Source organism: Streptomyces sp. NPDC006516 (assembly GCF_040611875.1).
In the GTDB taxonomy this organism is placed as follows: domain Bacteria; phylum Actinomycetota; class Actinomycetes; order Streptomycetales; family Streptomycetaceae; genus Streptomyces.
This window is the reverse complement of sequence record NZ_JBEXPD010000002.1, coordinates 221,926-1,124,856: the sequence shown is the minus strand read 5'-3', so window position 1 is coordinate 1,124,856 and position 902,931 is coordinate 221,926. Positions and strand designations below refer to the sequence as shown.

General features: G+C 71.0%; 832 protein-coding genes, 8 tRNA genes, 3 pseudogenes and 2 riboswitches (2 of these 845 cut by a window edge). Of the genes and pseudogenes, 330 read left to right on the top strand and 513 right to left on the bottom strand.

Annotated elements, in window-relative coordinates; all coding sequences use genetic code 11:
• From ABZY45_RS11320 to ABZY45_RS11290, 7 genes are all read left to right on the top strand, one after another.
• On the top strand, nt 1-56 hold the final stretch of the coding sequence (locus tag ABZY45_RS11320) for a membrane dipeptidase (RefSeq protein ID WP_356738443.1). The gene continues 955 nt to the left of window position 1, outside the view; only the last 56 of its 1,011 coding nucleotides appear in the window; the start codon falls outside the window, past its left edge; it ends in the stop codon at nt 54-56.
• A gap of 155 nt (nt 57-211) precedes the next feature.
• Complete coding sequence (locus tag ABZY45_RS11315) at nt 212-1,840, top strand: ABC transporter substrate-binding protein (protein ID WP_356738441.1); 1,629 nt, start codon at nt 212-214, stop codon at nt 1,838-1,840.
• 4 nt (nt 1,841-1,844) lie between these two features.
• A complete protein-coding gene (locus tag ABZY45_RS11310; RefSeq protein ID WP_356738439.1) occupies nt 1,845-2,966 on the top strand; it encodes an ABC transporter permease in 1,122 nt (373 codons plus the stop codon).
• A complete protein-coding gene (locus tag ABZY45_RS11305; protein WP_356738437.1) occupies nt 2,963-3,850 on the top strand; it encodes an ABC transporter permease in 888 nt (295 codons plus the stop codon). Before ABZY45_RS11310 ends, ABZY45_RS11305 begins: the two co-directional genes overlap by 4 nt.
• A complete protein-coding gene (locus ABZY45_RS11300) occupies nt 3,850-5,124 on the top strand; it encodes an ABC transporter ATP-binding protein (protein ID WP_356738435.1) in 1,275 nt (424 codons plus the stop codon). Before ABZY45_RS11305 ends, ABZY45_RS11300 begins: the two co-directional genes overlap by 1 nt.
• Nucleotides 5,121-6,155: an ABC transporter ATP-binding protein gene (locus tag ABZY45_RS11295; protein WP_356738433.1), complete on the top strand. Its 1,035-nt coding sequence runs from the start codon at nt 5,121-5,123 to the stop codon at nt 6,153-6,155. The genes ABZY45_RS11300 and ABZY45_RS11295 overlap by 4 nt, the downstream gene beginning before the upstream one ends.
• Before the next feature lie 120 nt (nt 6,156-6,275).
• Nucleotides 6,276-7,280 carry a BtrH N-terminal domain-containing protein gene (locus ABZY45_RS11290; RefSeq protein ID WP_356738431.1) on the top strand — a complete coding sequence of 335 codons (1,005 nt, stop codon included), beginning with the start codon at nt 6,276-6,278 and terminating at the stop codon, nt 7,278-7,280.
• Nucleotides 7,281-7,303: 23 nt separating this feature from the next.
• On the opposite strand, the gene trxA is transcribed toward ABZY45_RS11290, so the two are convergent.
• The gene (gene trxA / locus ABZY45_RS11285; protein ID WP_356738429.1) at nt 7,304-7,648 is read right to left on the bottom strand and encodes a thioredoxin; all 345 of its coding nucleotides are present in this window, start codon (nt 7,646-7,648) and stop codon (nt 7,304-7,306) included.
• Nucleotides 7,645-8,061, bottom strand: coding sequence for a MerR family transcriptional regulator (locus ABZY45_RS11280; protein ID WP_356738427.1), 417 nt, complete (start codon nt 8,059-8,061; stop codon nt 7,645-7,647). The genes trxA and ABZY45_RS11280 overlap by 4 nt, the downstream gene beginning before the upstream one ends.
• A gap of 179 nt (nt 8,062-8,240) precedes the next feature.
• On the opposite strand from ABZY45_RS11280, the gene ABZY45_RS11275 reads away from it, so the two are divergent.
• The gene (locus ABZY45_RS11275) at nt 8,241-9,701 is read left to right on the top strand and encodes a glycoside hydrolase family 16 protein (protein WP_356738425.1); all 1,461 of its coding nucleotides are present in this window, start codon (nt 8,241-8,243) and stop codon (nt 9,699-9,701) included.
• Between the two features lie 17 nt (nt 9,702-9,718).
• Here the strand turns inward: ABZY45_RS11275 and ABZY45_RS11270 are convergent, their stop codons facing one another.
• Both ABZY45_RS11270 and ABZY45_RS11265 read right to left on the bottom strand, forming a co-directional pair.
• Nucleotides 9,719-10,960 (bottom strand): hypothetical protein, encoded by a 1,242-nt coding sequence (locus ABZY45_RS11270; RefSeq protein WP_356738423.1) that lies wholly within the window; start codon nt 10,958-10,960, stop codon nt 9,719-9,721.
• Between the two features lie 208 nt (nt 10,961-11,168).
• Nucleotides 11,169-12,536 carry a cation:dicarboxylase symporter family transporter gene (locus ABZY45_RS11265; RefSeq protein ID WP_356738421.1) on the bottom strand — a complete coding sequence of 456 codons (1,368 nt, stop codon included), beginning with the start codon at nt 12,534-12,536 and terminating at the stop codon, nt 11,169-11,171.
• A gap of 154 nt (nt 12,537-12,690) precedes the next feature.
• On the opposite strand from ABZY45_RS11265, the gene ABZY45_RS11260 reads away from it, so the two are divergent.
• The 3 genes from ABZY45_RS11260 (at nt 12,691) to ABZY45_RS11250 (ending at nt 15,806) form a co-directional block, all read left to right on the top strand.
• Nucleotides 12,691-14,346: a sensor histidine kinase gene (locus ABZY45_RS11260; RefSeq protein ID WP_356738419.1), complete on the top strand. Its 1,656-nt coding sequence runs from the start codon at nt 12,691-12,693 to the stop codon at nt 14,344-14,346.
• The gene (locus ABZY45_RS11255) at nt 14,343-15,017 is read left to right on the top strand and encodes a response regulator (RefSeq protein WP_356738417.1); all 675 of its coding nucleotides are present in this window, start codon (nt 14,343-14,345) and stop codon (nt 15,015-15,017) included. The genes ABZY45_RS11260 and ABZY45_RS11255 overlap by 4 nt, the downstream gene beginning before the upstream one ends.
• 165 nt (nt 15,018-15,182) lie before the next feature.
• Nucleotides 15,183-15,806 carry a helix-turn-helix transcriptional regulator gene (locus ABZY45_RS11250; protein ID WP_356738785.1) on the top strand — a complete coding sequence of 208 codons (624 nt, stop codon included), beginning with the start codon at nt 15,183-15,185 and terminating at the stop codon, nt 15,804-15,806.
• Between the two features lie 207 nt (nt 15,807-16,013).
• Here the strand turns inward: ABZY45_RS11250 and ABZY45_RS11245 are convergent, their stop codons facing one another.
• Nucleotides 16,014-17,039: an ATP-dependent 6-phosphofructokinase gene (locus tag ABZY45_RS11245; RefSeq protein WP_356738415.1), complete on the bottom strand. Its 1,026-nt coding sequence runs from the start codon at nt 17,037-17,039 to the stop codon at nt 16,014-16,016.
• A 244-nt stretch (nt 17,040-17,283) separates the two neighbouring features.
• Here ABZY45_RS11245 and pta point away from each other — a divergent pair, with 244 nt between their 5' ends.
• The 3 genes from pta to pyk all read left to right on the top strand — a co-directional run bounded on the left by pta (nt 17,284) and on the right by pyk (nt 22,108).
• Nucleotides 17,284-19,356, top strand: coding sequence for a phosphate acetyltransferase (gene pta, locus ABZY45_RS11240; protein WP_356738413.1), 2,073 nt, complete (start codon nt 17,284-17,286; stop codon nt 19,354-19,356).
• Between the two features lie 5 nt (nt 19,357-19,361).
• Nucleotides 19,362-20,606, top strand: coding sequence for an acetate kinase (locus ABZY45_RS11235; RefSeq protein ID WP_356738411.1), 1,245 nt, complete (start codon nt 19,362-19,364; stop codon nt 20,604-20,606).
• Nucleotides 20,607-20,680: 74 nt separating this feature from the next.
• A complete protein-coding gene (gene pyk / locus ABZY45_RS11230; RefSeq protein WP_356738409.1) occupies nt 20,681-22,108 on the top strand; it encodes a pyruvate kinase in 1,428 nt (475 codons plus the stop codon).
• 93 nt (nt 22,109-22,201) lie between these two features.
• On the opposite strand, the gene ABZY45_RS11225 is transcribed toward pyk, so the two are convergent.
• The 4 genes from ABZY45_RS11225 to ABZY45_RS11210 form a co-directional block, all read right to left on the bottom strand.
• Nucleotides 22,202-23,524, bottom strand: coding sequence for a hypothetical protein (locus tag ABZY45_RS11225; protein WP_356738407.1), 1,323 nt, complete (start codon nt 23,522-23,524; stop codon nt 22,202-22,204).
• The gene (locus tag ABZY45_RS11220) at nt 23,514-24,065 is read right to left on the bottom strand and encodes a DUF6114 domain-containing protein (protein ID WP_356738405.1); all 552 of its coding nucleotides are present in this window, start codon (nt 24,063-24,065) and stop codon (nt 23,514-23,516) included. Before ABZY45_RS11220 ends, ABZY45_RS11225 begins: the two co-directional genes overlap by 11 nt.
• A gap of 95 nt (nt 24,066-24,160) precedes the next feature.
• Nucleotides 24,161-24,805, bottom strand: coding sequence for a DUF6230 family protein (locus tag ABZY45_RS11215; protein ID WP_356738403.1), 645 nt, complete (start codon nt 24,803-24,805; stop codon nt 24,161-24,163).
• Between the two features lie 598 nt (nt 24,806-25,403).
• A complete protein-coding gene (locus ABZY45_RS11210) occupies nt 25,404-26,381 on the bottom strand; it encodes a tetratricopeptide repeat protein (RefSeq protein WP_356738401.1) in 978 nt (325 codons plus the stop codon).
• Between the two features lie 317 nt (nt 26,382-26,698).
• On the opposite strand from ABZY45_RS11210, the gene ABZY45_RS11205 reads away from it, so the two are divergent.
• Entirely contained in the window at nt 26,699-27,334 is a 636-nt protein-coding gene (locus ABZY45_RS11205; RefSeq protein ID WP_356738399.1) for a TetR/AcrR family transcriptional regulator, read from the top strand.
• A gap of 12 nt (nt 27,335-27,346) precedes the next feature.
• On the opposite strand, the gene ABZY45_RS11200 is transcribed toward ABZY45_RS11205, so the two are convergent.
• The 4 genes from ABZY45_RS11200 to ABZY45_RS11185 form a co-directional block, all read right to left on the bottom strand.
• Nucleotides 27,347-29,047: a methylmalonyl-CoA mutase family protein gene (locus tag ABZY45_RS11200; protein WP_356738397.1), complete on the bottom strand. Its 1,701-nt coding sequence runs from the start codon at nt 29,045-29,047 to the stop codon at nt 27,347-27,349.
• 160 nt (nt 29,048-29,207) lie between these two features.
• Nucleotides 29,208-29,540 carry a DUF3817 domain-containing protein gene (locus ABZY45_RS11195; protein WP_356738395.1) on the bottom strand — a complete coding sequence of 111 codons (333 nt, stop codon included), beginning with the start codon at nt 29,538-29,540 and terminating at the stop codon, nt 29,208-29,210.
• A gap of 71 nt (nt 29,541-29,611) precedes the next feature.
• Nucleotides 29,612-30,124, bottom strand: a complete 513-nt coding sequence (locus ABZY45_RS11190) for a MarR family transcriptional regulator (protein WP_356738393.1) — start codon at nt 30,122-30,124, stop codon at nt 29,612-29,614.
• Nucleotides 30,125-30,155: 31 nt separating this feature from the next.
• Complete coding sequence (locus ABZY45_RS11185; RefSeq protein ID WP_356738391.1) at nt 30,156-31,508, bottom strand: MFS transporter; 1,353 nt, start codon at nt 31,506-31,508, stop codon at nt 30,156-30,158.
• A gap of 70 nt (nt 31,509-31,578) precedes the next feature.
• On the opposite strand from ABZY45_RS11185, the gene ABZY45_RS11180 reads away from it, so the two are divergent.
• Nucleotides 31,579-32,565 (top strand): DUF5937 family protein, encoded by a 987-nt coding sequence (locus ABZY45_RS11180; RefSeq protein WP_356738389.1) that lies wholly within the window; start codon nt 31,579-31,581, stop codon nt 32,563-32,565.
• Nucleotides 32,566-32,584: 19 nt separating this feature from the next.
• Here the strand turns inward: ABZY45_RS11180 and ABZY45_RS11175 are convergent, their stop codons facing one another.
• From ABZY45_RS11175 to ABZY45_RS11165, 3 genes are all read right to left on the bottom strand, one after another.
• Complete coding sequence (locus tag ABZY45_RS11175) at nt 32,585-33,964, bottom strand: glycosyl transferase (RefSeq protein ID WP_356738387.1); 1,380 nt, start codon at nt 33,962-33,964, stop codon at nt 32,585-32,587.
• A 242-nt stretch (nt 33,965-34,206) separates the two neighbouring features.
• Nucleotides 34,207-34,500: an MTH1187 family thiamine-binding protein gene (locus ABZY45_RS11170; RefSeq protein ID WP_145803078.1), complete on the bottom strand. Its 294-nt coding sequence runs from the start codon at nt 34,498-34,500 to the stop codon at nt 34,207-34,209.
• Nucleotides 34,497-34,847 (bottom strand): DUF3817 domain-containing protein, encoded by a 351-nt coding sequence (locus tag ABZY45_RS11165; protein ID WP_145803080.1) that lies wholly within the window; start codon nt 34,845-34,847, stop codon nt 34,497-34,499. The genes ABZY45_RS11170 and ABZY45_RS11165 overlap by 4 nt, the downstream gene beginning before the upstream one ends.
• A 210-nt stretch (nt 34,848-35,057) precedes the next feature.
• Between ABZY45_RS11165 and ABZY45_RS11160 the strand changes: the two genes are divergently transcribed.
• From ABZY45_RS11160 to ABZY45_RS11145, 4 genes are all read left to right on the top strand, one after another.
• Complete coding sequence (locus ABZY45_RS11160) at nt 35,058-35,690, top strand: AIM24 family protein (RefSeq protein WP_356738783.1); 633 nt, start codon at nt 35,058-35,060, stop codon at nt 35,688-35,690.
• The gene (locus ABZY45_RS11155; RefSeq protein ID WP_356738384.1) at nt 35,690-36,340 is read left to right on the top strand and encodes an AIM24 family protein; all 651 of its coding nucleotides are present in this window, start codon (nt 35,690-35,692) and stop codon (nt 36,338-36,340) included. The genes ABZY45_RS11160 and ABZY45_RS11155 overlap by 1 nt, the downstream gene beginning before the upstream one ends.
• Complete coding sequence (locus ABZY45_RS11150; RefSeq protein ID WP_356738382.1) at nt 36,337-37,113, top strand: AIM24 family protein; 777 nt, start codon at nt 36,337-36,339, stop codon at nt 37,111-37,113. Before ABZY45_RS11155 ends, ABZY45_RS11150 begins: the two co-directional genes overlap by 4 nt.
• Nucleotides 37,114-37,209: 96 nt before the next feature.
• Nucleotides 37,210-37,686: a MarR family transcriptional regulator gene (locus tag ABZY45_RS11145; RefSeq protein ID WP_356738380.1), complete on the top strand. Its 477-nt coding sequence runs from the start codon at nt 37,210-37,212 to the stop codon at nt 37,684-37,686.
• Between the two features lie 119 nt (nt 37,687-37,805).
• On the opposite strand, the gene ABZY45_RS11140 is transcribed toward ABZY45_RS11145, so the two are convergent.
• On the bottom strand, nt 37,806-39,236 hold the full coding sequence (locus tag ABZY45_RS11140) for a HAMP domain-containing sensor histidine kinase (RefSeq protein WP_356738378.1): 1,431 nt from the start codon (nt 39,234-39,236) through the stop codon (nt 37,806-37,808).
• Complete coding sequence (locus ABZY45_RS11135; protein WP_356738376.1) at nt 39,233-39,892, bottom strand: response regulator transcription factor; 660 nt, start codon at nt 39,890-39,892, stop codon at nt 39,233-39,235. Before ABZY45_RS11135 ends, ABZY45_RS11140 begins: the two co-directional genes overlap by 4 nt.
• 120 nt (nt 39,893-40,012) lie before the next feature.
• On the opposite strand from ABZY45_RS11135, the gene ABZY45_RS11130 reads away from it, so the two are divergent.
• Nucleotides 40,013-40,657 (top strand): PepSY domain-containing protein, encoded by a 645-nt coding sequence (locus ABZY45_RS11130; protein ID WP_356738374.1) that lies wholly within the window; start codon nt 40,013-40,015, stop codon nt 40,655-40,657.
• A 36-nt stretch (nt 40,658-40,693) separates the two neighbouring features.
• On the opposite strand, the gene ABZY45_RS11125 is transcribed toward ABZY45_RS11130, so the two are convergent.
• From ABZY45_RS11125 to ABZY45_RS11110, 4 genes are all read right to left on the bottom strand, one after another.
• Complete coding sequence (locus ABZY45_RS11125; RefSeq protein WP_356738372.1) at nt 40,694-42,919, bottom strand: protein kinase; 2,226 nt, start codon at nt 42,917-42,919, stop codon at nt 40,694-40,696.
• The gene (locus tag ABZY45_RS11120; protein ID WP_356738370.1) at nt 42,916-45,246 is read right to left on the bottom strand and encodes a protein kinase; all 2,331 of its coding nucleotides are present in this window, start codon (nt 45,244-45,246) and stop codon (nt 42,916-42,918) included. Before ABZY45_RS11120 ends, ABZY45_RS11125 begins: the two co-directional genes overlap by 4 nt.
• Before the next feature lie 212 nt (nt 45,247-45,458).
• Entirely contained in the window at nt 45,459-46,442 is a 984-nt protein-coding gene (meaB, locus tag ABZY45_RS11115) for a methylmalonyl Co-A mutase-associated GTPase MeaB (protein ID WP_356738368.1), read from the bottom strand.
• A 28-nt stretch (nt 46,443-46,470) separates the two neighbouring features.
• A complete protein-coding gene (locus ABZY45_RS11110) occupies nt 46,471-47,673 on the bottom strand; it encodes an acetyl-CoA C-acetyltransferase (protein ID WP_356738366.1) in 1,203 nt (400 codons plus the stop codon).
• Between the two features lie 135 nt (nt 47,674-47,808).
• Between ABZY45_RS11110 and mce the strand changes: the two genes are divergently transcribed.
• From mce to ABZY45_RS11075, 7 genes are all read left to right on the top strand, one after another.
• On the top strand, nt 47,809-48,237 hold the full coding sequence (mce, locus tag ABZY45_RS11105; RefSeq protein WP_356738364.1) for a methylmalonyl-CoA epimerase: 429 nt from the start codon (nt 47,809-47,811) through the stop codon (nt 48,235-48,237).
• Nucleotides 48,238-48,441: 204 nt separating this feature from the next.
• Nucleotides 48,442-52,236, top strand: coding sequence for a polarized growth protein Scy (gene scy / locus ABZY45_RS11100; protein WP_356738362.1), 3,795 nt, complete (start codon nt 48,442-48,444; stop codon nt 52,234-52,236).
• A 175-nt stretch (nt 52,237-52,411) separates the two neighbouring features.
• A complete protein-coding gene (locus tag ABZY45_RS11095; protein WP_356738360.1) occupies nt 52,412-53,350 on the top strand; it encodes a cellulose-binding protein in 939 nt (312 codons plus the stop codon).
• Nucleotides 53,351-53,434: 84 nt separating this feature from the next.
• Nucleotides 53,435-54,565 (top strand): ATP-binding cassette domain-containing protein, encoded by a 1,131-nt coding sequence (locus ABZY45_RS11090; protein ID WP_356738358.1) that lies wholly within the window; start codon nt 53,435-53,437, stop codon nt 54,563-54,565.
• Nucleotides 54,566-54,570: 5 nt separating this feature from the next.
• Nucleotides 54,571-55,350 carry an ABC transporter permease gene (locus tag ABZY45_RS11085; protein ID WP_356738356.1) on the top strand — a complete coding sequence of 260 codons (780 nt, stop codon included), beginning with the start codon at nt 54,571-54,573 and terminating at the stop codon, nt 55,348-55,350.
• Between the two features lie 156 nt (nt 55,351-55,506).
• On the top strand, nt 55,507-56,652 hold the full coding sequence (locus tag ABZY45_RS11080) for an ABC transporter ATP-binding protein (protein ID WP_356738354.1): 1,146 nt from the start codon (nt 55,507-55,509) through the stop codon (nt 56,650-56,652).
• Nucleotides 56,649-57,542: an ABC transporter permease subunit gene (locus tag ABZY45_RS11075; RefSeq protein WP_356738352.1), complete on the top strand. Its 894-nt coding sequence runs from the start codon at nt 56,649-56,651 to the stop codon at nt 57,540-57,542. Before ABZY45_RS11080 ends, ABZY45_RS11075 begins: the two co-directional genes overlap by 4 nt.
• Before the next feature lies 1 nt (nt 57,543).
• Here the strand turns inward: ABZY45_RS11075 and ABZY45_RS11070 are convergent, their stop codons facing one another.
• On the bottom strand, nt 57,544-57,873 hold the full coding sequence (locus ABZY45_RS11070; RefSeq protein ID WP_356738350.1) for an ATP/GTP-binding protein: 330 nt from the start codon (nt 57,871-57,873) through the stop codon (nt 57,544-57,546).
• 213 nt (nt 57,874-58,086) lie between these two features.
• On the opposite strand from ABZY45_RS11070, the gene ABZY45_RS11065 reads away from it, so the two are divergent.
• Entirely contained in the window at nt 58,087-59,118 is a 1,032-nt protein-coding gene (locus ABZY45_RS11065; RefSeq protein WP_356738348.1) for an LLM class flavin-dependent oxidoreductase, read from the top strand.
• Nucleotides 59,119-59,219: 101 nt separating this feature from the next.
• Here ABZY45_RS11065 and ABZY45_RS11060 read toward each other — a convergent pair whose 3' ends face one another.
• Nucleotides 59,220-59,612 carry an SCO5389 family protein gene (locus ABZY45_RS11060; RefSeq protein WP_014154035.1) on the bottom strand — a complete coding sequence of 131 codons (393 nt, stop codon included), beginning with the start codon at nt 59,610-59,612 and terminating at the stop codon, nt 59,220-59,222.
• A 260-nt stretch (nt 59,613-59,872) separates the two neighbouring features.
• On the opposite strand from ABZY45_RS11060, the gene nucS reads away from it, so the two are divergent.
• Nucleotides 59,873-60,544, top strand: coding sequence for an endonuclease NucS (gene nucS, locus ABZY45_RS11055; protein ID WP_356738346.1), 672 nt, complete (start codon nt 59,873-59,875; stop codon nt 60,542-60,544).
• Between the two features lie 69 nt (nt 60,545-60,613).
• On the opposite strand, the gene ABZY45_RS11050 is transcribed toward nucS, so the two are convergent.
• The 4 genes from ABZY45_RS11050 to ABZY45_RS11035 all read right to left on the bottom strand — a co-directional run bounded on the left by ABZY45_RS11050 (nt 60,614) and on the right by ABZY45_RS11035 (nt 65,508).
• Complete coding sequence (locus tag ABZY45_RS11050) at nt 60,614-63,082, bottom strand: ATP-binding protein (protein ID WP_356738344.1); 2,469 nt, start codon at nt 63,080-63,082, stop codon at nt 60,614-60,616.
• 239 nt (nt 63,083-63,321) lie between these two features.
• Nucleotides 63,322-63,645 carry an STAS domain-containing protein gene (locus tag ABZY45_RS11045; RefSeq protein ID WP_145803121.1) on the bottom strand — a complete coding sequence of 108 codons (324 nt, stop codon included), beginning with the start codon at nt 63,643-63,645 and terminating at the stop codon, nt 63,322-63,324.
• A gap of 244 nt (nt 63,646-63,889) precedes the next feature.
• A complete protein-coding gene (locus tag ABZY45_RS11040; RefSeq protein WP_356738341.1) occupies nt 63,890-64,738 on the bottom strand; it encodes a 3-hydroxyacyl-CoA dehydrogenase family protein in 849 nt (282 codons plus the stop codon).
• Between the two features lie 128 nt (nt 64,739-64,866).
• Complete coding sequence (locus ABZY45_RS11035; RefSeq protein WP_356738339.1) at nt 64,867-65,508, bottom strand: TetR/AcrR family transcriptional regulator; 642 nt, start codon at nt 65,506-65,508, stop codon at nt 64,867-64,869.
• 82 nt (nt 65,509-65,590) lie between these two features.
• Between ABZY45_RS11035 and ABZY45_RS11030 the strand changes: the two genes are divergently transcribed.
• The 3 genes from ABZY45_RS11030 to ABZY45_RS11020 are packed head-to-tail and all read left to right on the top strand — an operon-like array spanning nt 65,591 to nt 67,729.
• A complete protein-coding gene (locus ABZY45_RS11030; RefSeq protein ID WP_356738337.1) occupies nt 65,591-66,373 on the top strand; it encodes an ATP-binding cassette domain-containing protein in 783 nt (260 codons plus the stop codon).
• Nucleotides 66,374-66,383: 10 nt separating this feature from the next.
• Nucleotides 66,384-67,133 (top strand): ABC transporter permease, encoded by a 750-nt coding sequence (locus ABZY45_RS11025; protein WP_356738335.1) that lies wholly within the window; start codon nt 66,384-66,386, stop codon nt 67,131-67,133.
• Nucleotides 67,134-67,156: 23 nt separating this feature from the next.
• The gene (locus ABZY45_RS11020) at nt 67,157-67,729 is read left to right on the top strand and encodes a cob(I)yrinic acid a,c-diamide adenosyltransferase (RefSeq protein WP_356738333.1); all 573 of its coding nucleotides are present in this window, start codon (nt 67,157-67,159) and stop codon (nt 67,727-67,729) included.
• On the opposite strand, the gene ABZY45_RS11015 is transcribed toward ABZY45_RS11020, so the two are convergent.
• Nucleotides 67,730-68,287: a hypothetical protein gene (locus tag ABZY45_RS11015; protein WP_356738331.1), complete on the bottom strand. Its 558-nt coding sequence runs from the start codon at nt 68,285-68,287 to the stop codon at nt 67,730-67,732.
• Between the two features lie 151 nt (nt 68,288-68,438).
• Between ABZY45_RS11015 and ABZY45_RS11010 the strand changes: the two genes are divergently transcribed.
• The 3 genes from ABZY45_RS11010 to ABZY45_RS11000 all read left to right on the top strand — a co-directional run bounded on the left by ABZY45_RS11010 (nt 68,439) and on the right by ABZY45_RS11000 (nt 72,333).
• Nucleotides 68,439-69,626 (top strand): histidine kinase, encoded by a 1,188-nt coding sequence (locus tag ABZY45_RS11010; RefSeq protein ID WP_356738329.1) that lies wholly within the window; start codon nt 68,439-68,441, stop codon nt 69,624-69,626.
• A gap of 5 nt (nt 69,627-69,631) precedes the next feature.
• Nucleotides 69,632-70,282 carry a response regulator transcription factor gene (locus ABZY45_RS11005; RefSeq protein WP_356738327.1) on the top strand — a complete coding sequence of 217 codons (651 nt, stop codon included), beginning with the start codon at nt 69,632-69,634 and terminating at the stop codon, nt 70,280-70,282.
• A 167-nt stretch (nt 70,283-70,449) separates the two neighbouring features.
• Nucleotides 70,450-72,333, top strand: a complete 1,884-nt coding sequence (locus ABZY45_RS11000; protein WP_356738325.1) for a glycoside hydrolase family 18 chitinase — start codon at nt 70,450-70,452, stop codon at nt 72,331-72,333.
• A gap of 304 nt (nt 72,334-72,637) precedes the next feature.
• Here ABZY45_RS11000 and ABZY45_RS10995 read toward each other — a convergent pair whose 3' ends face one another.
• From ABZY45_RS10995 to ABZY45_RS10945, 11 genes are all read right to left on the bottom strand, one after another.
• Nucleotides 72,638-73,084 carry a DUF2550 domain-containing protein gene (locus tag ABZY45_RS10995; protein WP_356738323.1) on the bottom strand — a complete coding sequence of 149 codons (447 nt, stop codon included), beginning with the start codon at nt 73,082-73,084 and terminating at the stop codon, nt 72,638-72,640.
• Nucleotides 73,085-73,226: 142 nt separating this feature from the next.
• Complete coding sequence (locus ABZY45_RS10990; protein WP_069170672.1) at nt 73,227-73,601, bottom strand: F0F1 ATP synthase subunit epsilon; 375 nt, start codon at nt 73,599-73,601, stop codon at nt 73,227-73,229.
• A 109-nt stretch (nt 73,602-73,710) separates the two neighbouring features.
• Nucleotides 73,711-75,153, bottom strand: a complete 1,443-nt coding sequence (atpD, locus tag ABZY45_RS10985; protein ID WP_356738321.1) for a F0F1 ATP synthase subunit beta — start codon at nt 75,151-75,153, stop codon at nt 73,711-73,713.
• Complete coding sequence (locus ABZY45_RS10980) at nt 75,153-76,070, bottom strand: F0F1 ATP synthase subunit gamma (protein ID WP_356738319.1); 918 nt, start codon at nt 76,068-76,070, stop codon at nt 75,153-75,155. Before ABZY45_RS10980 ends, atpD begins: the two co-directional genes overlap by 1 nt.
• Nucleotides 76,071-76,073: 3 nt before the next feature.
• Complete coding sequence (gene atpA / locus ABZY45_RS10975; protein ID WP_145803146.1) at nt 76,074-77,645, bottom strand: F0F1 ATP synthase subunit alpha; 1,572 nt, start codon at nt 77,643-77,645, stop codon at nt 76,074-76,076.
• A gap of 147 nt (nt 77,646-77,792) precedes the next feature.
• A complete protein-coding gene (locus ABZY45_RS10970) occupies nt 77,793-78,608 on the bottom strand; it encodes a F0F1 ATP synthase subunit delta (RefSeq protein WP_356738316.1) in 816 nt (271 codons plus the stop codon).
• Complete coding sequence (locus ABZY45_RS10965) at nt 78,605-79,150, bottom strand: F0F1 ATP synthase subunit B (RefSeq protein WP_356738314.1); 546 nt, start codon at nt 79,148-79,150, stop codon at nt 78,605-78,607. The genes ABZY45_RS10970 and ABZY45_RS10965 overlap by 4 nt, the downstream gene beginning before the upstream one ends.
• Nucleotides 79,151-79,192: 42 nt before the next feature.
• Entirely contained in the window at nt 79,193-79,438 is a 246-nt protein-coding gene (gene atpE, locus ABZY45_RS10960; RefSeq protein WP_014048348.1) for an ATP synthase F0 subunit C, read from the bottom strand.
• 74 nt (nt 79,439-79,512) lie between these two features.
• Nucleotides 79,513-80,328, bottom strand: a complete 816-nt coding sequence (gene atpB, locus ABZY45_RS10955) for a F0F1 ATP synthase subunit A (RefSeq protein ID WP_356738312.1) — start codon at nt 80,326-80,328, stop codon at nt 79,513-79,515.
• Between the two features lie 222 nt (nt 80,329-80,550).
• Nucleotides 80,551-80,988 carry a hypothetical protein gene (locus tag ABZY45_RS10950; RefSeq protein ID WP_356738310.1) on the bottom strand — a complete coding sequence of 146 codons (438 nt, stop codon included), beginning with the start codon at nt 80,986-80,988 and terminating at the stop codon, nt 80,551-80,553.
• A 262-nt stretch (nt 80,989-81,250) separates the two neighbouring features.
• Nucleotides 81,251-82,615: an MraY family glycosyltransferase gene (locus tag ABZY45_RS10945; protein WP_356738781.1), complete on the bottom strand. Its 1,365-nt coding sequence runs from the start codon at nt 82,613-82,615 to the stop codon at nt 81,251-81,253.
• A gap of 11 nt (nt 82,616-82,626) precedes the next feature.
• Here ABZY45_RS10945 and ABZY45_RS10940 point away from each other — a divergent pair, with 11 nt between their 5' ends.
• Nucleotides 82,627-82,806 carry a hypothetical protein gene (locus ABZY45_RS10940; RefSeq protein ID WP_356738801.1) on the top strand — a complete coding sequence of 60 codons (180 nt, stop codon included), beginning with the start codon at nt 82,627-82,629 and terminating at the stop codon, nt 82,804-82,806.
• 98 nt (nt 82,807-82,904) lie between these two features.
• Here ABZY45_RS10940 and glyA (ABZY45_RS10935) read toward each other — a convergent pair whose 3' ends face one another.
• The 15 genes from glyA (ABZY45_RS10935) to ABZY45_RS10865 all read right to left on the bottom strand — a co-directional run bounded on the left by glyA (ABZY45_RS10935) (nt 82,905) and on the right by ABZY45_RS10865 (nt 100,599).
• Nucleotides 82,905-84,215 carry a serine hydroxymethyltransferase gene (gene glyA / locus ABZY45_RS10935; RefSeq protein ID WP_356738308.1) on the bottom strand — a complete coding sequence of 437 codons (1,311 nt, stop codon included), beginning with the start codon at nt 84,213-84,215 and terminating at the stop codon, nt 82,905-82,907.
• A gap of 110 nt (nt 84,216-84,325) precedes the next feature.
• Entirely contained in the window at nt 84,326-84,967 is a 642-nt protein-coding gene (locus ABZY45_RS10930; protein ID WP_356738306.1) for a protein-tyrosine-phosphatase, read from the bottom strand.
• The gene (locus ABZY45_RS10925) at nt 84,964-85,611 is read right to left on the bottom strand and encodes an L-threonylcarbamoyladenylate synthase (protein WP_356738304.1); all 648 of its coding nucleotides are present in this window, start codon (nt 85,609-85,611) and stop codon (nt 84,964-84,966) included. The genes ABZY45_RS10930 and ABZY45_RS10925 overlap by 4 nt, the downstream gene beginning before the upstream one ends.
• A 67-nt stretch (nt 85,612-85,678) precedes the next feature.
• Nucleotides 85,679-86,524, bottom strand: coding sequence for a peptide chain release factor N(5)-glutamine methyltransferase (prmC, locus tag ABZY45_RS10920; protein ID WP_356738302.1), 846 nt, complete (start codon nt 86,522-86,524; stop codon nt 85,679-85,681).
• A gap of 45 nt (nt 86,525-86,569) precedes the next feature.
• Complete coding sequence (prfA, locus tag ABZY45_RS10915) at nt 86,570-87,646, bottom strand: peptide chain release factor 1 (protein WP_356738300.1); 1,077 nt, start codon at nt 87,644-87,646, stop codon at nt 86,570-86,572.
• Between the two features lie 156 nt (nt 87,647-87,802).
• Nucleotides 87,803-88,027, bottom strand: coding sequence for a 50S ribosomal protein L31 (gene rpmE, locus ABZY45_RS10910; RefSeq protein WP_145803162.1), 225 nt, complete (start codon nt 88,025-88,027; stop codon nt 87,803-87,805).
• Nucleotides 88,028-88,204: 177 nt separating this feature from the next.
• Nucleotides 88,205-89,308, bottom strand: a complete 1,104-nt coding sequence (locus ABZY45_RS10905; protein WP_356738298.1) for an LCP family protein — start codon at nt 89,306-89,308, stop codon at nt 88,205-88,207.
• A gap of 186 nt (nt 89,309-89,494) precedes the next feature.
• Nucleotides 89,495-91,156, bottom strand: coding sequence for a trypsin-like serine protease (locus tag ABZY45_RS10900; protein WP_356738296.1), 1,662 nt, complete (start codon nt 91,154-91,156; stop codon nt 89,495-89,497).
• A 216-nt stretch (nt 91,157-91,372) separates the two neighbouring features.
• On the bottom strand, nt 91,373-93,454 hold the full coding sequence (gene rho / locus ABZY45_RS10895; protein WP_356738294.1) for a transcription termination factor Rho: 2,082 nt from the start codon (nt 93,452-93,454) through the stop codon (nt 91,373-91,375).
• 388 nt (nt 93,455-93,842) lie between these two features.
• On the bottom strand, nt 93,843-94,760 hold the full coding sequence (thrB, locus tag ABZY45_RS10890; RefSeq protein WP_356738292.1) for a homoserine kinase: 918 nt from the start codon (nt 94,758-94,760) through the stop codon (nt 93,843-93,845).
• Nucleotides 94,761-95,055: 295 nt separating this feature from the next.
• Nucleotides 95,056-96,126: a threonine synthase gene (gene thrC / locus ABZY45_RS10885; protein ID WP_356738290.1), complete on the bottom strand. Its 1,071-nt coding sequence runs from the start codon at nt 96,124-96,126 to the stop codon at nt 95,056-95,058.
• 6 nt (nt 96,127-96,132) lie between these two features.
• Entirely contained in the window at nt 96,133-97,443 is a 1,311-nt protein-coding gene (locus tag ABZY45_RS10880; protein WP_356738288.1) for a homoserine dehydrogenase, read from the bottom strand.
• 95 nt (nt 97,444-97,538) lie between these two features.
• Complete coding sequence (gene lysA, locus ABZY45_RS10875; RefSeq protein WP_356738286.1) at nt 97,539-98,930, bottom strand: diaminopimelate decarboxylase; 1,392 nt, start codon at nt 98,928-98,930, stop codon at nt 97,539-97,541.
• Between the two features lie 24 nt (nt 98,931-98,954).
• Nucleotides 98,955-100,025, bottom strand: coding sequence for an ArgS-related anticodon-binding protein NrtL (nrtL, locus tag ABZY45_RS10870; protein WP_356738284.1), 1,071 nt, complete (start codon nt 100,023-100,025; stop codon nt 98,955-98,957).
• 91 nt (nt 100,026-100,116) lie between these two features.
• Nucleotides 100,117-100,599 carry a response regulator gene (locus ABZY45_RS10865; RefSeq protein WP_356738282.1) on the bottom strand — a complete coding sequence of 161 codons (483 nt, stop codon included), beginning with the start codon at nt 100,597-100,599 and terminating at the stop codon, nt 100,117-100,119.
• 137 nt (nt 100,600-100,736) lie between these two features.
• Between ABZY45_RS10865 and ABZY45_RS10860 the strand changes: the two genes are divergently transcribed.
• Nucleotides 100,737-100,808: transfer RNA gene (locus ABZY45_RS10860), tRNA-Arg, on the top strand.
• A 363-nt stretch (nt 100,809-101,171) separates the two neighbouring features.
• On the opposite strand, the gene ABZY45_RS10855 is transcribed toward ABZY45_RS10860, so the two are convergent.
• The 3 genes and pseudogenes from ABZY45_RS10855 to ABZY45_RS10845 form a co-directional block, all read right to left on the bottom strand.
• Nucleotides 101,172-103,028, bottom strand: a complete 1,857-nt coding sequence (locus ABZY45_RS10855) for a DUF262 domain-containing protein (protein WP_356738280.1) — start codon at nt 103,026-103,028, stop codon at nt 101,172-101,174.
• A gap of 272 nt (nt 103,029-103,300) precedes the next feature.
• Nucleotides 103,301-103,453 (bottom strand): annotated as a pseudogene (locus tag ABZY45_RS10850) (ATP-binding protein); the annotation flags it as partial.
• A 146-nt stretch (nt 103,454-103,599) separates the two neighbouring features.
• The gene (locus ABZY45_RS10845) at nt 103,600-104,457 is read right to left on the bottom strand and encodes a hypothetical protein (RefSeq protein WP_356738278.1); all 858 of its coding nucleotides are present in this window, start codon (nt 104,455-104,457) and stop codon (nt 103,600-103,602) included.
• 140 nt (nt 104,458-104,597) lie between these two features.
• Between ABZY45_RS10845 and ABZY45_RS10840 the strand changes: the two are divergent.
• A pseudogene (locus ABZY45_RS10840) lies at nt 104,598-104,834 on the top strand (helix-turn-helix transcriptional regulator); the annotation flags it as partial.
• A gap of 533 nt (nt 104,835-105,367) precedes the next feature.
• On the opposite strand, the gene ABZY45_RS10835 reads toward ABZY45_RS10840, so the two are convergent.
• From ABZY45_RS10835 to glyA (ABZY45_RS10810), 6 genes are all read right to left on the bottom strand, one after another.
• The gene (locus ABZY45_RS10835; RefSeq protein ID WP_356738276.1) at nt 105,368-106,099 is read right to left on the bottom strand and encodes a hypothetical protein; all 732 of its coding nucleotides are present in this window, start codon (nt 106,097-106,099) and stop codon (nt 105,368-105,370) included.
• Nucleotides 106,100-106,173: 74 nt separating this feature from the next.
• Nucleotides 106,174-106,710: a DUF488 domain-containing protein gene (locus ABZY45_RS10830; RefSeq protein ID WP_356738274.1), complete on the bottom strand. Its 537-nt coding sequence runs from the start codon at nt 106,708-106,710 to the stop codon at nt 106,174-106,176.
• Nucleotides 106,711-106,776: 66 nt separating this feature from the next.
• Entirely contained in the window at nt 106,777-107,457 is a 681-nt protein-coding gene (locus ABZY45_RS10825) for an SUMF1/EgtB/PvdO family nonheme iron enzyme (protein WP_356738272.1), read from the bottom strand.
• A gap of 126 nt (nt 107,458-107,583) precedes the next feature.
• Nucleotides 107,584-108,543 (bottom strand): D-2-hydroxyacid dehydrogenase family protein, encoded by a 960-nt coding sequence (locus ABZY45_RS10820; RefSeq protein ID WP_356738270.1) that lies wholly within the window; start codon nt 108,541-108,543, stop codon nt 107,584-107,586.
• Nucleotides 108,544-108,652: 109 nt separating this feature from the next.
• Nucleotides 108,653-109,837, bottom strand: a complete 1,185-nt coding sequence (locus ABZY45_RS10815) for an NERD domain-containing protein (RefSeq protein ID WP_356738268.1) — start codon at nt 109,835-109,837, stop codon at nt 108,653-108,655.
• Between the two features lie 163 nt (nt 109,838-110,000).
• The gene (glyA, locus tag ABZY45_RS10810) at nt 110,001-111,317 is read right to left on the bottom strand and encodes a serine hydroxymethyltransferase (protein WP_356738266.1); all 1,317 of its coding nucleotides are present in this window, start codon (nt 111,315-111,317) and stop codon (nt 110,001-110,003) included.
• A gap of 577 nt (nt 111,318-111,894) precedes the next feature.
• Between glyA (ABZY45_RS10810) and ABZY45_RS10805 the strand changes: the two genes are divergently transcribed.
• Nucleotides 111,895-113,331, top strand: coding sequence for a hypothetical protein (locus ABZY45_RS10805; RefSeq protein WP_356738264.1), 1,437 nt, complete (start codon nt 111,895-111,897; stop codon nt 113,329-113,331).
• Nucleotides 113,332-113,400: 69 nt separating this feature from the next.
• Here ABZY45_RS10805 and ABZY45_RS10800 read toward each other — a convergent pair whose 3' ends face one another.
• Complete coding sequence (locus tag ABZY45_RS10800; protein WP_356738262.1) at nt 113,401-114,576, bottom strand: Ku protein; 1,176 nt, start codon at nt 114,574-114,576, stop codon at nt 113,401-113,403.
• 59 nt (nt 114,577-114,635) lie between these two features.
• Between ABZY45_RS10800 and ligD the strand changes: the two genes are divergently transcribed.
• The 6 genes from ligD (at nt 114,636) to ABZY45_RS10770 (ending at nt 122,298) form a co-directional block, all read left to right on the top strand.
• Nucleotides 114,636-115,529: a non-homologous end-joining DNA ligase gene (gene ligD / locus ABZY45_RS10795; RefSeq protein WP_356738260.1), complete on the top strand. Its 894-nt coding sequence runs from the start codon at nt 114,636-114,638 to the stop codon at nt 115,527-115,529.
• A gap of 219 nt (nt 115,530-115,748) precedes the next feature.
• The gene (locus ABZY45_RS10790; RefSeq protein ID WP_356738258.1) at nt 115,749-117,878 is read left to right on the top strand and encodes a PBS lyase; all 2,130 of its coding nucleotides are present in this window, start codon (nt 115,749-115,751) and stop codon (nt 117,876-117,878) included.
• Nucleotides 117,875-118,195, top strand: coding sequence for a zinc-ribbon domain-containing protein (locus ABZY45_RS10785; protein ID WP_356738256.1), 321 nt, complete (start codon nt 117,875-117,877; stop codon nt 118,193-118,195). The genes ABZY45_RS10790 and ABZY45_RS10785 overlap by 4 nt, the downstream gene beginning before the upstream one ends.
• A gap of 82 nt (nt 118,196-118,277) precedes the next feature.
• Complete coding sequence (locus ABZY45_RS10780) at nt 118,278-119,726, top strand: FtsW/RodA/SpoVE family cell cycle protein (protein WP_356738254.1); 1,449 nt, start codon at nt 118,278-118,280, stop codon at nt 119,724-119,726.
• Nucleotides 119,723-121,180 (top strand): penicillin-binding transpeptidase domain-containing protein, encoded by a 1,458-nt coding sequence (locus tag ABZY45_RS10775; RefSeq protein ID WP_356738252.1) that lies wholly within the window; start codon nt 119,723-119,725, stop codon nt 121,178-121,180. Before ABZY45_RS10780 ends, ABZY45_RS10775 begins: the two co-directional genes overlap by 4 nt.
• 44 nt (nt 121,181-121,224) lie before the next feature.
• On the top strand, nt 121,225-122,298 hold the full coding sequence (locus tag ABZY45_RS10770; RefSeq protein ID WP_356738250.1) for an amidase: 1,074 nt from the start codon (nt 121,225-121,227) through the stop codon (nt 122,296-122,298).
• Here ABZY45_RS10770 and ABZY45_RS10765 read toward each other — a convergent pair.
• From ABZY45_RS10765 to ABZY45_RS10755, 3 genes are all read right to left on the bottom strand, one after another.
• On the bottom strand, nt 122,291-123,145 hold the full coding sequence (locus ABZY45_RS10765; protein ID WP_356738248.1) for a hypothetical protein: 855 nt from the start codon (nt 123,143-123,145) through the stop codon (nt 122,291-122,293). The genes ABZY45_RS10770 and ABZY45_RS10765 overlap by 8 nt on opposite strands.
• A 129-nt stretch (nt 123,146-123,274) precedes the next feature.
• Nucleotides 123,275-124,165: an ADP-ribosylglycohydrolase family protein gene (locus tag ABZY45_RS10760; protein WP_356738246.1), complete on the bottom strand. Its 891-nt coding sequence runs from the start codon at nt 124,163-124,165 to the stop codon at nt 123,275-123,277.
• 64 nt (nt 124,166-124,229) lie between these two features.
• On the bottom strand, nt 124,230-125,339 hold the full coding sequence (locus ABZY45_RS10755) for a ferritin-like domain-containing protein (RefSeq protein ID WP_356738244.1): 1,110 nt from the start codon (nt 125,337-125,339) through the stop codon (nt 124,230-124,232).
• A gap of 191 nt (nt 125,340-125,530) precedes the next feature.
• On the opposite strand from ABZY45_RS10755, the gene ABZY45_RS10750 reads away from it, so the two are divergent.
• The 5 genes from ABZY45_RS10750 (at nt 125,531) to ABZY45_RS10730 (ending at nt 131,635) form a co-directional block, all read left to right on the top strand.
• Entirely contained in the window at nt 125,531-126,466 is a 936-nt protein-coding gene (locus tag ABZY45_RS10750; RefSeq protein ID WP_356738242.1) for a diiron oxygenase, read from the top strand.
• 35 nt (nt 126,467-126,501) lie between these two features.
• A complete protein-coding gene (locus tag ABZY45_RS10745; protein ID WP_356738240.1) occupies nt 126,502-127,263 on the top strand; it encodes a TetR/AcrR family transcriptional regulator in 762 nt (253 codons plus the stop codon).
• Nucleotides 127,264-127,287: 24 nt separating this feature from the next.
• Entirely contained in the window at nt 127,288-127,563 is a 276-nt protein-coding gene (locus ABZY45_RS10740; RefSeq protein ID WP_356738238.1) for a hypothetical protein, read from the top strand.
• Nucleotides 127,564-127,634: 71 nt separating this feature from the next.
• Nucleotides 127,635-130,295: a PQQ-binding-like beta-propeller repeat protein gene (locus ABZY45_RS10735; RefSeq protein WP_356738236.1), complete on the top strand. Its 2,661-nt coding sequence runs from the start codon at nt 127,635-127,637 to the stop codon at nt 130,293-130,295.
• A gap of 197 nt (nt 130,296-130,492) precedes the next feature.
• A complete protein-coding gene (locus tag ABZY45_RS10730; RefSeq protein WP_356738234.1) occupies nt 130,493-131,635 on the top strand; it encodes an NlpC/P60 family protein in 1,143 nt (380 codons plus the stop codon).
• 140 nt (nt 131,636-131,775) lie between these two features.
• On the opposite strand, the gene ABZY45_RS10725 is transcribed toward ABZY45_RS10730, so the two are convergent.
• Genes ABZY45_RS10725 through ABZY45_RS10705 form a run of 5 tightly spaced genes read right to left on the bottom strand, consistent with a single transcriptional unit; the run spans nt 131,776 to nt 137,580 of the window.
• Nucleotides 131,776-133,011 carry a styrene monooxygenase/indole monooxygenase family protein gene (locus tag ABZY45_RS10725; protein WP_356738232.1) on the bottom strand — a complete coding sequence of 412 codons (1,236 nt, stop codon included), beginning with the start codon at nt 133,009-133,011 and terminating at the stop codon, nt 131,776-131,778.
• 37 nt (nt 133,012-133,048) lie between these two features.
• Complete coding sequence (locus tag ABZY45_RS10720; protein ID WP_356738230.1) at nt 133,049-133,699, bottom strand: ATP/GTP-binding protein; 651 nt, start codon at nt 133,697-133,699, stop codon at nt 133,049-133,051.
• Nucleotides 133,680-134,093: a DUF742 domain-containing protein gene (locus ABZY45_RS10715; RefSeq protein ID WP_145803226.1), complete on the bottom strand. Its 414-nt coding sequence runs from the start codon at nt 134,091-134,093 to the stop codon at nt 133,680-133,682. The genes ABZY45_RS10720 and ABZY45_RS10715 overlap by 20 nt, the downstream gene beginning before the upstream one ends.
• Entirely contained in the window at nt 134,090-134,569 is a 480-nt protein-coding gene (locus tag ABZY45_RS10710; protein ID WP_356738228.1) for a roadblock/LC7 domain-containing protein, read from the bottom strand. Before ABZY45_RS10710 ends, ABZY45_RS10715 begins: the two co-directional genes overlap by 4 nt.
• On the bottom strand, nt 134,566-137,580 hold the full coding sequence (locus ABZY45_RS10705; protein ID WP_356738226.1) for a nitrate- and nitrite sensing domain-containing protein: 3,015 nt from the start codon (nt 137,578-137,580) through the stop codon (nt 134,566-134,568). The genes ABZY45_RS10710 and ABZY45_RS10705 overlap by 4 nt, the downstream gene beginning before the upstream one ends.
• A gap of 367 nt (nt 137,581-137,947) precedes the next feature.
• Between ABZY45_RS10705 and ABZY45_RS10700 the strand changes: the two genes are divergently transcribed.
• Entirely contained in the window at nt 137,948-138,733 is a 786-nt protein-coding gene (locus ABZY45_RS10700) for a hypothetical protein (RefSeq protein WP_356738224.1), read from the top strand.
• A gap of 81 nt (nt 138,734-138,814) precedes the next feature.
• Here the strand turns inward: ABZY45_RS10700 and ABZY45_RS10695 are convergent, their stop codons facing one another.
• Nucleotides 138,815-139,297, bottom strand: coding sequence for a MarR family transcriptional regulator (locus tag ABZY45_RS10695; RefSeq protein ID WP_356738222.1), 483 nt, complete (start codon nt 139,295-139,297; stop codon nt 138,815-138,817).
• A gap of 250 nt (nt 139,298-139,547) precedes the next feature.
• Here ABZY45_RS10695 and ABZY45_RS10690 point away from each other — a divergent pair, with 250 nt between their 5' ends.
• Together ABZY45_RS10690 and ABZY45_RS10685 are read left to right on the top strand one after the other, a co-directional pair.
• Nucleotides 139,548-140,390, top strand: coding sequence for a lysozyme (locus tag ABZY45_RS10690; RefSeq protein ID WP_356738220.1), 843 nt, complete (start codon nt 139,548-139,550; stop codon nt 140,388-140,390).
• Nucleotides 140,391-140,619: 229 nt separating this feature from the next.
• Entirely contained in the window at nt 140,620-141,372 is a 753-nt protein-coding gene (locus ABZY45_RS10685; protein WP_356738779.1) for a polysaccharide deacetylase family protein, read from the top strand.
• Between the two features lie 172 nt (nt 141,373-141,544).
• On the opposite strand, the gene lon is transcribed toward ABZY45_RS10685, so the two are convergent.
• Nucleotides 141,545-143,974 carry an endopeptidase La gene (lon, locus tag ABZY45_RS10680; RefSeq protein ID WP_356738218.1) on the bottom strand — a complete coding sequence of 810 codons (2,430 nt, stop codon included), beginning with the start codon at nt 143,972-143,974 and terminating at the stop codon, nt 141,545-141,547.
• Nucleotides 143,975-144,367: 393 nt separating this feature from the next.
• On the opposite strand from lon, the gene ABZY45_RS10675 reads away from it, so the two are divergent.
• The 5 genes from ABZY45_RS10675 (at nt 144,368) to ABZY45_RS10655 (ending at nt 151,423) form a co-directional block, all read left to right on the top strand.
• Entirely contained in the window at nt 144,368-145,051 is a 684-nt protein-coding gene (locus ABZY45_RS10675) for a spermidine synthase (protein ID WP_356738216.1), read from the top strand.
• Between the two features lie 232 nt (nt 145,052-145,283).
• Entirely contained in the window at nt 145,284-146,021 is a 738-nt protein-coding gene (locus tag ABZY45_RS10670; RefSeq protein WP_014154105.1) for a response regulator transcription factor, read from the top strand.
• On the top strand, nt 146,018-147,094 hold the full coding sequence (locus tag ABZY45_RS10665) for an ATP-binding protein (RefSeq protein ID WP_356738214.1): 1,077 nt from the start codon (nt 146,018-146,020) through the stop codon (nt 147,092-147,094). The genes ABZY45_RS10670 and ABZY45_RS10665 overlap by 4 nt, the downstream gene beginning before the upstream one ends.
• Nucleotides 147,095-147,352: 258 nt before the next feature.
• Nucleotides 147,353-151,153, top strand: coding sequence for a multifunctional oxoglutarate decarboxylase/oxoglutarate dehydrogenase thiamine pyrophosphate-binding subunit/dihydrolipoyllysine-residue succinyltransferase subunit (locus ABZY45_RS10660; RefSeq protein ID WP_356738212.1), 3,801 nt, complete (start codon nt 147,353-147,355; stop codon nt 151,151-151,153).
• A gap of 90 nt (nt 151,154-151,243) precedes the next feature.
• Nucleotides 151,244-151,423, top strand: a complete 180-nt coding sequence (locus tag ABZY45_RS10655) for a DUF6104 family protein (protein ID WP_014048295.1) — start codon at nt 151,244-151,246, stop codon at nt 151,421-151,423.
• Here the strand turns inward: ABZY45_RS10655 and ABZY45_RS10650 are convergent, their stop codons facing one another.
• On the bottom strand, nt 151,424-152,305 hold the full coding sequence (locus ABZY45_RS10650; RefSeq protein WP_356738210.1) for a hypothetical protein: 882 nt from the start codon (nt 152,303-152,305) through the stop codon (nt 151,424-151,426). It lies immediately after the preceding gene.
• Between the two features lie 174 nt (nt 152,306-152,479).
• Between ABZY45_RS10650 and ABZY45_RS10645 the strand changes: the two genes are divergently transcribed.
• Both ABZY45_RS10645 and ABZY45_RS10640 read left to right on the top strand, forming a co-directional pair.
• Nucleotides 152,480-153,337, top strand: coding sequence for a DUF4097 family beta strand repeat-containing protein (locus ABZY45_RS10645; protein WP_356738208.1), 858 nt, complete (start codon nt 152,480-152,482; stop codon nt 153,335-153,337).
• Between the two features lies 1 nt (nt 153,338).
• Nucleotides 153,339-154,316 (top strand): helix-turn-helix transcriptional regulator, encoded by a 978-nt coding sequence (locus tag ABZY45_RS10640; protein ID WP_356738206.1) that lies wholly within the window; start codon nt 153,339-153,341, stop codon nt 154,314-154,316.
• A 289-nt stretch (nt 154,317-154,605) separates the two neighbouring features.
• On the opposite strand, the gene ABZY45_RS10635 is transcribed toward ABZY45_RS10640, so the two are convergent.
• The 5 genes from ABZY45_RS10635 to ABZY45_RS10615 form a co-directional block, all read right to left on the bottom strand.
• Complete coding sequence (locus tag ABZY45_RS10635) at nt 154,606-155,184, bottom strand: Clp protease N-terminal domain-containing protein (protein ID WP_356738204.1); 579 nt, start codon at nt 155,182-155,184, stop codon at nt 154,606-154,608.
• Nucleotides 155,184-155,393, bottom strand: a complete 210-nt coding sequence (locus ABZY45_RS10630; RefSeq protein ID WP_356738202.1) for a helix-turn-helix domain-containing protein — start codon at nt 155,391-155,393, stop codon at nt 155,184-155,186. Before ABZY45_RS10630 ends, ABZY45_RS10635 begins: the two co-directional genes overlap by 1 nt.
• A gap of 32 nt (nt 155,394-155,425) precedes the next feature.
• Entirely contained in the window at nt 155,426-155,971 is a 546-nt protein-coding gene (locus ABZY45_RS10625) for a GNAT family N-acetyltransferase (RefSeq protein ID WP_356738201.1), read from the bottom strand.
• Entirely contained in the window at nt 155,968-156,933 is a 966-nt protein-coding gene (locus ABZY45_RS10620) for a zinc-binding dehydrogenase (RefSeq protein WP_356738199.1), read from the bottom strand. Before ABZY45_RS10620 ends, ABZY45_RS10625 begins: the two co-directional genes overlap by 4 nt.
• A gap of 197 nt (nt 156,934-157,130) precedes the next feature.
• Nucleotides 157,131-158,366 (bottom strand): NADP-dependent malic enzyme, encoded by a 1,236-nt coding sequence (locus ABZY45_RS10615; protein ID WP_356738197.1) that lies wholly within the window; start codon nt 158,364-158,366, stop codon nt 157,131-157,133.
• 522 nt (nt 158,367-158,888) lie between these two features.
• On the opposite strand from ABZY45_RS10615, the gene ABZY45_RS10610 reads away from it, so the two are divergent.
• The 3 genes from ABZY45_RS10610 to ABZY45_RS10600 are packed head-to-tail and all read left to right on the top strand — an operon-like array spanning nt 158,889 to nt 161,577.
• On the top strand, nt 158,889-159,848 hold the full coding sequence (locus tag ABZY45_RS10610; RefSeq protein ID WP_356738195.1) for an ABC transporter substrate-binding protein: 960 nt from the start codon (nt 158,889-158,891) through the stop codon (nt 159,846-159,848).
• Between the two features lie 29 nt (nt 159,849-159,877).
• On the top strand, nt 159,878-160,819 hold the full coding sequence (locus tag ABZY45_RS10605; RefSeq protein WP_356738193.1) for an amino acid ABC transporter permease: 942 nt from the start codon (nt 159,878-159,880) through the stop codon (nt 160,817-160,819).
• Complete coding sequence (locus tag ABZY45_RS10600; protein WP_356738191.1) at nt 160,816-161,577, top strand: amino acid ABC transporter ATP-binding protein; 762 nt, start codon at nt 160,816-160,818, stop codon at nt 161,575-161,577. Before ABZY45_RS10605 ends, ABZY45_RS10600 begins: the two co-directional genes overlap by 4 nt.
• Before the next feature lie 74 nt (nt 161,578-161,651).
• On the opposite strand, the gene ABZY45_RS10595 is transcribed toward ABZY45_RS10600, so the two are convergent.
• The 3 genes from ABZY45_RS10595 to ABZY45_RS10585 form a co-directional block, all read right to left on the bottom strand.
• Nucleotides 161,652-162,443: a hypothetical protein gene (locus ABZY45_RS10595; protein WP_356738189.1), complete on the bottom strand. Its 792-nt coding sequence runs from the start codon at nt 162,441-162,443 to the stop codon at nt 161,652-161,654.
• Nucleotides 162,440-162,943: a SigE family RNA polymerase sigma factor gene (locus ABZY45_RS10590; protein ID WP_356738187.1), complete on the bottom strand. Its 504-nt coding sequence runs from the start codon at nt 162,941-162,943 to the stop codon at nt 162,440-162,442. The genes ABZY45_RS10595 and ABZY45_RS10590 overlap by 4 nt, the downstream gene beginning before the upstream one ends.
• 148 nt (nt 162,944-163,091) lie before the next feature.
• Nucleotides 163,092-163,847, bottom strand: a complete 756-nt coding sequence (locus tag ABZY45_RS10585; protein WP_356738185.1) for a class I SAM-dependent methyltransferase — start codon at nt 163,845-163,847, stop codon at nt 163,092-163,094.
• Between the two features lie 102 nt (nt 163,848-163,949).
• Between ABZY45_RS10585 and ABZY45_RS10580 the strand changes: the two genes are divergently transcribed.
• Nucleotides 163,950-164,579, top strand: coding sequence for a CGNR zinc finger domain-containing protein (locus tag ABZY45_RS10580; RefSeq protein WP_356738183.1), 630 nt, complete (start codon nt 163,950-163,952; stop codon nt 164,577-164,579).
• On the opposite strand, the gene sodX is transcribed toward ABZY45_RS10580, so the two are convergent.
• Nucleotides 164,483-164,920, bottom strand: a complete 438-nt coding sequence (gene sodX, locus ABZY45_RS10575) for a nickel-type superoxide dismutase maturation protease (protein WP_356738181.1) — start codon at nt 164,918-164,920, stop codon at nt 164,483-164,485. The two genes, ABZY45_RS10580 and sodX, sit on opposite strands and share 97 nt — an antisense overlap.
• A 179-nt stretch (nt 164,921-165,099) precedes the next feature.
• On the opposite strand from sodX, the gene sodN reads away from it, so the two are divergent.
• Entirely contained in the window at nt 165,100-165,495 is a 396-nt protein-coding gene (gene sodN, locus ABZY45_RS10570) for a superoxide dismutase, Ni (protein WP_145803274.1), read from the top strand.
• Nucleotides 165,496-165,630: 135 nt separating this feature from the next.
• Here sodN and ABZY45_RS10565 read toward each other — a convergent pair whose 3' ends face one another.
• The 6 genes from ABZY45_RS10565 to ABZY45_RS10540 form a co-directional block, all read right to left on the bottom strand.
• Nucleotides 165,631-166,512, bottom strand: coding sequence for an SDR family oxidoreductase (locus tag ABZY45_RS10565; protein ID WP_356738179.1), 882 nt, complete (start codon nt 166,510-166,512; stop codon nt 165,631-165,633).
• A complete protein-coding gene (locus ABZY45_RS10560; protein ID WP_356738177.1) occupies nt 166,509-166,862 on the bottom strand; it encodes a DUF952 domain-containing protein in 354 nt (117 codons plus the stop codon). The genes ABZY45_RS10565 and ABZY45_RS10560 overlap by 4 nt, the downstream gene beginning before the upstream one ends.
• A 9-nt stretch (nt 166,863-166,871) precedes the next feature.
• Complete coding sequence (locus ABZY45_RS10555) at nt 166,872-167,876, bottom strand: NAD-dependent epimerase/dehydratase family protein (RefSeq protein ID WP_356738175.1); 1,005 nt, start codon at nt 167,874-167,876, stop codon at nt 166,872-166,874.
• A 135-nt stretch (nt 167,877-168,011) separates the two neighbouring features.
• Nucleotides 168,012-168,680 carry a DUF6304 family protein gene (locus tag ABZY45_RS10550; RefSeq protein WP_356738173.1) on the bottom strand — a complete coding sequence of 223 codons (669 nt, stop codon included), beginning with the start codon at nt 168,678-168,680 and terminating at the stop codon, nt 168,012-168,014.
• A 280-nt stretch (nt 168,681-168,960) separates the two neighbouring features.
• A complete protein-coding gene (locus tag ABZY45_RS10545) occupies nt 168,961-170,004 on the bottom strand; it encodes a family 2 encapsulin nanocompartment cargo protein polyprenyl transferase (RefSeq protein ID WP_356738171.1) in 1,044 nt (347 codons plus the stop codon).
• A 95-nt stretch (nt 170,005-170,099) separates the two neighbouring features.
• Nucleotides 170,100-171,506 carry a family 2B encapsulin nanocompartment shell protein gene (locus ABZY45_RS10540; protein WP_356738169.1) on the bottom strand — a complete coding sequence of 469 codons (1,407 nt, stop codon included), beginning with the start codon at nt 171,504-171,506 and terminating at the stop codon, nt 170,100-170,102.
• A gap of 305 nt (nt 171,507-171,811) precedes the next feature.
• Between ABZY45_RS10540 and ABZY45_RS10535 the strand changes: the two genes are divergently transcribed.
• Nucleotides 171,812-172,822 (top strand): questin oxidase family protein, encoded by a 1,011-nt coding sequence (locus ABZY45_RS10535; protein ID WP_356738167.1) that lies wholly within the window; start codon nt 171,812-171,814, stop codon nt 172,820-172,822.
• Nucleotides 172,823-172,894: 72 nt separating this feature from the next.
• Here the strand turns inward: ABZY45_RS10535 and ABZY45_RS10530 are convergent, their stop codons facing one another.
• Nucleotides 172,895-174,283, bottom strand: coding sequence for an FAD-linked oxidase C-terminal domain-containing protein (locus ABZY45_RS10530; RefSeq protein WP_356738165.1), 1,389 nt, complete (start codon nt 174,281-174,283; stop codon nt 172,895-172,897).
• Between the two features lie 138 nt (nt 174,284-174,421).
• On the opposite strand from ABZY45_RS10530, the gene ABZY45_RS10525 reads away from it, so the two are divergent.
• The 4 genes from ABZY45_RS10525 (at nt 174,422) to ABZY45_RS10510 (ending at nt 177,991) form a co-directional block, all read left to right on the top strand.
• On the top strand, nt 174,422-174,874 hold the full coding sequence (locus tag ABZY45_RS10525; protein WP_356738163.1) for an Rrf2 family transcriptional regulator: 453 nt from the start codon (nt 174,422-174,424) through the stop codon (nt 174,872-174,874).
• Nucleotides 174,875-175,004: 130 nt separating this feature from the next.
• Nucleotides 175,005-176,201 (top strand): globin domain-containing protein, encoded by a 1,197-nt coding sequence (locus ABZY45_RS10520; RefSeq protein WP_356738161.1) that lies wholly within the window; start codon nt 175,005-175,007, stop codon nt 176,199-176,201.
• A gap of 187 nt (nt 176,202-176,388) precedes the next feature.
• Nucleotides 176,389-176,979, top strand: coding sequence for an N-acetylmuramoyl-L-alanine amidase (locus tag ABZY45_RS10515; RefSeq protein WP_356738159.1), 591 nt, complete (start codon nt 176,389-176,391; stop codon nt 176,977-176,979).
• Between the two features lie 76 nt (nt 176,980-177,055).
• A complete protein-coding gene (locus tag ABZY45_RS10510) occupies nt 177,056-177,991 on the top strand; it encodes a pyridoxal-phosphate dependent enzyme (protein WP_356738157.1) in 936 nt (311 codons plus the stop codon).
• Here the strand turns inward: ABZY45_RS10510 and ABZY45_RS10505 are convergent.
• Complete coding sequence (locus ABZY45_RS10505) at nt 177,967-179,568, bottom strand: Na+/H+ antiporter (protein WP_356738155.1); 1,602 nt, start codon at nt 179,566-179,568, stop codon at nt 177,967-177,969. The genes ABZY45_RS10510 and ABZY45_RS10505 overlap by 25 nt on opposite strands.
• Before the next feature lie 35 nt (nt 179,569-179,603).
• On the opposite strand from ABZY45_RS10505, the gene ABZY45_RS10500 reads away from it, so the two are divergent.
• From ABZY45_RS10500 to ABZY45_RS10490, 3 genes are all read left to right on the top strand, one after another.
• Nucleotides 179,604-179,864 carry a UBP-type zinc finger domain-containing protein gene (locus ABZY45_RS10500; protein ID WP_356738153.1) on the top strand — a complete coding sequence of 87 codons (261 nt, stop codon included), beginning with the start codon at nt 179,604-179,606 and terminating at the stop codon, nt 179,862-179,864.
• Between the two features lie 230 nt (nt 179,865-180,094).
• Entirely contained in the window at nt 180,095-180,508 is a 414-nt protein-coding gene (locus ABZY45_RS10495) for an anti-sigma regulatory factor (protein ID WP_014154139.1), read from the top strand.
• A gap of 23 nt (nt 180,509-180,531) precedes the next feature.
• Nucleotides 180,532-181,467 (top strand): RNA polymerase sigma factor SigF, encoded by a 936-nt coding sequence (locus ABZY45_RS10490; protein WP_356738777.1) that lies wholly within the window; start codon nt 180,532-180,534, stop codon nt 181,465-181,467.
• A 26-nt stretch (nt 181,468-181,493) separates the two neighbouring features.
• Here the strand turns inward: ABZY45_RS10490 and ABZY45_RS10485 are convergent, their stop codons facing one another.
• Entirely contained in the window at nt 181,494-181,943 is a 450-nt protein-coding gene (locus ABZY45_RS10485; protein ID WP_356738150.1) for a hypothetical protein, read from the bottom strand.
• A gap of 167 nt (nt 181,944-182,110) precedes the next feature.
• Between ABZY45_RS10485 and ABZY45_RS10480 the strand changes: the two genes are divergently transcribed.
• Nucleotides 182,111-183,079 (top strand): diacylglycerol kinase family protein, encoded by a 969-nt coding sequence (locus ABZY45_RS10480; protein WP_356738148.1) that lies wholly within the window; start codon nt 182,111-182,113, stop codon nt 183,077-183,079.
• Between the two features lie 320 nt (nt 183,080-183,399).
• Nucleotides 183,400-183,657: a WhiB family transcriptional regulator gene (locus tag ABZY45_RS10475; RefSeq protein ID WP_003953983.1), complete on the top strand. Its 258-nt coding sequence runs from the start codon at nt 183,400-183,402 to the stop codon at nt 183,655-183,657.
• Nucleotides 183,658-183,831: 174 nt separating this feature from the next.
• Here the strand turns inward: ABZY45_RS10475 and ABZY45_RS10470 are convergent, their stop codons facing one another.
• Nucleotides 183,832-185,313 (bottom strand): PAS domain-containing sensor histidine kinase, encoded by a 1,482-nt coding sequence (locus tag ABZY45_RS10470; RefSeq protein WP_356738775.1) that lies wholly within the window; start codon nt 185,311-185,313, stop codon nt 183,832-183,834.
• A gap of 635 nt (nt 185,314-185,948) precedes the next feature.
• On the opposite strand from ABZY45_RS10470, the gene nagB reads away from it, so the two are divergent.
• On the top strand, nt 185,949-186,734 hold the full coding sequence (nagB, locus tag ABZY45_RS10465) for a glucosamine-6-phosphate deaminase (RefSeq protein ID WP_356738146.1): 786 nt from the start codon (nt 185,949-185,951) through the stop codon (nt 186,732-186,734).
• Nucleotides 186,735-186,807: 73 nt separating this feature from the next.
• Here nagB and ABZY45_RS10460 read toward each other — a convergent pair whose 3' ends face one another.
• The 4 genes from ABZY45_RS10460 to ABZY45_RS10445 form a co-directional block, all read right to left on the bottom strand.
• Entirely contained in the window at nt 186,808-188,331 is a 1,524-nt protein-coding gene (locus ABZY45_RS10460; protein ID WP_356738144.1) for a glycoside hydrolase family 3 protein, read from the bottom strand.
• Between the two features lie 9 nt (nt 188,332-188,340).
• Nucleotides 188,341-189,213: a carbohydrate ABC transporter permease gene (locus ABZY45_RS10455; RefSeq protein WP_356738142.1), complete on the bottom strand. Its 873-nt coding sequence runs from the start codon at nt 189,211-189,213 to the stop codon at nt 188,341-188,343.
• On the bottom strand, nt 189,210-190,226 hold the full coding sequence (locus ABZY45_RS10450; RefSeq protein ID WP_356738140.1) for a sugar ABC transporter permease: 1,017 nt from the start codon (nt 190,224-190,226) through the stop codon (nt 189,210-189,212). The genes ABZY45_RS10455 and ABZY45_RS10450 overlap by 4 nt, the downstream gene beginning before the upstream one ends.
• A 126-nt stretch (nt 190,227-190,352) precedes the next feature.
• Nucleotides 190,353-191,651 (bottom strand): sugar ABC transporter substrate-binding protein, encoded by a 1,299-nt coding sequence (locus ABZY45_RS10445; protein ID WP_356738138.1) that lies wholly within the window; start codon nt 191,649-191,651, stop codon nt 190,353-190,355.
• Nucleotides 191,652-191,937: 286 nt separating this feature from the next.
• Here ABZY45_RS10445 and ABZY45_RS10440 point away from each other — a divergent pair, with 286 nt between their 5' ends.
• The 6 genes from ABZY45_RS10440 (at nt 191,938) to ABZY45_RS10415 (ending at nt 199,207) form a co-directional block, all read left to right on the top strand.
• Entirely contained in the window at nt 191,938-192,702 is a 765-nt protein-coding gene (locus ABZY45_RS10440; protein ID WP_356738773.1) for a GntR family transcriptional regulator, read from the top strand.
• A 181-nt stretch (nt 192,703-192,883) separates the two neighbouring features.
• Entirely contained in the window at nt 192,884-193,138 is a 255-nt protein-coding gene (locus ABZY45_RS10435) for a DUF3311 domain-containing protein (protein WP_356738136.1), read from the top strand.
• On the top strand, nt 193,135-194,772 hold the full coding sequence (mctP, locus tag ABZY45_RS10430; RefSeq protein WP_356738134.1) for a monocarboxylate uptake permease MctP: 1,638 nt from the start codon (nt 193,135-193,137) through the stop codon (nt 194,770-194,772). The genes ABZY45_RS10435 and mctP overlap by 4 nt, the downstream gene beginning before the upstream one ends.
• A gap of 217 nt (nt 194,773-194,989) precedes the next feature.
• Complete coding sequence (locus tag ABZY45_RS10425; protein ID WP_356738132.1) at nt 194,990-195,490, top strand: N-acetyltransferase; 501 nt, start codon at nt 194,990-194,992, stop codon at nt 195,488-195,490.
• 40 nt (nt 195,491-195,530) lie between these two features.
• Nucleotides 195,531-195,668: riboswitch (cobalamin riboswitch) on the top strand.
• Nucleotides 195,669-195,806: 138 nt separating this feature from the next.
• Entirely contained in the window at nt 195,807-198,191 is a 2,385-nt protein-coding gene (locus tag ABZY45_RS10420) for a ribonucleoside-diphosphate reductase subunit alpha (protein WP_356738130.1), read from the top strand.
• Nucleotides 198,191-199,207 (top strand): ribonucleotide-diphosphate reductase subunit beta, encoded by a 1,017-nt coding sequence (locus tag ABZY45_RS10415; protein ID WP_356738128.1) that lies wholly within the window; start codon nt 198,191-198,193, stop codon nt 199,205-199,207. The genes ABZY45_RS10420 and ABZY45_RS10415 overlap by 1 nt, the downstream gene beginning before the upstream one ends.
• Here ABZY45_RS10415 and ABZY45_RS10410 read toward each other — a convergent pair.
• Nucleotides 199,204-199,416 (bottom strand): hypothetical protein, encoded by a 213-nt coding sequence (locus ABZY45_RS10410; RefSeq protein WP_356738126.1) that lies wholly within the window; start codon nt 199,414-199,416, stop codon nt 199,204-199,206. The two genes, ABZY45_RS10415 and ABZY45_RS10410, sit on opposite strands and share 4 nt — an antisense overlap.
• An 81-nt stretch (nt 199,417-199,497) precedes the next feature.
• Here ABZY45_RS10410 and ABZY45_RS10405 point away from each other — a divergent pair, with 81 nt between their 5' ends.
• Complete coding sequence (locus ABZY45_RS10405) at nt 199,498-200,472, top strand: helix-turn-helix domain-containing protein (protein WP_356738124.1); 975 nt, start codon at nt 199,498-199,500, stop codon at nt 200,470-200,472.
• Nucleotides 200,473-200,535: 63 nt separating this feature from the next.
• Here the strand turns inward: ABZY45_RS10405 and ABZY45_RS10400 are convergent, their stop codons facing one another.
• The 9 genes from ABZY45_RS10400 to ABZY45_RS10360 form a co-directional block, all read right to left on the bottom strand.
• On the bottom strand, nt 200,536-201,273 hold the full coding sequence (locus ABZY45_RS10400; protein WP_356738122.1) for a D-Ala-D-Ala carboxypeptidase family metallohydrolase: 738 nt from the start codon (nt 201,271-201,273) through the stop codon (nt 200,536-200,538).
• 210 nt (nt 201,274-201,483) lie between these two features.
• Complete coding sequence (gene def, locus ABZY45_RS10395) at nt 201,484-202,122, bottom strand: peptide deformylase (RefSeq protein WP_356738120.1); 639 nt, start codon at nt 202,120-202,122, stop codon at nt 201,484-201,486.
• Between the two features lie 81 nt (nt 202,123-202,203).
• Entirely contained in the window at nt 202,204-203,196 is a 993-nt protein-coding gene (locus ABZY45_RS10390; RefSeq protein ID WP_145803332.1) for a hypothetical protein, read from the bottom strand.
• 91 nt (nt 203,197-203,287) lie between these two features.
• On the bottom strand, nt 203,288-204,535 hold the full coding sequence (locus ABZY45_RS10385) for a metal-dependent phosphohydrolase (RefSeq protein ID WP_356738118.1): 1,248 nt from the start codon (nt 204,533-204,535) through the stop codon (nt 203,288-203,290).
• On the bottom strand, nt 204,532-205,911 hold the full coding sequence (locus ABZY45_RS10380) for an HD-GYP domain-containing protein (protein WP_356738116.1): 1,380 nt from the start codon (nt 205,909-205,911) through the stop codon (nt 204,532-204,534). The genes ABZY45_RS10385 and ABZY45_RS10380 overlap by 4 nt, the downstream gene beginning before the upstream one ends.
• Nucleotides 205,912-206,125: 214 nt before the next feature.
• The gene (gene rsrA, locus ABZY45_RS10375; RefSeq protein WP_145803338.1) at nt 206,126-206,446 is read right to left on the bottom strand and encodes a mycothiol system anti-sigma-R factor; all 321 of its coding nucleotides are present in this window, start codon (nt 206,444-206,446) and stop codon (nt 206,126-206,128) included.
• On the bottom strand, nt 206,443-207,099 hold the full coding sequence (locus ABZY45_RS10370; RefSeq protein WP_187281824.1) for a sigma-70 family RNA polymerase sigma factor: 657 nt from the start codon (nt 207,097-207,099) through the stop codon (nt 206,443-206,445). Before ABZY45_RS10370 ends, rsrA begins: the two co-directional genes overlap by 4 nt.
• Nucleotides 207,100-207,499: 400 nt before the next feature.
• Nucleotides 207,500-208,153 carry an alpha/beta family hydrolase gene (locus tag ABZY45_RS10365; protein WP_356738113.1) on the bottom strand — a complete coding sequence of 218 codons (654 nt, stop codon included), beginning with the start codon at nt 208,151-208,153 and terminating at the stop codon, nt 207,500-207,502.
• 16 nt (nt 208,154-208,169) lie between these two features.
• Nucleotides 208,170-208,985: an SOS response-associated peptidase gene (locus tag ABZY45_RS10360; protein WP_356738111.1), complete on the bottom strand. Its 816-nt coding sequence runs from the start codon at nt 208,983-208,985 to the stop codon at nt 208,170-208,172.
• 74 nt (nt 208,986-209,059) lie between these two features.
• Between ABZY45_RS10360 and ABZY45_RS10355 the strand changes: the two genes are divergently transcribed.
• From ABZY45_RS10355 to ABZY45_RS10340, 4 genes are all read left to right on the top strand, one after another.
• On the top strand, nt 209,060-209,773 hold the full coding sequence (locus tag ABZY45_RS10355) for a M50 family metallopeptidase (protein ID WP_356738109.1): 714 nt from the start codon (nt 209,060-209,062) through the stop codon (nt 209,771-209,773).
• Between the two features lie 115 nt (nt 209,774-209,888).
• Nucleotides 209,889-211,268 (top strand): 3-phosphoshikimate 1-carboxyvinyltransferase, encoded by a 1,380-nt coding sequence (aroA, locus tag ABZY45_RS10350; protein WP_356738107.1) that lies wholly within the window; start codon nt 209,889-209,891, stop codon nt 211,266-211,268.
• A 4-nt stretch (nt 211,269-211,272) separates the two neighbouring features.
• A complete protein-coding gene (rsgA, locus tag ABZY45_RS10345; RefSeq protein ID WP_356738105.1) occupies nt 211,273-212,289 on the top strand; it encodes a ribosome small subunit-dependent GTPase A in 1,017 nt (338 codons plus the stop codon).
• A 151-nt stretch (nt 212,290-212,440) separates the two neighbouring features.
• Nucleotides 212,441-212,764, top strand: a complete 324-nt coding sequence (locus tag ABZY45_RS10340; protein WP_356738103.1) for a multidrug efflux SMR transporter — start codon at nt 212,441-212,443, stop codon at nt 212,762-212,764.
• Here the strand turns inward: ABZY45_RS10340 and ABZY45_RS10335 are convergent.
• Entirely contained in the window at nt 212,656-213,318 is a 663-nt protein-coding gene (locus ABZY45_RS10335; protein WP_356738101.1) for a TetR/AcrR family transcriptional regulator, read from the bottom strand. The two genes, ABZY45_RS10340 and ABZY45_RS10335, sit on opposite strands and share 109 nt — an antisense overlap.
• 149 nt (nt 213,319-213,467) lie before the next feature.
• On the opposite strand from ABZY45_RS10335, the gene hisN reads away from it, so the two are divergent.
• Nucleotides 213,468-214,268, top strand: coding sequence for a histidinol-phosphatase (gene hisN, locus ABZY45_RS10330; protein ID WP_356738099.1), 801 nt, complete (start codon nt 213,468-213,470; stop codon nt 214,266-214,268).
• Between the two features lie 190 nt (nt 214,269-214,458).
• Entirely contained in the window at nt 214,459-214,860 is a 402-nt protein-coding gene (locus ABZY45_RS10325; protein ID WP_356738770.1) for a CBS domain-containing protein, read from the top strand.
• A gap of 119 nt (nt 214,861-214,979) precedes the next feature.
• Here ABZY45_RS10325 and ABZY45_RS10320 read toward each other — a convergent pair whose 3' ends face one another.
• Nucleotides 214,980-216,431: a catalase gene (locus ABZY45_RS10320; protein WP_356738097.1), complete on the bottom strand. Its 1,452-nt coding sequence runs from the start codon at nt 216,429-216,431 to the stop codon at nt 214,980-214,982.
• A 176-nt stretch (nt 216,432-216,607) separates the two neighbouring features.
• Here ABZY45_RS10320 and ABZY45_RS10315 point away from each other — a divergent pair, with 176 nt between their 5' ends.
• Nucleotides 216,608-217,027, top strand: coding sequence for a Fur family transcriptional regulator (locus ABZY45_RS10315; RefSeq protein ID WP_356738095.1), 420 nt, complete (start codon nt 216,608-216,610; stop codon nt 217,025-217,027).
• A 226-nt stretch (nt 217,028-217,253) separates the two neighbouring features.
• Here the strand turns inward: ABZY45_RS10315 and ABZY45_RS10310 are convergent.
• From ABZY45_RS10310 to ABZY45_RS10295, 4 genes are all read right to left on the bottom strand, one after another.
• Nucleotides 217,254-217,327 (bottom strand) — tRNA-Met (locus ABZY45_RS10310).
• 150 nt (nt 217,328-217,477) lie between these two features.
• Entirely contained in the window at nt 217,478-219,517 is a 2,040-nt protein-coding gene (locus ABZY45_RS10305; protein ID WP_356738093.1) for a sel1 repeat family protein, read from the bottom strand.
• A 212-nt stretch (nt 219,518-219,729) separates the two neighbouring features.
• A tRNA-Met gene (locus ABZY45_RS10300) sits at nt 219,730-219,803 on the bottom strand.
• A gap of 42 nt (nt 219,804-219,845) precedes the next feature.
• Nucleotides 219,846-222,767, bottom strand: coding sequence for a UPF0182 family protein (locus ABZY45_RS10295; protein WP_356738768.1), 2,922 nt, complete (start codon nt 222,765-222,767; stop codon nt 219,846-219,848).
• 136 nt (nt 222,768-222,903) lie between these two features.
• Here ABZY45_RS10295 and ABZY45_RS10290 point away from each other — a divergent pair, with 136 nt between their 5' ends.
• A complete protein-coding gene (locus tag ABZY45_RS10290; RefSeq protein WP_356738091.1) occupies nt 222,904-223,464 on the top strand; it encodes a PPA1309 family protein in 561 nt (186 codons plus the stop codon).
• Nucleotides 223,465-223,485: 21 nt separating this feature from the next.
• Here the strand turns inward: ABZY45_RS10290 and ABZY45_RS10285 are convergent, their stop codons facing one another.
• The 4 genes from ABZY45_RS10285 to ABZY45_RS10270 all read right to left on the bottom strand — a co-directional run bounded on the left by ABZY45_RS10285 (nt 223,486) and on the right by ABZY45_RS10270 (nt 226,800).
• Complete coding sequence (locus ABZY45_RS10285) at nt 223,486-224,592, bottom strand: PDZ domain-containing protein (RefSeq protein WP_356738089.1); 1,107 nt, start codon at nt 224,590-224,592, stop codon at nt 223,486-223,488.
• Between the two features lie 194 nt (nt 224,593-224,786).
• Nucleotides 224,787-224,957 carry a hypothetical protein gene (locus ABZY45_RS10280; RefSeq protein WP_014048224.1) on the bottom strand — a complete coding sequence of 57 codons (171 nt, stop codon included), beginning with the start codon at nt 224,955-224,957 and terminating at the stop codon, nt 224,787-224,789.
• Between the two features lie 127 nt (nt 224,958-225,084).
• Nucleotides 225,085-225,546, bottom strand: coding sequence for a molybdenum cofactor biosynthesis protein MoaE (locus ABZY45_RS10275; RefSeq protein ID WP_356738086.1), 462 nt, complete (start codon nt 225,544-225,546; stop codon nt 225,085-225,087).
• A gap of 111 nt (nt 225,547-225,657) precedes the next feature.
• A complete protein-coding gene (locus tag ABZY45_RS10270; protein ID WP_356738084.1) occupies nt 225,658-226,800 on the bottom strand; it encodes an SDR family oxidoreductase in 1,143 nt (380 codons plus the stop codon).
• A 191-nt stretch (nt 226,801-226,991) separates the two neighbouring features.
• Between ABZY45_RS10270 and ABZY45_RS10265 the strand changes: the two genes are divergently transcribed.
• On the top strand, nt 226,992-228,452 hold the full coding sequence (locus ABZY45_RS10265) for a zinc-dependent metalloprotease (RefSeq protein WP_356738082.1): 1,461 nt from the start codon (nt 226,992-226,994) through the stop codon (nt 228,450-228,452).
• Nucleotides 228,449-229,000, top strand: a complete 552-nt coding sequence (locus ABZY45_RS10260) for an NUDIX hydrolase (RefSeq protein ID WP_356738080.1) — start codon at nt 228,449-228,451, stop codon at nt 228,998-229,000. The genes ABZY45_RS10265 and ABZY45_RS10260 overlap by 4 nt, the downstream gene beginning before the upstream one ends.
• Before the next feature lie 86 nt (nt 229,001-229,086).
• Here the strand turns inward: ABZY45_RS10260 and ABZY45_RS10255 are convergent, their stop codons facing one another.
• From ABZY45_RS10255 to ABZY45_RS10240, 4 genes are all read right to left on the bottom strand, one after another.
• On the bottom strand, nt 229,087-229,842 hold the full coding sequence (locus ABZY45_RS10255; RefSeq protein WP_356738078.1) for an AIM24 family protein: 756 nt from the start codon (nt 229,840-229,842) through the stop codon (nt 229,087-229,089).
• Nucleotides 229,843-229,859: 17 nt separating this feature from the next.
• Complete coding sequence (locus ABZY45_RS10250; protein ID WP_356738076.1) at nt 229,860-230,540, bottom strand: AIM24 family protein; 681 nt, start codon at nt 230,538-230,540, stop codon at nt 229,860-229,862.
• Between the two features lie 11 nt (nt 230,541-230,551).
• The gene (locus tag ABZY45_RS10245; protein ID WP_356738074.1) at nt 230,552-232,168 is read right to left on the bottom strand and encodes a TerD family protein; all 1,617 of its coding nucleotides are present in this window, start codon (nt 232,166-232,168) and stop codon (nt 230,552-230,554) included.
• Between the two features lie 106 nt (nt 232,169-232,274).
• Nucleotides 232,275-232,898: a M48 family metallopeptidase gene (locus ABZY45_RS10240; protein WP_356738072.1), complete on the bottom strand. Its 624-nt coding sequence runs from the start codon at nt 232,896-232,898 to the stop codon at nt 232,275-232,277.
• Between the two features lie 181 nt (nt 232,899-233,079).
• Between ABZY45_RS10240 and ABZY45_RS10235 the strand changes: the two genes are divergently transcribed.
• Both ABZY45_RS10235 and ABZY45_RS10230 read left to right on the top strand, forming a co-directional pair.
• Complete coding sequence (locus ABZY45_RS10235) at nt 233,080-234,225, top strand: ThiF family adenylyltransferase (protein WP_356738070.1); 1,146 nt, start codon at nt 233,080-233,082, stop codon at nt 234,223-234,225.
• 63 nt (nt 234,226-234,288) lie between these two features.
• Nucleotides 234,289-235,776: an AarF/ABC1/UbiB kinase family protein gene (locus ABZY45_RS10230; protein ID WP_356738068.1), complete on the top strand. Its 1,488-nt coding sequence runs from the start codon at nt 234,289-234,291 to the stop codon at nt 235,774-235,776.
• Between the two features lie 231 nt (nt 235,777-236,007).
• Here the strand turns inward: ABZY45_RS10230 and ABZY45_RS10225 are convergent, their stop codons facing one another.
• From ABZY45_RS10225 to ABZY45_RS10205, 5 genes are all read right to left on the bottom strand, one after another.
• Complete coding sequence (locus tag ABZY45_RS10225; protein ID WP_356738066.1) at nt 236,008-236,211, bottom strand: hypothetical protein; 204 nt, start codon at nt 236,209-236,211, stop codon at nt 236,008-236,010.
• 152 nt (nt 236,212-236,363) lie between these two features.
• A complete protein-coding gene (locus ABZY45_RS10220; RefSeq protein WP_145803387.1) occupies nt 236,364-236,723 on the bottom strand; it encodes a hypothetical protein in 360 nt (119 codons plus the stop codon).
• Nucleotides 236,720-237,088 carry a WhiB family transcriptional regulator gene (locus tag ABZY45_RS10215; protein ID WP_033298139.1) on the bottom strand — a complete coding sequence of 123 codons (369 nt, stop codon included), beginning with the start codon at nt 237,086-237,088 and terminating at the stop codon, nt 236,720-236,722. The genes ABZY45_RS10220 and ABZY45_RS10215 overlap by 4 nt, the downstream gene beginning before the upstream one ends.
• 170 nt (nt 237,089-237,258) lie before the next feature.
• The gene (locus tag ABZY45_RS10210) at nt 237,259-237,582 is read right to left on the bottom strand and encodes a hypothetical protein (protein WP_356738063.1); all 324 of its coding nucleotides are present in this window, start codon (nt 237,580-237,582) and stop codon (nt 237,259-237,261) included.
• 167 nt (nt 237,583-237,749) lie between these two features.
• Nucleotides 237,750-239,978, bottom strand: coding sequence for an ATP-dependent DNA helicase UvrD2 (locus ABZY45_RS10205; RefSeq protein WP_356738061.1), 2,229 nt, complete (start codon nt 239,976-239,978; stop codon nt 237,750-237,752).
• Between the two features lie 184 nt (nt 239,979-240,162).
• Between ABZY45_RS10205 and ABZY45_RS10200 the strand changes: the two genes are divergently transcribed.
• Together ABZY45_RS10200 and ABZY45_RS10195 are read left to right on the top strand one after the other, a co-directional pair.
• A complete protein-coding gene (locus tag ABZY45_RS10200; protein ID WP_356738059.1) occupies nt 240,163-240,420 on the top strand; it encodes a mycoredoxin in 258 nt (85 codons plus the stop codon).
• A 255-nt stretch (nt 240,421-240,675) separates the two neighbouring features.
• Nucleotides 240,676-241,227: a GNAT family N-acetyltransferase gene (locus tag ABZY45_RS10195; RefSeq protein ID WP_356738057.1), complete on the top strand. Its 552-nt coding sequence runs from the start codon at nt 240,676-240,678 to the stop codon at nt 241,225-241,227.
• A 117-nt stretch (nt 241,228-241,344) separates the two neighbouring features.
• Here ABZY45_RS10195 and nudC read toward each other — a convergent pair whose 3' ends face one another.
• From nudC to ABZY45_RS10170, 5 genes are all read right to left on the bottom strand, one after another.
• Entirely contained in the window at nt 241,345-242,292 is a 948-nt protein-coding gene (gene nudC / locus ABZY45_RS10190; protein ID WP_356738055.1) for an NAD(+) diphosphatase, read from the bottom strand.
• Nucleotides 242,293-242,336: 44 nt separating this feature from the next.
• A complete protein-coding gene (locus tag ABZY45_RS10185; RefSeq protein ID WP_356738053.1) occupies nt 242,337-243,731 on the bottom strand; it encodes a dipeptidase in 1,395 nt (464 codons plus the stop codon).
• Between the two features lie 19 nt (nt 243,732-243,750).
• Nucleotides 243,751-247,314 (bottom strand): UvrD-helicase domain-containing protein, encoded by a 3,564-nt coding sequence (locus ABZY45_RS10180; RefSeq protein ID WP_356738051.1) that lies wholly within the window; start codon nt 247,312-247,314, stop codon nt 243,751-243,753.
• Between the two features lie 60 nt (nt 247,315-247,374).
• Nucleotides 247,375-250,797, bottom strand: coding sequence for an ATP-dependent DNA helicase (locus ABZY45_RS10175; protein WP_356738049.1), 3,423 nt, complete (start codon nt 250,795-250,797; stop codon nt 247,375-247,377).
• A gap of 265 nt (nt 250,798-251,062) precedes the next feature.
• Nucleotides 251,063-251,479 carry an MGMT family protein gene (locus ABZY45_RS10170; RefSeq protein ID WP_356738047.1) on the bottom strand — a complete coding sequence of 139 codons (417 nt, stop codon included), beginning with the start codon at nt 251,477-251,479 and terminating at the stop codon, nt 251,063-251,065.
• Nucleotides 251,480-251,695: 216 nt separating this feature from the next.
• On the opposite strand from ABZY45_RS10170, the gene ABZY45_RS10165 reads away from it, so the two are divergent.
• The 3 genes from ABZY45_RS10165 (at nt 251,696) to ABZY45_RS10155 (ending at nt 257,750) form a co-directional block, all read left to right on the top strand.
• Nucleotides 251,696-254,419, top strand: coding sequence for a lysylphosphatidylglycerol synthase transmembrane domain-containing protein (locus ABZY45_RS10165; RefSeq protein WP_356738045.1), 2,724 nt, complete (start codon nt 251,696-251,698; stop codon nt 254,417-254,419).
• A gap of 77 nt (nt 254,420-254,496) precedes the next feature.
• The gene (locus ABZY45_RS10160; RefSeq protein WP_356738043.1) at nt 254,497-256,092 is read left to right on the top strand and encodes an alpha/beta hydrolase; all 1,596 of its coding nucleotides are present in this window, start codon (nt 254,497-254,499) and stop codon (nt 256,090-256,092) included.
• A gap of 83 nt (nt 256,093-256,175) precedes the next feature.
• Nucleotides 256,176-257,750, top strand: a complete 1,575-nt coding sequence (locus ABZY45_RS10155; RefSeq protein ID WP_356738041.1) for an alpha/beta hydrolase — start codon at nt 256,176-256,178, stop codon at nt 257,748-257,750.
• 63 nt (nt 257,751-257,813) lie between these two features.
• Here the strand turns inward: ABZY45_RS10155 and moeZ are convergent, their stop codons facing one another.
• The 12 genes from moeZ to ABZY45_RS10095 all read right to left on the bottom strand — a co-directional run bounded on the left by moeZ (nt 257,814) and on the right by ABZY45_RS10095 (nt 272,285).
• Nucleotides 257,814-258,992: an adenylyltransferase/sulfurtransferase MoeZ gene (gene moeZ, locus ABZY45_RS10150; protein ID WP_145803412.1), complete on the bottom strand. Its 1,179-nt coding sequence runs from the start codon at nt 258,990-258,992 to the stop codon at nt 257,814-257,816.
• A gap of 84 nt (nt 258,993-259,076) precedes the next feature.
• Nucleotides 259,077-259,904, bottom strand: a complete 828-nt coding sequence (locus tag ABZY45_RS10145) for a spherulation-specific family 4 protein (protein ID WP_356738038.1) — start codon at nt 259,902-259,904, stop codon at nt 259,077-259,079.
• Nucleotides 259,892-260,857 carry an NAD-dependent epimerase/dehydratase family protein gene (locus tag ABZY45_RS10140; RefSeq protein ID WP_356738036.1) on the bottom strand — a complete coding sequence of 322 codons (966 nt, stop codon included), beginning with the start codon at nt 260,855-260,857 and terminating at the stop codon, nt 259,892-259,894. The genes ABZY45_RS10145 and ABZY45_RS10140 overlap by 13 nt, the downstream gene beginning before the upstream one ends.
• A 133-nt stretch (nt 260,858-260,990) precedes the next feature.
• A complete protein-coding gene (locus ABZY45_RS10135) occupies nt 260,991-262,202 on the bottom strand; it encodes a hypothetical protein (RefSeq protein ID WP_356738034.1) in 1,212 nt (403 codons plus the stop codon).
• 34 nt (nt 262,203-262,236) lie between these two features.
• Nucleotides 262,237-264,015, bottom strand: a complete 1,779-nt coding sequence (locus ABZY45_RS10130) for a DUF3492 domain-containing protein (protein ID WP_356738032.1) — start codon at nt 264,013-264,015, stop codon at nt 262,237-262,239.
• Between the two features lie 189 nt (nt 264,016-264,204).
• A complete protein-coding gene (locus tag ABZY45_RS10125) occupies nt 264,205-265,848 on the bottom strand; it encodes an ABC transporter ATP-binding protein (RefSeq protein WP_356738030.1) in 1,644 nt (547 codons plus the stop codon).
• A complete protein-coding gene (locus ABZY45_RS10120; RefSeq protein WP_356738028.1) occupies nt 265,845-266,834 on the bottom strand; it encodes an ABC transporter permease in 990 nt (329 codons plus the stop codon). The genes ABZY45_RS10125 and ABZY45_RS10120 overlap by 4 nt, the downstream gene beginning before the upstream one ends.
• Nucleotides 266,831-267,838 carry an ABC transporter permease gene (locus tag ABZY45_RS10115; protein ID WP_356738026.1) on the bottom strand — a complete coding sequence of 336 codons (1,008 nt, stop codon included), beginning with the start codon at nt 267,836-267,838 and terminating at the stop codon, nt 266,831-266,833. The genes ABZY45_RS10120 and ABZY45_RS10115 overlap by 4 nt, the downstream gene beginning before the upstream one ends.
• A 2-nt stretch (nt 267,839-267,840) precedes the next feature.
• Nucleotides 267,841-269,571, bottom strand: coding sequence for an ABC transporter substrate-binding protein (locus ABZY45_RS10110; protein ID WP_356738024.1), 1,731 nt, complete (start codon nt 269,569-269,571; stop codon nt 267,841-267,843).
• Nucleotides 269,572-269,782: 211 nt separating this feature from the next.
• Nucleotides 269,783-269,878, bottom strand: coding sequence for an Ms4533A family Cys-rich leader peptide (locus tag ABZY45_RS10105; protein WP_356738022.1), 96 nt, complete (start codon nt 269,876-269,878; stop codon nt 269,783-269,785).
• Between the two features lie 89 nt (nt 269,879-269,967).
• Nucleotides 269,968-271,311 (bottom strand): DUF3152 domain-containing protein, encoded by a 1,344-nt coding sequence (locus ABZY45_RS10100; RefSeq protein WP_356738020.1) that lies wholly within the window; start codon nt 271,309-271,311, stop codon nt 269,968-269,970.
• Nucleotides 271,312-271,319: 8 nt separating this feature from the next.
• Complete coding sequence (locus ABZY45_RS10095; protein WP_356738018.1) at nt 271,320-272,285, bottom strand: alpha/beta hydrolase; 966 nt, start codon at nt 272,283-272,285, stop codon at nt 271,320-271,322.
• Between the two features lie 110 nt (nt 272,286-272,395).
• Between ABZY45_RS10095 and ABZY45_RS10090 the strand changes: the two genes are divergently transcribed.
• The 4 genes from ABZY45_RS10090 (at nt 272,396) to ABZY45_RS10075 (ending at nt 274,266) form a co-directional block, all read left to right on the top strand.
• Nucleotides 272,396-272,611, top strand: coding sequence for a hypothetical protein (locus ABZY45_RS10090; protein WP_356738016.1), 216 nt, complete (start codon nt 272,396-272,398; stop codon nt 272,609-272,611).
• Nucleotides 272,612-272,782: 171 nt separating this feature from the next.
• Nucleotides 272,783-273,424 carry a TetR/AcrR family transcriptional regulator gene (locus ABZY45_RS10085; RefSeq protein WP_356738014.1) on the top strand — a complete coding sequence of 214 codons (642 nt, stop codon included), beginning with the start codon at nt 272,783-272,785 and terminating at the stop codon, nt 273,422-273,424.
• A gap of 135 nt (nt 273,425-273,559) precedes the next feature.
• Nucleotides 273,560-273,787, top strand: coding sequence for a DUF3107 domain-containing protein (locus ABZY45_RS10080; RefSeq protein ID WP_167526138.1), 228 nt, complete (start codon nt 273,560-273,562; stop codon nt 273,785-273,787).
• 209 nt (nt 273,788-273,996) lie between these two features.
• A complete protein-coding gene (locus ABZY45_RS10075) occupies nt 273,997-274,266 on the top strand; it encodes a hypothetical protein (RefSeq protein ID WP_356738012.1) in 270 nt (89 codons plus the stop codon).
• Between the two features lie 9 nt (nt 274,267-274,275).
• Here the strand turns inward: ABZY45_RS10075 and ABZY45_RS10070 are convergent, their stop codons facing one another.
• Nucleotides 274,276-275,022 carry a ferritin-like fold-containing protein gene (locus ABZY45_RS10070; RefSeq protein WP_356738010.1) on the bottom strand — a complete coding sequence of 249 codons (747 nt, stop codon included), beginning with the start codon at nt 275,020-275,022 and terminating at the stop codon, nt 274,276-274,278.
• 450 nt (nt 275,023-275,472) lie between these two features.
• Between ABZY45_RS10070 and ABZY45_RS10065 the strand changes: the two genes are divergently transcribed.
• Both ABZY45_RS10065 and ABZY45_RS10060 read left to right on the top strand, forming a co-directional pair.
• A complete protein-coding gene (locus tag ABZY45_RS10065; protein WP_356738008.1) occupies nt 275,473-277,461 on the top strand; it encodes a DEAD/DEAH box helicase in 1,989 nt (662 codons plus the stop codon).
• Nucleotides 277,462-277,611: 150 nt separating this feature from the next.
• Nucleotides 277,612-278,478, top strand: a complete 867-nt coding sequence (locus ABZY45_RS10060) for an alpha/beta fold hydrolase (RefSeq protein ID WP_356738006.1) — start codon at nt 277,612-277,614, stop codon at nt 278,476-278,478.
• 29 nt (nt 278,479-278,507) lie between these two features.
• Here ABZY45_RS10060 and ABZY45_RS10055 read toward each other — a convergent pair whose 3' ends face one another.
• A complete protein-coding gene (locus tag ABZY45_RS10055; RefSeq protein ID WP_356738004.1) occupies nt 278,508-279,419 on the bottom strand; it encodes an NYN domain-containing protein in 912 nt (303 codons plus the stop codon).
• Between the two features lie 210 nt (nt 279,420-279,629).
• Between ABZY45_RS10055 and ABZY45_RS10050 the strand changes: the two genes are divergently transcribed.
• A complete protein-coding gene (locus tag ABZY45_RS10050) occupies nt 279,630-279,782 on the top strand; it encodes a hypothetical protein (protein WP_175420788.1) in 153 nt (50 codons plus the stop codon).
• Nucleotides 279,783-279,914: 132 nt separating this feature from the next.
• Here ABZY45_RS10050 and ABZY45_RS10045 read toward each other — a convergent pair whose 3' ends face one another.
• The 3 genes from ABZY45_RS10045 to ABZY45_RS10035 all read right to left on the bottom strand — a co-directional run bounded on the left by ABZY45_RS10045 (nt 279,915) and on the right by ABZY45_RS10035 (nt 282,345).
• Complete coding sequence (locus tag ABZY45_RS10045; protein WP_356738001.1) at nt 279,915-280,520, bottom strand: MarC family protein; 606 nt, start codon at nt 280,518-280,520, stop codon at nt 279,915-279,917.
• A 160-nt stretch (nt 280,521-280,680) separates the two neighbouring features.
• Nucleotides 280,681-281,547 carry a PHP domain-containing protein gene (locus ABZY45_RS10040; RefSeq protein WP_356737999.1) on the bottom strand — a complete coding sequence of 289 codons (867 nt, stop codon included), beginning with the start codon at nt 281,545-281,547 and terminating at the stop codon, nt 280,681-280,683.
• A 153-nt stretch (nt 281,548-281,700) separates the two neighbouring features.
• Complete coding sequence (locus ABZY45_RS10035) at nt 281,701-282,345, bottom strand: DUF6758 family protein (protein WP_356737997.1); 645 nt, start codon at nt 282,343-282,345, stop codon at nt 281,701-281,703.
• 156 nt (nt 282,346-282,501) lie between these two features.
• Here ABZY45_RS10035 and ABZY45_RS10030 point away from each other — a divergent pair, with 156 nt between their 5' ends.
• Nucleotides 282,502-283,734 carry an MFS transporter gene (locus tag ABZY45_RS10030; protein ID WP_356737995.1) on the top strand — a complete coding sequence of 411 codons (1,233 nt, stop codon included), beginning with the start codon at nt 282,502-282,504 and terminating at the stop codon, nt 283,732-283,734.
• A 167-nt stretch (nt 283,735-283,901) separates the two neighbouring features.
• Here ABZY45_RS10030 and ABZY45_RS10025 read toward each other — a convergent pair whose 3' ends face one another.
• The gene (locus ABZY45_RS10025; RefSeq protein WP_356737993.1) at nt 283,902-284,486 is read right to left on the bottom strand and encodes a suppressor of fused domain protein; all 585 of its coding nucleotides are present in this window, start codon (nt 284,484-284,486) and stop codon (nt 283,902-283,904) included.
• Nucleotides 284,487-284,897: 411 nt separating this feature from the next.
• On the opposite strand from ABZY45_RS10025, the gene ABZY45_RS10020 reads away from it, so the two are divergent.
• Both ABZY45_RS10020 and ABZY45_RS10015 read left to right on the top strand, forming a co-directional pair.
• Nucleotides 284,898-286,013 carry a magnesium and cobalt transport protein CorA gene (locus ABZY45_RS10020; RefSeq protein WP_356737991.1) on the top strand — a complete coding sequence of 372 codons (1,116 nt, stop codon included), beginning with the start codon at nt 284,898-284,900 and terminating at the stop codon, nt 286,011-286,013.
• Nucleotides 286,014-286,079: 66 nt separating this feature from the next.
• Nucleotides 286,080-286,598, top strand: coding sequence for a hypothetical protein (locus ABZY45_RS10015; protein ID WP_356737989.1), 519 nt, complete (start codon nt 286,080-286,082; stop codon nt 286,596-286,598).
• Nucleotides 286,599-286,608: 10 nt separating this feature from the next.
• On the opposite strand, the gene ABZY45_RS10010 is transcribed toward ABZY45_RS10015, so the two are convergent.
• Entirely contained in the window at nt 286,609-287,364 is a 756-nt protein-coding gene (locus ABZY45_RS10010) for a hypothetical protein (RefSeq protein ID WP_356737987.1), read from the bottom strand.
• Between the two features lie 171 nt (nt 287,365-287,535).
• On the opposite strand from ABZY45_RS10010, the gene ABZY45_RS10005 reads away from it, so the two are divergent.
• Genes ABZY45_RS10005 through ABZY45_RS09995 form a run of 3 tightly spaced genes read left to right on the top strand, consistent with a single transcriptional unit; the run spans nt 287,536 to nt 290,537 of the window.
• A complete protein-coding gene (locus ABZY45_RS10005) occupies nt 287,536-288,810 on the top strand; it encodes a CBS domain-containing protein (RefSeq protein WP_356737985.1) in 1,275 nt (424 codons plus the stop codon).
• Complete coding sequence (locus ABZY45_RS10000; RefSeq protein ID WP_356737983.1) at nt 288,800-289,378, top strand: DUF1003 domain-containing protein; 579 nt, start codon at nt 288,800-288,802, stop codon at nt 289,376-289,378. Before ABZY45_RS10005 ends, ABZY45_RS10000 begins: the two co-directional genes overlap by 11 nt.
• Nucleotides 289,379-289,403: 25 nt before the next feature.
• Nucleotides 289,404-290,537, top strand: coding sequence for an Mrp/NBP35 family ATP-binding protein (locus tag ABZY45_RS09995; RefSeq protein ID WP_356737981.1), 1,134 nt, complete (start codon nt 289,404-289,406; stop codon nt 290,535-290,537).
• Between the two features lie 96 nt (nt 290,538-290,633).
• On the opposite strand, the gene ABZY45_RS09990 is transcribed toward ABZY45_RS09995, so the two are convergent.
• The 5 genes from ABZY45_RS09990 to sigE form a co-directional block, all read right to left on the bottom strand.
• Complete coding sequence (locus ABZY45_RS09990) at nt 290,634-291,296, bottom strand: hypothetical protein (protein WP_356737979.1); 663 nt, start codon at nt 291,294-291,296, stop codon at nt 290,634-290,636.
• A gap of 126 nt (nt 291,297-291,422) precedes the next feature.
• Nucleotides 291,423-291,869 (bottom strand): sec-independent translocase, encoded by a 447-nt coding sequence (locus ABZY45_RS09985; protein WP_356737977.1) that lies wholly within the window; start codon nt 291,867-291,869, stop codon nt 291,423-291,425.
• Between the two features lie 108 nt (nt 291,870-291,977).
• Nucleotides 291,978-293,948, bottom strand: a complete 1,971-nt coding sequence (locus ABZY45_RS09980) for a trypsin-like peptidase domain-containing protein (RefSeq protein WP_356737975.1) — start codon at nt 293,946-293,948, stop codon at nt 291,978-291,980.
• Between the two features lie 88 nt (nt 293,949-294,036).
• Entirely contained in the window at nt 294,037-294,999 is a 963-nt protein-coding gene (locus tag ABZY45_RS09975; RefSeq protein ID WP_356737973.1) for a zf-HC2 domain-containing protein, read from the bottom strand.
• Complete coding sequence (gene sigE / locus ABZY45_RS09970) at nt 294,996-295,757, bottom strand: RNA polymerase sigma factor SigE (RefSeq protein WP_356737971.1); 762 nt, start codon at nt 295,755-295,757, stop codon at nt 294,996-294,998. Before sigE ends, ABZY45_RS09975 begins: the two co-directional genes overlap by 4 nt.
• Nucleotides 295,758-295,935: 178 nt before the next feature.
• On the opposite strand from sigE, the gene ABZY45_RS09965 reads away from it, so the two are divergent.
• Nucleotides 295,936-296,601: an O-methyltransferase gene (locus tag ABZY45_RS09965; protein WP_145803469.1), complete on the top strand. Its 666-nt coding sequence runs from the start codon at nt 295,936-295,938 to the stop codon at nt 296,599-296,601.
• Nucleotides 296,602-296,729: 128 nt separating this feature from the next.
• On the opposite strand, the gene ABZY45_RS09960 is transcribed toward ABZY45_RS09965, so the two are convergent.
• Complete coding sequence (locus ABZY45_RS09960; protein ID WP_018105485.1) at nt 296,730-296,897, bottom strand: DUF3117 domain-containing protein; 168 nt, start codon at nt 296,895-296,897, stop codon at nt 296,730-296,732.
• Nucleotides 296,898-297,211: 314 nt separating this feature from the next.
• On the opposite strand from ABZY45_RS09960, the gene ABZY45_RS09955 reads away from it, so the two are divergent.
• Nucleotides 297,212-298,021 carry an enoyl-CoA hydratase-related protein gene (locus ABZY45_RS09955; RefSeq protein ID WP_356737968.1) on the top strand — a complete coding sequence of 270 codons (810 nt, stop codon included), beginning with the start codon at nt 297,212-297,214 and terminating at the stop codon, nt 298,019-298,021.
• A gap of 16 nt (nt 298,022-298,037) precedes the next feature.
• Here ABZY45_RS09955 and ABZY45_RS09950 read toward each other — a convergent pair whose 3' ends face one another.
• Nucleotides 298,038-298,619, bottom strand: coding sequence for a DNA-3-methyladenine glycosylase I (locus ABZY45_RS09950; protein ID WP_356737966.1), 582 nt, complete (start codon nt 298,617-298,619; stop codon nt 298,038-298,040).
• Entirely contained in the window at nt 298,616-299,011 is a 396-nt protein-coding gene (locus tag ABZY45_RS09945) for a DivIVA domain-containing protein (protein WP_356738766.1), read from the bottom strand. The genes ABZY45_RS09950 and ABZY45_RS09945 overlap by 4 nt, the downstream gene beginning before the upstream one ends.
• A gap of 96 nt (nt 299,012-299,107) precedes the next feature.
• On the opposite strand from ABZY45_RS09945, the gene folP reads away from it, so the two are divergent.
• A complete protein-coding gene (gene folP, locus ABZY45_RS09940; RefSeq protein WP_356737964.1) occupies nt 299,108-299,980 on the top strand; it encodes a dihydropteroate synthase in 873 nt (290 codons plus the stop codon).
• 101 nt (nt 299,981-300,081) lie between these two features.
• Here the strand turns inward: folP and ABZY45_RS09935 are convergent, their stop codons facing one another.
• Nucleotides 300,082-300,867, bottom strand: coding sequence for a TIGR00730 family Rossman fold protein (locus ABZY45_RS09935; RefSeq protein WP_356737962.1), 786 nt, complete (start codon nt 300,865-300,867; stop codon nt 300,082-300,084).
• An 84-nt stretch (nt 300,868-300,951) separates the two neighbouring features.
• A complete protein-coding gene (dapE, locus tag ABZY45_RS09930) occupies nt 300,952-302,031 on the bottom strand; it encodes a succinyl-diaminopimelate desuccinylase (protein WP_356737960.1) in 1,080 nt (359 codons plus the stop codon).
• A 62-nt stretch (nt 302,032-302,093) separates the two neighbouring features.
• Between dapE and ABZY45_RS09925 the strand changes: the two genes are divergently transcribed.
• Both ABZY45_RS09925 and ABZY45_RS09920 read left to right on the top strand, forming a co-directional pair.
• Complete coding sequence (locus ABZY45_RS09925; RefSeq protein WP_356737958.1) at nt 302,094-302,990, top strand: hypothetical protein; 897 nt, start codon at nt 302,094-302,096, stop codon at nt 302,988-302,990.
• A gap of 309 nt (nt 302,991-303,299) precedes the next feature.
• Entirely contained in the window at nt 303,300-303,632 is a 333-nt protein-coding gene (locus ABZY45_RS09920; RefSeq protein ID WP_356737956.1) for an ATP-binding protein, read from the top strand.
• Nucleotides 303,633-303,741: 109 nt separating this feature from the next.
• On the opposite strand, the gene ABZY45_RS09915 is transcribed toward ABZY45_RS09920, so the two are convergent.
• Together ABZY45_RS09915 and fdxA are read right to left on the bottom strand one after the other, a co-directional pair.
• On the bottom strand, nt 303,742-304,845 hold the full coding sequence (locus ABZY45_RS09915; RefSeq protein WP_356737954.1) for a bifunctional succinyldiaminopimelate transaminase/glutamate-prephenate aminotransferase: 1,104 nt from the start codon (nt 304,843-304,845) through the stop codon (nt 303,742-303,744).
• A 100-nt stretch (nt 304,846-304,945) separates the two neighbouring features.
• The gene (gene fdxA, locus ABZY45_RS09910) at nt 304,946-305,266 is read right to left on the bottom strand and encodes a ferredoxin (RefSeq protein WP_014154250.1); all 321 of its coding nucleotides are present in this window, start codon (nt 305,264-305,266) and stop codon (nt 304,946-304,948) included.
• 118 nt (nt 305,267-305,384) lie between these two features.
• Here fdxA and ABZY45_RS09905 point away from each other — a divergent pair, with 118 nt between their 5' ends.
• The 3 genes from ABZY45_RS09905 (at nt 305,385) to ABZY45_RS09895 (ending at nt 307,860) form a co-directional block, all read left to right on the top strand.
• Nucleotides 305,385-306,386 carry a GNAT family N-acetyltransferase gene (locus ABZY45_RS09905; protein ID WP_356737952.1) on the top strand — a complete coding sequence of 334 codons (1,002 nt, stop codon included), beginning with the start codon at nt 305,385-305,387 and terminating at the stop codon, nt 306,384-306,386.
• A gap of 30 nt (nt 306,387-306,416) precedes the next feature.
• Nucleotides 306,417-307,268 (top strand): transglutaminase-like domain-containing protein, encoded by an 852-nt coding sequence (locus ABZY45_RS09900; RefSeq protein WP_356737950.1) that lies wholly within the window; start codon nt 306,417-306,419, stop codon nt 307,266-307,268.
• A gap of 127 nt (nt 307,269-307,395) precedes the next feature.
• Nucleotides 307,396-307,860, top strand: coding sequence for a MarR family transcriptional regulator (locus tag ABZY45_RS09895; RefSeq protein ID WP_356738764.1), 465 nt, complete (start codon nt 307,396-307,398; stop codon nt 307,858-307,860).
• 243 nt (nt 307,861-308,103) lie between these two features.
• Here ABZY45_RS09895 and ABZY45_RS09890 read toward each other — a convergent pair whose 3' ends face one another.
• The 6 genes from ABZY45_RS09890 to ABZY45_RS09865 form a co-directional block, all read right to left on the bottom strand.
• Nucleotides 308,104-308,415: an FAD-dependent oxidoreductase gene (locus ABZY45_RS09890; RefSeq protein WP_356737948.1), complete on the bottom strand. Its 312-nt coding sequence runs from the start codon at nt 308,413-308,415 to the stop codon at nt 308,104-308,106.
• Nucleotides 308,416-308,528: 113 nt separating this feature from the next.
• Nucleotides 308,529-308,966 (bottom strand): VOC family protein, encoded by a 438-nt coding sequence (locus ABZY45_RS09885; RefSeq protein ID WP_356737946.1) that lies wholly within the window; start codon nt 308,964-308,966, stop codon nt 308,529-308,531.
• 141 nt (nt 308,967-309,107) lie between these two features.
• Entirely contained in the window at nt 309,108-310,958 is a 1,851-nt protein-coding gene (locus ABZY45_RS09880) for a hypothetical protein (RefSeq protein ID WP_356737944.1), read from the bottom strand.
• 429 nt (nt 310,959-311,387) lie between these two features.
• Entirely contained in the window at nt 311,388-311,849 is a 462-nt protein-coding gene (locus ABZY45_RS09875; RefSeq protein ID WP_356737942.1) for a DUF6113 family protein, read from the bottom strand.
• The gene (mshB, locus tag ABZY45_RS09870; RefSeq protein ID WP_356737940.1) at nt 311,846-312,760 is read right to left on the bottom strand and encodes an N-acetyl-1-D-myo-inositol-2-amino-2-deoxy-alpha-D-glucopyranoside deacetylase; all 915 of its coding nucleotides are present in this window, start codon (nt 312,758-312,760) and stop codon (nt 311,846-311,848) included. The genes ABZY45_RS09875 and mshB overlap by 4 nt, the downstream gene beginning before the upstream one ends.
• Before the next feature lie 71 nt (nt 312,761-312,831).
• The gene (locus tag ABZY45_RS09865; RefSeq protein ID WP_014154257.1) at nt 312,832-313,026 is read right to left on the bottom strand and encodes a hypothetical protein; all 195 of its coding nucleotides are present in this window, start codon (nt 313,024-313,026) and stop codon (nt 312,832-312,834) included.
• Nucleotides 313,027-313,192: 166 nt separating this feature from the next.
• Here ABZY45_RS09865 and ABZY45_RS09860 point away from each other — a divergent pair, with 166 nt between their 5' ends.
• On the top strand, nt 313,193-315,319 hold the full coding sequence (locus ABZY45_RS09860; protein WP_356737937.1) for a prolyl oligopeptidase family serine peptidase: 2,127 nt from the start codon (nt 313,193-313,195) through the stop codon (nt 315,317-315,319).
• 9 nt (nt 315,320-315,328) lie between these two features.
• Here the strand turns inward: ABZY45_RS09860 and ABZY45_RS09855 are convergent, their stop codons facing one another.
• The 14 genes from ABZY45_RS09855 to ABZY45_RS09790 all read right to left on the bottom strand — a co-directional run bounded on the left by ABZY45_RS09855 (nt 315,329) and on the right by ABZY45_RS09790 (nt 334,175).
• Nucleotides 315,329-316,453: a hypothetical protein gene (locus ABZY45_RS09855; protein ID WP_356737935.1), complete on the bottom strand. Its 1,125-nt coding sequence runs from the start codon at nt 316,451-316,453 to the stop codon at nt 315,329-315,331.
• 203 nt (nt 316,454-316,656) lie between these two features.
• Nucleotides 316,657-317,919 carry a dipeptide ABC transporter ATP-binding protein gene (locus tag ABZY45_RS09850; protein WP_356737934.1) on the bottom strand — a complete coding sequence of 421 codons (1,263 nt, stop codon included), beginning with the start codon at nt 317,917-317,919 and terminating at the stop codon, nt 316,657-316,659.
• Entirely contained in the window at nt 317,909-318,886 is a 978-nt protein-coding gene (locus ABZY45_RS09845; RefSeq protein WP_356737932.1) for an ABC transporter ATP-binding protein, read from the bottom strand. The genes ABZY45_RS09850 and ABZY45_RS09845 overlap by 11 nt, the downstream gene beginning before the upstream one ends.
• Before the next feature lie 13 nt (nt 318,887-318,899).
• Complete coding sequence (locus ABZY45_RS09840; protein ID WP_356737930.1) at nt 318,900-319,892, bottom strand: ABC transporter permease; 993 nt, start codon at nt 319,890-319,892, stop codon at nt 318,900-318,902.
• On the bottom strand, nt 319,885-320,808 hold the full coding sequence (locus tag ABZY45_RS09835; protein WP_356737928.1) for an ABC transporter permease: 924 nt from the start codon (nt 320,806-320,808) through the stop codon (nt 319,885-319,887). Before ABZY45_RS09835 ends, ABZY45_RS09840 begins: the two co-directional genes overlap by 8 nt.
• 149 nt (nt 320,809-320,957) lie before the next feature.
• Nucleotides 320,958-322,586 (bottom strand): ABC transporter substrate-binding protein, encoded by a 1,629-nt coding sequence (locus ABZY45_RS09830; RefSeq protein WP_356737926.1) that lies wholly within the window; start codon nt 322,584-322,586, stop codon nt 320,958-320,960.
• 162 nt (nt 322,587-322,748) lie between these two features.
• Nucleotides 322,749-323,891, bottom strand: coding sequence for a dipeptide ABC transporter ATP-binding protein (locus ABZY45_RS09825; RefSeq protein ID WP_356737924.1), 1,143 nt, complete (start codon nt 323,889-323,891; stop codon nt 322,749-322,751).
• On the bottom strand, nt 323,884-324,942 hold the full coding sequence (locus tag ABZY45_RS09820) for an ABC transporter ATP-binding protein (protein ID WP_356737922.1): 1,059 nt from the start codon (nt 324,940-324,942) through the stop codon (nt 323,884-323,886). The genes ABZY45_RS09825 and ABZY45_RS09820 overlap by 8 nt, the downstream gene beginning before the upstream one ends.
• A gap of 11 nt (nt 324,943-324,953) precedes the next feature.
• Nucleotides 324,954-325,895, bottom strand: coding sequence for an ABC transporter permease (locus ABZY45_RS09815; RefSeq protein WP_356737920.1), 942 nt, complete (start codon nt 325,893-325,895; stop codon nt 324,954-324,956).
• Entirely contained in the window at nt 325,888-326,817 is a 930-nt protein-coding gene (locus ABZY45_RS09810) for an ABC transporter permease (RefSeq protein WP_356737918.1), read from the bottom strand. Before ABZY45_RS09810 ends, ABZY45_RS09815 begins: the two co-directional genes overlap by 8 nt.
• A 120-nt stretch (nt 326,818-326,937) precedes the next feature.
• Nucleotides 326,938-328,566 carry an ABC transporter substrate-binding protein gene (locus ABZY45_RS09805; RefSeq protein ID WP_356737916.1) on the bottom strand — a complete coding sequence of 543 codons (1,629 nt, stop codon included), beginning with the start codon at nt 328,564-328,566 and terminating at the stop codon, nt 326,938-326,940.
• 441 nt (nt 328,567-329,007) lie between these two features.
• Nucleotides 329,008-330,882 carry a translational GTPase TypA gene (typA, locus tag ABZY45_RS09800; protein WP_356737914.1) on the bottom strand — a complete coding sequence of 625 codons (1,875 nt, stop codon included), beginning with the start codon at nt 330,880-330,882 and terminating at the stop codon, nt 329,008-329,010.
• Between the two features lie 335 nt (nt 330,883-331,217).
• A complete protein-coding gene (locus ABZY45_RS09795; RefSeq protein WP_356737912.1) occupies nt 331,218-333,473 on the bottom strand; it encodes an ABC transporter family substrate-binding protein in 2,256 nt (751 codons plus the stop codon).
• Nucleotides 333,474-333,683: 210 nt separating this feature from the next.
• Nucleotides 333,684-334,175, bottom strand: coding sequence for an isochorismatase family protein (locus ABZY45_RS09790; RefSeq protein WP_356737910.1), 492 nt, complete (start codon nt 334,173-334,175; stop codon nt 333,684-333,686).
• Nucleotides 334,176-334,182: 7 nt separating this feature from the next.
• Between ABZY45_RS09790 and ABZY45_RS09785 the strand changes: the two genes are divergently transcribed.
• Together ABZY45_RS09785 and ABZY45_RS09780 are read left to right on the top strand one after the other, a co-directional pair.
• Nucleotides 334,183-336,147, top strand: coding sequence for a TPM domain-containing protein (locus tag ABZY45_RS09785; protein ID WP_356737909.1), 1,965 nt, complete (start codon nt 334,183-334,185; stop codon nt 336,145-336,147).
• 86 nt (nt 336,148-336,233) lie between these two features.
• Entirely contained in the window at nt 336,234-336,947 is a 714-nt protein-coding gene (locus ABZY45_RS09780) for a PspA/IM30 family protein (protein ID WP_356737908.1), read from the top strand.
• Between the two features lie 27 nt (nt 336,948-336,974).
• Here the strand turns inward: ABZY45_RS09780 and ABZY45_RS09775 are convergent, their stop codons facing one another.
• The 6 genes from ABZY45_RS09775 to ABZY45_RS09750 all read right to left on the bottom strand — a co-directional run bounded on the left by ABZY45_RS09775 (nt 336,975) and on the right by ABZY45_RS09750 (nt 344,131).
• Nucleotides 336,975-339,554 (bottom strand): SpoIIE family protein phosphatase, encoded by a 2,580-nt coding sequence (locus tag ABZY45_RS09775; RefSeq protein ID WP_356738762.1) that lies wholly within the window; start codon nt 339,552-339,554, stop codon nt 336,975-336,977.
• Nucleotides 339,555-339,747: 193 nt separating this feature from the next.
• Nucleotides 339,748-340,185, bottom strand: a complete 438-nt coding sequence (locus ABZY45_RS09770; protein ID WP_356737906.1) for an ATP-binding protein — start codon at nt 340,183-340,185, stop codon at nt 339,748-339,750.
• A gap of 419 nt (nt 340,186-340,604) precedes the next feature.
• Nucleotides 340,605-341,009, bottom strand: coding sequence for a (deoxy)nucleoside triphosphate pyrophosphohydrolase (locus tag ABZY45_RS09765; protein WP_356737904.1), 405 nt, complete (start codon nt 341,007-341,009; stop codon nt 340,605-340,607).
• 30 nt (nt 341,010-341,039) lie between these two features.
• Nucleotides 341,040-341,240: an SPOR domain-containing protein gene (locus ABZY45_RS09760; protein WP_356737902.1), complete on the bottom strand. Its 201-nt coding sequence runs from the start codon at nt 341,238-341,240 to the stop codon at nt 341,040-341,042.
• 185 nt (nt 341,241-341,425) lie between these two features.
• On the bottom strand, nt 341,426-343,165 hold the full coding sequence (locus ABZY45_RS09755) for a hypothetical protein (RefSeq protein ID WP_356737900.1): 1,740 nt from the start codon (nt 343,163-343,165) through the stop codon (nt 341,426-341,428).
• Between the two features lie 213 nt (nt 343,166-343,378).
• Nucleotides 343,379-344,131 carry a GntR family transcriptional regulator gene (locus ABZY45_RS09750; protein ID WP_356737898.1) on the bottom strand — a complete coding sequence of 251 codons (753 nt, stop codon included), beginning with the start codon at nt 344,129-344,131 and terminating at the stop codon, nt 343,379-343,381.
• 277 nt (nt 344,132-344,408) lie between these two features.
• On the opposite strand from ABZY45_RS09750, the gene ABZY45_RS09745 reads away from it, so the two are divergent.
• Nucleotides 344,409-345,752, top strand: a complete 1,344-nt coding sequence (locus tag ABZY45_RS09745; RefSeq protein WP_356737896.1) for a glycoside hydrolase family 18 protein — start codon at nt 344,409-344,411, stop codon at nt 345,750-345,752.
• Between the two features lie 113 nt (nt 345,753-345,865).
• Here the strand turns inward: ABZY45_RS09745 and ABZY45_RS09740 are convergent, their stop codons facing one another.
• Nucleotides 345,866-347,452: a S8 family serine peptidase gene (locus tag ABZY45_RS09740; RefSeq protein WP_356737894.1), complete on the bottom strand. Its 1,587-nt coding sequence runs from the start codon at nt 347,450-347,452 to the stop codon at nt 345,866-345,868.
• Between the two features lie 249 nt (nt 347,453-347,701).
• Here ABZY45_RS09740 and ABZY45_RS09735 point away from each other — a divergent pair, with 249 nt between their 5' ends.
• On the top strand, nt 347,702-348,817 hold the full coding sequence (locus ABZY45_RS09735) for a threonine synthase (RefSeq protein WP_356737892.1): 1,116 nt from the start codon (nt 347,702-347,704) through the stop codon (nt 348,815-348,817).
• A gap of 37 nt (nt 348,818-348,854) precedes the next feature.
• Here ABZY45_RS09735 and ABZY45_RS09730 read toward each other — a convergent pair whose 3' ends face one another.
• Entirely contained in the window at nt 348,855-349,337 is a 483-nt protein-coding gene (locus tag ABZY45_RS09730) for a cupin domain-containing protein (protein ID WP_356737890.1), read from the bottom strand.
• Nucleotides 349,338-349,425: 88 nt separating this feature from the next.
• On the opposite strand from ABZY45_RS09730, the gene ABZY45_RS09725 reads away from it, so the two are divergent.
• The 5 genes from ABZY45_RS09725 (at nt 349,426) to ABZY45_RS09705 (ending at nt 356,536) form a co-directional block, all read left to right on the top strand.
• Nucleotides 349,426-352,047, top strand: coding sequence for a glycosyl hydrolase family 65 protein (locus ABZY45_RS09725; RefSeq protein ID WP_356737888.1), 2,622 nt, complete (start codon nt 349,426-349,428; stop codon nt 352,045-352,047).
• A 744-nt stretch (nt 352,048-352,791) separates the two neighbouring features.
• Nucleotides 352,792-352,986, top strand: a complete 195-nt coding sequence (locus ABZY45_RS09720; RefSeq protein WP_356737886.1) for a hypothetical protein — start codon at nt 352,792-352,794, stop codon at nt 352,984-352,986.
• A 184-nt stretch (nt 352,987-353,170) separates the two neighbouring features.
• Nucleotides 353,171-354,232, top strand: a complete 1,062-nt coding sequence (locus ABZY45_RS09715) for a sigma-70 family RNA polymerase sigma factor (protein ID WP_356737884.1) — start codon at nt 353,171-353,173, stop codon at nt 354,230-354,232.
• Between the two features lie 150 nt (nt 354,233-354,382).
• Nucleotides 354,383-355,138: an IclR family transcriptional regulator gene (locus ABZY45_RS09710; protein WP_356737882.1), complete on the top strand. Its 756-nt coding sequence runs from the start codon at nt 354,383-354,385 to the stop codon at nt 355,136-355,138.
• 213 nt (nt 355,139-355,351) lie between these two features.
• On the top strand, nt 355,352-356,536 hold the full coding sequence (locus tag ABZY45_RS09705) for a 4-hydroxybenzoate 3-monooxygenase (RefSeq protein WP_356737880.1): 1,185 nt from the start codon (nt 355,352-355,354) through the stop codon (nt 356,534-356,536).
• 299 nt (nt 356,537-356,835) lie between these two features.
• On the opposite strand, the gene ABZY45_RS09700 is transcribed toward ABZY45_RS09705, so the two are convergent.
• Nucleotides 356,836-357,729 (bottom strand): alpha/beta hydrolase, encoded by an 894-nt coding sequence (locus tag ABZY45_RS09700; RefSeq protein ID WP_356737878.1) that lies wholly within the window; start codon nt 357,727-357,729, stop codon nt 356,836-356,838.
• 84 nt (nt 357,730-357,813) lie between these two features.
• Here ABZY45_RS09700 and ABZY45_RS09695 point away from each other — a divergent pair, with 84 nt between their 5' ends.
• Together ABZY45_RS09695 and ABZY45_RS09690 are read left to right on the top strand one after the other, a co-directional pair.
• The gene (locus ABZY45_RS09695; RefSeq protein WP_356737876.1) at nt 357,814-358,401 is read left to right on the top strand and encodes a CGNR zinc finger domain-containing protein; all 588 of its coding nucleotides are present in this window, start codon (nt 357,814-357,816) and stop codon (nt 358,399-358,401) included.
• A 414-nt stretch (nt 358,402-358,815) separates the two neighbouring features.
• A complete protein-coding gene (locus tag ABZY45_RS09690) occupies nt 358,816-359,397 on the top strand; it encodes a Uma2 family endonuclease (protein ID WP_356737874.1) in 582 nt (193 codons plus the stop codon).
• A gap of 396 nt (nt 359,398-359,793) precedes the next feature.
• Here the strand turns inward: ABZY45_RS09690 and ABZY45_RS09685 are convergent, their stop codons facing one another.
• Both ABZY45_RS09685 and ABZY45_RS09680 read right to left on the bottom strand, forming a co-directional pair.
• Complete coding sequence (locus ABZY45_RS09685) at nt 359,794-360,210, bottom strand: PIN domain nuclease (protein ID WP_356737872.1); 417 nt, start codon at nt 360,208-360,210, stop codon at nt 359,794-359,796.
• Nucleotides 360,207-360,458: a type II toxin-antitoxin system VapB family antitoxin gene (locus tag ABZY45_RS09680; protein ID WP_032790114.1), complete on the bottom strand. Its 252-nt coding sequence runs from the start codon at nt 360,456-360,458 to the stop codon at nt 360,207-360,209. Before ABZY45_RS09680 ends, ABZY45_RS09685 begins: the two co-directional genes overlap by 4 nt.
• Nucleotides 360,459-361,303: 845 nt before the next feature.
• On the opposite strand from ABZY45_RS09680, the gene ABZY45_RS09675 reads away from it, so the two are divergent.
• A tRNA-Arg gene (locus ABZY45_RS09675) sits at nt 361,304-361,377 on the top strand.
• A gap of 131 nt (nt 361,378-361,508) precedes the next feature.
• On the opposite strand, the gene ABZY45_RS09670 is transcribed toward ABZY45_RS09675, so the two are convergent.
• From ABZY45_RS09670 to ABZY45_RS09640, 7 genes are all read right to left on the bottom strand, one after another.
• Nucleotides 361,509-361,736, bottom strand: a complete 228-nt coding sequence (locus tag ABZY45_RS09670; RefSeq protein WP_356737869.1) for a hypothetical protein — start codon at nt 361,734-361,736, stop codon at nt 361,509-361,511.
• Between the two features lie 946 nt (nt 361,737-362,682).
• Nucleotides 362,683-364,104 carry an N-6 DNA methylase gene (locus ABZY45_RS09665; RefSeq protein ID WP_356737867.1) on the bottom strand — a complete coding sequence of 474 codons (1,422 nt, stop codon included), beginning with the start codon at nt 364,102-364,104 and terminating at the stop codon, nt 362,683-362,685.
• A complete protein-coding gene (locus ABZY45_RS09660; RefSeq protein WP_356737865.1) occupies nt 364,086-364,271 on the bottom strand; it encodes a hypothetical protein in 186 nt (61 codons plus the stop codon). Before ABZY45_RS09660 ends, ABZY45_RS09665 begins: the two co-directional genes overlap by 19 nt.
• Before the next feature lie 220 nt (nt 364,272-364,491).
• A complete protein-coding gene (locus tag ABZY45_RS09655; RefSeq protein ID WP_356737863.1) occupies nt 364,492-367,806 on the bottom strand; it encodes a type I restriction endonuclease subunit R in 3,315 nt (1,104 codons plus the stop codon).
• Complete coding sequence (locus tag ABZY45_RS09650) at nt 367,803-369,011, bottom strand: restriction endonuclease subunit S (protein ID WP_356737861.1); 1,209 nt, start codon at nt 369,009-369,011, stop codon at nt 367,803-367,805. Before ABZY45_RS09650 ends, ABZY45_RS09655 begins: the two co-directional genes overlap by 4 nt.
• Nucleotides 369,004-370,638 carry a class I SAM-dependent DNA methyltransferase gene (locus ABZY45_RS09645; RefSeq protein WP_356737859.1) on the bottom strand — a complete coding sequence of 545 codons (1,635 nt, stop codon included), beginning with the start codon at nt 370,636-370,638 and terminating at the stop codon, nt 369,004-369,006. Before ABZY45_RS09645 ends, ABZY45_RS09650 begins: the two co-directional genes overlap by 8 nt.
• A gap of 36 nt (nt 370,639-370,674) precedes the next feature.
• Complete coding sequence (locus ABZY45_RS09640) at nt 370,675-372,822, bottom strand: hypothetical protein (RefSeq protein ID WP_356737857.1); 2,148 nt, start codon at nt 372,820-372,822, stop codon at nt 370,675-370,677.
• Between the two features lie 351 nt (nt 372,823-373,173).
• On the opposite strand from ABZY45_RS09640, the gene ABZY45_RS09635 reads away from it, so the two are divergent.
• The gene (locus ABZY45_RS09635; RefSeq protein WP_356737855.1) at nt 373,174-374,922 is read left to right on the top strand and encodes a DUF6119 family protein; all 1,749 of its coding nucleotides are present in this window, start codon (nt 373,174-373,176) and stop codon (nt 374,920-374,922) included.
• A gap of 139 nt (nt 374,923-375,061) precedes the next feature.
• A complete protein-coding gene (locus tag ABZY45_RS09630) occupies nt 375,062-376,453 on the top strand; it encodes a hypothetical protein (protein WP_356737853.1) in 1,392 nt (463 codons plus the stop codon).
• Between the two features lie 16 nt (nt 376,454-376,469).
• Here ABZY45_RS09630 and ABZY45_RS09625 read toward each other — a convergent pair whose 3' ends face one another.
• The 3 genes from ABZY45_RS09625 to ychF all read right to left on the bottom strand — a co-directional run bounded on the left by ABZY45_RS09625 (nt 376,470) and on the right by ychF (nt 378,517).
• A complete protein-coding gene (locus ABZY45_RS09625; RefSeq protein ID WP_037661709.1) occupies nt 376,470-376,883 on the bottom strand; it encodes a PIN domain-containing protein in 414 nt (137 codons plus the stop codon).
• Nucleotides 376,865-377,149: a hypothetical protein gene (locus ABZY45_RS09620; RefSeq protein ID WP_028438980.1), complete on the bottom strand. Its 285-nt coding sequence runs from the start codon at nt 377,147-377,149 to the stop codon at nt 376,865-376,867. Before ABZY45_RS09620 ends, ABZY45_RS09625 begins: the two co-directional genes overlap by 19 nt.
• 279 nt (nt 377,150-377,428) lie before the next feature.
• The gene (gene ychF / locus ABZY45_RS09615; protein ID WP_145803583.1) at nt 377,429-378,517 is read right to left on the bottom strand and encodes a redox-regulated ATPase YchF; all 1,089 of its coding nucleotides are present in this window, start codon (nt 378,515-378,517) and stop codon (nt 377,429-377,431) included.
• Nucleotides 378,518-378,748: 231 nt separating this feature from the next.
• On the opposite strand from ychF, the gene ABZY45_RS09610 reads away from it, so the two are divergent.
• Complete coding sequence (locus ABZY45_RS09610) at nt 378,749-379,369, top strand: DUF6542 domain-containing protein (RefSeq protein WP_356737850.1); 621 nt, start codon at nt 378,749-378,751, stop codon at nt 379,367-379,369.
• 26 nt (nt 379,370-379,395) lie between these two features.
• On the opposite strand, the gene ppgK is transcribed toward ABZY45_RS09610, so the two are convergent.
• Together ppgK and ABZY45_RS09600 are read right to left on the bottom strand one after the other, a co-directional pair.
• On the bottom strand, nt 379,396-380,133 hold the full coding sequence (gene ppgK, locus ABZY45_RS09605; protein WP_356737848.1) for a polyphosphate--glucose phosphotransferase: 738 nt from the start codon (nt 380,131-380,133) through the stop codon (nt 379,396-379,398).
• Nucleotides 380,134-380,222: 89 nt separating this feature from the next.
• Nucleotides 380,223-381,254: a 4-hydroxy-3-methylbut-2-enyl diphosphate reductase gene (locus ABZY45_RS09600; RefSeq protein WP_356737846.1), complete on the bottom strand. Its 1,032-nt coding sequence runs from the start codon at nt 381,252-381,254 to the stop codon at nt 380,223-380,225.
• A gap of 87 nt (nt 381,255-381,341) precedes the next feature.
• Here ABZY45_RS09600 and ABZY45_RS09595 point away from each other — a divergent pair, with 87 nt between their 5' ends.
• The 4 genes from ABZY45_RS09595 (at nt 381,342) to ABZY45_RS09580 (ending at nt 385,274) form a co-directional block, all read left to right on the top strand.
• On the top strand, nt 381,342-382,685 hold the full coding sequence (locus ABZY45_RS09595) for an APC family permease (RefSeq protein ID WP_356737844.1): 1,344 nt from the start codon (nt 381,342-381,344) through the stop codon (nt 382,683-382,685).
• 143 nt (nt 382,686-382,828) lie between these two features.
• Complete coding sequence (gene xseA, locus ABZY45_RS09590) at nt 382,829-384,040, top strand: exodeoxyribonuclease VII large subunit (protein WP_356737842.1); 1,212 nt, start codon at nt 382,829-382,831, stop codon at nt 384,038-384,040.
• Between the two features lie 40 nt (nt 384,041-384,080).
• Complete coding sequence (locus ABZY45_RS09585) at nt 384,081-384,335, top strand: exodeoxyribonuclease VII small subunit (protein ID WP_356737840.1); 255 nt, start codon at nt 384,081-384,083, stop codon at nt 384,333-384,335.
• Nucleotides 384,336-384,683: 348 nt separating this feature from the next.
• The gene (locus ABZY45_RS09580) at nt 384,684-385,274 is read left to right on the top strand and encodes a malonic semialdehyde reductase (protein WP_356737838.1); all 591 of its coding nucleotides are present in this window, start codon (nt 384,684-384,686) and stop codon (nt 385,272-385,274) included.
• 73 nt (nt 385,275-385,347) lie between these two features.
• Here ABZY45_RS09580 and ABZY45_RS09575 read toward each other — a convergent pair whose 3' ends face one another.
• Nucleotides 385,348-385,869 (bottom strand): DUF4245 domain-containing protein, encoded by a 522-nt coding sequence (locus ABZY45_RS09575; protein WP_356737836.1) that lies wholly within the window; start codon nt 385,867-385,869, stop codon nt 385,348-385,350.
• A 144-nt stretch (nt 385,870-386,013) separates the two neighbouring features.
• On the opposite strand from ABZY45_RS09575, the gene glpX reads away from it, so the two are divergent.
• Entirely contained in the window at nt 386,014-387,045 is a 1,032-nt protein-coding gene (gene glpX, locus ABZY45_RS09570; RefSeq protein ID WP_145803600.1) for a class II fructose-bisphosphatase, read from the top strand.
• Between the two features lie 230 nt (nt 387,046-387,275).
• On the opposite strand, the gene ABZY45_RS09565 is transcribed toward glpX, so the two are convergent.
• A complete protein-coding gene (locus tag ABZY45_RS09565; protein WP_356737834.1) occupies nt 387,276-387,647 on the bottom strand; it encodes a WhiB family transcriptional regulator in 372 nt (123 codons plus the stop codon).
• 163 nt (nt 387,648-387,810) lie between these two features.
• Nucleotides 387,811-388,482 (bottom strand): DUF1707 domain-containing protein, encoded by a 672-nt coding sequence (locus ABZY45_RS09560; protein WP_356737832.1) that lies wholly within the window; start codon nt 388,480-388,482, stop codon nt 387,811-387,813.
• 192 nt (nt 388,483-388,674) lie between these two features.
• Here ABZY45_RS09560 and ABZY45_RS09555 point away from each other — a divergent pair, with 192 nt between their 5' ends.
• The 4 genes from ABZY45_RS09555 (at nt 388,675) to ABZY45_RS09540 (ending at nt 395,074) form a co-directional block, all read left to right on the top strand.
• On the top strand, nt 388,675-390,342 hold the full coding sequence (locus ABZY45_RS09555) for a fumarate hydratase (RefSeq protein ID WP_356737830.1): 1,668 nt from the start codon (nt 388,675-388,677) through the stop codon (nt 390,340-390,342).
• Between the two features lie 219 nt (nt 390,343-390,561).
• On the top strand, nt 390,562-391,965 hold the full coding sequence (locus ABZY45_RS09550; RefSeq protein ID WP_356737828.1) for a class II fumarate hydratase: 1,404 nt from the start codon (nt 390,562-390,564) through the stop codon (nt 391,963-391,965).
• A gap of 44 nt (nt 391,966-392,009) precedes the next feature.
• Nucleotides 392,010-392,726, top strand: a complete 717-nt coding sequence (locus ABZY45_RS09545) for a DUF402 domain-containing protein (RefSeq protein WP_356737826.1) — start codon at nt 392,010-392,012, stop codon at nt 392,724-392,726.
• Between the two features lie 380 nt (nt 392,727-393,106).
• Nucleotides 393,107-395,074 carry an ATP-binding SpoIIE family protein phosphatase gene (locus ABZY45_RS09540; RefSeq protein WP_356737824.1) on the top strand — a complete coding sequence of 656 codons (1,968 nt, stop codon included), beginning with the start codon at nt 393,107-393,109 and terminating at the stop codon, nt 395,072-395,074.
• Between the two features lie 118 nt (nt 395,075-395,192).
• Here ABZY45_RS09540 and ABZY45_RS09535 read toward each other — a convergent pair whose 3' ends face one another.
• Entirely contained in the window at nt 395,193-397,400 is a 2,208-nt protein-coding gene (locus ABZY45_RS09535; protein ID WP_356737822.1) for a transglycosylase domain-containing protein, read from the bottom strand.
• 222 nt (nt 397,401-397,622) lie between these two features.
• Between ABZY45_RS09535 and ABZY45_RS09530 the strand changes: the two genes are divergently transcribed.
• From ABZY45_RS09530 to ABZY45_RS09510, 5 genes are all read left to right on the top strand, one after another.
• The gene (locus ABZY45_RS09530; RefSeq protein WP_356737820.1) at nt 397,623-398,594 is read left to right on the top strand and encodes an SPFH domain-containing protein; all 972 of its coding nucleotides are present in this window, start codon (nt 397,623-397,625) and stop codon (nt 398,592-398,594) included.
• Between the two features lie 68 nt (nt 398,595-398,662).
• A complete protein-coding gene (locus tag ABZY45_RS09525; protein WP_356738760.1) occupies nt 398,663-398,869 on the top strand; it encodes a hypothetical protein in 207 nt (68 codons plus the stop codon).
• Between the two features lie 97 nt (nt 398,870-398,966).
• Nucleotides 398,967-399,491, top strand: a complete 525-nt coding sequence (locus tag ABZY45_RS09520) for a PadR family transcriptional regulator (RefSeq protein ID WP_356737818.1) — start codon at nt 398,967-398,969, stop codon at nt 399,489-399,491.
• Nucleotides 399,488-400,174, top strand: a complete 687-nt coding sequence (locus ABZY45_RS09515; protein ID WP_356737816.1) for an ABC transporter ATP-binding protein — start codon at nt 399,488-399,490, stop codon at nt 400,172-400,174. Before ABZY45_RS09520 ends, ABZY45_RS09515 begins: the two co-directional genes overlap by 4 nt.
• Nucleotides 400,171-402,510, top strand: a complete 2,340-nt coding sequence (locus ABZY45_RS09510; RefSeq protein ID WP_356737814.1) for an FtsX-like permease family protein — start codon at nt 400,171-400,173, stop codon at nt 402,508-402,510. The genes ABZY45_RS09515 and ABZY45_RS09510 overlap by 4 nt, the downstream gene beginning before the upstream one ends.
• 82 nt (nt 402,511-402,592) lie before the next feature.
• On the opposite strand, the gene ABZY45_RS09505 is transcribed toward ABZY45_RS09510, so the two are convergent.
• Complete coding sequence (locus tag ABZY45_RS09505) at nt 402,593-403,552, bottom strand: LysR substrate-binding domain-containing protein (RefSeq protein WP_356737812.1); 960 nt, start codon at nt 403,550-403,552, stop codon at nt 402,593-402,595.
• Between the two features lie 132 nt (nt 403,553-403,684).
• Here ABZY45_RS09505 and ABZY45_RS09500 point away from each other — a divergent pair, with 132 nt between their 5' ends.
• Both ABZY45_RS09500 and ABZY45_RS09495 read left to right on the top strand, forming a co-directional pair.
• Nucleotides 403,685-404,239, top strand: a complete 555-nt coding sequence (locus ABZY45_RS09500) for a peroxiredoxin (protein WP_018100933.1) — start codon at nt 403,685-403,687, stop codon at nt 404,237-404,239.
• Nucleotides 404,240-404,250: 11 nt separating this feature from the next.
• On the top strand, nt 404,251-404,787 hold the full coding sequence (locus ABZY45_RS09495) for an alkyl hydroperoxide reductase (protein WP_356737809.1): 537 nt from the start codon (nt 404,251-404,253) through the stop codon (nt 404,785-404,787).
• 172 nt (nt 404,788-404,959) lie between these two features.
• Here ABZY45_RS09495 and ABZY45_RS09490 read toward each other — a convergent pair whose 3' ends face one another.
• The 4 genes from ABZY45_RS09490 to ABZY45_RS09475 all read right to left on the bottom strand — a co-directional run bounded on the left by ABZY45_RS09490 (nt 404,960) and on the right by ABZY45_RS09475 (nt 410,038).
• Nucleotides 404,960-406,381, bottom strand: a complete 1,422-nt coding sequence (locus tag ABZY45_RS09490; RefSeq protein ID WP_356737807.1) for an AI-2E family transporter — start codon at nt 406,379-406,381, stop codon at nt 404,960-404,962.
• A 131-nt stretch (nt 406,382-406,512) separates the two neighbouring features.
• Complete coding sequence (locus ABZY45_RS09485) at nt 406,513-407,217, bottom strand: transglycosylase SLT domain-containing protein (protein ID WP_356737805.1); 705 nt, start codon at nt 407,215-407,217, stop codon at nt 406,513-406,515.
• A gap of 389 nt (nt 407,218-407,606) precedes the next feature.
• The gene (locus ABZY45_RS09480) at nt 407,607-408,929 is read right to left on the bottom strand and encodes a PhoH family protein (RefSeq protein ID WP_356737803.1); all 1,323 of its coding nucleotides are present in this window, start codon (nt 408,927-408,929) and stop codon (nt 407,607-407,609) included.
• Between the two features lie 347 nt (nt 408,930-409,276).
• Nucleotides 409,277-410,038 (bottom strand): isoprenyl transferase, encoded by a 762-nt coding sequence (locus ABZY45_RS09475; protein WP_356738758.1) that lies wholly within the window; start codon nt 410,036-410,038, stop codon nt 409,277-409,279.
• A gap of 207 nt (nt 410,039-410,245) precedes the next feature.
• Between ABZY45_RS09475 and mgrA the strand changes: the two genes are divergently transcribed.
• Complete coding sequence (gene mgrA, locus ABZY45_RS09470; protein ID WP_356737801.1) at nt 410,246-411,283, top strand: L-glyceraldehyde 3-phosphate reductase; 1,038 nt, start codon at nt 410,246-410,248, stop codon at nt 411,281-411,283.
• A 407-nt stretch (nt 411,284-411,690) separates the two neighbouring features.
• On the opposite strand, the gene ABZY45_RS09465 is transcribed toward mgrA, so the two are convergent.
• From ABZY45_RS09465 to ABZY45_RS09455, 3 genes are all read right to left on the bottom strand, one after another.
• Complete coding sequence (locus ABZY45_RS09465; protein WP_356737799.1) at nt 411,691-412,146, bottom strand: hypothetical protein; 456 nt, start codon at nt 412,144-412,146, stop codon at nt 411,691-411,693.
• A gap of 103 nt (nt 412,147-412,249) precedes the next feature.
• Nucleotides 412,250-413,098 (bottom strand): class I SAM-dependent methyltransferase, encoded by an 849-nt coding sequence (locus ABZY45_RS09460; RefSeq protein WP_356737797.1) that lies wholly within the window; start codon nt 413,096-413,098, stop codon nt 412,250-412,252.
• Between the two features lie 71 nt (nt 413,099-413,169).
• Nucleotides 413,170-413,985 (bottom strand): A24 family peptidase, encoded by an 816-nt coding sequence (locus ABZY45_RS09455; RefSeq protein ID WP_356737795.1) that lies wholly within the window; start codon nt 413,983-413,985, stop codon nt 413,170-413,172.
• A gap of 105 nt (nt 413,986-414,090) precedes the next feature.
• On the opposite strand from ABZY45_RS09455, the gene ABZY45_RS09450 reads away from it, so the two are divergent.
• Nucleotides 414,091-414,480, top strand: coding sequence for a DUF192 domain-containing protein (locus ABZY45_RS09450; RefSeq protein ID WP_356737793.1), 390 nt, complete (start codon nt 414,091-414,093; stop codon nt 414,478-414,480).
• Here the strand turns inward: ABZY45_RS09450 and ABZY45_RS09445 are convergent.
• From ABZY45_RS09445 to ABZY45_RS09435, 3 genes are all read right to left on the bottom strand, one after another.
• The gene (locus ABZY45_RS09445; protein WP_356737791.1) at nt 414,452-415,228 is read right to left on the bottom strand and encodes a hypothetical protein; all 777 of its coding nucleotides are present in this window, start codon (nt 415,226-415,228) and stop codon (nt 414,452-414,454) included. The two genes, ABZY45_RS09450 and ABZY45_RS09445, sit on opposite strands and share 29 nt — an antisense overlap.
• A gap of 89 nt (nt 415,229-415,317) precedes the next feature.
• Nucleotides 415,318-416,502 (bottom strand): hypothetical protein, encoded by a 1,185-nt coding sequence (locus tag ABZY45_RS09440; RefSeq protein ID WP_356737789.1) that lies wholly within the window; start codon nt 416,500-416,502, stop codon nt 415,318-415,320.
• Nucleotides 416,503-416,533: 31 nt separating this feature from the next.
• The gene (locus ABZY45_RS09435) at nt 416,534-416,977 is read right to left on the bottom strand and encodes a hypothetical protein (protein ID WP_356737787.1); all 444 of its coding nucleotides are present in this window, start codon (nt 416,975-416,977) and stop codon (nt 416,534-416,536) included.
• Between the two features lie 336 nt (nt 416,978-417,313).
• Between ABZY45_RS09435 and ABZY45_RS09430 the strand changes: the two genes are divergently transcribed.
• Nucleotides 417,314-418,594 (top strand): benzoate/H(+) symporter BenE family transporter, encoded by a 1,281-nt coding sequence (locus ABZY45_RS09430; RefSeq protein ID WP_356737785.1) that lies wholly within the window; start codon nt 417,314-417,316, stop codon nt 418,592-418,594.
• Between the two features lie 38 nt (nt 418,595-418,632).
• Here ABZY45_RS09430 and ABZY45_RS09425 read toward each other — a convergent pair whose 3' ends face one another.
• Nucleotides 418,633-419,514, bottom strand: coding sequence for a hypothetical protein (locus ABZY45_RS09425; RefSeq protein ID WP_356737783.1), 882 nt, complete (start codon nt 419,512-419,514; stop codon nt 418,633-418,635).
• Nucleotides 419,511-421,103: a polymorphic toxin-type HINT domain-containing protein gene (locus ABZY45_RS09420; RefSeq protein ID WP_356737781.1), complete on the bottom strand. Its 1,593-nt coding sequence runs from the start codon at nt 421,101-421,103 to the stop codon at nt 419,511-419,513. The genes ABZY45_RS09425 and ABZY45_RS09420 overlap by 4 nt, the downstream gene beginning before the upstream one ends.
• A 384-nt stretch (nt 421,104-421,487) precedes the next feature.
• Here ABZY45_RS09420 and ABZY45_RS09415 point away from each other — a divergent pair, with 384 nt between their 5' ends.
• Genes ABZY45_RS09415 through ABZY45_RS09405 form a run of 3 tightly spaced genes read left to right on the top strand, consistent with a single transcriptional unit; the run spans nt 421,488 to nt 424,554 of the window.
• Complete coding sequence (locus ABZY45_RS09415) at nt 421,488-423,482, top strand: hypothetical protein (RefSeq protein ID WP_356737779.1); 1,995 nt, start codon at nt 421,488-421,490, stop codon at nt 423,480-423,482.
• A 20-nt stretch (nt 423,483-423,502) separates the two neighbouring features.
• On the top strand, nt 423,503-424,084 hold the full coding sequence (locus ABZY45_RS09410; RefSeq protein WP_356737777.1) for a hypothetical protein: 582 nt from the start codon (nt 423,503-423,505) through the stop codon (nt 424,082-424,084).
• Between the two features lie 20 nt (nt 424,085-424,104).
• On the top strand, nt 424,105-424,554 hold the full coding sequence (locus tag ABZY45_RS09405; protein WP_356737775.1) for a DUF3592 domain-containing protein: 450 nt from the start codon (nt 424,105-424,107) through the stop codon (nt 424,552-424,554).
• Between the two features lie 85 nt (nt 424,555-424,639).
• On the opposite strand, the gene ABZY45_RS09400 is transcribed toward ABZY45_RS09405, so the two are convergent.
• The 4 genes from ABZY45_RS09400 to ABZY45_RS09385 are packed head-to-tail and all read right to left on the bottom strand — an operon-like array spanning nt 424,640 to nt 428,482.
• Nucleotides 424,640-425,122 (bottom strand): hypothetical protein, encoded by a 483-nt coding sequence (locus ABZY45_RS09400; RefSeq protein ID WP_356737773.1) that lies wholly within the window; start codon nt 425,120-425,122, stop codon nt 424,640-424,642.
• Nucleotides 425,119-425,874, bottom strand: a complete 756-nt coding sequence (locus ABZY45_RS09395; RefSeq protein WP_356737771.1) for a hypothetical protein — start codon at nt 425,872-425,874, stop codon at nt 425,119-425,121. Before ABZY45_RS09395 ends, ABZY45_RS09400 begins: the two co-directional genes overlap by 4 nt.
• Before the next feature lie 2 nt (nt 425,875-425,876).
• Nucleotides 425,877-426,056, bottom strand: coding sequence for a hypothetical protein (locus ABZY45_RS09390; protein ID WP_356737769.1), 180 nt, complete (start codon nt 426,054-426,056; stop codon nt 425,877-425,879).
• Between the two features lie 5 nt (nt 426,057-426,061).
• Nucleotides 426,062-428,482, bottom strand: coding sequence for a Tox-REase-5 domain-containing protein (locus ABZY45_RS09385; protein WP_356737767.1), 2,421 nt, complete (start codon nt 428,480-428,482; stop codon nt 426,062-426,064).
• A gap of 259 nt (nt 428,483-428,741) precedes the next feature.
• Here ABZY45_RS09385 and ABZY45_RS09380 point away from each other — a divergent pair, with 259 nt between their 5' ends.
• On the top strand, nt 428,742-429,662 hold the full coding sequence (locus tag ABZY45_RS09380; RefSeq protein WP_356737765.1) for a hypothetical protein: 921 nt from the start codon (nt 428,742-428,744) through the stop codon (nt 429,660-429,662).
• Nucleotides 429,663-429,815: 153 nt separating this feature from the next.
• Here the strand turns inward: ABZY45_RS09380 and ABZY45_RS09375 are convergent, their stop codons facing one another.
• The 14 genes from ABZY45_RS09375 to ABZY45_RS09310 all read right to left on the bottom strand — a co-directional run bounded on the left by ABZY45_RS09375 (nt 429,816) and on the right by ABZY45_RS09310 (nt 441,880).
• Nucleotides 429,816-430,376 (bottom strand): OmpA family protein, encoded by a 561-nt coding sequence (locus tag ABZY45_RS09375; protein ID WP_356738756.1) that lies wholly within the window; start codon nt 430,374-430,376, stop codon nt 429,816-429,818.
• Nucleotides 430,377-430,468: 92 nt separating this feature from the next.
• Complete coding sequence (locus tag ABZY45_RS09370; protein ID WP_356737763.1) at nt 430,469-431,068, bottom strand: hypothetical protein; 600 nt, start codon at nt 431,066-431,068, stop codon at nt 430,469-430,471.
• A 31-nt stretch (nt 431,069-431,099) separates the two neighbouring features.
• Nucleotides 431,100-431,765, bottom strand: a complete 666-nt coding sequence (locus ABZY45_RS09365; protein WP_356737761.1) for a pilus assembly protein TadG-related protein — start codon at nt 431,763-431,765, stop codon at nt 431,100-431,102.
• Entirely contained in the window at nt 431,762-431,995 is a 234-nt protein-coding gene (locus ABZY45_RS09360) for a hypothetical protein (protein ID WP_356737759.1), read from the bottom strand. Before ABZY45_RS09360 ends, ABZY45_RS09365 begins: the two co-directional genes overlap by 4 nt.
• A 267-nt stretch (nt 431,996-432,262) precedes the next feature.
• The gene (locus ABZY45_RS09355; protein ID WP_356737756.1) at nt 432,263-433,297 is read right to left on the bottom strand and encodes a response regulator transcription factor; all 1,035 of its coding nucleotides are present in this window, start codon (nt 433,295-433,297) and stop codon (nt 432,263-432,265) included.
• Nucleotides 433,298-433,394: 97 nt separating this feature from the next.
• Nucleotides 433,395-434,687, bottom strand: coding sequence for a histidine kinase (locus tag ABZY45_RS09350; protein WP_356738754.1), 1,293 nt, complete (start codon nt 434,685-434,687; stop codon nt 433,395-433,397).
• Nucleotides 434,688-434,810: 123 nt separating this feature from the next.
• Complete coding sequence (locus ABZY45_RS09345; RefSeq protein WP_356737754.1) at nt 434,811-435,695, bottom strand: DUF5936 domain-containing protein; 885 nt, start codon at nt 435,693-435,695, stop codon at nt 434,811-434,813.
• A 13-nt stretch (nt 435,696-435,708) separates the two neighbouring features.
• Nucleotides 435,709-436,647: a type II secretion system F family protein gene (locus tag ABZY45_RS09340; protein ID WP_356737752.1), complete on the bottom strand. Its 939-nt coding sequence runs from the start codon at nt 436,645-436,647 to the stop codon at nt 435,709-435,711.
• 10 nt (nt 436,648-436,657) lie between these two features.
• Entirely contained in the window at nt 436,658-437,995 is a 1,338-nt protein-coding gene (locus ABZY45_RS09335) for a CpaF family protein (protein ID WP_356737750.1), read from the bottom strand.
• Between the two features lie 131 nt (nt 437,996-438,126).
• Nucleotides 438,127-438,501, bottom strand: a complete 375-nt coding sequence (locus tag ABZY45_RS09330; protein WP_356737748.1) for a TadE/TadG family type IV pilus assembly protein — start codon at nt 438,499-438,501, stop codon at nt 438,127-438,129.
• A gap of 3 nt (nt 438,502-438,504) precedes the next feature.
• Entirely contained in the window at nt 438,505-438,927 is a 423-nt protein-coding gene (locus tag ABZY45_RS09325) for a TadE family protein (RefSeq protein WP_356737746.1), read from the bottom strand.
• The gene (locus ABZY45_RS09320; RefSeq protein ID WP_356737744.1) at nt 438,924-440,216 is read right to left on the bottom strand and encodes an AAA family ATPase; all 1,293 of its coding nucleotides are present in this window, start codon (nt 440,214-440,216) and stop codon (nt 438,924-438,926) included. Before ABZY45_RS09320 ends, ABZY45_RS09325 begins: the two co-directional genes overlap by 4 nt.
• A gap of 7 nt (nt 440,217-440,223) precedes the next feature.
• Nucleotides 440,224-440,931 carry a Flp pilus assembly protein CpaB gene (cpaB, locus tag ABZY45_RS09315; protein WP_356737742.1) on the bottom strand — a complete coding sequence of 236 codons (708 nt, stop codon included), beginning with the start codon at nt 440,929-440,931 and terminating at the stop codon, nt 440,224-440,226.
• Between the two features lie 82 nt (nt 440,932-441,013).
• Entirely contained in the window at nt 441,014-441,880 is an 867-nt protein-coding gene (locus tag ABZY45_RS09310) for a hypothetical protein (protein WP_356737740.1), read from the bottom strand.
• A 560-nt stretch (nt 441,881-442,440) separates the two neighbouring features.
• Between ABZY45_RS09310 and ABZY45_RS09305 the strand changes: the two genes are divergently transcribed.
• Nucleotides 442,441-444,174, top strand: coding sequence for a glycoside hydrolase family 18 protein (locus tag ABZY45_RS09305; RefSeq protein WP_356737738.1), 1,734 nt, complete (start codon nt 442,441-442,443; stop codon nt 444,172-444,174).
• A gap of 79 nt (nt 444,175-444,253) precedes the next feature.
• On the opposite strand, the gene ABZY45_RS09300 is transcribed toward ABZY45_RS09305, so the two are convergent.
• Nucleotides 444,254-445,558: an Nramp family divalent metal transporter gene (locus ABZY45_RS09300; protein ID WP_356737736.1), complete on the bottom strand. Its 1,305-nt coding sequence runs from the start codon at nt 445,556-445,558 to the stop codon at nt 444,254-444,256.
• A 206-nt stretch (nt 445,559-445,764) separates the two neighbouring features.
• On the opposite strand from ABZY45_RS09300, the gene ABZY45_RS09295 reads away from it, so the two are divergent.
• Nucleotides 445,765-447,828: a protein kinase gene (locus tag ABZY45_RS09295; protein WP_356737734.1), complete on the top strand. Its 2,064-nt coding sequence runs from the start codon at nt 445,765-445,767 to the stop codon at nt 447,826-447,828.
• Between the two features lie 113 nt (nt 447,829-447,941).
• On the opposite strand, the gene ABZY45_RS09290 is transcribed toward ABZY45_RS09295, so the two are convergent.
• The 4 genes from ABZY45_RS09290 to ABZY45_RS09275 all read right to left on the bottom strand — a co-directional run bounded on the left by ABZY45_RS09290 (nt 447,942) and on the right by ABZY45_RS09275 (nt 451,770).
• Complete coding sequence (locus tag ABZY45_RS09290; protein WP_356737732.1) at nt 447,942-449,414, bottom strand: gluconate:H+ symporter; 1,473 nt, start codon at nt 449,412-449,414, stop codon at nt 447,942-447,944.
• Nucleotides 449,415-449,542: 128 nt separating this feature from the next.
• Entirely contained in the window at nt 449,543-449,953 is a 411-nt protein-coding gene (locus ABZY45_RS09285) for a RidA family protein (protein WP_033297919.1), read from the bottom strand.
• 6 nt (nt 449,954-449,959) lie between these two features.
• Complete coding sequence (locus ABZY45_RS09280) at nt 449,960-450,718, bottom strand: IclR family transcriptional regulator (RefSeq protein ID WP_356737729.1); 759 nt, start codon at nt 450,716-450,718, stop codon at nt 449,960-449,962.
• Nucleotides 450,715-451,770 (bottom strand): sugar kinase, encoded by a 1,056-nt coding sequence (locus ABZY45_RS09275; protein ID WP_356737727.1) that lies wholly within the window; start codon nt 451,768-451,770, stop codon nt 450,715-450,717. Before ABZY45_RS09275 ends, ABZY45_RS09280 begins: the two co-directional genes overlap by 4 nt.
• A gap of 137 nt (nt 451,771-451,907) precedes the next feature.
• Between ABZY45_RS09275 and ABZY45_RS09270 the strand changes: the two genes are divergently transcribed.
• The 5 genes from ABZY45_RS09270 (at nt 451,908) to ABZY45_RS09250 (ending at nt 458,012) form a co-directional block, all read left to right on the top strand.
• Nucleotides 451,908-453,209, top strand: a complete 1,302-nt coding sequence (locus ABZY45_RS09270; protein WP_356737725.1) for an alanine racemase — start codon at nt 451,908-451,910, stop codon at nt 453,207-453,209.
• Nucleotides 453,210-453,247: 38 nt separating this feature from the next.
• On the top strand, nt 453,248-454,873 hold the full coding sequence (locus ABZY45_RS09265) for a D-aminoacylase (RefSeq protein WP_356737723.1): 1,626 nt from the start codon (nt 453,248-453,250) through the stop codon (nt 454,871-454,873).
• Nucleotides 454,874-455,269: 396 nt separating this feature from the next.
• Nucleotides 455,270-456,100: an arylamine N-acetyltransferase gene (locus ABZY45_RS09260; protein WP_356737721.1), complete on the top strand. Its 831-nt coding sequence runs from the start codon at nt 455,270-455,272 to the stop codon at nt 456,098-456,100.
• A gap of 200 nt (nt 456,101-456,300) precedes the next feature.
• Nucleotides 456,301-457,512: a pyridoxal phosphate-dependent aminotransferase gene (locus tag ABZY45_RS09255; protein WP_145803703.1), complete on the top strand. Its 1,212-nt coding sequence runs from the start codon at nt 456,301-456,303 to the stop codon at nt 457,510-457,512.
• A gap of 101 nt (nt 457,513-457,613) precedes the next feature.
• Nucleotides 457,614-458,012: a hypothetical protein gene (locus ABZY45_RS09250; protein ID WP_356737719.1), complete on the top strand. Its 399-nt coding sequence runs from the start codon at nt 457,614-457,616 to the stop codon at nt 458,010-458,012.
• Between the two features lie 143 nt (nt 458,013-458,155).
• Here ABZY45_RS09250 and ABZY45_RS09245 read toward each other — a convergent pair whose 3' ends face one another.
• Together ABZY45_RS09245 and ABZY45_RS09240 are read right to left on the bottom strand one after the other, a co-directional pair.
• The gene (locus tag ABZY45_RS09245; RefSeq protein WP_356737717.1) at nt 458,156-459,892 is read right to left on the bottom strand and encodes an Ig-like domain repeat protein; all 1,737 of its coding nucleotides are present in this window, start codon (nt 459,890-459,892) and stop codon (nt 458,156-458,158) included.
• A gap of 269 nt (nt 459,893-460,161) precedes the next feature.
• A complete protein-coding gene (locus tag ABZY45_RS09240; protein WP_356737715.1) occupies nt 460,162-461,988 on the bottom strand; it encodes a phosphoenolpyruvate carboxykinase (GTP) in 1,827 nt (608 codons plus the stop codon).
• 208 nt (nt 461,989-462,196) lie between these two features.
• Here ABZY45_RS09240 and ABZY45_RS09235 point away from each other — a divergent pair, with 208 nt between their 5' ends.
• A complete protein-coding gene (locus ABZY45_RS09235; RefSeq protein ID WP_356737713.1) occupies nt 462,197-462,880 on the top strand; it encodes a hemolysin III family protein in 684 nt (227 codons plus the stop codon).
• A 68-nt stretch (nt 462,881-462,948) separates the two neighbouring features.
• Here the strand turns inward: ABZY45_RS09235 and ABZY45_RS09230 are convergent, their stop codons facing one another.
• Nucleotides 462,949-464,976, bottom strand: coding sequence for a thioredoxin domain-containing protein (locus ABZY45_RS09230; RefSeq protein ID WP_356737711.1), 2,028 nt, complete (start codon nt 464,974-464,976; stop codon nt 462,949-462,951).
• Nucleotides 464,977-465,164: 188 nt separating this feature from the next.
• On the opposite strand from ABZY45_RS09230, the gene ABZY45_RS09225 reads away from it, so the two are divergent.
• The 3 genes from ABZY45_RS09225 (at nt 465,165) to ABZY45_RS09215 (ending at nt 470,288) form a co-directional block, all read left to right on the top strand.
• Nucleotides 465,165-465,731 (top strand): Uma2 family endonuclease, encoded by a 567-nt coding sequence (locus tag ABZY45_RS09225; protein ID WP_356737709.1) that lies wholly within the window; start codon nt 465,165-465,167, stop codon nt 465,729-465,731.
• Between the two features lie 468 nt (nt 465,732-466,199).
• The gene (locus ABZY45_RS09220; protein WP_356737707.1) at nt 466,200-466,619 is read left to right on the top strand and encodes a hypothetical protein; all 420 of its coding nucleotides are present in this window, start codon (nt 466,200-466,202) and stop codon (nt 466,617-466,619) included.
• A gap of 441 nt (nt 466,620-467,060) precedes the next feature.
• Nucleotides 467,061-470,288 (top strand): ATP-binding protein, encoded by a 3,228-nt coding sequence (locus tag ABZY45_RS09215; RefSeq protein WP_356737705.1) that lies wholly within the window; start codon nt 467,061-467,063, stop codon nt 470,286-470,288.
• A 92-nt stretch (nt 470,289-470,380) separates the two neighbouring features.
• Here the strand turns inward: ABZY45_RS09215 and ABZY45_RS09210 are convergent, their stop codons facing one another.
• Entirely contained in the window at nt 470,381-470,650 is a 270-nt protein-coding gene (locus ABZY45_RS09210) for a hypothetical protein (RefSeq protein WP_356737703.1), read from the bottom strand.
• Between the two features lies 1 nt (nt 470,651).
• Entirely contained in the window at nt 470,652-471,533 is an 882-nt protein-coding gene (mca, locus tag ABZY45_RS09205) for a mycothiol conjugate amidase Mca (protein WP_356737701.1), read from the bottom strand.
• Between the two features lie 97 nt (nt 471,534-471,630).
• On the opposite strand from mca, the gene ABZY45_RS09200 reads away from it, so the two are divergent.
• Entirely contained in the window at nt 471,631-472,035 is a 405-nt protein-coding gene (locus ABZY45_RS09200) for a DUF4307 domain-containing protein (protein WP_356737699.1), read from the top strand.
• Between the two features lie 192 nt (nt 472,036-472,227).
• Complete coding sequence (greA, locus tag ABZY45_RS09195; protein WP_145803723.1) at nt 472,228-472,725, top strand: transcription elongation factor GreA; 498 nt, start codon at nt 472,228-472,230, stop codon at nt 472,723-472,725.
• A gap of 128 nt (nt 472,726-472,853) precedes the next feature.
• Here greA and ABZY45_RS09190 read toward each other — a convergent pair whose 3' ends face one another.
• The 8 genes from ABZY45_RS09190 to ilvA all read right to left on the bottom strand — a co-directional run bounded on the left by ABZY45_RS09190 (nt 472,854) and on the right by ilvA (nt 479,303).
• Nucleotides 472,854-473,639, bottom strand: a complete 786-nt coding sequence (locus tag ABZY45_RS09190) for a protein kinase (RefSeq protein ID WP_356738752.1) — start codon at nt 473,637-473,639, stop codon at nt 472,854-472,856.
• A gap of 249 nt (nt 473,640-473,888) precedes the next feature.
• Nucleotides 473,889-474,146, bottom strand: coding sequence for a hypothetical protein (locus ABZY45_RS09185; protein ID WP_356737697.1), 258 nt, complete (start codon nt 474,144-474,146; stop codon nt 473,889-473,891).
• Nucleotides 474,143-474,379, bottom strand: a complete 237-nt coding sequence (locus ABZY45_RS09180; RefSeq protein WP_356737695.1) for a hypothetical protein — start codon at nt 474,377-474,379, stop codon at nt 474,143-474,145. Before ABZY45_RS09180 ends, ABZY45_RS09185 begins: the two co-directional genes overlap by 4 nt.
• Nucleotides 474,380-474,473: 94 nt before the next feature.
• Entirely contained in the window at nt 474,474-475,709 is a 1,236-nt protein-coding gene (locus tag ABZY45_RS09175) for a helix-turn-helix transcriptional regulator (protein WP_356737693.1), read from the bottom strand.
• Nucleotides 475,710-475,894: 185 nt separating this feature from the next.
• Entirely contained in the window at nt 475,895-476,689 is a 795-nt protein-coding gene (locus ABZY45_RS09170; RefSeq protein ID WP_356737691.1) for an ABC transporter permease, read from the bottom strand.
• Nucleotides 476,686-476,871, bottom strand: a complete 186-nt coding sequence (locus ABZY45_RS09165) for a hypothetical protein (RefSeq protein ID WP_356737689.1) — start codon at nt 476,869-476,871, stop codon at nt 476,686-476,688. Before ABZY45_RS09165 ends, ABZY45_RS09170 begins: the two co-directional genes overlap by 4 nt.
• The gene (locus ABZY45_RS09160) at nt 476,868-477,872 is read right to left on the bottom strand and encodes an ATP-binding cassette domain-containing protein (protein ID WP_356737687.1); all 1,005 of its coding nucleotides are present in this window, start codon (nt 477,870-477,872) and stop codon (nt 476,868-476,870) included. Before ABZY45_RS09160 ends, ABZY45_RS09165 begins: the two co-directional genes overlap by 4 nt.
• A gap of 201 nt (nt 477,873-478,073) precedes the next feature.
• Entirely contained in the window at nt 478,074-479,303 is a 1,230-nt protein-coding gene (ilvA, locus tag ABZY45_RS09155) for a threonine ammonia-lyase (protein WP_356737685.1), read from the bottom strand.
• A 157-nt stretch (nt 479,304-479,460) separates the two neighbouring features.
• Between ilvA and ABZY45_RS09150 the strand changes: the two genes are divergently transcribed.
• Together ABZY45_RS09150 and ABZY45_RS09145 are read left to right on the top strand one after the other, a co-directional pair.
• Nucleotides 479,461-479,991: a MarR family transcriptional regulator gene (locus tag ABZY45_RS09150; RefSeq protein WP_356737683.1), complete on the top strand. Its 531-nt coding sequence runs from the start codon at nt 479,461-479,463 to the stop codon at nt 479,989-479,991.
• 79 nt (nt 479,992-480,070) lie between these two features.
• Nucleotides 480,071-480,262 (top strand): DUF1059 domain-containing protein, encoded by a 192-nt coding sequence (locus tag ABZY45_RS09145; RefSeq protein WP_356737681.1) that lies wholly within the window; start codon nt 480,071-480,073, stop codon nt 480,260-480,262.
• A 49-nt stretch (nt 480,263-480,311) separates the two neighbouring features.
• On the opposite strand, the gene ABZY45_RS09140 is transcribed toward ABZY45_RS09145, so the two are convergent.
• Nucleotides 480,312-481,457, bottom strand: coding sequence for a cystathionine gamma-synthase (locus tag ABZY45_RS09140; RefSeq protein WP_356737679.1), 1,146 nt, complete (start codon nt 481,455-481,457; stop codon nt 480,312-480,314).
• Nucleotides 481,458-481,536: 79 nt separating this feature from the next.
• Between ABZY45_RS09140 and ABZY45_RS09135 the strand changes: the two genes are divergently transcribed.
• The 3 genes from ABZY45_RS09135 (at nt 481,537) to msrA (ending at nt 483,658) form a co-directional block, all read left to right on the top strand.
• Nucleotides 481,537-482,640 (top strand): hypothetical protein, encoded by a 1,104-nt coding sequence (locus ABZY45_RS09135; RefSeq protein ID WP_356737677.1) that lies wholly within the window; start codon nt 481,537-481,539, stop codon nt 482,638-482,640.
• 40 nt (nt 482,641-482,680) lie between these two features.
• On the top strand, nt 482,681-482,878 hold the full coding sequence (locus tag ABZY45_RS09130; protein ID WP_356737675.1) for a hypothetical protein: 198 nt from the start codon (nt 482,681-482,683) through the stop codon (nt 482,876-482,878).
• Nucleotides 482,879-482,947: 69 nt separating this feature from the next.
• Nucleotides 482,948-483,658, top strand: a complete 711-nt coding sequence (gene msrA / locus ABZY45_RS09125) for a peptide-methionine (S)-S-oxide reductase MsrA (RefSeq protein WP_356737673.1) — start codon at nt 482,948-482,950, stop codon at nt 483,656-483,658.
• 91 nt (nt 483,659-483,749) lie between these two features.
• On the opposite strand, the gene ABZY45_RS09120 is transcribed toward msrA, so the two are convergent.
• Both ABZY45_RS09120 and ABZY45_RS09115 read right to left on the bottom strand, forming a co-directional pair.
• Nucleotides 483,750-484,127, bottom strand: coding sequence for a helix-turn-helix transcriptional regulator (locus ABZY45_RS09120; RefSeq protein WP_356737671.1), 378 nt, complete (start codon nt 484,125-484,127; stop codon nt 483,750-483,752).
• 106 nt (nt 484,128-484,233) lie between these two features.
• On the bottom strand, nt 484,234-485,163 hold the full coding sequence (locus tag ABZY45_RS09115) for an NAD(P)-binding domain-containing protein (RefSeq protein WP_356737669.1): 930 nt from the start codon (nt 485,161-485,163) through the stop codon (nt 484,234-484,236).
• 83 nt (nt 485,164-485,246) lie between these two features.
• Between ABZY45_RS09115 and ABZY45_RS09110 the strand changes: the two genes are divergently transcribed.
• A complete protein-coding gene (locus ABZY45_RS09110; protein ID WP_356737667.1) occupies nt 485,247-485,618 on the top strand; it encodes a helix-turn-helix domain-containing protein in 372 nt (123 codons plus the stop codon).
• 161 nt (nt 485,619-485,779) lie between these two features.
• On the opposite strand, the gene ABZY45_RS09105 is transcribed toward ABZY45_RS09110, so the two are convergent.
• A complete protein-coding gene (locus ABZY45_RS09105; RefSeq protein WP_356737665.1) occupies nt 485,780-487,237 on the bottom strand; it encodes an RICIN domain-containing protein in 1,458 nt (485 codons plus the stop codon).
• Between the two features lie 46 nt (nt 487,238-487,283).
• Nucleotides 487,284-488,717 carry a pectinesterase family protein gene (locus tag ABZY45_RS09100; protein ID WP_356737663.1) on the bottom strand — a complete coding sequence of 478 codons (1,434 nt, stop codon included), beginning with the start codon at nt 488,715-488,717 and terminating at the stop codon, nt 487,284-487,286.
• A 290-nt stretch (nt 488,718-489,007) separates the two neighbouring features.
• Here ABZY45_RS09100 and ABZY45_RS09095 point away from each other — a divergent pair, with 290 nt between their 5' ends.
• Entirely contained in the window at nt 489,008-491,167 is a 2,160-nt protein-coding gene (locus tag ABZY45_RS09095) for a sigma-70 family RNA polymerase sigma factor (protein ID WP_356737661.1), read from the top strand.
• An 87-nt stretch (nt 491,168-491,254) separates the two neighbouring features.
• Here ABZY45_RS09095 and gdhA read toward each other — a convergent pair whose 3' ends face one another.
• From gdhA to ABZY45_RS09070, 5 genes are all read right to left on the bottom strand, one after another.
• Nucleotides 491,255-492,640 carry an NADP-specific glutamate dehydrogenase gene (gene gdhA, locus ABZY45_RS09090; RefSeq protein WP_356737659.1) on the bottom strand — a complete coding sequence of 462 codons (1,386 nt, stop codon included), beginning with the start codon at nt 492,638-492,640 and terminating at the stop codon, nt 491,255-491,257.
• Nucleotides 492,641-492,934: 294 nt separating this feature from the next.
• Nucleotides 492,935-493,618, bottom strand: a complete 684-nt coding sequence (locus tag ABZY45_RS09085) for an ABC transporter ATP-binding protein (protein WP_356737657.1) — start codon at nt 493,616-493,618, stop codon at nt 492,935-492,937.
• Nucleotides 493,619-493,665: 47 nt separating this feature from the next.
• A complete protein-coding gene (locus ABZY45_RS09080) occupies nt 493,666-495,117 on the bottom strand; it encodes an ABC transporter permease (RefSeq protein WP_356737655.1) in 1,452 nt (483 codons plus the stop codon).
• Nucleotides 495,118-495,257: 140 nt separating this feature from the next.
• A complete protein-coding gene (locus ABZY45_RS09075; protein WP_356737653.1) occupies nt 495,258-496,523 on the bottom strand; it encodes an Ig-like domain-containing protein in 1,266 nt (421 codons plus the stop codon).
• A gap of 181 nt (nt 496,524-496,704) precedes the next feature.
• Nucleotides 496,705-497,106, bottom strand: a complete 402-nt coding sequence (locus tag ABZY45_RS09070; protein WP_356737651.1) for a hypothetical protein — start codon at nt 497,104-497,106, stop codon at nt 496,705-496,707.
• 108 nt (nt 497,107-497,214) lie between these two features.
• Between ABZY45_RS09070 and ABZY45_RS09065 the strand changes: the two genes are divergently transcribed.
• The gene (locus ABZY45_RS09065) at nt 497,215-497,535 is read left to right on the top strand and encodes a hypothetical protein (protein ID WP_356737649.1); all 321 of its coding nucleotides are present in this window, start codon (nt 497,215-497,217) and stop codon (nt 497,533-497,535) included.
• Between the two features lie 59 nt (nt 497,536-497,594).
• On the opposite strand, the gene hutH is transcribed toward ABZY45_RS09065, so the two are convergent.
• The 5 genes from hutH to ABZY45_RS09040 all read right to left on the bottom strand — a co-directional run bounded on the left by hutH (nt 497,595) and on the right by ABZY45_RS09040 (nt 503,588).
• Nucleotides 497,595-499,145, bottom strand: coding sequence for a histidine ammonia-lyase (hutH, locus tag ABZY45_RS09060; RefSeq protein ID WP_356737647.1), 1,551 nt, complete (start codon nt 499,143-499,145; stop codon nt 497,595-497,597).
• Between the two features lie 58 nt (nt 499,146-499,203).
• Nucleotides 499,204-500,370: a GGDEF domain-containing protein gene (locus ABZY45_RS09055; protein WP_356737645.1), complete on the bottom strand. Its 1,167-nt coding sequence runs from the start codon at nt 500,368-500,370 to the stop codon at nt 499,204-499,206.
• A 64-nt stretch (nt 500,371-500,434) separates the two neighbouring features.
• The gene (locus tag ABZY45_RS09050; protein WP_356737643.1) at nt 500,435-501,247 is read right to left on the bottom strand and encodes an enoyl-CoA hydratase-related protein; all 813 of its coding nucleotides are present in this window, start codon (nt 501,245-501,247) and stop codon (nt 500,435-500,437) included.
• Nucleotides 501,248-501,364: 117 nt separating this feature from the next.
• Nucleotides 501,365-502,564, bottom strand: coding sequence for an adenylate/guanylate cyclase domain-containing protein (locus ABZY45_RS09045; RefSeq protein ID WP_356737641.1), 1,200 nt, complete (start codon nt 502,562-502,564; stop codon nt 501,365-501,367).
• A 154-nt stretch (nt 502,565-502,718) separates the two neighbouring features.
• On the bottom strand, nt 502,719-503,588 hold the full coding sequence (locus ABZY45_RS09040; RefSeq protein ID WP_356737639.1) for a biotin--[acetyl-CoA-carboxylase] ligase: 870 nt from the start codon (nt 503,586-503,588) through the stop codon (nt 502,719-502,721).
• Between the two features lie 180 nt (nt 503,589-503,768).
• Here ABZY45_RS09040 and ABZY45_RS09035 point away from each other — a divergent pair, with 180 nt between their 5' ends.
• The 4 genes from ABZY45_RS09035 (at nt 503,769) to ABZY45_RS09020 (ending at nt 506,405) form a co-directional block, all read left to right on the top strand.
• The gene (locus ABZY45_RS09035) at nt 503,769-505,349 is read left to right on the top strand and encodes an acyl-CoA carboxylase subunit beta (RefSeq protein WP_356737637.1); all 1,581 of its coding nucleotides are present in this window, start codon (nt 503,769-503,771) and stop codon (nt 505,347-505,349) included.
• A gap of 15 nt (nt 505,350-505,364) precedes the next feature.
• Nucleotides 505,365-505,571, top strand: coding sequence for an acyl-CoA carboxylase epsilon subunit (locus ABZY45_RS09030; RefSeq protein WP_356737635.1), 207 nt, complete (start codon nt 505,365-505,367; stop codon nt 505,569-505,571).
• Between the two features lie 73 nt (nt 505,572-505,644).
• Entirely contained in the window at nt 505,645-505,773 is a 129-nt protein-coding gene (locus tag ABZY45_RS09025) for a hypothetical protein (protein WP_356737633.1), read from the top strand.
• Nucleotides 505,774-505,793: 20 nt separating this feature from the next.
• Nucleotides 505,794-506,405 (top strand): nucleoside triphosphate pyrophosphatase, encoded by a 612-nt coding sequence (locus ABZY45_RS09020; protein WP_356737631.1) that lies wholly within the window; start codon nt 505,794-505,796, stop codon nt 506,403-506,405.
• A 45-nt stretch (nt 506,406-506,450) separates the two neighbouring features.
• Here the strand turns inward: ABZY45_RS09020 and ABZY45_RS09015 are convergent, their stop codons facing one another.
• Entirely contained in the window at nt 506,451-506,900 is a 450-nt protein-coding gene (locus ABZY45_RS09015) for a hypothetical protein (protein WP_356737629.1), read from the bottom strand.
• A gap of 397 nt (nt 506,901-507,297) precedes the next feature.
• On the opposite strand from ABZY45_RS09015, the gene ABZY45_RS09010 reads away from it, so the two are divergent.
• Together ABZY45_RS09010 and ABZY45_RS09005 are read left to right on the top strand one after the other, a co-directional pair.
• On the top strand, nt 507,298-509,052 hold the full coding sequence (locus ABZY45_RS09010) for a biotin carboxylase N-terminal domain-containing protein (RefSeq protein WP_356737627.1): 1,755 nt from the start codon (nt 507,298-507,300) through the stop codon (nt 509,050-509,052).
• A 95-nt stretch (nt 509,053-509,147) separates the two neighbouring features.
• Nucleotides 509,148-509,747, top strand: coding sequence for a helix-turn-helix domain-containing protein (locus tag ABZY45_RS09005; protein WP_356738750.1), 600 nt, complete (start codon nt 509,148-509,150; stop codon nt 509,745-509,747).
• Nucleotides 509,748-509,817: 70 nt separating this feature from the next.
• Here the strand turns inward: ABZY45_RS09005 and ABZY45_RS09000 are convergent, their stop codons facing one another.
• On the bottom strand, nt 509,818-510,786 hold the full coding sequence (locus ABZY45_RS09000; RefSeq protein ID WP_356737625.1) for a DeoR/GlpR family DNA-binding transcription regulator: 969 nt from the start codon (nt 510,784-510,786) through the stop codon (nt 509,818-509,820).
• Nucleotides 510,787-510,908: 122 nt separating this feature from the next.
• Nucleotides 510,909-512,348 carry an NAD(P)H-quinone dehydrogenase gene (locus tag ABZY45_RS08995; RefSeq protein ID WP_356737623.1) on the bottom strand — a complete coding sequence of 480 codons (1,440 nt, stop codon included), beginning with the start codon at nt 512,346-512,348 and terminating at the stop codon, nt 510,909-510,911.
• 254 nt (nt 512,349-512,602) lie between these two features.
• On the opposite strand from ABZY45_RS08995, the gene ABZY45_RS08990 reads away from it, so the two are divergent.
• The 3 genes from ABZY45_RS08990 (at nt 512,603) to ABZY45_RS08980 (ending at nt 515,724) form a co-directional block, all read left to right on the top strand.
• Nucleotides 512,603-513,040: a gamma-glutamylcyclotransferase gene (locus tag ABZY45_RS08990; protein WP_073746014.1), complete on the top strand. Its 438-nt coding sequence runs from the start codon at nt 512,603-512,605 to the stop codon at nt 513,038-513,040.
• Between the two features lie 104 nt (nt 513,041-513,144).
• Nucleotides 513,145-513,969: a purine-nucleoside phosphorylase gene (locus ABZY45_RS08985; protein WP_356737621.1), complete on the top strand. Its 825-nt coding sequence runs from the start codon at nt 513,145-513,147 to the stop codon at nt 513,967-513,969.
• A 114-nt stretch (nt 513,970-514,083) separates the two neighbouring features.
• Nucleotides 514,084-515,724: a phospho-sugar mutase gene (locus ABZY45_RS08980; protein WP_356737619.1), complete on the top strand. Its 1,641-nt coding sequence runs from the start codon at nt 514,084-514,086 to the stop codon at nt 515,722-515,724.
• A 272-nt stretch (nt 515,725-515,996) separates the two neighbouring features.
• On the opposite strand, the gene ABZY45_RS08975 is transcribed toward ABZY45_RS08980, so the two are convergent.
• The gene (locus ABZY45_RS08975) at nt 515,997-516,635 is read right to left on the bottom strand and encodes a PH domain-containing protein (protein ID WP_356737617.1); all 639 of its coding nucleotides are present in this window, start codon (nt 516,633-516,635) and stop codon (nt 515,997-515,999) included.
• A gap of 124 nt (nt 516,636-516,759) precedes the next feature.
• Here ABZY45_RS08975 and deoC point away from each other — a divergent pair, with 124 nt between their 5' ends.
• Genes deoC through ABZY45_RS08960 form a run of 3 tightly spaced genes read left to right on the top strand, consistent with a single transcriptional unit; the run spans nt 516,760 to nt 520,038 of the window.
• Nucleotides 516,760-517,707 (top strand): deoxyribose-phosphate aldolase, encoded by a 948-nt coding sequence (gene deoC / locus ABZY45_RS08970; RefSeq protein WP_356738748.1) that lies wholly within the window; start codon nt 516,760-516,762, stop codon nt 517,705-517,707.
• A 5-nt stretch (nt 517,708-517,712) separates the two neighbouring features.
• On the top strand, nt 517,713-519,149 hold the full coding sequence (locus ABZY45_RS08965) for an aldehyde dehydrogenase family protein (RefSeq protein WP_356737615.1): 1,437 nt from the start codon (nt 517,713-517,715) through the stop codon (nt 519,147-519,149).
• On the top strand, nt 519,142-520,038 hold the full coding sequence (locus ABZY45_RS08960) for an aldehyde dehydrogenase family protein (RefSeq protein WP_356737613.1): 897 nt from the start codon (nt 519,142-519,144) through the stop codon (nt 520,036-520,038). Before ABZY45_RS08965 ends, ABZY45_RS08960 begins: the two co-directional genes overlap by 8 nt.
• A gap of 58 nt (nt 520,039-520,096) precedes the next feature.
• Here the strand turns inward: ABZY45_RS08960 and ABZY45_RS08955 are convergent, their stop codons facing one another.
• Nucleotides 520,097-520,522, bottom strand: a complete 426-nt coding sequence (locus ABZY45_RS08955; protein ID WP_356737611.1) for a hypothetical protein — start codon at nt 520,520-520,522, stop codon at nt 520,097-520,099.
• An 85-nt stretch (nt 520,523-520,607) separates the two neighbouring features.
• Between ABZY45_RS08955 and ABZY45_RS08950 the strand changes: the two genes are divergently transcribed.
• On the top strand, nt 520,608-521,312 hold the full coding sequence (locus ABZY45_RS08950; RefSeq protein ID WP_356737609.1) for a uridine kinase: 705 nt from the start codon (nt 520,608-520,610) through the stop codon (nt 521,310-521,312).
• Nucleotides 521,313-521,464: 152 nt separating this feature from the next.
• Here the strand turns inward: ABZY45_RS08950 and ABZY45_RS08945 are convergent, their stop codons facing one another.
• On the bottom strand, nt 521,465-522,211 hold the full coding sequence (locus ABZY45_RS08945) for a SigE family RNA polymerase sigma factor (RefSeq protein WP_356737607.1): 747 nt from the start codon (nt 522,209-522,211) through the stop codon (nt 521,465-521,467).
• Nucleotides 522,212-522,393: 182 nt separating this feature from the next.
• On the opposite strand from ABZY45_RS08945, the gene afsQ1 reads away from it, so the two are divergent.
• The 5 genes from afsQ1 to ABZY45_RS08920 all read left to right on the top strand — a co-directional run bounded on the left by afsQ1 (nt 522,394) and on the right by ABZY45_RS08920 (nt 526,228).
• A complete protein-coding gene (afsQ1, locus tag ABZY45_RS08940) occupies nt 522,394-523,071 on the top strand; it encodes a two-component system response regulator AfsQ1 (protein WP_015578482.1) in 678 nt (225 codons plus the stop codon).
• Nucleotides 523,068-524,600, top strand: a complete 1,533-nt coding sequence (locus ABZY45_RS08935) for a HAMP domain-containing sensor histidine kinase (RefSeq protein ID WP_356737605.1) — start codon at nt 523,068-523,070, stop codon at nt 524,598-524,600. The genes afsQ1 and ABZY45_RS08935 overlap by 4 nt, the downstream gene beginning before the upstream one ends.
• Nucleotides 524,600-525,253, top strand: coding sequence for a hypothetical protein (locus tag ABZY45_RS08930; RefSeq protein WP_356737603.1), 654 nt, complete (start codon nt 524,600-524,602; stop codon nt 525,251-525,253). Before ABZY45_RS08935 ends, ABZY45_RS08930 begins: the two co-directional genes overlap by 1 nt.
• Before the next feature lie 104 nt (nt 525,254-525,357).
• Nucleotides 525,358-525,933 carry a VanZ family protein gene (locus ABZY45_RS08925; protein ID WP_356737602.1) on the top strand — a complete coding sequence of 192 codons (576 nt, stop codon included), beginning with the start codon at nt 525,358-525,360 and terminating at the stop codon, nt 525,931-525,933.
• Nucleotides 525,934-526,024: 91 nt separating this feature from the next.
• Nucleotides 526,025-526,228 carry a PspC domain-containing protein gene (locus tag ABZY45_RS08920; RefSeq protein ID WP_356737600.1) on the top strand — a complete coding sequence of 68 codons (204 nt, stop codon included), beginning with the start codon at nt 526,025-526,027 and terminating at the stop codon, nt 526,226-526,228.
• Between the two features lie 77 nt (nt 526,229-526,305).
• On the opposite strand, the gene ABZY45_RS08915 is transcribed toward ABZY45_RS08920, so the two are convergent.
• The gene (locus tag ABZY45_RS08915) at nt 526,306-526,602 is read right to left on the bottom strand and encodes a hypothetical protein (protein ID WP_356737598.1); all 297 of its coding nucleotides are present in this window, start codon (nt 526,600-526,602) and stop codon (nt 526,306-526,308) included.
• Nucleotides 526,603-526,736: 134 nt separating this feature from the next.
• Complete coding sequence (locus ABZY45_RS08910) at nt 526,737-527,891, bottom strand: adenosine deaminase (RefSeq protein WP_356737596.1); 1,155 nt, start codon at nt 527,889-527,891, stop codon at nt 526,737-526,739.
• Between the two features lie 103 nt (nt 527,892-527,994).
• Between ABZY45_RS08910 and ABZY45_RS08905 the strand changes: the two genes are divergently transcribed.
• Nucleotides 527,995-528,747, top strand: coding sequence for an alpha/beta hydrolase (locus tag ABZY45_RS08905; RefSeq protein WP_356737594.1), 753 nt, complete (start codon nt 527,995-527,997; stop codon nt 528,745-528,747).
• 126 nt (nt 528,748-528,873) lie between these two features.
• Here the strand turns inward: ABZY45_RS08905 and ABZY45_RS08900 are convergent, their stop codons facing one another.
• Nucleotides 528,874-529,827, bottom strand: a complete 954-nt coding sequence (locus ABZY45_RS08900) for a LysR family transcriptional regulator (RefSeq protein WP_356737592.1) — start codon at nt 529,825-529,827, stop codon at nt 528,874-528,876.
• Nucleotides 529,828-529,889: 62 nt separating this feature from the next.
• On the opposite strand from ABZY45_RS08900, the gene ABZY45_RS08895 reads away from it, so the two are divergent.
• The 4 genes from ABZY45_RS08895 to ABZY45_RS08880 all read left to right on the top strand — a co-directional run bounded on the left by ABZY45_RS08895 (nt 529,890) and on the right by ABZY45_RS08880 (nt 533,392).
• Nucleotides 529,890-531,197, top strand: a complete 1,308-nt coding sequence (locus ABZY45_RS08895) for an MFS transporter (RefSeq protein ID WP_356737590.1) — start codon at nt 529,890-529,892, stop codon at nt 531,195-531,197.
• An 89-nt stretch (nt 531,198-531,286) separates the two neighbouring features.
• A complete protein-coding gene (locus tag ABZY45_RS08890; protein WP_356737588.1) occupies nt 531,287-532,003 on the top strand; it encodes a L,D-transpeptidase in 717 nt (238 codons plus the stop codon).
• Between the two features lie 97 nt (nt 532,004-532,100).
• On the top strand, nt 532,101-533,087 hold the full coding sequence (locus tag ABZY45_RS08885; RefSeq protein ID WP_356737586.1) for a sigma-70 family RNA polymerase sigma factor: 987 nt from the start codon (nt 532,101-532,103) through the stop codon (nt 533,085-533,087).
• The gene (locus ABZY45_RS08880) at nt 533,084-533,392 is read left to right on the top strand and encodes a hypothetical protein (protein ID WP_356737584.1); all 309 of its coding nucleotides are present in this window, start codon (nt 533,084-533,086) and stop codon (nt 533,390-533,392) included. The genes ABZY45_RS08885 and ABZY45_RS08880 overlap by 4 nt, the downstream gene beginning before the upstream one ends.
• Nucleotides 533,393-533,399: 7 nt before the next feature.
• Here the strand turns inward: ABZY45_RS08880 and ABZY45_RS08875 are convergent, their stop codons facing one another.
• From ABZY45_RS08875 to ABZY45_RS08825, 11 genes are all read right to left on the bottom strand, one after another.
• Nucleotides 533,400-533,744: an STAS domain-containing protein gene (locus ABZY45_RS08875; protein ID WP_356737582.1), complete on the bottom strand. Its 345-nt coding sequence runs from the start codon at nt 533,742-533,744 to the stop codon at nt 533,400-533,402.
• Nucleotides 533,745-533,766: 22 nt separating this feature from the next.
• Nucleotides 533,767-534,357, bottom strand: a complete 591-nt coding sequence (locus tag ABZY45_RS08870) for a Uma2 family endonuclease (RefSeq protein WP_356737580.1) — start codon at nt 534,355-534,357, stop codon at nt 533,767-533,769.
• Between the two features lie 98 nt (nt 534,358-534,455).
• Nucleotides 534,456-535,733, bottom strand: a complete 1,278-nt coding sequence (locus tag ABZY45_RS08865) for a thymidine phosphorylase (protein WP_145803804.1) — start codon at nt 535,731-535,733, stop codon at nt 534,456-534,458.
• Nucleotides 535,734-535,856: 123 nt separating this feature from the next.
• Nucleotides 535,857-536,255: a cytidine deaminase gene (locus tag ABZY45_RS08860; RefSeq protein WP_356737577.1), complete on the bottom strand. Its 399-nt coding sequence runs from the start codon at nt 536,253-536,255 to the stop codon at nt 535,857-535,859.
• A complete protein-coding gene (locus ABZY45_RS08855; protein WP_356737575.1) occupies nt 536,252-537,517 on the bottom strand; it encodes an ABC transporter permease in 1,266 nt (421 codons plus the stop codon). The genes ABZY45_RS08860 and ABZY45_RS08855 overlap by 4 nt, the downstream gene beginning before the upstream one ends.
• Nucleotides 537,514-538,632: an ABC transporter permease gene (locus ABZY45_RS08850; protein WP_356737573.1), complete on the bottom strand. Its 1,119-nt coding sequence runs from the start codon at nt 538,630-538,632 to the stop codon at nt 537,514-537,516. Before ABZY45_RS08850 ends, ABZY45_RS08855 begins: the two co-directional genes overlap by 4 nt.
• Nucleotides 538,632-540,215: an ABC transporter ATP-binding protein gene (locus tag ABZY45_RS08845; RefSeq protein WP_356738745.1), complete on the bottom strand. Its 1,584-nt coding sequence runs from the start codon at nt 540,213-540,215 to the stop codon at nt 538,632-538,634. Before ABZY45_RS08845 ends, ABZY45_RS08850 begins: the two co-directional genes overlap by 1 nt.
• A gap of 241 nt (nt 540,216-540,456) precedes the next feature.
• The gene (locus ABZY45_RS08840) at nt 540,457-541,509 is read right to left on the bottom strand and encodes a BMP family ABC transporter substrate-binding protein (protein ID WP_356737571.1); all 1,053 of its coding nucleotides are present in this window, start codon (nt 541,507-541,509) and stop codon (nt 540,457-540,459) included.
• A gap of 311 nt (nt 541,510-541,820) precedes the next feature.
• Nucleotides 541,821-543,026 (bottom strand): amidohydrolase, encoded by a 1,206-nt coding sequence (locus tag ABZY45_RS08835; RefSeq protein ID WP_356738743.1) that lies wholly within the window; start codon nt 543,024-543,026, stop codon nt 541,821-541,823.
• A gap of 159 nt (nt 543,027-543,185) precedes the next feature.
• Nucleotides 543,186-543,866 (bottom strand): hypothetical protein, encoded by a 681-nt coding sequence (locus tag ABZY45_RS08830; RefSeq protein ID WP_356737569.1) that lies wholly within the window; start codon nt 543,864-543,866, stop codon nt 543,186-543,188.
• Between the two features lie 258 nt (nt 543,867-544,124).
• Complete coding sequence (locus ABZY45_RS08825) at nt 544,125-545,741, bottom strand: ADP-ribosyltransferase domain-containing protein (protein WP_356737567.1); 1,617 nt, start codon at nt 545,739-545,741, stop codon at nt 544,125-544,127.
• 264 nt (nt 545,742-546,005) lie between these two features.
• Here ABZY45_RS08825 and ABZY45_RS08820 point away from each other — a divergent pair, with 264 nt between their 5' ends.
• On the top strand, nt 546,006-546,686 hold the full coding sequence (locus tag ABZY45_RS08820; protein ID WP_356737565.1) for a macro domain-containing protein: 681 nt from the start codon (nt 546,006-546,008) through the stop codon (nt 546,684-546,686).
• A 33-nt stretch (nt 546,687-546,719) separates the two neighbouring features.
• Here ABZY45_RS08820 and ABZY45_RS08815 read toward each other — a convergent pair whose 3' ends face one another.
• Nucleotides 546,720-547,322: a hypothetical protein gene (locus ABZY45_RS08815; protein WP_356737563.1), complete on the bottom strand. Its 603-nt coding sequence runs from the start codon at nt 547,320-547,322 to the stop codon at nt 546,720-546,722.
• Nucleotides 547,323-547,605: 283 nt separating this feature from the next.
• Between ABZY45_RS08815 and ABZY45_RS08810 the strand changes: the two genes are divergently transcribed.
• On the top strand, nt 547,606-548,586 hold the full coding sequence (locus ABZY45_RS08810) for a LysR family transcriptional regulator (RefSeq protein WP_356737561.1): 981 nt from the start codon (nt 547,606-547,608) through the stop codon (nt 548,584-548,586).
• On the opposite strand, the gene ABZY45_RS08805 is transcribed toward ABZY45_RS08810, so the two are convergent.
• Genes ABZY45_RS08805 through ABZY45_RS08790 form a run of 4 tightly spaced genes read right to left on the bottom strand, consistent with a single transcriptional unit; the run spans nt 548,519 to nt 553,163 of the window.
• Complete coding sequence (locus ABZY45_RS08805) at nt 548,519-549,559, bottom strand: hypothetical protein (protein ID WP_356737559.1); 1,041 nt, start codon at nt 549,557-549,559, stop codon at nt 548,519-548,521. The two genes, ABZY45_RS08810 and ABZY45_RS08805, sit on opposite strands and share 68 nt — an antisense overlap.
• A gap of 11 nt (nt 549,560-549,570) precedes the next feature.
• On the bottom strand, nt 549,571-550,506 hold the full coding sequence (locus ABZY45_RS08800; protein WP_356737557.1) for an N-acetylneuraminate synthase family protein: 936 nt from the start codon (nt 550,504-550,506) through the stop codon (nt 549,571-549,573).
• A gap of 12 nt (nt 550,507-550,518) precedes the next feature.
• Complete coding sequence (locus ABZY45_RS08795; protein WP_356737555.1) at nt 550,519-551,757, bottom strand: acylneuraminate cytidylyltransferase; 1,239 nt, start codon at nt 551,755-551,757, stop codon at nt 550,519-550,521.
• Nucleotides 551,758-551,777: 20 nt separating this feature from the next.
• Nucleotides 551,778-553,163, bottom strand: a complete 1,386-nt coding sequence (locus ABZY45_RS08790) for a DUF6716 putative glycosyltransferase (RefSeq protein ID WP_356737553.1) — start codon at nt 553,161-553,163, stop codon at nt 551,778-551,780.
• A 208-nt stretch (nt 553,164-553,371) separates the two neighbouring features.
• Here ABZY45_RS08790 and ABZY45_RS08785 point away from each other — a divergent pair, with 208 nt between their 5' ends.
• The gene (locus tag ABZY45_RS08785) at nt 553,372-554,355 is read left to right on the top strand and encodes a glycosyltransferase family 2 protein (RefSeq protein ID WP_356737551.1); all 984 of its coding nucleotides are present in this window, start codon (nt 553,372-553,374) and stop codon (nt 554,353-554,355) included.
• On the top strand, nt 554,352-555,692 hold the full coding sequence (locus tag ABZY45_RS08780) for a polysialyltransferase family glycosyltransferase (RefSeq protein ID WP_356737549.1): 1,341 nt from the start codon (nt 554,352-554,354) through the stop codon (nt 555,690-555,692). The genes ABZY45_RS08785 and ABZY45_RS08780 overlap by 4 nt, the downstream gene beginning before the upstream one ends.
• 29 nt (nt 555,693-555,721) lie before the next feature.
• On the opposite strand, the gene ABZY45_RS08775 is transcribed toward ABZY45_RS08780, so the two are convergent.
• Genes ABZY45_RS08775 through ABZY45_RS08755 form a run of 5 tightly spaced genes read right to left on the bottom strand, consistent with a single transcriptional unit; the run spans nt 555,722 to nt 562,998 of the window.
• On the bottom strand, nt 555,722-556,828 hold the full coding sequence (locus ABZY45_RS08775) for an acyltransferase (RefSeq protein WP_356737547.1): 1,107 nt from the start codon (nt 556,826-556,828) through the stop codon (nt 555,722-555,724).
• Between the two features lie 50 nt (nt 556,829-556,878).
• Complete coding sequence (locus ABZY45_RS08770) at nt 556,879-559,338, bottom strand: polysaccharide pyruvyl transferase family protein (protein ID WP_356737545.1); 2,460 nt, start codon at nt 559,336-559,338, stop codon at nt 556,879-556,881.
• The gene (locus ABZY45_RS08765) at nt 559,335-560,621 is read right to left on the bottom strand and encodes a tetratricopeptide repeat protein (protein WP_356737543.1); all 1,287 of its coding nucleotides are present in this window, start codon (nt 560,619-560,621) and stop codon (nt 559,335-559,337) included. The genes ABZY45_RS08770 and ABZY45_RS08765 overlap by 4 nt, the downstream gene beginning before the upstream one ends.
• A gap of 58 nt (nt 560,622-560,679) precedes the next feature.
• On the bottom strand, nt 560,680-562,029 hold the full coding sequence (locus ABZY45_RS08760) for a polysialyltransferase family glycosyltransferase (protein ID WP_356737541.1): 1,350 nt from the start codon (nt 562,027-562,029) through the stop codon (nt 560,680-560,682).
• 3 nt (nt 562,030-562,032) lie between these two features.
• Nucleotides 562,033-562,998 (bottom strand): glycosyltransferase family 2 protein, encoded by a 966-nt coding sequence (locus ABZY45_RS08755; protein WP_356737539.1) that lies wholly within the window; start codon nt 562,996-562,998, stop codon nt 562,033-562,035.
• Nucleotides 562,999-563,202: 204 nt separating this feature from the next.
• Here ABZY45_RS08755 and ABZY45_RS08750 point away from each other — a divergent pair, with 204 nt between their 5' ends.
• On the top strand, nt 563,203-563,661 hold the full coding sequence (locus ABZY45_RS08750; RefSeq protein WP_356737537.1) for a MarR family winged helix-turn-helix transcriptional regulator: 459 nt from the start codon (nt 563,203-563,205) through the stop codon (nt 563,659-563,661).
• Between the two features lie 118 nt (nt 563,662-563,779).
• On the opposite strand, the gene leuE is transcribed toward ABZY45_RS08750, so the two are convergent.
• Both leuE and ABZY45_RS08740 read right to left on the bottom strand, forming a co-directional pair.
• Complete coding sequence (gene leuE, locus ABZY45_RS08745; RefSeq protein WP_356737535.1) at nt 563,780-564,439, bottom strand: leucine efflux protein LeuE; 660 nt, start codon at nt 564,437-564,439, stop codon at nt 563,780-563,782.
• A gap of 190 nt (nt 564,440-564,629) precedes the next feature.
• Nucleotides 564,630-566,219, bottom strand: a complete 1,590-nt coding sequence (locus ABZY45_RS08740; protein ID WP_356737533.1) for a methylmalonyl-CoA mutase family protein — start codon at nt 566,217-566,219, stop codon at nt 564,630-564,632.
• A 252-nt stretch (nt 566,220-566,471) separates the two neighbouring features.
• Between ABZY45_RS08740 and ABZY45_RS08735 the strand changes: the two genes are divergently transcribed.
• The gene (locus tag ABZY45_RS08735) at nt 566,472-567,344 is read left to right on the top strand and encodes a L,D-transpeptidase family protein (protein ID WP_356737531.1); all 873 of its coding nucleotides are present in this window, start codon (nt 566,472-566,474) and stop codon (nt 567,342-567,344) included.
• Nucleotides 567,345-567,534: 190 nt separating this feature from the next.
• Here the strand turns inward: ABZY45_RS08735 and ABZY45_RS08730 are convergent, their stop codons facing one another.
• The 5 genes from ABZY45_RS08730 to ABZY45_RS08710 form a co-directional block, all read right to left on the bottom strand.
• Nucleotides 567,535-568,692: a hypothetical protein gene (locus ABZY45_RS08730; protein WP_356737529.1), complete on the bottom strand. Its 1,158-nt coding sequence runs from the start codon at nt 568,690-568,692 to the stop codon at nt 567,535-567,537.
• Nucleotides 568,692-569,375, bottom strand: coding sequence for an RNA polymerase sigma factor (locus tag ABZY45_RS08725; protein ID WP_356737527.1), 684 nt, complete (start codon nt 569,373-569,375; stop codon nt 568,692-568,694). The genes ABZY45_RS08730 and ABZY45_RS08725 overlap by 1 nt, the downstream gene beginning before the upstream one ends.
• 270 nt (nt 569,376-569,645) lie before the next feature.
• A complete protein-coding gene (locus ABZY45_RS08720; protein WP_356737525.1) occupies nt 569,646-570,254 on the bottom strand; it encodes a hypothetical protein in 609 nt (202 codons plus the stop codon).
• 117 nt (nt 570,255-570,371) lie between these two features.
• Complete coding sequence (locus ABZY45_RS08715; RefSeq protein ID WP_356737523.1) at nt 570,372-570,878, bottom strand: hypothetical protein; 507 nt, start codon at nt 570,876-570,878, stop codon at nt 570,372-570,374.
• An 88-nt stretch (nt 570,879-570,966) separates the two neighbouring features.
• Nucleotides 570,967-572,553, bottom strand: a complete 1,587-nt coding sequence (locus ABZY45_RS08710; protein ID WP_356737521.1) for a family 20 glycosylhydrolase — start codon at nt 572,551-572,553, stop codon at nt 570,967-570,969.
• Nucleotides 572,554-572,957: 404 nt separating this feature from the next.
• On the opposite strand from ABZY45_RS08710, the gene ABZY45_RS08705 reads away from it, so the two are divergent.
• From ABZY45_RS08705 to ABZY45_RS08680, 6 genes are all read left to right on the top strand, one after another.
• A complete protein-coding gene (locus ABZY45_RS08705) occupies nt 572,958-573,488 on the top strand; it encodes a 2-oxo-4-hydroxy-4-carboxy-5-ureidoimidazoline decarboxylase (RefSeq protein WP_356737519.1) in 531 nt (176 codons plus the stop codon).
• 167 nt (nt 573,489-573,655) lie between these two features.
• Nucleotides 573,656-574,036: a succinate dehydrogenase, cytochrome b556 subunit gene (gene sdhC, locus ABZY45_RS08700; RefSeq protein WP_014154475.1), complete on the top strand. Its 381-nt coding sequence runs from the start codon at nt 573,656-573,658 to the stop codon at nt 574,034-574,036.
• 5 nt (nt 574,037-574,041) lie between these two features.
• On the top strand, nt 574,042-574,524 hold the full coding sequence (locus tag ABZY45_RS08695; RefSeq protein WP_356737517.1) for a succinate dehydrogenase hydrophobic membrane anchor subunit: 483 nt from the start codon (nt 574,042-574,044) through the stop codon (nt 574,522-574,524).
• 30 nt (nt 574,525-574,554) lie between these two features.
• On the top strand, nt 574,555-576,309 hold the full coding sequence (gene sdhA / locus ABZY45_RS08690; RefSeq protein ID WP_356737515.1) for a succinate dehydrogenase flavoprotein subunit: 1,755 nt from the start codon (nt 574,555-574,557) through the stop codon (nt 576,307-576,309).
• Entirely contained in the window at nt 576,309-577,076 is a 768-nt protein-coding gene (locus ABZY45_RS08685) for a succinate dehydrogenase iron-sulfur subunit (protein ID WP_356737513.1), read from the top strand. Before sdhA ends, ABZY45_RS08685 begins: the two co-directional genes overlap by 1 nt.
• Before the next feature lie 161 nt (nt 577,077-577,237).
• Nucleotides 577,238-577,981: a TetR family transcriptional regulator gene (locus ABZY45_RS08680; protein WP_356737511.1), complete on the top strand. Its 744-nt coding sequence runs from the start codon at nt 577,238-577,240 to the stop codon at nt 577,979-577,981.
• 446 nt (nt 577,982-578,427) lie between these two features.
• Here the strand turns inward: ABZY45_RS08680 and ABZY45_RS08675 are convergent, their stop codons facing one another.
• Both ABZY45_RS08675 and ABZY45_RS08670 read right to left on the bottom strand, forming a co-directional pair.
• Nucleotides 578,428-579,714 (bottom strand): metallophosphoesterase, encoded by a 1,287-nt coding sequence (locus tag ABZY45_RS08675; RefSeq protein ID WP_356738741.1) that lies wholly within the window; start codon nt 579,712-579,714, stop codon nt 578,428-578,430.
• 121 nt (nt 579,715-579,835) lie between these two features.
• Nucleotides 579,836-580,093, bottom strand: coding sequence for a hypothetical protein (locus ABZY45_RS08670; protein WP_356737509.1), 258 nt, complete (start codon nt 580,091-580,093; stop codon nt 579,836-579,838).
• Nucleotides 580,094-580,214: 121 nt separating this feature from the next.
• On the opposite strand from ABZY45_RS08670, the gene ABZY45_RS08665 reads away from it, so the two are divergent.
• On the top strand, nt 580,215-581,468 hold the full coding sequence (locus tag ABZY45_RS08665; protein WP_356737507.1) for a D-alanyl-D-alanine carboxypeptidase: 1,254 nt from the start codon (nt 580,215-580,217) through the stop codon (nt 581,466-581,468).
• On the opposite strand, the gene ABZY45_RS08660 is transcribed toward ABZY45_RS08665, so the two are convergent.
• On the bottom strand, nt 581,416-582,378 hold the full coding sequence (locus ABZY45_RS08660) for a YihY/virulence factor BrkB family protein (RefSeq protein ID WP_356737505.1): 963 nt from the start codon (nt 582,376-582,378) through the stop codon (nt 581,416-581,418). The two genes, ABZY45_RS08665 and ABZY45_RS08660, sit on opposite strands and share 53 nt — an antisense overlap.
• Before the next feature lie 247 nt (nt 582,379-582,625).
• On the opposite strand from ABZY45_RS08660, the gene ABZY45_RS08655 reads away from it, so the two are divergent.
• Nucleotides 582,626-583,384 (top strand): decaprenylphospho-beta-D-erythro-pentofuranosid-2-ulose 2-reductase, encoded by a 759-nt coding sequence (locus tag ABZY45_RS08655; protein WP_356737503.1) that lies wholly within the window; start codon nt 582,626-582,628, stop codon nt 583,382-583,384.
• 78 nt (nt 583,385-583,462) lie between these two features.
• On the opposite strand, the gene ABZY45_RS08650 is transcribed toward ABZY45_RS08655, so the two are convergent.
• Together ABZY45_RS08650 and trpS are read right to left on the bottom strand one after the other, a co-directional pair.
• A complete protein-coding gene (locus tag ABZY45_RS08650) occupies nt 583,463-584,053 on the bottom strand; it encodes a 2'-5' RNA ligase family protein (protein ID WP_356737501.1) in 591 nt (196 codons plus the stop codon).
• 90 nt (nt 584,054-584,143) lie between these two features.
• Nucleotides 584,144-585,157, bottom strand: coding sequence for a tryptophan--tRNA ligase (gene trpS / locus ABZY45_RS08645; RefSeq protein ID WP_356737499.1), 1,014 nt, complete (start codon nt 585,155-585,157; stop codon nt 584,144-584,146).
• 283 nt (nt 585,158-585,440) lie between these two features.
• Here trpS and rocD point away from each other — a divergent pair, with 283 nt between their 5' ends.
• On the top strand, nt 585,441-586,649 hold the full coding sequence (gene rocD, locus ABZY45_RS08640) for an ornithine--oxo-acid transaminase (protein ID WP_356737497.1): 1,209 nt from the start codon (nt 585,441-585,443) through the stop codon (nt 586,647-586,649).
• A gap of 70 nt (nt 586,650-586,719) precedes the next feature.
• Here the strand turns inward: rocD and ABZY45_RS08635 are convergent, their stop codons facing one another.
• Together ABZY45_RS08635 and ABZY45_RS08630 are read right to left on the bottom strand one after the other, a co-directional pair.
• Entirely contained in the window at nt 586,720-587,907 is a 1,188-nt protein-coding gene (locus ABZY45_RS08635; protein WP_356737495.1) for a glutathionylspermidine synthase family protein, read from the bottom strand.
• A gap of 6 nt (nt 587,908-587,913) precedes the next feature.
• The gene (locus ABZY45_RS08630) at nt 587,914-588,189 is read right to left on the bottom strand and encodes a hypothetical protein (RefSeq protein ID WP_356737493.1); all 276 of its coding nucleotides are present in this window, start codon (nt 588,187-588,189) and stop codon (nt 587,914-587,916) included.
• Nucleotides 588,190-588,394: 205 nt separating this feature from the next.
• On the opposite strand from ABZY45_RS08630, the gene ABZY45_RS08625 reads away from it, so the two are divergent.
• Both ABZY45_RS08625 and ABZY45_RS08620 read left to right on the top strand, forming a co-directional pair.
• On the top strand, nt 588,395-589,849 hold the full coding sequence (locus ABZY45_RS08625; protein WP_356738739.1) for a histidine kinase: 1,455 nt from the start codon (nt 588,395-588,397) through the stop codon (nt 589,847-589,849).
• Between the two features lie 7 nt (nt 589,850-589,856).
• Nucleotides 589,857-590,537 carry a response regulator transcription factor gene (locus ABZY45_RS08620; RefSeq protein WP_356737491.1) on the top strand — a complete coding sequence of 227 codons (681 nt, stop codon included), beginning with the start codon at nt 589,857-589,859 and terminating at the stop codon, nt 590,535-590,537.
• Nucleotides 590,538-590,579: 42 nt separating this feature from the next.
• Here ABZY45_RS08620 and ABZY45_RS08615 read toward each other — a convergent pair.
• Together ABZY45_RS08615 and ABZY45_RS08610 are read right to left on the bottom strand one after the other, a co-directional pair.
• Nucleotides 590,580-590,969 (bottom strand): annotated as a pseudogene (locus ABZY45_RS08615) (phosphatase PAP2 family protein); the annotation flags it as partial.
• A 403-nt stretch (nt 590,970-591,372) separates the two neighbouring features.
• Entirely contained in the window at nt 591,373-592,770 is a 1,398-nt protein-coding gene (locus ABZY45_RS08610) for a PLP-dependent aminotransferase family protein (RefSeq protein WP_356737489.1), read from the bottom strand.
• A gap of 47 nt (nt 592,771-592,817) precedes the next feature.
• Here ABZY45_RS08610 and ABZY45_RS08605 point away from each other — a divergent pair, with 47 nt between their 5' ends.
• Both ABZY45_RS08605 and ABZY45_RS08600 read left to right on the top strand, forming a co-directional pair.
• On the top strand, nt 592,818-593,333 hold the full coding sequence (locus ABZY45_RS08605; protein WP_356737487.1) for a carboxymuconolactone decarboxylase family protein: 516 nt from the start codon (nt 592,818-592,820) through the stop codon (nt 593,331-593,333).
• Between the two features lie 46 nt (nt 593,334-593,379).
• Nucleotides 593,380-594,117 carry an isocitrate lyase/phosphoenolpyruvate mutase family protein gene (locus tag ABZY45_RS08600; protein WP_356737485.1) on the top strand — a complete coding sequence of 246 codons (738 nt, stop codon included), beginning with the start codon at nt 593,380-593,382 and terminating at the stop codon, nt 594,115-594,117.
• 99 nt (nt 594,118-594,216) lie between these two features.
• Here the strand turns inward: ABZY45_RS08600 and ABZY45_RS08595 are convergent, their stop codons facing one another.
• Together ABZY45_RS08595 and ABZY45_RS08590 are read right to left on the bottom strand one after the other, a co-directional pair.
• Complete coding sequence (locus ABZY45_RS08595; RefSeq protein WP_356737483.1) at nt 594,217-595,206, bottom strand: malate dehydrogenase; 990 nt, start codon at nt 595,204-595,206, stop codon at nt 594,217-594,219.
• Nucleotides 595,207-595,389: 183 nt separating this feature from the next.
• The gene (locus ABZY45_RS08590; RefSeq protein ID WP_356737481.1) at nt 595,390-596,379 is read right to left on the bottom strand and encodes a DUF2690 domain-containing protein; all 990 of its coding nucleotides are present in this window, start codon (nt 596,377-596,379) and stop codon (nt 595,390-595,392) included.
• Nucleotides 596,380-596,883: 504 nt separating this feature from the next.
• Here ABZY45_RS08590 and ABZY45_RS08585 point away from each other — a divergent pair.
• Nucleotides 596,884-597,426: a DUF1707 domain-containing protein gene (locus ABZY45_RS08585; RefSeq protein WP_356737479.1), complete on the top strand. Its 543-nt coding sequence runs from the start codon at nt 596,884-596,886 to the stop codon at nt 597,424-597,426.
• A 112-nt stretch (nt 597,427-597,538) separates the two neighbouring features.
• On the opposite strand, the gene ABZY45_RS08580 is transcribed toward ABZY45_RS08585, so the two are convergent.
• Both ABZY45_RS08580 and ABZY45_RS08575 read right to left on the bottom strand, forming a co-directional pair.
• The gene (locus ABZY45_RS08580) at nt 597,539-598,291 is read right to left on the bottom strand and encodes a DUF3017 domain-containing protein (protein ID WP_356737477.1); all 753 of its coding nucleotides are present in this window, start codon (nt 598,289-598,291) and stop codon (nt 597,539-597,541) included.
• A 20-nt stretch (nt 598,292-598,311) separates the two neighbouring features.
• Nucleotides 598,312-599,190 carry a bifunctional methylenetetrahydrofolate dehydrogenase/methenyltetrahydrofolate cyclohydrolase gene (locus ABZY45_RS08575; protein ID WP_356737475.1) on the bottom strand — a complete coding sequence of 293 codons (879 nt, stop codon included), beginning with the start codon at nt 599,188-599,190 and terminating at the stop codon, nt 598,312-598,314.
• A gap of 227 nt (nt 599,191-599,417) precedes the next feature.
• On the opposite strand from ABZY45_RS08575, the gene ABZY45_RS08570 reads away from it, so the two are divergent.
• Nucleotides 599,418-600,167: an RDD family protein gene (locus ABZY45_RS08570; RefSeq protein ID WP_356737473.1), complete on the top strand. Its 750-nt coding sequence runs from the start codon at nt 599,418-599,420 to the stop codon at nt 600,165-600,167.
• Between the two features lie 80 nt (nt 600,168-600,247).
• Here the strand turns inward: ABZY45_RS08570 and ABZY45_RS08565 are convergent, their stop codons facing one another.
• The 3 genes from ABZY45_RS08565 to purN all read right to left on the bottom strand — a co-directional run bounded on the left by ABZY45_RS08565 (nt 600,248) and on the right by purN (nt 604,089).
• A complete protein-coding gene (locus tag ABZY45_RS08565) occupies nt 600,248-601,684 on the bottom strand; it encodes a DUF2079 domain-containing protein (RefSeq protein ID WP_356738736.1) in 1,437 nt (478 codons plus the stop codon).
• Nucleotides 601,685-601,892: 208 nt separating this feature from the next.
• Complete coding sequence (purH, locus tag ABZY45_RS08560; protein WP_356737471.1) at nt 601,893-603,446, bottom strand: bifunctional phosphoribosylaminoimidazolecarboxamide formyltransferase/IMP cyclohydrolase; 1,554 nt, start codon at nt 603,444-603,446, stop codon at nt 601,893-601,895.
• Complete coding sequence (purN, locus tag ABZY45_RS08555) at nt 603,433-604,089, bottom strand: phosphoribosylglycinamide formyltransferase (RefSeq protein ID WP_356737469.1); 657 nt, start codon at nt 604,087-604,089, stop codon at nt 603,433-603,435. Before purN ends, purH begins: the two co-directional genes overlap by 14 nt.
• Before the next feature lie 239 nt (nt 604,090-604,328).
• Between purN and ABZY45_RS08550 the strand changes: the two genes are divergently transcribed.
• Nucleotides 604,329-605,300, top strand: a complete 972-nt coding sequence (locus ABZY45_RS08550) for a hypothetical protein (RefSeq protein ID WP_356737467.1) — start codon at nt 604,329-604,331, stop codon at nt 605,298-605,300.
• 18 nt (nt 605,301-605,318) lie between these two features.
• Here the strand turns inward: ABZY45_RS08550 and ABZY45_RS08545 are convergent, their stop codons facing one another.
• On the bottom strand, nt 605,319-607,262 hold the full coding sequence (locus ABZY45_RS08545; protein WP_356738733.1) for a DUF6350 family protein: 1,944 nt from the start codon (nt 607,260-607,262) through the stop codon (nt 605,319-605,321).
• Nucleotides 607,263-607,393: 131 nt separating this feature from the next.
• Between ABZY45_RS08545 and ABZY45_RS08540 the strand changes: the two genes are divergently transcribed.
• A complete protein-coding gene (locus ABZY45_RS08540) occupies nt 607,394-608,818 on the top strand; it encodes a helix-turn-helix domain-containing protein (RefSeq protein WP_356737465.1) in 1,425 nt (474 codons plus the stop codon).
• A 130-nt stretch (nt 608,819-608,948) separates the two neighbouring features.
• On the opposite strand, the gene sucD is transcribed toward ABZY45_RS08540, so the two are convergent.
• The 6 genes from sucD to ABZY45_RS08510 form a co-directional block, all read right to left on the bottom strand.
• On the bottom strand, nt 608,949-609,833 hold the full coding sequence (gene sucD, locus ABZY45_RS08535) for a succinate--CoA ligase subunit alpha (RefSeq protein WP_356737463.1): 885 nt from the start codon (nt 609,831-609,833) through the stop codon (nt 608,949-608,951).
• A gap of 21 nt (nt 609,834-609,854) precedes the next feature.
• Nucleotides 609,855-611,036 carry an ADP-forming succinate--CoA ligase subunit beta gene (sucC, locus tag ABZY45_RS08530; protein ID WP_356737461.1) on the bottom strand — a complete coding sequence of 394 codons (1,182 nt, stop codon included), beginning with the start codon at nt 611,034-611,036 and terminating at the stop codon, nt 609,855-609,857.
• A 290-nt stretch (nt 611,037-611,326) separates the two neighbouring features.
• Nucleotides 611,327-612,550, bottom strand: coding sequence for a VWA domain-containing protein (locus tag ABZY45_RS08525; RefSeq protein WP_356737459.1), 1,224 nt, complete (start codon nt 612,548-612,550; stop codon nt 611,327-611,329).
• Between the two features lie 73 nt (nt 612,551-612,623).
• On the bottom strand, nt 612,624-614,927 hold the full coding sequence (locus ABZY45_RS08520; protein ID WP_356737457.1) for a DUF5682 family protein: 2,304 nt from the start codon (nt 614,925-614,927) through the stop codon (nt 612,624-612,626).
• A complete protein-coding gene (locus ABZY45_RS08515; protein ID WP_356737455.1) occupies nt 614,924-616,045 on the bottom strand; it encodes an AAA family ATPase in 1,122 nt (373 codons plus the stop codon). The genes ABZY45_RS08520 and ABZY45_RS08515 overlap by 4 nt, the downstream gene beginning before the upstream one ends.
• 119 nt (nt 616,046-616,164) lie before the next feature.
• Entirely contained in the window at nt 616,165-616,617 is a 453-nt protein-coding gene (locus ABZY45_RS08510; RefSeq protein ID WP_356737453.1) for an MmpS family transport accessory protein, read from the bottom strand.
• A gap of 4 nt (nt 616,618-616,621) precedes the next feature.
• Between ABZY45_RS08510 and ABZY45_RS08505 the strand changes: the two genes are divergently transcribed.
• Both ABZY45_RS08505 and ABZY45_RS08500 read left to right on the top strand, forming a co-directional pair.
• Complete coding sequence (locus ABZY45_RS08505) at nt 616,622-617,800, top strand: hypothetical protein (RefSeq protein WP_356738731.1); 1,179 nt, start codon at nt 616,622-616,624, stop codon at nt 617,798-617,800.
• A 49-nt stretch (nt 617,801-617,849) separates the two neighbouring features.
• Nucleotides 617,850-619,541, top strand: coding sequence for a DUF5691 domain-containing protein (locus ABZY45_RS08500; protein WP_356737451.1), 1,692 nt, complete (start codon nt 617,850-617,852; stop codon nt 619,539-619,541).
• A gap of 312 nt (nt 619,542-619,853) precedes the next feature.
• On the opposite strand, the gene ABZY45_RS08495 is transcribed toward ABZY45_RS08500, so the two are convergent.
• On the bottom strand, nt 619,854-620,267 hold the full coding sequence (locus ABZY45_RS08495) for a cobalamin B12-binding domain-containing protein (protein WP_356737449.1): 414 nt from the start codon (nt 620,265-620,267) through the stop codon (nt 619,854-619,856).
• A 348-nt stretch (nt 620,268-620,615) separates the two neighbouring features.
• Between ABZY45_RS08495 and ABZY45_RS08490 the strand changes: the two genes are divergently transcribed.
• A complete protein-coding gene (locus tag ABZY45_RS08490) occupies nt 620,616-621,620 on the top strand; it encodes an alpha/beta fold hydrolase (RefSeq protein ID WP_356737447.1) in 1,005 nt (334 codons plus the stop codon).
• Between the two features lie 239 nt (nt 621,621-621,859).
• Complete coding sequence (locus ABZY45_RS08485) at nt 621,860-623,503, top strand: M23 family metallopeptidase (RefSeq protein WP_356737445.1); 1,644 nt, start codon at nt 621,860-621,862, stop codon at nt 623,501-623,503.
• A 95-nt stretch (nt 623,504-623,598) separates the two neighbouring features.
• On the opposite strand, the gene pcrA is transcribed toward ABZY45_RS08485, so the two are convergent.
• Nucleotides 623,599-626,037, bottom strand: a complete 2,439-nt coding sequence (gene pcrA, locus ABZY45_RS08480) for a DNA helicase PcrA (protein WP_356737443.1) — start codon at nt 626,035-626,037, stop codon at nt 623,599-623,601.
• 273 nt (nt 626,038-626,310) lie between these two features.
• Nucleotides 626,311-626,451, top strand: a riboswitch (cyclic di-AMP (ydaO/yuaA leader).
• Between pcrA and ABZY45_RS08475 the strand changes: the two genes are divergently transcribed.
• Complete coding sequence (locus ABZY45_RS08475; protein WP_356737441.1) at nt 626,450-627,604, top strand: NlpC/P60 family protein; 1,155 nt, start codon at nt 626,450-626,452, stop codon at nt 627,602-627,604. Its footprint overlaps the riboswitch before it by 2 nt.
• A gap of 55 nt (nt 627,605-627,659) precedes the next feature.
• On the opposite strand, the gene ABZY45_RS08470 is transcribed toward ABZY45_RS08475, so the two are convergent.
• Entirely contained in the window at nt 627,660-628,013 is a 354-nt protein-coding gene (locus ABZY45_RS08470) for a hypothetical protein (RefSeq protein WP_356737439.1), read from the bottom strand.
• A 357-nt stretch (nt 628,014-628,370) separates the two neighbouring features.
• Here ABZY45_RS08470 and ABZY45_RS08465 point away from each other — a divergent pair, with 357 nt between their 5' ends.
• Both ABZY45_RS08465 and ABZY45_RS08460 read left to right on the top strand, forming a co-directional pair.
• Nucleotides 628,371-629,441, top strand: a complete 1,071-nt coding sequence (locus ABZY45_RS08465) for a C40 family peptidase (protein ID WP_356737437.1) — start codon at nt 628,371-628,373, stop codon at nt 629,439-629,441.
• A 24-nt stretch (nt 629,442-629,465) separates the two neighbouring features.
• Nucleotides 629,466-630,221: a GNAT family N-acetyltransferase gene (locus tag ABZY45_RS08460; protein WP_356737435.1), complete on the top strand. Its 756-nt coding sequence runs from the start codon at nt 629,466-629,468 to the stop codon at nt 630,219-630,221.
• Between the two features lie 102 nt (nt 630,222-630,323).
• On the opposite strand, the gene ABZY45_RS08455 is transcribed toward ABZY45_RS08460, so the two are convergent.
• Entirely contained in the window at nt 630,324-631,019 is a 696-nt protein-coding gene (locus ABZY45_RS08455; protein WP_103516958.1) for a response regulator transcription factor, read from the bottom strand.
• Entirely contained in the window at nt 631,016-632,302 is a 1,287-nt protein-coding gene (locus tag ABZY45_RS08450; RefSeq protein ID WP_356737432.1) for a PspC domain-containing protein, read from the bottom strand. Before ABZY45_RS08450 ends, ABZY45_RS08455 begins: the two co-directional genes overlap by 4 nt.
• 173 nt (nt 632,303-632,475) lie before the next feature.
• On the opposite strand from ABZY45_RS08450, the gene ABZY45_RS08445 reads away from it, so the two are divergent.
• On the top strand, nt 632,476-633,810 hold the full coding sequence (locus ABZY45_RS08445) for a PspC domain-containing protein (protein WP_356737430.1): 1,335 nt from the start codon (nt 632,476-632,478) through the stop codon (nt 633,808-633,810).
• Nucleotides 633,797-634,060, top strand: coding sequence for a hypothetical protein (locus tag ABZY45_RS08440; RefSeq protein WP_356737428.1), 264 nt, complete (start codon nt 633,797-633,799; stop codon nt 634,058-634,060). The genes ABZY45_RS08445 and ABZY45_RS08440 overlap by 14 nt, the downstream gene beginning before the upstream one ends.
• Here the strand turns inward: ABZY45_RS08440 and ABZY45_RS08435 are convergent.
• The 4 genes from ABZY45_RS08435 to guaA all read right to left on the bottom strand — a co-directional run bounded on the left by ABZY45_RS08435 (nt 633,967) and on the right by guaA (nt 638,491).
• Complete coding sequence (locus tag ABZY45_RS08435) at nt 633,967-634,476, bottom strand: DoxX family protein (protein WP_356737426.1); 510 nt, start codon at nt 634,474-634,476, stop codon at nt 633,967-633,969. The genes ABZY45_RS08440 and ABZY45_RS08435 overlap by 94 nt on opposite strands.
• 75 nt (nt 634,477-634,551) lie before the next feature.
• A complete protein-coding gene (locus ABZY45_RS08430) occupies nt 634,552-635,820 on the bottom strand; it encodes a hypothetical protein (protein ID WP_356737424.1) in 1,269 nt (422 codons plus the stop codon).
• A 151-nt stretch (nt 635,821-635,971) separates the two neighbouring features.
• Nucleotides 635,972-636,727 carry a class I SAM-dependent methyltransferase gene (locus ABZY45_RS08425; protein WP_356737422.1) on the bottom strand — a complete coding sequence of 252 codons (756 nt, stop codon included), beginning with the start codon at nt 636,725-636,727 and terminating at the stop codon, nt 635,972-635,974.
• A 177-nt stretch (nt 636,728-636,904) separates the two neighbouring features.
• Entirely contained in the window at nt 636,905-638,491 is a 1,587-nt protein-coding gene (gene guaA / locus ABZY45_RS08420) for a glutamine-hydrolyzing GMP synthase (RefSeq protein ID WP_356737420.1), read from the bottom strand.
• A gap of 312 nt (nt 638,492-638,803) precedes the next feature.
• On the opposite strand from guaA, the gene ABZY45_RS08415 reads away from it, so the two are divergent.
• Nucleotides 638,804-639,106 (top strand): chorismate mutase, encoded by a 303-nt coding sequence (locus ABZY45_RS08415; RefSeq protein ID WP_356737418.1) that lies wholly within the window; start codon nt 638,804-638,806, stop codon nt 639,104-639,106.
• Between the two features lie 677 nt (nt 639,107-639,783).
• On the opposite strand, the gene ABZY45_RS08410 is transcribed toward ABZY45_RS08415, so the two are convergent.
• From ABZY45_RS08410 to ABZY45_RS08385, 6 genes are all read right to left on the bottom strand, one after another.
• Nucleotides 639,784-641,622: a GMC family oxidoreductase gene (locus tag ABZY45_RS08410; protein ID WP_356737416.1), complete on the bottom strand. Its 1,839-nt coding sequence runs from the start codon at nt 641,620-641,622 to the stop codon at nt 639,784-639,786.
• A 48-nt stretch (nt 641,623-641,670) separates the two neighbouring features.
• Nucleotides 641,671-643,308 carry a succinic semialdehyde dehydrogenase gene (locus ABZY45_RS08405; protein WP_356737414.1) on the bottom strand — a complete coding sequence of 546 codons (1,638 nt, stop codon included), beginning with the start codon at nt 643,306-643,308 and terminating at the stop codon, nt 641,671-641,673.
• A gap of 227 nt (nt 643,309-643,535) precedes the next feature.
• Nucleotides 643,536-645,215 (bottom strand): serine/threonine-protein kinase, encoded by a 1,680-nt coding sequence (locus tag ABZY45_RS08400; protein WP_356737412.1) that lies wholly within the window; start codon nt 645,213-645,215, stop codon nt 643,536-643,538.
• Between the two features lie 117 nt (nt 645,216-645,332).
• A complete protein-coding gene (locus ABZY45_RS08395; protein ID WP_356738729.1) occupies nt 645,333-648,194 on the bottom strand; it encodes a protein kinase in 2,862 nt (953 codons plus the stop codon).
• Between the two features lie 189 nt (nt 648,195-648,383).
• On the bottom strand, nt 648,384-650,450 hold the full coding sequence (locus ABZY45_RS08390; protein WP_356737410.1) for a protein kinase: 2,067 nt from the start codon (nt 650,448-650,450) through the stop codon (nt 648,384-648,386).
• A 334-nt stretch (nt 650,451-650,784) separates the two neighbouring features.
• Complete coding sequence (locus tag ABZY45_RS08385) at nt 650,785-652,491, bottom strand: glycerol-3-phosphate dehydrogenase/oxidase (protein ID WP_356737408.1); 1,707 nt, start codon at nt 652,489-652,491, stop codon at nt 650,785-650,787.
• 259 nt (nt 652,492-652,750) lie between these two features.
• On the opposite strand from ABZY45_RS08385, the gene ABZY45_RS08380 reads away from it, so the two are divergent.
• Nucleotides 652,751-654,013, top strand: a complete 1,263-nt coding sequence (locus ABZY45_RS08380; protein ID WP_356737406.1) for a nucleotide sugar dehydrogenase — start codon at nt 652,751-652,753, stop codon at nt 654,011-654,013.
• A 129-nt stretch (nt 654,014-654,142) separates the two neighbouring features.
• On the top strand, nt 654,143-654,760 hold the full coding sequence (locus ABZY45_RS08375) for a hypothetical protein (RefSeq protein WP_356737404.1): 618 nt from the start codon (nt 654,143-654,145) through the stop codon (nt 654,758-654,760).
• Nucleotides 654,761-654,829: 69 nt separating this feature from the next.
• Here ABZY45_RS08375 and ABZY45_RS08370 read toward each other — a convergent pair whose 3' ends face one another.
• From ABZY45_RS08370 to ABZY45_RS08355, 4 genes are all read right to left on the bottom strand, one after another.
• Nucleotides 654,830-655,954: a GuaB3 family IMP dehydrogenase-related protein gene (locus ABZY45_RS08370; RefSeq protein WP_356737402.1), complete on the bottom strand. Its 1,125-nt coding sequence runs from the start codon at nt 655,952-655,954 to the stop codon at nt 654,830-654,832.
• Between the two features lie 104 nt (nt 655,955-656,058).
• The gene (gene guaB, locus ABZY45_RS08365) at nt 656,059-657,561 is read right to left on the bottom strand and encodes an IMP dehydrogenase (RefSeq protein WP_356737400.1); all 1,503 of its coding nucleotides are present in this window, start codon (nt 657,559-657,561) and stop codon (nt 656,059-656,061) included.
• A gap of 161 nt (nt 657,562-657,722) precedes the next feature.
• Nucleotides 657,723-658,298: a sigma-70 family RNA polymerase sigma factor gene (locus ABZY45_RS08360; RefSeq protein ID WP_030123887.1), complete on the bottom strand. Its 576-nt coding sequence runs from the start codon at nt 658,296-658,298 to the stop codon at nt 657,723-657,725.
• A gap of 526 nt (nt 658,299-658,824) precedes the next feature.
• Nucleotides 658,825-659,436: a response regulator transcription factor gene (locus ABZY45_RS08355; protein WP_003948568.1), complete on the bottom strand. Its 612-nt coding sequence runs from the start codon at nt 659,434-659,436 to the stop codon at nt 658,825-658,827.
• A 416-nt stretch (nt 659,437-659,852) separates the two neighbouring features.
• Between ABZY45_RS08355 and ABZY45_RS08350 the strand changes: the two genes are divergently transcribed.
• The gene (locus ABZY45_RS08350; protein WP_356737398.1) at nt 659,853-660,182 is read left to right on the top strand and encodes a WhiB family transcriptional regulator; all 330 of its coding nucleotides are present in this window, start codon (nt 659,853-659,855) and stop codon (nt 660,180-660,182) included.
• Between the two features lie 94 nt (nt 660,183-660,276).
• Here ABZY45_RS08350 and ABZY45_RS08345 read toward each other — a convergent pair whose 3' ends face one another.
• Nucleotides 660,277-661,167 carry a LysR family transcriptional regulator gene (locus tag ABZY45_RS08345; RefSeq protein WP_356737396.1) on the bottom strand — a complete coding sequence of 297 codons (891 nt, stop codon included), beginning with the start codon at nt 661,165-661,167 and terminating at the stop codon, nt 660,277-660,279.
• Between the two features lie 82 nt (nt 661,168-661,249).
• Here ABZY45_RS08345 and ABZY45_RS08340 point away from each other — a divergent pair, with 82 nt between their 5' ends.
• Both ABZY45_RS08340 and ABZY45_RS08335 read left to right on the top strand, forming a co-directional pair.
• Entirely contained in the window at nt 661,250-661,930 is a 681-nt protein-coding gene (locus ABZY45_RS08340; protein WP_356737394.1) for an MOSC domain-containing protein, read from the top strand.
• Nucleotides 661,931-662,161: 231 nt separating this feature from the next.
• Nucleotides 662,162-662,935 (top strand): SDR family oxidoreductase, encoded by a 774-nt coding sequence (locus tag ABZY45_RS08335; protein ID WP_356737392.1) that lies wholly within the window; start codon nt 662,162-662,164, stop codon nt 662,933-662,935.
• Between the two features lie 106 nt (nt 662,936-663,041).
• Here the strand turns inward: ABZY45_RS08335 and groL are convergent, their stop codons facing one another.
• The 3 genes from groL to ABZY45_RS08320 all read right to left on the bottom strand — a co-directional run bounded on the left by groL (nt 663,042) and on the right by ABZY45_RS08320 (nt 666,358).
• Nucleotides 663,042-664,667, bottom strand: coding sequence for a chaperonin GroEL (gene groL / locus ABZY45_RS08330; RefSeq protein ID WP_356737390.1), 1,626 nt, complete (start codon nt 664,665-664,667; stop codon nt 663,042-663,044).
• Between the two features lie 98 nt (nt 664,668-664,765).
• Nucleotides 664,766-665,074 carry a co-chaperone GroES gene (gene groES, locus ABZY45_RS08325; protein ID WP_003966899.1) on the bottom strand — a complete coding sequence of 103 codons (309 nt, stop codon included), beginning with the start codon at nt 665,072-665,074 and terminating at the stop codon, nt 664,766-664,768.
• A gap of 336 nt (nt 665,075-665,410) precedes the next feature.
• Nucleotides 665,411-666,358 carry a polysaccharide deacetylase family protein gene (locus tag ABZY45_RS08320; RefSeq protein WP_356737388.1) on the bottom strand — a complete coding sequence of 316 codons (948 nt, stop codon included), beginning with the start codon at nt 666,356-666,358 and terminating at the stop codon, nt 665,411-665,413.
• Between the two features lie 90 nt (nt 666,359-666,448).
• Between ABZY45_RS08320 and ABZY45_RS08315 the strand changes: the two genes are divergently transcribed.
• Nucleotides 666,449-667,663 (top strand): methyltransferase domain-containing protein, encoded by a 1,215-nt coding sequence (locus ABZY45_RS08315; RefSeq protein ID WP_356737386.1) that lies wholly within the window; start codon nt 666,449-666,451, stop codon nt 667,661-667,663.
• Here the strand turns inward: ABZY45_RS08315 and ABZY45_RS08310 are convergent, their stop codons facing one another.
• From ABZY45_RS08310 to tsaB, 9 genes are all read right to left on the bottom strand, one after another.
• The gene (locus ABZY45_RS08310) at nt 667,664-668,317 is read right to left on the bottom strand and encodes a hypothetical protein (protein ID WP_356737384.1); all 654 of its coding nucleotides are present in this window, start codon (nt 668,315-668,317) and stop codon (nt 667,664-667,666) included.
• 63 nt (nt 668,318-668,380) lie between these two features.
• On the bottom strand, nt 668,381-668,653 hold the full coding sequence (locus ABZY45_RS08305; protein ID WP_356737382.1) for a DUF1876 domain-containing protein: 273 nt from the start codon (nt 668,651-668,653) through the stop codon (nt 668,381-668,383).
• 80 nt (nt 668,654-668,733) lie between these two features.
• Nucleotides 668,734-669,198 (bottom strand): VOC family protein, encoded by a 465-nt coding sequence (locus ABZY45_RS08300; RefSeq protein ID WP_356737380.1) that lies wholly within the window; start codon nt 669,196-669,198, stop codon nt 668,734-668,736.
• A 72-nt stretch (nt 669,199-669,270) separates the two neighbouring features.
• Entirely contained in the window at nt 669,271-670,512 is a 1,242-nt protein-coding gene (locus ABZY45_RS08295) for a DUF6596 domain-containing protein (protein ID WP_356737378.1), read from the bottom strand.
• A 78-nt stretch (nt 670,513-670,590) separates the two neighbouring features.
• The gene (locus ABZY45_RS08290) at nt 670,591-670,947 is read right to left on the bottom strand and encodes a YciI family protein (protein WP_356737376.1); all 357 of its coding nucleotides are present in this window, start codon (nt 670,945-670,947) and stop codon (nt 670,591-670,593) included.
• A 144-nt stretch (nt 670,948-671,091) separates the two neighbouring features.
• Nucleotides 671,092-671,361 (bottom strand): hypothetical protein, encoded by a 270-nt coding sequence (locus tag ABZY45_RS08285; protein ID WP_356737374.1) that lies wholly within the window; start codon nt 671,359-671,361, stop codon nt 671,092-671,094.
• Nucleotides 671,358-672,458: a tRNA (adenosine(37)-N6)-threonylcarbamoyltransferase complex transferase subunit TsaD gene (gene tsaD / locus ABZY45_RS08280; RefSeq protein ID WP_356737372.1), complete on the bottom strand. Its 1,101-nt coding sequence runs from the start codon at nt 672,456-672,458 to the stop codon at nt 671,358-671,360. Before tsaD ends, ABZY45_RS08285 begins: the two co-directional genes overlap by 4 nt.
• Nucleotides 672,458-672,949 (bottom strand): ribosomal protein S18-alanine N-acetyltransferase, encoded by a 492-nt coding sequence (gene rimI / locus ABZY45_RS08275; RefSeq protein WP_356737370.1) that lies wholly within the window; start codon nt 672,947-672,949, stop codon nt 672,458-672,460. Before rimI ends, tsaD begins: the two co-directional genes overlap by 1 nt.
• Nucleotides 672,946-673,593, bottom strand: a complete 648-nt coding sequence (gene tsaB, locus ABZY45_RS08270) for a tRNA (adenosine(37)-N6)-threonylcarbamoyltransferase complex dimerization subunit type 1 TsaB (protein ID WP_356738727.1) — start codon at nt 673,591-673,593, stop codon at nt 672,946-672,948. The genes rimI and tsaB overlap by 4 nt, the downstream gene beginning before the upstream one ends.
• A gap of 170 nt (nt 673,594-673,763) precedes the next feature.
• Here tsaB and ABZY45_RS08265 point away from each other — a divergent pair, with 170 nt between their 5' ends.
• Nucleotides 673,764-674,321 (top strand): hypothetical protein, encoded by a 558-nt coding sequence (locus tag ABZY45_RS08265; RefSeq protein WP_356737368.1) that lies wholly within the window; start codon nt 673,764-673,766, stop codon nt 674,319-674,321.
• Nucleotides 674,322-674,379: 58 nt separating this feature from the next.
• On the opposite strand, the gene ABZY45_RS08260 is transcribed toward ABZY45_RS08265, so the two are convergent.
• The 8 genes from ABZY45_RS08260 to glmS all read right to left on the bottom strand — a co-directional run bounded on the left by ABZY45_RS08260 (nt 674,380) and on the right by glmS (nt 681,919).
• A complete protein-coding gene (locus ABZY45_RS08260) occupies nt 674,380-674,577 on the bottom strand; it encodes a hypothetical protein (RefSeq protein ID WP_356737366.1) in 198 nt (65 codons plus the stop codon).
• A 170-nt stretch (nt 674,578-674,747) separates the two neighbouring features.
• Nucleotides 674,748-675,281: a tRNA (adenosine(37)-N6)-threonylcarbamoyltransferase complex ATPase subunit type 1 TsaE gene (tsaE, locus tag ABZY45_RS08255; protein ID WP_356737364.1), complete on the bottom strand. Its 534-nt coding sequence runs from the start codon at nt 675,279-675,281 to the stop codon at nt 674,748-674,750.
• A gap of 19 nt (nt 675,282-675,300) precedes the next feature.
• A complete protein-coding gene (locus ABZY45_RS08250; RefSeq protein ID WP_356737362.1) occupies nt 675,301-676,527 on the bottom strand; it encodes an alpha/beta hydrolase in 1,227 nt (408 codons plus the stop codon).
• A 69-nt stretch (nt 676,528-676,596) separates the two neighbouring features.
• Nucleotides 676,597-677,751: an alanine racemase gene (gene alr, locus ABZY45_RS08245; protein ID WP_356737360.1), complete on the bottom strand. Its 1,155-nt coding sequence runs from the start codon at nt 677,749-677,751 to the stop codon at nt 676,597-676,599.
• A 61-nt stretch (nt 677,752-677,812) separates the two neighbouring features.
• Entirely contained in the window at nt 677,813-678,199 is a 387-nt protein-coding gene (locus tag ABZY45_RS08240; RefSeq protein ID WP_356738725.1) for a DUF488 family protein, read from the bottom strand.
• A 35-nt stretch (nt 678,200-678,234) separates the two neighbouring features.
• A complete protein-coding gene (locus ABZY45_RS08235; RefSeq protein ID WP_356737358.1) occupies nt 678,235-679,686 on the bottom strand; it encodes an NAD(P)H-hydrate dehydratase in 1,452 nt (483 codons plus the stop codon).
• A 4-nt stretch (nt 679,687-679,690) separates the two neighbouring features.
• The gene (locus ABZY45_RS08230; protein WP_356737356.1) at nt 679,691-680,059 is read right to left on the bottom strand and encodes a holo-ACP synthase; all 369 of its coding nucleotides are present in this window, start codon (nt 680,057-680,059) and stop codon (nt 679,691-679,693) included.
• Nucleotides 680,060-680,071: 12 nt separating this feature from the next.
• The gene (glmS, locus tag ABZY45_RS08225) at nt 680,072-681,919 is read right to left on the bottom strand and encodes a glutamine--fructose-6-phosphate transaminase (isomerizing) (RefSeq protein WP_356737354.1); all 1,848 of its coding nucleotides are present in this window, start codon (nt 681,917-681,919) and stop codon (nt 680,072-680,074) included.
• 163 nt (nt 681,920-682,082) lie between these two features.
• On the opposite strand from glmS, the gene ABZY45_RS08220 reads away from it, so the two are divergent.
• From ABZY45_RS08220 to ABZY45_RS08210, 3 genes are all read left to right on the top strand, one after another.
• On the top strand, nt 682,083-682,538 hold the full coding sequence (locus ABZY45_RS08220; protein ID WP_356737352.1) for an HIT family protein: 456 nt from the start codon (nt 682,083-682,085) through the stop codon (nt 682,536-682,538).
• Nucleotides 682,539-682,630: 92 nt separating this feature from the next.
• Entirely contained in the window at nt 682,631-683,623 is a 993-nt protein-coding gene (gene coaA, locus ABZY45_RS08215) for a type I pantothenate kinase (protein ID WP_356737350.1), read from the top strand.
• Nucleotides 683,624-683,641: 18 nt separating this feature from the next.
• Nucleotides 683,642-684,601 carry a DUF389 domain-containing protein gene (locus tag ABZY45_RS08210; protein ID WP_356737348.1) on the top strand — a complete coding sequence of 320 codons (960 nt, stop codon included), beginning with the start codon at nt 683,642-683,644 and terminating at the stop codon, nt 684,599-684,601.
• An 8-nt stretch (nt 684,602-684,609) separates the two neighbouring features.
• Here the strand turns inward: ABZY45_RS08210 and glmM are convergent, their stop codons facing one another.
• The 4 genes from glmM to ABZY45_RS08190 all read right to left on the bottom strand — a co-directional run bounded on the left by glmM (nt 684,610) and on the right by ABZY45_RS08190 (nt 689,058).
• The gene (gene glmM, locus ABZY45_RS08205) at nt 684,610-685,968 is read right to left on the bottom strand and encodes a phosphoglucosamine mutase (RefSeq protein WP_356737346.1); all 1,359 of its coding nucleotides are present in this window, start codon (nt 685,966-685,968) and stop codon (nt 684,610-684,612) included.
• Nucleotides 685,969-686,185: 217 nt separating this feature from the next.
• A complete protein-coding gene (gene rpsI, locus ABZY45_RS08200) occupies nt 686,186-686,650 on the bottom strand; it encodes a 30S ribosomal protein S9 (RefSeq protein ID WP_167526154.1) in 465 nt (154 codons plus the stop codon).
• Nucleotides 686,651-686,767: 117 nt separating this feature from the next.
• On the bottom strand, nt 686,768-687,211 hold the full coding sequence (gene rplM, locus ABZY45_RS08195; RefSeq protein WP_030914195.1) for a 50S ribosomal protein L13: 444 nt from the start codon (nt 687,209-687,211) through the stop codon (nt 686,768-686,770).
• Nucleotides 687,212-687,438: 227 nt separating this feature from the next.
• The gene (locus ABZY45_RS08190) at nt 687,439-689,058 is read right to left on the bottom strand and encodes an ATP-binding cassette domain-containing protein (protein WP_356737344.1); all 1,620 of its coding nucleotides are present in this window, start codon (nt 689,056-689,058) and stop codon (nt 687,439-687,441) included.
• Nucleotides 689,059-689,124: 66 nt separating this feature from the next.
• Between ABZY45_RS08190 and ABZY45_RS08185 the strand changes: the two genes are divergently transcribed.
• Nucleotides 689,125-689,976 carry a hypothetical protein gene (locus ABZY45_RS08185; protein WP_356737342.1) on the top strand — a complete coding sequence of 284 codons (852 nt, stop codon included), beginning with the start codon at nt 689,125-689,127 and terminating at the stop codon, nt 689,974-689,976.
• 65 nt (nt 689,977-690,041) lie between these two features.
• A complete protein-coding gene (locus tag ABZY45_RS08180) occupies nt 690,042-691,931 on the top strand; it encodes a hypothetical protein (RefSeq protein WP_356737340.1) in 1,890 nt (629 codons plus the stop codon).
• Here ABZY45_RS08180 and truA read toward each other — a convergent pair.
• The 31 genes from truA to rpsJ form a co-directional block, all read right to left on the bottom strand.
• Nucleotides 691,900-692,754 carry a tRNA pseudouridine(38-40) synthase TruA gene (gene truA / locus ABZY45_RS08175; protein WP_356737338.1) on the bottom strand — a complete coding sequence of 285 codons (855 nt, stop codon included), beginning with the start codon at nt 692,752-692,754 and terminating at the stop codon, nt 691,900-691,902. The two genes, ABZY45_RS08180 and truA, sit on opposite strands and share 32 nt — an antisense overlap.
• 78 nt (nt 692,755-692,832) lie before the next feature.
• Nucleotides 692,833-693,339 carry a 50S ribosomal protein L17 gene (gene rplQ / locus ABZY45_RS08170; RefSeq protein ID WP_014154578.1) on the bottom strand — a complete coding sequence of 169 codons (507 nt, stop codon included), beginning with the start codon at nt 693,337-693,339 and terminating at the stop codon, nt 692,833-692,835.
• A gap of 252 nt (nt 693,340-693,591) precedes the next feature.
• Entirely contained in the window at nt 693,592-694,614 is a 1,023-nt protein-coding gene (locus ABZY45_RS08165; protein WP_003966937.1) for a DNA-directed RNA polymerase subunit alpha, read from the bottom strand.
• Nucleotides 694,615-694,751: 137 nt separating this feature from the next.
• Nucleotides 694,752-695,156, bottom strand: a complete 405-nt coding sequence (gene rpsK, locus ABZY45_RS08160; protein WP_003956432.1) for a 30S ribosomal protein S11 — start codon at nt 695,154-695,156, stop codon at nt 694,752-694,754.
• Between the two features lie 104 nt (nt 695,157-695,260).
• Nucleotides 695,261-695,641 (bottom strand): 30S ribosomal protein S13, encoded by a 381-nt coding sequence (gene rpsM, locus ABZY45_RS08155; protein WP_145804037.1) that lies wholly within the window; start codon nt 695,639-695,641, stop codon nt 695,261-695,263.
• A gap of 197 nt (nt 695,642-695,838) precedes the next feature.
• Entirely contained in the window at nt 695,839-695,952 is a 114-nt protein-coding gene (gene rpmJ, locus ABZY45_RS08150; protein WP_003956441.1) for a 50S ribosomal protein L36, read from the bottom strand.
• 60 nt (nt 695,953-696,012) lie between these two features.
• Nucleotides 696,013-696,234: a translation initiation factor IF-1 gene (infA, locus tag ABZY45_RS08145; RefSeq protein WP_003956442.1), complete on the bottom strand. Its 222-nt coding sequence runs from the start codon at nt 696,232-696,234 to the stop codon at nt 696,013-696,015.
• Between the two features lie 176 nt (nt 696,235-696,410).
• Nucleotides 696,411-697,247 carry a type I methionyl aminopeptidase gene (map, locus tag ABZY45_RS08140; protein ID WP_356737335.1) on the bottom strand — a complete coding sequence of 279 codons (837 nt, stop codon included), beginning with the start codon at nt 697,245-697,247 and terminating at the stop codon, nt 696,411-696,413.
• Between the two features lie 124 nt (nt 697,248-697,371).
• Nucleotides 697,372-698,028: an adenylate kinase gene (locus ABZY45_RS08135; protein ID WP_356737333.1), complete on the bottom strand. Its 657-nt coding sequence runs from the start codon at nt 698,026-698,028 to the stop codon at nt 697,372-697,374.
• Nucleotides 698,028-699,347 (bottom strand): preprotein translocase subunit SecY, encoded by a 1,320-nt coding sequence (secY, locus tag ABZY45_RS08130; protein WP_145804043.1) that lies wholly within the window; start codon nt 699,345-699,347, stop codon nt 698,028-698,030. The genes ABZY45_RS08135 and secY overlap by 1 nt, the downstream gene beginning before the upstream one ends.
• Nucleotides 699,348-699,571: 224 nt before the next feature.
• Nucleotides 699,572-700,027, bottom strand: coding sequence for a 50S ribosomal protein L15 (gene rplO / locus ABZY45_RS08125; RefSeq protein WP_014047794.1), 456 nt, complete (start codon nt 700,025-700,027; stop codon nt 699,572-699,574).
• 1 nt (nt 700,028) lies between these two features.
• On the bottom strand, nt 700,029-700,211 hold the full coding sequence (rpmD, locus tag ABZY45_RS08120; protein ID WP_053682614.1) for a 50S ribosomal protein L30: 183 nt from the start codon (nt 700,209-700,211) through the stop codon (nt 700,029-700,031).
• Entirely contained in the window at nt 700,211-700,813 is a 603-nt protein-coding gene (gene rpsE / locus ABZY45_RS08115; RefSeq protein WP_014047793.1) for a 30S ribosomal protein S5, read from the bottom strand. The genes rpmD and rpsE overlap by 1 nt, the downstream gene beginning before the upstream one ends.
• A 47-nt stretch (nt 700,814-700,860) precedes the next feature.
• Complete coding sequence (rplR, locus tag ABZY45_RS08110) at nt 700,861-701,244, bottom strand: 50S ribosomal protein L18 (RefSeq protein WP_033297607.1); 384 nt, start codon at nt 701,242-701,244, stop codon at nt 700,861-700,863.
• 2 nt (nt 701,245-701,246) lie between these two features.
• Entirely contained in the window at nt 701,247-701,786 is a 540-nt protein-coding gene (gene rplF / locus ABZY45_RS08105; protein ID WP_069171154.1) for a 50S ribosomal protein L6, read from the bottom strand.
• A 21-nt stretch (nt 701,787-701,807) separates the two neighbouring features.
• Entirely contained in the window at nt 701,808-702,206 is a 399-nt protein-coding gene (rpsH, locus tag ABZY45_RS08100; RefSeq protein ID WP_014154584.1) for a 30S ribosomal protein S8, read from the bottom strand.
• A gap of 222 nt (nt 702,207-702,428) precedes the next feature.
• Complete coding sequence (locus ABZY45_RS08095) at nt 702,429-702,614, bottom strand: type Z 30S ribosomal protein S14 (RefSeq protein WP_003948630.1); 186 nt, start codon at nt 702,612-702,614, stop codon at nt 702,429-702,431.
• A 2-nt stretch (nt 702,615-702,616) separates the two neighbouring features.
• Nucleotides 702,617-703,174: a 50S ribosomal protein L5 gene (gene rplE, locus ABZY45_RS08090; protein WP_145804045.1), complete on the bottom strand. Its 558-nt coding sequence runs from the start codon at nt 703,172-703,174 to the stop codon at nt 702,617-702,619.
• Nucleotides 703,174-703,497: a 50S ribosomal protein L24 gene (gene rplX, locus ABZY45_RS08085; RefSeq protein WP_014047788.1), complete on the bottom strand. Its 324-nt coding sequence runs from the start codon at nt 703,495-703,497 to the stop codon at nt 703,174-703,176. The genes rplE and rplX overlap by 1 nt, the downstream gene beginning before the upstream one ends.
• A 2-nt stretch (nt 703,498-703,499) precedes the next feature.
• A complete protein-coding gene (gene rplN / locus ABZY45_RS08080; protein WP_003966950.1) occupies nt 703,500-703,868 on the bottom strand; it encodes a 50S ribosomal protein L14 in 369 nt (122 codons plus the stop codon).
• Between the two features lie 100 nt (nt 703,869-703,968).
• Nucleotides 703,969-704,253: a 30S ribosomal protein S17 gene (gene rpsQ / locus ABZY45_RS08075; RefSeq protein ID WP_069171155.1), complete on the bottom strand. Its 285-nt coding sequence runs from the start codon at nt 704,251-704,253 to the stop codon at nt 703,969-703,971.
• The gene (gene rpmC, locus ABZY45_RS08070; RefSeq protein WP_014047786.1) at nt 704,253-704,477 is read right to left on the bottom strand and encodes a 50S ribosomal protein L29; all 225 of its coding nucleotides are present in this window, start codon (nt 704,475-704,477) and stop codon (nt 704,253-704,255) included. The genes rpsQ and rpmC overlap by 1 nt, the downstream gene beginning before the upstream one ends.
• Nucleotides 704,477-704,896, bottom strand: coding sequence for a 50S ribosomal protein L16 (gene rplP / locus ABZY45_RS08065; RefSeq protein WP_014154587.1), 420 nt, complete (start codon nt 704,894-704,896; stop codon nt 704,477-704,479). Before rplP ends, rpmC begins: the two co-directional genes overlap by 1 nt.
• 5 nt (nt 704,897-704,901) lie before the next feature.
• Nucleotides 704,902-705,738: a 30S ribosomal protein S3 gene (rpsC, locus tag ABZY45_RS08060; protein ID WP_014047784.1), complete on the bottom strand. Its 837-nt coding sequence runs from the start codon at nt 705,736-705,738 to the stop codon at nt 704,902-704,904.
• Nucleotides 705,738-706,085, bottom strand: coding sequence for a 50S ribosomal protein L22 (gene rplV, locus ABZY45_RS08055; protein ID WP_004571827.1), 348 nt, complete (start codon nt 706,083-706,085; stop codon nt 705,738-705,740). The genes rpsC and rplV overlap by 1 nt, the downstream gene beginning before the upstream one ends.
• A gap of 43 nt (nt 706,086-706,128) precedes the next feature.
• Entirely contained in the window at nt 706,129-706,410 is a 282-nt protein-coding gene (gene rpsS, locus ABZY45_RS08050) for a 30S ribosomal protein S19 (protein WP_003966956.1), read from the bottom strand.
• Between the two features lie 12 nt (nt 706,411-706,422).
• Nucleotides 706,423-707,259, bottom strand: a complete 837-nt coding sequence (rplB, locus tag ABZY45_RS08045) for a 50S ribosomal protein L2 (RefSeq protein WP_056796589.1) — start codon at nt 707,257-707,259, stop codon at nt 706,423-706,425.
• A 38-nt stretch (nt 707,260-707,297) separates the two neighbouring features.
• Nucleotides 707,298-707,621, bottom strand: coding sequence for a 50S ribosomal protein L23 (gene rplW, locus ABZY45_RS08040; protein ID WP_014154589.1), 324 nt, complete (start codon nt 707,619-707,621; stop codon nt 707,298-707,300).
• Nucleotides 707,621-708,271, bottom strand: a complete 651-nt coding sequence (rplD, locus tag ABZY45_RS08035; protein WP_014154590.1) for a 50S ribosomal protein L4 — start codon at nt 708,269-708,271, stop codon at nt 707,621-707,623. The genes rplW and rplD overlap by 1 nt, the downstream gene beginning before the upstream one ends.
• A gap of 4 nt (nt 708,272-708,275) precedes the next feature.
• Nucleotides 708,276-708,920 (bottom strand): 50S ribosomal protein L3, encoded by a 645-nt coding sequence (rplC, locus tag ABZY45_RS08030; RefSeq protein WP_014047781.1) that lies wholly within the window; start codon nt 708,918-708,920, stop codon nt 708,276-708,278.
• Between the two features lie 13 nt (nt 708,921-708,933).
• A complete protein-coding gene (gene rpsJ, locus ABZY45_RS08025; RefSeq protein ID WP_003948644.1) occupies nt 708,934-709,242 on the bottom strand; it encodes a 30S ribosomal protein S10 in 309 nt (102 codons plus the stop codon).
• 518 nt (nt 709,243-709,760) lie between these two features.
• Between rpsJ and ABZY45_RS08020 the strand changes: the two genes are divergently transcribed.
• Together ABZY45_RS08020 and ABZY45_RS08015 are read left to right on the top strand one after the other, a co-directional pair.
• Entirely contained in the window at nt 709,761-710,675 is a 915-nt protein-coding gene (locus ABZY45_RS08020; RefSeq protein WP_356737326.1) for a hypothetical protein, read from the top strand.
• Nucleotides 710,676-710,722: 47 nt separating this feature from the next.
• Nucleotides 710,723-711,187 carry a GNAT family N-acetyltransferase gene (locus ABZY45_RS08015; RefSeq protein ID WP_356737324.1) on the top strand — a complete coding sequence of 155 codons (465 nt, stop codon included), beginning with the start codon at nt 710,723-710,725 and terminating at the stop codon, nt 711,185-711,187.
• A gap of 15 nt (nt 711,188-711,202) precedes the next feature.
• Here the strand turns inward: ABZY45_RS08015 and ABZY45_RS08010 are convergent, their stop codons facing one another.
• Both ABZY45_RS08010 and ABZY45_RS08005 read right to left on the bottom strand, forming a co-directional pair.
• Complete coding sequence (locus tag ABZY45_RS08010) at nt 711,203-711,406, bottom strand: DUF397 domain-containing protein (protein WP_356737322.1); 204 nt, start codon at nt 711,404-711,406, stop codon at nt 711,203-711,205.
• Nucleotides 711,403-712,278 carry a helix-turn-helix transcriptional regulator gene (locus tag ABZY45_RS08005; RefSeq protein WP_356737320.1) on the bottom strand — a complete coding sequence of 292 codons (876 nt, stop codon included), beginning with the start codon at nt 712,276-712,278 and terminating at the stop codon, nt 711,403-711,405. The genes ABZY45_RS08010 and ABZY45_RS08005 overlap by 4 nt, the downstream gene beginning before the upstream one ends.
• A 156-nt stretch (nt 712,279-712,434) precedes the next feature.
• Here ABZY45_RS08005 and ABZY45_RS08000 point away from each other — a divergent pair, with 156 nt between their 5' ends.
• The 4 genes from ABZY45_RS08000 (at nt 712,435) to ABZY45_RS07985 (ending at nt 715,451) form a co-directional block, all read left to right on the top strand.
• On the top strand, nt 712,435-712,860 hold the full coding sequence (locus ABZY45_RS08000; RefSeq protein WP_356737318.1) for an ATP-binding protein: 426 nt from the start codon (nt 712,435-712,437) through the stop codon (nt 712,858-712,860).
• A 266-nt stretch (nt 712,861-713,126) separates the two neighbouring features.
• On the top strand, nt 713,127-714,119 hold the full coding sequence (locus tag ABZY45_RS07995; protein ID WP_356737316.1) for a helix-turn-helix domain-containing protein: 993 nt from the start codon (nt 713,127-713,129) through the stop codon (nt 714,117-714,119).
• 33 nt (nt 714,120-714,152) lie between these two features.
• Nucleotides 714,153-715,061: a hypothetical protein gene (locus tag ABZY45_RS07990; RefSeq protein WP_356737314.1), complete on the top strand. Its 909-nt coding sequence runs from the start codon at nt 714,153-714,155 to the stop codon at nt 715,059-715,061.
• Between the two features lie 138 nt (nt 715,062-715,199).
• Nucleotides 715,200-715,451, top strand: coding sequence for a hypothetical protein (locus ABZY45_RS07985; RefSeq protein WP_356737312.1), 252 nt, complete (start codon nt 715,200-715,202; stop codon nt 715,449-715,451).
• Nucleotides 715,452-715,472: 21 nt separating this feature from the next.
• Here the strand turns inward: ABZY45_RS07985 and ABZY45_RS07980 are convergent, their stop codons facing one another.
• Nucleotides 715,473-716,654 carry a hypothetical protein gene (locus ABZY45_RS07980; RefSeq protein WP_356737310.1) on the bottom strand — a complete coding sequence of 394 codons (1,182 nt, stop codon included), beginning with the start codon at nt 716,652-716,654 and terminating at the stop codon, nt 715,473-715,475.
• Between the two features lie 375 nt (nt 716,655-717,029).
• On the opposite strand from ABZY45_RS07980, the gene ABZY45_RS07975 reads away from it, so the two are divergent.
• The gene (locus tag ABZY45_RS07975) at nt 717,030-717,500 is read left to right on the top strand and encodes a peptidoglycan-binding domain-containing protein (protein WP_356737308.1); all 471 of its coding nucleotides are present in this window, start codon (nt 717,030-717,032) and stop codon (nt 717,498-717,500) included.
• Between the two features lie 149 nt (nt 717,501-717,649).
• On the opposite strand, the gene tuf is transcribed toward ABZY45_RS07975, so the two are convergent.
• The 4 genes from tuf to rpsL form a co-directional block, all read right to left on the bottom strand.
• Complete coding sequence (tuf, locus tag ABZY45_RS07970; protein WP_069171166.1) at nt 717,650-718,843, bottom strand: elongation factor Tu; 1,194 nt, start codon at nt 718,841-718,843, stop codon at nt 717,650-717,652.
• Nucleotides 718,844-719,001: 158 nt separating this feature from the next.
• On the bottom strand, nt 719,002-721,131 hold the full coding sequence (gene fusA / locus ABZY45_RS07965) for an elongation factor G (RefSeq protein WP_356737306.1): 2,130 nt from the start codon (nt 721,129-721,131) through the stop codon (nt 719,002-719,004).
• 38 nt (nt 721,132-721,169) lie between these two features.
• Nucleotides 721,170-721,640: a 30S ribosomal protein S7 gene (gene rpsG / locus ABZY45_RS07960; protein WP_018101248.1), complete on the bottom strand. Its 471-nt coding sequence runs from the start codon at nt 721,638-721,640 to the stop codon at nt 721,170-721,172.
• Between the two features lie 2 nt (nt 721,641-721,642).
• Entirely contained in the window at nt 721,643-722,014 is a 372-nt protein-coding gene (rpsL, locus tag ABZY45_RS07955; RefSeq protein WP_003948652.1) for a 30S ribosomal protein S12, read from the bottom strand.
• Nucleotides 722,015-722,389: 375 nt separating this feature from the next.
• On the opposite strand from rpsL, the gene ABZY45_RS07950 reads away from it, so the two are divergent.
• The 6 genes from ABZY45_RS07950 to ABZY45_RS07925 all read left to right on the top strand — a co-directional run bounded on the left by ABZY45_RS07950 (nt 722,390) and on the right by ABZY45_RS07925 (nt 729,188).
• Nucleotides 722,390-723,163 (top strand): Crp/Fnr family transcriptional regulator, encoded by a 774-nt coding sequence (locus ABZY45_RS07950; RefSeq protein WP_356737304.1) that lies wholly within the window; start codon nt 722,390-722,392, stop codon nt 723,161-723,163.
• A gap of 105 nt (nt 723,164-723,268) precedes the next feature.
• Nucleotides 723,269-724,051, top strand: a complete 783-nt coding sequence (locus ABZY45_RS07945; protein ID WP_356737302.1) for a hypothetical protein — start codon at nt 723,269-723,271, stop codon at nt 724,049-724,051.
• A 185-nt stretch (nt 724,052-724,236) separates the two neighbouring features.
• Nucleotides 724,237-726,288: a hypothetical protein gene (locus ABZY45_RS07940; RefSeq protein WP_356737300.1), complete on the top strand. Its 2,052-nt coding sequence runs from the start codon at nt 724,237-724,239 to the stop codon at nt 726,286-726,288.
• A gap of 14 nt (nt 726,289-726,302) precedes the next feature.
• Entirely contained in the window at nt 726,303-727,580 is a 1,278-nt protein-coding gene (locus tag ABZY45_RS07935) for a hypothetical protein (RefSeq protein WP_356737298.1), read from the top strand.
• On the top strand, nt 727,577-728,116 hold the full coding sequence (locus ABZY45_RS07930; protein WP_356737296.1) for a Pycsar system effector family protein: 540 nt from the start codon (nt 727,577-727,579) through the stop codon (nt 728,114-728,116). Before ABZY45_RS07935 ends, ABZY45_RS07930 begins: the two co-directional genes overlap by 4 nt.
• A gap of 25 nt (nt 728,117-728,141) precedes the next feature.
• Nucleotides 728,142-729,188, top strand: coding sequence for a M48 family metalloprotease (locus ABZY45_RS07925; protein WP_356737294.1), 1,047 nt, complete (start codon nt 728,142-728,144; stop codon nt 729,186-729,188).
• Between the two features lie 78 nt (nt 729,189-729,266).
• Here the strand turns inward: ABZY45_RS07925 and ABZY45_RS07920 are convergent, their stop codons facing one another.
• From ABZY45_RS07920 to ABZY45_RS07880, 9 genes are all read right to left on the bottom strand, one after another.
• On the bottom strand, nt 729,267-733,166 hold the full coding sequence (locus ABZY45_RS07920) for a DNA-directed RNA polymerase subunit beta' (protein ID WP_356737292.1): 3,900 nt from the start codon (nt 733,164-733,166) through the stop codon (nt 729,267-729,269).
• 129 nt (nt 733,167-733,295) lie between these two features.
• Nucleotides 733,296-736,781: a DNA-directed RNA polymerase subunit beta gene (rpoB, locus tag ABZY45_RS07915; protein ID WP_145804069.1), complete on the bottom strand. Its 3,486-nt coding sequence runs from the start codon at nt 736,779-736,781 to the stop codon at nt 733,296-733,298.
• 611 nt (nt 736,782-737,392) lie between these two features.
• Nucleotides 737,393-737,779 carry a 50S ribosomal protein L7/L12 gene (gene rplL, locus ABZY45_RS07910; protein ID WP_356737290.1) on the bottom strand — a complete coding sequence of 129 codons (387 nt, stop codon included), beginning with the start codon at nt 737,777-737,779 and terminating at the stop codon, nt 737,393-737,395.
• An 85-nt stretch (nt 737,780-737,864) separates the two neighbouring features.
• Entirely contained in the window at nt 737,865-738,428 is a 564-nt protein-coding gene (gene rplJ / locus ABZY45_RS07905; RefSeq protein WP_356737288.1) for a 50S ribosomal protein L10, read from the bottom strand.
• A 394-nt stretch (nt 738,429-738,822) separates the two neighbouring features.
• Nucleotides 738,823-739,545, bottom strand: a complete 723-nt coding sequence (rplA, locus tag ABZY45_RS07900) for a 50S ribosomal protein L1 (protein WP_356737286.1) — start codon at nt 739,543-739,545, stop codon at nt 738,823-738,825.
• Between the two features lie 82 nt (nt 739,546-739,627).
• Entirely contained in the window at nt 739,628-740,062 is a 435-nt protein-coding gene (gene rplK, locus ABZY45_RS07895; protein ID WP_003967000.1) for a 50S ribosomal protein L11, read from the bottom strand.
• Between the two features lie 177 nt (nt 740,063-740,239).
• A complete protein-coding gene (nusG, locus tag ABZY45_RS07890; RefSeq protein WP_356737284.1) occupies nt 740,240-741,142 on the bottom strand; it encodes a transcription termination/antitermination protein NusG in 903 nt (300 codons plus the stop codon).
• A gap of 74 nt (nt 741,143-741,216) precedes the next feature.
• Entirely contained in the window at nt 741,217-741,504 is a 288-nt protein-coding gene (gene secE / locus ABZY45_RS07885; RefSeq protein ID WP_031096325.1) for a preprotein translocase subunit SecE, read from the bottom strand.
• Between the two features lie 106 nt (nt 741,505-741,610).
• A tRNA-Trp gene (locus ABZY45_RS07880) sits at nt 741,611-741,683 on the bottom strand.
• 214 nt (nt 741,684-741,897) lie between these two features.
• Here ABZY45_RS07880 and ABZY45_RS07875 point away from each other — a divergent pair.
• Both ABZY45_RS07875 and ABZY45_RS07870 read left to right on the top strand, forming a co-directional pair.
• Complete coding sequence (locus ABZY45_RS07875) at nt 741,898-743,124, top strand: pyridoxal phosphate-dependent aminotransferase (protein WP_356737281.1); 1,227 nt, start codon at nt 741,898-741,900, stop codon at nt 743,122-743,124.
• A 119-nt stretch (nt 743,125-743,243) separates the two neighbouring features.
• A complete protein-coding gene (locus ABZY45_RS07870; RefSeq protein ID WP_356737279.1) occupies nt 743,244-744,257 on the top strand; it encodes an adenosine deaminase in 1,014 nt (337 codons plus the stop codon).
• Nucleotides 744,258-744,275: 18 nt separating this feature from the next.
• Here ABZY45_RS07870 and ABZY45_RS07865 read toward each other — a convergent pair whose 3' ends face one another.
• Nucleotides 744,276-744,857 (bottom strand): TetR/AcrR family transcriptional regulator, encoded by a 582-nt coding sequence (locus tag ABZY45_RS07865; RefSeq protein WP_356737277.1) that lies wholly within the window; start codon nt 744,855-744,857, stop codon nt 744,276-744,278.
• Between the two features lie 89 nt (nt 744,858-744,946).
• Between ABZY45_RS07865 and ABZY45_RS07860 the strand changes: the two genes are divergently transcribed.
• Complete coding sequence (locus tag ABZY45_RS07860; protein ID WP_356737275.1) at nt 744,947-745,582, top strand: NAD(P)H-binding protein; 636 nt, start codon at nt 744,947-744,949, stop codon at nt 745,580-745,582.
• Nucleotides 745,583-745,692: 110 nt separating this feature from the next.
• On the opposite strand, the gene ABZY45_RS07855 is transcribed toward ABZY45_RS07860, so the two are convergent.
• The 6 genes from ABZY45_RS07855 to ABZY45_RS07830 form a co-directional block, all read right to left on the bottom strand.
• Nucleotides 745,693-746,748 (bottom strand): UDP-N-acetylmuramate dehydrogenase, encoded by a 1,056-nt coding sequence (locus ABZY45_RS07855; RefSeq protein ID WP_356737273.1) that lies wholly within the window; start codon nt 746,746-746,748, stop codon nt 745,693-745,695.
• Between the two features lie 110 nt (nt 746,749-746,858).
• Complete coding sequence (locus tag ABZY45_RS07850; RefSeq protein WP_356737271.1) at nt 746,859-747,287, bottom strand: MaoC family dehydratase; 429 nt, start codon at nt 747,285-747,287, stop codon at nt 746,859-746,861.
• A complete protein-coding gene (locus tag ABZY45_RS07845; protein ID WP_356737269.1) occupies nt 747,287-747,739 on the bottom strand; it encodes a MaoC family dehydratase N-terminal domain-containing protein in 453 nt (150 codons plus the stop codon). The genes ABZY45_RS07850 and ABZY45_RS07845 overlap by 1 nt, the downstream gene beginning before the upstream one ends.
• 111 nt (nt 747,740-747,850) lie before the next feature.
• Nucleotides 747,851-748,015, bottom strand: coding sequence for a 50S ribosomal protein L33 (gene rpmG / locus ABZY45_RS07840; RefSeq protein WP_003956487.1), 165 nt, complete (start codon nt 748,013-748,015; stop codon nt 747,851-747,853).
• Between the two features lie 89 nt (nt 748,016-748,104).
• Nucleotides 748,105-748,177, bottom strand: a tRNA-Met gene (locus tag ABZY45_RS07835).
• Nucleotides 748,178-748,222: 45 nt separating this feature from the next.
• A tRNA-Thr gene (locus tag ABZY45_RS07830) sits at nt 748,223-748,295 on the bottom strand.
• Between the two features lie 298 nt (nt 748,296-748,593).
• Here ABZY45_RS07830 and ABZY45_RS07825 point away from each other — a divergent pair.
• The 4 genes from ABZY45_RS07825 (at nt 748,594) to ABZY45_RS07810 (ending at nt 752,758) form a co-directional block, all read left to right on the top strand.
• Nucleotides 748,594-749,832: an amidohydrolase family protein gene (locus tag ABZY45_RS07825; protein ID WP_356737267.1), complete on the top strand. Its 1,239-nt coding sequence runs from the start codon at nt 748,594-748,596 to the stop codon at nt 749,830-749,832.
• Nucleotides 749,833-749,887: 55 nt separating this feature from the next.
• Complete coding sequence (locus ABZY45_RS07820) at nt 749,888-750,544, top strand: SDR family oxidoreductase (protein ID WP_356737265.1); 657 nt, start codon at nt 749,888-749,890, stop codon at nt 750,542-750,544.
• Between the two features lie 217 nt (nt 750,545-750,761).
• The gene (locus ABZY45_RS07815) at nt 750,762-751,421 is read left to right on the top strand and encodes a DedA family protein (protein ID WP_356737263.1); all 660 of its coding nucleotides are present in this window, start codon (nt 750,762-750,764) and stop codon (nt 751,419-751,421) included.
• A 140-nt stretch (nt 751,422-751,561) separates the two neighbouring features.
• The gene (locus ABZY45_RS07810) at nt 751,562-752,758 is read left to right on the top strand and encodes an MFS transporter (RefSeq protein ID WP_356737261.1); all 1,197 of its coding nucleotides are present in this window, start codon (nt 751,562-751,564) and stop codon (nt 752,756-752,758) included.
• A 33-nt stretch (nt 752,759-752,791) separates the two neighbouring features.
• Here the strand turns inward: ABZY45_RS07810 and ABZY45_RS07805 are convergent, their stop codons facing one another.
• The gene (locus ABZY45_RS07805) at nt 752,792-753,010 is read right to left on the bottom strand and encodes a hypothetical protein (RefSeq protein WP_356737259.1); all 219 of its coding nucleotides are present in this window, start codon (nt 753,008-753,010) and stop codon (nt 752,792-752,794) included.
• 235 nt (nt 753,011-753,245) lie between these two features.
• On the opposite strand from ABZY45_RS07805, the gene ABZY45_RS07800 reads away from it, so the two are divergent.
• Nucleotides 753,246-753,857 carry a hypothetical protein gene (locus ABZY45_RS07800; RefSeq protein WP_356737257.1) on the top strand — a complete coding sequence of 204 codons (612 nt, stop codon included), beginning with the start codon at nt 753,246-753,248 and terminating at the stop codon, nt 753,855-753,857.
• A gap of 473 nt (nt 753,858-754,330) precedes the next feature.
• Here the strand turns inward: ABZY45_RS07800 and ABZY45_RS07795 are convergent, their stop codons facing one another.
• Together ABZY45_RS07795 and ABZY45_RS07790 are read right to left on the bottom strand one after the other, a co-directional pair.
• Nucleotides 754,331-754,627 carry a hypothetical protein gene (locus tag ABZY45_RS07795; protein WP_356737255.1) on the bottom strand — a complete coding sequence of 99 codons (297 nt, stop codon included), beginning with the start codon at nt 754,625-754,627 and terminating at the stop codon, nt 754,331-754,333.
• A gap of 910 nt (nt 754,628-755,537) precedes the next feature.
• A tRNA-Tyr gene (locus tag ABZY45_RS07790) sits at nt 755,538-755,619 on the bottom strand.
• A gap of 165 nt (nt 755,620-755,784) precedes the next feature.
• On the opposite strand from ABZY45_RS07790, the gene ABZY45_RS07785 reads away from it, so the two are divergent.
• Nucleotides 755,785-756,273: a YajQ family cyclic di-GMP-binding protein gene (locus ABZY45_RS07785; RefSeq protein ID WP_073744205.1), complete on the top strand. Its 489-nt coding sequence runs from the start codon at nt 755,785-755,787 to the stop codon at nt 756,271-756,273.
• Nucleotides 756,274-756,452: 179 nt separating this feature from the next.
• On the opposite strand, the gene ABZY45_RS07780 is transcribed toward ABZY45_RS07785, so the two are convergent.
• From ABZY45_RS07780 to ABZY45_RS07715, 14 genes are all read right to left on the bottom strand, one after another.
• Nucleotides 756,453-756,725: a GlsB/YeaQ/YmgE family stress response membrane protein gene (locus ABZY45_RS07780; RefSeq protein ID WP_145804105.1), complete on the bottom strand. Its 273-nt coding sequence runs from the start codon at nt 756,723-756,725 to the stop codon at nt 756,453-756,455.
• A gap of 81 nt (nt 756,726-756,806) precedes the next feature.
• Entirely contained in the window at nt 756,807-757,199 is a 393-nt protein-coding gene (locus ABZY45_RS07775) for a YccF domain-containing protein (RefSeq protein WP_356737252.1), read from the bottom strand.
• Nucleotides 757,196-758,059 (bottom strand): zinc metalloprotease HtpX, encoded by an 864-nt coding sequence (htpX, locus tag ABZY45_RS07770; protein WP_356737250.1) that lies wholly within the window; start codon nt 758,057-758,059, stop codon nt 757,196-757,198. Before htpX (ABZY45_RS07770) ends, ABZY45_RS07775 begins: the two co-directional genes overlap by 4 nt.
• 219 nt (nt 758,060-758,278) lie before the next feature.
• Complete coding sequence (gene mscL / locus ABZY45_RS07765; protein WP_356737248.1) at nt 758,279-758,743, bottom strand: large conductance mechanosensitive channel protein MscL; 465 nt, start codon at nt 758,741-758,743, stop codon at nt 758,279-758,281.
• Between the two features lie 224 nt (nt 758,744-758,967).
• The gene (locus ABZY45_RS07760; protein ID WP_356737246.1) at nt 758,968-760,503 is read right to left on the bottom strand and encodes an NADH-quinone oxidoreductase subunit N; all 1,536 of its coding nucleotides are present in this window, start codon (nt 760,501-760,503) and stop codon (nt 758,968-758,970) included.
• Nucleotides 760,500-762,050: an NADH-quinone oxidoreductase subunit M gene (locus tag ABZY45_RS07755; protein WP_356738722.1), complete on the bottom strand. Its 1,551-nt coding sequence runs from the start codon at nt 762,048-762,050 to the stop codon at nt 760,500-760,502. The genes ABZY45_RS07760 and ABZY45_RS07755 overlap by 4 nt, the downstream gene beginning before the upstream one ends.
• 27 nt (nt 762,051-762,077) lie before the next feature.
• On the bottom strand, nt 762,078-764,078 hold the full coding sequence (locus tag ABZY45_RS07750) for an NADH-quinone oxidoreductase subunit L (protein WP_356737244.1): 2,001 nt from the start codon (nt 764,076-764,078) through the stop codon (nt 762,078-762,080).
• Nucleotides 764,075-764,488 carry an NADH-quinone oxidoreductase subunit NuoK gene (gene nuoK, locus ABZY45_RS07745; protein ID WP_356737242.1) on the bottom strand — a complete coding sequence of 138 codons (414 nt, stop codon included), beginning with the start codon at nt 764,486-764,488 and terminating at the stop codon, nt 764,075-764,077. Before nuoK (ABZY45_RS07745) ends, ABZY45_RS07750 begins: the two co-directional genes overlap by 4 nt.
• Complete coding sequence (locus ABZY45_RS07740; protein ID WP_356737240.1) at nt 764,488-765,207, bottom strand: NADH-quinone oxidoreductase subunit J; 720 nt, start codon at nt 765,205-765,207, stop codon at nt 764,488-764,490. Before ABZY45_RS07740 ends, nuoK (ABZY45_RS07745) begins: the two co-directional genes overlap by 1 nt.
• Nucleotides 765,204-765,854 (bottom strand): 4Fe-4S binding protein, encoded by a 651-nt coding sequence (locus ABZY45_RS07735; RefSeq protein ID WP_356737238.1) that lies wholly within the window; start codon nt 765,852-765,854, stop codon nt 765,204-765,206. The genes ABZY45_RS07740 and ABZY45_RS07735 overlap by 4 nt, the downstream gene beginning before the upstream one ends.
• Nucleotides 765,854-766,822 (bottom strand): complex I subunit 1 family protein, encoded by a 969-nt coding sequence (locus tag ABZY45_RS07730; RefSeq protein ID WP_356737236.1) that lies wholly within the window; start codon nt 766,820-766,822, stop codon nt 765,854-765,856. The genes ABZY45_RS07735 and ABZY45_RS07730 overlap by 1 nt, the downstream gene beginning before the upstream one ends.
• The gene (locus tag ABZY45_RS07725; RefSeq protein ID WP_356737234.1) at nt 766,819-768,270 is read right to left on the bottom strand and encodes an NADH-quinone oxidoreductase subunit C; all 1,452 of its coding nucleotides are present in this window, start codon (nt 768,268-768,270) and stop codon (nt 766,819-766,821) included. The genes ABZY45_RS07730 and ABZY45_RS07725 overlap by 4 nt, the downstream gene beginning before the upstream one ends.
• Nucleotides 768,267-768,902, bottom strand: coding sequence for an NADH-quinone oxidoreductase subunit B family protein (locus tag ABZY45_RS07720; protein WP_356737232.1), 636 nt, complete (start codon nt 768,900-768,902; stop codon nt 768,267-768,269). The genes ABZY45_RS07725 and ABZY45_RS07720 overlap by 4 nt, the downstream gene beginning before the upstream one ends.
• A complete protein-coding gene (locus ABZY45_RS07715; RefSeq protein WP_033297557.1) occupies nt 768,893-769,294 on the bottom strand; it encodes an NADH-quinone oxidoreductase subunit A in 402 nt (133 codons plus the stop codon). The genes ABZY45_RS07720 and ABZY45_RS07715 overlap by 10 nt, the downstream gene beginning before the upstream one ends.
• A gap of 202 nt (nt 769,295-769,496) precedes the next feature.
• On the opposite strand from ABZY45_RS07715, the gene ABZY45_RS07710 reads away from it, so the two are divergent.
• The 5 genes from ABZY45_RS07710 (at nt 769,497) to ABZY45_RS07690 (ending at nt 776,520) form a co-directional block, all read left to right on the top strand.
• Nucleotides 769,497-770,696 (top strand): sensor domain-containing protein, encoded by a 1,200-nt coding sequence (locus tag ABZY45_RS07710; RefSeq protein WP_356737230.1) that lies wholly within the window; start codon nt 769,497-769,499, stop codon nt 770,694-770,696.
• A 170-nt stretch (nt 770,697-770,866) separates the two neighbouring features.
• Nucleotides 770,867-772,222 (top strand): sensor domain-containing protein, encoded by a 1,356-nt coding sequence (locus ABZY45_RS07705; RefSeq protein WP_356737228.1) that lies wholly within the window; start codon nt 770,867-770,869, stop codon nt 772,220-772,222.
• A gap of 350 nt (nt 772,223-772,572) precedes the next feature.
• Entirely contained in the window at nt 772,573-773,232 is a 660-nt protein-coding gene (locus ABZY45_RS07700; protein WP_356738720.1) for a response regulator transcription factor, read from the top strand.
• Between the two features lie 275 nt (nt 773,233-773,507).
• Nucleotides 773,508-775,463 carry a 2-oxoacid:acceptor oxidoreductase subunit alpha gene (locus ABZY45_RS07695; protein ID WP_356737226.1) on the top strand — a complete coding sequence of 652 codons (1,956 nt, stop codon included), beginning with the start codon at nt 773,508-773,510 and terminating at the stop codon, nt 775,461-775,463.
• Nucleotides 775,456-776,520, top strand: a complete 1,065-nt coding sequence (locus tag ABZY45_RS07690) for a 2-oxoacid:ferredoxin oxidoreductase subunit beta (protein ID WP_356737224.1) — start codon at nt 775,456-775,458, stop codon at nt 776,518-776,520. The genes ABZY45_RS07695 and ABZY45_RS07690 overlap by 8 nt, the downstream gene beginning before the upstream one ends.
• Before the next feature lie 7 nt (nt 776,521-776,527).
• Here ABZY45_RS07690 and ABZY45_RS07685 read toward each other — a convergent pair whose 3' ends face one another.
• Nucleotides 776,528-776,923 carry a helix-turn-helix domain-containing protein gene (locus ABZY45_RS07685; protein WP_356737222.1) on the bottom strand — a complete coding sequence of 132 codons (396 nt, stop codon included), beginning with the start codon at nt 776,921-776,923 and terminating at the stop codon, nt 776,528-776,530.
• 121 nt (nt 776,924-777,044) lie between these two features.
• Here ABZY45_RS07685 and ABZY45_RS07680 point away from each other — a divergent pair, with 121 nt between their 5' ends.
• The 7 genes from ABZY45_RS07680 (at nt 777,045) to ABZY45_RS07650 (ending at nt 783,331) form a co-directional block, all read left to right on the top strand.
• The gene (locus ABZY45_RS07680; protein WP_356737220.1) at nt 777,045-777,905 is read left to right on the top strand and encodes an SDR family oxidoreductase; all 861 of its coding nucleotides are present in this window, start codon (nt 777,045-777,047) and stop codon (nt 777,903-777,905) included.
• 175 nt (nt 777,906-778,080) lie between these two features.
• Nucleotides 778,081-779,070 carry an EamA family transporter RarD gene (rarD, locus tag ABZY45_RS07675; RefSeq protein WP_356737218.1) on the top strand — a complete coding sequence of 330 codons (990 nt, stop codon included), beginning with the start codon at nt 778,081-778,083 and terminating at the stop codon, nt 779,068-779,070.
• A gap of 71 nt (nt 779,071-779,141) precedes the next feature.
• A complete protein-coding gene (locus ABZY45_RS07670) occupies nt 779,142-780,713 on the top strand; it encodes an FAD-dependent monooxygenase (protein ID WP_356737216.1) in 1,572 nt (523 codons plus the stop codon).
• A gap of 56 nt (nt 780,714-780,769) precedes the next feature.
• Nucleotides 780,770-781,219 carry a hypothetical protein gene (locus tag ABZY45_RS07665; protein WP_356737214.1) on the top strand — a complete coding sequence of 150 codons (450 nt, stop codon included), beginning with the start codon at nt 780,770-780,772 and terminating at the stop codon, nt 781,217-781,219.
• A gap of 127 nt (nt 781,220-781,346) precedes the next feature.
• On the top strand, nt 781,347-781,796 hold the full coding sequence (locus ABZY45_RS07660; protein WP_356737212.1) for a VOC family protein: 450 nt from the start codon (nt 781,347-781,349) through the stop codon (nt 781,794-781,796).
• 66 nt (nt 781,797-781,862) lie between these two features.
• Nucleotides 781,863-782,672: an HAD family hydrolase gene (locus ABZY45_RS07655; protein WP_356737210.1), complete on the top strand. Its 810-nt coding sequence runs from the start codon at nt 781,863-781,865 to the stop codon at nt 782,670-782,672.
• Between the two features lie 113 nt (nt 782,673-782,785).
• Nucleotides 782,786-783,331, top strand: a complete 546-nt coding sequence (locus tag ABZY45_RS07650) for an NAD(P)H-dependent oxidoreductase (RefSeq protein ID WP_356737208.1) — start codon at nt 782,786-782,788, stop codon at nt 783,329-783,331.
• Between the two features lie 110 nt (nt 783,332-783,441).
• On the opposite strand, the gene ABZY45_RS07645 is transcribed toward ABZY45_RS07650, so the two are convergent.
• The 5 genes from ABZY45_RS07645 to ABZY45_RS07625 all read right to left on the bottom strand — a co-directional run bounded on the left by ABZY45_RS07645 (nt 783,442) and on the right by ABZY45_RS07625 (nt 788,740).
• Complete coding sequence (locus tag ABZY45_RS07645) at nt 783,442-784,068, bottom strand: TetR/AcrR family transcriptional regulator (protein ID WP_356737206.1); 627 nt, start codon at nt 784,066-784,068, stop codon at nt 783,442-783,444.
• A gap of 195 nt (nt 784,069-784,263) precedes the next feature.
• Nucleotides 784,264-785,154, bottom strand: coding sequence for an ABC transporter permease (locus ABZY45_RS07640; protein WP_356737204.1), 891 nt, complete (start codon nt 785,152-785,154; stop codon nt 784,264-784,266).
• Entirely contained in the window at nt 785,141-786,127 is a 987-nt protein-coding gene (locus ABZY45_RS07635) for an ABC transporter ATP-binding protein (RefSeq protein WP_356737202.1), read from the bottom strand. The genes ABZY45_RS07640 and ABZY45_RS07635 overlap by 14 nt, the downstream gene beginning before the upstream one ends.
• Nucleotides 786,128-786,302: 175 nt before the next feature.
• A complete protein-coding gene (locus ABZY45_RS07630) occupies nt 786,303-787,529 on the bottom strand; it encodes a DUF2092 domain-containing protein (protein WP_356737200.1) in 1,227 nt (408 codons plus the stop codon).
• A 200-nt stretch (nt 787,530-787,729) separates the two neighbouring features.
• On the bottom strand, nt 787,730-788,740 hold the full coding sequence (locus ABZY45_RS07625; protein WP_356737198.1) for a polyprenyl synthetase family protein: 1,011 nt from the start codon (nt 788,738-788,740) through the stop codon (nt 787,730-787,732).
• Between the two features lie 156 nt (nt 788,741-788,896).
• Here ABZY45_RS07625 and ABZY45_RS07620 point away from each other — a divergent pair, with 156 nt between their 5' ends.
• The 11 genes from ABZY45_RS07620 to ABZY45_RS07570 all read left to right on the top strand — a co-directional run bounded on the left by ABZY45_RS07620 (nt 788,897) and on the right by ABZY45_RS07570 (nt 802,011).
• On the top strand, nt 788,897-790,396 hold the full coding sequence (locus tag ABZY45_RS07620; protein WP_356737195.1) for a peptide MFS transporter: 1,500 nt from the start codon (nt 788,897-788,899) through the stop codon (nt 790,394-790,396).
• 8 nt (nt 790,397-790,404) lie between these two features.
• The gene (locus tag ABZY45_RS07615; RefSeq protein ID WP_356737193.1) at nt 790,405-792,399 is read left to right on the top strand and encodes a CocE/NonD family hydrolase; all 1,995 of its coding nucleotides are present in this window, start codon (nt 790,405-790,407) and stop codon (nt 792,397-792,399) included.
• 110 nt (nt 792,400-792,509) lie between these two features.
• Complete coding sequence (fahA, locus tag ABZY45_RS07610) at nt 792,510-793,739, top strand: fumarylacetoacetase (RefSeq protein WP_356737191.1); 1,230 nt, start codon at nt 792,510-792,512, stop codon at nt 793,737-793,739.
• On the top strand, nt 793,736-794,413 hold the full coding sequence (locus tag ABZY45_RS07605; RefSeq protein WP_356737189.1) for a GPP34 family phosphoprotein: 678 nt from the start codon (nt 793,736-793,738) through the stop codon (nt 794,411-794,413). The genes fahA and ABZY45_RS07605 overlap by 4 nt, the downstream gene beginning before the upstream one ends.
• Nucleotides 794,414-794,566: 153 nt before the next feature.
• A complete protein-coding gene (locus ABZY45_RS07600; protein ID WP_356737187.1) occupies nt 794,567-795,337 on the top strand; it encodes a GntR family transcriptional regulator in 771 nt (256 codons plus the stop codon).
• Between the two features lie 32 nt (nt 795,338-795,369).
• Entirely contained in the window at nt 795,370-795,597 is a 228-nt protein-coding gene (locus ABZY45_RS07595) for a ferredoxin family protein (protein WP_033297536.1), read from the top strand.
• Nucleotides 795,598-795,613: 16 nt separating this feature from the next.
• Nucleotides 795,614-796,984 (top strand): ABC transporter substrate-binding protein, encoded by a 1,371-nt coding sequence (locus ABZY45_RS07590; RefSeq protein ID WP_356737185.1) that lies wholly within the window; start codon nt 795,614-795,616, stop codon nt 796,982-796,984.
• Complete coding sequence (locus tag ABZY45_RS07585) at nt 796,981-797,841, top strand: ABC transporter permease (protein ID WP_356737183.1); 861 nt, start codon at nt 796,981-796,983, stop codon at nt 797,839-797,841. The genes ABZY45_RS07590 and ABZY45_RS07585 overlap by 4 nt, the downstream gene beginning before the upstream one ends.
• Nucleotides 797,838-798,584, top strand: a complete 747-nt coding sequence (locus ABZY45_RS07580; RefSeq protein WP_356737181.1) for an ABC transporter ATP-binding protein — start codon at nt 797,838-797,840, stop codon at nt 798,582-798,584. Before ABZY45_RS07585 ends, ABZY45_RS07580 begins: the two co-directional genes overlap by 4 nt.
• Before the next feature lie 5 nt (nt 798,585-798,589).
• Nucleotides 798,590-801,316 carry a fumarate reductase/succinate dehydrogenase flavoprotein subunit gene (locus ABZY45_RS07575; RefSeq protein ID WP_356737179.1) on the top strand — a complete coding sequence of 909 codons (2,727 nt, stop codon included), beginning with the start codon at nt 798,590-798,592 and terminating at the stop codon, nt 801,314-801,316.
• An 86-nt stretch (nt 801,317-801,402) separates the two neighbouring features.
• Nucleotides 801,403-802,011 carry a Uma2 family endonuclease gene (locus ABZY45_RS07570; RefSeq protein ID WP_356737177.1) on the top strand — a complete coding sequence of 203 codons (609 nt, stop codon included), beginning with the start codon at nt 801,403-801,405 and terminating at the stop codon, nt 802,009-802,011.
• Between the two features lie 26 nt (nt 802,012-802,037).
• Here the strand turns inward: ABZY45_RS07570 and recQ are convergent, their stop codons facing one another.
• From recQ to ABZY45_RS07495, 15 genes are all read right to left on the bottom strand, one after another.
• Entirely contained in the window at nt 802,038-804,047 is a 2,010-nt protein-coding gene (gene recQ / locus ABZY45_RS07565) for a DNA helicase RecQ (protein ID WP_356737175.1), read from the bottom strand.
• Between the two features lie 122 nt (nt 804,048-804,169).
• Complete coding sequence (gene nuoN / locus ABZY45_RS07560; RefSeq protein ID WP_356737173.1) at nt 804,170-805,834, bottom strand: NADH-quinone oxidoreductase subunit NuoN; 1,665 nt, start codon at nt 805,832-805,834, stop codon at nt 804,170-804,172.
• A complete protein-coding gene (locus tag ABZY45_RS07555) occupies nt 805,831-807,402 on the bottom strand; it encodes an NADH-quinone oxidoreductase subunit M (RefSeq protein ID WP_356737171.1) in 1,572 nt (523 codons plus the stop codon). Before ABZY45_RS07555 ends, nuoN begins: the two co-directional genes overlap by 4 nt.
• Nucleotides 807,403-807,406: 4 nt before the next feature.
• Complete coding sequence (nuoL, locus tag ABZY45_RS07550; RefSeq protein ID WP_356737169.1) at nt 807,407-809,302, bottom strand: NADH-quinone oxidoreductase subunit L; 1,896 nt, start codon at nt 809,300-809,302, stop codon at nt 807,407-807,409.
• 12 nt (nt 809,303-809,314) lie between these two features.
• Entirely contained in the window at nt 809,315-809,614 is a 300-nt protein-coding gene (gene nuoK / locus ABZY45_RS07545) for an NADH-quinone oxidoreductase subunit NuoK (RefSeq protein ID WP_033297526.1), read from the bottom strand.
• Nucleotides 809,611-810,444 (bottom strand): NADH-quinone oxidoreductase subunit J, encoded by an 834-nt coding sequence (locus ABZY45_RS07540; protein ID WP_356737167.1) that lies wholly within the window; start codon nt 810,442-810,444, stop codon nt 809,611-809,613. The genes nuoK (ABZY45_RS07545) and ABZY45_RS07540 overlap by 4 nt, the downstream gene beginning before the upstream one ends.
• Nucleotides 810,441-811,037 (bottom strand): NADH-quinone oxidoreductase subunit NuoI, encoded by a 597-nt coding sequence (gene nuoI / locus ABZY45_RS07535; protein ID WP_356737165.1) that lies wholly within the window; start codon nt 811,035-811,037, stop codon nt 810,441-810,443. Before nuoI ends, ABZY45_RS07540 begins: the two co-directional genes overlap by 4 nt.
• Complete coding sequence (gene nuoH, locus ABZY45_RS07530) at nt 811,030-812,448, bottom strand: NADH-quinone oxidoreductase subunit NuoH (RefSeq protein WP_356737163.1); 1,419 nt, start codon at nt 812,446-812,448, stop codon at nt 811,030-811,032. Before nuoH ends, nuoI begins: the two co-directional genes overlap by 8 nt.
• The gene (locus ABZY45_RS07525; RefSeq protein WP_356737161.1) at nt 812,445-814,952 is read right to left on the bottom strand and encodes an NADH-quinone oxidoreductase subunit G; all 2,508 of its coding nucleotides are present in this window, start codon (nt 814,950-814,952) and stop codon (nt 812,445-812,447) included. Before ABZY45_RS07525 ends, nuoH begins: the two co-directional genes overlap by 4 nt.
• Nucleotides 814,949-816,322: an NADH-quinone oxidoreductase subunit NuoF gene (gene nuoF, locus ABZY45_RS07520; protein ID WP_356737159.1), complete on the bottom strand. Its 1,374-nt coding sequence runs from the start codon at nt 816,320-816,322 to the stop codon at nt 814,949-814,951. Before nuoF ends, ABZY45_RS07525 begins: the two co-directional genes overlap by 4 nt.
• Nucleotides 816,322-817,161: an NADH-quinone oxidoreductase subunit NuoE gene (gene nuoE, locus ABZY45_RS07515; protein ID WP_356738717.1), complete on the bottom strand. Its 840-nt coding sequence runs from the start codon at nt 817,159-817,161 to the stop codon at nt 816,322-816,324. The genes nuoF and nuoE overlap by 1 nt, the downstream gene beginning before the upstream one ends.
• A 29-nt stretch (nt 817,162-817,190) precedes the next feature.
• Nucleotides 817,191-818,513: an NADH-quinone oxidoreductase subunit D gene (locus ABZY45_RS07510; protein WP_356737157.1), complete on the bottom strand. Its 1,323-nt coding sequence runs from the start codon at nt 818,511-818,513 to the stop codon at nt 817,191-817,193.
• Nucleotides 818,513-819,229, bottom strand: coding sequence for an NADH-quinone oxidoreductase subunit C (locus tag ABZY45_RS07505; RefSeq protein ID WP_356737155.1), 717 nt, complete (start codon nt 819,227-819,229; stop codon nt 818,513-818,515). The genes ABZY45_RS07510 and ABZY45_RS07505 overlap by 1 nt, the downstream gene beginning before the upstream one ends.
• Nucleotides 819,226-819,780 carry an NADH-quinone oxidoreductase subunit B gene (locus tag ABZY45_RS07500; RefSeq protein ID WP_145804190.1) on the bottom strand — a complete coding sequence of 185 codons (555 nt, stop codon included), beginning with the start codon at nt 819,778-819,780 and terminating at the stop codon, nt 819,226-819,228. The genes ABZY45_RS07505 and ABZY45_RS07500 overlap by 4 nt, the downstream gene beginning before the upstream one ends.
• 17 nt (nt 819,781-819,797) lie before the next feature.
• On the bottom strand, nt 819,798-820,157 hold the full coding sequence (locus ABZY45_RS07495; RefSeq protein WP_003992243.1) for an NADH-quinone oxidoreductase subunit A: 360 nt from the start codon (nt 820,155-820,157) through the stop codon (nt 819,798-819,800).
• A gap of 870 nt (nt 820,158-821,027) precedes the next feature.
• Here ABZY45_RS07495 and ABZY45_RS07490 point away from each other — a divergent pair.
• Complete coding sequence (locus ABZY45_RS07490; RefSeq protein WP_356737153.1) at nt 821,028-821,843, top strand: C40 family peptidase; 816 nt, start codon at nt 821,028-821,030, stop codon at nt 821,841-821,843.
• Nucleotides 821,844-821,954: 111 nt separating this feature from the next.
• Here ABZY45_RS07490 and mptB read toward each other — a convergent pair whose 3' ends face one another.
• Entirely contained in the window at nt 821,955-823,463 is a 1,509-nt protein-coding gene (gene mptB, locus ABZY45_RS07485; protein WP_356737151.1) for a polyprenol phosphomannose-dependent alpha 1,6 mannosyltransferase MptB, read from the bottom strand.
• A 115-nt stretch (nt 823,464-823,578) separates the two neighbouring features.
• Nucleotides 823,579-824,862, bottom strand: a complete 1,284-nt coding sequence (locus tag ABZY45_RS07480; protein WP_145804196.1) for a geranylgeranyl reductase family protein — start codon at nt 824,860-824,862, stop codon at nt 823,579-823,581.
• Between the two features lie 97 nt (nt 824,863-824,959).
• On the opposite strand from ABZY45_RS07480, the gene ABZY45_RS07475 reads away from it, so the two are divergent.
• Nucleotides 824,960-825,478, top strand: coding sequence for a GNAT family N-acetyltransferase (locus ABZY45_RS07475; RefSeq protein WP_356738714.1), 519 nt, complete (start codon nt 824,960-824,962; stop codon nt 825,476-825,478).
• A gap of 139 nt (nt 825,479-825,617) precedes the next feature.
• Here ABZY45_RS07475 and ABZY45_RS07470 read toward each other — a convergent pair whose 3' ends face one another.
• Nucleotides 825,618-826,310, bottom strand: coding sequence for a demethylmenaquinone methyltransferase (locus tag ABZY45_RS07470; RefSeq protein WP_356737149.1), 693 nt, complete (start codon nt 826,308-826,310; stop codon nt 825,618-825,620).
• A gap of 426 nt (nt 826,311-826,736) precedes the next feature.
• On the opposite strand from ABZY45_RS07470, the gene ABZY45_RS07465 reads away from it, so the two are divergent.
• Nucleotides 826,737-827,690, top strand: a complete 954-nt coding sequence (locus ABZY45_RS07465; protein WP_356737147.1) for a DUF3152 domain-containing protein — start codon at nt 826,737-826,739, stop codon at nt 827,688-827,690.
• A gap of 129 nt (nt 827,691-827,819) precedes the next feature.
• On the opposite strand, the gene ABZY45_RS07460 is transcribed toward ABZY45_RS07465, so the two are convergent.
• The 4 genes from ABZY45_RS07460 to ABZY45_RS07445 form a co-directional block, all read right to left on the bottom strand.
• The gene (locus ABZY45_RS07460) at nt 827,820-828,464 is read right to left on the bottom strand and encodes a hypothetical protein (protein WP_356737145.1); all 645 of its coding nucleotides are present in this window, start codon (nt 828,462-828,464) and stop codon (nt 827,820-827,822) included.
• A 7-nt stretch (nt 828,465-828,471) separates the two neighbouring features.
• The gene (mqnC, locus tag ABZY45_RS07455; RefSeq protein WP_356737143.1) at nt 828,472-829,671 is read right to left on the bottom strand and encodes a cyclic dehypoxanthinyl futalosine synthase; all 1,200 of its coding nucleotides are present in this window, start codon (nt 829,669-829,671) and stop codon (nt 828,472-828,474) included.
• A gap of 72 nt (nt 829,672-829,743) precedes the next feature.
• Nucleotides 829,744-831,402 (bottom strand): serine/threonine-protein kinase, encoded by a 1,659-nt coding sequence (locus ABZY45_RS07450; RefSeq protein WP_356737141.1) that lies wholly within the window; start codon nt 831,400-831,402, stop codon nt 829,744-829,746.
• Nucleotides 831,403-831,815: 413 nt separating this feature from the next.
• Nucleotides 831,816-832,694: a menaquinone biosynthesis protein gene (locus ABZY45_RS07445; protein WP_356737139.1), complete on the bottom strand. Its 879-nt coding sequence runs from the start codon at nt 832,692-832,694 to the stop codon at nt 831,816-831,818.
• A 286-nt stretch (nt 832,695-832,980) separates the two neighbouring features.
• Here ABZY45_RS07445 and ABZY45_RS07440 point away from each other — a divergent pair, with 286 nt between their 5' ends.
• The 3 genes from ABZY45_RS07440 (at nt 832,981) to ABZY45_RS07430 (ending at nt 836,778) form a co-directional block, all read left to right on the top strand.
• Nucleotides 832,981-833,184, top strand: coding sequence for a cold-shock protein (locus ABZY45_RS07440; protein ID WP_003967102.1), 204 nt, complete (start codon nt 832,981-832,983; stop codon nt 833,182-833,184).
• A gap of 286 nt (nt 833,185-833,470) precedes the next feature.
• Entirely contained in the window at nt 833,471-836,422 is a 2,952-nt protein-coding gene (locus ABZY45_RS07435; protein ID WP_356737137.1) for a BTAD domain-containing putative transcriptional regulator, read from the top strand.
• A 200-nt stretch (nt 836,423-836,622) separates the two neighbouring features.
• Entirely contained in the window at nt 836,623-836,778 is a 156-nt protein-coding gene (locus tag ABZY45_RS07430) for a hypothetical protein (RefSeq protein ID WP_356737135.1), read from the top strand.
• 128 nt (nt 836,779-836,906) lie between these two features.
• On the opposite strand, the gene ABZY45_RS07425 is transcribed toward ABZY45_RS07430, so the two are convergent.
• Nucleotides 836,907-837,440, bottom strand: coding sequence for a hypothetical protein (locus ABZY45_RS07425; protein ID WP_356737133.1), 534 nt, complete (start codon nt 837,438-837,440; stop codon nt 836,907-836,909).
• 302 nt (nt 837,441-837,742) lie between these two features.
• Between ABZY45_RS07425 and ABZY45_RS07420 the strand changes: the two genes are divergently transcribed.
• The gene (locus ABZY45_RS07420) at nt 837,743-838,411 is read left to right on the top strand and encodes a hypothetical protein (RefSeq protein WP_356737131.1); all 669 of its coding nucleotides are present in this window, start codon (nt 837,743-837,745) and stop codon (nt 838,409-838,411) included.
• Nucleotides 838,412-838,422: 11 nt separating this feature from the next.
• Here ABZY45_RS07420 and ABZY45_RS07415 read toward each other — a convergent pair whose 3' ends face one another.
• The gene (locus ABZY45_RS07415; protein WP_356737129.1) at nt 838,423-840,783 is read right to left on the bottom strand and encodes a serine/threonine-protein kinase; all 2,361 of its coding nucleotides are present in this window, start codon (nt 840,781-840,783) and stop codon (nt 838,423-838,425) included.
• A gap of 250 nt (nt 840,784-841,033) precedes the next feature.
• On the bottom strand, nt 841,034-841,837 hold the full coding sequence (locus ABZY45_RS07410) for a VOC family protein (protein ID WP_356737127.1): 804 nt from the start codon (nt 841,835-841,837) through the stop codon (nt 841,034-841,036).
• 422 nt (nt 841,838-842,259) lie between these two features.
• Between ABZY45_RS07410 and ABZY45_RS07405 the strand changes: the two genes are divergently transcribed.
• The 5 genes from ABZY45_RS07405 (at nt 842,260) to ABZY45_RS07385 (ending at nt 846,576) form a co-directional block, all read left to right on the top strand.
• Nucleotides 842,260-842,907 (top strand): TetR family transcriptional regulator, encoded by a 648-nt coding sequence (locus ABZY45_RS07405; protein WP_356737125.1) that lies wholly within the window; start codon nt 842,260-842,262, stop codon nt 842,905-842,907.
• A 146-nt stretch (nt 842,908-843,053) separates the two neighbouring features.
• Entirely contained in the window at nt 843,054-843,719 is a 666-nt protein-coding gene (locus ABZY45_RS07400) for a pyridoxal 5'-phosphate synthase (RefSeq protein ID WP_356737123.1), read from the top strand.
• A gap of 69 nt (nt 843,720-843,788) precedes the next feature.
• Nucleotides 843,789-844,700 (top strand): zinc metalloprotease HtpX, encoded by a 912-nt coding sequence (gene htpX / locus ABZY45_RS07395; protein WP_356737121.1) that lies wholly within the window; start codon nt 843,789-843,791, stop codon nt 844,698-844,700.
• Between the two features lie 10 nt (nt 844,701-844,710).
• Nucleotides 844,711-845,295 (top strand): hypothetical protein, encoded by a 585-nt coding sequence (locus ABZY45_RS07390; RefSeq protein WP_356737119.1) that lies wholly within the window; start codon nt 844,711-844,713, stop codon nt 845,293-845,295.
• A gap of 96 nt (nt 845,296-845,391) precedes the next feature.
• Nucleotides 845,392-846,576, top strand: a complete 1,185-nt coding sequence (locus tag ABZY45_RS07385) for an NAD(P)/FAD-dependent oxidoreductase (RefSeq protein ID WP_356737117.1) — start codon at nt 845,392-845,394, stop codon at nt 846,574-846,576.
• A gap of 24 nt (nt 846,577-846,600) precedes the next feature.
• On the opposite strand, the gene ABZY45_RS07380 is transcribed toward ABZY45_RS07385, so the two are convergent.
• From ABZY45_RS07380 to ABZY45_RS07370, 3 genes are all read right to left on the bottom strand, one after another.
• Nucleotides 846,601-847,512, bottom strand: a complete 912-nt coding sequence (locus ABZY45_RS07380; RefSeq protein WP_356737115.1) for a hypothetical protein — start codon at nt 847,510-847,512, stop codon at nt 846,601-846,603.
• 66 nt (nt 847,513-847,578) lie between these two features.
• Entirely contained in the window at nt 847,579-848,937 is a 1,359-nt protein-coding gene (locus tag ABZY45_RS07375; protein ID WP_356737113.1) for an MFS transporter, read from the bottom strand.
• Nucleotides 848,938-848,998: 61 nt separating this feature from the next.
• Nucleotides 848,999-849,421, bottom strand: coding sequence for a DUF2809 domain-containing protein (locus ABZY45_RS07370; protein WP_356738712.1), 423 nt, complete (start codon nt 849,419-849,421; stop codon nt 848,999-849,001).
• 70 nt (nt 849,422-849,491) lie between these two features.
• Here ABZY45_RS07370 and ABZY45_RS07365 point away from each other — a divergent pair, with 70 nt between their 5' ends.
• A complete protein-coding gene (locus tag ABZY45_RS07365) occupies nt 849,492-850,481 on the top strand; it encodes a helix-turn-helix domain-containing protein (protein WP_356737111.1) in 990 nt (329 codons plus the stop codon).
• Between the two features lie 35 nt (nt 850,482-850,516).
• On the opposite strand, the gene ABZY45_RS07360 is transcribed toward ABZY45_RS07365, so the two are convergent.
• From ABZY45_RS07360 to ABZY45_RS07350, 3 genes are all read right to left on the bottom strand, one after another.
• A complete protein-coding gene (locus tag ABZY45_RS07360; protein ID WP_356737109.1) occupies nt 850,517-850,969 on the bottom strand; it encodes an ATP-binding protein in 453 nt (150 codons plus the stop codon).
• 545 nt (nt 850,970-851,514) lie between these two features.
• Nucleotides 851,515-852,051, bottom strand: coding sequence for an EF-hand domain-containing protein (locus tag ABZY45_RS07355; protein WP_356737107.1), 537 nt, complete (start codon nt 852,049-852,051; stop codon nt 851,515-851,517).
• 82 nt (nt 852,052-852,133) lie between these two features.
• On the bottom strand, nt 852,134-852,508 hold the full coding sequence (locus ABZY45_RS07350) for an STAS domain-containing protein (RefSeq protein ID WP_356737105.1): 375 nt from the start codon (nt 852,506-852,508) through the stop codon (nt 852,134-852,136).
• A 285-nt stretch (nt 852,509-852,793) separates the two neighbouring features.
• On the opposite strand from ABZY45_RS07350, the gene ABZY45_RS07345 reads away from it, so the two are divergent.
• Nucleotides 852,794-853,375 carry a sigma-70 family RNA polymerase sigma factor gene (locus ABZY45_RS07345; protein ID WP_356737103.1) on the top strand — a complete coding sequence of 194 codons (582 nt, stop codon included), beginning with the start codon at nt 852,794-852,796 and terminating at the stop codon, nt 853,373-853,375.
• Complete coding sequence (locus tag ABZY45_RS07340) at nt 853,372-854,613, top strand: maleylpyruvate isomerase N-terminal domain-containing protein (RefSeq protein ID WP_356737101.1); 1,242 nt, start codon at nt 853,372-853,374, stop codon at nt 854,611-854,613. The genes ABZY45_RS07345 and ABZY45_RS07340 overlap by 4 nt, the downstream gene beginning before the upstream one ends.
• Nucleotides 854,614-854,745: 132 nt before the next feature.
• Here ABZY45_RS07340 and purU read toward each other — a convergent pair whose 3' ends face one another.
• Nucleotides 854,746-855,645: a formyltetrahydrofolate deformylase gene (gene purU / locus ABZY45_RS07335; RefSeq protein ID WP_356737099.1), complete on the bottom strand. Its 900-nt coding sequence runs from the start codon at nt 855,643-855,645 to the stop codon at nt 854,746-854,748.
• A 28-nt stretch (nt 855,646-855,673) separates the two neighbouring features.
• Nucleotides 855,674-856,120, bottom strand: a complete 447-nt coding sequence (locus ABZY45_RS07330; protein ID WP_356738710.1) for a hypothetical protein — start codon at nt 856,118-856,120, stop codon at nt 855,674-855,676.
• Between the two features lie 174 nt (nt 856,121-856,294).
• Between ABZY45_RS07330 and ABZY45_RS07325 the strand changes: the two genes are divergently transcribed.
• A complete protein-coding gene (locus ABZY45_RS07325) occupies nt 856,295-857,563 on the top strand; it encodes an ABC transporter substrate-binding protein (RefSeq protein WP_356738708.1) in 1,269 nt (422 codons plus the stop codon).
• A gap of 92 nt (nt 857,564-857,655) precedes the next feature.
• On the opposite strand, the gene ABZY45_RS07320 is transcribed toward ABZY45_RS07325, so the two are convergent.
• Together ABZY45_RS07320 and ABZY45_RS07315 are read right to left on the bottom strand one after the other, a co-directional pair.
• Complete coding sequence (locus ABZY45_RS07320) at nt 857,656-859,107, bottom strand: hypothetical protein (protein ID WP_356737097.1); 1,452 nt, start codon at nt 859,105-859,107, stop codon at nt 857,656-857,658.
• Between the two features lie 158 nt (nt 859,108-859,265).
• Nucleotides 859,266-860,648 carry a transcriptional regulator gene (locus ABZY45_RS07315; RefSeq protein WP_356737095.1) on the bottom strand — a complete coding sequence of 461 codons (1,383 nt, stop codon included), beginning with the start codon at nt 860,646-860,648 and terminating at the stop codon, nt 859,266-859,268.
• A 246-nt stretch (nt 860,649-860,894) separates the two neighbouring features.
• Between ABZY45_RS07315 and ABZY45_RS07310 the strand changes: the two genes are divergently transcribed.
• The 3 genes from ABZY45_RS07310 to ABZY45_RS07300 are packed head-to-tail and all read left to right on the top strand — an operon-like array spanning nt 860,895 to nt 864,150.
• Nucleotides 860,895-861,581: a bifunctional DNA primase/polymerase gene (locus ABZY45_RS07310; RefSeq protein ID WP_356738707.1), complete on the top strand. Its 687-nt coding sequence runs from the start codon at nt 860,895-860,897 to the stop codon at nt 861,579-861,581.
• Between the two features lie 38 nt (nt 861,582-861,619).
• A complete protein-coding gene (locus ABZY45_RS07305; protein ID WP_356737093.1) occupies nt 861,620-862,507 on the top strand; it encodes an ABC transporter ATP-binding protein in 888 nt (295 codons plus the stop codon).
• On the top strand, nt 862,504-864,150 hold the full coding sequence (locus ABZY45_RS07300; RefSeq protein ID WP_356737091.1) for a transporter: 1,647 nt from the start codon (nt 862,504-862,506) through the stop codon (nt 864,148-864,150). The genes ABZY45_RS07305 and ABZY45_RS07300 overlap by 4 nt, the downstream gene beginning before the upstream one ends.
• 51 nt (nt 864,151-864,201) lie before the next feature.
• Here ABZY45_RS07300 and ABZY45_RS07295 read toward each other — a convergent pair whose 3' ends face one another.
• Nucleotides 864,202-865,095: an alpha/beta hydrolase gene (locus ABZY45_RS07295; protein WP_356737089.1), complete on the bottom strand. Its 894-nt coding sequence runs from the start codon at nt 865,093-865,095 to the stop codon at nt 864,202-864,204.
• A 701-nt stretch (nt 865,096-865,796) separates the two neighbouring features.
• Entirely contained in the window at nt 865,797-866,489 is a 693-nt protein-coding gene (locus tag ABZY45_RS07290) for a metal-dependent transcriptional regulator (protein ID WP_356737087.1), read from the bottom strand.
• A 208-nt stretch (nt 866,490-866,697) separates the two neighbouring features.
• Here ABZY45_RS07290 and ABZY45_RS07285 point away from each other — a divergent pair, with 208 nt between their 5' ends.
• Nucleotides 866,698-867,453, top strand: coding sequence for an SIS domain-containing protein (locus ABZY45_RS07285; protein WP_356737085.1), 756 nt, complete (start codon nt 866,698-866,700; stop codon nt 867,451-867,453).
• A 57-nt stretch (nt 867,454-867,510) separates the two neighbouring features.
• Here ABZY45_RS07285 and ABZY45_RS07280 read toward each other — a convergent pair whose 3' ends face one another.
• Together ABZY45_RS07280 and pdxH are read right to left on the bottom strand one after the other, a co-directional pair.
• Complete coding sequence (locus ABZY45_RS07280; RefSeq protein ID WP_356737083.1) at nt 867,511-868,899, bottom strand: PAS domain-containing protein; 1,389 nt, start codon at nt 868,897-868,899, stop codon at nt 867,511-867,513.
• A gap of 445 nt (nt 868,900-869,344) precedes the next feature.
• Entirely contained in the window at nt 869,345-869,977 is a 633-nt protein-coding gene (gene pdxH / locus ABZY45_RS07275; RefSeq protein ID WP_356738705.1) for a pyridoxamine 5'-phosphate oxidase, read from the bottom strand.
• A gap of 257 nt (nt 869,978-870,234) precedes the next feature.
• Between pdxH and ABZY45_RS07270 the strand changes: the two genes are divergently transcribed.
• Complete coding sequence (locus ABZY45_RS07270) at nt 870,235-871,344, top strand: citrate synthase 2 (RefSeq protein ID WP_356737081.1); 1,110 nt, start codon at nt 870,235-870,237, stop codon at nt 871,342-871,344.
• Nucleotides 871,345-871,440: 96 nt separating this feature from the next.
• Here ABZY45_RS07270 and ABZY45_RS07265 read toward each other — a convergent pair whose 3' ends face one another.
• The 8 genes from ABZY45_RS07265 to ABZY45_RS07230 form a co-directional block, all read right to left on the bottom strand.
• The gene (locus tag ABZY45_RS07265) at nt 871,441-872,019 is read right to left on the bottom strand and encodes a TetR/AcrR family transcriptional regulator (RefSeq protein ID WP_356737078.1); all 579 of its coding nucleotides are present in this window, start codon (nt 872,017-872,019) and stop codon (nt 871,441-871,443) included.
• Nucleotides 872,007-872,741, bottom strand: a complete 735-nt coding sequence (locus ABZY45_RS07260) for an enoyl-CoA hydratase family protein (protein ID WP_356737076.1) — start codon at nt 872,739-872,741, stop codon at nt 872,007-872,009. Before ABZY45_RS07260 ends, ABZY45_RS07265 begins: the two co-directional genes overlap by 13 nt.
• The gene (locus tag ABZY45_RS07255) at nt 872,738-874,315 is read right to left on the bottom strand and encodes a 4-coumarate--CoA ligase family protein (RefSeq protein ID WP_356737074.1); all 1,578 of its coding nucleotides are present in this window, start codon (nt 874,313-874,315) and stop codon (nt 872,738-872,740) included. The genes ABZY45_RS07260 and ABZY45_RS07255 overlap by 4 nt, the downstream gene beginning before the upstream one ends.
• A gap of 82 nt (nt 874,316-874,397) precedes the next feature.
• Nucleotides 874,398-875,570, bottom strand: a complete 1,173-nt coding sequence (locus tag ABZY45_RS07250) for an acyl-CoA dehydrogenase family protein (RefSeq protein WP_356737072.1) — start codon at nt 875,568-875,570, stop codon at nt 874,398-874,400.
• Nucleotides 875,567-877,555, bottom strand: coding sequence for a biotin carboxylase N-terminal domain-containing protein (locus tag ABZY45_RS07245; RefSeq protein WP_356737070.1), 1,989 nt, complete (start codon nt 877,553-877,555; stop codon nt 875,567-875,569). The genes ABZY45_RS07250 and ABZY45_RS07245 overlap by 4 nt, the downstream gene beginning before the upstream one ends.
• Nucleotides 877,556-877,563: 8 nt before the next feature.
• Nucleotides 877,564-879,159, bottom strand: coding sequence for a carboxyl transferase domain-containing protein (locus ABZY45_RS07240; RefSeq protein ID WP_356737068.1), 1,596 nt, complete (start codon nt 879,157-879,159; stop codon nt 877,564-877,566).
• Nucleotides 879,156-880,859: an acyclic terpene utilization AtuA family protein gene (locus ABZY45_RS07235; RefSeq protein ID WP_356737066.1), complete on the bottom strand. Its 1,704-nt coding sequence runs from the start codon at nt 880,857-880,859 to the stop codon at nt 879,156-879,158. The genes ABZY45_RS07240 and ABZY45_RS07235 overlap by 4 nt, the downstream gene beginning before the upstream one ends.
• Nucleotides 880,856-881,662, bottom strand: a complete 807-nt coding sequence (locus tag ABZY45_RS07230) for a TIGR03084 family metal-binding protein (protein ID WP_356737064.1) — start codon at nt 881,660-881,662, stop codon at nt 880,856-880,858. Before ABZY45_RS07230 ends, ABZY45_RS07235 begins: the two co-directional genes overlap by 4 nt.
• 75 nt (nt 881,663-881,737) lie before the next feature.
• Between ABZY45_RS07230 and ABZY45_RS07225 the strand changes: the two genes are divergently transcribed.
• From ABZY45_RS07225 to ABZY45_RS07215, 3 genes are read left to right on the top strand one after another with little or no spacing between them, the layout of a single operon-like run.
• Nucleotides 881,738-881,914: a hypothetical protein gene (locus tag ABZY45_RS07225; RefSeq protein ID WP_356737062.1), complete on the top strand. Its 177-nt coding sequence runs from the start codon at nt 881,738-881,740 to the stop codon at nt 881,912-881,914.
• A 23-nt stretch (nt 881,915-881,937) separates the two neighbouring features.
• Nucleotides 881,938-882,177, top strand: a complete 240-nt coding sequence (locus tag ABZY45_RS07220; RefSeq protein ID WP_356737060.1) for a hypothetical protein — start codon at nt 881,938-881,940, stop codon at nt 882,175-882,177.
• On the top strand, nt 882,174-882,608 hold the full coding sequence (locus tag ABZY45_RS07215; RefSeq protein WP_356737058.1) for a PIN domain-containing protein: 435 nt from the start codon (nt 882,174-882,176) through the stop codon (nt 882,606-882,608). The genes ABZY45_RS07220 and ABZY45_RS07215 overlap by 4 nt, the downstream gene beginning before the upstream one ends.
• Before the next feature lie 14 nt (nt 882,609-882,622).
• Here ABZY45_RS07215 and ABZY45_RS07210 read toward each other — a convergent pair whose 3' ends face one another.
• The 3 genes from ABZY45_RS07210 to ABZY45_RS07200 form a co-directional block, all read right to left on the bottom strand.
• The gene (locus ABZY45_RS07210; protein WP_356737056.1) at nt 882,623-882,790 is read right to left on the bottom strand and encodes a hypothetical protein; all 168 of its coding nucleotides are present in this window, start codon (nt 882,788-882,790) and stop codon (nt 882,623-882,625) included.
• Between the two features lie 113 nt (nt 882,791-882,903).
• The gene (locus ABZY45_RS07205; RefSeq protein ID WP_356737054.1) at nt 882,904-883,422 is read right to left on the bottom strand and encodes a DinB family protein; all 519 of its coding nucleotides are present in this window, start codon (nt 883,420-883,422) and stop codon (nt 882,904-882,906) included.
• A 90-nt stretch (nt 883,423-883,512) separates the two neighbouring features.
• A complete protein-coding gene (locus ABZY45_RS07200; RefSeq protein WP_356737051.1) occupies nt 883,513-884,493 on the bottom strand; it encodes an EamA family transporter in 981 nt (326 codons plus the stop codon).
• A gap of 154 nt (nt 884,494-884,647) precedes the next feature.
• On the opposite strand from ABZY45_RS07200, the gene ABZY45_RS07195 reads away from it, so the two are divergent.
• Nucleotides 884,648-885,592 (top strand): LysR family transcriptional regulator, encoded by a 945-nt coding sequence (locus tag ABZY45_RS07195; protein WP_356737049.1) that lies wholly within the window; start codon nt 884,648-884,650, stop codon nt 885,590-885,592.
• Between the two features lie 51 nt (nt 885,593-885,643).
• Nucleotides 885,644-886,798 carry a serine hydrolase domain-containing protein gene (locus ABZY45_RS07190; protein ID WP_356737047.1) on the top strand — a complete coding sequence of 385 codons (1,155 nt, stop codon included), beginning with the start codon at nt 885,644-885,646 and terminating at the stop codon, nt 886,796-886,798.
• Between the two features lie 40 nt (nt 886,799-886,838).
• On the opposite strand, the gene ABZY45_RS07185 is transcribed toward ABZY45_RS07190, so the two are convergent.
• Nucleotides 886,839-889,673: an FAD-binding and (Fe-S)-binding domain-containing protein gene (locus ABZY45_RS07185; protein ID WP_356737045.1), complete on the bottom strand. Its 2,835-nt coding sequence runs from the start codon at nt 889,671-889,673 to the stop codon at nt 886,839-886,841.
• A gap of 101 nt (nt 889,674-889,774) precedes the next feature.
• Here ABZY45_RS07185 and ABZY45_RS07180 point away from each other — a divergent pair, with 101 nt between their 5' ends.
• Nucleotides 889,775-890,419 carry a dihydrofolate reductase family protein gene (locus ABZY45_RS07180; protein WP_356737043.1) on the top strand — a complete coding sequence of 215 codons (645 nt, stop codon included), beginning with the start codon at nt 889,775-889,777 and terminating at the stop codon, nt 890,417-890,419.
• A 137-nt stretch (nt 890,420-890,556) separates the two neighbouring features.
• Here the strand turns inward: ABZY45_RS07180 and ABZY45_RS07175 are convergent, their stop codons facing one another.
• Complete coding sequence (locus ABZY45_RS07175) at nt 890,557-892,353, bottom strand: LCP family protein (RefSeq protein WP_356738703.1); 1,797 nt, start codon at nt 892,351-892,353, stop codon at nt 890,557-890,559.
• A gap of 451 nt (nt 892,354-892,804) precedes the next feature.
• Between ABZY45_RS07175 and ABZY45_RS07170 the strand changes: the two genes are divergently transcribed.
• The 7 genes from ABZY45_RS07170 (at nt 892,805) to serC (ending at nt 899,567) form a co-directional block, all read left to right on the top strand.
• Nucleotides 892,805-894,328, top strand: coding sequence for an ATP-binding protein (locus ABZY45_RS07170; protein ID WP_356737041.1), 1,524 nt, complete (start codon nt 892,805-892,807; stop codon nt 894,326-894,328).
• Nucleotides 894,325-894,756 (top strand): roadblock/LC7 domain-containing protein, encoded by a 432-nt coding sequence (locus tag ABZY45_RS07165; RefSeq protein WP_356737039.1) that lies wholly within the window; start codon nt 894,325-894,327, stop codon nt 894,754-894,756. The genes ABZY45_RS07170 and ABZY45_RS07165 overlap by 4 nt, the downstream gene beginning before the upstream one ends.
• Nucleotides 894,753-895,127, top strand: a complete 375-nt coding sequence (locus tag ABZY45_RS07160) for a DUF742 domain-containing protein (RefSeq protein WP_356737037.1) — start codon at nt 894,753-894,755, stop codon at nt 895,125-895,127. The genes ABZY45_RS07165 and ABZY45_RS07160 overlap by 4 nt, the downstream gene beginning before the upstream one ends.
• A complete protein-coding gene (locus ABZY45_RS07155) occupies nt 895,108-895,764 on the top strand; it encodes an ATP/GTP-binding protein (protein ID WP_356737035.1) in 657 nt (218 codons plus the stop codon). Before ABZY45_RS07160 ends, ABZY45_RS07155 begins: the two co-directional genes overlap by 20 nt.
• 49 nt (nt 895,765-895,813) lie before the next feature.
• Entirely contained in the window at nt 895,814-897,034 is a 1,221-nt protein-coding gene (locus ABZY45_RS07150) for a cytochrome P450 (RefSeq protein ID WP_356737033.1), read from the top strand.
• Nucleotides 897,031-898,239: a cytochrome P450 gene (locus ABZY45_RS07145; protein ID WP_356737031.1), complete on the top strand. Its 1,209-nt coding sequence runs from the start codon at nt 897,031-897,033 to the stop codon at nt 898,237-898,239. Before ABZY45_RS07150 ends, ABZY45_RS07145 begins: the two co-directional genes overlap by 4 nt.
• A gap of 209 nt (nt 898,240-898,448) precedes the next feature.
• On the top strand, nt 898,449-899,567 hold the full coding sequence (serC, locus tag ABZY45_RS07140; RefSeq protein WP_356737029.1) for a phosphoserine transaminase: 1,119 nt from the start codon (nt 898,449-898,451) through the stop codon (nt 899,565-899,567).
• A gap of 161 nt (nt 899,568-899,728) precedes the next feature.
• Here serC and ABZY45_RS07135 read toward each other — a convergent pair whose 3' ends face one another.
• Genes ABZY45_RS07135 through ABZY45_RS07125 form a run of 3 tightly spaced genes read right to left on the bottom strand, consistent with a single transcriptional unit; the run spans nt 899,729 to nt 901,439 of the window.
• The gene (locus ABZY45_RS07135; RefSeq protein WP_356737027.1) at nt 899,729-900,154 is read right to left on the bottom strand and encodes a DUF4259 domain-containing protein; all 426 of its coding nucleotides are present in this window, start codon (nt 900,152-900,154) and stop codon (nt 899,729-899,731) included.
• A 12-nt stretch (nt 900,155-900,166) separates the two neighbouring features.
• Entirely contained in the window at nt 900,167-900,859 is a 693-nt protein-coding gene (locus ABZY45_RS07130) for a class I SAM-dependent methyltransferase (protein WP_356737025.1), read from the bottom strand.
• A 43-nt stretch (nt 900,860-900,902) separates the two neighbouring features.
• The gene (locus tag ABZY45_RS07125; RefSeq protein WP_356737023.1) at nt 900,903-901,439 is read right to left on the bottom strand and encodes a GNAT family N-acetyltransferase; all 537 of its coding nucleotides are present in this window, start codon (nt 901,437-901,439) and stop codon (nt 900,903-900,905) included.
• 187 nt (nt 901,440-901,626) lie between these two features.
• On the opposite strand from ABZY45_RS07125, the gene ABZY45_RS07120 reads away from it, so the two are divergent.
• Entirely contained in the window at nt 901,627-902,028 is a 402-nt protein-coding gene (locus ABZY45_RS07120; RefSeq protein ID WP_356737021.1) for a PPOX class F420-dependent oxidoreductase, read from the top strand.
• A gap of 60 nt (nt 902,029-902,088) precedes the next feature.
• On the opposite strand, the gene ABZY45_RS07115 is transcribed toward ABZY45_RS07120, so the two are convergent.
• Together ABZY45_RS07115 and ABZY45_RS07110 are read right to left on the bottom strand one after the other, a co-directional pair.
• Nucleotides 902,089-902,760, bottom strand: coding sequence for a histidine phosphatase family protein (locus tag ABZY45_RS07115; RefSeq protein ID WP_356737019.1), 672 nt, complete (start codon nt 902,758-902,760; stop codon nt 902,089-902,091).
• A gap of 160 nt (nt 902,761-902,920) precedes the next feature.
• Nucleotides 902,921-902,931 carry the 3' portion of a WD40 repeat domain-containing protein gene (locus tag ABZY45_RS07110; RefSeq protein ID WP_356737017.1) on the bottom strand. It continues 973 nt past the right edge of the window, so only the last 11 of its 984 coding nucleotides appear in the window; the start codon falls outside the window, past its right edge; the stop codon is at nt 902,921-902,923.

Genomic DNA, 902,931 nt, shown 5'->3' with positions numbered 1-902,931 from the left:
TCGACGTGAACCTCCAGGACTGCCCGCCGGCCGTACCCGCGACCGCCTCGGCCTGACCACCCGGCCCGGCGGACCGGCCCACCCCACCGGGCCGCCGGGCCCGTATGCCGAGGCCGCAGCCGGACGCACCCTGCGCCGGCCACGCCCCGGTACGCCACCAGGAGTGACTTCCCCGCCTCCTCCCCTACCGTCTCTCCGAGCGGAGACCCCGATGACCCATCGCCCCCTGCCGCCCCGGCCCCGGCTGCGTACCTTCGCCGCACTCGCTCTGGCCGCCGCCCTGACCGCCTCGCTCACCTCCTGCGCGACCGCGGGTGTCTCCGTGGAGGCAGCGCGTCACACCCTCGTCGTCGACACCGCGTTCAACGCCAAGTCCATCGATCCCGCACGCGTCTACCAGCCCACCGACTACCTCGTCGACCACGCCCTGTACGAGACGCTGACCACCTACCGCGGCGAGGATCTGCGTACGCCCGTGTCCGGCCTGGCCACGTCGTGGTCCAACTCGGAGGACGGGCAGTCCTGGACGTTCGCACTCCGGGAGGACGCCCGCTTCTCCGACGGCAGCCCCGTGGAGGCGAGTGACGTCGTCTTCTCCTTCGACCGGCTGCGTCACGTCGAGGCCAGCCCGGCCTATCTGATGGCGGGGATCTCCGTGAAGGCCGAGGGCACACGGACCGTCGTCCTCACCACGGAGTCGCCCCGCGCCGATGTGCCCGCCATGCTCGCCACTCCGCAGTTCGGGGTGCTCAACGCCGATGCGGTACGTGCGCACGGCGGCACCGACGCGAAGAACGCGGTCACCGCGGACAAGGCGGAGACCTGGCTCAACACGGAGTCCGCGGGCTCAGGGCCTTACCGGCTGAAGAGTTACAGCAACTCCTCGCAGATCGTGCTGGAGGCCAACCCGGAGTACGCCGGTGACGCGCCGGTCTACCCCAGGGTGATCATCAGGAACGTGCCGTCCGCCCAGCAGCAGCTGCTCGGGGTGCAGTCGGGTGACTCGCAGATCGCCCTCGACATCTCGGCGCTCCAGACCAAGGGCCTGCACGGTGACAACCTCGCGATCGACAACAGCCGGGCGGCCGAGGTGCTCTACCTCGCGGTCAGCCGCGCGAGGAACCTCCCCACCGCCTCCGCCGACGTGCAGAAGGCGATCAGGCTCGGCATCGACTACGAAGGGCTCGTCGAGATCGCCGGCCCCGGGTCCACGCAGGCGACCGGCATCCTGCCGACCGTCTTCACCGGGGGCCTCGGCAAGAAGGACGCCGCCGCGTACGACCCCGGGGCGGCCCGCGCCCTCGTCGAGAAGGCCAAGAAGGAACAGGGCCTGGGGAAGATCGAGCTGACCCTCGACTACGCCAGTGACTACCACCGGCTGGCGGGCCTCGACTACGGCGTGCTGGCCCAGCGCATCCAGAGCGACCTGGGGAAGATCGGCATCACGGTCACGCTCCGGCCCTCCCCGACCTCGACCTCCCTCCAGCGGTACGTCGACGGCGCGACGCAGCTCGCCCTGTGGTCCTACCCGCCGGACTACCTCGACCCGCAGAACATCCTCGGCTTCGCGCCCGGCGACTTCCTCTCCAAGCGGGTGCACTGGCCCGCGAAGGCCGCCCCCGGGCTCGCCGCCCTCACGAAGAAGGCGTACGGCTCGGTCGACGAGCAGGACCGGCTCACCGCCTACACCGCGTGGAACCGGGCGATGAACGAGGAGGGCCCCTTCGTCCCGCTCCTGGAGCCGAACTTCGTCACCGTCGCCTCCTCCGAGGTCACCGGACTGGTCCGCAACCCGCTCTACTACCTCGATCTGGCCGCGCTCGGCCGCTCGGAGGGGTGAACACATGACCGACACCGCCCCCGGCACGGTCCTCGCCGGACCGGCCCCCGCACCGGCGGGCCCACCGGACCCCGCGAAGGTCACTCCCCGTGCCCGCCGACGGATGCCGCCCCTGCTGACGTACGCCCTGCGCCGCGTCGCCTCCTCGGTGCTGATCGTCTTCGGCGTCACCCTGGTGACCTTCCTGCTCAGCTCCGTCGTCCCGGCGGACCCGGCCACCGCCAACCTCGGCCAGCGAGCTCTGGACGACCCCGAGATCGTCGCCCGCTACCGCGCCGATCAGGGCCTCGACCGGCCCCTGCCGATGCAGTACCTCTCCTACCTCGGCAATCTCGTCACCGGGGACCTCGGCACCTCGCAGCAGACCCAGCGCCCGGTCCTCGACGATCTCGCCGAGAAGCTGCCCGCCACCCTCGAACTGGTCGTCGTCGCCACCGTGATGGCCCTCGTCGTCGGTGTGCTGTTCGGCGTACTCGCCGCGAAGGGGCGCGGCGGCCGGCTCGACCGGATCGCCCGCACCCTGTCCCTCACCGGGGTGTCCCTGCCGACCTTCTGGATCGGCATGGTCGCCGCCGTGCTCTTCGTCAAGAACCTCGGCATCCTGCCCGGCTCCGGGCGGCTCGCCCCCGCCCTCGACCCACCGGACCAGATCACCGGCTTCTACACGGTCGACGCACTGCTCGGAGGCGACCTGGACGCCTTCGCCTCGGCCGCCGCCCATCTCGTCCTGCCCGCCTCGGTCCTCGCCCTGTCCGTCATCGGCATGGTGCTGCGCTTCACCCGCAGCGCCGTGCTGGAAGCGCTGTCGTCCGACTTCGTCAAGGCAGGGCGCGCCAAGGGACTTCGCGGCCGTGGTGTCCTGTGGGGCTACGCGGTGCGCTCGGCCTCCGGCCAGCTGATCACCGCCACCACCCTCTCGTTCAGCCTGCTGCTCGCCGCGACCGTCTACATCGAGCAGCAGTTCTCCTGGAACGGCATCGGCCAGTACGCCTTCCGCAGCTCGACCAACCTCGACCTGCCCGCGGTGATGGGTGTCTCCATCCTCATCGCCCTGGTCTTCGTCGTGGTCAACCTGGTCGCCGACCTGCTGTACGCCGCCTTCGACCCGAGGATCCGCCTGTCATGACCGCCACTCTCGCCCCGGTCACCGCACCGGGCCGCCGTAGGGGACGGGTGGCCGGCGCCTGGCGCTGGGCGCGCCGCAACCCCGCACAGGGCGTCGCCGCAGGCGTGCTGCTCCTGTGGCTGATCGTCATCGCGCTCGCCCCGCTGCTCGCCCCGTACGACCCGCTCGACCAGAGCGCGGCGCCGCTGGAGGGTGCCTCGTCCGCGCACTGGCTGGGCACCGACCCCGCCGGGCGCGACGTGCTTTCCCGCGTCCTGTACGGTGCCCGGCTCTCCGTGCCCGTCGGCCTGCTGCTCATCACGGCGACCGCCGTGATCGGCACGGTGGTCGGTCTCGTCGCGGGCTTCTTCGGCGGCTGGGTCGACGAGGTCCTGATGCGGATCACCGATGTCGTGTTCGCCTTCCCGGTCATCATCCTGGCGATGGCCGTGGCCGCCTCGCTCGGCCCCTCCCTGCCCAACTCCGTACTCGCGGGTGCCCTGGTCTGGTGGCCCGGTTACGCGCGCACGGTGCGCTCGACCGTGCTCTCGCTGCGCGAATCGGACTTCGTGCACGCCAACCGGCTCGCCGGGGTCGGCTCGGTCCGCTCGATCCTCGTGGACCTGGTGCCCGGGGTCGCCGGCTCACTGCTCGTGCTCGCCATGCTCGACGTCGGCGGCGCGATCCTGCTGCTCGCGGGCCTGTCCTTCCTCGGGCTCGGCGCGAGGCCCCCGGCCGCCGAGTGGGGATCGATGATCTCCGAGGCCTCGCAGTACTTCAACCAGTGGTGGCTCGCGGTCGTCCCCGGCCTCGCCATCGTCTCGGTCGTGGTCGCCTTCAACGTCCTGGGCGACGCCCTGCGCGACCGGCTCGACCCCAAACTCTCGACGGCTGGAGAACGGTGATGAGTGGGGACAACCTCCTCGGCACGCACGACGACGGCAGCACCGGCGGCCCCGGCCCGGTCATCGACGGTGGCGCCACGGGCCTGCCGCTGGAATCCCGCGCGGGTACGGGCACCGCCCGCACCGGGACCGCCGGATCCGTCACGGCCCGCACGGGGACCGCCGTCGCGGACGCGGCCGAACCTCTGCTGCGCGTACGCGGGTTGACCGTGACGCTGCCCCGGGCCGGACACGAGATCAGGCTCGTGGACGGCGTGGACCTCGAAGTCCGCCCCGGGGAGGTGCTCGGTGTCGCCGGGGAGTCCGGCAGCGGCAAGACGGTGACCGGCATGACCCTGGTCGGCCTCGGACCCGACCGGGCCTCCGTCACCGGATCGGTCCGCTTCGACGGCCGGGAACTGGTCGGTCTGCCCGACAGGGAGTGGGCGCGGGTACGCGGCCGGGACATCGCGGTCGTCTTCCAGGACCCCTCGTCCGCCCTGCACCCGATGCTCACCGTCGGCCGGCAGATCACCGACCACGTCCGCCGGCACCAGGGCATCAGCCGCAAGCAGGCGGCGGCCCGCGCGACCGAACTCCTGGACCTGGTGCGCATCCCCGGCGGGGCCTCGGCCGCCGCCCGCTACCCTCACCAGTTCTCCGGCGGCATGCGCCAGCGCATCGCCATCGCCTCAGCCCTGGCCTGCGGCCCGCGCCTGCTCATCGCCGACGAACCGACCACCGCCCTCGACGTCACCGTCCAGGCCGGGATCGTCGAACTCCTGGACGAGCTACGGCGCGAGACGGGCATGGCCGTCGTCATGGTCACCCACGACCTCGGTGTCCTGTCCTCGGTCGCCGACCGGATCGCCGTCTTCTACTCCGGCCGCGTCATCGAGACCGGCACCGTCGGCGAGGTCATCGGCGCGCCCCAGCATCCGTACACACGCGGTCTGTTGCACGCGTTGCCGCACGCCTCACTCGGGGAGCGCTCCGCCGTCGGGCACGCCGTGCCGCTGCGGCCCATACCCGGCTCCGCGCCCGCCGCCGGAGCCCTGGGACCCGGCTGCCCGTTCCAGCCGCGCTGCTCCTCGGCCGTCGACGGCTGCGACCGGGGACGTCCGGTACCGGTCCACGTGGGCCCGGCCCGTACGGTCTCCTGCGTGCTGGCGGAGCCCGGTGCCGTACGCCCTGCTGAGGCCCCTTCGGAGCCCGGCTCCGCCGGCCCCACTGACGCCCCGTCGAACCCCGGCCCCGGCCTCACGGCCGGTGCCCCCGTAAGGAGGAAGGCATGAGCGTCAACGCGAGCGCGAGCCGTCCGGCCGCGCCTCTGCTCCGCGTCGAGGACGTGGTCGTGGAGTACCCGCGCAAGGGACTGCCCCCGATGCGCGCCCTGGCCGGCGTCCGCCTGGAGATCGCGCCCGGTGAAGTGGTCGGCATCGTCGGGGAGTCGGGCTGCGGGAAGTCCACCCTGGCCCGCGCCGTCACCGGGCTCGCCCCGGCGCACACGGGGTCGGTCACCTTCGACGGCACGCCGGTCGGTGCCATGGGCCGGCGCCGCCGTGTCTCCGGTCTGCTGCCGTTGCAGATGGTCTTCCAGGATCCGAACGCCTCGCTCAACCCGCGGCGCACCATAGGCGCGCAGATCGAGGAGGTCGTGGTCGCGCGCGAGCGGGCGCGGGGCGCCGGGCGGCGCCGCCGCGACCCGGAGAACACCCGCGAGGCCGTCGAGGCGCTGCGCCGGGTCGGCCTCCCCGACGAGGCGGCGGAGAAGTACCCGCACGAGTTCTCGGGCGGCCAGCGGCAGCGGGCGGCGATCGCCCGGGCACTCGCCTCACGCCCGAAGATGATCGTCGCGGACGAACCCGTTTCGGCTCTGGACGCCTCCGCGCAGGCCGCGGTGGCGAATCTGCTGCGGGACCTGGCGCGCGAGGAGGGCATAGCCCTCGCGTTCATCTCCCACGACCTGGCGGTGGTCGGCGCGCTCGCCGACCGGGTGGTGGTCATGTACCTGGGCCGCGTCGTCGAGACGGGCACCGTCGACCAGATCTTCAACGCGCCGCGACACCCCTACACCCAGGCCCTGCTGGCGGCCGTGCCGGTGCCCGACGGCTCCGGAACCCGTCCTCGGGCGCTGACCGGCGAGGTCCCGGACCCAGGCAGCCCGCCGCCCGGCTGCCGCTTTCACCCCCGCTGCCCGCTCGCCGTCGACCGCTGCCGGAGCGACGAACCCGCCTTGTCACGGGCGCCGGGAGCGGCGGCGGAGTCGGAGGTGGCCTGCTGGGTCGCGCAGGCCGGGGAACCGGTGGCCGCCGCAGGGGTGTGAGGGACGCCGGCTCGCGCGGTCCTCGCACGGCCGGGGCCGTACGACGAGTTCCGGCCGCCCGCGCCGGACGCCGCGAGTAGGGTCGGGTCGTGTGGGTCGGGTCGACCGGAAGGGCAGGGCATGGCCACGGTGAAGGGCATCGACACCCGCGGTACGCAGCACTGCGAGACGACCGCTCTGGGGGTGCTGCTGCGGCACGAGGGACTCGATCTGTCCGAACCGATGCTCTTCGGCCTCGGCTCCGGCCTGTCCTTCGTCTACTGGGACGGCAAGAACCTGGACTTCCCGTTCCTCGGAGGACGGGTCCGCCCCTTCGAACTCACCAGGAATCTGGCCGGCCGGCTCGGGCTGGACCTCCAGGTTCAGGAGACCACGTCTCCTCGCAGGGCATGGGCGAACGTGACGGCCCACATCGACGCGGGCCGCCCCGTCGGACTTCAGCTCGACAGCGCGCACCTGGACTACTTCGGGTCGAAGGTGCACTTCGGCGGTCATGTCGTCGCCCTGTACGGCTACGACGGCCACAGGGCCCACCTGGTGGACACCGCCCCGCACGGCGGAGCCGTGTCCACCGACCTGGCCGGCCTGGCCCGGGCCAGAGCCGCGCGGGGTCCGATGACGGCGAGGCACCGGTCCTTCACCCTCACGGCTCCGGGGACCATGCCGCCCCCGGAGAGCCGGATCGTTCCCGCCGTCACCGCCTGCGCCGCGGCCTTCCTCGCCCCGCCCATCGCCAACCTGGGTCACCGTGGCATCGAGAAGGCGGGCAAACTGGTGCCCACATGGCTCCGGCGGACGGACGACCCGCGGCGGGACCTGCCGCAGGCCGCCTTCCTGATGGAGGAGGCCGGCACCGGCGGCGCGCTGTTCCGCAACCTCTACCGGGACTTCCTCGCCGAGTGCACGCAGCTGGTCGACGACGAGCATCTGCGCACCGGGCACGCGCTGTACACCGAGGCGGCCACCTTGTGGACACAAGCCGCGGCCCTGATCGCCGCAGCCGGTGAGTCGGGCGACGAGCAGGACCTCGTACGGGCAGGCGCCGTGCTGCGTGACGTGTCACGCGTCGAGCGCGACGCCATGCGGGCGCTGGTCCGGCTGGAAGACGGGAGGGCGCCCGCGTAGGGCTCCGTCCCGCGCCTGCCGGCTCAGACCGCCGCGGGCAGTACGTCCTCCAGCTCCTGGAGCAGCCGGCGCTTGGGCCGGGCGCCGACCATGGACTTCACCGGTTCACCGTCCTGGAAGACCATCAGCGTCGGCATCGACAGCACCGCGTAGCGGCTCGTGACGGCCGGGTTGTGGTCCACGTCGATCTGGACGATCTTGAGGCGGCCCGCCTCCTCCCTTGCGATCGCGCCGAGCACGGGGGCGAGCTGGCGGCAGGGCCCGCACCAGTCGGCCGTGAATTCGACCAGGACAGGCAGGCCGGCTCCCAGCACCTCCGTGTCGAACGTCGTGTCGGTGACCTCTGCGACACCTTCCACATGGATCATCTGTCGTCCTCCCAGTTCAGTTCGCATCGTGGTTCGGGGCCGCCCGGCAGCTCGGCGGAGGCCTCCAGCTCGGCGCGCGCGAGCTGTGCGCCGACCTCCGTACGCACCGACCGCAGTTGGCCGATGAGCGCGTCCAGCTCGCCGAGCTTGCGCCGGTAGACGGCGAGCGAGGCGGGGCAGGAGTCGCCGGCCGGGTGGCCGGCGCGCAGGCAGTCGACGAAGGGACGTGTCTCCTCCAGGTCGAACCCGAAATCCTGGAGGGTCCGGATCTGCTGGATCAGCCGCAGGTCGCTCTCGTCGTACGTGCGGTAGCCGTTCTCCGCCCGGCGGGCGTGCAGCAGGCCCCGTGACTCGTAGTACCGAAGCGTCCGTGCCGTCGTCCCGGCGCGTTCGGCCAGTTCCCCGATTCGCATACCGCGACCGTAATCCTTGACGCCGACGTCAAGGCAAGCCGTGCAGCAGGGGCCGAAGTGCCCGCGTTTTCCGGAAGTTGAACGGCCGGGGCCATTGACGGGCGCCCCGAGTGCAACTAAATAACTCTGAGAGCGCTCTCAAAAGTACCTTCCCGGCACCGTCCCCACCGGAGGTCCCCTTGCGTACGAGCCGCACCATCCCTCACAGACGAACGACGGTCCTCGCCGTCCTCACCGCCCTGGCCCTCGTCCTCGCCGGAGTTCTCACCGTCGCCGGTTCCGGGTCCGCCCGGGGTGACGTACCGAGCACGCCCGGCTGGAACCTCCAGTGGAGCGACGACTTCAACGGCGCGAACGGCAGCCTGCCGTCCTCCACGAACTGGCAGATAGACACGGGCCACGGCTACCCCGGAGGCCCGGGCAACTGGGGCACCGGAGAGATCCAGAACTACACCTCCAGCCCCGACAACGTCAGCCTCGACGGCAGCGGCAACCTCCGCATCACCCCGCTCCGCGACGGTGCGGGCAACTGGACCTCCGGCCGCATCGAGACCAAGCGGGCCGACTTCAAGGCCCCGGCCGGCGGCACCCTGCGCATCGAGGGCCGCGTCCAGATGCCGAACGTGACCGGCAACGCGGCCCTGGGCTACTGGCCGGCGTTCTGGGCGCTCGGCTCCCCGTACCGGGGCAACTACTGGAACTGGCCGGGCATCGGCGAGTTCGACATCATGGAGAACGTCAACGGGATCAACTCCGTCTGGGGCGTGCTCCACTGCGGGGTCAACCCGGGCGGCCCCTGCAACGAGACCACCGGACTCGGCAACAGCCGCACCTGCCCGGGCTCCAGCTGCCAGTCCGCGTTCCACACCTACCGCTTCGAGTGGGACCGCGCCGTCACCCCCAACGCCCTGCGCTGGTACGTCGACGGGGAGCTCTTCCACAGCATCACCCAGAGCCAGCTGGACGCCACGACGTGGGCGAACATGACCGACCACGCCGGCTACTTCCTCCTGCTGAACCTCGCCATCGGCGGGGCGTTCCCGAACGCCCTCGGCGGCTCCACCCCGACAGCCGAGACCGTGCCCGGCCGGCCCATGCTCGTCGACTACGTGGGTGTCTGGACCAAGGGCGGCAGCGGGACGACCGACCCGCCCACGAACCCGCCCACCGGCTCCTCCACCCTCGTCCTGCGCAGCGGCGGAGGCCTCGGGGCAGCCCAGTCCGCCGCCTCCTCGGTGACGGTCGCCTCGGCCGGCGGGGGCAACTACGACGGCACCCCGCACAGCCCGCAGACCTTCACCGCCACGGGCCTGACCCGGACGTACGACGGCGGCTCGACCCAATTCGACCTGTTCACGGACTCGGGCACCACCATCGCCAACGGCCAGCAGGTCAGGGTGAGTTACGACCGTACGGGCGACGGGACCTGGGACCGCACGGAGACCTGGAACTACTTCGCCACCGATCCCGTCAACGGGTACGAGCACTACACGCAGGCCAAGGGGCTCAAGGCCTCCACCGGGAGCCACGGCAACCTCGTGAACGGCACGGTGAAGGTGGAGGTCTGGAACGCCATCGGCAACGGACCGAGCACCGTGGGGGTCGGCAACCAGTCGGCCATCCACATCCCGTTCGGCTGACGGGGCGTGACGGGGCGTCAGGACGTCGTGAGGTAACAGGTGTAATCGCCTGTCACCGTCGTCTTCGCCCCGCCTCGACCCATGCTGAATCTGCTGCCCACCTGGGAGGAACCGACGAGACCGAAGCCCTGAGCGTACGCGCCGCCGCGCTGCCAGTCCTCCGGCGCGGCGGCCAGCGCCCGCGCGCACTCCACCCTGGCGTACGAGTCACCGTTCGCGATGTCCTGCCTGCCGGGGAGCACCCGGTCCACCTTGACCTGGGCCAGCACCCGCAGGTCGTGCCGGTCCGCGCACTCCACGGGCCGGACGACCGTCGTGGAACCGAGTCCCGTATCGCCGGTGGTGGCGCACCGGCCGTCGTCGAGCGCACCGATCGGGGCCAGCACCTTGCCCGCGTCCTCGACGGGACGCCCGCCGGCGTCCGGCCCCTTGCCCTTCACCGGTTCACCGAACGCGCTGAGCGCGTACGAGGCGCGCAGCTGCTTCACCTCGGGGAGGACCCTCTGCTCATGGAGCCTGGCCAGGACGGGGCCGAGGTCGGCGGTCGCCGATGCCAGCCTCCCCTCCGCGTCCAGGCGCACGGTGAGCTGGACGGGCTTTGTGCCCCAGTCCCGCTGGAGGCTCTGCAGGTCCCGGGGGAGCAGCTCGGCGGCGACCTCGGGGAGCGCGGTCACCCGGTAGACGCGGCTGCCGTCCTCCCGGCGCTCTGGCTTCTCCCGTGGGATCACCCGCGGCACCAGGTCGGCGAGGGTCCCGCTGTACGGGGCCGTGTCACCGGCGGCGTGCGCGGCGATCACACCGGTGGTCTCGCCGAGCTCGTTGACCGCTTCGGGGGTGTAGCGCAGCCAGGCGGCGTCGCCGTTCCGGACGTAGACGTCGTCCGCGGCGGTGGCCACGGTCTGCCTCCCTTCCGGGGCGGATCTCCGCAGGAACTCCAGGTCCTGCGCCGGGAAGTGGCGTCCCGCAGTCAGGCCCAGCGTCGCGAGGGACGTGCCTCGCCCGTAGTCCTGGCTCCCCTTCGCCTCGTGGACGGCGTCGCCACCGGCCGCCCCGTAGACCAGCGTCGACACGAACGCGGCGGTGCCCGCGTCGCGCGTGGCGTCCGTCGCGGCCTGGAACTGCTCGGCGAGCGGCAGCCCGTAGACAGCCTCCCCCGGCTCGGGCCGGTCCTCGGCGGCGCACCCGGCGGCGCCGACGACGGCCGGCAGCAGCAGTGCGACCGTGGCTCTCCAGTGTCGTCCGGTCCTCAGCGTCCCCACCCCTTGTCTCTGGTCAGGACACCCGTCGCGCCTGGTCAGGACAGTGATACTGCGCGGGACGGCGGCCGGGCGCCAGCACGGAATGATCACGTCCTCGGACCGGCGCGTCCGGGTGTCCGGAGAGGCGGGCACGGGGTCCGTGCGGTCACACGCGGGCGGCCGGTACGGGGATCCCGTACCGGCCGCCCGGTCATGCGTCAGGCCCTCGTCACACCTTCACGAGCGAGGGCTGCTCCTCGCCGCCGTCCCTGGCGTCGGGGACGTGCGGCTCGCCGCCGTGGACGTCGTCCGTCATCGTCTTCTCGTCGAACGGGAGCGCGCCGGAGAGGACCTGGTCCACCCGCTCGCGGTCGATCTCCTTGGTCCAGGTGCCGACCAGCACGGTGGCCACCGCGTTGCCCGCGAAGTTCGTCAGGGCGCGGGCCTCGCTCATGAACCGGTCGATGCCGACGATCAGGCCGACGCCGTCGACCAGTTCGGGGCGGTGCGACTGGAGGCCGCCGGCGAGGGTGGCCAGACCGGCGCCGGTGACGCCCGCCGCGCCCTTCGAGGCGATGACCATGAAGACCAGCAGGGAGATCTGCTCGCCGACGGTCAGCGGGTCACCGGTGGCGTTGGCGATGAACAGCGAGGCCATCGTGAGGTAGATCGCGGTGCCGTCGAGGTTGAAGGAGTAGCCGGTCGGCACGGTGATGCCGACGACGGGCTTGCTGACGCCCATGTGCTCCATCTTCGCGATCAGCCGCGGCAGGGCCGACTCGGACGACGAGGTGGAGAGGATCAGCAGGAACTCACGGCCCAGGTACTTCAGCAGCGTGAAGATGTTGACCCCGGCCACCAGGCGCAGGATCGCGCCCAGGATCAGGAACACGAAGAGCGCGCAGGTGACGTAGAAGCCGATCATGATGATCGCGAGGGACTTCAGCGCGTCCACGCCCGTCTCGCCGACCACCGCGGCCATCGCGCCGAAGGCTCCGACCGGCGCGGCCCACATGATCATGGCGAGGATGCGGAAGACGAGGCGCTGGATGTGGCCGATGCCCCGGATGACCGGCTCGCCGGCCGAGCCCATGGCCTGGAGCGCGAAGCCCGCGAGCAGGGCGATCAGCAGGGTCTGGAGGACCTCGCCCTCGGTGAACGCCGAGACCATGGTGGTGGGGATGATGCCGAGCAGGAAGTCCACGGTGGACTCACTGGCGCCCGAGGCCTGCTCCTCACCGGCGGCGCGGGCCGCCTCGGTGAGGTGGAGGCTGGAGCCGGGCTCCAGGAGGTTGCCGACGACGAGGCCGATGGCCAGGGCGACGGTCGACATGACCAGGAAGTAGCCGAGGGCCAGACCACCGACGGCGCCGACCTTGGCGGCCTTCCGTACGGAGCCGACGCCCAGCACGATCGTGCAGAAGATGATGGGCGAGATCATCATCTTGATGAGGTTGACGAAGCCGGTGCCGATCGGCTTGAGCTCCACGGCGAAGTCGGGAGCCACGAGGCCCACCGTGATGCCCAGCACCACGGCGGCGATCACGGCCAGGTAGAGATAGTGGGTGCGGTCCCGTCGTGCGGCTTTCTCTGCCACGGGGGTCTCCTCGGGTGTGCGGCGGCTCCCCGTCCCTGGGGGCTTCGGTGACTATCCACTTCCCTGTGACGGCCGTCACCCTTGCGTTCATATCGTTCACGGACGCTTATCGGCCACCTTGGGCCGGTGGTCGCCGACAGGCAGACTGGGTGCCATGCGTCTGCCCCGTACCGTCCCCCGCAGCCTGGCCGGCCAGCTGTTCGCGATGCAGGCCCTGCTCGTGGCCGCGGTCGTCGCGGGGTGCGCGCTCTTCACCTACGCCTCCGGCCGGTCCCAGGCGGAGGAGACCGCGGCGCGCCAGGTGCGGGCGGCCGCCCTCGCCATGGCCGGATCGCCGTCGGTGCGGGAGGCGATCCGTACCCCCGACCCCTCCGCCGTACTCCAGCCGTACGCGGAGCGGGTGCGCGAGGACACCGGGATCGCCTTCGTCACGATCATGGATCCGCAGGGGGTCCGCTGGACCCACCCGGACCGCGCCGAGATCGGCAGGAGCTTCATCGGGCACACGGAGCGCGCGTTGCTCGGCGAGACCTTCGAGGAGACCTACACCGGCACGCTGGGCCCCTCGATACGCGTGGTGACACCGGTCCACGACGGCGGCAGGATCGTCGGCATGGTCAGCGCGGGAATCACCGTGGAGCGGGTGTCCACACAGGTACGGGAACAGCTCGGCGCGCTGGGGACGGCGGCGGGCGCCGCGCTGCTGATCGGCGCGTTCGGGACGTACGTGATCAACGCCAGGCTGCGGCGGCACACCCACGGGATGAACGCCCGGGAGCTGAGCCGGATGCACACCTACCACGAGGCCACACTGCACGCGGTGCGCGAGGGGCTGCTGATGCTGGACGGGCAGCGCCGGGTCGCCCTGATCAACGACGCGGGCCGGGACCTGCTGGGGCTGGCGCCCGGATCGGTCGGGCGCCGGATCGACGAGCTCGCGCTTCCGGCACCGCTGACCGGGGCGCTCCTCGCGTCCGAGCCGCGGGTGGACGAGGTCCATCTGACGGCGGACCGGGTGATCGTCGTCAACACCAGCCCGGTGGTCGGCGGTGAGCGGCGCGGCACGGTGGTGACCCTGCGGGACCACACGGAGCTCCAGGCGCTGTCGGGGGAGCTGGACTCGGAGCGCGGCTTCACCCAGGCACTGCGCTCTCAGGCGCACGAGGCGGCGAACCGGCTGCACACCGTGGTCTCGCTGATCGAGCTGGGCCGGGTCGACGAGGCCGTGGAGTTCGCGACGGCCGAGCTGGAACTGGCACAGGTGCTCACCGACCGGGTGGTGGGGGCGGTGGCCGAACCGGTGCTGGCCGCGCTGCTGCTCGGCAAGGCGGCGCAGGCCAACGAGCGCGGTGTGGAGCTGGTGCTCGCGCGGGACAGCATGATCGACGACGGGGCCCTGCCGCGGTCGCTGGCCGCCCGGGACCTGGTCACGATTCTCGGGAACCTGATCGACAACGCGGTGGACGCCGCGTCCGAGGCGGGTCAGGGCGACGGCGGGGCCGTCCCGGCGCAGCGCACGGCGACACGGGCCCTGGTCACCGTGACGGCGCGGACGGACGAGGGCGAGCTGCTGCTGCGGGTGGCGGACACGGGCGGGGGGATCGGCCCCGACGACGCGGACGAGGTGTTCGGCCGGGGCTGGACAACCCGCGGGGCGGGCCGCGGCCTGGGCCTGGCGCTCGTGCGGCAGGCCGTCCACCGCAACGGCGGCACGGTGACGCTCGGCCGGGCGGCGGACGGGGGCGCGGAGTTCACGGTGCGAATCCCCGTGGACACCCGGGCGGCGAGAGCCGAGGTGGTGACGCCATGATCCGCGTCCTGGTAGTGGAGGACGATCCGGTGGCCGCCGACGCCCATCAGCTGTACGTGGACCGGGTGCCGGGCTTCGAGGTGGCAGCCGTGGCTCACTCCCGGGCCGAGGCCGTGCGGGCCCTGGACCGGACGGCGGTGGACCTGCTGCTCCTCGACCTCTATCTGCCCGACGGCCACGGCCTGCAACTGCTCCGGTCGCTGCGGGCGGCCGGCCACGGCGCCGACGTCATCGCCGTGACGTCGGCGCGGGACCTGGCGGTGGTACGGGAGGGCGTGTCGCTCGGGGTCGTGCAGTACGTGCTGAAGCCGTTCACCTACCCCACCCTCCGGGACCGGCTCGTGCGCTATGCCGAGTTCCGGGCGGCGGCCGGTGAGGCGAGCGGCCAGGAGGAGGTGGACCGGGCGCTGGGCGCCCTGCGGGTCGCGGACCCGGCCACGCTGCCCAAGGGCCTGAGCGGACCGACGCTGGAGGCGGTGACCGGGGCGTTGCGGGAGGCACGCGAGGGGCTGACCGCGACGGCCGCCGGGCAGGAGCTGGGGATGTCGCGGATCACGGCACGCCGCTATCTGGAGCATCTGGTGACGGCGGGCCGGGCGGAACGGCGGCCCAGCTACGGTCAGGTCGGCCGGCCCGAGCTGCACTACCGCTGGGTGGCCGAAACCCGATGATCGAGCGGGCTCGGCCTGAAGGGCCCCGCTAGGAGGATCGTACGAAGGGTGAACTGATAGGAACAGCCTGTAGCCAGGGTGTTCCCCGCCTTCTACGGTGGGGCCGTGCACCCCACCCCGCCCTTCAACGCCCCCGCCGCGCGCCGCTTGCGCGAGGCGCTGGGAATGGCTCCCGGACATGTTGCGTACGGGCTCGGCGCCCAGTACGGACTCCAGATCACGGCAGAGACCGTGATGGCCTGGGAGCGTGGTACGGCCCTGCCCGGCGAACGCGAACTGATGGCTCTGGCCGGGGTGCTGTGGTGCGCTCCTGGTGAACTCCTTTCCTCCGCGGGCACGTTGCGCGAGCACCGGCTCGCGCAGGACATCGCCGTGGACGAACTGGCCCGGAAGCTGGGGATGTCGGCCGCGGCGTACCAGCGGATCGAGGAGTCGGGCCGCTGGCGGGGCAACGAGCGGCAGGCCGTGGCGCTCTGCGACGCGCTGGGCATGTCCGCGGCGCAGTTCCTGACGGCCACCGGCCGGAACGAGGAGTTGAAGGACCTGCTGACGCGGGCGGTGACGACCCGCTGGCAGGCGTACGTACGGCCGGTGGACAAGCTCGTACCGCTGGACCGCATCCTCCTCCAGAACGTGCTGGAGCAACTGCACGCCGACTACCAGGCCCTGATGGTGTCGACGCTGAGCTGGAACACCGCGGGCCGGGACCGTGACGGGACGGCGGGCGACGCGGGGCGGGAGTACCTGGGCCGGGTCGTCGAGGAGTTCTGGCGGACGGCCGGCATCTGAGGCCGTCTCCCTGACAGGTCCGGCCCGGCGCGTCCGGCGTGCTCCAGGGCACTGGGACATGTCCCGGACAGGGTCGAGCCCTGTTCGACAGGGCCGCACGCTCAGGAGTGGATTGCGGCAACACCTCGGGGGGACGCCGGCGGCCCCGGCCGTCCCCGGGGGGACGGCGGGGCCGCTGTGCCGTCGGACAGGGTTGCGGCGGCGGGATCAGAAGACCGACTCGGCCTCGTACATCCGGTCGCTGGGGACGGTCTTCAGACGGGTCACGGCGTCCGCGAGCGGGGCCATCACGATGTCGGTCCCGCGCAGCGCCGTCATGCGGCCGAAGTCGCCGCGGTGGACGGCCTCCACCGCGTTCCACCCGAACCGGGTGGCGAGCACCCGGTCGTACGCCGTCGGGGTGCCCCCGCGCTGCACATGGCCGAGAATGACCGGCCGGGCTTCCTTGCCCAGGCGGAGTTCGAGCTCCGCGGCCAGACGGTTGCCGATGCCCTTGAAGCGCTCGTGTCCGAACTGGTCGATCTCGCCCTTGGCGTACGGCATCGAGCCCTCGGCCGGGTGCGCGCCCTCGGCGACGCAGATGACGGCGAACTTCTTGCCGCGCGCGAAGCGTTCCTCGACCATCTTGACCAGGTCGTCGACCTGGAAGGGCCGCTCGGGCAGACAGATCCCGTGGGCGCCGCCGGCCATGCCGGACTCCAGGGCGATCCAGCCCGCGTGGCGGCCCATGACCTCGACGACCATGACCCGCTGGTGCGACTCGGCCGTGGTCTTGAGGCGGTCTATGGCCTCGGTCGCGACGCCCACGGCGGTGTCGAAGCCGAAGGTCCGGTCGGTGGCCGAGATGTCGTTGTCGATCGTCTTCGGGACGCCCACGACGGGCATCCCGGCGTCGGAGAGCATGCGGGCCGCGGTGAGCGTGCCCTCGCCGCCGATCGGGATCAGCGCGTCGATGCCGTAACGGAGGGACAGCTCCGCGCAGTTCTCGGCGGCCTCGCGCAGCCGGTCGCGCTCCAGCCGTGCCGAGCCGAGGATCGTGCCGCCGCGGGCCAGGATGCCGCTGACGGCGTTCAGGTCGAGAGGCCGGAAATGGCCGTCGAGCAGCCCCTTGAAGCCGTCCTCGAAGCCGATGACCTCATCGCCGTGGCCCACCACGGCGCGGTGCACGACCGACCGGATCACGGCGTTCAGGCCTGGGCAGTCGCCGCCTGCGGTGAGAATTCCGATGCGCATCCTGCTCTGTCTCCTGCTCGCTAGTGCCATGCATTCCGGGGACCCGTCGAGAAACCCCCGTACCGTGAGCCACGACGATTGTCCCACGCCGGGCCCCGCCCCCGCGCTTCCGGCCTCGCCCGCACAGGGCCGTCAGGGGTTCGGGGGCGGCCCGTACCGGGCATACGGTCCGGCGGGCGGCATACCTGCCCCGGTAGGTATCGTCAAGAGGACAATGCCAGCCAAACAGGACGGGAGACCACGCGTGACGCGCAGTGTGTACGTGACCGGGATCGACCGGGGAGACGGCCGCCAGGTCGTCGACCTGGGAGTCATGGAGCTACTGACGCGTCAGGTGGACCGGGTCGGCGTCTTCCGGCCGCTCGTCCATGACGGGCCCGACCGGCTGTTCGAACTGCTGCGGGCGCGCTACCGCCTCTCGCAGAGCCCGGAGACCGTGTTCGGCGTGGACTACCAGGAGGCGTCCGCGGTCCAGGCGGAGAAGGGCACCGACGAGCTGGTGTCCCTGCTCGTCGAGCGCTTCCACCGGGTGGCCCGCGACTACGAGGTCGTCCTGGTCCTCGGAAGCGACTTCGCCGCCACCCAGCTCCCCGACGAGCTGGCACTGAACGCCCGGCTCGCCAACGAGTTCGGCGCCTCGGTCATCGCGGTGGTCGGCGGCAAGGACCAGGACGCCGAGTCCGTGCGCGCCGAGACGCGCAACGCCTACCGGGCGTACGCCGGCCTCGGCTGCGACGTCCTGGCGATGATCGTGAACCGGGTGGCTTCCGACGACCGGGAGGCCATCGCCGAACGGCTGCGGAACCAGCTGCCGGTCCCCTGCTCGGTGCTGCCGGACGACCCGGCGCTCTCCGCGCCCACCGTCGCCCAGATCACGGCAGCACTGGGCGGAACGGTTCTCCTGGGCGACGACTCGGGTCTCGCCAGGGACGCCCTGGACTTCGTCTTCGGCGGCGCGATGCTGCCGAACCTCCTCAAGGCCCTTACCCCGGGCTGCATGGTCGTCACCCCCGGCGACCGCGCGGACCTGGTCATCGGTTCGCTCGCGGCGCACAGCGCCGGCACGCCGCCCATCGCCGGCCTCCTGCTCACCCTGAACGAGCGCCCCGGCGAGGAGATACTCCGGCTGGCGGCCCGCCTCGCACCGGGCACACCGGTCATCGCCGTGGCCGGCGGATCCTTCCCCACAGCGGGTGAACTCTTCGCCCTCGAAGGCAAGTTGAATGCCGCGACCCCCCGTAAGGCGGAGACCGCCCTCGGTCTCTTCGAGCGCCACGTGGACACCGGCGCGCTGCTGGAGCGGATCTCGGTGGCCCGCAGCGGCCGGGTCACCCCGATGATGTTCGAGCACGAACTGCTGGAGCAGGCCCGCTCCGACCGGCGCCGGGTCGTGCTGCCCGAGGGCACGGAGGAGCGCGTCCTGCGCGCCGCGGACGTCCTGCTGCGCCGCGACGTCTGCGACCTGACCCTGCTCGGGGACACCGACGTCATCCGCAAGAAGGCCGCCGACCTGGGCATCGACCTCGGAGAGACCCTGATCGTCGACCCGCAGACCTCGGAGCTGCGCCAGAGCTTCGCCGAGCGGTACGCCGAGTTGCGCGCGCACCGCGGAGTGACGGTGGAGCTGGCCTACGACGTCGTCTCGGACGTCAACTACTTCGGCACCCTGATGGTCCAGGAGGGCCACGCGGACGGCATGGTCTCCGGCTCGGTGCATTCCACCGCCGCGACGATCCGCCCGGCGTTCGAGATCATCAAGACGAAGCCGGACGCCTCGATCGTCTCCTCCGTCTTCTTCATGTGCCTCGCCGACAAGGTCCTGGTCTACGGCGACTGCGCGGTCAACCCGGATCCGGACGCGGAACAGCTCGCGGACATCGCGGTGCAGTCGGCGGCCACCGCTTCCCGCTTCGGCGTGGAGCCCCGGATCGCGATGCTCTCGTACTCGACGGGCACCTCCGGCACCGGCGCCGACGTCGACAAGGTGCGGGAGGCCACGGAGCGGGTACGCGCCGCGCGTCCGGACCTGATGATCGAGGGCCCGATCCAGTACGACGCGGCGGTCGAGCCGTCCGTCGCGGCGACCAAGCTGCCGGCGTCGGAGGTGGCGGGCCGGGCGACCGTGCTGATCTTCCCCGACCTCAACACCGGCAACAACACATACAAGGCGGTCCAGCGCTCGGCCGGCGCGGTCGCGGTCGGCCCGGTCATGCAGGGACTCCGCAAGCCGGTCAACGACCTGTCGCGCGGCGCCCTGGTCCAGGACATCGTCACCACGGTGGCCATCACGGCGATCCAGGCGCAGGGCGAGGAATGACCGCGATGACCACCGATCCCACCACTGAAGGTTCCCGCTCCATGAACGACGCCCACCGCGTACTCGTGCTCAACTCCGGATCCTCGTCCGTGAAGTACCAGCTGCTGGACATGCGGGACCGGTCCCGTCTGGCCACCGGCCTGGTCGAGCGGATCGGGGAGTCCTCCTCCCGGCTGGTGCACACCCCGCTGACGGGCGGCGGTGAGCCCCGCGAGCGCACCGGGCGGATCGCCGACCACGAGGAGGCGCTGAAGGCCGCGGCCGGCGAGCTGGCGGCCGACGGGCTCGGCCTCGACTCCCCCGAGCTTGCGGCGATCGGCCACCGGGTGGTGCACGGCGGGCTGAGGTTCAGCGAGCCCACGGTGATCACGGACGCGGTGCTGAAGGAGATCGAGCGGCTCGTCCCGGTGGCCCCGCTGCACAACCCGGCGAACATCACCGGGATCCGCACGGCGCAGGCGCTGCGGCCGGACCTGCCGCAGGTCGCGGTCTTCGACACGGCGTTCCACACGACGATGCCGGAGCACGCGGCGCGGTACGCGATCGACGTCGAGACCGCCGACGCGCACCGCATCCGCCGTTACGGCTTCCACGGCACCTCGCACGCGTACGTCTCGCGCCGCACCGCCGAACTCCTGGGCCGGCCGGTGTCCGAAGTGAACGTGATCGTGCTGCACCTGGGCAACGGCGCCTCGGCCTCCGCCGTGGCGGGCGGCCGGTGCGTGGAGACGTCCATGGGCCTGACCCCCTTGGAAGGGCTGGTCATGGGTACGCGTTCGGGTGACGTCGACCCGGCGGTCACCTTCCACCTGAAGCGGGTAGCCGGGATGTCGACGGACGAGATCGACGTCCTGCTGAACAAGAGGAGCGGGCTGGTCGGCCTCTGCGGCGACAACGACATGCGGGAGATCCGGCGCCGCGTGGACGAGGGCGACGAGCGCGCCACGCTCGCGTTCGACATCTACATCCACCGGCTGAAGAAGTACATCGGCGCCTATTCGGCGGTCCTCGGCCGGGTGGACGCCGTGGTCTTCACGGCGGGGGTCGGGGAGAACTCGGCTCCAGTACGGGAGGCTGCGCTCGCGGGACTGGAGGGATTCGGCCTGGCCGTGGACGCGGACCGCAACGCCGTGCGGTCCGGCGAACCGCGGCTGATCTCGCCCGACGGCGCGGCCGTGGCGGTCGCCGTCGTACCTACCGACGAGGAGCTGGAGATCGCCGGTCAGACCTTCGACCTGGTCCACAACTGAGCGGGCCCGCGCCCCTTTGTATCTTCCACCAGACGGAATATTCCGCAGTGAAACAAACCGATAGGATCCGCCTCATGCGCCGTTCCAAAATCGTCTGCACCCTCGGTCCCGCCGTCGACTCCCATGAGCAGCTCGTCGCTCTGATCGAGGCCGGCATGAGCGTGGCCCGTTTCAACTTCAGTCACGGTACCCACGAGGAGCACCAAGGCCGTTACGACCGGGTCCGCAAGGCCGCCGCCGAGACCGGCCGCGCGGTCGGCGTACTCGCCGACCTCCAGGGCCCGAAGATCCGCCTCGCGAAGTTCGCCGAGGGTCCCGTCGAGCTGGTCCGCGGGGACGAGTTCGTCATCACGTCCGAGGACGTCCCCGGCGACAAGTCGATCTGCGGTACCACCTACAAGGGCCTGCCCGGCGATGTCGCCAAGGGTGACCCGATCCTGATCAACGACGGCAACGTCGAGCTGAAGGTCGTCTCCGTGGACGGCCCCCGGGTCACCACCATCGTGATCGAGGGCGGTGTCATCTCCGACCACAAGGGGATCAACCTCCCGGGCGCGGCGGTCAACGTCCCCGCGCTGTCCGAGAAGGACGTCGACGACCTGCGGTTCGCCCTGCGGATGGGCTGCGACCTGGTCGCGCTGTCCTTCGTCCGCGACGCCGAGGACGTCAAGGACGTGCACAAGGTGATGGACGAGGAGGGCCGCCGGGTCCCCGTCATCGCCAAGGTCGAGAAGCCGCAGGCCGTCGAGCACATGGAGGGCGTCGTCGCCGCCTTCGACGGTGTGATGGTCGCCCGCGGTGACCTGGCCGTCGAGTATCCGCTCGAGAAGGTCCCGATGGTGCAGAAGCGCCTCATCGAGCTGTGCCGCCGCAACGCCAAGCCGGTGATCGTGGCGACCCAGATGATGGAGTCGATGATCACCAACTCGCGGCCGACCCGCGCCGAGGCGTCCGACGTCGCCAACGCGATCCTGGACGGCGCGGACGCGGTCATGCTGTCGGCGGAGTCCTCCGTCGGCGCGTACCCGATCGAGACGGTCAAGACGATGTCGAAGATCGTCGTCGCCGCCGAGGAGGAGCTCCTCTCCAAGGGCCTCCAGCCGCTGGTGCCGGGCAAGAAGCCCCGTACGCAGGGTGGTTCGGTGGCACGCGCGGCCTGCGAGATCGCGGACTTCCTCGACGGCAAGGCGCTGGTGGCCTTCACCAAGTCCGGTGACACCGCCCGCCGTCTGTCCCGCTACCGCGTGGCGCAGCCGATCCTGGCCTTCACCACGGAGGAGTCCACCCGCAACCAGCTCGCGCTGAGCTGGGGCGTCGAGTCGTACGTCGTCCCGCACGTGGACAACACCGACGCCATGGTCGACCTGGTGGACGCCGAGCTGCTGAAGCTGAACCGCTACAGCGACGGCGACACGATGGTCATCACGGCCGGTTCGCCCCCCGGTGTCCCCGGCACCACCAACATGGTCCGGGTCCACCACCTGAGCGGCGAGAACGCCTGACGCGTCACGCAGCGGTGAACGGCCGTGGCCCGCATCCCGTGAACACGGGGTGCGGGCCACGGCCGTTGTGCGGCTCCCGAACGGGTCATGGGGTCAGCTGTTGCCGCCGGTGAAGTAGTTCTGCAGGCCGGGGACCTTGAGCGAGCCGCCGAACTGGCCGGCCTGGGTCACCTTGGCGTCGGTGAAGAAGGCGAAGGGCACGTTCAGCGGCGGAGGGGTCTCCGGGCTGAAGGTGACGGGGATGATGCCGAAGAGGTTGCCCTTCAGGCTCTCCGTGTACATGGTCACCGTGCCGTTGCGGATGGTGGAGGTCGAGCCCTCCTCGGCCTTGACGTGACCGGTCGTACCGGCCGGGCCCTCCGTCAGCTGGTGCAGGTCCCTGATGTCGATGGTGTCCGCGGTGAACTTCAGCACCTTCTTGATGCTGCCGTTGTACGTCTTCACCTCGACGATGCCCTTGTAGTCGAGCCCGGTGAGCGTGAGCTTGGAGGTCTCCAGGATCCACGGTGCGTCCGGGAGCAGCGGGATGCCCTGCTCCAGGTCGGCCGCGGCGAGCGCCTCGGGGTCGGCGGTCGGGCACGGGAAGCGCTCCTTGGCGCCGTCCGGGATGTCCTCGTCCTTCACCGGGTCGAGGCCCTTGACGTCCTCGTCCAGCTCCTCGACGTCCTCACCGGCCTTCTCCGCGGCGTCACGGATGGCGTCGGTGGTCTCGTCGGCCGCCTCGTCGGCAGCGTCCTTCACCTCGTCGGCCGCGTCCTTCACCTCGTCGGCGGCCTCCTTCGCCGGCTCGGTCGCGGCGGTGGACTCCGACGGCGCCGGGGTCTCCTCGGTGGCGGAGGCGGACGGCTCGGCCGTCGCCTCGTCCTTGCCGTCGAAGAGGTCCTTGAGCGCGTCACCGAGACCCAGCGGGTCGAGCGGGTTCGTCGACTTCGTGGGCGTGGGAGTGGCCGTCGGGGCGGTCTTCTCCTCGGAGGTGTCCTCGGGCTCGTCCTGTGCGGACGCGCTCGCGGAGGGCTTCGGCGCCGTGGCCCCGTCGTCCGTGCCGGCCTCGTCGGACTTGTCCTCGCCGGCCTTGTCCTCGTCGGCGTCGTCCTTGCCCGCGTCCGCGGACGGGGTGGCGCTCGGCGTCGGCTCCGCCTCCGGTTCCTGCGATTCGGACGGCTCGTCCGAGCGGGTCACACAGGGGCCGGGCGCGAAGGGGATGTCCGTGCTGTCGTCGGCCATGGCCAGCCTGGGAGTGAGACCCATGCCGACGAAGACCGCCGTCGGCATCGCGGCGAGCGCGAACGCCTTCTTTCCCGCGGGCATGTGCAGCTTCGTCAGCAGCGACTTCCTGGGCGCCGCGTGGCGGGGCCCTCTTCGCTCCGGAAGGTCCTCCGGCCCGAAGTCGTTCATCCGCGTCTCGTCACCCCGCACGATGACTCCCGCCGTCGCCCTCGGCCGCCACGTCGAACAGCAGCGGCTTCCGCGGAGCCTCCGCGGTGTCGTGGAACCCCTGGTCCTGCTCCGGCATCCGGGGCGCCTCGCCCTGGGCCCCTTCGGACGCGGGGCCGCTCTTGGCCTCGCCCGGTACCCAGGAGATGGACAGGGCTCCGCCGAGGAGGGAGAACAGGAAGCCGATGATGAAGCCGCCGATGTTGGCGACGGGTATGGAGATCAGTGCGAGCAGGATCGCGGCGACACCGGCGAACACCCGCACGATGTGGTGGAACCACATCGTCAGGCCCAGCGTGACGAGCAGGACCCCGATGATCAGCGACCCCGCACCCGCAGTGGTGGACATCGCGATCGTCATGTTGCCGAGGTGCATGTTGGCGTACGGGAAGTACGCGATGGGTAGACCACCCAGGATGGTGAACAGGCCCGCCCAGAACGGCCGGTTACCCCGCCAGGTGCGGAATCCCCGCCGGAAGACGGTGAGGTAGTGCTCGTTCTGCCCTGTGGACTCGGGGCTCATGGAAAACAGCTCCCTGGAACCGGTACTGCTGTGAGAAGAGAAGGGGTGGGCAGCCGGAGGTCCTCACGGAACCCTCCGGCCACCCGGGCGAGTGCTTAGAAGCACTCCTTGACGCCCTTGTGCAGCTTCAGGCTCAGGTTGCTGAGCTTGAAGGTACCGGCGGTGGTCGCCCACGCCGTCTGCTCGACGTCGGTCAGCGTCGCCTTCTTGGCGCGCTGCGCGAAGCCGCCCGCCTTGACAGCCTTCTCCGTACCGGGCTGGATGCCGGGCTTGCCCACCGAACCGGCGCCGACGCCGATGTCGATCTGCTCGAAGTACGCGTCCGCGTCGAGCTGAGCGACGTCGAGGTACAGGTTGGTCGCCTCGACGGGCTTCTTCGGGTCGGTGCCCGCGCTCAGCTGCAGGCTGACGCTGCCGAGACCGAAGGGCAGGTCCGGCGTCACGACCGACTGGCACATGTTCGTGATCGTGGCCTTGCTGAAGCCCGACACGGCCACGGGGTGCGCCTGCTGCTTGCCACCCTCGATGTCCGTGCCGACAGCGACGCTGCCGTACTGGACGAAGTCCTCACCGACGAGCTTGTCGGTGGAGACCTTGAAGCTCTGGCCGGAGACGCTGAACGACGCGGCGAGCGCGCCCTGCGCCAGGCCGACGCCGACCGCTGCGGTCGCGACGACGCTCGGCACCATGACCAGAGCGAAACGCTTCCATCTGGTACCACCGCGAACCTGCGAACTCATAAATTTCCTCCTTCTCGGACGTACATCTCCGGTACGGGCATGTGCCCGCCCTGGGATGGGAGAAGTGCTACGTCCTCGGGAAGGAGAGCGCCCGGACCGGAGGCGCGTACCGCATCCGAATCACCGGCGATCACCCCCGAGCGACAACCACTGGCGGCGCGTCTGCGCAGCCGGTTCGGACAGGCCCTGCCCAGGGGCAGGAACCCCCCTGTCCGCGATCGGCGCCACTGCCGCCGACCACCCGGTGGGGACCCAACAGACCCGTCTGCGCCGACTGGCCGTCGAGCTGGCGGGTATTGGACCGAGCGTGGCCGATCGTGGTGCATTCGCGGCCGGGACACAAGGGGGGTCGTTACTCGCTAGTAACGGCCCGATAACCCGGACGCGACAGGGGGGTACCGTCCGGCCACACAGGGTGGCACCAAAGGGACGTCGAAACAGGAGGATTGCAGCCCTAAACCGGACAGATCCCGGAGGGCGATTTACTGCGAGTAACAGGGCTTACTTTTATCAAGTTTTGGTAAAGCAGAAGGGTTTTTGTCGTTCACCCGCGAAAACGGCCGCGGTGCCCGGAGGGCTCCACGGCCGTGTTGTCACATCAGAACAAGACGCGCGCCAGGGCGGTCCGGGCCGCGACCACTCGGGGGTCGTCGGGGCCGATCACCTCGAAGAGCTCGAGGAGGCGCACCCGCACGGCGTCGCGGTCGTCGCCGAAGTTACGGCGCACCGTCTCCACGAGCCGGCCGAAGGCGTCCTCGACGTGACCGCCCACGAGGTCCAGGTCGGCCGCGGCCATCTGCGCCGCCGGCTGGGCCGGATTCTCGGCGGCCTCCTTGCGGACCTGCTGCGGGTCCACGCCCGCGACCCGGCCCAGCAGTTCGGCCTGGGCGAGGCCCAGCTTGGCCTCGGTGTTGACCGGGTCGTCGGCCAGGATGCCCTTGTACGCCGCGACCGCACCGGCGAAGTCGTTGGCGTCCAGCGCCTGCGCGGCCGTTTCCAGCTGCGCGTCGTACGGTCCGGCGGGAATCTCGGCGGGGGCGCTCCCCGCACCCTCGGCGCCCGCGTCCGGGTCGACGACGATGCCGGTGAGCCCGAAGCGCTCCTCGCCGACCTGGATCAGCTGGTCCAGCGTCTGGCGGATCTGGCTCTCGGGGGCCGCGCCCTGGAAGAGCGGAAGGGCCTGCCCGGCCACCACGGCGAAGACCGCCGGGATGCCCTGGATCCCGAACTGCTGCATCAGCATCTGGTTGGCGTCGACATCGACCTTGGCCAGCACGAAGCGGCCGTTGTACTCGGTGGCGAGGCGCTCCAGGAGCGGGCCGAGCTGCTTGCACGGCTCGCACCACTCGGCCCAGAAGTCGATGACGACCGGGACTTCGGTGGAGCGCTGGAGGACGTCGGTCTCGAAGCCCGCCTCGTCGACGTCGATCACCAGGGAGGCCGGGGACACGCCCCCGCCACCCCCCTGCCGGGCCGACTCCGCGCGGGCCTGCTCCGCCTTCGCCTTGGCCTCGCCGGCCGCCTTCACAGCGGCGAGGTCGACGACGCCGCTCATGGACATGTTCCTAGGCTGCATACGTACATCCTCCCCCCTGAGCCCACTGTTCCGGAAAGCGATCCGTGAACCGCTCCCGCCCACAGCCGCACCGGTGTGCGCGGCGCATGGGCGGAAACGGCTCCGAGGCCCTGAATTACCCCGTGTTCGGCGCCGGGTCCCCACCCGACGCCAGTGGCTGTCGATCGTTCGTGGCGTCACGACGGCGGACCGTCGCTTCTTACGCTACGACCCGTAGCGTAACTGGCCGCACCCCCCGCAGTGCAAGAGCGCGCGGTGATCTGTCTCACGGGCTCCAGGCCCGGTCAGCGGTACTTACCGGCCGGTATGGTCACCGCATGCTGAGCCGCAGTCCCACAGAACCAGCCCGATCCGGACGTCCCCGCAGTGCCGAGGCCGACGCCGCGATCCTGGAGGCGACCCGTGCGTCGCTGGTCGATCTGGGCTGGTCGAAGCTGACCATGGGAGACGTGGCCACGCGGGCGGGGGTCGCCAAGACGACCCTCTACCGCCGCTGGGCGGGCAAGAACGAGCTGGTCGTCGACGCGGTCGCCGTGCTCTTCGACGAGCTGGAACTGCCGGACCTGGGCAGTCTGGCGGCCGATGTGGAGGCCGTGGTGCTGCAGTTCGCCGCGCTGCTGGAGCGGCCGGAGACCAAGACGTCGCTGATGGCCGTCGTCGCGGAGTCCACCCGCGACGAGGCGCTGCGGGACCGGATACGGAATTCGATCGTGGCCCGGCAGAAGCACCTCGTCCTGCAGGGCCGCCGGCGGGCGCAGGAGCGCGGGGAACTGCCCGTCGAGCCGGACCCCGGGGTGGCCGCCCGCACCGTCGACCTGATCTTCGACGTGATAGCCGGGGCGGTGGTCCACCGCGCACTGGTGAGCGCCGAGCCCGTCGATGCCGACTGGGCCCGGCGCTTCACCCTGCTGCTGCTCTCGGGACTGGGAGCGGCGTCCTCGCGGGAGGACTGACCGCGAGGCGCGTCAGAAGCCCGGCGGCTCCGTGTAGACGCCCCACTCGTCGCGCAGGACACCGCAGATCTCGCCGAGGGTCGCCTCGGCCCGTACGGCGTCCAGCATCGGCGCGATCATGTTCGACCCGTCCCGCGCCGCGGCCAGCATCGCGTCGAGCGCGCCCCGCACCCGGGCGTCGTCACGGCCCTCCTTGCGTGCGGCGAGCTCGCGCACCTGCTCCCGCTCGACCTCGTGGCTGACCCGCAGGATCTCCAGGTCCCCGGTGACGGAGCCGTGGTGGACGTTGACGCCGACGACCCGCTTCTCGCCCTTCTCCAGCGACTGCTGGTAACGGAAGGCGGACTCGGCGATCTCGCCCGTGAACCAGCCGTCCTCGATGCCGCGCAGGATGCCGGAGGTCATCGGCCCGATGGGGTGCGTGCCGTCCGGGTGGGCCCGGGTGCCGCGCTCCTTGATCTGCTCGAAGATCTTCTCGGCGTCGGCCTCGATGCGGTCGGTGAGCTGCTCGACGTACCACGAACCGCCGAGCGGGTCGGCGACGTTGGCGACGCCTGTCTCCTCCATGAGGACCTGCTGGGTGCGCAGCGCGATCTCGGCGGCCTGCTCGGACGGGAGGGCGAGCGTCTCGTCGAGGGCGTTGGTGTGCAGGGAGTTGGTGCCGCCGAGTACGGCGGACAGCGCCTCCACCGCGGTGCGGACGACGTTGTTGTACGGCTGCTGGGCGGTGAGCGAGACGCCGGCCGTCTGGGTGTGGAAGCGGAGCCACTGCGCCTTGTCGGTCTTCGCGCCGTAGGTCTCCTTCATCCAGCGGGCCCAGATGCGCCGTGCCGCGCGGAACTTGGCGATCTCCTCGAAGAAGTCGAGGTGCGCGTCGAAGAAGAAGGACAGCCCGGGCGCGAACGTGTCGACGTCCAGGCCCCGGGAGAGACCGAGCTCCACGTAGCCGAAGCCGTCGGCGAGGGTGTAGGCGAGCTCCTGCGCGGCCGTGGCCCCTGCCTCGCGGATGTGGTAGCCGGAGACCGAGAGCGGCTTGTACGCCGGGATGACGCGGGCGCAGTGCTCCATCAGGTCACCGATGAGGCGCAGATGGGGCTCGGGCTGGAAGAGCCACTCCTTCTGCGCGATGTACTCCTTGAAGATGTCGGTCTGGAGCGTGCCGTTGAGCACGGCGGGATCGACCCCCTGGCGCTCGGCTGCGACCAGGTACATGCAGAAGACGGGGACGGCGGGACCGCTGATCGTCATCGAGGTGGTGACGTCGCCGAGCGGGATGTCCCGGAAGAGGACCTCCATGTCGGCGGCGGAGTCGATGGCGACCCCGCAGTGTCCGACCTCGCCGAGAGCGCGGGCGTCGTCGGAGTCGCGTCCCATCAGGGTCGGCATGTCGAAGGCGACACTGAGCCCGCCGCCGCCGTTGGCCAGGATGGTCTTGTACCGCTCGTTGGTCTGCTCGGCGTTGCCGAAGCCGGCGAACTGGCGGATGGTCCAGGTGCGGCCCCGGTAGCCGGTGGGGTGGAGCCCTCTGGTGAAGGGGTACTCGCCGGGCCAGCCGATCCGTTCGAAACCCTCGTACGTATCGCCGGGGCGCGGCCCGTACGCGGGCTCCACCGGGTCCCCGGAGAGGGTGGTGAAGTCGGCGTCGCGCTTGCGGGCCTTGTCGTAACGGGCCTGCCAGCGACGGCGGCCTTCCTCGATCGCGTCAGCGTCCATGGCACAAATTTACTAGGACGTCCTAGTAAATGTCGATGGCAAACCGCCCGGCGCATCGCGCGGGGCGGTCAGGGTCTCCCGTTCGGATCAGGCTGGAGCAGGCCGGACATGGCCACGCGGTCCCGGCCGATCCGGAACGAGAGGTGCCAGAAGGCGCGGATCAGACCTTGACGGCCTGCGGCGACCCGTCGGTGATCAGCGGCTGTACCTCGCGGACCACCTTGCGCTCGACGAAGAACGCGGCGGTCGGGATCGTGCCGGAGATGAGCACCCACAGCAGCTTGCCGACCGGCCACTTCGCCTTGGAGCCGAGGTCGAAGGCGAAGATCAGGTAGATGATGAACAGGACACCATGGAGCTGCGAGACCACGAGGGTCAGGCCCGCACCGGTGTCGAATCCGTACTTGAAGACCATGCACACGCACAGGATCATCAACATGACGGCGGTGACATAGGCCATCACCCGATAGCGGGTCAGCACGCTGGATTTCATGGCATCGAGCGTAACCGGAAGGCCGGGGCGATCTTGCAGCGCCCCGGCCCCCGCTGAGTGGCGGGCGCCCGCTACCCCTTGTCCTCGAAGTCCTGGGCGGCCACCCGCAACGGCCGGAGCATCGCGAAGATCTCGGCGCACTCCTCGTCGTCGTACACCCCGAGCCCGAAGTCCATCGCCATCAGGTCCTGGCTGGCCGCCTCGACGACCTCGCGGCCCTTGTCCGTGATGGAGGCCAGGGTCCCGCGTCCGTCGTTGGGGTTGGGGCGCTTGGCGACCAGCCCCGACCGCACCAGCCGGTCCACCGTGTTCGTCACGGAGGTGGGGTGCACCATGAGGCGCTCGCCGATCTTGGACATCGGCAGCTCACCGGCCTGCGAGAAGGTGAGGAGGACCAGCGCCTCGTAGCGGGCGAAGGTCAGCCCGTACGGTTTGACCACCGCGTCCACCTCGGCGAGCAGGATCTGCTGCGCACGCATGATCGAGGTGATCGCCCCCATGGAGGGCACCGGCCCCCAGCGCCGGTGCCAGAGTTCCTCGGCGCGGGCGATGGGATCGAAGGGGAGGCTGAGCGGCTTCGGCACGGGACGACCTTACCCACTGGTCACATGGCGGTCAGCCCTGTCTCGCCTTTCGGTACCGGACGTGTGTTCTACGGACCTCCAGGGCGAGCAGCAGGGTGCAGGCGCCGCCTGCCGCCCCCGAGACCGCTACCACCTGGTGCACCGGGAAGAACTCCGCCGCGAGCCCCGCCAGCGCCATGCCGAGCCCCTGGACCGTCATCAGCCCGGCGGTGAGCAGGGTCATGGCCCGGCCTCGCAGCGGCTCGGGCACCGCCTCGACGAACCACTGGTCGAGCCCGATGACGTACGCCGCCCCGGCCCCGGCCAGCACGAGCGCGCCCACGGCCAGGGCCAGGCCCGGGCGGAAGGCGTACAGCACCAGGGGCAGCAGTCCCAGGACCGCCACCGGCAGCACGATCCGGGAACGGGCCCGGGGGCCGAGCGCGGTCCCCACGCAGAGTTCCGCGCCGATGTGCCCGACGGCCATCGCCCCCATGAGCAGCCCGAGGGCGGCGGGGCCCGCCCCGATCGCGTCCGCGTACGGCGCGGCGAGGGCCTCCGGGGCCACCACGAAGAAGGCGGGCACCCAGAAGAGGAGCAGCAGCCCCCGCACCCTGCGGTCGCCGAGGACGGCGCGGGCCCCGGCGAGCGACTCCGCGAGCAGCGGGCCGCTCCCCTCCCCGGTCGTACGGGCGGGCCGGTCCCGGGTGCCCAGCCGCAGCAGCGCCGCGGAACAGAGGAAGGTGAGCACGGTGACGGTGATCGCCCCGCGCGGGGACAGGGCCGCGAGCAGGACGCCGCCTGCGCCGAAGCCGACGAGCAGGGCGCTCTGCGAGACGAGCCGCAGCAGCGAACGCCCGAGGACGTAGAGGTCGCCCTCCCCGAGGATGTCGGTGAGCGCGGCCGTACGCGTGCCGGTGAAGACGGGCGCCACCGCGGCCACCACGCAGCGCAGCGCCAGAAGCCCCCAGACCGGCGTGCCGGGGAGCACCATCACCGCGACGCAGCCGGCGCAGATCAGGTCGCAGGTGACCAGGACCCGGCGGGCGGGGTACCGGTCGGCGACCCCGGCGAAGAGCGTGCCGCCGACCACGTACGGGAGGAACCCCAGCGCGAAGGTGAGGGCGGACAGCAGGGGTGAGCCGGTGAGGTCGTAGACCAGCACCGTGAGCGCCAGCTCGCTGACGACGACGCCGAGGAGGGAGAGCAGGTGCGCGGCGAAGACCGGCCGGAACTCCCGTACGGCGAACACGGCGCGGTAGCCCCCGGGACCGGGGTCCGCCCCCGGGGCGTGGCCCGGGTCGGTCGAGGAGACGCGCTCCGGGGGCGGGGCCGGGGACGGCGCCTCGGCGGCGGGCGGGATGTCGCGGGGTGAACCCGCCGGAATGGTGTCGTCGCTCGGCATGCACGCAGCTTGGGGGCACGGCCCCGCACCGGCGTAGACTTTCGGCTGACGCCGAAACTTGGGTGCTTCCATGCCGTTCCATCTGCACTTCGACGAGAGCGATCTCCTCCGCTGCCGCTTCGCGCTCTCCCCGCTATGGGAGACGCAGGAGGCGGTGCGGACGCTGCACCGGCCGGGCCGTCACGGCTACCACCTGCCCTGGCTCCGGCGGATCGAGCGGGACGCGGCGGCGCTGGACCTCACCCCCCTGTGGGCCCTGATGCCGGACGGCGGGCACAACCCGGACTTCGTCTGCCCGCCGCCCCTCGGACCGCTCGCCACCTTCGCCGAGGAGATCGCGGTGGTGCGTGCGACCGATCCGCCGACCGCCCGCGACGACATGGCGCGCGCCCTCGCCGACGTACCGGGCGGGGCACACTCCCCCGTCGGCCGGCGCCTGCTGGCCGACCCCGCGCGGGCGGTCCAGGAGCTGGCGGATCTGCTGGAGCGGGCCTGGCAGGTGATGGTGGAGCCGCACTGGCCCCGGCTGCGCGCGCTGCTGGAGGCGGACATCGCGTACCACTCGCGGCGCATGGCCGAGGTGGGCTTCGAGCGCCTGCTCGGCGAGATCAGCCCCCGGCTGCGCTGGACGGACTCGACGCTGACCGTGGCCGGCACCCGGGGTAACCACAGCAGGGTGCTGGGCGGGCAGGGGCTGGTCCTGATGCCGAGTGCCTTCGTGTGGCCGGACGTGGTCGGCGGCTACGAGCCTCCCTGGCAGCCCGCCGTGATCTACCCCGCACGCGGCATCGGCGGGCTGTGGGCGCGGTCCGCGGACCGTACGCCGGACGCCCTCGCCCGCCTGCTGGGGCGGGTCCGCGCCGACGTGCTGTGCGCCCTCGCCGAACCGGCCGGGACGAGCACGCTGGCCCACCTGCTCTCGCTCGCCCCGTCCTCCGTGTCGGCGCATCTGTCGGTGCTGCGCGCGGCGGGGCTGCTCACCTCGCGGAGGTACGGGCACCAGGTGCTCTACGAGCGCACGCCGCTCGGCATCGCGCTGGCGGCCCAGGAGGCCTGAGAAGGCGCGGGGTGCCCGTTCAGCTGCCTCCGGCAGGGGCGCCCGCGACCGTGGCCAGCGCGGGTTCCGCCTCCTGGGCCGGACCCGCCGCCCGGGGCCGGTCCCCGGCACCGCCGCGCGTACCGCGCTCGCGCAGCAGGGTGAGGGAGCGCACCGCGGCCGGAGCTAGGGCGATCAGCAGGGCGGGCAGCGCCCCGGGCAGGAACTCGGGATGGAGGGTGGCCGCGAGGCAGCTCAGCACACCGAGCGGCCAGGCGAGGGCCGCCACGGGCCGGTGGGCGAGCAGCAGCGTGTAGCCGATGACCCGGCCGGGCGGCAGCCGGAACAGCGCCGTCCCGTACTGCCGCGACAGCGTCGCCCACGGGCGGCGGGGCCCTCGGGCGGAGTGGCCGTCCCGGGCGGACCCCGCTTCCACGGCCGGCACGTCCGGCGTGCGGACGGAGCGCCAGTGGCGCCCGGTCAGCGGGTTGCGGCGGCGGTGCAGCTCGAAACCGGTGGCCAGGTCCTCGGCGGGCGAGGCCCGGAAGCCGCCCGCCCCGCGCAGCGCGGCGATGCGGACGACACTGCCGGCGCCGGCCAGGAGGGGAGCCCCGTAGCGGTTGCCCGCACGCTGGACGAGGGCGCCGAAGCCCTGGTCGCCGTCGAGCCGCGCGCCCACGGCGAAAGCGGTGTCCGGGTCGCCGAAGCAGCCCGTCATCCGGTCCAGGAAGCCCGGCAGGGGCACGTGCCCGGTGTCCGCCGATGCGAGCAGGTCGTAGGCGTCACCGTGCTTGGCGAGCCAGGCGTTGTGGTTACCGTGCTCCGTCCCGGCCTGGTGCGGCCCGTCCTCCCGGTTCCACTCGGGCACCCCGAGCCGGGTGAAGTGGTGCACGCCCAGTTCGGCGCAGAGCATCCTGGCCTCCGGGTCGTCGCCCTCGTCGAGCAGCCAGACGTCCAGCGGTCCGGGGCACCGCATCCGTACGGCGCCCTCCAGGACGGTCCGCACCGCCGAGAGCGGACGGCGGCCCGGGACGTACGTGGTGAGGAAGGCGACCCGGGTGCCGGGCTCCGGCGTCACCGGGACCGGGTCCCGGGCCACCGCCACGGCGTGGAGGGTCAGGACGACGACCGCCGAGGCGTACAGCGTGATCAGACCGAGGCACACCAGGGTCAGGGAGTCCGCGACGACGAGCCACCCCTGCCCCTTCGCACGCCCGGCCCGGTAGGCGGGCAGGAGCGCGACGAGCAGCAGGAGCCCGGCGAGCGCGGGGGCGAGCGCCGGCAGGAGGACGGCTCGTATTCGGGAGCGTCCGGTGCGCCTGTGGCCGCGGTAACTCACGCGGTACCCGGTCGCGGGCGGCTCGGTGAGCGGTCCGGCGGGCCGCCCGCAGCGGTCGTGGTCGTGTCTTTCCGACGGCATCGCGCCTCCAACGGTCGGATATGCCGGTATCCCCACAGAAGGGGAGACGGCGCGAGGTGTCGACCCGGCACGTCCGAGTGAGCGGATTTCTTCGCCCGAACGCGACAGGCCCCCCGGCGCCGAGGGGCGCGGGGGGTCTGTCGCGGGGTGGCCCGCGCGGTGCGCGCGGGTGCCCGTAGCGGCGCGGTGTCGCGGATGCGATTCCGCGCGTCGCGGGTGGGCGTTCCGGCCGTGGAGGGGCGTCAGCCCGCCAGGTGGCGTTCCACCGTCTCGACCTTGGAGGTCAGGCCGTCGGTGACGCCCTGCCGGATGTCGGCCTTCAGCACCAGGGAGACCCGGCCGGCGCGGGCCTCGACGGCGGCCACGGCGCGCTTGACGACGTCCATGACCTCGTCCCACTCACCTTCGATCGACGTGAACATCGCGTCGGTGCGGTTGGGCAGCCCGGATTCGCGGACGACCCTGACGGCGTCGGCGACGTACTCCCCGACGTCCTCACCGACGCCCAGCGGACTGACGGAGAAGGCGACGATCATGCGTTCACCGTGCCTTCGGCGCGGGCGCGGGCGGCGATGACGCCGTCGGCCTCGTACTTCTTGAGCAGCTTCTCGCCGTAGAGCCCGCCGAAGGGGACGACCGCGAGGAGGAAGAAGAGGGCCACACGCTTGAGCGGCCACTTCGCCTTGACCCACACGTCCAGGAGGAACACCACGTAGATGGTGAAGAGGAGGCCGTGCAGCGCGCCGAGGGGCGGCATCAGGAAGTCGATGTCCGAGATTCGCATGAGCAGCGAGCCGAAGATCAGCAGCGCCGGGAAGGACAGCGCCTCGGGAAGCGAGATGAGGCGCAGCCGGTGCAGGGCGGAAGCGGTCTTGATGTCCACGAGGGCACCTTCGGTGGGAGTGGGCGTGTCGGCTTGTGAACGCAGGCACAAGCACAGCCATTGTGGCATCGGCCTCTGCCCCCTGGAGCGGGGGGTCCGGGTCCGGCTCCTGCGGCACGTATCGGCGCATATCAGGGTCGTCCCGGGGTGCGTATCGGTCACCGGGCTCTGTCCGCCGGACTTCCGGGCGGTTACCGTCGCACCGTGGCGATGTTCCGACTCCAAGGCAGCAAGACGCTCGCCGTCGACCTGACAGGCGACGCCGTCAAGGCGAAGAACGGCTCGATGGTCGCGTACGACGGCCGGATGGCGTTCAAGAAGATGTCCGGTGGCGGTGAGGGCCTCCGCGGGATGGTGACCCGCCGGCTGACCGGCGAGCAGATGGAGATGATGGAGGTGAAGGGGCAGGGCACCTGCTATTTCGCCGACCGTGCGAGCGAGATCAACCTCGTCTCGCTGCACGGCGAGACGCTGTACGTCGAGGCGAGCAATCTGCTGGCCACCGACGCCGCGCTGCGCACCGGCACCAGCTTCACGGGCCTGCGCGGCGGGGCGAGCGGCAACGGCCTGTTCACCACAACCGTCGAGGGCACCGGGCAGGCGGCGATCATGTCGGACGGCTCGGCGGTGGTGCTGCGGGTGACACCCCAGTACCCGCTGAACGTCGACCCCGGGGCCTACATAGCTCACCAGGGCAGGCTCCAGCAGCACTTCCAGTCCGGGGTGAACTTCCGGACGCTCATGGGCGAGGGTTCGGGCGAGTCGTTCCAGATCCGCTTCGAGGGTGACGGACTCGTCTATGTGCAGCCCAGCGAGCGGAACACCGTCGGGGGCGATGTCTGATGCCGTTCCGCGAGATCAACTCGAAGATGGTCGAGGCCCAGGTGGTGCCCGGCCAGAAGATGTACAGCCAGCGCGGCGCGATGCTCGCCTACCGCGGCGACGTCTCGTTCACCCCGAACATCCAGGGCGGCCAGGGCGGCCTGGCGTCGATGATCGGCAGGCGGGTGGCCAACGAGGCGGCCCCCCTGATGACGGTCGAGGGCAGCGGCACCGTGATGTTCGGGCACGGCGGCCACCACATCCAGGTGATCAGCCTGGCCGGCGACACCCTCTACGTGGAGGCCGACCGGCTGCTCGCCTTCGACGGGACGCTCCAGCAGGGCACGATGTTCATGGGCTCGCAGGGCGGGGTGATGGGCATGGTGCGCGGCCAGGTGACCGGGCAGGGCCTGTTCACCACGACGCTCAAGGGCCATGGCGCGGTCGCCGTGATGGCGCACGGCGGGGTGATCGAGCTGCCGATCACCCCGGGCCGCCCGGTCCACGTGGACCCGCAGGCGTACGTCGCCCACCACGGGGACGTGACCAACAAGCTGTCCACCGCACTGGGCTGGCGCGACATGGTGGGGCGCGGCTCGGGTGAGGCGTTCCAGCTGGAGCTCGACGGCAACGGAGCGGTGTACGTCCAGGCGTCGGAGGAGAAGCTGTGAGCACGCCGGTGATTTTCGACCCGATGACGCTGCCGTCGGACGACAACGTCAACGCGTACACCTTCTGTGTGGAGCTCAAGGGGAGCCAGTGGTTCCTGCAGAAGGGTAAGATGATCGCCTATTACGGGCAGATCGACTTCAACGGCATCGGGCACGGCCGGTTCGAGCGGCTGATCCGTACGAGCTTCCACTCGCCGCTGCACGCGAGCGACTGGGTGGTCGCCGAGGGCAGCGGGAAGATGCTGCTCGCCGACCGGGCCTTCGACGTGAACTCCTTCGACCTGGAGGACGGCAACCTCACGATCCGTTCCGGCAACCTGCTGGCGTACCAGCCGACGCTGGCGCTGAAACAGTCCATCGTGCCGGGCTTCCTCACCCTGATCGGTACGGGGAAGTTCGTCGCCGCCTCCAACGGCCCCGTCGTCTTCATGGAGCCGCCGCTGCGTGTGGACCCGCAGGCGCTCGTGGGCTGGGCGGACTGCCCCTCGCCGTGCCACCACTACGACCACGGCTACATGAAGGGCGTCATGGGCGGGCTGCGCTCGCTGACGGGGATCGGCGGCACCTCGGGCGAGGAGCACCAGTTCGAGTTCGTCGGGGCCGGCACGGTGCTGCTCCAGTCGACCGAGGTGCTGATGCCCGAGCAGGCGACGGGCGCGGTGCCGCACCAGCCGGGTGTGCCCGGCGGTGGTCCCGGGGCCGGGGGTCAACACGGCTCCACACCCCGCATACCCGGTCAGCTGGGGGACCTCCAGCGGCGCTTCGGATTGTGAACGGTAGTCTGCGGAGTGTGACGCCCTGCCCTCACGTGCGTGGCGTCACACACCCCCACTTCGTCCGTCTTTCAACTTCTTAGGTAGAATCCATACATGGAGACCGAGACGGCCACCCGCTGGCTTACCGACGCGGAGCAGTGCGCCTGGCGCACGCACCTGGACGTCAGCAGGCTGCTGACGCATCAGCTGGAGAAGGACCTCCAGCCTTTCGGCCTGACCATGAACGACTACGAGATCCTGGTCAATCTCTCCGAGTCCGAGGACCAGCGGATGAGGATGAGTGATCTCGCCGCTGCCACCTTGCAGTCCAAGAGCAGGCTCTCGCACCAGATCACCCGCATGGAGAACGCCCAGCTGGTACGGCGCGAGCACTGCGAGTCCGACCGGCGCGGGCTGTTCGCCGTCCTCACCGACCTGGGCTCGGAGACGATGCGCAAGGTCGCGCCGCACCATGTCGAGTCGGTACGCAGGCACTTCATGGACCTGCTCTCCCCCGAGCAGCTCACCGCACTGCACTCGGCACTGACCCCGATCGCGGACCACCTGCACGGGCGGCGCGGCAAGCCGTGACGCGGCCCGGGCCTCGGCCCGGCGCCTGCCCTGCTCGAGCCCGTCCGCGGGCAGGCCCCACCACCCGGGGCAGGCTCCCGCTCGGGCTCGCCACCGCTCGGGCCCCCACCGTCCCCGTCTCAGCCCGGCCCCGGCCGGGTGACGGGCGCCGCCGGGAGCCGCAGGGTGAATCTCGCCCCGCCCCCGGGTGCCGTGCCCACCGTGAGCGTGCCGCCGTGGCGGGTGGCCACGTCCCGGGCGATGGCCAGGCCGAGGCCGGCTCCGCCGTCGTCACGGCTGCGCGCGTCGTCCAGCCGTACGAAGCGTTCGAAGATGCGGTCCTGCTCGGCCGGGGCCACCCCGGCGCCGTCGTCGGTGACCTCCACCAGCACCTCGCTCCCGTCCGGCCTCACCGTGACGGTGACGGAACCCTCCGCGTGGCGCTGGGCGTTGTCCAGCAGATTACCGACGACGCGGGCCAACTGCCCGCGGGACCCGACGACTTCGTACGACCCTCGGTCCGCGACAGCCACCTCGGGCGGAATCCGGTCCGCCGGGCGCTGGGAGACCTCCTCGCGCACCAGCGCCCCGAGCTCGACCACCGCCTTCCCCGGCCGCTCCCCCGCGTCCAGCCGGGCGAGCAGCAGCAGATCGGCGGCCAGCACCTGGAGCCGCACGGTGTCGGCGACCGCGCCGGGCACGTCCAGCAGCTCCGGATGGGCCTCCCCGACCTCCAGCTGGGTCCTCAACGAGGCGATGGGGCTGCGCAGTTCGTGCGAGGCGTCGGCGACGAAGCGCCGCTGCCGGTCCACCGAGGCCTCCAGCACCGTCAGTGTCTCGTTGGTCGTCCGGGCCAGCCGGGCGATCTCGTCACGCGAGCCCGGTTCGGGGACCCGGCGGCCGAGGTCCTCGGACGCGGTGATCGCGGCCAGCTCCCGCCGGATGCCCTCCACCGGGCGCAGCGCCCGCCGGGTGACCATCCAGGTCACCACGGCGACGACGAGCAGCATCAGCGGCAGCCCGGTCAGCATGGCGTTGCGTACGGTGTCCACGGCCTCCTGCTCGGCCGCGAGCGGGGCGCCCGCGTGGACGGTGAGGGTGACGTCGCGCTCGGTGGTGACCTCGACCGCGGCGAAGCGGTAGTCCGCTCTCTCCCCGTCGACGGTGGCGGTGCCGCTGACGAAGTCGGGTGTCCCGGAGGAGACCTCACTGCGGGCGGGGTCGTCGTCATCGTCGTCGTCATCCCGTGCCGGAGCCGAGGACGTCGGCGCGACCTCGTCCGTCCCCGTACCCGAGACCGCCTCCAGGTCCTTGGAGACGGCCACCACGCGCCCGGCCTCGTCGGTCACCTGGACGGGGTGGGTCTCCTCGTCGTCCAGCTCCAGATCCGTGTAGGGCACCCCCAGGGCGATCTGCCCGGCGACCTCGCGCGCGGCCACCTCCGCCTCCAGGCCCGCCCGGTCGGTCAGATTGCCCCGCAGCACCGTCAGCACGGCGAGCCCCGCGACGACCAGGGCGACGGCGACGACCAGAGTGGCGCCCAGCGCGGCCCTGGCGCGTACGGACCTCACGGTGTCTCCAGCCGGTAGCCCGCGCCCCGCACCGTACGGATCGAGGCGGCGCCGAGCTTGCGCCGCAGGGTGCTGATGTAGACCTCGACGATGTTCGGGTCCCCTTCGTACGCGAAGTCCCAGACGTGCTCCAGGATGTCCGCCTTGCTGACCACCTCACCGGCCCGCGTCACGAGCTGTTCCAGGACGGCGAACTCCTTGGCCGTGAGCGTGATCTCGTCCTCACCCCGGTGGACCCGGCGCGCGGCGGTGTCCATCCGCAGCGTGCCGGCGCTGAGCACGGGCGAGGCGGAGCCGCCGCGCCGGCGCAGCAGCGCCCTGATCCGGGCGACGAGCACGACGTACGAGAACGGCTTGGTCAGATAGTCGTCGGCGCCGGTGTCGAGCCCCTCGGCCTCGTCGTACTCGCCGTCCTTCGCGGTCAGCATCAGGATCGGCATCTCGTGCCCGGCGGCGCGCAGGGCGGCGCAGATCCGGTAGCCGTTCATCCCGGGCAGCATGATGTCGAGCACCACCAGGTCGTGCACGCCCTGGCCGGCGAGGTGGAGTCCCTCCAGGCCGTCGTGCACGACGTCCACGGCGAAGCCCTCGGCGGTGAGTCCTCGTGCCAGGGACGTCGCCAGACGCTTCTCGTCCTCCACGATCAACAGGCGCATGGGGACAGCTTCCCGCACCGGACCTGAAGAAGGCTTCAGGTGGCTTCAGCCTGCGTTCAGCATCGCCGGGCCAGTGTGGTTCCCGTCGCACCGCACATCCCATCGGGGAGGAACACACCCATGAAGCGCAACATCGCCATCGCCACCCTCACCGCGGCCGTACTCGTCGGCGGCGGGCTCGTCACGACCGCCGCGTTCGCGGACTCCGACAACGGCGTGAAGGACGGCCGGACGGCGGCCCCCGCCCGCGCCGCCGACGACTCCGCGCCCGCCGGGAAGGCGGGGACGAGCGGGAGCACCGGGATCGACGAGGCCGTCGGCGCCGCGCTGAAGGCCGTCCCCGGCACGGTCACCGGGGCCGAGCGGGACGATGACGACGACGACAGCGCCCGTACCGTCTGGGAGCTCGACGTGTACGGCGCGGACAAGGTCTGGCACGACGTGACGGTGGACGCTTCGAGCGGCAAGGTGCTGTCCGACCGTGAGGACGACGACAACGACGACCGCGACCGGCACGCACCCCGCTCCGCGACCGTCTCCCTGGACGCGGCCGTCAAGGCGGCGCTCGGCTCGCAGCCCGGCACGGTGACATCCGTGGACCTCGACGACGACGGCGACGACGGCGGGCGCGGTGCGCTCCGCTGGGACGTCGATGTCGCGGGCAAGGGCGGCGAGCAGCACGAGCTGCACGTGGACGCGAAGACCGGCAAGGTCACCGTCGACCGGGACGACCGGGACGACGACAACGACGGTGACGACGACTGATCCGACCCCGGACCGGCGGTCCTGGCCGGCCGCGCCTCACGGGGCGAAGCCGGACAGGACCGTGCCGTCGTCGGGCGAGGAGAGGAACAGGGCGTCGCTGACCGCGATCAGGGAGGGCGGGGTTCCGCGCACGGGCAGGTCGAAGATTTTGCCCGCGTCGGAAGGGTTCTCGCCCGTGCGGTCCAGCTCGAAGGCGTCCACCGTGAGGTCCGCGTGGACGAGGGCGTGGTCGCCCAGGATCGAGACGTTCCCGACCGCCTCGTCCAGAAGGGTGTCGACGTGGTACCAGACTTGCCGGCCGTCGCGGAGCCGGAAGGCCCGCACCTCGCCGGGCACGGAGACCACCACCGTGCCGTCCGCCGTCACGGCCGGCTTCATCGCACCCTCCATCCCGTCGGCCAGGACCCGACGCCTGGCTGGGGCGGAGAGGTCCGTCACCGTGAGGCTGTCCCCGTCGACACAGATCAGCTCCCGGCCCTTGAGCACGGGGTGGCCGCACCGCGCCTCCGCCTGTCCGTCGCCCGGCAGTCGCTCACCCGTCCCGGCGTCGAAGACCCGGACGTCGCTTCCCACGGCCACCACCCGGCCGTCACCGGCGAGGAGCGTGAACTCGAACTCGTCGTAGTCCACCTCCCACTTCTGCGGCTTCTTCCCGCCGGTGATCTGCTGGGCGACCAGGGTGCCGGCCGATCCGCCCTTCACCTGGGCGACGTAGTAGATCACCCCGTCCGCGTACACCGCGCCCATCCCCAGGCGCCCCTTCGGCAGGGGCTGCCGCCACACCTGCTTGCCGTCGGTGAGGCGCAGCCCGACCAACTCGTCCCGTACGAAGGCGTAGACCGTGCCGCCCTCCACCGCGACGACGGACCGGCCGGCCGTCCCGTCCCCGGTCCCGGCCTCCTCCGGAAGGTTCCAGCGCTCACGGCCGGCCGCGGCGTCCAGGGCGGTGACGCCGTGTTCACCCGAGCAGACGAGGGTGCCGGCCGACAGCACACAGCCGTGTTCGCCGATGCCCTCCGCGGACTTCCAGGGCTTCCAGCCGGCCGGCCGCGCGGGGAGCTTCCGGTCGCCGGACCCGAAGTCGTCGGTGCGGCCGGCATCCGCACCGGGCACGACCGTGGGGCCGGAGACGGCCCCCGGCGCGGACGCCGACGCCGACGCACCTGGCCGTCCCGCGGCGGGGCCGTCCCCGCCGCCACCGTCGAGCAGACCGGGCAGGTACACCGCACCCAGCACGGCGCAGACCACCGAGACCGCGGCCAGGGCGACCAGCGGCCCCCGTCGCCGGGAGCGCGCGGGCGGGGCCTGCGGCGGGGCGGCCGGCCTCGGCGGAGCCGCCCGCACCGATGCCGCGCACCGCAGGGCCTGTTCGGTGTGGGCGGCGAACTGCTCCCGGAGCGCGTCGTGCCACGGGAAGGGGCCGGGCACACCGCCCGGCAGGAGCAGATCGGCAAGCTCGTGCGGGGTGGGCCGGTCCTCGGGACGGGGGGCGAGACAGCGTTCGACCACCGCACGCAACCCGGCCGGTACGCGGTCGAGTTCCGGCTCGCCGTGCGCGATGCGGAAGATGACCGCGGCCATGTCCGGGTCGTCGAACGGACCGCGACCGCACGCGGCGAAGGCGAGCACCGCTCCGAGGCAGAACACGTCCGAGGCCGGCACCAGGGCACGTGAGCCGTTGACGTGCTCGGGCGAGATGTAGCCGGGGCTGCCGACCACCACCCCGGTCCGCGTCAGCTGCGTGGCCTCGAAGGCCTGGGCGATCCCGAAGTCGATCACCTTGGGCCCGTCCGCACCCAGCAGGACGTTGCCGGGCTTCAGATCGCGGTGGAGCACCCGGACGGCGTGCATGTCCGCGAGCGCCAGCGCGAGGTGCGAACCGGCCGCCCGGACCACGGCCTCGGGCAGCGGACCGGTGCGGGTGACCGCCTCGGCGAGCGACGGGCCCGGCACGTACTCCGTGGCGAGCCACGGCGTCGCACCGCTGGCGTCCCCCGCGACGAGCGCGGCCGTACGAGGGCTGCGCACCGCACCGGCTGCCGCGATCTCGCGGCGGAAGCGGATCCGGAATCCGTCGTCGAGGTCGAGCCCCGGCAGCACGGTCTTCAGCGCGACCAGCCCGGCGAGCGGTGCGCCGGCAACCGGCGTGGCGCCCTCCTCCCGCGCCAGGTACACCTCGCCCATACCCCCGGCGCCGAGCAGCCCCAGGAGCCTGTAGGAGCCGACGCGGGTACGGCTGCCAGGAGGCAGGGGGCCGATCATGAGGCGTCCGGGCCGGGAATCGCGACGGAGACGGCGATGCCGTGGCGGTAGACGATGTGCACGACCCGGCCCACCGGGAAGATCTCGGGCGGCCGGTTCTCCTTGCCCAGCGCGATGCCGTAGGCGGGGTCGTACGGATCTTCGATCTCGGGTACCGGCACGTCCTCGATCGGGGTCCGCCTCAGAGGTCCCGGGGTCCCCCCGTCGCCGAGCGCGATGCTGTGGAGCGCGCCGGTGTCCGCCCAGACGAGCGTTCCGTCGACGAGTGCCGGGGCGGAGGCCGGGTTCTTCCTGCGTGCCTCCGCGTCCTTGCCCAGACCGTAGCGGCCCAGGATCTTGCCGTCGGCCCGCCGGGCCAGGACGATCTCCGGTTCCTCGCTGTCCTCCGCCGCCTCCTCCTCGCCCGCCGGCGCCGTCGCACCCGTCCGGTAGACGGTCACCTGGTCGGTCTCCGCCACCACCGCCGCGTACGCACCGATTCCGGCGGGCGGGGCCTCCTGGCCGCCGTCCTGGTTCTCCGGGCAGTGGACGGCGAAGTCGGACGGCGTCTTCTCCGGGCAACCGGTGTCCCGCTCCGCACCGTCCTTGGTGCCGAAAGCCTGGAGACCCTTCTCGTTGTTGACATACAGCACCCCGTCCTGGGCGCCCAGCGGCCAGAAGTCCCCGCGCTCGGCCTGGGCGAGGTCTTGCCCGACGAGCGGCTTCCGCCACTTCTCCGTGCCGTCCCGCACGTCGAAGGCGGCGATCTCTGAACCGTCGGGCAGGTCACCGATGTCCGCGAAGACCATGCCGTCGGCCACCCGCGGTGAGCTCCACGCCATGTGGGCCCCGCCGGCCCTGGCCTCCCAGCGGGAGGTGCCGGTCTTGGCGCCGACCGCGAGGAGACGGTTACCGGTGGCGAAGTACACCGAGTCCGCGTCCACCACGGGCTGGGTGGATCCCCCCGGCAGGAAGAACTGCCCGGTGGGGCTGATCCGGGCGTCCCCGCCGCCCTGTTCCTCCACAGCCGCGTACGTCCAGAGGCTCTTGCCGTCGGACGCGGAGAGCGCCTCGTACGACCCGTCCGCCATGCGGCAGACCACCACTGCCTTGCCGGCGTCGCAGCCGAGCGGGGTTCCTTCGAAGGTCGCGTGCCATGCCTTCCAGCCGGCGGGACCGGACGGCGCGGCGCTGCTCCCGCCCTTGGCGCCCCCGCCCTCGCCTCCGTCGCCGTCCCGCAGCGCGAGCAGACCTCCCGTGGCCGCCCCCGCCAGCACGATGCCGGCCAGTGCCGCGCCGAGGATGCGACGGCGGCGGGCGGGGCGGGCGGGGGCGTCGGCGGGCGGCAATCCGGGCCCCTGGGTGGGCAGTTGGCCGACCGGCGTCCGGCTGCCGGTCGCCGCCTCGGTCGGGGTGTACCCCGGCAGCAGCGGCCCGCCGAGCGACCGTACGGAGGCCAGCTCCCGCTCGTACTCGGCGATGTGGGCGGCCACCGGCGCCGGCCAGCGCACGGAATCCTCCGGCGCGAGGCGGGCGGCGAGTTCAGCGGGGGTGGGCCGGGCGGCCGGATCGGCCACCAGGCAGTCCTGGAGCACCGCGCGCAGGGCGCCCGGCACCCCGTCGAGGTCGGCCTCCACGTACTTGACCCGGTAGAGCACCGCGGCCACCGGGCCGTCGCCGAACGGGTCGCGGCCGGTCGCCGCGAAGCAGAGGACGGACGCCAGGCAGAAGACGTCGGACGCGGGCACCACGCGACCGCTGCCCGCCACGTGCTCGGGGGACATGAAGGCGGGGCTGCCGATCATGCGGCTGGTGGTCGTGAGCGGGGTGGCTCCCGCGCCACGGGCGATCCCGAAGTCGATCAGACGGGGCCCGTCGGCGGCGAGCAGGACGTTGCCGGGCTTCACGTCCCTATGCACCACACCGGCGGCGTGGACGGTCTCCAGGGCGCGGGCGAGCTCCGCCCCGAGCTTCCGGACCTCTTCCTCGTCCAGGGCGCCCGAACGGCGTACAGCGGCCGAGAGCGTGGGGCCCGCGACGTAGGCGGTGGCCAGCCAGGGCACCTCCGTACCGGCGTCACCGTCCACGACGGGGGCCAGAGCGGGGCCGGTCACCGAGCGGGCGACCTCGATCTCGCGGCGGAAGCGCTGCCTGAAGCCGGGGTCCTGGGCGACGTCACGGCGGACGGTCTTGACGGCGACCGGCGCCGCGCCGTCCCCGGCGTCGCCGGAGCCACCGCCGTCGCGCAGCCCGAGGAAGACCTCCCCCATGCCGCCCGCACCGAGCCTGGCCAGGACGGCGTACGGCCCGATCCGTCTCGGTGAGTCCTCGCGCAACGGCTCCAGCATGCGTCCCCCCGAGTGCATGGCAGGAACGCGCACCGCACGCGTTCCACGCGCGGAATACTTTCACGCCCCACCGGACGGGGAGCGCGGTCTCCCGGAACACCGTCTTGAGGAACACCGTCTCCCTCGGCGCCGTGTCCTTGAGCACTGTCTCCCTGAGCGCGGAGGTTGAGCCGAGGCGGTCCCCGGGCGGCCCGCACGCCGCCCGGGGGGCCTCAGCTTTCGTCGGTGGGCCCCGGGCTCCCGTCCGTGAGTCCGGCGACCAGCTCGTCCGCCGCCGCGTACGGGTCGAGGCCTCCGGCCACGATCCGTCCGGCCAGGGCGTCCAGCCTGCGGTCGCCGTGCAGATCGGCGATGCGCTCGCGGAGCGCGGTGACGGCGATCGTCTCGACCTCGCGGGCCGCGCGCGCCGTGCGCCGCTCGGCCAGGACCCCGTGCTCCTCCATCCACGCCCGGTGCTTCTCCAGGGCCTCGACGACCTCGTCGATGCCCTCGCCCCGGGCGGCGACCGTCTTCACGATCGGCGGACGCCAGTCGCCGGGCCCCCGGGACTCCCCGAGGCCCAGCATGTGGTTGAGCTCGCGGGCGGTGGCGTCCGCGCCGTCCCGGTCGGCCTTGTTGACGACGTAGACGTCGCCGATCTCCAGGATTCCGGCCTTCGCCGCCTGGATGCCGTCGCCCATGCCGGGTGCGAGGAGGACGACGGAGGTGTCGGCCTGGGAGGCGATCTCCACCTCCGACTGGCCCACTCCCACCGTCTCCACGAGGATCACGTCGCAGCCCGCCGCGTCCAGCACCCGGATCGCCTGCGGCGCCGACCACGCGAGGCCGCCCAGATGGCCCCGCGTGGCCATCGAGCGGATGTAGACACCCGGGTCGGAAGCGTGCTCCGACATCCGGACCCGGTCCCCGAGGAGCGCGCCCCCGGAGAACGGCGACGAGGGGTCGACGGCCAGCACCCCGACCCGCTTGCCCGCCCTCCGGTAGGCGGAGACCAGCGCCGAGGTGGAGGTGGACTTCCCGACCCCCGGCGATCCGGTCAGGCCGACCACGTAGGCGCGGCCCGCCAGCGGCGCCAGCGCCGCCATGACCTCGCGCAGCTGCGGTGAGGCACCCTCCACCAGGGAGATGAGCCGGGCCACCGCACGCGGCCTGCCCTCACGTGCCTGCTCGACCAGGGTGGGGACGTCCACCTTCACGCTCGGCCTCCTCGCTCGCTCGTACCGACTACTTGCCCGGTACGCGGATGATCAACGCGTCGCCCTGACCGCCGCCGCCGCACAGCGCCGCCGCTCCGGTACCGCCGCCGCGCCGCTTCAGCTCCAGCGCCAGGTGCAGCACCACACGGGCGCCGGACATGCCGATGGGGTGACCGAGAGCGATCGCGCCGCCGTTGACGTTGACCTTGTCGGAGGTGACGCCGAGATCCTTCATCGACTGGACCGCGACGGCCGCGAAGGCCTCGTTGATCTCGATGAGGTCGAGGTCCTCGACGCCGATGCCCTCCTTCTTCAGGGCGTGCCGGATGGCGTTGGACGGCTGCGACTGCAGCGAGTTGTCCGGGCCCGCCACGTTGCCGTGGGCCCCGATCTCGGCGATCCAGTCGAGGCCCAGTTCCTCGGCCTTCGCCTTGCTCATCACGACGACGGCCGCGGCGCCGTCGGAGATCTGCGAGGAGGTGCCCGCGGTGATCGTGCCGTCCTTGGTGAAGGCGGGACGCAGCTTCCCGAGCGACTCGGCGGTGGTCTCGGGGCGGATGCCCTCGTCCTTGGAGAAGAGGACCGGGTCGCCCTTGCGCTGCGGGATCTCGACCGGGGTGATCTCGGCCTCGAAGATGCCGTTCTTCTGCGCCGCGGCGGCGCGCTGGTGGGACAGGGCGCCGATCTCGTCCTGGTCGGCACGGGCCAGGCCGAGGCGGCTGTTGTGCTTCTCGGTGGACTCACCCATCGGGATGTTCTCGTAGGCGTCGGTCAGGCCGTCGTACGCCATGGAGTCGAGCATCTCGATCGCACCGTACTTGTATCCCTCACGGGACTTCGGCAGCAGGTGCGGGGCGTTGGTCATGGACTCCTGGCCGCCGGCCACCACGACGTCGAACTCACCGGCGCGGATCAGCTGGTCCGCGAGGGCGATCGCGTCGAGCCCCGAGAGGCACACCTTGTTGACGGTGAGCGCCGGGACGTTGAGCGGGATCCCGGCCTTGACGGCTGCCTGGCGTGCCGGGATCTGCCCTGCCCCGGCCTGGAGCACCTGGCCCATGATCACGTACTCGACCTGGTCCCCGCCGATGCCCGCCCGGTCCAGCGCCGCCTTGATGGCGACGCCTCCGAGGTCGGCTCCGGAGAAGCTCTTCAGCGAGCCGAGCAGACGGCCCATGGGCGTCCGCGCGCCCGCGACGATCACTGAGGTGGTTCCGGTCGTTCCTGACATGAGGCGCAGCCCCTTGGGATCGGTTGTGAACGAGGGTTTACCTGAATGTACTGAGCGGTACGGCGCCCGTCATCCGGCTGTCGGTGTGATCGCGCGCACGTTGCGTAACCATCCCGGGGGCGCTGCACTGGTTCCATGCTGACGCGAATCGACCACATCGGAATCGCCTGTTTCGACCTCGACGAGACAGTGAAGTTCTACCGCGACACCTACGGCTTCGAGGTGTTCCACTCCGAGGTCAACGAGGAGCAGGGCGTCCGGGAAGCCATGCTGAAGATCAACGACACCTCGGACGGCGGTGCTTCCTACCTCCAGCTGCTCGAACCGACCCGTGAGGACTCGGCCGTGGGCAAGTGGCTGGCGAAGAACGGGGAAGGTGTGCACCACATCGCCTTCGGGACGGCGGACGTCGACGCGGACGCCGCGGACATCCGAGGGAAGGGCGTCCGGGTGCTGTACGACGAGCCCAGGAAGGGGTCGATGGGCTCCAGGATCACCTTCCTGCACCCCAAGGACTGCCACGGTGTGCTGACCGAACTGGTCACCTCGGCCAAGGAGCACTGACCCGACCGATACCCGGCCCGGTAGAGTGGGCGGTTCCGGGCCGGGGCCGGGTCGGGGCCGTGCCGCGTCCTCGCCGTAGATCTGTCACCATTCCCCGGGGGACCGTTCGCCGGCGAGCGGTACTCGCATGGAGAATTGCGACCAGGGTTGGGGTCTCCCCTGCTCGAACGATGTTGAGAGCTCGGGGAAGGATGGGACCGCGCAGTGCGGGGCTACGAGAGCCAGCAGAGCCACCGAGCTGACGACGACCATCTCTCGCGGTTCGAAGCCGAGATGGACCGGCTGAAGACCGACCGGGAGAAGGCCGTCCAGCACGCCGAGGACCTCGGTTACCAGGTCGAGGTCTTGCGCGCCAAGCTGCACGAAGCGCGGCGCAATCTGGCGGCCCGTCCCGCACACGACAGCGCGGACATCGGCTACCAGGCCGAACAGATGCTCCGTAACGCCCAGATCCAGGCCGATCAGCTGCGTACGGACGCCGAGCGCGAGCTGCGTGAGGCCAGGGCTCAGACGCAGCGGATCCTCCAGGAGCACGCGGAACACCAGGCCCGGCTCCAGGCCGAGTTGCACGCCGAGGCGGTGCAGCGGCGCCAGCGGCTCGACCAGGAACTGGCGGAGCGCCGGCAGACCGTCGAGTCCCACGTCAACGAGAACGTCGCCTGGGCCGAGCAGTTGCGGGCCAGGACCGAGTCCCAGGCGCGCCGTCTGCTGGAAGAGTCGCGCGCCGAGGCCGAGCAGTCGCTGGCCGCAGCCCGCGCCGAGGCGGCCCGGCTGGCCGACGAGACCCGCAGACGTCTCAACTCCGAGGCCGAGTCGGCCCGTGCCGAGGCCGAAGCCACGCTGCTGCGGGCCCGCCGGGACGCCGAGCGGCTGCTGGAGGCCGCCTCCTCGCAGGCGCAGGAGGCCACCAGCCACGCAGAGCAGCTGCGTTCGACGGCCACCGCCGAGACGGAGCAGACCAGGCAGCAGACCGCGGAGCTCAACCGCGCCGCCGAACAGCACATGCAGGAGGCGGAGACCCGCCTGCGTGAGGCGCGGCTGGAGTCCGAGAAGGTGCTCGCCGAGGCGAAGGAGGCCGCGGTCAAGCGGCTGGCCGGCGCCGAGTCGCAGAACGAGCAGCGCACGCGTACGGCCAAGTCGGAGATCGCCCGGCTGGTCGGCGAGGCCACGAAGCAGGCCGAGACCCTCAAGGAGGAGGCCGAGCAGGCGCTCGTCGACGCCCGGGCCGAGGCCGAGCGGCTCGTCGCCGAGGCGGCCGAGAAGGCCCGCACGCTGGCCGCCGAGGACGCCGCGGCCCAGCTCGCGAAGGCGGCGCGCAGCGCCGAGGAGGTCCTGACCAAGGCCTCCGAGGACGCCAGGTCCACCACCCGGGCCGCCGGCGAGGAGGCGGACCGGATCCGCCGTGAGGCCGAGGCCGAGGCGGACCGGCTGCGCGGCGAGGCCGCGGAGCAGGCCGATCAGCTCAAGGGCGCGGCCAAGGACGACACCAAGGAGTACCGGGCCAAGACGGTCGAGCTCCAGGAGGAGGCCCGCCGTCTCCGGGGTGAGGCCGAGCAGCTGCGGTCGGAGGCCGTCGCCGAGGGCGAACGGATCCGCGGCGAGGCCCGCCGGGAAGCGGTCCAGCAGCTGGAGGAGGGCGCTCGTACCGCCGAGGAGCTCCTCACGAAGGCGAAGGCCGACGCGGAGGAGCTGCGGGCGTCCGCGAGCACCGAGAGCGAGCGGGTCAGGGCCGAGGCGGCCGAGCGTGCCGCCACCCTGCGCAAGCAGGCCGAGGAGGCTCTGGAACGCAGCCGCGCCGAGGCGGAGAAGCTGCGCGCCGAGGCCGAGGAGCAGGCGACCGCCCTGACCGCCGCGGCCGAGACGGCGGCCGAGGCCCTGCGCGAGGAGACCGAGCGCGGGATAGAGGCCCGCAGGGCCGAGGCGGCCGAGGAGCTCAGGCGGCTGCACGCCGAGGCCGAGTCCCGGGTCGCCGCCGCGGAGGAGACGCTCGGCGAGGCGCGTACGGAGGCGGAGCGGATCCGCCGCGAGACGGGCGAGGAGTCCGAGCGGCTCCGCGCCGAGGCCGCGGAACGGCTGCGTACGCTCCAGGAGCAGGCCACGGCGGAGGCCGACCGGCTGCGCACGGAGGCCGCGGCCGACGCCGCGCAGTCCCGCGCCGAGGGCGAGAGTGTGGCCGTACGGCTGCGCACCGAGGCCGCCACCGAGGCGGAGCGGCTCAAGACGGAGGCGCAGGAGACCGCCGACCGGGTGCGCTCCGAGGCCGCCGCCGCGGCCGAGCGGGTCGGCGCGGAGGCCGCGGAAGCGCTGGCAGCCGCGCAGGAGGAGGCCAACCGCCGCCGCCGCGCCGCCGAGGAGGCGCTGGGTTCCGCGCGTGCCGAGGCCGAGCAGGAGCGCGAGCGCGCCCGCGAGCAGAGCGAGGAGCTCCTGGCCTCCGCCCGCAAGCGGGTCGAGGAGGCACAGGCCGAGGCGCAGCGCCTGGTCGAGGAGGCGGAGAGCCGGGCCTCCGAGCTGGTCTCGGCCGCCGAGCAGACCGCGCAGCAGGTGCGGGACTCCGTGGCCGGGCTGCAGGAGCAGGCCGAGGAGGAGATCACCGGGCTGCGCTCCGCGGCCGAGCACGCGGCGGAGCGTACGCGGACCGAGGCGCAGGAGGAGGCGGACCGGGTCAGGTCCGACGCCTACGCCGAGCGGGAGCGGGCCACCGAGGACGCCAACCGCATCCGTTCGGTCGCGCACGAGGAGGCGGAGGCGGCCAAGTCCCTGGCCGAGCGGACCGTCTCGGAGGCGATCGCCGAGGCGGAGAAGTTGCGCTCGGACACCTCGGAGTACAGCCAGCGCGTCCGTACGGAGGCCTCCGACGCCCTCGCGTCGGCGGAGCAGGACGCCTCGCGTGCCCGTGCGGAAGCCCGTGAGGACGCCAACCGCATCCGTTCCGAGGCGGCGGCCCAGGCCGACCGGCTGATGGCCGAGGCGACCGGCGAGAGCGAGCGGATCCGCGCCGAGGCCACCGAGCAGTCGGAGCGGTTCATCGGCGAGGCGACCGACGAGGCCGAGCGGCTGCGCGCGGAGGCGGCGCAGACCGTCGGGTCCGCCCAGGAACACGCGGCCCGCACCCGCGAGGAGGCGGAGCGGCTGCGCGCCGACGCCGAGGCCGCGGCGGAGCAACTGCGCGCGGAGGCCCGCCAGGAGGCGGACCGGATGCTGGACGAGGCGCGCGAATCGGCGGCCAAGCGCCGTGCGGACGCCGCCGAGCAGGCCGACCAGCTCGTCGAGAAGGCCCAGGAGGAGGCGCTGCGCGCCGCGACCGAGGCCGAGGAGCAGGCCGACAGGATGGTGGGCGCCGCGCGCAACGAGGCGGTCCGGATCACCTCGGAGGCGACGGTCGAGGGCAACTCCCTGGTGGAGCGGGCCCGCACGGACGCGGACGAGCTGCTCGTCGGCGCCCGCCGGGACGCCACCGCCACCCGGGAGCGGGCGGAGGAGCTCAGGGCCCGGATCGAGAGCGAGGTCGAGGAACTGCACGAGCGCGCCCGGCGCGAGACCTCCGAGCAGATGAAGACGGCGGGCGAGCGCGTCGACAAGCTGATGAAGGCGGCGACCGAGCAGAGGGCGGAGGCGGAGGCCAAGGCCAAGGAGCTGCTGGCGGACGCCAACTCGGAGGCGAGCAAGGTCCGCATCGCCGCCGTCAAGCGCGCCGAGTCGCTGCTCAAGGAGGCCGAGGCGAAGAAGACGGAGCTGACCCGCGCGGCCGAGAAGCTGCGGGCCGACGCCGAGGCCGAGGCGAAGCAGATGGTCGACGAGGGACGCCGGGAGCTGGACCTGCTGGTCCGCAGGCGCGAGGACATCAATACGGAGATCTCCCGTGTCCAGGACGTGCTGGAGGCGTTGGAATCTTTCGAGGCTCCGGGCGGGGCGAGCAAGGCGGCAGGCGGTGGCGCGGGGGGCGTCAAGGCAGGAGCGACGGCGGGCACCCGGTCGGGTGGCAAGGCGTCGGACGGGTAGCCACGCACGCAATTCGCCATGAACATTCAAGCCCTGGGGTCGCAAGCACTCCCGGGGTCAGCCACTCAAAAGGGGTGTCATTCTCCATACCAAAGCGGCATCTTCACGTTGACACGCCGCCCAGGCCCCTAGGATTCCCTCTAACACCTCACCGGTCTCATTCGACAGGAACCCCATGAGCGACCCTTCCTCCCCCTTCGGCTTCGAGCTCGTGCGACGTGGATACGACCGCGGTCAGGTGGACGACCGCATTGCCAAACTCGTCGCCGACCGTGACAGCGCGCTCGCCCGAATCACCTCTCTGGAAAAGCGCATCGAGGAGCTCCACCTCGAGACGCAGAACGCCCAGGCCCAGGTCAACGACGCCGAGCCGTCGTACGCCGGGCTCGGTGCCCGCGTCGAGAAGATCCTCCGCCTCGCCGAGGAGGAGGCGAAGGACCTGCGTGAGGAGGCCCGCCGCGCAGCGGAGCAGCACCGTGAGCTGGCCGAGTCGGCCGCCCAGCAGGTGCGCAACGACGCGGAGACCTTCGCCGCGGAGCGCAAGGCTAAGGCCGAGGACGAGGGCGTCCGTATCGTCGAGAAGGCCAAGGGCGAGGCGGGCACGCTGCGCACCGACGCCCAGAAGGACGCCCAGCAGAAGCGCGAGGAGGCGGACGCCCTCTTCGAGGAGACCCGCGCCAAGGCCGCCCAGGCCGCCGCGGACTTCGAGACGAACCTCGCCAAGCGCCGTGACCAGTCGGAGCGCGACCTCGCGTCGCGTCAGGCCAAGGCCGAGAAGCGCCTCGCGGAGATCGAGCACCGCGCGGAGCAGCTGCGCCTGGAGGCCGAGAAGCTCCGTACGGACGCCGAGCGCCGGGCGCGCCAGACGGTCGAGACGGCACAGCGCCAGGCCGAGGACATCGTGGCCGACGCGAACGCCAAGGCCGACCGGATCCGCAGCGAGTCCGAGCGCGAGCTGGCTGCGCTCACCAACCGCCGCGACTCGATCAACGCCCAGCTGACCAACGTCCGCGAGATGCTGGCCACGCTGACCGGTGCCGCCGTCGCGGCGGCCGGCTCCCCGGCGGAGGACGAGTCCGCGGGCCGCGGTGTCCCGGCCCAGCAGACCCGCTGAGACACGTACATCAGCTGTACCCCTTGCGCGCCCGGTTCCGCCCTTGTGGTGGCGCCGGGCGTGCGGCCGTTCTAGCGTGAACGCATGATCGAGCTCGACGGTCTCACCAAACGCTTCGGCAACAAGCTTGCCGTCGACCGTCTGTCATGCCGGATCAAGCCGGGCATGGTGACGGGGTTCCTCGGCCCGAACGGGGCGGGCAAGTCCACGACGATGCGGATGATGCTCGACCTCGACAACCCGACCAGCGGCACGGTGCGCATCGACGGCCGGCACTACCGCGAGCTCGACGAGCCGCTCAAGCACATCGGGGCGCTCCTGGACGCCAAGTCGATGCACGGCGGGCGCAGCGCGTACAACAACCTCCTGTGCCTGGCCCAGAGCAACCGCATCCCGGCGAGCCGGGTCTCCCACGTACTCGACACGGTCGGTCTGAGTGCCGTGGCCAAGAAGAAGTCCAAGGGCTTCTCCCTCGGCATGGGCCAGCGCCTGGGCATCGCGGCTGCCCTGCTCGGCGACCCCGAGATCCTCATGTTCGACGAACCCGTCAACGGTCTGGACCCGGAGGGGATCCACTGGATCCGGAACCTCATGAAGACCCTCGCATCGGAGGGCCGGACGATCTTCGTCTCCTCGCACCTGATGAGCGAGATGGCGCTGACCGCCGATCACCTGATCGTCATCGGGCAGGGCAGACTGCTCGCCGACACCTCCATGGCCGACTTCATCCACGAGAACTCCCGCAGCTTCGTGCGGATGCGTTCCCCGGAACAGGAGCGGCTGCGCGACCTGCTGCACGCCGAGGGCGTGGTCGCGGTCGAGTCGGGCAACGGCACGCTGGAGATCGACGACGAGGCACCGGAGCGGCTCGGTGAACTCGCCGCCCGGCACGGGATCGTGCTCCACGAGCTGAGTTCCCAGCGCGCGTCCCTGGAGGAGGCCTTCATGCAGATGACGGCGGGTTCGGTGGAGTACCACGCGCACTCGGACGCTGAGACCGGCGGGCCACCGCCCGCAGGCCCGCAGTGGGGCGAGCAGTGGAACCGGAAGCCCGGAAACGGTGGTACTCCAGGTGTGCCTGGTACTGCTGGTGCTCCTGGTGCGCCCGGCACTGCTGGTGCGCCCGGCACTTCCGGTGCCCCCGACGCTCCTGGTGCTTCAGGCGCGGCCGGTCCCGGCGTCGGTGCTCCCGGCGACGGCACGAAGGGGGTGTGACGGCGATGGCATCGGTACCCGCTGTCCTGAACTCCGAGTGGACCAAGATCCGTACGGTCTCCTCGACCACCTGGACCCTGATCTCCGCGTTCGCCGTCACCGTCGCCATGGGCGCGGCGCTCAGCGCCCTGCTGAAGAGCCAGTTCGACGACCTCTCCGCCGCCGAGCAGGCCACCTTCGACCCGACGTTCGTGGGCTTCTCCGGGATGATCCTGGGACAGCTGGCGATGGTCGTCTTCGGCGTCCTGGTGGTGGGCACGGAGTACAGCTCCGGCATGATCCGCACCTCGCTCGCAGCAGTGCCGCAGCGCGGGTCGTTCCTCTTCAGCAAGATCGCCGTGGCGGGTGTGCTGGCCCTGCTGGTCGGCCTTGCCACCAGCTTCGTGACCTTCTTCCTCAGCCAGGCCCTGCTGGGTGAGCACCGCACCGACATCGGCGCGGAGAACGTGCTGCGCGCGGTCTTCGGCGGGGGCGTCTACATGGGCCTGATCGCGATCTTCTCCATGGGCGTGGCCACGATGCTGCGCAGCTCCATGCTCTCGCTCGGCATCCTGATGCCCTTCTTCTTCCTCGTCTCGCAGATCCTCTCCGCGGTCCCCGGCGCCAAGAGCGTGGCCCGGTACTTCCCCGACCAGGCCGGTTCCAAGATCATGCAGGTGGTGCCGGACGCCATGAACAGCGACCCCGCGCCGTACGGTCCATGGGCCGGGCTCGGGATCATGGCCCTGTGGGTGGTGGCGGCGCTCGTGGGCGGCTACCTCGTGCTGAAGAAGCGCGACGCCTGACGCTCGGGGCGTCCCCGGGGTCGTCCGTACCCGGCCGACGCTCCCGGCAGCGGCTTGGCCGGAACCACCGGCGGCTGGTTATCCTCCTAACTCTTACGGGGGGCGTGCGGCCGACGGCCTGGGCCCCGACGACAGATAAGTCGATGGGGCTGGAGAATGATCGAGGCAGTCGGCCTGACCAAGCGCTACGGCGCGAAGACGGCCGTGCACAACCTTTCCTTCCAGGTGCGGCCCGGTGCGGTCACCGGGTTCCTCGGTCCCAACGGGTCGGGCAAGTCCACCACCATGCGCATGATGCTCGGCCTCGACCGGCCGACGTCCGGACACGTGACGATCGGCGGCCACGCCTTCCGCAGTCTCCCCAACGCGCCTCGCCAGGTGGGGGCGCTGCTCGACGCCAAAGCCGTGCACGGCGGGCGCAGCGCCCGTAACCACCTGCTCTCGCTCGCCCAGCTGGCCGGCATCCCGGCGGCCCGGGTGGACGAGGTGCTCGGTGTCGTCGGGCTCCAGGACGTGGCGAAGAGGCGTTCCAAGGGCTTCTCCCTCGGCATGGGGCAGCGGCTCGGGATCGCGGCGGCCCTGCTCGGCGACCCGCAGGTGCTTCTCTTCGACGAGCCCGTGAACGGGCTCGACCCGGAGGGCATCCTCTGGGTCCGCAACCTGATGAAGCAGCTGGCGTCGGAGGGGCGCACGGTCTTCGTCTCCAGCCACCTCATGAGCGAGATGGCGCTCACGGCGGACCATCTGATCGTGATCGGCCGCGGCCAGCTGCTCTCGGACATGAGTGTCACCGACTTCATCTCCGCCAACTCCGCCGACTTCGCCCGGGTACGCCTCCCGGCGGACCGGCCCGAGTTCCGGGAGAAGCTGACGGCCACGCTGACGGAGGCGGGCGGCCAGGTGATGCCCGAACCGGACGGCGCCCTCCGGGTGACCGGGCTCGCCCTGCCCCGCATCAGCGATCTGGCCCACGAGTCCGACGTACGGCTGTGGGAGCTCTCGCCGCACCAGGCGTCCCTGGAGGAGGCGTACATGCGGATGACGCAGGGCGCCGTGGACTACCGCTCGACGGCGGACGCCAAGGCGGGCCTCCAGGTGCCGCCGCCCGGCTACGGACAGCAGGGTTACGGACAGGCCGGTCACGGACAGACCGGGTTCGAGGGCCACGCACAGCCCGGCTACGCCCCGCCGCCCGAGGTGCCGCAGCAGGGCTGGTACGCCCCGCCGCCGCCAGGACAGAACCCGTACGCCGCGCCGGCCCCGGAACCGGCCGAGCGCAAGACCAGCGAGGACTCCCGATGACGATGCCGGCGACTCCGCCGCCCGCGCAGGCGCCCCAGCCGCCGCAGGCACCTCAGCCGTCGTACCAGCAGCCACAGCAGGGCTGGGGCGCCCCGGCCGGCCCCTACGCCTCGCCGATTCCCGTGCGCACGCCCGGCCTGGGCGACGCCATCGCGTCCGAGTGGACGAAGATCCGCTCCGTGCGCTCCACGATGTGGACGCTCGGGGTGATGATCGTGCTGCTGGTCGGCATCGGGCTGCTCGTGGCGCTCGTCGTGAGCATGTCCGACGCCCCCATGGAGGACGCCCCCGTCCTGACCCTCGGGTTCTTCGGCGTGCTGCTCGGATCGATCTGTGTGATCACGCTGGGAGTGCTGACCATCGCGTCGGAGTACACCACCGGGATGATCCGCACGACGCTGACCGCGTGCCCGAGCCGGGCGCGGATCCTGATCGCCAAGTCGGTCGTCTTCTTCCTGCTCTCCTTCACGATCACCACCGTGACCACCGGCGTCGTGGGCGTCCTGCAGACGGCCATGCTCGACGGCGCCACACCCGACACGGGCTTCTGGCTGCGCTCCACCGTGGGGATCGGCCTCTACGTCGCGACGCTCGGGCTGCTCTCCCTCGCCGTCGGCGCGATCGTGCGGCACTCCGCCGGGGCCATCACGATCATGATCGCCGTGGTGCTGCTCCCGCTCGTGCTCGCGATGTTCATGTTCTCCGCGTCGCTGGCCTCCGTGCAGAAGGCGCTCTTCGAGTACTCCATCCCCAACCAGATCGGCGCGATGTACGACGCGACGGTCACCTCGTCGGGGCCCACGGGCTGGGAGCCGCTCTGGGTGATTCTCGGCGTGACCGCCGTGGCCATGGCCGGCGCCTTCTTCGCGCTGGAACGACGGGACGTCTGACTCAGTAGCGCGGAGCGTTCCTGGACCGCTGCACCCGTGTGGTGCGGCGGTCCTTCGCGTTCCAGCAGGCTTTGTGCCAGTGCCTGCGGTCGTCGACCCCGCCGAACTCGGGCCAGGCGACCAGATGCGGGACCCCGGCCGGGATCTCCTGGTCGCAGCCGGGGCAGCGGTAGCGCTTGCCCGCGGCGCTCGCGCCGCTCACCGGGCGCACCGACCACTCCTCGCCCTGCCAGCTCTCCGTGGCCCCTCCCCCGCCGTACCGGCCCGCCGCGTCGGGGGCTTTGCCGGCAGGACTCTCGCCGCCTCGGGGGCGGTTGCGGCGCGGGGACACGGAACACCTCACGGGGTGTGTACGGGCAGTTCGTCCCGTCAAGCGTAGAGGCATCGGCTGTTGACCCGTGTCGTGTGGGGCACTAGAGGGCTGATGAGGCGGGTGGGTTAGCGGAAAATCGCAACAACTTCTTCATGGACCGTGCCTTTGGCACGTGTCAGGCGTTGTTGCCAGTGGGGGATGGCCGCGTCGGCCGCAAGGAGGCAATTGGCGATGCGCGTAGGAACGTTCGTACTGGCAGCCCAGTTCCCGGGTCAGGGGCAGGGTGAGGCCCTGCACCGGGCCGTCCGCTCCGCGGAGGTCGCGGAGGAGTCCGGGCTCGATTCCGTCTGGCTGGCCGAACATCATTTCGTGCCGTACGGGGTGTGCCCGTCCGCGGTGACCCTGGCGGGGCTGCTGCTCGGCCGCACCCGCAGAATCCGCGTGGGCACGGCGGTGAGCGTCCTGCCGACCCAGCACCCCGTCACGCTCGGCGAGCAGGCCGCGCTCCTGCATCTGACCAGCGGCGGGCGCTTCACGCTCGGGGTGGGGCGTGGCGGCCCGTGGGTCGACCTGGAGGTGTTCGGAGGCGGGCTCGAGGCCTACGAGCACGGCTTCCCCGAGTCCCTGGAGCTGCTGCTCGACTGGCTCGGCGAGCCCCGGGTGGCGGGCCGCGGGGAGCGGTACCGCTTCCGCGAGGTGGCCGTGGTGCCCCGGGCGGACGAACTCCTCGGGGACGGCCCGCCGGGGCCCGAGGTGATCGTCGCGTGCACGTCCCCGAAAAGCGTGGAACTCGCCGCTGAAAAGGGTTTGCCGATGCTCCTCGGGATGCATTGTGGTGACGAGGAGAAGGCCGACATGGTCGCGCTGTGGCGTTCCGCGGCCCGGGAGGCCGGACAGCCCGCGGAGGTCGTGGAGCGGGTAGCACATGTGTCCGCAGGGGTGGCCCAGATCGCGGACCGGTCCGCGGACGCCGTGGAGACGCTCGTGAAGGCCATGCCGGGCTGGCTGCGCCAAGGGCTCGATGCCCATGTGACGGTCGACGGCAGGCACCGCGTGATGCGCGATCCCGTCGCGTACACGGAGTTCCTCTGCGATCTGCATCCGGTGGGTCCGCCGCGTCTCGCCGCCGACCGGCTCGCGGCCACGGCGGAGCGCACGGGCATCACCCGCTTCGCCCTGATGGTGGAGGGCTCGGGCGATCTCGCGGCGACGGAGACGAATGTGCAGCGCCTGGGCACGGAAGTGCTGCCCATGCTGGAGTGAGGCGTTCACGCTGGTCGTCCTGGTGGTGCGAACGGTGGTGCGGGAGCTGCCGCCCCGGAGCCAGTTGCACCTCCCGCGGCCCGGAGCGGCAGCAGAAGCGTTCAGCAGTCCCGGAGTTCGGGCGATTGGTTGAGCAACTGACCCCTCACCGAGGTGAATCGGGCCAGTCGCTCGTCGACCGACGCGTCCAGCGGGAACACCGCGACGCGGTGGCAGTTCTGGAATGCGAGGCGCACCCCGAAGTGCCGCTGGAGCGCGCCGCGTATCGCATCACTCGCGAGCGCGCGCAGCAGCTGACCACGTGCCTGCTCGTCCGGCGGAGGCGTCTGGTTGTCGGCGAACTGTCCGCCGTCGACCTTCAGCTGGGCCACCAGGGAGCTGATCATCTCCCATGCGTAGGGCAGGGAGGTCCGGACGCAGTCGACGAAGTCGGCTTCGTCGACCTCGCCTCGCTCGGCCTGTTCCAACAGCGCCGGTGAGACGTCGAGCGACATGGGTTCTCCTCTCGCGACCCCGACGGGTGGCCGGGGCCTTACGGGCAGGGCAGGACGGCGACGCTGCGTACACAGGCGGCGACCTCCTGCTTCCACCGTAAGGGCGCAGTCCGGGCCGCACCAGGAGATTGGGAACACAACCGGCCAACGACGAACGGTCGCAAAGAGGGGCAAGCCCGTGTGGCATACGTCAAGAGGTGTACGGGGTGCGTGGGGCGGGAATCGCGTGGACCCGTCGTCGTCGAGTAGCGTTGCGGACCATGCGTCTCGTCATCGCCCGTTGCTCCGTCGACTACGCGGGCCGGCTCACTGCCCACCTGCCCTCCGCCCCCCGTCTGATCCTGGTGAAGGCGGACGGCAGCGTCTCGATCCACGCCGACGACCGGGCGTACAAACCGCTCAACTGGATGTCCCCGCCGTGCACCCTGAAGGAGGGTGCCGACGACAGCGAGGGCATCTGGACCGTGGTCAACAAAGCGGGCGAGAAACTGATCATCACGATGGAGGAGATCCTCCACGACTCGTCCCACGAACTGGGTGTGGACCCGGGGCTGATCAAGGACGGCGTCGAGGCGCATCTCCAGGAGCTGCTGGCCGACCGCATCGAGACGATGGGCGAGGGCTACACCCTGATCCGCCGCGAGTACCCGACCGCGATCGGTCCGGTCGACATCCTGTGCCGGGACGCGGACGGCGCGACGGTGGCCGTGGAGCTGAAGCGGCGGGGTGACATCGACGGCGTGGAGCAGCTGACCCGCTATCTGGAGCTGCTCAACCGCGATCCGCATCTGGCGCCGGTGCGGGGCGTGTTCGCCGCGCAGGAGATCAAGCCGCAGGCCCGGGTGCTGGCGACCGACCGCGGGATCGGCTGCCTGGTGCTGGACTACGACGCGATGCGCGGCATCGAGGACGACAAGCTGCGGCTCTTCTGAACCCGGGGCCAGTGCCCCTCATCGCCGTACGGGCGGCCCGGAGACGGGGCCCGTACGGCGATCTCGCGTTCAGGCGACGGTCGGTGACGCGGCGCCGCTCTCCGTCGCCGACGCGGTGACGGTCTCCGCCGGTCCGCTCGCCGAGTTGGAGGAGTCCGGTTCCGTCGTCACGGTCTCCGTCGGGGTCGGGGCCGTGGTCGGCGTCTCGGTCGGCGTCTCGGTCGGGGTCTCGGTGTCGCTGGCGCTGGGACTCGGCGTCTTCGTCGGCTTCTTCGTCGGTGAAGGGTCGCCGGACGTCGGGCGCCCGCTGGGACTGCCGCTCGACGGGGTGCCCGTGCCCGGGCCGGCCGAGGACTCCGAGGCGCCGGGCGATGGGGAGCCGCTCGCGGACGGCGTGGCGGACCCCGAAGGGCCCGGGGACTCGGAGGTGCCGGGTGCCGGGCCGTCGTCGGACGCCGTGTCGTCGGCCGGCTCGTCCGCGGAGAGACCACTCTCGCCGTCGTCCTCGCTCGCCGACTGTTCGGTGGTGACGTTCTGCCCTTCAGGCTCCTCGCTCCCGGACGTGGCGCCCAGGGTGACCACCGTGCCGAGGACGGCCGCCAGCAGGGCACCCGCGCCGACCGCGACCACGTTGCGCCGCGCGCCCCGGAGGATGCCCATGGGCCCGCCGGCCTTGCTCGCCCGGTCCGGCTCCTGACGGGTGATCAGGGTGGCGGACGTCTCGATCGCCCGGGGGAAGAGGGGCTTGGCCGCCGGTACGCCGCCGGGCGGTGACGCCGACTCGTCGTGCCGCGGCGCGGGCACCTCCTCGCCCGCGGGGGTGCTCAGGACCGGCTCGCCGGATCGGTCGGCGACGAGCGCGAGGGCCCTGCGGCCCGCCACCGCGCCGGGCTTGTCGGCGAGCGCGCCGCGCATGCTGATGGACGTCTCCAGTTCGGCCCTGGCCCGGTCCAGATGACCGGTGCAGAGCGCCAGGACGCCCAGCTCGTGGTGGAAGTAGGCCTCCTCCGCCACCTCACCGGCGATCCGGGCAGCCTCCTGGCCCGCCCTGAGCGCCTTTTCCCATGCGCCCCACTGCAGGCCGGCCGCGAAGGCGGGAGCGGCGCTACGGGCCAGCAGCACGGCCGCGCTGGCCTGGCCCGCCTGGTCACCGGGGACGAGGCGGGTCATCGCCGCGAGAAGGGCGTCCGCCTCGGCGACCGCCCGCTCGGGGGTGACGGAGGGATGCCCGGCCCACCAGGCGTAGTGCTGTGCGGCGCTGCGCGCGTGCGCGTCCGCGTCCTCGCCGTATCCGCTCGCCTCCAGCTGGGCCAGGGCGCCCGCGGCCAGCCGGTAACGGGGGCCCGCGGGCGAGAGCAGGCCGCTGCGGGACAGCTCGCCCAGCGCGGCGTCGGCGTGGGTGTCGCCCACGAGGGCCGGCAGATGCGCCTGGTGCGGCACCTCGCCGCCCAGGGCCACGGCGAAGCGCAGGGTCTCGCGGGCGGCCTCGCTCAGCCGGGAGGCGAGCAGCGGGGCGGGCGCCGCGCCGTCACCGAGGCTGGGCAGGGGCAGCTCCGCCGGCCGGGCGGTGCCGAAGGGCGCGTCGTCCGGATCGTCGTCGTAGCCGTCGGAGCCGTCCTGGACGGTGTGCAGTTCGTCCCGCTGGCGCAGCAGGGCGCCGGCCTGGACGAAGCGCAGGGGCAGCCCTTGAGACTCGAACCAGAGGTCTCCCGCCCAGTTCGCCTCCTCGTCCGTGAGCGGGCGTTCCACGACGTGTTCCAGGAGCTCGATCGAGGCGCTGCGCCCGAGCCCGGTGAGGAAGACCTCTTCCAGGGCCGAGTCGGCGGGGGGCGCGGGCACGTCGGCGGTCGCCCCGAAGAGGAACGCGCACTCCGGGGTCGCGTCGAGCAGCTCCTGGAGCGCGGCGCCGCCGAGCTCCAGGTCGTCGACGACGACGACGGCGCCGATGCCGTGGACCAGGGCGAGGAGCCCTTCACGGTCGGGGCGGTGCGACGGGGAGCGGTGGACGGCCTCGAAGAGGCCGTACAGCAGGTCCGTGGCGGTCCGCTTGTAGCCGGACAGGCGGACGACCCCGTCGGGCGCGAGGTCCGCGCAGTCACCGGCGACGGCGTCGAGCAGTGCTGTGCGGCCGGAGCCGGCCGGGCCCGTAAGGCACACCGAGCGCCCGCGGGCGAGCAGCCGCACGAGGCGCTCGCGCTCCTCCTGGCGCTCCAGGAGGGGCAGCTGGGCCGGCGGCGGTCCCGGGGGCACCGGCGGTGCGGCGGCACGCTCGCGGTCGACGCGCTGGGCGGGGGTGTGCCGCACGGGCGGCTCCGGCCGCTCCCCCGGCCGGCAGGGCTCGATCTCGCTGCCGTCGACCGGATTGACGGTGAGCAGGAAGTCACCCGATATCAGCTGCACCGTGCGGGACTGCTGCGGTGTCTGGTGCCCGAAGTCGGGCGTCAGAGGGTCACGGGACTGCCGTCGGCGGCCGGCGTCGTCACCGGACCGGTCGTTGCCCTGGCCGTACTCTTCCGGTCCCCGGCTGATCGGGTCCATCGTCAAAGCCCCCCAGACGCGCAGCGCGCGGTTGCCCCCTCCGGCCTCGCACGCCCGTCGTCGTTCACGGTCCGGTGTCCGCCAGCGGGTCCTTGTCTATCGGCAGACGGCCGAACCCTAAACCTTCGCACAGTATCTACGAACCAGTGGGGGGCCGCGCCGCCCACGACGTCACATTCTCGTGAGGATTGTGCGTGTATCGCCCTCGGACGCACGGCCACGGCCCTTTTCGGAGGCCGTCAGACGCGGGGCAGGGAGTCCGCGGCGATGCCCCCCTCGATGGCCAGGATCCTGTGGAGTCTCGTCGCCACGAGCAGGCGCTGCATCTGCGGAGGCACTCCGCGCAGCACCAGCCTCCGGCCGGCCCGGCCGGCTCTGCGGTGCGCCCCCATGATGACGCCGAGTCCGGTGGCGTCCCAGGAGTCCAGCTCGGTCAGGTTCAGCACGAGGTCGCCTGACCCGTCGTCGACCGCGGAATGCAGAACCGTACGGGCGTCCGCCGCGCTTCGGACATCGAGGCGGCCCCCGACGACCAGCTCGGCGTGGTCGCCCCTGATGTGCATATGCGCTCCCCGGAAGTACTCCGTAGCAAGGTCGGTCTGTCTGGTTTCGCTTTCTGTCTCTGCCACAACTGACTGCCGCAGCGACAGGGAAGTTGCCGTCTGTAAGCGAACCGATACCGAATTCACCCCGAGGGGTGAAGCAGGTCCGGCGGTACGTGTGGATCCGTGCCCGGCGCGGCGTACGGATCCCGGTCCCCCGGGTCTGATTGACGGCACATCAGACAGCCCGGGGGGCCGGTCGCGATCAGTAGGTGTAGAAGCCCTGCCCGCTCTTGCGCCCGATGTCACCTGCGTCGACCATCCGGCGCATCAGCTCGGGAGCGGCGAACTTCTCGTCCTGGGACTCGGTGTAGATGTTGCCCGTGGCGTGCAGGAGGATGTCGACGCCGGTCATGTCGGCCGTGGCGAGGGGCCCCATGGCGTGGCCGAAGCCCAGCTTGCACGCGGTGTCGATGTCCTCGGCGGAGGCGACGCCCGACTCGTACAGCTTGGCGGCCTCGACGACCAGCGCCGAGATCAGCCGGGTGGTCACGAAGCCGGCGACGTCGCGGTTGACGACGATGCACGTCTTGCCGACGGACTCGGCGAACTCCCTCGCGGTGGCGAGGGTTTCGTCGCTGGTCTTGTAGCCGCGCACCAGCTCGCACAGCTGCATCATCGGGACGGGCGAGAAGAAGTGCACGCCGACGACCCGCTCCGGGCGCTCCGTCACGGCCGCGATCTTGGTGATCGGGATGGCGGAGGTGTTGGAGGCGAGGACGGCGTCCTCCCGCACGATCCCGTCGAGCGTACGGAAGATCTCGTGCTTGATCTCCAGCTTCTCGAAGACGGCCTCGACGACGATGTCGGCGTCCGCCACCGCGTCCAGGTCGGTGGTCGTGGCGATCCTGCCGAGCGCCGCCTCGGCGTCGGCGGCCTCCAGCTTGCCCTTGGCGACGAACTTGCCGTAGCTGGCCTCGATACCGCCACGCCCGCGGGCCAGCGCCTCGTCGGTGACATCACGCAGCACCACGTCCCAGCCCGCCTGCGCGGAGACCTGCGCGATACCGGACCCCATGAGTCCGGCGCCGATGACGGCGAGCTTCCTGGCCACGTTTCGCACCCCTATGCATTCTCGGTCGTTCGCATGCTCTCCGGCGGAGATTAGTACCCGTGAGGGGCCTTGAGGCCGCGAAGAGATGCGCGTCACGTCTCACATGACGGACATCACACCGGCCCCCGTCACACGGCGGCGCGCCGCGCGTAGTCGATCACCTTCGCGCCGAGCAGGTCCTCCATGTCGTCGAGCAGGACGAGCGCGTCGCGCGAGACCTCCTCGGGTGCACGCCCGGCGACCATCTCGTGCCCGATGTACGCCATGAGTGTGCTGTGCACCCAGGAGAGCTGACCGGCCACCAGGACGGGGGTGAGGTCCCCCTGATCCGCGCCGGCCTCCTCGCGCAGCGTCTCCTCCAGGCGGAGCTGGACCTCCTGCTGGATGTGCCACAGGCGGGCCTTGAGGCCGTCGGCACCTTCGATGACCTGCATGAAGCGCTCGTACCCGCGCATGAGGCCGACCGCCGGCGAGACGCCCTCCACCTGGATGCGCAGTTCACGCAGGACGGCGTCGGCCGCGGACTCGCCCTCGCCGCGGCCCCGGACGTAGCGCGCGAGCCGGTCGACGATGCCGCTGCTCCGGTCGAGGAAGAGGTCTTCCTTGGCCGGGAAGTAGTTGTACACCGTGTTCACCGATACGTCGGCGGCCAGGGCGATCTCGGCGATGGTGACCGCGTCGAAGCCGCGCTCCAGGAAGAGCCCGGTGGCGACATCCGAGAGCTGCTGCCGCGTCTGACGCTTCTTCCGCTCCCTGAGTCCCTCAGCCATGGACCCATCCTAAGGCGTCCCTGGGGCTCCTGAAAATTTGGGGGCATTGCAATTTTCGAGTCTCTCTGTTTTTGTGGTCGCTATGCCAATCATCAGCACGTCCGGGCTCGCCCGGACCTTCAGGACCAAGGCGGGACCGGTCCACGCCGTGAGGTCGGTCGACATGGCCGTCATGCCCGGGGAGATCGTCGGTCTTCTGGGGCCCAACGGCGCGGGCAAGACCACCACGCTGCGGATGCTCACCACGTTGCTCGCCCCCACCGGTGGGGCGGCCACCGTCGCAGGCTTCGACCTGGCCGGCGATCCGTCCGGCGTCCGCGGGGCGTGCGGGTACGTCGCCCAGTCCGGCGGGGTCGATCCGCACGTCAGCGTGCGCGAGGAACTGGTGACCCAGGGGCGCCTGTACCGGCTGAGCAAGGCAGAGGCGATCGGGCGCGCGGCCGAACTCGCCTCGGCACTCGGTCTCTCCGGCCTGCTCGACCGCAGGACCGCCGCGCTCTCCGGCGGGCAGCGCCGCCGTCTCGACATCGCGATGGGCCTCACCCACCGCCCGGCCGTGCTCTTCCTCGACGAGCCGACCACAGGGCTCGATCCGCAGAGCCGCCAGGACCTGTGGGACCTCGTCCGGGGGCTGCGCGACGACTTCGGCACGACCGTCGTGCTCACCACCCATTACCTCGACGAGGCGGACGCGCTCGCGGACCGGCTCGTGGTCATCGACGGAGGCCTGGTCGTCGCCGAGGGCGCGCCGGCCGCGCTCAAGGCCGAGCACGCCGGCTCACCGGGCGCCTCGCTCCACGACACCTTCCTCGCGATCACCGGGCGGTCACCGGTCACCGCCGAGGCCGCCCCCGTCGCCGTATAGGAACCCCTCGATGCTTCTCCACGACACCTCACTGGTCTTCGGCCGGTACGTCCGCCAGACCCTGCGCTCCCGGTTCCAGATCTTCTTCGGGATCCTGATGCCGCTGCTCCACCTGCTCCTGTTCGGCCCGCTGCTGACCGGTCTCCCCCTCGGCTCCCCGGGTGACTCCTGGCAGGTCCTGGTCCCCGGGCTGCTGCTGCAACTGGGCCTCTTCGGTGCCTCGTTCGCGGGTTTCTCGGTCATCATCGAGAAGTCGGCGGGCGTGGTCGAGCGCATGCGCGTCACCCCCGTCAGCCGCTTCGCCCTCCTGCTGGGGCGGGTGCTGCGAGATGCCCTGCTGTTCATGTTCCAGGCGGTGCTGCTGGTGCTCGCGGCCCTGGTCATGGGGTTGCGAGCACCGCTGCCCGGGGTGCTCATCGGCTTCGTGTTCGTCGGGCTGCTCACGGTCTCGCTGGCTTCGCTCTCCTACGCCCTCGCCATGAAGGTGCGTACGCCCCAGGAGTTCGGGCCGGTGATCAACGCGCTCACCATGCCGGCCATGCTGCTCTCCGGCCTGATGCTCCCGATGACGCTCGGTCCCACGTGGCTCGACGTCCTGTCGCACTTCACGCCGTTCCGCTACCTCGTGGACGCGGTACGGGACGCGTACATCGGGGAGTACGCGACGGCGCACATGCTGTACGGAGTGCTCGTCGCGCTCGGTTTCGCCCTCCTGGCTGTGACGGTCGGCACGCGTGTCTTCCACAGGGCCGGGGCATGACCGGAGGCCCTTAGGCTGGCTCCATGGTCAATCTGACGCGCATCTACACCCGTACAGGCGACAAGGGCACCACAGCCCTCGGTGACATGAGCCGGACCGCCAAGACCGATCTGCGGATCTCGGCCTACGCCGACGCCAACGAGGCCAACGCCGTCATCGGTACGGCCATCGCGCTCGGGAACCTCCCCGAGGCCGTCGTGAAGGTCCTCGTCCGTGTGCAGAACGACCTGTTCGACGTGGGCGCGGACCTGTCCACACCGGTGGTGGAGGACCCGAAGTACCCGCCGCTGCGCGTGGAGCAGTCCTACGTCGACAAGCTGGAGGCGGACTGCGACACCTTCCTGGAGGAGCTGGAGAAGCTCCGCAGCTTCATCCTTCCGGGTGGCACGCCCGGGGCGGCGCTGCTGCATCAGGCCTGCACCGTCGTCCGCCGTGCGGAGCGCTCCACGTGGGCGGCGCTCGAGGTGCACGGGGACGAGATGAACGCTCTGACGGCGACGTACCTCAACCGCCTCTCCGACCTCCTGTTCATCCTCGCGAGGACGGCGAACAAGGAGGTCGGCGACGTGCTGTGGGTGCCGGGCGGCGAGCGCTGATCAGCGCTCCGCCCCCACCGGGTCCTTGGGCTCCTGCTTGGGGAACACCGTGTAGCCGCCGGCGATGAGCAGGTTGATCCCGATCACCCAGAGCATCTTCTGCTGCCACATCCGCAGCGATCCGGTGTCCCCGTCCGCGCCGACGTACCAGATCGCCGCCTGGAGCAGGGCCGTGGCCGTCCCCGCCGCCACGATCCAGCGGGCGGCGGTGCGCCACTCGTGGGCGGCCCGCGCCATCCCGTACTTCGGTGGCTTCACCGGAGGCGGGCCGCCCGCGAAGCGGTGGGCGATCCTGGCGTCGGCCCACTTGACGGTGGAGTGGCCGAGTCCCACCGTGAAGCCGATGTAGACGGCGGCCAGGCCGTGCTTCCAGTCGGGCTCGGCGCCGTTCTTCAGGTCGACGGCCGTCACCACCAGCAGGACGACCTCCAGCAGCGGCTCGCACAGCAGCACCGCCGCGCCCAGCCGGGGCTTCCTCGCGACGTACCGCAGCGCGAGTCCGGCTGCCAGCAGGACCCAGAAGCCGACCTCGCAGAGCACGATCAGTGTGACGATCACGGCACTTCTCCTTCCGGTCCCCTCCAGACTCCCTGTCATGCGGCGCCGGATCGTCGTCAGCAGTGACGAAACGTGACTGCATCCTTCGATGTAGCCGCGCCTCCCTCCCCGTACGGACGTGCCGCGCCCCGGCGCCGTGTTGGATGAGAGCGTGATCTCCCTTGCGCGCCCGCACCGCGACGACGTCCTGCTCGCGGTCACCGGGCTGTCCGGCGGTGTGATCCTGTGGCTGATCGGGATCCACATCCAGAACGGCCGCCTCTTCGACGCGCCCTGGGTGTCCCTGCTGCCGCTGGTGGTGATGTCGGCTCTCGAACTGCTACGGCGCAGCGCCCCGCTCACCGCTCTGGCGGTCGGCACACTCGCACTGGTGGCCGACCAGTTCACGGTGGGGAGTCTCGCGACCCTGCTGCTGTTCACCGACCTCGTGTACGCGGCGGTGCTGTACGGCTCCCCCTCCGCCTCACGCCGGATCCCGGTGATCACCCTGCTCGTCACCGTCGCCACGACGGTCGGCTTCATCGCCTGGGCCCCGTCGGCGGACGCCGTACTCATCGGGATCGTCGTCGGCATGGTCTCCTTCGGCCCCGCTCTCACCGGTGCCGCCGTGCGCAATCACCGCGACGCCGCCGAGGCCGCCCGGCTGCGGGCGGACCAGACCGCGCTGCTGGCCGAGATGGACCGGGCCCAGGCGGTGACGGCCGAACGGGCGCGCATGGCCCGCGAGCTGCACGACATGGTCGCCAACCACCTCTCCGCGATCGCCATCCACTCCACCGCGGCGCTCTCCATCGACGACCCGGGGACCTCCCGTGACGCCCTCGGGGTGATCCGGCAGAACAGTGTCGACGGGCTGGCCGAGATGCGGCGGCTCATCGGGCTGCTGCGGGAGAACGGCGCGGCCGGCCCGCCGAGCGCGGCGCCGACCCTCGCCTCCCTGGACGCGCTCGTGGAGCAGGCCGGCGCGAACTCCGCCTCCAGTGGTCTCACCGTCACCCTGGACGACGCCCGCGAGGGTTCCGGCCCGCTGCCCGCCCCCGTGGAGCTGGCGGCGTACCGGATCGTCCAGGAGTCGCTGACGAACGCGCTGAAGCATGCGGCGCCCGGTCCGGTGACCGTACGGCTCACACGGTCGCCCGAGCTTCTGGCCGTGCAGGTGAGCAGCGTGTCCGGTGACCGGCCGGGGCCGCGAGCGCCGGGTTCGGGGGCCGGCCTGGTGGGGATGCGGGAACGGGTGGCCCTGCTGGGCGGGACGTTCCGGGCGGGGCCGTGCCCCCGCGACGACGGTACGGAGATCTGGCTGGTCCGGGCTGAACTGCCCGTCGAGGAAGGGACGTAGTGCACATGACGATCCGGGTTCTGGTCGCGGAGGACCAGGCGGCCGTGCGCGCCGGGCTGGTGCTGATCCTGGGCAGTGCCCCGGACGTCGAGGTGGTGGGCGAGGCGGCGGACGGTGAGACGGCCGTGCGCCTGGCCCGTGAACTCCGGCCGGATCTGGTGCTGATGGACGTACAGATGCCCCGGCTCGACGGGGTGTCGGCGACGCGGCAAGTGGTGACGGAGCGGCTGGCGGACGTCCTGGTGCTGACGACCTTCGACCTGGACGAGTACGTCTTCGGCGCGTTGCGCGCGGGCGCTTCGGGCTTCCTGCTGAAGAACACCGACGCCGGGGACCTGCTCGACGCGGTCCGCACCGTGGCGCGTGGCGAGGGCATGATCGCCCCGGCCGTGACGCGCCGGCTGATCGAGGAGTTCGCCGGAACCCCGTCCGCGCGCAGGCCGGCGCCGCACGCCCCCGCGGCGCTCGGCACGCTGACGCGCCGGGAGCGCGAGGTGCTGGTCTGCCTGGGCGAGGGGCTGAGCAACGCGGAGATCGCGGACCGGCTCTCGATGGCCGAGGCGACGGTGAAGACGCACGTCAGCAGGCTGCTCGGGAAGCTGGAACTGCGCAGCCGGGTGCAAGCGGCGGTGCTCGCACAGGAGTTGGGACTCTGATTTCCGCAGGGAACTTTGGTCTGGACCTCTTGACGATTGGTCCAGACCTTCCTAATCTCACCGAACACGCTGCGGTGAGTACGCCATGACAAAGCGGGCTCAGGGCGACGCAGGGTCTGCAGGTTACGGATCATCCCCCTTTGCCGGACCTCACCCGAGGAGCACCGTTGAGCACTGACAACCCCGTACGCCGGTCCCGACTCAGATGGAGACGTGAAGCCGGCACAGCCACCAGGTCCAAGGCCGTCGCGGGTCTCACCGCGCTGCTGCTGCCGCTCGCCGCCATGGTCGGCCTGGCCTCCCCCGCCGAGGCCGCCACCTCCGCGACCGCCACGTACGTCAAGAAGTCCGACTGGGGCACCGGCTTCGAGGGCCAGTGGACCGTCAAGAACACCGGCACCACCGCTCTCTCCTCCTGGACGATCGAGTGGGACTTCCCCTCCGGCACCGCGGTCGGCTCCGCCTGGGACGCCTCCGTGTCGAGCTCCGGTACCCACTGGACCGCCAAGAACCTCAGCTGGAACGGCACGGTCGCCCCGGGCGCCAGCGTCTCCTTCGGCTTCAACGGCACCGGCACCGGCTCCCCCACCGGCTGCAAGCTGAACGGCGCCTCCTGCGACGGTGGCAGCGTGCCCGGCGACAACGCCCCGTCCAAGCCCGGCACCCCGACCGTGAGCAACGTGACGGACACCTCGGCGAAGCTCACCTGGGCCGCCGCCACGGACGACAAGGGCATCAAGAACTACGACGTCCTGCGTGACGGCGCCAAGGTCGCGACCGTCACTACGACGACGTACACCGACACCGGCCTCACCAAGGGCACCGACTACTCCTACACGGTGCAGGCCCGTGACACGGCTGACCAGACCGGTCCGGTCAGCGCCTCGGTCGCGGTCCGCACCACCGGCACCACGGACCCGGGCAACCCGGGCACCGGCGACAAGATCAACCTGGGTTACTTCACCGAGTGGGGCGTCTACGGGCGCAACTACCACGTGAAGAACCTCGTGACCTCCGGCTCCGCGTCGAAGATCACGCACATCAACTACGCGTTCGGCAACGTCCAGAACGGCAAGTGCACCATCGGCGACAGCTACGCCGACTACGACAAGGCGTACACGGCCGACCAGTCCGTCGACGGAGTAGCGGACACCTGGGACCAGCCGCTGCGCGGCAACTTCAACCAGCTGCGCAAGCTGAAGGCCAAGTACCCGCACATCAAGGTCCTCTGGTCCTTCGGCGGCTGGACCTGGTCCGGTGGCTTCCCGCAGGCCGCCCAGAACCCGGCCGCCTTCGCGCAGTCCTGCTACGACCTGGTCGAGGACCCCCGCTGGGCCGATGTCTTCGACGGCATCGACATCGACTGGGAGTACCCCAACGCCTGCGGTCTCACCTGTGACACCAGCGGACCTGCGGCACTGAAGAACGTCGCCTCCGCGCTGCGGAGCAAGTTCGGCACCGGCAACCTGGTCACCGCGGCGATCACCGCGGACGGCTCGACGGGCGGCAAGATCGACGCGGCCGACTACGCCGGCGCCGCACAGTCCATGAACTGGTACAACGTGATGACGTACGACTTCTTCGGCGCCTTCGCACCGAAGGGCCCGACGGCCCCTCACTCGCCGCTGACCTCGTACTCCGGCATCCCGCAGGAGGGCTTCAACTCCGCCGCCGCCATCGCCAAGCTGAAGGCGCAGGGCGTCCCCGCCTCGAAGCTGCTCCTCGGCATCGGCTTCTACGGCCGAGGCTGGACCGGTGTCACCCAGTCCGCCCCCGGCGGCACGGCGACCGGTGCGGCTCCCGGAACCTACGAGGCCGGCAACGAGGACTACAAGGTCCTCAAGAACACCTGCCCCGCCACCGGCACCATCGCGGGCACCGCGTACGCCCACTGCGGCACCAACTGGTGGAGCTACGACACCCCGGCGACGATCACGTCCAAGATGGCCTGGGCGAACAGCCAGGGTCTGGGCGGCGCGTTCTTCTGGGAGTTCAGCGGTGACACCGCGAACGGTGAGCTCGTGACCGCGATGGACAACGGTCTGAACTAGGGGCTCCCGTCCGGATCGGGCGCGAGCCAGGCACGATCCGGACAGGGGTCACCCCCCACGTACGAGAGCCGCACCCGGAAAAGCGCCGGGGAGACAGGTCCGCCCCCTGTCTCCCCGGTTTTCGCATGCCTCGCGCCCCCGGCCCTCGCGTCTGCGTACCCCGGCCCACGCACACTCCGCACCCCCCGCTGGCGCGCGCTCTGCCTCTGCCCCGGGTTCGCACGTTCCCCGGTCCTCGTACACCTCGCGCGACCGGAAAAGGGTCTCCCCCCGGACGGAATCCGTCCGGGGGGAGACCTTTCGTCTAAGCCACGTTGACCCTCTGGCCCGGCGGTGCCGCCTCCAGCCAGGCGAGAAAGCCGGTCAGGGCGTCCTCGCTCATCGCCAGCTCCAGGCGTGTCCCCCGGTGGGTACAGCCGAGCACGACGGAGTCGGACAGGAGCGCGAGCTCCTCCTCACCCTCGGGCAGCCGGCGCGCGACCACCTCGATGGCGGAGCGCTCCAGGCCACGGCGGGGACGGGGCGAGTAGGAGAAGACCCGGAACCAGTCGACGCGGTCACCGCTGTAGCGGGCCACCCCGTACACCCAGCCCTTGCCGGACTGATCCGGTTCCTCGGACACGTCCCAGCGCAGGCTGCAGTCGAAGGTACCGCCCGAACGCTGGATCAGCCGCCTGCGGAGGCCGAAGACGAACAGACCCACCGCGACCAGTACGACGACCAGGCCGCCCACCCACAAAGCGAGGACCATCTCCACCGACCTCCTCGCATCGTCGAGTAACGGATACCGAACCGAGCCGAAACGCACTGCACCTGCATCGCCTCAGCCGCGACACGGTCTGGATCTCTCCAGCTCGGGCCGCGGCTGAGTCAAAAACTCCTCGTGAGGGCGCTCAGTGCGCCGCCACCGCACGCAGTCGCACATCGGCGCGCCGCTCGGCGGCGGCGTCCGTGTCCGACTTCGCGCGCTCCAGCGCACGCTCGGCGCGCTGGACGTCGATCTCGTCGGCAAGCTCGGCGATCTCCGCCAGCAACGAGAGCTTGTTGTCCGCGAACGAGATGAAACCGCCGTGCACAGCGGCGACAACAGTCCCGCCGTCGCTCGTACGGATCGTCACGGGGCCCGATTCCAGCACACCCAGAAGCGGCTGGTGACCGGGCATGACGCCGATGTCGCCGGACGTGGTACGTGCGACAACGAGGGTGGCCTCGCCGGACCAGACACTGCGGTCCGCGGCGACCAGCTCGACATGCAGCTCAGCAGCCAAGGGTGGCTCCTCGGGTCACCACCCGGCGGTCGTGCCGGGTGTCGGTTCAATTCTACGGGGCGTGGTGAGGGGGGCGGGACACACCCACCCCCCTCGGTGAGCCGGTGGCTCAGGAGACGCCGAGCTCCTTGGCCTTCGCCTTGAGGTCGTCGATGCCACCGCACATGAAGAACGCCTGCTCGGGGAAGTGGTCGTACTCCCCGTCGCAGATCGCGTTGAAGGCGGCGATCGACTCGTCGAGCGGAACGTCCGAACCGTCCAGGCCGGTGAACTGCTTGGCGGCGTGGGTGTTCTGCGACAGGAAGCGCTCGACGCGACGGGCACGGTGGACGACGAGCTTGTCCTCTTCGCCCAGCTCGTCGATGCCGAGGATCGCGATGATGTCCTGGAGGTCCTTGTACTTCTGCAGGATCCCCTTGACGCGGCTGGCCGCGTCGTAGTGGTCCTGCGCGATGTAGCGCGGGTCCAGGATGCGGGACGTCGAGTCCAGCGGGTCCACGGCCGGGTAGATGCCCTTCTCGGAGATCGGACGGGAGAGAACCGTCGTCGCGTCGAGGTGGGCGAACGTGGTGGCCGGGGCCGGGTCGGTCAGGTCGTCCGCGGGGACGTAGATCGCCTGCATCGAGGTGATCGAGTGACCACGCGTCGAGGTGATGCGCTCCTGGAGCACACCCATCTCGTCGGCAAGGGTCGGCTGGTAACCCACCGCGGACGGCATGCGGCCGAGCAGCGTGGAGACCTCGGAACCGGCCTGCGTGAAGCGGAAGATGTTGTCGATGAAGAGCAGCACGTCCTGCTTCTGCACATCGCGGAAGTACTCCGCCATGGTCAGGGCGGACAGCGCGACCCGCAGACGGGTGCCCGGCGGCTCGTCCATCTGGCCGAAGACCAGCGCGGTCTTGTCCAGGACGCCCGACTCGGTCATCTCGTCGATGAGGTCGTTGCCCTCACGGGTGCGCTCACCGACACCGGCGAACACCGACACACCCTCGTGCAGCTTCGCCACACGCATGATCATTTCCTGGATGAGGACCGTCTTGCCGACGCCCGCACCACCGAACAGACCGATCTTGCCGCCCTTGACGTACGGGGTCAGCAGGTCGACGACCTTCAGGCCGGTCTCGAACATCTCGGTCTTCGACTCGAGCTGGTCGAAGGCCGGGGCCTTGCGGTGGATCGGCCAGCGCTCGGTGATCTGCGCCTCGGCCTCCGGCTCGTTCAGGATCTTGCCGAGGGTGTTGAACACCTTGCCCTTGGTGATGTCACCGACGGGGACGGTGATGCCCGCACCCGTGTCGGTCACCGGGGCCTGGCGGACCAGGCCGTCGGTGGGCTGCATCGAGATCGCGCGGACCAGGCCGTCACCCAGGTGCTGGGCGACTTCGAGGGTCAGCGTCTTACGAGCGCCGGCCTCGGCCGGGTCGTCGACCTCGACGTGGAGGGCGTTGTAGATCTCCGGCATCGCGTCGACGGGGAACTCCACGTCGACGACCGGGCCGATGACCCGGGCGACGCGGCCCGTGGCAGCGGCCGTCTCAACTGTCGTCGTCATTACTTGTCACTCCCCGCGGACGCGTCGGCCAGAGCACCTGCACCGCCGACGATCTCGCTGATTTCCTGGGTGATTTCGGCCTGGCGGGCCGCGTTGGCAAGCCGGGAGAGGCTCTTGATGAGGTCCCCGGCGTTGTCGGTCGCCGACTTCATCGCGCGACGGCGGGCAGCGTGCTCGGAAGCGGCGGCCTGCAGCAGTGCGTTGTAGATACGGCTCTCGACGTAGCGCGGCAGAAGGGCGTCGAGGACGTCCTCAGCCGACGGCTCGAAGTCGAACAGCGGAAGGATCTCGCCCTTCTCGGTGCTCTCCTCCTCGCCCTGGTCGAGCGACAGAGGCAGCATCCGGCCGTCGACCGCGTTCTGCGTCATCATCGACACGAACTCCGTGAAGACGATGTGCAGCTCGTCGACGCCGCCCTCGGCCGTGTCCTTCTGGATGGCCTCGATGAGGGGCTCGGCGATCTTCTTGGCATCCGAGTACTCGGGGCTGTCGGTGAAACCGGTCCACGACTCCGAGACCTTGCGCTCACGGAAGCCGTAGTACGCGACACCCTTGCGGCCGACGATGTACGTGTCGACCTCCTTGCCCTCGGCCGCCAGCCGCTCCCGCAGCCGCTCCGCCGCCTTGATGGCGTTGGAGGAGTAGCCGCCGGCCAGACCGCGGTCGCTCGTGAGGAGCAGGACCGCGGCCCGGGCCGGGGCCTCGGCCTCGGTGGTGAGCGGATGGTTGGTGTTCGAGCCGGTCGCCACCGCGGTCACCGCACGGGTGAGCTCGGTCGCGTACGGCATCGACGCCGCCACCTTGCGCTGCGCCTTGACGATGCGCGAGGCGGCGATCATCTCCATCGCCTTGGTGATCTTCTTGGTCGCGGTGACGGCTTGGATGCGGCGCTTGTAAACGCGAAGCTGAGCGCCCATCGATCAGCCCTCGCCCAGGAGCTTGCCGTCCGAGGTCTCGAACTGCTGCTTGAAGGAGGCGATCGCGTCCGCGATCGACTGCAGCGTGTCGTCGGACATCTTGCCGCCCTCGGCGATGCTGGTCAGCAGGTCCTTGCGCTCGCGGCGCAGGAACTCGAGCAGCTCGGTCTCGAAGCGACGGATGTCCTCGACCGGGACGTCGTCCATCTTGCCCGTGGTACCGGCCCAGACGGAGACGACCTGCTCCTCCATCGGGAACGGCGCGTACTGGGGCTGCTTCAGCAGCTCGACCATGCGCTTACCGCGCTCCAGCGACGCCTTGGAGGCCGCGTCCAGGTCGGAACCGAAGGCGGCGAACGCCTCCAGCTCGCGGTACTGGGCGAGGTCCACGCGGAGGCGGCCGGACACCTGCTTCATGGCCTTGTGCTGAGCGGAGCCACCGACTCGGGAGACCGAGATACCGACGTTGAGCGCCGGACGCTGACCCGCGTTGAACAGGTCGGACTCCAGGAAGCACTGGCCGTCGGTGATGGAGATGACGTTGGTCGGGATGAACGCCGACACGTCGTTCGCCTTGGTCTCGACGATCGGGAGACCCGTCATCGAACCGGCACCCATCTCGTCGGAGAGCTTGGCGCAGCGCTCCAGCAGACGCGAGTGCAGGTAGAAGACGTCGCCCGGGTAGGCCTCACGGCCCGGCGGACGGCGCAGCAGAAGCGACACGGCGCGGTAGGCGTCGGCCTGCTTCGAGAGGTCGTCGAAGATGATGAGGACGTGCTTGCCGTCGTACATCCAGTGCTGGCCGATGGCCGAACCGGTGTACGGCGCCAGGTACTTGAAGCCGGCCGGGTCGGACGCCGGGGCGGCGACGATGGTCGTGTACTCCAGCGCGCCGGCCTCTTCGAGGGCACCGCGCACGGAGGCGATGGTGGAGCCCTTCTGACCGATGGCGACGTAGATGCAGCGCACCTGCTTGTTCACGTCGCCCGAGCGCCAGTTGTCGCGCTGGTTGATGATCGTGTCGACGGCCAGAGCGGTCTTACCCGTCTGACGGTCGCCGATGATCAGCTGACGCTGGCCGCGGCCGATCGGCACCATGGCGTCGACGGCCTTGTAGCCGGTCTGCATCGGCTCGTGCACCGACTTACGGACCATGACGCCAGGCGCCTGCAGCTCGAGGGCGCGACGGCCTTCGGTCGCGATCTCGCCGAGACCGTCGATCGGGTTGCCGAGCGGGTCGACGACGCGGCCGAGGTAGCCCTCGCCGACGCCGACGGAGAGCACCTCACCGGTGCGCTGCACCGGCTGGCCCTCCTCGATTCCGCTGAACTCGCCGAGGACGATCGCACCGATCTCGCGCTCCTCGAGGTTGAGGGCGAGACCGAGGGTGCCGTCCTCGAACTTCAGCAGCTCGTTCGCCATGGCGGAGGGCAGGCCCTCCACCTTCGCGATGCCGTCGCCGGCAACGCTGACCGTCCCGACCTCCTCGCGCGAGGCCGCGTCCGGCTGGTACGACTGGACAAAGTTATCCAGTGCGTCCCGGATCTCCTCCGGCCGGATCGTAAGCTCCGCCATCTGGGGTTCCCTGCTCTCCTTGTTGGGCCCGAAGTTTCTCAAAGGGGTCTGGGGGCGACCCCCAGGAATCTTCTGCAATTTCTGCACGGCCCAACCGGGCCGCAATTCTTGCTCGTTCAGTTGGTGCGGTGTGGGCGCTGCGCGCTGTCAGCCGGCCATCCTGCGGGTGACCTCTTCGAGGCGCTCCGCGATCGTGCCGTTGATGACCTCGTCACCGACGCGCACCGAGATCCCGCCGAGGACCTCGGGGTCCACGTCCAGGTTCAGATGCATCTGCCGGCCGTAGATCTTCGCCAGGGCGGCGCCGAGGCGCTGCTTCTGGCGATCGGACAGCGGCACCGCCGAGGTGACGACGGCGACCATGCGGTCCCGGCGCTCCGCGGCGAGCCTGGACAGGGACTCGAGTCCCGCTTCCAGGCTACGTCCTCGGGGCTGCGTCACGAGGCGTGTGATCACGCGCTCGGTGACGGGCTGGGCCTTGCCGCCGAGCAGGCTGCGGAGCAGCTGGCTCTTGGCGGAGGCCGTGGCCTTCCGGTCGGTCAGGGCGGAGCGCAGCGCGACGTCGGAGCCGACGATCCGGCCGAACCGGAAGAGCTCGTCCTCGACGTCGTCGAGCGCGCCGGCGCGCTGGGCCGCGGTGAGGTCTGCGGTGTTCGCCAGTTCCTCGACCGAGTCCACCAGGTCACGCGACTGCGACCAGCGGGAGCGGACCATGCCGGAGACCAGGTCCACGGCTTCGCCGCCCACCTGACCGCGCAGCAGTCGTCCGGCCAGCTCGGCCTTGGCCTCGCCGCCCTGCGACGGGTCGGTGAGGACCCGGCGCAGCGATACCTCGCGGTGGAGCAGCGCGGTGACGGCTGCCAGCTCCTCGGCGAGCTTCGCCGCGTCGACCGACGTGGAGTCGGTCAGTGCGTCGAGACGCTCGCGTGCGGAGGCCAGCGCCTCGCGGCTCGCTCCGTTCATCGGACGGCCTCGGCCTTCGCCTCGAGCTCGTCGAGGAATCGGTCGACGGTGCCGCTCTGCCGGGCGTGGTCCTCGAGGGACTCGCCGACGAGCTTGCCGGCCAGGGCGGTGGCGAGGGTGCCCACGTCCTGACGCAGCGCGGACGCCGCGGCCTTGCGGTCGGCCTCGATCTGGGCGTGGCCGGCCGCGATGATCTCCTCGCGCTGCCGCTGACCCTCCGCCCTCATCTCCTGGATGATGACGGCACCCTGCTCCTGCGCCTCCTGGCGCAGACGGGCGGCCTCGTGGCGTGCCTCGGCGAGCTGAGCCTTGTACTGCTCAAGAACGCTCTGGGCCTCGGTCTGGGCCGCGTCGGCCTTCTCGATCCCGCCTTCGATCGCCTCGCGGCGCTCTTCCAGAACCTTCTCGATGTTCGGGAGGAGCTTCTTGGCGAGGAAACCGAAGACGATGACAAAGGCGATCAGGCCGATGACGATCTCGGGGATCGCCGGGAGCAGCGGGTTCTGGATCTCTTCCTCGGCCGCCAGCTGTAGGGCGTTCACATCAATGCCTTTCGTCGCATCGGGCAGTCGGAATGCCGCGACTTAGTCGACCGGGTAGACGAAGGGCATGACGAGACCGATCAGGGCGAGCGCCTCACAGAGGACGAAGCCGAGGATCTGGTTCGAACGGATCAGGCCGGCAGCTTCGGGCTGGCGGGCCAGCGCCTGGGTGCCGTTACCGAAGATGATGCCGACGCCGACGCCGGGGCCGATCGCGGCGAGGCCGTAGCCGATGGAACCGAGGTTGCCCGTGATGTTGACGGCGGCGAGGGTCTCAAGAGCGGACATGCCGTTTCTTCCTTCTCTTTCAGAACCGGTGGGGGTTGGCCACCGGACGACTATCGGGGGTGGTGCTGGACTGCTCAGTGCTCCTTGGCGAGAGCACCCTGAATGTAGTTGCAGGCCAGAAGGACGAACACGTAGGCCTGCAGCGCCTGGATGAACAGCTCGAAGGCGGTCATCAGGATGGTCATCACGAACGACACACCGGCGTACGCGATGCCGATGCCGTTCAGCAGGTACCAGCTGGCGATGGTGAAGATCAGCAGCAGCACGTGGCCGGCGAACATGTTCGCGAACAGTCGCACGGCGTGCGTGAACGGCCGGATCAGCAGGTTCGACATGATCTCGATGAGCATGACGAAGGGAAGAGCCGGGCCGATCGACGGGTCGTAGCCGGAGATGTTCTTCCAGCCGCCGACGAAACCGTGCCGCTTGAAGGTCAGGCTGACCCAGAGGATGTACACGATCGCGGCCAGCGCCACCGGGAACCCGATGACCGAGACCACCGGGAACTGGGCGAAGGGAATGATCGCCCAGAGGTTCATGATCCAGATGAAGAAGAACAGCGAGACCATGAGGGGCACGTACTTCTTGCCCTCACGCTTGCCGAGCGTCTCGTACACCACACCGGTGCGGATGAAGTCGTAACCCGCCTCGGCGACCATCTGGAGCTTTCCGGGCACGACCTTCGGCTTGCTGAAAGCCGCCCAGAAGAAGCCGACGACGACAACGGTGCTCAGGACCGCCAGCAGCATCGGCTTGTTGATCTCGATGCCGCCGACGGTGAACATCGGCTCGAAAACAAAGGAGTGCAGGCCAGGAGCCGGGAAGCCGCATCCGTCGAAGATGTGGCAGTCGGTCTCGAAGGCGAGCACCGTCGTCGGGTCAGCACTCACCGCGGGCTCCTTCAGCGTGGCGCATAGGTACGGCAACCTCGTTGTGTCGGCGCGGCAGGCAGCCGCTGGTCGGCACTGGACTGGTGTTACGGATGGGGGGCGGCTCAGGCATTACGCCTCGCGATGAAGCAGGCGCCGTTTTTGATGCCCGCGCCCGCAGTGCCGCAGTTGGCACCGGACGATAGCAGGGTCTCGAACGACCGCTTATCCCGGCCCTACCCCTCACGTCGACGACCCCATGTTCTCGGGCTTCTTGCCCGCGGACGAGTCCGGTTCGACGTAGAGGATCTTGGCTTTCATGTGGACGCGGATCTGCGCCGCGACCCAGCTGAGGGTCGCGACCATCACCCCGGCGGCGAAGGCCCTGGGATTGAACAGCGTCGTGTCCTTGAACGCGGCGACGAAGACGAACAGCAGCAGCAGTTCGGTCGTGTACAGCAACAGCCCCATGGACTGGAACAGGTGCGGCAGGGACTTCGCGGTGCGCTGCAGGACGCCGAGCCCGATTCCCATGAAGAGAATCACCACCAGCGTCCCGACCGTCGCGCCGACCGCTCCCTTACCGCCCGCGAGCGCGGCGCTGACGGCGACGGTGACGACACCGACGGCGGCAGTGGGCACGGCGGTGTGAAGGAGAGTCCGGACGTCGTTGGACGGCATGGCGGTTACTCCGCGTTGCAGGGGGTGGGCAAAGGTCGTCAGGGACGAGCGTAGGCCCGGTCCGAGTCGATGTTTCCGGCCGATGGACCGTGCTACTCAGGTCCTTCGGCTTCCTCACCGGGCTTCGTGAACGGTATCACAAACTATTTGATGAGGTCTTTACTCAGAAAGTGTGCCAGCTGTCACACATGAGGGTTACTCCGCGCGTGTGTGCAGAACATCACGACGCAATGTCTGGTATAGGGACTTCTGTGCAGCAGGATCAACGGGGCGAGTCGGCACGGTCCCGATCCGCGAAGCGCGAACGAGGGCCGATGGCTGTCGCTCCGTTGACGCCCGAGACGCCTACGGCGACCGGGGCCCGTTCCGGTGCCGGGGAGGCCATCTCCGAGCCGTCCAGGCCCTGTTGCCCCTGCGGGGCCTCCGCGTCACCCTCCTCACTCCGCTGCCTGCGCCGGTAGCGCGGCGGCACGAAGGACTCCGCCCAGCGCGGTGCGCGCGGGGTGAACCGGGGCATGAGCAGCAGGACCAGGCCCACGGCGCTGAGCCCCACGATCACCAGCACGATCCAGAGCGACGCGGAGTGCACGGAGTACCCGACGGCGCCGAAGGCGATCAGCGCGGACCAGAAGTACATGATCAGCACCGACCTGCTGTGCGAGTGCCCGACCTCCAGCAGCCGGTGGTGCAGGTGCCCGCGGTCGGCGGCGAACGGCGACTGCCCGTTCCACGTACGCCGCACGATGGCCAGCACCAGGTCGGCGGCCGGGATCGCGATGATCGTCAGGGGCAGCAGCAGCGGGATGAAGACCGGGAGCATCGCGTGCGTGGCCCCGCGCTCGCCGCCGACGAAGATGCCCAGACGGTCGGGGTCGACCTGCCCGGTGATCGAGATCGCGCCTGCCGCCAGCACCAGACCGATGAGCATCGACCCCGAGTCGCCCATGAAAATTCGCGCGGGGTGCATGTTGTGCGGCAGGAAGCCGAGGCACATGCCCATGAGGATCACGGCGAAGAGCGTGGCCGGCGCGGCCTCCTCGATCCCGTAGCCGTACCAGAGACGGTAGGCGTAGATGAAGAACGCCGCCGAGGCGATGCAGACCATGCCCGCGGCCAGGCCGTCCAGGCCGTCGACGAAGTTGACCGCGTTGATGGTGATCACGACCAGGGCGACGGTGAGCAGTGTGCCCTGCCACTGGGTGAGCGCGACCGTGCCGACACCGGGGATGGGCAGCCACAGGATCGTCAGACCCTGGATCACCATCACCGCGGCGGCGATCATCTGCCCGCCCAGCTTGATCAGCGCGTCGATCTCGAACTTGTCGTCCAGGACGCCGATCAGCCAGATGAGCGCGGCGCCGGACAGCAGCGCGCGCGGCTCGTTCGAGAGCTTGAAGACACTCGTCAGGTTGAACAGATGGGCGGCGACGACCAGCCCCGCGCACAGTCCGCCGAACATCGCGATGCCGCCGAGCCTCGGCGTCGGCTCGCGGTGCACGTCGCGCGCGCGGATGGCGGGCATCGCCCCGACCGCGATGGCGAACTTCCGCACCGGCCCGGTCAGCAGATAGGTCACTGCGGCCGTGGCACAGAGCGTCAGCAGGTAATCACGCACGGGCTGCCCCAGAAATCTAGCTGTTGACCGAGCCTCACACCGTCGACCGTACCGTGCGGGACGGCGAGGGCTCCTGGCGCCGGATCCGCTGGGAACCGGACGGCTCCCACCGGCAGACCGGGGAGCGCGACGCCCGTGAGCCCACGACCCCGGTACCGGCGAAGGGAAGCGTGGAGGGAGCATCCGCTCCGGCCACAGTGTAGATCGGACCCGGGAGCCTCCAGGACGCGCCCGCCGCAACGGTACGGCCACCCTTCACGACGAGGAAGGGACCGCGCGCGGTTCCGCGCTCCGCGGCCGGCTAGGGCCGGGGCTCCGGCGCGGTCTCCGGCGGGACCGGGTGGCGCGAGGCGAGTTCGCGGACCTGCGCGAGGATCGAGCCCGTGCCGCCCTCCTCGCGTACGGCGGCGCCGAACAGTCCGGCGATCCTGGCCATGTCGTCCTCGTCCATGCCCTGGGTGGTGACGGCCGCGGTGCCGAGCCGGATGCCGCGCGCGTCCCCGTACGGGAGCGCGCACGTGTCCAGGACCATGCCGGCCGCCATGAGCCGCTCGCGGGCGACGCGGCCGTCGACGCCGAGCGGGCCGGGGTCCGCGACGACGATGTGGGTGTCCGTGCCACCGGTGGTGATCTCGAAACCCTCGGCCTCCAGTGCGGCGGCGAGGACACGGGCGTGGGCGACGACACGGTGGGCGTAGACCGCGTAGGCGGGCGTCGCGGCCTCCCCGAACGCCACCGCCTTCGCCGCGATCGTGTTCATCTGCGCGCCGCCCTGGGTGAAGGGGAACACCGCGCGGTCGATGCGCTCCGACAGCTCGACACCGCACAGGATCATGCCGCCTCGGGGTCCGCGCAGCACCTTGTGCGTCGTCGCGCACACCACGTCCGCGTACGGCACGGGGCTGGGCGCCGCTCCCCCGGCGATCAGCCCCATGGGGTGGGCGGCGTCCGCGATCAGATAGGCGCCCGCCTCGTCGGCGATGTCCCGGAACTGCTCGTAGTCGGGGTGGCGCGGGTACGAGATCGAGCCGCAGACGATCGCCTTGGGGCGCCGTGCCCGGGCCAGGGCACGCACCTGGGCGTAGTCGATGAGCCCGCTGTCGGGGTCGACGCCGTATCCGACGAATTCGAACCAGCGTCCGGAGAAGTTGCCCGGGGCGCCGTGGGTCAGATGCCCGCCGTACGGAAGGCCCATGGCCAGCACCGTGTCGCCGGGGCGCAGCAGAGCGGCGTAGGCGGCGAGGACGGCCGAAGAGCCGGAGTGCGGCTGGACGTTGGCGTGCTCGGCGCCGAACAGCGACATGGCGCGCCGGACGGCGGCACGCTCGGCGGCGTCGGCCTGTTCGCAGCCGCCGTGGTGGCGGGCTCCGGGATAGCCCTCGGCGTACTTGTTGGCGAGCGGGGAGCCGAGGGCCGCGAGCACGGCGGGCGAGGTGAAGTTCTCGGCGGCGATCAGCTGGAGGGTGTTCGCCTGCCTGTCCGCCTCGGCCAGCAGGATGCCGCCGATCTCCGGATCCTGGCGGAGCAGGACGCCGGCGTCCCGCGGCACGCCGGTGTCGTACGAGGAGGGCGGTGGGGCGGTGGCGCGTGCGGCTGGAGTGGTGACCGACATGTGACGGCTCCGGGCCTGAGGAGGGGGGTGCGTGGCGTCAGCTCCAATGTAGGCCCGCCCCCGGCCCCCTGCCCGCTGCCGTGCGGTCCTCTACGCCGGTCGGCGCACCCTCAGTGCGGAGCGCGTACGCCGGTCAGTGCCGTCATGACGGGGTCGAGCGCCTGGCTGATCTCGTCGCCGATGGAGCGGAAGAACGTGATCGGGGCGCCGTACGGGTCGTAGACCTCGTCCGCCTCTGCGGTCGGCGCCAGCAGCCAGCCGCGCAGGGCCGCCGCGGCGCGCACCAGCGCGCGGGCACGCTCGACGACGCCCTCCTCGCGGGCGTCCGGCAGGGTGGCGGGGTCTATGGCCCGCACCAGCCGGGTGAACTCCTTGAGGGTGAAGGTGCGCAGGCCCGCCGAGTGGCCCATCGAGATCACCTGGGCGCGGTGGTCGCGGGTGGCGGTGAGCACCAGGTCCGCGCGGATCACGTGCTCGTCGAGGAGCTCACGGCCGACGAAGCCGGTGGCGTCCGCGCCGAAGTCGGCGAGGACGACCTCGGCGTTGGCCTCCATGGGCGCGCCCTCGTGTCCCCAGGTGCCCGCGCTCTCGACGATGAGGCCGCCGCTCAGCGGATCGCCGAGACGGTCCACGAGGGCGTGGCGGGTCAGCCGCTCGGTGATGGGCGAGCGGCAGACGTTGCCGGTGCTGACGTGGAGGATGCGGAAAGTGTCCTGCTGCCCCGCTATGCCACGCCCCTCAGGGGCGGTCAATTGGCCACCTCGAGGTCGGGTACCACCTTGCGGAGTTCCTCGACGGTGAGCGCTCCCGCTCGCAGCAGTACCGGGACCTTGCCGGTGACGTCGACGATCGAGGACGGGACGATGCCGGGGGTCGGTCCGCCGTCGAGGTAGACCGAGACGCTGTCGCCGAGCATCTCCTGGGCCGAGTCGCACGTCTCCGGCGAGGGGTGTCCGGTGAGGTTCGCGCTGGAGACGGCCATCGGGCCGACCTCCGTGAGGAGCTCGATGGCGACCGGGTGCAGCGGCATCCGGACGGCGACGGTGCCGCGGGTGTCACCGAGGTCCCACTGGAGCGAAGGCTGGTGCTTGGCGACGAGCGTGAGGGCGCCGGGCCAGAACGCGTCGACGAGCTCCCAGGCCTGCTCGGAGAAGTCGGTGACCAGGCCGTGCAGGGTGTTCGGGGAGCCGATCAGGACGGGGGTCGGCATGTTGCGGCCACGGCCCTTGGCGTCGAGCAGGTCGGCGACGGCCTCCGAGCTGAAGGCGTCCGCGCCGATCCCGTACACGGTGTCCGTGGGCAGCACGACCAGTTCGCCCCGGCGGACGGCGGACGCGGCCTCACGCAGACCGGTCGTGCGGTCGGTCGCGTCGTTGCAGTCGTATCGCCGTGCCATCAGCCGGCCTCCTCGGACGTGTACGGGTGTGAAGGGTGGGATCGTTGCGCTGCCGGTGTGCCGGTGGTCACGGCATGGCCTTGCGGGCCGTCGCGAACCGGGGCCGGTTGTTCAGGTCGGGGTGGTCGGCGGCGTCCGCCCAGCCACGCTCCTCGGTGAAGATCCACGGGACCTGGCCGCCCTGGGTGTCGGCGTGCTCGATGACGACGAGCCCGCCGGGGCGGAGCAGGCGGTGGGCGGTGCGCTCTATGCCCCGGATGGTGTCGAGGCCGTCCTCGCCGGAGAACAGCGCCATCTGCGGGTCGTGGTCGCGGGCCTCCGGCGCCACGTACTCCCACTCGGTGAGCGGGATGTAGGGCGGGTTGGAGATGACCAGGTCGACCTGGCCGTCGAGCTCGGGGAGGGCGCTCAGCGCGTCGCCGCGGTGCACCGTGACCCTGGACCCCTCGGCGTTCTTCCGGGTCCACCTCAGGGCGTCCTCGGACAGTTCCACGGCGTGCACGCGGGAGCGCGGCACCTCCTGGGCCATGGCGAGCGCGATCGCGCCCGAACCGGTGCACAGGTCGACGATGAGCGGTTCGACGACGTCCATCGCGCGGACCGCGTCTATGGCCCAGCCGACGACCGACTCGGTCTCGGGGCGGGGCACGAAGACGCCGGGGCCCACCTGGAGCTCCAGGTAGCGGAAGAAGGCGCGGCCGGTGATGTGCTGGAGCGGCTCGCGGGCCTCGCGGCGGGCGATCGTCTCCCAGTAGCGGGCGTCGAAGTCGGCGTCCGGCACGTTGTGCAGCTCGCCCCGCTTGACCCCGTGCACGAACGCGGCGAGTTCCTCGGCGTCGAATCGCGGTGAGGGGACACCGGCGTCGGCCAGCCGCTGGGTGGCCTGGGCCACCTCGGCGAGCAGCAGGTTCATCGCGGTTCTCCGTACGGGTTCACGAGCGGGGCGGGGCGGTGGAACTCATGCGGCGGCGAGCTTCGCCGCGGAGTCGGCGTCGACGCAGGCCTGGATGACGGCGTCGAGGTCGCCGTCGAGCACCTGGTCCAAGTTGTACGCCTTGAAGCCGACGCGGTGGTCCGAGATCCGGTTTTCCGGGAAGTTGTACGTCCGGATCTTCTCGGAGCGGTCCACCGTGCGCACCTGGCTGCGGCGTACGTCGGAGGCCTCCTGCTCGGCGGCTTCCTGGGCCGCGGCCAGCAGCCGGGAGCGCAGGATACGCATGGCCTGCTCCTTGTTCTGGAGCTGGCTCTTCTCATTCTGGCAGGAGGCGACCACGCCGGTCGGCAGATGCGTGATGCGGACGGCGGAGTCCGTGGTGTTGACGGACTGGCCACCGGGGCCTGACGAGCGGTACACGTCGATGCGGAGGTCGTTGGCGTGGATCTCCACGTCGACCTCCTCGGCCTCGGGCGTGACGAGCACACCGGCGGCGGAGGTGTGGATGCGGCCCTGGGACTCGGTGGAGGGCACGCGCTGCACCCGGTGCACACCGCCCTCGTACTTCATCCGCGCCCAGACGCCCTGGCCGGGCTCGGTCGCGCCGTTGCCGCCCTTGGTCTTCACGGCGACCTGGACGTCCTTGTAGCCGCCGAGCTCGGACTCCGTGGAGTCGATGATCTCGGTCTTCCAGCCGACGCGCTCGGCGTAGCGCAGATACATGCGCAGGAGGTCGCCGGCGAAGAGGGCGGACTCGTCGCCGCCCGCGCCCGCCTTGATCTCCAGCAGCACGTCCTTGTCGTCGCTGGGGTCGCGCGGGACCAGGAGGAGCCGGAGCTTCTCGGTGATCTCCTCGCGCTGCTTCTCCAGGACCTTGACCTCGGCGGCGAAGTCCGGATCGTCGGCGGCGAATTCACGGGCCGTCCCGATGTCGTCGCCGGTCTGCTTCCAGGACCGGTACGTGGAGACGATCGGGGTCAGCTCCGCGTAGCGCTTGTTGAGCTTGCGCGCGTTGGCCTGGTCGCCGTGGACCGACGGGTCGGCGAGCTTCTTCTCGAGATCGGCGTGCTCGCCGATCAGTTCCTCGACCGCCTCGAACATCTCGGGCTCCTGGTTTCTGCGTCATACGTCTGCGGGCCTGCTGGACGGCGTACCGGCGGTTCCGCGCCCTGGATGGCGCACCCTGCCGCGCAGCCGGAAAAAACGCCGGCCCCGGCGCCCCCGCTAGAGGGCGCCGGGAACCGGCGCAGTGGCTCGCTACTTGCTGGCGGAGCCGGCAGCCTTGCCGAAGCGGGCCTCGAAGCGGGCCACGCGGCCGCCGGTGTCGAGGATCTTCTGCTTGCCCGTGTAGAACGGGTGGCACTCGGAGCAGACGTCGGCGCGGATGGCGCCGCCCTGCAGGGTGCTCCGGGTGGTGAACGACGCACCGCAGGTGCAGCTGACCTGCGTCTCGACGTACTCGGGGTGAATGTCGCGCTTCAAGGTGTCTCCTAGTTTCGGGAGGGCTCCGGGTCGTTCGCGCGGATTGCGCGTCCGTGAACCGGGGCCGACGTACCAGTCTGCCAGGACCGGCCGTATCTCCCAAAACGAGGACCCGGTCGCAGGTATTCCCGCGCGGCCGGGGGACGTTCCGCGACCGTACGGTGACCGACCGTGCCGTTACCGTACGACTTTCCCCGCCTCGCCCTTGTCGCCGGCCGACTGCGCGGTGGCGGAGGCCGGGACGGGCTTGTCCTGCTTGAGCGCCGCCCACACCTGCCGGTCGGCCTTCTCCTGGGGCAGGACGCGGTTGGGGTCCTGGGGGTCGTACTCGACGGGCAGCGTGATCATGTCGACGTTCTCGGAACCGAGCCCCTTGAGCCCGTTCGCGAAGCCGGTGAGTTTCTTGACGGAGGCGAGCTGGGAGTCGGTGGTGACGGCCTTGGTGGCGGTGTCGGCGAGCTGGAACAGCGTCTTCGGGTTCGAGAACACCCCGACGCTCTTCGCCTGGTCCATCAGCGCCTTCACGAAAGCCTGCTGGAGCTGGATGCGGCCCAGGTCGCTGCCGTCGCCGACGCTGTGGCGCGTGCGGACGAGTCCGAGCGACTGCTCCCCGCTCAGGGTGTGCGTGCCGGGCTTCAGCGCGAGATGACTGTCGGGGTCGTCGATCGCCTGCGAGGTGGTGATCTCGACGCCGCCGAGCCCGTCGACGAGCTTCTTGAAGCCGGTGAAGTCGACCTCGACGTAGTGGTCCATGCGGATGCCGGACATGGCCTCGACGGTCTTCACCGCACAGGCGGGTCCACCGACCTGGTAGGCCGAGTTGAACATCGTCTGGTGCTCGGCGCCGACCTGCTCGCCGGTCGTGTCGCTCGTGCAGGCGGGGCGCTCGACGAGGGTGTCCCTCGGGATCGAGACGACGCTGGCGGAGGTGTGACCCTCGTTGACGTGGACGATCATCGCGGTGTCCGCACGCGCGGTGCCCTCGTCGGCGCCGTACTCGCCGTTGGCGCCGGAACGGGAGTCCGATCCGAGGACCAGGATGTCCTGGGATCCGTTGTCCACGTCGTCAGGACGTTCCGTCCCCAGGGCGGCGTCGATGTCGACGCCCTTCAGGTTCCCGTTGAGCGTGAAGTAGGCGTAACCGAGCCCGGAACCGCCGGCGACCACCAGGGCGGCGGCGCCCCACAGGGCCGCGTTCCTGACCCGCCGGCCTCGCGAGGGCCTCTTCCGGCGGCTGCCGGTGCCGCGTATTCGGCCGGTGCTCCTGCTCTGCTCGCTCATGCGGATCCCTCTTTCCGTTCCTCGCTGCTACCCCCTGCCGTGGTGCACGGGCGTGGTCCGGTGTCACACGGTGCGACGACCGGAGCAGCGAGAAGCGTTGCACAACGAGCTGAGGCCCCCGCCGGACGGCGGGGGCCTCACCCGTGACAGGTGAGCCGGCCGGGAACCCGGCGCTCACCTGGTGTTTCAGCCGACCGTGTAGTAGCTGTTCCAGCCGGTTCCGAGCTTCACCTGTGTGGCAAAGATCTCGGAGGTGCCGACGCCCGTGCCCTTGAGGAGGTACAGGGCGCCCGCGGGGGTGCGTGCCACGAGGTCGGACTTGGCGTCGCCGTTGACGTCACCGGGCGTGACCAGCAGGTCGTAGGCGGACCAGTTGCTGCGGACCTTGACCGGGGTCTCGAACGGGGCGGTGGACTTGCCGGTGCCCTTCGCGATGTAGAGGTCGTTGCTGCCGCCGCGGCGCAGGATCAGGTCGTTCTTGCCGTCGTAGGTGAAGTCACCGTGACCGCGGACCTGGTTGTACACCTGGTAGCCGGTCGTCGCCTTGACCGCCGTGTTGAACTTCCCGTTGCCGTAGCTCGGGTACACCATGAGGTCGCCGGTCGAGGTGACCGCCAGGATGTCGCCCTTGCCGTCGTTGTTCACGTCGCCGGGGGCGACGATCGCGCGGACGGTCTTCCAGTTGCTGAACATCTTGGTCTTGGCGTACGTCGAGCTGGTCGCCGACCTGTGCAGCCAGTAGACGTCACCCGTGGAGCTCTGGCGGGCGACGAGGTCCTCGTAACCGTCACGGTCGAGGTCCGTCTGGATGATCAGGTTGTACGCGCTGTACGAGCCCGCGAAGGCCTTGCGCGTGGCGAGCGCCTCGCCGGTGGAGTTCATCGTGTAGGCCGTCGCCCCGGTGGTGCGGGCGAACAGGTCGGCACGGTGGTCCCGGCTGAAGCTGGTGTCGTCGATCCGCGGCTGGATCGAGCGGTAGTACGTCGCGACCTTGGTGTAGGCGTCGTACGTGCCCTGGATGTTGCAGGCCTCGAAGTCGCTGGCCGGCCCCCAGGAGGTGATGCCGATGACCCGGCCGCTGACGAACATCGGGCTGCCCGAGTCACCGGGGCAGGTCGCCTTGCCCGTGGTGTCGTTCCCGGTACCGCCGATGCCCGCGCAGATCATGTGACCGGGCTTGTAGGCGCCCGGTACGTTCACCGCGGTGTCCAGGTTCTCCGAGCACTCGGCGTCCGAGCGCAGCGGCTGCTCCAGGCGCAGGAGGGTGTCCGACAGCGGGGAGAAGTCCCAGTCGGAACCCGTCATGCCCCAGCCGTACGTCGTGGCCACGGTACCCGGCGTGTAGCGGGCGGTGTCGCCGTAGGAGGCGGGCTGGGCCGGGGTGTAGGGCAGCGGCTTGGAGAGCGTCAGCAGCGCGATGTCGTTGTCGATCGCGGCCGCGTTGTACGTACCCGCGAAGTAGGAGCGGGTGATCTCGACGGCAGTTCCCTCGTCATCGGGACCGCCTGCGAGCTTGGCGGTGCCGGCGAGCACCATTCCGTGCCCGGTCATGTCGAGTGCTTTGCCGTTCTCGTCGGTGACGCAGTGCGCCGCCGTCATCACCTTGTTGGGTGCGACGAGCGTGCCGCCGCAGGTGAAGTAGAAATATCCGTCGTTGTCCCACTCGAACAGGAGCTGCACCATCCAGGGAGCGCTGCTGAACGAGGTGTTGGTGCCGCCGATTATCTTCGGCGACATGTTCTTCGGGCTGACCACCTTGGCGCCCTTCGGCGGCAGGAACTGCTCGCCGCCGTCATCGGCCTGGGCGGTGGCCGTCAGGCCGCCCCCCAGAAGTGCCAGCGTGGCCATACCGGCAGCGAGGTATCTGCTGAGTCTTCCTACCGGTATGCCACGACGCGACATGCGCACACAAGTCTCCCGTTGTCCAAAGTCATTTGGTGTGTGGTGCCGTAAGTGGGGGGAGAGTGACGGCGAGTTGAATGGTACATGCAGAAATCCGCCCCGTCACCGAAGTAACAGGGCGGATTTCAGCGAATGTTGACCGGTATTGCGTCAGATGTGAATTCAGTCGTTCCCATTGCCGTTGCCCGGCGTGGTCTTCTGGATCTGAAGCAGGAACTCCGCATTCGACTGCGTCTTCTTCATCCGGTCCAGCAGCAGCTCGATCGCCTGCTGCTGGTCGAGGGCGTGCAGCACCCGGCGCAGCTTCCAGACGACGGCCAATTCGTCGGTGCCGAGCAGGATTTCTTCCTTACGGGTGCTGGACGCGTCGACGTCCACCGCCGGGAAGATGCGCTTGTCCGAGAGCTTCCGGTCGAGCTTGAGCTCCATGTTGCCGGTGCCCTTGAACTCCTCGAAGATCACCTCGTCCATGCGCGAGCCTGTCTCGACGAGCGCGGTGGCCAGGATGGTCAGCGAGCCGCCGTCCTCGATGTTGCGCGCGGCACCGAAGAAGCGCTTCGGCGGGTACAGCGCGGTCGAGTCGACACCACCGGACAGGATGCGGCCGGAGGCCGGTGCCGCCAGGTTGTAGGCGCGGCCGAGGCGGGTGATCGAGTCCAGCAGGACCACAACGTCGTGGCCCAGCTCCACGAGGCGCTTCGCGCGCTCGATGGCGAGCTCGGCGACCGTGGTGTGGTCCTCGGCGGGACGGTCGAAGGTCGAGGAGATGACCTCGCCCTTCACCGACCGCTGCATGTCGGTGACCTCTTCCGGACGCTCGTCGACCAGGACGACCATCAGGTGGCACTCGGGGCTGTTGACCGTGATCGCGTTGGCGATGGCCTGGAGGATCATGGTCTTACCGGTCTTCGGCGGGGCCACGATCAGGCCTCGCTGGCCCTTGCCGATCGGTGCGACCAGGTCGATGATCCGGGTGGTCAGGACGTTGGAGTCGGTCTCCAGACGGAGCCTGTCCTGCGGGTACAGCGGGGTCAGCTTCTGGAACTCGGGGCGTCCCCGGCCGCTCTCCGGCGCCATGCCGTTGACGGAGTCGAGGCGGACCAGAGCGTTGAACTTCTCGCGGCGCTCGCCGTCCTTGGGCTGGCGCACGGCACCGGTGACGTGGTCACCCTTGCGCAGGCCGTTCTTGCGGACCTGGGCGAGCGAGACGTACACGTCGTTCGGGCCCGGCAGGTAGCCGGAGGTCCGGATGAACGCGTAGTTGTCGAGGATGTCGAGGATGCCCGCGACGGGGATCAGGACGTCGTCGTCGGCCACCTGCACGTCGGTCGCGAAGTCGTCGCGTCCACGACGGCCACGGCGGTCGCGGTAGCGGCCCCTGCGTCCGCGCCGGCCGCCCTCGTCGTCGTAACCGTCGTCCTGCGGGCCGCCGCCCTGCTGACTCTGGCCCGGGCCCTGGCCCTGGCCGCCGCCCTGCTGGCCCTGACGGCGTCCGCCGCCCTGCTGGCCCTGGTCGTCGCCCTTGCCGCGGCGGTCGCGCTGGCGGTCCCGGCGGTCACCGCGCTCCTGGCGGTCACCGCGCTCCTGCCGGTCGCCACGACGGCCGTCCTGGCGGTCGCCACGGCGGCCTTCGGCGGTGTCCGTGGCGGACTCGGCCTTGGCGTCGGTCTTTGCCTCACCGCGCTCATCGGCGCGGTCCTGGCGGCCTTCTCCCTTGTCCTGGCGGGCCTCGGCCTTGTTCTCGGCCTGCGGCTCCGCCTTGGACTCGGTCTTGGTCTCGGGGCTGCCCGCCTGCGCGGTGGCGCGGCGGCGACGGCGCTCGCCCGTGGGCTGGTCGTCGCTGGCCGGCTGACCGGGGATGTCGATCTGCTGCTGGGCCGCGGCCTTCTCGGCCGGTGCGGCAGCGGTCTCGTCACCCGTGCGCGACTTCGAGGTGGCGCGGCGCTTCGGCTTGCTCGCGGTGTCCGCACCGGCGGACGCGGCGGCCTTGGGGGCGGGCGTGGAGGAGCCTCCGGCCTGCGCCTCCTTGATGACCTCGATCAGCTGGCTCTTGCGCATCCGCGCAGTCCCCCTGATGCCGAGGCCGGACGCGACCTGCTGCAGCTCGGCCAGGACCATGCCCTCGAGGCCGGTGCCGGAGCGGCGGCGCCGTGCGGTGGTGCCAGTGGCAGCACCTTCGGCGGGCACGGAGCTGTCGACGCTCTTGTCGGCAGTCACGCCCATCAGATCGGTGGTGTCGCTCACGAAGGGTCCTTCCCTGGAGCGGACGTCGGCCTTCTGGCTCGGCGACCGGTTGTGCTGTCCGACTGCGGTCTGTTGATCGTGTCGATCGCGGACCGTGCCGGGGCGGTGGTCCGCCGGGTACGGCGGAGAGATGAATGTGCGGGGTTCCGGCGCGAGATCCCCCTGCTCGGCCCACTCCTGGACGAGCAAGAGGGTGTCGTGCCGGTTCCGGAGCGTGCTCGAAAGCTCAGGCAGGCTGCTCAGGCAGTCGGGGAGGCTCCCGGAAGAGTGGTGGTCCCGGAAGGGGACACGAAGCAACGCGCCACGAAGACGTCGATTGCTGACTTGAGGTTAACACTACCGGCTCCAACAAACATTCCCCCTCTCATGCACCGGCAATCACATGCGATCACGCGGCGAGCGGCAGCACGCTCGCGCCCGAGGCGTCGAGGGCGAGCCGGTTCGCGGCCCAGCCCTCACCCGCCAGCCGGGCGACCTTGTCGGCGGAGCCCTCCTCCGTCAGCGCGAGCACGGTGGGTCCCGCGCCGGAGATGACGGCGGGGACGCCGTCGGCGCGCAGCCGGTTCACCAGCTCCACGCTCTGCGGCATCGCGGGACCTCGGTACTCCTGGTGGATCCGGTCCTCGGTGGCAGCGAGCAGCAGCTCGGGACGCCTGGTCAGGGCCTCGACGAGCAGTGCCGCACGACCGGCGTTGGCCGCGGCGTCCACATGGGGGACGGTGCGCGGCAGCAGGCCGCGGGCGGTCTCGGTGAGCACCGGCGTCGCCGGCACGAAGACCACCGGTACGACGGAGTCCGCAGGGTCCATCCTGATCGCCCTGGCGGCTCCGCCGTCCATCCAGGCGAGGGTGAATCCGCCGAGAAGACAGGCCGCGACGTTGTCGGGGTGCCCCTCGATCTCGGTCGCCAGCTCCAGGAGCGCGGCGTCGTCGAGACGGGCCTCGCCGCCCGTCGTCACGGCGCGGGCGGCGACGATGCCAGCGCAGATGGCCGCCGAGGAGGACCCGAGGCCACGGCCGTGCGGGATGCGGTTGGCGCAGACGATCTCCAGACCGCGGGGCTGTCCGCCGAGCAGGTCGAAGGCCGTGCGCAGCGAGCGTACGAGCAGGTGGTTCTCGTCGCGGGGAAGCGTCTCGGCGCCCTCGCCCGCGATGTCGATGTGCAGCCCGGAGTCGGCGACCCGGACGACCACGTCGTCGTAGAGGCCCAGCGAGAGCCCGAGGGCGTCGAAACCCGGGCCCAGGTTGGCGCTGGTTGCGGGGACGCGCACCCGGACGGCGGCGGCTCGGAACGCGGGACCGGCCATCGGTTGGACGACTCTTCCTGTACGGCGGCGGGGATGTGGTGCAGGGTACTTCGGCGTGCGTGGGGTGCCGTTGTGCGAGGGGTGGGGCCCGGCAGTCACGACGGCTGCTGCACCGCGGCGGATGCGGCGGGGCGGGTTGAGTACAGCTTATCGAAGGAAGGTTCTGTGGCGACATAGGGCGCACAGGAGGCGCACGATGCGTGTCGCACGCCTCCCATGCGCTCTCCGCCTCCGGGGCGGATGAGCTGCCACGACGACCGGCCGGGCGAGGCCGGTCCTCCGGCCGCGCCGACGGTCAGGCGAGGCCCAGCTTCTCGGCCGCGGCGACCGCGTCGACCGGGACCGTGACCGGCTGCGGAGCGCCCGCGACGGCCCAGTCGGGGTCCTTGAGCCCGTTACCGGTGACGGTGCAGACGATCTTCTGGCCGGGGTCGACCTTGCCCTCTTCGGCGGCCTTGAGCAGACCGGCCACGGACGCGGCCGACGCGGGCTCGACGAAGACACCCTCCTGCGACGCCAACAGGCGGTATGCGGACAGAATCTGACGGTCGGTCACCTCGTCGATGAAACCGCCGGACTCGTCCCGCGCGTCCAGCGCGTACTGCCAGGAGGCCGGGTTGCCGATGCGGATCGCGGTGGCGATCGTCGCCGGGTCCTTGACGATCTCGCCGCGCACGATGGGCGCCGAGCCCGAGGCCTGGAAGCCCCACATACGGGGGCTGTGCGTGGAGAGCGCGTCCGTGGCGTACTCCTTGTAGCCCTTCCAGTACGCGGTGATGTTGCCCGCGTTGCCCACCGGGAGGACATGGATGTCGGGGGCGTCACCGAGCGCGTCCACGATCTCGAACGCGGCGGTCTTCTGGCCCTCGATACGGACCGGGTTCACCGAATTGACCAGCGCCACCGGGTAGTTGTCCGAGAGACCGCGGGCCAGGGTCAGGCAGTCGTCGAAGTTGCCGTCGACCTGGAGGATCTTCGCGCCGTGGACGAGCGCCTGGCCCATCTTTCCGAGGGCGATCTTGCCGCGCGGCACGAGGACGGCGCAGACCATCCCCGCACGCACGGCGTAGGCGGCCGCGGAGGCGGAGGTGTTGCCCGTGGAGGCGCAGATGACGGCCTGCGCGCCCTCCTCCTTGGCGCGGGTGATCGCCATGGTCATGCCGCGGTCCTTGAACGAACCCGTCGGGTTGGCGCCCTCGACCTTGAGGTGCACCTCGCAGCCCGTGCGCTCGGAGAGGACCTGCGCCGGAACGAGCGGAGTGCCGCCTTCACGCAGGGTGACGACCGGCGTCGTGCTCGTGACCGGAAGCCGGTCCCGGTACTCCTCGATGATGCCGCGCCACTGGTGGGTGCCCTTGGTGGTCATGGGTCCTTACTCCCCTTCAACACGCATGATGCTGGCGACACCGCGCACGGTGTCCAGCTTGCGCAGCGCCTCGACGGTCCCGGAGAGGGCGGCGTCGGGCGCGCGGTGGGTGACGACGACGAGAGATGCCTCGCCGCCGGTTTCCTGACTGTCCGGCCGACTCTGCTGGCGGACCGTATCGATCGACACGCCCTGTTCGGCGAAGACCGTCGCGACCTGGGCGAGTACGCCAGGTTTGTCGGCCACGTCGAGACTGATGTGGTAGCGCGTGACGACATCGCCCATGGGGCTGACGGGCAGGCGCGTGTACGCGGACTCACCGGGGCCGGTGGTCGCGCCGATGATGTTGCGGCACACGGCGACCAGGTCGCCCAGGACCGCGGAGGCGGTCGGGGCGCCGCCGGCGCCGGGGCCGTAGAACATGAGCTGCCCGGCCGCCTCGGCCTCGACGAAGACGGCGTTGTACGCCTCGCGGACGGAGGCCAGCGGGTGGCTGAGCGGGATCATCGCGGGGTGCACCCTCGCGGTGACGGACCTGCCGTCCGCGGCGCGCTCACAGATGGCGAGCAGCTTGACGGTGCAGCCCATGCGGCGGGCGGAGGCGATGTCGGCCGCGGTGACCTCGGTGATGCCCTCGCGGTGCACCTCGCCGATCTTCACCCGGGTGTGGAAGGCGATGCCGGCCAGGATCGCGGCCTTCGCGGCGGCGTCGAAGCCCTCGACGTCGGCTGTCGGGTCGGCCTCCGCGTAACCGAGCGCGGTGGCCTCGTCGAGCGCCTCGGAGTAGCCGGCGCCGCTGGTGTCCATCTTGTCGAGGATGAAGTTGGTCGTACCGTTGACGATGCCGAGCACCCGGTTGACCTTGTCGCCCGCGAGGGACTCGCGCAGCGGACGTACGAGCGGGATGGCACCGGCCACCGCCGCCTCGTAGTAGAGGTCGCGGCCGTGCTTCTCCGCGGCGGCGTGGAGCGCGGAGCCGTCCTCCGCGAGCAGCGCCTTGTTGGCCGAGACGACGCCCGCGCCGTGCTCGAAGGCGGTGGTGATGAGCGTGCGGGCGGGCTCGATGCCCCCGATGACCTCGACGACCACGTCGATGTCACCCCGTTTGACCAGGGCGGTCGCGTCGGTGGTGATCAGGGCGGGGTCGATGCCCTCCCGCACCTTGGAGGGCCGGCGGACGGCGACACCGGCGAGCTCGACCGGGGCGCCGATGCGCGCGGCGAGGTCGTCGGCGTGCGTCGTCATGATGCGCGCCACCTCTGAGCCGACCACTCCACAGCCCAGCAGCGCCACCTTCAGCGGACGCGTACGCATCATCCGACCTCGTTTCTCATACTTCTGATGTGTGGACCAGTCTCACTCACCGGACGGGGGTTTCTGCCACCCGTCCGGATTTTGAGATGTGAATTTCATCAGCCGACATCGAGGCGCAGGAGATCTTCCTCCGTCTCGCGCCGGACGATGACCCGCGCCTCCCCGTCGCGCACGGCGACGACCGGCGGACGCAGGGCGTGGTTGTAGTTGCTCGCCATGGAGCGGCAGTACGCCCCGGTGGCAGGCACCGCGATCAGGTCACCGGGTGCCAGGTCGGACGGCAGGAACGCGTCCTTGACCACGATGTCACCACTCTCGCAGTGCTTGCCGACGACCCGGACGAGCATGGGCGCGGCGTCCGAGCTGCGCGAGACGAGGGCGACGCTGTACTCCGCGTCGTAGAGGGCGGTGCGGATGTTGTCCGACATGCCGCCGTCGACGCTCACGTACGTCCGCAGGCCTTCCAGGGGCTTGATGGTGCCGACCTCGTACAGCGTGAAGGCGGTCGGCCCGACGATCGCGCGCCCGGGCTCCACGGAGATGCGCGGGGTGGCCAGACCGGCCGACTCGCACTCGCGGGTCACGATGTCGCCCAGCGCCTTGGCGATCTCGTGCGGCTCGCGGGGGTCGTCCTCCGGGGTGTACGCGATACCGAGGCCGCCGCCGAGGTCGATCTCGGGGAGCTCGACGCCGTGCTCGTCGCGGATCTCGGCGAGCAGCTGCACGACGCGCCGCGCGGAGACCTCGAACCCGGCCATGTCGAAGATCTGCGAGCCGATGTGCGAGTGGATGCCGATGAGCTCCAGCCCGTCCAGGGTGAGGGCCCTGCGGACCGCTTCCGCCGCCTGCCCGTCGGCGAGCGCGATGCCGAACTTCTGGTCCTCGTGCGCGGTGGCGATGAACTCGTGGGTGTGCGCCTCGACGCCGACCGTGACCCGGATCTGGACGCGCTGGCGCGTGCCGAGCCGCTGGGCGATGTGGGAGACGCGGGCGATCTCCTGGAACGAGTCGAGCACGATCCGTCCGACGCCGGCCTCCACGGCCCGCTCGATCTCGTCGACGGTCTTGTTGTTGCCGTGGAAGGCGATCCGCTCGGCGGGCATTCCCGCCGCCAGCGCGGTGGCGAGCTCACCGCCGGAGCAGACGTCCAGGTTCAGCCCCTCTTCCTTGAGCCAGCGCACCACGGCGCGCGACAGGAAGGCCTTGCCCGCGTAGAAGACGTCGGCGCCCGGGCCGAAGGCGTCGGCCCAGGCGCGGCAGCGCGACCGGAAGTCGGCCTCGTCCAGGAAGTACGCCGGGGTGCCGAACTCCTCTGCCAGCCGGGCGACTTCGATGCCGCCGACGGTGAGCGCGCCGTCCGCGTCACGGGTGACCGTGCGGGACCAGACCTTCGCGTCCAGCTCGTTCAGGTCGGTGGCCGGGGCGGTGTAGTGGCCCTCGGGGAGGACGTCGGCGTGACGGGGCCCGGCGGGGTGTGCGGATCGGCTCATCGTTCTGCTCTGCTCTCTCAGGTCTCAGAGGTGGTCGGGCGCGCTGATGCCGAGCAGGGACAGGCCGCCTGCGAGCACCGTCCCGGCGGCTTCGGCAAGAGCCAGCCGTGAGCGGTGGGCGGCCGAGGGTTTCTCGTCGCCGGCGGGGAGGGGCGGGGTCACGCCCTGGAAGTCCAGGAAGGAGTCGGCCAGGGTTTCGAGGTGCCGGGCGAGCCGGTCGGGCGCCTGGTGGAGGGCGGCGGCGGCGAGGACGCCGGGGTGGTCGTCGAGCGCGGAGTGCAGCGCGGGCGCGGGAACGTCGGCGGACTGCTCGTACACGCCGGTGACACCGAGCCGCGCCCCCTCACGGACGAGCGCGCGGGCGCGGGCGTGGGCGTAGCGGACCAGGAAGAGGGGGTTGCCCTCGCCCTGTACGAGGAGTTCGCCGCCGAGGGCCGCGTGGTCGTGTCCGGCGGGCCTCAGCAGACCCCACCGGGCGGCGTCGGCGCCCAGCCGCTCCAGCAGCTCCCCCGCTGTGGCCCCGGCGGGAACGGGCCGGGTCTCCCCGAGCGGTACAGGGGGCCGCCCGTGCGCGTCGACGGTGACGCCGAGCCGCGCCCAGTCCGGGTCGGGCGCCTCCTCGCAGCTGGTGCGCACCAGGGCGCCCTGCGCGCGGAGCAGCTTCGCCACCGCGCCCGCCACCACCGCCGCCCGTACCTCGCGCCGGTGGTGGAGCTGGTGGACCTGGCCGGCGCAGGTGGTGCCCCACCCGTACCGCGGTCCCTTCTCCAGCACCTCGCGCACGCGACCGGAGCGGGCCGCGCCACCCGCGGTGGGGTCGAGAGTGAAGTTCAGAAAGCCCGGGCCGGTGATCTCGACCCGCCCGATCCCGGGCGCCCCGGCGACCCGCTCCCGGAGGATCTCGGCCACCCCTCGCGCCGGAATGCCCGCGGGCCCCGCGAGCTGCAGCGCCACCGCGCAGGCGTAGTCCCCGCTCCCGCCGGGCCGCGTCCGCTCCACCCGCACGCGCGCGGGCACGGGCGCGCGCAGGGCGTCCTCGTCGACCGCGCGGCGCACAGCGTGCAGCACGGTACTGGAGAGATCTGCGGGGGTCACAGGACAAGCGTATGGGAGGACAGGGGGCACTTCGCCAACCGGTTTCGCCATACGGGCAGCGACCTCGCAGCCGGTGCGCACGGCCGCCCCGTCAGCCGGCGGCGCTCCCGGCCCTTCCCGCCCCGCGCCTGCCGTCCAGCGGCACGCGGTTCTCCCGCTGCGCGAGCCGGTGCACCATGCGCACCAGTTCGCTCGGCTCGAACGGCTTGGCGAGGAAGGCGTCGACCCCCGCGTACTCCCCCGACTCCACCTCGTACGGAGTGCAGGCGCTCACGAGGGCAACGGGCAGGTGCACGGTCCTGGGATCGGCGCGCAGTCTGGCCGCGGTCTGGATTCCGTCGAGCCGGGGCATCACGACGTCCAGCGTGATCACATCGGGACAGACCTCGTGCACGAGGTCCAGGCACTCGACGCCGTCAGCCGCGGTCACGACCTCGAAGCCCTCCAGCTCGAGATTGACCCTGATCAGCTGCCGGATGACCTTGTTGTCGTCCACAACAAGCACGCGGCCGTACGCCCCTGACACCCTTCGAGAGTAGGTCGACAGGAGGAGCTGCGTCCGGGTTTTGCCCACTTCCGCCCCCGCAGGAGTGGCCGGCGCCTGTCCGCCTGCCGCCTCGCACGGGCGCCCGCGGCACGTAAATACCTGTTCCCGGACACCCCCTCGGAGCTGGTAGGGTTTCACTCGTCGCCGCCGAGCGCAGCGACATCGCCCCCGTAGCTCAGGGGATAGAGCATCGGCCTCCGGAGCCGGGTGCGCAGGTTCGAATCCTGCCGGGGGCACTTCGCAGGAAGTGCCGAAAAGACCCTCTCGCCAGTGGAAACGCTGCGCGGAGGGTCTTTTTCATGCGCCGCCGACGGCCCTCCGCTGGGGAACTGCGCCTCAGAACCAGGACACGGACCCCGGATCGTGCGCAGCGGGAAGCGCGAGGGAGGACCGATGAAGAGCTCCCCCACGATCCCCCCGACGAGCCGTCCGTACGCCGCCGCGTGCCTGTCGCCGTTGTCGTCCTGTCGGCGCTTCGCCTGCGCCGCCGCCACGATCGGTGTGGACTCCTGCGTCCCGGTATCCCTGACGTTGCTGGACAAGGCACCGGGGGTGCACGGCGACGCCCTTGGCATTCGGCTCGGCCACGGATCGGGGTGTCACGCCTCCAGTGGAACCGGGACGGCGGCTTGCAACCCGTTTTCCGCAGCCTGGATCGCCTCCCCGGGTCGCTGCCCCGGAATGTGATCGTCGACCACAGGCTTGCCCATCGCCGTGGCGATGTGTTCCTGGAGCACCTTCCGCCGCGCCTCGAAGAAGGCATCGAAGTCGTCGGCCCGCATCAGTACGGGGTCCGCGAGGTGTGTCCTGATACGCCGCTCCACGCTCTCCGGGCTGGTCTCGGCCGCCTTGGCGAGCCGCTGCAGGTAGTCGGACGGGGCGTGGCCTCCGATGATCCGGTTGGTCCGTGCCGTCAAGGGAGCCTTGTTGACAATGGAGTTGTAGACGGAGCGCTCGTGCCCGTTCTTCTGGCACCACGCCTGCGGGAAGATGTGATGGATGTCCATCGCCTCGTCGAAGTAGACGCTCACCTCTGCCTTCTCCCCCGTACGCCAGTCCGCGGCGCCCGCCTTGAGCAGGAGCGCGTAGATCCCCTTGTAGGCGGCGCTCTGCCGGGTCCGCAGGGTCAGCAGGCGGCTCGCCGCGAACTGCGCCTGGCTGACCGTACGAGGTTCCTGCGTCGATCCTCGGATCCAGTCGACGACGTCGGGGAGGTCAAGGTTGAACCGGGTCTCGGTTGTGCCGCCGTACAGCTCGCCGAACACTCCGCACCAGTACCAGCGGGCCAGCTTCTCCTGTGCACCTGCGGTCTCCGCGTCCTTGCCGGCGAGGGCGAAGATCGCCGCGAGGGGAATGAGCTGCGTGCCGTACGGCAGGAATCGGGTATCGAAGACGAACTGCTGGCGCAGGAATTTTGCGGCGGCCTTGAAGCCGGCGACAACATCGGGGGCGTACCGCGTGTAGTCCTCCAGGCCCAGCACGAGCATCTCCTTGCGCTTGCACCCGATGCGGGGCAGACGCTCCTCGTCCGTGCCGGCCTCCTCTTCCCGGCGCCGCCGCTCGGCAGTGGCGAGGAGGGTGACCGCCTGGAGGAAGTCGGTGTTGGAGACGTCTCTCAGGATGGCGTATTCGGGCGCTTCCCAGGCAGAACGGCACTCGTGCCAGTGCCGCCGCAGATCGAACTCGTCGGCGGCGTACGTCGCCGTCAGCAACTCGAAGACGGTGAGGGTGACTCCCCCCGTGTTGACCTTCTCGAAGACCTGGCAGACCGCCTGCCGTGGGGTGCCCTTGCCGAGTTCGATGACCGGGAAGTGGTAGAGGTCGAATGACTTGATGAAGCTGTCGCGGAAGCGGTACCAGAGCTCCATCGCATCCGGTGCGAAATTGCAGTGGCGGGCGAAGCCGTCGCCCCACGAGTTGTCGAAGAGACATCGCAACGGGAAAACGCGGTGCTGGTACTCCAACTCCCGTGTCGAATAATCTTCCAGGATCTCGCCGCGGAAGTTGGCCACCTTGCGTGAGGAAGGGATGAACCGGATGGCCTCCTCACGATCCTCGTTCTCGTCGGTCGCCTTGATCATGTCTACGTAGAACCAGCCGCTCACCCGGCGTTTGCGCTCGTCCTGGGTCTCCACCGGGCTGTTCATCGCGAGCGACTGGAACAGCGAGGTGAGCCGCTGCTGTCCATCCAGAATCAGCGACTCCGGTTGCACCTGCCCGCTCAGGGCCGCTCCCTCGATCGGCCTGTACTTGAACCGGACATCCCCGCCGCCCCGGAGCAGCATCACCGTCCCGATCGGGTAGTTGAGAGACACGGAGGCCAGCAGACTCGCGATGTTGGGCCAGGGCCAGACCCAGCCACGCTGGAATTCAGGCAACTGGATCTTCCCCGCCCCGACCTCCCCCAGCAGATCCCGCAAGGGCCGCTTGTCGATGCTGAAGGGCTCTGTCGCCACATCTTCTCCTTGTGCACCGCAACACGCGCGTCGGTGCTCGCTCACTGGAGGCGAGGGGGTGGAGCTCTCAGGGCTCGCCCGGCTTCGGTCCCGTCGGCCACCCGCTCATGCCTTACATCACCCACCCTGCCTGAGCCTCTGCGCTTCGTCCTCCTTCTTGGTCATTTTGCACCCGGCCGTGACGCCCGGGCCGGAACTCACCGTCCAGGAAGCAGCGGTACCAGGAATCGGCTCGGCTCACCGGGCCGGGTGGTGGCGAGTGCGTCACGGGCCCGGCCGTCCTCGGCGAGCGGCGCCGGGCCGGCCACACCCGGGGCGGGCGGGCGGCACTCTCCCCGGGCGTCTGAGACCTCGATGCGCAGGGTCCGGCCGAGGAGCCGGGCGGTCAGCTCGAAGTCCTGGCCGGGGACGAGGCCGTGCGTCAGGTTGCGGAGGCTGCCGACGAGGGCCGCCACGTCGCGTTCACCTTGCTCCGGAACCTCCGCAGCGCCCGGCAGGTCCGGAGCGGTACGGCAAGGCTTGCAGAGGCCGTCCGGGAGGGCGGCAGCCGGGCCGCCGCCCGGGTCACGACCTATCGACGCTTCAGGACACGCCAGTCACGGCCCGGCTTCGGGATCTTCACCTCGTCCGCGGCCGGACGGTCCTCGTCCTGGATGACCTCACCCGGGATGACCTGACCCTCGACCGGCTTGGCGAGTTCCAGGCCGGAGAGATGCGTCTTGAGCCTCTTGGACATGGGGCGGAAGGTCGCATACGTGAGCCCGCCGGACACCGCGGCCCCGACGAGGGGAATCGCCTTAGAGACGGACTTGGCGAAGGTCTCCGTCGTCATCCTGACGCCGAGAGAAGCGGCAACCTTCTTCACGATCGGATAGATGACGCCGTGGGTCAGCGCCTTCTGGGGCAGCTTCTTGGCCACCTGCTCGGAGATCATCCCCGCCAGCTTCCCCACGGCGGCGTTCGCGGACTGGGTCCCGAACATCACCCCGAAGAAGAGCGTGAGCACTCCCTTGGTGGCGTCGTCGAGGTCGTCCTTGTCGGCGGAGAAGAGATCGGGCCAGCTGTAGAGGTAGGCGAGCTTCTGTGCGATGCGCAGCATGTGGGCGACGTACTGGGCCAGATCGGCCGGCACGGTTGCGGGCAGGGCGAGGACTCCGGGAAGGCCGGCAGCCGCGGAGGCCGCGCTCACCTTGGCGGTCTCATAGCGAATGGAGGCGTCGGCCACCCTGTCCAGAACCTCAAGAGGGATACCCGCCGCCGCGGGATTCTTCTTCATCGCTAGACGCAGCTGATCCTCCGAGCAATGACGGGCCAGCGCCGTCCGGAGGTACGCCTCCCTGTCGACCCGCACACCCGGAAACCTTGCCGCGCCCGCCAGAAGAGCGGAAAAGCGCGACTCCGCGTTCTCGCTCATGTCACCCGTGACCATGCCAGGAACGTACAGCAGACGGGTGAGATGCACCCTTCGAACCGGTCATTCCCGTAACGAAGTTGAGCCCTGAGGGCCAGCCATGACGGAGGGTCGCCGGGGCGGCCGCGGTGGCCTACGAGAACACGGACGACGCAGTCATGGCTACGGCGGCGGGCGGAACAGGCGCGGGAGCCGGCGCCGAGCCCGGCATGTCGGACAGCCTGCGCACGTTCGGCGCGTCCGTCCCGGCCTTACGGGAGCACGCGGGGCTCTCCCGCGAGGAGTTCGGCGACCAGGTCCGCTTCTCCAAGCACACGGTCGTCTCGATCGAGCGGGGCCGCCGGATGCCGGACCGCGACTTCGTCGAACGGGCGGAGGCGGCACTGGCGAACTCGCCGAGTGCAGGCGACGGCAGATGCGGAGATCCCGCTCAGCGGCCGGGGCGCTCGCGTCCCACAGCCGGCCGGGCCCGGACGTGGCGGAGCCCGGGAGTCGTATCCAGCTCCCGGGCCCCTGGGGTTGCCACCCAATTGCGCTTGCCAGCGCCGTTTAAGAGTGCGGATCAGTCGTCATACCGTCGCGTTCTGCCTTTGAACTACCGCGCCGCGTAGAGGCGCAGGCCGGATTCGAACCAGCATTCAACGGTGTTCGTCCGTACTCGGTCGATCTGGCAATCGGCGGCGATACTGAAGCTGGAGCGAGAGTCTGAGATTGATCGCGGCTGCCTCTGCCATGTTGGGCCACCCCGGCAGGTGGAGCCGGGGGGAGGACTCGAACCTCCACCGTTACCGCGTCTTCAGGCTGAACGTCAGTTTCAGCTTGCGCTCGTCACACGGGGCGGACCTCAATTCCGCCTCGTGCAGGGTGCGCGGCCCCCACGGCATTGGCGCGGGGGCGTTCTTGGGGGTGCCGCCTGGCGCGTCCGGCGTCAGCCGAACAGGTAGCCGAACACCGCGTCCCCGACCCGCTGGTCGGTGACCTCGGCGCTGTTCGCCTCCTCGCGCGCGAACTTCACCGCGTGCTGGAGCTTCTCGACCCGCTCCAGCAGCTCGTTCACCCGGCGCGCGGGCAGCGCTCCGGAGAACTTCACGGTCGTCCAGTATCCGATCGGCACGTCCTCGTAGTACACGTCGACCTGCGCCGGGTGCTTGTCGGTCGCCTCTGCCTTGACGTGGTTGCGGGGGACCTTCTTCGTGCGGATCGTGCGGACCGGGTCCGTCTTCCACCAGTCCGTCGAGGGGTCGAGCGACCAGGACTCGGAGGCGTCCAGGACGGGTAGCTTCTTCACGAAGGTGTGCAGGTCGGTGAGCTGCTTCTCCAGGAAGAGCAGGTAGCTGACCGGGACTTCGGCGACGACCGTACGTCCGTCGACGGTGACGTCGGCGCGGGCCGAGCAGTTGGCCCAGTCCTTCGTCGCGGTGACGTCGAAGAGGCGGGTCAGCGACGCGGACATCTCACGCAGCGCCTCCTCGGCCTTGACCTGCACCCGGGCGGACTCGGGCGGCAGCTGCTCGCCCTCCTCGTCCTTCGGCTGGTACGTACGCGAGATGCCGGCCAGCAGCGCCGGCTTCTGCACCTTGTGGTGGGCCGCGGTGATGTCCTGGAGCGACTTGCTCTTGACACCCTTCTCCACGGCGATGATCTGGTTGAGCTTGGTCACTTCGCCCCCTTCGAGTGAACAGAACCTACCTCACACAAGCTCGGTCACCCGTACGGTTTTTCACCGAGGTGCGCCTACGGTGCCGGGTACGTCACGTGGCCGTTCTCGTCGACCCGGGGCTCCGCTCCCCAGGCACCCAGTTCGTGGACCCGCGCCTCGCCGGGGCCCACGATGTGCCGCACCGTCCAGCCGCGGGCGGTGAGCGTGTTGGCGATCAGCAGGCGATGGCAGCGCCACGGCGTCGGCTCGCCGCACATGACGGCGACACGGCCGCGCTCCGCGAGCGAGGTCAGACGGGTGATGCCCTGCTCGTAGGCCGGGAGCAGCGTGTAGTCGGCGTAGTTCCTGAAGCTGGGGTTGTGCCAGCCCGCGTTGACGGCCGGGTCCACGTCCTGCTTGCGCCGCCGGCCGCCGAGTTCGTCCAGGTACACGTAGTCGACCCCGGCCCGTTCCAGCCACTCGCTCATCACGTCGCGGGAGAACTGCGGGCTCCGGCGCGAACCGGGGTGCGCCCGGACGTCCGCCAGGGTGTCGATGCGCTGGGCATCGAGCAGGCCGACGAACGTCTTCTCCGGGCACGTCCAGTGGCCGACCGTCCAGATCTCGTGCACCACGTCATGATGCCTTCCGCCTCGCCCTGGGGCCGCTCGCGACACCGCGGTGTCCCCACGCGCCGGTCAGCTCACGTTGCGGGCCATCCGGAAACCGAGGTCGTCGATCGCGAACGTGGGGTGGCTGCGACGGCGCACGGTGGCACCGCAGCCACGCTCCGCCTCCGCCCAGCCGCCGCCTCGGAAGGTGCGGTACGCGCCGTAGACCTCCTCGTCGTAGAGGTCCCAGCACCACTCCCAGACGTTGCCCAGCATGTCGTACAGACCCCAGGCGTTCGGAGTCCTGCCGCCGACCTCGCGGAGTCTGCCGTCCGAGTTGCCCTCGTACCAGGCGATGCCGTCGAGTTCACCGTAGCGGTAGCCGGTGGTGCCCGCCTTGCACGCGTACTGCCACTCCGCCTCCGTGGGCAGGCGGTAGCCGTCGGCGGCCGGGTCGCGCACGACCTCGCCGCTCCTTGCGTCGCGGGAGTAGACCGGGGCCAGGCCGACGCGGGCCGAGAAGCGGTTGCACAGGTCGACGGCGTCGAGCCAGCTGACGTTCGTCACGGGCAGAGCATGGGAGACGGAGGGGTCGGGGGCCGTGTCCGTGAGGGCCCAGTACTGCCCGAGGGTGACGGGGAGACGGGCGAGCAGGAAGGGCTGGAGGGACTCCTGCCACTGTGTGCCGCGGCGGTCGTCGCGGAGATCGACCGTGCCGGCCGCTATCCGGACCATGCCTGCTGCCGTCTCGTCGTCGAGCAGGCTCACGCGGCGCCCTCCCTGTCCTGGGGCCGAAGTGTCCCCGCACACAGGCTACTTCGAACGCCGGGCGCCCGCCGGTGAACCCGGCCCGTCACAAGGGCTGGTGAAGCCGGCCCCTGCGACGGCACCCACTCAGCCGAGCCTGCGGACGGGCGCGCCGTCGAGATACGCTCGGATGTCCTCGACCGCGTGACCGTAGTACGCCGCGTAGTTGGCCTGCGAGACATAGCCCAGGTGCGGGGTGGCAAGCAGGCGCGGCGCGCTGCGCATCGGGTGGCCGGCCGGAAGGGGTTCCACGTCGAACACGTCGACCCCGGCGCCCGCGATGGCGCCCCGCCGCAGGACGTCGAGCAGCGCGTCCTGGTCGACGATCGCCGCCCGGGAGGTGTTGACCAGGTAGCTGCCGGGCTTCATCAGACCGAGTTCCTTCGCGCCCAGCAGCCCTCGGGTGCGTTCGCCGAGGACCAGGTGCACGGAGACGAAGTCGCTGGTCTCCATCAGCTCTTCCTTGGAAGCGGCGAGGCCCACCCCGGCCTCGTCGGCGCGCTCCTGGGTGAGGTTCGTGCTCCAGGCCACCACGTCCATTCCGAAGGCGAGGCCGACCGCGGCGACCCTGCTGCCGATCTTGCCGAGGCCGAGGATGCCGAGTCTGCGACCGTGCAGATCGGCGCCCACCGTGGACTGCCAGGGGCCGCCTTCCCGCAGGGCGTTGGTCTCGGTCACGATCCCGCGCGCCAGACCCAGCAGCAGGGCCCAGGTGAGCTCCACGGGCGGGGTGGCCGCGCTCGCGGTGCCGCAGACGGTGATGCCGTGACGTTCGGCGGCGGCGTGATCGATGGACGCGTTGCGCATGCCGGAGGCCACGATCAGCCGCAGGCGCGGCAGCCGCTCGATCAGGGTCGCGGGAAAGGGCACGCGCTCCCGGAGCGTGACGACGATGTCGAACTCGGCCAGCCGCGAGACGAGTTCGTCCTCGTTCGCACAGTGGTCCGCGAAACACACGACGTCGACCTCACCGGTGACCGGCGACCAGTCGGCGGCGGTGGACGCCACGGACTGGTAGTCGTCGAGCACGGCACAGCGGAGCTTCATGTGTCTTCCCCTTCGGCGGCGCGGCAGGGCCCCCTCGACTGCACGGCCTTCGGCGGCGCGGCGAGGCCGTGCGGTGACCCGGGGGAATCTACCCGGCCGCGCTCCACGCTCACGCGTCCGGCCAGGCCTCCCCGTTGCGCGCGACGTCGTATACCCGCTCCACCTGGGTGGCGGTGAGCACGCCGGTCAGCGGAGCGAGCGCGGACAGCTGGCGCTCACGGCAGACGCGGACTCCTGCCGGGGTCGTGACCACCTCCAGCGCGGTGACGCCGGTGAACACCAGCACGGTCTGGACGGGCACCTCGAAGGCGCAGTGGGTCTCCAGCACGGCGCGGGCCCACCGGGTGCCCGGGCGGTCGTCGAGCTCGTACGGCTGCGGGGTCCCGTCGTCGATGCGCAGGGTGCCGTCGCCGATCCGTACGGACGCCCCGGGGCGGTGCTCGGTGCTCACCGCGAACACCCCACCGGGCCCGATGAGCAGATGCCCGATCTCCGTGCCGTCCGGCAGGGGCACGGAGTGCAGGACCCGCCAGCCGTGCCGGGTCAGCCGCTTGAGCTCGGCCCCGACGCGCCGCTCCCCCGCGAGGGCGCCCCGGCGCGGGTCCCCGTCCTTGTGCCGCCGCAGCGCCCCGGTCGCCGCCCGTACGAACGCCCCGGTGCCCGACTCGCCGAGCTGCTCGCGCAGTGCGGCGCCCGGCCGGCGTGCGGCAAGGTCGTTCGCCGGGGTGAGCGCGGGCAGGCCGGGCGCGCGGGGGGAGCCTTCCCGCCGCGGCACCGACGGCGACGGCCGGACCTCATCCGCCTCCGCCTTCGCCCCGGTCTCGGACGCCGCCGCTCGGGCCTCGACGGGCGGCACGGGCGCCGCCACCGCCGCCACCGCCGCTCCGTCCTCGACGGACTGCCCGGATTCCGCCACCACCGCCCCACCCTCCACGGGCGGTACGGGTGCCGGCCTCCGTCCAGGCATCGACTCCGCCGCGGGCGGCGGCTTCTGCGCGGGCACGCCGTTCACCGCGTCCCGCTTCCGCATCCCCCGCATCGGCGGGATCCTCGGGACCTGCGGCGGGGTGCGCGGTGCCGCCGGCCCCGCCGGGCCCTCCTCACCGACGAGGGCCGGCAGGTCCGGGACCTGACGCGCGAGCGCGTCGGTCACGGCGTCGCGGTAGCGAGGGTGCAGCACCGTGATGGTGCCGCTGCCCCGGTCCGCCCAGCCGATCGCTGTGCCGTCCGGCAGGTTCACATAGAGCCGGTCGTGCCCGAAGAGCTGCCATGACGTGACCTTGAGATCCTGCATCGTGCCCCCTCTGTTCACAGTGCCGGCGTCCGTCTCTCCCGCCAGCCTGTACGGCGATCCGGCAGCGGCACAGGGCGCAGGACGGGCGCGCGGAATCGGGAGCCCGGCGTTCCGGAGCAGTCCGGGCCCGGCGTGCCCCGGCCCGAACTGCTCCGGCGCCCCGTCAGACCAGGGGGAGCCCCGGCGCCGGATAGGCGTCCATCATCGTCCTGACCTCGTCGCGGACCTTGGAAACGGTCGCTTCGTCACCTGTACGAGCGGCATCGACCACCAGACCGATCCACTCCGCCACCGCCGCCATCTCGGATGCGGGGATGCCCCGGGACGTCAGCGCGGGGGTGCCGATACGGATGCCGGACGGGTCGAAGGGCTTCCGGGGGTCGTAGGGCACGGTGTTGTAGTTCACGACGATCCCGGCCCGGTCGAGCGCCTTGGCCGCGATCTTCCCCGAGACGCCCTTGCCGGTGAGGTCGGCCAGCAGCAGATGGTTGTCCGTGCCGCCGGAGACGAGGTCGAAGCCGCGGGCCGCCAGCTCCTCCCCCAGTACGCGGGCGTTGGCGACGACCTGGTGTGCGTACGCGGCGAATCCGTCTCCGGCCGCCTCCTTCAGCGCCACAGCGATGGCGGCGGTGGTCTGGTTGTGCGGCCCGCCCTGGAGACCGGGGAACACGGCCCGGTCGACCGCCTTGGCGTGCTCCGCCCGGGTCAGCAGCATCGCCCCGCGCGGCCCGCGCAGGGTCTTGTGGGTGGTCGTGGACACCACGTCGGCGTACGGGGCGGGTGAAGGGTGCGCTCCCCCCGCGATCAGCCCCGCGATGTGGGCGATGTCGGCCACCAGGACCGCGTCCACCTCACGGGCGATCTCGGCGAAGCCGGCGAAGTCGATCACGCGGGGCACGGCGGTCCCTCCGCAGAAGATCACCTTGGGCCGCTCGGCACGCGCCAGGTCGCGGACCTCGTCCAGATCGATGCGGCCGGTGTCACGGCGCACCCCGTACCGCACGCCCCGGAACCACGTGCCCGTGGCGGAGACACCCCAGCCGTGGGTCAGGTGCCCGCCCATCGGCAGCGACATCCCGAGGACTGTGTCACCGGGGTCCAGGAACGCGAGGTAGGCAGCGAGGTTGGCCGGCGAGCCCGAGTACGGCTGCACATTGGCGTGATCCATGCGGAACAGTGCCTTGGCCCGCTCGACGGCGAGCGTCTCGACCTGGTCGATGACCTGCTGGCCCTCGTAGTAGCGCTTCCCGGGGTAGCCCTCGGAGTACTTGTTCTGGAGGACGGTGCCGGAGGCCTCCAGAACGGCGGCGGAGACGTAGTTCTCGCTGGGGATGAGGCGCAGGGTGTCCGCCTGGAGCCGCTCCTCGGCGTTCACCAATGCGGCGAGTTCGGGATCGGCGGCGGTCAGGGCGGGGCGGCGGGCTTCGGACGGCTGTACGGCCACGGGGATCCTCCCGGGTCGGTCGCACGGGGGCGACATGGACCCGGATTGCCCAGGCGGACGGCCCTCCGGCGATGACGCCCCGGGCGTGCCCGGAGTGTGCCGCTCCCTCGTGGTCGGTTCCACGGAGCACCCTTCCGGGTGCGCGCCAGTCGCGGCTTTCCGCACTCTACTGCGCGGCGGGCCGGTCCGGCAGCATGCCGCGCAGGTCGGCCCTGGCGGCCCGCGCACGGCCGGAGCAATGCTTTCGCGCCATTTCTGCCGTCCGCCCCGGAGCTGGCGTGAACGGGTACGGGAGCGGGCAGATTCCCCGCGACCTGACGAGGTTCGGCGGTGGGGGGCCGTGATGGAATCACGTGATCAGCCGGGCGTGCCCGGATCCGGACCCGGGTCCGGGGCGGACTCCGGGACGGAGCGTCTTCCGGAATACCCGTGGGGCGGGATCCAGCCGCCGCCACCGCCCGCGGGGCCACCGGCCGGTCCGCCACCGCCTGCGGGCCGGCCGGCAGGTCCGCCCCCGCGGGGAGCCGTACTGCGCGCTCTTGCGGCGGGGCTGCTCAATCTCTCCGGCCTCGGCCTCGGCCACCTCCTGGTGCGCCGCACCCGACGAGCGGCGGTGAGCTGGGCGGCGACCGGGATCCTGCTGCTGGTCGCCCTCCCCGCCGATCCGGACGGGGTTCCCGAGGCGCTCGTCGCCGCCTACCTCCTGCTGCTCGTCCTCGCGGGTGCCGACGCGGCCCGCATCGCGTTGCGCGCGGACACCGGCCGGGCGTCCCGGCCGCTCCTGGCCGCCGCCCTCGGACTGCTGCTGCTCGCGGTCCCGGTCGGCGGCTCCTTCGCCTACGGATCCGCTCGGGACGAGGCCGTCGAGCAGGAGCTTCTCGATCGTCTGGAAGAGGGCGACGACCTGGTCGAGAAGGCGGCGAAGAGCCCGTTCGCGCTGTCCAAGGGCGACTACCACTACGCGCTCACCCTCTACCGGGAGCTGGGCGAGGAGCACGCGGGCTCGCGGGCCGCCGCCCTCGTGCCCGCGCGGCTCGAGGCCTACTACACCTCGGTCGCGTCGCCGTACCGTGCGAAGGAGCACTGCGAGGCGATCGACCCCCTTACCTATCTGCGGACGGTGCCCGACAGCGTGGACGGGGAACTGCTCGGCGATCTCGCGGGCTGGCCCGACACCCCGCTCGCGGAGTCGCTGTACGCCTGCGGGGTCTCCCGGCTCGGCGGTACGGGGACGAGCTCGGGCGGCGAGGAGCTGGGCGCGCTGCTGCGTACGTTCCCCGAGTCCTCGCAGGCCGGACAGGTCGGCCCGGCGATCAGCACGACGATACGCAAGCAGGTGGCGAGCCTGAAGGGCGCGGACCCCTGCACCGTGACCGACCAGCTGCGCGGCACGCGCACCATGGTCGCCTCGCTCCCCCAGACCTCGGTGCCCTCGCTGGAACGGCAGGCCGACGCCGGGGTGCGCGACGGCGTGTACGCCTGCGGCGTGGACGAGTTCGAGGACAAGCACTTCACCGAGGCACGGCAGACCCTGGGCGACTTCGCGGACACCTACAAGGAGGACCGGCGCCGGCAGCAGGCCCGGAACATCGCCATAGCCGCCGAGATAGCCGAGGACCGCCCCTCGGCCGGAAAGCGCCTGCCCAGGAGCGGAACTCCGGGCGGGGCCCGCATGGAACTGGTCATCAGCAACGACGCGCCCTCCGGCGTCGAGGTGCTCTACACGGGCCCGGTCACGGGCTCGCTGAAGCTGAAGGCCTGCGGCGGCTGCGAGCGGTACGCCAGTGAGGCCACAGGATCCTCGAAGTCCTGCCGGGCCGAAGGGAGGTCGTACCCGAAGGCGCGGTTGAACCTTCCGGCGGGCGACTACCACTTCCTGTACAAGCGCGGCTCGGACGAGGAGGCGGCCGTGGACAACTACACCTCGGGCACCAGCGTCAAGCCCGGCTATTCGTACACGAGTTGCACGTACGTCGTCGAGCAGGACGAGTACGGCCTGGACCTGCCCCTGCTGCCGGACCCGCTGGAACCCGCGTCCGCCCACCGGTGAGCGCTCCGCCTCCGCCGGGTGTGGACGCGTCTCGGCCGCCGGACGCGCCTCGGCCCGCGCCGCGACGCGTCAGGCCGAGGCGCGCTTCCGGGTGCCCTCGCCGGACTTCTTCGTCGGCGTCTTCTTCGCCGCCGACTTCTCAGCGGGTGCCTTCTTCGCCGATGCCTTCTTCGCGGGGGCCTTCTTCGCGGGGGCCTTGTCCAGTGCGACCTTCTTCGCCTGGGCCTTCCTCGTCGCGGTCTTCCTGCCCGCCGCCGTCCTCGCGGACGGCTCGTCCGCTGCCGCCTTCTTCGCGCCGGTCTTCTTCGCGGCCGGCTTCCCCGCTGCGGCTTTCCCGCTCTCCGCCCGTTTCGCCGGGGCCCGCCCGGGCGTCCCGGACTTGTTCGCACCACCCCGGCCCTTCGCACCACCCCGGCCGGACCCGATGTGGTGGACGTCCGCCACCTCGCCCTCGCACCCCGACTCCTGCCCGTGGGACTCCTTCGCGGCCCGCACGCTGCTCTCCAGCGCCGCCATCAGGTCGATCACCTGCCCCTCGGGCTCCGTGCCCTCGGCCTCCGCGACGGGCTCACCGGCCGCCTTCGCCGCGACCAGTTCCTCGACCGCCTCGCGGTAGTCGTCGTGGAGCGTGTCCATGTCGGCGTCACCGAGGGTGTTCATCAGCGCGTCGGCCAGGTCGAGTTCGGCATCACGGACCTTGACGCCGGAGTCGGGGGCGACGCCTTCCGGAGCGCGGATCTCGTCCGGCCACAGCAGGCCGTGCATGGCGATCACGTCGTCCACCACCCGCAGCATCCCGAGCCGTTCCCGCCCCCGCAGCGCGTACTTCGCGACGGCGACCTTCCCGCTGCGCCTCAGGGCCTCTCGCAGCAGGGCGTACGGCTTGGCCGCCGGTACGCCGTTGGCCGAGAGGTAGTACGCCGAGTCCAGCTGGAGCGGATCGATCGCCGACGGGGGCACGAATCCCTCGATCTCGATCGTCTTGGCGGTGGGCAGCGGAAGTGAGGCGAGGTCCTCCTCGGTCACCGGGATCACGGTGCCGTCGGCGTCCTCGTACGCCTTGACGGTCTCGGATGCGGGGACCTCCTCCTCGTCCAGCTCGCAGACCTTGTGATAGCGGATCCGGCCGCCGTCGGCGAGATGGATCTGCCGGAAGGAGATCGAATGGTTCTCGGTGGCGTTCATGAGCTTGACCGGGATGCTGACCAGTCCGAACGAGATGGAGCCGTTCCAGATGGACCTCACCGTTCACCCCTCACGCCCGGTACGCCGTCATTGATGCGATTTCATGTGATTCTTATCGTATGACGCCGATCACAGAGGTGGAGGGGCGGCGCCTGGCGCTCAGCAATCTCGACAAGGTGCTCTACCCGGCCTCCGGGACCACCAAGGGCGAGGTGCTGCACTACTACGCGGCCACGGCGGCGGACGCCATGCTGCCCCATCTGCGCGACCGCCCGCTGTCCTTCCTGCGCTATCCGGACGGCCCGGAGGGACTGCGTTTCTTCACCAAGAATCCACCACCCGGTACGCCCGACTGGGTGCGCACCGCCCCGGTGCCGCGCAGCGACGACCCGGGCGCCCGGCAGGTGCTCGCACAGGACCTCCCCTCACTGATGTGGGCCGCGAACCTGGTGGTGGAGTTCCACACGCATCAGTGGCGGCAGGACTCCCCCGCCGTGGCCGACCGCATGGTGTTCGACCTGGACCCCGGGCCGCCCGCGGGCGCCGTCGAGTGCTGCGTGGTCGCCCTGTGGCTGCGCGAGCGGCTGGCGGCGGACGGGCTCGCGGCGTACGGGAAGACCTCCGGTTCCAAGGGGCTGCACCTGCTCGTCCCGCTGGTGCCCACCCCCTCCGACGAGGTGACGGCGTACGCCAAGGAGCTGGCGGTGGAGGCACAGGGCGCGCTGCCCGAGCTGGCGGTGCACCGGATGACCCGCGCGCTGCGGCCGGGCAAGGTCTTCGTGGATTTCAGCCAGAACGCGGCGGCGAAGACGACCGCCGCCCCGTACACCCTGCGCGCGAAGGGCCGGCCCACCGTCTCCGCGCCCGTCACCTGGGACGAGATCGAGGCGTGCGAGGCACCGGAGGAGCTGGTCTTCCTCGCCGGCGACATGGCCGCGCGGCTGGACCGGCACGGCGAACTGCTCGGCCCGCTGAACGATCCCGGGCAGGCGAGGCCCCTCCCCGGGCACTGAACCGGACATCGGCCCGGGCACTGAACCGGAACCGGCCCGGGCACTGAGTTGAGGGGATGTGCACAGCCTGTTCACAGCCGTGGGGTCACCGCGAGGAAAGGCCGCAACTGGCGGGTGGATTGTCCTGGCCGTGGTGCACACTCTGCGCAGACGCTGCTTCGCGGACGCGGTTTCCCGCCGCGTCCGGGACGCGGAGGCAAGACACGGGGAGGGTGTGGCGTGTTCAGGGGGATCGACGAGGTCGACTGGGCCTCGATGGAGCATGCCTACGGTCCGGCGGACGACGTGCCGGGGCTCCTGCACGGGCTCGCCTCCGAGGATCCGGCGGAGCGGGAGAGCGCGCTCGACGGGATGTACGGCGCGGTGCACCACCAGGGCGACGTGTACGCGTGCACGCTCGCCTGCATCCCGTTCCTCTTCGAGCTGGCCGTGGACCCCGGCATACGGGACCGGGGCGGCATCGTCGAACTGCTGACCAGCATCGGGGGCATCGATCTGGACGAGGAGGACGAGGACGGGCTCGACGAGCTGGACGAGGACGAGATCGAGGGCGTCGCCAACTACGCCATGGCCGCGGCTGCGGTGTCCGCCGGCTCGGCGGTGTTCTTCGAGCTCGTCGCCGACGGGGACCCGGGCGTGCGGCTCGCCGCCCCGCTGGCCCTGGCGACGCTGCACGAGCGGCCGGACAGGGTGCTCGCGCTGCTGCGGGAGCGGCTGCCGGTGGAGGCGGACGACGAGGTGCGGCTCGCGCTCGTCGAGGCCGCGGGGCGGATCGCGCTGCGCCACCGGCGGCTGGGCACACAGGCCGCGGACTGGCTGAGCCGGCTGGCCGCCGAGGCGTACTCTCCGGGGCTGCGGCTCGCGGCCCTCGCCCAGCTGGCCAGGTGCGCCCCGGACGCGCTGCCCGGCGATGTCGTACGGCTGGTGTCGGGCCTGCTGCGGGAGCTGCGCTCCGGGCCGGTCCGGTCGGAACCGGCCGCCGCGAAACCGCCGGCCGGCGAGGACGGGCCGGCGGACCGCGCCACCGCGCCGACCCTGGTGGGACAGCTGCGGGAGCTGGCCTCCGAGGAATCCGCGGGGCGCAGCGCCCCCTGGGCAGCCGACCTGCTGCGGACGCTGCACAGCGGGCTGGACGACCGGGTGGACGACCGTACGGCGCTGCTGACGGACCAGCTGGGCAGCCCGGACCCCTGGCAGCGCGTCGACGCCGTGCGGATGAGCGGCGGGCTGATCCGGGCCTGGCGCGGTTCGTACGAGGGCCTGGTGAGGCTGATCGGGGCTCAGCTCGAAGATCCGGAGCCGCGACTCGCCGACGCCGCCTCGCACGTGCTGGAGGAGCTGTTCGGTCTGGCGGCGCCGGCCGCCGACGCCCTGGCCGGCAGGGTGGCGTCGGACCCCTCGGCCTGGGTGAGGGAGTGGGCCGGCGGACCGCCCGGACTGGGTTCGGCGGTGAAGGCGCTGGCCGGGCTGGGCGACGCCCGTGCGCTGCCCGCGCTGGCGTCGGCGCTGGAGCGGCCGGAGGTGCCGCACGACACGGGGTTCGCGATCCGGTGCCTCGGTGACGCGGCGGCCCCGCTCGCCGGGACGCTGCGGCGCAGGCTCGCCGAGGTCGGCCTGGACGAGAGCGCGTACGACAGGGCGAGTCCGCTGCTCACCGGACTGACGGCGCTGCGGGCGGGCGAGGCCGCCCCTGAGGTGCTGCGGGTGCTGCGGGGGGCTCCCGAGTACCGGGGCGAGTGGCTGCGTACGGCGGCCGTGCGGGCGCTGGCGTCGTTCGGGCCGGCCGCCGGCTGCGCCGTTCCGGAGCTGCGGCGGCTGATCCTCCGGCCCGGGACGGGGGCGGCGACGGAGGCGGCGGAGGCCCTGTGGGCCGTCACCGGGGATGCCGAGGAGGTGCTGCCCGTGCTGACCGAGGGGCTGCGGGCGGACAGGGCGCGCGAGTCCCTGGCCGCGGCGAGCGCTCTGGGCGCGCTGGGTCCGCTCGCCGCAGCCGCGGCGCCGCGGCTGCGGGCCCTGCTGTCGCACGAGGAGCTGTGGCTCAGGGTCGAGGCGGCGATCGCCCTGTGGGAGGTCTCGGGACGGACCACCGACGTGGTTCCCGTGCTCCTGTCGGCGTGGGAGAGGAACCGTCACGTCAGGGTCCGGGTCGCGGAATGCCTGGCGCTGATGGGCCCCGGCGGTGCAGGCTCGGACGCGACACGGGTGCTGCGCGCCGAGCTCCTCTCCGTACGCCGCCACAACGCGATGGACGGCGGGTACGGGAGTCACGACACTTACAGGGACGAGAAGCTGCTGGCGCTCTGCCGGCGGGCGCTTCCGGGAGAAGCGGGGAAAGGAACCACATCATGATCATTTTCGGTACACGAGGCTATCTGTACCAGCTGGCGGTCCTCACCATGGTGTGCGGCTGGTGCGGCAATCCTGCGGCGCACACCCTGCGCAAGAAGGTCACCAAGTTCACGCTGTTCTTCGTGCCGCTGTTCCCCTTCTCCACGAAGTACGCGACGCAGTGCACCTTCTGCGGCGGGGAGCGGCAGATACCCAAGGAGCAGGCCGACCAGTTGCTGGCACAGGCCCAGGGCGGGCAGGACGGCAACCCGTACGGCGCCGCGCAGCAGCAGCCCGGCTACGCGCCGCCCGGCGGCCAGAACCCCTACCAGAGCTGAGCCACCGCGGGAACGCTCACCGAGGAGTGCCACGAAGCTGACATAAGGGAAATAACACCCGCCTCTTGCTACGTTGCGGTGCATGACCGCAACGACGGCGGACGCGCGCCCGCCCGAGCTACGCCTGCCCAAGCGGCGCGGGGTCGAGCTCTCGCTCCTGATCGGGGCCGTGATCGTCTCCGTCTACGGTTACGCCGCCGTCGGCCTCGCCCGGAACAACGCCGTACCCCCCGACGTCGCCGGGTACGGCGCCGGTCTAGGCCTGCTCGCGCTGCTCGCCCATCTCGCGGTCCGCTTCCGTGCCCCGTTCGCCGATCCGCTGCTGCTGCCGATCGCCGTGCTGCTCAACGGGCTGGGTCTGGTGCTGATCTACCGGCTCGATCTGGAGACGCCGAGCGACCGGGCGGCGACGACCCAGCTGATCTGGTCCACGCTCGGCGTCGCCTTCTTCATCGCGGTCGTCGTCCTGCTGCGCGACCACCGGGTGCTCCAGCGCTACGCGTACCTCTCGGTGGCGGCGGCGCTGGTGCTGATGATCGTGCCGATCTTCTTCCCCGCGGTGAACGGGGCCAAGATCTGGATCCGCGTCGGCGGGCTCTCCTTCCAGCCGGGCGAGTTCGCCAAGATCCTGCTCGCGGTCTTCTTCGCCGCGTACCTCGCGGCGAACCACAACGCGCTCGCGTACACCGGCCGCAAAATCTGGAAACTCCAGTTCCCCACCGGACGGGTCCTGGGCCCCATCGTCGCGATCTGGCTGCTCAGCGTGGGCGTCCTCGTCCTGGAACGGGACCTCGGCACCTCGCTGCTCTTCTTCGGCCTCTTCGTGATCATGCTCTACGTGGCGACCGGCCGGACCGGCTGGATCGCCGTGGGGCTGCTCCTCGCCGCAGCGGGCGCCTTCGCCGTCGGCTCCTTCGAACCCCATGTGCACAGCAGGGTGGAGGACTGGCTGAATCCGTACGCCACCATCGAGGCGGGTGAGGGGCCCAGCCAGCTCGCCCAGTCGCTCTTCGCCTTCGCGGCGGGCGGGATGCTCGGCACCGGTCTCGGGCTCGGGCACTCGATCCTGATCGGCTTCGCCGCGAAGTCCGACTTCATCCTGGCCACCGCGGGCGAGGAGCTCGGTCTGGCCGGGCTCACCGCGATCTTCCTGCTGTACGCGCTGCTGGTGGCCCGCGGCTTCCGCGCGGGGCTGGCGCTGCGCGACCCCTTCGGCCGGCTGCTGTCCATCGGCCTCGCCTCGATCATGGCGCTCCAGGTCTTCGTGATCGCTGGCGGCGTGATGGGGCTGATCCCGCTGACCGGGATGGCGATGCCGTTCCTGGCCCAGGGCGGTTCGTCGGTCGTGACCAACTGGATCATCGTGGCCCTGCTCATCCGGGTCAGCGACGTCGCCCGCACCCCCGACCCCGCCGCCGGGCCCGCCCCCACCGGCTCCGGCGCTCCGGGGTCCGCCGCTCCCGAATCCGGCTCCCTCGGCTCCGGCTCCCCCGGATCCGCCGCCGGGTCCACCGCCGGGGAGGAGCAGTGATCCGCTACATCCGGCGCGCCGCCGGCTTCTGCCTGCTGCTGCTCGTCGCCCTGCTGGGGAACGCCGCGCGCGTCCAGCTCTTCGAGGCCGACGAGCTGAACACGAACCCCGCCAACCGCCGCACGACGATCGACCGTTACGACCAGCCGCGGGGCAACATCCTGGTCGGTGACGAACCCGTCACCGGCTCGAAGGACACAGGCCAGCAGCTCGCGTACGAACGCACCTACCGGCACGGCCCGTTGTACGCGCCGGTGACGGGCTACGCCTCGCAGACGTACGGCACCACGCTGCTGGAGAACGCCAAGGACGCGATTCTCTCCGGCACCGACCCGATCCTCGCCCCGCTGCCGCTGTGGGGCGACCTCACCCGGAGCAGGCAGCCCGGCGGGGACGTCGTCACCACCGTCGACGACGCGATGCAGCGCGCGGCGTACGAGGGCCTGGACGGCCGGCGCGGGGCGGTGGCGGCGCTCGACCCGTCCACCGGGCGCATCCTGGCGCTGGTCTCCTCCCCCTCGTACGACCCGGAGGTCCTCTCGGGCACGGGCTCCGCCGTCACCGGGGCGTGGACGAGGCTCAACCGCTCGACGAGCCAGCCCATGCTCAACAGGGCGATCCGGCAGACCTATCCGCCCGGATCCGCCTTCAAGATCGTGACGGCGGCGGCCGCGCTGGACGCCCGGGTGGTGACCGATCCGGACGCGGAGACGGACACCCCTTCCCCGTACGTCCTGCCCGGCACCTCCACGACGCTGCCCAACGAGGCACGGGGCTGCGAGAAGGCCTCGCTGGCCGAGGCGATCCGCGTCTCCTGCAACACCGTGATGGCCCATCTCGGCGTCGAGGTCGGGCTGGACGGGATGCTGGAGGCGGTGGGCCGGTTCGGCTTCAACGACAACGACCTGAAGATCCCGTCCCGGGTGGCCCGCAGCAACTTCGACACCGACATGAGCGACGACCAGCTGGCACTGTCCTCGATCGGCCAGTTCGACACGACGGCGACCCCGTTGCAGATGGCGATGGTGGCCGCGGCGGTGGCCAACGGCGGGGAGCTCAGGCGCCCTCACCTGGTCGACCGGCTGACGACCGACGACGGGGACACCGTCCGGCGGCCCGGCTCGGAGTCGTACCACCAGGCGATGAACCCGGCCACCGCGCAGCAGCTCCAGCGGATGATGGTCGACGTGGTGGAGAACGGCACCGGTGCCAACGCGGCGATCGACGGGGTGACCGTCGGCGGCAAGACGGGCACCGCTCAGCACGGCGTCGACAACTCGGGCCGGCCCTACGCCTGGTTCATCTCCTGGGCGCAGGCCCCGGACTCCGGCCGTCCGGCGGTCGCCGTGGCGGTGGTCGTGGAGGACGCGTCGGCCGACCGGGCGGACATCAGCGGAGGCGGCAGCGCGGCTCCGATCGCCAGAGCGGTCATGGAAGCCGCGCTGGAGAACTGAAGCCGTCCCGCTGCTGTCCGGCACACGCGGCGCACACTGGGGCCATGACATCGGCACTGGAGACGGCCCTCGCCCGGATCGACCGGTTCGACCCCGAGCTGTGCGCCTTCACCGAGGTCTGGCACGAGGAGGCGCGCGGCCGTGCGGAGGCCGCGTCCCGGCTCCCGCTCGCCGGACTGCCGTTCGCCGTGAAGGGCACCGCGGGCATCCGTTCGTACGCCGCCGTCCGGCTGGCCGCCGCGGGCGGGATACCGGTGGGCGCGACCTCGGTGCCCGCCCCGGGCACCGAGTGGCAGACCTGGGGGCAGGGAGCGCGGGGCCGCACGGTCAACCCGTGGCGCCCCGACCGGACTCCGGGCGGATCCTCGGCGGGATCGGCGGCGGCGGTCGCGGCGGGCCTGGTGGAGCTGGCCACGGGGAGCGACGGTGCGGGGTCGGTACGGATCCCGGCGGCCTGGTGCGGTGTCTTCGGCCTGCGGACGACGAGGGGTCTGCTCCCCTCCCCCGACCGCACGGGCCTCGCGTCGCCGGGCGTGCTGGCGAGCTCCGCCGCCCTGGCGGAGAGCTGGCTGCACCACGTCCTGGACAGATACCGCCCGCAACCCGCGGTGCTCCCCGTACCGGCGGTCTACAGCCCTGGCCTCGGCTTCGCCTCCGTGGACCCGGAGGTGGCGCGGGTCATCCGGAAGGCGGTGGACCGGCTGGTGGAAGCCGGGGTCGTGCGTCCGGTGCCGGGCGCGTGCGATCTGCTCGACCCCGCGGAGGCGTGGTTCGCGACGCGCGCGGCACGGCCGACGCCCTCGGCCCGGAGGCTGCGCGACGCCAACGACCGTACGCTGGACGCCTGCTTCACCCGTGCGTCCCTGCTGCTCACCCCGGTCACGCCCAATCCCCCGCATGGCCACGAGGGACCGGGAGACGTCTACTCCACGGCACTCACCTGGGCGTTCAATCTCAGCGGCCATCCGGCGGCGAGCGTGCCCGCCGGCTTCACACCGGACGGCTGCCCTGTGGGCCTCCAGCTGGTGACCGCCCGGGGCACGGACGCGGCGCTCCTCGGCATGGCGCGCGCGGTGGAGGGCGTCCTGCCGGCGGCCCGGCCGCCCCGGTTCAGCTGATCGGCCGGCGCAGCTCGGACCGGACCTGCGCGGTCTCCTCGGCGGCCTTTTCCAGGTCGACGGAGTGCGCGTCCTTATCGAGGTCGCCGGTGCGGAGCACGGAGACCATGGCGGCGGTGTTCCCGTCGGCCCACGCGCACACCGGCTTGTTGACCGTCAGGCCGATCTCCTTGATCTTCACGACCTGGCACTCCACGGTGATGCCGTACCCCGCGGGCCTGAACTCCTCGGGAGGCACGGCCACGGTCGTCCCCTCCGCCCCGGTGACGCCCTCCAGGATCTTCGTCCGCATGAGCGAAGGGTCGGACAGCCGCCCGTACAGGCCGGAGAGCACCAGCATGCCGTTCTCCTCGGAGCCGTACTGGGCGAGCGCGGCCTCGCCGCCCCGGACGGTCGGGTCGGGCGCCTCCTCGATCTCCTTGCCCTCGGTGTCCGACAGGTCCTGGGTGAGGGTGAACTCCCCCTTCAGCACCGTCTTGTCCACCACGAGCTTGTGCGTGGCCTCCGGGAACTCCGTCGTCGCGCCGTTGCCGAGCAGCGCGAACGCGCCGAAGCCGACGGCGAGTACGAGGACGAGCGCCCCCAGCACGATGCCCACGACGAGCCCCGTCCGGTTCCTGCGCGGCGGCTGCGGCTGCATGTGCTGCTGCGGCCACCCGGGCCCGCCGGCGTTCCCCCACGGCCCGGGGGCGCCCTGGGGCTGCTGCGGGTAGCCGTGGACCGGCTGCTGGGGAGGGTAGGGCGGCTGCTGCGCGTACGGATTCTGCTGCGGCAGGGGGTTCTGCCCGTAAGGGCTGTGCGGCGAGGGCTGCCCGTACGGATTCTGCTGCGGCGGTGGCATGCTCATGCGCTCACGGTACGTCACCTGGAAGAACGGGCTGCCGGAGCAGGTGAGTACGGACCGATGGGCACCGAGGGCCACCGATGTCCGGCCGTCCGCGCATCCGACCGCCGGCCGCCACCGTCCGCCCGCGACTCAGTTCAGCGGTTCCCGCCGCAGGCGCCACTCTGCGGGGACCCCGTCCACCCCCGTGGCCGCGCCGACGACGCCCCCGGTGATGGCGCACGTCGTGTCCACGTCCCCGAAGCCCTCTGCGGTCGACCACAGGGCGGCCTCCAGGTCGCCCGGGTGGCGGGCGGCGGTCCAGAGCGCGAACGGCACCGTGTCGTCGGCCCTGATCCGCCGCCCGTTGCCCAGGATGTCGGCCGCCTTCCACGGCTCCGTGGCGAACGGCACTGCCGCCGCACGCAGCACGCCCTCACGCACCAGCCCTTCGGGCGTGCGCTCGGCGACCGACTCCAGCGTGAACTCCCCGCGCACCGAGAGTGCCGCGGCCACCGCGACCGCCACGGCCCCGGCGACGCCCTCGGGATGGGAATGGGTGACGACCGCCGAGAGTTCGGCCTGCTCCGCGGCACGGCCGAGGTCGGCGTGGAAGCGGGCCCCGAGCGGCGCGACCCGCATCGCCGCGCCGTTGCCGAGGCTGCCGCCCTCGAACAGGGTGGGCGCCAGGGTGCGCCAGTCGGCCGGCGAGGACAGGAGCTGCGGCAGCAACAGGTGCATGCCGTGCCCGTAACCGCGGGCCTGGTCCGCGTCGAAGGCCAGGGCGTAGTACAGGGCGAGCCGGTCCTGCTCGACCTGCCCGTACTCGTCGAGGACCCGCTGGACGGCGAGTGCCAGGGCGGTGTCGTCGGTCCAGTGCCACACGGGCTCGTGCGGGGTCCGGCGCGCCCGGACCTCGGCGTAGGCCTGACGTGGCGGCCTGAACAGCGGGAACCACCGCTCCCCGAACGCGTCACCGAGCGCGAGTGCTTCCAGGCTGCGCCGTGCCGCCGCGCGATCCCCTGTGACGGTGGTCGAGTTCATGCCCCCATCCTCTCCGCACGGCCCGGCTCCGTACACCCCTTTCCCGCACGGCCGGGTTCCCCGCTCAGTCCCGCGCGCCGCCCTCGGCTATCGCCTCCTCGACCTCCGCCACGCGCGCCTGCTCCTCCACGGCGAAGCGGTCCCGGTCCAGTTGCTCGGCGATCTCCTCGTCCTGGGCCATCAGCAGGTCCAGGTTCGAGTCGCCGAGTTCGAACACGCCCATGTCGACGTAGGCCTTCTGGAGCCGTTCGCCCCAGAGCCCGATGTCCTTGACGCACGGGACGATCCGGCTGAACAGCAGCTTGCGGAAGAGCTGGAGGTACTCCGAGTGCTCGGAGAGGTCCTTCGCCTCCTGCTTGCCGATGCCGAAGTTCTCCAGCACCTCGACCCCGCTGAGGCGGTCGCGCATCAGGTAGCAGCCCTCGATGACGAACTCCTCGCGCTCGCGCAGTTCCGCGTCGCTCAGCTGCTTGTAGTAGTCGCGCAGCGCCATCCGCCCGAAGGCCACGTGCCGCGCCTCGTCCTGCATGACGTACGCGAGGATCTGCTTGGGCAGCGGCTTGGTGGTGGTGTCGCGGATCATGCCGAACGCGGCCAGTGCGAGCCCTTCGATGAGGACCTGCATGCCGAGGTAGGGCATGTCCCACCGGGAGTCGCGCAGGGTGTCGCCGAGCAGCCCCTGGAGGTTGTCGTTGATCGGGTAGAGCATCCCGACCTTCTCGTGCAGGAAGCGGCCGTAGATCTCGGCGTGCCGCGCCTCGTCCATCGTCTGGGTCGCGGAGTAGAACTTCGCGTCCAGGTCGGGGACCGACTCCACGATGCGGGCGGCGCACACCATGGCGCCCTGCTCCCCGTGCAGGAACTGGCTGAACTGCCAGGAAGTGTAGTGCTTGCGCAGCTCACCCCGGTCCCGCTCGGTCATCTTCGACCAGTGCGGCGTGCCGTAGAGCGTGAGGGCCTCGTCCGGGGTGCCCAGCGGGTCGGCGGGGTCGACCTCCAGGCTCCAGTCGATGCGCTTGTTGCCGTCCCACTGCTTGTCCTTGCCCTTCTGGTAGAGGGCGAGGAGGCGTTCGCGGCCGTCGTCGTAGTCCCAGCTGAACCGGGCGGCGCCCGTGGCAGGAACCTGCCACGCGGGCGTCGGGGGCGGGGTGATGTAGAGGTCGTGTGTCGACACGGACAGCTCCTTCGCCTGGCGAGGATCGTGCATTCCGTGGTGCTGACGTCAGTTGGCAGGTTCACACGTTGGTAGACGCGCGGTCAACAAGTCGCGCACGGGGGATTGACTGCCTTGCTGACAGGTCGTCTCATAATCCATGAGCGGAAGTTGACCGCCGGTAACCCCTGATGCGAGAGGTGCCTTCAGCCATGACGCCAGTGACCGACGAGGACATCCAGGCGCTGCGCGACGCGCTCGGCCCCCTGAAGGACCGCGAACAGGTCGCGGTCCGTCTGCTCGAAGCCTCGGCCAAGCACTCCTTCGACCCGGACGCCGAGCTGGACTGGGCGTCCCCCGTCGAGGACGGCAAGTGGTTCTGGCCCCCGGAGCTGGTCTCCCTCTACGGCACCCCGTTGTGGCGCAGGATGCCTCAGGAGCAGCGGATGGAGCTGGCACGCCACGAGGCGGCGTCGCTGGCCTCGCTCGGCATCTGGTTCGAGATCATCCTGATGCAGCTGCTCGTGCGGCACATCTACGACAAGTCCGTGACGAGCAAGCACGTGCGCTACGCGCTGACCGAGATAGCGGACGAGTGCCGCCACTCGATGATGTTCGCCCGCATGATCGAGTGGGGCGGGGCCCCCAGCTACCCGGTACCTCCCCGCTACCACAACCTGGCACGGGTGCTGAAGACCGTCTCCACCACCCCGGGTTCGTTCGCCGCGACGCTGCTCGGCGAGGAGATCCTCGACTGGATGCAGCGGCTCACCTTCCCCGACGAGCGCGTACAGACGCTCGTGCGCGGGGTGACCCGCATCCATGTCGTCGAGGAGGCCCGCCATGTGCGCTACGCACGCGAGGAGCTGCGCCGCCAGATGGTGACCGCGCCGGCCTGGGAGCGCCGGATGACCCGGCTGAGTTCCGGGGAGGCCGCCCGCGTGTTCTCCGTCTGCTTCGTCAACCCCCAGGTGTACGACAACGTCGGCCTGAACCGGCACGAGGCCCTCGCCCAGGTGAAGGCCAGCGGCCACCGCGCCGAGGTCATGCAGACGGGGGCGAAGCGGCTCACGGACTTCTTCGACGACATCGGCGTGCTCAACGGGGTGGGACGCAGGCTGTGGAAGAGCTCGGGACTGCTGGCCTGAGGGGGCCCTTGAAGGCAGCGCTTAGGCTTCGGAGTATGACCTCCGCCCCCGCAGCACCGCCGGCCCGCGCCTACCGACGGCTCGGTGTCGAGGAACGCCGCGCCCAACTGCTCGCCGCGGCGCTCACGCTCTTCGCCCACCGGGCACCGGACGACGTGTCGATCGACGAGGTGGCGGCTGCCGCGGGAGTCTCCCGGCCGCTGGTCTACCGCTACTTCCCGGGCGGCAGGCAGCAGTTGTACGAGGCGGCGCTCGGCTCGGCCGCCGACCAGCTGACGCTCTGCTTCGCGGAACCTGCCGTCGGGCCGCCCACCGAGCGGGTGAGCAGGGTCCTGGACCGCTATCTCGGCTTCGTCGACCAGCACGACGCCGGATTCAGCGCGTTGCTGCGCGGGGGCAGCGTGGCCGAGACCTCGCGCACCACCACGATCGTGGACGGCGTGCGCAGGGCGGCGGCCGAGCAGATCCTGCTCCACCTGGGCCGGGGCGGCGGTCCGGGACAGGAGGCCGCCGGACCGCGGCTGCGGATGATGGTGCGTACGTGGATCGCGGCCGTGGAGGCGGCGTCCCTGATATGGCTGGACGAGGAGAAGCAGCCGGAGGCCGCCGGGCTGCGGAGCTGGCTGGTGGATCATCTGCTGGCCCTGCTCGCGGCCACCGCCGCGTCGGACGAGGAGACGGCCTCGGTGGTGGCGGACCTGCTGAGCCAGGAGACCGCCGACGGCCCCGCCGGGCGGCTCGCCGCGCTGATCGTCCCGGTCGCGGGCGGGGCGGCGCACCTGCTGCCGCCCGCCTGAGTCCGTCTGGGTCAGACTGGCCGGGTGAAAAGTGAGAACACCGCCTTCCGCGGCGGGCCCCTGGACGGCCGGGTGCTGCCGATCCTGCTCGGGCCGACCGGCCATCCGCCCAAGTGGTACGAGGTCCCGGTCCCGGATGCCGAGGGCGGTCCCGCCACGGTGTACGCCTACCGGCGCGCCCCTGCGGGCTATTCGAAGCGGCTCGGGATCCAGCGCGGCTGGGTCTACGAGTTCGCCCCCGGCGGCCGTGAGCGCTTCACCCCCAAGTGGCCCTGGAGCAGGCGCCGCAGCGAGTCCTGAGCGGTGCGCGCGCCCACGCCCGTAAGATCGACGGTCAGGTGCCGAGGGCACGGTCACAAGGGGGGTGCGCCATGGAGGCGCTGCGTCAGGACGATCCACGCCGCTTCGGCCCGTACACGGCGCTGGCCCGCTTCCGCGAGAGCGCGAGCGCGGTGCACTACCTGGCCCGGGACACGGAGAGCGACGAGCTCGCCGTGGTGACCGCGGCGCGGCCCTCCCTGGCCTCCGTACCCGCCTTCCGGCGGCGCTTCCGGTCCGAGGCGGGAATCGCGGAGCGGGTGGCCGGCGGCTGGGTGCAGCCGCCGCTCGCCGTGCCCGAGGACGACGGCCTCTGGACGGCCGCCGCCTATGTGCCCGCGGTGACCCTCGCCGAGGCGATCGGTCTCGCAGGCCCGCTGCCGGAGCGCGCCGTACGGATACTGGGCGCCGGCCTGGCCGAGACCCTCTCCCGGGTGCACGCCACGGGGGCCGTCCTCCAGGGACTGGCGCCGCAGACGGTGCTGCTGGCCGAGGACGGGCCCCGGCTGACGGCGTTCGGGCCCCTGGGCGCGGCGGCCTCCGCCGAGGCACGCGAGGGCGGGCAGCTGTCCGTACGGCTCGGCTACCTCACCCCCGAGCAGGTCGCGGGCAAGGAGGTGGGGCCCGCCTCCGACCTGTTCGTCCTGGGTCTGCTGCTGGCGTACGCGGCGACCGGGACGACTCCGCTCGCCGACGGCCCCGTGGACGAGGCGGCGGAGCGCATCGCACACGGACCGGCCGAACTGGGCTCCGTACCGGACGAGTTGCGTGCCCTGATCGCGAGCTGCCTGGCGAAGGACCCGGACGACCGGCCCGGCGCCGGAGCGGTCGCGGCGGAACTGGCGCTGGAGGGCGCGGCCGGACTCGCCAAGGGCGGCTGGCTTCCCGGGCCGCTCACGGCGGCGGTGGCGGAGCAGGCGGCACGGGCCCGGACGCTGGAGCCTCCGGCGGACCCGGTCCAGGACGCGATCCCCGCCGACGGCGACACACGGGCAGCGGCGGCGGAAGGAAGCGGGGACACCGGCGAGGACAGCGAAACGACCCGTTTCCTGGGGACTGCTGTACGCGCACCGCAGTCGGACCGCGCGACGGCGCAGCTCGCGCTGCCCCGGGAACTGCCCGGCGAACTGCCCCGCGAACGCTCCGCCGAGAGTGCCGGCGGGCAGCCCGGCGACCGTCCCGGCGCGCCTTTCGCTGCGAGCCCTCGCGAGCTGCCCGGGGCGGCTTCCGGTGCCGCGCCCTCGCAGCCCTCCGCACCACCCGCCGCCCCTGCACCTGCCCCTGCCCACGCGCAGCCGCACGGATACGGCCGCTCCCCGCACAGCGCCCCGGCTCCGCTGCCCCTGCCTCTCCCGGGCGCCGCACCGGCCTCCCCGGTGGCCGCCGCACCCACCCCCGCCACCAGCAGGCGTGCGCTGCTGACCACCGTGGCGGCGGGTGCCGCCGGGCTGGTCCTGGGCGGAACCGTGGTGGCCGCCCTCGGGTCCGGGGACCCCGCACCTGCCGCCGACGGCAAGCCGGCGGCGAAGCCCCGCCTCACCGCACCCGGCCGGGCCCCGGACCCACGGTGGATGTACAGCCACCCGGCCGCCGCGCCCGCCCCGCTCACCGCGGGCGTGTGGCGGGACGAACTGCTGGTCCTGACGGACACCGCCGGGGCGACCGCCGTCGACCTGCGGACCGGCCGCAAGCGCTGGGAGAGCGCCGACGCCGCAGGGGCCCAGACGGTCATGGCCGCGGGCGACGGGCTCTGCTTCCTGGCGAGCCCGACCGAGTTCCTGTGGCTGTCTCCCGAGGACGGGCGGATCAGGCACCGGGTGCGCTACGCCGACCAGTTCACCGGCGTACCCGGCATGAAGGTGGCCCCGCTGACCGGCCTGACCGGGTCCGTCCTCTGGTTCACCGGCTCCCACACCGTCACCGTGAAGGCGCCGAAGCCCAAGAAGGGCAAGAAGCCCGGCAAGGACATCCAGGTCGTCAAGGCCTACTTCTTCGCCTACGACATCGTGCGGCGCGAGGAGCTGTGGCGCGTCGCCGTCCCGGCGGGGAGGGCGCCCGGCACCCCGGCCTACCGCCTGACCGCCGTCCGCGACGCCGACCTCGTGGTACGCCAGGACGCCGCCACGCTCACCCCCGCCGACGTGACGGCCGGCAAGGGCAAGGCCGTCTTCCGCTGTTTCGACCGCACCACCGGAAAGCTTCTGTGGAACCGGCAGTTCGGTGCGGTCGCACCGTCCGGCGCGGCGACGGGTGACGAAGGCGGCCGGCTGTACGCCGCCGTCGGCGACGATCTGCAGGCCTTCGAGACGGGCACGGGGAAGCCGCTCTGGACGCTCAACGGCACCGCGTCCTCCCTCTTCGGCACGCCGCTCCCCGCCGGGACTCTGCTGCACACCACGAACCGCAACCAGGAGGTCGGCGCGGTCGAGCGGGCCACGGGACGGCTGCTCTGGCGCCGCTCCACCGAGGTGCCGCTCGGCGGCAACGCACCCGCGCTCACCCTCAGCGGCGGCGGGAAGACGCTGCTCGCCGCCGATGCCACGCAGGTGACCGCGTTCGCGGCCGGGGACGGGCGGAGGCTGTGGAAGTTCCAGGACATCGGAGCCCAGGCCCCGAAGGGCGCCGCGGTCACCGCGCCGTACCGGGTGCTCGGCGCCGGTGAGCACGTGGTCGTCCAGCGCGAACGCGCCTTCTACGCCTTCCCCGTGGAGTGACCTCCCCGCACACCGACCGCTCCCGGCGTACGCCCTCCGGGACGAGTTCCACGGCGTACGCCGTTCGGGGCAAGCCCTGGGCGGCGCGCCTGGCAGTCCTTGCATCACCCTGCGGTGAGTGACCGGATGGTCGAGATCCGACCATTCATGGGCTTTTCCGATTAACCGGCATCGCCCTTGTCACCGGAGGTGATGCCATGTCAGGCCGTCTCGCGCGCACCCTCTGCACCGCGGCGCTGGCCGCCGTCGTGGCCGCCTCCCCCGCCGTCGCCGAGCCGGCCGGTGACGACCCGGCGCCGGCCGCGGGGCCGGCGCCGCAGAGCATCGCCGGGCTGCTGAAGCAGTTGCAGACCCTCTACCAGCAGGCCGAGGAGGCCGGGGAGCTCCACAACGGCACGGAGGAGGAGCTGAGGAAGCGGACCGCGCAGGCAGCGAGACTGGACGCCGAGGTCGCGAAGGCCCGTTCGGCACTGGGCTCCAGTCGCAGGGAGGCGGGGCGGCTGGCCCGGGCCCAGTACCAGGGAAGCACCGACTTCTCCGCGTACCTGCGGCTGTTGCTCGCCCACGATCCGTCCCGGGCCCTGGAGCAGAGCCATGTCATCGAGCGCGCCCAGGCGGGCCGGGCGGCCGTGATCGAGCGGCTCACCGGCGCGGAGAGGCACGCGGAGGTACTTGCCGCCAGGTCCCGGGCGGTACGGGACCGGCAGCGGGTGCTGGCCGAGCGCCAGAAGAAGCAGCGGGACACCGTGCGGTCCCGGCTGAAGGGCATCGAGGCGATGCTGGCCTCGCTGTCGGACGAACAGCTCGCCGCACTGTCGGCACTGGAACGCAGGAACGTCGGCAAGGCCCAGGCAGCGCTGACGGCATCGGGAGCCCTCAGCTCGGTCCGGGCACCGTCAGAGGAGGGCGGGGAGGCGGTCGAGTACGCCGTCGAGCAGATCGGCAAGCCGTACGTCTGGGGCGCCGAGGGACCGGAGTCGTACGACTGCTCCGGCCTCACCTCGCAGGCGTGGTCCGCGGCGGGCCGGGAGATTCCGCGCACCTCGCAGGAGCAGTGGCGCCGGCTGCCCAAGGTGCCGCTGGGTTCGCTGCGCCCGGGCGACCTGGTGGTCTACTTCCCGAAGGCGACGCATGTGGCGCTCTACATCGGCGACGGGACGGTCGTGCAGGCGCCGAGGCCCGGTGCCACGGTGAAGGTCTCGCCCCTCGCCTCGAACCCGCTGCTCGGCGCGGTCCGCCCCGACCCGGAGAGCGAGTCGCTGAGCACGTACACGCCGCCGGACCTGCCCGAGGACGCCACCTCGGGCGACGACACGGGGTACGACGCACCGGAGGTCTGAGAAGCACGGCGGTGGCGGGGGACGCGCCGGACAGCGGGGAAGGCTCGGATGCCGGCGAACGCACCGGGCCGCCGCATCCGTGACCGTGTCCGGCTGACGGATGCGGCGGCCCGGCCGCTGCTTCGCGGGCCAGGCGCCTGCTACGCGCCCGTGAGCGAACCGAGGTAGGCGTTCGTCTTCTCGGGCTCGAAGAAGAAGTTGTCGAAGTCCGCCGGGTTGTTGAACCCGTTGGCGAACCGGTCGGCGGCGGGCTGGAGCTGACCGGACGCGCCGATCAGGTTCAGCACGTGCTCCGGCGGCGGGCCGAGCATCGCGTTCGTCCACTTCACGACATGCCGCGTGTTCTCCCAGTGCCGCTCGAAGGTGGCTTCCATCCACTCCTCGTCGAACGCTTGATCGCCGCGTTCGAGGATCGAGTGCAGGTAGGAGTGGGCGCACTTGGAGGCGGTGTTGGAACCCTGCCCCGTGATCGGGTCGTTCGCCACGACCACGTCGCCCACCCCGAGCACCAGACCGCCGCCGGGCAGCCGGCCGACGGGCTTGCGCACGGTCGGGGCGTAACGGCCCGCCAGCGTGGCGTTGGCGTCGGTCAGCTCCACCTTGGTGGCGCGCGCGTACTCCCACGGGGTGAACCGCTCCATGAGTTCCAGCGTCTTGGCCAGGTGCTCCGACGGGTCCTTGATGCCCTGGAAGGCGTCGAGCGGGCCGCCCGGGATGCCCTCCCAGAACAGGATGTCCGCGCGGCCCGAGGTCGTCAGGGTCGGCATGATGAAGAGTTCGCCCACGCCCGGGACGAGGTTGCAGCGCACCGCGTCGAAGTCCGGGTGCTCCGGGCGCGGGCCCAGGCCGTGGACGTAGGCGACGGCCAGGGCGCGCTGCGGGGTGTCGTACGGCGAACGGGAGGCGTCCCGGCCGAACATGGAGACGAGCTCGCCCTTGCCGGCCGAGACCATCACGAGGTCGTACGTACGGGAGAAGTAGTCCAGGTCGGAGACCGCGGCACCGTGGATGACGAGCTGACCACCGCGCTGGGCGAAGGTCTCCATCCAGCCGGCCATCTTGACGCGCTGGTCGACGGACTGGGCGTAACCGTCCAGCTTGCCGACCCAGTCGACGGCACGCGAGGAGTCGGGACCGGCGACCGAGACACCGACGCCCTCGATCCGCGGGGCCTGCGACTCCCAGAAGTTGAGTTGGAGGTCGCGCTCGTGCTGGAGAGCCGTGTGGAACATGCACTGGGTGGACATGACCCGGCCGGACCGGATCTCGTCCGCGGTGCGGTTGGACATCAGGGTGACTTCGTAGCCGTTGGACTGGAGTCCCAGGGCCAGCTGGAGACCGGACTGACCGGCTCCGACTATGAGTATCTTCCGCATCGCGGTTCTCCGTTACGTGTACTGGGTGCGTCTGTCGTTACTCGGGGGCGACGTCGAGGGCGTGGCCCACCAGGGCGAGCAGCGACTCGACGACGGTGATCCTCTTACGCGCATCCATGATCACAACAGGTACGTGCGGAGGTACGGTCAGGGCCTCCCTGACGTCGGCCTCGTCATAACCGGTCGTTCCCTCGAAGTGGTTGACAGCCACGATGTAAGGCAGACCGCAGCTCTCGAAGTAGTCGAGCGCGGCGAAACAGTCGGCGAGCCGCCGGGTGTCGGCCAGGACGACGGCGCCGATCGCGCCGCGCACCAGGTCGTCCCACATGAACCAGAAACGCTGCTGACCGGGGGTGCCGAAGACGTACAGGACGAGGTCGTCGTCGAGTGTGAGACGGCCGAAGTCCATCGCGACGGTCGTGGTGACCTTGTCGGGCGTGGCCGTGAGGTCGTCGGTCTCCTCGCTGGCCTGCGTCATCAGCGCTTCGGTCTGCAGCGGGGTTATCTCGGAGACCGAGCCGACGAAGGTCGTCTTGCCCACGCCGAAGCCGCCCGCGACCACGATCTTGGTGGCGATCGGCGCGCGGGTTGTGTCGAGCTGCCAGGCCTGTACGGCCTCGACGGGCGCGTCCTGCGAACCTCGCGGGCGCGGAGTGAAGAGCGGCGCCTCAGAGACGGCGGAGTCCATTGAGCACCCTTTCGAGCAGTGCGCGGTCGGGCTGGCCGGCTCCGTGACCGGTTCCGTACACGCGGATCTTTCCCTGGTCTGCCAGGTCGCTGAGCAGCACCCGGACGACGCCGAGCGGCATCTTCAGCAGGGCCGAGATCTCCGCGACCGTACGCATGCGGCGGCAGAGTTCGACGATGGCGCGGAGCTCCGGCATGACGCGCGACGCCAGATTGCCGTTGGTGAGCTCGCGGCGCTCCTCGGGTGCTTCCAGCGCGGCGACGAACGTCTCGACGAGCAGGACGTGACCGAAGCGGGTCCGGCCACCGGTGAGGGAGTACGGACGGACCCGTGCCGCCTTGCGGTCGGCACCCCGGACGGGGAGTTTTCGTACGGGTTCAGCAGCTGACGTCACTGGGTGCTCTCCATCGATTTGCGCAGCTCACTGCGGAGTTCGGGGGTGAGTACGTGTCCTGCACGGCCGACGAAGAGCGCCATGTGGTACGCGACGACGCTCATGTCGCAGTCGGGGGTGGCGTGCACGCCGAGCAGCGAACCGTCGCTGATCGACATGACGAAGACGCTGCCCTCGTCCATCGCCACCATGGTCTGCTTGACGCCGCCGCCGTCCATCAGCTTGGCGGCGCCGATCGTCAGGGAGCCGATGCCGGAGACGATCGTGGCGAGGTCGGCGCTGGAGCCCTTGGGACCTCCCGCACCGCCCGCGGCCTTGGCCGCCGTGAGACCGGGGTCCGAGGAGAGCAGCATCAGCCCGTCGGACGAGACGACGGTGACCGAGTGGACTCCGGGCACCTCCTCCACGAGATTACTCAGCAACCAGTGAAGGTTCCGGGCCTCGGTGCTCAGCCCGAACGTGCTGGGCGCAGTCAACTGCGTGCCTCCTCGACTGTGTCCCCCGTTTCATCGATTCGACCGTCGTTACGGTCGGTCAGCTCAGTGTGGTCGGTCTGTGGGCCGCTGTCGGCGATCTCCGCCTCGACATCGCGCCGCCCGTCCTTGGCGCCCTGGTGGAAGCCGCCGAGCCTGCGGCGCAGGGCTTCCTTGTCGAGGCTTCCCTTGCGCTCGGTGACCGGGGCCGTCGGCGGCGCCGTGATCTTCGGGGTGCGCTTGGGCAGACCCTTGTCGGTGAGGCGCGCGGGGCTGGGGGCCGGGTCGGGCACCTCCTCGCCCAGTCCGGTCAGCGGCTGCCGGGGACCCGGGACGGCGTCGGCGGCGGACGGAGCGGCGGGCGCGGGGGCCTGGGCGGGGCTGGTGTCGGCGGCGCGCTCGTGACGGTCGGGGCCGATGGCGTACGGGCTCTGCGCCTCCGGCCGGGCGTGGCGGGGGGCGTCGGGCCGGGTGCCGGGCTCGGTGTCCTGCCCGGTCTCCTGCTCGGTGTTCTGCTGCAGGGGCAGCCGGACCTGCATCGTGGTCTCGGCCTCGGACTCCGCGGGGATCCCGGGCCCGGGAGCCGGTGCGGTCGCCGCGGCCGGTGCGGTCGCCCCGGGAGCCGGGTCGGTCGCCGCAGGCGCGGCTGCGGCCGGTGCGGGCTCGGGGGCGGCGTCCGCCGGTGCGGGAGCGGCGTCCGCCGGTACGGGGGCGTCTGCCGGGGCGGGAGCGGCGGATTCGGGTGCTGCCGCCGCGTCCGTGCCCGCGGCGTGCAGGGTCCGTTCGGCGGCGGCGATCAGCGGGTCACCGGCGGAACGCGACGGCAGTGCGTTGGAGTTGGCCTCGGCGACCGACCCCGGGAGGTTGAGGGTGGGAGCGTCCCCGGGCAGCTGGACGGGCGGCGGGGAGGACGCGGGCGGCGCCTTGGGCAGCAGGGCCTGCGGAAGGACGACGACCGCTGTCACCCCGCTCCCCTTCTGCTCGCGCAGCTGGACCCGTACGCCGTGGCGGGCGGCCAGCAGTGACGTCACCTGAAGACCCAGCCCGGCCCCGTCCGCGGCCTGTTCGCCCGCTTCGAAGGACGCCGGGTCCGCCAGCCTGGCATTGAGCTCGCCCATCCGGACCGCCGACATGCCGATGCCCTCGTCCTGCACGGAGAGCATCACCTCCCCGGTCTCCAGCAGCCAGCCGGAGAGCTCGACATGGGAGTCGGGCGGCGAGAAGGAGGTCGCGTTCTCCAGGAGTTCGGCGACCAGGTGGCTGAGGTCGTCCGCGGCGAAGCCCGCGATCTGGGCGTGCGGCGGCAGGGACTGGATGGTGACCCGCTCGTACCGCTCGATCTCGCTGACCGCGGCGCGCAGTACGTCGACGAGGGGGATCGGGCTCGCGTGGCTCTGGCCGTGCTCGGCGCCGGCGAGGACCAGCATGTTCTCGCTGTGCCGCCGCATCACGGTGGCCATGTGGTCCAGCTTGAAGAGCGTGGCGAGACGCTCCGGGTCCTGCTCGCGCTCCTCCAGGCCCTCGATGACGCCGAGCTGGCGCTCGACGAGCCCCAGCGTGCGCAGCGAGAGGTTGACGAAGGTGTGGTGGACCGTGTTCCTCAGCCGCTCCAGCTGACTGCTGAGTTCGGCCACCTTGACCTGGAGCTCGGCCCGCTGGAGGGTGAGCGCCTCGCGGCCCGCCACGAGTTCGCCGCGCTCGGTCCGCAGGTCCTGGAGCTGACCGGTGACGTCGTGGTGCAGCCCGTGCAGCTTGCCGTGCAGCGCGTTGATGGACCGTACGACCTGGGCGAACTCGTCGTTGCGCCCGGTGTAGCGGACCGGCTCCGCGGTCTCGGGTGCCTCGGCGATGCGGCCGGCCCCGATCCGCAGGACGGCCAGCGGCTGGGTGAGGGTGCGGGCGACGGCGGTCGATACGCCCACGGCGATGAGCAGGCAGCCACCGAGAAGGGCGAGGCGCAGCTCCAGCGCGGTGACGTCGTCGTCGCGCAGCCCCTCCAGGCGCTGCACCTGTGCGGTGCCGAGCGCGGACTCGACGCCACGCATGCGGTCGATCCGGGCGGAGAGGGCGGCTTCGAGCTTCTCGGGGTCGGAGGACCGGTCCGAGTCGGACAGTTCGGGGCGGTCGGTGAGCCGGGTGAGGTACTTCTCCGCCTCGGTCACCTCTGGTCCGGTGACCGTGGAGGCGAGCTTGTCCCGCGCGGACGGCCCGGCGGCCTGGTCGAACTCGGCGAGGGAGGCCAGCTCGCGCACCCGTGCCTGCTGGGCCGCGGCGCTGAGTTCGTCGCGGTTGCGGTCGTCCTCGGTGCTGCTCGTGTCCTGGCCCTGGACGGGCAGGCCGGTGAACGGATCGATCTCCGGTTCCTGCGGCTCGGTGCCGGGCACGGAGAGCGCGGCCAGGAGCAGCCCTCGCGTGGCGGCTGCCTGCTCCACGGCACCGCCGAGGGCCAGCGGGGCGCGGGTGGCGTCCGCGGCGCGGGGCGGCGTCTTCTGGGCGAGCTCGTCGGCGAGGCCGTGGAGCTTGGCGATGACCTCGGAATACGCCTGGTACGCGTCCATCGCCGAGCCCTCGCCGGTGAGCGCGGCGCGGCGGAGCGAGGGGATGGTGGAGAGGTCCCGGCGCAGCGCCGCGGGGGCGGCCTCCCGGATCTCGTCCACCTGCTGGTCGACACGGGCCGCCGGGCTGGACGAGCCTTCCCCGGCGTCATCGCTCTTGCGCCCGGCCGCGATGTGCGCGATCACCTCGTCCCGCTCGTCCGCGAGGGAGTGCGCGAGGGTGATCGCCTGCTGGTTCAGCTCGGCGAGCGTGACCAGGCTCTGGGACTCGTTGAGATCGGAGGACGCGCCGAGAGCCGCCGGGGCACCCGCGGCGATGACGGTGATCCCTACGACGGCGACGCCGGCGACAAGCCGGCTGCGCACCCGTACGGTCCGCTTGGAGGCACTCGCTGTCTGAGGCGTCTCCCCGGACTCCTCGCGCGTGCTGTCCTTGCTCCGAGGCCGCTTCTTCTGCACCGGTGCTCGCAATCTTGACTCGTCCGCCCATGAAGCAGAGGTGACGCACGGTCACGTAACCGGACCCCGCCCTGGTGTGCACCGTACGGCTTCAGACCATTCCAGCGCTTTTGCGAGGGGGCCGTGCATCAACCGCTCCGCCACTCGAACGAGTGAACATCACTCCGGAGTTGGCGAACAAGTCTCCCCAGGAGCGCCATCGGCCATGCATGGGCCGCCGGGTGGAACTTCGCGCCCGGCTTTGGCAGTATGCCCGCCCGCATATGCGCGGAGCCCACTCTTCCGCCGCAAGGGGCCACTCTGACCTGCTGGTACGGTCCGGCGGCGATCGTGCAGGCCCCGTGAAGGCTTGGTGCAGACTGACTGGATGCGTATCGAACTCGCCACCGAGCCCGGCAGTCCCGAACGCCCCAACGAGGACTGGGCGTCGGCCGTCGCTCCTGCGGCCGGCCAGGGAGGCACCCTGGTTCTGCTCGACGGAGTCACGCCACCCCGGGGCACCGACGGGTGCGTGCACTCGGTTTCGTGGTTCACCTCACGGCTCGGGGGTGCGCTGGCCGAACTGTCCGCTTCGCGGCGGGATCTGACGCTGGCGGACATCCTCGCGGCGTCCATCCGGCGCACCGCCGACACGCACCGTTCCCTGTGTGACCTTTCTCACGTGCGCACGCCTCAGGCGACGGTGGTCCTCGCGCGCTGGGACGACCTGCGCGTGGAGTACCTGGTGCTCTCCGACTCGGTCCTGCTCCTGGAGGCCCTCGACGGGACGGTCGAGCCGGTACTCGACGACCGCCTCGACCGGTTGCCTCCGGCCTCCCTCACCTCGGAGGAGGCGGTGGACGCGCACCTGAGGAACAAGGAGGGCGGCTTCTTCACGGCGGCCGCCGACCCGTCGGTGGCGTCACGCGCGGTGACGGGTGACGCCCCCCGGGCAGAGGTCCGGGCGCTGGCCGCCCTGACCGACGGGGCGAGCCGCTGGTCGGAGAAGTTCCGGGAGGGCGACTGGGCGGGCACCCTGGGAATGCTCCGCAAGGTGGGGCCGCAGGGGCTCATCGACCGGGTGCGGGAGCTGGAGCGGGCCGACACCGGCCGCGTGTTCCTGCGCCGCGGCAAGACGCACGACGACGCGACGGCCGTGCTGGTGGAGTTCTAGCCGGGCGCCGCACCCGCGGTTCCCGCGGCCTGCCCCACCGCCCGGCACGCCTCCGTGGCGCGCTCCGCCGCCCGGCACGTCTCAGCCCTCGGCCCGCTCGTTGAAGTGGTGCAGCAGCCGGGCGAGTTCGGCGACCTCGGCACGGTCCCAGCCCGCGAGCTTGCGGGCGTAGCGGCCCCGGCGGGCGTCGCGGACCCTGCGGAAGCGTGCGAGCCCCTCGTCGGTGAGGTGGACGAGGGAGGCGCGGCCGTCCGCCGGGTCGGTCTCCCGGGCCACCAGACCGAGCGACTCCAGGGCCCGCAACTGCCGGCTCATGGTCGCCTTGCCGACGCCGAAGTAGGCGGCGAGCTCCGTCGCGCGCTGCCGCCCTGCCGACTCCAGCCGCACGAGGAGACCGTAGGCCGCGGCCTCCAGGTCCGGGTGCACCTCGCGCGCCATCTCCCCCGAGTTGGCGCGCGCCCGGCGCAGGAAGACCGCCAACTCGCGCTCCAGCGCGAGAAACTCGTGGTCCACACCATTTCCGGACTTCGCGCCGGGTTCATCACCGCTTTCGCTCCCGTGCACGTCAACACCCCTCATCCGCTTTCCGGCCCGTGAAAGTTTCTTTCAACTGCCGCCATTACCGCAGCTTGGCCAGTATTTCGCAGGCGTAGACCTCCGGCGGCGGCCGGACCCCCTTCCGGTGGACGGGTCTACGTGCGTAGCTTCATGAGTGCCACGGGTGGCATGTCCACACCATGGCGCACGACCGCAGGAGCGTCCCGCACCCGCTCCTGGGCCATGAGCTCCCCCACCGAGCCCTCGGAGGCACGCAATGCCCGTGCACAGATCCGGAACCCCCAGCTCCCGCCGCTCCCGTGTCGCCGCGGCGGGCGCGTTCCTCGCCGCCCTCGCCCTGCTGCTCACACTGCCCGGTGCGGCGTCCGCCGCCGGCTCCGCGGTCGTCCCCGAACGAGGGACGGCGAGGATGGGCCAGGGCGTGATCGCTCACGACGGCGCCCAGGGCGGCGGACCCATCGGCGCGACCGCCGTCCAGACGGAAGGTGTGGACGTCAGCGGCCACCAGGGCAACGTCGCCTGGTCGACCCTGTGGAACAGCGGCGTGAAGTGGGCGTACGTCAAGGCCACCGAGGGGACGTACTACAAGAACACGTACTTCACCCAGCAGTACAACGGCTCCTACAACATCGGCATGATCCGCGGCACGTACCACTTCGCCACCCCGGACACGACCAGCGGCGCCACCCAGGCGAACTACTTCGTGGACAACGGCGGAGGCTGGTCCAGGGACGGCAGGACGCTGCCCGGCGTGCTGGACATCGAGTGGAATCCGTACGGGGCGCAGTGCTACGGCAAGACCCAGGCCGGCATGGTCGCCTGGATCCGCGACTTCGTGAACACCTACAAGGCGCGCACCGGACGTGACGCGGTGATCTACACCGCGACCAGCTGGTGGAAGGACTGCACGGGCAACAACGCGAGCTTCGGCAGCACCAACCCGCTCTGGGTGGCCCGTTACAACACCACGGTCGGCGAGCTCCCGGCCGGCTGGGGTTACTACACGATGTGGCAGTACACGTCGTCGGGCCCGACGGTCGGTGACCACAACCGCTTCAACGGCGCCCTCGACCGCGTGGTGGCGCTCGCCACCGGCTGAGCCCGCACACGGTGACCCTCCGGGCGTGCGCCCGCCCGGAGGCCCACCGCGCAGCGCCGCGCAAGGATGAGCCCCGGTGACCGCCCCCAGGTCACCGGGGCTTCGCGATACCCGGCCGCCCCACTATGCACCCAGCGTATACACGATATGTATAGTCACCCCGTGCCGCTCCACCGGTGTGCGGCCTGCCCACGGGGAGTGACCTGCCGTGCCTGCTGCGCCCAGAAAGATGTCCCTGTCCCGCATGCGGTTGACCGCCGCCTTCGTGACCGTGCTCACACTGACCCTCGGGGGGTGTTCGGCCCAGACCTCGGCCCCCGCGTCGGCGCGCGCCGATGCGGCATCCGACGCCAAGGGGGCCTTCGGCTCCGTGGACTGCGCCGAGGCCAAGTGCATCGCGTTGACGTTCGACGCGGGACCGGCGAAGGACACCCCGCGCCTCCTGGACGTCCTCAAGGAGAAGAAGGTGCCGGCGACGTTCTTCCTGCTCGGCCGGAACCACGTGCTGAAGCACCCGGACACCGTGCGGCGCATCGCCGACGAGGGACACGAGGTCGCCAACCACACCTGGTCGCACAAGATTTTGACGGACATGAGCCGCGGCGGGATACGGGCCGAGCTGGAGAAGACACAGCGGGCGATCGAGCAGATCACCGGGACGCGGCCCCGGCTGATGCGCCCGCCCCAGGGCCGCACCGACGGCACCGTGTCGGAGATCTGCGAGGAGCTCGGGCTCTCACAGGTCCTGTGGAGCGCGACCGCCAAGGACTACTCCACGAACGACTCCGCGCTGATCGAGGAGCGGATACTCGACCAGGCGAGCAGGGACGGGATCATCCTGCTGCACGACATCTACGCGGGGACGGTGCCCGCGGTGCCGGGCATCATCGACACGCTGAAGGAGCGGGGCTACACCTTCGTCACCGTCCCTCAGCTGATGGCCCCCGCGGAGCCGCGGCCCGGCACGGTCTACCGCCCCTGACCGCCGGACCGGCCCCGCCACCCCGGCCCGCGCCTGCGGCCCCCGGTGGGTCCTGCCCCCGGAACGGCGGCACCGGCCCCGCCCCGCACGCGGAACGGCCCGCCCTCCAAGGGGAGGGCGGGCCGTCCGTACCGGCCGTGCGCGTGGCGCCGCGTCCGTCACCACGTGACGCCTATGCGGCGGCCGGGATCCTCTCCCGCACCTCGGCCGAGGCCGGGGCGAGCGCGATCTCCAGGACCTGGCGCACATCGGTCACCGGGTGGACCTCCAGCGTGTCGAGGACCTCCGCCGGGACGTCGTCCAGATCGGCCTCGTTGCGCTGGGGGATCACCACGGTGGTGATGCCCGCACGGTGAGCGGCCAGCAGCTTCTGCTTCAGGCCGCCGATCGGCAGCACCCGCCCGGTCAGCGACACCTCTCCGGTCATCGCCACGTCCGTACGGACCAGCCGTCCGGAGAGCAGCGAGGCCAGCGCGGTCGTCAGGGTGATACCGGCACTCGGGCCGTCCTTCGGGACCGCACCCGCCGGGAAGTGGATGTGCACGCCCCGGTCCTTGAGATCGGCCACGGGCAGCTCCAGCTCCGCCCCGTGCGAGCGCAGGAAGCTCAGGGCGATCTGCGCGGACTCCTTCATGACGTCGCCGAGCTGACCGGTGAGGGTCAGTCCGGACGCCCCGGTCTCCGGATCGGCGAGCGAGGCCTCGACGAACAGCACGTCACCGCCGGCTCCGGTCACCGCCAGCCCGGTGGCGACGCCGGGCACCGCGGTGCGGCGCTCGGCCGGGTCCTGGGCGGACTCGGGCACGTGGTGCGGCCGGCCGATCAGGCCCCGCAGGTCCTGGTCGGTCACCGTGAACGGAAGCTCCCGCTCACCGAGCTCGTGCTGGGCAGCGGCCTTGCGGAGCAGCCGCGCGACGGCACGCTCCAGGTTCCGCACCCCGGCCTCGCGGGTGTACTCGCCGGCCAGCTTGCGCAGCGCGGACTCGTCGAGGCTCACCTCGCCCTCCTCGAGACCGGCCCGCTCCAGCTGGCGCGGGAGCAGGTGGTCCCGGGCGATGACGACCTTCTCGTCCTCGGTGTAGCCGTCCAGGGTGACCAGCTCCATGCGGTCGAGCAGGGCCTCCGGAATGGCGTCCAGGACGTTGGCCGTCGCGAGGAACACGACGTCGCTGAGGTCGAGTTCGACCTCCAGGTAGTGGTCGCGGAAGGTGTGGTTCTGAGCCGGGTCGAGGACTTCGAGCAGCGCCGCGGCCGGGTCGCCCCGGAAGTCGGAGCCGACCTTGTCGATCTCGTCGAGCAGGACGACCGGGTTCATCGAGCCGGCCTCCTTGATCGCCCGGACGATCCGGCCCGGCAGCGCGCCGACGTACGTACGCCGGTGGCCGCGGATCTCCGCCTCGTCCCGGACCCCGCCGAGCGCGACCCGGACGAACTTGCGCCCCATGGCGTGGGCCACGCTCTCCCCGAGGGACGTCTTACCGACCCCGGGAGGACCGACCAGCGCCAGCACCGCGCCGCCGCGCCGTCCGCCGACGACACCGAGGCCCCGGTCGGCGCGCCGCTTGCGTACCGCGAGGTATTCGGTGATGCGCTCCTTCACGTCCTGAAGACCCGCGTGCTCGGCGTCGAGGACCTCCTGAGCGCCGCGGATGTCGTACGCGTCCTCGGTCCGCTCGGTCCAGGGGAGTTCGAGGACGGTGTCCAGCCAGGTCCGGATCCAGGAGCCCTCGGGGCTCTGGTCGGAGGCACGCTCCAGCTTCTCGACCTCCTTGAGCGCGGCCTCACGGACGTGCCCGGGGAGGTCGGCCGCCTCGACGCGGGCCCGGTAGTCGTCCGTCTCGCCCTCGGGATCACCGTTGAGCTCGGACAGCTCCTTGCGTACGGCGTCGAGCTGGCGCCGCAGCAGGAACTCGCGCTGCTGCTTGTCGACGCCCTCCTGGACGTCCTTGGCGATGGACTCGGCGACATCCTGCTCGGCGAGGTGCTCGCCGAGCCACTGGATGGCGAGCTTCAGCCGGGCGACCGCGTCCGTGGTCTCCAGCAGCTGGACCTTCTGCGCAAGGGTGAGGAAGGGGGAGTAACCGGAATTGTCCGCGAGGGCGGAGATGTCGTCGATCTGCTGCACCCGGTCCACGACCTGCCAGGCGCCGCGCTTCTTCAGCCAGCTGGTGGCCAGCGCCTTGTACTCCTTGGCCAGCTCGGCGGCCGAACCGGGAAGAGGGTCGGGCAGGGCCACGTCGATCCTGGTGCCCTCGACCCAGAGGGCGTTCCCGGGCCCGCTGGTTCCGGCACCGATGCGCACCCGGTCACGGGCCCGGATGAGGGCCCCGGGGTCGCCGTCCGAGAGCCGTCCGACCTGTTCGACGGTGCCCAGGACACCCGTTCCGGTGTAGTTCCCGTCGATGCGCGGCACGAGCAGCACCTCGGGCTTGCCGCCACCGGGCCGCGCGACGGCCTGTGCGGCCTCGACCGCGGCGCGCACCTCCGCTTCCGACAGGTCGAGCGGAACCACCATTCCGGGCAGTACGACCTCGTCGTCGAGCGGCAGCACGGGCAGGTCGATCGGCGTGGACGCCTTGGACGCATTGGATTCGGCAGTCATGATCTCCCCTTCGGCAGGCAAGTTGAGCTATGTGGACTCAATGCTTGTGAGTCCCTGAATGTTCCCCACGCCGTGTTCGCTGTGAGCGATCACCTGTCACACCCAGGTCCGGAGCCCCGGGATCCACGTCCGGACGGATCCGGGCCGGAGGGCCCGACGGGCCGCACGGTGTTGCCTGCCTCTACGGCAGCATCCGGCGAGGGGCGTCCATTCCCCCGCTCCTCACCGCCGAAGGGCATGACACCGTCCCGGCCCGTGCGGTCCGGGACGGAACAGGGCGCGCACCCCCGGACAGGGAGGGTGAGATCTACGAAATCCAGTGGCCCGGGTCTCCTCGCACGGGAAAAATGGGCGCCGCCGAGCCACGCCGACCGGAGACCGGAGACCGCGACCATGCCCGTCACAGACGCCCACCGCCCCGTCGTCCTGGACCGCCGCGACGGGCCGTTCGGCGAAGTCGTGCTGCGGGAGCGCGGTGAGGACTACGAGATCATCGCCAACGGCTGCTTCCTGATGGACACCTCCGACGGGCGTTCCGAACGACTCCTGGTCGACGCCGCGCTTGCCGCGCTGCCCGCCGGCCGGCCCGAACCGTCGGTACTGATCGGCGGGCTGGGCGTCGGGTTCTCCCTGGCGCACGCCGCCGCCGAGCCCCGCTGGGGGCGGATCACCGTCGTCGAGCGGGAGGAGGCGATCGTGGACTGGCACCTGGAAGGACCGCTCGGCCGGATCTCACGCGCGGCCCTCGCGGACCCGCGCACCGTCATCCTCCGCACCGATCTCGTCGCCCACCTCGGCACGGCCACGGAGCGTTACGACGCGCTGTGTCTGGACATCGACAACGGGCCCGACTGGACCGTCACCGAGGACAACGGAAGCCTCTATTCCGCCACCGGCCTCGCGGCGTGCCGCGCGCGCCTGAAGCCCGGCGGAGTGCTCGCGGTGTGGTCCGCCCAGCCGTCCGAGGACTTCGGGGAATCCCTGCGGAATGCCGGATTCCGCGCAGTAAGCACCGAAGAAGTAGCCGTTGCCCGAGGTGTGCCGGACGTGGTCCATCTCGCACTGCGGGGGGACTGAGCCCCCACCCGGTATCCGCGCCCCCGTTCCCCTGCGGATCACACGCCTCAAGTCCGCCGATCCGTCCCTATCCCATGGGTAACACCTTCACGTCGGACAACACCCTGCGTAGCCGAGAGGCGTCCTCAGCCTTTACGCTGCTTGGCGGCACAAGGGATCACCGACGAAATCCACAAGCGATAACCGTGCCTCCGGGGGAATGGCCTCCGCGAGAACGGGCAGGGGCGGGGCGATGGAACAGACACACACCACCCACAACGGCGTCGCGGCCACCCCCGGGGCTCAGCGCCGGGTGCTGGTGGTAGAGGACGACGCGACAATCGTCGACGCCATTTCCGCCCGGCTGCGGGCCGAGGGCTTCCTGGTGCAGACCGCACTGGACGGGCCCGCGGCCGTGGACGCGGCCGAGGCGTGGCAGCCCGACCTGATGGTGCTCGACATCATGCTTCCCGGCTTCGACGGCCTGGAGGTCTGCCGTCGTGTGCAGGCTCAGCGCCCCGTGCCGGTGCTGATGCTCACCGCACGCGACGACGAGACCGACATGCTGGTCGGGCTCGGGGTCGGCGCCGACGACTACATGACCAAGCCTTTCTCCATGAGGGAACTGGCGGCGCGGGTGCACGTGCTGCTGCGCCGGGTCGAACGGGCCGCGCTGGCCGCCGTGACCCCGCGCAGCGGCATCCTGCGGCTCGGCGAGCTGGAGATCGACCACGCCCAGCGCCGGGTGCGGGTGCGCGCGGACGACGTCCACCTCACCCCGACCGAGTTCGACCTGCTGGTCTGCCTGGCCAACACGCCCCGCGCGGTGCTCTCCCGGGAGCAGCTGCTCGCCGAGGTCTGGGACTGGGCCGACGCCTCCGGGACCCGGACGGTCGACAGCCACATCAAGGCTCTGCGCCGGAAGATCGGCGCCGAGCGGATCCGTACCGTGCACGGCGTCGGCTACGCCTTGGAGACCCCCGCGCCATGACCCGGCCCGGGTCCGGACTGCGGCCCTTCTCCATCAAGGCCAAGCTGGGCACCCTCGTCGTGATATCCGTCTTCATCACGACCGGACTGCTCATCGTCGCCCTGCGGACCAGGACGGAATTCCGTTTCATCACGGTCTTCTCCGTGATCGCCACGCTGCTGATCACCCAGTTCGTGGCGCACGGCCTGACCGCGCCGCTCGACGAGATGCGCGCCGTCGCACGGTCGATCTCGCACGGCGACTACACGCGCCGGGTGAGCGGCGCCGGGCGGCGCGACGAGCTCGGGGACCTGGCGCAGACGATCAACCGCATGACGGACGACCTGGAGGCGGAGGACCGGCACCGCAAGGAGCTGGTCGCCAACGTCTCGCACGAACTGCGCACCCCCATCGCCGCGCTCAGAGCCGTGCTGGAGAACGTGGTGGACGGGGTGTCCGCCGCCGATCCCGAGACGATGCGCACGGCACTGAAACAGACCGAGCGCCTCGGCAGACTCGTGGAGACCCTGCTGGACCTCTCCCGGCTGGACAACGGGGTGGTGGCGATCAAGGCCCGCCGCTTCGAGGTCTGGCCGTATCTGTCGGGCGTGCTGAAGGAGGCGAACCTGGCCGCCTCCCAGCGCCGGCTCTCCTCCGGCTCCGGCAATCACTCGCGTACGGACGTCCATCTGCATCTGGACGTGTCCCCGCCCGAACTCACCGCGTACGCCGACGCCGAGCGACTGCACCAGGTGGTCGCCAACCTGATCGACAACGCCGTCAAGCACAGCCCGCCGCACGGCCGGGTCACTGTGCTGGCCCGGCGTGGAGCCCATCCCGAGTCGCTGGAGCTGGAGGTCGTCGACGAGGGCCCCGGCATCCCGGAGGCGGAGCGCCACCGGGTCTTCGAGCGGTTCAACCGTGGCCAGGCCCCGTCGCCGCACGGTCCGGGCAGCGACGGCGGTACGGGACTGGGGCTCGCGATCGCCCGCTGGGCGGTGGATCTCCATGGCGGACGCATCGGCGTGGCCGAATCCGCCCGCGGCTGCCGGATTCAGGTCACCCTTCCGGGGAACCGGCAACTACCGGGTTGACCTGGTGTTCGAAGTTCGAGGGCCTTGTTCTCTCCCGTCCCGGGAAAGAGATACGGTCCAGGGGGCCGTAGCACCGGCCTCGCGTACCGAAGGGCAGCGGAACCCTGCTTGTTTCCCGCCATTTCATGCGCCGAAACCCGGCTTCGGATGTGATGTGCACGACGAAGACCGGCCCGGCCTGCACGTAACGGCTCGGGAGGCGTAGCCTTGATTTCCGCTGTCCATCACCTTGTGAAGCGGAAGAGGGCGGTTGCCGCCGTGTCGTCTCAGTCCCCCAGTAACTCGAGCATCTCGACCGATCAAGAAGCAGGCTCCGGGTCGAACCCGGCCGCCGCTTTCGGCCCCAATGAGTGGCTCGTCGACGAGATCTACCAGCAGTACCTCCAGGACCCGAATTCGGTCGACCGCGCCTGGTGGGACTTCTTCGCCGACTACAAGCCGGGCGCGTCCGGCACGGCGGACAAGCCCGTACCCGCACCCGCGGGAGCGGTGACACCGGCTCCGGCCGCCGCCGCGGAAGCACCCGCTCCGGCGAAGGCGCCCGCCGCGCCCGCCGCCCCTGCCCAGCCCGCGGCCCCCGCTCCGGCGAAGGCAGCGGCTCCCGCGAAGGCCGCCCCGGCACCCGCCGAGGCAGCCCCCGCCAAGGCCGCCCCGGCACCCGCGAAGGCAGAGGCCCCGGCCGAGGCCCCCGCGGGCCCGGAGTTCGTGACGCTGCGCGGCCCGTCGGCCGCTGTCGCGAAGAACATGAACGCCTCCCTGGAGCTGCCGACGGCCACGTCCGTCCGCGCGGTCCCGGTGAAGCTGCTCTTCGACAACCGCATCGTCATCAACAACCACCTCAAGCGCGCCCGCGGCGGGAAGATCTCCTTCACGCACCTCATCGGGTACGCGATGGTGCAGGCCCTCAAGGCCATGCCGTCGATGAACTACTCCTTCGCGGTGAAGGACGGCAAGCCGACCCTGGTCAAGCCGGAGCACGTCAACCTCGGTCTGGCCATCGACCTGGTGAAGCCCAACGGCGACCGCCAGCTCGTCGTCGCGGCCATCAAGAAGGCCGAGACGCTCAACTTCTTCGAGTTCTGGCAGGCGTACGAGGACATCGTCCGCCGCGCCCGCGTCGGCAAGCTCGGCATGGACGACTTCACCGGAGTCACCGCCTCGCTGACCAACCCCGGCGGCATCGGCACCGTCCACTCGGTGCCGCGCCTGATGCCCGGACAGGGCCTCATCATGGGCGTCGGCGCGATGGACTACCCGGCGGAGTTCCAGGGAACGTCGCAGGACACCCTGAACAAGCTGGGCATCTCGAAGGTCATGACCCTGACCTCGACGTACGACCACCGTGTCATCCAGGGTGCGGCGTCCGGCGAGTTCCTGCGCGTCCTGGCCCAGCTGCTGCTCGGCGAGAACGACTTCTACGACGAGATCTTCAAGGCGCTGCGCATCCCCTACGAGCCGGTCCGCTGGCTCAAGGACATCGACGCCTCACACGACGACGACGTCACCAAGGCCGCACGGGTCTTCGAGCTGATCCACTCCTACCGGGTCCGCGGCCACGTCATGGCCGACACCGACCCGCTGGAGTACCGCCAGCGCAAGCACCCCGACCTGGACATCACCGAGCACGGCCTCACCCTGTGGGACCTGGAGCGGGAATTCGCGGTCGGCGGTTTCGCCGGCAAGACGATGATGAAGCTCCGCGACATCCTCGGCGTCCTGCGTGAGTCGTACTGCCGCACCACCGGCATCGAGTTCATGCACATCCAGGAGCCGAAGGAGCGCAAGTGGCTCCAGGACCGGGTGGAGCGTCCGCGCCCCGCTCCGGAGCGCGAGGAGCAGCTGCGCATCCTGCGCCGCCTCAACGCCGCCGAGGCGTTCGAGACGTTCCTGCAGACGAAGTACGTCGGCCAGAAGCGCTTCTCCCTGGAGGGCGGCGAGTCCGTCATCCCGCTGCTCGACGCGGTCATCGACTCCGCCGCCGAGGCCCGCCTCGACGAGGTCGTCATCGGCATGGCCCACCGCGGCCGGCTGAACGTCCTGGCGAACATCGTGGGCAAGTCGTACGCGCAGATCTTCCGCGAGTTCGAGGGCAACCTCGACCCGCGCTCGATGCACGGCTCCGGTGACGTCAAGTACCACCTGGGCGCCGAGGGCACCTTCACGGGTCTGGACGGCGAGCAGATCAAGGTCTCGCTGGCCGCCAACCCCTCGCACCTGGAGGCCGTCGACCCGGTCCTGGAGGGCATCGCCCGCGCCAAGCAGGACATCATCAACAAGGGCGGCACGGACTTCACGGTCCTGCCCGTCGCGCTCCACGGCGACGCGGCCTTCGCGGGCCAGGGCGTCGTCGCCGAGACGCTCAACATGTCGCAGCTGCGCGGCTACCGCACCGGCGGCACCGTGCACGTGGTGATCAACAACCAGGTCGGCTTCACCGCCGCCCCGGAGTCCTCGCGCTCCTCGATGTACGCCACGGACGTGGCGCGCATGATCGAGGCGCCGATCATCCACGTCAACGGCGACGACCCGGAGGCCGTGGTCCGCGTCGCGCGGCTCGCCTTCGAGTACCGGCAGACGTTCAACAAGGACGTCGTGATCGACCTCATCTGCTACCGCCGCCGCGGTCACAACGAGGGCGACAACCCGGAGTTCACCAACCCGCAGATGTACACCCTGATCGACAAGAAGCGCTCGGTGCGCAAGCTCTACACCGAGTCCCTCATCGGTCGTGGCGACATCACGCTGGAAGAGGCCGAGCAGGCCCTCCAGGACTTCCAGGGCCAGCTGGAGAAGGTCTTCGCGGAGGTCCGCGAGGCCACCTCGGCGCCGTCCCAGCCGCATGTCCCGGACGTGCAGGCGGAGTTCCCGGTCGCCGTGAACACCGCGGTCTCCTCGGAGGTCGTGAAGCTGATCGCCGAGTCGCAGGTGAACATCCCCGACGGGATCACCGTCCACCCGCGTCTCCTGCCGCAGATGCAGCGCCGTGCCGCCTCCGTCGAGAACGGCACGATCGACTGGGGCATGGGCGAGACCCTCGCCATCGGTTCGCTGCTGATGGAGGGCACCCCGGTCCGGCTCGCCGGCCAGGACACCCGCCGCGGCACGTTCGGTCAGCGCCACGCGGTCCTCGTCGACCAGAAGACCGGCGAGGACTACACCCCGCTGCTCTACCTCTCCGACGACCAGGCCCGCTACAACGTCTACGACTCGCTGCTCAGCGAGTACGCGGCGATGGGCTTCGAGTACGGCTACTCGCTGGCCCGCCCGGAATCCCTGGTGATCTGGGAGGCCCAGTTCGGTGACTTCGTCAACGGCGCCCAGACGGTCGTGGACGAGTTCATCTCCTCGGCCGAGCAGAAGTGGGGCCAGACGTCCGGCGTCACCCTGCTGCTCCCCCACGGTTACGAGGGCCAGGGCCCGGACCACTCGTCCGCCCGTCCGGAGCGTTTCCTGCAGATGTGCGCGCAGGACAACATGACGGTCGCGATGCCGACCCTGCCGTCGAACTACTTCCACCTCCTGCGGTGGCAGGTGCACAACCCGCACCACAAGCCGCTGATCGTCTTCACCCCGAAGTCGATGCTGCGTCTCAAGGCGGCGGCCTCGAAGGTCGAGGAGTTCACCAGCGGCGGCTTCCGCCCGGTGATCGGCGACGAGACGGTCAAGGCCGAGGCGGTCCGCAAGGTCGTCTTCGTGTCCGGCAAGCTCTACTACGACCTCGACGCCGAGCGCGAGAAGCGTGGGGACACGGAGACGGCGATCATCCGTCTGGAGCGCCTGTACCCGCTGCCGGGTGCCGAGATCCAGGCCGAGATCGCCAAGTACCCGAACGCCGAGAAGTACCTCTGGGCACAGGAGGAGCCGGCGAACCAGGGTGCGTGGCCGTTCATCGCGCTCAACCTGATCGACCACCTGGACCTGGCCGTCGGCGCCGATGTGCCGCACGGCGAGCGCCTGCGCCGCATCTCGCGTCCGCACGGTTCGTCCCCGGCGGTCGGCTCGGCCAAGCGTCACCAGGCCGAGCAGACACAGCTGGTCGCCGAGGTCTTCGAGGCCTGATCAGCGGCTGTACGTCACCCGAGGGCCCGGCCCCGCGAGATGCTCGCGGGGCCGGGCCCTCGGGCGTTCCGGCCTCGTTATTCTTGTTCCATGTACTTCACGGACCGTGGCATCGAGGAACTGGAGAAGCGGCGCGGCGAGGAGGAGGTCACCTTCGAGTGGCTCGCCGAGCAGCTGCGTACGTTCGTCGACCTCAACCCCGACTTCGAGGTCCCCGTCGAGCGCCTGGCGACCTGGCTGGCACGGCTGGACGACGACGAGGACGAGTAGTCAGCTTCCGGGGCCGCTCCCGGCCGCACTTCTGAAACGGTTGTACGCGAGTCCCAGCACGCCCTGCACGAGCAGGAGCAGGCCGGCCGTGACCCAGCCGCCGCTGCGCCGCCGGGCGCCCCAGAGCGTGAGCGGGAGACCGGCGGCGATCTGCGCCGTCGCCACGGCGCGGGCCCTCGGGCCGAGCATCCACGGGCCGAGACTGCCGCTCTCCACGGCGTCGAGCTCCACACGGACGGCGTCGCGCCAGCCGGCCCATTCGATCTGCTCCGTCTCCGGGTGGATCCCCGCCACCGAGCGCAGCCGGTCCGCGGGCTCCCCGGGCGCGAGGCCGGGCGGCAGCGCCACTCCGGCCCGCGTGAGCACGGCGATCAGACCGCGAAGGCGGGCGTCGGCGTCCGTCCCGGGGTCCGCGCGGGTGAGCGCTTCGAGCTCCTGTACGTCGAGGACGGGGTCGAGCCCCAGCCGGGTGGCGAACGTCCGCATGGCCTCGTCCTCGGCGGCCGGGGTACCGTCGGCCAGCCAGATGTAGCCGACGGGGCGCCGGAAGCCCGAGGCGAGGGTGTATCCGGACCGGTCCCCGTCCCACCACAGGGCGATCACGGGCCAGGTCGACCCCACCGCGAGTGCGGTGGCCCAGCCGCCGACGACCCGGTCGACGGGTTCGGCGCCGTTGCCGCCCACCGCCTCGCCGTTGCCGCCCACCGCTCCGCCGTTCGTGTACCCGGCCCGCCGCCACGGCTTTCCCTCGGGGACGAGCACGCTCCAGCCCTCGCCGGCCGGCATCAGCAGCATGTGCTCCTGCAGGAGATGGGCCACGGGCCGTACGGTCTCGGGGTCGGCCCGGCAGAGGAGCAGGGCACCCACGGATGCAGCGGTCATGCCTCACACGCTAGGGCAATTTGCCTGCCTCTGAGTCAATTTGCACAGTCCCTCTTCACCGCCCTCGCCGCGAGCACCCCTCCTGTTCGGCCTTGACTTCCGCCATCCGCGATATATCGTGTTGTTCAGAAGACGCGATATGTTGCGTCACGCCACCTCATGGGAGGTCAGACCATGCCCGAGTCGACGTGGACCGTCGCCGAGCCCCGGAAGCTCACCTTCGACGACCCCGTGACGGCGCTCCACGTGCGCATCGTCGACGGCGCGGTCAACGTCGTGGGCACCGACGACACGACCGCGCGGCTGGAGGTGTCCGACATCGACGGCCCTCCGCTGGTCGTGACCCAGGAGGGCGGAACCCTTACCGTCACCTACCCGGACCTCCCATGGCAGGGCTTTCTCACCTGGCTCGACCGCAGAAACCCCCGCCGCCGCGCGGCGGTGTCCCTCGCGGTGCCCGCCGGTGCCGTCGTGGAGGTCGGCGTGGTCGGCGCGGAAGCGGTCCTCTCAGGAATCCGGGGCCGCACGGAGCTGCGGGGTGTCACCGGCGACAGCACCGTGGTGGGGCTGTCCGGCACCGTCCGGGCCGAGACCGTGTCCGGCAGCCTGGAGGCCCAGTCCGTCAGCGGCGACCTCCGCTTCCAGTCCGTGTCGGGTGATCTGACGGTCGTCGACGGCTCCGGCACTTCGGTGCGCGCCGAGTCGGTCACGGGCCACATGGTGCTCGATCTCGACGCCTCTTCGAAGCCGACCGACATCAGGCTGACGTCGGTCTCCGGAGAGATCGCCATCCGGCTACCGCACCCGGCGGACGCCAAGGTCGAGGCGAACACCGCGAGCGGTGCCGTCTCCAACGCCTTCGAGGATCTGCGCGTGGGCGGCCAGTGGGGCGCCAAGAAGATCACCGGCACGCTGGGCGCGGGCACGGGGAAGCTGAAGGCGACCACCGTCTCTGGCTCCATCGCCCTGCTGCGCCGCCCACCCGCCCAGGACCACACGTACGAGGCCGAGCCGACCGGAAAGGTGCTCTGACATGCCCCCCGTATTCGCCCACGGGCGCCTTCGCCTGTATCTCCTCAAGCTGCTCGACGAGGCCCCTCGCCACGGCTACGAGGTGATCCGGCTCCTGGAAGAGCGTTTCCAGGGCCTCTACGCCCCCTCGGCAGGCACCGTCTATCCGCGGCTGGCCAAGCTGGAGGCCGAAGGCCTGGTCACCCACGCCACGGAGGGCGGCCGGAAGGTCTACTCGATCACCGACGCGGGCCGGGCCGAGCTGGAGGGACGCGGCGCCGAGCTGGCCGACCTGGAGCTGGAGATCCGCGAGTCGGTCTCGGAGCTGGCCTCCGAGATCCGCGACGACGTGCGCGGGGCCGCGGGCCGGCTCCGCAAGGAGATGCGCGCGGCGGCCTCGGAGTCCAGGCAGACCTCCGCGCCCAAGGGCGGCGGCTGGGATGCCGGGTTCGGCGAGAAGGAGGCGTGGCGCACCGCGAAGGAAGAGCTGCGCAAGGCCAAGCAGGAGTGGAAGGAACAGGCCCGCAAGGCGATGGACGAGTCCCGCAGAGCCCGGGAGGACGCGGAGCAGGCACGCCGCCAGGCCCGGGAGGCACACGAGAACGCACGGCGGCAGATGCAGAACGCGGCCCGCCAGGTCCAGGAGCACTTCGCGCGCGGCGACTGGCCCACGGGTGTACGGGAAGGGCTCGCCGAGATCACAGGGCAGCTCGGCAGCTTCGCGAGCACCGGGACCTGGCCACACTACAGTCGCCCCGCCCCCGAGGAACCGGACATCGAATGGGCCGCGGACGCCGCGAGCACCGGCGACCCGGGCCGGGACCTGGACCGCTTGCTGGACCGCTTCCGCGACGACATCCGCGACGCGGCCCGGGACCATGGTGTCACCGAGAAACAGCTCACGGAAGCCCGCCATCACCTCGCCACGGCCGCGACCCGGATCGAGGGACTGCTGAAGGAGCAGGCCCAGGGGGCGAAGAAGGCTTCGGGCAACGCCTGACGGACACGGCCCTGGCGCGTGCGGGGCAGGTCCCGTACGCGCCGCGGGGACGTCCCGCCGGCGACGCACCGCCCACACGCGACAGCCCCGCACTGGACCGTACGGACCGGACAGCTGCCGGGCGGGCGGGGCGTTTCCGCGCGGACGGGCGGGGCGGGGCAGCTACGCGAGTGCGGGCCCGGCGGGGCGACTTCCATCCCGCCCGGCCCGCAGGGGACCGTGCGGGCGACGGCTTCCGCCCTCGGCGGTACGGCCTGGCGACCTCCGCCCGGGCCGGTGGTCGGCGGGGTCAGCCGGCCAGCGCCCGGCCTTGCCCCTCGCCCCCGGCGCCGTACAGCGCGCGTTCCACCGTGGCGTAGGTCGCGCCGTGTTCGGCGAGCACTTCGGCGACGACGCCTGGGCCGGCCGTCAGGGCCAGCAACAGGTGCTCCTCGCCGATGAAGCGGTCGCGTCGGCCGAGCGCGATGCGCAGGGACTTCTCCAGGATGCCCTTCGCACCCCCCGTGAAGGGACGGCGCCCCGACCACCAACGGCGGTTCGGGCGGTCGCTCGCCAGGACGCCTTCACCGTGCGCGTCCTCGACCCGTGCCACGATCTCGGTGACATCGATGCCGATACCGGCCAGCGCCTCCGTGTCGGCCTTGGTGAGTCCGCCACGGCGGCGGGCCTCGGCCAGTGAGGTCTCCAGCGAGGAGCGTCGGTCGGTCAGCCCGAGCGCCGCGACGGCGAAGGAGGCGCGACTGCCCTCCTGGTCCAGCAGGGAAAGCAGCAGATGCTCCTCGGTGACGGAGTCCGCGTCGGTCCGCTCCGCCAGGGCCGCCGCACCCGTCACGGTGGCGCGGGCGCCTTTGGTGAATCGCTCGAACATCAATGCCTCCCGTACTTCTTGTGCACGGCCTGCCTGCTGATACCCAGCTCGGCAGCGATTTCCTGCCACGACCAGCCCTTGGCGCGGGCGCTCCTCACCTGGACGGCTTCGAGTTGCTCCAGCAGACGCCGCAGCGCGGCGACGGCCCGCAGCCCGACGCGCGGGTCGTGGTCACCGGCACGTGCGGCGAGATCCGTTGCTTCGGTCATGGCGTCAACTTACGTTGACACCAGGACGCCTGTCAACCATCGTTGACGTCATCGGTGGCGAGGCGGGCATGCCGCTCCACGTCGTAGCGCTCGTCGCCGTAGCGGAGCTTCTTCCGGTCGATGCCCTCGGCGACGAAGCCGGCCCGCAGGGCGACGGAGCAGGAGGCGGGGTTGTTCGTCCGGTGTCCGAGCTCGAGCCGGAAGAGGTCCAGTTCGCCGAAGGCCCAGCGGGCCAGTGTTCTTAGGCCCGCCAGCGCGACGCCTCTCCCGCGCGCCGCCTCGACGGTCCAGTACGAGACCCAGCCGGTGCCGTGGACGTGGTTCACCGCCGCCACGGCCACGGACCCGAGTGGGACCCCCTCGCGGACGACGGCCCATGTGTACGCGGTGCCCGCCGCCCTCTCCTCCTCCCGGGCCGCGACCCAGTCCTGTGCCTCGGCCATGGACGTGACGGGCCTGCCGGCCTGGCGGGCCGTCTCCTCGGGGACGAAGGCTCGGAGGACGTCCGGCGCGTCCTCGGGCCGCCAGGGCCGAAGCAGCAGCCCTTGCGGCGCCGGCAGCTCGATCGCCCCGCTCATGAGGTGGTGAGGACGATCTTCCCGAACAGGTCTCCGGCGGCGAGCCGCTCGAAGCCCTCACGGGCGCGGTCCAGCGGCAGGGTCTCGTCGATGACGGGCCGTACCCCGGTCGCCGCACAGAACGCGAGCAGGTCTTCCAGCTCGTCCTTGGAGCCCATGGTGGAACCGACGACCTTGAGTTCCAGGAAGAAGATCCGGGTCAGTTCCGCGTGCGAGGGCCGGTCGCCGCTGGTGGCACCGGAGATGACCAGGGTGCCTCCGGGCCTCAGCGACTTGACCGAGTGGGACCAGGTCGCGGCCCCCACGGTCTCGATGACGGCGTCCACGCGCCCCGGCAGCCGTGCGCCCGGCTCGTACGCCTCGACGGCGCCCAGTTCGACGGCGCGCTTGCGCTTGGCCTCGTCGCGGCTGGTGGCGAACACCCTCAGCCCGGCGGCCTTGCCCAGCACGATCGCGGCGGTGGCCACGCCACCGCCCGCACCCTGCACGAGCACGGAGTCACCCGGCCGCACACCGGCGTTGGTGAAGAGCATGCGATAGGCCGTCAGCCAGGCGGTGGGCAGGCAGGCGGCCTGCTCGAAGCTGAGTTCCTTCGGCTTGGGCAGCACGTTCCAGCTGGGGACGGTGACCTGCTCGGCGAAGGTGCCCTGATAGCGCTCGGTGAGGATGGAGCGCGGCTCGTCCGGGCCGACCCCGTGGCCCGTCTGACCGATGACGGAGTGCAGGACGACCTCGTTGCCGTCCTCGTCGACACCGGCGGCGTCACAGCCGAGGATCATGGGCAGCTTGTCCTCGGCGAGGCCCACGCCGCGCAGGGACCAGAGGTCGTGGTGGTTGAGCGATGCGGCCCTGACCCGGACAGTGGTCCATCCGGGCCGTGCCTCGGGGGCCGGGCGTTCCCCCAGCTCAAGTCCGTCGAGGGGCCGGTCACGGTCGATGCGGGCTGCGTAGGCGGCGAACATGGCACGACGATAGGACGTGACGCGCCGTGACGTAACCGTTCGATGGTGTGACACACACCCCAGCGCGGGGCACGCGCCCGCCGACGGAGGGTGGCCGCACGCGAAACGGTCCGGCTCCACGGACGCGAAAGGGGCGGGACAGGAGCACGGTCGCGCGCGTGGCGCGCGTCCGTACCCCGTCCCGCCCAGTCCGGGCGTCAGCGCCGGGCGACACCCTCAGCGCGGGCGGCAGCGGCGACCGCGGCCGTGACCGCCGGAGCGACCCGCTCGTCGAACGGCGAGGGGATCACGTAGTCCGCGGCGAGCTCGTCCCCGACGACATCGGCAAGCGCGTTCGCCGCGGCGATCTTCATGCCCTCGGTGATGCGGGAGGCCCGCACCTGGAGCGCACCCGCGAAGATGCCGGGGAACGCCAGCACGTTGTTGATCTGGTTCGGGTAGTCCGACCGTCCGGTCGCCACCACGGCCGCGTACTTGTGCGCGACGTCCGGGTGGACCTCGGGGTTCGGGTTGGCCATGGCGAACACGAACGCGCCGGGAGCCATCGAGGCCACGGCCGCCTCGGGGACCGTACCGCCGGAGACGCCGATGAAGACGTCGGCGCCCGCCAGCGCCGTTTCCAGGGACCCGGTGATGCCGGCCCGGTTCGTGATCTCCGCCAGCTCGCGCTTGACGTCCGTGAGGTCCTCGCGGTCCCCGCTGACGATGCCCTTGCGGTCGGCGACGGCGACGTCACCGATGCCCGCCTCCAGCAGGAACTTGGCGATGGCCACACCGGCCGCCCCCGCGCCGGAGATGACGGCGCGCAGATCACCGAGCGTGCGGCCGGACAGCTTCGCCGCGTTGCGCAGGGCCGCGAGCGTCACCACGGCCGTGCCGTGCTGGTCGTCGTGGAAGACCGGGATGTCCAGACGTTCCTGGAGCTTGCGCTCGATCTCGAAGCACCGGGGCGCCGAGATGTCTTCCAGGTTGACCCCGCCGAAGGACGGCGCGAGGCGGACCACGGTGTCGACGATCTCGTCCGCGTCGGTCGTGGCGAGCGCGATCGGCACCGCGTCGACACCTCCGAACTGCTTGAAGAGGATCGCCTTGCCCTCCATCACCGGGAGGGAGGCCTCGGGACCGATGTCCCCCAGGCCGAGGACGGCGGTGCCGTCCGTGACGACGGCCACGACCTGGGACTTCCAGGTGTAGTCGTGGACGAGCTCGGGATTCTCGGCGATGGCGCTGCACACCTTCGCCACGCCGGGTGTGTACGCGAGGGACAGGTCGTCCTTGTCGCGGATCGGAACGGTGGCCTGCACGGCCATCTTCCCGCCGCGGTGCAGGGCGAACGCGGGATCGAAGGGCTCGTCGGCCCCACTGATTCCGGCCGTCCCGGCCATGCCGTCCGTCGTGCTGTCGCTGCGAGGATTGACGATCTCCGCTGCCATTGTGTTGACCCCTTAAGTCTTCATCAGTTGAGGGTGGCCACTCCTGGTTGAGGAGGGGTGGGCGGGCACCGCGTACGTTCCCGGCACTGAGCGGTTGGCCCGCTCCGGCAGGGGAGACACATACGCGCGGGCGCGCCGCACACGCGCCCTGAGCCCCGGATGAGGGGTGTAAAGGTCTTTCTTACCGGACGGACCGGGCCTCTTACGAGTCGGTATCGAATCGGTGACAAGACTCATAACCGAATATCTGGACAAGTCCACTAAGGACCACAAAGGCCGTCCGAAGGCCGAGACGCACCGGAGATTCTCCGGAGGAGCGTTCACTTCTCAGCAGATGGTCCGGCCGTGCCGTACCGCTCCGTTGAGGTTCGGGGGTCACCCGTTACCCGATTTTGACATGCCTGGCCCCCTGATTGGGTGAGTCCGAATGGCAAGATGCCCTAATCACACGAGGTGGCGACACTCGAAGGTGCGTGCGTGCCCACCTGACCAGCATTCCCTCACTGCCGGAGGATTCCGACCATGACCGCAAGCACCCTCTGCCGTACGACCGCGAAGTCCCGGATTGCCGCGGTCTGCGCAGTCGCGGTCGCCGGCACCCTGCTGCTGACCGCCTGTGGAGACCAGACGGACAGTGCCGGCAAGAAGGAGTCGGCTTCTGCCACCACGAAGGACGCGCCGCTCGCCGACCTCCTCCCCAAGGCCGTCAAGGACAAGGGCGAGATCAAGGTCGGGTCTGACATCGCGTACCCGCCGGTCGAGTTCAAGGACGAGTCCGGCAAGACGGTCGGCATCGACCCCGACCTCGCGGACGCCCTCGGCAAGCAGCTCGGCGTGAAGTTCGTCTTCGAGAACGGCACCTTCGACACGCTGCTCACGGGCCTGCGCTCGAAGCGCTACGACCTGGCGATGTCGGCCATGACCGACACCAAGGACCGCCAGGAGGGCGTCGACTCCGAGACGAAGAAGAAGGTCGGCGAGGGAGTCGACTTCGTCGACTACTTCACCGCGGGCGTCTCCATCTACACCAAGAAGGGCGACGACAAGGGCATCAGCACCTGGTCGGACCTCTGCGGCAAGAAGCTCGTCGTCCAGCGCGGCACGGTCTCCCACGACCTCGCGAAGGCCGAGAGCGCCAAGTGCGGCAGCAAGGGCAAGATCGCCATCGAGGCGTTCGACAACGACCTGGAAGCCCAGACCCGCCTCCGCGGCGGCGGCGCCGACGCCGGTTCCTCCGACTTCCCGGTCGCCGCGTACGCGGTGAAGACCTCGGGCGGCGGCAAGGACTTCCAGCTGGTCGGCGAGCAGGTCGAGGCGGCCCCGTACGGCATCGCCGTCGCCAAGGGCAACGACGAACTCACGAAGGCGATCGAGGCCGCACTGAACGCAATCATCGAGAACGGCGAGTACGCGAAGATCATCGCGAAGTGGGGCGTCGAGGCCGGCGCGGTCACCGAGGCGAAGATCAACGGCGGATCCTGACCGGGTTCCGGCGCTGAAAGGCAACATCTGTGACTGACATCAAGAAGGCGGGCCCGGCGGTCACCCCGCCCACCCCGTCGGCGGGGCCGGAGGCGATCAAGGCCATCCCGGTGCGCCACTACGGCCGGTACGTCTCGGCGGTCGTCGCCCTCGGCCTGCTGGCCTCGCTGGTCTACGCGTTCGCGCAGGGCGACATCAACTGGAACGCGATCCCCGACTACTTCTTCGACGACCAGATCCTCGAGGGCGTCAAGAACACGGTCATCATCACGGTTCTGTCGATGATCATCGGCGTCGTGCTGGGCATCGTGCTCGCCGTGATGCGGCTGTCCAAGAACCCGGTGACGACCTCCATAGCCTGGGGATACATCTGGTTCTTCCGCGGCACCCCGGTCTACGTACAGCTGCTGGTCTGGTTCAACCTCGGCATCGTGTTCGAGTACATCAACCTCGGACCGGTCTACAAGGACGAGTGGTCGTCCTTCATGACGCCGTTCCTCTGCGCGCTGCTCGGGCTGGGGCTCAACGAGGCCGCGTACATGGCGGAGATCTGCCGGGCGGGCCTCCAGTCGGTCGACGAAGGACAGACCGAGGCGGCGCACGCCCTGGGCATGAGCCACGGCAAGACGCTGCGCCGGATCGTCGTCCCGCAGGCGATGCGGGTGATCGTGCCGCCGACGGGCAACGAGGTCATCAACATGCTGAAGACCTCCTCGCTCGCGGTCGCCGTCCAGTACACCGAGCTGCTGCGCTCCACCCAGAACGTCTCGCAGACCTCGGGTGCCACCGTGGAGATGCTGTTCCTGGCCGCGGCCTGGTACATGGTGCTCACCTCGGTGCTCAGCGTCGGCCAGTACTACCTGGAGCGGTACTACGCGCGCGGCTCCAGCCGCAGCCTGCCGGACACCCCGTTCCAGAAGATCAGGGCCACCATGCTGTCGCTGGGCCGCCCGAAGGGAGGCGCCGCATGACCGCCATGGTGAAGGCCGAGGGCGTCCACAAGTCCTTCGGCCCCGCGCACATCCTCAAGGGCATCGACCTGGAGGTCGCCCCCCGTGAGGTGTTCTGCCTGATCGGCCCGTCCGGCTCCGGCAAGTCGACGTTCCTGCGGTGCATCAACCACCTGGAGCAGATCAACGCCGGCCGGCTTTACGTCGACGGCGACCTGGTCGGCTACCGCCAGAAGGGCGACAAGCTCTACGAGCTCAAGGACAGCGAAGTCGCGCTGAAGCGCCGGGACATCGGCATGGTCTTCCAGCGCTTCAACCTGTTCCCTCACATGACGGCCATCGAGAACGTCATGGAGGCCCCGGTCCAGGTCAAGGGCGAGGCCAAGGCCGTGGCCCGGGCCCGCGCGGAACGCCTGCTCGACCGGGTCGGCCTGTCCGACAAGGCGAAGAACTACCCCTCGCAGCTCTCCGGCGGACAGCAGCAGCGTGTGGCCATCGCGCGCGCCCTGGCCATGGAACCGAAGCTGATGCTCTTCGACGAGCCGACCTCCGCGCTCGACCCGGAGCTCGTCGGCGACGTCCTGGACGTCATGCGCGGACTGGCGGAGGAGGGCATGACGATGATCGTCGTCACCCACGAGATGGGCTTCGCCCGTGAGGTCGGCGACGCGCTGGTCTTCATGGACGACGGCGTCGTGGTCGAGTCCGGCCACCCGCGCGACGTACTGACCAACCCGCAGCACGACCGGACGAAGTCGTTCCTGTCGAAGGTGCTGTAACCCGTCGCACGGCGAGGAGGGCGGTACGGACCGGGTCCGTGCCGCCCTCCTCGCTGTCCGCCCCGTGCCCTCCGCTACTTCTTCTGCCCGGACTGCTCCGCCGGCACCAGCTCCGGGCGCAGCAGCAGGGTGCGCAGTTGCTCACGGTCCAGCGGAGTGCTCTTGAGCAGCGGCCCCTGCGACCTGCTGCCCTCGTAGCCGGTGCTGGCGCGCGCGGCCAGCAGCGAACCGTCCTTCAGCACGAGACGGGCGGTGAGTTCGGGACCCCACTGCGGTGTGCCGCCGTCGCCGTAGTCCATCGCGTCGCGCCAGATCGTCAGGATCCGGCCGTCCGGCAGTTCCTCGCGCACGCACTCCGACCGGGGCGGCTCCTTGCCGCGGGCCACGCAGAGGTCGTCGTCGGGGTCCGTCCCCGCGAGCTTGCGGACCACCTGGGCGCGGGGCATGTAACCGAGGGTGAGGAAGCCGACGCCTCCGTCCCTGCGGACGGAGTACTGCCCGTCCAGCGGACCCACGTAGGTCTCCTTGGCCTGCTCGGGTGTCGCGTTCTTGATGAGGACGGCGAGGGAGACCTGTTCGACGCTTCCCACTCCGTCCGGAAGCAGCGCTGTCAGCCGCTCCGCCCTGTCCCGGGGGCCGCTCTTCTCTGGAGCGGCCGCCACCTGCGTCTGCTCCACCCCCTGCCCGGCGGTGAAGCCCGGGAGCGCGAGCGCTCCCGCCGCCACCACGGCCAGCGCGGCACCCGATACGGCGACACGACGCCCGCGGCGCACCCGGCCGGCTCGCGCGTACACCGCCTCGGTGGAGACCCCGGGCTGTCCCGCCCCTTCGGCGGCCCGCCCCAGCAACTCGCGCACGTCGTTCATACAAGTTCCTCCGCCATGTCCGCCGTCATCACGGCGCGCAGCGCCGTCAGTCCCCGAGCCGTGTGGCTCTTGACCGTGCTCTCCCGCATCCCGAGCAGTTCGGCCGTGGCCTGGACGCTCAGGTCCTCCCAGTAGCGCAGCACCAGCACCGCCCGCTGCCTGGCCGTGAGCCGGGCGAGCGCCGCCCGGACCATGAGGCCCGTGTCCGCTTCCGCGTGTTCGCCGGCGTTGTCGGGCAGTTCGCCGTACGGGCGCTCGCGCCGCCAGAAGCGACGGCGCGCGGCGATGTGGGTGTTGACCAGCGTCTTGCGCGCGTACGCCTCGATGTTGTCGAGCCGCCCGTGCCTCTTCCCGCCGAGCACGACCTTGACCAGCGTCGTCTGGACCAGGTCCTCGGCCTCGTGCCGGTCGCCGCACAGCAGGTAGGCGCTGCGGAACAGCGCCGCGCGTCTGTTCTCCACGAACGCGTGCAGTGCCGCGTCGTCCTCGATCCGTGCCATCGGCGCCCCTTCCCGGGTCCGCGGAGGCGGACCGTCTCACCCTTCCAGTGCGCCGGAACGGGCCGAGGGTTGCAGGGGGCGGCGAAAAGATGACGAGGGGCGGCCGGAGCCACCCCTCGTCCTTCGCCTCTCCGCCCCTTCACCTGCGTTACTTCACGGCGAGCACCAGGCTGTCCGAGGGCGAGGCCCAGACCGCGCGCGCCTCTCCGAAGCCCGCCTCGCGGAGGGTGCGGGCGTGCCAGTGGACCGAGGGCATGTCGCCGTCCGCGTGCTCGCCGTAGATCGCGAACCGCTCGGCGGTGGGCCCCGCGAGGGCGGGGTCTTCGGCCGCCAGGGCCCACCACGCGGCCCAGTCCACGGCGCCTGCGGCCTTCGCCCGGTCCATGGCGGCGTGCCGGTGGGCGCGCTCGGCCTCGTTGATGCGCGGGGTGGTGGTGTCGATCATGTGGTCCGCGTTCATGAACACCCCGCCGTCCCTGACCAGCCCGCCGATCTGCCCGTACAGGGCCGCGAGCGGTTCAGTGTGCAGCCAGTGCAGCGCGGTGGCGGTGAGCACGGCGTCGTAGGAGGTGTGCGGGAGCCGCTCGGTCCAGGCCGCGTCCTTCAGGTCGGCGGTCACGAAGGTGACCCGGTCGTCCCCGTCGAAGGTGCCGCGGGCGATGGCGAGCAGCGCGGGGTCGAGGTCGACGCCCGTGCTGGTGGCCTTGGGGAACCGCTTGAGGAGCCGGTCCGTAATACTTCCCGTACCGCACGCGAGATCGAGCACTCTCGGTTCGGGCCCCACGACGGCCTCGACCATGTCCAGCATCACCCGGAACCGCTCCTCACGGTCCGGCATGTACCACTCCTGCTGCCGGTCCCAGCTCTCCTGCCAGGACTGCCAGTCGGTGCCCGTACCTGTCATCCGAACCTCCACCTGTACCCGTACGCGTAAGACTCATTGAGCACGACCGCCCATTACACTGGTCGACACAGCGACCATAGACCGACGCCGTAAGGACTACAAGTGGAACTGGCCTATTACTCGGACTACGCCGTGCGTCTGGTCAACACCGAGGAGCCGGCCCGCGACAAGGACAGCCTCACGACGGTCGAGGCCGTGCGCGAGTTGTTCGGCGCCAGCGCGCAGGCGGCCCGCCGGGCCACCGACGGCGACGTGACCCGCTTCCGGTCCGTCCGGGCGCGCTTGCGCGCGGTCTTCGAGGCCGCGGACGACGGCGACGAGACCCTCGCCGTCGATCTGCTCAACTCCCTGCTGCTGGAGTTCCCCGTGAGTCCGCAGATCTCCGGACACGACACCCGGGACGAGGACGGCAAGCCGGACTGGCACATGCATCTCGCCGACCACCCCTCGAACGCGACGGCAGGGTTCGCGGCGATCGCGGCGATGGGCCTGGCCTTCCACCTGACCTCGCACGGGGTGGACCGGCTCGGCCTCTGTGAGGCGGCACCGTGCCGCAACGCCTACCTCGACACCTCCACCAACCGCTCGCGGCGCTACTGCTCGGACCGCTGCGCGACCCGGGCCAACGTGGCCGCCTACCGGGCCCGCAAGCGCCTGGAGACGGACCGCTCCGAGGAGACCCGACGGACGGCGGACACCGCCCAGCCCAGCACTCCGAGCACCGACCGCTGATCCTTGCCCAGCGGCCGGTAACGGGCCCGCGCCCTGGCCAGCACGAGTTCCTCGGGGACCGTCCCGTAGTCCGTACTGTCACCGCCCGCGTACGAGTTGTCGCCCAGCACCCACCAGCCGTTGCCGCGCCGCTCGGCAGCGCGCTTGACGACCAGCAGGTCCTGCTGGAACGGGTGACGCAGGATCACCACGTCCCCTGGGCGCACAGGCGCCCCGTACTGCACGAGCAGCCAGTCCCCGTGGTACAGCGTGGGCACCATCGAAGGACCCGTCACCTCCACGACCTGGAACGGCCTCCGCGCCGCCCGCCCGCTCCCTGACCCCTGCGCCGGTTCCGGCATGTGTGGCACCTCCCGGTCCATCCTCCAGTACACCGCTGCGCGCACCGTCCGTCTTTTCGGCCCACCGTCCCATCCTCACCCCGGACTTTTGGCCTAAGCCCCAGGGGGCAGCCACAAAAAGCCGCTTCCCACGGAGTAATGTCCCACCTGAGAAGACGATCACGAGGAAGGACAGCTCCATGCTTTCCCGCCTGTTTGCCCCCAAGGTGAAGGTCAGCGCGCACTGCGACCTGCCCTGCGGTGTGTACGACCCGGCCCAGGCCCGCATCGAGGCGGAGTCCGTCAAGGCCGTCCAGGAGAAGTACCAGGCCAATGAGGACGCGGACTTCCGCACCCGCGCCGTTCTGATCAAGGAACAGCGTGCCGAGCTCGCGAAGCACCACGTCTCGGTGCTCTGGAGCGACTACTTCAAGCCCCCGCACTTCGAGAAGTACCCGGAGCTGCACCAGCTGGTCAACGACACCCTGAAGGCGCTCTCCGCGGCCAAGGGTTCGAACGACCCGGCCACGGGCCAGAAGGCTCTGGACCTGATCGCTCGCATCGACGAGATCTTCTGGGAGACCAAGAAGGCGTGACACGTGCCCGGCACGTCCGGCCCGCTCCCATCGGGGTCGGACCGTCCGGCTGACCGCACCCGGCCCGCAGGCCGCCGGCAACGGCTGCTCCCGCGGGCCGGGTGCGGTTTCTCGTTTTCGGGCGAGGGGGCGCGGTCAGCTGCCCGGCAGGAGGTGGCGGTAGCTGTCCGGGTTCTCCAGGAGGTAGGTGCCCAGGCTCTGCGCCGGGTGGCCCGTGAGGGTGGGGACGGCCTGCGATACCGTCTCCAGTTCGCCGGCCGCGATCGCCTCGTACGAGGTGACCCAGCCGGCCACCTCCCACTCCTCGGCGCCGTAGTGGGCGCGGGATGCGTAGGCCTCCTCGGCGGTCTCGGGTACGTACCGGATCGTGCGGCCGGTGCGGCGGCTCAGCTCACCGGCAGCCTCCGCGAGGGTGAACGCCTCGGGGCCCGTGAGGTCGTACGTCGCCCCGTCGTGGCCGGTTCCCGCGTCCAGCAGGACGGCTGACGCCGAGTCCGCGATGTCCTGGTGGGAGACGGCCGAGACCCGCCCCTCCCCTGCGGGGCCGCGCAGGATGCCGTCCGTGCCCGTCATCGCGGGGATCGCCGCCAGATACCAGCTGTCCCGCAGGAAGGTGTGGCGCACCCCGGACACCCGGATGTGTGCCTCGGTGTGCCAGTGGTCGCGCGCGAAGGTGAACGTGGCGTCCGGTGCCGCGCCGAGGAACGACACGTAGACGATGCGCTCGACGCCCACAGCGAGGGCCGCGTCCACGGCGGTGGTGTGCTCCAGGACCCGGCCGGGGCTCTCGTGCGCCGAGACGAGGAACAGGGTGTGCGCACCGTCCAGGGCACGACGCATGGCGTCGGCGTCGCCGTACGGAGCGGGCGGCGCGGCGACCGCGCCGGAGAGCCGGGGCAGGCGCGACGGGTCCCGGCCCAGGAGCCGGACCGGGACACCCGCCCGGGCCAGTCTCGCGGCCACCCTGCCGCCCACCGCTCCGCTCGCGCCGGTCACCGCTACCAGAGGAATGGTCATCCCGCCTCACCCCCCGCGCGCGAGGAGTGTGCGGCCCAGGGGCGCACCTCGACGACGGCGTCGGCGGGAAGCGGTCCGTAGATGTGCGGGAACTCCTCACCACCGGGCTCCATGGCCTCGTACCGCACAGGGGCCGGGAGCCGGCCCGGGTCGATGACCAGCACCACCAGCCCCTGGTCGTCCGTCCCGTACACCGCCTGGGCCACGGTGGGCAGTTGATGGGGCAGCGAGCAGTGGATGAACCCTTCCTCGCGCAGGGTGCGGCCCCGGGTGGACATCTCGTACGTCCCGGCCTTCCGGGCGGCCTCCCACAGGGGCTCTTCGGTGAGGTGCAGCAGGTGTTCGGTCATCGGGCCACGCTAAGGGCTGCCGGGTGCCGAGAGGAGCTTCGCCTCCGTCTGCGCGTCGAGGCCGACGGACGGGCGGTCGGGCCGCTGCGGGGCGGTGCCCCCTCTCCCGCGCAGCCAGGTCCAGGTGTCCGCGACGGTCTCGGCGACGGGTCTGCACCGCAGGCCGGCGGCGTGCGCCTTGGTGACATCGCCCTGATGCAGGGTGTCGTACAGCTCTCCGGCCGGCAGCCAGATCGGCAGGTCCGTCCACGGTTCGACGCCGGCGGCCAGGATCACCTCCGGGTCGGTCCAGCGCAGTTGTGCGACGTCGCCCGTGACGCGGACGCAGGCCTCCAGCAGCTCGCCCATGGTGGTGTGCCCCGGGTGGCTGACGGTGTTGTACGCCCCACCCAGGCCGTCCGCCGCGGCGTCCAGGAGCCACTGGGCGAGGTCCCTGGCGTCGATGTACTGGAGTGCGGCGTCCGGTGGCCCCGGCGCGATCACCGGACCGCCCCGTGCCGTCCTGGACAGCCACCACGGCAGCCGGCCGATGTTCTCGCCGGGGCCGAGGATCAGCCCGGCCCTGGCCAGCAGGGCGCGCTCGCCGAAGGCATCGAGGGCGGCCAGCTCCCCGCCGCGCTTGGCCTCGGCGTACGGGACGTCCGCCCCCGCCTCCGGGGAGGCTCCGGCGACCAGCGGGCCGTCCTCCGTGAGGCCTGCCGGGGCGGGGTATGCGTAGACCGATCTGCTGGAGACGTAGCTGAAGTGCCCGGCTCTGCCCGACAGCATGCGGGCGGCGTCCCGCACGGCCGAGGGAGCGCCGCTCCAGGTGTCGACCACCAGGTCCCAGCTGCCGCCGGCCAGCGCGGCAAGACCCGTCTCGCCCGCGGTCCGGTCACCGGTCAGCGACAGCACCCCGGCCGGTGGCGGGTGGTGGCCGCGGTGGAAGACGGTCACCTCCCAACCCCGGGCGAGCGCCGCGTCGGTGACCGCACGGCCGACGAACTCCGTGCCGCCCAGCATCAAGATCCTCATGCGGTGAGGCTGCCCGCCGGGACGCGTCGAGGAAACCGGACCTCGCTGTCGGCAGAACGGGGAACCCCGGCTCCGGCCGTGCCGTCCTGCCCCCGCCTCGCCAGGTCCGGTCCGGCGAGGTCAGGTCAGGTCAGGTCAGGCGAGTTCGAGCGGGAAGGCGCCTCGGTGACCGGTGCCGGCGCCGTGTGCCGGACGCGGTTCGAACTCCCGGCAGCTCCATATCTCCTGGACGAACCCGCTCCGCCGGTCCCACAGTCCGGCGACGTCCTGGCCGCCCGCCACGTCGCGGTAGGCGTCCTTCGCGCCGCGGAAGCAGGCGAGCCCGCCGGACAGGCCGCGAACGGGAGCCGGGAAGTAGTCGGAGAAGGCGCAGGCTATGCAGGACTGGAGATGCATGTCCGGCGGCAGGATGCGCTGGACCGTGGCCAGGGCAGCCGCGAAGTCGCCCTCGGCGCGGTTCGACTCGTATACCGCCCCGTCCAGATGAAGGGCGAGATACAGATCCGGGTCGGCCCGGCGCAATGACAGCAGGCAGCTGAGGGTTGCCTGGCGGACCGTGCCGGACACGAGGACCGGGAGCGGAAGATCCCACTCCAGCACGCAGTCGCCGAGTACACCGTCCACCAGGTCGAACAGCCCCTCCTGGGCCGGGGCGCCCGCGGCGGGCCCCAGACGGTCGAAGCTCTCGCCCTCGAAGTCCGTTCCCCGGACGCGGATACGGAGCTGCTGCCCGTCCGTGGTGAAAATGACGGCCTCGGAACCATGACGGTCCCGGTACCAGCCTGCCCACGACTCATCTGTCATGAGCAGGGACTGTAGTCCGTACCCAGGTGCCCGCCGGTGGCACCCTCCCCTTCCGGCACCACGGGGCCCGGCACGCCCTCAGCAAGCCCTGGAGGCAGGCCACATGAGGTATGGCGACGCTCCGTCAGGAGGGTGGAGGCGGCCCGGTCACCGCCCCGGGCCATGCTCCCTCCCCGTACACCGAAGGCCGGCCCCGTCTCTGCCGCTTCCTGCAACCGGGCCCGGGCCGCGGGGGAACCGCGGGGTCCGGGTGCCGGAGCCGGCCCATGGGCGTCTGTGCTCAGTGCGTTCGGCGGGTGACGAACTCCGCGAGGGCCAGCAGGTCCCCGGCAGCGTCCGCCCCGGGCACCGCGACGGACAGATGATGCACCGCACGGGCCATCCGGTCCGCCGCGGCGGTCTGCGCCCAGTCACGGCCGCCGGCCCGGTCGACCGCGTCCGCGGCCATCCTCACCTCCCCTTGTGTGTTCAGGGCGCCCCTGTAGAGCGCCGCCAGTTCGTCCGCGGCCGGGGTGCCCGACGTGAGCGCCGCGACCACCGGAAGCGATTTCTTGTGGGCGGTCAGATCCGCCCCGGCCGGCTTGCCCGTACGGTCCGTGTCCCCCCAGATGCCGATCAGGTCGTCGATGAGCTGGAAGGCGAGCCCCGCTTCGCGCCCGAAGCCGTCCATGGCCCGGACCTCGCGCTCCCCCGCGCCGCTGTAGAGCGCCCCCAGTGCGCAGGCGCAGCCGAGCAGGGCGCCTGTCTTGGCCATGGCCATGGCGAGGCACTCGTCCAGCGTCACGTCGTCGGGGCCGCGCTCCTCCAGGGCGCAGTCGGCCTGTTGTCCCGCGCAGAGTTCGATGACGCAGGCGGAGAGCCGCACCGCGGCATGTGCGGACGCCGGGTGCGGGTCGTCCGCCAGCAGCCGCAGCGCGAGGGCGAGCATCGCGTCCCCCGTGATGACGGCGTCCGGCACACCGAACATCGCCCAGGCCGTGGGTCGGTGACGCCGGGTGGTGTCCTCGTCGATGACGTCGTCGTGGAGCAGGGTGAAGTTGTGCACGAGCTCGACGGCCACGGCCGCCCTCATCGCCGCCTCCGGATCGCCGCCCAGGGCGCGGGCGGCCGCCAGGACGAGCGCCGGTCTGATGGCCTTGCCGGCCGCCCCGGAGGCGGGCGTGCCGTCGGCGTTCTGCCAGCCGAAGTGGTACATGGCGACCCGGCGCATCGCTCCGGGCAGCGTCTCGACGGCGGCCCGGAGGTGCGGGTCGACGGCGTTGCGGGTGTGCTCCAGAAGCACGGCGGCCTTCCGCCCCTCCATCGCCGCATCCGTACTGGTCATGGTCACGGTCAGTCCTTCCCGGGCGCCCCGTGGCACCTTGGTCGCGGCCTCGGCCTTCCGGGGCCCGGGCGGTGGGCGCCCGGGCCCGGGGAGCGTCACCGCCAGCGGCTCACCTCCACGTTCTCCAGGACGCCGAGGGCGTCCGGGACCAGGATGGCCGCGGAGTAGTACGCCGTCACGAGGTACGAGATGATCGCCTGCTCGTCGATACCCATGAACCGCACCGAGAGGCTCGGTTCGATCTCGTCCGGGATACCGCTCTGCTGGAGCCCGATGACGCCCTGGTCGGCCTCACCGGTCCTCATGCAGATGATCGACGTGGTGCGGGCGTCGGTGACCGGGATCTTGTTGCACGGGAAGATCGGGACCCCCCGCCAGGCGGGCACGTGGTGCCCTCCGACCTCGACGCTCTCCGGCACCAGGCCACGCTTGTTGCACTCGCGGCCGAAGGCCGCGATGGCCCGGGGGTGGGCGAGGAACAGCTTCGATCCGCGCCGCCGCGACAGGAGCTCGTCCATGTCGTCGGGGCCCGGCGCTCCGTCGTGCGGCTGGAGCCGCTGCCCGTAGTCGCAGTTGTTGAGCAGGCCGAACTCGCGGTTGTTGATGAGCTCGTGCTCCTGACGCTCACGGAGCGCCTCGACCGTCAGCCGCAACTGCTGCTCGGTCTGGTTCATCGGCTGGTTGTAGAGGTCGGCCACCCTGCTGTGGACCTTCAGGACGGTCTGCGCGACGCTCAGTTCGTACTCACGCGGCGCCGATTCGTAGTCGACGAAGGTGTGGGGCACGACGCTCTCACCCACGTGTCCCGCCGAGAGGTCGATCGCCGCCTCGCCGTAAGGGTTGGTGCGCTGGTGCGGGATGGCGAGCAGTCCCGCGAGGTGGTCGCGGAGCGAGTCGGCGCGGGCGGCGAGGTTGAGCACGTCTGACCGGCGCAGGGTCAGCAGCGTGCAGGCGGTCACCGCCCGGGCCGTGTACTCCCAGGTCGCGTCGCCGTCCACGAGGACGTGGTCGCCGAAGTAGGCCCCGTCCGCGAGGACCCCGAGCACCGTCTCGTCGCCGTACGGCCCGGACCCGATCTTCTCGACCTTTCCGTGGGCCAGCAGATGGACGCGGTCCGCGGCGTCGCCCGCCGCCGCGAGCACCTCACCCGCAGCGACGTCACGCTGTTCGCACCTGCGTGCCAGCTCGGCCAGCACGTCCTCGTCCTCGAAGTCGCGCAGGGCCGGGAGTTCGCCGAGCTCGACGGGGATGACCGTGACCCGGTCGCCCGTCTGCACGAACGTCACCCGGCCGTCTCCCACCGAGTAGCTGAGGCGGCGGTTCACCCGGTAGGTGCCGCCCTGCACCTGAACCCACGGCAGCATGCGCAGCAGCCACCGCGAGGTGATCTCCTGCATCTGCGGGGCGGACTTGGTGGTCGTCGCGAGGTTCCGCGCAGCCGCTGTGCCGAGACTCTGCTGCGGCTGCGGCTGCGTGTCCCGAACCTCTTCACCAACGGACATCCGAAATCCTCTCGATCATGGGCTGACCTGCGAGAAGAAGACTTCCAGCCGAAGGACTCCGTGCGCTATTACACAAAAGAGTGTGACTAATCGGGCTTGGGCGGGGCACATTGCCCGGACCCTGGCCGATACATGTCGGCGCGCGGGGCGGGGCTGCGAGGACAACGGCCGGTCCGCCACCGGTCACGCCGGCCCCCTTCGCAGGGCGGACGTCAACGGGCCCCGAGGCGTAGGACCATTTCCCCGCCCCGCGCCAGGACTTCCGCCCGTTACGGCTCCGCCGACGGCCGCCTACCGTCTGCGCCATGGATACGACAGGCGCACTCGACGAGGCACTCCAGCGGCTGCACGCCTCGGGGCCCGAGCGGCTCGGGCGGCTCACCAACCACGCGCCGATGGCCGTCGAGGCTCTCGCCGCGCACGGACAGGCACGCTCGGTGCACCGCTGGCTCGACGCGTACGCGCCCAAGCTGGAGGAGTTCCCGGCCGGCGTCGCACCGGTCACGGCGGCCGACTGGCTTTCCGCGCTGGGCGATCCGCGCCGCGCCGCCGACTGGATCGGCTACTTCGGACGGGAGATCGCCGAGCGTCCCTGGCGCGACGTGCTCACCGAGTGGTGGCCGCGCCTCCTGCCCGGCATGTACGGCGGATCGACGCATCCGGTGATCCGCGTGGGGCACGCGGTGCGCACGCTCCTGGCGGGCGCGAGCACCGCGCCCAGGCTGACGGAACTCGCCCACGGCCTCGGCTACTGGGCGGCCCGCCACCGCCCGGTCACGGGCCTCACTCCCGCACCCGGCGCCCCCAGCGCTGCCGCGTCCCTGGACATGGTGCCTCCGATCGCCGAACGGGAGGGCGGCTTCCCGGCCCGGCTCGACGGCGTCAGGAGCCTTCCGGTGTGGGCCGACACGGTCACCGACCCCGCCGAGGCGCGCCGCCGCCTCACCGAACTGGTCACCGCGGCCACCCATCGGTACGCGACCCACGGCCACGGCGACCCGACGATGCTGGTCCACGCGGCGACGGCGCCCAACGCCGTACTGCGCACCCTGCCCGCCCTGCCCCCGACCCTGTGGGTCCCGAGCCTCCGGGCCGCCTGGACGGCCTCCGCCGCGGTGACCGCCATGTACGCGCCCGAGGCCCCGGTGGCCTGGGTCCCGCCCGGGCCGGTCACGCCCGAGGAGGTCTTCGAACTGGCCGCGGCCCACGGTGACGAGCACGTCGTCAAGCTGACCGACACGGCCCTCGACATCGGTGACGAGCAGGCACTGGCGGCGGCCCTGCGCGCCGTCGAGCTCAGCGAGCCCCTACGCTAGGTGATCGTCCGGAGCGGGCCGGATCGGCACGACCCGGACGAGAGGCCCTCGGGCTGCCGCCCGAGCCGTCGGTCACCTCGCCAGGGGTGCTCCCGACGCGACGACCTTGCCCGGGTTGAGGATGCCGTACGGGTCCAGGGCGGCCTTGACCGCCCGCTGCATGGCCAGGTTGAGGGGGCCCACCTCACGGTCCATCCCGCCCATCTTCAGCAGTCCTACGCCGTGTTCGCCGGTGACCGTGCCGCCGAAGGAGATCGCCGCGTCGAGGATGTCCTCGAAGGCGAGCTGAGCGCGTGCCCGGGCGGCCTCGTCGCCGGGTTCGGTGATGATGAGGGGGTGGAGGTTGCCGTCGCCCGCGTGGGCGATGTTGGCGATACGTACGTCGTGCGCGCGGGCGATCTCCTCGACGCGCGCAAGCATTTGGGGCACCAGGGCCCGCGGCACGACCACGTCCTCGGTGAGCACCGGGCCCAGCCGCTCCAGCGCCGGGTAGGCGAGCCGCCGGGCCTGGAAGAGTGCGTCCGCCTCGGCCTGGTCGGTGGAGACCTCGGCCCAGGCCGCACCCGCGTCGGCGAAGCAGGCGCGGATGGCCTCTGCCTCGGCGTCGCCCGCTGCGCCCGGGGTGTCCACCCGGCCGAGCAGGATCGCGTCCGCGTCGGCCGACAGCCCCATGTTCTTCCACTCGTCGACGGCCTTCAGGCAGTGCCGGTCGAGGAGTTCGAGCGCGGAGGGCACGATGCCCGCCTCGGTGACCCTGCTCACCGCGTCACCGGCGGCGACCACCGAGTCGAAGAAGCCCGCGACCGTGCGCTCGGCGGGCCGCGCGCCGCGCAGCTTCACGGTGACCTCGGTGATCACGCCGAGGGTGCCCTCGGAGCCGACGAGCAGCCCGCACAGGTCGTAGCCGGCGACCCCCTTGGCGGTCTGCCGGCCCACCCGGACGACCTCACCGAGGCCGTTGACGACTTCCAGCCCGAGCACGTAGTCGCGGGTCACGCCGTACTTCACACAGCACATGCCGCCCGCGTTGGTGGCGGCGTTACCTCCGATGGTGGACCAGGGGGAGCTCGCGGGGTCCGGCGGGTACCAGAGGCCCTGCTCCGCGCAGGCGGCGCGCAGGTGGTCGTTGACCACGCCCGGCTGGACGACGGCGAGCCGCTCCACCGGATCGACGCGCAGGATCCGGTTCATGTCCTCGAAGGAGAGGATGACCGCCCCGTCCACCGCGTTGGCCCCGCCCGAGAGTCCCGTGCCCGCGCCGCGCGGGACCACCGGGATGCGGTGCTCCACGCAGTGGGCGACGACGGCCCGCACCTCCTCCGTGTCCTGGGGCCGTACGACGGCGAGGGGCCGGCCGGCCGGCGCCCACTCCGCTTCGTCGTGTGCGTAGCGGCCCAGGCTGTCCGGGTCGGTGATGACCTTGCTCGCCGGTATCCCGTCGGCTGCGTTCGGCTTCGGCACGGCCGCTGACCACCTCTCTCGACCTCGCGCACTCCGCATCCGTCACGGAGCCGCACCCACCCATCATGACGCGCCCCTCGACAGATCCGAGTGGGACCCTAATTTGCATCGCATATGCAAGTTATCTACGCTGCCGCCATGCGGCTGACACGATTCACCGATGTGGCGCTCCGGGTGCTGATGCGCCTGGCCGTCACGTCAGAGGGCGAGGATTCGCCGACCACCCGCGAGGTGGCGGACACCATGCAGGTGCCGTACACCCACGCGGCGAAGGTCGTCGCACGCCTCCAGCACCTCGGTCTCGTCGACGCGCGCCGCGGCCGGGGCGGAGGGCTCTCCCTCAGCACCGCCGGGCGGTCGGCATCGATCGGCGCCCTGGTCAGGCAGTTGGAAGGCCCCGGCGAAGTCGTCGAATGCGAGGGCAGCACCCCGTGCCCGCTGCGTTCCGCGTGCCGGCTCCGCTCCGCGCTGCGCCAGGCCGAAGAGGCGTTCTACGCCTCCCTCGACCCGCTCACGGTCGGCGATCTCACCGCCTCCCCCACCGGCCCGCTGCTGCTCGGCATCAGCCGCAGCCGCCCCGCGCCCGGCTGATCCACCCTCGTCCCGCCCGCGCGCACCCCCTCGCGTGTGGGCGGCATCAGGCCGGGCAAAAATCAGCATGTGCCTTACCAATTAAACCGGGTGGCCGCCGTACGGCACCCACGTACAGAGGAGTCAACGGATGCTCTCCGAGACCTCGACCGCCACCGTCCGAGCCACGCTCCCCGCCGTCGGCGCGGCCGTCGGGGACATCGCGGACCTCTTCTACCGCAAGCTCTTCGAGGCCCACCCGGAGCTGCTTCAGGATCTGTTCAACCGAGGCAACCAGGCGTCCGGCGCTCAGCGCCAGGCGCTCGCCGGATCCATCGCCGCGTTCGCCACCCAGCTGGTCGAACACCCTGGCACCCGGCCCGATGTGATGCTGGGCCGGATCGCCAACAAGCACGCCTCACTGGGCATCACCGCCCCGCAGTACCAGATCGTGCACACCCACCTCTTCGCCGCCATCGCCGAGGTGCTCGGCGACGCGGTCACCCCTGAGGTCGCCGCGGCCTGGGACGAGGTCCACTGGCTGATGGCCAATGCCCTGATCTCGATCGAGGAACGGCTCTACGCCCAGCAGGGCGTGACGGCGGGCGACGTGTGGCGCGAGTGGACGGTGGTCTCCCGCACCGAGGAGACCGCCGACGTGGCCACCTTCCGGCTCACTCCGTCCGACGGCGCTCCGGCTCCCGCGTTCCGGCCGGGCCAGTACGTCTCCGTGCAGGTGGAACTCCCCGACGGCGCACACCAGATACGCCAGTACAGCCTCACCGGCGCGCCCGGCGCCGACCTGCGCTCCTTCGCGGTGAAGTGGGTCCGCGGCGAGAGCGGCCCCGAGGGCGAGGTCTCGGCGTACCTGCACGCGCGACTGCGAGCCGGTGACCGCCTGCGCGTCTCGGCACCCTACGGCGACCTGGTGCTCGACGGCTCCGACGCCCCGCTGCTCCTCGTGTCGGCCGGCATCGGCTGCACCCCGATCCTCTCGATGCTGGAGCACCTGGTGGCCGAGGAGCACCGTTCGCCCGTCACCGTCGTGCACGGCGACCGGTCGCCCGCCGACCACGCCCTGCGCACCGAGCACGCGGCACTCACCGCCAAGCTCGCCGACGCCTCCGCCCACTTCTGGTACGAGGACCCGGAGCCCGGCGGTTCGCAGGAGCGGACCGGCACGGTCGACCTGAGTGGCCTCTCCGTCGCCCCGGGCACGCACGCCTACCTCTGCGGTCCGCTGCCCTTCATGCGCGCCGTGCGCTCCCAGCTCCTCGGCAAAGGGGTCGCGGCGGCCGACATCCACTACGAGGTGTTCGGCCCCGACCTGTGGCTCGCCCAGGACTGAGCGCCGCGGGACCCGACGCTCGCGGACTGTCCGGATCGGCTCGCACAAGGCCCGGCGCAAATCCGAACAGGTTTGCCGGAGGCTCCCGTTCCGGTAGAAGCGCTGTACGGACACGCTCCTTCCGGAGGCTCCCGTTCCGGTAGAAGCGCTGTACGGACACGCTCCCCCAGCAACGAAGGAGTCGGCCATGTCCTCACCCATGTCCGCGAGCAACTTCCTCAAGGCCCTGAAGGACGAAGGACTCACGGTCGTCCAGGTGGGCGACTGGCGTACGCACAACCGCAACCACAAGGGTCCTTGGGGGCCGGTGCACGGGGTCATGCTCCATCACACCGTCACCCGGGGCACCGCCCGCACGGTCGAGATCTGCCGTGACGGCCACGCCGGCCTGCCGGGGCCCCTCTGCCACGGCGTGATCGCCAAGGACGGCCGGGTCCATCTGGTCGGCTACGGCCGCACCAACCACGCCGGGCTCGGCGACGACGACGTCCTGCGCGCCGTGGTGGCCGAGAAGCGGCTGCCGTCCGACAACGAGTCGAACACGGACGGGAACCGGCACTTCTACGGATTCGAGTGCGAGAACCTCGGCGACGGGGAGGACCCCTGGCCCGCCGTCCAGCTCGAAGCCATCGAGAAGGCCGCCGCAGCGGTCTGCCGCTTCCACGGCTGGGACGCGCCGTCGGTCATCGCGCACCGTGAGTGGCAACCGGGAAAGGTCGACCCGCGCGGCTTCTCGATGACGGGCATGCGCAACCGGATCCACGACCGGCTGAAGTAGCGCGGCACCCGGGCACCGCCGCCGGTGGGCCCGGGGCGCCCGCGTCGGAAGCACCCGTGCGCCACACAATGGGGGCATGCATGACGAAGCGCCCGACCTCTCCCGGCTGCGGCCGGTGCTCCCCTCGCCCCTGCAGCCGGCCGAGGACGAGCGCTTCGCGCGGCACGGCGTGACCCTGCTGCTCAAGCGCGACGACCTGATCCATCCGGACCTGCCGGGCAACAAGTGGCGCAAGCTCGCTCCGAACCTCCGGGCCGCCGCCGGACGCACCGTGCTGACCTTCGGCGGGGCCTACTCGAACCACCTGCGGGCCACGGCCGCCGCCGGACGCCTGCTCGGCTTCCCCACCGTCGGTGTCGTACGGGGCGACGAGCTGGCCCACCGCCCACTCAACCCCTCCCTCGCACAGTGCGCGGCCGACGGCATGCGACTGCACTTCGTGGACCGGGCGACCTACCGCGCGAAGGCCGCTCCCGAGGTCCTGGACGGCCTGCTGAGCCGCTTCGGTGACTGCCTGGTCGTCCCGGAGGGCGGCAGCAACGCGCTCGCCGCACAGGGCTGCGCAGCCCTCGGCGAGGAACTGCGCGGCCTGAGCGGCACGGTGGCGGTGGCCTGCGGCACCGGGGGCACCCTCGCGGGCCTGGCGGCGGGGCTCGGCCCGGAGCAGCGCGCCCTGGGCATACCGGTGCTGCGCGGCGGTTTCCTCGGGGACACCGTGCGCGCCCTGCAGCAGGAGGCGTTCAACGGCCCCGCGGGACGGTGGTCCCTGGACGAGCGTTTCCACTTCGGCGGCTACGCCCGTACGACCCCCGAGCTGCACTCCTTCGCGGACGACTTCGAGGACCGGCACGGTCTTGCGGTGGAGCGGCTCTATGTGGCCAAACTCCTCTACGGGCTGACCGTGCTGGCCGGAGAGGGCGCGTTCGCCCCGGGGTCCACGGTCACCGCCGTCGTCACCGGCCGCCCCTGGGACGGCCGCGAGCGCGGTCAGGCGCCGTCCGGCTCCCGGTAGGCGGCGGCCTCCTCCAGGTCCAGCCGTCGCAGCAGGGCGCGCAGCATCTCGTCGTCGATCCGCCGTGCGTCCCTGAGGCGCACGAAGACCTCGCGCTCGGCGGCGATCATCTCCCTCGCCAGCCGCCGGTAGGTGTCGTCCGCCGACTCGCCCGAGACCGGGTCGGCCGCGCCCAGCCGTTCCCAGACCGCGTTGCGACGCCTCTCCATGACGGTGCGCAGCCGCTGGACGAGCGGATCGGGCAGTGCGTTGCGCGGGCTCTCCAGCAGCTCGGCCAGCCGCGCGTCCGCGGCCTCGGACGCCTCGCTCTGCGCCTGGGCCTCGGCCAGCGTCTCGGCGCGCACGTCACGTCCCGGGAGCTTCAGCACACGCACCAGGAGGGGCAGCGTGAGCCCTTGGACGACCAGAGTCCCGATGACCGTGGTGAAGGTCAGGAACAGCACGAGGTTGCGGGCGGGGAAGTCCTCGCCGTCGTGCGTGACCAGGGGGATGGAGAAGGCGATGGCGAGGGAGACCACGCCCCTCATCCCGGCCCAGCTCACGATCAGGGGCGAACTCCAGGGCAGCGGGCCCTCGCGCTGCCTCGTCCGCTCGGAGAGCCACAGCGGCAGATAGCTCGTCGGGTACACCCAGACGAAGCGCACCACGACCACGGCGACGAACACGAGGACGGCGTAGCCGAGGGCCTCGGACACCCCGTAGGAACCCAGTCCCCTGAGCACGAAGGGCAGCTGCAGCCCGATGAGCGCGAAAACCGCGGACTCCAGGACGAAGGCGACCATCTTCCAGACCGCCGCCTCCTGGAGCCGCGTCGCGAAGTCGACCTGCCACGAGCGGTGCCCCAGGTAGAGCGCCACGACGACCACGGCGAGCACCCCGGAGGCGTGCACCCGCTCGGCGGCGGCGTACGCGACGAAGGGGATCAGCAGCGACAGGGTGTTCTGCAGCAGCGCCTCCTTCAGGTGCGTGCGCAGCCAGTGCAGCGGCACCATCAGCAGCAGGCCCACGGCGACCCCGCCGACCGAGGCCAGCAGGAACTCGCCGACCCCGGCGCCCCAGCTCATGCCCTCGCCGACGGCGGCGGCGAGGGCCACCTTGAAGGCGGTGATCGCGGTGGCGTCGTTCACCAGGGACTCGCCCTGCAGGATGGTGGTGACCCGGGTGGGCAGTCCGACCCTGCGGGCGATCGCCGCGGCGGTGACGGCGTCCGGCGGGGCGACCACGGCGCCGAGCACCAGGGCCGCGGTGAGCGGCAGGTCCGGGACGAGCAGGTACGCGAGCCATCCCACGGCGAACGTCGCGAACAGCACGTATCCCACGGACAGCAGCGCGACCGGCCGCAGATTGGCCCGCAGGTCGAGGTACGAGCTGTCGACCGAAGCCGTGTACAGCAGCGGGGGCAGCAGCAGGGGCAGCACGATGTGCGCGTCCAGCGTGTAGGTCGGCACCCCCGGCAGGTACGCCGCCAGCAGGCCGGCGGCGACCAGCAGCAGCGGTGCCGGCACCGGCGTCCGGCGGGCCGCCCCCGCCACCGCCGCACTGACCGCGACGAGTGCCACCAGCGGCAATGCGTCCATCTCACCGTCCCCACATCCGACGTAACGTGGCCATCATGAGTGAGTGCCTCCACGTTGACGAATTGCCGCGCCCCGAGCCCACCCCGCTCGGCGACACCTGTCCTGAATGCCTGGCGGCCGGCACGCATCCCGTGCAGCTGCGGCTCTGCCTGGTCTGCGGGCATGTCGGATGCTGCGATTCCTCGCCCCTGAAGCACGCGACGGCGCACTACAAGGAGACCGGCCATCCGGTGATGCGCAGCTTCGAATGCGCGGAGAGCTGGCGCTGGTGCTTCGCGGACGGTTCGATCGTCTGACGCCTGGGTACGTCAAACCGGCGCCGGTTCTTCGCAATTGACCGCCGCAGACCTCTAGCCACTGTGTGTGCTCATGTGCCTACCATGAGTTACGACGGGGTCGCAGCCCCGGCGACACGGCATCATGGGTCGCGATAGCGTCGCCGGACCACAGGACCGACGACGGACCGCACGGCCCCGGGCAGTCGTCCCGGAGCCTCGAACGAGTTTGTGCCACCTTGGAGGTGAGGGTGTCCCAGATCGCAGGCGAGCCCGGGAACCAGGACTTCGTTGAGGTCCGGCTGCCCGCTGCGGGTGCCTACCTGTCGGTGCTGCGTACGGCCACGGCCGGCCTCGCAGCCCGCTTGGACTTCACTCTCGACGAGATCGAGGATCTCCGTATCGCGGTCGACGAGGCCTGCGCGATCCTGCTCCAGCAGGCCGTGCCGGGCTCGGTCCTCAGCTGCGTCTTCCGCCTCGTAGGGGACTCCCTCGAGGTGACGGTGTCGGCACCCACCACGGACGGCCGCGCCCCTGAGCGCGACACCTTCGCCTGGACCGTGCTCTCCGCACTGGCCGGCAAGGTCGACTCCACGGTCGCCGACGACCGTACGGTCAGCATCAGCCTCTACAAACAGCGCGGCGCGGGACCCGGGCCGGCGTGAGCGACGGGAACGGGGACGGTCCTGTGCGGGACGAGACGATCCGGTCCGGGGCGGTGCGGCCAGCCGCCCTGCCGGAGCAGCAGGCCCGGCCGCACCCGGAGGACGGGGCGGAGGGCGCGGACGGCGTGCAGGGCGGTCCGGCCGCGGTGGAGCAGTCGCAGGCGGAGCGGGCGGGCCACATGAGCGAGCACAGGCAGCACGATCCACACGACCGCAGCGGTGCGCGGGCCCTCTTCGTCGAGCTGCGGGAGCTTCCCGACGGCTCGCCCGAGAAGGCCGAGCTGCGGAACAGGCTGGTGCGGATGCATCTGCCGCTGGTGGAGCACCTGGCGCGCCGCTTCCGCAACCGCGGCGAGCCCCTGGACGACCTGACCCAGGTCGCCACGATCGGCCTGATCAAGTCGGTGGACCGTTTCGACCCGGACCGCGGCGTCGAATTCTCGACGTACGCGACCCCCACGGTCGTCGGCGAGATCAAGCGCCACTTCCGGGACAAGGGCTGGGCGGTGCGGGTTCCGCGCCGCCTCCAGGAGCTGCGGCTGTCGCTGACCACGGCGACCGCGGAGCTCTCCCAGCAGCACGGCCGCTCCCCCACGGTGCACGAGCTGGCCGAGCGCCTGGGCATCTCCGAGGAAGAGGTCCTGGAGGGGCTGGAATCGGCCAATGCCTACAGCACGCTCTCCCTGGACGTGCCGGACACGGACGACGAGTCACCGGCGGTCGCGGACACCCTGGGCTCGGAGGACGAGGCGCTGGAGGGCGTCGAGTACCGCGAGTCGCTCAAGCCGCTGCTGGAGGACCTTCCGCCGCGCGAGAAGCGCATCCTGCTGCTGCGCTTCTTCGGCAACATGACCCAGTCGCAGATCGCGCAGGAGGTCGGCATCTCCCAGATGCACGTCTCCCGCCTGCTGGCCCGCACGCTCGCGCAGCTGCGCGAGCGGCTGCTCGTCGAGGAGTAGCCGAAGGGGCCGGGACGCTTTGCCGGTCAGGCCTCCGGGGTCGTGCGCGGCCCTCGGATGCCCAGTTCCCGGGTGGTCGCCGGGTTGAACAGCAGCACGAGCGCCGTGACGGCGACGGCGGCGAGCGCGATGCCGGCGGGGATCATGGCGCCCTGCGCCCGCAGCAGCGTCCAGGCCACGGGCATCGCCATGAGCTGCGTGATGAGCGCGGGACCGCGGCTCCAGCTGCGCCGCAGCAGCAGACCACGGGCGGCGAAGAGCGGGATCACGCCGAGCGCCACCAGTGTGAGCCCGCCCATCTCCGCCTGCTGGATGCTGTCGGGCCGGCCGAACAGCCCGACGGCCACCATGTAGAGCCCGCCGACGGCGAGCGCCGCACCTTCGAGGGCGGTGAGTGCGGCCAGGGCGGCGATGCGGCCGGGCTTCCCGGAGCCGGCCGCCGGCGACGGGGAGGACGTGTTCTGCTGAGTGCTCACGCCTTTCAGATTCGCATCCCGGCCCTCCGGACGCGAAGCCGGGGCCCGGGGCCACCGGATCGGGTCCGTCGGCGCACTCGAACGGGCCCGCTCACTCTCCGTACACGCGAGCGAACGGACCGAGCGGAACTTCAGAGCGGTACGGCGCGGTAGGTACCCTGGCGGGCATGCGCGCACTTCTCGTGGTCAACCCAGCTGCCACCACTACCAGCGCGCGGACCCGCGACGTACTGATTCACGCCCTGGCGAGCGAGATGAAGATCGAGGCCGTGACCACGGAGTACCGCGGGCACGCCCGTGACCTGGGACGCCGGGCCGCCGACTCCGACGACGTCGACCTGGTCGTCGCCCTGGGCGGCGACGGCACGGTCAACGAGGTGGTCAACGGCCTGCTGCACCGCGGCCCGGACCCCGAGGGCCTGCCGAGCCTCGCCGTGGTCCCCGGCGGCTCCACCAACGTCTTCGCCCGCGCCCTGGGCATCCCCAACGACGCCGTGGAGGCGACGGGCGCCATCCTGGACGCGCTCGCCGACCGCAGCGAACGCACGGTGGGGCTCGGCCTCGCGACCGGAACCCCCGGAACGGCGGACGAGGCCGTGCCGGAACGCTGGTTCACCTTCTGCGCCGGACTCGGATTCGACGCCGGCGTCCTCGGCCGGGTGGAACAGAAGCGCGAACGCGGCAAGCGTTCGACCCACCCGCTCTACGTGCGCCAGGTGATACGCCAGTTCCTGGAGGAACCGCACCGCCGCAATGGCCTGATCACGCTGGACGTCCCCGGCCAGGAGCCGGTCACGGATCTCGCGCTGTCCATAATCTGCAACACCGCACCGTGGACCTACCTGGGCAATCGCCCGATGTACGCCGCCCCCAAGGCGTCCTTCGACACGGGCCTGGACGTCCTCGGACTGAAGCGTCTCACCACCGCCGCGGTGGCCCGGTACGCCACTCAGCTGCTCACTTCGAGCCCGGAGAAAGGCCCGCACGGCAAGCACGCCGTCTCCCTGCACGACCTCACGGACTTCACCTTGCATTCAAAGGCGCCTCTGCCCTTCCAGATGGACGGTGACCACCTGGGACTGCGTACGAGCGTGACGTTCACAGGCGTACGCCGTGCACTGCGTGTGATTGTGTGAGTGGAAGGGCCCAAAGTCCTTTGACTCGAACGTTTGGGCTGGCCCCCACCCCTTAGAAGTACGGCTGTGACCTAGTCGACACCGAGGAATCAAAAAAAACTTTCCAGAAGGGGTTGTATCCGCCGCCGAGGTTTGCGAATCTCTACATGGCGATCGGGACGGCCCGCAACATCGGCCTCCACTGAGAGCCAGAACCCCTTCTCACCACAACAGGACCACATCCAGCTCTTCTGGGCGTCGGACCTTCGTCTGCGGGGGGATTCGTGAAAGCGTTCACATTCACAAGCAACAGCATGTAATACCAAGGAGAGGTAGCAGCCATGGACTGGCGTCACAACGCCGTTTGTCGTGAGGAAGACCCCGAGCTGTTCTTCCCCATCGGCAACACCGGTCCTGCGCTGCTGCAGATCGAGGAAGCCAAGGCCGTCTGCCGTCGCTGCCCCGTCATGGAGCAGTGCCTGCAGTGGGCGCTCGAGTCCGGCCAGGACTCCGGCGTCTGGGGTGGCCTCAGCGAGGACGAGCGCCGCGCAATGAAGCGCCGCGCCGCTCGCAACCGGGCGCGTAACGCCAGCGCCTGACCGACGCCCCCCGCACGACGAGCCTCAGCCCGGCGGCGCGTACAGAGCGTACGCACAGCCCCGCCTTCGAGTCGCAGCGCGCAGTACCCCCGAAGCGCATCGCACCGTGAGCACCACGCAGTGGGCCCGGACCGTCACCACGGTCCGGGCCCACTGCTGTGTGCGGAGCCTCCGTTACTGGTCCTTGCGGGACGGGGCGGTCCGGACGGGGATGTCGAGCACCACCTGGGTGCCGCGACCGGGTGCCGGGACCATCCCGAAGGTGCCGCCGAGCTCACCCTCGACCAGCGTCCGCACGATCTGGAGACCCAGATTACCGGCCCTCTGCGGGTCGAACCCCTCGGGCAGCCCCCGCCCGTCGTCCGTGACGGTGATCAGCAGCCGGGCCTCGGCCGATGAGCCGCCGCGCACCGCGGACACCTCGACCGTGCCGTGCTCGGCGACGGTGAACGCGTGCTCGAGTGCGTTCTGCAGCACCTCGGTGAGGACCATCGACAGCGGGGTGGCCACCTCCGCGTCGAGGATCCCGAAGCGGCCCGTGCGACGGCAGGTGACCTTGCCGGGTGAGATCTCGGCGACCATGGCGATCACCCGGTCGGCGATCTCGTCGAACTCCACCCGCTCGTCCAGATTCTGGGACAGCGTCTCGTGCACGATGGCGATCGAACCCACGCGCCGCACCGCCTCGTTGAGCGCCTCGCGGCCCCGCTCCGACTCCATCCGGCGCGCCTGGAGCCGCAACAGGGCTGCCACCGTCTGGAGGTTGTTCTTCACCCGGTGGTGGATCTCCCGGATGGTGGCGTCCTTGGTGATCAATTCCCGTTCACGCCGCCGCAGTTCCGTCACGTCCCGGAGCAGCACCAGCGAGCCGATGCGCACACCCTTGGGCGACAGCGGGATCGCGCGCAGCTGGATGACGCCGCCGGCGCCCTCGACCTCGAACTCCCTCGGCGCGTATCCGCTCGCCACCTTGACCAGCGCCTCGTCCACCGGGCCCCGCGACGGCGCGAGTTCGGCGGTCGTCACACCGAGGTTGTGGCCGACCAGGTCCGAGGCCAGGCCGAGGCGGTGGTAGGCGGAGAGGCCGTTGGGGCTGGCGTACTGCACGATGCCGTCGGCGTCGAGCCGGATCAGCCCGTCGCCCACACGCGGGGACACGTCCATGTCGACCTGCTGGCCGGGGAACGGGAAGGACCCGGCGGCGATCATCTGGGCCAGGTCGGAGGCGGACTGGAGGTAGGTGAGCTCCAGCCGGGACGGTGTGCGGACGGTGAGCAGGTTGGTGTTGCGGCCGATGACCCCGAGGACCCGGCCCTCCCTCCGTACGGGGATCGACTCGACCCGTACGGGCACCTCCTCCCGCCACTCCGGATCGCCCTCGCGGACGATGCGGCCCTCGTCCAGGGCTGCGTCCAGCAGCGGGCGGCGGCCCCGCGGCACCAGATGGCCCACCATGTCGTCCTGGTAGGAGGTGGGGCCGGTGTTGGGCCGCATCTGCGCCACGGAGACGTAGCGGGTCCCGTCGCGGGTGGGCACCCACAGGACGAGGTCGGCGAAGGACAGATCGGAGAGCAGCTGCCACTCCGAGACCAGCAGGTGGAGCCACTCGAGGTCGGTGTCACTCAGGGCTGTGTGCTGGCGGACCAGATCGTTCATGGAGGGCACATGTGCGAGCGTACCCGCGGAATCGAAGAGGTTCCGAACCGATCGGCCCGCCGATGCGTGACACTGTGGGAGGGCGCACCGCGGCGAGAAATCCGCGCCCACCGATGGACACGACCTATTGGTCTAGTCCACAATGCACCGTGTACGGACGCCAGACCCAGGTCGCGCCCCGTGCACGACAGACCTCCGTTCTCCCCGCACAGGAGAACGGACCGAGGTGTCCGGCGCTCTCTGCCCTGACTGCGCCGACGCCTCACACGGCCGGAGGCACCGCACACCGCCGGCCAGGAAGCTCCGGGCTGCGGTGCCGGACGGGCTGAGGGTCCCGTCCCGGCGCCGCGGCCCGCGGGTGTTTCCGGGGCCGCCGCTCCCGCCGCACGCGCGCCTCCCGCCTCCGCCGCACCTGGCCTTCACCCCTCGCGGTGCGCGGCCTCCACACCCACGGCGAGCGGCTTTCACCCCCTGGGAGCGCGGCATCCACACCCCGCCGGCGCGACCGTCCGCCGACAGGGCGACAACCGGTGACGAACAGGCGAGCGGTTCACCTCCGAGCCGTGCCGTTCTGCTAGATTGGGCACCTAGATTGGTCTATACCACCCGCCACTCTTCAGATCGGCAGGCACAGCGTGGAAGTTGTCATCGTCCCGGACGCCTCGGCAGGCGGAGAACTCATCGCGGAGGCCATCGCGGCACTGCTGAGCCGCAAGCCCGACGCCCTGCTCGGCGTTGCCACCGGCTCGACCCCGCTGCCCGTCTACAAGGCCCTGGCGGCGAAGGTCCGCTCCGGCGCCGTGGACCCGTCGAACGCACGGATCTGCCAGCTCGACGAGTATGTCGGGCTGCCCGCGGGCCACCCCGAGTCCTACCGTTCGGTGGTACTGCGCGAGGTCGTCGAGCCGCTCGGCCTGTCCGAGAAGTCCTTCATGGGACCGGACGGCACGGCCGAGGACGTCCAGGCGGCCTGCGAGGCGTACGACAAGGCGCTCGCCGAGGCGGGCGGGGTGGACCTCCAGCTCCTGGGCATCGGGACCGACGGGCACATCGGCTTCAACGAGCCGTGCTCCTCGCTCGCCTCCCGCACCCGCATCAAGACGCTGACCGAGCAGACCCGGATCGACAACGCGCGCTTCTTCGACGACGACATCGAGCAGGTACCGCGCCACGTCATCACCCAGGGCATCGGCACCATCCTGGAGGCCCGCCACCCGATCCTGCTGGCCACCGGTGAGGGCAAGGCCGAGGCCGTGGCCCGTACGGTCGAGGGCCCGGTGGCCTCCGTGGTGCCGGCGTCCGCGCTCCAGCTGCACCCGCACGCGACCGTGGTGGTCGACGAGGCGGCGGCGTCGAAGCTGAAGCTGGCGGACTACTTCCGCGCCACCTATGCGGCGAAGCCGCAGTGGCAGGGCCTGTAGGACTCCTCGTACGCGTGAGGGCCGGGCCACCGTGCGGTGGCCCGGCCCTCGTTCGTGGTCACGTCAGACGGGGTCAGGGCGCCGTGCCGGTGATCGTCTCCGCCGCCGCGACCCCGCACACCCGGGCCGCGCCGTGCGTGGCGATGTGCCACGCGCCCCGGGCCGGCGCCATGGGCAGCCCCATCTCGACGACCGTCGTGTCCGGCCGCGCCGCCACCACGGCGTCCACGGCCGCGCCCATCCACGGGTGCCGGTGGGCGTCGCGGACGACGGCGACGATGCGCCGCTCCCCCGCCGCCCGCAGCACATCGGCTGCGGCATTCTCGCTGCCGCTGTCGTAGGTGTCCGCCACGGTGCCGGGCAGGATCCTGGACAGCTCGGCAGCGACACCCCACGGCGTCTCGGCGCCGACGGCGATGTTGGCGACGGGGGTGAAGGCCGCGACGTACGCCGGCTCCCGCAGAGGTGCGGCGGAGCCCGTGACCGTCACGGCCCTGCGGGCGGCGATCAGCCCGATGTCGGCTCCGGCGCCGGGCGCGGTCCCCTCCTGCATGTCCGCGCCCGGCTCCGGGGCAGCCCCCCTGGCCCGCAGCGTCCATGACGCCAGGGCCCGTACACGTGCGGCGGCGTCGGCCAGCCGCTCCTCCGGCAGTTCGCCGGTCCGCACCGCCGTCACCAGCGCGTCACGCAGCCGCAGCACGGTGTCCTCGTCGGCCAGCCCGCCGCCGACGCAGATGGCGTCGGCGCCCGCGGCTATGGCGAGGACCGATCCGCGCTCGATGCCGTACGTGCCGGCGATGGCGTCCATCTCCATGCCGTCGGTGACGATCAGCCCGTCGTAGCCCAGTTCCTCGCGCAGCAGACCGGTGAGGATGCGAGGGCTCAGGGTCGCGGGCCGGGACGGGTCGAGTGCGGGTAGCAGGATATGTGCGCTCATCACGGATTTGGAACCCGCCGCGATGGCGGCACGGAAAGGCACCAGCTCACGAGCGTGCAGGGTGTCCGAATCCACATCGATGCGCGGCAGCGCGTGGTGCGAGTCGACCGCCGTGTCGCCGTGCCCCGGGAAGTGCTTGGTGCACGCGGCGACGCCGGCGGCCTGGAGGCCTTCGACGTACGCGGCGGTGTGGCGGGCCACGAGGGCGGGATCGGCGCCGAAGGAGCGCACGCCGATCACCGGGTTGCCCGGATCGGAGTTGACGTCGGCGGACGGCGCCCAGTTGAGGTTGACCCCGCACTCGGCGAGCCTCCGGCCGAGTTCCCTGGCAACGGCCCTGGTCAGGTCCACGTCGTCGACGGCGCCCAGGGCGAGGTTGCCGGGGAAGGAGGAGCCGTTGCGGACCTCCAGCCGGGTGACGTCCCCGCCCTCCTCGTCGATCGCGACGAGCACGTCGTCCCGCTCGGCCCGCAGCCGCGCGGTGAGCGCCGCCAGCTGCTCGGGCGAGTCGATGTTCCGGCCGAACAGCCCGACGGATGCCAGCCCTTCGCCGACCCTGCGCAGGAGCCAGTCCGGAGCGGTGGTGCCGGTGAAGCCCGGCTGGAGGACGGCGAGTGCGTCACGGGTGACGGTGTCCGTGGTGGACACGAGTGTGGTCATGAGGCTGCGTTATCCCTTCACGGCGCCGGAGGTGAGCCCCGTAGCCATCTTCCCCTGGATGATCATGAAGAAGATGACGACCGGGATGGAGATGAGTGTGGAGGCCGCCATCAGCGCGCCGTAGTCCGTTCCGCGCTCCGTGGTGAACGTCATCAGCCACACGTTGAGGGTGTACTTGGAGTTGTCGTTGATCAGGATGTACGCGAAGAGGTACTCGTTCCAGGCGTTGACCAGCGCGAAGATCGACGCGGCGGCGAGCCCCGGAGCCAGCAGCGGGAAGATGACCCGGCGGAAGGCCCCCATGCGGGTGCAGCCGTCCACCATCGCGGACTCCTCGAGCTCCACGGGGATGTTGATGACGAATCCGCGGATCATGATGGTCGCGAAGGGCAGCGTGGAGACCAGGTAGACGACGATGAGTCCCCAGTACTCGTCGATGCCCCCCATCGCGTTGAGCTGGAGGTAGATCGGGATCAGCATCGCGGTCGGCGGCAGCATCTGGACCAGGATCATGACCATCATCAGCGCCTTCCGCCCGAAGAAGCGGAAGCGCCCGATGGCGAGCGCCGCGAGGGTCGCGATGATCATGCCGCCGAGGACGGCGGTGACCGAGACGATGAGGCTCGACTGGATCGCTGTCGCGAAGTTGTCCTGCTTCACCGCGCGCGCGAAGTTGTCGAAGGTGAGGGAGGACGGCCACAGGGTCTGGTCGTAGGACCGGATCTCGTGGTTGGGGCGCAGCGAGCTGACGATCAGCCAGTAGACCGGGAAGGCCATGATCCCGGCCGTGACCAGGGCCAGGATGTTGTAGCCGAGCCGGTTCCTCTTGCGGTCCGGCCGCAGGACCTGGGCCGGCGCGTTCGTGGGCGTGGAGGCGCTCATTCGACCTCTCCCGTCTTGATCAGCTGGCGCAGGTAGTACACGGCGACGCCGGACAGCATCAGGACGGTGATCAGTGCGATCGCGCTGCCCTGGCTGAAGGAGGTGGACTCGAACGCCTTGGAGAAGGAGTAGAGGCCGAGGGTCTCGTACTCGGGTTCGGGCTTGTTGCCGCGCAGCAGCCAGATCTGGCCGAACACGTTGAAGTCCCAGATGACCGAGAGCGTGGCGACCATCGTGAAGACCGGCTTGATGACGGGCCAGGTCACGTAGCGGTAGACGCCGAAGGCGGTGGCTCCGTCGAGGGCGGCTGCCTCCTCCAGTTCCTTCGGGACCTGGGTGAGGGCCGCGTACATCGTGATCACGACGAACGGGATGGCGCCCCAGACGACCAGGAGCGTGATGATGCCGAAGCCCTGCCACGGGTCGAGGAACCAGTTGTGCCCCAGCCACCTGTCCTCGTTGCCGGTGATGTCGGCGAGCAGGGTGTTGATCAGGCCGTAGTCGGAGTCGGAGAGCCACCGGAAGACCGAGGCGGCGACCATGAGCGGCATGGACCACGCGGCGATCAGAGCCACCGTGAGGACGAGCCTGACCCAGGTGGAGAGCCTCAGCATCATGAGGGCGATGAGCAGCCCGAGGCCCATGGTCAGCGTGACGCAGATGACCATGAAGACGATGGTCCTGCCGACGACCGCCCAGAACTCCGGGTCGCCGAGGATGTTGGTGAACTGCTCGAAGCCGACCCACGGGGTCTCGCCGTTGCCCCACAGGGCCGCCCGTCCCAGGTCCTGGAAGGACATGATCACGGTCTTGATCAGCGGGTAGACGTAGACGGCGGCGATAGCCAGGATCGCCGGCAGGATCAGGAGGTAAGGGAGGAGCGCTCCCTTCTTACGCCGCTTCTTCGGGCGGGGCCCGTCGGCTTCCTGTCCGGAGGGTGAGATCCCGGTCTTCTCCGGGACACGCGGTACGGGGACCGGTGGACCGGCGGCCTTGGTGTCGGCAGCAGTCACGTGACTGACCTTCCATCGGGATTCCGGGGATCTGCACCCGGGAATCACGGCGTTTCTACCTGAGAAAAGGGAGGCGGGGGCCCGGTGTTCGCCGGACCCCCGCCTGGAGAGCCGAAGGCCCGGGGACTACTTGTTGATGAGCTCGTTGATCTTGTCGTCGGCCTTCTTGGCGGCGTCGGCCACCGAGGTGCCCTTGAGGATCTCCAGGAGCATGTTCTCCAGGACCTCCTCCTTCTCGATGGAGGTCCAGCCCGGCGCGATCGGCGTGAACCAGGCGTCCGGCACCGCGTTGGCGACGGCGGCCGTCTCGGGCTTGGACTTCAGCGGCTCGAGCTGCTTCTCGTTGTTCGGGAGGATGTTCTTGGAGGTGAGCACATCCTGCGACTTCTCACTGGTGAAGAGGGAGACCCACTCCTCGCCCAGGTCGGTGACCTTCGACTTGGCGGTCACCGCGAGGTCCGAACCACCGATGAAGGACGGGAGGGCCTTGCCGTTCGGGCCGGGCATGCCGGCTGTGCCGATCTTGCCCTCGAGCTTCGGGTTGCCGTTGTTGGCGCCGTCGACGACGGAGCCGGCCTCCCAGCCGTTGCCGTAGATCAGCGAGGTCTTCTCGTTGGCCATGACGTTGGCGTGGTCCTGCTCGTCCTTCGTCTGGTCGGCCTTGTTGTACTTCTTGACCAGGTTGACGAAGTGCTCGATGCCCTTCTGGGACTCGGGGGAGGAGAGGTTGCCCTTCCACTCCTTCGCGCCCTCGTCGTACTCGGCGATGGAGCCGCCGTAGCCCGCGACGTAGGACATGGCCGCGTACCAGTAACGGCCCGGCAGGTAGAGGGACGAGAAGCGCTTGTCCTTCTTGGTGTACTCGGCCGAGACCTTGTCGAGTGCGGCGAGCAGCTCGTCCTCGGTCTGCGGGAGGACGTCGCTGCCGGTGCCCTTCTTGAGCATGTCCTTGTTGTAGATCGCGACACGGGCGCCCGCGTAGTAAGGCACGCAGAACTGCTTGCCCTCGAAGGTGCAGGTGTCCTTCAGACCCTTGATCCAGGTGTCCGAGTTGTCGTACTTCTTGGGGTCGATCTCGGCGAGGGCGCCGTTGAGGATGTACTGCATCGTCTCGGTGTTGCCGAGCTCGACGACGTCCGGGAACTTGTCGCCACCGAGGGCCGTGTCGAGCTTCTTGGCCTTGTCCGCCCACTGCTGGTACTGGACGTTGACCTTGACCTTCGGGTACTTCTTCTTGAACTGCGCGTTGACGTCCTTGACCAGCTCCGGCCAGGTGCTCTGCGCGTCGACCATCAGCCAGACCGTCAGGCTCTCGGTACGGTCCTTCGGGTCCTTCGAGGCGTTGTCACTACCGTCCCCACCACACGCCGCGATACCGGTCATCATCGCTGCGACGCCTACTGCCGCAATGAGCTTGCGATTCATGCCACACCCTCCTCAGGGATACCAGCAACCCCCCGCCCACCGCGAAGACGTACGCCTGGCGCTACCTGTGGGGCTGGGACCTGGTCTTTAATGGTTTAGACCAGTACCCGGAGCTTGGCCTAGACCTTTAGGGGTGTCAAGGGTGTATAAGAAGTGCACTCGCGTCCGTTATCGGACCGACACCTGAGGGAGGGCGACGACCCGTGACCGGACCGTGCCACCATGTGAGCCGCTACAGACGGAGGAGCCGGTGACGGCAGCAACGCAGCAGTCGGGAAGGCGGGCCATGGGTGCCGACGGGGGCAGAGTGACGAGCGAGACCGGCGCGGGTGGGCGTACGGCACGCGTCCCGAAGTACTACCGGCTCAAGCGCCATCTCCTCGACATGACGGACACCATGCCGCCGGGCACCCCGGTGCCGCCCGAGCGGACCCTGGCCGCCGAGTTCGACACCTCGCGTACGACCGTGCGCCAGGCCCTCCAGGAGCTGGTCGTCGAGGGCCGGCTGGAACGCATCCAGGGCAAGGGCACCTTCGTCGCCAAGCCGAAGGTCTCCCAGGCACTGCAACTCACCTCGTACACCGAGGACATGCGCGCCCAGGGCCTCGAACCGACCTCGCAGCTGCTGGACATCGGCTACGTCACCGCGGACGACACACTCGCCGGGCTGCTGGACATCACGGCCGGCGGACGGGTGCTGCGGATCGAGCGGCTCCGGCTCGCCAGCGGTGAACCGATGGCCATCGAGACCACGCACCTCTCGGCCAGGCGCTTCCCCGCGCTGCGGCGTTCCCTGGTGAAGTACACCTCGCTCTACACCGCGCTGGCCGAGGTGTACGACGTCCGGCTGGCCGAGGCCGAGGAGACCATCGAGACCTCCCTCGCCACTCCGCGCGAGGCGGGGCTGCTCGGCACGGACGTCGGCCTGCCGATGCTCATGCTGTCCCGTCACTCGATCGACGGACACGGCGAACCGGTCGAGTGGGTCCGCTCGGTGTACCGCGGCGACCGCTACAAGTTCGTGGCCCGCCTGAAGCGTCCCACCGACTGAGACGCCGACGGACACACGGCCCCACCGGTCCCCCCGCGCACACGCGGGGGGACCGGTCTTTTTCGGGCGACACCGGACCGTTGCCGGACCGCAATGCGGACGGGGGGTGACGGTGGCCGGATCTCTCGCCTAGATTTCCTGCGCATTACACCAGGTGATCAGCGAGGGGACGGAGTCGCCAATGACGGAAGAAAACGATGCGAAACCACCGGTGGTGACACCCGCCAGAGTGGTCATCGCGCTCTGTCTGATCGCCCCGTTCGTGGCGATGCTGTGGGTGAGCTCGTACGCGAAGGTCGAACCGACCTTCATAGGCATCCCGTTCTTCTACTGGTACCAGATGCTCTGGGTGCTCCTCTCGACCGCCCTCACCATGGTCGCGTACAAGCTGTGGCAGCGTGACCAGCGCGCCCGCAAGGGGGGTGCTTCCGCATGAAGGACGGCGTGAACGGCGTCGCACTCGCCGTGTTCATCTTCTTCTTCCTGGCCGTCACGGTCATCGGGTTCATGGCCGCGCGCTGGCGCAAGGCCGAGAACGAGGCCAGCCTCGACGAATGGGGCCTGGGCGGACGGTCGTTCGGCACCTGGGTGACCTGGTTCCTGCTGGGTGGCGACCTCTACACGGCGTACACCTTCGTCGCGGTGCCCGCGGCGATCTACGCGGCGGGCGCGGCGGGCTTCTTCGCCGTCCCGTACACGATCCTCGTCTACCCCCTGATCTTCACCTTCCTGCCGCGCCTCTGGTCGGTCTCGCACAAGCACGGCTACGTCACCACCTCGGACTTCGTCCGCGGGCGCTTCGGTTCGAAGGGCCTCTCGCTGGCGGTCGCCCTCACCGGCATCCTCGCCACGATGCCGTACATCGCGCTCCAGCTGGTCGGCATCCAGGCCGTGCTGGACGTCATGGGCGTCGGCGGCGGCGAGACGACGCACTGGTTCATCAAGGACCTGCCGCTGCTGATCGCGTTCGCGGTCCTCGCCGCGTACACGTACTCCTCGGGGCTGCGTGCCCCGGCGCTGATCGCGTTCGTCAAGGACGGCCTGATCTATCTGGTCATCGCCGTGGCGATCATCTACATCCCGATCAAGCTCGGCGGGTTCGACGACATCTTCTCCAAGGCGAGCGAGGCGTTCTCTGCGAAGAACGAAGCCGCGGGCAAGCCCGTCGCGGGCCTCGTCCCGGGCGAGATGGGCCAGTGGGGCTACGCGACCCTGGCACTGGGTTCGGCGCTCGCCCTCTTCATGTACCCGCACTCGATCACGGCGACGCTCTCCAGCCGCAGCCGTGAGGTGATCCGGCGCAACACCACGATCCTGCCGCTGTACTCGCTGATGCTCGGCCTCCTGGCCCTGCTCGGCTTCATGGCGATCGCCGCGGGGGTCAAGGTGGACAACGGACAGCTGGCGATCCCGCAGCTGTTCGAGAACATGTTCCCCGACTGGTTCGCGGGCGTGGCCTTCGCCGCGATCGGTATCGGCGCGCTGGTGCCGGCCGCGATCATGTCGATCGCCGCGGCGAACCTCTTCACCCGCAACATCTACAAGGACTTCATCAAGCCCGACGCGACCCCGGCCCAGGAGACCAAGGTCTCCAAGCTGGTCTCGCTCCTGGTCAAGGTCGGCGCGCTCGCCTTCGTCCTCACCATGGACAAGACGGTCGCGATCAACTTCCAGCTGCTGGGCGGCATCTGGATCCTCCAGACGATGCCGGCCCTGGTCGGCGGCCTGTTCACCCGCTGGTTCCACCGCTGGGCACTGATCGCCGGCTGGGCGGTCGGCATGCTCTACGGAACGGTGGCGGCGTACGGCGTGGCCAGCCCGACCCAGAAGCACTTCGGCGGGTCCTCGAAGGAGATCCCCGGCATCGGCGAGATCGGCTACATCGGTCTCACCGCCTTCGTGCTGAACGTCGTCGTCGTGGTCGTCCTGACCTTCGTCCTCAACGCGGTGAAGGCACCGGCGGGCGTGGACGAGACCTCCCCCGGCGACTACACGGCGGACGTGGGCGACCCGGGCGTCAAGACGGAGCTCCCGCCGGCCACGGTGGGCGCCCCGGGAGGGGGCCACTGACCTCGCGGCAGTGGTGAGAAGTGCGGCGTCCGTCCCGGCAGGGCTCTTCCTGCCGGGACGGCGTCGTGCCGGGACCCGTTCCGGGGACCCGCGACGGCGTCGTGCCGGGTCCCCGGGAACCCCAGAACGGCGTCGTGCCTGGTCCCCGTCCCCCGGGAGGGGTCCCGGCGCGAAACAGGTGCGCGCGGCGCCCACCGCCTGGTGCACACTTCCGCCCATGGACGTATCGATCAGGCCGGTCCTGCCCGCCCACCACGTAGAACTGGGCGAGATCACCGCCCAGGCGTATCTCGGCGACGGTCTCCTGGACTTCGGAGCCGAGGATCCCTATCTGGAACAGCTCCGCGCGGTCGGACGCCGGGCGGCCGAGGCCGAGGTGCTGGTGGCGCTGGACGCCGAGGGACAGCTGCTGGGAGGCGTCACGTACGTCGCGCCCGGCAGCCCGTGGGCCGACATAGCCGGGGAGGACGAGGCGGAGTTCCGGATGCTGGCAGTCGCGCCGGAGGCCCGGGGGCGGGGCGCCGGCGAGGCACTGGTGCGGGCCTGCGTCGACCGGGCGCGGGCCGCGGGAGGGCTCACCGGAATCGTCCTGTCGACGCAGCCGGCCATGCTGGGTGCCCATCGCATCTACCGGCGGCTCGGCTTCGAGCGGACTCCGGAACGGGACTGGTGCCCTCTTCCCGATCTCCCACTCCTGACCTTCCGTCTGGCCTTGTGACCCCTCACGACACAAGATGTGGGGGCTGCTTCATTCGGTAGCCCCCACATGTATGCTCGACCTCGCTGTCGCCGCAGGGGAATCCGGTGTGAGTCCGGAACTGTCCCGCAACGGTGTGACCGGTGCGCTCACGCGCACCGGCGAAGTCCGAAGACCTGTCGACAGTGCGTCCGGCTCGACCGAACCGGACGCCGAGACGTCCGGGCCCCGCGGAGGGCCGGTGGACGCCGTGCACTCCGTGCCGCCCTTCGACGGGCTTCGCCGTGCCCGGCTGCCCCGCTCCCGCAGGCACCGAGCCGAGCGAGGGATAGCCCCAGTGACCATCGCGCCAGCCGATCCGGTTTCAGCCGCGGATTTCGAAGGCCGCACGACCGACGCGCCCGGGACCGCACTGCTGCGGACCCTGACCGGCCTGACGGCCGATCTCCCCGACACCGACCCCGGACGGGTCGCCGCCGCCGCGCTCCGCGGCCGCAGCGCGCGGGCGGACGAGGCGGAGCTGCGCTCGCTGGCCACCGAGGCCGCGGCGGGCCTGATCTCCGAGGACCCGGCGTACTCCCGGCTGGCCGCCCGGCTCCTCACCCGTGCCGTGGCGGACGAGGCGGCCGGACAGGGCGCCGTCTCCTTCTCCGCTTCGGTCGCCGTGGGACACCGCGAAGGCCTGATCGCGGACCGTACGGCGGAGTTCGTCGCGCTGCACGCCGAGGCCTTGGACGCCCTGGTCGAGCAGGCGCTCGCCGACGGCGCCGACGACCGCTTCGGCTACTTCGGGCTCCGGACGCTGCACAGCCGCTACCTGCTGCGCCACCCGCTCACGCGCCAAGTCGTCGAGACCCCGCAGCACTTCATGCTGCGCGTCGCCGCCGGGCTCGCCGAGGACACCTCCGAGCGGGCTCTGGAGGAAGTGGCGGCGCTGTACGGCCTGATGAGCCGGCTCGACTACCTCCCCTCCTCCCCCACCCTGTTCAACTCCGGCACCCGTCACCCGCAGATGTCCTCCTGCTACCTGCTGGACTCCCCGCTGGACGAGCTCGACTCGATCTACGACCGCTACCACCAGGTGGCGCGCCTCTCCAAGCACGCGGGCGGCATCGGACTCTCCTACTCCCGTATCCGGGCCCGGGGTTCACTCATCCGGGGGACCAACGGGCACTCCAACGGCATCGTGCCGTTCCTGAAGACGCTCGACGCCTCCGTCGCGGCCGTCAACCAGGGAGGCAGGCGCAAGGGGGCGGCCGCGGTCTACCTGGAGACCTGGCACGCGGACATCGAGGAGTTCCTGGAGCTGCGCGACAACACCGGCGAGGACCAGCGGCGCACGCATAACCTCAACCTGGCGCACTGGATCCCGGACGAGTTCATGCGCCGCGTCGACGCGGACACCGAGTGGTCGCTGTTCTCCCCGGCGGACACCCCCGAGCTGGTGGACCTGTGGGGCGACGAGTTCGACGCGGCCTACCGCGCGGCCGAGGCGAAGGGGCTGGCCCGCAAGACGATGCCGGCGCGTGAGCTGTACGGGCGCATGATGCGGACGCTGGCTCAGACCGGGCAGGGCTGGATGACGTTCAAGGACGCCTCCAACCGCACGGCCAACCAGACCGCCGAGCCGGGCCGCGTCGTCCACTCGTCGAATCTCTGCACGGAGATCCTCGAGGTCACGGACGACGGCGAGACGGCCGTCTGCAACCTCGGCTCGGTCAACCTCGGCGCGTTCGTCGCCGACGGCACCATCGACTGGGAGCGGCTGGACGCCACCGTCCGCACCGCGGTGACCTTCCTCGACCGCGTGGTGGACATCAACTTCTACCCCACCGAGCAGGCAGGCCGCTCCAACGCCCGCTGGCGCCCCGTGGGCCTGGGCGCGATGGGCCTCCAGGACGTGTTCTTCCAGCTGCGCCTGCCGTTCGACTCCCCCGAGGCCCGCGCACTGTCCACGAAGATCTCCGAGCGGATCATGCTGGCCGCCTATGAGGCCTCCTGCGCCCTCGCCGAGCGGTCCGGCCCGCTGCCCGCCTGGTCCGAGACCCGCGCCGCCCGTGGCGTCCTGCACCCGGACCACTACGGCACCGAGCTGAACTGGCCCGAGCGCTGGGACGCGCTGCGCGCCCGCGTCGCCAGGAGCGGGATGCGCAACTCGCTGCTGCTCGCCATCGCCCCCACGGCGACGATCGCCTCGATCGCCGGGGTGTACGAGTGCATCGAGCCGCAGGTCTCCAACCTCTTTAAGCGCGAGACGCTCAGTGGCGAGTTCCTCCAGGTCAACGCGTACCTGGTGGAGGAGCTGAAGAAGCTCGGCGTCTGGGACGCCCGGACCCGTGAGGCACTCCGTGAGGCGAGTGGCTCGGTGCAGGGCTTCGGGTGGATCCCCGAGGACGTGCGGGAGCTGTACCGCACGGCGTGGGAGATCCCGCAGCGCGGTCTGATCGACATGGCGGCGGCGCGTACCCCGTTCCTCGACCAGAGCCAGTCGCTGAACCTGTTCCTGGAGACGCCGACGATCGGCAAGCTCTCCTCGATGTACGCGTACGCCTGGAAGCAAGGGCTGAAGACGACGTACTACCTGCGCTCGCGCCCGGCCACCCGGATCGCCCGCGCGGCGTCGGCCGCGGCCCCTGTTCCCGTACAGCAGGCCTCGGCTCCCGACGCGGACGCCATTGCCTGTTCCCTCGAAAACCCCGAGTCCTGCGAGGCCTGCCAGTGATGAGTACTTCCGAGAACAAGAACCTGCTCGACCCGGGCTTCGAACTGACGCTGCGCCCCATGCGCTACCCGGACTTCTACGAGCGCTACCGGGACGCGATCAAGAACACCTGGACGGTCGAGGAGGTCGACCTGCACTCCGACGTCGCCGACCTCGCCAAGCTCTCCCCCGGTGAGCAGCACATGATCGGCCGGCTGGTCGCGTTCTTCGCGACGGGTGACTCGATCGTCTCCAACAACCTGGTGCTGACGCTCTACAAGCACATCAACTCGCCCGAGGCCCGGCTGTACCTGTCACGTCAGCTGTTCGAGGAGGCCGTGCACGTCCAGTTCTACCTGACGCTGCTCGACACCTATCTCCCCGACCCGGAGGACCGTGCGGCGGCCTTCGACGCGGTCGAGGAGATCCCCTCCATCCGCGAGAAGGCGCAGTTCTGCTTCCGGTGGATGGACTCGGTCGAGAAGATCGAGCGGCTGGAGACGAAGGCCGACCGCCGTCGCTTCCTGCTCAACCTGATCTGCTTCGCCGCGTGCATCGAGGGGCTGTTCTTCTACGGAGCCTTCGCCTACGTCTACTGGTTCCGCTCGCGCGGTCTGCTGCACGGTCTCGCCACGGGCACCAACTGGGTGTTCCGTGACGAGACGATGCACATGAACTTCGCCTTCGAGGTCGTGGACACCGTCCGCAAGGAGGAGCCGGACCTCTTCGACGACGCACTCCGGCAGCAGGTCACCGACATGCTGCGCGAGGCGGTCGAGGCGGAGCTGCAGTTCGGCCGCGACCTGTGCGGCGAGGGCCTGCCGGGGATGAACACCGAGTCGATGCGCCAGTACCTGGAGTGCGTCGCCGACCAGCGGCTCACCCGGCTCGGCTTCCCGCCGCTCTACGGCTCCGAGAACCCGTTCTCCTTCATGGAGCTCCAAGGGGTGCAGGAGCTGACCAACTTCTTCGAACGCCGGCCCTCCGCGTACCAGGTGGCGGTGGAGGGGTCGGTCGGCTTCGACGACGACTTCTAGATCCTGGCCCAGGACCTGAGGTACGGGCGCCGCGTGGCCGTGACGGGCCGCGCGGCGTCCGCCGTTTCCGGGGGCCGGACCTCCCGGTGGAGTTCCGCCTCCCGCAGCTCGCGGTCGATGCGGCGCTCCCGCGCGAACCCGACGAGCGCGGGCAGCAGGACGAGGGCGAAAAGTGCGGCTATGGACAGGTAGCTCAGGAATGTGTTCATGCCTCTACTGTCGTCCGTCCGCCCGGATTCGGTCAGTGGCAGGACTGTCATACACCCTCGAATTACTGCCACACTGACGTCATGCTGAAGAATGTCGCCGTTCTGCTGCTCGACGATGTCCATCCCTTCGAACTCGGCGTCCTGTGCGAGGTGTTCGGTCTCGACCGGTCCGAGGAAGGGCTCCCCGTCCACGACTTCGCCGTCGTGTCCGCCGAGGGCCCGACCCTGCGGACCCACGCCGGGTTCTCCATCAGCGCGCTGTGCGAGCTGGACCGGCTGGAGGAGGCCGAGCTCATCGCCGTGCCCTCAGGAGGCCGCTTCTCGGAGCGGACGTACCCGCGGGAGGCCCTGGATGCACTGCGCCGGGCGGTGGAACGCGGGGCAAGGGTCCTGAGCGTCTGCTCCGGCGCCTTCGTCCTGGGCGCGGCCGGGCTGCTGGACGGGCGCCGCTGCACCACCCACTGGCGGCATGCCGACGAGCTGGCCCGCCGCTTCCCCGAGGCCCGGGTGGAGCCGGACGTGCTCTACGTGGACGAGGGCCCGGTCATCACGTCGGCGGGCACGGCCGCGGGCATCGACGCCGCCCTGCACCTGGTCCGCCAGGCGTACGGGCCGACCGTCGCGAACACCCTCGCGCGCCGCATGGTGGTGCCCCCGCACCGGGACGGCGGCCAGGCGCAGTACATCAAGCGCCCGTTGCCGCCCACGCGGTGCGACACGGTCGGTGAGACGCTCGCCTGGATGGAGCGCCATCTCGACGAGGAGCTGACCGTCGAGCAGTTGGCCGCCCAGACCCACATGTCACCCCGGACCTTCGCCCGGCGCTTCCAGCAGGAGACCGGCACCACGCCGTACCGCTGGCTGCTCCGTCAGCGGGTACTGCTGGCGCAGCACCTCCTGGAGACCTCGGACGAGACCATGGACACGATCGCGGGCCGGACCGGATTCGGCAACGCGGCGGCGCTGCGCCATCAGTTCGTACGGGCGCTCGGCACGACGCCGAACGCGTACCGCCGGACGTTCCGGGGACCGGCCGGCCTGGTGGAAGTGGCCTGAGGGCAGGGCTCCGCCGAGGGTGGTCACCACCCCCGGCGGGGCAGGGCTACCGGACGGGTGCGGTCAGATGCCGCACTGCGAGGCCGACCAGAAGTGGCTCGGTCCCTGGTTCACGTGGATGTGGTCGCCGTGCCCGGCATAGCCCGGGCCGAGGATCCCGTTGAACCCGTGGTTGCGGGCCTGCTGGGCGATGGTGCACAGCGAGTGGGGCCCGGCGCCGAGGTCGACGGCGTCACCGTAGAGGTGGCGGCTGTTCGTCGCTCCGCCCACCGCCGAGTTGCAGGAGGTCGACCGGAAGCCGCTGGTGACCCGCAGCGGCTGGTCCCCCAGGGCGTGCCGCAGGGCCTGCAGCTTCCACATGCTGCTCAGGGCGTTGGCCTTGGCCGTACCCGCGGCGACCGCTCCGCCCGCCCAGGTGCTGTTGCACTGGTTGAGCTCGGGATACGTGAAGTTGACGGGGGTGCAGTCGTCGTCCTGTAGCGCGTAGATCTTGGCCTGCGTGGCCGGTCCGGCGATACCGTCGGCGGCGAGGCCATAGGCGGACTGGAAGCGCTTGACCGCGGCCGTGGTGGCGGGGCCGTAGGAGCCGTCGATGGCGAGCACGGAGTTGTAGCCCGGGTAACCGGCCACCCGGATCTGGAGCTGGGTGACGTCGTTGCCCGTGGCGCCCGGCGAGAGCGTGCGGGTCCAGGTGTAACAGCCGTCGGCCTGCGCGGTGCCGGCGGTGACGAGGGCCCCGCCGACGGCGAAAGCCATGGTCATGACAAGGCCGAGCAGCAGATGTGCGGTACGTCTGATCATGGGGGGTCTCCCTGCACGATGAGGACTTGCTCTGCGGTGTAGGGGTGAGCCTGGCGGACGGGTCGACGCGCGTCAACTACGCCCCGGAGAACGCCGGTCGGCCGATCCTCCGCAGACGGGCGGGCCGCGCATGCCGACCGTGGCCGGACACGGATGAGGGGCTCCGCCGGGCCGGCGGAGCCCCTCATCCGCGGGAGTCGTCGCGAAGGGTCAGTCGTTGGGGACGACCTCGTAGCGCGGCGTGCCCTCGGCCATCTGCTTCAGCGCGTCCTTGCGGTCCCGCTTCGAGAGCCGGTCGATGTAGAGGTAGCCGTACAGGTGGTCCGTCTCGTGCTGGAGGCAGCGCGCGAAGTAACCGCTGCCCCGCACCTTGACCGGGTTGCCCTGGGCGTCCTGGCCGCGCACCACCGCGTAGTCGGGACGGGCGAGCGAGGCGTAGGCCGTCGGCACGGAGAGGCAGCCCTCGTTGGAGTCGTCGAGGTTGCGCTGCTCCGGGGCCAGGTCCTCCAGGACCGGGTTGCAGATCGCACCCACGTGCCGCACCCCGTCGTCGTCCGGGCAGTCGTAGACGAAGACCTTGAGGTCCACACCGATCTGGTTCGCGGCCAGGCCCACGCCCTCGGCCGTGCGCTGGCTGGCGAACATGTCGTCGATCAGCTGGGCGAGCTCGTCGCCGAACTCCGTGACGTCGCTGCACTCCTTGTGCAGCACCGGGTTGCCGACCACCGTGATCGGGCGCGAGGTCCCGCGCTCGCGGTGCGCCGCCTCACGCGCCTCGCAGTCCTCGGTGTCCACGAGGAATCCCTCGTCGTCCACACCGGCCTGCTGGTCCGTCTCCTGCTGCGACATGTCCGCCGTACGCCTTCCTGCAAACCTGAACCCGTGAGTACCCGCACCGGAATCGGTGCCCGTACAGCCTACGGGCACCGCTCAGCAGACTTCTTCCAGATCCCGCCACTCGCGGCTGTCGGGGCTGTCCGCCACCCAGCCGTCCAGCAGCCCGCGCACCAGTGCGGCAGGGGCCGCTATCCCGCACTCGCGCTCCGGCACCCACAGGTCGCCCGCGGTGCGATGCCCCAGGGGGCCGGGGTGGCCCGGTTCGCTGTGGTCGTGTGGGTCCAGGTGCTCACCGTCGCCCTCGTCGCTCTCCATCCGGCTCTCCGAACAGGCACGGCACAGCAGCCGCACGGAGGACGACCAGTCCTCCGCCGCGAACCCGGCGTCGGAGGCGAGCTGCTCCAACGCGTCCCGGTCGGCCTCGGTGGCCGCCTCCAGCAGCACCACCCAGGTCGGCACGGGAGAGGGGGCCCAGAGCTCGATCTCGTCGAAGACCGGGTAGGACGGCCCGGCCGCCGTGATCCGCTCCCCGTTGGGCACACCGTCGTGCAGGACGACCTCGCCCCAGCGGCGCCCCGAGGACGGCAGCGGGATCGACAGCACCTCCATGCGCGCCGGATCGAGCCTGCGGCCCCAGACGACCTCGGCCTCGCCCTCCGGCGAGAGCCGCACGGCCGCGCTCCCCAGCTCCATGCCCGTGGGCTCGCTGTTGGACGCGGCGTTGTGCTGGCCGCTGCCCGGCACCTTCAGCCCGTAGGCCTGCCAGGCCCTGCGGGCCAGTGGCCAGTCCTGGAGCGCCGTGGCGGCGATCCCGACGTTCCACCAGTCCGGAGCACCGGACTCCCGGTCGAGCAGCGCGACGGCCCGCAGACCCGCGGCCCGCGCCTGCTCCCAGTCGTGCCTGAACTTGTGCAGCAGCGCGAGATTGAACCAGGACTCGGAGAGCCAGGGCTCCAGGTCCGCCGCGCGTGTCAGCAGCGCCCCCGCGTCCTCGTACCGGCCGTCGCCGATCAGCGTGAACGCGCGGTCCGTGGCCTGCCGCCAAGAGGCGGATGGCCGATGCCGTACCTTCCCGAAGATCCTCACGATTCCCGCCTGTCCCGACTGGACACCCTCGTCTTCCGCTCTCCTTCGCATCCAACCATGCCGGGCCGGACGCTCGCTCATTACCCATGGGTTACCCAGCCCGCACCGGGGCCAGACCACCACGCCCCAGGACTCTGGCCAAGGCTTCGACGACCTGCGGCTGGTAGTCGCGGCCGGTGCCGAGCCTGAGCTGCTCCAGAGCCCCCAAGGGCCCTTTGACGCCTTCCCCGCACAGGTCGTCGTACGCGTTGACCGTACGGACGATCCTGGCGGCGGTCTGCTGTTCCCGGTACGGATCCGCCTGCTGTTCCACCACTGCGGCGACCGCGGGGTCCACTCCGGTCTGGCGGACCACCGCCCCTCCGAGCAGCGCGATCCGGCGCTGCTCGGCGGCCGGGAGGACTGTGGTGGCCCCGTCGGCCACCGGGTCGAGGAGGGAGAGCTGGCCGATGTCGTGCATCAGCGCCGCGTACTCCAGGACGGTCAGCTCGGGGCCGGCCAGCCCCAGCTCACGGCCCACGGCGGTGGAGAGGTCGGCCACCCTGCGGGCGTGCCCGTGCGGGGTGTAGCCGGCGATCTCCGTGGACCGGGCCAGCGAGGCGATGGTCTGCCGGTAGGTCGTACGCACGGCGGCGTAACGGCGGAACGACACCTGGGTGAGCAGCAGCGGTACGCACAGCACGGGCAGCGCCCACAGCCCCGCCACGGCCACCCCGAGGGACATCACCACCCCGGTCGCGCAGACGGCGGAGCCGATGCCGCTGAGCGCGTGGAGCTCGTCGCGGAGCTGCGGCCCGTACCGGCGGCCCGTACCCGCCGTGAGGGCGGCGAGGACGGCGTCGCACAGCGCGGTGAGGAGCAGCAGGAGGAGCAGGAAGAGGGCGACGTGCGGCCCCTGCCCGAGCCAGCGCTCCGAGAGACCGGACTGCTGGAGGGGCTGGAAGCACACGGCCGCGAAGCCGACGGTCAGGACGCGGCGTGCCAGCTGGTCGGGCCCCGGACCGCTGCCCCGCGCGACATGGGGTACGGAGGCGAGCAGCTGCGCCGCGACGACGACGGTGACCACCTGGAGGACGCCCTGCGTGGTGGCCTCCCCGGCGCTGCGCCCGAGCAGCGCGTACGCGAGGGCGCCCGCCGCACCCAGGGGCGCGGGCTCGCGTTCACCGGGCAGGGCTCCCCAGCGGGCCAGCTCACCGACAGTGATCAGGAGGCCGAAGGCGAGCGCGTGGCCCGGTTCGGCGACGCCGTGCCACAGGGTGTGTCCGAGCGCCGCGACGGCGAGCAGCAGGGCGGCGCCGCGGACCACGAGGGCGGCCGGCGCCGGGCTCCGGGGCTTCACCGGGGCCCCCCGGGCCTGCCGGCGGTTCCCGTGGGCTCCCCGGCCCTCTTCTGGTGCGGCAGGCCGGCCTGCTCCTCCTCCGAGGTGACCGTGTTGGCCTCGGCGGACCAGCCGTGCCGGTCCAGGGCGCGCGCCAGGGCACGCACCATCCTGGGGTCGAACTGGCTTCCGGCGCAGCGTTCGAGCTCTTCCACGGCAACCGGAACCGGCCGTCCCCGCCGGTATGAGCGAGTCGAGGTCATGGCGTCGAAGGCGTCCGCGACGGCGACGACCCGGGCGAACTCGGGGATCTGCGCTCCCGCGAGGCCGTAGGGGTAACCGCTGCCGTCCAGCCGTTCGTGGTGGTGCAGGATCGCGGCGCGCGCCTCGTCGAGGAAGCCGATGCCCCGGACGATCTCGTGCCCGTACTCCGGGTGCAGTTCGATCACCCGCCGCTCCTCGGGGGTCAGCGGTCCGTCCTTGCGCAGGACGCGTGTCGGCACGCCGAGCTTGCCGACGTCATGCAGGATCCCGGCGAAGCGGAGGGCTTCCATCCGGCTTTCCTCCATGCCCAGCTCACGGGCGATCAGCTCGGAGGCGCGTCCCACTCGCTCGCTGTGTCCCCGGGTGTACCCGTCCTTGATGTCGACGGCCTGGACGAGCGCCCTGATGGTGGCGCGGTGAGCGGCGTGCCGCCGGTGGTACTGGGCGAACACCCAGCAGTTGATGTACATCGGCAGCAGGACGACCAGCGCCGACACCGGGCCGTACGAGCTGCGCCAGAGGACGGCCATCATGAGCCCGGCGAGCGCGTGCACCAGGTGCGGCCCAAGGGAGCCGGCCGCCGCCCCGCGCCACGCGTGCCGGACGGCCACCCGCTCGGCCGTGGCGAGGATGCCGCCGTCCAGGGCGGCCGGCACGAGGCTGAAGACGAGCGCCGCCGCACAGGCCGGGACGAGGGCGTACGGAAGGTCTGGCTCGGCGCCGCCCGTGCCGCCGAGCGTGCCGGGCCCGCCCAGGAGCCCGTAGGCCCAGGACGCCGCCCCCACGGTCAGGGCGAGCTGCGCGGCCCGCCAGATCCGGCGCGCCGCGGCGGGCGGCCGCTCCACCCGGCCCGCGAGCGCGCCGGGTACGGCGACGAGGGCGGCAGCGGACGGCGGGAGCAGGAAGGCGGCTGCGAGCAGCAGGGGGAAGAACGATCCGGCACCGATCGGTACGGAGCTGCCGAGGAGGCGGCAGCGGCCCAGAAGTTCGCAGGCCAGATGGAGAGCGGCCAGCAGGCCGAGCGTGCCCCAGGGGGTCTCGGCCCCCGGGGACACCGCGGGTAGAGCGCAGAGTGCGGCGCACACCGCCACACAGAGGATGTAGACGCGCGCCGCTCCCGGTGTGCCCCTCACCCGTACCGCCCGCCCCCAGCCTCGTCAATGGAGGGCGCCAGGCTAGCGAGTCGGGGGACAGCGAGGTTCCGAACGCCTCGGATTAGCACATTCGGGTGACAGGAGACGCGTCGCGGGGCCTTCCGGCCGACGACGTGCCCCACCGCCGGGCACGGGCGCACCGCCGGACCTCGGTCCGGCGGGCCCTCAGTCGGTCAGCCCGTCGCGTGCGTCGTCACTCGGCGGCGGCGGCCGGCCGGTCGGCCCCGCCCAGGGACACGTCCTGTCCGGGCACCGCCTGGCCGGAACGGATCAGGTCGATCCGTCCCATCACCTTCGAGCGCAGATCGGCGGGGACGTCGTCCTGCCCGCAGCAGCGCTTGACCAGCTTCTTCACGGCCTGCTCGAGGCCGTACTTCTCCAGGCACGGTGAGCACTCCTCGAAGTGCACCTCGAACTTGGTGCAGTCGCCCTCGGGCATCTCATGGTCGAGAAACTCGTAGAGATGATCGAGAACCTCTGAGCAATCCGTCTCGTGCGGCTCTCCGCAGCTCATGAGGCCGAGCCTTTCGTGTCGTCCGACTCACCGGCTCCGGCCGGGACGAGTCCGCGCTCGCGCGCGTAGTCCTCCAGCATGCCGCGCAGCTGACGGCGTCCCCGGTGCAGCCGGGACATCACCGTACCGATGGGTGTCCCCATGATGTCCGCGATCTCCTTGTAGGCAAAGCCCTCTACGTCGGCGAGATACACGGCGATGCGGAACTCTTCGGGGATCGACTGCAGTGCGGACTTCACGTCGGAGTCCGGCAGGTGGTCGAGGGCCTGGGACTCCGCCGAGCGCAGACCGGTCGACATGTGCGACTCCGCCCGTGCCAGCTGCCAGTCCTCGATCTCCTCGGCGGCACTCCGCTGGGGCTCGCGCTGCTTCTTACGGTACGAGTTGATGAAGGTGTTGGTGAGGATGCGGTACATCCACGCCTTGAGGTTCGTGCCCTCACGGAACTGGTGGAAGGAGCCGTAGGCCTTCGCGTACGTCTCCTGGACGAGGTCCTCCGCGTCGGCGGGGTTGCGCGTCATGCGCAGCGCGGCCGAGTACATCTGGTCGAGATATCCGAGAGCGTCCCGCTCGAAACGCGCGTTGCGCTCGGCAGTCGTCTCCTGCGCACGCCCGTCGTCGGTCCCTGTGTCGGTCCCAGTGACCGGACCCACCTCCTCCAACGATGTGGCGGAACCGAGACCGGACCCGCTCGCATCGGAGAATAGTCGACCTTGCTTCCGCGCGGGCTGACGACCGGCTCCGCCCGCGGCCCGCGCCGGGGTGGTCCTGTCCGCGCGAAGCACCGTCCACTCCAGCTCGGCGGCGTTCGATCGGCTCGGGCAGATGGTCGAACCCATGCGACGGACTCCCTCTCGACATACGGCGTTGTTGTACCGACACCACCGACAACAGCCGCCCCCCGTGCCGCATTCCCGGGGCACGGGGCCGTGGCGGATGTGAGGAGAACTACGTTCCGGTCTCGATCCGGACGGCCGTCCCAGGAGGTTCCGGACGTCCGCACGGCCGTCCCAGGAGGGCGTGGCCGGCTGCTCGGCCCAGCGGCCGTCTCCCTCAGGTGAGTCCGTCCAGCCATGACGCCACTGCTCCGATGAGCAGCTCCATCGCCTGATCCTCGGTCAGCGGCGCCTTCTTCGGTACGGCGAAACCGTGATCGGCGTGCGGCACCTCGACGAGTCCGTGCTGCCCCTGGGGGAACTCCTCCGGGCGCCCGAACGGGTCGCGGCCTCCCTGGACCACGAGGGTGGGCAGGGCGGCCCCGAGCAGCTCGTCCGCCCTGGACTTCTCCGGCCTGCCCGGCGGGTGCAACGGGAAGCTCAGGGCCAGCACCGCGCGGGCGCCGAGCTCCGCGCCCGTACGGCACGCCACCCGGGCCCCCGCACTGCGGCCCCCGGCAACGACGGGAAGGCCCGGGACCGTGAGCGCCGGCCACAGGCCACGCCAGCCGGTGTCCAGGGTCCGGGGTGCGGGCGCGACCTTCTTCCCGGCGACCCGCCACGGCTGTTCGACCAGCGCGACGCTCACCCCGCGCTCCGGCAGGACGGCGGCCAGCGCCCGGAGGTCGCGGGCCTCGATGCCGCCTCCCGCCCCATGGCCGACGGCGAGCACCAGGCGGGCCCCCTCGGCGGGGTGCCAGGTGATCCTGGCCTCCCCGGCGTCCGTGCCGACGGTCTCGGTCCGCTGCGCTGTCCCTGTAGTACGGCTCACAGCCCCATCCTGCCGGTCAGAAGAGCGTGCCCACCTCAGGCGCGGCCAGCTCCTCCAGGAGCTCGGGGCCGTTGTTGCGGACGTTGCTGACGGCGGTGGCCACCGGATAGGCGCGCATCAGCCCGCCGGGCGGGGGCTCCAGCAGGCCCTTCAGTTCGTCGATGTCCGTGCGCGAGGGGTCGAGCCACGCGTCCCAGCGGTCCGGCGTGAGCATCAGCGGCATCCGGGGGTGGATCTCGGAGAGCGAGGACGGCCCCTCGGCCGGGGCCACGGCGAGCGGCGTCGTCTCCGCCTCGGTGGTGATCACGGAGCAGGTGACCCACCAGGCCTGCGGGTGGTCGTCGGGAAGCGTCCGGTCCCGCCAGAACTCGTACAGCCCCGCCATGGCGAAGACGGAGCCGTCGGCGGGGGTGACGAAGTAGGGCTGCTTGCGGGGGCGCTTCTTCCTCCCCTTCTCCTCCAGCTGCCGCTCGTCGGCCCCGGTGACCCACTCGTAGTAGCCGTCGGCGGGCAGGATGCAGCGCCGGGAGACGAAGGGGCGGCGGAAGGACGGCTTCTCGTGGACCGTCTCCGCGCGGGCGTTGATCATGCGGGCGCCGCCTTCCGGCGACTTCGACCAGGACGGGACGAGTCCCCACTTCAGAGCGCGCAGCTGGCGAACCGGACGCGGGTCGTCTGCGTCCTTCACAGGACGGTCCAGAACCGCGTAGACCTCCTTGGTCGGCGCCACGTTCCAGTCGGGCTCCAGAGTCTCGGTGGGTTCCCACTTCTCCACGCCGAAGAGCCCGGTCAGATCCTCTGGCCGCCGACTCGCCGCATACCGTCCGCACATAAGTGCCAGACTGCCACGACCCGCCGGCCGAGTGGACGCCGATCCCTCAACCACATCGAGGAGCCGCCCGCACCATGGACAGCACCGAACTGGGCGATCTGTGGGATCGCGTCTTCGGCACCCAGCCCGCTCCCGAGCAGTGGCTGGTGGTCGTCACCGCCACGGCGGCGCTGGTCGCCGTCGTCCCGAACCTCATATGGCGCCTCTCGCGCAACGCGATCACCATCGCGCACGAGGGCGGCCACGGCCTCGTCGCCCTGCTCACCGGGCGGCAGCTCTCCGGCATCAGGCTGCACTCGGACACCAGCGGCCTCACCGTCAGCCGTGGCAAGCCCACCGGTATCGGCATGATCCTCACCGCCGCGGCGGGCTACACGGCGCCCCCGCTGCTCGGCCTGGGCGGCGCCTGGCTGCTGACCAACGGCCGGATCACCCTGCTCCTGTGGCTGGCGACCGCGCTCCTGGCGGTGATGCTCGTGATGATCCGCAACCTGTACGGCGCGCTGACGGTCATCCTCACGGGCACGACCTTCCTCCTGGTGTCGTGGCTGACCTCGGCCGACGTACAGTCCGCGTTCGCGTACACGGTGGTCTGGTTCCTGCTGCTCGGCGGTGTGCGTCCGGCGTTCGAGCTCCAGTCCAAGCGCAGGTACGGCGGCGCCCCCGACTCCGATGCCGACCAGCTCGCCCGGCTGACACACGCTCCGGCCGCGATGTGGCTGTTCCTCTTCCACGCGGTGTCGCTCTGTTCGCTCATCGGCGGCGGACGCTGGCTGCTGGGGCTCTGAGGGCCCGGGAGCGGGAGAGGCTGGGCGCAGGCCCTGTACCACCCTTGCGTTACGCCCTGGTTTCATCCGATTTGATCGGGAACTGGGATTGCGGCGAGCCACTAAAGTGAGGGGCATGACCGAGAGTTCCGTGCACCCCGCCCTCTGGCCCGCCCCCCGTGCGACCGGGGCCGTCGACGCGACCGTCACCGTGCCCGGTTCGAAGTCGGTCACCAACCGCGCCCTCGTCCTCGCCTCACTCTCCTCCGAGCCGGGCTGGCTGCGCCGCCCGCTGCGCTCCCGCGACACCCTGCTGATGGCCCAGGCCCTGCGCGCGATGGGCGTCGGCATCGAGGAGGGCGTCGGCCCGGACGGCTCGGGCGAGGCCTGGCGGGTGATCCCGGCCGGTCTCCACGGCCCGGCCAAGGTGGACGTCGGCAACGCGGGCACGGTCATGCGCTTCCTGCCGCCCGTGGCCTGCCTCGCCGACGGGCCCGTCCACTTCGACGGGGATCCCCGGTCCTACGAGCGGCCGCTGCACGGCGTGATCGACGCGCTGAAGGCGCTGGGCGCCCGGATCGACGACGACGGCCGGGGCGCGCTGCCCCTGACCGTGCACGGCGCGGGCGCGCTGGACGGCGGACCGGTGGCCATCGACGCCTCCTCGTCCTCCCAGTTCGTCTCGGCGCTGCTGCTGTCCGCCCCCCGCTTCAACCAGGGCGTGGAGGTGCGCCACACCGGCTCGGCGCTGCCCTCCATGCCGCACATCCGCATGACCGTCGACATGCTGCGCTCGGTCGGCGCGCAGGTCGACGAGCCCGAGTCGGGCGGCGAGCCCGATGTCTGGCGGGTCTCCCCCTCCGCGCTGCTCGGCCGTGACCTGACCGTCGAGCCGGATCTCTCGAACGCCCAGCCGTTCCTGGCCGCCGCGCTGGTGACCGGTGGCCGGGTCACCGTCCCGGACTGGCCACTGCGGACCACCCAGCCGGGTGACATGCTGCGGGAGATCTTCACCGAAATGGGTGGCACGTACGAGCTGACCGAGCGGGGCCTCACCTTCACGGGCTCCGGCCGGATCCACGGCATCGACGTCGACCTGAGCGAGGCCGGTGAGCTGACGCCGGGCATCGCGGCCCTCGCCGCTCTCGCGGACTCCCCCTCCACGCTCAGCGGCGTCGCCCATCTGCGGCTGCACGAGACGGACCGGCTCGCGGCGCTGACCAACGAGATCAACGGTCTCGGCGGTGATGTCACGGAAACCGCCGACGGCCTGCGGATCGTGCCCCGCCCGCTGCACGGCGGCACCTTCCACACGTACGACGACCACCGGATGGCGACGGCGGGCGCGATCATCGGCCTCGCCGTGGCAGGGGTTGAGATCGAGAACGTCGGTACGACGGCCAAGACCCTGCCGGACTTCCCGGACATGTGGACCGGCATGCTCGGGGAACCCTCCGGCGCCGTAGGGGTGTCGCCTGGAGCGCTCGGCGTGTCCGCGGACCGGCGCGAGGTCTGAGGACATGCGCCGCTACGGGAAGAACCCCGACGAGGACGACATCCGCGTACGCCCCAACCCCAAGGGCAACCGGCCGCGTACGCACACCCGCCCCAAGCACGAGGACGCCCAGGACGGCATGGTCCTCACCGTCGACAGGGGCAGGCTGACCTGCCTGGTCGAGGACCGCACGGTGACGGCCATGAAGGCCCGCGAGCTGGGCCGCAAGGCCGCGGTGGTCGGTGACCGGGTCTCCCTCGTGGGCGACCTGTCCGGCGCCAAGGACACCCTGGCGCGCATCGTGCGGATCGGCGCCCGCACCTCGGTGCTGCGGCGCACGGCGGATGACGACGATCCGTTCGAGCGGGTGGTCGTCGCCAACGCCGACCAGCTGGCGATCGTCACCGCGCTCGCCGATCCGGAGCCCCGCCCGCGCATGATCGACCGCTGCCTGGTGGCGGCCTACGACGGCGGGCTCACCCCGCTCCTGGTGCTGACCAAGTCGGATCTGGCCTCGGCGGACAAGCTCCTGGAGGCGTACACCCCCCTCGGGGTCCCGTACATCGTGACCAGCCGCGAGGAGCTGGAGAACGGCGACGCCGCCGACCGGGTGCGCGAGCTGCTGAACGACCGGGTGACGGCGTTCGTCGGGCATTCCGGGGTCGGCAAGACGACGCTGGTCAACGCCCTGGTTCCCGCGGACCGCCGGCGGACGACCGGGGTGGTCAACGCCGTCACGGGGCGTGGCAGGCACACCACGACCTCGGCCCTGGCGCTCCCGCTCCCGGACGGCCGCGGCTGGGTGGTCGACACCCCGGGTGTGCGCTCGTTCGGCCTGCACCACGTCGATCCCTCCCGGGTCATCAACGCCTTCCCCGATCTCCAGCCGGGCACCGAGAACTGCCCGCGCGGCTGCACCCACGACAGCCAGGAGACGGAGTGCGCCCTGGACGCCTGGGTCGCGGAGGGGCACGCCGATCCGGCACGGCTCGACTCGCTGCGCAGGCTCCTGTCCACCCGGGAGCGTCGCGAGGGCGACTGAGGCCCCGGGCGCGGGACGCCTGGCGGCCCCGGAGCCGCAGGCCGCCGACGCCCGACTGCCCGACTCGCGCACGTTTGCGAGTTCCCCGGCCCGGTAAGGGCATAATCGCGTCGAGCGGACGAACCGTCACCTACGTGGGAGGCACCTGACGATGGCGTGGTTGCTGGTCGTGGTCGCCGGACTGCTGGAGACCGGCTTCGCCGTGTGCCTGAAGCTCTCCCACGGATTCACCCGCCTCTGGCCGACCATCGCCTTCTGCGTGTTCGCGCTGGGAAGCTTCGGCCTGCTCACGCTGTCCCTCAAGAAGCTCGACGTCGGCCCCGCCTACGCGGTGTGGACGGGCATCGGAGCCGCGGGTACGGCCATCTACGGGATGATCTTCCTCGACGACGTGGTCTCCACGCTGAAGCTGGTGTCGATCTCGCTGGTGATCGTCGGAGTGATCGGCCTCCAGCTCTCCGGCTCCTCGCACTGACCTGCCCCGGCACTTCGGCGGACCGCCGGCACCAGCGTGTACGAGAGCGCGAGCCGGAGCGCCGTCTCGCAGGCCACTTCCAGCTGCGCGCGGTCCAGCGGCGCGGGCCCGCTCCCCATGGCGGCCACGGCCCGGTCCCGTACGAGCGTGAGCAGTTCCGCGGGCGTGGGCGGGGCCGGGGCGGCCGGGCCCGTGCGGCGTCCGGCACGGGCGGCGCCCGGTCTGGGTAAGCGCTCTCCCCAGACGCCGGTGAGCAGCGCCTTGACCAGCGCGTTCGCCCGGGCCGCCCGGACCGTCCAGCGGGCCAGCTCCGCCGGCTCGTCCCCTCGCGACCGGGCCGCGCGCAGCGCCTGTTCCACACCGGCGAGGTAACCGTCGGCCGCGCGCCGGATCAGGGCGCGCGCCAGGCCGTCCTTGCTCCCGAACTCGTTGTAGAGGGTCTGCCGCGAGACTCCCGCCCTCGCCGCCACGTCGACCATGCGCACGGCGGTCCACGGCAGGGTGGCGAGCGCCGATTCCGCGGCGTCCAGCAAAGCTTCACGCGCCGTAGGCATCGTCGCCTCCCACGCCTGGGGTCTGCGCTTCAGAGTTGACGCGCTCCGGAGGGCTGTCAAGGGTCCTCGCGGTTCGCGGGCCGTGAAACGGCCGCCGGCGGCCACGGGGCCGTGTAGCCCGCCCGGGTGGCTGTGGATACTGTGACGGCATGCCCGATTACCACGATGATCTGCGCCTTGCCCATGTACTGGCGGACGCCGCCGACGCGGCGACGATGGACCGGTTCAAGGCTCTGGACCTCAAGGTCGAGACCAAGCCGGACATGACCCCGGTGAGTGAGGCCGACAAACACGCCGAGGAACTGATCCGTGGGCATCTGCACCGGGCACGTCCGCGTGACGCCATCCTGGGCGAGGAGTACGGCGTCGAGGGCACGGGGCCGCGGCGCTGGGTCGTCGACCCGATCGACGGGACGAAGAACTACGTACGGGGCGTCCCGGTCTGGGCCACGCTGATCTCCCTGATGGAAGCGGGCGAGAACGGCTTCCAGCCGGTGGTCGGCGTCGTGTCTGCCCCGGCGCTGAACCGCCGCTGGTGGGCCGCGAAGGGCGCGGGCGCCTACACCGGCCGCAGCCTGACCTCCGCGACACCGCTGCACGTGTCGAAGGTCGAGCGGATCGCGGACTCGTCGTTCGCGTACTCCTCGCTGACCGGCTGGGAGGAGCAGGGCCGGCTCGACGGCTTCATGGATCTCACGCGGGCCTGCTGGCGCACCCGGGGATACGGCGACTTCTGGCCGTACATGATGGTCGCCGAGGGTTCGGTGGACATCTGCGCGGAACCGGAGCTGTCCCTGTGGGACATGGCGGCGAACGCGATCATCGTCCAGGAGGCGGGCGGGCAGTTCACCGGTCTGGACGGGGTCCCCGGCCCGGGGGGCGGCAACGCGGCGGCCTCGAACGGTCTGCTGCACGACGAACTGCTGGGCTATCTCAACCAGCGCTACTAGGGGCGGCACCCGGCAAGGCGCCCTGGGAGCGCCGGGGTCCTTGTCCGGCAGCCGGGCCTTTGGAGAGTTCCCGGGTCCTTGTCGGGTTCCCTCCGGGGTGCCACTCTGAGAGTCCCCCCACTTGTGAACTTGTGAATCCGCTCACGAGGGCCGCTTCGCAGGTCACTCCTCGAAGGAGGTGGCTCTCTTCATGCTCGTCCGCGACGCCATGAGCACGCTGGTCCTCACCATCGGCCCGGCCCATACGCTCCGCCAGGCGGCCCGGCTGATGTCGGCCCGGCGTGTCGGAGCAGCTGTGGTCCACGACTCGGACACCTGCGGACTCGGGATCATCACCGAGCGCGACATCCTCGACGCGGTCGGGGCGGGGCTGGACCCCGATGCCGAGACCGCCGCCACCCACACCACCACCGACGTCGTCTTCGCCTCGCCCGTCTGGACGCTGGAGGAGGCCGCGGAGGCCATGACCCATGGTGGCTTCCGGCATCTGATCGTGCTGGACGCCGACGGGCCCGTCGGCGTCGTGTCGGTGCGCGACATCATCCGGTGCTGGGTGCCCGCCAGGCGGCGGCCGGCCGGAATGGCGGTCTGAGAGGGCGTCCGGGCGACGCCACCTTCCGCGCCCGGGCCCGCGCGGGTCCGGACACGACCGCGGGCCGGACCCCCCTGAGTCAAGGGGTTCCGGCCCGCAGCCGACGACAAGCGTCCGTATCAGCCGCGCAGGGCCTGGACCGCGGCTTCCAGCCGCTTGCCGAAGTCTCCGTCAGCCTGACGGAAGTTGTTGATCGCGCGCTCGGCGATGTCGTCGCGCGAGACCTTGGAGATGAATCCGGCGAGGTTGTCGATCAGCCGGCCCTTCTCGTCCTCGGAGAGCAGCCGGTAGAGGTTGCCCGCCTGCACGAAGTCGTCGTCCTCGGCGTGCCGCGGCGTCTCGTGGTTACCCGTGCCGCCCGTGACGGGGACGGGCTCCCAGAGCGGCCGGCCCGTCTGGGCCGGGCCGCCGAAGCTGTTCGGCTCGTAGTTCTTCGTGCCCTTGTGGCGGCCGTCGTAGAGGTAACCGTCGCGGCTGTTGGTGCGCGCCTCGGTGGCGTGCGGACGGTTCACCGGCAGGTGGTCGGCGTTGATGCCGACGCGGTAGCGGTGGGCGTCGCCGTACGCGAAGAGGCGGCCCTGGAGCATCTTGTCCGGGGACGGACCGATACCGGGGACGAAGTGCGCCGGGCTGAAGATCGACTGCTCGACCTCGGCGAAGACGTTCTCCGGGTTGCGGTTGAGCTCCAGCTTGCCGATCTCGATCGGCGGGTAGTCCGCGTGCGGCCACACCTTGGTCAGGTCGAACGGGTTGAAGCGGTAGGTGGCCGCCTCTGCCGCCGGCATGATCTGGACCTGCACCGTCCAGGACGGGAAGTCGCCGCGCTCGATGGACTCACGCAGGTCGCGCTGGTGGCTGTCGGGGTCGACACCGGAGAGACGGACGGCCTCCTCGGTGGTGAGGTTCTTGATGCCCTGGTCGGTCTTGAAGTGGTACTTGACCCAGAAGACCTCGCCGGCCTCGTTGTTCCACTGGAACGTGTGCGATCCGAAGCCGTCCATGTGACGGTACGAGGCCGGAATGCCACGGTCACCGAAGAGCCAGGTCACCTGATGCGTCGACTCGGGAGACAGGCCCCAGAAGTCCCAGACGTTGTCCGCCTCCTGCGAGCCGGTGTACGGGTCGCGCTTCTGGGTGTGGATGAAGTCGGGGAACTTGATGGCGTCCCTGATGAAGAACACCGGGGTGTTGTTGCCGACGAGGTCGTAGTTGCCCTCTTCGGTGTAGAACTTCAGCGCCCACCCGCGGGGGTCACGCACCGCGTCTGCGGAACCGAGGTTGCCCGCGACGGTGGAGAAGCGCAGGAAGGTCTCGGTCTGCTTGCCGACCTCCGAGAGGAACTTCGCACGGGTCCACTGCGAGACGTCCCGGGTCAGCGTGAAGGTGCCGTACGCACCCGCGCCACGGGCGTGCACGACACGCTCCGGGATGCGCTCGCGGTTGAAGTGGGCGAGCTTCTCCAGCAGCGCCTGGTCCTGAACGAGAACCGGTCCACCCGGGCCAGCGGTCTCGCTGTTCTGATTGTCGGCAACCGGAGCGCCGGCCTCCGTGGTGAGCGGTCCCTGAGTCACGCGCGCCTCCTGCGTCATGTCCTGCACAGCGTCGGTCCCTGCACAGCTGTCCTCGGCCCTAGCCTGTCCTTGGCCAAACCCGTCACCGATCCTACAATGGACTTTGTCCAAGTCAAGCTGCCATCTAAAGTCACACCTACTCGGGACTTGGCCGCTCCACTGTTAGGCTGGTGCTCATGAGTGACCTCCTGGAACGACTTCGTGGACGCGGCTGGCGCATGACGGCACAGCGGCGCGTCGTGGCCGAGGTTCTCGAAGGGGACCATGTGCATCTGACGGCGGACGAGGTCCACGCGAGAGCTGTGGACCGGCTCCCCGAGATCTCCCGCGCCACGGTGTACAACACGCTGGGCGAGATGGTGTCCCTCGGGGAGGTCATCGAGGTGACCACCGACCGCCGGGCCAAGCGCTACGACCCGAACGCCCATCGGCCCCACCACCACTTGGTGTGCGGCCGCTGCGGGGCGATCCGGGACGTGCACCCGTCCGGCAACCCGCTCGCCGACCTGCCGGCCGAGGAGCGTTTCGGCTTCACGGTCTCGGAGGTCGAAGTGACCTACCGGGGCATCTGCCCCAACTGCGCCGCCACGGCCTGAGACCGACCGCAGCGACTGAGACCGCATCTGCGCCCGGGCCGTCGGTACGGGCCTGACGGCGGCGCGCCGCCGTCCCCACCCGTCACGGGGCAGCGGCAGCGGTGTGAACCTCGGCGCGTGGCCGCACCGCCGTACTCACATACCCGCGCGCTGCCCGCCCGCGCCCTATCCGTGGGCATACGACAGAGGCCCGGATCCTTGGAAGGATCCGGGCCTCTGTCTTCAGTAGCGGGGACAGGATTTGAACCTGCGACCTCTGGGTTATGAGCCCAGCGAGCTACCGAGCTGCTCCACCCCGCGTCGTTGTGAGTGCAACCCTACGGCACCCCTACCGACCGGAGCAAATTCATTCCCCGGACACCCGCGCGAACCCCTGGGCCCCGTACGCCCCGGACGCCGCGCGAACCCACCTCGTCCGCACCCACGCCCCACGTGCCGCACCGCGCCAGGTCAGGCGGTGAGCTCCTGGTGCAGCGCCTCCAGCAGCCGCGCCGCCCGCTCGGCCACCTCCGCCGGCCCCAGCTCGACCGCACGGGCGCACCAGCGCTGCCCCTCGGCGAGCTCGCCTCGGCGGGCGGCCAGCAGCGCGAGCCGCAGGGCGGCCCGGCCGTGCCCGTCGTTGGCGGCGCGGCTCCACCACAGAGCCGCCTCGCGCTCGCTGCCCTCCCGGGCGAGCAGCAGGCCGAGGTTGAAGGCCCCGTTGCGGCTGCCCGACTCGGCGGCCTCGCGGTACCAGCGGGCCGCGCTCGCCATGTCGCCGCGCGCGGCAGCCAGCATCCCGGCCCTGACCTGGGCGCGGCGGTGGCCCTGCTCGGCCGCTCGCTCGTACCACTCCTCGCACTCGGTCTTCTCCGGCATCGGCTCCCCGAGCGCGGGAGGCCCCGGTGGCGGCTGGCGCAGGTCGAGTACGCCGGCCAGCCGGAAGGCGGCCTCCGCGCTTCCGCCGCCCGCGGCACAGCGCAGATGACGCTCGGCCTCCTGCTCCTCGCCGTCCCGCAGCAGCGCCATGCCGACCTGGAGCGCGGCGTCGGTGTGCCCGGCCGCCGCCGCCCGCTCGTACCAGCCGAGCGCCGTACGGTCCTCGTCCCGGCCGGCGTGCAGGATGCCGAGGTTGAAGGCGGCGTCGACGCTGCCCGCCTCGGCCGCCTTGGAGAACCAGGGCTCGGCCCCGGTCGCGTCCCCCGCCTGCAACAGCAGCACGGCCAGCGCGTTCGCCGCCTCCCGGTGGCCGGCGTAGGCGGCCCTGCGGTACCACTGCTCGGCCTGCGCGGTCCGGTCCTGGGCCGCGCAGAGCAGACCGAGGTTGTAGGCGCCGTTCACGTCGCCCGCGTCCATGGCGGCGCGGTACCAGCGCTCGGCCGTCTGCTGCTCGCCCCTGGCGGCGTGCAGCGCGCCCAGCGCGTTCGCGGCGTTGCCGTCACCGTCCTGGGCAGCGCGAAGCCACCACACGGCCGCGCTCTCCTCGTCGCCGGCGTCGCGCAGCAGGAATCCGAGTGCGCACGCGGCGCGCGGCTCGCCCTCCTTCGCGGCCGTGAGGTACCAGCGGCCGGCCTCCTTCAGCTCACCCCGCTGTTCGAGGATGGCGCCGAGGTGCAGCGCGGCACGACGGTGCCCGCGCGCCGCGGCCTGGCGGTACCACTGCTCGGCCTCCCCCACGCGTCCGGCGTTCGGCCCCGCCACGGGGCTGTCGCGCTTCGCGGGCGCACCGGCGGCCAGTCCACGAGGGCCGTCAGCCACACGTCCCAGGCCGAAGGCGTCATGCGCGTCACCGACGGCGTTGCGTTCGATCGCCCGCGCGAGGCGGTACGCCGCCTCCCGGTGGCCCTGTTCCGCGGCAGCGCGCAGCCAGCGCTCCGCGCCGACGTCGCCCCGGTGTTCCAGCAGGTCGGCCAGGGCGTACGCGCCCAGCGCGTGCCCCTGCTCGGCGGACTGGCGCAGCCAGTACTCGGCTCCGGGCTCGTCGCCCCGCTCGCGGAGGTGACGGCCCAGGGCGTGCGCCGCGGCGGCGGAGCCCGCGACGGCGGCGATGCGCCACCAGCCCGCCGCCTCGTCCGCGTATCCCCGCTGGTGCAGGAGCACACCGAGGTTGTTGGCGGCGGCACGGTCGCCGTCGGCGGTGGCCGCACGCAGGTGGGCCTCGGCGCCGTCCAGGTCGCCCCGGCGCAGCAGCAGAGCGCCGAGGACGCTCATCGAGGCCGTGTCCCCGGCCTCCGCGGCGCGCCTGTGCCGCGCCTCGGTCTCGTCGGCGTGATCCGGGGTGTCCGTGGTGTCCGTGCTCCCCGAGGAGCCGGTCGCTGCCGCGTCGTCCGTCGCCGTGCCGGCGGTCTCCACGACGACGGCAGCGGCCTCTCGCGCGCGCTCGACGGTGTCAGCGGCGTCGGCGACGGCAGCGGCGAATACCGCATCTTCCACTCTTTCCGTCGTTCGAACGCGTCGCTGCACAAACCGCCCTGTCTCCAACAGAGTTGCCCTGTCCCCCATAAATACCATCGTCGCACCACCTGTAACCCGCGTACACCTCGTATATCGCGGCCAGTGAGGTCACTTCAGCGTTTTGTCGACATGCCCACAGAGAGACAAGTGAAACACGGTTGGGTCCAACTCGTGCCCCGCGAACCGCACTTCACTCCGACAACTTGAGAAAAAGGCGCACGGCATGACGAAGGCCCGGATCTCGAAAGATCCGGGCCTTCGTCATTCAGTAGCGGGGACAGGATTTGAACCTGCGACCTCTGGGTTATGAGCCCAGCGAGCTACCGAGCTGCTCCACCCCGCGTCGTTGTGTTCAAACCGTACCACGACGCGGGGTGCCGCTTTCTCAACTTCCCTGGTCGTCGCCCTCCGGCTTCGTGGCGCCCTCGGAGTCCGAGGCACTGCCGGCCTTGGGCTGCGCGGCCGCGGCACGCTCGAGGGCCTTCTGCAGATCGGCCTGGGCCTTGCCGTAGGCCTCCCAGTCCTGTTCCTTCAGAGCCGTCTCGCCCGCCGTGTACGCCTTCTGGGCGTCCGCGATGGCCTTCTTCAGCGCCGCGTCCCCGGTGGCCGGGGGTTCCGTGGTGTCACCCGGTGGCTCCTCCGGCTCCGTGGGCTCGGTGGTGTCCGAGCCGTCGACCCCGAAGACCGCGTTGAGCGCCTCCCCGAGACTGTTCTCGAAGACGATCTTCGATCCGTACGAGGCGGCGACCTTGCGCAGCAGCGGGTAGTTCTGCGTGCCACCGCGCGTGTAGACCGGCTCGATGTAGAGGAAGCCCCCGTCGAGCGGCACGGTCAGCAGATTGCCGTACTCGATGTCCGAGTCGGTGCCCTTGAGGTTTCTCACGAACTCGGCGACGTCGTCGTTGCCGTTGAGCTCACTCTGCACCTGGCCCGGTCCCTTGACCGTGGTGGTGACTCTCAACAGCCTTATGGTGCCGTAGTCCGGACTGGCCGCGTCCGCGTCCACCGCCATGAACGCCCCCAGGTCAGGGCGCCCCTTGGGTGTGAAGGTCGTGGTCAGAGAGAACTTCTGCGTGTCCTGCCCGGGCATCTTCATGCTCAGGTAGTACGGCGGAACGGCCCCGGGTTCCTTGTTGGTGGGGTCGTCCGGCACCTGCCAGGCGTCACTCCCGCTGTAGAACTGCGCGGGGTTCTCGACGTGGTAGCGCGTGAGCAGCTCCCGCTGGACCTTGAACAGATCCTGCGGGTAGCGCAGGTGGTCCATCAGGTCCTTCGGGATGTCGTCCCGGGCCTTCACGGTCCCCGGGAAGGCCTTGCGCCACGTCTTGAGCACCGGGTCCTCGGTGTCCCACTCGTAGAGCGTGACGGTGCCGTCGTAGGCGTCGACGGTGGCCTTCACCGAGTTCCGGATGTAGTTGACCTGGTTCTGCTGGGCGACGACGGCTCGCTGGTTGGTGGTCAGCGAGTCGGCCGTGGTGTCGCCGAGCGTCGTACGCGAGGCGTACGGGTAGCCGTTGGTCGTGGTGTAGGCGTCGACGACCCACTGGATGCGCTTGCCGACGACTGCCGGGTAGGCGTCGCCGTCGATGGTCAGCCAGGGGGCGACCGCCTCGACGCGCTCCTTGGGCGTGCGGTTGTACAGGACGCGCGAACCGTCGCCGATGGCTCCGGAATAGAGTATCTGCGGCTCGCTGAAGGACACGGCGTAGGCGGCGCGGTTGAAGGCGTTGGAGAGACTGACCCCGCTGTCACCCTTGTAGCTGGTGGTCTTCTCGCCGTCCTCCTCATAGTCGAGCTCCTTCTGGGGCCCGCCGACGATGGAGTACTGCTCGGTCTTCTCGCCGTAGTAGATCCGCTGTTCGTACTCCCCCAGCTCGCCGGTGGTCGGCAGGCCGGACTCCGTGAAGTCCGGGGAACCCGACGGGTTCGTGCCCGTCGTGGTGCCCCTGGCCGCGATGGCGCCGTAGCCGTGGGTGTACGTGAAGTGGTCGTTGATCCAGTTCCGCTTGGGGAGTCCGTCGAGGTTGAGCTCGCGCAGACCGATGACGGTGTCCTGCTCCTTGCCGTCCTCGCCCTTGTAGCGGTCGACGTCCAGCGTCTTGGGGAACTGGTAGTAGTTCCTCTTCTGCTGGAGCTGCTGGAAGGCCGGGGATACGACGTTCGGATCCATCACCCGGTAGCTGGCCGCCTCGTTGGCGGAGGTGCGGAGCTTGGCCGCGTCCGTCGTCGTGGCCTTGCCCGAGTAGTCGTCCACCTGCGCGTCATCGATGTCGTAGGCATCTCGTGTCGCGTCGATGTTCTTCTGGATGAACGGCGCTTCCTTCGCCTGCTCGTTCGGCTGGACCTGGAACTTCTGCACGATCGCCGGGTAGAGACCGCCGATCAGGATCGCCGAGAGAACCATCAGCCCGAAGCCGATCACCGGCAGCTGCCAGGTGCGCCGCCAGAGCGTCGCGAAGAACAGCACCGCGCAGATCACGGCGATGCAGAACAGGATCGTCTTCGCCGGCAGGTAGGCGTTCGCGTCGACGTAGCGCAGGCCCGTCCAGTTGTCCGTGGCCTTGAAGTCGCTGGACTTCACGGCCAGGCCGTACCGGTCGAGCCAGTACGCAACGGCCTTCAGCGAGACGAAGATGCCGAGCAGCACCGAGAGGTGGCCGGTGGCCGCCCCCGTGGCCCGCGCACCGGGGCTCGTGACCCGCAGTCCGCCGTACAGGTAGTGGGTCACCGCCGCGGCGATCAGCGACAGCACGACGGCCGCGAAACCGAACCCGAGCAGGAAGCGGTACCACGGAAGGTCGAACGCGTAGAAGGCGACGTCCAGCTTGAACTGGGGGTCCTTCTGCCCGAACGGCACGCCGTTGACATACATGAGCCACGTACGCCACTGGCCCGACGCGGAAGCGCCGGCGATCAGTCCGACGAGCGCGGTGATCGCGAGCAGCACCCACTTCTTGTAGGGGGCGACGCTCATCCGGTAGCGGTCAAGGCTCTGCTGTTCCAGCGACATCGCGCTCAGCGGCGGCCTCAGCCGGTGCGCGAGCCAGATGTTCACGCCGATGGTGACGGCCATCAGCAGTCCGAAGACGAGGAACAGCCCGATCTTGGTCCACAGGGTGGTGGTGAAGACGGATGAATACGCGACGGACCTGTACCAGAGCCAGTCCGTCCAGAACCCGGCGAACATGACGAAGGCCATGGCGAGGACCGCCAGGACACCCAATGTCATGAGCAGGGTACGGACGCGCCGGGACGGGCGGCCGACTCTGATCCGTGGCCCGGTCGGGCCTCCGCCGCGGTCCGGCATCTGGAAAGCCAACGTGCGCACCTCGAAGTTCGCGGTCGTGTGAAGCAGGCCCAGCGATCGTAGAGCCCATCTATGCAACTTACTGAGGCTTTACCTAGTTCCCGTTCCCGGGGCGGAAGGAGGCAGGATATTGACCATGCCCAACGTTTCCCCCTCAGGCCCCCCGATGGCCGCCAGTCCACTGACCGTCGCCGTCCTCGAGATCGACACCTACGCAGCCGGCCTCGGCTGGGACCAGCCGGCCCGGCTCTTCGCGCTGGTCGACACGGCCCGGCTGCGTGCCCACGAGCCGGGCCTCGCCGCGCAGCTCGGCCTGGACGACTCCTCCACCACGGGAGCGGCCCTGACCCCCGTCGAACAGGAGGAGCTCCCCGCCGGCACCGCGCTGGACGAGTTCCTCGCCACGATCGCCTGGCCCGACGCCGTGGTCGGCTGCGCGATGACCGTCGAGCGGATGATGCTTCCGCCGTCGGCGGAGGCATCCGTACCGGAAGGCCTCAGCGACGCCCAGCTCACCAAGTGGGTCGCCGAGCATCCCGACCGTCAGGAGGTGCGGATGACCGTGGCCGTGCTGCGGGACGGCGCGCGGGACTCCGCCGTGAGGCTGCGGGAGAAGGACTCCCCGACGGAGGTCCTGACGGGCGCGGGGCTGGTCCCGGGGCTCGCCGACGCTCTCGCGGCCACCTTCGAGTCCTGACCCCTGCGGCGGGGGCCGGCCTCAGCCCACCGAGCACTTCGGCAGGGCGGCCGTGTCCCCCGCACGGATCTTCTCCAGGGACTTCTTGGCGTCGTCGAGCGTCTTCACCCTCACGAGGGTGAGACCGCTCGGGGTGTCGGACGCCGCGGCGGAACAGTTGTCGTCCGGCGTCAGGAAGTAACGGGCGCCCGCGTCCCGCGCGCCGACGAGTTTCATGTTGATCCCGCCGATGGGCCCGACGGTGCCCTCGTCGTCGATGGTCCCGGTCCCGGCGATGAACTTCCCGCCCGTCAGCTTTCCGGGGGTCAGCTTGTCGATGATGCCGAGCGAGAACATCAGTCCAGCGCTCGGACCCCCGACGTCGGCGAGCTTGATGTCGATCTCGAACGGGAACGTGTGGTCCGTTCCCGCCTGGATACCGACGATCGCCCGGTCCTCGGAGGGGCTGGAGGGGTCCGCCGGCGCCTTCCGGGTGGTGAGGGTGACGTCGCGAGAGCCCTGGGGCTCCTTGCCCGCCTTCTCCGCGGCAGCCGCGGCCTTGGCCGGAACGACCGTGAAGACGACGTCCTCGCCGGGCTCGTGCTTCGTGACGAGCTTCGCGACGTCCTCGGGCTGTTCGACCGCCGTTCCGTCGACCGCCTTGATCACATCGCCCGCGTGCAGCACTCCCTCGGCGGCGCTGTCCTTGACGACCGTGGAGACGACCACACGGGAGGTGACCGGGATCTTCAGCTCTTCCAGGGCCGCGACCTTGGCGCTCTCCTGGGACTGGCTGAACTCCTCGGCGTTCTCCTGGGTGGACTCCTCCTCGGTCTTGCCGTCCGGGTAGAGGGTGTCGTGCGGCACGACCACGCTGTCGTGGGCGAGCCAGCCGTAGACCGCCTCGACGATGTTCATGTCGTAGTCGGCGCCGGTGACGCGGACCGTCGTCATGTTGAGATTCCCGGACGTCGGGTACGTCTTGCGGCCACTGATGTGCAGGACGGGCTCGCCTCGCGCGTCACCGAGGGTGTTCACGGTCGGGCCCGGAGACATCTCCGAATACGGCACGGGGATCAGCACGCCTGCGCAGAGCAGCGCGATCAGGATGAGGGTCGAGGCGAGCATCGTCGCGGTGCGGCGTGGCATGGAACGACAGTACGGGAAGGGCCTGTCAGTGCACCGTCGGGGCCGGTCCGTACGAGGGGGGCCGAGCGGTTGCCGGGAGGGCCGGAAAACCGGAGAGCCGGGAGGCCGGGGAGCATCGCTCACTCGCGGAGTACCCACGCGTCCAGCGAGCCGATGCGGTGCGGGATCGGCGACCGCGTGCGGTTGCCGGAGTGTCAGACGGCCTCGGAACCGGAATGCGATTTCTCCATCGCCTCACGGAACCGGGCGTAGCCGGCGAGTTCGGTGACATCACCGGTCGTTCGATTGCGGGCTGCCCACCCGCCCCATATCGCCGCGCCAAGAGCAGCTATGAGCGGAATCAAGAGCCAGGCGAGTGCTGCCATCACGACCTCCCTACCCCATGAGCGACCGCAACTGACGATCAGAAGATTAACCACCTGCAGGACCAACGCTCATGGCAGGGGTGCGGTTACGCAAATCGGGGCTGATGCCCCCTGGGGCGGTTTGCGCTCAGCAGGCGCCGACCCACTCCTCCGTACCGTCGGAGAAACGCTGGTGCTTCCAGATCGGGACCTCGTGCTTGAGGTCGTCGATCAGCTTGCGGCACGCCTCGAAGGCCTCACCCCGATGGGCGCATGAGACGGCGACGACCACCGCCAGATCGCCCACACCCAGTTCACCCACCCGGTGGACGGCGGCCAGCGCACGCACCGGGAACTCGGCCACGACCTTCTCGGCCACCCTGCGGAGCTCGTCCCGCGCCGTCGGGTGGCAGGAGTATCCGAGGGCGCCGACATCCTGGCCGCCGTCGTGGTCGCGGACCGTGCCGACGAAGAGCGCCGTACCCCCCGCGGCGTCGTCCCCGACCGCGCGGAAGACCTCGTCGACGGAGAGCGGCGTGTCACGGATGTCCAGGAGCCGGATGGGGTCCTGGGCTGCCTGCTCGCCGGGGTGATCGTGGGTGCGTGCCATGGTGCCATCGTGCCGCACGGCACCCGCATCGCGGAATAGCGGTTTCGACCGGCGGCGCGCCGGCCGGCTTGGAGCCTCCTACCAGTGGGACGGCGGACGGGAACGGTCCGGCTAGAAGCGGCGGCGCGCCTTGCGGGCTCGTCTGACCAGCGCCGCCGTACCGAGCAGTGCGACCGTCGCTCCTGCGGCGCCCGCCGCGGTGGCGTCCTTGCGGCCGAGTCGACGGCCGGCGACGGTGTGCCGCCCCTCCACTTCTTCGAGCAGCGCGGCGAGGACCTCCTCGTTGGTCCACCGCGGACGCCATCCGGCGTCGTGCAGCCGGCTCACGCTGACGACCCAGGGGTGCATCGTGTAGGCGAGGTCGCCCGCCGGGGAGGGCGTGAGGCCGATCCGGTGCAGCCGGGCCGCGGCGCCGAGGGCGACGGCGGACGGCAGCTCCATGCGGCGCACGCCGGAGAGCTCCTCCACCTCCTCCTGTTCCAGCCAGCCGTCGCAGCCGACCGCGAACTCGCCGTCGATCTTCTCGAGCGCCGCGTACTCCAGGGCGGTCACCAGGTCGTCGACGTGACAGAACTGCCAGGCCGGGCGTGATCCGGCCACGACAAGGAGCCTGGGGGACTCGAAGTACCGGGTGAGAGCCGTGTCCGTGCCGCCGACCAGGACCGTCGGCCGTACCACCGTGACGTTGAGACCGGGGTGCGCGCGGGGCGCACGGCGGCCGAGTCTCTCGATCTCCAGCAGGTCGCCGACGCCGGTGGCCTCGGCGGTTGCCCGGAGCTCGGCGTCCTCGGACAGCGGGATGTCGTTGTCGGGCAGGGCGCCGTAGACCATCGCCGAGGTGCAGAGCACGACCCGGTGGACGCCCACGGCCGCGGCGGCCGTCAGTACGGTCTGGGTACCGCGCACGTTGTACGCGGTACGGGCGGCGGGGTCGGTCTCCAGGTCGAGATCGAGTGCCATGTGCACGACGACGTCCGCGCCGCGGAGCTTCTCGGCGATGGCGGGATCCCGTACGTCCAGGATGTGCCAGGTCGCCTCGGAGACGTCTCCCCGGCGCTCGTCGATGGCGATGACCTGCTTGATCTCGTCGGAAGCGGCGAGATGGGCGGTGAGCAGCTCACCGACGCCGGTGGCGGCGCCGGTGACCGCGACGACGGGGCCGCGACTTCGGGAAAGATTTTTCGTGGGCTTGCTTTCGGGCGAGGGGTCGGCCAGGTTTCGCGCTGCGCGAACCTGCGGATCTGGGGAACTCACCGGGCGTCTCCAGCGGTTGTCTTCAGTACGTACCCGAATGACGCGTGCGTACCAGGTGGCGTCCATCCTGCCGCAGGCCGGGAGCCGGCGGAGCACTGAGGCCCCGAGCGGGGTTCGGTGTCTACGCTGGATGGTGATGTCGGGCAGTCGCCGTCGGTTCGAGCCGGCGGCCCTACGAGCCGAGGAAACCCGTGAGTGACACCCCATTCGGATTCGGCCTTCCGCCGGAGGAGCCGGAAGACGGCGACGAGGGCAAGAAGAAGGACCCCACCGGTGGTGGGCAGGGCTCGGGCGGGCCGGCGAACCCGTTCGGATTCGGGCCCGGCATGGGCGGGGACAACCCGTTCGCCGCGATGTTCGGCTCGATGAACCCGAACGACCTGGGCGCGGCCTTCCAGCAGCTCGGCCAGATGCTGAGTTACGAGGGCGGCCCGGTCAACTGGGACATGGCGAAGCAGATCGCCCGCCAGACGGTGTCGCAGGGCACCCCGGACGGCAGCAAGGACGCGAGCGTCGGCCCCTCGGAGCGGTCGTCCGTCGACGAGGCGCTGCGCCTCGCCGACCTGTGGCTGGACGGGGTGACGTCGCTGCCCTCCGGTTCCGTCTCGACGGTCGCGTGGAGCCGCGCCGAGTGGGTCGAGGCCTCGCTGCCCGCCTGGCAGCAGCTGGTGGACCCGGTGGCCGAGCGCGTCGGTCTGGCGATGGGCGACGTCCTGCCGGAGGAGATGCAGGCCATGGCGGGCCCGCTGATCGGCATGATGCGCTCGATGGGCGGTGCCATGTTCGGCCAGCAGATCGGGCAGGCCGTCGGCGTCCTCGCCGGCGAGGTCGTCGGCTCGACCGACATCGGCCTCCCGCTGGGACCGGCGGGCAAGGCCGCGCTGCTTCCGCTGAACATCGAGCGGTTCGGCAAGGACCTGAGCGTGCCGCAGGACGAGGTGCGGCTGTACCTCGCGCTGCGCGAGGCCGCCCACCAGCGGCTCTTCGCCCACGTCCCGTGGTTGCGCTCGCATCTCTTCGGCGCTGTCGAGGCCTATGCGCGCGGCATCAAGGTCGACACCAGCAAGCTCGAGGACGTCGTGGGTCAGTTCGACCCGTCGCAGCCCGAGCAGCTGCAGGACGCACTCCAGCAGGGCATGTTCCAGCCGGAGGACACCCCGGAGCAGAAGGCCTCGCTGGCCCGTCTGGAGACCGCTCTCGCCCTCGTCGAGGGCTGGGTCGACGCGGTGGTGCACGAGGCTGCGAAGTCCCGGCTGACCTCGGCGGACGCGCTGCGCGAGACGATGCGCCGGCGGCGGGCGACCGGCGGCCCCGCGGAGCAGACCTTCGCCACCCTGATCGGGCTCCAGCTGCGTCCGCGCCGCCTGCGGGACGCGTCCCGGCTGTGGGCCTCGCTCACGGACGCCCGAGGCGTCGACGGCCGAGACGACCTCTGGGAGCACCCGGACATGCTGCCGACGGCCCGGGACCTGGACGACCCGGACGGCTTCGTCCATCACGAGCAGCTCGACTTCTCGGAGCTGGACAAGATGCTGGGCGAGGCGGCGAAGGGCACACAGAAGCCTGCCGCCGAGGAGCGGAGCGAGGACGAGCCCGGGGACGAGCCCGGGGACGGGGCGAACGACGACGGCAAGGACGACTCCGGCCGGTGAGCCTCCATGACGACGCGGTCTCCGTACTCCAGGCCTACGACCTCACCGCCGCCGAGCCACAGCAGTCCCAGCTGCGGCTGACCTATCTGGACCATCTGGCGGGTCACCCCGACGGCATGTGGAAGGCGTGCGAAGCCGGTCATCTGACGGCCAGCGCCCTGGTGGTGGATCCGGAGCGCGGACGGGTCCTGCTGACCCTGCACCGGAAGCTCCGGATGTGGCTGCAGATGGGCGGGCACTGCGAGCCCGAGGACACCACCCTGGCCGGGGCGGCTCTGCGCGAGGCCACGGAGGAGTCGGGGATCACCGGGCTCACCCTGCTGCCAGGCGGGCCGGTCCGGCTGGACCGGCATCCCATCCCGGCGCCCTGCCACTGGCACCTCGACGTGCAGTACGCGGCCGTGGCGTCGGCCGGGGCCATGGAGCGGATCAGCGACGAGTCCCTGGATCTGCGCTGGTTCCCGTACGACGAGGTGGCGGACACCGCGGACGCCTCGGTGTCGCGGTTGCTGGAGAGCACCCGCGCACGCCTGGAGCAGCTCGCCTAGAACCGCACAGGGGCGGGTTCCACGGGTGTGTACCCGCGGGGCCCGCCCCTCGTCGCGTGTGCTCGCCTCTGCCGCGTACGGACGGCTCAGTTCCAGGCGTTGTTCTGGTTCTGGCTGCGGGCGCCGTGCTGGCCCACACCGAACTGGGCGGCGGCGCCCTGGCCGATCTGGGCGTTCTGCGGAGGCAGCACCTCGCTCGGCTGGACGAGGGCGAACCCCTGGCCCAGGAAGCTCAGCTCCCAGCCTTCGCCGGTGTTCCCGCGGCGGCGCATGACTCCCGACGAGTGGGTCTGGGCCTGCATCTGCACCCTGAGCCCGCTCGACCAGGCGACGATCGCGTCGGCGTCGGCGTTGACGTACTTGTCCGGCGTGACCTGCATCATCAGCGGCTGGCCGGAGGTCATGAGCGCGACCTTGCCGTTCCCGGTGATGTTGAGCTGGTACTTGCCGGTGCCGGAGATGCCGTACTGGCTGTCCACCGCGATGACCTCGGTGTGCAGCGAGGAGTCCAGGGCCAGTACGTAGGCGCTGTCCACCGTCATGCCCTCGTGGTCGACATCGACGAGGTGGATGTACTGGGCGAGGTTGGCCAGGTAGACCGTGCCCTGGCCCGAGCAGCGCATGAGGTCGAGGCCCTCGCCCGTGTTCCTGCGGGCACGGCGCTGGCTCTGCGACTGGTACTCCCCGTCGAACTCCATGAGCCCCTGGTAGGCGACCATGGCGCCCTTACGGGCGAGGACGTCGTCGTGACCGGTCAGCGAGACCCGCAGGAGCTGCGGGTTCTGGACGGTGTAGCGGTCCTGGGACTGCTGTTCGGTGTGGCTGAAAAGCGGACTCTGCATGATGTGTTCTCCCCCGCTCAGTGCCGGATCCGCAGGCGGTCCGTACTGTCCTCGCTCGGCTGGACGACGACGATGCCCTGGCCGGAGAAGGCCATCTGGTAGGCCTCCCCGCTGCCCCGCCCGATGAGCGAGCTCGCCTTGAAACTGCGCTTGCCCTTCACCTTGAGGTTCGGGGACCAGGCGACGAGGGCGTCGGGGTCGACGTACGTCTCGTCCTCGCCCCGGCCGCAGTCGACGACGATCGGCGTGCCGCGCGAGGTGATGGCGACCCATCCCGTGCCCTGGATGCCGACGTTCCACAGGCCCTGGCCGGCGAACTTGGCCAGCCCCTTGACGCGCTCCACACCCCAGGAGAGGTGGCCGTCGAAGGCCAGGAGGTTGGTGCCGTTGACCGAGAGGGCGTCGTTGTCAAGGTTGATGACGACCACGTCGGCGCCGTAGTCGGCGAGGTAGAGCAGCCCGTCACCCGCACACTTCATCAGGGGAGCGCCCTCGCCGGAGATCCACTGGGAGGCGATCTGGCGGACGGCGGGCGGGTTGGGTTCGTACTGGATGAAGCCCTCGTAGGCGACCATCGAGCCGGTACGTGCGTAGAGGTCCTGGCCGGTGGCCATGGCGACCTTGAGCATCGTGCGGCCGTGGTTCTCCATGCGGGCCGTGACGGGGGTCGGGGCGAAGCCCGCGAGTTGCTGATTCATGACGGGCTCCCTCAGACCTCGTACGGCTGGACGACGATGAAGTTCCCGGGCGCTCCCCGGAACTGGAGATTCACGGTCTCCCCGCTGTGGCCCGGGTACGCGTTGCGGCGCAGCCGGACCTGGCTGGAGAGGATCACCTGGGACGCGGACGACCAGGCCACGACGGCGTTGCAGTCCGCGAAGGTGGTCGGGGTGACCGGCAGGACCACCGGGACGCCGTGGGTCTTGATGACGACCGTGCCGGTGCCCTGGAACTGCATGGTGAACAGGGCGCCGCCGGGGATGCCGTGCCCCTCGATCCTGCGGACCTCGTACTGCAGGGACTCGTCGAAGGCGAGGACGCTCTCCGCGGAGACGCAGATCCCGTCGCCCTGCAGCTCGATGGGGTGCAGATGCGAGCCTTCCTCGGCCAGGAAGACCTGCCCGCGGCCGGTGCAGCGCATCAGCTGCATCTCCTGGCCCGTCGCGTTGCCGACCATGCGGCCCGAGAAACCGGCGCCCTTGTACCCGAAGTCGACCTTGCCCTGGTACATCACCATGCTGCCCTGGCGGGCCAGGACGGGCGTACCGCCCATCGTCAGATCGACGCGCATGAGCTGCTGGTTCTGCGAGGTCCAGCGCTGCCCGGTCGGCGCCTCCTTGTAAGGCTGCAGGGCTGCCTGGAGCCCGGCGCCACCCGGCGGGAGGCCCTGGGGCACCCCCTGCTGCATGCCGGGGGGCTGCTGCCCGAACGGCGCGGGGGGCTGCTGGCCGAACGGGGGTGCGGACGGTGGCTGCTGCCCGTACGGCGGGGCCTGCGGCGGCTGCTGCCCGTACGGCGGGGCCTGCGGCGGCGAGACCTGGCCCGGGACCTGCCCGAACTGGGGCTGCTGGGGCGGCTGTCCGTACGGAGCGGGCGCCGGCGGCGTGACAGGGGCCGCGATGGTGGGGGCGGCATGCATCGGCTGCGGCGCGGGAGCCGGAGCCGCAGGGGCTCCGAACGCCGGGGCGGGCTGCGGTGCCTGGGGGGCGGCAGGCGCTCCGAACGCGGGAGGTGCCGTGGCCTGGGCGGGCGGGGCGAACCCCGGGGCGGCGCCCTGCGGCTCGGGGGCGGGAGCCTCCTCGGCGACCTCTCCTCCGAAGTTCTTGAGCAGCGCGTCGAGTCCGCCGTCGAAGCCCTGGCCGACGGCGGCGAACCGCCAGACGTCCTTCAGGTAGAAGTCTCCGAGCATGACCGCGCGCTCGGTCGTGAACTCCGAACCGGTGAAGGCGTACCTCACCACTTCTTCTCCGCCGGCGACGATCCGGATGTATCCGGGGCCCACCTGCGACATCTGTCCGGCGCCGTCGAGTGTGGCGGTGAAGGACAGCTTGTGGATGTTCGCGGGAATACGGTCGAGGGTGACGCGGAAGGACTCGGTGTCACCGGCCTGGGCGCCGAGAAGCTGAATGGACTCCTCGGGCGATGTGGGCTGGTTGAAGAAGATGAAATACCGGTCGTCCGAGAGCTGCTCATTGGCATCGAGGCCGAAGCAGCTGATGTCGAACGTCAGGCCTGGGCCCGCGATCTGCACACCTACGTACAGATCCGTCCCTGGCGTGAGATCACTGATCTTGGCCTTGTGGCCGCGCTGGAATTCCCTGGCCATGCGTAACGACCGTCCCCCATCCCGAAGGTGAATGCGTTGCGTCAGGCTAACCGCAAACCACGAGATCGAGCCAAGCCGGTACAGACCCGGTACAGAATCGGCGAGGTCACTCTTCGCGTGCGGCGGGCAGATGCGGGAGCCGCTCGGCCGCCACGACTCCTTCGAGATAACCGCGGGCACGCTCGGTACGCGCGTACGACTCCAGCAGTCGCCAGAAGCGTGGACCGTGCCCGGGAACCAGCAGGTGGGCCAGCTCGTGGAGGAGTACGTAGTCGATGACGTACTCCGGCATGCCCTGCAGCCGGTGCGAGAGACGAATGCTTCCCTCGGCCGGGGTGCATGAGCCCCAGCGGGTGTTCTGATTGGTCACCCAGCGCACCGAGGCGGGGCGTGCCCGGCCGTCCAGATACTGGCCGGAGAGCCGCTCGGCACGCTCGGCGAGCTCACTGTCGCCGATGACGCGCTTGCTCTCCTGAGCGGCGAGCTTGTCGAGCATCACACCGATCCAGCGCTGCTCCTCGGCTTCCGACATCCGGGCGGGGATGAGCACGATGGTGCGGTCACCCTCCCGGTACGCGGAGACCGTTCTCCTGCGCCGGGAACTCCTGCGGACCTCGACCGCGCTCGACAGCGATGCGCGGGGCTGTTGGGTGGCGGCGCGGCGCGGCTGGCGTTCGGCGCTGCGCGCGGGGGTCTCCCCGGCGAGACCGGGAGAGAGGTCGGCGGGCACGGCACGACGTTACCCGTTGCCGACGGGGGAAGTCCCGCCTCCGCCACTGTTCGATGTTGATCCACTTCCCGGGTCGCGCCATTTGAACGACTAATACCCCAGCCTGTGGATAACTTTCGGCCCGTTTCGCCGCCACGTTGCATTCTGGCAACGGATCCCCACACCGAACCCTGGAGAAGTCATGCATCCGATGCTGAAGCCGGCCCTGCGCCGGGCCTGGCGTGGACGGAACACCGTGCAATTCGGTGTGACGCCCGCCCACGCGGTAACGCTCGGCCCGGTGGATATCGCCACGGGAAGCTTTCTGGAACTGCTCGACGGAACACGAGGACTGCCTCTGCTCCGCGAAGAGGCCAGAGCTCTCGATCTGTCGGACCGTCATGTGGACATTCTCGTGTCGCGGCTCACGGAGGCGGGTCTGCTGGATGATCCGGACGCGGGCGGGGCGGAGGCCGACGCCTTACGCCGACGGGCCGAGACCCTCGATCGCCAGCGCCCCGACGCGGCAGCCCTGTCCGTCGTCCACCCTGCACCCGGAGGCGCGCTGCGCACCCTGGCGGCGCGGCGCGCGATGCGGGTCCAGGTGCGGGGCGCGGGCAGGGTGGGTGCGGCGGTCGCCGCTCTGCTGGCCGGTTCGGGGGTGGGGCACATCGAGGTGCTCGACGGGGGCCGTACCGAGCCGGGCGACGTCGCACCGGGCGGGCTGCCGGCCTCATCGGTCGGTGAGCGCAGGGACACGGCCGCCCGGCAGCTGGTCCGCCGGTCCGCGGTCGGCGGCCCCGCGCGGGCGGGAGGACCGGAGGCGGTGCGGGCGGGTGGCGAGCCCGCGCTGTCCCTCGTCGTCGTGGCGCCCAGGGACGGCCTCTCGGTCTACGCCCCGGATCCCGGTACGGCTGCGCCGTGGATCAAGTCGGGAACACCGCATCTCTATGCCGGGGTGATCGAAGCCACGGGAGTGGTCGGGCCGTTGGTGCTGCCCGGAGGCACCGGCTGCGCGGGCTGCCTGGCACTGCACCGAGCGGGATCGGACCCGCAGTGGCCGCGGATGATGGCCCAGTGGAAGTCAGGGCGGCGTCACGGCGTGCAGGCCTGCGACCTGGCGCTGGCGACCGCGGTCGCCGGTCTCGCGGCCGCTCACGCGCTGTCCTTTCTCGACGGTGAGCTGCCTGCCAGCACCGGGGCACGGTGGGAGGCCGCCATGCCGCTGCTGGACTGGCGGTCGGATCGGCTGGAGCCCCACCCCGACTGCGCCTGCGGTGCCGCCGGGCACACTGAGGGGGAGCTCACCTCCGCGGCCGGTGCTGCGCAGGACACAATGACGGGGTGACCGTCGCCGACGGCGGGGACCCGGTACTCACGCGGCACGGCAGTCTGGGAACTGGAGGGGCACATGTCTGATCTTCCCCGGAAGGCGGTCACCCGTACCGCGAAGCTGGCAGCGCTGCCGCTCGGCTTCGCCGGCCGTGCGACATGGGGCCTGGGCAAGCGGATCGGCGGGAAGTCCGCGGAGATCGTGGCCCGGGAGGTCCAGCAGCGGACGGCCGATCAGCTCTTCAAGGTCCTGGGTGAGTTGAAGGGGGGCGCGATGAAGCTGGGGCAGGCGCTGTCCGTCTTCGAGTCCGCGCTCCCCGAGGACGTGGCAGGCCCCTACCGGGCGGCGTTGACCAAGCTGCAGGAGGCAGCACCGCCGATGCCGACGCACACCGTCCACGCTGTACTCGCCGAGCGGCTGGGTGAGGACTGGCGAGAGCTGTTCACGGAGTTCGAGGACCGCCCTTCGGCGGCGGCCTCGATCGGGCAGGTCCATCGAGCCGTGTGGCACGACGGACGGGATGTCGCGGTGAAGGTGCAGTATCCGGGCGCGGGTGAAGCACTTCTCTCGGATCTCACCCAGCTCAGCCGCTTCGCGCGGCTGTTCGGCCCGCTGGTGCCGGGGATGGACATCAAGCCGCTCATCACCGAGATGCGGAACAGGGTCTCCGAGGAGCTGGACTACGAACTGGAGGCGCGGGCCCAGCGGGAACACGCGGCGGAGTTCGAGAACGATCCGGATGTGGTGATCCCCGGAGTGGTGCACCAGAGCGAACAGGTGCTGGTGACGGAGTGGATGGAGGGCATACCTCTGTCGTTGGTCATCGCCGAGGGCACACCGGAACAACGCGACCGGGCAGGACAGTTGCTGGCGCGCTTCCTGTTCTCGGGCCCCGCCCGCACCGGCCTGCTGCACGCCGACCCGCATCCGGGAAACTTCCGGCTGCTTCCTCCGGCGGAAGCGGCCGTCTCCGAGACCGACGCCGACGGCGCGGACATGGGCAGTGCGGGCGAGGGCGGTGCAGGAGCGGGTGAGCTCGGCGGGGGTGCTGAGCAGTGGCGCCTGGGGGTGCTGGACTTCGGCACGGTGGACCGGCTCCCCGGCGGGCTGCCGCAGACCATCGGTGATGCTCTGCGGATGGCGCTGGAGGGTGACGCGGACGGTGTCTACGCGATGCTCCGCGAGGACGGCTTCGTCAAGGAGTCGATCGAGCTCGAAGCGGACGCCGTGCTCGAATACCTCCTCCCGATCATCGAGCCGGCCCAGGTCGAGGAGTTCACCTTCTCCCGCTCCTGGTTGCGCAGCCAGGCCGCCCGGATAGCCGATCCGCGCTCCCCCGCGCACCAGTTGGGCAAGCAGTTGAATCTCCCCCCTTCCTATCTGCTGATACATCGCGTCACGCTCAGCACGATCGGCGTTTTGTGCCAACTGGGCGCGACCGTCCGGCTCCGGGACGAACTGGAGTCCTGGCTGCCGGGGTTCCTGGCGTACGCGCCCGACGGGGAGGACAACTCCGAGGACAGCACCGAGGAGTGGGGCGAGGAGAGCACGGCCGTGGAGGCGTGAGCAGACGCGGCAGCCCGAGCGCTGGGCCAGGCTCGGCGCTCGACGCGGGGCCTGGCTCGGCGCTCGCGTGGCCAGGCGCGGGCGGCGGAGGCACAACGAGGCGCGGCAGCCCGAGCGCGAGACCAGGCCCCGCCGCGTACGGTGCCGGGCGAGCGCGGGCGGTCCCGGACCCGCATGTCACCACGGCCGCGCCCGGCGCCGGCCCAGCGCAGGCGGGTCCGGGCCCGCGTGTCACCACCAGTCGGAGTCGAGCCGGCTCTCGATCGCCCTGATGTGGGCGCGCGCGCACGCCTCGCAGAAGTACTGGCGCGTGCCGTTCTCCACGGAGCAGAGCCAGGTCGGCGGCGGACCGTCGCCGTCCGCGGTGGTGCCGCAGCGCGCGCATCGCACACGGTCGGCGGCAGGCTCGGCGGGCTGACGGGTCTCCTCGTCCACCTCGCGACGATAACGCCGTGGTCCGGGTGGGGCGTGGTGAAACGCACCGCGGGGCCGGCCTGTTCGGGCCGGCCCCGCGGAAGGGGAGGTGGCTGCATCGAGGGCGGAGCGGTTGCCCGGCAGCCGTGTCGCGTCGTTCTACGGTGCGGCTGTCAGTGCATGACAGCCATGGCGAGCGCCCGGCGGGCGCGCATCGAGGCGCGCTCCGCACGGCGCTGCATCCGCCGAGCGGCGACCAGGCGCACGGCCTGGCGTCCCTGCTCGGCTTCCCTCAGGCGCTCGTGCATATGCGCACGCGCCAGGGCTTCTGGGATGAGTTGCATCTCGCGGGTCCTGTTCTGGCGCGAGTCGTTCGCGCCGATGATGGTGACGTCAGGGGTGGCGGAGCCGACGGGCTCCCTCGTGGGGGTGGTCATTGGTGCCTGATTTCGGGGGTCATGGGTGTGGGGACGGTCGATGGTTCCGATGCGCTTCGTTCGTGTGGGGGACATGACCCCCAGGCCGGCGGTCACGCGGCGACCGGGTTCTTGCGCGGACGGCCACGAGGACGCTTGCGGGCGACGACGACGCCCTGGACGAACAGTTCGCCACCCCAGACGCCCCACGGCTCGCGACGCTCTTTGGCTCCGGCGAGGCAGGCCTCGACGAGCGGACAGGTCCGGCAGAGGGACTTGGCGTACTCGACGTCCGCCGGCGACTCGGCGAAGAAGACCTCCGGGTCGTAGGAGCGGCAGGGGACGGGTACGCCGAGGTTCTCGATGGCGTCGTCGAGCGCGGTGAGCGCGGTGAGGGGGATCAAGGTGGAGTCCTCCGTGAGGCCGGGCGGGGAGATCGTGTCGGAAGGCGGTACGGACGGGGCGTGCGTCTCGAGTTGCACGGTGGCGTTGTCCTCGTCTGGTCGTGCCGGCCTGTTGGCCGGTTGGCGGCTGGTACCAGGTCCTGCTGTCCCGAGGCTCCTTCGTCTCGTCTCATCCGTTCGGACAAAACAAAAGGGCCGCGGATCCCGAGTGGGGTTCCGCGGCCCTGAAGGCGCCGGCCTGATTCACATCAGGCTGGATCACTCCAGGGTTCAGGCCCACGGAAGGCCCACATCGTGTGGTGCTGCGTCGTCTGCTTCTTGGCTCCGGCACCGGCTGCCGCAAAGGCATAGGCCGCGGCCTGTCCCTTCGCTACTGCTGCTTCCGGTGCCTCGGTCGGTCGCTCATTGCGCTCCCGCACGGGCAGGATCGCCAGGGACAGCGGGCGGGCGGCGGAGACGCCGGACGCACTGATGCCACGGAGCGAGAGCGCGGAAGAACGGGTGAGGCCGAGCGAGCAGGCGGAGACGACCGACGGATCGGTCATTTTGATGGTGTTGATGATGCTGATCACGACAATCGCCTCCTCTCGGCGTCTCAGGGGACCGGCCGGGGCCGATCCTGCGGTATTCGGATAAGTACAGCACGGAGTCAGGGCTTCAGAGAAGTCGCTGTTCCCGTGGTTAAGAACCTATGGTGACGACTGCTGCGCGCGCAAACTATTTTCTGGACGAGTTTTTCTCACACCCCGTCGCCGTCCTCCCAGGACTCCGTACCCGGGGCCCGGCCTGCGCAGATGGCCAGCACGTCGGTGCCGAACCTGGTCAGCTTCCGGTTGCCGACACCGGCGATGACGACGAGCTCGCCCTCACTGTCCGGCGCCGCCTCCGCGATGGCCATCAAGGTCTTGTCCGTGAAGACGCAGTAGGCGGGCTGGCTGATCCGCTTCGCCGTGTCGGCACGCCACTCGCGCAGCCGCTCGTAGAGCGCCTCGTCCATGTCCGACGGGCAGTCCTCGCAGCGCATCAGCTTCATCTCACCGGCGTCGGTGAGTGTCCTGCCGCAGACGCGGCACCGCACCGGCCCTCGCCGCCCGGGCCGGGCCAGAGGCTCCGCGCCCGTGGGTCCCGGTCCGGTCCCTGTGCGGGAACCCCGGTCGATGCCGCCGCCCCCTCCGGCGCCGGCCCGTGCCCCCGGCGCCGCGGAGCCGGGCCGCAGGCCGTTCAGGAACCGGGTCGGGCGACGGCCCCCGCGCCCGCCGGGCGACCGGGACACCGCCCAGGACAGGGAGAGGTGGAAGCGGGCGCGGGTGACCCCGACGTACAGCAGTCGGCGCTCCTCCTCGACCTGCTCGTCGGTCTTGGCGTAGGCGATCGGCATCATGCCCTCGGTGAGACCGACGAGGAACGTCGCGTCCCATTCCAGCCCCTTCGCCGAGTGCAGCGACGCCAGGGTGACGCCCTGGACGGTGGGTGCGTGCTGGGCGGCGGCCCGCTCGTCGAGCTCCGCCACGAGATCCGAGAGGGTGGCGCCCGGCCGGGCCTGTTCGAAGTCCTCGGCCAGCCGGACGAGTGCGGCGAGCGACTCCCAGCGGTCCCGCACCGCCCCCGAACCCGCCGGCGGCTTGGAACTCCACCCCTTGGTGGAGAGCACCGCCCGCACCTCGGAGGGCAGGTCGTCGGCACCGTCGAGCAGTGAGTCGTTGCCGCCCGCGCGGGCGGCGCCGCGCAGGGCGACCCCCGCCTCCCGCACCTCGGGGCGGTCGAAGAAGCGCTCGGCGCCGCGCAGCTGGTAGGGCACACCGGCGTCCGCGAGCGCCTGCTCGTAGACCTCGGACTGGGAGTTGACCCGGTAGAGCACGGCGATCTCTCCGGCCGGGACGCCGGCGGCGATCAGATCGCGGATGCGGCGCGCGGTGCCCTCGGCCTCCGCGGGCTCGTCCGGGTACTCCGTGTAGACGGGTTCGGGACCCTTGTCCCGCTGGGAGACGAGCTCCAGCCGGTGCTCGGCCGCCTTGCCCCTGGCCTGGCTCAGCAGACCGTTGGCCAGATGGACGACCTGCGGCGTCGAGCGGTAGTCCCGCACCAGCTTGACCACGGTCGCGTTCGGATGCCGCGTGCGGAAGTTCAGCAGGTGGTCGGGGGTGGCGCCGGTGAAGGAGTAGATCGTCTGGCCCGCGTCACCGACGACGCAGAGGTCGTCCCGGTCCCCGAGCCAGAGATCGAGGAGCCGCTGCTGGAGCGGGCTGACGTCCTGGTACTCGTCGACGACGAAGTGCTGGTACTGACGGCGCACGTGCTCGGCGATGTCGTGACGGTCCTGGAGGATGCCGACGGTGAGCAGCAGCACGTCCTCGAAGTCGATCACCCCCCTGTCCCGCTTCATCTGCTCGTACATCGCGTAGATCTGCGAGAGCTCGGCCGGGTCGCGCGGGGCGTCGCGCTGCGTCTTCGCGACGGCGGCCGGATAGTCGGCCGGGACGGTCTGAGTGACCTTGGCCCACTCGATCTCGCTCGTGGCGTCCCGCAGTTCGTTGCGGTCCAGCCGGATCCCGCAGCGCGCCGCGGCCTCGGCGACCAGCTGGACCTTGCGCTCCACCAGCCGCGGGAGCTCGCCACCGACTGCTTTCGGCCAGAAGTACTGGAGCTGACGCAGCGCGGCGGAGTGGAAGGTGCGGGCCTGCACACCCGTCGCGCCGAGCTGGCGGAGCCGCCCCCGCATCTCACCAGCGGCACGGTTGGTGAAGGTGACGGCGAGCACGGTCGTCGGCTGGAGGATGCCGGCACGCACCCCGTAGGCGATGCGGTGCGTGATCGCCCGCGTCTTGCCCGTCCCGGCTCCGGCCAGCACGCACACGGGTCCTCCGAGGGCCAGCGCGACCTCGCGCTGCTCCGGGTCGAGCCCGTCGAGCACGGCGTCCGCGGAGTCGGGGACCTGTGGGAAGAGGGTGGAATGCGTTGCTGCTGTCACCCCGCCATGCTGCCAGGTCGCGCGGGGCCGGTGCGGCGGTTGTCCACAGGGCCCGGCGTTTGTCGTACCGGTGGCGGGCGGGAATGGCGCTCGCCCCACGTGCGTTGGCTCAGTGCGGGAAGGTACGTACGCGTGCTGTCCCGACTTCCCAGTGAGACGTACGAGACAAGGGAGCACCGACGACATGCCGGGCACTGTGACGATGTACAGCACCACATGGTGCGGCTACTGCCGCCGGCTCAAGGGCCAGATGGACCGCGAGGGCATCGCGTACACCGAGGTCAACATCGAGCAGGACCCGGCTTCGGCGGCGTTCGTCGAGAAGGCGAACGGCGGAAACCAGACGGTTCCCACTGTCCAGGTGGTCCCCTCCGGCGGTGGCGCCGAGGTCGTGATGACCAACCCCAGCCTCGCCCAGGTGAAGCAGGCGCTCGGCGTCTGAATCCCCGCCACGCGCCATCCCGCCGCGTCCTCGCGGCACACGACCCCTGACCGGCCCGGAGCCGGTCAGGGGTTCTGCGTCTCCAGGGCTGCGCACATGTGCCCGGCACCGGGTACGCGAGTGCCCGGTCCCGCCGGCACGACCGGTACGCGCTTGCCCCGGTCCCGCTCGCACGGTGGATAGGATCCGGGAGGTCCGGCGCCCCGCGGGAGCGGCGAGCGTTGCGCGCGACCGTTCGCAGGGGGCACGGATGACATGGCACGGACCGTCGCGACGGAACTCATGCGCGGACCGGCCGCAGCGCAGGCCGAGGACGCGTTCAGGCTGATCTACGCCGAAGCGTTCGCCGAGCATCCCTACGACGAGACCGAGGACGATGTAGCCGCGGCTTTCCGCCGCTTTCCACTCCAGGTCCGCAGACCCACCTTCCGCGCGGCCTCCGCCCGTACCGGCGACGGCGAGCCGGTCGGCATGGCGTACGGCCACACCCTCGGCGCCGACACGGGCTGGTGGGACGAACTGACCGTGCCCGTGCCCGACGACGTACGACGCGAGGACGGGCAGCGCGCCTTCGGGCTCATGGAACTCGCGGTTCGCCGAGCGTGGCGCGGACAGGGTGTCGCGCGGCGTCTGCACGAGACGCTGCTCGACGGCCTCGCGGCCGAGCGGGTGCTGCTGAACGTCCACCCGGGCAGCGAGGCGGCGTCGGCCGCCTATCGGGCCTGGGGATACCGCAAGATCGGCGAGGCACGGCCATGGGGCGGGAGCGCGGACCTCCATGACGTGATGCTGCTCGACCTGCGCTGAGAACCGCACGTGGGCACCGGCGTACGGAGGCGGCGGCACCCGCGTGCGGAGCGGTCGCGGCGAGCCGATGCCCTCGTCGCCGTACCGGGGTACTCGCCGCCGTGTCCGGGGTGGTTCTCAGCCGGTGCTGCCCGGCCGGGGGAGCGGCTTGCCGTACCAGAGCTCGATCAGGCGTGCGGCGATGGAGACGCCGAACGGGGGGAGCACCTCGCCCGACTCGAAGGCGTTCGTCAGCTCTTCACGGGAGAACCAGCGGGCCTCCTCGATCTCCTCGCCGTCCACGTTGATCTCCGAGGACGTGGCCCGGGCCATGAAGCCCAGCATCAGGCTGGAGGGGAACGGCCAGGGCTGGCTGGCGACGTACTCGACCTCGCCCACGGTCACCCCAGCCTCCTCGAACACCTCACGCGCCACGGACTGCTCGATCGACTCCCCCGGCTCGACGAAGCCGGCGAGCGTCGAGAAGCGGCCCTCGGGCCAGTGGACCTGGCGGCCCAGCAGCGCACGGTCCTGGTCGTCGGTGACGAGCATGATCACCGCGGGGTCGGTCCGGGGGTAGTGCTCCGCCCCGCAGGCCTGGCAGCGGCGGATGTGGCCGGCGGCGGCGATCACGGTGCGCTCGCCGCAGCGCGAGCAGAAGCGGTGCAGCCGCTGCCAGTTCTCCAGGGCGACGGCGTGCACCATCAGTCCGGCGTCACGCGGGCCGAGGAGCATGCCCGCCTCGCGCAGCCCGGCGGCGCGCGCGGACTGGTCCATGCGGCCCGGCAGGGAGTCCTTCTGCAGCGCGAAATAGCGGACGCCGTCCGCGTCCGTGCCCAGGAAGTAGCGGTGGGTCTCGGTGAGCGGCGCCTCGAAGGAGGGCGTCATGACGAGCTCGGTGCCGCCGTCGGGGGTGTCGTCGATGAGGGCCTGGCCTCCGGAGACGACGAAGACCCTGGTCGTCGGGTGGCTCCAGGCAGCGGCGAGCCAGGCCTCGTCGAGCCGGTGGTGCGCCGCGCGGTCGATACCGCTGGGTGCGGTGAGACCGATCGGACGGTCTGCGGTGGCGTTGTCGAAGGTGGTCACAGGTGCTTCCTACTCCCCCGGGGGTGGATCGGGCGTTCAGAGATTCAGCGCAGTGCGGTGGCCAGCTCGCCCCACAGATGGGCGGCGGTCTCCACGCCGTTGAAGAGGAGGTCCAGTTCGACCTTCTCGTCGGGTCCGTGCCAGCCGTCGGACGGTACGGAGATGCCCAGGAAGAGGACGGGCGCCCCGAGCACGTCCTGAAGGTCGGCGGCCGGGCCCGAGCCTCCCTCCCGGGTGAAGAGGATCCTGCTCCCGAAGGCGCGGCCCATGGCACGGGCCACCGCCTGCAGGGCGGGGTGGTCCAGCGGTGTCAGGCAGGGGCGGGTGGCCGGGGCGAAGGTGATCCGGTGGCGGATGCCGGCCGGGATCCGGGCCTCGGCCCAGGCGCGGACCGCTTCCTGGACACGCTCCGGGTCCTGGCCCGCGACCAGCCTGAAGCTCAGCTTCACCGACGCGGACGAGGGGATGACGGTCTTGCTGCCGGCGCCCTGGTAGCCGCCGCCGATGCCGTTGACCTCCGCGGTGGGGCGGGCCCAGACGCGTTCGAGGGTGGAGTAACCGGCCTCGCCCGCGGTGGCCTGCGAGGCGGCCGTGCGCAGCCAGGTGGCCTCGTCGAAGGGCAGTTGCGCGAAGAGAGCCCGCTCCGTCTCGGTGAGCTCGGTGACCCCGTCGTAGAAGCCGGGGACGGCGACACTGCCGTCCTCGTCGTGGAGAGCGGCGACCAGGCGGGCGAGTGCGGTCGCCGGGTTCGGGACGGCACCGCCGAAGGACCCGGAGTGGATGTCCTGGGAGGGCCCGTGCAGCTCGATCTCGCATTCGGCGAGGCCGCGCATGCCGGTGCAGACGGTGGGGGTGTTCTCGTCCCACATGCCGGTGTCGGAGACGATCACGACGTCCGCGGCGAGGCGGCCCGCGTGCGCCTCGGCCAGCGCCCGGAAGTGGGGTGAACCTGACTCCTCCTCGCCCTCGACGAGGAGCTTGAGGTGCACGGCGGGGGTGGTACGGCCTGTCGCGGCGAGGTGGGCGCGGACGCCGAGTGTGTGGAAGAACACCTGGCCCTTGTCGTCGGCGGCACCCCGCCCGTACATCCTGCCGTCGCGGATCACCGGTTCGAACGGGTCGGTGCTCCAGCCGTCCTCACGGGCCGCGGGCTGCACGTCGTGGTGGCCGTAGACGAGCACGACGGGTGCGTCGGGATCGTCCGACGGCCACTCGGCGAAGACCGCCGGGGCGCCCGGTGTCTCCCAGATCTCGGTGAGGGGGAACCCGGTCTCGGACAGCTTGCGGGACAGCCATTCGGCACTGCGCCGTACGTCTTTCTCGTGCTCGGGCTGAGCGGACACGGACGGGATACGCAGCCACTCGGCGAGGTCGTCGAGGAAGGTCGTGCGGTGCTGCTCCGTGTACGTGCGGACGGCGCTGTCCGGGGTGTCGCTCATGCTTATGAGCCTATCGGCCTCACGGAGGTGGCTCGTCCAGCAGGAGCTTCTCCAGCTCATCCCGCCCCGGCAGCCCGGCGGGGCGGACGGTCTCCCCGGTGCGTACGTACAGGAAGGTCGCGGTCACCGCGTCCAGCGGCAGGCCGTGCAGCTCGGCCCATGCCAGGCGGTAGACGGCGAGCTGCAGCGGATCGGCCGTGCGGTGCCGGGTGGTCTTCCAGTCGACGATCTCGTAGGTGTCACCCGTGCGGTACACCGCGTCGATCCGGCCCCGGATCACCCGGCCCCCGAGAGCGATCTGGAACGGGGTCTCGACGCGGTACGGAGTGCGCCGGGCGTACGCGGTGCGCTCGAAGGCTTCCTTGAGCTCGGCGAGGTCGCGTTCGTCGGCGATCTCCGCGTCGCTCTCGTCGCCCCCGGGGAGTTCGTCCGGGCCGAGCATCGGCAGCGGCAGTTCCTCGAACCGGGACTCCACCCAGGCGTGGAAGCGGGTTCCCCGGCGCGCGGCGGGCTGTGGGGGCCTGGGCATGGGCCGGGCGAGCTCCCGTGCGAAGCCCTCCGGGTCGTCGGCGAGGTGCAGCAGCTGGGTGGCGGAGAGCGTGGCCGGTACGACGACGTCCCGCACGGTGGCACGGGCACGGCGCAGCTCACCGGCGAGGGCGTCGAGATCGCGGTCCCAGGAGGCCAGGGTGCGGGACTCCTCCGGGGTGAGACCCGCGTCCAGGGGGGCGCGCGCGCCGGGCACGTGCGGTGCTCGGGCGGAGAGAGGCGCGTGCGGCTCGGCGAGTGCCGGCCCTGCGGACGGCGGCGCCTCGGCGGGCGGAACCGCGCCGGGTCCCGGGAACCGCCGACGGCCGCCCAGGGACTCCTGCGGAACTCCGGCGTCCTCGTACGGCGGCTCTTCCTCGTACGGGGGCTCCTCGCCGTACGGCGGCTCTTCCTCGTACGGGGGCTCCTCGCCGTACGGCGGCTCCTCGTACGGAGGCTCGTCCTCGTACGGCGGCTCCTCGCGCGAAGGCGTGCCGGGTGCGTGCCCCTGCCCTTCGTACGCGTCAGCCACGGGCGTGGCCGACAGCGCCTCCAGATGGGCCAGGACCGTGTCCCGGGCGGCGCGGCGGCGGGCCATCGCGGTGTCGTCCAGCGGGAGCGGCCACGGCTGGTCGGCGTCCTTCCGGCGGAGCTCCGGGTTCTCCTCTTCCTCATCGGGCTCGTCCGCCCAGACCTCGATCTCACCGTGTCCTGCCGCGCAGTGCTCGTACAGCGCGTCCAGGAAGGCGGACGGCCCCCGGGGCTTCTTCTGGGAAGGGCCCCACCAGTGGCCGGAGCCCAGGAGCAGGCTGCGGGGGCGGGTGAAGGTGACGTACCCGAGGCGGAGTTCCTCGGTGTGCTGGTGCTCCTTCATCTCCTCCTTGAACGCCTTCAGGCCCTTGGCGTCGAAGGTGTCGAGGGCCGGAAGCGTGGGCGCGTCGCCGCGCAGCGCGTGGGGCAGGACCTGCGGCTGCGAGGTCCACGCCTCCCGGGCACGCGTGCTGGGGAACTGGCCGGTGACGAGCCCCGGCACCGCGACGACGTCCCACTCCAGGCCCTTGGACTTGTGGGCGGTGAGGACCTTCACGGTGTTCTCGCCGCCGGGCAGGGCGTTGTCGAGGCCCTTCTCGTACTGCGCGGCGGTCCGCAGGAAACCCAGGAAGGCGAGGAGGGTCGCGTTCCCGTCCATCGCGGCGAAGCCGGCCGCGACGTCCAGGAAGTTGTTCAGGGTCTCGCGGCGGCGGGCGGCCAAGGCGTGCGGCGACGCGGAGAGTTCCACCTCCAGGCCGGTGGTCGCGAGGACCCGGTGCAGTACGTCCATGAGGGGGTCGGCCAGGGAGCGGCGCAGGTCGCGCAGTTCGGTGGCGAGACGGGCGAAGCGGACGCGTGCCTCGGCGGAGAACGGCAGACGGTCGTCCTCGGCCCCGCCGGCCTCCAGAAACGTGTCGAGGGCGTCGGCGAGCGAGATCACCTCGGCGGGATCGACGCCCTCGACGGCCTCGGCCAGGCGGCGGTCCGGGTCCGTACCGTCGTCCCCGGGCGAGGAACGGTGGACGAGAAGGCGAGCGCGGCGCCCCAGGAGGGCGAGGTCGCGCGGTCCGATGCGCCAGCGCGGGCCGGTGAGGAGCCGGACCAGTGAGGCGTTGGCGCCGGGGTCCTGGAGCACCTCGCAGACGGCGACCAGGTCGGCCACCTCGGGCAGGTGCAGCAGCCCTGAGAGGCCGACGACCTCCACGGGGACGTCCCGCTCGACGAGCGCCGCCTGGATCCGGGGGAAGTCGCCCGCGGTCCTGCACAGGACGGCGATCTCCCCGGGTGGTGTTCCGGTCCGCACCAGGTGGGCGAGGGAGTCACCGAGCCACTCGATCTCCTCGGAGTGCGTGCGCAGGAGGGCGCAGCGCACCGTGCCGTCCCTCTCGGCCCCGGGTGCGGGGCGCAGTGCCTCGACCCCTTCGTGCATGGCGCGCAGGGGCTCGGCGAGACCGTTGGCGAGGTGGAGCAGCCGGCCGCCGCTGCGGCGGTTCTCGCTGAGGGAGTAGCGGGTGGCGGGGGTGCCGTCGGCGTGCGGGAAGTGGTGCGGGAAGTCGTCGAGGTTGGCCACGGAGGCGCCGCGCCAGCCGTAGATCGCCTGGCAGGGGTCGCCGACCGCGGTGACGGCGTGGCCCGCCGTGCCGCCGTCCCCGCCCCCGCCGAAGAGCGCGGCCAGCAGCAGCCGCTGGGCCACGGAGGTGTCCTGGTACTCGTCGAGCAGGACGACCCGGTACTCCTCGCGGAGGATCGCGCCGACCTCGGGCCGGGTGAGGGCGAGTTCGGCGGAGAGGGCGATCTGGTCGCCGAAGTCGAGGAGGTCGCGGCTGCGCTTGGCCTCGCGGTAGCGCCGGGTCAGTCCGAGGAGTTCGCGGCGGGCCTGTGCCGTCTCGGGGATCTTGCGCAGCTCGGCGTTGGTCAGCCGGGCCGTCTCCAGGGCGGCGAGGAGACCGGTGTCGTACTCGAGGAGCTGCTCGGGCCCTGCGAGGTGTTCGGCGAGTTCGGCGTCCAGGGCCAGCAGGTCGCTGACGAGGGTGGGGAAGGACCTGGTCAGCGCGGGGTAGGGGCCGGGCGCCTCGCGCAGCACCCGGGCTGCGAGCTGGTAGCGCGTGGCGTCGGCGAGAAGGCGGCTGGTGGGTTCGAGGCCGATCCGCAGTCCGTGGTCGGTGAGCAGCCGGCCGGCGAAGGCGTGATAGGTGGAGATGCTCGGCTCGCCCGGCGGGTCGTCGGGGTCGATGACGTCCGGGTCGGTGACCCCGGCCGCGACGAGGGCCTTGCGCACCCGCTCGGCGAGCTCCCCGGCGGCCTTGTTCGTGAACGTCAGGCCGAGGACCTGCTCCGGGGCGACCTGGCCGGTCCCCACCAGCCACACCACCCGGGCGGCCATCACCGTGGTCTTGCCCGAGCCCGCTCCGGCCACGATCACCTGCGGGGCGGGCGGCGCGGTGATGCAGGCCGTCTGCTCCGGAGTGAAGGGAATCCCGAGGAGCTCCTTGAGCTGCTCGGGGTCGGTGATGCGGGAGGACACTCCAGAGAGGCTAACCGGAGGCACCGACAACGCCCTCCCGCCCCGAATCCGCCGGTGCGCTCATTCGATGATCTGACCGCCTTCAGGCTGTGCGCTGCACGACGCCTTGAAGGCGCAGTGGGTGCAGTGCTGGCCGGCGGTCGGTGTGAAGCGCTCGTCCAGGACACGTCCCGCCGCCGTCGCCAGCAGGTCGGAGACCCATTCCCCGGAGAGGGGTTCCTGAGCCTGCACCTTGGGAAGGGCGTCGCCGCCCTCCTTCTTCGGGGCGGGCTGGCGCAGCTGGACGAGTTCGGCTCCCCCCGCTTCCGGGCGGTGGCCGTCGAAGGCCTCGTCGACGGCGCCCTCCCTGACTGCCAGCTGGTAGACGGCGAGCTGGGGGTGGGAGGCCACCTCGTCCTTCGTCGGCGCTCCCTTGCCGGTCTTGAAGTCGACGACGTACGCCCGGCCCTCGGCGTCCTGCTCGACCCGGTCCATGGAGCCCCGGATGCGCACGGCGTACTCGCCGGCTTCGAGGGTGACGTCGAAGTCGTGCTCGCTGGCGACGGGCGTGCGCCCGGCGCGGTCCATGACGTGCCAGCGCAGGAAACGCTCCAGGGCGGCGCGCGCCGTCTCCTTCTCCTGCTGCGACTTCCACGGGGCGTCGAAGACCAGGCCGTCCCAGACGGAGTCCAGGCGCTCCATCAGGACGTCCAGGTCGGCGGCGGTCCGCCCGGAGGCCACCTCGTCGGCCAGTACGTGGACCACGTTGCCGAAGCCCTGGGCGGCCGTCGCCGGGGCGTCGGCCTTCACCTCCCGGCCCAGGAACCACTGGAGGGCGCAGGTGTTGGCGAGCTGGTCGAGCGCACTCCCGGAGAGCGCGACGGGGCGGTCCCGGTCGCGCAGCGGCACCTCGGAGCGGGTCGGCTCGTTCAGCCCCCACCAGCGATGCGGATGGGCCGCGGGGACCAGCGGCTGGCCCTCGTCGTCGGTGAGCGCGGCGAGCCGGGCGAGCCGGTGCGCGGCGGCGTCGCGCAGGGCCTCGGAGGCGGCCGGGTCGACGGTCGTGGCGCGGAGCTCGGCGACGAGTGAGGCGACCGCGAGCGGCCGGCGGGGCCGGCCGGTGACGTCCCGGGGCTCCTCCCCGAGCTCGGTGAGGAAGCGGGACGGCTGGTCGCCGTCGGCCGCCGGCGCCTTCACGGCGGTGACGACCAGGCGTTCACGGGCGCGGGTCGCCGCGACGTAGAAGAGGCGGCGTTCCTCCGCGAGGAGGGCCCCCGGGGTGAGCGGTTCGGCGAGACCGTCGCGCCCGATCCGGTCCGCCTCCAGGAGGGATCCACGCCGGCGCAGGTCGGGCCAGAGCCCTTCCTGTACTCCGGCGACGACCACCAGGCGCCATTCCAGGCCCTTGGAGCGGTGTGCGGTCATCAGGCGTACGGCGTCGGGGCGTACGGCACGCCGGGACAGGGTGTCGGCGGCGATGTCCTGGGCGTCGATCTCCTCCAGGAAGTTGAGCGCGCCGCGCCCCCCGGTGCGTTCCTCGGCCCGTGCGGCGGTCTCGAAGAGGGCGCACACCGCGTCGAGGTCACGGTCGGCGTTGCGGCCGGCCGCGCCGCCGCGCAGCGCCGCCCGCTCCAGCCGGCCGGGCCAGGGGGTGCCGTTCCACAGGGTCCACAGGGCCTCCTCGGCGGTGCCGCCGCCCTCCAGGAGTTCGCGGGCCTTGCGCAGGAGCGCGCCGAGACGCTGGGCTCCGCGGGCGTACGCGGGGTCGTGCGTGACCAGGCGTTCGGGCTCCGCGAGTGCCTGGGCCAGCAGCTCGTCGGAAGGCGGGGGCACCCGCTGCCCGGCGGCCCGCTCCTCGTCCCGCAGCGCCCGGCCGAGCCGGCGCAGGTCGGCGGCGTCCATCGAACCGAGGGGCGAGCCGAGGAGAGCGAGGGCGGTCTCGGTGTCGATCCGGCCCTGTGTCCCCCCGCCCTCGGTGTCGATCCCGCCCTGCGCTCCCCCGCCCTCGGTGTCGACCCGGTCCTCCGCCCCCTCGCCCTCGGCGGCCGGCCCGTCCCGGTGTTCGGGGGCGGCACCGCTCAGGGCCGCGGTGGCGACGGTTCGCAGGGCGGTGAGCAGCGGGGCGACCGCGGGCTCGTGGCGCAGCGGCAGATCGTCGCCGTCCACCTCCAGGGGGACCCCTGCCGAGGTGAGCGCCCGGCGCACGGCGGGGATCGAACGTCCGCCGGCGCGTACGAGGACCGCCATGTCCCTCCACGCCACCCCCTCCTCCAGATGCGCGCGCCGGAGCAGGTCGGCGATGTTCTCCAGCTCCGTGGAGGCCGTCGGGTAGGTGTACGCCTCGACCCGGCCGCCGTCGCGCACGGCGGACAGCTCGCGGTGGGCGCGGACCTTGTCCGAGGGCAGCCGGGTGAGCGGCATCCGGCGGGTGAGCAGCCGGGTGGCCGCGAGCAGCCGCGCACCGGAGCGGCGCGAGGTAGTGAGGACACCGACCGGGGCGGGCGCGCCGTCGGCGCGGCGGAAGGTGTCGGGGAAGTCGAGGATGCCGTTCACGTCGGCCCCCCGGAAGGCGTAGATCGACTGGTCGGGGTCGCCGAAGGCGATGAGCGTCCGGCCGCCGCCCGTGCCCGGTGCACCGCTCCCCGGGTTTCCGGCCAGCGCGTGCAGCAGCCGTACCTGGGCGGGGTCGGTGTCCTGGTACTCGTCCACGAGTACGGCGTCGTAGCTCCGGGCCAGCACGGAGGCCACCTCGGGCCGCTCGGCCAGCAGGACCGCCCGGTGGACGAGTTCCGCGTAGTCGAGGACGCCCTGGGCGTCGAGGACGTCCAGGTACTCGGCGAGGAACTCGGCGGCGGCGCTCCAGTCGGGGCGGCCGGTGCGGCGCGCGAACGCGGCCAGCGCGTCGGGTCCAAGCCCGAGCTCACGGCTCCGGGCCAGCACCGCGCGCACCTCGTCGGCGAAGCCTCGGGTGGTCAGGCAGGCCCGCAGTTCGTCGGGCCAGCGGACATGGGACAGCCCCGCCCGCTCCAGGCCCAGCTGGCCGGCGAGGAGCTCGCGCACGGTGACGTCCTGTTCGGGGCCGGAGAGCAGGCGCAGCGGCTCGGCGAACAGGTCCGCGTCCTGGTGGGCGCGGACCAGGGCGTAGCAGTACGAGTGGAAGGTGGTGGCCTGCGGGCCCCGGGTTCCGCCGAGCCGGGCCGCCATCCGGTCGCGCAGTTCGACGGCCGCCTTGCGGCTGAAGGTGAGGACGAGGATGCGGGCCGGGTCGGTCCCGTCGGCCACGCGCCGCGCGACCGATTCGACCAGGGTCGTGGTCTTGCCCGTGCCCGGCCCCGCGAGGACCAGCAGCGGACCGTCGCGGTGATCAACCACCGCGCGCTGCGGTGCGTCCAGGAGAGGGGGGTCCGCGGCTCCCGGTGGCGTACGCACCAGCCGGTACGCGCCCGGAGCCCGCCGCCGTGCCTGACGGTGCGGGCTGTGCCGGGTGGTGGAGGAGGAGCTCACGTGGATCGCCGGTCCTGGTGGGTGTACTCGGTCTGCTGGGGTGGCTGCCGGTGGCCGGCCGCCGGTGGCGGCCTCATGAAGACAGCCGGACGGTGACGGAAACGGATGAGGAGCGGAGGTGCCGCGTGTGGACGACGCTACGCCAGCGGCAGGGCGGAAACCGGGTGATGGACCGCGTCCCCCGTCACATGTGCGCCCCGGCGGCCGGGTCCCTCCCCTTCACCGGCCCGGCGCCTGTCCCGTCGGGGCACGATGGCGGAAGCTGTCAGATGTGAGCTTTGTCGCCCGCGTCCGGACCGCCGGTCACGCCGTCCCACCTGGCCCGCCTCATGTCGAGGCGCGGAAGGTGCCCGTCCGCCCGGTGCGCGGCTTCGCGCAGCGGGGTGCCCTCCTCGCGATAGTGGTCCAGCGCCCGCAGTTCGTGACCCGGCAGCAGCGCCCCGTCGGACCGCACCACACGCCACCAGGGCACGGCGGATCCGTACAGCGCCATCACACGTCCGACCTGTCTCGGTCCGCCGTCGCCGAGCCACTCCGCGATGTCCCCGTACGTCATGACGCGGCCCGGGGGGATCAGGTCGGCCACGTCCAGGACCCGCTCCGCGTAGACGGGCAGCTCGTCGGTCACGGGAGTGGCGGGCGGGGCGCCGGGCCGGTCACCGCTCGTCCGGTCTTCGCTCATCCGTCACATCCTGCCGTACGCCACCGACAGCCGGGAGTGCCCGGTGTCGTCCTGGTCACACAGCGTGCAAGCCGGGGCGAAGCCGCGTATGTTGCGCATCGCGCCCGTGCCGTGCACCCTGATGCCCCCCTCTGTCCGCAGGCCGTGCCACCATCATGCGGGCGGTGACCGGTGATACGAGAACACGAAGATTCATCAGAGGCGAAGGAGCAGGGCGTGCAGCCACCGAAGGCGGCGGACGCCTCTGACGCCGAGCCGCGTCCGGACGCGTCCGAGGCGGGGGTGACCGCCGAGCGGGAGGGCAAGCCCCTCGCGGGCTCGACCCTCGCGTCGGCGGACGCCTCGCTGAGCGACCGCGTCTCGGGTGACGAGCCACTGCTGCCCGCCCGGGTGCACCGCCCGTCGGACCTGCTGCGGCTGCTCGTCGGTGTCCTCGCGATCGCACTGCTGTTCTCCATCGCCGCCTTCGCCCAGGGCACCACCACCGGCCTCGAGGACGACATCTCGAAGGGCACCGACCAGGCGCCCGACCTGCTGATCAAGCTCGCGGGTCTGGTCTCCAGCATCGCCGTGCTGCTGGTGCCGGTCGCCTTCGCGATCGAGCGCCTCGTGAAGCGCGACGGGCTGCGGATCGCGGACGGTGTGCTCGCCGCGGTGCTGGCCCACGGGGTGACCCTGGCCACCGACCTCTGGGTCGCCAGGTCGGCCTCCGGCACGATCCGGGACGCGCTGACCCAGCCACAGCCGGGGGACGCGCTCACCGACCCCGTGCACGGCTATCTCGCACCCGTCATCGCCTACATGACGGCCGTCGGCATGGCCCGCAGACCCCGTTGGCGGGTCGTGCTGTGGGTGGTGCTGCTCCTGGACGCCTTCGCGATGCTGGTCGGTGGCTACACCACACCGTTCTCGATCGTCCTCACCGTGCTGATCGGCTGGACGGTGGCGTACGGCACCCTGTACACCGTCGGCTCACCGAACGTACGCCCGACCGGCCAGCACCTGATGGCCGGTCTGCGGCACGTCGGCTTCCGGCCGGTCGCCGCGATGCGCACCGAGGAGGCTCCCGAGAGCGTCGAGCAGAGCGACCGGGGCCGCCGCTATCTGGTCACCCTGGAGGACGGGCCACCGCTGGACGTGACGGTCGTCGACCGTGAACAGCAGGCTCAGGGCTTCTTCTACCGGGTGTGGCGCAGGCTCACCCTGCGCAGCATCACCCAGCGCCGCTCCATCCAGTCGCTGCGCCAGGCCCTGGAGCAGGAGGCGCTCCTGGCGTACGCGGCGATCGCCGCCGGGGCCAACGCTCCCAAGCTGATCGCCACGTCCGAGCTGGGCCCGGACGCGGTGATGCTCGTGTACGAGCACATCGGCGGGCGCTCGCTGGACGCCATGGAGGACGAGGAGATCACCGACGAGCTGGTGCGGGGCGCCTGGCGGCAGGTACAGGCACTCCAGTCGCGGCGCATCGCGCACCGCAGGCTGACAGGCGACGCGATCCTGGTGGATCGTTCCGGCACGGTGTTCGTCACCGATCTGCGCGGTGGCGAGATCGCCGCGGGTGACCTGATCCTGCGTATGGACGTCGCCCAGCTGCTCACCACCACGGGCCTGCGCGTGGGTGCCGAGCGTGCCGTGGCCGGGGCTCTGGCCGTGCTCGGCCCCGACGCCGTCGCCGACTGTCTGCCGTTGCTGCAGCCGATCGCACTGAGCCGCTCCACCCGGGCGACGCTGCGCAGGCTCGCCCGGGAGCGTTCGCAGCGCGAGCGTGAGGCGGTGCTGGAAGCCTCGCAGGCGGCGAAGCAGGCCAAGGCCGAGGAGCACGACGCCGCCGCGGCCGCCGACCGCAAGGCCGCCCGCAAGTCGCTCCGTACGGAGAAGCAGGCCGAGAAGCGGGCGATGGACGACGCCCTGGAAGAGGCCCGCGAGGAGGACATGCTGGCCCAGATCCGCCGCCAGGTGCTGCTGATCAGGCCGCAGGCGCCGGTCGAGCCGGTACGGCTGGAGCGCATCAAGCCGCGTACGCTCTTCAGCTTCATCGCGGGTGCGATCGCCGCCTACTTCCTGATCTCCCAGGTCACCGAGGCCGACTTCGGCACCGTCGTGGAGCAGGCCGAATGGGGCTGGGTGGCGGCTGCCCTGGGCTTCTCGGCCCTGAGCTACGTCGCCGCGGCCATGAGCCTTCTGGGCTTCGTGCCCGAGCGGGTACCGTTCAGGAAGACCGTGCTGGCGCAGGTGGCGGGGTCGTTCGTGAAGATCGTGGCACCGGCCGCGGTCGGCGGCGTGGCACTGAACACACGCTTCCTGCAACGCGCCGGGGTACGCCCGGGGCTCGCCGTCGCGAGCGTCGGCGCGTCGCAGTTGTTCGGTCTCGGCTGCCACATCTTGCTGCTCGCCCTCTTCGGTTACCTGACGGGCACGGAGAAGACCCCGGACTCCCTCACCCCGTCGAGGACGGTCATCGCCGGCCTGCTCACGGTCGCCGTGCTCGTGCTGGTCGTGACCGCGATCCCGTTCCTGCGGAAGTTCGTGGTCACCCGGGTGCGGTCACTGTTCGCCGGCGTCGTACCGCGCATGCTCGACGTCGTACAGCGCCCGCAGAAGCTCGTCACGGGCATCGGCGGGATGCTGCTGCTGACCGGACTGTTCGTGCTGTGCCTGGACGCGTCGATCCGCGCGTTCAGCGGTCCCGACGTCCCCCAGCTCAGCTACGCGAGCATCGCCGTCGTCTTCCTCGCGGGCAACGCCCTGGGCTCGGCCGCGCCGACCCCGGGCGGTATGGGCGCGGTCGAGGGTGCGCTGACCCTCGGTCTGATCGCGGTCGGCCTGCCGAAGGAGGTCGCGGCGCCCGCGGTGCTGCTGTACCGCGTCATGACGCTGTGGCTGCCGGTGCTTCCCGGATGGCTCTGCTTCAACCAGCTGACCCGGAAGGGCGAGCTCTAGAACATGCGCCCGAGGCGGGGCCACTCGCTTGGCCCACGCCCCGCGCGCCGCCCCACGCCCCGCCGCACGATGGGGGCATGAGGACTTCCCCCGCCCTGCGTGCCGCTGCCCTCGCCGCCACCGCCACCGTGCTCCTGCCGCTGGCGGCCTGTTCGGACGACGGCGACGACGGAGGTACGGAGGCGAGACCCACGGTGGCCGCGACGGCGGCTCCCACGGCGACACCCCGGGAGCTCACCTCCCAGAAGCTCGACTGGCAGCCGTGCCCCGCGCCCAACACGGCCCAGGGCAGCGGCACGGCCCCTTCCCCGCTGCCGGGCGGGGCCGCCTGGGAGTGCTCCTTCATGGACGCGCCCCTCGACTACGCGGACCCGGACGGCCGCACCATCGAACTCGCCCTCATCCGCGCCGCCGCCAAGGACCAGGACCGTCGGATCGGCTCGCTGATCTTCAACTTCGGCGGCCCCGGCGCCTCCGGCGTCGCCACGCTGCCGTCCTTCGGCACCGACTACGACGCACTGCGCACCCGCTACGACCTGGTGAGCTTCGACCCGCGCGGGGTCGGCCGCAGCGAGGGCGTGGAGTGCTCGGACGACGCGGCACTCGACGCGCGCTACGAGCAGGACGGCACCCCGGACGACGCCCAGGAGGAGAAGGAGTTCGCCGAGGACCTCAAGTCCTACATCGCGGACTGCGAGGAGAACTCCGGGGACGAACTGCCCTACGTCGGCACGACGAACGCGGCCCGGGACATGGACCTGCTGCGCCAGGTGCTCGGGGACGACAAGCTGTACTACTTCGGGATCTCGTACGGCACCGAACTGGGCGGCGTCTACGCCCATCTGTACCCGAAGAACGTCGGAAGGGCCGTCCTGGACGCCGTCGTCGATCCGACGGAGGACTCCCTGGAGTCCTCGATCGGACAGGCGGAAGGCTTCCAGCTCGCCCTGGACAACTTCACCGCCGACTGCGCGGAACGGGACGACTGCAAGCTCCCCGGAGCCACCTCGAAGGAGGTCCAGGACTGGATCGCCCGTCTTCTCGCCGACCTGGAGAAGAAGCCCGTCCCGGGGCTCGGCGAGCGGGAGCTGACCCAGACCCAGGCCACCACGGGCATCGCGTCGGCCCTCTACTCCCAGGAGACCTGGCCGCTGCTCGAACAGGGCCTCGACGAGGCGGACGGAGACAACGGCGGACTGCTGCTCGCGCTCGCCGACTCGCTGAACGGCCGCTCCGAGGACGGTTCCTACGACAACTCGAACGCCGCCAACGCCGCCGTCAACTGCGCCGACTCCGAGCAGCGGTTCACCCTGGAGCAGACGAGGCAGGCGCTTCCCCGGTTCCGCGAGGCCTCCCCCGTCTTCGGTGACTACCTCGGCTGGGGACTGATGGCCTGCACCGGCTGGCCCGTGGAGGGCGCGTGGGACACCCCGGACGTCAGCGCGCCCGGCTCGGCCCCGATCCTGGTCATCGGCAACACCGGGGACCCGGCGACCCCGTACGCCGGGGCGAAGGCCATGGCCGCGGAGCTCGGCAAGGGTGTCGGCATCGAGCTCACCTACAAGGGCGAGGGGCACGGCGCGTACAACAGTGGCAGCACCTGTGTGCAGAAGGCCGTGGACGGCTATCTGCTGGAAGGGAAAGTGCCGAAGCCGGGAACGGTCTGCGGGTGACCGCTCGTTGGACGTCCGGACATGGGTGACGCCCGGACCGCTTCCGGGTGTCCGGCCCGGGGGCTCAGGGGGAGGGAGCGCGCATGCGCGTACGCGGACGTGTCCGCTCGGTCACCGCGGCGACCACGGCCGCCCTGCTGCTGACGGCGGTCCTCGCGGGATGCGACGGCGGCACGGCGCAGCCGCAGTCACAGTCGCCGGACGGTTCGTCGCGGGAGCGCCAGGACCCGGAGCACCAGGAGTCACCGGGGCACCCGAAGGCACCGGGCACGCCCCGTCCGCTGGAGTGGAAGCGCTGCGCCGCTCCGGAGGGCGGCAGCGCGCCGGGCCCCGGATGGCGCTGCGCCACCCTCGACGTGCCCCTGGACCACGCGGAGCCGCAAGGGAAGACGATCGGCATCGCGCTGATCCGCAAGACGGCCACGAGGAAGAGCGAGCGGCTCGGGTCGATGCTCTTCAACTTCGGCGGCCCCGGCGGCTCCGGCGTCGGCATCCTGCCGCGCGCCGCGGGTTCGTACAGGCAGCTCAACACCCGCTACGACCTGGTGGGCTTCGACCCGCGCGGCGTCGCGGCCAGCGCGGGCGTCCACTGCCGCAGCGACGAGGAGCAGGAGACCGCCTACCGCGAGGTCGACATGACCCCGGACACGGCGGCTGAGGAGGCCGCGTTCGTCGCGGACGGCACGGCCTTCGGTGCCGGCTGCGCCCGCCTGTCCGGCACAGTGCTCCCCCACGTGGGCACCTCGAACGCCGCCCGGGACATGGAAGCGATCCGGGTGGCCCTCGGCGACCGGAAGCTGTCGTACTTCGGCGTCTCCTACGGCACGGAGCTCGGCGGTACGTACGCCCACCTCTTCCCCGACAAGGTCGGGAGGGTGGTGCTGGACGCCGTGGTCGACCCGACGGCCGACTCCGTCGGCCACGCGCGCAACCAGGCGAAGGGCTTCCAGCGGGCCCTGGAGAACTACCTGCGGGACCGCGGGCAGGACCCCGGGGCGGGCACCCGCCGCATAGCGGCGCTGCTGGAGCGGATCGACGGCGATCCGCTGCCGACGGCCTCCGGCCGCGAGCTCAACGAATCGCTGGCCGTGCTCGGCATCGTGAAACCCCTCTATTCCAGGAGCGGCTGGCCCACCCTGACGGCCGCGCTCGACGAGGCGGAGAAGACGGGCCGGGGCGACCGGCTGCTGGCGCTGGCCGACGCGTACAACGGCCGGGACGGGGACGGGCACTACGACGACCAGGGCCACTCCCAGCGGGCGATCTCCTGCGCCGACGCGAAGGCGAGGCCGACGGCTGCCGAGGCCCGGGCGCTGCTCCCCGAATTCCGCGAGCTGTCACCCGTCTTCGGCCCGTTCCTGGCGTGGGACACGGCCGGCTGGTGTGCGGGCTGGCCGGTCGAGGGGGAACGCGACACCCCTGAGGCGAGCGCTCCTGGCGCCGATCCGATCCTCGTCATCGGCACGACAGGCGACCCGGCGACGCCGTACGAGGGCGCGCGGCGGATGGCGGACGAACTGGGCGAGGGAGTCGGCGTCATGGTGACCAACAAGGGTGAGGGGCACGGCTCGTACGGCGGGAGCGCCTGTGTGACCGCCCTCGTCGACGCCTACTTCCTGGACGGGAGGGTCCCGGCCGACGGCCGCACCTGCTCATGACGCCCGGCAGGCGGAAGGGCCGGCCCCGTTCCTTCGGAGCCGGCCCTTCCGCGCTACGCGGGTCTAGTAGACCGGCTTCTCGGGCTCGATCTGGTTCACCCAGCCGATGACGCCGCCGCCGAGGTGTACCGCGTCGGCGAAGCCCGCCGACTTGAGGACCGCGAGGACCTCCGCACTGCGGACACCGGTCTTGCAGTTCAGGACGATGCGCCTGTCCTGCGGCAGGTCCTGGAGGGCGGTGCCCATCAGGAACTCGTTCTTCGGGACGAGCCGGGAGCCGGGGATCGAGACGATCTCGTACTCGTTCGGCTCACGGACGTCGATGAGCTCGATCTTCTCGTCGCCGTCGATCCACTCCTTGAGCTGCTTGGGAGTGATCGTGGAACCGGCCGCCGCCTCCTGGGCCTCCTCGGACACGACGCCGCAGAAGGCCTCGTAGTCGATGAGCTCGGTGACGGTGGGGTTCTCGCCGCAGACCGCGCAGTCGGGGTCCTTGCGGACCTTCACCTGGCGGTACTGCATCTCCAGGGCGTCGTAGATCATCAGACGGCCGACCAGGGGGTCGCCGATGCCGGCGAGCAGCTTGATGGCCTCGTTGACCTGGATGGAGCCGATGGACGCGCAGAGCACGCCCAGGACACCGCCCTCGGCGCAGGAGGGAACCATCCCGGGCGGCGGGGGCTCCGGGTAGAGGCAGCGGTAGCAGGGACCGTGCTCGGACCAGAAGACGGACGCCTGGCCGTCGAAGCGGTAGATCGAGCCCCAGACGTACGGCTTGTTCAGCAGGACCGCGGCGTCGTTGACGAGATAGCGGGTGGCGAAGTTGTCCGTGCCGTCCACGATCAGGTCGTACTGCGCGAAGATGTCCATCACGTTCTCGGCTTCGAGCCGCTCCTCGTGAAGGACGACGTTCACCAGGGGGTTGATCCCCTGCACGGTCTCCTTGGCCGACTGGGCCTTGGACTTGCCGATGTCGGCCTGGCTGTGGATGACCTGGCGCTGCAGGTTCGACTCGTCGACCTCGTCGAACTCGACGATTCCGAGCGTGCCGACGCCGGCCGCGGCCATGTACATCAGAGCCGGCGAGCCGAGACCGCCGGCTCCGACACAGAGCACCTTCGCGTTCTTCAGCCGCTTCTGTCCGTCCATCCCGACATCCGGGATGATCAGGTGGCGGGAGTACCTGCGGACCTCGTCGACGGTGAGCTCAGCAGCTGGCTCGACCAGGGGTGGCAGCGACACAGGAACCTCAACAATGCAGGTGGTCGGTTTCTACGTACTTCATCTACGTACGGTTGTTCTCCCGTAACACTGCCACGCCGCTCCTCATTCCGAGATACCGGGTCCGATCCGCGAGACGAATTCGTCCCAGTAGCTGGGCAGTGCCGCGAATGGGTCGCTTTGTCCCCTCGTGCCGTCCCGGTCCGTGAAGAAGATCGTCCCCGCTCCCTGCCAGCGCGCGATACGCATGGCCTCCTCCAGATGGGTACGCGGGACGCCGTGGACGAAGTGGGCGAAACGGCCAGGCTCGTAGGCGGCGGTCCATTCGGCCACCTGCGACCAGCGGTAGTCGGTCCACGGCCCGCGGAAGGTGACCAGCTGGTCGGCCGCCTCGGCGTACCCGGGGTGCGGGTGGCCGTCGTGACCGAGGACCAGGTGCCCGCCCTCCTCGTCGCCGCTGTCGCTGTCCGCCAGGAGCGCGGTGAGCGTGCTCGTCAGCCGGCGGACGGCCGGGAGGCGGTCACGCTCGGCCGGGCAGTGGTGCAGGTAGAACCCGCCGACGCGGTACCAGTCGAGGTAGGACTGGGCGTCGGAGATCAGCTCCCCGAAGGGCCGGCTGCCGAAGGCCAGGTCGATGTGGCCGAGCAGCCTGCCCCCCGAGGCCCGGACGGTGTCGTCCGGGGCCTCCCCGTGCATCGCGCGTTCGCGGGCGTTGTGGAGGCGTCCGGCGGCCTCCAGGCAGTGCGGGTCGGGGCGGGCGCCCGGCCCGTTGTCGATGTTGAGGACCGCCCAGTGCAGGGGGGTGCCCGGCCGGTTGAGCCCGTCCCATTCCTCGGGGGCGAGGAGCGGATGGGCGTAACCGGGTACGCCGACACCGAGCTGTTCCGCGGCGCCTGCCCGCAGGACGGAGCCGGTGCTGCTCAGATACGGCATGCCGCCTCCATCCAGATGTCGGCGAGGGATTCCTCCAGATTGATCCGGGGGCGCCAGCCGAGCCGGTCCCTGGCGGTGCGGACGTCGGCCTGCTGCCAGGCTCCGCAGCCGTCGGGGTAGGGGGACGGGGTCGCCGCGAGGTGTTCCACGACGGATTCCGCCGACGCCCGGGGGGCGCCGATGGGGATCCGGGCGGGCGGCGCGTCCAGTTCGTGGAGCGCGCCCGCGTATCCGGCGACCCTGGCGAGAACGGCCGCCGCGTCGCGCAGCCGCACGGCCCGGCCCGTGCCGATGTTGACGACGCCCTGGGCCGCGGAGAGCGACGCGGCGTGCACGGCACGTGCCACATCGCGTACGTCGACGAAGTCACGCTGCACCCCGAGGCCGCTGAGCTTCAGCTCCGGGTCTCCGGACTGCATCGCCCGGCGCATCGTCTCGGCGAGCCTGCCGAGCGGGGAGCCCGCCGGGGTCCCCGGGCCGACCGGCGAGAAGACCCGCAGGACGACCGCGTCCAGACCGGAGCCGAGGACGAGTTCGGTGGCGGCGAGCTTGCTGACGCCGTACGGACCTCCCGGGCGGGGCACGGCGTCCTCGGCGGTGGACGAGCCGGGCTGCGAGGGCCCGTACTCGGAGGAGCAGCCGACCTGGACGAGCCGCGCGCTGCACCCGCTCCGGCGCATGGCCTCACAGACCGTCGCGACGGCGACGGTGTTGTGGCGGGTCAGGTCGCGGGCGCCGCCGCGGGTGGCACCGGCGCAGTTGACGACGACCCCGGGATGGACGGCGTCCAGGAAGCGGGTGAGCGCTCCGGGGCTGCCGCCCGCGAGGTCGAACCGCACGTCGGCGTCGTCGCCGCGGCCCAGCGCAGTGAGGTGCACGGCGGGGTCGGCGAGCAGGCGGTCGGCGACGAAACGGCCGAGGAATCCGTTGGCTCCGAGCAGCAGAACCCTCATCGCGCACCCCCTCGGTGCCGACGGCGTGCTGCCGGTGCGGGGGCTTGGGCGGTCATGTCCGGTGTCTCCTTGAGGAAGGGGTGAGCGGGGGGAAGCCCGCGGCGTCGGCTCCGCGGGACGTGCGGGGGCCCGGCTACGCCGGGGCGTGGGCGGATGCCCGGGTGAGGGTGACCGATGCGTGGACCAGCAGCGCCAGCGCCGCGACGCCGCAGCCGAGGGCGGGTACGCCACCGGGGCCGGCAGCCGCCACGACGATGTCGACCGGTCCGGCGACGAGGTCGAGACCGGGCAGCCGTCCGGCGAGTACCAGGAAGGGGGCCGCGACCTCGACGGCGCAGGCGGCGGCCAGTCCGGTGGCGGCGGGTTCCGGGAACCCGTGCACGGCCAGCAGGCGGGCCACGAAGAGCAGTCCGCCGAGGGCGACGGGGGCCGCGGTCACCACGGGGGCGCCCGCCGCGCCCGGGTGTCCGAGGCCGGCCAGGAACAGCAGTGCGGTCGTCGCGCACAGGAAGAGCGCGACGACACCGAGGAGCAGCGGGCGAACGCCGGCGCCGAATTCGGCCAGTGCGTGGGACCCGGCGAGGCGGTGCCGGGCGTGGGTGGCGAACAGATGGGCGCACCAGGCCGCGGGGGCCAGGGCGAGCGCGAGCCCGAGGAGGGGCGCCGGTGTCGCGGACCAGTCGCCGTCGGGGCCGCCGCTGATGACCTGGGCCAGCAGGTCGTCGCCGTACACCGTGTAGCCGAGGAGCCAGCAGACGTAGAGCGTGACGCCGCCGGTGCCGTTCGGGGCGTGCAGCGGTCCGGCGCGCAGGCAGAGCCGGAGGCAGACGAGGACGAGCAGGGCTCCCGCGGCGGTCACCGCGCATCGGGCCTCCCCGCCCAGGACGCCCTCGGTGGCCCGGAGCGCCCCGGAGGTCGCGAGGCAGGCGGCGCCGGGCAGCAGCGCGGACAGCGCCCAGCCGGCCCGCGGTTCGATGTCCGGCTCCGGCCGCGCCGCCGGGCGCCGGGCGCCGGCCGCTCTGCCCGCGCCGGGGACCCGGGCATAGAGCTCCTCCGCCAGCGAGAACACGTCGCGGTGCCGGTAGCGCGCGGCGGCGCGGTCGGTGAGCCCGTGCGCCTCCAGGCCTGCGGCGATCTCCAGGGGGTCGACGGCCCGCTCGCAGAGATCGCGGTGCCGGTGCATGAGCACCTTCACCGGGTCCGCGGTCCCGCGCCGGGCGGCCGTCCGCCGGGTGGGCTGGTGGGCGATCTCGGGCGCCCGGACGGCGGACCGGACAGCCCCCTCGTCCCCCGGACGAGGCTTGGACGCGGCGTCCGGGGCCGGGGCTTCGGCCGGTCCGTCCATGGGGGCACCTCCGTGGTCGTGGTGGCTCGTGTCGTCACGCATCGCCGTCCCCCGCTCCGCGTGCGCCCGCGCACACGCCTTCGGCGCCGACGGCCCAGCTCGGCACCCGGGAGGCGCCGGACCCGACCGGCTCGCGGGCCGGTTCGCCCAGCACATGGGCCTCCGGGGGTGTGGCGAAGGGGCGCGGCGCTCCGATCGGGTCCTGGGCGTCCGGCGGTGCCGTCCACCGGGCGGGGGCCTGGCTCACGAGGTCGAGGTAGATGCCGCGGAATGCTTCGAGGTTCTGCTCGACGGTGAAGAGTTCCAGCGCCCTGGCGCGTGCCGCCGCGCCCAGGCGCGCCCGGCGCTCCGGGTCGCGCAGCAGCGTGAGGCAGGCGTCGGCGAGCGCCCGCGGATTGCGCGGGGGCACCACCAGTCCCGTGCCGCCGACGACCTCGACCACGGCGCCCACGTCCGTCGAGACGGTGGCCCGCCCGCAGAACATCGCCTCCACCAGGCTGATGGGGAAGCCCTCGACGACGCTGGACAGGACGACGACGCCGCCCGCCGCGTAGGCCTCCGCGAGGTCGGGCACCTCGGGGCCGCCGATCTCCTCGAAGGTGACCGGGTTGTCGCCGATCGCGTGTGCGTCCGGGGCCTCGTCGGGGAAGAGCTGGGCGGCGAGGGCTCTGCACCGGGCGAGGTAGGTCTCGCCCTCCGTGCCCTGGGCGGGCGCGCCGAAGATCCGCAGCCGGGCGCCGGGCTCACCCCTGTGCACCTCGGCGAAGGCGTGCAGCAGGCCGACGAGGTCCTTGGCGGGCTCGACCCGGCCGATCCACACCAGGGTGCCGGGGCCGCCGCCGTCGTCGCCCTCACCCACCGCGGCGAAGCGCTCGGCCTCCATGCCCGGGTAGACCGTACGCAGCTTGCCGCTGTCGGCCCCGAACCGCTCCTGCCAGCGGCGTACGTGCGTGTTGCCGGGGGTGACGAGCGCGGCCTGCCGGTACACCTCGGAGGCGAGCAGTCCGTGGAAGTTGGCCAGCAGGGCGCGCACCGGGGCGCCGAGCGGGGTCTCGGGCGCCGCGAGGTAGTGGGCGCGCAGCGGCACGCCGTGCTCCGTCACCAGCAGGGGCACACCGAAGAAGCGTTTGGCCAGGAGTCCCGGCAGAGCCGCGGCCCCGCCGGAGGCCGCATGGCAGAGGTCGACCGCGCCGAGGCCGTCCTCGTCGTACCAGTCGAGGGAGAGGGGACGCAGCGCCCGCTCCAGCCCAGCGGCAAAGGCGAGGTGGTCGGGGACGGTGGCACTGTGGACGGTCCGCCCGGTGCCGGGGGCGCGGCAGGCCGACTCCACGATGCGTACGGTCGCCTCGGAGCGCAGGGCGGTGTGCAGACCCCCGCGCTCCTGGGCCAGTTCGGCGAGGCCGTAGATGCCGTCCGTGAAGAGGTCCGCCGCCGTCTCCGGTTCGCCGGATTCGGGCCCGGCCCCCGGGCCGGCGCAGACCGCCTCGACGAGCGCCGTCACGTGCGCCGTGAAGCGCCGCCGGTCCCGGCGCCCGTACGCGCGCCCCAGTCCTGTGGCGATCCGGCCCTGGGGCCTCCGGGGACGGCCGGGGTGCCGGTCGTCCGGCTGGTGGGTCCACAGGGGTGCGGTCCGCACCCGGCCGACCCGGTCGGGGAGCTTCACCCAGCCGCGTTGCTCCTGGTCGGCGGAGCGGCTGAGCGCGAAGAGGTCGAACTCGTGCTGGGGCAGACCGCGCACCAGACGGTCGCACCAGAGTCTGGACTCACCGGTCGCATACGGATAACCACCGTCCGTGAGGAGTCCGATCCGCACGAGCACACCCCCGATCTCCCTTGTGGGCGGCCGCCGTTGATCGGCGACTCGCAGCGGGACGACCGTAAGCGGATTCGCAGGTGGTGCGACGGACGGTTGTCCGTCGCACCACCGAAAGGGGTGAACCGTCGTAACTTTCCCGCGTCGATCGCGTTCTGTTGCGACAATGGGGCGTTCAGTGACTCACGGTCAGGCTGCGGCCAGTTCCCTGCGGGTCGCACGGCGCGCCGCGGCGAGCACGGGATCGAGTGCGGGAACGGCCGCCAGGAGCTGCCGGGTGTACGGGTCCCGAGGCGATCCGTACACCTCGTCGACCGGCCCCTGTTCGACGATCCGGCCCTGCCGCATCACCGCCACCCGGTCGCTGACCTGGCGTACGACGGCCAGGTCGTGGGCGATGAAGACGAGGCCGATGCCCAGCTCGTGCTGGAGCTCGGCGAGGAGCGCGATGACCTGGGCCTGGGTCGTGACGTCGAGCGCGGAGACCGGCTCGTCGCACACGATCAGCTTCGGCTCGGCGGCGAGCGCACGCGCGATGCCGATCCGCTGCCGCTGACCGCCGCTGAACTCGTGCGGATAGCCCCCGTAGCGCCCGGCGTCGAGGCCGACACGCTCCAGCAGTTCGCCCACGCGGTCCCGGATCCGCCCCTCGTCGGTCTCCCCCGCCGCCCGGAGCGGGTCGGCCACGGACTCCCCGACCGAGCGGCGCGGGTTGAGCGAGGCGACCGGGTCCTGGAACACCATCTGGAGCTCGCGCCGGAAGGGTCTGAGGTCGTTCTCCGGCAGCGAGGCGATGTCCCTGCCCCGGTAACGGAGGCCGCCCGCCGTCGGGTCCAGCAGACGCACGAGCATGCGTCCGAGGGTCGTCTTGCCGCTGCCGCTCTCGCCCACGATCCCGAGGGTCTCGCCGGCGTGGAGGGTGAGCGAGACCTCGTCCACGGCGGTGACGCGCCCGGCACCCCGGCCGAACTCACGCCGCAGGCCGACGGCTTCGAGCAGCGGCACGCCCTCCTCCCCGGTGACCCGGGGCCCCGGAACCCGGGCCGCCCGCTTCGCGTCCACCCGGGGCACCGACGCCAGGAGCTCACGGGTGTACGGCTCCCGCGGAGCACCCAGCACCTCGGCGACCGGGCCGCGTTCCACCGCCCGTCCGTGCCGCATCACCAGGATGTCGTCCACGCTCTCGGCGGCGACGCCCACGTCGTGGGTGACCAGCAGCAGGCCCGTGCCGGTCTCGCGGCGCAGCTCGTGCAGCAGGTCCAGGATCTGGGCCTGCACGGTGACGTCGAGAGCCGTGGTCGGCTCGTCCGCCACGATCAGCCGGGGTTCGCAGGCCAGGGCCATCGCGATGAGCACCCGCTGCCGCATCCCGCCGGAGAACTCGTGCGGCCGGAAGCGGGCCCGCCGGGGCGCGTCCGGGATGCCGACCCGGTCCAGGACCTCGACGGCGCGGGCCCGTGCCGCCCTCCGGGAGACGCGGTTGTGCACCCGGTACACCTCGGCGATCTGGTCGCCGACCGTGTAGTACGGATCGAGCGAGGAGAGCGGGTCCTGGAAGATCATCGCGGCCTCGGCGCCCCGCAGGGCCCTCAGTCCGGCCTCGTCCGCCGCACCCACATCCGTGCCGGCGACGTGGACGGTCCCGGTGACCCGGGCGCCCGTGCCCCGGTGCAGCCCGAGCAGCGCCGAGGCGGACGCGCTCTTGCCGGAGCCGGACTCCCCTACGACGCCGAGGGCGGATCCCGCCTCCAGGGTGAAGGAGAGTCCGTCCACGGCACGGACGTCCCCGAAGTCGATGGTGAGGTCCTCGACCCGCACCAGCGGTGATGTCATGACAGGACCACCCGTCGGTCGGCCAGCGCGTACAGGACGTCCGCGACGGCATTGGCGAGCACCACGAAGAAGCCGGCCACCAGCACCATGCCGACGACCACGGGGAGGTCGACGACCTTGACGGCGTGGACCAGTTCGCGCCCGATGCCCGGGATCCCGAAGAGGGACTCGGTCAGTACGGCACCGCCGAACATGCTGCCGAAGTCGAGCGCGCTGAGCGCGATCACGGGCGCGAGCGCTCCTCTCAGCGCGTGCCGCCCGATGATCGCGCGTTCGCCGACCCCGTACGCGCGAAAGGTGCGCACATGGTCCTCGGCGAGCGTCTCCAGCATGGAACTCCTGGTCAGGCGGGCGTACTTGGCGGACTCGATGAGAGCCAGGGAGACCCACGGCAGCAGGAGCCCCCAGGCCCATTGCTCGGGGTTCTCGGAGAAGGGCACATAGGCGGGCGAGGGCAGCCACTGCAGCGTGGAGCAGAAGACGATGATGAGCAGCAGCCCGATGACGAAGACCGGCGTGGCCGTGCCGGCCAGCGTCAGCCAGGTCAGCACCCGCTCGGTGATCCGGCCCCGCCGCCAGGCGGACAGCACCCCGGTGCCGACGCCGAGCAGGATCCACCCGGCGAACGCGCCGATCACGAGCGAGCCGGTGGCCGGCAGCTTGGCCAGGATCAGCCGCATGACCTGCTGGTCGCTCTGGTACGAGACCCCGAGGCAGGGCGCGGAGCAGTGCTCCACGCCCGTGCCGGTGGAGAAGTCCCGTCCCGCGACGATGCCCTGGAGGAAGTGCCAGTACTGCGTGTACACGGGGTCGTCGAGCCGGAGTTGCTCAGTGACCTGGGCGACCTGGGCCGGGGAGCAGCGCGGTCCGCAGGCGATCTGGGCGACGTCACCCGGTGCCACGTAGAAGACCGCGTACAGGATGACGGTCAGGGAGAGCAGCACGAAGACGGCGCCTCCGAGCCGCCGCAGCAGGAACCCGGTCACGTCGTCGGCTCCTTCGCACGTTCCTCGCGCCGCCCGCGCCCGGTGCCGACCCGCAGCCGGGAGGCGGCCCGCGGGTCGAGCGCCGTCCGGATGCCCTCACCGAGCACCGTCAGGGCGAGCACGGTGACGAACAGCAGCCCGGCGGGCAGCAGGAGATAGGTCGGGGCCGACTGGTACCAGGTGTCGGCCTCGGTGAGCATCTGGCCCCATGAGGGTGTGGGCGGCTTGATGCCGACGCCGAGGAAGGACAGGGCCGCCTCGACGGTGATGTTGACGGGGAAGAGCAGCGCGGCGTACGTGATGACGGGCGCGGCGAGCGAGGGCAGGAGTTCCCGCCGGGCGACGCTCCACCGTCCGCGTCCGGCGAGCCGGGCCGCCGAGACGAAGTCGAGGGACTTCAGGGCGAGCGCCTGGGCCCGCACGATCTTCGACGTGCCCGCCCAGTTGATGCCACCGATGACGAGGGCGATCAGCACGGGGCGGGGGAAGGAGGACGGCACGATCGCCAGCAGCCCCAGCGCGATGACCATGAGCGGCAGGGCGACGTTGATGTCGGTGATCCGGCTGAGGACCTGGTCGGCCTTGCGGCTGCCGAGAGCGGCGGCCAGTCCCACGGTCACCCCGATGGTGACCTGGAGGACGGTGGCCACGACGGCCACGCCGAGCGAGACCCTGGCCCCGTACACGACGCGGGCGAAGAGGTCGCGGCCGGTCTGCGGCTCCACGCCGAACCAGTGGTCCGCGCCGATGCCGCCGAAGGAGCCGATGGGGACCCCGCCGGCCGCCGAGTCGACGAGGTCGGGGTGGTAGGTGTCGGGGTCCTGGCCCGCGAGCGCGGCGAGCAGCGGCGCGGCGATCGCGGCCAGGAAGAGCAGGAGGACCACGGCCGCCGCGGCGGTGGCCGCGCGCTGTGCGCGCAGCCGCCGCCAGAACTGCCGGGCCCCCGAGGCGGGAGCGGCGACCGGGGCCGCTCCCGCCTCCTGGACCAGAAGTGCTTCGGACATGGTTACTTGACCGCGACCTGGGAGATGTCGAGCACGCCGGTCCAGTCGCTGATGACGACGTTCTTGACGTCCTGGCCGAACAGCCTCTTGTAGACCGGGTGGAAGAGCGGCACCGTCAGGGCCTGCTCGCCGATCTTCTTGTCGAGGGCGCCCCAGCGCGTGGCGGCGGCGTCCAGGTCGGTGAGCTTGTTGATCTCGTCGATCTCCTTGTTGACCGAGGCGTCGTTCAGGAAGCCCGTGTTGAAGTTGGCGCCGTCCTTCACGATCTGCCGGCCGTCGAAGATCGGCGCGAGGAACGGGCCGCCCGAGGGCCAGTCCGCGCCCCAGTGCGCGAGGAAGAAGCCCGGCTCCTTGGACGCGCTGTGGATGGTGTCCGAGTAGTCGTTGCCCTCCAGGCCTTCGAGCTCGACGGTGATGCCGGCCTTCTTGAGCGCGGCCTGGATCGCCGTGGCGATCTCCGGACTGGTCTCGAAGTCCTTGTCGTTGGAGTGCGTGAGGGTGACCTCGATGCCCTTGGCGTGGCCGGCCTCCTTCAACAGCTCCTTCGCCTTCGCCGCGTTGCCCGTCTCCCCTGCGGGGAAGTGGTCGTACGGCGTGTAGCCGAAGGACTTCTGGTTCGGCAGGTAGGTGGTGGCGGGCTCGGCGAGCGAGGAACCGCCGGCCGCGTTGATCACGGAGGAGCGGTCGACGGCGTAGGCGATGGCCTGACGCACCTTCGGGTCGTCGAACGGCTTCACCTTGGGGTTGAAGGCGATGTAGTTCGTGTAGCCGAAGTGGCCGGTGCCCACGCGTGCGGCGAGTTCCTTGTCACCGGTGACCTTGGCGAGCTCGGCGGGGCCGAGGTTGGTGTCGGTGGTGACGGCGGCGGCGTCGGCGCCCTGCGAGGCGGAGAGCCGCTGGTTGATGACGGCGGAATCCAGGCCGGAGCGTACGTCGATCTTGTCCGGGTAGGCCTTGCGCTCCTCGTCGGTGGCGGCCGACCAGTGCGGGTTGCGCTCCAGGACGAGCCGCTCGCCGTCGTTCTCGTTCGAGACGACCTTGTACGGCCCGGAGGAGACGGGGTGCTCCTCGTACTTGGTGCCGGTGTCCTTGGCCTGCGGCACCGGGGTCGTCTGGGTCTGCGTCGCGAGGTACGGGAACTCGCCCTCGGGCTTGTTCAGGTGGAAGACGATGGTCTTGTCGTCCGGGACCTCGATGGAGTCGAGGCCCTTCTTGTCCTTGTACGGCCCCTGGTAGTCGGCTCCGCCGATCAGCCAGTCCCGCAGGTAGGGCGCGCCGCCCGAGAGCTCAGCGGCGAAGGACCTCTCGATGCCGTACTTGATGTCCGCGCTGGTGATCGCGGTGCCGTCCTCGTACTTCAGCCCGTCCTTGAGGGTGTACGTCCAGACGGTGGCGTTCTTGCTGGGCGTGCCCAGGTCGGTGGCCAGGTCCGGGACGACCTGTGCGCCCGCCTCGCCGTTCTCGCGGTTGCGTGTGGTGAGCGTACGGAAGACGAGGGACGGGACGTTGCCGCCGCCGGAGGTGTAGAGCCGGGCGGGGTCGAAGTCCTGCTGGGGGTTGCTGTTGAGGACCGTGAGGGTGCCGCCCTTGGCGGGCTTGCCCGAGGCACCGTCGCCACCGCCGCTCCCCCCGTTGTCCTGCGGCCCCGCGCAGGCCGCGAGTCCGGCGACCAGGGCGAGACCTACTGCGGCGGCGGTTGCCACGCGGCGCGATATGACGGACGGCTGACTCATCGGAAGATGACCTCTCGGTGTGCTGCTGCGACGGGGAAACGGGAGAGATGCCCGTCCGGGGCGCAGCGAGGTCCCAGCCCCTCCGAGGGGGTGGGAGACCTGGAGACACACATGCCGCGCCTGCGGACGGTGAACGCCCGGGCGCGGCAGTCAGGTTGGACCGGGGAGCCGGGAAAGGCTCCACCGATGCCGACGCGCGCTCGAGCAGGCGTCAGCGACAGAGAATGTCGGCTACGCAGTGCCCGGCCACGCCGAAGAGCGCCAGCTCGATGGCGGCGCGCTCGGTGGATGCGGACGTGCGTGACATGCGGAGAAATATGGAGGACCGCTTCCGCTATGTCAACGCGGAATGAGACGGGCGTCTCACGATCCGGGACGGAGGTTCCGCCTCGCCGGTCAACTGCCCGGATACACCCACGGGTTGGGCCGGCATTTGACGCCGTCCAGCTCCAGGGTCTTGGTCTGCTGCTGCATCACGGGCGCCAGGGCTCCCGGCGTGCGGCAGCTGACGTGGTTGTGGCCCAGCCGGTGGCCGACCTCGTGATTGATGAGCATCTGCCGGTAGATCAGGAGCTTGTCCGGACCGAAGGTGGCGGCACCCTGCGCCCAGCGATAGGCGTTGATCATCACGCGGTCGGTGGCCGCGGAGTCGCAGGAGACGTTGTCCTCGGTGGTGTCCAGACCCGATTTCGCGCACCAGACCGCGGTGGTGCCCGGGCTCGCGAGAGTGATCACGAAATCGGCCTTGCCGGACGAGATCCGTTCGAAGGTCATGGCACCGTCGTGCGCCCAACTGCGTTCGTCGTTCAGCGTCTTCTGCACGGCTTCGGCGAACAGCCCGGCGTCGAGACCGAGCCCCTTCTCGACGTCGATCCGGTACCGGTGCAGCTGCCCCTTGCCCGGCGCGTCGGCGTGCCCCGCCACCGCCTCGAAGTCCCCGGACCCCTTCAGGCCCGCGGCCATCGGATAGACGGCGGCCATCTTCTGCGCGTACGACAGGGGCTTGACCTCCTGCTGCTTCACCTCGGGGGTGGCGCGGTCCACGGAACGGGAGGAGTCGTCCGAGTCCTGCCGGTCGACACCCGTGGTCCGCGGCGCGTCGGGGGTGCTCCCGGAGTCCTGCGCCACCTGCCCGGCCACCACGACCGCGAGGACCGTGGTCACCGCGGCGGCGGCGATCCCGGTGAAGGTGCGCCCCTTGCTCCCCTTCGGCTCCCGGCCGTCCGGGGCGCCGAGGTCCTCGCCGGGGCCTTCCGGGCCCGCCGGCCCGGCGGGCGGCGCCGAGGTCTCGAAGGTCTCGGCCGCGCGCGCGGCCGACGGGGGCGGGACGGGACGCGAAGGCGCCGTGTCGAACGCCTCCAGGAACTCCTTGCGGGGGCCGGGTATCAGCGGAGCGCTGCCCGTCTGCGGCCCGGCGGTACGCCGCTCCGCCGCCATCCGCTGCGCCGCCTGCTGCCGCGCCATGGCCTGCCGGGCCCGGTATGCCTCCGGACCGCCCTGCTCCGCCGGATCGCGGTCGCGGTCGTACGCGGGAAGCGGGCCGGTCCCCCATCCGCCGCCGGACTCACGCTGTTCGGGGTGCCCGCCGCGCACCTGGGGGGCGTCGTGGAACGGGACCGCGGGTGGCGGGGCGGCGCTCCGTCCCCGTCGGCCGGTACCCCGCCCGGTGGCCGGCGCGGCTGCGCCGGCCCCGGTGTCGCGCCCTGTGACCTCGGGGCCCTTTCGGCTGTGTCGTCCCACGCCCCGGATCAGCTCCCGCCGCGTTCGTCGAGCAGTTCCCGGAACGCCTGGGCGACCGCCTCCGGGTACTCCATCATCGCCACGTGCCCGGCGTCGGGCAGTGCCAGCAGACGCGAGTCGCGGAAGGCCGCGGACGCCCTGCGTGCCATCCGGTACGAGACGAGCTGGTCCCGTCCGCCGTACACGAGCAGGGTCGGTGCGAGCACCCGCTCGGCCTGGCGCCACAGTCCGTGCTGTCCGCCCAGCGTGTAGGCATCGACGATGCCCCGGGCCGAGCGTGTCATGGCGTCCCAGAAGTACGGCAGCCCCAGCCTGCGCTCCATCTCGGCCACCGCGTGGCGGAAGGCTTCGTCGGAGATGCGTGCCGGATCGCCGTAACAGAGTGCCATGACTCCGCGCGTGCGCTGCTCGGCGGTCCAGTCACGGGTGAGCCTGACGAACAGGGAAGCGACGCCCGGGAGTGCGAGCAGCGCCGTCGGCACGGCGGGCCGCTGGACCCTGATCTCGGGCAGAGCAGGGGAGATGAGGGTCAGGGTGCGCACCAGATCGGGCCGCACGGCCGCGACCCTGGTGGCAACGGCGCCCCCCAAAGAGTTACCGAAAAGGTGAACGGGCCCGCGCTGCTCCTCGTCCAGGAGCCGGATCACCGCCCGGGCGTGTCCGGTGACGGAGTAGTTGCCGTCGTCCGGCGGCGGGGAGTCCCCGAAGCCGGGCAGGTCGACCGCCTCACAGTCGAGCGTGTCCGCCAGCAGGGGCATCAGGGCCGACCAGTTCTGGGAGGAGCCGCCCAGCCCGTGCACGAAGAGCGCGGGAGCGGCGTCCGCCGTCCTTGCCGGGCGCGAGCGGACGTTCAGGGTGAGGCCCACCGGAGTGACGGTGCGCAGCTTCTCCCCCTCCGCCACCCGGACGGCACTGACCGTGGGAGCCACCGCGGCGGCGACGGCTGGGATACCGGGCAGCTCGGTCGAAGACATGCGGCAATGTTACGAGACGATCACGCGGTGGTTCATGTGTTCGCGGTCACAGGCCGCATAGCGTCCCTGGAGGGTTGCTCCTAGGCTGCAAGGGAAGGAAGGGAGCCACCATGACGGTCGACCCGAGCGACCCCGACACCTTCGAGGACACCGAGCCGGAGGAGCGCGCCCCCGAGGCGCCCGAAGCGGACGCCGTCGAGCAGCGGTCCCCCGTGAGGCCCGAGCACGACGAGCCCCTCACCCGCATCGACCCGGGAGCGGCGAACGAGGCCGACGCCGCCGAACAGGCCCGCATCGTCGCGGAAGATGAGGACGATTACCGGTAGATCGCACCGCTTTGCGGTGCTGACCGGCACATCTGTGGCTACCGCAGCCGTCCGGTCCGTGAAATTCTGCGTCCGCGCCGCGCGCACCCGGGTTACCGAAAAGTACGATGGCATCCACGGCGCAGCGTGCACGGTACGACTGTGTTCGATCACGAGTTCTTGGGAGGCGGCGTGACAGCCATCGAGCAGACAGAGGCGGCGCGCCCACGGGGCACCCGGCTGCCCCGCCGTGCCCGACGCAATCAGCTGCTGGGCGCCGCGCAGGAGGTCTTCGTGGCGCAGGGCTACCACGCCGCGGCGATGGACGACATCGCCGAGCGGGCGGGCGTCAGCAAGCCGGTGCTGTACCAGCACTTCCCCGGAAAGCTCGAGCTCTACCTCGCCCTGCTGGACCAGCACTGCGAGGCGCTGCTGCAGGCGGTGCGCACGGCGCTCGCCTCCACGACGGACAACAAGCTGCGCGTGGAGGCGACGATGGACGCCTACTTCGCGTACGTGCAGGACGAGGGCGGTGCCTTCCGGCTGGTCTTCGAGTCCGACCTGACCAACGAGCCGGCGGTCCGCGAGAGGGTCGACCGGGTCTCGCTCCAGTGCGCTGAGGCCATCTCCGACGTCATCGCCGGTGACACGGGACTCTCCAAGGACGAATCGATGCTGCTGGCGGTCGGCCTCGGCGGGGTCTCCCAGGTCGTGGCGCGCTACTGGCTCTCCAGCCGTTCGGGGATTCCGCGGGACACCGCCGTCCAGCTCCTCACCTCCCTCGCCTGGCGAGGCATCGCCGGATTCCCGCTGCACGGCGCCGATCAGCACTGAGGCACGGCCTCGGCCGGGGCGGTGTTCGCTGCGGGCGTTGCCGGTCGGCCCCTGTCCGGTCCCTTCACCGGGCTAATGTGTGCTGCGTACGGCGCGGTTCACCGCGCAGAGACGGACCGTCGGAGGGACATAGCCGTGGAGGTCAAGATCGGGGTGCAGCACACGCCCCGCGAGATCGTTCTGGAGAGCGGACTTTCCGCCGAAGAGGTCGAGAGCGCGGTCGGCGAAGCGCTCAACGGCAAGGCGCAGCTGCTCAGCCTCACGGACGACAAGGGCCGTAAGGTCCTGGTGCCGGCCGACCGGATCGCGTACGTGGAGATCGGCGAGCCCAGCACCCGGCGGGTGGGGTTCGGCGCGCTGTAGCACGCGCGACGCGAAGCAGAAGAGGTGGAGGCCCGGCGGACATGTCCGCCGGGCCTCCACCTCTTCTGCTTCGGTCCTGCTCCGGATCCGCCCCGGACGTTCCCTCGGTGGGGGCCGGCGGAGGCTGAGGAGGGTTGCGTTCCGCAAGCCCCGGGTAGTACGGCCTACGACCGATTGCCCGCCGCGCCATCAAGCGAGGTGACCCCTCAGTGCTCTGGGAACCCATCAGCTCCGTCGTGCTCGGACTCGCCCTCTCGTGGGTCGCGCTGCGCTCTCTGCCCGGCCGCCTTCCGTCCCCCCGTGTGGTGTTCGTCACGGGTGCGCTCGGCGCCCTGTTCGGCGCCTATCTGACCCACTCGGCGCTGGGCGGAGCACATCTTCTGGCGACCCCGGCCGGTGCCGTGCTGGTGGGGGCGGTCACCCTGTCCCTGCTGATCCGCCCGCGCGGCAGCCGGCCGGTGCGGTCGGCGGCGGTCTGACGGGCCCGGTCAGGCGGCGAGGCCGAGTGCGGCCATCCGCTTGGTGTGGGCCTCGGTGATCCGGGAGAACATCCTGCCGACCTCGGCGAGGTCGAAGCCGTCCGCCACACCGCCCACGAGCATCGTGGACAGGGCGTCGCGGTCCGCGACCACCCGCTGTGCCTGCGAGAGCGCCTCGCCCATGAGCCTGCGCGCCCACAGGGCGAGGCGGCCGCCGACACGGGGCTCGGCCTCGATCGCGGCCCGCACCTTCTCCACGGCGAAGTTCCCGTGCCCTGTGTCGTCGAGCACGGAGAGCACGAGGGAGCGGGTGTCGGAGTCGAGCCGGGCGGCGATCTCCCGGTAGAAGTCACTGGCGATCGAGTCGCCGACGTACGCCTTGACCAGGCCCTCCAGCCAGTCCGAGGGCGCCGTCTGGCGGTGGAAGTCGTCGAGCGCCTTGGCGAAGGGCTCCATGGCGCCGGTCGGCTCCGCGTCGATCGCGGTGAGCCGGTCGGTCAGCTGCTCGAAATGGTGGAACTCGGCGGACGCCATCCGCGCCAGGGCCGCCTTGTCACCGAGTGTCGGTGCGAGTTTCGCATCCTCGGCGAGCCGCTCGAAGGCCGCGAGTTCCCCGTAGGCGAGCGCGCCCAGCAGATCCACGACCGCGGCGCGGTACTGCGGGTCGGCAGAGGCGGTGGCCCAGTCCTGGGCGGCGATTCCGGTCGGTGCGGGCGCGTCGTCGGATGCTTCAGTGGCGTTGTCAGGCGTCTCCATGGAGCGCAGAATAGCCCGCCACGTGGGGGGCGGAAGGGCCTGGCCGACCGGAGACATCACACCGTTCCGATGAATTCGCCCAACACACATGCGCGAATCCGGGGTACAGTGGTATTGCGCTTACTGAGCATTTTCTTGTGCCAGGAGCGCGACCTTGAATGAGGATGCCCGGTCGGTGGCCCGATCGGCTCCGACCCGACAGCCCTCCACGCGAGGCGTACACCACGTACGACCGCAGATGAGGGGCCCCCTCAGCGGCACGAGCGCTCGAGCGACGGCAGTGGTCCCGCGCCACCCGGCCCATCCACGGCCGGATGACCAACCCCGGCACGGTACGACCCCCAGCGTTCGCCTCGGGCCGCGTCTCACAGAAGAGGCAGCACCCTGACTACGTTCCGCGACCTCGGAATTCTCACCGAGACGGCCGAAGCCCTCGAGGCGGTCGGCATCATGTCCCCCTTCCCCATCCAGGAGATGACGCTCCCCGTCGCGCTCTCCGGCTCCGACGTCATCGGCCAGGCCAAGACCGGCACCGGCAAGACGCTCGGGTTCGGACTGCCGCTCCTGGAGCGCGTCACCGTCCCCGCCGACGTCGAGGCCGGCCGCGCCGCGCCCGAGAAGCTGACGGACGCGCCGCAGGCTTTGATCGTCGTCCCCACGCGCGAGCTGTGCCAGCAGGTCACCAACGACCTGCTGACCGCCGGCAAGGTCCGTAACGTCCGCGTTCTCGCGATCTACGGCGGCCGGGCCTACGAGCCCCAGGTCGAGGCCCTCAAGAAGGGCGTCGACGTGATCGTCGGCACCCCGGGGCGCTTGCTGGACCTGGCGGGCCAGCGCAAGCTCGACCTCTCGCACATCCGTGTCCTCGTCCTCGACGAGGCCGACGAGATGCTGGACCTGGGCTTCCTGCCCGACGTCGAGCGCATCATCACCATGCTGCCGCCGAAGCGCCAGACGATGCTGTTCTCGGCCACCATGCCCGGTGCCGTCATCAGCCTCGCGCGCCGCTACATGTCGCAGCCCACGCACATCAACGCCACCTCGCCCGACGACGAGGGCACGACCGTCAAGAACACGGCGCAGTTCGTCTACCGCGCCCACTCGATGGACAAGCCCGAGATGGTCTCGCGCATCCTGCAGGCCGAGGGCCGCGGGCTCGCGATGATCTTCTGCCGTACGAAGCGGACGGCCGCCGACATCGCGGAGCAGCTGGAGAAGCGCGGCTTCGCGTCCGGCGCCGTCCACGGTGACCTCGGCCAGGGCGCCCGTGAGCAGGCGCTCCGCGCCTTCCGCAACGGCAAGGTGGACGTCCTCGTCTGCACCGACGTCGCCGCGCGCGGCATCGATGTCGAGGGCGTGACCCACGTCATCAACTACCAGTCGCCGGAGGACGAGAAGACCTACCTCCACCGCATCGGCCGTACCGGCCGCGCGGGCGCCAAGGGCATCGCGATCACGCTGGTCGACTGGGACGACATCCCCCGCTGGCAGCTGATCAACAAGGCCCTGGACCTGAAGTTCCCGGACCCGCCGGAGACGTACTCCACCTCTCCCCACCTCTACGAGGAGCTCGGCATCCCGGCCGGCACCAAGGGCGTCCTGCCCCGGGCCGAGCGGACCCGTGCGGGTCTGCGCGCGGAGGAGGTCGAGGACCTCGGCGAGACGGGCGGCCGTGGCCGCAAGTCCGCCGCCTCCGCCCCGGCACCCCGCGAGGAGCGCCCGCCGCGCACGCCGCGGCAGCGTCGTCGCACCCGCGGTGGCAGCAGCATGGAGGAGGGGGCCGTCACCGTGCCGGCGCCGTCCACCGAGGCCGCGCCCGTCGAGGACGCCTCGGAGCCGCGTACGCCGCGCCGCCGTCGCCGTACGCGTGCAGCCGCTCCCGAAGCCGTGGCGGAGGCCGTGGCGGAGGCCGCCGTGGCCGTGACCGAGGCCCCGGCCGTGGAGGCCGCACCGGTGGCCGAGGCCGAGCCCGTGTCGAAGCCGCGCCGTCGCCGTTCGCGTGCCGCTTCGGCTGTCGCGGAGCCGGCCGTCGTGGCGGCCCCGGCCGCCGAGCCGGTGGTGGACTTCCAGACCGTGGCGGTCTCCGCGCCCGCCGCGGAGCCCGTGGCCACCCGGCCGCGCCGCCGTGCCCGGGTCGTGAAGCCGGCCGACGAGGTCGACTTCCAGATCGCTCCTGCATCCGAGCCCGTGACCGAGACCAAGCCCCGCCGCCGCACCCGTGCCGCCGCCAAGCCGAAGGCCGAGGTGACCGTCGAGACCACGGCCGCCGAAGAGGCCGCGGAGACCAAGCCCCGCCGCCGCCGTCCGCGTGCCGCGGAGAAGGCTGAGACCGCCCCGGTGACCGAGGCCGTGGTGGACGGCGAGGCGGCTCCCGCCAAGCCGCGCCGCCGCCGGTCCCGCGCCGCGACGGCCGCCGCCGCGGAGACGACCGAGAGCTGATCCGCAGCGGCGGTCCAGCTTCTGTACGGCCCCGGTTCCCGCACTGCGGGGGCCGGGGCCGTACGTCTGCCCGGGACCGTACCCCGATGCGGGGCCGGGGCCGTGGCTCCTCCCGGGCGCTGTCCGGCCTCCGGCGATACCCTCGGCCCCATGAGCCGGCCGCCCACCTTCACCCCGCCCTCCTGTGCCCGTTCCCGCGTGCTGCGCACCGCACGCGGGGACTTCGCCGTGCTGGACGCGGCGCCGTCCGGCGGCGCGCACTCCACGGCCCTCCTGCTGCCCGGGTACACCGGCAGCAAGGAGGACTTCATCGCGCTGCTCGAACCCCTCGCCGAGGCCGGCTTCCGGGTGCTGTCCGTCGACGGCAGGGGGCAGTACGAGACCGAGGGGTCGGGTCGCCAAGAGACCTATGCACAGGCGGAGTTGGCGCTGGATGTACTGGCGCAGGCCGCTGCGGCCGACGACGGCGGGGCGTCGGTGTCCGGCGGGATCCATCTGCTGGGCCACTCCCTGGGCGGCCAGATCGCCCGCGCGGCGGTGCTGCGGGACGCCACCCCCTTCCGCTCGCTGACCCTGATGTCCTCCGGGCCCGCGGAGATCGACCCCGCGCAGCAGAAGAAGGCACAGCTGCTCGGCGACGCCCTCGGCCGGTGGAGCATGGCCGACGTCTGGCAGATGATGCGCGCGATGGACCCGCCGGAGGACGCCGACACGGGTGACGGCGAGGACCTGCGCCGCCGCTGGCTGCGCCACGACCCCGCGCAGCTGATCGCCACCGGCGCGCAGCTGTCGTGCGAGCCCGACCGGGTGGCCGAGCTCGCCGCGCTGTCCCTGCCGGTGCACGTGATCTCGGGTGAGCGGGACGACGTCTGGCCGCTGCCGCTGCTCGACGGGATGGCGCGGCGGCTGGGCGCCCGCCGGACCGTGATCGAGGGCGCCGAGCACTCCCCCAACACGGCCCGGCCCCTGGAGACGGCCGCCTCCCTGATCTCGTTCTGGAACGGCGTCCGCCCCTGACGCCACGGCCCGGGGCGGCCCGCAGACCGTCAGTACTGCGCCTGGAGGTGCTGCCAGAAGCCGTCGCGCAGCGCCCTGCGCAGAGGGGCGTGACCGCGCAGGGAGTGCTGGAGGAGCCGTTCGGCCTCGACGAGGAGGTCCTGGTCGACGGAGCCCGGCAGGTAGGGGTGCCCGGGCAGCAGGTCGGCGAGCGCCTCACGGCCGCGCGAGGAGAGCCAGGCAGCGGCGATCTGCGCTCCGACGAAACGGACGTCCTCGCGGGCGGGGGCGGGGCTGTCGTCGTCGTACATCGTGACGGAGCGCCGGGTCACGTACGGGCGGCAGAAGTCGAGGTCGAAGGTGCGCTGGCTGTCGACCTCCCAGAGCAGCGGCTCCGCCTGGTTGCGCCCCTCGCCCGCCTCGATGCCCCAGAGGTGGACCCGGGCTCCGTAACCCTGCGCCGCCTCGACGGCCGAGACCAGGTCCTCGTCGCCTCCGACGAGCGCCGCGTCGCTGATGGCACGGTGCCGGGCCAGTGATTCCAGGTCCGTACGGATGAGTGAGTCGACGCCCTTCTGCTGGTTGTTGGCGTTGAGATTGCCGAGCCTGACCTTCACGTCGGGAAGTTCGGCGATGGACTGCTGCTCGACGGTGTGGATGCGGCGCCTGGCCCCGTCGTACCAGTACACGCGGAGCAGCCTGCTGTCCGCGAAGATCGTGCGGGCCTTGTCGATGAAGGCCTCGATCAGCCCTTCCGCGTCGAGGTCGAAGGAGCGGCGGTCCTCGGTGCCGGTGACGAGCAGACCGGCGGCCGCGTACACGTAGCCCGCGTCCACGAAGATCGCATGGGTGGAGGGGGTCTTCGACACCTCTGCCAGGACACGCTGGAGCAGTGCGTTGGTGCGGTCCAGCTGTTCGCGGATGTCCGGTCCTTCGACCGTCCGCGTGTCCGCGTGTTTCATGCGGACCTCATCGTCCGCGTATGGCTGATTACCGACGGGTACTTAGACATCCAAAAAATTTCCTTAGCGTAGGGAATGTTTGCTGTCGGCAAGCCGTTGTAACCCCTGTGGAGCGCGGGGCGCGATCGCCGTGTGCTCCACATCCTTACGGACGGCGAGCCCGTCCTCCCAGTAGTTCTCCAGCAGGAGGATCAGACGAAGGGAAGCCATATGCGCTTCGAGATCATGCGACTCGACGATGTCGACGGTACCGCCGTGGACAGCACCGTCGTGGACGCCGCCTCCGTCAACCGGATCGTGCAGCAGGCCGCTTCGATGGGCCAGCGCATCTACATCCGGCCGGCCGACACGTCGGCTTCATAACACCTTGTTTCGCTTCGTGTCGCTGAAGACGAGCGCATGACGAGCTGAAGAAGACGAAGCGCCCCCGCACGGAAGGACTGTGCGGGGGCGCTGTGGCGTCCCGGGGCGCTCCACGCCGGGGCATCCAGGCGTTCAGGAGGTCTGGATGACCTGGGTGACGCCGTTGATGATCTGCTGCACGGCGATGGCCGAGAGCATCATTCCGGCGAGCCGGGTCACCAGCACCACGCCGCCGTCCTTGATCACACGGATGATCAGCAGCGAGTAGCGCATGACCACCCAGAGCACGAGATGCATGGCGACGATCGCCGACCAGACCGAGAGCTGGCCGCCGGCACCCTCGGCGTCCTGCACCGCGAGGATCACCGAGACGATCGCGCCGGGGCCCGCGAGCAGTGGCATGCCCAGCGGCACGAGGGCGACGTTGACGTCCTTGGTCTGCGTCGGCTCGTCCGTCTTGCCGGTGAGCAGGTCCAGCGCGATCAACAGCAGGAGCAACCCGCCGGCGATCATCAGCGCGGGGACGGAGACGTGCAGGTAGTCGAGGATCTGCTGGCCGAGCAGACCGAAGACGGCGATCACCCCGAAGGCGACGGCGACGGCCTGCAGGGCCATCCTGCGCTGGACCTTGACGGGCCGGCCCGCGGTGAGGGCCAGGAAGATGGGGGTGATTCCGGGGGGATCCATAATCACGAAAAGGGTGAGAAAGAGGGATCCGAAGACAGCGATGTCGAACACGGTGAGCCTTGAGCCTTGCGGGAGATGAGCGGGCCGAACAGGGAGGTGCGCGCACGTCGGCGCCACGCTGACGGCCGGACGCGCCTGCGCGCGACGAAGGAAGAAGAAGCGGGGATGCCGCTACGGTCGGGGCGTGCCCCTGCCGGGGGCGAAAGCCCCGTTACGCGGGGAGCCGTCCTCCGGCGCCCGGCACGGGGAAAGCTCCCGTGGCGCGCCGGGTGATCTCGCCGTAGATCTCGGGGTCGGTGGTGTACTCCCCGAGGCGGACGGTCTTGCGGGTGCCGTGGTAGTCGCTGGACCCGGTCGGCAGCAGCCCGAGCTCGGCGGCGAGTCCCCGCAGCCGGGCCCTGGTGGACTTGTCATGGTCCATGTGGTCGACCTCGATGCCGTCCAGCCCGGCCTCGGCCAGCCGCGCGATCACGGTCTCCGGCACCACCGCGCCGCGCTTGACGGCGAGCGGGTGGGCGAAGACGGTGACGCCGCCCGCGGCCTTGACCAGCCTGATCGCGTCGAACGGGTCGAGTTCGTGCTTGTCGGCGTACGCGCGCCCGCCGTTCCCGAGCCATGCGGAGGTGAAGGCGTCGGAGACCGAGTCCACGACGCCCAGCTCCACGAGCGCGGTGGCGACGTGCGGGCGGCCGACCGAGCCGTCGCCCGCGATCCTCGCGACCTGCTCCCAGGTGACCGGGACGCCCAGCTCCTGGAGCGTGCGCACCATGGCCTGGGCCCGCGGCACCCGGTCGTCCCTGACGAGCTCACGCTCGCGGGCCAGTTCGGGCTCGTCCGGATCGAAGAGATAGGCCAGCATGTGCAGGCCGATGCCGTCGATGCGGCAGGAGAGTTCGGCGCCGGTGACGAGGGTGAGCCCCTCGGGGAGGGCCGCGACCGCTTCCGCGTGGCCTCGCACCGTGTCGTGGTCGGTCAGGGCGACGACGTCGAGACCCGCGGCGGCGGCGTTCGCCACCAGCTCGGCGGGGGTGTCCGTGCCGTCCGACGCGGTGGAGTGGGTGTGCAGATCGATGCGCACGACGCGTACTCCAGTGCTGGCGGCCGGACAGGGGACGCTCAAGGATAACCGCCGGGCGTCACCCTTTCGGCCCTCGGCCAGGACGCCCCGTTCCGCACCGGGCCCCTGGTCCCGGGCGCCCCCAGGACGCCCCGTCCCGCACCGGGCCCCTGGTCAGGGCCGTGTGAGCAACCGGGGGGTGAGCGCTCCGCACGGCAGGAGGTCCACCTCGCCCCCCGCGTCGCGCAGGTCGGTCAGCACCAGTTCGTCGTACATCAGGAGCCCTGACTGCTCGGGCCAGATGATCGCCCAGAGCCACAGCCCTCTGGCCTCGCCGGCGAAGACCGCGCGATCGGCGGGAGCGTCCTTGACGTGCCAGAGCGCGGTGGGACGCCCGGCCGCGTGGACCTTGGCATCGGGTGCGGAGTCGACGCCCAGGGCGGCGCCGGGGTCCGGGCCCTCGATGCCGGCATAGCGCGCGCCGAGCCCCACACCGAGCTCCTCGGCGACGAGCAGCAGTTCCCCCATGCCGCCGAGCGGACCGGGGCCCGAGCACGCGACCGCGGTGGCGCGGCCACCGCTGCGGTCGTCGCCCGCGTACGCCGCGCCCGTGAACAGCCAGCCCACGGGGAGCGGCCAGGGCATCCACACCGGCACCCGGGCCCGGTGCACCACGACTCCGAGCGCCTCGACGCTGGGCGGGACCACCGGCTGCATCGGGTGCACCTGGCCGTGCACGGCACACTGCCAGGCATCGGCGAAAAGGCCGGGCGCCCTGACCCGGCCACCGCACTTCGGGCAACTGGGTTCGCCCCTCATAACGCCCCACGGTCCTCCCCGGCCGCCGCCGCGTCAAGGACGATCACCCGTCCGCAGCGCGGCTCCCACCAGGAGAAATAGATGCAGTTTGCACTTATTAGAATGCCTAACTTATTCTGTGTATGACGCAACGACCTAGTGGAGAGCGAGAGAACCATGCGGGGAGAGGATCCGTTCGACGAAGGGGCGACCAGCATCCTGCGCCAGCCGAAGGCCGTCTGGGCCACGGCGGGCGCCTCGGTCGTGGCCTTCATGGGGATCGGCCTGGTGGACCCGATCCTGCCGTCCATCGCCGAGGGACTGAAGGCCACACCGAGCCAGGTCTCCCTGCTGTTCACCTCGTACTTCCTGATCACCGCGGTCGCGATGCTCGTGACCGGCTTCGTCTCCAGCCGCATCGGTGGCCGGAAGACCCTGCTGGCCGGTCTCGCGCTGGTCGTCGTCTTCGCGGCGCTCTCCGGGACCTCCTCGTCCGTCGGCGAGCTGGTCGGCTTCCGGGCCGGCTGGGGCCTGGGCAACGCCCTCTTCGTGTCGACCGCTCTCGCGGTGATCGTGGGAGCCGCCGCGGGCGGCAGTGCGGCGGCGATCCTGCTCTACGAGTCGGCCCTCGGTCTCGGCATGGCGTGCGGGCCGCTGGTCGGCGCGCTGCTCGGTGACGCCAGCTGGCGCTATCCGTTCTTCGGGACCGCCGCGCTGATGGCGATCGGTTTCCTCTGCATCAGCGCCTTCCTCAAGGAACAGCCGAAGCCGGCCCGGAAGACCTCACTGCTCGACCCGGTCAGGGCGCTCGGCCACGGCGGCCTGGCCTCGGTCGCCACCTCGGCGTTCTTCTACAACTACGCCTTCTTCACGATCCTGGCCTTCACGCCGTTCGTACTGGACATGTCGCCGTACAGGTCGGGCGCGGTGTTCTTCGCCTGGGGCCTGCTGCTCGCCGTCTTCTCCGTACTCGTCGCACCGCGCCTGCAGCGCCGCTTCGGCTCGCTGAAGGTGGTGGGCGGCTCCCTGGTGCTGCTCGCCGCCGACCTGGTGATCCTCGGATACGGCGACCACACCACGGCCGTCGTCTGCACCATCGTCTCCGGCGCCTTCATCGGCATGAACAACACCGTCTACACCGAGCTGGCTCTCGGCGTCTCGGACGCGCCGCGCCCGGTGGCGAGCGCCGGCTACAACTTCGTCCGCTGGTTCGCCGCAGCGGCGGCGCCCTACCTCGCGCCGAAGATCGAGGAGTGGACCGACATCCACATCCCGTTCGTGGTCGCCGCGGTCGCTGCCCTCGTCGGCGCGCTGGTCGTGTGGGTCCGGCGCGCGGCCCTGACCCACGAGGCCGAGGAGCTGGAGCCCCGGCACGCCACCGAGGACGGCGTCACCGTCTTCGCCGGCTGAACCACAGGCCCACCCTGTCCGGCCCCGCCCGCGGTCCCCCTCCTGGCCGCGCGGCGGGGCCCTCCACGTGCCGCCGCCTTCCGTGTCCCGGCACACGGCGGGGCCTCACCGTCCCGGCACGCACGACGGCGTGTCCGACACGCGCTCCGCCGCACGCCCCGCCCGCGTCAGTCCAGCGCCACGGAGGTACGGCGCGGGTCCCGCAGGTCCGTGCCCTGCGAGAGCCAGCGCGCCTGGAGCTCCTGCGCCCCTCTGACCCGCTTCCAGGCAGCCTCGTTCTGCGTCATCGGCAGCAGCGGCAGGAAGCGCACCGGGTCCATCGGGGCGTCCAGCTCCAGGTCCTCGACCAGGCCGCCCGGCTCGGCGACCAGGACCGAGCTGAAGGGCGCCCCCGGCCAGAGCGGCTGCCCGAGGTCGAGAGACGCGCCCGGGGCCACGATCAGCCCCTCGACCTGCGGGGACGCGGCCAGCACCGCGAGGGGCCGCAGCACCTGGTCGGTGTCGGCGAGCCCCACCCGTACGGACAGGACCAGTTCGGCGCGCGGGCCCTTCACGGGGTCGGCGAGCGGTGAGGTGGGGTCGGCCATCGGCTGGGCCGACATGCCGAGTGTGGCGTAGCGCACCACGTCGCCGTCGATGAAGCGGAGCACCTCGATACGGTCCGTGCCGAGGAACGTCACGTCGGCGCGCGCGTCCGGCTCCCCCAGCGCCGTCCGGAGCCGGGCCTCGACCAGATCAAGAATTTCTCCCATGCCGCGAGCATAGAACGCGTTGTGAACGGGCAAAGGAAGGAATTGGCCCTGAGTCAGGCTGATAGCCTGGGCCGTCGGTCGGGACAGCACGCAAAGCGTCGCTCTCAGTCCTGACAACACGTGATCCCCCACGGGGGACCGGCCGGAGGAGGTGGGGCCGCGGTGGATCCAAGTCGACCGTGCAGTACCAGCCGCTCTTCCGCACGACGCCTTCCTTCTGTGATCTGACGTCCTTCCCGGACCTCACCACGGCAGTTCGCGCAACGGAAGAGCCCCTCGTTTTTGCCTGTCTGTAGCGAACGCCGTCATCGCGCCCGCGCGGTGCCGCCCGCTTTGCGGACGTGAGCGCACGTCCCCATTCCGGGCTGTTCCACGCCCCGCCGACGGCCCTCCGGAAAAGAGGAGCCAGCCATGTCGATGATCCGTGACCTGCGCGCCGCCGTGCGCCCGTCCCTGCGCAAGAGCAACACCCCGTACAGCACGTACGACGCCACCCGTGACCCCTCCGCCTCCAGCGCCGTCGTCGACTGCGCGGTCTACCGCGACGGCCGCAGGGTCACCGACGCCTCCTGCCTGACGCCGCGCGAGGCGATGCTCCAGGTGCGCGAGGACGGCGGCTTCGCCTGGATCGGCCTGCACGAGCCGACCGAGGAGGAATTCGCCGGTATCGCCCGGGAGTTCGGCCTCCACCCGCTCGCCGTGGAGGACGCGGTCCACGCCCACCAGCGGCCCAAGCTGGAACGGTACGACGAGACGCTGTTCACGGTCTTCAAGACGATCCACTACGTCGAGCACGCCGAACTGACCGCGACCAGCGAGGTCGTGGAGACCGGTGAGGTGATGTGCTTCACCGGACGGGACTTCGTCATCACCGTCCGGCACGGCGGCCAGGGCTCGCTGCGCGCCCTGCGGCACCGCCTCCAGGACGACCCCGAACTGCTCGCCAAGGGCCCCTCCGCCGTGCTGCACTCCATCGCCGACCACGTCGTCGACGGGTACATCGCGGTGGCCGGGTCGGTGCAGGACGACATCGACGAGGTGGAGATCGACGTGTTCTCCACCCCGGCGAAGGGCAGCCCCCGCGGCTCGGACGCGGGACGGATCTACCAGCTGAAGCGCGAGGTACTGGAGTTCAAGCGCGCCGTGTCGCCCCTGCTGCGGCCGATGCAGCTGCTGAGCGAACGCCCGATGCGGCTGATCGACCCCGACATCCAGAAGTACTTCCGTGACGTGGCCGACCACCTCGCCCGCGTGCACGAGGAGGTCATCGGCTTCGACGAACTGCTCAACTCCATCCTCCAGGCCAACCTGGCGCAGGCGACGGTCACCCAGAACGAGGACATGCGCAAGATCACCTCCTGGGCGGCCATCATCGCCGTACCGACGATGATCTGCGGGGTGTACGGCATGAACTTCGACCACATGCCCGAACTGCGGTGGACGTACGGCTATCCGATGGTGCTGGCGCTCATCGGCGTCGTCTGTTTCTCCATCCACCGCACCCTCAAGCGCAACGGCTGGCTCTAGGACCACCCGTCCGGGTCACGCCGGGCTCGCGCCCGGTCCGGACGGAGGACGCAATAGAGTTCGGGCATGACTGCTGCTGACGTGTTGCTGGCCCGGGCTCTCGTCGAGGAGGCCACCAAGAAGTCCGGCCTGATCTGGGTGCGGGGCTCCGGGCCCTCCCGGGCGCTGTGGCACGTGTGGCACGAGGGCGCCGCGGTGGTCGTCGGGGACGGCCCCGGTGAGCAGCCGCTGCCCCCGGGGCTGGACGCCGGCGGCGCCGCCGAGGTCACCGTACGCAGCAAGGACAAGGGCGGCAGGCTCGTGGCCTGGACGGCCGAGGTCATGGTCCTGGAGCCGCACTCCGAGGAGTGGGAGGCGGCGGTCGGCGAGCTCAAGGGCAAGCGGCTGAACGCACCGGACGCCGAGCGGATGACCGAGCGCTGGGCGCGTGAGTGCCGGGTCGTACGGCTGACGCCCGGCGCCTGGACCACGGACCTCCCGGACGGGTCGCTGGCCGCGACGCCGCTGCCCACGCCGGCGACCACCCGCCGGACGGCTCCCGCCGCGCTGCCCCGCCTGCTCCTGAAGCGCAGGGGCAGGCGCTGAGGGCCTGCCGTCAGCTGGAGGAGGACCTGGGCAGCTGGCCGCCGTAGTCGACGGTGTCGTCCTCGGACGGTGCCTCCAGCGGGAAGGTCTGTCCCCAGTCCGCGAGGGTGATGGTGCCGCCGCCCCCGCCACGGGCCACCCGCAGGGGGTACGGAGTGCCCTTCAGGGACACGTCCAGTGCGCCCCCCTCACCCTTTCCGCCCATGATCTGCACGGTGCGTACCCCGCCGATGGTGTCCCGGCCGCCCTTGTTGACCTTCCCGTGCAGCGTGAGCATCCCGTCGAGCAGCGTCTTCTTCTCCGTGAAGCCGCGCAGCTGCTGGTAGGTCGGGTCGTCCTCGGGGACCTTGACGTACTTGCCCTGGAGCTTGTCGGCGGCCTGGGCGCTCTCGTCGTCGCCCGTCTCGTCCTTCCAGAAGCCCGCGTCGGCCTTGAGGAAGAGCTCGTCACCGACCCTCAGCAGCGCGAAGGTGTTCTGCTTCGAGGTGACCGATCCGGTGCCGCCCTCACCGCTGAGCCGCATGTTCAGGGTGTACGTGACGCCCTTGCTGACCAGCTTGCCCGTCAGCCGCACCGTCTCCGCGGCATCGGCGGCCGCCCGCGTCTTCCTGTCGATCTGTGTGGCCGTCAGCTTGCCGACGCCGTTGGTCCCCTTGTCCGGGTCCTCTCCCGCGCAGGCCGTGAGCGCGGCGGTCATTCCCGCGCAGAGCACCACGGCGGCAACGGTCCGGCGTCGGGCCCGGACGGCCGGGGCGGAAGAGGTCACGGGCGCACTGCCTCTCATCTGTGTGTCGGGGGTGGCAGACGGCAGCGTACCCGTGCCGCGTACGCCATTCGGCAGAGCGCCTTACGGACGGTCCGCCAGGGCGCCCCCGACCGGTACGGGCTAGCCTGATCACGGCGGCGGAGGACGTGAAGGACGAGGGAGGCGCACAGGATGGCGGCAGGCGCTCCCAGGGTTTTCGTCTCCCACCTCTCCGGCGTACCGGTGTTCGACCCCCATGGCGACCAGGTCGGCCGGGTCCGTGACCTGGTGGCGATGCTGCGGGTGGGAGGCAAGCCCCCACGTCTGCTCGGCATGGTCGTCGAGGTCGTGAGCCGGCGGCGGATCTTCGTACCGATGACCCGGGTGACCGGAGTGGAGTCGGGCCAGGTCATCACCACCGGCGTGGTCAACATGCGGCGGTTCGAGCAACGCCCGACCGAGCGACTCGTCCTCGGCGAGTTCCTCGACCGGCGGGTGCGGCTGACGGAGACGGACGAGGAGGTGACCGTCCTCGACGTCGCCATCCAGCAGCTCCCCGCGCGCCGGGACTGGGAGATCGACAAGTTCTTCGTACGCAAGGGCCGTGGCGGTGCCCTGCGCCGCAAGGGCGAGACGCTGACGGTGGAGTGGTCGGCCATCAGCGGCTTCTCGCTGGAGGAGCACGGGCAGGGCGCCGAGAGCCTGGTGGCGACCTTCGAACGGCTGCGCCCCACCGATGTGGCCAACGCCATGCACCACCTGACGCCCAAGCGCCGGGCCGAGGTCGCCGCGGCGCTCGACGACGACCGGCTGGCGGACGTCCTGGAGGAGCTCCCCGGGGACGACCAGGTGGAGATCCTCGGAAAGCTGGAGGAGGACCGCGCGGCGGACGTCCTGGAGGCGATGGACCCGGACGACGCGGCCGACCTGCTCTCGGAGCTCCCGGAGGCGGACAAGGAACGGCTGCTGGCCCTGATGCGGCCGGACGACGCAGCCGACGTACGCCGTCTGCTGTCGTACGAGGAGCGGACCGCGGGCGGGCTGATGACGACCGAGCCGATCATCCTGCGGCCCGACGCGACGGTCGCGGACGCCCTGGCCCGGGTGCGCCAGCAGGACCTGTCCCCCGCGCTCGCCGCCCAGGTGTACGTGTGCCGGTCACCTGACGAGACGCCGACCGGCAAGTACCTCGGCACCGTGCACTTCCAGCGGCTGCTGCGCGACCCCCCGTTCACCCTGGTCAGTTCGATCGTCGACAGCGATCTCGTGCCGCTGACGCCCGACACCCCGCTGCCCGCCGTGACCAGCTATCTGGCGGCGTACAACATGGTCTCCGTACCCGTGGTCGACGAGAGCGGCTCGCTGCTGGGCGCGGTGACCGTCGACGACGTGCTGGACCACCTGCTCCCCGAGGACTGGCGCGAGACCGACTTCCAGGGCGAGGAGGAGACCACCGGTGGCAGCTGAGGACCGTTCGCGGGCCGCGCCGACCGGCGCGTCGGGCATCGTGCGCCCGCCGCGCTTCCGGCTCGACCAGCCGAAGGCGCCCCGGCGCAGGCTGCTGCCGGAGTACGACCCCGAGGCGTTCGGCCGGTTCTCCGAGCGGATCGCCCGCTTCCTGGGCACCGGACGCTTCATCGTATGGATGACGCTGATCATCATCCTGTGGGTGGTGTGGAACATCTTCGCGCCGCCGGACCTGCGGTTCGACGAGTACCCGTTCATCTTCCTGACGCTGATGCTGTCGCTCCAGGCGTCCTACGCGGCCCCTCTGATCCTGCTCGCCCAGAACCGGCAGGACGACCGCGACCGGGTCACCCACGAACAGGACCGCAAGCAGAACGAGCGCTCCATCGCTGACACCGAGTTCCTCAGCAGGGAGATCGCCGCACTCCGGATGGGCCTCGGCGAGGTCGCCACCCGTGACTGGATCCGCTCGGAGCTGGAGGCGATGGTGAAGGACATGGAGGAGCGACGGCTCTTCCTCCCCGCCGAGAGTGACGAAGGCGACCGCGGAGGGGCTACCCGCCCGTAGGGACCGGCGCCGTACCATCGTCACTATGGCTACGGAAGACGCGGTGCGCGAAGCACTGGCGACAGTGAACGACCCGGAGATCCACCGACCGATCACCGAGCTGGGCATGGTGAAGTCGGTCGAGATCGATCCTGACGGTGTAGTCGCTGTCACCGTGTATCTCACGGTCTCCGGCTGCCCGATGCGCGAGACGATCACCAAGAACGTGACCGACGCGGTGGCCCGTGTCGAGGGCGTCTCTCGGGTCGAGGTCACGCTCGACGTGATGAGTGACGAGCAGCGCAAGGAGCTCGCCTCCTCGCTGCGCGGCGGCACGGCGGAGCGCGAGGTGCCGTTCGCCAAGCCCGGTTCGCTGACCCGGGTCTACGCGGTCGCGTCCGGCAAGGGCGGCGTCGGCAAGTCCTCGGTGACGGTGAACCTCGCCGCGGCGATGGCGGCCGACGGGCTCAAGGTCGGTGTGGTGGACGCGGACATCTACGGGCACAGCGTGCCCCGGATGCTCGGCGCGGACGGCAAGCCCACCCAGGTCGAGAACATGATCATGCCGCCGTCCTCGCACGGCGTGAAGGTGATCTCCATCGGCATGTTCACCCCGGGCAACGCCCCGGTGGTGTGGCGCGGGCCCATGCTGCACCGCGCGCTCCAGCAGTTCCTCGCCGACGTGTACTGGGGCGACCTGGACGTCCTGCTGCTCGACCTCCCGCCGGGCACCGGTGACATCGCGATCTCCGTGGCGCAGCTCGTGCCCAACGCGGAGATCCTTGTCGTCACGACCCCGCAGCAGGCGGCGGCCGAGGTCGCGGAGCGGGCCGGCTCCATCGCCGTGCAGACCCATCAGAAGATCGTCGGTGTGGTCGAGAACATGTCGGGCATGCCCTGCCCGCACTGCGACGAGATGGTCGACGTGTTCGGCTCGGGCGGCGGTCAGCGTGTCGCCGACGGGCTGACGAAGACGGTCGGCGCCGAGGTGCCGGTGCTCGGGTCCATCCCGATCGACGTACGCCTGCGCGAGGGCGGCGACGAGGGCAAGCCCGTCGTCCTGTCCGACCCGGACTCCCCGGCCGGCTCGGCCCTGCGGTCCATCGCCGGGAAGCTGAGCGGCCGTCAGCGCGGCCTGTCGGGCATGTCGCTGGGTCTCACCCCGCGCAACAAGTTCTGAGCCCGTGAGCGGGTGGCGGTGGCCTCGTCCGGGCCACCGCCACCCGCTCCCGCGTGCCGCTCGGCTCACGCGTGCCGCTCGACCAGGGCGTGCCGGTCAGCTCTCGTACGAGGCGATGTCACCGATCACGGCGAAACCCAGGCCGTAGGCGCTCATGCCGCGCCCGTACGCACCGATGTGCACCCCGTCCGGGGCCGACCCGGCGAGCACCCAGCCGAACTCGGACTCGCGGTAGTGGAACTCCACCGGTACCCCGTCCACCGGGAGCGAGAGCGTCGACCAGGGAGCCCGGCCGAGGTCGTCGGCGAGCTCGAAGGCCGTCTCCGTCTGCTGGTTCAGCCATTCGCCACGCAGCGTGTGGTCCATCTGCGGGGGCCAGGTGCAGTCCAGCAGGCCGGAGCCCGCCAGCCAGGCCGCCGACGAGACCGTCGTCGCGTCCAGCACACCCGTACCGTCGTCGCTGTCACGCACCGGGCTGCTGCCCACCGTCACGACCACCGCGAAACGCGCTTTCTCCGCCCCCGCGTCGGCGCGCACCACCGGCTCCTCGCCGTGCCCGGTGGAACCGTGCTGCACCGTGTCGTCCGCCGCGGCGGTGACGTGCATCAGCCAGCGAGGGCCCGTGAAGGCCCCGTCCAGCCCGTACCAGGGGAACGGCGCCTTGAGATAGCCGTCGACAGTACGCCGGGTCGCCGGCACCCCCTCTGCGGTGACTGTGCTGGGCGCACCGTCCGCCCCTACCCGACTCGTCGTCTCCATCTGCCCGGCCGCCTCCTCGATCTTCCGCTGATCCGGAGCGGCCCTCCCCCCATGGGCATGGGCAACCTCGCAACCGGACAGATGGAGAATAGCCATACCGTCCGGACGAGCCGGGATTGACGGGTCTCAGGTGGCGTCTGCGTCGAAGGGCGGGCGCTCGTCCTTGGCGGGCTGCGCGGGCTTCTTGAGGAGGTCGGGGGCCCCGGCGGCACCGGACGCCGCTGCCGCGGTGGAGGGCGCGCTCTCGCGGCCGTTCACCGCGTCGGTGACCTCGGCCATCTCCTTGCGCAGGTCGAAGCTCTCGCGGATCTCCTTGAGCCCCAGTTCGTCGTCTCCGTTCGTGAGCTGCTTACGGATGTACGTCTTGGGGTTGAGGTCCTCGAACTCGAAGTCCTTGAACTGCGGTCCGAGCTCCGAGCGGATGTCTTCCTTCGCGCTGTCCGAGAACTCACGGATCTTGCGAATGGTGCGCGTGACGTCCTGGATGACCTTGGGCAGCTTCTCCGGGCCGAATACGAGCACGGCGAGAACCACGAGCGTCAGCAACTCGAGTGCGCCTATGTCATTGAACACCTTGCTGCTCCTCGTGTTCTCTGCGTGTTCTCCGCCGCCAGGTCGTCAGGGCCCGGGCCGCTCCACGGTACCCGGCGAAGCTGTCCGCGCGGTACCTGCCGGTGTCCGTCAGGTGCCGCTCGCCGAACCCAGGGTCAACGTCTTGGACAGTTCCTCACCACCGCGGGTCAGCCGGAGACCGAGCCGGTCGCCCGGCCGGTGGGCGCGGATCTTGACGATCAGCTCCTCGCCGCTGTGCACGCGCTGCCCCTCCACGGCGGTGATGACGTCGCCCGCCCGGATGCCCGCCTTGTCGGCGGGGCCTCCCTCCGTCACGGCCGCTCCGCCGTCGGCGGCCTTGCCGCCGACCTTGGCGCCGTCGCCCGTGAACTCCATGTCCAGGGTGACGCCGATCACGGGGTGGGTGGCCTTGCCGGTGTTGATCAGCTCCTCGGCGACCCGCTTGCCCTGGTTGATCGGTATCGCGAAGCCGAGCCCGATGGAGCCCGACTGGCCGCCGTCGGCACCGGAGGCGCTGTCGGCGGCGCGGATGGCGCTGTTGATGCCGATGACATGGGCTTCGGAGTCGACCAGGGGCCCGCCGGAGTTGCCGGGGTTGATCGGGGCATCGGTCTGCAGGGCGTCGACGTAACTGACGTCGGTGCCGTCGCCCTTCTCCCCGCCGGCGGTGATGGGCCGCTGCTTGGCGCTGATGATGCCCGAGGTGACCGTGTTGGACAGGTCGAAGGGGGCGCCGATGGCCACCACCGGGTCGCCCACCTGGACGTTGTCGGAGTTCCCGAGCGGCAGCGGCTTGAGACCCGAGACGCCGGTCACCTTGACCACCGCGAGGTCGTAGCCGCTGTCCTTGCCGACGATCTCGGCGGACGCGGTCTCCCCTCCGCTGAAGGTGACCGTGATGTCGCCGGTGGAGCCCGCGGGGGCGACCACGTGGTTGTTGGTGAGGATGTGGCCCTTGCCGTCGAGGACGAATCCGGTACCGGTGCCCGATTCGCCGGAGCCGCTGACGTGCAGGGTGACCACGCTGGGCAGCGCGCTCGCGGCGATACCGGCGACGCTTTCGGGCGCCCGGCCGCCGTCGTCGCGCCCCGCCTGGGGGAGTTCGACGGTGGTGAGGCCGCCGTTGCGCTCGACGTAGGCGCCGATGCCGCCACCGATCCCGCCCGCGACGAGGGCGAGAAGCGCGGCGCCGACGAGGACGGACCCCCGGCGGCCCTTGCGAGACCGGCTCTCGGGTCCCTGGTGGGTCAGGGGCAGTTGCGGCTGCTGAGCCTGCTGAGGCGCACCCCAGGGGTCGTAGCGCAGCCACTGCGAGGGCTGCTGCGGCACCTGCGGGCCCGGGTGCGTCTGCTGAGCCTGCGCGGTGGGCTGAGGGGGCACCGTGGGGTGGGGGTGCGGCGCCGCCTGGGACTGCGGAGGAGGCGCGTAGCCCTCACCGGTGCCCCCCTGGCCGGCCGGAGCGGGTGCGGGCGCAGGCGGGGGTGCGGGCGCGGGCGCGGTCATCCCGTGCCCGTTCGTGCCCGCGTACGGCGGGGGTACGGGGGTGCCCTGGGCCGGGGTCGGCACCGGACGCTGGACGGGCGGGGCGGGCGCCCACGGCCCCGGGCCGCCGTAGGGCGGGGTGCTGTACTCGTCGGGCGCGTGCAGGGGCTGAGCCCGTGGCGCGGGTGTGGTCGTGGCGGCGGGGGCCGGGGAGTCGGAAACCCCCGGCCCGGCGGCGAGCGGAGCGGCAGGGGCAGCAGGGGCTGCGGAGGCGGGAACGTCCGGCCCGGCGGCGGGCGGAGCGGCCGTCAACCGGGTGGCCGGCTCGGCGGGGGCCGGGGGCGCGGGTGTGTAGTCCTCGGGCTCGGTCCGGACCGCCCGCTCGGCAGCCAGGGGCCCAGAGGTCGACGGCGCGGCGGGAGCCGGAGGCGCGTGCAGGTAGTCCTCGGCCCCGGCGGACGGCTCGGGCGAGCCGGCGGTCTCGTCCGCCGCTCCGGTCACGGGTGCGGAGGCCTCCGGTTCGGCAGGGCCCGACCGTCCCGTCGAGGGACGGCTCCACCACTTCGTCTTCGGCCCGCTGGGCCTACCGTCGTCCATGCTCTCCCCGCAACTGGCCCTTGCACGCCCCACAGAGGCGTCCCACCGGAATTCAACCAGGTTTGCGAATCGGTGCGCAGGCCGCCGGTCAGCGCAGTGGGGAAAGGGGCATCGCGCGGTCGTACAGGTTCGGGACCGCGGCCGTGGCGGAGGGCACGGCCTGCTTCAGGTCCGCTCCCCCTCCGGGTGCGGCCGAGTAGAGCGGGCCGGCGTCGGTCGGGCGTATGAGCGGCGGCACACTCACGTTCAGCACGGGGAAGGTGTACGTGCCCCCCGTGAGCGACGACGTGCTGAGCAGCGAGGGCGCGGAGGCGAGCACGGGCCTGGCGGAGGCGGAGGGAGTGGGGCCGGCGGAACCTCCCCGACCCCCCTGCACGGCGAGCGCGCCGCCACCGCTGCGGCTGGCCGCGGTTCCGGCGGCGCCGGTCCGCTCCTCCGCGTCGAGCGGGATGGCACTGCTGCCCGCACCCTCGGCGCTGAAGGGAGCCTCGGGGCTGTAGTCGAGCGGGAGAGCGCCTCCGAGCGCGATGGCCGCGAGCGACACGGCACTGGCCGCGGCGAACGCGAAGCGCCGGGCGCGCCAGGGAGACCGGTCGGCCTCGCGGGTCACGTCATGGATGCGGAAGCCGCGGCCGGACGAGCCGCCCGGGAGCACCGCGGTCGAACCGTGGGCCGTGGGGAGGTAGCCGAGGCCGCCCAGCGGCGAGCGTCCCTGGTCCGCGGGGCCACCGGGCTGCAGCACGGGGAAGATTCCGTCCCCGAAACGCCGGCTACCGCCGAAGGGGCCGTCGGAGCCGTCCTCGTCGGCGCCGGAGCCGCCGGGCAGACCCTGTAGCCGGGCGAGGAAACCCTCGGAGGGCGACGGGGCCGCGGAGGTCGCGAAGGCGCTCTTCAGCCGCCGCTGGGCGTCGGCTTCGGCCTTGCAGCGCGAACAGGTCGCGAGATGGGCCAGGACCCGTTCCCGGGCGTCGTGTTTGAGCTCGCCGTCGACAAGCGCGGCGAGCCGGTCCCCGAGATGCTGCTCCGCGGGGGTCGGACTTGTGCCACTCACGCCGTTCCGCCCTCCCCTGCCAGGACCGCGTCCGCCAGGGAACGCTGCTCGGCGCGGGCCTCGGGCGAACGGTGCTGGAGTGCCTTGCGCAGGTGCGAGCGGCCGCGGTGGATACGGCTGCGCACCGTGCCGAGCTTGACGCCGAGCGTGGCGGCGATCTCCTCGTACGAAAGGCCCTCGATGTCGCAGAGGACGACCGCGGCACGGAACTCGGGCGCGAGGGTGTCCAGCGCCTGCTGGACGTCCGCGTCGAAGTGCGTGTCGTTGAAGACCTGCTGCGGAGAAGGCTCACGGCTCGGCAGTCGCTCGGCGGCGTCGTCCCCGAGCGAGTCGAAACGGATCCGCTGCTTGCGGCGGACCATGTCCAGGAAGAGATTCGTCGTGATCCTGTGCAGCCAGCCCTCGAAGGTGCCGGGCGTGTAGGTCGACAGCGACCGGAAGACGCGGACGAAGACTTCCTGGGTGAGGTCCTCGGCGTCGTGCTGGTTACCCGTCAGCCGGTAGGCGAGGCGGTACACACGGGCGCTGTGCGTGCTGACGATCTCTTCCCATGAGGGCGGGGTCCACGCCTGGGAATCCGCATCTGAGGCGAAGGTCGCGGTCGGTGCGGGTTCGTTGGAAGAACGGTCAGCAATGTCGGTCACGGATTTCGGCTCACCCGCCGACCTGAGAAAGCGCCGCAGCGCTCCTCTCCGATCCACAGGCGCAGCCGCACCTCCCCTATCGGCTCTGGTGGTGTCCAGTGGAGCCCCTACCATAGCCACCTCGCCCGTTAGCTCCGGATAAGCCTTTTACCTGCTGGTGCCCCGGGTTTCCCCGGGGGCAAGAGGCACATTCCGGGCCAGGCCCGAGGGGCCGGTCCAGCCGTTGTCCTCCACCCCCTTCTAACGCCTGGTCCCATCTGCGGGTTCCCGGGTCCAGCGGATACAGTCACCGTTGCGCGAACTACGGGGACAGGAGAGGGTCATTACCGCCAACCGGCAGACGAGCTGGGCATTCGCCGACGCCTTTGTGGCCGAGGAAGAAGCTCTGCTCTGGGCGCGGGACCGGGCCCAGGAGTCAGGGCTCCGCCCGGTGTCCTCAGGCACCGGCGCGGCTCTGCGTCTGCTCGCCGCCACCGCGGACGCCAAGGCGGTCGCCGAGATCGGCACGGGGACCGGCGTGTCCGGGATCTATCTTTTGCAGGGCATGCGTCCGGACGGCGTACTGACCACCGTCGATCCGGAGCCCGAGCGCCAGCAGTTCGCCCGGGAGGCGTTCCGCGCGGCCGGTTTCGCCACCAACCGGGCCCGCTTCATCCCCGGGCGTGCCCTCGACGTGCTGCCGCGGCTCGCGGACGGCGGATACGACCTCGTCTTCTGCGACGGTGACCGGCTCGAGAGTCTCGACTGCCTCGCTGAATCGTTGCGCCTGCTACGACCGGGCGGCCTGGTCTGCTTCGAGGGCGTCTTCGCCGACGGCCGCACCATCGACTCCGCGGCGCAGCCGGCCGAGGTGCTGCGCCTGCGTGAGCTGCTGCGGGCGGTACGCGAGAGCCAGGAGCTCATGGCGACCCTGCTCCCGGTGGGCGACGGCCTGCTGTGCGCGGTGCGGCGCGGCTGACCGGCCGCCGGCCTCTCCGCCTCCGCCCGGCCGGCCCTCGCGGGAGCGGCCCTGGACACACCCCGGTACGCCACTGCCCCGGCACGGAGTCCGTGCCGGGGCAGTGGTGAAGTGTGGGCGCCTGCGCCTCAGCCGACGACCTGCTTGAGTGCGTCGCCAAGTGCGTCGGCCTCGTCCGGAGTCAGCTCGACGACAAGCCGACCGCCGCCTTCGAGCGGAACGCGCATGACGATGCCCCGCCCCTCCTTTGTCACCTCGAGCGGGCCGTCGCCCGTCCGCGGCTTCATGGCCGCCATGCTCGTTCCCCTTCCTGAAACCAGCTCATCGCAGCCGGCGGCCCCATGACAGGCGCTGCCTCACCGGCGTCGAACACAATGCTTCCTCCGCATTATCCCGCATCGAAGACCCCGATGACCAACATCGCTCGGCATCGCTTGCGCAACGCGCTTTCCCAAAACACCCCAATTAGGCGATCCGGCTGCGATACTGCGCCACCCCCGGCCCTCAGCCGAGAGCCAATCGTTAGACGCAGGTCACATGTCCGGCCCGCCGGAAGTCAGCCATGCTTGCCTGGACAGGCACAATGCCGGAGCCCTAAGGAGACCCAGCGATGGCCGACCTGGCCGACACCGTGCTCACGGAAGTGAGCGACGGGCTCGCGACGATCACGATCAACCGCCCCGACGCGATGAACGCCATGAACACGGCGGCCAAGGTCGCGCTCCGCGATTCGCTGCTGGCGGTCGCGGAGGACCCCGCGGTGCGGGCGGTTCTGCTGACCGCCACCGGGCGCGCCTTCTGCGTCGGCCAGGATCTCAAGGAGCACGTCTCCAAGCTGGCCGAGGCGAGCGCGTCGGGCACCGGCAACGCGCTGAGCACCGTACGGGAGCACTACAACCCCATCGTGCGGGCGATCACCGAGATGGAGAAGCCGGTGGTCGCGGGGGTCAACGGGGTCGCCGCCGGGGCGGGCTTCGGCTTCGCGCTCGCCGCCGACTACCGCGTGGTCGCCGACACCGCCGCCTTCAACACGTCCTTCGCGGGCGTGGCGCTGACGGCCGACTCGGGCGTCTCCTGGACGCTGCCCCGGCTGATCGGTGCGAGCCGGGCGACGGACCTGCTGTTCTTCCCGCGTTCGATCTCCGCCCAGGAGGCGTACGAGCTGGGCATCGCGAACAAGGTGGTGCCGGCGGCCGATCTGGCGGCGGAGGCCCGCACCGTGGCCCGCGCGCTGGCGGACGGACCGACGGTGGCGTACGCGGCGCTGAAGGCGTCCGTGGCCTACGGCGCGGGGCACACGCTCTCCGAGACCCTGGAGAAGGAGGACGAACTCCAGACGAAGGCGGGCGCGTCGCAGGACCACACCATCGCGGTCGAGGCCTTCCTGGCCAAGCAGCCGCCGAAGTACCTGGGCAGGTAGGGGCGTCGGAGGACCCTCAGCGCCCGCCCCGGGCCACGCAGTCGGCGAGATGGTCGTCGACCAGGCCGCAGGCCTGCATCAGGGCGTAGGCGGTGGTGGGGCCGACGAAGCGGATGGACCGCTTCTTCAGCTCCTTGGCCAGCGCCGTGGACTCCGGGGTGACAGCGGGGACGTCGGCGAGTGTGCGCGGGGCGGGCCGGGTCGCCGGGTCCGGGGCGTACGACCAGATCAGCGCGTCCAGCTCTCCCTCGCCCCAGCCGGCCAGCACCTCGGCGTTGGCGAGCGTGGCGTCGATCTTGGCGCGGTTGCGGATGATCCCGGCGTCGGCGAGGAGCCGCTCCTTGTCGGCGTCGGTGAACGCCGCCACCGCGGAGATCTTGAACCCGGCGAAGGCGCTGCGGAAGCCTTCGCGCCGGCGAAGGATCGTCAGCCACGAGAGCCCGGACTGGAACGCCTCCAGGCAGAGCCGTTCGAAGAGCTGGTCGTCACCGTGGACGGGGCGGCCCCACTCGGTGTCGTGATAGGCGAGGTAGTCCTCCGTGGACAGGCCCCACGGGCAGCGCGGGCGGCCGTCCGCGGCGGGTTCGGCCCCGCTCATCGCCCGTCCTCCTCGTCCCTCGGCTTGCCGCTCTCCCCGGTGAGCGGCTCACCGGGCCGTTTGAACAGGTCGGGCCCCGTCACCGCGCTCGCCTGGGCCCCGGCCAGCGCCGACTCCAGCTCGGCGATGTGGGCGTCCCGCTCGGCGAGTTCGGCGCCCAGCCTGTCGAGCGCCTCGTCCACGTCCGCCATGCGGTAGCCGCGCACGGACATCGGCAGCCTCATCGCCTCGATGTCGGCACGGCCGACAGGGCGGTTCGCGGGCAGCGGGTCGGTGAGCCGCTCCGGCTCGACCTCCTGCAACACCGCGCTCGTGCCTCCACCGACCACCGCAAGCGTGACCGCGGCCACCACCACGGCCATCGTGAGCAGCAAGAACCAGAACACGTTCATCTCCTCGGGAGCGGCATACCTGTCCGGGTCAGATCGTGCCATGCGGCACCGACAGTTAGGGTCGCAGGCGCAGGCGAGCTACAGGAGGAACCAGGGATGCGAAGCGGTGCGCTCAGGCTGGGGCGGCGGGAATTCGGGCCGAACGAGCCGGTGATCATGGCGATCGTGAACCGGACTCCCGATTCCTTCTACGACCAGGGAGCGACGTTCCGCGACGAGCCCGCGCTCTCCCGCGTCGAGCAGGCGGTGGCCGAGGGCGCCGCGATCATCGACATCGGCGGGGTGAAGGCGGGCCCCGGCGAGGAGGTGACGGCGCAGGAGGAGGCACGCCGCACGGTGGGCTTCGTCGCCGAGGTGCGCCGCCGCCACCCCGACGTGGTGATCAGCGTGGACACCTGGCGGCACGACGTGGGCGATGCGGTCTGCGAGGCGGGGGCGGACCTGCTGAACGACGCGTGGGGCGGCGTCGACCCGAAGCTGGCGGAGGTGGCGGCACGCCACGGAGCGGGGCTCGTGTGCACCCACGCGGGCGGCGCGGAACCGCGTACACGCCCTCACCGGGTGACGTACGACGACGTCATGGCGGACATCCTGCGGGTGACCGTGGGCCTGGCGGAGCGGGCGGTGGAGCTCGGGGTCCGCCCGGACGGCATCATGATCGACCCCGGGCACGATTTCGGGAAGAACACCCGGCACTCGCTGGAGGCGACACGCCGGCTGGAGGAGATGGCGGCCACGGGCTGGCCGGTCCTGGTCTCCCTCTCCAACAAGGACTTCGTGGGAGAGACGCTGGACAAGCCGGTGAAGGAGCGCGTGCTCGGCACGCTCGCGACGACGGCCGTGTCCGCGTGGCTGGGTGCGCGCGTCTACCGGGTGCACGAGGTCGCCGAGACCCGGCAGGTCCTGGACATGGTGGCGTCCATCGCGGGCCACCGCGCGCCGGCCGTGGCGCGCCGGGGGCTGGCCTAGGCCCGGCGCCGGACGGCGCGGCGGGCCGGCGCCCGGGTACGGCGCAGGACCCGCCTCCCGGGTCCTGCGGTGGCCGGGAGGCGGGTCCGGGTGAAGGGCCTCTACCGGCCGACCTCCTTCGTCACCAGCCGGACCGCCTCGTCCACGTCGTCCGTGACGTGGAACAGCATGAGGTCCCGCTCGGACGCCTTGCCCCCCGCCACCACCGTGTCCCGCAGCCAGTCCACCAGGCCGCCCCAGTAGGCCGTGCCGAACAGGACGATCGGGAAACGCGTCACCTTGCCCGTCTGCACCAGGGTCAGGGCCTCGAAGAGCTCGTCCAGGGTGCCCAGGCCGCCCGGCAGGACGACGAAGCCCTGCGCGTACTTCACGAACATCGTCTTGCGCACGAAGAAGTAGCGGAAGTTGACGCCGATGTCGACGTGGGGGTTCAGCCCCGACTCGAACGGCAGCTCGATGCCGAGCCCCACGGAGACGCCCTTGGCCTCCCGGGCCCCCTTGTTCGCCGCCTCCATCGCCCCTGGGCCGCCACCCGTGATGACGGCGAATCCCGCCTCGACGAGCGCCCTGCCGATCCGTACGCCCGCCTCGTAGTCAGGCCCGCCCGCCGGGGTGCGCGCGGAGCCGAAGACGCTGATGGCGCTGGGCAGTTCCGCCAGCGCGCCGAAGCCCTCGACGAACTCCGACTGGATCCGCATGACCCGCCAGGGGTCGGTGTGGACCCATTCGGAGTCGCCCTCGGAGTCCAGCAGCCTCTGATCGGTCGTGCCCGGCTGGACCTGGTCCCTGCGACGCAGAACCGGGCCCAGCCGCTGTTCCTCGGGCTTCACCGCACCCTCGGGAATCTGCGCGCCCTCGGGGATCCGTGCGTCCTCCGGGTTGCCCATGACCTGCTCCCTCCGCCGACCTGCGTGTGCGTGTGTCGCTTCAGCGTAGATCGGCGGAGGTTACGTGCAGGGGAATGCCGTGAGTCAGCTGGTGAGCCAGGAGCGCAGACGCTCCTCGCAGTGCGTGATCCGCTCGACCCGCACGTGCTCGTCCCGCTTGTGGGCGAAGAGGGGGTCGCCCGGACCGTAGTTCACGGCGGGGACGCCCAGGGAGCCGAACCGGGCCACGTCCGTCCAGCCGAACTTGGGCCGCGCGACGCCACCGACCGCCTCCATGAAGGCCTTGGCAGCGGGGTGCGAGAGACCCGGCATCGCGGCGCCGGTGTGGTCGTCCACGACGAACTCGTCGACGCCGCAGTCCGCGAAGACCGCCTGGACGTGCGCCTCGGCCTGCTCGGCCGTGATGTCCGGGGCGTAGCGGTAGTTGACGACCAGGGTGCAGGCGTCCGGGATGACGTTGGTGGCGACGCCGCCCTCGATGCCCACGGCGTTGAGCCCCTCGTGGTACTCCAGCCCGTCGATCACCGGGCGGCGCGGCTCGTACGCGGCCAGCCGGGCCAGTGCCGGGGCGGTCGCGTGGATCGCGTTGGACCCCATCCAGCCGCGAGCGGAGTGGGCCCGCTCGCCCTTGAAGCGCAGATGGACGCGGAGCGTGCCCTGGCAGCCGCCCTCGACCTCACCGTTGGAGCCCTCCAGGAGGACGGCGAAGTCCGCCGCGAGCCACTCCGGGTGCGCCTCGGCCACGTGTCCGAGGCCGTTCAGGTGGGCGGCGACCTCTTCGTTGTCGTAGAAGATGAAGGTGAGGTCGCGGTTGGGCTCCGGCACGGTCGCCGCGATCCGCAGCTGGACGGCGACGCCCGACTTCATGTCGGAGCTCCCGCATCCCCACAGCACCCCGTCGTCGTCGAGCCTGGACGGCACGTTGTCCGCGATCGGGACGGTGTCGATGTGCCCCGCCAGCACGACGCGCTCGGCACGGCCGAGGTCCGTCCTGGCCACGATGTTGTTGCCGTGGCGGTCGACGGTCAGATGCGGCAGCGGGCGCAGGGCCGCCTCGATGGCGTCGGCGAGGTCCTTCTCCTGCCCGCTGACCGACGGGAAGTCGACCAGCCGGGCGGTGAGCGCCGGGCCGTCCAGTGCGAGGTCGAGCGAGTGTCCATCCATGGTCACGAGCCTAAGGGACTTCGGTCTCGGCCCCCGTCGTACCCTCCAGTACGGTGGGCCCCGTGCCCCGGACCACCTCCGCTCCCCGCCGCAGCCTCCTCTTCCGAGTCATGGCCGCCTTCGCCGTGCTCGTGGCCCTGGCCGGCTATCTGGCCGTGCAGTACCTCTCCGGCCACAAGGGCGCTCCCCGCTGCACCGTGGGCCCGGCCGACGGGGGCGGGGGACGCACGTACGAGCTGGCTCCCGACCAGGCCGCCAACGCCGCGACGATCTCCGCGGTGGGCATGACCCGCGGGCTGCCGGAGCGCGCGGTGACGATCGCGCTGGCGACCGCTCTCCAGGAGTCCGCCCTGCGCAACATCGACCACGGCGACCGGGACTCGCTCGGGCTCTTCCAGCAGCGCCCTTCGCAGGGCTGGGGAACACCGAACCAGATCATGGACCCGGTCTATTCGTCCGGGAAGTTCTACGAGCACCTCGCCGAGGTCCCCGGCTACTCGCGGCTGCCGCTGACCGTCGCGGCCCAGCGGGTCCAGAAGAGCGGCTTCCCGCAGGCCTACGCCAAGCACGAGCCGGACGCCACGCTGCTGTCCGCCGCCCTGACCGGGCGCGCGCCCGCCTCGCTGACCTGCTCGCTGTCGACGGAGCCGGGCGCGGGCCCGGGGGACGCGGCCGAGGTGCGGGCGGACCTGGTGCGCGCCTTCGGCAAGGACGTCCTGCCCTCCACGAGGTCGGCGGGCGCCGCTGCCGCGAACACGGTGTCGGTGCCCGTGCGGGCCGGGGACGATTCGGCCTCCCGGCGCGGCTGGGAGCTCGCCCACTGGGCGGTCGCCCGGGCCGGCACGCTGCGGATCGAGGAGGTCTCGTACGACGGCCGGACATGGACCAGTGACACGGGCTGGCGCACCGAGCGCTCGGAATCGGCCCGCGGCACCGTCCGAATGCGGCTCGCTCAGTAGTACGGCCCGTCATCCGTACGGGCCGTACACCGCTGCCCCGAACCACGGCGCGAGCGGCCGATCTCCAGCCCTCACCGATCCCTGAATTTCCTTATACCCAAAGGGAAGTGACGGTTCATCAGGCCTTCGGCACATGCCCCGTTCGCCCGGGTTCCTCCATTGCGGATTATCTGACGCATTACCGACTCTTTACCTCGGTGCCCCGCAACCTTCCCCGCCCCCCGACCTGTTGTTCAGTGCGTCCGACCAACCGGACAGGCAGGTTCCACATCTGCCACGACACTGTCGACGTCCCGCCGAAGGAGCATCATGTCCCTCCCCCTGACCCGTCGGATCGCCCGTGCCGCGCTGCTGATCGCCGCGGGTGCGGCCCCCGTGGTCGGCGCGGCCGGTGCCGCGGGTGCCGCGGGGCTGCCGCAGACGCCCGCGCTCGGCGGCCTCACCTCGCTCGACGGCGCCGGTCTCAGCAGCACGGTGGACTCCACCGCGAAGCAGGGCTCCGAGGTCGCGAACGAGACCGGCGGCAAGGTGGTCGGCACGACCCTGCCCGCCGCGGGCAAGACCCTGGAGAAGGCCGGCACCGTGACCGACGGCGAGCTGGCCTCCGACAGCCTGCCGGCCAAGGGCCTGCCGATCGGCTGATCCACCGGCACGCGTGCCGCACGGACACGAAGGGGCCTCGGGAGTGCGCACTCCCGAGGCCCCTCGGCGCGTCTGCGGGCGGGCACCCCGGCTCGCCCCCGCGGCAGCTCTACGAAAGCCGCTTGACCGCCGCGTCCACCCGCTCGTCCGTGGCCGTCAGCGCCACCCGCACGAAGCGGTCCCCGGCGGGACCGTAGAAGTCGCCCGGCGCCACCAGGATGCCGAGCTCGGCCAGATGCGCCACGGTCTCCCAGCACGGCTCGTCCCGCGTGGCCCAGAGGTACAGGCTGGCCTCGCTGTGCTCGATCCGGAAGCCGTGGGCCTCCAGCGCGGCACGCAGCACCGTACGGCGCCGCGCGTAGCGCTCACGCTGCTCCGCCACGTGCGTGTCGTCGCCCAGGGCCGCGACCGTGGCCGCCTGGACGGGGGCCGGGGTCATCATCCCGCCGTGCTTACGGATCTGGAGCAGTTCGCCGAGCACCGCCGCGTCTCCGGCGACGAAGGCCGCGCGGTATCCGGCAAGGTTGGAACGCTTGGAGAGCGAGTGGACGGCCACGATGCCGTCGTACGTCCCGCCGCAGACGTCCTCGTGAAGCACGGAGACGGGCTCCGCCTCCCAGCCGAGCTCCAGGTAGCACTCGTCGCTGAAGACCAGCACCCCGTGCTCGCGCGCCCAGGCGACGATCCGGGTCAGCTCGTCCTGCGGGAGCACCCGGCCCGTCGGGTTGGACGGGGAGTTGAGCCAGAGCAGCTTGAGCCCTTCGGGGTCCAGCTCCGTCGGGTCGTCGTAGACGACGGGCTCGGCGCCGCAGAGCCGGGCGCCGACCTCGTACGTCGGGTAGGCGAGGCGGGGGTAGGCCACCTTGTCGCCCGCGCCGAGGCCGAGCTGCGTGGGCAGCCAGGCGACCAGTTCCTTGGAGCCGACGACGGGCAGCACGTTCTCGTGCCGGACGCCCGCCGCGCCGAGCCGGCGCTCCACCCATCCGGTCAGGGCATCACGCAGCGCCTCGGTCCCCCACACCGTCGGATAGCCCGGGCTGTCGGCAGCGGCGACCAGCGCCCGCTGGATCAGCTCGGGCACCGGGTCGACCGGCGTGCCGACGGACAGGTCCACGAGACCGTCCGGATGGGCGACGGCCGTCGCCTTGTAGGGCGCGAGCTTGTCCCAGGGGAAGACGGGGAGACGGGACGACACGGGAACTGCTGCGGACACGGAACTCTGCTTTCTCGTACGGGGGCATGGCTGCCGGAAACACGTCGGTCCCGTACGGTGACGAGCCGTACGGGACCGGGCGGCGCTCGTGCGGCCGCCGCTACTGGTTCTGCGGCGGCAGCGCGGCGATGAACGCGTGGTCGCGCTCGATGAGACCCAGCTTGGACGCACCACCCGGCGAGCCGAGGTCGTCGAAGAACTCGACGTTGGCCTTGTAGTAGTCCTTCCACTCCTCCGGGGTGTCGTCCTCGTAGAAGATGGCCTCGACCGGGCAGACCGGCTCACAGGCTCCGCAGTCGACGCATTCGTCCGGATGGATGTACAAGGACCGTGAGCCCTCGTAGATGCAGTCGACGGGGCACTCTTCGATGCAGGCCTTGTCCTTCACGTCGACACAAGGCTGCGCGATGACGTAGGTCACGCTGTCGTTCCTCCTCGGTAGGGCGTTGGCTCTCGCGCGGGAGCGCGGCGTCGTCGATGCCCGCCACCTAGTATCTCCGTTCCGGGGCACGATCCGAACAGGAGGGGCGTACAGAGCTGTGGAATTCACCATGGGCGGACAGCTCGAGGTTCGCATGACAGCTGCTGACGTGGGTAAACGCGTCTCGATCCGGCGCGCCGTCGAGGCCCCCGGCCGGAGCGCCAAGTTCACCGACACGGTCGGCGTTCTCACATCGTGGGACGCCGGAGTGCTCTCCGTCACGACGAAGAACGGCGAGAGCGTCCACATCGCGGAATCCTCGCTGGTGGCGGGCAAGGTGGTGCCGCCCGCGCCCGCTCGCCGTCGGGGGCCGGCCGCGTCCTTCCGGGAACTCTCCCTGGTCGCCGCGCGCGCCTGGCAGCCCGTGGAGAGCGAGACGCTGGGCGAGTGGCGGCTGCGCGCTTCGGCCGGATTCACCCGCCGCGCCAACTCGGTGCTGCCGCTCGGCGATCCGGGGCTCCCGCTCGGCGACGCGCTCGAACGGGTCCGCCGCTGGTACGGCGAACGCGGCCTGCCCGCCTACGTCCAGACCGCGACGGGCGCCGAGGGCACGCAGGAGCTGCTGTGCTCCGGCCTGGAGGAGCACGGGTGGCGCCGCGAGGTGACGGCCGACCTCCGGATCGCGGCGCTGGCGCCGATCGGGGACCTGGACGCGGACGTCACCGCCGTACGCGTGTCCCGCACGACGGACGACGCGTGGCTCTCGCGCTACCAGCGCTTCGAGACCCCGGGGCCCCACGTGCTGAAGGTGCTGAACAGCGGCCCGTCGGTGTGGTTCGCCTCCGTGCCGGGCGATGACCCGGCGGGATCGCCGGGCGCGATCGGGCGCTGCGTGGTCGACGGCCGCTGGGCGGGCTTCATGGCCGTCGAGGTCGGTCCCGAGTACCGCCGCCGGGGCCTCGCGACGGCCGTCATGGCGGCCCTGGCCCGCACCGCGCTGGACGAGGGCGCCTCGGCCGCGTGGCTCCAGGTCGAGACGGACAATGAAGGGGCCGGTGCGCTGTACGAGCGCATGGGCTTCGCCACCCATCACAGTTACCACCACTTCCGGCCCGCGTGACGGAGACAGCAGCAGGGGTACGTGTCACACATGAGCACCGATGATCCCGGCACGGCCGAACGCCGGCGGCGGTTCGCCGAAGAGGCACGCGCCGAGCGGCCGGACCTCGCGCTGCTCTGTCTCCTGCTGGGCGCGGAGGCGTTCCCGGCGACGGCCGGGGACCCCGATCCGCACGGCGTCGACGCGGCGCAGATCGAACTGGACCGGCTGGCGGGCCTCCTCCCGTACGGCGCGCGCAGCCCCCGCGCCTGGGCCTCGGCACTCGCGGAACTGCTCGGCGAGCGCTGCGGTTTCGGTGGATCGTCCCATGACTACCAGCGGCTGGACTCCTCGGTGCTCCAGCAGGTGCTGCGGCGGCGCGGAGGGCTGCCCATCCTGCTGTCCGTCGTCTGGATCGAGGTCGCGCGCAGGGCCGGCGCACCCGTGTACGGCCTGGCGCTCCCCGGTCATTACGTGGTCGGCTTCGGCGACCCGGCCGAGCGGGTGCTCGCCGACCCCTTCGCCGGCGGAGCGCCGTTGACCGGCGAGGACGCGGATCTGCTGGTGACGGGCGCGACCGGGGCTCCGCCGGACACCTCGGCGCCGGTGCCCGCCAGGCCCCTGGAGACCGTGCTGCGGGTCCTGAACAACATCCGGGCCTGGGCGTCGGCACGCCCCGAGCGCACCGACGTCGCGCTGTGGGCGCTCGAACTCTCCCTGCTGCTGCCCTCGCACCCGGCCAGGCTCCGCTACGAGCGGGCCCAGCTCCTCGTACAGCGCGGGGAGTTCCTGCGCGGGGCCGCGGAGATGGACGAGTACGCCGAGATCGTGGACGGCATCGAGCCGACGGCGGCGGAAGCCATCCGCCACCGCGCCCAGGCCGCGAGGGCCCTGCTCAATTAGGCCCGGTTCCGCCGAGGATTTCACCGAAGGCTACGCCGGAGGTCCTCCCTCCGGTAATTCGTACCGCGAACGAGGCGTGTCATCGCTGCTGCCGTATTCTGGCCGCATGCGGAACGCAGAGGCGCGCATGAGCGTCACGACCGCGTTGGTGCGCGCGTCCTTCCTGGTGAACGCCGCCTATGCGGAATCGAGCCGCGCCTTCGGACTGACCCCCCAGCAGGGCCAGTTGCTCTGCGTGCTGATGGCCAAGCCGTACGGAATGGGCGAGCTCGGCGCGGTGCTGGGGCTCGCCAAGTCGAGCCTCACCGGGCTCGTGGACCGCACCGCCCAGAACGGTTTCGTACGCCGGGAGCCGGACCCGCTGGACGGCCGTGCCGTCAGGATCGCCCTCACGGACCGGGGCCGCGAGCTGGTCGACGAGTTCTACGCCGCGACCTGCCGGCGGGTGGAAGCCCTGCCCGCCTCCCTCGACGGCGCCGAGCGGAGCGTGCTCGCGGACCTGCTCGCCCGCGTGGTGCTGGACAACGAGGTGCCGGTGGTCTTCATGGAGGCCGACGACTGCCCCTCCGCCGCCGCCCGCGAACAGGTCTGAACGCTTCCCGCCGGCACACTCGGGCCGCGCGGAGTGGGGCACCCGCGCCCCCGCCCGGCCCGGTGAGCCCTCGGTGAGCGCGATCAAGCGGTGCCGAACAGTTCCACGAAGCGCCCCGTGAACAGATCCGCCCCCTTGTACGCGGCCACCGCCTCCGCCGGCAGCAGGGACACCTCACCCTCCGGCGAGGGCGCGGAGCCGCTCCGGCGCCTCGGCCGAGACGTCGGTGTCCGTCCTGGCCGGCTAGGGGTAACGCGAGCCGGTGGCGAGGACGAGGTGATCGGCCTCGATCCGCTCGCCGGACTCCAGGGTGACCCCACGGGGATCCACGGAAGCCGCCCGGCCCTGGACGACCCTGCCCCGGCTGAGCAGACGGCCGTAGGGGAAGAAGATGCTGCTCGCCCAGTCCGGCTGCACCAGCGCACGCAGGGACCCTGCCGCATGGACGAACGCGTCCTTGGGTTCCACGAGTACGACGTCGGCCTCCTCGGCCAGCGCCTTCGCCGCGGCGGCTCCCCCGTAACCGCCGCCGATGACCGCCACTGCACGACTCATGTGTCCCCACTCCCCCGTCGAGCGCCAATAGTTCGCTCCACGAACCATATTAGTTCGCATCACGAACCATAGCCCCGGACCTCAACACGGCCGGCCCGCGGCTCGGCCGGTCCTCAGAGCACGCAGAACTCGTGGCCTTCCGGGTCGGCCATGAGGACGTGGTCGGGCCGGCCTTGTGACTCGTACTCCCGGACGACGGTCGCACCGGCGGCTGTCAGCCGCTCGACCGCCTCGGTCACCCGAGGCCACCGGATCTCCCAGGGCGTCTGACGGCCGCCGCCCGCCTGTACGTCCAGGTGCAGCCGGTTCTTCACGGTCTTGGGCTCCGGGACCCTCATGAAGGACAGGTTCGGGCCGTGGCCGTCCGGATCACAGAGATAGGCACCGTCGTCCCACTCCTCCTCCGGAACGTCGTGGTGGGCGAACCACTGCTGCCAGTCGGCGAACCCGGCGGGCGGAGGCTTCTCCACGTACCCCAGCGCCGATGCCCAGAAGGCCGCCAGTGACTTCGGGTGCGCGCAGTCGATCGTCAGACTCCACATGGTCGACATCGATCGGTCTCCTCCCCGGGCCGCCCCGCGGCCGGCTCCTCATGGATGGTCCCGCACTGTCGCACACCGCCGCCGTACGGCGCCGCCCCCGCCCGGGAAGGTCCGGGCGGGGGCGGCGTCGTACGGTTGCTGCCAGGTCGGTCAGCCCTCGCCGTTCAGCTCGATCGCGACGGTGCGTTCGGCAGGAGTCTTGCCGAGCAGCGCGCCCTGCATGGCGTGGGCCACGTCGTCGGCGCTGACGGGGTACTGCTTGCCGTCGCCCTTGGTGATCATGATCCCGTCGAAGACGCCGTCGAGCAGGGTCTCGATCGCCTTCTTGTCGTAGACCGCGACCAGCTTGCCGTCCACCGGCTTCATGGACAGGATCTGCGGCAACGACCTCGCGGGGCCGAAGTCGATCTGCTTGGGCCCGGCCTTGATGGTCACCAGACCCGACATCGCGGGCTCGGCGAACTCCTTCATCGCCCGGTCGAGTTCGGCCTGGGTGACGGTGGGTTCGGTGGCGGCGACCGGCAGTTCCACGACGGCCGGCTCTCCGGTCTGCACCTGTGCGCGATAGGCATCGCGTACGGAGATCATCGACCGGTTGACGTCCAGCGACTTGCCCGGCTTGCCCGGTACGGCAACGGCCTTGTTCGGCTCGAACTTGATCGTGCCGTCGCTGGCGGAGCCGGAGACACCCGCCAGGTCGGTCAGCGCGACCCCGAGCTTCTCCTCGTCGACCGGGATCACCGGGTCGGCGGGGCGCGCCCCGCCGAACAGGGAGCCGATCACCGAGACCGGGTTGTAGTCGCTGCCCGCGGCACCGCGCACGGTCTCCTGGCTGTCCAGGGTCAGACCCGCCTTCTCGGGGGCGAGCTTCTCCTTCTTGCCGTCCACGGAGAGCTGCAGCGGCGCCTGGGCACGCTTGCCGAGCGCGGCCTCGAGCTTGGTGACCGCCTCCTCCTTGGTCCCGCCGCCGATGTCGACGCCGAGCACGGTGGTGCCCTTGGGGACCTCGGAGTGGTTCAGCAGGAGCCCCGCGCCGTAGGCCACGCCGAGCAGTACGAAGACGGCCACGCCCAGGAGGACCAGCTTGGAGCGGCCCTTCTTGGCGGGCGCGGCGGCCTGGGGCGCGGGCCGGGGCGCGGGGGCCGGCGTACCCGGATCCGCGGGTCCGCCGCCCGCGGGGCCCTCGGGCCGCAGCCCGCCTGGACCGCCGGGGAACGGGGAGCGGGTGTCGCGCGAGTCCGGCGGGATGACGGGGATCCCGCTGGTGAGCGTGTCGCCGGAGACGTTCCCGCCGGAACCGGAACCCGGGCCCGCGCCGGAACCCGGGCCGGGTGCCGGAGCCTGCGGCGTCAGGATGGCGGTGTCGTCCGACATCCTCGGCGGTTCGCCGCCGGGGCCGCCGGGCCGGGCGCCGGAGGGGCCCGGCCGGCTGCCGCCGGGGAAGCCGTCGAGGTTGGGGGTGAGCGCCGAACTGCCCGTGACCGGGCCGGTGGTGGGCCCGGAGGGGCCGGGGCCGCCGGGCGGCCTCGTACCGAGGTTCGGCGTGGGGCGCGGGCCGCCGGGGCCGCCCGCGCCGAGCGCGTCGAGGCCGCTGCCGCCCTGGCGTGCACCACCGGGGCCGCCGGGCCCCTGCGGGCCGTCCGGGAAGTGCGGCGAGTCCGTGCGGGGCGGCGTCGGCCCGGGACCGGAAGCGGGCCCACCGGCCGAGGGGCCGCCCGGGGCCGGAACACCGGGGCCCTGGCCGGGCGTGCCCGGGGCGGAACCCGAGGCCGCCGCACCCGCGGCGGGTGCCGGGGCCTTGCGCGGGGCGAACCAGTCGCTGCCGCTCTTCTCCCTCGCGGGCTTCTCGGCCGGCGCCTCGGCGACGGGACCACCGTCGCGCGGCTCCGGGCCGGGGCCGCCGGGCGGACCGGCCGGCGACGGCACGGGAGCGCCGGGCCTCGGGGTACTGCCGGTCCGCTCGGTGGCCGGACGGCCCCCGGTGGGATCGGTCTCACTCATGGGCGTACGCATGACGACAGGCGGGATGGGACGCGAACCCGGGATGTTGATCCGGATGCGCGTCGTCAGCGTCGTCTCGGTTCTGGGCTCCTCGGGCTGAGGCGGATCCGCAGGCTCCGGAGTCCCCTCCGCCCCCTCCTGAGACGGGTGCAGCGACGGATACTGGCGTGATCCGTACGGCGGCGTACCCGACGGGTACGCGGCTCCGCCGCGCCCCTGGGGCCCGGAGGACGAACTGTCAGTTTCACGACTCAAAGCAGGTTCTCCCGATTGGCTCCGCCGCCCGTACTTCCCCCGTGCCGCAGGCCAGGGGACGGCTCGGCGCGCGCACCACCATACTGGCCGCCGCCGTAAGACTCTCCGCGCCCGGGGGAATCAAGGATGCACCCACCGCCGTGCGGAGGGACAACCGGGAGCGGACATACCACCTCACGTGCCGGTTCCACCGGTGCCGTTGGCCGGATCCGGCAGCCGCGACATCGTGGCACACATCACAGCGGCGGCCATCCCCCCGAGCATGAAGAGCGCGAGGCCGAGTTCGGCGCCGAAGACGAAGTCGCCCTCGGGGCGCCCGCCGAGGAGGAGCACGACGGCGATGAACCAGCCGACGGCCGGTACCAGCGCGCCGAGCTGTGTACGGGTCAGCACCCGGCCGCCGTAGAACAGCCCTGCCGACGCGGCGAGCGCGAGCAGCAACCCGCCCGGGAACAGGGCCGCCTGGACGAGGGTGCCCGCGAGCCCGACGGCCGCGCCGAGCACCGCGAGGCCGACGTACATCGGGATACGCCGGGGGTTCGGGGGCGCGGCGAGTCCGGTGGGACCGGGGCTCCTGGGCGGGGCGTTGGTGCGCGGCGACTGCGACGAGGCGCGCTGCCTCTGCCTGCTGCTCATGTCTGTGCTCCCGGTGCGAGGGGCGCGTCGGTCAGGCCCGCGAAGAGGTCGCGCTCCCGCTCACCATGGTCCACGCCACGGACGCCCCGCACCAATTGGTAGTACTCGGTCGTGAAGACCGGCTGCCCGAGATCGTTCGAAAGAGCGAAGAACGGGCCGTCGACGGCGATCTGGGTGGCGTGTGCCCGCATGGCGGCGGTCTTCGCCTCCGCGTAGCCGGTCCCGTCGATCTCCGTGGTGATCTCCGCGTCGTCCACCACTCCGGGTACGTCGTCGATCGCCGCGATCCCGGGAAAGGCGTCCGGTGCGGTCTCCCGCAGTCTGGCGAAGCCCTCCTCGGCCACGGAACGGGGCACCCGGTTCCAGTAGATCTTGGCGACGGTGTGCGGGGCCGCGCCGTCCTCGTGGGCGGGGTCGGCGGCCAGGTCCGCGGCGCGCATCGCGACGCGGTGCGCCTGGATGTGGTCGGGGTGGCCGTAGCCCCCGTCCGGGTCGTAGGTCACAAGAACCTGGGGGCGCAGGGCCCGGATCACGCCGACGAGGTGCCCGGCGGCCTCGTCGAGATCGGCGGACCAGAAGGCGCCGGGCCGGTCGTTCTGCTCCGTGCCCATCATTCCGGAGTCACGGTAGGTGCCGGCGCCGCCCAGGAAGCGGTGGTCGCTCACCCCGAGCTCCCGCATCGCGGCGGCGAGTTCACCGACGCGGTGGTCGCCCAGGCCGCCGTCCCGGTCCCCTGCCAGGTGCGCGAGGCCGGGCGGGATGACCTCGCCCTCCTCGCCGAGGGTGCAGGTCACCAGGGCGACGTGGGCGCCCTCGGCCGCGTACCTGGCCATGGTGGCGCCGTTGTTGATCGACTCGTCGTCGGGGTGCGCGTGCACCAGGAGCAGACGGCGGGCGGGAAGGTCCTTCATGGGACCACCCTACGAGCAGACCGTCCCCCGCACGGACCGCCCCACGGTGTCCCGGCCGCCCGGGCCGCCCGTCAGAACTTGATGCCCCCGATCATTCCTGCCACGTTCGACGTCACCTCCGAGATGGTCGGTGCGATCGACGAGCTCGCGAGATAGAACCCGAGCAACATGCAGACCACCGCGTGTCCGCCCTTCAGTCCGGATTTCCGGATCAGCAGGAAGACGACGATCGCCAGCAGCACCACCGCCGAAATCGAGAGTGCCACGGCGGTTCACCTCCATCAGTACGGTCGGGACAGGCAGCACACATGGAGCCAGCAGGTTCATACCCACCGAGCGCTACGGATCATAACTATCCGTGCCGACGCATTGATCGGGGCACAGCAGCACGAGGGGCGCACGGACCGCCCGCCGCGGGCTAGGTTCGGAGCCATGACCTCGCAGAAGCTGTCTTTTCCGCGCCAGCACGCCCGGACCCAGCGGTTCACTCTCGGCGCACCTCGCGCCTTCACGGTCTCACCGGATGGGACGAGGGTGGTCTTCCTCCGGTCGCCCTCGGGCACCGACCGCGCGAACCGGCTCATGGTCCTCGACACCGTGACGGGCGAGGAGCGGGTCGCCGCCGATCCCGCCGCCCTGCTGGGCGGTTCGGCCGAGAAGCTGTCGCCGCAGGAGCGGGCCAGGCGCGAGCGGACCCGGGAGGGTTCTGCGGGCATCGTGGGCTACGCGGTCGACGAAGCGGCCGAGTTGGCGGCCTTCGCGCTCTCCGGCAAGGTGTACGTCGCCGAGTTGAGGGCGGGCACGGCGCGCGCCCTGCCCGTACCCGGCCCGGTGATCGATCCGCGCCCGTCCCCCGACGGCCGGCACATCGCCTACGTCTCCCGCGGCACGCTGCGCGTGGTGGGGGCCGAGGGCGACGGGGACCGCCCGCTCGCCGAGCCGGAGGAGGCGCATGTCTCCTACGGCCTGGCAGAGTTCGTCGCCGCCGAGGAGATGAGCCGCTACCGGGGCTTCTGGTGGTCGCCGGACTCGGAGCGCCTGCTCGTCGCCCGGGCTGACGACAGCGCCGTACAGCGGTGGTGGATCGCCGATCCCGCGCACCCGGGCAGCAAGCCCTCCGAGGTGGCGTATCCGGCGGCGGGGACGGCCAACGCCGAGGTGCGGCTCTTCCTGACGGATCTGGAGGGGGCACGCACGGAGGTTGTCTGGGACCGGTCGGTCTTTCCCTATCTGGCGCGGGTTCACTGGTCCTCGCACGGCGCACCGCTGCTTCTGGTGCAGGCCCGTGACCAGCGCAGTCAGCTGTATCTGGCCGTCGACACGGAGAGCGGCGCGACGCGGACCGTACATGTGGACGAAGACGGGATCTGGCTCGATCTTTTCGCCGGAGTCCCGGCGTGGGCTCCTGACGGGCAGCTCGTCCGGGTCGCCGACGAGGGCGGGGCGCGCGTGCTCTCGGTGGGCGACCGGCTGCTGACCGGCGGCCGGCTGCACGTCCAGGCGGTGCTGGACATCGGCGGGTCGGACCTTCTGGTCCAGGCCACGGCGGGCGAGGACGCCGCGGATCCGGAGACGGGCCAGAGCCATGTGTACCGGGTCAACGAGCTGGGCGTGGAGCGCGTCAGCGAGGGTCCGGGGGTGCACTCCGCGGTGCGCGCGGGCGGGGTGACGGTGCTGGTCTCGGCGTCCCCGGAGAGGCCCGGAGCGGACGTACAGGTCCTGCGGGACGGCAAGCGGATCGCCACCGTGGCGAATCTCGCCCAGGAGCCGTCGCTGCGGGCCCGGGTCCGGTTGACGGAGGGGGGCGCACGGCGCATCCCGTGCGCCGTGTTGCTCCCCACCGGCTATCAGGAGTCGGATGGTCCGCTTCCCGTCCTGATGGACCCGTACGGCGGCCCGCACGGCCGCCGGGTGGTGGCCGCGCACAATGCGCACCTCACGTCCCAGTGGTTCGCGGACCACGGTTTCGCCGTGATCGTCGCGGACGGCCGGGGCGCCCCGGGCCGCTCCCCGGCCTGGGAGAAGGCGGTCAGGGACGATCTGACCCTCAGTCTCGACGACCAGGTGGAGGCACTGCACGGGCTGGCCGGCAGCTTCCCCCTGGACCTCTCCAAGGTGGCGATGCGGGGCTGGTCGTACGGCGGCTACCTCTCGGCGCTCGCGGTGCTGCGGCGCCCGGACGTCTTCCACGCGGCGGTGGTCGGCGCACCGGTGACGGACTGGCGGCTGTACGACACCCACTACACCGAGCGCTATCTCGGCGACCCCGCCGAGCAGCCCGAGGTGTACGCCCGCAACTCGCTGATCACCGACGAAGGGCTGTCCGCCCCGGCCGGCGAGGCGCGGCCGATGATGATCGTCCACGGCCTGGCCGACGACAACGTAGTGGTGGCGCACGCGCTGCGGCTCTCCTCCGCGCTGCTGTCCGCCGGACGTCCGCACGAGGTGCTGCCGCTGAGCGGGGTGACGCACATGACGCCGCAGGAGCAGGTCGCCGAGAACCTGTTGCTGCTCCAGGTCGACTTCCTCAGGCGGTCCCTGGGGCTGTCCCGGGCGTAGACGGGGCGCTCACCAGCTGGGCGGCGGTGAGGAGGGCGGCGGTGGGGACGACCCCTGGCCGCCGCCCTGCGGGTAGCCGTAGCCGGGGGCCGGGCCCGAGGGGTGGCCGTATCCGGGTGTCCCCGTCTGCGGATAGCCGTATCCGGGCGTCCCGCCCGGCGGGTAGCCGTAACCCTGCGCACCGGTCCGCGGGTAGCCGTAGCCGCCGTACCCCTGGTTCCCCGTGCCGGTGTTCTCGAAGCCCCGGCGAGCCAGGACGAGCAGGACGACGGCCCCGGTGAAGGCGAGCAGGAAGGAGGTGAGCACGATGAGCTGGTACTCCGCCCCGAGGTCGCCGAAGCGGTCCAGCAGCCGGTGGTGGAAGGCCCGCGCTGTTCCGAAGCCACCCGAGACCAGCAGGAAGGCCGCGGCGATCATGCCCAGCGGCCGTGCGTGGACGGCCCGGAACAGCGCGGTCCAGGCCACCACGAGGCAGACCGTGGCCAGGGCCACGTTCCCCCAGCCGGGCGGCGCGTCGGTGAGCCCCATCGGGATGGCGCGACCGCCGATGAACCAGTCCGGATAGAGCGCGTCGGGCAGCGTGAAGAATTGCCGGACCTCCCAGGCGAGCAGGACGGCCCCCGAGGCGCCGAGCAGCAGGAAGGCCGTGACACCCGCCGCCTGCCCCGGCCGGGTCGGCAGCGGCTCGTAGGAGTCCTCGGGCTGCCTGCGGCCGGCCGCGCCGGTGATGACGAGCGCGAGACCCGCCGCCAGGACGGCGAAGGTGCCGACGAGGGCGCGGGTGCGCAGCTCGTCGCTGAAGCGTCCGTCCATCCAGGACGCTCCGACGGTCCAGACACCGGGCAGCCGCAGTACGAGGGTGACCACTCCGGTGGCGACGAGCGCGGAGGCCGCGATCGACGAGCGGAGCGCGGCGACAAGGGCGAGGACGCTCACGACGAGCAGCACCACGTCGGTCTGCGTGGTGGCGGGGAGCCGTTCCGGCCGGGCGTCGCTGTAGCCGGCCCAGTAGCGCAGCAGATCCGTGGGATCGCCGACGGCACGCAGGTCACGCACGATCCAGGCGGCGGCCACGGCCGCGAGCACGGCGCACAGCACCGCTCCGGTGATTCTGGCTCCCCGTGTGAGTATCACCCCAGCGATACTCCACCGCGGTCCGCCGATGGACAAGGGGACCTCTGGGAATCAGGGGGAACGGGTAACCGGCCGGGGCGACGTGATGAACGCCCCGGCCGGTTAACGGCACCCGCACGGCCGTACCTTGTCCATGGTGGTGCGTTCGTATATCGGTGCCGAGACGGTCAAGTTGCCTCCGTGTTAACGAAGATGAGGCTCATTTATCCTTCTTTGTCGCCTGTTTCACCCGTGGGCGGCGAGGCCGACGCGCCACCCTGCCCGGACCCGTCACCCGGCGCCCACGCGTCACCCTGCCGGGGCGCCTCCTCCTGACCCGGCATGGATTCCCGCCCGGGCGCTTCCTGCGGCACCACCCGCTTCTCCTCGGCGAAGTGGCATGCGGAGTCGTGCCGGGCCGGTGAGTCCACCTCCCTGAGGACGGCCGGCACCGCCAGCAGCGGCACCTCCAGCTCGCACCGCTCCTGCGCCTTCCAGCAGCGGGTGCGGAAGCGGCAGCCGGAGGGGATGTTGGCCGGCGAGGGGACGTCACCGTGCAGGATGATCCGCTCGCGGTGGTCCCGTGCCGACGGGTCGGGCACGGGCACGGCGGACAGCAGCGCCTGGGTGTAGGGGTGCGTGGGGTGGTCGTAGATCTCCTCGTCCGTGCCGATCTCGACGATCCGCCCGAGGTACATGACGCCCACCCGGTCGGAGATGTGCCGGACGATCGACAGGTCGTGCGCGATGAACAGGAAGCTCAGGCTGAACTCGGCCTGCAGCCGGTCCAGCAGGTTGACGACCTGGGCCTGGACCGACACGTCGAGGGCCGAGACCGGTTCGTCGGCGACGATGATCTCGGGGTTGAGCGCGAGGCCGCGGGCGATGCCGATGCGCTGGCGCTGACCGCCGGAGAACTGGTGCGGATAGCGGTTGATGTACTCCGGGTTGAGCCCGACGACGTCGAGCAGATCCTGCACCTTCTGCCGGCGGTTGCCCTTGGGGGCCACCTCGGGGTGGATCTCGTACGGTTCCCCGATGATGTCGCCGACCGTCATGCGAGGGTTCAGCGAGGTGTAGGGGTCCTGGAACACCATCTGGATGTTGCGGCGTACGGCCTTCAGCGCGCGGCCGGACAGCTTGGTGACGTCCTCGCCCTTGTAGCGGATCGAGCCCCCGGTCGGCGGCTCCAGATGCACCAGCATCTTGGCGACGGTCGACTTGCCGCAGCCGGACTCCCCCACGATGCCGAGCGTCTCGCCCGCCGCCAGGTCGAAGTCCACGCCGTCGACGGCCTTGACGGCACCGATCTGCTTCTTGAAGAGGATGCCCCGGGTGAGCGGGTAGTGCTTGACCAGGCCGCGCACCTGCAGGATCGGATCGCCCTCGGCGTACGGCCGCGTGCGGTCCGTCTCCCGCGCCTCGGAGAGCAGCGTGGAGCCCGCCGTTCCTGTGACTTCCTCGCGTCCCGCTCCGTCAGCGTGCATCGAGCGTCTCCTTCCAGAAGTGGCAGGCGCTCCGGCGTTCCTCGTCCACGGTGTAGAGCGGCGGCACGTCCGTGCGGCACACGGCCTGGGCCATCGGGCACCGGGGGTGGAAGGCGCAGCCGGGCGGGATGTGCAGCAGGTTGGGCGGCAGCCCCTTGATCGCGTAGAGCTCCTGGCCCTTCTGGTCCAGGCGCGGGATCGACCTCAGCAGGCCCTTGGTGTACGGGTGGGCGGGCGCCGCGTAGATCTCGTGGACCGGCGAGGTCTCGACGATCCGGCCGGCGTACATGACCGCGATCTTGTCGGCGACGTCGGCCACCACCCCGAGGTCGTGGGTGATGAGGATGAGCCCCATGTTGAGCTCACGCTGGAGCTCGGCGAGCAGCTCCATCACCTGGGCCTGGACGGTCACGTCGAGGGCGGTGGTGGGTTCGTCGGCGATGATCAGGTCGGGCTCCAGCGCCAGCGCCATGGCGATCATGATGCGCTGGCGCATGCCGCCGGAGAACTGGTGCGGGAAGTTGCCGACCCGTTCCCGCGCGGCCGGGATGCGCACCCGGTCCATCAGCTCGATGGCCTTGGCCTTGGCGTCCCCCCGGGACATCCCCCGGTGCACGACGAACATCTCGCCGAGCTGCTCACCCACGCTGAGCACCGGGTTCAGCGAGGACAGCGCGTCCTGGAAGATCATGGCCATCTCCTGGCCGCGGACCTTGCGCCGTTCCTCGGGCTTGAGCTTCAGCAGGTCGCGGCCCTGGAAGAGGATCTCGCCCCCGCTGATCTTCCCGGGCGGCGTGTCGAGGATGCCCATGATCGCCTGGGCGGTGACGGACTTGCCCGAGCCGGACTCGCCGAGCACGGCGAGGGTCTCTCCCTCGGCCACCGAGTAGTTGACCCCGTTGACGGCCTTGGCGACCCCGTCCCGGGTGTGGAACTCCACGTGCAGATCGCGCACTTCGAGCAACATGGCAGCGGACTCCTCAGCGCAGCTTGGGGTCGAGGGCGTCGCGCACCGCGTCGCCGAGCATGATGAAGGCGAGCACGGTGACGGCCAGCGCCCCGGCGGGCCAGAGCAGCATGTGCGGCGCGTTGCGGACGTACTGGGAGGCGGCGGAGATGTCGATGCCCCAGGAGACGGCCGGGGGCTTCAGACCGACGCCGAGGTACGAGAGGGTCGCCTCCAGCGAGATGTAGGTCCCGAGGGCGATGGTCGCGACGACGATGACGGGCGCGATGGCGTTGGGCATGATGTGGCGCAGCATCATCCGCGGGTTGGAGGCGCCCAGCGCCCTGGCCGCCTGGACGTAGTCGTTCTGTTTGGCGGTGATGACGGAACCCCGCGCGATACGGCCGATCTGCGGCCAGCCCAGCAGCACGATGAAGCCGATGACGGGCCAGACGGTGGAGCTGGTGACGACGGACAGGAAGACCAGCCCGCCGAGGACCACGGGGATGCCGAAGAAGACGTCCGTGATGCGGGAGAGGACGGCGTCCCACGCCCCGCCGAAGAAGCCCGCGAGTCCGCCCAGCACCCCGCCGAGCAGCGAGACCCCGACGGTGGAGAGGACGCCGACGGTCACCGAGGTGCGGGCGCCGTAGACGGTGCGGGTGTAGACGTCGCAGCCCTGGCCGTCGAAGCCGAAGGGGTGCCCCGGCTGGGAGCCCTCCTGGGCCTTGGCCAGGTCGCAGTTGAGCGGGTCCTGGTCCGTGATCAGCGAGGGCCAGATCGAGATGATCACCAGGAACAGGATGACCAGCCCGGAGATGATGAAGACGGGGTTGCGGCGCAGGTCCCGCCAGGCGTCGGACCAGAGACTGCGCGGCTTGCCGGCGGGACCGGTGCCCTCGGGGCCTCCGGGCGTCTTCTCCAGCGTGACGCCCTCGTCCATCGCGAGGTCCATGCCCCCGCCCGCACCCGCCCCCGAGATGGCCCCGCTGCCCGTCGTCTCGTCCCACGGCTTCTGCTCAGGCATAGCGGATCCTCGGGTCGAGTACGGCGTACAGGAGGTCGACGATCAGGTTCGCCGCCAGGAAGACGAGGACCAGGACGGTGACGAACCCGACGACGGTCTGGGAGTTCTGGCGCAGGATCCCCTGGTAGAGCTGGTAGCCGACTCCGTGGATGTTGAAGATGCGCTCGGTGACGATCGCCCCGCCCATCAGGGCGCCCACGTCCGTGCCGATGAAGGTGATGACGGGGATCAGGGAGTTGCGCAGCAGATGCCGTACGACCACCCGCCGGCGGGGAAGCCCTTTGGCCACGGCGGTTCGGACGTAGTCGGCGCGGGCGTTCTCCGCGATCGAGGTGCGGGTGAGCCGGGTGACGTAGGCCAGCGACACGGACGCCAGGACGAGGCCCGGGACGATGAGTTCGTCGACCGGTGCCTCCGGGGAGACGGAGGGCTTGATGATGCCCCACTCGACCCCCAGGAGCAGCTGGAGCAGCAGGCCGGTGACGAAGGTCGGCACGGCGATGACGACCAGGGTCAGGATGAGTACGACGGTGTCGACGGGCCGGCCGCGCCGCAGCCCGGTGACCACACCGAGGCTGATGCCGATGACGATCTCGAACACGATCGCCACGATGGTGAGCCGGATGGTGATGGGGAAGGCCGTGGCCATCAGCTCCGTGACCTTCTGACCGTTGAACGCGGTACCGAAGTCACCGGTGAAGATGTTGCCCATGTAGGTCAGGTACTGCTGCCACACGGGCTTGTCGAGGCCGAACTCGGTACGCAGCTGAGCGGCGGTCGCGGGGTCGCACTGGCGGTCGCCGCAGAGGCCCGCGATGGGGTCACCCATCACGTTCACCATGAGGAAGATCAACAGCGTGGTGCCGAAGAAGACGGGGATCATCTGCAGCAGCCGCCGGATCACATAACGTCCCATGCAGGGCTCCGGGGGTTGGGGAGGTGTCCGGCCGGTCAGGCCCCGCGAGCCCTGCGTGACCGGCTGGGCACCCCCTGGGCGAGCAGGCGTGAGGACCGGAAAGCCGGGTGGCCGGTGCGGTGTGCCGCACCGGCCCCCGGCTCAGGGGGTCACTTGACCTTGATCTGGTCGTACACCGGGACGCTGAAGGGGTTCAGGGAGACGTTCTCGACCCTGTCCGAGTAGCCCGCGCTGCCGTTCTGGTACCAGAGCGGGATGACGGGCATCTGCTCGACGAGGACCTTCTCCGAGTCCTGGAAGGTGGCGACGGCCTTGGCCTTGTCGCTCTCCGCGTTGGCCTTGTCGATCAGGTCGTCGAACTTCTCGTCGCTCCACTTGCCGTCGTTGGAGGGGGCGTTGGTGTAGTAGAGCGGCTGGAGGAAGTTCTGGATGAGCGGGTAGTCCATCTGCCAGCCCGCACGCCAGGCACCGGTCAGCTTCTGGGTGGAGACCTGGCTGCGGAAGTCGGCGAAGGTGCCGACGGGCCCGCCGACGCAGGCCTTGTTGTCGCCCATGACGTTGTTGATGCTGTTGCAGACCGCGTCGACCCACTCCTTGTGGGAGCCGGTGTCGGCGTTGTACGAGATCTTGAGCTGGCCGCCGGGGATGCCGCCGCCCTCCTGGATCATCTTCTTGGCCGCCGCCTTGTCGTACTCGCACGGGGAGCCGCAGAGCCCCTTCTTGAAGCCGCCCTCCTCGCCGAGGACCGGTGAGGTCCAGTCGGAGGCGGGGGTGCGGGTCTTCTGGAAGATCTGATCGGTGATCTGCTGCCGGTTGATCGCCATCGACAGGCCCTGGCGGACCTTGACCGCGTCGGGGGTGTTCCACTCCTTCTCGTAGAAGGGGAAGGCGAGCGTCTGGATGATGCCGGCCGGGGTGTTGATGTACCGGTCGCCCAGGTCCGCCTCGACGTTCTTGAGCTGCGAGGCGGGCACGTCGTCGACCAGGTCCAGGTTGCCCGCGGTCAGGTCGGTGTAGGCGGTGTTGTTGTCGGTGTACACCTTGAGGTCGATGCCGCCGTTCTGCGCCTTGTCGGCTCCGGGGTAGTCGTCCCACCTGCGCAGGTTCATCGACGAGCCCTTGGCGTACTGGTCGATGGTGTACGGGCCGTTGCCGACCGGCTTGGCGAGCCAGGCGTCGTGGTCGGAGTAGAAGGTCTTGGGCAGCGGCACGAAGGCCGCGTAGCCGAGGGTGTCGGGCCAGAGCGAGAACTTCTGCGACAGCTTGACCGTGAAGGTCGTGTCGTCGACGACCTTCAGGCCGGAGAGCGTGTCGGCACTGGCGGAGCCCGACTCGGGGTGGACCTTGTCGTAGCCGTCGATGTACTGGAAGAAGTAGGCGTTCTTCTGGTTGTTCTTCAGCGCGGCGCCGTAGTTCCACGCGTCCACGAAGGACTTCGCCGTGATCTTCTCGCCGTTGCTGAAGGTCCAGTTGTCCTTGATCGTGATGGTGAAGTTCTGCGAGTCCGTGCTGTCGATCTTCTCGGCGATCTCGTTCTCGGCCTCGCCGGTCTTGGGGTTGTAGCGCACCAAGCCCCTGAAGACCATGTCGAGCACCTTGCCGCCCTGCACCTCGTTGGTGTTCGCGGGCTCCAGGGGGTTCTGCGGGTCACCCCAGGACGAGCTCACGATCCCGTCGGCGCCACCTCCGCCACTGTCGTCCCCACCGCCGCAGGCCGTGGCCGTCAGGGCGACAGCGACGGCGCATGCGGCCCACCTGGCCTGTGTGGCTCCGCGCATGAAGTGCCTCCTAAGGTTCACGTGAGTAGCTCAATGCCTCATATCACCTCATATGACACTTCGTCGCATGTCGGCCTACGCCGTACGCCCTACAGGGTGCGGGAACGCGAGGACGCCCGGCCCCCAACGGGGACCGGGCGTCCTTGTCGCTTTTTCGCGGCACTAGGCCGCGTGCACGACATCCTTCTCCTCGGCGAAGTGGCACGCCGACTCGTGCGCGGCCGGCGTGTCCGTCGCCTTGAAGCGCTCGGGGATCGCCAGCAGCGGCACCTCGGTGGCGCACTTGTCCTGCGCCTTCCAGCACCGCGTGCGGAAGCGGCAGCCCGACGGCGGGTTCGCCGGCGACGGAACGTCACCGGAGAGGATGATCCGCTCGCGGCCCTCACGGGCATCGGGGTCCGGCACGGGGACCGCCGACAGCAGCGCCTGGGTGTAGGGGTGCGTCGGGTGGTCGTAGATCTGCGTGTCCGTACCGATCTCGGCCATCTTGCCGAGGTACATGACACCGACCCGGTCCGAGATGTGCCGGACGATCGACAGGTCGTGCGCGATGAAGAGGTAGGAGAGGTTGAACTCGTCCTGGAGCTTCTCCATCAGGTTGATGACCTGCGCCTGCACCGACACGTCGAGCGCGGAGACCGGCTCGTCGCAGATGATGATCTCCGGGTTGAGCGCGAGGCCGCGGGCGATGCCGATGCGCTGGCGCTGACCGCCGGAGAACTGGTGCGGGTACCGGTTGATGTACTCCGGGTTGAGCCCGACGACGTCCAGGAGCTCCTGCACCTTGCGGCGCCGGTCGCCCTTCGGGGCCACCTCGGGGTGGATCTCGAAGGTCTCCCCGATGATGTCGCCGACCGTCATGCGCGGGTTCAGCGAGGTGTAGGGGTCCTGGAACACCATCTGGATGTTGCGGCGTACGGCCTTCAGCGCGCGGCCGGACAGCTTGGTGATGTCCTGACCCTTGTAGAAGACCTCACCCGCGGTGGCCCGCTCCAGCGTCATCAGGAGCTTGGCGACCGTGGACTTGCCACAGCCGGACTCACCGACGATGCCCAGGGTCTCGCCCTGGTAGAGGTCGAACGAGATCCCGTCCACGGCCTTGACCGCGCCGACCTGCTTCTTGAACAGGATGCCCTGGGTCAGCGGGAAGTGCTTGACCAGGTTGCGCACCTGGAGGATCGGCTCCCCCTGCGAGACCGGCGCGTCGAGGGCCGCGACGGCCTCCGTCTCGGTGGCCGCGTTGACCGTCGCCACTTCGGTGACGTTCGGGGTGGCGTCCACGGACTCCTTGTCGAGCTCAGCCATGGATCGTCTCCTTCCAGAAGTGGCAGGCGCTGCCGCGGCCGACCAGCTCGGTGCCGTCCTGCTCGGTCACCGGGCGCAGGGCCGGGATCTCCGTACGGCAGATGTCCTGCGCCATCGTGCAGCGCGGGTTGAAGGCGCAGCCGGACGGCACGTGCAGCAGGTTGGGCGGCAGGCCCTTGATCGCGTAGAGCTCCTGGCCCTTCTGGTCCAGGCGCGGGATCGACTCCAGCAGGCCCTTGGTGTAGGGGTGCGCGGGGCGCTTGTAGATCTCGTGGACCGGGGCGGTCTCGACGATCCGGCCCGCGTACATCACGGCGATCTTGTCGGCGACGTCGGCGACGACGCCGAGGTCGTGCGTGATCAGGATCAGACCCATGTTGAAGTCGCGCTGGAGCTCCGCGAGGAGGTCCATGACCTGCGCCTGGACAGTCACGTCGAGCGCCGTGGTGGGCTCGTCCGCGATGATCAGGTCGGGCTCCAGGGCGAGCGCCATCGCGATCATGATGCGCTGGCGCATACCGCCGGAGAACTGGTGCGGGTAGTCGTTGACCCGCTCCTTGGCCGCCGGGATGCGCACGCGGTCCATCAGCGCGATGGCCTTGGCCTTGGCGTCCTTCTTGGAGAGGCCCTGGTGGACGCGGAACATCTCACCGAGCTGGTAGCCCACGGAGAGCACCGGGTTCAGCGAGGAGAGCGCGTCCTGGAAGATCATCGCGATCTTCCGGCCACGGATCTGCCGGCGCTCCTCGCCCGACATCTTGAGCATGTCCTGGCCGCGGAAGAGGATCTCCCCCTTCGGGATGCGGCCGGGGGGCATGTCCAGGATGCCCATGATCGCCTGCGCGGTCACGGACTTGCCGGAACCGGACTCGCCGAGCACAGCGAGGGTCTCGCCCGCGCTGACGCTGTAGTTGACTCCGTTGACGGCCTTGGCGACGCCGTCGCGGGTGTGGAACTCCACGTGCAGGTCGCGGACTTCGAGCAGCGGGCCGCTCGCGTCGTCCGAACCACGCGGAGCCGGGACATCCGCCGTCTTGTCGATGATGGTCATGTACGCCTCCCTCAGCGCAGCTTGGGGTCGAGGGCGTTGCGTACCGCATCGCCGAGCATGATGAACGCCAGAACGGTGATCGACACCATGACCGACGGGATGATCAGCACGAACGCGGCGTTGCGCAGCTGCTCCTGGCCGGAGGAGATGTCGACACCCCACGACACGGTCGGCTCGGCCAGCCCGATGCCCAGGAAGGACAGGGTGGCCTCGGCCGAGATGTAGCCGCCGAGCGCGATGGTCGCGACGACGATCACCGGGGCGATCGCGTTGGGCAGGATGTGCCGGAGCAGGATGCGGCTGGTCGAGGCGCCGAGCGCCTTGGCAGCCATCACGTAGTCGGCCTGCTTGATCGTCAGGACGGAACCGCGCGCGACACGGGCGATCTGGGTCCAGCCGAGGAAGGCCAGGGCCAGGATGACGACCCAGATCTTGCGCTCCTCGAACGAGGTGAGGACGACCATCGCGCCGAGGATGAACGGCACGCCGAAGAAGATGTCGGTGACCCGGGACAGGATCGTGTCGATCCAGCCGCCGAAGTAGCCGGCGAGCATGCCGACGACGGTGCCCAGGATCGTGACGAGGGCGGTGACGACGACGGCGACGGTGATCGAGGCCCGGGCGCCGTAGACGACACGCGCGTAGATCGAACGCCCCTGGATGTCGTACCCGAACCAGTCCTCCTGGAAGAAGTTCCCCCACTTGGGCTTCTGCAGGTAGTGGTGGGCCAGGTCCGCGTAGCGCGGGTCGGCGCCGGTGAACAGGCCGGGGAATATGGCCATCACCAGCAGGAAGACGATCAGGACGGCCGAGACGACGAACAGCGGGCTGCGCCGCAGGTCGTGCCAGGCGTCCGACCACAGGCTGCGGGGCTTGCCGACCGGTGCGACGGCAGCGGGTGCCGCCACGGCCCCGGGCGTGTCCGGGGTGGCTTTCTTGAGCGTCTCAGGCATAACGGATCCTCGGGTCCAGGACCGCGTAGAGCAGGTCGACGACCAGGCTGGCGACGAGATAGACGATGACGATCAGCGTCACGATGCCGACGACGGTGGCACCTTCGCGGTGCCGCAGCGCGTCGAAGACGGCGGAGCCGACACCCTTGACGTTGAAGATGCCCTCGGTGACGACGGCGCCGCCGAGCAGGGCGCCCAGGTCGGTCCCGAGGAAGGTGACCACGGGGATCATCGAGTTGCGCATCAGGTGGACCCCGATGATGCGGCGGCGCGGCAGCCCCTTGGCGACGGCGGTGCGCATGTAGTCGGAGCGCAGGTTCTCCGCGACCGAGGTGCGGGTCAGTCGTGCCACATAGGCGAGCGACAGGGACCCGAGCACGACAGCGGGCAGGATCAGCTCGTTCGAGCTCGCTTCCATGCTCACGTTGGGCTCGACCCAGCCGAGCTGGAAGGCGAAGAAGTACTGGCCGAGGAAGCCGAGTACGAACGACGGGACCGAGATGAGCAGCAGCGTCAGGACGAGCAGACCGCGGTCACGAAGGGTGTCGGCCTTCAGGCCCGCGAAGACGCCCATGGAGATACCGACGACGACCGTGAAGATGAAGGCAAACAGAGCCAGCCGGACCGTGATCGGGAACGCTTCCGAGATGATGTCGGCGACGGGCCGACCGCTCGCGATCTGCGTACCGAAGTCCCCCTGGAACAAGTTCACGAGGTAGTTCCAGTACTGGTGCCAGAGCGGCAGGTCGAGCCCGAGCTCCTTCTTCATTGCGGCGATCTGCGTGGGGTCCACGGTCTGTTCACCCGCGAGCGCGCGCACGGGATCGCCGGGCAGCGCGTACATCATGGCGAAGACCAGCAAGGTTGACCCGAGGAAGACCGGGATCATCTGGAGCAGTCGCCGCGCGACGTAACGCCCCATGTTTGCCTCCGAAAGGGATAAAGCAGCCCAGGGGCCGCTCTCCCGATAGGAAGAGCGGCCCCCGGGACCTACTGCCTGGTGTGGGCGGCTGATGGCCGAGTGGGGGCCCTCAGGCGTGGGTTACTTGACGACGGTGACTTCGGTGATGTTGTAGTCACCGTGGAAGTCGATGGTCACGTTGTCGACCGACTTCGAGTAGCCACCGTTGGTCTTGTACTCCCAGAGCGGGATCGCCGGCATCTTCTCGAGGACGAGCTTCTCCGCGTCCTGGTAAGCCTTGATCGACTCTTCCAGGCTGGCGGCGTTGTCGCCCTTCTTGAAGGCCGCGTCGACCTCCTTGTCGGAGAACCGGCCGTTGTTGGCCTCGGCGGTGGTGCCGTACAGCTCCCGCATGAAGTTGACGTTCAGCGGGTAGTCGGCGACCCAGCCACCGCGGTACATCGACTTGACCTGGTCGTTGTCACGCGCTTCCAGGTCGGTCTGGAAGTCCGGCTTGGCGTCCGGCACGCAGTCGACACCGGTCGAGTTGCGGATGGACTCGCAGACCGCGGTCACCCACTCCTTGTGGCCACCGTCGGCGTTGTACTGGATCCAGATCTTGTTGCCCGGAACGCCGCCGCCCTCGGTGACGAGCGCCTTGGCCTTGGCCGCGTCGAACTTGAACACGTCGGTGCCCAGGTCCTGGTTACCGGCGACGCCCGGAGGCGTGAAGCTCGTCGCCGGCTTGCGGGTGCCGTTGAGCACGGTCTTGGTGATCGTGTCGCGGTCGATCGCCATCGACAGACCCTGGAGGACCTTCGGGTCGATGTCCTTGAAGGTCTTCGAGTAGAAGGTCGGGACGAGCGACTGGATGGCCGCGTACGGCTCGTCGATCGCGCGGTCACCGAGGTCCGTCTTGTACTTCGGGAGGTCCTTCGGGCCGACCTGGCGGATCATGTCCAGGTTGCCGGAGATCAGGTCCTGGTACGCGGCCTCGACGGTCGCGTAGTTCTTGAAGAGGACACCCTTGTTCTTGGCCTTGTTCGGACCCTGGTAGTCAGGGTTGGCCTTGACCTGGATGAGCTTCTTGTGGTCCCACTTCTCGAAGATGTAGGGACCGTTGCCGACCGGCGCCTGGCCGAACGCCTTGGTGTCCTTGTAGAACACCTCCGGCAGCGGGGCGAAGGTGGTGTAGCCGAGCTTGTACTCGTAGTACGGCACGGGCTTGTTGAGCTCGATGGTGAAGGTCGTGTCGTCGACGGCCTTCAGGCCGGACATCTCCGTGGCCTTCGGGTCACCCTTCTCGGGGTGGACGTCCGCGTAGCCCTTGATGTCCTCGAACCAGAACGCGTTCTGCTGGGCGTTCTTGACGTTCGCGTACCAGTTCCACGCCTTGATGTAGGACTCGGACGTGACCGGGGTGCCGTCGTGGAACTTCCAGCCCGCCTTGAGCTTCACCGTCCACGTCTTGTTGTCGTCCGACTTCACGGACTCGGCGTTCGTGTAGACGATGTTGCCCTCGGCGTCGAAGTCGAGGAGCTGGGTGAACACCGACTGGATGACGTAGCTGCCGAGCGACTCGTTCGTGTCGGCCGGGATCAGCGGCTTCTGCGGCTCACCGACGTCGATGGAGACGTAGCCCTCGGGCTTGCCCTTCTCCTTCGAAGCAGAGTTGCTGCTGTCGTCATCGTTGCCCCCGCCACAGGCAGTCGCGGCCAGGGCGATGATTGCCGCTCCCGCGACCCACTTGGCGCTCTTGGCACCGCGCATGGGTTTCCTCCTCATGAGTCCACTTTTGACTACAAGAGGGGCACTGCAGAGATCCACCGACACCCCTGACGGCGATCGTTCCAGTGCCCCGAGTGTGCTCGTGAGTCCGCACTCCCCACAGTGCGACGACCCATTGACCCGAGCTCAATGGAGCCAACTATTAAGGAACACCGGGCTGTAAACCACACTTAAAGGGTCTCGGTTTGACAACATCGAGAAGGCATGGTTGCCCGAAATCCGGACAAAGTGATCTCAGACAGACACCCCCGAAACGGACCGTTAACACATGTTCCGGAGAGCGACGCACGATATACGGACACGTCGGTCAGAAAAACGGGTTGACGAAAGGCCCGGGCCCCCACAGTGTCTGCGGGGGCCCGGGCCTCATGTCAATGCCCCGGACCGGCGTTTCGCCGGCCGTGGTCGGACGATTCCGTCAGGTCAGCCGTTCTTGGCGCGCGAGGCGGTACGGCCACGCTGCTTGGCGTCCAGGACGACCTTGCGGATACGCACGGTCTCCGGGGTGACCTCGATGCACTCGTCCTCGCGGCAGAACTCCAGGGACTGCTCCAGCGACAGCTTGCGGGCGGGAACCACGTTCTCCGTGGTGTCCGCGGACGCCGCACGCATGTTGGTGAGCTTCTTCTCCTTGGTGATGTTCACGTCCATGTCGTCGGCGCGGGAGTTCTCGCCGATGATCATGCCCTCGTAGACCTCGGTGCCGGCCTCGGTGAAGATGACACCGCGCTCCTGGAGGTTGACCATCGCGAACGGCGTGACCGAGCCGGCGCGGTCGGCGACCAGCGAGCCGTTGTGACGGGTACGCAGCTCACCGAACCAGGGCTCGTGGCCCTCGAAGATGGAGTGCGCGATGCCCGTGCCGCGGGTCTGCGTCAGGAACTCCGTACGGAAGCCGATGAGGCCGCGGGAGGGCACGATCCACTCCATGCGGACCCAGCCCGAACCGTGGTTCGTCATCGTCTCCATGCGGCCCTTGCGGGTCGCCATCAGCTGCGTGATGGCACCGAGGTGCTCCTCGGGGGAGTCGATGGTCATGCGCTCGATCGGCTCGTGCGTCTTGCCGTCGATCTGCTTGGTGACGACCTCCGGCTTGCCCACGGTCAGCTCGAAGCCCTCACGGCGCATCTGCTCGACCAGGATCGCCAGCGCGAGCTCACCACGGCCCTGGACCTCCCAGGCGTCCGGGCGCTCGGTGTCGAGGACGCGGAGCGAGACGTTACCGATCAGCTCACGGTCCAGACGGTCCTTCACCTGACGGGCGGTGACCTTGTGGCCCTTGCCGCCCTTGCCGACGAGCGGCGAGGTGTTCGTGCCGATGGTCATCGAGATGGCGGGCTCGTCGACCGTGATCAGCGGGAGCGCGATCGGGTTCTCGGGGTCGGCCAGGGTCTCGCCGATCATGATGTCCGGGAAACCGGCGACGGCGCAGATGTCACCGGGGCCGGCGACCTCGGCGGGCTTGCGGGTGAGCGCCTCGGTCATCAGGAGCTCGGTGACGCGGACGTTGGACATGGTGCCGTCGCGCTTGATCCACGTGACGGTCTGGCCCTTGCGCAGCTCGCCCTGCTCGACGCGGCAGAGCGCGATGCGGCCGAGGAAGTTGTCGGCGTCCAGGTTGGTGACGTGGGCCTGCAGCGGTGCGGCCTCGTCGTACTCGGGGGCCGGGACGTGCGACAGGATCGTGGAGAAGAACGGCTCCAGGTTGTCGCTGTCCTGCGGGACGGTGCCGTCCTCGGGCTTGGTCAGCGACGCGACGCCGTCACGGGCGCAGGCGTAGACGATCGGGAACTCGATCTGGTCCTCGTCCGCGTCCAGGTCCAGGAACAGGTCGTACGTCTCGTCGACGACCTCGGCGATCCGGGAGTCGGGGCGGTCGGTCTTGTTGATGCACAGGATGACCGGCATCTTCGCGGACAGCGCCTTGCGCAGCACGAAGCGGGTCTGGGGCAGCGGGCCCTCGGAGGCGTCGACGAGCAGGACGACCGCGTCCACCATCGACAGACCGCGCTCGACCTCGCCGCCGAAGTCGGCGTGGCCGGGGGTGTCGATGATGTTGATCGTGATCGGGTCCCCGCCGTCCTTGGGGTGATACTTCACCGCCGTGTTCTTGGCGAGGATCGTGATGCCCTTCTCACGCTCCAGGTCGTTCGAGTCCATCATGCGTTCGTCGAGGTTCTCGGCGGCGTGGGCGGCGAAGGCGCCCGCCTGCTTGAGCATGGCGTCGACCAGCGTGGTCTTGCCGTGGTCGACGTGGGCGACGATGGCTACGTTACGGATGTCGTGGCGCGTGGGCATGGGTGGCTTGCGCTTCTCTCGGATCGTGGGATCAGGCGTCTCAGTCGGTCTCGAGTCCTCGTACGCCCGCCGGGCGGCACGCCACGGCTAGTCCAATGGTACGGGCCCGTCGAGTCCGGGGCTTCCCGGGCCGATCGCCGGAGCCGGGGTTCGGCCATAATTCAGCCGATATTCAGGTGGTATCACGTCATCGTCCGGCCGGTGGGAGGACGGACGGCAAGGGGTGTGAAAAGGGGGTGCGGCCCGGGTCTGGGCGGACACCACCTTGCCCGCCGGAGGTTCCGGCGGGCAAGGGAGTTGAGCTGTATCTGAGCTTCGAATATGGCTTTGACCTGCTACTTCTTACGATTCGCGGGGGAACCTGCCGCTTGTCGCGCGGTGAATCCGATGTCCTCGTACCGGGGCGCGGCGAAGCCGAAGGCGCCGATGTTCACGAGCTTCTTGTCGACGGCGACGAGCTGTGGCCTCTGATACAGCGGAATCGATCCTGCGGCGGCCCAGATCCGGGCGTCCGCCTGCTTCAGCAGCTCCCTGGACGCGTTGGCGTCGAGTTCGGACACCGCGCGGTCGAAGAGCTGGTCGATGTGGTCCGAACCGACCCGGGTGTAGTTCTGCTCGACGAGCAGCGAGCCGTCGGTGGCGGGTTCCGGCTTGGCGAAGATCGGGCGGCCGTCGGTCGCCGGGTAGGCGGTGGCGGGCCAGGAGTACAGCGCCATGTCGTAGTCGCCCGAAGCGATGTGGTCCTTGAAGTAGCTCTCGTCGGAGACCTTGGTGATCTGGGTGCCGATGCCGATGGTGTCCAGCATCTCGACGATCTTCTGCCCGACACTGCGCAGCGACTGCGATCCGGGGCCCGAGGGGAGGACGAAGCGCAGGGTCAGCGGCTTGCCGGCCTTGCCGACCCGGTTCCTGACCGAGGCGGGGGCGGGGGCTGCGGTACCCGCGGGGGCGTAGGCGCCGGCGGCGCCGCCGGGGCTCCTGTCCTGCGCCGCGATCTCGGCGTCCCCGGCGGCCGCGCGGTCGCCCGCCTTGCCGTCGCCCACGATGTACGACCCCTCCTCCCGCGAGGCCGCGTCGTCCTTCCCGGCCTTGTCCGCCGCGTCGCCCTTGCCGGCCTTCCCCTCGGCCTTCTCGGCCTTTTCGGCCTTCTCCGTCTTCTTCCCGTCCTCGGCCTTCTCCTTCTCGGCCTGGCTGCCCGCCTTGGTGTCCTCGGCCCTGCGGACGGCACCGCCCGGGGTCCAGCCCGCGTCGGCCAGCAGCGCCCGCGCCTCCTTGGTGTCCTGCTCGCCGAGCGCCCCGCTGCCGTCCTTGTACGCGGGCTGACCGGCCAGGGCCAGGTGGCTCCCGGGCGGCTCGGCCGAGAGCCCGAGCGGCTTCAGCACGCTGTCGGCCAGCTCCTGGCGGTCCAGGGTGCGGGCGATGGCGCGCCGTACCCGGTCGTCGGAGAGGGGCCCGGTCTCCCCGTTCAGCGCCAGCTGCGTGTAGGCGGGCTCCAGCGACTTGCGTACGTCGAATCCGCGCAGCGCCTTCTGCTCGGCGGCGTACACGGCGACGGCCTCCTGGTTCTTCTCACGGGCGGCCCGCGCCGTCTCGGCGGCCTCCTCGTCCGAACCGTGGGCCAGTGCCCAGGACCGCAGGGCCGCGGCCGGGGTGATGCCGGCTCCGGGACCGTGGGCGGGCGCCCCGGCGTTCCCGGCGCGTTCGCGGGCGGCCAGGGCGATGCGGTTCGCCGTCGCCGGCTCGACGTCGGCGACGTCCACCGTGCCGTCGGTGAGTGCGGCGGCCCGGTCACCGGCCTTCACGGCGCGGAAGACCAGGGTCTCGAGCTTGGCCTCGTTCCCCCACCAGCGCGGGTTGCGGTCGAGGACGACGGTCCCCTTCTTCTTGTCCACCGCACGCAGCCGGAAGGGCCCGGCGGTGTTCTTGAGGGTGGTCCGGGCGCCGTCGTTGAAGGTGCCGGGCGAGCCGGTCACCTCCTTGGGGTAGAGCGGCGAGAACAGCGAGCGCCAGTCCGCGTACGGCTTGGAGAAGGTGACCCGGACCTGGAGGTCGTCCTTGCCGCGTTCGATCTTCTCGATCCGCTCGTACCCCGCGTTGCGCGCGGTCCAGAACGCCGAGTCCTTGCCGCTCAGCGCGCGCCACTGGGCGACGAAGTCAGGGGCGCCGATCTCGCGGCCGTCGCTCCACACCGCCTGCTGGTTGAGCTTGTAGAGGACGACCTGCTTGGGCTCCTGCTCGATGACCTTCGCGGATTCCAGGAAGTCGGGGTTGCGCTTGGGCTCACCCCTGGCGTCCATGGGGAACAGCGAGGGGAGCAGGGCGCCGGTGATACGCGCGGTCGCGCCGTCGGCATCGGCCTGGAAGGCGTTGAGGGTCGCGGGCACCGCGTCGATCGCCCAGGTGAGGGTGGAGCCTTCGGCGACCCGGTCCCGGGCGGCCGGGGCGATGTCCTGGGGGACGGCCACCGGAGAGGGGGCCTCGCTGTCCGAGGTGCAGCCCGCCAGTACCGGGATCGTGAGCACACCTGTCGCCAGGAGCGCGACCGAGCGGCGCTTTCGGACCGTCCCGCGCGGGACGCCGACGTGGGCCATGGCTGATACCTCCGGGGCCGGCCCGGCCCACCCCGTACCGGAATGGACCGGATGATGCGTTCTGGTGGCATTTGCAGTTGATCAGACTGATTCGCTGATCCACTGAACGCACTTTCACGCGCGGGCGGGGGCAGACACGGCCGGTGGGGCCGCGGATCTCACCCGTGCGGCCCCGGTCCGAGACCCGGGCCCGGGCCCGGGCCCGTCGGGTCAGCCCAGCAGCTCGGTGATCGCGTCGGTGGTGCCGGTCTCGCCGAGCCTCGGGAAGATCTTCTCCAGGCTGTTGCGGTGGGCGTCGGCGTCCATGTCGGTGATGGCGTCCGTCGCGACGGTGACGTGGTAGCCGTGCTCGTGGGCGGCACGTGCGGTGGACTCGACGCCGATGCTGGTGGCGATTCCGCAGAGCGCGACCTGGGTGATGCCCCGGCGGCGCAGTTCCAGGTCGAGCGCCGTGCCGTGGAACGCGCCCCACTGCTGCTTGGTGACGAGGACGTCCCCGCCTGTCGGGTCGCGGGCGGCAGGGGGCGGACATAGCCTCCCAAATGTGACGCCGCCTGCGAGCCGTACCGGGATGCCCCGGCCTTCGACATCCAGCAGGGTTCTCGTCGCCGTGCTGGCCGCGGTGCTCTGGATCGCCCTGCCGGGCGCCCCGGGCGCCCGGGCGGAGGATCCCGCGGAGCTGTCCCGCGAGGGGCAGATCACCGACAGGGTGGACGCGCTCGGGGACCGGGAGCCGCAGGTCGAGACCGCACTCGACCGCTTGTTCGAAGAGCGCCGGATCCAGCTGTTCGTGGTGTACGTACGCAACTTCTCCGGCCGCGACGCCCGGAGCTGGGCCGACGAGACCGCGAACCGCAACGGCCTCGGACAGGAGGACCTGCTGCTGGCCGTGGCGACTCACGACCGGCAGTACGCCTACTCCGTCGACCAGGGGTCGCGGCTCACCGACGCGCAGCTCCAGGACGTGGCGAACACCGCGATCGAGCCGGCGCTCCGGCAGAACGACTGGGCCGGTGCCGCGATCGGCGCCGCCGACGGGTATGCCGCGGTCCTGGCCGGTGACCCGGTGCCCACCCCCGCCATCACCCCGGGTGCGGCGGACCCCGGCGGCGGATCCGACAGCGGCGCGTCGGTCAATCTGCTCGTCCCGCTGGCCCTCGTCGCCGTGGTGGCCGCGGTCGCCGTCTTCGCCTTCGCCCGCCGCAGACGGCGTACGGCGACCCGGACGACTCCGGCGGCGGGCGGCTGGGGCAGCGGGGCGGCGGCCGGGACCGAACCGCAGGTTCCGCTGCCGGAACTGGACGCGCGGGCGAAGGCCGACCTGGTCGACACGGACGACTCCGTGCGCACCAGCGAGGAGGAACTCGGCTTCGCGACCGCCCAGTTCGGCGAGGAGGCCGCCGCTCCCTTCGCCGCGGCCGTGACACGCGCCAAGGCCGAGCTGACCGCCGCCTTCCGGCTGCGGCAGCAGCTGGACGACGCCTTCCCCGAGGACGACGCGACCCGGCGCCGCATGCTGGACGAGATCATCAGCCGCTGCACGGACGCCAACGAGCGCCTGGACGCCGTGTCCGAGGACTTCGACCGGCTGCGCGCCCTCGAACAGAACGCACCGCAGGCCGTGGGGACGGCGGAGACCACGTTCCGCGAGCTGATCGCCCGTGTCTCCACCACGGAGACGGCGCTCGCCGCGATGCGCGAGCGGTACGCGTCCTCGGCCACCGCCCCCTCGGCCGAGGACATCGAACAGGCCAAGGACCGGCTGGTCTTCACCACCTCCAGCCTCAACCAGGCCCGCCAGGCCGTGGACAGCGGGAACAACGCGGAGGCCGCCGTCTACGTCCGCGCCGCCGAAGGGGCGATCAAGCAGATCTCCACGCTGGTGGACGCCGTCGACCGGCGGGCCCGGGAGCTGGCCGAGGCTGCGGAGAAGCTGCCCGGCGCGCTCACCGAGACGGAGACCGACCTCGCCGACGCCAGGGGCCTGCTCGACGGCACCCAGGAGGGTGTGTCCACCGCGGACCTGCGGGGCAGGGTCGCCCGAGCCGACGCCGTGGTCGCCGACGTGAAGGGCGAGACGGCCTCGGGTCCGTACGACCCGATCGACGCGCTGCGCAGGGTGGAGGAGGCGGACGCGGCGCTGGACGAGGCCCTGGCCGGAGCCCGTGAGCAGGAGCACGGCAGTCAGCGGGCCCGCTCGCTCCTCGACCAGGCGATGCTGACCGCGCGGGCCGCGATCGGCGCCGCCGCCGACTACATCACCACCAACCGCGGGGCGGTGGGCAGCCAGGCGCGTACCCGGCTCGCGGAGGCCCAGCGCCGCTGGGAGCGGGCAGGGGAGCTGTCGGGGTCGAACGATCCGCAGGGCGCCCTGGCCGAGGCCCAGCAGGCGGACGCCCTGGCCGCGCAGGCGCGGAGCCTGGCCGAGCAGGACGTACGGGAGTACAGGAACCAGAGCGGATTCGGCGGACCGCGCGGCGGAGGCGGGGCGGGCGGCGCCGTCCTGGGCGGCATCATCCTCGGCGGGCTGCTCGGCGGGGGTGGCCGCCGAGGAGGGCTGGGGGGAGGCCTCGGCGGCGGATTCGGCGGTTCCAGAGGCGGGTTCGGCGGCGGGCCGGGCAGTTTCGGCGGCGGAGGGACTCGTGGCCGGCGCGGCGGCGGGGGCCGTTTCTGACGGCTGCCCGGCCCCTTCCGGCCATGGACCCCGGGCCGCGGGCCCCACGTTCCGCACCACCAGTTGTCGTCACAAGGAGAGGTGCCATGAGCAAGCAGACCATCCTCGGCCGGGTCACCCAGCTCGCGCGGGCCAACATCAACGCCCTGATCGACCAGGCGGAGGACCCGCAGAAGATGCTGGACCAGCTGATCCGCGACTACACGAACAACATCGCGGAGGCCGAGCAGGCGGTGGCGGCCACCATCGGCAACCTCCGGCTGATGGAGGAGGACCACCGGGAGGACGTCGACGCGGCCAGGGAGTGGGGCCAGAAGGCCCTCGCCGCCAGCAGGAAGGCCGACGAGCTGCGGGCCGGGGCGGCGGGGGCGGAGGCCGACAAGTTCGACAATCTCGCCAAGGTCGCCCTGGGGCGGCAGCTCCAGGCGGAGCAGGAGGCGAAGACGGCGGAGCCCGCCATCGCCTCGCAGACCGTGGTGGTGGACAAGCTGAAGTCGGGGCTGGACCAGATGAAGAACAAGCTGACCCAGCTGAAGTCCAAACGCGACGAACTGGTGGCGCGGGCCGCGTCCGCGCAGGCGCAGAACCGGATGATGGACGCCGTGAAGAGCATCGACGTGATGGACCCGACGAGCGAACTCGGGCGCTTCGAGGACAAGGTGCGGCGCGAGGAGGCGAAGGCGGTCGGCAAGCAGGAACTCGCCGCGTCGTCCCTGGACGCCCAGTTCGAGCAGTTGGACAGCCTCGGGGACAGCGCGGAGATCGAGGCCAGGCTCGCCGCCCTGAAGTCCGCTTCGTGACCGCGCGCCCCCTGCCCGTACGCGCGGTCAGTACATGCTGAGCAACTGCTCCACGGAGAGCTCCGCGGCGGGCTCTCCGTCGGGCAGCGCCAGCTCGAACCAGACCGTCTTGCCGCGCGGAGTGCGCCGTGATCCCCAGGCGGCGCTGAGGAGCCCGACCAGTTGCAGCCCGCGCCCGCCCTCGTCGGTGTCGCGGGCGCGCCGGCGCCGCGGCTGGACGAGGCCCGCGTCCCAGACCTCGCAGACCAGCGTGCGGTCGCGGAGCAGCCTGAGCCTGATCTCGCCCTCGCCGTAGCGCAGTGCGTTGGTGACCAGTTCGCTGACGAGCAGTTCGGTGGTGTCCACCAGGTCGTCCAGGTCCCAGGCGGTGAGCTGCTCGCGGGCCAGCTCCCGGGCACGGGCCACCGAGCGGAGCTCCCGCGGCAGCCGCCAGTCGCCGACCGCGTCCGGGGCGAGCCCCTGGATGCGGGCCATCAGCAGGGCGATGTCGTCCTCACCGTGCCGGGTGTCCAGCGAGGACAGCACGTGGTCACAGACGTCCTCAAGTGGCTGCGAGGGCTCGGCGAGGGCGGACCGGAACGCGTCCAGTCCCTCGTCGAGGGGGTGATCGCGGGACTCGACCAGCCCGTCGGTGTAGAGGGCGAGCAGCGAGCCCTCCCTCAGCTCCACCTCGACCTCCTCGAAGGGTTCGCCGCCGACACCGAGCGGCATGCCCGGCGGTACGTCGAGCAGCATCGCGGGCTCACCGGGCTCGGCCACCACCGGGGGGAGATGGCCGGCGTTGGCGAAGGTGCACCGCCGGGTGACCGGGTCGTAGACCGCGTACACGCAGGTCGCCAGATAGACCTCGGAGAGGTCGGCCTCGCGTGACTTGTGGGCGGCCCGGGAGGGCCACTGTGCCCCGCCGCCCGCGCCGAAGCCGTCGCTCCGCTCCCCACCGCCCGGGGTGCCGAGCCCTCGGGCGACCTCGTCCAGGGCGGAGAGCACCTCGGCGGGCTCCAGGTCCAGGAGCGCCAGGGTGCGTACGGCGGTGCGCAGCTCGCCCATGGCGACGGCTGCCCTCAGCCCCCGGCCCATCACGTCTCCGACGACCAGCGCGGTGCGGTGACCGGGGAGTTCGATCACGTCGAACCAGTCGCCGCCGACCTCGGTGGCCGTGTTGCCCGGAAGGTAGCGACAGGCGATGTCGAGCCCCGCCGCCTCGGGGTCGCCCGGTGGGAGCAGGCTGCGCTGGAGTATCAGCGCGCGCTCGTGCTCACGCCGGTAGAGGCGGGCGTTGTCGATACAGACGGCGGCGCGGGCGGCGAGCTCCGTGGCCAGGGCCCTGTCCCGCTCGCCGAAGGGTTCGCTGCCCTTCGTACGGGAGAACTGGACGAGGCCGACGACGACGTCGTGGGCGACCATCGGCACGGCGAGGGTGGAGTGGACGAAGCCGCGCTCGTCCCCGGGGACGTTCGCGACGCGTCCGCTGCGCAGGGCGACGGCGCAGGGCGAGTGGAAGGGGTAGCGGTGGACCGAGCCGAGTGCGGGCGGTCCGGTGTTCCCGTGGGGTGCCCCCTCCCCGGCACGGGCGCCGGGGATGACCCCTGGCAGCGCGTCGGACACGGCACTGGCGTGGGCCACCCTGCGCAGCTCGGCCGAGCCGGTGCCCGACTCCTGGTGATGACGGCCCCAGCTGGCGGGGGACGCCTCCTCGCCGGTGAGCAGCCCCTGGTACAGGTCGACGGAGGCCAGGTCGCAGAATCCGGGCACCGCGACGTCCAGCAGTTCCCGGGCGGTGGTCTCCAGGTCGAGGGAGTTGCCGATGCGCGCACTGGCCTCGTTGAGCAACGCGAGGTTACGGCGGGCGCTGGCCGCCTCGCGGGCGGCGATGTGCCGCTGCGTGACATCGGTGGCCAGGCCGGCGATGCCGACAGGGCGGCCCGAACCGCTGTGCACGCGGTAGAGGTTCATGGACCAGTGGCGCCGTCCGAGGGCGCCGGGCGGTGTGCCCACGAGCTGGAGATCGGTGACCGCGTCACCCGTCTCCAGGACACGCCGGAGCGTGGCGGAGAGGCGGTCGGCCTCCGGGCGCGGCAGGTAGTCCTCCACGGTGCGGCCACGGTGGTCGTCGGCCTCGCCCCCGAAGACGGTGGCGAACCGCTGGTTGGCCCGTACGACGGTGAAGTCGGTACCGAAGAGGACGAAACCGAAGGGAGATTGGCCGAAAATCGCCTGTGAGGCCGCGAGGTCCGTCTCGATACGCCGCAGCGCCCTCACATCGACGACGATGCAGAGCGCGGCGCGTTCACCCGTTCCCGTCTCGCTCGGCATGACATAGACCTCGGCGAGTCCGCGTACAGAGTTCTCGCCCGGGATCCGGAACGGGACGAGACCCGTCCACTCCTTGCCGTCGAGGATCTCGCCGACTCGTCTGTGGGCATCAGGGCGCAGTTCGGCGGGCATGAACGCCTCGACCGGGTCCTTGCCCACCACCTCGTCGGAGGCCATGCCGAACAGACCAGCGGCCCTCCGGCTCCACTGCTCGATCAGCCCGTCGGGCCCGATCGAGAATGAGGCGACCCTGATGTAGTCATAGATCGAGCCAGGCGGGCTGCTCTGCCACATGACGTCGCCCGCTGTCCCAGGTATCTCGCTCACGCGACCGTCCCCTCCAGCTCACACACCGGACCGGTCCTGCCCGCAGTATTCAGCACTACGGGCCTCACCGGCACGGCGTTCACGATCACAGCACGGTCTCAGTCCCTTTCAGCCAGGTCCTGCCCGACCTCCGGTGATCGCTGTGCGTCCCCCTGCACTCCTAACCAGAGAGAGGGAGCTCGAACCACACGGTCTTGCCGGTCTTTCCACGCCGGGTCCCCCAGCGGCGCGCGGAACAAGCCACCAGCTGCAGTCCGCGGCCCCCCTCGTCCTCGGGTCCGGCACTACGTTCGGTGGGCGGTTCCGGAACCGGATCGGAAACTTCCACGAGCAGACCCGGCTCGTGGCCCCCGTCGTCGGGCCGTTCTCCGTCCGGGTGCGGACGCACCAGCCGGACCCCGATGGGGCCTGACGCATAGCGCAGGGAATTGGTCACCAGTTCGCTGACGAGGAGTACGGCGAGATCCCCCAGCGCCGCGTCGAACCCCCAGTAGTGCAAGGCGTCCCGGACCGCATGCCTGGCGCTGCGCACGGAGCCCGGTACCGCCGGAAAGCTCCACTCGGCGCAATCGCCTTCGGTATCGGTCACGCCGATCACTTCCCAGGGCCGGCAGCAGGCGTATCCCTCGTCAAAGGGCTAATCGGCACATACCCGATATTCGGAACAACTTATCGCCGATGGGGAGGGATGGGCCGTACGGGTGTATGCGCCACGTCTCCGGACGGTACGCCGCACGGCCGTCCGGCAGCGGCGGGGCATGGGGCGGGCACCACGGCAGAGGGGCAGGTCCACGGACCGGGACGGGAGTGGCGCCGCGCGACGCAATGGCACAGTCGGGCAGTCGGGCAGTCGGGCAGGGTACGGACGGCGGAGTCGTCACGCCGCTCCGACCGGCGCACGCCCGCCCCCTCACCCGGCACCCCGGCCGGGCGAACGGCCTGCGCACATCGGACGGCGCGCGTCCTGCGTGCGCTCGCCCCCTCGCGCGGCACGTCGGACGCGCGGGCCTGCCCGTGTCAGACGCGCGGCCCCTCGCGCAGCCGGCGCACGGCCTCTGCCACGGCGGGCCGGTCCTGGTCCAGCCAGTCGACGGAGCCCGCCTCCTCCGGCGCGAGCCAGCGCAGCTCGTCGTGGTCCTCCAGCGGGCTGGGCTCACCCGACACGAGCCGGACCATCCACACCCGGAGCACGAGGCCGGGCTTCAGCGGCCACTCCCCCGCGATGCGCTCCAGCGGCTCCGCCTCCACGCCGAGCTCTTCCCGGAGCTCGCGCACGAGCGCCTGCTCGCCGCTCTCACCGGGCTCCTGCTTGCCGCCCGGCAGCTCCCAGCGCCCCTTCAGCTCCGGCGGGGCGCTGCGGCGGGCAGCAAGGAGCCGTCCACCTTCACAGACGGCCCCGGCCACCACCACGGAATCACTCATGCGCCGGAGCGTAACCGGTGACGTCTCCCGTTACGGGTGTGCGCCCCGGGTCGTGCGTTCCACCCAGTAGAGCTGCTTGTGCCCGTTCCGGTCCAGGCCGTCCGCGATCCTCTGCGCCTCGTCCTGCGTCGCATAACGCCCGACGCGGTACCTGTTGCCGTTGTCGTCCTGCCTGATCACCAGCCAGGGGAGCACGGCGCCGCTGTCGGTCATGACATTTCTCCCCAGCATCTCGCCCCTCTCCCCGCCGGCGTGCACGTCTCTAAGGATCCCCAGGAAACCGCAGTACGCATATGCCCGAGCGTACGCCTGACCTTTACTCAGCGGATGCGGATTTACACAAAGAGGCACGCATCCGGCCACATCGAAGGGGGCGCACTCTCGCGAATGCGCCCCCTTCGGACCACCGGCCGCAGTCAGATGACGGAGTCGGCGGCCGGTGTCCGGGCCGGAAGTACCGGCATCGGCATCAGTACCGGGCCTGCGCCGGGCGCCTTGCGGCAGACGTCCCCGCACTCCGCGTCCAGGGAGCAGCAGAGCGAGCAGATCGGCCCCGCCTGGACCGGGCAGTCGGCGATGTCCGGCAGCTCGTAGCCGGTCTCGCACACCGCGCAGGTGTGCGTGGCCGTGATGTCGGCGATCTCGACGCCCGGGCCGTTGACCGGATTCGGCCGGGCCAGGTAGTACTTCCCCTTTGTCAGCCAGGCGATCAACGGGCAGAGGACCAGCGCGAGTCCGGCCGCGATGAAGGTGGAGAACGCCTCGGCGTACCTGCCGAAGAGCCCGAAGAAGGCGAGGATCGAGACGGTGGAGGCGATGACCATCGCCCCGAAGCCGGCCGGATTGACCGCGTGGAGATAGGCGCGCTTGAACTCGATGTAAGGGGGACTCAGCCCGATCCGCTTGTTGATGACCAGATCCGCCGCGACGGCCACGATCCAGGCGATGCCCACGTTGGAGTAGAAGCCCAGCAGCTTGTTGAGGGCGGCGAACATGTTCATCTCCATCAGCGTGAGCGCGATGGCGAGGTTGAGGAAGATGTACCAGACCCGGCCCGGGTGCCTGTGCGTGATCCGGGAGAAGAAGTTCGACCAGGACAGCGAGCCGCTGTAGGCGTTGGTCACATTGATCTTGATCTGCGAGACGATCACGAACAGCGCCGCGGCGGGGAGCGCGAAGGAGCCGAGCCACGGTTTGAGGGCTTCGATCTGCGGCGCGATCGGCTCCAGGGCGTGTGTCCTGCCGACCGCCTCCAGCGCGACGAAGGCGAGGAAGGCGCCTCCCAGCTGCTTGGCGGCACCGATGATCACCCAGCCAGGTCCGGCGGCGAGAACGGCGAGATTCCAGCGCCGCTTGTTGGCCCGCGTCCTGGCGGGCATGAAGCGCAGGTAGTCGGCCTGCTCACCGATCTGGGCGATGAGCGAGAGCGCGACACCCGTGCCGAGGCCGAAGGCGATCCAGGAGAAGCCCGGTCCGGCTCCCTCCGTACCGCCGAAGGAGCTGAACGCGCCCCAGGAGTCCGGGGCTTCGAAGGCGAGGACGACGAAGGGCAGCACCATGCCGATGATCCAGACCGGCTGGGTCCAGGCCTGGACCTTGGCCAGCGCCCCCATGCCCCGGAACACGATCGGGATGACGATCAGCGTGGTGACCAGGTAGCCGATCTCCACGGGCAGCCCGATCGCCTGGTGCATGGCCTGCGCCATGATCGAGCCTTCGAGCGCGAAGAAGATGAAGGTGAAGGACGCGTAGATCAGCGAGGTCAGGGTCGACCCGAAGTAGCCGAAGCCCGCGCCGCGCGTGACCAGGTCCATGTCCAGGCCGTACTTCGCGCAGGCCCGGGCGATCGGTATGCCGGTGAGGAAGATGATCACCGCCGCCGCCAGGATCGAGGCCAGCCCGCTGGTGAAGCCGTACGTGAAGACGATCGACGCGCCGATCGCGAAGTCGGCCAGATACGCGATGCCGCCGAGCGCCGTCCCCGCGACCGTCGACGGCGACCAGCGCCGGAAGGAGTGCGGCGCGTAGCGCAGGGAGTAGTCCTCGCGGCTCTCGTCGGCCGCGAGCCGGGCGTAGCTCCGCCTCGGCAGCCGTGGGTCTTCCTGAGGTTCCTGGAGTGGCGCCTCGCCCGGCGTGGACGTTGCGATGTCCGTCATCGGTGACTTCCCGTTCGTCGGTCCGGTGTGCGGGTGACGAACGGGAAGCTAAGAGGCGGACATGACAAGTCGTCACGACGGGGCATTGCCCGCCGGTTACGTACCGGCCGTAGGCGTTAACTCCGCATCACACGGGGCGGACACCTGGCCCCTCCCACCGGTCACCACGGCCGCCCCGCCCGCCGATACCCGTCACCACGCCTGCCCCGCCCGCTATTTGACCGGCAGATGGTAGGCGATCCTGTACCGGTCGGCAGGCACCACGACGTCGGCCGTCTCCACCGCGAGCCCCGAGGCGTAGTACGTACGCCCGATCACCATCACCACGTGGCCCGGGACCCCGCCGAGCGCCAGGAGCTCCTCCGCCAGCCCCGGGCGCGCACCGACCTCCTCGGCGACGTTGTCCACCACGACGTCGATGGCCGCCATCCGCTCGACGACGCCGCAGCCGCCCAGCGGCCCCTCCTCGGGCAGCATCACCGGCGTACGCCCCGTGACGGCCAGGGGCTCCCAGGAGGTGGAGAGCATCACCGGCTCGCCGGCCTCCCGGAAGACGTATCTCGTGCGCATCACGCGGTCACCCGGCTCGGTCCCCAGGCGCTCGGCGATCTCGGGGCTCGCCCCCTCCTGCTCGCTGCGGGACTCCCAGGTCCCCCGCACCCCCTCCGCCGTCTGTTCCTGGCGGAACGGGGTGGATCCGCCTCCCGGACGGTAGCCGGAGCGAGCGATCATGCGCGGCACCGGGCGCTCCCGCACATACGTGCCCGACCCGGAGCGCCCCTCCACGAGCCCCTCCGCCATCAGCACCTTGCGCGCCTCCAGGGCCACGGTGTCCGAGACCCCGTACTCCTCGCGGATACGGGCCTGCGAGGGCAGGCGCGTATGGGGCGGCAGCGCACCGTTGACGATCTTCTCCCTGAGATCGCTCGCCACGCGCAGATAGGCGGGCTGCTCACCGAAAGCCACAGGCCACTCCCAACAGGTTGACAGACAGCAACAGCGTGGCAACCGTGGGTTGAAGACCGCAAGCACGGGCCAGAGTTTCACCCGAAGTGATGATTACCCGGCCACCAGCGCATATCTGCCGCGCATGCCCGACGGATGTCGACAGAGCCTTGACCACTTTTGGTCCAGACCAATACGTTCCTGTGCACAGCACGGCTCCCGTCGCCCTCCAGGCGACGGAACACCTCTCCGACACGCACCCGGCCCTCATCCCGGACCACGCACAGGAACGAGCCCCATGCGCCGAAGAACCTTCACCGGAACGATCACCGCCGCCGCAGCCCTCACCCTGCTCGCCGGACTCGCCCCCGCGGCGACGGCGGACGGCACCGACCGTGCCCGAGGCCACCACGACCGCGCGTACCGAACCGTCGGCTACTTCACCCAATGGGGTGTCTACGGGCGCGACTTCCAGGTCAAGGACCTGGACACCAGCGGTACCGCGGCCAAGCTGACCCACATCAACTACGCCTTCGGCAACGTCAGTCCCGAAGGTGAGTGCTTCACAGGCAACGTGCCCGGGGAGGCCGACGCCTGGGCGGACTACGCCCGCCCGCTGGACGCCGCCGGATCGGTCGACGGTGTCGCCGACACCGAGACGCAGCCCCTCGCGGGCAACTTCAACCAGCTGCGCGAGCTCAAGGCCAAGCACCCCGGCCTCAAGGTGATGATCTCCCTGGGCGGATGGAGCTGGTCCACCCACTTCTCGGACGCCGCCCGCACACCCGCCTCCCGCAAGGCACTCGTCAAGTCCTGCATCGACCTGTACATCAAGGGCGACCTGCCCGTCGACGGCGCCCGCGGGGGCGAGGGGGCCGCTGCCGGGCTCTTCGACGGCATCGACCTCGACTGGGAGTGGCCCGGCTCCGCCGGCGACACCGACACCGTTCACCGCCCCGAGGACAAGCGGAACTTCACCGCCCTGGTCCACGAGTTCCGTACGCAGCTCGACGCCCACGCCCGGAGCAGCCGGAAGGGGAAGCCGAAGCACTACGAACTCTCGGCCTTCGTCCCGACCGCCCCCGCCAAGATCGACGCCGGCTTCGACGTGCCCCGCATCATGCGGGACTTCGACTTCGTCAACCTCCAGGGGTACGACTTCCACGTCTCCGGCGAGGCGACGACCGCCCAGCAGTCGGCCCTGTACGCCAAGGGCGATTTCAGCGTCGACCAGACGGTCCGTGACTGGATCAGGCGCGGGGCCCCCGCCCGCAAGCTGGTCATGGGTATGCCGTTCTACGGCCAGGGGTGGACGGGCGTCACCGGAGGCGGGGACGGGCTCGGGCAGCCGGCCTCGGCACCTGCTCCGGCCACGTACGCCGCCGGTTACGAGGACTACAAGGCGCTCAAGAAGCTGGCCGACTCCGGGAAGTTCGCCGTGCACCGGGACGCCCGCAACGGCCACGCCTGGCTGTTCGACGGCTCCACCCTGTGGACGTACGACGACCCGTCGGTGCTGCGCGCCAAGACCTCGTACATCCGTGACAGGGGTCTGGGCGGTGCGATGTTCTGGTCGCTGGACGGTGACACGGACGACGGCGAGCTGATGACCGCGGTCGACCGGGGCCTGCGACGGCACTGACGCCTGGGCGCTGCGGCACGTACACCGCCCCGAGAGGGGCACGATGCCCGGGACGGATGCGAGGCGGGGCAGTCGCCCCGCCTCGCGTTCACCGGTTCATCGTGCGGCCCGCGTCAGAACTGCAGGGCCCAGGAGTTGATCCGGCCGGTGTCGTACGTGGCGTTGTCGGAGACCCTGAGCTTCCAGGTTCCGTTGGCGGCCTCGGAGGAGGCGTTGACCGTGTACGTGGTGATCACGTTGTCGGCGCTGCCGCCCGTCCCGTAGGCCTTCAGGTTGTAGACCGAACCGTCCGGAGCGACCAGGTCGATCTTGAGGTCCCCCGAGTAGGTGTGTGTGATGTTGACGGGCACGCTGAGCGCGGACGGCGCGTTGCCGCTGACGCCCGAGACGGTGATCGGGGACTCCACCGTGGCGTTGTCGGCGATGGTGTAGCCGGTCGTGCTCTCGAACTTGCTGCCGGTGGGCGGCGGCGTGGTGCCGCCCGCGTTGACGTTCAGCAGCTTGTTCGGGGAGCCCGTGCCCGGGCTCGTCACCACACCGCTGGTCGCTGCGGCGACGAGTCCGGCGGAGACCTGCGCCGGGGTCTGGCCCGGGTGGTCGGCGAGGTACAGCGCCGCCGCACCGGCGACGTGGGGGCTCGCCATCGAGGTGCCGGAGATGGTGTTCGTGGCGCTGTCGCCGGTGTTCCACGTCGAGGTGATCGAGGAACCCGGGGCGAAGATGTCGACGACGCTGCCGTAGTTCGAGAAGCTGGAGCGGGCGTCGGTGCTGGTCGTGGAGCCGACCGTGATCGCCGCGGCCACGCGTGCCGGGGACTTGGTGGAGGCGTTGGTCGACTCGTTGCCCGCCGCGACGGCGAAGGTGATGCCGGAGTTGATGGCGCTCTGCACGGCGGCGTCGAGCACGGAGTCCGCACCGCCGCCCAGGCTCATGTTGGCGACGGCCGGCTTGACGGCGTTCGCCGTCACCCAGTCGATGCCCGCCACGACCTGCTCGGTGGTGCCGGAGCCACTGTTGTCCAGGACGCGTACGCCGACGATCTTCGCCTTCTTGGCGACTCCGTACGACGTCCCGGCGACGGTGCCCGCCACGTGGGTTCCGTGGCCGTTGCCGTCCTGCGCCACGTTGTCGTCGTCGATGGCGTCGTAGCCGTTCGAGGCACGCCCGCCGAAGTCACTGTGGCTGATGCGCACACCGGTGTCGATGATGTACGCGGTGACGCCCTCGCCCGCCTTGTCGGGATAGGTGTAGCTGCGGTTCAGCGGCAGGGCCGTCTGGTCGATCCGGTCCAGGCCCCAGGAGGGCGGAGAGGGCTGCGTGCCCGAGATGGTGAAGGTCCGGTTCTGCACGACGGACTCGACGGCCGGGTCGGCGGCGAACTTCTTCGCCTGGGCGGCGGAGAGTTCGACCGCGTAGCCGTTGACCGCGGCGCGGTAGGTCCGCTTGATCGTGGCGCCGTACTCCGCGGCGAGCGCCTTGCCGGCCTTCGAACCGGCCTCGGCCGCGGATTCGTCGAGCGTGACGATGTAGCTGCCGCTGATCGCGCCCGGGGCGCCCGCGTTCTCGACGTGGCCTTCCGGCGCGCTGCCGGACGCCGCGGCCGGGAGGGCAGCGGCGGTAGCGAGCGCCAGGGCCGCGCCGGTCATGACGCTGGTCGCGGCCAGTCTTCGCGCGTAGCGTGCGGAACGTGTCGCTGCCATGGGGGGGAGTCCTCCTCGGTTGCGGTGCAGTGGGTGGGGATGCATGGGGGTGCATGGCCCGCATCGCGTCGCCTGGGGGTGCGTCAGGTGGGTGACACGGCAGGTTAGGTCATGGGCATGACAAACCAGACACAGGAGGAACCGCGCTCCATGTGGCTTCATGTGAGCGGCGCGCCCTGCTGAGCGAAAGATTGGCCGATCCATAGGAATCGCACAAGGGTGTCACTGGGCGGGCAATACATTGGCCACATGCCCGACACACGGACAGCCACGGCCTCCTACCTCTGCCCGCGTGACGGCTCTCGTGCCGCCTGCACGACGCTGACCTGGTGCTGCCCGGTCTGCGGAGGCCCCTGGGATCTCGACGCCGGTGACCTGTCAGCGGTCCGTCCCGACTCGCTGAGCGGACGCGTCAATTCACTCTGGCGTTACGAAGAGGCGCTCCCCCTCTCGGCCCCGGCCGTCTCCCTCGGCGAGGGACGGACCCCGCTCGTCCCCCTCACCGCCCATGTCTCGGCCAAGCTCGACTTCCTGATGCCCACGCTCTCCTTCAAGGACCGTGGCGCCGTCATGCTCGCCGAACTCGCCCGCAGGCTCTCCCCCGAGCGGGTCGTCGCGGACAGCAGCGGCAACGCGGGCACGGCCGTCGCCGCCTACTGCGCCCGCGCCGGGCTGCCCTGCACGGTGTACGTCCCCGAGGGGACGTCACCCAAGAAGACCGAGCAGATCCGGGCCCACGGCGCCCGCCTGGAGGTCGTGCCCGGCGGACGGGATGCCGCGGCGGCCGCCGCGCAAAGCGCCGCCGGGGCGCCCGGCACCTTCTACGCCTCGCACGTCTTCAACCCGTATTTCCTGCACGGCACGAAGACATACGTCTACGAGATCTGGGAGGAGCTGGGCGGCACCTTGCCGGACGCCATCGCCGTACCGGTCGGCAACGGCACCCTGCTGCTGGGCGCCGCCCTGGCCGCGGAGGAACTGCTCGCGCACGGCCTGATCGACCGCCGCCCGGCCCTGGTCGCCGTACAGGCGGAGGCGGTGTCCCCGCTGGCCAGGGCCTTCCACGCGGGGGCGGAGGATCTGCCGGGCCTCCCGGGTGAGGCGTCACCGACTCTCGCCGAGGGCATCGCCATTCCCCGCCCGCCGCGCGCCCGGCAGATCCTCGCGGCCGTACGGAAGTCGGGGGGCACCTTCCTCACCGTGACGGAGGACCGGATCCGGGCGGCGCAGAAGGACCTGGCCGCGCGGGGCTTCTTCGTGGAGACGACGGGGGTCGCCTGCTGGGCGGCCGTCGGGGACGTGACGGACCGGAGCGTGGTCGTGCCGCTCTGCGGAGCGGGCCTCAAGACCGGCCTCGCGCCCTGACGGTCGCGCGAGGTCAGGGCGGGTATGTGGCGGGCCGTCAGTCGGTCCAGTAGGTGTCGTGCTTGATGAAGAACTCCGCGCGGTCCTTCTCCGGCCAGTCGGAGACCTGGTGCACCTTCTCGAAGTACTCCTCGCGGGGCGCCCCCGGCGTGAAGAGCAGCAGCATCGACGCGGGCTCCTCCGAGTCGTTGCGGAAGGCGTGCAGTCCGCCCTGCGGCACGTAGAGGAAGTCGCCCGCGGCGGTGTCGGTCCACCGCTCGCCGTCGTAGATCCGCACCGTCCCGTCGAGGATGTAGAACGACTCGGAGATCGACCGGTGGAAGTGTGTGGCCGGACCACCGGCCTTCGGGCCCAGGGTGACCCGGTAGAGCCCGAACTCCCCGTGGGTCGACTCGGTCGTGGCCAGGTAGTGCGTGTTTCCGCCGCTGCGTGTCAGCAGGTTCGGGGCGGTGTCGGCCGAGCGGTACTGCGCGGTGATCTCGCCCTCACCGCCCTGGTAGACGGGTTCCGGGTACGACATGCCGCTCTCCCTCTCCGGCCGTGGACCGGGTCGCTGCTCCCGCGCGCCGCTACCGCACGGGCAGCGCCGCCTTCCCTACCTTCGTACGGTGAGCCTCAAGCGCATCCCCCTCCTCGCGCCCCTGGTCGCCGGCGCCTTGATCGCCCCCCTGCCTCCGCTCTCGTACGCGGCCGGGCACACCCCGGCGCAGCCGTTCCCGTCCGCGGCGGGGCGCACCCACTCGCCCGTCTGCGGGGCGGACGCCCGCTCCGACGCCTCGTGGACACCGGCATCCACCACCTTCGGCGAGGCCCAGGGCTACGACCCCTACGTCGGCAACGGCTATCTGGGCCACCGCGTGCCCGCCACCGGCGCCGGATACGCCGCCACGGGTGAGAAGACCGGCTGGCCTCTCTACACCCCACGGTACGACGGTGCCTTCGTCTCCGGGCTGTACGGACGCGAGGGCGCCCTGGCCGAGGGGCGCGAGGTGATCGCCGCGCTGCCGAGCTGGACCACCCTCGACGTGCGCGTCGGCTCCGAGACGTACGGCTCCGCCACCCCGGCAGGCCGGATCTCCCGCTACCGCCAGACCCTGCATCTGCGCTGCGGCGTCGTGGTCACCTCACTGCGCTGGACCACGGCGGACGGCCGCGCGACCGATCTGACCTACGAGGTGCTCACCGACCGCTCCGACGTGCACACCGGTGCCGTACGCCTGCGGATGACCCCGCACTGGAGCGGCACGGCCACGGTGACCGGCCGGCTGGACGATCGCGGAGCGCGACGGGTCACGGTCCGCGAGGACGGCACCTTCCGCACGCTGGGCACGGGCACCGAGGGCGCGATCGTCCAACGGGGGACCGAGGGGGCTCGCAGCACCAGGGTCAGCGCGGGCCGCTCGTACACCTTCGAGAAGTACGTCGGCGTCGACACCGCCCTCACCTCCCGCACCCCGCTCGCCTCCGCGCGGGCCGCCGCCGGACGCGCGGCCCTGCGCGGCTGGGCCGGGGTCCTCGCGGGGAACGCGGCGGCCTGGCGGGCGGCGTGGGCCTCGGACGTCGAGGTACCCGGCAGTCCGGACCTCCAGGCGTGGCTGCGGGCCGCACAGTACGGCCTGCTGGCCAGCACCCGGCCCGGCTCCTCGGACAGCATCGCCCCGGCCGGGCTGACCAGCGACAACTACGCGGGCATGGTGTTCTGGGACGCCGAGACGTGGATGTACCCCGGACTGCTCGTCACCCGCCCCGAACTCGCCCGCTCTGTCGTCGAGTACCGCTACCGGACGCGGACCGCCGCCCGCGCGAACGCGGAGAAGCTGGGGTACGAGGGGCTGTTCTACCCCTGGACCAGCGCGAGCGAGGGGCGTCTCGACTCCGAGTGCCAGAGCTGGGACCCGCCGCACTGCCTCACCCAGAACCACCTCCAGGGCGACGTCTCGCTCGCTGTCTGGCAGTACTACCTCGCCACCGGCGACCGCGCCTGGCTGGCCGGCCGGGGGTGGCCTCTGCTGAAGGGCATCGCCGACTTCTGGCAGTCGCGCGCCACAGCGAACCCGGACGGCAGTTACTCGGTGATGAACGTCGCCGGCCCCGACGAATACAGCAACGGCGTCACGGACGGCGTCTTCACCAACGCCGTCGCCGCCACCGCCCTGCGCCACGCCACCCGCGCCGCCGGAATTCTCGGCCACCCCGCCCCCACCGGCTGGACCCGGGTCGCCGAGGGGCTGCGCATCCCGTACGACGCGGAGCGGAAGATCTTCCTCCAGTACGCCGGCTACAACGGATCGACCATCAAGCAGGCCGACACGGTGCTGCTGATCTACCCGCTGGAGTGGCCGATGGAGGAGGGTGCCGCCGCGGCGACGCTCGACCACTACGCCGCCCGGACCGATCCGGACGGCCCCGCGATGACGGACTCGGTGCACGCCATCGACGCCGCCGCGATCGGGGAGCCGGGCTGCGCCACGTACACGTACCTCCAGCGCGCCGTACGCCCGTTCGTCCGGGGCCCGTACAGCCTCTTCTCCGAGGCGCGGGGCGAGAAGTCCGGCGCCCAGGACCCGCTGTCCGGTTTCCCCGCCGAGGACTTCCTCACCGGTAAGGGCGGTCTGCTCCAGGTCTTCACGCACGGTCTGACCGGGCTCAGGCTGCGCGAGGACGGCGTACGCCTCGACCCGCTGCTGCCGCCGCACCTGCGCGACGGCGTGCAGGTGACGGGGCTGCGCTACCGCGGCCGTACGTACGACATCGCCGTCGGCCCGCGGACGACCACGGTCCGGCTGACGGACGGCGCCCCCTTCACGGTCCACACCCCCGCGGGCCCGCGCCGTCTTTCCGGCACCCTCACGCTCCCCACCCGGCGCCCCGATCTTGTCCCGACGCCGGATGTGGCCCGCTGCCGGCCCGCTACGGCCACCTCCGAGGCTCCTGGGCTGTACGCGGAGGCGGCGGTGGACGGCAGCCCCTCGACGTCCTGGTCCCCCGAGGGCGCGGCCGGCACCCTGACGGTCACCCTGCGGAACGCGACCCGGATCGCCGCGCTCACCCCCCGGTGGACGGACGTGGCGCCGGCCTCGCACACCTTGGAGACCTCCCTGGACGGCCGCACCTGGCGCCCGTTCCACCCGGGTGACACGGCCCGCCGGATCCGTCTGACGGTCCGCTCCGCAGACGCGGAGAAGCCCACGGGGGTGACGGAGCTGACCGTCACGGCGCAGGACCGGTAGCTCCTTCTTGACGGCGGGTCGTCCTCCGGACCCGCCGCCACCACCGGCGCGGTGAACGCGCCGCTGACCGCCCGCGCAGCCGTGACCTCCAGCCGGAACTCCGCCTGCCTGGCCAGGTGCGGATGCACGATCTTCACCGCCCACCCGCTCCGGATCCCCGGCTGCCAACGGCTCCATGACTCCCTCTCCTTGCCGGATCCCGCACCCGGCGGCCCGCCGCTCCCTGCCCTACCCACCCAACCACCACGCCCGACCGTCCCGGCGCCGTTCCCGTGGACCTGCCAGGCCGCGGGGCATATGGGCCGGAGAGCGGGACGGGTGCCTCGACCGTGCCCGTCTGCGGCAGATCTGCACATCGCGTCCGCAGATGCCGTGGCAACTCCGGCGGCTCTCCACGCCGGAAGCGCATCCACGGCAGGCATGGCAGAGAATGTCCCGTTCGCGGCGGATCGAAGTCCGGGACGACGGAGCATCTGTCGGGCGGTCGCGTGAAGAAGCTGTACCGGTCCATGAAGCGATGTGCCCGCGCCGGTTTCCCGACCACGAAAAGCATTACGCGGGACTGCTGTCCGGGTGGCCCCACGACGCGCCCACGTGCTTTCATCCTTCACATCGCGGAGCCGCAAAAGCATGTACCGCATTCGGACATGCGAACGCGTCGACTCCCGCGAAAACAGCAAGGGCCTTTTCTCCTGACGGAGTTGGCCCCTGCCATTCGAAAGCAATGCGAAGGGAATTCACCTCATGAGCTCCGCCCCCCAGATCCAGACCCAGGAAATCTCCGACGCGGACCTGGACAACGTGTCCGGCGGCCTCCTCGGCGGCCTGGCCGGTGCCGTATCCATCGAGTCGCCCCTCTCCGCCGACTTCTCGGGCGCCGTCGGCGTGAACGTGCTGGGTGTTGCCGGGCTCGGCTCCGCCGCCACGCTCTCGGTCTGATCCGACGCCGAGCCCGTATGCCCCGATGCCGACCAGGCCGCGGGGCGTAGGGGCGTTGGCGCGTCAGGGCATCGGCACGTAACGACATCGGGGCGTAAGGGCGTTGAGCCATAAGGACGTCGGCATACCGGGAACCGACCCGCACCGGGCCCGCCCCTGGACGGCGGACCGGAGGGCTTCGCACGTGAGGAACCCACACCCCGCTCGCCCCCTCCACAGCCCCGGCAACCGGTGGGAGCTCGTCTGGAGCCACCGGGAGGAGCTGCTGGAGATCGCGCGCCGTCGTTCGTCGAGCGACGAAGAGGCCGAGGACGCCGTCCACGAAGCAATGATCCGCGCGGTGGAGGATCCGGACGTCCAGTACGGCCGGGTACGCCCGTGGCTCAGGCTCGCGACCGTACGCGCGTGCGCCGAACGGGACCGTCAGATCGCCCGCGACGCGGAGCTGGCCAGGAGCCTTCCCGCCGCCCCGGTCGACCCCTTCCAGGTCGAGGAGGCCGCCTGCGACCGGGCGGAGGCCAGGTGGCTGGCCGACCGCAGCATGGAGCTGTTGCCCGCCCGCCAGGCGGAGGCACTGCGGCTCAGGTCCCGGGATCTCGACGTGGGGCAGGTGGCCCGGACCCTGGGGCTCAGCTACCGGGCGACCGAGTCCCTGCTCGCCAGGGCCCGGCGGTCGCTACGGGACGCCCTGGCCGGAAGCCTCGCCGTGGCCACGACCGTATGGATGTGCGTACGCCGGTTCCCCGGCATGGGCACCACCCGGTCGGCAGTGGCGGCGTCGGCTGCGACGGTCGCCGTGGCGGGACTGTTCCTGCCCGCCCCCTCCCCCGGGCTGCCGGACAGCCGGCCCCCACGGGCAGGAGCCCCGCCGGCCGCCCCGGCCGAGGACTTGCCCTCTCCCCGTACGAAGCCGCACCGCGCTCACGCGCCCTCGCCCTCCCCCTCCCCGGCCCCGGGGAGCGACGCGCGCACGGACCTCGACACCGCGCGCCCCGTAGCCGGAAAGCCGCAGACGCCCTACGAACCACCGGACATGGCAACCCCGCACATTCACGTCGGGCCGGTCTCACTGACCACGGAACTCCCGCCGCGGGCCGTCCCCACGTCGATTCCGGCCCTGTCCGTGAGCACGTCCGGCTCCTATTCCACCGAGGCCCCCGTCGAGCTGCCCGAAATCGCCACCGGAGAATCGGTCGGACGGCCTGATCCGCCATCGCTTACCGACCTGGACGTTCTCGGGGAATAACGGCAGGCGCTGGGGAGCGGCACCGATCCGCGGCACAGGCGGGGCATCCTTCGACGGCCCCCGGAGCGCGTCACCGTACGGCGATACCGCGAATCCGGGCGGGTAGTCTCGCCAGTAATGCTCCGGGTGGAGCGGGAGCGGAGGCGGACGATGGCGAACTCGCCTTCCGGGGAGTCGGTCACCGAACGGATCGTTCGCGTCCTCGAGACGTTCGACGCCGACCGCACCGTGCAGACCGCGACGGAGATCAGCCGCCGTGCGCGCCTGCCCTCCTCCACCGGCCACCGGATGGTGGCCGACCTCCTGGAGTGCGGTCTGCTGGAGCGCGACGAGGACCAGCGGGTACGCCTGGGCATGCGCCTGTGGGAACTGGCCCTGCGCGGCTCGCACGCCCTGCGTCTGCGGCAGGCTGCACTGCCTCTCATGGAACGCGTCCAGGCCCGTCTGCGGGAGCACACCCAGCTCGCGGTGCTGGAGAACGACGAGACACTCTTCATCGAGCGCCTGTCCCACCCGCATGCCGGCGCGAACATCACCCGGATCGCCGGCCGTCTGCCTCTGCACGCCTCCTCGTCGGGACTCGTCCTGCTCGCCCACAGCCCGGAAGAACTGCGGGAGCGCATACTCGCCGGGCCGCTCGACGCGGTGGCCGCGGGAACGGAGACCGACCCGGTGCGGCTGCGCCGCGAGCTGGCCCGGATCCGCCGTGAGGGCGTCGTGGTGGCACCGGGATCGGTGGAGTCCGTATCGACCGGGGTCGCCGTGCCCGTACGCGAGGGACGAGGCCCGGTGATCGCCGCGCTGTCCGTGGTCCTGCCCCGGGACGCTCCGACCGGGCTCGCGGTCGAGGAGCTCCGAGCGGCGGCGGCCCGCATCTCGGCGACCATGGGCACGCACCGCCCGTAGTCGCGCGTGCGGGCGCCTCGCCACCGGGCGGCATGAGCCCTGGCCACGCGCGTCCGGGTCGGCACGGCCCTTCGGGGACGACCCGCGCAACCGGCCCGTGCCGGGGTGCCGCCTCCGAAACCCGCTTCCCGTTCAATGGGAACCCTGGTCGTCGGCGGCGTCTCGCTGGGCCAGACTCCCTGCCATCCCCGTCGGCCCGTCGAAGGAAACGACATGCCTGTACGTACTCGTGTCGCCGTCATAGGCGCAGGACCCGCCGGCCTGCTGCTCTCCCACCTGCTGGACCGGTGCGGCATCGAGTCGGTCGTGATCGACTCCCGCACCCGCGAGCAGATCGAGACCACCATTCGTGCCGGCATCCTGGAGCAGGGCACCGTCGAGGTCCTCTCCGAGACGGGCGCGTCGGACCGTGTCCTGACGGTCGGCCAGAAGCACGAGGGCATCGAGCTGCGCTTCGGCGGCGAGGGCCACCGGATCGACTTCAGCGACACCGTCGGACGCGCGGTGTGGCTGTACCCGCAGCACGAGGTCCTGAAGGATCTCGTCGCCGCACGTCTCGCCGCCGGCCAGGACCTCCGCTTCGGGGTGACCGCCGAGCGCGTCGAGGACGCCGAGAGCAGCCGGCCGCGCGTTCTCGCGAGGGACGCCGAGGGCAACGCGATCGAGATCGAGGCCGACGTCGTGGTCGGTGCGGACGGCTCGCGCAGCGTCGCCCGCGAGGCCGTGACGGGCGCGTACGGGGGTTACTTCCGGGAGTACCCGTTCGCCTGGTTCGGCATCCTGTGCGAGGCGCCGCCCAGCGCCGGGGAACTCATCTACAGCAACTCGCCGGACGGCTTCGCGCTCATCAGCCAGCGCAGCCCCGACGTACAGCGCATGTACTTCCAGTGCGACCCGGAGACCGACACCGAGGCGTACAGCGAAGAGCAACTGTGGGAGATGCTCCAGGCCCGCGTACCCGGCACCACCCTCCACGAGGGCCCGATCTTCCAGCGGGACGTGCTGCGCTTCCGCAGTTTCGTCGCGCACGAGATGCGCCGCGGGCGTGTCGTCCTCGTCGGCGACGCGGCCCACACCGTCCCGCCCACCGGCGCCAAGGGCATGAACCTCGCCGTCGCCGACGTCGTCCTGCTCACCGACGCGCTGCGCAGCCTGCTGCTCGACCGGGACGAGACCCTGTTCGACGCCTTCGCCGAAACCGCCCGGCAGCGCATCTGGAAGGCGCAGCACTTCTCCTGGTGGATGACGAGCATGCTCCATGTGCAGCCCGGTGCGAGCGACTTCGACCGCATGCGCCAGATCGGCGAACTGCGCAGCGTCGTCGAATCACGGGCAGGCGGCACCTATCTCGCGGAGGCGTACACGGGCTGGCACCTGCCGGGGACCGGCCCTCGCTGACAGCCTGGGCGGCGGGGACGAGCGGACGCTCGCGGCCAGGGCCTGGTTTCAGCCGCAGGCCTGAACCACGTCGATGAGCCGCTGCAACGATCCGGTCGGCGACGTCCAGGCCTCGACCTCATCGGGGCAGACAGCGGCGCGCCTGCCGTTACCGGTGTCCGGATGGCCGACTTCCGCAATCGCGGCGGCCGGGCATCGGACTGGCCAAGGTGCCCCGGTGATTGTCGAGATGGACGGCATCTGATCGCGGGCATCCGGCAGGAGTTTTCGTCGGTGCGGCGGGAGGGCGGCTGAGACTGTCAGAACTGGGTGCGGTCGAGGAAGCCGGCGATCAGCGGGGCGATCAGCGGCAGGTGGTCTTCCAAGGCGAAGTGGCCGGTCTCGAACAGATGGAGTTCGGCATCGGGCACGTCACGCAGGTACGCGCGTGCACCGGGTGCGGGGAAGAACGGGTCGCGGATGCCCCAGGTGATCAGTGTCGGTGGCTGCTGCTCGCGCAGCCACTTCTGCCAGGCGGGATAGGCGGCGATGTTGCTCTTGTAGTCGTAGGCGAGGGCGCGCTGCGCCTGTTGGCGGCCGGGCAGGTCGAGGAAGTACTGATCAAGTAGCCAGCCCTCGGGTGCGATCAGCTCAGGGGCGGCGGTACCGCCCTCGTACTGTGCGCGGGTGGCGTCCAGGGTGAACAGGTCGAGGACGGCTTGCTCGGCGCCGGGGGTGTCGGGGGTGAGGGCGGTGAATTCGCGGGCCGCATCCGACAGCCCCTCGGCGTACGCGTTGCCGTTCTGCACGATCAGGCCCGCGATCCGCTCTGGGTGCCGCAGCGCCAGGCGGAAGCCCACGGGGGCACCGAAGTCGAAGAGGTACATCGCGAATCGGGTCAGCCCGAGGCGTTCGGTGAAGCCCTCGACGACATCGGCGAGCCGCTCGAAGGAGTAGGTGAATCCGTCCGGGGCCCGGGTGTGTCCGAAGCCCGGGTAGTCAGGGGCGATCAGCCGATAGCGGCTGCCGAGGGTGTCGATGAGGCGGCGGAACTGGTGCGATGCGGAGGGGAAGCCGTGCAGGAGCAGCACCACGGGAGCGTCGGCACGCTCAGGCAGGGATTCCCGGTAGAAGACCTCGACTCCGTCGACCTCGACGAACCGGTGGGCAGCCGGGGCCGGAACAGGGATGCGGAACGTGCTCGCAGAAGTCATGACACATGCCTCCTTGGCGTGAAGATGCATTAGTCCTAGCCCAAGCTCTGCTAATGCGTCAATCGCTTGAGTTAGCATTAGCCCATGCCTGACAGTGAACCGCTGACCGGTGAGGCCCTGGCCCTGGACCTGATCAACACCCGTCCGATGAGCACCGACGGCCGGGTGGATCTGCTCGGCACCCCTCGGCAGTTGGCCCGGTGGCTGGCGTTGGAGGCGGACCGCCTTCAGGAAGACGTCACGGCCGTGGCGCCGGCCCAGGACGATCTCCTCCCCGTCCACATTGTCCGAGAGCACACCGAAGCGGCTGTCCGGGCGCTGCTGAACGCGACCACGCCCCCCGCATCCGCCCTGCACGGGCTCACCGACGCCCAGCGCGCGGCGCCGCCCGTACGCGAACTCGGCTGGGATGGCACCACCGTCACAGCCACCTCCCGCCGGTCCGGCCCGCTCGGGGTCCGACTGGCCGCCGCCCTGGCCGATGCCGCGGCCGAACTGCTCACCGACCCCGCGATCGGCAGGCTCAAGGAATGCGAGGCGGGCGAGTGCTTGATGGTCTTCCTGCCGTCGCATCCTCGCCGTCGCTGGTGTTCGCCCATCCGTTGCGGCAACAGGGCCCGCGTCGCTCGCTACTACCGGCGCCACAACCCGGGGGACGCGGCCCGCGCCTGATGCGTCACTGAGACTGGGCCCCCAAATGCCGCGCAGGAGCGTTCGGTGCGCGAGTTCCCCGGCAAAGCGAGGCTGGCCGACGCGGACCCCGCCAAGGAAGGCCAGGGCCGCTCGACCCAGCACGGGCGCTCTCATTTCTTCCCAGGACGCTGCCAGCACCGTAGGGATGAGCGGGGGGCGCAGGTGACGAGGGGTCAGCCGTCCCAGCTCCATCCCGCACCGGAAGAACCAAGGGCCCGACTCCTGGGAGTCGAGCCAGCCAGATCAGTGACGTCGCGAATGTCAGCCGCTACACGGTGTGACGCGGCAGCGGAGCGCGAGCAGACGGCACACCTGTGGGCGACGAGGACGGTTCTTGTTTCTGCCGTCGTCGAGCTCGTGGCCCGGACCTCACCGAGTCGCTACGGTTGAGCCATGACCGCACTGCCCGATTGGATGCGCCCGCCCCGCGCGGAAGGCTGGTTCGCGGAGGACCTGGACCGCCTCCCGGAAGCACCGCGCCACACCGAGCTGATCGACGGAGCCCTCGTCTTCATGATGTCCCCGCAGCGGTGGTGGCACGGCCATCTCGTCACGATGCTCACCGTGGCTCTCATGGAGCAGGCGCCGGCCGACGTAAGGGTCGGACGGGAGATGACCATCAAACTCGATCAACGCAATCGGCCCGAGCCGGATCTGCTGGTGACGACAGCCGACTTCGACGGTGACCGCACCTGGTTTGCACCGGATGAAGTACGACTCGCCGTCGAGGTGGTCTCCCCCGAGTCCGCACACCGGGACCGCACAGTGAAGCTCCACAAATACGCAGCGGCCGGCATCCCGCACTACTGGCGCATCGAGGACGAGGGCGGAGCGCCCGTCGTCCACGTCTACGAGCTTGACGAGCCAACCGCCACCTACGTACCCGTTGGCATCTTCAGGGGCTCACTCAACCGTCCGGTGCCATTCGAGATCAACCTCGACCTGGAGAAGCTCGCTCCACCCCGCCGCGGCTGAGTTCAGCACCAGTCAGCACGTGAATGCGGCGGGGCCGGACTCACCCGCATCCGGCCCCTCTGACCAGCATTCCGGCGAACGCCAACTTGCAGCGACCAACCCGCTACACGGTGAAGCGAAACTCCACCACAACTGGTCTGACCTGCGGTTGTGCGAGCGCGTCCCCGCACCATCCGAGCACGGGATTCACGCCAAAATACAAGAACGCTCGACGCCGAGGATCTACCCAACAGCTGCGCCTGCCGGTGTACGCGTGCTCGAATCTCTAGCCCGAGCTTCAACTGCGGCACCCGTACCACGCCGCCAAATGGATTCGCCACGGCCCGGCCAACGATGCGTGGACTCTGCTGTCACCCATCGAGGCACTCGCTAGCACGACATGCGGCGTTTCCCAGCTCAGTCGGCGGTGCCGGGCTCCACGACCCACTCGGCTTGCAACCCGCTCACCGAGGCGATCATGTCGAAATCGCCGTCGTAGTGCAGGACCGTGGCCCCGTGCCGTTCGGCCGTCGCCGCGATGAGGACGTCGGCCAGCGACAGCGCCCGGTGGAATCCAGCGTTCAGCGCCAACGCCTGGATCGAGAGCGCCCGCTCGAACTCCTCGTCGTTGCAAGGCAAGTAGTCGAAACCACGGAGCAGAGCACGCAGACGCAGCGCCGCGGGCTTTCCGCGCGCCGAATACAGAACCTCGTACTCGGTCGGGGCGCACACCGCTAGGAGCCCGTCACGGTCCAGCGCATCCAGCCGGGCCCGCACCGCCGGTTTACCCCGGCGGGCCAAGGCGGACTTGTCGATGAGGTAGCGCCCCTTCACGCCGCCGAAGCCCCGCCTTCACGCTTCAGCGAACCGTCCGGATTCCGCGGCCCCGTCTGCGACCGGATCTCCGCGAACGCGTCCTCGAACTCACCGTCATCAATGGCATCGAACAGCTCGCGGCGCAACCGCAGCCTCACCCCCTCCTCCATGGCCGCCCGCACTGCGGCGACCTTCGTCTTCACCCCGTATACCCGCATCGCCTGCTCGACGATCTCCTCGTCCAGATCGATCACAGTCCTGGCCATCAGTCATCCCTCCACAGCCCAACGACTCGCCAATGATATCAATTTTGAGCTATAAATTACATCGACCCGCCTGGATGCCCTGAGAGCAACTTGCATCAGAGGCTGGAGCACAGCGCCGGATATCGAACGTCACCCGGAGGTTTCAGCTTCCAGATTGAGCGCCTCACTCGGCCCCCGAAGGCGTGCGGACCGACCGAGGCGCTCCGACAGAACAGTCCTTGAGGGCCTCAGGCGCCACATGCGTGAGTACTTACTGGAGAAGTCCTCATGACCACTCCACAACTGCCAGGCACGCCCCGCCGAGGTGGCTGTATACACAGAAGAGCTGAGCTGTACGCAAGTTCAATCCCAGCACGGGCAGCCCGCCCGTACCCCAGCACCATCCCAGCACGGGAAAGAACCAAGGGTCCGACTCCGAAGAGTCGGACCCCATCTGACCTGCATGCTTGCTAAGTCAGCCATTACACGTTGAAGCGGAACTCCACCACAAGGCTGCGACCTGCGGAAATGCGGGCGCATCCCAGCACCATCCCAGCACGGGATGCGCGACAAAGTACAAGAATACCGAAGATCGCCAACGCTACCCGGAAGCGCCCCCACATGCCTGAAGTCTGCGGAACTTCTACGAGCGCCGCATCAGGCTCGTGCCACCGCACCGAACCCCGCAGAGCAGCACAGCGCTCGCGCTCACTCGCGGTCTCCTTGGACGCCAGCGGCCAGCTCCGACGCCTGGCCGCCGCCCAGAATGCACGTCCAGACCTCGGGGCCGGCGCGAGCATCCACAGCTCCCGTATACCCCCGGTTTGGCGGGGCATAGTCAGAAGCTTCCGCGCTGTCGCAGGTCAGCCTGCATTGCTCAGCGAGTGGAGCAGGCGCCTCCTAAGCGCTTGGCCGCAGGTTCGAGTCCTGCCTGCCGGGGGCGCCCCAGACATGGCTAGTCAGGGCGCTCTCGGACCGCTAGCGGAGAAACGGTGCGCGCGGTACTGCGCCGTTCGTTCAGAGCGTTGGATTCCGTGCTCCGGAGAGGGGCAACGTGGATCAGGTCGGCATTCAGCTGGCCGAAGTGAGACGCGCCAGGCCCCCCTTCTCCAGCTCGTGCACCACCAGCTCCTCCATCACGTGTCGCTCCCTGGCGGAGGCGTAGGCGAGGTCGTGCAGGGCAGCAGCACGCCTGGCGAAGTCCCGCCTCACCGCATCGGTCGGCCAGGGGATCTTGTAACGGGAAAAGTCCTTGCGCCTCATCGCGCGGGCCTGCTCGCCCTGCGTAACGGCCGTCAACTCCCGCCTCCGGTAACGCAGCGAGTGCAACAACCACATCCGATCGACCTCGGACTCCGTGTAAATGGCGAGCGTCCGCCGGCCTGGCACTACCGGCGTAGTAGTGAGCACGGTCCGCACCTCCCCGGGACGGGGCGCGATCAAGAGGCTGCCGGACGGGCTTACAACCTCCGCTTGGGCCACGGTGCGTGAAGTCACTGCACCCAGATGTACTGACCTGCAGTTCAGTACTTCGCGGGGAGACACCCACGGCATAGCCGACTGCTCGCTGTCCGGCAGAGACTGTGCCGCACCAGCCGTAACCTGACACACTTCGCCTACTGCACGCTCAGTAGCGGGACCTTGCCCGCACGCCTGCAGCGCCTCCATGAAATGCGCATCCGCTAGTTCCGTCGCGCAAGACACAATCCGGGTGTTCAACGCATTCTTGCGCTCAGCAAGCGAGATCAGCGAAAGCAGCCTCTCCCGCGCCGGCGCTGGAGGCACTGGCACGGGAAGTCGGTTGAGTGCCTGCAGAGGCAAGGTCATGTGCTCGGCGTTCGACGAGGACAGCGTGAGATAGCTCTGGCTCTGCGAGGTCTTCAGCCACCATCGAAGCCACAGATCCCATTGTTGGGCGCGGCCCTCTGGTGTCCAGCGGACGACTGCGAGCGACCTGGCGACATTCCATCCTGCGTGCTCCTCCCCTGCAACTGCTGCCTCCCCCACACGCCCCACGAGCACGACAAGGAGGTCCCCGGACCTCAGCGTGCTGCGTGGGTGGCGTCTGGCCACATCGGGAGGCACAAATGTGAACTCCTGGACGTGCACACCTCCCTCGACAATCTCTGTGGCGCGGATCATAGGGATTCCGCCGGATGCCTTCTGCTGTCGCGTAATTCCGTAGGCGGCGTACTCGACCCCAGGGAATTCACGCAACTCAACGACGGGCCACGGAGTGGGGACATCATCCGATTCTGTAGTCATGCCTGCTCTCCAGGGCATCACGGACTCGGTTCCTGGCTGCGGCGCTACGATCCATGCACTCATGCAGCTCGGCCTTACGGCTCCGGTCTCCGTCACTTGTATGCAACTGCGCGGTGCCCCCGTTCCGCACATAGCGCGCGGGAGTCAGGTCGAAGCCCGCATCAGCGATTTCCTCAAGACTCGCCGCACGGCACCATGGCGCGGATTCAGGAGCGCCCTCGTCCTCACAGCGCCGGAGGCCCTGCCACTCACCGAAGATCCGCAGAAGGCGCTCGACCGAGTCCTGGTCGAAAATGCGCCGTGACCCGTCCCTCGCTGTCGGTAGTTTTCCTGCATCCGCGAACAGGACCCGATGGGTGTTCGGCCGCTCCCCTTTGGCGAGCAGCCACAGCGCCATGCTCGTGCTGGTGTGTGGAAAGAGCCATGCCGGCAAAGCCACGACGCCTACAACCAGACCGTTTTCGAGCAACCTGCGACGGATCAGACCGTCGGTGCTATTGCTGCTGTGGGCTGCTCCGGGGGAGAGCAGGACAACGGCCCGCCCTTGCGGGGTCAGGTCGGCAAGAATGTGCTGGACCCAGGCGAAGTTCGCGTTGCCCGGCCGTGGTACCTCCAGGGTCCACCGTCTGTCGTCCTTGAGTTCGCCATGCCCCCAATCTCGCAGGTTCACAGGAGGATTGGCGACGATCACGTCGGCCGGTTCCGGCGACGTCCCAGCCCGGAGGCTGTCAGCTTCTCCCTTGCCGAGGTCGGCATGCAATCCGTGCAGGGCAAGGTTGACGGCCGCGGCATAGCGTGCCGTCGGATTGAGATCCGCTCCGGACAAGCGCACCTCGCCACCTTGGGTTCGAGCCCGGTAGGCGGCGGCTCGCAGTAGTCGCCCGCTTCCGCACACCGGGTCCCGAACCACCTCCCCTCCTCGGGGAGCAGCCAGTCCTGCGAAGAGGTACGCCAGATCATTCGGCGTGAAGTAGTCATCGCCGCGCGAATAGCGCGTCGAGTACATGTCGAGCAACACATCGAAGAGCCCCACGTCGGGCTCCAGCCGCCGAACCTCCACGATCAGCTCGCGGAGAGCCGGATCGATGAGCTCGAAGGGGCGGCTCACGCCTTCGTCGCGGCACGCGGGCAGGTTGTAAGTACGAGCGACGGGCGTACGCGGCCAGATCGCATTCAGCATCGCACCCGCGGACCCCGAGCCGGGGCGCCACGGGCGCCCCGGCTCCACTGCTGCTCCATGGCTGGACCAGCAGTGGAGGTAGACCACTTGAAAGGCGAGTCGGTACGTCGTCTCGGCATCAGTCGTGCTGCGCAGCTTCTCAACGGCCAGAAGCACTCGCCGGTACTTCAGGCGCCCCAGCTCGCTTCCTCGCTCCTTCGGGATCACGACGACATCAGCCACGTAACAGTGGCAAGTCCGATGAGCATGGCGACGCCACAGGCACCACCGCCGTACTTGACAGCTGTGACAGTCTTCCCCGCGCCCGCGAACTCGAGAATGCCGGCCACGAGCCCCACTACCACAGACGCCAGGACGACCACCATCAACAGCAGCGCTCTCTGCGACATGCCCTAACTCCCCCAGACTTCTCTACCGTTCTGCGGACCGTTCCGCGGACTCGAAGGTAGCGGCCGGGCGCTCTCCGCGTCGCGCAGCACTGGAATTTGCTTTTGAGCAAGGGGAGCGGACACGTCCGATGCCAGTCTCAACACGGGGCATCCAACCGGGCAGAGAACAGCCGCGCCAAGCAAGCGCTGTGCCGGGGCAAGGAGCCGATACGGACGAGGGCTATGCGTCCGCGGTCGAGCCGTCCTGGGACCACTTGTCGGCGAAGTGTTCCATCTGGCGGATCACCAGGTCGATCGCTTCCTTGGACTGCTCCGGCGGGTAGCCGTGGCGGGCCAGGAGGCGCCTGATCGTGGCGCGGAGCCTGGCCCGGACCGGTTCGCGGGCGATCCAGTCCTTCTTGAGGTTCTTGCGGACCTGGACCACAAGGTCCCGGGCGATACCGGAGAGGACCTCGTCGCCCATGAGGTCGCGAGCGCTGCCGAGGTCGGCGACCGCATCGTAGAAGGCGAGTTCATCGTTCCCCAGCGGCGGGGTGAACTTCTCACCTCGCCGGGCGTCTTCCGCGACCGTCTTGGCCAGTTCCACCAGCTGGGCGATGATCTCGGCGCTGGTGAGCTGCTGACGCATGTAGCGGGTCATCAGGTCCTGGAGGCGGACCGAGAACGCGGTCTGGCGGACGATGTTGTGCCGGGTCTGCTCGCGCATCTTCTGCTCGACGAGACGGCGCAGGGCTTCGGCTGCCAGGTGCGGGGTTTCGCTGTTCTGCAGGCGGCCGACGAAGGCGTCGTTGAGGTGGGTGAGGTCGGCCTTGTCCAGTCCGGCCTCGGAGAAGAGGTCGGTGACGCCGCCGGTCTCGACGACGGAGGAGGTGAGCTGGGAGAGGTAGAGGGCGACGTCGCGGGCGACGGGCAGGCCCTGGGCCTCACGGTCCATGGCGTCGAGCTTCGCCATGTACGTACGGACCTCGACGAGGAACTGGATGTCACGCTTCCAGTACGGCTGGTCGGTGAACCGGGAGGAGATGTCGGCGGAGGAGCCGGCCAAGGCGAAGAAGCGCTCCAGGCGGTAGCCGTGCTCGCGGAAGCGGCGACTGAGCGTCTGGTTCGGGTCGTCGAGCTGGTCGGGGTTGTTGCCCTGGGTAGCGGGGCTGCGGAGGTACTCGGCCGTGGTGTAGGCCGCCTTGATGAAAGCCTTCGGGTCGGGGCGGGAGAGGCGTTCGCGCCAGTTCCAGCCGAGGAGCATCTGATCGAGGATGTCGTACTCGTTGCGGAGTTCGTCCAGGGCGCGGCCGATGTGCTGGCCGAGGGTCCGGTCGGCCTGGTCGTCGGCGGAGTACTCGGCGATGGCCTTCTGGAGGTTCTCGGTGAGGGGGGCGTAGCCGACGAGGAGGCCGTCCTCCTTCTTGCGGAAGCGGCGGTTGACGCGGGCGAGGGCCTGCATCAGGCCGGCGCCGCGCAGCGGCCGGTCCAGGTACATGGTGTGGATGGACGGTGCGTCGAAGCCGGTCAGGAGCATGTTGTTGACGATGAGGAGCTGGAGTTCGTCCTCGGGGTCCTTGGCACGGTTGATGACGGCCTTGCGCTGGGAGTCGCGCAGGGCGTGAACGCGCAGTTCCTTGGAGTCCTTGCGGGAGTCCGAGGAGTAGACGATCTTCATGGCGCCGGTGGTCGGGTCGTCCGTGTGCCAGTCGGGGCGCAGGATCTTCAGGGCGTCGTAGACGCGGACGCAGATCTCGCGGGTGGCGCAGACGAGCATCGCCTTGCCGGGGGCTCCGCCGGGTGCGTCGTCGGCGTCCGCTACGAAGGGCAGCATCGCCGTGCGCCGCGCCTCCCAGTGTTCGACCAGGTCCTGGGTCAGGTCCCGTATCCGGGCCGGGGCGCCGTACATAGCGTTCATGGTGGCGACGGCCTGCTCCACGCGTGTGCGCTCGGTGTCGTCCAGGCCGTCGGTGATGCGGTCGGCCTCGGTGTCGATCGTGGTGGGGTCGACGTCGTGGTCGAGGACGAGCTGGACGACTCGGCTCTCGTGGTAGACCTTCACGGTCGCGCCGTCGTCGGCGGCCCGCTTGAGGTCATAGGTGTCGATGTAGTCGCCGAAGACCTCGCGGGTGTTGCGGTCGGCCTCGGAGATCGGGGTGCCGGTGAAGGCGAGGAGCGTGGCGTGCGGGAGCGCGTCGCGCAGGTGGCGGGCGTAGCCGTCAAGGTGGTCGTAGTGGCTGCGGTGGGCCTCGTCGACCACGACGACGATGTTGCGTCGCTCGGAGAGGAGGGGGTGGTCGGTCCCGGATTCCTTCTCCTGCTTGGTCTTGCCGAACTTCTGCAGGGTAGTGAAGAGGATACCGCCGGTGCGCTTGGCGGCGAGTTCTTCGCGGAGTTCGGCGCGGTTGAGGAACTGGTGGGGCTGTTCCGGGAGGACCTCGCTCTCCTTGAACGTGTCGAAGAGCTGGTCGTCGAGGTCAGTGCGGTCGGTGACGACCACCACGGTGGGGTTGTGCAGGGCGGGGTCGCGCATGACGAGGTTGGTGGTCAGCACCATCTCCTCGGACTTGCCCGAGCCCTGGGTGTGCCAGACCACGCCGGCCTTGCCGTCGGTAGCGGCGGCGCGGCGTACAGCATCGGCGGCGCGGGTGACCGCGAAGTACTGGTGCGGCTTCGCGATCCGCTTCATGCGCTTGGCCGGCACGAAGTTGATGAAGGACCGGACGAGGGCGAGAAAGCGGGGCTGGGTGAACAGGCCGTGCAGGGCGAGGTCCTGGCCGGTCGGGATGTCGGCATCGGCGTCGGCGTGGACGGCGGCAGCGTCCACGGTGTCCACGCGGGCGCCGAACTCGTCGGTGTTCCACGGGGCGAAGTGCTCGTACGGGGTGAAGGGGGTGCCGTACTTCGCGGTGATCCCGTCGGAGAGCAGCACGACCGCGTTGTAGCGGAAGGCGGTCGGGAACTCCTCGACGTAGTGCCGGATCTGAGTGTGCGCGGCGGCAAGAGTGGCGTTCGGGTCGCCGGCCCTCTTGAGCTCGATGACGGCGAGCGGAAGCCCGTTGACGTACAGAACGAGGTCGAAGCGGCGGTTGCGCTCACCGTTGATCACGGTCACCTGGCGGACGGCGCGGTACGTGTTCGCGTCCGCGTGCTCCAGGTCAACAATCCGGACGGTCGGCGTGTGCTCGGCGCCGAGCGCGTCGGTGTACGTGACGGAGTGGACGCCTTCGGCCAGGTAGCCGTGCGCGGTCCGGTTCTCCTCGTACGTGTCCTGGGAGGTCGGGGTCGCGGCGGTCGCGAGGGCCTCACGGACGGCCTCCGGGGGGAGGGCGGGGTTGAGCCGCTCGATGGCCTCGCGGAGATCGGAGTACAGGATCAGGTCGTCCCACGAACGGCGGTGACCGGAACCGGGCGCGAGCTCATTGCCCTCGGCATTTGGCCAGTCAAGCTCCAGAAGCTCTTCGAGGGCGAGGAACTCCCAGTCGATTTCGAGGGGGCGGAAGTTGTCGGGGGCGGGGGTGTCGCCAATGCCGTCGTCGTTCCCGTGCGTGGTCATACGTGATCCTCGACAATCTTTTCGGCGGCCTTGACACGGATGCGGCCGGACATGAGTTGGGGGAGGAGAGTGCCGCGGAGGGTGGCGAGGCTCAGAGACTCTTGTTCAGCTACCAGCGCGCGCTCCCAGAGAGGGCTAATCACTCGATCCAGAGCCCCCAACGTCTTGGGGCCTGGAACCGGTACAGGCTCATCCAAGTGCCTGCGCTGAATGTGCCCCATCGTGGTTGCCTTGTCGGCAGCGATTGCACGGAACTCATCCAACTTCCGATGCACTAGCTGACTCACCAGCCAAATCGGATACCCATCCCTCGGAATACATTTGAAGATGTGCTGATTGATAATCGCTTCGGGTCGAAACCATCGCGCAGCAGTCAATGAACCAGACCACGCGAACAGCAAGTCGCCAGGGCGAGCCAAGTGCCGATCCGGAACGTCGATTTCGTTGTAAACCGTAGAGACCCCCGGACCGCTGTTGATTTCAGCAATCCGCACAACCATTCGCCCCGTCCCGGTGGCACCCTTCGTGAAAGCCCGTCCGTTGATGAACTCCGCCACAGCCGACAGGGGCTGATCACTAAATCCATCGACCGACTTCAGCAAAACCTCACCGAAGAGCGCCCGGGAGAGGTCATCAGCAGTTGTGGCGATGCGCTCATTGACGGCGATCTTGTCGTCCAGCGCCCCTAGGACAGCAACCACACTCCGCTGCTCATCCAGGCTCGGAACTGGCACCTTGAATGATTTAACCGTCGCAACCGGCTGAACAAGCCCCGGAACTCCGACCGTGGAAACGTGTTGCAGAATTTCCTTCTGCCCCACCGGCGAAAGCAGCCAATAGTAATAGAACTCGGGAACGGCTTTAGCATGATCAAGCCGAGCCTTCACCTGGCTCGTAGACAACACATAGCGGTCATGTCGCGGATTTCGAGGGATCATCGAAACTTGACCGATCGTCCCACGGTGAGTAATCACCAGATCACCCGGCTTCAGATTTGCACCAGGAAGCGTGTCAGCTTTCTCCGAAGAGATGAACACGAAATCGTCGTCATGAAACGGACCTGCACCCAAGTTCACGCCGCGCACCAGCGGAATCCCGCTCGGTACGTAATCATTCCTTGTGTACGCAGAACCGTAGGGCTTTGAGAATGCGCTCTTTTCGGGGGCCGCGATTTCCTCGAACCTCACCGTGGGCCACTCAGCCATCGATCTTCTCCAGCTGCTCGCGCACGGACTTCGCCAGCTCGTCCGACTTGTCGAACAGCTCGTACAGCTCCCCGGTCAGCCGCGCGATCTTCTCCCCGACCGCCTCGACGTCTTCTTCCTCCGCCTCGACCGCCCCGACGTACCGCCCCGGCGTCAGCGCATACCCGCGCTCCTGGACCGTCTTCAAGTCCGCGCTCGCGCAGAACCCAGGCACGTCTGCATACGACTCCCCCGCATCCTTGGCGCTCGTCGTCCCACGCCACGCGTGGTAAGTTCCCGCGATCTTCGCAAGGTCAGTGTCCGTCAAAACGCGCTCAGTGCGGTCGACCATCTCGCCCATGTCCCGGGCATCGATGAACAGGATCTCGCCCCGGCGATCCGTAGCCGCAGCCTTCTGCCCCTTCACACCCCCCGGCGACTTGTCCTTCGCCAGGAACCACAAACAAGCCGGAATCGCCGTCGTCCGGAACAGCTGTGCCGGCAGCGCGACCATGCACGCCACCATGTCCCCATCCACCAGCGCCTGCCGGATCTCCCCTTCCCCGCTCTGCTGGCTGCTCATCGAGCCGTTAGCGAGGACGACACCGGCCGTTCCCCGCTCCCCCAGCTTGCTGATCATGTGCTGGAGCCAGGCGTAGTTGGCGTTGGACTTCGGTGGGACGCCGTACTTCCACCGCGCATCCGACTCGTTGCGCGCCCAGTCCTTGATGTTGAAGGGCGGGTTGGCCATGACGTAGTCGGCCTTGAGGTCCGGGTGCTTGTCGTCGGCGAAGGTGTCGCCCCAGCGGGCGGCAAGGTTGCCGTCGATGCCGTGGATGGCGAGGTTCATCTTGGCCAGGCGCCAGGTGCGCTCATTGAGTTCCTGGCCGTAGACGGAGATGTCGGCCTTGTGGCCGCGGCCACGGTGGGCCTCGATGAACTTGGCGGCCTGGACGAACATGCCGCCGGAGCCGCAGGCCGGGTCGTACACGCGGCCCTCGTACGGTTCCAGGACCTCCACTAGGAGGCGGACGACGCTGCTCGGGGTGTAGAACTCGCCGCCCCGCTTGCCTTCCGCGCGGGCGAAGTTGCCGAGGAAGTACTCGTAGACCTCGCCGAGGACGTCCTGGGCGGGCTTGTCGTCGTTGCCGCCGAAGCGGGCGTCGGTGATGAGGTCGACGAGTTCGGCCAGGCGCTTCTTGTCGACGTTGTCCTTGTTGAAGATCTTGGGGAGGACGCCGGTCAGCGACGGGTTGGCCTTCATGATGGCGTCCATCGCCTGGTCAAGGACCTCGCCGACGCTGCCGCTCTTGGCGTTGGCAGAGATCGAGGACCAGCGGGCGCTCTCGGGGACCCAGAAGACGTGGTGCCCGGTGTACTCGTCCTGGTCCTCCAGGAACTCATCCAGGCGGTCCTCGGCGATGCCTTCCTCCGCGAGTTCCTTGGCGAGCTGTTCGCGGCGCTCCTCGAAAGCGTCGGAGACGTACTTGAGGAAGATCAGGCCGAGGACGAACTCCTTGTACTGGTTGGCGTCCATGGAGCCGCGCAGCTTGTCGGCGGCCTTCCAAAGGATGGCCTGGATCTCCTTGGGCGTGGAGGCAGTGAACAGCTCCGCCTGGTCGGCGGGCTTCTTCTTCCGGGGCGGCATGGGCGCTCAGGTCTCCTTCAAGAGTCGGACGAGAGATCAGACGAGAGGGGGTTCGGTGAGGGTCAGGGTGCCGTCGACGAGGCCGGCGGCGGTCAGGGAGGTCAGGTCGTCGAGGGCCGCCGCGTGCTGTCGCAGCAGGGCCGTGCGGCGGGCGATGTCGGACAGGAGGGCGTCATAACGCTCGGCCTCGTCGTCGGGGAGGTCTGGGATGAGGAGGTCTTCTATACGGCGGGCGGAGCGGACCGCGCCGCTCACCCGCCGGTGTTCGGTGGCCGCCGAGCGCAGGAGCGCCGCCAGGACGCGAGGCCGTACGGGATGCTCAGCGTCGGACCGTGCGCGCAGGAGGCGGGCGGGGAAGGCCACCACCGACAGGCCCTCGTCGTCGACGTACGCGCCGAAGCTCGGGGTGGCGGTGACGACGATGTCGCCGGGTTCGGTGAAGTAGGCGTGCTCGTAGGTGTTGAGGAGTATGGCGCGGTCGATGCGGTGACTGTCGACCGGCGCACTGCCGGTGATCTCGGCCGGGGTAAGGACCGTGTAGTGGCCCGCGCCGCCGGTGAGGAGGTGTTCGGCGGCGATGCGGTGGCCGGGCAGTCGGCGCAGGCGGCGGTCCTTGAGCAGGCGGGCCACGGTGGTGCGGCGGGCCGGCCGGTCGTCGGGGCGCAGGACGGCGTTGGCGCGGATCATGGGCGCGTGGTCGAGTGCGCTACGGGTGGCGTCGATCAGCTGCTGGAGCCGGAGTTCGGTCTCGGAGATGCGGGCCGGGCGTTCGACGACGGTGCGGGTGTAGCGGTCGGCGGGCGGGCGGTGCTGCGGGGTGAACGCGGCACCGGGTGCACTGGTCAGCGCGGTGGCCCGGACAACGGCGGCGTTGCGCGGTTCGTGGCGGCTGTCCGCCCGCCAGCCGGCGTCGCGGAAGATGTCGATGTCCTCGGCCAGCGCGTCCAGAGTCTGCGGGGTGAGGTTGCGTGAGGAGAGGTCGGCGAGGAGGACTTGGCCGGTGCGCTTGTCTTCGGGGGTGCGGTGCAGGATCCAGATCGCGGTGCGGTGGGCCGGGCGGAAAGGGAGTACGCCTTCGGGGAGGCTAATCGCGGCCTTGAGGAGGTGCTGTTCCAGGAAGTCCCGGCGCAGACGGTCCGCTTCCCCGCGTGCGGGCAGGGGCCGGACGAGCGCGTCGGCGGGTCCCAGGACGACGGCCGTGCGGTCCTCGGCAAGGAGGTCGGTGAGATCCTGCAGGCGCTGCAGGACGGCGAGCGGGCTGCGGGTCTCGGCCGCCTCATAGGGCAGGCAGCAGGCGATGACGTGCGGGTATCCCCAGTCTTCCGTGGCCAGTTCCTCGCCGTCGGCAAGATCCATCTCGAATTCCTGGACGCCCTGTGCCATGAGGCGGCGGCGGGCGAGCCGGGCCAGGTCCGGCATCGAGTCCGCGGAGAGGAACAAAGGTGAGTCCTCGGCGTCGGACACGGATTCGCCCAGGGCGACCAGTAGATCGCCGCTCCGGGGATGCAGGACGGCGGCCGTTGCCCCTTCTTCGCGCTCGTTCAGCCGCGCGAGGCCGGTCAGGCGGGCCATCGTGCGGCTCACCAGCGGAATCGGTTCATCGGCGACGAGGTCGTCGCAGCCCAGGCGGCGACGTGCGTCCATGACCCGTTCGAGCGCTTCGGCCGGGGTGTAGGCGGCCTCGGTGAGCTGGTCGGCGAGCACGGCGAGCAGAGGACCCTGCCGTTCGGCGTCCGGCAGATCGCTCAGCTCACGTTGGAGGAAGGTGTCGTCGAAGTCGGTCTCGGCGGCACGCTCCAGGATCGTCTGCCAGGGCAGGCCGGAGAGGGGTTCGTCGAGGAGCTGACGCAGGCAGAGCAGCGCGGTCACCGTGTCGACCAGCGTGCGAGCGGGGATCGCGCGCCGCCAGGCGGACAGGGTGTGCAGCACAAGCTCCGCCCGGATCTGGTCGGCGTCAGCGTTGCCGCGGCCGGTGGACAGAAGCCATTCGGCGACTTCACGGCCGTCGAAGAGCGGGCTGGCCCCCTCGTAAGCGACGGGCTCGGGGAAATCCGCGTGCCGACGGGCCCAGGTGGTGACGACGGGACGTTGGACCCGGGCCAAGGTCCCGATTTCGGCGTAACTGATCCGCCAGGAGATCTCCTCGGGCAGGATGGGAGCGGTTGCTTCACGTGTGCCAGCCATGCGGTTCCGCTCCCCTCGTGACGACTGCCCGGTGCTCTCGGTCGAGAACGTTCTCCCAGGGCACCTCACACGCTACAGCCGGTCGAACCTTCAGCTTGGCCAGCGGTTGATAACCAGGGTTATCAGGTTCTCGAAACATTTTGACTCCAATCCTCTGGCACCTTCGTCACCATCACCCCGGCACCACCCGCCGGGACGCCAACCCCATACGAGTCCGACCGCACCGGCGTCCTCATCGCCGCACCTCTGCTCCCTTGCCGGGCACTCACCCCTGTCCTCCTCGACACCACCCGCCCCGTAAGGCCGCTTGTGTTACCGAACCGCACCGCAACCTCGCCCCAGGAGGCCTCTGTGTCCAGCACCGCGTCGAAGCGCACCCTGTACCGCCTGACCCACGTCAAGGCGACCCCTGAGTCGATGCTCGAAGCCCTCGACGTCGGTGCCCTCGACACCCTGGACGCGGTCGTGCGCGACGTCAGCGATCACATGGGAGTTCCCGCCCTCGCGGTGTCCTTCGCCGTAGCGAAGGAGGAAGCCGCCTGGGTCAAGGACGTCCTCCGGCTCACCGACGGGTCGGACCTGCTGCAGAGCGAGCAGCGCACCGGCGCACTGCTCATGCTCGCCGTCGACGGCGCGGTGTACGCGATCGGCTTCGACCAGGGGTACCGGCTTCTCCCCACCCAGCTCAAGGACGCGCGCTTCGGTCTGTCCTTCGGTATCCGCGCCATCAACCCGCGGCAGGTGCGGGACTTCACTGCCAGCGTCCTCGGCCAGGCGCGCATCGACAGTTGTCTGGTCCATGCCGGCGCCTCCGTACCGGCACTCGGCCTCCGGGACCACGGGCGGATCATCCGCCACCTCGGCGGCTACCTCGACGATGTCGACCTCACCGCAGGGAGCGGCACCAGGAACGGGGCCATGACAGCGGAGGGCGGCATCGGTCTCCGTATCAAACTCGGCACCACCCCCGCCACACTGATCAAGGACATCCGCGCCATCGCCGCGATCTGCGAGCACGTCGTTCCCCACCCCGACCTGGCCTTCGTCGAGCACATCACCGCGGTCAAGGACCCTTCCCTCATCGACGCGCTCGACGCGGAACTGGACGCCACGCTCGGCCGTCCCGCAGACGGCCGGATCATCACCGCCGTCCCCTTCTCCCAGAGCACCGACCTGCCCCGGTCCACCGCCTGCACCATCAAGATCGGGTCCTGCCCGCCCCACCTCCGGGACGAGTTCAGTCTCGACTACGTCCTGGAGCGGGCCCGTGTGATCAAGGCAGGCGCCCGCGTCACGGCGCTCCGGCAGGGCACCGTCGAACTGTTTCGTGACACGCTCTCCGCACGGACCGCGCTCGCCCCGCGCACCGCCTCCCTGGAAGCCCTGTCCAAGGAAACCGCCATGAAGTGGATCGAGGCCACTTTCTCCCTCAGCTCCCGCACGTTCTGTCTGCTCGACGGTGAGTGGTACGAGCTCGGGGCGGGCTACCTGCGCAACGTCAACGAGACCGTGGCTCCCTTGTTCCCCGACGCGCCCTCCGTCGATCTCCCCCGCTGGCCGCTCGTCGAGAAGCTCAACAAGGAGGGTATGCGCGTGATGCGTCCCGTAGACGAAGGCGACTACAACAAGCTGGCCGCCCAGGCCCGTCGCGGCTGGGTCTGCCTGGACAAGAAGAATGTCCACAACCCTTTTCGGGCAAGCAACTCCGTCGAGATCTGCGACCTGTTCACCGAGGACGACACTCTTGTCCTCGTGAAGCCCGCGCACTCCTCTAGCCCGCTGAGTCACCTGTTCAGCCAGGCGCGCGTCTCCGTTGAGCTCCTCTTCGAGAACGCGGCCGTACGCGCGGAGTTCGCCCGGTCCGTACACGTCAACAGCGATCCGTCCCGCAGCATCCCCGAGGACTTCACCCCGCGCCGCGTCGTCTTCGCGATCCTTCTGAAGGACGGAGCCAAGCTCACGCCGGACTCCCTCTTCCCGTTCTCCGCCATCACCCTCGCCCTGACCGCGAAGGCCCTCGCCGCTCGCGGCGTGACCGTCGAAGTCATCGGCGTCGAAAGCGAGTCGGCCCAGTCCGCCATGCGCGACGAGGCTGCGTAGCCGCCCGGGACTCTCGCCGTAAACACGCCCTCTATATCTCTCATCCGAACGAGGAGTCCTTTCAACAACCCAGAATTCCCGCAAGGGCAGCGGGCATCGTCTCCGGGGTCAGGGCACCCAGGGGACGGCGGGAGGCTACATGGAACAGGACCTCAACAAGCGGCAGCGGGCAGTGCTCGGCTGGGTGGGCCAAGGGTGTCCCGACGGAGTCTGGCCAGACAGCACGTACAAGACCAGCGGACAAGCCCTGCAGAACCGAGGGCTTATCAAAGTCATCAAACGCCGCGGGCATTGGAGCGCCCACCTCACCGAGAAGGGGCGGCAGCATCTCATCGAACGCGGCATCCGCCCCGTGGAGCAGAGCACCCGACCGCCGGAGCGCCCCGCCCGAAAATCGGCACCGCCGCGCCCCCGAGCCGTGCCGAAGGCCCTTGCGAACTACGCGGACCAGCTACTCGATGAACTGGCCGTTGCGAACGACGGCTGTCTCATCAAGCCCATCGAATCCGGCCCGCACGCGGTGAATTGGGCGTCACGGGTCAACGCCGCCCGCAAGTCCGGCAAGATCCCCCACACGCAGGAAATCCACGGATACCGCACCCACCGCGGCTACGAGATCAAGCTGGTCGACATCCCTGCCTGGCGCCTCGCGGAACTCACCCCGCTCCCTGTGCCGGCCAGACTCACCAAACCCCATGCCGTCGTGGCCGCCCTCCAAAAGCAGCCGCAGCCCATGGGCCTGACCAAACCCCTCCAGGGCCGAGCCCTGCGCATCATCCAGACCCTCATCGCCGCCACCACAGCCCAAGGCCACAAGGCATCGCTCGGAACCGCAGAGGGCGCGCCCCCGCCCCATCGGCGCCGCAAGGCACCACCGCACTTCTCCATCACCGCCCACGGCGAAAGTGTCGGATTCCTCGTCCTCCAAGAACAGGACCGCAGCGAACACGTCCCCACAGACAAGGAACTCGCCGACGCCAAGAAGCACTCATGGATGCGCATCCCCCGCTTCGACTACACCCCCTCCAGCCGCCTACGCTTCATACTCCGCGGCGGCAGCCCGCACCGTGCAAGCGAATGGGCAGATCTCCCCGACCGGCCTCTGGAAGAACAACTCGCCGAGATCGTGCAGGAGGTCGGACTCCGCGGCGAAGCCGCAGAACGCAAACGCCTTGCAGACCAGCAAGCCAGAGAGGTACAGCAAAAGCGCTGGGAAGCCGCCATGCAGGAAGCCCACGCCGCCTACGCCCACGCCTACTGTGTCAAACAACTCGGAAAACAGGCAGACACCTGGTACCAGGCCAGGCGCCTGACTGAATACGTCGCAGCAGTAGGCGTCCATGCCACAACACTTCCGCCCGGGCAGGAGCGGGCCGAGGTCGAGGCGTGGCTCGCGTTCGCGGACGCGCACCTCCAAAACCTCACCGAATCGGCCTCAGCGCCGAAACTGCCCACGCCGCCGAAACCCAGCGGCGACGACCTCAAGCCCTTCCTCGGTCACTGGAGCCCCTACGGACCCCGCTCCTACTGAGCCGGACCAAGGGAAATCACACCGCCACGAGCCGGACCCGCTCGCCGCACAGCTTGGCCATGTCGTCAATATCGGAAGTCAGCATGACCACGGGGCGGTGCTGTCGCAGCGCGGCCTCGGCGACGGCCGCATCGATCGCGTACTTGTGTCCGTGCAACCCGGCATTCATCAGCAACTTCGAGGCAGCCCTCGCCTCCTCGTCACCGACCGGGACGACCCGCAGCCCGGAAAGCACCCAGTTTAGGCGTGACTTGTTCGTACGAGCGTGGACGGCCTCGATGATGGTGAGCGCACTGATCACGACCTCCATGCCACGCGAGCGCGCCTCAGCGATCAGAGCCACCACCTGTTCTTCGTCAGCGAGTAGCTTCGAGAGTCCCTCGCTGTCGAGGACGAGCGTCCCCTCGTGACTCAGCCTGCGGCGGGCCACTCGGCCTCCTCGGCGAACACCTCGTCGAAGACCTGCCGCGCCCGCTGACGAGCCGGCTCGGAGACCGGCCCCTTGCGGCTCTCGTAGTCCGCCAGGTACTCGTCCAGGACCTGCCCGCGCAGCTCACGCTCGACCGCCTCGGCGATGAACGCGGAGAACTCCCGCTTGCCCACCCGAGCCCGGATCGCCTCCGCGGTCCCCTCCGGCAGCGACAAGCTCACCCGCGTCGCTGGCCCTTCCCCGATGCTGTACGTCGCCTCAGCCATGCCCCCGATTGTGTCAAACGAGTAGGAAAAGCGCCACGTCCGCACTACCTCACAGCTCGGTCAGCGCCCCGCTCACACAAATCCCAGCACGGGCACCCCCATCCCATCCAGCACGAATCCAGCACGGTAGGGGTGAGCAGGGGTGATGACAGGTGACGACAGGTCAGGAAATCCAGCACCTATCCAGCACGGTAAAAATAAAGGGGCCTGACCCCGAAGAGCCAGACCCTATTTGACCTGCATGTTTGCCAGATCAGTGAAGTGGTGGTATGCCACACGCTACACGTTGAAGCGGAACTCCACCACGTCGCCGTCCTGCATCACATAGTCCTTGCCCTCCATGCGCGCCTTGCCCTTCGCGCGGGCCTCGGCGACCGAGCCGGTCTCGACGAGGTCCTCGAAGGAGACGATCTCCGCCTTGATGAAGCCCTTCTGGAAGTCGGTGTGGATCACACCGGCCGCCTCCGGGGCCGTGGCGCCCTTCTTGATCGTCCAGGCGCGGGCTTCCTTCGGGCCTGCCGTGAGGTAGGTCTGGAGGCCCAGGGTGTCGAAGCCGACGCGGCCGAGGGTAGCCAGGCCGGGCTCTTCCTGGCCCATGGACTGGAGGAGTTCGAGGGCCTCGTCGTCGTCGAGCTCGATCAGCTCGGACTCGATCTTGGCGTTGAGGAAAATGGCCTCCGCCGGGGCGACCAGGGCGCGCTGCTCGTTCTTGAAGTCCTCGTCGACCAGCTCGTCCTCGTCGACGTTGAAGACGTAGAGGAACGGCTTCGTCGTGAGCAGGTGCAGCTCGTGGAGCAGTCGGCCCTTCTCGGTGCCGGCGGTGATGCCCTTGGAGAAGAGGGTGTCGCCCGCTTCGAGGATCTTCTGGGCCTCCTCGACGGCGGCGAGGACCGCGACCTTCTCCTTCTGGAGGCGGGATTCCTTCGTCAGGCGCGGGACGGCCTTCTCGACGGACTGGAGGTCGGCGAGGATCAGCTCGGTGTTGATCGTCTCGATGTCGTCCTTGGGCGAGACCTTGCCGTCGACGTGGACGACGTTCTCGTCCTTGAAGGCCCGGATGACCTGGCAGATGGCGTCGGACTCGCGGATGTTCGCGAGGAACTTGTTGCCCAGGCCCTCGCCCTCGCTCGCGCCGCGCACGATGCCGGCGATGTCGACGAAGTCGACGGTCGCGGGGAGCAGCTTCTGCGAGTTGAAGATCTCGGCGAGCTTGTCCAGGCGCGGGTCGGGGACGCCCACGACGCCGACGTTCGGCTCGATGGTGGCGAACGGGTAGTTGGCCGCCAGCACGTCGTTCTTGGTCAGGGCGTTGAACAGGGTCGACTTGCCGACATTCGGCAGGCCGACGATTCCGATCGTGAGCGACACTTTGGCGACTTCCTGAAGTGAGGAGAGGGGGCTGTGCGGGCGGGCCGCGCGTGGACCCGATTCTCCAGTTTACGGGCGGGGCCGGGCGCCCCGTCACGGGTGCGGACGCGGGGCCCTTCCCGGGGCCGAACGGTTGTGTTTCGGCCGTGTGGCCTCGAACGCAGAGCCAAGGTCATCCAAAGGGCGTGTCCCGCACCCGCGGGAGACCGTCCCGCGACCTAGGTTGTCGGGGTGGAGCAGCACAGGACACGTACCCCGCAGCGCAGGCAGCCCTCGCAGGTGTCGCCTCCCCCGCCCGGTGGCCTCGGCGAGGGCACGGCGGCGTCCGCCTATCCGGTGACGGTGGCGGTCGCCCCCGCGCCTGCGCCGGGCCAGGGGGCGGCAGGGCCCCGTCCGGGCTCCGTGGCGCCCGTGGTGCTGGCGCTGCGGCGATTTCCCAACCCCAGGCTGACCGGCATCGGTGCCGGGCTCTTCGCGGCCCTGACCATGTTCCTGCTGGCCTGCCTGGACCAACTGCTCCTCGGCGGTTCCGAGGCCGTCTACGGGGTGCTGTTCCTGCTCGTCAGCGCCCTCACCGCCTACTGGGTCCGGCCCGCCGACCTGGTGACCGCCCCGATCATCGTGCCCATCGCCTTCGCCGTGGGCGTGATCCCCGTCGCCGGGGGCACCGGCGGCTTCGGCGGGCAGGCGATGGCCGTCGTGACCGCGCTCGCCGTCCACGCAGGCTGGCTGTACGGGGGCACGCTCGTGGCGGGTCTTATCGCCTCCGTACGGAAGATCCGGCAGATGCGGGAGCGGCAGCGGCACCTGGTCAGGGCCGACCGGGCAGCCGCGCGCCGCCCCCGCCCGTAGGGCTTCCCCTCCGGATCAGGCCGGGCTCACTTGCCGGCGGCCGCCATGGCCGCGCCGACGATCCCGGCGTTGTTCTGCAGTACGGCCGGCACCATCTCGGCCCGTACGTGCTCGATCAGCGGCAGGAACTTCTCCGCCTTGCGGCTGACGCCGCCGCCGATGATGAAGAGTTCGGGCGAGAACAGCATCTCCACGTGCACCAGGTACTTCTGCACTCGGTGCGCCCAGTGCTGCCAGCTGAGGTCCTCGTCCTCCTTGGCCTTCGTGGAGGCGCGCTTCTCCGCGTCGTGACCGTGCAGTTCCAGGTGGCCGAGCTCGGTGTTCGGGACGAGGTGCCCGTCCGTGAAGACCGCGCTGCCGATGCCCGTACCGAGGGTCAGCATGATCACGGTGCCCTTGCGGTCGCGGCCCGCGCCGAAGGTCATCTCGGCGATGCCCGCCGCGTCGGCGTCGTTGAGGATCGTGACGGGCCGGCCGATGCGGTCGCTGAGCAGCGCCCGGGCGTCCGTGTCGATCCAGCCCTTGTCCACGTTGGCCGCGGTCCTCGTGACGCCGCCGGTGACGACCCCGGGGAACGTGATGCCGACCGGCCCCTGCCAGTCGAAGTGTCCGACGACCTCGGCCACACCTGCGGCCACGCTGTCGGGCGTGGCCGGGTGAGGTGTCAGTACCTTGTGGCGCTCCTGCGCCAGCTCTCCGCGGTCCAGGTCCACGGGCGCACCCTTGATGCCCGAACCGCCGATGTCCACACCGAAAATCTCCATGTGATCCACGGTACGGGCAGGTGGCGCCTGTCACTCCCCGGAGGGTCGATCCGGGGAGCGCACCCGGGTCGTCCGGCGGAGAGCCGGGGTCACCCGGCGGAGAGCGCGGCGGCCTCGGCGCGCAGGTCGCGCCGGAGCTCCTTGGGGAGCGAGAAGGTGATCGACTCGTCGGCGGTCTTCACCGTCTCCACGTCGGCGTAACCTCGCTCGCCCAGCCACTCCAGTACGCCGTCGACCAGGACGTCGGGGACCGAGGCTCCCGAGGTGAGGCCGACCGTGGTGACGCCTTCCAGCCAGGCCTCGTCGATCTCGTCGGCGAAGTCGACCAGGTGGGCGGCGGGCGCGCCCGCGTCGAGGGCGACCTCGACCATGCGGATCGAGTTGGAGGAGTTCTTGGAGCCCACGACGATGACCAGCTCGGCGTCCTCGGCCAGCTTCTTCACCGCGATCTGACGGTTCTGCGTGGCGTAGCAGATGTCGTCGCTCGGCGGGGAAAGGAGGTTCGGGAACTTCTGCTTGAGCGCGCCGACGGTCTCCATCGTCTCGTCGACGGAGAGCGTGGTCTGGGAGAGCCAGACGACCTTCGACTCGTCGCGGACCTCGACGTTCGCGACGTCCTCGGGGCCGTCGACCAGCGTGATGTGGTCGGGCGCCTCACCGCTCGTGCCGATGACTTCCTCGTGGCCCTCGTGACCGATCAGGAGGATGTCGTAGTCCTCCTTGGCGTAGCGGACGGCTTCCTTGTGGACCTTGGTGACCAGCGGGCAGGTCGCGTCGATGGTGGCGAGCTTGCGCTCGGCGGCCTCCGCGTGGACGGTCGGGGCGACTCCGTGCGCGGAGAACATCACGATGGAGCCCTCGGGCACCTCCGCGGTCACGTCGACGAAGATCGCGCCCTTCTTCTCGAGCGTCTGCACGACGTACTTGTTGTGCACGATCTCGTGGCGGACGTAGATCGGGGCCCCGTACTGCTCCAGGGCCTTCTCCACGGCGATCACGGCGCGGTCCACACCCGCGCAGTAGCCACGGGGCGCGGCGAGCAGGACACGGCGGGTGTTACTGCGGCGCGTAGCGCCTCCACTCGGGGCGGCGGCGGGTGACGGGCTGGGCGTAGCAGTCATGCGTCCCATCGTAAGGCCGTACCGAACAGGCGCCGGATCGGCGTGGTCGGGAGACTGATGCGTACGCGATCAAGCGATGGAGGGTTCATGGCCGGCAGCAGCACGGACGAGGGAAGGCTGCACCGCACACTCGGGTTCCGGGACCTGGTGGTCTACGGGTTGCTGTTCATCGCGCCCATGGCCCCGGTCGGCGTGTTCGGCACCCTGGACGCCAAGTCCGGAGGGGCTGTGGCGCTGGTGTATCTCGTGGCGACGGTCGTGATGGCCTTCACCGCGTTCAGTTACGCGCAGATGGTGCACGTCGCCCCGCTGGCCGGGTCGGTCTTCGCGTACGCCCGCAAGGGGCTGGGGGAAGGGCCCGGGTTCATCGCCGGCTGGATGGCGATGCTCGACTACCTGCTCATCCCTGCGGTCGCCTACCTCTTCTCGGGGATCGCGATGAACGCGCTGGTGCCCGAGGTGTCGCGGTGGGTGTGGACGGCGATCGCCGTCGTCGTGACGACCGCCCTCAACCTCTGGGGCGTGCGGGCGGCCGCCCGGGTGGGCTTCGCGGTGCTCGCCATGGAGATCGTGGTGCTGCTGGTGTTCGTGGTGTCGGCGGTGGTGGTGCTGGTCAGGGACGGGGCGCAGCGGGGCTGGCTGACGCCGCTGACCGGGGACTCCGCGTTCTCGATGACCGCGGTGCTGGGGGCGGTCTCCGTCGCGGTGCTGTCGTATCTGGGCTTCGACGCGATCGCCTCCTTCGCCGAGGAGGTGACGGGCGGCTCGGCGAAGGTGGCGCGGGCCGTGCTGTTCTGTCTGGTGCTCGCCGGGGTGCTCTTCGTGGCTCAGTCGTATCTGGCGGCCCTGCTGGAACCGGTCTCCTCGGCGGAGCTGGCGGCGGATCCGGGGAAGCAGGGCTCAGCCTTCTACGACGCGGTGGACGCCTCGGTCGGGACCTGGCTGCACGACCTGGTGGCCGTGAGCAAGGCGATCGGCGCGGCTTTCGCGGCGCTGGCCGGGCAGGCGGCTGCCGGGCGGCTCGTGTTCGCGATGGCCAGGGAGCGGCGGCTGCCCTCGTTCCTCTCCCAGGTCGACGCCAAATCCGGGGTGCCGCGGGTGGCGATCACGGGGGCCGCGGTGGTGACGCTGGTGGCGGCGGTGTGGGCGGCCCGGCGCGACGACGGGCTCGACCATCTGGTGTCGGTGGTGGACATCGGCGCGCTCACCGCGTTCGTGCTGCTGCACGCGTCGGTGGTGGGCTGGTTCGCCGTACGCCGGATGGAGGGCACGCCGAGCTGGTGGCGGCACGTGCTGATGCCGGTGGTGGGTGCGGCCATCCTGGTCGCGGTGATCCTGGAGGCGACGACGAGCGCCCAGCTGGTCGGGCTGTGCTGGCTGGGGATCGGGCTGGTGGTGCTGGCGGTGCAGTGGGGCCGGCGGCCCGCCTAGCGTCCGTCCCCGGGGGGCCCGGAACCCGGGAGCACCGGAGCGGCCCTGACCCCGGGAGACCTGAGCTGCCCGGAACCGCGCCCCTCCGGCACGGCCCGGACGAAAAGCCCTGGTTGTCGGTCGCGGCCGATACGCTCGCCCGTATGGCTCTCACTACGTCCCCGGAAGCCCCGCTGCCCGTCGGCGACGTGTCACGCCTGATCGGCGGCTGGATCGACCGGCTCGGCGCGGTCTGGGTGGAGGGGCAGATCACCCAGCTGTCGCGCAGGCCGGGCGCCGGGGTGGTGTTCCTGACATTGCGCGATCCTTCCCACGACATCTCGGTGAGCGTGACCTGCTTCCGGCAGGTCTTCGACCGGATCGCCGACGTGGTGACGGAGGGCGCGCGGGTGGTCGTGCTCGCGAAGCCCGAGTGGTACGCCCCCCGAGGGCAGCTGTCCCTGCGGGCCACCGAGATACGGCCCGTGGGCATCGGCGAGCTGCTGGTGCGGCTGGAACAGCTGAAGAAGTCGCTGGCAGCCGAGGGCCTCTTCGCCCTGGACCGCAAGAAACCGCTGCCGTTCCTGCCGCAGCTGATCGGCCTGGTCTCCGGGCGCGCGTCGGCGGCGGAGCGCGATGTGCTGGAGAACGCCCGGCGGCGCTGGCCCGCCGTGCGCTTCGAGGTGCGCAACACCGCCGTGCAGGGTGTGCACGCGGTGAATCAGGTGGTCCAGGCGGTCAAGGAGCTGGACGGGCTGCCGGAGGTGGACGTGATCGTCGTCGCCCGTGGCGGCGGCAGCGTGGAGGATCTCCTGCCGTTCTCGGACGAGGAGCTGATCCGCGCGGTGGCGGCGTGCCGGACGCCAGTGGTGTCCGCCATCGGGCACGAGCCGGACTCGCCGCTGCTCGATCTGGTCGCCGACGTCCGGGCGTCGACGCCCACGGACGCGGCGAAGAAGGTCGTCCCTGACGTGGGCGAGGAGCTCGACCGCGTGCAGCAGCTGCGGGACCGGGCCCTGCGGACGGTGCGAGGGCTGATCGACCGGGAGGAGCGAGGGCTGGCGCACGCGCTGGGCCGGGCCTCGATGGAGCACCCGCACCGGATGGTGGACGAGCGGGCCGCGGAGGTCGACGCGCTGGTGGGACGGAGCCGCCGAGTGCTGGGGCACCTGCTGGACCGCGCGGATTCGGAGCTCGCGCACACCCGGGCCCGGGTGCTCGCGCTGTCGCCCGCGGCCACGCTGGAGCGCGGGTACGCGGTGCTCCAGCGGCCGGACGGTCACGTGGTGCGCTCCCCCGGGGAGGCCGGGGCGCCGGGCGGCGAGCTGCGCGCGCGGGTCTCCGAGGGCGAGTTCACCGTACGGGTGGCGGAGTGAGGGGCCGGGTCTGTCGGACCCCGCGCATAGGGTGGACGGCATGACGGACGACGGGACGACGACGGCTGCCGCGACGGGCACGCTCGGGTACGAGCAGGCACGGGACGAGCTGATCGAGGTCGTACGCCGCCTGGAGGCGGGCGGCACGACGCTGGAGGAGTCGCTGGCCCTGTGGGAGCGCGGCGAGGAGCTGGCGAAGGTGTGCCGGCACTGGCTGGAGGGAGCGCGCGCCCGCCTGGACGCGGCGCTGGCCCGCCCGGAGGAGCCCACGGCGGACGGCGGCGGCACGGACTGAGGGGCGCGGATTCGTCGGGGCGGGTGCCGGCAGACACTCCCGCGCGGATCGGTACGGCGGCCGGACCTGCGGAGGGCTCTGAGCGCGGCGGTGCTGGGCCCCCGGGCGCGGCGGTCCCTGGCGCGGCTGCAAGGGGCTCCCCGAGCGCAGCGATCCCGGACGGCGGGTCATGCATCGCGCTCTCATGCCTCGTGCTCTCATGCTCGCGCTCTCATGCATCGCGTTCTCATACGGCGAAGGCTGTGCGGTGGATCACTCCGGGGAGGATTTAGTTGAACTTTAATCTATTCCTGGTACGGTGATCACATCACTTGACCCCCTTCATCCGTTCGGAAGGTACCGCTCCAGATGTCCCTCGTTCTTGACCCCGCCGCCCAGGACCTCCTCTTCCGCGAGGCCCGCACTGCCAACACGTTCACCGACGAGCCGGTGACCGACGAGCAGGTCCAGGCGATCTACGACCTGGTCAAGTTCGGCCCCACCGCCTTCAACCAGTCGCCGCTGCGCGTCGTCCTGGTCCGCTCGGCCGAGGGCCGCGAGCGCCTGGTCAAGCACATGGCCGAGGGCAACCGCCCGAAGACCACGGCCGCCCCGCTGGTCGCCCTCCTGGTCGCGGACCACGAGTTCCACGAGGAGCTCCCGGCGCTCCTGCCGCACTTCCCGCAGGCCAAGGACGCGTTCTTCTCCGAGCGCCCGGTCCGCGAGCAGTCCGCCGCGCTGAACGCCGCGCTCCAGGCCGCCTACTTCATCATCGGCGTCCGCGCCGCCGGCCTGGCCGCCGGCCCGATGACCGGCTTCGACGCCGCGGGCATCGAGAAGGAGTTCCTGGACGGCGACCACAAGCTGCTCATGGCCGTCAACATCGGCAAGCCGGGCGAGGACGCCTGGTTCCCGCGCCTGCCCCGCCTGTCCTACGACGAGGTCGTCACGACCGTCTGATCCCCTCGGGCCGCGCATACGGAAGGACCCCCGACGCTCGCCGTCGGGGGTCCTTCCGTATGCGCGCGGGACCTCAGGAGGCCGTCTTCAGTGCTGCGGCCATCTCCGTCAGGCTCTCCAGCGGTGCCGAGCCGGTGACGACCGTGGTGACACCCTCGGCGTGCAGCACGAGGGCGTCGTACTTCGGGCCCTCCCAGCGCTGCCACTCCTCGCCGGCGACCTCCTGGGTGCGGCCGGTGTCCTCGGCGTCGTGGCTGACCTCGGGGACGTACTTCTTCGCGGGGGTCGTGGACTGCTCCACGGCGACGTACCGCCCGTCCGGGTCGAGGAAGCCCAGGTGCCAGCCCGCACCCGCCTGGCTCTCGTACGAGACGGAGGTCGGCTTCCAGTCCTTCGACAGCCCGGCCGGGGCCGCCACGGGATACGGCGCGGCGCGACGGGCCGTCGCGAGCTCGACCCGGTAGTCGACCGCCTTGATCGGGTCGGCCTTGTCGTCGTGCGGGATGAAGATGTAGACGACGCCCGCCACTGCGGTGATCACGAGCATCGACAGGAACATGTCCCGGACGGTCTGCTTGCCTCGCATGCTTGCCACGGACCCAATGGTGGCATGAGGCCCCGGGCGCCCCGCCAGCGGGCATCCGCTCATTCGTGACCCGCTCTGCTCATTTTATCGACCTACCGATAGAGTCACAGCACCCTCTTTTCCGGTCGTCGTCGTACAGAAAGGTGCGCTCCGATGTCCGAGCATCATCTGCCGTCCCAGCTCGAGGTCTCCCCGGAGGCCCCAGACCGCAACCTGGCCCTCGAACTGGTCCGGGTCACCGAGGCCGCCGCCATGGCCGCCGGGCGCTGGGTCGGCCGCGGCGACAAGATCGGCGCCGACGGCGCCGCCGTGAAAGCCATGCGCACCCTCGTCTCCACGGTGTCGATGAACGGCATCGTCGTCATCGGTGAGGGCGAGAAGGACGAAGCCCCCATGCTGTTCAACGGCGAGCGGGTCGGCGACGGCACCGGAGCCGAGGTCGACATCGCCGTCGACCCGATCGACGGCACCACGCTCAACGCGAAGGGCATGCCCAACGCGATCGCCGTCCTGGCCGCCGCCGACCGCGGTGCGATGTTCGACCCGTCCGCGGTCTTCTACATGGACAAGCTGGTCACCGGACCCGAGGCGGCCGACTTCGTCGACATCAACGCCCCGGTGTCCGTGAACATCCGGCGTGTCGCCAAGGCCAAGAGCTCCACCCCCGAGGACGTCACCGTCGTCATCCTCGACCGCCCACGTCACGACGGCATCGTCAAGGAGATCCGGGAGACGGGCGCCCGGATCAAGTTCATCTCCGACGGCGACGTCGCCGGATCGATCATGGCCGCACGCGAGGGCACCGGCGTCGACCTGCTCATGGGGATCGGCGGAACCCCCGAGGGCATCATCTCGGCCTGCGCCATAAAGTGCCTCGGCGGTGTCATCCAGGGGAAGCTCTGGCCCAAGGACGAGGCGGAGCGGCAGCGTGCGCTGGACGCCGGTCACGACCTCGACCGGGTGCTCTCGACGGACGACCTCGTCAGCGGGGACAACGTGTTCTTCGTCGCCACCGGGATCACCGACGGCGAACTCCTGCGCGGTGTGCGGTACCGCGCGGAGACGGCGACCACCGAGTCCCTGGTGATGCGGTCCAAGTCCGGCACGATCCGGAAGATCGACTCGACCCACCGGCTGTCGAAGCTGCGCGCCTACAGCGCCATCGACTTCGACCGCGCCAAGTAACAGCCGGCTGAGCAGCTGGGCCGCCGGGCAACCGCGCCGAGCCGAAGGGCCGAGCGCGAGGGACGGCCTTCTGCCGGGCAGGAGAGCCCGGCCGAAGGGCCCGGTAGGAGAGCCGGGCAAGAAGGACGGCCGGGTGTCCGCGTCGCGTGACCGCGCCGCCGCAGGAGACCCGGCCGCACGGATGTGGGGGCCGCCCGCTCGGGCGGCCCCCACATCCCTTCGCGCGAGGGTCAGCCGGCCGCGGCTATGCGTTCCGCCGGGGCGGCGGCCTTGAGCTCCATCTCCCGCCGGCGGCGCCGGGCGAGCACCACCCGGCGTTCGGCGGCGGTCAGTCCGCCCCAGACGCCGTAGGGCTCGGGCTGCATGAGGGCGTGCTCCCGGCACTCGACCATCACCGGGCATCTCGCGCAGACCTGCTTCGCGGCCTCTTCGCGTGAGAGCCGGGCAGCGGTAGGCTCCTTCGACGGAGCGAAGAACAGCCCGGCTTCGTCCCGGCGGCACACCGCCTCCGAGTGCCAGGGCCCCGCCTGGTCCTCCCGCGCGGGAGTGCGCTGGGACGGAACGGCGGCGACCTGCAGGGGCTGATGCGGCGAATGCAGCACGGTCCACTCCTGACGACGGCTTGGGCTTCGTGAGCGCGAGACGATGCAGCTGTCCCTACCCGCTGTACGCACGCCTATGCACTGAGTGGCGTCACCTTCGGCCCCGCGCAAGGCCGCCGAATCGGAATCTGGCCGAAATTCGCGCCGTCCCCGCCGACCGCCGTCAGTGGCCGAGGTGCTTGCGCAACTGCTTGTGCAGATTGGCAATGAGCTTGCCACGTTTGGGTTTTGCCTCGACGCTGCCGAGAACGGAGTAGCCGTTCACGATGACCACCGGTGCTTCCGGGTCGGCGGATTCCAGTGTGTCGACTTCGAAATTGCCGAAAATGCCCGTACCGCTGCCGCGCAGCGAGATGTTCTCGGGAACCTTGATCTCGACGCTGCCGAAGATGGAGGTCGCGTTGACGACCGTGAGCCGCTGCCCGAACAGCGCCTCGGTCAGGTCGATCTCGACGCTGCCGAAGACCGCGAAGGCGTTCGTGCGACCGCCGACCCGCCAACGCCCCTTGCGGGTGGAGCTGCTGAACACCGCCACCAGATTCTCGGCAGGCCCGGTCGGGGCCTCGGCGTCGTACCCGTAGGCCGGGGCGGAGGGGCGGGCGGGGCCGCCCTGCACCGGCAGGTCCCGCACCAGCGGCTCCAGTTCGCCGACGGTCTTGGCCCGGTAGACGAGGTCGACCCGCTCGGCATGCTCCTCGGCGGTCAGCCGGCCTTCGGCCATGGCCTCGCGCAGGATGTCCGCGATCCGGTCCCGGTCCGCGTCGGACGCTCGGATTCCGGCGGGCGCGGGACCGGCCGGAGCGACGGGCTGCTGGGGCTGCTTCTCGAGGTCCACCGGACCAGCTTACTCAAACGCGATAGATCGCGACAGGTACCCGCGCGCGTACTTGCCCGGATTCCGGCCGGGAGCGGCGGGCCTGCCGGGTGAGCCTTACCTCACAGGCCAGGCGGCCCTCAGGGGTTCTACCCTGGTGGATGCGCTGCCCAAGGGTGGTCAGCCGCCGTCGCCGAGTGAGGAATGGCCGTAATGCCAGAGTTTGCGTACTCCGATCTGCTCCCCCTGGGAGAGGACACCACGCCGTACCGGCTGGTGACCGCCGAGGGCGTCTCGACCTTCGAGGCCGACGGCCGTACGTTCCTCAAGGTGGCTCCGGAGGCTCTGCGCACCCTCGCGGCCGAGGCCATGCACGACATCTCGCACTATCTGCGCCCCGCTCACCTGGCGCAGCTGCGCCGCATCGTGGACGACCCCGAGGCCTCGTCCAACGACAAGTTCGTCGCGCTGGACCTGCTGAAGAACGCGAACATCGCCGCCGCGGGGGTCCTCCCCATGTGCCAGGACACCGGCACGGCCATCGTCATGGGCAAGCGCGGGCAGAACGTCCTCACCGAGGGCGGTGACGAGGAGGCCCTGTCGCACGGCATCTTCGACGCCTACACCAAGCTGAACCTGCGCTACTCGCAGATGGCGCCGCTGACCATGTGGGACGAGAAGAACACCGGCTCGAACCTCCCGGCGCAGATCGAGCTGTACGCGACCGACGGCGGCGCGTACAAGTTCCTCTTCATGGCGAAGGGCGGCGGCTCGGCGAACAAGTCGTTCCTCTACCAGGAGACCAAGGCGGTCCTGAACGAGGCCTCCATGATGAAGTTCCTGGAGGAGAAGATCCGTTCGCTGGGTACGGCGGCCTGCCCGCCCTACCACCTGGCGATCGTGGTCGGCGGTACGTCGGCCGAGTTCGCGCTGAAGACCGCGAAGTACGCCTCCGCCCACTACCTCGACGAGCTGCCCTCCGAGGGTTCCCCGACGGGCCACGGCTTCCGGGACCAGGAGCTGGAGCAGAAGGTCTTCGAGCTGACCCAGAAGATCGGCATCGGCGCCCAGTTCGGCGGCAAGTACTTCTGCCACGACGTCCGGGTCGTCCGCCTCCCCCGGCACGGCGCCTCGCTTCCCGTCGCGATCGCCGTGTCCTGCTCGGCCGACCGCCAGGCGACCGCCAAGATCACCGCCGAGGGCGTGTTCCTGGAGCAGCTGGAGAAGGACCCGGCGCGCTTCCTCCCGGACACCACCGACGAGCACCTGGACGAGTCCGGTGACGTGGTGAAGATCGACCTGAACCAGCCGATGGACGACATCCTGGCCGAGCTGGCCAAGTACCCGGTCAAGACACGGCTCTCGCTCACCGGCCCGCTGGTCGTGGCGCGCGACATCGCGCACGCCAAGATCAAGGAGCGGCTGGACGCGGGCGAGGAAATGCCGCAGTACCTCAAGGACCACCCGGTGTACTACGCGGGTCCGGCGAAGACCCCCGAGGGCTACGCCTCCGGCTCCTTCGGCCCGACGACGGCCGGCCGCATGGACAGCTACGTCGCCCAGTTCCAGGCCGCGGGCGGATCCAAGGTCATGCTGGCGAAGGGCAACCGCTCCCAGCAGGTCACCGACGCCTGCGACGCGCACGGCGGTTTCTACCTCGGCTCGATCGGCGGCCCCGCGGCACGTCTGGCCCAGGACTGCATCAAGAAGGTCGAGGTCGTCGAGTACGAGGAGCTCGGCATGGAGGCGGTCTGGCGTATCGAGGTGGAGGACTTCCCCGCGTTCATCGTCGTCGACGACAAGGGCAACGACTTCTTCACCGAGCCCGCCCCGGCGCCGACCTTCACCAGCATCCCGGTCCGCGGTCCCGGCCTCGGCTGACCGCCCGGACGCGGTGTCCGCAGGGGTGCCCCGCCACGGCGGGGCACCCCTGCGGTGTTCCCGGGGCCTCCGGCGGCGCCCGACCCGCCGCGTATGTCCGGCCGGCGGCCCGCGTGCGGATATTTTCTGGCGGACGGCGCCCGGAAGGCGCCCCGGGGAACACCCGGGGAATACGGGGAACGGACCACGCGCTCATCTGCATCAGGAGGTTTGCACACCATGGACGGATCGGCCGAGGAAACGAAGTACCGCGTCGAGCACGACTCGATGGGCGAGGTGAGGGTGCCCGCGCACGCCAAGTGGCGGGCGCAGACGCAGCGCGCGGTGGAGAACTTCCCCATCTCAGGGCAACGGCTCGAGCGGGCCCACATCGAGGCCCTGGCCCGGATCAAGGCCGCCGCGGCCAAGGTCAACGCCGAGCTGAAGGTGCTGGACCCGGAGATCGCCGAGGCCGTCCAGGAGGCCGCGGCAGAGGTGGCGGCGGGGCGCTGGGACGAGCACTTCCCCGTCGACGTGTTCCAGACCGGTTCCGGCACGTCCTCGAACATGAACACCAACGAGGTCGTGGCCACGCTCGCCGCCGAGCGGCTGGGGCGCGAGGTGCACCCCAACGACCATGTGAACGCCTCCCAGTCGTCCAACGACGTGTTCCCCTCCTCCATCCACATCGCCGCGACCGCGGCCGTCACCGCGGATCTGATCCCGGCGCTCGAACACCTGGCCGCCGCCCTGGAGCGGAAATCGGCCGAATTCGCGGACGTCGTGAAGTCGGGCCGTACGCATCTGATGGACGCCACTCCCGTCACCCTGGGCCAGGAGTTCGGCGGCTACGCGGCGCAGATCCGCCACGGCGTGGAGCGGCTGCGCTCCTCGCTCCCCCGCCTCGCCGAACTCCCGTTGGGGGGCACGGCGGTGGGGACGGGGATCAACACGCCGCCCGGCTTCTCGGCCGCCGTGATCGCCGAGGTCGCCCGCACCACGGGGCTCCCGCTCACGGAGGCCCGTGACCACTTCGAGGCGCAGGGGGCCAGGGACGGGCTCGTGGAGACCTCCGGCCAGCTCCGTACCGTCGCCGTGTCGCTCACCAAGATCTCCAACGACCTGCGCTGGATGGCGTCGGGGCCGCGCACGGGGCTGGCCGAGATCAACCTGCCCGATCTCCAGCCCGGCTCCTCGATCATGCCGGGCAAGGTCAACCCGGTCGTCCCGGAGGCCGTGCTGATGGTCGCGGCCCAGGTGACGGGCAACGACGCCACGGTCGCCGCCGCCGGGGCCGCGGGCAACTTCGAGCTCAACGTGATGCTCCCGGTGATCGCGAAGAACCTCCTGGAGTCGGTGCGGCTGCTCGCCAACGCCTCCCGGCTGCTCGCCGACCGCACGGTCGACGGCATCACGGCCAACGTGGAGCGGGCGCGGCAGTACGCGGAGTCCTCGCCCTCGGTGGTGACCCCGCTGAACAAGTACATCGGCTACGAGGAAGCGGCGAAGGTCGCCAAGAAGTCCCTGGCCGACGGCACGACGATCCGGGAGACCGTGCTGGCCGGGGGTTACGTGGAGCGCGGCGACCTGACGCGGGAACAGCTCGACGCGGCCCTCGACGTGTTGCGTATGACCCGGCCGTGACGCGCGGGGCGGCGCGCCGGGGGCCACGTCCCTAAGATCTCTTCATGACAGCGACGGAAGCGGGTACGGGAGCAGGCACCCCGGCGGGTGCGGGTGACGACGGGCGCTGGGCACCGGGGGACCAGATCCTCTGGCGCTACCGGGCCAACGGCAGGCCGGGCGACGGCGGCCCCTCGGTGCACATCTGCCGCCCCGTCACCGTCGTCCAGGACACCGACGAGCTGCTGGCCGTCTGGATGGCGTCCGGCACGGAGTGTGTGCGGCCGGTCCTGGCCGACGGCACCCAGGTCCACGCCGAGCCGCTCGCCACCCGCTACACCCGCCCGCGCACGACGGTGCGCTCGCGCTGGTTCGGCTCGGGTGTGCTCAAGCTCGCCCGGCCGGGTGACCCCTGGTCCGTCTGGCTGTTCTGGGACCGCGGCTGGCTCTTCCGCAACTGGTACGTCAACCTGGAGGAGCCCAGGTCACGCTGGTCCGGCGGGGTTGACTCGCAGGACCACTTCCTCGACATCTCCGTGCGTCCCGACCACAGCTGGGAGTGGCTCGACGAGGACGAGTTCGCCCAGGCTCAGCGGGTCGGGCTGATGGACGCCGCCACCGCCGGGCGGGTGCGTGAGGCGGGCCTGGCGGCCGTCGAGGTGATCCGGCGCTGGGGCCCGCCGTTCAGCGACGGCTGGGAACACTGGAGGCCCGACCCGCTGTGGCAGGTGCCCGCGCTGCCGGATGACTGGGACCGCGCCCCTGCCCCCACGCCGTCGTGAGACCCTTGATGCACCCCAGGGGGGCGAACGTAGGATCGGCCTCCATGGACAGCTTCGCCGGACCGCTTCACCGCAACCGGCCGGAACGGCCGGGGACCTGACCACCAGTCACCGCACGCACCGCACGAGTCACACGGGCCACGAAGCCGGGTGGGCCGTGCGGTCGCACGAACCACTACGAGGGGTGGAGACGTGCTCGCTTTCCGCTGCCCCGCCGCCGGGAGACGCCGTAGGAGGCCGCCCGGCGGCCGTACGGTTTCGGCCCCTTTCCCGAGGGCATCCGGTGACAGCCGTTGTTCTCAGCGCTCTTGCCGGGGCACAGTGGCGCCCCACAAGGTGATTGCCTCATACAACCGGCCCGGACGGACGGAATCCCACGCGTGACGGAGCATCCCACCTCCCACGAAGGCCGGCAGCCGCTCGCTGCCCGGCCGCAGGAACGCGCCCGGCCCCGGCAGCAGGAGGCCCCGCCGGGCGCCGCTGCCACCGCCGCGATCCCCGGCCCCTCCCGGGTGCCGGGCGCTGGGGGCGAGGCCGCGGTGAATCCTGCCGCGAACAGCGCGCCGGTCCCGAATCCCTCGCCGGGCACGGCCGCGGACTCCGCGGCGCCCGGCGCCGACACCCAGGCGGTCAGCCGCCGCGAGGGTGACCGGCTGCGGTTCGTGGGCGCCGCGACCCGCCGGATCGCCCGGGGCATAGACCTGGACGAGATCGTGCTCGGCCTGTGCAGGGCGAGCGTGCCCACGTTCTCCGACGCCATACTCGTCTATCTGCGCGACCCGCTCCCGGTGGGCGACGAGCGGCCGGTGAGTCCGTTCGTGCTGCGGCTGCGGCGTACCGACAGGCTGCGGCTGCCCGAGGAGGAGAGCGAGAGCGGTTCGGACGGCGAGCGGCTGCGGCCGCTGGTCACGGACCCTCAGGCCGGGCTGCTGCCGGCCGCCGACCTGTGCGAGATCCGGGCGGGCGGCGCGCTCGCCGAGGTGCTGCGCGGGGTGCGGCCCGTCTTCGGGGACTCGGCCGCCGCCCGCGTCGCCCTGCCCGAGCTGCTGGGGGCGGGCCGGACCGTACCCACCGGGCACCGCGCGATCCTGGCACCGCTGCGCGGCCGGCGGCGGGTGATCGGTGCCGCCGTCTTCCTGCGGGGCACGGACCGTCCGCCCTTCGAAGCCAACGACCTGCTGGTCGCCGCCCAGCTGGCCACGCACACCGCGCTCGGCATCGACAAGGCCGTGCTGTACGGCCGCGAGGCCTACATCGCCGACGAGTTGCAGCGCACGATGCTGCCCGACTCCCTGCCGCAGCCCACCGGCGTACGCCTGGCGTCGCGCTACCTCCCGGCCGCGGAGACGGCCCGGGTCGGCGGGGACTGGTACGACGCGATCCCGCTCCCCGGCAGCCGGGTCGCCCTGGTCGTGGGTGACGTGATGGGTCACTCCATGACGTCCGCGGCGATCATGGGCCAGCTGCGCACCACCGCGCAGACGCTGGCCGGCCTCGACCTGCCGCCGCAGGAGGTCCTGCACCATCTGGACGAGCAGGCCCAGCGGCTCGGCAGTGACCGCATGGCCACCTGCCTGTACGCGGTGTACGACCCGGTCGCGCACCGGATCACCGTCGCCAACGCGGGCCACCCGCCGCCCGTGCTGCTGCACCTGGGCGGCCGGGCCGAGGTGCTCCGGGTGCCGCCGGGGGCTCCGATCGGGGTCGGCGGGGTCGACTTCGAGGCCGTCGAGCTGGACGCGCCGGCCGGGGCCACGCTGCTCCTCTACACGGACGGCCTGGTGGAGTCCCGGATGCGGGACGTCTGGACGGGCATCGAGATCCTCCGGGAGCGGCTCGCGGCCACCGCGCAGCTGACCGGGCCGGACCACTCGCCGCCGCTGGAGGCGCTCTGCGACGACGTGCTGGACATGCTCGGCCCGGGAGACCGGGACGACGACATCGCCCTGCTGGCCGCGCGCTTCGACGGGATCGCGCCCAGCGATGTCGCGTACTGGTACCTGGAGCCGGAGGACGCGGCGCCGGGCCGGGCCCGCAGGCTGGCCCGCAGGGCGCTGAGCCGGTGGGGTCTGGACGATCTGTCGGACGAGATGGAGCTGCTGGTCAGCGAGGTGGTCACCAACGCGGTGCGCTACGCCGAGCGGCCGGTGACACTGCGGCTGCTGCGCACCGACATCCTGCGCTGCGAGGTCGGCGACGACTCGCCGCAGCTGCCCAGGCAGCGGCGCGCCCGGGAGACCGACGAGGGCGGGCGCGGGCTGTTCCTGGTGAACCGGCTGGCGAGGCGGTGGGGTGCGACCCGGCTCTCCACGGGCAAGGTGGTCTGGTTCGAGATGGCCACCCCCTGATCCGCACGGCCGCTGACGCCGCACACGAGCGAGGGACGGCTGACGCCGGACCTGCGAGCGGCGGCTGAGGCCGGACAGGCGAGGGGCGGGTGCCGGCCGGCACCCGCCCCTCGTGTGTCTACTGACCCAGCAGATTCTCCGCGCCCGGCCGCTCGCCGGGCGGCTGGTCCCCGTCACCGGGCTCATCGGTCCTGCTGGGCGTCGTGCTGGGCGTCCCGGAGGGGGTCTCGCTCGGCGTCTGTGCCGGCGGCGACTCCTCGCTCGGGGTCTCGCTCGGCGTCTGCGAGGGCGTCTCGGGCTCCTCGGACGGGGTCTCGGAGGGCTCCTCGGACTCGGAGGGGGTCGTTGAAGGGCTCTCGGTCACCACCGTCTCGCCGCGCTCGACGCCCTCCAGGTCGAAGGTCGCGTCGGAGCCGCCGCCGAGCGCGCCGAGGGTGTAGTCCGCCCAGATCCTCGCGGGGAAGCCGCCACCGTTGGCGCGGCCGGAATTGGCCGTGCCGGTCAGCGTGACCTGGCCTCCGCCGTCCTTGGTGGACTCACCGAACAGGGCGACGACCGTCGTGAGCTCCGGGGTGTACCCGGCGAACCACGCCGCCTTGTTGTTCTCCGACGTACCCGTCTTGCCCGCCGCGTCGTAGGCGGAGGTGTTCGCCGCTCGGCCGGAGCCGATGTCGACCACCTCGGTCAGCGCCTTCGTCACGGTGTCGGCGGACGCCCGGCTGATCACCTGACCGCCGGTGCCGTCGACGGGCTCCATGGTGCGGTCACGGTGCACGGCGGACTTGACGATGGTCGGGGTGACCTTCTTGCCGTGGTTGTCGAGGGTGGCGTAGACCCCGGCCATGTCCCACGTCGAGGCGTTCATGGTGCCGAGCGTGATCGCGGGCCGCTCGGGGAAGTTCTTGTCCGGTACGCCGAGGGCGAGCGCGGTCTTCTTCACCGCGCTCGGGGTGACGTCGACGACCATCTGCGCGAAGACGGAGTTGATCGACTTGTCCATCGCCGTCTGGACGGTGGGGCTGTCGTAGCTGATGTCGTCCTCGTTCTGCGGGGCGAACGGGGTGTCGCTGCCGACGACGGGGCGTTTGCTGGTGCCGTCGTACACGGTGTCGAGACCGATCAGGTCGCCGTCCTGGGTCCTCGACCCGTTCTCCAGCGCGGAGGCGAGCACCAGCGGCTTGAAGGTGGACGCGGGCTGGTAGTCCTGCCGGGTGGCGTTGGATATCCAGTGCTCGGTGGCACCGACTCCGCCGTAGAGGGCGACGACCTTGCCCGTCTTGGGGTCGACGGAGGTGGCACCCGCCTGGACGGTCGCGTCGACCTTGCTGGCCTTGCGGTCGAGCTGGTCCTCCAGCTGGGCGTCGACCGACTTCTCCAGCTGCTTCTGCTTCTTCTTGTCGATGTTGAGGGTGATCGTCCAGCCGCCGGCCTCCCGCATCTCCTCGGTGATGCCCTGGCGCTCCATCTCGTCGTTCGCGGCCTCGACGAGGTAGCCGGTCTGGCCGTCCATGCCGGGGGCAGCCTTGGGCGAGTCCGGGACGGGGAAGGTCAGCTTGTCCCGCTCGGCCTGGCCGAGCCAGCCCTCGTCGACCATGTTGTCCAGCGTGTAGGCCCAGCGCTCCTTGACCAGCTTCTTGCCGGTCTTGGAGGCGACCGCCCAGTCGTACTGGCTCGGGGCCTGGAGCAGCGCGGCGAGGTAGGCGCCCTGGGAGGTGTCGAGGTCCTTGGCGTCGACGCCGTAGTAGGCCTGAGCCGCCGCCTGGATGCCGCTCGCACCGCGCCCGTAGTACACCGTGTTGAGGTACCCGGCGAGGATGTCGTCCTTCTTCATCCGCTGGTCGACCTTGAGCGAGATCACCAGCTCCTTGAGCTTGCGGGTGACCGTCTGGTCCTGCGTGAGGTAGTAGTTCTTCACGTACTGCTGGGTGATCGTGGAGCCGCCCTGCTTGCCCTTGCCGGAGAGCGTGTTGAGCAGACCGCGCGCGGTGCCCTTGAGGTCGACGCCCTGGTCCCGGTAGAAGGACTTGTTCTCGGCGGCGACGAAGGCGTGCTGGACGCTCTCGGGTACGACGTCGAGGTCGACTATCTCCCGGTTGACCTCGGAGTTGCTCCGGGCCAGCAGCGTGCCGTCGCTGTACTTGTAGACGTTGCTCTGCTTCTGGGCCTGTGCGTTGGCCTCAGGCACGTCGACGTACACGTAGAGCGCCGCGAAGGCCCCCATGACGAGCAGGCAGAGGCCGAAGAACGTACCCAGGATCTTCCGCCACGTGAAGAGCCGGCGTATGCCACCGCTCCTGGCAGCCCGTCGCGCATCCGCTCGGCCCATCGCTGTGGTGCTCCTGTTCTTCTGCTCGTACCGCTCCGGTCAGACCTGCCAGCTAACACCGAAAGCCTGGACAAAAGACAAGCGATCCGGTCTTTTCCGGACGTGAGAATCAGCACCCGGTCCTGAAGGAACCGACTCGCGAGGGATGCGCAAGGTTGCGAAACCCGTTAATGTGTAATCACATTGCTAGCGCGGCGCTATGCCGCACGAAACGGGGGACCCATGTCCGCACAGCACGGCCTTCCCGGCACCACCGACCCCGGCGCAGACCTGACCCCGGACGCACCCGAGATGCCCGCCCCGCAGGTCAGGGAGACGACCGCCCATTCCATCCCCGGCGGTCTGGGGCTCCTGCTGACCGTCCTCGGGGTGCTCGTCGGCGTGGCCCTGGCCATCGTCGGCGGCGTGCTCGGCTCCGACGGGCACAACGGCGTCGGCATCCCGCTCTTCGTCCTGGGCCTGCTCCTGGTCGTCACCTCCTTCTTCTGCATGAGCGGTGTGAAGATGGTCGCTCCGGGCGAGGCCCGGGTCATCCAGCTCTTCGGCCGGTACGTCGGCACGATCCGCGCGGACGGCCTGCGGTGGATCAACCCGCTGACCTCCAGCCGCAAGATCTCCACCCGTGTCCGCAACCACGAGACGGCAGTCCTGAAGGTCAACGACGCGTACGGCAACCCGATCGAACTGGCCGCGATCGTCGTCTGGAAGGTCGAGGACACGGCGCAGGCGCTCTTCGAGGTCGACGACTTCCTGGAGTTCGTCGCCACCCAGACCGAGGCGGCCGTCCGGCACATCGCGATCGAGTACCCGTACGACGCCCACGAGGAGGACGGCCTCTCGCTGCGGGGCAACGCCGAGGAGATCACCGAGAAGCTCGCGGCGGAGCTCACCGCCCGGGTGCAGGCGGCGGGCGTACGGATCATCGAGTCCCGCTTCAGCCACCTCGCGTACGCCCCCGAGATCGCCTCCGCGATGCTCCAGCGGCAGCAGGCGGGCGCGGTCGTCGCGGCCCGGCAGCAGATCGTCGAGGGTGCGGTGGGCATGGTCGAGATGGCGCTGACCCGGATCGCCGAGCAGGACATCGTCGAGCTCGACTCCGAGCGCAAGGCGGCGATGGTCAGCAACCTGATGGTGGTGCTGTGCGGTGACCGCGCCGCGCAGCCGGTCCTGAACACGGGCACGCTCTACCAGTGACGGACGAAGCGACTCCTCCCGACGCCGGCGCGGGCCGGCCGGCCCGGCGCGGCCCCACCCGCAAGCAGATGCTGCTGCGGCTGGATCCGGCGGTGCACGACGCGCTGGCCCGGTGGGCGTCGGACGAGCTGCGCAGCGCGAACGCGCAGATCGAGTTCCTGCTGAGGCGCGCCCTCGCGGAGGCGGGCCGGCTCCCGGGGAGCGCGGCACCGATCCCCCGCCGGGGCCGGCCGCCGAAGTCCCCTCCGGGGGAGCAGCCGGGGCCCACCGGGTGACTGCGCACCGCCGGCCCCCGGGTGGGAACCCTCGGGAGCCGGCGGGCTCAGGGACTCGTATACACGCCAGGTATACACACCATGTACAGTGCGCCTCATGTCAATCGGTCACACACTCCTCGGACTCCTGGAGTCCGGTCCCCGCCACGGCTACGACCTCAAGCGCGCCTTCGACGAGAAGTTCGGGCAGGACCGGCCCCTGCACTACGGCCAGGTCTACGCGACCATGTCGCGTCTGCTCAAGAACGGGCTCGTCGAGGTCGACGGGGTCGAGACGGACGGCGGGCCCGAGCGCAAGCGCTACGCCATCACCGACGCGGGCATCACCGATGTCTCCAGCTGGCTCGCACAGCCGGAGAAGCCCGAGCCGTACCTCCAGTCGACCCTGTACACGAAGGTCGTCCTGGCCCTGCTCACCGGCCGGAGCGCGGCCGGCCTCCTGGACGCGCAGCGCTCCGAGCATCTGCGCCTGATGCGCGTCCTCACCGACCGCAAGCGCAAGGGCGACCTCGCGGACCAGCTGATCTGCGACCACGCCCTCTTCCACCTCGAAGCCGACCTGCGGTGGCTCGAACTGACCGCCGCGCGGCTGGACAAGCTCGCCGAGGTGGTCGTCCCGTGACTCCCGCCGGCTCCCTCCTGGTCGCCCAAAACCTGCGCAAGACCTACGGCTCGACGCCCGCCCTCGACGGTGCCTCCTTCTCCGTGCACCCGGGCGAGATCGTCGCCGTGATGGGCCCGTCCGGCTCCGGCAAGTCGACCCTGCTGCACTGCCTGGCCGGAATCGTCACCCCCGACGCGGGCACCGTCAGCTACGGCGGGCGCGAGCTGTCCTCGATGTCCGACGCCGAGCGCAGCGCCCTGCGCCGCTCCGACTTCGGCTTCGTGTTCCAGTTCGGTCAGCTGGTCCCCGAGCTGACCTGCGTGGAGAACGTCGCCCTGCCGCTGCGCCTCGACGGCGTCAGGCGGAAGGAGGCCGAACGCACCGCCCTGGAGTGGATGGAGCGCCTGGAGGTCGGGAGCAGCGCCGGCCGGCGCCCCGGAGAGGTGTCCGGCGGTCAGGGCCAGCGCGTGGCCGTGGCCCGCGCCCTGGCCGCCTCCCCCAAGGTCATCTTCGCCGACGAGCCGACGGGGGCGCTGGACTCCCTCAACGGCGAGCGGGTCATGGAACTGCTGACGGAGTCCGCCCGCACCGCCGGCACCGCCGTCGTGCTCGTCACGCACGAGGCACGCGTCGCCGCGTACTCGGACCGCGACATCGTCGTGCGCGACGGCCGCTGCCTCGACGCGGAGTACGCCGTATGACGTGGCTGCGCGACCTCGGCCTCGGCATACGCTTCGCCGTCGCGGGAGGCCGGGAGGGCTGGGCGCGGACCGCGCTCACCGCGGTCGGCGTGGGGCTGGGCGTGGCGATGCTGCTGACGGCCGCGTCCGTGCCGCATCTGCTGGACCAGCGCTCCGCCCGCGACCAGGCCCGCACAGAGGCCTCGGTGTCGCGGAACAGCGCCCACGTCCCGAAGTCGGACAGCACGGTCCTGCGGGTCGGCGCGACGACGGAGTACCGCGGCCGGACCGTCGAAGGATTCCTGATGCGCGCGGAGGGGGCACATCCGGCCGTACCGCCCGGCGTGGCGGCCTTTCCCGCGCCCGGTGAGATGGCGGCCTCGCCCGCTCTCCGTGACCTGTTGTCCTCCCCGGAGGGCGCGCTCCTCAAGGAGCGGTTGCCGTACCGGATCACCTCGACGATCGCCGACACGGGCCTGCGCTCACCGAACGAGCTGTACTTCTACGTGGGCAGCGACTCGCTGACCCGCGCCGGCGGCGGGCACCGGCTTGCCGGTTACGGCGACGCCGGCGGGCGCGAGCCGCTCTCGCCCGTCCTGGTCGTCCTCGTCATCATGATCTGCGTCGTGCTGCTGGCACCCGTCGCGGTCTTCATCGGCACCGCCGTACGGTTCGGCGGCGACCGCCGCGACCGCAGGCTCGCCGCTCTCCGCCTGGTCGGTACCGACATCCGGGCGACCCGCCGGATCGCGGCCGGCGAAGCGCTGTTCGGCTCCGCGCTGGGCGTGCTGGCCGGGGCGGTGTTCTTCCTCGTGGGCCGCAGGTTCGTCGGCCACGTCGAGGTGTGGGACCACAGCGCCTTCCCGTCCGACCTCACCCCCGCCGCCTGGCAGGTGGCGCTCGTCGCCGTGGCCGTTCCCCTGTCCGCCGTGGCCGTCACGCTGGTCGCCATGCGCTCGGTGGCCGTCGAACCGCTGGGGGTCCTGCGCAACGCGGGCAGCCGCAGGCGCCGCCTGTGGTGGCGGCTGCTGGTACCGGCGCTGGGGCTGGCCGTCCTCGGGCTGACGGGCCGGGTGGAGGAGTCCACCACCGTCGATCCCTACCCGCTCGCAGCCGGCGCCGTACTCGTCCTGTTCGGACTCGCCCTGCTCCTGCCCTGGCTCGTCGAGGCATGTGTGGGCAGGTTGCGCGGCGGCCCGCTGCCCTGGCAGCTGGCGGTCCGCCGGCTCCAGCTGAACAGCGGTGCGGCGTCCCGCGCCGTCAGCGGCATCACCGTGGCGGTGGCCGGTGCGGTGGCCCTCCAGATGCTGTTCGCCGCGGTCGGCGACGAGTTCGAGGCGATGACGGGGCAGGATCCGTCGCGCGCCCAGTTCCACACCTTCTCGGAGCAGGTCACCGGGGACGCCGCCGCCCGGACCATCGAGGAGTTCCGGGCGACGAAGGGGGTGGAACGCGTCATCGGCACCGTCGAGACGTACGTGACGAAGCCGGGGACGTACAGGGAGGACGAGGTCACGCCCACCACCTCCCTGACCGTGGGTGACTGCGCCACCTTGAAGGAGCTCGCCGAGATCAGCTCCTGCGCGGAGGGTGACGTCTTCGTCGTCCACCCCGGGGACGACAAGGAGATGAGCGACTGGGTCGACGAGACGGCGCGCAAGGGTGAGGAGATCGAGCTCAACGCCTCCCTCGAATGGGAGCCTGACGCGAAGCCGGTGCGCTGGACCTTGCCCGCGGACGCGCGGACCGTCACGGCCCGCCGCGACCCGGCCGGTGAGGAGCACTGGGGCATCATGGCGACGGTCGGGGCCATCGACCCGCGCATCCTGCCGAGCGCGCTGACCGTCGCGCAGATCAAGGTCGACGAGGGCGTGGAGGACGTGTCCGAGTACGTGCGGAACACGGCGGCCAGGATCGACCCGGGGATGCGGGTGGCCACCCTGGCCTCGAAGGAACGCGACCGCCGGTACGCAGGCGTGCAGACGGGCCTGCGGTTCGGCGCGTCGGCGACGCTGCTGCTGATCGCCGCCTCGATGCTCGTCTCCCAGCTGGAACAGCTCCGGGAGCGGAAGAGGCTGCTGTCGGTACTGGTCGCCTTCGGCACCAGGCGCGTCACTCTCGGCTGGTCGGTGCTCTGGCAGACCGCCGTCCCCGTGGTCATCGGCCTCCTGGTCGCGATCGCGGGGGGTGTCGGGCTCGGTGCCTTCATGACCTGGATGCTGGCCAAGACGGTGACGCGGTGGTGGCTGTTCCTGCCGCTGGCGGGTGCGGCAGGGGCCCTCGTCGTGGCAGTGACCCTGCTCTCGCTCCCCCTGCTGTGGCGCATGATGCGCCCGGACGGGCTGCGCACCGAGTGAGGGCGCGGGGTGAGCCCGTCGGCGTACGGGCTCACCCTCCGCGTGCGCCTCTCCCGCGAGGGCGGGGCGGGCGCGGGTGGGCTCACCCCTCCGTGTGCACCCGTACCGGCAGCGTCCCCAGCGCGCCCCGCAGGGCGGTCGCCAGCTCCTCGAACTCCTCGTGCCGCGCCGAGCCCGTCCGCACGGCCAGCGCCACGCGACGTGAGGGCGCGGGGTCCGTGAAACAGCCCGTGGACAGCGCCTCGTTGCGCCCGGTCTCCACCGTCACCGCCGTACGCGGCAGGAGCGTCACCCCGAGCCCGCCCGCGACCAGCTGCACCAGCGTGGAGAGCCCGGCGGCGGTCGTCGTCACCGGGGCGCCCTGGGTGCGTCCTGCCTCACGGCAGATGTCCAGCGCCTGGTCGCGCAGGCAGTGCCCCTCGTCGAGCAGCAGCAGCGGCAGATCACGCAGCGTCTCGCGCGGCAGGCCGGTGGCTCCGGCGAGGCGGTGCTCCTTCTCCATGACGAGCACGAAGTCCTCGTCGAACAGGGGGAGTTCCGTGACCCCGGGCACTCCGAGCGGCACGGCGAGCAGCAGCAGATCGAGCCGCCCGGCCGCGAGCCCGTCCAGCAGCGAGGAGGTCTGCTCCTCGTGGACCTGGAGGTCCAGCTCGGGATAGCGCTCGTGGACGAGCCTGAGCACGGCCGGCAGCAGATACGGCGCGACGGTCGGGATCACGCCGAGCCTGAGTATCCCGGTGAACGGCGCGCGCACCGCCTCGGCCTCCTCCATCAGCTCGCCGAGCGTCTCCAGCACCGCCCGGCTCCGCACCGCGAGCCGCTCACCCGCGGGTGTGAGCAGCACCTTGCGCGTCGTACGCTCGATGAGCTGGACACCGAGTGCCACCTCCAGCGCGGACACCGCCCCCGAGAGCGCCGGCTGACTCATCCCGATTGCTGCCGCCGCGTCCCGGAAGTGCAGATGTTCCGCCACGGCCACGAAGGCGCGCAGCTGCGAGAGGCTGGGCTGCTTGACCCTAATAGCCTGATTTACATACGCCACTGATAGGCACCTCCGATCATCGGGGCCAAGTGTAGCTATTTCCGTGATCAATGCACTGTGTGCCAAGGTGGGGGCAGTCCAACCCCCAGGAACGCCCTCAAAAGGGGATTTCCTACGCAGCAAGGAGTGCGCGTGCTCACTGTCGGTGACAAGTTCCCCGAGTTCGACCTGACCGCTTGTGTGTCGCTGGAGAGCGGCAAGGAGTTCGAGCAGATCAACCACAAGACCTACGAGGGTCAGTGGAAGATCGTCTTCGCGTGGCCGAAGGACTTCACCTTCGTGTGCCCCACCGAGATCGCCGCCTTCGGCAAGCTGAACGACGAGTTCGCCGACCGCGACGCGCAGATCCTCGGCTTCTCCGGTGACTCCGAGTTCGTGCACCACGCCTGGCGCAAGGACCACCCGGACCTGACCGACCTGCCCTTCCCGATGCTCGCCGACTCGAAGCACGAGCTCATGCGTGACCTCGGCATCGAGGGCGAGGACGGCTTCGCCCAGCGCGCCGTCTTCATCGTCGACCAGAACAACGAGATCCAGTTCACGATGGTGACCGCCGGTTCCGTGGGCCGTAACCCCAAGGAGGTCCTGCGGGTCCTCGACGCCCTGCAGACCGACGAGCTGTGCCCCTGCAACTGGACCAAGGGCGAGAACACCCTCGACCCGGTCGCCCTCCTCTCCGGCGAGTGAGCTGATACGACATGGCACTCGATGAACTGAAGTCCGCCATACCGGACTTCGCCAAGGACCTGAAGCTGAACCTCGGTTCGGTCATCGGCAACAGCGAGCTCCCCCAGCAGCAGCTGTGGGGCACCGTCCTGGCCTGCGCGATCGCCTCGCGCTCGCCGAAGGTGCTGCGCGAGCTGGAGCCGGAGGCCAAGGCCAGCCTCTCGGCCGAGGCGTACACCGCGGCGAAGTCGGCCGCCGCCATCATGGCGATGAACAACGTCTTCTACCGCACCCGGCACCTGCTGTCGGACCCCGAGTACGGGAACCTCCGTGCCGGCCTGCGGATGAACGTCATCGGCAAGCCGGGCGTGGAGAAGGTCGACTTCGAGCTGTGGTCGCTGGCCGTCTCCGCGATCAACGGCTGCGGCCAGTGCCTGGACTCGCACGAGCAGGTGCTGCGCAAGGCCGGCGTCGACCGTGAGACCATCCAGGAAGCCGTCAAGATCGCTTCGGTGATCCAGGCGGTCGGCGTGACCCTCGAAGCAGAGGCCGTGCTCGCCGAGCAGTGACCCGCAGTACCTTTGTACGAGAAGGGCCCCGAGGACGACCGACCGTCCCCGGGGCCCTTCTTCCGTGTCCGCCCGGTGACGGAAAGCGGGGCGCGGGGCCGGACGTGGAAGCTCAGCCCTTCCGGCCTGCTCCGCCGGAGGCACGGCCGGCCACCCTGCCGGCTCTCCGGTCCTACGGCTTCCGGTCGTCCTGCGGGGCCGCCCCGGTGCCGCCCTCGTCCTCCGCGACGGGACCGGAACCGGAACCGTCCGCGGGGTGGGGCCGGGTGGCGGGCGGCTCCTTCTGCGGCATCGCCGAGAGCGCCGTGGCCCCGTGCGGCCCGGGCCCGTCGACCACGGCCGGGTACTGCCCGTACGACCGCAGATAGCCGACTACCGTGTTGGTCACCGCGACCAGCGGTACGGCGACGACCGCACCCCCGATGCCCGCCACCATGCCGCCCGCGGCGACGGAGAGCACGACGGCCAGCGGATGGACGCGCACGGCGCGGCCGAGGATGAACGGCTGGAGGATGTGGCCCTCGATCTGCTGCACCGCGAGCACCACGATCAGCACCATCAGCGCGGTGAACACGCCCTGGGTGACGAGCGCGACGACCACGGCGAGCGCACCCGAGATCACGGCGCCGACCAGCGGGATGAAAGCGAAGAGGAAGATGAACACGGCGAGCGGGACCGCCATCGGCACATCGAGGAAGTAGATCCCCAGGCCGATGAAGATCGCGTCGATCAGGGCGACGATCACCGTGCCCCGCACATAGGCGGTCAGCGTCCGCCACGCACGCGGTCCCGCTCCGGCGACGCCGGGACGGGCCTGCGAGGGCACCAGCTTGAGGACCCACTGCCAGATCCGCTTCCCGTCGTACAGCAGGAAGAGCGTCGAGAACATCGCCAGCAACAGGCCGGTGAGCACCTCCACCATGACGGTGACGCCCTGGAGCCCGGCGGAGGTGATCTCCTCGGTGTTGGTGCTGATGGTGTCGCTGAGGTTCTTCGCGATGTCGTTGATCTGCGACTCGGTGACGTGGAACGGGCTGTCCAGGAGCCAGCGCTTCAGCTCGTCGATGCCGTCGCGGACCCGGTCGGAGAGCGTGTCCAGATTGTCCATCACCTGCCACACGACGAACCAGCCGACCAGGCCCATGACGACGAACCCGAGCACCGCCGTGACCGCGGTCGCCAGACCGCGCGGCAGCCCGAGTCGTCTCAGCCGTACGACCGTGGGCTGGAGCATCGCCGTCACCAGCATCGCGGCGGCGAAGGCGAGGACGACCAGCTGCACGGCGCTGATGATCCGCATCAGCACCCAGAGCGTGCCCGCCAGGACCAGCAGCCGCCATCCGGCCTCGGCGGCGACGCGCATCCCCCAGGGGATCGCGGCCACCGGTTCGGGCCGCGCGGCGACGGCGGGGGCGTAGGAGGGCGGGGCCGGTACCCGCTCGGCGACGACGGTGGACAGCGTCGACGAGGACGCGTCCTTCGCCGCATCGGCGTCGGCACGGCGCTCGTCCTCGGCGCGGCGTTCTTCCAGGCGCGCCCCGATCTCGGTGAGTTCGGCGCCCAGCCGACCGAGCCACCCCGGAAGTTTAGACATGGATTTTTTCCTTCCCCCATCCGCTCCCCGCACGCCCCGGAGCTCCGGGTTCGACCGTACACGCGGGAAACCCCGCACCGTACGAGACGGTGCGGGGCTTGCCGGAGTTGAGAGCTGGACCTCGCGAGGTCCTAGTACCAGTGGTTGACCTGCCAGAACGACCAGGCGGCGCACGGGCTGCCGTAGCGGTCGCTGTTCATGTAGCTGAGGCCCCACTTGATCTGGGTGGCCGGGTTGGTCTGCCAGTCCGCACCCGCCGACGCCATCTTGGAGCCGGGCAGCGCCTGCATGATGCCGTAGGCACCGGACGACGGGTTGGTCGCCTTGTAGTTCCAGCCCGACTCGCGCTCCACGATGTTGCTGAAGCACTGGAACTGGTCGGCCGGCATCATGGCCCGGGCCATGGCCTGGACCTCGGCGACGCTGTAGGAGCTCTGCGCCGAGAACGAGGAGGCGTCGCGGACGGAGGACCGGCTCGCGCGCTCGGCCTCTTCCTTGGCCTCGCGCTGCGCCTCCAGCTTGTCCTCGGCCGCCTGCTTCTTCGACTTGGCGTCCTTGGCGGCCTGGATGCGGGCCGTCTCCTCGGCCGACTTCTTCGCCGCCGCGTCGGCCGCGGATGCCTGGGCATCGGCCTGCTGCGTCAGCGAGGCGGTCTGCACCTGGGCCTGCTGGCCCGCGGGGATGTCTGCGAGCAGCGTGGTGTCGGCTGCGGCCGCCTCGAAGTTGTTGTCATCGGCAGCGGGAGCGCTGCCCGACGCAACGCCTACGACGGCGCCTACGGTGGTGACCGCGGTGGCTGATGCCACGGCGAACCCCCGGACCGAGATCCGGCTCACACGGTGTCCTTCCAGCATCGCCCGCTTAGGTGACCTCGCGGGCGCAATCGTGCCCCTGACACTGGCCTCCCTACTGCATGGGTCACGGGAGGCACGGGCCCGGTGGGCGGCTTCCTGACGGAAGCGCCGCGTGGTGCTCGCGGGCGGCATACGGACGGCGATTGTTGAGTTGTGTGGTGCGGGGCGCCTTCGGAGGTGCCCGAGTGCCGTATGCGGGGCCTGACGGAAGCAAGACTCTGCCGGACGGACACGGCCTGTTGCAATTCTGTGTTGCGTGTGAAAGCTCACACCCCGTTTGGCGCACAACTTTTTCGGAAATGACGGCGCAGCACAATGCCGCCCGGCTAAGCTCCTTGGCTCGCCGGGCGGCATCTATGGGATGTTGGGGGTCAGATGTGGCTGTCCTCCAGCATTTCGGTCACCAGTGCGGCGATCTGCGAACGCTCGGAACGGGTGAGCGTGACGTGCGCGAAGAGCGGATGCCCCTTCAGTTTCTCGACCACGGCGACGACTCCGTCGTACCGGCCGACCCTGAGGTTGTCCCGCTGGGCCACGTCATGGGTGAGCACGACGCGTGAATTCGCCCCGATCCGGGACAACACGGTCAGCAGGACGTTCCGCTCCAGGGACTGCGCCTCGTCCACGATCACGAAGGCGTCGTGGAGCGAGCGGCCCCGGATGTGGGTGAGCGGCAGTACCTCCAGCATCCCGCGTCCCAGCACCTCTTCGATGACCTCGCGTCCCGCGACCGCCGACAGGGTGTCGAAGACCGCCTGCGCCCAGGGGCTCATCTTCTCGGCCTCGCTGCCGGGGAGGTAGCCGAGCTCCTGCCCGCCGACCGCGTACAACGGCCGGAAGACCATCACCTTCTTGTGCTGACGGCGCTCCAGCACGGCCTCCAGTCCCGCGCAGAGAGCGAGGGCCGACTTTCCGGTGCCCGCCCGGCCGCCCATGGACACGATCCCGACGTCCGGGTCGAGGAGCAGATCGAGCGCGATGCGCTGCTCGGCGCTGCGGCCGTGGATGCCGAAGGCCTCCCGGTCGCCGCGCACGAGACGCACGTTGCCCTCGGCCGTGACCCTGCCGAGCGCCTTGCCGCGCTCGGACTGGAGGACCAGCCCGGTGTGCACGGGGAACTCGGCGGCCTCGGGGACGTACAGGGTCTCCTCGCTGAAGAGGAGGTCCACCTGTTCGGCCGCGAGGGAGAGCTCCGACATCCCGGTCCAGCCGGAGTCGGTGATGGCGAGTTCGGCGCGGTACTCCTCGGCGAGGAGACCGACCGAGGAGGCCTTGATCCGGAGCGGCAGGTCCTTGGAGACGACCGTGACGTCGTATCCCTCAGCCTGGAGATTGCGCGCGACCGCGAGAATCCGTGAGTCGTTGTCCCCCAACCGGTAGCCGGCGGGCAGTACGCCGGGGTCGGAATGGTTGAGCTCGACACGGAGCGAACCGCCCAGGTCCCCGAGCGGGATCGGGGCGTCCAGCCGGCCGTACCGGACGCGGAAGTCGTCCAGCAGGCGCAGGGCCTGACGGGCGAAGTATCCGAGCTCCGGGTGGTGCCGCTTGGCCTCCAGCTCCGTGACCACGACGATCGGCAGCACTACTTCGTGCTCGTCGAAGCGGGCCATGGCGTTGGGGTCGGCCAGCAGGACGCTGGTGTCGAGAACATAGGTGCGCCGGTCGGGCATGCGGCGCTTGGTGCTGGTCACCACGGAAGGACGTACCCCCTCGGACGAGGTCGGGGAGTGCGACGGAGGTCGCGGAACTTCCCGAAGGGAGAGGACGGACCGGGTTCGGACCCCGAGCGCGGGCCGAACGCCGGCCCTCCGCGTCGGCCGCTTGTCGTGCGGTCCTTCGTGTGCAAAGGGCCTCCCGGGCGAGCGGGCTGGGTGCCGCTCACTTGGTTGCGACGTCCGCCTGGTTACTGACCGGACGTCGACCTGAGAGCTGTATTCCCTCGAACACGCGAAGCCATGCCCCGGCCTGCGACAAGGTGTACCGGGCCGGCCCCTTGGTCCTCCCCCGTCCCGCGTTTCCGGACGGGTGCGGGGCGGTGCCGTCAGGCCCCGTAGCGCCGGTGACGCGCCGCGTAGTCGCGCAGGGCGCGCAGGAAGTCGACCTTGCGGAAGGCCGGCCAGAAGACCTCGCAGAAGTAGTACTCCGAGTGGGCGCTCTGCCAGAGCATGAAGCCCGACAGACGCTGCTCCCCGCTGGTACGGATCACCAGGTCCGGATCGGGCTGGCCACGGGTGTAGAGGTGCTCGGAGATCAGGTCCGTGGAGACGACCTCGGCGAGCTCCTCGAAGGTCGTGCCCTTGGCCGAGTGCTCCAGGAGCAGCGAGCGGACCGCGTCCGCGATCTCCTGGCGTCCGCCGTAGCCGACGGCGACGTTGACGATTATCCCGTCGACACCGGCGGTGGCCTCCTCGGCCTCCTTGAGTACGGTCTGGGTCCGCGCGGGCAGCAGGTCGAGCGTGCCCACGTGGTGGACCCGCCAGCGTCCGTCGGCGGCCAGCTGGCGCACGGTGTTCTCGATGATGCCGAGCAGCGGGATGAGCTCGGCCTCCGGGCGGTCGAAGTTGTCCGTGGACAGCAGCCACAGGGTGACGACCTCGACGTCGGTCTCGCTGCACCAGCCGAGCAGCTCGGAGATCTTGTCGGCCCCGGCCTGGTGCCCCTCCACGGCCGAGCCGCCGGACGCCTTCGCCCACCGCCGGTTGCCGTCGAGGATGACTCCGATGTGCTTGGGCACCTGAGCGTGATCCAGGCGGCCTTCCACCCGGCGTGCGTAGAGCCCGTACACCAGGTCGCGCAAGTTCACTGAGTTCACCCTCTCGGTTCCGTACGGGCCGAAGGCCCGCCCTCCCCCTCGCCGGGGGTCCGGGGCCGCCCCCCGGGGGATCGCCGCGCGGTTCGCGCACCGCTTTCACGCGCCGCGGACCGGCAGGTCCCGAAGCGGCCACATTACTGCGGACGGGTCTCGGGGGCCCAACCCGGCCTGTCACAAGTCCGTGATAAGGAGTGAAACGTGACTGATTCCCTCTCCTACCTCCCCGACACATCACGCTACGGCTCCATGGAGTACCGCCGCACCGGCCGCAGCGGGCTCAAGCTGCCGGCCGTCTCGCTGGGCCTCTGGCACAACTTCGGCGACGACCGCGCCCTCGGCTCCCAGCGGGCGATCCTGCGCCGCGCCTTCGACCTGGGTGTGACCCACTTCGACCTGGCGAACAACTACGGGCCGCCGCCCGGCTCGGCGGAGCTGAACTTCGGCAAGCTCTTCCGCCAGGACTTCGCCCCCTACCGGGACGAGATCCTCGTCTCGACCAAGGCGGGCTACCGGATGCACCCCGGGCCGTACGGGGAGTGGGGGTCCCGTAAGTACCTGCTGTCCTCCCTCGACGCCTCGCTGCGGCGGATGGGCCTCGACCACGTCGACATCTTCTACTCCCACCGCTTCGACCCCGCCACCCCGCTCGAGGAGACGATGGGGGCGCTCGCCTCCGCCGTGAGCCAGGGCAAGGCACTCTACGCGGGCGTCTCCTCCTACAACGCCGCGCAGACCACCGAGGCGGCCCGCATCCTCCGGGAGATGGGCGTCCCCGCCCTCATCCACCAGCCGTCCTATTCGATGGTCAACCGCTGGGTGGAGTCCGACGGGCTGCTCGACGCGCTGGAGTCCGCCGGCATGGGCTGCATCTCCTTCGCGCCGCTCGCCCAGGGCCTGCTCACGGACAAGTACCTGGCGGGCATCCCCGAGGGATCGCGCGCCAGTCAGGGCAAGTCGCTGGACCCGGGGCTGCTGTCCGACGAGATGGTGCGCCGGCTGCGCGGGCTGAACGACATCGCCCGGGGGCGGGGCCAGTCACTCGCCCAGCTGGCGCTCAACTGGGTGCTGCGGGACAGCCGGATGACGTCCGCTCTGATCGGCGCGTCGAGTGTGCGGCAGTTGGAGGAGAACGTGGCCGCGCTGGCGGCCCCCGCGCTGACCGCGGCCGAGCTGAAGGAGATCGACACCTTCGCCGTGGACACCGCGAGCACCAACATCTGGGCCAACCGGGGCTGAGGCGAGCGGGCCGGGCCACCCAGGGCCTCTCGCCGCGGGGCCACCGGGGGCGGGCCGCACACACGGCCCGCACGGCCGCCGCACACCCCGGGCACAAAAAACGGGCCGGTCCGTGGGGGGGGTTACGGACCGGCCCGAGGGGGGGTTTCCACCATAACCCTTCGTAAGTGATGCTGCGTGCCACGCCACGAAACAACTACTCTCCGAGTTCGCCGGAATGCGCTGCGGGCATGCCCGCGCCCCGCCTGGAGGACAGATTCCGTCCTGTAGGGGTCCTGGCCGGTTCCATGACGACACGAGCCCGGGAGACAGGCAGGCCCCCAGACGCCCGGGGCACGGGCCCGGGGGAGGTGCCGGAGGGCGCGGTGGAGGTGGCGGTGGGCGCGGGGGTGCGGACCCCCTGCGGCTCAGTCGCGCCGGAAGCGGATCCCCACGGTGTCCCCGCCGTTGACGACGAAGTCGCCGTCCTCGCAGCGGATCACCGCCTCGCGCACCTCGCCGTGCTCGTCGCGCCGCTCCTGCGTGCCGATGACCGTCCACGCCCCGCCGTACGGCGGCGGGGGCAGTCGGTCCAGCTGCTCGAACTGCCACTGACCGGCCGGCACGCACCAGTCGGGGAGGCCGGGCCAGGCTCCGGAGGTGATGCTCAGCGTGTGGTCGGACGCACACGTCAGGAGGACCGACTGCCCGCCGTCCAGCACGAACTCGACGGCTTCGGGCTCCCCGGCACGGCCCTCGGGCCGGTAGAACAACCCCTGGACGGCGGTGATCCGCGCACCCGTGAGCCAGTCGGCCTTCCCGTGGCGCGGACGGCCCACCGGCGGGCTGATCTCGTCGCCCGGCATTTCCCTTCCCACCGACATGACCTGCTCCTTCGTTGTGCGCTCAACCACCAGGGTCGCACTACTCATGGGTAGGACGGAGGGGCAGGGGATGCCGTTGCATCCGGCTCCTGTGAATTCGGCCTCAGCGTAGGGGTGTTGGGGACTTCTCCGGTTTGCGCGCCTCGATCAGGAACCGGGAGCTGTGCGCGACGAACGGACCTTCTGTCTCGATCAGGCGGTGGAGGGACCGCAGTTGCGGCAGGTAGCCGGCGACCGTGAACCCCGGCACCATCCAGATGACCTTGCGCAGGAAGTAGACGACGGCGCCGATGTCGCGGAACTCCATACGCAGTCGCTCGGCGCGCAGATCCGTCACCTCCAGCCCGGCGGCCTCGGCCGCCTCCCGAGCCCGCCGCGGGTCCCGTGCTCCACGCTCCTGCGCCGTGCGTGGGCCCAGGAAGTACTCGATGAGTTCGAACACGCTGGCAGGGCCGACCTGCTGGGAGAAGTAGACGCCTCCCGGCTCCAGCACCCGGGCGATCTCCTCCCACCAGGTCGTCACCGGATGGCGGCTGACGACCAGGTCGAAGGCGCGGTCCCCGAAGGGCAGGGGCGGCCGCTCCCCCACCGCGACGACCGCCGCGCCGCGCGGGTGGAGCAGCGCGGTGGCGCGGGCGATGTTCGGCGGCCAGGACTCGGTGGCCACGGTCAGCGCAGGAAGCACGGGCGCGGAGGCGAGGACCTCGCCGCCACCGGTGTCGATGTCGAGGGCGGCGCGGGCGTGCGCCATACGGCCCGCCATGGCCTGTGCGTAACCCCACGACGGCCGCTCCTCGGTTGCCCGGCCGTCGAGCCACGAGAAGTCCCAGCCGTCGACGGAGACGGCCCCGGCCTCCGCGACGAGGGCGTCGAAGCGGGCACCCGAGGAGGCGGGTGCGGCCGGGGCGGGAGCCTGTGAGGAGGGGACGCGGGGTCCGGACGGTCCAGTCATACGGGAAGGGTGTCAGCCTCCCGCCGCCCCGCGCGACCGCATATTCCGTACGTCCGTGCGGCCGGTGAAGCTCAGGCCGCAAGGCCTCCGAACAGCAGACCGACGAGCGCGCCGGCGATCATGAAGGGGCCGAACGGGATACCGGTCTTGCGGCCGGCCCGGCGCAGCAGCATCAGCCCCGTCCCGTACAGCGCGCCGAAGAGGAAGCCGGCGAATCCCCCCGCGCACAGCACCGCCCAGCCGTACCAGCCGAGTGCCACGCCGAGCGCGAGGGCGAGCTTCACGTCGCCGAAGCCCATCCCGGTGGGGTTGATGAGGAAGAGCAGGAAGTAGAAGCCTCCGAGCGCCGCCCCGCCGAGCACCGCCGAGCTCCAGGACCCGCCGTGTCCGGGCAGCAGCGCGGCGCACCCCAGGAGCACGGTGGCCGCACCCGCCAGGGGCAGCGTCAGCCGGTCGGGCAGCCGGTGCACCCGGCGGTCGATGACGGCGAGGAGTACGGCGACGGGCGCGAGCAGCAGCCAGACGACCGCCTCGGGCCGGCTTCCGGTGGCGGCGGCGAGGGCCGCGCAGGCGAGCACGGTGACGACCGGGGCGAGGACGCCCGGGGCGTAGCCGCGCCGCTGGGCGGGCGGCGGGAGCGCCGGGGCGCCGTCCGCCGGGGTGCCCGGGGCCGAGGCGCCCGGCAGCGCGGGGACGGCCACGGCGCAGGCCGCGCACCGGGCCGAGCCGAGCCAGCCACGCGGGGACCCGGTGAACGTGTGCCCGGCCGGACAGGCGTCCCGCCAGGGCTCCCCGGTCTCCACGGAGAAGCGGTAGGCGGCGCGCGGGAGCAGCAGTCCGGCGGCGGCGCCCCAGAGCACGGCTACCGCGATGAGGGTGGCGTCCACGGCGCCGACCCTAATCCGGCCCGTGGCGCGCGGTCTTGGGCCCTGGGGCCCACTGCGGGCCGTTCAGGACCCACAGGGCGGCCGGGGGGTCTACGGTCGGTGCCCATGGGGAAATGGCGTGACGGAAGCGGAACACTGACGGTCGGGACGGATGCGGACGTGCGGGAGGTGCCGCTGCGGATCGCCGCCTCCTACCGGGCGCGGACGCGCGGGCTGCTCGGCGTGGACGGCGTCGAGGGGGCGCTCCTGCTCACGCCGGCCGGGAGCGTGCACACCTTCCGGATGCGGTTCACCATCGATGTGGCGTACCTGGACCGGAAGTTCAACGTGCTGGCGGTCCGCACGATGAAGCCCGGCCGCCTCGGGCTGCCCAGGCTCCGCGCCCGCCATGTGGTGGAGTCCGGGGCCGGGGAGATGGAGCGGTGGGGTCTGCGGCCGGGGACCCGGGTGCGGGTCTCCGCGTCCGTCACGGAAGTTTCGCCGCCTGTGCAGTGACGAGCGCGGCCGGGACCTCCGGGGTGGCCGCCGTCAGGAAGTTGGCCGCGTAGAAGGTGACGACGGTGGAGCCGGTCCGCACGAGGTGGAAGACGAGCGGCACCTTCGCCCCCGCCAGGCTGCCCGTCACCTGGTAGGCGAACGATTCCTGGCCGGCCTCGGGCGCGGGCAGCGTCTTGACGCCCGTGTAGGTCGAAGGCCCGTCCGCACTCGTCGTACGGAACCCGTCCGCGCAGTCCCGCACCGCGTCCCGGACCGAGCGCAGCAGTTCCTCGGCCCCGCCCGCCGGGTGGGAGGTGAGGATCTCGGTGACGACGGTCTGGTCGTCCTCGCCCTCCTCCGTCGTGTCCATCGCCGTACGGAAGACGGTGGCCGCCGGGGCCGGTTCGGGCGAACCGTTGATGATCGCGGTGATCGGCCGGCAGTCCTTGTCCTGGGACTCCTCGGTGCCCCGTTCGTCGGCGCCCTCCAGCGGGGCGATCTCGTAGCCGGGCACCTCGCCGGTGGTGAGGGCCACCTCGGCGAGCTCGGCCTCGGTGAGGGTCTTGCCGCTGCTGGTGGGCGTGGGCGCCGGGGTGGCGGCGCCGGTCGTGGCGGGGGCGCCCGAATCCGGTGTCCGGGAGGCGGCGGCCTTCTTGCCGGCCCCCTTGTCGCTCCCGTCGTCGCCGCTGTCGTCCGGGCCGCAGCCGGTGGCCGCCAGACACAGGACGAGCGCGCTCGCCGCCACGACAGTGCTCCGTACCTTCATCGCTCACCGCTCCTGACCCGCTGTGCACCGGATCCGCACGCTAACAACCGGGATGCCCCGGGCGCGTGGGCCCGTGGGCCCAACTCGGCTCAGGGCGGTCCCGGCCCCAGCAGAGTCCATGCCCCGTACGCGGCGGAGGCCAGGGCCGCGGCGACGACCGTGCCGGTGCGTGCCGCCGTACGGAGCCCCGCGAGCGCCACGGCCGGCGGCAGGAGCAGCGGGAAGGCGGGCATCATCAGGCGCGGGCGTGAGCCGAAGTAACCGGAGCCGATGAGCGAGACGACGACGATCCCGATGCCGTACACGAGCACGGGGAGCGGCTGCCGCTGCCGCACGCACAGGACCACCAGCCACGCAAGGAGCACCAGAGCGGCGCCCAGTCCCAGAGCGGCCGGCAGGGGCAGACCGATGACGAAGGCGGCCAGTGCCCGGCCTCCGTCGATACTGTTGCCCCACTGCGCCTGCACCTCGAAGTAGGCGAGGGGACTGCCCTGCCGCACGCCGACGTACACCACGTACGCCAGCCAGCCCAGCGGTGCCAGGCAGACGCCCAGCAGCATGCGCGCGTGGCGGCGCAGCAGGCTCTTGTCGCCACCCTGCCGGTACTCACGGACGAGGACGGCGGCGGCGGTGACCGCGAGGGCCGCGATGAGCGCGGCGGCCGAGGGGCGCGTGAGTCCCGCGAGCGCGCACAGCGCCCCCGCGGTGATCCAGCGGCCCCGGAGTACCGCGTACAGGGACCAGGCGGCCAGTGCGGTGAAGAGGCTCTCGGTGTAGGCCATCGACTGCACGAACGCCGTCGGGTACGCCCCCCACAGCGCCGCCAGCAGCACTCCGGTGCGCCGCCCGTGGAGCCTCGCTCCGACGGCGAAGATCCCCCAGGCGGCGAGGAGCCCCGCGAGCCAGGCGACGCCGATCCCCGCACCCTCCACGGTGAGGGGGGTGAGCTCGGCGATGCCGCGTTCCAGCGCGGGCAGCAGCGGGAAGAAGGCCAGGTCGGGATGGACTCCGCCGTCGGGGAGGGTGACGGTGTGGCCGTAACCGTGTTCGGCGATCCGCTGGTACCAGACGGAGTCCCAGCGCCCGCCCAGCAGATGCGCGGCGTCCTTGCCCGCGGCCGACGCGGCCGCCCAGAGGACGAGGAGCCCGACGGCCCGGACCGCCGCGTAGGCGCCCAGCGCGGGCCCGGCGGCGGCGAGCTGTGCCGTGGCGCGGTGCCGGGCGCTGCGGGGTTCGGGCGCCTGTGGGCGGGAGCGCGTCTGCTGATCGGGCATGCGGCCGATTATGTGCCCGAGGAGGCTCCGGTCACCAAGCCGGGCGGGGCGGCGGCGCTCCGCCCGCCCGCAGTACCTCCACGTGCGGGGTGAGCCGGGTACCGAGTTCCCGGCCCACCAGCGGGGCGACGGTGCGGATCAGCTTCAGCTGCGCCGAGCGCAGGAGGCGTAACGTGACGTCGTCGGCCCAGCCGGTCGTGGTGGACCATTCGTACCCGGACCCGACCACGTCGCTGGCGAAGGCGAGCTCGGTGGCGAGCAGGGCCCGCGCCCAGTCCATGGGGTCCAGGGATTCCTTGTCGGCGAGGGCGCTGCGGATGGACATGCCACGGCGGCTGACGTCCTGCGCGCTGTCGAAGCCCATGGCCACGGCGAACTCCTCCGTGCACCGGGCCGGACCGCACCACTCCATCAGTCCCAGCTGGAGCAGCCGGGACTCCTCGTCGGTCAGCGACAGTTGCTCAGCCGTGGGCACGCGGGTCCACCTTCCATTGGCGGCCCGGCCCGGCGCCGTGGGGGGGAGCGCCGGGACGGGCGTCGATCACTTGCTGCGCAGACGCTAAGTTCCGGGCGGCTGCCCGTCGTGGGCCCAGGGGCCCAACTCGGGGCCCGTACCCAAGCTGGGTGGGCTCGGGGTTCCGCACCCGGCCCGTACCGACTCGGGGGCCGTTCCCGGCCTGGGAGACCCGGCCGCCGCCGTCCCGTCTCGGGTGCCGGACCCTGCGGAGCGGGCGCGGCACCTCGTGCGAGGGTTTCGGACGGCCGTGCGAGGCGTACGGCGGCGTGAGCGGCGGAGGAAGGACGACAGCGGATGGCCGGTTCATCGGTACCGACGGCGCAGGACAGCGCGGAGCGGGCTGAGCCCGGTGCGCCCGCCCCACGGCCACGGCTGGTCCGCGACCTCTCCCTGTCGGCCGTGCTGGCGGGTGTCGTCGCCGTCGTCGTCTCCTACTCCGGCCCGCTGGTCATCGTGCTCTCCGCCGCCCGAGCCGGGCACCTGGACCCCGGACAGACCGGTTCCTGGATCTGGGCGATCTCCATCGGCAGCGGGCTGACCTGCATCGGCCTCAGCCTGCGGACGCGCATGCCGGTCGTCACCGCCTGGTCGACGCCGGGTGCCGCGCTCCTGGTCACCAGCATCGGCTCGTACGCGTACGGCGAGGTCATCGGCGCGTTCGTGGTGTCCGGTGCCGTGATCGCCCTGATCGGGGTGAGCGGGGTCTTCGGGCGGTTGATGCGGCTCGTGCCCGGCGCGGTGGTCTCCGCCATGCTCGCCGGCATCCTCTTCTCGTTCGGCGCGGACGTGTTCACCTCGCTGGAGCACACCCCGGTCATCGCCGGATCCGTGCTGCTGGCCTATCTGCTGGGCAAGCGGTGGCTCCCCCGGTACGCCGTCCTGCTGGCGCTGGCCGCCGGTGTGGTGTGCAGCGCGGCGAGCGCGAGGCTTCATGTGCGGCTGGACCATGTCGGCCTGGTGCAGCCGGTGTTCACGACGCCGGATTTCTCGGTGGCCTCACTGGTCGGGATCGCCGTGCCTCTGACGCTGGCGACACTGGCCTCGCAGAACGCCCCCGGCATCGGCGTGCTGGCGGCGTCCGGCTACCGCCCCGACGACAGGTTGCTGGTCGGCTCCACCGGTCTGGTCTCGGCGGTGCTCGCCCCCTTCGGCTCGCACGCGGTGAACCTCGCGGCCATCACCGCCGCGATCTGCACGGGGCCCGAGGCGCACCGCGATCCCCGGCGCCGCTACGTCGCGGGGGTCGCCTGCGGTGCCGTGTACCTGGTGGTGGGGGCCTTCGGCTCGACGCTGGTGGCGTTCTTCGCGGGCCTGCCGAAGGAACTGGTCGCCGCCCTGGCCGGGGTCGCGCTCCTCGGCGCGCTGTCCGGCGGGCTGACGGGGGCGGTGCGGGAGGAGAAGGACCGGGAGGCGGCCCTGATCACGTTCCTCGCCACGGCGTCCGGCGTCACCCTGTTCGGCATCGGCTCGGCGTTCTGGGGGCTGGTGTTCGGAATGGGGGCGCACCTGGTGCTCGACGGCCGCCTCCGCCGTACGGCTCCCGCGCCGTCCGAACCGGTGCCGCCGGAGCGGTAGCGGGCCCCGCTCCGGTCAGCGCTTGTCAGGGCACGTTCTCAGTCGTCCCACGGCAGCTTCACCGGGCGCCGGTGCCACCACCAGCCCCGGTCGGCGACGGCGGAGCCCGAACGGGTGAGGCGGCCGAGCAGCGCGCCGGAGTCCTCCTCGGTGCCGCGCCGGAACACCTCGTCGAGCTCGGCCACGGCCCGGACGACCGGCTCCTGTTCCGGGCCGTCGACGGCGGCCAGGTCCGCCAGCCGGTCGCGGGTGCGCAGGTCCTCGACGTACAGCTCGGCGGTGTAGCGGCCACCCGGCGACCATCCGGCGTCGATCCGGCGCACCAGGCGCTCCCAGAGCAGGAGTGCCTCGCGCGCCCGGTTCACGGTGCCGGTGGCCGGCGCGTGGCCGTGCGGGTCCCTCGCCGCCGTGTAGGCGTCGGTGACCGGCGTCTCCACGCGCTGCTCGCGCAGGATCTCGGCCAGCACCTCGACCCGGGCCGCCGGGAGCTGGTCCATCGGAGCTTCGACCGCGTCCACCAGGAGGGCCGGAGGTTCCTCGTCGCCGTCCCCCTCCAGCAGACGCGCCCGGGTGACCGTCCCGTCCGGACCCACCGCCCAGTAGGCCGAAGGGGCCTTCTCCCGCGCGGGGTACAGGACCGTCGTACCGAGTGCGTCCGCGAGCCGCAGGGCCGCCTCCTCCTCGGCCGGCGCCTCCACCGCGTCCGACGCGGAGACGTCCCAGGCGAGCGCCAGGTCTCCGGCGACGGCGTGGTGCGTGCAGAGGACCGGGGCGTCCCAGTTCCTGTCGTCCGCCTGACCGGTGTCCTCGTCCGCGACGTCCACGTCTGCGTCCGCCACGTCGAGTGCTCCGGCCAGCGCCGGCGCCATGAGGTGCGGCGCGGGCCGGTGCACGGTCAGGAATGTGTAGCTCGCGGTCATGAATAGGTCCCGTCGTAAACCTTCTTGGCCTTCTCCACCACCTCAGGATGGTCGGCAAAGCGCGGGTTCCTTGTCAAAGCGGGTGAATCCGTCTTGCCGCCCGCCTTGGCGATCTCCTTGAGCGCCGCGTACTCGTTCCTGTCGAGTTCGACGAGCCCCTTGCCGGAGATCGGGAAGGTCCGGCCGTTCTCCTCCACGCCGTACTTGCGCCCGTTGATCTCGTAGGCACTGCCGTTGTCGACGAGCTTGCCCTTGCCTTCCGCGATGCCCTTGATGTCGTTCGTGATGTCGGCCTCGTTGCCCTTGAGGATGACGGTGTTCTTCTCCTTGACCATGCCGTTCCTCGCGCCGGCCACGGTGTGCCTGGGGTGCGGCGGCTTGAGCTTCTTGCCCGCCGCGGGTCCCTTGACGTTCGGGTCGGTCTCGAACTCGCAGTCGTTGTTGTGCACCAGCGCCTCGGCGGAGCCGATGCCGACGTAGTACGCGTGGATGCCGTCGACCGAGAGGTCGTGCGTGGTCTGCCGCTCCGTGTAACGGGAGACCCCCGTCACCACGAGCGACCCGCCGTCGGGAAGCCGGAGCCGCTCGCCCGTCACGATGTCACCGGCATCCACCCAGTCCTGCCGGCTGTTGAGCCAGAAGGGGTGCGTGTCGGTGGCCGTGATCGCGCCGGCCGACGTGGTCAGCCGGGTGAAGTGCTTGTCGTCGTAGGTGGTGAACGTCTCCGTCACCCGGCGCACCGCGGAGACTCCCCGCTCCGGATCGGTGGCGACCACCGTGTCCCCGGCCCGCAGGGACTCGATGGGAACCCTCCTGCCGTCCGCGACGAGCACCGGGGTGCCGGGCGGGAAGCTGTGACTGACCGGGCACGTCTGCGGCTTGTCGTCCTTCTTGGGCGGGTCCTTCTTCTCCGCGTCAAGCTTCTTCTGCGCGTCCGCGAGCTTCTTCTCGGCGTCCGTGACCTTCTTACGGTTCTTGATGAGGTTCTTCAGGCCGTCGTACAGGTCCCCGCCGTGCTTCTTGAGCTTCTTGATCAGCTCGGCGGCCTTCTTCCACTTCCACGGCGCCCCGTACTTCGCCGCGAGCTTCCCGACCGCACCGCCGACCAGGCTCAGCAGCACGTTGATCAGCGTCTCGGTGCAGGCGCCCATGTCGCCCTTGGTGATGCAGTCCAGGGCGTCGGTGATCCCCAGCTCCTCGGCCAGGATCTTGGCCAGCTCCTTCGCGGCCTCGACCGCCTTGTCCGAGCTGTCCTTCTCGGCCTTCTGCGCGTCCTGGAGCTCCTTCAGCGCCGCGTCGTAGTCGATCTGCGTCTGCGACTTCGGCGCGCCGTCGTCCGAGGCCGGGTCGCCTTCACCGGCCGGATCGCCCGCCTGGACGTCCGTGTCCCCGCCACCGCCGTCGCCGCACTCGCCGCCACCGCCGATCCGGCACACCTGGGCGCTGATCTTCTCGGTGAGCTCCGCACCGATCCCCGTCGCCACCAAGGCGCCGACGATCGCCGCGACCACCAGCACCAGACCCAGATACTCGACCGCACCCTGGCCGCGCTCACCGCCACGCGACCGGCGCAGCCCGACCAGCCGCACCCCCGTCCGCGGCACTCTCCCCCGCGACCAACGACGCAACCGACGACGCACAACCCCCGGACCAGACATGCACAGCACGCTAACGACCGCGCCTACCCGATGTCTTGGGCCTCTGGGCCCAACTGCCGCAGCGGCTCCGGACCTGGGGGTACGAGCGGGGCGGACCCCGGGGAGTGGTGGCGGGAGGTGCGCTCTGGGTCCGGGGGCCCACGGAGGTGAGCCGTCCCCCTGCCGGGTCCGCCAGGGCCACGCTCGGCGAACCGGGCGTCCATGCTGCGGAGTTGGGCCCGCCTTTGGGGCCGAGGGCCCAGGTCACGGGCGTTTTCCGGCCGTACATTCACCCTCCAGAGGCAACAGGGCCGGCGTCGTCGAAAGGGTGAAACCGTGAGCGGTGGCAGAGACTGGGGAAGCGGTATCCCGGGCCATGTACCGCCGGGTTCCGCCGGTGGCGGGGACGGCTGGTTCTTCCCGCTGAGCCGCAGTTGGGCGGCCGGCGCGCTCGTGTACGTCGTCGCCGGCTTCCTCGTGACGCGGGCGCTCGTCGAGACGCTCGGAACCGGGGAGCGCCTCGACCTGTTCGGCTGGCGCCTGGTCCTGCTGCACCTGCCCGGCGTCCTCGTCACCGTGCTGACGGTCCTCGCCGCCGCCCGCGCCCTTCCCGAACGGCAGCGCGAATCCGGCGTCCTGCGCCTGCTGGGCGCCCTCGCCGTCCCCGTCGCCGGACTCGTCTACGGCTATGCCGTGGCCTGGGACGTGGTGGGTACCGAGGGCGTGGTGATGCCTGCGGTCGCGATGGTCACGGGCTCGGCCGTGGGACTGGCGGCCGACCGGCTCCTGGAGGACAGGGACGATCGCCCCGCGCCCTCGTCGGCGTACACACGCTCGTACAACTGGCGTGACGGCGGCGCCACGGCCACCGAATACCTGGGTGTCGTCGTGCTGGTCGTCGCCCTCGTCGCGGCGCTCGCCATGGCCGGGATCGGGGGCCGGATCGGTGACCGTATCCGCTGCGCCATCACCTCCCTCACCGGGGACGGCGGCGGCGGCTGCGCGACCGGCGGGGACGGTACGGCGAAGCCGAAGACCGACGCGGACTACGAGCCGAAGCTCTGCCAGGTCTCCAGCATCTCGGACACCGCGGGCGGCAAGGTCAAGATCGGCTGGTTCGAGTGGGGCGAGGAGTACGGCTTCCAGCAGAAGGTCGCGCAGGCCAAGACCGATGTGAACGAGGACGGGAAGGTCGACGAGAACGACAAGCTCGTCTACATGACCTTCACCGACGCCGCGTCGGCGGGGGCCAACGCCAGTACACCGGGGGTCAAGCTCGGCAGCCTTGGCAAGGCGGACATCGACATCGGCGGCGGCGTCAAGATCACCAACGGTGACACCTGGGTCTTCAAGAGCGAGGCCGACGCGCAGAAGATGCGTGACGACATCGAGGAGATGAAGATGTGGGAGACCTCGATGAAGCACAGCGGCGGCTATGGCGGCGGCTGGTACTCCGGCATGAAGTGGGCGGAGAAGAAGGAGGACATCGAGAAGAAGATCGGCGACAAGAAGATCTCCTACTCGACCATCGGCCTCAACGTGTACGCCGACGGCGGCCTCTCCATCAAGGCGGGTGACGAGGACAAGCTCGGCGCCAAGCTCGGCGGCAAGGCCAAGTTCTCGCCCGATGTGACGATCACCAAGGACGACGTCAACGGCAACGAGTCGTACACCTACACCGCCAAGCTCGAACTCGAGGGCAAGGTGAGCGGCAGCGCCGGTCCGCTCGGCGGCACCGCGGGCGCCAAGGACACGAACACCGGGGCGATCACGGTCACCCGCGACCAGAAGACGGGCAAGATCGTCCGGATCGACATGACGAAGACGGTGGAGAAGACCTCGACGTCCGACAAGGGCGAGGCCGGCGGTGACAACGGCAAGAAGGACGGCGACAAGCGGGGCGGCAAGGGGAGCGTCACCGACTCCTCCGGTGACACGGGCATCGAGGTGCAGACGAATTCGATCGTCTTCGGCAAGGAGACCGACGAGGCCACCGAGGCCAAGCGGTCCATCGCCGAGAACTGGCTCGACGGCTCCGGCAACAACACGGCACCGTTCGAGTACATGTTCGGCGACCATGCACTGGACAAGAAGCCGGCGGGTACGGACCCCTTCGAGCAGCTGATGTTCCAGGACGGACTCTCCAGCACGATGCAGTACCACGGTGAGACGGACGCCCAGGAGTTCGGCTTCGAGGTCTCGCTGGGGATGAGTCTCGGATTCTCGATCTCCGACGAGCACAAGAAGGAGACACTGACGGACGCGCAGTTCCTCGGAGCCCCGCAGGGCGACAAGCGCTCGTACCTCCCGTACAGCTACTGCGCACAGTGAACACACGCGACGAAGGGGCGATGACGTTGAAGAAGTCGAAGGCGTTCGGCGCGGCGGCTGTCGCGGTCCTCGGGCTGACACTGCTCGGTGGCTGCGGCGGTACGGACACCGGCACCGTCCCCGAGGGCTGGGGCACGCTCGACACGAAGAGCGTGTCCGTCGGCTATCCGAAGAGCCAGGGGTACGCCCCGCAGCCGGCCTCGGAGCGCAGCGAGGCCAACGCGGCGGTCGCGCTGAAGGAGGAGAAAGGGCTGCGCACCGGCATGGTCTCGGTCCAGCTGGACTTCGCCACCGGAGTCAGCGACGCCGGGGAGGCCGCCGCGGCGGCGGGCGCGGGGATCGGGCTCGGAGCGACCCGCAAGGCGACCGAGGACGTGCGGCTCGCCGGTGAGGAGAGCGCCCGCGAAGCACGCCGGATCGACTACGAGTTCACCTCGACGGGCGAGGAGTCGACGCCGGTGAAGGGGACCCGGATGACGGGGGTCGTGGTGGCCGGGGTCGACTCGAAGGACGTACCGTTCGCCATCCGGGTCAACGCGGTGAAGGGTGCGCTGAGCCCGGAGGACCTCGACACGTTCGTCGACTCCATCACCGTCAAGTAACCCGCTCCGGAGCCTCGTTCATGGACGTCCTGCCGGGTGGCACGGCCACCTTCCTCCTCCTGTTCGGCGCCTTCCTCGGCGCGTTCGCGGTCCGCTCCGGTGTCCGGCTGTTCCGCGTGCTGCGGCTGGTCCGGCACGGCGAGCGCGTCGAGGGCCGGTGCTCGGACCGGCGCGTGGTGGACCGGGGGTCCGGGGCGGAGAACCGTTACCGCACGGAGTACGTCTTCGCCTTCCGCACCCCGGACGGCCGCGAGGTGGAGTTCACGGACCACGCCCCGGGCCCCTTCGGATTCGAGGTCGGGGCTCCCGTGCGGATCTCCTTCGACCCCGCGGCCCCCGAGCGAAGGGCCACCGTGGCCGGGCCGGGGGCGTGGGGGCCGGTCCTGATGCCGACGGTCTTCGCCGTGGTGCTCGGGCTGTTCTCGCTGGGTCTGCTGTTCGCGTCCGCGGCGATGCGGGGGTGGGTCTGAGGGCGCGGTCTGAGGGCGGGGCCCGGTGCCTGGGGCTGAGGGCCAGGTTCTGGTGCGGGGCCCGGTGCCTGGGGCGGGGGGGGCGTCACCCGGTCGGCGTCGCCAGGGCCACCGCGAAGAGCACGACGGGCTCCTCGCGGTCCATCTGCCCGACGCCGATCCCGACCGTCCGCCCGTCCGCGTCCCAGGTCTGGAGGTCGCCGGAGAGGCCGAGTTCGCTGAGCGCCGCGAAGAACGGCGGTACGGCCCGCCCCTGCGCCTCGCGCTCCTCGTACGCCGCGGTGGAGAGCTCGCCGTGCCGCCCCCAACGCTCGTCGAGGGCGAGGACCACGCCCCAGCGCTCCGTCTCGAACGCCTCGTGCGCCGCGGCCATCCGCTCGCCGTCGTCGTCCGCGCCGTAGAAGTCCTCCCCGACCCGGAGCGCGACGACCGCGAAGTCCTGGCCTGATGCCGAGCGGCCGGGGTCGGCGCAGCCCGCCCAGGGGGGCGCGTACGGACCTGACCGGAGCGCCTCGATCGCGGCGATGTCACCGCGCACCCTGGCCCGGAGCTCCAGCGCCTCGCTCACCAGAGCGGCCGGGGCTCCGACACGGGCAGGGGCTCCAGGGCGCCCGCACCGGCGAGCGCCCGCTGGGCGGCCATGACGGCGTCGGTGTCGCGCCCGGAGTCCAGGACCACCCCTCCGCCCGCCGTGTCACGACGCTGCCCGGGCAGGTCACCGGGCACGAGGGCGGCGCGGTTGGCGGAGAGGTACGTGACCCAGCCGCAGCGCGGCCGGGAGTTACGCAGGGCGAAGGCCGACTTGACCGCGTTGAACAGCTCGCGGTCGTACGCCAGGCCGGTGTCGGCCTCCCAGGCTTCGGCGAGGGCGGCAAGCACCTCGGGGAGCCGGTCGGTGAGCGGCGGCCGCGAGCCGGCCTCTGCTCCGGCCCCTGCTCCTGTGGCAGCTCCGGTCTGCGCTTCGGCGGGTACGAAGAGCTGGAGTGTCGCGGTGAAGGGCGTGTACGCGTCGCTGCCGCCCCCCTTGGCCCGCAGATAGGCGTATCCGCCGTCCGGCCAGGTACCGACGACCGCGGCCTGCCGGCCGACGATGTCGGCGTCCTCCTCGGGCCCTCCGGCCTCGATCACCTTGGCCACGTCCTCGGCGGCGGCCGGGACGGGAGCACCCGCTCCGCCGTCCACGTCCCAGCGCCATTCGACCGGCGCGGATCCCGACAGCTCCGTCAGCCGGCCGAGCGCCTCCAGCCAGCGCACCGCCAGTTCCCCGGAGGTCTCGGGCCGCGGGCCCCAGGACACCTTCACCACGACTTCGCTCGACATCGCTATCCCTCGTGCTCGTACCCGTGCTCGTACCCGTGCTCGTGCTCGTACCTGTGGTCGTGCTCGTACCTGTGGTCGTGCTCGTACCTGTGGTCGTGCTCGTACCTGTGGTCGTGCTCGTACCTGTGGTCGTGCTCGTACTCGTGCCTCTGCCGGTGTGTTCCCTCGGGAGCGGGCCGCACCGACGTCAGTTCTTCACCTCAGTGTGCTTCACGACCACGTCCACGCCGGCGTCGTCGAACGCCTTCTGCGCCGCGTCGGCCACCTTCTTGTTGGAGAAGTTCCATTCAACCGGCTTGTCCCCGGCCGCACGCAACTGCCGCTGTGCCTGCTCCACGAACTTGGCCGCCTGGGCCGGTTCGAGGGTCCCGTCGGGCCGCACCTTCTTGCCGTACCCGAACTTGGCCTCCTTGTAGGTCTGGGAGGCGGAGTCCCAGCCGTCGAAGTCGACGTCCCGGCCGGTCTGCGGGTCCTTGACGGCGTACTCCTTGCCGCGCTTCACCCCGGAGACCTGCTCCTGGTAGCGCATCCAGCGCTCCATGCTGGGCCAGTAGGCCACGGACTTCTTGGCCTTCCACTGGCCGTCGCCCAGGTCCTTCGACCCCTTGCGGGGGTTCTTCAGGTCGCCGTACCAGGAGGGCTTCGCCCACTTGGCGACCTGCTTGCGGCTGGCCTCCTTCGCCGCCTCCTTGGCCGCGTCGGCATCCTTCTGCGCCTGCTCGGCGGCGTCGATCTCCTCCTGGCTGACCCCGTCGCACTCCTTCTCCGTGAGGAGGAGGACCGGGACGCCGTTGACGCGGTAGGCGACCTGGGTGTGCGCCGCCGCGTTCACGCCGCCGGCCAGGGCGGGCTGCGGCTGACCGCCGCCCAGCGGCCCCGAGCTGATCAGGCAGCCCTTCTGGGCCAGCTCGTCGGCAGCGTCGTCCGCATGCTCCTGGGCCTCGTCGGCGGCCTTCTTCGCGCCGTCGACATCGCCCTTGTCCGCGGCCTTGCGCGCTCGCTCGGCAGCCTTGCCCGCCTTCTGGGCCGCCTCGCCGAGCTTGCCCAGCTTCCCGAGTTTGCCGAGCTTGCCCAGCTTCTGGGCGATCTTGGCCTCGCCGTACCCGGGAATGAAGAGCGAGCCGATGTTCCATACGACGGTGGTTCCGGCCCGGGTCTTCTGGCCGTTGTTCCACTGGTCCTTGACCTCGTCGCCGATGAACATGTCGTCGAGCACGGTCAGGCCGGTGTCGACCGAGGAGCCGCCCCAGTCGGTCAGGGCATCCCAGTAGTCACCCTTGCGCCACTTGTCACCGGCGTCCTTGGTGCCCTCGGACCACGCGTCGCCGAGCGAACTGCCGTAGTCCTTGAGCCCTTCCCAGGTGCCGGGGAGGTCCGTGACCGTGTCCCAGATGCCGGTGAGATCGCCCCAGATGCCGTCGACGAAGAGACCGCCGGCGACCTGCTCGACCTTGTCCCCCGCGCAGGAGAAGAAGGCGCCGAACCCGGAGAAGCAGCCCTCGTCGTCCTCCTTGTCGCCCTCGCCCTCGCCCGACGAGTCCTCGTCGTCCTCCCAGCCGGGCTCGTCCTCGGCGGCGTCGGTCTTGTCCTCGTCGGTCTCGGCCTCGACGTTGCCGACAGGCTGGGTCCCGGTGCCGCCGGAGGTGCCGGAGGTGCCGCCGGAGGTGCCGGAGGTGCCGCCTGAGTCTCCGCCGGTGGCACCGGTGGTGCCTGAGTCTCCACCCGTTGAGCCGCCCGTGGCACCGGAGGCGCCTGAGTCTCCACCCGTTGAGCCGCCCGTGCCGCCGGTGGTGCCGCCGGTGCTGTCCGTACCTCCCGAGGCGCCGTCGGTGCCGCCCGAGTCGCCGCCCGTGCTGCCGCTCGTCCCACCGGCGTCCCCGCCCCCGGCGTCCCCGCCCCCGGTGTCCGCGCCTCCGTCGGCGGGCCCGTCACCCGCCTCCACCGTTTCCGAGCCGGTACCCGGAGCAGGGCATGAGCTGCCCGTCAGTGAGCAGATGGCGGCCTGGAGACCGTTGGTTATCCGGCCGCCCACACCACCCAGCGCGAGAGCGAGGATGATCGCGGCGACGACCGTGACCAGCCCCAGGTACTCCATCGCCGACTGACCCCGGTCCCGGCGCCACGTGATCATCCGCGACAGCGAGAAGCGGGGCTCCTCGTGGATCTCCCGGTGTCCCCCGTCCAGGCGGAACCACTGACGACTCTCCGCCCGGCTCAGGAAGACGAGAATCAGCAGAGGCAGGAACATCTGGGTCAGCCCACGCAGGGAACCGTCCCGCAGGCTCGATATCCCGCCGAGGATCAGCCATATCTGTACGGCGAGCAGTCCGCGCCAGACCCACACCCCACCGGTCCACGCCTTGCGCGCCAGCACCCATCCGGCGACGCCGGGCGCGGCTCCGTACAGCGTCAGCGCCAGTACGGCGCCGTCCAGGGCATCGATGCTCGCCGCTGTCAGGAGCAGACCCACACCGCCGAAGACCGTGATGGCGAAGAGGATGTGGACGAGGACTCGGGACACCCTCAGCAGCTGAGGCATGTCCTGGCGCTCGGCAACGGGCGGTCGCCAGGAACCGCCGAAATCGGGAGTGGCCCCCACCGTGGACATGTCCGACCTCAACTCGTCGCGTCACGAACCCAATTGTTCGATTACCGTACGACGTCACCGGTGTGGGCGCCTGGGCCCACGGGCCCAAATCCGGACCTTCGGCCCTCCCCTCACCCCGGGCCCCTACGACCGGACACGGGCGCTGACGCCACAGCGCTGGTCCCGGCCGAGCAGCCGCAGGACCTCGCCCGGGCCCCAGGACGCCCTCCGTTGTCCACAGGCCCGCACGGCATTCCGATCCGCGCGGCATCCTCTCGGCATGACGACGAATCTTTACCGCCTCGCGCTGCGGGGCATTCTGCTCACCCGGGAGGTCGTCGCGACCGGTGTGGGACAACGGCAGTTGAACCGGTCCTTGAACGCACAGGGCTGGCAGCGCGTCGTAGCCGGTGCCTGGGCGGCGCCGGGCATCGAGCTGACGCCGTGGTTGAAGGCCCGCGCGGTCCAGATACTGCACCCTGAGCTCACCCTCAGCCACCGCGGCGCCGCCACGCTCCACAGAATCGAATTGCTGCGGGAAGCCGTGGAGTTCACCGACCCGACCAGCCCCACCGGCCGATGTCACGGATTCCGGGTGCACCGCGTGCCCCTCGCCCCGGCCGAAGTGTGCGTGCGCCACGGACTGCGGGCCACCACTCCGCTGCGCACCCTGCGCGACCTGCTCCTGGGCGGCCCGAGGGACGAGGCGCTGGTCGCTGTGGACTCCGCTCTGGGTACGCGTGTAGTGAGAGGAGTGCGCCGGACGCGCCTGGTCACCACCGACCTGCTGGCCCTCGCCTGCGCGACGCACCCGACCCGTCGCCATCGCGTACCGCGAGCTGCCGGGTGGCTCGCACTGGCGGATCCACAGAGCGGCTCACCCGCCGAGACGGTGGCCCGCCTGCGCATGCACGACGCCGGCCTGCACCCGGTCAGCCAGGCAGACCTGGTGGCCCCCGCAGGCCGCCGGATACGGGCCGACTTCCTTTTCGTCCGGGAGGGCGTGGTGGTCGAGATCGAGGGTTACGCGTACCACGGCAGCCGTGACGCCCACCGGCGCGACCTGGACCGCTTCAACGCACTGAGCGCCTGCCCCGGAGTGCGGCTGATCCTCCGCTTCCCCGCCGTGACGGTCTTCCGGACACCCGACCGCATACTCGACGAGATCCGCGCGGCGCTGGCGACTTCGGTACGGGCGTGAGTCCATCGGCCGACGCCAGTCGCTGGGAAGTCCCGGACGCCCATTTCGGACATCCAGGGCGCCTACCCGTCCCCGATCTCCCACCGACTCCTCCCGATGTTGCGAAAAAAGGGCCGGCCACACCGTCGTGTGGCCGGCCCTTTCTGCTGGACGTCAGCCTGTCGTGCGCGGGAAGGAGACCTCCACGCGGCGGTTCTTCTTGCGGCCTTCCTCCGTGGTGTTGTCGGCGATGGGGTACTGCTCGCCGTAGCCACGGATCTCGAAGGTGATCGACGGGTCGAGCTCCTTGGACAGCACGCTGTTCACCGCCTCGGCACGCTGCTTGGACAGCACGTCACCGTGCGCCGAGGAGCCGAGGTTGTCGGTGAAGCCGAAGACGCGGACCTTCGTCGCGTTCTGCTTCTCGATCTCGGCCGCGATGGCGACGATGCGGGAGTTGGCCTCGGAGCTCAGCTTGGCGCTGTCCTTGCCGAAGAGCACCTCGGCCTGGAGCGCGAACTTGATGTCCGCGTTACTGTCCTCGCGACGCTCCTCGCCGCCGAGATCCTCGACGACCTGGATGATGTCGAGGACCTTGCCGGGAGCGAGAGTGCCGCCCTCGGGCATCTTGAGGTCAGGGTCGTTGCCGTCCGTCTTGACCGGCGGCTCAGCCGACGCCTCGGTGCCGGGCGGGACGCTGGGGCCGTCGTCCGCCTGCGCGGACACGGCGCCCATGAACGTCACGCTCACCGTGAACAGCGTCGTGGCTACCGCCACGCCGGTCGACCTGGCTGGTCCCATCCGCTTGCGAAGGTGAGTCACGGTCATCACCCGGAGATCTTCAGCGAAGTGGTGGAGAACGACGGAAGAGTGAAGTCAATCTCCGTCGTCGTGCTGGGCGGAGCCGGGAACTGCATGAAGACAGGTGCGGAACCCCCTGCCGCGACATTGGTCATGGCTGTCGTGCACAGGCACCGATTGTCCGTGTCCCGCAGCACGTAGTAGCGCTTCTTGCCCACCTTGTCGACAAGTGTGGCTCCCGCGACAGAGTTGGGGTTCTGCGCCACGACGTTGCTCTCCGTACCCTCCATGCCATTCAAGCTTCGGGGCTGGTCACCTGTGTTCTTGATCTCGCCGCTCACCGTGACGAAGCCGCCGGAGTCGCGCTTTACCTCCCGAACGACCAGTACGAGCCCCACCTCGCCCTTGATCTCGGCGAGCTTCGCATTCGGGTCCGTTTCCTCACCGGCCGCCGTGTCAGGGTTGGCCCCCTTGTTCGACTTTTCGGTCTCGGCGGAGGCGGACGAACCGGTGCTCTCGGGATCGCCGTCGTCACCACCACAGCCCGTGACCGTGAGGGCCAGCGCCGCTGCCATCGAGGCAACCGCCACTGCCCTTCGAGACCTCGGTGTGCGCCGAATGCTCATGGGTTCTGGTTCCTTTACTCGTCGTTCACTGTCAGTCGTCGGTCAGATGCACGGCAAAGAGCGTCTCGCCCAGCTCAGCCCAGGGATCAGGATGAAGAGGGTCGATCTCGAACCGATCCCTACCGTCACATTGGAAGGTGAACGGACCTGGAGTCTCGGGCTTCTCGCCCTCGTCCTCTTCGTTCTCCGGCTGGGGCGATGCCTCCCCGTCCGGCTCCTCGGCAGGCTTCCAGTTGCACCGGAACTCGATCACAGCCGTCGCGGTGGCTGTGGCGCGCCTCTTCTCCGTACCGGGTATCACCGTGTCGCCCACCGTGTCGCGGGTCTCGACCTTCACGGTGACCTCGTCACGCTGGAAACCGGAGTCCCACTTACAGCGGCCGACCACATCCGCGCGATTGCTCGCGGCAAAACGCTGCGCCTGATCGCACGGCTCGCCGCTGATGTAGTGATTTCCGAAGAAGTCGTTGAGTCCGCCTGGCAGCAGAAGCGATCCGAGGAACGCCGGCCCTATCTCGTCGCGGGCCTGCTGGGCAGCAGCGAGGGCCGCTGCGTCAGCGGCCCCCTGAGCACCATTACGCGTGGCCGAAGCCTTACCGACCGCAAAGAATGCGAACGCGAGAAAGAGCAGACCCGCCACCATCACGATGTAGATGGGGAAGGCCTGCCCTCGATCGCTGCGCCGCGTCTTGGTCACTTGCCCGCGGTGATGGAGCTCACCAGACCCGTGATGCGGGTCGTGATCGCCGAGCCGATGCCCGAGGCCACCATGCCGCCGATGATCGCCACGACCACCAGGATGATGCCCAGGTACTCGAACGCCGTCTGGCCCCGGTCCTTGGCCTCGTAGCGCTTCTGGATCGCGCTGACCGCGGTGTTCGCCCAGCCGTTGACGCGGACGGCGGTCTTCAGGGTGATGTTCGACATGGTGTTCCCCTCCAGGTCCGGCCGACCGACAGCCGGCCGACTCATACGTTTCGCTGTTGTCGCCTCCGTTACCGGCTTCCTCCTGGCCGGTGCCGTTTGCGACATGAGAAACGTACGGCGGAACACCCTTCCCGAGAGAGGGTCCCAGGGCCCAAAGCCGGGCCCAATGCGTGAGTTGGGCCCTGCGACCTTGCTTCTGGGCCCTGCCGGCCTCGCCGGCCTCGCAGGCGCCCGACGTGGTGTGGCGCTTCCCCCGCTGTGTCATGGCTACCTGCCCCCCAGGCCCGGCCGGCCGCCCGGCGCCGTGCCCAGCCATCGGGCGATGGCCTCGCTGCGGCTTCCGCTGTGCAGCTTGGTGAAGATGCGGTTGATGTGGTTCTTGACCGTCTTCTCGCTGATGAAGCAGGTGGCGGCGATCTGCTGATTGCTCATGCCGGACGCGATCAGCTCCATGACCTCCACCTCCCTGGAACTCAGGCCGTGATGCGGCGAGTTGGGCACCCCCGGCGGGTCATCCGCCTTGGAAGACTGTGCCACAACCGGTTGCAGTTGCGAAAGACCCTGCGCCGGAGGGTTCGGTCGCGTCGCAGGTGGGAGCGATTGCGGGACGGGTCCGTGTGCAGGCGCACCGTGCTGTGAACCGGAGGCCAGGGCTGCCCCGAGGCCGTCCGGGAGCGGGCCGCCCTGCGGGACGGGGCCCTGGCGCATGTGGGCGAGGAGCGCGTTGGCGGCCGTGGCGGTGAAGTGGGCCCGGCCGCTCTTCGTGTCGCGTACCGCCTGCACGAGCTGGTCCGCGGTGAACTCGCCGTGCACCAGATAGCCGCCGGCCCCCAGCCGCAGCGCCTCGTGCACGATCTCGCTCTCGCGGCTGTACGTCAGCATCATCACCGGCGCCACCCGCACGAGGTGCGGCAGTGCGGAGATGCCGTCGACGCCCGGCATGCGGACGTCGAGCAGGACGACGTCCGGGCGGTGCTGCACGGCCATCTCGTACGCCTGACGGCCGTCCGCCGCCTCGGCGACGACCTCGATGTCCTCGCGGCCGGACAGCAGGACGCCCAGGCCGGCGCGTACCACCGGGTTGTCGTCGGCGACGACGACCCGGAGCGGACCCGGGGCGGGGACGTCGCGGGGTGCGGGGAAGGGAGGCATCAGCTCGGATGCCGCGGGCCTCTGGGGCGCCGGGAACCCGGGGGAGCTGAGCTCGGAGGGAAGCGGGTTCGCGTGTGCGGACGTGTGCTGGGAGGCATGGTTCTGCGAAGCCCAGTTCTGGCCCGACGTGCGGGAGACGTCGTCCGGCATTCTGCGACCTCCTCTCAGGGTCTCTGGATCTGGAACTAGGGCTGGATCTGAAGCTGGGACTGGGACCGGGACGGCGCCGCGAGCGTTCCGCGGCCGTTCAATGGGAGGCCGCCGTGGGGAGGCCGTAGGAGTCGGGGAGGGCGGGTGGCTGGGCCGCGACGCCGAGCGCCGCGAGGGGGAGTTCCATGCGCACCTCGGTTCCCTTCGCCGCCTTGCCCCTGCCGATGCGGATGCGGGCACCGATCGACGCCGCCCTCTCGACCATCCCGACGAGCCCGAAGTGGCCGGCTCGCTTCAGGTCGTCGAGCGTGGTCCCCTCGGGCAGGCCCTTCCCGTCGTCGTAGACCGTGACGCGCAGGACATCGCCCTTCACCCCGGCGAGGACGACGAGATAGGTGGGGTCTGCGTGACGGTTCGCGTTCTCCATCGCCTCGGACGCCACGGTGAGGAGCTGCCGGGCGACCGGGGCCGGTACCGGCGGCACCGGAGCGTCGCTGAGCCGGCGGAACGTGGCAGTCAGGGCGTGCCGGCGGGAGAAGTCGTCCGCCCGCGCCATGAGTTCGGCGATCACGTCGATGCCTTCGTCGAGCCCGGAGTCCCGGCGCAGGTCGGAGAGCAGTTCGCGTGACTCCGCCGCGGCCCGGCGGGCGGACCGTGCGACGAGCTCCGCCTGGTGCTTGACGGTGAGCGGATCCATCCGGTCCGAGGAGGCGGCCAGCCCGTCCGCCGCCAGGGCCAGGCCGTGCAGGGTCTTCGCGACCGAATCGTGCATCTCCCGGGCGAGCCGGGTGCGCTCGCTCTCCACGGCCTCGTTGACCGCGAGCCGCGCCCGCGTGTCGGTGAGGGCCTGGCTGGCCGTCCCGAAGCGGAGGAGCAGATTGCGCAGCGTGACACCCACCGCTCCGGAGATCACGCAGAAGCCGGGGAGCAGCAGCGCCGTGCCGTCGCTCGCCTCCAGCTGGACGTCGGTGGCGTACACGCCGGAGACGATCAGGGCCTGGAGCACGGCGAAGGCGGCGGCCCCGCGCCAGCCGTAGACGAGTCCCGCCAGCAGCGGGGTGCAGACGGTGACGTAGGCGAGCGTGGACTCAGGAGTCGCTGTGACGAGGAGCAGCGCGCCGAAGAGCGCGTCGATGCCGAGGAGCCAGGGGTGGCGCAGGAAGAGGGGGCCGAAGCGTTCCCAGTCCCGGAAGAGGACGTAGGAACCCATGAAGGTGACGAGGACGGCCGAGCCGACGAGCCAGGTGGCGAGCCCCGGTGCCGTGCGGCTCACGGCGTAGGGGGTCGCGATGGCGATCATGGCGAGGCGGAACCCGAAGACCTGGCGGCACATCGCCTGGAGGGCGTTCACCTGGAGGGCGAACGCCGGGCGGGCGCCAGGGTCGGCCATCGCCTGGCGCACCTCTCCGGTCAGTCCCTTGTGGCCACTGCCCAGTGGGTAGGACACCGGTCCCCTCACCTCCCCTCGCTTGTCATGCCCATCCTCCCCAACTCCTGCTCCTCCCGCAGGACATCAGCCCGAGATGAAGCTGAAGTCGACGTTCGCTCCGTAGACGAAGCCCACCGTCAGCAGAACGAGCGTGCCGGGCAGCAGGAACGAGGTGACCGCGAAGGTCGCCTTCGGTACGGCCTTGGCCGCCTTGCGGCGGGCGTTCTGTGCGTCGGTGCGGCGCATGTCGTTGGCGATCTGGATCAGCGTGTCGACGATGGGCGCGCCCAGTTCCTCACCCTGCTGGAGGGTCGTCACGAACATCGCGACCTGTTCGGAGTCGTTGCGTCTGCGCAGCTCCTCGAAGGCCTGGCGCCGGCTGACGCCCATGTCCATCTGGCGCAGCGTGATCCGTAGTTCGTCGGCCCAGGGGCCTTCGTACTTCTCCGCGACGCGTTCCAGTGCCTGGCGGAAGCCGAGGCCCGCCGAGACGACGACCGCGAGGACGTCGAGGAAGTCGGGGAGCGTTCTTTCGATGTGGTCCTTGCGGACACGGATCGCGGACCAGATGCCGACCTCGACCCAGAACAGGCCGAAGGCGATGAGGAGCAGGGAGACGAAGAGCTGTCCCCTGACGATCGTGGTGAAGGCCCCGAAGAACCCGAGGGCTCCGTAGACGGCGCGGCGGGCGGCGTAGCGGTCGATGGTGAGGCCGCCGGGGTTGCCCGCCATGTCGATCTGGCGGCGCTTCTTGTTGACGGCCTTGGGGCCCATCAGCCTGAGCACCATCGGCGCCCAGCGCATGCCCATACGGTCGATCCCAGAGCCGACCGCGCTGGTGCGGCTGGAGCCGATCTCCAGGGCGATGGCGAGGTCGCCGGGCAGTTTCGCGTCGGCCCGGTACATCCGGATGCCGGCGATGGCTCCGTACACCGCGAGGCCCACGACGAGTGCGAGCAGCAGATCCATGACGGTCCCCCTCTCAGACGTCGATACGGGACAGGCGACGGATCACGATGAACCCGATCGCGTACAGCACGATGGACACGATCACCGCGGCCTGGCCGATGAGGGCGCCGGTCATGCGGTCGAGGGCGCCGGGCATCACCGCGTTCATCAGCAGCATCGCGCCGATGCCGAAGCCCGGTACCGCGTAGGCGGTCACCGTCACCTGCGACAGCTGGGTCTTGACCTCGCGCCTGGTCTCCTTGCGCTCCTCCAGCGTCTCGGTGAGGTTGCGCAGGGAGCTGACGACCGTACCGCCGGCCCGGTTGGACAGCACGAGGGTCGTGACGAGGACGACCAGCTCCCGTGACGGCAGACGGTCCGTGAGCTCGCTCAGCGCGTCGTCCAGGGACTCCCCCACGGACAGCCGGCGTGCGACCCGGGCCAGTTCCTCACCGGCCGGGTTCTCCAGTTCCTCGGCCGCCATGCCGATCGCGGTACGCAGGGCCAGACCCGCCTGGGTGGCGTTGGCGAGGATGCGGGAGAGCTCCGGGAGCTGGTTGATGAAGCGGTCGGTGCGCTTGGTGCGCTGCCACTCGAGGAAGGCGTTCGTCCCCCAGAGGCCGATGAGCGCGGCGACCGGGCCGAAGAAGCTGGCCAGCAGCGACGAGGCGATGATCCAGAGCCCGGCCATGGCCACGATCGCGTAGACGAAGAACTCACCCGGGGTGATCTCCAGGCCGGTGGCCGCGAGCTTCAGTTCGATCTTCCGGCCGAGGGACGTGGTCCGCAGCCTGCGGTCGATCCCCCGGAACCGGCGGTGCCGGCCCTCCTGAGGGATCTGTCCGGTGTGCGAGAGCCGGTCGACGAGGGCTTCGCGGTCGGCCTTACCGCCGGAGTACGCGTGCAGGCCGACGACGCCCAGCACGCAGCACAGCAGCGTGACGCCGACGGTGAGCAGGGGGAGATTGGTCATGGGGCGGTACCTACTTGGCCTCTCGGGTGGCGAGCTGTTCTTCGGACGAGGCGACCCCGAAGGCCTGCGGGATGGGCTGGCTGGCCATGTAGAGACGCTCGGCGACCTTGCGCGGGAGCGGGAGATACTGGAACTGCCCGTGGATACGCCCGTCGGCGGCCATCGGCTGGGCGTTGAAGCGGGCGACGCTCACGATGCGGTAGTTGTCCCGGCCGTGGGAGTCGAGCACCGCGATCTCGGTCACCTTGCGCCCGCCGTCGGCGAACCGGGTGAGCTGGACGATGACGTCGACGGCGCTGTTGATCTGGTCGTGCAGTGCTTCGAAGGGGATCTTGATCTCGGACATCGAGGCCAGGGTCTGGAGGCGCATGAGGGCGTCCTCGGCGCTGTTGGCGTGGACCGTGGCCAGCGACCCGTCGTGACCGGTCGACATGGCCTGGAGCATGTCGAGGGACTCCCCGCCTCGGACCTCACCGACGACGATCCGGTCGGGGCGCATACGCAGGGAGTTGCGGACCAGGTCGCGGATGGTGATCTGGCCCTTGCCCTCCACGTTCGCCGGGCGTGACTCCAGCCGGATCACGTGGTTCTGCTGGAGCTGGAGTTCCGCGGAGTCCTCGATGGTGACGATGCGTTCGTTGTTCGGGATGAGTCCCGAGAGGGCGTTGAGCAGCGTCGTCTTGCCGGTGCCGGTGGCGCCGGACACGATGATGTTGAGCTTCGCCTGGACCAGGCCGGAGAGCAGGATCAGCATCTGCTCGTCCAGCGAGCCGAATCCGATCATCTCCTGGAGCGTGAAGGCACGCGGGAACCGGCGGATGGTGAGCGTCGCACCGGTCAGCGAGAGCGGCGGGATGATCACGTTGACACGCTCACCGCTGGGCAGGCGCGCGTCGACCATCGGGTTGGCCTCGTCGACACGGCGGTTGACGGTCGACACGATGCGCTCGATGGTCTGCATCAGCTGCTCGTGCGAGCCGAAGCGCATGGGGAGCTGCTCGACCCTGCCGCTGCGCTCGACGAAGATCTGGTCCGGTCCGTTGACCATGATCTCGGTGATGGAGGCGTCCTCCAGGAGCGGTTCCAGGATGCCGAGGCCGAGGGCCTCGTCGACGACTCGGCGGATGAGCTGGGAGCGCTCGACCGTGGAGAGGACCGGCCCCTCACGGCTGATGATGTGGCCGAGTACGCGCTCCAGCCGGGCCCGCCGGTCCGCCGCCGCCAGCGAGGACATCTCCGCGAGGTCGATCTCCTCGAGCAGCTTGGCCCGGTAGGTGGCGACCAGATGGCCGTCCTCCCGCCCTCCGGGTTGCTCCTCTGGGGCGGTGATGCGTGCCCGCAGGCTCATTTCCGTAACTCCTCGGTCAGACGTGCCGGTGGTGCCGGAGCCGTTGCCGGCGGTCCTGCTCGGTGCGCTCGGCCGTGCTGCCGTCGCCGGCGGACGCGCTCCGTGTGCTCGTACGTGCCGTCGCCGGCGGCTCAGTCGCGGGGCATCGTGGAACTGCGCTCTGCCCAGCCGAAGGCGTCCTCCATCCCCGGGATGACCGAGGGGACCTTGACCCTGGCCGTGTACGTGACCTCGTCGCCGCCCCAGCGCGGGGTGAAGGTCGACTCGTCGGCGAGCCAGCCGCTGATGGACCGGCGCCCCGCGTCCTCGGGGGAGCTCTCCGGGCGGTCGTGGCTGGCGGTACGGGCGGCGGCCCTCGCGGCGGTGCCCGCCTGGTTGGCCGCGTACGCCGCCACTCCCAGCTGGATCGCGCAGAGGCCGACGATGAGCAGCAGGGGGATGAAGCCCATGTACTCGATGGCGACCTGGCCGCGTTCGCGGCGTGCTGTCTCCGGGTTCCGCTTCATCTCTCAGCCCTCCTTCACCGAGGCGGCGTCGCCGGTGACCGTCATGGGGAAGTCGAGTACGCCGGGCACGAGTACGGGCACCTTGAGGTCGACCTCCGCCCTGTACAGCCCCCGCTCGGTGGAGCAGCGCACGGTCGCGGCCGAGGACCAGGCGTCCGGCAGGTCCTCCCTCGCCGCGTCGCCGCAGGCCTGACTCTGCTGCCACCGCGCTCCGGTGCCGGCCCGTGCGCCGACGTCGGCGGCGTTGCCCGCCAGGCTGAACGTGTAGCCGATGAGCGCGCACTGCCACAGGGCGACGAGCAGCAGGATGATGAGCGGGGTGACGCCCACGAACTCGACCGCGGTCTGGCCGCGGTCCTGTTCACCGGGGCGGAGCCGGAGCCGCCCCGCCCGTATGACCGGGCGTTCTCTGTCGGTGGATGTCATCGGTCAGCCTGCCCCCTAGGTCGTTCCGCGGCCCCGGCCCCGCCGTCGCGCCGCCTGCGGGCGCGCCCGATCGAACCCCGGTCGTTCCGGAACTTGCCACTGCCTTCGGCGCCCGCGGGTGCCTTCACCAGCCCCAGCTCTCCGGCCAGCGCCCACAACGCCTGCTTGACGACGCTCTTCGCGTCGAGTTCGTGCATCCGCCCCGCGTCGACCGCGCCCTGCAACTCCTTGAAGTTCGCTGGGACGGCGGTGCCGGCCATGCGGGTGCCGGTGATCTTCTGGATGAGGGGCGGCTGGATCTCGGTGTTGCGGTTGAAGCGGTTGACGACCGTGACTGTCTCCTCGGCCTTGCGGATCTGCAACCGGTCCCACATCCGCACGATGCGCTTGGCGCCCCGTACGGACACCACGTCCGGCGTCGTGACCAGCAGGGCGATGTCGGCCATCTCGATCGCCGCGGCGTTGGCGCCCTGCATCTGGCTGCCGCAGTCGATCACCACCACCTCGTAACGCGAGCGCAGTGCGCTCACGATCTGGCGTGCCGAGCGGTCGCTGACCTCCTCGCCGCGCTCGCCCTCTCCCGGCGCCAGCAGAAGGGCCATGCCGGTGCCGTGGGAGTAGACGGCGTCGGACAGGACACGGGGCGATATGTCGGAGATCGCGGCGAGGTCCACGATGGAACGCCGGAACTGGACGTCGAGGTACGACGCGATGTCCCCGGTCTGCAGATCGAGATCGACCAGTGCGACGGTGTGGCCCGACGTCTGGGCGGCCAGGGCGATCTGCACCGCGGCGACGGTGGCCCCCACGCCCCCCTTGGCCCCGGTGACGGTCACGACGGTGCCGCCGGGCCCGGTGAAGACGTCGCCGCCGGACCCGAGGTGGCGTCGCACGCCGACGGACCACTGGGCCGCCGCCTGCACCCGGTTGGCCAGTTCCTCGTAACTCAGCGGCAGCGTGGCCAGCCCGCGCGCGCCGGAGTCCATGGCCGCGGAGAAGAGGCCGGGGCTCGCGTCCATGGTGATCAGTACGACGCCCACGGCGGGGAAGCGCAGGGAGACCTCCCGGATCAGCTCCAGGGCCGGAACCGGGCCGATCCGCTCATGGACCAGTACGACCTCGGGCAGCTCGTCGAGGGACTCGCCCGCGAGGCGTGCGAGCATGTCGATGAGCTGGGTGGAGTCACCGACGGGAGCGGCGGGCTCCGCGTCGGGGAGCTGACTGAGCAGCGTGGTGACGGACCTGGCCGCGTCCGCGTCACCCACCGCCGGGAGGATCCTGGTGGTCATCCCATCCTCACTTGTCCTTGTCGAGCGTGTAGGTCCGGTCGCCCGGACGGATCGTGCCGTCGCTGCCGGACGCGATGAGCGCCAGACGCACGTGCTCGGCGAACGACTCGGCGTAGGCGATGCGCTGGGTGTCGAGCGTGTTGAGCGCGAAGGTGATCGGGACGGCCTCGCTCGCCTGGTTCGCCTTGTTGTCGTTGTCCGGGTCCAGCGCCGTCAGCTTGCCCACGTCCAGCACCCGGGCGTTGGAGACGATGACCTTCGACTGGGCGGGCTCGCCCTCGTTCTCACCGGCGAACGTGGCGTAGACGTTGACCGTCGAACCCGGGGTGATCTTGCCCGCGACGCCTGTCGCGGCGTCGATCAGGATGGCGATCTCCTGCTCACCGGGGCGCAGGGCGGGGCGCTTCTCCATCATGTCGGACTGGAGCAGCGAGCCCTCGCGCAGCTCGGTGACCGCGATCTTGCCGTCGACCTCGGAGATGTCGGTGACCGCGTTGGCGGAGAGCCAGCGCTTGGGCATCGAGATCTTCTCGAACTGGCTGCCGGAGAGAGCGGTGTAGGGCGCCACGTTGCTCTTCACCTGATACGTCGTGACCTCGGGGCCGACCTTGGAGTTGACGTCGCTGATCACGGAGAGCACACCGGCGAAGGCGCCGAAGGCGCACAGGACCGACAGGAGCAGGAGTATCACGCCGCGGCGCTGGCGGGAGTTCATGAGCCGGACAACCTCGTTCGATTCGGATGCGTGGGTCAGCGGACAGAGAGATGCGCGGTGTCTGAGGAGCGGTACGGGGACGTCAGGAGCTGGGTGGTGCGGGCGCTCCATGGTTCAGGACACCGGCGGAGTGCATTCGGTTCTCGGCCGGGGCCAGCGGGGACGAACAGAACCCGCAACGGTCGCCGATGAGCTCCATTCCGCACCAGTGGCAGTTCTCCCGCCGCACGGAGGAGACGAGCTGGTAGATCACCGAGATGTCCGGCAGGAAGGAGGCGAATTCCACCAGCTTCCCGGTCCCCCACCAGCGCGCCGATCCGGAAGGCAGCGGACACTCCTGAATGGCCTGCACCTTCCAGGCGGGCGCGAGGGTCTGCTGGACCCATTCCGACGTCAACTGCCCTTTGGCCACGAGCAGATGGGTGGGAAAGTCAGGTCCGGCCGGGGGCTCCACGGCCGGACCGATCTTGACCAGCTGCGGGTTGGGCCCGGCGAGTACGGCGAACTGGGAGCCGGGCACCCAGGACTTGGCGTGCGTCTTGAGGCTCACGGGCACCCGGTCGAGCCGGGCCACCGAGTTCAGCAGGGCTCCGGAGTGGATGTAGTGGGCGAGCAGCCGCGCGGCCGACGCGACGACACCGGGGCTGAAGTCGCAGATCGACAACTGCCGCAACTGGCGCACCAGGACGGCCACGCCGAGCGGCGGGAGATCCACCTTGAGCAGGGCGATGCGGTCGCTCTCCATGACAGAGCGGATGGCGTGCAGCCTGCGTTCATGGGCGGGGCTGATGCCCGTCGGGTAGACCGCGATCACGTACCCGTGCTGCTCCAGGAGCAGGTTCATGTCACCGATCGCGAGATCGAGGGCCTGGGCGTCGGGAGCCTGCAGCAGGGCCGCGGTCGGTGTCTGCTGATCGGTGGGTGGTAGCACCAGATCAGCACTGGTCACTGCTATTGCGGTCGGCACGCTCTTTCCCCGTTCGGCTCCGGCCGTGGTCCGTGAGGACTCCGGCCGCAATCGCTCCTGCTCCGTGCTTCTTCCCCAGCACTTTAACCACGTCATACCAGGCAGAGAACAGATATCTGGACCCAGTACGACAACATCCTGCACGGACGTTCGCAACGCGCCCGTACGAAATCGGACCAAAAGCAGAGTCGTTAACTTCTGTACCACTGCGGAGGGTTACCCCCGTCCTTCTGGTTTGGAATGCACGGCAATTCATCCGCGCACGTCAGAACGGCCCCAGCCGCTTTCCCCGGCGCCCCGCCGATATCCACTCCGTCACGTTCCGGATACCTCCGCGAGAGTCACCCGCGCGAGTGCACAGGGGCCGGGAGGTCACCACCCGCAGGTGGACCAGCGCCTCCACCAGCACCTCTCCGCCGCCCGTCGGCGGGCATCCGGGCCGCCAGAGGTCTTGACAACTCGATTGGTCTGGACCAGTTTATCGGCCAACGGTGGCCACCGTTCCCCGCCAGCACCCCCAACTCCCCCACCGGAGGCAGCAAGTGGAACGCTCCGCAGGCAGCAGCAGGCACAGAAGACACCGCGTCCGGCGTGTCCTCGGCGGGGCCGTGGCCGCCGTGGCGGCCGGGGCGCTGACCGTCACCGGGCTCGCCACCAGTGCGCAGGCGGCCGACGTCAACGTGGCCAGGAACGCCGGCTTCGAGTCAGGGCTCGCCAACTGGACCTGTTCCGGTGGCAGCGGCACCACCGTCTCCTCCCCCGTGCACGGCGGCACCTCCGCGCTCAAGGCCACACCGGCCGGGCAGGACAACGCCAAGTGCACGCAGACCGTGGCCGTGAAGCCCAACTCCACGTACTCGCTCAGCTCCTGGGTGCAGGGCGGTTACGCCTACATCGGGGCGAGCGGCACCGGGACCACCGACGTCTCCACCTGGTCGCCGGGCTCCAGCACCTGGACCCAGCTCAGGACCAGCTTCACCACCGGCCCCTCCACCACCTCGGTGACCGTCTACACCCACGGCTGGTACGGCCAGGCCGCCTACCTCGCGGACGACGTCGCGGTCACCGGTCCCGACGGCGGCGGTGGAACGGATCCCGCCCCCACCGTCCCGGGCGCACCCGCCGGGCTGGCGGTCGGCGCGACGACCACCTCCTCCGTCGCCCTGTCCTGGAACGCGGTGTCCGGGGCCACCGGCTACACCGTCTACCGCGACGGTGCCAAGGCGACCACCTCCACCGGCACCTCCGCGACGGTGACGGGGCTGGCCGCGGACACCGCGTACCAGTTCTCGGTCAGCGCGACCAACGCCGCCGGTGAGTCCGTCAAGTCCGCCACCGTCAGCGGCCGTACGGCGAAGGCCACCGACCCGGGCCCCGGCCCGTCCACCTCGGTGCCCAAGCACGCGGTGACCGGCTACTGGCAGAACTTCAACAACGGCGCCGCCGTCCAGAAGCTCAGCGACGTGCCCGCGGCGTACGACATCATCGCCGTCTCCTTCGCGGACGCCACGGCCACACCGGGCGCCGTCACCTTCAACCTGGACTCCGCCGGGCTGAACGGCTACACCGTCGCCCAGTTCAAGGCCGACATCAAGGCCAAGCAGGCCGCCGGGAAGAACGTCATCATCTCCGTCGGCGGTGAGAAGGGATCCGTCGCGGTCAACAGCGACGCCTCGGCAACCGCGTTCGCCGACTCGGTGTACGCACTCATCCAGGAGTACGGCTTCAACGGCGTCGACATCGACCTGGAGAACGGCCTCAACTCCACGTACATGACGAAGGCGCTGCGCGCGCTGTCGTCGAAGGCGGGCTCCGGCCTCGTCATCACGATGGCACCGCAGACGATCGACATGCAGTCGACCTCCGGCGAGTACTTCAAGACGGCGCTCAACGTCAAGGACATCCTGACCGTCGTCAACATGCAGTACTACAACAGCGGTTCGATGCTCGGCTGCGACGGCAAGGTCTACTCCCAGGGCTCGGTGGACTTCCTCACCGCGCTCGCCTGCATCCAGCTGGAGGGCGGACTCGCCCCGTCGCAGGTCGGCCTCGGCGTCCCCGCCTCCACCCGGGGCGCGGGCAGTGGTTACGTCGCCCCGTCCATCGTGAACGCGGCCCTGGACTGCCTGGCCAAGGGCACGAGCTGCGGCTCCTTCAAGCCGTCCAGGACGTACCCGGAGATCCGGGGGGCCATGACCTGGTCGACGAACTGGGACGCCACGGCGGGCAACGCCTGGTCGAGCGCGGTCGGCCCGCACGTCCACGGACTTCCGTAGCCCTGTCGGACCGGTGAACCAGCAGCGCCGCCGCTCCCCCGGCGGCGCTGCTGCGTGCCCGCACAGCCGTGCGGAACACCTACCAGGGCAGGTCGCGCACCTGCTGGACGCACAGGACGACGAACAGCAGGCCCGCGGCCCCGAGCATCCCGTTGCTGAGCCAGCCGTTGCGCCACTCCCTCGGTGTACGGGAGGAGTTGAGCAGCCACAGCAGGGTCAGGGCGAGGAACGGCATGAAGAACGCGCCCAGGACCCCGTAGCCGATGACCAGGCCGAACGGCTCGTCCAGCCACAGGAGCGTCATCGGCGGAAAGGTCAGCCAGAGCAGGTACGCGCGGAACGGCACGGACCGCTCCTGCCGGCCGACCCGCACGCGCGCCGGCTGCTCGGCCGCCTCGCCGCTGCCGGCGGCCCGGATCCGCTCCACGAAGTCGGCGAACATCAGGCTCACCCCGTGCCACACACCGATGAGCGACGAGAACGACGTGGCGAAGAAGCCGACCAGGAACAGCTTCGCGGTGGCGGACCCGAAACGGTCCTCCAGGATCTGTCCGAGGTCGATGAGCCCCCGGTCGCCCTTGGTCAGCGCGATCTGCGAGGAGTGCAGCAGCTCGGCGCCCACGATCAGCATGGCGACGACGAAGATGCCGGTGGTGATGTAGGCGACCCGGTTGTCGATCCGCATCACCTTCATCCAGCTGGAGTCGGACCATCCCTTGGCGTTCACCCAGTAGCCGTAGGCCGCCATGGTGATGGTGCCGCCGACCCCGCCGATCAGCCCGAGCGTGTAGACCAGTGAGCCGTCGGGCAGCACGGGGAGCAGCCCCGCGAAGGAGGCGCCGACGTCCGGCACCACCCGGATCGCGACGTAGACCACCACGACGAACATGATGCCGATCAGGACCGTCATGACCTTCTCGAAGACGGCGTACTGGTTGAACCAGACGAAGACCAGGCCGATCAGCCCGGTGATGATCGCCCAGGTCTTGAGCCCCGGCCCGTCGGGGAAGAGCGCCACGATGGGCAGGGCGCTGGAGGACATGGCCGTCGCGCCGTACACGAATCCCCAGACGACGACGTACACCGCGAAGTAGCCGGTCGTCCAGCCGCCGAGGGTGCGCCAGCCGTCGAAGAGGGTGCGGCCCGTGGCGAGGTGCCAGCGGCCCACCGCCTCGGCGAGGGAGATCTTGACGAGGCAGCCGATCACGGCCGCCCACATGAGGGTGTAGCCGAATTTGCTTCCCGCGATGAGCGTCGCGACCAGGTCACCGGCGCCGACGCCGGTCGCCGCGACGACGATGCCGGGGCCGATGTACCTCCAGCTCGATTTGCGTGGCCGGGAGTCCAGCTCCCCGGTCTCTGTGGTTCCGCTTGTCTCCGCCATGTCGATCAACGAAGCGCATCGCGCGTCTTCGCACAAGGGGTCCCGTCGCGCCTCCGTCCCGCACACGGTCCGCTTCCCCGTCCCGCACGCACGCTCTCCGCGAGCAGCTGTGAACGTTCCGTGACAGGAGAGGGTGGTGCACCGGCCCCCCGCCCGTGGGACGCTGAACGCGCTGGACCGGAGGGCTGGGGGACGGGGGAAGTGGCATGGCTGGCGCGCGAGTCGAGCCGTTGGGCAGCGGTGACCCGGCGGCACTCGGTACGTACGAACTGCTCGGGAGGCTGGCCTCCGGGGGCATGGGGCGGATCTATCTCGCACGGAGCTCCGACGGGCGTCTGGCCGCCGTGAAGACCCTGCTGGCCGAGGGCGTCGTGAGCGACGTCGACCGGCGTCGCTTCACCCGCGAGGTGGAGCTCGCGCAGCGCATCGACAGCGCGTTCACGGCGCGGGTCCGGGACGCCGACCCTGGGGCGGAGCGGCCCTGGATGGCGATCGACTACATCGCTGCCCCGTCGCTGTCCGAGCTGGTCCGGAGCGCCGGTGTACTGCCCGGGTCGGCGGTCCGGTGGCTGGCGGCGGGGACGGCCGAGGCGCTCGTCACGCTGCACCGCGAGGGCATCATCCACCGGGACCTCAAGCCGCAGAACATCCTGCTGCCGCTCGCCGGACCCCGGGTGATCGACTTCGGGATCTCCCACGCGAACGACCTCACCCGCACGAGTCTCACCCTGGGGACGATCGCCTTCACCTCGCCCGAGCAGGCGCGCGGCGAGCCCTCGACGGAGGCCTCGGACGTGTACTCGCTCGGGGCGACCCTGTTCCATCTGGCCCTCGGCAGGCCCCCGTACCGCGCCGACAGCGACACCCTGGCCCTGCTGGCACGGGTGCAGCGTGGCGAACTGGACCTGGACGGGCTGCCCAAGGAACTGGCGACGCTGATCCGCCCCTGCCTTGCGGCCGATCCACGGCAACGGCCCGTGCCGGCCGAGATGCTGGACCGATTCCGCCGCTCGCTGGCCGGGCTCCCGGTCTCGCAGGACGGCCGCCGCTGGCTGCCCCAGCGGTGGACGGACCTGATCACGGAGTACGAACGTCAGGGGCGGGCCCTGGCGCGCGGGGCGGGCTCCGCGACCGGTGGCACCGACCCCGAGGGCCTGACGGCCGACCTGCGGACGGACGTGGTCCCGCCGCCGGACCCGACCCGGGTGTACACGCAGGAGAGGGAGCGCGCCGCACGCGAACAGGCGGAGCGCGAGCGGGCCGAGAAGGAGCGGGTGGAGCGCGAACGGGCCCGGCTCGCGCAGGAGCGGCTCCGGGAGCAGGAGTGGCAGCGGGAACTGGAGCGCAGGAAGGCCGAGGAGGTCCGGCGGAAGGCCGAGGAGAAGGAACGCAGGAAGGCCGAGAAGAAGGAGCGGGAGCGGGCTGAGCAGCAGGCCGCCCGTGAGCGGGCGGCCCGGGCGCGGGCCGGGCAGCAGTCCCCCCGCGCTTCGGCTTCAACGGGAGCCTGGCCCCGGCCCGGCCGCCCCGCACCGTCCCCCGCGCCTTCCCCGCCCTCCCGCGCCAAGAAGTCCTCCTCCGGGCTGGGGCTGCTGGTGGTGCTGGCCGTCATCGGGTTCTTCGTCTGGCAGAGCACGCAGTCCGACACCTCGGGCGGCACAGGGGGCACCGGCCTCACCTCCAGTGCCTCGCCGACCATCGGGACGGGCGGTACGACCGGCGGCGAGACGGGCACCGGCTACGAGCCGGACCCCGAGCCGACGCCCGATGCGGACGACGAGGCGTTCGGCGCCGTGTCGACCGGGGACTGCCTGACCGCCTACGACGACGGATACGGCGACTGGTCGGCCGACACCCCCGAGACCGTGGACTGCGACGCCGCGAACGCCTACCTCCGTGTCACCTCGACCGACGACGGGATCAGCGGTTCCGACTGCCCGGACGGCTCGGGCGAGTCGTACTGGTCGCACGTGGGCTCCGTGACGGAGTTCAGCAGAACCCTCTGCGTGGAGCGCCAGTTCCGCGTGGGCGAGTGCTTCGTCGCCAAGCAGCAGGGCGACCGGATGACGGACGCACGGCTCATGACCGTGTGGAGCTGCGGCAAGGACACCGTGCCCAAGGGCTACGACGTGATCCTGCAGATCACCGGCCGGTGGCGGGCCGAGTCGACCTATCCTCCCGGCTACTGCTCGAAGAGCAGCACCGACCAGGAGGACTACTGGCTGTTCGAGGTGAACGACGACAGAACGGTGCTCTGCGTCAGGTGGGTCTGAGCCGGCGCGCGTCGCACGCCGGCCACGGCGACGGACCCGGATCCCCGGCCCCGGAGCGGAGTCGGTGACCCGGGCCCTGAGCCGGTGGTCCGGGCCCGGTGCCGGCGGAGGCGCTAGATCACCAGGCTGAGCGCCGCCGCGACCACGAACCCGGCGACCGAGAGCACGGTCTCCAGGACCGTCCAGGTCTTGAGGGTGTCGCGCTCGGATATGCCGAAGTACTTCGACACCATCCAGAAGCCGCCGTCGTTGACGTGGGAGGCGAAGATCGATCCCGCGGAGATCGCCATGATGATCAGCGCGAGGTGCGCCTGCGACATGTCCTGGCCCTCGACGAGCGGGACGACGATGCCCGCCGTGGTGACGATCGCGACGGTCGCCGAGCCCTGCGCGACCCGCAGGACGACGGAGATCAGCCAGGCGAGCAGGATGACCGGCAGGCCGACGTCGTTGAAGGTGTCGGCGAGCGCGTCGGCGATGCCGCTGCCCTTCAGCACGGCGCCGAAGATCCCGCCCGCACCGACGACCAGCAGGATGTTGCCGACCGGCTTGAGCGAGGACGTGGAGACCGATTCGAGGGACTTGCGGGACCATCCCCGGCGGATGCCCAGCAGGTAGTAGGCGAGGAGCAGGGCGATCGTCAGCGCGACGAACGGGTTGCCGAAGAACTCGACGACCGAGCGCAGGGTGGAGGGGTCCAGGGCGATGGACGAGAACGTCGCGGCGAGGATCAGCACCAGCGGAGTGCCGATGATCGCGAGCACGGTACCGAGCGGGACGGGCTTCTCGTGCGGGGTGACCCCGGCCGCGCGCTGCTCGGCGACCACGGCGGCCTTGGACTCCTCGGCCGCCTCCACCATGTCCTGGGGTACGTCGACGAAGACGCGCTTGCCGATCCAGGACGCGTACGCCCAGGCGGCGAGCACGGACGGGATGCCGACGACGGCGCCCATCAGGATGACCCAGCCCAGGGAGACGTTGAAGAGGCCCGCGGCGGCGACCGGTCCGGGGTGCGGGGGCAGGAACGCGTGGGTCATCGAGAGACCGGCCAGCAGCGGCATCGCGTACAGGACGATCGACTTGCCCGAGCGCTTGGCGGCGGCGTAGACGATCGGCGCGAGGACGAAGATGCCGACGTCGAAGAAGACCGGGATGCCGAAGATCAGACCGGTGAGGCCCATGGCCAGCGGGGCGCGCTTCTCGCCGAAGAGGTTGAGCAGGCGGGCGCTGAGCACTTCCGCTCCGCCGGAGACCTCCAGGATCGCGCCGAGCATCGTGCCGAGCCCGATGATGATCGCGACGTGACCGAGGATGCCGCCCATGCCGGACTCGATGACCGAGACGGCGGCCGACTTCTGGACCGTGCCGAAGAGTTCGGTGACGGAGAGACCGGCACCGAGGCCGACGGCTATGGAGACGGCGAGCAGGGCGACGAACGGCTGCAGCCGGACCTTGATGATCAGGAAGAGCAGGAGCGCGATGCCCAGGGCGGCGACGGTCAGCAGACCGGGGGTGCCGCCGATGAGGAGGAGCAGACCACCGGTGTGGGGTGGCGCCTCGGCGGCGGGGGCGGCGGCGAGCAGCATGTGCGGTCAACTCCGTTGGTGACGGGGCCCTTCGGGGCAGGGAGGAGCGCGGCACGGCGCCCCTCGGGGAAGGGGGTGGGGCGCCGTGCCGGTTCGGGGGTGGGGCGGGTGGTGCGGGGATCAGCCCGTCAGCCGAGGACGGCGAGGGCGTCGATCTCGATGAGCAGCCCCTTGGGCAGGCCGACGTACACCGTCGTACGTGCGGAGGCGGGGGCCTTGAGTCCCTGCTCCTCGAAGTACTCGTTGTAGATCGCGTTCATCTCGGCGAAGTGGTCGACGTCCGTGAGGTAGACGCGCATCATCATCACGTCGTCCCAGCTCGCGCCGCCCTCCTCCAGGATCGCCTTGACGTTGGCGAAGGTCTGAAGGGTCTGCTCGCGGAGCGTCGGACCCGCCGGGGTGGGCGCCTGGCCCTCGACCGCGGGCAGGAAGCCGACCTGACCGGCGACCTGGAGGATGTTCCCCTTCTTCACGCCGTGCGAGAACTTGGCGGGCGGGGCGGTGTGGGTGCTGGGGGTGAGGGCGGTCTTCTCGGTCATGGCGGTTCAGGCTTTCTTGGTGGGGGTGGTGCCGGAGTACTCCCGGCTGATGGTGTCCGCGGTGCGTCGCACCAGGGGGAGCAGGGTGAGGAGTTCCTCGGCCGTGACGACCACGTTCGGTGCGGAGACCGACATGGCGGCGACGACCCGCCCGTCCGCGCCCCTGATGGGGGCACCGACGCAGTTGATGGACTCCTCGTGGCCGCCGAGGTCGGTGGCCCAGCCCTGTTCGCGTACGACGGCGAGCTCCTTGAGGAAGGCGCCGGCGTTCGGGACCGAACGGGACGTGTACATGGGGTAGTCGAGCCGTTCGGCGATCACGCGCCGCTCGGGCTCGGTGAGGTCGGCCAGGAGCAGCTTGGCGACCGCGGCGACGGTGATCGCGACGGGTTTACCGATCCGCGAGTACATGCGCACGGGGTAGCGGCTCTCGACCTTGTCGATGTAGAGGACCTCGTTCTCCTCGTACACCGCGAGGTGGACGGTGTGACCGCACTGCTCGTTGAGCGCGACGAGGTGGCTGTGGGCGATCTCGCGCACGTCGAGGTTCTCGACGGCCTCCTGCGCGAGGGCGAAGAGACGCGCGCCGAGGCGGTATCGCTGGTCCTCCTGGCGGTAGACGAGTCCGTGCTCGTGGAGCGTGCGGAGCAGGCGCAGCGCCGTGGACTTGTGGACGCCGAGCCGCTCGGCGACCTGGCCGAGGTCGGCGGGGCCCTGGGCGAGCAGCGGCAGGATGCTCAGCGCGCGGTCGACGGTCTGGCTCATGTGACTCGTACCTCCTCGTTCGCCCCTGCGGCGGCTGTCCAGCCGGGGCCGAGACGAAGTGTGCCCCAGGCCTCGTCGTCCAGGGCCGCCAGCCGGTCGGCGTGGGCGCGGGGCGGGGGGCCCGTGAGGTCGCCGGGGACGGTGAGGACGGCCGCGGCCATGAGGTGGCCGTGCCGGGCCCGGTCGCGTACGGGCAGGTCGCGCAGGGTGGCGGAGAGGAACCCGGCGGCGAAGGCGTCACCGGCTCCGACGGCGGCGACGACGTCCACGCGGAGGGAGGGGACGTCGGTGACGGTGTCCTGCGCCGGGGCGCCGTCGCGCGAGAAGACCGTGACGCCGTCGGCTCCCCGCTTGACGACCAGGTGGGCCGGCTCCGGAAGCGCGGCGCGGATCGCCTCGGCTCCGTGGAGGCCCCACGCCTCCTCCGCCTCGTCCTCGCCCACGAAGACGAGGTCGCTGCGCCGGGCGAGGCCGATCAGTACTCCGGGGCCGGCGTCGCCACCGCGCCACAGGCCGGGCCGGTGGTTGACGTCGAAGGAGATCAGCGGGCGGTTGTCCCGGGGGGCCGTGAGGTCGTCGAGGAGCGCCAGGCAGTCGGCGGAGAGCGCGGCGGTGATGCCCGACAGGTGCAGGACACGGCCGCCGAGTACGTCCTCGTACGGGACGTTGTGCGGGGACATCGCCGAGGCGGCGGATCCGGCCCGGTAGTACGCCACCTCGTGGGCGTCGGTGGCCCTGTCCGTCGCCGTGCGGAAGTAGATGCCGGTGGGGCGGTCCGGATCGCGGCGTACGGCGGAGGTGTCGACGCCGTAGCCGGCGATGGCCTCGACGAGGTGGTCGCCGAATCCGTCCGCGCCGACCCGGCCGACCCAGGCCGCCCGGTGGCCGGCGGCGGCCAGTGCACAGGCGACGTTGGACTCGGCGCCGCCGATACCCCGGCTGAAGGAGGGGACGTCGGCGAGGCGGCCCGGCTGCGAGGGCAGGAACGTCACCATGGACTCACCGAGGCAGACGACGTCCGCTGTGGCTGTCCTGGCTGCGTGTCCGGACACTCTGGGCTCCTCTTGGTCGGCCGTGGGCGCCGGTGCACACCATTGACCCGGCATCGGCTCGGATGTTAGACAGCCTTGAGCGATATGCGCAATGGTCGTTGCAGATGATGCAACGACGAGTCTCCGAGGAGGATCCCTTGGCCGCCCAGCAGTCAGCCGAACAGTCCGCGAAGGCGCTCGCCGGCGAGGTGGTCGACCACCGCTTCAAGGCGCTGCCGCCCGACGCCGAGGGGCTGACCGTCGGCGCCCTGGCCGCCGAGCGCCGCAACCTCTTCACGGGCGGCTTCACCACACCCGTGCTGGCCCTGTCCGCCGAGTCGGTCGAGGCCAACCTCGTCCTCCTGGAGACGTACGCGGAGCGGCACGGTCTGGCCTTCGCGCCGCACGGCAAGACGTCGATGTCCCCCCAGCTCTTCGCCCGCCAGCTGGAGCACGGCGCCTGGGGCATCACCGCGGCGGTCCCCCACCAGGCCCGGGTGTACCGCGCCCACGGCATCCGCCGGATCTTCCTGGCCAACGAGCTCGTCGACGCGGTGGCCCTGCGCTGGCTGGCCGGCGAGCTGGACGCCGACCCTGACTTCACCTTCGCCTGTTACGTCGACTCCGTGCGCGGAGTCGAGCTGATGGACGAGGCCCTGCGAGCGGCGGGCGCGGTGCGCCCCGTCGACGTCGTGGTGGAGCTGGGCGCCGGCCAGGGTGCCCGCACCGGCGCCCGCACGGAGGCCGACTGCGCGGCGGTCGCCGACGCGGTGGCCGCCACGTCCACCCTGCGCCTGGTGGGCGTCGCCGGTTACGAGGGCGAGGTGCCGGACGCCACCCCGGAGCGGGTGCGTGAGTGGCTGCGACGGCTCGTCGCGCTCGCCGCCGACTTCGACGCCGCCGGCCGTTTCACATCGCTGGCCGACGGCGAGGAGATCCTGGTCAGTGCGGGCGGAAGCGCGTGGTTCGACGCCGTCGCCGACGTGTTCGCCGAGATCCCCGCGCTGAGCCGGCCCGTCCTCAAGCTGCTGCGCTCCGGCGCGTACGTCAGCCACGACGACGGCCACTACCGCCACCTCACCCCCTTCAACCGGATCCCCGAGGAGGGTGCGTTGCAACCGGCCTTCCGGCTCTGGGCGCAGGTCGTCTCCCGCCCCACCGCCGGGCAGGCCTTCGTGAACGCGGGCAAGCGTGACGCCGCCTACGACCTGGACCTGCCCGAGGCGCAGGCCGTCCGCTCCGCGCGCGACGGTTCGGTGCGGCCGGCCACCGGCATCACCGTCAGCGGGCTGTCCGACCAGCACGGCTGGGTGCGCACGGAGGCGGACGCCGAGCTGGAGGTCGGCGACTGGCTCGGCATGGGCCTCTCGCACCCCTGCACCTCCTTCGACAAGTGGCAGCTGATCCCGCTGGTCGAGGCGGACGGCACGGTCACCGACTACATCCGCACCTTCTTCTGAGCCGGCGGAGCCCTCACCACCCGAAAGGCGACACCCCCATGGACCTGGTCATCCGCGACGCCCGCGTCGTCGACGGCACCGGTAACCCCTCCTACCGCGCCGACGTGGGCATCACGGACGGCCGGATCACCGAGATCCGCGAGGAGGGCGACGGCCCCCGCCCGACGGCCTCCCGTACCCTGGACGCCGACGGGCTCGCGCTCTCGCCGGGCTTCATCGACATGCACGCGCACAGCGATCTCGCCCTGCTGCGCGACCCGGACCACAGCGCGAAGGCCGCCCAGGGCGTCACACTGGAGGTCCTCGGCCAGGACGGTCTGTCGTACGCCCCCGCCGACGACCGCACACTCGCCGAGGTCCGCCGCTCCATCGCCGGGTGGAACGGTGACGGCAGCGACATCGACTTCGACTGGCGCACCGTCGGCGGCTACCTGGACCGCCTCGACCGCAACTTCGGCGGCCAGGGCGTCGCCGTCAACGCCGCCTACCTCATCCCGCAGGGCACGGTCCGGATGCTCGCCGTCGGCTGGGACGACCGTCCCGCCACCGAGGCCGAACTGGACCGCATGAAGGAGCTCGTCGCCCAGGGCATGGCCGAGGGCGCGGTCGGCATGTCCTCGGGCCTGACCTACACGCCGGGGATGTACGCGAAGGACGCCGAACTCACCGAGCTCTGCCGGGTGGTGGCCGCCCACGACGGCTACTACTGCCCGCACCACCGGTCCTACGGGGCGGGGGCCGTCCAGGCGTACGAGGAGATGGTGCGGCTCACCCGCGACGCCGGCTGCGCCCTCCATCTCGCGCACGCGACGATGAACTTCGGCGTGAACAAGGGCAAGGCCCCCGAACTCCTCGCCCTCCTGGACGAGGCCCTCGCGGGGGGCGCGGACATCTCCCTGGACACCTATCCGTACACGCCCGGCTGCACGACTCTCGTGGCGATGCTGCCCAGTTGGGCGAGCGAGGGCGGTCCGGAGTCGATCCTGACCCGGCTCGCCGACGAGACGACAGCCGAACGGATCCGCCACCACATGGAGGTCCTGGGGTCCGACGGCTGCCACGGCGTCCCGATCGAGTGGGACACGATAGAGATCTCCGGCGTCGGCAATCCGGAGCTGTCGGACCACGTCGGCCGTACGGTGGCCGAGTCCGCGCTGCTGCGCGGCGAGGAACCCTGGGTGACGGCCCGTCGGCTGCTCACCGAGGACCGGCTCGGCACGACGATCCTCCAGCACGTGGGCCATGAGGAGAACGTGCGGCAGATCATGCGCCACCGGGTGCACACCGGTGGCAGCGACGGCATCCTCCAGGGCGACAAGCCGCACCCCCGGGCGTACGGGACGTTCCCCCAGTACCTCGGCCGGTACGCGCGCGAGCTGGGCATCCTCTCGCTGGAGGAATGCGTCGCCCACCTCACCTCCCGCCCGGCCGCCCGTCTGCGCCTCCCGGACCGCGGCCTCGTCCGCGAGGGCTACCGCGCGGACCTGGTCCTCTTCGATCCGGCCACGGTGGCGGCGGGCTCGACCTTCGACGAGCCGCGCACCCTCCCGGTCGGCATCCCGCACGTCCTGATCGACGGGCGTTTCGTCATCGAGGACGGCAGGCGAACCTCCACCCTGGCGGGCCGGGCGGTACGAGGACGCGGACGCGCCGCGAGGGGCTGACGACCGGGCCGGCGCGTCAGCCGGTTCGGCGTGCGGCGGGCATCGGGCTCCGGCCGGGCCGGAGTCGGCGTACTGGGACGTCAGGACGGCCGGGAGGAATCCGACGCTGGGTTCCACGACGGTGCCGGCGTGCACGCCCTGGTGCTCGAAGTGGGCGGTCTGATCGTTCCCGCGCGCGTCACCGCACCGTTCCCCCGCGCGCCTGACCCCTCGGCCCGGCGGCCTGTTCCCCGGTGGGCCGAGGTGTGGAGGACGACTGCGGGACGGCTGCGGGAGGCAACCGCCTGCCGACCTCCGGGCAGGACTCCGCAGGGCGCACGGGGGCCGTGTTCCCCGTAACTCCTGCGCCGTGACGGCATTTGGGAAACCCCCGAGGTGTCTGCGTACTGTCGGAACATGACACTCGACCTCGACGCCTACTTCGCCCGCATCGGCTGGGCGGGGAGCACGGACCGCCGGCCCACCGTGGAGGTGCTGCGGTCCGTGCACCGCGCCCACATGCTGGGCATCCCGTTCGAGAATCTGGAACCCCTCCTCGGCAGCGCCCCGTCCCTCGCGCTCCCGGACCTGGAGAAGAAGCTCGTACGCAGTGAGCGCGGCGGCTACTGCTACGAGCACAACACCCTCCTGGCCGCCGCCCTGACCCAGCTCGGCTTCCACGTCACGCTGCTGACCGCGCGAGTGGTCCTGGGCGCCGCCCCCGGCGACGTCCGGCCCCGTACGCACATGCTGATGAAGGTGGACGTCGAAGAAGAGGGCGAAGGCGGCCCCACCTCCTGGCTGGCGGACGTCGGCTTCGGCTCGCACGGCGCGCTGCTGGAGCCGATCCCGCTCGTGGTGGACACCGAACTGCTCGACACCCCGCGCCGCCACCGGCTCGTGCACGCCCCGCACGACGGCCCGCTGGAGATGTGGGAGCTACAGGCGGACAAGGGCGGCTACTGGGAGCCGCAGTACGAGTTCACCCTGGAACCGTTCGAGGCTCCGGACTACGAGGTCATCAACTGGCACATCGCGACGAACCCGCGCTCCCCGTTCCGGCAGGCGGTCTACGCCCAGCGCACGCTGCCCGGTCTGCACCGCGCCCTGTCCGGGCGGACGCTGGTGGAGACGGCCGACGACGGCACGGTCGAGGAGCGGGAGCTGAGCGACGACGCCGAGGTGCTGCGGGTGCTCGCCGAGGACTTCGGCGTACGCCTCCCGGAGGGGACCGTCCTGCCCGGCTGACCAGGGTGGCGCATCTCACCGGCGCCGCCGCCCACGCCCGCATTCCAAGCCGCGGCCCCGCCCGGACCGGACGTTCCCACGGTCCGCGGCCGGGGCGGCATGGCGATGAAAGTCCCGGCGGGCCGTGGCACACCCCCGGAGGGAGCAACGGGCAGGCAAACCGGGAGCACCGCGCGAAACACGGTCGTAAGCTCGCAGACATGCAGGTCATCCAGTCCACGAAGCTCTCCGGCGTCTGTTACGAAATCCGCGGCCCCGTGCTCGAAGAGGCCATGCGGCTCGAAGCGGCAGGTCATCGCATCCTCAAGCTCAACACGGGCAATCCCGCCGCGTTCGGGTTCGAGTGCCCGCCGGAGATCCTCGAGGACATCCTGCGCAACCTCTCGGGCGCGCACGGTTACGGCGACGCGAAGGGCCTGCTGTCGGCGCGCCGCGCGGTGATGCAGCACTACCAGACCAAGGGGATCGACCTCGGCGTCGAGGACATCTACCTCGGCAACGGCGTGTCCGAGCTGATCCAGATGTCGATGCAGGCACTGCTCGACGACGGCGACGAGGTACTCGTCCCCGCTCCGGACTACCCACTGTGGACGGCCTCGGTCTCGCTGGCCGGCGGCACGGCCGTGCACTACCGCTGCGACGAGCAGTCCGACTGGATGCCCGACCTCGCGGACCTGGAGCGGAAGATCACCGACCGCACCAAGGCGCTCGTGATCATCAACCCGAACAATCCGACGGGCGCGGTCTACGACGACGAGATGCTGCGCGGGCTGACGGAGATCGCCCGCCGCCACAACCTGGTCGTCTGCTCCGACGAGATCTACGACCGGATCCTCTACGACGGTGCGACGCACACGCCCACCGCCGCGATCGCCCCCGACCTGATGGTCCTCACCTTCAACGGGCTCTCCAAGAACTACCGGATCGCGGGCTACCGCTCCGGGTGGATGGCGGTCTGCGGCCCGAAGGCCCACGCCTCCTCGTACATCGAGGGGCTGACGGTGCTCGCCAACATGCGGCTGTGCGCCAACATGCCCGCGCAGCACGCGGTGGCCACCGCGCTCGGCGGCCGGCAGTCGATCAACGAGCTGGTGCTGCCGGGCGGGCGGATCCTGGAACAGCGGGACATCGCGTACGACCTGCTGACGCAGATCCCCGGTGTGACCTGCGTGAAGCCGAAAGGGGCGCTGTATCTCTTCCCGAGGCTCGACCCCAAGGTCTTCAAGATCAAGGACGACCGTCAGATGGTCCTCGACCTGCTGCGGGCCGAGAAGATCATGGTGGTGCAGGGCACGGGCTTCAACTGGCCGGAGCCCGACCACTTCCGCGTGGTCACACTGCCGCCGGCCAAGGACCTGACCGATGCGGTGACGCGTATCGGGAAGTTCCTGGACGGCTACAGCCAGCCGTGACCCCCGGCCGGCGGCGCCCTGTGCACGGCCCACAGGACCCGACACAACTTTAGACTGAATCTAAGATAGGATGACCTTACTGCAACGCCAGGAGGCCATCCATGTACGAGCCGATCCGCACCAAATCGGTCCACACATCGGCCGACGACGCCGATTTCCCCCACCGCAGCCGCGAGGACGAACTGGACATCCAGCTCGCCGCTCACCTCGCCGCCCTGCTCGCCGTAACCGACGAGCTGGGGCTGACCGCAGACGGCGACCGCATCGCCGAGCAGGTCGCCCGGCTCCGCGCCGCACCGCCCGCCCGGCACGCCGGCAGCAGCGGCGCGTCCCCCGACGCTCTCCACCGTCGCGCCCACGCCCTCGCGGGCCGGGCCCTCGTGGTGGCCGCGTCCCGCGCCGACACGGCCGTCGCGATCCTCGCGGCCGAGGCCATGGACGCGCACACCGCCGCCCTGTCGGGCACCCCCGCGCGGACCGATCTGGTCGGCGCCCCCTGACGGCCCCGGTCCACGGTCGCGAAGACGCGTGGACCGGGTGCCACACACGCGCCGGGTGCGGGTCCGCACCCTGGAGAAGGCCCGCGTCGCCCCGAAGGGCTTCGCGGGCCTCACGCTGCCAGGACGCGGTCGCGTGCCGGCCGTCAGGCGGCGGCGCGGACCCGCACGGTGACTGTGGCGCTCGACGCGGTGTGCAGGTCGTCACCGGCGTACGCGACCGTGTAGACGACCTCACCCCGGACGGACGCCAGATCCCTGATCGTGAACGTGCCGTCGGCGGCGACCGCCGCGGAGGTGAGGGCGCCGGTGCCCTTCTTGTCGGCTCGCTGCACCGACAGGGTGATGCCCGAGGGCAGCGCCCGGCCCTGGCCGGTCAGGGTGCCGGTGATCTCCAGGCTCTGGTTCTTCGTCGTCTCCGCCGGAGCCGTGAGCGTGATGGCCGTCGGCGCCTTGGCCACCGTCACGGGGAGGGTGACGTCCTCGGCCGGCCGATGGGTCACATCCCCCAGGAAGGACAGGGTGTACGTGGCCTCGCCGACCAGCGAGGGGACGTCGAGGACGGTGAACGTGCCGTCCGCCGCGACCTCCACGGCCGCCAGCTTGCGGTCGCCGTTCGCGTCATGGCGTACGGCCGAGACCTTGACGGGCTCCGCGGGTGCGGGCCCGTCGAGCTCGAGCCGGCCCCGGATGCCGAGCGGTTCCCCGACGACGGGCGTGCCGGGACTGGTGGACAGCGCCCCGGTGAAGCGTGAGTCGTACTGGGCGGCCGGGGGCTGGATCACGTGCAGCCAGTAGGACGTGCCGGAGGCGTTCGTGGTGAGGGCGAAGAGCCGGGAGGCGTCCTTCGACCAGCCGAGGCCGCGCGGGGCGACGCGGGCACCGTCGAGTTCGCCCTCGAAGGCGAACTCGAGGGCCGAGGTGCCCTCCTCCGGATCCGCCTTCTGGATCAGCAGGTCCGGGGCCGAGCCGGTCGCCTGAGCGCCCCGCGCGACGTACTCGCCGTCACCGCTGAAGGCGACGGCGGACGCCTTGGCCCCTTCCGGCAGCGGCCCGTACGGCACCGGGGCGTCCGACAGGTCGGCCGCCTCCAGCAGCCGGGTTCCGTAGGCGGCGTCGGCGACCGCGATCCGGTTGCCGTTCGGGGACAGCGCCAGGTCCTTGAGGTCGAGACCGCCCGCCCCCTCGCTGTCCGCGAACCGGCGCTGCGGCCCCCGGACCAGCGTGTCACCGCTGCTGTCGAAGGTGGTCAGGTAGGGATCGGTCCCGGCCGTGCTCAGCGTCTGGCCCATGACCAGGGTGTCCGGAGCCTGGGCCGCGGTCGCGAAGTAGAGCTTCCCGGTGCCCTCCCAGCCCGTCGCGGTGGGCGAGCCGAGGGTGCTGCCGTAGAGGTAGCTCCGGTACTGGTCGCACCCGCTGGCCGTCGGCGTCTCGGTGTGCCACACCTTGCCGCCCGAGTAGGCGACCTGGCGCCCGCACTCGCCCCAGTAACTGGTCGACGTGTGCAGGGACTTCACGTATGTCTCGGTGTCGTAGGCGGCGACCCGGCCCATCTCCGACACGAAGAGCTTCGTGCTGTCCGTGGAGAGCGCCATGCCGCCCACGGCGCCCTGCGAGCTCGCGAGTGTGGCCACCCGCTGGCCCTCGAAGTTGTAGACGAGCACCGAGGACTTGGTGTTCAGGCTCCGGGTGTCGTCGCTGATGTAGACACGTTCGTGCACGGAGTCGACCACCATGCTGGAGAACGACGTGATGGGCAGCTTGGCCACGTCGTCGTCCGCCGCGTACGCGGCGGGTGCGGCGAGCACGGTGAGGCCCGCGCCCCCGAGTACGAGCGCGGCGAGCGTCGCGACACCGCGTATCGCCTTCCCTGACCTGTTCAACTTTGTTCCCCCACAGCGTTGTTGGCACCCGTAACCCCGGGCGCTCCTGTGGGCATCATGCAACAGATGTGAAGGTTATGTGCGCAAGTTGTCGGCGATGTATGGACGTTCTCGCCCATTCAGGACGTCGTCACGCCTCCGGCGGCCTGCGGGGAAGAAAAGCGGCACCCGGAGCCCCAGGGCTCCGGGTGCCGTACCGCGGCGGGCCGCTGACCCCCACAGGTCAGGGCGGTTGTCGACGGGACCCGCCACGGGGACGGGGGGCCGGATCAGCCCAGGCGGCGGACCAGCGCGCGGTATTCGTCCCACAGCTCCTTCGGCGCGTGGTCGCCGAAGGTCTCGAGGTGCCCGGGGATCAGCGCGGCCTCCTCGCGCCAGACCTCCTTGTCGACGTCGAGCAGGAAGTCGAGGTCGGCCTCGGACAGGTCCAGGCCCTCGGTGTCCAGGGAGCCCTTGGCCGGGAGGATGCCGATCGGCGTCTCGACACCCTCGGCCTTGCCCTCCAGGCGCTCGACGATCCACTTCAGGACGCGGCTGTTCTCACCGAAGCCGGGCCACACGAACCTGCCGGCCTCGTCCTTGCGGAACCAGTTGACGTAGTAGATCTTCGGCAGCTTGGACTGGTCCGGCTTGTCCGCGCCGACGTCGATCCAGTGCTGCATGTAGTCGCCCATGTTGTAGCCGCAGAACGGCAGCATGGCGAACGGGTCGCGGCGCAGCTCGCCGACCTTGCCCTCGGCGGCGGCGGTCTTCTCGGAGGCGACGTTGGCGCCGAGGAAGACGCCGTGCTGCCAGGTGAAGGACTCGGTGACCAGCGGGACGGCGGAGGCGCGGCGGCCCCCGAAGAGGATCGCCGAGATCGGCACGCCCTTCGGGTCCTCCCACTCCGGCGCGATGATCGGGCACTGCCCGGCCGGCACCGTGAAGCGGGCGTTGGGGTGGGCGGCGGGCGTGCCGGACTCCGGGGTCCAGTCGTTGCCCTTCCAGTCCGTGAGGTGCGCGGGAAGCTCCTCTGTCATGCCCTCCCACCACACGTCGCCGTCGTCGGTGAGCGCCACGTTGGTGAAGACGGAGTTGCCCCACATCGTCTTCATGGCGTTGGCGTTGGTGTGCTCACCGGTACCGGGCGCGACGCCGAAGAAACCGGCCTCCGGGTTGATCGCGTACAGCTGACCGTCCTCGCCGAAGCGCATCCAGGCGATGTCGTCGCCGATGGTCTCGACGGTCCAGCCGGAGATCGTGGGCTCCAGCATGGCGAGATTGGTCTTGCCGCAGGCGCTCGGGAAGGCGGCGGCGACGTACTTGCTCTCGCCGCGCGGCGGCGTGAGCTTCAGGATCAGCATGTGCTCGGCGAGCCAGCCCTCGTCCCGGGCCATGACGGAGGCGATGCGGAGCGCGTAGCACTTCTTGCCGAGCAGGGCGTTGCCGCCGTAGCCCGAGCCGTAGGACCAGATCTCGCGGTCCTCGGGGAAGTGCGAGATGTACTTCGTGGAGTTGCAGGGCCACGGCACGTCCGCCTCGCCCTCGGCCAGAGGGGCACCGAGGGTGTGGACGGCCTTGACGAAGAAGCCGTCGGTCCCGAGTTCGTCGAGGACCGCCTGACCCATACGCGTCATGGTGCGCATCGAGACGGCGACGTACGCGGAGTCGGTGATCTCGACGCCGATCGCGGAGAGCGGCGAGCCGACGGGCCCCATGCAGAACGGGACGACGTACATCGTGCGTCCGCGCATGGAGCCGCGGAAGACGCCCTTCTCGCCGGCGAAGATCTCCCGCATCTCGGCGGGGTCCTTCCAGTGGTTGGTCGGGCCCGCGTCCTGCTCCTTCTCGGAGCAGATGTAGGTGCGGTCCTCGACGCGGGCGACATCGCTCGGGTCGGAGGCGGCGTAGTACGAGTTCGGGCGCTTGACCGGGTCGAGCTTCGTGAAGGTGCCCTTGGCGACGAGCTCCTCGCACAGGCGCTCGTACTCGGCCTCGGAACCGTCGCACCAGACCACACGGTCGGGCTGGGTGAGAGCGGCGATCTCGTCCACCCAGGAGACGAGCTCCTGGTGCCGAGTGGGAACAGTGAGGGGAGCCGCGATGTCTCGCGCCACGATCGCTCCTTGTAGAGAGGGTGTGTTGTCAGGCCCCGTGGGGGCTGCGACCCGGATGCTTACCCCTTCAACTACCCCTGGCGCTCATCCGGTGCCGACCGCACTCATTTGATCATCCGACCATCTTGCCCATATGTCCAGAGGGCCGCACACGTGAGCATCGCCACTCGAATCGGTTACCTACGGGAGCGTAGGTAGCATGCGGGACATGACTTCTGCCGCCACGTCCGGACCCGTCGAGCTCACCGACCCCGTCCCCGTGAAGCCACGCATGCGGGGCTGGCTGCACGCGGGGATGTTCCCCGCGGTGGTGATCGCCGGAGTCACCCTCATCGTCCTCGCGGACACCACGCGCGCGCGGGTCGCCTGCGCGGTCTACATACTCACCGCCTGCCTGCTCTTCGGCGTGAGCGCGGTCTACCACCGCGGTACGTGGGGCCCGCGCGGTGAGGCGGTGCTCCGCAGGCTGGACCACGCGAACATCTTCCTGATCATCGCGGGCACCTACACACCGCTCGCTCTCCTGCTGCTGCCCGAGTCCACCAGTGGCCCGCTCATGTGGGCGATCTGGAGCGCCGCGGCGGCCGGTATCGCCTTCCGCGTCTTCTGGGTCGGCGCCCCCCGCTGGCTCTACACCCCCTGCTACATCGCCATGGGCTGGGCCGCCGTGTTCTTCCTGCCGGACTTCATGCGCACCGGCGGCGTCGCGGTGCTGGTCCTCGTCGTCGTCGGCGGGCTGCTCTACAGCGCGGGCGGCGTCATCTACGGCCTGAAGCGCCCGAACCCGTCACCGCGCTGGTTCGGCTTCCACGAGGTGTTCCACTCGCTGACGCTGGCGGCGTTCATCGCGCACTACATCGGCATCTCGCTGGTCGCCTACCAGCAGAACTGAACGGTCCCGTACGGCGTGGGGCCCGGCCGTGGTGCGTGGTGGCCGGGCCCTCCGCCGTACGGCTCGCGTCAGCCGCCCAGCTTCACGGCCAGCTCCCCCGCGTCCGTCGTCGGCGCCTCGCACACGAAGTGGCGGCAGACGTAGGCGGTCGGCTCACCGCCCACCAGCGGCCGGTCCACCAGCAGGGGGAACTCGGACCCCGCGTCCGGCCCCTCCCCCGCCGCGACCACGGCGCCGGGAGCCGACCCCAGCAGCGCCGCGCGGTGCAGCTCCCCGGCCACCGGGCCCGCCACGGCGATCTCGCGCGGCCCGTCCAGCAGGGCTTCGGCGACCGCCAGCCCCCAGCCGATGAACCGGGGGGCCTTCGGGCCCAGCGCCGCGACGATCCCGAGCGCTCCCTCGGCCGCCGTACGGTGCGCCTCGGAGCCGGTGTGGGCGGCGTACGAGAGCAGTGCGCCCGCGGCGGCGGTCCAGCCGGCCGGGGTGGCGCTGTCGGTGGGGTCCTGGGGGCGCCGGATCAGCTGCTCCGCGTCGTCGGCGGTGTCGAACAGCTCCCCCTGCTCGCCCCTGAAATGCGCGAGGACGATGTCCAGCAGGAACCCCGCGAACTCCAGCCAGACCCCCTCGCCCGTGACCGAGGCGAGCGCGAGGAAGCCCTCGGCCACGTCGCCGTAGTCCTCCAGCACCCCGGAGTTGTCCCCGGCCCGGCCGTCCCTCGACGTGCGGCAGAGCCGGGCGACATCGCCCATGTGCACGCGTACCAGCAGGTCGGCGGCCTCGGTGGCCCGCTCCACGAGGTCCGGACGGTCGAAGTACGCCCCGGTCTCGGCCAGCGCCGCGATCGCCAGGCCGTTCCAGGCGGCCACGATCTTGTCGTCCCGCTCGGGGCGGGCGCGCAGCTCGCGCGCCGCCAGCAGACGGGCCCGCACATCGGCGACCCGCGCCGGGTCGGCGTCCTGTTCCTGCCCGTTCCGGGCGAGCCGCAGGACCGACGCCCCCTCCTCGAAGGTGCCCTCCTCGGTGACGCCGAAGTACCCGGCGGCGAAGGCCGCGTCCTCCTCGCCCAGCACCTCACGCAGCTGCGCGGGGGTCCACACGTAGAACGCGCCCTCGACGTGCCGCCCCTGCGCGTCCTCGCTGTCGGCGTCCAGCGCGGAGGCGAAGCCGCCCTCGGCCGTACGCAGCTCGCGCACCATGAAGTCGGCGGTCTCCAGGGCCACCCGGCGGGCGAGGTCCGAGCCGGTGGTCCGCCACAGATGGGCGTAGACGCGGCACAGCAGGGCGTTGTCGTACAGCATCTTCTCGAAGTGCGGGACGACCCACTCGCGGTCCACCGAGTAGCGGGCGAAACCGCCGCCGAGCTGGTCGTAGATCCCGCCGTGCGCCATGGCCGCACAGCTGTCGGCGGCCATCTGCAGGGCGCCCTCGGCCCCCGTACGGGCGTGGTGGCGCAGCAGGAACTCGATGACCATGGACGGGGGGAACTTGGGTGCGCCGCCGAAGCCGCCGTGCTTCTCGTCGTAGTCCCGGGTCAGCCGCAGCAGGGCCTGCGCCAGCTCCGCTTCACCCGGCAGTTCCGTCCCTCCGGCGGCCAGGGAGCGGCCGGCGAGGTCCCGGACGATGCGCCCGGCCACCTCCGCGACCTCCTCGCGCCGGTCGGTCCAGGCGGCCACGACCCCCTCCAGCACCTGCTGGAAGGAGGGCATGCCGTGACGGGGCTCGGGCGGGAAGTACGTGCCGAAGTAGAAGGGTTCGGCGTCGGCGGTCAGGAAGACGGTCATCGGCCAGCCGCCCTGACCGGTCGCGGCCTGCACGGCCTCCATGTACACGGCGTCGACGTCGGGCCGCTCCTCGCGGTCGACCTTCACCGGCACGAAGTGCGCGTTGAGGTAGTCGGCGACGGTGGTGTCCTCGAAGGACTCGTGGGCCATCACATGGCACCAGTGGCAGCTGGCGTACCCGACGCTGAGCAGCACGGGGACGCCGCGGCGGCGGGCCTCCTCGAACGCCTCGGGCGACCACGGCCACCAGTCGACGGGGTTGTCGGCGTGCTGGATGAGGTACGGGGAGGTGGTCTGCGCGAGTCGGTTGGCCATACCCCAATCCTTGCGCACCAAGGACGGCGGCGGGGGGACGGGCTCACCGGGGCGGCGCGTGAACGGATACGCGGGACGGTGCGTGAACGCACACGCGGGACGGAGGGGCGCTTCGGATGCCGGGCGGCGTGGCATCGGCGGACAGTACGCTGGCTCCGGCAGCACAAGCTCCTCGAAGGAGGTACACCGTGACCGCTGAGTTGGTGGCGCCCGCGTGGATGCATACGCAGATCAGCGCGGAACAGTACGACTCCTGGTCCGAGGAGCAGTGTGCCGGCATCGAGATCGTGGACGGAATGGTCGTCGTGAGCCCGAGTGCGTCCGAGCGGCACAACCGGTTGGCCCGGATCCTGGCCAACGCCCTGGACGCAGCCGCCGGCCCGGACTGGAACGCCGACACGGACTTCGACGTCCGCTTGCAGGACGTTCCCCTCACCAACCGCCGCCCGGACGTCACCGTCTACCGTGCGGACACCATCGACCTCACACCCACCCGCCCGGAACACGTACTCCTGGTCGTCGAGGTCGTGTCGCCCGGCTCGGAGACCACGGACCGGATCGTGAAGGTGGATCAGTACGCCAAGGCGGCCATCCCCTTCTACTGGCGCATCGAGCAGGCCGCCACCGGGGTCCCGATCGTCTACACCTACGTTCTGGATCCCGCCACCAAGGCATACAGGGACAGCGAGATGTTCACCGGCGCGATCAGGACCGCCGCGCCGTTCTCCGTCACCGTGGACCTGGGAACTGTCTGACGGCACCCCGCTCGAGTTGCGGTCTCCCGGTGCCGGTGGCACACACCGGCGCGGCGGAAGGTAGTGACCCGGCGGTCGTCCCGTCCGGCCCGCCTGCCGTGGAGCGCGCCTCCCGCCGGGGCCGAGCCCGCGCCGGATCGGCAGGCCGCCGCCGCTATCTGCGAATCCGCAGATAGCTAGGGGGCGCGTAGTACACGCACTATGCGCTGGCGGGCGGGACTCCGGTCCTGGTCCACAATTCCGGCGGTTGCATTCCGTGGTCGAGCGGAAGTGTTTCGAGGGCGGCCAAAGCTCTGGCCGATGGTGCGACAAGCGTCACGGTGAAGAGCCGCTCCGAGGCGGAACAGCTGTTCCTCCGAACATGTCAAGGGACTGGCTACAGAAACGCTTCCGGAATGGATCGAGTTGGAACGAAGCAATACTACGGAACCAAGCGCGGGGCGTACCACCGGGATGATCAACTCGGAAATGATGGTCGAGTACTCGGTCACGGTGCCGGAAACCGCGACGGAGATCTCCCGCACTTGCAGGTACACACTCTCGACGGCCCAATTGTTCGAATCGCCTGGGGCGGCTGACATGCAAGTTCAAGCGAAGAACAGGCTTCTGATGTCCAAATCGGATCTCGCCGCGCGGAGGGCTTCCGGTTCCGTGGACAGCGAGTCCTGGATCTGGATCATCCCGCTCCGGTCCGGAGAATTCCGGGTCCGAGCATTCGAAGTGCTTCGCGATCTACTGGTCGACGACGACGACATCTACGACGGGAACACGTCCATCGTCCACGACGAGACGGTTTCATCGCTCGACGATGTCGACGATGCTGTCATCCGGGCAGGCGTCGATCCCGAGGAACTGGACGCACCGTGGAAATGCGAATTTCCGCTGTAGGCCACCCGTGAGGTTCTGAAGCCTCGTGGGGCGCCCCTGCCGAAGATTTTCGTGGAAGTCACCTCACGGGGCCGCCGGCGTTGTTGACAGCACCGTCAGCGGCGAGGAATTTTTCGCAGCACCGGCAGGTGGTGCGGAGCCCGTCGAAGGTGTGCCCGTCCGCACGGGCAAGGGCGGGATCATCGCCCCCACGGCGAATCCTTGGCCTTCCGGTACGGCGCCGGCTGAGGAGAGGACGAGTCGAACAACGGTGAGCCGCCCACACGCGGACGGCTCACCGTTCCTGGCCGCCGGGTGCCGGTGTACAGGGCCGGTACACCGGCACCCCCCGTTCGACGGGCAGTCTCGTGGACTCCCTGTCGCCGGAGCGCCGGACCGAGGACACTGGACGGTCCACACAGTGGTTCCGGTCGAGGTCCAGGCCGGGGACGAGGGGGACGCATGCGGGACAGCCATCGGGCGGACGCCGAAAGGCTGTTGGTACGCGCCGTGGAGGAGGAGGCACGACGCACGGGCGGCCGGACGGACTCCGGCGCGCTGCTGGCGCGTGCGCGGGGCGCGCTCGACACGATGGCGGCGGGCGCGGCCGAGGAGTACGCCGCGTACGTCCAGGCGCTGGACGCCGCCGGAGCCGGCCGGCAGCCGCTGTCGGCGCGGTTCAGCCGGGCGACCCTGGGAACTCCCCTGCTGGTGACCGGAGTCGCCGCGGCAGCAGCCTTCGGCGCGGACCTGGCGCTCGGCACCGCGACCGGGCTGGCCCTGGGCGCGGGCGCGGTCGTCGCCGTCGCGGGGACCACGGCGACGGTGGCCCGCGTGACCGCCTCGCACTGGCCCGCGGCCCATCGCAGGGCGGGAGAGCTGAACCAGCCCGGCGGCCCCGAACAGCTGCGCCTCCAGTGGCTGACGGCCCTGGAGGTGCGGGGCATCCGGCCGTTCCTCGACCAGCAGCGCGTGCTGACCGCCGCGACCCGCACCCCCAAGAAGGCGACCGCGTCGGTGGTGGCGCAGCTGCGCGGGGGCGACCGCAGCGCGGCTGCCCGCACCCGCTCGCTCCTGGAGCAGTCCTTCGGTCATCTGCCCTCCGCTGACGGCCCGTTCGCGGGCCGCAGGACCGAACTGGCCCAGATCGCGCGGTGGGTGCACGCCGCACGCGCCGCCACGGAGACCCGGCCGACCGTCGTCGTCCTGCACGGCGCTCCGGGCTCGGGCCGCACCGCTCTCGCCGTGCGGGCCGCGCACGCGCTCAAGGACCAGTTCCGGGGCGCGTGCGTGGTCGATCTGCGCGGTGACGTGGCGGGCGAGAGCCCGCTGCCGACCCGGGACGCCCTGCTGCATCTGCTGAACCGGCTTGGCGCCCCGCGCGAGCAGCTCCTGTTCCGGGAGGGGTCCTCCGCCGAGCAGCAGGTGCGGCGCCTGAGCGAGCTCTACCACCAGCACCTGACGGGCACCCCCGTCACGATCGTCCTGGACGACGCCACCGACGTCGCGCAGGTCCGCACCCTCGTGCCCGAGCGCTCCGACAGCCTGGTGCTCGTCACGGCCCGCGAGCCGCTCGAACTGCCCGAGGACATCCCGGCGCGGGTGTACCACCTGCCTGTCGGCGCTCTCGACTCGGCGGGCGCGGAGGAACTGCTGCGCGAGGCGGCGCAGGACGAGGAGGCCGGTCCGTACGACTACCCGTCGACCGACGCCGTCGTCGAGCTGTGCGGTGGGCTGCCGCTCGCCCTGCGGGTCGCGGGCTCCGCCCTCGGTGCGCGCACCCGCGCCGAACTGGCTGCCGCCCTCGGCGCGTACGGCCCGGTAGAGCCCGTCGAGCGCGCCCTGTGGCTGCGCTACACCGATCAGCCCGAGCCGGCCAGGCGGCTGCTGCGCCGGCTCGCCCTGGCGGGGCGTGCCAGCCTGGGCGCGGCGGCCGCCGCGTCCCTGCTGTCCTCGGACGAACAGGAGGCGGGCCGGCTGCTGGAGACGCTGTCCCGGGCCGGGCTGCTGGTCCATGTGCGCGGTGCGCGCTACCGGCTGCACGACCTCGTACGGGCCTTCGCGCTGGCGCGGCTGGTCGACGAGGAGCCGGCGGCGGACCGTACCGCCGCGCAGGAGCGGCTCGTCCAGAACTACGCGGAGCTCGCCGACGCGGTGATCCGCATGGTGGACGGCAAGATGTCGACCCGTGCGGGGCAGTTCGGCTCGCACGGCTTCAGCTCGCTGGACGCGGCCCTGCGCTGGCTGGACGACGAGTCGAGCTTCATCACCTCGGCGCTCCGGCACGCGGAGGGCGTCGACCAGGGGGCGGTGCTCCATCTGCTGGGTGCCCTGTGCGACTACTGCCTGCTGCGCGGAGACCTCTACCGCCTCGGCGAGATCAGCGAGCTGACGCGCTCCGTCGACCAGGGGCTCCTGGAACGGTCCGTCCAGTGGCGTACGGGCATCGCGGCCCGGCAGCTCGGCGAGCTCGACAAGGCCCGCACCACGCTCTCCTCCGTGGTCGGCCTCTACCGCGAGGCCCAGAACGACGCGGGCGCCGCGCTCGCGCTCTGCTCCCTGGGCATCACCCTGCACCACCAGGGCAATCTGACCGAGGCGTCGGCGCGGCTGCGGGAGGCGATCGGCCTCCAGGCGTCACCGGAACAGGCCGAGGACCGTGCCTGGTCCCTGCACGCCCTGGCCGCCGTCGAGCGGGACCGGGCCAATCTGGCCGAGGCCCTGACGCTGCTGGACACCGCGCTGGCCCTGCACCGCGAGGGCGAGTCGCTGCACGGCGAGGCCTGGTCGCACTTCCAGCTGGGCCAGGTCTGTCTGCGGATGGGCGAGGTCGCCAGGGCCGAGGAGGAGCTGACCACCGCGCTGGACCTGTACGGCCGCACCCGGGACGAGCGTGGGGAGGCCTGGGCCCTGACCCAGCTGGCCCGCGCCCGGCTGATGGACGGGGACGTCGGCAGCACAGCTCCTGCGGTGGAGGAGCTGCGCGGGGCCCTCGCCCGGCACCGGGCCAACGAGGACGCGCGGGGCGAGGCCTGGACGCGCTACTACCTGGGGCAGGCGCTGGAGGAGGACGGCGACACCGACCAGGCGGTACGGGAGCTGGAGCGCTCCCGCACGATGTTCTCGCGGATGCGGGACGTCTACGGGCTGGCGTGCGCCCGGCACCACTCGGGCCGGGTCACCCGCGACCAGCGCGCCGCGCAGACCGGCAACCTGCGCAACTCAGGCTTCGCCCGGCAGCTCCTGGTGGACGCCCGGGCCGACTTCCGGCGCATCGGGGTGGCGCACGGGGAGGCGTGGACCTGCCTGGAGCTGGCCCTGATCGACGGCGGCAACAACCGCGCCGCCCAGGCGCTGGAGCTGTGCGGCGAGGCGATCACCCTGTTCGCCTCGTACGGCGACGTCCGGGGCGGCGACTGGGCGGCGTTCCTGCGGTGCACACTCCTGCCGTACGCCTCACCGGGCGGCAGCGAGGTGGGCACGGCCGTGGCCCAGCAGGAGCTGTCGGACCTGCTGGAGGCGGCCCACCCGCTGCGGGACGCGAAGCTGGAGGACTGCGCGGAGGCCTTCCGGATCATCCTGAACCGCGGGGTGACCCTGGACGACGGCTGGCAGGCCTGGCGCCTCGGCCTGACCCCGTCCCGGCACGCCCGCGAGGTCATGGGGGTGCCGGTGGGCGTGCGCCCCTGACGGGCCCGGGCGGGCGCGGCGCCGAAGCGTACGCCCACGGGCGCGGAGAGCGCGGCGGGGTGGGCCGGGGCTGTTCGCCCCGCCCCGCCGCGTCAGCCCTTGCCGGCAGAGCCCGCGGAGCTCTTCGAGGCCTGGCCGCCCGCGGTGGCCGCCGGTTCCTGGTCCGGCTGCGCGTCCGGGTCGGGGGCCTCCTCGAAGTTGACCTTGCCCATGTGGCGGTTCATCGACTTCATCAGCAGCCAGACCCCGACGGCCAGTGCCGCGAAGACGAGGAAGCCGAGGACGCCGGGAGTCACCTTGTTCTTGTCGAGCTCATCGGCGGCGAGCGGGACGAGCTGCGTCAGTGCCTGGGTCGCGTACATATCAGGCATTGTCGCGGATGCCCGCGAAGAGGTCGCTCTCGGGGAGGGAGGTATCGACCAGAGACTTGGCGAGCTCGTACTCCTCGGTCGGCCAGACCTCCCGCTGGATGTCCATCGGGACGCGGAACCAGCCGCCGTCCGGATCGATCTGCGTGGCGTGCGCGATCAGCGCCTTGTCGCGGATCTCGAAGAAGTCGTCGCACGGGATGTGCGTGGTCAGCGTGCGTTCCGCGCGCTCGAACTCCTTCCAGCGCTCAAGCCAGTCGCCGTACGGGGACTCGAGCCCGCGGGCGAGCAGCGCCTCGTGCAGGGCCACGGTGCGCGGCTTGTTGAAGCCCTGGTTGTAGTAGAGCTTCTGCGGCTGCCAGGCCGGGCCGAACTCCGACTCGGGGAACCTCTCGGTGTCCGCCGCCCCCTCGAAGGCGATCATCGAGATGGTGTGCGTCTTGATGTGGTCGGGGTGCGGATAGCCGCCGTTCTCGTCGTAGGTGGTGATCACCTGCGGCCGGAAGGCACGCACCTTCGCGACGAGACGCCCCGCCGCCGTCTCGTCGTCCTCCAGGGCGAAGCAGCCCTCGGGCAGGGGCGGCAGCGGGTCACCCTCGGGCAGACCCGAGTCGACGAAGCCGAGCCACTCCTGCTTGACGCCCAGGATCTCCCTGGCCTCGTCCATCTCCTTCTTGCGCACCTCGTGGATGTGCTCCTCGATGTACGCGTCCCCCTGGAGCTTCGGGTTGAGGATGGATCCCCGCTCGCCCCCTGTGCAGGTGACGACCAGGACGTCCACCCCCTCGGACACGTACTTGGCCATGGTGGCCGCGCCCTTGCTCGACTCGTCGTCGGGGTGGGCGTGCACGGCCATCAGTCTCAGCTGCTCGGTCAAGACTCGGTCCTCAGTCATCGGTCGCGTGGGTCGGCTTCTATAGTGACTGAACCGGGGGGTGGAAAATTCCACGATCCCCTGTACTGGAGGAACGATCATGGCGGCGGTGCGCGAGGCCTTGCCCGAGGAGCGCTACGGCCGGTCCCGGGACCAGCGCGCGGACCGCAAGCTGAAGATCATCGGCTCTGTGCTGGGTGTGGCCTTCGTCGGCATGATCGGCTGGTTCGGCTACGACTACGTCACAGGCCAGGACATCAGCGCCGAGGTCATCAAGTCCCGGATCGCCTCCGACAGCCGCGCCGAGGCCCACCTCGAGGTGCGCAAGGAGCAGGACGCCGACGGGCACTGCACCCTCCGCGCCCTGAGCGAGGACGGCGCCGAGGTGGGACGCGCGGACTTCCGGTTCGACGAGCGCACCGAGCGGATCGACGAGGTCGTGTCCCTGCGCACCACCTCCCGGGCGACCGCCGTGGAGCTCGTCGCCTGCACCGCCGGCGGCTGACCGCACCACCGGGGAGCGCGCCGCCGCCGCCCCGCACACGCCCCCGCCGACCTGCGCGGACGCGCGTGTGACGTTTTACCTTCTCCCCCTTTTCGCGCGGAATTGTTAGGCTCGTTGTTTCGCCCACCCGTGGCAACGCATGCTTGGGGTAGGGCGTTGCTTTGTATTCCCAGCACCGACGAGGAGCACCCTGTGACCCAGACCAGCGATAACGTCACCTGGCTCACGCCGGAGGCGTACAACCAGCTGAAGGCGGAGCTGGAGTACCTGTCTGGTCCCGCGCGCACGGAGATCTCCGTCAAGATCGCGGCGGCCCGTGAGGAGGGTGACCTCCGCGAGAACGGCGGGTACCACGCGGCCAAGGAGGAGCAGGGCAAGATGGAGCTCCGGGTCCGTCAGCTGACCCAGCTCCTGGAGCACGCGAAGGTCGGCGAGGCCCCCGCCGACGACGGCGTGGTCGAGCCCGGCATGGTCGTGACGATCGCCTTCGACGGCGACCCGGACGACACGGTCACCTTCCTGCTCGCCTCCCGCGAGTACGCGAGCACCGACATCGAGACGTACTCCCCCCAGTCACCGCTCGGCACGGGCGTGAACGGCAAGCGGGTGGGCGACGACGCTGAGTACGAGCTGCCGAACGGCAAGAAGGCCACCGTGAAGATCATCTCCGCGAAGCCGTACCAGGGCTGATCCACGGCGCAAGAGGGAGCCCCGGCCGCAGGTGCCGGGCTCCCTCTTGCGCGACAGAAGAGACCGACTCCTGCGAGCTGACCTCGAAGAGCCCCTGATCCGTCCGGTCAGGGGCTCTCGGTGTGCCGTCAGCTCAGGGCCTTGCCCACCTCGTGGATCGTGGGCCGGTCCTTCGGGTCGTACCGGAGCATCTCCCGCACCACGCTGCGCATCGGGCCCGGCATCGTGACGTCCCGGTGCCGGCCGTCCACGATCGCCTGGCGCTGCACAGCACGCGGGGCGTCATCCGGGTACTCGACAGCCCGCACCCCGGTGGCGGAGATGAACAGTGAGGCACCGAAGGCGTAGATGTCGGATGCCTGCGTCGGCTCGGCCCACCCGGTTTCCAGCACGCTGCGGGAGATCTCGGGCGCTTCGTAGTGGACGAGGCAGCCACGGAACGGGAAGTCGAAGCCACGGGCCACGTTGCCCCCTCGGGCCAGGGCGAGGTCGATGAGGTGCGTCCGCTCGGGTCCGACGACGAAGTGCGCGGGCTGGAGGTCGGAGTGCGTCCAGCCCTTTCCGTGCAACTCGGCGAGAACCTCGGCGCAGGCGAGGGCGACGCTCTGGTGCGGCTCCGTGGTCGAGCCCGGTACCCGGCAGCCCTCCCAGAGCTGCCAGAGATTGGGGCCCTCGCGCCAGGGCTGGACGTTCCAGGTCCCCTCTTCCCACTCGCCGAAGGCCGTGGGCTCCTCGTTCAGCATGTTGAGGATGTGCCCCTCCCTGGCGGGAGCAAGGGCGGTCCACGGCTGGGCCGGGCCCTCGCCCGACTCGTTGGGGTAGCCGAGTTTCGCCGCGTACCGACCGCGCTCGCTCTCGATCTCCCACACGGAGGAGCCGCGCCGGTCCAGGACCAGGCGCTGAGAGGTGGGCATGAACCCGTCGAGGATGACGATGGGCAGTTCTTTCACAGGCAAGGGGGTAGCTCCCTTCACAGGGGCGGGGCCGGCGTTGGAACCGACCGCGCCTGCCACCGGGGCGACCGGGTAGTCGCGCCCGTCGTCCGAGTCAGACCGGGCGGCATTGGTACCGGCGCTCGCCAGGCGAACACGAGGACAAAGCCGATCGAAGCGGCGGCCACCAGTCCACCAGGAGGCCCGCCGCTCGGGCTGTCGCTCGGCGCATCACGAGGGGACGCCGGGCTCCGCGTGCATGAACGTTCTCCACGGGCGGGTGATCTCCTCGCGGTACGTGTGATGCGAGGGGTTCCGGCCCGAGTGCGCGAGCGCCCAGTCCTGCGGCTTCTCCCAGTCCTCGAACCGGTCCGACTTCTCGGAGCAGACGACGCACCGGAGTCGGTAGGTCACCGGCTCGGCGTCCGGTTCCTGGTCCGGGGTGATGGTCCACGTGATGTGCCGGACGACGGCACGGACGGACGTCATACCCGTTTCCTGGACCAGTAGTTGGCGATCGCGACGCGGGCGCTGAGCGCCTCGACCGAGGTCAGCTCAGCCAGGGCGTCGGGGTCGACCTCCCAGTGCCTGTCACTGGACAGGGCGTGCAAGCGGACCGCACCTTCGGGAGCCCGCTGCACGACCCCGATCCGGCCCGACTCCGTGTCCCTCATGACCGAGCCGATCTCGATACGGGGCTCAGCTTGCTGGTTGCTCGCCATGACCATCAAGTTACGAGGGGTGAGCGGGGCGCCCCAGACACGCAGCGTGGCACTTACCTGACTGTCCGCCAGGAAGTGCCACGAAGCGTGGTAGTTAGCCGCCAACGCCCAGGTGAACGGCCATCTCGCGCATGTCGGCGCTCAGTGTGCGCTTCCGGCCGGTGAGGATGTCGCCCATGATGTAGCGCGCCATGCTCTGATGCCGCAGCCACTCCGGAGACGAGCGCTTGATCGCGTTCAGCTCGTCCATGGCGTCCGTGTGCGAACCGAGCAGCGCGTGGGCCCTCGCGACGTCGAGGCGATGCCGGTCCCAGTTGTTCGCGCTCGGCCGGCCGTACTTCTTGAGCGCCTTGCGACCCACGACACCTTCGTCGGCACGGTGGAGAACTCCGCGAGCATCCCCGATCAAGGAGAGATCCTCGATCACCTTCGCCTCGGCGGTGACTGGCCCGAACGTGGTCCAGTGCTCACGGAAGTTGACGTGCTCGACATCCAGCGCGCTGGCGGCCGTCGCGGTCATGCGCCTGGCCTCCTTGGCGACGTCCGGGCGGTTGTTTCGCATCGCGGCCGAGGCCACACGCTGAAGCAGCTCACCCCATACGGCGAGCTGGCCGGGAGTGGCGGTCGAAAGGCGAGGCTCGATCTCCTCGGCCGTCGCGGCGGCCAGACGCTCGGCCTCATCGAAGCGGTCCTGGCGCAGGAGCAGCCAGCCCATGCCGACGACTCCCGTCGCCGCAACGTACTTGCGCCCGGTCTCGCGGGCGTCCCTGATGCCCTGCGAGAGCGCGTAGTAAGCCATGTCGTAGCGCCTGATCTGCGTCAGGTACTTCCCGGCCAGCAGGAAGGCGTTGGCTCGCACCGCGAGGGCTTCCTGGCGGGCCTCGTCGTCCTCGCTGAAGGTCACCGCGGCTTCGGCTCCACGAAGGATGCCGGGCAGCCGCTTGGCTACCGAGTCGTAGCGATCCGCGTGATAAAGGGCGTGACTGTCGTCGATGTCCCGCTGGATGGCCGGCAGGGGCATGACCTGCTCAGGCTCGGCGAGGGTTTCGATCAGGCCGACCGGCGGCATGAGTGCCCGACGAAGTTCGGTCAGCTTCGGGCCATCGCCCGCGTTCACATGGACCGGCTCGGGCGCCTCGGTGGCGAACAGGCTGGACGTCGTGGTGCCCAGCGCTCTCGCGAGCATATGAAGGGTCTCGACCTGGACGTTGCCGCCCTGCTCGACCTTGCGGATCACGCCCACGGACAGCCCGGCCTCTTCAGCCAACCCTTCCTGGCTCAGCCCGACCCGGCGGCGATGGTTGCGGACGTTCTCAGAGAGCGACGACATCGAATCACCTCCTCGCCAGGGTATGCCCTCCCAGGTATGCGCGAAGCCCCCTCCAGCACTTGCCTGAAGGGGGCTCGGGCGTTCTGGCGGAGGTGCTCGGCGCCTCCTCGGTCGAGAGGATCAAGATCGGCGGCAGCTGTCGCGCCGCGAACCTCCGCTGATCGTCGGCCCTTCGAACCGTCAGCTCAGTTCGCCGCCTTGCGGTACTTGCGTACGGCCAGCGTCCTGAACACCGCGATGATGACCACCGACCAGATCAGGGACGCCCATACGGGGTGCTGCATCGGCCAGGCGTCGGACGGTGAGACGCCGGGGTTCCCGAACAGCTCCCGGCACGCCTGGACGGTCGCACTGAACGGGTTCCACTCGGCGACCGGCTGGAGCCAGCTCGCCATGTTCTCGGTGGGCACGAAGGCGTTCGAGATGAAGGTGACCGGGAACAGCCAGATCAGTCCGCCCGAGGTGGCGGCCTCCGGGGTCCGCACGGACAGACCGATCAGCGCCCCGATCCAGGAGAAGGAGTAGCCGAGGAGGAGCAGGAGGGCGAAGGCTCCCAGAGCCTTCGGGATGCCCTCGTGGATGCGCCAGCCGACGAGGAGCGCCACGATCGCGAGCACGATGACGGTGAGCGTGGTCTGGACGAGGTCGGCCAGCGTGCGGCCCGTCAGTACCGCACCCCTCGACATGGGGAGGGAGCGGAAGCGGTCGATGAGCCCCTTGTGCATGTCATCCGCGATGCCGGCGCCCGCGCCGGCCGTGGCGAACGTGACGGTCTGGGCGAAGATGCCCGCCATCAGGAACTCTCGGTACCCGGCGGCGCTGGTCGAGCCGTCGACGACGAGCGAGCCGCCGAAGACGTAGCTGAACAGCACCACGAACATGACCGGCTGGATCAACCCGAAAAGGACCATCTCAGGAATCCTGGACATCCGAATCAGGTTCCTGCGGGCGATGACCAGGCTGTCGGCGGTGCTGCTCACTGCATCCCCTCCGTCCTTGCGCTCAGGCGCAGGTCATGACGTCCTGTCGAGTTGAACTGAAATCCACCTCGGCGAACAGGATTCGGGATCCTGGCCATGCGGATCGGACTGCGCTCGGCGACGACCGGAGAGTCGGACCTGAGCGGCGCCACGGCCGGCGCGTTCGGGACGGTGGTGGTCATGTGCCGTCGTCCTTCCGGCTCTGGGCGGCCTCGGTCGATGCGTCCCGGCCGTTCTTCTCCAGCTCGGCGGCGTGACCGGTGAGCGAGATGAAGACGTCGTCGAGGGTGGGGCGGCGCAGCCCGATGTCGTCGATCTCCACGCCGTGGGTGTCGAGGTCACGGATGACCTCGGCGAGCAGCTTGGCCCCGCCGGTGACCGGGACGGTCAGCTTGCGGGTGTGCTCCGCCACGGAGATCTCGCCCTTGCCGTACGCGGCGAGCACCGTGCGGGCGGGGCCGATCTGGTCGGGCCGGTGGACGACGACCTCGACGCGTTCGCCGCCCGTGCGGGCCTTGAGCACGTCGGAGGTCCCCCGGGCGATCACCTTGCCGTGGTCGATGACGCAGATGTCGTGGGCGAGGTGGTCGGCCTCCTCCAGATACTGCGTCGTGAGCAGCAGCGTCGTACCGCCGGCGACGAGTTCCTGGATGACCTCCCAGAGCTGCTGCCGGTTGCGGGGGTCGAGGCCGGTGGTGGGCTCGTCCATGAACATGACCGGCGGGGAGACGACGAGCGCCGCCGCCAGGTCGAGGCGGCGGCGCATGCCCCCGGAGTAGGTCTTCGCGGTGCGGTCGGCCGCGTCGGCGAGGTTGAACCTTTCCAGCAGCTCCCCCGCCCGCTTCTTCGCGTCGCGCGCGCTCATCTGGTAGAGCTGCCCGACCATCTGCAGGTTCTCGCGGCCGGTGAGGTATTCGTCGACGGCGGCGAACTGGCCGGAGAGCCCGATCGAGCGGCGTACCTCGTTGGGGTTCTTCAGTACGTCGATGCCCGCCACCACGGCCCGGCCGCTGTCCGGCTGGAGCAGGGTGGTCAGGACACGCACGGCGGTTGTCTTGCCGGCGCCGTTGGGCCCCAGCAGGCCGAGGACGGTGCCTTCGGGTACGTCGAGGTCGACGCCCCCCAGTGCTTGTACATCGCCGAAGGTCTTCACCAGGCCTTCGGCGTAAATGGCGCCTGGCATACGGGATTCCCCCAGTTGGTTCTCGGGTACTCCTGAGCAGATCCTAGGATTCGCGGTGCCGTCGCGCCCGTCACGAATCGCGCCCGTCACGAACCGCTCGCGCACGGGCGTCGCGCCGCTCGCGCACCGCACGGCGGTGCACGCTATGGGGATACGGGGCGGCCCACAACCGGTTTTGCGCCCGGGCCGCCGTTCCTTTCCTCAGGCCCTCACGGTGTAGCCGGCCTGCCGCAGCGCGGCGGCGACCTCCTCGCAGTGCTCCGGCCCCTTGGTCTCCAGGTGGAGTTCCACCTCGGCCTCGGTGAGCCCGAGCCGGGGGTCGGTCCGCACGTGCTGGATGTCGAGCACGTTGGCGTCGGCGACGGACAGGGTGGCGAGCATCGCGGCCAGCGCGCCCGGCCGGTCGGTGAGCCGGAGCCGCAGGCTCAGGTAGCGGCCCGCCGCGACCATGCCGTGCGTCAGGATGCGCTGTATCAGCAGGGGGTCCACGTTGCCGCCCGACAGCACGGCGACGACGGGCCCGCGGAACGCCTTCGGATCACTCAGCAGTGCGGCGACGGGGCTCGCCCCGGCCGGCTCCACGACCATCTTCGCCCGCTCCAGGCACAGCAGCAGCGCGCTGGACAGCTCGTCCTCGGTGACCGTGCGGACCTCGTCCACCAGCTCCTGGACCAGCGGGAACGTGAGGTCGCCGGGGCGCCCCACCTTGATCCCGTCGGCCATGGTCTGCACCGAGTCCAGCGCCACGGGATGCCCGGTCGCCAGGGAGGGCGGGAAGGCCGCCGCACCCGCCGCCTGGACCCCGACGATCCTGACGTCGGGGCGCAGTGCCTTCACCGCCACGGCGATGCCGGCCGCGAGCCCGCCCCCGCCGACGCCCACCACGATCGTGCGTACCTCGGGGCACTGTTCCAGGATCTCCAGGCCCACCGTGCCCTGTCCCGCGATGATGTCCGGGTGGTCGAAGGGGTGGATGAAGACGGCGCCGGTCTGCTCCGCGTACTCCTGGGCGGCGGCGAGCGTCTCGTCCACCACGTGCCCGTGCAGCCGCACCTCGGCCCCGTACTCGCGCGTCGCGGCGACCTTGGGCAGGGGCGCGCCTACCGGCATGAAGACCGTGGAGCGTACGCCGAGTAGTGACGATGCCAGTGCTACACCCTGCGCATGGTTTCCGGCACTCGCGGCCACGACTCCGGCCGCGCGCTCGACGGGGCTGAGGCCCGAGATCCGTACGTACGCGCCCCGCAGTTTGAAGGAGCCGGTGCGCTGGAGGTTCTCGCACTTGAGGTGGACCGGGGCGCCGACGAGTGAGCTCAGATGACGACTGCCCTCCATTCCGGTCGTTCTGGCCACCCCCGACAACATCTTCTGCGCCCCCCGGACGTCGTCGAGGATGAGCGGAGGAAAGGGGCCTGACGTACGGAAGGTCATGACGGCAAGTCTTGCAGCTCGGAGCGGGCGGGACCGTCGCATCTCATGGCGGCCTGCGGTGGTGTCCATAGGTTTGTGCAGCGCTGGTACACGTTGCCCCGTGGCCGCGTACTCTGTCCCCCACCCATCCGACACCGCACGAAGAGAGCCCCCGGCCATGCCCCCTCAGGACATGACGACTGCTGCGTCTCCTTCCGGGGGCGCGACCCCCGGACATCCGGGAACGGACCACCTTCTCGATGCACTCCAGCACCAGGTGGCCGTCTTCGCCCGCCGTGCCGAGCAGACCCGCCTCGGCGGGGTCGGCCAGGTCCGCAACTCGATGGACCGGGCCGCCTATCTGCTGCTCAACCGGCTCGACGTGGAAGGCCCGATGGGCGTCAAGGCCCTGGCCGCGGGCATGGGGATCGACTCCTCCACGGTGACCCGGCAGGTCGCGCCGCTCGTCGACACCGGACTGGTCAAGCGCACCTCCCACCCGGAGGACGGGCGCGCCGTGGTGCTCCAGCTGTCGCCGCGCGGTCAGGCCCGCCTGGAGGAGGTCCGCGCCTCACGCCGTGAGCTGATGTCCCAGGTGACCGGTGACTGGAGCGAGGACGAGCGCGACACGTTCTGCGCCCTGCTGACCCGCTTCAACGCCTCCCTGGCCGCGCGGCAGGCCGCGCACCAGCCGGCGCAGGAGAACTGAGGGTTTTCCCGGCCGGTCCGCCCGGCCGTTCGGATCTACCCTGGAAGGGCCTGCACTCGCGAGAGCCGAGGAGGCCGTGATGACACGCAAGATCGCAGACTGCCGCAAGTATCCGAGCGTCTCCCACTGCTCACTCGCCATTTCGGGTGAGGAGGACGAGGTCGTCCGGGCCGCCGCCGAACACGCGGTCTCGGTGCACGAGCACACCGACAGCCCGGAACTGCGCGAACAGATCCGGGGCATGCTGGAGGACGAGAAGGTCGCTGTCTGAACCTCACGCCGTACGGCGGCCGGGACGCCGTCCCGGCCGCCGAGCCGTGTCAGCCGAGCGCCTGCGTGAGGTCGGCCAGCAGGTCGTCCGCGTTCTCGATGCCGACGGAGAGGCGGACGAGGTCGGCCGGGACCTCCAGCGGGGAGCCCGCCGCGGAGGCGTGCGTCATGCGGCCGGGGTGCTCCAGGAGCGACTCCACGCCTCCGAGGGACTCACCGAGCGTGAACAGCCGGGCGCGGTTGCAGACCTCGACCGCCGCCTCCTCACCGCCGGCGACCCGGAAGGACACCATCCCGCCGAAGGCCTTCATCTGCTTCGCGGCGATCTCGTGCCCGGGGTGCTCCGGGAGCCCCGGGTAGAGGACCTGGGTCACCTTGGGGTGCCGGGTCAGCAGGTCGGCGACCTTCGCGGCGTTCTCGTCGTGGCGGTCCATGCGGACGGCGAGGGTCTTGATCCCGCGCAGCACCAGCCACGCGTCGAACGGTCCGGCGACGGCGCCCATCGCGTTCTGGTGGTACGCGAGTTCCTCGGCGAGCGCCGGGTCGCTGACGACGAGCGCGCCGCCCACGACGTCCGAGTGGCCGCCCATGTACTTGGTGGTGGAGTGCACCACGACGTCGGCGCCGAGCGAGAGGGGCTGCTGAAGGTAGGGGCTGGCGAAGGTGTTGTCGACGACGAGCCGGGCGCCCGCCTGCCGGGCCACGTCGGCGACGGCCGCGATGTCCGTGATGCCGAGCAGCGGGTTCGAGGGGGTCTCGACCCAGACGGCCTTGGTACGGGGGGTGATCGCCGCCCGCACCGCGCTCACGTCCGAGGTGTCGGCGACCGAGAACTCGACGCCCCAGCGCGAGGCGACCTTCGCGAACAGCCGGAACGTGCCGCCGTAGGCGTCGTTCGGGATGACCACGTGGTCGCCGGGCGTGAGGAGCGTCCGCAGGAGGCAGTCCTCCGCCGCGAGGCCGGACGCGAAGGCGAGCCCGCGACGGCCGCCTTCCAGTGCCGCCAGGTTCTCCTCCAGGGCGGTGCGCGTCGGGTTCGCGCTGCGGCTGTACTCGTAGCCGCCGCGCAGCCCGCCTACGCCGTCCTGCTTGTACGTGGACACCTGGTAGATCGGCGGGACCACGGCGCCGGTGAGGGGATCCGCCGTGTTGCCGGCGTGGATCGCGAGGGTCTCGAAGCTGTGCTGGTCGCTCATGCGGCCCGAGCGTAGTTGGTCGAGCGGGTGGTTACGGGCCACTCGCCGCTCCGTCACGCCTCCGGGGACAATGGACCGCATGGAGATTCTGTGGTTCCTGCTCGCCGTGTGCATGCTCGTCGCCGTCGTGGGTCCCGTCCTGCTGCGACGCCGCGGCGGAATCCGGCAGGTCGCGCCCGGTTCACCCGACGCCGCCGACCCGGACACGTACGGTTTCGCGCGCCAGGAGGAGCTGGACGTCCGGATGCCCGGCCCCGACCAGGACCTCCTGGACGTCCTGGACGTGGTCCAGGCCACCCAGAGCTGGAAGGCCGCCTCGCAACTGCTCGCGGGCACGCCCAAGGAGAGTGAGATCCGCTGGCAGCGTGTGCAGGCGTTCGCCGGTGCGGCCTCCATCGAGCTGTCCCGGCGGCCCGGTGAGGGCGGGGCGTGGCTTCGGGCGTGGCGGGCCGAGGCCCCGAAGGACGCGGGCGCCGCGGCCGTGCACGCGGAGTTCCTGGTGCAACAGGCCTGGCGGACCGGCACCGTGGGCACGGACGACTTCCGGATCATCCTGGAGGAGGCGCGTACGGTCTGCGGCGAGGCGGCCCTGCTCGCCCCGGGCGACCCCGTGCCGTACATCGTGGAGCTGGCCGTCGCCCGCGGACTGGGCTACTCCCACGAGCAGTTCGACCAGGTGTGGGCGAAGATCATCGACCGTGCCCCCGCGCACATGGGCGCGCACATCGCGGCGCTGCACTTCTGGTGCGAGAAGTGGCACGGCTCGCGCGAGGAGGCCGAGCGCTTCGCGACGACGGCGGCGGCCCGTGCCCCGCGGGGTTCGCTGCTCGCCGCCCTGCCGCTGTTCGCCGTGTACGAGCACCTGCCCGAGGTCAATCTGGTGCAGGGCTTCTACCGCGGCGCCGTCGTGACGAAGGCGGTCGAGGGCGCGCTGTTCGCGGTGCACGCGGCCCGCGCGGACGACCCGATGCTCGCGCACGTGCGGCACCTGCTGGTGATGTTCCTCGTCCGCATGGAGCGCTGGTCCGAGGCCATGCACCAGCTCGTCCACATCGACGGCCACGTGGGCGCCCTGCCCTGGACCCAGAACCCCGACCCGGCCGCCGAGTACACGGTGTACCGTGCGCTGGCCGTAGCGGGGTACGAGGCCAATGGCGGCAGCCCCGCGACCCTGCCCCACTGACCGGCTCGCCCGCTCTCCCCCGGATTGGACAGGCACCCCGATGGCACGACTGATCCCGCTGATCCTGATAGGCCTCGCCGTCTTCTTCTGGCTGCGGGCGCGCAGGAAGACGGCCGCCTACATGGCCTCCTACGAGAACCCGGCCGGCGCGCACCGCGAACCCCCCGCCGGAGCGCCCGGCGAGCACCGCGAACCCCCGGCCGGCGAGCGCCGCGATCCTCCGGCGCCCGCCGCCTGAGGCCGTGGAATCCACGGCACCCTCGCGGTGTTGTACCGAGCGAACCCCGACCCCCGGAGGAGCCACCGCATGTTCCTGACCAACCGCACCCCGCAGCTCCCCACCCCGGAGGAGGCCCTGCGAGGCCGCCCCACCCCCGAATTCTCGGTGCCGTCGCGCCACACGGTCCTCGGCAACCCGCTGACCGGCCCGTATCCGCAGGGTCTGGAGGTCGCCGACTTCGCGCTGGGCTGTTTCTGGGGCGCCGAGCGCAAGTTCTGGCAGACCGAGGGCGTCTGGACGACGCTCGTCGGCTACCAGGGCGGTTACACGGAGAACCCGTCGTACGAGGAGACCTGCTCGGGCCTGACGGGCCACACGGAGGCGGTCCGCGTGGTGTTCGACCCGAGGATCGTGAGCTACGCGGAGCTGCTCAAGCTCTTCTGGGAGTCCCACAACCCGACCCAGGGCTTCCGCCAGGGCAACGACGTGGGCACGCAGTACCGCTCGGCGCTGTACACCCACTCCGCCGAGCAGGCGGAGGCCGCGGAGGCGTCCCGGGAGGCGTACCAGCAGGTGCTCACGGGCGCCGGCTTCGGCACGATCACCACGGAGATCCTCCCGGCCGAGGGCCGCACGTTCTGGCCCGCGGAGGCCTACCACCAGCAGTATCTCGACAAGAACCCCGACGGCTACTGCGGCATCGGGGGCACGGGAGCCACGCTGGAGTCCCCCTCGGAGACGAACTGGGGCCGCGCCTGCCCGACAGGCATCGCTCCTGCTCCGACCGCCTCGCAGTGATCAGGCGCGAGCCGGCCGGCTGACCTTCCGGGCGGTGGGGGCGCTCAGGCCGGGGAGTGAGGTGCGCCCCGCTCGCCCACGCCTGCGGGGGTCAGGCTGCCAGCCGCACCTCGCCCGTCGAGGCCCGGACCGAAGACGTACGGAAGCCGGAGCTGCGGCGGGCGAGCTCTCCCTGGGCCAGGGAGAGCACGTCGGCCAGGCCGAGCCCGAGTGAGCGGGCCGCCGCCGCGAGCACCTCGGACGATGCCTCCTTGCGGCCGCGCTCGACCTCGGAGAGGTACGGCACGGAGATCCGTGCGGCCTCGGCCACGTCCTTGAGGGTCCGCTCCTGCGCGAGCCGCTCGCGGCGCAGGACATCTCCGACGACGTCCCGCCAGAGCGGCTCTCTGGCGGCGGGGCCAGGGCCCGGTGCCGCGGGGACGGGACGCAGAGGGATGACGCGGGCCCGGTTCGGTACGTGGCTGCTCATCGCTCCAGCCTAGGAGCGGTGCGCCCGGCGTGGGTGGGGAATCCGCTCCGCGCCGGGCGGATCTGCTGTCGGCAGAACGGTCTTCGTCCTGGCGTCTGAGGACGCGTCACGAGGCCGGGTCGGGTCGGCGCGGCGCGCGGATGCCGTCGATGATGCGCGTCCAGTTGTCGCCTCCGTGTCCGTCGTCGATCGCGCGCCGGTAGTGGGTCTGCACCGCCAGCGGGAGCGCGAGATCCAGGCCGAGCGACCTGCTGGCCTCGACGATGTGGTCGGCCGTCGCACCCATCATCGTGACGGTGCTGAGGTCGCCGGGGTGTTCCCCGGCGTCCAGCGCGGAGCCGGGGCTGTCTTCGCCGGCCCGCAGGATGTCACTGGTCGTGTCGGCCGTGGAGAGCAACTCGGGCAGCACCTCCCGCGCCTTCATCCCTGCGGCCCCCAGCATCGCGGTGGCGTGCATCAGTCCGGACAGCGTGGTGAGGAAGACGGTGAGCTGCGCCTGGTACATCAGCTGGGCGAGGCCCGGGTCCTCGCCCAGGTACCTGGGTGTGCCGAGCACGGCCAGGGCCCCCTGGTGGGTGCGCATCGTCTCGCCGGGGCCGCTGTAGTAGACGTAGGCGGCCTCGGTGCCGACCATCGGCGCGGGGACCATGACACCTCCGGTGAGGAAGGTGGCACCGTGGCCCACCGCCCAGGCGGCCGCCTCCCGGGTCCGCTCGGGGGTGTCGGAGCTCAGGTTGACCAGGGTCCGGCCGGCGAGCGATCCGGTGGCACCGCCGAGGATGTCGTACATCGCCTGGTAGTCGGTGAGGCTGAGCAGCACGAGGTCACTCTTCTCGATCGCCTCGCCGGGTGTCGCCGCGAGCGTCGCGCCTTCGGCGACGAGGCCGTCGGCCCGCGCCGGCGTGCGGTTCCAGAGGGTGACTCGGTGGCCGGCGGCGAGAAGCGTGCGCGTCATCGCCTGGCCCATCGGGCCGAGCCCGATCACGGTGACAGCGTCGCTGCCCTGACTGGTGGTGAGGTTCTGTGGCTCGTTCACCCCTCCATGCTCGGAGAGCGTCACTATTCTCGGAAGTACCCACTATTTACTGCGGTACTTACCATCCAGTTAGGGGATCACCGATGGCCAAGGCGCCGAGATGCGGGCCCTACATCTGCGGCATCGACGCTGCGCTCGATGTGGTGAGCGGCAAGTGGAAGGGACTGATCCTCTGGGAACTCGACGCCCATCGGGTGCGCCGCTTCAGTGAGTTGCGCCGAGGCCTGGCGGGAGTGAGCGAGAAGATGCTGACGCAGCACCTGCGCGAGATGGAGGAGGACGGCCTCGTCCACCGGGAGGTGTACGCCGAGGTGCCGCCGCGGGTCGAGTACTCCCTGACCGAGCACGGGCGCACGCTCAATCAGGCCCTGGTGCCGCTCGGGGTGTGGGGGACCGAGCGCAGGCGTCGCGAACAGCTCGAAACGGTCGATGTGGCCGGTACCTCCCACGCCTGAGCTCGCCGCACTCCGGCCCCGGTGAACGCCCCGAGGGCCTCACCGACGGGCAGCGGGCCCGGCACAAGCCACGGGCCCGGTACGGACACGCTCTGTTCCGTACCGGGCCGGTGCGGCAGCGGCAGCGGCAGCGGCAGCGGCAGGCAGCTGCCGCCGACGGCTCAGCCGCCGATGGTGCTCTGCGGGCCGGCGTACTGCTTGAGCAGGGCGGGGAGGTCCGCGGCCGGGTCCAGGGTGTAGCTGTAGTGGTCACCGGGCTTGAACGTCGTCCCGTTGGTCTGCTGCTTGCCGGTGCAGGAGACGCAGATGCTGCCGGTCTGGGTGAGGGACGCGGCGGTGGTGTCGGGGTAGTACGGGTTGGCGACGTTCTGGTAGTAGCTGTTCTCGATGACGGTTCTGGACGCACCGCGCGAGAGGTTTCCGTACGAGGTCACGTTCTGCATGTAGTTGTTGTAGAGGTGGGCGTACGCGACGTTGTCGATGCTGGGGTTGCGCTGGTTGGTGTCGTGGATCCAGTTGTGGTGGATGGTCATCCGGGCGGTGACGTTGTCCGTCCAGCCGATGCCGAAGGCCTTGTTCTGCTCGCCCATGACGTTCCAGGAGACGGTCAGGTAGCTGGTGTCCTTGCGGCTGTCGATGAGCCCGTCGTTCATCCGCTCGATGCGGTTGTGGTCGATCCAGATGTGGTCGGCGGTGTCCATCTGGATGCCGTCGTAGTCGTAGTCCTTGTCGTCGGGGTCGTCCTCGGTCATCCGGGTGTCGCGGATGGTGAGGTTGCGGATGATGACGTTGTGGATGCCGGTGCCGAGGAAGAAGCCTCCGCCGACGATCTGACCCGAGGTACCGACGCCGACGATCGTCTTGTCGGACTTGACCGGTATCTCGTGACCGTACGGGCTGACGGTGATCGCGGCGGCCACCTTGATCACGTAGGGCGCGGCGGCGGTGGCGTACTTCACCAGGTCCGCGTAGTTCGTGACGGTGACACTCGAGCCGGAGGCGCCGCCCGTGGTGCCGCCCCCGGTGGACGCGAAGCCGTCGGCCTTGTCGGACCAGGTCCGCCCGGAGACGGGCTTGAAGGCCCACTGCTTGTTGCTGTTGGCGGTGCACGTCTCCTGGATGATCGCGGCGCCATTGGCCGTGGAGGCGTCCTTGAGGCTCATGCACAGACCGCTGTTCACGCTGACGACCTGGAACGTGTCCGTCCCGCTCGCCGTCAGCGTCCACTGCTGGTTCGTCTGACTGGCGCACCCCCACTGCTGGAGCTGCACCCCGCTCACCCTCGAACCACCCGGCACATCCACGCACTTACCACTGCTCCGGTTGACCAGCCGGTACCTCCCCGACCCGTCAGCCGTCAACGTGAACTGCTGCCACGCCGCACCCTCCGTACAACCCCACTGCTGCAACGACGCACCGTTCGCCGACGACGCCCCCGGCACGTCGACACACTTGCCGCTCTTCTTCACCGCCAGCTGATAGACACCCCCCGCCGAGGGCAGCGTCGCAGCCCCTGCCGGTGACAGCAGTCCGCCGGCCAGCACTCCGCCGACGGCCAGGAGCAGTGCCGTCAGCATGGCTCCGAGCCGGAATTTCCGCCTGTTCCTGTGTTCACGCATGTGTGCTCGTTCCTCTCTCGTACGTGTGCGGGTCGTGTGCGCCGGGTCAGCGCACGGGGTTCCAGCGGTCCGATCCGGCCAGGTACTTCTGCGGGGTGTAGTCAGCGGCCTGCGCGTCCGTCAGCTGCGGGCGGTTGCCGTTGACGGTGGCTCCGGCGCCGGTGTTGCGGTACTCGGAGAACCTGGCGTTCTTCCAGGAGTTGGTGGACATGTCCGTCCACGGCTGAGCGGTGGCCAGCGCCGAGGAGAGCGACGACTCGCGGTACAGCACCTGGGCGTCCGCACGCCACGGGCGCCCGAGCTGGGTCGTGTTCGAAACCGCTCCCGTGATCGTCGACCGGTAGAAGAGGAAGCCGTACGTCTTCTCGGCGGGGGTGCTGGCCGCGGTGATCGGGCCGCCGGTGCTGCGCTTCTCGTGGATCGTGCAGGCGTGGAAGACGGCGGTCCCGCCGCCGTAGACGAAGTCCACGGTGCCTTCGACGTACGAGTCCACGATGTAGGCGCGCGCCTTGTTGTTGACCAGGAAGGTGTCCTGGTCGCCGAGGAGCCGTACGTCGTCGAGGACCGCCCTGTCCGCGTCGAGGTAGAGGGCGAGGGCCTGGTCCCCGGTGTCGGAGGTGTTCTCGTCGAAGTCGTTGGACAGCGTGAGGTTGGTGGCGACGAAGTCGTGGCCCAGGGCGACGACGGTGGAGGAGCCCGCGGTGCCGTAGTCGCCCGCGTTGCGGTTGTTGACGATCACGACGTCGTCCGGTGAGTCGCCGAGGCCCTTCAGGCTGATGAAGGGTTTGTCGGCCGGGACGGTGACCTGCTCACGGTAGGTGCCGGGCTTGACGGTGATGGTGACGCGGCTCGCGTTCCCGCTGCCGACGGCGTTCACCGCTGCCTGCACGGTCCGGTAGGTGCCGGTGCCGTCGGCGGCGACGGTGGCCGGACCGGTGGTCCCGACGGGCTTGAAGGCCCACTGCTTGTTGCTGTTGGCGGTGCACGTCTCCTGGATGATCGCGGCACCACTGGCCGTCGAGGCGTCCTTGAGACTCATGCACAGACCGCTGTTCACGCTGACGACCTGGAACGTGTCCGTCCCGCTCGCCGTCAAGGTCCACTGCTGATTCGCCTGCGCCGCACACCCCCACTGCTGGAGCTGCACCCCGCTCACCCTCGAACCACCGGGCACATCCACGCACTTACCACTGCTCCGGTTGACCAGCCGGTACTTCCCCGACCCGTCAGCCGTCAACGTGAACTGCTGCCACGCCGCACCCTCCGTACAACCCCACTGCTGCAACAACGCACCGTTCGCCGACGACGCCCCGGGGACGTCGACGCACTTCCCGCTCTTCTTCACCGCCAACTGATAGACACCCCCCGCCGAGGGCAGCGTCGCAGCCCCTGCCGGAGCAGCCAGCCCACCGGCCAGGACACCCCCCAGCACGATCGCGACGGCCGGCGCGCGCCGCCCTCTGTTCGGTTTCTCGGTCATCGTTCGCTCCTTCGGATGGGCCGGACGGTGCGGTGTTGTGAGCCGCAGTGCCCAGGTAGATGCGTGGGGCGGGTGTGGATGACAGAAATCCCGCAGAAACTTTTCCGCGACGGGGATCCGGGGCCGGCGGGGCGGGTGCGCCGCGGGTGGCGGATGTGGTGGAAGGGACAACTTCTTTACGGGCCCCGGCCCTTGTGCCACGATGCCTGCCTCTGGGCCCCGGGTCGGGAGGTCCACGTCAGCAGTGACCCCGGTGACCGGCCCCGAAGCGAGTGAGGAGCCGTGGCGGGATGACGGACAGCGGGACCGGCCGAGCGGTGCGCGACACGCCGGGGCTGGTCGGTGACGCCCGGAGGGGCGACACACGGGCCTTGGAGGAACTCCTCGCCGCGCACCTGCCGTTGGTATACGGAATCGTCGGGCGAGCCCTCAACGGTCACGCGGATGTGGACGATCTCGTGCAGGAGGTCATGCTGCGGATCGTCCGCGCGCTCCCCTCACTGCGCGAGCCGGAGCGGTTCCGTTCGTGGGCGGTGGCCATCGCCTACCGGGAGGTGCAGCAGTACCAGCGGCGCGCGGCCCGCGACCGCTTCCACGGGCACGAGGTGGAGAACGTCGCGGACCCGCTCACCGACTTCGCCGAACGCACCGTGGCCGAGCTCGAACTGTCGGGCCAGCGCCGGGACCTGGCCCTCGCGGCCCGGTGGCTGGACGAGGACGACCGGCGGCTGCTGGCCCTGTGGTGGGAGGAGGAGGCGGGCCGCATCGCCCGTGCCGACGTCGCCCACGCCATCGGCCTGAACGCCCGGCACACCGCCGTACGGGTACGGCGCATGAAGCTGCGGCTGGAGGACGCCCGTACGGTGGTCCGCGCTCTGGCCGCCACACCCCGCTGTCCCGGACTGGCCGATGCCACGCACGGCTGGGACGGGGGCACGGGCGCGCTCTGGCGCAAGCGGCTCACCCGCCATGTACGCGACTGCCCGCAGTGCGGGGCGCAGGGGACCGGTCTGGTCGCCCCGGAGAAGCTGCTGCCGGGGCTCGGTCTGCTGCCGGTGCCCGGAGGGCTGGCGGAGGGGGTACGCCACACCGCGGAGGCGGCCTCCCTGCTCGGGCAGACGGCCACCGGCCGGGTCCACGACCTGCTGCACCACCTCACGGCCAAGTCCGTCGCGGCGTCGGCCGCGGCGCTCGTGGCGGCCGGGGCTCTGACCTATCCCGTGTGGCACTCCCCCGCCCCCTCTCCGCGTGCGGCAACCCCCGCCGTGAGCCGCCCCGCTCAGCCGGCGGTCACCGCCCCCGCAGAGCCCTCCCGGAAGCCCACCGCCACGGCATCGGCGTCGCCGTCCGCCGCCCCGACGGCGCGCGCCGAGCGCCGTACGGGCACGGCGATAGGGGTGACCAGCGCCGACATCTACCTCGCGCCCGACGGTTCGGACGCCGGGGACGGCAGCCGGGCCCGCCCCTTCGCCACGCTGGCCAAGGCGGCGTCCGTCGTCCGCCCCGGCCAGACGATCGCGCTGCGCGGCGGGACCTACCGGCCCTCCGAGGGGGTCTCCCTCACGACCGACGGCACACCGGAACGGCGCATCACCCTCAGCAACTACCGGGGCGAGCGGCCCGTCATCGACGCCGCAGGGCTGCCGGCCTCCTCCTGGGCGGTCACGCAGGAGGCCGACAACTGGACGGTGCAGGGCCTGGAGATCCGGGGCTCGGCAAGCCACGCCTACGTCTGCCGAGGCTGCCGGAACACCGTCTTCCGCGGTCTGTCCCTCCACGACAACGCCGAGTCCGGGCTCACCCTGCGGGACGCGGGCACCGAGAACAACACCGTGCTGGACAGCGACTTCTATGCCAACGGCCCCGGCCGGGCGGGCGGAGTCGGCCTCGCGGTCAAGTTCGGTTCGGGCGGCGGGAACACGGTGAGCGGCTGCCGCGCGTACGGCAACGGGGCCGACGGGATCGACCTGGGCGGTTTCACCAGCCCGGTGACGGTGCGCGCCACCTGGTCCTACCGCAACGGCAACGGGTTCACCCTCGGCGGCGGCCACACCTCGGCCTCCGTCGCCCATGTGCTCGTCGACGACGCGGCCTGGGACAACACCGGGCACGGCTTCAACGACGAGGGAAATCCGGGCGCGGTCCGCCTCACCCGCAACACCGCCTTCCGCAACGGCACGAACTTCCATCTGCCCACCGCCGCCGCCGTGCTGAGCTCCAACGCGGCGGTCGACAGCGGCGACGGGCCGGACACCGTGCTCGCCGAGTCCTCCCGGTCCGACGGCAACACCTGGGACGGCGACGGCGGTGGCGCGTCGATGTTCGCCACCACCGACCCGTCCACCGCCGAGGGCGCGCGTCCGGCCGACGCGACGTTGCCCCGTACCGCCTTCCTCACCCCGTCCGGCTCCGCGCCGGGCGCCCGGATGACCCCCGCCGCCGCGTCCTGACCCGCGTCGGCGGGCGCGGGCCGGGTCGGAAGGCAGCGGGAGGGGGCGGACGGCGGGGCAGGACCGGACGGCGACGAGCGCAGGAGGTCAGATCAGACCCTGCGCCAGCATCGCGTCGGCGACGATCTCGAAGCCCGCGATGTTCGCGCCCACCACGTAGTTGCCGGGGCTGCCGTACTTCTCGGCGGTCGTGTGGCAGGAGTCGTGGATGTGGCGCATGATCTGCGCGAGCCGCTCCTCGGTGTGGGCGAAGGTCCAGGAGTCGCGGGACGCGTTCTGCTGCATCTCCAGGGCGCTGGTGGCGACGCCGCCCGCGTTGGCCGCCTTGCCGGGCGCGAAGGCCACGCCGGCCTCCTGGAGGACATGGACGGCCGCGGGGGTGGTGGGCATGTTGGCGCCCTCGGCGACGGCCTTCACCCCGTTGCGTACGAGGCTGAGCGCGTCGGCCTCGTGGAGTTCGTTCTGGGTGGCGCAGGGCAGGGCCACGTCCACCGGGACGTTCCAGACACCGGTGCCGGCGACATGGCGCACATGGTCGCCGCGGCGCTCGGCGTACTCGGAGATCCGGCCGCGGCCGGTCTCCTTGATCTCCTTGAGCAGGGCGAGGTCGATGCCCTTCTCGTCCACGACGTAACCGCCCGAGTCGGAGCAGGTCACGACGGTCGCGCCGAGCTGCTGGGCCTTCTCGATCGCGTAGATGGCCACGTTGCCGGAGCCCGACACGGCGACGCGCTGGCCGTCGAGCGACTCGCCGCGCACGCGCAGCATCTCGGCGGTGAAGAGCACGCAGCCGTATCCGGTCGCCTCGGTACGCGCCTGGGCTCCGCCCCAGCCCAGCCCCTTGCCGGTGAGCACGCCGGACTCGTAGCGGTTGGTGATCCGCTTGTACTGGCCGAAGAGGTAGCCGATCTCCCGGCCGCCGACGCCGATGTCACCGGCGGGCACGTCGGTGTACTCGCCCAGGTGGCGGTGGAGTTCCGTCATGAACGACTGGCAGAAGCGCATGACCTCGGCGTCGGAGCGGCCCTTGGGGTCGAAGTCGGCCCCGCCCTTGCCGCCGCCGATCGGCATGCCGGTGAGGGCGTTCTTGAAGATCTGCTCGAAGCCGAGGAACTTCACGATGCCGAGGTTGACCGAGGGGTGGAAGCGCAGCCCGCCCTTGTAGGGGCCGAGCGAGCTGGAGAACTCGACGCGGAAGCCACGGTTGACGTGGATGTCGCCGGCGTCGTCCGCCCACGGCACCCGGAAGATGAGCTGGCGCTCGGGCTCGCAGATCCGCTCGATGATCCGGGCGTCCACGAACTCCGGCCGCTGGGCCAGCACGGGGCCGAGGGTTTCGAGGACCTCGCGCACCGCCTGATGGAATTCGCCCTCGCCCTGGTTGCGCCGCAGGATCTCGGCGTAGAGCGGCTCGATGACCCGGCTCGCGGCGGTGTTCGGGGTGAGGGAGAGGGAGTCGGACCTGGCCGGCATCTGATCAAGACCTTCCGTGGGTGGGATCGTGCCCTTCGGCGCTCCCTGTCCCCGGAGGCGCCACCCGGTCCGTGCGGACCGTTGCACCCGGCAAGTCTCCCAGCACGGCCCCGGACGGTGCGGGCGACATCCGCGCAGTGGACGCGCTTGTTCACCACGTCCGTGGGGATCCACGCGCCCGTTCGCCCGCTCCCGCCGGGGTGGGCGGGCCTCACCGCCCCGCGCGGCGGGGGCGCCCGGGTGGCGAACCTCACAGCCGGGGAGGGAAGGCCGTGAGGTCCGCGCCGCCGTGGTTCAGGCCGCCGCGTTCTCCGTGACGGTGACCTTGCCCTTGCGGATGGTCGCCACCCTCGGGGCCTTGCGGGCGAGTGAGCTGTCGTGAGTGACCATCACGAAGGTGAGGCCGTGCTCCTTCCACAGCCCGTCCAGGAGTTCCATGATCTCGTCGCGCATGGACTCGTCGAGGTTGCCGGTCGGTTCGTCGGCGAGCAGCACCTTCGGCCGCTTCACCAGTGCCCTGGCGATCGCGACGCGCTGCTGCTGGCCGCCGGACATCTCGCTGGGCAGATGGGTGGGCCGGTCACCGAGGCCGACCGACTCCAGGGCTTCGGCGGCACGCTCCCGGCGGGCCTTCGCACCGATGCCGAGCGGGACGAGCGCCGTCTCGACGTTCTCCTGCGCGGTGAGCGTCGGGATCAGGTTGAAGCTCTGGAAGACGAATCCGATGGACTCGGCCCGGACCTTGGTGAGCCGGGACTCGGGGAGCGTGGCCAGGTCGACACCGTCGAGCTCGATGGTGCCCGCGGTGGGCCGGTCCAGTCCGCCGAGCATCTGCAGGAGCGTGGACTTGCCCCCGCCGGTGGGGCCCTGGATGACGAGGCGTCCGCCGTCCTCGATGGTCAGGTCGACGCCCGCGAGCGCGTCGACGGGGGTCTTGCCGCGCATGTAGCGCTTGGTGACGCCCTTGAGCTGGTACACGTGTGGACTCCTGCTGTACGTACGGAGGGGAGGGGGCGGGGCGTGTGTCAGGCGACGCGGCGCAGGGCGTCGGCCGGCCGCAGCCGGGAGGCCCGCCAGCCGCCGAAGGCTCCCGCGATCAGTCCGCCCGCGACCGCCAGGCCGACGGCGACGAGGATCGTGCTGAGGGAGACCGGCGCGGTCAGGGCGATGTCGAGGGTCTTGGCCGCGGTCTGGCGGCCGGGGCCGCCTCCGCCCATCGGGCCGCCGCCCGTACCGCCGCCTCCGCCGCCCGTGGAGCCGAGCTGGGCGGTGAGGGTGGGGCTGATGGCGGTCACGGCGTAGGCGCCCGCGAGACCGATGGCGATGCCGAGGACGCCGCCCATCAGCCCGTTGACGAGGGCCTCGCCGACGACCTGGCGGGTGACGCGTCCGCTCTTCCAGCCGAGGGCCTTGAGGGTGCCGAACTCCCGGACCCGGCGGCTGACCGCGGAGGAGGTGAGCAGGCCGGCGACGAGGAACGCGGCGACCAGGACGGCGATGGAGAGCCACTTGCCGACGCTCGACGCCAGGTCGGAGGCGGTGGAGAGCGAGCCGGAGACCGTGTCGGCGAGATCGGCGGAGGTGGTGACCGTCGTGCCGGAGATGTTCTTCTGGATGGCGGCCTTGACGGTGTCGATCTGCTGCGAGTCGGCGGCCTGGACGTAGACCGTGGTGATCTTGTCCTTGGAGTCGGCCAGGGTCTGCGCCTGCTTGAGCGGGACGTACACGTTGGCCGCGGCGTCACCGCTGTCGGCGGTGGAGACGCCCACGATCGTGTACTTCGTGCCGGAGATGGTGACGGTCTCGCCGACCGCGAGTTCCTTCTCCTCGGCGTAGGCCGAGTCGACGACCGCCACCTTCGCGTCGGTCTCGGAGGCCTTGAACGTACGGCCCTTGGTGATCTTGGAGGAGGTCAGCGGGCCGAGGCCCTGCCGGGTGACGTCGGTGCCGTACACGGTGAAGGAGTTGACGTCGAAGGACGCGCCGCCGCCGCGGACCTCACCCTGCGGCTGGCCGCCGCCGGGTCCGCCGCCCTGACCGGCGCTCTCGTCCTGCTTGAACTCGCCGCGGGTGAACTGCCCGTCGACCTTCATGACGGTCAGACTGAGCCCGCCGACCGCGTCCGCGACACCGGCCTGCTCGCCGACCTCGCCGACGGTGCTGGACGCCAGCGTCTGGAAGCCCTGGACCATGACCCGGTCGGTGCTCTGGGTCTCGTCCTCGTCGTCCTGGGCGTCGAACTCGAAGCGGGGCCGCTCGTTGCCGCCGGAGCCCTGGGCTGCCGCGGCCTTGGTCACCGTCATGTCGGTGCCCAGGCCGTACAGCGACTGGAGGACCTTGTCCTGGGCCTTGCTCATGCCCGAGGAGACGGAGCTGACGATGATGACCAGCGCAATACCGAGGGCGAGCCCCGAGGCGACGACGAGCGCCGCCTTTCTGCGGCGGCGCAACTCGCGCCGGAGGTAGGTGAAGAACATGGCGCGAACATATGGACCGGGCGTGATGAGGAGTTGAGTGCCCGATGAGAGCCGTATGAGAACGCGTACGCGGAAGGCGGCGGCACCCGGGTCGTACGGGTGCCGCCGCCTTCGGGCGGGGAGGGGGACCGGCTACGGGATCAGGAGCCGGCCGTCCACTCCGACCAGCTCATGTTCCAGCCGTTGAGGCCGTTGTCCGGGGCGATGGTCTTGTCCGGGGAGTTCTTGACGATGACCACGTCGCCGATCATGGAGTTGTCGTACAGCCAGGCGGCGGGGGTGTTGGGGTCGTCCGCGCCCTTGGTGTCGGAGAGGCCGACACAGCCGTGGCTGGTGTTCGCGCTGCCGAAGATCGACTTGGCGCCCCAGTAGTTGCCGTGGATGAAGGTGCCCGACGTGGACAGCCGCATGGCGTGCGGCACGTCCTTGATGTCGTACTCCCCCTTGCCGTCGTCGTCCGTGAAGCCGACGGTCGCACCGTCCATGCGGGTCTCCTTGAACTTCTCGGAGATCACCATCTGGCCGTTGTACGTCGGGTTCTCGGAGGATCCGGCGGAGATCGGGATGGTCTTGACCGTCTTGCCGTCACGGGTGACGGTCATGGTGTGCGCCTTGGCGTCCACGGTCGAGACCTGGTTGCGGCCGATCTTGAAGGTGACCGTCTTCTGCTGCACACCCACGACGCCGTCGGCGCCCTCGACGCCGTCCAGCGCCAGCTTCAGCGTGACGGTGGAGCCGCCCTGCCAGTAGTCCTCGGGGCGCAGGTCGAAGCGCTGGTTGTTGAACCAGTGGCCGACGACTTCCTGACCGCTGCTCGACGTCACGGTGATGCCGTCCTGGACGGCCTGCTTGTTCGTGATCGCCTTGTTGAAGTTGATCGAGACGGGCATGCCCACGCCGACGGTGGAACCGTCCTCGGGGGTGAAGTTCCCGATGAAGCTGTTCTCGGGCGAGACCGTGGTGAAGGAGCTGTTGGCGTGCGCCTCACGGCCGTCCGAGTCGGCGGCGGTGGCGCTGATCCTGTACGTCGTCGAACGCTCCAGCTGGCCGCTGGGCTTCCAGCTGGAACCGTCGGCGGCCAGGGTGCCCTCGACGGCGTCACCGGCCGACGTGGTCATGGTGACCTCGGTCAGCTTGCCCTTGGCGACGGTGACGATGGCGGCGTTGTTGATGCTCGCGTTGGTGGCACCGTTCTTCGGCGCGATCGTTATCTGCGCCTGCGAGGCGTCCTTGGCGGCCGCTTCGTCCACCTGCGCCTGTGACGTCTTCGAGCTGTCGGCACTCGCGCCCGCGTTCGTACCGCCGTCGTCGCTGCAGGCCGAAAGCACCAGAACGCCGCCGAGCAGTGCGGACGCGGCCATAAGGCCCCTGCGCCGCTTGCTGTCCGTCATCACACGCTTCTCCATCGTTGCCGATTCCCCAAGATCCCCGGACAGGGTCGCCCGACGGCGATTCCCCGTCAATGTTCCAAGAACACCCTGACCGGGTGTTCCGTTCCACATCCGGCGTGGATGTGGGGAACACCACTGATCGACGCACCCACGGGCGCGCCGGTTCCCGTCACCCCTGAGGAGGGCCCCAAGGGCGTCAGCGTTCCGCTTTCCCGCCGCCTTCTTCGTCGTCGGTCTCATTGTCCTCGATCCCGTAGTACTCCTCGTCGCCGTCCTCTCCGGCTGCCCAGTCCTCGGCGTCGGGGTCGTAGTCGATGGTCTCGCTGCTCCAGGAGGCCTGGGCGAGCTCGACGCCGGGCACCTGGCTGATCAGGTCGAACGGGTCGATCAGCGAGGCGAGGGCCTCCGCTCCGTCTTCCCTGACGGTCTCCTCGGCATGCGTGCGTTCCTCGGCCGACTCGTCGGCGGAGGCTCCGTCGGCGGTGAAGTCGGCGGCGATGCTTTCCAGTGCGGTTCCGGTCAGGGCGTCCGCGTCGCTGATCTCCAGCACCATCTCCACGCGAAGCCGAACAAATGAGGGTGTCTCCGAAGTGCTCATAGGCCGGAGCGTAAGGCCCCCGGGACCTGTGGGTTTCCACCGACCCGCTGCTTTGCTTAGCATCGGCCCGGGGGGCTAACTGATGGCTGTCGCAAGGGGATCGATTCTGTGTCCATCGCTCGTCGCACGCTGCTGACCACCACAGCGGCAGGCACCCTGCTCTGCGCTCTCTGGTTCGTCCCCTCCGCGAAGGCGACCGACGGAAGGGCCCCGCAGAGCAGTTCCACCGGCACGGCCGCCGGTACGACCGACCAGGCCCGACAGGCCTCCGCCACACGGGAGTTCACCTCGGGCGAGAGGCTCGCCGACACCGGGGCGGGCTTCGACACGACGCCGTACCTCGTCGGCGGCACGGTCTCGCTCTGCGTCGGTGCGGGGTTCGTCGCGTTCTCGATGCGCCGGGGCACCGTACCGGGCACCGGTTTCTGAGCGGCGGAAGGGCTGTCGCGTCCCCCCGGACGCGGCAGCCCTTCCGTGTGCGCGGGGCCTCAGTCCAGCGGGCCGGTCACCTGCTCCACCGCCGCGATGAGCTTTCCCTCCCGTACGAAGGCGTCGGCCGCCTCCAGGTCCGGGGAGAGGAAGCGGTCCGGCCCGGGCCCCTGGACACCGGCCGCCCGCAGCGCCTCGATGACGGCGAGCGACGCGGGCCCCGGCGTCAGCCCCTCGGCGGCCCGCAGCTCCACGGCGCGGGTGGCCGCGTACAGCTCGACGGCCACGATCCGGGCGAGGGCGGTGACGGCGGTACGGAGCTTGCGCGCGGCCGACCAGCCCATGGAGACGTGGTCCTCCTGCATCGCGGAGGACGGGATCGAGTCGACGGAGGCCGGGACCGCGAGCCGCTTCATCTCGCTGACCAGCGCGGCCTGGGTGTACTGGGCGATCATCAGCCCGGAGTCGACCCCGGCGTCGTCGGCGAGGAACGGCGGCAGCCCGTGCGAGCGGTTCTTGTCCAGGAGCCGGTCGGTGCGGCGCTCGGTGATGGACCCGAGGTCGGCGGCGGCGATCGCCAGGAAGTCGAGGACGTACGCGACCGGCGCGCCGTGGAAGTTGCCGTTGGACTCCACGCGGCCGTCCCTCAGGACGACCGGGTTGTCGACCGCCGAGGCCAGTTCGCGGTCCGCGACGAGCCGCCCGTGCGCGAGGGTGTCGCGCCCGGCGCCGTTGACCTGGGGCGCGCAGCGCACGGAGTAGGCGTCCTGGACGCGGGGGGCGTCGTCCTGGTGGTGGCCGGTGAGGCCGGACCCGGCGAGCACCCGCAGCATGTTGCCGGCGGAGACACCCTGACCGGGGTGCGGGCGGATGGCGTGCAGCTCCGGGGCGAGGACCCGGTCCGTGCCGAGCAGCGCCTCCAGGGAGAGCGCGGCGGTGATGTCGGCGCTGGTGTAGAGGTCCTTCAGGTCCGCGAGGGCCATGACGAGCATCCCGAGCATGCCGTCGGTGCCGTTGAGGAGCGCCAGCCCCTCCTTCTCGCGCAGTTCGACGGGCGCGATGCCGTGCGCGGCCAGGAGCTCGGCGGCGGGGCGCACGACGCCGTCGGGGCCCTCCGCGTCCCCCTCCCCCATGAGGGTCAGCGCGCAGTGCGAGAGCGGGGCGAGGTCGCCAGAGCAGCCGAGCGAGCCGTATTCGTGGACGACGGGCGTGATGCCCGCGTTGAGCACGTCGGCCATGGTCTGCGCGACCTCCGGGCGTACGCCTGTGTGGCCGGAGGCGAGCGTCTTCAGCCGCAGGAACATCAGCGCCCGGACGACCTCGCGCTCGACGTGCGGACCCATGCCCGCGGCGTGCGAGCGGACGATGTTGCGCTGCAACTGGGCCCGCAGCCCGGGGCTGATGTGCCGGCTGGCCAGGGCGCCGAAGCCGGTGGAGACCCCGTAGACCGGCTCGGGCTTGGCGGCGAGGGCGTCGACGATCTCCCGCGCGGCGGAGAGCGCCTCGACGGCGGCTGCCGAGAGCTCGACCCGGGCGCCCTCCCGGGCCACGGCGATGACGTCCTCGGCGGTGGTACCGGACGTCCCCACCACGACTGTATGCATATCCATATTCAGAAGCCTACGGACTGAAACCCGCCATGTCACCAGTGGTCCCGGGCCTGGACCCTTACCGATCTCCGCCCGGCGGGTTGCCGCGCAACCGCCGGCGGTCGTGGGCCGGTCGCGGCGGGGAGTCGGCGAGCCGGATCACGTCGCCGTCGCGCCCCGCGACCACCGGCTTCCTGGAGTGCGCCGCCTTCGCCTGGTACTGCGCGGCGTCCGCCAGCCGGAAGAGTCTGCGCGCGGACTGGACCGGCCCGATGTCGTCACCCGTGGACGCGACCCCGCAGGCGACGCCGTCACCGAGTTCCAGGGCGACCGCCCGGGCGCAGAGCTCCTCGGACACCCGCACGACGTCGTCCGCGGAGGGCCCCACGGTCAGCAGACAGAACTCGTCCCCGCCGAGGCGCGCGGACAGGGCGCCGGGCAGCATGGCGCCGCAGAGCGAGAGCACGGAGCCGAAACGTTCCAGCAGCCGGTCGCCGACGGCATGGCCGTGCGTGTCGTTGACCGCCTTCAGGCCGTTCAGATCGCAGACGGCCAGGCTGACCACGGCCCCTTCGGCGCGGTGCGCCTCCAGTGCCTCGTCGAGCCGGATGTCGACCGCCCTGCGGTTCGCGAGGCCCGTCAGCGGGTCGGTGAAGGCCAGCTTGCGCACCTCCTCCAGCCGCTCGGTCTGCGCGATGCCCGCCGCGACGACGGCCGCCAGCACGGTGGCGAAGTCCGCGTCGTCCCGGTCGAACACCGGGGCGCCGACGGGGCGGGCGACGTACAGCTCGCCCCACGCCCTGCCGTGCAGCACGATCGGCGCCACCACGCAGCAGCCCCGTCCGCGCCTGCGGAGCGCGGCCACCCGCTGATGACAGAACGGCCGGGCACCCCGGGCGGGCGCCCCCGGGGCCGGAATACCGTCGGCGGTCTCCACCCAGGCGTCGGGCTCACCGCCGCCCGCCCAGCGCTCGTGCAGGAACTCGGTGATCTCGGGGAACTGGTGCACGGGGTAGGCCTCACCCTCGGGGAACTCCTCCTCCCCCTCGGCCCGCTCGCCCGCGTTCACCAGCACGCGCAGCCTGCCCTGCTCCCGCTCCCACACGGAGAGGGCGGCGAAGCTGCCGCCGAGCGCCTCGCACGCCCCTGCCGCCGCGGCGCGCCAGGACTCGTGCGGGGTGTAGGCCGCCGCCATCGCCTGCGCCAGCGCCACCACGGCGCGCAGCCGTGCATCATCACCGCCCATTGCCCCAGCTTAGGTAGGTTCGACGGAATGTGATCAGTCGGCGGCGCTGATGATCTTCAGGCCGTCACTCGCCGGGCCAGCTGGGCGTCCGCTTCTCGTTGAACGCGGCCACACCCTCGGCCCGGTCCCCGGAGAAGGCCACCGACCTCCAGGCCGCGTCCTCCACCTCCAGACCGGCCCGCAGGTCCAGCCCCTGCCCCAGCCGCAGGGCCCTCTTGGCCGCCCGGAGCCCCACAGGCGAGTTGGCCGCGATCCGGCCCGCCAGGGCCAGAGCCGCGTCCCGGTCCCCGCCGGCCTCGACCAGCTCGTCGACCAGGCCCAGCTCACGCGCCTCGGCCGCCTCCACACGGCGGGCGGTGAAGACCAGCTCGGCCGCGCGCGCCGCGCCGACCCGGCGGGGCAGCAGCTGCGTACCGCCACCGCCCGGGATGACCCCGACGGACACCTCGGGGAGCCCGACCACCGCCGTACGGTCGGCCACGATCACGTCGCAGGCCAGCGCCAGCTCGAAGCCACCGCCGAGGGCGAATCCGTGCACCGCGGCGACCGTGGGCATCGGCAGCTCCAGCACGCCCGTGTACGCGGCCCGTGCGGTGGGCCGCTGCCGGACGAGCTCCGCGTCGCTGAAGGCGTTGCGCTCCTTGAGGTCCGCGCCGACACAGAAGGCCCGCTCATGGCTGGAGGTGATCACCGTCGCCCGCACACCCCGGTCGGCGGCGAGCGCGTCGCACGCGTCGGCGAGGGCCCGGGCCATGGCGGTACTCACGGCGTTCATCGCCTTCGGGCGGTCGAGCACCAGCTCGGCCACGTGCTCCTGGCCCTCGTGACGCCTCACGACGACGAACTCCCCGAACCTCTGCTCGGACGCGACACCCATGACTGCACCCCTCCGGTTAACGAGCGTTACCCGGGGGATCCTAGGCGCGGGCGGGCCACCGGGACAGTGCCGCGGTCCGGCAGCGCCCGATCAGGCCTCGGTCCTGCACCGGCTCGGTCAGGTGGCGGGCTTGCCCCGGCGGGCCAGGAGCCACGGCTCCACCACGCCCAGCCCGCGCACCGGCCGCTGCCACATCGGCTGAAGCCCGAAGCGGTACGTCGGCAGCGGTGGCTCCTCGACCGGCGGCCGGCCCTCCTTCTCGGCCAGCCGCGCACGCTCCGCGGCCGCCGCTGCCTCCTCGGCCGCCTGCGCCTCGGAGGCGGGGGCGTCGCCGTGCCGGATCAGCTCCTCGGCGAAGGCGCCGTCGACCAGCACCGCGTCCTTGGGCGCTATCGACGTGAGCCTGCTGGCCAGGTTCACCGTCGTACCGAACACGTCACCCATGCGCGTGGTGACCGTGCCGAAGGCGATGCCCACCCGCAGCGCGGGCATCGTGGAGTCCTGGGCCATCGCCTCGACCAGCCGGAGCGCTATCTCACCGGCCGTGCCCGCGTCGTCCGCGGCGAAGAGGACCTCGTCGCCCAGGGTCTTGATGAGCCGCCCGCCGTGGGCGGCGACCAGGTCGGCGGAGGTCGTCTCGAAGGACTCGACGAGCTCGCCGAGCTCCTCCTCCTCCAGCCGGCGGGTCAGCCGGGTGAAGCCGACGAGGTCGGCGAAACCCACCGCGAGCCGCCGGTCGACCATCTCCTCGTCGTCCGCCGCCTGCACGACCCGGCCGGTGGCCGCCGCCAGCTGCCGTCGCCACACGTACACCAGGAATTCCTGGAGCTCCGGCAGGAGCAGTTCGATCAGGGGGTACGTGACCTCGGTGCGGGTCATGCCGGGCTCGGGAGGCTCGGTCAGCCCCTCCAGGAAGGAGTCGATCTGCCATTCCGCGAGCCGGGCGGTGGTCTGCCCGGTGGACCGGGCCACCTGGATCGCCATCGGCTCGCTGAGCAGGCCGGCCTCCACGAGGCCGGCGAGGCGGCGCAGCGCCAGCACGTCGGCCTCGGTGAGCGCCTTGGCCTGCCCGATGTCGGCGAACCCCATCGCCCGCCAGAACCGGGAGGCCAGGTCCATGGACACCCCGGCGGCCCGGGCCGACTGGAACGGCGTGTAGCGGCGGTCGGCCCCCAGGATCAGGGCTTCCAGCCGGATCGCGAGAGGGTCGTCGGTCGGTTCGGCCGTGTGGTCGACCTCGTGATGCGGTGTCGAGTGGACCGACGGCCCCGACGAGGCATCCGCGCCGTCGTCGGAGTTGGTGTCGTCGACGGTCACCGGCCGCCTCCTGCCCGTTCCCTGCGCACTGCCCTGCCGATCTGTCGCTGGATCGCCTCAACGATACGGCAGGTGTGCCCTGGCTCACGTCCTCGGTGACGCGGTTCCCTGTCCGTCATACGTGACATCACCCATATGTGGGGGAGGCCCCGGATCAGGTTAGTCCGCCCGCCTCTCCCCGCAGGTGCACGATGTCGCCGGCCGACACCGGCTCCTGGAGCCCGTCGGCCGTGGCCAGCACGAGCCGCCCGTCGCCGTCGATCGCGACGGCCTCGCCGACGACGGAGCGGTCGCCGGGCAGTTCCGCGCGCACCGTCCGGTCGAGCGTGGCGCAGCCCGCGGCGTAGGCCGCCTGGAGGCCGCACCCGGCAGCGTCGCCGTCCGCGTCACGCCACTGCCCGTACCACTGTTCGAGTGAACGCAGGACGGCCCGCAGGAGCGTGTCGCGGTCGGTGGAGACGGCTCCCGCGAGCCCCAGGGAACCGGCGTGCGGGGCGGGCAGCTCGGCCGCACGCAGCGAGACGTTGAGGCCGATGCCGATGACCACGCCCTCTCCCGCCCGCTCGGCGAGGATGCCGCCGGTCTTGCGTTCCTCACCGGCGATCGTCACCAGGAGGTCGTTGGGCCATTTCAGTGCCATGTCGACACCGGCGGACTGCGCGAGGGCCGTGGCCGCCGCGACTCCGGCGAGCAGCGGCAGCCAGCCCCACCGCTCGGCGGGCACGTGCCCGGGGGTCAGGTGGACGGAGAAGAAAAGACCGGACCGGGGCGGCGCCGACCAGCTCCGGTCGAGGCGTCCGCGACCCGCGGTCTGCTCCTCGGCGACCAGCACCGTGCCCTCCGCCAGCCCTCCGCCGGCCGCCCGCGCAGCGAGGTCGGAGTTGGTGGAGCCGGTCGCCTCGACGACGTCGAGGGAGCTCCACAGCCCGTCGGGCTTCAGCAGCCCGCGGCGGAGAGCCGCGACGTCGAGAGGGGGCCTGTCGAGGTCCGACCAGCGGTTGTGCGGCGCATCGGGAGGTGTCATGCAACCCACATTAGGTGTGGCCAACGACGCACTGCCGAACCGTATCCGCGCCGATACGCTACGGATCAGTAGCAAGAAGCCGACGAGCAGGTAGCCGTCGAGCCCATACCGGTCCAGCGCGTCACTTGATGTACCGGATGTACCAGCCGTCCCCGTGACAAGGCAGGGAGCCGCCACCCGATGTCCGAGCCGCAGAGCGACATCCACACGACCGCGGGAAAGATCGCGGACCTGCAGCGCCGTATTGACGAGGCCACACACGCAGGTTCCGCCCGTGCCGTGGAAAAGCAGCACGCAAAGGGCAAGTTGACCGCCCGTGAGCGCGTCGAGCTCCTGCTCGACGAGGGTTCCTTCGTGGAACTCGACGAGTTCGCGCGGCACCGGTCCACCAATTTCGGCATCGAGAAGAACCGCCCGTACGGGGACGGTGTCGTCACCGGCTACGGCACGGTCGACGGCCGTCCCGTGTGCGTGTACTCGCAGGACTTCACGATCTTCGGCGGCTCGCTGGGCGAGGTCTACGGCGAGAAGATCGTCAAGGTCATGGACTTCGCGATGAAGACCGGCTGCCCTGTCATCGGCATCAACGACGGCGGCGGCGCCCGCATCCAGGAGGGTGTGGCCGCGCTCGGCCTGTTCGCCGAGATCTTCCGCCGCAACGTGCACGCGTCGGGCGTGATTCCGCAGATCTCCCTGATCGTCGGTCCGTGCGCCGGCGGAGCCGTCTACTCCCCCGCGATCACCGACTTCACGGTGATGGTCGACCAGACCTCGCACATGTTCATCACCGGGCCCGACGTCATCAAGACGGTCACCGGTGAGGACGTCGGTTTCGAGGAGCTGGGCGGCGCCCGCACGCACAACACCACGTCCGGCGTGGCCCACCACATGGCGGGCGACGAGAAGGACGCCATCGAGTACGTCAAGTCCCTGCTCTCCTACCTCCCGTCGAACAACCTCTCGGAGGCCCCGGCCTTCCCGGAGGAGGCCGATCTGGAGACCACGGACGAGGACCGCGAGCTCGACACCCTCATCCCGGACTCGGCGAACCAGCCGTACGACATGCACACCGCGATCGAGCACGTGCTCGACGACGGGGAGTTCCTGGAGACCCAGGCCCTGTTCGCACCGAACATCATCACGGGCTTCGGGCGCGTCGAGGGCTACCCGGTCGGCGTCGTCGCCAACCAGCCGATGCAGTTCGCCGGCTGTCTGGACATCGACGCGAGCGAGAAGGCCGCACGCTTCGTCCGCACATGCGACGCCTTCAACGTGCCGGTCCTCACCTTCGTCGACGTGCCCGGCTTCCTGCCCGGTGTCGACCAGGAGTACGGCGGCATCATCCGCCGGGGCGCCAAGCTGATCTACGCGTACGCCGAGGCGACCGTCCCGCTGATCACCGTGATCACCCGCAAGGCCTTCGGCGGCGCGTACGACGTCATGGGGTCCAAGCACCTGGGCGCCGACCTGAACCTCGCCTGGCCGACCGCGCAGATCGCGGTCATGGGCGCGCAGGGCGCGGTGAACATCCTGCACCGCCGCACCATCGCCGCCGCCGACGATCCGGACGCCACCCGCGCCGAGCTGATGGCCGATTACGAGGACGCGCTGCTCAACCCGTACGTCGCGGCCGAGCGCGGTTACGTCGACGCGGTGATCATGCCGTCCGACACCCGGGCGCACCTCGTGAAGGGCCTGCGCCAGCTCCGCACGAAGCGCGAGTCGCTGCCGCCCAAGAAGCACGGCAACATCCCCCTCTAGCCACCGGGAGTCACCATGATCAAGGTCGTACGGGGCAATCCGACCCCGGAGGAGCTGGCCGCCGCCCTCGCCGTGGTCCGGGCGCGCGCCGCCGCGGTGGCCGTCGTGCCGTCGGGGGCCCCGCTGCCCCCCGAGGAGTGGTCGGACCCGGGGCGGATCGCCCGCCGGGGCGCGCTGCGTCCGGGTCCCCGCTCCTGGGCGCGGACGTACTGGCCGTCCTGAGGCGCGGCAGGTGAGCGGCGCTTGAGTACGCGTACTCAGGCGCCGCAGCCGCCTCCGGAGCACCATCGGATGCATGCTGTGGTCCGACCCCGAGAACAAGCCGCCCAAGGAACTGCGTGACGCCCAGGACATGCTGCGGCGCGCGGGGTTGCTGCTCGCGCTCGCCATGGTCGTGGCGATGTTCGTCCTGGGCATCCGCTGAGGCGCCCGGCCCCGCCTACGATGGCCGGTATGACTGATCAGCGCCGCCTCGTGCTCGCCTCCGCGTCCCCCGCCCGCCTCGGCCTCCTGCGCCAGGCCGGTTTCGCCCCCGAGGTGATCGTCAGCGGTGTCGACGAGGACGCGCTCACCGCACCGACCCCGGCCGAGCTGGCGCTCGTCCTGGCCGAGGCCAAGGCCGCCGCTGTGGCGGCCCGACCCGAGGCCGCGGGGGCGCTCGTCATCGGGTGCGACTCGGTGCTGGAGCTGGACGGCGAGGCGCTCGGCAAGCCCGCCGACGCCGAGGAGGCCACTGCCCGCTGGAAGTCCATGCGCGGCCGATCGGGGGTCCTGCGGACGGGACACAGCGTGATCGACACCGCGACCGGCCGCACGGCGTCCGAGACCGCGTCCACCGTCGTCAGGTTCGGCGAGCCCACCGACGCCGAGGTGGCGGCCTACGTCGCCTCGGGCGAGCCCCTCCACGTCGCCGGCGCGTTCACCCTGGACGGCCGCTCGGCGCCGTTCGTCGAGGCGATCGAGGGCAGCCACGGGAACGTCATCGGGCTCTCGCTGCCGCTGCTGCGCCGGCTCCTGGGGGAACTGGGCTTCTCCGTCACCGACTTGTGGGTCTGACCGGCCTTCTGCAGGAAGCTGAAGGCGGCCCGGCCTCAGGCCCGGTCACACCGGGGCCGGAGCCCCTTCGGTTCCGGCCCTGCCGGTCCTGCCGGCCTCCGGCTCACCGCGCTCGTACATCACCAGGGTCAGCACGATCAGCGCCAGGACGGCCATCAGGAACGCGAAGGCCGTCCAGCCGATCAGCCCCACCGCCAGGGCGCCCAGCACGCCGTGCACCACCGCGCACGCGATGAGGGCGATCCTCCCGAACCGGCCCGGGGCGCGGTCGCGTATCCCGGCCAGCAGGGGTATCAGCCCGCAGAGGACCAGCAGGACACCGGAGACCCCGCCCATCACCCAGGTGCCGGTGACCATGGCGTCGGGGTCCATCCCGGCCAGCGACATGCTCTGGTTGCCGGCGACCGTCGCGAGGACGCCGTTGACGACCACGATGCCCACGGCCTCCACGAACAGAACGACCGCGGTCACGAACGCCACCGGTCTGCGCACCACGGCGCCACCCCCTGTTACCTGTAGTACGTGCGATGACGCGGACCCTACGTGGGGGTCCCCCCTGCTCTTCAAGAGCTTGGGGGAGGGTAATGCTTCGGACAAGGGGTCGGGTGCGGATGGCGCCGCCCCCGGGCGTGCGGCAAAGATTCCCTGGGCCGTTCGTAGGGAGTCCACAAAGAAACGCCGCGCGGCGTTGACCGTCCGGACAGAGACTTGGGCCACACTTCGTGGCTACTGTGCGGTTGAGGATCCCGGCGTACCGTGGTGCGACAAGGGATTTTGCGACTCGAGGAATCCTCGAATCACACTCCGTGTGGGCAAGTTCACTACTGGGGACGGGTCGTACGGCCGTGTCGGTAGTCCCTAAACTCAGCTTGTTCTCAAGGAGGGAGTCATCGTGCGCAAGGTGCTCATCGCCAACCGTGGCGAAATCGCTGTCCGCGTTGCTCGGGCTTGCCGGGATGCCGGAATCGCGAGCGTAGCCGTCTACGCCGATCCGGACCGGGATGCTCTGCATGTGCGCGCGGCCGACGAGGCGTTCGCTCTGGGCGGTGACACCCCGGCCGCCAGCTATCTGGACATGGCCAAGGTGCTCCAGGCCGCCAAGGATTCAGGGGCGGACGCGATCCACCCCGGTTACGGCTTCCTCTCGGAGAACGCGGAGTTCGCGCAGGCCGTGCTGGACGCCGGCCTCACGTGGATCGGCCCGCCCCCGCAGGCGATCCGTGACCTCGGCGACAAGGTGGCCGCCCGTCACATCGCGCAGCGCGCGGGTGCCCCGCTGGTGGCCGGCACACCGGACCCGGTGAGCGGCTCGGCCGAGGTCGTGGAGTTCGCCGAGAAGAACGGCCTGCCGATCGCGATCAAGGCCGCCTTCGGCGGTGGCGGTCGCGGTCTGAAGGTGGCCCGCACGCTGGAGGAGATCCCGGAGCTGTACGACTCCGCGGTCCGCGAGGCCGTCGCGGCGTTCGGCCGGGGCGAGTGCTTCGTCGAGCGCTACCTCGACAAGCCGCGGCACGTGGAGACCCAGTGCCTGGCCGACTCCCACGGCAACGTGGTCGTCGTGTCCACCCGTGACTGCTCGCTCCAGCGCCGTCACCAGAAGCTGGTCGAGGAGGCGCCCGCGCCGTTCCTGACCGACGAGCAGAACGCGGAGCTGTACGCCGCGTCGAAGGCGATCCTGAAGGAGGCCGGCTACGTCGGCGCCGGCACGGTCGAGTTCCTGGTCGGCGTGGACGGCACGATCTCCTTCCTGGAGGTCAACACCCGTCTCCAGGTCGAGCACCCGGTCACCGAGGAGGTCTCCGGCCTCGACCTCGTGCGCGAGATGTTCCGCATCGCCGACGGCGAGGAGCTCGGCTACGGCGACCCGGCCGTGCGCGGCCACTCGTTCGAGTTCCGGATCAACGGCGAGGACCCGGGCCGCGGCTTCCTGCCGGCCCCCGGCACCGTCACCTCCTTCGCCCCGCCGACCGGTCCGGGTGTCCGGCTGGACGCGGGCGTCGAGTCGGGTTCGGTCATCGGCCCGGCGTGGGACTCCCTGCTGGCCAAGCTGATCGTGACCGGCGCGACCCGTGAGCAGGCGCTCCAGCGCGCGGCGCGTGCGCTGGCCGAGTTCCAGGTGGAGGGCATGGCCACGGCCATCCCGTTCCACCGCGCGGTCGTGGTCGACCCGGCGTTCACCTCGGACCCCTTCCGGGTGCACACCCGGTGGATCGAGACGGAGTTCGTCAACGAGATCAAGCCGTTCACGGTGCCGGCGGATCAGGAGGCGGACGAGGAGTCCGGCCGCGAGACCGTCGTCGTCGAGGTCGGCGGCAAGCGCCTGGAGGTCTCGCTGCCCTCCTCGCTCGGCATGAGCCTGGCGCGTACGGGCCTGGCGGCCGGTGCGAAGCCGAAGCGCCGTGCGGCGAAGAAGGCGGGTTCCGCCGCCTCCGGTGACACCCTCTCCTCCCCGATGCAGGGCACGATCGTGAAGATCGCGGTCGAGGAGGGCCAGGAGGTCAAGGAGGGCGACCTCGTCGTCGTACTCGAAGCGATGAAGATGGAGCAGCCCCTCAACGCCCACCGCTCCGGCACGGTGAAGGGTCTGTCCGCGGAGGTCGGCACGTCGGTCTCGTCCGGCGCGGTGATCTGCGAGATCAAGGACTGATCGCACGTCCTTCCGCACTGGGGGCCCGGCATCCGCCGGGCCCCCAGTGGCATCCTGGGACGCGAAGCGGACTTCAGGAGGACAGGGCGATGGCGATGAGCACGGCAGTGACAGCGGCCCGGCCCATGCGCGCCGACGCACGCCGCAACTACGACCGGCTGCTGACAGAGGCGCGCGCGTCCTTCGCGGAGCACGGCACGGATGCCTCGCTGGAGGACGTCGCACGGCGGGCGGGCGTCGGCATCGGCACGCTCTACCGGCACTTCCCGAACCGCGAGGCCCTCATGAACGCGGTGTTCCAGGAGGCCCTGACCGCGCTGCTCGCGCGCTCCAGAGAGCTGGAGCGGGCCGAGCGGCCGTGCACGGCCCTGGTGGAGTGGCTGGGCGCGATCGTGACCCACGCCGGCGAGTACCGGGGCCTGGCGCAGGCGCTGATGTCGGCTTCGGGCAACGAGACGTCCGCCCTGACGCCGTGCCACGTGCCGCTCCGTCAGGCGGGGGCACGACTGCTGGCCCGGGCACAGTCGAGCGGCTCGGTGCGCGCGGACGTGTCGGTCGACGACCTGCTGCAACTGACGAACGCGATCGCCCTGGCGGCCGAGCAGACCCCGGCGGACCCCGCTCTGGCCGACCGCCTGCTCCGGCTGACCCTGCGCGGCCTGAAGGCCGATCCGGCCGCACCGGGCAGCGGCTGAGGCTCCAGAACACCCGTACGCTTCGCGTCCGACCCGGTCTCCGGTCCGGCCTGATCCGGACGGGAGACGCTTACCGGCGCCGCAGATCCGCGACGCGTCCCACCGGGCCGTCCGCCAGCGCCGCCGCGCTCCGCAGCTGCGGGCCGAGCCCTCCGGGCCCGCCGTGGCCGCCCTGGGTGCGCCGCTGCCCCGGCAGCGGCATGTCCTGCCGGGGCTGGCGTCCTGGCGGCAGGGGCTCCCCTGCCTGGGACTCCGGGTCGGGTCCCGCGACGGTGATCTCCACGCCCTGGTCGGCGAGGGCCTGGAGTTCCGTGGCCGCACGCTCGTCATGGGGAGGTGGCTCGTCCGTCACCAGACGGGTGATCAGTTCCGTGGGCACGGTCTGGAACATGGTGTCGGAGCCGAGCTTCGTGTGGTCCGCCAGGACCACGACCTCCGCAGCCGCCTGCACCAGCGCCCGGTCCACGCTCGCCGAGAGCATGTTGGACGTGGACAGCCCGCGCTCGGCGGTCAGCCCGCTCCCGGAGATGAACGCCCGGGAGACCCGCAGCCCCTGGAGGGACTGCTCTGCCCCACTGCCGACCAGCGCGTAGTTGCTCCCCCGCAGGGTGCCTCCGGTCATCACCACCTCCACCCGGTTGGCATGGGCCAACGCCTGGGCGACCAGGAGAGAGTTGGTGACCACGGTCAGACCGGGCACCCGCGCGAGCCGGCGGGCCAGCTCCTGCGTGGTCGTTCCGGCGCCGACCACGATGGCCTCGCCCTCACCGACCAGCCCCGCCGCCAGGTCGGCGATGGCCGTCTTCTCCGCGGTCGAGAGATGGGATTTCTGCGGAAAGCCGGACTCCCGCGTAAAACCGCCCGGCAAGACCGCACCGCCGTGCCGGCGGTCGAGGAGTCCTTCTGCCTCCAGTGCCCGCACGTCCCGCCGTACGGTCACTTCGGAGGTCTGGACGACGCGGGCGAGCTCACGGAGCGATACCGCCCCGTTGGCGCGCACCATTTCGAGGATCAATTGACGACGTTCTGCAGCGAACACGAAACTGACAGTAACCTGGCCGTAGGTTGCTTTTCAGCAGTTTGCGCCGAATAACAGAAGTTGTACATGGAAGGGGCCCCCTGGTGATATAGGGGGCCCCTTCGTCGTCGGAACGGTCCGTGTTACGCCTCGCCCGCGCTCTTCCGGGTGTGCAACTGCCGGGCCACCTCGGCGATCGAGCCGGAGAGGGACGGGTACACGGTGAAGGCGTTGGCGATCTGCTCGACCGTCAGGTTGTTGTCGACGGCGAGCGAGATCGGGTGGATCAGCTCACTCGCACGCGGCGCGACGACGCAGCCGCCGACCACGATGCCGGTACCGGGCCGGCAGAAGATCTTGACGAAGCCGTCCCGGATGCCCTGCATCTTGGCGCGCGGGTTGCGCAGGAGCGGGAGCTTCACGACACGGGCGTCGATCTTGCCGGAGTCGACGTCGGCCTGGCTGTAACCGACGGTGGCGATCTCGGGGTCGGTGAAGACGTTCGCGGAGACGGTCTTCAGGTTCAGCGGCGCCACGGCGTCACCGAGGAAGTGGTACATCGCGATCCGGCCCTGCATCGCGGCCACGGAGGCCAGGGCGAAGATCCCGGTGACGTCACCGGCCGCGTACACCCCCGGGGCGCTGGTGCGCGAGACCCGGTCGGTGCGGATGTGGCCGGACTCCTTGAGCAGGACCCCGGCCTCCTCCAGGCCCATGCCCGCGGTGTTCGGGATCGCGCCGACCGCCATCAGGCAGTGGGTGCCGGAGATGACGCGGCCGTCCGCCAGCGTCACCTCGACACGGTCGCCGACGCGCTTGGCGGACTGGGCGCGTGAGCGGGCCATGACGTTCATGCCGCGGCGCCGGAAGACGTCCTCCAGGACGGCGGCGGCGTCCGGGTCCTCACCCGGCAGCACGCGGTCACGGGAGGAGACGAGCGTCACCCGCGAGCCGAGGGCCTGGTAGGCGCCGGCGAACTCGGCACCGGTCACACCGGAGCCGACCACGATGAGCTCCTCGGGGAGCTCGTCCAGGTCGTAGACCTGCGTCCAGTTCAGGATGCGCTCGCCGTCGGGCTGGGCGTCCGGGATCTCCCGCGGGTGGCCACCGGTCGCTATCAGCACCGCGTCGGCGGTGAGCCGCTCCTCGGTTCCGTCGGCGGCGGTCACCACGACCTGGCGGGACCCGTCGGCGGCCTGGAGCCCGTCGAGCCTGCCCCGCCCGCGCACGACCCGGGCGCCGGCCCGGGTGACCGAGGCGGTGATGTCGTGGGACTGGGCGAGCGCGAGACGCTTGACACGCCGGTTGACCTTGCCGAGGTCGACGCCGACGACCCGCGCCGCCTGCTCCAGGTGCGGGGTGTCGTCCGCGACGATGATGCCGAGCTCCTCGTAGGAGGAGTCGAAGGTGGTCATCACCTCGGCCGTCGCGATCAGGGTCTTGGAGGGCACGCAGTCGGTGAGGACCGACGCGCCGCCGAGGCCGTCGCAGTCGACGACGGTCACCTCCGCGCCGAGCTGGGCGCCGACCAGTGCCGCCTCGTAGCCGCCGGGGCCGCCGCCGATGATCACGATCCGGGTCACGAAAAGTCCGCCTCGCGTGGTGTCATCCCACGGCCGTCTGCCGCCCCGGCCGGGGGTCCGGGGGGTCGCCCCGGCGTATGCAGTACGTAGTTCATTGTCCCGCACGCGCCAAGGTGCTTCGCCCCGGGGCCCTCCATCCGGGAACGTGCCTGGCCGGGACAGGGCCTTCCACGCCCCCGCCTGCCGCTCACGGCCGAGGGGTCTTCCCCGGCGGAACCCGCACTCCCCCGGTCACCTCCCGTACCCTCGACCCCATGTCGCTCTACGCCGCGTACGCCGGCAACCTCGACGCGCGGCTGATGACGCGCCGCGCTCCGCACTCCCCGCTGCGCGGCACGGGCTGGCTCAACGGCTGGCGGCTGACCTTCGGCGGGGAGCAGATGGGCTGGGAGGGCGCGCTGGCCACGGTGGTGGAGGCACCCCGTTCGCAGGTGTTCGTCGCGCTCTACGACCTGGCCCCCATGGACGAGGACTCCATGGACCGGTGGGAGGGCGTCGGCCTCGACATCTACCGCCGTATGCGGGTGCGCGTGCACACGCTGGACGGCGAGGAACCGGCCTGGATGTACGTCCTCAACGGCTACGAGGGCGGGCTGCCGTCCGCGCGGTATCTGGGCGAGGTGGCGGATGCCGCCGAGTCCGCGGGCGCGCCGCACGACTACGTGATGAACCTGCGCAAGCACCCTTGCTGAGCACGGCCTCCGGGCCCCTTCCGTAGGAAAGTACGAGTACGACCGGCCAGACTCTGCGGGGACGCATCTACGCGCGTAGGGAATCACCGGTTACCCTCATCCGCGTGAACGCATCTGTTATTCCGGACCACATCCAGGGCGACCCCCGTGCCGCCGCTGCCGACGCCGCTGCCCGCCTGCGCGAGCTGACCGGCGCAGAGACCCACGACGTCGCTCTGGTGATGGGCTCCGGGTGGGCCCCCGCCGGCGATGCGCTCGGCGTTCCGGAGGCCGAGTTCCCCGTCACCGCGCTGCCCGGGTTCCCCGCCCCCGCGGTCGAGGGTCACGGCGGCACGATCCGCTCGTACCGGATCGGGGAGAAGCGCGTCCTGGTCTTCCTGGGCCGCACGCACTACTACGAGGGCCGCGGCGTCGCCGCCGTCGCCCACGGCGTCCGCACGGCCGCCGCGGCGGGCTGCCGGACCGTCATCCTCACGAACGGCTGCGGCGGGCTGCGCGAGGGCATGCGCCCCGGCCAGCCGGTCCTCATCAGCGACCACATCAACCTCACCGCGGCCTCGCCGATCGTGGGCGCGAACTTCGTCGACCTGACCGACCTCTACTCGCCGCGGCTGCGCGCGCTGTGCCAGGAGATCGACGAGACGCTCGAAGAGGGCGTGTACGTGCAGTTCCCCGGCCCGCACTACGAGACCCCGGCCGAGATCAACATGGTCCGGGTCATGGGCGGTGACCTGGTCGGCATGTCCACGGTCCTCGAAGCCATCGCCGCGCGAGAGGCGGGCGCGGAGGTGCTGGGCATCTCGCTGGTCACGAACCTGGCCGCCGGCCTGAGCGGTGAACCCCTGAACCACGAGGAGGTCCTCCAGGCAGGCCGTGACTCGGCCACCCGGATGGGCGCGCTGCTGGCGCGGGTACTCGACCGGATCTGAGCAGCTTCGGCCTCGCCCGAGTCCGAGGCGCCGGTGTCCGGGGCCGAGCCCCGGGCAGCCGCACACGGCGGCCCCGGCCGGCCCCACCCCCGTACCCGCAGAAAGGCGGACACCGTGCAGCAGGACCTCATCACGCAGGCCAGGACCTGGCTCGCCGAGGACCCGGACCCCGAGACCCGGGCGGAACTCGCCGCGCTCATCGACGCCGGGGACCTCACGACGCTCGCCGGCCGCTTCGCGGGCCCGCTCCAGTTCGGCACGGCGGGCCTGCGCGGGGAGATCGGCGCCGGGCCGATGCGCATGAACCGCTCCGTCGTCATCCGCGCCGCCGCCGGGCTCGCCGCCTACCTGAAGGCGCGGGGGCAGGCCGGCGGGCTCGTGGTCGTCGGCTACGACGCCCGCCACAAGTCGGCCGACTTCGCGCGGGACACGGCGGCGGTGATGACCGGCGCGGGTCTGCGCGCGGCGGTGCTCCCCCGCCCGCTGCCCACGCCCGTCCTGGCGTTCGCCATACGGCACCTGGGGGCCGTCGCGGGTGTGGAGGTCACGGCCAGCCACAATCCGCCGCGCGACAACGGCTACAAGGTCTACCTCGGTGACGGGTCCCAGATCGTGCCCCCGGCCGACGCGGAGATCGCCGCGGCGATCGCGGCGGTCGGCCCGCTCGACGGCGTGCCGCGCCCGGAGTCCGGCTGGGAGATCCTCGGCGACGAGGTCCTGGCCGCCTATCTCGCGCGTACGGACGCCGTCCTGAGCCCCGGCTCGCCCCGGACCGCCCGCACCGTGTACACCGCGATGCACGGCGTCGGCACGGCGGTCCTGACCGCCGCCTTCGCCCGGGCGGGCTTCCCCGAGCCCGTGCTCGTGGCCGAACAGGCCGACCCCGACCCGGCCTTCCCCACCGTGGCCTTCCCCAACCCGGAGGAGCCCGGCGCCATGGACCTCGCGTTCGCGACCGCGCGCCGGGCGCTGCCCGACCTCGTCGTCGCGAACGACCCGGACGCCGACCGCTGCGCGGTGGCGGTCCCGGACGCGTCGGCCGGGGGAGGCTGGCGGATGCTGCGCGGCGACGAGGTCGGCGCGTTGCTCGCCGCACACCTGGTGAGCCGGGGCGCCACGGGCGTCTTCGCCGAGTCGATCGTGTCCTCGTCGTTGCTGGGCCGCATCGCGGAGAAGGCCGGCCTCGGATACGAGGAGACGCTGACGGGCTTCAAGTGGATCGCCCGCGTCGACGGCCTGCGGTACGGATACGAGGAGGCCCTGGGCTACTGCGTGGACCCTGAGGGCGTCCGCGACAAGGACGGCATCACCGCCGCCCTGCTGATCACCGAGCTGGCCTCGGTGCTGAAGGAGGAGGGCCGCACCCTCCTGGACCTGCTCGACGACCTCGCGCTCGAACACGGCCTGCACGCCACGGACCAGCTGTCCGTGCGGGTGGAGGACCTGACGGTCATCGCGGACGCCATGCGCCGTCTGCGGGAGACTCCCCCGGCCGCCCTGGCGGGCCTCCCCGTCACCTCGGCCGAGGACCTCTCCCTGGGCACGGAGGCGCTGCCGCCGACGGACGGGCTGCGCTACCACCTGGCGGGCGCCCGGGTCATCGTCCGGCCGAGCGGCACCGAGCCGAAGCTCAAGTGCTACCTGGAGGTCGTGGTGCCGGTCCCCGGCGCGGACGGCCTCCCGGCCGCCCGGGAGCAGGCCACGGCGCTGCTCGCCGACATCAAGCGGGACCTGGCGGCCGCCGCGGGAATCTGACCGGGCGCGGCCTGCGCACCCGGACCGGGGTCGGATGCGTGAAGCCGGTGTCCGGTCCGGCGCACGGCCGGAGCACCGGCGCGCCCTCGTACGGGCCGCCGACGGGGGCGGGCCTGTCCCAGGGTGACGGAGGCAGGGAGCGGACAGGCCGCGCGGTCGGCTCTCGCGATGCGGTCGGCTTTCCGCGCGAGCGGCCCGCTGGGCACACGTCAGGCGCCTGGGCAGCCACGCCCCCGCCGGGGAGTGGGCACCCGCGCCCCCGCCGGGGAGCGTCAGGCGATCGCCAGCAGCACCACGAGCAGGACCGCTCCCACCACGGCGGGGGCGATCACCTCGTAGGCCCAGCGCACCGACGCGGTGGTCGTGGGCGCTTCCTTCCGCGCGGCGGCACGCTCGGCCAGTTCCCGCAGGTCGCTCACCGTCTGGTCCGCCGCCGCCGCGCGGGCCTGCGAGTCCCGGACGTCGGCGTGGACGGAGGCCCTGCCGTACGGGTCGTCGTGCGCCTGCTGGGTGGCCTTCCTCGCCGCGCGCTTGCGCTCGCGCAGCGAGACCGGGACCGCCCACAGCTGGTACTTGTCACCGTCGTGCGTGAAGACCTCGCTGGAGTAGGCGGCACGCACCGTGGAGACGTCGGCCCAGGGCAGCACGATCGTGCGGAACGGGTTGCGGATGCGGATCCGCTCCTCGTCGGCGAACACCGCCGGGCGCAGGGTGAACGCGACGATCAGGGGGACCACCGTCAGCAGCGCGGCCAGCGCCAGCCACGGCACGTGGCCCTCGCCCCGGAACACCGCGTCGCCGCCGATCCAGCCGACCAGCAGGATCAGCAGCGCGCCGCTGACCAGCCCGGCGCCCGAACGGAACGTCCGGTCGGCGTAGGCGGGCTCGGTGGGGGGTGTGGGGCTCGTCATGCTCCCGATTCTGCCTGAAGCGGGGCGGCCGTCGGGGCGCGACCTCGCGCGGTCCGCGTATGACCCGGATCGGGGTGGGCCCTGTACAGGTCGCTACGCGCGTAGATATGCTCATGTGGTGACCATGCCCACCACTGCTCATGCATTCGCCGACGCGACGGCGTCCGACAGTGCGCTGCGCCGCTTCCTGCACGGGCTGCCCGGCGTCGACGCCGTCGGTCTCGAAGCGCGCGCCGCCTCCCTCGGGACCCGCTCGATCAAGACGACCGCCAAGGCGTACGCCATCGATCTCGCCATCTCGATGATCGACCTCACGACGCTGGAAGGCGCGGACACCCCGGGCAAGGTCCGGGCGCTCGCCGCCAAGGCCGTCAATCCCGACCCGACCGACCGTACGACCCCGCGCACCGCCGCGGTCTGTGTGTACCCCGACATGGCGGCGACCGCCGTCGCCGCACTGGCCGGCTCCGGGGTGAAGGTGGCGTCCGTCGCGACGGCCTTCCCCGCCGGGCGGGCGGCGCTGGACGTCAAGCTCGCGGACGTACGCGACGCCGTGGCGGCCGGGGCGGACGAGATCGACATGGTGATCGACCGCGGCGCCTTCCTCTCGGGCCGCTACCTGAAGGTCTACGAGGAGATCCTCGCCGTGAAGGCCGAGTGCGGCACCGCTCGGCTCAAGGTCATCTTCGAGACCGGCGAGCTCTCCACGTACGACAACATCCGCCGGGCCTCCTGGCTCGGGATGCTCGCCGGCGCCGACTTCATCAAGACGTCGACCGGCAAGGTCGGGACGAACGCGACACCGGCGAACACCCTGCTGATGCTGGAGGCCGTGCGCGACTTCCGTGAGGAGACGGGCGTGCAGATCGGCGTGAAGCCCGCCGGCGGCATCCGTACCTCCAAGGACGCGATCAAGTTCCTCGTCCTGGTGAACGAGACCGCGGGCGAGGACTGGCTGGACAACCACTGGTTCCGCTTCGGCGCCTCCAGCCTGCTGAACGACCTGCTGATGCAGCGCCAGAAGCTCAGCACCGGCCGCTACTCCGGCCCCGATTACGTGACGGTGGACTGATCCCCATGGCATCTGCATTCGATTACGCACCGGCTCCGGAGTCCCGCTCCGTCGTCGACATCGCACCCTCGTACGGCCTGTTCATCGACGGTGAGTTCACCGAGGCGGCGGACGGCAAGGTCTTCAAGACGGTCAGCCCCTCGTCCGAGGAGGTGCTCTCCGAGGTCGCCCGTGCGGGCGCCGAGGACGTGGACCGGGCCGTGAAGGCGGCCCGCAGGGCGTTCGAGAAGTGGTCGGCCCTGCCCGGCTCCGAGCGCGCCAAGTACCTCTTCCGCATCGCCCGGATCATCCAGGAACGCTCCCGTGAGCTCGCGGTCCTGGAGACCCTGGACAACGGCAAGCCGATCAGGGAGACCCGCGACGCGGACCTCCCCCTCGTCGCCGCGCACTTCTTCTACTACGCGGGCTGGGCCGACAAGCTGGACCACGCGGGCTACGGGGCGAACCCCCGCCCGCTCGGTGTGGCGGGTCAGATCATCCCGTGGAACTTCCCGCTGCTGATGCTGGCGTGGAAGATCGCCCCGGCGCTCGCCACCGGCAACACCGTGGTCCTGAAGCCGGCGGAGACGACGCCGCTGTCCGCGCTGTTCTTCGCCGACATCTGCCGCCAGGCGGGCCTGCCCAAGGGTGTCGTCAACATCCTGACGGGGTACGGCGACGCGGGCTCGGCGCTGGTCGACCACCCGGACGTGAACAAGGTGGCCTTCACCGGCTCCACCGCCGTCGGCAAGGCCATCGCCCGCCAGATCGCGGGCACGGACAAGAAGGCCACGCTCGAACTGGGCGGCAAGGGCGCCAACATCGTCTTCGACGACGCCCCGGTCGACCAGGCGGTCGAGGGCATCGTCACCGGCATCTTCTTCAACCAGGGCCAGGTCTGCTGCGCGGGCTCACGGCTGCTCGTGCAGGAGTCGGTGCGCGACGAGGTGCTGCACTCCCTCAAGCGCCGGCTGTCCACGCTCCGACTCGGCGACCCGCTGGACAAGAACACCGACATCGGCGCCATCAACTCCGCGGAGCAGCTCTCCCGGATCACCGCGCTCGTCGAGACGGGCGAGGCGGAGGGCGCCGGGCGCTGGACCGCGCCGTGTGAACTGCCCTCCTCGGGTTACTGGTTCGCGCCGACCCTGTTCACCGACGTCACCCAGGCGCACACCGTCGCCCGCGACGAGATCTTCGGCCCCGTGCTGTCGGTGCTGACCTTCCGTACCCCGGACGAGGCCGTCGCCAAGGCCAACAACAGCCAGTACGGCCTCTCCGCGGGCATCTGGACGGAGAAGGGCTCCCGCATCCTCGCGGTGGCGAACAAGCTCCGGGCGGGCGTCGTCTGGGCCAACACGTTCAACAAGTTCGACCCGACCTCGCCGTTCGGCGGATACAAGGAGTCGGGCTTCGGCCGCGAGGGCGGCCGTCACGGTCTGGAGGCCTACCTCGATGTCTGACGGGCGACTGAGCGTCTTCAAGACCTACAAGCTGTACGTCGGGGGCAAGTTCCCCCGCTCCGAGAGCGGCCGGGTGTACGAGGTGACGGACTCGAAGGGCAAGTGGCTGGCGAACGTCCCGCAGTCCTCCCGCAAGGACGCCCGTGACGCGGTCGTGGCCGCGCGCAAGGCGTTCGGCGGCTGGTCCGGCGCGACGGCGTACAACCGCGGCCAGATCCTCTACCGCGTCGCCGAGATGCTGGAGGGCCGCCGCGAACAGTTCGTCCGCGAGGTGGCGGACGCCGAGGGGCTGTCGAAGTCCAAGGCGGCGGCCGTCGTGGACGCGGCGGTCGACCGCTGGGTCTGGTACGCGGGCTGGACCGACAAGATCGGCCAGATCGTGGGCGGGGCGAACCCGGTCGCGGGCCCGTTCTTCAACCTCTCGACCCCGGAGCCCACGGGTGTGGTGACCGTGCTGGCACCGCAGGAGTCGTCGTTCCTCGGTCTGGTCTCGGTGATCGCCCCGGTGATCGCCACGGGCAACACCGCGGTCGTCGTGGCCTCCGCCGGCGCTCCGCTGCCCGCGCTCTCCCTGGGCGAGGTCCTGGCGACCTCGGACCTGCCGGGCGGTGTGGTGAACATCCTGTCGGGCAGCACGGCGGAGCTCGCGGCGCCGCTGGCGGCGCACCAGGACGTCAACGCCATCGACCTCACGGGTGCCGACGCCGCTCTGGCGAAGGAGCTGGAGATCGCGGCTGCGGACAACCTCAAGCGCGTCCTGCGTCCACAGGCTGTGGACACGGGCGACTGGGCCGCAGACCCGGGCACCCTGCGCCTGACGGCCTTCCTGGAGACCAAGACGGTCTGGCACCCGACGGGCGCCCTGGGAGCCTCCGGCTCCTCGTACTGACCCGGACGTGCGTGTGGGGCCGCCCGGAAAGGCGGCCCCACACGCACGTGTATGCCGGTCAGCCGGTCACCAGGCCGGTGATCTGCCCGACCACGGGCAGGTCGCCGAGCGCGGCGCCGCTGGTGATCGGATCGGTGACGAGCGCGGTGGTCACCGGCTTGAAGTCGGCGACCTGCGCCCCCACCGCGTTGTCCAGCGGGTCCACGCCCGTACCGGCCAGCGGGTCCAGCTGGAGGTCCGTGACGGGCTTGACGGCCCCCGCGAGGCCGTAGCCGAGCGCGCTGGTCAGCGCCGGCGCCGCCGCGTCGCCGACCGCCCCCAGGGTGCTGTCCGCGGTGTCCGCTCCGGTGGCGGGCGTGGCGGGCAGCGGAGCGGCCTGGGCCGCGGCTCCTCCCGCACCGAGCGCCGCACCGAGTGCGGTGAGGGTCAGACCGGCGCGCAGCAGCGCGCGGTGCCGGGGCTTGGACAGTGCATGACGAGCCATGTTTTCCCACCTGATCGGGGCGTGCCGGGTAATCGTTCGTGCGCGCAGAGTAGTTGAGGTGTGGTCGCAGAGTAGTTGAGGTGTGATGCTCGATACCAACAGGACCTCCCGGGGATCCCCTGCGCGGGTCAATGCCTCACACTTCTGTTCTGTGAGTTCCCAACCGATCCCCACTCGCGTCGTGCTGCTCGCCGGTCCCTCCGGCTCCGGCAAGTCGTCCCTCGCCGCTCGCAGCGGTCTCCCGGTGCTGCGCCTGGACGACTTCTACAAGGAGGCAAACGATCCGACACTGCCGCGGGTCACCGGCAGCATGGACATCGACTGGGACTCGGCACTGTCCTGGGACGAGGACGCGGCCGTGGCGGCCATAGCCGAGCTGTGCCGCACGGGGCGCACGCACGTCCCGCTGTACGACATCGCCACCAGCTCCCGGGTCGGTCACGAGACGCTGGACATCGAGCGCACGCCCCTGTTCGTCGCCGAGGGCATCTTCGCGGCGGACATCGTGGAGCGCTGCCGGGAGCTGGGCCTGCTGGCGGACGCGCTGTGCCTGCGCGGGCGTCCGTCCACGACGTTCCGGCGGCGCCTGGTGCGGGATCTGCGGGAGGGCCGGAAGTCGGTGCCCTTCCTGCTGCGGCGCGGATGGCGTCTGATGCGTGCCGAGCGGGCCATCGTGGCCCGCCAGGCCGCGCTGGGCGCGTATCCCTGTGCCCGTCAGGAGGCCCTGGGGCGGCTGGCCGACGCCGCGGCGGGCCGCTGCCGTGCCCCGCGCAGCCGCGTGGCGAACTGACGCACTACGTCCCGCCGGGCGCACGCGAGCGGGGGCGGACAGGACCCCCCGGCCTGTCCGCCCCCGCTGCGTTCACCCCCGTGCCGCGGCCTCCCCCGAAGCCGCGGCCCTTCCCCCGTGTTCCCCCGTTGTCCCCGTGTCCCCCGTAGGCCTCAGGCCACCAGCTCGCCGAAGGACTCCTGCTCGTCACGGCCGAAGCTGAGGACCTCGTCCTCACGCAGCCGCCGCAGCGACCGCCAGATGCTCGACTTCACCGTGCCGACACTGATGTCGAGGATGGACGCGATCTCCGGGTCGGTGCGGCCCTCGTAGTAGCGGAGGACCAGCATCGTGCGCTGGAGTTCCGGCAGCCGCGCGAGCGCCTGCCAGAGCACCGCACGCAGTTCCGTGCCGCGCATCGCGTCCGTGTCGCCCACCGTCTCCGGCAGCTCCTCGGTCGGGTATTCGTTCAGCTTGCGCCTGCGCCACGCGCTGATGTGCAGGTTGGTCATGGTCCGGCGGAGGTATCCGCCGACCGCGGCCTTGTCGCTGATCCTGTCCCAGGCCCGGTAGGTCGAGAAGAGGGCGCTCTGCAGCAGGTCCTCGGCCTCGAACCGGTCGCCGGTCAGGTGGTAGGCGGTCGCGTACAGGGAGGCACGGCGCTCCTGGACATAGGCGGTGAACGCCGCTTCGGCGTCCTGTGCCTGTGCCGGGACCGTCCGCTCCCCCGAGCCCTCCCCGTACGCGTTTCCCCCGTTTTCCCCCGTGGACGCGTCAACCATCGTCAGATACGACGCGTGCTGACGCCCGGCGCCACGAACGCACCCCCGTACTCCGGCGCCGGACTTCTCCGGGCTCCGTCCGACGTCGTGGAGGCGCGTGACTACTGCGCTTGAGGTGGTGCTGTGCAGTGCGTTCATCTGGCGCCCCCCATCGGTGGAGTCCGTTCGTTCCGTGTGCCAATGAGCTTGCCGGGGCAGTTTCATGGCGCTGTCCCCCGACTGTCACAGGGCTGTCACAGGGCATGTCGGCCGGTCCCGCCGAAGGATCGGGTAGGGGGGATTGTCGAAACGTGGCACCACCATGGGCCAGAATGACCCCCGTGCCTTTCCTGTTGCTGATCGAGGACGATGACGCCATCCGCACGGCCCTCGAACTCTCGCTGTCACGCCAGGGCCACCGAGTGGCCACCGCGGCGACGGGAGAGGACGGCCTGGAGCTGCTCCGGGAGCAGCGGCCGGACCTGGTCGTGCTGGATGTGATGCTGCCCGGGATCGACGGTTTCGAGGTGTGCCGGCGTATCCGGCGTACCGACCAGCTGCCGATCATTCTGCTGACCGCGCGCAGCGACGACATCGACGTCGTGGTGGGACTGGAGTCCGGCGCGGACGACTACGTGGTGAAGCCCGTGCAGGGGCGCGTGCTCGACGCGCGTATCCGTGCGGTGCTGCGCCGGGGTGAGAGGGAGTCCACCGACTCGGCGACCTTCGGGAGCGTCGTCATCGACCGCTCCGCGATGACGGTCACCAAGAACGGGGAGGACCTCCAGCTCACACCCACCGAGCTGCGGCTCCTGCTCGAACTGAGCCGCCGCCCCGGACAGGCGCTGTCCCGGCAGCAGTTGCTGCGGCTGGTGTGGGAGCACGACTACCTCGGTGACTCACGGCTGGTGGACGCCTGTGTGCAGCGGCTGCGGGCGAAGGTGGAGGACGTTCCGTCCTCGCCGACCCTGATCCGTACCGTGCGGGGTGTCGGCTACCGGCTGGATTCGCCTCAGTGACCGTGTCCGCGAAGCGTTCCGTGCTCGCGGGTCTTCGCTGGACCAGCCTGCGGCTGCGGCTGCTGATCGTGTTCGCGCTGGTGGCGCTCACGGCCGCGGTCTCCGCGTCGGGCATCGCGTACTGGCTGAACCGTGAGGCGGTCCTGACGCGTACGCAGGACGCGGCGCTGGGCGACTTCCGCCGCCAGATGCAGAACCGGGCGGCCTCGCTGCCGCTCCAGCCCACGGCGGTGGAACTGCGGGACACCGCCGAGCAGATGGCGAGCAGCGGTCCCGGTTATCACGTGCTGCTGGTCGGCACGTCCGACGGCAAGCCGGTGACCGGGTCCTCAGACATCGACTACTTCACCAAGCTCGACGTGCCCGCGTCGCTGCAGGAACAGGTCGACAAGAAGCAGCCGCTGACGTCGAGCAACCCCCATGAGTACCACCTGTTCTGGCAGCGGACGACGATCCGCGGCACCCCCTATCTGGTGGCCGGCACGAAGATCATCGGCGGTGGCCCCTCCGGCTACATGCTGAAGTCGCTCCACCAGGAGCGCGAGGACCTCAGCTCGCTGGCCTGGTCCCTGGGGATCGCCACCGCGCTGGCGCTCGTCGGTTCGGCGCTGCTCGCCCAGGCGGCCGCGACGACGGTGCTGCGGCCGGTGCAGAGGCTCGGTGACGCGGCCCGCAAGCTCGGCGAGGGCAAGCTGGACACACGCCTGGTGGTGTCGGGCACCGATGAACTGGCCGAGCTCTCCCACACGTTCAACAAGGCCGCGAGCTCCCTGGAGAAGAAGGTCGCGGACATGAGCGCGCGGGAGGAGTCGAGCCGCAGGTTCGTCGCCGACATGTCGCACGAGCTGCGCACCCCGCTGACCGCGATCACCGCGGTGGCCGAGGTGCTGGAGGACGAGGCGGACAGCCTCGACCCGATGATCGCGCCTGCCGTGCACCTGGTGGTGAGCGAGACGCGGCGGCTGAACGACCTGGTGGAGAACCTCATGGAGGTCACCCGCTTCGACGCGGGTACGGCCAGGCTCGTCCTGGACACGGTCGACGTCGCCGACCAGGTGACCGCCTGCATCGACGCCCGGGCCTGGCTGGACGCGGTCGATCTCGACGCGGAGCGCGGAATCATGGTGCGGCTCGATCCGCGGCGGCTCGACGTGATCCTGGCGAATCTGATCGGCAACGCCCTCAAGCACGGCGGCTCGCCGGTACGGGTGTCCGTACGGACCGACGAGGACGAGCTGGTCATCGAGGTGCGCGACCACGGCCCGGGCATCCCCGAGGAGGTCCTCCCGCACGTCTTCGACCGGTTCTACAAGGCGAGCGCCTCCCGGCCACGTTCCGAGGGCAGTGGCCTCGGGCTGTCCATCGCGGTGGAGAACGCCCACATCCACGGCGGTGACATCACGGCCTCGAACCTGCCGGACGGCGAGGGGGCGGTGTTCGTGCTGCGGCTCCCGCGCGACGCGGACAGCCTGACCGGCACGCCGGGGCAGGACGACCCGGACCGGGACGAGAAGGGCGGCGCGAAGTGATGCGCAGCGAGCGGGCGCACGGCGCACCGCGCGGGGGCCGGGCGGCACGCCGGGGCCCGCGCCGGGCGGCCGTGGCGCTGGCGGCCGTCGTGGCGGGTGCGGCGCTGGCCGCCGGCTGCGGGATCAGGAGCACCACCGTGCCGGTCGACGCGGGGGCGGCGCCGTCCCGGATGCCGTGCAGGACGGCGTCGGGCGAGGTGCCGGCGCCGCCGCCGCAGAGCGTCTCCGTCCGGATCTATCTGGTCTGCGCCTCGCAGCTGGTGACCGTGGACCGCACCGTCGAGCTGGACGAGTCCCGTTCCGGGCGCCTGGCGGTCGCGCAGGCCCTGCTGGGCGAGCTCCAGCAGGAGCCCTCCGCCGGGGAACGGCGTGCGGGTTTCTCCACGGTCGTACCGGCCGGACTGCGGGTGTCGGGCCCCCGGAAGGGGGACCCTGAGGGCACGCTGCGCCTCGGCGAGCAGCCGGAGGACCTGCCGGCGGAGGCGCTGGCACAGGTGGTGTGCTCGTACGCGGAGACCGAGACCCTCGGTACGGGCGGCGCGGTGCTGCTGGGCGGGCCGGGCGACTACGCGCCGCGGGGCTATCTGTGCACGACGGAGACGAAGAACCGGCCCGCCGACGTGCCCACGGTCGGCGCGGCCGAGCTGTCCTGACGCCGGTGGCAGGCGGCGGCGGTCCCGTTCCCGGGGCCCGTGCCGCCCGTCACACGGCCTTCGCGGAGCCGGGCGGAACCGATCCTGCCGGTCGTGGCGTCTTGGTGGACGTGCGTCACAGTTCGGACGGCCCGGCCGTCATCCACTTCCGCGCGGCGGGGCTAGCCCTCCTCCTCGCGCATCTGCTGTTCGTCGGCTGGCTGACCCTGCGCCCGCTGGACGTGCCCTGGATGACCGCGGCGAATTTCCGGCCGTTCGCCGGGATCAGGGCGGATCTGGCCCTGGCTCCGGCCGAGGCGGCGCGCCGTATCGGCGAGGGGCTCCTGCTGCTGGCTCCGCTGGGCATACTCCTGCCGATGGCGGGCGGCCGGCTGATGGTCTCCCCGTGGGCGTCGCTGGCCCGTACGGTCGCGGCGGGCGCGCTGATCTCGATGGCCATCGAGCTCGCGCAGACGGGCGTGCCGGGCCAGGTCGTCGACGTCGACTCGCTGCTGCTGAACACCACCGGGGTCGCGCTGGCGCATCTGCTGGTGGTCCCGCTGTCCAGAGCCCGTCTACGCCGGGGCAACCGGGCCGGGGCCGGTGATCTCTCCCGCATCGGGACCGGGGTCCGTACGTTCCGGAGCGAGGCCCCTCAGGGGTCGTCCCCGACGATTACCGGGGTCGGTATCGCCCCGTAGAGCGATGCTTTGTCCTCTCCACGGAGCGACCATGGAATGACCGGGAGCGCGACGGAACCGCTCCCCGAAACGGTTCGCGAAGGAGCCCACCATGGCCGCACTTGCCCGCCCTGTCGAGGGACGCATGATCGCTGGAGTGTGCGCGGCGCTGGCGCGGCGCTTCGGCACCTCGGCCACGACGATGCGTGTCATCTTCCTGGTGTCGTGTCTGCTGCCCGGCCCGCAGTTCCTGCTCTATCTGGCGCTGTGGATCCTGCTGCCGTCGGAGAAGTCCCCGGCCGCGACGGCCTGGTGACCGCAGGAGCCACGGGGAGAACAGCTGTGGGGCGCACACCCTCGCCGGGTGTGCGCCCCACAGGCGCGTGCGGGCGGTCAGCCGCCGATCGGCAGGACGCCGGTCAGGCCGCCGGCGGGGAGGCCGCCGAGCAGGTTCGTGCCGGGCGCCGAGAGGTCGCTGCTGCCGCGCTGCTGCTGGTCGAGCAGGCTGCCGGCGGCCTTCTGCACGGCGGGCAGCGCGTCCGTCACGGAGTCGAGGGCGACGCCGGCGGGCAGCGCGGCAGCCGCGGCGTCCACGGGCACGGCCACGGCGGAGGCGCTGCCCGCTCCGGCGGCGGCGAAAGCGGCACCGAGAGCGGCGACACCGAGGGTCCTGACAGCAGACTGCTTCATGTGAAATTCATCCTTGGGGAAGGGGATGTGAGCGGCTCTGCAACGTAGTCAGCGAAGCACCCCCGCCGCAAACATGCCGGGACACGGAAAACGGCCGGGATTCCGTGGTCCCGGCCGCTTCCATGGGGAATTCCTCAGCCTGCCGCGAAGGAAGAACCGCTGGTCGCAGCCGTCTGACGGAAGAGCCACTCGGATTTCAGCTCCGCGTATCCGGGCTTCACGACGTCATTGATCATCGCCAGACGTTCATCGAAAGGAATGAACGCTGATTTCATCGCATTGACTGTGAACCACTGCATGTCGTCGAGCGTGTATCCGAATGTCTCGGTCAGCCGCTCGAATTCCTGGCTCATGCTCGTACCGCTCATCAGCCGGTTGTCCGTGTTCACGGTGGCCCGGAAATGCAGCTTCCGCAGCAGCCCGATGGGGTGCTCGGCGTACGAGGCCGCGGCGCCGGTCTGGAGGTTGGAGGTCGGGCAGAGCTCCAGCGGAATGCGCTTGTCGCGCACGTAGGAGGCGAGGCGGCCCAGCGTCACACTGCCGTCGTCGGCGATCTCGATGTCGTCGATGATGCGCACCCCGTGGCCGAGCCGGTCGGCGCCGCACCACTGCAGGGCCTGCCAGATCGACGGGAGTCCGAAGGCCTCGCCCGCGTGGATGGTGAAGTGGTTGTTCTCGCGCTTGAGGTACTCGAACGCGTCGAGGTGGCGGGTGGGCGGGAAGCCCGCCTCGGCACCCGCGATGTCGAACCCCACGACACCCAGGTCGCGGTAGCGGTTGGCGAGTTCCGCGATCTCCAGGGCGCGGGCGGCGTGCCGCATCGCGGTGAGCAGGGCGCCGACCCTGATGCGGTGGCCGTTGGCGCGCGCCCGGCGCTCGCCCTCGCGGAAACCGTCGTTGACCGCCTCCACCACCTCTTCGAGGGACAGGCCGGCGGTCAGGTGCTGCTCGGGCGCGTACCGGACCTCGGCGTAGACGACACCGTCCTCGGCGAGGTCCTCGGCGCACTCGGCGGCCACCCGGAACAGGGCGTCGCGGGTCTGCATGACGGCACAGGTGTGCGCGAACGTCTCCAGATAGCGCTCCAGGGAGCCGGAGTCGGCCGCCTCGCGGAACCAGACGCCCAGCTTGTCGGGCTCGGTCTCGGGCAGGGCCTCGTAGCCCTGCGCGAGGGCCAGTTCGACGATGGTTCCGGGGCGCAGGCCACCGTCGAGATGGTCGTGGAGCAGCACCTTGGGCGCGCGGCGGATCTGGTCGGGACCGGGAACATCCGGGCTCTGGCTCGTCATCTGGGCACTCTAACGCCTACGCGCGTAGAACGCCGACTGCCGATGCGTAACAGTGACCGCGAAGCCAGATGGAATACACCTGCCCTTCTGACACTGTTCTGTCATGGCACAGCGCGTACTTCCCCTGCCTGCCGCCAGGCTGGGACGGGCCGTCCTCACGGCCGGAGCAGCATCCGAGGTCAGCGGCGTGGTCCTGCTGCTTCCCGACGGCGAGACCGACTCCCGGCGCCGTCCTTCCACCCTTTCGTACGCGGCGCAGCTGCCGTTCGCCCGGACCCTGGCCCGCGCGGGAGGGGCCGACGGGCTCGCGGTGCACGTGGTGCGCTACCGCACCCGGGGCTGGAACGGCGGCGGCGATCCCGCGGACGACGCCCTGTGGGCGGCCGACGAGGTGGTGCGCCGCTACGGCGACATCCCGGTCTGCCTCGTCGGGCACGGCATGGGAGGCAGGGCCGCCCTGCGCGGCGCGGGGCACTCGGCCGTCAACTCCGTGCTGGCGATGGCACCCTGGCTGCCGGAGGGCGCGGAGCCGGAGCCCGTGAAGCAGCTGGCGGGGCGCCGGGTGCTGATCGTGCACGGCACGAACGACGCGCGTACGGACCCGGAGCTCTCCTACCGGCTGGCCGAGCGCGCGAAGAAGTCCAACCGGGACACCTGCCGCTTCGAGGTGCACTCGGACGGCCACGCGCTGCGCCAGCACCGCTCCGAAGTGGTCTCACTGGCCTCGGACTTCATAGGGGGCTCGCTGTTCGCCCGCTCCTACGCCCGCCCGGTCGCGGACGCGTTCGCCGCTCCCCCGCCGCTGGGGCTGCGGATGCCGCTCGCGGCTGGCTTCGGGCGTTCGCTGCGGCACTGAAGGGGCCGCCCGCTGCGGCACCGAGGGAGCGTCCGCACCGGAAACGCCGCCCCTGAGGCAGCGACCGCGCGGGCCGGGTGCGCCGAGGGAGCGTCCGCGTGTGCCGGGCGGAGAGCGCCGCGCGGGTCAGTCCGGCAGCAGGCTCCCCCGGCGCGAGAGCAGGAAACGTTTGAAGGCGGCCACCGGCGGCGTGTCGGGGTGGCCGTCCAGCCAGGCCACCCCGATCTCACGGGCCGCGCGCGGGGCCGTGACCGTCAGCTCGACCACACCGGGCCTGGCGACGGCGGGCGGCGGCAGCAGGGCCACCCCCAGCCCGGCCGCGACCAGGCCGCGCAGCGTCTCCGCCTCCTCGCCCTCGAACGCCACGCGTGGGGTGAACCCCGCCTCCGCGCAGAGGTCGTCCGTGATCCGCCGCAGTCCGTAGCCGGGTTCGAGGGTGACGAACGTTTCGTCGGCGGCCTCGGCCAGGCGGACGCGGCGGCGGCCCGCGAGCCGGTGGTCCTCGGGGACGACCAGGCGCAGCCGCTGCTCGTCCAGCCGCCGGGCCACGAGGTCGGGGGCGTCGGGCACGGGCGAGGTGAGGCAGAGGTCCAGTTCGCCCGCCCGCAGGCGCTCGATCATCGCCTCGCCGTAGTTCTGCACGAGCTGGAAGCGGACCTTGGGGTGGTCGGCACGGAAGGCGCGGATCAGGGCCGGCACGGTCTCGGAGCCCATGGTGTGCAGGAAGCCGAAGGCGACCTTGCCGGCCGTGGGGTCGGCGTCGGCCCGCACGGAGTCCGCGGCCTTCTCCACCTCCGCCAGGGCGCGTTCGGCGGAGCCGAGGAAGGTGCGGCCTGCGGGGGTGAGCGAGACCGTGCGGCCCCTGCGGGCGAACAGGGCGACGCCCAGGTCCTGTTCCAGCCTCACCATGGCCCGCGACAGCGTCGACTGGGGGACACCGAGTTCGTGCGCGGCACGCGTGACGTGCTCGTGACGGGCCACCGCCTCGAAGTACGCGAGGCGGGGTGCGAGCACGGCACGGATGTCTTCTTCGTAACTACTCGGTGACAGCCGGGGCTGTGAGCTGTATTGATGCACCATGGGAACGATTATCGCTGTTTCATGCATTGGACGCATGAAACAGTGCGGTCTACGTTCGATCTATGCCTCCTGCCAGTACCGGGGCGTCCACCATCACGCTGGACGCCGCCGTTCCGTCATCCGCCGCCGTCACCACCCAGGCCGTCCAGGACCGCCTCACCCCCGGCGGGCCCGGCTACCGCCGGATGAGTTTCGCCCTCTTCGCCGCGGGGATCGCGACCTTCGCACTCCTCTACTCCACGCAGGCCCTGCTGCCCGCCCTCTCCGCGTCCTTCGGCGCCACGGCAGGGCAGGCGAGCTGGACGGTCTCCGCGGCCACCGGCGCGCTGGCGCTGTGCGTCCTGCCGCTGAGCGCCCTCTCGGAGCGCTTCGGGCGGCGCCAGATGATGACGGCCTCGCTGGCGGTCGCCGTGGTGATCGGGCTGCTCGTCCCGTTCGCCCCCTCGCTCGGCTGGCTGATCGCGCTGCGCGCGATCCAGGGCGCGGCGCTGGCCGGACTGCCCGCCTCCGCGATGGCGTACCTGGCGGAGGAAGTGCGGCCCAAGGCGCTGGTGGCCGCGATCGGCCTGTTCGTGGCGGGCAACAGCATCGGCGGCATGAGCGGTCGCATCCTGGCCGGCTGGATCGCCCAGCTGTGGGGCTGGCGCGTGGCACTGGGCGCCATCGGGCTGCTCGCCGTGACCTGCGCGGTGGTCTTCCACCTCATGATCCCCAAGGCCCGGTTCTTCACCCCGGCCTCGCTCAACCCGAAGGCCCTCGCGAAGACCGTCACCGGTCACCTCTCCAACCCGCTGCTGCGCCGGCTCTACGCGATCGGCGCGCTGTTCATGACGGTGTTCGGCGCGGTCTACACCGTGATCGGCTACCGGCTCGTGGAGGAGCCCTTCAGCCTCCCGCAGGGCATCGTCGGCTCGATCTTCCTGGTCTACCTCGTCGGCACGCTCTCCTCCGCCGCCGCGGGCCGGCTGGTCGCACGGCTGGGCCGCCGGGGCGCGCTGTACCTCGCGGTGTCCACGACCGCCGCGGGTCTGCTGCTGTCCCTGGCCGACCAGCTGGCCGCCGTCCTGGCCGGGCTCGTCCTGATCACGGCCGGCTTTTTCGCGGGGCACGCGGTCGCCTCGTCCTCGGTGAGCCGTACGGCGACCTCGGGGCGCGCCCAGGCCTCGGCGCTCTACCAGTCCGCCTACTACCTGGGCTCCAGCGCGGGCGGCACGCTCGGTGCCGTCGCCTTCCACACCGGCGGCTGGGCGGGCACGGTCGCGCTGGGCGTCCTGGCGGTCCTCGGTGTCCTGTCGATCACCCTCTTCGGCACCCGGGCGGCCAGGAGCGAGCGGCTCCGCGCCGGGGCCCCGTCACCGGTGCACAACTGAGACCTTCCCGGCACAACCGCGGCTCCCCTGCGCGCGTCCAACAAGCGGAGTGACACACCGCGGGCGAACGCGAAGGGGAGCAGGCGTACATGAGAATCATGGGGAAGACGAGCGGCGCACGGGTACGGCGCGGGGCCGTCCTGTCCGTCGCCGGCCTGGTGGCAGCACCGGCGCTGGTGCTGGGCACCGGGACGGCCGCGCAGGCGGCGTCCTGCACGGCGTCCGCCGGGCCGTACCAGAAGCAGGTCGAGAAGTGGCTCGGGCGGACGGCGGACGGCCGGCAGTCGAGCGCGGACTGCAAGGCGATCCGGTCGTTCCAGTCCGCCAAGGGCATCACCCCGGCCGCCGGCTACGCGGGACCGGTCACCTGGCGCACGATGAAGACCATCACCGCCCAGAAGGCGGCCGGGAAGACCCCGAACAAGGCGAAGAACTGTCCCACGAACAAGGGCCGCATAGCGTGTGTGGACCTGACCCGGCAGCTGAGCTGGATCCAGGACGGCGCCAAGCTGAAGTTCGGACCGGTCCCGGTGCGCACGGGCCGCAACGGTGACGAGACGCGGACCGGCTCCAAGAAGATCTACTGGCGCAACATCGACCACTGGTCGACGCTCTACGACGTGTCCATGCCGTACGCCCAGTTCTTCGACGGCGGGCAGGCCTTCCACTCGGTCACCAAGTCCATGTACAACAACCCGGGCTCGGCGGGCTGCGTCAACATGCGCCCGGCGGACGCGAAGTCATACTGGAACCTGTTGAAGAACGGCGACGACGTCTTCGTCTACGGACGCAAGCCCGGCACCTGAGCAGCGGTTTCCACTCTTCCCACCCCGGTTGTCAGTGCCCTGCGGTAGCTTCCACAGTGCTGAGTGAGCGGTGTCACAGCGCAACAGGGGTGAAGCGATGAGTGATCTGACAGCGGCGGCGGACGTCGACACCCGCCTCGAGGGACACCGGGTCGAGCTGACCGGTTACTGCTACCGGATGCTCGGCTCGGCCTTCGAGGCGGAGGACGCGGTCCAGGAGACGCTGGTGCGTGCCTGGCGCAACTTCGACAAGTTCGAGGGCCGTTCCTCGCTGCGCTCCTGGCTGTACAGGATCGCGACGAACGTCTGCCTGGACATGCTGAACGCGGGCAACAAGCGGGCCAGGCCCGTGGATCTGACCGGGCCCACCCCGCTCGCCCAGGCCGCGCTGAATCCCCTCCCGGAGAACACCTGGCTGGAGCCGATGCCCGACGGGCGCATCCTGCCGTCGGTGGCCGATCCCGCCGAGGCCGCGGTGGCACGCGAGTCGGTGCGCCTCGCGTTCGTGGCCGCGCTCCAGCATCTTCCGCCCAAGCAGCGTGCGGTGCTGATCCTGCGCGAGGTGCTGGCGTGGAAGGCGAGCGAGGTCGCCGAGCTCCTGGACACCTCGGTGGCCTCGGTCAACAGCGCGCTGCAACGGGCCAGGGCCACCTTGGCGGACACGGACAGCACCGCCCCGGACACCGCGAACCCCCTGGACGAGGAGCAGCGCAAGCTGCTCGACCGCTATGTGGCGGCGTTCGAGGGGTACGACATGGCGGCGCTGACGGCACTGCTCCACGAGGACGCGGTGATGACCATGCCGCCGTTCGACCTCTGGCTGCGGGGCCACGACGACATCACGGGCTTCATGCTCAGCCTCGGTGCGAGCTGCGAGGGTTCCCGGCTGGTGGCGACCCAGGCCAACGGGGCCCCGGCCTTCGCGCACTACAAGCCGAATCCGGACGGGCCGGGATTCGTGCCGTGGGCGGTGCAGGTCATCGACATCGAGGACGGCGCGATCACCGGGATGCACTGCTTCCTGGACACCCCGCGCTGGTTCCCGCTGTTCGGGCTCCCGGACCACCTCGACGCCGACGCGTGAGCGTGAGACGTCCCGTGGTGATCACCTGGGCCCTCCTCGTGGGGTGCGGCTGGGCGGCGACGCTGTGGCTGGGCGAGCCGTCCGCCACGGCGGGCCCGGACCCCGCCCCCGCGTCCGGGGTCTCGGCCGGCAACCCCGAACCGGGGCCTCAGCCGGAGGGCTCGTGCCCGACGGCGTCACCCTCGCCCTCGGGCTCGCCGAGCGCCGTCGCGTCGCTCGCGAAGCTCCCGGAGGGTTACGAGGCCCCACCCGACAGGCAGTACATCTGCACCACGGTCGTACGCGATCACGCCACGGCCCGCTGAGCGCGGATCACTCCGTGACCGGCCGGACGTTGCGCACCACATCGGTCAGCCCCACCAGGTCGAGCAGCGCCCCCAGTTCGGCCGGGACGTTGCGAAGCCGCAGCTCGACGCCTCCGGCCCTGCGGGCGACGAGCCCCAGCCGGGCGATCGCCTCGACCAGCGTCAGGTCCGGGTGGGCGACACCGCCCACGTCACAGTCCACGACAGCCACAGCCGGGGCGCCGCTCAGCAGGGCCTCCAGCTCGGCGCAGAGTCCCGGGACATCGGCGCGGGTGACGCGGCCGGTGAGGACGAGGGCGTTCGGTGTCAGGGCATCCACACCAGAGAGACCGGCGGGATGCCCGAAACTCATCGGCCCCCCGTGCACCTGTGCCTCAGCTCACCGCGAAGATCCCCGTGTCCAGGTCCAGCCCGAACGGCTTCGGCAGCGTCAGAGTCTCGCCGTACTCGACCGCTTCCAGGACCCGGTAGGTGCCGTCGCTCGGCTCGCCGTACAGGGTCGCGGTCGGGCGGCCGGTGTGCCAGGGGTCGAGCAGCAGGAACAGCTCGACCCCGGCCTTCGCGTACCCGTGCGCCTTGCCGATGCGGTCGTGGTTGGCGTTGGCCGGTGAGGTGATCTCCACGACGAGCCGGACCTCCTCCGCCGGCACGCGATTGCCGGGGCCTGACGCGACCGCGCGGGGCAGGACGACGAGATCGGGGATGTACAGCCCGGCCCGTCCGGGTACGGAGACGCCGAGCGTCTGGTAGATCCCCCAGGCCTCCGGGATGACGGAGTACAGCCTGCGCTGAAGCAGTTCCGCGGTGGTGTTGTGATCCTTGGACGGCGGTGGCGACACGGTGACGATCCCCTCGATGATCTCCACCTTGCAGCCCTCGGGTGCGTCCGTCTCCTCCCAGATCCGGACGAGGTCGTCCCAGTCCTGGCCGTGGCCCGGCCCGGGATCGACGGTGAGTGCGCTCATGGCGGTCTCCTCTTATCGGTGCGTCACCGATCCCAGCATGCCGAACGGGACCGGTGATGGTCCACCGGTCCCGTTCACCCGAAAGGGAAAGCAGCAGGTCAGGCGATGCGTTCCCGCACCACCGGCGTGGCGGTGAAGGGGGTGCCGGCCGGGGCGATGTCGTACGAGCCGGGCAGGGCCTTCAGGGCGTACTCGAACTTCTCGGGGGTGTCCGTGTGCAGGGTCAGCAGCGGCTGGCCCTCGGTCACCGTGTCACCGGGCTTGGCGTGCAGCTCGATGCCCGCGCCGGCCTGCACCGGGTCCTCCTTGCGGGCGCGGCCCGCGCCGAGGCGCCAGGCGGCGACGCCGACGTCGTACGCGTCGAGGCGGGTCAGCACGCCCGAGGACGGGGCGCTGATCACGTGCTGCTCGCGGGCGACGGGGAGTTCGGCGTCCGGGTCACCGCCCTGGGCGGAGATCATCCGGCGCCAGACGTCCATCGCGGAGCCGTCCGCCAGGGCCTTCTCCGGGTCGGCGTCCTTGAGTCCGGCTGCGTCGAGCATCTCGCGGGCGAGCGCGAGGGTCAGGTCGATGACGTCCTTCGGGCCGCCCCCGGCGAGGACCTCGACGGACTCGCGCACCTCCAGGGCGTTGCCGGCGGTCAGACCGAGCGGGGTCGCCATGTCGGTGAGCAGCGCCACGGTGCGCACGCCGCTGTCGGTGCCCAGCGCGACCATGGTGGAGGCCAGTTCACGGGCGTCCTCGATGGTCTTCATGAAGGCGCCGGAACCGACCTTGACGTCCAGGACGAGCGCGCCGGTGCCCTCGGCGATCTTCTTGGACATGATCGAGCTGGCGATGAGCGGGATGGCTTCGACGGTGCCGGTGACGTCGCGCAGCGCGTACAGCTTCTTGTCGGCGGGGGCCAGCCCGTCGCCCGCCGCGCAGATCACGGCGCCGGTGGTGTCCAGCACGTCCAGCATCTCGGCGTTGGAGAGGTGGGCGCGCCAGCCGGGGATGGACTCCAGCTTGTCGAGGGTGCCCCCGGTGTGGCCGAGCCCCCGGCCGCTGAGCTGCGGCACGGCCGCGCCGCAGGCGGCGACCAGCGGGGCGAGCGGCAGGGTGATCTTGTCGCCCACGCCGCCGGTGGAGTGCTTGTCGGTGGTGGGGCGGGAGAGCGCGCCGAAGTCCATCCGCTCGCCCGAGGCGATCATCGCGGCGGTCCAGCGGGCGATCTCGGTGCGGTTCATGCCGTTCAGCAGGATCGCCATGGCCAGCGCCGACATCTGCTCGTCGGCGACCTCGCCGCGGGTGTACGCGTCGATGACCCAGTCGATCTGCTCGGGGCTGAGCTCGCCCCGGTCCCGCTTGGTGCGGATGACGGAGATGGCGTCCATGGGATGGGAGTCCTTCCGGCCGGATGGAAAGGCGAGAGTCCTGAGTGACTCTACGCGCATAGAGGTTGAAGGTTCCGGCGCGCCGTCCGGGACGGGCCGGCCGGCCCGTCCCGGACGGCGTCGTCAGCCCAGGTGCTGCGGCCCGAAGGCCTGCGGCAGCATCTCGTCGAGCGTACGGAGACCGTCGGGCGTCTCCAGGACGAGGCCGGGCCCGCCGAACTCGTGCAGCAGCTGCCTGCACCGGCCGCACGGGACGAGTACCGCGCCCGTGCCGTCCACACAGGTGAAGTGGGTCAGCCGGCCGCCGCCGGTGACGGCCAGCTGCGAGACCAGCCCGCACTCGGCGCAGAGGCCGACGCCGTACGAGGCGTTCTCGACGTTGCATCCGGTGATGGTGCGGCCGTCGTCGACGAGGGCGGCCACACCGACCGGATAGCCGGAGTACGGGGCGTACGCCCGGGACATGGCGTCCCGGGCCGCCTCACGCAGTGCGTCCCAGTCGACGGGAGCGGCGGCCGTCACTTGCCCTCACCCTTGCGGTAGGGCACGCCGTCCGCCTTCGGCATGCGCAGCCGTTGCGCTGACAGCGCGAGGACGAGCAGCGTGGTGACGTACGGCGCGGCGTCGACGAACTGGCTCGGTACCTGGTCCGTCAGGAGGTACCAGGTGAACAGCAGAGCGGAAATGACCGCCGAGATCAGCGCGGTCAGGTACTTCTTCTTGTAGAGCTGCCAGAACACGACGATCACGAGCAGGATCGCCAGGAGCAGCAGCATCGCGTGGACGTTCTCGGCGCCGCCGCGGAGCTTGAGGCTGTCGGTGAAGCCGAAGAGCCCCGCTCCCAGCGCCATGCCGCCGGGCATCCAGTTACCGAAGATCATCGCGGCGAGACCGATGTAACCGCGGCCTCCGGTCTGGCCCTCCTGGTAGATGCTGGTGGCGACGATGGCCAGGAAGGCACCGCCGAGTCCCGCCAGGCCGCCCGAGATCGTCACGGCGATGTACTTGTACTTGTAGACGTTCACGCCGAGGGTCTCGGCCGCCACGGGGCTCTCACCGCAGGAGCGGAGCCGCAGGCCGAACGCGGTGCGCCACAGCACCCACCAGGTGACGGGGATGAGCAGCAGGGCCACGACGGTCAGCAGCGAGAGTCCGGTGACCAGGCCGCCGATGATGCCGGCGAGGTCGGAGACGAAGAACCAGTGGTGTTGTTGCAGGTCCTGCATCCAGTCCGACAGCCCCGGGATGGTGATCTTGTCGATCTCCTCGAGCCGCGGTGACTGCTTGGAGGACCCGCCGGGCTCCTCGGCGAAGGTGAAGTTCGAGAGGTAGCGGGTGACACCGACGGCGAGGATGTTGATGGCCACACCGGAGACGATGTGGTTCACGCCGAAGGTGACGGTGATGACCGCGTGCAGCAGACCGCCGAGGGCGCCGCCGAGGATGCCGAACAGGACGCCCACCCAGGGGCCCCACTGGAAACCGGCCCAGGCACCGAACCAGGTGCCCAGGATCATCATGCCCTCGAGGCCGATGTTGACGACACCGGCCCGCTCGGCCCAGAGACCGCCGAGACCGGCCAGCCCGATCGGCACCGCGAGTTCGAGGGCGCCGCTCACCTGGCCCACGGACGTCACGTCGTCCGCGCCGCTGATGAGACGCACCAGCGAGACGAGGGCGAGCGCACCGGCGATGATCAGGAGGACGACGGGCAGGGACAGCTTGCGCCGTCCGCCGCCCTTCGGGGCGGCGACGCGTGCGGCGGAGACTTTGCTGGTACTCACAGGGCCGCCTCCTTCTCGGTGGTGAGGGCGTGGCCGGCGGCGAGTTCCTCGCCGACCTTCTGCTGCTGGCGGCGGGTCCCGTAACGCCGGACGAGCTCGTAGCTGACGACGACCGAGATCACGATCAGGCCCTGCATGATCGTGGCGATCTCCTTCTCGAAGCCGAACTGGTCGAGCGGGGACGACGCCTTGTCCAGGAACGCGATCAGCAGTGCGCTGAGGGCGATGCCCACCGGGTGGTTACGGCCGAGCAGCGCGATGGTGATGCCGGTGAAGCCGAGGCCCACGGGGAAGTCGAGGCTGTACGTGTGCGTGTCGCCCAGCAGCGTCGGCATGCCGACGAGACCGGCGATCGCGCCCGAGATCAGCATCGAGGTCAGGATCATCTTCTTCGCGTCCACGCCCGACGCCTGGGCGGCACTCTCGCTGGCACCCGTGGCACGCAGGTCGAAGCCGAACCGGGTGCGGTTCAGGGCGAACCAGTACACGAGGCCGCAGCCCGCGGCGACGAAGGTGAATCCGTAGATGTCACCGGCCTCGGGGCTGAGGGTGACTCCGGGGAACCATCCGGCCTCCGGGATCTCACCGGTCGTCAGGTTGTTGGAGCCCGCCGCCTGGTCACCGAAGTTCTTCGGCAGGATCAGCCAGGCGATCAGCGAGGTCGAGATGGAGTTGAGCATGATCGTCGAGACGACCTCGCTCACTCCGCGCGTGGTCTTCAGGATGCCCGCGATGCCCGCCCAGAAGGCACCGACCAGCATCGCCACGACGACGATCAGGGCGATCTGGAGCGGTCCGGGCAGGCTGACGCTGGCGCCGACGAGGGCGGCCATCATCGCCGCGAGGCGGTACTGCCCGTCGACGCCGATGTTGAAGAGGTTCATCCGGAAGCCGACCGCGACCGCGAGCGCGGCGAGGTAGTACGTACCGGCCTGGTTGATGATCAGGACCTGCACATCGCTGTACGACACCTGCTCGAACAGCAGCCGGTACAGCTCGAACGGGTCCCGGTCGGAGATGAGCAGCACGATGGTGCTGAGCGCGAAGGCGACGACCAGGGCGAGTACGGGGCCGGCGAAGCCCAGGATCAGCCGGTCCTTGTCGAATTTCTTCATCAGGCCTCGTCCTCCGGTGCTGCTTCGAGGTGACCTGCGGCGGCTCCGGTCATGGCCGAGCCCAGTTCCTCGGGTGTGATGGTGGCGGGATCGGCGTCCGCGACCAGCCGGCCGCGATACATGACGCGCAGGGTGTCGGAGAGCCCGATGAGCTCGTCCAGGTCCGCCGAGATGAGCAGGACGGCCAGGCCTCCGCGGCGCGCCTCGCGGATCTGGTCCCAGATCTGCGCCTGCGCGCCGACGTCCACACCACGGGTGGGGTGGGCGGCGATCAGGAGCTTCGGCTGATGGCTCATCTCGCGGCCGACGATCAGCTTCTGCTGGTTGCCGCCGGAGAGGGAGGCCGCCGTGACCTCGATGCCCGGGGTACGGACGTCGTACTCGCGCACGATCCGCTCGGTGTCGGCGCGTGCCGCCTTCGGGTCGAGCAGCCAGCCCTTGCTGTTCGGCTTCTCCGTGACGTGGCCGAGGATCCGGTTCTCCCAGAGCGGGGCGTCCAGCAGGACGCCGTGGCGGTGGCGGTCCTCGGGGATGTAGCCGAGTCCGCCCTCACGCCTCTTGCGCGTGGGGGTGCGCGAGATGTCGTCGGTGTCCAGGGTGACCACGCCGCTGTCAGGGCTGCGCATCCCGACGAGCGCCTCGATGAGCTCGGTCTGCCCGTTGCCCTCGACGCCCGCGATACCGAGGACCTCGCCCTTGTGGATGGTGAAGCCGACGTCGGACAGGACGTCGCGGACGACGCCGTCCGGGTCGGTCACGCTGAGGGAGAGCCCCTCGACGTGCAGCATCGGCACGTCCGTCACGGTGGACTCGCGCGTCTCCGGCGAGGGGAGCTCGCTGCCGACCATCAGCTCGGCGAGCTGCTTGGTGGTGGTGTGCGCGGGATCCGCGGTGCCCACCGTCGTGCCCCGCCGGATCACGGTGATCTCGTCGGCGACGGAGAGCACCTCACCGAGCTTGTGGGAGATGAAGATGACGGTGAGGCCCTCGGCCTTGAGCTCGCGGAGGTTCGCGAAGAGCGCTTCCACCTCCTGCGGGACCAGCACGGCGGTCGGCTCGTCGAGGATGAGGATGCGGGCACCTCGGTAGAGGACCTTGAGGATCTCCACGCGCTGGCGGTCGGCGACGCCGAGGTCCTCGACGAGCGCGTCGGGCCGGACCCCCAGGCCGTACGCGTCGGAGATCTCCTTGATCTTCTTGCGCGCGGCCGAGCCGATGCCGTGCAGCTTCTCGCCGCCGAGGACGACGTTCTCCAGGACGGTGAAGTTGTCGGCGAGCATGAAGTGCTGGTGGACCATGCCGATGCCGCGCGCGATGGCGTCACCGGGGTTGCTGAACGAGACCTGCTCGCCGTCCACCGCGATGGTGCCCTCGTCCGGCTTCTGCATGCCGTAGAGGATCTTCATCAGGGTGGACTTTCCGGCGCCGTTCTCACCGACGAGGGCGTGGACCGTTCCCTTGCGTACGGTGATGCCGATGTCGTGGTTGGCCACGACGCCGGGGAAGCGCTTGGTGATGCCGTGCAGTTCTACGGCGGGGGGACTGCTGGACGCGTTGATGACGCACTCTCCTTGGCCGGACAGGAGCGGGGGCACAGGGGGCAGAGGGGCGGGGTGAAGTTATCGCGCCTGAGGGCTGTCTACACGCGTAGCGCTGCCGAATCGTAAAGCGTAGGACCACGGCACGGCCCGGACACCGGGTCAGGGGCCTGTGCGAACAGGGCACTGCGACGGGCACAACTTCTTCTTCGAGCACCCCACGGGCCCGGAGCGGCGGCGGTCCGCACTCCGGGCCCACGGGAAACCAGCCTGACGACCGGAGCCGTTACGGGGCGGTCTTGACGGTGATCTTGCCGTCGATGATCTCCTGCTTCGCCTTGTCCACGGCGGCGATGACGTCGGTCATCTTGGTGAAGGCCGGGTTGGACATGGCCAGGCCGACGCCGTCCTTGTCGAGGCCGTAGCGGACCTCACCGGACTCCGGCTTGCCGTCCTGGACCGACTTGATCAGGTTGAAGACCGAGTCCTCGACGTCCTTGGTGACCGAGGTGAGGATCGACTCCTTGTAGTCGGCGAGACCCGCCTGGTTGTACTGGTCGGAGTCGACGCCGATGTTCCACTTGCCGGCCTTGGAGACGGCCTCGATGGCACCGGAACCGGCCAGACCGGCCGCCGAGTAGACCACGTCGGCACCCTTGTCGAGCTGGCCCTGGGCGGCTGCCTTGCCGAGGTCGGGCTTGGAGAAGCCGTCGAAGTTCGGCGGCTGCGTCAGGTACTGCGGGACGACCTTGACCGACGAGTCGGTGTCCTTGACGCCCTGCTCGAAGCCGGCCTGGAACTTCTTGATCAGCGGGGTCTCGACACCACCGATGAAGCCGACCGTCTTGGTCTTGGTGACCTTGGCGGCGGCGACACCCGCGAGGTAGGAGCCCTGCTCCTCGTTGAAGACGATGTTGGCGATGTTGTCGCCGGTCACCGAGGCGTCGTCGATGATGCCGAAGGTGATCTTCGGGAACTTCGGCGCGACCTTCTTGATGGCGGGCGCGTAGGCGAAGCCGACACCGATCACCGGGTTGTTCCCGGCGCGGGCGAGCGAGGTCAGGCGCTGGACCTTGTCCGCGTCCGACTCACCCTCGGAGGGCTCGGCCTCGGTGCCCTTGACGCCGAGTTCCTTCTCGGCACGGGCGAGGCCGGCGTAGGCGGCGTCGTTGAACGACTGGTCGCCACGGCCACCGATGTCGTAGGCGATGGCCGTCTTGTCGGCCTTGGAGTCGGACGACGTGCCGCTGTCCGACGACGAGTCGCCACAGGCGCTGACGCTCAGCGCGAGTGCCGCGGACATGACGCCCACGGTGGCAATCCTGGTGATCCGGCGCAAGGGAAGGCTCCTTCAAACCTGACCGAAGCGCCTCTTCCGGCGCTGGTTTCGCCGCGATCGTAACGCGCGTAGATGTCAGATAAGGACCTGTACGGAAGCCGTTATCGGATCGTCGCGAACAGAAGGTGTCCAGATGCCTTACGAGCCATTGACGGATCGGGCCGCAGGGCCGGCCCGCGCCTCGGCCGGCCCTGCGGGGGCCGGACGTCCCGGGGGCGGGCCGGGCCCGGCCCCGGGACCGTCGCGAGGCACCGGTACGAGCGGGCGGACGGCGGCCCCGGGGGCGCTGGGCGGCGCGGTGACGGCACCGGTCAGGCGTCCAGCAGTGCGGCGGCGGTGAACAGCTCCACCCCGACCGTGATGGCTTCCTCGTCCACGTCGAAGTTGCCCCGGTGCAGGTCGAGGCCGCGCGTGTCGCCCAGCGGGCGTACGCCCAGCCTGGCCATGGCACCGGGGACCTTCTCCAGGTACCAGGAGAAGTCCTCCCCTCCGAGGCTCTGTTCGGTGTCCTCGATCGCATACGATCCGCGGCGGACAGTCATCGCGGCGTCGAGCAGGCCGATCGTCTCGGCCTCGTTCACCACGGGCGGCACGCCCCGTACGTAGTCGATCACGGTCTTGGCCCGGTACATTCCGGCCACTTCGTCGATCGCCGCGTGCACGAGATCGGGCGCTTGGCGCCAGCTCTCCAGGTCGAGGCAGCGAACCGTCCCGGACAGCTCCGCGTGCTGCGGGATGACGTTGGGCGCGTGCCCTGTCTGGAGCCGCCCCCAGGTGACCGCGAGCCCCGCCCGGGCGTCGACACGCCGGGCGAGAAGCGCGGGCACGTCGGTGGCGACGCGTGCGGCCGCCGTGACCAGGTCGGTGGTGAGGTGGGGGCGGGCGGTGTGTCCGCCGGGGCCGTCGAGGGAGATCTCCACCCGGTCGCAGGCCGAGGTGATGGGGCCGATCCGCAGCCCGATCTTCCCGACGTCCACCTTGGGGTCGCAGTGCACCCCGATGATCCGCCCGACGCCTTCCAGCACCCCGGCCGCCACGGCGTCGGCGGCCCCGCCGGGCAGCACCTCCTCGGCGGGCTGGAACAGCAGCCGGACGGGGCGCGGCAGCAGCCCCTGCCTGTCGAGCTCGCTGAGCACGAGGCCGGCACCCAGGACGCACACGGTGTGGACGTCGTGCCCGCAGGCGTGCGCCCGGTCGGGCACGGTGGAGCGGTAGGAGACTCCCGCCTTGGTGTCCGGGATGGGCAGGGCGTCGATGTCCCCGCGCAGCGCCAGCATCGGCGTCACGCCGTCCCACTCCCCCACGTCACAGATGAGCCCCGTGCCGCCGGGCAGTACCTCCGGCTCCAGCCCCGCCTTCTCCAGCCTGGCCTTGATGGCGGCGGTGGTGCGGAACTCCTGGTTGCCGAGCTCGGGGTGCATGTGCAGATCACGGCGGAAGGCGATGAGCTCGGCACGCAGATCGTCGGTCAGGGTGCCGGGCATGGCAGCCTCGGCGTGGGGCGCGCGGGACTTCAACAGGTTCACCCAGTCAAGGGTAGGCCCCTGCCACCCACAACTGGCCACAGATCAACAAAAGTTCAGCCGCACAGACGAACAAAAGATGGCGTCGCGGCGTGTGACGGGCGTTCTGGGTGGGTAAACTCGCCCGCTTCCTGGCGGACCGCGAGGCTCCTGTCAGTCCTTCCGCGCGTCCCAGGGGGTGCCGATCCAGCCGTCGAAGGTCGGGATCAAGGCCGTGAGGGCGGCTCCGAGCCGCCAGTCCACCTCCGGCGCGTACAGCCGCACCGTGTTGCCGGAGGACTTGAACTCCAGCGACACCTTCCCCCCGGAACGCCACTTGATGCGGCGGGGGCCCCGCGGGAAGTCCCCGCCCCCGCCGCCTCCGCCGAACACGAGGGCCACGAGCATGATCGGCAGGAAGAGGGTGAAGGGCCACCACACGCACCACCAGAAGAGCCGGCCCTTGTATCCCACCGCGTCGGTGCCACCGGCGGGGGACACGGTCCAGCGTGTGCGCAGACCCCGGCTGAACGCCTTGTCCCGCGTGATCACCCCGAGCTGTTCGCCCTGCCCGCCGAGCACCTGGAACTGCGCCCGTCCCCCGCTCGCGGAGACGGTCACCAGGGTGGCGACCCGCGCGTGGCGGTGCTCGTCCGCCCACAGGGCGAAGGAGCGGGCGCCGCTCTTGCGTGCCGCGAGATAGACGGGTACTCCGCCGGGCGGCAGCTCGCGTTCCACGTGGGCGACCGGCCGGGAGCTGCCCGGCCCGTCGGAGAAGTCGATGCGGCAGTCCATGTCTCCGCCGGGGGCTGTCCTCAGCTTTCCCAGCGTCCGCAGGCTCAGAGTACTGGGCACCTGGCAGACTCCTTCACGTCCGGGACGATCGGTCACCGGGCAATCTACGGGAGCCGGTTGACGACCGCCGGGGCCCGTCCCACAGATACCGGGTTGTCTCCGGGACCCCGCCCGGGACCCTCCGGGCAAGGCGGCGGATTCCGGGGCATGGAGCCTCCCCGGGGCTCCGGGGGATGAAGCTTCTCCCCGGGCCTCCGGGACGTGGAGCCTCTCCCGGACTCCCGGCCGTGACGCCCTCCGAGCCCCGGTGGTGTCCGGTCAGGACACGAGGGTCTGCTCCTCCAGTTCCGTCAGCTGCACCGTGCACAGGCCGCCCCGCTCCGCACGGACGCCCGTGACCTTGAGCTGTGTGCCCGGGGCGAGGATGTACTCCTCCTCGCCGGTGAAGGCGGAGAAGCTGCGGATGCCCACCGCTCGCGCGGGGGTGACCTCGAACATCGTCCGCTTGCCGCGACTGCCGAGGAACGCGCGGGCCACACTGCGTTCGGACGTGCACGAGGACACGCCCCACCACGTCACCGTGCGGCCCAGCGGGTACTGCGCGCGCAGATCCAGCGACACCCCGCGCCACAGCGGTTGCGTGTGGGCGGGAAGCCGCGACACCGCCGAGAACAGCAGCCGCAGATACGGGAGGTAGGGGACCACCTTCGTCCGGTCCGGGGAGCGCAGGACGGCGTTGATCTCGCGGTAGAACGCGGACTCGCAGGTGTACAGGTGGAGCGCGGCGATGGCGTCGGCGGACAGCTCGCCCGCGGTCTCGTCCGCGCGCCTCTTGCCGAATTCACGCGACCGCTCGACATGCCTGCCGATGCCGGCCAGCAGGGAAGTGACCGGGCTGACGGCGTCCTGGAAGTCCAGGAGCGGGGTATCGAACACACCGGTGATCGCGGGCAGGACGAGACCCTCGTCCTTGACCCCCGCCAGCCGGTCCAGATACAGCTGGTGCAGTTCCATGGTCGACGCGATGAACGCGCCCATGCGTGCCGAGACGTCGTCGCCCGTGCCCCCGGCCCCCTCGTCGGCCGTGTTCCACCCCTTGCTCGGCAGCCAGTCGACCTCGTCGGCGCCCAGCGACGCGAGTGCGGCGTTGACCGTGCCGAAGTGCTCGCCGTCGCAGAAGATGTCGCCCTGCGCCGCGGGGTTGGGGTGGTCGATGTGCCGGACCTCCACGCCCGGGTACTTCTTCTGGAGGCGGGTCACGACGGTCTTGAGGCTGCGCGCGTGCGCGCCCCACCAGGCGAAGACGACGTAACGGTCCTCCTCGTCGGCGTTCTGCTTCGCCTTGAGGATCTCCTCGACGATGCGCTCGACGGCCGGGCGCCAGAACCTGGTGTGCCGGTCCGTCGCCATCGCCCCGTCACTGCTGGCGGTCAGTGCCGCGTTCAGCAGGAGGACGCCCTGCGTCAGCATGGCCTGGAACCATTCCGGCGGCTGGACGGTGTCCTGCTCCTTCAGCAGCGCCCGCACATCGGCGATCGGGGTCTTCTTGGGTATGCCGTACTTCCACATCGCCGCGGCCTTGATGATGCAGCGGATGCTGACGACCCTGCCGAACTGGCTGTCCTTCCAGTCGTGGAAGGTGTTGTCGAACATGGCGATGCCCGTCGCGCTCTCCGGGCGCGGATAGGGGTTCTGGCCGAAGACGACGACCTTCCACTTGTGCGGCGGGTTGGGCTTGAGCGCCTGGAAGGTCAGTTCGCGCACGGGTACGACCCCCGGCCCGCGGTTCGGGCCGATGAAGTCGGGCGCGTCCGGGTGCGCCTCGATGACCGGCTTCAGCAGCGGAAGCCACGGTTCGCCACCGCCCTTGAAGAGCTCGGCGAGGGCGAGCGGGTCGTCGGGGCCGGGCTGGGCGGGGGTGCTGGCATCGCTCATGGTGGAGGCGCTCCGCGGTGTCGATCCGTGCTGAGGGCGGGGTCATCGGCGAGCCGGCGTCATACGCATCGGTCCCGCATGTGACGAGTTGTATCCCCTGCCACTGACATCCGGCGGCCGATGCCGCCCGCCACCCTCGTCCGGCCGCGGGCGCCCGTCGCGGATCACCTGATGCGGCATCACATGCGCACGTCGGAGACGTTGTCAGTGGGCGCCGGTAGCGTTCGGAACAGTGGAGAGACCACCTGCCGATCGGAGTGAATGATGACCGCGAGCCGTGTGCAGTCGCCGCTTGTCCGGGTGGTTCTGACCGACGTCAACACGGACGTCGTGGAGGCATGGCGGGCGGCGTTCGCCGACGAACCCGGGATCGAGATCCGCAAGGGCTCGATCCTCGACGAGAAGGTCGACGCCTGGGTCAACCCGACCAACTCACGGGGCCGGATGGACGGCGGGGTCGACGCCGCGGTCAAGCGGCACCTGGGCGCCGGCATCCAGCTGCGGGTGCAGCGGGCGATCCGAGACGGTTTCGCGGGGAAGCTGCCCGTGGGCAGCGCCGTGTGCGTCCCTTCCGGGGCGGTCGTGCCCAAGTTCCTCATACCGACGCCGACGATGGAGGGGTCCTCGCAGAACGTGAGCGCGACCCTGAACGTGGCACTGGCGTGCGCAGCCGCCTTCCAGGCGGTCCATCAGCAGAACAGGAAGGAGCCCGGCAGCATCACGTCGGTGGCTCTGGTCGGCATGGGCGCCCGCACCGGACGTGTCCCGGCGCGGGTCTGCGCCAACCTGATGTGGACGGGCTACACCCTGTTCAACGACCACCGCTTCGACGACTACGACGAACTCCGCAGCACGATCGTCGCGCAGCTCGACGACCTGGAGTCCGCGCCCCCCGCGCAGCGGATCCGGATCGACCCGGCACGGCGCGGCTCGGGCCGCCGCTGACGGGCGGTCGGCGGGTCTCCTCGACGGGGAGAATCAACGGGGCGCTTTCCACGGGTCCGACGACGGGCGCAGGCTGAAGGTGCTCCGTAGGCGCGACTGGACCGCTTTCAGCTCCTTGACGCCCTTGTCGAACGTCCTCCACCCCTCGTAGGCCTGCTCAGCCTCCTGACGCGACTGGAACAGCCTCAGATCCGGCGACGAACTGAGGACGGCGTTCGCGCCGTCCTTCAGATGTCCGAGTGCGGCCCTCCACGCGGTCTGGGCCTTCAGGTCGGGAATGGTGCCGGGCCACCCGGCCTCTTCGATCGCGTCGAAGAGCGGGCCGAAGTCCACGGTGACGTAACCCAGGTCGTCGGGGGTGCGTGCGGCCTCGACCGCCACGATCTCGCCGATCAGACCGGCCATCGCCGCCTCGCCGCCGAACTCGTACCAGTTGGTGACGAGTTCGGCGATCTCCGCGGCCGTGGGCGGCGAGGAGGCGGCGGTCGGGCTCGGTTCCGCGGCGGGCACGGCGGTGGCCGTGGCCGTGGCGGCGGTGGGCGGAGCCGGATCGGCGCTGCCGCCTGCCCCGGAACCGCCTGCCGAACAGCCGGCGAGCAGCGCGGCGGTGACGACCACGAGGGGCACGGCGCGCACGCGTCCGGGCCGTATCGCCACAGGGCCCTGCTGACCGGCCCGGCGAGCGTTCTGGCCCCGAGGCCCCGCCGGGCGCCCCGCACGTGCTGCGAGGGCGAACGGTTCCGCAGGGACGGCTTCCGCCCCGGCTCGGCTTCCTGACAGCACACTTCCCCCTCGTCCGGCATGGGTGATCCGCTCTCCGGAGCACCCCACCGACGCTAGGGTGAGGCCACGCATTCCACCAACGACTGGATCGCATGGGAGCCATGCATCCCAGGAATGTGTCCGAGGAGGTGTGGCCGTGTTCGAGATCGACGCGTTGCGGCTGCTGGTGACCGTGGCCAGGACGGGTTCGTTCACCAAAGCGGCGCTGCACCTCAACTACACGCAGTCGGCGGTCTCCCGGCGCATCGCGACGCTGGAGCAGGAAGCGGGTGGGCCGCTCTTCGAGCGGCTCCCGCGAGGCGTCCGGCTGAACCCGGCGGGCCGTACCCTGCACCGCCACGCCCTGGAGGTCCTGGACCGACTGTCACGGGCGGAGCAGGAGCTGTCCGTGCTGCACGCGGGGCACGGAGGGCTCCTGCACCTGGGCGCGTTCCCCACCGCCAGCATCTCGTTGGTGCCGGCGGCGCTGCGTGCGTTCCGGCAGGCCAGACCGGATGTCGAGATAATGGCGGTCGAGGGCCGCAGCGGCACGCTGACCGCGCGGCTCGCGGACGGGGCACTGGACCTGGCCGTCGTCAGCGACTACCCCTCCGGGCTGCCCTCGGCCGAGGGGGTCACGACGACCCCGCTGTGCGAGGACGAACTGCTCGTCGCCCTCTCCGGAGAACACCGCCTGGCCGGCTCGGACATGATCGAGCTGGGTGAACTGTGCGACGAGGCATGGCTGCAGGACGCCTACGGCGACCGTCCCACGATGCTCGCCGACGCCTGTGCGCGGGCCGGGTTCACCCCCAGGAAGATCATCAGGATCGCGGAGTGGGCGGGGAAGTTCGGTTACGCCGCCGCCGGGCTCGGGGTCGCGCTGGTTCCCTCGCTGGCCGCCCGGGCGGTCCCGGAGGGGCTCGTCCTGCGCCGGCTCACCGACCCCGCCCTGCGCCGGACCGTGCATGTCGCGCTTCCCGCCGCTCCCCTGCCGTCGGCGCTGATCCTGCGCGACCTCCTCCGGGACGCATGCCGTCCGGAGCGGGTCGGTCACTTGGGGTCCCGTCTCACGCCTCCGTCACCGCGGTGGCCCGCCAGGGGGCCAGCCGCTGCACGTCGCGCGCCGTCTCCGTGACCCCGCTCAGGAAGCCCTGGGCCCGCGGGGACGCCGTGTCCCGCAGCCACTCGGGCGCTATGTCGCACACCGCGACCTTCACACCCGTGCCCGCCAGAGCCAGCGGCAGGGTGTGGACCACGGTGGAGGGAAAGCTCAGCACCGTGTGACCGATGGGGCCTCTGCGGGCGATGAGCTCCAGCGGGAGGTCCGGGCGGACGATCTCCAGGCCGGTGGCGGCTTCCAGGGCGTGGAGCTTGTCCGCGGACTCCCTGCGGTGGGCGAAATAGCGCGTCGCCCCGTGGGCGCGCGCCAGGGACGTGACGGCCTCCTCGTACGGGGCCGGGTCGACCACACCCGTCTCCACCAGGGACGTGCCGACCAGGTCGGCGCCCTTGGTGATGAGGGGCGGGCCGAAGCGTTCCCGGGTCCAGGCGAAGGTGTTCGCCGTCACCTCGATGTCGGACGGCGCCTCCACCGGCATCGCGGTGAAGACCTCCACCGAGCGGGTCGCCGACGGGGTGAAGCTGCGGCGGGCCGCGGAGGTCACGGGGGCCAGCAGCAGCTCGCGCGGACCCCTGTTCCCGCGGCGGTGCCAGCGCACGAGGCGTTCACCGCGTGCCAGCTGGGCGACGAACTCCATGGTGGCCGTGCCGTCGTCGACGACCGTGATCCGCCGGGTGCGGACCAGGGTGAGCAGCAGTTGCACGTACCGGGAGAACGGGTCCCCGATGACGATGCGGTCGGCCTTGCGGATCAGGCCGGTGAGTGCCCGCAGGGCCTTCAGGGGCGCGCCGGTCTCCCCGCGCGCCTCCTGCCAGCGGACGGTTGTGCCCTCGTCGCGGGCCAGCTCCGCCATCCTGCGCAGCTGTCCGCGCGACATCGGGTCGACCGGGGGGAGGACGACGACCGTCGTGTCGTCTCCTCCCCTGACGTGGGTCCACTCCAGGACGTTCAGGAGCTGGACCGGGCTCTCGACGAAGGCGAGGTTCACCGGTCGGCCCGTCAGACCGCGACCGGCTCGGCGGCCGGCGCGTTCTCGCTCTCGGCGACGACGCCCGCGACCCGGCGGAGCTTCTTCATCGGGCCGAGCTCCGACTCGTACACCTTCTTGACGCCGTCACCGAGCGAGGCCTCGATGGTGCGGATGTCGCGCACGAGACGCGTGAGGCCCTGCGGCTCGACGGAGGCGGCCTGGTCGGAGCCCCACATGGCGCGGTCGAGGGTGATGTGGCGCTCGACGAAGGTGGCGCCGAGCGCGACGGCGGCGAGGGTCGTCTGCAGACCGGTCTCGTGGCCGCTGTAGCCGATCGGGACGTTCGGGTACTCCTGCTGGAGGGTGTTGATGACCCGCAGGTTGAGCTCCTCGGCCTTCGCCGGGTACGTCGAAGTGGCGTGGCAGAGAAGGATGTTGTCGCTGCCCAGGACCTCGACCGCGTGTCGGATCTGCTTCGGGGTCGACATGCCCGTGGAAAGGATGACCGTGCGGCCGGTGGCGCGGAGCGCGCGCAGCAGCTCGTCGTCGGTCAGGGAGGCGGAGGCGACCTTGTGCGCGGGCACGTCGAACTTCTCCAGGAAGGCGACGGCCTCGGTGTCCCACGGGGAGGCGAACCAGTCGATGCCGCGCTTGGCGCAGTGCTCGGCGATCGCGGTGTACTCCTCCTCGCCGAACTCGACGCGGTGGCGGTAGTCGATGTACGTCATCCGGCCCCAGGGGGTGTCGCGCTCGATGTCCCACTGGTCGCGGGGGGTGCAGATCTCCGGGGTGCGCTTCTGGAACTTCACGGCGTCGCAGCCGGCTTCGGCGGCCACGTCGATGAGCGCGAGGGCGTTGTCGAGGTCGCCGTTGTGGTTGATGCCGATCTCGCCGGTGACGTAGACGGGCCGGCCGGGTCCGGCGGTGCGGGTTCCGAAGGTGCGCAGGCGGGAGGTGTTGCTCATGGTGGTGCTTCCTTACGTGGTGGGGGTGTCGGGGGTTTCGGTGGTGAGGGTGGGGCCCAGCAGCCAGGCCGCGATCTCGCGGACGGCACCGAAGCCACCGGGTGTTTCGGTCACGGCGCGCGCGGCGGCGCGCACCGAGTCGTGGGCACTCGCCACGGCGACGGGCCAGCCCGCCAGGCCGAAGCAGGCCAGGTCGTTGACGTCGTTGCCGACGTAGAGCACGCGGTCGGGAGCGATGGACTGCTCCTCGCACCACTGCTTGAGAGCCAGGTCCTTGCGGTCGATGCCGTGCAGGACGGGGACCTGGAGTTTGCGGGCGCGGGCGGCGACGACCGGGTTCTGTTCCGTGGAGAGGATCAGGACCGGCAGACCGGCCCTGCGCAGGGCGGCGATGCCGAGTCCGTCGCCCCGGTGCACGGCGACGGTCTCGCGTCCGTCGGAGTCGACGTGGACGCGGTCGTCGGTCTGCGTGCCGTCGAAGTCGAGGACCACGGCGTCGACGTCCGCGCGGGTGGGCAGCGGGGCGGGGTCCAGGAGCGGCGCGAGGAGGCGGGCGCGGGCGAGCTCGTGCGGGTCGTCGATCTCCAGGACCCGGGCGGGGTCGGTGTGCACGAGCGCGGTGTGCCCGAAGAAGCGGTGGCGGTGGGTGCGGAATCCGGCGACGTCCATGGCGTACGCGGCGCCGGTCTCCAGATAGTCCTGGGGGCGGTCCTGGCGGCGGGGGCGTACGGCCTTGTCGTGGTTGACGCCGTAGGTGCCGTCCTCGACCGCGCTGCCGTCGCGCCACACGAAGCCGTGGAAGGGGGCGACGGTGACGGCCGTGTCGGCGCCCTCGCGGGCGACCGCGGTGGCGACGCCGTCGATGTCCTCCCGGGTGACGAAGGGGCTCGTGCACTGGACCAGGAGCACCACGTCGGCCGTCCGGCCGTGCCCCATCGCCTCGTACGCGTCCAGGGCGTGCAGGACCGCCGCCTCGCTGGTCGCGGTGTCGCCGGCGATGGCCGCGGGGCGCTGCACGCAGTGCAGCCGGGATGACTCCCCCAGCGCCTCGCCCGTGGCGCGGGCCGCCTCCGCGATCGCCGCGTCGTCGGTGGTGACGACGACGTCCGTCACCTCGGGTGAGGCGAGGCAGGCACGGACCGCGCGGCCGACGAGCGGTACGCCACCGACCGGGGCGAGGTTCTTGGCGGGCACGCCCTTGGATCCGCCGCGGGCGGGGATCACGGCGAGCACGGTGGGTGGCGGGGTCATGGTTGCTCCTGAATCGGTGGTCACAGCTCGCCCATCCGCCGGATCACGGGGGCGACCCGCTGTACGCCGTGGCGGTAGGCACCGCGCGCCGCGTTGCGCACGGTCTCGCGCACCGCGCCCCGGACCCGGCCCGTCTCCTTGGGGGTGACGGCGCCCGGCAGGGGCCGGCCGTCCGGGCCGAGGTGGTAGCGGGCGAGGATGCCGGGGAGGTATCCGGGCGCGGTGGCCGGCGTGTAGTAGGGCGCGAGGCGGGGAAGCGGTCCGGCGGCGAGCAGCGCGCCGACCCGGGCGCGGGCGGTGTCGTAGGCCGCTCCGTACGACCCGTCGGCGGCGACGCCCTGGCCCGCGAGCCATTCCTCGTCGGGCTCCGGGCAAAGGCCCCCGTCGAGGTGGTCCCAGGACGTGATCAGCCCGGAGCCGATGAAGTGGTGGTTGCCGAGGGCCTCGCGGACTCCGAGGTCGGAGAGGACCGCCGTCGGGATGCGCCGGTGCAGTGACTCCAGGGCGGCGGTGGAGGACACGGTGACCAGCAGGTCGGTGCGGTCCAGGACTTCGCCCATGTGCCCGTACACCAGGCGGAAGTTGGGGGGCAGCCCACCGGGCAGCCGCTCGGCGAGGCGCTGGTAGGGCAGCTCCTCGATGTGCGTGGTGTGCTCGCCCGGCTTGGAGCGCAGCTTCAGCAGCACCTCGCGCCCGGGGTGCAGCCGGGCGTGCTCGACGAGCCGGCGCAGCAGATAGGTGCGGTCGGCGCGGGAGGCCGGCACGGAGGGCTGGGCGGCGAACACCACGGTGTCGCGCCCGTCCTGTGCCCGGTGGGGCTCCCCGCCGAGGAACGGCAGGGCGGCCTCGGTGACGGACGAGGCGTCGGCGCCCACCCCTTCGTAGACCGCGCGGAAACGCGAGGCGTCGTGGCGGGAGTTGGCGAGGACGACGTCCGCGCCGTGGCGCAGCAGGAGGCCGTCGGCCAGCTTCTCGTAGACGACACCGACGTAACCCGTGACGACGACGGGCCTGCGGGGCAGGCCGAGTGCGGCCAGTCCGTGCAGCATGGCCTGGACGGCGCCTCCGACGAGGGCCAGCACCACGACGTCGTACCCCTCGTCCCGCACCATGTGCAGGAATTCGGCCGTCGTCACCTCGCGCACCCGGCCCGCGTCGACGCCGACCTCGCCCACTTCGGCGAGCTGCCTCGGCGTGGGGGTGGCCCGGCCGCGCAGCAGCAGCCCGCGGATCTCCACGGGGCGGTCCGCCGTTCCGGCCTCCGGGCCACCGGCGAGGCGGCGCGCGGTGAGCGCGCCCCATTTCCACCGGGTGTCGGAGTCGGCGAGCACGGCTATACGGAGGGCCGCGCTGTCGGCTGCTGGGGTGACGGCCGGGGCGGCCTGGTCATCGGTACGAGGGGGCACGTCGTAAAAGCTAGGAAGCCATTCCGATCCGCGGCCCAACGCGGTGGCAACAGATGGTTAACAGCCGGTCGACGATTGGTTACCCGGCTCCCCGCCGGGGTGAATCTGCCCCGCATACAAGCGGGTTCACTTTTCGGCCGCGCGTCGTTCACTTTCCGTACGCGCGGGGGACAAGGCAAATGCCGGGGCCGCCCCTAACGTGACGCACGTGGTCAAGCTCTCCGTCATCGTGCCGTTCTTCAACGTCCAGGCCTACGCGTCCGACACCCTCAGAAGCCTGCGGGCCAATACCCGCGAGGACTTCGAGTTCATCCTCGTCGACGACTGCTCGACCGACGGAACGGCCGGTCTCCTGCGCCGGGCCGGGGAGGAGGTGCCGGGGGTGGTCGTACACCGGCACGAGAGCAACGCCGGTCTGGCGACGGCCCGCAACACGGGCCTGGACGCGGCCCGCGGTGAGTACATCGCCTTCCTGGACGGCGACGACTGGGTCGCCCCCGGCCACTACGCCCGCCTCCTCGCGCAGACCGAGGCGCTGGGCTGCGAGTTCGTGCGTACGGACCACGTCCAGGTCACCGGCACGGCCCGTACGGTGCGCCGCGTCCCGCACGGTCCGCGCGGGGTGGTGAGCGCCCCCCGGGACGCGATCCTGCCGGCCGCCCGGACGACATCGGTGGACTACGCGTTCGCCTGGGCCGGGCTCTACCACCGCGGTCTGCTGGAAAAGGGACTGCTGCATTTCACGGACGGCCTGCGCACCGCCGAGGACCGGCCCTGGATCTGGCGGCTGCACCGGCAGGCGAAATCCTTCGCCGTGCTCGGAAATCTCAGCCATTTCTACCGGAGGGGAATAGCCTCCTCCCTCACCCAGATCGGCGACGAGCGCCAACTGGATTTCATTCGCGCATATGACCAGGTGCTGTCCGAGACCGCCGCGGACCGTGACGCGGACACACTTCTGCCGAAAGCGGTGCGGACGTACTGCGCCGTCATCGCCCATCACGTCGGCGCCGTGGGCAAATTCGAACCGCAGGTGGCCCGCACTCTCCGATCACTCGGTTCGGCGGCACTCAGAAACATGCCGCGGGCCGTTCTGGACGAAGTCCTGGACACCATGGACACCGAGCGGGCGACCGTACTGCGCAGGCTGCGCCGCCGCCCCGCCGGCATCAAGGAGACGACCGCCGCGTGACCGTCCAGATCTTCGCCGCCTCCAGCACCCACGGAACGGCCGTACTCGCCGCGGCCGTCGACTCCGGCTGCTTCGCCGACTCGTCCCGCCGCGTCCTGCTGCTCTGCGACACCACGGCCGTCCCGGAGGCAGCGCCCCCGGCCGCCACGCTGCCCGGGTCCGATGCGCTGCGCTCCCGCTTCGACGAGGTGCTCTCGTGGAACGACGCCGTCTCTCCCCTGCACCCTGCGGCCTGGACCCCTCGCCCCGACGACGTGCCCCTCTGGGAGCGCCATCTGCGCCGCGCCTGGGGCCTCGGGGACGAGGAGGTCGAGCTGGTGCTGGAGTCCCCGCACGCCTCCCCCGCCCAGGCGCTCGCCCAGATCTTCACCGGTGTCCCGGTCACGGTGTACGCGGAGGGGCTGACCGGATACGGCCCGACAGGCGGGAAGATCAGCCCGCTGATCGGCACCCGTGTCCGGCAGTTGCTCCACCCGGACCTTCTTCCCGGCCTGGAGCCGCTGCTGCTGGCCGAGTACGACGTGCCCTCCCGTCCGCTGCCCACCGCCGCCCTGCTCAAGGTCTACGGCGAACTGGCCGCGACCGCGCCCGGGTTCACCTCCCCCGAGGGCGCCGCTCTGCTGCTCCTCCCCGAGCCCGGAGCGCTTCCTGCGGCCGACGAGGCGGAACTCGGGCTGCGGATGGTGCGCGGCGCGGTGGCCCTCGGCCACACGCGCCTCGTCCTCCAGCCGCACCCTCGCGCACCCGCGTTCTCCGCCGGGGCGCTGCGGGCGGAGGCGGCACGCCTCGGTGCCGGACTCACCGTGCCGGCCTTCGATGTGCCCGGCGCCCCGGTCCCGGCCGAGGTCCTCTTCGAGCGGCTGCGGCCCGCGCTCGTCGTGGGCTGCTCGTCGACCGCGCTGCTCACCGCGTCGGTGTTCTACGGCCTGCCCGTGGCCAGGACCGGAACCGGCACGCTTCTGGAGCGGCTCGCCCCGTACGAGAACCCCGCCAGGATCCCGGTGACGGTCATCGACGCGCTGCTGCCCGACCTGGCCGACGCCGCCGCCGTGCGGGAGCAGTCGCCTCCGGGACGGGAGACGGTGGCCGGGGCCCTCGGCGGTCTGCTGGAGGCCGTCGGCTTCGCCATGCGCCCGCGTGTGCGCCCGGATCTCCGGCCCGCCGCCGAGCGCTATCTCTCCACCCGGCTCGACGCGGGGACCTGGCGCTACTTCAAGCGCCGCCGCCTGGGCTCGCTCGCCCTCCCCGGCGCCGTACCCAACCGGCTGGCCTTCCTCCGCCGCAACACGACCCTGCGCCGGATGGCCCGCCGCGCCCGCGCCCTCGCGCGCCGCTGAAGGCGGCCCGGGGCCCGCACCTGCGGGGCTCAGCCCAGCAGGCGCGTCAGGCCCAGGCGGGTCCACAGGAGAGCGGCGGCGAAGGAGAGGGCCGTGGTGGCGGCGGTGACGGCGACCACCAGCGCCGCCGCCGCCGGCAGGCCGGGACCGGCGTCGACCAGGAGGTCGGTGAGTACGCCCAGGACCAGGACGTGGATCATGTACGCCCCGAACGAGGCGCCCGCCAGCCGGGTCAGCGCGGGGCGCAGGCGCTCGGGGACCCGCACCCGGTGCAGGGAGAACAGAACCCCCGCGCTGAACAGGGCCACCAGGAGGCTCGCGTACGGGATCGCGTAGTGCACCCCGTGCTGGTACGCGACGATCGCGGCCAGCGCCCCGCACGCCGGGAGCAGCCACCACAGCCCACGCCTGCCGAAGGCCCCCTCGGGCAGTGCGAGCAGCAGGGCGCCCAGTACCGCGTAGATCAGCTGGTACGGGCCGAAGCCCCAGCCGAAGCGCGGCAGGTCCAGGCCGGTGACCTGGGACAGGTCACCGAAGAGGGAGGGAGCCGCCCCCAGGACGAGGAGGGCGGCGCCGAGGCCCCAGGGGCGCTTGCCCGACTTCACCAGGACGGCGAAGGCGAGGAGCATGATCACGGGGATGTAGGCGTACAGGTACCACAGGTGGTAGGCCGGGCGGACCGAGGCGAACAGCGCGTCGAGCGCCAGCTCGCCGACCGGGTGGTCGTTGGTGCCGCGCAGTCTCCCCCAGGCCAGGTACAGCGCCGTCCACACCCCGAGCGGGACCACGATCCGCACGATCCGCTGCCACAGCTGCCGGCCGTCGCGCACCGGGGCGCCGACGAGGACGACCCATCCCGCGATCGCGAAGAACAGCGGTACGGCGAAGCGGCCCGCCGAGTCCGCGACCAGACCGGCCCAGTAGGTACCGGGCCCGTCGGAGGCCTCGCGGCCCGTCGTGTTCACGAACGCGGAGCCCGCGTGGCAGAGGATCACGCCGACCGAGCAGAGCAGCCGGACCAGATCGACGTCGTGACGGTGTTCACGGCGCGGGCGGGCGTCGGGGCCGGGGCCGGGCTGCGGGGAGACGGAGGGGGCGGGCGGGCCCGCCGGGGAGACAGAGGAAGACATGGTCATCGAAGGCTATGAACGCTCGGGTACGGGGTGAACTCCGGTCAGGTGAACAGTCACTTCGCCCGGGTGTCGGGCAGGTGAAGGCCGCGTGCCGGCTCGGCGGCCCGGGGGCCCGGCACATGCGGGACGGGACGGTCGGAGAAGGGGTCGGGCAGCCCGAACAGGCCCTGGAGTTCACGGAGGTTGGCACGGGTGACCGACCAGAGGTGCTCCTGCCTGCCGTGCACGTCGGCCACGGCGGCCGGGTGGTGGTCCAGCACCTGGGCCGCGCGCTCGGCGAGGCGGGCCCCCAGGGACCGGTCGTGGACGGACAGGCCCCACTCGGGCCGCTCGATGTCGGAGAGGAAGTAGGCGAGCTTGGGGTGCGAGACCAGGCTGATGATCGGTGTGCCGCAGCCGAAGGGGATCATCCCCGCGTGCCCGCGCATGCCGATGACCAGGCGTGTGCGCCGGTAGAGCTCGCGGATCCGGTCGTTGGAGAACAGGTACAGCGGCTCCACCGGGAGGGAGATTCCGTGCTCCCTGCGCAGGTCGTGGACGAACTTCTCGTCGGCCGGCATGTGCGCCGCGTAACGGACCTCGGCGCGCTCGCCGATGGCGCGTACGGCGGCGGCGGTCTCGCCCAGGAAGTGGCCGTAGTCATGGCCGAAGCGCAGACCGGCCCGGTCGTAGGCGCAGTTGACCAGCACGGTGTCGTCCCGCTGCTCCGCGCCCGCCGGGCCGTCGAGCCCGGGGTCGAGGTGGCGGGCCACGGTCGTGGGGCAGGGCTGGTAGCGCACCCGGTCGCGCAGTTCGTCCGGCAGGAGCTCCCTGACCCGCTCGACGGAGCCCTGGTTGCGCAGCCCGAAGAAGGCCGATTTCTCGACCAGGGCGCGCAGGCTCGCCGCGAAGCGCTCGCGGCGGTAGCGCTGGCCGTCGAAGACGTTGTACCCGACCGCGAAGACGGCGAGCGGCGCGGTGATCCGGGCGAGGACGGCGTCGGGGATGTTCCACTGCCAGCCGCTGTTGCCGTTGGGTGCGGTGTCCGGGAGGAAGAGCCCGCCCCCGCCGACCACGATGCCGCGCCGGGCGTTCAGCTCCTCCAGGCAGGGCTCGTCGACCAGGCGGTGCACGGACCGCTCGTACCAGCGGTCGGGCCCGGTGCCGGGGCCGAAGCACATCCGTACCGCCTCCGGCAGCACCTTGTCACCCGCGTTCTCCTGGCCGTCCGCGAACAGGGCTACGTGGGCGAGCTGTTCACCCGGGACGGCCTGGCCCCCGGAGGGGCCAGGGGCTGGGCCGGAGCGGGTACGGACGTACCAGGCGTGGCAGTTGGCGTCGGTGGGGTCGGCGTCGAGGCCGTCCAGGGCGTAGCCCCGCGCGTCATCGGTCCGCCCGAGCAGCCAGGCGAGACGGGCGAGCTGGCCGTAGGCGCGGGCGGCGAAGTCCGGGGACACGGTGGCCAGGAGCAGGTGCGTCTCGGCCTCCTCGTAGCGGGACAGCGCCATCAGGCTCGTGCCCAGCGTCTCGTGGCAGCGCGGCAGGTCGGGCCGGCCCGCCACGACGGGGGCCAGCAGGGCGACGGCCTCGTCGTGACGTCCCTGCTGTCGGTGCACCTCGGCGACCTGCCGCACGAGGTCCACCGGCGCACGCCCCCCGTCGGGGAACGGCAGGGCGCAGTGCAGGAGCAGTTCCGGGTGCTTGGGGCCGGGCAGGGCGCAGTAGGCGGCGCGGAATGCCTCGTCGTCCAGTTCGTACCGCTCACGCGCCGCGCGCGCCGGAGCGGAGGAGGCGGAGGGCAGGGGTAGCGCGTCGTAACCCTCGGCGTGTGCGTCGCCTTCGCCCTCACCGAAGCGCAGGACGACGGTGCTGTCGGGGACCGGGGTGTCGTCGTGCAGGTGCCCGGCCGGGACGTCGTAACGGGAGGCGAGCGGCACGAGGAGCCCTTCCTCCCTCAGGGCCCGGTCGACCGCCGCTGCGTCACCCAGTGCCGCCGCGCGGAGGACGGGGGCCGTCACGTCCCGGAGCTGGATCACGGCGAGCCCGCCGTACGGCACGCCCGGGCTGCCGGAGGGGACGACGGCGACGCCCGTGCGCAGGGCCAGCAGCGGTGCGAGCGGTCCGAGGACGACCGAGCCGGGGGCGAAGGCGACGACGGTGTCGTAGCCGGTCGGACGGAAGACGTCGAGCGGGGCCTCGGCGGGCCGCGGGACGAGACGGGGGTGCAGCCGGCGGGCGGCGTCGAACGCGGAGTCGGGCAGTCCGGGGTGCAGGACGAGGAAGTCCTCGCAGACGGCCGGGTCGCTGAGGGCGAGGCTCCGCAGCAGCACCAGGAGGCCGGGCATCCGGTCCTCGTCGGCATACGCGGCGAACGCGACCCGCCGCTTGCCGGTGACCGCGCGCCGGTCGTCGGCGGCCTCGGGGGCGGCCGGTGCTTCCACAACGGCCCGGTCACCGGCGGCCTCGGGTACGGGCTCTTTGGGGTGGGCGGGTCCGGCCGGTCTGTCTGCGGTGGGTTCGGCGGGGGTGTTCATCTCAGCGCGGTCCTCATCTCGGTCTCGTCCTCGTGTCTCGCGTGGGCCGCGACCCATGCGCGCTCGCGCGGCAGCAGTTGCCCCGGCAGTCCGAAACCGATGAGGTCGAGCCGTCCGGCCGCGTCCAGGAAGTCGAGCAGCCGGAGCACCGTGAACGCGGTGCTGGTCCGTGTCCCCCAGCCGTCCTCGCCGAGCAGCGCCGGATCGTCCAGGGGGTGCCTCAGGGAGGCGTCCCCGATGCGGTCCTGGGCGCCCGCGACCAGCCGGGTGCGCAGGGCGCGGCGCCAGTGCGCGAGGGTGTCGCCGAAGACGATCCGGGTCTCCGCCCGGTCGTTCCAGGCGGGGCCCGTCCACGGGGCGCCGCCGCGCAGGGTGACGGCGTGCAGGTCGGTGCGCGGGGCGTCGGCGGGGACGCCGTCGCAGCGCACCACCAGGTCGTATCCGCCGATCAGCTCGGCGAGTCGGCTGCCGGGGGCCCGCTCCTCCTCGGCGATCCGGGGCGCACCCGCGACCAGGACCACGGAGCGCCCGGCGACGAGGCGGCGCAAAGCGGGCACCCCGAGCGGCTCCGCGCCACCGAGCAGCGGATCGGCGGTCCTGTCCCGGTCCAGCAGGCGCCGGTAGGCGGCGTACAGCGTGTTGAGGCGGCGGACGGCAGGGTCGGACATACCGCCGGCCCCGGCGGTCCGCTGCCGTACGACCTCGGCGAAGGCGGTACGCGCTTCGGCGGCGGGAGCGTCGCGCAGGGCGCGCAGACGGGTGCCGTCCTCACCGGGGACCAGTTCCGCGGCCTCTTCCAGGCAGGCGCGGAGTTCCTTGAGCGTGGCGATCCTGCGCACGATGTCCTGCGCGGACGCCGGATTCTGCTGGAGCGTCAGGTGGTGCTCGTACGCCTCGACGGCCTCGTCCCTCCGGCCGAGGGCGTCCAGGGCGCGCCCCCGCAACCGCCACGCGCCCTTGGACCTGGGCCGCAGCCCGGTCGCCTCCACTGCGATGTCCAGTGCGAGGCGGGTCTCGGTCTCGCCGCCCGACTCCAGGGCGCGCAGGCCGGTCCTCAGCAGCGCGTCGAACAGGCTGTCCGCGTCGGTGCCGCAGGCCGTCGTGAGACCGCCGATGGCGGCGACCAGCCGGGTCCGGCGTGCGTCGCTCAGAGGCCCGACCGCGGCGAGGCCGGCGAGGTAGTCACCGCACAGGCGCAGGGATGCGGGCGCGGTCTGCACCGTGGCGTCCTGTCCCGTTCTGGCCCGTACTGCCTTGAGCAGCCCCGTGAAGGTCTGGCCCATGCTCGTTCCGCCGTTCTGTGATCAGTGGCCGGCCGGGGCGCGCGCCCCGGTTCCGGGGTCAGAGGCCCAGGCTGGTGCGGGTGCGTCGTACGGTGCGGCGCAGCCGGATCGCCGCACCCCGCGGGCCGCCGCCGGGAAGCGTGAGCTTCTGCAGGCGGCGGCGCTTGAAGTAGCGCTGTGTACCGGCGCCGAGGTGCTCCCGCAGCCAGGACTCGGCCTCGGCGCGCAGCGCGGGGTGGAGGCCCGCCTGCATGCAGTAGCCGACCGTCCTGACCAGCGGCGCGAGGGTGCCGGGTGCGGTGGACGGCAGGTGCGGGACGGGCTCGCCCGCCTGCTCGTCCAGGTCGGGCACGAGGTGGTCGACGATCGTCAGCGGGATACGGTTGCTGTTCTCGTACGGGGTGATGCGGTCCAGGACGAGTCCGGTGCCGACGCGGGCGACGGGGATGCCGTAGTACACCGCGGCGGTGAACATGGCGGTCGAGAAGCAGCCGACGACGAGGGTGGGCGCGCAGCGCTCGTAGAGGGTCTCGGCGAGCAGCGGGCTGTTCAGCGTGGTCAGCCGCACCCCCAGCTCGGCGGCGGCGTCGTCCAGGGCCTTGGAGTAGCCGGCCGGCGCGGTGGGGTGCGGCTTGAAGAGCACGGAGGTGTGACCCGCCCGCACCGCGCCGCGCAGCATGCGGACGTGCAGGTCCTCCTCCTCCTCGGCGGTGAGGATGTTCAGGGCCGCGAGGTACTGCCCGAGCAGGACGGCGGTAGGCGCCTCGGCGTCGAGCGCCGCGAGCTGCCGGTCGCCGTCGGCCGACCCCGCGATCTCGCCGAGCACCTTGCGGAAGGCGTCGCTCGGCACGAGCTCGGGCTCGACGCCGGACTCCGCCAGGAGGAGCGGTCGCAGTCCCGGTACGAGGTCGAGGTGGAGCACCCGCTGGATGCGGCAGGCGATGGAGCGCGGCACCTTGTTGCGGGTCGGGCCGTAGCTCATCAGGCCGTCCGCGTAGACGTGCACGGCGCTCTCGGCGAAGATCGCGGCGAGTGCGCGGGCGGGGTTGACCTGGATGGACTCGACGGCGAGCTCGACGGGCCCGGCGGGGTCGATGCCCCAGGCGAGGCGGAAGGCGCGCTGCCAGAGCTCGGTCTCCTCGGCGCGCGGCCCCCAACCGCTCGGGTGGTGCGGGCTGATGGCCTCGTTCCAGTCGACGACGGAGTCGAAGCGGGCGGCGATGTCACCGTAGCCGCGCATCTCCTCCAGCCGGAGGGCGGTCTCGGGGACCGCGGCGTTGTTGGAGACGAGCAGGACGCGGTGGCTGTCCTGCCCCGGTCCGAACTGCCCGGCGTCGAGGGCCGCGGCGAGCGTGGCCGCCCCGTACAGGGTCGATACCTGGAAGATCTGGGTGCGTCGGGTGGGCATGGGTCAGGCGGCCTTCTGCTTGTCACGCAGGCGGTTGAGCAGGGTGCTGCGCTTGGCGTCCATCATCGTCAGGGTGTGGTCGAGCACCTGCTGCGGCATGCGGTGCAGCGCGGCGGCCGACTCGTGGCGCAGGCGCCGGAAGGTGGCGGGCTCGTACACGTCCGCCTTCTCGTTGTGGAAGGCGATCATCGCGCAGTAGGTACGGACCGCCTTGGGGAGGAGGAGCTCCGCGTCCCGGTCCTCGCGGATCTCGTCCAGCAGCGCGTCGTAGGCCGGGAAGAAGTCCAGCTGGCGGGAGTCCTTGATCTGGGTCAGTGAGGTGGTGACGCCGCGCCGGTAGAAGATGCCGTACAGGTTGAGCGCCGCGCAGGTGCGGGCCCGCAGGTGCAGCTGCCAGATCCACAGCCGGTCCTCGGCGGTGCGCAGCCGGGTGGTGAAGCGGTGGCCGCCGTCGTCGAAGAGCCGCCGGTGGTAGACGCCCGCCCAGACGAAGGGGTAGTCGACCATCGTCTCCCGGTCGGGCGAGGCGATGCCCTCCCGCGGGTTCAGCACGGTCTCACGGAGCGGTGCGGGTGCGCGCTTGACGACCCGGCTCGTCCCGGTGGCCTGGACGTGGTCGGTGCGGGCGAAGTCGCAGTCCAGCTCGGCGGCGGCGTGCAGCAGCCGGCCCAGGTGGCCGGGGGCGTACCAGTCGTCGCCGTCCAGGAAGGTGACGAAGTCACCCCGGGCCGCGTCGATGCCGCTGTTGCGGGCCGCCGCGATGCCCAGGTTCTTCTCGTGCCGGATGACCTCGGCGTTCGGAAGTCTGTCGGCCCAGCGGTCGATGACGGCCGGTGTGTCGTCCGTGGAGCAGTCGTCCACCAGCAGGAATTCGATGTCAGGGCCGGTGTTGCGGGCGAGACTGCCCAGCGTCGTGTCGGCGAAGGCGCCGACATTGTGGAACGGAACGACAACGGACAGTTTCGGCACGCGGGCCCTCACCTTCGATCATGGTCCGCACACGCTAGTGAGCGGGATGAAGGAGCGGGTGTCACCCGGCCCGACGAACGGTGAACTCTGGGCGTCTCCGGGGTGACGCCCGCCGTCCGGGCCTCTCGGGGGCGAGGGCTCGCCGCATGCGCCGACCGGGTGGGCCTTGACCTCAACTTCGCTTGAGGTCCTACCGTCCGGGCCATGGACTACTCACATGACGACGAAGGACTGGCACGGCAGCCCATCGGCTACTGGAGCTGGGCCGCCCACAAGGCGACCGTGACCCACATCCGGGCGGCGCTGGCCGAACACGACCTGACCCAGCCGCCCTGGTGGGTGCTGAACCAGCTCACCGAGGCGGACGAGCACGGCCGTCCGCGCGCCGAGGTGGTCGCGATGCTCAGCGGCTATCTGGACGTCGGCGATTCCCTGGAGCCCGAGATCGACGGCCTCGTCGCCCGAGGCCTGGTCACCGAGGACGCGAACACCAGGCTCCGGCTGACGCCCGAGGGTCACGCGCTGCGCGCCGAGGCGGCCGCACGGGTCGGCAGGGCGAGCGCGGAGATCCACGACGGCATCCCGGACGAGGAGTTCGTGGCCGCGCTCAAGGTCCTCCAGCGCATGATCCACAACGTGGGCGGCAAGGCCTGGCACCACTGAGGCCCGGCGCCACCGAGGCGGTGCCACCACAGTCCGGCGCCACGGGACCCGGCCGCTGGGGTCCCGCACGACCGGGCCCGGCACCGCCGAACCCGGGCCTACGGCCCCGCCGCCCCGCTCAGACGCTGCTGAACGACAGCTTGGCCGCGAATCCGAGGAACAGCACGCCCGCCGCCGAAGTGGCCCCGGCCGACAGCCGCTTGCGGCGGCGGAACACGGCGGCCAGGCGGGTGCCGCCGAATATGAGCGACGAGAGGTAGAGGAAGCTGCCGAGCTGGAGCAGGGTGCCGAGCAGCAGGAAGGACAGCGCCGGATAGGCGTACCCGGGATCGACGAACTGCACGAAGAAGGAGATCAGGAACAGGATGGCCTTCGGATTGAAGAGGCTGACCACGAGCGCCCGCCGGTAGGGGTGCTCCACCCCCGCCACGGGTGCCGGGTCCTCGTCCGTCAGCTCGGCCACACGCTGGTGCCGCTCCCGCCACATCGAGACGGCCGCCCGCAGCATTCCGATCGCCATCCACGTCAGATAGCCCGCGCCCGCGTACTTGACGACGGCGAACAGCAGCGGCGTCGTCTGGAGCAGCGAAGCGGCCCCCAGCGCGGACAGCGTCATCAGGATCGTGTCACCGGTCCATACACCCGCGGCGGCCACATAACCGGTGCGCACCCCGCGCCGGGCGGCGACGGACAGCACGTACAGCGAATTCGGCCCCGGCAGCAGAATGATCAGCGCGAGGCCGGCGAGATAGGTCGGAAGATCGGTGACACCCAGCATGAACGGAGTGTCGCACGCGGGTACGACACTCCGTCCGGGTGGTCCGCGATACGGAGGATCACTCCTCGCCGCCGCCCCTCGCCGCCCGGAACCGGCCTCCTGCGAGGAAGGGGCGCCCGCGAGGGACGGGCGCCGGCAAGGAACGGGCGCCCGCGAGGAACTGGCGACCGCGACGCAGGGGCCCTGCCGCTCAGAACGCGTCCGTCGGGACGTACGCGCCCCAGACCTCCCGCAGCGCGTTGCAGACCTCGCCCACCGTGGCCCGCGCCCTCAGCGCGTCCTTCATCGGGTAGAGCACGTTGGCGGTGCCCGCTTCGCTCTCCGCCGCCTTCCGCAGCTCCGCAAGCGCCGCGTCCACCGCCCCCTGGTCGCGCTCGGCCCGGAGCTTCGCGAGCCGCGCCGCCTGCTGGGCCTCGATCGCCGGGTCCACGCGGAGCGGCTCGTACGGCTCCTCCTCGTCGAGGCGGAAGCGGTTCACACCGACCACGACGCGCTCGCCGCTGTCCGTCTCCTGGGCGATGCGATAGGCGCTGCGCTCGATCTCCCCCTTCTGGAAGCCGCGTTCGATGGCTTCGACCGCACCACCCATGTCCTCGACCTTGAGCATCAGCTCCAGGGCGGCGGCCTCGACGTCGTCGGTCATCTTCTCGACGACGTACGAGCCGGCGAACGGGTCCACCGTCGCGGTCACGTCCGTCTCGTAGGCCAGGACCTGCTGGGTGCGCAGGGCGAGGCGGGCCGACTTGTCCGTCGGCAGTGCGATCGCCTCGTCGAAGGAGTTGGTGTGCAGCGACTGCGTGCCGCCGAGGACCGCGCCGAGTCCCTGCACGGCCACCCTGACCAGGTTGACCTCGGGCTGCTGGGCGGTCAGCTGCACCCCGGCGGTCTGGGTGTGGAAGCGCAGCATCAGCGACTTGGGGTTCTTCGCGCCGAACTCGTCCCGCATCACCTTCGCCCAGATCCGGCGCGCGGCACGGAACTTGGCGACCTCCTCCAGGATCGTCGTACGGGCGACGAAGAAGAAGGAGAGCCTGGGGGCGAAGTCGTCGACGTCCATGCCCGCGGCGACGGCGGTACGCACGTACTCGATGCCGTCAGCGAGGGTGAACGCGATCTCCTGCGCGGGAGACGCCCCCGCCTCGGCCATGTGGTAGCCCGAGATCGAGATGGTGTTCCACTTCGGGATCTCGGCCTTGCAGTACTTGAAGATGTCGGCGATCAGCCGCAGCGAGGGCTTCGGCGGGAAGATGTAGGTGCCCCGGGCGATGTACTCCTTGAGCACGTCGTTCTGGATGGTGCCGGTCAGCCGGTCGGCCGGAACTCCCTGCTCCTCCGCGACGAGTTGGTAGAGCAGGAGAAGGAGCGAGGCGGGGGCGTTGATGGTCATCGAGGTGGAGACCTGGTCCAGCGGGATACCGCCGAACAGGACGCGCATGTCGTCGATCGAGTCGATCGCCACCCCGACCTTGCCCACCTCGCCGGAGGCGATCGGGGCGTCCGAGTCGTGTCCCATCTGGGTGGGCAGGTCGAACGCGACGGACAGTCCCGTCGTGCCGTTGGCGATCAGCTGCTTGTAGCGGGCGTTGGACTCGGCGGCGGTGCCGAATCCGGCGTACTGCCGCATCGTCCACGGCCGGCCCGTGTACATCGTGGGGTAGACACCGCGCGTGAAGGGGAACTCGCCCGGGCCGCCCAGCTTCTCCTCGGGCCGCCAGCCGTCGAGTGCTTCCGGCCCGTACACCGGCTCGATGGGCAGTCCCGACTCGGACTCACGCGTCATGTGCTGTGCCTCCCGCTCAAGCTACTTATCGGTAACAGGTGTCGCGACGGACTCTAGCGGCGGCGCCGCGGCCTGCGAGGGGCCTTCGCTGGGACCTTGCTCACAGCCCGCGCCCACACATCCGGGCCCAGGTCCCCATCATGCTCAGGATTCGGCAACCGGGCAGGACGGGAATCCGTCTCAGGGGATGTCCGAGCGGGATGTCCGGGCCGCGTGGCGGCGACGGTGTGGGCCGAGGGCCAGGGGGACGGGATGCGACACGTACGGACGTACAGCCTCGGGCGCGTACGGCGCGTTCCGAGGGCACTGGCCATCGGCGTGCTCGCGCTGGCCGGCCTGACCACGGGGTGCGAGCCCGGCGCCGTGGGCGTCACGCAGCCCACCGCCGCGACGCCCGCGGCCACGCGCACGGCGGACGACTCCAAGCCGTCCGGCGGCCCGTCGAGCCCCTCGGCCATGCCGTCCAGGACGCCGGCTGCGCGGCCCGCACCTCCCGCGACCCTGATGTCCACCGGGGACCGGAGCCGGCAGGTGCGGGAGCTCCAGGCCCGGCTGCGCCAGATCGGCCACTTCGACCGCGGCCCCACCGGTTACTACGGCGCCGTCACGGCCGCATCCGTGACGTCGTTCCAGGGCAAGCGGGGCCTGCCCCGCACGGGCAGGACCGACACGGTGACCTGGCAGCGGCTGCTCGCGATGACACGGAAGCCGACGGCGAAGGAGCTCGACCCGGCGGTCGCCGGACCCGCGGCGCGCCCCGACGCGCGCTGCCTGACGGGCCGGGTCCTGTGCGTCAGCAAGAACAGCCGCACGCTGTCCTGGATGATCGACGGCCGGGTCCTGTCGTCGATGGACGTACGGTTCGGTTCGCAGTACACCCCCACCCGCGAGGGCACCTTCTCGGTGTACTGGAAGTCCCGCCACCACGTCTCGACCCTCTACGACTCCCCCATGCCGTACGCCATGTTCTTCAGCGGCGGCCAGGCGGTGCACTACTCGTCGGACTTCGCGGCTCGCGGATACAACGGGGCCTCGCACGGCTGCGTGAACGTACGGGACGAGGGGAAGATCGCCGCGCTCTTCGAGCAGGTGAAGAACGGGGACAAGGTCGTCATCCACCAGTAGCGGGACCGTCGTCCGGCTGGACCGGATGAGGGGCGCGGGCGGGACCGGGGGAACGTGTCCCGCCCGCGCCGGGGTGCGCTGAGCCGAAGGTACGGGGGGAACCCCGGCTCATTGCGCGGCCGATGACCAGTCGGCACTCACTACTGCGCCGCAGGGCCGAAGAACGTTACAGCGGCCACGTCTGCGCAGGTCAGAGGGTTACGGAGGAGAGGCGGAACGCCGAGCTCCGAGAGGAGGCGTCCGTCGGCCGCGCGGCCTCCCCGCCCTTCCGGGCGCCGTCCTGCGTGCCGCCGGAGGACAACGTGCCGCCGGCGGACCAGGTGCCGCCGGCCGAGGGGGTGTCCTCCGATGACCGCGCGCTCTCTGACTGCGTGCGGAAGATGACCGAGGGAAGCGTTCCGTTCCCGCCGGCGCCCTCACCCTTCCCGCCGTTGCCCTTGTGGTCGTCCTGGCCGGGGCGGCCCTCACCGCCGCTCTCCTCGCCGCGGTCGTCCCCCTCCAGGAGCCGGTCGCAGAAGCGGTCCAGGTTGCGCTCGCCGTCGGCCAGTTCGAGGAGGCGGCGCTCGTCCTCCTCGCTCAGGGTGTCGTCGCGATAGCCACGGCAGGCCCGGACGGACCTCGCGTACACGTCGGCCGCCGACTCCCCCGGCCTCCGCCCGTCCGTGCCGTCCTGGGTGCCGCCGCCTGCGGCGCCGGTCTCCGGGTCCCGGTCGCGGCCCGTCGTACCGTCGCCGTCCTGTCCCTCATCGTCCGCCGTACCGCCGTCCGCACCGCCGGACGTGTCCGAGGGCGCCGGAGAGGCGGACGCCCCGGGAGTGAGGGAGGGCGCGGCGGACGGCGCTCCGGCGTCGGGCACCTCCGCCCCCAGTTCCTCGGGAGTCGCGGCGGCAGAGACCGAGACAGCGGGCGCGGCAGGGCCCTCGCCGCCGAACGGAGTGGGGAGGACGCCCGTGCTCCCGGCGAACGCCACCCCGCCGAGCGCACACCCGGCGAGCGAGACCGCGAGACCCAAGCGCACCGGCCGGGTCCAGCGGGGGCGCCGCACCGGCGCCTCGGGCGCGTTCCCGATGCGTACGGTGTGCGGCGCTTCCTGCCGCCCGACGGGTCCCGCGGGGCTCGTGGATCCGCTACGCTCCCCGCCACGGAACGCCTCACGGTAGGCGGCCAGCACCGCTGCCTCGCCGGGGAGTTCGGCACCGGAGGGTTCCGGCGTCCGCAGGGTGCGCAGTGCCGCGTCGAGTCGCCGGGCCTCGGCTCTCGCATGCTCGCCGACGGGCTCGACGGCATCGCCGCGGAGCAACATCTCCGCTGCGTCCGCGTCAAGCCACTGGTGCTGCTCGTCGGCCATCACATGTCCTTCTGCGTCCACGGACGCGAATGCGTCACACCGGCGGGCGCCACCGGGCCCTGGCGGCCGGGCCTCTGCGCGGGTACGGCGCCGAGTTCCTTGGCCGCCACCGGAAGCTCGTCGTCCGGGCCGGGGTCGGCACCGAGCAGCTCCGCGAGCCGCTTCAGCCCGCGGTGGGCGGCGGTGCGGACGGCGCCGGGCCGCTTTCCGAGGGTCTGGGCCGCGCTCTTCGCGTCGAGCCCGACCACGACACGCAGCACGACGGCCTCGGCCTGGTCCTGGGGCAGCTGCGCGATGAACGACATGGCCCGTCCGGTGGCCATCGACTCCAGCGCCTCGTCCGCCGTGTCGGACTCCGCCGGCTCGCCGGCCAGTTCGCTCTCGTCCCCGCCGATCGCCGGGCGCCTGCCCCGCATGCGTATGTGGTCGAGGGACCGGTTGCGCGCTATCCGGGCCGCCCAGCCCCGGAAGCGGTCGGCGTCCCCGCTGAACCGGGCGAGGTCACGCGCTATCTGGAGCCAGGACTCGGAGGCCACGTCCTCGGCGTCCGGTTCACCGACCAGCGTCCGTATGTATCCCAGCAACCGCGGGTGCACAGCGCGGTACACAGTCCGGAAGGCGTCCTCGTCCCCGGCCTGTGCCGCGAGCACCGCGGCAGTCAGCTCCGCGTCGTCCCCCAGCACTTCCTCAACCCGCCCCGCTGATCCGAATCGCAGCTGGTCACTGCTGCCGCGCCACCCTGCGCGAATCAGCACGCTACGTGGTCGGACGGTTCCCCGTCCATGACTTGTACAACCCGCAACTGTTTCCTGACACAGCGCGGTGTGACAGAAAACGCACCGGTGGCGCTGAGATGAGTACGGGGTCGCCCTGCGGCCCTGTGGAAGACGGCCGGGGCCTCTCCTGTGGGGGGTGGCGGCCCCGGCCGTCCTTCCGTCGTCGCCGGCACGACGTCACGGCTGGGGCGCCCCGCCGGGCCTGGTCCGGCCTCGAGCGCGGCGGGACATCACCGCACGCAGCACCCGTCGGCCTTCGACCGACACATCCATGACCTTGCGCAGGCCCGTCGCACCGCCGGCCGTCTCCGCACCCTCGGAGAGGGTCTCCAGTATCTCGGCCTGGCGCCGGACCTCACCCGCGAGAAGTGGGCCCCCCTCCACCGGCCCGCCCTCACGGCAGCGGTTCAGTGTCTCCGCGTCGGTCGCGGACGGGAAGTCGAACCGGCCGTGCACGTCGAGCGCGAGGAGCGAGCAGGCGTCCGCCCAGGCGCGCAGCGGCGCCGCCGCGAAGTCCCGGGGCGCGGCACCGAGCAGTGTGACCACGCGGGCCGCCGTGGCGGCGTTCCCCGAGGCGCCGTCGGCGCCGGTCCGTTCCAGCCGCGCAAGCACGGCGTCCAGCCTGGTGGCCCACTCCGCGCCGGTCTCACAGCTCGCCCAGAGCGGGCGCAGCGGTTCCGGATCGCTCCCGTCCTCCTGCGGCGGAAGGCAGCGGTCCAGGCAGGCGAGCCCACTCGCCGCCAGACCTCGCTCGTCGGCGTCCGCGATCAGCTCCAGCAGACTCATCGACACCTCCCCCATCCGTCCATCGGTTGCACGGGAGCGCAGCGCCGCCCGTTACCGGATACAGCGCCCGATGGCCGAAAAGCGTCACTGTGCCGACACGGAGGATCACCACGGGACTCAGCCGGACCGGCTCTGGATGCCCAGGCGGTCCAGAAATGTAAAGAAAAGTTCCTCCGCAGACCGCTCGGGCCAGTCGACACGGAGCAGTTCGAGCAGGGGCCCTTCGAGGACGCCATGGCCGGATTCCGCCGCCCACTGCACGGCGCGCCGGGCCGCGTCCTCGGGTGGCAGGAAGAAGTCCTCGATCGTCATCCCGTCCCGGTCCATGTTCGCGGCCATCGGAGCCCGGCCCAGACAGGCGTACCAGGAGCCGCTGTACGGCGCCGCCGCCTCCACGGCCACGCAGACGCCGTCCATGACGGACCCGAGGAGCACCGGCGCACGCGCGGCGTCGGCGAAGGCGGTCATGCTGCCCAGCGAGGGTTCGGTGGGGTGGGCCCAGACCTGCCAGCCGTCCGCGCGGTACTCCCGTAACGTCAGCCGCTCGCGCACGTCGTGCAGCGCGGGGTGGCCGATGAGCGGCTCACCGCTGCGGCCCACCAGATAGCAGCCCCAGAAACCCACGTCTCGCTCCCCCCGCGGCCCGGGGTGTCATCCTTCCCACCGGACACCGCGGGGAAGCGCGAAATCAGGTCAACGCGCGCCCGCTGACTCACCGGGTGCTGTCGGCGAGCTTCTCGAACTGGGCCCAGGTCAGCTTCGGCTCGCGCGGGTCCCACAGCTTCTGCGAGACGGCGTTGAGCGGCATCCGTATCCCCTCGGCCACCTGCTCCTGGGTCTGCGCGTTCGGCAGGTCGCCCCAGACCGCGAACCGGCCGCCCAGGATCTGCTTCGAGTAGCGCTCGGCCACGGGCTCGGTGCCGCGCAGGACGAACGGGGTCCACTGCTCGTAGATGCGCTCGCCCGTCGGGTAGGTGAAGTCGTTGGGCTCGCCGAGTACGTAGTAGAGGAACTCGTCGTTGAGGTTGATCACGTCACGCCCCTCCGCGAGGTACTCCTGGGGCGGCCTGGCGCCGATCTCCTTGCCCGTCCAGTACTCGACTTCGATGCCCTTGTGGGCGGTGACCGTGCCGCCGCTGAAGAAGCCGTCGTTCCACGCCTTGGGGATCTTCTCCGCCTTGCGGATGACGGCCGCCCGGTCGTTCAGCCAGCCCTCGGTGAGGTCCTGGACCGTGGCGCCTTCGCCGTACTTCTCCCGCGCGGCCGTGGCCAGCTGCGGGTAGGAGGCGGCCGGATCGCTCACGGTGAGGGCCTGGTACTCGTCGGCGCCGACGTGGAACCAGTCGCCGGGGAAGAGCTCGGCGTACTCGGTCAGCAGGTCGTCGACGATCTCCGCGGAGGCGGACTTGGAGATGTCGATGGCGCCCTGCCGCGGGACGCCCTGGGTGTTGCGCAGCTGGAGGTCGGGGTGGGCGCGCAGGACGGCGCCGAGGTGTCCCGGGGAGTCGATCTCGCCGACGACGGTGATGTGGAGGCTCTGGGCCAGCTTCACGATCCGGCGTACGTCGGCCTTGCTGAGGTGCTGCTCCGAGACCACCTCGGGGTGGGTGTCGGACTCGATCCGGAAGGCCTGGTCGTCGGAGAAGTGCAGGCCGAGCTGGTTCAGCTTGAGGTCGGCCATCTCGCGCAGCCGGTTCTCGATCCACTCGACCGAGTAGTACTTGCGTGCGATGTCGAGGTTGAGTCCGCGCTGCGGGCGGTCGGGGGTGTCGCGGACGACGCCCTCGGGCATGGACCCGTCGGCGTTCAGGGACTGCTTGAGCGTGCGGGTCCCGTAGAAGACCCCGGCCTGGCCGGTGCCGCTGATGGTGACCCGGTCCCCGGCGGTCTTGAGGGTGTAGGACTCCGGGCCCCCCTTGCCGGAGGAGGCGAGCGTCAGCTGGACGTCCCCGGCCCCGGGGGCCTTCTCGCCCCCGTAGCGGATCTTCAGCTCCCGCGCGAGCAGCTTCGCCTCGTCGGTGAGCCCGGGGTCGGCCGCCACGACCGTGCTGTCCTTCTCCGGTTTCCAGCCGGGCCCGCGTGCGGGGGTGTGCTCGCGCACCGCGGGTATCGTCCGCGGCGTCGTGGAGAGCGGATAGCTCCGGCTGGGCGACGGCGAGGCGGGGGTGCGGGCAGCGGACGCCGGCCCGTTCTGCGTCCCGGAGCCGGAGCCCTCGGGCCAGACGACGACGGTGAGGGTGACGGCGGCGGCCGCCGCGACGGCCGCGCCGGCCACCATGGGTCCACGTGAAGGCGACATCGGTCAGAAACCTCCGGATAGGGAGAAAAACAGTCCACAGAAGATGAGAAAGTCAGGCATTTCCCCCACCGGAGCGTCCATCAAGCGTTCCGAAACTCTCCCGTGCGGGTGAATTTCGCGCTTCCTTCAGTCGCGCGTCACGCAGCCTCGCTAGCGTTGACGGCACACAAGGCGCAGTCCTCACTTCCACCCCCCACGCAACCTCGACGCTCTCGGACCCCTCTCCAGGGTCACAGATGTCACTCATTCGAGGAGTCCCGCTGTCCAGGTCCAGCGAGTCCCACGCAGGCCCGCCGGAGCCACAGCGGCAGGCGGGGCGGACGGCCGTACCCGTGCAGAGCCGGGGCACCGCCCCGGCCGTCGGGGAGCCCCCGGTGGAGGCCTCCATTCCGGAACCAGTGTCCGTGAGGACGCGTGCGAGTGCCCACTCGAGCGGTCTCGCCCGCTTCAACGCCTGGCCCCGGGAGCTGGCCGAAGCCGCCCTGCTGGAGTGCTGCGGCAGTCACCGCTGGGCCCTGAGACTGGCCGCACACCGGCCCTATCCGGACCTGGACACCCTGCTCGCCGCCTCCGACGAGGCCGGGTACGACCTCGCGCACACGGACATCTCCGAGGCGCTCGCGGCGGAGAGCGCCCCCTGCCTGCACCACGACGCGCCCCGCGCCGCCCACCTGGCGCTGCGCGCCGCGCACGCCGCGTACGAGAGCCGCTTCGGCCACGTCTTCGTGATCTGCCTCGACGGCCTGCGGCCCTCCCTCCACGTCGACCAGGTGCTGGCCGCCATCCGGACCCGGCTGGCGCACGACCCGGACGAGGAGCGCTCGCTGACCGCGGAGGAGATGCGGCGACTCGCCCGGGGCCGCATCATCGAGCTGGTGACGGAGGCGGGCCGGGCGCCCGACCCGTTCCCCCCGGTGGCATATGACCCCCAGTAGCCCGTCCGTGCCTGTTTGATTGCCACTTTGATCACACCGCCAGGCCCCGCCGCCATGGAACCGACAATGCGTCGCTACGATGGCCGGGGCCGGTGGACCGTACCCGGCCGGGTCAGACCGACAGTCAAGCCGGCCGACCCCAATCCCCGCTCCCGGAGGGTTCTTCCGTGCCGGCTGGAACGCTGTACCGCGGCCGGGAAGGCATGTGGTCCTGGGTGGCTCATCGAGTCACCGGTGTCCTCATTTTCTTCTTCCTGTTCGTACACGTCCTGGACACCGCTCTCGTGCGTGTCTCCCCTGAGGCGTACGACGACGTCGTGGCCACATACAAGACCCCGCTCGTCGCGCTGCTCGAGTACGGCCTGGTGGCCGCCATCCTCTTCCACGCGCTGAACGGTCTCCGTATCGTCGCCGTGGACTTCTGGGCCAAGGGCCCGCGCTACCAGAAGCAGATGCTCTGGACCGTCCTCGGTATCTGGATCGTGCTGATGGTCGGGGCCCTGTACCCCGTCCTCGGCCACGCCGTACGTGAAGTCTTCGGGAGCTGAGGCCAATGTCCACCGAGACTCCTTCGTCGTCGGCGATCGGTGACGTCGAGGCCGTGAGCCTCTATGACGTCGACAATCCGGCCCCGGTCATCGAGCCCCCGCGCAAGCGCACGGGCAAGACCCCCAAGGGCTCACGCACCAACTTCGAGATGTACGCCTGGCTCTTCATGCGCCTGTCGGGCATCGTGCTGGTCGTCCTCGTGCTCGGCCACCTGCTGATCCAGCTGGTGCTGGACGGCGGCGTCTCCAAGATCGGCTTCGCCTTCGTCGCGGGCCGCTGGGCCTCGCCGTTCTGGCAGGTCTGGGACCTGGCGATGCTGTGGCTCGCCATGCTCCACGGTGCCAACGGCCTCCGTACGGTCATCAACGACTACGCCGAGCGGGACAACACCCGTTTCTGGCTGAAGATGCTCCTGTACACCGCCACGGTGTTCACCGTCCTGCTGGGCACGCTGGTGATCTTCACCTTCGACCCGAACATCCGCTAGGCGCCGGGACAGAGGGACCAGAGGAAAACCATGCAGATCCACAAGTACGACACCGTCATCGTCGGCGCCGGCGGCGCCGGCATGCGCGCGGCCATCGAGTCGACCAAGCGCAGCCGCACCGCCGTGCTGACGAAGCTCTACCCCACCCGCTCCCACACGGGCGCGGCGCAGGGCGGCATGGCCGCAGCGCTCGCCAACGTGGAGGAGGACAACTGGGAGTGGCACACCTTCGACACGATCAAGGGCGGCGACTACCTGGTCGACCAGGACGCCGCCGAGATCCTGGCGAAGGAGGCCATCGACGCCGTTCTCGACCTGGAGAAGATGGGCCTGCCGTTCGGCCGTACGCCCGAGGGCAAGATCGACCAGCGCCGCTTCGGCGGTCACTCCCGCAACCACGGTGAGGCCCCGGTCCGCCGCGCCTGCTACTCGGGCGACCGCACCGGCCACATGATCCTCCAGACGCTGTACCAGAACTGCGTCAAGGAGGGCGTGGAGTTCTTCAACGAGTTCTACGTCCTGGACCAGCTGGTCGTCGAGGTGGACGGCGTCAAGAAGTCGGCCGGCGTCGTCGCCTACGAGCTGGCCACCGGCGAGATCCACGTCTTCCAGGCGAAGTCGGTCATCTACGCCTCGGGCGGCACCGGCAAGTTCTTCAAGGTGACGTCGAACGCGCACACCCTGACCGGTGACGGCCAGGCCGCCTGCTACCGCCGTGGCCTGCCGCTGGAGGACATGGAGTTCTTCCAGTTCCACCCGACGGGCATCTGGCGCATGGGCATCCTGCTGACGGAGGGCGCCCGCGGTGAGGGCGGCATCCTCCGCAACAAGGACGGCGAGCGCTTCATGGAGAAGTACGCGCCGGTCATGAAGGACCTCGCGTCCCGTGACGTCGTGTCCCGCTCCATCTACACGGAGATCCGTGAGGGCCGCGGCTGCGGTCCCGAGGGCGACCACGTCTACCTCGACCTCACCCACCTCCCCCCGGAGCAGCTGGACGCCAAGCTCCCGGACATCACCGAGTTCGCGCGTACGTACCTCGGCATCGAGCCCTACACGGACCCGATCCCGATCCAGCCGACCGCGCACTACGCCATGGGCGGCATCCCGACCAACGTCGAGGGCGAGGTGCTGGCCGACAACACCACCGTCGTCCCGGGCCTGTACGCCGCCGGCGAGGTCGCCTGTGTCTCCGTGCACGGCGCCAACCGCCTCGGCACCAACTCGCTGCTCGACATCAACGTCTTCGGGCGCCGGTCGGGCATCGCCGCCGCCGAGTACGCCGCGAAGAACGACTTCGTCGAGCTTCCCGAGAACCCGGCCCAGCTGGTCCAGGACCAGGTCGAGCGGCTGCGGAACTCCACGGGCACCGAGCGCGTCTCGGCGCTTCGCCTGGAGCTCCAGGAGTGCATGGACGCCAACGTGATGGTGTTCCGCACCGAGCAGACGATCAAGACCGCGGTGGACAAGATCGCCGAGCTGCGCAGGCGCTACCTCGACGTGGCCATCCAGGACAAGGGCAAGCGGTTCAACACCGACCTGCTGGAGGCCATCGAGCTGGGCAACCTGCTCGACCTGGCCGAGGTCATGGCGACCTCCGCGCTGGCCCGCAAGGAGTCCCGCGGTGGCCACTACCGCGAGGACTACCCGAACCGCGACGACGTCAACTTCATGCGCCACACCATGGCGTACCGCGAGGTCGCGGACGACGGCACCGAGTCGATCCGGCTCGACTACAAGCCGGTCGTCACGACCCGCTACCAGCCGATGGAGCGTAAGTACTGATGGCTACCCCGACCCTGGACAAGACCGACAAGGCCGAGGCGGGCTTCGCCGACTCCCCGTACATCACGGCCACGTTCCGGATCCGCCGCTTCAACCCCGAGGTCTCCGACGAGGCCCAGTGGCAGGACTTCCAGATCTCGATCGACCCGAAGGAGCGTGTGCTCGACGCCCTTCACAAGATCAAGTGGGAGATGGACGGCACCCTGACGTTCCGCCGCTCCTGCGCGCACGGCATCTGCGGCTCCGACGCGATGCGGATCAACGGCAAGAACAGGCTCGCCTGCAAGACGCTGATCAAGGACATCAACCCGGAGAAGCCGATCACGGTCGAGGCCATAAAGGGCCTCACGGTCCTCAAGGACCTCGTGGTCGACATGGACCCGTTCTTCCAGGCCTACCGCGATGTCATGCCCTTCCTCATCACCAAGGGCAACGAGCCGACGCGTGAGCGTCTTCAGTCCCCCGAGGACCGCGAGCGCTTCGACGACACCACCAAGTGCATCCTGTGCGCCGCGTGCACGTCCTCGTGCCCGGTGTTCTGGAACGACGGCCAGTACTTCGGCCCGGCGGCCATCGTCAACGCGCACCGATTCATCTTCGACTCGCGTGACGAGGGCGGCGAGCAGCGCCTGGAGATCCTCAACGACCGTGACGGTGTGTGGCGTTGCCGCACGACGTTCAACTGCACGGACGCCTGCCCGCGTGGCATCGAGGTCACCAAGGCGATCCAGGAAGTGAAGCGGGCGCTGATCACGCGTCGCTTCTGACCTTCGCTTCACCCCGGGAGGCCCCGTCCCGCGCACGGTCCGTGCGCGAGGCGGGGCCTCCTCGCGTGTCCGGCCGGGGCGTGGTCCGGGCGGCTTGCCGCTTCCTGATCACCGCCCCCGCGGCGGCGGGCACCACCTGGACTCCCCGATAGCCTTGGGGCGTGGTGATGGAAGAGAAGAACGTGGCGGACGGGCCGGCCCGGAAGTCCAAGGCGCCGAAGAGCGAGCAGACCCGCACCCTGATCCTGGAGACCGCGCTCCGGCTCTTCGAGGAGCGCGGCTACGACCGCACCACGATGCGGGCCGTCGCCCAGGAGGCGGGCGTCTCCGTCGGCAACGCCTACTACTACTTCTCCTCGAAGGAGCACCTGGTCCAGGGCTTCTACGACCGGCTCGCCGCCGAGCACGCGGCCGCCGTCCAGCCGGTGCTCGCCGGGGACACCGATCTCGCCGTGCGCATCAGGGACATGCTGCTGTGCTGGCTGGACGTGGCCGGGCCGTACCACCGCTTCGCGGCCCAGTTCTTCAAGAACGCCGCCGACCCGGACAGCCCTCTCTCCCCCTTCTCGCGGGAGTCGGCCGATGCCCGTGAGGCGGTCATCGCCCTGCACGAGCGGTGCCTGTCGGGCTCCGACGCCAAGGCCGACGCGGAACTGGGAGTGCTGCTGCCGCAACTGATGTGGCTGATGCAGATGGGCCTGGTGCTGTTCTGGGTCTACGACCGCTCCGAGGGCACCGAACGCAGCCGCAGGCTCGTCGAGCGCACCGCGCCGCTGGCCGCACGGGCGATCGCGCTGTCCCGCTTCCGGGTGCTGCGTCCGCTCGTGCGGCAGATCCACGACGTCCTGGTGGAGTTCCTGCCGGGCGCCGGCTCACGCGGCGCCCAGGACGTCAGATCCAGCTGAGCTCCCACAGCCGCCAGATCCCGGTGCCGTCGGAGAGGTACTGGGATCGTGACCTCGAACAGGCCGTCCTTCTCCAGCTGGCGGACCAGCTCAGCTCGGTCGACTCCTCCTTGTTCGCGTCGTCGTCGCGGTGGGCGAAGGTGATGTGCGGCGGGATCTCCGCATCGGCCTCCTGGAGGGCCCTGGCAGAACGGCGAGTCCTTGCGGACGTCGAAGACCAGGTCGCGGATCTCGGCGCTGTCGGCCTCGGTGACGCGCATGTCGGTGGCGCCCGGGTCGAGCTCGGCCAGCTGCTCGGACGGCAGCTGACGGTGTGTGGCGTCGACGCCACCGGCCGCCCAGGCCGTCCGGAGCGCCTCGGAGCCGGCGAAGCAACGGATGCCGACCGCGCTCCCGGTGGTCTTCATGGCGCCCTTGCAGGCCGGGTCGGAGCTCACAGGTTCACGTCATGCCTGGTGGGAGGCGAGTTCCACCACGGTGATGTCGGAGGGGGCGCCCACCCGCACGGGCGGGCCCCAGGCGCCCGCACCACGCGAGACGTACAACTGGGTGTCGCCGTAACGCTCGTAGCCCGCGACGGTGGGGTTGGCGAGCTCGGCCAGCAAATTGCCCGGCCAGAGCTGGCCTCCGTGGGTGTGGCCGGAGAGCTGGAGGCCGACCCCGTACTTCACGGCCTCGTCGATGACGACGGGCTGGTGGGCGAGGAGGACGGAGGCGCGGCTGCGGTCGCGGTCGCCGAGCGCGCGGGCGAAGTCGGGGCCCTGGCCCTCGCTCTCGCCCGCCACGTCGTTGACACCGGCGAGGTCGAAGCCGCTGATCTCGACGCGGGCGTTCTCCAGCGGGTGCATCCCCAGCTCGCGTACGTGGTCGACCCACTCGGCCGCGCCGGAGAAGTACTCGTGATTGCCGGTGACGAAGTAGCTGCCGTGGCGTGATTCGAGCCGGGCGAGCGGTTCGGCGGCGGGTCCGAGATCGGCGACGGTCCCGTCGACGAGGTCTCCGACGACGGCGACCAGATCCGGGCTCGTGGCGTTGATCGCGTCGACGATGCGCTGGGTGTGGGCGCGGCCCAGGACGGGCCCGAGGTGGATGTCGCTCACCACGGCGATCCTGAAGCCGTGGGCGGAGCGCGGGAGTCCGGCGAGCGGGACGGTGAGCCGCTTGGTGCGCGGGCCGCGCAGCACTCCGTACGTGCCGTGGCCGACGGTGCCGAGCCCGGCCAGGGCTGCGGCTCCGCCGACGGCGCGGGCGACGAAGAGGCGGCGCGAGGGGTCGGCGACGGACGGGGAGGCGGGCGCCTCGGCAGGGGGAGCGACATCCGTCCGGGTGCCGCCCGCGCCCGCGTCGGCGGCGGTGGCCGCGCCGGCGGTGGTGGTGGTGGCCGCGACCGTGGCCGGGACCTGCTCCCTCCGCTCCGCACCGGCCGCCCGGTCACGGCGGGCGAGGAAGCGGCGCAGCAGGGGGCGTACGGCCTCGCCGGCCAGCAGAGCCAGCGTCAGGTAGAGCAGCGCGGCCAGCCACAGGAAGCCGGGCCAGGCCAGGACCTGCTGCAACCGGAACGGGAAGCCGGCGCGGCCGGCGGTGAGGGCGCCGACGGAGAGCAGCGGCAGCACGAACGCGGCGACGGTACCGGCGCGGCGCGCGGCGCTGCCGGGCCGTGTGGTGTCACCGATCAGCCTGCGCCACACATAGCGGTGCACACCGGCGAGCAGCGCGAGAACCGCGACCGCCATGAGCACGAAGACCACAATCACGTACGCTCCCCCGCTGAAACGATCCTGTCCGGACGCCCACCCGCGTCCGGCCCCTCATCCGCCTGCGCGGACACCTTCGCCGTGGCCTTCGCTCAACGCTTCACGATGCCGCGTGTCCGGTCTCGCGGCGCAGGGCCCTGAGACCACGGAACCCGATGACCCCGACAGCCGTCCCCAGAAGAAACGAGGTGACGGCGAGCAGGAGATGGACCCAGAAGTAGGCGGTCGGGTCGCCCGCGTCGTCGAACGCGAGCCCGCTGCCGTCCTTCCACAGGTTCTTGACAAAGGTGACCCAGATGACCCAGCTCCACGCTCCGAAGACGAGCAGGAACCAGGAAACGGGGCGGCTGAGCTTCATGCCACCAGTATCGCCGCCGGGCTCCCGCCCGCTCGCACGGGGTGGGCTGTCCCGGCGGTATGCACGGCGGGTCCGGCCATCCGGGTCCCGATACCCAGCAACGCCCTGTACGTTTCCGACCGTGCCTGCTCTGAAAAAGACCGTATTGACGGTCCTCTCTGCTGCGTTGCTGTCCGTATGTGTCATCAGTCCCGCAGGGGCGGCGGACAAGGACAAGACCGACGACAAACAGCCGAAGCCGACCGGTCCGATGTCGACCGTGGGCGGCAAGCGGCTGGGCGAGGAGGGCACCCAGGTCGAGCTGGGACCCGGCGCCCCGGTCCTGCCGAAGGACCTCAGCGCGCGCTCGTGGATCGTCGCCGACGCGGAGAACGGTCAGGTCCTCGCGGCGCACAACGCGCACTGGCGGCTGCCTCCCGCCTCCACCCTGAAGATGCTCTTCGCCGACACCGTGCTGCCCGCCCTGCAGCCGAAGACGCTGACCCACATGGTGACCGAGGACGAACTCGCCGGCATCGGCGAGGGGAGCAGCCTGGTCGGCGTCAAGGAGGACCACACCTACACGGTCCACGACCTGTGGCTGGGCGTCTTCCTGCGCTCCGGCAACGACGCGGTCCATGTGCTGAGTGAGATGTACGGCGGTGTGCCCGCGACGGTGGCCGCGATGCAGCGGCACGCGGAGGAGCTCCAGGCCCTGGACACCCGGGTGGTCTCGCCCGACGGCTACGACGCCCCGAACCAGGTCTCCAGCGCGTACGACCTGACGCTGTTCGCCCGGAGCGGCATGCAGAAGGCCGACTTCCGCGAGTACGCAGCCACGGCGACGGCGGAGTTCCCTGGCGCGCAGAAGAAGGGCAAGAAGCGCGAGAGCTTCGAGATCCAGAACACCAACCGGCTGATCACCGGGGACATCGGGGTCGACCCGTACAAGGGCATCGCCGGGGTCAAGAACGGCTACACCACCCATGCGGGCAACACCTTCACGGGCATCGCCGAACGCGACGGCAAGGTCCTCCTGGTGACCGTCATGAACCCCTCGTCGGAGGAGAGCCACGCCGTCTACAAGGAGGCCGCGGGCCTCCTCGACTGGGGCTTCGCGGCCAGCGGCAAGGTCACCCCGGTCGGCGAGCTGGTGCCGCCGAAGTCCGCCGTGACCGGCACCGCGAAGGGGTCGGAACCCGCGTCCGGCGCGGACGAGGCCGGCAAGAAGGAGCGGGCGGCGAAGACCACACACGCCGCGGCGGCAGGGTCCGGCGGGGTCTGGACCGCGCTGTCGGTCGTCGGCGGGGTGCTGCTGCTCCTGGCCGCAGGGGCGTTCCTGGTCAACCGGCGCTGGCCGCTGCCGGACCTGGTGCGCCGCCTTCCGCGCCGCTGACGTCCTGCCCGTCGCAGGCGCCGTCGTCGCCGTCGCCGTCCTCCGCGCTGCTGCGCCCGTCCTTGCTCGGCGTCGCCGTCCAGGCGGCGCAGACCAGCAGCAGCTTCGCGCTGAGGTTGATCCACAGGAGGAGCGCGATCGGCACCCCGAAGGCGCCGTACATGCTCTTGGACGCGACGTCCCGCATGTAGCTGCCGAGCAGCAGCTTGAGCAGCTCGAATCCGACCGCGCCGACCAGCCCGGCCACGATCAGGCGGCGGCGCGGCGGCTCCACGCCGGGCAGCAGGGTCAGCAGGTAGAGCAGGATCAGGAAGTCGGCGAGGATCGCCACGATCACGGCGGCGAGCTGGAGCAGCACCCCGCCCGCCCCGTGCTCGGGGATCCCCAGCTTGTCGGCCGTCCAGCCGATGGCCGTCGAGGCGCCGGTGGAGACGGCGAGGGTCACGAGCGCGGCGCCGCCGAGGCCGAAGAGCAGACCGGCGTCCTTGAGCTTGCGGACGACGGGGTTGCCCTCGTCCACGTCGTCCTTCTCCCACACGGCACGCAGGCAGTCCCGCATCGAGCCGATCCAGCCGATGCCGGTGAAGAGCAGCAGCGCACCGGCGACCACCCCGACCGTACCGGCGTGGGCCACGAGGTTGTCGATGCCGAGCTGGTCCGAGATCCCGGGGACCTGCTCGGCGAGCTTGTCCTCGATCTTGGCGAGCTGGTTCTCGGAGAGCAGCGCGGCGCCGATCGCCGCGCCGACCGCGATCAGCGGGAAGAGGGCGAGGAAGCTGAGGAAGGTGATCGCCGCGGCGAGCCTGCTCCAGTGGACGCGTTCCAGCGTCTCGTACGAGCGCCAGGCGTGCGTCTCCATCAGCCGAGCCACGAACGGCCCCACGACGGGAAGGTTCTTCAGCCAGTCCATGACCTACGCGTACCCGTCCGGGCACGGAAAACCGGCGTCCTGGACCTCCCGGATCAGCAATCACCCATTTCGGTGAGCGCTGTAACAAATACCTCAAATGGGTTTTCGCGGGCGATACGGTCACGACCATGTGTGCCGACACGGTGTCCTCGACCGGCTGGGGCCGCTAGGCGCGCCGTCCCGGACTCTGACCCAGTCCGGGCCTCTCAGCTCCGCAAACGCACCGCCACCCCCCAAGGAGTCACCCGTGAAGGACGCCTTCGGCGCCCCGCAGTCCCTGCTCGTCCTCGGCGGTACCTCGGAGATCGGCCTGGCCACCGCGCGGAGGCTGATCGCCCGGCGTACCCGGACCGTCCTGCTGGCCGGCCGCCCCTCCCCCGCCCTGGAACGGGCGGCGGCCGAGCTGCGTGAGCTGGGCGCCGGCGTCCGTACCGTCGCCTTCGACGCGCTCGATCCCGCCTCGCACGAGGAGGTGCTCGGGAAGCTCTTCACGGACGGCGACATCGACATGGTGCTGCTGGCCTTCGGCGTCCTGGGCGACCAGGCGCGCGACGAGGAGGAGCCGCTCTCCGCGGTCCAGGTGGCGCAGACCAACTACACGGGGGCGGTCTCCGCCGGGCTGGTGTGCGCCGGCGCACTCCAGGCGCAGGGCCATGGCTCGCTGGTGGTGCTCTCGTCGGTCGCCGGGGAACGCGCCCGGCGCGTGGACTTCATCTACGGCTCCAGCAAGGCGGGGCTGGACGTCTTCGCGCAGGGGCTCGGCGACGCGCTGTACGGGACCGGGGTGCACGTGATGGTCGTACGCCCCGGCTTCGTACGCTCGCGCATGACGGCGGGGCGTGAGGAGTCCCCGCTCGCCACCACCCCGGGGGCGGTCGCGGACGCGATCGTGACGGGGCTGCGGCGCCGTTCGGAGACCGTGTGGGTGCCCGGCGCGCTGCGTGTGGTGACGGCCGCCCTGAGGCTCGTCCCCAGGCCGCTCTTCAGGCGGCTTCCGGTGCGGTAGGCCGCGTGTCCGGATCAGGCCGGTGCGGGGCCGCGTGTCCGGATCAGGCCGTCCGGGCGCGGCCGGTCCGATTCCCGCTCAGGGGTGCAGGGAGGGCTGGTCCACCGAGCTGCCGCCCTGGGCCGGTACGGCGGGCGTGCCGCCGCCGGCCCCGAACGGGAACTCGTCGATCTTGCGCCAGACGCTGTCCGCGCCCTGCTCGTACAGCGCGAAGGAACCACAGGTCCAGGCCGCCTCGTACGTGGAGAGCTCCTCGTACGCGCGGTCCATCGCCTCCTCGGCGATGCCGTGCGCCACGGTCACGTGCGGGTGGTACGGGAACTGCAGCTCGCGCACCAGCGGCCCGGAGGCGTCCCGGACCCGCTTCTGGAGCCAGGAGCAGGCCGAGGCGCCCTCGACCACCTGGACGTAGACGACCGGCGAGAGCGGGCGGAAGGTGCCCGTGCCGGACAGCCGCATCGGGAAGGGGCGGCCGGCCGTGGCGATCCGGGAGAGGTGCGCCTCGATCGCGGGCAGGTCGGCCGCCTGTGCCTCGGTCGGCGGGAGAAGGGTGACGTGGGTGGGGATGCCGTGTGCGGCAGGGTCCCCGAAGCTCGCGCGCCGCTCCTGGAGCAGGCTGCCGTAAGGCTCCGGGACCGCGATCGAAACGCCAAGCGTTACGGTCCCCACAGCGTTCTCCTCAATCGTCGATGGTCTGTTTTCGGTCGTGCCGACGCCAGTGTGGCCCCTGCGGCCGTGATCTCGCCAGGGCCCTTGGACTCAGTGCTTCGCGGGCAGAAGGCCCATCCGGTCGTAGGTCCGGGCGAGCGTCTCGGCCGCGACGGTCCTGGCCTTCTCGGCTCCCTCGGCCAGCAGGGAGTCCAGGGTCTCCGGGTCGTCCAGATATTCCTGGGTCCGGGTGCGGAAGGGGGTGACGAACTCCACCATGACCTCGGCGAGGTCGGTCTTCAGCGCGCCGTACCCCTTGCCCTCGTACTTCTGTTCCAGATCCGCGACGGTGGTGCCGGTGAGGGTGGAGTAGATACCCAGGAGATTGCTGACGCCGGGCTTCTTCTCCGCGTCGAAGCGGATCACGGTGTCCGTGTCCGTCACGGCGCTCTTCACCTTCTTGGCGGTGACCTTCGGGTCGTCCAGAAGGTTGATCAGGCCCTTCGGCGTGGACGCGGACTTGCTCATCTTGACCGCCGGGTCCTGGAGGTCGAAGATCTTCGCCGTCTCCTTGAGGATGTACGGCGCCGGGATGGTGAACGTCTCGCCGAAGCGGCCGTTGAAACGCTCGGCGAGATCGCGCGTGAGCTCGATGTGCTGGCGCTGGTCCTCGCCGACGGGGACCTGGTCGGCCTGGTACAGCAGGATGTCGGCGACCTGGAGGACCGGGTAGGTGAAGAGGCCCACGGTCGCCCGGTCGGCGCCCTGCTTGGCGGACTTGTCCTTGAACTGCGTCATGCGCGACGCCTCGCCGAAACCGGTGAGGCAGTTCATGATCCACCCGAGCTGGGCGTGTTCGGGGACGTGGCTCTGGACGAAGAGCGTGCAGCGCTCCGGGTCGAGGCCGGCCGCCAGCAACTGGGCCGCGGCGAGCCGGGTGTTGGCGCGGAGTTCCTTGGGGTCCTGCGGGACGGTGATCGCGTGCAGGTCCACCACCATGTAGAAGGCGTCGTAGGACTCCTGCAGCGCCACCCACTGGCGGACCGCACCGAGGTAGTTGCCGAGGTGGAACGAGCCTGCCGTGGGCTGGATTCCGGAGAGCACGCGGGGACGATCAGAGGCCATGGACCCATTGTCTCAGGTGTGGAACCGTTCTCCGGCAGCCGGTGGGGGAAAGATCCGGCCACGGCGCGGGGTGCTGTGCGGCCGGCCGCGGACCGGCCGGTGAGAGCCCGGCCGCGCTTCTTTCCGGCGGACCGGGGGCGCGGGCGCGCCGCCCGTGAGGCCCCCGGCAGGGGGTGCGGCACGAGGCGCGCCGCACGGCGCAGGTTTCCCCGGCCTGGATCCGACCGACGATACAAAGTGGGCACCACCCCCGCCCCCACGCCGCACGACGAACGGAGATCCCGTGTCGACCACGGAGAACGCCATCGCCTCCGCCGAGGCGCACAGCGCGCACAACTACCACCCGCTGCCGGTCGTCGTCGCATCGGCGGACGGCGCCTGGATGACCGACGTCGAGGGCCGGCGGTACCTCGACATGCTCGCCGGCTATTCGGCACTGAACTTCGGCCACGGCAACCGGCGCCTGATCGACGCGGCGAAGGCCCAGCTCGACCGCGTCACGCTGACATCGCGGGCCTTCCACCACGACCGGTTCGCCGAGTTCTGTGCGCAACTCGCCGAGCTCTGCGGCATGGAGATGGTCCTGCCCATGAACACCGGGGCAGAGGCCGTGGAGACGGCGGTGAAGACGGCCCGCAAGTGGGGCTACCGCGTCAAGGGCGTGCCGGACGGCATGGCGAAGATCATCGTCGCCGCGGACAACTTCCACGGCAGGACGACCACGATCATCAGCTTCTCCACGGACCACGAGGCACGGGCGGACTTCGGCCCGTACACCCCGGGGTTCGAGATCGTGCCGTACGGGGACCTCACCGCGCTCGCGGCGGCCATGACCGAGAACACCGTGGCCGTGCTGATGGAGCCGATCCAGGGCGAGGCCGGGGTGCTGGTCCCGCCGCCGGGCTACCTCGCCGGGGTGCGGCAGCTCACCCGGGAGCGGAACGTGCTGTTCATCGCGGACGAGGTCCAGTCGGGCCTGGGCCGCACCGGCAGGACCTTCGCGTGTGAGCACGAGGGGGTCGTGCCCGACATGTACGTGCTGGGCAAGGCGCTGGGCGGGGGTGTGGTGCCCGTGTCGGCCGTCGTGTCCTCGGCCGCCGTCCTCGGTGTCCACCGCCCCGGGGAGCACGGCTCGACGTTCGGCGGGAATCCGCTGGCCTGCGCCGTCGCCCTGGAGGTGATCGCGATGCTGCGCACCGGCGAGTACCAGCAGCGGGCGGCCGAGCTGGGTGATCATCTCCACCACGAGCTGGGGCTGATGGTCGGGGGCGGTGCGGTGGAGGCCGTACGCGGCCGGGGGCTCTGGGCAGGCATCGACATCGCACCGGCCCTGGGGACGGGCCGGGAGATCTCGGAGAAGCTGATGGACCGCGGGGTGCTGGTCAAGGACACCCATGGCTCCACGATCCGGATCGCCCCGCCGCTGGTGATCAGCAAGGAGGACCTGGAGTGGGGCCTGGACCAGCTCCGCGTCGTCCTGGCGGCCGTCTGAGCCCGGCAGTGGGCCCGGGGCCGGGGGGCGCGGCCTGCCGGGCGAGCCCGGGGGCCGCTACCCGCCGGGCTCAGAGGATGACGTGGGGGAGGAAGCGGGCGTACTCGTCCGTGACCAGACCCGAGGACTCCCGGATGCCGAGCCCGGCGGCCTCGTCCCCGACCACCCAGGCGCCGAGCACCACACGGTTGCCCGCGAAGTCGGGCAGCGGCGCCAGTTCCTGGTAGCAGCAGGGTTCGTCGCGCGTCACCGGCCCGCTGCCGGGTTCGTGGACGGTGACGCCGGCGCCCTCGCGGCCGAGCAGGGGCTTGGAGACGTAGCCGGCCCCGTGCGCCGAGGCCAGCTCGCGGGGGCCGTCGAGGTAGGCGGGCAGGAGGTTGGGGTGGCCGGGGTAGAGCTCCCAGAGGATGGCCAGCAGCGCCTTGTTGGAGAGGAGCATCTTCCACGCCGGCTCGATCCAGCAGGTGGTCCCGGTGCCTCCGCCGTTGTCGAGGGTGCTCAGCACATGGGGCCCGAAACCGTCCGTCGTCAGCCATTCCCACGGATAGAGCTTGAAGCAGCTGCGGATGAAGCGGAGCCGCTCGTCCACGAAGCGGCCGGACAGCCGGTCCCAGCCGATCCGCTCGACGGAGAGCGCCTCCGTCTCGATCCCCGCCTGCGCGGCGGTCTCCCGCAGATAGGCGACCGTCATGAGGTCCTCGCCCAGCTCGTCGCCGTCGGAGTGGGCGAAGTGCAGGGGGCCGGGCGGCAGCAGCGGGGCCTGCCGCTTCCAGGCGTCGACGAGGCGCTCGTGCAGGGAGTTCCACTGGTCGGCGCCGGGGAAGCGCTCCTCCATCCAGAACCACTGGGGGCTCGCGGCCTCCACCAGCGAGGTCGGCGTGTCCGCGTTGTACTCCAGCATCTTCGCCGGGCCGGTCCCGTCGTAGCGCAGGTCGAACCGGCCGTACAGGGACGGTAGTTCGGAGCGGCGCCGCCAGGACTCGGCGACCAGGCGCGCCAGCCTGGGGTCCGTGATGCCGAGGTCGGCGAAGCGGTCCTGGTCGACGATGTGCGCGGCGGCGGCGAGGCACATGGCGTGGAGCTCCTCCACGACCTCCTCCAGCGCCTCGACCTCGGGCAGTGAGAAGACGTAGTAGGCGCTCTCGTCCCAGTACGGGCGCAGGGAGCCGTCGGGGTAGCGGGTCAGGGGGTAGATCAGCCCCTGCTCCTCGACGGTCTCCTGCCAGCCGGTACGCGGTTCGGTGGTGCGGCGTTCCATGGGGTCTCAGCCGCCGCTGGAGCCGGAGGATCCGAATCCGCCGCGTTCGACGGCGGACTTGTCGAAACTGCCGCCGGACACCCGGTTGTTGTGGCTGCTGCCGCCGTAGTAGTACGTGCCGTGGCCGTCGCTGTCATCGCACTCGTAGTCCGGCAGGATCTCCTGGGTGACCCGGTCGACGCACCGCTCGTCCGGTTCCGATCCGCACGCGGTGAGCGTCGCCGCGAGTACACCCATGCCACCGAGCACCACGGTGCTCGACCTCAGCTTGCGCCTGTTCATGTCCTGCTCTCCCCCGTCGTTTCCACGAGCCGGTGCCCGTCGAGCCGGTGCCCGTCCGTAGCGAACCGCCAGTCAGATTAGATGCCCGAGCCATGTGGCCGAAACCGGGTACCACAAACGTCCTCCGCGGGGAGCGTCGCCGGGATGGGACTTTCGGCAGTGCCGGACGACGCACCGGGTCCGTACCGTCACTGCCGTGGACGCCATGACAAAGAGCGATGAGACCACGACCGCCACCCGTGCCGGGGCCCGGACGGGGACGGACGGTTCGCGGGGCCACCCGGACCTCTGGCCCCTCCTCGTCGCGGTGGCCGCCGGTCTGAGCGTGACGAACCTGTGGTGGGCCGTTCCGACCGCCGTCGTCGCGTTCCTGGCGGGGCGACGGCCGGGGAGGACGGCGCCGACCGCGCTCGCCCTGGTCGCGATCCTCGCGGCCGGTGTGGCGGCCCTGTCCGTCGTGCCCGCCTGGCTGCCCCTGGCGGGCCGGTTCGTGGCCGTGGTGGTCGTCGCCACGATGTTGCCCTGGTTCGCGGGCCGGTTCTGGCGCCAGTACCAGCAGCTCGTGCGGGCCGGGTGGGAGCGCGCGGGGCAGCTGCAACGCGAGCAGCGGCTCGTCGCCGAACAGGCGCGGCTGCGTGAACGGGCTCGCATCGCCCAGGACATGCACGACGTGCTCGGTCATGACCTGAGCATGATTGCCCTGTCGGCGGGCGCGCTCAAGCTCGCCCCCGGTCTGGAGGATCACCACCGGAGGGCCGCGGGTGACATCAGGGCCAGAGCCGCGGCCTCGGTGGAGCGACTGGGCGAGGTGATCGGTGTCCTGCGTGAGGACACCGGCGACACGCCCCGGGACATGGGCAGCGCCGGCCTCACGGAGCTGGCGTCCGAGGCCTCCGCCGCCGGGCTCTCGGTGGAGTTGCGCGTCGAGGGCGAGCCGGACGACATGCCGCCCGTCGTCGAACGGGCGGCTCACCGGGTCGTACGGGAGGCGCTGACCAACGTCGCCAAGCACGCGCCCGGCGCCGCAACGACCGTCCACGCCACGCATACGGCGTCGGAGACACGGATCGTGGTGGAGAACGGCCCGCCCTCACCGCCCGGACCGCGGACCTCGACCCGGGGGGCGGGGCTCGGCCTTGTCGGCATGGAGGAACGCGTGCGGTTGGCCGGCGGCTCCTTCGAACACGGCCCTCGCGGCGGGGGTTACGCGGTCACCGCGCGCATCCCGCACGCCCGCTCCTCCCCGCCACCGCCGCTCGCACCCGTGACCGCCCGGCAGGGCGGGTTGCCGCAGGAGCACCGCCGCGCCCGGCGCCGGGCCGGCCGGGCCATGGTGGCCCTGGTGATGGTGCCGCTGGTGACGGGGGCGGTGCTCAGCGGAGCGCTCGCGGGCTGGGAGATGCTGACGGCTTCGCAGGCGGTGCTGGACCCGCGTGACTTCGCCCGCCTCCGCGTGGGGCAGGATCGTGCCGAGGTGGAGGAGCTGCTGCCGGACCGGCAGACGGACCACCGACCGCCCGCTGCCGAGCCGACGGAAGGCGGCACGACATGCGTGTACTACGCGATGACGGCCGACCGGTTCGACGACCGGTCCGGCGACTCCTACCAACTCTGTTTCCGGAACGACACGTTGGTGTCCCTGGACACGATCACCCCGTGAACGTCCGATGATCCGGGTGCTGGTCGCCGACGACGAGCCGATGATCCGTGCCGGGGTGCGCGCCGTGCTCACCACGGCCCCGGACATCGAGGTCGTCGCCGAGGCCGTCGACGGGCACGATGCCGTGGAGCTGGTCCGGCGCCACCGCCCCGCCGTGGCCGTCCTCGACATCCGCATGCCGGGACTCAACGGTATCGACGCGGCGGCGGAGATCCGCGACGTGGCGCCGGCGACAGGCGTGGTCATGCTGACCACCTTCGGCGAGGACGACTACATCCTGCGGGCACTCGGCGGCGGTGCGGCGGGCTTCCTGATCAAGTCCGGCGACCCGGAGGAACTGATCGCGGGAGTCCGCGCGGTGGCCGAGGGCGCAGCCTACCTGTCACCGAAGGTCGCGGCCCGGGTCGTCGCCCACCTCAGCGCGACGGGAGCCGGCACCCAGGCCGGCCGGCGCTCCGTCGCCCGCGAACGGGTCGCCGCCCTCACGGCCCGCGAACGGGAGGTGCTGGCCTTTCTCGGCGGCGGCCTGTCCAACGGGCAGATCGCCCGGCGCCTGCACGTGGTGGAGGGCACGGTCAAGGCCCACGTGAGCTCCATCCTGTCGCGGCTGGCCGTCGACAACCGGGCCGCTGCGGCGGTCGTGGCCCACGAGGCCGGGATCGTCCCTCCTCAGCCCTCCCAGCCGTGACACCGCCCTCCGGGCGAGGGGCAGGAACGCGAGCACCGAGGCCGCCACCACGGCGCCGCCGAGCACCGCGCCGGCGAGCACGTCGTGCGGGTAGTGGACGCCCACCAGCACGCGCAGCAGCGCGGCGGCCCCGGCGAGCGGCAGCGTCACCACTGCGAGGCGGGGCCGCAGCACGGCCAGCCCGACCGCCAGCCCGGCGGCGAGGGTGGCGTGGTTGCTCGGGAACGACCAGTCCCCCGGTGCGGGGCACTCCGCGACGGGTTCGAACAGCGTCCGTACGGCGCGGCACGGCCGTTCCTCGTCCACCACCAGCTTCAGGGCCTCGCTCGCCGCGTAGGCCACGACGGTCCCGATGCCGGTCAGCACGGACCCGGCGACCCCGTGTGCGTCGGCGCGCCGCAGTGCCGTCCACGCCGTCCAGGCCAGCAGCATTCCGAGGATCACCAGCGCGGCCTCGCCCGAGACCTCCAGCACGGGGCCCAGCCACGACGGCGCGTCCGCCACCGCACCGGTCAGCGACTGCCGCAGGGACGCCGAGGCCCCGTCGGTCACCTCGATCGTGCCGGCGTCGCCCAGTCCTCCGGGGGCCAGCCACACGACCGCTCCCGCCCCCGCACCCAGTAAGGCCGGTGCACCGAGCAGCCGGCCCGCCGGGACTCTCTTCCACGGTTCTCGTCTCATGGGAACCGAACGTAGGAGTGGGCCCGGCGCAGGACCCGAGCCGAACGGCACCCCCGGACCTGGACGTTCGTCAGGGTTGACAGCCCCGGACCCCCGGCGGCGCCTCCCCCGCCCCCTTCCGGCGGTCACCTGTACCTGTCGCCGCGCCCGCCTCCTAGGGCAGCACCCGGCACAGAGCGTCCAGCGCGCCCGCCCAGCCGCTCTCCGAGGGGGTGCCGTAACCGATGACCAGGCCCTCGCGGCCGGATGGCGCGTCCCGGTGCCGGAAGCGGGAGAGCCGCTCCAGCGCGAGCCCCTGCCAGGTGGCCGCCTGCACCACCGGCCCCTCGGTGCCTTCGGGGAGTTCGAGCACGGCGTGCAGCCCTGCCGCGATCCCGCTGACCCGGACGTCCGGGGCCCGTTCCGCGAGCGCCTCGACGAGCTGGTCACGGCGGCGGCGGTAGCGCAGGCGCATGGCCCGCACATGCCGGTCGTACGCTCCCGACCCCATGAACTCCGCGAGGGTCAGCTGGTCCGGCGTGGAGGACATCCACTCGGGACCGCCCCGCACGTCGCACACCTCCTCGACCAGCGCTTCCGGCAGCACCATCCAGCCCAGTCGCAACCCCGGCGCCAGCGACTTGCTGGCCGTCCCCATGTGGACGACGCTCTCCGGATCCAGCCCCTGGAGCGCGCCCACCGGCTGCCGGTCGTAGCGGAACTCGCCGTCGTAGTCGTCCTCCAGGATCAGGCCGCCCGAGGACCGCGCCCAGTCGACGGCCGCGGCCCGCCGGTCGGGGTGGAGCGGGACCCCCGTGGGGAACTGGTGCGCGGGGGTCAGCAGCACGGCGCCCACGCCCTGCGCCTGGGCCAGCTCGCCCGTCCTGGCGCCGAGCGCGTCCACCGGCAGGCACGGGGTGCGCAGACCCGCCTCCGTCAGGAGGTTCCAGTGGATGTCGAGCCCGTACGACTCGACGGCCGTCGCGCGCACCTTGCGGCGCCGCAGCACCTTCCCCATCAGCGAGAGCCCGTGGACGAATCCCGAGCAGATCACGATGCGTTCCGGATCCGCGTACACCCCGCGCGCCCGCGCGAGGTAGTCCGCCAGCGCGGTCCGCAGCTCGGCGCGGCCCCGTGGGTCGTCGTAGCCGAACGCCGCGTCGGGCGCGGAGGCGAGAGCGCGCCGCGCCGCCTTCAGCCATTCGGCGCGCGGGAAGGAGGAGACGTCCGGCGATCCCGGCATCAGATTGTGGGTGGGCCGCCGCCGCACCGGCCTGGAGCGCGCCTCCCGGGTGGCGCCGGCCGCGGTCGCCCGCTGGGCGACCCTGGTCCCCGAGCCCTGCCGGGCGGTGAGCCAGCCTTCCGCGACCAGTTCCGCGTAGGCGTCGGCCACGGTGTTGCGCGCGATCCCGAGGTCGGCGGCGAGCGTACGGGAGGAGGGCAGCCGGGTGCCCGGGGTCAGCCGCCCCGTGCGCACCGCGTCCCGCAGGGCGTTCATCAGTCCGCTGCGCAGTCCCGCGCCGACCGGTTCGATGTGCAGGTCGGCGCCGAAAGCGGCCCAGGAATCCGTCATGGAAATGGACCATACCGGTGCGCCACCCGGCGGTTAGCTTCGTATGCATGACGACTCAGACGCATCACGAAGCCCGCACCGACGACCGCGCCCCCGAGCACCCCGCCCGCCTGCAGTGGGCCCAGCTCGCCCCCGAGGTCTACAAGGCCATGGTCCGGCTGGACGCGGCGGCCCGTAAGGGGGTCGACCCGAAGCTGCTGGAGCTCGTGAAGATCCGTGCCTCGCAGCTCAACCACTGCGGCTTCTGCCTGGACATGCACACGAAGGACGCCATCGCCGCGGGCGAGTCCGTCGAGCGGATCGTCCAGCTCAGCGCCTGGCAGGAGTCCCACCACTTCTACACGGAGCGGGAGATCGCGGCCCTCGAACTGACGGAGGCCGTCACGGTCCTGACCGACGGATTCGTACCGGACGAGGTCTACGCCAAGGCCGCCGAACGGTTCGAGGAGGCCGAACTCGCCCAGCTGATCGCCTCGATCACGGTCATCAACGCCTGGAACCGCTTCGGTGTCACCTGCCGGCTGGCGCCCGGTCACTACACGCCCGGCTCGCTCGGCCACTGACGGGCCGACGCCCCGCCCTCCGCCCCCTCCTCGCACCGGAGCCCTGATGAACGAGCCCGTGTCCCTCTTCCGCGCGCTGCACCACGGCCGCGAGCCCGGTGACCCGCTGGTCCTGCCCGGCCCGTGGGACGTCCCGAGCGCCCGGGCGTTCGAGGACGCCGGTTTCCCGGCGCTCGCGACGCCGAGCGCCGGCATCGCGGCCTCCCTCGGGCACGCCGACGGGCGGACGCCCCCCGCCGAGATGTTCGCGGCGGTGGCCCGGATCGCCCGGGCCGTGTCCGTGCCCGTGTCGGCGGACGTCGAGGCGGGCTACGGGCTGGCTCCGGCGGAGCTCGTCGAACGTCTCCTGGAGGCCGGGGTGGTGGGCTGCAATCTGGAGGATTCGGCCGACGGTGTCCTCATCGATCCGCGGCGGCAGGCCGAACGGCTCGCCCAGGTGCGTGCGGCGGCGGGTGACCGCCTGTTCGTCAACGCCCGCGTGGACACGTACGTCCACGGGGGACGGGATGTCACGGACGTGGCCGCCGAGACGATCTCCCGTGCCCGCCTCTACGCGGAGGCGGGCGCGGACTGCGTCTATCCGATCATGGCCCCGGCAGAGGCGCTCCCCGGGCTGGCCGCAGCGGTACCCGTGCCGCTCAACGCCCTCGGTTCGCCCGACGGCCCGGAGGCCGTCCGCAGGCTCGGCGAACTGGGCGCGGCGCGGATCACCTTCGGGCCCCAGCTTCAGCGCAGGGCCGCGGAGGCGGTGCGCGGACTCGGCGACCGGCTGCTCGGCCGCTGAGCGGCCGGACCCGGAGCTCATGAGGGCGCCCCCCGGCGGCATGTGCCGCCGGGGGGCGCCCTCATGAGCTCCGGGTCCGGCCGGTGGCCGGGACTCCGGTCAGATCAGGCCGAGCTCGCGGACCGCGTCGCGCTCCTCGGTGAGCTCCTTGACCGACGCGTCGATGCGCGCGCGGGAGAACTCGTTGATGTCCAGGCCCTGGACGATCTCGTACGTGCCGTTCTTCGTGGTGACCGGGAAGGAGGAGATGATGCCCTCCGGGACGCCGTAGGAGCCGTCCGACGGGATACCCATGGAGGTCCAGTCGCCCTCGGCGGTGCCGTTGACCCAGGTGTGCACGTGGTCGATGGCGGCGTTGGCGGCGGAGGCGGCCGAGGACGCGCCACGGGCCTCGATGATCGCGGCGCCGCGCTTGGCGACGGTCGGGATGAAGGTGTCGGCCAGCCACGCCTCGTCGTCGACGACCTCGGCGGCGTTCTTGCCGGCGATCTCCGCGTGGAAGATGTCCGGGTACTGGGTCGCCGAGTGGTTGCCCCAGATCGTCAGCCGCTTGATGTCGGAGACGGCGGCGCCGGTCTTGGCGGCCAGCTGCGAGATCGCGCGGTTGTGGTCCAGGCGGGTCATCGCGGTGAAGCGCTCCGCCGGTACGTCCGGGGCGGCGGCCTGCGCGATGAGGGCGTTGGTGTTGGCCGGGTTGCCGACGACGAGGACCTTGATGTCGTCCGCGGCGTTGTCGTTGATGGCCTTGCCCTGCGGCTTGAAGATGCCACCGTTGGCGGAGAGCAGGTCGCCGCGCTCCATGCCCTTGGTGCGCGGGCGGGCGCCGACCAGGAGGGCGACGTTGGCACCGGCGAAGCCGACGTTCGGGTCGTCGGTGATCTCGATGTTGCGCAGCAGCGGGAAGGCGCAGTCGTCGAGCTCCATCGCGGTGCCCTCGGCGGCCTTCAGGCCCTGCGGGATCTCGAGGAGTCGGAGGTTGACCGGCACATCCGGGCCGAGCAGGTGGCCGGACGCGATGCGGAAGAGCAGCGCGTAGCCGATCTGGCCGGCTGCGCCGGTCACGGTGACATTCACGGGAGTGCGGGTCATGGCGATCTCCGTTAGACAGCTGGCGGTGGGGGTGCCCCTGGTGCTGGACATCCCTGAATCTTGACGTGAAGAGATATCCAGCGGTCAGGCTATCCGACGCGCGCCCTCCCGGCCGTCCGCCCCCCTGTGGCACCGCACACAGCCGGTTACGTACCGCGATCCGCCGTGGTCCCCGCCCTGCGGCTACTCGGCCACGGCGCAGCCGGTCGTCCCGGACGCGAGTGTGGCGCACGCCTTGGCGTCGGAGGCCTCGGCCACGGCGACCATCGGGGTGTACGCGTCGGCGTCCGCGTCCACCGTGCCCTTCTCCTCCGCCGGGCCCGCGGTGATCCGTACGGTGTCGCCGGTGGAGGCCTGTGTGATGCGCGCCCACGCGGCGCCGCAGGTCTCGCTGTAGCGGACCTCCAGGAGGCCGCCGTCGACCGTCGCCCTGGCGACCGTGTCGGCGAACCGGCCTCCGCAGCCCATGGCTTCGGGGTCCTGCCCCGTGCAGTCGGCGCCCTCGCAGTCGACCCCGGCGGGAGGCTGCGGGGCGCTGCCGGAGGGCTGTCCGGACGGGGTCGTGGCGGCCACCGTGTCGACGGCGTCGCCGCCACCGCCGAAGTCGGTGAGCAGCACGGCAGCCGCTGTCAGCAGGAACGCGCCCACGGCCCCCGCGAGGAACATCGTCACCCTGCGCAGCCGGCCGGGCTCCACCTCGGGGGCGCGGCCCGCCCGGGCCCCGCCTTCGTCCGGGCCCGCCGAGTCCGGTACCGGCCCCGGCCCCGGCTGGCGCGGAACGCGCGCGGGGGAGCCACGCCGCACGGGGACGGCCGCCGGGGCGGCCGCAACTCCGGCCTCACCGAGCGCCGCACGCGCCTGGGAGATCCTGATGGCCTCCATCGTCATGTCGTGGCGCATCTCGGAGCGGCTCCAGGCGCGCTCGGCGAGTTCCCACATGGTCGTCAGGTGGTGCTGCTGCGCGCCCGTGGCCTCGGCGAGCGCGACGACGGCCCCCTCGGGCGCGAGCAGCCTGCCGTTCAGATAGCGCTCCCAGGACGTCTTGCTGTAGCCGGTGCGGTCGGCGACCGCCGCCAGGCTCAGTCCGCTCCGGTCCACCAGCCCGCGCAGCTGACCGGCGAACTCCCGCATCTGCGGGTCGACTTCTTCCGGTAGCGCCTTCCAACGAGGCATAGCTTCCCCCCAGTCGATTTCCCACGGGCCTTCCCGGCGCGCCTCGCTCCCCCGGCGCCGGGCCGTTCCCTTTCGCCGGCACGTCGGCCCCACGCTCCGGACTACCCAGAAGGATGCACGGCCCGAGGTCGGCAGGTCCGGACGAAGAGGGGCACGGGTGCATTCGGCATGAGTGCGGGATCCGTAGTGCGCCGTAGCTCCACCGAGCGCCGGGTCCGGCCGTTGCGGGGCGATCACACGATGGCGGAATGGTCACTTCCGTGCCACAGGCGCCGGGCAGCCCTTGAACCAGCACCTCATGTCCATGACGCTTGTTGCAGGACAGGGCAAGGCCGCTCGACTCAGCTCATTCCGGTGCTTCCCGCACCGGTGTGCCCGGTCCGGTGTCCGTCCCTTCTCGGGGGAGGGGACGGGCACCCCTCTCCCCTCCGCGCGCCGTCAATTGCTCGCCGCTGCCCGGAACTTGGCCCACCCGCACCGCCGCTCCGGACCTATGGTGGGACGGTGACCTCTCTGCCGGAAGACCCACCGTCGCCGATCGGCGAGGACGACCGCGACTCGGCCGTGCGGCGGCTGCAGGACGCGTACACCGAAGGGCACCTCTCGCACGGGGAACTGGACGAGCGCCTCCAGCAGGCCCTGACCGCCAGGACATACGACCAGCTCGCTGCGCCTCTGGCCTCGCTCCCGGCCGGGAAGGCGGACACCACGTCCACGATCGCCGCCGCGGGCGGACGGATCACGCGGCGCGGAGCATGGCGGGTGCCCCGACGCCTCAAGGTGGAATCCGCGTTCGGAAAAGTGCGCCTGGATCTGTCCCGGGCGGTCGTCGAGCATCCGGTGATCGACATCGAGCTGCAACTCGGCACCGGCAGGGCCAGGATCACGGTGCCCCGCGACGCGATCGTCGACATGGAGGATCTGAACACCGGGTGGAAGGACGTCCGCCACAGGGCCCGGCAGCCCTCCGGCCCCGGCGGTCCGACGATCCGGATCTCCGGGACCATGGGGTTCGGGCGGTTGACGGTCCGCCACGCACGACGCTGAGCCCTCCCACGGCTGCGCCGGCGGAGCTCTTCGGCATCCGTCGCGCCGCACACGGTGCACGGCAACGGGGCCGCCGGGCCCGACGGCCCGGCGGCCCCGTGCGGGCACGGCGTCAGCGGATGGTGAAGTGGACCACGTCCTGGAGGAACGGCAGGTCCAGCAGGGGATCGGGCTGCGCCATCAGCGCCAGCAGCACGATCAGTGTCCCCATCAGGCCGTACGTGACGAGGTCGGTGAACCGGGACCGCACGGCGAGCATCCCGACGGAGGGGACGACCCACCGCAGCACCGCACCCGCGAGCATGGCGACGCCCATCAGCATGGCGCCGACCCGGAACGCCTCGGTGAACAGGTCGGTCCCCACGATCAGCAGCCCGACCCCGGCGGTGCAGAGCACGGTGAGCAGCGGCCACTGCCGTGCGGGAGCGGGGGCGTCACCGGGGGCGGCGCGACCGCCGCCCTCGGGGCGCGCGGTGTCCCGGGTCAGCGAGAAGCGGCGCGAGGGCGCCCTGGTCGAACCACTGCCCTCGGCCGGGTCACCACCGTCGTCCGTCACGACCGCCCCGCCCGGTTCGGCGGGCCGACCGGCCGGTCCGGCCTCTTCCGGCACCTCGGGGCCCTCGGGGGTGGCAGCGGCCTCAGCGGCCGTCGTAGCCTCCCCCGGCGAAACGGCGTCCTCCGATGTCACGGTCTTCCCAGGCATCCCGGCCTCCCCTGGCGTCACGGTCTCCTCGGGCGTCCTGGCCCGCTGGGACGTTGCGGTCTCCTCGGGCGGCCCGGCGGCCCTCCCGGACACAGACGTCCCTGCCTCCTCGGCCGGACCGTCCGCGTGCGTGCCGTCCGCCGGACTCGCACCAGCACCCATGCCGTTGCCTCCGGCCCGGGTCAGCCGGCGGATGCGGCGGACGCCTCGGCGGCGGCGCGCTCGGCCGCCTCGACCACGTTGACCAGCAGCTGGGCGCGGGTCATGGGGCCGACACCGCCCGGGTTGGGCGCGATCCAGGCCGCGACCTCCGCGACACCCGGGTGGACGTCGCCGACGATCTTGCCGTTCTCGTCCCGGCTGACGCCGACGTCCAGCACGGCAGCGCCCGGCTTCACGTCCTCGGGCTTGATCAGGTGGGGCACACCGGCGGCGGCGACGATGATGTCGGCCTGACGCAGGTGCGACGAGAGGTCACGGGTGCCGGTGTGGCACTGGGTGACGGTCGCGTTCTCGGACTTGCGCGTCAGCAGCAGTGGGAGCGGCCGGCCGATGGTGACGCCCCGGCCGACGACGACCACGTGGGCGCCGTTGATCTCCACGCCGTGGCGGCGGAGCAGGGTGACGACGCCCTGCGGGGTGCAGGGCAGCGGGCCCGTCTCGTTCAGCACGAGCTTGCCCAGGCTCATCGGGTGGAGGCCGTCGGCGTCCTTCGCCGGGTCCATCAGCTCCAGGATGCGGTTGGTGTCGATCCCCTTGGGGAGCGGCAGTTGCACGATGTAACCGGTGCAGTCCGGGTTGGCGTTGAGCTCCCGTACGACCTCCTCGATCTCCTCCTGGGTGGCGGTGTCGGGGAGTTCACGCTGGATGGATCCCATGCCGACCTGGGCACAGTCACGGTGCTTGCCGTTCACGTACCAGCGGCTGCCCGGGTCGTCCCCGACGAGCAGGGTTCCGAGGCCGGGTGTGATGCCCTGTGCCTTGAGGGCCGCCACGCGGACGGTCAGATCGGACTTGATCGCAGCTGCGGTGGCCTTGCCATCGAGAATCTGGGCAGTCATGACACCCATCTTCGCGGATGACCTGCCCCGCTTGCCAATTGCGGGTGCCCCGGCGTACGCGATGTTGCACTTGAGCAACAGCCAGTCATTGCGACTGGACAAACTTACGTGCCGCTTATAACGATGATGGCCGCAGTGCCGCAGAAGTACCGGGGGGCGGACCACTGACCTTTCTTTCCTCCGTGCGGCCGCGTCGTCCCCGCTTGCACGTTGGAGGAACCGCCCAGATGAGTTTCGGCGACCCGAACCAGAACCCGAACAACCCGTACGGCCAGCAGCCGCCGCAGGGCCAGCCCGGTTACGGCTACCCGCAGCAGGCCCCCCAGGGCGTTCCGCCGCAGCAGGGGCAGCCGGGCTACGGCTACCCGCAGCAGCCGGGTGTGCCGCCGCAGGGCCAGCCCGGCTACGGCTACCCGCAGCAGGCCCCGGGGACGATCCAGGCCAACAGCGGCTACATCAACATCCCGGCGCTCGGCACCGTCCAGATCGCCTCGATGGGCCGCCGCCTCGGCGCCCGTGCCATCGACGGTGTCGTCATCGGTGTCCTCTACGGCATCCTCAGCGCCATCGGTCTCGCCGGCGCCATGGGCATCGCCAAGAGCGCCGACGACTGCGGTTCGTACATGGACCCCGGTTACCAGGACTGTGTGAACGACGCCAGCGCCGGCATCATCGCCACGATGCTCGGTGCGGTCCTGATCTTCGCCCTGATCACCCTGCTCTACGAGTGGCTGATGATCGCCTTCGTCGGCGCCACGGTCGGCAAGATGGCCGTGGGCCTGCGCGTGGTCAAGGAGAACACCGGCCAGAACCCGGGCATCGGCGGCAGCTTCATCCGCTACATCATCCCGATCGTCGGCGTCTTCCTCTGCTACATCGGCGCGCTGCTCGTCTACCTGTCGCCGTTCTTCGACAACTCCGGGAAGCTGCAGGGCTGGCACGACCGTGCCGCCGGCACCCTGGTGATCAAGAAGTAGTACGCACCGCGGTTCAGCCGTCACGAAGGGCCGGAGAGATCCGGCCCTTCGTGCTGTCCGGGCCGGGGCGCCGCACCGCCCTACCGGAAGGCCGCGGGCTCCGGGCTGGTGCGCTCCATGACGACGAAGGGGCCCGCCTCGCGCGTGACGCGGTAACGCGCCTCGGGGTGGAGCTGCTCGGCGTACTTCACCGGGTCGTCGATCGGCCGTGACCAGCCGAAGTCCCGGTTGATCGCGACGATGTCGGGCGCGGTGCCGGGGGCCCCTCCGACCCAGTAGACCGTGCGGTCCCCGGTGAGGTGCGCCATCAGCGTGATGTCCGTCTCCACCCGGGCACCGGGCGGGATGGCCTCCAGGGCCTGCTCGGCGGAGTGGGTGCGCGCGTCGGCGCGGTACGTCTCCGGGCGCAACAGCTCCCGGAACGGAAGGTGCTGGGTGAGCGTGACGGCGATCGCCACGGCGACGGGGGCGGCGACACCGGCGTAGGAGACGACCCAGGGCCGTTTCGAGCTCCTGCTGCGGCGGATGCCGTCGGCCATGGCCAGGAAGACCACCGGCATCAGGATCGCGCTGTAGTGCCAGACCATGCCCCAGTGGTTGGAGTCCTGGGAGAGCAGACGCCAGCCGATGGTGGGCAGGACGAGCAGGATCAGGGGAGAGCGCAGGGCCATGAAGGCGGTGATGCCGACGAGGAAGACCAGCATCTCCAGCTTGACGGACGAGTTGAACACGCCGAGGACGGAGTCGAGGAGGGAGACCTCCTGCCCGCCGTTCTCCTCGATCTTCTTCCAGTAGTCGTACGTCCCCGCGCTGCTCGCCGCCGGTATGAGCACCAGGACGGTCATCACGAACGCGAACACACCGAAGGCGGCCAGCAGGAAGCCCTGGAACCGCCGTCCGTACACGGCCAGCAGTACGCCGACGACGGCGACGGTGACGCCGAGGTCCTCCTTGACCAGCACCAGCGGCAGCGACCAGAGGACGACGGCCCGCCAGCGCTCCATGAGCAGGGCGCGGCAGACCAGGGCCAGCAGCGGGACGGCGAGGGCTATCTCGTGGAAGTCCGCCTTCACCGCTTCCTGGAGCCCCCAGGACAGGCCGTACGCGACGGTGACGCAGAGGCCGGAACGCCCGCCCAGGATCTGCTGGGCGGTGCGCCCGACGATCACGGCGGAGGCCGCGAAGAGCGCGGCCTGGGCGAAGAGCAGGGCGACGGCGGACGGCCAGATCCAGTAGAGCGGGACGAGGAGGGCCACCAGGGGGCTGAAGTGGTCGCCGAGTATGAGATAGCCGGGGCCCTTGATGTCGACGACCGGGGCGTCGAACCCGGCGTACGCCCGCACCTCCTGCTCGAAGATGCCCAGGTCCCAGGAGGGCGACTGGAAGTGGCTGTACCGCAGGTAGGCGTAGAGGAAGTAGATCGCGCACAGGACCACGGCGGCGATCAGATACGGACGCAGCGGCGCCGGACGCGGCGTGACACCGGCCGGGGTCCGCTCCTCGGAGTCCTCGGACACCTCGGTCACGCTCTCGTTCAGATCAACCACGATGCCCCCGCAACGCCCATCCCTCACTGGTCAACTGCCGGTCGCACCGGTCCCGCCCGCCACGGTCCGGCAAGGCCATTCATTAGAACAGAGGGGCGACCGGCATCCGTACGCCGGGACGCACCGCAGGCCGCACCCCGGCGAGGGTGCGGCCTGCGGTGGTGCTGCGACCTGGAGGTCAGTGGAAGAAGTGGCGCGTGCCCGTGAAGTACATGGTCACGCCCGCCTTCCGAGCGGCCTCGACGACGAGCTCGTCACGGACCGAGCCGCCCGGCTGCGCGACGGCCTTGATGCCTGCGGCGGTCAGGATCTCCAGACCGTCGGGGAAGGGGAAGAAGGCGTCGGACGCGGCGTACGACCCCCGGGCCCGCTCCTCGCCCGCGCGCTCGACCGCGAGCTTGGCGGAGTCGACGCGGTTGACCTGGCCCATGCCGACGCCGACCGAGGCGCCGTCCTTGGCGAGCAGGATCGCGTTGGACTTGACGGCGCGGCAGGCCTTCCACGCGAAGGCGAGCTCCCGGAGCTCCTCGGCGGAGAGCGCCTCGCCGGTGGCGAGGGTCCAGTTGGCCGGGTCGTCACCGTCGGCCTGCAGCCGGTCGGTGACCTGGAGCAGGGCGCCGCCGTCGATCGGCTTGACCTCGACCTCGGAGGCCGGGGCGTCGGGGCAGCGCAGCACCCGGATGTTCTTCTTGCGGGCCAGCACCTCGACGGCGCCGTCCTCGTACGCCGGGGCGACGATGACCTCGGTGAAGATCTCCGCCACCTGCTCCGCCATCTCGACGGTCACCGGACGGTTGACGGCGATGACGCCGCCGAACGCGGACAGCGGGTCGCAGGCGTGCGCGTTGCGGTGCGCCGTGGCGACGTCGTCCGCGACGGCGATGCCGCACGGGTTCGCGTGCTTGATGATCGCCACGCACGGCTCGGCGTGGTCGTAGGCGGCGCGGCGCGCGGCGTCGGTGTCCGTGTAGTTGTTGTAGGACATCTCCTTGCCGTGCAGCTGCTCGGCCTCGGCGAGACCGCCCTCGCCCGAGGTGTAGAGCGCGGCGGGCTGGTGCGGGTTCTCGCCGTAGCGCAGGACGTTCTTGCGCGCGTAGGTCGCACCGGAGAAGTCGGGGAAACCCGAGTCGTCCGCGGCCGCGTACCCGTCGGCGAACCAGGCGGCGACGGCCACGTCGTACGCGGCGGTGTGCTGGAATGCCTCGGCGGCGAGCCGCTTGCGGGCGGTCAGGTCGAAGCCGCCCGCCGCGACCGCGGCGAGGACGTCGGCGTAGCGCTCCGGGCTGGTGACGACCGCCACGGACGGGTGGTTCTTGGCGGCGGCGCGGACCATCGACGGGCCGCCGATGTCGATCTGCTCCACGCACTCGTCGTCGGACGCACCGGAGGCGACGGTCGCCTTGAACGGGTAGAGGTTGACGACCACGAGGTCGAACGGCTCCACACCGAGCTCGGCGAGCTGCTCGCGGTGGGCGTCCAGGCGCAGGTCGGCGAGGATGCCGGCATGCACACGGGGGTGCAGCGTCTTGACACGGCCGTCGAGGCACTCGGGGAAGCCGGTGAGCTCCTCGACCTTCGTGACCGGTACGCCGGCGGCTGCGATCTTCCCGGCGGTGGAGCCGGTGGAGACCAGCTCGACACCCGCCTCGTGCAGACCGCGGGCGAGGTCTTCGAGCCCTGTCTTGTCGTAGACACTGACCAGGGCGCGGCGGATGGGCTTATTCACCGACATGACCGAGATGAACCTTTCGTCCCTCAATGCGATAGCCGTCACGGGCGAGACGCCCCACGGCCTCGACGAGCAGCTTGCGCTCGACTTCCTTGATGCGTTCGTGGAGGGCGGCTTCGCCCTCCGCCGTTTCCTCTTCGGTCACCTCGACCACGCCCTGCGCGATGATCGGACCGGTGTCGACGCCGTCGTCGACGAAGTGGACGGTGCACCCGGTGACCTTCACGCCGTACGCGAGGGCGTCGCGGACGCCGTGAGCACCGGGAAAGCTGGGGAGCAGGGCGGGGTGGGTGTTGACGACCCGGCCACCGAACTCGGCGAGGAAGCCCTTGCCCACGATCTTCATGAATCCCGCGGACACGACGAGGTCCGGGCGGTGTGCGGCCACGGCCGCGGTCAGGGCGGCGTCCCAGTCGTCGCGGCTCGTGTACTCGCCGAGCTTGCACACGAAGGTGGGAAGTCCGGCGCGCTCGGCGCGCTCGATGCCGACGGTGCCGTAACGGTCCGCGCCGACCGCGACGATCCGGGCGCCGTAGCCCTCGGGGTCGTCACCGATCGCGTCGAGCAGCGCTTGGAGGTTCGTGCCTGAACCGGAGACGAGCACGACCACACGGGCCGGAGCGGCGGAGGGGGGCGGGGAGGCCACGGCAGGGCCCTTTCTCGCGTGATGGAGCGGGTACGCGATGTACAGGAGATGCGTTTGTATGGTCGTACGAAAGAGGCTTGCCCCGGGATACGGGGAACTCTACGAACGGTCCGACCGTCAGCAACGATACCGGCACTCCTGGCGGCCCCCACGGGACGGGGGCGTGGCCGAGAGGTAGCGTCAGGGGTCAGGGAACCGCCCCCGGGCGGAAATGACGAGATGGGGAAGACGTTCACCACATGCCGGACCGCCTCCGCACCGCCCTTGGCCACCCGCTGCCCGAGCGGGCATCCATGCTGATGCGGGAACGCCAGTCCTCTTCGCCGGAATCCTCGTCGGGCTCGGGGTCCTCGGGCTCCTCCTCGGGGTCGGGCGCCCCCTCGGGCTCCTCCTCGGGGTCCTCCTCGGGGTCGGGGTCCTCCCCGGCGGGAGGGACTCCTTCGGGGTCCTCTTCCAGGCCCTCCGACGACAATCCGTTCGCCGCGCCCCCCGAGGACCGCCCCGACCAGCCGTGGCAGCCCCGTCACCCTTCCCACGCGCCAGGCGACCAGGGCGACCAGGGCAACGGCGGAAACGGCGGCGGCGACGACCGTCCGGTCTGGGGCAGCCAGTGGAGCGACCGGCAGCCCGGCCGGCAGGGCGGTGGCTTCGGCGGCCGTCCCGGCGGTGCCGGCGGGCCGGCCGGCCAGGGTGGTGGCCCCGAGAACACTCCCGGCGGACTCCGCTGGGACCCGACGGACCCGGCCCAGCGGCGTGCGCGCTATGCGGTGCTGGGCGGCATGTGGGCCTTCTTCTTCGCCCTGTTCGACCTCCCCGAGATCGCGATGCTCCTCGGCGCCCTCGCCGTGTACTGGTCGATCAGCGCACTGCGCGGCGGTCCGCGGAAGGCCCAGGGGTCCGGGGCGGCGACGGGCGCCGCAGGTGACGCGCGCGGCCAGGACCGGGCGCCGGCGCCCACCCCGCCGGGTACCCCGCCCGGGGCCGTCCAGGGAGCCGCGCAGAACACCGGCCGCCAGCAGACAACGGCGGCGGTCAGCGGCCTCGTGACGGCGCTGCTCGCCCTGGCGATCGTCGCCACCGGCTACACGGTCCAGCTGGTCTACCGCGACTACTACACCTGCGTGAACGACGCGCTCACCAAGACCGGCGCGCTGTCCTGCAACGACAAGCTGCCCGACCCGCTGGAGCCCTTCTTCGGCGTGCGGAAGTAGCTCCGCCGCCCCGGGCAATCACCGCGGAGCGTCGTCCCGGCCGGGATCGGGGTGCCCAGGGGCATCCGGATCCCGGCCGGCCCGCTCTCCGGGCTCGGCAGCGCCTCCGGAGCCGGGCTCCGTGCCGGACTCCGCCGCCCTCTCCGGTGTCGCCTGTGGAGCCCCTGACACGGGCATCGCGGCCTCCCGTACGGGTGCGGCCTGCTGCACGGGTCCGGCCTCCCGTACGGGGGCGGCCTTCTGCACGGGTGCGGCCTCCCGTACCGGTGCCACGTCCTGCCCCGGCGTCGCGGCCTCCCGTACCGGCGTCGCGTCGGGCCTCGCCCGGGACGCTGCGGCCTCCTCCACGGCCGTCGCCGGCCCCGGCGCGGGCCCAGGGCCCGTCGGGAAGTCCGCCATCAGGCCACCCGAGCTCTTCTTCAGCGCGGCCCAGCGCGTCTCTCTCGCCCCGTCCTCGTGCCAGGGGTCGGCGGACAGGAAGTCGTACAGCTCCGGCTCCTCGTTCACTCCCCCGAGGCCGTCAGCCGCGCCGCGCTCAGCCTTGCGATCCGTCTTCTGCTCCGCTTTGCGATCCGTCTTCTGCTCCGCCTTCTGTTCCGTCCGCACCGGCTCGTCCTTCGCCGCGTCCCACCTCCATCCCCACCGCTGCTCCCGCAGCCGCCACGCCCTCAGCAGCAGCGCCGCCGGTACGCCGACCACAGCCGTCCACAGGAGTGCGGCCGGACCCACCAGCCACCACACCGGGCCGAACTCCGCCAGCGCCCCGGTGCCCAGCGGGCCGCCCGACGCCGCCGCCAGCACCGCGGCACCGGCCCCGCACCCCAAGGCGGCCAGCCCCGCCACCAGCGCCGTGTGCCCCTGGCTCCACGCCTCCCCGCGCATCCCGCGCACCGGCGCCGCCCCCCGTGCGGTGAACCGGGCGACGGCCAGGGCGGCCACGGCGGGCACCGCGGCCGCCGCCCAGTTCGCCGCCGTACCCGGGCCGTGGGAGGGGACCGCCGCGAGCAGCGGGAACTCCGGCAGCGCGGGGGGACCGGTGAAGGCGAAGGGGGTGGCCGTGGACGCCGTACCGAGCGCGAATCCAGGGCCGAGGCCGTAGGCGGCCCCCCACATCGCGGCGTTCGGTACGAGCGCGGCCGTGAGCAGGAGGACGGAGACCCGGCCCGCCCAGTCGCCCGAGAGCCCCGTGAACGACTCCCTCGCAGCCCCCGCGTGCCACATCAGCGCCACCGCCACCAGCAGCGCTCCGCCGCCCAGCAGCACCAGCAGCCCGGCGGACGCGGACCTCACCGCCGTACCGGCCTTGGCCCGGAACCGGGTGCGGGCGGCAGCCTCCTGCACCCTCAGCGGTGCCCAGACCAGCAGCGGAGTCAACGGCCGCCCCCGCGCGGTCCATACCCCCACGGCTGCGGCGCCGGTCACCACGAAGGCCAGGGGGAAGGCGAGCGAGGCCCGCTCCGGCGGCAGTACACCGCCCCGCGCGTACTCCGCCGCGGCCAGCACCACCAGCAGATACCCGGCACTCACCGCGCAGAAGGCCCCCACGGCCGAATGCCTGCCCGCTGCCTCCGCGTCGGCGGCCGTCGCATCCGCGGCAGCGGCGTCCTCGTCTCCGTCACCCTCGCCGTCGGCATCGGCCGAGTCCCTGGCCGCCCGGTGCACGAGCCATACGGGCAGCACGCAGAGCAGCAACGGCACGGTGGCCATGGGCGAGGGGTGACCGCCGACCGTGTCGGCCCGGACGAGTTCGGCGCCGTGGGCGAGCAGCCAGAGCGAGGTCGCCACATGGAAGGCACCGTCCGGCCCGCTGTCGGGGTACGGAGAGCTGATCCACAACACCATGACCAGGACGGCCAGCGTGCCGAGTCCGAGCCCCGCGGCGATCACCCCGCGCACGAACGCGGAGACGAGTACGGCGGACCTGCTCCGCCCGGCGGGCAACATCGTGCTGCGCTCGGTCACTTGGGTCACACGGCCATGCTGCCAACGACACGCGCCTATTCCGTGTAACGGGCGAATGGCCGCTGTGTCGCCCAATATACGTTTATGTACTTTTTCACCCAGTGCAGTGGCACCACGGACGGGGAGCGGCCATGACGCCGCGCGCGGCACGGAGCTCCGCCGGTCCGGCGCCCGCCGCCCCGCTGCCCTCCCCCGAGGAGCGCCGCAGGCTCCGTGAGGCGAGGGCACTGAGTGCAGACCAGGTCGCGGCAGCCGTGGGCGTCACACCCGCCACCGTCCGCGCCTGGGAAGCCGGCCGCACCAGCCCACGAGGCCGCCGGCGTGCGGCCTACGCCCGGCTGATCGGCTCCACCGAGACCCGCCCCGAGCCGCACCCCTCCGTCGAAGCCACCGGGAGCACCACGATGTCCCCGACCGAGCCCGGCACCGCCCCGGCCGCCTCGTCACCGGACGCACCGTCAACCGGCGCACCACCGAACACCGAACCACCACAGGACTCGCCGCCATCGACCGTGGCGCCGGCACCCGCGCCGCCACCGGACGCACCGTCATCGAGCGCCCCGCCGAATCCCGCGCCCCCGCCGGACGCACCGTCATCGAGCGTGCCACCCAAGGTCGTACCGTCGTCGGGCGGGGCGCCGACCGGCCTGCTGTCACTCCGCCTGCCGCCCGCGCACGCTCCCGCCCCGGCCGCCGCGGTCCAGGCCACCGACCCGGCCTCGGAGGCGCCGAGGTGTCTCACCGCCGAAGCGGCGTTCGACGCCCTGTACGACTACGCGGCTCCCGGCCTCACCCGCCAGGCCTACCTGCTGACGGGCCGCCGGAAGCTCTCCCGGGAGGCCGTCGAACACGCCTTCCGTATCGCCTGGCAGCGCTGGCCCGAGGTGGCCAGGGACCGGGATCCGGCGGGCTGGGTGCGGGCCGCAGCGTACGAGTACGCGATGTCACCCTGGCACCGGCTGCGCCGTACGCACCGCCGGCTCGACCCGCTGCCCGAGGCCCCGGAGCGGCGGGTACTGCTGGACGCGCTGCTCGGCCTCCCGGCCTCGTACCGCCGCACGCTGCTGCTCCACGACGGTGTGGGCCTCGGGCTGCCCGATACGGCCGCGGAGACCGAGGCGAGCACGCCTGCCGCCGCGAGCCGGCTGCTCAACGCCCGGGCGTCGGTCACCGAGCGGCTGCCCGCCCTGGCCGAGCCCGCGGACGCCGTCGGCCGGTCCGAGGTGCTGCACGAGCGGCTCGGCGAGCTCGCCCTCGCCGAGGACGTGCCCGCACCGCCTCCCGCCCCGGCCGTGCGCGCGGCAGGCGAGCGCATCGCCCGGCTCTGGACCCGCGCGGCGTTCGGCTTCGCCGTGCTGCTCATCGGAACCACGGCCTTCACGCTTCAGACGGCCCCCACCCAGTACGAGCAGCCGCTGGCCCCTCCCGAACGCGTGGGCGGCGTACCCCCGCGAGGCGGTCCCGAGAAGCTGACTCCGCAGGACCTGAAGCTGCAGAAACTGCTGCGGGAGAAGCTCGCGCACGGTCCGGAGCGCCTGGTTCCGAAGATCCCCTGACCGCGCCCGCGACCGGTTCACCCGCGACCGGCTCCCCCGGGGTACGGAAACGGCGCGGGCCCGCACCCCCCATCGCGGAGGGGTGCGGGCCCGCGCCGTTTCCGCCGTGCGGCGGTGACGCGGTGGGCTGTCAGCCGCCGAGGATCTCGCGGGCCAGCTTGGCGGTCTCGGTCGGCGTCTTGCCGACCTTCACGCCTGCGGCCTCGAGGGCCTCCTTCTTGGCCGCGGCGGTGCCGGAGGAGCCGGAGACGATGGCGCCCGCGTGGCCCATGGTCTTGCCCTCGGGGGCGGTGAAGCCCGCGACGTAGCCGACGACCGGCTTGGTGACGTTCTTCGCGATGTAGTCGGCGGCGCGCTCCTCGGCGTCGCCACCGATCTCGCCGATCATCACGATGAGGTCGGTCTCCGGGTCCGCCTCGAACGCCGCGAGGGCGTCGATGTGCGTCGTGCCGATGACCGGGTCGCCACCGATGCCGACGGCGGAGGAGAAGCCGATGTCACGGAGCTCGTACATCATCTGGTAGGTCAGCGTGCCGGACTTGGACACGAGACCGATGCGGCCGGGCTTGGTGATGTCGCCCGGGATGATGCCGGCGTTGGACTGGCCGGGGGTGATCAGGCCGGGGCAGTTCGGGCCGATGATCCGGGTCTTGTTGCCCTTCGAGCCGGCGTACGCCCAGAAGGCGGCCGAGTCGTGGACGGCGATGCCCTCGGTGATCACGACGGCCAGCGGGATCTCGGCGTCGATCGCCTCGACGACGGCGGCCTTCGCGAAGGCCGGCGGCACGAAGAGGACGGACACGTCGGCGCCGGTCTTCTCCATCGCCTCGGCGACGGAGCCGAACACGGGTACCTCGGTACCGTCGAAGTCGACGGAGGTGCCCGCCTTGCGGGGGTTCACGCCACCGACGATGTTGGTGCCGTCGGCCAGCATGAGCTTGGTGTGCTTCATGCCCGTGGCGCCGGTCATCCCCTGGACGATGACCTTGCTGTCCTTGGTGAGGAAGATAGCCATGGTGTTGGAGTCCCTCGTCCCTTACTTCGCAGCCGCGGCGAGCTCGGCGGCCTTGTCGGCCGCGCCGTCCATGGTGTCCACACGCTGAACGAGCGGGTGGTTGGCGTCGGAGAGGATCTTGCGACCCAGCTCCGCGTTGTTGCCGTCGAGGCGCACGACCAGCGGCTTGGTGACGTCCTCGCCCTTGGACTTGAGGAGCTCCAGGGCCTGGACGATTCCGTTGGCGACCTCGTCGCAGGCGGTGATGCCACCGAAGACGTTGACGAAGACGGACTTGACGTCCGAGTCGCCGAGGATGATCTCCAGGCCGTTCGCCATGACCTCGGCGGAGGCGCCGCCACCGATGTCGAGGAAGTTGGCGGGCTTCACGTTGCCGTGCTTCTCACCGGCGTACGCGACGACGTCCAGGGTCGACATGACCAGACCGGCACCGTTACCGATGATGCCGACCTCGCCCTCGAGCTTGACGTAGTTGAGGTTCTTGGCCTTCGCGGCGGCCTCGAGCGGGTTGGCCGCGGCCTTGTCCTCGAGCGCCTCGTGGCCGGGCTGACGGAAGTCGGCGTTCTCGTCGAGAGACACCTTTCCGTCCAGCGCCAGGATGCGGCCGTCCTTGGTCTTCACCAGCGGGTTGACCTCGACGAGGAGCGCGTCCTCGGCGACGAAGGTGTCCCACAGGGTCACCATGGCCTCGGCGACACCCTCGGCCACCTCGGCCGGGAACTTCGCCTGGGCCACGATCTCGCGGGCCTTCTCGATGTCGACGCCGTCGACGGCGTTGACCGGGACCTTCGCGAGGGCCTCGGGGGTCTTCTCCGCGACCTCCTCGATGTCCATGCCGCCCTGCACCGACGCCATGGCGAGGAAGGTGCGGTTGGTGCGGTCGAGGAGGTACGAGACGTAGTACTCCGCCTCGATCTCCGGGGACAGCTCGGCGATCATCACCTTGTGGACCGTGTGGCCCTTGATGTCCATGCCGAGGATGTCGGTCGCGCGAGCGACCGCCTCGTCCGGGTCTGCCGCCAGCTTCACGCCGCCGGCCTTGCCTCGGCCACCGACCTTCACCTGCGCCTTGACGACGGACTTGCCGCCCAGCCGCTCGGTCGCCTCGCGGGCTGCCTCAGGCGTGTCGATGACTTCACCGGCCAGCACCGGTACACCGTGCTTGGCGAAGAGGTCCCTCGCCTGGTACTCGAACAGGTCCACGCGCGTCCGTCCCTTTTAGTGGTCTCGCGGTTCGTTTTCTGCGTGGGCGTGCCGCGAGGGCAACGTGACTGCGCAGTCACTAGGGAGGCGCACACGGTGACCGGGTACGCGGCATGTCCATCCGGCAGGTTATCCCCCGCGCTCGTCCGGACCCTAAATTGCAGATCACACCCGGGCGGTGATAACGGTCACAGATCACGCTGGTGACCGGGGTGCCGAGGACAAAACGGCGCGGGTTCGCCGAGGTCCGGGGAGGTCCTGCCGGGTGGCGGGGGCCGGCCGCGCCGCGGTCAGACGCCGGGGTCCGGTATCGGCAGGGGCCGCTTCTCGATCGCGGCGGCCATCACCTCCGGGAAGAGGTCGGGCGTGCAGGCGAAGGCCGGTGCGCCGAGTGCCCCGAGCGCGGCGGCATGCTCCCGGTCGTACGACGGCGTGCCGTCGTCGGACAGTGCCAGCAGGGTCACGAACTGCACACCGGACGCCCGCATCGCGGCGGCCCGCTCGATCATGCCTTCACGGATGCCCCCCTCGTGGAGATCGCTGATGAGTACGACGACGGTGTCGGCCGGACGGGTGATCCTGGACTGGCAGTAGGCGAGCGCCCGGTTGATGTCGGTGCCGCCGCCGAGCTGGGTCCCGAACAGCACGTCGACCGGGTCGTCGAGCTGGTCGGTGAGATCCACGACCGCCGTGTCGAAGACGACGAGCCGGGTCGCCAGGGTGCGCATGGAGGCGAGCACCGCGCCGAAGACCGCGGCATGGACGACGGAGGCGGCCATGGACCCCGACTGGTCGACGCAGAGGATGACGTCCTTCCGTACGGACCGGTCGGAGCGGGCGTAACCGACGAGGCGCTCGGGGATCACCGTGCCCGCGCCTCCGGCTCCGGCTCCGGCTCCGGCTCCGGCTCCGGGCAGCGGTACGTAGTTCTTGAGGTTGGCCCGGATCGTGCGGTCCCAGTCGATGTCCCGGTGGCGCGGCCGGCCCGCTCTCGCCGAGCGGTCCAGGGCCCCGGTGAGCGCCGCCCGGGTGCGGGCGGCCAGTCGGCGCTCCAGGTCGTCGGCCACCTTCCGCACGACGGCACGGGCGCTCTCCCTCGTGGTCTCCGGCATGGCCTTGCCGAGCGAGAGCAGGGTGCCGACGAGGTGGACGTCGGGCTCCACCGCCTCCAGCATCTCCGGCTCCAGGAGCAGGGAGGACAGCCCGAGCCGGTCGATGGCGTCACGCTGCATGACCTGGACGACGGGGCTCGGGAAGTATCTGCGGATGTCGCCCAGCCAGCGGGCGACGGACGGGGCGGACGCCCCGAGGCCTCCGGAACGCCCGGCCGGCCCCCTGCCGCCCGGCCTCCTCGCGCCGGCCGGCTTCTTCCCGTCGCCGTAGAGCGAGGCCAGTGCCGCGTCCATCTCGGCGTCGCGTCCGCTGAGCGCGGGTCCCGTGGGCCCGGCGCCGTCCGCGCCCAGCACCAGGCGCCAACGCCGCAGCCGCTCCTCCTCGGTCTGAGCCACGGTCATCGCCTTCTCCTCTCCGTCGTTCCTGGTGGCGCACGGTCGAGGTTCTTCGCCTCGGCCTGCGCCCGGCCCGTGGTCATCCGTTCTCCGCCCGCGCCGCCGGGGCGCCGCAGCCGAGCAGCAGCCGGAGCACGGGGACCACCGCGTCGGCCCGTTCCTCGTCGAGTCCTTCACCGAAGCCCTGCGCTGCGGTGCCGGCCCCGCCGCCGGTGCGCCCCGCTTCGGGCCCCCGGCGTACGAGGTCGCCCAGGGCACGCCGCGCCCCGGGTTCGTAGTCGGAGAACGTGCGGCGCAGCAGGGGGAGTACGCCGGTGAACTCCCCGGCCGGTATGCCCGTCAGCCAGGCGTCGACGAGCCCGAGGAGCCGCTCGTCGTGGACGAGCAGCATGCCCCCGCCCGTCTCCGCGCCGACGAATCCCTCGATCCACGCCGCTGCCTCGGCGGGTGGGGTACCGGGCGAGAGGGCCTGCCCCATCAGCCGTGCCGCCTCGCTCCCCGTGAGCAGCCCGTCGTCCAGCAGCAGTCGCGTGGCACGTCCCCGGATCACCCCGGCGACGGCGTCCCTGGCGGAGAGTTTGCGCAGGGTGCCGGCCCAGCGCTCGGCCGGCCCCTCGGCCCGTACGGCGTCGGCGAGCAGTCCGATCGCCGTGTGCACACCGTCCAGCCGGCCGTGCATCTCGGCCGCGGCGTCCGTGTCGAGGCCGGTGCAGGCGGGCGGCAGGCCGACGCAGACGCGCTCGGCGATGCCGACCGTGACCTCCGCCAGTGCCGCGCCGTCGGTGGACCGGACGTCCCCGTACCGCAGGGAGCGGGCCAGGGCGGGCAGCGCGTCGGCGAGATGGCCGACGTCGGCGTCGAGTGCGGCCCGGTCGGCGAGCGCACGCATCACGACGGGCAGGACCTCGGACAGCCCGGCCAGGAGGCATTGCTCGGCGAGCGCGGTGACCCCGGCGAGCGACGACACCGAGACGGCGTCCGCTTCTGCCTTCGCGCTTGCCGCGGCGAGCACGGTCGTGCCCCAGACCCCGGCTTCCGCGATCCGCACGAACAGCTCGGGTTCCCAGCGCAGCCGCCAGCTCTCCCGGAAGGTCCCCGTGCTGCCGCGCCCCGCGAGGGGGGCGCCCCAGTCCACTCCGAGCAGCCGCAGCCGGTGGAGGAGTCTGCTGCGGGCGGCGTCCGTCTCCTTGCGCAGGTCGAGGTCCAGCTCGCGCTCCCGCGCCTCGGGTCTGAGTCTGAGAGTGCGCTGCTGTCCGTCCAGGTCCCGTTGGAGGGGGACGGCGGGGGCGCTGTCCGGGACCTCCCCCAGGATTTCGCCGACCACGAGCCGGTCCCGCACCAGATCGAGCGGCACGTCCGACCCCTCGCACATGACGGCGCGGACCGCGTCCGTGGCTTCGGTCAGGCCGACGGCCGGGCGGTCGCGCAGGGCGGCCAGTGTCTCTGCGAGCCGGACGGCCTCGATGACGTGTGCGGAGGAGACGGGCTTGTCCTCCTCGCGCAGCAGCCCGGCGACCTTCGTCATCCAGCGCTCCACCGGCCGGTCCGGGGCGCCGTACACGTGCCCGTACCAGCCGGGCGATTCGATCCCCGCGCCGTATCCGCTGTGCCGGGCGAGCCTGCGATGCGTCCAGGGCACCCAGGTCAGCTCCGTCCGCACCTTGGGGATGCCCTTGAGGAGCGACCGGTCGGCGGCGACGGTGGTCCTCGCGGCGAGGGCGGGGACGTGCCACGCGCCGCACACGACGGCGATGTGCTCGCCGAACTCCTTGCGGGCGCCACGCAACTGGAGGCGCATGCATGCCTCCCGGACGGCGTCCTGCGGGTGGCCTCCCTCCCCGTACGCCTCGCGCAGCGCCGTCATCGCGTCGGCGAGCGCCGCGAACGGGGCGAGCGGGTCGGCCGCGCGCCCGTCCGCCCGGTGCTCGACGACGTCCTCCCACCAGCGCTCGGGGTCGTCGTAGCCCGCGGTCTCCGCGAGTGTCCCGATCGGATCGACGGCCCGTCCGGCCTGCCCCTGCTCCTTCGCCGCATACTCCGCCATCGCAAGGGAGTTGGCGGCCGGAAGGTCCACGAAACGCACCGGGGTGCCGTGCGCCAGCGCCCAGCGGATCGCCACCCATTCCGGCGAGAAGTCGGCCATCGGCCAGAACGAGGCGAGCCCCGGGTCGTCCACGGCATGGGCGAGCAGCGCGACCGGCGGCTTCATCCGGTCGTCCGCGGCCAGCCGCACCAGCGCGTCCCCTTCGGGCGGCCCTTCGACGAGCACCGCCCGGGGCCGGGCCGCTTCCAGCGCCGCGTGGACCGCGCGGGCGGAGCCCGGGCCGTGATGCCGCACCCCGAGCAGCAGTGGTCCACCGTGCCCGGGGCCCCGGGCCGTCATCCGGCCGCCTCACGGCAGGCGCGGTAGAAGTCCTTCCAGCCGTCCCGCTCCCGGACGACGGTCTCCACGTACTCCCGCCATATGACGCGGTCCGTCGCGGGGTCGCGGACGACGGCACCGAGGATGCCGGCCGCCACGTCGCCGGGGCGCAGCACTCCGTCGCCGAAGTGGGTGGCGAGCGCGAGGCCACCGGTGACGACGGAGATGGCCTCCGCCGTGGACAGCGTCCCCGACGGCGACTTGAGCTTCGTGCGGCCGTCCGTGGTGACGCCGTCCCGCAGTTCGCGGAAGACCGTGACGACGCGCCGGATCTCGGCCATGCCCTCGGGAGCCGCCGGAAGGTCGAGCGACCGCCCGATCTGGGAGACGCGACGGGACACGATGTCCACCTCGGCCTCGGGCGTCGCGGGCAGCGGCAGCACGACGGTGTTGAACCGGCGGCGCAGGGCGCCGGAGAGCTCGTTGACCCCGCGGTCACGGTCGTTCGCCGTGGCGATGAGGTTGAACCCCCGAATCGCCTGCACCTCTTGTCCCAGCTCCGGCACGGGGAGCGTCTTCTCCGACAGGACCGTGATCAGCGCGTCCTGCACGTCGGCGGGGATGCGGGTGAGCTCCTCGACGCGGACGGTCATGCCCTCGGCCATGGCCCTCATCACCGGGCTCGGCACCATGGCCGCGCGGCCGGGACCGCGGGTCAGCAGCTCCGCGTAGTTCCACCCGTAGCGGACGGCTTCCTCGGGAGTGCCCGCGGTGCCCTGGACGAGCAGTGTCGAGTCTCCGCTGACGGCTGCCGCGAGATGCTCGGACACCCACGTCTTGGCGGTGCCCGGCACACCGAGCAGGAGGAGGGCGCGGTCCGTGGCGAGTGTGGTCACGGCGACCTCGACGAGACGGCGCGGACCGACGTACTTCGGTGTGATCAGGGTGCCGTCGGGGAGCGTCCCCCCGAGCAGATAGGTGGAGACGGCCCAGGGCGAGAGCTTCCAACGTGCGGGCCGGGGGCGGTCGTCGGCGGCGGCGAGCGCCTCCAGCTCGTCGGCGAAGACGTGCTCGGCGTGCGGCCTGAGGGCTTCGCCTGCTGCGTCGGTCGATACGGACGTCGGTACGGACACGGTCATGGATCCCCCTCCGGATCGGTCGACCCGATGTGGTTTCCACCGTGCACCATGCCACTGACAATCGGCCCCGGCCGTGGGGCCGGGGCCGATGCGGAGCTGACAGGGCGTCGGCCGGAAGGTCAGCCGGTGATGGGCGAGATGGCGACGCAGCCGCCGCTCGTGAGGAGCTCCTCCCCCTTCACCTCCTCGATCACCTTGCCCTTGTACGTGATCGTGCAGGCGATGTCGGCCGCGCCCCCGGCCGACCTCACCGGCATGACCGCGGGCGGCATGATGCCGCGCAGGGTGACGGTCTTCTTCCACGGCAGTGCGGGCGAGCTGACCTTCTCGATCCTCGGGTCCATGGCGTCGCCCCCGCCACCGTGGAACTGGATCTCCTCGGCACCGGTTCCGGTGACTTCGTAGGTCACTTCGTAGGTTTCGTCCACGAGCGCGTCCACGCCCTTGCCGGCCGACTTCTCGGCCGCTTCGGAGCACGCACCGGCACCGAGCGCGAGGCCGCAGACGGCCAGCGCGGACACCGCGGCACGAGTGAGGCGCCCGTGATGGATGGCGCGCATGATGTGATTCATCAGAATTCCCCCGTTTGATGCGCAAACACTCTTCCTCGCAGGAAAGCGCACGGGGGTGAAACGGTCAAGTCATCCCGGAGCGGGCGGAGTCGCCGCTCAGGGCCCGTTGTCAGTGGTGGGTTCTACCGTCTGTTCCATGGAGCTATCCGACGGGGGAGAGCCGGCCCGGACCGAACGGGGGCCGGCCGACAGCCGAGCCGCGTCCACGGACGCGGGCCGGGCGGCGGGGGTCGCGCGGCGGGCCGACCGCAGAGCCGCTCGTGTCACCGGCGGCGCGCAGGAGCTGGAGCAGCGGCTCACCGATCTGCTGCGCGGCGGGCTCGCCGCGACCGACCGGCCCGGCTACGGACTGTGGGAGGAGACCGCCGCCCGTATGGTCGACGCCCAGGCCCCCGGACTGGCTTCTCGTGTGCGGGAGTTGGGGTCGGTTACGGCCTCCGGCCCGGGGTGGCCGGCGCGGCTGCTCGAGGAGTGCGCGTTGCTGCACATGCTGGACTCGGCCTGGCTCGGCCTCGACCGGCTGCCCGGCCCCCTGGCCGCGACGGTGCGTTCCCGCGTGGGGCTGACGGCCTCCCCCGAGGGACCCGCTGTCCGCGACCACTGGCTGGTCCTCGCGCAGTACGACACACCGGAGGGCCGGATCGTCACCCGCCGCATCTGGCTGTACGGCGCGGAGTCGAGGCGCACGGCGCTCGTCCTGTCCTACGGCGCGCCGGGACGCGTCCCGGCGCGATCGCTGCCGGTGGGGGCGGTGATCGACGCCGAGCTGACTCCGTATCCGGGCGGTGGGCGGCTGCGGGCGGAGCTGGGCGAGCAGTTCGCCGATCCCGCGGTCACCCCAGTGCCGCCCCCCGGTGTCACGACGGCCGACGCCCTCGCGGCGTACGGTCGGGCTCTGCGCGACGATCCCTGGCTGGAGGCCTGGCCGGTCACGCTGGACGCTGTCGTACCCGCACGGTGCGGGGACGGCTGGCAGCTGATCGCCCCCGAGGACCGCTCCGCCCTGCCGATCAGCCCCCGGGCACTGTCCCGGCCCGGCCTGTGGAAGCTCGTGGCGCTCTCGGGCGGCCGCCCTCTGACCGTCTTCGGTGAATGCGGGTGCCGGGGCTTCGAACCGATCGCGGCCTGGAGCCCCGAGTCTCCCGGCGGTGCCGGCACGGGCGGACCCGTGGCGCTCGTCTGACCCCGCTTTTTTTCTGACCGCCTGCCGCCGGCCAACGGAGGGGACCCCGATGCCCGTCACTCGCTCCACCCTCACCACGAACGGCACGCCCGTGGACCCGTGGGAGGAACTCGTCACTTCGGCGCTGCTCGGCACCGACCGGCGCCCTCCCCGGCCGGCCGGGGGCGGTGCGTCCGGACCGGCTGAGCTGCTCGACGTGGCAGCGGTGCACACGGTGCGGCGACGAGCCGGGCTGCGGCCGGCCGCGGGGGCCGCGCTCCCGGAGCCGGCACCCGACGACCCCCGGCCCCCGCTCCCCGCGGCGGCGCGGCACCGGCTCGCACAGTTGCTGGCCGACCGTTCGGCTCCGCCGGGTGGCGGACGGCGGGGTACGGCGCCGGATCTCACCGAGCTCATCCCGCAGTGGCTGGCCACCGCGGGGGCCCGGGGCTTCCGCCCACCCGCTGAGCTGTTGCCCGCGCTGCTGGACGCGGCCCGGGCGCGCACGGACCTGCGTCCGCTCGCGCTGGCGTTCGCCGGGCCGCGCGGGCTCTGGCTGGCCGCGCTGAATCCGGAGTGGAGGTTCGCGCTGCGCGCCTCCTCCCGCACTGCGCAGCGGCCTGGGACGGAGGATCCGGAGGCGGTGCGCCGGCTCTGGGAGGAAGGCCTCTTCGCGGAGCGGGTCGCTCTGCTCGACGCCGTACGGGAGCGGGATCCCGGGGCCGCCCGGTCCCTGCTCGCCGCTACCTGGGCCACGGAACGGGCCGAGGACCGGCTGATGTTCCTCGACTCGCTGCGGGCTCGCCTCTCCGGGGCCGACGAGGCCTTCCTCGAAGCGGCCCTGGCGGACCGCAGCCGCAACGTCCGCTCCACGGCGGCGCAGTTGCTCTCCGCTCTGCCGGATTCGGCGCTCGCCCGGCGGATGGCGGCCCGTGCCGTCTCCTGCGTGAATCCCGACCGTACGGACGGCGCGGTCTCGATCGCGGTGGAGGCGCCGCACGAGTGCGACGCGGCGATGCAGCGCGACGGCGTCGTTCCCGTACCACCCTCGGGGCGAGGCGAACGTTCGTGGTGGCTGGGCCAGTTGGTGGAGGCCGCGCCGCTGGAGGTCTGGCGGGAGACGTTCGACGGGCGCACGGCCCAGGAGCTCGTGTCACTGCCGGTGGCCGACGGCTGGGCGGGCGAACTGCATGCCGCCTGGTGCCGGGCGGCGGTACGGCAGCGGGATCCCGACTGGGCACGCGCTCTGATCGGCGCTCCCTCCACACCCCCGGCGAACGGCCCGGGAACCGCCTCGCTGGCCGAGCGGTCCAAGCTCCTCTCCACCCTGCCTCCCGGGGAGCGGGCCCTCTGGGTCGCCGGCTTCATAGCGGCGCACGGGCTGTCCGAGGCGTTCCAGTTGCTCGGCGTCTGCTCCGTGCCCTGGGACGGGCCGCTCGGCCGGTCGGTGGTCGACGCACTGGACATCGCCCGGGACGCGGGCAGCTACCCCTGGAGCTTCAGCGGAGTGATGGGCCTCGCCGAGCGCTGCCTGAACCCGGCCGAAGCGGATCGCCTCGCGGTGCTCACCACCACCCCGGACGAACCGGAGGGCGCTTCACCGGGCGCGGGTGGCTACTGGTCGGAGGCGTTCCAGCGCCTGGTCTCCACCCTGCGCCTGCGTGCCGCCATGGACGCGGAACTGGCGCAGGAGGAGCACAAAGGGCAGGAGGAGCAGGAAGGAGAGGAGAACGGGGCCGTCCGGGCCGCAGGGGCGGGCTGACCGCGGGGGCGGGTCACCGGCCGAGCACGTAGGGCGGCGCGAACCAGCGAGGCGGAGCCGGCCGACGAGGACGGCAGACCGGCGACGGCAGGGCGCACCGGGCCCCGCCCCACGCGCCCGCGCTTCGCCGATGCCGCCCAGGGACCCCCGGCCCGACGGACGCCCGGCCTCAGGGGGGCCTCCCGGGCCCAGCGTGGCTCCGCGGCCCCAGCGCACTCCCGGGCCCAAGCGCGGCTCCGCAGGCCCAGTGCACTCCCCGGGCGCCCGGACGCCCCCGCAGGTCCAGCGGCCTTTCCGGCCCGCCCAGCGGGCTCAGGCCTCCGCGGGCTGCCGGACGTGCGCGTTCACCCAGTCGACGATCGAGGCCGTCGTCGCACCCGGGGTGAAGATCTCCGCGACGCCCTGCTCCTTCAGCGGAGCGATGTCCGCCTCGGGGATGATGCCGCCACCGAACACCTTGATGTCCGCCGCGTCGCGCTCCTTCAGCAGCTCGATGACCTTGGCGAAGAGCGTGTTGTGCGCACCGGAGAGGATCGAGAGGCCGATGGCGTCGGCGTCCTCCTGGATCGCCGTGTCCACGATCTGCTCGGGGGTCTGGTGGAGCCCCGTGTAGATGACCTCCATGCCCGCGTCCCGCAGCGCCCGAGCGATCACCTTCGCCCCGCGGTCATGGCCGTCGAGGCCCGGCTTCGCCACCACCACACGGATCGGACCGGTCACACCCATCAATGCCTCCACATGCGTCTCCCGTGCCTGAAGGCCCGGCAATGTGAACGAACGTTATCCACAGCATCCCGCACGGCGTCGTTTCGCGGTGGACCGGGAGGGGGAAATCACACATGGGACATGTTCGCCAAGCGTCGATCCCCGCAACGAGCGGCCCTCGGGCCGGGCAGGGACCGCCGCCACGGGAGCCGCAACGAGGTCGCCGTACCACCGCGCCGTCAGCCGCACGGCACGGTGGTACGGCCCCCCGGCCGCACCAGGGCCGTCGGCCGCCTCCGCAGCGACTCCCACGAGGGCGCGCGGGGCACAGGAGCCGCCTCCCCCGCATGCCAGTGCAGGAGGTCGGCCATGAAGGTCCTGTCCTTCCTACCCCTACTGACGCGCAGCACCTGTCTGAGCTCTGTCCGGCTTCCGTCGGCGCTGGTCAGGGCCACCGTGCTGGATCTGCTGATCCTCGCCGGGCACGTGCTCATCTACCCGTCGGGGCTCACCCCCGAGCGCCGGCCCCCCGTACCGTTGCCCGGCTCCACGAAGGCCCCGGACACCGACCCGGACACGGCGGCGAACGCGGGGACGGACGCGGGAACGACGCCCGCAAAGGGGACAGAAGCAGGGCCGACCGTGGGCACGGGAACGGCAACGGGGACAGGAACGGTCCCCGACCACCCCGAGAAAATCACCCGTTCGGCCGATACGACGGCGCTGCCCACCATCGGCGACCGCCCGCCCGTGGTCCTGCTGCACGGCTTCATCGACAACCGCTCCGTCTTCGTGCTGCTGCGCCGCTCCCTGGCCCGGCACGGATGGCGCCATCTGGAGTCGCTGAACTACTCGCCCCTGACCTGCGACATCCGCATCGCGGCCGAGCTGCTCGAACGTCACGTGGAGGAGATCTGCGCCCGCACCGGGCACCGCGAGATCGACATCGTCGGCCACAGTCTCGGCGGCCTGATCGCCCGGTACTACGTGCAGCGGCTCGGCGGTGACCGCCGGGTGCGCACCCTGGTCACCCTCGGCACTCCGCACGGCGGGACGGCGGTCGCCCGCCTGGCCGGCGCGCACCCCATAGTCCGCCAGATGCGCGGCGGCTCCGATCTGATCCAGGAGCTGCGCCGCCCCGCCCCGGGCTGCCGGACGCGCTTCGTCAGCTTCTGGAGCGAGCTGGACCGGGTGATGCTCCCGGTCGAGACGGCCTGCGTGGACCACCCCGACCTCGACGCCGTGAACGTACGCGTCACCGGCATCGGCCATCTCGCGCTTCCGGTCCACCCGGCGGTGGCGTCCGCGATCCGTGAGGCACTCGAGTCCGACGGCACCTCCGTCAGCACTCCGGGAACGGCATCCGTCGCCTGATCCCTCGCCGCCGAGGCCCCGCAACCCCGTCCAAATAGAACGGATTTCGAACATAGGGCCAAGCCTGACTCTCCGGTCCACCGAAAGGCGGCCGATTGCCCGTTTCCTGGAGGGTCGGAAGCCCTCGAAGATTGTCGTCCTCACCTACCGCCGGGTACAGTCGCGGCCACTGCTCACCCCGGGGATCCCCCCATCGGAACCCGGAAACAGGTCCTGCTGCCGAGGCGAGAGAGAAGTTGGTGAACGACCAGCACCCCCACGCCGGGTATGCCGGATACGACAGCCAGTCAACCGGCAGCTTCGACTCCGACCCGCTCTTCGGAACACTGCCGGGTCAGCACGACACCAGCCATCAGCCGGCGTACGACGCCGGTTACGCCACGGCGTACGACGGCGGTTACGGCGCCCACGACACCTCCCAGTGGGACACCGGCGCGCATCAGCAGGCCTCGTACGACGCCTACGGCGCGCAGGCCCACCCTCAGGCGCCGCAGGGTTACGACACCACCGCGGCCTGGACGTCCGAACCCGGGATCCCCGCGCCGGGAGCCACCGTGGAGGGCACCGGCCAGTGGGACACCACCGGCTGGGACCAGACCGGCCAGGCCGGTCAGGCCGACCAGTGGGCGACGGGTGACACCGGGGCCTTCCCCACCACGACCTTCGACTCCACGGCCTACGCGACCGGTACCTTCACCGCCCCCGCCTTCGAGACCGGCGGATACGCGGGCTACGGCACCTCCGACACCGGCGCCTACGACGCGACCGCCTGGAACACCGGCGCCACGCCCGAGAACGCGACATACGCCCCCGAACAGACGTCGTATCCCGCGTACGAACACCAGTCTGCCGCCTACGAGCCGTACGAAACGGCCGAGTTCGGCTCCCACGACCTTCACGACGCCATCGGTGCCCACGACGCCCTCGGCATCCACGACTCGCACGAGCCGGCCGGGACCCAGGAGTCCCACGACTCGCTCGGCACCGACGGGACCGCGCACACGGAGGCCTACGACGAGGCTTCCGAGGCCGGTGAGCCCGAGCCGCTGCCTGACCTCGTCGACGTGACCGCGGGCCACTCCCACGAGCCCGCCGCCTCCTCCGCCCGCCCGGTGAGCCGTTCCGCCGCCCCGCGCGGCGGTGGCCGGGGCGGCAGGCGCCGCACCCCGGCGAAGCGTTCCGCCCTTCTCACCGTGGCCGTCCCCTCCGCCTGCGTCATGAGCGTCGCGGGCATCGCCGCCGCCTCGGTGAGCGGCGTCGGCGGCGAGGAGACGAAGGACGACACCACGTCCATGGCGGCGGCCGACACGGTCCAGCCCGCCGTGGCCAACAACAAGCTGGACACCCAGCTCGCCGCACTCAACGCCGACGCCGAGAACTTCGCCGACCGCGCCAGCCGCACCCAGGAGCGCATCGACCTGAGGGAGCGCCAGGCCGCCGAGAAGAAGAAGCGCGAGGAGGAGGCCGCACGCCGCGAGGCCGCCCGCCCCAAGTTCGCGCTGCCCGTGAAGCAGCACGGCCTCAGTGCCACCTACGGCCAGGCCGGGGTGAACTGGATGTCCATGCACACGGGCATCGACTTCCCCGTGGGTTACGGCACCCCCGTGATGGCGGCGACCGACGGCACCGTGCGCACGCAGCTGAACAGCGCGTACGGCAACATGGTGATCGTCACCGCCCCTGACGGCACCGAGACGTGGTACTGCCACCTCAGCGCCGCCAAGATCCGTTCCGGTTCGGTCAAGGCCGGTGACGTCATCGCCTACTCCGGGGACTCGGGCAACTCCACCGGACCGCACCTGCACTTCGAGGTACGGCCCGGCGGCGGCGCGGCGATCGACCCGATGCCGTGGTTCCGCAGCCACGGGCTCAACCCGTACTGAGTCGGAGCCTGCCGTGGCCCCACGGCCACGGCCTCACCGGTACCGCGTAAGAGCGTGCCGTGGCCCTGCGGCCACGGCCTCACCCCCCTACCGGGTCAGAGCTTCTCGACCGGCGCGTAGCGCAGCAGCAGCTTCTTGGGCCGCTCGTCGCCGAAGTCGACCGTCGCCTTGGCCTGGTCGCCGAAGCCCTCGACCGCCGTCACCGTGCCCAGACCGAACTGGTCGTGCGTGACGCGGTCCCCGACCACCAGGGTGACCACCGGCTTGTCGGTGGTGCGCCGGGTCGCGAAGCCGGACGGACCGGACTTCGAGCGCGCCGAGGACAGCGACGAGGTGATTCCCGACGTGGGCCCCGCCGGCGCGGCCATCGGTCCCTTGCGCTTCCATTCCAGGTGCTGGTCCGGGATCTCCTCCAGGAACCGCGACGGCGGGTTGTACGAGGGCTGACCCCACGCACTGCGCATCGCCGCCCGCGTCAGATACAGCCGCTCGCGGGCGCGGGTGATGCCCACGTACGCGAGCCGGCGCTCCTCCTCGAGCTCCTTCACCTGACCCAGCGCCCGCATGTGCGGGAAGACCCCGTCCTCCATGCCGGTCAGGAACACCACGGGGAATTCGAGTCCCTTGGCCGTGTGCAGGGTCATCAGCGTGATGACGCCGGAGCCGTCCTCGTCCTCGTCGGGGATCTGGTCGGAGTCCGCGACGAGCGCGACCTTCTCCAGGAACTCCGCGAGCGTCCCCGCGCCCTCCTCCTCGGCGCGTTCCTGCTCGAACTCCAAGGCGACGGCGGCGAGTTCCTGGAGGTTCTCGATACGGGTCTCGTCCTGCGGGTCGGTGGACGCCTGGAGTTCGGCGAGGTAGCCGGTGCGCTCCATGACCGCTTCCAGCACGACGGCGGGGCCCGCACCGGACTCCACGATCGTGCGGAGCTCCTCCATGAGGGTGTTGAACCGCTTCACGGCGTTGGCCGAGCGGGCCGCCATGCCGTACGCCTCGTCGACGCGGCGCAGCGCCTGCGGGAAGGAGATCTTCTCGCGCATCGACAGGGCGTCGATCATCGCCTCGGCCCGGTCGCCGATGCCACGCTTGGGCACGTTGAGGATGCGTCGCAGCGGGACGGTGTCCTCGGGGTTGGCGAGGACACGGAGGTAGGCCAGGACGTCCCTGACCTCCTTGCGCTCGTAGAAGCGCACCCCGCCGACGACCTTGTAGGGCAGTCCGACGCGGATGAAGATCTCTTCGAAGACACGGGACTGGGCGTTCGTGCGGTAGAAGACGGCGACGTCGCCCGCCTTCGCGTCACCGGCGTCGGTCAGCCGGTCGATCTCGTCGGCGACGAACTGCGCCTCGTCGTGCTCGGTGTCGGCGACGTATCCGGCGATCCGGGTGCCCTCGCCCGCGTTCGTCCACAGGTTCTTGGGGCGACGGCTCTCGTTGCGCTCGATGACGGCGTTGGCGGCGGAGAGGATCGTCTGCGTGGAGCGGTAGTTCTGCTCCAGCATGATCGTGGTCGCGTCCGGATAGTCCTCCTCGAACTGGAGGATGTTGCGGATGGTCGCGCCGCGGAAGGCGTAGATCGACTGGTCCGCGTCACCGACGACGCAGAGCTCGCCGGGGGCCTCCGCCTCTCCGGACGGGCCCACCAGTTCACGCACCAGGGTGTACTGCGCGTGGTTGGTGTCCTGGTACTCGTCGACCAGGACGTGCCGGAAGCGGCGGCGGTAGTGCTCGGCGACGTCGGGGAACGCCTGGAGCAGATGCACCGCGGTCATGATGATGTCGTCGAAGTCGAGGGCGTTGGCCTCGCGCAGCCGCGCCTGGTAGAGGGCGTAGGCCTGGGCCAACGTCTTCTCGAAGCCGTCGGCGGCCTGACCGGCGAAGGTCTCCTCGTCGATCAGCTCGTTCTTGAGGTTCGAGACCTTCGCGGTGAACGACTTCGGGGGGTAACGCTTCGGGTCCAGGTCCAGGTCGCGGCAGACGAGCGCCATCAGCCGCTTGGAGTCCGCGGCGTCGTAGATCGAGAACGACGAGGTGAAGCCGAGAAGCTTCGACTCTCGGCGCAGGATCCGCACACATGCACTGTGGAAGGTCATGACCCACATGGCGTTGGCGCGCGGTCCGACGAGCTGCTCGACGCGCTCCTTCATCTCACCCGCGGCCTTGTTGGTGAAGGTGATCGCGAGGATCTGCCCCGGGTGCACCCCGCGCTCGGCCAGCAGGTGGGCGATGCGGTGGGTCAGCACCCTGGTCTTGCCCGAGCCGGCCCCGGCGACGATGAGCAGCGGCGAGCCCGCGTGCACGACGGCGGCACGCTGCTCGGTGTTCAGCCCGTGGAGCAGCGCGGCGGAGTCGATGACGGGGCGCGGGGCGCCGTCGCGGTAGTACGCGTCACGCGGGGGCGGAGGCGCCTCGAAGACGTCCTCGAAGAGGCCCTCGGGCACCGCTTCGGGAGCGTGCTCCTCCGGGGGCGGCGGGGGGCCGTCCTCCGACTGCTGGAGGCCGGTCAGGAAACTGTCGTCAAAAAGGCTGCTCATCGCCTCACGAGTCTAGGCCGCCGCACCGACAGCCCGGGCCGCATCGGCGACAAGGGGCGGAGGTGTGCGCGTACCGAGACACTCCGCCCACGGAGTGTGAGATTCCGGGGTGCTCACGGCCACGCGGGCCGCCGCCTGGAAAAGGTCACGAAAATGTATCGGGCATATCGAACATGAACCTTCACAGGGACACCACGGGTTGGCTAGCGTGCTCCGACGGGTGCCCCGTATCCCCTCAGGCGAACCGCGCCGCACGGGCACCCCCGCCGAATCCGTACTCCCCCGCCGGAGCCCGGAACCGGGGACCCACACGCAGCACCGGGGTGAATCGGTCCGTCTCCACCGACCGTAGGGCAGCCTTCCGTTCCGCCCGAACCCGACAGCTAACCCGGTAGGCGGTCCACGGAAGGAGATGCCCGCCTTGGCGTCGCATCGCAAGCCGCGCACACGGGTGCGCACCACCACCCCCGCCGTCGGTCTCACGACCGCGGCACTCGCCTCCGTCACCCTGCTCTCCACCCAGAGCGCGACGGCCGCCCCTGCCGAGCCGAAGCCGAGCATCGAGGAAGTCCAGAAGAAGGTCGACGCCCTCTACCGGCAGGCCGGCACCGCGACGCAGCAGTACAACAAGGCCAAGGACGCGTCCGCCCAGCAGCGCTCCGAGGTGGACGCCCTCCTGGAGGCCGCGGCCAAGCGGGCCGACAAGCTCAACGAGACGCGTCGGGAGCTGGGCAACTACGCGGCCGCGCAGTACCGCACCGGGTCGATCGCGCCGACGGCGACCTTCTTCCTCGCGGACGACCCGCAGTCGTACTTCGACCAGGACCAGCTCATGGCGCGGCTGACCAGCCAGCAGCAGAAGGCGGTCGCCGACTTCCGTACGCAGCAGAAGGAGGCGGCGGCGAAGCGGGTCGAGGCGACGAAGAGCCTGGAGACGCTCACCGAGTCGCAGGCCTCGCTGCGCAGCAGCAAGCAGCAGGTGCAGGGGAAGCTCGCCGAGGCGCGCTCGCTGCTGTCGCAGCTGACCGCCGAGGAGAAGGCCCGGCTCGCCGAGCTGGAGCGCGAGAAGGAGGCGGAGGCCGAGCGCAAGGCGGAGGAGCTGGCGAAGCAGCAGGCCGCCGCCGCGAAGGAGAAGGCCGACCAGGCCGCCGCGGAGGAGGCCACGAAGGAGGAGGCGGGCACGGGGTCCGGCGACACGGGTTCCGACAGCGGCTACGCCTCCAAGGCCGACAAGGTCCTCGCCTTCGCCGCCGCGCAGATCGGCAAGCCGTACGTCTGGGGGGCGACGGGCCCGTCCTCGTACGACTGCTCCGGGCTCACCCAGGCCGCCTGGAAGGCGGCGGGCGTCGATCTGCCGCGCACCACCTGGGACCAGGTGGAGGTCGGCACCCGGGTCGCCACGGCCGATCTGCAACCGGGTGACCTGGTGTTCTTCTACGACGACATCAGCCACGTCGGCATCTACAAGGGCGACGGCATGATGATCCACGCACCGAAGCCGGGCGCGAACGTCCGCGAGGAGTCGATCTACTACATGCCGATCTACGGGAGCGTGCGCCCCGCGTGACGCTCGGGGGCATCACCGGCGGGCGGGCCCGGCAACCGGGCCCGCCCGTCCGCGCTCAGGTCCAGAGCGTGGCGATGAAGATGTTGGCGACCGTCAGTCCGCCGACGGCCGCGAACGCCCCCTTGCCCACCTTCTCCTCGTCCCGCTTCACGTAGACGAGCGCCAGGATCACGATCAGGACGAGCAGCTTGATGCCGATCTTGACGTTGTTCACGGTCTGGTCGTCGGCCTGGTTGAGCCCGACCAGCGCGACACCGGTCACGAGCATGGTGAGCGCACCGTGCAGCATGGCCGGCACGAAGCGTGCCGTGCCCGCCCCCATGGCCTTCATCTGGGTCAGGAAGCCGCCCAGCAGGGAGGCGATACCGATGATGTGCAGGGCCACGAAGACATTGATGAGTACGTCCATGCCCGCAGCCTAACGGCGGCCATATCACCACTCTTCGGCCAGGTACGACTTCCTGATGAAGTGACCTCCGGTCTGCGCGGATTGCCGGACTCCGCTTACTTTTTCCGGTCATCCGGTGGAAGCGAAACAGCACATGCAGGCAATTGCTGTCATTACGCCTCTTCCCCCCGCCCCGGGTTTAGCGTCCCTCCCAGGTGACCGACTCTGCACCGCCGCCCCGTACCGGGCGGCACCCCGGTCACCCCGCCAGGAGATCCTTCGGCGGGCCACTCCCCCCTGTGGTGGCCCGCCGACGGACCCCGGCGGGCCCGCCGGCAACCCCCGGCGGGCAGTCGAACGGAAGGACGCACCACCCCTGTGGCCGCGCATCGTAAAGCCGCTCACCGCAAGCCCAAGCAGAGTCTGTTCACCGGGTCTGCTGCCCGCACCGCCGCGACCCTCGCCCTGGCCGGGGCCGCCACCGCGACCGGCCTGGAGGGTGCCGCCCAGGCCGAGCCCCAGCTCACACCGGCCCAGGTGAAGTCCAAGGTCGACCGGCTGTACCACGAGGCCGAGATCGCCACCGAGAAGTACAACGGCGCCAAGGAGACCACGGCCCGCTCGGAGAAGTCCCTGGACGCCCTGCGCGACGAGGCCGCCCGCAGGACGGACCGCCTCAACGCCGCGCGTGACCTCCTCGGCTCGTACGCCACCGCGCAGTACCGCAGCGCCGGGATCGACCCCGCCGTGCGGCTCGCCCTCTCCTCCGACCCGGACGAGTATCTGGAACGCGCCTCCTTCGAGGACCGGGCGGGCGACCGCCAGGCCGGCGCCGTCAACGGCGTACGCCGCCAGATCAGCGACCTCGCGCAGCTGCGCGCCCGCGCGGAGGACGAGCTCGAGGTCCTCGCCTCCCGCCGGGCCGAGCTGAAGAAGCAGAAGGACGCGGTCCGCACCAAGCTGGCCGGCGCCCGGAAACTGCTGGCCACCCTCACCGCCGCCCAGCGCGCCGACTACGAGCGCTCCGCGGACGCCGGGCACGGCGGCAGCGCCGTCCGGGCCGACCGGAGCACCCCGCGCGGCTCCGTGGCCGCGCCCGACGCCCGCGCCGCACAGGCCGTGGACTTCGCGTACGGCGCGCTCGGCAAGCCGTACGTCTGGGGGGCGACGGGCCCGTCCTCGTACGACTGCTCCGGGCTCACCCAGGCCGCCTGGCGGGCCGCGGGCGTCTCGCTGCCGCGCACGACGTACACACAGATCAACGCGGGCCGACGCGTCTCCCGCTCCGAACTGGCCCCCGGGGACCTGGTGTTCTTCTACTCCGGGATCACCCACGTCGGGCTCTACATCGGCGGCGGCCAGATGATCCACGCCCCACGCCCGGGCGCCCCTGTCCGGATCGCGCCGGTCAGCGAAATGCCCTTCGCGGGAGCCACCCGCGTCGCCTAGGCTTCCCGTCCCATGGACAGAGGCATGGACAAGGACATCCAGAACTACGCGCGCACGCTGGCCCTGCGCTCCCCGGACCACTACCGGGTCGGACCGTTCACGGTGCGCCACAACCCGGGCTGGGAGCTGAAGTTCGCCAACTACGCCATCCCCGACCGGGACGCCGAACCCACCGCACGGGACGTCGCCGAACTGATCGAGGCGTTCCGCGCGCACGACCGGCTGCCCCGCCTGGAGTTCCTGCCGTCCTGGGCGCCCGCCGTCGAACCGGCCCTGCTGGCAGCCGGTTTCACGGAGGAGAACCGCGCTCCCGTCATGGCCTGCACCGCCGCCGGGCTGCTCACACCGAAGCCGGTGGACGGGCTGCGGATCGCCGAACCGGTCACGGCCGACGAGTTCGCCTCGGCGGCGGCCGTCCAGCACACCGGTTTCGGCGGCGAGGGCGGCCCCGACGAGGGCGAGATCGCCTGGCTGCGCGCGGCGACGGCGGACGGCGGCGTCTCCGCCCTCGCGACCGTCGACGGCCTGCCCGCCGGCGCGGGCGGCTGCTCGGCCCCGGCCGAGGGCATCGGCGAACTGGCCGGACTGGCCGTCGCCGAGTCCTTCCGGCGCCGGGGCGTCGGCGCGGCCCTCTCCGCCTGGCTGACCCGCACCGCCTTCGACCGCGGCTTCCACACCGTCTGGCTGGAGCCGGGCGGACCCGACGTGGAACGGGTCTACGCCGGGATCGGCTACCGCAGGACGGGCGAGAAGCTCAACATCTCGCTCGATCCCGTGTGACCGCGAAAGCCGTCCGGGCCGGCGGCGTCCGTCCCCGCGACCACGAGCCTCCGGCCTGCCGCCGGCTCGCGCCGGGCACGGCGCCCGGACCGCTCGCCGGCCTCAGACCAGCCGTCGCGCCGTCGCCCACCGGGTCAGCTCGTGCCGGTTGGACAGCTGGAGCTTGCGCAGCACGGCCGAGACGTGGGACTCGACCGTCTTCACCGAGATGAACAGCTGCTTGGCGATCTCCTTGTACGCGTATCCCCGGGCGATCAGCCGCAGGACCTCGCGCTCCCGCTGCGTCAGCCGGTCCAGGTCCTCGTCGACCGGCGGGGCGTCCGTGGAGGCGAAGGCGTCCAGGACGAATCCGGCCAGGCGCGGCGAGAAGACCGCGTCGCCGTCCTGCACCCGGAAGACGGAGTCGACCAGGTCGGCGCCGGTGATGGTCTTGGTGACGTAGCCACGCGCGCCGCCGCGGATGACGCCGATGACGTCCTCGGCGGCGTCGGAGACGGACAGCGCCAGGAAGCGCACCGGGTTCTCGACCGCGCCCATCATCGGCGCGCAGCGGCGCAGCACCTCGACACCGCCGCCCCCCGGGAGGTGGACGTCGAGGAGGACGACCTCGGGGCGGGTCGCGGTGATCACGGTGACCGCCTGGTCGACGTCGGCGGCCTCGCCGACGACCTCCACCCCGGTCTCCTCGGTGCGGCCGATCTCGGCCTGGACTCCGGTGCGGAACATCCGGTGGTCGTCGACGAGCACGACCCGTACCCGGCGCTCCGGGCCCCCGGTCGCTTCGGTGTTCTCGGTCATTCGCTCGCCCTCTCCATCTCCAGCTCGACCTCCGTGCCCCCGCCGGGCACCGAACGCAGCCGCGCCGTACCGCCGTTGCGCTGCATCCGGCCGATGATCGATTCTCGTACGCCCATCCTGTCGCCCGGTACGGCGTCCAGGTCGAATCCCGGCCCCCGGTCCCGCACGGAGACGAAGACCGTGCGGCCCTCGACCTCCGCGAAGACCTGCACGGCGCCGCCCTCGCCACCGTACTTGGCGGCGTTCACCATCGCCTCGCGCGCGGCCTGCATCTGCGCCACCAGCTTCTCGTCCAGCGGGCAGTCACCGACGACCACGACCTCCAGCGGCACCCCGTGCTTGTCCTCGACCTCGGCGGCGGCACGCTTGACGGCCTCGGCGAGGCTCGTGGGCTCCTCGGCCTCCTCCTTGCCGGTGCCCTCCGGGTTGTACAGCCAGTTGCGCAGTTCGCGTTCCTGGGCCCGGGCGAGCCTGCGGACCTCGCCGCCGTCGTCCGCGTTGCGCTGGATCAGGGTGAGCGTGTGCAGGACCGAGTCGTGGACGTGCGCGGCGACCTCGGCCCGCTCCTGCGCCCTGATGCGCATCAGACGCTCCTCGGAAAGGTCCTGGGTCATCCGGATGAGATAGGGCCCGGCGAGCAGCGCGATGCCCGTGAGCACCGCTATGGCCGCGGTCAGCGCGGTGCCGAGCTGGGCCGCCGACCCCCGTACCACCATGAAGGCGGCGAGACCGAGGCCGACCAGGGCGACTCCGGCCAGGCCCCGGGCGAGGTGCAGCACCCTGCGGCGGCGGCCGACCTCGATCCAGCGGGCGCGCCGCGCGTTGTCGGCCTGTCGCCACACGAGGACGGAGCCCGCGCCGATCAGCAGGGCGGGCCAGACGTAACGGTCCGCCTTGCTGCCCATGTCGACGTTGCCGACGAAGATCACGGCGCCGATGAGCAGCGCCACCAGGGCGAAGACCTGGCCCTTGTCCGGCTTGCGGAGTCTGCGGCGGCCGTCCGGGGCGGTCTCGAAGAGGGACCGCGGCGTCTCCACCCCGCCCACACCGAGCGGGACGACGATCCAGAACACGGCGTAGAGAAGCGCTCCGAGGCCGTCCGCGAAGAACAGTCCCAGGAAGACGAACCGGACCCATGCGACGGGCAGTCCCAGGTGTCCTGCGAGCCCGCGCGCGACGCCGCCGAGCATCCGCCCGTCGGCGCTGCGGTACAGCTTGCGCGGCGCGGGCTCCTCCGGCTCCGGGGCGAGGGAGCTCGGGGCTCGGGTCGTGGCTGCTGGCATGGACCGATCGTCACACGTTCCGGCGGGTCGTGGCATCAGGGTCTGCCCGGACTCGACCCTGAGGGCCTGGCCGCCGTACGGCGGGCCCCCAGGGGCCGGCGGGACGCAATATCAGGGAACGGCCAGGGTCGTCGCGGGCCCCACGAGGGCGTACGGACCGTCACCATGGACCCATGACCGTTCCCCAGGACGCCTCCCCCGGCGTCACGCCGCCCCCCGAGCCGGCCCCGCGGCTGCGGCGCAGCCCGCGCCAGAAAGTGGTGGCCGGGGTCTGCGGCGGCCTCGGCCGGTACTGCGACGTGGACCCGGTGATCTTCCGGATCGTGCTCGGCGTCCTCGCGGTGACGGGCGGCATCGGCCTGATCTTCTACGGTTTCGCCTGGCTGCTGCTCCCCCTGGAGGGCGAGGAGGAGAACGAGGCACGCCGGCTGCTGTCGGGCCGGGTCGAGGGCGCGTCCCTGGTCGCCCTGCTGCTGGCGCTGGTGGGCTGCGGGCTGTTGCTGTCGATGCTGCACAACGGCGGGATGCTGGCCTTCGCCGCGATGCTGTCGCTGAGCGTCGTCGGCTTCTCGGTCTGGACGCAGCACCGCAGGACGGTGGCGCCCGAGGACGCCCCGGGCACCACGGCGTACGTACCGGGAGGCGCGCCGCACGGCGCGGGCCACGGGGCACCGCCCGAGGTGAAGGCGCCGCCCACTCCGGGCAGCCCGTCCTGGTGGCGGGACCCGATCGTCAAGGACGGCACGACGGGTCCGGCGGGCACGGGGTATCTGTGGGGCCCGGCGAACGCCACGGCGGAGGCCGCGGAGATCAGCAGGAGCGGTGCGACGGCGGAGGCCCCCTACCGTCCTCCCTACCGTGCGCCGGGGACCCGGGGCCCCCGTTCGATCGGTGGTCTCGTCTTTTTGCTCGCCCTGGTGGCGGGCGGCCTGGGCACGGGGCTGAGCTGGGAGACCCACGCGCTGGGGGTCAGTCTGCAGTTCGGCTTCGCCTCGGCGCTCGCGGTCTTCGGCCTCGGCCTGCTGGTCGCCTCCGTGCTCGGCAGGACCGGCTTCGGCACGGTCCTGCTGGCCATGATCACGGCGGGTCTGCTGGCGGGCGCGTCCCTCGTGCCGGAGGACATCGGCACCGACTGGGTCCGCGAGGAATGGCGCCCGGCCGAGGTCGCCACCGTCCAGGCGCGGTACGAGCTGGGCACCGGGGACGCGAAGCTCGACCTCTCCCGGGTCACCGTCCCGAAGGACGGCACCCTGCGTACGCGGGTCGAGGTCGGGGCGGGGCGTGCCCGGGTCGTCGTACCGGCGGGGGCGACGGTGAAGGTGGACGCCGAAGTAGGTCTGGGCGACGTCCGGTTCCCCGCCGACCCGCGCGCGGACGTGCGCATCGAGCCCGACCGCCACGTCCGGCGGACCCTCGCGCCGCCCCGGGGGAGTGAGCCCGCCGGCACGCTCGAACTGAGCGTGGAAGTCGGCGTCGGACAGCTGGAGGTCATCCGTGCTTCGTCATGAGTTCCGCCCCGGCCGCGCGGTCGCCGGCCTCACCATGCTGGCCCTGGCCGGCGGTTACGCGGCCGATGCGGCGGGAGCCTGGGACGCTCCCTGGACGTTCTTCGTCCCGGTGTTCACGGGCGGCCTGTGGCTCGCCGCCACGGCGACGTGGGTGAGCTACCGGCTGCGCCGGCGCCGGGACGCGAGGAAGGCGTCGGCGGAGAACTCCGCCGCCCCCGCGAGCAGCAGCGGCAGCCAGGCCATGAGGTAGATCAGGTCGTTGCCGTAGTAGTACGGCTCGGTCTGCCAGCTCACGGTCAGCCACAGGCTCAGCGAGATCAGGGCGCCGCCGAGGGCCGCGAGCCGTGCCCACAGACCGGCCAGGGTGCCGAGGCCGACGAGGAGTTCCCCGATCGCGATGGCGTAACCGAAGCCTTCGGGGCTCTTCAGGGCGAGGTCGACGAGGCCCGGGATCGCCGAGCTGTCCCGCACGGCGTTCATCATCTCGCCGATGGAACCGGCTCCGCTCGCCGACAGGAACGCGCTGTCGGTCAGCTTGTCGAGACCCGCGTAGACGAAGGTGACGCCGAGGAAGAGGCGCAGGGGCAGGAGCGCGTACTGCCGCGCCCGGTCGCCGAGGCCTCTCCGCTCCTCCAGTCCGTAGGAACCGCCGCCGTACCCATGCATCACTGCCCCGCCTTCCGTTGGCCCTTCGACAGACCATACGTACGCCGGTTCGGGGCCGCTCACCAGGTGTGCGCTTCAGTCCGTGACGTCGATGGGGCAGGAGTTGGTCTCGACACCCGCGGCGGTGACGACCTGGACCTCCACGGTGCCGGGTTCGACCTCGACGGGCACGGGCACGGTGAGCACGGTGTCCGCCGGGTTGGCGAAGCCGCCGGTGACCGGGATCAGCGGGACGTGGACGTGCACCCTGCCGATCCTGACGACGACCCGGGCGAGCCGGTCGGGGCTGCCGGCCCCCGGCGGCACGAATCCGGCACCCCGGATCTCGATGTCGTCGCCGGTACGGATCGGCGCGTCCAGGTCCCCGGCCTCCCTGGCCCGGACGACGGACAGGATGACCGGACGGCCGCCCTCCGCGTACTTCCCGGCGAAGTAGGTCGCCGCCGAGACGGCCACCAGCACCGCGAGGCCCCACGGCAGATCGGGCAGCTGCTCGGGCCGGCGGGCCAGACGGACCGCGGCGAACAGCACGGCGACCGCGCTGACCAGCACGTACTGCACATCGGTGAAGCTGCCGCGCCCCGAGTCGTCGGTCAGCAGGTCGGCCGCCCTGGGCCGGTCGGCGCGCAGCTTCTGCAGCCGCTGGCCCAGGACGCGCACGGTCACCACCCGGCGTACGAGGACGGCGACGGCGCACACCAGCGCGAGCACGCTCAGCACGCCGGCGGAGCGGACCAGGTCCAGGCCCTCGATCAGTTCGTCCCGGTCGGCGTGGGCGGACGCGCCCGCCAGTTGCAGCGCGAGGACCAGCACCGCGAAGACGGCGAGCAGCACCCAGGAGGCGGCGACGGTGCGCGAGGTGGAGAGCCGGTTGTCCTCCCCGATCAGCGGGGCGAGGAGGCCACCGCGGGCGCGGTGGACGCGGGCGGCGCCGGTCAGGAGACCGGCGGTGACGAGGCCGGCGATCAGGCCCGCCGTGCGGGCGGTGGACCAGCCGGCGCCGATCGCGGTGACGGCCTCACCGACGACCAGCAGGGCGACACCGCCCCAGACGATCACCAGGGTGCGCACCCAGAGCGTGTGGAGCCAGGCGTCACCGGCCTCGCGGCTGTGCTCGGCGACCGCGCGGGCGGACTCGGTCAGCTCGTCCGACACCCACTGCCGGGACGCCGACGCGGACCGGGCGACCCCGGCGGGCAGTCCCTGGCCCGCGGCGAGTTCGTCCCGTTTGGTGAGGAAGGCCGCCACCGCGCGCCGGTGTCCTTCGCGTGCTCCGTGCGGGCAGTCACCGCACGTACAGCTGCCGCCGTGCGCACTCTTCGCCCTCGCCTCGTCCAACGCCACGGAGAACGCCGCCCTTTCCCACCCTGATCGAACCAACTCGCCGCCTAATTCTGCGAATTGTGCCGTACGGGGCGGGCTCTCCCCGCATCGGGGCGGTCCGGGGGCGGGTGTCGTAGAGATGTGCGAATCACAGGCGCCGGGAACGCGGCTCTCAGGCGCTGAGGACGAGGTAGGCGAGGCCGAGCGTCCCGCGGTATCCGCCGTAGTAGCCACTGCGGCGCGCGTCCACGGCCTCGGTCACCCCGGCGTGCAGCCGGTGCCCCGGATTGGCCAGCGCCCAGCGCTCGCCGCGCCCGATGTTGGCGGCGGACTCGAAGAGGTCCCACTCGCGCTGGTCGGCCACGGTCACCTGGAGCGGCCTGAGCCCTGCGGCCTCCGCCTGCCGGATCAGCTCCAGGAGCGTGCCGAAGTCGTCCGGCTCCGCGCCCAGCCCCTCCAGCGCGGCCCACGAGGGCTCCCGCTCCCAGAAACCGTCACCGAACAGCACCCGGCCTCCTGGCCGTACGGCCGCGCGCAGCGCCTTGAGTGCCTCCGGGGTGCCGCCCGGCCAGGCGTGCGAGGAGCCGATGGAGACGGCGAGGTCGTAACCGCCCTCCGTATGTTCCGCCGCCGGGATCTCGTGGAAGCGCACCCGGTCGCCGAGCCCGCGTTCCCCCGCCAGCAGCCGTCCGCGCTCCACGGCTTCCGTGTCGGTCTCCACGGCGTCCCCCGTGGAGCCGGGCGCGGCCTCGACCAGGCGCATCAGCAGCTCGCCCCAGCCGCTGCCGAAGTCGGCGATGCGGGCACCGGGGGCGGGGGCGCACGCGGCGATCAGCTGTGCGGCGTGCTGCTCGGAGAGTGGGGTGTTCCAGGTGAGGCGGTCGTTCCCGGAGGCGGACATGAGGAGTCTGATCTCGTCGTTCGGCATGACCGGGAGCCTGGCACGGGGCGTATGCGGAGGCCAGGGGTTTCTACCGGCCTCTGTTGCAGATCGCTGTGAGGGACTCGGTCTCGTCCCCTCGGCCCGGCGTACCCGGCGGATACGACGGTGCCGCCGCCCGGACGAATGAGCGACGGCATCGGCACTGACCTCAGGGAGCGGGGATCACTCCCACTCGATCGTCCCCGGCGGCTTGCTCGTCACGTCGAGCACCACGCGGTTGACGTCGGCGACCTCGTTGGTGATGCGGGTCGAGATCTTCGCCAGCGTCTCGTACGGCAGGCGCGACCAGTCGGCCGTCATGGCGTCCTCGGAGGAGACCGGGCGCAGCACGATGGGGTGGCCGTAGGTGCGGCCGTCACCCTGTACGCCGACGCTGCGGACGTCCGCGAGCAGGACCACGGGGCACTGCCAGATGTCACGGTCCAGGCCGGCGGCGGTCAGCTCCTCGCGGGCGATGGCGTCGGCCTCGCGCAGCAGGTCGAGCCGCTCCTTGGTGACGTCGCCGACGATACGGATCCCGAGGCCGGGGCCGGGGAACGGCTGGCGCTGGACGATCTCCTCCGGCAGGCCGAGCTCCTGGCCGACCATCCGGACCTCGTCCTTGAACAGCTGGCGCAGCGGCTCGACGAGCTCGAACTCGATGTCGTCGGGGAGCCCGCCCACGTTGTGGTGGGACTTGATGTTGGCGGTGCCGGTGCCGCCGCCGGACTCGACGACGTCCGGGTAGAGGGTGCCCTGGACGAGGAAGGCGACCTCGGGGCCGTCCTCCTGGAGGATCTCCAGCTGGGCCTGCTCGAAGACGCGGATGAACTCGCGGCCGATGATCTTCCGCTTCTGCTCCGGGTCGGACACACCGGCCAGGGCGTCGAGGAAGCGCTTCTCCGCGTCGACGACCTTCAGCTTCGCGCCGGTCGCGGCGACGAAGTCCTTCTCGACCTGCTCGGTCTCGCCCTTGCGCATCAGGCCGTGGTCGACGTACACACAGGTCAGCTGGGAGCCGATGGCCTTCTGCACGAGGGCCGCGGCGACCGCGGAGTCCACGCCGCCGGAGAGGCCGCAGATGGCACGCTTGTCGCCGACCTGCTCGCGGATCAGGGCGATCTGCTCCTCGACGACGTTGGTCGTCGTCCAGGTCGGCTCGATGCCCGCGCCCCGGTAGAGGAAGTGCTCCAGGACCTGCTGGCCGTAGGTCGAGTGCATGACCTCCGGGTGGTACTGGACGCCGTACAGCTTCTTCTCGTCGTTCTCGAAGGCGGCGACCGGTACGACGTCCGTGGACGCGGTGACGGTGAAGCCCTCGGGGGCGGCGGAGCAGGCGTCGCCGTGCGACATCCAGACCGGCTGCTCGGCGGGGGTGCCCTCGAAGAGGGTGGAGCCGGGCCTGGAGACGGTGAGCGGGGTGCGGCCGTACTCGCGCGCGCCGTTGTCGTCGACCGTGCCGCCGAGCGTGGTGGCCATCAGCTGGAAGCCGTAGCACATGCCGAAGACCGGGACCCCGGCCTCGAAGAGCGAACGGTCGAGGCTGGGCGCGCCCTCCGCGTACACCGACGAGGGGCCGCCGGAGAGGATGATCGCCCGGGGGTTCTTGGCCAGCATCTCGGCCACCGGCATCGTGGACGGGACGATCTCGCTGTAGACCCGGGCCTCACGGACGCGGCGGGCGATGAGCTGGGCGTACTGGGCGCCGAAGTCGACGACGAGGACCACGTCGGTGGTGATGTCGGCGGCGGCGGGGGGTGCTGCTGGCACGAGGCGGCCTTCCGGCGGTGGAGAGGGGTCGGTCCTCCCAATTCTACCGGCCGTGGAGCGACGCCCCGCCGGACTGCCGTCTCACCATCCGGGCCCGGCGTGGACCCGGGCCCGGGACGGGGTCCATACTTGCCCCCATGCGTCAGCACACGATCTTCGTCTTTACCTATGGCATCCGGTCCGCCGGCTGCCATGGTCGTGCTGCTTGAGCAACTGACGAGCAACTTTCCAGGCGCCCCGGACCGACAGGTCCGGGGCGTTCTGCGTTCCGGGCCAGTGGCTCCGGGGCCCGCAGCCCCCGGGAGACATCGGATGAACAGCACCGCACCCACCAGGACCGCCGCCGAGCTGACGGGCGCGCACACCGACGAGGCCGCATCCCTGATCGGGGACGCCCGCGCGCGCATCGACGCCCTGGACGACCGGATCATCGGTCTCGTCCAGGAACGGATGGCCGTCTCGGCGGTCATCCAGGAGGCGAGGATCACCTCCGGAGGCCGCCGGGTGAACCTCTCCCGGGAGATGGACGTCCTCGGCCACTACAGCGAGGCGCTGGGCAAGCCGGGCACGGCGCTCGCGATGACGCTGCTGGAGCTGTCACGCGGCCGGGTGTGACGCGTGAGGGGCTGTACGGCCGCACCCGCGTTCGGGCCCGGTCTCACCCGTACGGCGCGTGACCGGGCCGCCGGAGGCTTCGTTGGTCCCTGTGTCCGTGCCAGCCAGGGGCGGAAGCATCGGCAGGAATCCACGCGTGGCTCCGCCGGGACGTGTGGCGTACCGCTGGTACGCCGTGGGACCACGTTCCGGCGCGTGTGACCGGTCGGCAGGGGACAGCAGCCCGGTCACCCATGTGCGGCCGGCCCCGGGGACGCCCGGGACCGGCCGCCCTCGGACTTCCCCCCAGGTACGGCGGCTTCGGGCCGTTCCGTACGGGACTCTCCACGGCCGCATTCCGCACGGCCGCCCCCGGCCCCTTCTGCACGGCGGGCACGGGACCACGGAACAGCGACATCAGCGACTTCGGCGACGGTGCACCAGGTGTGGCGAGGGCCACATGAGGATTCTGTGAAGCCGGGGACAACCGTTTCCCCGCTTCACAGGTCATGCATGGCGAACACCACCGGCTCGTCCGTACCCCCGCAAGGGGAGCACCGCGTCACCGGCAGGTACGTGAAGGGGCTGCTCTCGGAGGGGGGTGCAGCCCCTTCACGCCGTCCCGCTCCGCATTCCCTTCGCGCGCCCACGTCACTCGTGGCCCGCCCAGCCGCGTGACCGCTCCCCCGCTGCCCTGCTCAGGCCTCGGTGACGGCCCGCTTCGGAGGTACGACCGGGACGGCCAGGAACGGCAGCTTCAGGGCGCCGAAGGCATCCTCGGGCACGGCGGGGGCCTTGGGCGGGACCGCGGACAGGCGCTCGTAGGCCGCGTCCTGAGCGGGGCGGGGGTCCTCCTCGCCCTTGTTGGGCCAGAACGACATGGCTCGCTCGGCCTGCGCCGTGATGGTCAGCGACGGGTTGACGCCGAGGTTGGCGGAGACCGCGGAGCCGTCGACCACGGAGATGCCCGGGTGCCCGTACAGCCGGTGGTACGGATCGATGACGCCCTTGTCGGGGCCCGCTCCGATGGGGCAGCCACCGAGGAAGTGCGCGGTGAGCGGGGTGCCCATCAGCTCCCCGATGTTCGATCCCGCGAACCCGTTGATCTCCTCGGCGAGCAGCGTCGCGCCCTGGGTGGCCTCGGCGATCTGCGTCGGGTTGGGCGAGCCGTGCCCCTGCCGGGCGGTGAGCAGTCCCTTGCCGACACCCGCGGGCTTGCGGTAAGCGGTCAGCGAGTTGTCCAGCGACTGCATGACGAGGCCGATGATGGTCCGCTCCGACCACCGCCGGTTCGACAGCGAGCGCATCATGAGCCACGGGTGCCTGGCGACGTTGCCGAACCAGCTCAGCACCCGGTGGGTGCTGTAGGGCACCTGGAGGATGGTCAGCGCGCCCATGGCGTTGGAGCCCTTGCCGTAGCGGACCGGCTCGATGTGGGTGTTCTCGTCGGGGTGGATCGACGAGGTGATGGCGACGCCCTGGGTGAAGTCGGCCTTGGCGATGCCGTGCTTCTTGCGGTAGCGGCGGTCGCTGGTCTGCGCCCCCACCAGGCCCTCGGAGTTGGTACGGGTGAGCTCGCCGAGCCGGGACGACAGCCGGGGCAGCAGCCCTTCGTCCTTCATGGTGTGCAGCAGGGTCTGGGTGCCGTACGTACCCGCCGCGACGACCACCTTCCGGGCCCGCAGCACGGTCGGGACCGCCTTGCGGCGCCGGTGCGTGGGCACGGTCAAGACGCGGTAGCCGCCGTCCGGGTCGTCGGTGACCGCGACGACGGACGTCATCGGGTGGATGACGGCTCCCGCCTTCTCCGCCAGGTAGAGGTAGTTCTCGTTGAGGGTGTTCTTCGCGCCGTGCCGGCAGCCCGTCATGCACTCACCGCACTGGGAGCAGGCCTTGCGGTCGGGGCCCGCTCCCCCGAAGTAGGGGTCGGCCGTCTCCCCGCCGGGCTTCGTGCGCGCCGTGCCGTCGGCGTCCTGGCCGTCGCCGAAGAAGACGCCGACCGGGGCGAGGTGAAAGGTGTCGCCGACGCCCATGGACTCGGCCACGGACTTGAGGTGGACGTCAGCCGGTGTCACGGTCGGGTTGAGCCGCACCCCCAGCATCCGCTTCGCCTGGTCGTAGTACGGCGCCAGTTCGTCCTTCCAGTCCGTGATGTCCGCCCACTGGCGGTCCTCGAAGAACGGCGCGGGCGGCACGTACAGGGTGTTGGCGTAGTTGAGGGAGCCGCCGCCGACGCCCGCCCCGGCCAGCACCATCACCTTGCCCAGCAGGTGCACCCGCTGGATGCCGAACAGGCCGAGCGCGGGTGCCCACAGGTAGTTCTTGATGTCCCAGGAGTTCTTGGGGAGCGTCGCACGCGTGAAGCGGCGGCCCGCCTCCAGGACGCCGACCCGGTATCCCTTCTCACTGAGCCGCAGGGCCGAGACCGCTCCGCCGAAGCCCGAGCCCACGACGAGCACGTCGTAGTCGTAGGCGTCGTCGTCCGCCGCGGGAGCGGCCGGTCCGGCCTGGTTCTGGGCAGGGCTGTCCTGGGACATGGCTCTCCTCGGTACGAAAAGGGCGGATGGGGGGCGCTGAGGTGGTGCTCAGCGCAGCCGGAAGGCCTTCATCGCCTTGAGGCTGCGGCTCATGAAGGCCGCGTACTTCTCGTCGTCCATCCCGAAGGCCGGAGCGAGGGGGATCAGCCGCTGCTGGGCGACCGTCTGGGCCTCGGTGTACTTCAGGATGCCCTCGGAGCCGTGCCGCCGGCCGAGGCCGGAGTCCTTCATGCCGCCCATGGGCGACTGGACGCTGCCGTACGCGGGGGCGTACCCCTCGTTGATGTTGACCGTGCCGGTCCGCAGCCGCGCGGCGATGCGGTGGGCGCGCGCGCCGTCCTTGGTCCAGATGCTGGCGTTCAGGCCGTAGGGGGTGGCGTTGGCGAGGGCCACCGCCTCGTCCTCGTCGGTGAATCGGTAGAGGGAGACGACCGGGCCGAAGGTCTCCTCGGAGCAGACGGCCATCGGCTCCCGCACGTCGTCAAGGATGGTCGGCTCGTGGAAGAACGGGCCGATGTCGGGGCGGGCCACCCCGCCTGCGACGATCACCGCCCCCTTCTCCACGGCCTCGGCGACATGGCGGGTGACGGTCTCCAGCTGCCGCCCGCTGACGAGCGAACCCATGTCGGCCCCGTACGCGAGGGAGTTACCCAGCCGCATCGCCTTCGTACGGGCGGCGAAGCGCTCCACGAAGGCGTCCGCGACGGATTCGTGGACGTACAGCCTCTCGACGGAGATGCAGAGCTGACCGGCCGAGGAAAAGCAGGCGCGCACGGCGCCTTCGGCTGCCCTCTCGACGTCGGCGTCCTCCAGGACGAGCATGGGGTTCTTGCCGCCGAGCTCCAGCGAGACACCGACCAGTCGCGCTGCGGCGCGCAGGGCGACATCGCGTCCCGTCGTGGTCGAACCGGTGAAGGAGACGTAGTCGGCGCGCGAGACGACCTCCGGCCCGACGACGGGCCCCACACCCAGGATCACCTGGAACACCCCGGCGGGCAGTCCGGCCTCGATGAGCAGGTCGCGGGCCCACAGTGCGGTCAGCGCGGTCTCCGTGTCCGGCTTCATCACGACGGCGTTGCCGGAGACGAAGGCGGGCAGCGCGTCGCCGACGGAGAGTTCGAGCGGGTAGTTCCAAGGGGCGATCTGGCCGATGACCCCGCGCGGCTGGCGCAGTTCGGTGACCTTGGTGAGGGTCGGCACGACACCGGTGTGCCGCTTCGGCTTCAGATACGAGACGGCCTTGCGCCCGTAGTGCCGGGCGGCGACGGCGACGGCCTGTACCTCCTCGTGGGCGTGCAGCCTGGCCTTGCCCGTCTCCAGCTGGATGAGGTCGAGGACCTCGGACTGGCGCTGCAGGACGAGGTCGTGGAAGCGGAGCAGCACCGCGGCCCTGGCCCGGACGGAGGTCGCGGCCCAGGCGGGCTGGGCCGCGCGGGCGCGGTCGAAGGCGGTCTCGACGTCCTCGGGGGTGGACTCGGGCAGGTCGGCCAGCTTCTCCCCGGTGAAGGGGCTGTGGTTGACCGTGCGGCCGGAGCCGACGACGTCACGGGTCAGCTGGGCGATCACCTCGGGCGTGACCACGTCGGCAGCGGTGCGCGCGCCTGCGGGGGCGGCGGCCACCGGGTTGGTGCCGACGCGGGCGCCGGGGGCGGCGGAGGTGGTCGTGGAGGCCTGCGAGTCCGTCATGAGGGCGAGAGTATGTCCACCCGCCCACTTTGGGTACCCGTGGGTAACAGGTTTTCACAGAGCCCGCCAGGGAGTCCTCCCGCCCATGGATACCGAGCCAGTGATCACTGGCGGCATAACCGCTGATCAGGAGCGATGCGCCATGGGAACGGGCGGCGGGCGTCAGGAATCGTGAATCTTCGACCGCTCGTACCCAGGCGGCGGTCCGGAGGCGGACACGGCGGCCCTCAGCCCGCGCTCTCCGGCGGCTGCCAGCTGCGCAGCATCGTCTCGAAGAGCTTCCGTGTCTCCTCCCGGTCCTCCTCGGGACCGGTCATGTAGAGCGCGTACTCAGGACCGCCCGTCTCGGCGAAGTACATCTGGTCGATCCCGTGGCGGGGGCCCGGGTGGTCCTTGGACTCGACCCAGGTGAACTCCCAGCGGGAGCCGGGGCGGTCGCGGAAGACGTTCGACTCCAGCGTCAGACGTTCGTACCCCGGAAGCCGTGCGGCCAGATCCTTCTCGATGCTCTGCATGTGGGTGAGGGGGTTGTCGAAGTCGGGCTGCGGATCGAGGCTGATCCGGATGCGGTGGGCGCCGTTGTCCGGTGTGTAGTCGATCTGACCGCTGTTCGTCTGCCGCTCCCAGCCGTCGGGGACGAGAAGGCTGAAGCCCTCGGGATCAGCGACCCGCTTCCAGCCCTCGGGTATCTCGTCCGGCGCGACCTCCTCCGCCGCCGGGTCGGCGGTGCGCACGGAGGAGGAAGAGGGTGTGGGAGCCGGACCGGCGGTGCCGCGTTCCCCCGTGCCGCCGGCCGTGCCCGCGCCGTCGGCCCCGAACTTCATCGCGGCCAGGCCGGCCGCCCCGCCCAGCAACGCGGCCAGCACGAGCACCAGCAGCACGACGCGCCGGCGTCCCCCGCCGCGCCGGGTGGCGGGCGCGGAGGTGTACGGGGGCACGGGCGAGGTGTACGCGGGCGGCGGGGGCAGGGACTGGGAGAGCTGGGCCGTCGAGCCGTCCGGGACGGAGAAGGCGCGCAGTTCCTCCTCGGAGACCCGCTGCGTCGGCACGTGGGCCTGTGCGGCGCGGGGCCTGCGCCCCTCCATCGCGTCCAGGAGCATCCGCTCGGTCTCCTCGGCCGTCGGCCGGTCCGCGGGGTCCTTGCGCAGCAGCGCGGTGATCACGGGTGCCAGCGCGCCGCCCCGCAGCGGAGGGGGCGGCTCCTCTGTGACGACGGCCTGCATGGTCGAGATGGGCGAGCTGCGGCGGAAGGGCGAGGTGCCCTCGACGGCCGTGTAGAGGGTGGCGCCCAGCGACCAGAGGTCGGACGCGGGACCCGGGTCGCCCCCGCGCACCCGCTCGGGTGCCAGGTAGTCGATGGAGCCCACCAACTCACCGGTCCTGGTGATGGTGGAGTCACCCTCGATCGCGGCGATCCCGAAGTCGGTCAGCAGCACCTGTCCGTCACGGGCGAGCAGGACGTTGGCCGGCTTCACGTCCCGGTGCAGGACACCGGCACCGTGGGCGGCCCGCAGGGCGCTCAGCACGTGCAGCCCGATCCTGGCCGCCTCGCGCGGCTCGACCTCGCCGGACTCCTTCGCCGCGTCGGCGAGCGAGGGGCCGTCGACGTACTGCATGACGATCCAGGGGCGGTTGTCGTACTCGATGACGTCGTGGACGGTCACGACCCCCGGGTGGGTGATGCGCGCCGCCGCGCGCGCCTCCTTCTGCGTGCGGGCGTGCAGCACGGCCCGGTCCGCCTCCGCGACGTACAGCCCGGCGGTCAGCTCCTTCACCGCCACGGTCCGGTGGAGCACCTCGTCATGGGCGCGCCAGACCTTGCCCATGCCGCCCCGGCCCAGGACGTCACCCAGCCGGTACCGCCCGGCCAGTACGATCCCCGCGTCCGTTCCCTGCCCGTGTTCCACGTGTGTCCCCGCCCCGTTCCTCGGGACGACAGGTTACGGACGGGGGGCGGCGCGACGTAACCTCGCATCGCCCACGAGACCGCACTGTGATGCTTGTCGCTCCGGGCCGCCGGCCCGTCAGGAGCCCACGCGGTACGAGGAGATGGCCTGCTCGTAGATGTCGGAGACCTTGTCCCGCTCGTTCTCCGGGCCGATGACCTGCACGATGTGGTATCTGCCGTCCACGATCATGGCCAGGTTGCGGACGTACACCTGACGGCCACCGCTCTCCTGCCAGGTGAACTGCCCCTCGGCCATGGCCTGTTTGCCGACGTCGACACGGCGCAGACCCGTCGATGTGGCCCAGCTGGACTCACGGAAGGGCTTCAGCTCGGGCTCGCCGGTCCGCTGGTAGTCCAGCGGGTCGTCGCCGTGGACCTTGACGGTGTCCCGGCCGGGGACGACCAGGACGCTGAACCCGTCCGCACCGTAACGGATCTGACGGTCCGCGTTGGCCGGGCTGCGCTGCCAGTCCTTCGGCACACCGATCTCGAATCCCTCGGCGTCCTTGCGGAGTTCGTACCCAGCTGCGAGAGCGACGGCCGAGCGGCTGGTCTGCGGCTTCTCGGAGCCCGACGAGCCGGAGGACGCCGAGGCACCGGACGACGGCGTCGCCCCGGCGGAAGGGCTGCCGGAATCCGGGTCGGCGGGCGCGACGGAGTCCGCGGGCGAGGCTCCCGCCCCTGATCCGGAATCCGCCTTGGGCATGAACAGCACGGCGTAGGCCACGGCCGCGGCCATGAGCAGGAGGATCAGCACCAGCAGCAGCCGTCCGAGCCGCCGGGGCGCCCGGCGGCCGGGAGGCGGCTGCCGCAGCACCTTGGGCCCCTTGGGTTCGCGGGGCGCGCGCGGCGGCTTCTCGTACGCCTGCCGGTCCTCGTACGGCTTCTCGTGGCGCTGGGGCTTGCCCTGCCGGTGCCGGCCGTGCGCCGCACCCCGGCCCCGGCGCCTGCGCACCAGCTCGCCACGGCGGCGGACGATCGGCAGGCGGGTGGCGTCGGCGGGCGGCATCGTGACGATGTCGGCGCCCGCCTCGGGCTCGGGGGCCGAACGCACGAGGGAGCGCAGCCAGCCGCGCAGCTCCTCGAAGTCAGGGCGCTCCGTGGGGTCCTGCCGCAGCAGTGACTCCACGACGGGGCGAAGCGGACCGCACTCCTCCGCGAAGGCGGGCGGCTCGCCGCACACCATCTGGACGAGCTCGGCCGCGTTCTCCTCCGGATACGGGGCATGGCCCTGCACGGCGCGGTAGAGCAGCGCGCCGAGCGCCCACAGATCGGTCGAAGGGCCGATGGGCGGGGCCAGCTGCCAGTTGTCGTGGACCGGGCCTGCCTGCTCGGGCGCCCACCGCTCGGTGACGGCGCCGACGACGGCGATACGGGCCTGCCTGGCGCGTTCGGCGGCGAGGGGCGTCGCGGGGCCGCGATAGGCGGGCGTGTCGCCCCTTCCCGCCACGACCTCGTCCCATCCGCCCGCGGGCCGCCGGGCGGCCGCCGGCTGCGGCAGCCGGTCCCGGCGCTCCACGGCTCCGCCGCCGAGGCGCTGGGCGTCGGCGCGCAGCGCGTCCTCACCGGAGCGTCCCGGTCCTGCGGAGCTGCCCCCGGCCGGCACGGGCCGGCCGGCGCCGGGGCCGTCACCCCAGGTGCCTGCGAGGTGGACACGACGGCCGGGGGGCGGCGGGCCGCCCGGGTCCTCGTCGTCGTCGTCCTCGTCGTCGTCCTCGTCGTCGTACGGGTAGGCGTACGCCTCGGCTGCCGCCCTGCCCCAGGTGCCGCCCGTCGGCTGCGGGGGGCCTGCCGCGGGGGGAGCCGACGGCTCCTCGCGCCCGGCCTCGCCCGCGTCACGCTCGTGGTCGGCCGGGTCCGAGGCGGCGCGCCTCTGCTGCTCCCCCGCGCGGGCCGCCGCACGGGCGCCCTCACGGTAGGCGGCGATGGCACCGGCGCGCGCGGCGCGCAACTGCGCCGCGCTCCCCGCCCCGGGCGGGGCGGGGGGCTGGGCGGGCTCGACCTCGGCGCGGGACGCGGGGGCGGGCAGACCGTCGCCGGCCGCCCTGGGAGCGGGCAGGGCGTCGGGCGCGTGCGCGGCCTCCTGGGCGGGCGGCTCAGCGGCGCGCAGGGCGTCCTGGGCGCCCGGGGCGTCCTGGGCGCCCGTCCCGGCGATGTGCGGGGCGCCCTGGCCCGGGAGCGCGGGGGGCGTGTGCGGGAGCCCGTCCGGAGCCGGGAGGGCGCCGGGGGCCCGGAAGGTGTGCGGCGGGGAGAGGGCTTCCGGCCCGGTCCCGCCCTCTGCCGGTTCGTACGGCCCCGTGGGCCCCGTCTCCACGGCGGGGGGCCCGTAGGCCTCTTCCCCGTCAGGCTGCGGCACGGGAACGTATCCGCACAGGGCTTCCTCGGCCGCCCCGGCCGCCAGTCCGGTCAGCACGACCCGGCCGTCGTCGCAGACCAGTACCGTGCGGACGGTGATGTTGCGGTGCGTCCAGCCGTGCGCGTGCAGCACCCGCAGCGCCGTGAGCACGTCGGAGCCGATCTCCGCTGCCCGGTAGGGGTTGAGCGGCCGCTCCGCGAGCAGCGCGGCGAGTGGCCGGGCGGCGACCAGCTCGCTCACTATCCAGAGCGATCCGGCCTCGGCGAACACGTCGAAGACCTGGTCGAGTCGCGGATGGTCGGGCACCTGTGCCGCGGCCTGCGCCGCCTCGATGGCCCGCCGGACCGCGGGATCCGTCGACCGCCGCACCGTACGTCCCGAGGCGCGCCTGGCGGCCGACGGCAGCCCGTCGGCGTCCAGCACCTCGGCGTCCACGACCTCCGGCAACGGCACCTGGCGGACCAGGACTTCCTGTCCGCTGTATGTGTCGAACGCCCGGGTCTCAGCCAGTTCGTACGCATCGGACGGAGGCAGCGGAAGGCGGTAGCGGTCGGCCAGTACCCGACCCGCGTAGTCGTCCACGACGCCTCCCCAGAGCGCGCTGTCCCCCGGCCAAGAAGACCGCATGAATCCATCAATTGCGGTCACTTACTGTGCGATTGACTCACGATTCCGGCTGCGTACGGTCCTCGCCCTCTCACAATACGTGGCAAGTCGCGGCTGCGCGGCCGGGTCACCACAACCCGGCCGCCCGTTCGGCCTCGTGGCAGGTCAGTCGGTGGGTTCGAAGGTCGCGAACGCCGTCTCACGGAGCGTGCGGCACTCCTCGCCGTTCCACTCGGACGCCTTGCAGCTGATCATGATGGAGTAGCCGTGAGTGGCGTCGGCCTTGAAGCCCCGGTTGAGGACCCGCACCCGCATGCCCTGCTGGTTGCGGGTGAACTCCCAGTCCGCGACGGTCGGGTAGCCGTTGTACTCGACCTTCTTTATGCCGATGTGCTTGTAACCGTTGCTGAGACTCCTGGTCGCCGCGACCGCACCCGCCCAGGCGGCGGCAGCGTCGTCCTTCGGGGAGCCGTTGTAGTCGATCTGGATGCGGGGGAAGCCGCCGTCGGCGTTGTAGATCGCGCCGGAGTTCTGTCCCGCTATGGCGTCGAACTTGAAGGAGCCGGGCATCGCCACGGAGAAGTGGAACTGCTTGTTGCCGACGGTCCGGTATCCGGAGGGCAGCGCATCAGGGCCGGGTTCGGCGGTCTCCTGCGAGGCCGAGGGCTCGGCGGACGCCTCACCCTTCTCCTGCCCCTGACCGTCCTCGCCGCCCTTCTCCGTCCCGCTGGTCCCCTCCTTGCCCGACCCGCCGCCGGTGGCCTCGGAGTCTTTGCCCGCCGACGCGCCCGCCGACGTCGTGGTGCCGCCCTTGGACCCGCCCTTGTCGCTCTCCCCGTCGTCGCCGAGGGTGAGAGCCAGGACCGTACCGAGGACGGCGAGCACGACGACACCGGCGATGACCGCCAGCGTGCGGCGCGGCACGACATCGGTGATCGAAGCGGTGGTCCTGGCGGGGTGTCCGGCGGGGCCTGAGGCCGACGCCATGGCGGCGGGGGTGCCCGGCGCGCGCGAGGGCGTGCGCGGACCGGACGCGGCTGCCGCGGGAGCCTTCGCGTTGCGTACGGAGCGCAGCGCGCCGCGCAGCCGCTCGCGAGCGCTGTCGGCCGCGCCGAGCCCGCCGGACGCGGAGGCCGCGGCGGTGGTGGTGGGACCGGAAGCCGGGGTCCCGGCCGCAGGGCTTCCCGCCGCCGGGGTCGCGGTGCCTGATCCGTGCGCGGCGCCGGCGGCGGCCGCGGCGGCCGCCGCCTTCTTCTTGCCGCTCGCGGAGTCGCCCCTGCCGGTCTTGGCGGCCTTCGCGCCCTCGCCGCTCGTGGCGTCGCCGATCGTCGGCAGCGCCATGACCTGGGTGGAGTCGGCGGGGGGAGTGACGGGTGGTTCGGGGGCGTTGATCACCGCGTTGAGCAGGACGCGCGCTCCGGCGTCGTCCAGACGCTGGTCGGGATCCCTGGCCAGCAGGCCGTAGATGACCTCCTCCAGCGGTCCCGCGTGGACGGGAGGTTCGACCGGCTCCGTCATCACCGCCGTCAGCGTGGCGATGGCCGAACCCTTGTCGTACGGCGGGCGGCCCTCGACGCTCGCGTACAGCAGCCCGCCCAGTGACCACAGGTCGGCGGGAGGGCCGGGCTTGTGCCCGCGTGCGCGCTCGGGCGAGATGTAGGAGGGGGCGCCGACGAGCATGCCGGTCGAGGTGACGGAGGGGTCACCCTCGACCTGGGCGATCCCGAAGTCGGTCAGGACGACCCGGCCGTCCTCGGAGATCAGCACGTTGGACGGCTTCACGTCCCGGTGCAGAATGCCCTCGCGGTGCGCCGAACGCAGCACGTCGAGGATGGCGAGGCCGACCTCCGCCGCCCGTCTCGGCGTCAGCGTCCCGTCCTCGCGGATCACCTCGGCGAGGGACTTGCCCTCGATGAGTTCCATGACGATCCACGGCCGGTCGTCCTCGTCGACCACGTCGTAGACAGTCACCGCGCTGGTGTTGCGGATCCTCGCGATGGCCTTCGCCTCGCGGAGGGTTCGCGTGATCAGACGCCGCTTCTCGTCCTCGTCGATGGAGGACGGGAACCGCAGTTCCTTGACGGCGACCGTACGCCCCAACGTCTCGTCGGCAGCACGCCAGACCGTGCCCATGCCGCCCCGGCCGAGCACCTCCCCAAGGCGGTACCGCCCCGCGAGGAGACGTCCGTCCTTGTCCCGTTGGGGCTCCTGCGCCTGCTCCGCCTCCGACATGCGTCCCCTCTGCGATCAACCCGCCCTGGCAGAGCGTTCATTGTCCCTCACCCCGGGACCGGTCATGGTGCCGGGTCCGGGGCGACCCTTGTGCGGCCAGGGGGAGGAACCCCCCGCCATGCGGACATCCAGGGCTCTTTCCGCCGCCTCGCCCGCATCGGCCCCGCACGCCCGGGAACCGCGCGCCTGTCCCAGCGAACCACACCTCACGCCCCACATCGTCCCGCCTCCCCCCGCTCGCCGTCGAGGACCGCACCCCGACGGCCGCCGCCCCGGCACGTGGCGGGCCTCCGGCAACGGCGGGAAGCCGCCCGCCCCGTGCCGTCACGGCCCCCTAGATCGGCACGATGTCGGGCGCGCCCAGACGTGCCGCGTCAGCCGTGAGGTCGTCCGGCTGACGCTGCGACTCCCGTTCCGCCTCCACCCGCTTGCGGTAGTGCTCCACCTCCCGCTCGACCTGGCCCGTGTCCCAGCCGAGCACCGGAGCCATCAGGTCCGCGCACTCGCGGGCGCACCGCGTGCCGCGGTCGAAGGTCTCGATGGAGATCCGGGTACGCCGCGTCAGGACGTCGTCGAGGTGCCGGGCACCCTCGTGCGAGGCGGCGTAGACGACCTCCGCCCGCAGGTAGTCCTCGGCGCCGGCGAGCGGCTCACCCAGTGTGGAGTCGTTCCGGACGAGGTCCAGGAGTTCCTCCGTCATCGAGCCGTACCGGTTGAGCAGATGCTCCACGCGCACCACGTGCAGCCCCGTCCTGGCGGCGATCCTGGCGCGCGCGTTCCACAGGGCGCGGTAGCCCTCGGCGCCCAGCAGCGGGATGTCCTCCGTGACACAGTCGGCCACCCGCTGGTCGAGCGCGTGCACCGCCTCGTCCACGGCGTCCTTCGCCATGACGCGATACGTCGTGTACTTGCCGCCCGCCACGACGACGAGCCCCGGCGCCGGGTGGGCCACCGTGTGCTCGCGCGAGAGCTTGCTGGTGGCGTCCGACTCCCCGGCCAGCAGCGGGCGCAGACCGGCGTAGACGCCCTCGACGTCGTCCCTGCCCAGGGGGGTGTTCAGCACGGAGTTCACGTGCTCGAGCAGGTAGTCGATGTCGGCGCTGGACGCGGCCGGGTGGGCCTTGTCGAGATCCCAGTCGGTGTCCGTCGTGCCGATGATCCAGTGCCGCCCCCAGGGGATGACGAAGAGGACCGACTTCTCGGTGCGCAGAATGAGCCCGGTCGAGGAGTGGATGCGGTCCTTGGGCACGACGAGATGGATGCCCTTCGACGCCCTGACGTGGAACTGCCCGCGTTCGCCGATCAGCGCCTGGGTGTCGTCCGTCCACACGCCTGTCGCGTTGACCACCTGCTTGGCCCTGACCTCGTACTCCCCGCCGCCCTCGACGTCCTGCACCCGCGCGCCGACGACCCGCTCGCCCTCCCGCAGGAATCCCGTCACCCGCGCCCGGTTCGCCACCTGCGCGCCGTAGCCCGCGGCCGTGCGGACGAGGGTCGCCACATAGCGCGCGTCGTCCATCTGTGCGTCGTAGTACTGGAGGGCGCCCACCAGGGCGTCCTTCTTGAGGGCGGGGGCGACCCGCAGGGCGCGCCGGCGCGAGAGGTGCCGGTGGACGGGAAGGCCCCGGCCGTGACCGGAGGACACCGACATCGCGTCGTACAGCGCGACGCCGGAACCCGCGTAGAGCCGCTCCCAGCCCTTGTGCTGCAAGGGGTAGAGGAAGGGGACGGGCTTGACGAGATGGGGCGCCAGGCGCTCCAGCAGCAGTCCGCGCTCCTTCAGCGCCTCCCGCACGAGTGCGAAGTCCAGCATCTCCAGATACCGCAGCCCGCCGTGGATCAGCTTGCTGGACCTGCTCGACGTCCCCGACGCCCAGTCGCGCGCCTCGACCAGTCCGGTCGAGAGTCCTCTGGTGGCCGCGTCCAGCGCGGTCCCGGCGCCGACCACGCCCGCTCCCACTACCAGCACGTCCAGTTCGCGCTCGGCCATCGCGGCGAGCGCCTCGGTGCGCTCCGCGGGTCCCAGTGTCGCTGTCCTCACTGCTGCCTCCCGGTCATCCCGGTGCATCGGGGTGGGTGGTACGGCACGGGAGCGAGGACCGGCCCGGAGGGCCGGGCGCCCGTGCCCACCACTCGATTCTGTCCGCGCTCGACGACTTCAGCCACCGCCTGTGGACAACACCCGCACCACAAGAGTCCAAGAATGCGACATATAGGTCATATTTACGCCTAGTCTGACATTGCGCTGTCCCCAGCGGTTGCGCTTTCTGCATTCTTGGTCTTAGGGAAGGACGGCCCACATGCCGGCAGACCTTGCTGTCATCGGACTCGGTCACCTCGGCCTGCCCCTCGCCCAAGCAGCCGTCGGCGCGGGGATCCAGACCGTCGGCTACGACACCGATCCACGCCCCTTCGCCGAACTCTCCGCGGGCCGTACGCCGGTCGAGGGAACCCTCAGCGCCTCCGACATCCGGCGCATGGTCTCGGGGGGCTTCCGGCCCACCGCCGATCCGGCGGAGCTGGGCCGGGTCCGCACCGCCGCGATCTGCGCCCCCACCCCCCTCGGACCGGACCGCACCCTCGACCTCGGCGCCGTGACCGACGCGGCCCGGGCGCTCGCGGCCCGGCTCCGGCCGCACACCACCGTCCTGGTGGAGTCGGCCGTACCGCCCGGGACCACCGAGAACGTCGTACGCCCCCTGCTGGAGGACGGGTCCGGGCTGCGCGCCGGACGCGACTTCCACCTCGCCCACTCCCCCGGCCGCCTCGATCCGGGCAACCGCACCCACGTCTACGCCCACACCCCCAAGGTCATCGGCGGTCTCACCCCCGCGTGCACCGAATCGGCAGCGGCCTTCTACGGGCGGCTCACCGACAAGGTCGTCCGGGCCCGGGGACCGCGTGAGGCGGAGATGACGAAGGTCCTCGAAACCAACTTCCGGCACGTCAACATCGCGCTGGTCAACGAGATGGCGGTGCTCTGCCACGACCTGGGGGTGGACCTCTGGGACGTCATCAGGTGCGCCGAGACCAAGCCCTTCGGCTTCCAGCCCTTCCGCCCCGGGCCCGGTGTCGGCGGCCACGGTGTCCCCGTGGACCCCGGCTACTTCCCGTACAACAGCCGTACGCCCGGCCACCCCCTGCGCATGGTCTCGCTGGCCAAGGAGATCAACGACCGGATGCCCGGGTATGTGATCCAGCGCTGCGCCACCCTGCTCAACGAGCACGGCAAGTCCGTGCGGGGGGCCCGGGTCCTGCTCCTCGGCGTCACGTACAAGCCGGACCTGGCCGACCAGGAGGCCTCCCCGGCCCGGGAGATCGCGAGCCGGCTCATGGACATGGGCGCCCAGATCGGTTACCACGACCCGCACGTCCTGGACTGGCGCGTACGCGACCTGCCCGTACCGCGTGCGGACTCGCTCTACGAGGCCGCCGCCGGGGCGGACCTGACGGTGCTTCTGCAGCACCACCGCACGTACGACCTCCAGGGCCTCGCGGTGAAGGCCCAGCTGCTCCTGGACACCCGGGGTGCCACCCCGGCGGGCGCCGCGCACCGGCTGTAGCGGGCCCCGCAAGGTGACCGCCGGGATTCCCGGTGGGCCGTGTCGGCGTGGGCTGCTAGCCTGCGGCGTCACTTCTCGCACACCCGTGTTTCGCACGCCCGTGCGCACCGTCCCAGGGGGATCACCACCATGAGCCAGCCCGTGCAGCCGCCGAACCCGCCGCAGCAGCCCTACGACGGCCAGCCGGCCGACGGCAACCCGTACGCGGGGCAGCAGCCCACGCCCGGCAACCCCTACGCGGGCCAGCAGCCCGGTGCGCCGACCGGCAACCCGTTCGCCGGTCAGCAGGGCCAGCAGCCCGGCCAGTTCGGCGGCGGCTTCCCCCCGGCCCCGTCGGCCCCGCGGGCCCTCGGCGGTGCCGGGGTCGGCGTGCTGGTCGCCTTCGGCGCCGCGGTCGTCGCCGCCATCCTCTACGGCGTCCTCGCGGGTTCCATCGAGCGTGAGATCGGCTACGCGGCCATCGGCGTGGGCTTCCTGGTCGGCTTCGCGGCGAGCAAGGTCGGCGGCGCCAACCCGGCCGTCCTCGGCGCCGCCGCCGTCTTCTCCCTCGTCGCCGTCTTCCTCGGCCAGCTCATCGGCATGTCGATGATCCTCGCGGACGGTCTGGGCGTCGGCTTCTCCGAGGTCTTCTTCGAGCACTTCGGCGACGTCGTCGACGTCTGGAAGGAGGAGGCCGACTTCATGACGTACCTCTTCCTGCTCCTCGGCCCCGTCGCCGCCTTCGGTGGCGCCCGCAAGGCCGGCTGACACCTCGTACACGCGCGAACGGCCCGGACCACCGTGGTGGTCCGGGCCGTCGCGTCTGCGTACGGGAGATCAGCGGCGGTGCTGCGAGTCCGCCACCGTCACCTCGACGCGCTGGAACTCCTTGAGGTCGCTGTAGCCCGTGGTGGCCATCGCCCGGCGCAGCGCGCCGAAGATGTTCATCGAACCGTCAGGGCTGTGCGAGGGCCCGGTGAGGACCTCCTCCGTCGTGCCGACGGAGCCCAGGTCGACCAGCTTGCCGCGCGGCACGTCCTCGTGGACGGCCTCCATGCCCCAGTGCCGGCCGCGGCCGGGCGCGTCCGTGGCACGGGCCAGCGGGGAACCCATCATCACGGCGTCCGCGCCGCAGGCGATGGCCTTGGGCAGGTCGCCGGACCAGCCCACGCCGCCGTCGGCGATGACGTGCACGTACCGGCCGCCGGACTCGTCCATGTAGTCACGGCGGGCGCCGGCCACGTCGGCGACCGCGGTCGCCATCGGGACCTGGATGCCGAAGACGTTGCGCGTGGTGTGCGCGGCGCCACCGCCGAAGCCGACGAGGACACCGGCCGCACCGGTACGCATCAGGTGCAGGGCGGCGGTGTACGTGGCGCAGCCGCCGACGATGACCGGGACGTCCAGCTCGTAGATGAACTGCTTCAGGTTCAGCGGCTCGGCAGCGCCCGAGACGTGCTCGGCGGAGACCGTCGTACCGCGGATGACGAAGATGTCCACGCCCGCGTCGACGACGGCCTTGGAGAACTGGGCGGTGCGCTGCGGCGAGAGCGCGGCGGCGGTGACGACACCGGAGTCGCGCACCTCCTTGATGCGCCGGCCGATCAGCTCCTCCTGGATGGGGGCGGAGTAGATCTCCTGGAGCCGCGGGGTTGCGGCCTCGAGGGGCATCTCGGCGATCTCGTCGAGCAGAGCCTGCGGGTCCTCGTGCCGGGTCCACAGGCCCTCGAGGTTGAGGACGCCGAGGCCGCCCAGCTCACCGATGCGGATGGCGGTCTGCGGGGAGACCACCGAGTCCATGGGCGCGGCCAGGAAGGGCAGCTCGAAACGGTAGGCGTCGATCTGCCAGGCGATCGAGACCTCCTTCGGGTCACGGGTGCGCCGGCTCGGTACGACAGCGATGTCGTCGAACGCGTATGCCCGCCGACCGCGCTTGCCGCGCCCGATCTCGATCTCAGTCACGATGGTGTGGCCTTTCCTCTACGTCTGCGCTGTCCAGTATCCCCGACGCACACGTGAGGGGCGGTCCCGGGAACCCCGGTCCGCCCCTCACCTGGGCTGATGCCTTACTTCCTGCTGTAGTTCGGCGCTTCCACCGTCATCTGGATGTCGTGCGGGTGGCTCTCCTTGAGACCCGCCGAGGTGATCCGGACGAAGCGGCCCTTGCGCTCCATCTCGTCGACGGAGGCGGCACCGACGTAGCCCATGGTCTGGCGGAGGCCGCCGACCAGCTGGTGGAGCACGTTGGCCAGCGGGCCGCGGTAGGGCACCTGGCCCTCGATGCCCTCGGGCACGAGTTTGTCGTCCGAGGACACCTCGGCCTGGAAGTAGCGGTCCTTGGAGTACGACCGCCCCTGGCCACGGGACTGCATGGCACCCAGCGAGCCCATGCCGCGATACGACTTGAACTGCTTGCCGTTGATGAACATCAGCTCACCCGGGGACTCCTCACAGCCCGCGAGGAGGCTGCCCAGCATCACGCTGTCGGCGCCGGCGGCGAGCGCCTTGCCGATGTCGCCGGAGTACTGGAGACCGCCGTCGCCGATCACCGGGACGCCCGCGGCACGCGCGGCGAGCGCGGCCTCGTAGATCGCGGTGACCTGCGGGACGCCGATGCCGGCGACCACGCGGGTGGTGCAGATCGAGCCGGGACCGACGCCCACCTTCACGCCGTCGACACCGGCGTCGATCAGGGCCTGGGCCCCGTCGCGGGTGGCGACGTTACCGCCGATGACGTCGATGCCGACGCTCGACTTGATCTTCGCCATCCAGTCGAGGGCGTTGCTGTTGTGACCGTGCGAGGTGTCGACGATCAGGAAGTCGACACCGGCGGACGCGAGCGCCTGGGCACGGTCCAGCGCCTCGGGGCTGGCGCCGACTGCCGCGCCGACCAGCAGGCGGCCCTCGGCGTCCTTGGCGGCGTTCGGGTACTGCTCGGCCTTCTTGAAGTCCTTGACCGTGATGAGGCCCTTGAGGACGCCCGCGTCGTCGACCAGCGGCAGCTTCTCGATCTTGTGGCGGCGCAGCAGCTCCATGGCGTCCACGCCGGAGATGCCCACCTTGCCCGTGACCAGCGGCATGGGCGTCATGACCTCGCGGACCTGACGGCCACGGTCCGACTCGAAGGCCATGTCGCGGTTGGTGACGATGCCGAGCAGCTTGCCCCCCGCGTCGGTCACCGGCACACCGCTGATGCGGAACTTCGCGCACAGCGCGTCCGCCTCCCCGAGCGTGGCGTCGGGGTGCACGGTGATCGGGTCGGTGACCATGCCCGACTCGGACCGCTTGACCAGGTCGACCTGGTTCACCTGGTCCTCGATCGAGAGGTTGCGGTGCAGCACACCCACACCGCCCTGGCGGGCCATGGCGATGGCCATCCGGGACTCGGTCACCTTGTCCATGGCCGCCGACAGCAGGGGGATGTTCACCCGTACGTTGCGCGAGATGAGGGACGAGGTGTCGACCGCGTTGGGCAGCACCTCGGACGCGCCGGGCAGCAGCAGCACGTCGTCGTATGTCAGCCCGAGCGTCGCGAATTTCTCGGGCACTCCGTCGACGTTTGCAGTCATGACACCTTCCCCAAATGGCCTTGATCGGTGCGGATGTCCATGCTAACGGCCTCGCGGGGTGTCTCATTCCACGAGCAAGATCACCCAGCGGTTCTGTGGCTTCCTACAGCGCCGCGGAATCGGCACGACCAGCCGTGGAGGCGATCGTGGAACCGGCTCCCCTACTGGCCCGCGAGGGCCCTCAGCCTGCTCAGAGCACGGTGCTGGGCGACCCGGACCGCGCCCGGGGACATGCCGAGCATCTGCCCGGTCTCCTCCGCGGTCAGACCGACCGCGACCCGGAGGACCAGCAGCTCCCGCTGGTTCTCCGGAAGATTGGCGAGAAGCTTCTTGGCCCAGGCCGCATCGCTGCTGAGCAGTGCGCGTTCCTCCGGGCCGAGCGAATCGTCGGGCCGCTCCGGCATCTCGTCGGAGGGCACGGCAGTCGATCCGGGGTGCCGCATCGCGGCGCGCTGGAGGTCGGCGACCTTGTGGCCCGCGATCGCGAAGACGAAGGCCTCGAAGGGCCTGCCTGTGTCCTTGTAGCGCGGGAGCGCCATCAGGACCGCGACGCAGACCTCCTGAGCGAGGTCCTCCACGAAGTGACGGGCATCACCGGGAAGACGGTTCAGCCGCGACCTGCAGTACCGCAGGGCGAGAGGGTGCACGTGCGCCAGCAGGTCATGGGTGGCCTGTGCGTCGCCGTCGACGGCACGGTGCACCAGAGCACCGATCACCGTCGTCCCGTCCTCGCGCATCGGACCATGGTGCCTTGACGCCGTCCGATCCGAGGCATCGCGTCCGGAGTTGTGCACCGAAGCGTTATCAGCGGGTGTGCCGGGCTCACGCACGGGGGCGCCTCCGGGCCGGACCGCAGGGTCTCCGGGGTGTGCCACGGGGTCTTCGGACCCGCCCTCCGGGTCTCCGGGCCGGCCCCCCGGTGCGCCTCCGGACCGGACGGCGGCCGCGCTGCCGGTGCGGTCGGCAGGCGTTCCGTCGACGCGGCCGGCCGACGCCTCGCCGGCCGGGGCCGCGGCCACGTCCGCGGCGTCGTGGGCGAGTGCTCCAGAGTTCTGAGCGGGTGCGCCGGATGTCATGTCCTGCGCCCTCCCCTTCCGCTCGGCCGAATGTTCCCGGAGGAACTCCACACCTCAAGGATGCGGCATCGGCCGGGAAGCGTCACACAGCGCCGATGGGGAGGGCCCGGCCGCAGGTCCGCCGCCACCGTCGTCCCGTCCGCCGCCGTGCGGACGGGATCGCGTCGCTACGCGCCGAGCCGCGGCATCAGCGGACCAGGCCCCAGCGGAATCCGAGCGCGACGGCGTGCGCACGGTCCGAGGCCCCGAGCTTCTTGAACAGCCGCCTCGCGTGCGTCTTCACCGTGTCCTCGGAGAGGAAGAGCTCCCGCCCGATCTCCGCGTTGGAGCGGCCGTGGCTCATCCCTTCGAGCACCTGGATCTCACGCGCGGTGAGCGTCGGCGCCGCACCCATCTCCGCGGACCGCAGGCGACGTGGGGCGAGCCGCCACGTCGGGTCGGCCAGCGCCTGGGTGACGGTCGCGCGCAGTTCGGCACGCGAGGCGTCCTTGTGCAGATAGCCACGGGCTCCGGCGGCGACGGCGAGCGCGACACCGTCCAGGTCCTCGGCGACGGTCAGCATGATGATCCTGGCCCCGGGGTCCGCGGAGAGCAGCCGCCGGACCGTCTCCACACCCCCCAGGCCGGGCATGCGTACGTCCATCAGAATCAAATCCGAACGGTCGGCCCCCCAGCGGCGGAGGACTTCCTCGCCGTTGGCCGCCGTCGTCACCCGCTCGACACCGGGCACGGTCGCAACCGCGCGGCGGAGCGCTTCTCGGGCAAGCGGGGAGTCGTCGCAGACGAGGACGGATGTCATGACCGTCCTCCGCAGCTGATGCGCGTCACCTTGAGCCTCCAGGCTGATTCAAGTCGTCACCTGTGCGGTTGACCCCCTCGGACATCTGCCCGAGCTCGATCTCCGTCAACCGCCTCGCCCTCATCAACGACGGTCACTCGAAAGAGTTACGGGCCAAAGCATCCGGTTCGGCACTCTAAGTGAGGGGGTGCACACAGAGAAGAAGGGCACGAGACCCGTCAATCAGTTCACCGCCCGCCGACCTGCCCCATTTAGCGGGTTTTCTCCCCTTTTGCTGGCGTCTGAGGCTAGATTCGCAATCAGTCATATTTACATCTACTAACACCGTAGATGTACGGTCGGGACTCAGGTCGCCGACGAGCAACGACGGTCGAGGACGCCGTTTCCGACTCAGCAAGGTTTCGAGGGGACACGCAATGGCAGATTTCTCCCGCCTTCCCGGACCCAACGCGGATCTGTGGGACTGGCAGCTGCTGGCCGCCTGCCGCGGGGTCGACAGTTCACTGTTCTTCCACCCCGAAGGAGAACGCGGAGCAGCCCGGAGTGCCCGCGAGACCTCGGCGAAGGAGGTCTGCATGCGCTGCCCGGTACGCGCCGAGTGCGCCGCGCACGCGCTCGCGGTGCGGGAGCCCTACGGCGTGTGGGGCGGCCTGACCGAGGACGAGCGTGAGGAGCTCATGGGCCGGGCCCGGAACCGTCTGATCTCCGCCCACTCGGGGCCGGCCCCCGAGGCCGGCGCCACCTGACCCTCCGCACGATCGACCTACCGAAGAAACGTTTCCTCCGACCCGGTGCACGCCCGCCGCCGGACGGGTGGGCTGGGCCGGCGGGGCGTTTTGGTCAGCGCGAGGCCGCCAGGGACAGCTGGTCCAGCGTGGCCGCCACCGCCGGCACCCGTGCGAGGTCGGGCAGGGTGAGTGCGACGATCTCCCGTTCCACGGCCGGCTCCACCGTCACGGTGCGCGCCCCCTTGGGGCGTACGGACTCCATGGCCAGCTCCGGCAGCACGGCCACACCGAGACCCGCCCCGACGAGCCCGATCACCGCCGGGTAGTCATCCGTGGCGAAGTCGATCCGGGGGGTGAATCCGGAAGCCTCGCAGACCTCGACGAGCTGCCGCCTGCACCGGGGGCAGCCGGCGATCCACGGTTCGTCGGCCAGCTCCGCGATGCCCACCGCGTCCGCCCCGGCCAGTCGGTGCCCCTCCGGGACGAGGCCGATCAGCCGGTCCACGAGCAGCGGTCGTACGACCAGGTCGTCCCACTCGCCGCCCATCGCCCCGTAGCGGAACGCCAGCGCGATGTCGCAGTCGCCGTCGCGCAGCATCTCGACCGAGCGCGGCGGTTCCGCCTCGACGAGCGACACCTGGGTGCCGGGGTTTGCGGCGCGCAGGGCCGCGAGCGCGCCCGGGACCAGCGCGGAGCTCCCGCTCGGGAACGAGACGAGCCGGACCCGGCCGGCCCTCAGCCCCGCGATCGCCGCGACCTCCTCCTCGGCGGCGGTGAGGCCGGCGAGGATGCCGGACGCGTGCCGTACCAGGGCCTCGCCTGCCTGGGTGAGCCGCATCTCGCGGCCCGTCCGGATCAGCAGCGGCGTACCCGCGGAGCTCTCCAGGGCCTTCATCTGCTGGCTGACGGCGGGCTGGGTACAGCCCAGCTCACGCGCGGCGGCGGAGAACGAACCGGTGGTGGCCACGGCGCGCAGGACACGGAGATGACGAGCTTCGATCACCCTTCAACCATAAGCGCATCTTGTAGCTCCAGTCGATTAATCCCGAGAGCCTTTGGGGGTTACGGGGCTAACCTGTGGCCTCATGAAGGTCCTCACCGTGAACATCGGCCGCCCCGCACCCTCCGCCCACACGGACGGGCCCGGCGGGCTCACCGGAATCGGCAAACACCCGGCCGACGGCCTCGTGCGGGTGACCGACCCAGGGCCCAAGGGCACGGGCGGCAGCGGCCTCGCCGGGGACTCGGTGTGCGACCTCCGGCACCACGGAGGCTCGGACCAGGCGGTGTACGCCTACGCACGCGAGGAGCTCGACGCCTGGGAGAAGGAGCTCGGCAGGCCCCTGCCCAACGGTTCGTTCGGCGAGAATCTGACGACCCTCGGCGTCACGGTGAGCCAGGCGCGGATCGGGGAGCGCTGGCGGGTCGGCGGCGAGTTGCTCCTGGAGGTGACGTCGGGCCGCATTCCGTGCCGGACCTTCGCGGACCATCTCGGCGAACGCGGCTGGGTGAGGCGCTTCACGCGTGAGGGGGCGACGGGCGCGTATCTGCGGGTCATCGAGCCGGGGACGATCCGGGCCGGCGATCCGGTCGAGCTGGTGCACCTGCCCGACCACGACATCACCACGGCCATGGAGTTCCGGGCGACGACGACGGAACGGGAACTGCTGCCCCGCCTGCTGGCCGCCGGGGAAGCGCTGCACACGGAGACCCTGCGCGCCGCACGGGAGTACGTGGCGAAGCACGGCACCCCGACGCCCTCCTGAACGAGCCCTGCCGCGCGGGCTGCCGGGGCCGGCGCCGGCGACGGCCTTCCCCCACGCGGGCCGTCGGAGCAGCACGGGCGGCTGGGCGGCGGGCGGCGAGGTGGTTCCGGATTCGCCCGGTGACGCCCCCACACACACAACGGCCCCCGGACGCACGGCCTCGGGATCGGGCCCGGTCACGGGAACGAGGCGGGTCGGCTGCCGTGTACGCGGGGCACTAACGTGCCGCGTATGACGACTGCACTGATTACGGGCGCGACGGCGGGGATCGGGGCCGCCTTCGCACGGCGGCTCGCGAGTGACGGGCACAATCTGGTGCTGGTGGCCCGCGACACGGAGCGGCTGCGGGCCCATGCCACGGAGCTGCACGACGGACACGGCATCGAGGCCGAGGTGCTGACGGCCGACCTGTCCACGGACGCCGGGATCGAGGCGGTCGAAGCACGGTTGACGGACCGTGTGAGCCCGGTCGACCTGCTGGTCAACAACGCCGGCTTCGGGAACAAGGGGCGTTATCTCGACGTCTCGCTGGCCGACGAACTGACGATGCTCAAGGTGCACTGCGAGGCGGTGCTGCGGCTGACCTCGGCCGCGGCGGGCTCGATGCGGGAGCGCGGCCGGGGCGGGGTGGTCAACGTGGCGTCCGTCGCGGCCTTCCTGCCCCGTGGGACGTACGGCGCCTCGAAGTCGTGGGTCGTGCAGTTCACCCAGGGCGCGGCGAAGGACCTCGCGGGTTCCGGGGTGCGGCTCATGGCTCTGTGCCCCGGCTTCGTACGCACCGAGTTCCATCAGCGGGCCGGGATGGGGACGGGCAACATCCCGGACTGGATGTGGCTCGACGCGGACAAGCTGGTGACCGCGGCACTGGCGGACCTGGCCCGGGGCAGGACGGTGTCGATCCCGGACCCGCGTTACAAGGCGCTGATGGGTCTCGTGAAGCTGACGCCCCGCAGCCTCCTCGGCGGGGTCACCTCCCGCGCGGGCCGGACGTACGGCCCCAGGTAGCCCTGCCGTTTCGGCCGGAGGCGAAGCTCCGCGTGAGACACCGAGGCCCGGTACCCCCGCGACGGGGGTACCGGGCCTCGGTGTTCGTACGGAACCGTACTGCGTACTAGTGGGAGTGGCCGTGGCCGCCGTGACCGGCGTCGGCCTCTTCCTCGGCCGGCTTCTCGACGACCAGGGTCTCGGTCGTGAGCAGCAGCGACGCGATGGACGCGGCGTTCTCCAGGGCGGAGCGGGTGACCTTGACCGGGTCGATGACGCCGGCCTTCACCAGGTCGCCGTACTCGCCGGTCGCGGCGTTGAAGCCCTGACCCTTGTCGAGCTCGGAGACCTTGGAGGTGATGACGTAGCCCTCGAGGCCCGCGTTCTCCGCGATCCAGCGCAGCGGCTCGACGGCGGCGCGGCGCACGACCGCGACACCCGTGGCCTCGTCGCCGGTCTTGCCGAGGTTGCCCTCGAGGACCTTGACGGCGTGGACCAGAGCGGAGCCACCACCGGAGACGATGCCCTCCTCGACCGCGGCGCGGGTCGCGGAGATGGCGTCCTCCAGACGGTGCTTCTTCTCCTTGAGCTCCACCTCGGTGGCGGCACCGACGCGGATGACGCACACGCCGCCGGCCAGCTTCGCGAGGCGCTCCTGGAGCTTCTCACGGTCCCAGTCCGAGTCCGTGGACTCGATCTCGGCCTTGATCTGGTTGACGCGGCCCTTGACGTCGGCGGAGTCGCCGCCGCCGTCGACGATGGTCGTGTCGTCCTTGGAGACGGTGACACGGCGAGCCGTGCCGAGCACGTCCAGACCGGCCTGGTCGAGCTTGAGGCCGACCTCCTCGGCGATGACGGTCGCACCGGTGAGGGTGGCGATGTCGCCGAGCATGGCCTTGCGGCGGTCACCGAAGCCCGGGGCCTTCACCGCGACGGCGTTGAAGGTGCCACGGATCTTGTTGACGACGAGGGTGGAGAGCGCCTCGCCCTCGACGTCCTCGGCGATGATCAGCAGCGGCTTGGAGCCACCCGCCTGGATGACCTTCTCCAGCAGCGGGAGCAGCTCCTGGATGGAGCCGATCTTGCCCTGGTGGATCAGGATGTACGGGTCGTCGAGGACGGCCTCCATACGCTCCTGGTCGGTCACCATGTACGGGGAGAGGTAGCCCTTGTCGAAGGCCATGCCCTCGGTGAACTCGAGGTCCAGACCGAAGGTGTTGGACTCCTCGACGGTGATGACGCCGTCCTTGCCGACCTTGTCCATCGCGTCCGCGATGAGCTCGCCGACCTGCGGGTCCTGCGCGGAGAGCGCGGCCACGGCGGCGATGTCGGCCTTGTCGTCGATCGGGCGCGCGCTCGCGAGGAGGTCCTCGGACACGGCCTTGACGGCGGCGTCGATGCCCTTCTTCAGGGAGGCCGGGGAGGCGCCCGCGGCGACGTTGCGGAGGCCTTCGCGGACGAGGGCCTGGGCGAGCACGGTGGCGGTGGTGGTGCCGTCACCCGCTACGTCGTTGGTCTTGGTCGCCACCTCCTTCACCAGCTGGGCACCGAGGTTCTCGTACGGGTCGTCGAGCTCGACCTCGCGCGCGATGGTGACACCGTCGTTGGTGATGGTGGGAGCACCGAACTTCTTGTCGATGACGACGTTGCGGCCCTTCGGACCGATCGTCACCTTCACCGTGTCGGCAAGCTTGTTGACGCCGCGCTCAAGGGCGCGACGGGCGTCCTCGTCGAACTTCAGAATCTTCGCCATGGGCTGAGCTGTCCTCTCAAACGAACTGCGCCCCTCGCCGCCCGGCTAGTTGTCTCGCAGGGGGCCAGGGGCGCAGAACAGAAGCAAACGTGGGTGAATTACTTCTCGACGATCGCGAGAACGTCGCGAGCCGAGAGGACGAGGTACTCCTCGCCGTTGTACTTCACCTCGGTGCCGCCGTACTTACTGTACAGAACGACATCGCCGGTCTTGACGTCGAGCGGAAGGCGCTCGCCGTTCTCGAAGCGGCCCGGGCCCACGGCCAGGACGACGCCCTCCTGGGGCTTCTCCTTGGCGGTGTCCGGAATGACCAGGCCGGAAGCCGTGGTCTGCTCGGCGTCGAGCGGCTGGACCACAATGCGGTCCTCGAGCGGCTTGATCGCAACCTTGGAGCTGGTGGTCGACACGATCCGGTCTCCCCCTTCGGAGATCTCACGGGGTTTAACAGTCTGTGGGTGGCGACCAGGTCGATCCGTCGTCGCGGGTGCCGGACCTGCCGTGTCGCGCAGTTGTGCTGGCACTCTCCATCGGGGAGTGCCAGCACTGAGACTATGGCGGCGATTAGCACTCGGTCAAGCGGAGTGCCAATTCACCACCCGCGCGTGGCGTCTCGCGACCGGCGCACGCCCGGGACAACGCGGGAGAGGGCCGCGGTGTTCCGGCGGCGGACGCCGCGCGTACCGGCAGCCGAACAGCCGGGGCGGCAATGGCAGCGCGTACCGGCAGGCGGGCTCGCGCAGCGCTCAGACGTAGTCCTCCAGCCGGGCCACGGCGTACCCCTTGTCCGTGATCGTCTTCATGACGTTGCGGATCATGTCGGTCATGGATCCGCCCCAGTCCTCGCGCCCGCGGAAGTGGGTGAGGACGATGTCGCCGGGGTGCAGGTCCCGGTCCCACTCACGCCACTCCATGTGGTCGGGGAACGCCTCGGCGGCCCACAGGGGCACGGCCTTGATGCCGCAGGACTTGGCGACTCGGAGGGTGTCGCCGTTGTAGTTCCCGTACGGCGGGCGGAAGAGGGTGGGCCGCTTCCCGAAGTACTTCTCGATCTTGTCCTGCTCGCCGCAGATCTCCCGGCGCTGCTCCGCCGCCGAAAGCCCTGGGAGATAGCGGTGGTTGAGCGTGTGGTTGCTGAGGGTGACGCCCCGGGCCTGCATGTCCTTGAAGTAGCCGTAGTTCTCGCTCACCACGTAGTCGCTGAGGAAGGCGCTGTACGGGATCTTCAGCTCCGTCATCATCCGCAGCAGTTCCGGGTCCTTCTCCGCCCCGTCGTCCATCGTCAGGAAGACGATCCGCTCCTTGGTGGGCACGGTGGTGAAGACCGGCGGCAGCGCCTCCCCTCCCTCCACCTCGAATCCCTCACGCGTGGTGATGCGGGGCTTCTCCGCCGGTGGCTCCGGGGCGGCCAGCGGCACCTTCGCCAGACCCCATCTCTTCGCGGCGGCGGCACGGGCGGCCTGCTGACGCTTCAGCCGCTCGGCGCGCGCCTCGGCGGCCGCGGCTCCCGGCCGGGCCGCGGCACCCGGCTGACCGGCGGCCGGGGAAGCCGGCTTCCCCGGGTCCGCCGCCCGCCCCCGCCCCCCGTCGGCACACCCGGACGCGGCGGCGGCCACCAGCAGGCCGGCCAGGACCACACCGGCCGTTCTGCACCGCTTCGTGGCTGAATTTTCGTTTTGTCTTACTAGCTGCATGGCGCCGCATCCTGCCACCGGCGCCGGGACCCCCTCCCGCGACACCTCCGTGAGGCCCGGTGCGTCCCCCGGCTGGCTCACAATGGACGCGTGAACGCCCTTCCCCCCGCCGGCCAGGCCGACCCGCTCGACGCCTTCGCAGCCCTGCGCACCCCCGAGGGCGCCGCCCTCCTCGACGAACTCCGCGACCACGACCCCGCCCAGGAGCTGGCCACCGCGACCCGACTGCGCCGCGCCCACCCCGCGGCCCTCGTGTCCGCGGCACTCGGTCAGGCGCGGCTGCGTCAGCGCGCGGTGGCGAAGTTCGGGGCGGCGGACGCGCACCGCATGTTCTTCACCCCTGACGGCGTGGAACAGGCGACCCGGACCTCGGTCGCGGCCTACCGCGCCCGCCGGTTCGCCGAACAGGGGGTACGCAGCGTCGCCGATCTCTGCTGCGGCATCGGTGGCGACGCGATCGCGCTGGCCAGGGCGGGCATCTCGGTGCTGGCCGTGGACCGCGACCCGCTCACGGCCGAGGTCGCCCGTGCCAACGCCGAAGCGCTCGGCCTCCAGGAGCTCGTCGAGGTGCGGTGCGCCGACGTCACGGAGATCGACACCTCCCCGTACGACGCGGTCTTCGTCGACCCGGCGCGGCGGGGCGGGCGCGGCAGGATCTTCGACCCGGAGGCCTACTCGCCACCGCTCTCCTGGGCGACCGGGGCCGCGCTCAAGGCTCCCCGCGCCGCGCTGAAGATCGCCCCCGGCGTCCCCCACGAGGCCATCGAACCGCGGGCCGAGGCCGAGTGGATCTCGGACGGCGGCGACGTGAAGGAGGCCGTGCTCTGGTTCGGTGAGGGCTTCACGCCCGGCGCCTTCCGGGCGACGCTGCTCCCGTCGCGCGCCACCCTCGTCTCCGAGGGCCCGCTCCCCGCCCCGCCGGTCGGTCCCGTGGGGCGGTATCTGTACGAGCCGGACGGCGCCGTGATCCGCGCCCATCTGGTGGCCGCCGTGGTAGAGCGGTGCGAGGGCAGGCTGATCGACGAGACGATCGCCTACGTCACGAGCGACACGGCATACGACTCCGAGGCCACGACCGCGTACGAGATCACCGATCAGCTGCCCTTCAACATGAAGAAGCTGAAGGCGTTGCTGAGGGAGCGCCAGGTAGGGGTCCTGACCGTCAAGAAGCGCGGCTCCGCCGTCGAACCCGAGGAGCTGCGCCGCAGGATGAAGCTCCAGGGGCCGCACGCGGCCACCGTCTTCATGACCCGGGTGGCCGGGGCGCCGACGATGCTGGTCGGACAGCCGGCCGCCCGCCCCTGATCAGCCGTCGAGCCTGACCAGTGGTTCGCCGGCAGGACGGCCGACGAGCACCCGCAGCACCCAGCGGCGGTGGGCGAACGCCTTGACCAGCCCGGTCAGTCCGGTGAGCCAGGCGATGAACCCGAGCCCCACCAGCCAGGCCACCAGTCCGTACGTCTCCTCGCCCGCCCTCGCGGTCGCCGGGACCACCAGGCAGCCGAACAGCCCCGCGGCGCAGAGCGTGAACGACGCCAGCAGCCAGGCGAGGCTCGCCCCCGGTCTCCGGAGCGGGAGGTCCCTCCCGGGGTCGCGGTCCAGCCGGCCCCACTCCACGAGGAGCCGGTGCACCCGCAGGTCTCTGGAGACGCCGACGGTCATCAGGACGACCGCGGGAATCAGGACGCAGGCGCCCACCGCCAGGCAGAGCACTCCCGGCACCGTGCCGAGCGCGTCGGGCGCGTCCTCGAACATGAGGAACGCCGCCCCGGCCAGGGACCAGCCCAGTGCGGCGACCCCCGCCCACATCAGCGTCAGACCCAGACGCGAGGGGCCGATGTACATCTTCACCAGCTCGCCGAGGATCAGTGCCCGGTCCCTCAGCAGCGCCTCACGGTCGGGCCAGGTGCGTATCTCCACAGGCGGAGGCGGCGGTGGGAGCGGTGCTCGGGGTGGCATGACCCAGACATTAACCGAGCTCCCGCACCGGCCGGGCCCCCGCACGAGGCCGGGCCGCACGCCTCACGTCAGCGGATACGACGTACGGCCGGACGCCTCGTCGATCTCGTCGTGCGCCTTCGTCAGCAGCTTCATCGCCAGTTCGTTCAGCGCGCGGGCTCCGGCGATCTCCTCGCCCACCCGTGGCTGCTCCGCGTCGGACGGGTGCCGACTGGCGTATCCATGGGCCCGTACCTCGGTCCCGTCACTGAGCCGTACGAGAGCCGCCGCGCGGGTGCGGTGGGTGTCCTCCTCGAATTCCAGCTCGACGTGCCATCCGACCGCTGTCTCCATCATGACGGTCACCACCTCCCGGAATTTCCTGCTTCCAGGGTGCGCCCGTTCACTCGCCTCCGCACGCGCGTGGGGCAGGCGGTTCAGGCATCCAGCAGGGCCTGCACATCCAGCTTCCGCATCCCCATCATCGCCTTCATCGCCCGCTCGGCCCTGGCCCGGTCGGGGCCGGCGAGCAGTTCGGGCAGCGCCCTCGGGACGATCTGCCAGGACAGGCCGTACCTGTCCTTCAGCCATCCGCACCGGCTCTCCTCGCCGCCCTCGGTGAGCGCCTTCCAGAAGTGATCCACCTCTTCCTGCGACTCGCAGTCGACGGTGAGGGAGATGGCCTCGGAGAAGGTGAAGTGGGGACCGCCGTTGAGACCCGTGTACTCCTGGCCGGCGAGGACGAAGTCCACCGTCAGGACCGAGCCGGCCTCCCCCGGCGCCGCGCCGGTGTTGCGCATGACGCCCTCGATGCGGGAGTCGCCGCCGAAGACGGAGACGTAGAAGGCGGCGGCCTCCTCCGCCTGGTCGTCGAACCACAGACAGGGTTTGATCTTCTGCATGGTGTCTCTCCTTCGCGCGGTCCGGTGCGTCTCAGGACGCTGTGAAAGGTAGACGGCCCCCGGCCGCGGAACTCATCGGGACACACGGTGCGCACGGGTGAGCAGCAACTCCCGCTCCCGTGCGTTACGCGTCAGCTCCGCCGCGCGCACGAAGGCCTCCCGCGCCTCCACGTCACGTCCCAGGCGCTCCAGCAGATCGCCCCGCACGCTCGGCAGCAGGTGGTAGCCGGCCATCGTGGGTTCCCGCGCCAGGGCGTCCGTCAGGGCCAGACCCGCGGCCGGGCCCTCGGCCATGGAGACGGCGACCGCGCGGTTCAGCTCGACCACCGGTGACGGAGCGGCCTTCGCCAGATGGCCGTACAGCGTGGCGACGGTCCGCCAGTCCGTGTCCTCGTACCGGACGGCGCGGGCGTGGCAGGCGGCGATCGCGGCCTGCAGCGCGTACGGGCCCGGGGCCGCGCCCGGCGCGTACGCCCGTTCCAGAGCCGCGAAACCGCGCCTGATCAGCAGCTGGTCCCATCGGGCGCGGTTCTGTTCCTCCAGGAGGAGCGGCGTGCCGTCGGGCCCGGTCCGCGCGCGGATGCGGGAGGCCTGGAGCTCCAGGAGGGCCGCCAGCCCGTGGACCTCCGGCTCCCGGTCCATCAGCCCCGCCAGCAACCGGGCCAGGCGCAGCGCGTCCTCGCAGAGCGCGGGGCGCAGCCAGTCGTCCCCGGCGGTCGCCGCGTACCCCTCGTTGAACACGAGGTAGACGACCTCCAGCACCGAGCCGAGGCGGTCGTCCCGGTCGGCGCCCCGCGGGACCTCGAAGGGCACGTTCGCCCGCCCGAGGGCGCGTTTGGCGCGGACGATGCGCTGGGCGACGGTGGATTCGGCCGCCAGGAAGGCCCGGGCGATCTCGTCCGTGCTCAGGCCGCCGATCAGCCGCAGGGTGAGAGCGACACGGGCCTCGGTGGAGAGCACCGGATGGCAGGACGTGAAGATCAGCCGGAGCACGTCGTCGTCGATGGCGTCGGGGTCGGCGGGCTCCGGCGGAGGCACGTCCTCCAGGCTCCGGCCGACCTCCGCCAGCTTGCGGGCGTAGGTCTCCTTGCGGCGTACGAGGTCGATCGCGCGCCGCTTGGCCGTGGTCATGAGCCAGGCGCCGGGCCGCTCGGGGACGCCGGTCTCCGGCCACTGCTCCAGGGCGGCGACCAGGGCGTCCTGGGCGATCTCCTCGGCGATGGCCACGTCCCGCACGATGCGTGCCGTGCCGGCGATGATCCTGGCCGACTCGATGCGGTACACGGCCTCGACGGCGCTGTTCGTTGCTGTCACGGGCACCCATGAGAGCAGCCGGGGGCGGGCGCGGCAAGATCCACCGCCCGCCCCGGACGCTGCCCTGCTGTCGGTCCGTCAGTTCTCCGCGATCTCACGGATCTCAGAGGTGACCGTCCAGTACGACTCGTGGACCGCGAGGAAGCGCTTGGTCCACTCCAGGATCTCGGCCTTGTCCTTGGCCTGGATGAGGGCGTAGCCGCCGACGACTTCCTTGGTCTCGGTGAACGGCCCGTCGGTGACGGTGAACTCGCCGTTCGACCAGGTGACCCGGGTGCCCTCGGAGGTCGGGGTGAGACCCGCGGTGTCCAGCAGGACACCGGCCTTGGTCATCTCCTCGATGAGCGCTCCCATGCGCTCCATCAGTCCCTGGCTGGGTCCCTCGGCCGGGGCGTTGTTCTCGTCGACCCGGACCATCGTCAGGTAGCGCGGCATGGTGTCTCCTCGACTCCGGAGGCGGGGCTGTTCCCCGCCTCTCACCCATGCGTCGAACGGTAGAGGTCCGGATCGACACGTCCGGAAAGATTTCTCGAATTTCTTTCCAACAGGCTTCCGCGCCGCCCTGCCCCCGGACCCGGATCAGCCGTTCGCCGGACCGAGCGACTCGAAACGCCACCGGTGCACGGCGCGCGTGACCATCGCCGCATCCGGCTCCGGGAGCTCCGGCAGCTCCTCGTCGTAGGCCGCGTCCCACCAGGTCAGCACGAGCACCCGGTCCTGCGGGGCGCGCAGCAGCTCGCTGCGCAGGGGCTCCCGGGCGAGTTCGGCCGCCCGGGCCCTGGCCCACTCCAGCAGTTCCGCGCCCCGGCCCTCGGTGGCGCGGGCCTCCCACATCAGGGCGACGGTCATGAGTAGAGGTTGTCCTTGCTGATCTCGTGCACATGGTCGTGGTCGTGGCTGTGCGCACCCGGGACGTGGGTCTCCGTGACCGGGAGGGAGGAGTCGGCGGAGAGGTCCAGATCGGAGTGCGGGCGGTTGCGCGCCACCATCTCCGCGCCCAGGGCGGCGACCATCGCGCCGTTGTCGGTGCACAGGCCGGGCCTGGGGACCCGCAGCCGGATACCCGCCTTCTCACACCGCTCCTCCGCGAGCGCGCGCAGCCGCGAGTTGGCCGCGACGCCGCCGCCGATCATGAGGTGGTCGACGCCCTCGTCCTTGCAGGCGCGGACGGCCTTGCGGGTGAGGACGTCCACCACGGCCTCCTGGAAGGAAGCGGCCACGTCCCGGACGGGCACCTCCTCGCCGGCCGCGCGCTTCGCCTCGATCCAGCGGGCCACGGAGGTCTTGAGCCCGGAGAACGAGAAGTCGTACGCGGGGTCGCGGGAGCCGCTGAGGCCGCGCGGGAAGGCGATCGCCTTCGGGTCGCCCTCCCTGGCCAGCCGGTCGATGACCGGGCCGCCGGGGAAACCGAGGTCCAGCACCCGGGCGATCTTGTCGAAGGCCTCGCCCGCCGCGTCGTCGATGGTCGCGCCGAGCGGCCGTACGTCGTTGGTGATGTCCGGGGCCAGCAGCAGGGAGGAGTGCCCGCCGCTGACCAGCAGGGCCATCGTGGGCTCCGGCAGCGGGCCGTGCTCCAGCTGGTCGACGCAGATGTGCGAGGCCAGGTGGTTCACCCCGTACAGCGGCTTGTTCAGGGCGTACGCGTATGCCTTGGCGGCCGATACGCCGACCAGCAGCGCCCCGGCGAGCCCGGGGCCGGCCGTGACGGCGATGCCGTCGAGGTCACGTGCGCTGATGCCGGCGGTCTTCAGGGCGCGCTCGATGGTGGGGACCATCGACTCCAGGTGGGCGCGGGAGGCGATCTCGGGGACGACACCGCCGAACCGGGCGTGGGTGTCGACGCTCGACGCCACGGCGTCGGCGAGGAGTGTCGTCCCGCGCACGATACCGACGCCCGTCTCGTCGCAGGAGGTCTCGATACCGAGTACGAGAGGTTCGTCAGCCATCAGTCTGTCTCTGTTCCTTGTACGGTCAGGCGCATGACGAGTGCGTCGATGTTCCCCGGCTGGTAGTAGCCCCGGCGGAAACCGATGGGCTCGAAGCCGAAGCGTTCGTAGAGCTTCTGCGCGCGGGTGTTGTCGACCCGGACCTCCAGGAGCACCGCGCCGCACTCGAACGCGGTGGCGTACCGGAGCAGGTCGGTCAGGAGTTCGGAGCCGAGACCGCCGCCCCAGTGGTCGCGGCTGACCGCGATCGTCTGGACGTCGGCGAGGTCGCCCGCCGAGGCGAGGCCCGCGTAACCCACCACTCTGCCGTCGGCGGGGTCCTCCGCGACGACGTAGCGGTGGGTGGCGCGCGGCCCGCGGGCGTGGGCGAGCTCGGACCAGAACATGCCGGCCGACCAGGCGTCGTCCGGGAACAGCTCGTGTTCCAGCTCCAGTACGGGCTCGATGTCCCACCAGCGCATCTCACGCAGCACAGCGGTCGCGGTGGTCACTTGGGGGTGACCACCTTGTAGTTCTTCGGCACCTGGGCGTCCGGCCTGCGCAGGTAGAGCGGCGTCGGGGGCAGCAGCTGTGCCCCTGCCGCCAGCCGTTCGGCCGCGAGGGAGGCGAGCGCACCGGCGTGGACGTGCTCGGGGCCGCGGGGGTCGGGGAAGGCGGCGGGGTAGAGCAGGGCGCCGGCACCGACGACGGGCAGTCCGGCGAGCCGTTCCGCGATGTCGGCGGGCCGGTCGACGGAGGGTTCGCCCTCCCGGGTGCGGAAGTCCTCGTACCGCGCCCAGTAGACCTCCTTGCGGCGCGCGTCGGTCGCGACGGCGAAAGGGCCTTCGAGGCCGTCCCGGCCGGCGGCGTACGCGAGCGCGTCGAGCGTGCACAGCCCGTGCACCGGCACGGAGAGGGCGGACCCGAAGGTCGCCGCGGTGACGAGGCCGACGCGCAGCCCCGTGTACGGGCCGGGGCCGACCCCGACGGCCACGTCGGTCACGGCGTCGAGTTTCACCCCCGCCTCGGCGAGGACCCGGTCGACGGCGGGCAGCAGCAGCTCCCCGTGCCTGCGGGCGTCGACCTGACCGGTCTCGGCGACGACGGAGGTGCCGTCGTGGAGGGCGACGGTGACGGCGGGGGTGGCGGTATCCATGGCGAGCAGCAGCACACAAACAGCCTACGGCTCCGCCGACTCGGCCATCGCAGCCTGTGCAGCGTCCCGGTCCGTCCTCCCGCTGCTGGTACCGTCGCCCGGGTACACGCGTGTACGACGTAAATGCTTGTACGACATGCGACGGACGGCATCCGAAAGGGGAGCTCACGGTGGCAAGGGGCAGCTCGGGAATCGTGGCCGGGCTCACTGCCGCGGCGGTGGCCGCGGTCTGTTTCCTCGCCTACCAGGCATCCGCGAACGCGCCCGACTCGGTCGCCGTCCCCTCCGCCGAGGCGTCACACTCGGCCGCCCTGCCCTCCGAGAAGCCGAAGCCCGCGAAGGATCCTCTGGCGGTGCCCTCGGACTCCGACACGGGTGCCCGTGTCGTGTACTCGCTGAAGGACCGGCGGGTATGGATCGTGGACGACAAGGAGAAGGCCCTCCGGACGTTCTCCGTCATGCCGAGCGCCGTGAGCCCCCTGCCGGGGGTCTACCAGGTGACCTCGCGCTCCGGCACCATCAAGGGCTCGGACGGTGTCCTGATCGAGCACGTGGTGCGCTTCGCGAACGTCGACGACGTGTCCGTGGGCTTCAGCGCCGCGCAGGACGGCTCGATGCGGAGCCCCGACCCCACGATGAAGACCGGCGGGGTGCGCATGAAGCGGGCCGACGGCAACGCGCTGTGGACCTTCGCGACGGTCGGCGTCAAGGTCGTCGTCGTCCCCTGACGAGCGCTTCGCCACCCGGCTCACGCACCCGCGCCCCCGTCCCGCGCACTCCGCTTCGCTAGGCGGCGTCGCGCCGCGCCGCGGGCCGGACCACCGGGTCGTCGCCGTCCTCGTCCGCCTGATCGTCGCGCGGCGGCGTGGAGACCGCCGTCGCCGCCGCACAGGAGGCGAGCAGATCCTTCATCGACACGGCGGACACCGGTGGCGGCTCCGCCTGCGACGACTGCGGCTGCACTTCACGCTCGGGTGCCGGCATGCTGCCTCCTCGGGCTTCGTCGAGAGACATGGTTAGGTAGACCTAACCAATCCCTCCACCCATGTGACCACGACGGGCCTCCCCTGCGCAACATTTTACCGACGAGCTGTCGGAAAGCGTCGGGAAGTGCGGCGGAGTCGTCATCGGTCCTGGCACCGGCGGGCGGGCTCTCAGCGTGCGGCCAGCTCCTCGCGCAGCCCGGCCCAGCGGGCCCCGATCCCCACCAGCGTCACTGTGCGGCGCTCGTCGTCGGTGTCCCCGACGGCGCGGTCGATCACCACCTGCAACCGGTCGTCCGAGAGCTCCTCGACCTTGCCGTCGCCCCATTCCACGACGATCACCGAGTCAGGGAGCGAGACGTCCAGGTCGAGGTCCTCCATCTCGTCGAGTCCCCCGCCCAGGCGGTACGCGTCGACGTGGACCAGGGCGGGTCCCGCGCCCAGCGGCGGGTGGACCCGGGCGATCACGAAGGTCGGCGACGTGACGGCACCGCGGACCCCGAGTCCCTCACCGAGGCCGCGGGTCAGCGTGGTCTTGCCCGCGCCGAGCTCGCCGGTGAGCATCACCAGATCGCCCGGGGCCAGCACGCCGGAGATCCGGCGCCCGAGCTCCTTCATCTGTTCGGGGGACTCGACGGCCACGTCCACGGTGACGATGCCCGGTGCGGCGGTGCCGGTCACCGGGCCGTTGTGCGCTGCTTCCATGCCGACCAACGTTAGAGGATCAGCGCGCCTCGGCCGGAACGGCTCCGATCCGTACGAGCAGATCCGCGAGCCGGTCCGTGACCGTCTCCGGGTGCTCCAGCATCACCAGGTGACCGGCGTCCGGCACGATGACCAGCTCCGCGTCCGGGAGTTCGTCCGCGATGGCCTCGCTGTGCGAGCTCGGGGTCACCAGGTCCTTGTCGCCGGCCAGGATCAGCACCGGCAGGTCCCGGAACGCGGGCAGCGCGGCGCTCTTGTCGTGCTCCGTGAACGCCGGATAGAACTCGGCGACCACATCGATCGGGGTCGATTCGATGAGCCGCTCGGCGAACCGCGCCACCGCCGGGTCCACGTCCCGCGACCCGAACGAGTACCGCTTGATCAGCCCCGCGAACAGGTCCGCCGTCGCCCTCCGGCCCCGCTCCACGAGCTCCGTCTGCGATCCGAGCGCCTTCAGCACACCGGGCAGCACCCGGCGCACCGCGTTCACGCCCGCCACCGGCAGCCCGAAGTTCACCTCGCCGAGCTTGCCGCTCGACGTACCGACGAACGCGACCGCGGCAACCCGGTCCCGGATCAGCTCCGGGAAGAGGTCGGCGAGCGCCATCATCGTCATGCCGCCCATCGAATGCCCGACCAGCACCAGCGGGCCCTCGGGGGCCGCCGCCGCGATGACCGCCTCCAGATCGCGGCCGAGCTGGTCGATCCCGAGCGGCACACCCTGGGCCTGTGCCCGGCCGCGCTCGGAGCGGCCGTGGCTGCGCTGGTCCCAGTGGACCGTGCGGACCAGGCCGCGCAGCGCCGCCCGCTGGAAGTGCCAGGAGTCCTGGCCGAGGCAGTAGCCGTGGCTGAACACGACGGTGAGGGGCGCGGGATCCTTACGCCCGAAGAGCCTGCGCCGGCGCGATCCGGAGCCCGCGGGGACAGCCACCCCCGCACCCCCGCCGGCGGGACTCGTCCCGCCGTCCGGCTCGACCTCGTCGACCTCGTAGTACAGCTCGGTGCCGTCGTCGGCGACCGCCCGGCCCGGCAGCCCGCGCAGGGAGCCGTACGGCCCGGAGGCGTCCAGTGCGAGGCGGGCCTTCTTGCGCATGCCACGGCCGACCGTGAGCCGCTCCACGGCGACGCCGGCCGCGGCGCCCGCCGCGATGACCCCTATCGCCGCCCCGGCGATGCCCGCCCGGCGCCAGCCGGCCGCCGCGACGGCCGCCGTCGCCACCACGTCCTCCGCGCTGGTCTCGCTCACCGTGCCGCGCTCCTTCGTCGTCGTAGTTGTCCCCGCCGGGCCCCGGTCCGGCGAGGCCCGGTCCGGTCGTCAGCCGCGCCCGGGTTCCCCGTCGGTGTAGACGCGGGGGACGCGTCCTCCGATGCGTGTCACGATCTCGTACGCGATCGTGTCCGCCGCCACCGCCCAGTCCTCCGCGCTCGGTTCGCCCCGGTCGCCCGGGCCGAACAGCACCGCCTCCGCGCCCGCCGCGAGTGCGGCGCCGCCGAGGTCGACCACGAACTGGTCCATCGCGACGCGCCCCGCGATCGTGCGGACGGCGCCGCCGACCAGCACGGGACCACGGCCCGAGGCGTGGCGCGGGATGCCGTCCGCGTAGCCCACCGGCACCAGGGCGAGGGTCGTCTCGGCGGTGGTCGTGTAGTGGTGCCCGTAGCTGATGCCGTGGCCCGGGGGCACCTGCTTGACGAGCGCGACGGAGGCCGCGAGCGTCATGACGGGACGCAGCCCGAAGTCGGCCGGGGTCCCCAGCTCCGGGCTGGGCGAGATGCCGTACATGGCGATCCCGGTGCGTACGAGGTCGAAGTGCGACTCGGGCACGGTGAGCGTCGCCGGGGAGTTGGCGATGTGCCGCACCTCGGGCCGGACGCCCTCCTTCTCGGCGTAGGCCACCATGTCGCGGAACACGTTCAGCTGGGCGGCGATCGACGGGTGCCCCGGCTCGTCGGCGCAGGCGAAGTGGGACCAGAGGCCGGTGATCCTCAGGGTGCCCGCCTCCTCCGCCGCCCGGGCGGCGGAGACGAGCTCCGGCCAGTCGGCCGGCTGGCAGCCGTTGCGCCCGAGTCCCGTGTCGGCCTTGAGCTGGACCCGGGCCGGGACTCCCGCATCGGTGGCCGCGGCGACGACCTCGTCGAGGGCCCACATCCCGCTCACCGAGACATCGATGTCGGCCTCGACGGCCTCGCGCCAGGGGCCGCCGGGCGTCCACAGCCAGCACATCACCCGGCCGCCGAGCCCGGCCGCCCGCAGGGCGAGCGCCTCCTGCGGGGTGGCGGTTCCCAGCCAGGTCGCGCCGGCCTCCAGTGCGGCTCTGGCGCAGGGCACCGCCCCGTGTCCGTACGCGTCGGACTTCACCACGGCCATGAGCTGTGCGCCGGACGCCCGCGCGCGCAGCGTACGCACGTTGGCGCGCAGTGCGGCGAGGTCGATCTCGGCACGGGCTCTCAGGGTCGCTGTCTCGTTCATCGCGCCCAGTCTCTCAGAGCCGTACGCCTGTGCCCTCGACCTCCTGTGCCCGGTGAGGCGGTCACCGGTGGTCGAGGGCGTGCTCCAGGTGGTCGACGAGGACCGGGACGTGGCTGGCCGGGACGTCCTTCACCGCCGTGACGAGGGTGACCGGACCGCCCTCGCGCACCAGGGCGAGCAGCGCCTCGACGGCCTCGGTGTGCGCGGGGTCGCCCAGCTCGGTCCGGTAGCGGTCCACGAAGTCGTCGTACCGGTCGGCGGACCGGTCCTCGTGGTACCAGGCGCGGAGCTCCTTGGACGGCGTCACGTCCTTGGCCCACACGTCGACCGCCGCGTGCTCCTTGGAGACACCGCGCGGCCAGAGCCGGTCGACGAGCACCCGGGTGCCGTCGTCCTCCTCCGGCGGGTCGTACACCCTGCGCACCCGGATGTCGCTGCCGCTGCCCACACCGGTCACCTCCGCTCCCGTGCTTCCAGCCTGGATCAGGCCCGCACGTCCCGCCATGCGGCCGGGATCGCGTCCGCGACGTCCTGGGCGGCGACCGGCGCGCCGTCCGAGGCCCGGCGTGCCGCGAGCCCGTGCAGATAGGCGCCCACGGACGCGGCGTCACGCGGGGCGAGGCCCGCCGCCAGCAGCGATCCGGTCAGCCCGGACAGCACGTCGCCGCTGCCCGCCGTGGCCAGCCAGGACGTGCCGGTCGGGTTGACCCTCACGGGGGTGTCCCCGTCCGACGCGACCAGGGTGGTGGAACCCTTGAGCAGCACCGTGGCGCGGTAGCGCGCGGCGAGTTCCCGTACGGCGGCGAGCCGCCCGGCCTCGACCTCCTCGCGTCCCACTCCGAGCAGCGCGGCGGCCTCACCGGCGTGCGGGGTGAGCACGGTGGGGGCGGTGCGCGCGCGGACGGTGGCGGCGTCCATCAGCCGCAGCCCGTCCGCGTCGACCAGCACCGGCACGTCGGCGGCCAGCACATCGGCCACCGCCGCCTCCGACGCCGAGGAGTCACCGAGTCCGGGTCCGGCCACCCATGCCTGCACCCGGCCGGCCCGCGACGGGGGCCCGGGGTGCACCAGGGTCTCCGGGAAGCGGGCGATCACGGCGTCGGCACCGGGCCCGGAGTAGCGCACGGCTCCCGCGCCACCGCGCAGCGCCCCCGCGACGGCCAGGACGGCGGCCCCGGGATAGCGCTCCGATCCGGCCGCCACCCCGACGACACCGCGGCGGTACTTGTCGCTCTCCGCGCCGGGCACGGGCAGCAGGGCGGCCACGTCGGCGTACTGGAGGGCCTCCAGATCGGGCCGGGCGGGAAGTTCCTCCGCCAGTCCGATGTCGACGAGGCGCAGCGCGCCCGCGTGCTCGGCGGCCGGGTCGACGAGCAGCCCCGGCTTGTACGCGCCGAAGGTGACCGTCGCGTCCGCGCGTACGGCCGTGCCCAGCACCTGTCCGGTGTCCGCCTCGACCCCGCTGGGCAGATCCACGGCGAGCACGGGCGCACGGCCCGCGGTGACCACGCGCACCAGTTCCGCCGCCTCCGGACGCAGGCCGCCGCGGCCCCCGATCCCCGTGATGCCGTCGACGACGAGGTCGACGGGGCCGAACGCGCCGAGGTCCGGGCCGTCCAGGACCTGTCCACCCGCCGCGAGCAGGGCGGCCAGCCCGGCCCGGTGTGCCTTGCCCGGCGAGGTCAGCAGGGCGCGCACCCCGGCCCCGCGCCGGGCCAGCCGGGCACCGGCGTACAGCGTGTCACCGCCGTTGTCGCCGCTGCCGGCCAGCAGCAGCACCCGCGATCCGTACACCCGTCCGTTGCGCCGGAGGAGGTCACCGCAGGCCACGGCCAGTCCGGCGGCGGCGCGCTGCATCAGCGCCCCCTCCGGCAGCCGTGCCATCAGCGCCTGTTCGGCGGCCCGTACGGTCTCGACGCTGTAGGCATGTCGCATACGCTCAACCCTCCGCGATCACGACGGCCGACGCCACCCCCGCGTCGTGACTGAGCGACACGTGCCAGCTGCGTACGCCGAGCTCGGCCGCCCGTGCCGCGACGGTGCCGCGGACCTCCAGGCGCGGCTGCCCGCTGTCCTCGACGCAGACCTCGGCGTCCGTCCAGAGCAGCCCGCCCGGTGCTCCGAGCGCTTTGGCCAGCGCCTCCTTGGCGGCGAAGCGGGCCGCCAGCGAGGCGATGCCCCGCCGTTCCCCGCTGGGGAGCAGCAACTCCCGCTCCAGGAAAAGCCGCTCGGCGAGCTGGGGCGTCCGCCCGAGCGCCGCGCCGAAGCGTTCGATCTCCGCCACATCGATCCCGACCCCAATGATCACGCCATCACTCACTCATTCGACCGTCACGGACTTCGCCAGATTGCGCGGCTGGTCCACCTCGTTGCCCCGGGCGGTCGCCAGCTCGCAGGCGAACACCTGCAACGGAACCGTGGCGACCAGTGGCTGGAGAAGCGTAGGCGTAGCGGGGATCCGGATGAGGTGGTCGGCGTACGGCACGACCTCCTCGTCGCCCTCCTCCGCGATGACGACGGTGCGGGCGCCGCGAGCCCTGATCTCCTGGATGTTGGACACGATCTTGTCGTGCAGCACCGAACGACCGCGTGGCGACGGCACGATGACGACGACCGGAAGCCCTTCGTCGATGAGCGCGATCGGCCCGTGCTTGAGCTCCCCGGCGGCGAAGCCCTCGGCGTGCATGTAGGCGAGCTCCTTGAGCTTCAACGCGCCTTCCAAAGCCACCGGGTAGCCCACGTGCCGGCCCACGAAGAGCACGGTGCCGTGGGAGGCCAGCGAGCGGGCCAGCTCGCGTACGGGCTCCATGGTGCCCAGCACCCGGTCGACGGCGCCGGACATCTCCGAGAGCTGGCGGACGACGGTGCGGATCTCGTCGCCCCACTTGGTGCCGCGCACCTGGCCGAGGTACAGCGCGACGAGGTAGCAGGCGACCAGCTGCGTCAGGAAGGCCTTGGTGGACGCGACGGCGACCTCCGGCCCGGCGTGCGTGTAGAGGACGGCGTCGGACTCCCTCGGGATGGTCGAGCCGTTCGTGTTGCAGATGGCGAGGACCTTCGCGCCCTGCTCCCGGGCGTGCCGGACCGCCATCAGGGTGTCCATGGTCTCGCCGGACTGCGAGATGGCGACGACGAGGGTGCGCTGGTCCAGGATCGGGTCCCGGTAGCGGAACTCGCTGGCCAGCTCCGTCTCGCAGGGCAGTCTGGTCCAGTGCTCGATGGCGTACTTGGCGATCATCCCGGCGTGGAAGGCGGTCCCGCAGGCGATGACGACGACCTTGTCCACCTCCCGCAGTACACTCGGCGCGATGCGCACCTCGTCGAGGTGGAGCGCGCCGGAGCCGTCGATCCGGCCGAGGAGGGTGTCGGCGACGGCCTTGGGCTGGTCGGCGATCTCCTTGAGCATGAAGGAGGCGTAGCCGCCCTTCTCGGCGGCCGACGCGTCCCAGTCCACGTGGTATTCGCGCACGTCGGCGGGCCGGCCGTCGAAGCCGGTGACCGTCACCCCGTCCCGGCGCAGCTCGACGACCTGGTCCTGGCCCAGCTCGATCGCGGACCGGGTGTGCGCGATGAACGCGGCGACGTCGGAGGCGAGGAACACCTCTCCCTCGCCGACGCCCACCACGAGCGGCGAGTTCCGCCTGGCACCGACCACGGCGTCGGGTTCGTCCGCGTGCACGGCCACCAGGGTGAAGGCGCCCTCCAGCCGCCGGCAGACCTGCCGCATGGCCTCCGCGAGGTCACCGCCCGACGAGTAGGCCTCGGCCAGCAGATGGGCGACCACCTCGGTGTCGGTCTCCGAGGCGAGGTCATGGCCGCGTCCGGCCAGTTCCTCGCGCAGGGCGGCGAAGTTCTCGATGATCCCGTTGTGCACGACGGCGACCCGGCCCGCGTTGTCGAGGTGCGGGTGGGCGTTGGCATCGGTCGGCCCGCCGTGCGTGGCCCAACGGGTGTGCCCGATACCGGTGTTCCCGTCCGGCAGTGGCCGGTCCTTGAGTTCCTTCTCCAGATTGAGGAGCTTCCCGGCCTTCTTCGCCGCGGCCAGCCCGCCGTCCGCGAGGACGGCGACCCCCGCGGAGTCGTACCCCCTGTACTCCAGCCGCTTCAGCCCAGCGACCACGACATCCTGCGCCGACTGCGTCCCGACGTAACCCACGATTCCGCACATATCGCCACCATAAGGCCGGTTCCCCCGGCCGGGGTGTCCGCGGGGTGTCCGCTGTTGCGCCAAAGGTGTCCCGGGCCGGACCGCTGGAGGCGCCGTCCCCTGGCCGAGCCGTCTTCGCGGAGACCGGCGTGTTCCCGGCCGGACGGTTCTACGCTCTCGGCCCATGACGACTTCCGAGTGCTACACGTGCGCCATGGAAGCGGAGTTCGACACGCTGCCCCCGCGCGAGCGCGTCGCCCACGACCGGCACTGGCGGGTGGCCCACGCGACCGGGACCTCCCTGCCGGGCTGGCTGGTGCTGCTGCCCCGGCGCCACCTCACCGCCGTTCACGAGCTCACCGACGCGGAGGCGGCCGGCCTGGGGACCTGGCAGGTCAGGCTCTCCAGGGCGCTGCGCGTGGTGACGGGCTGCGACAAGACGTACGTCGTCCAGTTCGCCGAGGCCGAGGGCTTCGCCCATGTGCACTTCCACATCGTGCCACGCGACGGCGATCTGCCGCCGCAGTACCGGGGACCGGGCGTCTTCGGGCTGCTACGGGCTACCCAGGGGCAGCAGGTGACGGCCGGGCAGGCGGACGGAGTGGCCCGCGCGCTCCGGGCGGAGCTCCGCGGCGCGTAGAGCCTTCGAAAGGCCCTCGATCGGGCCCTCGGGGCCGGCCACGTGACCGACCCCACCCCCCACTCCGTTCAAACTCCCGCAACAATGAGTACGTGATCACATCGCCCGCACGGAGCCCGCGCCGCACCGAGCACGCGCCGACGCCCTACGTCGACCTGACCCGGGCCGAGTGGAGCGCCCTGCGTGACAAGACCCCGCTGCCTCTGAGCGCCGAGGAGGTCGAGAAGCTGCGAGGGCTGGGCGACGTCATCGACCTCGACGAGGTGCGGGACGTCTATCTGCCGCTGTCCCGGCTGCTCAACCTGTACGTCCAGGCCACCTCGGGCCTGCGCGGCGCCCTGAACACCTTTCTGGGCGACGCCGGCAACGGGCACGGGGAGCAGCGGGGCACCCCGTTCGTCATAGGGGTCGCGGGCAGTGTCGCCGTCGGCAAGTCCACCACCGCCCGCATCCTTCAGGCGCTGCTGGCGCGCTGGCCGGAGCACCCCCGGGTGGAGCTGGTCACGACCGACGGGTTCCTGCTGCCGATGAAGGAGCTCGAATCGCGCGGCCTGATGTCGCGCAAGGGCTTCCCCGAGTCGTACGACCGGCGGGCGCTGACCCGCTTCGTCGCCGACATCAAGGCGGGCAAGGACGAGGTGACGGCCCCCGTCTACTCGCACCTGATCTACGACATCGTGCCCGGTGAGCGGCTCACCGTGCGCCGCCCGGACATCCTGATCGTCGAAGGGCTGAACGTGCTCCAGCCCGCGCTGCCCGGCAAGGACGGCCGGACCCGGGTCGGTCTCGCCGACTACTTCGACTTCAGCGTGTACGTCGACGCGCGCGCCGAGGACATCGAGAACTGGTACCTGCACCGCTTCCGCCGGCTGCGCGAGACCGCGTTCCAGAACCCGTTCTCGTACTTCCGCAAGTACACCCAGGTCTCCGAGGAGGAGGCCCTGGACTACGCGCGCACCATGTGGCGGACCATCAACAAGCCCAATCTGCTGGAGAACGTGGCGCCGACGCGCGGCCGTGCCACCCTGGTGCTGCGCAAGGGGCCGGACCACAAGGTCCAGCGTCTGTCACTGCGCAAGCTCTGATTCCGGAAAGGGTGCACCGTGCTGCATCTGCGCCTCATCGTGCCCGCCGACCGCACCGACGAGGTGCTCGGGCTGATCGAGCGGACCGTCGGCACCACCCATGTCGCGGTGCTCGCGGGTGCCGCGCGGAGCCCGGCGGGCGATGTGGTCCTGTGCGACGTGGCACGGGAAGCCGGCGATGAACTGATCGGCGCTTTGAGGAAGTTGGGCATCGACAGCGTCGGCTCGATCACCGTGGAGGACATAGACCTCACCCTCTCCGAGCACGCGGCCGAGGCGGAGAGGGCCGCGCCGGGAGAGGGCGCCGACGCGGTGCTCTGGGAAGAGCTGAGCGAGGTGACCCACGAGGAGTCGACGTTCAGCGCCACCTACGTGGCCTTCCTCGCCCTTGCGACGATGCTCGCCGCCTGCGGGGTGATGCTGGACAACGCGGTGCTGATCGTGGGCGCGATGGCGGTGGGCCCGGAGTTCGGCCCGCTGGCCGGGATCTCGACGGCGCTCGTGCAGCGGGCGCCACGGCTGGTGGCACGGTCGCTGTGGGCCCTGATCGGCGGCTTCGCCGTGGCGATGGTGCTGACAGCCGGATTCTCGTGGCTGATGGACGCGTTGGGGCTCTTCGACGCGGACATGGTCGCGGCCGAAAGGCCCAACACCGGTTTCATCTGGCACCCGGACTGGATGTCGTTCGTGGTGGCGGTCCTGGCGGGCATCGCGGGGACGCTCTCGCTGACCTCGGCGAAGTCCGGGGCGCTGATCGGCGTGGCGATCTCGGTGACCACGGTGCCGGCCGCCGCCAACGCGGCGGTCGCGTTCAGCTACCAGGACCTCCAGCAGACATGGGGGTCCTCGGCTCAGCTGATGGCCAACCTGGGCGGCATCGTGCTGGCGGGCACCTGCACGCTGCTGGTGCAGAAGGCGCTGTGGGCCGCACAACGCCGGAAGGACCCGGCCGTCCGGCCGGGTCCTTCCGTGCGCTGAGGGGCGCGTCAGCCGAGGGCGGACTTCACGACGTCGGCCAGCTGACCGGCCACCGCGCGCGCCTGCTCGATGTCCGCGGCCTCGACCATGACCCGTACGAGCGGCTCCGTACCCGACTTGCGCAGCAGCACGCGTCCGGTGGCTCCAAGCTCGCGCTCCGCCTCGGCCACCGCGGCGGCCAGCTCCGGCGAGGTGTCCACGCGGGACTTGTCGACGTCCGGCACGTTGACGAGGACCTGCGGGAGGCGCTGCATCACGCCCGCGAGGTCGGCGAGCGTCCGGCCGGTCGCGGCGACGCGCGCCGCGAGCATCAGCCCGGTGAGCGTGCCGTCACCGGTGGTGGCGTGGTCGAGGACGATGACGTGGCCGGACTGCTCGCCGCCCAGTGCGAAGCCCTCCGCCTTCATCGACTCCAGGACGTAGCGGTCACCGACGGCGGTCTGGACGAGCTGGATGCCCTCCCGCTCCATCGCCGTCTTGAAGCCGAGGTTCGACATGACCGTGCCCACGACGGTGTTCTTGCGCAGCTGGCCGGCCTCGCGCATGGCGACGGCAAGCACGGCCAGGATCTGGTCCCCGTCGACCTCCTCGCCGCTCGCGTCCACCGCCAGGCAGCGGTCCGCGTCGCCGTCGTGCGCGATGCCGAGGTCGGCGCCGTGCTCCACGACGGCGGCCCGCAGCAGGTCGAGGTGGGTCGAGCCGCAGCCGTCGTTGATGTTGAGGCCGTCCGGCTCGGCACCGATCGTGACGACCTCGGCCCCTGCCCGGGCGAACGCCTCGGGCGAGACACGGGCGGCGGCACCGTGGGCCTCGTCGAGGACGACCTTCAGGCCGTCGAGCCGGTTCGGGAGGACGCCGATGAGGTGCGCGACGTAGCGGTCGAAGCCCTCGGCGTAGTCGGTGACGCGGCCCACTCCGGCGCCGGTCGGACGGGCCCAGGGCTCGCCGGTGCGGTGCTGCTCGTAGACCGTCTCGATGCGGTCCTCCAGCTCGTCGGCGAGCTTGTGGCCGCCACGGGCGAAGAACTTGATGCCGTTGTCCGGCATGGCGTTGTGGCTGGCGGAGAGCATGACACCGATGTCGGCACCGAGCGCCCCGGTGAGGTACGCCACGGCCGGGGTCGGCAGCACGCCGACGCGCAGGACGTCCACCCCGGCGCTGGCCAGACCGGCCACGACGGCGGCCTCCAGGAACTCTCCGGAGGCGCGGGGGTCGCGGCCCACCACGGCGGTCGGCCGGTGCCCCTCGAAGGTGCCCGCCTCGGCCAGTACGTGCGCCGCCGCGACCGAGAGTCCGAGCGCGAGCTCAGCTGTCAGGTCCGCGTTGGCAACACCACGCACGCCGTCCGTGCCGAAGAGTCGTCCCACTGGTGTCCTCCGAAAGTGCTCCGAAACCGCAAAACCAAAGTAATCAAAACAGGGCAAAGCAAGGCAAGGCGCAGCGAAGAGGCGCGGCGATGCCGTCAGCCCTATAAGCATGCAAACGTCTTAAGCCGTTATACGCCCGGCGGGGCTGATAAACGAACGCCCCAGCAGCACGGGGTGTGCCGCCGGGGCGAACGTGTAATGCAGACGAGCAGGCGATTTAGCGCTTGCTGTACTGCGGAGCCTTACGGGCCTTCTTGAGACCGGCCTTCTTGCGCTCGACCGCACGGTCGTCGCGGGAGAGGAAGCCGGCCTTCTTCAGCGTGGCGCGGTTGTTGTCCACGTCGGCCTCGTTCAGCGCGCGGGCCACGCCGAGGCGCAGGGCACCGGCCTGACCGGAGACGCCGCCACCCGAGATGCGGGCGATGACGTCGTAACGGCCGTCGAGCTCGAGCACCTTGAAGGGCTCGTTGACTTCCTGCTGGTGCACCTTGTTGGGGAAGTAGTCCTCAAGGGTGCGACCGTTGATCTTCCACTTGCCGGTGCCCGGAACGATCCGGACGCGGGCGATGGCGTTCTTGCGACGGCCAAGGCCGGCCGCGGGCTGCGGGTCGCCGAAGCGGCCGGCGAGCGACTCGGAGGTGTACTCACCCTCGACGGGGACCTCCGACTCGAAGGTGGTCACCTCGGCGAAGGTCTCTTCGCCCTCGGTGCCCGCCGTGTCGTCGGCGGTCGTCTCAACAGTGGTCTCGGCCACGATTCTCCTCAGATCTTTCTTTACGTCTTAGGGGGGAGGCCGGAACTACTGCGCGACCTGGGTGATCTCGAACGGGACCGGCTGCTGCGCAGCGTGCGGGTGCTGGTCGCCCGCGTAGACCTTCAGCTTCGAGAGCATCTGACGACCCAGGGTGTTCTTGGGGATCATGCCCTTGATGGCCTTCTCGACAGCCTTCTCGGGGTTCTTCGAGAGCAGCTCGTCGTAACGGACCGAACGGAGACCGCCCGGGAAGCCCGAGTGGCGGTACGCCATCTTCTGGGTCTTCTTGTTGCCGGAGAGGTGAACCTTCTCGGCGTTGATGATGATGACGAAGTCGCCCATGTCCATGTGGGGGGCGTAGATCGCCTTGTGCTTGCCTCGGAGGAGGTTCGCAGCCGTGGTGGCCAGACGGCCCAGGACGATGTCCTCGGCGTCGATGATGTGCCACTGGCGAGTGACATCGCCGGGCTTGGGGCTGTACGTACGCACTTCGTAGCCTTCGCTTCTTCAGTGGATGAGGTCCAGAAAGATGGCACCCCTGAAGCGATCATGCAGCTGGGGCTCACACTGCCGGGGACACTGCCCGTATGCGAGCCACTGGTAACTGCTCCAGAGAACCTGCGTAAGGGCTTCTCGCGTGAGAACGACGAAGCCGATACGTATAACAACCCCCGACAGTACCCGCCCCGCCCGGGACGGGTCAAAACGCCCCGGCCCTACCGCGCCCGCTCGACCCTGCGCTCGTCCCAGACCGGCTCCGTGGACTCCCGGACCACCCCGTCCGAGCCGAAGACCAGATACCGGTCGAAGGACTTCGCGAACCAGCGGTCGTGGGTGACGGCCATGACCGTCCCGTCGTACACCTCCAGCCCGTCCTGGAGCGCCTCTGCCGACTCCAGGTCCAGGTTGTCCGTGGGCTCGTCCAGCAGCAGGGCGGTCGTGCCGGCCAGCTCCAGGAGCAGGATCTGGAACCGTGCCTGCTGCCCGCCGGAGAGCCTCTCGAAGGCCTGGTCGCCCTGTCGCTCCAGCTCGTAGCGCCGCAGCACCGACATCGCGCCCCCGCGGTCCTTGGAGTGCTCCTGCCACAGGATCTCCACGAGCGTCCGGCCCAGCAGTTCCGGGTGGGCGTGTGTCTGGGCGAAGTGCCCGGGGACGACCCGCGCGCCGAGCTTCCACTGACCGGTGTGCGCCACCGGCTCCCCCGCCAGCAGCCGCAGGAAGTGTGACTTTCCCGACCCGTTGGAGCCGAGCACGGCGACCCGCTCGCCGTAGTAGATCTCCAGGTCGAACGGTTTCATCAGCCCGGTCAGCTCCAGGCCGGTGCAGGTCACGGCGCGCACCCCGGTCCGCCCACCGCGCAGCCGCATTCTGATCTCCTGCTCGCGGGGCGGCTCGGGCGGCGGGCCCGCGTCCTCGAACTTCTTGAAGCGGGTCTGCATCGCGTGGTACCGGTTCGCCATGTCCGGGCTGTTCGCCGCCTGCTGCCGCATCCGCAGGACCAGCGCCTTCAGCCGGGCGTGCTCCTCCTCCCACCGCCGCAGGAGCTCCTCGAAGCGCGCGAAGCGCTCCTTGCGGGCCTGGTGGTACGTCCCGAACCCGCCGCCGTGCACCCAGACGTCCGAACCGGCCGGGCTGGGCTCCACGCTCACGATCTTCTCGGCGGCCCGCGAGAGCAGCTCCCGGTCGTGGGAGACGAAGAGCACCGTCTTACGGGTCTCCTTGAGCTTCTCCTCCAGCCACCGCTTGCCGGGGACGTCCAGGTAGTTGTCCGGCTCGTCCAGCAGCAGCACCTCGTCCGGACCCCTGAGCAACGCCTCCAGGACGAGCCGCTTCTGCTCGCCCCCGCTCAGGGTGCGCACCTCACGCCACTGCGCCTTCTCGTACGGGACACCGAGCGCGGCCGTGGTGCACATGTCCCACACCGTCTCGGCCTCGTAACCCCGCACCTCCGCCCAGTCGCTCAGCGCCTGCGCGTACGCCATCTGCGCCGCCTCGTCGTCGACGGTGAGGATGCGTTCCTCGGCCGCGTCGACGGCCCGGGCCGCCTCCCGGATACGCGGCTGGGCCACGGAGACCAGCAGGTCACGCACGGTGCGCTCGTCCCGTACGGAGCCGACGAACTGGCCCATCACCCCGAGCCCGCCGCTCACCGAGACCGAGCCGCCGTGCGGCTGGAGCTCACCGGACAGCAGCTTCAGCAGCGTCGTCTTCCCCGCTCCGTTCGCCCCGACGAGGGCGACGACCGCCCCGTCCGCCACCCGGAACGACGCGTCGTTGAGCAGCACCCGCCCGTCCGGCAGGTAGTACTCCAGGTGGCCCGCTTCAAGATGTCCCATGACAGCATTGTCACGGCCCGCGAACCCCTGGCCCAACCGGTTTCCCGAGGCTCTAGGATTCGCCGCATGAGCTTTGGGCAAGGGGGGCCCTCCTGGGGGCCGGGAGAGAGCCGGACTCCGGACTGGGCGGCGCTGGCCGAGGCGTCCGCGGCACGTAACAGGCGTAAGAAGTGGCTGCTGCTCGGCGGCGGCGCCCTGGCCACCGCCGCCGTCGCCGCGATCGTCGCCACAGCCGTCATCACGACCAACGGCGGCGGCACCTCCGGGTCGGACAGGAACGCCGGTGACCTGCCCTCCCCCGCCGACCTGCCCTCGGAGAGCTCCGCGCCCCAGCCGTCCTTCTCCTCGGTCGCGCCGCCGCCCCCGCCGGACCCGAAGGACTACATAGCCGACGAGAAGAAGGACAAGGCCCCGGTCACCGTCGACGCCTTCTTCCCCGGCAGGAAACTGACCATGGGCGACCGCGTCTACTCCAAGGGCGCCACCGCACGGACGGCGAACTGCGCCACGACCACCCAGGGCGCCCTCGGATCGATCCTGACCGGCAACGGCTGCGACCAGGTCATCCGCGCCACGTACAGCAAGGACGGCGTCGCGGTCACCGTCGGGGTCGCCGTCTTCGGCACCGAGGCCGAGGCCCGGAAGGCCGCCCAGCAGGCCTCCGGCGGCATCGCCTCCCTCAGCGGGGCCGGTGTACCCACCTACTGCCGCGGCGGATCGGTCTGCCGTCGCACCGCCAACTCCTACGGGCGCTACGCCTATTTCACGGTCGGCGGCTTCACCAGCGGGAAGAACGTCACCACGGCGGACAAGAACGTCTACGCGGTCGGCAACGACCTGACCGACTTCACGTTCCGGCAGATCCGCCACCGCGGCGAGGTGCAGGCCTCGGCCGCCGCGGGCGCTCCCGCCACCTGATCCGCGGCGCGCTCCCTCCCTCACGCACCAGCCCTCACCCTCCCCTCGACCGAGGACCCGCCGCCGTGCGTCTGACCGCCCTCTTCACCATCCCGCGCGTCCTGCGCCACAGCGACGCGATAGGCGCCGACCTCCCGCCGGACGACGCCGTGGTCCTCGACGCCCCCGACTCCACGCTGCGGGCGGCCCTCGCCGCCGCCGCGGCGGGTGACCACGCCCCGGCCGCCGAGCTGCTCGCGGGCACCCGCAGGCACGCCCAGTGGGAGCGCAGGGACACCTGCGTCTCCCGCCTCGCACGGGCCTCGCTGCACCACCCCGGCTGGCTGGACAGCTGGCTGGAGGAGTCCCCGCAGGACCCCGACGCCGTCCTGGTCAAAGCCGACCAGTACGTCAACCAGGCCTGGCAGATCCGCACGGGAGCCCGGGCCAAGCACGTCGAGGCCGACCAGTTCCGGGCGTTCCACGCTGTGCTGCGGGACGCGGTGCCGGTGATCTCGGCCGCCGCCGAGCTCAACCCCGACGATCCGGTCCCGTGGCGCATCGCGCTGACCCAGGCGCGGGGCATCCAGGCGCCGCGCGAGGTCTTCGACACCTACCTGGCCGAGGCGAACGCCCGCGATCCGCACCACGAGGGCTGCCACGTGCAGGCGCTCCAGTACCTCTGCGCCAAGTGGTACGGCTCGCACGAGGAGATGTTCGCCTTCGCCGAGCGGGCCGCCGACCAGGCACCTCCCGGCTCCCGGCTCCACGCACTGCCGCTCCAGGCCGTCGTGGAGTACCTGATCGCCGACGAGGAGACTCCCGGCCCCGACCCGTACACGCCGCGCGCCGAGGCGGCGGTGACCCGCGCGCAGGCGCTGTCCGACAGCTACGCCCCGGGGGACCGGGAGGCCGCGGGCTTCCGCAACCACCTGGCTCTCGTCCTGTGGTCGATGAACCGCTACGAAGAGGCCCTCACCGCCTTCCGCGGCATCGGCGTGCACGCCACCACGTTCCCCTGGACCTACTTCGGCGAGGCGCGCGCGGAGTTCCTGGAGGCCCGCTCCGACACCCGCGTCGAGCTGGCGATGCGTATCCCGTTCTTCCGCGCCTCCCCCGCAGCTCCGGCCGCCGGCGCACCCGACTGGGAACGCGAACTGGCACCCCGGTCGGTCGCCATCGCCTCCACCGGCCCGACCGAGGTGGCCCAGGCCGCCCTGATCTGCGGGCACAGCCTGCGGACGGCCCCGGCGGGCAGCCGTCACACGTACGTCGAGATCGTCCCGGACCCCGTCCGCGGCAAGCGCGCGGCCCTGCTCCCGGAGGACCCGCTCACCTCGGCGGCCGACAACTTCACCACGGCCGAGGACTGGCCCGCCCTGGTCCTGCACCGCACCCCGGAGCGCAGCAGCTTCACCCTCGTCCACCGGGGCAGGAAGGTGGCGGATCACACCTGGGAGACCGCCGCCCCCGCGACCGACCACGCCGAGGCGACCGCGACGGCAGCCGCACTCGCCCGGGTGTACGGGCTCAGCGACGCCCGGCCCCTGGCACATGTCCTGCGTGCCACCGGCGACCCCGCCCGCCACCAGAGCGAGCTCGTCGCCGCCCTGGGCCTCCCGCCGCTGCCCGACGGCTACGGCGGCGAGCAGGAGATCCTCGCCGCGCTCCCGGGCGCCCGGGTACTGGCCCGACGCGGCTTCCTCGCGGGCATGCGGGACACCATGACCACGAAGGACGGCGTCCACCCCGAGACCCCGCCCCCGGACGAACCGCACCCGGCCCGCTGGTGGGTGCTGCGCACCGCGGCCCTGCTGCTGTTCACCGCGGCGGCGGTCTACGCCTGGTGGACACCCGACATCGGCTGGTTCCGCTCCACCGTGTCCAGCGCCGTGGCCCTGTACTTCGCGGGCAAACTGATCCGCGCCCTGCGCCGCAGGCCGGTCAGCAGCAGCCCGCCCCCGGAAGCGTCCTGACGTTGCGGGCCTCCTGGGCGCGGGAGGCCAGCAACGCGTCGGCCGGGTAGGCCACTTCCTCCAGCGTCAGCCCGTGCGGACGCACCACGTGGACCCCCGGGTCCCGCACCTTCGCGGCCAGCACCTCGGCGGGCCAGCCGGCCGGGCGGCGCCCGTCCCCCACGAACAGCGCCGCCCCGATCAGGGCCCGCACCATGTTGTGGCAGAACGCGTCGGCCTGGACGGTCGCCGTGAGCACCCCGGACTCCGCGTCCCGCACCCAGTGCAGCTTCTGGAGCGTCCGGATGGTCGTGGCGCCCTCACGCTTCTTGCAGTACGCGGCGAAGTCGTGCTCGCCGACCATCAGCGCGGCGGCCTCGTTCATCGCGTCCAGGTCCAGCGGCCGGTCGTGCCACAGCACATGGCCCCGGAGCAGCGGGTCCACCCCGCCAGGCCGGTCACCCACCCGGTACGCGTAACGGCGCCACAGCGCCGAGAAGCGCGCGTTGAACCCCGCCGGGGCCTCCGCCGCCCGCCAGATCCGCACGTCCAGCGGCAGCCGTCCCGCCATCCGCCGCAGCAGTTTCTCCTCGTGCTCGGCCCACACCTCCGCCGGCAGATCGACGTGCGCCACCTGCCCGCGCGCGTGCACGCCCGCGTCGGTACGCCCGGCGACCGTCAGGTCGTACGTCACCGACGACCGCGTCACGGTGCGCAGCGCGTCCTCGATCTCGCCCTGAACGGTGCGCCTGCTGGTCTGCTTCGCCCAGCCGGAGAAGTCCTTCCCGTCGTAGGAAAGGTCCAGTCGTACCCGTACGAATCCGGGCTCTGCCTCGTCACTCACCCGAAGATCCTCTCAAAACCGAACGGGCCCGCACCGCCCCGAAGGGAGATGCGGGCCCGTACCTGGGTCTCAGAACGCTCAGGCGTCCTTGGACTCCTCAGCGGCGGCGTCGGCCGGCTTGGCGTCCTCGACGGTCTCGGCCGGAGCCTCGTCCTTCTTGAGGGCGTCTTCCTTGACGGCGCGCTTCGTCGCGGCCTCGGCCTCACCGGTGGCCTGCTGGGCCACGGTCAGCGCCTCGACCAGCTCGATGACGGCCATCGGGGCGTTGTCGCCACGACGGTTGCCGATCTTGGTGATGCGGGTGTAACCACCGGGGCGGTTCTCGTACCGCGGGGCGATCTCGGTGAAGAGCGTGTGCACGATGCTCTTGTCCGTGATCGACTGCAGCACCAGGCGACGGTTGTGGATGTCGCCCTTCTTCGCCTTGGTGATGAAACGCTCGGCGACCGGACGCAGGCGGCGGGCCTTGGCCTCGGTCGTGGTGATGCGGCCGTGCTCGAACAGCGACTTCGCGAGGTTGATGAGAAGAAGCTTCTCGTGCGCAGCGCTGCCGCCCAGACGGGCACCCTTGGCGGGCTGAGGCATGGTGTTTCTCCTTGTGTGCTGCACCGGCCGTATCAGGTACCGGTGTCAGTTCCCGCGAGGCGGACGCCCCGCGGAAGTCTTACTTCGCAGCGACTGATACCCGGCTTCCACCAGCCATCAGCCACATCAAGCCCATCCGACTCTCACCGGACGTCGGCCAGAACAAACCCAGTCCGACTCACACCGGACGTCAGCGGTCTGCGCCCCAGCCTGGGGGCACCCTGAAACCGGGCACCCCCCGCCGGAAGGCGATCAGTACTGCTCGGTCTCCACGAAACCGGCGTCCGCGTCGTCGTCGGCGCCGAAGGCGTCGGCGGCGGCGGTCGGGTCGAAGCCGGGAGGCGAGTCCTTGAGCGCCAGGCCCATACCGGCCAGCTTCGCCTTGACCTCGTCGATCGACTTCGCACCGAAGTTGCGGATGTCGAGCAGGTCCGCCTCGGAGCGGGCCACGAGCTCGCCCACCGAGTGGATGCCCTCGCGCTTGAGGCAGTTGTACGAACGGACCGTGAGCTCGAGCTCCTCGATCGGCAGAGCCAGATCGGCGGCGAGCGCGGCGTCCGTCGGGGACGGGCCCATGTCGATGCCCTCGGCGTCGATGTTGAGCTCACGCGCCAGACCGAACAGCTCGACCAGGGTCTTGCCGGCCGACGCCATGGCGTCACGGGGACGCATGGCCTGCTTGGTCTCGACGTCGACGATCAGCTTGTCGAAGTCGGTGCGCTGCTCGACACGGGTCGCCTCGACCTTGTACGTGACCTTGAGCACCGGCGAGTAGATGGAGTCGACCGGGATACGGCCGATCTCCTGGCCCACCTGCTTGTTCTGGACGGCGGAGACGTAGCCGCGACCGCGCTCGACGGTCAGCTCCATCTCCAGCTTGCCCTTGCCGTTCAGCGTGGCCAGGACGAGGTCCGGGTTGTGGACCTCGACACCGGCCGGCGGGGCGATGTCAGCAGCGGTGACCAGGCCGGGACCCTGCTTGCGCAGGTACATCACGACCGGCTCGTCGTGCTCCGAGGAGACGACCAGCTGCTTGATGTTGAGGATGAGGTCGGTCACGTCCTCCTTGACGCCCGGCACGGTGGTGAACTCGTGCAGGACACCGTCGATCCGGATGCTGGTGACAGCGGCACCGGGGATCGAGGAGAGGAGCGTGCGACGCAGGGAGTTGCCGAGGGTGTAACCGAAGCCCGGCTCCAGCGGCTCGATCACGAACCGGGAGCGGAATTCGTCGACGACCTCTTCGGTCAGCGACGGACGCTGAGCGATAAGCATGCTGAGATCCTTCAGTCGTGGGCACCCGCTATTTGATGCCCGACAGATGAGACAAGGATACGGGCGGCACGCCCCCGAAGGGACATACCGCCCGCATCCAGCGTTACTGACGCACGGCCGTCACCGGCCGTGGCGAATCAGACGCGGCGACGCTTCGGCGGACGGCAGCCGTTGTGCGGCGTCGGGGTGACGTCCTGGATCGAACCGACCTCGAGGCCCGTGGCCTGGAGGGAGCGGATCGCGGTCTCGCGGCCGGAGCCGGGACCCTTCACGAAGACGTCGACCTTGCGCATGCCGTGCTCCTGCGCGCGGCGGGCGGCCGACTCGGCGGCCATCTGCGCGGCGAAGGGGGTGGACTTGCGCGAGCCCTTGAAGCCGACGTGGCCGGCGGAGGCCCAGGAGATCACGTTGCCCGAGGGGTCCGTGATCGAGACGATGGTGTTGTTGAACGTGCTCTTGATGTGGGCGTGCCCGTGAGCGACGTTCTTCTTTTCCTTGCGACGCACCTTCTTGGCTGCGCCCTGACGACCCTTGGGGGGCATGTCTTGACTCCAGATGGAGAGGGGAGGTGATCGGTCCTACAGCGAAGACCGCTGGTTGCTGCGAACCCCCGGTGACCGGAGACGCGCAGTGCGTCCGCTGAGGACTACTTCTTGCCCGGCTTCTTCTTACCGGCGATGGCGCGACGCGGGCCCTTGCGGGTACGCGCGTTCGTGCTGGTGCGCTGACCGTGGACGGGCAGGCCACGACGGTGGCGGATGCCCTGGTAGCAGCCGATCTCGACCTTGCGGCGGATGTCGGCCTGGATCTCGCGGCGAAGGTCACCCTCGGTGCGGAGGTTGGCGTCCACGTACTCGCGGATCTTGACCAGGTCCTCTTCGGCCAGGTCACGAACGCGGGTGTTCGGGTTCACGCCGGCGGCGGCGAGGATCTCCTTGGACCGGGTGCGCCCGATACCGAAGACGTAGGTGAGGGCAACCTCCACGCGCTTTTCGCGCGGGATGTCAACACCTGAAACGCGTGCCATTCAATGGCTCCAGTTGTTATTTCGGGGGTCTTCCACAGTGCCACTCCCGAACGCCGACCTCGTCCACAGGGGAAGAGATGGTACGCCCGGGTCCCCGGCCCCCGCCGGAGGTGTCGTCAGCCGAAGCGTGGACGGGCTCTGCGTATGTACGTTTACGTGCGTCGCGCGAAGAGCTGCGAGATGCAGGTGGTCGTGCGTCAGCCCTGGCGCTGCTTGTGGCGCAGGTTGTCGCAGATGACCATGACCCGGCCGTGACGGCGGATCACCTTGCACTTGTCGCAGATCTTCTTGACGCTCGGCTTGACCTTCATGGGATGTCAGGTTCTCCGGGTCAGTGCCCACACCACGCCGAAGCGGGATGGCGGCAAGATCTACTTGTAGCGGTAGACGATCCGGCCACGCGTCAGGTCGTACGGAGACAGCTCCACGACGACCCGGTCATCCGGGAGGATACGGATGTAGTGCATCCGCATCTTGCCGCTGATGTGCGCGAGGACCTTGTGACCGTTCTGGAGTTCCACCTTGAACATGGCGTTCGGGAGGGACTCGATCACGGTGCCCTCAATTTCGATGGCACCTTGCTTCTTGGCCACGCTTCGCCTTTCGAATCGGCTACCTTGATCGGCTCACGCCACCGCGTGTGGACACAGGGATGCACGAGAGCCGACGAGTCAGTCTACGTCAGCGGACTCCAAAAGACGAATCCGTCAAGTTTGCCCACTTCCCCTGATCCTTAGACACGGATCGGGCGGGCAGTCGTCGTGCCGGCTCAGCCCAGCGGGTCCGGTGCCGTCTCGATCCCGTACTGGGCGAGCTTCGCCCGGCCGCAGTCGGGGGCGGTCAGGACCAGCGGGCCCTGCTCGGTCAGCGCGATGGAGTGCTCCCAGTGCGAGGACCAGGTGCCGTCGGTCGTGAGGACCGTCCACTCGTCGGCCAGCACCTTCGTCTGCGGAGTACCGAGCGAGACCATCGGCTCGATGGCCAGGCAGACGCCGGGGACCAGCTTGATGCCCTTGCCCCGCTTGCGGGAGACGTAGTTCAGCAGGTGCGGGTCCATGTGCATCTCGGTGCCGATCCCGTGGCCGCCGTAGTCCTCGATGATCCCGTACTTGCCGGTGGCCGGGCGGGGCTGGCGGCGGATGTAGGACTCGATGGCCTTGGAGATGTCGACGAGCCGGTTGTTCACCTTCATCGCGGCGATCCCGGCCCACATGGACTCCTCCGTCACCCGGGAGAGCTCGATGACCTCCGGAGCGTGACCGGTGCCCACGAACGCGGTGTACGCCGCGTCCCCGTGCCAGCCGTCCACGATCGCGCCGGCGTCGATCGAGATGATGTCGCCGTCCTTAAGGACGGTCTTCTCGTCCGGGATGCCGTGCACCACGACGTCGTTGACCGAGGTGCAGATCGTGGCGGGGAAACCGCCGTACCCCAGGAAGTTCGACTTCGCGCCGTGATCGGCGATCACCTTGCGTGCGACCTCGTCCAGGTCCTTCGTCGTCGCCCCGGGGACGGCCGCCTCGCGCGTGGCAGCGTGAATGGCTGCGACCACGAGGCCCGCCTCGCGCATCTTCGCGATCTGCTCGGGGGTCTTGATCTGCACCATCGCTCGGCGCCTTTCTGGGTACGGAGGAAAAGGTCGAAGCCGTACTCCACGATACGGCCGCAAACAGTCGGCCGCGGCGCCCGAGGGCGCCGCGGCCGGCTGGTGTGGTGTTACGGGTGGTGCGTCAGCCCTCGTCGGACTTGAGGGCCTCCATGGCCCGCTCGGTCACCTCGGTGACCTTGCCGAGCGCGGAGATCGTCACGACCAGGCCCTGGGACCGGTAGTAGTCGATGATCGGCTCGGTCTGCGTGTGGTAGACCTCCAGCCGCGTGCGCACCGTCTCCTCGGTGTCGTCGTCACGCTGGTACAGCTCACCCCCGCAGGCGTCGCAGACGCCCTCGGTCTTCGGCGGGTTGTACGTGGCGTGGAAGACGTGCGCGCTGTCGTTGCGGCAGATGCGGCGGCCGGCGATGCGCTTGACCACCTCGTCCTCGGGGACCTCCAGGTCGAGGACCGCGTCCAGCTTCAGGCTCTCGCTGTGAAGCATCTCGTCCAGAGCGACGGCCTGGCCCACGTTGCGCGGGAAGCCGTCCAGCAGGAAACCGTTCTCGGCGTCCGACTGGGACATGCGGTCCTTGGCCATGGCGATGGTGACTTCGTCCGGCACCAGCTGTCCCGCGTCCATGAAGGAACGGGCCTGCTTGCCAAGGTCGGTGCCCTGGCTGATGTTGGCGCGGAAGAGGTCGCCCGTGGAGATGTGCGGAATCGAAAGATTCTTGGCAAGGAACGCGGCCTGCGTTCCCTTGCCGGCACCGGGCGGCCCGACGAGGACGATTCGCATCAGCGGAGGAACCCTTCGTAATTGCGCTGCTGGAGCTGACTCTCGATCTGCTTCACGGTCTCCAGACCCACACCCACGATGATCAGGATGCTCGTCCCGCCGAACGGGAAGTTCTGGTTAGCTCCGCCGAAGCCTGCCAACGCCATCGTCGGCACCAGAGCGATCAGGCCCAGGTACAGCGAGCCCGGCCAAGTGATCCTGTTGAGCACGTAGCTCAGGTACTCGGCAGTAGGTCGACCTGCCCGGATACCCGGGATGAACCCACCATACTTCTTCATGTTGTCGGCGACTTCCTCGGGGTTGAACGAGATCGCCACATAGAAGAATGCGAAGAACACGATCAGAAGGAAGTACGTCGCGATGTAGTACGGGTGGTCGCCCTTGACGAAGTGGTCCTGAATCCAGGTCGCCCAGCCCGCGGTGGAGTTGGAGAACTGAACGATTAGAGCAGGAATGTAGAGCAGCGAAGAAGCGAAGATGACGGGAATCACACCCGCCTGGTTCACCTTCAGCGGGATGTAAGTGGACGTACCGCCGTAGGACCGGCGCCCGATCATCCGCTTCGCGTACTGCACCGGGACCCTGCGCTGGGCCTGCTCGACGAAGACGACGAGGCCGACCATCACGAAGCCGATGAGGATGACGGTGATGAACTCGATCCAGCCGTCGGCGAGCTTGCCGCTCTGCTTGATGGCCCACAGGGCGCCGGGGAAGCTGGCGGCGATCGAGATGAACATCAGGATCGACATGCCGTTGCCGATGCCGCGGTCGGTGATGAGCTCACCGAGCCACATGACCGCCGCGGTGCCCGCGGTCATGGTGATCACCATGACGATGGTCGTGAAGATCGACTGGTTCGGGACGATCTGGTCCGCGACGGGGCAGCCGCTGAAGAGCGCGCCGCTGCGGGCGGTTGCCACCAGGCCGGTGCCCTGGAGGATGGCCAGCGCCACGGTCAGATAACGCGTGTACTGCGTGATCTTGGCCGTGCCCGACTGCCCCTCCTTCTTGAGGGCTTCGAGCCGGGGGATGACGACGGTCAGCAGCTGAAGAATGATGCTGGCCGTGATGTACGGCATGATTCCGAGCGCGAAGATCGTGATCTGCAGCAGTGCACCACCGCTGAACATGTTCACCAGACCGAACAGGCTGTTGTTGCCCTTGCTGGCCTGATCAACACAAATCTGGACGTTCTCGTAGCTCACCCCCGGTACGGGAATGTGCGCCCCGAGACGGTAGAGCACGATGATGCCGAGCGTGAAGAGCAGCTTCTTGCGCAGGTCGGGCGTCTTGAACGCCCGGGCGAACGCGGTGAGCACGGTGCCTCCTGCGACCCCCGCGCAAAAGCGTGAGGTGACGGTCTTGAGGATCGACGATTACGTAACAGCCAAAGAGCCCCGGGCGCTTGCCCGGGTCTTACCACAGCAACAGTGCACGCCACCTTACCGGCGGACATGCCCCCCTAGGAACGACCAACCGGGGATGCCCCAAATGAGAGGCATCCCCGGTCGGGTGTTCAGGCCACAGCCCTGTCCGAGTTGTCTCAGACGAGTTCGGTGACGGTGCCGCCGGCAGCGGCAATCTTCTCCTTGGCGGAGCCGGAGACGGCGTCAACCGAAACCTGCAGCGCAACGGAGATCTCGCCCTGTCCGAGGACCTTGACGAGGTGGTTGTTACGCACGGCGCCCTTGGCGACCAGGTCGGCCACCGTGACCTCTCCACCCTCGGGGTAGAGCGTCGCGAGCTTGTCCAGGTTCACGACCTGGTACTCCGTACGGAACGGGTTCTTGAAGCCCTTGAGCTTCGGGAGACGCATGTGGAGGGGCATCTGGCCACCCTCGAAGCGCTCCGGAACCTGGTAACGAGCCTTCGTACCCTTGGTACCACGGCCTGCGGTCTTACCCTTGGACGCCTCACCACGACCCACACGGGTCTTGGCGGTCTTGGCGCCCGGGGCAGGCCGGAGGTTGTGGGCCTTCAGCGGGCTGTTCTCCGCCATGTCAGTCAACCTCCTCAACCGTCACGAGGTGGCGGACGGTCTGCACCATGCCGCGGAACTCGGGGCGGTCCTCCTTGACAACCACGTCGTTCAGGCGCTTGAGCCCGAGCGAACGCAGGGTGTCGCGGTGGTTCTGCTTGCTGCCGATGTACGACTTCGTCTGCGTGATCTTGAGGCGAGCCATTACGCACCCGCTCCCGCACGCGCACGAAGCAGAGCCGCGGGGGCGACGTCCTCGAGGGGCAGACCACGGCGAGCCGCGATCTCCTCGGGACGCTGCAGGCCCTGGAGGGCCGCCACGGTCGCGTGCACGATGTTGATCGGGTTCGAAGAACCGAGCGACTTCGACAGGATGTCGTGAACGCCGGCGCACTCCAGAACGGCGCGCACCGGGCCACCCGCGATCACACCGGTACCGGGGGAAGCAGGCTTGAGCAGGACGACGCCCGCAGCCTTCTCGCCCTGGATCGGGTGAGGGATGGTGCCCTGGATACGCGGGACCTTGAAGAAGCTCTTCTTGGCTTCTTCGACGCCCTTGGCGATGGCCGCGGGAACTTCCTTGGCCTTGCCGTATCCGACACCGACGGTGCCGTCACCATCGCCCACCACGACCAGCGCGGTGAAGCTGAAGCGACGACCACCCTTCACTACCTTGGCGACGCGGTTGATCGCGACGACGCGCTCGACGTACGCGGTCTTCTCGGCGGCAGCGCCACCGTCACGGCCCTTCCGGTCCCGCCGCTCGCCGCCACCGGCACCGCTTCCGCGGCGCTGGGGTCCAGCCATTGGATTTACCTCTCTCTGTTACGTCCGCTGTGCGTTGGAACCGGGGCTTAGAACTTCAGCCCGGCTTCACGGGCGGCGTCAGCCAGAGCGGCAATCCGCCCGGCGTACTGGTTACCACCGCGGTCAAACACGACGGCCTCGACGCCTGCGGCCTTGGCGCGCTCGGCGACCAGGGCGCCGACCTGCTTGGCCTGGGCGCTCTTGTCACCCTCCGCCCCGCGGATCGACGTGTCCAGGGTCGACGCCGACGCGAGCGTGTGGCCCGCGATGTCGTCGATGACCTGAGCCACGATGTGGCGGTTGGAACGCGTCACGACCAGGCGCGGCCTCTCCGGCGAACCGGAGATGTGCTTGCGGACGCGGATGTGGCGACGCTTGAGGGCTGCACGCTTGTAGGCGTCGCCCTTGGCGATCTTTACACCGTATGCCATGGCTACTTACCAGCCTTTCCGACCTTGCGGCGGATGACCTCGCCCGCGTACTTGACGCCCTTGGCCTTGTACGGGTCGGGCTTCCGCAGCTTGCGGATCTTCGCCGAGACCTCGCCGACCTTCTGCTTGTCGATGCCCTCGACACTGAACTTCGTGGGCGACTCGACCTTGAAGGTGATGCCCTCAGGGGCCTCGATGAGGATCGGGTGGCTGTAACCCAGGGCGAACTCCAGGTTGGAGCCCTTCGCCTGGACGCGGTAACCGACACCGCTGATCTCGAGCGCCTTGCTGTATCCCGTGGTCACGCCGGTGATCATGTTCGCCACCAGCGTGCGGGACAGGCCGTGGAGGGCCTTGTTCTGACGCTCGTCGTTCGGGCGGACGACGTTGAGCACGCCGTCCTCACCCTTGGTGACCTCGATCGGCGCTGCGACGGTGTGCGAGAGGGTCCCCTTGGGGCCCTTCACCGCGACCGTGCGGCCATCGATGGTGACGTCCACACCGGCGGGAACCTGGATGGGGAGCTTGCCGATTCGCGACATGAGCTATTCCTCCGTTCCCGACTACCAGACGTAGGCGAGGACTTCCCCACCTACGCCCTTCTTGCTGGCCTGCTGGCCGGTCAGGAGACCGTGGGACGTGGAGATGATCGCCACGCCCAGGCCGCCGAGAACCTTCGGCAGGTTGGTGGACTTTGCGTATACACGCAGACCCGGCTTCGAGATTCGCTTGATGCCGGCGATCGAGCGCTCGCGGTTCGGGCCGAACTTCAGCTCGAGGACGAGGCTCTTACCGACCTCGGCGTCCTCGACCTTCCAGCCGGTGATGAAGCCCTCCTGCTGGAGGATCTCCGCGATGTGCGACTTGATCTTGCTGTGCGGCATCGCGACATCGTCGTGATACGCCGAGTTCGCGTTGCGCAGACGCGTGAGCATGTCTGCGATGGGATCAGTCATGGTCATGAGTTGGCCTTCGGCCTCTCTCGCCGGGGTTTCCTGTATGCGCCATCCCTCTCCCCACTCAGTGGCGGGACGGGTGCGGTGCGGGGACCTACGGCGTAGTAAGTCGGTCAGGGCGGCAGGCGCCCAACCCTTCAAGCCTACGGCATGAAGAGCGGGGCTCCTGCCGACCAGATACTTACCGAGAGCTTCTGGTACTCCCAACGCCCAAAGGGCGAAGGAGATTTACCAGGAGCTCTTGGTCACGCCCGGCAGCTCGCCACGGTGAGCCATCTCACGAAGGCACACGCGGCACAGGCCGAACTTGCGGTAGACGGAGTGGGGCCGGCCGCAGCGCTGGCAGCGGGTGTACCCGCGAACGCCGAACTTCGGCTTACGGGCGGCCTTAGCGATCAGAGCCTTCTTCGCCACGGTCAGTTCTCCTTGAACGGGAAGCCGAGGTGACGAAGCAGGGCACGACCCTCGTCGTCGTTGGCAGCCGTGGTGACCACGGTGATGTCCATGCCCCGGACCCGGTCGATCTTGTCCTGGTCGATCTCGTGGAACATGACCTGCTCCGTGAGACCGAAGGTGTAGTTGCCACGGCCGTCGAACTGCTTCGGCGACAGGCCACGGAAGTCACGGATACGCGGAAGCGCGAGCGACAGCGTACGGTCCAGGAACTCCCACATGCGGTCACCACGGAGGGTGACGTGGCAGCCGATCGGCTGCCCCTCGCGCAGCTTGAACTGCGCGATCGACTTGCGGGCCTTGGTGACGGCGGGCTTCTGGCCGGTGATCGTGGTGAGGTCCTTGACGGCCCCGTCGATCAGCTTGGAGTCGCGGGCGGCGTCGCCCACACCCATGTTGACCACGATCTTGACCAGACCGGGGACCTGCATGACGTTCTCGTAAGAGAACTCCTCACGCAGCTTGCCGGCGATTTCCTCGCGGTAGCGCGTCTTGAGACGCGGCGCAGTGGTGGCAGTCATCAGATGTCCTCACCGGTCCGCTTGGCAACGCGGATCTTCTTGCCCTCGTCGTCAAAGCGGTAGCCGACGCGGGTGACGACCTTGTTGCCGTCCTTCTCCACGACCAGCTGAACGTTGCTGACGTGAATCGGGGCCTCGGTGGTGACAATGCCACCGGTCTGCGAGCCGCGAGCCGTCTGACCGGCCTTGGTGTGCTTCTTGACCCGGTTGACACCCTCGACGAGGACACGGTCCTGGGCGGGGAAGGCGACGATGACCTTGCCCTGCTTGCCCTTGTCCTTACCGGTGATGACCTGAACCAGGTCGCCCTTCTTGATCTTCATGCTTACAGCACCTCCGGCGCGAGCGAGATGATCTTCATGAACTTCTTCTCGCGCAGCTCTCGGCCCACGGGGCCGAAGATGCGGGTGCCGCGGGGGTCGCCGTCGTTCTTGAGAATGACAGCGGCGTTCTCGTCGAAGCGGATGTACGAGCCATCCTGGCGACGGCGCTCCTTGACGGTGCGAACGATGACGGCCTTGACGACGTCACCCTTCTTCACGTTGCCACCGGGGATCGCGTCCTTGACGGTGGCGACGATGACGTCACCGATGCCCGCGTAGCGGCGACCCGAGCCACCGAGAACACGGATGGTGAGAATTTCCTTCGCACCCGTGTTGTCGGCGACGCGCAGTCGCGACTCCTGCTGGATCACGTCTATCTCCTGATCGTCTGCCGGTTCCCGGCGGGGGCCGCGGTGAAGCGGCCCCCGCCGAGCCTGGCGGAACTGGCCTGAGGGGAGACCCCCTCAGGGATTACTTGGCCTTCTCGAGGATCTCGACGATGCGCCAGCGCTTCGTGGCGGACAGCGGACGCGTCTCCATGATGACAACGCGGTCGCCGACGCCTGCAGCGTTCTGCTCGTCGTGGGCCTTGAGCTTGTTCGTACGGCGGATGACCTTGCCGTACAGCGCGTGCTTGACACGGTCCTCGACAGCGACGACGACGGTCTTGTCCATCTTGTCGCTGACGACCAGACCCTCACGGGTCTTACGGAAACCGCGGTCGGTGTTGGTCTCAGTCACAGTCTTCTCGCTCATCAGACGCTCTCCACCGTCTCGATGCCCAGCTCGCGCTCGCGCATCAGGGTGTAGATCCGGGCGATGTCCTTACGGACGGACTTGAGCCGACCGTGGTTCTCGAGCTGCCCCGTCGCCGCCTGGAAGCGGAGGTTGAACAGCTCTTCCTTGGCCTCGCGGAGCTTGTTGAGGAGCTCCTCGTTGCCCAGCTCGCGCAGCTCGGACGCCTTGGTACCGGCCGACATCACGACTCACCTGCCTCGCGCCGAACGATCCGGCACTTCATCGGAAGCTTGTGAGCAGCGCGGGTGAGCGCCTCACGAGCAATCTTCTCGTTCGGGTAGGACAGCTCGAACATCACCCGACCGGGCTTGACGTTCGCGATCCACCACTCGGGAGAACCCTTACCGGAACCCATGCGGGTCTCGGCCGGCTTCTTCGTCAGGGGGCGGTCCGGGTAGATGTTGATCCAGACCTTGCCGCCACGCTTGATGTGGCGGGTCATCGCGATACGAGCTGCCTCGATCTGACGGTTCGTCACATACGCCGGGGACAGCGCCTGGATGCCGTACTCGCCGAACGCAACCTGCGTGCCACCCTTGGACATACCGCTGCGCTTCGGGTGGTGCTGCTTGCGGTGCTTGACCCTACGGGGGATCAGCATTTCGGTCAGGCCTCCGTTCCGGTGCTCTCAGCCGGAGCAGCGGCGGCGGGAGCGTCGGCCTTGGGGGCCTCCGCTGCCGGCGCGGACTGCTGCGGCTTGCGGCCGCGACCGCCACGCTCGCCACCACGGCCACCACGGCCGGCCGGGCGGTCAGCGCCGCCACGAGCCGGACGGTTGCCGGCGCGAGCCGCTGCGTTCTCGGCGCGGACCTCGGCGATGTTCTTGACGTCGCCCTTGTAGATCCAGACCTTCACGCCGATGCGGCCGAAGGTCGTCTTGGCCTCGAAGAAGCCGTAGTCCACGTTCGCGCGGAGCGTGTGCAGGGGCACACGGCCCTCGCGGTAGAACTCCGAGCGGGACATCTCGGCGCCGCCGAGGCGGCCACCGCACTGGATCTTGATGCCCTTGGCGCCGGCCTTCATCGTGCTCTGCATGCTCTTACGCATGGCACGACGGAAGGAGACGCGGGAGGAGAGCTGCTCGGCGACGGCCTGGGCCACCAGCTGAGCGTCCACCTCGGGGTTCTTGACCTCGAGGATGTTCAGCTGGACCTGCTTGCCGGTCAGCTTCTCCAGCTCGCCACGGATGCGGTCGGCCTCGGCGCCACGGCGGCCGATGACGATGCCCGGGCGGGCGGTGTGGATGTCAACGCGGACGCGGTCGCGGGTGCGCTCGATCTCCACCTTGGAGATGCCGGCCCGCTCCATGCCCTTCGTCATCATGCGACGAATGGCGACGTCTTCCTTGACGTAGTCCTTGTACAGCTTGTCGGCGTACCAACGGGACTTGAAGTCCGTGGTGATGCCGAGCCGGAACCCGTGCGGGTTTACCTTCTGGCCCATTACCGGGTTCCTTCCTTGCTGCTGACGACCACGGTGATGTGGCTGGTCCGCTTACGGATCCGGTAGGCACGGCCCTGGGCACGCGGACGGAACCGCTTCAGGGTCGGGCCTTCGTCCACGTACGCCTCGCTGATGACCAGCGAAGAGGCGTCGGTGTGGTCGTAGTTGTGTGCAGCGTTGGCGATGGCGCTGTCCAGCACCTTGCCAACCGGCACGCTCGCGGCCTGCGGGGCGAAACGCAGGACCGCCTGAGCCTCCGTGGCATCCATGCCACGGATGAGGTCCACCACGCGGCGGGCCTTCATGGGCGTGACGCGGATGTACCGCGCCTGGGCCCTGGCTTCCATGGTTGTCCCTTCGGTGTAAGTCATAGTCGTTTCCACCCCGCGGTTAGCGGCGCTTCGACTTCCGGTCGTCCTTGACGTGGCCGCGGAAGGTGCGAGTCGGCGAGAACTCGCCGAGCTTGTGGCCGACCATCGACTCGGTGACGAACACCGGGACGTGGATCTTGCCGTTGTGCACCGCGATGGTGTGACCCAGCATGGCCGGGACGATCATCGAGCGACGGGACCAGGTCTTGATGACGTTCTTGGTGCCTGCCTCGTTCTGTACGTCCACCTTCTTGATGAGGTGGCCGTCGACGAAGGGCCCCTTCTTGAGACTGCGCGGCATCTAAACCCGCTCCTAGCGCTTCTTGTTCGTCTTGCGGCGGCGGACGATGTACTTGCTCGATGCCTTCTTCGGCGAGCGAGTACGACCCTCCTTCTGACCCCACGGCGAGACCGGGTGACGTCCACCGGAGGTCTTGCCTTCACCACCACCGTGCGGGTGGTCAACCGGGTTCATCGCGACACCGCGGACGGTCGGGCGAACGCCCTTCCAGCGCATACGGCCGGCCTTGCCCCAGTTGATGTTCGACTGCTCGGCGTTGCCGACCTCGCCGATGGTGGCGCGGCAGCGGGCGTCGACCAGCCGGATCTCACCGGACGGCATACGAAGGTGGGCCATGGTGCCCTCCTTCGCCAGCAGCTGCACGGAGGCACCCGCGGAACGGGCGAACTTCGCGCCGCCGCCGGGCCGCAGCTCGATGGCGTGGATGGTCGTACCGACCGGGATGTTGCGCAGCGCCAGGTTGTTGCCCGGCTTGATGTCTGCGGTCGGCCCGTTCTCGACGCGGTCACCCTGCGACAGACCACGGGGGGCGACGATGTAACGCTTCTCGCCGTCCGCGTAGTGCAGCAGCGCGATGCGCGCGGTGCGGTTGGGGTCGTACTCGATGTGCGCGACCTTGGCCGGCACGCCGTCCTTGTCGTGACGACGGAAGTCGATCACACGGTAGGCGCGCTTGTGGCCACCGCCCTGGTGGCGAACGGTCACACGACCGGCGTTGTTACGGCCGCCCTTGCTGTGCAGGGGGCGGACCAGCGACTTCTCCGGCGTGGACCGCGTGATCTCGACAAAGTCGGCGACGCTGGAGCCACGACGGCCCGGGGTCGTCGGCTTGTACTTGCGGATACCCATTTCTCAGTCCTCGTCCGATTCCGGACGACTCGACCTCACTAGGAGGTCGGGCCGCCGAAGATGTCGATACGGTCGCCCTCGGCGAGGGTCACGATGGCGCGCTTCGTGTCGGCGCGCTTGCCGAAGCCGGTCTTGGTGCGCTTGCGCTTACCCTGCCGGTTGATCGTGTTGACCCCGGTGACCTTGACCGAGAAGACCGCTTCCACGGCCTGCTTGATCTGGGTCTTGTTGGAGCCGGGCGCGACGATGAAGGTGTACTTGTTCTCGTCGAGCAGCGCGTAGCTCTTCTCGGAGACAACCGGCTTGACGAGAACGTCGCGCGGGTCCGAGTAGGTCTTGCTGGTAACGGTCGCCTCACTCATCAGGCGGCGCTCCCTTCGGTCTCAGCGGTCTGGGGGCCAGACACGAAGGACTCGAAAGCGGCCTGGGTGAAGACCACGTCGTCAGAGACGATCACGTCGTACGTGTTCAGCTGGCCCGGCTCCAGGATGTGCACCTGGGGCAGGTTGCGAGCGGACAGCCACGCGGCCTCGTCGGCACGCTCGACGACCAGGAGCAGGTTGCTGCGCTCCGAGATCTTGCCGAACAGCGTCTTGGCGGCCTTGGTGGAGATCCCACCCTCGACCACGCCGGTGACGACGTGGATGCGGGAGTGACGCGCCCGGTCCGAGAGGGCTCCGCGCAGGGCGGCGGCCTTCATCTTCTTCGGGGTGCGCTGGGAGTAGTCACGCGGCTGAGGGCCGTGGACGACGCCACCGCCGGCGAACTGCGGCGCACGGGTCGAACCCTGGCGCGCGCGGCCGGTGCCCTTCTGGCGGTACGGCTTGCGCCCACCACCACGGACTTCGCCGCGGGTCTTGGTCTTGTGCGTGCCCTGACGGGCAGCTGCCAGCTGTGCGACGACGACCTGGTGGATCAGCGGAACGCTGGTCTTCGCGTCGAAGATCTCCGCGGGGAGCTCGACGGTACCGGCCTTGTCGCCTGCCGGCGAAAGGATGTCAATGGTGCTCATTACCTCAAGCCCCCTTGGCCGCGGTACGGACCAGGACGAGGCCGCCGTTCGGACCGGGGACTGCGCCCTTGATGAGGAGCAGACCCTTCTCCGCGTCAACCGCGTGGATGGTCAGGTTCTGGGTGGTGACGCGCTCGTTACCCATACGACCGGCCATGCGCATGCCCTTGAAGACACGCCCAGGGGTGGCGCAGCCACCGATCGAACCGGGGGAACGGTGCTTGCGCTGGACGCCGTGGCCGGCGCCGAGGCCCTTGAAGTTGTGACGCTTCATGACACCGGCGAAGCCCTTGCCCTTGCTCTTGCCCGTGACGTCAACCTTGACGCCGGACTCGAACACCTCGGCAGTGACCTCCTGGCCCAGCGTGTACTCGCTGGCGTCAGGGGTGCGGAGCTCCACCAGGTGGCGGCGCGGGGTCACGTCGGCCTTGGCGAAGTGGCCCTTGAGGGGCTTGTTCACCTTGCGCGGGTCGATCTCGCCGAAGGCGATCTGGACCGACTCGTAGCCGTCGCTGTCGTTGGTGCGGACCTGGGTGACGACACAGGGCCCGGCCTTGACGACGGTCACCGGCACGACCCGGTTGTTCTCGTCCCAGACCTGGGTCATGCCGAGCTTCTCGCCCAGGACGCCCTTAATGTTCTTAGCCATCTCGCGCGTCACCTCAGAGCTTGATCTCGATGTCGACGCCCGCCGGCAGGTCGAGACGCATCAGCGAGTCAACCGTCTTCGGCGTGGGGTCGAGGATGTCGATGAGGCGCTTGTGCGTGCGCATCTCGAAGTGCTCGCGCGAGTCCTTGTACTTGTGCGGCGACTTGATGACGCAGTACACGTTCTTCTCAGTGGGCAGCGGCACCGGGCCCGCGACCGACGCACCAGTGCGGGTCACCGTCTCGACGATCTTCTTCGCCGAGGAGTCGATGACCTCGTGGTCGTAGGCCTTGAGCCGGATGCGGATCTTCTGTCCCGCCATGGCTACTAGTAGTCCTGTCTCTCATAACGCTCTGGAACCCGGGAGTTCTCCTAGCCTCCGCCTCCGACCCACGCGGTCGGGCGTGTCGCATCCCCTCTACGAAGAAGTCCCGAAGGATTTCCCAACCAAGGGGGTGCGGGCCGAAACCGCGCTGCCGGGGGCGAAACCCCACCGGGTGCCTGGTCAGCGCCCCACTGGCACTTCCCGGAAGATTCCCGTACGTCCGACCCTGGGGGTCGACGAGTACTGTGGGACTCGCTTCCGGTCCTCCCGGCGGGAGGCGCGCAGCATTGACACTCAACCGAGCAACCTGGCTAGTGTGCCATACGGCCCGCAGGCCTGGCCAATCGGGCCGAGGATCTTACCCCCTGCGGGGGACCGGTCAAACGCGGACGCGCCTCCGCGGCCCGCGCACGGCCCCCTCCCGCCAATCGGCCGACTGTTCGCCGCGTCACGCGAAGGGGCCACTCCTCTCCCTACGGCATATGCCGTACGCCGTCGGCCCCTAGCGTCAGGCCATGATCCGCTCATGGCAGGCGGCTATGCGCCGCGTCCTCCAGGACGATCCGGCCGTCTTCGCCAGGACCCTGCGCACGCTGGGCCTCCCGTTCGCCGACCCCGTCGCCACGGCTCTCCTGCCGACGGGCCTCGCGCCGGTGGATCGTCTCCCGAGCGGTCCCCTCGCGCCGGACCTCCTGGGGCCGGGCTTCGAGATCCTGCTCCGGGTGGCCCCGCCAGAGGGCGACGGCTATGTGCTCGCCCTGGAGACCGCGGGGACGAGGAGCCCGGCGAGGCGCAGCTACTGGCGCTCGCGGATGGCGCACCTCCTCGCGGCGTACCGCATGCCGCCCGTCCTCCTGGTCGTCTGCCCCGACGAGGTCACGGCGCGCTGGGCGGAGCGCCCCCTCGCCCTCGGCCCGCCGCAGTGGGCGGCTCTGACCTTCCACCCCCTGGTCCTGGGCCCGCACAACGTCCCCGCGGTGGCGGATCCGACGCAGGCCGCCCGGGACATCCCGCTCGCCGCGCTCTCCGCGATGACCCACGGCACCGGACCCGAGGCGGACGCGGTGCTCGCGTCGCTGGCCGCGGCGCTGAAGGGCGCCGGGCGTTCCGAGAAGAAGGACCTGGCGACCGTCTTCGGCGAACTCACCTCGCTCGGGCTCGGCACCGGAACAGCCGCCGCGCGCACCTGGAAGGGCATGGCGCCGGCAGCCCACTGCCGCCGCGCGGGGATCACGGGCGGCCGGTGCGCCGACACCAGGGCCGACGACTGGGCCCGGAGCGTCCTGACGGTGCTGGAACGGCGCGGCATCGCGGTCACGGACGACTTACGCGACCGCGTGAGCGGCTGCATCGACATGGCTCTGCTCGGCCGCTGGACCGTACGCGCGCTCAGCGCGACCACGGCCGACGACCTGTTCACGGAGGCCTGACACCCTGTTGAGGGCCGGTGTACAGACCCTGCTGATTGAATCCGGTCATGTCTACGAGCACCATCCAGGGCTGGAGCCTGCGGCCGGCCACCGCCGATGACGTCGAGGCCATATCCGAGATCCGGGCCGCGGCGATGCGCCCCGACCTGGAACGCCTGGGCCGGTACGACGAGCACCGGGTGCGGCAACGGCTGCGTGACGCCTACGTCCCCGAGCACACCTCCGTCGTGGAGTCGGCCGGGGCCGTCGCGGGGTGCGTCGCGCTGCGGCCCTCCGAGGACGGCTGCTGGCTGGAGCACTTCTACCTCGCCCCGGAGCTCCAGGGCAGGGGCATCGGTAGCGCGGTCCTGGCCGGGGTCCTCGCCCGTACCGACGCCCAGGGCGTGCCGGTCCGGCTGAGCGTCCTCCAGGGCAGCGCCGCTCGCCGGCTGTACGAGCGGCACGGCTTCGCCCTGGAGCGCGAGGACCCGGTGGACGTCTTCATGGTCCGCCTGCCCCGCGCCGGGTCCTGATCCCGCCCCTGGAGGTCAGCCCTGCGCCGCGTACTCCAGAAAGCGGGCCCAGGCGCGCGCGTCCACGCCGATCTCCGGGCCCGGCACGTTCTTGGAGTCGCGCACGCGGACGGCCCGTGGGGATACGGCGACCTCGACGCAGTCGTTGTTGTTGCTGCCGCTGTAGCTGCTCTTGAACCATGGGGACTCGGATCGATGTCCGGCGGACGGGAGGCTCATGTCTCACCCAGCGCTTTCTCGACGAAGGCCAGCGACTCCCGTGGGCTGAGAGCCTGCGACCGGATGATTCCATACCGGAGTTCGAGGAGATGGACCTCTTTCGGGTCGAGGACCGTGCGGGTGGTCAGCTGAGCCTCCGAGAAGCCGACCGTCGTCCCTTCTTTCAGCTTCAGCAGCTGGACCTCGCCGCCCATCCCCGCGTGGTCGTCCCGGTCCGTCGGCATCACCTGGAACTCGACGTGCCTCAACTGGGCCGTTTCCAGAAGATGTTCGAGCTGTCGGCGGAGCACAGCCCTGCCACCGAGCGGTCGCAGCAGGGTGACCTCCTCCTGGACGAAGGTGAGCGTCACCAGGGGCGTCCGCGTGAAGATCTCCTGCCGGGCCAGCCGGGCGGAGACGAAGCGGTCGAGGTCGTCCGGGGAGAGAGCCGGCCGACGCATCTCGAAGAGGGCCCGGGCGTACTCCTCGGTCTGGAGCAGCCCGTGGATGTTGTGGTTGCCGTAGGCGCCGAGTTCGACCGCCTCCCGCTCGACCCGGGCCAGGTCCCGGACCTTCTTCGGATACCGGGCCTCTGCCACGTCCCCTTTCATGGCGGCGATCTTCCCGCCCGCTTCGAGGACCCTGTCCGCACCGTCCAGGAACTCAGGCTTCGGGGCACGCCGACCGCGCTCGACGCAGGACACCATCTCCTCGCTGTACCCGATGGCGGCTCCCAGCTCCGCCTGCCGCAGACCCGCTGCTTCCCGCCAGAGCTTGATCTGCCGGCCCACGGCCTTCATCACCGCACCGGAGTCATCCTCCGATTCCGCTTCCCAGCGCCCGCCGTCCCCGCTGTTCACCGAACGCCCCGCCCCACCGCTGGCCGCACTCATCCGCCCCGCCTCCCTCTTGCCTCACCTGCAACGGGGCCCGCCGTCCGTGCGTCACGGCGTACAGGCCGGACCGACCCGCGCCTGAGCCGGACAAGGTCCCTCCGCACGGGCGTCGCTCCTTCAGAGAGTAGCGACGGGTTGGCCACTCTGAGTGACATGAGCCGAGAAATCACCCGAACCGGATCTTCCGCTCCCGTGCGGGAGTTCACCGTGTTGCTCTCCCCCACCAGGCGAGGGGCGCGACTCGCACGCCTGCTGGCCGTAGCCCACCTGAGCACCTGGGGGCTTCCCCCGGGACCGGCCGCGCAGATCGTCGCCGAGCTGGCCACGAACGCCGTACTGCACGGGCGCGTGCCGGGACGGGACTTCCGCCTGTGCCTGGCGGCGCACCACGGGGGGCTTCTGCGGATCGAGGTCACCGACGCCCTGGGTGACCGGCTGCCACATCCGGTCGCCCCTGACCAGCACATGGAGACCGGACGCGGCCTGCTGATCGTCGAGGCACTCGCCGACCGCTGGGGCGTGGCCCCGGGCCCCTTCCCGCGCAAGACCGTCTGGGCCGAACTCGACCTCGCGTGGTGACCCGCCCGTACCGGGTCGCGGCGGGCCGCGACCCGGTGGCCCACGGCACTTAAGGCTTTTGAGGACGTGGAAAAGAACCCTCCCCACCCAAACCCGACCAGCACCGGCCGTGGTCACTCACACGGGTGACATATGCCAACTGGGCTGGATTTGGCATGGGTTGGCTGGCATATGCTCGCCGCGACAATCACAGACATGCGACGGCCCCCGGCCGGGACTGCGAATCCCGATCGAGGGCCTGACCACCGAGGAAGTAAGGCTTCCCGATGGGTACCCAGCAGGTTAGCGCGCCCCCGTGCGCCCCGTCCCCCGAGTCCGAGGGCTCCACGCCGTCGTCCGGCGTCATCCACGTCCATGTCCGGCACACCGCGGCCTTCACCGTCGTCGGCAACCACCTCACCCAGCACCGCACGCTGTCGCTGCTGGCGATCGGCCTCGCCGTGCACATCCAGTCGCTGCCGGACGGGGCCCGGATCAGCATCAGGCACCTCGCCGCTCGCTTTCCCGAGAGCGAGGCCCGGATCGCGGTCGGCCTGCGCGAGCTGGAGGCGACCGGGTACCTGCGCCGCAGCCGCGTACGGCTGGCCGACGGCCGCATCGTCACCCGTACCGTCTCGTACGACCGACCCGGCGCCGAAGCACCCACGGTCTCCATCCCCCGCCCCAGGACGGGCCGACAAAACGCACCGGTGTCACCGGCCGCGCCGCCGGTGTCCACGCCCCTGCCTCCGCCTCCCGTAGCGAGCCCCGCACCGGTGGTGCACCGGTCCGCGCCGGAGACGTCACCTGCTCCCGCCCCGCTGCCCGCCGCCCTGCCGGCTCCCACCGCGCGTACGGCACCGCCTCCCCCGCTGCCCCAGCCGCAGGACGCGGACCCCGAACTCCGCCGGTCGGCCTCGGCGCTCCTCGCGGACCTGCGCCGCCTGGCACCGCAACTGACCCTGTCCGAACGGGACATCGAGGCACTGACCCCGGGTGTCGTCACCTGGCTGGAGCGGGACGCCCACCCGGACACCGTCCGCCAGGCGCTGACGACCGACCTGCCGGTCCCGCTGAAGCATCCGGCCAAGCTGCTCCGACACCGGATCACCGCCCTGCTGCCGCCGCCGCTGCCCGGCGCCCAGGACCTCGCGCCGCCGCAGCGCCCCGGCAGCATCGTCATCCCGCTCCAGAACTGCGACCTCTGCGACCGCGCCTTCCGGTCCCGCCACCCCGGCCACTGCCGGGACTGCCGGACCGGCATCCACATCGCCGCCTGAGCTGCGAGCGACCCCGCCCCCGAACGGATCCGTATGGCCAACGCGCCCCACGAGGCAATGCACCGCATCTTCCAGGAGTACCCAGGGCTCTTCTCCCGGGTCTCCGACGTGCTCGGCCTCGCCTTCCCCGAGTCCACCAGGACCGAGGTCCTCTCCAACGACCTCACGGAGAACCAGCCACTCGAACGCCGGGTGGACACCCTGCTGCGCATCGAAACGGAACACCAAGGGCCCTTTTTGCTCGCCGTCGAGGCTCAAGGCAGAAAGGATCCCGACAAGCACGCGAGCTGGGCGTACTACTTCTCCTACCTGCTGGCGAAGTACGGGCTGCCGACGACGCTCCTGGTCGTCTGCCAGGACCGCGCCACCGCGGAATGGGCGGCCCGTCCCGTGCGGCTCGGCGCGACCCAGTGGCCCGTGCTCACCCTGCACCCGCTGGTCGCGGGGCCGCACAACATCCCGTTCATCACGGATGTGGCTCAGGCCCGGAAGGACCTCCCACTCGCTGCCCTCTCCGCCATCACACACGCTGACAATCCGGACGTCGGTGCCATACTGAAATCGCTGTCCACCGCGCTGCGGGACACACCGGAGACAATCGCCAACCCCATCGTCGAACTCACCGCCCAAGGCCTGGGCAACCGCCCGGCCGCACAACAGTGGAGGAACCTGGTGGCCGTGGACCTCTCTTTCTACACTTCCCCGCTCTCCGAAGAGATCCGAGCCGAAGGCGAAGCCCGGGGTGAGGCCCGGGGCGAGGCCCGGGGCGAGGCCAAAGGCCAGGCCAAGAGCCTCCTCATGATGCTCGAACTGCGCGGCGTACACGTGCCCGACGAGGCCCGCGAGAAGATCACCAACTGCGACGACACCGACCTCCTGGACCAGTGGTTCAGCCGCGCCGTCACGGCAACCTCCACCGACGAAATCTTCGACGCGAGCTGACGCACACGCCGACGGATTCAGTCACGTCGCCGTGAAAGGACGGGTGCAGGAAGCCGTGGTCCCTGCACCCTCGTCGAACTCACCGCACAAGGCCTGGGCGACCGCCCGGCCGCACAACAGTGGAGGAACCTGGTGGCCGTGGACCTCTCTTTCTACACTTCACCGCTCTCCGAAGAGATCCGAGCCGAAGGCGAAGCCAGGGGCGAGGCCAGGGGCGAGGCCAGGGGCGAGGCCAAGAGCCTCCTCATGATGCTCGAACTGCGCGGCGTACACGTGCCCGACGAGGCCCGCGAGAAGATCACCAACTGCGACGACACCGAACTCCTGGACCAGTGGTTCAGCCGCGCCGTCACGGCCTCCTCCGTCGAGGAGATCTTCATCGAGGGATGACGCGACGGTCCGGAGCCACCCTCACGTACGCGTGACCGTGCCGCAGGACCCGTCGGGCTGCCACTCCCTGCGGTCGTAGGGGTCCACGTCGGGCCCGGCGGGGCTGGGGTCCTTCCTGTCGCTCGGGAAGGACGGGTGCAGGAAGCCGTCGTTCAGCTCGCAGTCGGTGTTGCCGACGTTCTGCTGCGAGCTGACGATGGAAAGCTTGCCGGGCGTCGCCACGAACCGCTCCGGGTCGTGCAGCGCCGTCGTGAGCTTCCGCCGCACGAGCGTGCGCGCCACCTCGTCCCCGCCCACCCGCACCAGCGGGTAGACGAAGGTGTAGTCGGCGTGCACCTCCACGGAGCCGGTGGGGCCCGCTTCGAAGGTCATCCGCCCGCGCGTCTTGACGACGTCCCCCACCAGCTGGATCTCGTCCGGGTCGAACCGGCTGAACAGCATCAGCGGATCCAGCTCCTCGCCGGGCTCCGCGAGTGACCGTTCGAGCCGAGCCCGCTCCCCCTTCTGCAAGGGGTCGATCAGGTCCAGCGCCTCCTCGGGCCGCTCGCCGCGCAGGGTGCCCGGGGCGAGGTTCGCTGAGATGAGCAACTGCCGGGTGGCCCGCAGTGCCTGCTCGACCTCGCCCTTGCTCATCCCTCCCACCGCCTCGGCCTCCGGGATCTCGATCCCCGCCGCCCCGTCCGCCCAGCGGAGCGCTGGCGAGCCCAGGAAGGGGTGCTCGGGCGTCGGCATCTCCAGATCGGCCCCCTCGGCGGGCTCGGCGGTCGGCGGTGCGGTCTCGGCCGGCAGCGGCGCCGCGTCCACGGAGTCGCCCCCTCCGGGCAGGTGGTCGGTCAGCAGGCTGGGCCGCATGGTGACCACGAGGGCTACCGCGACCAGAACGATCCCCAGGACTCCGGCAAGACGCTTGCGCTTCCTGCGCCGGCTGCTCGGCTGCCCGGAGGGCCCGGTGCGCCACCCGTCGGGCTGCCACGCTTCGGCCGGCTTGTTCCTCCGGCCCGGGCGCCGCCCACTCGCGGCAGCCTCCTCGTCGAGCGCGCGCAGACGCGCGGTGACCATGCGGGCACGGGCCGAGGGCTCCTTCGGCACGTCACCCCCGCCGCTCCCGGCCTTCCGGAGGAATTCCTCCCACTGTTCGTCGGAGACGGCACCCCCCTCGTCCGGACGCTCGGACGGCTCTCCTGCCGGAGTTCTGGTGCTCACTGTTCTGTTCCACTCCCCCACACGACTCTGCCCCCACCAGTTCACGCCGCCGCGCTCACACGGACAAGAGTGCGAGGCCAACGGTGACGATCACGTGACGCTCCCCGCCCAGGCGAACCACCCTGCACGGCCGGCCTGAAGTCGCGTGCTGCACCCGGCGCGAGAGCGCCCGGTGCAAGCGCTTCCCCCTCGCCGCCAGGGCCTTTGCGCCTGAGCCCAACAGCCTGGCTGCCCGCGCCCGGGCTGGGCGATGCTCGGGGACGACGCGGCCGGGGGCGTGACCCCCGCCGCACCGACGAGCGGCAACCGGCGCACGGCCCGGCGACTGAGGGCCCGTGGGACGGCGAGCCGCTCCACGACCTCATGGGGGAACACATGCGACAGAGGGCCATGGCAAGGACGCTCGTCAGCCTCACCGCGGTCGCCGGGATCGCCGTCGGCAGCCTCGCCGGAGCCGGAGCCGGCTTCGCGGCACCCGCACAGAGCACCCCGGCGGTGGCGAGCGCCGAGGCCGGCGTGCTCGCGACCGTCAACCTCGGCCTGAGCACCACGCAGGCCAAGAACGTCCAGCGCGCACTGGCGGCTCGCTGGGACTACAACGGCCGCATCGACGGACTGCTCGGCCCGGAGAGCTGGATGGCGATGCAGCGCTTCCTCAAGGAGCACTACACCTACACCGACTCGATCGACGGCGACGTCGGCCCCAACACCGTGAAGGCCCTTCAGCGCTACCTCAAGCGGTTCTACGGCTACACCGGATCGATCGACGGCGACGCCGGGCCGGAGACCCAGGCCGCCTTCAAGCGTGCGGCGAACGTCTGCCCCGACGGCTGCCTCCTCACCTGATCCTGCCGGACGGCCCTGGATCAACCCCGCACGACAGCACATGACCAGCCCCGTACCGCGCACGGCGAAGGGCCCCGCACCTCTCTCGCGAGAAGTGCGGGGCCCTTCTGGTGCTCTGTGCGGAGCAACCAGGTCAGACGGTCAAGTGACTACTTGACGATCTTGGTGACCTGGCCGGCGCCCACGGTCCGGCCACCCTCACGGATGGCGAACTTCAGGCCCTCTTCCATGGCGACCGGCTGGATCAGCGCGACGTCCATGAGGGTGTTGTCACCCGGCATGACCATCTCGGTGCCCTCGGGAAGGGTCACAACGCCCGTCACGTCCGTGGTACGGAAGTAGAACTGCGGGCGGTAGTTGTTGAAGAAGGGGGTGTGACGGCCACCCTCGTCCTTCGACAGGATGTAGGCCTGGGCCTGGAACTCGGTGTGCGGCGTGACCGAACCCGGCTTGATGATGACCTGGCCGCGCTCGACGTCCTCGCGCTTGATGCCACGAAGCAGCAGACCGACGTTCTCACCGGCCTGGCCCTCGTCGAGCAGCTTGCGGAACATCTCGATGCCGGTGACCGTGGTGGTGGTCTTCTCCTGCTTGATGCCCACGATGTCAACGGTCTCGTTGACCTTGAGGACACCACGCTCGATACGGCCGGTGACGACCGTACCGCGACCGGTGATCGTGAAAACGTCCTCGATCGGCATGAGGAACGGCTTCTCGACGTCACGCTCGGGCTGCGGGATGGACTCGTCGACGGCCTTCATCAGGTCGAGAACGGTCTGGCCCCACTCAGCGTCGCCCTCGAGGGCCTTGAGCGCCGAGACCTTGACGACCGGAAGGTCGTCGCCCGGGAACTCGTACTCGGAGAGGAGCTCACGGACCTCGAGCTCGACGAGCTCCAGGATCTCCTCGTCGTCCACCATGTCGGCCTTGTTCAGCGCGACAACGATGTACGGCACGCCTACCTGGCGGGCCAGGAGCACGTGCTCCTTGGTCTGCGGCATCGGGCCGTCGGTGGCCGCGACCACGAGGATGGCGCCGTCCATCTGCGCCGCACCCGTGATCATGTTCTTGATGTAGTCGGCGTGACCCGGGCAGTCGACGTGCGCGTAGTGACGCGACTCCGTCTGGTACTCGACGTGCGCGATCGAGATCGTGATACCGCGCTGGCGCTCTTCAGGAGCCTTGTCGATCTGGTCGAAGGCCGAGGCCTCGTTCAGGTCCGGGTACGCGTCGTGCAGCACCTTGGTAATGGCGGCCGTGAGGGTCGTCTTACCGTGGTCGATGTGACCGATGGTGCCGATGTTGACGTGCGGCTTAGTCCGCTCGAACTTTGCCTTCGCCACTGGGGTCCTCCTGAGTGGTTCTGTACGCCTTGCTTCATCGGCGCCAGGTGATCTTTGCTGGAATGCCGGTGCCGGGGGCATTCGCCGCGCTGCTTGCGCGCTGCGACGAATGCCCTACCGGGCTCCGGTGACAAGCCTAAAGCGTGAGCTCGGAAGAGTTACTCGCCCTTGGCCTTCGCGATGATCTCCTCGGCGACGTTCCGCGGAACCTCGGCGTAGGAGTCGAACTGCATCGAGTAGCTTGCGCGACCCGAGGTCTTGCTGCGGAGGTCTCCGACGTAGCCGAACATCTCCGAGAGAGGCACGAGGCCCTTCACGACGCGAGCGCCGCTGCGCTCCTCCATGGCCTGGATCTGGCCACGGCGGGAGTTGAGGTCGCCGATGACATCGCCCATGTAGTCCTCGGGCGTGGTGACCTCGACGGCCATCATCGGCTCGAGGAGCACGGGGGACGCCTTGCGGGCACCCTCCTTGAACGCCTGCGAACCGGCGATCTTGAAGGCGAGCTCCGAGGAGTCGACCTCGTGGTAACCACCGTCGAGAAGGGTGACGCGGACGCCGACCATCTCGTAACCGGCCAGGATGCCGAACTGCATGGCTTCCTGAGCACCCGCGTCCACCGAGGGAATGTACTCACGGGGGATGCGGCCACCGGTGACCTTGTTGACGAACTCGTAGGAGGCGTCGCCACCCTCGATGGGCTCGAGGGCGATCTGCACCTTCGCGAACTGGCCGGTACCACCAGTCTGCTTCTTGTGCGTGTAGTCGATGCGCTCGACGGTCTTGCGGATCGTCTCGCGGTAAGCGACCTGGGGCTTGCCGACGTTCGCCTCGACGCGGAACTCGCGCTTCATGCGGTCGACGAGCACCTCGAGGTGAAGCTCGCCCATACCACCGATGATGGTCTGGCCGGTCTCCTCGTCGGAGTGAACCTGGAAGGAGGGGTCCTCCTCCGAGAGGCGCTGGATGGCGACACCCAGCTTCTCCTGGTCACCCTTGGACTTGGGCTCGATGGCGACCTGAATGACCGGCGCCGGGAAGTCCATGGACTCCAGGATGACCGGGTTCTTGTCGTCGGACAGCGTCTCACCCGTGGTGGTCTGCTTCAGGCCCATGACGGCGACGATGTCACCGGCGCCCACCGACGCGATCTCCTCACGCTTGTTCGCGTGCATACGGTAGATCTTGCCGATGCGCTCCTTCTTGCCCTTGACCGAGTTCAGCACCGCGGTGCCGGCCTCGAGGCGACCGGAGTAGATCCGGACGAAGGTGAGCTTGCCGAGGTGCGGGTCACTCGCGATCTTGAACGCGAGGCCGGAGAACGGCTCGTCGTCCGAAGGCTTGCGCTTGATGACCAGCTCCGGGTCCTTGACGTCGTGGCCCTCGATGGCCTCGACGTCCAGGGGGGAAGGCAGGTAGCGGACGACCGCGTCGAGCAGGGGCTGGACGCCCTTGTTCTTGAACGCGGTGCCACAGAACACGGGGGTCACGGTGACGGAGTCGGCCGAGCCCTTCGACGCGAGGGTGATCCTGCGGATCGCCTCGTGCAGCTGCTCCTCGGAGGGCTCGTTGCCCTCGAGGTACAGCTCCATCATCTCCTCGTCGTTCTCGGCCACGGCCTCAAGGAGCTTGCCGCGCCATTCCTCGGCGGCCTCCTTGTGCGTGTCCGGGATCTCGACCGTGTTGTACATCTCGCCCTTGGCGGCCTCTTCGGGCCACACGAAGGCCTTCATCGACACGAGGTCGACGACGCCCTTGAAGTCGGCTTCGGCGCCGATGGGGAGCTGCATGACGAGCGGAACCGCACCGAGGCGGTCGACGATCATGTCGACACAACGGTGGAACTCGGCACCCGTACGGTCGAGCTTGTTGACGAAGCAGATACGCGGCACGCCGTAGCGGTCCGCCTGACGCCAGACGGTCTCGGACTGGGGCTCGACGCCGGCCACACCGTCGAACACGGTGACGGCACCGTCGAGGACGCGGAGCGAACGCTCCACCTCGACGGTGAAGTCCACGTGGCCCGGGGTGTCGATGATGTTGATGGTGTGGTCAACATCATTGAGCGGCCAGTGACAGGTCGTCGCGGCGGACGTGATCGTGATGCCGCGCTCCTGCTCCTGCTCCATCCAGTCCATCGTGGCAGCGCCGTCGTGGACTTCACCGATCTTGTAAGAAACGCCGGTGTAGAAGAGGATCCGCTCAGTGGTGGTCGTCTTGCCCGCGTCGATGTGGGCCATGATCCCGATGTTGCGGACCTTGGCCAGGTCAAGCGAAGTGGTGGCCATAAGGCTCAATCTTCTCTCGGTCTCGATGGGGTGAGCGACTACCAGCGGTAGTGCGCGAAGGCCTTGTTGGACTCGGCCATCTTGTGGGTGTCCTCGCGCTTCTTGACGGCAGCGCCAAGACCGTTGGAGGCGTCGAGCAGCTCGTTCATGAGGCGCTCGGTCATGGTCTTCTCGCGACGGGCACGGGAGTAACCGACGACCCAGCGCAGAGCGAGGGTGGCAGCGCGACCGGGCTTGACCTCGATCGGCACCTGGTAGGTGGCGCCACCGACACGGCGGGACTTGACCTCGAGCGAGGGCTTGACGTTCTCAAGCGCGCGCTTCAGCGTGATGACCGGGTCAGCGCCGGTCTTCTCGCGGAGGCCTTCCATGGCGCCGTACACGATCCGCTCGGCGGTGGAACGCTTGCCGTCGAGCAGGATCTTGTTGATCAGCGAGGTGACAAGAGGAGAGCTGTAGACCGGGTCGATGATGACCGGGCGCTTCGGGGCGGGGCCCTTACGAGGCATTCTTACTTCTCCTTCTTGGCGCCGTAGCGGCTGCGGGCCTGCTTGCGGTTCTTGACACCCTGGGTGTCGAGCGAGCCGCGGATGATCTTGTAACGAACACCCGGCAGGTCCTTCACACGGCCACCACGCACGAGCACGATGGAGTGCTCCTGCAGGTTGTGCCCCTCACCCGGGATGTAGGCCGTGACCTCGATGCCGGAGGTCAGACGCACACGCGCGACCTTACGGAGCGCCGAGTTCGGCTTCTTCGGGGTGGTCGTGAACACACGCGTGCAGACACCACGACGCTGGGGCGAACCCTCGAGCGCGGGCGTCTTGTTCTTCTCGACCTTGTCCTGCCGGCCCTTCCGGACCAGCTGCTGGATCGTAGGCACTACTTCTCCGGTTTCTGTGTGCCGTTCGTGAAACTAACCTGGAACACTCGCCGACCCACGCGGTCGGGTGTGTCGAATACTGCAAGCCTCTGCGGTAAGACAGAGGAAAGACAGATTGCGGTGGCCACTTACGGACTCGCCGTGCGGCAGAGGACACGCACCCGAGCCCAGGCACACCCCAGGCACAAGGCTTGAGCGTACCTACCTCACGGAGCTGGGTCAAAACAAATGGAGACCACCCGGACAGGGTGCCCCCCTCCCTCCCCGCCCTGCGGTGCTCGGAGGCCAGCGCCATGGCCGGATATTGCCGCACCTAGGCAGGCCCGTGCGATTCGTCAGTACATTGAACGCCGCGCCGGAAGATCGGGGGACTGCATGCCTGCAGCCGCGTCGCTGCCCAGTGACGGCGGACTCGACGACCGGGTGCCCTTCCTCGCCCGGCTGGAGCGGGACGAACGGGCAAGGCTGCTCACACTGGGAAGAGAGCTTTCCTTCGCCGCCCGAACAGCACTGATGCATCAGTACGAGCCCTCGTCCCACGTGCTGCTGATCCTCCACGGCTGGACGAAGGTGACAGCTTCCGCCGCGAACGGCTACGAAGCGCTGCTGGCGCTTAGAGGCCCCGGTGACATTGTCGGCGAGTCCGCCGCCCTGACCGGCCGCCCGCGAGCAGCTACGGTGACCACCCTGGCGCCGGTACGGGCGGTCCTCATCGAGCACGGACGGTTCCGGGAATTCGTCACCTGCTCCCCCGGTGTCTCCCTCACCCTCCTCGGGCTGACCTCTGACCGGACCCGCGCGGCTGACCAGCGCAGGCTGGAGTTCGCCGCCATGAGCGTGCGCGAGCGCTTCGCGGTCCTCCTCCTGGATCTCATCCGCACACACGGGCGCCGAACCGAGGAAGGCATCGAGATCGAGGTACCGCTCAGCAAGCAGGAGCTGGCCGGCGCGGTCGGGTCCTCCAGGGAAATGGTGCAAAGGCTACTCAAGGACTTCAGAGAGCGCGGCATCGTAACCACCGGCCGCAAGGCACTCGTGATCATCCGGCCCAACGCTTTGCGGCTCATCGCGCGCTCTTCCGACCCGGCATTCGGCGAACGGCCCTCTCCCCCCAGCGCGCCTCCCGTGGAAAGCACACCGGCCACTTGATGTCTGTGCACGTGTTCACAGTGCGGCTGCGTCGTCTGCCCTCACTCCCGTATCCCGGCGCGTAGCACGCTTTTGCCTCCACCCGGCCGTCGGCGAGAGGCAGTCATGTCCGACCCTGTGAACAGCACGATTCTGCTCATCGACATCGAGAGGTACAGCGACCGCGACGACGTCGAGCAGGCATACCTGCGCCGCATGCTCTTCGACCTCACCGACCGCACGCTGCTGGCTGCAGGCATTGAGGAGACCTCGCGGCGGCGCGCCGACCGCGGCGACAGCGTGATGGAGCTGATCGATGCCAACGCGTCGCTGACGGCGCTGCTGCGAACCCTGCTCACTTTCGTCCCCGCCCAGCTGCGGGGGATGAACCGCATGGCAGCGGCTTCGGCTCAGATGCGGCTCAGGGCCGTGGTCGCTTCCGGGTATGTGACTGTGGAGGGCGGCGGAGGATGGGTGGGTTCCGACCTCAACCACGCCTGCAGACTGCTGGACGCCACGGTGCTCCGCCAAGCGCTGCGTGAGCGCAAGACCGACTTCGCTCTGTGCGTGGCAGAGCCTGTCTACCGAGGTGTGGTGCGGCACGACCACACCGGTGTCCCGGCGGACGAGTTCCACGCTGTGACGCTGGACAGCAAGAACGGGCCGCTCCCGGCATGGATCCATGGCCCGGTCCCTCGAAGCACCGCGCAGCCCGGGAGCACCGGAGCGGGCGCGCCCGCTCCGGTGTCCACCGATCACGCCACCCGGTCGGTATCCGAGGCCCTCACTCCCGCTCCTCGTACCACCTTCGACCTCGGCGGGGCCACGGTGAACGGTGGTGTGGTCGGGGGCGACAACCACGGCATCGGCGGCGGCACATTTCACGGCGACATCCACCTCGGCGGATGACGCCGGGGATGAGCGACGACAGGGCGAACGGTCAACGGGCCGAAGCCGCAGATTCGAAGGACGGCCACCCTCGGGACGCTGAGGCTCCACCCCTTCGGGAACAGCCGGAGCCCGAGCACCCGGCGGACCGGCCGCAGGACGCGTGGGCGGCACGCCGGGATCTGAGGGACCACATCCCACGGGCGATGAACTTCGGGGCCGGGGCGCGTGTCGCCGGTGGCGTGCTGGGCGGCGACAACCACGGCATCGGCGGAGGCACATTCCACGGCGCAGTCCACCTGGAGGCGACGACCCACGTCCATTATCGGTTCGGAGGCCGCTCGGCCTCCCACTCCTCCGGAGCCATACCTCCAGCCGCGCTCGACCAGCTCGCCGAGTGTTTCGCCGACCCCGGCCCTGCGTTCGCCGAGCTCGTTCAGCTCCTGGGCGAGGAGCACGTACTGGTCATTGGCGGGCCCCCGTCATCGGGCCGGCGCACGGCCGCCCTCATGCTTCTGCACCGGCTCGGGGCTACGCCGGTGCGCGCCGTGGCCCGCGACACTCCGCTCGACGCTCTGGTGCCCGACGCGGACGAGGAGGGCAGCAGCGAGACTCGGGGCCATGTGCTGTGCGACCTGGCAACCGGAACGGGTCCTCTGACAGAGGCGAACCTGTTGGCCGTGCGCGACCGGCTAGCTCAACGGAACCAGTTCCTGGTGATCACAGTCGATCCCCGAACGGCCCTTGAGGACGTCGTACCTCATCGCTGGCGGCCCCCACCCCCGGCAGACATCCTCCGAGCGCATCTGCGGACCCTGGTGAGCACCGACACCGCGGCAGGCTTGTTGTCACTCCCCGCTGTCGAAGCGTTCCTCGCGCGCGACCACCAGCCCCGCGAGACCGCGTCGTTCGCATCGGTTCTTGCCAGGTACTCGACACAGGACGTCGACGAACGGCAGGTGGAGGACTACTCCCTGCAGGCTCTGAAGGAACAGATCCGGGAGTGGTTCGAGGAGGACGACCTGAACCTGCATCTGAGGGAGAAGGCATTCCTCATCGCTCTTGCGGCCTTCGACGAGGGACCGTACGCACTGACGGCCGAAGTGAGCGACGGCCTGTACATCCACCTCCAGCAGACGGTCAACACCAAGGTGCAGGCCGCGGTCCCTGTCTTCGGCACACACATCGGCAAACGTCTACAACGGGCACGCGCGCGCCAGTACGAGGCTGAGGAACCCACCGAATGGGGGCCCGTACGGCAGGTGAAGGCTCGGTACCAGGATGATCGGACGGCGCTCATCATCCTGCAAGAGGTCTGGACCAGCCATCCATCGGCGCGCCCCGCGCTGGTTCGATGGCTACGAGATCTGGCGAAGGACGGCAGGCCCCTGGTACGCACCCGTGCCGCCTCCGTTGCTGCCGTACTGGCCCACAGCGATCTGCCGTCCGCCATGGCCTTGGTCATCGAGCCCTGGGCGGCATCGAAGGAGTTCCGCCCTCGGTCCGTCGCAGTGAACACCCTGGCTCTGGCCCACAATGTGGGAACACCGAACGTGCCGCGCATCCTCGACGCATGGTGTGACGGCCGCACGCCGCACCTGCGCTGGGTGGCCATCCGTACGCACGGGCTGATCGGGCCCGAGCGCCCCACGGAAACCATGGCAGCGTTGCGGGCTGCGGCCCGCCACGGGGATCTGGACGAGACCGAGGTCACCCAGGACGAGAGCGGAGCGAAGGACGGAGCCCGGCTGGCCGAAGCACTGGCCGAGGCAGTCGAACTGCTGCTGTTGTCCACAGCCGGTGAAGCGGTGCTCGCCGAATCTCTCAGGGCCCTTGAACAGGACCGACCCGCCTTCTTCCTCGCCGTCAGTGGGTTCCTCGGCGCATGCAGACACACGCCTGAGGACGACCCTCTGGGCCGGCCACTCGTACTCGACTGGTATGCCCGTACCGACGCATCGGAAAGCCGGGCGGCCCGGCACATCGCCACGCTCTGGCGTGCGGCACTGAGCGACCGAGTACACCGTGACCGCGCCCTCCGCCTCCTACGCCAGTGGGTGCTATCGGCCGACCGTGACCCCTGGACCGAACACGCTCTGGCCGGGCTGCTGCCCGCCCTGGCGGTGGACGCCTCGGAGCGCCGGCGCGTCGAGCACCTTCTGCGCACGATGCCCGGGGAGGACGGCGTCCCGCCCTCCGTGGCTTCCCGCCTACTGGCTGCGGTGCCCTCCGCCTCACCACCGACCAACCATCGCTGAAGGAGTTCCGAGTCATGGGCCACTTTCGCCGCGCGCCCGAATGGGACCAGCACGCCGACCGGCACACCGTGCTGCACGATCCCGTACTGACGGTCCGCCAGTTACCTCGCTCAGGCTTCGTTCCCCACCGGCACACGCGCATCGACCACGCCCTGGTCTTCTCTGCCCGCACCGGCGAGTACACCGCGTGGCTGCCTCCGCTGCGACCAAGCCGGACCGAGATCATCCGCAATCGCTACACCGCGGTGTACGAAGTGGACATGGGCGTTCACCCAGTCCACGCACGCCTGGCGTTGCCCAGCAGCAACGACGCCCTGGAATTCGAAGCCGCTGTGGAGCTCGCCTGGCAGGTCGGCGACCCCGCCGTCTTCGTCCGCACCGGGCACCGCGACGTCCCACGCCTGCTGCTGAATGAACTCGAGCAAGCCGCCCGCCCGGCGACAAGGCACTTCTCTGTCGCCAAGAGCGCGGACGCCGAGGAGAAGCTGCTGAGAGCCGCGAGGGCGTGGGGTGCCCTAGGCCACGCGGCAGGCCTCCTGGTCACCTGGACGCTGCGGCTTCATCGGGATGCAGAGAACGTCGGCCACCAACGACGGATGCAGGCGATCGAGCACGCCGCCGCCGAGCGAATTCTCGACGAACGGTGGGCCTTGGAACACGACGTGGAAGTCGACCGACGCACACGGCAACAGGACGCGCTCCACGCCGAGCGTGTCCTCGCCCAGGGGCTGCACCAGCAGAAGGAACTCCTCCAGCAGCAGCAATGGCGCGCGGAACTCCGGCAGGCGGAGCTGGAGAAGATCGACTTCTATCAGAGCCAGTTGGAGCAAGGTGGCGTCCGGGCCTGGGCCCTGCACCTGTCCGAGCACCCCGAGGACTCCCGGCTCGTGATGAACAGCCTCCGTGACGACCAGGTGAACATGATCCGCGCCAAGGTGGACATGGTCACCAGACTTCTCAGCGATGACGGCGCAGAGGGATACGAACTGGCTGGGCCGAAGGACCTGGCGCTACGCGCTCTGAGCGACATCCTGAACCAACAGCTGCCCGGCACGGAGCACGGTCCGGCCGTCCCCCGCCTGCCGGTGACGGAATGGCCGCCCGGCGAGACGGTAGGGACCGTCCTCACGGCCTCGGGGGAGCAGGAAGCTCCGTACGAACGGACGGAACCGCCCACTCTCCGGGCTGACTCCGCCGAGGAGTACGCCGCAGGCCTGTGTCCCTCCGTTCCACCCTCCCGGCCCGAAATGCCAGGCACCCGCCCTGGGCTGCGCACCGGGGAAGACCGATGACGCGTCTCCGGCGCGAGCCGGCGCCTCCGCTGCCGCAGGGGGCCGTACCGGGTACGGAGGCCGCCACTCGACTCCTCGCCGATCTGAGGACGGAGATCTCCCGGGCCGACAGCAAAGCCGCTGTCGTGGTGGCCGCGCTGGGCATGAGCGCAGGTGTCATCAGTGCTGTCCTCGTCAGCCAGGACTGGACACCGGACAGGCTCGCGCGACCCGGCGCGTACCTGTGGTGGGGCGGCGCCACGCTGCTCACAGCGGCCTTGTTGTCCCTGTCGCTCGTCGTGCTGCCCCGCTACCGGGTCCGCGCCTGGAGCCCGGGCGCACCACTCACCTACTTCGGTGACATCCAGCAAGCAGTGCGGCTGGGCAGGCTGCCGGAGGCCCTCGCCGAGACGGAGCAACTACCGATGACCGCGCTGTTGGCTGCCCTGACAGAGACCAGCCGGATCGCCACTCGCAAACACCAATGGATCCGGGCCGGACTCATCGCCTTCTGGCTGGGGGCCTTGATGTTCCCGGTTGCCCTGGCCATCGGCTGACACGCCTACAGCATCGAGGACGGATATGTCTCAGCACGCACCGGACCGGTCCGCACACAAGGACCGTTGCGTACCCGCCCCCACATGTCGGGGGGAGTCCCTCACCGACGACGACCTGGATTACCAGCACACACCCGGCAGGCGCCTGCATCTTGCCGCCCGCCAGCGGCGGGTCGACGCCACCGCCCTCGGCCGGCTGGCCTTGCACCTCCCAGGTTTCCTGCTGAGCCTCGCCGTGGTACTGGCCGCAGCGCTTGTCCTGGACAGCACCTGGGGCGTCCCCCCGTGGACAACTCCGACGGTGTGGCTGGCCTCGGGGGCGCTCGTCTTCCACGGTCCCTCGGAGGACATGATCGCGCGCCATTTCCTGAAACTGAGATATCCGCTTCCCCACGAGCGGGCCCGGCTGGAACCCGTATGGCACGAGGTCGCGGGCCGGGCCGGGATCGACGGCCACCGCTATCGGATCCGGGTCGAGGACAGCGAGGACCTCAACGCGTTCACGGTCGCCGGACACATCATCGGCGTTACGGACTTCGCGCTGGAGCGGCTCACCACGGCCCAGCTCGCGGCCGTACTCGCTCATGAGCTGGGACACCACACCGGCGGGCACACCTGGGCCGCGACCCTCACCCACTGGTACGCCCTTCCCGGCCGCGCGGTCTGCCGCGCTGCGCGAGCGCTGCTGTTGCGGGTGTTCTGCGGCAGGCACCGTGCCTCGTCCCGGCTGGCTCTGCTCGTCACGGTCTCCGCCGCGATCGCTCTGACCGGGTGGGCGGCTGTACTCCTCTGCCTCCTCCTGTGCCTCCTCGGCATTCCCTACGCCATGGCCGCTCTCAGCCGCCGTGCCGAGCTGCGAGCCGACCGGCACGCGGCCTCCCTCGGCTTCGCGCCCATGCTGCAGGAGGCTCTGGAGCTCATGGAGGACTCCAGCGCACCAGACCGAACGCCCGGCCAGACCGCCCTCGGCCGTACCTACGGCCAGGTCCCGCCCCTCGCACGCCTGCTGACTTCCCACCCGGACCACGCCACCCGTCTGCACCATCTGCGGCCCTACCTTCCGCCCCGCTGAGGACCGGCACACGCCAAAGGGCGGCCCTCCCGTGGCATACACGGGAAGACCGCCCTTCAGTCGAATCAAGCGACTCGCTTACTGGTTGTACGGACCGTAGTCGTAGTCCTCCAGCGGAACGGCCTGGCCGGAGCCCGTGCCGAACGGCGAGTAGTCGATGTCGTCGTAGCCGACGGCCGAGTACATCGCGGCCTTGGCTTCCTCGGTCGGCTCGACCCGGATGTTGCGGTAGCGGGACAGACCCGTACCGGCCGGGATGAGCTTACCGATGATGACGTTCTCCTTGAGGCCGATCAGGGAGTCCGACTTGGCGTTGATCGCCGCGTCGGTCAGGACCCTGGTCGTCTCCTGGAAGGACGCCGCCGACAGCCACGACTCGGTGGCGAGCGAGGCCTTGGTGATACCCATCAGCTGCGGACGGCCGGAGGCGGGGTGACCGCCCTCGGTGACCACACGACGGTTCTCGGTCTCGAACTTCGAGCGCTCGACGAGCTCGCCCGGCAGCAGCTCCGCGTCGCCGGACTCGATGATCGTCACACGGCGCAGCATCTGCCGGATGATGATCTCGATGTGCTTGTCGTGGATCGACACACCCTGCGAGTTGTAGACCTTCTGGACCTCGCCGACCAGGTGGACCTGGACCGCGCGCTGACCGAGGATCCGCAGCACGTCGTGCGGGTTGGTGGCACCGACGGTGAGCTTCTGGCCCACCTCGACCGCGTCGCCCTCGCCGACCAGGAGACGGGCACGCTTGGAGATCGGGAACGCCGTCTCCTCGCTGCCGTCGTCCGGGGTGACGACGAGCTTCTTGGTCTTCTCGGTCTCCTCGATGCGGACCCGGCCCTTGGCCTCCGAGATCGGGGCGACACCCTTGGGGGTACGCGCCTCGAAGAGCTCGACGACACGCGGCAGACCCTGCGTGATGTCGTCACCGGCCACACCACCGGTGTGGAAGGTACGCATCGTCAGCTGGGTACCGGGCTCACCGATGGACTGGGCGGCGATGATGCCGACCGCCTCACCGATGTCGACCAGCTTGCCGGTGGCGAGCGAGCGTCCGTAGCAGAAGGCACAGGTGCCGACCGCGGACTCACAGGTCAGGACCGAGCGGGTCTTGACCTCCTCGACGCCGGCGCCCACGAGGGCGTCGATCAGGACGTCACCGAGGTCGACGTTGGCAGGCGCGATGACCTTGCCGTCGACGACTACGTCCTCGGCGAGCATGCGGGCGTAGACCGAGGTCTCGACGTCGTCCGTCTTGCGCAGGACACCGTCGGCGCCCTTGACGGCGATCTTCAGCTTGAGGCCGCGGTCGGTGCCACAGTCCTCCTCGCGGATGATCACGTCCTGCGAGACGTCCACCAGACGACGGGTCAGGTAACCCGAGTCGGCGGTACGCAGGGCGGTGTCCGCCAGACCCTTACGGGCACCGTGCGTGGAGATGAAGTACTCCAGAACGGTGAGGCCCTCGCGGAAGGACGCCTTGATGGGACGAGGGATCGTCTCGTTCTTGGCGTTCGACACCAGACCACGCATACCCGCGATCTGACGCATCTGCATCATGTTTCCTCGGGCACCCGAGTCGACCATCATGAAGATGGGGTTCGTCTTCGGGAAGTTCGCGTTCATCGCCTCGGCAACCTCGTTGGTCGCCTTGGTCCAGATCGCGATGAGCTCCTGCGTGCGCTCGTCCTTGGTGATGAGACCGCGCTCGTACTGCTTCTGGACCTTCTCGTCCTGCTCCTCGTAGCCCTTGACGATGGCCTTCTTGGCCTCGGGCACGACGACGTCGGAGATGGCCACGGTCACACCGGAGCGGGTCGCCCAGTGGAAACCGGCCGCCTTCAGGTTGTCGAGCGTCGCCGCCACGATGACCTTGGGGTAGCGCTCGGCCAGGTCGTTGACGATCTCGGAGAGCTGCTTCTTGCCCACCGAGTAGTCGACGAACGGGTAGTCCTCGGGCAGCAGCTCGTTGAAGAGCGCGCGGCCCAGGCTCGTACGCAGACGGAAGGTGTCACCCGGCTGGTACTCGGGCTCGCCCTCCTCGGCGACCGGCGGCACCCAGCCACGCGGGGGCATGGTGCCCACCGGGAAGCGGATGTCGACCTTCGCCTGGAGTGACAGCTCACGGGCGTCGAAGGCCATGGTGGCCTCGGCCGTGGAGCCGAACGCGCGGCCCGTGCCCTTGACGTTGCGGCCCTCTTCGTCCGTGGTGAGGAAGAAGAGGCCCAGCACCATGTCCTGGGTCGGCATGGTGACGGGACGACCGTCGGCCGGCTTCAGGATGTTGTTCGAGGACAGCATCAGGATGCGGGCCTCGGCCTGCGCCTCCGCGGAGAGCGGCAGGTGCACGGCCATCTGGTCACCGTCGAAGTCCGCGTTGAACGCGGTGCAGACGAGCGGGTGGATCTGGATGGCCTTGCCCTCGACCAGCTGCGGCTCGAAGGCCTGGATGCCGAGGCGGTGCAGGGTGGGCGCACGGTTCAGCAGCACCGGGTGCTCGGCGATGACCTCTTCGAGGACGTCGTACACGACGGTGCGGCCACGCTCGACCATGCGCTTGGCCGACTTGATGTTCTGCGCGTGGTTCAGGTCCACCAGGCGCTTCATCACGAACGGCTTGAAGAGCTCCAGCGCCATCGCCTTCGGCAGACCGCACTGGTGCAGCTTGAGCTGCGGACCGACGACGATCACGGAACGCGCGGAGTAGTCCACGCGCTTGCCGAGGAGGTTCTGACGGAAACGACCCTGCTTGCCCTTCAGCATGTCGCTGAGGGACTTCAGGGGACGGTTACCGGGACCGGTGACCGGGCGACCACGACGACCGTTGTCGAAGAGGGCGTCCACGGCCTCCTGGAGCATGCGCTTCTCGTTGTTCACGATGATCTCGGGCGCGCCGAGGTCGAGAAGCCGCTTCAGGCGGTTGTTGCGGTTGATCACACGGCGGTACAGGTCGTTCAGGTCGGAGGTCGCGAAGCGGCCACCGTCCAGCTGCACCATCGGACGCAGGTCCGGCGGGATGACCGGCACGCAGTCGAGCACCATGCCCTTGGGCTTGTTGCTGGTCTGCAGGAACGCGGAGACGACCTTGAGGCGCTTGAGCGCACGGGTCTTCTTCTGGCCCTTGCCGGTACGGATGATCTCGCGGAGGCGCTCGGCCTCCTCGTCGAGGTCGAAGGACTCCAGGCGCTTCTGAAGCGCCGCGGCGCCCATGCAGCCGTCGAAGTACGTGCCGAAGCGGTCACGCAGCTCGCGGTAGAGCAGCTCGTCGCCCTCGAGGTCCTGGACCTTGAGGTTCTTGAAGCGGCTCCACACCTCGTCGAGACGGTCGATCTCGCGCTGCGCACGGTCGCGCAGCTGCTTCATCTCACGCTCGGCACCTTCGCGCACCTTGCGGCGTACGTCGGCCTTGGCGCCCTCGGCCTCGAGCTCGGCCAGGTCGGTCTCGAGCTTCTTGGCACGGTTCTCGAGGTCCGAGTCGCGGCGGTTCTCGATCTGCTGGCGCTCGACGGAGACGTGCGCCTCCAGCGACGGGAGGTCGCGGGTGCGGCGCTCCTCGTCGACGAACGTGATCATGTACGCGGCGAAGTAGATGACCTTCTCGAGGTCCTTCGGCGCGAGGTCCAGCAGGTAGCCCAGGCGCGACGGGACGCCCTTGAAGTACCAGATGTGGGTGACGGGAGCGGCAAGCTCGATGTGGCCCATGCGCTCACGGCGCACCTTGGCGCGCGTGACCTCGACGCCACAGCGCTCACAGATGATGCCCTTGAAGCGGACACGCTTGTACTTGCCGCAGTAGCACTCCCAGTCCCGGGTCGGACCGAAGATCTTCTCGCAGAAGAGTCCGTCCTTCTCGGGCTTGAGCGTGCGGTAGTTGATGGTCTCCGGCTTCTTCACTTCGCCGTGGGACCAGGTCCGGATGTCGTCCGCGGTGGCAAGGCCGATCCGCAGCTCGTCGAAGAAGTTGACGTCGAGCACTTGTCGTCAATCCCTCTTTCGGGGGTTCGAGCCCCCTCGCTTCACGCGAGAAATCGGGGCACTTCAGCAATGGTCTGAACGGGTCCGGGGAGGGCCGGCCGGATCACGAGGATCCGGCCGGGCAACCCGTCAGACCTCTTCGACGCTGCTCGGCTCGCGCCGGGACAGGTCGATACCGAGCTCCTCCGCCGCGCGGAAGACGTCCTCGTCCGTGTCGCGCATCTCGATGGACATGCCGTCCGAGGACAGCACCTCCACGTTGAGGCAGAGCGACTGCATTTCCTTGATGAGCACCTTGAAGGACTCGGGAATGCCCGGCTCGGGGATGTTCTCGCCCTTGACGATCGCCTCGTAGACCTTCACGCGGCCGGTGACGTCGTCGGACTTGATCGTCAGCAGTTCCTGGAGGGCGTATGCGGCGCCGTAAGCCTCAAGGGCCCACACCTCCATCTCGCCGAATCGCTGCCCACCGAACTGCGCCTTACCACCCAGCGGCTGCTGCGTGATCATGGAGTACGGGCCGGTCGAACGGGCGTGAAGCTTGTCGTCGACCAGGTGGTGCAGCTTGAGGATGTACATGAACCCGACCGAGACCGGGTCCGGGAACGGCTCGCCGGAGCGGCCGTCGAACAGCTGGGCCTTGCCGGAGGGCTGGACCAGCCGGTCGCCGTCGCGGTTCGGGATCGTGGCTCCGAAGAGACCGGAGATCTCGTCCTCGCGCGCACCGTCGAAGACGGGCGTGGCGACGTTGGTGCCGGGCGCGACCTGGTCGGCGCCGATGGCCTGCAGGCGCTGGGCCCACTCGTCACCGAGGCCGGAGACGTCCCAGCCGCGGCTGGCGAGCCAGCCGAGGTGGATCTCCAGGACCTGTCCCGGGTTCATTCGGGACGGGACACCCAGCGGGTTGAGGATGATGTCGACCGGGGTGCCGTCCTCCAGGAACGGCATGTCCTCGATCGGGAGGATCTTGGAGATGACGCCCTTGTTGCCGTGACGGCCGGCGAGCTTGTCACCATCGGTGATCTTGCGCTTCTGCGCGACGTAGACGCGGACCAGCTGGTTCACGCCCGGCGGCAGCTCGTCGCCCTCTTCGCGGTCGAAGACGCGGACGCCGATGACCTTGCCGATCTCGCCGTGCGGGACCTTCAGCGAGGTGTCACGCACCTCGCGCGCCTTCTCACCGAAGATCGCGCGGAGCAGGCGCTCCTCCGGGGTCAGCTCGGTCTCACCCTTGGGCGTGACCTTGCCGACGAGGATGTCACCGGCGACGACCTCGGCACCGATACGGATGATGCCGCGCTCGTCGAGGTCGGCGAGGACCTCTTCGGAGACGTTCGGGATGTCCCGGGTGATCTCCTCGGGGCCCAGCTTGGTGTCACGGGCGTCGACCTCGTGCTCCTCGATGTGGATCGAGGAGAGGACGTCGTCCTGCACGAGGCGCTGCGACAGGATGATCGCGTCCTCGTAGTTGTGACCCTCCCACGGCATGAACGCCACGAGCAGGTTCTTGCCGAGCGCCATCTCACCGTTCTCGGTGGCCGGCCCGTCGGCGAGGACCTGGCCCTCGATGACCCGGTCGCCCTCGGAGACGACGACCTTCTGGTTGACCGAGGTGCCCTGGTTCGAGCGCGAGAACTTGGCGATGCGGTACGTGGTGTACGTGCCGTCGTCGTTGGTGACGGTGACGTAGTCCGCGGATACCTCCTGGACGACACCGTCCTTCTCGGCCTTCAGGACGTCACCGGCGTCGGTGGCGCAGCGGTACTCCATGCCGGTGCCGACGAGCGGCGCCTCCGACTTGATGAGCGGCACCGCCTGGCGCATCATGTTCGCGCCCATGAGGGCACGGTTGGCGTCGTCGTGCTCCAGGAACGGGATCATCGCGGTGGCGACGGACACCATCTGGCGCGGCGAGACGTCCATGTAGTCGACGTCGTCACCGGGGATGTAGTCGACCTCTCCGCCACGACGGCGGACCAGGACGCGCGGCTCGGTGAAGCGCATGTCCTCGGAGAGCGTCGCGTTCGCCTGGGCGATCACGAAGCGGTCTTCCTCGTCGGCGGTGATGTAGTCGACCTCGTCGGTGACCTGGCCGTCGACGACCTTGCGGTACGGCGTCTCGATGAAGCCGAACGCGTTGACGCGGCCGTACGAGGCGAGCGAACCGATCAGACCGATGTTCGGGCCTTCAGGGGTCTCGATCGGGCACATGCGTCCGTAGTGGGACGGGTGCACGTCACGGACCTCGAAGCCGGCGCGCTCACGGGAAAGACCACCCGGGCCCAGCGCCGACAGACGGCGCTTGTGGGTCAGACCCGACAGCGGGTTGTTCTGGTCCATGAACTGCGACAGCTGGCTGGTGCCGAAGAACTCCTTGATGGAGGCGACGACCGGCCGGATGTTGATCAGGGTCTGCGGCGTGATCGCCTCGACGTCCTGGGTCGTCATGCGCTCACGCACGACACGCTCCATACGGGCGAGACCCGTACGGACCTGGTTCTGGATGAGCTCGCCGACGTTACGCAGACGACGGTTGCCGAAGTGGTCGATGTCGTCGGTCTCGACGACGATCGTCCGGCCGGACTCACCGACGGTCTCGAGCTCACCGGCGTGGAGCTTCACCAGGTACTTGATGGTCGCGATGATGTCGTCGCTGGTGAGCACACCGGCGTCGAGCGGCTCGTCGGCGCCGAGCTTCTTGTTCACCTTGTAGCGGCCGACCTTCGCGAGGTCGTAGCGCTTCGGGTTGAAGTAGAGGTTCTCGAGCAGCGTCTGAGCGGCCTCACGCGTGGGCGGCTCGCCCGGGCGCAGCTTGCGGTAGATGTCGAGCAGCGCGTCGTCCTGGCCCTGGGTGTGGTCCTTCTCCAGGGTGGCGCGCATGGACTCGTACTCGCCGAACTCCTCGAGGATCTGCTCGGTGGTCCAGCCGAGAGCCTTCAGGAGGACGGTGACGGACTGCTTGCGCTTGCGGTCGATGCGGACACCGACCATGTCGCGCTTGTCGATCTCCATCTCCAGCCAGGCACCCCGGGACGGGATGATCTTGGCGGAGAAGATGTCCTTGTCGGACGTCTTGTCGATGGAGGAGTCGAAGTAGACACCCGGCGAGCGGACGAGCTGCGACACGACGACACGCTCGGTGCCGTTGATGACGAAGGTGCCCTTGTTGGTCATGAGCGGGAAGTCGCCCATGAAGACCGTCTGGGACTTGATCTCGCCGGTCTCGTTGTTGGTGAACTCGGCCGTGACGAAGAGGGGCGCGGCGAAGGTGAAGTCGCGCTCCTTGCACTCGTCGATCGAGTTCTTCGGGGGCTCGAAGCGGTGGTCGCGGAACGTGAGCGACATCGACCCGGAGAAGTCCTCGATCGGTGAGATCTCCTCGAAGATCTCCTCCAGGCCGGACTTGGTGGGGACGTCTTGTCCGCTGTCCAGAGCAGCCTCGACGCGAGCCTTCCAGGCGGCATTGCCGAGGAGCCAGTCAAAGCTCTCGGTCTGCAGCGCGAGGAGGTTCGGAACCTCGAGGGGCTCCTTGATCTTTGCAAAAGAGATGCGCAGCGGGGCGGTGCTGGCACCGTTGTTCGTATTCGAGGTCGAGGCGTTGCGCGAGGCGGCCAAGAGGGGGTCCTTCCGAGGGCTCGGACTCACTACGCGCGTACCGGCCCCATGCCGCACACAGAGACAGGAAACCCAAGGTCAGGGAATATCCGGTCATCGGTGCTGGGCGTGGGCATGCCCCTGGTGACGGGCAGGAGGCAGCTAACAGGCAGCGCAAAGGGTCAGTGTAGCCAAACGCCACACTGATGTCCAGTCGGGGTTCTCAGAGACCCACGTTGCTCTCAACAGCTGTTCTCAACACCTATGAATAGCCCTCGCGCGGTGTGCGCTCTTCTTTACTGCCCTCTTCGCTCTCGATCCATGCCTCGGATGCGGATCGAGATGATGACGCGTCCTGAGAATTGCGCGCCTCGTGCGGTTCGTCAAGGCCCCGAGGCTCCGGCGGACGCCCGGCGATCTTCACCTGCGCCCGGAGGACGCCTGTTGACTGCCCTCTGCGCGCCCCGGAGAAACGCACGGCGAAGATCACCCTACTCGCCGCGGACGGAAGTTCAAGGCAGCCCTGGGAGGCACGCCAAAGGGCGACCACCCGGATGGGTGATCGCCCTTTGCGATGTGACATCCCGGCCTTGCGGCAGGGACTCGCCTTACGAGTCAGAGGACTCGCAGGGTCACTTGACCTCGACGGAGGCGCCGGCGCCCTTGAGGGACTCGGCAGCCTTCTCGGCGGCCTCCTTGGCGACCTTCTCGAGGACGGGCTTCGGGGCGCCGTCCACGAGGTCCTTGGCCTCCTTGAGACCCAGGGAGGTCAGCTCACGCACGACCTTGATGACCTGGATCTTCTTGTCACCGGCGGCGGTGAGGATGACGTCGAACTCGTCCTGCTCCTCGGCCTGGGCACCGGCGTCGCCGCCACCCTGGGCCGGACCCGCAACGGCGACCGCGGCGGCGGCGGTGACGTCGAACTTCTCCTCGAAGGCCTTCACGAACTCGGAGAGCTCGATGAGGGTGAGCTCCTCGAACTGGGCGAGCAGGTCTTCCTGGCTGAGCTTCGCCATGATGGCGTCCTTCCACTAATTCGGCAGGTGCCGGATGTATATGTCGGCGGGCGTACGGGCCCGCTGCGAGCCGTGGGGCGGAGTGTTACTCCGCCACCTCGGCGTCGGCGGGAGCCGGCGTACCGGCACCGCCCTGCTCGGCCCTCTTGGCGCGAAGCGCTTCCGCGGTGCGGACGAACTTCGACGGCAGAGCCTGGAAGAGCTGCGCAGCCTGAGTCTGCTTGCCCTTCATGGCGCCGGCCAGCTTGGCGAGCAGAACCTCGCGGGACTCGAGGTCCGCGAGCTTCTTGATCTCATCGGCGGACAGCGCCTTACCGTCAAGGACACCGCCCTTGATGATGAGGTTGGGGTTCTCCTTGGCGAAGTCACGAAGACCCTTCGCCGACTCCACCGGGTCACCGGTGACGAAGGCAACCGCCGTCGGACCCGAGAACAGGTCGTCCAGCGTGTCGATCCCGGCCTCGTTGGCCGCAATCTTGGTCAGCGTGTTCTTCACCACGGCGTACTGGGCGTTCTCACCGAGCGAACGGCGCAGCTGCTTGAGCTGGGCCACGGTGAGACCCCGGTACTCGGTCAGCACGGCGGCGTTCGAGCTGCGGAACTGGTCCGTCAGCTCGGCTACCGCGGCAGCCTTGTCGGGCCTTGCCATGAGCGTCGGCCTCCTTCCGGGTGATGAGGACCGCTCAGAAGGGGCCGGTAAAGACGAAACGCCCCGGCGCAGGCGCCAGGGCGTAGCTCGACCGGATGAAATCCGGGAGCTTTCCACAGTCACCTGCGCAGGTCGCCCGTTCTCGACGGATCCTTCGGTCACCGCTTCCTCTTACGAGGGCACGGCAACGACCAGCGGTCTTTGGCTTCTTCAGGAGAGTACGCGACCGGGGCCGTTCGGAGCAAATCCGTCCCGGTTCGACCGGTGCGAGAGGTTTAGGAGCCGCTCACAGGGGCTGGAGGGGTGGAACGTACGAGGACGGGCCCCGCTGCCTCCTGGAGGCTGCGGGGCCCGTCCCATGCCGTGACGTCGGCTACCGGATGAGCACGGGGGCTCAGACGGAGGCCGGGTCCTCCTCGACGAGGAGGTTGCGCACGCGGTTGGCGTCCAGCGGGATGCCGGGGCCCATCGTCGTGCTCATGGTCGCCTTCTTGATGAAGCGACCCTTCGCGGCGGACGGCTTCAGACGGAGGATCTCCTCCAGCGCCGCGCCGTAGTTCTCGACCAGCTTGGTGTCATCGAAAGAGGTCTTTCCGATGATGAAGTGCAGGTTCGAGTGCTTGTCGACGCGGAACTCGATCTTTCCGCCCTTGATGTCGTTGACAGCCTTGACGACATCGGGGGTGACGGTGCCGGTCTTCGGGTTCGGCATCAGACCACGCGGACCGAGCACGCGGCCCAGGCGGCCGACCTTGCCCATGAGGTCCGGCGTGGCGACGACGGCGTCGAAGTCCAGACGGCCCTTCGCCACCTCGTCGATGAGCTCGTCGGCGCCGACGATGTCGGCGCCCGCGGCTTCCGCGGCCGCAGCACGGTCACCGGTCGCGAAGACCAGGACCCGGGCGGTCTTGCCGGTGCCGTGCGGGAGGTTCACGGTGCCACGGACCATCTGGTCGGCCTTGCGAGGGTCGACACCCAGGCAGAAGGCGACCTCGACGGTGCCGTCGAACTTCGTGGTGGCGGTGTCCTTGGCGAGACGGACGGCCTCGAGGGGGGCGTACGTACGCTCCCGGTCGATCTTGGCGTCCGCAGCGCGGAGGTTCTTGCTGCGCTTCACATCTACTCCTGTGGATTTCAGAGTGTGGAGTCGTGGTGCGGACCAGCGCTTGGTCCTACCACTGAGGGGCTACGGGGCTGACTCAGCCTTCGACCGTGATGCCCATGGAACGGGCGGTGCCAGCGATGATCTTCGACGCGGCGTCGAGGTCGTTGGCGTTCAGGTCGGGCAGCTTGGTCGTGGCGATCTCGCGGACCTGGGCGGCCGTCAGCTTGGCGACCTTGGTCTTGTGCGGCTCGCCGGAGCCCTTGTCCACACCCGCGGCCTTGAGGATCAGCTTGGCGGCCGGCGGAGTCTTCGTGACGAAGGTGAAGGAGCGGTCCTCGTAGACCGTGATCTCCACCGGCACGACCATGCCACGCTGCGACTCGGTCGCGGCGTTGTAGGCCTTGCAGAACTCCATGATGTTGACGCCGTGCTGGCCCAGTGCGGGACCGACCGGCGGCGCCGGGTTGGCCGCACCGGCGTTGATCTGGAGCTTGATAAGCCCCGTGACCTTCTTCTTCTTGGGAGGCATTGCTCTCTCCGGGTCCTAGTGAGAGTGTTTCGCCGCCATTCCGGTCATCCGGATGGAGGCATACCGCACAACGATAACGGGTATAGCTGCGCGACCAAAAACCGAGCAGGTCAGACCGGCTGCGAAGCCGGTCTGACCTGCTCGGTAGGCATGTGTCCAGAAGTGGCGGTGAGCCCGTCAGTTCTTCTGGATCTGGTCGAAGCTGAGCTCGACCGGGGTCTCGCGACCGAAGATCTCGACGAGGCCCTTGACCTTCTTCGAGTCGGCGTTGATCTCGTTGATCGTCGCCTGCAGCGTCGCGAACGGGCCGTCGGTGACGGTGACCGAGTCGCCCACCTCGAAGTCCAGCACCTGGACCTCGACCTTGCGGGCGGGAGCCGGCTTGCCCTCGGCCTCGGCGGCCTCGCGGGCCGCCTTCTCCTCGGCCTCGGGGGCGAGCATCTTGACGATCTCGTCCAGGGTCAGCGGGTACGGGTCGTAGGCGTTGCCCACGAAGCCGGTGACACCGGGCGTGTTGCGGACAACACCCCAGGACTCGTTCGTCAGGTCCATGCGCACCAGGACGTAACCCGGGAGCTTGTTCTGACGGACGTTCTTCCGCTCGCCGTTCTTGATCTGGACGATCTCTTCCTCGGGCACCTCGGCCTGGTAGATGAAGTCCTCGACGTTGAGCGAGACGGCGCGCTGCTCCAGGTTGGCCTTCACGCGCTTCTCGTAACCGGCGTACGTGTGGATGACGTACCACTCGCCGGGAAGGCCGCGCAGCTCGTCGCGCAGGGCGGCGACGGCGTCGACGGGGGCGGCCGGCTCGGCCTCCTCGTCGCTCTCCTCGTCGTCGTCCTCGGACGCGTCCTCGTCGGAGACCTCGTCGGCCTCGTCGCTGTCGGAGACCTCATCGGTCTCGTCGGACTCGACGTTCACGGCGTCCTGCTCGGCGGGCTCGCCCGCGGCGGCGTCAGCAGCTTCGACCTGGTCCGGGTCCACGGCATCCGACGCCTCGACGATGTCGAGCTCGTCCTCGGCGGACTCGACGGCGCTCGCCGTGGGCTCGGCGTCGTCGTTCAGGTTCGGGTCAGACACGATGGCTGCTTCTTCCTGGATACATATGGGTGGAACATGCGAAAGGGGCGCCGATGAGGCGCCCTCCGCGGGGATCAGCCGAAGACGTACTTGATGACCCGCGCAAATCCGAAGTCAATCACGGTGACGAGACCGATCATGACGACCACGAACACGATCACCACGGCCGTGTATGTCGACAGCTGGCTGCGCGTAGGCCATACGACCTTGCGGAGCTCGGCGACGATCTGGCGGTAGAACAGCGCGAGACGACCCAGAGGGCCCTTCTTTCCGCGCTTGCCGCCCTTCCGGGTCTTCTTCTTCGACTCGGGGGCTTCGTCCTCGGCATCAGGCATGTCGATGGAGCCCACGGCGTCCGTCACGCTACTCACCTGATTCCGGGTCGTGGCCGTGCCGCGCCCGGTGGAGCCGCACGGCGGTGCATTGAAGTACGTACATGCGCACACATCCTGGCGAAGGAGTGTGTAGCAGGGCCGGAGGGACTTGAACCCCCAACCGCTGGTTTTGGAGACCAGTGCTCTACCAATTGAGCTACGACCCTTTGTGGTTTCCACCAACCTACCGCATCTTCTCCGGTGGGCCGGATGAAAAAACGGTGCGGCTGATGAAGGCCAACGACAGGTGAGTGTACGTGTTCAGGGGCGCCGCGTCGAACAGACAACAACCGACCGGTCCTGTCCGCATGCTGTCCGAGTGCTGTCCGGTCCCTGAAACCCCTGTGCCGACGGCATTTCCGGTCTGCGAGCATGGGGGCCATGAGCGCTGCAACTTCTCCGTCCGAGCGCCGGGTCTCGGCCCGCATCGGTGCGATCTCCGAGTCCGCCACCCTCGCCGTCGACGCCAAGGCCAAGGCCCTGAAGGCCGCCGGACGTCCGGTGATCGGCTTCGGCGCCGGTGAGCCCGACTTCCCGACCCCCGGTTACATCGTGGAGGCCGCCGTCGAGGCGTGCCGCAACCCGAAGTACCACCGCTACACCCCGGCGGGCGGGCTCCCCGAGCTCAAGTCCGCCATCGTGGCGAAGACGCTGCGCGACTCGGGTTACGAGATCGACGCCTCCCAGGTCCTGGTGACCAACGGCGGCAAGCAGGCCATCTACGAGGCCTTCGCGGCGATCCTCGACCCGGGTGACGAGGTCATCGTCCCGGCCCCCTACTGGACGACGTACCCCGAGTCGATCCGTCTCGCCGGCGGCGTCCCGGTCGAGGTCGTGGCCGACGAGACGAGCGGCTACCGGGTCTCCGTCGAGCAGCTCGAGGCAGCGCGGACCGAGCGCACCAAGGTCGTCCTGTTCGTGTCGCCGTCCAACCCGACCGGCGCCGTCTACACCGAGGCCGAGACCGAGGCGATCGGCCGCTGGGCCGTCGAGCACGGCCTCTGGGTGATGACCGACGAGATCTACGAGCACCTGGTCTACGGTGACGCGGCCGCGGTCTCGCTCCCGGCCGTGGTGCCCGAGCTGCGTGACAAGTGCATCGTCGTCAACGGCGTCGCCAAGACCTACGCCATGACCGGCTGGCGCGTGGGCTGGATCATCGGCCCGAAGGACGTCGTGAAGGCCGCGACCAACCTCCAGTCGCACGCCACCTCCAACGTCAGCAACGTCGCGCAGGCCGCCGCGCTGGCCGCCGTCTCCGGTTCGCTGGACGCGGTCTCCGAGATGCGGACCGCCTTCGACCGGCGCCGCAAGACGATCGTGCACATGCTCAACGAGATCAACGGCGTGCTCTGCCCCGAGCCGGAGGGGGCGTTCTACGTGTACCCGTCGGTGAAGGGGCTGCTCGGCAAGGAGATCCGCGGCAGGCGCCCGGCCGACTCCGTCGAACTGGCCGCGCTCATCCTGGACGAGGCCGAGGTCGCCGTCGTGCCCGGCGAGGCCTTCGGTACGCCCGGCTACCTGCGACTTTCGTACGCCCTGGGCGACGACGACCTCGTCGAGGGCGTCTCCCGGATCCAGAAGCTGCTGGGCGAGGCCCGCGACTGATCCGTGCGGTGAACCGAGGTGGCTCCCGGCTCCGGCCGGGGGCCACTTTTTTGTTCGAGTGGTAACTCACAAGGGGATCCGGGTACCGCGGCGCCCCCCGGATGCGGCAAGATCCTTCAATGGAGCGTGACGTACGGCTGTTGCCCAAGGCCCATCTGCACCTGCACTTCACCGGGTCGATGCGGCCCACGACCCTGCTCGAACTGGCGGACAAGTACGGCGTCCGCCTGCCCGAGGCACTGACCGGCGGTGAACCGCCGAAGCTGCGGGCGACCGACGAGCGCGGCTGGTTCCGCTTCCAGCGTCTCTACGACATCGCCCGCTCCTGCCTCCGCACCCCCGAGGACATCCAGCGCCTGGTGCGCGAGACGGCCATGGAGGACGTCGCGGACGGCTCCGGGTGGCTGGAGATCCAGGTCGACCCGACCTCGTACGCCCCGCTGCTCGGCGGTCTCATCCCGGCCATCGAGATCATCCTGGACGCCGTGCACAGCGCGGCCCGTGAGACCGGGCTGGGGATACGGGTGGTGATCGCGGCGAACCGGATGAAGCACCCGCTGGACGCCCGCACACTGGCCCGGCTCGCCGTGCGCTACGCCGACCAGGGCGTCATCGGTTTCGGGCTCTCCAACGACGAGCGCCGAGGGATGGCCCGCGACTTCGACCGCGCCTTCGCCATCGCCCGTGAGGGCGGTCTGATCGCGGCGCCGCACGGCGGGGAGCTGTCGGGCCCCTCCAGCGTCCGGGACTGCCTGGACGACCTCGACGCCGCCCGTATCGGGCACGGCGTACGGGCGGCGGAGGATCCGCGGCTGCTGCGCAGGCTCGCCGAGCGGGGCGTGACGTGCGAGGTCTGCCCGGCGTCCAACGTGGCGCTCGGCGTCTACGAGAAGCCCGCCGACGTACCCCTGCGCACTCTGTTCGACGCGGGCGTCCCGATGGCGCTGGGTGCGGACGACCCGCTGCTCTTCGGCTCCCGGCTCGCCGCGCAGTACGACTTCGTACGCCGCCATCACGGCTTCACCGACGAGGAACTGGCCGAACTGGCACGGCAGTCCGTGCGGGGGTCGGTGGCGCCGGACGAGGTGCGGGAGAAGCTGCTGGCCGGCGTCGACGCCTGGCTCGCCAGCTGATCCCTGCGGCCTGGCTCGCTAGCTGATCCCGCCCAGCAGGGTGCGCGCGAGGGACGAGGCGAAGTCGTCCAGCGGCAGGGGCGCGCCGCCCGCCTCGTAGGCGAACGCACGCTGGGAGCAGGCCCCCAGGAGCAGTGAGGCGGCCGCGTAGGTGTCGGCGTCGGCCCTGACCCTGCCCGCCCGCTGTTCGGCGCGCAGGTAGGTGTCGAGACCCTCGATCGGCCGGTGGGGCCCGGTACCCATCTCTCGCATCGCCTCGTCGTGGCGCCGCTTGAGCCGGGGCTCGGCGTACAGCGAGGCGAGCACCGGGAACGTCTGCTGGTAGAAGAGCACGGCCTGGCGGGCGACCTCGGTGAGATTGCGCTCCAGGTCGCCCTCCCCCGGCTCCAGATCCCCCAGGAGCGGCCCCAGCTTGGGCATCCGCTCACCGAGCACGGTCACGAAGAGCTCTTCCTTGCTCCTGAAGTACTTGTAGAGCGCCCCCTCCGAGCACCCGGCGGCCTTGGCGATCTCCTTCGTCGTCGCCCGCGCGAGGCCGATGCCGAGCATGAGCTCGTGGGCCGCGTCGACGATGCGGACGCGGGCCGGCTTCTTTTCCATGCGTGCTCCAACGGACCTTGACGAGAGGTGAGTACCCACTCACCCTAGCGGTAAGTGAATACTCACCCACCTGTGAAGGGGTATGCGCCATGCGACTCACCGTTTTCGGAGCGACCGGGGCCATCGGCCAGGAGATCGTGCGGCAGGCACGCGCGGCGGGACACGAGGTCACGGCGGTGGTGCGCGATCCCGTGCGGCTCCCGGAGGGGCTCAGGGCCGCCGGGCCGGACGAGATCGTGAGGCTGGACGACGAGGCGGCGGTGCGGGCGGCGGTGGCGGGCCGGGACGCCGTGCTCTCCGGCCTCGGCGCCCGGGGCCGGAAGGCCGGCGACGTGGCCGAGCGGCTCACCAGGCAGGTGCTTGCCGCGATGGAGGCGGAAGGGACTCGGCGGCTGCTGGTGGTGAGCGCGGCACCTGTCGGCCCCGAACCGGCGGACGACCCGCTGCTGGACCGGACGGTCCGCAAGGTGATCGGCGCGGTCCTCAAGGAGGTGTACGCCGATCTGACCCGGATGGAGGCGGCGCTGGCGGCGGGCGCGGCGGACTGGACGTCGGTGCGCCCGCCGAAGCTGACCGACGGCCCCCTGACGGGGAAGTACCGGACGGTCGTGGGCGGCACCCCGCGCAGCGGCCGGTCCATCGCGCGGGCCGACGTGGCCCACGCGATGCTGGCGCTGATCGACGAACCGGCCGCGGTGAGGCAGGGCGTGGGCGTCGCCTACTGAACCGGGGGTCGCGGTGGGGCAGGCGCGGGGCTCGCCGTTGACCAGGGGGCAGCGGGCCGTGCACGCAGAGGCCCGGCCCTCACCCGGCCGTCACGGGCCGACGCCGAACGTCACAGGCTGACGCCGACCGTCACCGGCTCGTTTACGAGCGTGACGCCGAAGACCTCGTGGACCCCCGCGACGACCTCACGGGCCAGTGCCAGCAGGTCCTCGGTGGTCGCGGCCCCCCTGTTGGTGAGCGCGAGCGTGTGCTTGGTGGAGATGCGGGCGGGGCCCGTGCCGTACCCCTTGGTGAAGCCCGCCTTGTCGATGAGCCAGGCGGCCGAGGTCTTGACGGTGCCCTCGCCGGCGGGGAAGGCCGGGGGCGCGACGTCCGCGCCCAGCCGTTCCCTGGCGCGGGCGAGGAAGGCCGCGTGCTCCGCCTCGTCGAGGATGGGGTTGGTGAAGAAGGAGCCCGCCGACCAGGTGTCGTGGTCCTCCGGGTCGAGCACCATGCCCTTGCCGGCCCGCAGGCGCAGCACCGTCTCGCGGGCCGCCGCGGCCGGCACCCGCTCGCCCTGTTCGACGCCCATGGCGCGGGCGGTCTCCGCATAGCGCAGCGGCGCGGACTGCCCGCCCGCGTCCTCCAGCGCGAACCGGACACGGAGCACCACGAAGCGGTCGGGTTCGGCCTTGAAGCGACTGTGGCGGTACGAGAACGCGCAGGCTTCGTTCGAGAGGGTGACGGTCTCCTGGGCGCGCCGGTCGTAGGCCACGACCTCGGTGATGACGGAGGAGACCTCCTGGCCGTACGCGCCGACGTTCTGGATCGGTGTGGCCCCGGCGGACCCGGGGATCCCGGCCAGGCACTCGACACCGGCCAGCCCGGCCTCGACCGTACGGGCCACGGCGTCGGTCCAGACCTCGCCGGCGGCCAGTTCGAGCGTCGTACCGGACAGCTCGAAGCCCGTGGTCGCGATGCGCAGGGCGGTGCCGTCGAAGCCCTTGTCGCCGATCACCAGGTTGGAGCCGCCGCCGATGACCAGGAGAGGCGTGCCGCTGTCGTCGGCTTCGCGTACGGCGGCGATCACCTCGGCGTCGGTGGTGGCCGTCAGGAGCCGGTTGGCCGGGCCGCCGAGCCGGAAGGTGGTCAGGGGGGCGAGGGGGGCGTCGTGGAGTTCCTGCACGGGGACAAGAGTACGGTCCTCGGGCCCGCCCGCCGGGAGGGGCCACGAAGCGCGCGAAGGGCGCCCTCCGTGGGAGGACGCCCTTCGGCCCGGGTACGGGCGGTGGTACGTCAGGCCAGGCGGACGACGGCGCGGGACATGCCCAGCACCTTCTTGCCGTCGCTCATCGCCGTGAGGTCGACCCGCACGAGGTTGTCGTCCAGCTTGGCGGCGACCTTGCCGCTGACCTCGATCAGCGCACCGGTGCCGTCGTTCGGCACGACGACCGGCTTGGTGAAGCGCACCCCGTACTCGACGACCGCCCCCGGGTCGCCGGCCCAGTCCGTGACCACGCGGATCGCCTCGGCCATCGTGAACATGCCGTGCGCGATCACGTCCGGCAGTCCGACCTCGCGCGCGAACTTCTCGTTCCAGTGGATCGGGTTGAAGTCGCCGGAGGCGCCCGCGTACTGCACCAGCGTCGCCCGGCTCACCGGGAACGACTGCGCCGGCAGCTCCGTACCGACCTCGACCGCGCCGTAAGCAATGCCCGCCGTCATCACGCCTCCTCGGCGGCCCGCGCCACCAGCTTCATCCACGTGGTCACCACGTGCTCACCGGACTCGTCGTGCACCTCACCGCGGATGTCCACGATGTCGTTGCCCGCCAGGGACTTGATCGCGTCGATGGTCACCGTGACCGCAAGCCGGTCGCCCGCGCGCACCGGCCGGCTGTAGGCGAACTTCTGGTCGCCGTGGACCACGCGGCTGTAGTCGAGGCCCAGCTGCGGGTCCTCCACCACCTGGCCGCCGGCCTTGAAGGTGATCGCGAACACGAACGTGGGCGGAGCGATCACATCGGGATACCCGAGGGCCTTGGCGGCCTCCTGGTCGACGTACGCGGGATTGGTGTCACCCACCGCTTCCGCGAACTCCCGGATCTTCTCCCGGCCGACCTCGTACGCCGGGGTGGGCGGATAGGTCCGCCCCACGAAGGACTGGTCGAGCGCCATGAGCCCGCTACCTCCTGATCAAAAGTCGAATAGGGCGGGTAACCACCCCGGCCCCAATACAACGACACGAGGCCGCCCCCAGTGGGGACGGCCTCGTGTACGAGCCTGTTTTCAGCGCGTTTCGCGGTGCGCGGTGTGCGAGTTGCAGCGCGGGCAGTGCTTCTTCATCTCAAGACGGTCCGGGTTGTTACGCCGGTTCTTCTTGGTGATGTAGTTCCGCTCCTTGCACTCCACGCAGGCCAGCGTGATCTTCGGGCGGACGTCGGTGGCAGCCACGTGAGTGCTCCTTGGACGGACGGATGGACGGATGAACGCAAAAAAGAGTAGCCGATCGAAGGACCGACCCCACAATCGGCTACCGTTAGTAGCGGTGACCGGACTTGAACCGGTGACACAGCGATTATGAGCCGCTTGCTCTACCGACTGAGCTACACCGCTTTGATGCCGAGTTTCCCCGCCGAAGCGGGGTTACCCGATCACCAGAGCCCCAATGCGGAATCGAACCGCAGACCTTCTCCTTACCATGGAGACGCTCTACCGACTGAGCTATTGGGGCGAGCGAGGAAGACATTACACGGTCTGTCGCCGATCGCCCAAATCCGTTTCCCGGGCCCTCGCCCGGCCCCTCCCCCGGCCCCGCTCCGCCCCGGCGAACACCCCCCTGATCAGGCCCTTGATCAGCCCGTTCACCGGCCCTGCGGACCCCCTCCCAGCCCTCCCGGACCCCCCTCTCCCCGGCCGGCCCGGCGGGGCCGCTTTCGTACGACTAATGCGCCCTCCCCGGAGCGGGCCGGCCACCCCCCTAGGCTCGGCCGCACCTCGCGTGATCTTGAACCCCTCACAGGAGCGCAGCCATGCCTGACAGCCCCAGCGGCGCGGACGCGCTCCTGCTCCACGGGGCCAGGCTGGTGGACGGGCGCAACGTCGACGTGTTGATCGGCGGCCCGCTGATCGAGGCCGTCGGTACGGCCGGCAGCCTCACCACCCGGGGCACCCGACTGGATCTGCGGGGCCACCTGCTGCTGCCCGCCCCGGCCGAGACCCACCTCCACGCCGACACCGCGCTCAGCGCCGCCGCCGGGAGCCCGGCGTCCCACCGCCCCGACGACGTACGGCGCCGTGCCACCGAGGCCGCGCTGCTCCAGCTGAGCCACGGCGCGACGGCGCTGCGCGCCCACGTGGGCGTGGGCATCCGCAGTGGGGTCGCGAGCGTCCACGGCTCGGGCCGGGGCGGGGTGGCGGGCCTCGGGGCCCTGCAAGCGGTCCTGGAGGCCCGTGGTTCGCTGCGTGGCCTCACCGAGCTGACCGCCGTGGCCGTGCCCCACGTCCTGACCGGCGTCGCGGGCGCCGACGGCCTCGCCGCCCTCCGCGACGCGGTGGACATGGGCGCGGACGCCATCGGCGGCTGCCCCGACCTCGACCCCGACCCGGCCGGCTTCACCGAAGCCGTGCTGGACCTCGCCGCGGCACACGGCCTGCCCGTCGACCTCCACACCGACGGCGAGGACCCCGCCCGCCTCGTGCGGCTCGCCGACATGGCCCGCGGGGTCCGCTCCGGGGTCTGTCTCGGCCCCTGTGCGGGCCTCTCGCGGCTTCCGGAGGGCGAGGCGGCCCGCACCGCCGACCGGCTCGCCGCGGCAGCGGTGACCCTGGTCTGCCTGCCCCAGGGCGGCTGTTGCCGTGCCCGGCTCCGGGGGACCCCGCCGGTGCGGCTGCTGCGCGCCGCCGGAGTGCGGGTGGCGGCGGGCAGCGGGGCGCTGCGCGAGGAGGCCAACCCGGTCGGCCGGGGCGACCCGCTGGAGGCCGCCTATCTGCTGGCCTCGCAGCGGGGACTCGCCCCCCAGGACGCCTACGAGGCCGTCTCCGCCACCGCCAGAGCCGCTCTGGGGCTGCCCGAGGTGCGCGTCGAGGCCGGCTTCCCCGCCGAGCTGCTCGCCGTGCGCGGTGACCAGCTGGCCGGGGCGCTTTCGCTCTCGTACAGCAGGATCGTGGTGCACCGGGGGCGGGTCGTGGCGCGGACCAGCGCCGTACGCGAGTACTGCGACTCGGGCGCCGCCGCCCTGGAGCTCCCCCGTCAGGGCCGAGCCGACTGAGGCCCGGGCGGCGGGCCTTGAGCACGAGCGCGCCGTCCGGCGTACGGTCGGAAGCATGCGCATTGTCATTGCAGGTGGACATGGTCAGATCGCGCTGCGGCTGGAGCGGTTGCTCGCCGCGCGCGGTGACGAAGCGGTGGGCGTCATCCGCAACCCGCAGCAGAGCGAGGACCTGCGGGCCGCCGGGGCCGAACCCGCCGTCCTCGACCTCGAATCGGCGTCCGTGGACGAGGTGGCGGAGCTGCTGCGAGGGGCGGACGCGGCGGTCTTCGCGGCGGGCGCGGGCCCGAACAGCGGCTCGGCGCGCAAGGACACGGTGGACCGCGGGGCGGCGGTGCTCTTCGCGGACGCGGCGGAGCGGGCCGGGGTACGGCGTTACGTCGTGGTCTCCTCGATGGGCGCCGATCCCGATCACCGGGGGGACGAGGTCTTCGACGTCTACCAGCGGGCCAAGGGGGAGGCGGACGCCGACGTACGCTCCCGGAGCGGACTGGACTGGACGATTCTGCGCCCCGGCATGCTCACGAACGACGCCGGAACCGGACAGGTCCTGCTGGCCGCCTCCACGGGCCGTGGCCCGGTCCCCCGTGACGACGTGGCGGCGACCCTGGTGGAGCTGCTGGACACCCCGGCGACGGCGGGTCTCACGCTGGAATTGATCAGCGGGAGCAAGCCGGTGGCGGTGGCGGTGAAGGACATCGCGGGGAACTGAGGCAGGGTGCCTCCCGGAGGCACGGCGCCTCCCTGCCCGCGCCCGTCGATCGCCGCCCCTGAGGGCTGGCGTGGGCGGGCGCGGGTACGAGTGCGCGGAGGGCCGGCGCCGGCACCGGGAATCGTGCACTTACGCGGTGTAGAGCTGCGGTTTCCTAGCCTGGAGGTGATCGGGGCGCCTGCCCGACGACCGACCGCCGCCTTGGAGACCCCCCACCATGCAGCTCACGTACTCGGCTCAGCCGCAACAGCCCACGGGCGGCATCGCCGGCTGGGCCACCGGCCTCGTCGAGACCTTCGGCGGCCCCGGGGCCGGCCTGGCCATCGCGCTGGAGAACCTCTTCCCGCCACTGCCCAGCGAAGTGATCCTGCCGCTCACCGGGTTCGCCGCCGGGCAGGGCGTGCTCAGCCTGACGTCGGCGCTCTTCTGGACCACGCTCGGGTCGGTCGTGGGAGCGCTGGCGCTCTACTGGATCGGCGTGATGGTCGGCCGTGACCGCATGCACGCCCTCTGGGGGAAGCTGCCGCTGGTGAAGGCCTCCGATCTGGTGCGTACGGAGGAGTGGTTCGCGAAGCACGGCACCAAGGCGGTCTTCTTCGGCCGCATGGTGCCCGTCTTCCGCAGCCTCATCTCCGTCCCCGCCGGGGTGGAGCGCATGCCCCTGCACGTGTTCGTCACGCTGACCACGCTCGGGAGCCTGATCTGGAACGCGGTGCTGGTGATGGCCGGTTACTGGCTCGGCGACCGGTGGGAGACCGTGGGGACCTACGTCGGATTCGCGTCCAAGGCCGTGCTCGCCCTGGCGGCCGTCGCTCTGGTGACGTACGTGGTCCTGCGACTGCGCGGTGGCAAGCGGTCACGTCGGCACAGCAGTTGACGGCCCGTCCGCCGGGCGGCCTGTGACCACAACCATGGTCGCGCGCCGGAGTGGCGGGCGCGGCGACCCCGGGCACGTCAGGCACCCTCAGTGCGAGGCGTTCCGGCTCCCCGGGGCATCCGCGGGATAGCGTCGGCCGCATGGACGGTGGCCTTGCACGCCGAGGTTGGCTCCCCTGCTGCATCAGCGGGGCGGTGTTCGCCGTATGCATGGCCGGAACCACCCTGCCGACGCCCCTCTACAGCCTCTACCAGGACGAACTCGGATTCTCCGAGCTGACGGTGACCGTGGTGTACGCCGTCTACGCCTTCGGAGTCATCGGGGTGCTGCTGCTGGCGGGCAACGCCTCCGACGCCCTGGGCAGACGCCCCGTCCTGCTCTGGGGCCTCGGATGCGCGGCGGCGAGCGCGGTCTGCTTCCTGGGCGCCACCGCGCTGGGCTGGCTCTTCGCAGGACGGCTGCTCTCGGGCCTGTCCGCCGGGCTGTTCACCGGGGCGGCCACCGCGTACGTGATGGAGCTGGCCCCGGGCAAGGACTCCCCCAGGGCCTCGTTCGTGGCGACGGCGGCCAACATGGGTGGTCTCGGCTGCGGACCGCTGCTCGCCGGACTCCTCGCGCAGTACGCCCCCTGGCCGCTGCACCTGCCGTTCATCGTGCACCTCGTGCTGCTGGCCGCTTCGGCGGTCCTTCTGGTCGGGCTGCCGGAGACCGTCTCCGAGCGACGGCCCCTGAACACCGCCCGGCCCCAGCGGCCGGGCCTGCCGCCCGAGGTCCGGGCCGTGTTCAGGCCTGCGGCGCTCGCGTCCTTCGTGGGATTCGCCCTGTTCGGGGTGTTCACGTCGGTCAGCCCGGCCTTTCTGGCCCAGTTCCTGGACGTGGACAACCACGCCGTGAGCGGGCTGATCGTGGCGCTGGCCTTCTTCGCATCGATCGCCGGGCAGTCGGCTGTCGGCCGGATCGGCGAGCGGCGCTCACTGCCACTGGGGTGCGCGGGGCTCCTCGGCGGTCTGGCCCTGCTCGCATGCGCACTGTGGTGGCACCTGCTGCCCTTGGTGGTGCTCAGCGCGCTCCTGGGCGGCGCGGGGCAGGGCCTGACGTTCCGGGCGGCCCTGGCCCAGGTCGCGGCGGCGTCGCCCGCCGCTCATCGGGCCGCTGTCATCTCCACGCTGTTCGTGGTGGCCTACACGGGCATCTCGCTGCCGGTCATCGGCGTCGGGGTCCTGTCGGGCCACATCGGCCTCCAGGACGCGGGGCTGGTCTTCATCGCCTGCATGGCGGTCCTGGTCGCGTACGCGGGCGTCTACCTGCTGCGGCGTCCGGGCGGGGTGCGGACGTGAACCGTTCGAAGCCCAAGCCCTTGCCTGCGGGCGCTAGACCTCTCGCTCCGTGGGGATGCCGTCCCTTTCGTCGTCGTCCCCGTCTCCGGTGTCGAGTACGAGCCCCGTGGTCCGGACCGTGAGCCCCGACGGCCGCTTCGGCGGACGCTCCTCGCCCTCGGGCCCGACGCGGCGCTCCTTCTCGTCCCTGCCCTGATCCGCGTCCCGGCGGCTTCGCCCCGGCTCGTCCGGCGACGGCTTGTCCCTGTTCATGGCGCTCCTCGGAATGCCTCGGGGAACCAGCGATACGCCCAGGCTGGCACGACGGGCAGCGGTACGCACACACAGCGCCTTCGCACTTCCGGTGGCCGTCGCCGACGCGCAGAAGCGGGTCGGACGGATCTCTCTCCGGCAGCGACGAGGTCGGGGCTTGGGCCGTCCGGGAGCTCGGAAAACCCGTCGCCCGTCCCGGGGCCGGCGGAGAACAATGCCGGGCACGGGGACAGACATGCACGGCTTCATCGAATGCAGCTGGGATCGCGGGCTGGACGAGGACGATCGCGGGTGGTTCCAGGCCATCGACCTCTCACACCTCTACAACGGGCGCTCCTACGTGGCCTTCGGCTGCCTGTTCGGTGTCCGCGACACCACCTCGTTCCGCGCACTCGCCGATCACCGAGGCCTCCCCCGTGACGTGTCGAAGGAGGTCCTCGCCGACTTCGAGCCCTGGAGTGATGAGCTGCATGGCGAATCCTGGATCACCTGGGCGGAGCTGGCGGCCGCCGACTGGGACGAAGTCTCGAACGAGGTCGACGGCTGTGTTCACGAGTACGGCCGGAGCCCTGACGGCAGCTGGAAGATGCACGGACGGAACTCAGACCTCACCCGCTTCGCCGAACTCTCCGGCCTCACCGATGCCCGGGAGCTCCACTGCGCGGGCAACGTCTTTCCCGAGAACACCGAATGGCCGGACGGCGACCGGCTCTTCCGCGTCGGCCGTCTGCGGCGGAAGGACGCCATGCCGGACAGCGAATGGGGCGCCGTCTGGTCGGTCATGCGCACGCTGGCGGACCTGCACGGCGACGGGGGAGTCCGCCTGGTCGTCTGGTTCGACGGCTGACCGATCGCTCTCCCGCCGCAACCCAGCCCAACCTGCGGCTTCTGCATTCAGGCGGCAGCTTTGCGACGGGCTCCATCCAGGCCGTGCGATCTGCGCTCTCTCCGCCGGCTTGGATCTCGGGCGCACGGCAAATGCGCTCGAATTCGTCCCGCACTCCTCAGGCGTCTGGTGACTGATGCAGGGCTGTCGGCGACACCACTCGGCCGATCCCGTTGTCGACAATCGTCGAGTGCTCCGGCATCTCCAGCTCGGAGAGAGCCGGGGATATGCCGCTGAATGCCTAGCCGCACGAAATCCCCCGGGAGTCCCGCACATCACGCAGAGCATCAGCGCGTCCAGAGTGTTCGGCAAGGCGAGCGGCAACATCAAGCACCACTGACCAATGGGCTGGTCGTGCCGCTCCCCGCGAGGACTGGTGCGCCCAACGCCCCGCATCCGACCGCTTCCATAGCTGACCAGCAACGCCTGAGTTGCTACGGCAGTTCTTGATCGAGGTACTGCGGGAAGTCCCTGTCCGCGAGGCGAGTCGCAACGAGCAGGTCACGCCAGTCGATCCGCTCGAGGCTCGCGGTTTCCCTCAACTGGCGGACATCCCCGCGCGCATACATCACCACCGCAGCCATCAAGCGCTCTTGGCCCACACCCATCATCCCGTCCGGGCCCAACTTCCAGACCATGAGACGCAGAGAGCTTTCGACTTCCTCGGCAACTTTCGCGTCGGGAAAGTCTCGGCGTATCCGCCTCTGCAACCGCTCGGTGATCTCAATCATCAGTTTCCCCCTCACCAGAAGGCCAGGGCGCCATCTCTCGCCACCGTCACGGCCGCCCTCGTCCAGCTCCCGGTCAGAGAACTGGAGCATCCAGCATGGCCCATTAAGGACGTTCTGCGCTGCTGTCCGCAGCGTTCGATACCGCCGCCCTCGGCTGGGCGGTATCCCCTGCGGCCTGATGGCAAGCCACTGGCACGGCACGGTGAGGTCTCCTGCGCCCTCATCGGTGACTGCACCACTGGTCACCGCAAGTGGGAGCGGCGCGCCACCAGCGACCTCGACCGCATCCACCGGACATCGTCCACGAGCCGGTTCGACGTCGGTGTCGCGAAGACCGACAGCAGTGCGGACACGCCCTCCGTCGTGACGACCGTCAAAGCGCTCTGCGAGCGCACCGGCCAAGCGATGCCCGCGACATACCGGCTGCGGACCGCGAGCGGTGGAGAGCACCTGCTCTTCACCACCTCGGACTGCATCCGGCGCCGAGTTCATCGCTCCCTCCACCGGCACCCCGGCGGGGGGCGGGTACGTCGTCGCCCCTCGCAGCACCGTCGACGGGCGCGCGTACGAGGTCATCGACCCCGCGCCGGTGGCTGCGAGGCCCGGATGCCTTCTGAGCGTTTTCAAACCCGCAGAGCGCCCACCCGGTCCCTGCGGCGCAAAGGCTCTCGCACAGACCCAGCAGCGGGCCAACGACCGGATCGACGCGGCGCTGCGGGAGTGGAACGAGCCGGAGTGACCCCGTCCCCGGGGGGACGGCTGGGGGACACACCCTGATCAGGGGTGGGATTCAGGTGAGACAACGTGGGATTCGGGGGCCTGTCGGCGCGCTCCGCAGCGACACTTGCACACACGCAGAAACCCCGCCCGACCTGGTGTTTAAGCAGGTCGGACGGGGTTTCCCGTCCTGTGGCGGCGCCAGGGTTCGAACCTGGGTAGGCTGAGCCGGCAGATTTACAGTCTGCTCCCTTTGGCCACTCGGGCACACCGCCTGGAACGACGCCTCGGATCCCGGCGAGGGGCTCCTTGGCGACGACGTAAACGATACCTGATGCCCAGGGGTGCTCCGCCACCTGGTTGATCAGCGCCGGGGGCGGGCAGGGGTGGCTAGGCTTTGTGCCGTACCCCAACGCATACGACGCAAGGAGCCACACGTCATGGCCGACTCCAGTTTCGACATCGTCTCGAAGGTCGAGCGGCAGGAGGTCGACAACGCCCTCAACCAGGCCGCCAAGGAGATCTCCCAGCGCTACGACTTCAAGGGCACGGGTGCGTCGATCTCCTGGTCCGGCGAGAAGATCCTCATGGAGGCGAACGGCGAGGAGCGGGTCAAGGCGATCCTCGACATCTTCCAGTCCAAGCTGATCAAGCGCGGGATCTCCCTGAAGTCGCTGGACGCGGGTGAGCCGCAGCTTTCCGGCAAGGAGTACAAGATCTTCGCCACGATCGAGGAGGGCATCTCCCAGGAGAACGCCAAGAAGGTGGCGAAGATCATTCGCGATGAGGGCCCGAAGGGCGTCAAGGCGCAGGTCCAGGGCGACGAGCTGCGTGTCAGCTCCAAGAGCCGTGACGACCTCCAGGCGGTGCAGGCGCTGATCAAGGGCAAGGACCTCGACTTCGCGGTGCAGTTCGCCAACTACCGGTAGGCGGTTCGCTGCCGTGTGCAGCGGGTCGCGGGCGGGGCGGGGCGTGCCGGTCGGCATGGCCCGCCCCGTTGCCATGTCCGGAAGGCCGGACGGGACCGGGCCGGGCGGTGCGGGTGCCCTCAGCGGTCCCGTCGTGGTGGTCGCGATCACCAGCAGCGGTCCCGCCGTCGCGGTCGCGGTCAGCGCCGGTCGCGGGAGTGGCCGAAGAGCAGCCGGTAGGCGATGAGCAGGACCAGGGATCCGGCGACGGCGGCGACCCAGGTGGCCGTGTCGTAGAAGTCCGTGCTGATGGGGCGGTCGAGGAAGCGGGACGACAGCCAGCCACCGAGGAATGCGCCCACGATGCCGATGAGGGTGGTGCCGACGATGCCGCCGGGGTCGCGGCCGGGCAGCAGCAGTTTGGCTATCGCGCCGGCCAGCAGTCCGAGAATGATCCAGCTGATGATGCTCATGTCGGCGAACCTACCTGTCAGTTGTCCTTGCAAGCCAGGACGCTCTGAGGCGGGGTGCGGTTGCCGGAGCGGGCCGCCGGTCTAGCGGGCGGCGAACGGCTGGTCGGTGCGGACGATCTCCTTGCCGAACGGCATCAGTGAGACCGGGATGAGCTTGAAGTTCGCGATGCCCAGCGGGATTCCGATGATCGTGACGCACAGGGCGATGCCGGTGCAGATGTGGCCGAGCGCGAGCCACCAGCCGGCCAGGATCACCCACAGGACGTTGCCGATGAGGGAGCCGCCCCCGGCGTCGTGACGGTCGACGACCGTGTAGCCGAAGGGCCAGAGGGCGTAGACACCTATGCGGAACGCGGCCACGCCGAAGGGGATGCCGATGATCGTGATGCAGAGCAGGAGCCCTGCGGCCATGTAACCGAGGAACATCCAGAGTCCGCACAGGACCAGCCATATGACGTTCAGGATTGTCTTCACGGTCGATACCCTGCCATCTGCTCGAGCCTGGCGATGCGTTCAGCCATGGGCGGGTGGGTGGAGAACATCTTGGACATGCCCTGGCCGGGTCGGAACGGGTTCGCGATCATCATGTGACTCGCGGTTTCCAGCCGTGGCTCGGGCGGGAGGGGAAGCTGTTTGGTGCCCGCCTCGAGCTTGCGCAGGGCGCCTGCGAGCGCGAGCGGGTCCCCGGTGAGCTGCGCTCCGGAGGCGTCGGCCTCGTACTCCCGGGAACGGCTGACGGCCAGCTGGATCACGGAGGCGGCGAGGGGGCCGAGGATCATGACCAGCAGCATCCCGAGGAGGCCGGGGCCGTCGTCGTCGTCGGAGCGTCCCACGGGGATGAGCCAGGCGAAGTTGACCAGGAACATGACGACGGAGGCCAGGGCGCCCGCGACGGACGAGATGAGGATGTCGCGGTTGTAGACGTGGCTGAGTTCGTGGCCGAGGACACCGCGAAGTTCGCGCTCGTCCAGGAGCTGGAGGATGCCCTCGGTGCAGCACACGGCGGCGTTGCGCGGGTTGCGTCCGGTGGCGAACGCGTTGGGGGCCTGCGTCGGGGAGATGTAGAGCCGTGGCATGGGCTGGCGCGCGGCGGTCGAGAGCTCGCGCACGATGCGGTAGAGCTGCGGGGCCTCGAATTCGCTGACGGGACGGGCCCTCATGGCACGCAGGGCGAGCTTGTCGCTGTTCCAGTACGCGTAGGCGTTGGTGGCGAGCGCGACGAACAGAGCCACGATCAGGCCTGTACGCCCGAAGAAGCTGCCGATGACGATGATGAGGGCCGAGAGGCCCCCGAGGAGTACAGCGGTTTTCAGCCCGTTGTGCCGGCGGTGCACGGTACGCCCTCCAAGTGGTGCAGCAGGGGAACCCTTGCTCTGTGGTGCTCCACTTCCAGTGGAGCCTCCCGTTCTGGTCAACGCGAGGCGAGGGGAGCTAGTTCCCTTGTGCGAGGAGGCCGGGGGCACAGGCAGCAGGGGCGGATCCGGTCGGATCCGCCCCTGGGCCGTACGGGTGGGTCTTGCCGCGCGGGCCGTTCCGGGCCCCGCGGCGGTGGGTCAGCGCTGGGCTGGGAGGCCGGCGAGCGCGCGGGCCTCGGCGTCCGGCTCGACCTCGCTGGTGCAGTGGGCGCAGCGGGTGGCGATCGCGGGGATCTCGGTGAAGCAGCGCGGGCAGTCGCGGAGGGCGGCCTTGATGTCGGCCTGCTTCTCCTCCTCCTTGGCGGTGAAACGGTTCTGGACCTTCGCCATGGGGAGGACGACCAGGAAGTAGAGGACCGCGGCGGTGATGATGAAGGCGATGGCGGCGCTGACGAACAGGCCGTAGGGGAACTTCACGCCGTCGACGGTGTAGGAGGCCTTGCTGAAGTCGCCCGTGCCACGGGTGAAGAGGCCGATCAGCGGCACGATGAACGCGTTGCTGAAGCCGGTGACCACGGCGGTGAAGGCGGCTCCCACGGCGAGGCCGATGGCCATGGAGATGACGTTCCCGCGAAGGATGAAGTCCTTGAACCCGTTCAGCACCGCTCTGGCTCCTCTGTGCTCTTCGTGTGTGCTCGTCGTGCGGCGCGTCGTGCGTGCCCTCTGCGTCCGCCGGTCGCTCGCCCGGCGTGCGTGCCCGGTCGCCCGGACGGTTCTTCTGCTCTGCCCCGGTCGCCCGGGCGGGTTCCGTGTGCTCTGCCCGGGTGACGCGTGCACGCAAGACCATGCCCTGTGGACGGGGCCACGGGCAAGCCGGTCGAAGTGGGTCAGAAGAGGCTGACGGCGGCGAAGCGAAGGATGAGCTGGGGTGCCCCGGAGAGTGTGATTCCGGTTACCGCCGTCAGAACGATCGCCAGGGTGAGAGGGGCGGGGATCCGATGCTGGTACGGGGCGGGCGCCTCCTCCGGGGCCGGAGTCGCCGTCGGCGTCCTGAACAGCGCCGCGGTCCACCGAAGGTAGTAGTACAGAGCGATCACGACGTTGACGGCCATGACGACGGCGAGCCAGCCGAGTCCCGCGTCCACGGCGGCGGAGAAAACCGTGACCTTGGCGAAGAGGCCGATGATGCCGGGCGGCAGGCCGGCGAGGCAGAGCAGGAAGAAGCCCAGGGCGAGCGCGGCCAGGGGCCGGGTCGCGTACAGGCCCTGGTAGTCGCTGAGCCGGTTGCCGGGGTGGCTGCGGGCGACGACGGCGGCCACCGCGAAGGCCCCCAGGTTCACCACGGCGTACATCAGGGCGTAGGCGACGGTGGAGCCGATCTGTTCGTCGCCCGAGTACGCGGCGGCGGCGATCGGCACGAGGAGGTAACCGGCCTGGCCGACGGAGGACCAGGCGAGGAGGCGCACCGCGCTGCGGGCGCGGGTGGCGTTCTGCCGGAGTGCGGCGACGTTGCCGATGGTCATGGTGAGCGCGGCGAGGACGGCCAGGGCCGGGCCCCAGACGTCGGCGTAGGCCGGGAAGCCGATCACCGTGACGAGGACGAGCCCGGAGAAGCCGACCGCCTTGCCGACGACCGAAAGGTAGGCGGCGATGGGCAGTGGGGCGCCCACGTAGGTGTCGGGGACCCAGAAGTGGAACGGCGCGGCGGCCGTCTTGAAGGCGAAGCCGACGAGCGTGAGGACGACGCCGGCCTCGGCCAGGGTTTCGAGCTGCCCGGGCACCTCGTCGAGGCGCGCGGCGATCTCCGTGAGGTGCATGGTGCCGGTGGCCGCGTAGACGAAGCTGACGCCGAGGAGCATGACGGCGGTGGCGACGACCGAGGAGAGGAAGAACTTCAGGGCCGCTTCGGAGGAGCGCCGGTCCCCGCGCTTGATACCGACGAGGGCGAACGCGGGGAGCGAGGCGACCTCCAGGGCGACGACGAGGGTCGCGAGGTCCCTGGAGGCGGGCAGGAGTGCCGCGCCGGCCGCGGAGGACAGCAGCAGGAACCAGAACTCGCCCGCCGGGAGCTTGCGTGTGTCGCCGATCGAGAGCAGCGCGGTGAGCAGGGCGCCGCCGAGCACGAGGGCCTGGATGACGAGGGCGAAGTGGTCCGCGGTGTAGCTGCAGGCGTGGGTACCGCCGGTGAGGCAGAAGGTGGAGCGGTCCCCGGCGCGCAACGGGACGAGCAGGGCGAGCGCGGCGACCAGCCCCGCGACGGCTCCGTAGCCGAGCAGCGGCTTGTGCCGTTCGCCGACGAAGAGGTCCGCGACGAGGACGAGGAGTGCCACGGACGCCGTGACGACGGGGGGTGCGACCGCGAGCCAGTCGACGGACTGGACGAGGCTCGCCGCCCCGGTTGCGCTGTCGGCTGCCACGGTCACGACTTGCCTCCTGCGAGGAGCTTCTGCACGGCCGGGTCGGTGAGGCCGAGGAGGACGGCGGGCCAGAGTCCGGCGAGGACGGTCAGGGCGGCGAGCGGGGTCCAGGCGGCGAACTCGTAGCGCTGGATGTCGGCGACCGGATGCGGATGCTCACGGTTCTCGCCCATGCAGACGCGGCGTACGACGATCAGCATGTACGCCGCCGTCAGCAGGGTTCCGAGGGCGCCGACGGACATGAAGGTGAGGAAGGCGGCCCGGTTGAGGCCTTCGGCGGGATCGAAGGCGCCGAACAGGGTGAGCATCTCGCCCCAGAACCCGGCGAGGCCGGGGAGTCCGAGCGAGGCGACCGCGGCGAAGGCGAGGAGGCCGCCCAGCCTGGGTGCGCGGCCGTAGAGGGCGGCTCCGGTGGCGCCTGACAGGGTGTCGAGGTCGGCCGTGCCGTAGCGCTCCTTGACCGCACCGACCAGGAAGAACAGCAGGCCGGTGATGAGGCCGTGGGCGATGTTGGCGAACAGTGCGCCGTTCACGCCGGTGGGGGTCATGGTCGCGATGCCGAGGAGGACGAAGCCCATGTGGCCCACGGAGGAGTAGGCGATCAGGCGCTTGAGGTCGCCCTTGGCGCCGGGGCGGGCGAGGGCGAGGCAGGCGAGGGAGCCGTAGATGATCCCGACGACCGCGAACGCCGCGAGGTACGGCGCGAAGGTCCGCATGCCGTCCGGGGTGACGGGGAGCAGGATGCGGACGAACCCGTAGGTGCCCATCTTCAGCATGACGCCGGCGAGGAGGACCGAGCCGACGGTGGGGGCCGCGGTGTGGGCGTCGGGCAGCCAGCTGTGCAGGGGCCACATCGGGGTCTTCACGGCCAGCCCGATCCCGATGGCGAGAACGGCGATGACCTGCACGGACGTGGTCAGGCCCCGGCCGTTGTCAGTGGCGAGTGCCACCATGTCGAAGGTGCCGCTCTTCAGTCCGATGAGGAGCAGCCCCAGCAGCATGATCACGGAACCGAGCAGTGTGTAGAGGATGAACTTCCAGGCGGCGGGCTGCTTCCGGTCGCCGCCCCAGCGGGCGATGAGGAAGTACATCGGGATGAGGACCATCTCGAAGGCCAGGAAGAACAGCAGCAGGTCGAGGACGGCGAAGGTGGCGAGGGTGCCGGACTCGAGGACGAGCACGAGAGCGACGAAGGCCTTCGGGGAGGGGCCCGCGGGGAGCTTGAAGTAGCTGTAGAGCGCGCAGAGGAAGGTCAGCAGCGCGGTCAGCACGAGGAGGGGGAGCGAGATGCCGTCGGTACCGAGGTGGATCCGCACGTCGAGTGCGGGGATCCAGCTGATGTCCGTGGTGGCCTGCATCTTCGACGGGTGGTCGTGGTCGAATCCCGCGGCCAGGACGAGCGCGGCGGCGAGGACGGCACCGGTGACGGTCACTCCGTGGCGGAGCACGGCCTGGTCGGGGTTCCTGCCCTTGAGCCCGGGCGGGGCGGGCAGGAGCGCAGCGACGGCCCCGAGGAGCGGGGCCACGACGATGAACGCCAGAAGGAACTGCATCACGGATGCGCTGATATCGAACACGGCTCACGCCCCGGCGTAGACGTTGGCAAAGACGACGGCGGCGATCGCCAGGACAAGGGTTCCGGCGAGCAGCGCGCCGAGGTAGGTCTGCACGTTGCCGGTCTGGGCGCGGCGGACGGCGGTGCCGAGTCCGCGGGCGATGCTGCCCGCGCCGCGTACGTAGGTGTCGACGACTTCGCGGTCCAGGAAGCGGACGAGCCGGGCGGCGGCTCCGACAGGGCGTACGAAGAGCGCCGTGTACACGGCGTCCAGGTGGAAGCCGCTGACCGCGTGGCGGTGGAGGGGGCCGAGCAGCAGCCGACCGGGGTCGGACGGGTCCGGGGCGCCCGCGATGGTGCCGTACGCCGCGGTGTGCGAGGTGATCGCCTCGACCTCCACGAGGGCGGGTTCGGCGTCGGGGTGGGCGGCGACCGCGCCGACCGGCGGGCGGTCGGCGAGCGCGGTGGTGTGGCGCCAGGTCCCGTAGGTGACGAGTCCGCCGACGAGTCCGACGCCGGTGGAGAGGACAGCCGTCGTGAGGGAGGGGGTGAGGCTGTGGCCGTCGAACCAGTCGGTGAGGGTGCCGGCGGCGAGACCGAAGGCGATCGTCGGGACGGCGAGGACCCAGAGGACCGAGTTCATCGCGACGGGCTGCTTGCCGTGGTCGGGGGCCTGGGGGCCGCGCCCGCGGAAGGCGAGGAGCCACAGCCGGGTGGCATAGGCGGCGGTGAGGACCGCTGCGGCGAGACCCGCGACGAGGATCGTCCAGCCCGCCGCGGCGGGTGCGACGTCGCGGTCTCCGAAGGCTGTGTGCTCGGCGGCGACGAGGACGGCTTCCTTGGAGAAGAAGCCGGCGAACGGAGGGATGGCGGCCAGCGCGAGGAGCGCGACGGTCATCGTCCAGTAGGCGTCGGGGATGCGCTTGCTCAGGTTGCCCATGCGGGACATGGCGGCCAGTGAGTTGGTGCCCGCCGCGTGGATGACGACACCGGCCGCGAGGAAGAGGACGGCCTTGAACGCACCGTGCGAGATGAGGTGGAAGACGGCGGCGCCGCGGTCGCCGACGGCCAGGGCGCCGGACATGTAGCCGAGCTGACCGATCGTCGAGTAGGCGAGGACGCGCTTGATGTCGTCCTGCGCGAGCGCGGCGAGCCCGGAGCCGATCATCGTGACAGCGGCCATCACGGCGAGGACGACGAGGGCCGCGCCCGAGGCGGCGAAGACGGGGAGGAGCCGGGCCACGAAGTAGATGCCGGCGGCGACCATCGTCGCGGCGTGGATGAGCGCCGAGACGGGTGTGGGGCCTGCCATCGCGTCGGGCAGCCAGGTGTGCAGGGGGAACTGCGCGGACTTGCCGGCGACTCCGGCGAGGAGCAGCAGCGCGATGAGGGTGGGGTGGTCGAGTCCGCCGTTACGGACTGCGGCCAGGATCCCGGTGATGCGGAAGGTGCCGGTGTCCGCGGCGAGGGCGAACAGACCGATGAGGAAGGGGACGTCACCGAGCTTGGTGACGAGGAAGGCCTTGAGCGAGGCGCTGCGGGCCTCGGGGGTCTCCCAGTAGTGGCCCACCAGGAAGTACGAGCAGATGCCCATGATCTCCCAGCCGACCAGGAGCACCATCAGGTCGCCGGAGTAGACGACGAGCAGCATCGCGGAGGTGAAGAGGGAGACGAGGGCCGCGTACGAGGGGTAGCGGACGTCGTCCTTGAGGTAGGCCGTCGAGTAGATCTGTACGCAGGTGGCGACGAGCCCGACGAGGACGGCGACGAGGACGGCGAAGCCGTCCAGGTGCAGAGCCAGGTCGATCGGCACCGACCCGGTCGGGGTGAGCTCCGTCGCCGCGTCGATGGCCGGGCCGCCGCCCTGGCGTGCGGCGACCACTACGGCGAGCGCCGCTGCGGCAAGGGTGGGAAGCACGGCAAGGGGGCGGACGAAGCCGGGCGCGGTCCGGCCCAGGAGAAGTCCTGCCGCGGCGCCCAGGAAGGGGAGGAGGGGGACGAGGACGGCGAGGGTCGTGGTGGTCACGCGGTGGCCTCTGCCTTCTTTGCCTTCCCTGCCGGAGCAGTGGCCTGGTCTGCGGTGATGCCGCCGTCCGCGTCCCCGTCGTCGGGGAGGGTCTCGGCGGCGTCGGTCTCCGCGGTGTCACGGAGGCGGTCGACGTCCGAGCTGCCGCGGTTGCGGTAGACGGCCAGGACGATCGCGAGACCGATGCCGATCTCGGCCGCGGCGATGGCGATCGTGAAGAGGGTGAGGGCCTGGCCGGAGTGCAGGGTGTCGCGGAGCCAGACGTCGAAGGCGACCAGGTTGAGGTTGACGGCGTTGAGCATGAGCTCGACGGACATCAGGACGAGGATCGCGTTGCGGCGGGCGAGCACCCCGTAGAGCCCGGTGCAGAAGAGGAGGACGGCAAGGACGGCGGGATAGGCGAGGTGCATCAGCTCTTGTCCTCCCGGTTCGCGACGGGCCGATCCGCTCCGGCGACGGGCCGGTCCGCTCGGGCGCCGGGCCGATCCGCTCCGGCGACGGGCCGGTCCGCTCGGCTACCGGGCCGGGACGCCGGGGCACCCGGCCTGGGCACCCGTCCGTGCGACCGGTCCGCGGCGCCGTCCTGCCGGTTCTTGCGGGACAGGACGATCGCACCCACGAGGGCGGCCAACAGCAGGACGGAGAGTGCTTCGAAGGGCAGGACCCAGTGCCTGAAGAGAAACTCGCCGGAGGCCTTGGTCGAGCCCTGGGCGGGTCCGTCCAGGTCGATCCAGGTCGTACGGAAGGCGTCCACGACGACCCAGACGAGAGCCCCGGCGGCGGCGAGGGAGGCCGCGAGCGCTATCCACCGGTTGCCGGTGTCGGCGTCCGGGGAACGGCCGATGGGAGCTCTGGTGAGCATCAGTCCGAAGAGGAGGAGGACGACGACGGAACCGACGTAGATGAGGACCTGCACCCATGCGATGAACTCGGCCGTGAGGAGGAGGTACTCCACGGCGATGCCGCCGAGCGCGACGACGAGCCAGAGGGCCGCGTGCACGAGCTGCTTGGTCGTGACGGTGACGAGGGCCGCCCCGAACGTGGCGAGACCGACGAGGAGGAAGGCGATCTCGACGCCGGTCGGAGAGAGGAAGCCGGGGTGCCCGGCGGTGGCCGCGAGGCTGCTCACTCCTGCCCCTCCTGTTCTTCCGTCCGGCCTGGCTGGTCCGCTGCCCGGCGCTGCTGGGTCTCCTGCCCTGGCTGGGCTTCGGGTGTCTCGCGCGCCTGCTGGGTCTGCGGGGCCTCCTGGGCCTCTTGGGCCTGGAGCTTGTCAGCCGTCTTGCGGGCCGCGGCGATCTCCTTGGGTTCCTCGGCTCCCGGATCCAGCGCGGGCGGCTCGGGGACGGTCCACATCCACTCGCGGAGCTTGTCGCGCTCGTGGGTGAGTTCGTGGATGTCCGTCTCCGCGTACTCGAACTCGGGCGACCAGAAGAGCGCGTCGAAAGGACACACCTCGATGCAGATACCGCAGTACATACAGAGGGCGAAGTCGATGGCGAAGCGGTCGAGGACGTTGCGGCTGCGCTCGCGACCGCCGGGGGCGGCCGGGGGCACCGTCTCCTTGTGGGAGTCGATGTAGATGCACCAGTCGGGGCACTCGCGGGCGCACAGCATGCAGACCGTGCAGTTTTCCTCGAACAGCCCGATGACCCCGCGGCTACGGGGCGGCAGTTCGGGCTGGACGTCGGGGTACTGCGCGGTGACCGTGCGCTTCGTCATGGTCCGCAGGGTGACGGCGAGGCCCTTGGCCAGGCCTGAGCCGGGGATCGGGGGCACTAGTTGATCGCCACCTTCACGATTCCGGTGAGCGCGATCTGCGCGAGAGCGAGGGGGATGAGCGTGGTCCAGGCGAGCTTCTGCAGCTGGTCCTCGCGCAGGCGCGGGTAGGTGACCCGCAGCCAGATGACGACGAACGCGAGGACGGCGGTCTTCAGCAGGGTCCAGACCCAGCCGAGCCCGTCCGCACCGAGCGGGCCGTGCCATCCGCCGAGGAAGAGAACGGTCGTCAGACCGCACAGGACGACGATCCCGGCGTACTCGGCGAGCAGGAACAGGGCGAAGCGGAGACCCGTGTACTCGGTGTACGCGCCGAAGATGATCTCCGAGTCGGCCACCGGCATGTCGAAGGGCGGACGCTGCAGTTCGGCGAGCCCCGCCACGAAGAACACCAGGGCGCCGACGATCTGCCAGGGCAGCCACCACCACTCGAACGCGTCGAGGATGCCGGGCAGTGAGACGGTGCCGGCCGCCATGGCCACGGAGGCGGCGGCGAGCAGCATCGGCAGTTCGTAGGCGAGCAGCTGCGCGGCGGTGCGGAGGCCGCCCAGGAGCGAGAACTTGTTGGCCGATGCCCAGCCCGCCATCAGCGAGCCGAGCACGCCGACCCCCATGACGGCGAGCACGAAGAAGATGCCCGCGTCGACGACCTGGCCCACGGCCCCTTCACCGGGGCCGATGGGGATTGCGAGGATCACGAGGAGGTACGGGAGCAACGCGACGGCGGGGGCCAGTTGGAAGATACGGCGGTCCGCGTCGGCCGGGACGACGTCTTCCTTCTGCGCGAACTTCACCCCGTCCGCGACGAGCTGGGCCCAGCCGTGGAAGCCGCCCGCGTACATGGGGCCGAGTCGGCCCTGCATGTGGGCCATCACCTTGTGCTCGGCCTGTCCCACGATGAGCGGGACGACCATGAACACGGCAAAGACGATGACGAGGCGGAGGGCGACGTCGAGTACGTCGTTCACGCGGTATCGCCTCCGGCGGGACGGTCGGGGTGTTCGGGGTGTTCGCTGTCTTCGGGCTGTTCGGCGGGCCTGGCCGGACGCTCGGGGCGGGCCGGGCTGTCGGGGTCTACGGGCCTCTCGGCGGCGTCGGCACCGTCCGCCCTGGCGGTCCTGTCCGTCCCGGCGGTCTCGTCCGCCCTGGTGGCCTTGTCCGTGCGGGCAGTCTCGTCCTTCCCGGTGGCCTTGTCCGTGCGGGCAGTCTCGTCCGTCCCGGTGGTCTCATGGGTGCCGTCGGTCCCACCGTCAGTGCCGCCGGAGCCCTCGGTCTTCGGTTCGGCCTCCGGCTTCGGGGCCGGCTCGGCCTCCGGCTGCGGCTGAAGGTTCTCAACTTCCGGCTTCTCAGTCTCCGCTGCCGCCTCGGGCTTCTGCTGCGACTGCTTCCCGGGCCGACCAGCCGGGGCCTCGAACGCGGGGCGGGGATCGTGCCAGGGGGCGTCCGTGCTGCCGGCAGCCCTCCTCTCACGCGCCGCACCGGTTCCGCTCCCCGCGGCGTCCGTGCCCGTCCCGCTTCCCTCGGCGTCCGTGTCTGCCGGGGCCGTCGGGCCCGGGGCCTGGCTCGCCGAGCCCTGGGATGCGCTGCGGTTACGGCGTGGCGGTGCCGTCCGGGGCGTCCCCACAGCCTCAGCGGTCTCCGCGGCGCCCGACGCGCCTGCGCCCGACGCACCCGCACCCGCACCCGCGGCACCCGCACCCGGCGCACCCGAGGCGTCCGGAGCCGCGGCGGGCCGCTGTGCGGCCGAGCCCTCGCTCACGCTGCGGGTCCGGCGCGCCGGACGGTCGCCCGCCGCGCGCGCTCCCCGGGCGGGCCGTGCGGGAGCGGGCGGAAGCTGCCCCTTGAGCGGGCCCCACTCGTTCGGGTCGGGCACACCCGGCGGCAGCATCGTGCGCCGCTTGGGCCCACCGTGCTCGGACTCGCCCGGCTCCTTCGCGCCCGGCCAGGCCTTGGCGACCCGTGCCGCCAGGACGAAGTCCTTGCGCAGCGGGTGCCCCTCGAAGCTCTCGGGCAGCAGCAGAGGCACCAGGTGGGGGTGCCCCTCGAAGCCGACGCCGAACATCTCGTGCGTCTCGCGTTCGTGCCACGCCGCCCCCGCGTAGACGCCGACGGCGCTGGGCAGGACGGGGGCTTCGTGCGGGACGGTCGTGCGGACCAGCAGGCGTCGCACCCTGCCCTCGCCGAGAGCGGCGACATGGGCGCAGACCCGGAAGCCGGTGCCGGGTTCGTCGACCGCGCTCAGCCAGTCGAAGTAGGTGCAGCCCAGCTCGTCGCGCGCCGTTTCGAGGGCTGTGGTCCAGGAGGCGGCGGGGACGTCGACGGTCAGCAGGTCGTACGCGTACGTGGCCGTGGCATCGGCGCCGAAGACGTCGGCGACCGCGTCCGGCAGCCGGTCGTAGGTGTCGGCGCCTGTCATGTCCGCTCCTCCCCCGGCGTCTTGGGAGCGGCGACGAGCCCACTGCGCAGGGCGGCGGTCGAGGGCCGGCCGGCGTCCGGTGCGCCGTACCGCTCGGCCAGCGATTCCCGGGCGATCTTCTCCTGGAGCTTGAGGATGCCCTGGAGGAGCGCCTCGGGCCGTGGCGGGCAGCCGGGCACGTACACGTCGACGGGGATGATCTGGTCGACGCCCTTGGTCACGGAGTACGAGTCCCAGTACGGCCCGCCGCAGTTGGAGCAGGCACCGAAGGAGATGACGTACTTCGGCTCGGGCATCTGCTCGTACAGACGTTTCACCGCCGGGGCCATCTTGTCCGTGACCGTGCCCGAGACGACCATCAGGTCGGCCTGCCGGGGGCCTGGTGCGAACGGGATGACGCCGAGCCGGATGAAGTCGTGCCGGGCCATGGACGCGGCGATGAATTCGATGGCGCAGCAGGCGAGTCCGAAGTTGAAGACCCAGAGGCTGTAGCGGCGGCCCCAGTTGAGGACCACCTTCATCGGTTCGGGCGCGAGCCGGGAGAGCACGCCGAGCTTCTTCGGCTCGGGCAGTCGTGTCGGATCGGGCAGCGACACGGGGGGTTCGGGGTTCGGCCGGCTCGTCACGCCCATTCGAGGACGCCCTTCTTCCATGCGTAGAGCAGTCCCACGGCCAGGAAACCGAGGAAGATGAACATCTCCACCAGCGTCGTCGCACCGTATCCGGGGGCCGCGAAGACGGTCGCCCACGGGAACAGGAAGATCGAGTCGACGGCGAAGATCACGTACAGGAAGGCGTACACGTAATAGCGAACCTGGGTGTGGGCCCAGCCCTCCCCCACGGGGTCCACGCCGCATTCGTACGTGAGGAGTTTCTCCGGCGTCGGGACCACGGGCCTCAGCAGACGGCCGGCCCCGAAGGCGACGGCGACGAACAGCACGCCGACGACGGCGAGCAGTCCGACCACTGAGTAGCTCTGGAAGTAGTCCGACGCGAGAACGGTCGGTCCCGGCACGTCCGCCACGTCCGCCCCTCGCTCCCTAGCCTGTTCGACGGTCTGTACGCACGGGAGTCTAGGCCCTGTTAAAGAGACGGTAAGCAGCCCCGTCGCACAACGGGTGATGCGAGTGGGACGCGGGCGGCGGCACGGCAGGTGGGGTTATCCCTACTCCGCCTCACCCACGAACCCCATGGCGTGGGCGCGCCCCGCCCGGCACGCTGGTCGTATGACCATGAGCCCCTCCCTGCCGGACAACGACCGGCCGCCACCCGCGCGCTTCGCCTTCGACCGGTGGACCTGGAAGGAGATCGCGTATCTCCTGGCCAACCTGCCGATGGCGATCGCCGGTTTCGTCTACACCGTGTTCCTGGTCGGCGTGGGTGCCGGGCTCTCCGTCACCGTGATCGGGCTGCCGCTACTCGCCCTCGGGTTGCAGGGCGCGCGGGGTCTCGGCCGGGCGGAGCGCGGACGGGCGCGGGCGATGCTCGGGTTGCGGATCGAGGAGCCGAGCCCGATGCCGCGCGGCCGCAGGTCCGGGGGCTTCTTCGCCTGGCTGTGGGCGGGGCTGAAGGACCCGGTGGGCTGGAGGGCGTTGCTGTATTCGTTCATGCGGCTGCCGTGGGGCGTGGCGACGTTCGCCGTGACGCTCGCGAGCCTGTTCGTCCTGTGGCCGGTGCTGCCGTACATCGCGCGCGCCCTGACGAACGCGGACCGCGCGATGGCACGTGCCCTTCTCTCGCCCTCCGACGAGCTGGAGCGCAGGATCGCCGAGCTGGAGTCGGACCGTGGCGTGGTCGTCGACACGGCGGCGGCGGACCTGCGCCGCATCGAACGCGACCTCCACGACGGCGCACAGGCGCGCCTCGTCGCCCTCGCCATGGGCCTGGGCCTGGCGAAGGAGAAGCTCACCGACGACCCGGAAGCCGCCGCCCGCATGGTCGACGAGGCACACGGCGAGGTCAAGGTCGCCCTCCAGGAACTCCGCGACCTCGCCCGCGGCATCCACCCCGCCGTCCTCACCGACCGCGGACTGGACGCCGCCCTCTCCGCCATCGCCTCCCGCTGCACCGTCCCCGTGACCGTGTCCGTCCAGCTGACGGGCCGCCCGGCGGAGGCCATCGAGGGCATCGCGTACTTCACGGTCTCCGAGCTGCTCCAGAACGTCAGCAAGCACAGCCGGGCCCGTGCGGCTTCCGTCGACGTGTGGCGGTCGGGCGACCGGCTGCTGCTCCAGGTCCGGGACGACGGGACCGGCGGTGCCCGGCTCGACGGCGGTACGGGCATGTCGGGGCTGGCGGAGAGGCTGGGAGCGGTCGACGGGCTGTTCGTCGTCGATTCCCCGGAGGGCGGCCCCACCACCGTCACCGCGGAGCTGCCGTGGCGCGACCGCACCGCCACGACGGCCAAGCACGTAGAACCGGCGTGACCCAAGCCGCAGCGGGCGCCGGGCCCGGCGCCATGGTGGGGAAAACCCCCTGCCGGATACGGAGACCGTCCTCATGGTGCGAGATCCCCCGGCACAGCAGTCTTGAGACATCAGCCGTCATATCGGCCCGCGGGGCACTCCCGCTCATCAGAAACGGACGGACGCCACTCATGGCCACGGCATACGGACCGGACACGCGGGACCACCACAGGCCCGGCAGCACCGGGCCGGGGAGCCACCCCCCGGCGAAGCACCTCCTCCCCGCGGGGCTGCGCGCGCCCTTCGAGGGCCGCACCTGGCGCGAGCTGGGCTATGTGCTCCTGAGCCTGCCGATCAGCGTGGTGCTGTTCAGTTTCGCGATCACCATGGTGTCGCTCGGACTGGGCATGCTGATCACCTTCCTCGGCATCCCGATCCTCGCCGCCGGCCTGGCGATGTGCCGCGGGTTCGGCGCGATGGAGCGCGGCCGGGCGCGCGCGATGCTGGGGCTCGACGTCGCGGATCCCGCCCCGGTACGCGGGAAGGGCGGCCTGATGTCCTGGGTGGGGACGGTGCTGAAGAGCGGGGTGTCCTGGCGGCACCTGCTCTACTGCGTCCTGCACATGCCGTGGGCGGTGTTCGCGTTCAACGTCGCGGTCGTCTTCTGGGCGTACGGCCTGGCGGCCCTGACGTATCCGCTGTGGCGCTGGGTCTTCCCGGCGTACGCGGGCACCGACGGCATACAGCTGTACGGGGACAGGACCCATCAGGTCTACCTCGACTCCCCCGCCGAGATGGCGGTCACCAGCGGTCTCGGCCTGGTCCTCGTCCTGGTCTCGCCGTGGCTCGTCCGTGGCCTGGTGTCCGTGGACCGGGCGATGGTACGGGGCCTGCTCGGCCCCTCCAGGCTGGCCAGCAGGGTCTCCGAGCTGGAGTCGGACCGTGGCGTGGTCGTCGACACCGCGGCGGCGGACCTGCGCCGCATCGAACGCGACCTCCACGACGGCGCACAGGCGCGCCTCGTCGCCCTCGCCATGGATCTGGGCCTGGCGAAGGAGAAGCTCACCGACGACCCGGAAGCCGCCGCCCGCATGGTCGACGAGGCACACGGCGAGGTCAAGGTCGCCCTCCAGGAACTCCGCGACCTCGCCCGCGGCATCCACCCCGCCGTCCTCACCGACCGCGGACTGGACGCCGCCCTCTCCGCCATCGCCTCCCGCTGCACCGTCCCCGTGACCGTGGTGGTGGACCTGGAGTCGCGGCCGGCGCAGGCGATCGAGGGGATCGCGTACTTCACGGTCTCCGAACTGCTCCAGAACGTCAGCAAGCACGCCCGGGCCACCCGGGCCTCGGTCGACGTGTGGCGCGCGGGCGAGCGGCTGATGCTCCAGATCAGCGACAACGGGCAGGGCGGGGCCGATGTCTCCGGGGGCAGTGGCCTGGCCGGGCTGGCCGAGCGGCTGGACGCGGTCGACGGCGTGCTCGTCGTCGACTCGCCCACCGGCGGCCCGACGACCGTCACGGCGGAGCTGCCCTGGCGTGGCTGACACCGCCCGTCGCGGGCCACCGGCCCGGTACCGGCCACCGCCGGGCCCGGGCTCCGTGCGGGCCACCCACGCAGTGCCCCGGCCGCCATCACGGCGGCCGGGGCACTGCGGCGCGTCCGGTGCGTCCGGCAACGGCTCCGAGGGCGCGTCCGGTGACACCCGGCAACGCTTCCGGCGGCGCGTCCGGACGCAGGCCCCGCGACGGTCCGGACGGTCCGGACGGCACGGAACACCGGTGTACGGCGCATCCGGGCACCGATGCTGGAATGCTGGGCACACAGGGCGGCGCACGCCGAGCGGCGTACGCACGAGGCACCGACAGTGGGGGACACAACGTCGTGGAGGAAAGAGTGCGGGTCGTCATCGCCGAGGATTCGGTGCTGCTCCGGGAGGGGCTCACCCGGCTGCTGACCGATCTCGGGCACGATGTCGTCGCGGGGGTGGGGGACGCCGAGGCACTGATCAAGACGGTGGCCGACCTCGCGGCGCAGGACGAGCTGCCCGATGTGGTCGTCGCCGACGTGCGCATGCCGCCGACCCACACCGACGAGGGGGTGCGTGCGGCGGTGCGGCTGCGGAAGGACTACCCCCGCATCGGGGTGCTGGTGCTCTCGCAGTACGTCGAGGAGGAGTACGCCACCGAACTGCTGGCGGGCAGCAGCCGCGGGGTGGGCTATCTGCTGAAGGACCGGGTGGCCGAGGTCAGGGAGTTCGTGGACGCCGTGGTCCGGGTGGCGCAGGGCGGTACCGCGCTGGACCCGGAGGTGGTGGCGCAGCTGCTGGGCCGGAGCCGCAAGCAGGACGTGCTGGCGGGGCTCACGCCGCGCGAGCGGGAGGTCCTCGGACTGATGGCGGAAGGGCGTACGAATTCGGCCGTCGCCCGGCAGCTCGTGGTGAGCGACGGGGCCGTGGAGAAGCACGTCAGCAACATCTTCCTGAAACTCGGCCTGTCGCCCAGCGACGGGGATCATCGCCGCGTTCTGGCCGTTCTGACCTACCTGAAGTCCTAGCGGCGCGATGATCTTTCGGCGATGATCTGGATGATCCACCCCTGGTCGACCGAAACTCAAGGCCTAGGACGAAAGGACGAGTATCGCCCGCCGGGATGCCCGTACCCCCTGGTGACCGGGGCCCCGGGAATATGGCCGTCACGAATTCCTGTCCGGAAAACGCGTCCACCATATGACCGGTCCGAGGAAGGCGACCCTTACAGAAGTAGGGTGGTGCCTGGACCGCCGGCGGGCCGGCCGGTCCTCGAGCCGCCGCCCCAGGGAGGTCCAGTTCAGTGACCAGCCAGGTCAGTAGCCCAGCCGGTAAGTCCGATGAGGCCAGCGAGGCTGTCGTCGGGGAGCAACGCGCCCCGCACATTGATCGTACGGGCGCCATCGAGAAGGAAGTCCGTCGTCTCGACCGGGTGATCATCCGTTTCGCGGGTGACTCCGGTGACGGCATGCAGCTCACAGGTGACCGCTTCACGTCGGAGACGGCGTCGTTCGGGAACGACCTGTCGACGCTGCCGAACTTCCCGGCCGAGATCCGGGCGCCCGCAGGCACCCTTCCGGGTGTGTCGTCGTTCCAGCTGCATTTCGCGGACCACGACATCCTCACTCCGGGTGACGCACCGAATGTGCTGGTCGCGATGAATCCCGCCGCACTGAAGGCGAATATCGCCGATGTGCCACGCGGGGCCGACATCATTGTGAACACCGACGAATTCACCAAGCGCCCCATGGCGAAAGTCGGATATGACGAGTCCCCTCTCGAGGACGGGTCCCTGGAGGCGTACAACGTCCACCCGGTGCCCTTGACGACATTGACGATCGAGGCACTCAAGGAGTTCGGGCTTTCCCGCAAGGAGGCCGAGCGGTCGAAGAATATGTTCGCGCTCGGGCTGTTGTCCTGGATGTACAACCGTCCGACCGAGGGGACGGAGGCATTCCTCCGGTCCAAGTTCGCCAAGAAGCCGGACATCGCCGAGGCGAACGTGGCGGCCTTCCGTGCGGGCTGGAATTTCGGTGAGACGACGGAGGATTTCGCCGTCTCGTACGAGGTCGCACCGGCGTCACAGGCATTCCCCACGGGCACCTACCGCAATATCTCGGGGAACCTCGCCCTGTCGTACGGCCTGATCGCGGCGGGCCGGCAGGCCGAGCTGCCGGTCTATCTGGGGTCCTATCCGATCACTCCGGCGTCGGACATTCTGCATGAGCTCAGCAAGCACAAGAACTTCGGCGTGCGGACGTTCCAGGCGGAGGACGAGATCGCCGGGATCGGGGCGGCGCTCGGCGCCGCGTTCGGCGGGTCCCTGGGGGTGACGACCACGTCAGGTCCGGGTGTGGCGCTGAAGTCGGAGACGATCGGGCTGGCGGTCTCGCTGGAACTGCCGCTGCTGATCATCGACATCCAGCGCGGCGGCCCCTCCACCGGTCTGCCGACCAAGACCGAGCAGGCGGATCTGCTTCAGGCCATGTACGGGCGTAACGGCGAGGCACCGGTGCCGATCGTGGCGCCGAGGACCCCGGCGGACTGCTTCGACGCCGCCCTGGACGCCGCCCGCATCGCGCTGACCTACCGGACGCCGGTGTTCCTGCTCTCCGACGGCTACCTGGCGAACGGCTCCGAGCCGTGGCGGATCCCCGAGGCCGACAGTCTTCCGGATCTGCGGACGCGGTTCGCGAGCGGCCCGAACCACGAACTCGCCGACGGCACCGAGGTGTTCTGGCCGTACAAGCGGGACCCGGAGACCCTGGCGCGCCCCTGGGCCGTACCGGGCACCCCCGGGCTCGAACACCGGATCGGCGGGATCGAGAAGCAGGACGGCACGGGCAACATCTCCTACGATCCGGCCAACCACGACTTCATGGTCCGCACCCGTCAGGCGAAGGTCGACGGCATCGAGGTCCCCGACCTGGAGGTCGACGACCCGGCCGGCGCGAGGACCCTGGTCCTGGGCTGGGGTTCGACGTACGGGCCCATCACCGCGGCGGTACGGCGGCTCCGCGCGGGCGGAGAGAGCATCGCGCAGGCCCACCTGCGCCATCTCAACCCGTTCCCCCGGAATCTCGGTGAGGTGCTGAAGCGGTACGACAAGGTCGTCGTCCCGGAGATGAATCTCGGTCAGCTCGCGATGCTGATCAGGGCCAAGTACCTCGTGGACGCCCAGAGTTACAACCAGGTCAACGGAATGCCGTTCAAGGCCGAGCAGCTCGCCACAGTCCTCAAGGAGGCCATCGGTGCCTGACACAAACGCCAACGAGCTCCTCCAGCTGGTCCCCAAGGCCGAGGGCAAGCAGTCCATGAAGGACTTCAAGTCCGACCAGGAGGTGCGCTGGTGCCCGGGCTGCGGTGACTACGCGGTCCTCGCGGCCGTGCAGGGCTTCATGCCCGAACTGGGGCTGGCCAGGGAGAACATCACGTTCGTCTCCGGCATCGGCTGTTCGTCCCGCTTCCCGTACTACATGAACACCTACGGGATGCACTCCATCCACGGCCGCGCGCCCTCCATCGCGACGGGCCTGGCCACCTCCCGGCGCGACCTGTCCGTCTGGGTCGTCACCGGGGACGGCGACGCCCTGTCCATCGGCGGCAACCACCTCATCCACGCCCTGCGCCGCAACGTCAACCTCAAGATCCTGCTGTTCAACAACCGGATCTACGGGCTGACCAAGGGCCAGTACAGCCCCACGTCCGAGGTCGGCAAGATCACCAAGTCGACGCCGATGGGCTCGCTCGACGCCCCCTTCAACCCGGTCTCGCTGGCGCTGGGCGCCGAGGCGTCATTCGTCGCCCGCACGGTCGACTCGGACCGCAAGCACCTCACGAGTGTGCTGCGGGCTGCGGCGGAGCACCCGGGCACCGCCCTGGTGGAGATCTACCAGAACTGCAACATCTTCAACGACGGCGCCTTCGAGGTCCTCAAGGACAAGGAGCGGGCCGAGGAGGCGGTCATCCGCCTCGAACACGGCAAGCCGATCCGCTTCGGGGCCGACGGCGGGAAGGGCGTCGTCCGCGACCCTTTGACGGGCGACCTGAGCGTCGTCACGGTGACGGAGGAGAACCAGTCACGCGTCCTCGTGCACGATGCCCACAATCCCAGCCCCACGACGGCGTTCGCGCTGTCCCGGCTGGCCGACGCCGACACGCTGCACCACACGCCGATCGGCGTCCTGCGCAGCGTGGAGCGCCCGGTCTACGACGCGCTCATGTCCGACCAGCTCGACGCCGCGATCGAGCAGCACGGCAAGGGTGACCTGAGCGCCCTGCTGGCGGGCAACGACACCTGGACCGTGGTCGGCTGACCGGCCGTCACTCCTGATCACCGAGGCCCGGAGCCGGTCGGCTCCGGGCCTCGTCGTATGCCTCGCGGGCCGTCTCGACCGCGTCCAGCCGGCGCTCCGTCCACCTGGCGAGCCCCCAGACCTGCTCCGCGGCCTCCCTGCCGAGCGGGGTGAGCGAGTAGTCCACCCGCGGCGGGATGACGGGCTTGGCGTCCCGGTGCACGAAGCCGTCACGCTCCAGCGTCTGGAGCGTCTGGGCCAGCATCTTCTCGCTGACCCCGCCCACGGCCCGGCGCAGCTCGCTGAAGCGGTGCGGGCGTTCGAGCAGTGTCGCGAGCACGAGCACCCCCCAGCGGCTGGTGACGTGTTCGAGGACCAGCCGGGAGGGGCACATCGGCTGGTTCACGCTGGGGGTTCTGCTCATACTTACGTCCACACCAGTACCTTACTTCAAAGTTGGTACTTTCGGATAGAAAGTGCACCTCCTACAGTGAGTGCAGAGAGTCCGTTCCCAGGATCAGCGCACGCATCACCAGGAGAAACGCATGAGCATCGTCGTCACAGGAGCAACAGGACAGCTCGGCCGTCTCGTCGTCGAGCGGCTGCTCGCCGAGGTCCCGGCGGAATCGATCGCCGCGGTCGTCCGCGACAAGGAGAAGGCCGCGCCTCTCGCCGCCCGGGGCGTCGAGATCCGTGTCGCCGACTACGACCGGCCCGAGACCCTCGCCGGCGCCTTCCGCGCCGGTGACCGCGTGCTGCTGGTCTCCGCCGACCAGGTCGGCCGGCGTATCCCCCAGCACACCGCGGTGATCGACGCCGCCAAGGCCGCGGGTGTGGCGCAGCTCGCGTACACGGGCGTACTGGGCGGCCCGGACGCGGACTTCGAGCTGGCCGCCGAGCACAAGGAGACCGAGCGGCTGATCCTCGACTCCGGGATCCCCCACACCTTCCTGCGCAACGGCTGGTACACCGAGAACTACACCGCGAACCTGGCGCCGGTCCTGGAGCACGGCGCCGTCGTCGCCAACGCCGGCGAGGGCCGCATCGCCTCCGCCACACGCGGGGACTACGCGGCCGCCGCGGCCGCCGTACTGACCGGTGAGGGACACCTCGGCGCGACGTACGAGCTCAGCGGGGACACCGCGTGGTCGCTGGCCGAGTACGCGGCCGTGGTGTCCGAGGCCACGGGCAAGGAGATCGTCTACAACAACGTCCCGGCCGCCACGCATCAGGAGATCCTCGTCGGCGCCGGTCTGCCCGAGCCCTTCGCGGCGATCCTCGTCGACGTCGACGCGGCGATCGAGCGCGGCCTGCTGGCCGGGACGAGCGGGGACCTGGCCCGCCTGATCGGCCGGCCGACCACTCCCCTGGCCGAGACGGTCGCCGAGGCACTCGCCACCGCCTGAGCCGGCCGCCGAGGCACCCGGCCGAGTCGGTCGCCGACGCACCCGGCACCGCCTGAGCGGGCGGCCATCCGCTCGGTGTCACGACCGTTTCCGTGAGACGGCTATGACACGGAGCCCTCGCGGCGCTACCGTCGTGCAGTCGGACGATCGCCGACCAGGAGTGCCGGGAGGGCCCGTGGACGGGAAGAACGAACAGCGGGCAGGCCTGCTGTACGGAATAGGCGCGTACGGGATGTGGGGGCTCGTGCCCCTCTTCTGGCCGCTGCTGGAACCGTCTGGTGCGGTGGAGATCCTCGCCCACCGCATGGTCTGGTCGCTGGGTGTCGTCGGGATCGCCCTGCTGTTCCTGCGCCGCTGGGCCTGGATCGGCGAGCTCGTCCGCCGGCCCCGGCGGCTGGGGCTGATCGCGATCGCCGCGACCGTCATATCGGTCAACTGGGGGCTCTACATCTGGGCCGTCAACAACGGCCACGTCGTCGAGGCGTCCCTCGGCTACTTCATCAACCCCCTGGTCACCATCGCCATGGGCGTCCTGCTGCTCGGCGAGCGGCTGCGTCCGGCGCAGTGGACCGCGGTGGCGACCGGTTTCGCGGCGGTGCTCGTACTGGCCGTCGGCTACGGGCAGCCGCCGTGGATCTCCCTGGTGCTGGCCTTCTCGTTCGCCGTCTACGGCCTGGTGAAGAAGAAGGTCGGCATGGGCGGCCTGGAGTCCCTGGCCGCCGAGACCGCCGTCCTCTTCCTGCCCGCGCTCGGCTTCCTGCTGTGGCTGGGGGCGAGCGGCGACGCGACCTTCCTGTACGGAGGCGCGGGGCACGGCGCACTGCTCGCCGCCACGGGCCTCGTCACCGCGATCCCGCTCGTCTGCTTCGGGGCCGCGGCCATCCGGGTTCCGCTGTCCGTGCTGGGCCTGCTCCAGTACCTGGCACCGGTCTTCCAGTTCACCCTGGGCATCCTCTACTTCCACGAGGAGATGCCGCCCGAGCGGTGGGCCGGGTTCGCGCTGGTCTGGGTGGCGCTGATGATCCTGACCTGGGACGCGCTGCGCACGGCGCGGCGGACCAGGGCGGAGGCGCTGCGCCTGGCCGTACGGGCGGCGGAGGCGGCCACACCGGCGGGGACGGCTTCCGCCCGCCCCGCGGAAGCGGACCCCTCGGGCGTAAAATAGTTACTTGGTTGCTTTTTTGACTCGGTTGCGTTTTCCTGTCCTGGCAGGACGACGCGAACCGAGGAGCAGTCATGACCGACGTACTGATCGTGGGTGCGGGCCCGACCGGACTGACGCTGGCCTGCGATCTCGCCCGGCGCGGGATCGCCGTGCGGATCGTGGACAGGTCGCCGGAGCATCCGCGCAGCTCCCGGTCCAAGGGGCCCAACCCCCGTTCTCTTGAGGTGCTGGAGGATCTCGGCGTCCTCGACCGGGTGATGGCGGCGAGCGCGGCGCCCCTCCCGATGCGCAAGTACCGCGACGGCGCGCCCGTCGCCGACGCCGACCCGTACGCCGGCTCCGCGCCGACACCGGATGCGCCCTACGACAGGGGACGGCTGATCGCCCAGTGGCGGCTGGAGGAGATCCTGCGCGACCGTCTCGGCGAGCACGGCGTGCGTGTCGAGACCGGCACCGAGGTGGTGGGCCTCGCTGAGGACGCCGGCACGGTGACCGTGACCTGCGCCGACGGCTCCCGCACCGAGGCTCGGTACGTGGTGGGCTGCGACGGCGCCCACAGCCGTGTACGCAAGCTGATGGGCATCCCGTTCGAGGGTGAGACGGACGAGGAGCAGGTGATGGTCTGCGGCGACGTCGAGATCACGCCAGGTGTGCTGGACCGGGACATCTGGCACCAGTGGTTCGACGAGGACGGAGCCGTGATGCTCTGTCCCGTCCCCGGCACCCGGGCGGGCTGGTGGTTCCAGTCCGGCCCCGAGAGGGGCGCTGACGGCCGCCCGCTGCCCCCTTCCCTCGACGGCTTCCGGCGGCTCTTCGCACGGCACACCCGGCTGCCCGCCGCCCGCCTCACCGACGCCACACTGCTCTCGACCTACCGCGTCAACGTGCGCATGGTGGACCGCTACCGGGTGGGCCGGGTGCTGCTGGCAGGGGACGCCGCCCATGTGCACGCGATCGCGGGCGGTCTCGGCATGAACACCGGCATCCAGGACGCCTTCAACCTCGGCTGGAAGCTCGCCCAGGTGGTGCGGGGCCGGGCCGGCTCGGAACTGCTGGACTCCTACGAGGAGGAGCGGCTGCCGGTCGCCGCCTGGACGCTGGACCTCACCTCGGAGCGGCTGCGGGCCACGCTGGAGGCGATCAGGAAGCCGGGCGGCGGACTCGACGCCGCCCTCAGCCCCTCGACCTCGGGACTCGACCTGGGTTACCGGTGGAGTTCCCTCGCCCGCCCCGGAGGCGAGGGCGAGGTGCGGTCCGGCGACCGCGCGCCCGACGCCCCCTGCCACGAGGCGGCGAGCGGTGCGCCCACCCGCCTGTTCCGCACCTTCGCCGGTCCGCACTTCACGGTGCTGGGCTTCGGCGCGGGCAGTGAGCCTTCGCTGCGGGAGGCCGCGTCCGTCCACGGCGACGCGGTGCGCGCCTGCCGGATCCTCGGTCCCGGAGCCACGGAGTCCGAGAGGGCGGGAGCCGGTCCGCACGCCCTGCACGACCGGCGCCGGCTGGCCCGCGCGGCGTACGGCATCGACGGGGACGCGGTCGTCGTGATCCGGCCGGACGGTCACGTGGGACTGATCTCGGGGGCCGGCGACCCGCGCGCGGTGCGGGAGTATCTGGCCGTGCTCGACGGGTCCGGAGGCCGGTAACGGTGAGGGGGGCAGGCATGGTGGACGGGGCACGCAAAGGCTGATTGAGTGCCCGGATGGGGACCATCCTGAAGGACATGAGGCACGTTCAGTGGCATGAGCTGCGCCATGCCCAGGGCTCCGCGTCCCAGGTCCCCGGACTGCTCTCGCGCATCGCCTGGGGCGACAGCGAGTCGGCCGAGGACGCGCTGAGCGAGCTGCGCCTGTGGATAGCCGCGATGTCGGTGTTCGACGCGACGGTCGCCACCGTGCCGTTCCTCTGGGAACTGGCCGCCATGGAGACGGTGAAGGACCGGGCCGGTGTGCTCGGACTGCTGCGGACGATCCTCGCCCACGGCCACGCCCACCACCCGGAGTGGGCCAGGGACGCACACCTGGCGGTGCTGGCGGGCCGGCAGACGGCCGAGCGGCTGGCTGTCGACGGGGATCCCGAGGTGCGGAAGGCAGCCGGACAGCTGCTGGCCGCACTGGGCGGGCACGTCTGCGAGACCTGTCCGCCGGAGTGAGGAAGCCGGACTGCGGACGCCCGACTGCGGACGTCGGCCGCCGGGCTGAGGGCGCCGGCCCACGAACCGCGCGGCGCGCCGGGCGTGGCCGTTGCCGTCCTCTCCGCGCAACCAGTATGAACATCTCATGACGCTGCACTGGAAGCTCGTGATCGATGCCGGAGACCCGCACGCCCAGGCCGACTTCTGGGCCGAGGCGCTGGGCTACCTCGTGGAGGACAACAGCGCCCTGATCGAGGAACTGCTCGGCGCCGGGGCCGTGCCCGAGGCCGCCACTGTCCAGCCGCACGGACGCCGGGCCTGGCGCGATCTCGCCGCGGTGCGGCATCCGGACGATCCGTACGACCAGAAGAGCGGGACGGGGCTCGGGCGCCGGCTGCTCTTCCAGCGCGTACCGGAGGTGAAGTCGGTGAAGAACCGCCTCCACATGGACGTCCACTCGGCCCCCGGCGAGCGCGAGGTCGAGGTGGAGCGGCTCGTGCGCCTGGGCGCGGGCGTGCTGAGGACCGTCGACCACCCCGGGGGCTCCTGGCAGGTGCTCCTGGACCCGGAGGGCAACGAGTTCTGCGTCCACTGACAGGCCCGACCGTCCGCGCAGGTCAGCGAGGTACGGCGGGAAGCCGATCTCTCTAGGCTGACCCTCATGTTCACGCCACCCGCCGTATACACCCTCGTCGCCACGGATCTGGACGGCACCCTGCTGCGTTCCGACGACTCCGTGAGCCCCCGCTCCCGCGCCGCCCTCGCCCGTGCGGCGGCGGCGGGTGCCCGGCACCTGATCGTCACGGGGCGCCCGGTGCCGGGCATACGCGCCCTGCTGGCGCACCTCGGCTACGACGGCCTCGCGGTCTGCGGACAGGGTGCTCAGGTGTACGACGCCGGGGCCGGCCGCATGGTGAGTTCGGTGACGCTGGACCGGGAGCTGGCCGACGCGGCGCTCGGCAAGATCGAGGCCGAGGTGGGCCAGGTGTTCGCCGCGGTCGACCAGGACGGCGCCGACGGCCGGACCCTGATCGAGCGGGGCTACCGTATGCCGCACCCCACGCTCCCCGCCCAGCGGGCCGAAAGGCGCGAGGAGCTGTGGGCGGCACCGGTCATCAAGGTGCTCATACGCCACCCCGCCCTGACGGACGACGAGCTGGCCGCCGCCGCGCGAGGCGCCGTCGGTGACCTGGCCTCCGTCACGATGGCAGGTCCGGGCACGGTGGAACTGGCGCCGTACGGCGTGGACAAGGGCACCGGGATCGCGCGGGCGGCCCGGCTGCTGGGCCGCGATCCGGCGGGGGCGGTGGCGTTCGGCGACATGCCCAACGACCTGCCCATGTTCCGCCTCTCCGGGCACCGGGTGGCGATGGCCGGCGCGCACGCGGAACTCAAGGCGGAGGCCGACGAGATCACGCTGTCCAACGAGGACGACGGGGTCGCGGTCGTCCTGGAGCGGGTGTTCGCCTAGGGGCCGTTCCCCTCCGGGACCGACGACGGCCGGAAATCCCCCTCATAACTTCATGCACATGCATATGATGCGTACGCAGGTAAAAGTCGTATGCATACAACTGGGGGCACAGCATGGCCACGCGCACCTTCCTCTTCCTGCTCGGCAGCAGCCGCCCCGGCGGCAACACGCAGACGCTCGCCCGGCTCGCGGCCGAACAGCTGCCGGCCGGCACCGAGCAGCGGTGGCTGGACCTGCGGGACCTCCCGCTGCCCGACTTCGAGGACCGGCGGCACTCGGAGGGCCACTCCACACCCACCGGGCACGCGGCGACCCTGCTGGAGGCGACACTCGCGGCGACCGACGTGGTCATCGCCTCACCGCTCTACTGGTACGCGGTCTCCACCTCCGCCAAGCGCTATCTGGACCACTGGTCGGGCTGGCTGGAGACCCCCGGCGTCGACTTCGAGCGGCGGATGGCGGGGAAGACGCTCTGGGGGGTCACCGCACTCGCCGACGCCGACCCGGCGGTCGCCGACCCCCTCGTGGGCACGCTGCGGAATTCCGCGCGCTATCTCGGGATGTGGTGGGGCGGGGTGCTGCTGGGCAACGGCAGCAAGCCCGGTGACGTGCTGTCCGACACCGCCGCCACAGCCCGGGCGAAGGACTTCTTCGGCTGACGCGGTCGAGACCTGCGCGCGGCCGGCCGAGGACTCGGCTGACGTGGCCGGGCCGAGGTCGGACCCTTCACGCCGGGGCCTTCGCGTTGGCAGGGCGAAGGTCCGGGCCTTCAGCCGCCGGGGCGGCCCGGAGCGTCCGCCGAGGCGTCGCCCGGGGCGGCGCGCAGGGACCGCAGGACATGGGCCACCAGGGCGGCGACCGTCGCCTCGTCCTGGGCGGGCTTCCGCAGCACCGCGCGGTAGTAGACCGGCCCGTAGAGCATCTCCACCGCGAGCGGCAGGTCGGCGCCCAGGGGTATCTGCCCCTGCTCCTGAGCACTGCGCAGGCGCCCCACGGCGGCTTCGAAGCGTGGGCCGACCAGCTGCTCGCGCACGGCCCGCGCGAGGACGTCGTCGTGGTGCAGCTCCGAGAGGATGCCGGCGTACGCGGGCCCGTAGGGGGCGGTGGAGAACAGCCTCACCGCGCCGTTCACATGGGTCCGCAGGTCGGCGTCGATGTCACCGGTGTCGACGAACGGCGTGGCGTCGATGAGCACTTCGGCGAACGCCTCCAGCAGCACCGCGGCTTTCGAGGGCCACCACCGGTAGATCGTCTTCTTGCTCACACCGGCGCGGGCCGCGATGCCCTCGACGGTGACGCGGCCGTAGCCCTTCTCCGTACACAGCTCCAGAGCGGCGTCCAGCGTCGCCCGCCTCGACCTCTCACTGCGACGCAGGGAACTCGGCGATGTGATCATTCGGTGAGCATAGGGGGATTACACCCACCGCTTGTTGACAGGTCGTCGCCAGAAGTCGAACAATGACCAGGCTGGAAACGGAACGTACCGTGTCGTGACGCTCCGTGCCGCACCGTTCGTGCCGTTCGTGCCGCGACGAGCCGATCGGGGGACGGCTCGACCGGCCGACGGCGCGGACAGCACGCGTGAGGCCGTTCAGACGGTGATGTCCTTCGTCGTGAGACGCGCCCAGGCCGCTGAGCCGAACACCGCCGCGTAGATCGCCTGCAGACCCAGATTCCGGACCATCTCGTCCCAGTAGACCGGGTCGCGCAGCAGGTCCGTGAAGGACAGCCAGTAGTGCGGGAAGAGATACGGGTGGATCGCGTCCAGCTGCGGCATCGCGTCCAGGATCTGCACGGTGACCAGCACCCCCACGGTGGCGGCCATCGCCGCGATCCCGCTGTTGGTGAGCGTCGATACGAACAGACCCAGTGCCGCGAACCCGCCGAGGGACACGGCCACAACGACCGCGATCAGGCCGGCCCGCAGCAGTCCGTCGCCGAAGCCGATGCGCGTCCCCGAGATCGTCGTGACCTCTCCGACCGGGAAGAGCAGCGCCCCGGTGGCGAGCGCCGACGCGGCCACCACGAGGGTGGCGAGCAGGCAGAACACGAGCACGGACGCGTACTTCGCGAGCAGCAGCCGGGTACGGCCCGCCGGGGCGACCAGCAGATACCGCAGGGTCCCGGCGCCGGCCTCGCCCGCGACGGAGTCCCCCGCGATGACGCCGACGGCCATGGGGAGGAAGACGGGGAGCGTCGCGGAGAGGGCCGCGAAGACCAGGAACAGGCCGTTGTTGGTGACCTGGGAGAGGAACGCCGGTCCGCCCCCACCGCCCCCGGGCCCGCCCTGCGAGCCGTCGCCCGTCTCGATCCGGACGGCGATCCCGATGAGCACCGGCACGGCCGCGAGCACTCCGAGCAGCGCCAGGGTGCGCCCCCGGCGGAGCATGGTGGTCAGCTCGGAACGGAGGATCCCGAGGGTCCACAGCGCGCGGCGCGGCGTGCGGGGCCCGGATACGGCGGTGAGTTCAGCCTGCGACATCGAATCCCTCTCCCGTGAGTGCGACGAAGGCGTCCTCCAGCGAGGCCCGTTCGACGCCGAAGGCGCGTACGCGGACGCCCCCGCGCACCAGCGCGGCGTTGAGGTCCGCGAGCTCCACCTCACCCGGTGGCGCGTCGGCGCTCACCCGGTCCCCGTCGGTGACGAGCCCGGTCGCACCGTGCTCCCCGAGGATGCGGGCGGCCGGGCCGGGGTCCGGAGTGGTGACGGCGAGCCGGCCTCGGGTGCCCGCGGCGAGTGCGGATACGGGGCCCTGCACGACGAGCCGGCCACGGGCCATCACCGCCGCGTGGGTGCAGACCTGTTCGATCTCGTCGAGCAGGTGGGATGAGAGGAAGACGGTGGTGCCTTCAGCCGCCAGTTCCCGGATGAGCGACCGGATCTCGCGCATGCCCTGCGGGTCGAGGCCGTTGGTCGGCTCGTCCAGCACGAGCAGCTTGCGCGGCCGGAGCAGCGCGGCTGCGAGCCCGAGGCGCTGCTTCATCCCGAGCGAGTACGCCTTGGCCTTCTTGCCGGCCGCTGCCGCGAGCCCGACCCGCTCCAGGGCGTTCTCGACACGGGCGCGCCGGGTGCGCGGATCGGCCGTCGGGTCGGCGGAGTCGACGCGTACGAGATTGGCGCGGCCCGTCAGGAAGCCGTACAGCGCGGGGCCCTCGATCAGTGCGCCGACCTGCGGGAGCACGGTGCGGGCCGCCCCCGGCATCGGGCGGCCCAGGACGCGCGCGCTGCCGGAGGTCGGGTCGATGAGGCCCATCAGCATCCGGATCGTGGTGGTCTTGCCCGAGCCGTTGGGCCCCAGGAAGCCGAAGACACTGCCGCCGGGGACGGCGAGGTCGAGCCCGTCGACGGCCAACTGCCCGCCGCGGTAGCGCTTGGTGAGCCCGCGCGTCTCGATCACGGCGGCGGGCCCCGGCCCCGTGCCCGGCTCCACCGCCGCGGCCTGTGTCTCGGTCATGCGCACTCCCGCTCCCGTCCCGCCGTCCGCGGGGCGTGTCTCGACCGTACGGGTCTCCCTGGCGCCGCCGAGCGGCCCGCACCGGCGCTCCGGCCGGGTACGGCTCCCGCACCGGCCGGGTACGGCTCCGCCCCGCCGTACGGAGCGTACGGCGGGGCGGGGCGTACGGTGCGTCCTACTTGGCGGTGTCGGCCGCCTTCACCAGCGCGTCCGGGGTGACCGCGCCGACGTAGACCTTGCCGTCGTCCGTCATCAGGGCGTTGACCAGGCGCGTCTTGAAGACCGTGCCCGAGCCGAACTCTCCGGTGACCTTGTCGCCGAGGGCGTCCAGGAACTGCTGCGCCTGGGCCGGCATGTCGTCGGAGCCCTGCGCGGGAAGGCCGGCGCCGCCCGGGATCTCGATCTCGGCGACGGTGTTCCAGCCCTCACCGATGACGTCGAGGCCCTTGAAGTCCTTCAGGGCGCCGAGGTCCTCGTGGGCCTTGTCCGTCCCGCCGTTCTTCTCGGCCTCGGCCTCCAGCTCGTCGGCCTCGGTCACCTTCGCGCCCTTGGGCGGGGTGAAGGTGAAGGAGGACGCGGCGGGCTTCTCGAAGTCGACCTTGGTGAAGCCGGCGTCGATCGCGGCCTTGCCGCCGCTGCTCGGAGCCAGCGTGAACTTCAGCGGTACGCCGGTCGAGGCGTCGACCGCGACGGTGACGGACTTGACGGTCGAACCGGACTGCTTCGGCTTGATCAGCAGCTGGTACGCGTCACGCCCCGCCACCTGCGCCGTGCCGTCGACCGTGACGGACGTGGTGTCGCCCGCCGCGGCGAGTGCCTCTTCGGCGAACTCCTTCGGGGTGGCGGGCAGGCCTTCGGGGGTCGCGCGCTTCCCGGCATCGGCGCCGGCCTCGCGGTCGGACCGCGCGTGGTAGACCTCGTTGCTCTCGCTGTCGTATCCCCAGACGTCGTCGCCGTTGTGGACGACGCTGTACTCGGAGCCCTCGCCGAGGATCGAGAGCCGCTGCTTGTCGGGGCCGTCGACCGCCACGCGGAGCGTGTGGGTCCCGGAGGCGAGCTCCATCAGCTTCGCGTCCGGGGAGGCGCTCGACTTGTCGCCGCCCGCCTCCGGGGCGAAGGAGCCCGCGAGCCCGCCGAGTGCGGGGATGCCGAGGTCGGTGCTGACCTTCAGCGTGCCGGAGAGCTGCTCCTCGTCCGATGCGGCGATCTTCTCGATCAGTTCCTGCGCCGTGATGTCGGGAAGCTCCGGGTCGCCGGAGTCCGCGAGTGCCGGGACGAGTCCGATCGTCGCCGCCACCACTCCCGCCACCGCGAAGGGGACGATGTAGCGCGCCGCCTTCCGGCGGCCCACGACAGTGCCCGTGGCCTCGCCGTTGGTCTCTGCGCTGTCGTTCGGTGCCATGTGTGCTCTACCTCCGTGGTCGGCGGCTGCCATCCCGTTGCACGTACACTCCCCGCCGCCATTCTCACCCGATGTGGTCAGGAGTGGTTGTCATCCATCTGACCAAATCGGGCGGGAACAAGCGTCAGCCCTCGGGAGCAACTCCGTGTACCTCTCCGGGATGACCCGGGAGTACGGAGGGCGCGGACACCCCTAGGGGTTCAGCCCGCGCGGTGCACCACAGCGTCACACAGCTCTTCGAGCGCGGCCTTCGCATAGCACTCGGGCAGCGGCGCCAGGGCGGCCCTGGCCTCCTGGGCGTAGCGGACGGTGTCCCGGCGCGCCTGCTCCAGCGCGGGGTGGGCGCGCAGCCTGCGCAGCGCCTCCGCGAGCCTGTCGTCGTCGCCGAGGTCGCCGTCCAGGAGCTCCACGAGCTCCTTGTCCTGGGGGTCGTCCCCGGCCGCCGCCCGCGCGCGCAGGTGGAGTACGGGCAGGGTGGGGATGCCCTCGCGCAGGTCGGTGCCCGGTGTCTTGCCCGACTCGTGGGAGTCGCTGGCGATGTCCAGGACGTCGTCGGCGAGCTGGAAGGCGATGCCGAGGCGTTCGCCATACTGGGTGAGGATGTCGACGACCGATTCGTCGGCTCCGGCCATCAGGGCGCCGAACCGGCCGGAGACGGCGACCAGCGAGCCGGTCTTGCCGCCCAGCACGTCCATGTAGTGGTCGACCGGGTCTCGGCCGTCCCGCGGTCCCGCGGTCTCCAGGATCTGACCGGTGACCAGGCGTTCGAACGCCTCCGCCTGGATGCGTACGGCCTCCGGGCCGAGGTCGGCCAGGATGTGCGAGGCACGCGCGAAGAGGAAGTCGCCGGTCAGCACCGCGACGGAGTTGCCCCAGCGGGCGTTGGCGCTGTCCACCCCGCGGCGCACGTCCGCCTCGTCCATCACGTCGTCGTGGTACAGCGTCGCCAGGTGCGTCAGCTCGACGACCACGGCCGCGGGAACGACCCCCGGGGCGTCGGGGTCACCGAACTGGGACGCGAGCATCACCAGCAGCGGCCGGAAGCGCTTGCCGCCCGCACTGACCAGGTGCTGTGCGGCCTCCGTGATGAAGGGGACCTCACTCTTGGTCGCGTCCAGCAGCCCCGCCTCGACAGCGGCCAAACCGGCCTGGACATCGGCCTCAAGCGCCTGGTCCCGCACGCGCAGTCCGAACGGCCCGACGACGGTCACGAGGAGATCTCCTGTCTGCTGACGATCACACTGAATGTCGATGTGTCGCTGTCATCACTCAACTCAGCGTATCCGGTCCCCTTTGGATCACCGTGGGCGCCTTCCCGCCACCGCCGGTATGTTCGGGATCAGCTCATACGATCAGGAGTTGTCGCTTTGTCCCACACCGTGACCGGTACCGAACCGACCCAGCCGCCGCCGGGCGACGACACGGCCTTCTTCGGCCAGCCCCGGGGCCTGATGACCCTGTCCGGGCTGGAGGTCTGGGAACGTTTCTCGTTCCTCGGGATGCAGGCGATCCTGGTCCTCTTCTTCGCCGACCAGGTCTCCGACGGCGGCATGGGCATGGAGCCGGGCACCGCCGCCTCGGTGTCCGCCGCCTACGGCACCCTGGTCTACCTGGTCTCCGTGGCCGGTGGCTGGCTGGCCGACCGCATCCTCGGCTCGTACCGCGCCGTGCTGTACGGCGGCATCCTCATCGCCTGCGGCCACTACGCCATGGCCGTGCCGACCGCCACGATGACCTGGGTGGGGCTCGGACTGATCAGCGCCGGCACGGGCCTGCTCAAGCCCAACGTGGCCTCGATGGTCGGCAAGCTGTACCGCACGGAGGACGACCGCCGGGACGCCGGCTTCGCGCTCTACTACATGGCCATCAACATCGGCGCCTTCGCCGGCCCGCTCGTCACCGGCTGGCTGGGTGACCACGCGAGCTGGCACTGGGGATTCTCGGCCGCCGCGTTCGGCATGACGCTCGGCCTGATCCAGTACGTCGCGGGCCGGCGTCACCTGGCCGGGCGAAAGCACGGGGCGGAGTACGCCCTCGCGCGCGGCCCCATGCGCCGGGCCGTGCTGCTGATCGTCATCGGCATCGTCGTGGCCGGCCTGGTGGCCACCGCCCTGGTGCTGGCCGGCTGGCTGACGATGGACCGTTTCGTCGACGTGCTCACGCTGGTCTCGGTGATCGCGCCCGTCGTGTACTTCGTCGTGATGTTCCGGAGCCCCCGGGTGACCCCGGAGGAGCGCGGCAGGCTGCGGCCGTACGTCGTGCTGTTCCTGGCGTCCGTCGTCTTCAACTTCATCCTCTTCCAGGCCTACTCCACGATGATGCTGCTGGCCTCGACGAACGCCCGGACGGAGATCTTCGGCTTCCACTTCCCGGCGAGCTGGTACGCCTCCGCGCTGGGCGCCTTCGAGGTAGCGCTGGCGCCCGTCGTGGCGGCCGTCTGGGCCCGCATGGGACCGCGCCAGCCGCACGCGGCGAACAAGATCGCGATCGGGGTGATCCTCGGCGGCCTCTCCTTCCTGCTGATGGTCCTGCCGACCTCCGGGCACGCAGACGACACCTACCGGATGACCGCCTGGTGGATCGTCGGCTCCTATCTGCTGCTCGGACTCGGCGACGTCCTGCTGGAGACCTCCGGCATGTCCGCGACCACGAAGCTCGCCCCCAGGGCGTTCGCCAGCCAGACGATGGCGCTGTGGTTCCTGTCCCTGGCCCTCGCCAACGGCGTCCAGGCACAGATCGTGAAGCTGTACGGCGAGGTCTCCAACCCCGCCTACTTCGGTGTCAATGGTGCCGTCGCGGTGGTGGCCGGTGTGGCCGTCGTCGCCGCCGCTCCCTGGCTCAAGCGCACCATGCACCCCGTCCACTGAGGTACGCCATGCACATCCGCACCGAATTCCCGTACGAGACCATCCACGAGGACCTGTACATCCCTCTCGCGGACGGCACGCAGCTGTACGCCCGGATCTGGCGGCCGGTCACCGACGAACCGGTGCCCGCGCTGCTGGAGTACCTCCCCTACCGGCTGAGCGACTGGACCGCGCCGCGCGACTGGCAGCGCCACCCCTGGTACGCGGGCCACGGCTACGCCTCCGTACGGGTCGACGTGCGCGGGCACGGCAACAGCGAGGGGATGCCGGGCGACGAGTACGACGCGACGGAGGTCGCCGACGGGGTCGCGGTCGTGCACTGGCTCGCGGCGCAGGAGTGGTGCTCGGGCCGGGTCGGCATGTTCGGCATCTCCTGGGGCGGCTTCAACTCGCTCCAGATCGCCGCGCTCGCCCCGGAACCGCTGAAGGCGATCGTCACCGTCTGCTCGGCCGACGACCGCTACGACAACGACGTCCACTACATGGGCGGCTCGGTCCTGGGCGTGGACATGCACGCCTGGGCAGCCACCATGCTGGCCTTCGTCTGCCGGCCCCCGGACCCGGCGGACGTCGGCGACGACTGGCGGGACATGTGGCTGCGGCGACTGGAGAAGGTCGACCCGTTCATCCACACCTGGCTGGCGCACCAGACCCGCGACGACTACTGGAAGCACGGCAGCGTCTGCGAGGACTACGGTGCGATCGAGGCCAAGGTCCTGGCGGTGGGCGGCTGGCACGACCCGTACCGGGACACGGTCCTGCGGCTCGTGGAGCACCTCGACCCCGGGCAGGTGCGCGGACTGATCGGCCCCTGGTCGCACCAGTACCCGGACCGCGGGCTTCCGCCGGGACCCGCGATCGGCTTCCTCCAGGAGACGCTGCGCTGGTGGGACGAGCATCTCAAGGACAAGGACACCGGGGTGATGAACGAGCCGCTGCTGCGCTCCTGGATCAGCGGCTCCCACCGCCCCTCCACGGTCTACGAGACGCTCCCCGGCCGCTGGGTCGGCGACGCGGCGTGGCCGTCGGAGAACGTCGCCCCCATCACGTACGCCCTGGGGGGCGGGGGGCAGATCGTCCGGTCGCCGCAGCAGACGGGGCTGGACGCGGGCCGCTTCTTCCCGTTCGGCAACGACGCCGACCTGCCGCCCGACCAGCGGGACGAGGACGCCAAGTCGGTGTGCTTCGAGTTCCCCGTGGAGGACGCCCCGATCGAGATCCTCGGCCGCCCCCGGATGACGCTCCTGCTCCGGATGGACGTACCGCGCGGCCAGGTGATCGCGCGGCTCTGCGACGTGGCCCCGGACGGTGCTTCCACCCTGGTGACCCGCGGCGCCCTCAATCTGGCCACCCGGCACGGGCGCGACCGCGCGGAGGACTGGCCCGTCGGGGAGGCCGAGTACGTGAACTTCGAGCTGAACGGCATCGGGCACACGTTCCCGCCCGGCCATCGGATCAGGGTCGCCATCTCCTCCTCGTACTGGCCGTGGATCTGGCCCCAGGCCGGTTCGGCGGGCTTCACGCTGGAGGCGGAGGGCAGCCTCGTCGAGCTCCCGGTGCGCCGGCACACCGAGGACGCGGGGATCACCTTCGGCGAGCCGGAGCAGGCGGAGCCTCTGGGTGTCGTGTATCCGGTGACGCTCGAAGAGCCCCGGCCGGAGCGCCTGGTGGTCCGCGACGTCGCCAAGGGCGAATGGCGCCTGGAGGTGGACCCGCGCTACGGCGGCACCCGTGTCTACCCGGACGGGCTGGAGTTCACCGAGGACGCGCTGGAGACCTACACGATCCAGCAGGACGACCCGCTGTCGGCCCGGGCCCGCTCGGACTGGACGATCCGGCTGCACCGCCCCGAGATGTCGTGGGACGTACGGATCGAGACGCGGTCGGAGACGAGCGCGGACGCGGACGACTTCATCACGTCCAACGAGGTCGTGTGCAGGGACGGTGAGGAGATCGTCTTCCACCGGACCTGGGAGAAACGGATCCCCCGCACGGCGGGCTGACCAGGGTTATCACGTAACTTTCCGGGCATTACGCCTACTTGAGGCACTGCCGCCGAGCGGCGACGCCGACGTACCGTGTTCCTCAAGCCACTGGAAAGGGGCAGCGACAGATGCCCGAGCAGAGCAGTCCGCTCGATCTGGCCGAGGGAGACCCCTTCGGCCCGCACAACCTCCCGTACGGCGTGTTCTCCACCCCTGGACACCCGCAGGAGCGCAGGGTCGGCGTCCGCGTCGGCAGTCATGTACTGGACGCGGGGGCGGCGGCCCACGCGCTCGGCTCGCCGTACGCCCGGCTGCTGGCGCAGCCGAGCCTCATGCCGCTCCTGGCGGCGGGGCGGACCGCCTGGCGGGACGTCCGGCGGGCGCTGACGGCGTGGGTGACGGTCCCCTCCCACCGCCCGGAGCTGGAGCCGCTGCTGTATCCGCTCGACGCGGTGACCCTGCACCTGCCGTACGAGGTCGCCGACTACGTCGACTTCTACGCCAGCGAGCACCACGCCACCAACGTGGGGAAGATCTTCCGCCCCGACGGCGCGGCCCTCACCCCCAACTGGAAGCACCTGCCCATCGGTTACCACGGGCGGGCCGGCACCGTCGTCGTCTCCGGCACCGACGTGGTGCGCCCCTCCGGGCAGCGCAAGGCGCCCTCCGACCCCGCACCGGTGTTCGGCCCCTCGGCGAAGCTGGACATCGAGGCCGAGGTCGGCTTCGTCGTCGGTGTCCCCTCGGAACACGGCTCCCCCGTGGCGCTCGGTGACTTCCGGGAGCACGTCTTCGGGCTCTCGCTGCTCAACGACTGGTCGGCTCGCGACATCCAGGCCTGGGAGTACGTGCCGCTCGGCCCGTTCCTCGGGAAGTCCTTCGCCACCTCCGTGTCGGCGTGGGTGACTCCCCTGGAGGCCCTGGACGCGGCCCGTACGGCACCGCCCGCCAGGGACTTCGATCTGCTTCCGTACCTCGACGACGCGGACGACGAGGAGCCGGGCGGCTTCGACATCCGGATCTCGGTGGAGATCAACGGCCAGGTGGTGTCCGAGCCGCCGTTCTCCTCCATGTACTGGACGGCGGCCCAGCAGCTGGCGCAGATGACGGTGAACGGCGCCTCGCTGCGCACCGGTGACCTGTACGGCTCGGGCACGGTCAGCGGCGCCGAGCCGGGACAGCGCGGCTCTCTGCTCGAACTCACTTGGAACGGCCGCGACCCGCTGGACCTTCCCGAGGGCAAGCGGACGTTCCTGGAGGACGGCGACACGGTCACCCTGACCGCCTGGGCCCCTGGCCCGCACGGCACCCGGGTCGGGCTCGGCGAGGTCACCGGACGGATCGTGGCCTCGCCGTGAACGGCCCGGCGCCGACGCTCCCCGAGGAGCTGCTGCTGCTCGCCCTCGACCCCGCACGGGGCAAGCCGTACTGCCGTAACTCCTTCCTGGAGTACGGCGTCGCCGGGGCCGTCCTCGCGGAGCTGGAGCTCCAGGGCCGGGTCACCGAGGAGCGCGGCCGGGTGGTGGTCGTGAATCCGCTGGACCCGCCGGATCCTCTGCTCGCGGTGTTCCTGCGGAGCCTTCCGCCGCCGGGCAAGAGCAGATTCGGTGCGGGGGCGTCGGCGCAGCGCTGGGTGCGGCGGTCCGGGCGCAGGGCCGAAGGGCTGTATCTGGACGCCTTGGTGGAGCGCGGCGTGCTGCGCCGGGAGACGCGCCGTTTCCTGGGGCTCCTGCCCTACCACCGGCACCCGGCCGGCCCGGCCTCCCCGGCCGAGCAGGTGCGGCAGAGCTTCGAGGCCTCCCGCGCGGCGGGCCACCCGGACCGCAGGGGCCGGCTGCTCGCGGCGCTGGCGGCGGCGGTGGAGCTGCCGTCAGTGGTGAGACAGGGCGACAGCCGTACGCGCGCGGCGGCGCGGGCCCTCGCCCGCAAGGAGTGGCCGGCAGTGGCCGTGCACCGCAATGTGCGCCAGGACAAGGCCTCGGCGACCGGTGGCGGGGACGGCGGAGGAGGCGGGGGCGGGGGCGGCGACTGACGTCCCCCCGGTGTCCGAGGGGTGGTCGTCCGGGTGGCGGATCTTCGCCGGCCGGACGGAGAACACCTGGTCACAGCTGTACGCCCGTCGTCCGCAGGTGGCGCAACACTGTGGCAACACCATCGCGCGGACCCCGTCGGTATGGTCCAGCGCATGCCAGCCGAACGCACCCGTGAGCACACCGTGCCCGTCGCCGCCGCCCGTCGGCGCCGGCTGCGCGCGGACCATGCCCGGCTGCTGGCCGACCTGCTGCGCCACCAGGTGCGTACGGGCGGCTTCCCCGGCGGGGTGCTGCCCTTCGAGGACGCGATCGGCAGTGACTACCGCGTCTCCCGCAACACCGTCCGCCAGGCCCTCGACCTGCTCCGCGCCGAAGGCCTGGTGGAACGGCAGCCGGGCGTGGGCACCGTCGTCGTCAGCGAGAGGTACCCGCACCGGCTGGACCGCCTCCAGGGCCTGGCCGAGACCCTCCGCGAACACGGACGGGTCACCAACGAGGTCCGCGCCGTCGGCCCCGTGCCCGCGCCGGGTCCCGTCGCGCGCCGGCTCCGGATCGCGGAGCACACCGACGTTCTCTACATCGAACGGCGCCGGCTGCTGAACGGCCTGCCGCTGTCGCTCGACCTCACGTACATCCCGATGGACATCGGGGCCGGGCTGCTGGGGTGCGACCTGGAGAACACCGATGTCTTCCGGCTGCTGGAGTCCCTGACCGGCCGGCCGCTCGGTACCGCCGAGATCACCATGGAGGCCGTCAACGCCGACGCGCACTCCGCCGCCGTCCTGGAGACCCCGCAGGGCGCCGCCGTCCTGATGCTGGAACGCCTCACCCATCTCTGTGACGGGCGGCCCGTCGACCTGGAGTTCATCCGGTTCCGCGGTGACCGCATCAGCATGAGCGGCCTGCTGCACAGGTCCGACTGACCCCCTCTTCCCTCTCTTTTCTGGAGATCGCCATGCCTCTGGCGCCCCAGCGGGCCGACGTGCCCGTGACCATCGACGAGTCCAAGTGCATCGACGGCTGCACCCTCTGCGTCGACATGTGTCCGCTCGACTCCCTGGCCATCCACCCGGACAGCGGCAAGGCGTACATGCACGTCGACGAGTGCTGGTACTGCGGCCCGTGCGCGGCCCGGTGTCCCACCGACGCGGTCACGGTCAACATGCCCTACCTCCTACGGTGAAAGGCCCCCTCCTCCCATGCGACGCACGGCAATCCGCGCCGGCGCCCTGCTGACCTCCGCACTGCTCGTCACGCTCACGGCGGGCTGCGGCGGCGAGGCGAGCGCAGGCGACGACGACACGGTCACGGTGACCGTCGGCTATCAGTCCAGGACCATCAACACCGTCACGGCGGGCACCCTGCTGCGGTCTCTCGGCTACTTCGAGGACGAGCTGCGCGCCCGCGGTGAGCGCGAGGGCGTCACGTACGAGGTGAAGTGGCAGGACTACGCGACCGGCGCCCCGATCACCGCCCAGATGACCGCGGGGAAGATCGACATCGGCTCGATGGGCGACTTCCCGCTGCTGATCAACGCGGCGCGCGGCAAGCAGCTGAACCGTCCGACCAAGCTGGTCTCGGTGACCGGCTACAACCTGCGCGGCGGCCTCAACACCGTGGTGACCGGCCCTGATTCCGGTCTGCGCTCCCTGGAGGACCTGCGCGGCAAGAAGGTCTCCACAAGCGTCGGTTCGGCCGCCGACGGGACGCTCGTCCGGGCGCTCCAGCAGGCGGGGCTCGACCCGGAGAAGGACATCCGCAAGCTCAACCAGCAGCCCGCCGTGGGGGCGTCGGCACTCCAGGCCGGCAGCGCCGACGCCCTGTCGCAGTTCGTGGCATGGCCCGGGCTGCTGGCCTTCCAGGGCAGGGCGAAGGCCCTCTACGACGGGGCGGAGCTGAATCTTCCGACCTTCCACGGCGTCACCGTCGTCGAGGACTTCGCGGAGAGGCGGCCCGCCGTGCTGGAGGACTTCCTCCGGGCACAGGGCCGGGCCACGGAGTATCTGCACGAGCACCCGGTGGCGGCCTCCGAATCGGTGGCGAAGGCGACGGGGCTGCCCGCTGAGGCCGTCCACCTCTACAACGGCGCCCAGGGCATCGCCACGTTCGACACGACGGTGAAGCCCGCCCTGGTCGCGGCGCTCAAGAAGGACGTCCCGGTGCTGCGTTCGGCGAAGCTGGTCGGGGACGTGGACGTCGACGACTTCGTCGACGAGCGGTACGTGAAGCGTGTGTACGGCTCCGCCTACGCGAAGGCACGGGCCGCCGGTCCGCCCGCCGCGCAGGGCGGCGAGGTCTGGCTGAAGGGCGAGGACACCACGTCGGCGTTCGCCACTCCCGCCGAGGTCCTGCGGTACGCCGCCGGACACGGGAACAAGGTCCGCGCCGCGTACGTCCCCGACGCGGGCACCGGGACCCTGTGGTTCGCGGACCGGGCGGTCTGGGTGTCCGAGGACGACGCGCTGCGGCCGTACGTCACGGAGGCCGCGGCCCGCGCCGATGTCACCGCGCACCCCGGCGCCCGGATCGTCCCGTACGCCACGGCGCTCGAACTGGCCCGCGCCTCATGAGGGGCCGCCGGTGGTCGGTCGCGCTGCGGGCCCTGTCGCTGGTGGGGGCGCTCGGCATCTGGCAGCTGCTGACCAGCTACGACGTGAATCTGTGGCTGCGCTTCGAGCAGTTCCCCACGGTCACCGATGTGGCCAGGGCGTTCGGGAACCGGCTCGGCAGCGACACGTACTGGCAGGACCTCACCGACAGCCTGACCCGGATCGTCACGGGCTTCGCCCTGGCGGCCGTCCTCGGCATCACGGTCGGCACGGCCGTCGCACGCTCCCGGATCGCCTCGGACCTGCTGGGCCCCGTCCTCGAAGTGATCCGCCCGGTGCCGGCGATCGCCCTGGTGCCCGTGGCGATCCTGCTCTTCCCCAGCAACGAGCAGGGCATCGTCTTCATCACCTGCACCGCGGCCTTCTTCCCGGTCATGGTCTCCACCCGGCACGCGGTGCGGGCGCTCACCCCGGTGTGGGAGGAGGCGGTCCTGACCATGGGCGGCGGCCGGTGGCGGATCCTCGGCTCCGTCGTCCTGCCAGGCGCGCTCCCCGGCATCCTCGGCGGGCTCTCCGTCGGCATCGGGGTGTCGTGGATCTGTGTGATCTCCGCCGAGATGATCTCCGGCGAGTACGGGGTCGGCTACCGAACCTGGCAGGACTACACGGTCGTCGACTATCCGGGGGTCTTCGTCGGGATGGCCACGATCGGCCTGCTCGGGTGGATCACCTCGACGGCGGTGGAGCTGCTGGGCCGCCGGCTCACCCGGTGGCTGCCGCGTACGGAGAACCGTCCGCCGTCACCCGTACGGCACCGCGGGCCCGAGTCCCCGGCCGCGGAGCCGGCCCCCCTGGCGAAGGAGCGGGTGCACCCATGACCACCACCACGTCCCGAGGCGTCCGGCTCACCTTGCGCGGTGCCGTGCTCGGCAGGGCCGAGGCCCCCGTCCTGGAGGGGATCGACCTCGATGCCGTCCCCGGTGAGATCCTCGCCGTCGTCGGCCCTTCCGGCTGCGGCAAGTCCACCCTGCTGCGCACCCTGGCCGGGCTGCTGCCCGCCCTCGGCGGCGAGGTCGCGCAGGACGGTGCGGCGATCACCGCGCCCCGCGCCGAACGGACCCTCGTCTTCCAGGACGACGCCCTGCTGCCGTGGCGCACGGTGCGGGCCAACGTCGAACTGCCGCTGGCCATCCGGGGTGTCCCACGGACCGAACGCCGGACACGCGCCGAGTCCTGGCTGGCCCGGGTCGGCCTGGACGGGCACGGCGCGAAGCTCCCCCACCGGATCTCCGGCGGCCAGCGCCAGCGCGTCCAGCTGGCGCGTGCCCTGGCGGCCGAGCCGCGAGCGGTCCTGATGGACGAGCCCTTCGGCGCCCTGGACGCGCAGACCAGGGCCGGTATGCAGCAGCTGCTCGTCGACGTCCTGCACGGCACGGGCGCCACGGTCGTCTTCGTCACCCACGACGTGGACGAGGCGCTGTTCCTCGGTGACCGCGTCGCGCTGCTGCCCACCGGCCGCGTCCTGGACGTCCCGCGTCCGCGCGAACGCGCCGCCCGTGCCGACCCGGCGACCGTCGCGCTGCGCCGTGAGGTCCTCGAATCGCTCACTCCCACCCACTGAAAGGCATGACCGTGCAGATCCCCGCCCTCGCCGACGCCGAGGAACTCTCCTGCGACGTAATGGTCGTCGGGGGCGGCACGGCCGGCACGATGGCCGCGCTCACCGCCGCCGAGCACGGCTCCTCCGTGCTGCTGCTGGAGAAGGCGCACGTCCGGCACTCGGGCGCCCTCGCCATGGGCATGGACGGCGTCAACAACGCGGTGATCCCGGGCCGGGCCGAACCCGACGACTACGTCGCCGAGATCACCCGGGCCAACGACGGCATCGTCGACCAGTCCACCGTCCGGCAGACCGCCGTGCGCGGCTACGGAATGGTGCGCCGGCTGGAGTCGTACGGCGTGAAGTTCGAGAAGGACGAGCACGGGGAGTACGCCGTGCGCCAGGTGCACCGCTCCGGCTCGTACGTGCTGCCGATGCCCGAGGGCAAGGACGTCAAGAAGGTCCTCTACCGGCAGCTGCGGCGCCGCGAGATGCGGGAGAGGATCCGGATCGAGAACCGTGTGATGCCGGTCCGGATCCTCACCGGTGACGACGGCCGGGCGATCGGTGCGGCGGCCTTCAACACCCGTACGGGCGCCTTCGTCACCGTCCGCGCCGGGGCCGTCGTCCTGGCCACCGGGCCGTGCGGACGGCTCGGCCTGCCCGCGTCCGGATACCTCTACGGGACGTACGAGAACCCCACGAACGCGGGTGACGGCTACGCCATGGCGTACCACGCGGGGGCCGAGCTGACCGGCATCGAGTGCTTCCAAATCAACCCGCTGATCAAGGACTACAACGGCCCGGCCTGCGCCTACGTCGCCAACCCGTTCGGTGGCTACCAGGTGAACCGGCACGGCGAGCGGTTCGTCGACTCCGACTACTGGTCGGGGCAGATGATGTCCGAGTTCGCGGCGGAGGTCGCCTCGGACCGAGGGCCGGTGTACCTCAAGCTGAGCCACCTGCCCGAGGAGTCCGTCAGCGCCCTGGAGGGCATCCTGCACACCACGGAACGGCCGACGCGCGGCACGTTCCACGCCAACCGGGGCCACGACTACCGCACGCACGACATCGAGATGCACATCTCCGAGATCGGCCTGTGCGGCGGCCACTCGGCCTCCGGTGTCCGCGTCGACGACCACGCCCGCACGACGGTGCCGCGCCTGTACGCGGCCGGGGACCTGGCCTGCGTCCCGCACAACTACATGATCGGAGCGTTCGTCTTCGGCGATCTGGCAGGCGCCGACGCCTCGCGGTACACGGCCTACGAGGGCGACCTCCCCGAAGGACAGCTGCGCGAGGCCCACGAGCTGATCTACCGGCCGCTGCGGAATCCGGACGGCCCGCCGCAGACCCAGGTCGAGTACAAGCTGCGCCGGTTCGTGAACGACTACGTGGCACCGCCCAAGTCGGGGGCGCGGCTCTCGCTGGCCCTGGAGTCCTTCGAGCGGATGCGTACGGACATCGGGGAGATGGGGGCGACGTCCCCGCACGAGCTGATGCGGTGCGCGGAGGTGAGCTTCATCCGGGACTGCGCGGAAATGGCGGCACGCTCCTCCCTGGCCCGCACGGAGTCCCGCTGGGGGCTGTACCACGAGCGTACGGACCATCCGGAGCGCGACGACACGGACTGGTTCCACCACCTGGACCTGCGTAAATCGGCTTCGGGGGCGATGGAGTTCACGGCCCGGCCGGTGGCCCCGTACCTCGTGCCGGTGGACGGCTTCGAGCCGTCCGGCGGGCCGTCGCGGCGACTCGGCGAGATCGAGGCGGAGCAGGTCTCGATCGCCGGGGCGAAGGAAGCCGCCCCGTCCGGTTCCACGGCGACCGTCCGCGCCGGGATCACCGAGGCCCCCTCGGCCGGGCCTTCCTCTCGCATCCTCGAACTCCTCTCGCTGGCGGAGGACCAGCCGGAGCTCGCGGACCTCGTTCCGTACCTTGCCGACTCCGATCCGGCGGTCCGGCGGGCGGCTGTGGCGACGCTCACCGAGTCACCCCCGACGGGCGCGGGGCCCGCGCTGGCGGCGACGCTCGCGGACCAGGTGCCGTCCGTGCGGGCGGCGGCGGCCGCCTCGCTGCGGGAGCTGGTCGAGGTGCTGCCGGCCGAAGAGGCCCTGCGCGAGCCGCTGGTGGCGGCGCTCGGCTCGGAGGACCCGGTCGTACGGGCCACGGCGCTGGACACCCTGCGGACGCTGCGCCTGGGGGACGCGGAGCTGTACGCCGGCACGCTCGGCGACCCCGACATCGACGTACGCGTCCACACGGTGAGCGCCCTGGTGTCGGTCGACGCCACCGGTCTGCTGGCCGGGGCTGTGGCCGACCCGTCCCGCGAGGTGCGGGTGGCCGTCGCGAAAGGGCTGGCGGCCACGCGCTCCCCCGGTCCGGAACTGCTGGTTCCGCTTCTGTCGGACCCAGACCTCCTGGTGCGGGCGGCGGCCCTGGGTGCGCTGGCGGCGACGGGGTGCCCGCCCGCGTACGCCGCGACGGCGGTCACGGCACTCTCCGACCCGGCCTGGCAGGTCCGGGCGGGCGCAGCCACGGCGCTCTCCTCGGCGGAGTCCCTGCCGGCGGTCTCGTCACTGGCGGGGGCCCTGGCGGACCCGAACGCCGACGTCCGCAAGGCGGCGGTACTGGCGCTGCTCCACCACACGGCCCACGACGCGGCCCGGGAGGCCCTGGCCGGAGTACTCACGGACCCGGACGCGGACGTGCGCGCGTACGCGGCGCGGGGGGTGGTGGTCAACGACGCGTGAGTCGTGCATACGTGCGAGTGGGCGTGATCGGGTTGTCGGCGGATACGCTGGACGAAGCCGCGAGACTCCTTCGTATGGGAGCACTGATGAGCATCGAACCCGAGGCGCCGGAGCCGCGGTGGGCGGTCCCGCCCGTGGGCGGCTGGACCGCCGATGACCTGGACACACTCCCGAATCTGCCTCCGCACACGGAGCTGATCGACGGGAGTCTGGTTTTCGCGAGTCCGCAGACCGTTTCCCACGAGCGCGCGATCGACTACCTGAAGAGGCAGTTGCAATCACTCGCACCGCTCGACCTCGAGGTCTTCCGCGAGTTCACCATCGACGTCGACTTCCAGAACCGGCCCGAACCCGATGTCGTCGTCGTACGCGCGGAAGCGGTCGAGAGTCTGCGGCAGACACGGTTCCCCGCAGACAGCGTGCTGCTGGCGATCGAGGTCGTGTCCGACGAGTCCGTCACCCGCGACCGCGAGACCAAACCCGTGAAGTACGCGCGGGCCAGGATTCCGCACTACTGGCGGGTGGAGAACCAGGACGGCCGCGCGGTCGTCTACGTCTTCGAGCTGGAGCCCGCGACCGGCGCGTACACGTCGACGGGGATCTTCCACGACCGGATGAAGGTGTCGACGCCCTTCCCCGTCGATCGCGACCTGAACGCGATCGTGTCCCGGCGCCGGGCGACGACCGAGGAGTAGGCCCGGGAGACGGGCGCCGCCCCAGGTCAGTCGAACTCCGGCGGCTCCTCGTCCCAGCCGAACTCCGGGTCCGATTCCTGCGTGGCCGGCCGGGCGGCCGGCACCGAGGCCTGTGCGGGGGCCTGTGCGGGGGCCGGTGCGGAAGCCGGTGCGGGAGCCGCGTCCGGCTCCGGAGCGGCGGCGGGGGCCGTGCTCCCCAGCCCCGCCAGCACCTCCAGCACGCCTTCGCCGTACGTCGCCAGCTTCTTCTCGCCCAGCCCGCTGACCCCGCCGAGCTCCGCGAGCGACCCGGGGCGCAGGGTCGCGATCTCCCGCAGCGTCGCGTCGTGGAAGATCACGTACGCCGGGAGGCCCAGCTCCTTGGCCTGGGCGCCGCGCCAGGCGCGCAGCGCCTCGAAGACCGGGACGGCCTCGGCAGGCAGGTCGGCTGCCGGGGCGGCCTTGCTCCTGCGCTCGCCTCCGGACGACGACCGGCTCGTGGGGCGCTTCGGCTCCTTGCGGAGCATCACCTCGCGCTCCCTGCCGAGCACCGCGCCGCTCGCTTCCGTGAGCACCAGCGTGCCGTACTCGCCCTCGACGGCCAGCAGTCCCTGGGCCAGCAGCTGGCGCACGACACCGCGCCACTCCGCTTCGGACAACTCCTCGCCGATACCGAAGACCGAGAGCTGGTCGTGGTCGAACTGGATCGTCTTGGCCGTCTTGCGGCCCAGCAGGATGTCGATGATCTGACCGGCCCCGAACTTCTGGTTCCGCTCCCGCTTCAGCCGGACCACGGTGGACAGCAGCTTCTGGGCGACCACCGTGCCGTCCCAGGTCTCGGGCGGGGTGAGGCAGGTGTCGCAGTTGCCGCAGGCCTGCTCGCCGGGTTCCTGGCCGAAGTACGTCAGGAGCTGGGCGCGGCGGCACTGCACGGTCTCGCAGAGCGCCAGCATGGAGTCGAGGTGCGAGGCGGCACGGCGCCGGAAGGCCTCGTCGCCCTCACCGCTCTGGATCAGCTTGCGCTGCTGGACGACGTCCTGGAGTCCGTACGCCATCCAGGCCGTGGACGGCGCCCCGTCACGCCCCGCGCGGCCCGTCTCCTGGTAGTAGCCCTCGACGGACTTCGGCAGGTCGAGGTGGGCGACGAAGCGCACGTCGGGCTTGTCGATGCCCATGCCGAAGGCGATCGTCGCGACGACGACCAGGCCCTCCTCGCGCAGGAAGCGAGCCTGGTGGGCGGCGCGTGTACCGGCGTCCAGGCCGGCGTGGTAGGGCACGGCCTCGATGCCGTTGCGGCAGAGGTACTCGGCGGTCTTCTCCGTGGAGTTGCGTGAGAGGCAGTAGACGATGCCGGCGTCCCCCGCGTGCTCCTCCTTGAGGAAGGTGAGCAGCTGCTTCTTCGGGTCGGACTTCCCCACGATGCGGTACTGGATGTTGGGACGGTCGAAGCTCGCCACGAAGTGCCGGGCGTCGGGCATGCCCAGCCGCTGGGTGATCTCCCGGTGCGTGGCGTCGGTGGCCGTGGCCGTCAGCGCGATGCGGGGCACGTCGGGCCAGCGCTCGCCCAGCACCGACAGGGCCAGATAGTCGGGGCGGAAGTCGTGGCCCCACTGCGCGACACAGTGGGCCTCGTCGATGGCGAAGACCGAGATCTCACCGCGGGCCAGCAGCGAGAGCGTCGAATCGAGGCGCAGCCGCTCGGGGGCCAGATACAGCACGTCGAGCTCACCGGCGACGTACTGGGCCTCCATCGAGCGGCGCTCGTCGAAGTCCTGGGTGGAATTCATGAAGCCCGCGCGGACACCGAGCGCGCGCAGCGCGTCCACCTGGTCCTGCATGAGCGCGATGAGCGGGGAGATCACGATGCCTGTGCCGGGCCTGACCAGGGCGGGGATCTGGTAGCAGAGGGACTTGCCGCCACCGGTGGGCATGAGCACGACCGCGTCGCCGCCCCCGACGACATGCTCGATCACCGCACCCTGCTCGCCGCGGAACGCCTCGTACCCGAACACCCGGTGCAGCGTCTGCTGCGCAGCGCCCTCGGTCGTCACACTCATCGTCCGCCCGCTCCGTTCCGTACTGCCGCACCCGTCCACTGCAACCATAGGCGCCGCCTACGACAACGCCGGACGGGCTTGACTTCCAGGCCCGTCCGGCGTCGTCGTGGTGGTGCCGTGCGTCACCGCACGAACACGCCCGCCTGGCTCGCCAGGTCGAGGAAGTACTGCGGGGCGAGACCCAGCACGAGGGTCACGGCGACCCCGACCGCGATCGTGGTCATCGTCAGCGGGGACGGGACGGCGACCGTGGGGCCGTCCGCCTTCGGCTCACTGAAGAACATCAGGACGATGACCCGGATGTAGAAGAACGCGGCGATGGCCGACGAGATCACACCGACCACCACGAGGCCGCCGGCGCCGCCGTCCGCCGCCGCCTTGAAGACGGCGAACTTGCCGGAGAAGCCCGAGGTGAGCGGGATGCCGGCGAACGACAGCAGGAACACGGCGAAGACCGCCGCGGTCAGCGGGGAGCGCCGGCCGAGCCCGGCCCACTTCGACAGATGGGTCGCCTCGCCACCCGCGTCGCGCACGAGTGTCACGACGGCGAAGGCGCCGACGGTCACGAAGGAGTACACGCCGAGGTAGAAGAGGACCGAGGAGACACCGTCGGGGCTGGCCGCGATCACACCGGCGAGGATGAAGCCCGCGTGCGCGATCGAGGAGTAGGCCAGGAGCCGCTTGATGTCGGTCTGGGTGATCGCGACGATCGCTCCACCCAGCATCGTGACGATCGCGACGCCCCACATGACGGGACGCAGGTCCCAGGTGAGGCCGGGCAGGACGACGTACAGCAGACGCAGCAGCGCGCCGAACGCGGCGACCTTCGTGGCGGCGGCCATGAAGCCGGTGACCGGGGTCGGGGCGCCCTGGTAGACGTCCGGGGTCCACATGTGGAACGGCACGGCACCGACCTTGAACAGCAGGCCCATGAGGATCATCGCGCCGCCGATCAGCAGCAGCGCGTCGTTGCCCATGGTGTCCGCGAGGGCCGGGTCGATCTCCGTGACGCTGCCGTCCACGACGTTGGCGATGCCCGCGTACGAGACGGTGCCGGCGTATCCGTAGAGCAGGGCGATCCCGAAGAGGAGGAACGCCGAGGAGAACGAGCCGAGCAGGAAGTACTTCACCGCGGCTTCCTGCGACATCAGCCGCTTGCGGCGGGCGAGGGCACACAGGAGGTAGAGGGGGAGGGAGAAGACCTCAAGGGCGACGAACAGGGTCAGCAGGTCGTTCGCCGCGGGGAAGACCAGCATGCCCGCCACCGCGAAGAGAGCCAGCGGGAAGACCTCGGTCGTGGTGAAGCCGGCCTTGACCGCGGCCTTCTCCCCGTCGCTGCCGGGTACAGCTCCGGCCTGGGCGGCGAAGGAGTCCACCCGGTTGCCGTGCGAGGCCGGGTCGAGACGACGCTCGGCGAACGTGAAGACGGAGATCATCGATACGAGCAGGATGGTGCCCTGGAGGAACAGGGCGGGTCCGTCGACGGCGATGGCGCCCATGGCGGCGATGTGGGCGCTCTTCGTGGCGTAACCGTCGGCGGCGAGCCCCACCACCGCGGCGAACGCGGCGGCGAGGGCGACGACCGTGAGGAAGACCTGCGTCGTGTACCGCGCCCGGCGCGGGAGGAACGCCTCCACCAGGATGCCGAGGACGGCGGCGCCGACCACGATCAGGACGGGGGCGAGCTGGGCGTACTCGATGTCCGGAGCGGTGAACCTGTCCCCCGCGGCGGCCGATGTCACCTCGCCCGCCGTCGTCCACAGGCTGTGGACAGCTGTTGCGCTCACTTGGCGGCCTCCACCTCGGGCTGGGGGTCCTGCTTCTGTACGTCGTGCATGGTGTGCCGGACCGCCGGGTCGACGACCTCGGTGAGCGGCTTCGGGAAGACGCCCAGGAAGATCAGCATGGCGATCAGCGGAAGCGCCACCGCGAGCTCACGGACCCTGAGGTCGGGCATGCCCCCGATCCCCTCCCTGACCGGTCCCGTCATCGTCCGCTGGTAGAGGACCAGGACGTAGAGCGCCGCGAGCACGATCCCGACGGTGGCGATGATGCCGACCACCGGGTACGCGCTGAACGCGCCGACCAGGACCAGGAACTCACTGACGAACGGCGCCAGTCCGGGGAGCGAGAGGGTGGCCAGACCGCCGATCAGGAAGGTCCCCGCCAGCAGGGGCGCCACCTTCTGCACCCCGCCGTAGTCGGCGATGAGACGCGAACCCCGCCGCGTGATCAGGAAGCCGGCGACCAGCATCAGCGCGGCCGTAGAGATGCCATGGTTGACCATGTAGAGGGTCGCGCCCGACTGTCCCTGACTGGTCATCGCGAAGATCCCGAGCACGATGAAGCCGAAGTGCGAGATCGACGCGTAGGCGATGAGCCGCTTGATGTCGCGCTGGCCCACGGCGAGCAGGGCGCCGTAGATGATGGAGATCAGCGCCAGGACGAGGATCACCGGTGTCGCCCACTTGCTCGCCTCCGGGAACAGCTGGAGGCAGAAGCAGAGCATCGCGAAGGTGCCGACCTTGTCGACGACCGCGGTGATCAGGACGGCGACCGGGGTGGTCGCCTCGCCCATGGCGTTGGGCAGCCAGGTGTGCAGCGGCCAGAGCGGGGCCTTCACCGCGAAGGCGAAGAAGAAGCCCAGGAAGAGCCACCGCTCGGTGGAGGTCGCCATGTCCAGCGAGCCGTTGGCCCGGGCCTCGGCGATCTCCGAGAGCGAGAAGCTCCCCGCGACGACGTACAGACCGATGACGGCGGCCAGCATGATGAGCCCGCCGGCCAGGTTGTAGAGGAGGAACTTCACCGCGGCGTAGCTGCGCTGTGCCGCCGCGTTCTCGTCGCTGCCCGCGTGCGCCCGGTCCCCGAAGCCGCCGATGAGGAAGTACATCGGGATGAGCATGGCTTCGAAGAGGATGTAGAAGAGGAAGACGTCGGTGGCGACGAAGGACAGGATCACCATCGCTTCGACCATCAGAATCAGGGCGAAGAAGCCCTGGGTGGGGCGCCAGCGGCTGGAGTTCGTCTCCAGGGGGTCGGCGTCGTGCCAGCCCGCCAGGATCACGAAGGGGATCAGCAGCGCGGTGAGCGCCAGGAGCGCCACCCCGATGCCGTCGACTCCCAGTTCGTAGCGGACCCCGAAGTCCTTGATCCAGGCGTGCGATTCGGTGAGCTGGTAGCGCTCGCCGCCCGGCTCGAAGCGGGCGAACACGATGCCGGCCAGGACGAGCGTGGCCAGCGATACGGCCAGGGCGAGCCACTTGGCCACGGTGCGCCGGGCGGCCGGGACGGCGGCGGTGGCGATCGCGCCGATCGCCGGGAGCGCCGCCGTCGCTGTCAGGAGGGGAAAGGACATGGGATCAGACCGCCCTCATCAGCAGGGTCGCGGCGATGAGTACCGCCGCACCGCCGAACATCGAGACCGCGTAGGAGCGGGCGTAGCCGTTCTGCAGCTTGCGCAGCCGGCCGGAGAGCCCGCCCATCGAGGCGGCCGTGCCGTTGACGACTCCGTCGACCAGGGTGTGGTCGACGTAGACCAGCGACCGGGTGAGGTGTTCGCCACCGCGGACCAGGACCACGTGGTTGAAGTCGTCCTGGAGGAGATCCCGGCGGGCCGCCCTGGTGAGCAGGGAGCCGCGCGGGGCGACGGCGGGGACGGGCCTGCGCCCGTACATCGCCCAGGCGATCGCGACACCGATGACGAGCACCACCATGGTGGCTGCCGTGACGGTGGCCGCGCTGACCGGGGGGTGTCCGTGTTCGTGTCCGGTGACGGGCTCCAGCCAGTGCACGAAGCGGTCACCGATGGAGAAGAAGCCTCCGGCGAAGACCGACCCGAAGGCCAGCACGATCATCGGGATCGTCATGGACTTCGGTGACTCGTGCGGGTGCGGGTCGTGCCCCTCGGCGTCCGGCTGCCAGCGCTTCTCGCCGAAGAACGTCATCAGCATCACGCGCGTCATGTAGAACGCGGTGATCGCGGCGCCCAGCTGCGTGACGGAGCCGAGGATCCAGCCCTCGGTGCCCCCCTTGGCGAACGCCGCCTCGATGATCATGTCCTTGGAGAAGAAGCCGGACAGGCCGGGGAAGCCGATGATCGCGAGGTAGCCGAGGCCGAAGGTGACGAAGGTGACCGGCATGTACTTCCGCAGTCCGCCGTACCTGCGCATGTCGACCTCGTCGTTCATGCCGTGCATGACCGAACCGGCTCCGAGAAAGAGCCCGGCCTTGAAGAAGCCGTGCGTCACCAGGTGCATGATCGCGAACACGTAGCCGATGGGGCCGAGGCCCGCGGCGAGGATCATGTAGCCGATCTGCGACATCGTCGAACCGGCGAGTGCCTTCTTGATGTCGTCCTTGGCGCAACCGACGATCGCACCGAAGAGGAGCGTGACCGCGCCGACGACCACGACGACCAGTTGCGCGTCGGGGGCGGCGTTGAAGATCGCGCCGGAACGGACGATGAGGTATACGCCCGCGGTCACCATCGTGGCAGCGTGGATGAGAGCCGAGACCGGGGTCGGGCCCTCCATCGCGTCACCGAGCCAGGACTGCAGCGGCACCTGGGCCGACTTGCCGCAGGCCGCGAGGAGCAGCATGAGGCCGATGGCGGTGAGCTTGCCCTCGCCGGTCTCCCCGGTCGCTTCGAGCACCGGACCGAAGGCGAAGGTGCCGAAGGTGGTGAACATCAGCATGATCGCGATGGACAGGCCCATGTCGCCCACCCGGTTGACCAGGAAGGCCTTCTTGGCGGCGGTGGCGGCGCTGGGCTTGTGCTGCCAGAAGCCGATGAGCAGGTACGACGCCAGGCCGACGCCCTCCCACCCGACGTACAGCAGCAGGTAGTTGTCGGCGATGACCAGCAGCAGCATCGCGGCGAGGAAGAGGTTCAGATAACCGAAGAAGCGGCGGCGGCGCTCGTCGTGCTCCATGTAGCCGATGGAGTAGATGTGGATCAGCGTGCCCACACCCGTGATCAGCAGGACGAACGTCATCGACAGCTGGTCGAGCTGGAAGGCCACATCGGCCTGGAACCCCTCGACCGGGATCCAGCTGAACAGCTTCTGGTGCAGGGCGCGGTCCTCGGCGCCCTTGCCGAGCATGTCGGTGAACAGCACGACGCCGACGACGAAGGACGCGGCGGCGAGCACCGTGCCGATCCAGTGTCCGGTCCGGTCGAGCCGGCGGCCGCCGCAGAGCAGGACCGCCGCTCCGAGCAGGGGCGCCGCGACGAGCAGCGCAATCAGGTTTTCCACGATTCCGACCCCTTACAGCTTCATCAGGCTGGCGTCGTCGACCGAGGCCGAGTGGCGGGAGCGGAACAGCGACACGATGATCGCGAGCCCGATGACGACTTCCGCGGCGGCGACGACCATCGTGAAGAAGGCGATGATCTGGCCGTCGAGATTGCCGTGCATCCGGGAGAACGCGACGAGCGCGAGGTTGCAGGCGTTGAGCATCAGCTCGATGCACATGAACACCACGATCGCGTTCCGCCTGATCAGCACGCCGGAGGCGCCGATCGTGAACAAAAGGGCCGCGAGGTAGAGGTAGTTGACCGGATTCACTTGGCGACCTCCTCCTCTTCCTCCGCCGTGTCACGGCCGAGCCGCTCCCCGGACCGCTGTTCCAGCGCCTTGAGTTGGGCGAGCGACTCGCTGGACACGTCGCGGATCTGGCCGCGTCGGCGCAGCGTCTGCATGACGGTGAGCTCGGACGGCGTGCCGTCCGGGAGCAGTCCGGCGATGTCCACGGCGTTGTGCCGGGCATAGACACCGGGGGCCGGCAGCGGAGGTACGTGACTGCTGCGCACCCGCTCCCGGGACAGCTCCTGCTGGGTCTTGGCGCGTTCGGTGCGCTCGCGGTGCGTGAGCAGCATCGCGCCGACGGTGGCCGTGATCAGCAGGGCGCCGGTGATCTCGAACGCGAAGACGTACTTGGTGAAGATGAGGTTGGCCAGGCCCTCGACGTTGCCGCCGTGCCGGGCGTTCGCCGCGCCGAGACCGTTGAACGTCTGCAGCGACGCCTGCCCGATCCCGGCGATCAGCAGGACGCCGAAGCCGAGGCCGCAGGCGGCGGCCAGCCAGCGCTGCCCCTTGAGGGTCTCCTTCAGGGAGTCCGCCGCGGTGACACCGACGAGCATGACCACGAAGAGGAACAGCATCATGATCGCGCCGGTGTAGACGACGATCTGCACGATGCCAAGGAAGTACGCGCCGTTGGCGAGGTAGAAGACCGCCAGCACGATCATGGTGCCGGCGAGTGACAGCGCGCTGTGCACCGCCTTCTTCATCAGGACGGTGGAGAGCGCGCCGATGACGGCGACGGAACCGAGCAGCCAGAACTGCACGGCCTCGCCGGTCGACGTGGCGGTGGCGGCGGCCAGGACGGAGGTCATGCGTCCACCTCCTTGTCCGCTTCACCCTTGGACACGGCGGTCTGGCGTTCCGTGCCGGGCGCGGCCTGCGTCACCAGGCCCCGGTAGTAGTCCTGTTCGTCCATGCCCGGGAAGATCGCGTGCGGGCTGTCGACCATGCCTTCCTCCAGCCCCGCGAGCAGCTCGTCCTTGGTGTAGATGAGGCTCTCGCGCGTGGTGTTGGCGAGCTCGAACTGATTGGTCATCGTCAGTGCCCGGGTGGGGCACGCCTCGATGCAGAGCCCGCACAGGATGCAGCGCGCGTAGTTGATCTGGTAGACCCGGCCGTAGCGCTCCCCCGGGGAGTAGCGCTCCTCGTCGGTGTTGTCCGCGCCTTCGACGTAGATCGCGTCCGCGGGACACGCCCAGGCGCACAGCTCGCAGCCGACGCACTTCTCCAGCCCGTCCGGGTGACGGTTGAGCTGGTGCCGCCCGTGGAAGCGCGGCGCCGTCACCTTCTGCGTCTCCGGGTACTGCTCGGTCAGCCGCTTCTTGAACATGGCCTTGAAGGTCACGCCGAAGCCGGCCACAGGATTCTGGAACTTCTCCCCTGAGGGCTCTGAGGACTCAGACACCGTCGGCCTCCCTTCCGTCACTCGAACTTCCGGCGATCGCCGGGTCGTCACTCTGAGTATCCGGCCCACCACTGACAACGAGCTCCCGCTCGCGTCGCGGCCTGCGGCGCGGCACCGGCGGCAGGGTCTGGCCGGGCAGCGGCGGCACGGGGTATCCGCCCGCCATCGGGTCGAACGCCGGCTCGGGTCCGGCCGCCTCCTCGGCGGCCTTGGTCTTGCGGTCTCTGAGGATCTCGGCGACGAAGGAGAGCAGCAGCACGGCGATGACCGCTCCGGCGACGTACAGCAGGATCTGCGAGAAGTCGTAGCCCTCGTTGTTCAGCGCGCGCACGGTGGCGACCAGCATCAGCCAGACCACGGAGACCGGGATCAGGACCTTCCAGCCGAGCTTCATCAGCTGGTCGTAACGGACGCGGGGCAGTGTGCCTCGCAGCCAGATGAAGAAGAAGAGGAGCAGCTGCACCTTGATGACGAACCAGAGCATGGGCCACCAGCCCTGGTTCGCGCCCTCCCAGAAGGTGCTGATCGGGTACGGGGCCCGCCAGCCGCCGAGGAAGAGGGTCACGGAGACCGCGGAGACGGTGACCATGTTGACGTACTCGGCGAGCATGAACATCGCGAACTTGATGGACGAGTACTCGGTGTTGAAGCCGCCGACCAGGTCGCCCTCGGACTCCGGCATGTCGAAGGGGGCTCGGTTGGTCTCGCCGACCATCGTGACGATGTAGATGATGAAGGAGACCGGCAGCAGGAGGACGAACCAGCGGTCCTCCTGCGCGGCGACGATCTCCGACGTCGACATCGACCCCGAGTAGAGGAAGACCGAGGCGAAGGCGGCACCCATCGCGATCTCGTAGCTGATCATCTGGGCGCACGAGCGCAGACCGCCGAGGAGCGGGTACGTCGACCCTGAGGACCAGCCGGCCAGCACGATGCCGTAGATGCCGACCGAGGCGACCGCGAGGATGTACAGCATCGCGATCGGCAGGTCGGTCAGCTGCATCGACGTCGGGTGGCCGAAGATCGACACCTGGTTGTCGGCCGGGCCGAACGGGATCACCGCGATCGCCATGAACGCCGGTGCGGCGGCGACGATCGGGGCCAGGATGTAGACGACCTTGTCGGCCCGCTTGACGACGACGTCTTCCTTCAGCATCAGCTTGACGCCGTCGGCGAGCGACTGGAGCATGCCCCAGGGCCCGTGCCGGTTGGGCCCGATGCGCAGCTGCATCCAGGCGACGACCTTGCGCTCCCACACGATGGAGAAGAGCACGGTCACCATCAGGAACGCGAAGCAGAACACCGCCTTGACGACCACGAGCCACCAGGGGTCGGTGCCGAACATCGAGAGGTCCTCGGCCGCGAGGACGGCGCTCTGCGGTGCCGCGGCGAGTTGGGCGAGGCCGGTCACTCTCCTACCTCCGATGTCACGACGTGGGAACCCGGGGCCGCGGGGCCGATCCGGACCAGTCCGCCCGGCTGGACGCCGGTGTCGGCGGGGACGCCCCGTCCGACGGAGTTGAGCGGCACCCACACCACCCGGTCCGGCATGTCCGTGACGACGAGCGGCAGTTCGGTGGAGCCCGCGGGGCCGGTGACGGCGAGCAGGTCGCCGTCCTTCACCCCGGACTCCGCGGCGGTGGCAGGGGAGAGCCGGGCGACGGCCGCGTGCCGCGTCCCGGCCAGTGCCTCGTCGCCCTCCTGGAGCCGGCCCCGGTCGAGCAGCATCCGGTGGCCCGCGAGGACCGCCTCGCCGTCGCCGGGCCGGGGAACGGGCCGGGACGTCGCCCGCGGGTCCTCGGCGTGGCCGCCCTCCCGGCCGCCGAGGCGGTCGAGTTCGCGGCGCGCGGCCCGCAGGTCGGGCAGGGCGAGGGACACGCCGAGCGCGTCGGCCAGCATGTGCAGCACCCGCGCGTCGGTCGGGCAGAGCGTCCTCGGCAGCTGCTCGGGCTTCAGTGCGGCTTCGAACATCCGCGCCCTGCCCTCCCAGTTGAGGAAGGTGCCGGGCTTCTCCGGGACCGCGGCGACGGGGAGGACCACGTCGGCGCGTTCGGTGACGGCCCCGGGCCGCAGTTCCAGCGAGACGAGGAATCCGACCTCGTCCAGGGCCTGGATCGCCCGGGCCGGGTCGGGCAGGTCCTCGGGGTCGACCCCCGCGACCAGCAGCGCGCCCAGCTCGCCGGTGGCCGCGGCCTCCACGATCTGGCCGGTGTCGCGGCCGAAGCGCGAGGGGAGTTCGGCGACGCCCCAGACGGAGGCCACCTCCTGCCTGGCCCGCGGGTCGGTGGCGGGACGGCCACCGGGCAGCACCGACGGGAGCGCGCCCGCCTCCAGCGCGCCCCGTTCGCCGGCCCGGCGCGGGATCCACACCAGTGCGGCTCCGGTCGCGGCGGCGGTGCGCAGCGCGGCGGTGAGCGCACCGCGCACGGCGGCGAGCCGCTCGCCCACGACGATCACGGCACCTTCGCCGCGCAGCGCCTCGGCCGCGACGGCCCCTTCGCCGTCCAGGCCGACCCCGCCCGCGAGCGCGTCCAGCCATTCGGTCTCGGTGCCGGGTGCGGCGGGGAGCAGCGTGCCGCCCGCCTTCTTCAGGCCCCTGCTGGCGTGCGAGGCGAGGGCGAACGTCCGCTGACCGTGCTTGCGGTGGGCCTTGCGGAGCCGCAGGAAGACGCCGGGCGCCTCCTCCTCGGACTCGAAGCCGGCCAGCAGGACCGCCGGTGCCTTCTCCAGCGAGGTGTACGTGACCCCGCTGCCGTCCAGGTCGCGTCCCCGCCCGGCCACGCGGGCGGCCAGGAAGTCGGCCTCCTCCCCGCTGTGGACACGGGCACGGAAGTCGATGTCGTTGGTGTCGAGGGCGACCCGCGCGAACTTGCTGTACGCGTAGGCGTCCTCGACGGTCAGCCGGCCACCGGTGAGCACGCCGGTCCTGCCCCGGGCCGCCGAGAGACCGGCAGCCGCCGCTTCCAGCGCCTCGGGCCAGCTCGCCGGTTCCAGCACGCCGTCCGCGTTGCGCACGAGCGGGGTGGTGAGCCGGTCGCGCTGCTGGGCGTAGCGGAAGCCGAAGCGGCCCTTGTCGCAGAGCCACTCCTCGTTGACCTCGGGGTCGTTGGCGGCGAGCCGCCGCATGACCTTGCCGCGCCGGTGGTCGGTACGGGTGGCGCAGCCGCCGGCGCAGTGCTCGCACACCGAGGGCGACGACACCAGGTCGAAGGGCCGGGAGCGGAAGCGGTACGCCGCCGAGGTGAGCGCCCCGACGGGACAGATCTGGATGGTGTTGCCCGAGAAGTACGACTCGAAGGGGTCGCCCTCGCCGGTGCCGACCTGCTGGAGGGCGCCGCGCTCGATCAGTTCGATCATCGGGTCGCCGGCCACCTGGTTGGAGAAGCGGGTGCACCGCGCGCAGAGCACGCACCGCTCACGGTCCAGCAGCACCTGGGTGGAGATGGGGACGGGCTTCTCGAAGGTGCGCTTCTGCCCGTCGAAGCGGGATTCGGCGCCGCCGTGCGACATCGCCTGGTTCTGCAGGGGACACTCGCCGCCCTTGTCGCAGACCGGGCAGTCCAGCGGGTGGTTGATGAGCAGGAGCTCCATCACCCCCTTCTGGGCCTTCTCCGCGACGGGCGAGGTGATCTGCGACTTCACGACCATGCCGTCGGTGCACGTGATGGTGCAGGACGCCATCGGCTTGCGCTGGCCCTCGACCTCGACGATGCACTGACGGCAGGCGCCGGCCGGGTCGAGGAGCGGGTGGTCGCAGAAACGCGGGATCTCGATGCCGAGGAGTTCGGCGGCACGGATGACGAGGGTGCCCTTGGGCACGCTGATCTCGATGCCGTCGATCGTGAGCGTGACGAGGTCCTCGGGCGGAACGGCCGCCTCGCCGCCCCCGGAGGGCGCACTCGTGGTGACTGTCATGCGTTCACCCCCCGGTGAGCGGTCTTGTCGTCTTTTTCGTCGGCCCAGACGGTCGACCTGGCGGGATCGAAGGGACAGCCCTTGCCGGTGATGTGCTGCTCGTACTCCTCGCGGAAGTACTTCAGCGAGGAGAAGATCGGCGAGGCGGCGCCGTCGCCGAGGGCGCAGAACGACTTGCCGTTGATGTTGTCGGCGATGTCGTTGAGCTTGTCGAGGTCGGCCATCTCCCCCTTGCCCGCCTCGATGTCGCGGAGCAGCTGGACGAGCCAGTACGTGCCCTCACGGCAGGGCGTGCACTTGCCGCAGGACTCGTGGGCGTAGAACTCGGTCCAGCGGGTGACCGCGCGCACCACGCAGGTGGTCTCGTCGAAGCACTGCAGGGCCTTGGTGCCGAGCATGGATCCGGCGGCGCCGACGCCCTCGTAGTCCAGGGGGACGTCGAGGTGTTCGTCGGTGAACATCGGGGTGGAGGAGCCGCCGGGGGTCCAGAACTTCAGGCGGTGGCCCTCCCGGATGCCGCCGCTCATGTCGAGCAGCTGGCGCAGGGTGATGCCGAGCGGGGCCTCGTACTGGCCGGGGCTGGTGACGTGCCCGCTGAGCGAGTACAGCGTGAAGCCCGGGGACTTCTCGCTCCCCATCGACTTGAACCAGTCCTTGCCCTTGTTCAGGATCGCGGGAACCGAGGCGATGGACTCGACGTTGTTCACCACGGTGGGGCAGGCGTACAGACCGGCGACCGCGGGGAAGGGCGGACGCAGCCGGGGCTGGCCGCGCCGTCCTTCGAGCGAGTCGAGCAGCGCGGTTTCCTCACCGCAGATGTAGGCGCCCGCGCCCGCGTGCACCGTGAGTTCCAGGTTGAGCCCCGAACCCAGGATGTCCTTCCCCAGGTAGCCCGCCTCGTAGGCCTCCCGCACGGCCTCGTGCAGCCGCCGCAGTACGGGGACGACCTCGCCGCGCAGATAGATGAAGGCGTGCGAGGAGCGGATCGCGTAACAGGCGATCACGATGCCCTCGATGAGGCTGTGCGGGTTCGCGAAGAGGAGCGGGATGTCCTTGCAGGTGCCCGGCTCCGACTCGTCGGCGTTGACGACGAGGTAGTGCGGCTTGCCGTCGCCCTGCGGGATGAACTGCCACTTCATCCCCGTGGGGAAGCCCGCGCCGCCGCGTCCGCGCAGACCGGAGTCCTTGACGTACGCGATGAGGTCGTCCGGCGACATGGCGAGCGCCTTGCGCAGGCCCTCGTACCCCTCGTGACGGCGGTAGGTGTCCAGCGTCCAGGACTCGGGCTCGTCCCAGAAGGAGGAGAGGACCGGGGCCAGGAGCTTCTCCGGGCTCGTCCCGTTCTTGTCGATCTCGGCTGCCAACGTCATCACTCCCCCTCCTCGGCTGCGGGTCCGGCCGGGTGCTCCGGGTCGGAGGCCGATGTCTGCTGCGGTGCGTCGTGCGAGCTGAGGTGCTCGGTGGGCGACGGCTCGTGCGGGGCCGCGCCCTCGGGCGCCGTGTCCCGGGGCCGCTCGCCCCTCGGGCCGACCACGCGCGCGTGCGGCGAGGCCTCGCCCCTGGCGAGTTTCAGCCCGACCAGAGAGGCGGCCCCCGCTCCGCCGCTCGCCTCGACGGCGCCGGGGCGCTCGTCGGGGAAGCCGGCCAGGATCCGGGCCGTCTCCTTGTACGTGCACAGGGGCGCGCCCCGGGTGGGCTCCACCGTCCGGCCGGCGATCAGGTCGTCGACGAGCCGCGTCGCGCTCTCCGGTGTCTGGTTGTCGAAGAACTCCCAGTTCACCATCACGACGGGCGCGAAGTCGCAGGCCGCGTTGCACTCGATGTGTTCGAGGGTGACCTTGCCGTCCTCGGTGGTCTCGTCGTTGCCGACGCCCAGGTGCTCCTTGAGCCGGTCGAAGATGGCGTCGCCGCCCATGACCGCGCACAGGGTGTTGGTGCAGACCCCGACCTGGTAGTCACCGCTCGGCCGGCGCCGGTACATCGTGTAGAAGGTGGCGACCGCGGTGACCTCGGCGGTGGTGAGGCCGAGCTGGTCCGCGCAGAAGGCGATGCCCGTGCGGGAGACGTATCCCTCCTCGGACTGCACCAGGTGCAGCAGCGGCAGCAGCGCGGAGCGGCTGCCGGGGTAGCGGGCGATCACCTCCTTCGCGTCCGCTTCGAGCCGGGCGAGCACCTCGGCCGGGTAGGCGGGGGCAGGGAGCTGCGGCATCCCCAGGCTGACTTCTCGGTTGGCTGCGGTCACCGGTCGACGCCTCCCATCACGGGGTCGATGGACGCGACGGCGACGATGACGTCGGCGACCTGGCCGCCCTCGCACATCGCCGCCATGGCCTGGAGGTTGGTGAAGGACGGGTCGCGGAAGTGCACCCGGAAGGGCCGGGTGCCGCCGTCCGAGACGACGTGCACGCCCAGTTCGCCCTTGGGCGACTCCAGAGCGGTGTACGCCTGCCCGGTGGGGACCCGGAAGCCCTCGGTCACCAGCTTGAAGTGGTGGATCAGGGCCTCCATGGAGGTGCCCATGATCTTCTTGATGTGGTCGAGGGAGTTGCCGAGACCGTCGGGGCCCAGCGCGAGCTGCGCGGGCCAGGCGATCTTCTTGTCGGCGACCATGACCGGGCCCGGCTCCAGCCGGTCGAGGCACTGCTCGACGATCCTGAGCGACTGGCGCATCTCCTCGAGCCGGATGAGGAAGCGGCCGTACGCGTCGCAGGTGTCCGCGGTGGGCACGTCGAACTCGTAGTTCTCGTAGCCGCAGTACGGATCGCTCTTGCGCAGGTCGTGCGGGAGCCCCGCGGACCTGAGCACCGGGCCGGTGGCGCCGAGCGCCATGCAGCCGGTCAGGTCGAGGTAACCGACGTCCTGCATGCGTGCCTTGAAGATGGGGTTGCCGGTGGCGAGCTTGTCGTACTCCGGCAGGTTCTTCTTCATGGTCTTCACGAAGTCGCGGAGCCGGTCGACCGCCCCCATGGGCAGGTCCTGGGCGAGGCCCCCGGGCCGGATGAACGCGTGGTTCATGCGGAGCCCGGTGATCAGCTCGAAGAGATCGAGAACGAGTTCACGATCGCGGAAGCCGTAGATCATGATCGTCGTGGCGCCGAGCTCCATGCCGCCGGTGGCGATGCACACCAGGTGGGAGGAGATCCGGTTGAGCTCCATCAGGAGCACACGCAGGACGGTGGCCCGGTCCGGGATCTGGTCCTCGATGCCGAGGAGCTTCTCGACCCCGAGGCAGTACGCTGCCTCGTTGAAGAACGGGGTGAGGTAGTCCATGCGGGTGACGAAGGTGGTGCCTTGCGTCCAGTTCCGGAATTCGAGGTTCTTCTCGATGCCGGTGTGGAGGTAGCCGATGCCGCAGCGGGCCTCGGTGACGGTCTCGCCGTCGATCTCCAGGATCAGCCGCAGCACGCCGTGCGTGGACGGGTGCTGGGGACCCATGTTGACGATGATGCGCTCGTCGTCCGACTTGGCGGCGGATTCGACGACCTCGTCCCAGTCGCCGCCGGTGACTGTATATACAGTCCCCTCGGTCGTGGCGCGGGGCGTTGCACGGGGAGTAGTCATCAGCTGTACGACCTCCGCTGGTCCGGAGCCGGGATCTGGGCGCCCTTGTACTCGACGGCGATGCCACCGAGCGGGTAGTCCTTGCGCTGCGGGAAGCCCTGCCAGTCGTCCGGCATCATGATCCGGGTGAGGGCGGGATGCCCGTCGAAGATCAGCCCGAAGAAGTCGTAGGTCTCGCGCTCGTGCCAGTCGTTGGTGGGATAGACACCGACCAGGGACGGGATGTGCGGGTCGCTGTCCGGGGTGGAGACCTCCAGGCGGATCAGCCGCCCGTGGGTGAGCGAGCGCAGGTGGTACACCGCGTGCAGCTCGCGGCCCTTGTCCCCCGGGTAGTGGACGCCGCTGACGCCCGTACAGAGCTCGAAGCGCAGGGCGGGGTCGTCGCGCAGGGTGCGGGCGACCTGGACCAGGTGCTCGCGGGCGACGAAGAAGGTGATCTCACCCCGGTCGACGACCGTCTTCTCGATGGCGTTGCCGGGAAGCAGGTCCTGTTCCTCCAGGGCCCCCTCCAGCTCGTCGGCCACTTCGTCGAACCAGCCGCCGTACGGCCGGGAGGTGGCTCCCGGCAGGCTCACCGTGCGGACGAGTCCGCCGTAGCCGGAGGTGTCGCCGCCGTTGTTGGCGCCGAACATGCCCTTGCGTACGCCGATGACCTCGCCGGAGTCGTCCCGCGGGGTCGGCACCTGGCCGCTGTTGGTGTTCTGTTCGTCGCTCATCGCAGCAGCCCCTTCATCTCGATCAGGGGAAGTGCCTTGAGGGCCGCCTCCTCCGCCTCGCGGGCGGCCTCCTCCGCGTTGACCCCGAGCTTGGTGCCCTGGATCTTCTGGTGGAGCTTGAGGATGGCGTCGATCAGCATCTCGGGGCGCGGCGGGCATCCCGGCAAGTAGATGTCGACCGGGACAATATGATCAACACCCTGAACAATGGCGTAATTGTTGAACATTCCACCCGATGATGCGCAAACCCCCATGGAGATCACCCACTTGGGGCTCGGCATCTGGTCGTAGACCTGCCGGAGGACGGGCGCCATCTTCTGACTGACCCGTCCCGCGACGATCATCAGATCCGCCTGCCGCGGCGATCCGCGGAAGACCTCCATCCCGAACCGGGCCAGGTCGTACCGCCCGGCGCCGGTCGTCATCATCTCGATGGCGCAGCAGGCGAGGCCGAAGGTGGCGGGGAAGACGGAGGACTTCCGCACCCAGCCGGCGGCCTGCTCGACAGTGGTCAGCACAAAGCCGCTCGGCAGCTTCTCTTCGAGTCCCATGTGTGCCCCTCAGCCCCTCAGTCCCATTCCAGGCCGCCGCGGCGCCACACATACGCGTAGGCGACGAAGACGGTGAGCACGAAGAGCAGCATCTCCACGAGCCCGAAGATCCCCAGGGCGTCGAAGGTGACCGCCCAGGGATAGAGGAAGACGATCTCGATGTCGAAGACGATGAACAGCATCGCCGTCAGGTAGTACTTGATGGGAAAACGGCCGCCTCCGGCTGGAGTGGGGGTGGGTTCGATGCCGCACTCGTACGCTTCGAGCTTTGCTCGGTTGTACCGCTTCGGGCCGATAAGCGTGGCCATGACCACGGAGAAGATCGCAAACCCTGCCCCGAGGGCGCCGAGCACGAGGATGGGCGCGTAGGCATTCACGCTCCTCGCTCCTTCCAGTCGTCCTTGACCGTTGGACCGCATCGGGCGACCGGCTCGCCACCTCATCAAGATCGTGCACATGTGAGGCAGTTCACAAGCCCGACTGCCCCGCATCCTATGCCTGCCGTCCTGTGATCTGCGACACGGGGTACGCCAACGTCTTTGTGATCTCCACCACCTGACGAACGATCATGAAGTCGGATGAGCGGTGATCTTCGTACACGAAGCGGCCGAGCGGTTACGAGACGTGACATCTCGCGCCGTTACCGCTGGTCAAAGGCGTACGGCACTATCAATCGGCGGCCTCTACATGCAAATTGGAGATGGACGCGCGCAAGGTGATATAGGGATCGGCCCCAGATCGCGTCCACCCGGACGAGGGGCTTCCGGTACCGATGTGGACAATGCGCACGCATTCACGAACTTCCGGGCGCGCGGCCGGGGCGCACCCCGCAGCCGTCGGCGCCGCCCCGGCAGGGGAGCCCCCGAGGGTGCCGACGCACGGGCATGGAAACGGACATGACTCGCCAATAGGTCGCACCCCACCGCGCCACCTCCCGCGAGGGGTGGGTACGCGGCGCGCACCCGCGCGGTTGCCTCCCACGGCATCGTCATACTGTGACCTGCATCACTCCACGCCCAGCCCAAGAGAAGCGGGCTTGGCCATCTGTGTGAACGGATGGTAAGCGACGGGCAATTCGGGCGTATTACAGGAACGCCGTGATCACAGCGCTGATTGCCGCTGTCCGTTTTGCCCGTTAGGGCGTCAATAAGGGCCCGCAATAAGCGGATTCACAGATTCCGAACGTAACTGTGTCGCAACACACGTTTCTTGATGGGACCCCTACAGCCCTGATAGCGCTAGTACTCATGTCCCACACCGCTCACATACCCAGCCACCGGAAGCCCCGCCAGAGCGCCTCGAAGACGGCGCTGCGGGCAGGAGTTGCCGGTGGCGTCCTCAGCACCATCGCGGTCGCGGGTGCCGCCGGACCGGCCCAGGCCGAGCCGGTGACCCAGACCATCGAGATGCCCACCATCACGGCCGGCCTCTCCACCTCCGTCGCGGCGTCGGCCCAGGCGACCCAGGCGGTCGCTCTCGACCTCGAGACGCAGGCCCACGAGGACGCCGCGGCGGCCACCGCCGCCAAGACGGCCAAGAAGGCCAAGGCCGAGGCCGTCCGCAAGGCCGAGGCCAAGGAGAAGGCTGAGGCGGCCGCCAAGGCCAAGGCGGAGGCCGCCGAGCGCGCCTCGCGCACCGCCGAGCGCACCACGCTCAGCGCGCCTGCCAGCTCCTCGTCCTCCTCGTCCTCCTCGTCGTCGAGCGCCACCGGGTCCGCGGCGTCCGTCATCGCGTTCGCGCAGGCCCAGATCGGCGACGCGTACGTCTCCGGCGGCACCGGCCCGAACTCGTGGGACTGCTCGGGCCTGGTCCAGGCGGCCTTCGGCTCGGTGGGCATCGACCTGCCGCGCGTCTCGCAGAGCCAGTCGACGGCGGGCACCCAGGTCTCGCTCGACAACCTGCAGCCCGGCGACATCCTGTACTGGGGCGGTGCCGGCAGCGCGTACCACGTCGGTATCTACGTGGGCGGCGGCCAGTTCGTCGGCGCGCAGAACTCCAGCACCGGCGTCGTGCAGAAGTCCCTGGACTACGACCCGCCGTCGGGCGCGGTCCGCGTTCTCTGATTCACAAGCCGCGTGCGGCGGGGCGGTTCACCGCCCGGCCGCACGAACGGCACGCCCGAAGGGCCGTCACTCCCCGCTCGGAGTGACGGCCCTTCGGTGTGCCGTGATCCGTCACTCCCCGCTCGGGGTGACGGCCTTCCGCTGTGCCGTGACGGTGTCCGGCTCCACGACGTCGTCGGCCGGCCGGCGCTGCGCCGGTACGCGCCCTCCGGGCCGCGCGGCGCTCTCCCGGCGCAGCAGCAGGACGCCCGCCACGCACGCGAGGGCCGCCAGCACGAAGCCGTACGGCGGGGTGGAGCCCGAAGGCTGCGTCTCGTAGACCAAGGCCGCCGAGAGCACGACGAGCACGTCCCTGAGCTTGCCGCCGGCCGCCGTCGCGGCGAGTACGGCCGTCCCCCAGAGCAGGTACCACGGCTGCACCATCGGGGAGAGCGCCACCAGGGCCACCAGCCCGAGGCCCAGCCCGTGCACCGCTTCCAGGCGTCCGGCGGCGGCCCGCCACGCCAGCAGCAGGATCAGGGCGACCCCCGCCGCGAGGCCCAGATTCTGTACGGCGGTCTTGACCGGGTCCGGGTCGGTCCCGGCGAGCAGCCGCACGAGTTCACCGATCCCGAGGCCCAGATCGCTGCTCACCGAGAGCGCGGTGTGGATGCGGCCCGCGACGCCCTGCGTGGCCAACCAGCCGAAGCCGGTGCCGCTGAGCAGCGTCATCAGCACCACGACCGTCCCTGCCACCGCGCCGGGTCCCGACAGCCCCTTCGCCACCCGGCGTACGGGCCCGCCGGTGGCGGCCCGGCCCACCAGGACCGCGATGAACAGCAGCGCCACCGCCGCCGGGGACTTGACCATCATGGCGAGCCCGACGAGCACCGATCCGCTGATCCATCTCCCCCGCAGCGCGAGCACGACGCCCACGAGCATCAGACCGATCATCAGCCCGTCGTTGTGAAGGCCGCCCGCCACGTGCATCAGCAACAGCGGGTTCAGCGCGCCCAGCCAGAGCGCGGCGGCCGGGCTGCGCCCGTGCTCCCGGGCGAGGTGCGGCAGCGCCCAGGCGATGAGTGCGAGCGCCGCCAGGGCGATGAGCCGCATCGCGAGGACCGCGGGCACGATGGTGCCGCCGGTCGCCTCGACCACGCCCCGCGCGAGGACGAGGAAGAACGGGCCGTACGGCGCGGGGGTGTCGGTCCAGTGGCCGCCCACGCTCGCGGCGGCGTCCCCGCCCTGCCCGGCGGGGTCCAGGACCGACGGCCCCACCTCGTAGACGTCATGGCCTTCCAGGACCATCGCGCCCTGGGCTATGTAGCTGTAGACGTCGGCGCTGTAGAGCGGCGGCGCCACCACGAACGGCGCTGCCCACCACCCCAGGGTGACCAGACTCTCCCGTACCCCGGCTCCCGTCCTGCCGTACAGCCACCAGGCGACGACAAGCACGGTCAGCCCGCCGTACGCCAGCGCGTGGCCGACGGCCGTGACCGCGGTGCCGTGCGGCACCCACAGGCCCCAGGGGTCGTGGGCCGGCAAGGTGCCGACGGCCCAGCCGCCCGCGACGGCCGCCGTCGCCCCTGCCGCGCCCAGCGCGCGATACGTCCCGCCGTTCCCCGCCCCGCTTGCCCGCATGGTCCGCAAACCTATCGCAGGGGTGCGGGCGGCCCTCCGGTTCATGTGGGGCTGCGCCGAGGGGCCGCCGCCGCACGGAAGGGTGTACGTCCGTGAGGCGGCGGCCCTCGGCCGGTCAGGCCTTCGGCGCGACCTTCGAGAGACCGTTGATGATGCGGTCCATCGCGTCGCCGCCCGTCGGGTCGGTGAGGTTGGCGAGCATCTTCAGCGTGAACTTCATCAGCAGGGGGTGGGTCAGACCCCGCTGCGTGGCGATCTTCATGACCTTCGGGTTGCCGATCATCTTCACGAAGGCGCGGCCCAGCGTGTAGTAACCGCCGTAGGTGTCCTTGAGGATCTTCGGGTAGTGCTGGAGCGCCAGTTCCCGCTGCGCCGGGGTCGCGCGGGCGTGCGCCTGGACGATGACGTCCGCGGCGATCTGGCCCGACTCCATGGCGTACGCGATGCCTTCGCCGTTGAACGGGTTGACCAGGCCGCCCGCGTCACCGACGAGCAGCAGGCCCTTGGTGTAGTGCGGCTGGCGGTTGAACGCCATGGGCAGCGCGGCCCCGCGGATCGGCATCGTCATGTTCTCGGGGGTGTAGCCCCAGTCCTCCGGCATGGAGGCGCACCAGGCCTTGAGGACCTCGCGCCAGTCCAGCTCCCGGAAGGCCGACGAGGAGTTGAGGATGCCGAGGCCGACGTTGGACGTGCCGTCGCCCATGCCGAAGATCCAGCCGTAGCCCGGCAGCAGCCGGTCCTCGGCGCCTCGGCGGTCCCACAGCTCCAGCCAGGACTCCAGGTAGTCGTCGTCGTGCCGGGGCGAGGTGAAGTACGTGCGGACCGCGACGCCCATCGGGCGGTCCTCGCGGCGGTGCAGGCCCATGTTGAGGGAGAGCCGGGTGGAGTTGCCGTCGGCGGCGACGACGAGCGGGGCGTGGAAGGTGACCGGGGTCTTCTCCTCGCCGAGCTTGGCGTGGACGCCGGTGATGCGGCCGGTGCGCTCGTCCTTGATCGGCTCGCCGACGTTGCAGCGCTCGTGCAGCCGCGCGCCGGCCTTCTGCGCCTGGCGGGCGAGCTGCTCGTCGAAGTCGTCGCGCTTGCGGACCAGTCCGTAGTCCGGGTAGGAGGCGAGGTCCGGCCAGTCCAGCTGGAGGCGGACTCCGCCGCCGATGATGCGCAGGCCCTTGTTGCGCAGCCAGCCGGCCTCCTCGGAGATGTCGATCCCCATCGAGACGAGCTGCTTGGTGGCACGCGGGGTGAGACCGTCGCCGCAGACCTTCTCCCTCGGGAAGGCCGTCTTCTCCAGGAGGAGGACGTCGAGTCCGGCCTTGGCGAGGTAGTACGCGGTCGTGGAGCCGGCTGGGCCCGCTCCGACGACGATCACGTCCGCGCTGTGTTCGGAGAGGGGCTCGGTCACGGTCGGATCTCCCGAAGACTCGAATTCGCGTGCCGCGCGGCACATGTCGCGTGCAGTCTATGGGTGCCTGCTGATCAACCTCCCGAAGGGCTCCCCGATGCCGCACGCGCCTGAATCGACCCCGTCCGTACATCTGCGTGTCCCCACCGACGAGGACGCCCTCGCCTGGTACCGGGTCTTCGACGATCCCGAGGTGATGGAGTTCCACGGCGGGCGTTCGGCGGAGTACTCCGTGTACGAGGAGCTGACCGCCCGCCAGCGCCGCCACGACGCGGAGCTCGGCCACTGCCTGTGGACGGTGCTCGACGACGCCGGTGAGGTGCTCGGCTTCACCGGCGCCCAGCCATGGCCCCATGAGTCCTTCGGGCCGGTGGGCGAGATAGAGATCGGCTGGCGGCTGGGCCGGGCCGCCTGGGGGCACGGCTACGCGACCGCCGCGGCCCGCGCCACGCTGGACCGGACGAGGGCCCTCGGGGTGCGGGAGGTAGTGGCGATGATCAATGTGCGCAACGCGCGCTCGGTCGCGGTGGCCGAGCGTCTCGGCATGCGGCGGGCCGAGACGTACACGACACCGGTGTCCCGGCAGCAGGCGTACTGCTACCGGCTGGAGCTCTGAGACCCGAGCGCTCCGGGAGGACCGGGCCGGACCGGAGCACTGAGCCCGGTCCCGGCCCCTGTTTTGGTCCGCCCACGCGTTCAGGGCCCTCCCGGAGGGCTCAGGCCTTCCCGGAGGGCTCAGGCACTACGCGGCGGGCTCAGGCGCGGACGCCCCGGTGCAGCGCCACCACGCCGCCGGTGAGGTTGCGCCAGGCGACGTCGGACCAGCCGGCCTTCTGGAGCAGTGTGGCGAGGCCGGCCTGGTCGGGCCAGGCGCGGATCGACTCGGCGAGGTAGACGTACGCGTCCGGGTTGGAGGACACCGCCCGGGCCACCGGCGGCAGCGCGCGCATCAGGTACTCGGTGTAGACGGTCCGGAACGGCGCCCAGGTCGGCTGCGAGAACTCGCAGATCACGACCTTGCCGCCACGCCGGGTGACTCGGTACAGCTCGCTCAGCGCGGCGCCGGTGTCCTGGATGTTGCGCAGGCCGAAGGAGATCGTGACCGCGTCGAAGGTCTCGTCCTTGAACGGCAGCCGGGTGCCGTCCCCCGCGGTGAAGGGCATCCACGGGTGGCGCTCCTTGCCGACCCGGAGCATCCCGAGCGAGAAGTCGCAGGGCACCACGTAGGCGCCCGCCCGCGCGAAGGGCTGCGAGGAGGTGGCCGTGCCCGCCGCCAGGTCGAGGATCTTCTGGGCCGGACGGGCGTCGACGGCCCGGGCGACTTCCCTGCGCCAGAGCCGTGCCTGTCCGAGCGACAGCACGTCGTTGGTGAGGTCGTAGTTCGCCGCCACGTCGTCGAACATCGAGGCGACTTCGTGCGGCTGCTTGTCCAGGGATGCTCGGGTCACCCTCCCATTCAAGCAGCCCCCTCCCCGGCCGTTCGCAGCGGCGTGGAACGGCTTCAACCTTTCGGTGCCGGCAGCACTCATAGAGGGGTGAGACCACTGGAGACGTGAGAGGGGAGGGCGGATGTCCGTCACGCGTGGCCCATCTGCGGGTCGCTGCCGTCAACTCCCCCGACACGACGGCCACGTCGATCTTCTTCGGATACGGGAACAGCATGGTCATGATCAACGTCTCATCGGACGAGGAGAAAGGGGTTTCCGCGCCGGTGACCCCCCGGCAACTCCTGGAAGGCGTACGGAAGAGCGGACTGCTGGGCGTCGTGAGGTACGCCGACGAGGACCCGGTGCTCGGAAACAGACCGGAATGCGGGGCGGGTGAACCATCCCGCCCCGACCGACCACTACGAGACCACGGATACCCACCCCACCATGCACCAGGACACACGTCGCACACGGACCACGACCGGTTCTCGCACGCGCGGAGGGTCGCCGGCTCAGGGCCCGCGGGGCTCCCGCGCGCACGACCGGGGACGTCCGCTCGCCCGCCGAAGACAGCTGCGGCGCCGTCGCGCGGGGGTGGGAGCGGCGGTGACGGCGGTGGCGGCCCTCGTGGCGTTCCTCCATGCCGCGCCCTGGCAGGACGAGGACGCCGCGGTCGCGGCCGGCCGAGCGGCCCCTGAGACCACCGCGTCGCCCGCCACCCCGGACTCGCCGACCGCGCCGGGATCACCCGAGGCGTCGGGCCCGGCCTCCGCGAGCCCCGAGGCGACGACGCCCACCGGGACTCCTCCGGGCAAGAGAAAGCCGACGGATCCCGCCTCGGTGCCGCAGTCGGGGCCCGGAACCTTCACCGTGGCGCGTGAGGGCGCCTCGTCCGGCGGTTCCGGTAGCCGCTACCGCGTCGAGGTGGAGGACGGCATCGGTGTGGACCCGGACGGAGCCGCCGCGGACATCGCGGAGATACTCGCCGACCCCCGGGGCTGGAGCAAGGGCGGGGGCCGCAAGTTCCGCCAGGTCGCGGACGGTTCGGCGGGGCTGGTGATCCGGATAGGGACGCCGCGGACCACCGACCGGCTCTGCGGGCAGTACGGCCTGGACACCGGGGGCGAGGTGAACTGCCGGGGCGGCGAGAACGTCATGGTCAATCTGGCCCGCTGGCAGCTGGGCTCACCGACCTTCGACGGCCCACCGTCCGAGTACCGGGCCCTGATCATCAACCACGAGGTCGGCCACTGGCTGGGCCACGGCCATGAGACCTGCCCCGGCCCGGGCCGGCCGGCCCCCGCCATGATGCAGCAGATCAAAGGCCTGAAGGGCTGTGTGTCCAACGCCTGGCCGTACGACGGGAACGGCCGCTACCTCGGGGGGCCGTCCGTGCGGTGATCCCGGGAGGGAGCGGGACCCGGCCGGTCGGACACCGGCAGCCAACACGGCCGGACACGAGAATCCGGGGGCCCTTGGGACGGCCACGGCGCTCGCGGCCCACGCCCCGGACGGCCCGCCCCGGTCTCCTCACCGCCGCCGGTACACCAGCCGCCCGCCGAGCACCGTGGCCACGCAGGTGCGGGCGCCCGCCGCGCACAGCGCCGCCTCGTCGGGCACGTCGAAGACGGCGAGGTCGGCACGGGCGCCGACGGCGAGGGGGCCATGGGCGGATCCCGGCAGGTCGCGTCCGCGCGCGAAGGGGTCCAGGCTCGGTTCGCCCGCGGAGGGCCCGGCCGGCGGGAGCTCCGTCAGCCCCGCACGGCGCACCGCCGTGCGGACGGCGGGTTCGGCGAAACCGCCCGCGATGTGCGTGGTGCCGTGGCTCAGCATGCGCTGAAGGCCGCGGCGCACGCTGCCGGCCCGCCGGGGCTCGTCCAGACGTCCGCCCAGACGCTCGAACTCGGCGCCGGTCAGGGGATGTTCACCCAGTTCGTCCGCCTCACGCGGGTCCGGGTGGTACAGCCGGGTCAGCAGGGCGGCGCCGTCCCGCTGGCACAGCCCCGGGGTGATCACGCCGGGCCACTGCCGGACCCGGGCCGTGGGGTGCGCGTCCACCACCCGGTCGTACGGACCGAGGGCCACGATCAGGTCGCCGTCCACGGCGACCGCACCCCCGGCTACGGCTGCCGCGCCGAGCGGAAGGAGCAGCGGCGCGGCATGAACGGTGAGCACGGGTCGGTCAGTTGGCGTCGAGGAGCTTCAGCTCCGGGTGCGCGGTGCCGCCGGCGATCGCCGTGGACGAGATGTGCGAGACGACACGCTCGTCGACCGGGTCGTTCGCCGGGTCGTCGTGGACGACCAGGTGCTCGTAGGTCGTGGCGCGCTGGGCGGGGACGCGGCCCGCCTTGCGGATGAGATCGATGATCTCCAGCCGGTTGGAGCGGTGCTTGGCACCCGCCGAGGAGACGACGTTCTCCTCCAGCATGATCGAGCCGAGGTCGTCCGCGCCGTAGTGCAGGGACAGCTGGCCGACCTCCTTGCCGGTGGTCAGCCAGGAGCCCTGGATGTGCGCCACGTTGTCGAGGAAGAGCCGGGCGATGGCGATCATCCGGAGGTACTCGAAGAGGGTGGCCTGCGTCTGCCCCTTCAGCTTGTTGTTCTCCGGCTGGTAGGTGTACGGGATGAAGGCGCGGAAGCCGCCCGTGCGGTCCTGGACGTCGCGGATCATCCGCAGGTGCTCGATGCGTTCGGCGTTGGTCTCGCCGGTGCCCATCAGCATGGTGGAGGTGGACTCGACACCGAGGCCGTGCGCGATCTCCATGATCTCCAGCCAGCGCTCGCCGGACTCCTTGAGCGGGGCGATCGCCGTGCGCGGCCGGGCGGGCAGCAGTTCGGCACCGGCGCCGGCGAAGGAGTCGAGGCCGGCGGCGTGGATCCGCTCGATGGCCTCCTTGGCGGAGACGCCCGAGATGCGGGCCATGTGCTCGATCTCGGAGGCGCCGAGCGAGTGGATGACCAGCTCGGGGAACGCCTTCTTGATGGCGGAGAAGTGCTCCTCGTAGTACTCGACGCCGTAGTCCGGGTGGTGGCCGCCCTGGAACATGATCTGCGTGCCGCCCAGCTCGACGGTCTCCGCGCAGCGGCGCAGGATGTCGTCAAGGTCGCGGGACCAGCCCTTGCCGGTGTCCTTGGGCGGTGCGTAGAACGCGCAGAACTTGCAGGCGGTGACGCACACGTTGGTGTAGTTGATGTTGCGCTCGATGATGTACGTCGCGATGTGCTCCGTACCCGCGTAGCGGCGGCGGCGCACGGCGTCGGCCGCGGCGCCCAGCGCGTGCAGCGGGGCCGACCTGTAGAGGTCGAGCGCCTCCTCCGGAGTGATCCGCCCACCTTCGGCGGCGCGGTCGAGGACGGGCTGAAGGTCGGCCTTCTCGGTCACCGGGCTGTCACCTTTCGGCGGTTCTTCTGCTGTTCCACGGACCGATCCAGCCTACGCCAGCCCCTGCCGGGGTCAGTCTCCGGACCGGGTGAGCGTGCCCTTCGGCGTGCCCGCCGCCTCCTCGTGGGACTCGTAGAGCAGGGTGCCTCCCGAGGTGAGGGTGAAGTCGAGGTCGGCTTCGCCGCCGGTGCACAGGGCGCCGCCGCGGGCGTCCGGGTCGACCCGCTCCCGGATCCTGAGCTCGGTGGCCGTGCCGGTGACGAGCTTGCCGATCCCCTTGCAGACGACGCTGGTCCCGAGCGCGTCGAAGCGGTACGAGAGCCGGACCACGTCCTCGCCCTTCCTCCCTTCGGTGAACACCGCGGTGACCGTGCCGTGCGGGGCTCCGCCGCGTTCGGTCGCGGGGCCCTTCCAGGTACCGGCGAAGGCCTTGGGCAGCGCGCTCACGGGTGCGGACGCCGCGGGGGTCCCCGGCGGCGTGGTGCCGGCGGGGTCCTTCGGCCCGCTGGACGCCGGCGGCTGCGCGGCGTCGTTGCCGTGGCCGTTCCCGCCGCCGCTGTCGCTGCCGAAGAGATCCCCCATCGTCACGGCGCCGAAGGTCACCACGGCGAGGGCGCCGGCGACGGCCAGCGCGACGGTGCAGCTGACGCGCCGCCCCCGGCGTGTGCCGGACCCCGGGCCGGAGTCCATGGTGACGGCGACCCGGGCGCCGGAGCCATGCTTCTCCGGCGGCTCGGACGGAGGGGGCGGCAGGGGCGGCCCGAAGGTGCCGGGCGGCGCGCTCCCCATCGAGGCGTTGCTGAAGGGCACGGGACCCGACTGCACCGGCGCGTCCTGCGGTTCCAGGTCCAGCAGGGCGACCGCCGACCGGCTGACCTCGCGCACGAGGGGGCCCGGCAGCCAGCCCGGGGCCACCAGGGTGGCCGCCCCTCCGGGGGCGAGCCTGCGGGCGAGTTCGGCGGGGGCGGGCCGTGCCGCGGGGTCCTTGGCGAGGCACCCGGCCACGAGCTCCCGCAGTTCGCCCTCCAGCTCGCCGAGTTCGGGTTCCTCGTGCACCACCTTGTAGAGGAGTACGGCGGACGAGTCGCCCGGGAAGGGCGCCGTACCGGTCGCCGCGTACGCGAGGACCGCGCCCAGCGAGAAGACATCGGCGGCGCCGGAGATGTCCAGGCCCCGGATCTGTTCAGGTGCCATGTAGCCGGGCGAGCCGACGGAGACCCCGGTGGAGGTGAGGGAGATCGTGGCGCCGAGGGCCCGGGCGATGCCGAAGTCGATCAGCCGGGGGCCGTCCAGGGCGAGCAGGACGTTGGAGGGCTTCACGTCGCGGTGGATGAGGCCGTGCGCGTGGACGGCGTCGAGCGCCTCGCCGAGCCCGGCCCCCAGGGTCCGTACGGCGTACTCGGGCAGCGGCCCGTGGCGGGTGACCGCGTCGGACAGCGGCGGCCCGGCCACGTAACCGGTCGCCACCCAGGGCACTGCCGCGTCGGGGTCGGCGTCCAGGACCGGGGCCGTCCACTGCGCGCCGAGGCGGCGCGCGGCTTCCACCTCGCGCCGGAACCGCGCGCGGAACTGCTCGTCGAGGGCGAAGTGGGGGTGGACGACCTTGACCGCGACGGTACGGCCGCCCGCGCTGCGGCCGAGATAGACCCGGCCCATACCGCCGGCGCCGAGCCTGCCGAGCAACCGGTAGGCACCGATGGTGTGCGGTTCGCCGGCTTCCAGCGGCTGCATACGGTCTCCCCCTGTGGACCCCGGGACTCGGACCGCAGCCTAGGGCGCCGGGCCCTCATGGTCACCGACACCCCTTCCACCGATTTCGCCCCTATGGGCACGAAGCAGGGATTTCGCCACACCGAAAGGCGCGAATACGCCGGTCAACCGCGCCTATCGGGCGTTCACCACCGGGATACCGGAAGGCGTTCCGGGAGACATCCCCTATTCGTCCGCGCGCCACGGACGGGACTCCTCGACAGAACTCCGGACATTCACACCCTTTCCCCGGAACGGAATGCCCGAGCTGCGCGTCCCCACTAAAGGGCCGCCTCCGGAGAGGGACCAGGGAAGGGCCGGAGAAGGACCGGGGAAGGGCCCGGGAAGGTGCAACATTCATCTTCTTTGCCGCACCATTCCCGAGCGCGGACATGTCAGCCGCCGAGCAGCTCGACCTTCACGTCGGCGGGGAACCCGGTCGTCGGCCCCGTACGCCGGGCGAACTCGCGCACACCCGCCAGCTGGTCCGGACCGAAGCGGAAGTCCAGGGTGGTGAAGTAACGCTCCAGCACCTCGGCGTCGAAGGCCTCCCAGCGCGCGGCCTGCTCGGCCACCTTGGTGACCTCCTCCAGCGAGAGGTCACGGGAGGCGAGGAACGCCTCGTGCACCTTCTCGACGTAGTGGGGGTGTGACGCCAGGTAGTCCTTGCGGGCCGCCCAAACGGCGAAGACGAAGGGCAGCCCCGTCCACTCCTTCCACATCCGGCCCAGGTCGTGGACCTGCAGCCCGAGCCTGGGGGCGTCGTGCAGATTGGCGCGCAGCGCGGCGTCACCGATGAGGACGGCCGCGTCGGCCTCCTGCATCATCAGGCCGAGGTCCGGCGGGCAGGTGTAGTAGTCGGGGGTGACCCCGAACCGCTCGGCGAGCAGCAGCTGAGCCAGCCGCACGGAGGTCCGCGAGGTCGAGCCGAGGGCGACCCGGGCCCCGTCCAGCTGCTCCAGGGGGAGCTGGGACACGATCACGCAGGACATGACGTCGCCGTCACAGCCCACGGCGATGTCGGGCAGGGCGACCAGGTCGTCGGCGTTGCGAAGGAACTCGACCAGGGTGACGGGACCGATGTCCAGATCCCCCCTGACCAGCTGCTCACTGAGTCTTTCCGGGGTGTCCTTCGAGAGCTCCAGGTCGAGCAGGGTTCCGGTCCGTGCCAGGCCCCAGTAGAGGGGGAGGCAGTTCAGGAACTGGATGTGGCCGACGCGCGGCCTGCTGCGACGGTCGTCGCCTTCTGCGGGAGAGACGGTTGAATTGTCCACATCGCGAGGCTAGACCCGTGCCCGCCGACGGGTGTCATCGGGGCGCCCCGACCGCCTTCCGGGGGCCCTGTACGTCACCTCTCCGGCGGCTCAATCAAACATCCGGGTGAAGTGATCTTTCCCTCTACCGCTCCCTGTGGACTGCGTGCTAGGCTCTTTCGCAAGTTGCAGTTTGGTTTCCCTTGCAGTACAGAGCCTGCGGAGCATGTAACCCGCAGGCTTTTGTAGTTTTCAGACTTGTTTGCAGGTTCTGGAGCAGGGCAACCCTTTGGCCCAAGGAGGGCTTATGGCTACCGGAACCGTCAAGTGGTTCAACGCTGAAAAGGGCTTCGGCTTCATCGCCCAGGACGGCGGCGGCCCGGATGTCTTCGTCCACTACTCCGCGATCAACGCGTCCGGGTTCCGCTCCCTCGAGGAGAACCAGGTCGTGAACTTCGACGTCACTCAGGGACCCAAGGGTCCGCAGGCTGAGAACGTCACCCCGGCCTAGTTGCCCGGGTCGGCCGATCGCGGCCGAGTGAGCATTACCCAAGGAGCCCCGCTCCTCCGCTTCGGCGGAGGAGCGGGGCTCCTGCCCTTTCCCACGCACCCCACCGGCCACACGCCGCCGTCCCGGACGTGTCCCCCGCCTCCGATCATTGTCGAGGGCCTGTGCAGAGCGTCACCCGATACTGACGAGCCCGCCCATAACAAGGCAGACTGTTGACCGCGATACCAGCGGTACGGAGCAGGGCGGGGTCAGCAGGACCGGCGGGGCAAGCAGGACAGGGGGCAACATGGACCGCGACGACGGGCCCGGCGTGCGCGTACCGGAGCCACGCGCTCCACGGGAACGGGCGGCCGGCGCCGGCCTGCGCTTCACCGTGCTGGGCCCGGTCCGCGCATGGCGTGACAACGAACTTCTGCCGTCAGGGTCACCGCAGCAACGGGCCCTGCTGGCCGCCCTCCTCCTGCGCGACGGCCGTACGGCCACGGCGGCCGAACTCATCGACGCCCTCTGGGGCGACGACCCCCCGTCCCAGGCACTGGCCACCGTACGGACCTACGCGTCCCGGCTCCGCAAGACCCTGGGCCAGGACACCTTGGTCAGCGAGTCCGGGGGCTACGCCGTCCGGATCCCCCGTTCGGCCCTCGACCTGACCGTCGCTCAGGACATGGCCGTCCAGGCGGAGAAGGCCCGCGGCAGGGGCGATCGCGGTCAGGCGCGCACGCTGATCAGCAAGCTGCTCGGCCTCTGGGACGGCGAGGCGCTCGCCTCGCTCCCCGGCCCGTACGCGGAGAACCAGCGCACCAGCCTGGAGGAATGGCGCCTCCAGCTCACCGAGACCCGTCTCGACCTGGACCTCGAGGTCGGCTGCCACGCGGAGGCCGTCTCCGAACTGACCGCCCTCACCGCGGCGCATCCGCTGCGCGAACGGCTGCGTGAACTCCTCATGGTCGCCCTGTACCGCAGCGGCCGGCAGGCCGAGGCCCTCGCGGTGTACGCCGACACCCGGCGGCTGCTGGCGGACGAGCTCGGCGTCGACCCGCGCCCCGAACTCGCCCAGCTCCAGCAGCGGATACTCCAGGCGGACGAGGAACTGGCCCGCCCCGCGGACGAGCCCGCCTCCGCGCCGCTCCGCCCCGCCCAGCTCCCGGCCACCGTCCCGGACTTCACGGGCCGCGCGTCCTTCGTACGCGAACTGGGCGCCCGGCTCGCCACCGCCGAGGGCTCCGTCATGGCCGTCTCGGCGCTGGCCGGCATCGGCGGAGTCGGCAAGACCACCCTCGCCGTACACGTCGGCCACCAGGCACGTCCGCACTTCCCGGACGGTCAGCTGTACGTGGACCTCCAGGGGGCGGGCGGCCGGGCCGCCGAACCCGAGACCGTACTCGGCTCGTTCCTGCGCGCCCTGGGCACGCCGGACTCCGCCATCCCGGACTCCCTGGACGAGCGGGCCGCCCTCTACCGCTCCACCCTCGACGGCCGCCGTGTCCTGGTCCTGCTCGACAACGCCCATGACGCGGCCCAGATCCGGCCGCTGCTCCCGGGCACGGCGGGCTGTGCGGCGCTGGTCACCAGCCGGGTCCGCATGGTCGACCTGGCCGGGGCGCATCTCGTGGACCTGGACGTGATGTCGCCCGAGGAGGCACTCCAGCTCTTCACGCGCATCGTCGGCGACGAGCGCGTCCGCTCCGAGCGCGAGGCCGCCCTGGACGTGGTGGCCGCGTGCGGCTTCCTCCCGCTGGCCATCCGCATCGCCGCCTCCAGGCTGGCCGCCCGCCGCACCTGGACGGTCTCGGTGCTGGCCGCGAAGCTCGCGGACGAACGCCGCCGGCTCGACGAACTCCAGGCCGGTGACCTCGCGGTGAAGGCCACCTTCGAGCTCGGCTACGGCCAGCTGGAGCCGCCCCAGGCCCGCGCCTTCCGCCTCCTGGGCCTGGCGGACGGCCCGGACATCTCCCTCGCTGCCGCGGCCGCGCTCCTCGACCTGGACCTCCACACGGCGGAGGACCTCCTGGAGTCCCTGGTCGACACCAGCCTCCTGGAGTCGGCGGCCCCGGGCCGCTACCGCTACCACGACCTGGTGCGGCTCTACGCGCGTGCGTGCGCGGAGCGCGACGAACAGCCCCCGGTGGAGACGGAACTGGCGCTGTCGCGGCTGCTGGACTTCTACCTGGCGACGGCCGCGGGCGTGTACGCGCTGGAGCGGCCGGGCGACCGTCTGGTGGACCACCTGGAGCCGACGGAACACGCCGGGCTCACCTTCGCGGACCGGCACTCGGCGCTGGACTGGCTGTACGCCGAGGCGACCAACCTGCTGGCGTGCGTGCGCCAGTCGGTTCGCCCGGCCACCCTGGCGCGCGCCGTCGACCTTCTCTACGCCGCCCTGGACCTGGGCGAGTCGGGCGCCAACTCGAAGCAGTACGAGGCGGTCGCGATGACCGTCAGGGAGGCCTCCAGGGCGTGCGGCGACCCCCGGGCGGAGGGGCGCGCCGTCATGTCGCTGGCCAACGTGCACCAGCTGGCCGGGCGGTTCGACCACGCGGACCGTGAGGCCCAGGAAGCCCTGCGGCTCGCCGGAACGGTCGACGACCGGCTGCCCGCGTGCTGGGCGTCCAACGCCCGGGGGATCATCGCGCTGTACCAGAACCGTCACGCGGACGGCGAGACGTTCCTGAACCAGGCGATCGAGGCGTTCCGGAGCGACGACAACCGCCCCGGCGAGGCCAGCGCCCTGTGCAATCTCTCGCGCATCCACCTCGCCACCGGGCGGACGAACAGTGCCATCACCCTGGCTACGGCGGGCATCGAGATCTACGACTCCCTCGGCCACGCGCTGAGGGGCGCCAACGGCCGCTACGCCCTCGGCATGGCGCTCACCCAGAGCGGAAAGCCCGCGGCGGCGGCGGAGCAGCTGAACGAGGCCCTGGCCATATTCCGTGACAGCCGGCAGCGGCTGTGGGAGGGCATGGCGCTGTTCAGGCTCGCCGAGGTCGACCTCGCTTCGGGCCGGCCTGCCCAGGCCGCCCAGTACGCCGAGTTGGCCCTCACGGTCCTTCGCGGCATCGGCGGGGAGTGGCGCCGGGGCAACGTGCTCACCGTCCTGGGCCGGGCGCTCTCCGGAATCGGCCAGACCGGCCGCGCCCAGGTCTGCTGGGCCGAAGCGCTCGCGATCTACGAGGAGCTCGCCTCACCGGAGGCGGCCGAGGTCCGGTCACTCCTGTCACCTGCGGCAGCCGCCTGAAAACGGGGCGTTCATCGTTCGTTTATCGCTGCCCTGCATGCTCATGCCTGTCGATCCGTCGCGTCGGGGGGCAGACGGGGGCGACAGCGGCCGTGCCACTAGGGTGAACGGCCCCAAGAGGCCCGTCCGGCAGTCCACGGGGGAACAGCCGGACGGGCCTCGCAAACCCATCGTGCAGTGCAGAGAGGGAGTTGACCATCATGGCCGACGCCAGCAAGCAGGACCCGATCTTCAAGCCGGCCGACCAGCACGCCACCGGCGAGGCGGAGACGCCGATCACGACGCAGGACCAGCACGCGACGGGCGAGGAGATCACCACCCTCGACCAGCACGCCACGTCCGAGCCTGCCAAGTAGACCTCACCCGCACGGGGGGTGGCCGCGGCGGCGCGGAGGGGGAGCCGCCGCGGCCACTGCACGTCCGCGCCCGCTGCCCGGCATCACGCCGGGCGGCGGGTGCCGTGCACCGTGGCGGCCCCGCTCGGTCACATGGGTTCGGCCGTGACCAGGCAGCGCTTGACGCGGGAGACCAGGCGCGGGCTGTCCATCTTGACGCTCAGGGTCCGCGTCTCGTCGTAGTCGAGTTCGACCGTGGCCTCGCCCGTGTCGACCGTCAGGCCCTTGGCGTCCACGAACGTCACGTCCACGTCGTACGTCTGTGTGCCGTACACGGTCGAGCGGATCTCGATCGTGGACGTGGTCACCGCCTTGCGCTTGCCCTTCTTGGGCTGGGCGCAGCGGATGACGCGGATCTCCGGGGCGTCCGAGGCGGTGGGGCTGGGGGTCGCGTTCGACGAGCCGCCGGACGAGCCGGACGAGCTGTCGTAGTCGTCGTAGTCGTCGTCGTAGTCGTGGTAACTGCCGTTGCTCTTCTTCGAGTTCGAGCACCCGCCGCCACCGCTGGAGCCACTGCTGCGGCTCTTCCCGCTCTTGCCGCCATGGCTGGACGTCGAGAATCCGGTGAGTGCGAGCACCACCACGACCAGTACCGCCGCGAACCTCATCTGTCGCCGCACCATCGTTGCAGCCCCCCTCGTCGTGATCGGCTTCCTCCGGCCGTCGCACGGCCGCGCGACAACGTAACGCACAGCATTCCGGACGCATGCCCATGGTTCCGTCATGGCCCTGTCACGGTCTCGTCATGGCCTCCGCCCGGTCGGCAGTTGCTCCCACCCGCGCCTCCTGTGTCCGCGTCCGGCCTTCCTCCGGCCTTCCTCCGCGGCCTTCCTCCGGCCTCCGATGGCAGGGCTGATCGGCCAGGCGTAGCGTCGATTCGGGGAGCGGTGCGCACAGCCGTGCGCCATGGCCCGGGAGGCTGTCGATGATTCGCAATGTCCTCGGCTCCGTCGTCGCTCTCGTAGGAGCCGCGGCCGCCGTGCAGAGCCCCTTCCACAGCTGGTACAACAGCCGCCTGGGCCGGGACTACCGCGTCCAGGACCCGTTCGCCGGCATCACCGAGGTCTCGTCGTCCGTGATGGGCTCGATCCTGCTGCCCTTCCTGTTCGCCGCCCTGGTGACGCTGGTCGGGGTCGTGCTCCGCAGCCGCTGGGTGGTGGCACTGGCCGGCCTGATCGTGCTCGCCTTCACCGTGCTGTGGATGGTCCGCGTGGGGCAGGCCGTGGGGAGCCTGACGGTCGACGGCGGCGAATCCGGGCTCCGCTGGGGCGTGGCGCAGGCGCTGGCGGGCGGGATCCTGCTTCTGCTGGGCGCGCTGCTGATGTCCGGGCGACAGCGGGCGGCCCGTGCGGACCGCACCGCCGAGCCGTATCCCGTACCGCCGGACGACCGTCCGGACACCTGGCCTCCGACGCAGGAGCCGGGTCCGGCCGCGCAGACGTCCCCCGGCCCGGAACCCGAGGCGCGTCCGTACACCGGGCCTGGTCGCCACCGTGCGTCCCCCGAGGACGAGGACACCGCCCGGTACCCGGTCCAGGACGACCCGCGGGACGAGGGGCAGGACCGGGACCGGTACCACCCGCCTCACCCCTGAGAGCGGGTCGGTCAGGTCCTGGCCCTGTTGCCCGTCCCCGTACCCTTCAGCGCGTCCAGGGCGTACACGCAGCGGTCCTTGCTGCACGCGTACACGACACCCGCCTGCGCCACAGGGGAGCCGGTGATCTCGCCGCCGGTGGCCAGCTTCCAGCGGAGCTGGCCGCCTGCCGCGTCCAGGGTGTACAGCACATGGTCCGCGGAGCCGAAGTGGACCCGGCCGTCCGCGACCACCGGTGTGCCGATCACGTCGCCGCCGGCCGCGAAACGCCACTTGGGCGTGCCGGTCACCGCGTCCAGGGTGTACAGCGCGCTGCCGCTGCCGACGTGCACGTTGCCCCCCGTGACCAGCACGGGCTCGACGGACTGCCTGGCCTCCGTCGCGATGCGCCAGCGGTCCTTGCCGGTCGAGGCGTCCAGGGCGTACACGGTGCCGAGGTAGTCCGCGAGGTAGACCCCGCCGCCCGTGACCGCCGGCCCCGGGGCGAAGGCGGGCGGGGAGAGGAAGACCGCCGGTGACTCGAAGTGCCAGCGCACCCGGCCCGAGACCGTGTCCACGGCCAGCACCCGGGTGCCCGCGGCGACGTACACGAAGCCGTCGGGCGCAGGGGTCACCCGGACCGGGACACCTCCGCAGGAGGCCGCGTCGCCGACGGGGTACGACCACCGCTCCGCACCGGTGCGGGCGTCGACGGCCCGCAGCCGGGCGTCCTGCCACAGGAACACCGTGCCCTGGTGGATGACGGGCCCGGCCTCCGAGGTCTCGAAGTCCGTCTGGACACCGCTGGTCTCCCACAGCTTCTCGCCGCTGGACGCCTCCCACGCCTGTACGCCGCCGCCCCGCGTCGCCGTCAGGACGGTGCCCCGGTCGGCCTTGAGGGCGTACACCCATGCGTCGGTGCCGAGCCGCCACCGCTCGGCGCCGGTCGCCGCGTCCAGCGCGTACAGCGACGGGCCGTCGGAGGCGTGGATCCGGCCGCCGTCGACGGTCATCGACCAGGCGACGTCGCGGGTCTTGAACTGCCGCCTGCCGTTGCTCACGTCCAGCGCGTGGACCTCGAAGGACGTCACGTAGAGCAGGTCACCGACGACGACGGGCGTGCCCCAGACGTCGTTCGACATGCGGAAACGCCAGGGCCGCCAGCGCTCGGGGGCGGCGGGTGCCGCGTCCGGGGCCTGCGCGGGGGCGGGCACCGGAGCGGTGGGCGCCACGGCTCCGGTCCGGCCTCCGGGCGGGCGGACCCAGCCGGTCGCCGGGTCGGCGTGCGCGGCGGCGGGCCCTCTGACATCCACGGGGCGCGGCCCGGGGCCGATCGGCACCTTGGCACCCGCCAGCCGCACGGGCCCGCCGTCGGGGGCGGGGGCCGGCGCTGTCCGCAGGTCGCCGCCGAGCCACGAGCCGTCCTGGTCGGCACCCCGCGGCGGCCGGGAGGGAGGCGGCGGCACGACGACCGGGGCCGGCGCGACGGCGACGGTACGGCCGCCGCCGCGGCGCTGCTCGATCATCGCGGTCGCGGCGGTCGGCAGCCAGGCCGACGCCGTGCCGCTGTCGTCGCTGCCGGAGGCGAACAGGTGCGGAGCCAGCTGGGCCTGGAGGTCCGCCGGGCTGGGCCGCCGGGCCGCGTCCATCTGCATGCAGGACTCGATGAGCGGGCGCAGGTCGTCGGGGAGCCCCTCGGTGTCGGGGCCCTCGCGCAGCAGCATGAACACGGTCTCGACCGGGTTCGCGCCGTGGAAGGGCGCGTGGCCGGTGGCCGCGAAGACCAGGGTCGAGCCGAGCGAGAAGACATCGCTCGCGCCCGTCACGCTGCGGGAGTCGCGGGCCTGCTCCGGAGACATGTACGCGGGCGTGCCCACCGCGACGTTCGTCATCGTCAGACGGGTGTTGGAGACGCCGGACGCGATGCCGAAGTCGATCACCCGCGGCCCGTCCTCGACGACGAGGACGTTGGACGGCTTCAGGTCGCGGTGGACGAGACCGGCCCCGTGGATCGACTGCAAGGCCTCGGCGATCCCGGCGGCCAGCCAGCGCACGGCCTGCGTCGGCATCGGCCCGCACTCACTCACTATCTCCTCGAGCGAGGGGGCAGGGACGTAGGCGGTGGCCAGCCAGGGCACGGCCGCCCGGGGGTCCGCGTCGACCACGGCGGCCGTGTAGAAGCCGCTGACCGCGCGTGCGGCCTCCACCTCACGCGTGAAGCGGACCCGGAACAGCTGGTCCTCGGCCAGTTCCGTACGAACGGTCTTGATCGCCACCCGCCGGCCCGACGCCGACCGGGCGAGATAGACCAGCCCCATGCCGCCGGCCCCGAGCCGTCCCAGCACCTCGAACGGGCCGATCCGCCTCGGGTCATGCTGCGTCAGCTGCTCCACTTGCCTGCCACCTCCCCGTACGGACCTCAGGAACAGAAGCCCGCGAAATCCCGCCCTGTGCAGCGTCTCACCACTGGGCACCACCTGGCGGTGCGCACCCTGATTCTTCCTGGCTCGGGGCCCGGTTGCGAACCCGGGGGCAGATCCGGGTGTCTTGTGGCAGTCCACCCCTTTCAGGACACCTTCCGGCCACCTGCGGAAGCACGGACGGCCACGGTGCGGCTCGGCCGGTCACGGAGCGGCCTGCCGGCTAGGGCAGCAGCTCGGTCGGCTGGAGCACGGCGAAAGCCGCACCCTGGTCGTCCTGGAGGACGGCCGTCCGCCCGTACGGGATGTCCATGGGCGGGGCCGTGATCCGGCCACCGAGGCGCACGGCGGTCTCGGCGGTGCGGACGCAGTCGGCGACCGCGAAGTAGGTGAGGAAGTGACTGGGCATCATCTCGGGGAAGGCGTCCGTGATGAGGGCCCGTCCCCCGATCGCGGTGTCCTCCCCGGGCTCGGTCCCGGCGGGAGACCACACGCGGAAGGCCTCCGCCTCCCGCGCCCCGTCCGGGGAACCCGGCAGCTCGATGTCGGTCCCCTGGAAGCCGAAGACCTGCTCGTAGAAGGCGTCCACACGTTCGGGCTGCCGGGTGTAGACCTCGGTCCAGCAGAAGGCACCCGGCGCGTTCTGCTTCTCGAAGCCGGGGCGGTCACCCGCCTGCCAGAGTCCGAAGACCGCGCCGCCCGGGTCGGCGGCCTGGGCGAGGACACCGGCCCGCTCGGCCCGCACCGGGTCGGTGATCACCTGGCCGCCCGCCTCACGGATCAGGGCGACGGTGGCGAGGATGTCGTCGGTGGAGAAGTAGACGCCCCAGGTCGTGGGCATCCGGCCGTCCTGCTTCGCGGCGAGCGCGGCCACGAGCGCGCCGTCGCTGTACGCGTCCGCGAAGGGCATGCCGTCGCCCGCGTGGAAGGTCCAGCCGAACAGTCCGCCGTAGAAGCGCTTGCCCGCCTCCAGGTCGGAGAGCTGGACATCCACCCAGCACGGCGCCGACTGCGCGAATACGGCCATGACCCGGGTCCTTCCGTCGCGGGGAGGGGACGCCGCTGCCGCGCTGCCCTCGCCACGGGGGGCTGTGGATCGCTGCGGACCACGGCGAGGTCGACGGTGACGCCCGTCACACTCAACGTAGCGTCGGGCGCCGCGCGGCGCGCCCCGGGGAGGCCGAATAGAACTTTTGCCCGAATCGTGAAGGCATCCCGGCCTGGTGGACGAGGGTTGTCCACCGAAGTTATCCACAGGCTGTTGATAACACGATCACTCCGGGGCACCTCCGGCGCAGTCCGGTAGCGCAATTGAATAGCGCTTTACGCCCGCGGATATCCGGCTTCCACAACACCGGGAAATGCGCTGTCCGCTGCGCACGCCCTGGGCCGTTCCCCATTTGCAGTCGGCCAAATCGCGCTCGGATCACCCCTCGGTAAGCTGACGGCATGACAGGACAAGTACGCACCGTCGACGGCCGCGTGGCTGGTCGGCGAGGTCAGGCGACGCGGCAGAAGCTGCTCGACTGCCTCAGCGAGATGCTCAGCTCCTCGCCGTACCGGGACGTCAAAGTCATCGACGTCGCCCGGAAGGCGGGGACTTCACCCGCGACTTTCTACCAGTATTTCCCCGATGTCGAGGGCGCTGTTCTCGAACTCGCGGAGGAAATGGCCAAGGAGGGAGCCGGACTGACCGAACTGGTCAGCGGCCGTTCCTGGGTCGGCAAGGCCGGCTGGCAGAGCTCCGAAGAACTCGTCGAGGGATTCCTCGACTTCTGGCGGCGTCACGACGCGATCCTCCGCGTCGTCGACCTCGGCGCGGCCGAGGGCGACAAGCGGTTCTACAAGATCCGCATGAAGGTCCTGAACTCCGTCACCGGCTCCCTGACCGAGTCCGTCAAGGAGCTCCAGGCCAAGGGCAAGGTGGACAAGGACGTCAGCCCCGCGGCGGTGGCCGGCTCCCTGGTCGTCATGATGGCCGGGGTCGCCTCGCACCAGAAGGGCTTCACCACCTGGGGCGTCAAGCAGGCCGAACTCCGCCCGAACCTCGCGCTGCTGGTCCACCTGGGCATCACCGGCAAGAAGCCGGTCAGGTAGGCCCCGGCAGCCCCGACCCCACCGCATCCAGCCGGGCACCGCGGGCTTCCGCGCTTCCCCGCGTCCTGTCTCACCGACGGCGGACCACCCCTGTGGTCCGCCGTCGGCGCTTTCCGCACCCTGCGCGAGGCTGTGGAATGGGGACCATGAACGATGCGCAGAAGGCCTTCAGGGACCTGCTCCACACCCAGCGTGTCTGGGACGCGCCCCTCCCCCGCCTCGACCCGGCCTCCGCCCCCGCCGATCCCCTCACCCTCTTCCACACCTGGTTCGCCGAGGCGGTGGCGGCGGGCCAGACCGAGCCGCACACCATGACCCTCGCGACGGTGGACCCGGAGGGTCTGCCCGATGTGCGGACGCTGATGCTGCACGACGCGGACGGGTGCGGCTGGCACTTCGCCACCCACGCGACCAGCGCGAAGGGCCGGCAGCTCGCCGCCCGGCCGTACGCCGCCCTCGGCTTCTACTGGCCCGCCCAGGGCCGCCAGGTGCGGGTGCGCGGGCCCGTCACCCCCGCGAGCCGCGAGGAGAGCCGGGCGGATCTGCGGGCCAGGTCGACGGGCGCCCTCGCTTCCGCACTGACGGGTTCGCAGAGCGAGGTGCTGCCCGCGTACGACGATCTCGTACGCGCCTCCGAGGCCGCCTGGGAGCGGGCGCGGGCCGAGCCGGACGCGGAGGCGGAGACCTGGACGCTCTACGTGGTCGAGCCGCGGGAGGTCGAGTTCTTCCAGGGGGACGCACGGCGTCGGCACGTGCGGCTGCGCTACCGGCGCGAGGGGGCGGACTGGGCGCACGAGCTCCTCTGGCCGTGAAAGCACCTTTCATCCCGTTTTCTCGGCGGAGGAGCATCATGGGAGGCAGATGAACGCTGGAGGCCCCCCATGGCACGATCCCGTTCCCGCTACGCCCCGGACCGCGGCCTGACCACCCGCATGGTGAGCACCATGTTCTTCATAGGTCTGCTGTACGTGGTCCTGGTGGGCGTGCTCCTCGCCGTCCTGCGCGGCGCGTGGCCGGTGATCCTGGCCCTAACGGGCGGACTGTTCGTCGCGCAGTTCTGGTTCAGCGACCGCATCGCCGCGTACGGGATGGGCGCCCGCGAGGTCACGCCGCAGGAGGCGCCCGAGCTGCACGGCGCGATCGACCGCATCTGCGCCCTCGCCGACATGTCCAAGCCCCGGGTGGCCGTCGCGCGGAGCGACGTGCCGAACGCCTTCGCGACCGGGCGCAGCGAGAAGACCGCGCTGGTGTGCGCCACGACCGGGCTGCTGCGCAGGCTGGAGCCGGAGGAGCTCGAAGGCGTCCTGGCCCACGAGATGTCGCACGTGGCGCACCGCGACGTCGCCGTGATGACGATCGCGTCGTTCCTCGGGGTCCTCGCCGGGATCGTCACCCGGATCGCCCTGTGGGGCGGCTTCGCCCGCAACAGCAGGGGCAACGACCCGGCGGGCGTCATCCTCATGCTGATCCCGCTGATCAGCGCGGTCGTGTACGCACTGAGCTTCCTGCTGACCCGGCTGCTCTCCCGCTACCGCGAGCTCTCGGCCGACCGTACGGCCGCCCTGCTCACCGGCCGGCCGTCAGCGCTCGCGTCGGCCCTGACCAAGGTGAGCGGGCAGATGGCCAGGATCCCGACGGAGGACCTGCGGAAGGCCGAGCCGTACAACGCCTTCTACTTCGTGCCCGCCTTCGCCGCCCGGGAGAGCCTCGGCCGGCTGCTCTCCTCGCACCCGACCCTCGAACAGCGTCTGGACCAGCTGGCACGCATCTCCGCCGGCCTGTCCCGTCCGTGAGGAGCCTTCCGTGGGCCTGCTCGACAGCATCCTGGGGCGCGCCGGACCCGTACGCCCCGACCTCGACCAGCTGTTCGCCGTGCCGTCCGCCGCGCTGACCCTCCGGGCGGGGACAAGTTTCGCCCCGACAGGGCTCGGCTCGGTGTGCTTCGCCGGGGTGGAGGGCGGCGCGTTCGCCCGTGTCCGGCAGGACGTGCGGGAGTTGCTCGACGCTGACACGGCGCGGGGCGGGATCCCGGTGGAGTTCAGCAGGGACACCTACGGCTACACCTGGCTGCTCGCCCGTCAGGAGCCCGATGACACGGCCGCGCTGGTCAACGACCTGCACGCGGTCAACACCCTGCTGCGGGACGGCGGGTTCGGCCCCCATCTGCTCTGCTCGATGATCGGTTTCCGGAACCCGGAGGGGCGTTCGCTGGCCCTGGTCTACCTCTACAAGCGGGGCACCTTCTACCCGTTCGCCCCGGCGCCGGGCGGCGGCGAGAAGCGCGACAACCAGCTGGAGCTCCAGGTCCGCGCCGCCCTCGGTGACGATCTGCGGCTGGAGGGCGATCTCTCGCGCTGGTTTCCGGTATGGGGCGCGCCCGGCCTCTGAGTTCACCCTCCGCGACCGGGCATCCGTGATCATTTCGCAACCGATTCCCACCCGAACCGGGACCCATCATGTCCATGTCCTATTACGCTCCGAAGCATGCCCGAACGCACCTCCACCTCCGGTACCCCCCTGCCCGCCTCCATCGACCGGACCGACGGCCGGCCGGTCTACGTGATCGGCGGCGGGCCGGGCGGTCTCGCCGCCGCGGCGGCCCTGCGGGAGCAGGGTGTCCGGGCGGTGGTGCTGGAGAAGTCCGAGCACGTGGGGGCGTCCTGGCGCCGTCACTACGAGCGGCTGCACCTGCACACCACCCGGCGGTGGTCCGCACTGCCGGGACTGCGCATGCCGCGCCGTTTCGGCCGCTGGGTCTCGCGCGAGGACATGGTCCGCTACCTGGAGAAGTACGCCGTCCACCACGAGCTGGAGGTCGTGACGGGCGTCGAGGTGTCCCGGATCGACCCGGCGCCGGACGGCGGCGGCTGGCAGTTGAGCGCGACCGGCGGGCGCATGCTCACCGGACGCGCGGTCGTCGTGGCCACCGGCTTCAACCACACCCCGCGGATACCCACGTGGCCCGGCCGCGAGGGCTTCACCGGGGAGCTGCTGCACGCCGCGGACTACCGCACCCCGGCCCCGTACGCGGGCAAGGACGTCCTCGTGGTCGGCATCGGCAACACCGGGGCGGAGATCGCCGTCGACCTGGCCGAGGGAGGCGCCTCCCGGGTACGGATCGCGGTCCGCACGGCCCCGCACATCGTGCGCCGCTCGACGGCGGGCTGGCCCGCGCAGGGGACCGCCGTCCTGGTCCGCAGGCTGCCGGTGCGCCTGGTCGACGCCGCCGCGCGCCTGCTGAGCCGTGTCGCCGTGCCCGACCTCTCCGGACACGGCCTGCCCAGGCCCGACACCGGCCTGTACAGCCGGGTGAAGGAGGGTGCCGTCCCGATCCAGGACGTGGGCCTGATCGACGCGGTGAAGAGCGGCCGGGTGGTCCCCGTGGCCGCCGTCGAGTCCTTCGACGGGGACGCGGTGGTGCTGGCCGACGGCACCCGGCTCACCCCGGAGGTGGTGATCGCGGCGACCGGCTACGAACGCTCGCTGGAACCGCTGGTGGGCCACCTCGGCGTACTGGGCCCCGGGGGCCGCCCCGTGGTGCACGGCGCCCGCACACCCGACAACGCCCCGGGCCTCTACTTCACCGGCTTCACCAACCCCATCAGCGGCATGCTCCGTGAGATCGCCCTGGACGCCCGGAAGATCGCCTCGCGCCTGGGCAGGCACTGACGGAGATGGGCCACCGGCGGGGCATCAGGGCGCTTCCTTGACGAGGACGCGGACGTCACCGGCGTCCGGGGCCCCGAACAGCACGTACAGCTCGGGCCGTTTCTCCGTGCCGCCGACCGTCCAGCTCATCGCCGGGCAGGCCGGGTCCACGGGCGCGAGCTCGACCGCACCGCCGGCCGAACCGTCCCCGGGCCGGTACGTCCACGAGCTCCCGCCGTCGCAGGACATCTCCTCGAACCCGGACTCGTACGGCACACCGGTCAGTTCGGCCCGGCCGTCCCCGGCCAGCCTGATCTCGGTCAGCCCGTCCTCCTCACTCCGCCAGACACCGTGCATCTGTCCCTCACCGAGCTGCGGTGCCGTGTAGTCCCCCACGAGCCCCGTGGCGAGCGTGAGCGCACAGGCCACCACGGAGAGCACCACGAGCAGCAGCCCGGCGGCCAGGGAGGCCAGCCACACGGCGCCTCGGCCGGGCGGCCGTCCTCGCCTCCGCTCGGCCCGGCGGAGGAGGGCCACCCCCAGCAGCGGCAGCACGGCACTTCCCGCGATCCAGCCCGCGGCATGGAGGTACGGGGCGCCCGCCGCCGCCACCGGTATCGCGTAGAGCACCCCCAGGACGAGGGCGGACACCGCCTGCCACTCCCCCTGTCCGCCGGGCGCCCGCCGGGCCGCCGCACCGGCCAGGAGGTCGGCCGGCATCGTCACGAGGACTGTGTGGGCCACCCCCAGCACGAGGAGCAGCGGAGGGGCGAGGACCACCACGAACAGCAGGCCGAGCGCGGAGCCGGCCGGTCTTCCGTACTCGTCCGTGCGGCCCAGCTGGATCACCGTGGTACCGATGAGCAGCGCGCCCAGCTGAGAGGCGCAGACCACCATGGCCACCGTGCCGTCCGGCCGCACGGCCCCGGATCTGCCGTTCCTCTTCCCCGGTCCCATCGAAGCCCTCCCCCAACGCCCGCCCAATGACGGGACGTCACCGTAGCGGGCCGTCCCGGGCCGGCGTCAGCGGGCCGCCGCTCCCACCGCGTCCTGCACCGGCTCTCGCTTGCGGCGGATCACCAGAGCCATGAGAGCCGCCGTCGCGCACAGGGCCCCGGAGGCGTACCAGACGAGGTCGTACGAGCCCGTCACGTCTCGTGCCACGCCGCCGAGGAAGGCGACCACGGCCGCCCCCACCTGGTGCGAGGCCAGGACCCAGCCGAAGACGATGGCGCTGTCCTCGCCGTACTGCTCACGGCAGAGGGCGAGGGTCGGCGGCACGGTGGCGACCCAGTCCAGGCCGTAGAAGACGATGAAGAAGACCATCGGCGGGTGCACCGCCGGCGCCATCAGCATCGGCAGGAACAGCAGCGAGATGCCGCGCAGCGCGTAGTAGACGGCGAGCAGCCGGCGGGCGTCGAAGCGGTCGGTGAGCCAGCCGCTGAAGATCGTGCCGATGACGTCGAAGATCCCGATGACGGCGAACAGCGAGGCCGCCGCGGTGATCTCCATGCCGTGGTCGTGCGCCGAGGGGACGAAGTGGGTGCGGATCAGGCCGTTGGTGGACGCGCCGCAGATGGCGAACGAACCCGCCAGCAGCCAGAACGGGCCGGTGCGGGCCGCGTCGACCAGGACGCGTACGGCGCGGGTCGCGGCGCCCGTCGCGGGCGGCGGCTTCTCCGCGTACGCACCTCCGTAGGGGGCGAGGCCGACGTCGGCCGGGTGGTCGCGCATCAGGAGCCATACGAAGGGGACGACCACGAGCGCGGCCAGGGCGACCGTCACGGAGGCGGGGCGCCAGCCGTGCTCGTCCACGATCCAGGCGCACAGCGGGAGGAAGACCAGCTGCCCGGAGGCACCGGCCGCGGTCAGGATGCCGGTCACCAGACCGCGCCGGGCCACGAACCAGCGGTTGGTGACGGTCGCCGAGAAGGCCATCGCCATCGAGCCGGTGCCCAGACCGACGAGCAGGCCCCAGTAGAGCATCAGCTGCCAGGACGCCGTCATCCAGACGCTCGCCAGCGCACCTGCGGCCACCGCGCTGAGCGCGACGACCACGACCCGGCGGATGCCGAAGCGGTCCATCAGCGCGGCGGCGAACGGCGCGGTGAGCCCGTACAGCGCCATGTCGATGGAGACGGCGAGCCCGATCTCACCGCGTGACCAGCCGAACTCCGTGTGGAGGGGGTCGATGAGGAGGCCGGGGAGCGAGTTGAAGGCGGCGCCGCCGATGATCGTCACGAAGGTGACGGCGGCGACGATCCAGGCGCGGTGGATACGCGGCCGGGGGGAGAGGGGCGGTGCGCTCTCGGTGGTCGCGCTCTCGGCGTTCGCGGTCTCGGCGTTCGCGCTTTCGGGTGTGCGGTTCACGCCGCTCAGCATCCGGTCGGCGGCCGTCCCCGCACGAGTGGCTGAGCGGACACCCTTCGCAGGGATCGGGCCATCAGGACCGGACCCGCCTCGCTGCACTCCGGGCCATGAGACGGCTGTGGCCGGCCCAGGCCGCACCGGCCCCCACCGCGTACCAGAACAGGTCCGGCGCGTTGAACGTCGAGCCGAGCACCAGCCGCGCGGCCGTACTGCGGAGCGCCAACTCGGCCGGTACCCCCGTCAGCTGGGCCAGCTCCACCGCCCAGCTGACGGCCAAGGCGATGCCCGCCGCCACCGAGGGCCGGACCCTCGGCGCGAGGAGCGTGACGAGGATGTGGATCAGTGTCGTGTACAGGGCGTCGCCCGCGTACTTCGCCACGTCCCCGCCCGCCGTCGCGCGGACACCGAGGCCGGCCGCCACGGTCACGACCGCCGCCGCCCCCGCCGTCGCACGGACCACGGCCTCGCGGGGAATGGCTGGACGAGCACTCGGCATTTCCTGCATGACCGGTACGTTTATCAGTCCGCAGCCGACACATCCAACGCGTGGGAGAGCAGGGGCCCAGATGCGCCATCGCGTCGCCGTACTCGCCCTCGACGGGGTGATCCCCTTCGAACTGGGCATCCCCCAGCGGATCTTCGGCCGCGCCCGGAAGCCGGGGCCGCCCGGCGAGGACGAACCGGTGTACGACATCGTGACCTGCTCCGTGCGCCCGCCCGGCCCGGTCCGCACCGACGCCGACTTCAGCATCATGGTCGAGCACGGCCCCGAGGCGCTGGCCGCCGCCGACACCGTCGTCGTGCCGGCCTCCTACGAACTGGGGCCCGTGTACGAGGAGGGACGGCTCACCGACGAACTGGCCGCCGCCTTCGCGTTCATCAGGCCCGGGACCCGGATGGTCGCCATCTGCACGGGCGGCTACGCCCTCGCCGCCGGCGGATACCTCGACGGGCGCCCCGCCACCACGCACTGGGCCTCCGCAGACCACTTCCAGCGGCTCTTCCCGCAGGTCCGCGTCGACCCGGACGTCCTGTTCATCGACGACGGGGACGTCCTGACCTCGGCCGGGGTGGCCGCCGGGATCGACCTCTGCCTGCACATCGTGCGGCGTGACCACGGCACCGCCGTCGCCAACGACGTCGCCCGCCGCACGGTCGTGCCCCCGCACCGGGACGGCGGCCAGGCGCAGTACATCCAAAGGCCCCTGCCCGAACCGCGGTCCGCCACCACGACGGGCGCGCGGGCCTGGGCGCTGGGGCGGCTGGAGCAGCCGATCCTGCTGCGCGACCTGGCACAGCGGGAGTCCATGAGCGTGCGCACCTTCACCCGGCGCTTCCGCGAGGAGGTCGGCGTCAGCCCGGGGCAGTGGCTCACCCAGCAGCGGGTGGAGCGGGCGCGGCAGCTCCTGGAGTCCTCGGACCTGTCGATCGACCAGGTGGCACGCGACGCCGGCTTCGGCACGGCCACCTCCCTGCGGCAGCACGTACAGGCCGCGCTGGGGGTGTCGCCCACGGTCTACCGGCGGACGTTCCGGTCAGAAGTCGCGGGGCGCTGAGCAGGCGCCGAGCAGGCGGCCGAAGGGCAGGCCCCTCAGAGGCAGGCCCGGTCACCGGGCTGCTCCTGGATCACCGGCACCATCACCGGGCCGCAGCGGTCCACCTCGCACCAGATCCTCTTCCCGGCGCCCTCCGGCTGCCAGCCCCAGCGGTCCGCCAGGCCGTCCACGAGCTCCAGCCCACGGCCGCCGGTGTCCTCGCCCTCCGCGTGACGCGGCTGGGGCGGGCGGGTGCTCCTGTCGGCCACCTCGACCCGGACGGTCCCCGCGGAGCCCTGCGCACCGAACAGCATCCGCAGCACGGCCGGACAGCCCGTGTGGACCACCGCGTTGGTGACGAGCTCCGAGATCAGCAGGATCAGTGTCTCCGCGAGCGGCTCGTCATCCTCCAACCCGGACCCGATCAGTCGCGACCGCGCCCATCTGCGGGCCCGCCCCACCTCTGCGGGATCCGGCCCGACCTCCAGCTGAACCTGAAGCACCTGCACCGCTCACACCATCCGAACCGGCGGACACATCGCCTAGCGCCTCCTCAGGGTCACGGAACGTGACTCCCCTGCAAGACAGCATGGTTGACGTACAGTCACCGCAACAAGCGCTTCGGGCATATTCCAGCGCGAAGGAGTACGCGTGGTCCATACTGTGCGACGCGTGCTGCGGAGAGTCGAACAGGAGCGCGTCGACGGCGCGGGGGCCAAGCCTCCGGCAGGCCCGGCGCAGCTCCGTGGGCCGCGAGCAGGGCACCGTTCGCCGACCGGGGCGCCCGCTCGGGCCACACCCGGATCCTCCCGTTCCAGTACCGCTCGCATCCCACGGAGCGTACCCGAGGCGGGCGGCGTGACTCCGCCCGGTGACAGACCGCCCCCGGGGCGCATCGGGTCACCGGATGCGCTGCGTCACCCGGGGTCCACCTTCCGTACGCCCCCGGAGGCCTTCGACCTCCCACGACCCGGAACCGGTCCCCGGCGCGCGCACGCCGGGGGCCGGGCCACGGAAGGAGCTGAACTGGGCACTCCGTCGGGCGTGTTGTGGCCTACGCGTCCGGTCCGAGCACCGTGAAGTAGGCGGAGAAGGCCGCGACGGCGTCCGGCTCCGCGATCCGGCCGTCCTGATCGGTGTCCAGGCTCCTGGCCGCCAGGCCGGCGATGTCGTCCGCGGCTCCCAGCACCCGCAGGGCGCGCTCCACCGCGGCGACGGGGGCCGAGGCGGGCGCCGCGCCTTCGGGGTCCGATCCCGCTGCGACGGCGAGCGCCGCCCGCAGGAAGGGCCGCGCGATCTCCGCGAAGCGATCGGGGTTGTCCCGTAGCCGCTTCACCGCCCCGCCGACGAACTCCTCCCGGGTGACACGCTGGTCCCCGTCCACGTCGGCGATGCCCGCCATTCCCTGCCAGAACGCCTCGGCACCCGTGTAGAGCGCCTGGCCTCTGTCGCAGCGGGCCGTCGTACCGAACTCGGTGAGCAGACGGGCCGCGGCGGCGTTGAAGTCGGCGCGGTCGATGTAGCCGTTGCCGTCCTGGTCGAAGGCGGCGAAGCGGTGAGCGATCTTGCGCTCGTACTCTGCGCTGTCCATGCGGGGAGCGTACGTCGCCGGCCGGGGTCACGTGTCACCAACTCCCACCGGGGCTGTCACAACCTCGCTCCGCCCCGGCGCGTCAGGCCGTCAGTGGGGTGGACTCCTCGTCGGTCGCCGTGTCCGCGTCGGGGTAGACCTCGAAGAGGCGGCGTACCCCCAGGGCGCCGAGCACCTTGTTGACGTGCGAGCCGTCCACCGCCCCGCGGGCCGGGAGGATCAGCCGCAGCCTGCCCCCGCAGGACTTCATGAGACGGCGGGACGCGATCAGGACGTTCACACCGCTGGAGTCGCAGAAGAAGACACCGGAGAGATCGAGGACCACCTCGTGCCGGCCCGCGGCCACCGCGCGGTGGACCGACTGGCGCACGACGGGCGAACTGACGAGGTCGAGCTCGCCGTGGATGCGCAGCACCGTCCACGCGTCCTGCTGGGTCTCGTCCACCTTCAGCGTCACGCGTCTCGGCCTCTCGTCCGGGGGTCCGGAGGATCCGGAAGTTACCGTTCCCCCTCGCGCCTGCCCCCGTGAGCTCCCGCGAAACACCGTTCCGCGCATCGCCGGCGAGCGATTCATCCAGAAATGATCGCTCAAGGATCGTTTACCCGGTCAGGAAACGGCAATGCGTCGTGCATTCCTTATCATTCGGGGCCGCTCGGGGGACGTACTTGCCACAAAGGTGCGTGCACGCCCGATACCGCCGACTACATTCGACGTGACGAGGGGAACAGGGCTGGGGGCTCGATGGCGAAGGACGCACCACCGCGCTGGGACCGCCGCATGCAGCAGCGGCTGGCGCGGGGCGAGGCGGCGGCCCTCGGCGAGCTCTACGACCGGTTCGCCGCCCTGGTGCACAACCAGGCCCACCGGATGCTCGACGACGAGGACGCCGCGGACCAGGTGACCCGCGAGGTCTTCGGCTACGTCTGGGAGAACCCCGAGGCGTACGACCCCAAGCACGGCTCGATGCGCTCCTGGGTGGCGCGCCTCACCCACCGCCAGTCCGTACGCCGGCTCCGCAGCGCGCACGGCGAGGCCGAGGGCACGGACGCCGAGGCCTGGTCCGAGGAGCTGGAGCACCGGGTGCTCAAGGCCACCGCGGCGGCCCGCGCCGACTACATCGTCGCCTCGATGCCCGCCCCGCTGCGCGCCGCCCTGGAGCTGGCGTACGTCCAGCGCCGGGACTACCGCCAGGCCGCCTCCGATCTCGGTGTCACAGGGGACGAGGCCAGGCGCCGGCTGCGGCTCGGGCTGCAGCTGCTCTCCACGGCCGACACCCGGCCGTCCGCGGATTCCGCGCCTCCCGGTTACGGGCCGACGCCATGAACCAGGACCAGGGCGACGGCGCCCGCAACGGCGAGCATCCGGTGGAACGGCGCATACCCGGCCCCCGGGCAGCCGCCGACGACTGGGAGCACCTCCCCGCCGCGGCACCCGGCGGCTCGGAGCCACCGGGCACGCCCGGCCCGCCGTTCTCCCACCGGGTGCTCACGTCACTGCTCGGCGCCTGGGCCCTGGCCGCCTGTTCCGCCGAGGAGACCGCGGCGGTCGAGGAGCACCTCACCTCGTGCGCCCCCTGCGCCGACGAGGCGCTGCGACTGCGCGACGCCGTGGGGCTGCTGCACACCGACGGCACCCTGGACCTGGACCCGATGCTCAGGTCCCGGGTCCTGGAGGGTTGTCTGGGGCGCCGCCCGGCCCGCATCCCGGTCCCGGCCTGGGCCGCTCCGTACGACGCGGAGACCGCCAGGCTCGACGCCCTGCTGCGGGACATAGGCGACTCGGAGTGGCACGCTCCGGTGCGGCTGAAGTGGTTCGAAGGCGAGCGGCAGGTGAACCGCAAGACGACGGTCGCGGGGGTGATCGGCCACCTGATGGCCGTCGACGGCCTGGTGTCCACGGCGCTCGGTCTGGACGATCCGCTCGGCGAGGGCGACAGGCCGGTGTCCCCGACCGAACGCACCGAGTCGTTCTGGGCGTCCGCGCACCGGCCGCCCACCCGGGCGGTCCGTGCGCCGTGGCGTGACCAGAGCCACACCCTCGTACGCACGGTGTCGTTCGCCGGCGTCCCGGACGTCTCCGTCCCCTACGGCGGCTTCGCCCTACCGCTGCACGACTCGCTCCTGGAGCGCGCCTTCGAGTGCTGGGTGCACGGCGGCGACATCGCGGACGCCGTGGACTACCCGTACGAGCCCCCCGCCGCCGCCCATCTCCACGACATGATCGACCTCGCGGCCCGGCTGCTGCCCGCCACCCTCGCCGAACGCCGCCGCGCAGGTCTCGCCGGTCCGGCCCGGCACCTGGTCACGGCGGGCAGGCCGGGCCGCTCGCTGCACCTGGAGGTCGAGGGCCGGGGCGGCGGTGACTGGTACATCGCGCTCGACTCGCCGGCCGCTCTCGGCTCCCCTGCGCACACGGTCGCGCAGGTCGCCCTCGACGGCGTGGAGTTCTGCCGGCTGGTGGCCGGGCACGTGTCGCCGGTCGAGGCGGCGGCGGGCCAGGAGGGCGACCGCGAGGCGATCCGCGACGTCCTGTGCGCCGCGGCCTCCCTCAGCCGGCTGTGAGCCGGACGGCCGTGGCTGTGAGCCGGACGGCCGTGGCTGTGAGCCGGACGGCTCGGGGCGAGGACGCCCCCGCTGCGAGCCGCCCGGCCAGGCGGGTCAGGCGGGTCAGGCGGGTCAGGCGGGTCAGGCGGGTCAGGCGAAGACGACCGTACGGCGGCCGTTGAGCAGGATGCGCCGCTCGGCGTGCCACTGGACCGCGCGGGCCAGCGCCTGGCACTCCACATCGCGTCCGACGGCGACGAGCTGGTCCGGCGTGACGCCGTGCCCGACGCGCTCGACCTCCTGCTCGATGATCGGTCCCTCGTCGAGGTCGGCGGTGACGTAGTGCGCCGTCGCACCGATCAGCTTCACACCGCGGGCGTGGGCCTGGTGGTAGGGCTTCGCGCCCTTGAAGCTCGGCAGGAACGAGTGGTGGATGTTGATGATCCGGCCGCTCAGCTGCTTGCAGAGATCGTCCGAGAGGACCTGCATGTAGCGGGCCAGCACCACCAGCTCGACGTTCTCCCCGCGCACGAGCTCCAGCAGCTGCGCCTCGGCCTCCGGCTTGTTCTCCCTGGTCACAGGGATGTGGCGGAAGGGGACGCCGTACGAGGCGACGAGCTCCGCGAAGTCCGTGTGGTTGGAGACGACCGCCACGATCTCGACGGGCAGCGCGCCGGTGCGCGAGCGGAACAGGAGGTCGTTGAGGCAGTGGCCGAACTTGCTCACCATCAGCACGATCCGCATCCGCTCGCTCGCGCGGTGGATCTGCCACTCCATCCGGAACGCCTCGCCGATCGCGGCGAAGCTCGCCCGCAGCTTGTCCACGGTCACCGTGGCGTCCGCCGAGAAGTGGACGCGCATGAAGAAGAGACCGGTGTCGTGGTCGCCGAACTGCTGACTGTCCTCGATGTTGCAGCCGGTCATGAAGAGGTAGCTCGACACGGCGTGCACGATGCCCTGCTTGTCGGGGCACGAGAGCGTGAGGACGTACTGCTCGGCGGGGGCGTCCGAGGCAGCGGGTACGGATTCGGCAGGCTGCGGCGCGGTCATTCCCGTAGGGTGCCACACCGCCCGCCGGTCACGCCGATCTGGTCATGATGCGGAGCACGTCCAGAGACCGGGGCGGGGTGTCGGGGTCCTCACCGTCGTTGGTGGCGAGCATCACATGGGCCTCGCGGGCGGCCATGACCGCCTCGTTCCAGCCCGGGTGCTCCAGATACGCGGAGACCGGGGCGTCCGCGCCTATCTGGTGCATGATGCGCAGCACCCGCAGGGCGGCGACGTCCACGAGGGCGGCCTCCGCGGAGTCACGGAAGATCGTGCCCACGTACTTCTCGGCGGACCAGTTGTCGAGCCAGGTGTCCTCGACCAGGCGGTACACGGCGTCGGTGACGTCGCCGTACCCCTCCAGGCCGGCGAGCCAGCACTCGTGGTGGAAGACGGGGTCGGAGAGCATGTGCAGCGCCGAGCGCACGTTGCTGCGCCAGCGCCACCACGGCATGTCGTTGAGCGGCATGCCGCCCATGGTGGAGGAGCGACGGCCGCGACGGGAAGTGTTCTCCGAACCTTGCTGCACGGTTGTCGATCGTACGTTCCCCTCCGGAGGCCGCGAGCAGCCCCCCGTAATTCACCTTCACGTCACCGAGCGTTGACCACGGCACACTGCTGCGTTACCCGTGGGACGCAAAAGTTCATGACCATGACCGGATGGCGACGCCTCACCTCCTCCCGCCCCCACAGACTCCTCACAACTGCGGCGGCCGGCGCACTGCTCGTATCCGGCTGTGGTGTCCTCCCCGGGGCGTCGGGGGGCTCCAGGCATCCCGTCACCGTGATGACCTGGGCCCCGGACACCGCCGGAGCCGACGCGGTGAACATGGCGGGCATGCCGGCCATGGCGCGGACGTACGCCCGCTGGATCAACGAGCAGGGCGGGATCGACGGCCACGAACTGCGGGTGCTCACCTGCAACGAGCAGGACACCGCCGCCGGGGCCTCGAAGTGCGCACGCCGGGCGGCCGACAAGGACGTGGCGGCGGTCATCGGCTCGTACAGCAGGCACGGCCGGGCGTTCCTGGCCCCGCTGGAGGCCGCGGGCATCCCCTACATCGGCGGGTACGGCGCCTCCGCCGACGAGTTCACCAGTTATCTGTCCTACCCCGTCAACGGCGGGCAGCCCGCGCTCGTCGCGGGCAACGGGGAGCAACTGGCGGCCAGTTGCGAGCAGGTGTCGCTCGTGCGGCCCGACACCCTGGTCGGCGACACCATGCCCGGGCTGCTCGACACGAGCCTCAGCCGGAGAGACCGCCCGGGGGCCTACGACATCAGCGCGCCCGAGGAGGCCACGTCGTACGACTCCCAGGCGGCCAAGGCCCTCGATCAGGCGGGTGACGGCTGCGTGACCGCGGTGCTCGGGGAGGGCACGGGGACGTTCTTCGACTCCTTCCGCCGGCTGGAGCCGCAGGGCAGCGAGGTGCGGATCTCGTCGGTGCTGGGCAGTGTCGGCCAGAGCCTCATCAACCGCTCCGGCGGCCCGAACAGCCCCTTCGAGGGGGCCCTGGTGACCGGCTGGTACCCGGACTCGGGGGACGCCGGCTGGGACGAGATGCGACAGGTGATCGACAAGTACGCCTTCGGGGACAACCGGATCGATCCCGAGGACCCGGGCGTGCAGACGACGTGGATCGCCTACACCGTCCTCAAGGCGGTCGTCGAGGCGATGGACGAGTCCTCGATCACGGCGGGCGGCATCTCGGTCAGCCTCAACCGGGGCACCGAGGTGGACACCGGCGGTCTCACGCCCGTCCTGCGGTGGCGCTTCCAGGACATGGTCGGCACGTCGCCCTACGGGCGGATCGTCAATGCGCGGGTGACGTTCCAGGTGGTCCGCGAGGGCCGTCTCACCTCCGCGAAGAAGGGTTTCGTGGACGTCACGCAGACCCTCGTGGGCGCCGATCCGCACAGCTGACGCCCCGAGGCCCCACGACGGCCTCCGGTCTCCCCGGACACGGGGGGCCGGAGGCCGTCGCGTCGAGCTGCGCGAGGGCCCGCCCGGTCGCGTCAGAGCTGCGTGGGCGCCCGCTCCGTCAGCTCGTACTTCCGCGCGAGGGTGTTCCACAGCCCCGAGGCCTTGCGCTTCTCGATGGTGGCATCGCTGCTGGACTTCTCGGCCTTGGCCGTCTCGCCCGTCGACCGGGCGGTGCCGCCCTTGCAGACCTTCTTGTCGTTCTTGGCCTGCCCGGCCCACGCGGCGTAGTGCTCGTCGGCCTCCGCGGATGCCTGCCAGGCCTTCGTGAGCGAGTCCTTCAGCTCGGCGTGGGCGGGGAGCTGGTCGAGGCTCAGCGTCTCCAGCCGGGTGACGAGGCTGCGGCGCTGCGTGGCCGCACCCGTCAGATCGGTCGCCGCCTGGTCGAGCGCCCGGCAGTCCTTGATCTTCTCGACGGCGCTGATCACGGCCGCACGGCTGTTGTTGCTGTCGGCGAGGAGCTTGTCCAGAGCCTCCGCCTGCGGCTTCGCCGGGTCCGCCGCCGGTTCGGCGGAACCCGGCGCCGAGGAACTCTGCGAGGCCACAGGCTGCTTGTCGTCCGAAGGGCTGTCCTCGCCGCCGCTCATCAGCGCGCCCGCGCCGAGACCGATGACGGCGCAGCCGATGACCACCGCCGCGATCAGCGGGATGTGCGGGGACCGTCTGCGCGGGGCGCCGCGGTCCTGGTCCGGCTCGCCGCCGCCGTGCGCGCCGGCGAGGTTCTGCGGACCGGACTGGTACGGCGGGGCGCCCTGCGGCTGCTGCTGCGCCTGGTGGGGCCGCTGAGGCTGCTGGTGGCCCTGGGTGAAGTGGGGCATCTGCTGCGTGGCGCCCGCGGGCTCCTCGCTGCGGAAGAGACTGTCGAACTCCGCGGGCGGCTGCCGGTCGCCCGGGGCCCCCGGCCGGATGCCGTACGGAGCGCCACCGGGCACCGGGGGTATGTACTGGGTCGCGTCACCGTCGGAGGGCTGCCCGGGTGCGGCGGACTGCCCCAGGTACTGAGTGGAATCGGCCTGGCGCTCGGGCGGCAGCCCTCCGGGCAGGGGGCCGCCGGACACCGGCGCGATGTACTGCGTGGCGTCCGCGTCCCCGCCATGGCCCGCGGCGTGGCCGGTGCCGGGGGCGGCCTCGGGCGGCAGGGGCTGGGCGTAGGGCTGCTGCTGATACGGGTCCTGCTGGTACGCGTCCCGCTGGTACGGCTCCTGCGGCGGGGCGTACGGCTGCTGGGGGGGCTGGTACTGCCCGTGCTGCGGGGCGTAGGCGCCCGGCTGGTGCTGCTCCGGTGGCAGCTGCCCCGGCGCCTGGCCGTCCTGCGTGGCCTGCGGCCCCCACGGCTGGCCCCACGGCTGCCCGCCCGCGGGCACGGCCTGGTCCGGCTGCCCGCCCACGGGCCAGGGGGCGCCGCCCTCCGCGGGCAGCACGACACCTTCGTGCGCGGGCCGTACGGCGGGAAGCTGCCGCTCGTCACCCTGTCCGCTCTGCGTCACCGGGACTCCTACGTGTCAACCTATGGAATCGTCGGCTCACGCTACCGGGTGGCCCGCGCGCGGTGCCAAGCGCCCAAGGCCCCTCACCACCCCTCCACACAGCGGTGACGCCGGCACTCCCACGGCGACGACGACGGTCGCCCCGCCGAAGCCCCCGGTCAGGCGGCCTGGAGCTCCAGCCTGGCGCCGAACTCCCGTACCGCGGGCTCGTTCCCGTACGGCTCCAGCCGCTGCTGGAGGTCGTCCAGATACTCCGCGCCCCGGCTGGAGCGCACCGTGCCCAGGAGTTCCATCGCCCGAAGCCCCGTGTGGCAGGCCTGCTCCACCTCGCGCTGCTGCACCTGGGCCGAGGCCAGCAGTACCAGGCCGATTCCCCGGCGCCGGGTACGGGACTCCGGGAGCGCGGCCAGGGCCTCCTTCGCGCGCCGGGCGGCGGGTTCGCCCTGGCCCAGGTCACGGTGACAGTGCGCCAGTTCGTCCGCGAGGTAGCCGGCGTCGAAGTGGGCGATCCAGGCCGGGTCGTCGCCGGTGTCCGGGTCGGCCTGGTCCAGGGCGGCCAGCGCCCGGCTCGCGGCCACCTGGCAGGTACGGGCGTCCCCCATCAGCGCGTGACCCCGCGCCTCGGCGGCGTGGAACATCGCCTCCGCGCGTGGAGTGACCCGGCCCCGGGCGCCCTCCTGGGCCGCCCGCGCCAGCTGGGCGATCTCCCGGGGGTTGCCGAGCTGCGCGGCGAGGTGGCTCATCGAAGCGGCGAGCACATAGCCGCCGTACGCCCGGTCACCGGCGGCCTGGGCCAGCCGCAGCGCCTGGATGTAGTACCGCTGCGCCAGTCCCGGCTGCCCGGTGTCGACGGCCATGTATCCGGCGAGTTCGGTGAGGCGGGCCACCGCGCCGAACAGTTCACGGCCGACGGATTCGCGGTACGCCCCCGAAAGGAGCCCGGACACCACGCTGTTGAGGTAGTGCACCAGCACGGGCCGCACGTGCCCGCTGCCGAAGCGGTGGTCCAGGTCGACGAGCGCGGCCGTCATCGCCCGCACCGCCTCCACGTCCGGCATGCCGACCCGGCTCCCGGCCGCCCGCGCCACCTGCGGGTCGGCACCGGTGATCAGCCAGTCACGGCTGGGCTCGACCAGCGCGGACGCGGCCACCGCGGACCCGGACAGCAGGTCGCGGCGGCCCACGTCGCTGCGCCACAGCTCGCAGACCTGCTCGATCGCCCCGAGGACGGTCGGCGCGAACTGCAGGCCGACGCCCGAGGCGAGGCTCTTGCCGTTGGCCATGCCGATCTCGTCGATCGTGACCGTACGCCCGAGTTTGCGTCCGATCGCCTCGGCGATGATTCCCGGTGCCCTTCCGCGCGGTTGCTGGCCACGGAGCCAACGGGCCACGGAGGTCTTGTCGTAGCGGAGGTCCAGCCCCCGTTCCGCGCCGACCATGTTGACCCGGCGTGCGAGACCGGCGTTGGAACACGCCGCCTCCTGGATGAGCGTCTGGAGCCGTTCGTTCGGCTGACGGGCGACGAGAGGCCTGGCTGCCATATTTCCCCCTGGGACCGCAGTGATGTCGGTCAGGCATCACTGCCCGGCACGACACGAGAAATGCGCATATTCATCTGCATCGGGTACGGACGGTGGCGAGTTGGCACAGTTCTGCGAACGGTTACCCCCACATCGGTGCGCTTGCCCGCGCGCGCCCCCGCTCGTGCATCCGTGCGCCCCATATGCAGGATCGATCCGCCGGGATGAGCGCACGCGCGCCCGTAACCCCTGGTGGTGACCGGAGTTGTGTGGTGCGTGGAAGAGCCCATCGGAGTGACGGAAGCCGCACGGATCCCCCAGCAGCGGAGCGAACAGCTGCTCGAAGCGGCTGCGTGGTACGCCCAGGAACGGCACTGGGACGTGGTTCCCGGCACCTGGCTCGAAGCCGTGGCCGGTGCGGAACGCTGCTCGTGCGGCGACGCCGGCTGCGCGGAACCGGGGGCGCACCCCACCCGCCCGGACTGGGCGGGCCAGGCGACCGGCAACGCGGCCACGGCCCGCCGCATGTGGTCCCAGCAGCCGGGTTCCTCCGTCATCCTGCCGGCCGGCCGCACCTTCGACGTCCTGGACGTGCCGGAGTCCGCGGGCTTCCTGGCCATGGCCAGGATGGAGCGGATGGGCATCACACTGGGCCCGGTGATCCGCACCCCGGCCCGCCGGACGCTCTTCTTCGTCCTGCCGGGTGCGGCCGCCAAGGCACCGGCCCTCGTCCAGCAACTGGGCTGGGACGCCAGGGCCGTCGGCCTGGTCGGGCGCGGTGAGGGGCATTACGTCGCGGGCCCGCCGACCCGGGTGGGCGGGCGCGGTGCCGTGCAGTGGGCCCGCCGCCCCTCCCGCGTGAATCTGTGGCTGCCGGACGCGGAGGAGCTGATCAACCCGCTCGCGTACGCCTGTGCCAGGGAGGCGGCCGACGCCCGCGCACGCCTTTCGTAGGCTGGTCCCCACACGTGGGGATACCGAAAGGCAGTGCCATGCCGGACCAGGCGCAGAGCTCAGGCGGGACGGACGGGGCGGGCACGGTGCCGTCGGCGGAAGCGGCAACGCCGGCGGGCGGGGTCACGGCTCCCCCGGCGGGCGGGACTCCGGCTTCACCGGCGGCCGTGCGGGTGGAAGGGCTGTGGAAGCGGTTCGGGGAACAGGTCGCGGTCGCCGGGATCGATCTGGAGCTGCCGGCGGGCAAGTTCGTCGGTCTCGTGGGCCCCAACGGCGCGGGGAAGACCACCACGCTCTCCATGGTGACCGGGCTGCTCAGGCCGGACATGGGGCGGATCGAGATCGGCGGCCACGACGTGTGGCGCGATCCGGTCGAGGTGAAGTCCCGTATCGGGGTGCTCCCGGAGGGCCTGCGGCTCTTCGAGCGGCTCTCCGGCCGTGAACTCCTGGCGTACAACGGCCGGCTGCGCGGCCTGCCGGGCGCGGAGGTGGACAAGCGGGCCACCCAGCTGCTCGACGTCCTCGATCTGGCCGGCGCGCAGCACAAGCTGGTCGTCGACTACTCGACGGGGATGCGCAAGAAGATCGGTCTGGCGACGGCACTGCTGCACAATCCCGAAGTCCTCTTCCTCGACGAACCGTTCGAGGGCGTGGACCCGGTGTCGGCCCAGACCATCCGCGGGGTGCTGGAGCGCTACACCCGCTCGGGCGCGACGGTGGTCTTCTCCAGCCATGTGATGGAGCTCGTCGAGTCCCTCTGTGACTGGGTGGCCGTCATGGCGGGGGGCCGGATCCGCGCCCACGGCACACTCGCCGAGGTACGCGGCGAAGCCGCCTCCCTTCAGGACGCCTTCCTCGAACTGGTCGGCGCGGGCGGCCGGGACACCGCCGGCGACTCCCTCGACTGGCTGGGCGGTGCCCGATGACCGTCCTGGACGCCGCCCCCGCCGGGTCCGCGGTCCCCGCCGTACGCGGTCAGGGCCTCGTCCCCGTCTTCGTAAGGCTCAAGTTGACGCTGCTGCGCAACGGTCTGCGCCAGTCGTCGGGGCGGCGGGCCGCCTACGTCGCCTCCCTCGTGGTCACGCTCCTGCTCGCCGCCGGCCAGGTGATCGGCCTGGTGGCGCTGCGCGGCCATGCGCAGGCCGGCACCCTGGTGGTGCTGCTGAGCGCGGTGCTGGCGCTGGGCTGGGCGGTGATGCCGCTGTTCTTCCCGAGCGGCGACGAGACGCTGGACCCGAGCCGGCTGGTGATGCTGCCGCTGCGGCCACGGCCGCTGATCGGGGCGCTGCTGGTGGCCTCGCTGATCGGCATCGGGCCGCTCTTCACCCTCGCCCTGTCCCTGGGCTCGGTGATCGCGGTGGCGCACGGCGCGGTGGCGACGGCGTTCGGAGTGGTCGCCGTACCCCTGACGCTGCTGGTCTGTGTGGCGCTGGCGCGGTCCGTCGCCACGGCGAACATCCGGCTGCTGACCTCGCGCAAGGGCCGCGACCTCGCGGTGCTCAGCGGGCTGGTGATCGCGGTGGGCATCCAGTTCGTCAACCTCGGGGCGCAGAGCCTGAGCCGTGCGGGCGGCCTGTCCTCGCTGGAACCGTTCGCGGACGTGGTGCGCTGGCTGCCGCCGGCATCGGCACTCGGGGCGGTGGGATCCGCGTCCGAGGGTGCCTACGGGACGGCCGTGGGGCAGGTGCTGATCTCCCTGCTCGCCCTGGGGGTCCTGATGTGGCTGTGGCAGCGGAGCCTGGTGAAGCTGATGACGGCGCCCGACGGTTCGACGATCGCCGCCGCGGAACCGTCCCGGGAGCGGTCGGGCACGGACCGTACCGGTCTGTACGGACTGCTGCCCGAGGGGCGCACGGGGACGGTGATGCGGCGCAGCCTGCGCTATGTCGTACGCGACCCGAAGACCAAGGCGTCCTGGGTGACGGCGCTCGCGATCGGTCTGATCGTGCCGGTGCTCAACGCGGTGCAGGGCGCGGGGTCGGTCTACTTCGCGTGCTTCGCGGCCGGCATGCTCGGCATGCAGATGTACAACCAGTTCGGGCAGGACACCTCCGCTTTCTGGATGGTGGCACTGTCAATCTCGTCGGCCCGGGACGCCTACGTCGAACTGCGGGCACGAGCGCTGGCGTTGCTGCTGATCACCCTGCCGTACACGGTCCTGGTGACGGTGCTGACGGCGGGGCTGCTCGGCGAGTGGGAGGCGTTGCCCGCCGTCATGGGGCTGTCCTTCGCACTGCTCGGCGCGATGCTGGCGACGGGCGCCCTGGCCTCGGCGCTGTTCCCGTACTCGATCCCGCAGGACGGAGCGTTCAAGAACGTCGTGCCGGGGCAGGCCGGACTCGCCTGGATCTCCCTCTTCGGCGGGATGGTCGCGGCGGCGGTGCTCAGTGCCCCCGTGATCGCGTCGACGGTCTGGCTGCACGTGACGGACCGTCAGGACTGGCTGTGGGTGCTGCTGCCGGTGGGTGCGGTGTACGGGGCGTTGATCGGCCGGCTGGGGGTACGGCTCGCCGCGCCCCGCACGGCGGATCGCCTCCCGGAGATCCTCACGGCGGTGAGCAAGGGCTGACGGTCCGGCTCGCGGCGCACGAGGCCGGGCGGCGCGAGCAGGACGGCCGGGTCAGGGGCTGACGGGTTCCCGGTCGTCCTTGACGTCCTCGGCGAGCTGTTCCAGGAACGGCTCCACCGCCGCGCGCCAGCCCTCGGGCTGGTCGTAGTGGACGAGGTGCCCGGCGTCCGCCACCTCCGCGTACTGCCCGCGCGGCAGGACCCTGACCATCTCCTGGGCCTCGGCCCTGCCCAGCTCGCCTTCGATGCCGCGCAGCACCAGCGTGGGGCAGCGCACCTGCGCCAGCTCCTCCCAGTGGGCGTCGTGGACCCAGGTGGCCCGGGAGGTGAGCATCTGCTGCCGGGAGAAGACGGGCCGCCAGCCGTCGGGGGTCTCGGTCATCACCTCGGCGAAGAACTCCCCGCGCGAGGGGTTGGGCCGCTCCACCCAGGGGTCGTCCTCGCCGAACCACTTCCGCACGTCGGCGAGCGTCGCGAAGGGCAGCGGCCAGGCGTCGAACCAGTCCTCCCACTCACGCTGGGAGGCTCCGCCCAGTGCGGAGGCCCGCATGTCGCAGATGATCAGCGCCTTGACGAGGTCAGGCCGCTTCGCGGCGAGCTGCCACGCGGTGAGGGCGCCCATGGAGTGTCCGATGAGGGTGACGGGCGCGAGGCCGAGCTGTTCGATCGCCGCCTCGGCGTCACCGACGTAGGCGTCACGGGTGTACGGCCCGTCGGCCGGCTTCTCGCTGCGGCCGTGGCCCCGTTGGTCGAGGCCGACCGGCCGGTGGCGTTCGGACAGCCAGCGGGCGGTGGAGGCCCAGTGCGCGGACCGTCCCATCAGCCCGTGCAGCAGTAAGATCCCGGGGGCCTGCCCGGCATCCGGCCGCCCTTTGGGCTGATCGGCGAACTCCCAGGCCGCGAGGCGTACGCCGTCGGACCCGGTCACATCAACGCGCCGCACCATAGGTCTGGCACCCCCTTCTGGTCCTCGATCACCGTGTGCTGCGTGCGCGCCAGACTATCGAACCTTCATTCGAAAACCGGCGTCGGGCTCGCAACATCCCACGTTTGAGTGACAGCGGTTCAGGATTGACGCCCGCAGCCCAGGGGAGACCTTCTCCGGGAAGCGGACCACTCGGGGACAAGGGGTCCGCGGGGACTGACCTCGAGAGCTCGGGGCTCCGGGTCAGCACTGGGGAGGACCGGCCCCGGCGCCTTCGGGCGCCGGGGCCGCCCCCTGTTCCGGAACGTGCGGGTCCGCCCACCTCGGGAGCGCCCGGGAACGGCAGGACGGGCCGGTCGGCCGCCGGGACGGCCCGGCGGGCCCGCGGGGTCGCCATCAGGGCGTCACACAGCCCGGAAGCCCCCTCACAGCGCACATTCCAGTGCGACGGGCGCATTTCCTGCTCCCTCCCCGACCGCGCGGCACGACGTGCCGGCGCCCTCAGGTCAATGCCTGGCCACAGCCTGGCACGCGTTTCGCCCGGGCGCTGCGATTCCGGGCGGAAAACAGAAAGCGGGCTTACCTGCCCAGAACTGCACGTGCATCCGCACCGGCGCATGCACATGCGCCCGGCGCACCGGGGTACGCATCGGCGCTGTTCCAGCGCCTGCGCGGGGCGGCCGAGCGCTCGGCGGGAGCCGCCGAGCCGCCCGGCGCCGAGGTCAGCGCTTCGCGACGAAGACGTGCGACGCGACGTCGGAGTCCAGCTCCGCCGCCTCGCCGCTGGACCCGACCAGCACGCCACCGGCCGACTCGGTCACACTGACCACCGAGCCGGGCTGCACGCCCGCCCGCCGCAGTGTGTACATCAGCTGGGCGTCGGTCTGGATGGGCTCACCGATCCGGCGCACCACCACGGTCTTGCCGTCCGCGCCCGGGTCCAGCTCGGCCAGGCTCACCATGCCCTCGTCCAGGAACGGATCGGCCTCCGCCTGCTCGCCCAGCTCCTCCAGGCCCGGGATGGGGTTGCCGTACGGAGACTCCGTCGGGTGCCGCAGGAGCTCCAGCACCCGCCGCTCCACGGCCTCGCTCATCACGTGCTCCCAGCGACACGCCTCGGCGTGGACCTGCTCCCACTCCAGGCCGATGACGTCGACGAGCAGACACTCGGCGAGCCGGTGCTTGCGCATCACCCGCGTCGCGAGGCGCCGCCCCTCGTCCGTGAGCTCCAGGTGCCGGTCCCCCGCCACCTGGACGAGCCCGTCCCGCTCCATGCGCGCCACCGTCTGGCTGACCGTCGGACCGCTCTGGTCCAGCCGTTCGGCGATCCGGGCGCGCATCGGGACCACGCCTTCCTCTTCGAGCTCGAGGATGGTGCGGAGATACATCTCCGTCGTATCGATCAGTCCGGACATACGTGCCCCTCGATGCTGTGACATGAAGTCGTCGTGCGATGGCCCTGCACCAATTCTGACGCATCACGCCGACAACCGTGCCCCGCCGTCGCATGCCTGTGCTGCCGGCCGGTTCCGGGGCCTATTGACAGCCCACTGGTCCAGACCGCAACGTGATCCGCGACACGGGCGCCGCACGGCCCCCACTTCCGCGGGAAAGGCCTCCTCGATGAGCGACAGCAAGCTCGCCGGTCAGTTCTTCGACGCAGCGATCGGCCTGCTGGAGCGGGTGCGCGACGAGGAGTCCGGCTCCGTCGCGGCAGCCGGTGCCGCGATCGCCGAGACCGTCGCGGCGGGCGGCCGGCTCTTCGCCTTCGGGGCGGGGCACTCCTCGCTCGCCGCCCAGGACGTCGTCTACCGGGCCGGCGGACTCGCTCTGATGAACCTGCTCGCCGTGCCCGGCACCGTCGGTGTCGACGTCATGCCGGCGACGCTCGGCTCCGCGCTGGAGCGGGTGGACGGCCTGGCGAGTGCCGTCCTCGACTCCAGCCCCGCCCGTGCGGGCGACCTCCTCGTGATCATCTCCCTGTCCGGACGCAACGCGCTGCCCGTGGAGATGGCGCAGAACGCGCGGGCGCTCGGCCTGACGGTCGTCGGGGTCACCTCGGTCGCGTACACGGAGGGCACCAAGTCCCGGCACGCCTCGGGCGGTTTTCTCCGGGACCACTGCGACATCGTGCTCGACAGCAAGATCTCCATCGGGGACGCGGAGCTGACGGCGGAGGGGGTCCCGGCGCCGTTCGCGCCCGCTTCGACGGTCGTCACCAGCGCGCTGATGCAGGCCATGATGGCCGCCGCGGCCGAGGAGCTCGTCGCGCGCGGCATCGAGCCGCCGCTGCTGCGCTCGGGCAACGTCGACGGCGGCCACGAGTGGAACGGCCGTGTGATGCGGGAGTACGGCGACCGCGTCTTCTACCGGCACTGAGGCCCCTCGGGCCACGGGGCACTCGGCTCCCGGACGACGCTCAGGGCTCCCGGATCGTCAGACCCCCGGGGCCGCTGTCAGCCGGGCCAGGTCGACGGCCGAGGCGACCCGGACCGCCACGCTCTCCGCGTACATCACGTCCGGCCGTTCGAACGCGCTGCGGTTCGCCGCGCGCAGGAACGTCACCACGCCCAGCGTCCGCCCCCGGCTCCGCAGCACCACGCACAGCGCGTGCACCGAATCGCCCGGCCACCGGTGCTCCGCAGCCCACGCCTCACCCGCGCCCGCCGGTGCGGCGGCACGCACGGAGCCCGTGCGCTCCACCGCCTGGAGGGCCGGGTGGCCGGGGCCGTAGCGCACCGGGATCGACCCGCCGGAGACCGGCAGGCACGGGCCAGGAGCGTCGGACGGCGTCGCGGCCGCCCGTACGAGCCGCTCCCCGGAAGCCAGGTCCACCAGCAGGTCCACCACCACGTGGTCGGCGAACCCCGCGAGCGCGTAGTCCAGCGACGTCGTCGCCGCCTCCATCGGGTCCTCGCACTCCGCGGCCTGGCGAGAGGCCCGGTGCAGCTGGTTGGAGCGGAAGCGCACCCGGTCCGCGTCCTGCTCCGCGAGCTTGGCCGCCGTGACGTCACGGAACAGCCAGCCGACCCCCAGCGGCACGGGCTCCTCCGCCAGCGGCGACGCCAGCCGCAGGAACCCGCTGCGCCAGCAGCGCCGCTTGTCGCCCTCGGCGGTCCGCAGCGTCACCCAGAGCTCGGCGGGCGCGGGCGGCGCGCCCTCGGCGAGGACGTGCTGCAGCGCGCCCTCCAGTTCCTCGACCCCCTGCACGATCAGCTCGCCCAGGGGGCGCCCCAGCAGCGTGGTGCGCCCGCCGCCGAGCGCGCGGGCCGCGTAGCCGTTGACCACGGTCGGCCGCAGGTCCACGTCGACGGCGACGACACCCCAGGAGGCCTCCTCGAACAGGGCCTCGCTGAGCGCGATGGACCGCTCCAGGTCGATCTGGGCGTGCACCTCGCTGAACGCGCAGTACACCCCGGCGGCCTTCCCGTCCTCGCCGCGGACCCCCGAGGACTGGGTCCGCACGAGGACGCGCCCGCCGTCCTTGCGCAGCAGCGCGAACTCGTGGACCTGGCGTCCGGGGGCGTCCATGACGGCGAGCAGCCGCTCCTGCACGTCGCCGGCGTCCGCGCTGCGCACGGCCCATCCGGCGAAGCCCCGCCGCCCCACGGCCTCGGCGGCGGTCCAGCCGAGGATCCGCTCGGCCTCACGGTTCCAGTGGGTGATGGTGCCGTGCGCGTCGAAAGCACAGAGCGCGGCGTCCATCCCGTCGAGCAACGCGGCCAGCAGCCGTGAGCCCGGAATCGCAGCCGCCGAGGGCTCCCGCTCCGGGTCCTCGTCGGGCCCGATCGCGTCGGTGGTCCCGGTGCTCCTGGAAGCACTCACTCCGTACCTCCCGCAGGGCGTGTTCCGCTTCGCGTTCCGCATTGCCGCACGTCAGACCATTGAACTCGAACGTGAGCCACCACACAGCCACTTCCCGGAAATCCGGCGTCCACCGGGGGTCCCGTTAATTCGCTTGTGTGGCCGTGGGGACGTTCCTAGGCTGTGGGCACACGCTGAAAGGAGGTGATCCGAAAAGTGCAGTCTTATCGGATTCGTGAGGTGGCTGCGGGCTGACAGCCCGTCGTCGCACACCGTGCACCTCGGCAGGCTGTCTGCCGAAACCCAAGCAGTCACCGACCCGCAGGCTCGCCGGTAAGTCCGGCCGGCTCCTCCGCAAGGAGGGACCAGAGCCTGCGGGTTTCTGCGTCTTCCAGCCGATGCGCGCCCCGGCCGGCGCAGTGCCCGCACCACCCGGGGCGCCCTGGACCCCACGCCGACCGACGGGTCACGGGCAGAGCCGCTCCACCCGCCAGTCGGCGGCCGGGTTGTCGCGGACGTAGCGCAACCGGTCGTGCAGGCGGTTCTCGCGGCCCTGCCAGAACTCGATCGCGTCCGGTACGACGCGGAAACCGCCCCACTGCGGGGGCGCCGGGACCTTCTCGCCCTCCGGGTAGCGGGCCGCGAGCTCCTCGTAGCGGTCGACCAGTTCCTGCCGGGAGCCGACGACGGCCGACTGGTCGCTCGCCCAGGCACCCAGCTGGGAGCCGTGCGGACGGGTGCGGAAGTACGCGACCGTCTCCTCGCGGCCCACGCGGGACGCGGTACCGGTGACGATGACCTGGCGGGCCAGGGGATGCCAGGGGAAGAGCAGCGAGACGTGCGGGTTCCCGGCCAGCTCGCGGCCCTTGCGGGAGCCGTAATTGGTGAAGAACACGAATCCGCGGTCGTCGTAGTGCTTCAGCAGCACCGTGCGCGAGGAGGGGCGGCCCTCGGCGTCGACCGTGGAGACCACCATCGCGTTGGGCTCGTGGAGTGCGCCTCCCCCCGCGACCTGGCGGAACCAGTGGGCGAACTGGTCCATGGGATCGGCGGCGAGATCCTTCTCGGTGAAGTCCTCGGAACGGTACTGCTCGCGCATCGCGGCCGGATCGGTGGTGCAATCGGATGACGGGACGCGAGAGGAGGCGGAAGCGGAGGACGGAGTGGCATCGGCTGTGGGCACGGGGCCATCCTGCCGCAGCGGGCCGGAATCCCCGCGGTGAGGTCCCGATCGCCGGTCCGCGAGCCGTGCGGGCTGTGCCGGACGTCACCCTTCCCCGCGTCGTGGTAACCCGCCAGTATCGTGCACAGGCCTTTGTGGCCGTCTCACAGCCGCCGAGTCGAGGGAGCCGCCCGATGTCCGACTTCGTACCCGGACTTGAAGGAGTCGTCGCGTTCGAGACGGAGATCGCCGAGCCCGACAAGGAAGGCGGCTCGCTCCGTTACCGCGGCGTCGACATCGAGGATCTCGTCGGCCATGTGTCGTTCGGAAACGTCTGGGGGCTGCTGGTGGACGGGGCGTTCAACCCCGGTCTGCCGCCCGCCGAGCCGTTCCCGATCCCGGTTCACTCTGGCGACATCCGTGTGGACGTGCAGTCCGCGCTCGCCATGCTCGCGCCCGTGTGGGGCCTGAAACCACTGCTGGACATCGACGAGGAGACCGCGCGCAACGACCTGGCGCGGGCGGCCGTGATGGCGCTGTCGTACGTCGCGCAGTCGGCTCGTGGCCAGGGCCTGCCGATGGTGCCGCAGAGCGAGATCGACAAGGCGGAGTCCGTCGTCGAGCGCTTCATGATCCGCTGGCGCGGTGAACCGGACCCGAAGCACGTCAAGGCGGTGGACGCCTACTGGACCTCGGCCGCCGAACACGGCATGAACGCCTCGACGTTCACCGCTCGTGTCATCGCGTCCACGGGTGCCGACGTCTCGGCCGCCCTCTCCGGCGCGGTCGGCGCGATGTCGGGGCCCCTGCACGGCGGGGCGCCCTCCCGGGTCCTCGGCATGATCGAGGAGATCGAGCGGACCGGCGACGCCTCGGCGTACGTCAAGCAGGCCCTGGACAAGGGCGAGCGCCTGATGGGATTCGGCCACCGCGTCTACCGCGCGGAGGACCCCCGCGCCCGCGTCCTGCGCCGTACGGCCCGTGAGCTCGCCGCACCGCGCTTCGAGGTGGCGGAGGCCCTGGAGAAGGCCGCCCTGGAGGAGCTCCACGCCCGGCGCCCCGACCGGGTCCTGGCGACGAACGTCGAGTTCTGGGCGGCGATCGTCCTGGACTTCGCGGAGGTCCCGGCGCACATGTTCACGTCCATGTTCAGCTGCGCCCGTACGGCGGGCTGGTCGGCGCACATCCTGGAGCAGAAGCGCACGGGCCGCCTGGTCCGCCCCTCGGCGACGTACGTCGGCCCGGGCACGCGCGATCCCCGCTCGATCCCCGGCTACGACCAACTGGCAGACCTGGGCAACTGACGGAACGGCGACCGGTCGCTGTGACGTCACGGACACCCGGACCGGGCGTACCGGGCCATCCGCTGTCCGTGACGTCACAGTGAGCCGTGGGACGCCTCAGCCCAGGGCCTCGTCCAGCAGGGCCGCCCACTGTGCGACGACCCTCTCCCGCCGCGCCCTGTCGTCGGTCAGCACGTTGGCCAGGCCCAGGCCGCGGGCCATGTCGAGGAGGCCCTGGACCGTCTCCCGGACCCCTGGCCGGGATTCGTCGGCGCCGAGGAGTCCGACGGCTATGCGGTGGGTCTCCCGGCCGACGCGCGCTTCGAGTTCGGTGACACGGGGACGGAGCTGCTCCTCGTTCGATGCGGCGACCCAGAGCTGGAGGGCGGCCCGGAAGAGCGGGCCCGTGTAGAGGTCGACCAGGGCCGCGATCACCTCCGCGCGGCCCTGCACGGGCAGGGCGCGCAGGGCGGCGGAGCGCTCCTCGGCGACGTATTCGACGGCGCCGGTGAACAGGTCCTCCCTGGTGGGGAAGTGGTGCTGGGCGGCGCCGCGTGAGACCCCGGCGTGTTCGGCGACGACGGAGACCGTGGAGCCTGCCCAGCCGTGTACGGCGAGGCAGGCCACCGCGGATTCCAGGAGCCGTTGCCGAGTGGCGCGGCTCCTGTCCTGCTTCGGGGACGTCACAGCGCCCATGAGGGCTCCCGTCGTTCGAGGAAGGCCGTCATCCCCTCCCGCGCGTCGTCGGAGGCGAAGAGCGCCGCTGAGCGGGCGATGAGGTCTTCTGCGTGCTGGTTGAAACTATCCAGCACAGTAGCCGTGACCAGCTCCTTCGACGCCGCCAGCCCCTGAGGGGAGGCCCTGCGCAGTCCGTCCAGGATCGGCACGAGCGCCTTGTCCGCCTCCTCGGCGGCGACGCTCACCAGGCCGATCCGCGCGGCCTCCGCCGCGTCGAAGCGTTCCCCCGTGAGGTAGTAGCGGGCGGCGGCGCGCGGGTCGAGACGCGGCAACAGGGGCATGGAGATGACGGCGGGGGCGAGGCCCAGGCGCGATTCGGTGAGGGCGAAGGAGGACCGGGGGCCCGCGACGGAGATGTCGCAGGCCGCCAGGAGCCCGAGCCCGCCGGCCCTGACGTGCCCGGTCACCTGGGCGACGACGGGCTTGGGCAGGGCGACGATCGCGCGCATCAGGGCGACGAAAGCCGCCGGTTCGGGTGGTGCGCCGAGGTCGGCACCGGCGCAGAAGGTGTTCCCGGTGTGGGTGAGGACGACGGCTCGTACGGTGTCGTCGTCCGCGCAGCCGGCCAGCGCCTCGGTCAGCTCTCCCACGAGCCGGGCGGAGAGCGCGTTGCGGTTGGCCGGGGAGTCAAGGGTGAGCGTGGTGATGCCCCGGTCGTTCGTCGGGGGTGCCAGGGTCATGGCCGCTTCTCCCGGCCCCGCAGCTCGCGTCGGAGGATCTTGCCGGACACCGCGCGGGGCACGGCCTCGATGAACTCGGCCTGTCTGACCTTCTTGTACGGGGAGACCCGGTCGGCGACGTAGGTGAGGACGTCGTCCTCCGTGAGGTCCTCCGCGCCGGGCCGGCGCACCAGGTAGGCCTTGGGCACCTCGTTGCCGTCGGCGTCGTACACCCCGATGACGGCGGCGTCGTCGATCGACGGGTGGGTCAGCAGCAGCGCCTCCAGGTCGGCGGGCGCGACCTGGTAGCCCTTGTACTTGATGAGCTCCTTGACCCGGTCGACGACGTACAGCCAGCCGTCCTCGTCGACCCGGCCCACGTCCCCCGTGTGCAGCCAGCCGTCCTCGTCGATCATGGCGGCGGTGGCCTCGGGCCGGCCGAGGTAACCCTTCATCACCTGCGGTCCGCGGATGAGGATCTCGCCGGGGGTGTCGGTGCCGACGTCGATACCGGGGTCGGTGAGCGAGACGATCCGCATCTGGGTGCCGGGCAGCAGCTTGCCGACCGTTCCGGGCGGCGGGTTCTCCGCGTCCAGGGGTACGACGTGGCAGCCGGGCGAGAGTTCCGTCATGCCGTAGCCCTGCCGCACCGCGGGCACGTCGAGCCGGTCGGAGCAGGCGGCGGCGAGTGCGGCGTCCAGGGGGGCGGCGGCGCTGAGGACGTACTCCAGCGAGGACAGGTCGTACTCGCCGACGAGCGGGTGCTTGGCGAGGGCCAGGACGATGGGCGGGGCGACGTACAGGCCCGCGATGCGCCGGTCCTGGATCGTTTCGAGGAACTGGGCGAGATCGAAGCGGGGCAGGACGACGACGGTGGCGCCGTAACGCAACGGCCCGTTCATGAGAGCGGTCAGCCCGTAGATGTGGAAGAAGGGCAGCACCGCCAGGATGCGGTCGCGCTCGCCCAGGGGGACGAAGGGGCGCAGCTGCTCCAGGTTGGTGGCGATGTTGCGGTGGGTGAGCATGACGCCCTTGGGAGTGCCGGTGGTCCCAGAGGAGTACGGGAGGACGGCGATGTCCTCGGCCGGGTCGAAGGTGATCTCGGGTTCGGGGGCGGTGGAGCCCAGCATGTCGAGTACGGAGGTGTGGCCCTCCGCCTGGTCGCAGACGTAGATCTCCTGGATGCCGCCCGCGAGTTCGGCGGCGCGGCGGGCGACGTCCAGGAGCGGGGAGACGGTGACGATCCAGCGGGCGGACGAGTCCTGGAGCTGTTTGGCGAACTCCTCGGGGGTGGCCAGGGGGTGGATGGTGGTGACGGTGGCTCCGGCACGGGTCGCCCCGTAGAAGACCGGCGGGTAGGCGACGGTGTTGGGGCTGTGCAGGGCGAGGACGTCGCCCTTGCGCAGGCCGGCCTCGGCGAGGTGGGCTGCGATGCGGCGGTGGAAGGTGTCGAGCTGGCTGTAGGTGACGGTCATCCCGTTGGTCCCGTCGATCAGGGCGGGGATGTCACCGAAGTCCGCGGCGTTCCCGAGGACGGCTTCGTGGATGGGTGTGTCGACGGCCGGGACATCTGCGTACTCGCTGTGGAACACCATGGCGGTCCCCTTCGACGCGGGTGAAGAGCCAGAATCGCCCCTGCGGGGGCGGATGGGGAGACCTGGGACGGGGCCGGGTACGTCAGTACGACTTCGGCAGGCCCAGGGTCTGGTGGGAGACGTAGTTCAGGATCATTTCCCGGCTCACGGGTGCGATGCGGGAGACGCGCGCGGCCGTCACGAGGGAGGCGAGGCCGTACTCGCGGGTGAGGCCGTTGCCGCCGAGGGTGTGGACGGCCTGGTCGACGGCCCTGACGCAGGCTTCGGCGGCGGCGTACTTCGCCATGTTGGCGGCCTCTCCCGCGCCGATGTCGTCGCCCTCGTCGTAGAGCCTGGCGGCCTTCTGCATCATCAGACGGGCGAGTTCGAGCTCGATGTGTGCCTGGGCGAGGGGGTGGGCGATGGCCTGGTGGGCGCCGATGGGGGCGCCCTTCCAGACGGTGCGGGTCTTCGCGTAGTCCACGGCTCGTTCCAGGGCGTAGCGGCCCATGCCGATGGAGAAGGCGGCACCCATGATGCGCTCGGGGTTCAGCCCCGCGAAGAGCTGGAGCAGGCCGGCGTCCTCGCTGTCCTCGCCGACGAGCGCCCCGGCGGGCAGCCGTACGTCGTCGAGGACCAGCTCGAACTGCTTCTCGGCCGCGTGCAGTTCCATGTCGATCCGGGTACGGGTGAAGCCGGGCGCGTCGCGGGGGACGATGAAGAGGCAGGGCTTGAGCCGGCCGGACTTCGCGTCCTCGGTGCGGCCGACGATCAGCGTGGCGTCGGAGATGTCGACGCCGGAGATGAAGACCTTGCGGCCGCTGAGGATCCAGCCTCCCTCGCCGTCGCGGCGGGCCGTGGTGGTGATGCGGTGCGAGTTGGAGCCCGCGTCGGGTTCGGTGATGCCGAACGACATGGTCAGGGAACCGTCGGAGAGCCCGGGGAGCCAGGCCCGCTTCTGCTCCTCGGTGCCGAAGCGGGCGATGACGGTGCCGCAGATCGCCGGGGAGACGACCAGCATGAGGAGAGGGCTGCCGGCCGCCCCGAGCTCCTCCAGGACGATGGAGAGCTCGGCCATGCCGCCGCCCCCGCCGCCGTACTCCTCGGGGAGGTTGACGCCGAGGTAGCCGAGCTTGCCCGCCTCGCTCCACAGTTCGCGCGGGTGCTCGCCCTTACGGGCCAGATCGGTGCTGTAGTCACGGCCGAAGCGCTTGCCGAGGGCGGCGACGGCGGCGCGCAGGGCCTGGTGCTCTTCTGTTTCGAGGACGGTGCTCAAGGGGTCGTCTCCTCCTGGTGCGCGGATGCGGGCGCGGGCGCCTGCGCGGATGCGTCCTGTACGACGGCGAGCAGTGCGCCGACCTCGACCTGGAGTCCGGGGGCGGCGTGGAGCGCGGTGAGGGTGCCGGTGGCGGGCGCGAGGATGCGGTGCTCCATCTTCATCGCCTCCAGCCAGATCAGCGGCTGCCCGGCCTCGACGGCCGCACCCGGCGCGAGTCCGTCGGCCAGACGGACGACGGTGCCCGGCATGGGAGCGAGCAGGGAGCCGGGTGCGGTGCGCTCGGCGGGGTCGGTGAAGCGGGGCAGAACGGTGAAGGCGTACGAGCCGGACGCGGTGTCCACGTACACCCGGTCGCCGTGCACGGCGACCGTGAAGTGCCGGGTCACACCGCCGGTTTCGAGGGTGACGGCGCCGGGCCCCACCGCGAGGGGCCGTTCCCCTGTTTCGGGGACGGGGGTGCCGTCCCGGCCCGTGCGGTAGGCGATCTCGTACGCCGTGCCGTCGGGTTCGGCGCGGTAGCACCTGACCTGCGGCTGCGAGGCGAGGTTGCGCCAGGCGCCGAAGCGGGCGGGGCCTGGGCCGCTGCCCGTCCCGGCGGCCGAGGCGAGTGCGGCGGCGGTGGCGGCGAGGCGGCGGGCCTCCTCGTCACCGGGGGCGGCGGTCGCGGTCAGGGCGGCCAGGTTCCGGTCGTAGAACCCGGTGTCGAGGCGGCCCGCGAGGAAGTCCGGGTGGCGCAGGGATCGTACGAGCAACTCCCGGTTGGTGACCGGTCCGTGGATGCGCGCGCGTTCGAGGGTGCGGGCGAGCAGGCGTACCGCCTCGGTGCGGGTGGGGGCGTGGGCGATGATCTTGGCGAGCATCGGGTCGTAGTGCACCCCGATCGTGTCGCCGCCCGTGTAGCCGGTGTCGAGGCGGAGGCCGGGCTCGTCCGGCACGTCGAGCGTGTGCAGCGCTCCGGTCTGCGGCTGCCAGTCGCGGGCCGGGTCCTCGGCGTACAGCCTGGCCTCGACGGCGTGCCCGCCGGGCCCGGGGGGCGGGACGGCGGGCAGCGGTTCGCCCTCCGCGACGCGCAGTTGCAGTGCGACGAGGTCGAGGCCGGACACGGCCTCCGTGACGGGGTGCTCGACCTGGAGCCGGGTGTTCATCTCCAGGAAGTACGGGCGGCCTTCGGCCGACACGAGGAACTCGACGGTCCCCGCGCCCCGGTAGCCCACCGCCTGGGCGGCGGTGACGGCCGCGTCGTGGAGCCGTGCGCGCAGCGAGTCGTCGAGGTCCGGCGCGGGGGCCTCCTCGATGACCTTCTGGTGGCGCCGCTGGAGCGAGCAGTCGCGGGTGCCGAGCGCCCACACCGTCCCCCGGCCGTCCGCCATGACCTGGACCTCGACGTGCCGGCCGCGCTCGACGTACGGCTCGGCGAAGACCTCGCCGTCACCGAAGGCGGAGGCGGCCTCGGCGGAGGCCGCCGTCAACTCAGCGGTCAGCGCGTCCAGTTCCCGTACGACCCGCATCCCGCGTCCGCCACCGCCCGCCGCCGCCTTCAGCAGCAGGGGGAGGTCCCCGGCGGTGGCGGCACCGGGGTCCACGGGGGCGAGGAGCGGCACGTCGGCGGCGGCCATCAGTTCCTTGGCCCGGGTCTTGGACGCCATCAGCTCGATGGCCTTCGGCGGGGGGCCGACCCAGACGAGCCCGGCGTCCTGCACGGCCCGGGCGAAACCGGCGTTCTCCGAGAGGAAGCCGTAGCCGGGGTGCACGGCGTCGGCTCCCGCGGCGAGCGCCGCCGCGACGACGAGGTCGCCGCGCAGATACGTGTCCGCCGCCGCGGTGCCGGGCAGCCGGACGGCGGTGTCGGCCTCCCTCACGTGCAGGGCACCTGCGTCGGCGTCCGAGTACACGGCGACGGTGGCGACGCCCAGCTCCCGGCAGGTGCGGAAGATCCGGCAGGCGATCTCGCCCCGGTTGGCGACAAGCAGTGCGGTGATCATCCGATGCCTCACATCCGGAAGACGCCGAAGCCGCGCGCGCCTTCGACCGGTGCCGTATGGATCGCTGACAGGCACATCCCGAGGACGGTCCTGGTGTCGCGCGGGTCGATGACCCCGTCGTCGTACAGCCGCCCGGAGAGGAACATCGGCAGCGACTCGGACTCGATCTGCTGCTCCACCATCGCCCGCAGCCCCGCGTCGGCCTCGTCGTCGTAGGGCAGCCCCTTCGCGGCGGAGGAGGCGCGGGCCACGATCGACAGGACGCCCGCGAGCTGCTGGGGTCCCATGACGGCCGACTTGCTGCTGGGCCAGGCGAAGAGGAAGCGCGGGTCGTAGGCCCGGCCGCACATGCCGTAGTGGCCGGCGCCGTAGGAGGCGCCCATCAGCAGGGACAGGTGCGGGACCCTGGAGTTCGACACCGCGTTGATCATCATCGCGCCGTGCTTGATGATGCCGCCCTGTTCGTACTCCTTGCCGACCATGTAGCCGGTGGTGTTGTGCAGGAAGAGGAGCGGGATGTCGCGCTGGTTGGCGAGCTGGATGAACTGCGCGGCCTTCTGCGACTCCTCGCTGAACAGCACGCCCTGGGCGTTGGCGAGGATGCCGACGGGATAGCCGTGCAGGCGCGCCCATCCGGTGACCAGGCTCGTCCCGTAGAGCGGCTTGAAGGCGTCGAAGTCCGAGCCGTCGACCAGCCGGGCGATGACCTCGCGCGGATCGAAGGGAACCTTCAGATCGCCGGGCACGATCCCGATCAGCTCGTCCTCGTCGTACTTCGGCGGCTCGGCGGGCCCCGGATCGGGGTACGCCTTGCGCCAGTTGAGGCGGGCGACGATCCGGCGGGCCTGGCGCAGCGCGTCGTGCTCGTCGACGGCGAAGTGGTCGGCGAGACCGGACGCGCGGGCGTGCATCTCGGCGCCGCCGAGCGACTCGTCGTCGCTCTCCTCGCCGGTTGCCATCTTCACCAGGGGCGGGCCGCCGAGGAAGACCTTGGACTGTTCCTTGATCATCACCGTGTGGTCGGACATCCCGGGGACGTACGCCCCGCCCGCCGTGGAGTTCCCGAACACGACGGCCACCGTGGGGATCCCGGCGGCCGAGAGCCGGGTGAGGTCGCGGAAGAGCGCCCCGCCGGGGATGAAGATCTCCTTCTGCGAGGGCAGGTCCGCGCCGCCGGACTCCACGAGCGAGACGCACGGCAGCCGGTTGGCGAAGGCGATCTCGTTGGCGCGCAGCGCCTTCTTCAGGGTCCAGGGGTTGGAGGCGCCGCCGCGTACGGTCGGGTCGTTGGCGGTGATCAGGCACTCCACGCCGGAGACGATCCCGATGCCGGTGACGAGCGAGGCGCCGGTCGCGTAGTCGCTGCCCCAGGCGGCCAGCGGGGACAGCTCCAGGAACGGCGTGTCCGGGTCGACCAGCAGCTCGATCCGCTCCCGGGCGAGCAGCTTGCCACGCTTGCGGTGGCGGGCCACGTACTTCTCGCCGCCGCCCGCGAGGGCCTTTGCGTGCTCGGTCTCCAGCTCGGCGAGCTTCGCGAGCATGGCCTCGCGGTGGGCGGCGTAGTCGGGCCCCGCGGTGTCGAGTGCGGTGGGCAGGACGCTCATGCGGTCGCCTCCGGTTCGGGGAGCAGCTGTACGGGGACGGGCAGGTGCCGGGACCGCAGCCACTCCCCCACCGCCTTGGCCTGCGGATCGAAGCGGGCCTGCGCGGCGACGCCCTCGCCGAGGAGGCCGTGGACGACGAAGTTGAGTGCCCGCAGCCTGGGCAGAACATGGCGTACGACGGTGAGTCCCGCGGTCTCCGGCAGCAGTTCCCGGAAGCGGTCGACGGTCAGCTCGTGGGCCAGCCACCGCCAGGCGTCGTCGGTGCGGACCCACACGCCGACGTTGGCGTCGCCGCCCTTGTCGCCGCTGCGGGCGCCCGCGACCAGCCCGAGGGGGGCGGTGCGGACCGGCCCGGCGGGCAGCGGCTCCGGCAGGGCCGGTTCGGGCACCTCGTGGAGCTCTAGGTACGGACCGGCGGCGGGGACCGCCTCGCGCGACCCGTCCGGCAGGACGGCGACGTGCTCGACCTCGTCCGCCGGTACGTACGCGGCCTCGAACACCCCGTAGGGCGCGCCCTTTCCGGGAGGTGCGGTCACATGGAAGCCCGGGTAGCTGCCGAGCGCCAGCTCGACGGCCGCCCCGGAGACCGCCCGGCCGACCGCCTCCGCGTCGGGGTCGCGCACGACGAGCCGGAGCAGGGCGCTCGCGGTCTCCTCGCTCGGGGCGTCGGCCCGGTCGGTGCGGGCGAGTTCCCACCGCACCTCGGCGGGTTTCGTACCGGCCCGGTCGAGGGCGTCGGCGAACTGGTCCCGTACGAGCCGCGCCTTGGCCTCGATGTCGAGCCCGGTCAGAACGAAGACGACCTCGTTGCGCCACCCGCCGAGCCGGTTCAGCCCGACCTTGAGCGTGGGCGGCGGGGCCTCCCCGCGTACGCCGCTGATCCTCACCCGGTCGGGGCCCTCACGCTCCAGCGTCACGGTGTCGAGCCGGGCGGTGACGTCGGGTCCGGCGTAGCGGGCGCCGCCCGTCTCGTACAGCAGTTGGGCGGTGACGGTGCCGAGGTCGACGACCCCGCCCGTGCCCTCGTGTTTGGTGATGACGCTGCTGCCGTCCTCGTGGATCTCGGCGAGCGGGAAACCGGGGCGGCGGACGTCGTGCTCGCCGAAGAAGGCGTAGTTCCCGCCGGTGGCCTGTGTCCCGCACTCCAGGACGTGCCCGGCGACCACGGCCCCGGCGAGCGCGTCGTGGGCGTCCGGCGCCCAGCCGAAGTGGGCTGCGGCGGGCCCGGTGACGAGCGCCGCGTCCGTGACCCGGCCGGTCACGACGATGTCGGCCCCGGCGCGCAGGCAGGCGGCGATGCCGGCGCCGCCGAGGTAGGCGTTGGCGGTGAGGCAGCCGTCCGGCACGGGCCGCGCGTCGCCCTCGACGTGCGCGACACGCACGGGGACACCGGTCCGGTCGGCCAGTTCCCGCACGGCGTCGGCGAGCCCGGCGGGGTTCAGCCCTCCGGCGTTGGTGACGATCTTCACCCCGCGCTCGTGGGCGAGCCCGAGGCTCTCCTCCAGCTGGCGCAGGAAGGTCGAGGCGTAGCCGCGCTTCGGGTCCTCGATGCGGCTCCGGCCCAGGATCAGCATGGTGAGTTCGGCGAGGTAGTCGCCGGTCAGGACGTCGAGCGGGCCGCCGGTGAGCATGTCGCGCACGGCGTCGAAGCGGTCGCCGTAGAAGCCGGAGGCGTTGCCGATGCGCAGGGGCCGGGTCATCGGCCCGCCCTGGGCGGGCGTCCGGGTCCGGCGGGTCCGGCGAAGGCCTGCGCGATGTCCAGCCACTGCCCGGCGTCCGCGCCCACCGCCTCGACGGCCAGGTCGTCGCGGTGGGCGCGCTGGGTGACGAGCAGGCAGAAGTCGAGGAGCGGCCCGGTGACCCGCTGGGCGGCGCCCTCCGGTCCGTAGGCGAACAGCTCACCGTCCTCGGCCACCAGTTCCACCCGGAACTGCTCGGCCGGCGGTTGCAGACCGCGTACGAAGTAGGCGTAGTCCCGGGCCCGTACGCCGATCCTGGCGACGTGCCGCAGACGGGCGGTCGGCTTCCGGGTCACGCCCAGCGCGTCGGCGACGTCCTGGCCGTGCGCCCAGGTCTCCATGAGCCGCGCGGATGCCATCGACGCGACGCTCATGGGCGGCCCGTACCAGGGGAGTCTGGCCCCCGCGGGTGCGGCGCGGAGTGCCGCCTGGAGCCGGGCCCGGCCCTCACGCCACTCAACGAGCAGGGTTTCGGGCGGCAGGGCGGCCACCGTCTCCCCGGCCGCCTCGTCGACGAAGGTGGCGGGGGCGGCCAGTGCCCGTTCGACCTCGACGGCGAAGGCGTCGGGCTCGGTCGCGGAGACCAGGGCGACCTCGTCCGTCCAGTGGAGGTGGGCGATCTGGTGGGCGACGGTCCACCCCTCGGCGGGTGTGGGCACGGTCCACTCGGGGGCGTTCAACCCCGCTACCAGCAGGTCGAGTTCGTCGCCCTCCAGACGAAGATCGTCGAGCACGGCGGCGGTCACGGCCGAAGCGTCGGACACGGTGCGCTCCCCTCGGGGCGTGGCGGTGTGCCCCGGAGCATGCCAGCGGCCCATAAAACAAGCAAGCATGCTTGCATGATTTATTCGCATCAGGAAGCGGCCACCGATGAGCACGAGCAGGGCGGTGCGCCCCTCGCCCCGCACCCACTGCGCCCGTTCTTCACCCTGCGGGTCGACCCCCCACTTGATCTCCAGCGCCTCACTGTGGCGCGGGTCGGCCGCTCGCTGAAATGGCCGAGCAGCCACCCATGATCCACCGCGGCATCGTTCGCCGCGTGCCCCACGTGCGCGCCGTCGCCACTCATGACCCGGAACGTAACAGCCGAGCCGTTTACCACCCTGCCCGTGAGCAAACGGAACTCATCAGGCGGGGCATCGCCATGATCCTCGACGAGGCGGAACGCCCCAAGCGCCGACGTGAGCTCCCGGTCTTCGACAGCGGGCGCCCGCTCACTCCCGAGGCCATGGATGACGCGGTGTACGCGCACATCAAGGATCGAGCTGCCCGCCGTTGATCATCGTCGCCGACACCTCCGCCCTCTACGCGGCCTTCGACTCCGCACAGCCGGAACACCCCGGCGCCGCGAAGATCCTGGCCGACGAAAGGCTGGCCATCTCCCCGCTGGTCGTCACGGAACTGGACCATCTCGTGCACCGGGATCTCGGGTTTCCGGCCGCCATGCAGGTGATGGAGGCGCTCAACTCGCGTATGGCGGACGGCCAGTACAGGCTCGCCGACCTGAAACCCGCGGACTTGGGTGCGGCGCACGAGGTGCGCCGCACCTACGAAGGACTCCGGCTGGACCTGGCGGACGCGGTCGGTGTCGTCCTTGCCGACCGGTACCGGACGGACCGCATTTTCACTCTCGACCAGCGGGATCTCAGGGCCATCACACCACTGACGCCCGGTTTCGCCGCATTCCGCATCCTGCCCGTGGACTGCTGAGCGGCCGGCCGGCTTCACTCCGCGCGGTCGCCCTCCGCCTGCGAGGGTTCGGTCCGGGGGACGTCGGGATGGACCTCGGAGGCGCTGCCGCGTGCGGTCGGCTCGTCGCGTTCACCCTCGGCCTGCGACGGCGTGTGCGAGTACAGCCCTGCGTACTCATCGGTTTCCTTGGCGGATCCCATGCGCGGGCCTCCTTCCTCGGCTCCCTTCCATCGTCTCTCGCGCGCCCGGTCCCGGCACGGTGACGACGCCGCGCGAACCGTCCGGCCGCGCATCGCGCCCGGCCCGCGCCCGCTTACTGACCCTTCGACGCCGCCTCCGCCATCTTCGCCGTGGTGCTGGCACCGTCCAGCGCCTCGCGGACGATGTCGGCATGACCGCTGTGGTGGGCGATCTCGCGGAAGACGTGCCACAGCACGCGCCGGACGGTCCAGACGACCGGCTCCGGGGGCGACCAGGGGTACGACGGCAGCGTGACCTCGCGGTCGAGGTCGGCCTCCTCGCGCACCGTACGGTCGAAGGCGGCCGCCGCCGCGTGGAAGGCCTCCAGCAGCCCGGCCACCGTCTCGGCCTCGGTCATCCGGTTGCCGTCGGGGTCGAGGTCCGCCCAGTCGATCTTGGCGGGGGCCGTGCCCTGGACGACGTCGAGCCAGCTGCGCTGCACACTTCCGAGGTGCTTCAGGAGGCCGCCGAGAGTCAGCTCACTGACCGTCGTCCGGGCGCGGGCTCCGGCGTCGTCGAGCTCCGCGACGGTGTAGAGAAAGTTGGTGCGCTGATCGGTCACGAGCGCCAGGAGATCGTCGCGTTCGGGCATGTGTTCCTCCAGGTCGGCCTTCGCGACCACCCTAGGATCGGACGCCTGCCCGCGCAGCCGGAACGGACCGGTCCCCTTGGCGGAGCGGACTCACCGCTTGCCGAGGCCTCGCGCCTGACTGCGCACCGCGCCCATGCTCGCCCCGATGACCAGGGCGATGGCCAGGGCGTCCGTCGTGGAGAGGGCCTGGTCGAGGATGAGGAAGCCCGCCGTGGCCGCGATGGCCGGTTCGAGGCTCATCAGGATCGCGAAGGTGGGGGCGGGCAGCCTGCGCAGGGCCATGAGTTCGAGGGTGTACGGAAGGACCGAGCTCAGCAGCGCCACGGCCACGCCGAGTCCCAGGATGGAGGGGACCAGGAGCTTCGAGCCCGCCTCCATGATGCCGAGGGGCAGCGACAGGACCGCCGCGACGACCATGGCCAGGGCCAGGCCGTCGGCCTGCGGGAAGCGGCGGCCCGTGCGGGCGCTGAAGACGATGTACGCCGCCCACATCGCGCCCGCGCCCAGGGCGTACGCCGCCCCGGCCGGATCCAGGCGGTCGAAGCCCCCGCCGCTGAGGAGGACGACACCGCCGAGCGCCAGAGCCGCCCAGACGAGGTTGACCAGCCGCCGGGAGGCCACGACCGACAGGACCAGGGGGCCGAGGACCTCCAGGGTCACCGCCGCGCCCAGCGGGATGCGTTCGGCGGCCTGGTAGAAGAGCGTGTTCATCCCGCCCATCGCGATACCGAAGGCCACCACGGTGCCCCAGTCGGCGCGCGAGTACCCGCGCAGCTTCGGCCGGCAGACGACCAGCAGCACGAGGGCGGCGGCGGCGAGACGCAGCGTGACGACACCGAGCGCTCCCGCCCTCGGCATCAGCAGCACCGCGACCGCCGCCCCGAACTGGACGGAGAGCCCGCCCGCCACCACCAGCACCACCGGGCCGAGCGCGGCCCTGCGGGCGCCGGGGCTGCGTGGCCCGTCCTGCGCGGAGCCGGCGGCGAGGCCGGTCCCGGAGCCGAGCGCGGACACCGCCTCGGGTACGGCGACGGCTGCGGCCGGCTCTGCGGCACCGCGCGGGTCGTTCACCAGGAACCTCTCATCCAGTCCGGTCGGGCAGTACAAGATAATGCACTGATGCATCCACGATACGGCACCGTACGCGAGCCGCTCACCTCCTCACGGTAGACACCCGCGCGCCCCCGGTGAAATACCGTTTGCGCTCTCGTTATGCTCCGGACGCATGAGCACTGGACAGGGCGCCGGCACCAGCGGGCGGGGTATCGAGATCCGCCATCTGCGGGCCTTCCTCGCCGTCTCCGACGAGGGCAGCGTCACTCGCGGCGCCGCCCGGCTCGGGGTCACACAGCCCGTCGTCTCCCGCACCCTCGCCGCCCTCGAACGGCATCTGGGCGTCCGCCTCGTCGACCGGTCGACCCATCACCTCGTCCTCACCCCCGAGGGGGTGGCCTTCCGGGACAAGGCCGCCACAGCGGTCGGCGCCTTCGAGGAGGCCCTCGACCCCGGACGGCTGCGCCACTGGCCGCTGCGGCTCGGGCACGCCTGGTCCGCCCTCGGCCCGTACACCACCCCGCTCCTGCGGACCTGGCAGCAGCGCCACCCAGGAACCCCGCTCGAACTGCTCCGCATCGACGATCGCACGGCCGGGCTCACCCGGGGCGAGGTGGACGCGGCCGTACTCCGCGGGCCCGTGGACACTCCGGGCCTGGTCACCGAGGTGCTCTTCACCGAGACCAGGGTGGCCGCCGTGGCCGCCGACGGCCCGCTCGCCGGCCGCGCCTCGCTCTCCCTGGCCGACCTGACCGCCGACGCGGTCGTCCTGAACACGGTCTCGGGCGCCACCACGCTCGCCCTGTGGCCCCCGCACGCGGCCCCGGCCGCCACCCTCGCCGTCGCCAACACCGACGACTGGCTCACCGCCATCGCGGCCGGGCGGGGCAACGGGGTCTCGGGGGCGTCCACCGCCCAGATGCACCCGCACGCCGGGGTCTCCTACGTACCGCTGGACGACGCCCCGCCGCTGCCCGTGCTCCTCGCCCGCCGGGAGGGGCCGGGGCATCCAGCGCTGCCCCGGCTCGCGGCGCTCGCCCGGGAGATCGTCGCGGGGGAACAGCCTGGGCCGCCGGGGGCCTTCCCCCGCCCATCGGGGAATGAACCGCGGACGTAGGAGAGTTGGGAGCCGTGTACCGATCGGCTCGATCACTCCAGGGGGCGCGACATGACGGACACCGGCGACACCATCACCGTGCACGGCACGGTAGCGGCGGGCTTCGAGGGCGTACGGGAGGAGTTCGCCGCCGTACTCGCCGCCGACCACACCGAGCCGGGCAGTCAGCTCGCCGTCCACCACCACGGCCGCCGCGTGGTGGATCTGTGGGCCGGGGAGGGCATCGCTGGGGACTCGCTGCCCGCCGTGTACTCCTCCACCAAGGGCGCAGCCCACCTCGTGGTCGCCCTGCTCGTCCAGGACGGCACCGTCGACCTCGACCGCGCGGTGGCCTCGTACTGGCCGGAGTTCGCCGCCGAGGGCAAGGGTGAACTGACCGTGCGGGAACTGCTGTCGCACCGCGGCGGGCTGGTCTGGGCGGACGGCGGGTTCAGCATCGAAGGGCTGGCCGACGACCGCGTCATCGCCGCACGCCTGGCGGGCCAGCGTCCCTACTGGACGCCGGGCACGGAGTACGGCTACCACGCGCTGACCATCGGCGCCCTCACCGGTGAGGTGGTGCGGCGGGCCACCGGGCGTTCGATCCAGGAGATCTTCGAGGAGCGGGTGCGCGCTCCCTACGGACTGGACTTCCACCTCGGCCTGCCCGAGGCGCTCGAACCCCGCTACGTCAGCATCCGCCCCGGCATCCCCGCGCCCGGCCCGGCGACGGGCGGCCCGCTCGACCTGGACAGCCTGCGGGCGCTCGCGTTCGGCTTCGCACAGGACCCGCCGCTCGATCTCATCGCCCTCCCCAACACCCGGGCCGTACGCGCTCTCGGCCCGGCCTCGGTCGGCGGCGTCGGCTCCGCGCGCGGGCTCGCCGGAATGTACGCCGCGGCCGTCTCCGAGGTGGACGGCCGGGCACCGCTGCTCACCCCGGAGACGATCGCCGAGGTGGGCCGGGTGCACTGGAAGGGCACCGACCTGGTGACCGAAGAGGCCGACCACTTCGCGCTCGGCTTCGAAGCGGTGCGCGCGGCCTACCCGGCCCTGGGCGAAGGCGCGTTCGGGCACTCCGGCGCGGCGGGCTCGCAGGCGTACGCCGATCCCGTCAACGGCGTGGCCTACGGATACACCCGGCGCCGCTTCGCCCTGCCCGGCGGCGCCGCACCGGAGAACGCGCGGCTCTCCGCGGCGGTGAGCAAGGCCGTCGCCGAGCTCTGAGCCCTCACCGGCGTGGCACCCCGTCCGGATCGTGCCGGGCTCACGGGCCCGGCCTGTCCGGCTGATCCGGCCGGCCGGGTTGATCCGGCTGATCCGGCCGCTCCGGCGGCAGCCCCTCCGCCAGGACCTCGGCGAGGTGCCGGGCCCGGCGCCCCGCCAGCTGGTCCAGCTGCGTACGGCAGGAGAAGCCGTCGGCCAGCAGCTCCGTGCCGGGTTCCGCCGCCCGCACGGAGGGCAGGAGCCGCTCCTCGGCGCAGGCCACGGAGACGTCCCAGTGCCCGCGCTCGAAGCCGAAGTTGCCGGCCAGCCCGCAGCATCCGCCGCTCAGTTCGCCGGTCAGGCCGGCCTTCTCGCGCAGCCTGCGCTCGGCGGCGTCGCCGAGCACCGCGTGCTGGTGGCAGTGGGTCTGGCCGGCGACGCGGCGCTCCAGCCGGGGCGGTGTCCAGTCCGGGGTGTACTCCTCCAGGTACTGGGCGAGGGTGCGCACGGAGGCGGCGAGGACGGCGGCGCGCGGGTCGTCGGGGAGGAGCTCGGGCAGGTCCGTGCGGAGGCTGGCGGCGCAGCTCGGCTCCAGCACGACGAGTGGCTCCCCGAGCGCCCCGCCCATCAGGTCCAGGGTCCGGCGCATGACGGCGCGGGCCGCGTCCAGCCGGCCCGTCGAGACCTGGGTGAGGCCGCAGCACACCCCACGGCGGGGCAGCACGGGCACCCGGCCCGCCGACTCCAGCACCCGTACGGCCGCCCGGCCCGCCTGGGGCGAGAAGTGGTCGGTGAAGGTGTCCGGCCAGAGCAGCACGGCAGGGCCGGCCGCCCGTGACCGTCGGCCGGCGAACCACGCGCGGAACGTCCGCCGCGCCAGGACGGGGAGCCCGCGCCGCCGTTCGATGCCGCCGAGCCGCTTGGCGAGGGCGGCGAGCGGACCGATCCGGGCCAGGGCGTTGAGCGGACGGGCGAAGGGGGCCGCCATCCGCAGCCATCGCGGGAGCCCGCCCAGCGCGTAGTGCGCGGCGGGGCGCAGCCGTCCCTTGTAGTGCTGGTGGAGGAACTCCGCCTTGTACGTGGCCATGTCGACGCCGACCGGACAGTCGCTGCGGCAGCCCTTGCAGGACAGGCACAGGTCGAGTGCGTCGCGTACCTCCGTGGACCGCCAGCCGTCCGTGACCACCTCGCCCGCGAGCATCTCGTGCAGCAGCCGCGCGCGTCCCCGGGTGGAGTGCTCCTCCTCGCCGGTGGCCCTGAAGGACGGGCACATGAGGTCCTGCCCCGGTTTCTCCGTACGGCACTTGGCGACGCCGACGCAGCGGCGCACGGCGGCCGTGAAGTCGCCGCCGTCGTGCGGGTAGCCGAAGGCCACGTCCACGGGCCGCCTCGGGAGGACGGCGAAGCGGAGGTTCTCGTCGAGGCGTGCGGGACGGGCGAGGATGCCGGGGTTCAGGCCGCCGTCGGGATCCCAGAGGTCCTTGAACCGGGTGAACAGGCCCACCATCTCGTCCCCGTACATCCGGGGGAGCAGTTCCGCCCGGGCCTGTCCGTCGCCGTGTTCGCCGCTCAGCGATCCGCCGTGCGCGACGACGAGGCCGGCCTGGTCCTCGGAGAAGCGGCGGAACCGGGCCACGCCCTGCTCGGTGAGGAGGTCGAAGTCGACGCGTACGTGGATGCAGCCGTCACCGAAGTGGCCGTACGGGGTGCCACGCAGGCCGTGTTCGGCGAGCAGGGCGCGGAAGTCGCGCAGATACGGGCCGAGTCGGCCGGGTGGCACGGCGCAGTCCTCCCAGCCGGGCCAGGCCTCGGTGCCGTCGGGCATCCGGGTCGCGGTCCCGGCGGCGTCCTCGCGGATGCGCCACAGGGTCCGCATGGCGGCGGGATCGGTGACGACGGTGCCGTCCAGGGCGTCGGCGGCGCGCAGGATCTCCGTGGCGCGGGCGCGGGCCTCGGCGGGGGTGCCTCCGCCCGTCTCCACGAACAGCCAGGCGGCGCCACGGGGCAGCCCGGCCGGTTCGCGTACGAGGTCCTCGGCCATGCCCTCGACGGTGAGCGGGCCGTAGGGGAGGAGGCCGGGGGCGGCTTCGGCGGCAGCCGGCTCGTCGGCGTAGCCGAGGACGGCGAGGGCGCGGGCGCGCGGCGTCTCGACGAGGCGGACGGTCGCCTCCGTGACGACGGCCAGGGTGCCCTCGCTGCCGCAGAGGGCGCGGGCGGGGTCGGGGCCGTTCTCGGGGAGCAGGGCGTCGAGGGCGTAGCCGGAGATGCGGCGCGGGAGGGCGGGGAAGCCGGTGCGCAGCGGGGCGAGGTGGGCGGCGGCGAACTCGTGGAGGCCGGGCGGTGCGCCGGGCAGGTCCCGGCCGACGTGCAGGCTCTCGCCGCCGTACCGCAGGACGCGCAGGCTCCGGACGTTGTCGGCGGTGGTGCCCCACGCGACGGAGTGGGAGCCGCAGGAGTTGTTGCCGATCATGCCGCCGAGCGTGCAGCGGCTGTGGGTGGAGGGGTCGGGGCCGAAGGTCAGCCCGTGCGGGGCGGCGGCGGCCCGCAGGTCGTCCAGCACGACTCCCGGCTGGACGACGGCGGTTCGGGAGCCGGGGTCCAGCTCGGTGATCCGCCGCATGTGGCGGGTGAAGTCCAGGACGACGCCGGTCCCGGTGGCCTGGCCGGCGATGGAGGTGCCTCCACCCCGGGGGACGACCGGCGTGGCGTGCTCCCGGCAGACGCGCAGGGTCTCGGCGACGTCCGCCGCGTCGCGGGGGGACACGACCGCGACGGGGACGCGGCGGTAGTTGGACGCGTCCATGGTCGTCAGCGCGCGGGCGGTCCTGGTGGTGTCCACCTCGCCGCGGACGGCCGCGGTGAGATGGTGGGCGAGGTCGCTGGGCTGGGTGGCCATGGCCCCAGCATGGACCACCGGCCGGCCGGGGCCGCGCCGATGAGTTCGCCCGGCCCGGAGAGTCTCACCCCCGTTGTCTGTCGCGATCGAAGGAGGAGCACGTGGCTCAACTGCTGAGGGTCCAGAACTTCAACGTGTCGAGTGACGGGATCGGCGCCGGTGAGGACCAGACCCTGGAGAGGCCGTTCGGTCATGTCGATCCGGGGAATCTGTTCGCCTGGGCGGGTGCCACGGCGAGCTGGCCCATGCGCACCGCACCCGGGGGGAGCCGGGGCCTGGACGACTACCTCACGCGGGACTACCCCCGGAACATCGGCGCCGAGATCATGGGCCGCAACAAGTTCGGTCCCGTGCGCGGGCCGTGGCAGGACGAGGAGTGGAAGGGGTGGTGGGGTGACGAGCCCCCGTTCCACACCCCGGTGTTCGTCATGACCCACCACGAGCGTCCGTCGTTCACGCTCTCCGACACCACGTTCCACTTCGTGGGCGGCGAGCCCGCGGCGGTCCTCGAACAGGCGCGGGAGGCGGCCGGGGGCAAGGACGTACGGCTCGGCGGCGGGGCCACCACCATCAGGGAGTTCCTCGACGCCGACCTCGTGGACACCTTGCACGTGGCGGTCTCACCGGTGGAGTTCGGGTCGGGGGTACGGCTCTGGGATTCCCCGGACGATCTGCTCGACCGGTTCCACCTGGATGTCGTCCCCAGCCCGAGCGGGGTGACGCACCACCTGTTCTGGCGGAAGTGACCGGGCGCGGGGCCCCTCCGAGGGGCTCCGCTGCGGGTGGCCCCGCGAACGTGACCGGTCCCGGCCGCCGACCGGCGCGGACTCGCGGAAGTGGCCGGTCCCGGGGCCGCCGACCAGGGCGGCCCCGGGCCTGATGGCTACTTGGCGCAGACCGCCTTGTCCGCCTCCACGCGCTGGATGTCCTCCGGCGCCTTCTGCGGGGCGGTGAGCGGGCTGCCCGCCGTCTTGAAGTCCGGGCCCAGCGTCAGCACCATCGGGTCCATGTCACCGGCGTCGGTCTTCGTGGGCTTGAGTGCCGAGGCCGACAGGCCCATCAGGTCGGCGAGCCGGCGCGCCTGGTCCGCCTGGTTGGGGGCGTAGACGAGCTGCGTCTTCTTCACGTTCTCCGGCGCGTTCGCCTTGTTGGTGGACTTCAGCACGCCTTCCTCGTTCTGGAGCCAGTCCAGGGCGTTCTGCGCGGAGCCCGCCGGGGCGCCGCCGTTGTAGACGTCGACCCGTACGTCAGCCGGGTCGGCCATCTCGCCCTTGAGCTTGGCGTCCGCCGCGGCCTTGGCCGCCGCCTTCTCCTGCTTCTCCACGGCGGTGAACGAGACGTCCTCGCGCATCATCGAGAAGACCTGGGGCGCCTTGGACTTGTCGAGGATGACGGTCGCCTTGTCGTTCGGGTTGTCCAGCACCGGGACCGTGGTGAACGTGATGTTCTTGGGGTCGACCGAGGCCAGTTCCATGCCGAGCTTGCGCAGCTGGTTGATGTCGGCGATCTTGTCGTCGACGGTGAGCGCCTTGGTGGCCGCCTCGGCCAGCGACCACATCTTGGTGGGGCTGGTCAGAGTGTCGTTGGACTTCAGCTTGCGCATCAGCGAGCCCAGGAACTGCTGCTGGATCTCGATGCGGCTCAGGTCGCTGCCGAAGCCGACGGAGTGCCGGGTGCGCAGGAAGGCGAGGGCCTGCTCGCCCTGGAGGGTGTGCTCGCCCTTCGACAGCTTGAGGTGCGAGTCCTTGTCGTCGATGTCCTTGGCGAGACAGACGTCCACGCCGTCGACGGCCGTCGTCAGCGACTTGACCGCGTTGAAGTCGGCCACCATGAAGTGGTCTACCTCGATGCCGGTGAGCTCGGTGACGGTGCGCATGGTGCAGCTGGGGGTGCGCTCGGACTGGCCGAGGCTGGTGTTGAAGCGCCCGCCGGCGGTGCCCGGGATGTCCTTCTCGGTGCCGTCGGCCAGCTGGGTCGGACAGTTCGGGATGTCCGTTATCAGGTCACGCGGGATGCTGAGCGCGGTCGCGTTCGTACGGTCCTTGGAGACGTGGAAGAGGATGTTGGTGTCGGCGTGGCCGACACTGCCCGCGTCCCCGTAGCCCTCGTTGCCCTTGCCGGTGCGCTTGTCGGTGCCGATCACCAGGACGTTGATCGCCCGGTCCTTGCTGAAGCCGCCGGTGCCGGCGCCGTCGGTGGAGACGGAGGTGATGTTGCCGTTGAAGTGCTGGTACACGAGGTAGCCCGCGGTGCCGGTGCCCAACAGCAGGAAGGCGACCACCCCGCCGGTCCACACCAGCGCCTTCTTCTTGCCCGACTTCTTCGGCTTCGCCTTGCGGCGTCCCTGGGCCGGCGGGGCCGCACGGCCGCCCGCCTTCCGGGGTTCGTCCCGGCCCCCGCGCCCGGACTCGTCCCGGCCCCCGCGCCCGCCTTCGGCGCCCCTGCGCCCGCCGCGCTGTCCGGGGACGGAGGCCCGCTCGCCCGGCGGAGGCGCCGCGGGCCCCGGCCTGCGCCGCGAGCCGGACGTCCTGGCGTCGGACGTACCCGGGGAGCCGGACGACGTGGACGATCGCCCTGAGGAAGGGGTCAGTCGCAGTTCGTAATCACCGGTGTCCGGGTTGAGTACCCACTGGTCTGCGGGGTCGATGCCCTCGTCCCGCCCACGGCCTTGCGCGTCCACGGTTGCTGCGTCCTCCGTCGGGGCCACGCGGCGCCTCCCCCTTCAAGGCGCGCGGTGTGTCTTACGGCAGTGCCCGACCTGGCAGGCCGACTGCACCGGAGCGCTCACACTAGCTGGCCACCGGCCCAGGAGCGACGATCGTGACAATTCAAGCCTGACACAGGGGACATAGCGCAACATATGCCTCTACATACCCGCCCACGTGAGAGTTCGATCCGGCGTCGAGCGACCTCGCGGTAGCGAGGGAACCCATTCCAGCCAGATTTCAAACAGAAGTGGCCACAAGGAATCCCCAAACAAGTCGCCAATTCTCCTATAGTTGCCGTGACTTGATCAGGAACAATCAGCTCCAGTTGTGGTTCTTTCACCACCACAACACCGGAACGTCCCGATTGCCCCGTTCCGTCGCACCTGCCCCTATCCCTCGCACCGTCCGCCCCAAGGACTCCGATTGCGCCCTCAACTCCGGCAGACCGCGCTCGCCCTGCTGATCTCGGCAGCCGTTACCGGTTCCCTGTGCCTGTGGGCGGTCTCCGCCGCCCCTGACTCGGTACGGGCCCCGCTGTCGTGGGGGGCGGGAGCCGCCGCCGCGCTGCTGTGCGCCGCGGTGACCGTCACGGTCCACGCACTCGCCACCGCCCGCAACCTGCGCGCCCTGCGCGCGGCGGACGCCCAGCGCTTCACCGCCGAGACCTCCCGGCTCGTGTCGACCTCCGCGGCCGAGGCCCAGCGCTTCACCGCCGAGACCGCGCGGATCAGGGCGGCGGCCTCCTCCGAGACGGCCCGGGTCACCGCCGAGGCGGACGAGCGGGTGGCACGGATCACAGCCGAGGCCACCGAGCAGCACGAGCGGCTCACCGCCGAGGCGGCCCGGCTCACCGCACGCGCCCGCCGCAGCGAGACCGAGCGCTCCGCGGCGATCGCCGCCTGCGCCAACGCCGCGGGCCGGATGCAGGCCCTGGCCACCAGCATGCTGGCCGACCTCCGCGAGATGGAGCACCGGCACACCGCGGAGGACGTGCTCGAGGATCTGCTGCACCTGGACCACCGCACGGCCCAGGCGGGCCGCCTCGCCGACTCCATCGCCGTGCTGACCGGTGCGCGCTCCGGGCGCCGCTGGGCGAAGCCGATCGTCATGGAGTCGATCCTGCGTGGCGCGATGGGCCGGATCGGCAGCTACCAGCGCGTCCGCCTCCACTCCACCAGTGACGTGGCGATCGCGGGTCACGCCGCCGAGGGCGTCATGCACGCCCTCGCCGAGATCCTCGACAACGCTGCCAACTTCTCGCCGCCCACCGCCGAGGTGCACGTGTACGTCGAGGAGGTGCCGGCGGGCATCGTCGTCACCGTCGAGGACAGCGGCCTGGTGATGAGCGATGTGCAGCTGCGCCGCGCCGAGCGGGCCGTCTCCGCGGACAACCAGGACCTCACCGCCATCTCCGGCACCCGGCTGGGTCTCGCCGTCGTCGGACGGCTGGCGCGCAAGCACGGTCTCACCGTGTCCTTCCGGCCGTCGGCGCGCGGCGGTACGGGCGCGCTGATGATGCTGCCGCAGGAGCTCATCTCCCGTACGCCCGCGCCCGCCTCCCTCCCGGAGCCCTCCGGGCGCGCCGAGCCGGAGCCGGACCACTCGACGCCGAGCACCGAGGACCCGTCCGCTGCCAGGCCCGCGGCGGACTCCGCGGCTGCCGGGACCCGGACTCCGTCCGGCACGCCGGGGTCCGCTTCCGGCACGCCTGAGTCCGCGTCCGAATCCACCGGCGCCGTCCCCCAGTTCGGCGAGAGCGGCCTGCCCAAGCGCCGCCGCGGCCGCACCCTGGCCGCCGCCGAAGCCCGTACCGGCAATGCCACCCCCGGCGGCGCCGACTCCCCCAGGCCGCGTACCACCGACCCGAAGGTGCAGGCTGCCCGCTTCAGCACCTTCAGCCAGGCGGTACGTGCCAATTCCCCGCACCCGGAAGGCAACACCCGATGAGCGCGACGACCGACGAGAAGCTCAACTGGCTGCTGGAGGGGCTGCTCGACCGCACGCCCGGCGCCCGGCACGCCCTGGTCCTGTCCCGGGACGGGCTCAAGCTCTGCCGCACCCCCGAGCTCTCGGTCGACCAGGCCGACCAGCTGGCCGCGATCTCCGCCGGAATCCAGAGCCTGTCGCACGGCGCGTCCATCGAGTTCGGTGACGGCACCGGTGGCGTGCGGTCGGCGATGACCGAGTTCTACGGCGGTGTGCTGTTCATCGTCGAGGCGGGTGCGGGCGCCCACCTGGCGGTGGTGGCGGCGGAGGACTCCGACGTCGGCCTCGTCGGCCACAACATGAGCGAGCTCGTCGAGCAGCTCGGCGAGTACCTGGTCGCCCCGCCACGTGACGCAGCGGCCCCGGCCGCGGAGACCGCGGACGTATGACGACGCCGCTACCGCGCCCCCGCCCCGGACGCGACGACGATCCGGACCGGCTGTACACCCTGACGGGTGGCCGCAGCCGGTCCGACTCGGCCGCGTTCGACCTGGTGACGCTCGTCGTCGCCGAGTGCGAACCGAGCCCCGGGATGCAGTCGGAGCACGTCGCGATCCTGCGGATGTGCGACAGCCCCACCGCGGTCGTCGAGATCTCGGCCACCCTGAATCTGCCCGTCAGCATCGTCCGCATCATGCTGTGCGACCTGCTCGACACCGGCCGGATCAGCGCCCGCCACCCCCGTACTGCCCGTGTCGAGGACCGGCTCCCCGACACCGACACCCTGGAACAGGTGCTCGTTGGACTCCGCAACCTCTGACCGTGCCGCCCTGCAGGCGACGGCCGACAACGGACTGAAGATCGTCATCGTCGGCGGCTTCGGTGTCGGCAAGACCACCATGGTCCGATCCGTGAGCGAGATCCGTCCGCTCAACACGGAAGAGACCATGACCCGCGCGGGCGAGGCCGTGGACGACCTCGACGGTGTGCAGTCCAAGACGTCCACCACGGTCGCCTTCGACTTCGGCCGCATCACGCTCGACGCGCGATCGGTCCTCTACCTCTTCGGCGCACCCGGGCAGGAGCGCTTCTGGTTCCTGTGGGACCGCCTCTTCTCCGGCACCCTGGGCGCCGTCGTCCTCGTCGACACCCGGCGGCTCGCCGACTCCTGGTACGCGATCGACCGGCTGGAGCACCACGGCACCCCGTTCATCGTCGCGTGCAACGACTTCGGCGGACCGCTCCACACCGAGCAGCAGATCCGCGAGGCGCTGGACCTCTCGCCCGAGGTCCCGCTCGTGGAGTGCGACGCCCGGGACCGGTCCTCCAGCAAGTACGTCCTCATCACCCTGGTCGAGCACCTCTACACGCTCTCCCTCGCCCGTGAGAAGGGCGCCGATGCGGCGCTCCCGGGTGCCAGGACCGCCGCGGCGATGACCCCGGAGCCCACGCCGTGACCAAGTGCCCCCTGCCGACCCCGGAGCGCGAGCTGTGACCAAGTGCCCCATGTCCCGGAGCTTCGCCCCGCTGTCCGGGCCGCGTTTCCAGACGGACCCCGTGCAGCTGTACCGGGACATGCGCCGCGACCACGGCTCGGTCGCCCCCGTCGTGCTCGACGGCGACGTACCCGCGTGGCTGATCCTCGGCTACCGCGAACTGCACCAGGTCACCAACGACCCGGTGCTCTTCAGCCGGGACTCGGAGCTGTGGAACCAGTGGGAACACATCCCGGACAACTGGCCGCTGCTCCCGATGATCGGGCGCAAGCAGCCCTCGATCCTCTACACGGTCGGTGAACGGCACACCGTCCGCGCCGCCATGATCAGCAACGCGCTGGAGGGCGTCGACCCCTTCGAGCTGAAGCGTTACGCCGAGGAGTTCGCCGACGGCCTCATCGACCGCTTCTGCTCCAGCGGCAGGACCGACATCATCGCCGACTACGCGATGCTGCTCCCCGTCCTCGTCCTCGCCAAGCTGTACGGCTTCAGCAACGAGGTCGGGGCCGCCCTCGTCGGGTCGATCAACGACATGATCGACGGCGGCGAGCGGGCGCTGGCCGGACAGCAGCACCTCGGCTCGTCCATGGTCCAGCTCCTCGTCGACAAGCACGCCGAGCCCGGCGACGACGTCGCCACCCGGATGCTCCAGGACCCGGGCGGATTCACCGACGAGGAGGTCGCCCAGGACCTCATGGTGATGCTGGCCGCCGGCCACCAGCCGACCGCCGACTGGATCGGCAACTCGCTGCGGCTGATGCTCACCGACGACCGCTTCGCCGCGTCGCTGTCCGGCGGCCGGCACAGCGTGGGCGAGGCCATGAACGAGGTGCTCTGGGAGGACACCCCGACCCAGAACGTGGCCGGCCGCTGGGCATCGCGCGACACCCACCTCGGCGGGCGCCACATCCGTGCCGGTGACCTGCTGCTCCTCGGGATCGCCGCGGCCAACGGCGACCCGCAGGTCCGCACCGACGGCTCCGCCCTGACCGGCGGCAACAACGCGTTCCTCTCCTTCGGCCACGGCGAGCACCGCTGCCCGTTCCCGGCCCAGGAGACCGCGGAGGTCATCGCCCGTACGGGGATCGAGGTGCTCCTGGACCGGCTCCCGGACGTCGACCTCGCCGTCCCCGCGGACCAGCTGACCCGGCGCCCGTCCCCCTGGCTGCGCGGGCTGACGGACCTGCCGGTGCACTTCACGCCCACCCCTGCACTTGGAGGCCAGAAATGACCCGGATCGCCCTCGATCCCCTCGTCGCCGACCTCGACGGCGAGAGCGCCGCGCTGCGCGCCGCCGGCCCGCTGGCCGAGGTGGAGCTCCCCGGCGGGGTGCACTGCTACGCGGTGACGCACCACGCCGAGGCCCGCCAGCTGCTCACCGACAGCCGGGTGGTCAAGGACATCAACGTCTGGAACGCCTGGCAGCGCGGCGAGATCCCCTTGGACTGGCCGCTGATCGGCCTGGCCAACCCGGGCCGTTCGATGCTGACGGTGGACGGGGCCGAGCACCGCAGGCTGCGCGGCATGGTCGCGCAGGCGCTGACCGTGAAGCGGGTGGAGCGCCTGCGGGCCGGGATCGAGGCGCTGACGAACGCCTCCCTGGACCGGCTGGCGGCCCTCCCCAAGGGCGAGACGGTCGATCTGAAGGCGGAGTTCGCCTATCCGCTGCCGATGAACGTCATCAGCGAGCTGATGGGGGTGGACGCGGCCGACCACCCGCGCCTCAAGGAGCTGTTCGAGAAGTTCTTCTCGACGCAGACGCCCCCGGAGGAGGTCCCGCAGATGATGGCGGACCTCGGCGCCCTCTTCACGAAGATCGTGGACGACAAGCGGGCGAACCCGGGCGACGACCTGACCAGCGCCCTGATCGCGGCCTCCGAGGACGGCGACCACCTCACCAACGAGGAGATCGTCAACACGCTGCAACTGATCATCGCGGCCGGTCACGAGACCACGATCAGCCTGGTCGTCAACGTCGTGGAGGCGCTCCAGACCCACCCCGAGCAGCGCAAGCGCGTGCTGAGCGGTGAGGTGCCCTGGGAGAACGTGATCGAGGAGACCCTGCGCTGGAACACCCCGACCTCGCACGTCCTGATCCGTTTCGCGACGGAGGACGTGGAGGTCGGCGACAAGGTCCTGCCGAAGGGCGAGGCCCTGATCGTCTCCTTCGGCGCGCTGGGCCGTGACGAGGCGCAGTACGGACCCACCGCCGGTGAGTTCGACATCACCCGCTCCCCGAACCGCCACATCGCCTTCGGTCACGGCCCGCACGTCTGCCCGGGGGCCGCGCTGTCCCGGCTGGAGGCCGGGGTGGCCCTGCCCGCGCTGTACGAGCGCTTCCCCGACCTGGACCTGGCGGTTCCGGCCTCCGAACTGCGGAACAAGCCGATCGTGACCCAGAACGACCTGTACGAGCTCCCGGTCGACCTGGGCTGACCCCCCGCCCGCACCGCGCGTACGAGTGCGGTGCGGGCGGCTCCGGTCCGTGCGGTGCGGGCGGCGGATCGCCCCGGGGGCGGCCCGCCGGCCGGCACCGCGCGGACGCGGCAGAGACCCCGCCGCGCACGGGTCCACGATCCGGAGTGGCCGTCTCACCGGACGGACATGGTCCTCGACCGCTTCCGGGAGGGACTACGCTCCGGTTCGTGGCTGATATCCAGATTCCCGCAGACCTCAAGCCCGCCGACGGACGTTTCGGCGCCGGGCCCTCCAAGGTGCGGACGGAGGCGGTCGACGCGCTGGCCGCGACCGGCACCTCTCTTCTCGGTACGTCCCACCGCCAGGCCCCGGTCAAGAACCTGGTCGGCGAGGTACGCGACGGCGTGCGCAGCCTCTTCTCCCTCCCCGAGGGTTACGAGGTCGTCCTGGGCAACGGCGGGTCCACCGCCTTCTGGGACGTCGCGACGCACGGCCTCATCGAGTCGAAGTCCCAGCACCTCAACTTCGGCGAGTTCTCGTCGAAGTTCGCGAAGGCGGCCAAGCTCGCCCCGTGGCTGGCCGACCCGACCGTCATCGCCTCGGACCCCGGCACCCACCCGGACCCGCGGGCCGAGGCGGGCGTCGACGTCTACGCCTTCACCCACAACGAGACCTCGACGGGTGTCGCGGCCCCCGTCAAGCGGGTCGCGGGCGCCGACGAGGGCTCCCTGGTCCTGGTGGACGCCACCTCCGGTGCGGGCGGCCTGCCGGTCGACATCACCGAGACGGACGTCTACTACTTCGCCCCGCAGAAGAGCTTCGCCTCCGACGGCGGTCTGTGGATCGGTGTCTTCTCCCCGGCGGCCCTGGACCGCGCCGCGCGCGTCCACGCCTCGGGCCGGCACGTCCCGGAGTTCTTCTCGCTGCCCACGGCGATCGACAACTCCCTGAAGAACCAGACGTACAACACCCCGGCGCTGGCCACCCTCTTCCTGCTGAACGAGCAGCTGAAGTGGATGAATACCCAGGGCGGTCTGGAGTTCACGACCGGCCGCACGGCCGCGTCCGCGCAGAATCTCTACGGCTGGGCCGACGAGTCCAAGTACGCCACGCCGTTCGTCACCGACCCGGCGAAGCGCTCGCAGGTCATCGGCACCATCGACTTCGAGGACGGCATCGACGCCGCGGCCGTCGCCAAGGTGCTCCGCGCCAACGGGATCGTGGACACGGAGCCGTACCGCAAGCTGGGCCGCAACCAGCTGCGTGTGGCGATGTTCCCGGCGATCGACCCGGCGGACGTGCAGGCCCTGACCGCGTGCATCGACTACGTGATCGACAAGCTCTGACGCCCACGCGTCCGGAACGGCCCCGCACACCCCTGGTGTGCGGGGCCGTTCCCGCTTCACCGGTCAGGACAGCGGGCAGCTTCACCGAGCAGGGCGGCGAGCGCTTCAGCTCGCAGCTTCACCGAGCAGGGCGGCGGGCCGCCGGACCGCCGCCCCGGCCCTCACCCCGCCCCCTGGCCCCCGGCCAGGCTCGCGCGGAGTTCGCGGACTCCCGCGCTCCACTCCTCGCCCTCCCCCGCGTCGTCCCACAGATCCAGCAGTTCGGACTCCTTCGCGATCACCCGCTCCAGTGCCCGCACGGCCAGTTCGCACAGGTCCGGGGTGAGCAGCGGGGGCAGAGGTTCGTCCGGGCCGTAGACGGTGTCCACGGGGGTGCCGCCCGGTCTCCGGGCGGCGAGCAGTGCGGCGGCCGCGACCGCCACCACCCCGTCGTCGGCGTCGAGATACTCCTCGGGTCCCGTGCGGGCGGCGAAGGCGAGGGCCTCCCGGATCATCTCCCCGCGTCTGCCGGGCGGGGCGTCGTCGAGACCGCCCGCGAAGTCAGCGGCGGTGTCGCTGTCGAAATGCCCCATCCCCCAGGTCCCCACAAGGTCCCCTCCTCAGTCGGTGTCCCCATCCTGCCGCCCACCACTGACAATCGGCTTCCGCGCCATGAGGAAGGCCTGGGGCGTCCTCTCCGGGAAGGCGCTCTCGGTGTCGATCTCGCGCACCGTCCGGGCCCGCATCGTCAGCCCCGCGCCGGTCAGCAGCTCGGCCACCCGCTCGGGCTGCCGGCGGCGGAAATCGAGCTCGATGTCCCGGCCGAAGGCCTCCTCCATCCGCAGGACGGAGTCACCGGCCTGGAATCCCAGCAGAAGGTGTCCACCGGGCGCGAGGACGCGGAAGAACTCGGCGAAGGCGAGCGGAAGTTGCTCATCGGGCACGTGGATCGTGGAGTACCACGCCAGCAGCCCGCCCAGCTCCCCGTCCGGCAGGTCCAGCGCCAGCATCGAACCTTCCACGAACCGCAGTTCCGGATGGTGGCGCCGGGCCTCCGCCAGCATCCGCGGGGACAGGTCGACGCCGAACGCGTCCAGCCCGAGATCCCGCAGATGGCCCGTCACCCGCCCCGTGCCGCAGCCGACGTCGGCAACCGGGCCTCCGCCGTCCGCCAGCACGGACTCGGCGAAGCACGCCAGCAGGGCCCGCTCGACGGGCTTGACGGCGAGTTCGTCCTGGAAGCGGGCGGCGTACTCGTCGGCGATGGCGTCGTACGACGCCCGGGTGGTCTTCAGGAAGTCGGCTTCGGTCACGGTCGGGCACTGTAGCCGAGCGGGGGAGGAGCGTCGCCGGGATTCAGACACCTCCTTGCGCGGCGGCTCCTCCCGGCGCCTCGTACCGCCAGCGCACCTCGCCGTCCTCGCACTCCGGGGTCGGCAGCAGCCCCGCCGCCGAGGCCACGGCGGCGGAGGCCGCGTGGTCCGGATGGATGTGGGCGACGACGGTACGGACGCTCCCCCGGTCGAGCAGGTGCCGGACCAGGCCCGCGGCCGCCTCCTTCGCGTACCCCCTGCCCTGCCACCGGGTCCCGACCACCCAGGCAACCTCCGCCCGCGAGCCGCGCACGGTGGCCTGTACGTAACCGGTCAGGCACCCGGCGGCGCGTTCGCGCAGGACCCAGTTCCACCAGAGCTCGGCCGGGTCCGGCGAACCTGCGCCCTGCCGCTCGTAGCGGGCACGCAGGGCGGCGGCGTCCTCCGGGGCGCCTCCCGTGTACGCGTGCAGGGCGGGGTCGAAGAGGACGGCCGCCATCTCCTCGGCGTACGCGACGTCGAGAGGCAGCGCCTCGAGGCGGGAGGTGGAGAAGGGCTCGGGGAGGCTGTCGGCCTGCATGGGCAGGAGACTACGCGGCGTCAGCGGCTGAGCCGCCGGAACCTGCGCACCGGTGTTCATGACCCTTCGGCCATGTTCATCACGAACGTGCCGGGCGGCAGGAACTCCCGGTGGCCGCCGGGCGGCGTCACGCGGAACAGTGATCCGAAAGGCCCGCTTCATGCCTTTTTGCTGCACCATGGAATACATGGAGACGATCCGTGAACTGGAGCCTTTCGTGAAGCAGTACACCGTCCTGCTCAGCAGCCGCAGGCCGGACGGATCGGCTGCCCGTACTCCTGTCAGCATCGCCGTAGAGGGCGATCACGCCTACATCCGTACGTTCTCCTCGGCGTGGAAGGTGGACCGGATGCACAACCACCCCATCGTGGAGATCGCCCCGTGCACCGTCCGGGGCGCGCCGACAGGGCCACCCGTGAAGGCCTGGGCGCGGCTCCTCCAGGAAGGGTCGAAGGAGGACACCCACGCCTCCCGGACGATGTCCAGGAAGTACCCGGCGCTCCAGGGTGTGGTGGTCCCGCTCACCCACCGCGTGAAGCGCGACCGCACACTGCACTACGAACTGCGGCCGGTCACCGACGACATCTGACCAGGTCGAACGGCCCGCCGTGGCGATGAGCGGCGCGCCCGGCCGGATCACACGAGGGAGCTACGGAGTCCCTGGGTCCTCGACCGCCTCGCCCGCAGGGCCGCTCGCCTCGACCCCGCTGTCCTCGGCACCGACCGCCCGGCCCTCCCAGTGGAGGACCCGCCAGCCTTCGTCGGGGGCTCCGGAGAGGATGACGACACCGGTGTTCAGCAGCGGGCGGGCGGACGCGAAGTGGACGTCGATGTTCTCGGCCCGGGCCGCCGCCCACATACGGATGGCGGCGCCGTGGCTGACCATGGCCACGGTCCCGGCGCCGGTGGCCGCGGCTTCCTCGACGACCCCGTCGTACCGCCGCAGGGCCTCCGCCCCGCTCTCGCCGCCCGGCATGCGGAGCCCGGTGTTCCCCGCCGACCAGGCGAAGGCGGTGGTCATGTACGTCTCGACGGCCTCGTCGTCCCCGCGCATCTCCAGATCGCCGGCGATCAGCTCCCGGATCCCCTCCCGTACGCGGACCTCCAGACCCGTTTGGGACGCCAGGGGCGCCGCGGTGAGCTGGGTGCGCAGGAGGGTGGACGCGTAGAGGGCGTCGATGCTCTCGTCCGCCAGGGCGCCCGGAAGGGCAGCCGCCTGCTCCTGTCCCAGCGGGGTCAGCGCGGGGCCGGGTTCGGCCGTGTCCAGCAGACGCTTGACGTTGGACGGGGTCTGGCCGTGGCGAATGAGCAGGAGCCGCATCAGCAGATCTTTCTCCGAGGGAGGAGGCGGGCCTCCCACTGTGCCACCACGACCGGACCGCTGCTCCCCCGGGCCGGACCGGACCGCTACCGCCCGGGGCCGGACCGCTGCTGCTGAGCCGGACCCGACCGCTACTGCCCGGAGCCGGACCGCCCCCTGCTCACCCGCGCC

What these genes read in the sequence shown, in the direction of transcription:
- ABZY45_RS10290 (WP_356738091.1), top strand. Translation starts at nt 222,904, where the DNA reads ATGCCCAACGTTTCCCCCTCAGGCCCCCCGATGGCCGCCAGTCCACTG.
- ABZY45_RS10515 (WP_356738159.1), top strand. Translation starts at nt 176,389, where the DNA reads ATGTCCTCACCCATGTCCGCGAGCAACTTCCTCAAGGCCCTGAAGGAC.
- ABZY45_RS09355 (WP_356737756.1), bottom strand. Translation starts at nt 433,297, where the DNA reads ATGCCGGACGACGTCTCCCGCACGTCGGGCCAGAACTGGGCTTCGCAG.
- ABZY45_RS10305 (WP_356738093.1), bottom strand. Translation starts at nt 219,517, where the DNA reads ATGGTATTTATGGGGGACAGGGCAACTCTGTTGGAGACAGGGCGGTTT.
- ABZY45_RS07815 (WP_356737263.1), top strand. Translation starts at nt 750,762, where the DNA reads ATGCAGCTCACGTACTCGGCTCAGCCGCAACAGCCCACGGGCGGCATC.
- ABZY45_RS08185 (WP_356737342.1), top strand. Translation starts at nt 689,125, where the DNA reads ATGAGCTTTGGGCAAGGGGGGCCCTCCTGGGGGCCGGGAGAGAGCCGG.
- ABZY45_RS08570 (WP_356737473.1), top strand. Translation starts at nt 599,418, where the DNA reads ATGAGTTTCGGCGACCCGAACCAGAACCCGAACAACCCGTACGGCCAG.
- ABZY45_RS08895 (WP_356737590.1), top strand. Translation starts at nt 529,890, where the DNA reads ATGCCTCCTGCCAGTACCGGGGCGTCCACCATCACGCTGGACGCCGCC.
- ABZY45_RS10565 (WP_356738179.1), bottom strand. Translation starts at nt 166,512, where the DNA reads ATGACCATTCCTCTGGTAGCGGTGACCGGCGCGAGCGGAGCGGTGGGC.
- ABZY45_RS08415 (WP_356737418.1), top strand. Translation starts at nt 638,804, where the DNA reads ATGAACAGCACCGCACCCACCAGGACCGCCGCCGAGCTGACGGGCGCG.
- ABZY45_RS07975 (WP_356737308.1), top strand. Translation starts at nt 717,030, where the DNA reads ATGCGACAGAGGGCCATGGCAAGGACGCTCGTCAGCCTCACCGCGGTC.
- ABZY45_RS08610 (WP_356737489.1), bottom strand. Translation starts at nt 592,770, where the DNA reads ATGACGGATTCCTGGGCCGCTTTCGGCGCCGACCTGCACATCGAACCG.
- ABZY45_RS09320 (WP_356737744.1), bottom strand. Translation starts at nt 440,216, where the DNA reads ATGACCACCAGGATCCTCCCGGCGGTGGGTGACGCGGACGCGGCCAGG.
- ABZY45_RS08515 (WP_356737455.1), bottom strand. Translation starts at nt 616,045, where the DNA reads ATGACCGTGTCCGTACCGACGTCCGTATCGACCGACGCAGCAGGCGAA.
- ABZY45_RS10505 (WP_356738155.1), bottom strand. Translation starts at nt 179,568, where the DNA reads ATGGACGCATTGCCGCTGGTGGCACTCGTCGCGGTCAGTGCGGCGGTG.
- rpsH (WP_014154584.1), bottom strand. Translation starts at nt 702,206, where the DNA reads ATGACCATGACTGATCCCATCGCAGACATGCTCACGCGTCTGCGCAAC.
- ABZY45_RS10780 (WP_356738254.1), top strand. Translation starts at nt 118,278, where the DNA reads ATGACCGCAACGACGGCGGACGCGCGCCCGCCCGAGCTACGCCTGCCC.
- ABZY45_RS09775 (WP_356738762.1), bottom strand. Translation starts at nt 339,554, where the DNA reads ATGTGGCAGAGCAGCCCGCCTGGCTCGATCTATGACTACATCAGGGTC.
- ABZY45_RS10510 (WP_356738157.1), top strand. Translation starts at nt 177,056, where the DNA reads ATGCATGACGAAGCGCCCGACCTCTCCCGGCTGCGGCCGGTGCTCCCC.
- ABZY45_RS10645 (WP_356738208.1), top strand. Translation starts at nt 152,480, where the DNA reads ATGCCCGAGTCGACGTGGACCGTCGCCGAGCCCCGGAAGCTCACCTTC.
- ABZY45_RS10720 (WP_356738230.1), bottom strand. Translation starts at nt 133,699, where the DNA reads ATGGACTCCGCCGTCTCTGAGGCGCCGCTCTTCACTCCGCGCCCGCGA.
- ABZY45_RS08455 (WP_103516958.1), bottom strand. Translation starts at nt 631,019, where the DNA reads ATGACCGAGAACACCGAAGCGACCGGGGGCCCGGAGCGCCGGGTACGG.
- sodN (WP_145803274.1), top strand. Translation starts at nt 165,100, where the DNA reads ATGCTTTCCCGCCTGTTTGCCCCCAAGGTGAAGGTCAGCGCGCACTGC.
- ABZY45_RS10170 (WP_356738047.1), bottom strand. Translation starts at nt 251,479, where the DNA reads ATGAGCGAAGACCGGACGAGCGGTGACCGGCCCGGCGCCCCGCCCGCC.
- ABZY45_RS08470 (WP_356737439.1), bottom strand. Translation starts at nt 628,013, where the DNA reads ATGGACGTACTCATCAATGTCTTCGTGGCCCTGCACATCATCGGTATC.
- ABZY45_RS08760 (WP_356737541.1), bottom strand. Translation starts at nt 562,029, where the DNA reads ATGCCCACCCGACGCACCCAGATCTTCCAGGTATCGACCCTGTACGGG.
- ABZY45_RS08000 (WP_356737318.1), top strand. Translation starts at nt 712,435, where the DNA reads ATGAGCCGAGAAATCACCCGAACCGGATCTTCCGCTCCCGTGCGGGAG.
- ABZY45_RS08435 (WP_356737426.1), bottom strand. Translation starts at nt 634,476, where the DNA reads ATGCATGGGTACGGCGGCGGTTCCTACGGACTGGAGGAGCGGAGAGGC.
- ABZY45_RS10905 (WP_356738298.1), bottom strand. Translation starts at nt 89,308, where the DNA reads ATGAGCGAGCAGAGCAGGAGCACCGGCCGAATACGCGGCACCGGCAGC.
- ABZY45_RS10455 (WP_356738142.1), bottom strand. Translation starts at nt 189,213, where the DNA reads ATGAGCGCCTCCACGCCCACGAACGCGCCGGCCCAGGTCCTGCGGCCG.
- ABZY45_RS07725 (WP_356737234.1), bottom strand. Translation starts at nt 768,270, where the DNA reads ATGACAGGCGCCGACACCTACGACCGGCTGCCGGACGCGGTCGCCGAC.
- ABZY45_RS08165 (WP_003966937.1), bottom strand. Translation starts at nt 694,614, where the DNA reads ATGCTTATCGCTCAGCGTCCGTCGCTGACCGAAGAGGTCGTCGACGAA.
- ABZY45_RS09680 (WP_032790114.1), bottom strand. Translation starts at nt 360,458, where the DNA reads ATGGCCAGGACTGTGATCGATCTGGACGAGGAGATCGTCGAGCAGGCG.
- ABZY45_RS10445 (WP_356738138.1), bottom strand. Translation starts at nt 191,651, where the DNA reads ATGAATCGCAAGCTCATTGCGGCAGTAGGCGTCGCAGCGATGATGACC.
- ABZY45_RS09875 (WP_356737942.1), bottom strand. Translation starts at nt 311,849, where the DNA reads ATGAGCAGCAGGCAGAGGCAGCGCGCCTCGTCGCAGTCGCCGCGCACC.
- ABZY45_RS10295 (WP_356738768.1), bottom strand. Translation starts at nt 222,767, where the DNA reads ATGCCGGACCGCGGCGGAGGCCCGACCGGGCCACGGATCAGAGTCGGC.
- ABZY45_RS07940 (WP_356737300.1), top strand. Translation starts at nt 724,237, where the DNA reads ATGAACTTCGGGGCCGGGGCGCGTGTCGCCGGTGGCGTGCTGGGCGGC.
- ABZY45_RS07785 (WP_073744205.1), top strand. Translation starts at nt 755,785, where the DNA reads ATGGCCGACTCCAGTTTCGACATCGTCTCGAAGGTCGAGCGGCAGGAG.
- ABZY45_RS08905 (WP_356737594.1), top strand. Translation starts at nt 527,995, where the DNA reads ATGGCACAGCGCGTACTTCCCCTGCCTGCCGCCAGGCTGGGACGGGCC.
- hisN (WP_356738099.1), top strand. Translation starts at nt 213,468, where the DNA reads ATGCCCGATTACCACGATGATCTGCGCCTTGCCCATGTACTGGCGGAC.
- ABZY45_RS08710 (WP_356737521.1), bottom strand. Translation starts at nt 572,553, where the DNA reads ATGTCGCCTTCACGTGGACCCATGGTGGCCGGCGCGGCCGTCGCGGCG.
- ABZY45_RS07825 (WP_356737267.1), top strand. Translation starts at nt 748,594, where the DNA reads ATGCCTGACAGCCCCAGCGGCGCGGACGCGCTCCTGCTCCACGGGGCC.
- ABZY45_RS09215 (WP_356737705.1), top strand. Translation starts at nt 467,061, where the DNA reads ATGCGGGACAGCCATCGGGCGGACGCCGAAAGGCTGTTGGTACGCGCC.
- ABZY45_RS07325 (WP_356738708.1), top strand. Translation starts at nt 856,295, where the DNA reads ATGACCGGATGGCGACGCCTCACCTCCTCCCGCCCCCACAGACTCCTC.
- ABZY45_RS11155 (WP_356738384.1), top strand. Translation starts at nt 35,690, where the DNA reads ATGCCGTTCCGCGAGATCAACTCGAAGATGGTCGAGGCCCAGGTGGTG.
- ABZY45_RS07525 (WP_356737161.1), bottom strand. Translation starts at nt 814,952, where the DNA reads ATGACAGTCACCACGAGTGCGCCCTCCGGGGGCGGCGAGGCGGCCGTT.
- ABZY45_RS09600 (WP_356737846.1), bottom strand. Translation starts at nt 381,254, where the DNA reads ATGACTGCTACGCCCAGCCCGTCACCCGCCGCCGCCCCGAGTGGAGGC.
- gdhA (WP_356737659.1), bottom strand. Translation starts at nt 492,640, where the DNA reads ATGCCGGCCAGGTCCGACTCCCTCTCCCTCACCCCGAACACCGCCGCG.
- ABZY45_RS07705 (WP_356737228.1), top strand. Translation starts at nt 770,867, where the DNA reads ATGGCCACGGCATACGGACCGGACACGCGGGACCACCACAGGCCCGGC.
- ABZY45_RS10685 (WP_356738779.1), top strand. Translation starts at nt 140,620, where the DNA reads ATGTCCCTGTCCCGCATGCGGTTGACCGCCGCCTTCGTGACCGTGCTC.
- ABZY45_RS11125 (WP_356738372.1), bottom strand. Translation starts at nt 42,919, where the DNA reads ATGATCGGCCCCCTGCCTCCTGGCAGCCGTACCCGCGTCGGCTCCTAC.
- ABZY45_RS07710 (WP_356737230.1), top strand. Translation starts at nt 769,497, where the DNA reads ATGACCATGAGCCCCTCCCTGCCGGACAACGACCGGCCGCCACCCGCG.
- typA (WP_356737914.1), bottom strand. Translation starts at nt 330,882, where the DNA reads ATGCCCACGCGCCACGACATCCGTAACGTAGCCATCGTCGCCCACGTC.
- ABZY45_RS11315 (WP_356738441.1), top strand. Translation starts at nt 212, where the DNA reads ATGACCCATCGCCCCCTGCCGCCCCGGCCCCGGCTGCGTACCTTCGCC.
- ABZY45_RS10665 (WP_356738214.1), top strand. Translation starts at nt 146,018, where the DNA reads ATGACCCGGCCCGGGTCCGGACTGCGGCCCTTCTCCATCAAGGCCAAG.
- ABZY45_RS08670 (WP_356737509.1), bottom strand. Translation starts at nt 580,093, where the DNA reads ATGAAGCTCAGCCGCCCCGTTTCCTGGTTCCTGCTCGTCTTCGGAGCG.
- ABZY45_RS10160 (WP_356738043.1), top strand. Translation starts at nt 254,497, where the DNA reads ATGAGGACTTCCCCCGCCCTGCGTGCCGCTGCCCTCGCCGCCACCGCC.
- ABZY45_RS09235 (WP_356737713.1), top strand. Translation starts at nt 462,197, where the DNA reads ATGACTTCTGCCGCCACGTCCGGACCCGTCGAGCTCACCGACCCCGTC.
- ABZY45_RS09175 (WP_356737693.1), bottom strand. Translation starts at nt 475,709, where the DNA reads ATGTCGTCGCTCTCTGAGAACGTCCGCAACCATCGCCGCCGGGTCGGG.
- ABZY45_RS09650 (WP_356737861.1), bottom strand. Translation starts at nt 369,011, where the DNA reads ATGGCTGAGTGGCCCACGGTGAGGTTCGAGGAAATCGCGGCCCCCGAA.
- ABZY45_RS10360 (WP_356738111.1), bottom strand. Translation starts at nt 208,985, where the DNA reads ATGTGCGGACGGTATGCGGCGAGTCGGCGGCCAGAGGATCTGACCGGG.
- ABZY45_RS11215 (WP_356738403.1), bottom strand. Translation starts at nt 24,805, where the DNA reads ATGAGTTCGCAGGTTCGCGGTGGTACCAGATGGAAGCGTTTCGCTCTG.
- ABZY45_RS08990 (WP_073746014.1), top strand. Translation starts at nt 512,603, where the DNA reads ATGTCGCTCTACGCCGCGTACGCCGGCAACCTCGACGCGCGGCTGATG.
- ABZY45_RS08475 (WP_356737441.1), top strand. Translation starts at nt 626,450, where the DNA reads ATGCCCGCCTTGGCGTCGCATCGCAAGCCGCGCACACGGGTGCGCACC.
- ABZY45_RS10995 (WP_356738323.1), bottom strand. Translation starts at nt 73,084, where the DNA reads ATGGTCCTCGCTTTGTGGGTGGGCGGCCTGGTCGTCGTACTGGTCGCG.
- ABZY45_RS10415 (WP_356738128.1), top strand. Translation starts at nt 198,191, where the DNA reads ATGAGTACTTCCGAGAACAAGAACCTGCTCGACCCGGGCTTCGAACTG.
- ABZY45_RS08975 (WP_356737617.1), bottom strand. Translation starts at nt 516,635, where the DNA reads ATGACGAGCCCCACACCCCCCACCGAGCCCGCCTACGCCGACCGGACG.
- rpsK (WP_003956432.1), bottom strand. Translation starts at nt 695,156, where the DNA reads ATGCCCCCCAAGGGTCGTCAGGGCGCAGCCAAGAAGGTGCGTCGCAAG.
- rpsJ (WP_003948644.1), bottom strand. Translation starts at nt 709,242, where the DNA reads ATGGCGGGACAGAAGATCCGCATCCGGCTCAAGGCCTACGACCACGAG.
- ABZY45_RS07585 (WP_356737183.1), top strand. Translation starts at nt 796,981, where the DNA reads ATGAGGGGCCGCCGGTGGTCGGTCGCGCTGCGGGCCCTGTCGCTGGTG.
- ABZY45_RS09100 (WP_356737663.1), bottom strand. Translation starts at nt 488,717, where the DNA reads ATGACCGAGAAACCGAACAGAGGGCGGCGCGCGCCGGCCGTCGCGATC.
- ABZY45_RS07505 (WP_356737155.1), bottom strand. Translation starts at nt 819,229, where the DNA reads ATGAGCGACGAACAGAACACCAACAGCGGCCAGGTGCCGACCCCGCGG.
- groL (WP_356737390.1), bottom strand. Translation starts at nt 664,667, where the DNA reads ATGGCGAAGATTCTGAAGTTCGACGAGGACGCCCGTCGCGCCCTTGAG.
- ABZY45_RS08550 (WP_356737467.1), top strand. Translation starts at nt 604,329, where the DNA reads ATGCCGGACCGCCTCCGCACCGCCCTTGGCCACCCGCTGCCCGAGCGG.
- ABZY45_RS08675 (WP_356738741.1), bottom strand. Translation starts at nt 579,714, where the DNA reads ATGGCGGTCGCGGTTCTCGCGCTGCTCGCCGGTGTGCACCGCTATGTG.
- ABZY45_RS10555 (WP_356738175.1), bottom strand. Translation starts at nt 167,876, where the DNA reads ATGAGGATCTTGATGCTGGGCGGCACGGAGTTCGTCGGCCGTGCGGTC.
- mshB (WP_356737940.1), bottom strand. Translation starts at nt 312,760, where the DNA reads ATGAAGGACCTTCCCGCCCGCCGTCTGCTCCTGGTGCACGCGCACCCC.
- ABZY45_RS09375 (WP_356738756.1), bottom strand. Translation starts at nt 430,376, where the DNA reads ATGGGCGCCGTGTCCGCGCAGGCGGACGACGGCCCCAGCGTCCCGCCC.
- rpsC (WP_014047784.1), bottom strand. Translation starts at nt 705,738, where the DNA reads ATGGGCCAGAAGGTAAACCCGCACGGGTTCCGGCTCGGCATCACCACG.
- ABZY45_RS09980 (WP_356737975.1), bottom strand. Translation starts at nt 293,948, where the DNA reads ATGGACGACGGTAGGCCCAGCGGGCCGAAGACGAAGTGGTGGAGCCGT.
- ABZY45_RS07500 (WP_145804190.1), bottom strand. Translation starts at nt 819,780, where the DNA reads ATGGGACTCGAAGAGAAGCTGCCGAGCGGCTTTGTGCTGACCACTGTC.
- ABZY45_RS10690 (WP_356738220.1), top strand. Translation starts at nt 139,548, where the DNA reads ATGCCCGTGCACAGATCCGGAACCCCCAGCTCCCGCCGCTCCCGTGTC.
- ABZY45_RS09210 (WP_356737703.1), bottom strand. Translation starts at nt 470,650, where the DNA reads ATGTACGCGACCCAGGCACTGACGCAGCTCGTCCCGCTCGCCGCCGAT.
- ABZY45_RS07990 (WP_356737314.1), top strand. Translation starts at nt 714,153, where the DNA reads ATGGCCAACGCGCCCCACGAGGCAATGCACCGCATCTTCCAGGAGTAC.
- ABZY45_RS09025 (WP_356737633.1), top strand. Translation starts at nt 505,645, where the DNA reads ATGCTGTGGTCCGACCCCGAGAACAAGCCGCCCAAGGAACTGCGTGAC.
- atpD (WP_356738321.1), bottom strand. Translation starts at nt 75,153, where the DNA reads ATGACGACGACAGTTGAGACGGCCGCTGCCACGGGCCGCGTCGCCCGG.
- ABZY45_RS09285 (WP_033297919.1), bottom strand. Translation starts at nt 449,953, where the DNA reads ATGACCGAGAAGACCGCCCTCACCCCCAGCACCCACACCGCCCCGCCC.
- ABZY45_RS10785 (WP_356738256.1), top strand. Translation starts at nt 117,875, where the DNA reads ATGATCATTTTCGGTACACGAGGCTATCTGTACCAGCTGGCGGTCCTC.
- ABZY45_RS09580 (WP_356737838.1), top strand. Translation starts at nt 384,684, where the DNA reads ATGTCCCTCGTTCTTGACCCCGCCGCCCAGGACCTCCTCTTCCGCGAG.
- ABZY45_RS11050 (WP_356738344.1), bottom strand. Translation starts at nt 63,082, where the DNA reads ATGGACCCGATCAGCCGGGGACCGGAAGAGTACGGCCAGGGCAACGAC.
- ABZY45_RS10970 (WP_356738316.1), bottom strand. Translation starts at nt 78,608, where the DNA reads ATGAACGGAGCGAGCCGCGAGGCGCTGGCCTCCGCACGCGAGCGTCTC.
- ABZY45_RS07680 (WP_356737220.1), top strand. Translation starts at nt 777,045, where the DNA reads ATGAGCATCGTCGTCACAGGAGCAACAGGACAGCTCGGCCGTCTCGTC.
- ABZY45_RS07870 (WP_356737279.1), top strand. Translation starts at nt 743,244, where the DNA reads ATGGAGCGTGACGTACGGCTGTTGCCCAAGGCCCATCTGCACCTGCAC.
- xseA (WP_356737842.1), top strand. Translation starts at nt 382,829, where the DNA reads ATGGCTCTCACTACGTCCCCGGAAGCCCCGCTGCCCGTCGGCGACGTG.
- ABZY45_RS10460 (WP_356738144.1), bottom strand. Translation starts at nt 188,331, where the DNA reads ATGACCACACTCGTGTCCACCACGGACACCGTCACCCGTGACGCACTC.
- ABZY45_RS07580 (WP_356737181.1), top strand. Translation starts at nt 797,838, where the DNA reads ATGACCACCACCACGTCCCGAGGCGTCCGGCTCACCTTGCGCGGTGCC.
- ABZY45_RS09880 (WP_356737944.1), bottom strand. Translation starts at nt 310,958, where the DNA reads ATGAGTGAGACCGATCCCACCGGGGGCCGTCCGGCCACCGAGCGGACC.
- ABZY45_RS09895 (WP_356738764.1), top strand. Translation starts at nt 307,396, where the DNA reads ATGAGCGTCACGACCGCGTTGGTGCGCGCGTCCTTCCTGGTGAACGCC.
- sdhA (WP_356737515.1), top strand. Translation starts at nt 574,555, where the DNA reads ATGCAGATCCACAAGTACGACACCGTCATCGTCGGCGCCGGCGGCGCC.
- ABZY45_RS08965 (WP_356737615.1), top strand. Translation starts at nt 517,713, where the DNA reads ATGGCATCTGCATTCGATTACGCACCGGCTCCGGAGTCCCGCTCCGTC.
- ABZY45_RS10750 (WP_356738242.1), top strand. Translation starts at nt 125,531, where the DNA reads ATGACGCCAGTGACCGACGAGGACATCCAGGCGCTGCGCGACGCGCTC.
- glmS (WP_356737354.1), bottom strand. Translation starts at nt 681,919, where the DNA reads ATGTGCGGAATCGTGGGTTACGTCGGGACGCAGTCGGCGCAGGATGTC.
- aroA (WP_356738107.1), top strand. Translation starts at nt 209,889, where the DNA reads ATGACCGAGAGTTCCGTGCACCCCGCCCTCTGGCCCGCCCCCCGTGCG.
- ABZY45_RS09850 (WP_356737934.1), bottom strand. Translation starts at nt 317,919, where the DNA reads ATGCACGCTGACGGAGCGGGACGCGAGGAAGTCACAGGAACGGCGGGC.
- ABZY45_RS08290 (WP_356737376.1), bottom strand. Translation starts at nt 670,947, where the DNA reads ATGCCGCGCTACCTGACGATGGTCCGGGTCGACGAGAACAACGCCCCG.
- ABZY45_RS10030 (WP_356737995.1), top strand. Translation starts at nt 282,502, where the DNA reads ATGCGGGGAGAGGATCCGTTCGACGAAGGGGCGACCAGCATCCTGCGC.
- sigE (WP_356737971.1), bottom strand. Translation starts at nt 295,757, where the DNA reads ATGGTAGGGGCTCCACTGGACACCACCAGAGCCGATAGGGGAGGTGCG.
- ABZY45_RS10535 (WP_356738167.1), top strand. Translation starts at nt 171,812, where the DNA reads ATGGATACGACAGGCGCACTCGACGAGGCACTCCAGCGGCTGCACGCC.
- ABZY45_RS10770 (WP_356738250.1), top strand. Translation starts at nt 121,225, where the DNA reads ATGACATCGGCACTGGAGACGGCCCTCGCCCGGATCGACCGGTTCGAC.
- ABZY45_RS10980 (WP_356738319.1), bottom strand. Translation starts at nt 76,070, where the DNA reads ATGGGCGCTCAGCTTCGCGTTTACAAGCGCCGCATCCAAGCCGTCACC.
- ABZY45_RS07440 (WP_003967102.1), top strand. Translation starts at nt 832,981, where the DNA reads ATGGCTACCGGAACCGTCAAGTGGTTCAACGCTGAAAAGGGCTTCGGC.
- ABZY45_RS09805 (WP_356737916.1), bottom strand. Translation starts at nt 328,566, where the DNA reads ATGCGCGGTGCCAAGAGCGCCAAGTGGGTCGCGGGAGCGGCAATCATC.
- ABZY45_RS11205 (WP_356738399.1), top strand. Translation starts at nt 26,699, where the DNA reads ATGCTGAGCCGCAGTCCCACAGAACCAGCCCGATCCGGACGTCCCCGC.
- ABZY45_RS09055 (WP_356737645.1), bottom strand. Translation starts at nt 500,370, where the DNA reads ATGGGCGGTGATGATGCACGGCTGCGCGCCGTGGTGGCGCTGGCGCAG.
- rplJ (WP_356737288.1), bottom strand. Translation starts at nt 738,428, where the DNA reads ATGGCAAGGCCCGACAAGGCTGCCGCGGTAGCCGAGCTGACGGACCAG.
- ABZY45_RS10625 (WP_356738201.1), bottom strand. Translation starts at nt 155,971, where the DNA reads ATGAGCGGGGCGATCGAGCTGCCGGCGCCGCAAGGGCTGCTGCTTCGG.
- ABZY45_RS09325 (WP_356737746.1), bottom strand. Translation starts at nt 438,927, where the DNA reads ATGACATCCACCGACAGAGAACGCCCGGTCATACGGGCGGGGCGGCTC.
- ABZY45_RS07555 (WP_356737171.1), bottom strand. Translation starts at nt 807,402, where the DNA reads ATGTCCTTTCCCCTCCTGACAGCGACGGCGGCGCTCCCGGCGATCGGC.
- ABZY45_RS07950 (WP_356737304.1), top strand. Translation starts at nt 722,390, where the DNA reads ATGCCTGCAGCCGCGTCGCTGCCCAGTGACGGCGGACTCGACGACCGG.
- ABZY45_RS10285 (WP_356738089.1), bottom strand. Translation starts at nt 224,592, where the DNA reads ATGCCACGCCGCACCGCGACGATGCTCGCCTCGACCCTCATCCTGATC.
- ABZY45_RS07150 (WP_356737033.1), top strand. Translation starts at nt 895,814, where the DNA reads ATGTCCCGGAGCTTCGCCCCGCTGTCCGGGCCGCGTTTCCAGACGGAC.
- ABZY45_RS10185 (WP_356738053.1), bottom strand. Translation starts at nt 243,731, where the DNA reads ATGAGCGACACCCCGGACAGCGCCGTCCGCACGTACACGGAGCAGCAC.
- ABZY45_RS09360 (WP_356737759.1), bottom strand. Translation starts at nt 431,995, where the DNA reads ATGTCGAACATCACCCTGAAGACCGCCGTCCGCGTCAACGGCTGGGCG.
- prfA (WP_356738300.1), bottom strand. Translation starts at nt 87,646, where the DNA reads ATGTTCGAGGCGGTCGAGGAACTGATCGGCGAGCACGCCGATCTCGAG.
- ABZY45_RS07125 (WP_356737023.1), bottom strand. Translation starts at nt 901,439, where the DNA reads ATGCAGGCCGACAGCCTCCCCGAGCCCTTCTCCACCTCCCGCCTCGAG.
- ABZY45_RS11295 (WP_356738433.1), top strand. Translation starts at nt 5,121, where the DNA reads ATGAGCGTCAACGCGAGCGCGAGCCGTCCGGCCGCGCCTCTGCTCCGC.
- rplL (WP_356737290.1), bottom strand. Translation starts at nt 737,779, where the DNA reads ATGGCGAAGCTCAGCCAGGAAGACCTGCTCGCCCAGTTCGAGGAGCTC.
- ABZY45_RS10950 (WP_356738310.1), bottom strand. Translation starts at nt 80,988, where the DNA reads ATGCCGTCCAACGACGTCCGGACTCTCCTTCACACCGCCGTGCCCACT.
- ABZY45_RS08510 (WP_356737453.1), bottom strand. Translation starts at nt 616,617, where the DNA reads ATGAATCACATCATGCGCGCCATCCATCACGGGCGCCTCACTCGTGCC.
- ABZY45_RS10340 (WP_356738103.1), top strand. Translation starts at nt 212,441, where the DNA reads ATGGCGTGGTTGCTGGTCGTGGTCGCCGGACTGCTGGAGACCGGCTTC.
- ABZY45_RS09130 (WP_356737675.1), top strand. Translation starts at nt 482,681, where the DNA reads ATGGCACGACTGATCCCGCTGATCCTGATAGGCCTCGCCGTCTTCTTC.
- ABZY45_RS08740 (WP_356737533.1), bottom strand. Translation starts at nt 566,219, where the DNA reads ATGACGCGTGAGTCCGAGTCGGGACTGCCCATCGAGCCGGTGTACGGG.
- ABZY45_RS09835 (WP_356737928.1), bottom strand. Translation starts at nt 320,808, where the DNA reads ATGGGACGTTATGTGATCCGGCGGCTGCTGCAGATGATCCCCGTCTTC.
- ABZY45_RS09370 (WP_356737763.1), bottom strand. Translation starts at nt 431,068, where the DNA reads ATGAGCATTCGGCGCACACCGAGGTCTCGAAGGGCAGTGGCGGTTGCC.
- ABZY45_RS10585 (WP_356738185.1), bottom strand. Translation starts at nt 163,847, where the DNA reads ATGACAGGTACGGGCACCGACTGGCAGTCCTGGCAGGAGAGCTGGGAC.
- ABZY45_RS07425 (WP_356737133.1), bottom strand. Translation starts at nt 837,440, where the DNA reads ATGGTGCGGCGACAGATGAGGTTCGCGGCGGTACTGGTCGTGGTGGTG.
- ABZY45_RS09645 (WP_356737859.1), bottom strand. Translation starts at nt 370,638, where the DNA reads ATGCCGCCCCGGAAGAAGAAGCCCGCCGACCAGGCGGAGCTGTTCACT.
- ABZY45_RS07240 (WP_356737068.1), bottom strand. Translation starts at nt 879,159, where the DNA reads ATGAGCGTCCTGCCCACCGCACTCGACACCGCGGGGCCCGACTACGCC.
- ABZY45_RS07370 (WP_356738712.1), bottom strand. Translation starts at nt 849,421, where the DNA reads ATGCCGAGTGCTCGTCCAGCCATTCCCCGCGAGGCCGTGGTCCGTGCG.
- ABZY45_RS09745 (WP_356737896.1), top strand. Translation starts at nt 344,409, where the DNA reads ATGCGCCGAAGAACCTTCACCGGAACGATCACCGCCGCCGCAGCCCTC.
- ABZY45_RS08020 (WP_356737326.1), top strand. Translation starts at nt 709,761, where the DNA reads ATGATCCGCTCATGGCAGGCGGCTATGCGCCGCGTCCTCCAGGACGAT.
- ABZY45_RS09755 (WP_356737900.1), bottom strand. Translation starts at nt 343,165, where the DNA reads ATGACGGACATCGCAACGTCCACGCCGGGCGAGGCGCCACTCCAGGAA.
- ABZY45_RS08410 (WP_356737416.1), bottom strand. Translation starts at nt 641,622, where the DNA reads ATGTCCCAGGACAGCCCTGCCCAGAACCAGGCCGGACCGGCCGCTCCC.
- ABZY45_RS08425 (WP_356737422.1), bottom strand. Translation starts at nt 636,727, where the DNA reads ATGCCGAACGACGAGATCAGACTCCTCATGTCCGCCTCCGGGAACGAC.
- ABZY45_RS09410 (WP_356737777.1), top strand. Translation starts at nt 423,503, where the DNA reads ATGACGTTGAAGAAGTCGAAGGCGTTCGGCGCGGCGGCTGTCGCGGTC.
- ABZY45_RS08015 (WP_356737324.1), top strand. Translation starts at nt 710,723, where the DNA reads ATGTCTACGAGCACCATCCAGGGCTGGAGCCTGCGGCCGGCCACCGCC.
- pyk (WP_356738409.1), top strand. Translation starts at nt 20,681, where the DNA reads ATGCGCCGTTCCAAAATCGTCTGCACCCTCGGTCCCGCCGTCGACTCC.
- ABZY45_RS10480 (WP_356738148.1), top strand. Translation starts at nt 182,111, where the DNA reads ATGCGCGCACTTCTCGTGGTCAACCCAGCTGCCACCACTACCAGCGCG.
- ABZY45_RS11135 (WP_356738376.1), bottom strand. Translation starts at nt 39,892, where the DNA reads ATGCGCCTGTTGATCGTGGAGGACGAGAAGCGTCTGGCGACGTCCCTG.
- ABZY45_RS11195 (WP_356738395.1), bottom strand. Translation starts at nt 29,540, where the DNA reads ATGAAATCCAGCGTGCTGACCCGCTATCGGGTGATGGCCTATGTCACC.
- ABZY45_RS11035 (WP_356738339.1), bottom strand. Translation starts at nt 65,508, where the DNA reads ATGGCTGAGGGACTCAGGGAGCGGAAGAAGCGTCAGACGCGGCAGCAG.
- def (WP_356738120.1), bottom strand. Translation starts at nt 202,122, where the DNA reads ATGTCGCAGCAGGAGACGGACCAGCAGGCCGGTGTGGACGACGAGGGA.
- ABZY45_RS10280 (WP_014048224.1), bottom strand. Translation starts at nt 224,957, where the DNA reads ATGGCAGCACTCGCCTGGCTCTTGATTCCGCTCATAGCTGCTCTTGGC.
- ABZY45_RS10760 (WP_356738246.1), bottom strand. Translation starts at nt 124,165, where the DNA reads ATGAACTCGACCACCGTCACAGGGGATCGCGCGGCGGCACGGCGCAGC.
- ABZY45_RS07935 (WP_356737298.1), top strand. Translation starts at nt 726,303, where the DNA reads ATGGGCCACTTTCGCCGCGCGCCCGAATGGGACCAGCACGCCGACCGG.
- ABZY45_RS07435 (WP_356737137.1), top strand. Translation starts at nt 833,471, where the DNA reads ATGGACCGCGACGACGGGCCCGGCGTGCGCGTACCGGAGCCACGCGCT.
- purU (WP_356737099.1), bottom strand. Translation starts at nt 855,645, where the DNA reads ATGACCGCGCCGCAGCCTGCCGAATCCGTACCCGCTGCCTCGGACGCC.
- ABZY45_RS09035 (WP_356737637.1), top strand. Translation starts at nt 503,769, where the DNA reads ATGTCCGAGCCGCAGAGCGACATCCACACGACCGCGGGAAAGATCGCG.
- ABZY45_RS10235 (WP_356738070.1), top strand. Translation starts at nt 233,080, where the DNA reads ATGCATCCGATGCTGAAGCCGGCCCTGCGCCGGGCCTGGCGTGGACGG.
- ABZY45_RS07195 (WP_356737049.1), top strand. Translation starts at nt 884,648, where the DNA reads ATGAGCACTGGACAGGGCGCCGGCACCAGCGGGCGGGGTATCGAGATC.
- ABZY45_RS10540 (WP_356738169.1), bottom strand. Translation starts at nt 171,506, where the DNA reads ATGTCCGTTGGTGAAGAGGTTCGGGACACGCAGCCGCAGCCGCAGCAG.
- leuE (WP_356737535.1), bottom strand. Translation starts at nt 564,439, where the DNA reads ATGCTGGGTGTCACCGATCTTCCGACCTATCTCGCCGGCCTCGCGCTG.
- ABZY45_RS09735 (WP_356737892.1), top strand. Translation starts at nt 347,702, where the DNA reads ATGCCCGACACACGGACAGCCACGGCCTCCTACCTCTGCCCGCGTGAC.
- ABZY45_RS07120 (WP_356737021.1), top strand. Translation starts at nt 901,627, where the DNA reads ATGGAGACGATCCGTGAACTGGAGCCTTTCGTGAAGCAGTACACCGTC.
- rplP (WP_014154587.1), bottom strand. Translation starts at nt 704,896, where the DNA reads ATGCTGATCCCCCGTAGGGTCAAGCACCGCAAGCAGCACCACCCGAAG.
- guaB (WP_356737400.1), bottom strand. Translation starts at nt 657,561, where the DNA reads ATGACTGCAAACGTCGACGGAGTGCCCGAGAAATTCGCGACGCTCGGG.
- rpsE (WP_014047793.1), bottom strand. Translation starts at nt 700,813, where the DNA reads ATGGCTGGACCCCAGCGCCGCGGAAGCGGTGCCGGTGGCGGCGAGCGG.
- ABZY45_RS09815 (WP_356737920.1), bottom strand. Translation starts at nt 325,895, where the DNA reads ATGCCTGAGACGCTCAAGAAAGCCACCCCGGACACGCCCGGGGCCGTG.
- ABZY45_RS09840 (WP_356737930.1), bottom strand. Translation starts at nt 319,892, where the DNA reads ATGCCTGAGCAGAAGCCGTGGGACGAGACGACGGGCAGCGGGGCCATC.
- ABZY45_RS08575 (WP_356737475.1), bottom strand. Translation starts at nt 599,190, where the DNA reads ATGACTGCCCAGATTCTCGATGGCAAGGCCACCGCAGCTGCGATCAAG.
- pdxH (WP_356738705.1), bottom strand. Translation starts at nt 869,977, where the DNA reads ATGCGCGAGCAGTACCGTTCCGAGGACTTCACCGAGAAGGATCTCGCC.
- ABZY45_RS07410 (WP_356737127.1), bottom strand. Translation starts at nt 841,837, where the DNA reads ATGGCCGTATTCGCGCAGTCGGCGCCGTGCTGGGTGGATGTCCAGCTC.
- nuoK (WP_356737242.1), bottom strand. Translation starts at nt 764,488, where the DNA reads ATGCACCTCGCCTATCCCGCCGTCCTTGCCGTCCTCCTCTTCTGCACC.
- rpmJ (WP_003956441.1), bottom strand. Translation starts at nt 695,952, where the DNA reads ATGAAGGTCAAGCCGAGCGTCAAGAAGATCTGCGACAAGTGCAAGGTG.
- ABZY45_RS11255 (WP_356738417.1), top strand. Translation starts at nt 14,343, where the DNA reads ATGATCCGCGTCCTGGTAGTGGAGGACGATCCGGTGGCCGCCGACGCC.
- ABZY45_RS09710 (WP_356737882.1), top strand. Translation starts at nt 354,383, where the DNA reads ATGGCGAACTCGCCTTCCGGGGAGTCGGTCACCGAACGGATCGTTCGC.
- ABZY45_RS07295 (WP_356737089.1), bottom strand. Translation starts at nt 865,095, where the DNA reads ATGGTGCGGCGCGTTGATGTGACCGGGTCCGACGGCGTACGCCTCGCG.
- mce (WP_356738364.1), top strand. Translation starts at nt 47,809, where the DNA reads ATGCTGACGCGAATCGACCACATCGGAATCGCCTGTTTCGACCTCGAC.
- rplE (WP_145804045.1), bottom strand. Translation starts at nt 703,174, where the DNA reads ATGACTGCCACCACTGCGCCGCGTCTCAAGACGCGCTACCGCGAGGAA.
- ABZY45_RS10630 (WP_356738202.1), bottom strand. Translation starts at nt 155,393, where the DNA reads ATGACCGAAGCAACGGATCTCGCCGCACGTGCCGGTGACCACGACCCG.
- ABZY45_RS07875 (WP_356737281.1), top strand. Translation starts at nt 741,898, where the DNA reads ATGAGCGCTGCAACTTCTCCGTCCGAGCGCCGGGTCTCGGCCCGCATC.
- ABZY45_RS08580 (WP_356737477.1), bottom strand. Translation starts at nt 598,291, where the DNA reads ATGGGTGCTGGTGCGAGTCCGGCGGACGGCACGCACGCGGACGGTCCG.
- ABZY45_RS07945 (WP_356737302.1), top strand. Translation starts at nt 723,269, where the DNA reads ATGTCCGACCCTGTGAACAGCACGATTCTGCTCATCGACATCGAGAGG.
- ABZY45_RS07575 (WP_356737179.1), top strand. Translation starts at nt 798,590, where the DNA reads ATGACCGTGCAGATCCCCGCCCTCGCCGACGCCGAGGAACTCTCCTGC.
- rsgA (WP_356738105.1), top strand. Translation starts at nt 211,273, where the DNA reads ATGCGCCGCTACGGGAAGAACCCCGACGAGGACGACATCCGCGTACGC.
- ABZY45_RS10230 (WP_356738068.1), top strand. Translation starts at nt 234,289, where the DNA reads ATGTCTGATCTTCCCCGGAAGGCGGTCACCCGTACCGCGAAGCTGGCA.
- ABZY45_RS09935 (WP_356737962.1), bottom strand. Translation starts at nt 300,867, where the DNA reads ATGGGCAACCCGGAGGACGCACGGATCCCCGAGGGCGCGCAGATTCCC.
- ABZY45_RS07630 (WP_356737200.1), bottom strand. Translation starts at nt 787,529, where the DNA reads ATGGCACCGAACGACAGCGCAGAGACCAACGGCGAGGCCACGGGCACT.
- ABZY45_RS09290 (WP_356737732.1), bottom strand. Translation starts at nt 449,414, where the DNA reads ATGCTGCTCGCCGCCGCCCCCGCCGCCGAGGCGCCACCCCACACCGGT.
- ligD (WP_356738260.1), top strand. Translation starts at nt 114,636, where the DNA reads ATGACGCCGATCACAGAGGTGGAGGGGCGGCGCCTGGCGCTCAGCAAT.
- ABZY45_RS09520 (WP_356737818.1), top strand. Translation starts at nt 398,967, where the DNA reads ATGTCAATCGGTCACACACTCCTCGGACTCCTGGAGTCCGGTCCCCGC.
- ABZY45_RS11095 (WP_356738360.1), top strand. Translation starts at nt 52,412, where the DNA reads ATGAGCGACCCTTCCTCCCCCTTCGGCTTCGAGCTCGTGCGACGTGGA.
- ABZY45_RS07540 (WP_356737167.1), bottom strand. Translation starts at nt 810,444, where the DNA reads ATGACCTCCGTCCTGGCCGCCGCCACCGCCACGTCGACCGGCGAGGCC.
- ABZY45_RS07340 (WP_356737101.1), top strand. Translation starts at nt 853,372, where the DNA reads ATGAACCAGGACCAGGGCGACGGCGCCCGCAACGGCGAGCATCCGGTG.
- ABZY45_RS11145 (WP_356738380.1), top strand. Translation starts at nt 37,210, where the DNA reads ATGGAGACCGAGACGGCCACCCGCTGGCTTACCGACGCGGAGCAGTGC.
- ABZY45_RS07385 (WP_356737117.1), top strand. Translation starts at nt 845,392, where the DNA reads ATGCCCGAACGCACCTCCACCTCCGGTACCCCCCTGCCCGCCTCCATC.
- ABZY45_RS09830 (WP_356737926.1), bottom strand. Translation starts at nt 322,586, where the DNA reads ATGCGCGGAGCCACACAGGCCAGGTGGGCCGCATGCGCCGTCGCTGTC.
- trpS (WP_356737499.1), bottom strand. Translation starts at nt 585,157, where the DNA reads ATGGCCTCTGATCGTCCCCGCGTGCTCTCCGGAATCCAGCCCACGGCA.
- ABZY45_RS09955 (WP_356737968.1), top strand. Translation starts at nt 297,212, where the DNA reads ATGGCCGACCTGGCCGACACCGTGCTCACGGAAGTGAGCGACGGGCTC.
- ABZY45_RS07290 (WP_356737087.1), bottom strand. Translation starts at nt 866,489, where the DNA reads ATGTCCGGACTGATCGATACGACGGAGATGTATCTCCGCACCATCCTC.
- ABZY45_RS08500 (WP_356737451.1), top strand. Translation starts at nt 617,850, where the DNA reads ATGCCCGTCACTCGCTCCACCCTCACCACGAACGGCACGCCCGTGGAC.
- ABZY45_RS08380 (WP_356737406.1), top strand. Translation starts at nt 652,751, where the DNA reads ATGCCGGCAGACCTTGCTGTCATCGGACTCGGTCACCTCGGCCTGCCC.
- ABZY45_RS07655 (WP_356737210.1), top strand. Translation starts at nt 781,863, where the DNA reads ATGTTCACGCCACCCGCCGTATACACCCTCGTCGCCACGGATCTGGAC.
- ABZY45_RS08600 (WP_356737485.1), top strand. Translation starts at nt 593,380, where the DNA reads ATGAACGAGCCCGTGTCCCTCTTCCGCGCGCTGCACCACGGCCGCGAG.
- ABZY45_RS08540 (WP_356737465.1), top strand. Translation starts at nt 607,394, where the DNA reads ATGACGCCGCGCGCGGCACGGAGCTCCGCCGGTCCGGCGCCCGCCGCC.
- ABZY45_RS09295 (WP_356737734.1), top strand. Translation starts at nt 445,765, where the DNA reads ATGGCTGGCGCGCGAGTCGAGCCGTTGGGCAGCGGTGACCCGGCGGCA.
- ABZY45_RS10125 (WP_356738030.1), bottom strand. Translation starts at nt 265,848, where the DNA reads ATGACATCACCGCTGGTGCGGGTCGAGGACCTCACCATCGACTTCGGG.
- ABZY45_RS07490 (WP_356737153.1), top strand. Translation starts at nt 821,028, where the DNA reads ATGTCCCACACCGCTCACATACCCAGCCACCGGAAGCCCCGCCAGAGC.
- ABZY45_RS09395 (WP_356737771.1), bottom strand. Translation starts at nt 425,874, where the DNA reads ATGTCGAGCGAAGTCGTGGTGAAGGTGTCCTGGGGCCCGCGGCCCGAG.
- ABZY45_RS07365 (WP_356737111.1), top strand. Translation starts at nt 849,492, where the DNA reads ATGCGCCATCGCGTCGCCGTACTCGCCCTCGACGGGGTGATCCCCTTC.
- ABZY45_RS10095 (WP_356738018.1), bottom strand. Translation starts at nt 272,285, where the DNA reads ATGTCTTCGACCGAGCTGCCCGGTATCCCAGCCGTCGCCGCCGCGGTG.
- ABZY45_RS08355 (WP_003948568.1), bottom strand. Translation starts at nt 659,436, where the DNA reads ATGACATCCGTCCTCGTCTGCGACGACTCCCCGCTTGCCCGAGAAGCG.
- ABZY45_RS08765 (WP_356737543.1), bottom strand. Translation starts at nt 560,621, where the DNA reads ATGGGCCAGACCTTCACGGGGCTGCTCAAGGCAGTACGGGCCAGAACG.
- ABZY45_RS07660 (WP_356737212.1), top strand. Translation starts at nt 781,347, where the DNA reads ATGACGCTGCACTGGAAGCTCGTGATCGATGCCGGAGACCCGCACGCC.
- rpsM (WP_145804037.1), bottom strand. Translation starts at nt 695,641, where the DNA reads ATGGCACGCGTTTCAGGTGTTGACATCCCGCGCGAAAAGCGCGTGGAG.
- ABZY45_RS11160 (WP_356738783.1), top strand. Translation starts at nt 35,058, where the DNA reads ATGTTCCGACTCCAAGGCAGCAAGACGCTCGCCGTCGACCTGACAGGC.
- ABZY45_RS09585 (WP_356737840.1), top strand. Translation starts at nt 384,081, where the DNA reads ATGACGGACGACGGGACGACGACGGCTGCCGCGACGGGCACGCTCGGG.
- ABZY45_RS09990 (WP_356737979.1), bottom strand. Translation starts at nt 291,296, where the DNA reads ATGGAGACGACGAGTCGGGTAGGGGCGGACGGTGCGCCCAGCACAGTC.
- ABZY45_RS10200 (WP_356738059.1), top strand. Translation starts at nt 240,163, where the DNA reads ATGCCGGGCACTGTGACGATGTACAGCACCACATGGTGCGGCTACTGC.
- ABZY45_RS07865 (WP_356737277.1), bottom strand. Translation starts at nt 744,857, where the DNA reads ATGGAAAAGAAGCCGGCCCGCGTCCGCATCGTCGACGCGGCCCACGAG.
- ABZY45_RS08010 (WP_356737322.1), bottom strand. Translation starts at nt 711,406, where the DNA reads ATGAGCCTCCCGTCCGCCGGACATCGATCCGAGTCCCCATGGTTCAAG.
- ABZY45_RS10115 (WP_356738026.1), bottom strand. Translation starts at nt 267,838, where the DNA reads ATGTCCGAAGCACTTCTGGTCCAGGAGGCGGGAGCGGCCCCGGTCGCC.
- ABZY45_RS09280 (WP_356737729.1), bottom strand. Translation starts at nt 450,718, where the DNA reads ATGAGCCAGACCGTCGACCGCGCGCTGAGCATCCTGCCGCTGCTCGCC.
- nuoE (WP_356738717.1), bottom strand. Translation starts at nt 817,161, where the DNA reads ATGCCGCAGCTCCCTGCCCCCGCCTACCCGGCCGAGGTGCTCGCCCGG.
- ABZY45_RS10640 (WP_356738206.1), top strand. Translation starts at nt 153,339, where the DNA reads ATGCCCCCCGTATTCGCCCACGGGCGCCTTCGCCTGTATCTCCTCAAG.
- ABZY45_RS10815 (WP_356738268.1), bottom strand. Translation starts at nt 109,837, where the DNA reads ATGCAGGATCTCAAGGTCACGTCATGGCAGCTCTTCGGGCACGACCGG.
- ABZY45_RS10005 (WP_356737985.1), top strand. Translation starts at nt 287,536, where the DNA reads ATGGCGGCAGGCGCTCCCAGGGTTTTCGTCTCCCACCTCTCCGGCGTA.
- ABZY45_RS08495 (WP_356737449.1), bottom strand. Translation starts at nt 620,267, where the DNA reads ATGGGTGTGACCGGTCCGATCCGTGTGGTGGTGGCGAAGCCGGGCCTC.
- ABZY45_RS08775 (WP_356737547.1), bottom strand. Translation starts at nt 556,828, where the DNA reads ATGACCATGTCTTCCTCTGTCTCCCCGGCGGGCCCGCCCGCCCCCTCC.
- ABZY45_RS09950 (WP_356737966.1), bottom strand. Translation starts at nt 298,619, where the DNA reads ATGAGCGGGGCCGAACCCGCCGCGGACGGCCGCCCGCGCTGCCCGTGG.
- ABZY45_RS10410 (WP_356738126.1), bottom strand. Translation starts at nt 199,416, where the DNA reads ATGAACACATTCCTGAGCTACCTGTCCATAGCCGCACTTTTCGCCCTC.
- ABZY45_RS10735 (WP_356738236.1), top strand. Translation starts at nt 127,635, where the DNA reads ATGGAGGCGCTGCGTCAGGACGATCCACGCCGCTTCGGCCCGTACACG.
- ABZY45_RS07270 (WP_356737081.1), top strand. Translation starts at nt 870,235, where the DNA reads ATGTCCGACTTCGTACCCGGACTTGAAGGAGTCGTCGCGTTCGAGACG.
- ABZY45_RS09220 (WP_356737707.1), top strand. Translation starts at nt 466,200, where the DNA reads ATGATGGTCGAGTACTCGGTCACGGTGCCGGAAACCGCGACGGAGATC.
- ABZY45_RS09900 (WP_356737950.1), top strand. Translation starts at nt 306,417, where the DNA reads ATGAGCACCGATGATCCCGGCACGGCCGAACGCCGGCGGCGGTTCGCC.
- ABZY45_RS07315 (WP_356737095.1), bottom strand. Translation starts at nt 860,648, where the DNA reads ATGGCAGCCAGGCCTCTCGTCGCCCGTCAGCCGAACGAACGGCTCCAG.
- ABZY45_RS08635 (WP_356737495.1), bottom strand. Translation starts at nt 587,907, where the DNA reads ATGGAACGCCGCACCACCGAACCGCGTACCGGCTGGCAGGAGACCGTC.
- ABZY45_RS08590 (WP_356737481.1), bottom strand. Translation starts at nt 596,379, where the DNA reads ATGCCTCGTTGGAAGGCGCTACCGGAAGAAGTCGACCCGCAGATGCGG.
- ABZY45_RS08190 (WP_356737344.1), bottom strand. Translation starts at nt 689,058, where the DNA reads ATGGGACATCTTGAAGCGGGCCACCTGGAGTACTACCTGCCGGACGGG.
- ABZY45_RS07285 (WP_356737085.1), top strand. Translation starts at nt 866,698, where the DNA reads ATGAGCGACAGCAAGCTCGCCGGTCAGTTCTTCGACGCAGCGATCGGC.
- ABZY45_RS11220 (WP_356738405.1), bottom strand. Translation starts at nt 24,065, where the DNA reads ATGAGCCCCGAGTCCACAGGGCAGAACGAGCACTACCTCACCGTCTTC.
- ABZY45_RS08885 (WP_356737586.1), top strand. Translation starts at nt 532,101, where the DNA reads ATGAGTGATCTGACAGCGGCGGCGGACGTCGACACCCGCCTCGAGGGA.
- lon (WP_356738218.1), bottom strand. Translation starts at nt 143,974, where the DNA reads ATGACTGCCGAATCCAATGCGTCCAAGGCGTCCACGCCGATCGACCTG.
- ABZY45_RS08865 (WP_145803804.1), bottom strand. Translation starts at nt 535,733, where the DNA reads ATGGACGCCATCTCCGTCATCCGCACCAAGCGGGACCGGGGCGAGCTC.
- ABZY45_RS11025 (WP_356738335.1), top strand. Translation starts at nt 66,384, where the DNA reads ATGCTTCTCCACGACACCTCACTGGTCTTCGGCCGGTACGTCCGCCAG.
- ABZY45_RS07925 (WP_356737294.1), top strand. Translation starts at nt 728,142, where the DNA reads ATGTCTCAGCACGCACCGGACCGGTCCGCACACAAGGACCGTTGCGTA.
- glyA (WP_356738266.1), bottom strand. Translation starts at nt 111,317, where the DNA reads ATGTCGCCCCCGTGCGACCGACCCGGGAGGATCCCCGTGGCCGTACAG.
- ABZY45_RS09165 (WP_356737689.1), bottom strand. Translation starts at nt 476,871, where the DNA reads ATGACCACCACCGTCCCGAACGCGCCGGCCGTGGCGCCGCTCAGGTCC.
- ABZY45_RS11245 (WP_356738415.1), bottom strand. Translation starts at nt 17,039, where the DNA reads ATGCGCATCGGAATTCTCACCGCAGGCGGCGACTGCCCAGGCCTGAAC.
- ABZY45_RS09095 (WP_356737661.1), top strand. Translation starts at nt 489,008, where the DNA reads ATGACGGACAGCGGGACCGGCCGAGCGGTGCGCGACACGCCGGGGCTG.
- ABZY45_RS09180 (WP_356737695.1), bottom strand. Translation starts at nt 474,379, where the DNA reads ATGGCGAGCAACCAGCAAGCTGAGCCCCGTATCGAGATCGGCTCGGTC.
- ABZY45_RS07235 (WP_356737066.1), bottom strand. Translation starts at nt 880,859, where the DNA reads ATGACCCGGCCCCTGCGCATCGGCAACGCCTCCGGCTTCTACGGCGAC.
- rplR (WP_033297607.1), bottom strand. Translation starts at nt 701,244, where the DNA reads ATGGCATACGGTGTAAAGATCGCCAAGGGCGACGCCTACAAGCGTGCA.
- ABZY45_RS09200 (WP_356737699.1), top strand. Translation starts at nt 471,631, where the DNA reads ATGGCGGCGGTGCGCGAGGCCTTGCCCGAGGAGCGCTACGGCCGGTCC.
- ABZY45_RS09695 (WP_356737876.1), top strand. Translation starts at nt 357,814, where the DNA reads ATGCCTGACAGTGAACCGCTGACCGGTGAGGCCCTGGCCCTGGACCTG.
- ABZY45_RS09430 (WP_356737785.1), top strand. Translation starts at nt 417,314, where the DNA reads ATGGCCGGTTCATCGGTACCGACGGCGCAGGACAGCGCGGAGCGGGCT.
- ABZY45_RS11090 (WP_356738358.1), top strand. Translation starts at nt 53,435, where the DNA reads ATGATCGAGCTCGACGGTCTCACCAAACGCTTCGGCAACAAGCTTGCC.
- ABZY45_RS10655 (WP_014048295.1), top strand. Translation starts at nt 151,244, where the DNA reads ATGTACTTCACGGACCGTGGCATCGAGGAACTGGAGAAGCGGCGCGGC.
- ABZY45_RS09460 (WP_356737797.1), bottom strand. Translation starts at nt 413,098, where the DNA reads ATGACTGGACCGTCCGGACCCCGCGTCCCCTCCTCACAGGCTCCCGCC.
- ABZY45_RS08910 (WP_356737596.1), bottom strand. Translation starts at nt 527,891, where the DNA reads ATGACGAGCCAGAGCCCGGATGTTCCCGGTCCCGACCAGATCCGCCGC.
- ABZY45_RS07755 (WP_356738722.1), bottom strand. Translation starts at nt 762,050, where the DNA reads ATGCAGTTCCTTCTGGCGTTCATCGTCGTGGCCCCGCTCCTCGGGGCC.
- ppgK (WP_356737848.1), bottom strand. Translation starts at nt 380,133, where the DNA reads ATGGAGATTTTCGGTGTGGACATCGGCGGTTCGGGCATCAAGGGTGCG.
- ABZY45_RS08605 (WP_356737487.1), top strand. Translation starts at nt 592,818, where the DNA reads ATGACGACTCAGACGCATCACGAAGCCCGCACCGACGACCGCGCCCCC.
- ABZY45_RS08955 (WP_356737611.1), bottom strand. Translation starts at nt 520,522, where the DNA reads ATGGCTCGTCATGCACTGTCCAAGCCCCGGCACCGCGCGCTGCTGCGC.
- thrC (WP_356738290.1), bottom strand. Translation starts at nt 96,126, where the DNA reads ATGACCACCAAGGGCACCCACCAGTGGCGCGGCATCATCGAGGAGTAC.
- ABZY45_RS09405 (WP_356737775.1), top strand. Translation starts at nt 424,105, where the DNA reads ATGGACGTCCTGCCGGGTGGCACGGCCACCTTCCTCCTCCTGTTCGGC.
- ABZY45_RS07615 (WP_356737193.1), top strand. Translation starts at nt 790,405, where the DNA reads ATGCACATCCGCACCGAATTCCCGTACGAGACCATCCACGAGGACCTG.
- ABZY45_RS10900 (WP_356738296.1), bottom strand. Translation starts at nt 91,156, where the DNA reads ATGGCCACGCTGGCACTTCTGGGGGGCGGCCTGACGGCCACCGCCCAG.
- cpaB (WP_356737742.1), bottom strand. Translation starts at nt 440,931, where the DNA reads ATGAACTCCCGCCAGCGCCGCGGCGTGATACTCCTGCTCCTGTCGGTC.
- ABZY45_RS11080 (WP_356738354.1), top strand. Translation starts at nt 55,507, where the DNA reads ATGATCGAGGCAGTCGGCCTGACCAAGCGCTACGGCGCGAAGACGGCC.
- ABZY45_RS09260 (WP_356737721.1), top strand. Translation starts at nt 455,270, where the DNA reads ATGACACTCGACCTCGACGCCTACTTCGCCCGCATCGGCTGGGCGGGG.
- nucS (WP_356738346.1), top strand. Translation starts at nt 59,873, where the DNA reads ATGCGTCTCGTCATCGCCCGTTGCTCCGTCGACTACGCGGGCCGGCTC.
- ABZY45_RS09860 (WP_356737937.1), top strand. Translation starts at nt 313,193, where the DNA reads ATGACCTCGCAGAAGCTGTCTTTTCCGCGCCAGCACGCCCGGACCCAG.
- ABZY45_RS09070 (WP_356737651.1), bottom strand. Translation starts at nt 497,106, where the DNA reads ATGAGCACTTCGGAGACACCCTCATTTGTTCGGCTTCGCGTGGAGATG.
- ABZY45_RS08825 (WP_356737567.1), bottom strand. Translation starts at nt 545,741, where the DNA reads ATGAGCGATGCCAGCACCCCCGCCCAGCCCGGCCCCGACGACCCGCTC.
- ABZY45_RS09330 (WP_356737748.1), bottom strand. Translation starts at nt 438,501, where the DNA reads ATGAAGCGGAACCCGGAGACAGCACGCCGCGAACGCGGCCAGGTCGCC.
- ABZY45_RS09525 (WP_356738760.1), top strand. Translation starts at nt 398,663, where the DNA reads ATGCTGCTGCGGCTGGATCCGGCGGTGCACGACGCGCTGGCCCGGTGG.
- ABZY45_RS10545 (WP_356738171.1), bottom strand. Translation starts at nt 170,004, where the DNA reads ATGACCAGTACGGATGCGGCGATGGAGGGGCGGAAGGCCGCCGTGCTT.
- ABZY45_RS09490 (WP_356737807.1), bottom strand. Translation starts at nt 406,381, where the DNA reads ATGTCTAAACTTCCGGGGTGGCTCGGTCGGCTGGGCGCCGAACTCACC.
- prmC (WP_356738302.1), bottom strand. Translation starts at nt 86,524, where the DNA reads ATGAACCTGCTGCTCGCCGAGGTGGCCCAGGCCACCCAGCGGCTGGCC.
- ABZY45_RS09630 (WP_356737853.1), top strand. Translation starts at nt 375,062, where the DNA reads ATGGAACAGGACCTCAACAAGCGGCAGCGGGCAGTGCTCGGCTGGGTG.
- ABZY45_RS10020 (WP_356737991.1), top strand. Translation starts at nt 284,898, where the DNA reads ATGTCGATGATCCGTGACCTGCGCGCCGCCGTGCGCCCGTCCCTGCGC.
- ABZY45_RS10355 (WP_356738109.1), top strand. Translation starts at nt 209,060, where the DNA reads ATGGACAGCACCGAACTGGGCGATCTGTGGGATCGCGTCTTCGGCACC.
- ABZY45_RS08595 (WP_356737483.1), bottom strand. Translation starts at nt 595,206, where the DNA reads ATGACCCGCACTCCCGTGAATGTCACCGTGACCGGCGCAGCCGGCCAG.
- ABZY45_RS08870 (WP_356737580.1), bottom strand. Translation starts at nt 534,357, where the DNA reads ATGAGCGCACTCACCGTCGATCCCGGGCCGGGCCACGGCCAGGACTGG.
- ABZY45_RS10845 (WP_356738278.1), bottom strand. Translation starts at nt 104,457, where the DNA reads ATGGTCACGGGTGACATGAGCGAGAACGCGGAGTCGCGCTTTTCCGCT.
- nuoF (WP_356737159.1), bottom strand. Translation starts at nt 816,322, where the DNA reads ATGACGTTGGCAGCCGAGATCGACAAGAACGGGACGAGCCCGGAGAAG.
- rplK (WP_003967000.1), bottom strand. Translation starts at nt 740,062, where the DNA reads ATGCCTCCCAAGAAGAAGAAGGTCACGGGGCTTATCAAGCTCCAGATC.
- ABZY45_RS07330 (WP_356738710.1), bottom strand. Translation starts at nt 856,120, where the DNA reads ATGGGCGGCATGCCGCTCAACGACATGCCGTGGTGGCGCTGGCGCAGC.
- ABZY45_RS11120 (WP_356738370.1), bottom strand. Translation starts at nt 45,246, where the DNA reads ATGCTGGAGCCGTTGCGCGAGGACTCACCGAGACGGATCGGGCCGTAC.
- ABZY45_RS08220 (WP_356737352.1), top strand. Translation starts at nt 682,083, where the DNA reads ATGACGACTTCCGAGTGCTACACGTGCGCCATGGAAGCGGAGTTCGAC.
- ABZY45_RS09340 (WP_356737752.1), bottom strand. Translation starts at nt 436,647, where the DNA reads ATGACCAATCTCCCCCTGCTCACCGTCGGCGTCACGCTGCTGTGCTGC.
- ABZY45_RS09190 (WP_356738752.1), bottom strand. Translation starts at nt 473,639, where the DNA reads ATGCCCACCTCTCAGCGCCTGGTCCTGGACCGGCGCGGCTCCTCCGTG.
- ABZY45_RS10635 (WP_356738204.1), bottom strand. Translation starts at nt 155,184, where the DNA reads ATGTTCGAGCGATTCACCAAAGGCGCCCGCGCCACCGTGACGGGTGCG.
- ABZY45_RS09780 (WP_356737908.1), top strand. Translation starts at nt 336,234, where the DNA reads ATGAGCAAGCAGACCATCCTCGGCCGGGTCACCCAGCTCGCGCGGGCC.
- ABZY45_RS08305 (WP_356737382.1), bottom strand. Translation starts at nt 668,653, where the DNA reads ATGATGGAGACAGCGGTCGGATGGCACGTCGAGCTGGAATTCGAGGAG.
- ABZY45_RS08750 (WP_356737537.1), top strand. Translation starts at nt 563,203, where the DNA reads ATGGACTACTCACATGACGACGAAGGACTGGCACGGCAGCCCATCGGC.
- ABZY45_RS11075 (WP_356738352.1), top strand. Translation starts at nt 56,649, where the DNA reads ATGACGATGCCGGCGACTCCGCCGCCCGCGCAGGCGCCCCAGCCGCCG.
- ABZY45_RS08620 (WP_356737491.1), top strand. Translation starts at nt 589,857, where the DNA reads ATGATCCGGGTGCTGGTCGCCGACGACGAGCCGATGATCCGTGCCGGG.
- ABZY45_RS09335 (WP_356737750.1), bottom strand. Translation starts at nt 437,995, where the DNA reads ATGAGCCTGCGGGCACGCATCACCGCCCCAGAGGAGCAACCCGGAGGG.
- ABZY45_RS07380 (WP_356737115.1), bottom strand. Translation starts at nt 847,512, where the DNA reads ATGGGACCGGGGAAGAGGAACGGCAGATCCGGGGCCGTGCGGCCGGAC.
- ABZY45_RS10745 (WP_356738240.1), top strand. Translation starts at nt 126,502, where the DNA reads ATGACCTCCGCCCCCGCAGCACCGCCGGCCCGCGCCTACCGACGGCTC.
- ABZY45_RS09495 (WP_356737809.1), top strand. Translation starts at nt 404,251, where the DNA reads ATGGCACTCGATGAACTGAAGTCCGCCATACCGGACTTCGCCAAGGAC.
- ABZY45_RS09160 (WP_356737687.1), bottom strand. Translation starts at nt 477,872, where the DNA reads ATGCCAGGCGCCATTTACGCCGAAGGCCTGGTGAAGACCTTCGGCGAT.
- ABZY45_RS08520 (WP_356737457.1), bottom strand. Translation starts at nt 614,927, where the DNA reads ATGACGGCCCGGGGCCCCGGGCACGGTGGACCACTGCTGCTCGGGGTG.
- ABZY45_RS07600 (WP_356737187.1), top strand. Translation starts at nt 794,567, where the DNA reads ATGCCAGCCGAACGCACCCGTGAGCACACCGTGCCCGTCGCCGCCGCC.
- ABZY45_RS09555 (WP_356737830.1), top strand. Translation starts at nt 388,675, where the DNA reads ATGCCAGAGTTTGCGTACTCCGATCTGCTCCCCCTGGGAGAGGACACC.
- ABZY45_RS07845 (WP_356737269.1), bottom strand. Translation starts at nt 747,739, where the DNA reads ATGGCGCTCGACCAGTCCTTCGTGGGGCGGACCTATCCGCCCACCCCG.
- rpmD (WP_053682614.1), bottom strand. Translation starts at nt 700,211, where the DNA reads ATGGCTCGCCTCAAGATCACGCAGACGAAGTCGTACATCGGCAGCAAG.
- ABZY45_RS09660 (WP_356737865.1), bottom strand. Translation starts at nt 364,271, where the DNA reads ATGTCGCAGAGAGCGCTGCTGTTGATGGTGGTCGTCCTGGCGTCTGTG.
- ABZY45_RS10250 (WP_356738076.1), bottom strand. Translation starts at nt 230,540, where the DNA reads ATGAATCAGCAACTCGCGGGCTTCGCCCCGACCCCCGTCACGGCCCGC.
- ABZY45_RS11130 (WP_356738374.1), top strand. Translation starts at nt 40,013, where the DNA reads ATGAAGCGCAACATCGCCATCGCCACCCTCACCGCGGCCGTACTCGTC.
- ABZY45_RS09145 (WP_356737681.1), top strand. Translation starts at nt 480,071, where the DNA reads ATGACACGCAAGATCGCAGACTGCCGCAAGTATCCGAGCGTCTCCCAC.
- dapE (WP_356737960.1), bottom strand. Translation starts at nt 302,031, where the DNA reads ATGGATGGACACTCGCTCGACCTCGCACTGGACGGCCCGGCGCTCACC.
- ABZY45_RS10525 (WP_356738163.1), top strand. Translation starts at nt 174,422, where the DNA reads ATGCGGCTGACACGATTCACCGATGTGGCGCTCCGGGTGCTGATGCGC.
- ABZY45_RS09345 (WP_356737754.1), bottom strand. Translation starts at nt 435,695, where the DNA reads ATGGATCTGCTGCTCGCACTCGTCGTGGGCCTCGCGGTGTACGGAGCC.
- ABZY45_RS10560 (WP_356738177.1), bottom strand. Translation starts at nt 166,862, where the DNA reads ATGACCGAACACCTGCTGCACCTCACCGAAGAGCCCCTGTGGGAGGCC.
- ABZY45_RS09690 (WP_356737874.1), top strand. Translation starts at nt 358,816, where the DNA reads ATGACCGCACTGCCCGATTGGATGCGCCCGCCCCGCGCGGAAGGCTGG.
- ABZY45_RS10155 (WP_356738041.1), top strand. Translation starts at nt 256,176, where the DNA reads ATGCGCGTACGCGGACGTGTCCGCTCGGTCACCGCGGCGACCACGGCC.
- ABZY45_RS09465 (WP_356737799.1), bottom strand. Translation starts at nt 412,146, where the DNA reads ATGTCGGTGGGAAGGGAAATGCCGGGCGACGAGATCAGCCCGCCGGTG.
- ABZY45_RS09820 (WP_356737922.1), bottom strand. Translation starts at nt 324,942, where the DNA reads ATGACCATCATCGACAAGACGGCGGATGTCCCGGCTCCGCGTGGTTCG.
- ABZY45_RS07185 (WP_356737045.1), bottom strand. Translation starts at nt 889,673, where the DNA reads ATGGCCACCCAGCCCAGCGACCTCGCCCACCATCTCACCGCGGCCGTC.
- ABZY45_RS11250 (WP_356738785.1), top strand. Translation starts at nt 15,183, where the DNA reads ATGGCTCCCGGACATGTTGCGTACGGGCTCGGCGCCCAGTACGGACTC.
- ABZY45_RS09620 (WP_028438980.1), bottom strand. Translation starts at nt 377,149, where the DNA reads ATGGCTGAGGCGACGTACAGCATCGGGGAAGGGCCAGCGACGCGGGTG.
- ABZY45_RS09350 (WP_356738754.1), bottom strand. Translation starts at nt 434,687, where the DNA reads ATGGCCGACCCTGGCGCCCGCCCGGCGTTCGCCCTCCAGGTGAACGCC.
- rpsS (WP_003966956.1), bottom strand. Translation starts at nt 706,410, where the DNA reads ATGCCGCGCAGTCTCAAGAAGGGGCCCTTCGTCGACGGCCACCTCATC.
- ABZY45_RS09150 (WP_356737683.1), top strand. Translation starts at nt 479,461, where the DNA reads ATGCCCCCTCAGGACATGACGACTGCTGCGTCTCCTTCCGGGGGCGCG.
- ABZY45_RS11235 (WP_356738411.1), top strand. Translation starts at nt 19,362, where the DNA reads ATGACCACCGATCCCACCACTGAAGGTTCCCGCTCCATGAACGACGCC.
- ABZY45_RS10425 (WP_356738132.1), top strand. Translation starts at nt 194,990, where the DNA reads ATGGACGTATCGATCAGGCCGGTCCTGCCCGCCCACCACGTAGAACTG.
- ABZY45_RS07850 (WP_356737271.1), bottom strand. Translation starts at nt 747,287, where the DNA reads ATGACGGCGGGCATTGCTTACGGCGCGGTCGAGGTCGGTACGGAGCTG.
- ABZY45_RS10675 (WP_356738216.1), top strand. Translation starts at nt 144,368, where the DNA reads ATGCCCGTCACAGACGCCCACCGCCCCGTCGTCCTGGACCGCCGCGAC.
- ABZY45_RS10615 (WP_356738197.1), bottom strand. Translation starts at nt 158,366, where the DNA reads ATGGCAGCGGAGATCGTCAATCCTCGCAGCGACAGCACGACGGACGGC.
- ABZY45_RS10500 (WP_356738153.1), top strand. Translation starts at nt 179,604, where the DNA reads ATGAGTGAGTGCCTCCACGTTGACGAATTGCCGCGCCCCGAGCCCACC.
- ABZY45_RS09050 (WP_356737643.1), bottom strand. Translation starts at nt 501,247, where the DNA reads ATGGGTGTCGCGTCCGAGCAGAGGTTCGGGGAGTTCGTCGTCGTGAGG.
- ABZY45_RS09765 (WP_356737904.1), bottom strand. Translation starts at nt 341,009, where the DNA reads ATGAGTGATTCCGTGGTGGTGGCCGGGGCCGTCTGTGAAGGTGGACGG.
- ABZY45_RS07570 (WP_356737177.1), top strand. Translation starts at nt 801,403, where the DNA reads ATGAGCATCGAACCCGAGGCGCCGGAGCCGCGGTGGGCGGTCCCGCCC.
- htpX (WP_356737121.1), top strand. Translation starts at nt 843,789, where the DNA reads ATGGCACGATCCCGTTCCCGCTACGCCCCGGACCGCGGCCTGACCACC.
- glyA (WP_356738308.1), bottom strand. Translation starts at nt 84,215, where the DNA reads ATGTCGGTCACCACTCCAGCCGCACGCGCCACCGCCCCACCGCCCTCC.
- ABZY45_RS10055 (WP_356738004.1), bottom strand. Translation starts at nt 279,419, where the DNA reads ATGAAACACGCGGACACGCGGACGGTCGAAGGACCGGACATCCGCGAA.
- ABZY45_RS10600 (WP_356738191.1), top strand. Translation starts at nt 160,816, where the DNA reads ATGACCGCCATGGTGAAGGCCGAGGGCGTCCACAAGTCCTTCGGCCCC.
- ABZY45_RS07995 (WP_356737316.1), top strand. Translation starts at nt 713,127, where the DNA reads ATGGGTACCCAGCAGGTTAGCGCGCCCCCGTGCGCCCCGTCCCCCGAG.
- ABZY45_RS08525 (WP_356737459.1), bottom strand. Translation starts at nt 612,550, where the DNA reads ATGACCGTGGCTCAGACCGAGGAGGAGCGGCTGCGGCGTTGGCGCCTG.
- ABZY45_RS10335 (WP_356738101.1), bottom strand. Translation starts at nt 213,318, where the DNA reads ATGCCTACGGCGCGTGAAGCTTTGCTGGACGCCGCGGAATCGGCGCTC.
- ABZY45_RS09655 (WP_356737863.1), bottom strand. Translation starts at nt 367,806, where the DNA reads ATGACCACGCACGGGAACGACGACGGCATTGGCGACACCCCCGCCCCC.
- ABZY45_RS08135 (WP_356737333.1), bottom strand. Translation starts at nt 698,028, where the DNA reads ATGCGAATCGTCCTCGTCGGGCCGCCCGGTGCCGGCAAGGGAACGCAG.
- ABZY45_RS07145 (WP_356737031.1), top strand. Translation starts at nt 897,031, where the DNA reads ATGACCCGGATCGCCCTCGATCCCCTCGTCGCCGACCTCGACGGCGAG.
- ABZY45_RS09440 (WP_356737789.1), bottom strand. Translation starts at nt 416,502, where the DNA reads ATGCCCGATCAGCAGACGCGCTCCCGCCCACAGGCGCCCGAACCCCGC.
- atpE (WP_014048348.1), bottom strand. Translation starts at nt 79,438, where the DNA reads ATGTCCGCTCTTGAGACCCTCGCCGCCGTCAACATCACGGGCAACCTC.
- ABZY45_RS08945 (WP_356737607.1), bottom strand. Translation starts at nt 522,211, where the DNA reads ATGAACGCACTGCACAGCACCACCTCAAGCGCAGTAGTCACGCGCCTC.
- ABZY45_RS08300 (WP_356737380.1), bottom strand. Translation starts at nt 669,198, where the DNA reads ATGCAGAAGATCAAACCCTGTCTGTGGTTCGACGACCAGGCGGAGGAG.
- ABZY45_RS08445 (WP_356737430.1), top strand. Translation starts at nt 632,476, where the DNA reads ATGACCGTTCCCCAGGACGCCTCCCCCGGCGTCACGCCGCCCCCCGAG.
- mctP (WP_356738134.1), top strand. Translation starts at nt 193,135, where the DNA reads ATGAAGGACGGCGTGAACGGCGTCGCACTCGCCGTGTTCATCTTCTTC.
- ABZY45_RS11110 (WP_356738366.1), bottom strand. Translation starts at nt 47,673, where the DNA reads ATGTCAGGAACGACCGGAACCACCTCAGTGATCGTCGCGGGCGCGCGG.
- ABZY45_RS09135 (WP_356737677.1), top strand. Translation starts at nt 481,537, where the DNA reads ATGGAGATTCTGTGGTTCCTGCTCGCCGTGTGCATGCTCGTCGCCGTC.
- ABZY45_RS09110 (WP_356737667.1), top strand. Translation starts at nt 485,247, where the DNA reads ATGGCCAAGGCGCCGAGATGCGGGCCCTACATCTGCGGCATCGACGCT.
- ABZY45_RS10325 (WP_356738770.1), top strand. Translation starts at nt 214,459, where the DNA reads ATGCTCGTCCGCGACGCCATGAGCACGCTGGTCCTCACCATCGGCCCG.
- ABZY45_RS09550 (WP_356737828.1), top strand. Translation starts at nt 390,562, where the DNA reads ATGGACGGATCGGCCGAGGAAACGAAGTACCGCGTCGAGCACGACTCG.
- tsaB (WP_356738727.1), bottom strand. Translation starts at nt 673,593, where the DNA reads ATGGATACCGCCACCCCCGCCGTCACCGTCGCCCTCCACGACGGCACC.
- ABZY45_RS07930 (WP_356737296.1), top strand. Translation starts at nt 727,577, where the DNA reads ATGACGCGTCTCCGGCGCGAGCCGGCGCCTCCGCTGCCGCAGGGGGCC.
- ABZY45_RS07650 (WP_356737208.1), top strand. Translation starts at nt 782,786, where the DNA reads ATGGCCACGCGCACCTTCCTCTTCCTGCTCGGCAGCAGCCGCCCCGGC.
- ABZY45_RS09075 (WP_356737653.1), bottom strand. Translation starts at nt 496,523, where the DNA reads ATGGAGAAGCGTGTGATGACGGACAGCAAGCGGCGCAGGGGCCTTATG.
- ABZY45_RS10880 (WP_356738288.1), bottom strand. Translation starts at nt 97,443, where the DNA reads ATGATGCGTACGCGTCCGCTGAAGGTGGCGCTGCTGGGCTGTGGAGTG.
- fusA (WP_356737306.1), bottom strand. Translation starts at nt 721,131, where the DNA reads ATGGCCACCACTTCGCTTGACCTGGCCAAGGTCCGCAACATCGGGATC.
- ABZY45_RS08930 (WP_356737603.1), top strand. Translation starts at nt 524,600, where the DNA reads ATGCGCAGCGAGCGGGCGCACGGCGCACCGCGCGGGGGCCGGGCGGCA.
- rplX (WP_014047788.1), bottom strand. Translation starts at nt 703,497, where the DNA reads ATGAAGATCAAGAAGGGCGACCTGGTTCAGGTCATCACCGGTAAGGAC.
- ABZY45_RS08875 (WP_356737582.1), bottom strand. Translation starts at nt 533,744, where the DNA reads ATGAGTTTCGGGCATCCCGCCGGTCTCTCTGGTGTGGATGCCCTGACA.
- ABZY45_RS09080 (WP_356737655.1), bottom strand. Translation starts at nt 495,117, where the DNA reads ATGTTCTTCACCTACCTCCGGCGCGAGTTGCGCCGCCGCAGAAAGGCG.
- ABZY45_RS08005 (WP_356737320.1), bottom strand. Translation starts at nt 712,278, where the DNA reads ATGAGTGCGGCCAGCGGTGGGGCGGGGCGTTCGGTGAACAGCGGGGAC.
- ABZY45_RS09960 (WP_018105485.1), bottom strand. Translation starts at nt 296,897, where the DNA reads ATGGCGGCCATGAAGCCGCGGACGGGCGACGGCCCGCTCGAGGTGACA.
- ABZY45_RS10015 (WP_356737989.1), top strand. Translation starts at nt 286,080, where the DNA reads ATGACTGCTGCTGACGTGTTGCTGGCCCGGGCTCTCGTCGAGGAGGCC.
- mptB (WP_356737151.1), bottom strand. Translation starts at nt 823,463, where the DNA reads ATGCGGGCAAGCGGGGCGGGGAACGGCGGGACGTATCGCGCGCTGGGC.
- ABZY45_RS11065 (WP_356738348.1), top strand. Translation starts at nt 58,087, where the DNA reads ATGCGCGTAGGAACGTTCGTACTGGCAGCCCAGTTCCCGGGTCAGGGG.
- ABZY45_RS07190 (WP_356737047.1), top strand. Translation starts at nt 885,644, where the DNA reads ATGACGGACACCGGCGACACCATCACCGTGCACGGCACGGTAGCGGCG.
- ABZY45_RS09425 (WP_356737783.1), bottom strand. Translation starts at nt 419,514, where the DNA reads ATGACCGCGAGCTACACATTCCTGACCGTGCACCGGCCCGCGCCGCAC.
- ABZY45_RS09385 (WP_356737767.1), bottom strand. Translation starts at nt 428,482, where the DNA reads ATGTCCACGGTGGGGGCCACTCCCGATTTCGGCGGTTCCTGGCGACCG.
- ABZY45_RS07345 (WP_356737103.1), top strand. Translation starts at nt 852,794, where the DNA reads ATGGCGAAGGACGCACCACCGCGCTGGGACCGCCGCATGCAGCAGCGG.
- ABZY45_RS08900 (WP_356737592.1), bottom strand. Translation starts at nt 529,827, where the DNA reads ATGGTGCATCAATACAGCTCACAGCCCCGGCTGTCACCGAGTAGTTAC.
- ABZY45_RS09530 (WP_356737820.1), top strand. Translation starts at nt 397,623, where the DNA reads ATGTCCGCACAGCACGGCCTTCCCGGCACCACCGACCCCGGCGCAGAC.
- ABZY45_RS07640 (WP_356737204.1), bottom strand. Translation starts at nt 785,154, where the DNA reads ATGTCGCAGGCTGAACTCACCGCCGTATCCGGGCCCCGCACGCCGCGC.
- ABZY45_RS09720 (WP_356737886.1), top strand. Translation starts at nt 352,792, where the DNA reads ATGAGCTCCGCCCCCCAGATCCAGACCCAGGAAATCTCCGACGCGGAC.
- ABZY45_RS07670 (WP_356737216.1), top strand. Translation starts at nt 779,142, where the DNA reads ATGACCGACGTACTGATCGTGGGTGCGGGCCCGACCGGACTGACGCTG.
- ABZY45_RS09030 (WP_356737635.1), top strand. Translation starts at nt 505,365, where the DNA reads ATGATCAAGGTCGTACGGGGCAATCCGACCCCGGAGGAGCTGGCCGCC.
- ABZY45_RS10400 (WP_356738122.1), bottom strand. Translation starts at nt 201,273, where the DNA reads ATGATCAGACGTACCGCACATCTGCTGCTCGGCCTTGTCATGACCATG.
- ABZY45_RS07645 (WP_356737206.1), bottom strand. Translation starts at nt 784,068, where the DNA reads ATGATCACATCGCCGAGTTCCCTGCGTCGCAGTGAGAGGTCGAGGCGG.
- ABZY45_RS11170 (WP_145803078.1), bottom strand. Translation starts at nt 34,500, where the DNA reads ATGATCGTCGCCTTCTCCGTCAGTCCGCTGGGCGTCGGTGAGGACGTC.
- ABZY45_RS08460 (WP_356737435.1), top strand. Translation starts at nt 629,466, where the DNA reads ATGGACAAGGACATCCAGAACTACGCGCGCACGCTGGCCCTGCGCTCC.
- ABZY45_RS09825 (WP_356737924.1), bottom strand. Translation starts at nt 323,891, where the DNA reads ATGGCTGAGCTCGACAAGGAGTCCGTGGACGCCACCCCGAACGTCACC.
- ABZY45_RS08920 (WP_356737600.1), top strand. Translation starts at nt 526,025, where the DNA reads ATGGCCGCACTTGCCCGCCCTGTCGAGGGACGCATGATCGCTGGAGTG.
- ABZY45_RS10610 (WP_356738195.1), top strand. Translation starts at nt 158,889, where the DNA reads ATGACCGCAAGCACCCTCTGCCGTACGACCGCGAAGTCCCGGATTGCC.
- rplB (WP_056796589.1), bottom strand. Translation starts at nt 707,259, where the DNA reads ATGGGTATCCGCAAGTACAAGCCGACGACCCCGGGCCGTCGTGGCTCC.
- ABZY45_RS08260 (WP_356737366.1), bottom strand. Translation starts at nt 674,577, where the DNA reads ATGCCGGCACCCGAGCGTGAAGTGCAGCCGCAGTCGTCGCAGGCGGAG.
- ABZY45_RS08770 (WP_356737545.1), bottom strand. Translation starts at nt 559,338, where the DNA reads ATGAACACCCCCGCCGAACCCACCGCAGACAGACCGGCCGGACCCGCC.
- tsaE (WP_356737364.1), bottom strand. Translation starts at nt 675,281, where the DNA reads ATGGAAGCAGCGCACAACGGCCCGGTGACCGGCACCGCCGCACCGGGC.
- ABZY45_RS11180 (WP_356738389.1), top strand. Translation starts at nt 31,579, where the DNA reads ATGCCGTTCCATCTGCACTTCGACGAGAGCGATCTCCTCCGCTGCCGC.
- ABZY45_RS09300 (WP_356737736.1), bottom strand. Translation starts at nt 445,558, where the DNA reads ATGGCGGAGACAAGCGGAACCACAGAGACCGGGGAGCTGGACTCCCGG.
- alr (WP_356737360.1), bottom strand. Translation starts at nt 677,751, where the DNA reads ATGAACGAGACAGCGACCCTGAGAGCCCGTGCCGAGATCGACCTCGCC.
- ABZY45_RS10590 (WP_356738187.1), bottom strand. Translation starts at nt 162,943, where the DNA reads ATGGCACGGATCGAGGACGACGCGGCACTGCACGCGTTCGTGGAGAAC.
- ABZY45_RS10700 (WP_356738224.1), top strand. Translation starts at nt 137,948, where the DNA reads ATGCGTATCGAACTCGCCACCGAGCCCGGCAGTCCCGAACGCCCCAAC.
- ABZY45_RS07450 (WP_356737141.1), bottom strand. Translation starts at nt 831,402, where the DNA reads ATGCAGCCGCTGGAAGCCGGCGAACCGCACACCATCGGTGCCTACCGG.
- ABZY45_RS08820 (WP_356737565.1), top strand. Translation starts at nt 546,006, where the DNA reads ATGACCGCGAGCCGTGTGCAGTCGCCGCTTGTCCGGGTGGTTCTGACC.
- ABZY45_RS10550 (WP_356738173.1), bottom strand. Translation starts at nt 168,680, where the DNA reads ATGACAGATGAGTCGTGGGCAGGCTGGTACCGGGACCGTCATGGTTCC.
- ABZY45_RS09730 (WP_356737890.1), bottom strand. Translation starts at nt 349,337, where the DNA reads ATGTCGTACCCGGAACCCGTCTACCAGGGCGGTGAGGGCGAGATCACC.
- rpmC (WP_014047786.1), bottom strand. Translation starts at nt 704,477, where the DNA reads ATGTCGGCCGGTACCAAGGCGTCCGAGCTGCGCGAGCTGGGCAACGAG.
- ABZY45_RS07805 (WP_356737259.1), bottom strand. Translation starts at nt 753,010, where the DNA reads ATGAACAGGGACAAGCCGTCGCCGGACGAGCCGGGGCGAAGCCGCCGG.
- ABZY45_RS10060 (WP_356738006.1), top strand. Translation starts at nt 277,612, where the DNA reads ATGAGCCGGCCGCCCACCTTCACCCCGCCCTCCTGTGCCCGTTCCCGC.
- recQ (WP_356737175.1), bottom strand. Translation starts at nt 804,047, where the DNA reads ATGAGTGTGACGACCGAGGGCGCTGCGCAGCAGACGCTGCACCGGGTG.
- ABZY45_RS09105 (WP_356737665.1), bottom strand. Translation starts at nt 487,237, where the DNA reads ATGCGTGAACACAGGAACAGGCGGAAATTCCGGCTCGGAGCCATGCTG.
- ABZY45_RS07160 (WP_356737037.1), top strand. Translation starts at nt 894,753, where the DNA reads ATGACGACGCCGCTACCGCGCCCCCGCCCCGGACGCGACGACGATCCG.
- ABZY45_RS10765 (WP_356738248.1), bottom strand. Translation starts at nt 123,145, where the DNA reads ATGAGCATGCCACCGCCGCAGCAGAATCCGTACGGGCAGCCCTCGCCG.
- ABZY45_RS09890 (WP_356737948.1), bottom strand. Translation starts at nt 308,415, where the DNA reads ATGAGTCGTGCAGTGGCGGTCATCGGCGGCGGTTACGGGGGAGCCGCC.
- ABZY45_RS09700 (WP_356737878.1), bottom strand. Translation starts at nt 357,729, where the DNA reads ATGACTTCTGCGAGCACGTTCCGCATCCCTGTTCCGGCCCCGGCTGCC.
- rpsG (WP_018101248.1), bottom strand. Translation starts at nt 721,640, where the DNA reads ATGCCTCGTAAGGGCCCCGCCCCGAAGCGCCCGGTCATCATCGACCCG.
- ABZY45_RS10595 (WP_356738189.1), bottom strand. Translation starts at nt 162,443, where the DNA reads ATGAACGACGTGCGCGAGTTGCTGGGGCGGGCCGCCGAAGGGGCGGGA.
- ABZY45_RS07400 (WP_356737123.1), top strand. Translation starts at nt 843,054, where the DNA reads ATGAACGATGCGCAGAAGGCCTTCAGGGACCTGCTCCACACCCAGCGT.
- ABZY45_RS11020 (WP_356738333.1), top strand. Translation starts at nt 67,157, where the DNA reads ATGGTCAATCTGACGCGCATCTACACCCGTACAGGCGACAAGGGCACC.
- ABZY45_RS10440 (WP_356738773.1), top strand. Translation starts at nt 191,938, where the DNA reads ATGGGTGCCGACGGGGGCAGAGTGACGAGCGAGACCGGCGCGGGTGGG.
- ABZY45_RS10670 (WP_014154105.1), top strand. Translation starts at nt 145,284, where the DNA reads ATGGAACAGACACACACCACCCACAACGGCGTCGCGGCCACCCCCGGG.
- ABZY45_RS08915 (WP_356737598.1), bottom strand. Translation starts at nt 526,602, where the DNA reads ATGAAGCAGTCTGCTGTCAGGACCCTCGGTGTCGCCGCTCTCGGTGCC.
- ABZY45_RS09005 (WP_356738750.1), top strand. Translation starts at nt 509,148, where the DNA reads ATGAGCACGGCAGTGACAGCGGCCCGGCCCATGCGCGCCGACGCACGC.
- ABZY45_RS09845 (WP_356737932.1), bottom strand. Translation starts at nt 318,886, where the DNA reads ATGTTGCTCGAAGTGCGCGATCTGCACGTGGAGTTCCACACCCGGGAC.
- ABZY45_RS09265 (WP_356737723.1), top strand. Translation starts at nt 453,248, where the DNA reads ATGGACCTGGTCATCCGCGACGCCCGCGTCGTCGACGGCACCGGTAAC.
- ABZY45_RS07780 (WP_145804105.1), bottom strand. Translation starts at nt 756,725, where the DNA reads ATGAGCATCATCAGCTGGATCATTCTCGGACTGCTGGCCGGCGCGATA.
- ABZY45_RS10140 (WP_356738036.1), bottom strand. Translation starts at nt 260,857, where the DNA reads ATGAGGGTTCTGCTGCTCGGAGCCAACGGATTCCTCGGCCGTTTCGTC.
- pcrA (WP_356737443.1), bottom strand. Translation starts at nt 626,037, where the DNA reads ATGAGCAGCCTTTTTGACGACAGTTTCCTGACCGGCCTCCAGCAGTCG.
- ABZY45_RS10065 (WP_356738008.1), top strand. Translation starts at nt 275,473, where the DNA reads ATGTCCCCCTTCCCCATCCAGGAGATGACGCTCCCCGTCGCGCTCTCC.
- ABZY45_RS08310 (WP_356737384.1), bottom strand. Translation starts at nt 668,317, where the DNA reads ATGCCACCCCGAGCACCGCTCCCACCGCCGCCTCCGCCTGTGGAGATA.
- trxA (WP_356738429.1), bottom strand. Translation starts at nt 7,648, where the DNA reads ATGATCCATGTGGAAGGTGTCGCAGAGGTCACCGACACGACGTTCGAC.
- ABZY45_RS08960 (WP_356737613.1), top strand. Translation starts at nt 519,142, where the DNA reads ATGTCTGACGGGCGACTGAGCGTCTTCAAGACCTACAAGCTGTACGTC.
- ABZY45_RS07300 (WP_356737091.1), top strand. Translation starts at nt 862,504, where the DNA reads ATGACCGTCCTGGACGCCGCCCCCGCCGGGTCCGCGGTCCCCGCCGTA.
- ABZY45_RS10025 (WP_356737993.1), bottom strand. Translation starts at nt 284,486, where the DNA reads ATGGGAGAAATTCTTGATCTGGTCGAGGCCCGGCTCCGGACGGCGCTG.
- ABZY45_RS07225 (WP_356737062.1), top strand. Translation starts at nt 881,738, where the DNA reads ATGATTTATTCGCATCAGGAAGCGGCCACCGATGAGCACGAGCAGGGC.
- ABZY45_RS08625 (WP_356738739.1), top strand. Translation starts at nt 588,395, where the DNA reads ATGACAAAGAGCGATGAGACCACGACCGCCACCCGTGCCGGGGCCCGG.
- ABZY45_RS11185 (WP_356738391.1), bottom strand. Translation starts at nt 31,508, where the DNA reads ATGCCGAGCGACGACACCATTCCGGCGGGTTCACCCCGCGACATCCCG.
- ABZY45_RS09140 (WP_356737679.1), bottom strand. Translation starts at nt 481,457, where the DNA reads ATGAGCGACCAGCACAGCTTCGAGACCCTCGCGATCCACGCCGGCAAC.
- msrA (WP_356737673.1), top strand. Translation starts at nt 482,948, where the DNA reads ATGTTCCTGACCAACCGCACCCCGCAGCTCCCCACCCCGGAGGAGGCC.
- ABZY45_RS11005 (WP_356738327.1), top strand. Translation starts at nt 69,632, where the DNA reads ATGACGATCCGGGTTCTGGTCGCGGAGGACCAGGCGGCCGTGCGCGCC.
- ABZY45_RS07860 (WP_356737275.1), top strand. Translation starts at nt 744,947, where the DNA reads ATGCGACTCACCGTTTTCGGAGCGACCGGGGCCATCGGCCAGGAGATC.
- ABZY45_RS08735 (WP_356737531.1), top strand. Translation starts at nt 566,472, where the DNA reads ATGCGACACGTACGGACGTACAGCCTCGGGCGCGTACGGCGCGTTCCG.
- ABZY45_RS09230 (WP_356737711.1), bottom strand. Translation starts at nt 464,976, where the DNA reads ATGGCCAACCGACTCGCGCAGACCACCTCCCCGTACCTCATCCAGCAC.
- ABZY45_RS09740 (WP_356737894.1), bottom strand. Translation starts at nt 347,452, where the DNA reads ATGGCAGCGACACGTTCCGCACGCTACGCGCGAAGACTGGCCGCGACC.
- hutH (WP_356737647.1), bottom strand. Translation starts at nt 499,145, where the DNA reads ATGGATATGCATACAGTCGTGGTGGGGACGTCCGGTACCACCGCCGAG.
- ABZY45_RS10725 (WP_356738232.1), bottom strand. Translation starts at nt 133,011, where the DNA reads ATGCGGAAGATACTCATAGTCGGAGCCGGTCAGTCCGGTCTCCAGCTG.
- ABZY45_RS10730 (WP_356738234.1), top strand. Translation starts at nt 130,493, where the DNA reads ATGTCAGGCCGTCTCGCGCGCACCCTCTGCACCGCGGCGCTGGCCGCC.
- ABZY45_RS07595 (WP_033297536.1), top strand. Translation starts at nt 795,370, where the DNA reads ATGCCTCTGGCGCCCCAGCGGGCCGACGTGCCCGTGACCATCGACGAG.
- ABZY45_RS11310 (WP_356738439.1), top strand. Translation starts at nt 1,845, where the DNA reads ATGACCGACACCGCCCCCGGCACGGTCCTCGCCGGACCGGCCCCCGCA.
- ABZY45_RS08235 (WP_356737358.1), bottom strand. Translation starts at nt 679,686, where the DNA reads ATGCGACATGCCTACAGCGTCGAGACCGTACGGGCCGCCGAACAGGCG.
- purH (WP_356737471.1), bottom strand. Translation starts at nt 603,446, where the DNA reads ATGTCGGTGAATAAGCCCATCCGCCGCGCCCTGGTCAGTGTCTACGAC.
- ABZY45_RS08950 (WP_356737609.1), top strand. Translation starts at nt 520,608, where the DNA reads ATGCTCGATACCAACAGGACCTCCCGGGGATCCCCTGCGCGGGTCAAT.
- ABZY45_RS10245 (WP_356738074.1), bottom strand. Translation starts at nt 232,168, where the DNA reads ATGGCCAGGGAATTCCAGCGCGGCCACAAGGCCAAGATCAGTGATCTC.
- ABZY45_RS09250 (WP_356737719.1), top strand. Translation starts at nt 457,614, where the DNA reads ATGTACGAGCCGATCCGCACCAAATCGGTCCACACATCGGCCGACGAC.
- ABZY45_RS11260 (WP_356738419.1), top strand. Translation starts at nt 12,691, where the DNA reads ATGCGTCTGCCCCGTACCGTCCCCCGCAGCCTGGCCGGCCAGCTGTTC.
- ABZY45_RS09760 (WP_356737902.1), bottom strand. Translation starts at nt 341,240, where the DNA reads ATGCTGGGGAGAAATGTCATGACCGACAGCGGCGCCGTGCTCCCCTGG.
- ABZY45_RS07305 (WP_356737093.1), top strand. Translation starts at nt 861,620, where the DNA reads ATGCCGGACCAGGCGCAGAGCTCAGGCGGGACGGACGGGGCGGGCACG.
- ABZY45_RS11305 (WP_356738437.1), top strand. Translation starts at nt 2,963, where the DNA reads ATGACCGCCACTCTCGCCCCGGTCACCGCACCGGGCCGCCGTAGGGGA.
- ABZY45_RS07685 (WP_356737222.1), bottom strand. Translation starts at nt 776,923, where the DNA reads ATGAGCAGAACCCCCAGCGTGAACCAGCCGATGTGCCCCTCCCGGCTG.
- ABZY45_RS07375 (WP_356737113.1), bottom strand. Translation starts at nt 848,937, where the DNA reads ATGCTGAGCGGCGTGAACCGCACACCCGAAAGCGCGAACGCCGAGACC.
- ABZY45_RS10405 (WP_356738124.1), top strand. Translation starts at nt 199,498, where the DNA reads ATGCTGAAGAATGTCGCCGTTCTGCTGCTCGACGATGTCCATCCCTTC.
- sodX (WP_356738181.1), bottom strand. Translation starts at nt 164,920, where the DNA reads ATGCCGGAACCGGCGCAGGGGTCAGGGAGCGGGCGGGCGGCGCGGAGG.
- ABZY45_RS08850 (WP_356737573.1), bottom strand. Translation starts at nt 538,632, where the DNA reads ATGAAGAAATTCGACAAGGACCGGCTGATCCTGGGCTTCGCCGGCCCC.
- ABZY45_RS10145 (WP_356738038.1), bottom strand. Translation starts at nt 259,904, where the DNA reads ATGCCGTATCTGAGCAGCACCGGCTCCGTCCTGCGGGCAGGCGCCGCG.
- ABZY45_RS09595 (WP_356737844.1), top strand. Translation starts at nt 381,342, where the DNA reads ATGGCCGGCAGCAGCACGGACGAGGGAAGGCTGCACCGCACACTCGGG.
- rplC (WP_014047781.1), bottom strand. Translation starts at nt 708,920, where the DNA reads ATGGCTAAGAACATTAAGGGCGTCCTGGGCGAGAAGCTCGGCATGACC.
- ABZY45_RS07405 (WP_356737125.1), top strand. Translation starts at nt 842,260, where the DNA reads ATGACAGGACAAGTACGCACCGTCGACGGCCGCGTGGCTGGTCGGCGA.
- ABZY45_RS10925 (WP_356738304.1), bottom strand. Translation starts at nt 85,611, where the DNA reads ATGGCACGGCGATACGACTGCAACGACGCGACCGACCGCACGACCGGT.
- ABZY45_RS09185 (WP_356737697.1), bottom strand. Translation starts at nt 474,146, where the DNA reads ATGACGTCCGTCCGTGCCGTCGTCCGGCACATCACGTGGACCATCACC.
- ABZY45_RS07720 (WP_356737232.1), bottom strand. Translation starts at nt 768,902, where the DNA reads ATGGGCGTGACGAGCCGGCCGAACCCCGAACCCCCCGTGTCGCTGCCC.
- ABZY45_RS09040 (WP_356737639.1), bottom strand. Translation starts at nt 503,588, where the DNA reads ATGACACCTCCCGATGCGCCGCACAACCGCTGGTCGGACCTCGACAGG.
- ABZY45_RS09705 (WP_356737880.1), top strand. Translation starts at nt 355,352, where the DNA reads ATGCCTGTACGTACTCGTGTCGCCGTCATAGGCGCAGGACCCGCCGGC.
- ABZY45_RS09380 (WP_356737765.1), top strand. Translation starts at nt 428,742, where the DNA reads ATGACGACGAATCTTTACCGCCTCGCGCTGCGGGGCATTCTGCTCACC.
- ABZY45_RS08285 (WP_356737374.1), bottom strand. Translation starts at nt 671,361, where the DNA reads ATGACCGTCGCCCTGATGTGGGAGGCCCGCGCCACCGAGGGCCGGGGC.
- ABZY45_RS09795 (WP_356737912.1), bottom strand. Translation starts at nt 333,473, where the DNA reads ATGGCCCACGTCGGCGTCCCGCGCGGGACGGTCCGAAAGCGCCGCTCG.
- ABZY45_RS08890 (WP_356737588.1), top strand. Translation starts at nt 531,287, where the DNA reads ATGAGAATCATGGGGAAGACGAGCGGCGCACGGGTACGGCGCGGGGCC.
- ABZY45_RS10620 (WP_356738199.1), bottom strand. Translation starts at nt 156,933, where the DNA reads ATGTTCGCCGCCTACGCAGCCCGCATCGACCGTGACCGGCCCCTCGAC.
- sucD (WP_356737463.1), bottom strand. Translation starts at nt 609,833, where the DNA reads ATGGCTATCTTCCTCACCAAGGACAGCAAGGTCATCGTCCAGGGGATG.
- ABZY45_RS09885 (WP_356737946.1), bottom strand. Translation starts at nt 308,966, where the DNA reads ATGTCGACCATGTGGAGTCTGACGATCGACTGCGCGCACCCGAAGTCA.
- rpsQ (WP_069171155.1), bottom strand. Translation starts at nt 704,253, where the DNA reads ATGAGCGAGAAGACTGTGACTGAGACCAACACCGACCGCGGTTTCCGT.
- ABZY45_RS07260 (WP_356737076.1), bottom strand. Translation starts at nt 872,741, where the DNA reads ATGACCCTGGCACCCCCGACGAACGACCGGGGCATCACCACGCTCACC.
- folP (WP_356737964.1), top strand. Translation starts at nt 299,108, where the DNA reads ATGCGAAGCGGTGCGCTCAGGCTGGGGCGGCGGGAATTCGGGCCGAAC.
- ABZY45_RS07420 (WP_356737131.1), top strand. Translation starts at nt 837,743, where the DNA reads ATGATTCGCAATGTCCTCGGCTCCGTCGTCGCTCTCGTAGGAGCCGCG.
- ABZY45_RS08335 (WP_356737392.1), top strand. Translation starts at nt 662,162, where the DNA reads ATGACGACTGCACTGATTACGGGCGCGACGGCGGGGATCGGGGCCGCC.
- ABZY45_RS10105 (WP_356738022.1), bottom strand. Translation starts at nt 269,878, where the DNA reads ATGTCACGCACGTCCGCATCCACCGAGCGCGCCGCCATCGAGCTGGCG.
- ABZY45_RS07795 (WP_356737255.1), bottom strand. Translation starts at nt 754,627, where the DNA reads ATGATTGAGATCACCGAGCGGTTGCAGAGGCGGATACGCCGAGACTTT.
- ABZY45_RS07355 (WP_356737107.1), bottom strand. Translation starts at nt 852,051, where the DNA reads ATGGACAGCGCAGAGTACGAGCGCAAGATCGCTCACCGCTTCGCCGCC.
- ABZY45_RS11045 (WP_145803121.1), bottom strand. Translation starts at nt 63,645, where the DNA reads ATGCACATCAGGGGCGACCACGCCGAGCTGGTCGTCGGGGGCCGCCTC.
- rsrA (WP_145803338.1), bottom strand. Translation starts at nt 206,446, where the DNA reads ATGAGCTGCGGAGAGCCGCACGAGACGGATTGCTCAGAGGTTCTCGAT.
- ABZY45_RS09920 (WP_356737956.1), top strand. Translation starts at nt 303,300, where the DNA reads ATGTCCCTCCCCCTGACCCGTCGGATCGCCCGTGCCGCGCTGCTGATC.
- rplQ (WP_014154578.1), bottom strand. Translation starts at nt 693,339, where the DNA reads ATGCCTCAGCCCGCCAAGGGTGCCCGTCTGGGCGGCAGCGCTGCGCAC.
- ABZY45_RS07590 (WP_356737185.1), top strand. Translation starts at nt 795,614, where the DNA reads ATGCGACGCACGGCAATCCGCGCCGGCGCCCTGCTGACCTCCGCACTG.
- glpX (WP_145803600.1), top strand. Translation starts at nt 386,014, where the DNA reads ATGTCCGAGCATCATCTGCCGTCCCAGCTCGAGGTCTCCCCGGAGGCC.
- ABZY45_RS08660 (WP_356737505.1), bottom strand. Translation starts at nt 582,378, where the DNA reads ATGGACTGGCTGAAGAACCTTCCCGTCGTGGGGCCGTTCGTGGCTCGG.
- ABZY45_RS10090 (WP_356738016.1), top strand. Translation starts at nt 272,396, where the DNA reads ATGACGGTCGACCCGAGCGACCCCGACACCTTCGAGGACACCGAGCCG.
- ABZY45_RS10315 (WP_356738095.1), top strand. Translation starts at nt 216,608, where the DNA reads ATGAGTGACCTCCTGGAACGACTTCGTGGACGCGGCTGGCGCATGACG.
- ABZY45_RS11060 (WP_014154035.1), bottom strand. Translation starts at nt 59,612, where the DNA reads ATGTCGCTCGACGTCTCACCGGCGCTGTTGGAACAGGCCGAGCGAGGC.
- ABZY45_RS08390 (WP_356737410.1), bottom strand. Translation starts at nt 650,450, where the DNA reads ATGTCGGAGGCGGAGCAGGCGCAGGAGCCCCAACGGGACAAGGACGGA.
- ABZY45_RS08350 (WP_356737398.1), top strand. Translation starts at nt 659,853, where the DNA reads ATGGCAGATTTCTCCCGCCTTCCCGGACCCAACGCGGATCTGTGGGAC.
- ABZY45_RS11290 (WP_356738431.1), top strand. Translation starts at nt 6,276, where the DNA reads ATGGCCACGGTGAAGGGCATCGACACCCGCGGTACGCAGCACTGCGAG.
- ABZY45_RS10435 (WP_356738136.1), top strand. Translation starts at nt 192,884, where the DNA reads ATGACGGAAGAAAACGATGCGAAACCACCGGTGGTGACACCCGCCAGA.
- ABZY45_RS09810 (WP_356737918.1), bottom strand. Translation starts at nt 326,817, where the DNA reads ATGGGGCGTTACGTCGCGCGGCGACTGCTCCAGATGATCCCGGTCTTC.
- ABZY45_RS07115 (WP_356737019.1), bottom strand. Translation starts at nt 902,760, where the DNA reads ATGCGGCTCCTGCTCATTCGCCACGGCCAGACCCCGTCCAACGTCAAG.
- ABZY45_RS09445 (WP_356737791.1), bottom strand. Translation starts at nt 415,228, where the DNA reads ATGAAGGTACGGAGCACTGTCGTGGCGGCGAGCGCGCTCGTCCTGTGT.
- ABZY45_RS10070 (WP_356738010.1), bottom strand. Translation starts at nt 275,022, where the DNA reads ATGGAGACGCCTGACAACGCCACTGAAGCATCCGACGACGCGCCCGCA.
- ABZY45_RS08630 (WP_356737493.1), bottom strand. Translation starts at nt 588,189, where the DNA reads ATGAACAGGCGCAAGCTGAGGTCGAGCACCGTGGTGCTCGGTGGCATG.
- ABZY45_RS09510 (WP_356737814.1), top strand. Translation starts at nt 400,171, where the DNA reads ATGACGTGGCTGCGCGACCTCGGCCTCGGCATACGCTTCGCCGTCGCG.
- ABZY45_RS07245 (WP_356737070.1), bottom strand. Translation starts at nt 877,555, where the DNA reads ATGATCACCGCACTGCTTGTCGCCAACCGGGGCGAGATCGCCTGCCGG.
- ABZY45_RS07210 (WP_356737056.1), bottom strand. Translation starts at nt 882,790, where the DNA reads ATGGGATCCGCCAAGGAAACCGATGAGTACGCAGGGCTGTACTCGCAC.
- ABZY45_RS09535 (WP_356737822.1), bottom strand. Translation starts at nt 397,400, where the DNA reads ATGGGCCGAGCGGATGCGCGACGGGCTGCCAGGAGCGGTGGCATACGC.
- ABZY45_RS07255 (WP_356737074.1), bottom strand. Translation starts at nt 874,315, where the DNA reads ATGGTGTTCCACAGCGAGTACGCAGATGTCCCGGCCGTCGACACACCC.
- lysA (WP_356738286.1), bottom strand. Translation starts at nt 98,930, where the DNA reads ATGAGCCGATCCGCACACCCCGCCGGGCCCCGTCACGCCGACGTCCTC.
- ABZY45_RS10050 (WP_175420788.1), top strand. Translation starts at nt 279,630, where the DNA reads ATGCGCTTCGAGATCATGCGACTCGACGATGTCGACGGTACCGCCGTG.
- ABZY45_RS08340 (WP_356737394.1), top strand. Translation starts at nt 661,250, where the DNA reads ATGAAGGTCCTCACCGTGAACATCGGCCGCCCCGCACCCTCCGCCCAC.
- ABZY45_RS08695 (WP_356737517.1), top strand. Translation starts at nt 574,042, where the DNA reads ATGTCCACCGAGACTCCTTCGTCGTCGGCGATCGGTGACGTCGAGGCC.
- ABZY45_RS08320 (WP_356737388.1), bottom strand. Translation starts at nt 666,358, where the DNA reads ATGCAGCTAGTAAGACAAAACGAAAATTCAGCCACGAAGCGGTGCAGA.
- ABZY45_RS07165 (WP_356737039.1), top strand. Translation starts at nt 894,325, where the DNA reads ATGAGCGCGACGACCGACGAGAAGCTCAACTGGCTGCTGGAGGGGCTG.
- ABZY45_RS07475 (WP_356738714.1), top strand. Translation starts at nt 824,960, where the DNA reads ATGCCGCACGCGCCTGAATCGACCCCGTCCGTACATCTGCGTGTCCCC.
- ABZY45_RS07265 (WP_356737078.1), bottom strand. Translation starts at nt 872,019, where the DNA reads ATGGGCGCTGTGACGTCCCCGAAGCAGGACAGGAGCCGCGCCACTCGG.
- map (WP_356737335.1), bottom strand. Translation starts at nt 697,247, where the DNA reads ATGGTGCAGATCAAGACCCCCGAGCAGATCGCGAAGATGCGCGAGGCG.
- ABZY45_RS11175 (WP_356738387.1), bottom strand. Translation starts at nt 33,964, where the DNA reads ATGCCGTCGGAAAGACACGACCACGACCGCTGCGGGCGGCCCGCCGGA.
- ABZY45_RS10275 (WP_356738086.1), bottom strand. Translation starts at nt 225,546, where the DNA reads ATGGCACGCACCCACGATCACCCCGGCGAGCAGGCAGCCCAGGACCCC.
- ABZY45_RS09020 (WP_356737631.1), top strand. Translation starts at nt 505,794, where the DNA reads ATGGCCGGTATGACTGATCAGCGCCGCCTCGTGCTCGCCTCCGCGTCC.
- ABZY45_RS09640 (WP_356737857.1), bottom strand. Translation starts at nt 372,822, where the DNA reads ATGGCTGGCACACGTGAAGCAACCGCTCCCATCCTGCCCGAGGAGATC.
- ABZY45_RS08800 (WP_356737557.1), bottom strand. Translation starts at nt 550,506, where the DNA reads ATGAGCAACACCTCCCGCCTGCGCACCTTCGGAACCCGCACCGCCGGA.
- ABZY45_RS09945 (WP_356738766.1), bottom strand. Translation starts at nt 299,011, where the DNA reads ATGAACGTGTTCTGGTTCTTGCTGCTCACGATGGCCGTGGTGGTGGCC.
- deoC (WP_356738748.1), top strand. Translation starts at nt 516,760, where the DNA reads ATGCCCACCACTGCTCATGCATTCGCCGACGCGACGGCGTCCGACAGT.
- ABZY45_RS10520 (WP_356738161.1), top strand. Translation starts at nt 175,005, where the DNA reads ATGCTCTCCGAGACCTCGACCGCCACCGTCCGAGCCACGCTCCCCGCC.
- rplO (WP_014047794.1), bottom strand. Translation starts at nt 700,027, where the DNA reads ATGGCGGAGAACAGCCCGCTGAAGGCCCACAACCTCCGGCCTGCCCCG.
- ABZY45_RS10110 (WP_356738024.1), bottom strand. Translation starts at nt 269,571, where the DNA reads ATGAGTCAGCCGTCCGTCATATCGCGCCGCGTGGCAACCGCCGCCGCA.
- ABZY45_RS08730 (WP_356737529.1), bottom strand. Translation starts at nt 568,692, where the DNA reads ATGGCCGACGAGCAGCACCAGTGGCTTGACGCGGACGCAGCGGAGATG.
- ABZY45_RS08405 (WP_356737414.1), bottom strand. Translation starts at nt 643,308, where the DNA reads ATGACGGACTCGCAGGCCTCCACGACCACCTCCGCCGCCCCCGGCGCC.
- ABZY45_RS09995 (WP_356737981.1), top strand. Translation starts at nt 289,404, where the DNA reads ATGGCTACGGAAGACGCGGTGCGCGAAGCACTGGCGACAGTGAACGAC.
- ABZY45_RS09120 (WP_356737671.1), bottom strand. Translation starts at nt 484,127, where the DNA reads ATGAGCAGCCACGTACCGAACCGGGCCCGCGTCATCCCTCTGCGTCCC.
- ABZY45_RS07810 (WP_356737261.1), top strand. Translation starts at nt 751,562, where the DNA reads ATGGACGGTGGCCTTGCACGCCGAGGTTGGCTCCCCTGCTGCATCAGC.
- ABZY45_RS07800 (WP_356737257.1), top strand. Translation starts at nt 753,246, where the DNA reads ATGCACGGCTTCATCGAATGCAGCTGGGATCGCGGGCTGGACGAGGAC.
- ABZY45_RS07465 (WP_356737147.1), top strand. Translation starts at nt 826,737, where the DNA reads ATGCACCAGGACACACGTCGCACACGGACCACGACCGGTTCTCGCACG.
- rplF (WP_069171154.1), bottom strand. Translation starts at nt 701,786, where the DNA reads ATGTCGCGAATCGGCAAGCTCCCCATCCAGGTTCCCGCCGGTGTGGAC.
- fahA (WP_356737191.1), top strand. Translation starts at nt 792,510, where the DNA reads ATGCCCGAGCAGAGCAGTCCGCTCGATCTGGCCGAGGGAGACCCCTTC.
- tsaD (WP_356737372.1), bottom strand. Translation starts at nt 672,458, where the DNA reads ATGGCTGACGAACCTCTCGTACTCGGTATCGAGACCTCCTGCGACGAG.
- rplD (WP_014154590.1), bottom strand. Translation starts at nt 708,271, where the DNA reads ATGAGCACCATTGACATCCTTTCGCCGGCAGGCGACAAGGCCGGTACC.
- ABZY45_RS11030 (WP_356738337.1), top strand. Translation starts at nt 65,591, where the DNA reads ATGCCAATCATCAGCACGTCCGGGCTCGCCCGGACCTTCAGGACCAAG.
- ABZY45_RS10820 (WP_356738270.1), bottom strand. Translation starts at nt 108,543, where the DNA reads ATGAAGCTCCGCTGTGCCGTGCTCGACGACTACCAGTCCGTGGCGTCC.
- ABZY45_RS11210 (WP_356738401.1), bottom strand. Translation starts at nt 26,381, where the DNA reads ATGCAGCCTAGGAACATGTCCATGAGCGGCGTCGTCGACCTCGCCGCT.
- ABZY45_RS10195 (WP_356738057.1), top strand. Translation starts at nt 240,676, where the DNA reads ATGGCACGGACCGTCGCGACGGAACTCATGCGCGGACCGGCCGCAGCG.
- ABZY45_RS10470 (WP_356738775.1), bottom strand. Translation starts at nt 185,313, where the DNA reads ATGAACGATCTGGTCCGCCAGCACACAGCCCTGAGTGACACCGACCTC.
- ABZY45_RS07635 (WP_356737202.1), bottom strand. Translation starts at nt 786,127, where the DNA reads ATGACCGAGACACAGGCCGCGGCGGTGGAGCCGGGCACGGGGCCGGGG.
- ABZY45_RS09545 (WP_356737826.1), top strand. Translation starts at nt 392,010, where the DNA reads ATGACAGCGACGGAAGCGGGTACGGGAGCAGGCACCCCGGCGGGTGCG.
- ABZY45_RS09450 (WP_356737793.1), top strand. Translation starts at nt 414,091, where the DNA reads ATGGGGAAATGGCGTGACGGAAGCGGAACACTGACGGTCGGGACGGAT.
- ABZY45_RS11200 (WP_356738397.1), bottom strand. Translation starts at nt 29,047, where the DNA reads ATGGACGCTGACGCGATCGAGGAAGGCCGCCGTCGCTGGCAGGCCCGT.
- ABZY45_RS10035 (WP_356737997.1), bottom strand. Translation starts at nt 282,345, where the DNA reads ATGAGGGGCGAACCCAGTTGCCCGAAGTGCGGTGGCCGGGTCAGGGCG.
- ABZY45_RS07665 (WP_356737214.1), top strand. Translation starts at nt 780,770, where the DNA reads ATGGGGACCATCCTGAAGGACATGAGGCACGTTCAGTGGCATGAGCTG.
- ABZY45_RS08685 (WP_356737513.1), top strand. Translation starts at nt 576,309, where the DNA reads ATGGCTACCCCGACCCTGGACAAGACCGACAAGGCCGAGGCGGGCTTC.
- ABZY45_RS10650 (WP_356738210.1), bottom strand. Translation starts at nt 152,305, where the DNA reads ATGACCGCTGCATCCGTGGGTGCCCTGCTCCTCTGCCGGGCCGACCCC.
- ABZY45_RS10135 (WP_356738034.1), bottom strand. Translation starts at nt 262,202, where the DNA reads ATGGACGGACCGGCCGAAGCCCCGGCCCCGGACGCCGCGTCCAAGCCT.
- ABZY45_RS08720 (WP_356737525.1), bottom strand. Translation starts at nt 570,254, where the DNA reads ATGAGTCTGCTGGAGCTGATCGCGGACGCCGACGAGCGAGGTCTGGCG.
- ABZY45_RS08375 (WP_356737404.1), top strand. Translation starts at nt 654,143, where the DNA reads ATGAGCCAGCCCGTGCAGCCGCCGAACCCGCCGCAGCAGCCCTACGAC.
- rplW (WP_014154589.1), bottom strand. Translation starts at nt 707,621, where the DNA reads ATGAGTGAGGCGACCGTTACCAGCAAGACCTACTCGGACCCGCGCGAC.
- ABZY45_RS08795 (WP_356737555.1), bottom strand. Translation starts at nt 551,757, where the DNA reads ATGACCCCGCCACCCACCGTGCTCGCCGTGATCCCCGCCCGCGGCGGA.
- ABZY45_RS10475 (WP_003953983.1), top strand. Translation starts at nt 183,400, where the DNA reads ATGGACTGGCGTCACAACGCCGTTTGTCGTGAGGAAGACCCCGAGCTG.
- ABZY45_RS07430 (WP_356737135.1), top strand. Translation starts at nt 836,623, where the DNA reads ATGGCCGACGCCAGCAAGCAGGACCCGATCTTCAAGCCGGCCGACCAG.
- ABZY45_RS11280 (WP_356738427.1), bottom strand. Translation starts at nt 8,061, where the DNA reads ATGCGAATCGGGGAACTGGCCGAACGCGCCGGGACGACGGCACGGACG.
- atpA (WP_145803146.1), bottom strand. Translation starts at nt 77,645, where the DNA reads ATGGCGGAGCTTACGATCCGGCCGGAGGAGATCCGGGACGCACTGGAT.
- ABZY45_RS11085 (WP_356738356.1), top strand. Translation starts at nt 54,571, where the DNA reads ATGGCATCGGTACCCGCTGTCCTGAACTCCGAGTGGACCAAGATCCGT.
- ABZY45_RS08450 (WP_356737432.1), bottom strand. Translation starts at nt 632,302, where the DNA reads ATGCCAGCAGCCACGACCCGAGCCCCGAGCTCCCTCGCCCCGGAGCCG.
- ABZY45_RS09255 (WP_145803703.1), top strand. Translation starts at nt 456,301, where the DNA reads ATGCAGGTCATCCAGTCCACGAAGCTCTCCGGCGTCTGTTACGAAATC.
- ABZY45_RS11300 (WP_356738435.1), top strand. Translation starts at nt 3,850, where the DNA reads ATGAGTGGGGACAACCTCCTCGGCACGCACGACGACGGCAGCACCGGC.
- ABZY45_RS07820 (WP_356737265.1), top strand. Translation starts at nt 749,888, where the DNA reads ATGCGCATTGTCATTGCAGGTGGACATGGTCAGATCGCGCTGCGGCTG.
- ABZY45_RS07510 (WP_356737157.1), bottom strand. Translation starts at nt 818,513, where the DNA reads ATGACTACTCCCCGTGCAACGCCCCGCGCCACGACCGAGGGGACTGTA.
- rplV (WP_004571827.1), bottom strand. Translation starts at nt 706,085, where the DNA reads ATGGAAGCCAGGGCCCAGGCGCGGTACATCCGCGTCACGCCCATGAAG.
- ABZY45_RS10255 (WP_356738078.1), bottom strand. Translation starts at nt 229,842, where the DNA reads ATGCAGAGTCCGCTTTTCAGCCACACCGAACAGCAGTCCCAGGACCGC.
- ABZY45_RS08360 (WP_030123887.1), bottom strand. Translation starts at nt 658,298, where the DNA reads ATGCGCGAGGACGGGACGACGGTGATCGGTGCTCTGGTGCACCGTGCC.
- thrB (WP_356738292.1), bottom strand. Translation starts at nt 94,760, where the DNA reads ATGGCCGGTCCCGCGTTCCGAGCCGCCGCCGTCCGGGTGCGCGTCCCC.
- ABZY45_RS07205 (WP_356737054.1), bottom strand. Translation starts at nt 883,422, where the DNA reads ATGCCCGAACGCGACGATCTCCTGGCGCTCGTGACCGATCAGCGCACC.
- ABZY45_RS08490 (WP_356737447.1), top strand. Translation starts at nt 620,616, where the DNA reads ATGAAGGTCCTGTCCTTCCTACCCCTACTGACGCGCAGCACCTGTCTG.
- ilvA (WP_356737685.1), bottom strand. Translation starts at nt 479,303, where the DNA reads ATGACCTTCCGTACGTCAGGCCCCTTTCCTCCGCTCATCCTCGACGAC.